General features: G+C 57.1%; 950 protein-coding genes, 17 tRNA genes, 1 other RNA gene and 3 pseudogenes (2 of these 971 only partly in view). 489 read left to right on the plus strand and 482 right to left on the minus strand.

The genetic code is table 11. The features are described 5' to 3' along the window. On the plus strand, positions 1-152 hold the end of the coding sequence (locus tag JXQ78_RS01155; protein ID WP_330631643.1) for a cob(I)yrinic acid a,c-diamide adenosyltransferase. 382 nt of this gene lie to the left of the window's left edge; 152 of the gene's 534 nt are visible here — the last part of the coding sequence; its start codon lies off the left edge, out of view; it ends in the stop codon at positions 150-152. A gap of 258 nt (positions 153-410) precedes the next feature. Here the strand turns inward: JXQ78_RS01155 and JXQ78_RS01160 are convergent. The 4 genes from JXQ78_RS01160 to JXQ78_RS01175 all read right to left on the minus strand — a co-directional run bounded on the left by JXQ78_RS01160 (position 411) and on the right by JXQ78_RS01175 (position 1,672). Next, positions 411-485, minus strand: a tRNA-Val gene (locus JXQ78_RS01160). 23 nt (positions 486-508) lie between these two features. Beyond that, entirely contained in the window at positions 509-808 is a 300-nt protein-coding gene (locus tag JXQ78_RS01165; protein ID WP_330631644.1) for a hypothetical protein, read from the minus strand. A 137-nt stretch (positions 809-945) separates the two neighbouring features. Then, on the minus strand, positions 946-1,299 hold the full coding sequence (locus tag JXQ78_RS01170) for a hypothetical protein (protein WP_330631645.1): 354 nt from the start codon (positions 1,297-1,299) through the stop codon (positions 946-948). Between the two features lie 94 nt (positions 1,300-1,393). Further along, the gene (locus JXQ78_RS01175) at positions 1,394-1,672 is read right to left on the minus strand and encodes a hypothetical protein (RefSeq protein ID WP_330631646.1); all 279 of its coding nucleotides are present in this window, start codon (positions 1,670-1,672) and stop codon (positions 1,394-1,396) included. 377 nt (positions 1,673-2,049) lie between these two features. On the opposite strand from JXQ78_RS01175, the gene JXQ78_RS01180 reads away from it, so the two are divergent. Beyond that, the gene (locus tag JXQ78_RS01180) at positions 2,050-4,455 is read left to right on the plus strand and encodes an AAA family ATPase (protein ID WP_330631647.1); all 2,406 of its coding nucleotides are present in this window, start codon (positions 2,050-2,052) and stop codon (positions 4,453-4,455) included. A 1-nt stretch (position 4,456) separates the two neighbouring features. Here the strand turns inward: JXQ78_RS01180 and JXQ78_RS01185 are convergent, their stop codons facing one another. From JXQ78_RS01185 to JXQ78_RS01200, 4 genes are all read right to left on the minus strand, one after another. Then, positions 4,457-4,939 (minus strand): PH domain-containing protein, encoded by a 483-nt coding sequence (locus JXQ78_RS01185; protein ID WP_330631648.1) that lies wholly within the window; start codon positions 4,937-4,939, stop codon positions 4,457-4,459. Positions 4,940-5,012: 73 nt separating this feature from the next. Continuing rightward, positions 5,013-5,594, minus strand: a complete 582-nt coding sequence (locus tag JXQ78_RS01190; RefSeq protein ID WP_330631649.1) for a DUF2150 family protein — start codon at positions 5,592-5,594, stop codon at positions 5,013-5,015. A gap of 95 nt (positions 5,595-5,689) precedes the next feature. After that, complete coding sequence (locus tag JXQ78_RS01195; RefSeq protein ID WP_330631650.1) at positions 5,690-6,529, minus strand: TatD family hydrolase; 840 nt, start codon at positions 6,527-6,529, stop codon at positions 5,690-5,692. Between the two features lie 39 nt (positions 6,530-6,568). Continuing rightward, positions 6,569-7,009, minus strand: a complete 441-nt coding sequence (locus tag JXQ78_RS01200; RefSeq protein ID WP_330631651.1) for an NYN domain-containing protein — start codon at positions 7,007-7,009, stop codon at positions 6,569-6,571. Positions 7,010-7,177: 168 nt separating this feature from the next. Between JXQ78_RS01200 and JXQ78_RS01205 the strand changes: the two genes are divergently transcribed. Then, on the plus strand, positions 7,178-8,758 hold the full coding sequence (locus tag JXQ78_RS01205) for a S8 family peptidase (protein WP_330631652.1): 1,581 nt from the start codon (positions 7,178-7,180) through the stop codon (positions 8,756-8,758). Positions 8,759-8,792: 34 nt separating this feature from the next. After that, positions 8,793-9,437: a hypothetical protein gene (locus JXQ78_RS01210; protein WP_330631653.1), complete on the plus strand. Its 645-nt coding sequence runs from the start codon at positions 8,793-8,795 to the stop codon at positions 9,435-9,437. Positions 9,438-9,538: 101 nt separating this feature from the next. On the opposite strand, the gene JXQ78_RS01215 is transcribed toward JXQ78_RS01210, so the two are convergent. Further along, positions 9,539-10,363: a hypothetical protein gene (locus tag JXQ78_RS01215; protein ID WP_330631654.1), complete on the minus strand. Its 825-nt coding sequence runs from the start codon at positions 10,361-10,363 to the stop codon at positions 9,539-9,541. A 316-nt stretch (positions 10,364-10,679) separates the two neighbouring features. On the opposite strand from JXQ78_RS01215, the gene JXQ78_RS01220 reads away from it, so the two are divergent. After that, positions 10,680-12,749 (plus strand): flippase, encoded by a 2,070-nt coding sequence (locus tag JXQ78_RS01220; RefSeq protein WP_330631655.1) that lies wholly within the window; start codon positions 10,680-10,682, stop codon positions 12,747-12,749. Positions 12,750-12,763: 14 nt separating this feature from the next. Here JXQ78_RS01220 and JXQ78_RS01225 read toward each other — a convergent pair whose 3' ends face one another. The 8 genes from JXQ78_RS01225 to JXQ78_RS01260 all read right to left on the minus strand — a co-directional run bounded on the left by JXQ78_RS01225 (position 12,764) and on the right by JXQ78_RS01260 (position 20,832). Beyond that, positions 12,764-13,411, minus strand: coding sequence for a DUF7344 domain-containing protein (locus JXQ78_RS01225; RefSeq protein WP_330631656.1), 648 nt, complete (start codon positions 13,409-13,411; stop codon positions 12,764-12,766). Between the two features lie 49 nt (positions 13,412-13,460). Then, entirely contained in the window at positions 13,461-14,387 is a 927-nt protein-coding gene (locus JXQ78_RS01230; RefSeq protein ID WP_330631657.1) for a glycosyltransferase, read from the minus strand. Beyond that, positions 14,377-15,393, minus strand: coding sequence for a DUF354 domain-containing protein (locus JXQ78_RS01235; RefSeq protein WP_330631658.1), 1,017 nt, complete (start codon positions 15,391-15,393; stop codon positions 14,377-14,379). The genes JXQ78_RS01230 and JXQ78_RS01235 overlap by 11 nt, the downstream gene beginning before the upstream one ends. Before the next feature lie 14 nt (positions 15,394-15,407). Then, entirely contained in the window at positions 15,408-16,691 is a 1,284-nt protein-coding gene (locus JXQ78_RS01240) for a nucleotide sugar dehydrogenase (RefSeq protein ID WP_330631659.1), read from the minus strand. Further along, entirely contained in the window at positions 16,684-18,078 is a 1,395-nt protein-coding gene (locus tag JXQ78_RS01245) for a nucleotide sugar dehydrogenase (RefSeq protein WP_330631660.1), read from the minus strand. The genes JXQ78_RS01240 and JXQ78_RS01245 overlap by 8 nt, the downstream gene beginning before the upstream one ends. Then, positions 18,075-18,659, minus strand: a complete 585-nt coding sequence (locus tag JXQ78_RS01250; protein ID WP_330631661.1) for an acyltransferase — start codon at positions 18,657-18,659, stop codon at positions 18,075-18,077. Before JXQ78_RS01250 ends, JXQ78_RS01245 begins: the two co-directional genes overlap by 4 nt. A gap of 81 nt (positions 18,660-18,740) precedes the next feature. Beyond that, on the minus strand, positions 18,741-19,736 hold the full coding sequence (locus JXQ78_RS01255) for a Gfo/Idh/MocA family oxidoreductase (RefSeq protein ID WP_330631662.1): 996 nt from the start codon (positions 19,734-19,736) through the stop codon (positions 18,741-18,743). Continuing rightward, positions 19,729-20,832 carry a DegT/DnrJ/EryC1/StrS family aminotransferase gene (locus tag JXQ78_RS01260; protein ID WP_330631663.1) on the minus strand — a complete coding sequence of 368 codons (1,104 nt, stop codon included), beginning with the start codon at positions 20,830-20,832 and terminating at the stop codon, positions 19,729-19,731. The genes JXQ78_RS01255 and JXQ78_RS01260 overlap by 8 nt, the downstream gene beginning before the upstream one ends. Positions 20,833-21,167: 335 nt before the next feature. Between JXQ78_RS01260 and JXQ78_RS01265 the strand changes: the two genes are divergently transcribed. The 4 genes from JXQ78_RS01265 (at position 21,168) to JXQ78_RS01280 (ending at position 25,256) form a co-directional block, all read left to right on the plus strand. Then, the gene (locus JXQ78_RS01265) at positions 21,168-22,121 is read left to right on the plus strand and encodes a DUF1616 domain-containing protein (RefSeq protein WP_330631664.1); all 954 of its coding nucleotides are present in this window, start codon (positions 21,168-21,170) and stop codon (positions 22,119-22,121) included. A gap of 2 nt (positions 22,122-22,123) precedes the next feature. Then, positions 22,124-22,732 carry a metal-dependent hydrolase gene (locus JXQ78_RS01270; protein ID WP_330631665.1) on the plus strand — a complete coding sequence of 203 codons (609 nt, stop codon included), beginning with the start codon at positions 22,124-22,126 and terminating at the stop codon, positions 22,730-22,732. A gap of 233 nt (positions 22,733-22,965) precedes the next feature. After that, a complete protein-coding gene (locus tag JXQ78_RS01275; protein WP_330631666.1) occupies positions 22,966-24,609 on the plus strand; it encodes a hypothetical protein in 1,644 nt (547 codons plus the stop codon). A gap of 62 nt (positions 24,610-24,671) precedes the next feature. After that, on the plus strand, positions 24,672-25,256 hold the full coding sequence (locus tag JXQ78_RS01280) for an MBL fold metallo-hydrolase (protein WP_330631667.1): 585 nt from the start codon (positions 24,672-24,674) through the stop codon (positions 25,254-25,256). Here JXQ78_RS01280 and JXQ78_RS01285 read toward each other — a convergent pair. The 7 genes from JXQ78_RS01285 to JXQ78_RS01315 form a co-directional block, all read right to left on the minus strand. Continuing rightward, a complete protein-coding gene (locus JXQ78_RS01285; RefSeq protein WP_330631668.1) occupies positions 25,250-26,062 on the minus strand; it encodes an ATPase in 813 nt (270 codons plus the stop codon). The two genes, JXQ78_RS01280 and JXQ78_RS01285, sit on opposite strands and share 7 nt — an antisense overlap. A gap of 1 nt (position 26,063) precedes the next feature. Further along, entirely contained in the window at positions 26,064-26,327 is a 264-nt protein-coding gene (locus JXQ78_RS01290) for a DUF5827 family protein (protein ID WP_330631669.1), read from the minus strand. 51 nt (positions 26,328-26,378) lie between these two features. Then, positions 26,379-26,990, minus strand: coding sequence for a superoxide dismutase (gene sod / locus JXQ78_RS01295; RefSeq protein WP_330631670.1), 612 nt, complete (start codon positions 26,988-26,990; stop codon positions 26,379-26,381). A 103-nt stretch (positions 26,991-27,093) separates the two neighbouring features. After that, positions 27,094-27,690: an SCP2 sterol-binding domain-containing protein gene (locus JXQ78_RS01300; protein WP_330631671.1), complete on the minus strand. Its 597-nt coding sequence runs from the start codon at positions 27,688-27,690 to the stop codon at positions 27,094-27,096. A 68-nt stretch (positions 27,691-27,758) separates the two neighbouring features. Next, positions 27,759-28,967 carry an acyl-CoA dehydrogenase family protein gene (locus JXQ78_RS01305; protein WP_330631672.1) on the minus strand — a complete coding sequence of 403 codons (1,209 nt, stop codon included), beginning with the start codon at positions 28,965-28,967 and terminating at the stop codon, positions 27,759-27,761. Between the two features lies 1 nt (position 28,968). Beyond that, positions 28,969-29,586 carry an SCP2 sterol-binding domain-containing protein gene (locus JXQ78_RS01310; protein ID WP_330631673.1) on the minus strand — a complete coding sequence of 206 codons (618 nt, stop codon included), beginning with the start codon at positions 29,584-29,586 and terminating at the stop codon, positions 28,969-28,971. Positions 29,587-29,630: 44 nt separating this feature from the next. Continuing rightward, positions 29,631-30,407, minus strand: coding sequence for an SDR family NAD(P)-dependent oxidoreductase (locus JXQ78_RS01315; protein WP_330631674.1), 777 nt, complete (start codon positions 30,405-30,407; stop codon positions 29,631-29,633). Positions 30,408-30,531: 124 nt separating this feature from the next. On the opposite strand from JXQ78_RS01315, the gene JXQ78_RS01320 reads away from it, so the two are divergent. Next, entirely contained in the window at positions 30,532-31,092 is a 561-nt protein-coding gene (locus JXQ78_RS01320; RefSeq protein ID WP_330631675.1) for an SCP2 sterol-binding domain-containing protein, read from the plus strand. Positions 31,093-31,100: 8 nt separating this feature from the next. On the opposite strand, the gene JXQ78_RS01325 is transcribed toward JXQ78_RS01320, so the two are convergent. The 4 genes from JXQ78_RS01325 to JXQ78_RS01340 all read right to left on the minus strand — a co-directional run bounded on the left by JXQ78_RS01325 (position 31,101) and on the right by JXQ78_RS01340 (position 33,828). Beyond that, positions 31,101-31,358 carry an MTH865 family protein gene (locus JXQ78_RS01325; protein WP_330631676.1) on the minus strand — a complete coding sequence of 86 codons (258 nt, stop codon included), beginning with the start codon at positions 31,356-31,358 and terminating at the stop codon, positions 31,101-31,103. 73 nt (positions 31,359-31,431) lie between these two features. Continuing rightward, positions 31,432-32,082: a helix-turn-helix domain-containing protein gene (locus JXQ78_RS01330; protein ID WP_330631677.1), complete on the minus strand. Its 651-nt coding sequence runs from the start codon at positions 32,080-32,082 to the stop codon at positions 31,432-31,434. 61 nt (positions 32,083-32,143) lie between these two features. Then, complete coding sequence (locus JXQ78_RS01335) at positions 32,144-32,845, minus strand: HAD family hydrolase (RefSeq protein WP_330631678.1); 702 nt, start codon at positions 32,843-32,845, stop codon at positions 32,144-32,146. Beyond that, positions 32,842-33,828 (minus strand): MBL fold metallo-hydrolase, encoded by a 987-nt coding sequence (locus tag JXQ78_RS01340; RefSeq protein ID WP_330631679.1) that lies wholly within the window; start codon positions 33,826-33,828, stop codon positions 32,842-32,844. Before JXQ78_RS01340 ends, JXQ78_RS01335 begins: the two co-directional genes overlap by 4 nt. 150 nt (positions 33,829-33,978) lie before the next feature. Between JXQ78_RS01340 and JXQ78_RS01345 the strand changes: the two genes are divergently transcribed. The 3 genes from JXQ78_RS01345 to JXQ78_RS01355 are packed head-to-tail and all read left to right on the plus strand — an operon-like array spanning position 33,979 to position 37,440. After that, the gene (locus JXQ78_RS01345) at positions 33,979-34,749 is read left to right on the plus strand and encodes an SDR family NAD(P)-dependent oxidoreductase (protein WP_330631680.1); all 771 of its coding nucleotides are present in this window, start codon (positions 33,979-33,981) and stop codon (positions 34,747-34,749) included. Further along, positions 34,746-35,744 (plus strand): TIGR04024 family LLM class F420-dependent oxidoreductase, encoded by a 999-nt coding sequence (locus JXQ78_RS01350; protein ID WP_330631681.1) that lies wholly within the window; start codon positions 34,746-34,748, stop codon positions 35,742-35,744. The genes JXQ78_RS01345 and JXQ78_RS01350 overlap by 4 nt, the downstream gene beginning before the upstream one ends. 16 nt (positions 35,745-35,760) lie before the next feature. Then, positions 35,761-37,440: a thiamine pyrophosphate-binding protein gene (locus tag JXQ78_RS01355; protein WP_330631682.1), complete on the plus strand. Its 1,680-nt coding sequence runs from the start codon at positions 35,761-35,763 to the stop codon at positions 37,438-37,440. A gap of 435 nt (positions 37,441-37,875) precedes the next feature. Here the strand turns inward: JXQ78_RS01355 and ppc are convergent, their stop codons facing one another. Continuing rightward, a complete protein-coding gene (ppc, locus tag JXQ78_RS01360; RefSeq protein WP_330631683.1) occupies positions 37,876-40,563 on the minus strand; it encodes a phosphoenolpyruvate carboxylase in 2,688 nt (895 codons plus the stop codon). Positions 40,564-41,065: 502 nt separating this feature from the next. Here ppc and JXQ78_RS01365 point away from each other — a divergent pair. From JXQ78_RS01365 to JXQ78_RS01375, 3 genes are all read left to right on the plus strand, one after another. Continuing rightward, complete coding sequence (locus JXQ78_RS01365; RefSeq protein WP_330631684.1) at positions 41,066-41,746, plus strand: EthD family reductase; 681 nt, start codon at positions 41,066-41,068, stop codon at positions 41,744-41,746. Next, positions 41,743-42,339, plus strand: coding sequence for an HD domain-containing protein (locus JXQ78_RS01370; RefSeq protein WP_330631685.1), 597 nt, complete (start codon positions 41,743-41,745; stop codon positions 42,337-42,339). Before JXQ78_RS01365 ends, JXQ78_RS01370 begins: the two co-directional genes overlap by 4 nt. 171 nt (positions 42,340-42,510) lie before the next feature. Further along, positions 42,511-43,599 carry a thiamine pyrophosphate-dependent dehydrogenase E1 component subunit alpha gene (locus JXQ78_RS01375; protein WP_330631686.1) on the plus strand — a complete coding sequence of 363 codons (1,089 nt, stop codon included), beginning with the start codon at positions 42,511-42,513 and terminating at the stop codon, positions 43,597-43,599. A gap of 4 nt (positions 43,600-43,603) precedes the next feature. Here the strand turns inward: JXQ78_RS01375 and JXQ78_RS01380 are convergent, their stop codons facing one another. Next, positions 43,604-44,620: an NADP-dependent oxidoreductase gene (locus JXQ78_RS01380; RefSeq protein ID WP_330631687.1), complete on the minus strand. Its 1,017-nt coding sequence runs from the start codon at positions 44,618-44,620 to the stop codon at positions 43,604-43,606. A gap of 273 nt (positions 44,621-44,893) precedes the next feature. On the opposite strand from JXQ78_RS01380, the gene JXQ78_RS01385 reads away from it, so the two are divergent. The 3 genes from JXQ78_RS01385 to JXQ78_RS01395 all read left to right on the plus strand — a co-directional run bounded on the left by JXQ78_RS01385 (position 44,894) and on the right by JXQ78_RS01395 (position 48,441). After that, positions 44,894-45,367 (plus strand): hypothetical protein, encoded by a 474-nt coding sequence (locus JXQ78_RS01385; protein ID WP_330631688.1) that lies wholly within the window; start codon positions 44,894-44,896, stop codon positions 45,365-45,367. 135 nt (positions 45,368-45,502) lie between these two features. Next, the gene (locus JXQ78_RS01390) at positions 45,503-46,801 is read left to right on the plus strand and encodes a DUF7405 family protein (protein WP_330631689.1); all 1,299 of its coding nucleotides are present in this window, start codon (positions 45,503-45,505) and stop codon (positions 46,799-46,801) included. 86 nt (positions 46,802-46,887) lie between these two features. Further along, a complete protein-coding gene (locus JXQ78_RS01395; protein WP_330631690.1) occupies positions 46,888-48,441 on the plus strand; it encodes a CRTAC1 family protein in 1,554 nt (517 codons plus the stop codon). Between the two features lie 15 nt (positions 48,442-48,456). On the opposite strand, the gene JXQ78_RS01400 is transcribed toward JXQ78_RS01395, so the two are convergent. Genes JXQ78_RS01400 through JXQ78_RS01415 form a run of 4 tightly spaced genes read right to left on the minus strand, consistent with a single transcriptional unit; the run spans position 48,457 to position 54,374 of the window. Beyond that, positions 48,457-50,595: an ABC transporter ATP-binding protein gene (locus tag JXQ78_RS01400; RefSeq protein ID WP_330631691.1), complete on the minus strand. Its 2,139-nt coding sequence runs from the start codon at positions 50,593-50,595 to the stop codon at positions 48,457-48,459. Then, positions 50,596-51,594 (minus strand): ABC transporter permease, encoded by a 999-nt coding sequence (locus JXQ78_RS01405; protein WP_330631692.1) that lies wholly within the window; start codon positions 51,592-51,594, stop codon positions 50,596-50,598. Further along, a complete protein-coding gene (locus JXQ78_RS01410; protein ID WP_330631693.1) occupies positions 51,584-52,582 on the minus strand; it encodes an ABC transporter permease in 999 nt (332 codons plus the stop codon). The genes JXQ78_RS01405 and JXQ78_RS01410 overlap by 11 nt, the downstream gene beginning before the upstream one ends. A gap of 19 nt (positions 52,583-52,601) precedes the next feature. Next, on the minus strand, positions 52,602-54,374 hold the full coding sequence (locus JXQ78_RS01415; protein ID WP_330631694.1) for an ABC transporter substrate-binding protein: 1,773 nt from the start codon (positions 54,372-54,374) through the stop codon (positions 52,602-52,604). A 142-nt stretch (positions 54,375-54,516) separates the two neighbouring features. On the opposite strand from JXQ78_RS01415, the gene JXQ78_RS01420 reads away from it, so the two are divergent. Continuing rightward, positions 54,517-54,750, plus strand: a complete 234-nt coding sequence (locus JXQ78_RS01420; protein WP_330631695.1) for a hypothetical protein — start codon at positions 54,517-54,519, stop codon at positions 54,748-54,750. 5 nt (positions 54,751-54,755) lie between these two features. Here JXQ78_RS01420 and JXQ78_RS01425 read toward each other — a convergent pair whose 3' ends face one another. Together JXQ78_RS01425 and JXQ78_RS01430 are read right to left on the minus strand one after the other, a co-directional pair. Then, positions 54,756-55,655, minus strand: a complete 900-nt coding sequence (locus tag JXQ78_RS01425) for a HEAT repeat domain-containing protein (protein WP_330631696.1) — start codon at positions 55,653-55,655, stop codon at positions 54,756-54,758. Positions 55,656-55,769: 114 nt separating this feature from the next. After that, positions 55,770-58,079 carry a glycoside hydrolase family 3 N-terminal domain-containing protein gene (locus JXQ78_RS01430; RefSeq protein WP_330631697.1) on the minus strand — a complete coding sequence of 770 codons (2,310 nt, stop codon included), beginning with the start codon at positions 58,077-58,079 and terminating at the stop codon, positions 55,770-55,772. A gap of 715 nt (positions 58,080-58,794) precedes the next feature. Here JXQ78_RS01430 and JXQ78_RS01435 point away from each other — a divergent pair. Beyond that, a complete protein-coding gene (locus tag JXQ78_RS01435; protein ID WP_330631698.1) occupies positions 58,795-59,034 on the plus strand; it encodes a helix-turn-helix domain-containing protein in 240 nt (79 codons plus the stop codon). Positions 59,035-59,829: 795 nt separating this feature from the next. Beyond that, positions 59,830-60,744, plus strand: a complete 915-nt coding sequence (locus JXQ78_RS01440; RefSeq protein ID WP_330631699.1) for an NAD-dependent epimerase/dehydratase family protein — start codon at positions 59,830-59,832, stop codon at positions 60,742-60,744. A gap of 212 nt (positions 60,745-60,956) precedes the next feature. Here the strand turns inward: JXQ78_RS01440 and JXQ78_RS01445 are convergent, their stop codons facing one another. The 5 genes from JXQ78_RS01445 to JXQ78_RS01465 form a co-directional block, all read right to left on the minus strand. Further along, entirely contained in the window at positions 60,957-61,988 is a 1,032-nt protein-coding gene (locus JXQ78_RS01445; protein WP_330631700.1) for a tyrosine-type recombinase/integrase, read from the minus strand. Further along, positions 61,972-62,367: a DUF5805 domain-containing protein gene (locus tag JXQ78_RS01450; protein WP_330631701.1), complete on the minus strand. Its 396-nt coding sequence runs from the start codon at positions 62,365-62,367 to the stop codon at positions 61,972-61,974. The genes JXQ78_RS01445 and JXQ78_RS01450 overlap by 17 nt, the downstream gene beginning before the upstream one ends. Before the next feature lie 556 nt (positions 62,368-62,923). Then, positions 62,924-63,247, minus strand: coding sequence for a cupredoxin domain-containing protein (locus tag JXQ78_RS01455; RefSeq protein ID WP_330631702.1), 324 nt, complete (start codon positions 63,245-63,247; stop codon positions 62,924-62,926). 116 nt (positions 63,248-63,363) lie between these two features. Further along, a complete protein-coding gene (locus tag JXQ78_RS01460; protein WP_330631703.1) occupies positions 63,364-64,575 on the minus strand; it encodes a ZIP family metal transporter in 1,212 nt (403 codons plus the stop codon). Continuing rightward, complete coding sequence (locus JXQ78_RS01465; RefSeq protein ID WP_330631704.1) at positions 64,576-65,907, minus strand: multicopper oxidase domain-containing protein; 1,332 nt, start codon at positions 65,905-65,907, stop codon at positions 64,576-64,578. A 337-nt stretch (positions 65,908-66,244) separates the two neighbouring features. Between JXQ78_RS01465 and JXQ78_RS01470 the strand changes: the two genes are divergently transcribed. Beyond that, positions 66,245-66,910 carry a cyclase family protein gene (locus JXQ78_RS01470; protein WP_330631705.1) on the plus strand — a complete coding sequence of 222 codons (666 nt, stop codon included), beginning with the start codon at positions 66,245-66,247 and terminating at the stop codon, positions 66,908-66,910. Here JXQ78_RS01470 and JXQ78_RS01475 read toward each other — a convergent pair. After that, on the minus strand, positions 66,888-67,400 hold the full coding sequence (locus JXQ78_RS01475) for a polyprenyl synthetase family protein (protein ID WP_330632840.1): 513 nt from the start codon (positions 67,398-67,400) through the stop codon (positions 66,888-66,890). The genes JXQ78_RS01470 and JXQ78_RS01475 overlap by 23 nt on opposite strands. A 101-nt stretch (positions 67,401-67,501) precedes the next feature. Then, positions 67,502-68,293: an alpha/beta fold hydrolase gene (locus JXQ78_RS01480; RefSeq protein ID WP_330631706.1), complete on the minus strand. Its 792-nt coding sequence runs from the start codon at positions 68,291-68,293 to the stop codon at positions 67,502-67,504. Between the two features lie 120 nt (positions 68,294-68,413). On the opposite strand from JXQ78_RS01480, the gene JXQ78_RS01485 reads away from it, so the two are divergent. From JXQ78_RS01485 to JXQ78_RS01520, 8 genes are all read left to right on the plus strand, one after another. Further along, positions 68,414-68,644: a hypothetical protein gene (locus tag JXQ78_RS01485; protein WP_330631707.1), complete on the plus strand. Its 231-nt coding sequence runs from the start codon at positions 68,414-68,416 to the stop codon at positions 68,642-68,644. A gap of 1 nt (position 68,645) precedes the next feature. Then, on the plus strand, positions 68,646-68,813 hold the full coding sequence (locus JXQ78_RS01490) for a hypothetical protein (protein WP_330631708.1): 168 nt from the start codon (positions 68,646-68,648) through the stop codon (positions 68,811-68,813). Positions 68,814-68,856: 43 nt separating this feature from the next. Then, a complete protein-coding gene (locus JXQ78_RS01495) occupies positions 68,857-70,335 on the plus strand; it encodes a lipase maturation factor family protein (RefSeq protein ID WP_330631709.1) in 1,479 nt (492 codons plus the stop codon). Between the two features lie 31 nt (positions 70,336-70,366). Then, positions 70,367-70,537 carry a hypothetical protein gene (locus JXQ78_RS01500; RefSeq protein WP_330631710.1) on the plus strand — a complete coding sequence of 57 codons (171 nt, stop codon included), beginning with the start codon at positions 70,367-70,369 and terminating at the stop codon, positions 70,535-70,537. A 45-nt stretch (positions 70,538-70,582) separates the two neighbouring features. Continuing rightward, entirely contained in the window at positions 70,583-72,790 is a 2,208-nt protein-coding gene (locus JXQ78_RS01505) for a beta-glucosidase family protein (RefSeq protein ID WP_330631711.1), read from the plus strand. 29 nt (positions 72,791-72,819) lie between these two features. Further along, the gene (locus JXQ78_RS01510) at positions 72,820-73,380 is read left to right on the plus strand and encodes a DNA-3-methyladenine glycosylase family protein (RefSeq protein ID WP_330631712.1); all 561 of its coding nucleotides are present in this window, start codon (positions 72,820-72,822) and stop codon (positions 73,378-73,380) included. Positions 73,381-73,735: 355 nt separating this feature from the next. Then, complete coding sequence (locus tag JXQ78_RS01515; protein WP_330631713.1) at positions 73,736-74,128, plus strand: hypothetical protein; 393 nt, start codon at positions 73,736-73,738, stop codon at positions 74,126-74,128. Positions 74,129-74,476: 348 nt separating this feature from the next. After that, entirely contained in the window at positions 74,477-74,701 is a 225-nt protein-coding gene (locus tag JXQ78_RS01520) for a hypothetical protein (RefSeq protein ID WP_330631714.1), read from the plus strand. 27 nt (positions 74,702-74,728) lie between these two features. On the opposite strand, the gene JXQ78_RS01525 is transcribed toward JXQ78_RS01520, so the two are convergent. The 6 genes from JXQ78_RS01525 to JXQ78_RS01550 all read right to left on the minus strand — a co-directional run bounded on the left by JXQ78_RS01525 (position 74,729) and on the right by JXQ78_RS01550 (position 80,894). Next, positions 74,729-75,568 (minus strand): SDR family oxidoreductase, encoded by an 840-nt coding sequence (locus JXQ78_RS01525; protein ID WP_330631715.1) that lies wholly within the window; start codon positions 75,566-75,568, stop codon positions 74,729-74,731. 65 nt (positions 75,569-75,633) lie between these two features. Further along, entirely contained in the window at positions 75,634-76,425 is a 792-nt protein-coding gene (locus tag JXQ78_RS01530; protein WP_330631716.1) for an enoyl-CoA hydratase/isomerase family protein, read from the minus strand. A gap of 52 nt (positions 76,426-76,477) precedes the next feature. Beyond that, positions 76,478-77,626: a thiolase family protein gene (locus JXQ78_RS01535; protein ID WP_330631717.1), complete on the minus strand. Its 1,149-nt coding sequence runs from the start codon at positions 77,624-77,626 to the stop codon at positions 76,478-76,480. A 685-nt stretch (positions 77,627-78,311) separates the two neighbouring features. Then, complete coding sequence (locus tag JXQ78_RS01540) at positions 78,312-78,992, minus strand: SH3 domain-containing protein (RefSeq protein WP_330631718.1); 681 nt, start codon at positions 78,990-78,992, stop codon at positions 78,312-78,314. A 554-nt stretch (positions 78,993-79,546) separates the two neighbouring features. Beyond that, positions 79,547-80,206 carry a dihydrofolate reductase family protein gene (locus JXQ78_RS01545; RefSeq protein ID WP_330631719.1) on the minus strand — a complete coding sequence of 220 codons (660 nt, stop codon included), beginning with the start codon at positions 80,204-80,206 and terminating at the stop codon, positions 79,547-79,549. A gap of 76 nt (positions 80,207-80,282) precedes the next feature. Further along, positions 80,283-80,894: a hypothetical protein gene (locus JXQ78_RS01550; protein ID WP_330631720.1), complete on the minus strand. Its 612-nt coding sequence runs from the start codon at positions 80,892-80,894 to the stop codon at positions 80,283-80,285. 292 nt (positions 80,895-81,186) lie between these two features. On the opposite strand from JXQ78_RS01550, the gene JXQ78_RS01555 reads away from it, so the two are divergent. Together JXQ78_RS01555 and JXQ78_RS01560 are read left to right on the plus strand one after the other, a co-directional pair. Beyond that, positions 81,187-81,888 carry a type 1 glutamine amidotransferase domain-containing protein gene (locus JXQ78_RS01555; protein ID WP_330631721.1) on the plus strand — a complete coding sequence of 234 codons (702 nt, stop codon included), beginning with the start codon at positions 81,187-81,189 and terminating at the stop codon, positions 81,886-81,888. A 100-nt stretch (positions 81,889-81,988) separates the two neighbouring features. Continuing rightward, positions 81,989-82,762: a helix-turn-helix domain-containing protein gene (locus JXQ78_RS01560; protein WP_330631722.1), complete on the plus strand. Its 774-nt coding sequence runs from the start codon at positions 81,989-81,991 to the stop codon at positions 82,760-82,762. 71 nt (positions 82,763-82,833) lie between these two features. Here the strand turns inward: JXQ78_RS01560 and JXQ78_RS01565 are convergent, their stop codons facing one another. Together JXQ78_RS01565 and JXQ78_RS01570 are read right to left on the minus strand one after the other, a co-directional pair. Continuing rightward, entirely contained in the window at positions 82,834-85,431 is a 2,598-nt protein-coding gene (locus tag JXQ78_RS01565; protein ID WP_330631723.1) for a heavy metal translocating P-type ATPase, read from the minus strand. A gap of 302 nt (positions 85,432-85,733) precedes the next feature. Next, positions 85,734-86,333 carry a winged helix-turn-helix transcriptional regulator gene (locus tag JXQ78_RS01570; protein WP_330631724.1) on the minus strand — a complete coding sequence of 200 codons (600 nt, stop codon included), beginning with the start codon at positions 86,331-86,333 and terminating at the stop codon, positions 85,734-85,736. Positions 86,334-86,421: 88 nt separating this feature from the next. Here JXQ78_RS01570 and JXQ78_RS01575 point away from each other — a divergent pair, with 88 nt between their 5' ends. Then, positions 86,422-86,568 carry a hypothetical protein gene (locus tag JXQ78_RS01575; protein WP_330631725.1) on the plus strand — a complete coding sequence of 49 codons (147 nt, stop codon included), beginning with the start codon at positions 86,422-86,424 and terminating at the stop codon, positions 86,566-86,568. A gap of 118 nt (positions 86,569-86,686) precedes the next feature. On the opposite strand, the gene JXQ78_RS01580 is transcribed toward JXQ78_RS01575, so the two are convergent. Beyond that, positions 86,687-88,438, minus strand: a complete 1,752-nt coding sequence (locus tag JXQ78_RS01580; protein ID WP_330631726.1) for an acyl-CoA dehydrogenase family protein — start codon at positions 88,436-88,438, stop codon at positions 86,687-86,689. 153 nt (positions 88,439-88,591) lie between these two features. Between JXQ78_RS01580 and JXQ78_RS01585 the strand changes: the two genes are divergently transcribed. Continuing rightward, a complete protein-coding gene (locus tag JXQ78_RS01585) occupies positions 88,592-88,732 on the plus strand; it encodes a hypothetical protein (protein ID WP_330631727.1) in 141 nt (46 codons plus the stop codon). Positions 88,733-88,837: 105 nt separating this feature from the next. Here JXQ78_RS01585 and JXQ78_RS01590 read toward each other — a convergent pair. Next, a pseudogene (locus tag JXQ78_RS01590) lies at positions 88,838-89,457 on the minus strand (RNA-guided endonuclease TnpB family protein); the annotation flags it as partial. 20 nt (positions 89,458-89,477) lie between these two features. On the opposite strand from JXQ78_RS01590, the gene JXQ78_RS19005 reads away from it, so the two are divergent. The 4 genes from JXQ78_RS19005 (at position 89,478) to JXQ78_RS01605 (ending at position 93,222) form a co-directional block, all read left to right on the plus strand. Further along, positions 89,478-89,564, plus strand: coding sequence for a hypothetical protein (locus tag JXQ78_RS19005; RefSeq protein WP_407934052.1), 87 nt, complete (start codon positions 89,478-89,480; stop codon positions 89,562-89,564). Between the two features lie 248 nt (positions 89,565-89,812). Further along, on the plus strand, positions 89,813-90,556 hold the full coding sequence (locus JXQ78_RS01595; protein ID WP_330631728.1) for a winged helix-turn-helix transcriptional regulator: 744 nt from the start codon (positions 89,813-89,815) through the stop codon (positions 90,554-90,556). 161 nt (positions 90,557-90,717) lie between these two features. Then, positions 90,718-92,319 (plus strand): TrkH family potassium uptake protein, encoded by a 1,602-nt coding sequence (locus JXQ78_RS01600; protein WP_330631729.1) that lies wholly within the window; start codon positions 90,718-90,720, stop codon positions 92,317-92,319. Positions 92,320-92,559: 240 nt separating this feature from the next. Then, positions 92,560-93,222: a potassium channel family protein gene (locus JXQ78_RS01605; RefSeq protein ID WP_330631730.1), complete on the plus strand. Its 663-nt coding sequence runs from the start codon at positions 92,560-92,562 to the stop codon at positions 93,220-93,222. A gap of 35 nt (positions 93,223-93,257) precedes the next feature. Here JXQ78_RS01605 and JXQ78_RS01610 read toward each other — a convergent pair whose 3' ends face one another. Beyond that, positions 93,258-93,500 (minus strand): hypothetical protein, encoded by a 243-nt coding sequence (locus JXQ78_RS01610; RefSeq protein WP_330631731.1) that lies wholly within the window; start codon positions 93,498-93,500, stop codon positions 93,258-93,260. 249 nt (positions 93,501-93,749) lie between these two features. Between JXQ78_RS01610 and JXQ78_RS01615 the strand changes: the two genes are divergently transcribed. The 4 genes from JXQ78_RS01615 (at position 93,750) to JXQ78_RS01630 (ending at position 99,271) form a co-directional block, all read left to right on the plus strand. Next, the gene (locus tag JXQ78_RS01615; RefSeq protein ID WP_330631732.1) at positions 93,750-95,000 is read left to right on the plus strand and encodes a polysaccharide deacetylase family protein; all 1,251 of its coding nucleotides are present in this window, start codon (positions 93,750-93,752) and stop codon (positions 94,998-95,000) included. A gap of 235 nt (positions 95,001-95,235) precedes the next feature. Next, positions 95,236-96,921: a nitrite/sulfite reductase gene (locus JXQ78_RS01620; protein WP_330631733.1), complete on the plus strand. Its 1,686-nt coding sequence runs from the start codon at positions 95,236-95,238 to the stop codon at positions 96,919-96,921. Continuing rightward, complete coding sequence (locus tag JXQ78_RS01625; RefSeq protein ID WP_330631734.1) at positions 96,914-98,284, plus strand: Coenzyme F420 hydrogenase/dehydrogenase, beta subunit C-terminal domain; 1,371 nt, start codon at positions 96,914-96,916, stop codon at positions 98,282-98,284. Before JXQ78_RS01620 ends, JXQ78_RS01625 begins: the two co-directional genes overlap by 8 nt. A 69-nt stretch (positions 98,285-98,353) precedes the next feature. After that, entirely contained in the window at positions 98,354-99,271 is a 918-nt protein-coding gene (locus tag JXQ78_RS01630) for a mechanosensitive ion channel family protein (protein WP_330631735.1), read from the plus strand. Here the strand turns inward: JXQ78_RS01630 and JXQ78_RS01635 are convergent, their stop codons facing one another. The 4 genes from JXQ78_RS01635 to JXQ78_RS01650 all read right to left on the minus strand — a co-directional run bounded on the left by JXQ78_RS01635 (position 99,272) and on the right by JXQ78_RS01650 (position 102,902). Beyond that, positions 99,272-100,459, minus strand: coding sequence for an alpha-hydroxy-acid oxidizing protein (locus tag JXQ78_RS01635; RefSeq protein WP_330631736.1), 1,188 nt, complete (start codon positions 100,457-100,459; stop codon positions 99,272-99,274). After that, positions 100,449-101,018, minus strand: a complete 570-nt coding sequence (locus tag JXQ78_RS01640) for an SCP2 sterol-binding domain-containing protein (protein ID WP_330631737.1) — start codon at positions 101,016-101,018, stop codon at positions 100,449-100,451. Before JXQ78_RS01640 ends, JXQ78_RS01635 begins: the two co-directional genes overlap by 11 nt. Positions 101,019-101,102: 84 nt before the next feature. After that, a complete protein-coding gene (locus JXQ78_RS01645) occupies positions 101,103-102,212 on the minus strand; it encodes a M24 family metallopeptidase (RefSeq protein ID WP_330631738.1) in 1,110 nt (369 codons plus the stop codon). Positions 102,213-102,242: 30 nt separating this feature from the next. Beyond that, positions 102,243-102,902: a helix-turn-helix domain-containing protein gene (locus JXQ78_RS01650; protein WP_330631739.1), complete on the minus strand. Its 660-nt coding sequence runs from the start codon at positions 102,900-102,902 to the stop codon at positions 102,243-102,245. Positions 102,903-103,011: 109 nt separating this feature from the next. Between JXQ78_RS01650 and JXQ78_RS01655 the strand changes: the two genes are divergently transcribed. Continuing rightward, the gene (locus JXQ78_RS01655; protein WP_330631740.1) at positions 103,012-103,950 is read left to right on the plus strand and encodes a biotin--[acetyl-CoA-carboxylase] ligase; all 939 of its coding nucleotides are present in this window, start codon (positions 103,012-103,014) and stop codon (positions 103,948-103,950) included. On the opposite strand, the gene JXQ78_RS01660 is transcribed toward JXQ78_RS01655, so the two are convergent. Then, on the minus strand, positions 103,947-105,395 hold the full coding sequence (locus tag JXQ78_RS01660; protein ID WP_330631741.1) for an arylsulfotransferase (asst): 1,449 nt from the start codon (positions 105,393-105,395) through the stop codon (positions 103,947-103,949). The two genes, JXQ78_RS01655 and JXQ78_RS01660, sit on opposite strands and share 4 nt — an antisense overlap. 125 nt (positions 105,396-105,520) lie before the next feature. Here JXQ78_RS01660 and JXQ78_RS01665 point away from each other — a divergent pair, with 125 nt between their 5' ends. Together JXQ78_RS01665 and JXQ78_RS01670 are read left to right on the plus strand one after the other, a co-directional pair. Further along, complete coding sequence (locus JXQ78_RS01665; RefSeq protein WP_330631742.1) at positions 105,521-106,237, plus strand: PHP domain-containing protein; 717 nt, start codon at positions 105,521-105,523, stop codon at positions 106,235-106,237. A gap of 166 nt (positions 106,238-106,403) precedes the next feature. Beyond that, on the plus strand, positions 106,404-108,407 hold the full coding sequence (locus JXQ78_RS01670; RefSeq protein ID WP_330631743.1) for an AMP-dependent synthetase/ligase: 2,004 nt from the start codon (positions 106,404-106,406) through the stop codon (positions 108,405-108,407). 9 nt (positions 108,408-108,416) lie between these two features. Here JXQ78_RS01670 and JXQ78_RS01675 read toward each other — a convergent pair whose 3' ends face one another. The 6 genes from JXQ78_RS01675 to JXQ78_RS01700 form a co-directional block, all read right to left on the minus strand. Then, positions 108,417-109,070, minus strand: coding sequence for a helix-turn-helix domain-containing protein (locus tag JXQ78_RS01675; protein WP_330631744.1), 654 nt, complete (start codon positions 109,068-109,070; stop codon positions 108,417-108,419). A gap of 101 nt (positions 109,071-109,171) precedes the next feature. Continuing rightward, complete coding sequence (locus tag JXQ78_RS01680) at positions 109,172-109,564, minus strand: DUF5778 family protein (RefSeq protein ID WP_330631745.1); 393 nt, start codon at positions 109,562-109,564, stop codon at positions 109,172-109,174. A 99-nt stretch (positions 109,565-109,663) separates the two neighbouring features. Next, positions 109,664-109,858, minus strand: a complete 195-nt coding sequence (locus JXQ78_RS01685; RefSeq protein WP_330631746.1) for a cold-shock protein — start codon at positions 109,856-109,858, stop codon at positions 109,664-109,666. 2 nt (positions 109,859-109,860) lie between these two features. Beyond that, positions 109,861-110,055: a cold-shock protein gene (locus tag JXQ78_RS01690; RefSeq protein WP_330631747.1), complete on the minus strand. Its 195-nt coding sequence runs from the start codon at positions 110,053-110,055 to the stop codon at positions 109,861-109,863. Between the two features lie 2 nt (positions 110,056-110,057). Continuing rightward, positions 110,058-110,252: a cold-shock protein gene (locus JXQ78_RS01695; RefSeq protein ID WP_330631747.1), complete on the minus strand. Its 195-nt coding sequence runs from the start codon at positions 110,250-110,252 to the stop codon at positions 110,058-110,060. 2 nt (positions 110,253-110,254) lie between these two features. After that, positions 110,255-110,449, minus strand: a complete 195-nt coding sequence (locus JXQ78_RS01700) for a cold-shock protein (RefSeq protein ID WP_330631748.1) — start codon at positions 110,447-110,449, stop codon at positions 110,255-110,257. A 102-nt stretch (positions 110,450-110,551) separates the two neighbouring features. Here JXQ78_RS01700 and uppS point away from each other — a divergent pair, with 102 nt between their 5' ends. Next, complete coding sequence (gene uppS / locus JXQ78_RS01705; RefSeq protein WP_330631749.1) at positions 110,552-111,442, plus strand: polyprenyl diphosphate synthase; 891 nt, start codon at positions 110,552-110,554, stop codon at positions 111,440-111,442. A gap of 1 nt (position 111,443) precedes the next feature. On the opposite strand, the gene JXQ78_RS01710 is transcribed toward uppS, so the two are convergent. After that, on the minus strand, positions 111,444-112,052 hold the full coding sequence (locus JXQ78_RS01710; RefSeq protein WP_330631750.1) for an undecaprenyl diphosphate synthase family protein: 609 nt from the start codon (positions 112,050-112,052) through the stop codon (positions 111,444-111,446). A gap of 103 nt (positions 112,053-112,155) precedes the next feature. Here JXQ78_RS01710 and JXQ78_RS01715 point away from each other — a divergent pair, with 103 nt between their 5' ends. Together JXQ78_RS01715 and JXQ78_RS01720 are read left to right on the plus strand one after the other, a co-directional pair. Next, positions 112,156-113,544, plus strand: coding sequence for a DUF92 domain-containing protein (locus tag JXQ78_RS01715; RefSeq protein WP_330631751.1), 1,389 nt, complete (start codon positions 112,156-112,158; stop codon positions 113,542-113,544). Then, positions 113,541-113,996 (plus strand): GNAT family N-acetyltransferase, encoded by a 456-nt coding sequence (locus JXQ78_RS01720; RefSeq protein WP_330631752.1) that lies wholly within the window; start codon positions 113,541-113,543, stop codon positions 113,994-113,996. Before JXQ78_RS01715 ends, JXQ78_RS01720 begins: the two co-directional genes overlap by 4 nt. Here JXQ78_RS01720 and dnaG read toward each other — a convergent pair. Further along, positions 113,993-115,261 carry a DNA primase DnaG gene (gene dnaG / locus JXQ78_RS01725; RefSeq protein ID WP_330631753.1) on the minus strand — a complete coding sequence of 423 codons (1,269 nt, stop codon included), beginning with the start codon at positions 115,259-115,261 and terminating at the stop codon, positions 113,993-113,995. The two genes, JXQ78_RS01720 and dnaG, sit on opposite strands and share 4 nt — an antisense overlap. Before the next feature lie 226 nt (positions 115,262-115,487). Here dnaG and JXQ78_RS01730 point away from each other — a divergent pair, with 226 nt between their 5' ends. Beyond that, positions 115,488-116,756: a M24 family metallopeptidase gene (locus tag JXQ78_RS01730; protein WP_330631754.1), complete on the plus strand. Its 1,269-nt coding sequence runs from the start codon at positions 115,488-115,490 to the stop codon at positions 116,754-116,756. 290 nt (positions 116,757-117,046) lie between these two features. On the opposite strand, the gene JXQ78_RS01735 is transcribed toward JXQ78_RS01730, so the two are convergent. Further along, positions 117,047-117,361, minus strand: a complete 315-nt coding sequence (locus JXQ78_RS01735) for a hypothetical protein (protein ID WP_330631755.1) — start codon at positions 117,359-117,361, stop codon at positions 117,047-117,049. A gap of 140 nt (positions 117,362-117,501) precedes the next feature. On the opposite strand from JXQ78_RS01735, the gene JXQ78_RS01740 reads away from it, so the two are divergent. Genes JXQ78_RS01740 through JXQ78_RS01750 form a run of 3 tightly spaced genes read left to right on the plus strand, consistent with a single transcriptional unit; the run spans position 117,502 to position 121,081 of the window. Then, complete coding sequence (locus JXQ78_RS01740) at positions 117,502-118,776, plus strand: Single-stranded DNA binding protein (RefSeq protein WP_330631756.1); 1,275 nt, start codon at positions 117,502-117,504, stop codon at positions 118,774-118,776. After that, positions 118,773-120,320, plus strand: coding sequence for a hypothetical protein (locus JXQ78_RS01745; RefSeq protein WP_330631757.1), 1,548 nt, complete (start codon positions 118,773-118,775; stop codon positions 120,318-120,320). The genes JXQ78_RS01740 and JXQ78_RS01745 overlap by 4 nt, the downstream gene beginning before the upstream one ends. Next, positions 120,320-121,081, plus strand: coding sequence for a metallophosphoesterase (locus JXQ78_RS01750; protein WP_330631758.1), 762 nt, complete (start codon positions 120,320-120,322; stop codon positions 121,079-121,081). The genes JXQ78_RS01745 and JXQ78_RS01750 overlap by 1 nt, the downstream gene beginning before the upstream one ends. A 54-nt stretch (positions 121,082-121,135) precedes the next feature. Here the strand turns inward: JXQ78_RS01750 and JXQ78_RS01755 are convergent, their stop codons facing one another. The 17 genes from JXQ78_RS01755 to JXQ78_RS01835 all read right to left on the minus strand — a co-directional run bounded on the left by JXQ78_RS01755 (position 121,136) and on the right by JXQ78_RS01835 (position 129,594). Then, positions 121,136-121,294 (minus strand): DUF7563 family protein, encoded by a 159-nt coding sequence (locus JXQ78_RS01755; protein ID WP_330631759.1) that lies wholly within the window; start codon positions 121,292-121,294, stop codon positions 121,136-121,138. Between the two features lie 105 nt (positions 121,295-121,399). Further along, entirely contained in the window at positions 121,400-121,648 is a 249-nt protein-coding gene (locus tag JXQ78_RS01760) for a glutathione S-transferase N-terminal domain-containing protein (RefSeq protein WP_330631760.1), read from the minus strand. A gap of 48 nt (positions 121,649-121,696) precedes the next feature. Beyond that, a complete protein-coding gene (locus JXQ78_RS01765; protein WP_330631761.1) occupies positions 121,697-122,443 on the minus strand; it encodes an isopentenyl phosphate kinase in 747 nt (248 codons plus the stop codon). Beyond that, a complete protein-coding gene (gene mvk / locus JXQ78_RS01770; protein ID WP_330631762.1) occupies positions 122,440-123,432 on the minus strand; it encodes a mevalonate kinase in 993 nt (330 codons plus the stop codon). The genes JXQ78_RS01765 and mvk overlap by 4 nt, the downstream gene beginning before the upstream one ends. Before the next feature lie 126 nt (positions 123,433-123,558). Then, positions 123,559-124,290 carry a 30S ribosomal protein S2 gene (gene rpsB, locus JXQ78_RS01775; protein WP_330631763.1) on the minus strand — a complete coding sequence of 244 codons (732 nt, stop codon included), beginning with the start codon at positions 124,288-124,290 and terminating at the stop codon, positions 123,559-123,561. Beyond that, the gene (gene eno, locus JXQ78_RS01780) at positions 124,287-125,483 is read right to left on the minus strand and encodes a phosphopyruvate hydratase (protein ID WP_330631764.1); all 1,197 of its coding nucleotides are present in this window, start codon (positions 125,481-125,483) and stop codon (positions 124,287-124,289) included. Before eno ends, rpsB begins: the two co-directional genes overlap by 4 nt. Then, positions 125,480-125,665, minus strand: a complete 186-nt coding sequence (locus JXQ78_RS01785; protein WP_407934053.1) for a DNA-directed RNA polymerase subunit K — start codon at positions 125,663-125,665, stop codon at positions 125,480-125,482. The genes eno and JXQ78_RS01785 overlap by 4 nt, the downstream gene beginning before the upstream one ends. A gap of 2 nt (positions 125,666-125,667) precedes the next feature. Beyond that, on the minus strand, positions 125,668-125,862 hold the full coding sequence (locus tag JXQ78_RS01790; RefSeq protein ID WP_330631766.1) for a DNA-directed RNA polymerase subunit N: 195 nt from the start codon (positions 125,860-125,862) through the stop codon (positions 125,668-125,670). 12 nt (positions 125,863-125,874) lie between these two features. Next, complete coding sequence (locus tag JXQ78_RS01795) at positions 125,875-126,273, minus strand: 30S ribosomal protein S9 (protein WP_330631767.1); 399 nt, start codon at positions 126,271-126,273, stop codon at positions 125,875-125,877. Then, on the minus strand, positions 126,267-126,704 hold the full coding sequence (locus JXQ78_RS01800) for a 50S ribosomal protein L13 (RefSeq protein WP_330631768.1): 438 nt from the start codon (positions 126,702-126,704) through the stop codon (positions 126,267-126,269). The genes JXQ78_RS01795 and JXQ78_RS01800 overlap by 7 nt, the downstream gene beginning before the upstream one ends. Continuing rightward, positions 126,701-127,048 (minus strand): 50S ribosomal protein L18e, encoded by a 348-nt coding sequence (locus JXQ78_RS01805; protein WP_330631769.1) that lies wholly within the window; start codon positions 127,046-127,048, stop codon positions 126,701-126,703. Before JXQ78_RS01805 ends, JXQ78_RS01800 begins: the two co-directional genes overlap by 4 nt. Before the next feature lie 12 nt (positions 127,049-127,060). Continuing rightward, positions 127,061-127,145, minus strand: a tRNA-Leu gene (locus JXQ78_RS01810). 128 nt (positions 127,146-127,273) lie between these two features. Beyond that, positions 127,274-128,086, minus strand: a complete 813-nt coding sequence (locus JXQ78_RS01815) for a DNA-directed RNA polymerase subunit D (RefSeq protein WP_330631770.1) — start codon at positions 128,084-128,086, stop codon at positions 127,274-127,276. Position 128,087: 1 nt separating this feature from the next. Beyond that, the gene (locus JXQ78_RS01820) at positions 128,088-128,477 is read right to left on the minus strand and encodes a 30S ribosomal protein S11 (RefSeq protein ID WP_330631771.1); all 390 of its coding nucleotides are present in this window, start codon (positions 128,475-128,477) and stop codon (positions 128,088-128,090) included. Continuing rightward, on the minus strand, positions 128,477-129,004 hold the full coding sequence (locus JXQ78_RS01825) for a 30S ribosomal protein S4 (protein WP_330631772.1): 528 nt from the start codon (positions 129,002-129,004) through the stop codon (positions 128,477-128,479). The genes JXQ78_RS01820 and JXQ78_RS01825 overlap by 1 nt, the downstream gene beginning before the upstream one ends. Next, positions 129,004-129,495 (minus strand): 30S ribosomal protein S13, encoded by a 492-nt coding sequence (locus JXQ78_RS01830; protein WP_330631773.1) that lies wholly within the window; start codon positions 129,493-129,495, stop codon positions 129,004-129,006. The genes JXQ78_RS01825 and JXQ78_RS01830 overlap by 1 nt, the downstream gene beginning before the upstream one ends. A gap of 14 nt (positions 129,496-129,509) precedes the next feature. Then, positions 129,510-129,594: transfer RNA gene (locus tag JXQ78_RS01835), tRNA-Ser, on the minus strand. A gap of 250 nt (positions 129,595-129,844) precedes the next feature. Between JXQ78_RS01835 and JXQ78_RS01840 the strand changes: the two genes are divergently transcribed. Next, positions 129,845-130,315, plus strand: a complete 471-nt coding sequence (locus JXQ78_RS01840) for a hypothetical protein (protein WP_330631774.1) — start codon at positions 129,845-129,847, stop codon at positions 130,313-130,315. A 13-nt stretch (positions 130,316-130,328) separates the two neighbouring features. Here the strand turns inward: JXQ78_RS01840 and moaA are convergent, their stop codons facing one another. Further along, positions 130,329-131,285: a GTP 3',8-cyclase MoaA gene (moaA, locus tag JXQ78_RS01845; RefSeq protein WP_330631775.1), complete on the minus strand. Its 957-nt coding sequence runs from the start codon at positions 131,283-131,285 to the stop codon at positions 130,329-130,331. 103 nt (positions 131,286-131,388) lie between these two features. Between moaA and JXQ78_RS01850 the strand changes: the two genes are divergently transcribed. Then, entirely contained in the window at positions 131,389-132,444 is a 1,056-nt protein-coding gene (locus JXQ78_RS01850) for an Mrp/NBP35 family ATP-binding protein (protein WP_330631776.1), read from the plus strand. Further along, entirely contained in the window at positions 132,441-132,674 is a 234-nt protein-coding gene (locus tag JXQ78_RS01855) for a hypothetical protein (protein WP_330631777.1), read from the plus strand. The genes JXQ78_RS01850 and JXQ78_RS01855 overlap by 4 nt, the downstream gene beginning before the upstream one ends. Before the next feature lies 1 nt (position 132,675). On the opposite strand, the gene JXQ78_RS01860 is transcribed toward JXQ78_RS01855, so the two are convergent. The 3 genes from JXQ78_RS01860 to JXQ78_RS01870 form a co-directional block, all read right to left on the minus strand. Continuing rightward, positions 132,676-134,907 carry a twin-arginine translocase subunit TatC gene (locus JXQ78_RS01860; protein WP_330631778.1) on the minus strand — a complete coding sequence of 744 codons (2,232 nt, stop codon included), beginning with the start codon at positions 134,905-134,907 and terminating at the stop codon, positions 132,676-132,678. A 49-nt stretch (positions 134,908-134,956) separates the two neighbouring features. Then, positions 134,957-136,759, minus strand: a complete 1,803-nt coding sequence (locus tag JXQ78_RS01865; protein ID WP_330632841.1) for an SLC13 family permease — start codon at positions 136,757-136,759, stop codon at positions 134,957-134,959. Positions 136,760-136,922: 163 nt separating this feature from the next. Continuing rightward, positions 136,923-137,687, minus strand: coding sequence for a fumarylacetoacetate hydrolase family protein (locus JXQ78_RS01870; RefSeq protein WP_330631779.1), 765 nt, complete (start codon positions 137,685-137,687; stop codon positions 136,923-136,925). Between the two features lie 101 nt (positions 137,688-137,788). Between JXQ78_RS01870 and JXQ78_RS01875 the strand changes: the two genes are divergently transcribed. The 7 genes from JXQ78_RS01875 (at position 137,789) to JXQ78_RS01905 (ending at position 141,901) form a co-directional block, all read left to right on the plus strand. Beyond that, a complete protein-coding gene (locus tag JXQ78_RS01875) occupies positions 137,789-138,496 on the plus strand; it encodes a metal-dependent hydrolase (protein WP_330631780.1) in 708 nt (235 codons plus the stop codon). A gap of 61 nt (positions 138,497-138,557) precedes the next feature. Beyond that, positions 138,558-138,956, plus strand: a complete 399-nt coding sequence (locus JXQ78_RS01880) for an OsmC family protein (protein ID WP_330631781.1) — start codon at positions 138,558-138,560, stop codon at positions 138,954-138,956. 42 nt (positions 138,957-138,998) lie between these two features. Next, positions 138,999-139,433, plus strand: coding sequence for a DUF5799 family protein (locus JXQ78_RS01885; protein WP_330631782.1), 435 nt, complete (start codon positions 138,999-139,001; stop codon positions 139,431-139,433). A 41-nt stretch (positions 139,434-139,474) separates the two neighbouring features. Further along, a complete protein-coding gene (locus tag JXQ78_RS01890) occupies positions 139,475-139,999 on the plus strand; it encodes a hypothetical protein (RefSeq protein WP_330631783.1) in 525 nt (174 codons plus the stop codon). Further along, complete coding sequence (locus tag JXQ78_RS01895) at positions 139,996-140,727, plus strand: RNA methyltransferase (RefSeq protein ID WP_330631784.1); 732 nt, start codon at positions 139,996-139,998, stop codon at positions 140,725-140,727. Before JXQ78_RS01890 ends, JXQ78_RS01895 begins: the two co-directional genes overlap by 4 nt. Positions 140,728-141,175: 448 nt before the next feature. Continuing rightward, positions 141,176-141,352 (plus strand): hypothetical protein, encoded by a 177-nt coding sequence (locus JXQ78_RS01900; RefSeq protein WP_330631785.1) that lies wholly within the window; start codon positions 141,176-141,178, stop codon positions 141,350-141,352. A 195-nt stretch (positions 141,353-141,547) separates the two neighbouring features. Next, positions 141,548-141,901 (plus strand): HesB/IscA family protein, encoded by a 354-nt coding sequence (locus tag JXQ78_RS01905; RefSeq protein ID WP_330631786.1) that lies wholly within the window; start codon positions 141,548-141,550, stop codon positions 141,899-141,901. Here JXQ78_RS01905 and JXQ78_RS01910 read toward each other — a convergent pair. After that, positions 141,898-142,098 (minus strand): dodecin, encoded by a 201-nt coding sequence (locus tag JXQ78_RS01910; RefSeq protein WP_330631787.1) that lies wholly within the window; start codon positions 142,096-142,098, stop codon positions 141,898-141,900. The genes JXQ78_RS01905 and JXQ78_RS01910 overlap by 4 nt on opposite strands. 116 nt (positions 142,099-142,214) lie before the next feature. Between JXQ78_RS01910 and JXQ78_RS01915 the strand changes: the two genes are divergently transcribed. From JXQ78_RS01915 to JXQ78_RS01925, 3 genes are all read left to right on the plus strand, one after another. Next, positions 142,215-142,379, plus strand: a complete 165-nt coding sequence (locus tag JXQ78_RS01915) for an HEWD family protein (protein WP_330631788.1) — start codon at positions 142,215-142,217, stop codon at positions 142,377-142,379. A 1-nt stretch (position 142,380) separates the two neighbouring features. After that, complete coding sequence (gene cutA / locus JXQ78_RS01920) at positions 142,381-142,680, plus strand: divalent-cation tolerance protein CutA (RefSeq protein WP_330631789.1); 300 nt, start codon at positions 142,381-142,383, stop codon at positions 142,678-142,680. Between the two features lie 118 nt (positions 142,681-142,798). Next, positions 142,799-143,173: a hypothetical protein gene (locus JXQ78_RS01925; protein ID WP_330631790.1), complete on the plus strand. Its 375-nt coding sequence runs from the start codon at positions 142,799-142,801 to the stop codon at positions 143,171-143,173. Here JXQ78_RS01925 and JXQ78_RS01930 read toward each other — a convergent pair. The 5 genes from JXQ78_RS01930 to JXQ78_RS01950 all read right to left on the minus strand — a co-directional run bounded on the left by JXQ78_RS01930 (position 143,164) and on the right by JXQ78_RS01950 (position 149,128). Continuing rightward, positions 143,164-143,931 carry a ribonuclease H-like domain-containing protein gene (locus JXQ78_RS01930; protein ID WP_330631791.1) on the minus strand — a complete coding sequence of 256 codons (768 nt, stop codon included), beginning with the start codon at positions 143,929-143,931 and terminating at the stop codon, positions 143,164-143,166. The genes JXQ78_RS01925 and JXQ78_RS01930 overlap by 10 nt on opposite strands. A gap of 53 nt (positions 143,932-143,984) precedes the next feature. Continuing rightward, positions 143,985-144,518 (minus strand): GNAT family N-acetyltransferase, encoded by a 534-nt coding sequence (locus tag JXQ78_RS01935; protein ID WP_330631792.1) that lies wholly within the window; start codon positions 144,516-144,518, stop codon positions 143,985-143,987. A 34-nt stretch (positions 144,519-144,552) separates the two neighbouring features. Beyond that, on the minus strand, positions 144,553-145,224 hold the full coding sequence (locus tag JXQ78_RS01940) for a metal-dependent transcriptional regulator (protein ID WP_330632842.1): 672 nt from the start codon (positions 145,222-145,224) through the stop codon (positions 144,553-144,555). A 51-nt stretch (positions 145,225-145,275) separates the two neighbouring features. After that, entirely contained in the window at positions 145,276-146,274 is a 999-nt protein-coding gene (locus JXQ78_RS01945) for a DUF368 domain-containing protein (protein ID WP_330631793.1), read from the minus strand. Between the two features lie 106 nt (positions 146,275-146,380). After that, on the minus strand, positions 146,381-149,128 hold the full coding sequence (locus tag JXQ78_RS01950) for an oligosaccharyl transferase, archaeosortase A system-associated (RefSeq protein WP_330631794.1): 2,748 nt from the start codon (positions 149,126-149,128) through the stop codon (positions 146,381-146,383). A gap of 96 nt (positions 149,129-149,224) precedes the next feature. Here JXQ78_RS01950 and JXQ78_RS01955 point away from each other — a divergent pair, with 96 nt between their 5' ends. After that, positions 149,225-150,205 (plus strand): glycosyltransferase family 2 protein, encoded by a 981-nt coding sequence (locus JXQ78_RS01955; RefSeq protein ID WP_330631795.1) that lies wholly within the window; start codon positions 149,225-149,227, stop codon positions 150,203-150,205. Here JXQ78_RS01955 and JXQ78_RS01960 read toward each other — a convergent pair. Genes JXQ78_RS01960 through JXQ78_RS01985 form a run of 6 tightly spaced genes read right to left on the minus strand, consistent with a single transcriptional unit; the run spans position 150,175 to position 155,330 of the window. Beyond that, positions 150,175-151,017, minus strand: a complete 843-nt coding sequence (locus JXQ78_RS01960; RefSeq protein WP_330631796.1) for a TrmB family transcriptional regulator — start codon at positions 151,015-151,017, stop codon at positions 150,175-150,177. The two genes, JXQ78_RS01955 and JXQ78_RS01960, sit on opposite strands and share 31 nt — an antisense overlap. A 41-nt stretch (positions 151,018-151,058) precedes the next feature. Further along, positions 151,059-151,424, minus strand: a complete 366-nt coding sequence (locus JXQ78_RS01965; RefSeq protein ID WP_330631797.1) for an OB-fold domain-containing protein — start codon at positions 151,422-151,424, stop codon at positions 151,059-151,061. Then, positions 151,421-152,575: a thiolase family protein gene (locus JXQ78_RS01970; RefSeq protein WP_330631798.1), complete on the minus strand. Its 1,155-nt coding sequence runs from the start codon at positions 152,573-152,575 to the stop codon at positions 151,421-151,423. Before JXQ78_RS01970 ends, JXQ78_RS01965 begins: the two co-directional genes overlap by 4 nt. A gap of 1 nt (position 152,576) precedes the next feature. Then, a complete protein-coding gene (locus JXQ78_RS01975) occupies positions 152,577-152,939 on the minus strand; it encodes a hypothetical protein (RefSeq protein ID WP_330631799.1) in 363 nt (120 codons plus the stop codon). Between the two features lie 53 nt (positions 152,940-152,992). Further along, entirely contained in the window at positions 152,993-154,579 is a 1,587-nt protein-coding gene (locus JXQ78_RS01980; protein WP_330631800.1) for an acyl-CoA carboxylase subunit beta, read from the minus strand. Between the two features lie 4 nt (positions 154,580-154,583). After that, positions 154,584-155,330: a beta-ketoacyl-ACP reductase gene (locus JXQ78_RS01985; protein WP_330631801.1), complete on the minus strand. Its 747-nt coding sequence runs from the start codon at positions 155,328-155,330 to the stop codon at positions 154,584-154,586. Between the two features lie 279 nt (positions 155,331-155,609). On the opposite strand from JXQ78_RS01985, the gene JXQ78_RS01990 reads away from it, so the two are divergent. Continuing rightward, complete coding sequence (locus tag JXQ78_RS01990; RefSeq protein ID WP_330631802.1) at positions 155,610-156,776, plus strand: alpha-1 4-glucan-protein synthase; 1,167 nt, start codon at positions 155,610-155,612, stop codon at positions 156,774-156,776. A 45-nt stretch (positions 156,777-156,821) separates the two neighbouring features. After that, a complete protein-coding gene (locus JXQ78_RS01995; RefSeq protein ID WP_330631803.1) occupies positions 156,822-158,981 on the plus strand; it encodes an ArnT family glycosyltransferase in 2,160 nt (719 codons plus the stop codon). A gap of 5 nt (positions 158,982-158,986) precedes the next feature. On the opposite strand, the gene JXQ78_RS02000 is transcribed toward JXQ78_RS01995, so the two are convergent. Next, positions 158,987-159,688, minus strand: a complete 702-nt coding sequence (locus tag JXQ78_RS02000; RefSeq protein WP_330631804.1) for a dolichyl-phosphate hexose transferase — start codon at positions 159,686-159,688, stop codon at positions 158,987-158,989. 274 nt (positions 159,689-159,962) lie between these two features. Here JXQ78_RS02000 and JXQ78_RS02005 point away from each other — a divergent pair, with 274 nt between their 5' ends. Both JXQ78_RS02005 and JXQ78_RS02010 read left to right on the plus strand, forming a co-directional pair. Continuing rightward, a complete protein-coding gene (locus JXQ78_RS02005; protein WP_330631805.1) occupies positions 159,963-160,352 on the plus strand; it encodes a DUF7344 domain-containing protein in 390 nt (129 codons plus the stop codon). 38 nt (positions 160,353-160,390) lie between these two features. Continuing rightward, positions 160,391-161,221, plus strand: a complete 831-nt coding sequence (locus tag JXQ78_RS02010) for an aldo/keto reductase (protein ID WP_330631806.1) — start codon at positions 160,391-160,393, stop codon at positions 161,219-161,221. Positions 161,222-161,238: 17 nt separating this feature from the next. Here JXQ78_RS02010 and JXQ78_RS02015 read toward each other — a convergent pair whose 3' ends face one another. The 4 genes from JXQ78_RS02015 to JXQ78_RS02030 form a co-directional block, all read right to left on the minus strand. Continuing rightward, the gene (locus JXQ78_RS02015) at positions 161,239-161,571 is read right to left on the minus strand and encodes a DUF7126 family protein (RefSeq protein ID WP_330631807.1); all 333 of its coding nucleotides are present in this window, start codon (positions 161,569-161,571) and stop codon (positions 161,239-161,241) included. Then, positions 161,571-162,488 (minus strand): glutamine-hydrolyzing GMP synthase, encoded by a 918-nt coding sequence (gene guaA / locus JXQ78_RS02020; RefSeq protein ID WP_330631808.1) that lies wholly within the window; start codon positions 162,486-162,488, stop codon positions 161,571-161,573. Before guaA ends, JXQ78_RS02015 begins: the two co-directional genes overlap by 1 nt. After that, positions 162,488-164,125: a glutamine hydrolyzing CTP synthase gene (gene pyrG, locus JXQ78_RS02025; RefSeq protein WP_330631809.1), complete on the minus strand. Its 1,638-nt coding sequence runs from the start codon at positions 164,123-164,125 to the stop codon at positions 162,488-162,490. Before pyrG ends, guaA begins: the two co-directional genes overlap by 1 nt. Positions 164,126-164,207: 82 nt before the next feature. Beyond that, on the minus strand, positions 164,208-164,813 hold the full coding sequence (locus JXQ78_RS02030) for an alpha/beta hydrolase (protein WP_330631810.1): 606 nt from the start codon (positions 164,811-164,813) through the stop codon (positions 164,208-164,210). A gap of 53 nt (positions 164,814-164,866) precedes the next feature. On the opposite strand from JXQ78_RS02030, the gene JXQ78_RS02035 reads away from it, so the two are divergent. Together JXQ78_RS02035 and JXQ78_RS02040 are read left to right on the plus strand one after the other, a co-directional pair. Beyond that, positions 164,867-165,676, plus strand: a complete 810-nt coding sequence (locus JXQ78_RS02035) for a PspA/IM30 family protein (protein ID WP_330631811.1) — start codon at positions 164,867-164,869, stop codon at positions 165,674-165,676. A 538-nt stretch (positions 165,677-166,214) separates the two neighbouring features. Next, on the plus strand, positions 166,215-167,702 hold the full coding sequence (locus JXQ78_RS02040; RefSeq protein ID WP_330631812.1) for an O-antigen ligase family protein: 1,488 nt from the start codon (positions 166,215-166,217) through the stop codon (positions 167,700-167,702). Here the strand turns inward: JXQ78_RS02040 and JXQ78_RS02045 are convergent. The 5 genes from JXQ78_RS02045 to JXQ78_RS02065 all read right to left on the minus strand — a co-directional run bounded on the left by JXQ78_RS02045 (position 167,671) and on the right by JXQ78_RS02065 (position 173,443). Beyond that, a complete protein-coding gene (locus JXQ78_RS02045; RefSeq protein ID WP_330631813.1) occupies positions 167,671-168,822 on the minus strand; it encodes a glycosyltransferase family 4 protein in 1,152 nt (383 codons plus the stop codon). The two genes, JXQ78_RS02040 and JXQ78_RS02045, sit on opposite strands and share 32 nt — an antisense overlap. Before the next feature lie 2 nt (positions 168,823-168,824). Beyond that, the gene (locus JXQ78_RS02050) at positions 168,825-170,288 is read right to left on the minus strand and encodes a lipopolysaccharide biosynthesis protein (protein ID WP_330631814.1); all 1,464 of its coding nucleotides are present in this window, start codon (positions 170,286-170,288) and stop codon (positions 168,825-168,827) included. Positions 170,289-170,364: 76 nt separating this feature from the next. Then, positions 170,365-172,299, minus strand: a complete 1,935-nt coding sequence (thrS, locus tag JXQ78_RS02055; protein WP_330631815.1) for a threonine--tRNA ligase — start codon at positions 172,297-172,299, stop codon at positions 170,365-170,367. A 145-nt stretch (positions 172,300-172,444) separates the two neighbouring features. Further along, complete coding sequence (locus tag JXQ78_RS02060) at positions 172,445-172,945, minus strand: HTH domain-containing protein (RefSeq protein WP_330631816.1); 501 nt, start codon at positions 172,943-172,945, stop codon at positions 172,445-172,447. Between the two features lie 153 nt (positions 172,946-173,098). Beyond that, a complete protein-coding gene (locus tag JXQ78_RS02065; RefSeq protein WP_330631817.1) occupies positions 173,099-173,443 on the minus strand; it encodes a DUF5802 family protein in 345 nt (114 codons plus the stop codon). Between the two features lie 133 nt (positions 173,444-173,576). Here JXQ78_RS02065 and JXQ78_RS02070 point away from each other — a divergent pair, with 133 nt between their 5' ends. The 3 genes from JXQ78_RS02070 (at position 173,577) to JXQ78_RS02080 (ending at position 176,195) form a co-directional block, all read left to right on the plus strand. Beyond that, complete coding sequence (locus JXQ78_RS02070) at positions 173,577-174,233, plus strand: DUF1405 domain-containing protein (RefSeq protein ID WP_330631818.1); 657 nt, start codon at positions 173,577-173,579, stop codon at positions 174,231-174,233. A 99-nt stretch (positions 174,234-174,332) separates the two neighbouring features. Beyond that, entirely contained in the window at positions 174,333-175,223 is an 891-nt protein-coding gene (locus JXQ78_RS02075) for a hypothetical protein (RefSeq protein ID WP_330631819.1), read from the plus strand. Between the two features lie 288 nt (positions 175,224-175,511). Further along, positions 175,512-176,195, plus strand: coding sequence for an ArsR/SmtB family transcription factor (locus JXQ78_RS02080; RefSeq protein ID WP_330631820.1), 684 nt, complete (start codon positions 175,512-175,514; stop codon positions 176,193-176,195). Here the strand turns inward: JXQ78_RS02080 and JXQ78_RS02085 are convergent, their stop codons facing one another. Continuing rightward, on the minus strand, positions 176,196-176,624 hold the full coding sequence (locus JXQ78_RS02085) for a hypothetical protein (protein ID WP_330631821.1): 429 nt from the start codon (positions 176,622-176,624) through the stop codon (positions 176,196-176,198). 94 nt (positions 176,625-176,718) lie between these two features. On the opposite strand from JXQ78_RS02085, the gene gatD reads away from it, so the two are divergent. From gatD to JXQ78_RS02100, 3 genes are read left to right on the plus strand one after another with little or no spacing between them, the layout of a single operon-like run. Beyond that, a complete protein-coding gene (gene gatD, locus JXQ78_RS02090) occupies positions 176,719-177,963 on the plus strand; it encodes a Glu-tRNA(Gln) amidotransferase subunit GatD (protein WP_330631822.1) in 1,245 nt (414 codons plus the stop codon). After that, positions 177,954-178,865, plus strand: a complete 912-nt coding sequence (locus tag JXQ78_RS02095) for a GNAT family N-acetyltransferase (RefSeq protein ID WP_330631823.1) — start codon at positions 177,954-177,956, stop codon at positions 178,863-178,865. The genes gatD and JXQ78_RS02095 overlap by 10 nt, the downstream gene beginning before the upstream one ends. A gap of 42 nt (positions 178,866-178,907) precedes the next feature. Then, positions 178,908-179,294 (plus strand): PaaI family thioesterase, encoded by a 387-nt coding sequence (locus JXQ78_RS02100; RefSeq protein ID WP_330631824.1) that lies wholly within the window; start codon positions 178,908-178,910, stop codon positions 179,292-179,294. Here the strand turns inward: JXQ78_RS02100 and JXQ78_RS02105 are convergent, their stop codons facing one another. Together JXQ78_RS02105 and JXQ78_RS02110 are read right to left on the minus strand one after the other, a co-directional pair. Beyond that, positions 179,295-180,308 (minus strand): LLM class flavin-dependent oxidoreductase, encoded by a 1,014-nt coding sequence (locus JXQ78_RS02105; protein ID WP_330631825.1) that lies wholly within the window; start codon positions 180,306-180,308, stop codon positions 179,295-179,297. It abuts the gene before it with no gap. A gap of 57 nt (positions 180,309-180,365) precedes the next feature. Further along, a complete protein-coding gene (locus JXQ78_RS02110; RefSeq protein WP_330631826.1) occupies positions 180,366-181,178 on the minus strand; it encodes a DUF7839 domain-containing protein in 813 nt (270 codons plus the stop codon). A 143-nt stretch (positions 181,179-181,321) separates the two neighbouring features. On the opposite strand from JXQ78_RS02110, the gene JXQ78_RS02115 reads away from it, so the two are divergent. The 12 genes from JXQ78_RS02115 (at position 181,322) to JXQ78_RS02170 (ending at position 190,433) form a co-directional block, all read left to right on the plus strand. Beyond that, positions 181,322-181,864, plus strand: coding sequence for an ATP-binding protein (locus JXQ78_RS02115; RefSeq protein ID WP_330631827.1), 543 nt, complete (start codon positions 181,322-181,324; stop codon positions 181,862-181,864). Beyond that, the gene (locus tag JXQ78_RS02120) at positions 181,861-182,568 is read left to right on the plus strand and encodes a cobalt-factor II C(20)-methyltransferase (protein WP_330631828.1); all 708 of its coding nucleotides are present in this window, start codon (positions 181,861-181,863) and stop codon (positions 182,566-182,568) included. The genes JXQ78_RS02115 and JXQ78_RS02120 overlap by 4 nt, the downstream gene beginning before the upstream one ends. Next, positions 182,561-183,361, plus strand: a complete 801-nt coding sequence (locus tag JXQ78_RS02125) for a cobalt-precorrin-4/precorrin-4 C(11)-methyltransferase (RefSeq protein WP_330631829.1) — start codon at positions 182,561-182,563, stop codon at positions 183,359-183,361. The genes JXQ78_RS02120 and JXQ78_RS02125 overlap by 8 nt, the downstream gene beginning before the upstream one ends. Next, the gene (cbiG, locus tag JXQ78_RS02130) at positions 183,358-184,311 is read left to right on the plus strand and encodes a cobalt-precorrin 5A hydrolase (protein ID WP_330631830.1); all 954 of its coding nucleotides are present in this window, start codon (positions 183,358-183,360) and stop codon (positions 184,309-184,311) included. The genes JXQ78_RS02125 and cbiG overlap by 4 nt, the downstream gene beginning before the upstream one ends. Then, positions 184,308-185,183, plus strand: a complete 876-nt coding sequence (locus tag JXQ78_RS02135) for a precorrin-3B C(17)-methyltransferase (RefSeq protein ID WP_330631831.1) — start codon at positions 184,308-184,310, stop codon at positions 185,181-185,183. Before cbiG ends, JXQ78_RS02135 begins: the two co-directional genes overlap by 4 nt. A 7-nt stretch (positions 185,184-185,190) precedes the next feature. Then, positions 185,191-186,084, plus strand: coding sequence for a precorrin-3B C(17)-methyltransferase (gene cobJ, locus JXQ78_RS02140; RefSeq protein WP_330631832.1), 894 nt, complete (start codon positions 185,191-185,193; stop codon positions 186,082-186,084). Next, complete coding sequence (locus tag JXQ78_RS02145; protein WP_330631833.1) at positions 186,074-186,310, plus strand: ferredoxin; 237 nt, start codon at positions 186,074-186,076, stop codon at positions 186,308-186,310. The genes cobJ and JXQ78_RS02145 overlap by 11 nt, the downstream gene beginning before the upstream one ends. Beyond that, a complete protein-coding gene (locus tag JXQ78_RS02150; protein WP_330631834.1) occupies positions 186,303-187,010 on the plus strand; it encodes a cobalamin biosynthesis protein in 708 nt (235 codons plus the stop codon). Before JXQ78_RS02145 ends, JXQ78_RS02150 begins: the two co-directional genes overlap by 8 nt. Beyond that, a complete protein-coding gene (locus tag JXQ78_RS02155) occupies positions 187,007-188,218 on the plus strand; it encodes a CbiX/SirB N-terminal domain-containing protein (protein ID WP_330631835.1) in 1,212 nt (403 codons plus the stop codon). The genes JXQ78_RS02150 and JXQ78_RS02155 overlap by 4 nt, the downstream gene beginning before the upstream one ends. After that, a complete protein-coding gene (locus JXQ78_RS02160; RefSeq protein ID WP_330631836.1) occupies positions 188,208-188,579 on the plus strand; it encodes a DUF3209 family protein in 372 nt (123 codons plus the stop codon). Before JXQ78_RS02155 ends, JXQ78_RS02160 begins: the two co-directional genes overlap by 11 nt. 176 nt (positions 188,580-188,755) lie before the next feature. After that, entirely contained in the window at positions 188,756-189,655 is a 900-nt protein-coding gene (locus JXQ78_RS02165) for an ABC transporter ATP-binding protein (protein ID WP_330631837.1), read from the plus strand. Continuing rightward, positions 189,648-190,433 carry an ABC transporter permease subunit gene (locus JXQ78_RS02170; protein ID WP_330631838.1) on the plus strand — a complete coding sequence of 262 codons (786 nt, stop codon included), beginning with the start codon at positions 189,648-189,650 and terminating at the stop codon, positions 190,431-190,433. The genes JXQ78_RS02165 and JXQ78_RS02170 overlap by 8 nt, the downstream gene beginning before the upstream one ends. On the opposite strand, the gene JXQ78_RS02175 is transcribed toward JXQ78_RS02170, so the two are convergent. Genes JXQ78_RS02175 through JXQ78_RS02190 form a run of 4 tightly spaced genes read right to left on the minus strand, consistent with a single transcriptional unit; the run spans position 190,434 to position 193,869 of the window. Continuing rightward, complete coding sequence (locus JXQ78_RS02175; protein ID WP_330632856.1) at positions 190,434-191,060, minus strand: hypothetical protein; 627 nt, start codon at positions 191,058-191,060, stop codon at positions 190,434-190,436. Continuing rightward, positions 191,032-191,706, minus strand: coding sequence for a CbtA family protein (locus JXQ78_RS02180; protein ID WP_330631839.1), 675 nt, complete (start codon positions 191,704-191,706; stop codon positions 191,032-191,034). The genes JXQ78_RS02175 and JXQ78_RS02180 overlap by 29 nt, the downstream gene beginning before the upstream one ends. After that, positions 191,697-191,885, minus strand: a complete 189-nt coding sequence (locus JXQ78_RS02185) for a CbtB domain-containing protein (protein WP_330631840.1) — start codon at positions 191,883-191,885, stop codon at positions 191,697-191,699. Before JXQ78_RS02185 ends, JXQ78_RS02180 begins: the two co-directional genes overlap by 10 nt. Before the next feature lie 49 nt (positions 191,886-191,934). After that, a complete protein-coding gene (locus JXQ78_RS02190) occupies positions 191,935-193,869 on the minus strand; it encodes a VWA domain-containing protein (RefSeq protein WP_330631841.1) in 1,935 nt (644 codons plus the stop codon). A 34-nt stretch (positions 193,870-193,903) separates the two neighbouring features. Here JXQ78_RS02190 and cobN point away from each other — a divergent pair, with 34 nt between their 5' ends. Genes cobN through JXQ78_RS02205 form a run of 3 tightly spaced genes read left to right on the plus strand, consistent with a single transcriptional unit; the run spans position 193,904 to position 199,117 of the window. Then, entirely contained in the window at positions 193,904-197,692 is a 3,789-nt protein-coding gene (gene cobN / locus JXQ78_RS02195) for a cobaltochelatase subunit CobN (protein WP_330631842.1), read from the plus strand. After that, positions 197,689-198,378: a precorrin-8X methylmutase gene (locus JXQ78_RS02200; protein ID WP_330631843.1), complete on the plus strand. Its 690-nt coding sequence runs from the start codon at positions 197,689-197,691 to the stop codon at positions 198,376-198,378. Before cobN ends, JXQ78_RS02200 begins: the two co-directional genes overlap by 4 nt. Further along, the gene (locus JXQ78_RS02205; protein ID WP_330631844.1) at positions 198,371-199,117 is read left to right on the plus strand and encodes a cobalt-precorrin-7 (C(5))-methyltransferase; all 747 of its coding nucleotides are present in this window, start codon (positions 198,371-198,373) and stop codon (positions 199,115-199,117) included. Before JXQ78_RS02200 ends, JXQ78_RS02205 begins: the two co-directional genes overlap by 8 nt. Here JXQ78_RS02205 and JXQ78_RS02210 read toward each other — a convergent pair. Then, positions 199,068-199,901 (minus strand): hypothetical protein, encoded by an 834-nt coding sequence (locus JXQ78_RS02210; protein ID WP_330631845.1) that lies wholly within the window; start codon positions 199,899-199,901, stop codon positions 199,068-199,070. The genes JXQ78_RS02205 and JXQ78_RS02210 overlap by 50 nt on opposite strands. A 239-nt stretch (positions 199,902-200,140) precedes the next feature. Between JXQ78_RS02210 and cobT the strand changes: the two genes are divergently transcribed. Continuing rightward, positions 200,141-201,160, plus strand: a complete 1,020-nt coding sequence (gene cobT / locus JXQ78_RS02215; protein WP_330631846.1) for a nicotinate mononucleotide-dependent phosphoribosyltransferase CobT — start codon at positions 200,141-200,143, stop codon at positions 201,158-201,160. Then, on the plus strand, positions 201,157-202,455 hold the full coding sequence (locus JXQ78_RS02220; protein ID WP_330631847.1) for a cobyrinic acid a,c-diamide synthase: 1,299 nt from the start codon (positions 201,157-201,159) through the stop codon (positions 202,453-202,455). The genes cobT and JXQ78_RS02220 overlap by 4 nt, the downstream gene beginning before the upstream one ends. Here JXQ78_RS02220 and JXQ78_RS02225 read toward each other — a convergent pair whose 3' ends face one another. Continuing rightward, entirely contained in the window at positions 202,456-202,764 is a 309-nt protein-coding gene (locus JXQ78_RS02225; RefSeq protein WP_330631848.1) for a MazG nucleotide pyrophosphohydrolase domain-containing protein, read from the minus strand. Between the two features lie 63 nt (positions 202,765-202,827). Between JXQ78_RS02225 and JXQ78_RS02230 the strand changes: the two genes are divergently transcribed. Continuing rightward, positions 202,828-203,694, plus strand: coding sequence for a hypothetical protein (locus tag JXQ78_RS02230; RefSeq protein ID WP_330631849.1), 867 nt, complete (start codon positions 202,828-202,830; stop codon positions 203,692-203,694). A gap of 274 nt (positions 203,695-203,968) precedes the next feature. Here JXQ78_RS02230 and JXQ78_RS02235 read toward each other — a convergent pair whose 3' ends face one another. Both JXQ78_RS02235 and JXQ78_RS02240 read right to left on the minus strand, forming a co-directional pair. Beyond that, positions 203,969-204,943 carry a transcription initiation factor IIB gene (locus JXQ78_RS02235; RefSeq protein ID WP_330631850.1) on the minus strand — a complete coding sequence of 325 codons (975 nt, stop codon included), beginning with the start codon at positions 204,941-204,943 and terminating at the stop codon, positions 203,969-203,971. Between the two features lie 140 nt (positions 204,944-205,083). Further along, a complete protein-coding gene (locus JXQ78_RS02240) occupies positions 205,084-206,379 on the minus strand; it encodes a TIGR00341 family protein (protein ID WP_330631851.1) in 1,296 nt (431 codons plus the stop codon). A gap of 253 nt (positions 206,380-206,632) precedes the next feature. Here JXQ78_RS02240 and JXQ78_RS02245 point away from each other — a divergent pair, with 253 nt between their 5' ends. Next, the gene (locus tag JXQ78_RS02245) at positions 206,633-207,151 is read left to right on the plus strand and encodes an Lrp/AsnC family transcriptional regulator (protein WP_330631852.1); all 519 of its coding nucleotides are present in this window, start codon (positions 206,633-206,635) and stop codon (positions 207,149-207,151) included. A gap of 382 nt (positions 207,152-207,533) precedes the next feature. Here the strand turns inward: JXQ78_RS02245 and JXQ78_RS02250 are convergent, their stop codons facing one another. Beyond that, entirely contained in the window at positions 207,534-208,289 is a 756-nt protein-coding gene (locus JXQ78_RS02250; protein ID WP_330631853.1) for an IclR family transcriptional regulator, read from the minus strand. A 59-nt stretch (positions 208,290-208,348) separates the two neighbouring features. Beyond that, entirely contained in the window at positions 208,349-209,212 is an 864-nt protein-coding gene (locus JXQ78_RS02255) for a fumarylacetoacetate hydrolase family protein (protein WP_330631854.1), read from the minus strand. Between the two features lie 113 nt (positions 209,213-209,325). Here JXQ78_RS02255 and xacF point away from each other — a divergent pair, with 113 nt between their 5' ends. The 6 genes from xacF (at position 209,326) to JXQ78_RS02285 (ending at position 216,903) form a co-directional block, all read left to right on the plus strand. Continuing rightward, the gene (gene xacF, locus JXQ78_RS02260) at positions 209,326-210,771 is read left to right on the plus strand and encodes a 2,5-dioxovalerate dehydrogenase (protein ID WP_330631855.1); all 1,446 of its coding nucleotides are present in this window, start codon (positions 209,326-209,328) and stop codon (positions 210,769-210,771) included. A 64-nt stretch (positions 210,772-210,835) separates the two neighbouring features. Next, a complete protein-coding gene (locus JXQ78_RS02265) occupies positions 210,836-212,071 on the plus strand; it encodes a mandelate racemase/muconate lactonizing enzyme family protein (protein ID WP_330631856.1) in 1,236 nt (411 codons plus the stop codon). Positions 212,072-212,456: 385 nt separating this feature from the next. Then, positions 212,457-213,767 (plus strand): ABC transporter substrate-binding protein, encoded by a 1,311-nt coding sequence (locus JXQ78_RS02270; RefSeq protein ID WP_330631857.1) that lies wholly within the window; start codon positions 212,457-212,459, stop codon positions 213,765-213,767. 39 nt (positions 213,768-213,806) lie between these two features. Beyond that, positions 213,807-214,757, plus strand: coding sequence for a carbohydrate ABC transporter permease (locus JXQ78_RS02275; RefSeq protein WP_330631858.1), 951 nt, complete (start codon positions 213,807-213,809; stop codon positions 214,755-214,757). 3 nt (positions 214,758-214,760) lie between these two features. Beyond that, positions 214,761-215,684: a carbohydrate ABC transporter permease gene (locus JXQ78_RS02280; RefSeq protein ID WP_330631859.1), complete on the plus strand. Its 924-nt coding sequence runs from the start codon at positions 214,761-214,763 to the stop codon at positions 215,682-215,684. A gap of 70 nt (positions 215,685-215,754) precedes the next feature. Continuing rightward, on the plus strand, positions 215,755-216,903 hold the full coding sequence (locus JXQ78_RS02285; RefSeq protein ID WP_330631860.1) for an ABC transporter ATP-binding protein: 1,149 nt from the start codon (positions 215,755-215,757) through the stop codon (positions 216,901-216,903). A gap of 2 nt (positions 216,904-216,905) precedes the next feature. On the opposite strand, the gene JXQ78_RS02290 is transcribed toward JXQ78_RS02285, so the two are convergent. Then, positions 216,906-217,679 (minus strand): SDR family NAD(P)-dependent oxidoreductase, encoded by a 774-nt coding sequence (locus JXQ78_RS02290; RefSeq protein WP_330631861.1) that lies wholly within the window; start codon positions 217,677-217,679, stop codon positions 216,906-216,908. Between the two features lie 94 nt (positions 217,680-217,773). On the opposite strand from JXQ78_RS02290, the gene JXQ78_RS02295 reads away from it, so the two are divergent. The 4 genes from JXQ78_RS02295 (at position 217,774) to JXQ78_RS02310 (ending at position 221,857) form a co-directional block, all read left to right on the plus strand. Beyond that, positions 217,774-218,817, plus strand: coding sequence for a zinc-dependent alcohol dehydrogenase (locus JXQ78_RS02295; RefSeq protein WP_330631862.1), 1,044 nt, complete (start codon positions 217,774-217,776; stop codon positions 218,815-218,817). A gap of 71 nt (positions 218,818-218,888) precedes the next feature. Beyond that, the gene (gfo6, locus tag JXQ78_RS02300; RefSeq protein ID WP_330631863.1) at positions 218,889-219,956 is read left to right on the plus strand and encodes a D-xylose 1-dehydrogenase Gfo6; all 1,068 of its coding nucleotides are present in this window, start codon (positions 218,889-218,891) and stop codon (positions 219,954-219,956) included. 222 nt (positions 219,957-220,178) lie between these two features. Then, the gene (locus JXQ78_RS02305) at positions 220,179-221,042 is read left to right on the plus strand and encodes an SDR family oxidoreductase (protein ID WP_330631864.1); all 864 of its coding nucleotides are present in this window, start codon (positions 220,179-220,181) and stop codon (positions 221,040-221,042) included. A gap of 77 nt (positions 221,043-221,119) precedes the next feature. Next, positions 221,120-221,857, plus strand: a complete 738-nt coding sequence (locus JXQ78_RS02310) for a superoxide dismutase (RefSeq protein WP_330631865.1) — start codon at positions 221,120-221,122, stop codon at positions 221,855-221,857. Between the two features lie 4 nt (positions 221,858-221,861). On the opposite strand, the gene JXQ78_RS02315 is transcribed toward JXQ78_RS02310, so the two are convergent. Both JXQ78_RS02315 and trkA read right to left on the minus strand, forming a co-directional pair. Further along, entirely contained in the window at positions 221,862-223,421 is a 1,560-nt protein-coding gene (locus JXQ78_RS02315) for a TrkH family potassium uptake protein (protein WP_330631866.1), read from the minus strand. Next, on the minus strand, positions 223,418-224,752 hold the full coding sequence (gene trkA / locus JXQ78_RS02320) for a Trk system potassium transporter TrkA (protein WP_330631867.1): 1,335 nt from the start codon (positions 224,750-224,752) through the stop codon (positions 223,418-223,420). Before trkA ends, JXQ78_RS02315 begins: the two co-directional genes overlap by 4 nt. A gap of 156 nt (positions 224,753-224,908) precedes the next feature. Between trkA and JXQ78_RS02325 the strand changes: the two genes are divergently transcribed. The 4 genes from JXQ78_RS02325 to JXQ78_RS02340 all read left to right on the plus strand — a co-directional run bounded on the left by JXQ78_RS02325 (position 224,909) and on the right by JXQ78_RS02340 (position 226,834). Continuing rightward, the gene (locus JXQ78_RS02325) at positions 224,909-225,463 is read left to right on the plus strand and encodes an NUDIX hydrolase (protein WP_330631868.1); all 555 of its coding nucleotides are present in this window, start codon (positions 224,909-224,911) and stop codon (positions 225,461-225,463) included. Positions 225,464-225,520: 57 nt separating this feature from the next. Further along, positions 225,521-226,294: an HAD-IIA family hydrolase gene (locus JXQ78_RS02330; RefSeq protein WP_330631869.1), complete on the plus strand. Its 774-nt coding sequence runs from the start codon at positions 225,521-225,523 to the stop codon at positions 226,292-226,294. A gap of 44 nt (positions 226,295-226,338) precedes the next feature. Then, positions 226,339-226,515, plus strand: coding sequence for a hypothetical protein (locus tag JXQ78_RS02335; RefSeq protein ID WP_330631870.1), 177 nt, complete (start codon positions 226,339-226,341; stop codon positions 226,513-226,515). Positions 226,516-226,582: 67 nt separating this feature from the next. Next, the gene (locus JXQ78_RS02340; RefSeq protein WP_330631871.1) at positions 226,583-226,834 is read left to right on the plus strand and encodes an MTH865 family protein; all 252 of its coding nucleotides are present in this window, start codon (positions 226,583-226,585) and stop codon (positions 226,832-226,834) included. 17 nt (positions 226,835-226,851) lie between these two features. Here the strand turns inward: JXQ78_RS02340 and JXQ78_RS02345 are convergent, their stop codons facing one another. The 3 genes from JXQ78_RS02345 to JXQ78_RS02355 all read right to left on the minus strand — a co-directional run bounded on the left by JXQ78_RS02345 (position 226,852) and on the right by JXQ78_RS02355 (position 229,644). After that, positions 226,852-229,242 (minus strand): amino acid permease, encoded by a 2,391-nt coding sequence (locus JXQ78_RS02345; RefSeq protein WP_330631872.1) that lies wholly within the window; start codon positions 229,240-229,242, stop codon positions 226,852-226,854. 71 nt (positions 229,243-229,313) lie between these two features. Next, positions 229,314-229,421, minus strand: a tRNA-Glu gene (locus tag JXQ78_RS02350). Positions 229,422-229,509: 88 nt separating this feature from the next. Beyond that, on the minus strand, positions 229,510-229,644 hold the full coding sequence (locus JXQ78_RS02355) for a DUF7128 family protein (RefSeq protein ID WP_330631873.1): 135 nt from the start codon (positions 229,642-229,644) through the stop codon (positions 229,510-229,512). Between the two features lie 108 nt (positions 229,645-229,752). Here JXQ78_RS02355 and JXQ78_RS02360 point away from each other — a divergent pair, with 108 nt between their 5' ends. From JXQ78_RS02360 to JXQ78_RS02380, 5 genes are all read left to right on the plus strand, one after another. After that, entirely contained in the window at positions 229,753-231,870 is a 2,118-nt protein-coding gene (locus tag JXQ78_RS02360) for an AAA family ATPase (RefSeq protein WP_330631874.1), read from the plus strand. A 43-nt stretch (positions 231,871-231,913) separates the two neighbouring features. Further along, positions 231,914-232,924 carry an aldo/keto reductase gene (locus JXQ78_RS02365; RefSeq protein ID WP_330631875.1) on the plus strand — a complete coding sequence of 337 codons (1,011 nt, stop codon included), beginning with the start codon at positions 231,914-231,916 and terminating at the stop codon, positions 232,922-232,924. 65 nt (positions 232,925-232,989) lie between these two features. After that, on the plus strand, positions 232,990-234,183 hold the full coding sequence (locus JXQ78_RS02370) for an amino acid deaminase/aldolase (protein WP_330631876.1): 1,194 nt from the start codon (positions 232,990-232,992) through the stop codon (positions 234,181-234,183). Further along, positions 234,180-235,454: a D-arabinono-1,4-lactone oxidase gene (locus JXQ78_RS02375; protein ID WP_330631877.1), complete on the plus strand. Its 1,275-nt coding sequence runs from the start codon at positions 234,180-234,182 to the stop codon at positions 235,452-235,454. Before JXQ78_RS02370 ends, JXQ78_RS02375 begins: the two co-directional genes overlap by 4 nt. 55 nt (positions 235,455-235,509) lie before the next feature. Next, the gene (locus JXQ78_RS02380) at positions 235,510-236,517 is read left to right on the plus strand and encodes an NAD(P)H-dependent flavin oxidoreductase (protein WP_330631878.1); all 1,008 of its coding nucleotides are present in this window, start codon (positions 235,510-235,512) and stop codon (positions 236,515-236,517) included. A gap of 14 nt (positions 236,518-236,531) precedes the next feature. On the opposite strand, the gene JXQ78_RS02385 is transcribed toward JXQ78_RS02380, so the two are convergent. Next, positions 236,532-237,551 (minus strand): universal stress protein, encoded by a 1,020-nt coding sequence (locus JXQ78_RS02385; RefSeq protein WP_330631879.1) that lies wholly within the window; start codon positions 237,549-237,551, stop codon positions 236,532-236,534. Between the two features lie 83 nt (positions 237,552-237,634). Between JXQ78_RS02385 and JXQ78_RS02390 the strand changes: the two genes are divergently transcribed. Both JXQ78_RS02390 and JXQ78_RS02395 read left to right on the plus strand, forming a co-directional pair. After that, entirely contained in the window at positions 237,635-239,080 is a 1,446-nt protein-coding gene (locus tag JXQ78_RS02390) for an MATE family efflux transporter (RefSeq protein WP_330631880.1), read from the plus strand. Positions 239,081-239,317: 237 nt separating this feature from the next. Further along, the gene (locus tag JXQ78_RS02395) at positions 239,318-239,932 is read left to right on the plus strand and encodes a hypothetical protein (protein ID WP_330631881.1); all 615 of its coding nucleotides are present in this window, start codon (positions 239,318-239,320) and stop codon (positions 239,930-239,932) included. A gap of 1 nt (position 239,933) precedes the next feature. Here the strand turns inward: JXQ78_RS02395 and JXQ78_RS02400 are convergent, their stop codons facing one another. Next, on the minus strand, positions 239,934-241,103 hold the full coding sequence (locus JXQ78_RS02400) for a FecCD family ABC transporter permease (protein WP_330631882.1): 1,170 nt from the start codon (positions 241,101-241,103) through the stop codon (positions 239,934-239,936). Between the two features lie 276 nt (positions 241,104-241,379). Then, the gene (locus tag JXQ78_RS02405) at positions 241,380-242,675 is read right to left on the minus strand and encodes an inorganic phosphate transporter (RefSeq protein WP_330632843.1); all 1,296 of its coding nucleotides are present in this window, start codon (positions 242,673-242,675) and stop codon (positions 241,380-241,382) included. 183 nt (positions 242,676-242,858) lie between these two features. On the opposite strand from JXQ78_RS02405, the gene JXQ78_RS02410 reads away from it, so the two are divergent. The 4 genes from JXQ78_RS02410 to JXQ78_RS02425 are packed head-to-tail and all read left to right on the plus strand — an operon-like array spanning position 242,859 to position 246,122. Then, positions 242,859-243,647: an enoyl-CoA hydratase/isomerase family protein gene (locus JXQ78_RS02410; RefSeq protein WP_330631883.1), complete on the plus strand. Its 789-nt coding sequence runs from the start codon at positions 242,859-242,861 to the stop codon at positions 243,645-243,647. Then, positions 243,644-244,447 carry an enoyl-CoA hydratase/isomerase family protein gene (locus tag JXQ78_RS02415; protein WP_330631884.1) on the plus strand — a complete coding sequence of 268 codons (804 nt, stop codon included), beginning with the start codon at positions 243,644-243,646 and terminating at the stop codon, positions 244,445-244,447. Before JXQ78_RS02410 ends, JXQ78_RS02415 begins: the two co-directional genes overlap by 4 nt. Next, positions 244,444-245,331 (plus strand): BKACE family enzyme, encoded by an 888-nt coding sequence (locus JXQ78_RS02420; RefSeq protein WP_330631885.1) that lies wholly within the window; start codon positions 244,444-244,446, stop codon positions 245,329-245,331. Before JXQ78_RS02415 ends, JXQ78_RS02420 begins: the two co-directional genes overlap by 4 nt. Further along, positions 245,328-246,122, plus strand: coding sequence for an SDR family oxidoreductase (locus JXQ78_RS02425; protein WP_330631886.1), 795 nt, complete (start codon positions 245,328-245,330; stop codon positions 246,120-246,122). The genes JXQ78_RS02420 and JXQ78_RS02425 overlap by 4 nt, the downstream gene beginning before the upstream one ends. Here the strand turns inward: JXQ78_RS02425 and JXQ78_RS02430 are convergent, their stop codons facing one another. Beyond that, complete coding sequence (locus JXQ78_RS02430; protein ID WP_330631887.1) at positions 246,123-247,823, minus strand: acyl-CoA carboxylase subunit beta; 1,701 nt, start codon at positions 247,821-247,823, stop codon at positions 246,123-246,125. Between the two features lie 153 nt (positions 247,824-247,976). Here JXQ78_RS02430 and JXQ78_RS02435 point away from each other — a divergent pair, with 153 nt between their 5' ends. Both JXQ78_RS02435 and JXQ78_RS02440 read left to right on the plus strand, forming a co-directional pair. Further along, positions 247,977-249,620, plus strand: a complete 1,644-nt coding sequence (locus tag JXQ78_RS02435) for a class I adenylate-forming enzyme family protein (RefSeq protein ID WP_330631888.1) — start codon at positions 247,977-247,979, stop codon at positions 249,618-249,620. Between the two features lie 57 nt (positions 249,621-249,677). Next, positions 249,678-250,844 (plus strand): acyl-CoA dehydrogenase family protein, encoded by a 1,167-nt coding sequence (locus JXQ78_RS02440; protein WP_330631889.1) that lies wholly within the window; start codon positions 249,678-249,680, stop codon positions 250,842-250,844. A 5-nt stretch (positions 250,845-250,849) separates the two neighbouring features. Here JXQ78_RS02440 and JXQ78_RS02445 read toward each other — a convergent pair whose 3' ends face one another. The 5 genes from JXQ78_RS02445 to JXQ78_RS02465 all read right to left on the minus strand — a co-directional run bounded on the left by JXQ78_RS02445 (position 250,850) and on the right by JXQ78_RS02465 (position 257,715). Then, positions 250,850-251,578 carry an SCP2 sterol-binding domain-containing protein gene (locus tag JXQ78_RS02445; protein ID WP_330631890.1) on the minus strand — a complete coding sequence of 243 codons (729 nt, stop codon included), beginning with the start codon at positions 251,576-251,578 and terminating at the stop codon, positions 250,850-250,852. 178 nt (positions 251,579-251,756) lie between these two features. Further along, positions 251,757-252,836, minus strand: a complete 1,080-nt coding sequence (locus JXQ78_RS02450) for a M24 family metallopeptidase (protein ID WP_330631891.1) — start codon at positions 252,834-252,836, stop codon at positions 251,757-251,759. A gap of 61 nt (positions 252,837-252,897) precedes the next feature. After that, positions 252,898-253,302 (minus strand): TRAM domain-containing protein, encoded by a 405-nt coding sequence (locus JXQ78_RS02455; protein WP_330631892.1) that lies wholly within the window; start codon positions 253,300-253,302, stop codon positions 252,898-252,900. Between the two features lie 222 nt (positions 253,303-253,524). After that, positions 253,525-257,397 carry a heparinase II/III domain-containing protein gene (locus tag JXQ78_RS02460; RefSeq protein ID WP_330631893.1) on the minus strand — a complete coding sequence of 1,291 codons (3,873 nt, stop codon included), beginning with the start codon at positions 257,395-257,397 and terminating at the stop codon, positions 253,525-253,527. A gap of 180 nt (positions 257,398-257,577) precedes the next feature. Continuing rightward, positions 257,578-257,715, minus strand: a complete 138-nt coding sequence (locus JXQ78_RS02465) for a hypothetical protein (RefSeq protein ID WP_330631894.1) — start codon at positions 257,713-257,715, stop codon at positions 257,578-257,580. Between the two features lie 304 nt (positions 257,716-258,019). Between JXQ78_RS02465 and JXQ78_RS02470 the strand changes: the two genes are divergently transcribed. Next, a complete protein-coding gene (locus tag JXQ78_RS02470; RefSeq protein WP_330631895.1) occupies positions 258,020-258,439 on the plus strand; it encodes a helix-turn-helix domain-containing protein in 420 nt (139 codons plus the stop codon). A 69-nt stretch (positions 258,440-258,508) separates the two neighbouring features. Then, a complete protein-coding gene (locus JXQ78_RS02475) occupies positions 258,509-258,646 on the plus strand; it encodes a hypothetical protein (RefSeq protein ID WP_330631896.1) in 138 nt (45 codons plus the stop codon). A 39-nt stretch (positions 258,647-258,685) separates the two neighbouring features. Here JXQ78_RS02475 and JXQ78_RS02480 read toward each other — a convergent pair whose 3' ends face one another. Beyond that, positions 258,686-258,961: a winged helix-turn-helix domain-containing protein gene (locus JXQ78_RS02480; RefSeq protein WP_330631897.1), complete on the minus strand. Its 276-nt coding sequence runs from the start codon at positions 258,959-258,961 to the stop codon at positions 258,686-258,688. Between the two features lie 351 nt (positions 258,962-259,312). Here JXQ78_RS02480 and JXQ78_RS02485 point away from each other — a divergent pair, with 351 nt between their 5' ends. Then, complete coding sequence (locus JXQ78_RS02485) at positions 259,313-260,308, plus strand: DUF1616 domain-containing protein (protein ID WP_330631898.1); 996 nt, start codon at positions 259,313-259,315, stop codon at positions 260,306-260,308. A gap of 2 nt (positions 260,309-260,310) precedes the next feature. After that, entirely contained in the window at positions 260,311-260,847 is a 537-nt protein-coding gene (locus JXQ78_RS02490) for a metal-dependent hydrolase (RefSeq protein ID WP_330631899.1), read from the plus strand. A gap of 3 nt (positions 260,848-260,850) precedes the next feature. On the opposite strand, the gene JXQ78_RS02495 is transcribed toward JXQ78_RS02490, so the two are convergent. Then, positions 260,851-262,443 carry an alkaline phosphatase family protein gene (locus JXQ78_RS02495; RefSeq protein WP_330631900.1) on the minus strand — a complete coding sequence of 531 codons (1,593 nt, stop codon included), beginning with the start codon at positions 262,441-262,443 and terminating at the stop codon, positions 260,851-260,853. A gap of 71 nt (positions 262,444-262,514) precedes the next feature. Beyond that, positions 262,515-263,078, minus strand: a complete 564-nt coding sequence (locus tag JXQ78_RS02500) for a DUF7344 domain-containing protein (RefSeq protein WP_330631901.1) — start codon at positions 263,076-263,078, stop codon at positions 262,515-262,517. Positions 263,079-263,380: 302 nt separating this feature from the next. On the opposite strand from JXQ78_RS02500, the gene JXQ78_RS02505 reads away from it, so the two are divergent. The 6 genes from JXQ78_RS02505 (at position 263,381) to JXQ78_RS02530 (ending at position 269,791) form a co-directional block, all read left to right on the plus strand. Further along, positions 263,381-264,406 carry a Gfo/Idh/MocA family oxidoreductase gene (locus tag JXQ78_RS02505; protein ID WP_330631902.1) on the plus strand — a complete coding sequence of 342 codons (1,026 nt, stop codon included), beginning with the start codon at positions 263,381-263,383 and terminating at the stop codon, positions 264,404-264,406. Continuing rightward, complete coding sequence (locus JXQ78_RS02510; RefSeq protein WP_330631903.1) at positions 264,403-265,389, plus strand: glycosyltransferase family 2 protein; 987 nt, start codon at positions 264,403-264,405, stop codon at positions 265,387-265,389. The genes JXQ78_RS02505 and JXQ78_RS02510 overlap by 4 nt, the downstream gene beginning before the upstream one ends. Continuing rightward, positions 265,382-266,449, plus strand: coding sequence for a non-hydrolyzing UDP-N-acetylglucosamine 2-epimerase (gene wecB, locus JXQ78_RS02515; RefSeq protein WP_330631904.1), 1,068 nt, complete (start codon positions 265,382-265,384; stop codon positions 266,447-266,449). The genes JXQ78_RS02510 and wecB overlap by 8 nt, the downstream gene beginning before the upstream one ends. Beyond that, positions 266,442-267,383: a polysaccharide deacetylase family protein gene (locus JXQ78_RS02520; protein ID WP_330631905.1), complete on the plus strand. Its 942-nt coding sequence runs from the start codon at positions 266,442-266,444 to the stop codon at positions 267,381-267,383. The genes wecB and JXQ78_RS02520 overlap by 8 nt, the downstream gene beginning before the upstream one ends. Positions 267,384-267,459: 76 nt before the next feature. Next, positions 267,460-268,464, plus strand: coding sequence for a GNAT family N-acetyltransferase (locus JXQ78_RS02525; protein WP_407934054.1), 1,005 nt, complete (start codon positions 267,460-267,462; stop codon positions 268,462-268,464). A gap of 28 nt (positions 268,465-268,492) precedes the next feature. Further along, on the plus strand, positions 268,493-269,791 hold the full coding sequence (locus tag JXQ78_RS02530; protein ID WP_330631907.1) for an antibiotic ABC transporter permease: 1,299 nt from the start codon (positions 268,493-268,495) through the stop codon (positions 269,789-269,791). A 37-nt stretch (positions 269,792-269,828) separates the two neighbouring features. Here JXQ78_RS02530 and JXQ78_RS02535 read toward each other — a convergent pair whose 3' ends face one another. After that, positions 269,829-270,842: a GNAT family N-acetyltransferase gene (locus tag JXQ78_RS02535; protein ID WP_330631908.1), complete on the minus strand. Its 1,014-nt coding sequence runs from the start codon at positions 270,840-270,842 to the stop codon at positions 269,829-269,831. 334 nt (positions 270,843-271,176) lie between these two features. Between JXQ78_RS02535 and JXQ78_RS02540 the strand changes: the two genes are divergently transcribed. From JXQ78_RS02540 to JXQ78_RS02550, 3 genes are all read left to right on the plus strand, one after another. Further along, positions 271,177-271,791: a DUF7344 domain-containing protein gene (locus tag JXQ78_RS02540; RefSeq protein ID WP_330631909.1), complete on the plus strand. Its 615-nt coding sequence runs from the start codon at positions 271,177-271,179 to the stop codon at positions 271,789-271,791. Positions 271,792-271,874: 83 nt separating this feature from the next. Next, the gene (locus JXQ78_RS02545; RefSeq protein WP_330631910.1) at positions 271,875-272,996 is read left to right on the plus strand and encodes a DUF354 domain-containing protein; all 1,122 of its coding nucleotides are present in this window, start codon (positions 271,875-271,877) and stop codon (positions 272,994-272,996) included. Between the two features lie 44 nt (positions 272,997-273,040). Next, on the plus strand, positions 273,041-273,595 hold the full coding sequence (locus JXQ78_RS02550; protein ID WP_330631911.1) for an FAD-dependent oxidoreductase: 555 nt from the start codon (positions 273,041-273,043) through the stop codon (positions 273,593-273,595). A gap of 39 nt (positions 273,596-273,634) precedes the next feature. Here the strand turns inward: JXQ78_RS02550 and JXQ78_RS02555 are convergent, their stop codons facing one another. Beyond that, entirely contained in the window at positions 273,635-273,955 is a 321-nt protein-coding gene (locus JXQ78_RS02555; protein ID WP_330631912.1) for a HalOD1 output domain-containing protein, read from the minus strand. 309 nt (positions 273,956-274,264) lie between these two features. On the opposite strand from JXQ78_RS02555, the gene JXQ78_RS02560 reads away from it, so the two are divergent. Together JXQ78_RS02560 and JXQ78_RS02565 are read left to right on the plus strand one after the other, a co-directional pair. Beyond that, the gene (locus tag JXQ78_RS02560; RefSeq protein ID WP_330631913.1) at positions 274,265-275,326 is read left to right on the plus strand and encodes a glycosyltransferase family 4 protein; all 1,062 of its coding nucleotides are present in this window, start codon (positions 274,265-274,267) and stop codon (positions 275,324-275,326) included. A 70-nt stretch (positions 275,327-275,396) separates the two neighbouring features. Beyond that, a complete protein-coding gene (locus tag JXQ78_RS02565; protein WP_330631914.1) occupies positions 275,397-276,869 on the plus strand; it encodes a sulfatase in 1,473 nt (490 codons plus the stop codon). Here JXQ78_RS02565 and JXQ78_RS02570 read toward each other — a convergent pair. The 3 genes from JXQ78_RS02570 to JXQ78_RS02580 all read right to left on the minus strand — a co-directional run bounded on the left by JXQ78_RS02570 (position 276,857) and on the right by JXQ78_RS02580 (position 281,019). Then, on the minus strand, positions 276,857-278,083 hold the full coding sequence (locus JXQ78_RS02570) for a WD40/YVTN/BNR-like repeat-containing protein (protein ID WP_330631915.1): 1,227 nt from the start codon (positions 278,081-278,083) through the stop codon (positions 276,857-276,859). The two genes, JXQ78_RS02565 and JXQ78_RS02570, sit on opposite strands and share 13 nt — an antisense overlap. Beyond that, positions 278,080-279,960 (minus strand): hypothetical protein, encoded by a 1,881-nt coding sequence (locus JXQ78_RS02575; protein WP_330631916.1) that lies wholly within the window; start codon positions 279,958-279,960, stop codon positions 278,080-278,082. The genes JXQ78_RS02570 and JXQ78_RS02575 overlap by 4 nt, the downstream gene beginning before the upstream one ends. A gap of 90 nt (positions 279,961-280,050) precedes the next feature. After that, the gene (locus JXQ78_RS02580; RefSeq protein ID WP_330631917.1) at positions 280,051-281,019 is read right to left on the minus strand and encodes a hypothetical protein; all 969 of its coding nucleotides are present in this window, start codon (positions 281,017-281,019) and stop codon (positions 280,051-280,053) included. A 108-nt stretch (positions 281,020-281,127) separates the two neighbouring features. Here JXQ78_RS02580 and JXQ78_RS02585 point away from each other — a divergent pair, with 108 nt between their 5' ends. Next, complete coding sequence (locus tag JXQ78_RS02585; protein ID WP_330631918.1) at positions 281,128-282,588, plus strand: flippase; 1,461 nt, start codon at positions 281,128-281,130, stop codon at positions 282,586-282,588. Positions 282,589-282,595: 7 nt separating this feature from the next. Here the strand turns inward: JXQ78_RS02585 and JXQ78_RS02590 are convergent, their stop codons facing one another. Next, positions 282,596-283,711: a Gfo/Idh/MocA family protein gene (locus tag JXQ78_RS02590; RefSeq protein ID WP_330631919.1), complete on the minus strand. Its 1,116-nt coding sequence runs from the start codon at positions 283,709-283,711 to the stop codon at positions 282,596-282,598. A 352-nt stretch (positions 283,712-284,063) separates the two neighbouring features. Between JXQ78_RS02590 and JXQ78_RS02595 the strand changes: the two genes are divergently transcribed. Beyond that, the gene (locus JXQ78_RS02595; protein WP_330631920.1) at positions 284,064-286,079 is read left to right on the plus strand and encodes a hypothetical protein; all 2,016 of its coding nucleotides are present in this window, start codon (positions 284,064-284,066) and stop codon (positions 286,077-286,079) included. Between the two features lie 19 nt (positions 286,080-286,098). Continuing rightward, on the plus strand, positions 286,099-286,320 hold the full coding sequence (locus tag JXQ78_RS02600) for a hypothetical protein (RefSeq protein ID WP_330631921.1): 222 nt from the start codon (positions 286,099-286,101) through the stop codon (positions 286,318-286,320). 14 nt (positions 286,321-286,334) lie between these two features. Here the strand turns inward: JXQ78_RS02600 and surE are convergent, their stop codons facing one another. Genes surE through JXQ78_RS02625 form a run of 5 tightly spaced genes read right to left on the minus strand, consistent with a single transcriptional unit; the run spans position 286,335 to position 290,691 of the window. After that, on the minus strand, positions 286,335-287,102 hold the full coding sequence (gene surE / locus JXQ78_RS02605) for a 5'/3'-nucleotidase SurE (protein WP_330631922.1): 768 nt from the start codon (positions 287,100-287,102) through the stop codon (positions 286,335-286,337). 54 nt (positions 287,103-287,156) lie between these two features. Further along, positions 287,157-288,560, minus strand: coding sequence for a class I SAM-dependent methyltransferase (locus JXQ78_RS02610; RefSeq protein WP_330631923.1), 1,404 nt, complete (start codon positions 288,558-288,560; stop codon positions 287,157-287,159). A 10-nt stretch (positions 288,561-288,570) separates the two neighbouring features. Continuing rightward, positions 288,571-289,293 carry a prephenate dehydrogenase/arogenate dehydrogenase family protein gene (locus JXQ78_RS02615; protein WP_330631924.1) on the minus strand — a complete coding sequence of 241 codons (723 nt, stop codon included), beginning with the start codon at positions 289,291-289,293 and terminating at the stop codon, positions 288,571-288,573. Between the two features lie 57 nt (positions 289,294-289,350). Beyond that, entirely contained in the window at positions 289,351-290,523 is a 1,173-nt protein-coding gene (locus JXQ78_RS02620; protein WP_330631925.1) for a Xaa-Pro peptidase family protein, read from the minus strand. Positions 290,524-290,562: 39 nt separating this feature from the next. Further along, positions 290,563-290,691: a hypothetical protein gene (locus JXQ78_RS02625; protein ID WP_330631926.1), complete on the minus strand. Its 129-nt coding sequence runs from the start codon at positions 290,689-290,691 to the stop codon at positions 290,563-290,565. A 287-nt stretch (positions 290,692-290,978) separates the two neighbouring features. Between JXQ78_RS02625 and JXQ78_RS02630 the strand changes: the two genes are divergently transcribed. The 5 genes from JXQ78_RS02630 to JXQ78_RS02650 all read left to right on the plus strand — a co-directional run bounded on the left by JXQ78_RS02630 (position 290,979) and on the right by JXQ78_RS02650 (position 295,392). Further along, a complete protein-coding gene (locus tag JXQ78_RS02630; RefSeq protein WP_330631927.1) occupies positions 290,979-291,422 on the plus strand; it encodes a hypothetical protein in 444 nt (147 codons plus the stop codon). A gap of 40 nt (positions 291,423-291,462) precedes the next feature. After that, the gene (locus tag JXQ78_RS02635; protein WP_330631928.1) at positions 291,463-292,203 is read left to right on the plus strand and encodes a ThuA domain-containing protein; all 741 of its coding nucleotides are present in this window, start codon (positions 291,463-291,465) and stop codon (positions 292,201-292,203) included. Between the two features lie 64 nt (positions 292,204-292,267). After that, on the plus strand, positions 292,268-293,236 hold the full coding sequence (locus JXQ78_RS02640; RefSeq protein ID WP_330631929.1) for a sugar phosphate isomerase/epimerase family protein: 969 nt from the start codon (positions 292,268-292,270) through the stop codon (positions 293,234-293,236). 92 nt (positions 293,237-293,328) lie between these two features. Next, entirely contained in the window at positions 293,329-294,438 is a 1,110-nt protein-coding gene (locus JXQ78_RS02645) for a Gfo/Idh/MocA family protein (RefSeq protein WP_330631930.1), read from the plus strand. Between the two features lie 87 nt (positions 294,439-294,525). After that, complete coding sequence (locus JXQ78_RS02650; protein WP_330631931.1) at positions 294,526-295,392, plus strand: SMP-30/gluconolactonase/LRE family protein; 867 nt, start codon at positions 294,526-294,528, stop codon at positions 295,390-295,392. Positions 295,393-295,397: 5 nt separating this feature from the next. Here JXQ78_RS02650 and JXQ78_RS02655 read toward each other — a convergent pair whose 3' ends face one another. Both JXQ78_RS02655 and JXQ78_RS02660 read right to left on the minus strand, forming a co-directional pair. Further along, entirely contained in the window at positions 295,398-296,405 is a 1,008-nt protein-coding gene (locus tag JXQ78_RS02655) for a hypothetical protein (RefSeq protein ID WP_330631932.1), read from the minus strand. Between the two features lie 75 nt (positions 296,406-296,480). Next, complete coding sequence (locus tag JXQ78_RS02660) at positions 296,481-297,698, minus strand: hypothetical protein (protein WP_330631933.1); 1,218 nt, start codon at positions 297,696-297,698, stop codon at positions 296,481-296,483. A 327-nt stretch (positions 297,699-298,025) separates the two neighbouring features. Here JXQ78_RS02660 and JXQ78_RS02665 point away from each other — a divergent pair, with 327 nt between their 5' ends. From JXQ78_RS02665 to JXQ78_RS02675, 3 genes are read left to right on the plus strand one after another with little or no spacing between them, the layout of a single operon-like run. Beyond that, complete coding sequence (locus JXQ78_RS02665; RefSeq protein ID WP_330631934.1) at positions 298,026-298,496, plus strand: hypothetical protein; 471 nt, start codon at positions 298,026-298,028, stop codon at positions 298,494-298,496. Continuing rightward, a complete protein-coding gene (locus JXQ78_RS02670) occupies positions 298,481-299,848 on the plus strand; it encodes a hypothetical protein (protein WP_330631935.1) in 1,368 nt (455 codons plus the stop codon). The genes JXQ78_RS02665 and JXQ78_RS02670 overlap by 16 nt, the downstream gene beginning before the upstream one ends. A 57-nt stretch (positions 299,849-299,905) precedes the next feature. Continuing rightward, positions 299,906-303,079 (plus strand): VirB4 family type IV secretion system protein, encoded by a 3,174-nt coding sequence (locus JXQ78_RS02675; protein ID WP_330631936.1) that lies wholly within the window; start codon positions 299,906-299,908, stop codon positions 303,077-303,079. Between the two features lie 6 nt (positions 303,080-303,085). Here the strand turns inward: JXQ78_RS02675 and hflX are convergent, their stop codons facing one another. The 8 genes from hflX to JXQ78_RS02715 form a co-directional block, all read right to left on the minus strand. Further along, positions 303,086-304,405, minus strand: a complete 1,320-nt coding sequence (gene hflX / locus JXQ78_RS02680) for a GTPase HflX (protein ID WP_330631937.1) — start codon at positions 304,403-304,405, stop codon at positions 303,086-303,088. Positions 304,406-304,677: 272 nt separating this feature from the next. After that, complete coding sequence (locus JXQ78_RS02685) at positions 304,678-305,403, minus strand: ribosome assembly factor SBDS (protein ID WP_330631938.1); 726 nt, start codon at positions 305,401-305,403, stop codon at positions 304,678-304,680. A gap of 71 nt (positions 305,404-305,474) precedes the next feature. After that, a complete protein-coding gene (gene psmA, locus JXQ78_RS02690; RefSeq protein WP_330631939.1) occupies positions 305,475-306,227 on the minus strand; it encodes an archaeal proteasome endopeptidase complex subunit alpha in 753 nt (250 codons plus the stop codon). A 2-nt stretch (positions 306,228-306,229) separates the two neighbouring features. Next, a complete protein-coding gene (locus JXQ78_RS02695; RefSeq protein WP_330631940.1) occupies positions 306,230-306,709 on the minus strand; it encodes an Rpp14/Pop5 family protein in 480 nt (159 codons plus the stop codon). Positions 306,710-306,711: 2 nt separating this feature from the next. Beyond that, complete coding sequence (locus JXQ78_RS02700; RefSeq protein WP_330631941.1) at positions 306,712-307,326, minus strand: class I SAM-dependent methyltransferase; 615 nt, start codon at positions 307,324-307,326, stop codon at positions 306,712-306,714. Further along, positions 307,310-308,005: an RNase P subunit p30 family protein gene (locus JXQ78_RS02705; protein ID WP_330632844.1), complete on the minus strand. Its 696-nt coding sequence runs from the start codon at positions 308,003-308,005 to the stop codon at positions 307,310-307,312. Before JXQ78_RS02705 ends, JXQ78_RS02700 begins: the two co-directional genes overlap by 17 nt. A 46-nt stretch (positions 308,006-308,051) precedes the next feature. Then, complete coding sequence (locus JXQ78_RS02710; RefSeq protein WP_330631942.1) at positions 308,052-308,483, minus strand: RNA-binding protein; 432 nt, start codon at positions 308,481-308,483, stop codon at positions 308,052-308,054. A 7-nt stretch (positions 308,484-308,490) separates the two neighbouring features. Further along, the gene (locus JXQ78_RS02715) at positions 308,491-308,673 is read right to left on the minus strand and encodes a DUF1918 domain-containing protein (protein ID WP_330631943.1); all 183 of its coding nucleotides are present in this window, start codon (positions 308,671-308,673) and stop codon (positions 308,491-308,493) included. Positions 308,674-308,861: 188 nt separating this feature from the next. On the opposite strand from JXQ78_RS02715, the gene JXQ78_RS02720 reads away from it, so the two are divergent. Both JXQ78_RS02720 and JXQ78_RS02725 read left to right on the plus strand, forming a co-directional pair. After that, the gene (locus JXQ78_RS02720; protein WP_330631944.1) at positions 308,862-309,635 is read left to right on the plus strand and encodes a DUF899 domain-containing protein; all 774 of its coding nucleotides are present in this window, start codon (positions 308,862-308,864) and stop codon (positions 309,633-309,635) included. Positions 309,636-309,764: 129 nt separating this feature from the next. Next, positions 309,765-310,961, plus strand: coding sequence for a cytochrome P450 (locus tag JXQ78_RS02725; protein ID WP_330631945.1), 1,197 nt, complete (start codon positions 309,765-309,767; stop codon positions 310,959-310,961). A gap of 12 nt (positions 310,962-310,973) precedes the next feature. On the opposite strand, the gene moaC is transcribed toward JXQ78_RS02725, so the two are convergent. From moaC to JXQ78_RS02745, 4 genes are read right to left on the minus strand one after another with little or no spacing between them, the layout of a single operon-like run. Next, positions 310,974-311,450 (minus strand): cyclic pyranopterin monophosphate synthase MoaC, encoded by a 477-nt coding sequence (gene moaC, locus JXQ78_RS02730; RefSeq protein ID WP_330631946.1) that lies wholly within the window; start codon positions 311,448-311,450, stop codon positions 310,974-310,976. Next, positions 311,443-312,876, minus strand: coding sequence for an NAD(P)H-hydrate dehydratase (locus JXQ78_RS02735; protein WP_330631947.1), 1,434 nt, complete (start codon positions 312,874-312,876; stop codon positions 311,443-311,445). The genes moaC and JXQ78_RS02735 overlap by 8 nt, the downstream gene beginning before the upstream one ends. A gap of 47 nt (positions 312,877-312,923) precedes the next feature. Next, positions 312,924-313,202: an acylphosphatase gene (locus JXQ78_RS02740; RefSeq protein WP_330631948.1), complete on the minus strand. Its 279-nt coding sequence runs from the start codon at positions 313,200-313,202 to the stop codon at positions 312,924-312,926. 39 nt (positions 313,203-313,241) lie between these two features. Then, positions 313,242-314,156, minus strand: coding sequence for a DNA-3-methyladenine glycosylase family protein (locus JXQ78_RS02745; RefSeq protein ID WP_330631949.1), 915 nt, complete (start codon positions 314,154-314,156; stop codon positions 313,242-313,244). An 81-nt stretch (positions 314,157-314,237) separates the two neighbouring features. Here JXQ78_RS02745 and JXQ78_RS02750 point away from each other — a divergent pair, with 81 nt between their 5' ends. Further along, the gene (locus JXQ78_RS02750; RefSeq protein WP_330631950.1) at positions 314,238-314,723 is read left to right on the plus strand and encodes a DUF555 domain-containing protein; all 486 of its coding nucleotides are present in this window, start codon (positions 314,238-314,240) and stop codon (positions 314,721-314,723) included. Between the two features lie 114 nt (positions 314,724-314,837). Here the strand turns inward: JXQ78_RS02750 and JXQ78_RS02755 are convergent, their stop codons facing one another. The 3 genes from JXQ78_RS02755 to JXQ78_RS02765 form a co-directional block, all read right to left on the minus strand. Then, positions 314,838-315,074, minus strand: a complete 237-nt coding sequence (locus tag JXQ78_RS02755) for a UPF0058 family protein (RefSeq protein WP_330631951.1) — start codon at positions 315,072-315,074, stop codon at positions 314,838-314,840. Positions 315,075-315,281: 207 nt separating this feature from the next. After that, on the minus strand, positions 315,282-315,464 hold the full coding sequence (locus JXQ78_RS02760) for a DUF7836 family putative zinc-binding protein (protein ID WP_330631952.1): 183 nt from the start codon (positions 315,462-315,464) through the stop codon (positions 315,282-315,284). A gap of 144 nt (positions 315,465-315,608) precedes the next feature. Beyond that, a complete protein-coding gene (locus JXQ78_RS02765) occupies positions 315,609-316,589 on the minus strand; it encodes a transcription initiation factor IIB (RefSeq protein ID WP_330631953.1) in 981 nt (326 codons plus the stop codon). Between the two features lie 294 nt (positions 316,590-316,883). On the opposite strand from JXQ78_RS02765, the gene JXQ78_RS02770 reads away from it, so the two are divergent. Next, positions 316,884-318,371, plus strand: a complete 1,488-nt coding sequence (locus JXQ78_RS02770) for a sodium:solute symporter family transporter (RefSeq protein WP_330631954.1) — start codon at positions 316,884-316,886, stop codon at positions 318,369-318,371. Between the two features lie 115 nt (positions 318,372-318,486). Here the strand turns inward: JXQ78_RS02770 and JXQ78_RS02775 are convergent, their stop codons facing one another. Next, complete coding sequence (locus tag JXQ78_RS02775; RefSeq protein WP_330631955.1) at positions 318,487-318,771, minus strand: DUF357 domain-containing protein; 285 nt, start codon at positions 318,769-318,771, stop codon at positions 318,487-318,489. 133 nt (positions 318,772-318,904) lie between these two features. Here JXQ78_RS02775 and trxB point away from each other — a divergent pair, with 133 nt between their 5' ends. After that, positions 318,905-319,951, plus strand: a complete 1,047-nt coding sequence (trxB, locus tag JXQ78_RS02780; protein ID WP_330631956.1) for a thioredoxin-disulfide reductase — start codon at positions 318,905-318,907, stop codon at positions 319,949-319,951. A 59-nt stretch (positions 319,952-320,010) separates the two neighbouring features. Further along, entirely contained in the window at positions 320,011-320,301 is a 291-nt protein-coding gene (locus JXQ78_RS02785) for a DUF7545 family protein (RefSeq protein WP_330631957.1), read from the plus strand. 40 nt (positions 320,302-320,341) lie between these two features. Here the strand turns inward: JXQ78_RS02785 and JXQ78_RS02790 are convergent, their stop codons facing one another. From JXQ78_RS02790 to JXQ78_RS02800, 3 genes are all read right to left on the minus strand, one after another. Then, positions 320,342-321,010 carry a 2,5-diamino-6-(ribosylamino)-4(3H)-pyrimidinone 5'-phosphate reductase gene (locus JXQ78_RS02790; RefSeq protein WP_330631958.1) on the minus strand — a complete coding sequence of 223 codons (669 nt, stop codon included), beginning with the start codon at positions 321,008-321,010 and terminating at the stop codon, positions 320,342-320,344. A gap of 34 nt (positions 321,011-321,044) precedes the next feature. After that, positions 321,045-322,148: an NADH:flavin oxidoreductase/NADH oxidase gene (locus tag JXQ78_RS02795; protein WP_330632845.1), complete on the minus strand. Its 1,104-nt coding sequence runs from the start codon at positions 322,146-322,148 to the stop codon at positions 321,045-321,047. Positions 322,149-322,266: 118 nt separating this feature from the next. Further along, a complete protein-coding gene (locus tag JXQ78_RS02800; RefSeq protein WP_330631959.1) occupies positions 322,267-322,695 on the minus strand; it encodes a DUF5796 family protein in 429 nt (142 codons plus the stop codon). A gap of 91 nt (positions 322,696-322,786) precedes the next feature. On the opposite strand from JXQ78_RS02800, the gene JXQ78_RS02805 reads away from it, so the two are divergent. Together JXQ78_RS02805 and JXQ78_RS02810 are read left to right on the plus strand one after the other, a co-directional pair. Then, positions 322,787-323,632, plus strand: a complete 846-nt coding sequence (locus JXQ78_RS02805; protein ID WP_330632846.1) for a shikimate kinase — start codon at positions 322,787-322,789, stop codon at positions 323,630-323,632. Continuing rightward, positions 323,590-323,895: a chorismate mutase gene (locus JXQ78_RS02810; RefSeq protein ID WP_407934030.1), complete on the plus strand. Its 306-nt coding sequence runs from the start codon at positions 323,590-323,592 to the stop codon at positions 323,893-323,895. The genes JXQ78_RS02805 and JXQ78_RS02810 overlap by 43 nt, the downstream gene beginning before the upstream one ends. A gap of 12 nt (positions 323,896-323,907) precedes the next feature. On the opposite strand, the gene JXQ78_RS02815 is transcribed toward JXQ78_RS02810, so the two are convergent. The 8 genes from JXQ78_RS02815 to JXQ78_RS02850 form a co-directional block, all read right to left on the minus strand. Then, positions 323,908-324,177, minus strand: coding sequence for a hypothetical protein (locus JXQ78_RS02815; RefSeq protein ID WP_330631960.1), 270 nt, complete (start codon positions 324,175-324,177; stop codon positions 323,908-323,910). 469 nt (positions 324,178-324,646) lie between these two features. Beyond that, positions 324,647-325,027 (minus strand): hypothetical protein, encoded by a 381-nt coding sequence (locus JXQ78_RS02820; protein ID WP_330631961.1) that lies wholly within the window; start codon positions 325,025-325,027, stop codon positions 324,647-324,649. Between the two features lie 118 nt (positions 325,028-325,145). Then, a complete protein-coding gene (locus JXQ78_RS02825; protein ID WP_330631962.1) occupies positions 325,146-328,001 on the minus strand; it encodes an AAA family ATPase in 2,856 nt (951 codons plus the stop codon). After that, entirely contained in the window at positions 327,991-329,280 is a 1,290-nt protein-coding gene (locus tag JXQ78_RS02830; protein ID WP_330631963.1) for a metallophosphoesterase family protein, read from the minus strand. The genes JXQ78_RS02825 and JXQ78_RS02830 overlap by 11 nt, the downstream gene beginning before the upstream one ends. Before the next feature lie 88 nt (positions 329,281-329,368). Next, on the minus strand, positions 329,369-329,986 hold the full coding sequence (locus JXQ78_RS02835) for a nucleotidyltransferase family protein (protein WP_330631964.1): 618 nt from the start codon (positions 329,984-329,986) through the stop codon (positions 329,369-329,371). Positions 329,987-330,186: 200 nt separating this feature from the next. Then, positions 330,187-330,957 (minus strand): enoyl-CoA hydratase, encoded by a 771-nt coding sequence (locus JXQ78_RS02840; RefSeq protein ID WP_330631965.1) that lies wholly within the window; start codon positions 330,955-330,957, stop codon positions 330,187-330,189. Positions 330,958-331,012: 55 nt separating this feature from the next. Next, on the minus strand, positions 331,013-332,098 hold the full coding sequence (locus tag JXQ78_RS02845; protein ID WP_330631966.1) for a Gfo/Idh/MocA family protein: 1,086 nt from the start codon (positions 332,096-332,098) through the stop codon (positions 331,013-331,015). 42 nt (positions 332,099-332,140) lie between these two features. Continuing rightward, on the minus strand, positions 332,141-332,542 hold the full coding sequence (locus tag JXQ78_RS02850) for a hypothetical protein (RefSeq protein ID WP_330631967.1): 402 nt from the start codon (positions 332,540-332,542) through the stop codon (positions 332,141-332,143). A 294-nt stretch (positions 332,543-332,836) separates the two neighbouring features. On the opposite strand from JXQ78_RS02850, the gene JXQ78_RS02855 reads away from it, so the two are divergent. Next, positions 332,837-333,217 carry a hypothetical protein gene (locus JXQ78_RS02855; RefSeq protein ID WP_330631968.1) on the plus strand — a complete coding sequence of 127 codons (381 nt, stop codon included), beginning with the start codon at positions 332,837-332,839 and terminating at the stop codon, positions 333,215-333,217. Here the strand turns inward: JXQ78_RS02855 and JXQ78_RS02860 are convergent. The 5 genes from JXQ78_RS02860 to JXQ78_RS02880 all read right to left on the minus strand — a co-directional run bounded on the left by JXQ78_RS02860 (position 333,211) and on the right by JXQ78_RS02880 (position 336,202). Next, entirely contained in the window at positions 333,211-333,357 is a 147-nt protein-coding gene (locus JXQ78_RS02860; RefSeq protein ID WP_330631969.1) for a hypothetical protein, read from the minus strand. The genes JXQ78_RS02855 and JXQ78_RS02860 overlap by 7 nt on opposite strands. Before the next feature lie 76 nt (positions 333,358-333,433). Next, entirely contained in the window at positions 333,434-333,745 is a 312-nt protein-coding gene (locus JXQ78_RS02865) for a hypothetical protein (protein WP_330631970.1), read from the minus strand. 93 nt (positions 333,746-333,838) lie between these two features. Continuing rightward, entirely contained in the window at positions 333,839-334,117 is a 279-nt protein-coding gene (locus JXQ78_RS02870; RefSeq protein ID WP_330631971.1) for a helix-turn-helix domain-containing protein, read from the minus strand. 77 nt (positions 334,118-334,194) lie between these two features. Then, complete coding sequence (locus tag JXQ78_RS02875) at positions 334,195-335,628, minus strand: RtcB family protein (RefSeq protein WP_330631972.1); 1,434 nt, start codon at positions 335,626-335,628, stop codon at positions 334,195-334,197. Positions 335,629-335,692: 64 nt separating this feature from the next. Continuing rightward, positions 335,693-336,202 carry a hypothetical protein gene (locus JXQ78_RS02880; protein ID WP_330631973.1) on the minus strand — a complete coding sequence of 170 codons (510 nt, stop codon included), beginning with the start codon at positions 336,200-336,202 and terminating at the stop codon, positions 335,693-335,695. Between the two features lie 212 nt (positions 336,203-336,414). Between JXQ78_RS02880 and JXQ78_RS02885 the strand changes: the two genes are divergently transcribed. Continuing rightward, complete coding sequence (locus tag JXQ78_RS02885) at positions 336,415-338,679, plus strand: peptidase M6 (RefSeq protein ID WP_330631974.1); 2,265 nt, start codon at positions 336,415-336,417, stop codon at positions 338,677-338,679. Positions 338,680-338,690: 11 nt separating this feature from the next. On the opposite strand, the gene JXQ78_RS02890 is transcribed toward JXQ78_RS02885, so the two are convergent. Then, positions 338,691-339,131: a DoxX family protein gene (locus JXQ78_RS02890; protein WP_330631975.1), complete on the minus strand. Its 441-nt coding sequence runs from the start codon at positions 339,129-339,131 to the stop codon at positions 338,691-338,693. A 134-nt stretch (positions 339,132-339,265) separates the two neighbouring features. On the opposite strand from JXQ78_RS02890, the gene JXQ78_RS02895 reads away from it, so the two are divergent. Next, positions 339,266-340,120: an alpha/beta fold hydrolase gene (locus tag JXQ78_RS02895; RefSeq protein ID WP_330631976.1), complete on the plus strand. Its 855-nt coding sequence runs from the start codon at positions 339,266-339,268 to the stop codon at positions 340,118-340,120. 421 nt (positions 340,121-340,541) lie between these two features. Here the strand turns inward: JXQ78_RS02895 and JXQ78_RS02900 are convergent, their stop codons facing one another. After that, positions 340,542-341,294 carry an IclR family transcriptional regulator gene (locus JXQ78_RS02900; RefSeq protein WP_330631977.1) on the minus strand — a complete coding sequence of 251 codons (753 nt, stop codon included), beginning with the start codon at positions 341,292-341,294 and terminating at the stop codon, positions 340,542-340,544. A 149-nt stretch (positions 341,295-341,443) separates the two neighbouring features. On the opposite strand from JXQ78_RS02900, the gene dgoD reads away from it, so the two are divergent. The 7 genes from dgoD to JXQ78_RS02935 all read left to right on the plus strand — a co-directional run bounded on the left by dgoD (position 341,444) and on the right by JXQ78_RS02935 (position 349,594). Then, positions 341,444-342,595, plus strand: coding sequence for a galactonate dehydratase (dgoD, locus tag JXQ78_RS02905; protein ID WP_330631978.1), 1,152 nt, complete (start codon positions 341,444-341,446; stop codon positions 342,593-342,595). A 67-nt stretch (positions 342,596-342,662) separates the two neighbouring features. Continuing rightward, positions 342,663-343,697: a hypothetical protein gene (locus JXQ78_RS02910; protein ID WP_330631979.1), complete on the plus strand. Its 1,035-nt coding sequence runs from the start codon at positions 342,663-342,665 to the stop codon at positions 343,695-343,697. A gap of 84 nt (positions 343,698-343,781) precedes the next feature. After that, entirely contained in the window at positions 343,782-345,026 is a 1,245-nt protein-coding gene (locus JXQ78_RS02915) for an aminotransferase class V-fold PLP-dependent enzyme (RefSeq protein WP_330631980.1), read from the plus strand. An 80-nt stretch (positions 345,027-345,106) separates the two neighbouring features. Further along, on the plus strand, positions 345,107-346,420 hold the full coding sequence (locus JXQ78_RS02920; RefSeq protein WP_330631981.1) for a substrate-binding domain-containing protein: 1,314 nt from the start codon (positions 345,107-345,109) through the stop codon (positions 346,418-346,420). A gap of 128 nt (positions 346,421-346,548) precedes the next feature. Continuing rightward, complete coding sequence (locus JXQ78_RS02925) at positions 346,549-347,526, plus strand: carbohydrate ABC transporter permease (RefSeq protein WP_330631982.1); 978 nt, start codon at positions 346,549-346,551, stop codon at positions 347,524-347,526. After that, on the plus strand, positions 347,526-348,407 hold the full coding sequence (locus tag JXQ78_RS02930; RefSeq protein ID WP_330631983.1) for a carbohydrate ABC transporter permease: 882 nt from the start codon (positions 347,526-347,528) through the stop codon (positions 348,405-348,407). Before JXQ78_RS02925 ends, JXQ78_RS02930 begins: the two co-directional genes overlap by 1 nt. A gap of 65 nt (positions 348,408-348,472) precedes the next feature. Next, the gene (locus JXQ78_RS02935) at positions 348,473-349,594 is read left to right on the plus strand and encodes an ABC transporter ATP-binding protein (protein WP_330631984.1); all 1,122 of its coding nucleotides are present in this window, start codon (positions 348,473-348,475) and stop codon (positions 349,592-349,594) included. Between the two features lie 4 nt (positions 349,595-349,598). Here the strand turns inward: JXQ78_RS02935 and JXQ78_RS02940 are convergent, their stop codons facing one another. Then, on the minus strand, positions 349,599-350,675 hold the full coding sequence (locus JXQ78_RS02940) for a glucose 1-dehydrogenase (protein ID WP_330631985.1): 1,077 nt from the start codon (positions 350,673-350,675) through the stop codon (positions 349,599-349,601). Positions 350,676-351,187: 512 nt separating this feature from the next. Here JXQ78_RS02940 and JXQ78_RS02945 point away from each other — a divergent pair. Then, complete coding sequence (locus tag JXQ78_RS02945; RefSeq protein WP_330631986.1) at positions 351,188-351,901, plus strand: PIG-L deacetylase family protein; 714 nt, start codon at positions 351,188-351,190, stop codon at positions 351,899-351,901. Between the two features lie 57 nt (positions 351,902-351,958). After that, on the plus strand, positions 351,959-352,339 hold the full coding sequence (locus JXQ78_RS02950) for a RidA family protein (RefSeq protein WP_330631987.1): 381 nt from the start codon (positions 351,959-351,961) through the stop codon (positions 352,337-352,339). Positions 352,340-352,647: 308 nt separating this feature from the next. Here JXQ78_RS02950 and JXQ78_RS02955 read toward each other — a convergent pair whose 3' ends face one another. Together JXQ78_RS02955 and JXQ78_RS02960 are read right to left on the minus strand one after the other, a co-directional pair. Then, positions 352,648-354,192 carry an alkaline phosphatase family protein gene (locus tag JXQ78_RS02955; RefSeq protein WP_330631988.1) on the minus strand — a complete coding sequence of 515 codons (1,545 nt, stop codon included), beginning with the start codon at positions 354,190-354,192 and terminating at the stop codon, positions 352,648-352,650. Positions 354,193-354,231: 39 nt separating this feature from the next. Beyond that, positions 354,232-355,257 carry a lysylphosphatidylglycerol synthase transmembrane domain-containing protein gene (locus JXQ78_RS02960; protein ID WP_330631989.1) on the minus strand — a complete coding sequence of 342 codons (1,026 nt, stop codon included), beginning with the start codon at positions 355,255-355,257 and terminating at the stop codon, positions 354,232-354,234. A 102-nt stretch (positions 355,258-355,359) separates the two neighbouring features. Here JXQ78_RS02960 and JXQ78_RS02965 point away from each other — a divergent pair, with 102 nt between their 5' ends. Both JXQ78_RS02965 and JXQ78_RS02970 read left to right on the plus strand, forming a co-directional pair. Continuing rightward, positions 355,360-356,511, plus strand: coding sequence for a sulfatase-like hydrolase/transferase (locus JXQ78_RS02965; RefSeq protein ID WP_330631990.1), 1,152 nt, complete (start codon positions 355,360-355,362; stop codon positions 356,509-356,511). A 154-nt stretch (positions 356,512-356,665) separates the two neighbouring features. Further along, positions 356,666-356,818, plus strand: a complete 153-nt coding sequence (locus tag JXQ78_RS02970) for a hypothetical protein (RefSeq protein ID WP_330631991.1) — start codon at positions 356,666-356,668, stop codon at positions 356,816-356,818. A 13-nt stretch (positions 356,819-356,831) separates the two neighbouring features. Here JXQ78_RS02970 and JXQ78_RS02975 read toward each other — a convergent pair whose 3' ends face one another. Further along, positions 356,832-357,650, minus strand: a complete 819-nt coding sequence (locus tag JXQ78_RS02975) for a polysaccharide deacetylase family protein (protein WP_330631992.1) — start codon at positions 357,648-357,650, stop codon at positions 356,832-356,834. Positions 357,651-357,784: 134 nt separating this feature from the next. Between JXQ78_RS02975 and JXQ78_RS02980 the strand changes: the two genes are divergently transcribed. Both JXQ78_RS02980 and JXQ78_RS02985 read left to right on the plus strand, forming a co-directional pair. Next, on the plus strand, positions 357,785-358,873 hold the full coding sequence (locus tag JXQ78_RS02980; protein ID WP_330631993.1) for a DUF2304 family protein: 1,089 nt from the start codon (positions 357,785-357,787) through the stop codon (positions 358,871-358,873). Between the two features lie 45 nt (positions 358,874-358,918). Beyond that, positions 358,919-360,778 carry a glycosyltransferase family 39 protein gene (locus JXQ78_RS02985; RefSeq protein WP_330631994.1) on the plus strand — a complete coding sequence of 620 codons (1,860 nt, stop codon included), beginning with the start codon at positions 358,919-358,921 and terminating at the stop codon, positions 360,776-360,778. A gap of 6 nt (positions 360,779-360,784) precedes the next feature. Here the strand turns inward: JXQ78_RS02985 and JXQ78_RS02990 are convergent, their stop codons facing one another. Beyond that, positions 360,785-362,017, minus strand: coding sequence for a S8 family peptidase (locus JXQ78_RS02990; protein WP_330631995.1), 1,233 nt, complete (start codon positions 362,015-362,017; stop codon positions 360,785-360,787). Positions 362,018-362,923: 906 nt separating this feature from the next. Here JXQ78_RS02990 and JXQ78_RS02995 point away from each other — a divergent pair. Then, positions 362,924-363,613 (plus strand): DUF7504 family protein, encoded by a 690-nt coding sequence (locus tag JXQ78_RS02995; protein ID WP_330631996.1) that lies wholly within the window; start codon positions 362,924-362,926, stop codon positions 363,611-363,613. Between the two features lie 4 nt (positions 363,614-363,617). Here the strand turns inward: JXQ78_RS02995 and gatA are convergent, their stop codons facing one another. The 3 genes from gatA to JXQ78_RS03010 are packed head-to-tail and all read right to left on the minus strand — an operon-like array spanning position 363,618 to position 365,923. Then, on the minus strand, positions 363,618-364,892 hold the full coding sequence (gene gatA / locus JXQ78_RS03000) for an Asp-tRNA(Asn)/Glu-tRNA(Gln) amidotransferase subunit GatA (protein ID WP_330631997.1): 1,275 nt from the start codon (positions 364,890-364,892) through the stop codon (positions 363,618-363,620). After that, positions 364,889-365,167 (minus strand): Asp-tRNA(Asn)/Glu-tRNA(Gln) amidotransferase subunit GatC, encoded by a 279-nt coding sequence (gene gatC / locus JXQ78_RS03005; protein ID WP_330631998.1) that lies wholly within the window; start codon positions 365,165-365,167, stop codon positions 364,889-364,891. Before gatC ends, gatA begins: the two co-directional genes overlap by 4 nt. Before the next feature lie 48 nt (positions 365,168-365,215). Continuing rightward, positions 365,216-365,923, minus strand: coding sequence for a PHP domain-containing protein (locus JXQ78_RS03010; RefSeq protein WP_330631999.1), 708 nt, complete (start codon positions 365,921-365,923; stop codon positions 365,216-365,218). Between the two features lie 115 nt (positions 365,924-366,038). Between JXQ78_RS03010 and purL the strand changes: the two genes are divergently transcribed. From purL to JXQ78_RS03040, 6 genes are all read left to right on the plus strand, one after another. After that, on the plus strand, positions 366,039-368,195 hold the full coding sequence (purL, locus tag JXQ78_RS03015; protein WP_330632000.1) for a phosphoribosylformylglycinamidine synthase subunit PurL: 2,157 nt from the start codon (positions 366,039-366,041) through the stop codon (positions 368,193-368,195). Between the two features lie 236 nt (positions 368,196-368,431). Next, the gene (locus JXQ78_RS03020) at positions 368,432-368,737 is read left to right on the plus strand and encodes a DUF4212 domain-containing protein (protein ID WP_330632001.1); all 306 of its coding nucleotides are present in this window, start codon (positions 368,432-368,434) and stop codon (positions 368,735-368,737) included. Continuing rightward, on the plus strand, positions 368,737-370,509 hold the full coding sequence (locus JXQ78_RS03025; protein WP_330632002.1) for a sodium:solute symporter family protein: 1,773 nt from the start codon (positions 368,737-368,739) through the stop codon (positions 370,507-370,509). Before JXQ78_RS03020 ends, JXQ78_RS03025 begins: the two co-directional genes overlap by 1 nt. 6 nt (positions 370,510-370,515) lie before the next feature. Then, positions 370,516-370,965 (plus strand): hypothetical protein, encoded by a 450-nt coding sequence (locus JXQ78_RS03030; RefSeq protein ID WP_330632003.1) that lies wholly within the window; start codon positions 370,516-370,518, stop codon positions 370,963-370,965. A gap of 91 nt (positions 370,966-371,056) precedes the next feature. Continuing rightward, positions 371,057-371,482, plus strand: a complete 426-nt coding sequence (locus JXQ78_RS03035; protein ID WP_330632004.1) for a VOC family protein — start codon at positions 371,057-371,059, stop codon at positions 371,480-371,482. A 135-nt stretch (positions 371,483-371,617) separates the two neighbouring features. Continuing rightward, on the plus strand, positions 371,618-372,496 hold the full coding sequence (locus JXQ78_RS03040) for an MOSC domain-containing protein (protein WP_330632005.1): 879 nt from the start codon (positions 371,618-371,620) through the stop codon (positions 372,494-372,496). Positions 372,497-372,500: 4 nt separating this feature from the next. Here JXQ78_RS03040 and JXQ78_RS03045 read toward each other — a convergent pair whose 3' ends face one another. Beyond that, positions 372,501-372,653, minus strand: a complete 153-nt coding sequence (locus tag JXQ78_RS03045; protein ID WP_330632006.1) for a DUF7550 family protein — start codon at positions 372,651-372,653, stop codon at positions 372,501-372,503. An 86-nt stretch (positions 372,654-372,739) separates the two neighbouring features. On the opposite strand from JXQ78_RS03045, the gene hisF reads away from it, so the two are divergent. Beyond that, positions 372,740-373,555: an imidazole glycerol phosphate synthase subunit HisF gene (gene hisF, locus JXQ78_RS03050; RefSeq protein ID WP_330632007.1), complete on the plus strand. Its 816-nt coding sequence runs from the start codon at positions 372,740-372,742 to the stop codon at positions 373,553-373,555. Here the strand turns inward: hisF and JXQ78_RS03055 are convergent, their stop codons facing one another. Both JXQ78_RS03055 and JXQ78_RS03060 read right to left on the minus strand, forming a co-directional pair. Continuing rightward, entirely contained in the window at positions 373,556-375,817 is a 2,262-nt protein-coding gene (locus JXQ78_RS03055; RefSeq protein ID WP_330632008.1) for a CDC48 family AAA ATPase, read from the minus strand. Further along, the gene (locus JXQ78_RS03060; RefSeq protein ID WP_330632009.1) at positions 375,814-376,050 is read right to left on the minus strand and encodes a hypothetical protein; all 237 of its coding nucleotides are present in this window, start codon (positions 376,048-376,050) and stop codon (positions 375,814-375,816) included. Before JXQ78_RS03060 ends, JXQ78_RS03055 begins: the two co-directional genes overlap by 4 nt. Positions 376,051-376,202: 152 nt before the next feature. Here JXQ78_RS03060 and JXQ78_RS03065 point away from each other — a divergent pair, with 152 nt between their 5' ends. Then, positions 376,203-376,982 carry an alpha/beta fold hydrolase gene (locus JXQ78_RS03065; protein ID WP_330632010.1) on the plus strand — a complete coding sequence of 260 codons (780 nt, stop codon included), beginning with the start codon at positions 376,203-376,205 and terminating at the stop codon, positions 376,980-376,982. Here the strand turns inward: JXQ78_RS03065 and panB are convergent. Beyond that, a complete protein-coding gene (gene panB, locus JXQ78_RS03070; protein WP_330632011.1) occupies positions 376,976-377,788 on the minus strand; it encodes a 3-methyl-2-oxobutanoate hydroxymethyltransferase in 813 nt (270 codons plus the stop codon). The two genes, JXQ78_RS03065 and panB, sit on opposite strands and share 7 nt — an antisense overlap. A gap of 47 nt (positions 377,789-377,835) precedes the next feature. Further along, complete coding sequence (locus JXQ78_RS03075; RefSeq protein WP_330632012.1) at positions 377,836-378,543, minus strand: DUF2270 domain-containing protein; 708 nt, start codon at positions 378,541-378,543, stop codon at positions 377,836-377,838. Between the two features lie 98 nt (positions 378,544-378,641). Here JXQ78_RS03075 and JXQ78_RS03080 point away from each other — a divergent pair, with 98 nt between their 5' ends. Then, positions 378,642-378,875 carry a DUF5822 domain-containing protein gene (locus JXQ78_RS03080; RefSeq protein ID WP_330632013.1) on the plus strand — a complete coding sequence of 78 codons (234 nt, stop codon included), beginning with the start codon at positions 378,642-378,644 and terminating at the stop codon, positions 378,873-378,875. On the opposite strand, the gene JXQ78_RS03085 is transcribed toward JXQ78_RS03080, so the two are convergent. From JXQ78_RS03085 to serS, 6 genes are read right to left on the minus strand one after another with little or no spacing between them, the layout of a single operon-like run. Beyond that, the gene (locus tag JXQ78_RS03085) at positions 378,872-379,387 is read right to left on the minus strand and encodes an HAD family hydrolase (RefSeq protein ID WP_330632014.1); all 516 of its coding nucleotides are present in this window, start codon (positions 379,385-379,387) and stop codon (positions 378,872-378,874) included. The genes JXQ78_RS03080 and JXQ78_RS03085 overlap by 4 nt on opposite strands. A 26-nt stretch (positions 379,388-379,413) precedes the next feature. After that, positions 379,414-379,887 carry an NUDIX hydrolase gene (locus JXQ78_RS03090; RefSeq protein WP_330632015.1) on the minus strand — a complete coding sequence of 158 codons (474 nt, stop codon included), beginning with the start codon at positions 379,885-379,887 and terminating at the stop codon, positions 379,414-379,416. 39 nt (positions 379,888-379,926) lie between these two features. Then, positions 379,927-381,054: an acyl-CoA dehydrogenase family protein gene (locus tag JXQ78_RS03095; protein WP_330632016.1), complete on the minus strand. Its 1,128-nt coding sequence runs from the start codon at positions 381,052-381,054 to the stop codon at positions 379,927-379,929. A gap of 50 nt (positions 381,055-381,104) precedes the next feature. Next, complete coding sequence (locus tag JXQ78_RS03100) at positions 381,105-381,389, minus strand: DNA-directed RNA polymerase subunit L (protein ID WP_330632017.1); 285 nt, start codon at positions 381,387-381,389, stop codon at positions 381,105-381,107. Positions 381,390-381,439: 50 nt separating this feature from the next. Then, positions 381,440-382,210 (minus strand): CPBP family intramembrane glutamic endopeptidase, encoded by a 771-nt coding sequence (locus tag JXQ78_RS03105; protein ID WP_330632018.1) that lies wholly within the window; start codon positions 382,208-382,210, stop codon positions 381,440-381,442. A gap of 55 nt (positions 382,211-382,265) precedes the next feature. Further along, a complete protein-coding gene (gene serS / locus JXQ78_RS03110) occupies positions 382,266-383,627 on the minus strand; it encodes a serine--tRNA ligase (protein ID WP_330632019.1) in 1,362 nt (453 codons plus the stop codon). 100 nt (positions 383,628-383,727) lie between these two features. On the opposite strand from serS, the gene JXQ78_RS03115 reads away from it, so the two are divergent. Next, positions 383,728-384,633 (plus strand): MBL fold metallo-hydrolase, encoded by a 906-nt coding sequence (locus JXQ78_RS03115; protein WP_330632020.1) that lies wholly within the window; start codon positions 383,728-383,730, stop codon positions 384,631-384,633. An 85-nt stretch (positions 384,634-384,718) separates the two neighbouring features. After that, positions 384,719-384,892: a hypothetical protein gene (locus JXQ78_RS03120; RefSeq protein WP_330632021.1), complete on the plus strand. Its 174-nt coding sequence runs from the start codon at positions 384,719-384,721 to the stop codon at positions 384,890-384,892. 39 nt (positions 384,893-384,931) lie between these two features. Here JXQ78_RS03120 and JXQ78_RS03125 read toward each other — a convergent pair whose 3' ends face one another. Further along, positions 384,932-386,068, minus strand: a complete 1,137-nt coding sequence (locus JXQ78_RS03125) for a S8 family peptidase (RefSeq protein WP_330632022.1) — start codon at positions 386,066-386,068, stop codon at positions 384,932-384,934. Positions 386,069-386,443: 375 nt separating this feature from the next. On the opposite strand from JXQ78_RS03125, the gene JXQ78_RS03130 reads away from it, so the two are divergent. Then, positions 386,444-386,707, plus strand: coding sequence for a hypothetical protein (locus JXQ78_RS03130; protein ID WP_330632023.1), 264 nt, complete (start codon positions 386,444-386,446; stop codon positions 386,705-386,707). A 1-nt stretch (position 386,708) separates the two neighbouring features. Here JXQ78_RS03130 and JXQ78_RS03135 read toward each other — a convergent pair whose 3' ends face one another. From JXQ78_RS03135 to tpiA, 4 genes are all read right to left on the minus strand, one after another. After that, the gene (locus JXQ78_RS03135; protein WP_330632024.1) at positions 386,709-387,842 is read right to left on the minus strand and encodes an acyltransferase; all 1,134 of its coding nucleotides are present in this window, start codon (positions 387,840-387,842) and stop codon (positions 386,709-386,711) included. Positions 387,843-388,023: 181 nt separating this feature from the next. Continuing rightward, entirely contained in the window at positions 388,024-389,166 is a 1,143-nt protein-coding gene (locus JXQ78_RS03140; RefSeq protein ID WP_330632025.1) for a CBS domain-containing protein, read from the minus strand. A gap of 87 nt (positions 389,167-389,253) precedes the next feature. Further along, positions 389,254-389,802 (minus strand): hypothetical protein, encoded by a 549-nt coding sequence (locus JXQ78_RS03145; protein WP_330632026.1) that lies wholly within the window; start codon positions 389,800-389,802, stop codon positions 389,254-389,256. A gap of 39 nt (positions 389,803-389,841) precedes the next feature. Next, entirely contained in the window at positions 389,842-390,492 is a 651-nt protein-coding gene (gene tpiA / locus JXQ78_RS03150; protein WP_330632027.1) for a triose-phosphate isomerase, read from the minus strand. Between the two features lie 203 nt (positions 390,493-390,695). Between tpiA and JXQ78_RS03155 the strand changes: the two are divergent. Continuing rightward, a pseudogene (locus tag JXQ78_RS03155) lies at positions 390,696-390,823 on the plus strand (RNA-guided endonuclease TnpB family protein); the annotation flags it as partial. 171 nt (positions 390,824-390,994) lie between these two features. Here JXQ78_RS03155 and JXQ78_RS03160 read toward each other — a convergent pair. The 10 genes from JXQ78_RS03160 to JXQ78_RS03205 all read right to left on the minus strand — a co-directional run bounded on the left by JXQ78_RS03160 (position 390,995) and on the right by JXQ78_RS03205 (position 400,275). Continuing rightward, positions 390,995-391,516, minus strand: coding sequence for a multiprotein bridging factor aMBF1 (locus tag JXQ78_RS03160; RefSeq protein ID WP_330632028.1), 522 nt, complete (start codon positions 391,514-391,516; stop codon positions 390,995-390,997). Between the two features lie 65 nt (positions 391,517-391,581). Continuing rightward, positions 391,582-392,190 (minus strand): CDP-alcohol phosphatidyltransferase family protein, encoded by a 609-nt coding sequence (locus JXQ78_RS03165; RefSeq protein ID WP_330632029.1) that lies wholly within the window; start codon positions 392,188-392,190, stop codon positions 391,582-391,584. Next, complete coding sequence (locus tag JXQ78_RS03170; RefSeq protein ID WP_330632030.1) at positions 392,187-392,687, minus strand: adenylate kinase family protein; 501 nt, start codon at positions 392,685-392,687, stop codon at positions 392,187-392,189. Before JXQ78_RS03170 ends, JXQ78_RS03165 begins: the two co-directional genes overlap by 4 nt. Continuing rightward, positions 392,684-393,751 carry a histidinol-phosphate transaminase gene (hisC, locus tag JXQ78_RS03175; protein ID WP_330632031.1) on the minus strand — a complete coding sequence of 356 codons (1,068 nt, stop codon included), beginning with the start codon at positions 393,749-393,751 and terminating at the stop codon, positions 392,684-392,686. Before hisC ends, JXQ78_RS03170 begins: the two co-directional genes overlap by 4 nt. 88 nt (positions 393,752-393,839) lie before the next feature. Then, positions 393,840-395,066, minus strand: coding sequence for an MFS transporter (locus tag JXQ78_RS03180; RefSeq protein WP_330632032.1), 1,227 nt, complete (start codon positions 395,064-395,066; stop codon positions 393,840-393,842). 165 nt (positions 395,067-395,231) lie between these two features. Next, on the minus strand, positions 395,232-396,122 hold the full coding sequence (locus tag JXQ78_RS03185; RefSeq protein ID WP_330632033.1) for a hypothetical protein: 891 nt from the start codon (positions 396,120-396,122) through the stop codon (positions 395,232-395,234). A gap of 70 nt (positions 396,123-396,192) precedes the next feature. Continuing rightward, complete coding sequence (locus tag JXQ78_RS03190; RefSeq protein ID WP_330632034.1) at positions 396,193-397,386, minus strand: outer membrane protein assembly factor BamB family protein; 1,194 nt, start codon at positions 397,384-397,386, stop codon at positions 396,193-396,195. 143 nt (positions 397,387-397,529) lie between these two features. Continuing rightward, positions 397,530-398,669 (minus strand): hypothetical protein, encoded by a 1,140-nt coding sequence (locus JXQ78_RS03195; protein WP_330632035.1) that lies wholly within the window; start codon positions 398,667-398,669, stop codon positions 397,530-397,532. Between the two features lie 79 nt (positions 398,670-398,748). Next, positions 398,749-399,582: an MBL fold metallo-hydrolase gene (locus JXQ78_RS03200; protein WP_330632036.1), complete on the minus strand. Its 834-nt coding sequence runs from the start codon at positions 399,580-399,582 to the stop codon at positions 398,749-398,751. A 333-nt stretch (positions 399,583-399,915) separates the two neighbouring features. After that, entirely contained in the window at positions 399,916-400,275 is a 360-nt protein-coding gene (locus JXQ78_RS03205; protein ID WP_330632037.1) for a hypothetical protein, read from the minus strand. A gap of 271 nt (positions 400,276-400,546) precedes the next feature. Here JXQ78_RS03205 and JXQ78_RS03210 point away from each other — a divergent pair, with 271 nt between their 5' ends. The 6 genes from JXQ78_RS03210 to JXQ78_RS03235 all read left to right on the plus strand — a co-directional run bounded on the left by JXQ78_RS03210 (position 400,547) and on the right by JXQ78_RS03235 (position 407,289). Further along, positions 400,547-401,101 carry a DUF6789 family protein gene (locus JXQ78_RS03210; protein ID WP_330632038.1) on the plus strand — a complete coding sequence of 185 codons (555 nt, stop codon included), beginning with the start codon at positions 400,547-400,549 and terminating at the stop codon, positions 401,099-401,101. 100 nt (positions 401,102-401,201) lie between these two features. Next, on the plus strand, positions 401,202-401,864 hold the full coding sequence (locus tag JXQ78_RS03215) for a hypothetical protein (RefSeq protein WP_330632039.1): 663 nt from the start codon (positions 401,202-401,204) through the stop codon (positions 401,862-401,864). A 67-nt stretch (positions 401,865-401,931) separates the two neighbouring features. Then, positions 401,932-403,674 (plus strand): spermidine synthase, encoded by a 1,743-nt coding sequence (locus JXQ78_RS03220; protein ID WP_330632040.1) that lies wholly within the window; start codon positions 401,932-401,934, stop codon positions 403,672-403,674. A gap of 12 nt (positions 403,675-403,686) precedes the next feature. Then, positions 403,687-404,163, plus strand: a complete 477-nt coding sequence (locus JXQ78_RS03225; protein ID WP_330632041.1) for a DUF2617 family protein — start codon at positions 403,687-403,689, stop codon at positions 404,161-404,163. A 20-nt stretch (positions 404,164-404,183) separates the two neighbouring features. After that, the gene (locus JXQ78_RS03230; RefSeq protein ID WP_330632042.1) at positions 404,184-405,131 is read left to right on the plus strand and encodes a hypothetical protein; all 948 of its coding nucleotides are present in this window, start codon (positions 404,184-404,186) and stop codon (positions 405,129-405,131) included. Between the two features lie 52 nt (positions 405,132-405,183). Continuing rightward, positions 405,184-407,289 (plus strand): pentapeptide repeat-containing protein, encoded by a 2,106-nt coding sequence (locus JXQ78_RS03235; RefSeq protein ID WP_330632043.1) that lies wholly within the window; start codon positions 405,184-405,186, stop codon positions 407,287-407,289. On the opposite strand, the gene JXQ78_RS03240 is transcribed toward JXQ78_RS03235, so the two are convergent. Further along, positions 407,286-409,943, minus strand: a complete 2,658-nt coding sequence (locus JXQ78_RS03240) for an ATP-dependent helicase (RefSeq protein WP_330632044.1) — start codon at positions 409,941-409,943, stop codon at positions 407,286-407,288. The two genes, JXQ78_RS03235 and JXQ78_RS03240, sit on opposite strands and share 4 nt — an antisense overlap. 66 nt (positions 409,944-410,009) lie before the next feature. Between JXQ78_RS03240 and JXQ78_RS03245 the strand changes: the two genes are divergently transcribed. Beyond that, entirely contained in the window at positions 410,010-410,753 is a 744-nt protein-coding gene (locus tag JXQ78_RS03245) for an MBL fold metallo-hydrolase (protein ID WP_407934055.1), read from the plus strand. Here the strand turns inward: JXQ78_RS03245 and JXQ78_RS03250 are convergent, their stop codons facing one another. After that, entirely contained in the window at positions 410,754-411,821 is a 1,068-nt protein-coding gene (locus tag JXQ78_RS03250) for an mRNA surveillance protein pelota (RefSeq protein WP_330632046.1), read from the minus strand. Between the two features lie 31 nt (positions 411,822-411,852). Beyond that, positions 411,853-412,638 (minus strand): DUF4013 domain-containing protein, encoded by a 786-nt coding sequence (locus tag JXQ78_RS03255; RefSeq protein ID WP_330632047.1) that lies wholly within the window; start codon positions 412,636-412,638, stop codon positions 411,853-411,855. A gap of 106 nt (positions 412,639-412,744) precedes the next feature. Here JXQ78_RS03255 and JXQ78_RS03260 point away from each other — a divergent pair, with 106 nt between their 5' ends. Continuing rightward, positions 412,745-413,434 carry a VOC family protein gene (locus tag JXQ78_RS03260; RefSeq protein WP_330632048.1) on the plus strand — a complete coding sequence of 230 codons (690 nt, stop codon included), beginning with the start codon at positions 412,745-412,747 and terminating at the stop codon, positions 413,432-413,434. Positions 413,435-413,649: 215 nt separating this feature from the next. Continuing rightward, positions 413,650-414,462, plus strand: coding sequence for a hypothetical protein (locus tag JXQ78_RS03265; protein ID WP_330632049.1), 813 nt, complete (start codon positions 413,650-413,652; stop codon positions 414,460-414,462). Positions 414,463-414,640: 178 nt separating this feature from the next. Here JXQ78_RS03265 and JXQ78_RS03270 read toward each other — a convergent pair whose 3' ends face one another. Next, a complete protein-coding gene (locus JXQ78_RS03270; RefSeq protein ID WP_330632050.1) occupies positions 414,641-414,928 on the minus strand; it encodes a DUF5779 family protein in 288 nt (95 codons plus the stop codon). A 365-nt stretch (positions 414,929-415,293) separates the two neighbouring features. Here JXQ78_RS03270 and JXQ78_RS03275 point away from each other — a divergent pair, with 365 nt between their 5' ends. The 8 genes from JXQ78_RS03275 to JXQ78_RS03310 all read left to right on the plus strand — a co-directional run bounded on the left by JXQ78_RS03275 (position 415,294) and on the right by JXQ78_RS03310 (position 423,430). Further along, complete coding sequence (locus JXQ78_RS03275; protein ID WP_407934031.1) at positions 415,294-416,511, plus strand: LeuA family protein; 1,218 nt, start codon at positions 415,294-415,296, stop codon at positions 416,509-416,511. A 260-nt stretch (positions 416,512-416,771) separates the two neighbouring features. Continuing rightward, the gene (gene ilvB / locus JXQ78_RS03280; RefSeq protein WP_330632052.1) at positions 416,772-418,538 is read left to right on the plus strand and encodes a biosynthetic-type acetolactate synthase large subunit; all 1,767 of its coding nucleotides are present in this window, start codon (positions 416,772-416,774) and stop codon (positions 418,536-418,538) included. Then, the gene (gene ilvN, locus JXQ78_RS03285; RefSeq protein ID WP_330632053.1) at positions 418,535-419,176 is read left to right on the plus strand and encodes an acetolactate synthase small subunit; all 642 of its coding nucleotides are present in this window, start codon (positions 418,535-418,537) and stop codon (positions 419,174-419,176) included. The genes ilvB and ilvN overlap by 4 nt, the downstream gene beginning before the upstream one ends. Continuing rightward, on the plus strand, positions 419,169-420,218 hold the full coding sequence (gene ilvC / locus JXQ78_RS03290) for a ketol-acid reductoisomerase (protein ID WP_330632054.1): 1,050 nt from the start codon (positions 419,169-419,171) through the stop codon (positions 420,216-420,218). Before ilvN ends, ilvC begins: the two co-directional genes overlap by 8 nt. A gap of 5 nt (positions 420,219-420,223) precedes the next feature. Continuing rightward, positions 420,224-420,439: a hypothetical protein gene (locus JXQ78_RS03295; RefSeq protein WP_330632055.1), complete on the plus strand. Its 216-nt coding sequence runs from the start codon at positions 420,224-420,226 to the stop codon at positions 420,437-420,439. After that, the gene (gene leuC / locus JXQ78_RS03300; protein WP_330632056.1) at positions 420,436-421,857 is read left to right on the plus strand and encodes a 3-isopropylmalate dehydratase large subunit; all 1,422 of its coding nucleotides are present in this window, start codon (positions 420,436-420,438) and stop codon (positions 421,855-421,857) included. The genes JXQ78_RS03295 and leuC overlap by 4 nt, the downstream gene beginning before the upstream one ends. After that, positions 421,854-422,456, plus strand: a complete 603-nt coding sequence (gene leuD, locus JXQ78_RS03305; protein ID WP_330632057.1) for a 3-isopropylmalate dehydratase small subunit — start codon at positions 421,854-421,856, stop codon at positions 422,454-422,456. The genes leuC and leuD overlap by 4 nt, the downstream gene beginning before the upstream one ends. After that, positions 422,453-423,430 (plus strand): isocitrate/isopropylmalate dehydrogenase family protein, encoded by a 978-nt coding sequence (locus tag JXQ78_RS03310; RefSeq protein WP_330632058.1) that lies wholly within the window; start codon positions 422,453-422,455, stop codon positions 423,428-423,430. Before leuD ends, JXQ78_RS03310 begins: the two co-directional genes overlap by 4 nt. A 7-nt stretch (positions 423,431-423,437) precedes the next feature. Here the strand turns inward: JXQ78_RS03310 and JXQ78_RS03315 are convergent, their stop codons facing one another. From JXQ78_RS03315 to JXQ78_RS03335, 5 genes are all read right to left on the minus strand, one after another. After that, positions 423,438-424,079 carry a hypothetical protein gene (locus JXQ78_RS03315; protein ID WP_330632059.1) on the minus strand — a complete coding sequence of 214 codons (642 nt, stop codon included), beginning with the start codon at positions 424,077-424,079 and terminating at the stop codon, positions 423,438-423,440. Then, positions 424,076-424,663: a hypothetical protein gene (locus JXQ78_RS03320; protein ID WP_330632060.1), complete on the minus strand. Its 588-nt coding sequence runs from the start codon at positions 424,661-424,663 to the stop codon at positions 424,076-424,078. The genes JXQ78_RS03315 and JXQ78_RS03320 overlap by 4 nt, the downstream gene beginning before the upstream one ends. Positions 424,664-424,735: 72 nt before the next feature. Further along, positions 424,736-425,035, minus strand: a complete 300-nt coding sequence (locus JXQ78_RS03325) for a DUF7116 family protein (RefSeq protein ID WP_330632061.1) — start codon at positions 425,033-425,035, stop codon at positions 424,736-424,738. Between the two features lie 57 nt (positions 425,036-425,092). Then, positions 425,093-425,893 (minus strand): molybdate ABC transporter permease subunit, encoded by an 801-nt coding sequence (locus tag JXQ78_RS03330; protein WP_330632062.1) that lies wholly within the window; start codon positions 425,891-425,893, stop codon positions 425,093-425,095. Continuing rightward, positions 425,893-426,816 carry an extracellular solute-binding protein gene (locus JXQ78_RS03335; RefSeq protein ID WP_330632063.1) on the minus strand — a complete coding sequence of 308 codons (924 nt, stop codon included), beginning with the start codon at positions 426,814-426,816 and terminating at the stop codon, positions 425,893-425,895. The genes JXQ78_RS03330 and JXQ78_RS03335 overlap by 1 nt, the downstream gene beginning before the upstream one ends. Positions 426,817-426,882: 66 nt before the next feature. Between JXQ78_RS03335 and JXQ78_RS03340 the strand changes: the two genes are divergently transcribed. From JXQ78_RS03340 to dpsA, 7 genes are all read left to right on the plus strand, one after another. Continuing rightward, positions 426,883-427,572 carry a TOBE domain-containing protein gene (locus JXQ78_RS03340; protein ID WP_330632064.1) on the plus strand — a complete coding sequence of 230 codons (690 nt, stop codon included), beginning with the start codon at positions 426,883-426,885 and terminating at the stop codon, positions 427,570-427,572. 115 nt (positions 427,573-427,687) lie between these two features. Continuing rightward, positions 427,688-428,797 carry a biotin synthase BioB gene (bioB, locus tag JXQ78_RS03345; protein WP_330632065.1) on the plus strand — a complete coding sequence of 370 codons (1,110 nt, stop codon included), beginning with the start codon at positions 427,688-427,690 and terminating at the stop codon, positions 428,795-428,797. A gap of 6 nt (positions 428,798-428,803) precedes the next feature. Next, positions 428,804-429,853: a transcriptional regulator gene (locus tag JXQ78_RS03350; protein ID WP_330632066.1), complete on the plus strand. Its 1,050-nt coding sequence runs from the start codon at positions 428,804-428,806 to the stop codon at positions 429,851-429,853. A 2-nt stretch (positions 429,854-429,855) separates the two neighbouring features. Beyond that, on the plus strand, positions 429,856-431,070 hold the full coding sequence (locus JXQ78_RS03355; protein ID WP_330632067.1) for an aminotransferase class I/II-fold pyridoxal phosphate-dependent enzyme: 1,215 nt from the start codon (positions 429,856-429,858) through the stop codon (positions 431,068-431,070). Next, the gene (gene bioD, locus JXQ78_RS03360) at positions 431,067-431,756 is read left to right on the plus strand and encodes a dethiobiotin synthase (protein WP_330632068.1); all 690 of its coding nucleotides are present in this window, start codon (positions 431,067-431,069) and stop codon (positions 431,754-431,756) included. The genes JXQ78_RS03355 and bioD overlap by 4 nt, the downstream gene beginning before the upstream one ends. Positions 431,757-431,833: 77 nt before the next feature. Beyond that, positions 431,834-432,280 (plus strand): hypothetical protein, encoded by a 447-nt coding sequence (locus tag JXQ78_RS03365; protein WP_330632069.1) that lies wholly within the window; start codon positions 431,834-431,836, stop codon positions 432,278-432,280. 153 nt (positions 432,281-432,433) lie between these two features. Beyond that, on the plus strand, positions 432,434-432,982 hold the full coding sequence (gene dpsA / locus JXQ78_RS03370) for a DNA starvation/stationary phase protection protein DpsA (RefSeq protein WP_330632070.1): 549 nt from the start codon (positions 432,434-432,436) through the stop codon (positions 432,980-432,982). Between the two features lie 50 nt (positions 432,983-433,032). Here dpsA and JXQ78_RS03375 read toward each other — a convergent pair whose 3' ends face one another. Beyond that, positions 433,033-433,176 (minus strand): hypothetical protein, encoded by a 144-nt coding sequence (locus JXQ78_RS03375; RefSeq protein WP_330632071.1) that lies wholly within the window; start codon positions 433,174-433,176, stop codon positions 433,033-433,035. 125 nt (positions 433,177-433,301) lie between these two features. Here JXQ78_RS03375 and JXQ78_RS03380 point away from each other — a divergent pair, with 125 nt between their 5' ends. Beyond that, a complete protein-coding gene (locus tag JXQ78_RS03380; RefSeq protein ID WP_330632072.1) occupies positions 433,302-433,874 on the plus strand; it encodes a DUF7547 family protein in 573 nt (190 codons plus the stop codon). Between the two features lie 59 nt (positions 433,875-433,933). Next, entirely contained in the window at positions 433,934-434,911 is a 978-nt protein-coding gene (gene aglJ, locus JXQ78_RS03385) for an S-layer glycoprotein N-glycosyltransferase AglJ (protein ID WP_330632073.1), read from the plus strand. Here aglJ and JXQ78_RS03390 read toward each other — a convergent pair. Beyond that, on the minus strand, positions 434,908-435,240 hold the full coding sequence (locus JXQ78_RS03390; RefSeq protein WP_330632074.1) for a hypothetical protein: 333 nt from the start codon (positions 435,238-435,240) through the stop codon (positions 434,908-434,910). The genes aglJ and JXQ78_RS03390 overlap by 4 nt on opposite strands. Before the next feature lie 101 nt (positions 435,241-435,341). Here JXQ78_RS03390 and JXQ78_RS03395 point away from each other — a divergent pair, with 101 nt between their 5' ends. Beyond that, complete coding sequence (locus JXQ78_RS03395; RefSeq protein ID WP_330632075.1) at positions 435,342-435,554, plus strand: ribbon-helix-helix domain-containing protein; 213 nt, start codon at positions 435,342-435,344, stop codon at positions 435,552-435,554. Here JXQ78_RS03395 and JXQ78_RS03400 read toward each other — a convergent pair. The 3 genes from JXQ78_RS03400 to JXQ78_RS03410 are packed head-to-tail and all read right to left on the minus strand — an operon-like array spanning position 435,526 to position 437,485. After that, positions 435,526-435,963, minus strand: a complete 438-nt coding sequence (locus JXQ78_RS03400; RefSeq protein ID WP_330632076.1) for a hypothetical protein — start codon at positions 435,961-435,963, stop codon at positions 435,526-435,528. The genes JXQ78_RS03395 and JXQ78_RS03400 overlap by 29 nt on opposite strands. A gap of 45 nt (positions 435,964-436,008) precedes the next feature. After that, complete coding sequence (locus tag JXQ78_RS03405; RefSeq protein ID WP_330632077.1) at positions 436,009-436,689, minus strand: hypothetical protein; 681 nt, start codon at positions 436,687-436,689, stop codon at positions 436,009-436,011. Positions 436,690-436,741: 52 nt separating this feature from the next. Further along, positions 436,742-437,485, minus strand: coding sequence for a DUF4013 domain-containing protein (locus tag JXQ78_RS03410; protein WP_330632078.1), 744 nt, complete (start codon positions 437,483-437,485; stop codon positions 436,742-436,744). A gap of 221 nt (positions 437,486-437,706) precedes the next feature. On the opposite strand from JXQ78_RS03410, the gene JXQ78_RS03415 reads away from it, so the two are divergent. Further along, a complete protein-coding gene (locus JXQ78_RS03415) occupies positions 437,707-438,465 on the plus strand; it encodes a 23S rRNA (uridine(2552)-2'-O)-methyltransferase (protein WP_330632079.1) in 759 nt (252 codons plus the stop codon). Here JXQ78_RS03415 and JXQ78_RS03420 read toward each other — a convergent pair whose 3' ends face one another. From JXQ78_RS03420 to uvrA, 3 genes are read right to left on the minus strand one after another with little or no spacing between them, the layout of a single operon-like run. Beyond that, positions 438,466-438,627 (minus strand): CopG family transcriptional regulator, encoded by a 162-nt coding sequence (locus JXQ78_RS03420; RefSeq protein WP_330632080.1) that lies wholly within the window; start codon positions 438,625-438,627, stop codon positions 438,466-438,468. It lies immediately after the preceding gene. A gap of 40 nt (positions 438,628-438,667) precedes the next feature. Next, positions 438,668-439,759 (minus strand): geranylgeranyl reductase family protein, encoded by a 1,092-nt coding sequence (locus tag JXQ78_RS03425; protein ID WP_330632081.1) that lies wholly within the window; start codon positions 439,757-439,759, stop codon positions 438,668-438,670. A 39-nt stretch (positions 439,760-439,798) separates the two neighbouring features. Next, the gene (gene uvrA / locus JXQ78_RS03430; protein WP_330632082.1) at positions 439,799-442,738 is read right to left on the minus strand and encodes an excinuclease ABC subunit UvrA; all 2,940 of its coding nucleotides are present in this window, start codon (positions 442,736-442,738) and stop codon (positions 439,799-439,801) included. A 183-nt stretch (positions 442,739-442,921) separates the two neighbouring features. On the opposite strand from uvrA, the gene JXQ78_RS03435 reads away from it, so the two are divergent. Continuing rightward, entirely contained in the window at positions 442,922-443,167 is a 246-nt protein-coding gene (locus tag JXQ78_RS03435; protein WP_330632083.1) for a DUF7533 family protein, read from the plus strand. Here JXQ78_RS03435 and JXQ78_RS03440 read toward each other — a convergent pair. Both JXQ78_RS03440 and JXQ78_RS03445 read right to left on the minus strand, forming a co-directional pair. Further along, positions 443,164-444,999, minus strand: coding sequence for an ATP-dependent helicase (locus tag JXQ78_RS03440; protein WP_330632084.1), 1,836 nt, complete (start codon positions 444,997-444,999; stop codon positions 443,164-443,166). The genes JXQ78_RS03435 and JXQ78_RS03440 overlap by 4 nt on opposite strands. Positions 445,000-445,057: 58 nt before the next feature. Next, complete coding sequence (locus JXQ78_RS03445; protein ID WP_330632085.1) at positions 445,058-445,246, minus strand: HVO_0416 family zinc finger protein; 189 nt, start codon at positions 445,244-445,246, stop codon at positions 445,058-445,060. Between the two features lie 111 nt (positions 445,247-445,357). On the opposite strand from JXQ78_RS03445, the gene JXQ78_RS03450 reads away from it, so the two are divergent. Then, positions 445,358-446,386, plus strand: a complete 1,029-nt coding sequence (locus tag JXQ78_RS03450) for a PrsW family intramembrane metalloprotease (protein WP_330632086.1) — start codon at positions 445,358-445,360, stop codon at positions 446,384-446,386. Here JXQ78_RS03450 and JXQ78_RS03455 read toward each other — a convergent pair. Then, on the minus strand, positions 446,380-447,021 hold the full coding sequence (locus JXQ78_RS03455) for a riboflavin synthase (RefSeq protein ID WP_330632087.1): 642 nt from the start codon (positions 447,019-447,021) through the stop codon (positions 446,380-446,382). The two genes, JXQ78_RS03450 and JXQ78_RS03455, sit on opposite strands and share 7 nt — an antisense overlap. A gap of 87 nt (positions 447,022-447,108) precedes the next feature. On the opposite strand from JXQ78_RS03455, the gene JXQ78_RS03460 reads away from it, so the two are divergent. Then, a complete protein-coding gene (locus JXQ78_RS03460; protein ID WP_330632088.1) occupies positions 447,109-447,480 on the plus strand; it encodes a DUF7532 family protein in 372 nt (123 codons plus the stop codon). Beyond that, a complete protein-coding gene (locus JXQ78_RS03465; protein WP_330632089.1) occupies positions 447,477-448,829 on the plus strand; it encodes a DUF402 domain-containing protein in 1,353 nt (450 codons plus the stop codon). Before JXQ78_RS03460 ends, JXQ78_RS03465 begins: the two co-directional genes overlap by 4 nt. 10 nt (positions 448,830-448,839) lie before the next feature. On the opposite strand, the gene JXQ78_RS03470 is transcribed toward JXQ78_RS03465, so the two are convergent. From JXQ78_RS03470 to JXQ78_RS03485, 4 genes are all read right to left on the minus strand, one after another. Then, positions 448,840-449,559 carry an HAD family hydrolase gene (locus tag JXQ78_RS03470; RefSeq protein ID WP_330632090.1) on the minus strand — a complete coding sequence of 240 codons (720 nt, stop codon included), beginning with the start codon at positions 449,557-449,559 and terminating at the stop codon, positions 448,840-448,842. Beyond that, positions 449,549-450,070 carry a GNAT family N-acetyltransferase gene (locus tag JXQ78_RS03475; RefSeq protein WP_330632091.1) on the minus strand — a complete coding sequence of 174 codons (522 nt, stop codon included), beginning with the start codon at positions 450,068-450,070 and terminating at the stop codon, positions 449,549-449,551. Before JXQ78_RS03475 ends, JXQ78_RS03470 begins: the two co-directional genes overlap by 11 nt. Before the next feature lie 61 nt (positions 450,071-450,131). Next, entirely contained in the window at positions 450,132-450,665 is a 534-nt protein-coding gene (locus JXQ78_RS03480; protein ID WP_330632092.1) for a GNAT family N-acetyltransferase, read from the minus strand. 64 nt (positions 450,666-450,729) lie between these two features. Continuing rightward, positions 450,730-451,263: a GNAT family N-acetyltransferase gene (locus JXQ78_RS03485; RefSeq protein WP_330632093.1), complete on the minus strand. Its 534-nt coding sequence runs from the start codon at positions 451,261-451,263 to the stop codon at positions 450,730-450,732. A 254-nt stretch (positions 451,264-451,517) separates the two neighbouring features. On the opposite strand from JXQ78_RS03485, the gene JXQ78_RS03490 reads away from it, so the two are divergent. Next, the gene (locus JXQ78_RS03490; RefSeq protein ID WP_330632094.1) at positions 451,518-452,255 is read left to right on the plus strand and encodes an SDR family NAD(P)-dependent oxidoreductase; all 738 of its coding nucleotides are present in this window, start codon (positions 451,518-451,520) and stop codon (positions 452,253-452,255) included. Here the strand turns inward: JXQ78_RS03490 and engB are convergent, their stop codons facing one another. Both engB and JXQ78_RS03500 read right to left on the minus strand, forming a co-directional pair. Further along, entirely contained in the window at positions 452,256-452,873 is a 618-nt protein-coding gene (engB, locus tag JXQ78_RS03495; RefSeq protein WP_330632095.1) for a GTP-binding protein EngB, read from the minus strand. It lies immediately after the preceding gene. 3 nt (positions 452,874-452,876) lie between these two features. Then, positions 452,877-453,848: an NOG1 family protein gene (locus tag JXQ78_RS03500; protein ID WP_330632096.1), complete on the minus strand. Its 972-nt coding sequence runs from the start codon at positions 453,846-453,848 to the stop codon at positions 452,877-452,879. A gap of 101 nt (positions 453,849-453,949) precedes the next feature. Between JXQ78_RS03500 and JXQ78_RS03505 the strand changes: the two genes are divergently transcribed. Further along, positions 453,950-454,306: a DUF5518 domain-containing protein gene (locus JXQ78_RS03505; RefSeq protein ID WP_330632097.1), complete on the plus strand. Its 357-nt coding sequence runs from the start codon at positions 453,950-453,952 to the stop codon at positions 454,304-454,306. A 1-nt stretch (position 454,307) separates the two neighbouring features. On the opposite strand, the gene hisE is transcribed toward JXQ78_RS03505, so the two are convergent. Genes hisE through JXQ78_RS03525 form a run of 4 tightly spaced genes read right to left on the minus strand, consistent with a single transcriptional unit; the run spans position 454,308 to position 455,927 of the window. Next, positions 454,308-454,592 (minus strand): phosphoribosyl-ATP diphosphatase, encoded by a 285-nt coding sequence (gene hisE / locus JXQ78_RS03510; RefSeq protein ID WP_330632098.1) that lies wholly within the window; start codon positions 454,590-454,592, stop codon positions 454,308-454,310. Next, complete coding sequence (locus tag JXQ78_RS03515; protein WP_330632099.1) at positions 454,585-455,082, minus strand: bifunctional nuclease family protein; 498 nt, start codon at positions 455,080-455,082, stop codon at positions 454,585-454,587. The genes hisE and JXQ78_RS03515 overlap by 8 nt, the downstream gene beginning before the upstream one ends. A 43-nt stretch (positions 455,083-455,125) precedes the next feature. Then, positions 455,126-455,716, minus strand: a complete 591-nt coding sequence (gene pdxT / locus JXQ78_RS03520; RefSeq protein ID WP_330632100.1) for a pyridoxal 5'-phosphate synthase glutaminase subunit PdxT — start codon at positions 455,714-455,716, stop codon at positions 455,126-455,128. Positions 455,717-455,768: 52 nt separating this feature from the next. After that, complete coding sequence (locus JXQ78_RS03525) at positions 455,769-455,927, minus strand: preprotein translocase subunit Sec61beta (RefSeq protein WP_330632101.1); 159 nt, start codon at positions 455,925-455,927, stop codon at positions 455,769-455,771. 89 nt (positions 455,928-456,016) lie between these two features. Between JXQ78_RS03525 and trxA the strand changes: the two genes are divergently transcribed. After that, positions 456,017-456,286, plus strand: a complete 270-nt coding sequence (trxA, locus tag JXQ78_RS03530; RefSeq protein WP_330632102.1) for a thioredoxin — start codon at positions 456,017-456,019, stop codon at positions 456,284-456,286. A 5-nt stretch (positions 456,287-456,291) separates the two neighbouring features. Here trxA and JXQ78_RS03535 read toward each other — a convergent pair whose 3' ends face one another. Further along, positions 456,292-456,546, minus strand: coding sequence for a helix-turn-helix domain-containing protein (locus tag JXQ78_RS03535; RefSeq protein ID WP_330632103.1), 255 nt, complete (start codon positions 456,544-456,546; stop codon positions 456,292-456,294). A gap of 167 nt (positions 456,547-456,713) precedes the next feature. On the opposite strand from JXQ78_RS03535, the gene JXQ78_RS03540 reads away from it, so the two are divergent. Both JXQ78_RS03540 and JXQ78_RS03545 read left to right on the plus strand, forming a co-directional pair. After that, positions 456,714-457,031 (plus strand): EMC6-like membrane protein, encoded by a 318-nt coding sequence (locus JXQ78_RS03540; RefSeq protein ID WP_330632104.1) that lies wholly within the window; start codon positions 456,714-456,716, stop codon positions 457,029-457,031. Further along, entirely contained in the window at positions 457,031-458,854 is a 1,824-nt protein-coding gene (locus JXQ78_RS03545) for a ribosome biogenesis/translation initiation ATPase RLI (RefSeq protein WP_330632105.1), read from the plus strand. Before JXQ78_RS03540 ends, JXQ78_RS03545 begins: the two co-directional genes overlap by 1 nt. A gap of 7 nt (positions 458,855-458,861) precedes the next feature. Here JXQ78_RS03545 and JXQ78_RS03550 read toward each other — a convergent pair whose 3' ends face one another. Further along, the gene (locus tag JXQ78_RS03550) at positions 458,862-459,056 is read right to left on the minus strand and encodes a hypothetical protein (protein ID WP_330632106.1); all 195 of its coding nucleotides are present in this window, start codon (positions 459,054-459,056) and stop codon (positions 458,862-458,864) included. A 106-nt stretch (positions 459,057-459,162) separates the two neighbouring features. Then, positions 459,163-459,684, minus strand: coding sequence for an archaemetzincin family Zn-dependent metalloprotease (locus JXQ78_RS03555; protein WP_330632107.1), 522 nt, complete (start codon positions 459,682-459,684; stop codon positions 459,163-459,165). Positions 459,685-459,723: 39 nt separating this feature from the next. On the opposite strand from JXQ78_RS03555, the gene JXQ78_RS03560 reads away from it, so the two are divergent. The 3 genes from JXQ78_RS03560 to JXQ78_RS03570 all read left to right on the plus strand — a co-directional run bounded on the left by JXQ78_RS03560 (position 459,724) and on the right by JXQ78_RS03570 (position 462,937). Then, a complete protein-coding gene (locus JXQ78_RS03560; RefSeq protein ID WP_330632108.1) occupies positions 459,724-460,137 on the plus strand; it encodes a UPF0146 family protein in 414 nt (137 codons plus the stop codon). Next, positions 460,127-460,993, plus strand: coding sequence for a TIGR01548 family HAD-type hydrolase (locus JXQ78_RS03565; RefSeq protein ID WP_330632109.1), 867 nt, complete (start codon positions 460,127-460,129; stop codon positions 460,991-460,993). Before JXQ78_RS03560 ends, JXQ78_RS03565 begins: the two co-directional genes overlap by 11 nt. Before the next feature lie 111 nt (positions 460,994-461,104). After that, positions 461,105-462,937 (plus strand): MBL fold metallo-hydrolase, encoded by a 1,833-nt coding sequence (locus JXQ78_RS03570; RefSeq protein WP_330632110.1) that lies wholly within the window; start codon positions 461,105-461,107, stop codon positions 462,935-462,937. Positions 462,938-463,121: 184 nt separating this feature from the next. Here the strand turns inward: JXQ78_RS03570 and dnaK are convergent, their stop codons facing one another. Then, positions 463,122-465,017 (minus strand): molecular chaperone DnaK, encoded by a 1,896-nt coding sequence (gene dnaK / locus JXQ78_RS03575; RefSeq protein WP_330632111.1) that lies wholly within the window; start codon positions 465,015-465,017, stop codon positions 463,122-463,124. A 157-nt stretch (positions 465,018-465,174) separates the two neighbouring features. On the opposite strand from dnaK, the gene JXQ78_RS03580 reads away from it, so the two are divergent. The 4 genes from JXQ78_RS03580 to JXQ78_RS03595 all read left to right on the plus strand — a co-directional run bounded on the left by JXQ78_RS03580 (position 465,175) and on the right by JXQ78_RS03595 (position 468,949). Continuing rightward, on the plus strand, positions 465,175-466,557 hold the full coding sequence (locus JXQ78_RS03580) for a signal recognition particle protein Srp54 (protein WP_330632112.1): 1,383 nt from the start codon (positions 465,175-465,177) through the stop codon (positions 466,555-466,557). A gap of 91 nt (positions 466,558-466,648) precedes the next feature. Further along, a complete protein-coding gene (locus JXQ78_RS03585; protein ID WP_330632113.1) occupies positions 466,649-467,782 on the plus strand; it encodes a DNA-methyltransferase in 1,134 nt (377 codons plus the stop codon). A gap of 49 nt (positions 467,783-467,831) precedes the next feature. Continuing rightward, entirely contained in the window at positions 467,832-468,398 is a 567-nt protein-coding gene (locus tag JXQ78_RS03590; protein ID WP_330632114.1) for a magnesium transporter, read from the plus strand. Then, entirely contained in the window at positions 468,395-468,949 is a 555-nt protein-coding gene (locus JXQ78_RS03595; RefSeq protein WP_330632115.1) for a magnesium transporter, read from the plus strand. The genes JXQ78_RS03590 and JXQ78_RS03595 overlap by 4 nt, the downstream gene beginning before the upstream one ends. Positions 468,950-468,965: 16 nt before the next feature. Here JXQ78_RS03595 and JXQ78_RS03600 read toward each other — a convergent pair whose 3' ends face one another. Then, positions 468,966-469,409, minus strand: coding sequence for an RNA-binding domain-containing protein (locus JXQ78_RS03600; protein ID WP_330632116.1), 444 nt, complete (start codon positions 469,407-469,409; stop codon positions 468,966-468,968). Next, positions 469,402-469,941 (minus strand): AAA family ATPase, encoded by a 540-nt coding sequence (locus tag JXQ78_RS03605; RefSeq protein WP_330632117.1) that lies wholly within the window; start codon positions 469,939-469,941, stop codon positions 469,402-469,404. Before JXQ78_RS03605 ends, JXQ78_RS03600 begins: the two co-directional genes overlap by 8 nt. Before the next feature lie 101 nt (positions 469,942-470,042). Here JXQ78_RS03605 and JXQ78_RS03610 point away from each other — a divergent pair. Both JXQ78_RS03610 and JXQ78_RS03615 read left to right on the plus strand, forming a co-directional pair. Continuing rightward, positions 470,043-470,117, plus strand: a tRNA-Arg gene (locus JXQ78_RS03610). Between the two features lie 42 nt (positions 470,118-470,159). Next, positions 470,160-470,564: a hypothetical protein gene (locus JXQ78_RS03615; protein ID WP_330632118.1), complete on the plus strand. Its 405-nt coding sequence runs from the start codon at positions 470,160-470,162 to the stop codon at positions 470,562-470,564. Between the two features lie 3 nt (positions 470,565-470,567). Here the strand turns inward: JXQ78_RS03615 and JXQ78_RS03620 are convergent, their stop codons facing one another. Continuing rightward, complete coding sequence (locus JXQ78_RS03620; RefSeq protein WP_330632119.1) at positions 470,568-471,662, minus strand: aminopeptidase; 1,095 nt, start codon at positions 471,660-471,662, stop codon at positions 470,568-470,570. A gap of 154 nt (positions 471,663-471,816) precedes the next feature. On the opposite strand from JXQ78_RS03620, the gene JXQ78_RS03625 reads away from it, so the two are divergent. Continuing rightward, on the plus strand, positions 471,817-472,830 hold the full coding sequence (locus JXQ78_RS03625; RefSeq protein WP_330632120.1) for a threonine aldolase family protein: 1,014 nt from the start codon (positions 471,817-471,819) through the stop codon (positions 472,828-472,830). Here JXQ78_RS03625 and JXQ78_RS03630 read toward each other — a convergent pair. Both JXQ78_RS03630 and JXQ78_RS03635 read right to left on the minus strand, forming a co-directional pair. Beyond that, complete coding sequence (locus tag JXQ78_RS03630) at positions 472,827-472,961, minus strand: DUF7859 family protein (protein ID WP_330632121.1); 135 nt, start codon at positions 472,959-472,961, stop codon at positions 472,827-472,829. The two genes, JXQ78_RS03625 and JXQ78_RS03630, sit on opposite strands and share 4 nt — an antisense overlap. A gap of 49 nt (positions 472,962-473,010) precedes the next feature. Further along, a complete protein-coding gene (locus tag JXQ78_RS03635; RefSeq protein ID WP_330632122.1) occupies positions 473,011-473,526 on the minus strand; it encodes a metallophosphoesterase in 516 nt (171 codons plus the stop codon). Positions 473,527-473,837: 311 nt separating this feature from the next. Here JXQ78_RS03635 and JXQ78_RS03640 point away from each other — a divergent pair, with 311 nt between their 5' ends. The 3 genes from JXQ78_RS03640 to JXQ78_RS03650 all read left to right on the plus strand — a co-directional run bounded on the left by JXQ78_RS03640 (position 473,838) and on the right by JXQ78_RS03650 (position 478,266). Beyond that, positions 473,838-475,364, plus strand: a complete 1,527-nt coding sequence (locus tag JXQ78_RS03640; RefSeq protein ID WP_330632123.1) for a sensor histidine kinase — start codon at positions 473,838-473,840, stop codon at positions 475,362-475,364. A 99-nt stretch (positions 475,365-475,463) separates the two neighbouring features. Continuing rightward, positions 475,464-477,137 (plus strand): Na+/H+ antiporter NhaC family protein, encoded by a 1,674-nt coding sequence (locus JXQ78_RS03645; RefSeq protein WP_330632124.1) that lies wholly within the window; start codon positions 475,464-475,466, stop codon positions 477,135-477,137. A 58-nt stretch (positions 477,138-477,195) separates the two neighbouring features. Continuing rightward, entirely contained in the window at positions 477,196-478,266 is a 1,071-nt protein-coding gene (locus JXQ78_RS03650) for an archaeosine biosynthesis radical SAM protein RaSEA (RefSeq protein WP_330632125.1), read from the plus strand. Here JXQ78_RS03650 and purQ read toward each other — a convergent pair. Together purQ and purS are read right to left on the minus strand one after the other, a co-directional pair. Beyond that, positions 478,256-478,954: a phosphoribosylformylglycinamidine synthase I gene (purQ, locus tag JXQ78_RS03655; RefSeq protein ID WP_330632126.1), complete on the minus strand. Its 699-nt coding sequence runs from the start codon at positions 478,952-478,954 to the stop codon at positions 478,256-478,258. The two genes, JXQ78_RS03650 and purQ, sit on opposite strands and share 11 nt — an antisense overlap. Continuing rightward, positions 478,951-479,202 (minus strand): phosphoribosylformylglycinamidine synthase subunit PurS, encoded by a 252-nt coding sequence (gene purS, locus JXQ78_RS03660; protein ID WP_330632127.1) that lies wholly within the window; start codon positions 479,200-479,202, stop codon positions 478,951-478,953. The genes purQ and purS overlap by 4 nt, the downstream gene beginning before the upstream one ends. 369 nt (positions 479,203-479,571) lie before the next feature. On the opposite strand from purS, the gene JXQ78_RS03665 reads away from it, so the two are divergent. Beyond that, on the plus strand, positions 479,572-480,270 hold the full coding sequence (locus JXQ78_RS03665) for a phenylalanine--tRNA ligase beta subunit-related protein (RefSeq protein WP_330632128.1): 699 nt from the start codon (positions 479,572-479,574) through the stop codon (positions 480,268-480,270). A 36-nt stretch (positions 480,271-480,306) separates the two neighbouring features. Here JXQ78_RS03665 and JXQ78_RS03670 read toward each other — a convergent pair whose 3' ends face one another. Continuing rightward, positions 480,307-481,233, minus strand: a complete 927-nt coding sequence (locus JXQ78_RS03670) for a helix-turn-helix domain-containing protein (protein ID WP_330632129.1) — start codon at positions 481,231-481,233, stop codon at positions 480,307-480,309. Positions 481,234-481,470: 237 nt separating this feature from the next. Between JXQ78_RS03670 and JXQ78_RS03675 the strand changes: the two genes are divergently transcribed. After that, positions 481,471-481,971, plus strand: coding sequence for a hypothetical protein (locus JXQ78_RS03675; RefSeq protein WP_330632130.1), 501 nt, complete (start codon positions 481,471-481,473; stop codon positions 481,969-481,971). Between the two features lie 43 nt (positions 481,972-482,014). Here JXQ78_RS03675 and JXQ78_RS03680 read toward each other — a convergent pair whose 3' ends face one another. Then, on the minus strand, positions 482,015-482,821 hold the full coding sequence (locus tag JXQ78_RS03680) for a M14 family metallopeptidase (RefSeq protein ID WP_330632131.1): 807 nt from the start codon (positions 482,819-482,821) through the stop codon (positions 482,015-482,017). Between the two features lie 156 nt (positions 482,822-482,977). Beyond that, positions 482,978-483,997, minus strand: coding sequence for a phosphoribosylaminoimidazolesuccinocarboxamide synthase (locus JXQ78_RS03685; protein ID WP_330632132.1), 1,020 nt, complete (start codon positions 483,995-483,997; stop codon positions 482,978-482,980). 193 nt (positions 483,998-484,190) lie between these two features. On the opposite strand from JXQ78_RS03685, the gene JXQ78_RS03690 reads away from it, so the two are divergent. Together JXQ78_RS03690 and JXQ78_RS03695 are read left to right on the plus strand one after the other, a co-directional pair. Next, a complete protein-coding gene (locus tag JXQ78_RS03690) occupies positions 484,191-485,789 on the plus strand; it encodes an Hsp70 family protein (protein ID WP_330632133.1) in 1,599 nt (532 codons plus the stop codon). A gap of 61 nt (positions 485,790-485,850) precedes the next feature. Then, a complete protein-coding gene (locus JXQ78_RS03695) occupies positions 485,851-487,266 on the plus strand; it encodes a DnaJ domain-containing protein (protein ID WP_330632134.1) in 1,416 nt (471 codons plus the stop codon). On the opposite strand, the gene cofG is transcribed toward JXQ78_RS03695, so the two are convergent. After that, the gene (gene cofG, locus JXQ78_RS03700; protein ID WP_330632848.1) at positions 487,258-488,331 is read right to left on the minus strand and encodes a 7,8-didemethyl-8-hydroxy-5-deazariboflavin synthase subunit CofG; all 1,074 of its coding nucleotides are present in this window, start codon (positions 488,329-488,331) and stop codon (positions 487,258-487,260) included. The two genes, JXQ78_RS03695 and cofG, sit on opposite strands and share 9 nt — an antisense overlap. 240 nt (positions 488,332-488,571) lie before the next feature. Continuing rightward, the gene (gene cofC / locus JXQ78_RS03705) at positions 488,572-489,171 is read right to left on the minus strand and encodes a 2-phospho-L-lactate guanylyltransferase (RefSeq protein WP_330632135.1); all 600 of its coding nucleotides are present in this window, start codon (positions 489,169-489,171) and stop codon (positions 488,572-488,574) included. 163 nt (positions 489,172-489,334) lie between these two features. On the opposite strand from cofC, the gene JXQ78_RS19175 reads away from it, so the two are divergent. Continuing rightward, on the plus strand, positions 489,335-490,024 hold the full coding sequence (locus tag JXQ78_RS19175) for a bacterio-opsin activator domain-containing protein (RefSeq protein WP_456237573.1): 690 nt from the start codon (positions 489,335-489,337) through the stop codon (positions 490,022-490,024). A 435-nt stretch (positions 490,025-490,459) separates the two neighbouring features. Further along, positions 490,460-491,434 carry a hypothetical protein gene (locus tag JXQ78_RS03720; protein WP_330632136.1) on the plus strand — a complete coding sequence of 325 codons (975 nt, stop codon included), beginning with the start codon at positions 490,460-490,462 and terminating at the stop codon, positions 491,432-491,434. A gap of 22 nt (positions 491,435-491,456) precedes the next feature. Here the strand turns inward: JXQ78_RS03720 and JXQ78_RS03725 are convergent, their stop codons facing one another. Next, complete coding sequence (locus tag JXQ78_RS03725; protein ID WP_330632137.1) at positions 491,457-491,840, minus strand: hypothetical protein; 384 nt, start codon at positions 491,838-491,840, stop codon at positions 491,457-491,459. A gap of 163 nt (positions 491,841-492,003) precedes the next feature. On the opposite strand from JXQ78_RS03725, the gene JXQ78_RS19010 reads away from it, so the two are divergent. Then, a complete protein-coding gene (locus JXQ78_RS19010) occupies positions 492,004-492,303 on the plus strand; it encodes a hypothetical protein (protein WP_407934032.1) in 300 nt (99 codons plus the stop codon). Between the two features lie 2 nt (positions 492,304-492,305). On the opposite strand, the gene JXQ78_RS03735 is transcribed toward JXQ78_RS19010, so the two are convergent. Beyond that, the gene (locus JXQ78_RS03735) at positions 492,306-492,704 is read right to left on the minus strand and encodes a DoxX family protein (RefSeq protein WP_330632138.1); all 399 of its coding nucleotides are present in this window, start codon (positions 492,702-492,704) and stop codon (positions 492,306-492,308) included. Between the two features lie 561 nt (positions 492,705-493,265). Between JXQ78_RS03735 and JXQ78_RS03740 the strand changes: the two genes are divergently transcribed. The 5 genes from JXQ78_RS03740 to JXQ78_RS03760 all read left to right on the plus strand — a co-directional run bounded on the left by JXQ78_RS03740 (position 493,266) and on the right by JXQ78_RS03760 (position 499,433). After that, positions 493,266-493,790 carry a hypothetical protein gene (locus JXQ78_RS03740; protein ID WP_330632139.1) on the plus strand — a complete coding sequence of 175 codons (525 nt, stop codon included), beginning with the start codon at positions 493,266-493,268 and terminating at the stop codon, positions 493,788-493,790. A 204-nt stretch (positions 493,791-493,994) separates the two neighbouring features. Beyond that, positions 493,995-494,222, plus strand: a complete 228-nt coding sequence (locus tag JXQ78_RS03745) for a hypothetical protein (protein ID WP_330632140.1) — start codon at positions 493,995-493,997, stop codon at positions 494,220-494,222. Positions 494,223-494,654: 432 nt separating this feature from the next. After that, positions 494,655-495,482, plus strand: coding sequence for a hypothetical protein (locus JXQ78_RS03750; RefSeq protein WP_330632141.1), 828 nt, complete (start codon positions 494,655-494,657; stop codon positions 495,480-495,482). Positions 495,483-495,823: 341 nt separating this feature from the next. Continuing rightward, positions 495,824-498,547: a hypothetical protein gene (locus JXQ78_RS03755; RefSeq protein WP_330632142.1), complete on the plus strand. Its 2,724-nt coding sequence runs from the start codon at positions 495,824-495,826 to the stop codon at positions 498,545-498,547. Positions 498,548-498,974: 427 nt separating this feature from the next. Further along, positions 498,975-499,433: an SRPBCC family protein gene (locus JXQ78_RS03760; RefSeq protein WP_330632143.1), complete on the plus strand. Its 459-nt coding sequence runs from the start codon at positions 498,975-498,977 to the stop codon at positions 499,431-499,433. A 203-nt stretch (positions 499,434-499,636) separates the two neighbouring features. Here the strand turns inward: JXQ78_RS03760 and JXQ78_RS03765 are convergent, their stop codons facing one another. The 3 genes from JXQ78_RS03765 to JXQ78_RS03775 all read right to left on the minus strand — a co-directional run bounded on the left by JXQ78_RS03765 (position 499,637) and on the right by JXQ78_RS03775 (position 500,684). Then, positions 499,637-499,939 carry a DUF7521 family protein gene (locus JXQ78_RS03765; RefSeq protein WP_330632144.1) on the minus strand — a complete coding sequence of 101 codons (303 nt, stop codon included), beginning with the start codon at positions 499,937-499,939 and terminating at the stop codon, positions 499,637-499,639. Positions 499,940-500,017: 78 nt separating this feature from the next. Continuing rightward, entirely contained in the window at positions 500,018-500,332 is a 315-nt protein-coding gene (locus JXQ78_RS03770; RefSeq protein WP_330632145.1) for a hypothetical protein, read from the minus strand. Between the two features lie 4 nt (positions 500,333-500,336). After that, entirely contained in the window at positions 500,337-500,684 is a 348-nt protein-coding gene (locus JXQ78_RS03775) for a helix-turn-helix domain-containing protein (RefSeq protein WP_330632146.1), read from the minus strand. Positions 500,685-500,927: 243 nt separating this feature from the next. On the opposite strand from JXQ78_RS03775, the gene JXQ78_RS03780 reads away from it, so the two are divergent. Continuing rightward, the gene (locus JXQ78_RS03780) at positions 500,928-501,356 is read left to right on the plus strand and encodes a hypothetical protein (RefSeq protein WP_330632147.1); all 429 of its coding nucleotides are present in this window, start codon (positions 500,928-500,930) and stop codon (positions 501,354-501,356) included. Between the two features lie 200 nt (positions 501,357-501,556). On the opposite strand, the gene JXQ78_RS03785 is transcribed toward JXQ78_RS03780, so the two are convergent. From JXQ78_RS03785 to JXQ78_RS03805, 5 genes are all read right to left on the minus strand, one after another. Next, positions 501,557-502,273 carry an aspartate/glutamate racemase family protein gene (locus tag JXQ78_RS03785; protein ID WP_330632148.1) on the minus strand — a complete coding sequence of 239 codons (717 nt, stop codon included), beginning with the start codon at positions 502,271-502,273 and terminating at the stop codon, positions 501,557-501,559. Between the two features lie 108 nt (positions 502,274-502,381). Continuing rightward, on the minus strand, positions 502,382-503,083 hold the full coding sequence (locus JXQ78_RS03790) for a helix-turn-helix domain-containing protein (protein ID WP_330632149.1): 702 nt from the start codon (positions 503,081-503,083) through the stop codon (positions 502,382-502,384). A gap of 66 nt (positions 503,084-503,149) precedes the next feature. Next, a complete protein-coding gene (locus JXQ78_RS03795) occupies positions 503,150-504,910 on the minus strand; it encodes a hypothetical protein (protein WP_330632150.1) in 1,761 nt (586 codons plus the stop codon). Continuing rightward, positions 504,888-505,661, minus strand: a complete 774-nt coding sequence (locus tag JXQ78_RS03800) for an ABC transporter ATP-binding protein (RefSeq protein WP_330632151.1) — start codon at positions 505,659-505,661, stop codon at positions 504,888-504,890. Before JXQ78_RS03800 ends, JXQ78_RS03795 begins: the two co-directional genes overlap by 23 nt. 114 nt (positions 505,662-505,775) lie before the next feature. Further along, complete coding sequence (locus JXQ78_RS03805; protein WP_330632152.1) at positions 505,776-506,663, minus strand: winged helix-turn-helix domain-containing protein; 888 nt, start codon at positions 506,661-506,663, stop codon at positions 505,776-505,778. Positions 506,664-506,957: 294 nt separating this feature from the next. Here JXQ78_RS03805 and JXQ78_RS03810 point away from each other — a divergent pair, with 294 nt between their 5' ends. Next, positions 506,958-508,529, plus strand: coding sequence for a glycosyltransferase family 39 protein (locus JXQ78_RS03810; protein ID WP_330632153.1), 1,572 nt, complete (start codon positions 506,958-506,960; stop codon positions 508,527-508,529). 215 nt (positions 508,530-508,744) lie between these two features. After that, entirely contained in the window at positions 508,745-509,245 is a 501-nt protein-coding gene (locus JXQ78_RS03815) for a hypothetical protein (RefSeq protein WP_330632154.1), read from the plus strand. A gap of 181 nt (positions 509,246-509,426) precedes the next feature. Here the strand turns inward: JXQ78_RS03815 and JXQ78_RS03820 are convergent, their stop codons facing one another. Further along, entirely contained in the window at positions 509,427-510,683 is a 1,257-nt protein-coding gene (locus JXQ78_RS03820; RefSeq protein WP_330632155.1) for an MFS transporter, read from the minus strand. Between the two features lie 141 nt (positions 510,684-510,824). Here JXQ78_RS03820 and JXQ78_RS03825 point away from each other — a divergent pair, with 141 nt between their 5' ends. Beyond that, entirely contained in the window at positions 510,825-511,118 is a 294-nt protein-coding gene (locus tag JXQ78_RS03825) for an SUI1 family translation initiation factor (protein WP_330632156.1), read from the plus strand. Positions 511,119-511,137: 19 nt separating this feature from the next. On the opposite strand, the gene JXQ78_RS03830 is transcribed toward JXQ78_RS03825, so the two are convergent. Both JXQ78_RS03830 and JXQ78_RS03835 read right to left on the minus strand, forming a co-directional pair. Continuing rightward, on the minus strand, positions 511,138-511,506 hold the full coding sequence (locus JXQ78_RS03830) for a hypothetical protein (RefSeq protein WP_330632157.1): 369 nt from the start codon (positions 511,504-511,506) through the stop codon (positions 511,138-511,140). Between the two features lie 47 nt (positions 511,507-511,553). Beyond that, a complete protein-coding gene (locus JXQ78_RS03835) occupies positions 511,554-512,249 on the minus strand; it encodes a TMEM165/GDT1 family protein (protein WP_330632158.1) in 696 nt (231 codons plus the stop codon). A gap of 209 nt (positions 512,250-512,458) precedes the next feature. On the opposite strand from JXQ78_RS03835, the gene JXQ78_RS03840 reads away from it, so the two are divergent. Further along, the gene (locus JXQ78_RS03840) at positions 512,459-512,734 is read left to right on the plus strand and encodes a hypothetical protein (RefSeq protein ID WP_330632159.1); all 276 of its coding nucleotides are present in this window, start codon (positions 512,459-512,461) and stop codon (positions 512,732-512,734) included. Between the two features lie 8 nt (positions 512,735-512,742). On the opposite strand, the gene JXQ78_RS03845 is transcribed toward JXQ78_RS03840, so the two are convergent. Then, positions 512,743-513,534 carry a helix-turn-helix transcriptional regulator gene (locus JXQ78_RS03845; RefSeq protein ID WP_330632160.1) on the minus strand — a complete coding sequence of 264 codons (792 nt, stop codon included), beginning with the start codon at positions 513,532-513,534 and terminating at the stop codon, positions 512,743-512,745. Between the two features lie 232 nt (positions 513,535-513,766). Between JXQ78_RS03845 and JXQ78_RS03850 the strand changes: the two genes are divergently transcribed. The 4 genes from JXQ78_RS03850 (at position 513,767) to arcS (ending at position 518,634) form a co-directional block, all read left to right on the plus strand. Continuing rightward, complete coding sequence (locus JXQ78_RS03850; protein ID WP_330632161.1) at positions 513,767-514,693, plus strand: DMT family transporter; 927 nt, start codon at positions 513,767-513,769, stop codon at positions 514,691-514,693. 73 nt (positions 514,694-514,766) lie between these two features. After that, positions 514,767-515,324, plus strand: a complete 558-nt coding sequence (locus JXQ78_RS03855) for an NUDIX hydrolase (protein ID WP_330632162.1) — start codon at positions 514,767-514,769, stop codon at positions 515,322-515,324. 24 nt (positions 515,325-515,348) lie between these two features. After that, the gene (tgtA, locus tag JXQ78_RS03860) at positions 515,349-516,854 is read left to right on the plus strand and encodes a tRNA guanosine(15) transglycosylase TgtA (RefSeq protein ID WP_330632163.1); all 1,506 of its coding nucleotides are present in this window, start codon (positions 515,349-515,351) and stop codon (positions 516,852-516,854) included. A 28-nt stretch (positions 516,855-516,882) separates the two neighbouring features. Next, a complete protein-coding gene (gene arcS / locus JXQ78_RS03865; RefSeq protein ID WP_330632164.1) occupies positions 516,883-518,634 on the plus strand; it encodes an archaeosine synthase subunit alpha in 1,752 nt (583 codons plus the stop codon). Here arcS and msrB read toward each other — a convergent pair. Beyond that, positions 518,631-519,029, minus strand: a complete 399-nt coding sequence (gene msrB, locus JXQ78_RS03870) for a peptide-methionine (R)-S-oxide reductase MsrB (protein ID WP_330632165.1) — start codon at positions 519,027-519,029, stop codon at positions 518,631-518,633. The genes arcS and msrB overlap by 4 nt on opposite strands. Positions 519,030-519,136: 107 nt before the next feature. On the opposite strand from msrB, the gene JXQ78_RS03875 reads away from it, so the two are divergent. After that, entirely contained in the window at positions 519,137-519,502 is a 366-nt protein-coding gene (locus JXQ78_RS03875) for a YunG family protein (protein ID WP_330632166.1), read from the plus strand. Positions 519,503-519,611: 109 nt separating this feature from the next. Here JXQ78_RS03875 and JXQ78_RS03880 read toward each other — a convergent pair whose 3' ends face one another. Continuing rightward, positions 519,612-520,235: a helix-turn-helix domain-containing protein gene (locus JXQ78_RS03880; protein WP_330632167.1), complete on the minus strand. Its 624-nt coding sequence runs from the start codon at positions 520,233-520,235 to the stop codon at positions 519,612-519,614. Between the two features lie 97 nt (positions 520,236-520,332). On the opposite strand from JXQ78_RS03880, the gene JXQ78_RS03885 reads away from it, so the two are divergent. The 3 genes from JXQ78_RS03885 (at position 520,333) to JXQ78_RS03895 (ending at position 523,027) form a co-directional block, all read left to right on the plus strand. Beyond that, positions 520,333-521,136 carry an SDR family oxidoreductase gene (locus JXQ78_RS03885; protein WP_330632168.1) on the plus strand — a complete coding sequence of 268 codons (804 nt, stop codon included), beginning with the start codon at positions 520,333-520,335 and terminating at the stop codon, positions 521,134-521,136. A gap of 19 nt (positions 521,137-521,155) precedes the next feature. Then, positions 521,156-522,367 carry an MFS transporter gene (locus JXQ78_RS03890; protein ID WP_330632169.1) on the plus strand — a complete coding sequence of 404 codons (1,212 nt, stop codon included), beginning with the start codon at positions 521,156-521,158 and terminating at the stop codon, positions 522,365-522,367. A 345-nt stretch (positions 522,368-522,712) separates the two neighbouring features. After that, positions 522,713-523,027: a hypothetical protein gene (locus JXQ78_RS03895; RefSeq protein ID WP_330632170.1), complete on the plus strand. Its 315-nt coding sequence runs from the start codon at positions 522,713-522,715 to the stop codon at positions 523,025-523,027. 1,104 nt (positions 523,028-524,131) lie between these two features. On the opposite strand, the gene JXQ78_RS03900 is transcribed toward JXQ78_RS03895, so the two are convergent. Both JXQ78_RS03900 and JXQ78_RS03905 read right to left on the minus strand, forming a co-directional pair. Further along, positions 524,132-524,205: transfer RNA gene (locus JXQ78_RS03900), tRNA-Ile, on the minus strand. Between the two features lie 83 nt (positions 524,206-524,288). Then, positions 524,289-524,777 carry an FxsA family protein gene (locus JXQ78_RS03905; protein WP_330632171.1) on the minus strand — a complete coding sequence of 163 codons (489 nt, stop codon included), beginning with the start codon at positions 524,775-524,777 and terminating at the stop codon, positions 524,289-524,291. A gap of 95 nt (positions 524,778-524,872) precedes the next feature. Between JXQ78_RS03905 and JXQ78_RS03910 the strand changes: the two genes are divergently transcribed. The 3 genes from JXQ78_RS03910 to JXQ78_RS03920 all read left to right on the plus strand — a co-directional run bounded on the left by JXQ78_RS03910 (position 524,873) and on the right by JXQ78_RS03920 (position 527,093). Further along, positions 524,873-525,757 (plus strand): winged helix-turn-helix domain-containing protein, encoded by an 885-nt coding sequence (locus tag JXQ78_RS03910; RefSeq protein WP_330632172.1) that lies wholly within the window; start codon positions 524,873-524,875, stop codon positions 525,755-525,757. 91 nt (positions 525,758-525,848) lie between these two features. Beyond that, a complete protein-coding gene (locus JXQ78_RS03915; protein WP_330632173.1) occupies positions 525,849-526,016 on the plus strand; it encodes a hypothetical protein in 168 nt (55 codons plus the stop codon). A gap of 9 nt (positions 526,017-526,025) precedes the next feature. Then, positions 526,026-527,093: an MFS transporter gene (locus JXQ78_RS03920; protein WP_330632850.1), complete on the plus strand. Its 1,068-nt coding sequence runs from the start codon at positions 526,026-526,028 to the stop codon at positions 527,091-527,093. A gap of 11 nt (positions 527,094-527,104) precedes the next feature. Here JXQ78_RS03920 and JXQ78_RS03925 read toward each other — a convergent pair whose 3' ends face one another. Continuing rightward, positions 527,105-528,058 carry an FKBP-type peptidyl-prolyl cis-trans isomerase gene (locus tag JXQ78_RS03925; RefSeq protein WP_330632174.1) on the minus strand — a complete coding sequence of 318 codons (954 nt, stop codon included), beginning with the start codon at positions 528,056-528,058 and terminating at the stop codon, positions 527,105-527,107. Between the two features lie 108 nt (positions 528,059-528,166). Between JXQ78_RS03925 and cyaB the strand changes: the two genes are divergently transcribed. The 7 genes from cyaB (at position 528,167) to JXQ78_RS03960 (ending at position 533,801) form a co-directional block, all read left to right on the plus strand. After that, positions 528,167-528,706: a class IV adenylate cyclase gene (gene cyaB, locus JXQ78_RS03930; RefSeq protein ID WP_330632175.1), complete on the plus strand. Its 540-nt coding sequence runs from the start codon at positions 528,167-528,169 to the stop codon at positions 528,704-528,706. Positions 528,707-528,776: 70 nt separating this feature from the next. Next, positions 528,777-529,982: a methionine adenosyltransferase gene (locus JXQ78_RS03935; RefSeq protein WP_330632176.1), complete on the plus strand. Its 1,206-nt coding sequence runs from the start codon at positions 528,777-528,779 to the stop codon at positions 529,980-529,982. A 57-nt stretch (positions 529,983-530,039) separates the two neighbouring features. Next, complete coding sequence (locus JXQ78_RS03940; RefSeq protein ID WP_330632177.1) at positions 530,040-530,507, plus strand: DUF5804 family protein; 468 nt, start codon at positions 530,040-530,042, stop codon at positions 530,505-530,507. Positions 530,508-530,509: 2 nt separating this feature from the next. Then, a complete protein-coding gene (locus JXQ78_RS03945; protein WP_330632178.1) occupies positions 530,510-531,382 on the plus strand; it encodes an alpha/beta fold hydrolase in 873 nt (290 codons plus the stop codon). 31 nt (positions 531,383-531,413) lie between these two features. Then, positions 531,414-532,550 carry a glutamate--cysteine ligase gene (locus tag JXQ78_RS03950; protein ID WP_330632179.1) on the plus strand — a complete coding sequence of 379 codons (1,137 nt, stop codon included), beginning with the start codon at positions 531,414-531,416 and terminating at the stop codon, positions 532,548-532,550. A gap of 96 nt (positions 532,551-532,646) precedes the next feature. Further along, positions 532,647-533,192 carry a helix-turn-helix domain-containing protein gene (locus tag JXQ78_RS03955; RefSeq protein WP_330632180.1) on the plus strand — a complete coding sequence of 182 codons (546 nt, stop codon included), beginning with the start codon at positions 532,647-532,649 and terminating at the stop codon, positions 533,190-533,192. A 114-nt stretch (positions 533,193-533,306) separates the two neighbouring features. After that, positions 533,307-533,801: a phosphopantetheine adenylyltransferase gene (locus JXQ78_RS03960; RefSeq protein WP_330632181.1), complete on the plus strand. Its 495-nt coding sequence runs from the start codon at positions 533,307-533,309 to the stop codon at positions 533,799-533,801. Position 533,802: 1 nt separating this feature from the next. Here JXQ78_RS03960 and JXQ78_RS03965 read toward each other — a convergent pair whose 3' ends face one another. Further along, the gene (locus JXQ78_RS03965) at positions 533,803-534,111 is read right to left on the minus strand and encodes a cyclin family protein (RefSeq protein WP_330632182.1); all 309 of its coding nucleotides are present in this window, start codon (positions 534,109-534,111) and stop codon (positions 533,803-533,805) included. 87 nt (positions 534,112-534,198) lie between these two features. Between JXQ78_RS03965 and JXQ78_RS03970 the strand changes: the two genes are divergently transcribed. From JXQ78_RS03970 to JXQ78_RS04035, 14 genes are all read left to right on the plus strand, one after another. Continuing rightward, positions 534,199-534,282 (plus strand) — tRNA-Leu (locus tag JXQ78_RS03970). 221 nt (positions 534,283-534,503) lie between these two features. Beyond that, entirely contained in the window at positions 534,504-535,634 is a 1,131-nt protein-coding gene (locus JXQ78_RS03975; RefSeq protein ID WP_330632183.1) for an acyltransferase, read from the plus strand. A gap of 249 nt (positions 535,635-535,883) precedes the next feature. After that, positions 535,884-536,018 carry a VOC family protein gene (locus JXQ78_RS03980; protein WP_330632184.1) on the plus strand — a complete coding sequence of 45 codons (135 nt, stop codon included), beginning with the start codon at positions 535,884-535,886 and terminating at the stop codon, positions 536,016-536,018. Between the two features lie 284 nt (positions 536,019-536,302). After that, positions 536,303-537,490 (plus strand): thiolase domain-containing protein, encoded by a 1,188-nt coding sequence (locus JXQ78_RS03985; protein ID WP_330632185.1) that lies wholly within the window; start codon positions 536,303-536,305, stop codon positions 537,488-537,490. After that, entirely contained in the window at positions 537,487-538,893 is a 1,407-nt protein-coding gene (locus JXQ78_RS03990) for a zinc ribbon domain-containing protein (protein ID WP_330632186.1), read from the plus strand. Before JXQ78_RS03985 ends, JXQ78_RS03990 begins: the two co-directional genes overlap by 4 nt. 64 nt (positions 538,894-538,957) lie before the next feature. Then, entirely contained in the window at positions 538,958-539,134 is a 177-nt protein-coding gene (locus JXQ78_RS03995) for an HVO_2753 family zinc finger protein (RefSeq protein WP_330632187.1), read from the plus strand. Between the two features lie 5 nt (positions 539,135-539,139). Beyond that, the gene (locus JXQ78_RS04000; protein ID WP_330632188.1) at positions 539,140-539,406 is read left to right on the plus strand and encodes an elongation factor 1-beta; all 267 of its coding nucleotides are present in this window, start codon (positions 539,140-539,142) and stop codon (positions 539,404-539,406) included. A 124-nt stretch (positions 539,407-539,530) separates the two neighbouring features. Then, on the plus strand, positions 539,531-539,821 hold the full coding sequence (locus JXQ78_RS04005; protein WP_330632189.1) for a 50S ribosomal protein L21e: 291 nt from the start codon (positions 539,531-539,533) through the stop codon (positions 539,819-539,821). Then, positions 539,818-540,174 (plus strand): RNA polymerase Rpb4 family protein, encoded by a 357-nt coding sequence (locus JXQ78_RS04010; protein WP_330632190.1) that lies wholly within the window; start codon positions 539,818-539,820, stop codon positions 540,172-540,174. Before JXQ78_RS04005 ends, JXQ78_RS04010 begins: the two co-directional genes overlap by 4 nt. 69 nt (positions 540,175-540,243) lie before the next feature. Continuing rightward, positions 540,244-540,813, plus strand: coding sequence for a DUF655 domain-containing protein (locus tag JXQ78_RS04015; RefSeq protein ID WP_330632191.1), 570 nt, complete (start codon positions 540,244-540,246; stop codon positions 540,811-540,813). 45 nt (positions 540,814-540,858) lie between these two features. Further along, complete coding sequence (rsmA, locus tag JXQ78_RS04020; RefSeq protein ID WP_407934033.1) at positions 540,859-541,710, plus strand: 16S rRNA (adenine(1518)-N(6)/adenine(1519)-N(6))-dimethyltransferase RsmA; 852 nt, start codon at positions 540,859-540,861, stop codon at positions 541,708-541,710. After that, complete coding sequence (locus JXQ78_RS04025; RefSeq protein WP_330632193.1) at positions 541,703-542,278, plus strand: HemK2/MTQ2 family protein methyltransferase; 576 nt, start codon at positions 541,703-541,705, stop codon at positions 542,276-542,278. Before rsmA ends, JXQ78_RS04025 begins: the two co-directional genes overlap by 8 nt. 45 nt (positions 542,279-542,323) lie before the next feature. Further along, positions 542,324-543,325, plus strand: a complete 1,002-nt coding sequence (locus JXQ78_RS04030) for a 5-methyltetrahydropteroyltriglutamate--homocysteine methyltransferase (RefSeq protein WP_330632194.1) — start codon at positions 542,324-542,326, stop codon at positions 543,323-543,325. Next, positions 543,318-544,394, plus strand: a complete 1,077-nt coding sequence (locus JXQ78_RS04035) for a methionine synthase (protein WP_330632195.1) — start codon at positions 543,318-543,320, stop codon at positions 544,392-544,394. Before JXQ78_RS04030 ends, JXQ78_RS04035 begins: the two co-directional genes overlap by 8 nt. Positions 544,395-544,400: 6 nt before the next feature. Here the strand turns inward: JXQ78_RS04035 and JXQ78_RS04040 are convergent, their stop codons facing one another. From JXQ78_RS04040 to JXQ78_RS04050, 3 genes are all read right to left on the minus strand, one after another. After that, positions 544,401-544,724 (minus strand): hypothetical protein, encoded by a 324-nt coding sequence (locus JXQ78_RS04040; protein ID WP_330632196.1) that lies wholly within the window; start codon positions 544,722-544,724, stop codon positions 544,401-544,403. A gap of 3 nt (positions 544,725-544,727) precedes the next feature. After that, complete coding sequence (locus tag JXQ78_RS04045) at positions 544,728-544,994, minus strand: hypothetical protein (RefSeq protein WP_330632197.1); 267 nt, start codon at positions 544,992-544,994, stop codon at positions 544,728-544,730. Between the two features lie 69 nt (positions 544,995-545,063). Next, the gene (locus JXQ78_RS04050; RefSeq protein WP_330632198.1) at positions 545,064-545,354 is read right to left on the minus strand and encodes a hypothetical protein; all 291 of its coding nucleotides are present in this window, start codon (positions 545,352-545,354) and stop codon (positions 545,064-545,066) included. 114 nt (positions 545,355-545,468) lie between these two features. Between JXQ78_RS04050 and JXQ78_RS04055 the strand changes: the two genes are divergently transcribed. The 8 genes from JXQ78_RS04055 (at position 545,469) to JXQ78_RS04090 (ending at position 551,513) form a co-directional block, all read left to right on the plus strand. Beyond that, positions 545,469-545,831, plus strand: a complete 363-nt coding sequence (locus JXQ78_RS04055) for a 2Fe-2S iron-sulfur cluster-binding protein (RefSeq protein WP_330632199.1) — start codon at positions 545,469-545,471, stop codon at positions 545,829-545,831. A 136-nt stretch (positions 545,832-545,967) separates the two neighbouring features. Further along, positions 545,968-546,321: a MarR family transcriptional regulator gene (locus tag JXQ78_RS04060; protein WP_330632200.1), complete on the plus strand. Its 354-nt coding sequence runs from the start codon at positions 545,968-545,970 to the stop codon at positions 546,319-546,321. Continuing rightward, positions 546,321-546,662: a hypothetical protein gene (locus tag JXQ78_RS04065; protein ID WP_330632201.1), complete on the plus strand. Its 342-nt coding sequence runs from the start codon at positions 546,321-546,323 to the stop codon at positions 546,660-546,662. The genes JXQ78_RS04060 and JXQ78_RS04065 overlap by 1 nt, the downstream gene beginning before the upstream one ends. A 111-nt stretch (positions 546,663-546,773) precedes the next feature. After that, on the plus strand, positions 546,774-547,799 hold the full coding sequence (locus JXQ78_RS04070) for a tyrosine--tRNA ligase (RefSeq protein ID WP_330632202.1): 1,026 nt from the start codon (positions 546,774-546,776) through the stop codon (positions 547,797-547,799). Positions 547,800-547,850: 51 nt separating this feature from the next. After that, positions 547,851-548,267 carry a hypothetical protein gene (locus JXQ78_RS04075; protein ID WP_330632203.1) on the plus strand — a complete coding sequence of 139 codons (417 nt, stop codon included), beginning with the start codon at positions 547,851-547,853 and terminating at the stop codon, positions 548,265-548,267. Positions 548,268-548,616: 349 nt separating this feature from the next. After that, positions 548,617-549,828 carry an outer membrane protein assembly factor BamB family protein gene (locus JXQ78_RS04080; RefSeq protein ID WP_330632204.1) on the plus strand — a complete coding sequence of 404 codons (1,212 nt, stop codon included), beginning with the start codon at positions 548,617-548,619 and terminating at the stop codon, positions 549,826-549,828. Further along, positions 549,825-550,247 (plus strand): hypothetical protein, encoded by a 423-nt coding sequence (locus JXQ78_RS04085; RefSeq protein ID WP_330632205.1) that lies wholly within the window; start codon positions 549,825-549,827, stop codon positions 550,245-550,247. The genes JXQ78_RS04080 and JXQ78_RS04085 overlap by 4 nt, the downstream gene beginning before the upstream one ends. A 78-nt stretch (positions 550,248-550,325) precedes the next feature. Further along, complete coding sequence (locus JXQ78_RS04090; protein ID WP_330632206.1) at positions 550,326-551,513, plus strand: pyridoxal-phosphate-dependent aminotransferase family protein; 1,188 nt, start codon at positions 550,326-550,328, stop codon at positions 551,511-551,513. Here the strand turns inward: JXQ78_RS04090 and JXQ78_RS04095 are convergent. From JXQ78_RS04095 to JXQ78_RS04135, 9 genes are all read right to left on the minus strand, one after another. Beyond that, positions 551,503-552,477, minus strand: coding sequence for a Gfo/Idh/MocA family protein (locus JXQ78_RS04095; RefSeq protein ID WP_330632207.1), 975 nt, complete (start codon positions 552,475-552,477; stop codon positions 551,503-551,505). The two genes, JXQ78_RS04090 and JXQ78_RS04095, sit on opposite strands and share 11 nt — an antisense overlap. Positions 552,478-552,524: 47 nt before the next feature. After that, on the minus strand, positions 552,525-553,334 hold the full coding sequence (locus JXQ78_RS04100; protein WP_330632208.1) for a CBS domain-containing ParB/RepB/Spo0J family partition protein: 810 nt from the start codon (positions 553,332-553,334) through the stop codon (positions 552,525-552,527). A gap of 45 nt (positions 553,335-553,379) precedes the next feature. Continuing rightward, positions 553,380-554,849, minus strand: a complete 1,470-nt coding sequence (locus tag JXQ78_RS04105) for a DHH family phosphoesterase (protein ID WP_330632209.1) — start codon at positions 554,847-554,849, stop codon at positions 553,380-553,382. Positions 554,850-554,932: 83 nt separating this feature from the next. Continuing rightward, a complete protein-coding gene (locus JXQ78_RS04110) occupies positions 554,933-556,429 on the minus strand; it encodes an NADH-quinone oxidoreductase subunit N (RefSeq protein ID WP_330632210.1) in 1,497 nt (498 codons plus the stop codon). Then, positions 556,426-558,012, minus strand: coding sequence for a complex I subunit 4 family protein (locus tag JXQ78_RS04115; protein WP_330632211.1), 1,587 nt, complete (start codon positions 558,010-558,012; stop codon positions 556,426-556,428). Before JXQ78_RS04115 ends, JXQ78_RS04110 begins: the two co-directional genes overlap by 4 nt. After that, on the minus strand, positions 558,013-560,043 hold the full coding sequence (gene nuoL / locus JXQ78_RS04120) for an NADH-quinone oxidoreductase subunit L (protein WP_330632212.1): 2,031 nt from the start codon (positions 560,041-560,043) through the stop codon (positions 558,013-558,015). Between the two features lie 3 nt (positions 560,044-560,046). Continuing rightward, positions 560,047-560,349 carry an NADH-quinone oxidoreductase subunit NuoK gene (nuoK, locus tag JXQ78_RS04125; protein ID WP_330632213.1) on the minus strand — a complete coding sequence of 101 codons (303 nt, stop codon included), beginning with the start codon at positions 560,347-560,349 and terminating at the stop codon, positions 560,047-560,049. Next, positions 560,346-560,675 (minus strand): NADH-quinone oxidoreductase subunit J family protein, encoded by a 330-nt coding sequence (locus tag JXQ78_RS04130; protein ID WP_330632214.1) that lies wholly within the window; start codon positions 560,673-560,675, stop codon positions 560,346-560,348. The genes nuoK and JXQ78_RS04130 overlap by 4 nt, the downstream gene beginning before the upstream one ends. Then, positions 560,672-560,944, minus strand: a complete 273-nt coding sequence (locus JXQ78_RS04135) for an NADH-quinone oxidoreductase subunit J (RefSeq protein WP_330632215.1) — start codon at positions 560,942-560,944, stop codon at positions 560,672-560,674. Before JXQ78_RS04135 ends, JXQ78_RS04130 begins: the two co-directional genes overlap by 4 nt. A gap of 263 nt (positions 560,945-561,207) precedes the next feature. Here JXQ78_RS04135 and JXQ78_RS04140 point away from each other — a divergent pair, with 263 nt between their 5' ends. The 3 genes from JXQ78_RS04140 to JXQ78_RS04150 all read left to right on the plus strand — a co-directional run bounded on the left by JXQ78_RS04140 (position 561,208) and on the right by JXQ78_RS04150 (position 564,338). Continuing rightward, a complete protein-coding gene (locus tag JXQ78_RS04140) occupies positions 561,208-562,797 on the plus strand; it encodes a hypothetical protein (RefSeq protein WP_330632216.1) in 1,590 nt (529 codons plus the stop codon). 157 nt (positions 562,798-562,954) lie between these two features. Continuing rightward, a complete protein-coding gene (locus tag JXQ78_RS04145; protein ID WP_330632217.1) occupies positions 562,955-563,905 on the plus strand; it encodes a hypothetical protein in 951 nt (316 codons plus the stop codon). A gap of 109 nt (positions 563,906-564,014) precedes the next feature. After that, a complete protein-coding gene (locus JXQ78_RS04150) occupies positions 564,015-564,338 on the plus strand; it encodes a hypothetical protein (protein WP_330632218.1) in 324 nt (107 codons plus the stop codon). 26 nt (positions 564,339-564,364) lie between these two features. Here the strand turns inward: JXQ78_RS04150 and JXQ78_RS04155 are convergent, their stop codons facing one another. Further along, on the minus strand, positions 564,365-564,775 hold the full coding sequence (locus JXQ78_RS04155; RefSeq protein ID WP_330632219.1) for a DUF7548 family protein: 411 nt from the start codon (positions 564,773-564,775) through the stop codon (positions 564,365-564,367). A gap of 82 nt (positions 564,776-564,857) precedes the next feature. Here JXQ78_RS04155 and JXQ78_RS04160 point away from each other — a divergent pair, with 82 nt between their 5' ends. Further along, complete coding sequence (locus JXQ78_RS04160) at positions 564,858-565,202, plus strand: DUF5798 family protein (protein WP_330632220.1); 345 nt, start codon at positions 564,858-564,860, stop codon at positions 565,200-565,202. Between the two features lie 10 nt (positions 565,203-565,212). Here the strand turns inward: JXQ78_RS04160 and JXQ78_RS04165 are convergent, their stop codons facing one another. Further along, on the minus strand, positions 565,213-565,623 hold the full coding sequence (locus tag JXQ78_RS04165; protein WP_330632221.1) for a CoA-binding protein: 411 nt from the start codon (positions 565,621-565,623) through the stop codon (positions 565,213-565,215). Between the two features lie 44 nt (positions 565,624-565,667). Continuing rightward, complete coding sequence (locus JXQ78_RS04170) at positions 565,668-566,501, minus strand: geranylgeranylglycerol-phosphate geranylgeranyltransferase (RefSeq protein WP_330632222.1); 834 nt, start codon at positions 566,499-566,501, stop codon at positions 565,668-565,670. An 82-nt stretch (positions 566,502-566,583) separates the two neighbouring features. Between JXQ78_RS04170 and JXQ78_RS04175 the strand changes: the two genes are divergently transcribed. The 9 genes from JXQ78_RS04175 (at position 566,584) to JXQ78_RS04215 (ending at position 575,122) form a co-directional block, all read left to right on the plus strand. Next, positions 566,584-566,660 (plus strand) — tRNA-Arg (locus JXQ78_RS04175). A gap of 300 nt (positions 566,661-566,960) precedes the next feature. Continuing rightward, positions 566,961-567,512, plus strand: a complete 552-nt coding sequence (locus JXQ78_RS04180; protein WP_330632223.1) for a heme NO-binding domain-containing protein — start codon at positions 566,961-566,963, stop codon at positions 567,510-567,512. A 135-nt stretch (positions 567,513-567,647) separates the two neighbouring features. Further along, a complete protein-coding gene (locus tag JXQ78_RS04185) occupies positions 567,648-569,159 on the plus strand; it encodes a methyl-accepting chemotaxis protein (RefSeq protein ID WP_330632224.1) in 1,512 nt (503 codons plus the stop codon). Then, a complete protein-coding gene (locus tag JXQ78_RS04190) occupies positions 569,159-569,656 on the plus strand; it encodes a chemotaxis protein CheW (RefSeq protein WP_330632225.1) in 498 nt (165 codons plus the stop codon). The genes JXQ78_RS04185 and JXQ78_RS04190 overlap by 1 nt, the downstream gene beginning before the upstream one ends. Before the next feature lies 1 nt (position 569,657). Next, positions 569,658-570,026, plus strand: coding sequence for a response regulator (locus JXQ78_RS04195; RefSeq protein WP_330632226.1), 369 nt, complete (start codon positions 569,658-569,660; stop codon positions 570,024-570,026). After that, positions 570,023-572,287 carry a chemotaxis protein CheA gene (locus tag JXQ78_RS04200; RefSeq protein ID WP_330632227.1) on the plus strand — a complete coding sequence of 755 codons (2,265 nt, stop codon included), beginning with the start codon at positions 570,023-570,025 and terminating at the stop codon, positions 572,285-572,287. Before JXQ78_RS04195 ends, JXQ78_RS04200 begins: the two co-directional genes overlap by 4 nt. Positions 572,288-572,293: 6 nt before the next feature. After that, positions 572,294-573,535, plus strand: coding sequence for a chemotaxis protein CheC (locus tag JXQ78_RS04205; protein WP_330632228.1), 1,242 nt, complete (start codon positions 572,294-572,296; stop codon positions 573,533-573,535). Next, positions 573,532-574,038 carry a hypothetical protein gene (locus JXQ78_RS04210; protein WP_330632229.1) on the plus strand — a complete coding sequence of 169 codons (507 nt, stop codon included), beginning with the start codon at positions 573,532-573,534 and terminating at the stop codon, positions 574,036-574,038. The genes JXQ78_RS04205 and JXQ78_RS04210 overlap by 4 nt, the downstream gene beginning before the upstream one ends. A gap of 55 nt (positions 574,039-574,093) precedes the next feature. After that, the gene (locus tag JXQ78_RS04215; RefSeq protein WP_407934034.1) at positions 574,094-575,122 is read left to right on the plus strand and encodes a sodium:calcium antiporter; all 1,029 of its coding nucleotides are present in this window, start codon (positions 574,094-574,096) and stop codon (positions 575,120-575,122) included. Here the strand turns inward: JXQ78_RS04215 and udk are convergent. Continuing rightward, complete coding sequence (gene udk, locus JXQ78_RS04220; protein WP_330632230.1) at positions 575,109-575,750, minus strand: uridine kinase; 642 nt, start codon at positions 575,748-575,750, stop codon at positions 575,109-575,111. The two genes, JXQ78_RS04215 and udk, sit on opposite strands and share 14 nt — an antisense overlap. Positions 575,751-575,859: 109 nt before the next feature. Between udk and JXQ78_RS04225 the strand changes: the two genes are divergently transcribed. After that, the gene (locus JXQ78_RS04225; protein ID WP_330632231.1) at positions 575,860-576,630 is read left to right on the plus strand and encodes a hypothetical protein; all 771 of its coding nucleotides are present in this window, start codon (positions 575,860-575,862) and stop codon (positions 576,628-576,630) included. Between the two features lie 4 nt (positions 576,631-576,634). Here the strand turns inward: JXQ78_RS04225 and JXQ78_RS04230 are convergent, their stop codons facing one another. Then, positions 576,635-576,982 carry a hypothetical protein gene (locus JXQ78_RS04230; RefSeq protein WP_330632232.1) on the minus strand — a complete coding sequence of 116 codons (348 nt, stop codon included), beginning with the start codon at positions 576,980-576,982 and terminating at the stop codon, positions 576,635-576,637. 112 nt (positions 576,983-577,094) lie between these two features. On the opposite strand from JXQ78_RS04230, the gene guaB reads away from it, so the two are divergent. Next, positions 577,095-578,582: an IMP dehydrogenase gene (gene guaB / locus JXQ78_RS04235; protein WP_330632233.1), complete on the plus strand. Its 1,488-nt coding sequence runs from the start codon at positions 577,095-577,097 to the stop codon at positions 578,580-578,582. Positions 578,583-578,622: 40 nt separating this feature from the next. Here the strand turns inward: guaB and JXQ78_RS04240 are convergent. Beyond that, positions 578,623-578,696: transfer RNA gene (locus JXQ78_RS04240), tRNA-Lys, on the minus strand. A 94-nt stretch (positions 578,697-578,790) separates the two neighbouring features. Here JXQ78_RS04240 and JXQ78_RS04245 point away from each other — a divergent pair. Further along, the gene (locus JXQ78_RS04245; RefSeq protein ID WP_330632234.1) at positions 578,791-580,239 is read left to right on the plus strand and encodes a DHH family phosphoesterase; all 1,449 of its coding nucleotides are present in this window, start codon (positions 578,791-578,793) and stop codon (positions 580,237-580,239) included. Positions 580,240-580,288: 49 nt separating this feature from the next. On the opposite strand, the gene JXQ78_RS04250 is transcribed toward JXQ78_RS04245, so the two are convergent. Together JXQ78_RS04250 and JXQ78_RS04255 are read right to left on the minus strand one after the other, a co-directional pair. Beyond that, positions 580,289-580,588 (minus strand): PRC-barrel domain-containing protein, encoded by a 300-nt coding sequence (locus JXQ78_RS04250; protein WP_330632235.1) that lies wholly within the window; start codon positions 580,586-580,588, stop codon positions 580,289-580,291. Positions 580,589-581,017: 429 nt separating this feature from the next. Continuing rightward, the gene (locus JXQ78_RS04255) at positions 581,018-581,254 is read right to left on the minus strand and encodes a DUF5816 domain-containing protein (protein WP_330632236.1); all 237 of its coding nucleotides are present in this window, start codon (positions 581,252-581,254) and stop codon (positions 581,018-581,020) included. Positions 581,255-581,718: 464 nt separating this feature from the next. On the opposite strand from JXQ78_RS04255, the gene pan2 reads away from it, so the two are divergent. Continuing rightward, on the plus strand, positions 581,719-582,942 hold the full coding sequence (gene pan2 / locus JXQ78_RS04260) for a proteasome-activating nucleotidase Pan2 (protein WP_330632237.1): 1,224 nt from the start codon (positions 581,719-581,721) through the stop codon (positions 582,940-582,942). Here the strand turns inward: pan2 and JXQ78_RS04265 are convergent. Then, positions 582,936-585,200: an NADP-dependent malic enzyme gene (locus tag JXQ78_RS04265; RefSeq protein WP_330632238.1), complete on the minus strand. Its 2,265-nt coding sequence runs from the start codon at positions 585,198-585,200 to the stop codon at positions 582,936-582,938. The genes pan2 and JXQ78_RS04265 overlap by 7 nt on opposite strands. A gap of 117 nt (positions 585,201-585,317) precedes the next feature. Between JXQ78_RS04265 and JXQ78_RS04270 the strand changes: the two genes are divergently transcribed. Continuing rightward, positions 585,318-586,172 carry a COX15/CtaA family protein gene (locus tag JXQ78_RS04270; protein ID WP_330632239.1) on the plus strand — a complete coding sequence of 285 codons (855 nt, stop codon included), beginning with the start codon at positions 585,318-585,320 and terminating at the stop codon, positions 586,170-586,172. 1 nt (position 586,173) lies between these two features. Here JXQ78_RS04270 and JXQ78_RS04275 read toward each other — a convergent pair whose 3' ends face one another. Then, positions 586,174-587,604, minus strand: coding sequence for a replication factor C large subunit (locus JXQ78_RS04275; RefSeq protein WP_330632240.1), 1,431 nt, complete (start codon positions 587,602-587,604; stop codon positions 586,174-586,176). A gap of 115 nt (positions 587,605-587,719) precedes the next feature. Further along, positions 587,720-588,622 (minus strand): hypothetical protein, encoded by a 903-nt coding sequence (locus JXQ78_RS04280; RefSeq protein ID WP_330632241.1) that lies wholly within the window; start codon positions 588,620-588,622, stop codon positions 587,720-587,722. A gap of 283 nt (positions 588,623-588,905) precedes the next feature. Between JXQ78_RS04280 and JXQ78_RS04285 the strand changes: the two genes are divergently transcribed. The 5 genes from JXQ78_RS04285 (at position 588,906) to gcvH (ending at position 592,889) form a co-directional block, all read left to right on the plus strand. Beyond that, on the plus strand, positions 588,906-589,505 hold the full coding sequence (locus JXQ78_RS04285) for a GNAT family N-acetyltransferase (RefSeq protein WP_330632242.1): 600 nt from the start codon (positions 588,906-588,908) through the stop codon (positions 589,503-589,505). A gap of 91 nt (positions 589,506-589,596) precedes the next feature. Then, positions 589,597-590,517: an ABC transporter ATP-binding protein gene (locus JXQ78_RS04290; RefSeq protein WP_330632243.1), complete on the plus strand. Its 921-nt coding sequence runs from the start codon at positions 589,597-589,599 to the stop codon at positions 590,515-590,517. Continuing rightward, the gene (locus JXQ78_RS04295; RefSeq protein ID WP_330632244.1) at positions 590,514-591,365 is read left to right on the plus strand and encodes an ABC transporter permease subunit; all 852 of its coding nucleotides are present in this window, start codon (positions 590,514-590,516) and stop codon (positions 591,363-591,365) included. The genes JXQ78_RS04290 and JXQ78_RS04295 overlap by 4 nt, the downstream gene beginning before the upstream one ends. A gap of 49 nt (positions 591,366-591,414) precedes the next feature. Continuing rightward, a complete protein-coding gene (gene gcvT / locus JXQ78_RS04300) occupies positions 591,415-592,503 on the plus strand; it encodes a glycine cleavage system aminomethyltransferase GcvT (RefSeq protein WP_330632245.1) in 1,089 nt (362 codons plus the stop codon). After that, positions 592,500-592,889 carry a glycine cleavage system protein GcvH gene (gene gcvH / locus JXQ78_RS04305; protein ID WP_330632246.1) on the plus strand — a complete coding sequence of 130 codons (390 nt, stop codon included), beginning with the start codon at positions 592,500-592,502 and terminating at the stop codon, positions 592,887-592,889. The genes gcvT and gcvH overlap by 4 nt, the downstream gene beginning before the upstream one ends. Before the next feature lie 2 nt (positions 592,890-592,891). Here gcvH and hemA read toward each other — a convergent pair whose 3' ends face one another. The 3 genes from hemA to ahbB are packed head-to-tail and all read right to left on the minus strand — an operon-like array spanning position 592,892 to position 595,901. Continuing rightward, positions 592,892-594,196 (minus strand): glutamyl-tRNA reductase, encoded by a 1,305-nt coding sequence (gene hemA / locus JXQ78_RS04310; RefSeq protein WP_330632247.1) that lies wholly within the window; start codon positions 594,194-594,196, stop codon positions 592,892-592,894. Next, positions 594,193-594,840 (minus strand): precorrin-2 dehydrogenase/sirohydrochlorin ferrochelatase family protein, encoded by a 648-nt coding sequence (locus JXQ78_RS04315; protein WP_330632248.1) that lies wholly within the window; start codon positions 594,838-594,840, stop codon positions 594,193-594,195. Before JXQ78_RS04315 ends, hemA begins: the two co-directional genes overlap by 4 nt. Then, positions 594,837-595,901 carry a siroheme decarboxylase subunit beta gene (gene ahbB, locus JXQ78_RS04320; RefSeq protein ID WP_330632249.1) on the minus strand — a complete coding sequence of 355 codons (1,065 nt, stop codon included), beginning with the start codon at positions 595,899-595,901 and terminating at the stop codon, positions 594,837-594,839. Before ahbB ends, JXQ78_RS04315 begins: the two co-directional genes overlap by 4 nt. A 59-nt stretch (positions 595,902-595,960) precedes the next feature. On the opposite strand from ahbB, the gene JXQ78_RS04325 reads away from it, so the two are divergent. Beyond that, positions 595,961-596,143, plus strand: a complete 183-nt coding sequence (locus tag JXQ78_RS04325) for a hypothetical protein (protein WP_330632250.1) — start codon at positions 595,961-595,963, stop codon at positions 596,141-596,143. Positions 596,144-596,179: 36 nt separating this feature from the next. Here the strand turns inward: JXQ78_RS04325 and JXQ78_RS04330 are convergent, their stop codons facing one another. Then, entirely contained in the window at positions 596,180-597,742 is a 1,563-nt protein-coding gene (locus JXQ78_RS04330; RefSeq protein ID WP_330632251.1) for a CocE/NonD family hydrolase, read from the minus strand. Between the two features lie 81 nt (positions 597,743-597,823). Next, positions 597,824-598,459 carry a helix-turn-helix domain-containing protein gene (locus JXQ78_RS04335; protein ID WP_330632252.1) on the minus strand — a complete coding sequence of 212 codons (636 nt, stop codon included), beginning with the start codon at positions 598,457-598,459 and terminating at the stop codon, positions 597,824-597,826. 81 nt (positions 598,460-598,540) lie between these two features. Between JXQ78_RS04335 and hutU the strand changes: the two genes are divergently transcribed. Genes hutU through hutH form a run of 4 tightly spaced genes read left to right on the plus strand, consistent with a single transcriptional unit; the run spans position 598,541 to position 603,967 of the window. Then, on the plus strand, positions 598,541-600,262 hold the full coding sequence (gene hutU, locus JXQ78_RS04340) for a urocanate hydratase (protein ID WP_330632253.1): 1,722 nt from the start codon (positions 598,541-598,543) through the stop codon (positions 600,260-600,262). Continuing rightward, positions 600,259-601,188 (plus strand): formimidoylglutamase, encoded by a 930-nt coding sequence (hutG, locus tag JXQ78_RS04345; protein WP_330632254.1) that lies wholly within the window; start codon positions 600,259-600,261, stop codon positions 601,186-601,188. Before hutU ends, hutG begins: the two co-directional genes overlap by 4 nt. After that, positions 601,185-602,402, plus strand: a complete 1,218-nt coding sequence (gene hutI, locus JXQ78_RS04350) for an imidazolonepropionase (RefSeq protein WP_330632255.1) — start codon at positions 601,185-601,187, stop codon at positions 602,400-602,402. Before hutG ends, hutI begins: the two co-directional genes overlap by 4 nt. Further along, positions 602,399-603,967 carry a histidine ammonia-lyase gene (gene hutH / locus JXQ78_RS04355; protein ID WP_330632256.1) on the plus strand — a complete coding sequence of 523 codons (1,569 nt, stop codon included), beginning with the start codon at positions 602,399-602,401 and terminating at the stop codon, positions 603,965-603,967. Before hutI ends, hutH begins: the two co-directional genes overlap by 4 nt. An 80-nt stretch (positions 603,968-604,047) precedes the next feature. Here hutH and JXQ78_RS04360 read toward each other — a convergent pair whose 3' ends face one another. Next, on the minus strand, positions 604,048-604,602 hold the full coding sequence (locus JXQ78_RS04360; protein ID WP_330632257.1) for a class I SAM-dependent methyltransferase: 555 nt from the start codon (positions 604,600-604,602) through the stop codon (positions 604,048-604,050). A 227-nt stretch (positions 604,603-604,829) separates the two neighbouring features. Between JXQ78_RS04360 and JXQ78_RS04365 the strand changes: the two genes are divergently transcribed. The 4 genes from JXQ78_RS04365 to JXQ78_RS04380 all read left to right on the plus strand — a co-directional run bounded on the left by JXQ78_RS04365 (position 604,830) and on the right by JXQ78_RS04380 (position 608,117). Beyond that, complete coding sequence (locus tag JXQ78_RS04365; RefSeq protein ID WP_330632258.1) at positions 604,830-605,486, plus strand: hypothetical protein; 657 nt, start codon at positions 604,830-604,832, stop codon at positions 605,484-605,486. Beyond that, positions 605,462-605,674, plus strand: a complete 213-nt coding sequence (locus JXQ78_RS04370) for a hypothetical protein (protein WP_330632259.1) — start codon at positions 605,462-605,464, stop codon at positions 605,672-605,674. Before JXQ78_RS04365 ends, JXQ78_RS04370 begins: the two co-directional genes overlap by 25 nt. A gap of 4 nt (positions 605,675-605,678) precedes the next feature. Further along, positions 605,679-606,785 (plus strand): hypothetical protein, encoded by a 1,107-nt coding sequence (locus JXQ78_RS04375; protein ID WP_330632260.1) that lies wholly within the window; start codon positions 605,679-605,681, stop codon positions 606,783-606,785. Between the two features lie 72 nt (positions 606,786-606,857). Then, positions 606,858-608,117: an MFS transporter gene (locus JXQ78_RS04380; protein WP_330632261.1), complete on the plus strand. Its 1,260-nt coding sequence runs from the start codon at positions 606,858-606,860 to the stop codon at positions 608,115-608,117. Positions 608,118-608,124: 7 nt separating this feature from the next. On the opposite strand, the gene JXQ78_RS04385 is transcribed toward JXQ78_RS04380, so the two are convergent. After that, positions 608,125-608,544, minus strand: a complete 420-nt coding sequence (locus tag JXQ78_RS04385) for a DUF3054 domain-containing protein (RefSeq protein WP_330632262.1) — start codon at positions 608,542-608,544, stop codon at positions 608,125-608,127. A 108-nt stretch (positions 608,545-608,652) separates the two neighbouring features. Between JXQ78_RS04385 and JXQ78_RS04390 the strand changes: the two genes are divergently transcribed. Together JXQ78_RS04390 and hisD are read left to right on the plus strand one after the other, a co-directional pair. Further along, positions 608,653-609,342, plus strand: a complete 690-nt coding sequence (locus tag JXQ78_RS04390; RefSeq protein WP_330632263.1) for an HAD family hydrolase — start codon at positions 608,653-608,655, stop codon at positions 609,340-609,342. 92 nt (positions 609,343-609,434) lie between these two features. Further along, the gene (gene hisD / locus JXQ78_RS04395; protein WP_330632264.1) at positions 609,435-610,706 is read left to right on the plus strand and encodes a histidinol dehydrogenase; all 1,272 of its coding nucleotides are present in this window, start codon (positions 609,435-609,437) and stop codon (positions 610,704-610,706) included. 2 nt (positions 610,707-610,708) lie between these two features. On the opposite strand, the gene phoU is transcribed toward hisD, so the two are convergent. Next, complete coding sequence (gene phoU / locus JXQ78_RS04400) at positions 610,709-611,389, minus strand: phosphate signaling complex protein PhoU (protein ID WP_330632852.1); 681 nt, start codon at positions 611,387-611,389, stop codon at positions 610,709-610,711. A 294-nt stretch (positions 611,390-611,683) separates the two neighbouring features. Between phoU and JXQ78_RS04405 the strand changes: the two genes are divergently transcribed. Beyond that, positions 611,684-612,679 carry a phosphate uptake regulator PhoU gene (locus JXQ78_RS04405; RefSeq protein ID WP_330632265.1) on the plus strand — a complete coding sequence of 332 codons (996 nt, stop codon included), beginning with the start codon at positions 611,684-611,686 and terminating at the stop codon, positions 612,677-612,679. Between the two features lie 4 nt (positions 612,680-612,683). On the opposite strand, the gene JXQ78_RS04410 is transcribed toward JXQ78_RS04405, so the two are convergent. Next, complete coding sequence (locus JXQ78_RS04410; protein ID WP_330632266.1) at positions 612,684-613,058, minus strand: 30S ribosomal protein S8e; 375 nt, start codon at positions 613,056-613,058, stop codon at positions 612,684-612,686. Between the two features lie 94 nt (positions 613,059-613,152). Between JXQ78_RS04410 and JXQ78_RS04415 the strand changes: the two genes are divergently transcribed. Then, positions 613,153-613,611, plus strand: coding sequence for a DUF2240 family protein (locus tag JXQ78_RS04415; protein WP_330632267.1), 459 nt, complete (start codon positions 613,153-613,155; stop codon positions 613,609-613,611). 91 nt (positions 613,612-613,702) lie between these two features. Then, complete coding sequence (locus tag JXQ78_RS04420) at positions 613,703-614,362, plus strand: helix-turn-helix domain-containing protein (RefSeq protein WP_330632268.1); 660 nt, start codon at positions 613,703-613,705, stop codon at positions 614,360-614,362. A 22-nt stretch (positions 614,363-614,384) separates the two neighbouring features. Here the strand turns inward: JXQ78_RS04420 and JXQ78_RS04425 are convergent, their stop codons facing one another. Together JXQ78_RS04425 and JXQ78_RS04430 are read right to left on the minus strand one after the other, a co-directional pair. Next, entirely contained in the window at positions 614,385-615,398 is a 1,014-nt protein-coding gene (locus JXQ78_RS04425; protein WP_330632269.1) for an amidohydrolase family protein, read from the minus strand. A gap of 402 nt (positions 615,399-615,800) precedes the next feature. Continuing rightward, positions 615,801-616,736 (minus strand): branched-chain amino acid transaminase, encoded by a 936-nt coding sequence (locus JXQ78_RS04430; protein WP_330632270.1) that lies wholly within the window; start codon positions 616,734-616,736, stop codon positions 615,801-615,803. Positions 616,737-616,887: 151 nt separating this feature from the next. Here JXQ78_RS04430 and aroC point away from each other — a divergent pair, with 151 nt between their 5' ends. Then, positions 616,888-618,039, plus strand: coding sequence for a chorismate synthase (gene aroC / locus JXQ78_RS04435; protein ID WP_330632271.1), 1,152 nt, complete (start codon positions 616,888-616,890; stop codon positions 618,037-618,039). Between the two features lie 6 nt (positions 618,040-618,045). Here the strand turns inward: aroC and JXQ78_RS04440 are convergent, their stop codons facing one another. Next, positions 618,046-618,252 carry a hypothetical protein gene (locus JXQ78_RS04440; RefSeq protein ID WP_330632272.1) on the minus strand — a complete coding sequence of 69 codons (207 nt, stop codon included), beginning with the start codon at positions 618,250-618,252 and terminating at the stop codon, positions 618,046-618,048. A 114-nt stretch (positions 618,253-618,366) separates the two neighbouring features. Between JXQ78_RS04440 and JXQ78_RS04445 the strand changes: the two genes are divergently transcribed. From JXQ78_RS04445 to mptA, 4 genes are all read left to right on the plus strand, one after another. Then, positions 618,367-619,083, plus strand: coding sequence for a hypothetical protein (locus tag JXQ78_RS04445; protein WP_330632273.1), 717 nt, complete (start codon positions 618,367-618,369; stop codon positions 619,081-619,083). Between the two features lie 39 nt (positions 619,084-619,122). Continuing rightward, a tRNA-Ser gene (locus JXQ78_RS04450) sits at positions 619,123-619,205 on the plus strand. Positions 619,206-619,328: 123 nt separating this feature from the next. Further along, positions 619,329-620,141 (plus strand): NAD(+)/NADH kinase, encoded by an 813-nt coding sequence (locus JXQ78_RS04455; RefSeq protein ID WP_330632274.1) that lies wholly within the window; start codon positions 619,329-619,331, stop codon positions 620,139-620,141. Positions 620,142-620,213: 72 nt separating this feature from the next. Beyond that, positions 620,214-621,140, plus strand: coding sequence for a GTP cyclohydrolase MptA (mptA, locus tag JXQ78_RS04460; protein WP_330632275.1), 927 nt, complete (start codon positions 620,214-620,216; stop codon positions 621,138-621,140). Between the two features lie 15 nt (positions 621,141-621,155). On the opposite strand, the gene JXQ78_RS04465 is transcribed toward mptA, so the two are convergent. The 3 genes from JXQ78_RS04465 to JXQ78_RS04475 are packed head-to-tail and all read right to left on the minus strand — an operon-like array spanning position 621,156 to position 624,341. Continuing rightward, the gene (locus JXQ78_RS04465) at positions 621,156-621,962 is read right to left on the minus strand and encodes a TrmB family transcriptional regulator (RefSeq protein ID WP_330632276.1); all 807 of its coding nucleotides are present in this window, start codon (positions 621,960-621,962) and stop codon (positions 621,156-621,158) included. Between the two features lie 44 nt (positions 621,963-622,006). After that, the gene (locus JXQ78_RS04470; RefSeq protein ID WP_330632277.1) at positions 622,007-623,746 is read right to left on the minus strand and encodes a DUF255 domain-containing protein; all 1,740 of its coding nucleotides are present in this window, start codon (positions 623,744-623,746) and stop codon (positions 622,007-622,009) included. Further along, positions 623,652-624,341, minus strand: coding sequence for an SOS response-associated peptidase (locus tag JXQ78_RS04475; RefSeq protein ID WP_330632278.1), 690 nt, complete (start codon positions 624,339-624,341; stop codon positions 623,652-623,654). The genes JXQ78_RS04470 and JXQ78_RS04475 overlap by 95 nt, the downstream gene beginning before the upstream one ends. An 86-nt stretch (positions 624,342-624,427) precedes the next feature. On the opposite strand from JXQ78_RS04475, the gene JXQ78_RS04480 reads away from it, so the two are divergent. The 3 genes from JXQ78_RS04480 (at position 624,428) to JXQ78_RS04490 (ending at position 627,007) form a co-directional block, all read left to right on the plus strand. Continuing rightward, complete coding sequence (locus JXQ78_RS04480; RefSeq protein ID WP_330632279.1) at positions 624,428-624,802, plus strand: hypothetical protein; 375 nt, start codon at positions 624,428-624,430, stop codon at positions 624,800-624,802. A 61-nt stretch (positions 624,803-624,863) separates the two neighbouring features. Beyond that, on the plus strand, positions 624,864-626,090 hold the full coding sequence (locus JXQ78_RS04485; protein ID WP_330632280.1) for an ornithine cyclodeaminase, nickel-pincer nucleotide-dependent: 1,227 nt from the start codon (positions 624,864-624,866) through the stop codon (positions 626,088-626,090). A 56-nt stretch (positions 626,091-626,146) separates the two neighbouring features. Then, positions 626,147-627,007 (plus strand): ZIP family metal transporter, encoded by an 861-nt coding sequence (locus tag JXQ78_RS04490; RefSeq protein WP_330632281.1) that lies wholly within the window; start codon positions 626,147-626,149, stop codon positions 627,005-627,007. Positions 627,008-627,200: 193 nt separating this feature from the next. On the opposite strand, the gene JXQ78_RS04495 is transcribed toward JXQ78_RS04490, so the two are convergent. The 7 genes from JXQ78_RS04495 to JXQ78_RS04525 form a co-directional block, all read right to left on the minus strand. Then, complete coding sequence (locus JXQ78_RS04495) at positions 627,201-627,707, minus strand: hypothetical protein (protein WP_330632282.1); 507 nt, start codon at positions 627,705-627,707, stop codon at positions 627,201-627,203. 39 nt (positions 627,708-627,746) lie between these two features. Then, the gene (locus JXQ78_RS04500) at positions 627,747-628,073 is read right to left on the minus strand and encodes a transcription factor S (protein WP_330632283.1); all 327 of its coding nucleotides are present in this window, start codon (positions 628,071-628,073) and stop codon (positions 627,747-627,749) included. Between the two features lie 37 nt (positions 628,074-628,110). After that, complete coding sequence (locus tag JXQ78_RS04505) at positions 628,111-629,076, minus strand: beta-ribofuranosylaminobenzene 5'-phosphate synthase family protein (RefSeq protein WP_330632284.1); 966 nt, start codon at positions 629,074-629,076, stop codon at positions 628,111-628,113. Positions 629,077-629,141: 65 nt separating this feature from the next. Beyond that, a complete protein-coding gene (locus JXQ78_RS04510) occupies positions 629,142-629,387 on the minus strand; it encodes a hypothetical protein (RefSeq protein ID WP_330632285.1) in 246 nt (81 codons plus the stop codon). Continuing rightward, positions 629,384-630,904, minus strand: coding sequence for a TrkH family potassium uptake protein (locus tag JXQ78_RS04515; protein WP_330632286.1), 1,521 nt, complete (start codon positions 630,902-630,904; stop codon positions 629,384-629,386). Before JXQ78_RS04515 ends, JXQ78_RS04510 begins: the two co-directional genes overlap by 4 nt. A 48-nt stretch (positions 630,905-630,952) precedes the next feature. Next, positions 630,953-631,657, minus strand: a complete 705-nt coding sequence (locus JXQ78_RS04520; protein WP_330632287.1) for a potassium channel family protein — start codon at positions 631,655-631,657, stop codon at positions 630,953-630,955. Positions 631,658-631,704: 47 nt separating this feature from the next. Beyond that, entirely contained in the window at positions 631,705-632,619 is a 915-nt protein-coding gene (locus tag JXQ78_RS04525; RefSeq protein ID WP_330632288.1) for a transcription initiation factor IIB, read from the minus strand. Positions 632,620-632,773: 154 nt separating this feature from the next. Here JXQ78_RS04525 and JXQ78_RS04530 point away from each other — a divergent pair, with 154 nt between their 5' ends. Beyond that, positions 632,774-633,667 (plus strand): ArsR/SmtB family transcription factor, encoded by an 894-nt coding sequence (locus JXQ78_RS04530; protein WP_330632289.1) that lies wholly within the window; start codon positions 632,774-632,776, stop codon positions 633,665-633,667. Positions 633,668-633,669: 2 nt separating this feature from the next. Here the strand turns inward: JXQ78_RS04530 and JXQ78_RS04535 are convergent, their stop codons facing one another. After that, positions 633,670-634,980: a hypothetical protein gene (locus JXQ78_RS04535; protein WP_330632290.1), complete on the minus strand. Its 1,311-nt coding sequence runs from the start codon at positions 634,978-634,980 to the stop codon at positions 633,670-633,672. 421 nt (positions 634,981-635,401) lie between these two features. Next, on the minus strand, positions 635,402-635,986 hold the full coding sequence (locus tag JXQ78_RS04540; protein WP_330632291.1) for a class I SAM-dependent methyltransferase: 585 nt from the start codon (positions 635,984-635,986) through the stop codon (positions 635,402-635,404). Between the two features lie 71 nt (positions 635,987-636,057). Here JXQ78_RS04540 and JXQ78_RS04545 point away from each other — a divergent pair, with 71 nt between their 5' ends. The 8 genes from JXQ78_RS04545 to JXQ78_RS04580 all read left to right on the plus strand — a co-directional run bounded on the left by JXQ78_RS04545 (position 636,058) and on the right by JXQ78_RS04580 (position 642,405). Next, positions 636,058-636,687, plus strand: coding sequence for an adenylate kinase (locus tag JXQ78_RS04545; RefSeq protein ID WP_330632292.1), 630 nt, complete (start codon positions 636,058-636,060; stop codon positions 636,685-636,687). Positions 636,688-636,779: 92 nt separating this feature from the next. Then, entirely contained in the window at positions 636,780-637,700 is a 921-nt protein-coding gene (locus tag JXQ78_RS04550; RefSeq protein ID WP_330632293.1) for a DUF106 domain-containing protein, read from the plus strand. 36 nt (positions 637,701-637,736) lie between these two features. After that, positions 637,737-638,315: a (d)CMP kinase gene (cmk, locus tag JXQ78_RS04555; RefSeq protein WP_330632294.1), complete on the plus strand. Its 579-nt coding sequence runs from the start codon at positions 637,737-637,739 to the stop codon at positions 638,313-638,315. A 4-nt stretch (positions 638,316-638,319) separates the two neighbouring features. Continuing rightward, on the plus strand, positions 638,320-639,177 hold the full coding sequence (locus JXQ78_RS04560; RefSeq protein WP_330632295.1) for an RNA-guided pseudouridylation complex pseudouridine synthase subunit Cbf5: 858 nt from the start codon (positions 638,320-638,322) through the stop codon (positions 639,175-639,177). Between the two features lie 75 nt (positions 639,178-639,252). After that, positions 639,253-639,325, plus strand: a tRNA-Pro gene (locus JXQ78_RS04565). Between the two features lie 72 nt (positions 639,326-639,397). Next, the gene (locus JXQ78_RS04570) at positions 639,398-640,579 is read left to right on the plus strand and encodes an outer membrane protein assembly factor BamB family protein (protein WP_330632296.1); all 1,182 of its coding nucleotides are present in this window, start codon (positions 639,398-639,400) and stop codon (positions 640,577-640,579) included. Between the two features lie 82 nt (positions 640,580-640,661). Then, positions 640,662-641,183 (plus strand): GNAT family N-acetyltransferase, encoded by a 522-nt coding sequence (locus JXQ78_RS04575; protein ID WP_330632297.1) that lies wholly within the window; start codon positions 640,662-640,664, stop codon positions 641,181-641,183. A gap of 103 nt (positions 641,184-641,286) precedes the next feature. Continuing rightward, positions 641,287-642,405: an AI-2E family transporter gene (locus tag JXQ78_RS04580; protein ID WP_330632298.1), complete on the plus strand. Its 1,119-nt coding sequence runs from the start codon at positions 641,287-641,289 to the stop codon at positions 642,403-642,405. Here JXQ78_RS04580 and ilvD read toward each other — a convergent pair whose 3' ends face one another. Further along, the gene (ilvD, locus tag JXQ78_RS04585; RefSeq protein ID WP_330632299.1) at positions 642,406-644,130 is read right to left on the minus strand and encodes a dihydroxy-acid dehydratase; all 1,725 of its coding nucleotides are present in this window, start codon (positions 644,128-644,130) and stop codon (positions 642,406-642,408) included. It abuts the gene before it with no gap. Positions 644,131-644,327: 197 nt separating this feature from the next. On the opposite strand from ilvD, the gene JXQ78_RS04590 reads away from it, so the two are divergent. Continuing rightward, complete coding sequence (locus JXQ78_RS04590) at positions 644,328-645,362, plus strand: glycosyltransferase (protein WP_330632300.1); 1,035 nt, start codon at positions 644,328-644,330, stop codon at positions 645,360-645,362. On the opposite strand, the gene JXQ78_RS04595 is transcribed toward JXQ78_RS04590, so the two are convergent. Continuing rightward, positions 645,316-646,692 carry an NAD-dependent succinate-semialdehyde dehydrogenase gene (locus tag JXQ78_RS04595; protein ID WP_330632301.1) on the minus strand — a complete coding sequence of 459 codons (1,377 nt, stop codon included), beginning with the start codon at positions 646,690-646,692 and terminating at the stop codon, positions 645,316-645,318. The genes JXQ78_RS04590 and JXQ78_RS04595 overlap by 47 nt on opposite strands. A gap of 150 nt (positions 646,693-646,842) precedes the next feature. Here JXQ78_RS04595 and coxB point away from each other — a divergent pair, with 150 nt between their 5' ends. The 5 genes from coxB (at position 646,843) to JXQ78_RS04620 (ending at position 652,383) form a co-directional block, all read left to right on the plus strand. Next, complete coding sequence (coxB, locus tag JXQ78_RS04600) at positions 646,843-647,667, plus strand: cytochrome c oxidase subunit II (protein WP_330632302.1); 825 nt, start codon at positions 646,843-646,845, stop codon at positions 647,665-647,667. A gap of 3 nt (positions 647,668-647,670) precedes the next feature. Next, positions 647,671-650,166: a cbb3-type cytochrome c oxidase subunit I gene (locus JXQ78_RS04605; RefSeq protein WP_330632303.1), complete on the plus strand. Its 2,496-nt coding sequence runs from the start codon at positions 647,671-647,673 to the stop codon at positions 650,164-650,166. Positions 650,167-650,172: 6 nt separating this feature from the next. Further along, entirely contained in the window at positions 650,173-650,433 is a 261-nt protein-coding gene (locus JXQ78_RS04610) for a cytochrome C oxidase subunit IV family protein (RefSeq protein WP_330632304.1), read from the plus strand. Between the two features lie 46 nt (positions 650,434-650,479). Beyond that, positions 650,480-650,725: a hypothetical protein gene (locus JXQ78_RS04615; protein ID WP_330632305.1), complete on the plus strand. Its 246-nt coding sequence runs from the start codon at positions 650,480-650,482 to the stop codon at positions 650,723-650,725. A 62-nt stretch (positions 650,726-650,787) separates the two neighbouring features. Continuing rightward, positions 650,788-652,383, plus strand: a complete 1,596-nt coding sequence (locus JXQ78_RS04620; protein ID WP_330632306.1) for an SLC13 family permease — start codon at positions 650,788-650,790, stop codon at positions 652,381-652,383. Here the strand turns inward: JXQ78_RS04620 and JXQ78_RS04625 are convergent, their stop codons facing one another. From JXQ78_RS04625 to JXQ78_RS04645, 5 genes are all read right to left on the minus strand, one after another. Further along, positions 652,384-652,686, minus strand: coding sequence for a DUF7410 domain-containing protein (locus JXQ78_RS04625; protein ID WP_330632307.1), 303 nt, complete (start codon positions 652,684-652,686; stop codon positions 652,384-652,386). It lies immediately after the preceding gene. A gap of 1 nt (position 652,687) precedes the next feature. Then, positions 652,688-654,055 carry a hypothetical protein gene (locus JXQ78_RS04630; RefSeq protein ID WP_330632308.1) on the minus strand — a complete coding sequence of 456 codons (1,368 nt, stop codon included), beginning with the start codon at positions 654,053-654,055 and terminating at the stop codon, positions 652,688-652,690. 37 nt (positions 654,056-654,092) lie between these two features. Beyond that, entirely contained in the window at positions 654,093-654,521 is a 429-nt protein-coding gene (locus JXQ78_RS04635) for a hypothetical protein (RefSeq protein ID WP_330632309.1), read from the minus strand. Positions 654,522-654,592: 71 nt separating this feature from the next. After that, positions 654,593-655,168 carry an NUDIX hydrolase gene (locus tag JXQ78_RS04640; RefSeq protein ID WP_330632310.1) on the minus strand — a complete coding sequence of 192 codons (576 nt, stop codon included), beginning with the start codon at positions 655,166-655,168 and terminating at the stop codon, positions 654,593-654,595. A 51-nt stretch (positions 655,169-655,219) separates the two neighbouring features. Continuing rightward, positions 655,220-655,633, minus strand: coding sequence for an Lrp/AsnC family transcriptional regulator (locus JXQ78_RS04645; protein WP_330632853.1), 414 nt, complete (start codon positions 655,631-655,633; stop codon positions 655,220-655,222). 108 nt (positions 655,634-655,741) lie between these two features. Between JXQ78_RS04645 and carA the strand changes: the two genes are divergently transcribed. Then, positions 655,742-656,809, plus strand: coding sequence for a glutamine-hydrolyzing carbamoyl-phosphate synthase small subunit (carA, locus tag JXQ78_RS04650; RefSeq protein ID WP_330632311.1), 1,068 nt, complete (start codon positions 655,742-655,744; stop codon positions 656,807-656,809). Positions 656,810-656,981: 172 nt separating this feature from the next. Then, positions 656,982-657,314 (plus strand): DUF234 domain-containing protein, encoded by a 333-nt coding sequence (locus JXQ78_RS04655; RefSeq protein ID WP_330632312.1) that lies wholly within the window; start codon positions 656,982-656,984, stop codon positions 657,312-657,314. Between the two features lie 57 nt (positions 657,315-657,371). Here the strand turns inward: JXQ78_RS04655 and secY are convergent, their stop codons facing one another. From secY to JXQ78_RS04780, 25 genes and pseudogenes are all read right to left on the minus strand, one after another. After that, positions 657,372-658,826, minus strand: a complete 1,455-nt coding sequence (secY, locus tag JXQ78_RS04660; RefSeq protein ID WP_330632313.1) for a preprotein translocase subunit SecY — start codon at positions 658,824-658,826, stop codon at positions 657,372-657,374. Continuing rightward, complete coding sequence (locus JXQ78_RS04665) at positions 658,826-659,326, minus strand: uL15m family ribosomal protein (RefSeq protein WP_330632314.1); 501 nt, start codon at positions 659,324-659,326, stop codon at positions 658,826-658,828. Before JXQ78_RS04665 ends, secY begins: the two co-directional genes overlap by 1 nt. Further along, positions 659,323-659,784: a 50S ribosomal protein L30 gene (locus JXQ78_RS04670; RefSeq protein ID WP_330632315.1), complete on the minus strand. Its 462-nt coding sequence runs from the start codon at positions 659,782-659,784 to the stop codon at positions 659,323-659,325. The genes JXQ78_RS04665 and JXQ78_RS04670 overlap by 4 nt, the downstream gene beginning before the upstream one ends. Beyond that, positions 659,784-660,410 carry a 30S ribosomal protein S5 gene (locus JXQ78_RS04675; RefSeq protein ID WP_330632316.1) on the minus strand — a complete coding sequence of 209 codons (627 nt, stop codon included), beginning with the start codon at positions 660,408-660,410 and terminating at the stop codon, positions 659,784-659,786. The genes JXQ78_RS04670 and JXQ78_RS04675 overlap by 1 nt, the downstream gene beginning before the upstream one ends. Further along, positions 660,407-660,961 carry a 50S ribosomal protein L18 gene (locus JXQ78_RS04680; protein ID WP_330632317.1) on the minus strand — a complete coding sequence of 185 codons (555 nt, stop codon included), beginning with the start codon at positions 660,959-660,961 and terminating at the stop codon, positions 660,407-660,409. The genes JXQ78_RS04675 and JXQ78_RS04680 overlap by 4 nt, the downstream gene beginning before the upstream one ends. Positions 660,962-660,963: 2 nt before the next feature. Beyond that, complete coding sequence (locus JXQ78_RS04685; RefSeq protein ID WP_330632318.1) at positions 660,964-661,407, minus strand: 50S ribosomal protein L19e; 444 nt, start codon at positions 661,405-661,407, stop codon at positions 660,964-660,966. Then, positions 661,400-662,107, minus strand: a complete 708-nt coding sequence (locus tag JXQ78_RS04690) for a 50S ribosomal protein L32e (protein ID WP_330632319.1) — start codon at positions 662,105-662,107, stop codon at positions 661,400-661,402. The genes JXQ78_RS04685 and JXQ78_RS04690 overlap by 8 nt, the downstream gene beginning before the upstream one ends. After that, positions 662,107-662,640 (minus strand): 50S ribosomal protein L6, encoded by a 534-nt coding sequence (locus JXQ78_RS04695; protein WP_330632320.1) that lies wholly within the window; start codon positions 662,638-662,640, stop codon positions 662,107-662,109. The genes JXQ78_RS04690 and JXQ78_RS04695 overlap by 1 nt, the downstream gene beginning before the upstream one ends. Before the next feature lie 6 nt (positions 662,641-662,646). Next, complete coding sequence (locus JXQ78_RS04700; protein ID WP_330632321.1) at positions 662,647-663,039, minus strand: 30S ribosomal protein S8; 393 nt, start codon at positions 663,037-663,039, stop codon at positions 662,647-662,649. A 2-nt stretch (positions 663,040-663,041) separates the two neighbouring features. Continuing rightward, on the minus strand, positions 663,042-663,224 hold the full coding sequence (locus JXQ78_RS04705; RefSeq protein ID WP_330632322.1) for a 30S ribosomal protein S14: 183 nt from the start codon (positions 663,222-663,224) through the stop codon (positions 663,042-663,044). Positions 663,225-663,227: 3 nt separating this feature from the next. Beyond that, positions 663,228-663,752, minus strand: a complete 525-nt coding sequence (locus JXQ78_RS04710; protein ID WP_330632323.1) for a 50S ribosomal protein L5 — start codon at positions 663,750-663,752, stop codon at positions 663,228-663,230. Further along, positions 663,749-664,459 carry a 30S ribosomal protein S4e gene (locus JXQ78_RS04715; RefSeq protein ID WP_330632324.1) on the minus strand — a complete coding sequence of 237 codons (711 nt, stop codon included), beginning with the start codon at positions 664,457-664,459 and terminating at the stop codon, positions 663,749-663,751. The genes JXQ78_RS04710 and JXQ78_RS04715 overlap by 4 nt, the downstream gene beginning before the upstream one ends. Further along, a complete protein-coding gene (gene rplX, locus JXQ78_RS04720; protein ID WP_330632325.1) occupies positions 664,452-664,811 on the minus strand; it encodes a 50S ribosomal protein L24 in 360 nt (119 codons plus the stop codon). The genes JXQ78_RS04715 and rplX overlap by 8 nt, the downstream gene beginning before the upstream one ends. A 7-nt stretch (positions 664,812-664,818) precedes the next feature. Beyond that, complete coding sequence (locus tag JXQ78_RS04725; protein WP_330632326.1) at positions 664,819-665,217, minus strand: 50S ribosomal protein L14; 399 nt, start codon at positions 665,215-665,217, stop codon at positions 664,819-664,821. A gap of 5 nt (positions 665,218-665,222) precedes the next feature. Then, positions 665,223-665,570, minus strand: a pseudogene (locus JXQ78_RS04730) (30S ribosomal protein S17); the annotation flags it as partial. Further along, complete coding sequence (locus tag JXQ78_RS04735) at positions 665,561-665,848, minus strand: ribonuclease P protein component 1 (RefSeq protein ID WP_330632328.1); 288 nt, start codon at positions 665,846-665,848, stop codon at positions 665,561-665,563. The gene JXQ78_RS04735 and the pseudogene JXQ78_RS04730, both read right to left, overlap by 10 nt. 7 nt (positions 665,849-665,855) lie before the next feature. Beyond that, positions 665,856-666,071, minus strand: a complete 216-nt coding sequence (gene rpmC / locus JXQ78_RS04740) for a 50S ribosomal protein L29 (RefSeq protein WP_330632329.1) — start codon at positions 666,069-666,071, stop codon at positions 665,856-665,858. Continuing rightward, positions 666,071-666,967: a 30S ribosomal protein S3 gene (locus tag JXQ78_RS04745; protein ID WP_330632330.1), complete on the minus strand. Its 897-nt coding sequence runs from the start codon at positions 666,965-666,967 to the stop codon at positions 666,071-666,073. The genes rpmC and JXQ78_RS04745 overlap by 1 nt, the downstream gene beginning before the upstream one ends. Continuing rightward, positions 666,967-667,428 (minus strand): 50S ribosomal protein L22, encoded by a 462-nt coding sequence (locus tag JXQ78_RS04750; protein WP_330632331.1) that lies wholly within the window; start codon positions 667,426-667,428, stop codon positions 666,967-666,969. Before JXQ78_RS04750 ends, JXQ78_RS04745 begins: the two co-directional genes overlap by 1 nt. Before the next feature lies 1 nt (position 667,429). Further along, entirely contained in the window at positions 667,430-667,858 is a 429-nt protein-coding gene (locus JXQ78_RS04755; protein ID WP_330632332.1) for a 30S ribosomal protein S19, read from the minus strand. Between the two features lie 5 nt (positions 667,859-667,863). Further along, a complete protein-coding gene (locus JXQ78_RS04760) occupies positions 667,864-668,595 on the minus strand; it encodes a 50S ribosomal protein L2 (protein ID WP_330632333.1) in 732 nt (243 codons plus the stop codon). A gap of 2 nt (positions 668,596-668,597) precedes the next feature. After that, positions 668,598-668,855 (minus strand): 50S ribosomal protein L23, encoded by a 258-nt coding sequence (locus JXQ78_RS04765; protein ID WP_330632334.1) that lies wholly within the window; start codon positions 668,853-668,855, stop codon positions 668,598-668,600. Beyond that, positions 668,852-669,595: a 50S ribosomal protein L4 gene (gene rpl4p / locus JXQ78_RS04770; RefSeq protein ID WP_330632335.1), complete on the minus strand. Its 744-nt coding sequence runs from the start codon at positions 669,593-669,595 to the stop codon at positions 668,852-668,854. The genes JXQ78_RS04765 and rpl4p overlap by 4 nt, the downstream gene beginning before the upstream one ends. Further along, a complete protein-coding gene (locus JXQ78_RS04775; RefSeq protein WP_330632336.1) occupies positions 669,592-670,605 on the minus strand; it encodes a 50S ribosomal protein L3 in 1,014 nt (337 codons plus the stop codon). Before JXQ78_RS04775 ends, rpl4p begins: the two co-directional genes overlap by 4 nt. Before the next feature lie 13 nt (positions 670,606-670,618). Beyond that, positions 670,619-671,497, minus strand: a complete 879-nt coding sequence (locus tag JXQ78_RS04780) for an RNA methyltransferase (protein ID WP_330632337.1) — start codon at positions 671,495-671,497, stop codon at positions 670,619-670,621. Positions 671,498-671,684: 187 nt separating this feature from the next. Between JXQ78_RS04780 and JXQ78_RS04785 the strand changes: the two genes are divergently transcribed. Beyond that, positions 671,685-671,755, plus strand: a tRNA-Gly gene (locus JXQ78_RS04785). A gap of 188 nt (positions 671,756-671,943) precedes the next feature. Further along, complete coding sequence (locus tag JXQ78_RS04790; protein WP_330632338.1) at positions 671,944-672,207, plus strand: ribbon-helix-helix domain-containing protein; 264 nt, start codon at positions 671,944-671,946, stop codon at positions 672,205-672,207. 295 nt (positions 672,208-672,502) lie between these two features. On the opposite strand, the gene JXQ78_RS04795 is transcribed toward JXQ78_RS04790, so the two are convergent. Then, a complete protein-coding gene (locus JXQ78_RS04795; protein WP_330632339.1) occupies positions 672,503-673,360 on the minus strand; it encodes a DUF4349 domain-containing protein in 858 nt (285 codons plus the stop codon). A 557-nt stretch (positions 673,361-673,917) separates the two neighbouring features. On the opposite strand from JXQ78_RS04795, the gene JXQ78_RS04800 reads away from it, so the two are divergent. The 3 genes from JXQ78_RS04800 to JXQ78_RS04810 are packed head-to-tail and all read left to right on the plus strand — an operon-like array spanning position 673,918 to position 675,690. Then, positions 673,918-674,226, plus strand: coding sequence for an MTH1187 family thiamine-binding protein (locus JXQ78_RS04800; protein ID WP_330632340.1), 309 nt, complete (start codon positions 673,918-673,920; stop codon positions 674,224-674,226). Between the two features lie 40 nt (positions 674,227-674,266). After that, positions 674,267-675,217, plus strand: coding sequence for a methenyltetrahydromethanopterin cyclohydrolase (gene mch / locus JXQ78_RS04805; protein WP_330632341.1), 951 nt, complete (start codon positions 674,267-674,269; stop codon positions 675,215-675,217). Beyond that, a complete protein-coding gene (locus JXQ78_RS04810) occupies positions 675,214-675,690 on the plus strand; it encodes a hypothetical protein (RefSeq protein ID WP_330632342.1) in 477 nt (158 codons plus the stop codon). Before mch ends, JXQ78_RS04810 begins: the two co-directional genes overlap by 4 nt. Here JXQ78_RS04810 and JXQ78_RS04815 read toward each other — a convergent pair. After that, positions 675,675-677,648, minus strand: a complete 1,974-nt coding sequence (locus JXQ78_RS04815) for an AMP-dependent synthetase/ligase (RefSeq protein ID WP_330632343.1) — start codon at positions 677,646-677,648, stop codon at positions 675,675-675,677. The two genes, JXQ78_RS04810 and JXQ78_RS04815, sit on opposite strands and share 16 nt — an antisense overlap. Before the next feature lie 690 nt (positions 677,649-678,338). On the opposite strand from JXQ78_RS04815, the gene JXQ78_RS04820 reads away from it, so the two are divergent. The 5 genes from JXQ78_RS04820 to JXQ78_RS04840 all read left to right on the plus strand — a co-directional run bounded on the left by JXQ78_RS04820 (position 678,339) and on the right by JXQ78_RS04840 (position 681,260). After that, on the plus strand, positions 678,339-678,863 hold the full coding sequence (locus JXQ78_RS04820; RefSeq protein ID WP_330632344.1) for a hypothetical protein: 525 nt from the start codon (positions 678,339-678,341) through the stop codon (positions 678,861-678,863). Between the two features lie 186 nt (positions 678,864-679,049). Next, positions 679,050-679,253, plus strand: a complete 204-nt coding sequence (locus JXQ78_RS04825) for a hypothetical protein (RefSeq protein ID WP_330632345.1) — start codon at positions 679,050-679,052, stop codon at positions 679,251-679,253. A gap of 42 nt (positions 679,254-679,295) precedes the next feature. Continuing rightward, positions 679,296-679,463, plus strand: a complete 168-nt coding sequence (locus tag JXQ78_RS04830; protein ID WP_330632346.1) for a hypothetical protein — start codon at positions 679,296-679,298, stop codon at positions 679,461-679,463. A 94-nt stretch (positions 679,464-679,557) separates the two neighbouring features. Then, positions 679,558-679,986, plus strand: a complete 429-nt coding sequence (locus JXQ78_RS04835) for a cytochrome d ubiquinol oxidase subunit II (RefSeq protein ID WP_330632347.1) — start codon at positions 679,558-679,560, stop codon at positions 679,984-679,986. A 410-nt stretch (positions 679,987-680,396) separates the two neighbouring features. Then, positions 680,397-681,260 (plus strand): hypothetical protein, encoded by an 864-nt coding sequence (locus JXQ78_RS04840; RefSeq protein ID WP_330632348.1) that lies wholly within the window; start codon positions 680,397-680,399, stop codon positions 681,258-681,260. 264 nt (positions 681,261-681,524) lie between these two features. On the opposite strand, the gene JXQ78_RS04845 is transcribed toward JXQ78_RS04840, so the two are convergent. Further along, positions 681,525-681,779, minus strand: a complete 255-nt coding sequence (locus JXQ78_RS04845) for a hypothetical protein (protein WP_330632349.1) — start codon at positions 681,777-681,779, stop codon at positions 681,525-681,527. An 865-nt stretch (positions 681,780-682,644) separates the two neighbouring features. Between JXQ78_RS04845 and JXQ78_RS04850 the strand changes: the two genes are divergently transcribed. Both JXQ78_RS04850 and JXQ78_RS04855 read left to right on the plus strand, forming a co-directional pair. Continuing rightward, on the plus strand, positions 682,645-683,169 hold the full coding sequence (locus JXQ78_RS04850; RefSeq protein WP_330632350.1) for a hypothetical protein: 525 nt from the start codon (positions 682,645-682,647) through the stop codon (positions 683,167-683,169). A gap of 1,088 nt (positions 683,170-684,257) precedes the next feature. Continuing rightward, positions 684,258-685,031, plus strand: coding sequence for a hypothetical protein (locus JXQ78_RS04855; protein ID WP_330632351.1), 774 nt, complete (start codon positions 684,258-684,260; stop codon positions 685,029-685,031). Positions 685,032-685,602: 571 nt separating this feature from the next. Here JXQ78_RS04855 and JXQ78_RS04860 read toward each other — a convergent pair. The 4 genes from JXQ78_RS04860 to JXQ78_RS04875 all read right to left on the minus strand — a co-directional run bounded on the left by JXQ78_RS04860 (position 685,603) and on the right by JXQ78_RS04875 (position 689,431). After that, a complete protein-coding gene (locus tag JXQ78_RS04860; protein ID WP_330632352.1) occupies positions 685,603-686,346 on the minus strand; it encodes a helix-turn-helix domain-containing protein in 744 nt (247 codons plus the stop codon). Between the two features lie 95 nt (positions 686,347-686,441). Then, positions 686,442-688,043, minus strand: a complete 1,602-nt coding sequence (locus JXQ78_RS04865; RefSeq protein ID WP_330632353.1) for a GTPBP1 family GTP-binding protein — start codon at positions 688,041-688,043, stop codon at positions 686,442-686,444. Positions 688,044-688,106: 63 nt separating this feature from the next. Further along, positions 688,107-688,781 (minus strand): phosphoglycolate phosphatase, encoded by a 675-nt coding sequence (locus JXQ78_RS04870; RefSeq protein WP_330632354.1) that lies wholly within the window; start codon positions 688,779-688,781, stop codon positions 688,107-688,109. A gap of 38 nt (positions 688,782-688,819) precedes the next feature. Further along, positions 688,820-689,431 (minus strand): J domain-containing protein, encoded by a 612-nt coding sequence (locus JXQ78_RS04875; RefSeq protein ID WP_330632355.1) that lies wholly within the window; start codon positions 689,429-689,431, stop codon positions 688,820-688,822. On the opposite strand from JXQ78_RS04875, the gene JXQ78_RS04880 reads away from it, so the two are divergent. Then, positions 689,430-689,606, plus strand: a complete 177-nt coding sequence (locus JXQ78_RS04880) for a hypothetical protein (RefSeq protein WP_330632356.1) — start codon at positions 689,430-689,432, stop codon at positions 689,604-689,606. The genes JXQ78_RS04875 and JXQ78_RS04880 overlap by 2 nt on opposite strands. A gap of 7 nt (positions 689,607-689,613) precedes the next feature. Here JXQ78_RS04880 and JXQ78_RS04885 read toward each other — a convergent pair whose 3' ends face one another. The 6 genes from JXQ78_RS04885 to JXQ78_RS04910 form a co-directional block, all read right to left on the minus strand. Then, entirely contained in the window at positions 689,614-689,976 is a 363-nt protein-coding gene (locus tag JXQ78_RS04885; RefSeq protein ID WP_330632357.1) for a winged helix-turn-helix transcriptional regulator, read from the minus strand. 405 nt (positions 689,977-690,381) lie between these two features. Continuing rightward, a complete protein-coding gene (gene pyrF, locus JXQ78_RS04890; protein ID WP_330632358.1) occupies positions 690,382-691,170 on the minus strand; it encodes an orotidine-5'-phosphate decarboxylase in 789 nt (262 codons plus the stop codon). 47 nt (positions 691,171-691,217) lie between these two features. Further along, positions 691,218-691,586: a hypothetical protein gene (locus JXQ78_RS04895; protein WP_330632359.1), complete on the minus strand. Its 369-nt coding sequence runs from the start codon at positions 691,584-691,586 to the stop codon at positions 691,218-691,220. 31 nt (positions 691,587-691,617) lie between these two features. Next, on the minus strand, positions 691,618-692,313 hold the full coding sequence (locus JXQ78_RS04900) for a hypothetical protein (protein WP_330632360.1): 696 nt from the start codon (positions 692,311-692,313) through the stop codon (positions 691,618-691,620). A gap of 44 nt (positions 692,314-692,357) precedes the next feature. After that, positions 692,358-692,636: a UPF0058 family protein gene (locus JXQ78_RS04905; RefSeq protein ID WP_330632361.1), complete on the minus strand. Its 279-nt coding sequence runs from the start codon at positions 692,634-692,636 to the stop codon at positions 692,358-692,360. A gap of 45 nt (positions 692,637-692,681) precedes the next feature. Beyond that, positions 692,682-692,894 carry a ribbon-helix-helix domain-containing protein gene (locus JXQ78_RS04910; RefSeq protein WP_330632362.1) on the minus strand — a complete coding sequence of 71 codons (213 nt, stop codon included), beginning with the start codon at positions 692,892-692,894 and terminating at the stop codon, positions 692,682-692,684. Positions 692,895-693,093: 199 nt separating this feature from the next. On the opposite strand from JXQ78_RS04910, the gene JXQ78_RS04915 reads away from it, so the two are divergent. The 3 genes from JXQ78_RS04915 (at position 693,094) to menD (ending at position 696,917) form a co-directional block, all read left to right on the plus strand. Next, positions 693,094-693,687 carry a molybdopterin-dependent oxidoreductase gene (locus JXQ78_RS04915; RefSeq protein WP_330632363.1) on the plus strand — a complete coding sequence of 198 codons (594 nt, stop codon included), beginning with the start codon at positions 693,094-693,096 and terminating at the stop codon, positions 693,685-693,687. A 114-nt stretch (positions 693,688-693,801) separates the two neighbouring features. After that, positions 693,802-695,160: an isochorismate synthase gene (locus tag JXQ78_RS04920; protein WP_330632364.1), complete on the plus strand. Its 1,359-nt coding sequence runs from the start codon at positions 693,802-693,804 to the stop codon at positions 695,158-695,160. Positions 695,161-695,165: 5 nt separating this feature from the next. Continuing rightward, entirely contained in the window at positions 695,166-696,917 is a 1,752-nt protein-coding gene (gene menD, locus JXQ78_RS04925; protein WP_330632365.1) for a 2-succinyl-5-enolpyruvyl-6-hydroxy-3-cyclohexene-1-carboxylic-acid synthase, read from the plus strand. On the opposite strand, the gene JXQ78_RS04930 is transcribed toward menD, so the two are convergent. Continuing rightward, on the minus strand, positions 696,890-697,162 hold the full coding sequence (locus JXQ78_RS04930) for a hypothetical protein (protein WP_330632366.1): 273 nt from the start codon (positions 697,160-697,162) through the stop codon (positions 696,890-696,892). The genes menD and JXQ78_RS04930 overlap by 28 nt on opposite strands. A 124-nt stretch (positions 697,163-697,286) precedes the next feature. On the opposite strand from JXQ78_RS04930, the gene JXQ78_RS04935 reads away from it, so the two are divergent. The 9 genes from JXQ78_RS04935 to JXQ78_RS04975 all read left to right on the plus strand — a co-directional run bounded on the left by JXQ78_RS04935 (position 697,287) and on the right by JXQ78_RS04975 (position 704,824). Continuing rightward, entirely contained in the window at positions 697,287-698,180 is an 894-nt protein-coding gene (locus JXQ78_RS04935; RefSeq protein ID WP_330632367.1) for a 1,4-dihydroxy-2-naphthoyl-CoA synthase, read from the plus strand. Position 698,181: 1 nt separating this feature from the next. Next, on the plus strand, positions 698,182-699,111 hold the full coding sequence (locus tag JXQ78_RS04940; protein WP_330632368.1) for a 1,4-dihydroxy-2-naphthoate polyprenyltransferase: 930 nt from the start codon (positions 698,182-698,184) through the stop codon (positions 699,109-699,111). A 64-nt stretch (positions 699,112-699,175) separates the two neighbouring features. Beyond that, entirely contained in the window at positions 699,176-700,249 is a 1,074-nt protein-coding gene (locus JXQ78_RS04945; protein WP_330632369.1) for a mandelate racemase/muconate lactonizing enzyme family protein, read from the plus strand. 3 nt (positions 700,250-700,252) lie between these two features. After that, a complete protein-coding gene (locus JXQ78_RS04950) occupies positions 700,253-701,704 on the plus strand; it encodes a class I adenylate-forming enzyme family protein (protein WP_330632370.1) in 1,452 nt (483 codons plus the stop codon). A 25-nt stretch (positions 701,705-701,729) separates the two neighbouring features. Further along, positions 701,730-702,473 carry an NRDE family protein gene (locus JXQ78_RS04955; protein WP_330632371.1) on the plus strand — a complete coding sequence of 248 codons (744 nt, stop codon included), beginning with the start codon at positions 701,730-701,732 and terminating at the stop codon, positions 702,471-702,473. Positions 702,474-702,537: 64 nt separating this feature from the next. After that, complete coding sequence (locus JXQ78_RS04960) at positions 702,538-702,885, plus strand: helix-turn-helix transcriptional regulator (protein WP_330632372.1); 348 nt, start codon at positions 702,538-702,540, stop codon at positions 702,883-702,885. Between the two features lie 45 nt (positions 702,886-702,930). Further along, a complete protein-coding gene (locus tag JXQ78_RS04965; protein ID WP_330632373.1) occupies positions 702,931-703,647 on the plus strand; it encodes an SCO family protein in 717 nt (238 codons plus the stop codon). A gap of 5 nt (positions 703,648-703,652) precedes the next feature. Next, positions 703,653-704,171 (plus strand): TlpA family protein disulfide reductase, encoded by a 519-nt coding sequence (locus tag JXQ78_RS04970; RefSeq protein ID WP_407934056.1) that lies wholly within the window; start codon positions 703,653-703,655, stop codon positions 704,169-704,171. Further along, on the plus strand, positions 704,168-704,824 hold the full coding sequence (locus JXQ78_RS04975) for a cytochrome c biogenesis protein CcdA (protein WP_330632375.1): 657 nt from the start codon (positions 704,168-704,170) through the stop codon (positions 704,822-704,824). The genes JXQ78_RS04970 and JXQ78_RS04975 overlap by 4 nt, the downstream gene beginning before the upstream one ends. A gap of 24 nt (positions 704,825-704,848) precedes the next feature. On the opposite strand, the gene JXQ78_RS04980 is transcribed toward JXQ78_RS04975, so the two are convergent. From JXQ78_RS04980 to JXQ78_RS04990, 3 genes are all read right to left on the minus strand, one after another. Beyond that, positions 704,849-705,058 carry a hypothetical protein gene (locus JXQ78_RS04980; protein WP_330632376.1) on the minus strand — a complete coding sequence of 70 codons (210 nt, stop codon included), beginning with the start codon at positions 705,056-705,058 and terminating at the stop codon, positions 704,849-704,851. A 263-nt stretch (positions 705,059-705,321) separates the two neighbouring features. Next, on the minus strand, positions 705,322-706,062 hold the full coding sequence (locus tag JXQ78_RS04985; protein WP_330632377.1) for an HFX_2341 family transcriptional regulator domain-containing protein: 741 nt from the start codon (positions 706,060-706,062) through the stop codon (positions 705,322-705,324). A 118-nt stretch (positions 706,063-706,180) separates the two neighbouring features. Then, on the minus strand, positions 706,181-706,885 hold the full coding sequence (locus JXQ78_RS04990; RefSeq protein WP_330632378.1) for a helix-turn-helix domain-containing protein: 705 nt from the start codon (positions 706,883-706,885) through the stop codon (positions 706,181-706,183). An 87-nt stretch (positions 706,886-706,972) separates the two neighbouring features. On the opposite strand from JXQ78_RS04990, the gene radB reads away from it, so the two are divergent. Then, the gene (radB, locus tag JXQ78_RS04995) at positions 706,973-707,668 is read left to right on the plus strand and encodes a DNA repair and recombination protein RadB (protein ID WP_330632379.1); all 696 of its coding nucleotides are present in this window, start codon (positions 706,973-706,975) and stop codon (positions 707,666-707,668) included. Between the two features lie 41 nt (positions 707,669-707,709). After that, complete coding sequence (locus JXQ78_RS05000; protein WP_330632380.1) at positions 707,710-708,435, plus strand: hypothetical protein; 726 nt, start codon at positions 707,710-707,712, stop codon at positions 708,433-708,435. Here JXQ78_RS05000 and larC read toward each other — a convergent pair whose 3' ends face one another. Then, entirely contained in the window at positions 708,436-709,812 is a 1,377-nt protein-coding gene (gene larC / locus JXQ78_RS05005; protein ID WP_330632381.1) for a nickel pincer cofactor biosynthesis protein LarC, read from the minus strand. A gap of 177 nt (positions 709,813-709,989) precedes the next feature. Between larC and JXQ78_RS05010 the strand changes: the two genes are divergently transcribed. Continuing rightward, positions 709,990-712,209 (plus strand): CDC48 family AAA ATPase, encoded by a 2,220-nt coding sequence (locus tag JXQ78_RS05010; protein ID WP_330632382.1) that lies wholly within the window; start codon positions 709,990-709,992, stop codon positions 712,207-712,209. A gap of 190 nt (positions 712,210-712,399) precedes the next feature. After that, positions 712,400-713,959 carry a BCCT family transporter gene (locus JXQ78_RS05015; protein ID WP_330632383.1) on the plus strand — a complete coding sequence of 520 codons (1,560 nt, stop codon included), beginning with the start codon at positions 712,400-712,402 and terminating at the stop codon, positions 713,957-713,959. A gap of 4 nt (positions 713,960-713,963) precedes the next feature. Here the strand turns inward: JXQ78_RS05015 and JXQ78_RS05020 are convergent, their stop codons facing one another. Together JXQ78_RS05020 and JXQ78_RS05025 are read right to left on the minus strand one after the other, a co-directional pair. Continuing rightward, positions 713,964-714,110: a CRISPR-associated endoribonuclease Cas6 gene (locus JXQ78_RS05020; RefSeq protein ID WP_330632384.1), complete on the minus strand. Its 147-nt coding sequence runs from the start codon at positions 714,108-714,110 to the stop codon at positions 713,964-713,966. 254 nt (positions 714,111-714,364) lie between these two features. Further along, on the minus strand, positions 714,365-715,417 hold the full coding sequence (locus JXQ78_RS05025) for a pectinesterase family protein (protein WP_330632385.1): 1,053 nt from the start codon (positions 715,415-715,417) through the stop codon (positions 714,365-714,367). Between the two features lie 352 nt (positions 715,418-715,769). Here JXQ78_RS05025 and JXQ78_RS05030 point away from each other — a divergent pair, with 352 nt between their 5' ends. The 4 genes from JXQ78_RS05030 (at position 715,770) to JXQ78_RS05035 (ending at position 717,168) form a co-directional block, all read left to right on the plus strand. Beyond that, entirely contained in the window at positions 715,770-715,958 is a 189-nt protein-coding gene (locus JXQ78_RS05030) for a hypothetical protein (RefSeq protein ID WP_330632386.1), read from the plus strand. 199 nt (positions 715,959-716,157) lie between these two features. Beyond that, entirely contained in the window at positions 716,158-716,292 is a 135-nt protein-coding gene (locus JXQ78_RS19015) for a hypothetical protein (RefSeq protein ID WP_407934057.1), read from the plus strand. Between the two features lie 15 nt (positions 716,293-716,307). Beyond that, positions 716,308-716,454: a hypothetical protein gene (locus tag JXQ78_RS19020; RefSeq protein ID WP_407934035.1), complete on the plus strand. Its 147-nt coding sequence runs from the start codon at positions 716,308-716,310 to the stop codon at positions 716,452-716,454. Between the two features lie 255 nt (positions 716,455-716,709). Beyond that, positions 716,710-717,168 carry a halocyanin domain-containing protein gene (locus JXQ78_RS05035; RefSeq protein WP_330632387.1) on the plus strand — a complete coding sequence of 153 codons (459 nt, stop codon included), beginning with the start codon at positions 716,710-716,712 and terminating at the stop codon, positions 717,166-717,168. A 17-nt stretch (positions 717,169-717,185) separates the two neighbouring features. Here the strand turns inward: JXQ78_RS05035 and JXQ78_RS05040 are convergent, their stop codons facing one another. Further along, positions 717,186-717,617 (minus strand): CopD family protein, encoded by a 432-nt coding sequence (locus tag JXQ78_RS05040; RefSeq protein WP_330632388.1) that lies wholly within the window; start codon positions 717,615-717,617, stop codon positions 717,186-717,188. 286 nt (positions 717,618-717,903) lie between these two features. Here JXQ78_RS05040 and JXQ78_RS05045 point away from each other — a divergent pair, with 286 nt between their 5' ends. Together JXQ78_RS05045 and JXQ78_RS05050 are read left to right on the plus strand one after the other, a co-directional pair. Then, positions 717,904-718,185 carry a hypothetical protein gene (locus JXQ78_RS05045; RefSeq protein ID WP_330632389.1) on the plus strand — a complete coding sequence of 94 codons (282 nt, stop codon included), beginning with the start codon at positions 717,904-717,906 and terminating at the stop codon, positions 718,183-718,185. 524 nt (positions 718,186-718,709) lie between these two features. Next, positions 718,710-718,877: a hypothetical protein gene (locus JXQ78_RS05050; protein ID WP_330632390.1), complete on the plus strand. Its 168-nt coding sequence runs from the start codon at positions 718,710-718,712 to the stop codon at positions 718,875-718,877. A gap of 176 nt (positions 718,878-719,053) precedes the next feature. On the opposite strand, the gene JXQ78_RS05055 is transcribed toward JXQ78_RS05050, so the two are convergent. Both JXQ78_RS05055 and JXQ78_RS05060 read right to left on the minus strand, forming a co-directional pair. Then, positions 719,054-720,130 carry a DR2241 family protein gene (locus JXQ78_RS05055; RefSeq protein ID WP_330632391.1) on the minus strand — a complete coding sequence of 359 codons (1,077 nt, stop codon included), beginning with the start codon at positions 720,128-720,130 and terminating at the stop codon, positions 719,054-719,056. Between the two features lie 96 nt (positions 720,131-720,226). Beyond that, positions 720,227-721,117, minus strand: coding sequence for a CbiX/SirB N-terminal domain-containing protein (locus JXQ78_RS05060; protein ID WP_330632392.1), 891 nt, complete (start codon positions 721,115-721,117; stop codon positions 720,227-720,229). Between the two features lie 98 nt (positions 721,118-721,215). On the opposite strand from JXQ78_RS05060, the gene cysS reads away from it, so the two are divergent. Together cysS and JXQ78_RS05070 are read left to right on the plus strand one after the other, a co-directional pair. After that, positions 721,216-722,715 carry a cysteine--tRNA ligase gene (gene cysS / locus JXQ78_RS05065; RefSeq protein ID WP_330632393.1) on the plus strand — a complete coding sequence of 500 codons (1,500 nt, stop codon included), beginning with the start codon at positions 721,216-721,218 and terminating at the stop codon, positions 722,713-722,715. A 153-nt stretch (positions 722,716-722,868) separates the two neighbouring features. Further along, positions 722,869-723,522 carry a DUF6517 family protein gene (locus JXQ78_RS05070; RefSeq protein WP_330632394.1) on the plus strand — a complete coding sequence of 218 codons (654 nt, stop codon included), beginning with the start codon at positions 722,869-722,871 and terminating at the stop codon, positions 723,520-723,522. On the opposite strand, the gene JXQ78_RS05075 is transcribed toward JXQ78_RS05070, so the two are convergent. The 7 genes from JXQ78_RS05075 to JXQ78_RS05105 all read right to left on the minus strand — a co-directional run bounded on the left by JXQ78_RS05075 (position 723,519) and on the right by JXQ78_RS05105 (position 729,327). Then, positions 723,519-724,757 carry a tripartite tricarboxylate transporter permease gene (locus JXQ78_RS05075; RefSeq protein ID WP_330632395.1) on the minus strand — a complete coding sequence of 413 codons (1,239 nt, stop codon included), beginning with the start codon at positions 724,755-724,757 and terminating at the stop codon, positions 723,519-723,521. The two genes, JXQ78_RS05070 and JXQ78_RS05075, sit on opposite strands and share 4 nt — an antisense overlap. 82 nt (positions 724,758-724,839) lie before the next feature. Continuing rightward, positions 724,840-725,175, minus strand: coding sequence for a 50S ribosomal protein P1 (rpl12p, locus tag JXQ78_RS05080; RefSeq protein ID WP_330632396.1), 336 nt, complete (start codon positions 725,173-725,175; stop codon positions 724,840-724,842). A gap of 38 nt (positions 725,176-725,213) precedes the next feature. Continuing rightward, positions 725,214-726,251: a 50S ribosomal protein L10 gene (locus JXQ78_RS05085; RefSeq protein WP_330632397.1), complete on the minus strand. Its 1,038-nt coding sequence runs from the start codon at positions 726,249-726,251 to the stop codon at positions 725,214-725,216. A 1-nt stretch (position 726,252) separates the two neighbouring features. Next, entirely contained in the window at positions 726,253-726,891 is a 639-nt protein-coding gene (locus JXQ78_RS05090) for a 50S ribosomal protein L1 (RefSeq protein ID WP_330632398.1), read from the minus strand. 153 nt (positions 726,892-727,044) lie between these two features. Next, positions 727,045-727,524, minus strand: a complete 480-nt coding sequence (locus tag JXQ78_RS05095) for a 50S ribosomal protein L11 (protein ID WP_330632399.1) — start codon at positions 727,522-727,524, stop codon at positions 727,045-727,047. A 93-nt stretch (positions 727,525-727,617) separates the two neighbouring features. Then, entirely contained in the window at positions 727,618-727,818 is a 201-nt protein-coding gene (locus JXQ78_RS05100; protein ID WP_330632400.1) for a VNG_1110C family protein, read from the minus strand. Positions 727,819-728,052: 234 nt separating this feature from the next. Then, positions 728,053-729,327, minus strand: coding sequence for a dicarboxylate/amino acid:cation symporter (locus tag JXQ78_RS05105; protein WP_330632401.1), 1,275 nt, complete (start codon positions 729,325-729,327; stop codon positions 728,053-728,055). 190 nt (positions 729,328-729,517) lie between these two features. On the opposite strand from JXQ78_RS05105, the gene JXQ78_RS05110 reads away from it, so the two are divergent. The 4 genes from JXQ78_RS05110 to JXQ78_RS05125 all read left to right on the plus strand — a co-directional run bounded on the left by JXQ78_RS05110 (position 729,518) and on the right by JXQ78_RS05125 (position 733,906). Continuing rightward, entirely contained in the window at positions 729,518-730,627 is a 1,110-nt protein-coding gene (locus tag JXQ78_RS05110) for an OBG GTPase family GTP-binding protein (protein WP_330632402.1), read from the plus strand. Further along, complete coding sequence (locus JXQ78_RS05115; protein WP_330632403.1) at positions 730,624-731,049, plus strand: hypothetical protein; 426 nt, start codon at positions 730,624-730,626, stop codon at positions 731,047-731,049. The genes JXQ78_RS05110 and JXQ78_RS05115 overlap by 4 nt, the downstream gene beginning before the upstream one ends. 216 nt (positions 731,050-731,265) lie before the next feature. Further along, the gene (locus JXQ78_RS05120) at positions 731,266-733,083 is read left to right on the plus strand and encodes a hypothetical protein (RefSeq protein ID WP_330632404.1); all 1,818 of its coding nucleotides are present in this window, start codon (positions 731,266-731,268) and stop codon (positions 733,081-733,083) included. A 70-nt stretch (positions 733,084-733,153) separates the two neighbouring features. Continuing rightward, complete coding sequence (locus JXQ78_RS05125) at positions 733,154-733,906, plus strand: VOC family protein (RefSeq protein ID WP_330632405.1); 753 nt, start codon at positions 733,154-733,156, stop codon at positions 733,904-733,906. A gap of 4 nt (positions 733,907-733,910) precedes the next feature. Here the strand turns inward: JXQ78_RS05125 and JXQ78_RS05130 are convergent, their stop codons facing one another. Beyond that, positions 733,911-735,131, minus strand: a complete 1,221-nt coding sequence (locus tag JXQ78_RS05130) for an HAD family hydrolase (protein ID WP_330632406.1) — start codon at positions 735,129-735,131, stop codon at positions 733,911-733,913. A gap of 3 nt (positions 735,132-735,134) precedes the next feature. Then, a complete protein-coding gene (trmB, locus tag JXQ78_RS05135) occupies positions 735,135-736,184 on the minus strand; it encodes an HTH-type sugar sensing transcriptional regulator TrmB (protein WP_330632407.1) in 1,050 nt (349 codons plus the stop codon). 195 nt (positions 736,185-736,379) lie between these two features. Between trmB and JXQ78_RS05140 the strand changes: the two genes are divergently transcribed. After that, on the plus strand, positions 736,380-737,339 hold the full coding sequence (locus JXQ78_RS05140) for a sugar kinase (RefSeq protein ID WP_330632408.1): 960 nt from the start codon (positions 736,380-736,382) through the stop codon (positions 737,337-737,339). Here JXQ78_RS05140 and JXQ78_RS05145 read toward each other — a convergent pair. Next, a complete protein-coding gene (locus tag JXQ78_RS05145) occupies positions 737,336-738,952 on the minus strand; it encodes a hydantoinase B/oxoprolinase family protein (RefSeq protein WP_330632409.1) in 1,617 nt (538 codons plus the stop codon). The genes JXQ78_RS05140 and JXQ78_RS05145 overlap by 4 nt on opposite strands. Next, complete coding sequence (locus JXQ78_RS05150; protein WP_330632410.1) at positions 738,949-740,946, minus strand: hydantoinase/oxoprolinase family protein; 1,998 nt, start codon at positions 740,944-740,946, stop codon at positions 738,949-738,951. The genes JXQ78_RS05145 and JXQ78_RS05150 overlap by 4 nt, the downstream gene beginning before the upstream one ends. Before the next feature lie 230 nt (positions 740,947-741,176). On the opposite strand from JXQ78_RS05150, the gene JXQ78_RS05155 reads away from it, so the two are divergent. From JXQ78_RS05155 to JXQ78_RS05165, 3 genes are read left to right on the plus strand one after another with little or no spacing between them, the layout of a single operon-like run. Then, complete coding sequence (locus JXQ78_RS05155; RefSeq protein ID WP_330632411.1) at positions 741,177-741,563, plus strand: hypothetical protein; 387 nt, start codon at positions 741,177-741,179, stop codon at positions 741,561-741,563. A gap of 46 nt (positions 741,564-741,609) precedes the next feature. Then, positions 741,610-742,662 (plus strand): glycosyltransferase family 4 protein, encoded by a 1,053-nt coding sequence (locus tag JXQ78_RS05160; RefSeq protein ID WP_330632412.1) that lies wholly within the window; start codon positions 741,610-741,612, stop codon positions 742,660-742,662. A gap of 26 nt (positions 742,663-742,688) precedes the next feature. Further along, entirely contained in the window at positions 742,689-743,783 is a 1,095-nt protein-coding gene (locus JXQ78_RS05165) for a glycosyltransferase (protein ID WP_330632413.1), read from the plus strand. A gap of 10 nt (positions 743,784-743,793) precedes the next feature. Here the strand turns inward: JXQ78_RS05165 and JXQ78_RS05170 are convergent, their stop codons facing one another. Further along, a complete protein-coding gene (locus JXQ78_RS05170) occupies positions 743,794-744,828 on the minus strand; it encodes a PhoU domain-containing protein (RefSeq protein ID WP_330632414.1) in 1,035 nt (344 codons plus the stop codon). Positions 744,829-744,937: 109 nt separating this feature from the next. Next, the gene (locus JXQ78_RS05175; protein ID WP_330632415.1) at positions 744,938-746,026 is read right to left on the minus strand and encodes an ATP-NAD kinase family protein; all 1,089 of its coding nucleotides are present in this window, start codon (positions 746,024-746,026) and stop codon (positions 744,938-744,940) included. A gap of 92 nt (positions 746,027-746,118) precedes the next feature. Between JXQ78_RS05175 and JXQ78_RS05180 the strand changes: the two genes are divergently transcribed. Beyond that, positions 746,119-746,256 (plus strand): hypothetical protein, encoded by a 138-nt coding sequence (locus tag JXQ78_RS05180; RefSeq protein WP_330632416.1) that lies wholly within the window; start codon positions 746,119-746,121, stop codon positions 746,254-746,256. Here the strand turns inward: JXQ78_RS05180 and JXQ78_RS05185 are convergent. Beyond that, positions 746,231-746,917: a competence/damage-inducible protein A gene (locus JXQ78_RS05185; RefSeq protein WP_330632417.1), complete on the minus strand. Its 687-nt coding sequence runs from the start codon at positions 746,915-746,917 to the stop codon at positions 746,231-746,233. The two genes, JXQ78_RS05180 and JXQ78_RS05185, sit on opposite strands and share 26 nt — an antisense overlap. An 80-nt stretch (positions 746,918-746,997) precedes the next feature. On the opposite strand from JXQ78_RS05185, the gene JXQ78_RS05190 reads away from it, so the two are divergent. The 4 genes from JXQ78_RS05190 to JXQ78_RS05205 are packed head-to-tail and all read left to right on the plus strand — an operon-like array spanning position 746,998 to position 749,791. Further along, complete coding sequence (locus JXQ78_RS05190; RefSeq protein ID WP_330632418.1) at positions 746,998-748,164, plus strand: cystathionine gamma-synthase; 1,167 nt, start codon at positions 746,998-747,000, stop codon at positions 748,162-748,164. A gap of 44 nt (positions 748,165-748,208) precedes the next feature. Further along, positions 748,209-749,012: a succinylglutamate desuccinylase/aspartoacylase family protein gene (locus JXQ78_RS05195; RefSeq protein WP_330632419.1), complete on the plus strand. Its 804-nt coding sequence runs from the start codon at positions 748,209-748,211 to the stop codon at positions 749,010-749,012. Continuing rightward, the gene (locus tag JXQ78_RS05200) at positions 749,009-749,284 is read left to right on the plus strand and encodes a hypothetical protein (RefSeq protein ID WP_330632420.1); all 276 of its coding nucleotides are present in this window, start codon (positions 749,009-749,011) and stop codon (positions 749,282-749,284) included. The genes JXQ78_RS05195 and JXQ78_RS05200 overlap by 4 nt, the downstream gene beginning before the upstream one ends. A 30-nt stretch (positions 749,285-749,314) precedes the next feature. Next, positions 749,315-749,791: a cupin domain-containing protein gene (locus JXQ78_RS05205; protein ID WP_330632421.1), complete on the plus strand. Its 477-nt coding sequence runs from the start codon at positions 749,315-749,317 to the stop codon at positions 749,789-749,791. On the opposite strand, the gene mvaD is transcribed toward JXQ78_RS05205, so the two are convergent. Further along, complete coding sequence (gene mvaD / locus JXQ78_RS05210) at positions 749,792-750,760, minus strand: phosphomevalonate decarboxylase MvaD (protein WP_330632854.1); 969 nt, start codon at positions 750,758-750,760, stop codon at positions 749,792-749,794. Between the two features lie 145 nt (positions 750,761-750,905). Between mvaD and JXQ78_RS05215 the strand changes: the two genes are divergently transcribed. Further along, positions 750,906-752,192: an O-acetylhomoserine aminocarboxypropyltransferase/cysteine synthase family protein gene (locus JXQ78_RS05215; protein ID WP_330632422.1), complete on the plus strand. Its 1,287-nt coding sequence runs from the start codon at positions 750,906-750,908 to the stop codon at positions 752,190-752,192. Further along, positions 752,189-753,376 (plus strand): homoserine O-acetyltransferase MetX, encoded by a 1,188-nt coding sequence (metX, locus tag JXQ78_RS05220; protein ID WP_330632423.1) that lies wholly within the window; start codon positions 752,189-752,191, stop codon positions 753,374-753,376. The genes JXQ78_RS05215 and metX overlap by 4 nt, the downstream gene beginning before the upstream one ends. On the opposite strand, the gene JXQ78_RS05225 is transcribed toward metX, so the two are convergent. Next, positions 753,377-753,634 carry a hypothetical protein gene (locus JXQ78_RS05225; protein ID WP_330632424.1) on the minus strand — a complete coding sequence of 86 codons (258 nt, stop codon included), beginning with the start codon at positions 753,632-753,634 and terminating at the stop codon, positions 753,377-753,379. It abuts the gene before it with no gap. 35 nt (positions 753,635-753,669) lie between these two features. Then, on the minus strand, positions 753,670-754,311 hold the full coding sequence (gene serB / locus JXQ78_RS05230) for a phosphoserine phosphatase SerB (RefSeq protein ID WP_330632425.1): 642 nt from the start codon (positions 754,309-754,311) through the stop codon (positions 753,670-753,672). 134 nt (positions 754,312-754,445) lie between these two features. Between serB and serA the strand changes: the two genes are divergently transcribed. Continuing rightward, the gene (gene serA, locus JXQ78_RS05235; RefSeq protein ID WP_330632426.1) at positions 754,446-756,029 is read left to right on the plus strand and encodes a phosphoglycerate dehydrogenase; all 1,584 of its coding nucleotides are present in this window, start codon (positions 754,446-754,448) and stop codon (positions 756,027-756,029) included. A gap of 1 nt (position 756,030) precedes the next feature. On the opposite strand, the gene JXQ78_RS05240 is transcribed toward serA, so the two are convergent. After that, positions 756,031-756,474 (minus strand): GNAT family N-acetyltransferase, encoded by a 444-nt coding sequence (locus JXQ78_RS05240; RefSeq protein ID WP_330632427.1) that lies wholly within the window; start codon positions 756,472-756,474, stop codon positions 756,031-756,033. Between the two features lie 85 nt (positions 756,475-756,559). On the opposite strand from JXQ78_RS05240, the gene JXQ78_RS05245 reads away from it, so the two are divergent. Next, entirely contained in the window at positions 756,560-757,051 is a 492-nt protein-coding gene (locus JXQ78_RS05245; protein WP_407934036.1) for a DUF7321 family protein, read from the plus strand. Positions 757,052-757,053: 2 nt separating this feature from the next. On the opposite strand, the gene nth is transcribed toward JXQ78_RS05245, so the two are convergent. Next, positions 757,054-757,734: an endonuclease III gene (gene nth, locus JXQ78_RS05250; RefSeq protein ID WP_330632428.1), complete on the minus strand. Its 681-nt coding sequence runs from the start codon at positions 757,732-757,734 to the stop codon at positions 757,054-757,056. Positions 757,735-757,895: 161 nt separating this feature from the next. Here nth and JXQ78_RS05255 point away from each other — a divergent pair, with 161 nt between their 5' ends. After that, positions 757,896-758,681 carry a GTP cyclohydrolase IIa gene (locus JXQ78_RS05255; RefSeq protein WP_330632429.1) on the plus strand — a complete coding sequence of 262 codons (786 nt, stop codon included), beginning with the start codon at positions 757,896-757,898 and terminating at the stop codon, positions 758,679-758,681. On the opposite strand, the gene JXQ78_RS05260 is transcribed toward JXQ78_RS05255, so the two are convergent. Beyond that, the gene (locus JXQ78_RS05260) at positions 758,652-759,794 is read right to left on the minus strand and encodes an acyl-CoA dehydrogenase family protein (protein ID WP_330632430.1); all 1,143 of its coding nucleotides are present in this window, start codon (positions 759,792-759,794) and stop codon (positions 758,652-758,654) included. The genes JXQ78_RS05255 and JXQ78_RS05260 overlap by 30 nt on opposite strands. 117 nt (positions 759,795-759,911) lie before the next feature. On the opposite strand from JXQ78_RS05260, the gene JXQ78_RS05265 reads away from it, so the two are divergent. From JXQ78_RS05265 to JXQ78_RS05275, 3 genes are all read left to right on the plus strand, one after another. Then, the gene (locus JXQ78_RS05265; RefSeq protein ID WP_330632431.1) at positions 759,912-761,480 is read left to right on the plus strand and encodes an SHOCT domain-containing protein; all 1,569 of its coding nucleotides are present in this window, start codon (positions 759,912-759,914) and stop codon (positions 761,478-761,480) included. A 103-nt stretch (positions 761,481-761,583) separates the two neighbouring features. After that, positions 761,584-762,381, plus strand: a complete 798-nt coding sequence (locus JXQ78_RS05270; RefSeq protein WP_330632432.1) for an RIO1 family regulatory kinase/ATPase domain-containing protein — start codon at positions 761,584-761,586, stop codon at positions 762,379-762,381. A 60-nt stretch (positions 762,382-762,441) separates the two neighbouring features. Further along, on the plus strand, positions 762,442-763,185 hold the full coding sequence (locus JXQ78_RS05275; RefSeq protein ID WP_330632433.1) for a protein-L-isoaspartate O-methyltransferase family protein: 744 nt from the start codon (positions 762,442-762,444) through the stop codon (positions 763,183-763,185). Positions 763,186-763,246: 61 nt separating this feature from the next. Here the strand turns inward: JXQ78_RS05275 and ffs are convergent. Then, positions 763,247-763,557: signal recognition particle sRNA (gene ffs, locus JXQ78_RS05280), an RNA gene on the minus strand. A gap of 168 nt (positions 763,558-763,725) precedes the next feature. On the opposite strand from ffs, the gene JXQ78_RS05285 reads away from it, so the two are divergent. After that, positions 763,726-765,051 (plus strand): outer membrane protein assembly factor BamB family protein, encoded by a 1,326-nt coding sequence (locus JXQ78_RS05285; RefSeq protein ID WP_330632434.1) that lies wholly within the window; start codon positions 763,726-763,728, stop codon positions 765,049-765,051. A 200-nt stretch (positions 765,052-765,251) separates the two neighbouring features. Here JXQ78_RS05285 and JXQ78_RS05290 read toward each other — a convergent pair whose 3' ends face one another. Next, complete coding sequence (locus JXQ78_RS05290) at positions 765,252-766,301, minus strand: TrmB family transcriptional regulator (protein WP_330632435.1); 1,050 nt, start codon at positions 766,299-766,301, stop codon at positions 765,252-765,254. Between the two features lie 58 nt (positions 766,302-766,359). After that, positions 766,360-768,402 carry an alpha-amylase family glycosyl hydrolase gene (locus JXQ78_RS05295; RefSeq protein ID WP_330632436.1) on the minus strand — a complete coding sequence of 681 codons (2,043 nt, stop codon included), beginning with the start codon at positions 768,400-768,402 and terminating at the stop codon, positions 766,360-766,362. 102 nt (positions 768,403-768,504) lie between these two features. Between JXQ78_RS05295 and JXQ78_RS05300 the strand changes: the two genes are divergently transcribed. Further along, positions 768,505-770,538 (plus strand): glycoside hydrolase family 15 protein, encoded by a 2,034-nt coding sequence (locus tag JXQ78_RS05300; RefSeq protein WP_330632437.1) that lies wholly within the window; start codon positions 768,505-768,507, stop codon positions 770,536-770,538. On the opposite strand, the gene JXQ78_RS05305 is transcribed toward JXQ78_RS05300, so the two are convergent. Beyond that, positions 770,512-771,627 (minus strand): ABC transporter ATP-binding protein, encoded by a 1,116-nt coding sequence (locus JXQ78_RS05305; RefSeq protein ID WP_330632438.1) that lies wholly within the window; start codon positions 771,625-771,627, stop codon positions 770,512-770,514. The genes JXQ78_RS05300 and JXQ78_RS05305 overlap by 27 nt on opposite strands. 222 nt (positions 771,628-771,849) lie before the next feature. On the opposite strand from JXQ78_RS05305, the gene JXQ78_RS05310 reads away from it, so the two are divergent. From JXQ78_RS05310 to JXQ78_RS05320, 3 genes are read left to right on the plus strand one after another with little or no spacing between them, the layout of a single operon-like run. Continuing rightward, on the plus strand, positions 771,850-773,112 hold the full coding sequence (locus JXQ78_RS05310) for a substrate-binding domain-containing protein (RefSeq protein ID WP_407934037.1): 1,263 nt from the start codon (positions 771,850-771,852) through the stop codon (positions 773,110-773,112). Position 773,113: 1 nt separating this feature from the next. Then, positions 773,114-774,079 carry a carbohydrate ABC transporter permease gene (locus JXQ78_RS05315; RefSeq protein ID WP_330632440.1) on the plus strand — a complete coding sequence of 322 codons (966 nt, stop codon included), beginning with the start codon at positions 773,114-773,116 and terminating at the stop codon, positions 774,077-774,079. After that, a complete protein-coding gene (locus JXQ78_RS05320) occupies positions 774,076-775,158 on the plus strand; it encodes a sugar ABC transporter permease (protein WP_330632441.1) in 1,083 nt (360 codons plus the stop codon). Before JXQ78_RS05315 ends, JXQ78_RS05320 begins: the two co-directional genes overlap by 4 nt. Before the next feature lie 121 nt (positions 775,159-775,279). Here the strand turns inward: JXQ78_RS05320 and JXQ78_RS05325 are convergent, their stop codons facing one another. From JXQ78_RS05325 to JXQ78_RS05365, 9 genes are all read right to left on the minus strand, one after another. Further along, positions 775,280-776,863, minus strand: coding sequence for a catalase (locus JXQ78_RS05325; RefSeq protein ID WP_330632442.1), 1,584 nt, complete (start codon positions 776,861-776,863; stop codon positions 775,280-775,282). A 167-nt stretch (positions 776,864-777,030) separates the two neighbouring features. Beyond that, entirely contained in the window at positions 777,031-777,492 is a 462-nt protein-coding gene (locus JXQ78_RS05330) for a NuoI/complex I 23 kDa subunit family protein (protein WP_330632443.1), read from the minus strand. Between the two features lie 49 nt (positions 777,493-777,541). Beyond that, the gene (locus JXQ78_RS05335; RefSeq protein ID WP_330632444.1) at positions 777,542-778,585 is read right to left on the minus strand and encodes a complex I subunit 1/NuoH family protein; all 1,044 of its coding nucleotides are present in this window, start codon (positions 778,583-778,585) and stop codon (positions 777,542-777,544) included. Then, positions 778,582-780,258 carry an NADH-quinone oxidoreductase subunit D gene (locus tag JXQ78_RS05340; protein WP_330632445.1) on the minus strand — a complete coding sequence of 559 codons (1,677 nt, stop codon included), beginning with the start codon at positions 780,256-780,258 and terminating at the stop codon, positions 778,582-778,584. The genes JXQ78_RS05335 and JXQ78_RS05340 overlap by 4 nt, the downstream gene beginning before the upstream one ends. Continuing rightward, entirely contained in the window at positions 780,255-780,944 is a 690-nt protein-coding gene (locus JXQ78_RS05345; protein ID WP_330632446.1) for an NADH-quinone oxidoreductase subunit B, read from the minus strand. The genes JXQ78_RS05340 and JXQ78_RS05345 overlap by 4 nt, the downstream gene beginning before the upstream one ends. A gap of 3 nt (positions 780,945-780,947) precedes the next feature. Next, positions 780,948-781,358 carry an NADH-quinone oxidoreductase subunit A gene (locus JXQ78_RS05350; RefSeq protein ID WP_330632447.1) on the minus strand — a complete coding sequence of 137 codons (411 nt, stop codon included), beginning with the start codon at positions 781,356-781,358 and terminating at the stop codon, positions 780,948-780,950. A 135-nt stretch (positions 781,359-781,493) separates the two neighbouring features. Next, the gene (gene purE / locus JXQ78_RS05355; protein WP_330632448.1) at positions 781,494-782,114 is read right to left on the minus strand and encodes a 5-(carboxyamino)imidazole ribonucleotide mutase; all 621 of its coding nucleotides are present in this window, start codon (positions 782,112-782,114) and stop codon (positions 781,494-781,496) included. Further along, positions 782,111-783,277 (minus strand): 5-(carboxyamino)imidazole ribonucleotide synthase, encoded by a 1,167-nt coding sequence (locus tag JXQ78_RS05360; RefSeq protein ID WP_330632449.1) that lies wholly within the window; start codon positions 783,275-783,277, stop codon positions 782,111-782,113. The genes purE and JXQ78_RS05360 overlap by 4 nt, the downstream gene beginning before the upstream one ends. A 65-nt stretch (positions 783,278-783,342) precedes the next feature. Next, positions 783,343-785,115, minus strand: a complete 1,773-nt coding sequence (locus tag JXQ78_RS05365; protein WP_330632450.1) for a flippase activity-associated protein Agl23 — start codon at positions 785,113-785,115, stop codon at positions 783,343-783,345. A 111-nt stretch (positions 785,116-785,226) separates the two neighbouring features. Between JXQ78_RS05365 and ribH the strand changes: the two genes are divergently transcribed. From ribH to JXQ78_RS05385, 4 genes are all read left to right on the plus strand, one after another. Next, on the plus strand, positions 785,227-785,634 hold the full coding sequence (gene ribH, locus JXQ78_RS05370; RefSeq protein WP_330632451.1) for a 6,7-dimethyl-8-ribityllumazine synthase: 408 nt from the start codon (positions 785,227-785,229) through the stop codon (positions 785,632-785,634). 7 nt (positions 785,635-785,641) lie between these two features. Beyond that, positions 785,642-786,790, plus strand: a complete 1,149-nt coding sequence (locus JXQ78_RS05375; RefSeq protein ID WP_407934038.1) for a pyridoxal phosphate-dependent aminotransferase — start codon at positions 785,642-785,644, stop codon at positions 786,788-786,790. A 42-nt stretch (positions 786,791-786,832) separates the two neighbouring features. After that, positions 786,833-787,669: a hypothetical protein gene (locus JXQ78_RS05380; RefSeq protein ID WP_330632452.1), complete on the plus strand. Its 837-nt coding sequence runs from the start codon at positions 786,833-786,835 to the stop codon at positions 787,667-787,669. Between the two features lie 98 nt (positions 787,670-787,767). Continuing rightward, entirely contained in the window at positions 787,768-789,210 is a 1,443-nt protein-coding gene (locus JXQ78_RS05385) for a hypothetical protein (RefSeq protein WP_330632453.1), read from the plus strand. Here the strand turns inward: JXQ78_RS05385 and JXQ78_RS05390 are convergent. Beyond that, positions 789,207-790,118, minus strand: coding sequence for a LysR family transcriptional regulator (locus JXQ78_RS05390; RefSeq protein WP_330632454.1), 912 nt, complete (start codon positions 790,116-790,118; stop codon positions 789,207-789,209). The two genes, JXQ78_RS05385 and JXQ78_RS05390, sit on opposite strands and share 4 nt — an antisense overlap. A gap of 152 nt (positions 790,119-790,270) precedes the next feature. Here JXQ78_RS05390 and JXQ78_RS05395 point away from each other — a divergent pair, with 152 nt between their 5' ends. Continuing rightward, entirely contained in the window at positions 790,271-791,194 is a 924-nt protein-coding gene (locus JXQ78_RS05395; RefSeq protein ID WP_330632455.1) for a transcription initiation factor IIB, read from the plus strand. Positions 791,195-791,203: 9 nt separating this feature from the next. On the opposite strand, the gene JXQ78_RS05400 is transcribed toward JXQ78_RS05395, so the two are convergent. Together JXQ78_RS05400 and JXQ78_RS05405 are read right to left on the minus strand one after the other, a co-directional pair. Then, positions 791,204-791,629, minus strand: a complete 426-nt coding sequence (locus JXQ78_RS05400) for an adenylyltransferase/cytidyltransferase family protein (RefSeq protein WP_330632456.1) — start codon at positions 791,627-791,629, stop codon at positions 791,204-791,206. Beyond that, positions 791,629-792,114: a Mov34/MPN/PAD-1 family protein gene (locus JXQ78_RS05405; protein WP_330632457.1), complete on the minus strand. Its 486-nt coding sequence runs from the start codon at positions 792,112-792,114 to the stop codon at positions 791,629-791,631. The genes JXQ78_RS05400 and JXQ78_RS05405 overlap by 1 nt, the downstream gene beginning before the upstream one ends. 186 nt (positions 792,115-792,300) lie before the next feature. Here JXQ78_RS05405 and JXQ78_RS05410 point away from each other — a divergent pair, with 186 nt between their 5' ends. Beyond that, a complete protein-coding gene (locus JXQ78_RS05410) occupies positions 792,301-794,169 on the plus strand; it encodes a DHH family phosphoesterase (RefSeq protein WP_330632458.1) in 1,869 nt (622 codons plus the stop codon). On the opposite strand, the gene JXQ78_RS05415 is transcribed toward JXQ78_RS05410, so the two are convergent. Together JXQ78_RS05415 and JXQ78_RS05420 are read right to left on the minus strand one after the other, a co-directional pair. Continuing rightward, a complete protein-coding gene (locus JXQ78_RS05415; protein WP_330632459.1) occupies positions 794,161-795,708 on the minus strand; it encodes a phospholipase D-like domain-containing protein in 1,548 nt (515 codons plus the stop codon). The two genes, JXQ78_RS05410 and JXQ78_RS05415, sit on opposite strands and share 9 nt — an antisense overlap. A gap of 138 nt (positions 795,709-795,846) precedes the next feature. Continuing rightward, positions 795,847-797,118, minus strand: a complete 1,272-nt coding sequence (locus tag JXQ78_RS05420; protein WP_330632460.1) for a HEAT repeat domain-containing protein — start codon at positions 797,116-797,118, stop codon at positions 795,847-795,849. A 112-nt stretch (positions 797,119-797,230) separates the two neighbouring features. On the opposite strand from JXQ78_RS05420, the gene JXQ78_RS05425 reads away from it, so the two are divergent. Beyond that, positions 797,231-797,653 carry a plastocyanin/azurin family copper-binding protein gene (locus JXQ78_RS05425; RefSeq protein WP_330632461.1) on the plus strand — a complete coding sequence of 141 codons (423 nt, stop codon included), beginning with the start codon at positions 797,231-797,233 and terminating at the stop codon, positions 797,651-797,653. A gap of 24 nt (positions 797,654-797,677) precedes the next feature. Here JXQ78_RS05425 and JXQ78_RS05430 read toward each other — a convergent pair whose 3' ends face one another. Genes JXQ78_RS05430 through JXQ78_RS05445 form a run of 4 tightly spaced genes read right to left on the minus strand, consistent with a single transcriptional unit; the run spans position 797,678 to position 800,131 of the window. Then, a complete protein-coding gene (locus JXQ78_RS05430) occupies positions 797,678-798,319 on the minus strand; it encodes a 30S ribosomal protein S3ae (protein ID WP_330632462.1) in 642 nt (213 codons plus the stop codon). Beyond that, a complete protein-coding gene (locus JXQ78_RS05435; protein ID WP_330632463.1) occupies positions 798,312-798,545 on the minus strand; it encodes a KEOPS complex subunit Pcc1 in 234 nt (77 codons plus the stop codon). Before JXQ78_RS05435 ends, JXQ78_RS05430 begins: the two co-directional genes overlap by 8 nt. A 1-nt stretch (position 798,546) precedes the next feature. Beyond that, positions 798,547-799,650, minus strand: a complete 1,104-nt coding sequence (locus tag JXQ78_RS05440; RefSeq protein WP_330632464.1) for a hypothetical protein — start codon at positions 799,648-799,650, stop codon at positions 798,547-798,549. Positions 799,651-799,660: 10 nt separating this feature from the next. Then, the gene (locus tag JXQ78_RS05445; protein WP_330632465.1) at positions 799,661-800,131 is read right to left on the minus strand and encodes a 30S ribosomal protein S15; all 471 of its coding nucleotides are present in this window, start codon (positions 800,129-800,131) and stop codon (positions 799,661-799,663) included. Between the two features lie 223 nt (positions 800,132-800,354). Here JXQ78_RS05445 and JXQ78_RS05450 point away from each other — a divergent pair. Then, positions 800,355-800,426, plus strand: a tRNA-Ala gene (locus JXQ78_RS05450). A 446-nt stretch (positions 800,427-800,872) separates the two neighbouring features. Here JXQ78_RS05450 and JXQ78_RS05455 read toward each other — a convergent pair. Continuing rightward, positions 800,873-801,943: a hypothetical protein gene (locus JXQ78_RS05455; RefSeq protein WP_330632466.1), complete on the minus strand. Its 1,071-nt coding sequence runs from the start codon at positions 801,941-801,943 to the stop codon at positions 800,873-800,875. Between the two features lie 270 nt (positions 801,944-802,213). Between JXQ78_RS05455 and JXQ78_RS05460 the strand changes: the two genes are divergently transcribed. The 7 genes from JXQ78_RS05460 to JXQ78_RS19180 all read left to right on the plus strand — a co-directional run bounded on the left by JXQ78_RS05460 (position 802,214) and on the right by JXQ78_RS19180 (position 810,216). Next, entirely contained in the window at positions 802,214-802,810 is a 597-nt protein-coding gene (locus JXQ78_RS05460; RefSeq protein WP_330632467.1) for a GMC oxidoreductase, read from the plus strand. Between the two features lie 320 nt (positions 802,811-803,130). Continuing rightward, entirely contained in the window at positions 803,131-805,251 is a 2,121-nt protein-coding gene (locus tag JXQ78_RS05465; protein WP_330632468.1) for a hypothetical protein, read from the plus strand. A 53-nt stretch (positions 805,252-805,304) separates the two neighbouring features. Then, a complete protein-coding gene (locus JXQ78_RS05470; protein ID WP_330632469.1) occupies positions 805,305-806,576 on the plus strand; it encodes a DUF6498-containing protein in 1,272 nt (423 codons plus the stop codon). Positions 806,577-807,203: 627 nt separating this feature from the next. Continuing rightward, on the plus strand, positions 807,204-807,899 hold the full coding sequence (locus tag JXQ78_RS05475) for a hypothetical protein (protein ID WP_330632470.1): 696 nt from the start codon (positions 807,204-807,206) through the stop codon (positions 807,897-807,899). A gap of 645 nt (positions 807,900-808,544) precedes the next feature. Further along, positions 808,545-808,826, plus strand: a complete 282-nt coding sequence (locus JXQ78_RS05480) for a PadR family transcriptional regulator (protein WP_330632471.1) — start codon at positions 808,545-808,547, stop codon at positions 808,824-808,826. A gap of 427 nt (positions 808,827-809,253) precedes the next feature. Beyond that, complete coding sequence (locus JXQ78_RS05485) at positions 809,254-809,985, plus strand: helix-turn-helix domain-containing protein (protein WP_330632472.1); 732 nt, start codon at positions 809,254-809,256, stop codon at positions 809,983-809,985. A gap of 84 nt (positions 809,986-810,069) precedes the next feature. Then, a complete protein-coding gene (locus tag JXQ78_RS19180; protein ID WP_456237574.1) occupies positions 810,070-810,216 on the plus strand; it encodes a DUF7563 family protein in 147 nt (48 codons plus the stop codon). A gap of 14 nt (positions 810,217-810,230) precedes the next feature. Here JXQ78_RS19180 and gatE read toward each other — a convergent pair whose 3' ends face one another. Next, positions 810,231-812,084, minus strand: coding sequence for a Glu-tRNA(Gln) amidotransferase subunit GatE (gene gatE / locus JXQ78_RS05490; RefSeq protein ID WP_330632795.1), 1,854 nt, complete (start codon positions 812,082-812,084; stop codon positions 810,231-810,233). Positions 812,085-812,465: 381 nt separating this feature from the next. Beyond that, a complete protein-coding gene (locus JXQ78_RS05495; RefSeq protein ID WP_330632473.1) occupies positions 812,466-813,878 on the minus strand; it encodes a class II fumarate hydratase in 1,413 nt (470 codons plus the stop codon). Positions 813,879-814,061: 183 nt separating this feature from the next. Here JXQ78_RS05495 and JXQ78_RS05500 point away from each other — a divergent pair, with 183 nt between their 5' ends. Both JXQ78_RS05500 and artA read left to right on the plus strand, forming a co-directional pair. Beyond that, positions 814,062-815,660: a DUF7282 domain-containing protein gene (locus JXQ78_RS05500; RefSeq protein ID WP_330632474.1), complete on the plus strand. Its 1,599-nt coding sequence runs from the start codon at positions 814,062-814,064 to the stop codon at positions 815,658-815,660. A gap of 46 nt (positions 815,661-815,706) precedes the next feature. Next, positions 815,707-816,663, plus strand: coding sequence for an archaeosortase A (gene artA / locus JXQ78_RS05505; protein WP_330632475.1), 957 nt, complete (start codon positions 815,707-815,709; stop codon positions 816,661-816,663). Here artA and dph5 read toward each other — a convergent pair. Then, positions 816,660-817,439, minus strand: coding sequence for a diphthine synthase (dph5, locus tag JXQ78_RS05510; RefSeq protein WP_330632476.1), 780 nt, complete (start codon positions 817,437-817,439; stop codon positions 816,660-816,662). The genes artA and dph5 overlap by 4 nt on opposite strands. A gap of 87 nt (positions 817,440-817,526) precedes the next feature. Between dph5 and JXQ78_RS05515 the strand changes: the two genes are divergently transcribed. Further along, complete coding sequence (locus tag JXQ78_RS05515; RefSeq protein WP_330632477.1) at positions 817,527-818,486, plus strand: class I SAM-dependent methyltransferase; 960 nt, start codon at positions 817,527-817,529, stop codon at positions 818,484-818,486. A 1-nt stretch (position 818,487) separates the two neighbouring features. On the opposite strand, the gene JXQ78_RS05520 is transcribed toward JXQ78_RS05515, so the two are convergent. From JXQ78_RS05520 to JXQ78_RS05535, 4 genes are all read right to left on the minus strand, one after another. Beyond that, positions 818,488-819,036 carry an NUDIX hydrolase gene (locus tag JXQ78_RS05520; protein WP_330632478.1) on the minus strand — a complete coding sequence of 183 codons (549 nt, stop codon included), beginning with the start codon at positions 819,034-819,036 and terminating at the stop codon, positions 818,488-818,490. Positions 819,037-819,055: 19 nt separating this feature from the next. Next, a tRNA-Thr gene (locus JXQ78_RS05525) sits at positions 819,056-819,131 on the minus strand. 26 nt (positions 819,132-819,157) lie between these two features. Next, positions 819,158-819,628 (minus strand): GNAT family N-acetyltransferase, encoded by a 471-nt coding sequence (locus JXQ78_RS05530; protein WP_330632479.1) that lies wholly within the window; start codon positions 819,626-819,628, stop codon positions 819,158-819,160. Next, positions 819,628-820,821, minus strand: a complete 1,194-nt coding sequence (locus JXQ78_RS05535; RefSeq protein ID WP_330632480.1) for a phosphoglycerate kinase — start codon at positions 820,819-820,821, stop codon at positions 819,628-819,630. Before JXQ78_RS05535 ends, JXQ78_RS05530 begins: the two co-directional genes overlap by 1 nt. Positions 820,822-820,976: 155 nt before the next feature. Between JXQ78_RS05535 and JXQ78_RS05540 the strand changes: the two genes are divergently transcribed. From JXQ78_RS05540 to JXQ78_RS05555, 4 genes are read left to right on the plus strand one after another with little or no spacing between them, the layout of a single operon-like run. Further along, on the plus strand, positions 820,977-822,077 hold the full coding sequence (locus JXQ78_RS05540) for a branched-chain amino acid ABC transporter permease (RefSeq protein ID WP_407934041.1): 1,101 nt from the start codon (positions 820,977-820,979) through the stop codon (positions 822,075-822,077). Then, complete coding sequence (locus JXQ78_RS05545; RefSeq protein WP_330632482.1) at positions 822,074-823,369, plus strand: branched-chain amino acid ABC transporter permease; 1,296 nt, start codon at positions 822,074-822,076, stop codon at positions 823,367-823,369. Before JXQ78_RS05540 ends, JXQ78_RS05545 begins: the two co-directional genes overlap by 4 nt. Then, complete coding sequence (locus JXQ78_RS05550; protein ID WP_330632483.1) at positions 823,362-824,159, plus strand: ABC transporter ATP-binding protein; 798 nt, start codon at positions 823,362-823,364, stop codon at positions 824,157-824,159. The genes JXQ78_RS05545 and JXQ78_RS05550 overlap by 8 nt, the downstream gene beginning before the upstream one ends. Beyond that, the gene (locus tag JXQ78_RS05555; protein WP_330632484.1) at positions 824,156-824,902 is read left to right on the plus strand and encodes an ABC transporter ATP-binding protein; all 747 of its coding nucleotides are present in this window, start codon (positions 824,156-824,158) and stop codon (positions 824,900-824,902) included. The genes JXQ78_RS05550 and JXQ78_RS05555 overlap by 4 nt, the downstream gene beginning before the upstream one ends. Before the next feature lie 4 nt (positions 824,903-824,906). Here JXQ78_RS05555 and JXQ78_RS05560 read toward each other — a convergent pair whose 3' ends face one another. The 7 genes from JXQ78_RS05560 to gfcR form a co-directional block, all read right to left on the minus strand. Continuing rightward, positions 824,907-826,256 carry an ABC transporter substrate-binding protein gene (locus tag JXQ78_RS05560; RefSeq protein ID WP_330632485.1) on the minus strand — a complete coding sequence of 450 codons (1,350 nt, stop codon included), beginning with the start codon at positions 826,254-826,256 and terminating at the stop codon, positions 824,907-824,909. Between the two features lie 87 nt (positions 826,257-826,343). After that, positions 826,344-826,874 (minus strand): CBS domain-containing protein, encoded by a 531-nt coding sequence (locus tag JXQ78_RS05565; RefSeq protein WP_330632486.1) that lies wholly within the window; start codon positions 826,872-826,874, stop codon positions 826,344-826,346. Positions 826,875-826,922: 48 nt separating this feature from the next. Next, entirely contained in the window at positions 826,923-827,255 is a 333-nt protein-coding gene (locus tag JXQ78_RS05570; RefSeq protein WP_330632487.1) for a DUF7344 domain-containing protein, read from the minus strand. 50 nt (positions 827,256-827,305) lie between these two features. Then, a complete protein-coding gene (locus JXQ78_RS05575) occupies positions 827,306-827,605 on the minus strand; it encodes a DUF5785 family protein (RefSeq protein ID WP_330632488.1) in 300 nt (99 codons plus the stop codon). 57 nt (positions 827,606-827,662) lie between these two features. Next, positions 827,663-828,226 (minus strand): DUF420 domain-containing protein, encoded by a 564-nt coding sequence (locus JXQ78_RS05580; protein WP_330632489.1) that lies wholly within the window; start codon positions 828,224-828,226, stop codon positions 827,663-827,665. 231 nt (positions 828,227-828,457) lie between these two features. Continuing rightward, a tRNA-Leu gene (locus tag JXQ78_RS05585) sits at positions 828,458-828,542 on the minus strand. 87 nt (positions 828,543-828,629) lie between these two features. After that, positions 828,630-829,268: a transcriptional regulator GfcR gene (gfcR, locus tag JXQ78_RS05590; RefSeq protein WP_330632490.1), complete on the minus strand. Its 639-nt coding sequence runs from the start codon at positions 829,266-829,268 to the stop codon at positions 828,630-828,632. Positions 829,269-829,537: 269 nt separating this feature from the next. Here gfcR and JXQ78_RS05595 point away from each other — a divergent pair, with 269 nt between their 5' ends. Then, positions 829,538-830,635: a Gfo/Idh/MocA family protein gene (locus JXQ78_RS05595; protein ID WP_330632491.1), complete on the plus strand. Its 1,098-nt coding sequence runs from the start codon at positions 829,538-829,540 to the stop codon at positions 830,633-830,635. Here JXQ78_RS05595 and JXQ78_RS05600 read toward each other — a convergent pair. Further along, entirely contained in the window at positions 830,632-831,591 is a 960-nt protein-coding gene (locus tag JXQ78_RS05600; protein WP_330632492.1) for a carbohydrate kinase family protein, read from the minus strand. The genes JXQ78_RS05595 and JXQ78_RS05600 overlap by 4 nt on opposite strands. A 124-nt stretch (positions 831,592-831,715) precedes the next feature. Between JXQ78_RS05600 and JXQ78_RS05605 the strand changes: the two genes are divergently transcribed. Beyond that, entirely contained in the window at positions 831,716-832,243 is a 528-nt protein-coding gene (locus JXQ78_RS05605; RefSeq protein ID WP_330632493.1) for a helix-turn-helix domain-containing protein, read from the plus strand. A gap of 3 nt (positions 832,244-832,246) precedes the next feature. On the opposite strand, the gene JXQ78_RS05610 is transcribed toward JXQ78_RS05605, so the two are convergent. Then, complete coding sequence (locus tag JXQ78_RS05610) at positions 832,247-833,539, minus strand: RtcB family protein (RefSeq protein WP_330632494.1); 1,293 nt, start codon at positions 833,537-833,539, stop codon at positions 832,247-832,249. Positions 833,540-833,644: 105 nt separating this feature from the next. Here JXQ78_RS05610 and JXQ78_RS05615 point away from each other — a divergent pair, with 105 nt between their 5' ends. Both JXQ78_RS05615 and JXQ78_RS05620 read left to right on the plus strand, forming a co-directional pair. After that, positions 833,645-834,811, plus strand: coding sequence for a thiolase C-terminal domain-containing protein (locus JXQ78_RS05615; RefSeq protein WP_330632495.1), 1,167 nt, complete (start codon positions 833,645-833,647; stop codon positions 834,809-834,811). Further along, a complete protein-coding gene (locus JXQ78_RS05620) occupies positions 834,808-835,182 on the plus strand; it encodes a Zn-ribbon domain-containing OB-fold protein (RefSeq protein ID WP_330632496.1) in 375 nt (124 codons plus the stop codon). Before JXQ78_RS05615 ends, JXQ78_RS05620 begins: the two co-directional genes overlap by 4 nt. Here JXQ78_RS05620 and JXQ78_RS05625 read toward each other — a convergent pair whose 3' ends face one another. Continuing rightward, complete coding sequence (locus JXQ78_RS05625) at positions 835,183-836,133, minus strand: zinc-dependent metalloprotease (protein ID WP_330632497.1); 951 nt, start codon at positions 836,131-836,133, stop codon at positions 835,183-835,185. A gap of 47 nt (positions 836,134-836,180) precedes the next feature. Further along, a complete protein-coding gene (locus JXQ78_RS05630) occupies positions 836,181-836,558 on the minus strand; it encodes a hypothetical protein (protein ID WP_330632498.1) in 378 nt (125 codons plus the stop codon). A 154-nt stretch (positions 836,559-836,712) separates the two neighbouring features. Here JXQ78_RS05630 and JXQ78_RS05635 point away from each other — a divergent pair, with 154 nt between their 5' ends. The 6 genes from JXQ78_RS05635 to JXQ78_RS05660 all read left to right on the plus strand — a co-directional run bounded on the left by JXQ78_RS05635 (position 836,713) and on the right by JXQ78_RS05660 (position 840,846). After that, on the plus strand, positions 836,713-837,783 hold the full coding sequence (locus JXQ78_RS05635) for a M20/M25/M40 family metallo-hydrolase (RefSeq protein ID WP_330632499.1): 1,071 nt from the start codon (positions 836,713-836,715) through the stop codon (positions 837,781-837,783). A 94-nt stretch (positions 837,784-837,877) separates the two neighbouring features. Continuing rightward, on the plus strand, positions 837,878-838,063 hold the full coding sequence (locus tag JXQ78_RS05640; protein WP_330632500.1) for an LSM domain-containing protein: 186 nt from the start codon (positions 837,878-837,880) through the stop codon (positions 838,061-838,063). Then, positions 838,060-838,233 (plus strand): 50S ribosomal protein L37e, encoded by a 174-nt coding sequence (locus tag JXQ78_RS05645; protein WP_330632501.1) that lies wholly within the window; start codon positions 838,060-838,062, stop codon positions 838,231-838,233. Before JXQ78_RS05640 ends, JXQ78_RS05645 begins: the two co-directional genes overlap by 4 nt. A gap of 76 nt (positions 838,234-838,309) precedes the next feature. Beyond that, positions 838,310-839,740, plus strand: a complete 1,431-nt coding sequence (purF, locus tag JXQ78_RS05650; protein ID WP_330632502.1) for an amidophosphoribosyltransferase — start codon at positions 838,310-838,312, stop codon at positions 839,738-839,740. 40 nt (positions 839,741-839,780) lie between these two features. Beyond that, positions 839,781-840,263: a hypothetical protein gene (locus JXQ78_RS05655; protein ID WP_330632503.1), complete on the plus strand. Its 483-nt coding sequence runs from the start codon at positions 839,781-839,783 to the stop codon at positions 840,261-840,263. Positions 840,264-840,357: 94 nt separating this feature from the next. Next, positions 840,358-840,846 (plus strand): hypothetical protein, encoded by a 489-nt coding sequence (locus JXQ78_RS05660; protein ID WP_330632504.1) that lies wholly within the window; start codon positions 840,358-840,360, stop codon positions 840,844-840,846. Here the strand turns inward: JXQ78_RS05660 and JXQ78_RS05665 are convergent. From JXQ78_RS05665 to JXQ78_RS05680, 4 genes are all read right to left on the minus strand, one after another. Continuing rightward, entirely contained in the window at positions 840,843-841,892 is a 1,050-nt protein-coding gene (locus JXQ78_RS05665; protein WP_330632505.1) for an NAD(P)-dependent glycerol-1-phosphate dehydrogenase, read from the minus strand. The genes JXQ78_RS05660 and JXQ78_RS05665 overlap by 4 nt on opposite strands. Positions 841,893-841,944: 52 nt before the next feature. Next, positions 841,945-844,050: a ribosome rescue protein RqcH gene (gene rqcH / locus JXQ78_RS05670; protein ID WP_330632506.1), complete on the minus strand. Its 2,106-nt coding sequence runs from the start codon at positions 844,048-844,050 to the stop codon at positions 841,945-841,947. A gap of 49 nt (positions 844,051-844,099) precedes the next feature. Next, complete coding sequence (locus JXQ78_RS05675) at positions 844,100-844,813, minus strand: MBL fold metallo-hydrolase (RefSeq protein WP_330632507.1); 714 nt, start codon at positions 844,811-844,813, stop codon at positions 844,100-844,102. 70 nt (positions 844,814-844,883) lie between these two features. Beyond that, on the minus strand, positions 844,884-846,527 hold the full coding sequence (locus tag JXQ78_RS05680; protein WP_330632508.1) for a tRNA uridine(34) 5-carboxymethylaminomethyl modification radical SAM/GNAT enzyme Elp3: 1,644 nt from the start codon (positions 846,525-846,527) through the stop codon (positions 844,884-844,886). A 96-nt stretch (positions 846,528-846,623) separates the two neighbouring features. Between JXQ78_RS05680 and JXQ78_RS05685 the strand changes: the two genes are divergently transcribed. After that, the gene (locus JXQ78_RS05685; protein ID WP_330632509.1) at positions 846,624-847,226 is read left to right on the plus strand and encodes a hypothetical protein; all 603 of its coding nucleotides are present in this window, start codon (positions 846,624-846,626) and stop codon (positions 847,224-847,226) included. Between the two features lie 356 nt (positions 847,227-847,582). Here the strand turns inward: JXQ78_RS05685 and JXQ78_RS05690 are convergent, their stop codons facing one another. The 5 genes from JXQ78_RS05690 to JXQ78_RS05710 form a co-directional block, all read right to left on the minus strand. Beyond that, on the minus strand, positions 847,583-849,715 hold the full coding sequence (locus JXQ78_RS05690) for an OB-fold nucleic acid binding domain-containing protein (RefSeq protein ID WP_330632510.1): 2,133 nt from the start codon (positions 849,713-849,715) through the stop codon (positions 847,583-847,585). Positions 849,716-849,822: 107 nt separating this feature from the next. Next, positions 849,823-850,437 (minus strand): YIP1 family protein, encoded by a 615-nt coding sequence (locus JXQ78_RS05695; RefSeq protein ID WP_330632511.1) that lies wholly within the window; start codon positions 850,435-850,437, stop codon positions 849,823-849,825. Between the two features lie 193 nt (positions 850,438-850,630). Then, positions 850,631-851,185, minus strand: a complete 555-nt coding sequence (locus JXQ78_RS05700) for a dihydrofolate reductase family protein (protein ID WP_330632512.1) — start codon at positions 851,183-851,185, stop codon at positions 850,631-850,633. 144 nt (positions 851,186-851,329) lie between these two features. Next, positions 851,330-851,908 carry an NADPH-dependent FMN reductase gene (locus tag JXQ78_RS05705; RefSeq protein ID WP_330632513.1) on the minus strand — a complete coding sequence of 193 codons (579 nt, stop codon included), beginning with the start codon at positions 851,906-851,908 and terminating at the stop codon, positions 851,330-851,332. 63 nt (positions 851,909-851,971) lie between these two features. Further along, a complete protein-coding gene (locus JXQ78_RS05710; protein WP_330632514.1) occupies positions 851,972-852,871 on the minus strand; it encodes an HhH-GPD family protein in 900 nt (299 codons plus the stop codon). Between the two features lie 92 nt (positions 852,872-852,963). Between JXQ78_RS05710 and tenA the strand changes: the two genes are divergently transcribed. From tenA to JXQ78_RS05725, 3 genes are read left to right on the plus strand one after another with little or no spacing between them, the layout of a single operon-like run. Then, complete coding sequence (tenA, locus tag JXQ78_RS05715) at positions 852,964-853,626, plus strand: thiaminase II (protein WP_330632515.1); 663 nt, start codon at positions 852,964-852,966, stop codon at positions 853,624-853,626. A 49-nt stretch (positions 853,627-853,675) separates the two neighbouring features. Beyond that, entirely contained in the window at positions 853,676-853,996 is a 321-nt protein-coding gene (locus JXQ78_RS05720; protein WP_330632516.1) for a hypothetical protein, read from the plus strand. A 54-nt stretch (positions 853,997-854,050) separates the two neighbouring features. After that, positions 854,051-854,281: a hypothetical protein gene (locus tag JXQ78_RS05725; protein WP_330632517.1), complete on the plus strand. Its 231-nt coding sequence runs from the start codon at positions 854,051-854,053 to the stop codon at positions 854,279-854,281. Between the two features lie 3 nt (positions 854,282-854,284). Here the strand turns inward: JXQ78_RS05725 and JXQ78_RS05730 are convergent, their stop codons facing one another. Further along, on the minus strand, positions 854,285-855,625 hold the full coding sequence (locus JXQ78_RS05730) for a class-III pyridoxal-phosphate-dependent aminotransferase (protein ID WP_330632518.1): 1,341 nt from the start codon (positions 855,623-855,625) through the stop codon (positions 854,285-854,287). A gap of 65 nt (positions 855,626-855,690) precedes the next feature. Then, entirely contained in the window at positions 855,691-856,944 is a 1,254-nt protein-coding gene (locus tag JXQ78_RS05735; protein ID WP_330632519.1) for an MgtC/SapB family protein, read from the minus strand. Positions 856,945-857,023: 79 nt separating this feature from the next. On the opposite strand from JXQ78_RS05735, the gene JXQ78_RS05740 reads away from it, so the two are divergent. Further along, positions 857,024-858,151, plus strand: coding sequence for an AI-2E family transporter (locus JXQ78_RS05740; protein WP_330632520.1), 1,128 nt, complete (start codon positions 857,024-857,026; stop codon positions 858,149-858,151). Between the two features lie 5 nt (positions 858,152-858,156). Here JXQ78_RS05740 and JXQ78_RS05745 read toward each other — a convergent pair whose 3' ends face one another. Beyond that, positions 858,157-859,311 carry an acyl-CoA dehydrogenase family protein gene (locus JXQ78_RS05745; protein WP_330632521.1) on the minus strand — a complete coding sequence of 385 codons (1,155 nt, stop codon included), beginning with the start codon at positions 859,309-859,311 and terminating at the stop codon, positions 858,157-858,159. Between the two features lie 118 nt (positions 859,312-859,429). On the opposite strand from JXQ78_RS05745, the gene JXQ78_RS05750 reads away from it, so the two are divergent. From JXQ78_RS05750 to JXQ78_RS05760, 3 genes are all read left to right on the plus strand, one after another. After that, positions 859,430-861,397, plus strand: a complete 1,968-nt coding sequence (locus JXQ78_RS05750; protein ID WP_330632522.1) for a 3-hydroxyacyl-CoA dehydrogenase/enoyl-CoA hydratase family protein — start codon at positions 859,430-859,432, stop codon at positions 861,395-861,397. Between the two features lie 55 nt (positions 861,398-861,452). Further along, entirely contained in the window at positions 861,453-861,884 is a 432-nt protein-coding gene (locus JXQ78_RS05755) for an acyltransferase (RefSeq protein WP_330632523.1), read from the plus strand. Positions 861,885-861,960: 76 nt separating this feature from the next. Then, a tRNA-Glu gene (locus tag JXQ78_RS05760) sits at positions 861,961-862,035 on the plus strand. Positions 862,036-862,175: 140 nt separating this feature from the next. Here the strand turns inward: JXQ78_RS05760 and JXQ78_RS05765 are convergent. Next, positions 862,176-862,772, minus strand: a complete 597-nt coding sequence (locus JXQ78_RS05765; protein WP_330632524.1) for a hypothetical protein — start codon at positions 862,770-862,772, stop codon at positions 862,176-862,178. Between the two features lie 361 nt (positions 862,773-863,133). Here JXQ78_RS05765 and JXQ78_RS05770 point away from each other — a divergent pair, with 361 nt between their 5' ends. The 3 genes from JXQ78_RS05770 (at position 863,134) to JXQ78_RS05780 (ending at position 867,398) form a co-directional block, all read left to right on the plus strand. Then, positions 863,134-864,960: an asparagine synthase-related protein gene (locus JXQ78_RS05770; protein WP_330632525.1), complete on the plus strand. Its 1,827-nt coding sequence runs from the start codon at positions 863,134-863,136 to the stop codon at positions 864,958-864,960. A gap of 94 nt (positions 864,961-865,054) precedes the next feature. Next, complete coding sequence (locus JXQ78_RS05775; protein ID WP_330632526.1) at positions 865,055-866,833, plus strand: S9 family peptidase; 1,779 nt, start codon at positions 865,055-865,057, stop codon at positions 866,831-866,833. Positions 866,834-867,323: 490 nt separating this feature from the next. After that, positions 867,324-867,398 (plus strand) — tRNA-Glu (locus JXQ78_RS05780). Between the two features lie 570 nt (positions 867,399-867,968). On the opposite strand, the gene JXQ78_RS05785 is transcribed toward JXQ78_RS05780, so the two are convergent. Both JXQ78_RS05785 and JXQ78_RS19025 read right to left on the minus strand, forming a co-directional pair. Further along, on the minus strand, positions 867,969-868,550 hold the full coding sequence (locus JXQ78_RS05785; protein WP_330632527.1) for an alpha/beta fold hydrolase: 582 nt from the start codon (positions 868,548-868,550) through the stop codon (positions 867,969-867,971). Beyond that, positions 868,505-868,759 (minus strand): alpha/beta fold hydrolase, encoded by a 255-nt coding sequence (locus JXQ78_RS19025; RefSeq protein ID WP_407934039.1) that lies wholly within the window; start codon positions 868,757-868,759, stop codon positions 868,505-868,507. Before JXQ78_RS19025 ends, JXQ78_RS05785 begins: the two co-directional genes overlap by 46 nt. A 53-nt stretch (positions 868,760-868,812) precedes the next feature. On the opposite strand from JXQ78_RS19025, the gene JXQ78_RS05790 reads away from it, so the two are divergent. The 4 genes from JXQ78_RS05790 (at position 868,813) to JXQ78_RS05805 (ending at position 872,315) form a co-directional block, all read left to right on the plus strand. Then, positions 868,813-869,277, plus strand: coding sequence for a hypothetical protein (locus JXQ78_RS05790; protein WP_330632528.1), 465 nt, complete (start codon positions 868,813-868,815; stop codon positions 869,275-869,277). Positions 869,278-869,591: 314 nt separating this feature from the next. Beyond that, positions 869,592-870,002: a bleomycin resistance protein gene (locus tag JXQ78_RS05795; protein ID WP_330632529.1), complete on the plus strand. Its 411-nt coding sequence runs from the start codon at positions 869,592-869,594 to the stop codon at positions 870,000-870,002. 527 nt (positions 870,003-870,529) lie between these two features. Beyond that, positions 870,530-871,054, plus strand: a complete 525-nt coding sequence (locus tag JXQ78_RS05800) for a hypothetical protein (protein ID WP_330632530.1) — start codon at positions 870,530-870,532, stop codon at positions 871,052-871,054. A 433-nt stretch (positions 871,055-871,487) separates the two neighbouring features. Then, a complete protein-coding gene (locus tag JXQ78_RS05805; protein ID WP_330632531.1) occupies positions 871,488-872,315 on the plus strand; it encodes a hypothetical protein in 828 nt (275 codons plus the stop codon). A 513-nt stretch (positions 872,316-872,828) separates the two neighbouring features. Here the strand turns inward: JXQ78_RS05805 and JXQ78_RS05810 are convergent. After that, positions 872,829-875,654 (minus strand): DEAD/DEAH box helicase, encoded by a 2,826-nt coding sequence (locus tag JXQ78_RS05810; protein ID WP_330632532.1) that lies wholly within the window; start codon positions 875,652-875,654, stop codon positions 872,829-872,831. A gap of 69 nt (positions 875,655-875,723) precedes the next feature. After that, the gene (locus JXQ78_RS05815; protein WP_330632533.1) at positions 875,724-876,398 is read right to left on the minus strand and encodes a hypothetical protein; all 675 of its coding nucleotides are present in this window, start codon (positions 876,396-876,398) and stop codon (positions 875,724-875,726) included. Between the two features lie 145 nt (positions 876,399-876,543). Between JXQ78_RS05815 and JXQ78_RS05820 the strand changes: the two genes are divergently transcribed. Both JXQ78_RS05820 and JXQ78_RS05825 read left to right on the plus strand, forming a co-directional pair. Continuing rightward, positions 876,544-877,266: a phosphatase PAP2 family protein gene (locus tag JXQ78_RS05820; RefSeq protein ID WP_330632534.1), complete on the plus strand. Its 723-nt coding sequence runs from the start codon at positions 876,544-876,546 to the stop codon at positions 877,264-877,266. 37 nt (positions 877,267-877,303) lie between these two features. Continuing rightward, complete coding sequence (locus JXQ78_RS05825; RefSeq protein ID WP_330632535.1) at positions 877,304-877,858, plus strand: class I SAM-dependent methyltransferase; 555 nt, start codon at positions 877,304-877,306, stop codon at positions 877,856-877,858. Here JXQ78_RS05825 and JXQ78_RS05830 read toward each other — a convergent pair. The 3 genes from JXQ78_RS05830 to JXQ78_RS05840 are packed head-to-tail and all read right to left on the minus strand — an operon-like array spanning position 877,855 to position 879,840. Further along, positions 877,855-878,310, minus strand: coding sequence for a hypothetical protein (locus JXQ78_RS05830; RefSeq protein WP_330632536.1), 456 nt, complete (start codon positions 878,308-878,310; stop codon positions 877,855-877,857). The genes JXQ78_RS05825 and JXQ78_RS05830 overlap by 4 nt on opposite strands. Before the next feature lie 35 nt (positions 878,311-878,345). Further along, the gene (locus tag JXQ78_RS05835; RefSeq protein WP_330632537.1) at positions 878,346-878,975 is read right to left on the minus strand and encodes a fibrillarin-like rRNA/tRNA 2'-O-methyltransferase; all 630 of its coding nucleotides are present in this window, start codon (positions 878,973-878,975) and stop codon (positions 878,346-878,348) included. Further along, the gene (locus JXQ78_RS05840; protein WP_330632538.1) at positions 878,968-879,840 is read right to left on the minus strand and encodes an NOP5/NOP56 family protein; all 873 of its coding nucleotides are present in this window, start codon (positions 879,838-879,840) and stop codon (positions 878,968-878,970) included. Before JXQ78_RS05840 ends, JXQ78_RS05835 begins: the two co-directional genes overlap by 8 nt. A gap of 220 nt (positions 879,841-880,060) precedes the next feature. On the opposite strand from JXQ78_RS05840, the gene JXQ78_RS05845 reads away from it, so the two are divergent. From JXQ78_RS05845 to fen, 8 genes are all read left to right on the plus strand, one after another. After that, entirely contained in the window at positions 880,061-880,969 is a 909-nt protein-coding gene (locus JXQ78_RS05845; protein ID WP_330632539.1) for an ABC transporter ATP-binding protein, read from the plus strand. Between the two features lie 30 nt (positions 880,970-880,999). Further along, positions 881,000-882,430, plus strand: coding sequence for a Fe-S cluster assembly protein SufB (gene sufB, locus JXQ78_RS05850; RefSeq protein ID WP_330632540.1), 1,431 nt, complete (start codon positions 881,000-881,002; stop codon positions 882,428-882,430). 15 nt (positions 882,431-882,445) lie between these two features. Further along, entirely contained in the window at positions 882,446-883,669 is a 1,224-nt protein-coding gene (sufD, locus tag JXQ78_RS05855) for a Fe-S cluster assembly protein SufD (protein WP_330632541.1), read from the plus strand. Positions 883,670-883,777: 108 nt separating this feature from the next. After that, positions 883,778-884,266 carry a ferritin-like domain-containing protein gene (locus JXQ78_RS05860; protein WP_330632542.1) on the plus strand — a complete coding sequence of 163 codons (489 nt, stop codon included), beginning with the start codon at positions 883,778-883,780 and terminating at the stop codon, positions 884,264-884,266. Next, positions 884,263-884,712, plus strand: a complete 450-nt coding sequence (locus tag JXQ78_RS05865; protein ID WP_330632543.1) for a metal-dependent transcriptional regulator — start codon at positions 884,263-884,265, stop codon at positions 884,710-884,712. The genes JXQ78_RS05860 and JXQ78_RS05865 overlap by 4 nt, the downstream gene beginning before the upstream one ends. Before the next feature lie 259 nt (positions 884,713-884,971). After that, positions 884,972-885,877, plus strand: coding sequence for a hypothetical protein (locus JXQ78_RS05870; RefSeq protein ID WP_330632544.1), 906 nt, complete (start codon positions 884,972-884,974; stop codon positions 885,875-885,877). Between the two features lie 41 nt (positions 885,878-885,918). Further along, a complete protein-coding gene (locus JXQ78_RS05875; RefSeq protein ID WP_330632545.1) occupies positions 885,919-886,446 on the plus strand; it encodes a GNAT family N-acetyltransferase in 528 nt (175 codons plus the stop codon). Positions 886,447-886,491: 45 nt separating this feature from the next. Beyond that, a complete protein-coding gene (gene fen / locus JXQ78_RS05880; protein WP_330632546.1) occupies positions 886,492-887,466 on the plus strand; it encodes a flap endonuclease-1 in 975 nt (324 codons plus the stop codon). Between the two features lie 51 nt (positions 887,467-887,517). Here the strand turns inward: fen and JXQ78_RS05885 are convergent, their stop codons facing one another. Next, positions 887,518-889,032, minus strand: a complete 1,515-nt coding sequence (locus tag JXQ78_RS05885; RefSeq protein ID WP_330632547.1) for a flippase — start codon at positions 889,030-889,032, stop codon at positions 887,518-887,520. 328 nt (positions 889,033-889,360) lie between these two features. Between JXQ78_RS05885 and JXQ78_RS05890 the strand changes: the two genes are divergently transcribed. After that, a complete protein-coding gene (locus JXQ78_RS05890; protein WP_330632548.1) occupies positions 889,361-890,308 on the plus strand; it encodes an alkaline phosphatase family protein in 948 nt (315 codons plus the stop codon). Positions 890,309-890,321: 13 nt separating this feature from the next. Here JXQ78_RS05890 and JXQ78_RS05895 read toward each other — a convergent pair whose 3' ends face one another. Next, positions 890,322-891,491, minus strand: coding sequence for a glycosyltransferase (locus tag JXQ78_RS05895; protein ID WP_330632549.1), 1,170 nt, complete (start codon positions 891,489-891,491; stop codon positions 890,322-890,324). A 99-nt stretch (positions 891,492-891,590) separates the two neighbouring features. Between JXQ78_RS05895 and JXQ78_RS05900 the strand changes: the two genes are divergently transcribed. Together JXQ78_RS05900 and JXQ78_RS05905 are read left to right on the plus strand one after the other, a co-directional pair. After that, positions 891,591-892,424 carry a hypothetical protein gene (locus tag JXQ78_RS05900; RefSeq protein ID WP_330632550.1) on the plus strand — a complete coding sequence of 278 codons (834 nt, stop codon included), beginning with the start codon at positions 891,591-891,593 and terminating at the stop codon, positions 892,422-892,424. Between the two features lie 115 nt (positions 892,425-892,539). Beyond that, positions 892,540-893,457, plus strand: a complete 918-nt coding sequence (locus JXQ78_RS05905) for a hypothetical protein (RefSeq protein ID WP_330632551.1) — start codon at positions 892,540-892,542, stop codon at positions 893,455-893,457. A gap of 25 nt (positions 893,458-893,482) precedes the next feature. On the opposite strand, the gene JXQ78_RS05910 is transcribed toward JXQ78_RS05905, so the two are convergent. After that, positions 893,483-894,409 carry a glycosyltransferase family 2 protein gene (locus JXQ78_RS05910; RefSeq protein WP_330632552.1) on the minus strand — a complete coding sequence of 309 codons (927 nt, stop codon included), beginning with the start codon at positions 894,407-894,409 and terminating at the stop codon, positions 893,483-893,485. A 171-nt stretch (positions 894,410-894,580) separates the two neighbouring features. Here JXQ78_RS05910 and JXQ78_RS05915 point away from each other — a divergent pair, with 171 nt between their 5' ends. Next, positions 894,581-895,786 (plus strand): O-antigen ligase family protein, encoded by a 1,206-nt coding sequence (locus JXQ78_RS05915; RefSeq protein ID WP_330632553.1) that lies wholly within the window; start codon positions 894,581-894,583, stop codon positions 895,784-895,786. 29 nt (positions 895,787-895,815) lie between these two features. Here JXQ78_RS05915 and JXQ78_RS05920 read toward each other — a convergent pair whose 3' ends face one another. Next, a complete protein-coding gene (locus tag JXQ78_RS05920) occupies positions 895,816-896,730 on the minus strand; it encodes an alkaline phosphatase family protein (RefSeq protein ID WP_330632554.1) in 915 nt (304 codons plus the stop codon). Positions 896,731-896,926: 196 nt separating this feature from the next. Here JXQ78_RS05920 and JXQ78_RS05925 point away from each other — a divergent pair, with 196 nt between their 5' ends. The 6 genes from JXQ78_RS05925 (at position 896,927) to JXQ78_RS05950 (ending at position 903,761) form a co-directional block, all read left to right on the plus strand. After that, positions 896,927-898,060 carry a DUF4330 family protein gene (locus JXQ78_RS05925; protein ID WP_330632555.1) on the plus strand — a complete coding sequence of 378 codons (1,134 nt, stop codon included), beginning with the start codon at positions 896,927-896,929 and terminating at the stop codon, positions 898,058-898,060. A 483-nt stretch (positions 898,061-898,543) separates the two neighbouring features. Beyond that, the gene (locus JXQ78_RS05930; RefSeq protein WP_330632556.1) at positions 898,544-900,013 is read left to right on the plus strand and encodes a sulfatase; all 1,470 of its coding nucleotides are present in this window, start codon (positions 898,544-898,546) and stop codon (positions 900,011-900,013) included. A gap of 99 nt (positions 900,014-900,112) precedes the next feature. Then, positions 900,113-901,240, plus strand: coding sequence for a glycosyltransferase family 4 protein (locus JXQ78_RS05935; RefSeq protein WP_330632557.1), 1,128 nt, complete (start codon positions 900,113-900,115; stop codon positions 901,238-901,240). A 73-nt stretch (positions 901,241-901,313) separates the two neighbouring features. Then, the gene (locus JXQ78_RS05940) at positions 901,314-901,736 is read left to right on the plus strand and encodes a cobalamin B12-binding domain-containing protein (protein ID WP_330632558.1); all 423 of its coding nucleotides are present in this window, start codon (positions 901,314-901,316) and stop codon (positions 901,734-901,736) included. Continuing rightward, positions 901,733-902,755 carry a methylmalonyl Co-A mutase-associated GTPase MeaB gene (gene meaB, locus JXQ78_RS05945; protein ID WP_330632559.1) on the plus strand — a complete coding sequence of 341 codons (1,023 nt, stop codon included), beginning with the start codon at positions 901,733-901,735 and terminating at the stop codon, positions 902,753-902,755. Before JXQ78_RS05940 ends, meaB begins: the two co-directional genes overlap by 4 nt. 61 nt (positions 902,756-902,816) lie before the next feature. Next, on the plus strand, positions 902,817-903,761 hold the full coding sequence (locus tag JXQ78_RS05950; protein ID WP_330632560.1) for an alpha/beta fold hydrolase: 945 nt from the start codon (positions 902,817-902,819) through the stop codon (positions 903,759-903,761). A 162-nt stretch (positions 903,762-903,923) separates the two neighbouring features. On the opposite strand, the gene JXQ78_RS05955 is transcribed toward JXQ78_RS05950, so the two are convergent. From JXQ78_RS05955 to JXQ78_RS05980, 6 genes are all read right to left on the minus strand, one after another. Then, complete coding sequence (locus JXQ78_RS05955; RefSeq protein ID WP_330632561.1) at positions 903,924-904,775, minus strand: mechanosensitive ion channel family protein; 852 nt, start codon at positions 904,773-904,775, stop codon at positions 903,924-903,926. Further along, positions 904,775-905,017, minus strand: a complete 243-nt coding sequence (locus JXQ78_RS05960; RefSeq protein WP_330632562.1) for a YhbY family RNA-binding protein — start codon at positions 905,015-905,017, stop codon at positions 904,775-904,777. The genes JXQ78_RS05955 and JXQ78_RS05960 overlap by 1 nt, the downstream gene beginning before the upstream one ends. A 71-nt stretch (positions 905,018-905,088) precedes the next feature. Continuing rightward, complete coding sequence (locus JXQ78_RS05965; RefSeq protein WP_330632563.1) at positions 905,089-905,364, minus strand: ribonuclease P protein component 4; 276 nt, start codon at positions 905,362-905,364, stop codon at positions 905,089-905,091. A gap of 71 nt (positions 905,365-905,435) precedes the next feature. Then, positions 905,436-906,389 carry a phosphoadenosine phosphosulfate reductase family protein gene (locus JXQ78_RS05970; protein WP_330632564.1) on the minus strand — a complete coding sequence of 318 codons (954 nt, stop codon included), beginning with the start codon at positions 906,387-906,389 and terminating at the stop codon, positions 905,436-905,438. A gap of 90 nt (positions 906,390-906,479) precedes the next feature. Beyond that, on the minus strand, positions 906,480-907,082 hold the full coding sequence (locus JXQ78_RS05975; protein WP_330632565.1) for a DUF7110 family protein: 603 nt from the start codon (positions 907,080-907,082) through the stop codon (positions 906,480-906,482). Between the two features lie 199 nt (positions 907,083-907,281). Next, positions 907,282-907,632: a glutaredoxin family protein gene (locus JXQ78_RS05980; RefSeq protein WP_330632566.1), complete on the minus strand. Its 351-nt coding sequence runs from the start codon at positions 907,630-907,632 to the stop codon at positions 907,282-907,284. Positions 907,633-907,724: 92 nt separating this feature from the next. Here JXQ78_RS05980 and JXQ78_RS05985 point away from each other — a divergent pair, with 92 nt between their 5' ends. Then, a protein-coding gene (locus JXQ78_RS05985) for an NAD(P)/FAD-dependent oxidoreductase (protein ID WP_330632567.1) crosses the window boundary here: on the plus strand, positions 907,725-908,610 show its 5' portion. Its footprint extends 134 nt past the window's final position; 886 of the gene's 1,020 nt are visible here — the first part of the coding sequence; its start codon is at positions 907,725-907,727; its stop codon lies off the right edge, out of view.

A 908,610-nucleotide genomic window follows, 5' to 3' on the forward strand; every position in this document is an offset into this window, starting at 1 on the left:
GTGCAGAGCGCAAGGCGGTGGAGCTGGCCAGCAACGAAGCGGTGAACGAGCCAGCAATCACGTATCTCAACCGGCTTTCGGATCTGCTGTTCGTGATGGCCAGAGCCGTCAATGGTCGGAACGGAGTCACAGAACACTCACCAACGTATTAAAAGGACAGACAGGTGCTGTCGACTGAAGCAGGAAACACCCGACAGCACACGATTCCCACTGTCGTTTTCGATCGATGCTCACAGCCCGGGCCTCGATCCAGGCCGTATTTTTAGGTTGGCCTAAAGATGGATAAGTGTTTTGACCTCCGTCGAGTCATGGCTGAGTTGCTCAGGTGTGCACAAATATCGGTGGAAAGAATATGAGAGACAGTGCTGTGCTCAATCAGTGAACGATGCGAATTCGGGACAAAAATTCAGTGGGTTGAGGCAGATTTGAACTGCCGACTTCCTCCGTGTGAAGGAGGTATCATAACCAGCCTAGATCACCAACCCGCAGTAGAAAGCAAAGACCCCTCTTACTTAAGAATTCCTTTCGACTGTGAGTGGTTCTGTTGTTGGAGTTGCTGTTGAATGTCCTCTATCTGCTCGCGGGCGTGTGAGAAGAGTCGCTCGGACTCCTCTTCGGTCTGCGTTCGAATCGATTCGAGCTCTTCTTTGAGTCTATCGGTCTGTGTTTCGGTGTCGGATTTTGGCTCCATTCCGAGACGATCTCGGGCTTTCATCTCCGCTGTCGTGGTTGATTCGGACAGTCCGGTCACCAACTCCTCACCGGCACGTTTGATGTAGTACCAGGCATCGCTGTAGTGCTTGTTCATGTCACACAGTTCTTCCGTCCGGAATAAAGTGATTCTGACGGACAGCTGCTGGATTAGATCGGACTTACACGACCAATAGCTGTACTCACCTCTCGATCACCGACGGCTTTGTCAGTATCACTCACCCGAACTGGGTATCACTGTCCTGTTCGGTCTTTGTACTCGCTTCTGGCCGCCGTTACGGCGGAGGCAACGATCGCGAGCATATCGAACATATCGAGTTCGCGACTGCTGTCGCCGGTGGCTACATCCACGACGGATTCGTCATCGGCGTCGTCTTCGTCGGCTGTTGCTGTGGTTGCGATCGATCGGGACGCCTCCGATTCGTCCTCGTTCGTTCCGGTTGATTCTGAGGATGAAGATTTCCGGCGGCGTAAAACCACCAGCAAACCACTCGCGACTGCGACGAGCAACAATACGGTGTGCTTTTTCGAACCGGGACCCGTCGTTCCTAGCAGTGACGTGCTGGCCAGGCGTGAACGAATTGTCATAGATCAGTGTACGTGGGTTCACGCCGCTCCCCTGTATAGTTATTTGATTTTCAGCCCGCGATCGATACCAATTTCCCACGACGCAGGGGGGCTCTTAGAGCAAACAACTGGCCAGAGCACTGCTTCCCGAACGAAGCAGTTCAGCAGCCAGTACGGGAACGAATGTTGCACACAACGAAAGGCCCGCCTCCCTGAACGCTGGAGAACCACTGGCCGCACCAGCCAGTCCAAGCATCGAGCGCAACAGAAATTTCAGGGCAAACAGACCGATCGTAATCTGGACTACCGACCCGATCAATCCCGGGACTCCTATCCCGAACCATTGGGTCTGACAGACGAGCCTCGGTACATCAATGCCGATCCACTGTGCCACACCGAGACCCACCCACAACGGACAGAAGATGACCACTGTAATTCGGATTGAACTCCACAGATCCGCCTTTCCGTCCTGTAATGACAGTCTAATAATAGTTGACCACAGCCACCCGACGGTCCCCGACAGACCGGCCAAGAGTCCTCCACCGCCAAATGCTGGTACAATTGCTAGCAAGCCAATGATCCCACCTACGTAACTAAGTGTACGTAAATCTACGAGCATAATTTATTTTATTGAGAAATAATGCAATAGAGAAATACTTTCGCCTGTTCAATTTGGGGTTGTATATAGTACAAGCCATCAAAATAATAGGTATTATAAATGATAACAACTGGGAAGTACTGTAGTGTACTACACTATCGAGAGATCAACACATGACTGCACGTCACGGTCGCTCCAGGCAGGCACTCTCCTTTCTACTGGTCTGGCTGATTGGTGCAATTGCGGCAATCGTTATCCTTCGAACAATCGAATCAAGCATACCGATTTCTATAAACAATGGCGATATTCACGCGGTAAGCATTTTTATCTCTGGGTGTGGAATCCTGATAGCCCACGTCTACGTAAAATACCGAGCGACACAACGATCCCGTATTGACCGGCTCTATCACCATGGAGATCCAACAGACGTCTCGGAGGCACTTGATTCGTTAACGGCTCGCGACGATCAGGTGCGAGCAGTGGCGGCGAAGTTCGTTGCCGAACAGGTTCGCAACGCACCTGGAAAGGTCGTCAAACACGCGTCAATGGATGTCGAATCGATCGTGACACGCATTAGTTCGTGTCTCTCCGACAGCTCCGCATCAATCGGCGAACACGCCGCCATTTCGATCAAATTCTTTGCCCGAGACTATCCTGGTGCCGTGTTGGACCACGCCGTGGGGCTCCAGCAGCTGTTGGCAACGAAAAACTCCCGCGTCCAGGCGAACGTTGCGATCGCACTCGGTAACCTCTCAGCCGCATTTCCGGAGTTTGGTTCGTCATTCGAGGCAGACTTGCTTGCACTCGCCGACGACGAAGACCCCGAAGTCAGGGCTGCAGCCTGTATCTCCCTGGTGCATCTCCCAGAGGTCGAACCCCACAAGCTCCCTGAGTTCACCGAGGATACCAGTCCTCTCGTCACAAACGCCGTCGCTGGTGCAAAGGCTATGTCGCAAGGAGATTCAAGCGTGGTCGATCCGCTGTTTCAGGGCGTTGCAATACCAGAACAATCTAACACCGCCGGTACCGACCTCAAATCCGCTCCTGCGATGGATTTCGATGCGGTCGTGGGAATGGACTCAGTAACGGAACTCCTCGGAGAACAGGTGATCGACCCACTGAACGATGAACTTCCATATGAGAAATACGGTGCTGATCCCGTTACGGGTGTCTTGTTACATGGTCCACCCGGAACGGGAAAATCACACATCGCACGGTGTCTCGCTGGTGAACTCGGATGGGAAATACTCGAACTCGACGGAAGCCAATCATCCAGCTGGGACGAAAATCACCTTTCCGAGCTCTTCGAGCAAGCAAAACAGAATCAGCCCTGTCTCCTCATTCTCGATGAACTCGACGCGATCGCATCGGAGCGATCGAGCACTGGTCAGGGATCGAACACGCGGCGTGTTTCCCAGCTACTGCGCTCGCTTTCGGACATCTCTTCGTCGGATGATATCGTTGTTGTAGGAACGACCAACCGGCCTGAAGCTATTGATGAAGCAATGCTACGAACCGGTCGATTCGACACGAAGATACAGGTGCCATTACCGGATGGGCCCACACGCCTGGCAATATTCGATCACCATCTGTCAGTTCCGATTTCTCAGTTCGACACCGAGCGATTCGAACGAGAAACTGATGGCCTCGTCGCTTCTGACATGGTCGAAATCGCACGCCGCACGACCATCAGGGCAGCCCGTCGAGAGCACAAACAGAATGTTCAAGGATCCGTCACCAATGGAGATGTGTTCGATGCTGTGGCAACAATCTCCGATGAACGCGAGCTTACTGGTGAGTTCGTCCAGCGACCACCGAATCTCACGTTCGATGACGCGGTTGGCGCGGAATCAGTGAAAGACCGGCTACAAGAAACGATTATCCATCCACTACAACGTCCGGAGTCACACGAAGCGTACGGCGTCGGCATCGAAAATGGCGTGTTGCTCTATGGTCCTCCCGGCACGGGTAAAACCCATATTGCCCGGTGTCTCGCCGGAGAGCTCGATTGTGCGTTCGTCAGTATTCAGGCCAGTGACCTGGTGAGCAAGTGGGTCGGCGAAGGAGCACAAAACGTTGCTGCGCTGTTTCGTGAAGCCCGTGCTAGCCAGCCGTGTTTGATCTTTATTGATGAGCTCGATGCCCTTGCCACCGATCGAGGTGCCCAACAGACGACGAGTGAACGACAGCAAGTCACACAGCTACTCACTGAACTCTCCGCCTGTCACGACGATAATGATTCCGTCATTGTCGTCGGAGCGACAAACCGAATCAGCGCGATTGACCCGGCGATGCTTCGGACGGGTCGATTCTCCCAAACCATCGAAATTGGGCCACCGGACGCACAGACGCGTGCCGCGCTATTCGAACACACGCTGGATGCCCCCACTGGTGAGATTCAGTTCGATGAACTGGGTGCCCGAACGACTGGATTCGTGGCGAGTGATATCGAACACGTGACCGAACGCGCCGCACGCGCCGCATTACGGCGGACGGAGAACGATGAGAACCCGTCCCATGTCACACACAATGATCTACTTGATGCGATTGACGCTGTCAGAACGAGAGCAATCGAGTGAGCTATCCGCCGTCAGAATGATCGATGATAAGATTTGCCACATACGACGGACGAGGAACCTCTTCTAACACGAGTTCGGTTGAATTCGTTCCGGCCGTTTCTATTTCGACAGTTCCGACATTCAACAGTCGCTGTAGCGGGGATTGGGAATACGACGTGTTCTGAACACTCCGTAGAGAGAGCGTGTCGATCGTCAGCGAGAACATGCCCGAACGCTTGTACAGTTCCGTCTCTGTCATTAGATAAATGTGTCTGCGGTGATGAATTATCGCCACTGCACCGCCCAGCAGCCCTCCGGCCACCACAACGATCGAGACAACCCTGAACACCGTGTCGAACTGAATAGCGCCGTATACGCCCAACGCAACGGCGATCGCTGCAGCCAACAGCCGATCTGCAATCTGCCAGTGTGTCGGTGTATCCCGCCACACAACTCTCGTCTCACTCTCCGTTTCTACCCAACTTGGTGGAGCATTGCTACTCATCGTACGCCTTTTCAATGCTTACAACTAATAAACATGTGACACTGGAGACTTCTCGAGACGAGAGGATGTCCGGCTACTCGTCTTCGGGCTCGACCACTTCGGGATCGGCCATTGCGACCTGCAGACTTCGCAGGCCGGTGACCCAGTCGGCAACCGGTCCGTACTCGAATTCCTCTCCGGTCGATGGATCGAGCTCTGCACCGTCAATGATCGATGCACCGGCCTTCGCACAAAATTCGAGTGCGGCTTCGAACTCCTCGTCTTGCTCTGCCTCGCGCGCGGCGTCGATACACTCTTCGACACCAGCGCGCTCATCTGTGACGATGAACTCTTCGGCGGCGTAAAACACACAGACGAGTGCCGTCTGTACGGCATTAATCAACATCAGTGTGTTTTCATTGTCGGCATCGAGTTCGACTTCGGTCAGAACGATCTCACGAACATCAGCAAGCTCTGTGAGCGCCGTTTCATCCTCCAGAACGCCTTCTTCGAAGTCGGAGACAATTTTGGCGATCGCGATCACCGTATCGTCCTGGAAATTCTGGAGTAGGCGGCCAGATTCTTCGTCTTCAAGGTCAATCTCTTCGGTGGTTAACCGGTCAATCCAGTTCTGCCACCGTTCTTCGGTGTAATACTCACCCTCGGGAGCACTCATACCACGATACAACAGCCTATCGATGATATGCCTTTCTCACTCACCGCCGAAATTTGGGGCCAATCGATGCAAACTTCTGTACATTCGATTGGTTTTCACGACAGTGTTTCTCGCGTATCGATACCATACACCTTTCGGGGCGTTTTCACGTGGGCAATTTTTATTGCCTCATCGTAGCCCTCATCGCGCATCCAGGTGGTTCGGCGCGGAACGGTTTTGGGTCCCATAACGGCACCCGGTCGGTCGGGATCGTCAATAAAGTCGGTCTCCATCATGAACGGTTCACCTGCGGACGCTGCCCGACTGAGCTCGTCTTTATCGACGAGGACGCTTGGCGTCGGTCCGGAAAGTCTCCCGGCTGCGTAGTGTTTCACGACGCGGTGGGCATCCATGCCAGCAGATTCCGCCCACTCGGTCACCTCCGTCATCTCCTCGCTGTATTCGGTATGTAGCTGGACCGCACAGTCGAGCTCTCCGCCAAGCGAGAACGCATGTCGCATCACCGCATTTGACGCCTCCCACACGGCTGTCGACACGTCGTAGTGTGGCCGTCCGGACTTCAACGCCAGTGCCTCGCCCGAGCGGACGTACTCTGCGGCCACATCGAGACCGGTTTGCATCAGTGCTGTCGCTTCGTCCGGATCGTATCCTCGCTTGAGCAGCTTCGAGATCAGGCCTGGATGAACGCCAAGAACGGGCCAGGCGGTCCCGGGAACGACAGAGCTCGCCGCTTGTGTCACCGAGAGCGTATGCTCGTATGCAACCTGAAAATCCGTGGCGTTGGTAACGTCGACGCCGTAGTGCCAGGATGGTTTGTTCACAACGAGCAGATGCGTGCCACCAGCTGTGGCGAACGTCTCGGCTGCCTCAACGCCACGACCGTTGACAGGATCAAGATGCAGATGATTGTCGAGAACCGGCTGTTCGGTGGTCATCGCTCGATGACTCGGGGCTCGGGCCGGAAAAACTCACTGTCAATCGAGGGTGACGGCAGTGTGTGCTGCGTTCTGTAATCCGTCCGATCGGCCGTGTTCTACGGGAGCAACTGCCACTGTTTCGAGTCCCTCGCGCGCCGCACGCTCAAGAACGGGCTTGAAATCCATATCTCGAGAGACGATTGTGAGGGTGTCAACGTCGCCGCTAACGGCAATAGCGGTGCTGTCAACTGCGAGTTTTACGTCCACATCACCGCTTGTCACGATCGTCTCGAACCCATGTGCCTCGGCTGCCTGTATCAGCCCTGGTGTGGCGTGCTCATCAACGTAGAGGCGCATCACTGTGGGTGTTCCGTGTTCGAGCGTTGCTCTCCGTAGGTCGTCGAGATCAACGTCGAACTCCGATCGCAACACGTTGGGCCCATCGACGAACACCCCAACACGATCGGTCCGTTCTCCCCGACGTAACAGCCTATCCATGCAAATTCCACTCGCCCAGTGGTGAAAGTCGTTACTAGACGATCGATCGTTCCAACCGGTGACCTTCGATGGATCTCAATCATGACATAAAAATATGAATTTAAAATGTCAATTATGGCGATGCATAGGAAGATTTAACGTAACCTTGGCACATTCTGAATTCAGAGTATGAGCGACCGTTCAGGGCTCGCCCGTCGGAATTTCTTGCGGTTGAGTAGTATTGCCGGCGCTAGTATGCTCTCTGGTGTTGGGTCGGCAACACCCGGACGGGATCCGGGGGCGAAGACGAATGAATGGGTCGTTGGGGTGAGCACGGGGGATGATTCGCCAGGACGGATCCTCTCCGATCAGCTTTCCTCGCAGTCGGCCGTCGTCTACGAAAACGATCGAATGGGATATGCCTGTGTTACGACGCCAGCAGATCGATCGTCGAAACGATCCCTGCTCGAAACCCTGTCGACGGCGATTGAGTCACCGGGACCGGTCAAGTATGTCGAGCAAAACTGTACGTATTGTGCACAGTATCTTCCAAACGACCCACACTTTGAAGAGCAGTACGCAGCCACAACGATAGGTGCACCAGCTGCGTGGGATGAAACCCTCGGGAGCAACGATGTGACGATCGCCGTGATCGATCAGGGGATGCAGTATGACCATCCCGACCTTTCACAAAACGTTGCTGACGATCCTGGTTGGGATTTCATCACAAATTCACCCGATCCGTATCCCGACGATCTGGACGCAGAGCCCCACGGCACCCACGTGGCTGGCATTGCCGGGGCTCGAACCGACAATAACAATGGGGTCACGGGCGTCGGAAACTTCCGACTCCTCTCGGCGCGGGTGCTAGACAAAGCGGGTCGTGGATCCGTGACAGATATTGCCGACGGGATTGAGTGGGCCGTCGATCGGGGTGCGGACGTGATCAACCTCTCACTGGGTGGCGGACGCTACTCACAGACGATGCAGAACGCCGTTCGTTACGCGAGTGCCCATGACGTTCTCGTGGTAGTTGCGGCCGGAAACAGCTCTGATGGAAAATCGATGTATCCGGCGTCCTACGACGAATGTGTCGCCGTTTCGGCGCTAGATCCGGATGGGACACTCTCATCGTTTTCGAACTACGGCCCCGCAATCGAACTCGCGGCTCCCGGTCGAAACGTCGTTTCAACCTGGCCGGGAGATGGCTATCGACCGGCGTCGGGAACGTCGATGGCGACGCCGGTGGTAGCGGGCGTTGCAGGGTTGGCGCTTTCGAAATGGGATCTCACCAGCGAGCAACTGCGCAGGCAGTTAAAACGAACCGCCGTCGATATCGGTCTCTCAGAACTCGAACAGGGTGCCGGTCGCATTGACGCCGCGGGCGCGGTACATGCCAGGCCGCGTGCTGGGGTCGAAACCGCTATGGCGGAGACACCTCCAGATTCGAGTTCGCTCAAAAATCGCGTTTCCGGCCGACTCACAGCTTTCGACGATACAGAACATTTCTCGTATTCCTGGGGAACCGACTCTCCAGAGACGATTTCGGTCACCTTACTGGGTCCAGAGAGTGCTGATTTTGACCTCTACGTGAATGAGGGACGAACCGAGATACCCGGGACAGACGAGTACGATTACGCTGGGCGCACTAGCTCCAGCCACGAACGGGTGACGATAGAGAATCCCACAGCCAGCGTTCCCCTCCAGGTTACCGTCCATGCCTATCATGGATCGGGCTCGTTCTCGCTCGGGTTTGAGGAGAGCCGTTGAGTCTCAACGGGCGCTCCAGTCGTCTTAATCGGGTGTGGACGGAGTGGATGTCGTCGTTGGGCTGACGGTTGGCGAGGGCGTCGCCGTCGGTGTGGCAGTGGGTGTTGCAGTTGGCGTTGGTGATGGCGTCGGGCTCGGTGATGGAGTTGCCGTCGGACTTGCCGTCGGCGTGGCTGTTGGTGTCTCAGTTGGGGAGTTCGTTGGCGTACTCGTGTTTTCTGCTGTCGGCGTGGCTGTCGGCGTTCCAGTAGGGATTGCGGTCTCCGTGGGCTGCTGGGTCGTTTCGTTGTCGGTCGGTGGCGGCGAGAATCCCCCAAGGAGGGATATCAAAATTCCAACGACGAACAATCCGATCCCCGCGAGTACGAGTCCCGCCTGCAGGAGCCGCTTGTTACTGACAGAATCGTTCCACCGTCTGTTGCTGCGAGATCGTCTCCGAAACCTATCGCGACTACCCATGTACAACGTAGGTTATTCACGGTTTAATTATTTTAGCACGCATCAGCGCGATATATACAATCATCGGTGGGATCAACGTCTCGGACTGATCAGTGATAGAGAGTATGATGCGTCGATCGTACTAGACGATACAGATCGGGGAGCGTCCCTGAGACGGGCACCGAGAGTGGTTGGCAGGCAATTGTTTGGTCTCGGTGGCGTCCTCGACTGTCTGATCTGACACCTCTGAGAAGGTGTCGGTACTACCTTGGTGCTAGACCGCCTTCGTTACCGTCTCCGTACTCGGCGGCTGGTCCGAGATACAGAGAGAAGTGAACCGCTTCAGGCCGAGCAGATCGAGTTCGTGAACTCGACGAGCAACGATTCGAGGTTCGAGCCCTGTTCGCCGCTGAATATCGCCTGCCCGTGCTTGTCGGTTGCGAGATCTTCTTTTTGTTTTGGATCGCTTGCTGCGGTGTACATCGCCTGGGCGACCTGCTGATAGTTCTGCTCGTCACCGCTCCCGACCACAACCAATAGCTGTCCGGAAATATCCGGTGCGATCTGTGCCGCGCTCGCCGATTCCGGAGAAATCGCGACGGTGCCATCGATCGCATTCGTGGAATTGTTTGCACGGATGACGGCTTCCGAACCCGATCCGGCACCAACGGCGATGACAGCCGACGCGCCCTGTTGCTCTTTGAGGTGGGAGACACCACCAGCAACCCGCTCTGCATTGGCCGTGGCGGACCCGGCGCTCGCGTCGATCGATAAGACCACATGGCCCCCGTCGGCGATTGCGTTGGCCTGTGGTGCCCAGTCGGTGTAGGAGTGTTCGCTGCCATGCACCAGAACCACACCACAGGACCCATCACCGTGGATCGTAGCAGAAACGCTGGAGCCACTGCTCGTGGCTACCGACACTTCTTCGCCAGGGTCCACGCTCGGAGTCGCAGTTTCTGTCTCGGTTTCAGTCGCCGTCTCGGTTTCTTGTGGCGGCGTCGGCGTAGCGTTATCCGATGGCGGTGTTGGTGTCTGATTTCCAGGTGTTTCTGGTTCGGCAGTGCCCCCCGTTTGTTCATCACTGGTACAGCCGGCGAGCCCAGTGGTAAGCGCTATTCCCCCAACGAATTTCATGGCCTCTCGTCTACTGACTTCTCGGTCCATACACGTTCCCATTCAGTGGCCCCTGGTATTACTATCCTGATCTTAAGTCGGTCGGCAACTGTTTCTCAACGGTTGCACGATCAATCAACAGTTCGTTGGGTTCAGACGAATAAATGGTGATAATCGAGAGCTGTATGCACATATTACCTCTCAACAAATGAAAACTGTTTGGTGTTAAAGGTAAATACACTCGATGTGTATCAAGAGAACGAATCTTTCTATCCATTCATTTGTGATAAATTAGCACAATGTCTGTGGCATCGCTCGAATCGAACCGATAAAGGCAACACCCGCCAGACGTTCGTGTGAACAACGCGTGAAACGGAATCTCGTTACTGCATTCGCTGCAATTGCTGGGTCCCAGGTTATCATCCTGCTTGGGCAGACGCTGTTCTCACCGTTACTGGTCCGACTGCTCGGTCCGACAACGTACGGAGAGTATGCGACATTGGTCTCCGCATTCGGGTTGCTGATGATCCTCGTCAGCTCCGGTATCAACGGTGGTGTGCGCAAATTCATCGCTGAAGAGCGGTCAGACGACCTCTGGAAGAGCGACGTGTTCGCGTACTACTTCCGGTTGGCGCTCATCTTCGCCATCATCGCGGCTGGGCTGTTAGTGCTGGCTGCGGAGTTCGGCGTCGTGAGCGCAATCTTTGAGCCCAAGTATGTGCCGTATTTCTATCTGCTGGCACTGCTCGTGCTCGCTTCGCAGTTCAGAGAGTACGTTCGCAGAGCGATCATGGGACTTAAGCTAGAGGGCGTCGGGAGCATGCTGAACGTTGTGTATAAGATCTCCTATCAGATTCTTGCGCTCGGTTTGCTGCTGATTGGCTTTAAAGTTGAGGGCGTTCTTGGCGCACAGATCATCTCCAGCATGTTGGTGTTCGTGCTCGGAATTGTCTACGTCTCGAAAACGCTCTCACTCAAGGAGATCCTCAGACCAACTCCAGCCGATTTCCCGCGGAAAAAACTTTTTTACTTCAATCATAATTCGGTCATCTATTTCTTCTTGCTAAACTCCCTCTATAAGATCGACGTGTTGATGCTGGGTTCGTTCACCAACAGTGAGCTAACTGGCTACTACAATGCTGCCTTAGTTCTCGCGGAGATTCTCTGGTTGTTACCAACATCGTTGCAGGGGCTGATGATCCAGTCCACCTCGGATCACTGGGCGAAGGGGCGGATCAGTCAGATCGAGGAGATTGCCACACGGTCGATTCGATATGTGGCACTGTTGATGTTGTTGCTAGCGATCGGTCTCGGCTCGCTCGCTGAAGTGTTCGTACCATGGTACTTTGGAGTCGAGATGAAACCGGCAACGACGCCGCTGATCATTTTGCTCCCGGGTGTCGTTGGCTTTGCGGTGGCCAGGCCGCTGTTGACGATCAATCAGGCCAAAGGCGACATGCGGGTGTTGATCGCGGCGACGGGCATTTCTGCGGCGATCAATCTCGTGTTGAACTACCTCCTCATCCCATACTACGGCATGGTCGGCGCGGCGGTGTCAACCTCTATCGGATATGGCTCGCTCCCACTGCTCCAGATGTGGGCAGCACGAACGCTTGGCTATAAGCCGTTCCGTCGGGCACGACTTGGACGCATCACCGCAACCGCAGTGTTGAGCGCGAGCGTTATCGTCTTTCTCTCGCTGTCGATCGGATCGACGAAAGTTACTGACCTGGGCCTGACCGGTCTGAGTCTTCTGGGTGAATTTCCAATCGCCGTGCTCATCGTGCCCCCGGCTGGCTTTTTGCTCTACTCATTGATCGCGATTTCAACGGGCGCGATCGATCTCGGAGAGATCTTCGAGATTCTTGTCAAAGTCCCGGGGCTCTCGAGCCATGTCCAGCCCATTCAGGAGAAATTTGAGAAATCAAATCGCTTTGGGAACGATCAGAGTCGAGAGTCGGCTATGAAGCTCATCATCGCGATAGCGCTTGTCATTGCCATCGTTATCGCAGCTGTGAGCGTCGCTGGCTTTCCGATTCTTTCGATGACGCCGCTTGGATCGGCCGAGTCGGGCGTCCTCGGGTCGTTCGTTGAACAGAATCCATCACCGCCATCGAGTGGTCCGTCTGACTCTGGAACGCTCCAGTCACCAACCGACACGACAACTCCACCGCCGACTGACTCCTCTCCGACACCCGATGAATCCGTTCCATCGGCTACACCCTCACCGACTGAGACTCCGCCTCCCACGGATCCCGGGGCAGCAACGACGACATCTCCGTCGCCATCGGCCACGCCAACCGAATCGCCATCTCCCGTAGAGACAACGGAGGCATCTGCCACACCCACCACAACGGTGACGCCCACCCCCACCGCAACACCAACAGAAGTGGGTACTGACGAGGGGATAGAACTTTTGATTGGGTCTGGATTCTGACGGACGGCCGCGATTCAAAAGTGGTGGCCCGCAATGACCAGCAGAAAGCCACCAAGAACAAGACTCGCGAGCAGTGGTCCAGCAAGCGAAATCACACCAATGGTTTGCGCACCAATTGCCAGAGCACTCACTGCCGTGACCACACCAGCATCTGCAAGCAGTCTCCAGTCATCATTCGCTGCTGTGTGGGCGGTCTCGACTGCCCGTGGCACTGATGCGTGATCAACCGTTTCCGCATTAATTTTGCACACTTGATCTGATGGTTTAACGTTCAGATACACATCGAGCTGGTCAGCGAGTGGAGTTCGTTTGACGATTCCCCGTTCTTGATTGTACGAGAGCACGCCAGCCCCATCGAGCTTGGGAAGGTGTGACTGATAGAGTGCGATATACACCCGCTGGCGTTCGTTCGAGTCCAGCGCGGAGACCGTCGTTTCGTTCTCCCATGCGGCAACTTGTTCTGCTATCTCACGCATGTCGACCGCGCCGTCGGTACCCTGGAGAAATTCAAGAACGCGTCGCCGCCGTTTATTCTGTAATAGGTGAAACAACTCATCTTTGGATAAGCTGCTCTGTGTGTCGGCTCCGTCGGTCGACGTCGCTGTCGGTGCAGTGGTGCGCTCGGTCTCGCCGCCAGGATCTGTGTTTGCCACTGGACTCATGGGGGGTCTCTCCGTGCGCGGGGTGCCTTCACAAAGGTAAGTGTGAGATTCAGTTAAGAACCTTCTGATAAACACGAGTGATACCGTCGCCAAATCGGTCAAGCGATCGGTCGGTCACAGACCGGCCGTTCGAGCGTCTGTCCCCGGCGAGTATCTCCGCGAGGCCGTCGCGGAGCGAGGCTTCGTCGTTGGTGATAACGGATGGCTCGACGCCATCGAGAACGTCGGAGACAAAGCCCACATCACGGCTCACTACCGGGACGTTGCAGGCAGCCGCTTCGCAGACCGACAGCGGTCCGCTTTCGTAGTTGGAGGTGATCAACAGCGCGTCGCTCGCATTCATGTACGTCGGCATCGATTTGTACGGCACACCAGTGACAGTTTCGAGTCGAACCCCTTCGAGCTGGTTGGTAATCCGCCGTGCGAGCGCAGCGTTCTTTTCTTCTCTACCTGGATCGTACGGAAATAGGACTACGTGTTCGTCTTTGGGCCAACCGAGTTCTTCTCGCGCGCGACCACGATCGATCGGTCGAAACAGGCTGTAATCAATACCGAACGGAACGAACTCGGAAGGAACGGAAAGCGCTCTCTGGAGTGGTTTGGTCGGAGCGATCACGGCATCACTGAACCGCACGGACGTCTCGCTCAGCACCTTCAGCCAGCGGGGGCCAAGTACGTCAGAGCCCCACAGCGTCACCACGAGGGGTCGACCGGGTTGACAGACGCCCATTGGTGCCAACAGCCCGTAGTTCACGTGAATCAGATCGAAATCTGCCAGGCTCTTGCCGAGAAGCTGGAGATAGACGCTGAGATAGGATCGAACGCCTCGGGTGCCCTCACGCGGCCGCGGAACGATGAGTGTTTCACACTCGACGTTTCGTGCTTCGAGAACGGATACCTGCTGGCTGAAGAACGATCTGTTCGATGTTGCGACCTGGAGGACGCGAATCGGATCGTCGAAAGCGTTAGCTGCCATCGAGCGCCTCCAGAATCACTGCCGTCGTATCCGTTCGCTCTTCGAGCAGCTGTGCTCTCTTTTTTTCCCACTGTGTATCACTCTCTAAGAGCGATACAGCACTGTCGATCGCACGCTGGTGTCGGTATGCCCCCTGGCAGTTGACGAGCAGGCCGTATTTTGCTTCGATCTCATCGGTATAGCCCATTCGAAGCGAATTCACGTAGACTGCTGGCGTTCCAAGCACTGCGCTTTCGGCCGCCATTGTTGCTCCTTCGCCGACGAAACAGTCCGCATACGCAAGGAGATCGTGCATTCGATGGGGTGGAATCTGCGCCTGTCGGTCGCGGAGAGTGTTCGGAACACCAGCTTCGGCAGTGATGAGCACTTTGGCCCCCGTCGACTCTAATCGCGTGACTACGTCGGTCACATCGTTGAACCCACCCTCTCCGATGTCGTGTGATGCCTCCCAGGAGACAACTCGAAGGACCACAAACCGGTCGTCGGGATCGAGATCGAGCGAATCGAACACGCCGGGGTCTGGTTCAAACCGATCGGGGTGTAGATAGGCGAGTTCGTGATAGCCGTCGTATCGATGCTGTTTCTCGCCGATATCGTCGGTATAACAGCTCGGCGTCCAGATCTCGTCGGCGAACGGGAACGTGATCGTATTACCTGGCGCGTGTTCGGTGTCGGTAAAAACGACGCTTCTGGCACCAATCAGGGCCCCGACGTGCGCGACTGCTGTTCCGCCGATTGCGCACACCACATCAGGTTCTATTTCGCGCGCGCGTTGCAACAGACGGAACTCCCACCGTGGCTGATCCACGAGGAGACCGCGCATTCCGTCGGATTGGCCCCGAATCAACAGTTCGTAGTCGATATCCGCAGCCTCAAGCAACTCGACTGTCACCTCCTTATCGCGGGCAAACACTGACACCTCGTGGCCGTGCTCGCGAAGCTCCCATATCGCGTGTTTGAAAAAGTGAACGTGTGCTGGATGTTGGATCGTAATACAGTAATGCATGTGAAAATCGCCGATTACAGGCGGTCGTAATCGAAGCCGGCCTCGTGTGCCCGATCTTTCTCGAAACAGTTCCCGACATCTATCAACACGGGCTCGTCATTGAGTTGCTCAACCATCGTTTCCGGTGATAGTGTAGCGAACTCGTCGTGACCGGTTGCAACGATAATGCCGTCGAAACCATCAAACGTGAGCTCATCGATGACTGGAATGTCGAACGAGTCACTGGCGGTCTCTGGGTCGACGAGTGGGTCGTAGCCGACCATCTCGATGTCGTACTCGCTGAGTGCTGAGACGATTCCGCTGACCTGAGAACTCCGCATGTCCCCGATATTTGCCTTATACGAGAGCCCCAGAATGAGAATCCGGGACTCTTTGAGCACTTTCCCACTGCGGTTGAGCGCTCGCATCGCCAGTTCGGCGGTGTGTTTCGACATGTACTCGTTAACCTCTCGTCCTTGCATGATCAGCTGTGGACGATAGCCAACGCGTTCAGAGCCGTGGGCAAGATACAACGGGTCGATCGGAATACAATGTCCACCAACCAGTCCCGGTCGATACTCGTGGAAATTCCACTTCGATCCGGCGGCCTTGAGCACTTCCTGCGTGTCGAGGCCCATGTGGTCACAGATAATCGACAGCTCGTTCATCAGGGCGATGTTGAGATCACGCTGGACGTTTTCCGTGACCTTCGCTGCCTCTGCCGTCTCGAGCGTTGGCGCGCGATAGATGCCAGCATCAACCACCGAGCTGTACAGTTCGAAGAGCTGCTGTTCGGTTTCTGCATCCGAGCCGCTTACGATCTTTTTCACCTCACTGAGGCTGCTGCCAGATTCTCCCGGTGAGAGTCGCTCTGGTGAGTATCCAAGCGAGAGTTCGTCTCCAATCGCAAGACCGGACTGAGCCTCGATCACTGGCCCGAACACCGTGCGAGTAACGCCCGGGTACACTGTCGATTCGAGGACGATCGTCGTTCCCTCTGCGACGTGTTCGCCGATCGTTTCGGCAGCCGCCTCGATGTACGACAGATCCGGATTTTTCGAGTCGTCAACCGGCGTCGGCACCGTCACGATGACGACCGACGCCCGCTCGATTGACTGTGGACTGGTGGTAAACTCGATGGTCGAGTTGCTGATCCGTTCGTCGCCGTGATCACCAGTTGGATCGGTTCCAGCAACGAGCGACTCGATCTTCGAATCGCTGATGTCGAAGCCGATAACATCATAGCCCTCTTCGTCGAATGCCAGCGCTAGCGGAAGTCCAACGTAGCCCTGACCGATAATACAGATCGTTTCAGACATTGATTCCGATCCCTCTGTAATGGATATCGTCGTGCGTACGTAGGTCTTTCAGTTCGCTCCGTCCATCGACCACAACGAGCCGCGTGTCTCCAGTAGGCTTTCCGAGTGATGGAACGTCGAGATCCGCAAACGACGGCTGTGGTGTCACCAGCACGACGGCGTCGAAACCCGTCTCCAGTTTCTCAAGCGATCGAAGCGTTGCACCAGCGTTCTCGAACGGCTCGGTGTGGGTGTTCACCGGGTCAACCGCCGTCACGTCTACGCCAGCGTCAGTTAGCGAATCGACAATCCCCAGCGACGGCGCTGCCCTGATCTCGTCAACTCCCGGCCGGTAGGTCAGTCCGAGCACCAGCACGCTCGCTCGTTCGGGATCGATGCCTTCTGCGCGAAGCCCATCGACCGTGTGCTCTGCGGTGTAGCGGGGCATATACTCGTTCGTCTCACGTGCGTGTTGCATGATCGGCGTCGGCTCGCCGGCAACGTCCATCACGAACCGCGGATAGTACGGAATGCAGTGACCACCCACACCTGCCCCAGGATCGTGGATCTGACAGAACGGCTGTGTGTTCGCCGCCTCGATCGCTTCGGTCACGTCGATGCCGATCGAGTCCGTCTGTAGCGCCAGCTCGTTTGCCAGCCCGATGTTCACGTCGCGGTAGACCCCCTCGAACACTTTCACGGCCTCTGCCGTGGTTGCATCCGAGACGGTGATGATCTCGTTGTCGTTGATTTCGCCGTAGATCAGTTCCCCAACGCGGGTGCTCTCTTCGTCGAGTCCGCCGACGATCTTCGGATACGCTCCACGAATGTCTTCGAGCGCCTGTCCGGATGCGGTTCGCTCTGGACAGAACGCCATGCCGAACTCACCGAGCGAGAGGCCGCTTTCGCGCTCCAGAATGGGACGTATGATGTCCTCACAGCTGCGTGGAGGTAGCGTCGATTCGGCGATCACGATATCGCCAGGCGACAGTCCCTGTCCGATCGTCGTCATAGCGTTCTCGATCGCAGAAAGATCGGGCCCGCCTGCATCGTCGATCAGCGTCGGAACGATAACGACGTGGATTCTGGCAGCCTCTGCAGCACCGACACCGTCCGTCGTTGGGGCAAACGCCCCATCGGCGACCAACTCTTCGACGAGCGTCGGAAGTTCGGGCTCTCCGGTGATGTGACAGTCGCCGTTCGAGAGGCGATCAACAACAGTCTGATCGATATCCACTCCAGTGACGTTACCGGTCACCTCGGCGTAGACCGCAGCAAGCGGCAGTCCCATCTTGCCGAGTCCGGTAACGGCGACGGGAACGTTTCCGCTCAAGAGCGCATCCCGTTGTTCGGCTTCCGATACGGCGGCGTCGTACAGCCCGGTCGATTGCGTTTGTGTATCACTCATCGTAACATATTCTCCGCAGCAAGTGTGTCCGGCAGTGGCTGGTGGTCGGCTGGCGTTCCAACGGCGAGCGTTTCCGGGGGGACATCTTCGGTGATGACCGCTCCAGCAGCCACAAACGAGTCGTGTCCGATCGTCACGTCGGGGAGAATTGTGGCGTTTGCGCCGACTGATACGCCGTCTTCGATCGTGGGGCCAACCAGATCGACATCCCGTCTGACCGGATACGGATCGTTCGTCAACACGGCACGTGGACCGAGAAACACGTTGTCACCGATCGTTGTGTCGGTTGGAACGTAGACACCGGTTTGTAGGCTCACGTGTGAGCCGATTGTGGTGGTACCATCGATTACCGTATCCGTCCCAACGATCACGCTATCGCCGATCTCCGTTGCCTCGCGAACCAGCGCACGATGGCCGGTAATGAAGTCATCACCGATCCGTACGTCCTGATAGATAATCGTTCCCGAACGGATGCGTGCCCCCTCCCCGAGCTGTGTCGGTCTCCCATCCTCTGTGTACGCGTAGCCAACGGTCGCGCGGTCGTCAATCTGTGGGTCAACTCCGGCTTCGTAGTTCGTCATCGTCTTCAGTGTTCGATTGGTCGTCAGTGGTTAACCATCCAGTGGTTCTTCTCAGATACGTTCCACACGCAGACACACCGATCAATCAACGGCCGAATAAGAGAACGGACTCGACTGTTGTTCGGTGTCCGATTCCGAGACGAGACGATCGATCGACTGGGTGAGCTCTAGCGCACGCAAGCCGTCCTCACCGGAGACGACCGGTTGTTCGTGGTTGCGTACTGCCGTGGCAAACGAGGCGAGCTCGTTTTTCAGTGGCTCGGTCTGATCGATCGAGAGCCGTTCGACGACGTTCGCATGACGGTGGTGGATGTCGCCTCGATTGACGTATTCGGAGGTTGACTGGCGGTGAATCTCCACCGATTGGTTGATGTAGTCCAGCTCAACCCAGCAGCTTTCCGCCGAGATCGACAGCTTTCGGATCTTCCGCTGGGTGACGCGACTCGCACTCAGCCGACCGATCACGCCGGATTCGAACTCGAGCAGCGATTCGGCGTAACGCCCGTCGTGATTGCCGGTCGCCTGGACGGACGCAACCGGATCGTCGACGATCGCGAGCAAAATCTCTACGTCGTGAATCATGAGATCCATCACGGCCGTGTCCTCGATCGACCGGCTCGGCGGTGGCCCCATTCGTTCGACGCTGATCCCGATGATGTCGAGCTCGTCGATCATTCCCATAAGTGCACGCACGGCCGGATTGAATCGCTCGATATGGCCGATTTGCATGACGACATCACGTTCTTCTGCGCGCTGGATGAGATCGCGGCCTTCTGCCGGGGTCCCAACGAACGGCTTTTCGATTAACAGGTCGACGCCGGCGTCGATACACTGACGGGCAACGTCGCTGTGATACCGTGTTGGAACGGCGATCGACACCATGTCGGTGCGCGAAAGCAGCTCGTCGATCGTATACGCAGTCGTATCATACTGTTCACTGATCTGCTCGGCACGAGACTGATCAGCATCGGCGATGCCAACGAGCTCTGCGTCTGCAAGCTCGTTGTACACGCGGGCGTGATTTTGGCCCATACTTCCCACGCCGATCACCCCCGCGTGAAGCGCCTTCTCAGACATGCTCGACCGTACTGTCCCGCATGGCTTCACCGATTCGGTTTAGATCCGCGTCCGAGAGCTCTGGATGGACAGGCAACGAGAGCACCTCTCGAGACGCCTGCTCTGCGTACGGGAACGACTGATCCGGGCGTTCGTACATCGGATACTTATGAATTGGTGTCGGATAGTAGATGCTCGTCCCGACACCTCGATCTGTGAGATCGGCCTGCAACGCATCACGGTTGCCAACCCTGATCGTGTACTGATTGTACGCGTGAAACCGTCCGTCGGGTTCGACCGGTGAGATAGCCGCCGTCGGCTCGAGATACTCGTTCAACCGAGCAGCGTTCGATCGCCGCTGTGCGACCTTCTCTTCGAGCCGGTCGGTCTGGATGCGACCGATCGCACCCGAAATATTCGTCATTCTGAAGTTGTGCCCAAGACGCTCGTGTTCGTAGCCATATCCACCAGCCGTACGACCGTGATTGATGAACGATCGGGCGTTCGCGGCGATCTCCTCGTCGTTAGTGGTGATGATGCCACCCTCTCCCGAGGTGATGTTCTTCGTCGGATAGAACGAAAAGCAGGCCACGTCGCCGAGCGATCCGGCATGCTTTGTGTGGTATTTCGCTCCGTGGGCCTGAGCTGCGTCCTCGATGATCGTCGCGTCGTACTTCTTGCCGAGCGCTTCGAATCTATCCATATCGGCCGCAAGCGCGAACAGATGCACCGGCATAATGGCGTCAACGTCGCCATCGAGTGCCTCGATTCTCGATTCGGCAGCGTCGGGATCGAGCGCGAACGTTTCCGGATTGATGTCTGCGAACACCGGCTCTGCACCGGCCAGGCGGATGACGTTGGCCGTTGCGACGAACGAAAAGGCGGTGGTCAACACCGTATCACCGGGGCCGATACCAGCACTCACGAGCGCAGTGTGCAACGCGGTGGTACCGTTCGACGTGGCCACTGCGTGTTCAGTGCCACAGTACTCTGCGAATGCGTCTTCGAACTCGGCAACCGCATCGCCAGCGGCCAGATCGCCCGCCTCTAGCACCTCGGTCACGGCTTCGATCTCTTCGTCTCCGAGCTGTGGATCAGCGATTGGAATTTCGCTCATCGCCCACCCCTCCCCATTGCCCGCTGTCGGCGCCAGCTACGAACGGTTTGACGCTCGGTCCATGGTCCATCGATTTGGTCGTACATTTGCTGATTGGACGAAGCCACCGGCCTTTATTATAGGTTGGCTAACGGACTCGCCTCGTGAACTGTTCACACTGATTGCTGGCGGTTTTTTCGATGTACGTCTACATTGATTGGTGTTCACGTGTGCGATCGCAATCAGTCTCTACTACGCCCGAATGACACAGAGCGGCTGTGAGCCGTTTGGGACAGACAGAGTGGCCCGACCTCGCCTCGCAGAAGTTAAACTCCTCCAACCTGTAGTCACCGAAAATGGTACGTTGGTTGCTCGATCTCGTGCTCGCTGCGGCGCTGACGGCACTGGCCGGTGTTGGTTTTTTTATGCTCGACGGGATCGCCAGAATCGCACTCGTTCTCCCGTTGATCATATTCCTCCCTGGGTACGGGATGCTCTCGGTGCTCTTTCCCGAGGAGAGCAAACTCGGCCGAGCACGACGTGGTCGCCGTCCGTGGGGATCGCCCGACCGCCGAAGCGGGCAAGGCTCTGAAGACGATTATTTGCTCGGCAACATCGAACGATTCGTCCTCTCGATCGCGCTGAGTCTCGCTCTCGTCGCGTTCACTGTTTTCGGATTGAACTTCACGGTGGGGTTCGGTGAACCACAGCGGATTGCGATTCTTCTGATGGGCTTTACTGGCTCGATGCTGATTTTCGCGCTTGCCCGACGGATCGTGTTGCCACCTGAAGAGCGATTCGCCCTCGAATTCTCGGCGGCGGGAATTCCAACCGATGCGGGCTTTCTCAGCGTCTTCGGAGTAAGTCTGCTCGTACTCGCTGCGAGTGCCGGCGCGTTCGTCGCACTCAATCCAACGCCCGATGGCGGCTCCTCAGGACTCTCAATCGTAGATCAGGGAACCCTCAATGGGGGGGTGGCGGCCACGTACAACGGCGAGCCGGTGACACTATCGATCCAAAACGCCTGGGATACATCCAAAGAGTACTCGATTGTCGCGAAAGTTGATGGAGAGCGACACGGCGATCCAGTAACGGCCACCGCCGAGCCCAACTCGTTCAAAGAAGTCCGCTTCGAGAATATGCCTGAGGGAGGAGAGCGAATCACATTTTATCTATTCGAAGGCTCACCACCAGAGGAAGTCTCTCGCGACACCGCGATCGCTGTGGCCCCCATCGGCCCATCTGAGGGTCAGAACGCCATCAGTGCGCCTGCCGTACTTGCTCCAATCCAACCTCCAGGGGCACACTAACCATGTGGCCATGGGGACACGCAGCCACCGGCTATCTCTGTTACTCGCTGGGCACGCGGCTGTTCGGCCGTACACCCACTGGATCGGCAACGCTAGCCGTGCTCTTTGGCACCCAGCTTCCAGATCTGCTCGATAAACCGCTTTCGTGGGTGTTTGAGCTGTTTCCACAGGGGTACTCCGTGGGTCACTCCGTTTTCGTCGCCGTGCCGGTCGGACTGTTCGTCCTGCTTGCTGCATACTACAGCAGCCACACTGAGACCGCCGTCGGCTTCGTCGTGGGCTACTGGTCGCATCTGTTCGGTGATCTCGTCTTTGGGCTGGTAACGAACAATCCGCTCACTTCCGAACGACTGCTCTGGCCGATCGCCACGCTACCGTCGTACACCAGCGATCTCAGTGCTATCGAGAGAATTCTGGCGTACGGTATCTCGTTTCTACACTTTTTCGCCGATGAGGGACTGGTTCCCGCGCTCGTGTTGCTTGCTATTTATTTCGGTCCCGTCGTCGTGGCTACGCTGGTCTGGCTTTACGACGGACATCCGGGACCAGGCACCATCAGACGAATGCTCGCCCACAGCTGGACTACGGCGAAGGGAATATTGACCCCGTAATAAATGACGCTGGTCGAATCCGTTCGGTCCAAGATCGCGCCATATAAAAACCAGGCTTATTAGTTATTAATTTATAACACTTTGCTGTGTTTTGCCCATATAACGAGTCATGGCGCTAACCAGATAATGAGGTTATAGATAACGTTTGTGGCCGAATCGACGGATTTGTCTGATCGTTGGCTGATCGATATAGTAAGTTATTTTGTATAGTACTCCCGTGATCCCAATGGACTATGCCAGAGAGAGAAGAGGCCAGAACACTGTCGCGTCTGTCACCAGGCGTCAGTCGTCGTTCGTTCCTTGGAACGACCGGCGCTGCTGCAGCATCGCTGTCGGTGTCAGGGACCGCCGCTGCGGGGTCCTGTTCGCGGCAGGATTCCGATTCGGACGTTGCGATCAAGAAAGCGTCAACGGACGAAGTCGAGCTTCAGTCCGAGGCACCTGAGTCCGAGTCGGTGTCGGATATCGACTACGACGAGGTTATCAACGTCGTCGAAGCTGGAGCTGACAACACCGGTGGGGAGTCGATCACGCCGCTCATTCGTGATCTCGCTTCGTCGAACACCCTTTTGAAGTTCCCTGAGGGTCGCTATCTCGTCGACGAGTGGGTCCGGCTCACCGGATTCAAGAACTTCGGGATGGTTGGTGAGAACGCCACGCTCGTGCCGGCTCCAGCCAGCCAGTACAAGGGAGATCCGATCATGTTTAAGCTAGGTGTGTTCTCGAACCCAGGTCGGAACCTGGAGTTCCGGAATTTCACCGTGGATTACACGGCACCGAACACCGGCGTTCGAGCCCTCCACGCGGCCGTCTCCGACGGTCTTCGCGTCGAGAACGTTGCCGTTGAGGGTGTTCACGATGCCGGAACATGGGGACCATTCAAGGCTGACATCGTCGATTCGGACGGCTACGGAATCGTCAAAAACGTTGAGGTTCCCGAGGGTGGTGTGTACACCAAAAACACCGCACAGGACATCGAACCAACCGTCAAAAACGGTCCAACTGGCTTCTTGCTCTCGCCGTTCCACGCAGGTCGCCTGGATGTTGTCGATTCCGTCATCGGTGCGTTCCCAGACAACGGCCTCTACGACTCGGAGAGTCCGGGGCAGGTTGTCGTAAAGGGTGGACGGTTTGCGAATTCCAACTCCGGTAACATTCGGATCACTGGCGACAACAGTGGCGTGTACGGTGCACACGTCGTCATCGATCAGAACCGACCGAACGACCGTGGCCAGCACGGTGTTCGTTTCGACGGTGGGAAAAACCTCACCGTCGCGGACACCGTCATCGAGATGACCCAACCAAACGGTCACGGAATCTTCACGCTCAGTTCTGTTGAGTCGGCAACGATCGAAAACACCAAAATCTTCGCCGGGAAGAACGACGCTCGAGAAACGATCAAGTCGATCGCCGTCCGCAAGGGTGCCGGAGCAATCGATATCATCAACAGTGAGGTCGTTCAGGACCACGAAGGCCCAGCACTCAACATTAGTGAGGGCTCCTCACCGGTTCGTGTCAAGGGACTCTCGGTCTCTGGCGAATCGACGGGTGAGACCGGAAGCCGCGAGGCACTCATCACACACCGTGATAGCACCGAATTCCGTGGTCTCGACGTTGATCTTCCGAACGGAAGCCGCCGCCGCGCGCTCGGTATCTTTTCCGACAGTGTCAGTGTCCTCGGTGGGACGTACTCCTCATCCGGACTGCCGATCACGGTCGAGGGATCCGATGTGCTCATCAAGGAAGTGACGGCAGGTGCGTACGACGGATCGACGGTTGCCGTCGATGTCGAATCGGGTGTCGCCAAACTCGTGAACAACAAACTCACGAACGGTGCCGCAGGCGACATAATCGAACAAGGCAACGAATACATCTGAAGCATTTCTTCCGGCCCTGCTCGATTCGACGTACACAAACGGCTGTATGCCGTACATGAGGTATGTCGACAATTACGAACATCGCTGCTGGTGTCCAGGCGTTCACGAGCAACGCGTTTCTCGTTACAGGTGACCGAACCATCCTGGTGGACGCCGGCAACGAGTTCGACGCACCAGAACGGATCAAGGCACACACTGATGATCTCGACGCAGTCGTGCTTACGCACACACATCCGGACCACATCGGCAATCTCACAGCGGTGACCGAAGCGTTCAACGTCGAGACCTGGGGATTCGATCCGTCGCATGCGCTGGTTGATAACCCCATCGCCGACGGCGAGCGGATACCAATCGGCGATTCGACGTACGAAGTGCTCCACACCCCAGGACACAAAGACGATCATTGCTGTCTCTATGCGAGCGCAACCGGGACACTGTTCGCCGGCGATCTCGTCTTTGCCAACGGTAGTTTCGGACGGACGGATCTCGAGGAAGGCAATCGAGAGACGCTGGTGGAGTCAATCGAGTATGTCCTCTCAAAGACCGATGAGACGCTCACTGCGATCCACACCGGCCACGGCGCGAGCGTTACCGACAGTCCGTACGATAACATCGAGCTCGCTCGTCGCGCAGCAGAGCTCTACTGAGTTGCCGTCTCGAGCAACGCGTCGTATGCAGGTTCGTATGCGGTCGCGATCGCTTCTGGATCACGCCGATGTTCTTCTGTGAGGGCGTGCAGTTCGCACACTGCGACGGGATCGATGAGATCCGTGACGCGACCGACTGACACCTCGAGTCGACCGTGTTGTGCGCTGCCGCTGGCAACCGAACAGGCGTTTGCATACCGCATCCCGTCGTAGATACGAGCACGCCGTGGCTCGACGACCGCCACAGCACCCGGCTCGAACGATCGCAGTGGCCGAGCGATCGCGCCGTACGATTCGACGACGGCCGTTTCCGTGGTTGCGATGCGCTGAGAAATCCGTTCTAGAGCATCGAGATGGTGGGTTTCCATCAGCTTGTTGAACTGCTCGAGCGAATGAACTGGTGTTCCATCGGCAAGTTCGAGCCGCTCAATGAGAGCGTCGGGCAGTGCTACCGTGTCGTTGTACAGATACGTCGGATCGACGACGCCGACGCGATCGACGAGAAACTCCCGATCAGTGCGTCCCAGGAGTCCCTCGGCCGGCCCCGGTGATGGCCGCCAGAGGCGGTGAATTGGATTGATCGACACTGGATGATGGTCTGTGGGACTCGCACTGGCGAGTCGACGCGCGTCTTTGCCGTACAGCAGTCCACGCTCGGTTGCAACGTCGACATCGTCATATTCGTACCAGTGGTCGTTGCCGGCGCGGGGTTTGAACCCCGTTGCGCCGAGCCGATCGATCAATCCGACCGAAAACGTCGTTTTGCCCGCATCCACACGGGAACTTCCGGCGACGAGCAGTTGCATTTTACGCGAGTCCGTAGTGGCCCGGCTCGTCGTCACTCTCTGGCGCACCGAAGACGAACGACTCGGCGTTGTAGATCATCCACGGAATCGCCCAGTCGAGCAACACAGCCTCGGTTTCCGGATCGAGTTCGCGGTCGGGCTCTAGACCCTGGAGCAAGCGAGCGATCTCGTAGGTAGTGTACATCTGATCCGGTTCTAACACCGCCTCGGGTGCTTTAAAAGCCAACGGCTGGAGGCGATCGAAATTTGATTTCGGTCGTGGCATACACCCTAGCAGTTTCGCGAGCGCAAAAAGACCGCCGTCTCTTCGTTGATGCTACTCGTGAGAGGAAACGACGTTTTCGTACTGCTGGGACACATCGTCCCAGTCAATCACTTCGAAGAAGGCGTCGATGAACGACCCACGGTCCGGCCCGTAGTCGTAGTAGTACGAGTGTTCCCACACGTCGAGCGCAAGAATTGGGTGGGATCCCCAGAGCGCACCCTGGTCGTGTTTATCCACCGCAACGTTCCGGAGCTGCTTTGCCACGGGGTCGTACACGAGCAGCGCCCAGCCACCCGCAGCACTCGCTGCCGCCCGGAACTCGCCTTCCCAGCCGTCGTACGATCCAAAGTCCTCCTCAATACGGTTCGCGAGTTCTCCCGACGGACTCGATCCTCCGTTTGGAGACATATTGTTCCAGAACAACGTGTGGAGATAATGACCACTGCCGTTGTGTGTTACATTCGAGAGTGCACCGGCTGTAGAGCCATAATCGCCGCTTGATCGGTTGTTTGCCAGCGTCTGCTCTGCGCTTTCGAGACCGTTGACGTAGCCCTGGTGGTGTGTATCGTGATGCCAGGTGAGCACTTGCTCTGAGATGTGCGGTTCGAGTGCGTCGTAGTCGTACGGCAACGGGGGAAGCTCGGGGTTCGAGTGTTCTGTCATTGTGTTTCCCTCGTTTCAGCCCTCTACGGGCTGGATGTTAAATCTTGAGATGTGCCCACATTACTCTCGTATTATGTCCAGAGCAAACTGAGTGTTTTTTAGCTCAGAACAGATGTGTTGTGTCGAGTCCAGCAGCAATCTCGCCGAGCAGCTGTGTCGCCTCCGAGTATTTCAACACCTGTTGCATGTCACCCTCGATTTCGAGCTCACCGCTCATTACGGCAGGAACTGGATCCAGCTCACCACTAACGATACGCTTCCAGGCCTCATGACCGCCCGAAAGAACGAAGCTCACGGTTCGTTCATCACGACTCGAGAGAATCTCGGTTTCTCGACAGCCTCCATCATACAGGTCGATATACGTGTACACCGTTCCGTCAACGATGTGATCTTCGACCTGATCTAAGAGTGTGCTAGAGCGTTCTGGAAGATGTTTTCGCACGTCTTCGTCGATCAGCTCTGCGGCCTCGGCCACGGGAATGTCCGCCAGTTGCTCACGGAGCCCATCGGAGACGCCGTCCAACGCCTCTTCGGGGAGTGTCCCCAGCGTCGTCTCTTCAATCGGAACGTCGGTGATCTCGAACAACAGTGTGCCATCGAATTCGACACCCCAGCCAGCACCGGCTTCACTGAGCTGTTCGTTCTCCTCCAGGGCGGTTTCATACGCTGACAGCCACTCGCTTGTGGGATACAGTACCATCGTGGTCCGAATCGTGCGACCAACACGTTGGGTTTATAGCCGGCTATACGCGGGTGTTTTTTGTTGGATCAGTGATAGGCGCTCATACCGGTGAGCTCTGAGCCGACGATGAGCTTCTGGATCTCGGTGGTGCCGTCCGGAATCGTCATCACGCGAGCGTCCCGATAGTAGCGTTCGAGTCGGTTCTCTGGTTTGAGCCCCTCCGCTCCGAACACCTGGATTGCGTCGTCGGTCACCTGCTTGCTCGTTTCGGCGGTGTAGCCTTTCGCCAGTGAAGACATAAGCCGCGCGTCCGGATCGCCGGATTCGAGCAGTTCGGCCGCCCGGCGGGCGAGTCCACGGGACGTTTCGAGCCCGGCTTTCATCTGATAGAGCTTATCCTGTACAAGCTGGTGCTGTGCGATCGGTTTCTCGAACGTTTCCCGATCGGTAGCGTACGCTACGGCCTCGTCCATTGCGGCCTGCATGATACCGACGGCCATGAACGACATGCCGGTACGCATAAATGAGAAGGTAGCATTCAGCGGCTTCTGTTCGAAGAACAGCTGAGTGACGCTCTCGGGGAACGGAACGATTTCGTGCATATCATACCCCTCCATGATCGCATTGGAGAAGATATTAGAGAGTCGGTTTCCTTCGGGAACTCTGACAGAATCGAACGTGATCTTCGCGTTCGAGACGCCCTTCCAGCCCAGTTTGTCCAGCTCTTCGGTTTCGAAACTCGCGTTCTCACGATCGACCAGGAACATGTCCTGTGCGTCGGTCGATTCGTCGTGAGCGACCACGAGCACCACATCGGCGTAGTGGGCGTTGCCCACCCAGATCTTCTCACCGTTGATGACGAATTCGTCGCCATCTTTGCGTGCGGTCGTCCGTGGTCTTGCAGTGTCGGATCCACCGCTCGGTTCGGTCACGGCCAGACTGGCCAGACACTCACCGGTTTCGAGCTTTGGCACCATGGCCTCGCGGGTTTGTGGAGCGGCAAATCTGACGAACACCGACGGGAACGACATCATCAATCCGACGTTCAGGCTCGGCCAGACGTAGCTGATCTCTTCTGCCGTGAGCATGAACTTCCAGACATCCCCAAAGAAGTTCGGGGCAATATCGGGATCGAAGCCGATGCCGAACTCGCGGAGATCGGTGACAAAGCCCATCAGCGTGTCCCTGTCCATTGGTCCGTTGCGATCAAGGTCGTCGACGACTGGTTCGACGTTCTCCTGCAAATACCCTCGCAGATCGGCCCGAAACGCCCGCTGTTCGTCTGTCAGTTGCATCTCACTGCGTTGCCTGTGCTTGCTCGGAGAGCGTGTTCATGATCGGTGCCAGTCGCGTACCTTTCTGCACCGGACCGTCCATCTGATACTGCTGTTGCATGAATCCCTGAATCGGATCGACCGATCCAGTGATCAGTCCCACCAGTACGTCTGCCGGACCGGTGATCGAAATGTCGGGGTCGTCAAGCACGCCTGCTCCGCCGGTAACGGTAGTATCGTCGCTGACGACTTCGACGTGGCCGGTCATCGGACAGTCTTCGGCCTCGAAGTTCACCGCGATGTCCTCGTTGATCTGCTCTTCGACTGCCTCGTTGCCGTCGGCGACCGTCCGAACGCCAGACCAGAGAAGCTCCTGGAACTGATCTGCCGTGTCTGGGTGCTCGGACACAAACGGGGCGATCTCCATGTCACCCATTCGGTCGAGAATTCGCGAGACAATGGCTGGGTTGCTTTTCACCAGCTCGTCTGCGTTGCCTTCGATCTCGGCGAGCAGCTCCGGCAACACGGCCTGCAGCTCGTCGTCGTCTTTGTCGAATGATTCCTCGATTCGCTGAACGAGTTCGTCGTCTACCATGCGATAGTTGCTCGTAGTGGCGATCTGTGAATGGGTTTGACTCATCGGATGGGAGGGTATTTAAGAATATTACACCGCAGACTGGCGGTTTAGAAGCTAAACAGATCGACGCCGCCAGTGACACCGACGACCTGCCCAGTGATGTATTCGGCCTGCTCGCTGCACAAAAACGCGATGAGATTCGAGACGTCTTCTTCCCGACCGAGCTTTCGCATTGGGGTTGCCTTTGCAATGCGAGCGAAATGCTCATCGACCGCTTCGAGCTGTTCGATCGGGAGATCGGCAAGCGCGCCGACGACGATGTTCGGTGCCACAACGTTACACGTAACGCCATTCTGAGCGCCCTCGAGCGCCAGTGTTTTGCCAAAGCCAATGAGTGCTGCTTTCGTCGTCGCATACGACGCCTGGCCGAAGCCACCCTGGATTCCCGTGATTGAGGACATGTTCACGATTCGCCCCCAGCCTCGCTCGCACATCGCCGGAAACACCTCCTGGGTGATGTTGTATGTCCCGGTGATGTTGATCGACATATCGCGATCCCAGGTTTCGTCGTCGTAGTCCTGCATGCGCGAGCGAGCATCGACCATGCCAGCGTTGTTGATGAGCACGTCGATCCCTCCAGTTTCCTCGCGGAGCGCCTCGACGGTCGAGCCGACCGCGTCGCGGTCGGTGAGATCACATTCGACGGCATGTGCCGTCCCGCCGTCGTCTTCGATCTCTTCGGCCACGTTCTCGGCCGCCTCTTCGTTCACGTCGAGCACGACGACCTCCGCACCCTCCTGGGCAAGCACCCGACAGTCCTCAGAACCAATGCGTCCGGCACCACCAGTTACCACCGCAGTCTTCTCACTGAGTCCAAAATCCATGACGATCAACCGTTGGGAAACCGCCCCCAAATAGGTTCCCTGCCGAATACGCGGTCACTTAAGGGAACCAACGCTTCTCCCCGGCAGCATATTTAAACACACGTGAATACTCCGAAGTAAGTTTATGACACACGAGAGATTCACCACTGACGTAATGTCGGATACTGAATCCAGTTCCGAGCCGATGATCTTCCCAAGTCAAGATTGGTTCAGCGAGTATGGCGACCGTGTGGACGCCGACGAGGAGTACGCTGAGGTCAGCGAGGGGTGGGGTGTCGATTTCAATGGCGATTTCATCTTCGAGATGACCGAGATGCCAGTCGACGAACTCGACCACGACGCAATGCCCGAGTTTCTCGTCGACGATCTCGATACCTACGTCACCGAAGAGTCCGGAAAAGGATACACTGGACAGGCGTACATGGCGCTCGAGAACGGTGGTTGTCCGGAGTGTCATCTGATCGACCCCGACGAAGAGCCGGACGTTGGCTTCTATCTGCGTGCCGATTACGACACGTGGAAGGAGCTCATGCGCGCTGAACTCGGCGTGATCGACGGGCTCATGGGTGGAAAGTTCGACCTCGACGGTGACATGCAGAAAGTGTTGCAGTACTCCGACGCCGCAGTGCAGCTAACCGATCTCGCGTCGTCGATCGATGCGGGATTCGCCGACGAGGAGTACTAGACGCCGCCCTAGTCCAGATATCCTTCTTCTTCGAGTCCGTCCATGATATCGCCGACGAGATTCTCGACCGAATCGTACGGGAACGACTGGTTACCACCGGCCTGTGCGTTGAGCTCCATGGCAGTAAAGCTCACATCACCGGATTCGAACGTCGTCGCTGGTCCGTTTGGCAACGCTGGAACCAGATCCATTGGACTGTTTACTGGGTAATCGGCACCCTCGAACGCGTCACGGAGTTGCGATCGCAGATCGTCTTTGTCGACCATGACGGCACTGCGTACCGACGGTTGACAGGTAACATCGTTGCCTGTGATGCCCGTCTCTTTAAGTCCACCCGACTTACGGGGTGATCTCAGCGAGCAGCGTCGCCTCGATCTTTCGGAGATGCTCACCAACAGTCCCACCCGAACAGTCGAGCGATTCGGCGACATCTTTGTGGGTCACCTTTCTGGGAACCTCGTAGTAGCCCTGCTGAATCGCCGTCTGAAGAATTTCCTGTTGCCGATCGGTGAGCAACGAAAACAGCCGATCGGTCGTTGGCTCGTACTCTCCTAACTGTTCGAGCTTAATTCGTAGCGACGGCGGTACTTCGGTCATCGCCTGGCGAAAGACCGACTCTTCGCCGATCACCGTCACGCGCAACCCTCCACGGTGGGTGTACACCAGTGGGGTGTCAACCACCAGTTCGTGCTCGTTGGGGATCGAAAGCAGTTCTGTGATGATCTCGTTGGCCTCTAGGTGGAGATACGCGTGGTGATTCTCCCTGGTTTTGGTGATGTTGTACTCGAGGACTTCTGGTGAGGATTGTAAGATTTCGTCTGCCCGTTCGACCTCCCCACCGAGTTCGAATATCAACACCGCCGTCCCATCAGTTAGGAGGTTGATGTGTTGAATCGAATGACGGGTAACCGCAGCCGACCCACCGAACGCGCGGTCGGCGTCGGTCAATCCTCCGTCCGGTGGAATGATGACGAACGTGATGTACCTCATAGGATGGGGTACTGGATTCTAGACGTAAATATCTTCACCAAAGAAAATGTTTGTCATCGAGTTATTCATTCGTTGATTCGACGATATCCAGCAGTTCACTGAGATCCTCGATCCGGTGGTCGACGACCGAATCGTTTGCGTTCGCACCAGCGCTTCCCCCGTGTGCAACGGTCGTAAAGCCCGCACGCTTTCCCCCGTGCATGTCGTGTTTGATCCGGTCGCCAACGTAACAACAGTTCTCGGGTCCAACGGGTGCCTTCTCGATGGCTGTCTCGAACATTTTCTGATCCGGTTTCGTTCGTCCGACCGCTTCGGACGTTGTCACGTGATCGAAACACTCCGTGAGCCCGAACTGTTCGAGCATTTGCTCTGCCTCGAAGGTGTCGATGTCTGAGATGATGGCGAGATAGTATCCCCTGGCATCGAGCGTTCGAATCGTTTCTACTGCGTGTGGCGTGTGTTCGAGACCTTCCGAGCTCGCGGCCGCAAATGCTGGCCGCCATTCTGACTCTGGAATCTCCCGTCCAACTGCGGCGTTGATCGCGCGTTGATAGCCCACGAGTGCCCGACGATACTCCGTTCCGTCGCGGCCGTTGAAATACGCACTCAACGTTTCATACCAGGTGCTAGAGAGTTCGTCGAAATCGTCGATATCTTCTTTTTCGGCGATTTTCTCGAGAAACGCCTGGTGACCACTCCCAACGGAGTCGAGGTCGAGAATCACGCCACCAATGTCGAAAAAGACCCCATCGAAGCCACTCATTGTTCTTCTGGAAGGTGATAGCGGCGCACGCCCGCTTCGTCGATGGCGTCGAGTTCGCCCTCACTGTGGAGATACTCGAGTGTGGCGAGCACTTCGGCGGCGATGTACGTCGTGTCACGACTGCCTGCTCGTTCGGCCGCAACGTCCGCCCCACTGATCGGCGATTGAGCGGTTTCGACGGTTTTGACTGTCGCCACGAGCGTCTGCTTGAGCCGTTCACGGTGACGTTCGATCGTTTCTGAAAACTCGGTATGCACCGGTCCATGGCCCGGATACACCCGATCGATCGACTGCTCAGCTAGCCGATCGAGCGCCGTGAAAAAGGCTTCAATTCCGTCTTCTACTCCGCGATCCATCCCTGCGTGTAACACCACCGGGCGGAACGATTCGATCGCCATATCACCCGCGATAAGTAGCCGCTCGCCGTCGAGTTCGACGGCATAACAGCAATGGTCGGCCTGATGGCCAGGTGTGTGTATCACATCGATCGGTGTCGTTCCGATCTCGACGGTCGAATCGCCCTCAAGCCACACATCGACCGCGGACGGCGCCAGAAGCTCACGGTTGCGCCGCAGCGATTCGACGGCTTTCGTGACGAGAAACTCACTCTCTGCGTCGCTGAATCCGGCTCGTTTGACGTTCGTCGCAACAGTGGCTTCCAGGTCATCGAGCGTTCGGTCGAACCGATTTTGAACGCTGGCCGGTGCGTACACTGTCGGGTCGGCCGCCTCGATTATCGCCTCGGTCTGTCCGATGTGATCGATGTGTGGATGTGTGATAACGAGATGCTCGATCTCTGCAAGCGAGTAGCCGTGTCCGGAAAGCGTCTCTTGTAGCCGGCGTTCGCTGTCTTCACCAGGCATTCCCGCGTCGATCAGAACGGGCTCTGCACAGTCAATCAGATAGCTCGTCACGTGGCCAGGTGGCCAGTTCACGTCGTATTCGATCCGATGGATCGGAACGGGACGTTCACGCGATTCCATTACCCCACGATTCGGCGGCGTGTGAATAAGCGTGACGTTGCCATCAGCAAACACGTTCGCCTGTCGAATCCGGCTGTCGCTTCCGGAATCGGGGTGTTTTTCAAACTGTAATAGTTGTTGTACACCAATGTTATCCGAGGTGGCTACCGCGTGACGACGGATCAGTTCAGCGTTGCGGACAAAAACGTGATCATCACCGGCTCTTCACAGGGAATCGGTGCGGTGACTGCCCGACGGTTCGTCGAAGACGGTGCGAACGTCGTCGTCTCTTCGAGAACACAGGAGAAGATCGACGATGTCGTCGACGACATCGATGGGCCTGGGCGCGCGATTGCGGTCGAATGTGACGTTCGCGAACGAGAGTCCGTCGGTGCGCTCATTGAGGCGACCGTCGAGGAGTTCGGATCGGTAGACGTTCTCGTCAACAACGCCGGCGCGAGCTTCATGGCGAACTACGAGGACATTTCCGAGAACGGCTGGAAGACGATCGTCGACATCAACCTTCACGGCACATATCACTGCTCACAGCTCGCCGGCGAACAGATGCGCAACGGCGATGGCGGCGTGATCGTCAATCTTGCGAGCGTCGCCGGCATGGAGGGGGCACCGTATATGAGCCACTACGCGGCGGCCAAGGCCGCGGTCGTCAATCTAACGAAGACGCTGGCGTTCGAGTGGGCCGACGACGACGTTCGAGTGAACTGCGTTTCGCCCGGCTTTGTCGCGACCCCGGGTGTCGAATCACAGATGGGTGTGACCGCAGACGAGATCGACCGCACTGCTGTCGATCGGCGGATTGGGCTGAGCGAAGAAATCGCAGACACGATTCAGTTTTTGAGTTCGAAGGGTGCGTCGTACATCACTGGCGAGACAATCGTCGCCCGTGGTGTTCCTGACATCATGGAATCACCTGACCTATGACTGCTCTCGACGTGTCGCTTCCCGTGGCTTCACAGCCCTCGATCGAGGTGCTCTCTGGGCAGGCCGAGCAGGCAGAATCGCTTGGATACGACCGGCTCTGGCTGCCAGAAACCTGGGGTCGTGATGTCGTGACGGTGCTGTCGGCGATCGCAGAGCGAACCACAGAGATCGGGATCGGGAGCTCGATCGCACCCGTCTATTCGCGCTCGCCCACGTTGCTCGGACAGACTGCGGCCACGCTCGAAGAACTCTCTGATGGCCGATTTCGCCTTGGCGTTGGTCCGAGCGGCCCACAAGTGGTCGAACACTGGCACGGGTCGTCGTTCGACCGACCGCTGCGATACACGCGCGAAACCATAGCGGTAATAAAAGCGGTGCTCAGCGGTGAACCTGTCGAGTACGACGGCGAGTTCTTCGAGCTGTCTGGCTTTCGGCTGCGCTGTGATCCGCCGACGCCAGCCCCGCCGGTTGACACCGCTGGTATGGGTCCCAAAGCCGTCGAGCTTGCGGGGCGCTTCGCTGATGGCTGGCACGCGCTCATGCTGACACCAGATGGAATGCGATCGCGACTCGATGCGTTTCGCCATGGCGTCGAACTGGGCGACCGTGACCGCTCGAACCAGCGGGTGACGCTCTCGGTTCCGTGCTGTGTCGATCCGGATCTCGAGCAGGCTCGAGCCGTCGTTCGTTCGCATCTTGCGTTTTACATCGGCGGAATGGGCACGTTCTACCGGGATGCACTCTCGAGTCAGGGACACGAGGACGTCGCATCTACGGTGTATGAGCGGTACAACGATGGCGATCGCGAAGGTGCCATCAAGGCGATTCCGACTTCGTTGCTCGAAAATCTGGCAGTTGCCACGACACCTGCACAGGCGACCGACGCACTCGCGCGGTTTCGCACGATTGACGGCGTGGATGCTGTTGCGATTTCGTTCCCACGGGGTGCAACACAAACCCAGATCAGCACGACAATCGAGGAGCTTGCGCCATGAATTCGGGTGACAGTCCGTGACAGATACGACCACCGGCGCAGAGTGTTTCGTGCAGACGCTCGAGGAATACGGCGTCACTCGCGTGTTCGGCAACCCAGGAACGACTGAACTCCCCGTTCTCAAGGCAATCGCCGACGCCGACCTGGAGTATACACTCGCGCTCCACGAGGACATCGCGGTGGGGATGGCGGCCGGCTATGCAAGCACTCGTCGATATCACGCGACGGAGCGACCGCCGCTGGGTGTCGTCAATCTCCACATCACGCCGGGAATGGCCCATGGTCTGGGGAATCTGTACGGCGCACACTGGGCCGGCGCGCCGTTGCTAATCACTGCCGGAAATCACGAGCTCGATTTCCGCCACGAAGAGCCGCTGTTGGACGGCGATCTCGAGGCAATGGTCGAACAGTTCACGAAGTTCAGTGCTGAGGTGACCGACATCGAGGCTCTCCCATTGCTGTGTCGACGCGCGGTCCGCGCCGCGCTCACCCCTCCGACGGGACCGGCGTTTCTCGCGCTTCCCATGGACATTATGCTAGAAGCTGCCGAAATCAGTCCGGAGCCACTCGGTGCAATTCCGACGGCTGGCGGTGGCGACCCCACGCAACTGCAGGCAGCGACCGACGCGCTCATCTCGGCGACGGATCCCGTGCTAGTCGTTGGCGACCACGTGGCACGAAACGACGGCGTCGACGGTGCAGTCACGCTAGCAGAAGCCGCAGGAACACGTGTTCACGGCGAGATTCTTGCCTGTGAAGTGAACTTCCCGGCCGACCATGACCAGTGGCTCTCACACATCCCGCCACAGGAAGGCCCAGCATCGATGCTGCTGGACGCCGACACCATCGTATTTGCAGGCTGCTCATCGAACACAACGCTACTCAGACACGAGAACGATCTCGTTGGTGCGGACACCACAACGATCCACATTAGCGATGCACCCGGTGATCTCGGAAAGCGCATCCCGGCTGACGTCTCGCTGCTCGGCGATCCAGGTCAGATATGTACTGAACTCGCCGAACGCGTTGCTGACCGACTTGAGGCAACGACGCATACGGCCCGACTCGAGCGGACCAGCACGCTCAAAGACTCACTGGCCGGTCTCGTCGAATCGATGGGCGTCGATGAGACGCCACCAGACGAGACCCGACCCAACAAGGCAGCGCTCGTCGACGCGCTCTACGATCTCGCCCCGGATGCGTTCATCGTTGATGAGGGCGTTACCTCGAAGTATCCGCTGTTGACGCGCTGGCCACTCAAACCACAGCAACTGCTCTCAAACAAAGGGGGTGGACTGGGGTACGGACTCCCGGCCGCACTCGGTGCGGCCTTTGCACAGGACGAACGCGACGATCCCCAGTCCGTCATCGGCTACGTTGGCGATGGATCCTATCTCTACTATCCCCACAGTCTCTACTCCGCTGTGCGCTACGATCTTGATCTCACTATCATCGTTCCTGACAACAGGAACTACCGAATTCTCAAAGACAACACGAACGCAATCTTCGGCGGTGACGACGACGATCACTCGTTCGTTGGAATGGATTTCGATCCACCTGTCGATCTCGTTGCCAACGCAGAGAGTCACGGGGCGAGCGCCCATCAGGTCACCACGCCGGATGAACTCGATCCCATTCTCAGTAGCGCGTTGTCGAACGACGGCCCGGACGTCGTGGACGTTCTCGTCCACGATTGAACCGATTGCCGTTTTCATTCATTACAGAGTACACCCATCAAGGGAACATATATTCACAATTTCTCATGTTATGTCGGGCCTGATAGGCAGTTATATTCACAGTTTATCGTATCTCTGGTGCTCTCCAAAGTTCGATACCGATGGGTAAAACACGTGGGATTGTAGCGTTAAATTCAGTCGTTCTATTTTCAATCGTTCATAACTGTTTATCGAACAATTACGCTCTGGATGAGGGCTAATATCCGAGATATAATATACAATTACTTTTGTAACGTGGTGGGGTTCTCAGATTCGGACGTCGAAATCTGGCGCAATCGAACGACGGGTTGTTACATCCTTACCAGTGTAATACCGGAACGGCGATTGGATAACGACGTTCGACCTCCAAAGGCACCCTGGCAAACAGTGGAAGCGAGTGACGTTGTAGCGGGAAACTCAGCCGGTGTTTTTCATGCCGGCAGCGATTCCGTTGATCGTGAGTCTGAGCGCGCGTTCTTCGACTGCGGATCGTTCATCCGTCGCAAGCAGTGACACCTGGAGGAGATTGAGCGGGTCGACGTATGGATTTCGCCGTTCGAGGCTGTCTCTGAGCCATTCCCGATCGATCAGGTGCTCACGACCGGTGATCTCGAGTACGAGTTCGCGCGCCCGTTCGTGTTCGCCCGCAAGCAGGGGGAAAATCCGACTCCGGAGCGACTCGTCGGCGAGGTCGGCGTAGTGACTTGCGATCTCCATGTCGGTGCGAGCAATCGCGAGCGCGGCTTTGTCGAGGGTCGTCCGGAAAAACGGCCACTGGTCGTACATCTCCTGGAGCGTGTCGATCGAGCCGCTTTCGAGATAGCTGTCGATTCCCGTCGCAACGCCGTACCAGCCAGGGAGAATACACCGCGATTGGGTCCACGAAAACACCCATGGGATCGCGCGCAGATCTTCGACGGATCGCTCATCCGACCGTGACGCCGGCCGTGATCCGAGATTGAGGGTTTCGATGACGGTAATCGGCGTGGCCTGTTCGAAATAGCTGACAAAGCCGTCCGTCTCGAGCAACTCTTGATACGCCGACTGGGCGCTGGTGGCCATCGCCTCCATCGCGTCGGTCCACGTGGACTCGATCGGTGGCTCTGGTTCTTTTATTGCCTGGAGTCTGGCACGGAGCTGTGCGGTCAGCATCTGCTCGATATTTCGTTCGGCGATTCGTGGGTTGGCATACTTCTCGGCGATTGCCTCGCCCTGTTCGGTGAATTTCACCGCACCAGTAACGGTCTCTCTGGGCAGTGCGAGCAACGCCTCGTTCATTGGGCCGCCCCCACGGGATATCGAGCCGCCACGGCCGTGGAACAGCCGAAGTTCGACTGCAAATTCGTCGGCAATCTCGCCCAGCCTGCGCTGATTTCGATACAGCGCCCAGTTTGCCCCCAGAAATCCGTTTTCCTTGTTCGAATCGGAGTAGCCAAGCATAATCTCCTGGGTTTTCCCCCGTAGTTCGAGCGCCTGTGAGTATGCCTCGTTCTCGAACAGGGTTCCCATGATCTCGCGGGCGTTAGAGAGCGCGTGTTCGGTTTCGAGCAGCGGAACCACGTCGATGCCGGCGTGTTCTGGGAGCTGGACCACCCCCGCCTGATCCGCCAAAAACAGCACCTCCATCACGTGACTTGGCTCTTCGGTCATGCTGATACAGTAGGTATCGATCGCTTGCACACCGTATTCGGCCTGCCAATCCGCTAGCGCCCGAAATCGATCACAGACACGCGTTGCAGTGTCCGAGAGTCCGTCGGTTGCGGACAGATCGACGACGGACTGGTCCTGACAGATGGCCTCGGTCAACAGCGCCATTCGTTCGGCTTCACTGGCCCCGGCGTAGTCGATTCCTTCGTCTTCGAGCGTTTCGGCGACCGTATGGGTGTGATTTTCCCGATGATCACGAAGATCGAGGCTGGCAAGCGTGAAATCGAACGTATCCACCTGACGAATCAACGGCTCAAGTTGCGACTCGACGATCGCGTCGCCACCGTTCGCACGGACCGACTCGGCCAGTAGCGCTACATCCGCCTTGAACTCGGTTGCGTCCGCGTATCCCCCCGGCCGCACGTCACCCACCCGGTCGAGACGCTCATACATCAGCCGAAGTTTTTGTCGGTACGGTTCGTCCGGATAGGCCGTCTGTGCTGTTTTGGCAACCCCTTCGAGTGTAGCTCGATCTGCCGCGAGTGAGTCCTCGAAGGCCTCGCTCAGCGTGAGTCGCGTGACATCGTGGCTGAGCACCGCACCGAGCGATTCGAGCGCAGACTGATACCGCTCGAGGACGAGCTCTCGCTGGCGCTCTAGCGTGCGAGCGGTCACATCGGGCGTCACGTGTGGATTTCCGTCACGGTCGCTTCCAGCCCAGGACCGGAATTTGAACAGTTCGGGCACGTCAATCGAGCCGTCAAGTTCGGCCTCACACACGGCCTCGAACTCTCTATATACGTCTCCGACCACGTCGAACAGCACGTTTTCTAGATACCACTGCACGTTGTGTGCTTCGTCGTCCGGCGTCGGCTGGCGTGATCGAATCTGTGCGGTCTGCCAGAGACTCGTCACCTCTGCGGTGAGCTCAGCGGTTAGCTGCTGGCGTTCGATATCCGTCAACGACTGTTCGTCGAGCGTTTTGAGCAACGACTCGATCGATCGGAGCTTCGATTTGATCGTTTTCCGCCGGGCTTCCGTTGGATGGGCGGTGAACGTCGGCTCGATCAGCACGTCGTCCACGATCGTCTGGACGAGCGACTCCTCTTCGTTTGCAAGCGCGTCGGCAACGTCGGCGAAGCTCCCCTGCAGGGTTTGTTCCTGAGATTCGGTACGGATAGTGCGAACGCGTTCGCGCTCTTCTGCGAGATTGATCAGCTCGAAATACGTGGTAAACGCCCGCGCGACGTTCCGATGTTGTTCGGGGGATGCAGAGTCCAGTGCTTCAACGAGTGGGATGCGACTCTCGAGTTCACCGTCGCGGTAATCGATCGCATCGGTCCGTAACGACTCTACCGTCTCGAACGATCCAGAGGATCCGTGTTCGGAAAGTACGTCTCCAAGCAGTGCTCCAAGCTCTCGGACGTCCTGACGGACGTCTCTGCTGTGCAATTCCATACCACTACTCTATGGCCGATCCACTAAACGTTCTCGTTCATGTGGGAAACGAATGATTAATATTGGATAGCAAAAATTGCCACCTATCGTGCGCATACGTTTCGACTGGCAGTTTTATAGATAGATATAATCATTATCAATTAATGCTGACTATATTTGATCGATATTATTCAAACTAAATTGACTTTTTGGACTTTGCCTAAATAATCGAGGACGTATCTATTTCTATTGCTCGTACGCTGTCTGTCGTTTTTTGTCGTCCATCTCTTGAATATAATTGCTGGTAATAGCAATCCATCATGGAACGTAGAGTTTATTAAATTATTACACTAATCAGTAACAACACCCATCACTACAATTATAATTTACTCTGACAATTTGTGCTGATGGCCCGTCGTATTCTGCCCCCTTCGGATCTGATCTGTCTTACGTGAGTGGACCTCAATTTTGTTTTTACGTATTCCCCATGATTTATTTATATCGTTGCCGATCATACACCCGAATGTACAAGCACGTTTCACTCCTGGTCGGAAAGCAAGACGCCGGGTCGAACACAGATCAGTGGACAGAGCGCTTTGTGAGTGCCGTAGATGATTTCGATTCGGTACAGCGCAGTCACCACGTACTGCCAATCGACCGGGAGGCAACCGAATACGACGGTCTCGCGGAGCTGTATTTCGATTCATCCGACGCAGTTGCGGGTGCGGGCGACCATCCCGTGCTCGAAGATACTCCGGTCGGAGATTCGATTGCGCTCGATCGATCACCCTGGATGGCTGGCGAAGAAGTCGTCGAACTCGACCACACCGACGGCGATACCGACGGTTGCTATAAACACTCGGCGTTTCTCATCAGAAAAGAGGGAATGTCATACGACGCGTTTTTGGATCACTGGTCCACCGAACACGTCCCGCTTGCCCGAAAAATACCCGGTGTCGTCCGTTATTCGCGTGTTGTTCCCATCGACCGGTCAGCAGTCGAGTTCGATGGCATAGCCGAACTCTATTTCGACGATCTCTCTGCGCTCCGGGCGGGACTCGGCCACGAATCCTCTCGTGATTACGATCCGGACCATCCCCGCGCGAAAGCGCCGCGTGATGATGTGGATAATTTCCTCGAGATCGGCGACCGGCCACGGTTCGTGGGCGAAGAACGAGTCATCCTGAGTTCCACCACGCAATGAACGCACCATCCCGTCGCGAGCAGATCGAAGCCGCGTTTCCAACACTCGATGAACTGTCCGATGAGTTGCTCGCTGAGCAGTGTGTCCGTGCGTGGGATCTCGGCCTCGAACGAGGTGGCTGGCGCGACATTCACGACATCCCGTACGCCTGGAACATCGACGATGTGAGCACCGTCGAACACGTTCAGGGGGTAGCCCAGATCGCATTGACAGCGATCGAGCAACAAGAACGAATCCACGGCGCACCCATCGACCGGGATGTAGTGATCGCTGGTGCGCTCCTCCACGACGTTGGAAAATGCTACGAATACACCAGCCACGTTCCGAATGATCGTCTCGATTCGCCCAGTCCAACCTACGCCGGAGACGTGATTCCCCATTCACTCTCGAGTTACGCCCTGGCGCACGAGGTTGGCTGTTCGATCGCCGTCAAACGCACGATCCCGCATTTTCTTGGAGAGATTCCTACCCGATCGATCGAGGCAGAACTCATTACCAGCGCAAACGCAATCTCATCAAACGCGATCACCCAGGCCACAATGGGTATCTCACTCCCCGAATGGGTCGAGAGATACAGCCAAACCCAGAATTAATTTTTCTATGCAACTCTATGTCACGGAATAATTAAGTGCAAACCGCGTGATTGTATGATCATGTCATACGATAGTCGCTGGGGAATGGAAGGCCAACCCACAACCGTGGATTGCTGGTAGTACGACGAGTCGGCTATCGTCGAGCGTCTGCGTGCGGAAGATTTCACACCCATGAGCGTACCAGACCACGATCCGACAGAACAGTCCACCGTACCGTCCGACAATCTCATTACCGTCCTTGATGAGCAAACTGCTGCCGAATCGGTTTCGCTTGACGCAAGCGAGCGTGTCTCGCTCTACCGAACGATCCGAACAGCACGCGAATTCGACCAGCGGATGATCAGCCTCCAGCGTCAGGGCCGAATCGAGACGTACGCCCCGATGACTGGACAGGAAGGTTCGCAGGTGGCGACGAGCTTCGCACTCGGCACACGTGACTGGCTCTTTCCAACCTATCGGGAGCATGCTGCAGCCTACGCCCACGGCGTCGATCTCACCACGTTGATCGCCGAACTCCGAGGGCTATGCCCCAACCGTGAGTCCACGCGCGTCGCACCGCCAACAATACCGATCGCGACACAGCTCCCCCACGCCGTCGGAATGGCCTGGGCGGCCACCCTTCGAGACGATGATATTGTTGTCCTCTGTCATTTTGGTGATGGGGCGACGAGCGAGGGTGATTTTCACGAGGCACTGAACATGGCAGGTGTCTTCGACGTGCCGGTCGTATTCGTCTGTAATAACAATCAGTGGGCGATATCCGTTCCACGAGAACGCCAGACAGCGAGCCAAACGCTGGCACAGAAGGCCACTGCCTATGGGTTCGAAGGTATCCGTGTCGATGGACTCGATCCACTTGCCGTGTACAGCGTCACGCAGAATGCCATCGAACGGGCAAGATCTCCCCCTGAGAATGTGAAGCGGCCCACGTTGATAGAATCCGTGCAGTATCGGTTTGGCGCACACACGACGGCCGACGATCCCGAACGCTACCGTGAGGAGAGGGTTGCTAATCAGTGGCGTGAACGTGATCCCGTTTCCAGATTCCGGAACCACCTCCAAGCGGCGAATATCTGCACGGAAGACGAGCTGGATACGATCGACGAGGCGGCCAAAACGACCGTGCAAAAGGCAATCGAAACGGCAGAATCCATCGAGCCCGATCCAGCCCGACCGTTCGACGACGTGTTTGCGAGACCCACCGACCGACTCCAAGCACAGCGTCACACCTGGCAGGCCCACTCAACCGGGGGGGAATGAGTGCCTACAGGGATTCGTCGCTGACCTGGACCAGCTGTTTGCCGATGTTTTCGCCCTCGAACAGCCCCATGAACGCATCTGGGGCGTTTTCGATACCTTCGGTGATCGTTTCCCGATACGTGATCGACCCCTCACCAACCCACTGTCCGAGCTGTTCAGTCGCTTGGCTGAACCGCGGTGCGTAATCGCTAACGATAAAGCCGCTTACCGATGCCCGCTTGGTGAGTATCTGTGGCAGTTTACGGGGGCCAGTCGGCACCGATTCGGCGTTGTAGTGAGCGATCTGCCCACAGATGGCCACCCGGGCGTCGGTGTTGAGCTGCGTGAACACCGCGTCAGTGATCGGTCCTCCGACGTTGTCGAAGTAGACATCCACACCGTCTGGCGCGGCGTTTTTGAGTGCGGTCCGGTAATCGTCGGTCGTTTTGTAGTTGATCCCGACGTCGGCACCGATCTCCTCGAGGAACTCGACTTTCGTGTCACTCCCAGCGAATCCAACGACACGACAGCCGTTGAGCTTTGCAATCTGGACGACCGTGGACCCGACCGCACCGGCCGCACCAGAGACGACGACAGTATCTCCAGCGCGGGGCTTGCCCTCCTCAAGCAGGCCGAAATACGCCGTCTGTCCCGGCATGCCAAGCACACCAAGATACGTCGATAGCGGTGCGAGCTCCGGGTCGATTTTGTGTACCGAGCCACCGTCGACGACGGCATACTCGGCCCATTCGAGCTCTCCCGTGACGTAGTCTCCCGCCTCCAGCGAGTCGTGTTTCGACTGCGCTACCTGACCGACGACCGCACCACGCATCGGATCGCCAAGCTCCCACGGCTCGGCGTACGATTCGCTTGCATCCATCCGGTCACGCATGTACGGATCGACGGAGAGATACACCGTCCGTACCAGTATTTCACCGCCCTCTGGTTCTCCGACCGGAACTGACTCGAGTTCGAACGTCTCCGGACCAGGAACGCCCTCCGGTCGTGCACCGAGTACGTATCGCCGATTCGTTTCGGACATACACCTCGTCTTGGGAGTTCTTCCTTTTATCGTCCTCCGGAATCGGAGATCTTCTCCGGCTCATATCTATGATACCACATCTCAATAAACCGATCGTGCGATTACAGGCGTACCCGTGTAAACGGACAGCAGTCCACAGTGCTACATGGAAGGTTGACATTCAAATCCATATATGAATTTGTACAACTAGCCTGCTTTATCGGAATGTAGAGTATATCATATCTCCGTTTTATCCATTGAAGGATTGATGGAACCATCGTCATGAGTAGATGTATGGACCGGAGGACGTATCTCAGAACCCTTTCTCCAGTGATTGCTCTCGCTGGCGGCTGTATTTCTTTACCTACTGATGATGACGAACAGTCTCCAGACGGCGTTTCAACGGAGTTTTCGATCCTTTCACAGGATCCGTCCGGACCGATGGACCACCCCCCGAAGATCACGATAGCACACGAAAAACAGCTGGTAACAGTGCGCGGAAAGCTGTGGCGTGGAAATTCCTGTGAGACTGTCAAACCGTCCGTTGTCGAGTATGACACCGGTTCCCGACGGTTTAATCTGGTAATCGCAGCCCTCGAAAAGGAGACGCCACTCTGGGTAACGAGCTGTCAGCCCGCCCTGGGTGCGATCGAATACGAGCTCACTGCACGGTTTCAGCGGACGCTCCCGACCGTCGTCACCGTTACCGAGCAGCCGACTGACGGCTACAAACAACAACGAGCCGCAAAGACAGTGCAACAGCGGTGAGTGTCTCCCCGTTTTACTCTGCCATATTCTATCTCTTTGGATTATTATCATTGATGAGGCCCGCCAGTTACAGTTCTATAATTGATATATAATTGTCAGAAAGGTATATGTGGCCCAAATAGAAATACTTTCTAAATGACTCCATCGGAAGAGAGGGGACTCTCCAGGCGGACGTTGATCAAGGCAGCACTGGCTATTGGCGGCTCGAGTGCGTTGACAGCCTGTCAAAATGCAGAACTTTCTGGCACGCCTTCTCCGGCTGACGGACAGCAGTATCCCAGGGGTGACCCTTCTGCCCTTCCAGACGGCCAGCACATCTGGGATGAGTTTCTCGTTCGGTCGGTTCACGGAACGGAAACCCAGAGTCAACATCAGCTCATTCTCGGGCTCAAGTATACGGGCTCAGTTCCCCCGACCGACGACGACCGTGCGACGGTCGAATCGGCACTCGCACAACTAGAACGCGCGTTTCGCTGGGGGAGCGGTGCCGACACGAGTGGCTCGATTAACGATGGTTTGTTGTTCCTGATTGGGTATGCTCCGCGATATCTCTCGTCGGTGGATATTACGGTTGATGGCCTGCAGACGCCCGAAACGATGCTCGAAGCGCTCGAGGAGGACCCATCGCTTGCAGCGCCGTTCGACGCGGTGTTGTTGCTCGACAGTGATTATGCTTCAATCCTGCTTGCTGCAGAACAGGCGCTGTTCGGCGACGCTGAGACGCTGAACGGACTGTCAGTCGATCACCGACTCACTGATCAGTTCGAAATTGTCGAGCGTCGAACTGGCGTGCTGGGGAAGGGCAGACCAGCGGAGACGATTGACAACGAGAACATTCCTGAGAACGCGCCGCTCTCGATGGGCTTTCGTGCCGGCTTCGAAAACAGCCTCCCATCCGAGGAGATCGCGACGAGAACTGATGGCCCATATCCGGGTGCCACCACGTTCGTACTCTCACGCGTGCGTACCGATCTCGAATCCTGGTACGACCAGCCACACGAAGATCGGCGCAAAGAGATGTACTGTCCGGCCCACACGCACGAGGAGGTCGGCGAGATCGGTGACCGATTGGGGAGTCACAGCAAAATCACGGAAGAGAACGTCGATACCATGGCCGAGCTCGCAGAAGAACACGGCATTATTGGGCACGCACAGAAGGTGGCCGCGGCTCGCTCTGACGATTTTACAACGCAGATTCTTCGCCGGTCGGAAGGTGTGGCCACAGACACCGTTCATGGCTCGACGTTCAATTTCTCGTCCATTCAGGACCGAACGGAGAAGTTCGTCGAGATTCGAACGGCAATGTCGGTCGACTCGTACGACCTTGACGTTCCCGAGGACAAACACGGGATCGTTTCGTATCTGGAGACCATCTCCCGGAGTACGTATTTTGTTCCACCACGAGCAGACCGGGCGCTCCCATCGAATCGATGAGACGCACGTCGAATACGTCGTGGGGGCTCTGTATCAGCATCTGTATACTCCTCATCGCTGGCTGCCTCTCACTGAGTGGTGGACCTGTGTCAACGCTGTCGTTTCAAGAGCGGACGAACACCATCGGGATTGACTATCAGACCGACGGTGGCGGTCCAGGCAACGGCAACGACGGAGTGTTTGTGGCAGATTACGACCGCGATGGTTGGCAGGATCTACTCGTCACCGGTGCGAGCAATCCAGCCGTGTTTCACAACGACAAGGGAACGTTTTCGAACGCAACCACGTTTTCCGAGCTCGATGGCTCGGTGAAAAGTGCGCTCTGGTTCGATGCAGATGGCGACGGTTTCGAGGAGCTCGTTCTGTTCAGAGAACACGACCGACCCCTGTTCGTCGCCAATGACGCCGGAACGCTCGGGAATCCCGTCGAGCGATTCGGAAACCTATCCTATCCAATGGGTGCAACGCCGGGTGATTTCGACAGTGATGGCGATCAGGATCTGCTCATCTACCAGTCAGGCGACTGGCAGCTGACGAAACCAGACGGCTATTTCAGTCTCCATCAGTATCTCACCGAGGATAACGGTCACCAGAACGTAGTGTATGAGAACACCCAATCGGGATTCATTCGCCGGAACGAAACGGGGCTTGGAGACGTGAATCGGTGGTCTCTCGCGGCGAGTACGGTCGATCTAAACGGCGACGATCGGCCGGACGTTCACGTCGCCAACGACTACAACACCGATACGGTGTACGTTAACCGCGGCAACTGGACGTTCGACCGGCGTGATCTTCGAGGCAACACATCGCGCAACGGGATGGCTTCCGAGATCGCCGACGTAAACGGCGATGGCACACCGGACGTGTTCACGACAAATATTCACCTGCCACTGGACCAGATCGACGATCCCGAGCGATACGAACGGCTGAAGCTGTTGTTCACCTACGTGATCAAATCAGGTCGGACAAAGGGTAACACACTCATGATCAACGATGGCAACGGTGCTTTCTCGGATTCGGCTGTCGCCTATCGCGTCCGCGATGGTGGGTGGGGCTGGGCGGCCACGCTGACGGATTTCGATCTTGATGGTGACCGAGATCTCATCCATGCGACACAACAGGTCGTTCGAATCAACAAATCGGATCCCGAGTACACCCTGCCGATGGTGTTCGAACGGACCGGCGATCGGTTCACAAATCGAGATGCATCCACGCTGAACTTCTCCGAACACGACGGCCGGGGACTCGCCGCGCTGGATTACGATCGCGACGGTGACCAAGATCTCGTGGTTGCGCCGTACGATGGACGGATCCGGACGTACGAAAACACGATGACTGGTGGCCACTCGATCGCACTCCGTGTCACCACTCAAACGGGCGCAACCGTCCACGGTGCACGGATAACGGTGAACTCGGGTGGCGATCAATCCGTAATTCAACAGACGGCTCGCACTGATTTTCTCTCACAGGAACCGCGAGTTTCCCACGTAGGAACGAACTACGACACCGTCACCGTGGCCGTTCGGTGGCCCGACGGTACGACTCGAACCTATCGCGACGTGTCCGTCGATCGGGAGTATCGAATCACGAAAGAAAAACTGCAGGTGGTTGGCAACTACTCGGACATAGAACGTGGATGATCGTCCTGTGCGATCCTACTCCGGGTGTTCGCTCGCACCGTCAAGCGGATCACTCTCCCAGTACTGGTGGTCTGGTTCCTCCCGGAAACACGCAACTGCACCGTCTCCATCCTCACAGTCTCTGAGTTCCGGCGATGTTTCGACACACGTTTCCCGGGCGACCGGACAGCGGGTGTGAAATCGACAGCCAGTTGGCGGATCGATCGGATCGGGCACGTCGATCTCCCGCACGGGTGGCTCATCGTCAGCGTCCGTGTCGAGGCCGAGATCGGGCGTTGCCCACCGCAACACTTCCGTATATGGATGTCGGGGATCCGTGAGCAGCCGTTGTGCACTTCCGATTTCGACAATTTCGCCCAGATACATCACTGCGATTCGCCCGCCCGCGTGCTCGGTGATATATCGTGCGTTCGAGAGATCATGTGAAATGAATAGATACGACGTTTCGAACTCTTCTTGAAGCTCTAAGAGGAGATCCATGATCTCGATTCGCAACGACACGTCGACCGCGCTGATCGCTTCGTCTGCGAGCACGGCATCGGGATCCATCAACAGTGCACGCGAGAGCACGACCCGTTGTTTTTCCCCGCCAGAGAGCTGGTGTGGGTACCGCTCGATGTACGCATCTGCCGGCGTCATGCCGATTCGTTCGAGTAACGATGTGATTCGCCGTCGCCGTTCTGTAATCGATGCATTCGGATGCGTGTGTAACAGCGGTTCCGAGAGGATGTCCACGATTCGTCTGTTCGGGTTCAATGCGCTCGAGGGATCCTGATGGATGATCTGCAGCGCGGCCCTGGCATCGTCGTGTTCGTCGAGGGACTCGCCACGAAACGTGATCGATCCCCCGGTTGGTTCCTGGAGACCGATCATCGCTTTGCCGAGTGTCGTCTTCCCACAGCCACTTTCACCGAGCAGACAGACGAGATCCTGCGCTTCGATCGACAACGAGACACCATCGACGGCCTTGACAACGTCTGGTTCCCCAATAAACTGCTCGATCACACCCTGAGACGCCTCGAAATGCACCTGCAGGTCCGAGAGCTCGAGCAGCGACTCTGCATCGGTTGTCGTCTGGGTAGTGCGCTCGGTGGCGCTAAACGCACCCTCCTCGTCAGTGCTAATCGTGAGTTCTTCGCGTGCGCGCTCAACGTGATGGCAGGCAACTCGGTGATTGTTGGCGTCGTGTGCATCCAACGTTGGCTCAACCGACTCGCATTCGTCGGTCGCCACCGGACAGCGCGGGTGGAACCGACAGCCTGACGGAACGTTCGCCGGCGCTGGTCCCTGCCCTTCAATCGACTGCATTGCCTCTAGCGGACTATTGATGTTCGGAGTGGCCTGCAAGAGTGCTCGTGTGTACGGATGGGCCGCGTTCGCTATGATTGCGTCACGGGGGCCAATCTCGACGAACTCGAACGCGTAGATGATCGCCATTCGATCGGCGATTCCGGCGACGAGTGGCAGATCGTGCGTGATGAACACGATCGTCAGATCGTATTCCTCCTGAAGATCGTTCAACAGCGAGAGGATCGATCGCTGCATTAACAGATCGAGTGCAGCCGTCGGCTCGTCCATGATCAACACCTCCGGATTGAGCACCATGCTCAGCGCGATCAGCGCTCTCTGTTGCATTCCACCGGAGAGCTCGTGTGGATAGGCGTTCAACACCCGTTCGGGTTCGAGATAGAGGCTTTCGAGCAGCTCTCTGGCAAACGACATCCCCTCGCCCACCGAGCGGTCATGGCTCTGGAGTGTTTCTGTAAAATGGGTCTTGATCTTCATGGTGGGGTTGAACGAGTGCATCGCCCCCTGGAACACCATAGCAATTTCTTCCCACCGGAATGCACGCAACTGTTCATCAGAGAGCCCGAGAATGTCAACTGTGGTTCCGTCGCGCCGGTTGTAGATCAACTGTCCCGAGAGTACACCGGGGTCGGGGACGGCATCGAGAATCGCAGAAGCGAACATCGATTTACCGCTGCCGCTCTCGCCGACAATTCCGAGAATTTCGTCCCGGTGGATCGAGACCGACGCGTCTTCGAGCACGTACGATTCGCCATCCGTATACGTTACGTTCGTATCCGTAATCTCCAGAATCGGGTCTGGTTGTCGTTCGTCGCTGCCCTGTGACGTGAGAGTGTCTGAGCTCATTTATCGGATCTCCGTGGTGTGTTCGGGCGTCGATTCGACGGACTCGGATTCACCGGTAAGTCGTGTTCGCACTCGCGGATTGAAGATGCGGTCCATTCCCTGGCTCAGGAGAATCAACCCACAGGCAAGCCCGACGATCGCGATAATCGGTGCTAGCAGCCAGTGAATCGCCTCAAGTCCAAATAGCGCCCCCTGATTGTACGCGTAGTTCAGTGTGATTCCCCAGTTCTGACCCGTGTAGGGCAATACGCCAAGGAAATACAGCGCGACTGCCGCAAAGATCGTATACCGCGCTGCAAAGACGAAGTTCACCAGCACGTACGGCATGAGATTCGGCAAAATGTCTTTGCGAATGATCCGGACTGTGTTCGTTCCCATCGCTCTTGAGGCCTCGACGTAGCTTTCGTTTCTGATCGAGAGCACCTGCGAGCGAATGGACCGGCCCAACCCCGCCCAGTAGTTGATCGTAAGGATCACACCGAGCACCAGCGGACTTTCTGGCTCGAGGGTGATCCCCAGTACGATCACAAGCGGGAGTCCCGGGATCGACATGAAGAAATCTGAAATCGCGGTGATCACTGAATCCGTCAGGCCACCCTTATAGCCCGAGATCGTACCCACGATGACGGCAACACCGGTTGCCCAGACGCCACCAGCAAGCACCATCTGCAGGATGAACGGGGTAGAATCGATGATCAACGCCAGCACGTCGACGCCAGACTGCGTCGTTCCCAGCGGATACGACCAGTTCTGAAACGCACCCAGCATTCGTGGTGCCTGACTCGTGCTCGCATCACGCCAGAGGCCAAACAGATCGACCAGCGCCATGCATAGATACAGTACCACGATCACCAATCCGGTCTGTGTCCGGCGATCGTTCCAGGCAATAAGCGCTGGTTCGTAGACGCGCAAGACGAACCCTTCGTGGAGTCGGTCGCGCCAGTCGATCGTCTCGTCCGTCTGCTCGCTCTGCCAGTTAACGTCGGTGTCAGTACTCATCTGCATCACCCACACTGATTCGTGGATCGATCAGCCCGTAGGTCATATCGGCAAAATACACGGCAAGCACGAGTGCGATCGTGATCACCATAAAGCAGCCCATCATCAGCGGATAATCGTTGGCGTTCACTCCTTCGATCAGGTAAAAACCCAATCCCGGGTAGGTGAAGATCTCTTCGAGAACGACGGTACCACCCAGTCGAAAGCCGACCAGCAACAACAGGCCGGTGTACATGGGAAGAATCGCATTCATCGCCACGTATCGAGTCGCAATCCGTTGATCAGAGAGTCCCCGAAGCCTGGCGACCTCGACGAACTCCCGACCGAGCACCTGAATCGAATTGCCGCGCATGCTCAGTGCCGTTGAGCCGACCCCACCGATCGTAAAGGAGATGATTGGTAATGCAGCGTGATGCAGAACGGAAACGGCGTATGCAACCGTAAATCCTGCTTCGATGCTCCGGTCTGCCGCCGCGCTCGTTGGAAAGACACCCCAGCTAAATGCCAACACGACCAGAAACGCCACGGCATAGATGTAGTACGGGATCGACATGAACAGAATCGACAGACCAGAGCCGACCGAATCGAACGTCGTTCCCTCCCAGTAAGCCTGCAAGGACCCAAGCAACACGCCCAGGACAAACATCAACAGCGTCGAGACGACGACGATAAACACCGTCCACGGAAGTGCCTGGCCGATCACCTCGATCACGGGCTTGTTGAGCGAGATTGATTGGCCAAGATCCAGTTGCACAACGCCGATCAGATAATCAAGATACTGCTCGGGTAGCGATTTCTCGGGCCGAATGTTTTGCAACGCCTCAATGCGGGCGTTGATTTCCTGTGCATCCATGCCCCGTCGTCGAAGCTGGATCCGCAACTGCGTGAACGGGCCCCCTGGAAGCAAGCGTATCAACCCGAACGTGAGCGTCGCCACCCCAAGAATCGTCGCCGGGATCCGAATCGTTCGTCGAAGGTAGTAGTTCATTGGGTACTCTCTCTCATTGTTAGCCCGAATACTGGAGCTCTCCCTGCTGGGGCCACCAGAACGGCGGCCACTTCACGCGCCGATTCGTCGTTTCTTTCTCTGCGTTCGTCCACTCGTCGCTCGTCACCCAGGATTGTTCGAACTTCGAGACGAGACCCAAAAACGGCAGGTCGATATGGTTGTGCCAGGCAGCCTGTTGGACGAACTGTCGCGCCTCGTCGTCTGAGGACTGCTGGGCTATTTTTTCCGTTACCTCGAGCGGTGTGATCGTCATTTCGGAGCCATCACGCGATGGAATCGTCTGTTCGGACTCTGCTATCTCTCGGTAGTTGTGGCCCCCGCCGATATCGGTTGCCCACAGCTGGTAGTACAGCGGGAAATACGGGAACGACGAGCGAGAACCACCGGGAAGCCAGTACAACGCACCGATCTTGAAGTTGGAGTTCGAAAACTGCCCTGTCCAGTCCTGCGTTGGCTTCGAACTGATCTGGAAGTCGAATCCAAACTGGTTGAGCTGGTCGACTACCGTATTCGTCAGCGCCGTCCAGTCGGTCCAGCCCGCTGGCGTGTAGTAGTTCCCGCCGAGTACGTCGCCGTTGCTGTTCTGCCACGTTCCACTCGATTTCGTGTAGCCTGCGTCCTCAAGCAACGTCGTTGCCTCGTCGGTCTGGCTCGAGTCAGCACCATACGTTTCGAAATCACCCAGCCAGTCTGCAAGCCAGTACTCCTGATCTCTGGGTGCGATTCCACACGGTGTCCCTGTGGAATATTTCGTTCGTGGGCCGGCGTTTTTCACCAGCTCCTCACGATTGATCACGTGGGCAATTGCCTGGCGAACGGCACGGTTTCCAAAGTCCGGATCGTTGTGGTTGAAGACGATGCCGTAGCCCCATTTTGCTGGGATGTTCACTTCGACCACGTGGTCGGGAAACTGCTCTGCGGTGTTTGGCGGTGTGAACAGACTCGATGCCGCGTCCACCTGATCGCCAGCAGCCAGTGCCTGGTGCTGTGGCGTGTTTCCTTCGTAGTATTTGAGGAGATACGTCTCGAAGTTGATGTTGTCGGCGTTGTAGAACTCTGGATTTCGCTCGTATTCGAACGCCTGCTGGTCTTTCGTCACGAACTTCATAAAGCCTGTCGCCACCGGATCCTCCCAGGCCCACTGGAGATACTCCTCTGCGGATTTGTCCAGCCACTGCTCGTGAGTCGAGACTTTCGTGTCTGCAAAGTAGTTCGTAAGCTCGAATTTGATAATCTTCGGGTTTGTGGGTCCCGAAAGTGTCAGCGTCGCGGTCTTCTCGTCGTTCATCTCATACCCATCGAGATAGCCCCAGAGTGAGTTTTCGACCTTTTTTGCAAGCTCAAGCTGTACCTCGAAGTCGTCTGTGGTCCAGTCGGAGCCGTCTTCCCATTTCAAATCGTCGCGGAATGTGAGCTCCACTTCGGTTCCGTCGATCTGAAAGTCTGACAGCGCACCGAGGAGGAACTCGTTGTCAGTGAACGAGTATTTCATGAACGGCGCGAACAGGGGCCGGTGTGCCGCCCAGGAGAAGTTCTGACTTGCGGCGGAGTTGAAGTGGTGGTCGACAGGATTGTTGGCAATCGCGTTGACGAACGACACCGAACTCACGCCGGATTCGGCAGTTTTATCGCCGTTTCCGTCTGCAGTCGAAGTGCCACTGTCCCCGCTACAACCGGCAAGAGTCATCGCTCCTACAGTTCCGGCGATCGAAAGCACTCTGCGTCTACTTACTACTGATTCGAAATCAGTTTGGTTGCTATCATCACCCATAGCGTACTATCTCTTGTAATAATGGTAAATAAAATTTTCCATTATGTATTTTAATAACGTTCAACACGACTCTCGCGTCGGTCTGCTGCACTCTCTCCTTTTTTGGAACACGTTTATTCGATTGCTCTGCTAGCACAGACCTATGAGGATTCATACACTCATCCTGGATCAGATCTGTGCCAGCCGCAAACGGTTGCAGGTCCTCATCGCGCTCGTGATCGCGATGGGTCTGTTGTTGACAATTTCGATCGTGACTGTCGGTCCGAACGACCGTGCCTATCCGGTGCTCGTGTTCGATATCGTCCTGGTGATCGGTTCATTCGCGCTGTTCACGATGACATACTGGTACTGTATCAGACGATCAATGCGCGAGTGAGATACCTATGACCGCTCGCTCGCCTGAAGGAACGATACAGTGTCCGCTGCCATCGATCGAATTTCGCCGTTTGGATCCTCGTCGGCAAGCCGCGCGAGGGGGGCAATGGCTGCGGGTGCCCCGGCGTGTCCAAGCGCCCAGATCACCTGCGACCGAACCGCCGTGTCGTGGTGCTCAAGCTGTTCGATGAGCGTCCGAACGATTGATGGCCCTATCGTTCCCCCGTTCGCTGCGATCTCTCCGAGACAGTAGGCTCCATCGCCAGCAATCACCGGATCGTCGTCGGTTATCAATGTTTCCAACGTGGTAATCGATTCATCTGTCAGCGTGGTGGATGTCTCGGTGAGAACGGTTCGAACGATTCCCACTAGCAACCGCCTTCCCATCACTCCGTCTTTGCGTTCATCCAACTCGTGGTGTTCGATCGTTCGTTGCGTGATGGGGTCTGCGAGTGTGGACTCTGCAACTGACGGTTCGTAGGGCGTGCGCTGGGCCACCACCGAGAGCAGTTTCGGCACATCAGATTCAATGCTGTCGGGCTGTTCGGACGCAATAACTGCAAGGATCTTCGCCGCTCGCATCTGGATGGCACCGTACTCCGTATCAACACACTCGAGTAGGCAATCACGAACCTCGATAATGGGCGCTACATCCTCCTCAACCAGCCGCTCGAGCACCGAAAGCGTCTCCTGTCTATTGACGACAGAAGAGCTACATAGACACTCAGCAATCGTCTCGACCATCGGAGTGAGCGTTCTGGGTGCAGACTCGGCGATAGTGACACAGCGGGATAACAGTTCCCGACGGCGGTTGGAACTGGCCATCTCAAAGTCTTCTCTGAGCCGTTCGATTTCTATCGGCTCGTCTACGGTGTCACCTGTTTGAACATCCGTATCCTCAGTCATGGATTCCCAATCCATGCCTCATCGTATATATGTATCGTTACCCCTGACTGAATCATCAGCCGCTCTTTGTGAGCTGCATGTTCTCCAGACGTAAAAAATTCACTGGAGTCTGAATTAGTATTTCTCTTCTCGTTCGGAAGCGACGGTTGTCTCACTGAAGTAGGTTCGTTCACTGGTCGTGACTTCCCGGAAGCCAGTGATTTCGACCGTTTGAGACTGAGCGATCGAATCCGCGTCGTATCCGACACGGAGTTCGTATTCACCCGGATGAACGGCGAACGTTTCAGATGCGTCGTAGTATGCAAACTGGGTTGCGTCCACCGTTATGGAGATTCGCTTCGTTTCGCCTGGGTTGAGCTTGACGCGCTCAAAGCCAACGAGCTCCTGGAGGGGTCGGGCCACGACCGGTGACACCGCGTGGACGTACAGCTGTATCACGTCCTGTCCAGATCGTTTCCCCTCGTTAGCAACCGTAATCTCCACAGTGACCCTCTCGTCGGGTCCGATTGCAGTCTGATCGAGAGCGACGTTTCGATAGTCGAACGCGGTGTAGTGACAGCCGTGTCCGAACGAAAACCGTGGCGAGCTCTCCGTGTAGACGTACCGCTCGTTGGCCGAATTCGGACGGCGATTGTATGCAACAGGGAGCTGACCGACAGATTGTGGGAGTGAGACCGGAAGGTGACCACTCGGTGATTCGTCTCCGAACAGCAGTCGATCGATGGCTTTGCCACCACATTCGCCCGGAAGCCAGGCATACATGAGTGCTGGGACGCGGTCGGCCAGTTCGCCAATCGCGTGTGCTCGCCCGCTCACGATCACCGGAATGTGCACCGTGTCAGTTTGATCGATTCGTTCAAGGAGTTCTTCTTGTACTCCGGGCAGACCCAGGGTAGTAACGTCACAGCCCTCGCCACTGGTCGGCGTCGTCTGCCCACTTTCAGTGGGTCCCTCCGAGAAATCCACGGCTGATCGCGCTCCAACGAACGAGAGCGTCACGTCTGCGGATTCGGCCGCCGCCACGGCGGGCTTGATTCCACTGGTGTCCGTGCCGGTGGTCGAACAGCCGGGTTCGTATCGCACAGATATTCCGGCCGTCTCGGCACGGTCGCGAATCGCCCCAAGTGGGGTGACACAGTCAATCGATCGCTCGGCATCCACGTAATGGGCAGCCCAGGCGTAATCGCCGAGCAGTTCTGTGCCGTCGTCTGCACTCGGTCCGACGATAGCTACTGAGTCGATATCCGATTCGTCGATCGGTAGCGTCTCATCGTCATTTTTCAACAGCACGATCGATTCGGTTGCTGCCTTTTTAGCGATTGTTCTCGGTTGATCATCGTCGAACGGTGTCCGCACAGCTGTCGTGTCCACCGACGGATCGTCGAACAGCCCGGCACGAACTTTCGCCCGCAATACCCGCCGGACACTTCGATCTAGCGTTCGTTCGGGAACGTCTCCACGCTCGATTAGTCCCACCAGGTCGTCGTAACAGTCGGTCGCCGGTAGTTCCACGTCGATTCCTGCCGTCAGCGCCTGTTGTGCCGCCCCAGCATTGGTACGGGCCACACCGTGCTCGGTTTTGAGATTTGCGATGCTGTTGTAGTCGGCGACGACTGTCCCATCGAACTCGAACGTATCGCGAAGCAGATCGGTTAACAGCCACTCATTATTCGCACACGGTACGCCATCGATGTCGTGATACGCGTTCATCACCGATGCAGCGTCGGCAGTTCGAATCGCCGCTTCGAACGGAAAACAGTCGACTTCTCGAAGCTCACGTCTTCCAACTGCAACCGAGCTCCGGTTTTTCCCGCCTGCGCCTCGACCGTGTCCCACGAAGTGTTTCAGCGTCGCTGCCACACCATCCGCCCCTGACTGAAGGCCCGCAACGTACGCTGTCGCCATCGCACCGACCAGATACGGATCCTCGCCGAACGTTTCTTCGAGTCGACCCCATCGGAGGTCTTTTGCTACGTCACAGACCGGTGACAGCGCCTGTGTCGCTCCAATTGCACTGAGCTGAGCTTGAATCGTCGTCGTCACTTCCCGCACCAGGGTTGGGTCCCATGTGCTCGCAAGCCCAATGCTCTGTGGAAACGTCGTTCCCTCGGGGCCCATATATCCGCTCAAGCACTCCTCGTGAGTGATCGCTGGAATGCCCAGCCGTGTCCTCTCGTCGAGCAACTGCTGGATTTCAACTGTTGCTCTTGCCACATTAGATGGTGAAAGCCCCGCATCACCACCCAGCCTGGTAATGTGGCCGATTCCGTGTTCGAGGAGCTCCGCCGCGCGGTCGTGGTCAAGTTCACCATCTACGATCAGCGAACTCGCTTTCACTGCTCCCAGCTGTGCTACCTTCTCTTCAACCGTCATCATCTCCAGCAGTTCGTCTATTCGGGTCTCGGTCGCGTTGTCTGAACCCATTCGACAGTTCACTCACTGTATTGACCAATAGTTCTTTTGGTACCTACTCTCGGTGGACTGGTAGGCATTCGAAACGCAACACTCGACGATAGTTATCTTCGTCTGCGTACCACGACACAGTTCAACACTGTGGGAAATGTTACCAGCCCATATTGGATCATAATTACAAGTGTACTTCTGTAATGGTAGTTCGTTCAGGTGGTGGCATTCTTCCACTTTCTCACCAATGAAATTGCAGGTGGTGGAGTGAATGCCATTTCAGCATTACGGAAACCAGCGCAGAAGGAATGTACTTTGGGGCAGAAATCGACCAACAATACACCACCACCATTGGAAGGGCCTGATGTAATACACCAATGTGGAAATAGCTGTCTGCTTTAGTTTGTTCGTCGTGAACGCTCCTGACTATCGCACACCTGCAGTAAATGTGCGCCGTGTGTTCTGCCGGTTGTGACTAAGAAATATAGAGCACGCAGAATTTCTATTCTATTGAGATGTGGTGGTGGATGATCGCCAACGTAATCGACGTGCGTGCTCGTGGCGTCTTATTGTTTTGTCGCACAGCGAAGGCAGGATCGACAACAGAAAAACCAGTACGATGGCTGTCGTATGGGCGTATCAATTTTTGTTCAAACTATTACTGATAGCAATCAGAAAACCGGGTCGGGAAATAATCAACGGCTATTTGTGGATTCACGGCCCAGTATACGGTACCGTGACCGAGAACGAGGCCCTCGCCGATCTACCGCCCAGCGCCAAACTGGTCTATAAGGTGCTCGAATATGAGGGCGAGCTAACGCAACAGCGTCTCGCAGAGGAGACTCGACTGTCAACACGGACGGTCCGGTATGCACTGAACAGCCTGGAATCAATCGAGCTGATCGAACAGAAGGTCTATTTCGCAGACGCCAGAAAGCGTCTCTATTCACTTCCTGGGTCAACTGAGACGGAGTAAGAATTCTCCGCTTCCTTACAGCAGTACTCACGTAACGGTCAGCTGAATGACGTCGAGTTCATACTGTGTGGCTGCTTCGTTCATTGCCTACAACCTCACCTGTCTGAATCGCCCAGAGATCGGCGTACGTTCCATCCCGTTCGAGCAGTTCGTCTGGGTTGTGCGCTCTGTGATTTGGCCGTCTCCGAGCACGATTATTCGGTCGGTGTTTCTCACTGTCGCGAGTTGGTAGGCAGTGATTATGACGTTCGATTCGCTCCTCATGCCGAAATACTAGAGCTGGCGGTGAGCCATACAGCGAGCGCTTGCAATACGCTGGTGCTGTCCGCCAGAAAACTGCCGTCCCTGCTCTCTCACGCACGGGTACAGCAGAAACGTCACCGGGGTTCTGGCTGTTAGCGATTGCCAACATCAAACAGCACCACGCACGGTGAGCGTTCCAAGGGCGAACCCACCGATGAACGCAATCGATGCGGCCAAATAATTCACTCACATACTGTCAACTTCCATTTTCCCATATATTACCAATATATCTTTATTATACTGTGTGATTATATGAGAAAGCAGGTTATTCGCTTATAGAGGCGATAAATGGTCGTATATTTATGGAATATGAATAAATATGAATGATAACGGTGAATTTCCGAATACTATATTCTTGAAGTTTTTATGTGAACTCAAGAACAACTCGACAATGGAATATGTAGAAAGTTAATATTATAATTATAAGTTCTGCGGTTGATGTATACAAAATAAGATCGACATGCCTTAGTCTGAATGGAAGCGATGTGAAATATGGAAGGAAAGCGCGTTCTTGTTACTGGCGGCGCTGGATTTATCGGATCGAACCTTGCAAACCACCTCGCGACGAGCAATAATGTCGTTGCGATCGATGATCTGTATCTTGGCACGCCAGAGAATCTTGACAACGCGGTCGATTTCCACGATGCGAGCGTTCTCGATGAGGAGATTCCAGGGACGGAAGACGTTGATGTGCTGTTTCATCTCGCAGCGCTTTCTTCGCGCAACATGCACGAGGATAATCCGCAACTCGGCGTTCGGGTGAACGTCGAAGGATTTGTCAACACAGTTGAGCAGGTTCGTGCTGACTGTGACACGGTTGTGTACGCCTCAACGTCCTCGATCTACGGTAGTCGGACCGAACCCTCCCCGGAAGATATGGAAATTGCTTCCCAGACGGGGTATGAGGCATCGAAACTTGCTCGTGAGAGGTATGCCGAGTACTACTCGAACCACTACGGAATGACGATGGCAGGGCTGCGATTTTTCTCCGTCTATCAGGGCTACGGCGGTGCAGAAGAACACAAAGGCGAATACGCGAACACTGTTGCACAGTTTGCTGATGAACTCGCCAGTGGTCGCCCACCAGAACTGTTCGGTGATGGCTCACAGACCCGCGATTTCACCCATGTTGATGATATCGTTCGTGGGCTCGAAGCCGCGGCCGACCATCATCTCGATGGAATCTATAATCTCGGGACCGGGAAAAGCTACGATTTCAATACCGTTGTTGAGATGCTCAACGAAGAGCTCGGAACGAACATCGAACCGGAGTACATCGAAACACCGTTCGACGATTACGTGCACGACACGCTCGCAGATTCTTCGAAAATGAAAGAAGCAACCGGTTGGGAGCCACAGATCGACTTCGAGGAAGGCATCGAACGCGTCTGTGCGCCGTATAAATAATGCAATTGTAGACGACTGTCATTTTTTGGCCTGCCAGCCGATACGGCCTACCTGCTGTAGCACAAATATAGAAAAATTGCCATTTCCGACAGAGCCCTTGCGAACCGGCGCTTACAGAATCGTTCGTCTTCACTGTCAATACTGTGATGTGCTCACACTCCGCATTTGCTATAGCGAAATACGGTGTATCGTTGTGGCTCTCACGGCCAGATTTACAAAAGTGAATAAATGCTCTGTTCGTACACGTCTCTAACTCTATCACCCCAATCGTGGGTGTATGTGTCGATAATATCCTGTGCAACGTCGCCTCTGAGATATTTCACGATTCCACGATCGCCCGTGCGATATCGGAGATAAGTGGTGAAAAAGTGCCTGAAATAATGTGGGGTCACGTTTTCCTCTGCCCCACCGCCAACACGATACCACCCGCGTTGTTTCGCGTGGGTCCGTACCATTCGGCGTACCTGTGGTGGAGTGAGTCGCTGTCCCCACTTCCGTCCGGTGTCGAGAAACAGTGGCTCGGCGGGCGATCGCGTGTCGGGACGAATCGCAAGCCAGCGGGTCAGTACTTCGCTGAGTTCCTCGTCGATGGGGACCACCGTCACCCGTTTTCGCTTGTTCGCTGCGGTCCGTTGCTCGCCGTTAACGAGCTGTCCCGTGTCGATTTCGGCAGGGACGAAGATGGAATCCGGCCGGCCGTCGAGTTGTGGCCGATGGGTGTAGTCGTACTCCCGTCGGACGCTTTCTGTGGTGAGGTTGCAGTCTCTGAGATCCAGATTACAACACTCACCAACACGGAGTCCGGTTTTTAACAACAACACCACGACGGCCTGCTCGAGCGGATGCATGAGATCGCCGACGAACGCACGCATCTGTTCGATCGAGATATCCCGGCGTCTGGGATCCGTATCGATCGATTCGTCCATCTCCGAGAGCACCAGCTTCATCGGATTCGAATCCAGTGTTCCAGTCTGGTTCATGTAGGCGTAAAATCGGTGGACGTAAGAGGCATACGACGCCACTGTCGACGGTTCGAGCGGGCCACGTAGTGAGTGCACGAAGGCCATGCAGTCGCGCTGGCTCGCCGTTGCCGGCGTGCAGTCGCGATCAGTACAGAAGGCCTCGAATCGTCGTAGTACGCGCTCATACGACTCGAGTGTCCGATCGGACTTTCCGTGGAACGTGAGGTCTTCGATAAAGTAGCCGACTGGATCTTCCTGGGGTGGGTTACTGACGTTCGACATTGGTGAGGGTGTAGCCGCCGTTTCGGCCGCTGTATTTGATTCGATTCGTCTCCTGGAGGCGTTCTAGACAGTCTTCGAGTCGGTCTTCGACATCGTCGGTCACACCTGAAACGAGTGCGTCCCATCCGAGGTGTTCGGACGATTCGCGAAGGACCGCGAGGACACGCTCTTCGAGGTCGTTACCCCCAGGGTTACCATCCCCAGAATGGGTCTCTGGATCACCGCCAGAAACGACGATTTCTCGGCGACCAGCCTGAACCATCGATCGAATGAACTCACTCTGGGTCATATTGAGCTCGTCTGCGTTTTCGACCCATCGCTGTTTCTGCCATCGTGGAAGATGGACCTTCACGGCAACTCGATCGTCATCAGTTCCCATGACAGGAGGTTGCGCTCTGCCACCATCATTCTTTCCCCATAGATTGGGATAGGTATCCCTTATCCGGTCTGGAAGGGTCAAAATTCGGCCGTGAGAACCATAATATCCTCATTCATAGGGTAGTATTCACCAGAGATTCACCCCGTTACTCGGGATATATTCAGATCAGCGGGAGGCGTCTGTTTGTGGGGGCTGAACCTGGGTTCAACGTTGGATGACCGACCGGCTCTCGTTGCAGTCAACGAGTGGCGGCCATTTTGTAGCGGTTGTCCACTGGGTCTCGTTTGCTCAAGAAACTCGCTGAGCAGTCGCTCAGCGAATGCAGAGAGAGACGTCTCCAAACGTTCGTTCCATACCGTCCTGGGGTTGATCACCCGTTTGTTGGAAATGCTGTAAATCGCATACTGCTCTATAGAACGACTGAATTGCCGATCTGGCAGTCGAGAGCAACGATTGCTGTGATTCGATCGGTCGCTGGCACGGCTGACGCACTGATTCACCAATTATTTCAGAAATTCTACAATAGGGCTGGCTGTATCGTCTCGTGGCCCGAAAACTAGTTGCTCATCGAAGATGTCGTGACAGTGATAGTCCCAGTCATATCCGATTGCTCGTGTGGAAGACAGACGTATTCGTAGGTGCCGGGCAGTTCGAACGAATGGGAATACGTTCCGCCCGTTTCGATCAGTCCGTCGTTGCTGTTGTTCCGAGCGTGTGCTTCGGAGTCGAATCCGCCGCTGGCGAAATACTCTGCTGGGTCTGGAACTGACGCTTCGATCGCAGTGACGGTGTGTTTGGCTGCCGTTGGATTTTCCCAGACGACCTCCGTGTTCGCTGGGATTCGAATCGACGCTGGCTCGAATCGCAGATCATCTATCATTGAGACGGTCCGTTGCTTGGTCGTCCGTGACCCACTCAGACACCCCGAAAGGGCGCTTGACAGGATCAGAGTGCACCCAGTGGCGAGAGCCTGTCGGCGTGTGAGCGTCTGCTGGTTCATAGCGTGATGAGAAGATCTGTTGCGTACATCACGATGAGGCCGATGCCGAATCCCGCGAGATTCGGCGCAGAGCGAAGCGACCCGGCGTCCTGAATCAGCGCTCCGATGTCGAAAACAACCTGTAGGAGCGCACCAACCCCGATGGCGAGAAACAGGGCGATGAGCAGTGGCGATTGGGTAAGCACGCCAATCCAGCCCCCAACGATTGCTGGCGCGCCGGCAAGGAGCCCAAGCGCGCCAAAATGACCGAGCGACGGTCGCTCACCCTCGGCGAGCGGAGCGACGAACACCGGTCCTTCAGTGATGTTGTGCGCCATAAAGCCAACAATGAGAAACGCTCCGAGCGACGTGCGCCCAAGCGCGAACGCCCCACCAATAGCCAATCCCTCGGCAAAGTTGTGGAGCCCAATTCCGAGTGCAGCTGAGTAGGCGAGTGCAAGCCGTGACTCATCACCATCGTCGGTGCGCCAGTCCATAACGGACTGGACCAACAGGAGTGCACCAACGATCCCGAGCACGACGAGCAGCGGCCCCGCATAAAAGGTCGGCACCTCCTCGGCTACCTCAAGGGCTTCAAAGCCAGCATCAACGATGAGAAATCCAAGAATGCCAGCCGAGAAAGCAAGCACCGCGTGGAGCCATTTGGTGCGCATCGTCTGGATGAATGGAAACCAGAACATGCCAAGCGTAACCGGAACGACCCCCACAAGGAACCCGATGACCGCGAGATCCCAGAGAAGCGCCCCCGTCACTGCAGGCGTCTGCTGGGCCGCGACGATGGTTGTCCCGAAAGTCACCCCGTCTGCTGTCAGGAGCACCACCTCGTAATCATACCCTTCCATCCACTGGTAGGGGATTGTGACGGTGGCCCGTTCACCGGTTTTGAGATGGGCGTCTTCTCCTGGACTCGACACGTCGAACTGCCAGTTTGCCTCGTCAACATGAACCTGTGCGATGTCGATTGGAGGGCCGTTATTCGTTACGTGCGCGACGATCGTGTCGTCATTCGGGAGTGTCGTGTATTCAACGGTGGCGTCTGGCAGCGCGTCTCCACGACCTAGATCAGCAAACGGGCTCGTTAGCAAGAAGCCCCCGATGATGAGCCCCAGGATGACGACCGGTGCGATTGCCGTCACCCAGCGTGGAACCCCAAACGGCTGTGTCGTAGACTGTGTACCACTGCCCTCGGTTTGTGAGCTGTCCGCCATCTAGTTCACCTCGAAGAAGCTCATCCAGCCAAGCTCAGCAAATTCGGACTGGTGAGCGTGGAACATATAGAGCCCCGGCTGGTGGTTGCTATAATCGAACTCTAGCACGCCGCGCTGGGCCTGACACTGCAGTATTGTGTCGATGGTACTCCGATCTGGAAACAGTGACGTGCCTGCGTCGTAATAATCGAAAAACTGTGAGTGACAGTGGAACGAATTCACGAAGTCGAATTCGATCATATTCACGAGATGCACGCGCTGTATCTCGTTCCGGTCGATCTGAATGGGGTGTTTCGTCTCGCTTGATTCCCATTCACCATTGTAGGCGTCCGTACTGGACGGTGCGTAACAAAATCCACGCGTGTTGACGCCGTAGACCTCGTTGTCGCCGTTGAAATTGGTGTCAAAGCCATTCATCACCATTACCATCTCGTCGACGCCATCGAAGCCCTCTGGGCTGTACTCTGCGTGCGTGACCATGTTTCGGCTCCGCGCACGTTCGGCTGCCATCTCCCGAACCTCCTCGGTTATGGGGCCGTGGTAGTTGATGTATTTCCGGGGATTATCGTAGACCCGCTCTGGTTTTGGGTCGACGATAATCGTCCCGTACAGTCCACGGTGAACGTGTGCTTTCAACGGAAGCGTATGGCAGTGATACAGATGCGTTCCGACGGGCTGGGCTTGCCACTCGTATGTGAACGATTCGCCCGGTTTGAGCAATCCCGGTCCGTTCTGGGGAACGCCATCCATTCGGGGATTGAGGTTTCGGAGGTGTGGATGGATCGTGTGGTCCATCTTCTCCGAGCCGTTCGTGAAGTGTACCCGAATGAGATCGCCTTCTTCGACACGGATCGTTGGACCGGGTACCTGCCCGTTGTACGTCCACATTGGGAACGTGATCCCGGGAAGGATCTCCTGTTCAACGTTTATCGCTGTGAAGTTGAATTCACGGACAGTCTGTCCGTTTTCCTCGTAAACGCCGCCATTCAGGTCATCTTTCCGGCCGAAGATTGCGTCTCGCTCGTTCGTTGCGTCTCCAGTATTGAACTCGCGAAGGAAGCCGTGCGGGTCGAACTGCTGATTCGTATACTCCCCTGGGGCTCCAAACCCACTCGTCTCATCGGGTAGGGTGCTGTCGTCGTCTGCTGTGCTCGTTCCAACACCAGTAATCAGTGATCCACCCGCGAGCGCGAGCCCGCCCAACACCGCCCGTCGAGAAACACCTTCGTGATTTTTGATGGAATCGATGAGCCGATTCTCGAGGTCTTTCGTGAACGACGCCGCCTGCTGTGTTTCTGCAGGAGACGCCACACTGTCTTGCCTGTCCGTCATATGATGTCTATCAGCTTAATGTGACTAACTGAAATATAAAGTTGTTTCGATCAAATTTATTATTTAGACGAGGCTAATTAGCTCGCTTTATTAAAAGACGGCTTCGTTCTGTTACCACCATCGGACGACTAGAGAAACGAATCAGCTACGAGACACGTGCCGTTATTGATCGATCGTTCGTACCGATGGCATCCCGGAACAGTGTAAATTACCTCAAATTACGTCGTGAGTCGGGAGACGGCGCTCAAAAACGATGACCATCGGCGATCACGAGAGCATCTCTTCGGATTGTGGTTGTAACATCAAATTTGATTGCTCCAGATACGAACCACACACCATGGATCAGTATCGTCTTCATGACGTTACGATGTGGATGGATGCGTTCGATTTCGAAGGCGATCAACCGTTCGAAATTTCAGGTCCCTTTAACCGTGTTGAGGGATCCAATCCGGAGTACGTCTATGATCTCGAGTTGTCCACACAGACCGGGACACACATCCAGGGAGCACACTACTTCAATGAATCGGGAAAGCGAATCGAGGAGTATCCACTTCAGCAGTTCGAAGGGAGGGCAATACTCTGTGATCTCGAGGACCGGGGCGTGGACACGACAGCAGCGTTTTTCCGGAGCCGTTTCGATGAGGGCGATCTCAAGAACGCAATTCTCATCCTTCGAACCGGTCATATGGAAGACGTCATCGAACGTGGCGAGCTCGATCCGGCACACCGTCCTGGTCTCTCTCCTGGGGCGGCTCGTTATCTCGTCGAGGAAACGCAACTCAGGATGATCGCAATCGATTCTGTTGGCGTCGAATCACGCGAGACGGAGAATTTTGAGGTGAACGTTTACCTCGGCGAGCACGACATTCTCATCCTGGAAGGGCTGGTGAATCTCGACGCGATTACGGCGACAGCGGTCTTTCTCGAGGCGTTTCCGCTGAAGATACCCGGTGTTGAAGGCACTCCTTGCCGTGCAATAATCAAAGAGCCACTCGAGGAGTGACAGTTGTTTGACTACGGGTGGCGTTCCAGCGCGGCTTCGAATTCTCCCGCGGGGTGTGGATCACAGTGTCCTGTCGATACAGTGGCTCGCAAGATCGGCGAGTCGTCGGCGTTCTGGTGACGCAGGGAGCGTCTCGATCGAGTCGTGTGCGGTGTCGACCAGCGAACGCATCCGTCGGCGGGCGTGCGCAATGCTTTTCCTCCCGATAGATGTTCCGCACGGTAGCCACATCTTCAGCTGTCGTTTCGCTGGCTGGCGCATCCAGAATCTGATAGATGGTCTCGTTGTCAGCGTGAATGGCCATGAGCGTCCGTTTCCCCGATCGCACGTCGCCACCCGTTATTTTCCGTCCCTTCTCTCGCTCGAAATCGAGCAGATCATCTCGAATCTGAAACGCAGACCACAGGGCGCTATACCCCGCAATATCGAGATTTCCAGTCTGCTGGTGTTGTGGACGCGGTGGATGGCCACAGACACCACTGACAGACAGGCGCTACCACCAACCAAATCGCTCCCGGTGGCCGTTACCCTAAAAGACGACTGATTGATCACCCCACCAGCGTCTCATTTCTTGGGATCAGCGCTCTCGTCTCAGAGCCGACAGAGAAACGCCCGCAGCTCGGCGTACGCAGCGTCGTAGCAGTCGGCAAACACGGCGTGGCCGGCGTCGGGGATGTGGACGAGCCGACCGTTGGGTAGTCTCTCTGCCATATCGAGCTCTCTGGCTCGGTGAGCGGGCTCGGTATCGGCCTGTAACAGCAGTGTCGGACGGCTGATCTCCTCGAATCGATCCGCTGGAGACGGAAAGCCGGCCCGAGCAACCTTGGTGATTGCCGATTGAGAAGCCTTGTTCGCACGTGCGAATTGCCGAGCGACCGATTCCGAATAGGATTCGTACTCACTCGCCAGTTCCTCGATCGATTGCTCCTGTATCGTTGTGAGTCGCTCATCGACCAGTTCGACCCGCTCGTCGGCGGAAAGATCATTCTGGGGAACCAAGCCAGCAGTTTCTTCGAGCACCAGGGCACGGGGCAGTTCTGGATGCTCAACGGCTGTCCAGGCGGCCGTGGACGCACCCATCGAGTGCCCAATCAGGATCGGATCCGACAGGTCGAGTTCGGTGAGCAATCCGACGAGATCATTCACACGATCGTCAATGGTGTAACCACCTGCTGGCGCTTCAGATCCTCCGTGAGCCCGGGCATCGTACGCTACCACCGAAAAATCGTCGGAAAGATCTGTGATAAGGCGCTCCCAGCAGAGGCTGTCCTCGTACAATCCGTGGGCAACGACGAGGGGCGGTCCGCTTCCGACCCGGTAGTACTGCAACGAAACGCCATTCACGGAAACGGTGTCACCAGTCCAGCCCGCAGGCGGATTCATGGTGATTGCTAAACACAGTACTGGATTAAAGAGACACGAATCAGTCCCTGAGAACGTATTCTAACGAACACGGAATGACTACACATCAAAAATTAATATTATTGACTTTTGATGTCATCCATGAAACAGTCACTGGTCAGTTTATTACCATCAGTACGCGTTCGACCAATCGAACGAGGGCTTGCGGTTGGATTTCTCTGTCTGCTCTTGCTCTACGGATTTGGAACTATTCTCGAATCTTCACTTCCAGCATTGCATACGGCGGGCGTTCTGGGAATGCATCTCGCTGTCGCTGTGGCGCTTTTGCTCCTGCTTCTAATACTTTCCCGAAGTCGGCCGTGTTCGCGGTGACATGGAGGGTTTCAGACTCCGGACGATAACGAGCGCTGGTATCCTGGCTGTCATCGTGGGTTCTACGATCATTGGCGCGCCAGTCACCGTTGAGCGACTCACAGTCGGCACAATGAGCGCACTGTTTTTGGCGGTGGTCGTCATCACCGGCGATCCAGTTCAGTTATAATTCCGCGTCAGTTCTTTGGTAGTCGGCTGCGATTGGAACGTGCATGGTAGTCTGGGAGACGGAGTACTGGCTCGTCAGATTCGTCTTCCAGCGCGGGTTGGCACTGATCTATTGTTTGGCCTTTCTCGTCGCAGCACGCCAGTTTCGGCCGCTTGCAGGCGAAAATGGACTGCTTCCAATTGAAGAATTCATCAATCAAGCATCGTTTCGTGACCATCCCAGCCTCTTTTATTTCGTGCCGAGCGATCGCGCCATCGGGATAGGGGCCTGGAGTGGCGTTGCGCTCTCGATTGTGGCGCTGTTTGGCGGTCCCTACTGGCTGGGTGATCCGTTTGCGATCCCTGCTTCGATGGCCTTGTGGACTGTCCTCTGGCTGTTGTACCAGTCGTTTGTCAACGCCGGTCGGCTGTTTTATGGCTACGGCTGGGAGACAATGCTGCTCGAAACCGGCTTTCTGGCGATTTTTCTCGGTGCCGGGTCACGTGGCCCACCGGTGATCGTGCTCATGTTACTGAACTGGGTGCTGTTCCGGAACATGTTCGGAGCAGGGCTCATCAAACTCCGAGGAGACGATTGCTGGCGTGAGCTCACCTGCCTGGAGTATCATTACGAAACACAGCCACTGCCGAATCCTGCGAGCTGGTACGTCCACCATCTCCCAGACCGATTCCACCGGCTCGAGGCGCTGGGAAATTTCGTCGTCGAAATTGCTGTTCCGTTTCTGTACTTTGCGCCACATCCATTTGCAGATGCCGCTGGAATCGCCACGATCGGCTTTCAGGCGTGGCTCATGGTGACGGGGAATTTCTCCTGGCTGAACGCCCTGACGATCGTGCAGGCAATTACAACGTTCAGTGATGGCGTGCTCGCCGGGATCGTTCCGATTGCACCCGTGACGAGGAGCGCACCACCGCGGTGGCACGTGCTGCTTGCCGTGCTCGTCGCTGTTCTTGTGATCTGTCTGAGCGCGAACCCCGTTCGGAATATGCTCTCAGAACGGCAGATCATGAACACGTCGTTCGACCCGCTTCATCTCGTCAACACCTATGGGGCGTTCGGGTCGATCACCAGACGGCGGACACAGCTCGTGATCGAAGGCACCACCGAAACCGATCCCACACCGGACGACTGGCACGAATACGAGTGGTACGGCCAGCCATCGAACCCCGCAAGACGGCCATCACAGGTGGCTCCGTATCACCTGCGACTCGACTGGCAGCTCTGGTTTGCAGGAATGCGTCCTCAACCGGGCTCGCGACAGCGGTGGCTCCGGAGGCTTCTCGATCGACTACTGGAACCCGACGATGACGTGCTAGCACTCCTGCGGTCGACGCCATTCGAGAAAGCGTCCCCCAAACAGGTTCGGATTGTCCGCTATCGCTATCGATTTAGCACCCCTGAAGAGCGCGCTGGGTCTGGTGAGTGGTATCAGCGCTCCCAACTGGGAATCTACCTCGGTCCGATCAGCCGACCGCCACAGTCAGCAGCCACCGACTCGCACGCCGAGAGCTCTGATCGATAGCCTCTCTTCGATTGCGTCCTATTCGTTCTCCATGGAGCCGTTCGTCAGATGGATACTCGCCGGTGGGATGACGCTCGTGGTGGGGCTCTGGGTCAGCATGCTTGCGGCATCCTGGTCAACACCATGGCTAGCGGGTGCGATGGGTTCTCTCCTCGGCATTACAGGAATTGCTGTCGGTCTCAGACGCCAGCTCGTGTTCTGAGAGGTGTCAATATTTAACCGCATACTCGCCCATTTTCAGAGTACCATGTCCACACCGCCCGATCGGCTCGACGACCTGGTCGAATCGATGACACGCGAGGAGAAGCTCCGTCTCGTTCGCGGAACCGTATTGCTCGATGAAGGGCGAGCAACCGGATATTTGCCCTCGATCGATCGACTCGATCTGCCATCGCTCAAAATGGTTGATGGTCCACTCGGCGTTAGACTGGACGAGGCCACCGCGTTTCCGGCGAGCATCGCGCTTGGGGCAACCTTCGATCCGGCGCTCGCAACAGCGTTCGGAGAAGCGATTGGTGCTGAAACCCGCGCAAAAGGGATTGACGTGCTGTTAGCGCCCGGCTGTAACCTGATTCGGACTCCCCACTGCGGACGGAATTTTGAGTATTACGGCGAAGATCCGTATCACTCGGGAGCGCTCGTTAGCGCAACGATCGAGGGCATTCAGTCGCAAGGGGTCGGTGCAACGGTGAAACATTATGTCGCGAACAACCAGGAACATGATCGAACCGAGGTAAGCGCAGCGGTGGATTCTCGTGCGCTCCGTGAGCTGTATTGCAGACCGTTCGAGGCGGCCGTCAATGCCGATGTCGCCGCGGTAATGGCGGCGTATAACCGGATTAACGGCACCTATGCGACCGAACACGAAGCGCTCCTCACTGATGTTCTCAAAGATGAGTTTGGGTTCGATGGTCCCGTCATGTCTGATTGGTATGCAGTGAACAACGGGTTGGCGGCCGCACGGGCCGGCACCGACCTGGAGATGCCGGGCGTGGGAGTGTACGAGATGTTGCCGACACAGTCGGAGAGACTCACGCTACTGGCCCCCCTCGACGAGTGGTGGCCCGATTCGATTCCAGGGCCGGATGCGCTCGTAAATGCGATCGCCAGGCGTGCAAGCACCAGTCGCGGCGGTATCCCGAACTTCTCCGAATCGAAATTTGCAGCCGAACTCGAAGCAGCACTCGAGACGGATAGCTTCTCACCGGAACGGCTCGATGCGATGGTCCGTCGAGTGCTCACGCTCTATACGCGTGGTGATCGTTCGAACGAATCGACCGGGATAAATGCCAATGATCACCGATCTCTGGCCCGCACAATTGCCACACGTGGAACTGTCCTCCTCAAGAACGATGGCGTGTTACCACTATCAGCGGATACCGACGTCGCAGTAATCGGCCCAAACGTCACCACAGCGAAGGTTGGAGGGGGTGGAAGTTCGGAGGTGAACCCATCCAGTACGGTGGATCCAGCCGATGGCATTCGAAACCGGGCATCTGGATCGGTCACGGTTGCTCAAGGACACCCGCCAATCGATGATCCATCGATATTTTCGATCGATATCGGGTCGAAGTTCTTTGGCGAGACAGAATCTACAGACATACAACCAGCGATTGACGCGGCCACAGCGGCCGACGTTGCCGTCGTCGTCGTCCAGGATGTCGCCACCGAGGCCCGCGATCGTCCCTCGCTCGAACTGCCCGGCGAACAGAATCAACTGATCCAGACGATCGCAGCGAATGCAGACCGGACGGTGGTGGTCGTTCAGGCCTCTGGTCCGGTTGCACTCCCGTGGATCGAGTCAGTGAACGCGACGCTCTGTAGCTGGTATCCCGGACAGGAGGCTGGCAGCGCGCTTGGGGCAGTGCTGTTCGGCGACGTTGATCCAGGCGGCCGTCTCCCCGTCACTTTTGGGAGAGAAGGCACGTATCCGACCAGTGCCCAGACGAGCTATCCGGGCGTCTCCGGAAACGAGAACTACCCAGTTGCCCAGTACGATGAGGATGTTTTCATCGGCTATCGCTGGTTCGATGATCATGAGCGATCGGTGCAGTTCCCGTTCGGCCATGGGCTGAGCTATGCCCAGTTCGAGTATCGGTCGCTCTCGCTCGGCGAAGGCAATCCACCAGAATCGGCCACCGTCACCGTTTCGAATACTGCGGATCGATCCGGTCGCGAGGTGATTCAGCTGTATGTCGAACCAGAGGATCCGGCGGTGGATCGACCTCCCCGTGAGCTGGCTGGATTCATGTCGGTCGAGCTTCCCGCGAATACGGAGCACACCTACACGATCGACCTTGATGAGCGAGCGTTCGCCTACTACGACGATGAGAACGGCTGGACGATCGACGATGGTTCTGTCACCGTTGCTGTGGCCCGATCGTCACGAAACACGCAACTGCGTACGGAGACCGTGATCAGTGCCGAACAAAGCGAGGACGCAGAGCCCCGTTAGTTTTCTCCGTAGACTGGCTATCCGTTCGTATGGGAGTACTCGCTTGTGATCCTGTCCTGGCGCGACTGATTGATGACCACGGACCACTGACAATCGAACCCGCAGACGATCTCTTTGCACGTCTGATTTCGTCGATCGTCAGCCAACAGCTCTCGACGGCCTCTGCAACGGCCATTCATGATCGGCTTACCGAACGGTTCGAGCTCACGCCCGCTGCCATGCTGTCAGCCGACACCGACCGACTGCTCGACTGTGGACTCTCTGGGCGGAAAGTCGAGTACATCCAGAACGTGGCACACGCATTCGATGCGAACGAGTACAGCCGGTCGTTCTTCGAGGAACACTCCGATGCTGAGGTAATCGATGAACTCACGGCGATCACTGGTGTCGGCGTCTGGACCGCAAAAATGATGCTCATCTTCGGTCTTGGCCGTGAAGATGTGTTCCCAATCGAAGATCTGGGGATCAGAAACGCGATGGATTCGCTCTATGATGATCCATCCAGGGCTGAAAAACGTGAGATAGCTGCCCAGTGGCGCCCCAAACGATCGATCGCTGCACTTCATCTCTGGAAGCACTACGAACAATAACGACAGTGTTCCCTCACAGCATGGAGTTTATTTCTAACATTTTATCTAGACAATTTTATTTCCAATCAAACCCTCATTTGATTCTCCGGTGTGCTTTATACTCAATGCGCTGGTAGACTGCGGTACTGGGGAATGTCACGACAGATCATTCACGGCGTATTGTGGGAATTTGGAGACGATTCGTCGTGCCTGGACAGAATTCGGCCGCTAACGTTGCAGCGTTATCATTTCCAACCCGGGTGTAACGCTGGAACTGATGGCTTACTGGACTGTCCGGTGCACAGGTAGGGAGGTGAGAGTCCGTGGATGGAACAACACCTTTACAGAGTGATCGGACCCCAGACACCAAGTAACAATGACACGTACACTGCGAACCGCACTGACCGCACTCCTCGTCGCGATGCTTGTCGCTGGCGGGGCTGGTACCGCTGCTGCAGAGTCAACCGATATCAATAGCGGCGATACCTCGGTCGTAAACGATAACGATCTCGTGGACGTGGACGATACGTTGAATAACATCTCGGCGAACGTCCTGGGTATCCAGGTCGACGACTCGGAGCTTAACGTGCTCTCCGACGACGACGACCACCACTACCACCCACAGGAGTCGACCGAGATCAACAGCGGTGGCACCACGGTCGTGAACGACAACGATCTGGTCGAGCTGGACGAGACGGCCAACAACATCAGCGCTAACGTGCTGGGTGTGCAGGTCGACGACAGCGACGCTGACATTCTCTCAGCGTAATTCGGTAGAGTCACCGCCTTTTTTTGGTTGCTAGCCCGGTAGCGCTAGCCTTAAAATACGAGCTACCATGAGTTCCCGGTTCAACTAGCCATTTGATCCTCCGGTAGATCTTATACTTCCCCTCGTGGAGTAGGACGATACTGGGGTATGACACGAGCAGATATACTTCTGCGAGCGGCTGTCCCGTTTGCAGTTTCACGTTTGCGTGTTCACACAGTGGCCACGACCGGGTACAGACACAACTGCCGGCAGGCCCGGTAAAGATCTCGTGTGAACATCGGACGGATCTACGATGCGTGCGTAACGTACTCATCGGTGCCGTGTTCTGACCCCAGCCATAATCAGACCATGACACGAATACTACGGACGACGGTGTTAGTCGCATTGATCGTCGCTATTTCAGCGGGTGGCGTCGGAACGGCCGTCGCCGAAGAAACGGAGATCAACAGCGGCTGTACGACAGTGGTCAACGACGACGATCTCGTCGACGTCGATGATTCACTGAACAACATCTCAGCAAACGTGCTGGGCGTGCAGGTCGACGACAGTAACGCAGACATTCTCTCCAGCTAACGTAACTGGACTGCAGTTTTTTTTGGCTCACCAGGAGCGTTCGAACTCGGGATCGAACAGCTGCGCAGAGGTCGGGGCAGGATCGCCCGGCGTGACGTTGTAGTCACTGAAGCTCTCTATACCGATCTCTTGGAGGATTTCCTCGTCGTAGCAGGCGTTGCCGGAGAACGAGTCCGGATCCCGATCCAGAATCTCGAGAACTGAATCGGCGACGATCTCGGGTGTCCGCCAGTCGTCTTCCGTTCCAAGGCCGAAATATCGCGTTGCCCGGGTGTCAATCCCCGTCACTGGCCAGATCGTGTTCGCGGCGATCGAATCGTTACGTAGTTCGCGGGCAAGTGAAAGCGTCACAAACGACATTCCGAGTTTCGACCAGGCGTACGCTGCGCTTCCCGGCGATCGGTCGATCGTGATTGGCGGCGCATTGGTGAGAATGTGACCTCCCCCGATCGAACGGAGATGAGGGATGAACGCTCGGCTCGTCAGATACGTCCCCCGGACGTTCACGTCCGTCACGAGATCGAACCGATTGGCCGGCATCTCTGCAACGTTCGCCAGCTGGATCGCGCTGGCGTTATTGATCACGATATCGATCTCCCCGAAATGATCGATCGCCGTGTCAACGGCCTCTGTGATCTGGGTTTCGTCCCTGAGATTCAGCTGAATTGCCTTCGCTTCAACCCCACGCTCTTCGCATTCGGACTTCGTCTTGTGGATGGTACCCGGAAGCTCGCCGCCCTCCTCGACGGTTTTTCCGGTCGAAACGATGTTACAGCCCATGTCGGCAAGTGTCAGCGCGATCTGCTTGCCGATTCCCCTCGTCGTTCCCGTGATAAACGCCGTCCGCCCGTCGAAATCGTACTCCATGGTTCAGTCTCGCCGCGGATCCGTATAAATGATAGGAAGTAAACAATTGGGTCGTTGTTGTGGGTTCACTCTCCGGTGAACTCGGGATCGCGGCGTTCCATGAATGCGGTTGCGCCTTCGACGTGATCGTCTGTAGCGAACACGGCGGCCTGGTGGGCTGCCTCTCGTGTCATTGCCTGGTGGAGTGACTGCTCGATCCCTTGATTGAGCGCGCGTTTCGACGTTTCTAGCGCGACGGTTGGCCCCTCTGCGATCTGCTGAATGAACTGTGTGGCCTGTTCGTCGAACGACTCGTGGTAGACGTGATTGACGAGTCCGAGTTCGAGTGCTCGATCGGCGTCGATAATCTCGCCGGTGAACACCAGTTCTTTGGCGACGTTGAGTCCAACCGTCCGAACGAGGAAGTAGGAAGTACCAGTATCGACAGCGAGTCCAACGTTACGAAAGCCAAAGCTGATCTTGCCGTTGCTGCTTGCCAGCTGGATGTCACAGGCCAGCGCGAGGTTTGCACCGGCACCGAAGGCAATTCCGTCGAGCAACGCGATTGTCGGCAGTCTACACTCATACACACGCTGGATTGCGCGACTGGTCAGCTCGTGAATTCGACGAACTGCCTCGTACAGTGGGACGTCGCCGTTCATCCGCTCTGCCATGGCGTTGATGTCGCCCCCCGAACAGAATGCCCCCTCGCTCCCGCGGAGCACGACCGTTCTGACCGAATCATCGTCTTCGACTGCCTCGATCGCCGCCATGATCCCGGTAGCAACCGATTCCGTCAACGCGTTTTTCACAGCTGGTGCGTTCAGCGTAATCGTCGCCACACCCGCATCGACCTCGTAGGTGACTGCTTCGCCCATGGACCATGGCTGCGGCGAACGGGGTTATTTCTTTCGCCCTACTGAAATGATCTCAGGCTCGTTCAAGTAGTGTGGCGATTCCTTGTCCAAAGCCGATACACATCGTTGACAGCGCGGTGTCGTCGCCGGTTCGTTGCAATTCGTGTGCGAGTTTGGTAATGAGCGCCGCACCCGTCGCACCGAGCGGGTGGCCGTGTGCAATCGCGCCGCCGTTGACGTTCGTTCGCTCCCAGTCTGCACCGGTCTCCTCAAGCCAGGCGTGAATGACGGGTGCAAACGCTTCGTTCACCTCAAACAGGTCAACGTCATCCACCGTGAGATTGTGCTCCGCGAGGAGTTCAGTCGTCGCCGGAATCGGTCCGGTGAGCATCGTCACGGGATCGACCCCGACTACGTGACTATCGATGATCCTGGCGAGGGGGTCCCAGCCCCGTTTTTCTGCAACGGCCGCACTCGTGAGCAACAGTGCTGACGCGCCGTCGACGATTCCCGATGCGTTGCCGGCATGGATTACGCCATCACCAGGTGGCCGAAAGGAGAGTCCCAGAGATGCTAACGTTTCAGTGGTCGTTTCGGGTCGCGGGTGTTCATCCCGGTTGATCGTTTTTGTTTCCCCGTCGCGTTCGATTGTTACCGGTGCGATCTGCTCGTCGTAGTGACCCGCTTCCCAGGCGTTTGCCCATCGTTGCTGGGAATCCACGGCGATTTCGTCCGCTCTTTCCCGAGTGCATCCCCACTGTTCAGCGATCCGTTCTGCGCCCTCTCCCTGTGTCGTCAGTTCGTCGAATTCTTCGAAGTACGTGGGCGTCATCGAGTTGCCATCGGAGCCCATCGGGACGCGAGTCATGTGTTCGACACCGCCTGCGACCACCACGTCGTGCGTTCCTGACTGAATCTGTGCTGTGGCCATATTCACGGCCTGCTGGCCAGAGCCACACATTCGATTGAGCTGCACGCCGGGAACGCCCTCACCCCAGCCGGCGACCATTGGTGCGATTCGGCCGATGTTCAGTCCCTGTTCGTCCACCGGCGTGACACAGCCGTAGATCACATCCTCGACGATCGACGGATCGAATCCAATGCGGCGTTCGAGCGCACGAAGTGGCTCGGCGGCAAGGTCCTGTGGATGCAACTCGCTGTACGCACCGTCTTGCTTTCCAAACGGCGTCCGAACGGCGTCCACGATCACTGCTGTTTCCATTTGTGTCTCACACTTTCGTGTAGAACTGTAAATATATGTTCCGTGCTATTACTGGGTATCTATTGTGGGTTGTCGTAGAAATTTTCCTCGACTGCGTCCGCTTGGTGGATTCGGTTTCGGGGGTGTCAGCGAGTGATTTCGTGAAGGTACGGCGAGTATATTCTATTTCGCTATATCAACCTATTACTTCGGAGTGTGTGCATACCGATTGTACTCGCTGTTGAACCAGTCGGGACTCAGCCTGGGCCGAGAATTTTCGACATCAGTACCATCGACCGGTTCGGCGGCTTATGGATGTGATTCTCAAGGCAACGATCTTTCGAGAATTGACGACCGCTCTACCGGCGCTCTGCTGAAGAGTTCGCTGATTGAGTCGCTACTCATCTCCAGCTCAATTCTGGCTAAACAGACCTATCGTTGTGTAAAATAGGATGCTGAGCGGCAGCTCTCTGCAAACACGACCGCAGATGACTGATTTCTCTACATGCTGTTTGAATACTAACTATATTCCTAAAGAGTTCTCTTAGGGAAATTCATATCTGCTTGAGTATCCGGAATAAAAGTGTTGGAGGGACGAAGATCGTTTACACTCCGAAGTTAGGATTCTCTATTCAATTTGGTCCACCCGGTTTGGTTTTATTACTAATATCTAATAAATAAATTTTGGTTTCAGATCAGGACGGAGTTAGGCTATAATGGCAAGATAATCTTCAGCACACCAGCCCACGTAATTGCTATCGTTCCATTTGACAGGTCGCCAGTCGTAGCCGTCTATCTCCAACCTTGGGTAGTAGGCCCACCCGTCTGAGCCATTGGGTGCCGTCGTAACCACCTTTCCATCAAGGCCTGGTTTTGCCCGTGTGTTTAGATTGGCAACAGCGTTTACCATAGCACCGTAGCCATCATAGGGCGCGTCGCCCACGTAGGAGAGATATTCTGTGGCACACCAGCCTATGTAATAGTTACCGTCCCAGCCGACGACCTGCCAGGTGTAGCCGTCCATCACCAAACTGCCGGATAGGACCGTCCCGGTTGCGTGGGGGGGCATCGTCGCAGCCACCCCCCCGCCGAGGCCTGGTTGGGATCGTATATTTAGGTAGTCAGTAGGGGATACACGAGTATCGCGACTATAATCAGCAGTCACGGCGTTCTCGCTCACAAACGAACCGGAGCGCTTGCTCCTCTCGGCACTCTCGGGCATCTCTGTAGCACTGGCAGCTCCGGTACTAACAGCAGTCCCCATCATCCCGACAATCCCGGTCGCCGCCGCTTTTTTCAGAAAGCTCCGGCGTCCTTGTGCGGTGTCGGTCTCTGTTCGGTTCTCGTCGTTCGATTTACTCACGGGTGTTGATTCGTCGGTTACCATGTGGATCAATTCACCACAGGAAATATTAGATGCAGCTAATAATTACATTAATGGATGCGGAACTAATCCTAGTCTATCGATGACAGACAACTAATTGGGCCGTTCTATACACATTCCCTGTTACTGGTGTCTGCGTCGGTGCAGCGATCGATGCGTTGGGTGTCTGCCCCACACGGTTCGTCACTAATAACGACAGAGGTGTGCTATCCATACACAGTATGATGCGTTAGGACAAGTTACTACGATCGATGGCAACAGCGACTCTTTTCATTATCTAACATTTTTGGAAAACTCATCCAGGAAGTATATACAGTATTCTCTCTTACGGCGAAGAAATGGCACAAATCGAGGAAGAAATATCAACTATTACGCTAATCCTTTGTAGCATCCAGGGGAGCATCGCTGGAGTTGGGTTACTTGTCGTAGGAATTGGCACAGAGTATCCTCCGTTTTTCCTGCTAGGGGTGCTGGTATTTGTGATTTCTATAACAGTAACTATAATAATTCAATTTGTTACCTGATATACTAGCGTGTAACGAGAGCAAAGCGATCTATCACTGTTCATTCCGGTCAGTTCCCACGTCAAACCAGAGGTGGGTCACGTCGGGTGAGCCAACCATCCTCGTCCGTTCTAGTTCGATCGGGTCGCTGTCGAGAGACTCGAACAACCGGATACCATCGCCGAGGAGCACGGGTACAACGTGGAGCTGAAGCTCATCAATGAGCCCAGCTTCGATGAACTGCTGGACAACGGTCGCGCCACCGACAATCTCGATGTCTTCGTCATCAACGGTGTCGCTTGCCCGTTTCAGGGCGCGCTCAATCCCGTCGGTGACGAAGTGAAACGTCGTTCCGCCCTCCATTTCGAGCGGTTCTCGTGGGTGGTGCGTGAGGACGAACACCGGAACCGCAAAGGGTGGGTCGTCGCCCCAGTAGCCCTCGAATGGATCATCTCCCCACGGTCCCTCGCCGTTGTCGAACATCCGTCGCCCCATTATGGCGGCTCCGACGTTCTCGTTCGATTCCGCCACGATCTCGGAGTCTCGATTGGTCTCGCCGCCATCGAGACCATGCTGGTCCTTCCAGCTTTTAGTATCCACCATCCACTCGTGGAGCCGTTCGCCACCATCGCCGAGCGGGTTCTCTCGGCTGTCGTTCGGCCCGGCGATATACCCATCCAAAGAAATCGACATGTTTGCGAATACGGTCTCCATAGTATTCTATTCTGATTCGTGTGATAATAACATACTCGACCGTTCATCGTCGAGGCGATCAGTTAGTGGGAACGTATCACCGGAGATAGAGCGACGAACAGAGATGGTAGAGTGCAATCCCGAGGCCAAGGGCAGCGACCGACCACCCCCGCAGAGCAGGAAGATTAGCAAGCGCTACGGTCAGGATGAGTATCCAGAGCCCACCACCGTAGAATGCGTATCGTTCCGCTTTCCGGTTCTGGTACGCGGTGAGTAACAGTCCGATGTAGAGGTAGGCAACACCGAACATCGACCCGAACGCGACGAGCATGAAGTACAGTCCACCCGCCGCCTTTAGCATGGGGAGAACCGGAATGAGTGCGCCAAGGAGTGCCACAATGCCGACAATAGCGGGATACTGCCATGTTTCCCAGTGCTGGAGGCCAGTTGAGTGCCGATCGATGCCTGCGAAGGCCCGATTTGTTGCGATCTGTGAGCAATACAACATCCCACCAGCGTACAGCACGAATCCCACTAACAAAAGCGGGTGCGGCTCGTGTGCGAGGAGTTGAATCGCCGGAAACAACAGCCCAAACGCCACGCCTTGAATGAGCCACCACTGCGACCAGGAGGAATCCTGGTCGTTCAGTCCGTTCTCCTGATCGATCTCTGCCCGTGTGGTTTCGTCGTTGGATTCGTTCTCAGACATTGCTATTGGTGGATGATCGATCGGTCGAGTACTCTGTAATCACTGTACACGGAAGTGATCCTCTGCGTGGGCTCTCCCGTAGCTTGCGGGGTTGATCGCTGTACGAATTCGCCGTGGGGGAAATTGGTCCGCAGAGGGCTCCGCAGGAATAGCGCCTGTCATTGTGAGTATTTGTATATCACTTTGCGGTAGTAAAATAAAAATTATTGGGAAGAACACCAATCTGCACCGATTGGATTGGCATGTTCCAAACAAAGGTACAACCCCGAAGGGACCGAACTTCCCACCGTCGATGACCACGAACGATTCACAGCGTGTGCTGTTCGTCGTAACGAATCACGATCAGCTCGGAGCAACCGACGAAAAAACGGGCTACTGGCTGAGCGAGGCGAGCCATCCCTATCACGTTCTCACCGACGCTGGTTTTGCCGTCGATTTCGCCAGTCCAGAGGGTGGTGTCGCGCCGGTCGACCCAGAGAGTGAAGACCTCGACGACCCGATTAACGAGGCGTTTGTCGAATCGGACGCCTACACCGACCAGCTGCAGAACACCCACCCACTCGACGATATTGATCCCACTGCGTACGAAGGCATCGTTCTCGTTGGCGGACACGGGCCAATGTGGGACTTCCCCGACAACGAGCAGCTACAATCGCTTCTTGCCCAGATCTACGAATCAGGAGGCGTTGTTGGGGCCGCCTGCCATGGTTCCGTTGGACTCGTGAACGTCCAGCTGTCGAACGGCGACTATCTGGTTGACGGAAAGCGTCTCACGTCATTCACCGACGAGGAAGAACAGGAGGTTGCGCTCACTGATGCCGTTCCGTTCCTCCTCGAAACGAAACTCGAAGAACGAGGAGCTGACCACCACGCCAGTGATCCATGGGCAGAGTACGTCGAAGTGGATGGACGGCTCGTTACTGGACAGAATCCTGCTTCGGCGAAGGCGGTTGGAGAAGCACTTGTACGAAAACTCGAATCATCGTCGGCGTGAACACACGGGAACGGCGATAGGTGGTCGCTGTACGAGAAGGCGCACAGTACTTGGAATGTCCCAACCCACGGTTTAGGAACCTCGCCAACGTATCTTCACTATGCGTGAATTCGTTTTCACTATTGATTACGAGGAGGGGATTGATCCGGGAATGGATCTGTTCATTTCTCATTCCAACCTGCATGCACGGACGATGGCCATTCAGGCCACGACTGATTCGATGTGGCGACTCGATCGGATTACCGGCTCATCGTCAGCCCTCGACGCGTACGATGCGTACCATTCCAACATGGACGGAGATGACGGCTCCGATGGCGTTTGTGGCGATGTTGTCCGTGAGCACACGTCTGAAATCCTCGCGAAATCGCAGACCAGTCGCCTCGTCTACACCTATCGGAAGGTGGCAGACCCAGGCCGTTCGATTCCGTATCTGGCTGCAAAATATATCGGTGACGGTCTGTTAATGCACGCCGAACGGAGAGGCCAGCAGTATCGCTGGCGCTTTCTTCTTGACGATGAAACAGCCGTGGGACCGATGTACGACACCGTGAGCGAAGCGCTACCGGACGGCCTTTCGCTTCGTGTTCAGCGATTGAGTGAACCCGAATGCTGGATCGATAAGGGAATCGAAACCCCCCAGGAGGGCCTCGCACCCAAACAGCAAGCCGCACTTGAAGCCGCGGTCGAACACGGGTATTACCAGACGCCACGAGAACACACCGCCCAGGAGCTATCGGAGAAACTCGACATACCGAACTCCACGCTCCAGTACCGTCTCTCCCGGGCAGAAGCGTGGCTGGCCAACCGATTCGTCTCCAACGCCCTGGGGGCCGAACCCGAAACGCAACCTGAGGATGTTGAGGTTACGTTGTAACTGAAAGTGGAGTTTCGAAGGCGCATCACATGGCGGATTTCGTGAACGACGAAAAGCTGTCGAGTCGCCGATCAGCGCAGCCACCCGAACAGTTGGTAGTCGTGATCTGGGGTGTACCGACGGAAGAGCAGGCTGTTCGACAGCACCGACACGCTCGAAAACGCCATCGCGCCGGCGGCAAGCACTGGCTGGAGCAGCCCGAGCGAAGCAAGCGGAATCATTGCCGTGTTGTATCCAAGTGCCCACACGAGATTCTGCTTGATCTTCTCGAGCGTTGCTTCCGAGATGCGAATCGTTTTTACGACATCCAGCGGGTCATCTCGCATCAGGGTGACATCAGCAGCTTCGATAGCGACATCTGTGCCCGAACCAATCGCCGTGCCGACGTGGGCGACCGCAAGTGCGGGCGCGTCATTGACGCCATCCCCGACCATCATCGCCGTTCGGCCGTCGTCCTGAATGGAGTCGACGGCGGCCGATTTGTCCTCGGGAAGGACCGACGCGCGCACATTCTCGGGATCGATCCCGACCTGCTCGGCCACGGCGCGAGCCGTCCGTTCGTTGTCACCGGTGATCATCATCACGTCGACGTTGCGTCCCTGCAGCTGGCGCACGGCTTCTTTTGCCTGTGCTTTGACCGTATCAGCGTCAGCAACCACGCCAACGAGCGTCCCGTCCTCGGCGACGAGCATCGCCGTCTTTCCCTCGTTTTCGAGGCGCTCCATCGTTTCTTTGGCGGGCGTGGGGTCAATGCCGTTGTCTCGGAGAAGCTTCCGGTTGCCAACGAACACCTGAGACCCACCGACGACGGCTTTGATCCCATGACCGGGAACATTCTCGAACTCGTCGGGAGCGGCCACGTCAACGCCACGATCCTGCGCTCCTTCAACGATTGCGCGTGCGAGCGGGTGTTCGCTCGCACTTTCTGCCCCTGCTGCGAGTTCGAGTACGTGCTCCTCGGTGGGTTGCTCACGCGCAGTGAGCTGGCCGCCATCGGTCGCGTGATTTGCTCTGACGGGCTGGCCATCATCACTAAAGACGACAACATCGGTCAGCTCCATTGCACCCTTTGTGAGCGTCCCGGTTTTATCGAAGACGACGGTGTCGACATCCTTCGCCCGTTCGAGAACGTCACCACCCTTGAACAGAACGCCGTTCTGTGCGCCGAGCGTCGTTCCAACCATCGTTGCGGCGGGCGTCGCAAGCCCCAGCGCACAGGGACAGGCAATCAACACAGCGGATGCGAACACGATGATCGCGAACTCGAAGATCGAAACGCCTCCAGCAGCGATTGGTCCCCCCGCGACGAGACCCCAGAGTGGGAGTGTTTCAACGAAGCCCGCGAGTGCACCGGGAAACAGATACCAGATGATTCCCCAGAAAACGGCGTTCACTATCACTGCTGGGACGAAGTATGCGGAGATGCGATCGGCGAGGTTCTGGATGTCTGGCTGGCGGGCCTGTGCTTCTTTCACCGTGTGAACGATCTGCTGGAGCGCCGTGTCCGTACCAACGTTTGTCGCCTTGACGACAAGCACGCCGTTCTCGTTGATGGTCGAACCGACCACCTCATCGTCAGCCGACTTTTCGACGGGGACGGACTCGCCTGTCACCATCGATTCATCAACTGCCGACTGCCCATCAATAACGACACCGTCGGTTGGAATCTGCTCGCCAGGCCGGACCTTCATCCGGTCGCCAACCTCGACATCCTCGAGTGGAATCTCCGATTCGCTTCCATCTTCTGCAACGATCGTTGCGGTGTCTGCTTCCATCTCGAGGAGTTTTCGGAGCGCTTTGCCCGCTTGCCCCTTTGAGCGCGCCTCAAGGTAGTTGCCAAGCGTGATGAACACGAGGATGAATGCCGCCGTGTCGAAGTACAGTCCGCCGGCGATCAGCCCGAGTAAGACCGCCACGGAGTAGACGTACGCAGTCGTCGACCCCAGGGCGATCAGCACGTCCATGTTGGCACGGCCGTTTCTGAGTAGCGCTTTGTAGGAGTTCGTATAGAACGGCTTGCCAAGTACCAGCTGAACGGGCGTCGCCAGCGCGAATGCGATCCATCCTGGCGGGAGGCCAAAGAGCGTATCGCCGATGAGTCCGAGTCCAAACAGATGATCGGCCATGAACACCACCAGGGGCAGAGACAGCACCGCACCGAACAGCGTCAGCCGAAGTTGTCGACTGATCGCGTTGTTGCGAGCATCCGCCCGGGAATTATCGCCTGCGTCATCGCTGTCGGTCTTACGCTCTCGAACTGGCGTGTATCCAGCGTTCTCAATCGCTTCATAGCAGTCCGTGACGGTCGCTTGTGCTGGATTGTACGTAATCTGTGCCTCCTCGGTTGCAACGTTGACATCAGCGGCAATGACGCCAGGAGTTTGACCGAGTGCGTCCTGGATCGTCTCCGAACAGTTCGCACACGACATATCGGTGATCGCAATCGTCACCGAGTCAGTCACTGGCGTGTAGCCAGCTTGAGCGACCGCATCGAATATTTCGCCGAGTGAGACGGCCGAGGGATCGTACACAACCGACCCCTCGTCGGTGGCGAAGTTGATATTCGCCTCCGAGACGCCGTCCAGGGAGTCGACAGCATCGGCGATGGTTTGCGAGCAGTTCGCACAACTCATCCCCTGAATGTTGAGGTGGCTTGTTTGCTGACTCATTATCTGTACATACGGGTCCCGTATTCAGTGCACTTTCCCTTTGGGATATTAGGAATTCAACACTTTCTACTTTTAATTACTAGGACACACTCGGTGAACACCCTTTCGGTCGGATGTGGTTGGGCCAGATAATTTCGTTCCCATAATCTTCCCCTGGATTTATCTACCCGTTGGTCTCGAGTGCAGCCATGAATCGTTACGATTCATTCGGTTGGGGGTGGCGATGGGGGAGTTCAAAAGCGTATTCAACTAATCGGCAGTGCGGAGTCCCCTTTCTCAAGGAGCGGGTAGGAAAGGGTAGTTTACGCGTTTGCGCTGAACTGATCATACTGTGTTTTGAACTGCTCCAGACAGGAAGAACAACAGAGATAGTACAGATGTCCATCGACTTCGAGCGTCTCACCCTCTTCGCTCACCTCGTTTCCACACTGCGCACAGGTGACGGCGAGGTCGGTGCCCCTGACCTGTGGCGTCCAGTCGGCGCTCGTGAGAACGACGACCTCGTAATCGGTGATCGCGTTTTGGTCTGCAAAATCGAACGTGTCCGATAAGAACGTCCGAACCTCTGCTTTCTGGAGTCGGGACTGAAAGATAACGCGTGGATCAGCGGCTGTGAACACGTGTTCGACGCCGTCTGTACGCACGAGAATATCACGGATTGCTTCGACTCGCTCGGGACGAACAGAGAGCTCTACGAGAACGGGAATCCCTCCACGGAGCTTCGAACGGTCGAGATCACATGTGAATCGGCGGATGACTCCCATCTCCTGAAGTCGACTGACGCGGTCGGACACCGATGGCGAACTGAGATCGACGGCATCGGCGATTTCTCGATACGGTCGGCGTGCGTCCTCGCTCAACAGTCGAAGAATCTCGAAGTCGATTTCATCAAGTGTGCGCATGGCCATTGTAAGCGGTGACTGTAGATACCTTCTTCCCTTGAATCAAAAACCTGTGAGCGTTGATTGGCTAACTCTGTTAAGCGAGATTGTGGCTGTATCAGAGCTTCCGAATACTGCAGGGGTCCTCGCTCCAATTGGAATTCTTCGTTCACCAGCAGTCGGAATCATTCTTCTGGCGTTTTTGACCGTGATGGTCTCACTCAGTTCGCGTTCGGTCGCGCCACGGGAGCAGTGAGCATCTACGTCGGGTCGTCCCGAACGGCTGTCAAAGACGAAGTTTCGATGCGTCTTGGAAAGTGGGTGAGGCAGAACTAGGCTGTTCTGGACGATCCAGGTCGAGATCTACCTGAACATCACCCTGAGTTGCTAGCCTCGGTCAACTGATCGGGGGCGAATTTTCCATGGCGGACGATCGCTGAAAACGCCTCCGCTGACGGCGGACCAGCGATTTCGTAATCGTCTTTCTCGAACGCTGCGTTCACAAACCGACGGGCAACGAGGGCGTTGCGTCCATCGGCTCGTTCATCGATGTGCCATTGGGCCCGTTCAAGGAGCACTCCGGCCGTGGTTACGTCGAAACAACAGTCCGTTATGGTTTTGGCATACCACTGTGTTTCCTCCGGATCCTTCGTGGCGGCTGTCTGGAGCTTCGATTCGAGTACATCGCGTTCGTCCGCAACGATTCGCACAACAGGATCGAGCGAAGGGTGTTCCGCCGATTTGAGACAGTCGTCAATGCGCTCCAAAAGCGGTTCGTGGGCCGCATGTCGACCCATTGACCGGAGAACGTCGAGAGCCATGATGTTCGATGGACCTTCCCAGATCGGCAACACCTGTGCGTTTCGCAGCAATCTCGGATGGACGAACTCCTCAACGTAGCCGTTACCGCCTTTGATCTCCATCGCGTAGGAGGCACAATCAACGGCCATTCTGGCCGTTCGATACTTTGCGACGGGAATCACCAGGCGCATCAGCTGGTGGGCACGGTCATCGTCCTCACGGACGGTTCGATGAAACGCATCGACGGCTTCGAAAGTGAACGCGAGTGCAGCTTCGTGATCGATTACCATCTCCAGGAGATCTCGTCGCAACAACGGGTGCTCGTCGAGTCGGGCTCCAAATGCACGTCGGTTGGCCGCGTGGACCTTCGATTCGAGAAGTGATCGACCAATGGACGCACACGACGAGATCGCATTGTACAACCGTTCTGCGTTGAGCATTTCTGCCATCAATGTGAAGCCTTGCTCTGGTTCACCGAGGAGATGGGCTGTCGTTCCCTCAAAGACGATCTCACCCGTTGGGACGGATCGCGTACCCAGCTTGTCTTTGAGCCGACGAAGCTGGTAGGTTGGTGCTGGTTCGTCGTCTTCCTCGGGAGCGACGAGAAACAACGAGAGGCCTGCTGTGCCCTCGGGTGCGTCAGGACGGCGCGCCAGCGCAAGCGGAGCGCCTGCATCGAGATTCGAACAGAACCACTTCTCACCCCAGAGCTCGAACAACCCATCGGAGCGGCTGCTGGCAGTGAGTTCGTTCACCCCAACGTCGCTGCCACCCTGTCGTTCGGTGAGAAACATTGCTCCCGTCGCCATCTCATCATACTCACGTGCCGTCACCGCCTCGTAGACGTGGCGCAGCGTACCATCGTCGTATCGATCGAGCAACAGCGCAACGCCGCTGGTCATCGCAGCCGGACAGCCCAATCCCACGCTGGATGCATATTCCATGAGGTAAAACTGTCCGAAGTGATACGGAAATGAGACGGGTTCGTCGCGGCCGGGCGGTGCATTGTAGGCATCCGCGATCAGGCCGGCTTCGTAAACGAGCCGTTCGTTCTCGCGGTGTGCTGGATGATACGAAATTTCGTTGATCCGATTGCCGTGGCGATCAAATGCCCTGAGTTCTGGGGGGTTGTCCGCGACGATGTCCGCGTTGTCCACGACTGTGCTTCCGATCATCGAACCGAACGCTCGAAGCTTTGACTCACCCCACTCCAGTTCAGCTGCCGAACAGCGGCGCTGGAGTTCGTACTGGAGAGCACGATCGTGGCTGTAGTAGTTACAGTGCCGTCCACGCTCGAGTGACGAATAGTCGAATGGGGGTGACATATCTTAACGTGGCATACAATCTTAATAATTGTTCCTGTGAGAACTCTCGGAGTGGTTTCATTGCTCGCTATCGTTCGCATTCGAACATTGAATGACAGTAATGCCTTCAATTATCTGTAGTGAAGAAGTATGTTGGTCCTCCTGTAGCGTCGTATGGAACTGATCGATATGCAACCCACACAACACAAATCAGATCGACAACCACACCGAACGTCGTCGTTCGATTCGGAGGCAATGGACTGTCGCCTACGGAACGGCGAGCACGAGCGATACACGCAGAACGACGACAAGTGACATCCTCCCCGCCGTAAACAGAGAGGGACTCCGTCCCTCAGGCAGTCGGGCTACGCCCGACGACGCCGGGGCTTCCCGAGCATTGGGAATCCGGCTTGGCAGGTTTCAGTCCGAAAACGCCAAGAGCGTCATCTGTCCGGTTTTCGGACTCGTCTCTCGGTGGACTGTGGCGCTGTCACAGGCGTTCCCATCCTGTGGCGAGTCATCGTGTCCGGGTTCCCAACGGACACTCTCTTCCCATGGGTTAGCGCGACCGGCGATGTTCGCCGCTGCGTTGATGTCTGCTTGGAACTTCGAGACGTGGCAACCGTTGTGAGGGCACACAAACTCCGCTTGCTGATTCCGCCGACCGAGATGACCGCAGGCGTGGCAGGTCTTCGAGGTGTATGCCGCGTTGACGTACTTGACTCGAATACCCGCCTCGGTAGCTTTGTCTTCGATTCGGCCCTGTAGCCGAGCAAATGCCCATGCGTGAAGCCGCCGGTTCATGAACTTACCGTAGTCCAACCGCTCACGGATGTACGACAGATCTTCGAGAACGATAACCGGATTCTCGAAGGAACGGGCGTATTCGACGGCTTGCCGTGAGGCTTTCTCGACAATATCTGTCAGGGCGTTTTGGTAGTGGTCGAATCGTTCGTCCACGCGCCACTCGGCGGCGTCTCTCGACTGTAGCCGCCGGGGGTTGTGAACATCTCTTTGCGGAGGTGTCGCGCTCGAACACCAATTTGACTTCAATGAGTCCATCTCGTTCGTCGTCAACTGTGCAGACCAGACAGCAGTCGATTTCTACTGGGATAAACTCACAGCAGAGGGTGGCAGTACTGGGTAGTGTGGTTGGCTCACGGATAAATACGGCATCTCTTGGCAGATCGTTCCCACTGTCCTCTACGACCTTCTCGATACTGCCAACACCGATGGCAAAGAGCAGGTCACGAAAGCGATGCTCCAGATGGAGAAAATCGACATTTCAGCGCTCGAAGACGCATATTCTGGCGACGTTGATAGCAACTGAATCGACGCGCATCGACCGCCGATCAAGTCCGATCGATTTTCTTCTTTGATCCCGAAAGACATCGTATGAGCGACCGACTCGACGAGGTTGATAAACGGATTCTTTATCATCTAATGCGTGATGCACGCAACATCTCTGCTGCAAAAATCGCAGACGAGGTAAGCGTCTCGCCAGGAACCATCCGAAATCGAATCTCACAGCTCGAGGAGGCGGGCATACTCCGAGGCTATCATGCAATGATCGATTATCCACGTGCAGACGGTCGTTTGACAAATCTCTACCTCTGCACAAGTCCAGTTCCAGACCGAGATCGCCTCTCGAAACAAGCCGCAGAAATTCCCGGTGTGGTTGGAATCCGACAGCTCATGAAGGGGCAGAGGAATATACATATCACTGCTGTCGGAGATGACATGAGAGAGCTCAATCGAATTGCAAACGACCTTTCGATGCTGGGCCTCGAAATAGAGGAAGAAAACCTTCTCCAGGGCGAACAGCGGTTCCCGTATCACAAATTTGGGCCGGACGACACGCAAGACGGACACACAATAGCCGATTTCATGGAACTCTCTGGTGGTGCAGAAGTCGTCGAACTAACCGTCGATAGCGGTACTGACATTGCGGGATTGACACTCAGTGAGGCAAACAAAATGGGACTGCTTCAATCAGAAGATCTGGTCGTTTCTGTCGAACGGGATGATGAAATTCTAACGCCTAGGGGAGATACCACCATTCAGCCCGATGATCTTGTCACACTCTTCTGTCAGAATGGACTTAACGAAACCACTGTTGGCTCGTTCACAGCCCGTTAGTGACCTGGAGTGGTGGTGAATTTCCTCCGAACGATCCACCAGCTTGATTCACCGGAATATCAGGAATTCTGAATATATACTCCTGATTACTCCGGTTCAATTCATGAGATTTAAATTGCTATTCAGCAAACCGGAATAGCATGAGGATTCATCGTGGATCGATGGCTTATGATCTGGGCCGAATGCTTGAGGCCCTTTCCGTACTACTGTTTGCTTCGCTTCTCATTCCATTTGTCTGGCAAGAATGGTGGGCAATCCCGTCCCTGGTTTGTTCGGGGGTATTGCCATTGGGTCTGGGATATATTCTCACCCATCGGTTTGAGCATTCGGGTGATTCTGGGCGCTTACACGGAATGATGATCGCCGCTTCTGGTTGGTTTCTCGTTGCCCTGTTCGGCTCCTTACCCTTTTTTCTGCTCGCCTGGACAGCGCAGTTAGATCCGGGTCTTCTCGGCGTTCCACAGCGATATACAACTCCCGGAACCCAGGCGTTCGGTACGCTCGGTGTGTTCCGTCACCCAATTAACGGCGTCTTTGAAAGTATGAGTGGATTTACAGGAACTGGGTTGACGATGGCTGTTCACGAGAACACATTGCCACGGACGCTACAGTGGTGGCGTTCGTTCATTGAATGGGTGGGTGGGGTAGGAGTAATTGTGCTCACGACCGCGATTCTCGCTCGTCCGGGGAGTGGTTCGCTGACCCTGTATGAGAGTGAAGCGCGATCAGAGAAAATACATCCCAGTATTGTCACGACTGTTCGGACGATCTGGTGGATCTTTCTGTTGTTCACATTCTTCTCTATTCTTCTGCTGTGGCTTGCAGGAATGCCAATCTGGGATTCAATCAACCACGCCATGACAGGGCTTGCAACCGGTGGATTCTCAATTACTGATAGCTCTATCGGGACGTACAACAGCAGTATCATTGATTTTACGCTCATCCCAATCATGCTCCTGGGGAGCATCGCTTTCCCGGTACACTATTTGATCCTTCAAGGAGATCTCAAAAACTTCTATCGAGATCTACAAACTCGATGGGTGTTCATATTTTTCGGTACAGGAACGATCGTTCTTACCGCAGTGCTGTTTCGACAGGGCCTCTATCAAACGGCAACAGTGTCAATTGCAGGCGTTACACTCCATGGTACCCTAGCGACGCTCATCCAGTCATTTCGGTATGGACTGTTCCAGTTCGTATCAGCTGCCTCTTGTACCGGATTTCAGACCGCCAATTCGCTCGGGTCTGAATGGGCTCCACAGGCACAATTGACCGTTGCAGCTGGGATGGTGGTCGGAGCTGCTGCCGGATCGACTGTTGGTGGAATAAAGCTCATCCGACTGCTCACACTCCTGAAAGGGACACTCTTTCGGATACGTGGTATCTTCTACCCGTCATCTGCTATTCGTACCTTCCGTCTCGATGGCAGGGCGCTGTCTGGCACGGAGGCCTCTCAGGAGTTTGAGGAAGCTGCGATTATTACGGTTCTGTGGCTCGTATTTTTGGCCATTGCTGCGTTCGTATTGTTAGTTGTGCTTCCAATTGGATCGGGGACGGATGCATACACCGTCGAAAACGTTCTTTTTGAAGTTGCTTCTGCCCAGGGGAATGTGGGACTCTCAACAGGAATAACTGGACCATGGATGCCATCTGTCACCAAAGTACTATTCATCTTTAACATGTGGATCGGACGACTCGAAATTATACCTGTACTTGTGCTTCTTCGAAGTCTCTTCGTCTATCGAGGAGTGTATCACAGATGAGACTCGATTCGATTCCTGTACTCGGTCCTCTGTTTGGGGCAGGTGCCGACGACCACGTCTTTGATCTGCTGTTACTCTCCGGCCCTTTGATTATTTGTGTGATTGGATTCTTGCACCGATCTTTCGTTTCTTTTGTTCTCGCGCTTTCCTATGCAGCTGGGTTTGTCGCATATATTGGATATCGATATACCACAATGTCGTGAAAGAAAGGATTAGCGGCTGGCCGAGCATGATACGTGTATGTATGTCATCGTCGTCGGAGCAGGGGATATTGGAATTCAAGTGATTGATATCCTCGTAGAGGCCGAGAGCGATATTGTTGTCATTGAGAGTGATCAACACGTTGCTGAGCAAGTTAGCCAGCAGTACGACTGCCTCGTACTGAAGGCAGATGCAACGGTGAAAGAGACGCTCGTTGATGCTGGTGCTGACCGGGCTGATGCGATAATTACAACGACCGAAGTTGACGCTACGAATATGATGACGTTGATGATTGCTCAGGAGCTTGAGATTCCATCGTTAGTGTCTACTGTTCAAAATCCGGATCATATGAGTCTCTTCCGGAAGATTGGGGCGAATGCACTGCAGAATCCTCAGCAACTTATTGCAGAGTACCTGGTCCGAGCGGTACAACGTCCATCGATTAAGGACTTTATGCATCTCAAAGGTGACGCAGAAGTGTTCGAAATTTCAGTTTCGTCCGGTGCACCAATAGCAGAACTCACGATCGAAGAAGCAAACGAGCGGGGACTCATCGGTGATTCCCTACTGATCGTTGCGATTGAACGAGATGATGGCATATTAACACCACGCGGTGACACAGTCATCCAGGGTGATGATCTGGTAACCGTATTCTCGCGAGAAGGAGCTACGGCTTCGGTTGTAGAGGAATTCAGTGGATGAAAATTATCAGGGCATAGAAGAAGTGGTTGAGCTGCTCAGTCGACGGTGCCGAGAAATCGCCAATGAATATCTTCACCCCCTTCAGGACGCGGCTCGTATTCGATTCGATAGAGTGACTCTTGAGTTTCTGCATCGTCAGTCCGTTCAACTACCACAACAAGAACGTGCTTTTGCGACGACTCGTTGATTTCAAACGACAGAATCTCTGAGCGCTCTTCAAGTTTCTTTCTGACGACCGCTTCGAAGTCGTCATCTGGTTCATCACCTGGAGCAGGCATAGGATAAATATTATAACTTGCTTGTGCTTAATTCTGTGCGGAAGGGCTCAATATATACTGGGAACTCGTAACCAGATCTGAACAATGAGTCGTGAAATCTAATAGAGTGGCTATCGATTGTCACCTCCTGTTGAGCTTCGATCCGCATAGGTTACTATGTATATTAAGATCTCAATTATTCCGTAAACAGTCGGTATACGTCCTCTATCGTCCGAAAAGCGTATAATTTACACGTCCCGAAATGGGGATATGGCTAATAACTCGAACCGGCGAAATTTTCTGCGTGGGGTAACGCTTGCTGGGATTGCCTCGCTCGCCGGGTGTTCTTCGATCCTTGAGGACTCCGATTCGGAGCCAACCACTCCAGGGACGGGGACAGGGACTGACGACGGTGGCAACCGTCCAGAAAGCACCTCGATCGATACGTTTGAGGACGTCTCGAACTGGTCGGTCCAGGAAGGGAAGCTCCGGACGACCACGGAACAAGAAGCATTTGAAGGCTCTCAATCGATCGTTCTCGAACCCAAAGAAGATTCGAACCAACCAATTGCGAAGATCTCTCGCTCGTTCGGCTCTGAGCCACTGGATCTGAGCAATCGGGATCTCTCGCTCGTCGCGAAGGTTGCAGAGCCAGACGACGTGCGCATACGCGCAGAGGTCGTCGCACCCGCCCACAGTTCGATGCTCACTGCTGTTCGATACATTCCCCTCGAACTCGACGACTGGGTCCGATTCGATCTGGGCTATACTGAGCAAAACGGCGATCCCGTGATGAACACCGTTTCGGCAATCAATCTGCAGATCGGACCGATGACCGAAGAGGAATCGTTCTCCGTGTCGTTCGATGATCTACGATCGTACCCGAAGGCAAAGCGCGGCGCCGTGATGATTCAGTTCGATGATGGTCACCGTAGTGCGTACGAGGAGGCGTTCGGGATCTTACAAGAGTTCGACATGCCCGCGTCCGTGGCCGTGATTCCGGACGCTGTGGGCGCGAGCGATCGCGTGACTGAAGCGATGATGACGGAGATGGCAAACGCCGGGTGGAATATGATCGGCCACGCCAGCGAACTCCTTCCAGAGCATTCGCCCGAAGAGCAAAAACGGATTCTCGAACAGACCCAGCAGTATCTTCGCTCGAAAGGACACGACGCGGGCGCAAATCACTTCGTCGCACCGTACAGCCGGGTCGATGCCAGTGCGCTCAAACACATCGCAGAGCTGTTCACGACGGGCTATCTGTTCGGTGCTAGCCCGAACAACGCAGCACAGCCCAGCAATCCGGCGTTTCTCTCCAGAGTCCAGGGAGGCTCGATCGAGGGGACAAAACAGATCGTCGATATGGCTGAAGCACAACATCAGCTCGCCGTGATCTCATACCACGAGATCGGTGGTGATGCGGTTTCTGTCTCGGATCTCCGTGAGATCATCGAGTATATCGATTCGAAAGAAGTCGACGTGATCAAACCCACGCAGTTCGCATCCAGCGCAACGCTGTAATCATCTGCGCCATGTTGGCGTGATTTTTGCTGCTATCTACGTTTCTATGGTATTTGTCTATGTGTTGATTTCGCGCTTACTCGAGTGATTACCACAAGATTCTCACAACCATGGCCCCTGCGATCGTCGGGTACAGTTACAATTATTACCCCTTTTGTGATGTTCTGTCAGTACTCGCCGTAATGAATGAGTACAACCCACACGGTTCGTTTATCTCACTCGTTACGAGTGAGTTATGAACACAGTCGAACGCTGGAAACAGAACAAACATCCTCTTGACGTGATCGACGACGTGCACGAATACGCACGGATGGGCGCAACGTTCGAGGAAATCGAGGCGGCCGGGGGAGCCGGGGAGTTCGAGCGGCTGAAGTGGGCTGGATTGTACACCCACGGGACCCATACGGATTATTTCATGCTCAGAACGAAAGTTCCAGGGGGCCATCTCACCCCGGAGCAGGCAGCCGTGATCGGCGAGGTCGCAACGGAGTTTGCCACGGCACCACCCGAACACGGTGGCGACTCGCAGAATCCCGAGTGGGGCGATGGCTACCTCGACATCACGACTCGCCAGGACGTCCAGATGCACTGGATCGAAATCGAGGACATTCCGAAAATCTGGGAGCGCTACGACGAGGTCGGGTTAACGACAGTTCAGGGCTGTGGTGATGGCGCACGCAACGTGCTTGGCTGTCCGGCTGCCGGCTTAGACGACCACGAGTGTTTTGACGCACAGCCCGTTGTCGATGCCGTTTCATCGTACTTCACGGGGAATCGGGAGTATGCGAATCTCCCTCGAAAGTTCAAACTGACGATCACCGGTTGTCGCCACGACTGTGGGCAGTCACAGATCAATGACGTGGGCCTGACGCCTGCAAGACGCCAGGTTGATGGTGAGCTGACATACGGCTTTCACGTAAAAGTTGGTGGCGGGCTCTCCGATGGACCACGAATGGCCACAGCGCTCGACGTGTTCGTTCCACCAGGTGACGCAGTAGAGTTCTGTCGGGCCGTCGCACAGACGTTCAAAGAGCTCGGCGATCGGCACAACAGGGGCGTCTGTCGAATGCGATATCTCGTCGAACAGCTCGGTCCTGAAGCGTTCGAAACGGCCGTTCGCGACCGGTGTTCAGTGGCACTCCCCAGCCGTGGGACCGACTGCACCGAGGGATACGTTGGAGACCACGTTGGCGTGCACGACCAGCAGACTGCAGGGCTCACGTATGTCGGCTGTAACGTGATTGCTGGACGCATGGGTGGTGCGGAGTTCGTGGACGCGGCGCGTGCCACAGAGCGCTACGGAACCGACGACGCGTCCGTCCGACTGGCAACCGATCAAAACTTCCTTCTCACGCATATCCAGGACGACCATCTCGACGAGTTGCTGTCCGAACCGTTCGTGCAAAAATACTCCCCGAATCCCGGTCCGTTTAGCCGTGGGGCGATCGGCTGTACGGGAAGTGAGTTCTGTAACTACGGCATCGTCGAGACGAAGCGCCGAATCAGCCGCTGGGCCCGCACGCTCGATGATGCGATACCGCTTCCCGACGATCTCGATGTGGTACGGCTCCATCTCAGTGGCTGTTCTGCCTCCTGTGCACAGCCCCAGATCGCAGACATCGGCTTTCGGGGTGAAACGGTCGCCATTGGTGGTGCTGATGGGACAGAGCTGACTGAAGGCGTTGATATTGGCCTCGGCGGGAGTCTCGGCACAGACAATGCGTTTTTGGACTGGATTGAGACGGCCGTTCCGGCAACGAGCGTGGTTCCGGCGCTCCAGGAGCTGTTTGCCGTGTTCACCACAGAGCGGGAGGCGGATGAACGCCTGTTTGAATGGTGTCGGAGAACGGATAACGATCGACTCCGGTCGATCCTTCGGCGGGCGGATGCGCCGGTCGCTGCGGGGGTGGCCAATGAGTAGCGAGCACACTGAATCCGATGGTGAAACGCCAACCAATGTAGCGAGCGATGGATCGCTCCGGGATCTCTCGTTCACCGAACCGTCGGCCGGTCGGAGCCAGAACGTCGAATCAACTGATCCGACCGTTCGTCCGGGAGTCCCAGACGGCATCACCCTGGAGACCCCGGACTACTCGATCCGAAGCGAGATGAACGACATCGAGACGCCCGACGAGAAAACCTGGTTCATGGAACTCGACGAGGCCGTCATTCAGGACGGTCGCTGTATTCAGTGTGGGACCTGTGTCGCTTCCTGTCCGTCCGATTCGATCGGCATCGGCGAGGACGGACTGCCCGAACTGGTGAAGATGTGTACTGGGTGTTCGCTCTGCTGGGATTTCTGTCCGCGAGGAGGACTACGCTATGAACGTCAGTGGAAGCTCACCGGTGGAGAAAACAACGTTTCCGGCGCTGGCGATCCAATCACGGAGTTTTCTGCAACGGTCACAGAAGACTGGCGTTCGAATGCACAGGACGGCGGTGTCGTGACCAGCATTCTGGTCCATCTCCTGGAGGCCGGCGAAATTGACGGCGCGCTGATCGCCACGGAGTCGGACGACGACCCCTGGAAAGCACAATCGACGCTCGCAACCTCGAAAGCAGAGCTAATCGAGAATGCTGGCAGTTTCTACAATCAGACGATGGCGCTCGGGAATCTCGATCTCGATCCCGATGCGATTGACGGCAAATCTCCCGACGAGTGGTCGCTCGCGCTCGTCGGGACCCCCTGTGAGATCGAAGGAATTCGAGCGCTCCAGGATTTTGGCTGGGAGTATCAGTCACACGAGGCCGGCGTTCGCGCGATCGAGTACACGATCGCGTTGATGTGCACGAAAAATTTCAACTATCAGCGGTTGATCGGCGACCAACTCGAAGCAAAGCGCGGTATCGATCTCTCGGCCGTCGAGAAACTCGACGTGTTACACGGCAAGCTGATGGTCTATGGCGAACACGGTGAGATGATCCTCGAAGAGGATATTGAGGAGTTTCACGACGCCGCGCTCAAGGGCTGTGATGAGTGTGCGGATTTCACCGGCTACTGTGCCGATCTCACGGTCGGATCAGTTGGCTCAAGCGAGGAGTATTCGAGCGTCATCGTTCGAACGGAACAGGGAATGGAAGCCTTCGAGCTGACAGCGCCAGATCTCGAGTTTCACGACCTGGAGGACCGATCGGCGATCGGCCGGTTGCAGGGATGGGATAAAAAGCAGGCGTTCGAGTCGCTTGAGCGGCCGTTCGATCCCGATGCGCCAAGATTTATCGACTACACCGACCACGCCGAGCAGTACGGTACAGCCATCAATCCACACGAAAGCGATCACTGATGTTGGTATCAAGACAGCATCCAGTGGTAACCGCAATGCTTAACCCTCAGTTGACGTTCATAGCCATCAATGGCAGGGGGACTTTTCGGAATTAATCAAATTGCAATTGATGGAGTGGTAGAGAGTTTACAGAATGAGGTTTTGGCCGGGGTGACGACTGCCGGACAGTTTTTGATCGGCTTTGTACTGGTGTATTTCGTCGCCAAGCGGCTGATCAAACCGGGTCTCAAGCGAGTACTCCAAACCCGACAGGTCAATCCAACAGTCGTTAGTCTGACGATGAGTGTTTCAGAAGCCGTATCGGTCGTCGTGGCGGTTGCGGCGGCATCGACACTCGCCGGCTTCGGTGTCGTGATGTCGGCATTCGCGACGCTTTCGAGTGCGATTGCGCTGGCAGTCGGCTTTGCCGCGCAGGATCTCATCGGTAACTTCGTCTCCGGCGTGTTCATCCTCCGCGATGAGCCGTTCCACGTCGGTGACTGGATCGAATGGGACGGAATGAAAGGCGTCGTTCGGGAGGTCGAGCTTCGAACGACGAAAATCGAGACGTTCGACAACGAGCTCATCACGGTTCCGAACCAGGAGCTGGCGAACAATCCGGTCGTCAATCCGGTCGCCAACGACGAGCTCCGGATCAGCTTCATGTTCGGGATCAGTTACGATGACGACATCGAGCAGGCAAAGCAGGTCATCCTCGCTGGCGCACAAAAGACACCCGGCGTGAGTAATACACCCGAACCGGCCGTGCGCCTCACCGAGCTTGGTGATTCCTACGTGGGGCTAGTTGGCACCGCCTGGATCGATAACCCAACGCACTCGGAGTACGTCAGGGTTCGGTCGGATTTCGTCCAGCGCGTCAAAGAGGGATTCGACGCCGAAGGCATCTCGATCCCGTACCCGTTCACGGAAGTTACCGGCGAGCTTTCGATCGAAGAGACGCAGGCACCGGCCGTCTCCAGCGGTCGCGACCCCACAGTCAACGACTGATTACGTCTTCTTTTTGAGCACGGTGCTGTCGAGCGCTGTCACGTCTGTGATGCCAGCGTTTGCCAGCGTCAGATCGAACTCGGCCAGAATATTCCGACAGACGGCTTCGACGCCATCACTGCCGGCAAGTGCGAGTCCGTAGCAGTATGGCCGTCCCAGACCGACGACATCGGCCCCAAGCGCGAGTGCAATCGCAATGTCGCTTCCGGATCTGATTCCACTGTCGAACCAGATGGTTGCGTGATCTCCAATCGCATCGACGATCGGCTCAAGCGCTTCCAGTGCGGGAACTGCTCGGTCAAGCTGTCGCCCACCGTGATTCGAGACGACAACACCATCCGCACCGCAGTCGATCGCTCTGCGAGCGTCGTCGGGATGGCAGATCCCTTTGAACACCACCGGCAGTTCCGTTTGCGAGCGGATCGTTTCTAGATCGTCCCACGTCACCGTTGGATCGCCAAAGACGGTAAGAAACTCCTGGATCGCCGCCATCTCGTTCGTTTCCGGATCACAGCCCAGTCGGTCTCGAAACGCAGGGTCGGTAGTGAAGTTGGCAATCCCTTCGCCGTCGAGAAACGGGAGATAGCCCCGCTTGAGATCACGCTCGCGCCAGCCCAGGATCGGAACGTCGAGCGTGATGATAATCCCTCCACACCCTGCGGCCTGTGCACGTTCAAGCAGGCTCTCGGTGATCGCGGGATCGCTGGAATAATAGAGCTGAAACCACCACGATCCCGGTTCGAGGACGTTGCCAACGCGTTCGAGTGGGACGGAGCTGACAGAGCTCACACAGAGGGGAATATCGAGCGAATTTGTGGCGCGCGCAGTCGCGAGCACACCGTCGTCGTGAATGATTGACTGGACGCCGACTGGCGCGAGCGCAACCGGAAACGGCCACTGTTTGTCGAACGGCGTGACTGACAGCGACCGGTTGGCCACGTCGCGCCCGAGCCGTGGGACGATCTGGTAGCCTTCGAACGCGTCTCGATTTGCGGCCATTGTGGATTCGCTCCCAGCGCCGCCGGCAAGATAACCACGCACAGCGGGCTCTAGCGTTTCGAGTGCTTCATCGCGAAGGTCGGGATACTGAACGGGAATTTCCGGGGGCTGACCTGTGACCATGCCGTTGGCGTAAATCTCCTGCTGGCGGTGTTCGCCAACTGGCTCGCTTTCGTTCTCAGTCGTCATCGGGAAGCAGTGCCGTCAGCTGACCCATGGTTCCTGCAAGCTGGGTCCCCTTCTGAATCGGGCCTTCGAGCTGGTAGCGCTGTTGCATGAATCCCTGAATCGGATCGGTCGAACCGGTGATTATCCCGACCAGCTCGTCTGCTGGGCCGGTGATCGACAGATCCGGCTCCGCAAGAAGGTCGGTTCCACCAGTGATCGTCTGCGAGGACCCATCAAGCTCGAGATGTCCGGTCATTGGCGCGTCATCGGCCTGGAAATTAACGCTGATATCGTCCGTGATGGAGGATTGAACGTCAGGGCTTGCCCGGACGAGCAGCTCCATGCCGGTCCAGAGCAGCGCCTGGAACTGCTCGACCGTCTCTGGCTGTTCGTTCGCAAGCGTCCCCACGTCGATGGCATCCATTCGCTGGGTGACCCGAGCGAACAAGGCGGGCTGTTCGAGCATGAGCTGTTCTGTTTGGCCTTCGAGTTCATCGAGTACGTCCGGGAGTTTCTCTGCGAGTTCGTCGTCGGAGAGCTCTAGCGCAGCCTCGATCTTCCCAATGGGATCTGTCGTCATGAAAGCTGCATACTACCAACAACTGAGAGAAATTAGTCGTTCAGCCGCCCATTGATGGTGGTTTATGCCAGAATTCGGCCGCTCTCACTGGAGCGCCCGATTCGATCGGTTTAGGCGCTCGTATCCGTCTTCGGTGACGACGACGAGATCTTCGATCCTGACACCGAACTGATCGGGGAGGTAGATTCCAGGTTCCACGCTGAACACCTCACCAACCTGGAGTTCGTGATCGTTGTCAGCCGTAATGTACGGTGGTTCGTGGACCGCGAGGCCAACCCCGTGACCGGTCCGATGGATGAACGCATCGCCGTAACCTGCTGCCGTGATCACCTCACGGGCTGCCTGATCGATGGTCGCAGCGCACACGCCCGGTTCGATCGCAGCAATGGCTGCTTGTTGTGCGTTGAGGACGATCTCGTGGATGTTACGCACCTCGCTCGGTGGCTCACCGTCGAACACTACCGTCCGGGTCTGATCGCTCGGATAGCCCTCCATCCGTGTTCCAAAATCGAGAACAACGGGCTCTCCGGGAGCGATCTCCCGATCACCGTGGGTGTGGTGTGGCTTTGCTCCGTTCGGGCCGGCACCGACGATCGTCTCGAACGACACGCCAGATCCACCAACATCGGCCAGTCGGTTCTCAATCGCGCCGGCCAGCTCGGCTTCGCTCCAGCCAATCACATCCGTACCGAGCGATCGAATCTCATCGACAACGCTGTCGGTTGCATGCGCGACCGTTCGCAAGGCCTCGATCTCGGCTGCGTCTTTTTGTCGGCGGAGCGGATCGAAGATAGAACTCGCAAGCTCGATCGACACCGAGGGGTACGCCACGCGCCACCGTCTCAGGTGGGCGTGCCACATCGTGTCCTCTGCGACGATCGTTCCATCTGTGAGTGACACACCCAGATCCGAGAGCGCTTCGTCGATCACCTCGAAGGGGTCGGTCGTATCGTTGTAGGTGAAAACCCGATCCACCCAGCAGTCGCTGGTGAGCTGGGTAGCCTCGAGTGCTGGCACAACAAATGCTGGTTCGCCTGTTGCTGGGACGAGCAGCGTGAACGGCCGTTCGCTTGGGGCTTTGTCGATGCCCGTGAGATACTGCAGATTCCGCCCTGGAGAGAGCACAGCAAGCTCAAGCCCAGTGGCGGACAGTGTGGATTGACACGCCTCAATTCGTCCCTCGAACGGCTCCATACCGGAAATTCTCCCGACAAACAAAAGAGCTCACTGATCGGAAGCGACGTTCAACGCATTCGAAACGAGTTTCTGACACCCCCGGCGAATCCGCTCTGAGGCTGCTTGCCGTGAGATTCCGAGCTGCTCGGAGAGCTCTTCGAGCGTTGTTTTCCGTGGGACGGTGAAATACCCTTCCGTGATCGCCAGTTCCAACGCCTCGCGTTGTTTGTTCGAGAGCTCATGACGACCGCTGGTTGCAGATTCGTCACCCTCATAGATGCCACGCAACGAGAACGAAACATCAGCCTTCTCACAGTATTGTCGAAATACTTTGAGAGCGTCGCGATCGGGTAATCGAATTCTGGAATCGACACCGTTTGCCGTTATCGTTATCGAGAGCCGTGAAATGCCGGATTCGGCCTCGACCGGATACAACACCATCGTCGCAGTCTCGGCCACTCGGGTGCGATACAGGCGCCGACCGGGGAAGCGATCGACGGTCTGCACTGAGTCGATCGTTTCATCGGCTTCGAGCGCAGCTTCGAACGATTCAAACTCGTTTCCATACACCCAGATGATCACGAGCGGCTGGTCTGAATGCTCTTCGACGGTTCCTTCGACTTGGAGCGTCATCGACGGCACCGTCGCAAGCGCATTCATAAACGGAAGTTCGGGGCTGTAGAACCGAATTTCCGCGATGAGACTCATACATCTACTCCGGCCGTCTACAACTAAAGATTGATCGACCACCAGGACCCGGACTCTGTTTCGGACTGCAGTTGCAACACTCAAACAGTTCGGGCGGTTACAGCCACGTATGACCACGAGCCGTACGCAAATACTGAATCTCCTTTGCGATCGAGACGAGCCAATATCCGGACCGACGCTGGCAGACACCCTCTCAATCTCCAGAGCTGGCGTCTGGAAACAGATCGAAGCACTCCGGACGGAGGGATTCGATATCCCGAGTACGGATGCGGGATACGTGCTGGCATCGATTCCTGAAACCGGCGCGGCGGCGCTCGAACTGGGACTCGATGCGCCGTTTTCGATCGAGTATCACGATGCAATCGACAGTACAAATCGGCGCGCACGCGAACTCGCCGAATCTGGCGTCGAAGAAACGGCCGTCGTGGCAGCCGAACAGACCGCCGGTCGGGGCCGACTCGACAGGGAGTGGGAGTCACCCCCCGGAGGGATCTACTGCAGTCTTCTCTGTCGACCATCGCTGGCCCCGGTTGAAGCCCCACTGTTCACGCTCGCAGCGGCAGTGGCCACTACTGAAACGCTCGACACGCTCGGCTGTGAAGGATCGATCAAGTGGCCAAACGACGTGCTCGTTGGCGAATCGGAACGGAAAATTGCTGGCATCCTCACCGAGATGCAAGGCGAAACCGACCGCATCGATTGGATGGTCGTTGGAATTGGGATCAATGTTGAAACTCCACCAATAGATGAGGCAACTGGCCTCAACGACGAAATCGACGGCACAGTCGATCGGCGGGCTGTGGTTCAGGGATTTATCGAACGCTTCGATCATCTCCGCTCTGCACCTGAGCGGATCCTCCCCGCATGGCGCGAGCACACGGCAACACTTGGTCGAGATGTCAGGGTGGAAACACCAGAGGGTTCAGTTGTCGGCACGGCCACAGAGATCGTCTCACCGGGGGCGTTGCTCGTCGAAACTGATTCGGGGACAAAACGAATTCACGCTGGCGATTGCGAACACCTGAGGCCGATCAGTGCCGGGCGCTAGCCGTTCGAAATCGCGTTCGCAATTCGTGGACGAATCCGCCAGAACGCCTCGAGCAGTCCAAGAAGCAGGGCAGAAAAGACGACAACTACGAGCAGCCCGAACTCGAGGAGACCAACCCATGCGGGCATCACGTACTGGATCGCCTGAAACACGGGACCCGAAATCCGCTCTTTTATCCACAACACCGGCTGTTCGAAAGCCCCCGCGTTTTCGGTCGCAGACTCCGTTGTGATCGCTTGCCCATCGCCGGAGCCATCGACCGGGAACCGCTCTGCTTCGTACGGATAGGCGACCGCCACCGACCAGACGACGGCTCCCTCTGGAGTGACTTCAAACACGCGGTTGCCGTTCGAATCTGCGATCAGCGTGTTTCCATTCGACAATCGGTCGCCGTCGCGGGGCCACAGCAAGTTCGCATCCGTGTACGACCAGCTTTGCGTCCAGCTTCCATTCGTTCGTTGATACTCGACGACCCGGTTGTTTTCGGAATCAGCGACGACCACCGCCGGCCCCCCTCGTTCTTCGGGGATGTAATCCGGGTTATGTTGCTCATACAGGGTGTCGTAGTCATCGAGCGATCCGAGCGTCTGATTGGGTTGCATGGCCTCACTGCCGTTTTTGGTTGGATCAAGAAAGACGACAGAATCCTGGTTTCGAAGACTCGCCATCAGCCGACCATCCTCAAGCACATCGACATCGTTTACGTGTGTCCAGTCGGTGTACGGCGAGTTTCCAGTTCCTGTTCGGTCGTATTCACTCGTGGCGTTCCACTGCCAACTGATCCGATCGCTCGTCGTATTGATGATCATCACCTGATCAAGGAAGATATCAGCAACGGCGATGTGGGTGTTATTGATCCGATCCCCGTCGTGCCAGCGTGAGGAGTGCTTTCCTGGCGTGTAGGCCGAATATACGGTTTCTGTCGTCCCGTTGGACAGATCTGCACGGGCGACGCCGTTTACTGTACACGCATCTGCGTCCGAATGGGCATCGACGTACTGTTTCCATTCTTCATACGACACGCTGTTTGCGTAGTCGTTCGTTCGCCAGTATTCTCTGGATCCGAAATCAGGACACGACGATTCGGAATGATGGTCCGAGTAAAGAAACTCCACGGTCGGGGTGTCCGTGTCATTTTCGATCGGATCAACGTCCCAGTATCGTGTATGCGTAGTGTTTGCATACATCAATGATCCATTCGGCGAAACGGCTACCACCTCCGCCTCCGATCGCGGACCGTCAGAGCCGTTCCCAAGCCATGAGTTCGAATCCGTCGATATCACCGTAATCGCGTCCCGTTCGCCAACAGTGGATGATTGAATTCCGGGATAGTCCGACGGCTCCGCTGTCGCAGTAACCGCATACGATACACCGAGACCAGCTGCTGATAGAAGGATACTTCCAATGAGTATGCTTCGAATGAGCTTTCTGGGACCGATATTCATCTCCGTGTTTTCCTCACGGTGTCACGACTATTTATATACCCAAGTTTCATTGTCGTCGTAATTACCATAGGTAATAGCGCGTATCTCGCAACTAACTACTTACGCTGTCAGAGAGAACAGTAAGTATGTCGGATGAGACGGTGGTTCGATTCGATCCACACGTTCATTCTGCAGCTTCACACGATGGAACTGAGCCGGTAGAACGCATCCTTCAGCATGCTCGAGATATTGGGCTCGATGCGATTGCGATCACAGACCATGACACAATCGAGCGGTCGCTTAGAGCAGCATCACTCGCCCCGAAATACGGGCTCATTGGGGTCCCTGGAGTCGAAATTTCGACACGTGATGGTCATTTGATTGGTCTGGGAATCGAGACGATGCCTGAACCGAATCGCCCGTTCTTCTCTACGGTTCAGGCGATCCGCGATCGAGGCGGAGTCGCAGTCGTTCCACACCCGTTTCAGCGGATTCGACACGGCGTCTCGAAGGGATCGTTGACCGACTGTGACGCCGTTGAGGTGTACAATGCGTGGTTGTTCACTGGCTATCGAAACCGTCGCGCACGCGTGTTTGCTCGACGCCATTGTTATCCTGCGCTTGCCGGCAGCGACGCGCATTCGATCCTCACCATCGGGCGCGCGTACACCGAAATCGCGTTCGAGAACGCACCAAATATCGACGCACAGGCCATCCTGGAGGCTATAACCGACGGTGCGGTATCTGTTCACGGAAGACGTGCTCCATTTCATCGATCGATTGGTCACTACGTCCGAGGGGCGTGCCGGAAGACGGCCACGATAACACGCACCACACCAGCCAAATTACTAAAATTACTGTAACTAACACATTTTTACTCTGAAATTAATAGAAGAGGGACGCCACTGTACCCGCATTTTGCTGTGAGAGCGCTCGAATTGGCTGATTTGATTTTCGAGAACGTAACACAAAATTGATGATATTCTTCACGCAACATTGATTTTTCGGGAGCCATATACGATCGGAGTAATGGCTGATAGTGAGGAGGGGACTGCAGAGAACTGGCGCGACGCCGAGAACAGATATGGCGCAGAGGACGAAGCAATCGGCGTATCGACGCTTGGTCGGCTGTTCGAAGGGACAACGAGTCGGAATCGAGACCAGGTAGCACAGCTGTATAAGGGCGGCGTCCACGATCGCTCACTCGTCGAGCGGGACATCATCGATTCGTCCGCCGCTGGGCGCTACACCTCGTTGACCTACAGCGAGATGCAACACATCGTGCACACGCTTGCTGCTGGTTTTCGTGACTGGGGGTTTGCGGCGGGCGACCGGATTGGTCTTTTTTCTGATTCGCGTCTGGAGTGGGCACAGGTTGATTTTGCCTTACAGGTAGCTGGTCTCGTAACCACCACGGTGTATAAAGAATCCACGCCAAACCAGGTGCAGTATCTTCTCGACGACCCTGGCGCGACGGGTGTCGTTGTCGAGAATGAAACACTGCTTGAGCGTGTGTTGGCGGTCGAAGACCAGCTTGATCTGGAACTGATCGTGGTGATGGATACGATCAGTGGCTATGAAGACCGCGACGATATTCTGACGCTTGGAGAACTGCATCGACTGGGTGAGAGCGTTTCCTGGCCGATGAAACTCGAGGGGTGGTTGAACGACCGAGATGTTGACGATCTCGCTAGCATTATCTACACGTCAGGAACGACCGGCAAGCCAAAGGGCGTAAAACTCACCCATCGGAACTTTCGTGCGAACGTTAATCAGATTCTCAAGCGTCTCGGTGATCGACCGGATAAATCCGACGATCTGCCGGCACTCGATGAAAATACGCGGACGCTCTCGTTTTTGCCGTTGGCACACGTCTTCGAGCGGACGACAAACCATTTTTTGATGTTCGCCGCGGGTGCGTCAGTTGCGTATGCCGAGTCTGCTGACACGGTCGCCGACGATATCCAGACAGTAAAGCCCACTAACATCGCTGCGGTTCCCCGTGTCTACGAGCGAATCTACGACAGCATGCTAGAGCAGGCAAGCGAGTCAAACACGAAAGAGCGTATTTTCAACTGGGCCGTTGGCGTTGCTCGCGAGCACATGCGCAAGGACCGACACGGTCCAATTCATCGGTTGAAGTACAAAATCGCCGACCGACTCGTGTTCAGTAACGTCCGAGAGCAACTCGGTAACAACATGGAGATGTTCGTCAGCGGGGGCGGGAGTCTCTCGAAAGACATCGCCGAGCTATTCTGGGGGATGGATATTCCGGCGCTTGAAGGGTACGGACTCACGGAAGCAGCTCCCGTTATCAGCGTCAACCCGTTCGAGAACGTCAAACCGGGGACGCTTGGTCCACCGCTTTCTGGTATCGAGATCGGCCTCGACGCCTCAATCCTCACTGAGGAACAAAAACGACGGGCGACGGGTGACATCGGTGAGCTTCTCGTTCGGGGACCAAACGTAACGGAAGGATACTGGAAACGGCCGGCAGCCACTGACGAAGCGTTCACTGATGACTGGCTCCGAACGGGTGATATCGTCGAACGCGGCGATGATGGTTATCTTACATTCCACGAACGCCGAAAGCAAATCCTCGTGTTGTCGACGGGCAAAAACATTGCTCCCGGGCCGATCGAAGATCGGTTCGCAACGAACGATCGTATCGAGCAGGTCATGGTGATTGGTGACAATGAGAAGTTTATTGCCGCGTTGATCGTTCCAAACTTCGAGACGATTCGACGGTGGGCAAACCGAGAACACATCCATCTTCCCGAGACGAAGGCGGAGATCTGCCGAAATGATCGCGTTCGTCGGTGGATTCTTGAATCGGTTGACGCGGTGAACGAACAGCTTGAGTACGAAGAGCAGATCAAAATGTTCGAGTTGATCCCTGAGGAGTGGACGCCCGAAAACGGTCTGTTGACGCCTTCGCTCAAGAAAAAGCGTCGAAAGATCTTAGAGCGCTACGACGGACAGGTTCGTCGCATCTATGCAGACGATAAACGCCCAGCACCAGCGGACGACTAGATCGGCCCATCAGTTGACCAGTGTCGAGAGAACGCGCGATTCTGCCTTGCGGAGGTGTTCGTCGATCGTCGATGGCGCACAGTCGAGTTCCGTAGCAATTTCTTCGTGTGTCGTCTCTCTCGGGATTTCGTAGTAACCCATTCGGACGGCTTTCTGGAACACTTCCGCCTGGCGTTCGGTGAGCAGGCCCAACAGATACGGTCGTTCCGGTGAGTACTGGCCCACCTGTTCGACAGAGATCGATATCTCTTCGGGAAGGTCTTCAAGCGCGCGTCTGAGCATATCGTGCGTTCCGACGACAGTCACGCGAAGCGACCCCCGGTCGGTGAACGCGAGCGGAGTGTCGATTATGAGGGCGTATTTCTGGGCGAGGGCCATCAGCTTTCCCGCTGGTTCTCCGGGTTTGACGTGAACGTATAGATGGAACACGTCCCCCCGAACGTCGAGCACGTCGTGAGCAATGACGTCACTGAACGTGACGAGATCCGACTGAAATGAGGATTCGTCACCTCGGAGTCGGTACAACATTACCCCTGTCCCATCACCGAGCGCATTGATGTGCAACAGGGCCTCCCGAGTCACGTCCGGATGGTCGGCGATCACTGTATCGACCGGATGAATGGTGCCGTTTTCGGCGGTCAGGGTGAAGTCAAAATACCTCATCGGTGAATTACCGGACGGTCAACAGTATACAGTATAATTGTTTATCCTTTTCGTTCGTTACGAACTTCGCTGTTGTGCACACTTTGGTCACAGGCCGCCTCTCAGGGTTCGACGGGTGTGCAATCGACGGTGTCGTTGTCGATTGCATCAATAATGGCGTCTTGATCGGCACCCCGTTCGTAATAGAAGACGATGTCGAACGTTCCTTCGCGTAGGAGCTGCTGGCACTCCCAGACGAAGCCATCGTCCTCGATTCGGAGTCCCTGGTGCTGATTGAGGCCGAAATCTGGGTCGTCGTTACCGGAGTAGACGTAGGTGTCGTCTTCGCCAGCTGCTGTGGCGATCGCCTCACCGACATCAAGCGTTAGCTGGTGGAGTTGTGTTTCATGCTCACTGGTGAACTCCGTGTGAACGATCAGGCCGCGGAGATCGATGTCGCCGGGCTCAAGCAGTGCGCGCGTTCGTTCGATAAGATTCGCATCGAGGGTGTCCATACGGTTGTTGTGTGACTGTCGAGTTTAGCTCTCACGATCGAATCGGCGTTGTCACTCATCAGACGTAACCCAAATAAAAGTACAATCGATGTGACGTCGTTACAACCGAGAGAGATTCGTCGCACGCGGGCCTTTATCAGCCTGCTCAATCTCAAACTCGACTTCCTGACCTTCCTCCAGGTCAGGGCCGCCGACATCTTCCATGTGGAAGAACACGTCCTCGTCGGCTTCCTCGGAATCGATGAAACCGTAGCCACCGGTGTCGTTGAAGAAATCAACTTTGCCAGTCGCCATGATTAGAGCCTCGTAAGGTTTGTTGCGCGTGGGCCTTTATCGGCCTGCTCAATCTCAAATTCGACTTCCTGACCCTCTTCTAGGTCAGGGCCGCCAACGTCTTCCATGTGGAAGAACACGTCCTCGTCAGCTTCCTCGGAATCGATGAAGCCGTAGCCACCGGTGTCGTTGAAGAAATCAACTTTGCCAGTCGCCATGATTAGAGCCTCGTAAGGTTTGTTGCGCGTGGGCCTTTATCAGCCTGCTCAATCTCAAATTCGACTTCCTGACCCTCTTCTAGGTCAGGGCCGCCGACATCTTCCATGTGGAAGAACACGTCCTCGTCAGCTTCCTCGGAATCGATGAAGCCGTAGCCACCGGTGTCGTTGAAGAAATCAACTTTGCCAGTTGCCATGATTAGAGCCTCGTGAGGTTTGTCGCACGCGGGCCTTTATCCGCTTTTTCAATATCGAACTCGACTTCCTGACCTTCCTCCAGGTCAGGGCCACCCACGTCCTCCATGTGGAAAAACACGTCCTCGTCGGACTCGTCAGTATCGATGAAACCGTAACCGCCAGTGTCGTTGAAGAAATCAACCGTACCGGTCGCCATTGCGTATTACTGGATGTCCTGCCCCTATTAAAATCCTCTGGCTGCCGTCCGTGAGTCCTGTGGGTCACAAGACTCATACAGTAGCCAGAACATCAACAGCGTATGTTCGAACGGGTTCGTCGCTGGGCGCTCGGACTATACGAGCGGAATCTCGAGCGTGAGCTCTCTGGTGCACCAAGCCATATTGCGATCATTCAGGATGGCAACCGTCGATACGCAAGCAAGCACGGAGAGGGAACGTCGGTTGGACACCGTGAAGGAGCCAAAACCTCCGAGGCGATCCTGGAATGGTGTGCTGATCTAGGTGTTGAGGAACTTACGCTGTATACATTTTCGACGGAAAACTTCAATCGACCCCCCGAAGAGCGAGCAGAGCTGTTCGATCTGATCGAATCGAAGCTTCGATCGTTCGCCGACGAGCCCCAGGTTCACGAACGCGAAGTGCGAATCTCGGCGATCGGACAGACCGAGCGCCTCCCAGAGCGTGTCAGAGACGCAATCGACTACGCAGAGACAGCGACAGAATCATACGAGACGCTTAGACTCAATATTGCGCTTGCGTACGGCGGTCGTGCCGAACTGCTCGATGCGGCCCGTGATGTGGCTGCAGAGGTCGAAGCTGGCCGATTGACCCCCTCCGAAATCAACGCTGAAGAGCTCGAACAACGCCTTTACACCAACTCCGGACGAGCAGTGGATCTCATCATACGAACCGGTGGTGACGAACGAACGAGCAACTTCCTCCCATGGCACGCAAACGGTAACGAGGCCGCAGTCTTTTTCTGTACGCCGTACTGGCCAGAGTTCCGACGAATCGATCTGTTGCGGGCGATCCGCACCTACGAGTCACGAAAAGAGTCCTTCCAACGAACGCGTGTCCAGCGGGCAATCGCACTCCTCAGAGAAGTCGGTGCCGAAGACGGGCTACGTGCTCGCCTCAAACGACAGGTGGGCGGGCTCGAAATTGATGAGGAAACGCCGATCAAACGATAGCTCATTCGCCGAACCGACGCTGGCGTTCTTGATAATCCCGAACTGCCCGTAGATAGTCCCGTTTTCTGAAATCACGCCAGTTGATGTCCGTGAAATAGAGCTCCGAGTACACCGACTGCCAGATCATGAAATCCGAGAGCCGCTCGGCACCGGTTTTGATGAACAGATCCGGATCGGTGGGAAAGACCAGATGGCGCTCTATTGTTGATTCATCGATATTATCAACTTCTAGCGATCCATCGTCGACAGCGCGCGTTACCTGCTGGACGGCCTTGGCAAACTCTTCTTTCCCGCCCAGTCCGATGCTTACCTGTATTGGCGTATCGACTCGTTCGCTGTCCTCCGGAAGCCGCACGGCCAGCGGTTCTGGTGTGGAAATCTCTGAAAGCGAGTGAAATAGCGTCTGCACGACGGCTTCGTCGAGCACGCTGACGTACACCATCACGCGGTCGGCGCTGTAATCGAACGCCCAGCGGAAAAACGACTCGAGCGTGGCATACGCTCCTGGATTGAGCAGATCGCGCTCGGTGATGACGAGGGCGATATGCTCCGGGACGGCGGCCTCACTCCATCGCGTTCGGGCTGCGAGATACCGATCGTAGAGGGACACACCGTCGATAACGGACAGACCGGCCTAAAGTTCACGACTGCGGATCGGATCGCACAAACTCATACCCGAGAGGATTAAGTTCTCGACAACAAAAACCTGAGGCGTGGCATCATCAGTTCGGCGGGCCGTCGGATTCGCCGTCGTCGGGACGTTCGTCCTGGCCGTTCCGTTCATAGCGGCCTCGAATGTCAGTTTCAGCGCAAGCTGGTTCAACTCAATTGTCCCGGCCATCGATCCAGCAGGGATGACGGCGATCGTCATTTCGCTTCCGTTTTTGTTCGGAACCGTCGTTTCACTGGTTACGAGCAACGGCCCGCTGTTCGATCTATTCGCCTTTCCGGCCGATTATGAGGAGGGACGACTCTTTGGACTCGCAAACTTCTGTCTGGCTGCTGGTGGGCTCGCGGCATTTAGTCTCCAGATTGAGCTCTCGCTGACCATATTCGTCGCCAGCGTTTTGCTCGTCGTTTATGGGAATCTCGGAGAGAAACTCGCCAGGCGACGGACGGACGATCCGCTCGTCGCCGTCGTTGCCTTTTTGTGTGTGTCCTGGTGCAGTGCGATCGTGGGACAGTGGGTGACCCTCTCGATGCTGGACAATCCGCTGATCCCTGCAAAACTGCTCTTTCTGGCAATCACTGGTGGGCTGTTTGCGGCGTTGCTCCGGTCGGTGTTGCCCGACCGTGATGATCCGATCATCATTCTATCGGTGACGTTTGCGCTCTGGATTCTGAACGGCATTGTCCCGGCAATCTCCACGTCGTACGTGCTGATTGCACTCGCCGTGACGATAGCATTTGGCTATCTCTCGTATGCACTCGAGACAGCATCGATCACCGGCATGCTCTCTGGTGTCGTAATTGCGTTCGTCACGATCGTTCTCGGTGGTTTTGAGTGGTTTGCTGTGCTGATCGCATTCTTCGGCGGCGGCGGTCTCGTGACGAAGTTTCGCTACGAAACGAAACGAGACCGTGGCCTCGCACAGGATAATGAGGGAGCGCGTGGTGGTGGAAACGTCATCGCCAACTCGCTTGTTGCACTGCTCGCCGTACTCGGGAATGCGACCGCCGAGTTCATTGGCCTGTCGCCGTCAGTGTTCGTCCTTGCGTTTGCAGGAGCCGTCGCGACGGCGATGAGCGACACCTTATCGAGCGAGATCGGTGGGCTATATGGGCCACCGCGGTTGATTACCACGCTCAAACCGGTTGCGCCAGGGACGGACGGTGGCGTGACACTCCAGGGATTTTTTGCGGGCATTGCTGGTGCTGGTGTCATCGCACTGCTCTCGATTGGACTGTTCGACAGCGTGACAATCGCTGGTTCCCTGATCGTCGTCGCCGCTGGCACCATTGGCATGCTCGTCGATAGCCTGTTGGGAGCAACGATTGAGGGAGCTGCGCTTGGCAACATGGGCGTCAACTTTCTTGCAACGCTTTCAGGTGGACTGTCGGCGCTCGGACTGACGCTTCTTGGTGGCGTCGTGGTGCTGTGATTCGTTCTATCCAGCCAGATGATCGCGGACGAGTCGTTTCCTTACAACAGTCGTTGTTGTCGTCACCGTGGCCGGCGCTACTCGAGCTCGCACTTGAGCAACCGACGGATGAGAGCCCGCTCTGTCTGGTGGCAGTGGCGTCCGAGCATTCTGCCCCGATCGGCTACGTACTCGCAATCGACGGTGGTCGCGACGATGACGATACGGGCTGTTATGTGGCAGAGATCGCCGTAGAACCGTCCCATCGGCGTGATGGACACGCAACGGCACTGCTCAAGGCAGTGGCAACACGAACTGTGGCGAACGAACTCACGCTCAGCGCGCGTGCAGACGACGAGGCCGCACTCGCGTTCTACCGTGCAAACGACTTCGAACTGGTAGAGCGCAAACCGAACGAGTACGACGACGAAGTAGACGGTCTGCTGTTGAAAAAACAAATTGTGTCGCCTTAAGCGCCAGACTGTGTGACCTGCCCGACCGTCCGAACGCGAACGCTCGTGGGCTGTTTGACGAAGGCTCCACACTCCTGTGTGACGATCTGGCCGACGCCAGTCTGGGCAGCAATGTCCAGCACACGTTGTGTGAGTTCACCATCGATGATGAGACACGCTGGTGGCTCTGCAGCCGATTTGAGTAATGCAAACGCCTCATCAACGGACCCGTCTGCGATCGTTTCGTAGGACGCATCCAGCAGTCGGACGGCATGAGCATCAGAGTCGACCACCTCGGTAACGTGACCAGAAAGCGTCTCTGGCGGTGTCGGTTCCGTTGTGGTATCTCCATTCGGCGTGGGGACGGCCGTAGCAGTGGGTTCTGTGATTGGAGACTCGGTGCTCGGGGATTCATCAGTAGGTGGTGGCGCTGGCCGTGCACTGCCGTCAGTTGCAGCCAACTCCTCTGGCCCTGGTGCGTGCTGAGAAACCGAATCAGCGGGAATCTTCTCTCGAAGCGCTTTCATCACCGCATTCCGTGAGAGATCCTCAACGTGCTCGTCGGTCGGGGCCATCGCAACGAAATCGATTGATGCGATCTGATTGAGCTCTTTGAGGAGGAGATCACCCCCTCGATCGCCGTCGAAAAAGGCGGTCACGGTTTTTTCTGTAGTCAACGTTGCCACTGCATCTGGAACGCTCGTACCCTGGACGCCGATGGCGTTTTTGATGCCGTACTGGAGTAGGGTCAGCACGTCAGAGCGACCCTCGACGACGATGATTGCGTCCGAGTCTGCAACCCGTGGCCCCGCTGGCAATCCCTTGTACTCCGTGATGTCCTCGATCCTGATCGATCGTCGCACCTCTTCGACTAGCTCATCGCTCGTCAGGATTCCGCCGTCGAAGGCCGACCCGAGCAGCGTCTTCGCCCGCTCAACGATCTGTCGGCGTTTTGCCGCACGAACGTCTTCAATGCGGTCGACTTCGACGGCTGCCCGACACGGGCCCACTCGCTCTATCGTCTCGAGCGACGCGCCGAGGATGGCGGTTTCGACCTGGTCGAGACCGCTAGCGATCGTCACCGTGCCAAACGATTGGCCCGATTCTGAGCTGATCTCAACGTCGATCCGCCCCACCTTTGAGGAATCCTGGAGATCGCGCAGATCAAGCTCATCGCCGAGCAAGCCCTCCGTCTGTCCGAAGATGGCACCAACGACGTCACTTCGTTCGACCACCCCCTTCGCAGTGATGTTGGCGTGTATGAGGTATTTCGCTGTATCGTACATGATTATGTGAGTGCCCGTAAGGGCGTGATTGTGATGGTCTCCATGCACTATGCATGAGACACGCTAAAATCGTGCCTATCGACACATAAACCATGCGGGATTGAGCTATTTAGTAACGATACCAATTTGTGAATAATTTATTATAGTTTTAGGTTAATGAATTATTGGTGATGAGAGATACCACACGCGACGGGGATTCAAGGTGTTCCTTGCAGAACCGTTAGGTATGTACGAACGAACGTACATGGAAGGGACCCGTGGAACGATGGCAGTCGACTGGGAAGAACGGATCGACACCGCACGCCTCCGCCGCGAGCGCAAAACCCGTGCACTCGAGCGAATGGCAGATAATGGACTGGCCGCGATGGTGTTGTTTTCCGACCCGAACATTCGGTATGTGAACGGCCTTGCGATGACCGGGGGAAGCGGTGCAGATCACTACACGCTATTGACAGAAGATGGATCGATTGTCCACTGGGACACGGCTGATCACGCCGCCAATCAACGATTCAACTGTCCGTGGCTCGATGATATTAGATATGCCTGTCCAGGACTGGGGAACGTGCCCCGGGCTGTGGGTCGACCCTCTGCTCGTCGATTCCTGCGTGAAACCATGGTTGATGAGATTGCAACCGCCCTGAACGATCATGGATTACAAAACCAGCCGATCGGCATTGATATTGCGAATCCAGCATTGCTCGAGGCGTTCGAAGATCGATCGATCGATGTCGATACGGCGGCCTGCAAATCAGCGATGGCATCGGCTCGCGCGGTCAAAACCCGGGACGAAATCGAATGTCTTCGAATGGTCGCTGCGATCTGTGAAGGCGCGTTTCAGCACATCACTGAAACGGCGCGTCCGGGTCGGCGTGAATCCTCCATCTGGGGTGGAGCGGTCGAGCAACTGTTTCGTCTCGGTGCAGGCGTCCATGGTGGCTATCTAACGTCCGGACCGAACACCTGGCCGAAACACCAGGCAAACACCACCGATCGAATCCTTCGCCCGGGAGATCTCATCTATGCTGATTGTTACAACGTTTCGTATCTCGGTTACCGATCGTGTTACTACCGGACGTTTAGCCTGGGTGCGCCCACAGAGAGCCAAAAGGAGGCATACGAGACCGCTCGAGACAACCTCTATGATGTCCTCGAACGAATCGAGCCCGGTGCGACCACAGACGAGATCTGCAAGGGCTTTCCGGATATGGCGGGCGAGCACGCCGAGTGGTACGACGCGACTGACCACTGGCAGCTGACGACAAACCACTGGGCACACGGCCTTGGATTGCAACTCTATGAGCAACCGCTCATCTGGCGTGGCGTCTCCCCGGACCATCCGATCGAAATAAAAGAGGGGATGACAATGGCCGTCGAGACGATGGAGCCAGCAGACAACCAGGGTGTCCGCATCGAAGAGATGGTCGTGGTTCGTGAAAACGGCGTAGAGATCCTCAGTCGATGGCCAGTCGAATCGATTACCGTCATCGAGTCCTGAAGACCACTTCAATGTTGATTATTTATTTTATTACTACCGTAAGATTAATAAAATCTCAACACACAGTGTATAATGAGCGGTGAGATAGTTCACAACGGCCTCTCTGGTACGATCCATCGACACTCATCGTTCACACGCTTCCACAACGTTCCCCCACGTCGGGATGATCCCCATCCCGATTTCTAGACTGTGATGAGCAGATTGGGGCCGAATGACGTTACTGTCTGTAGCCGGCCGTAGTCACCTTGCCGAGAACGCAGAATCTCTCACAGCTGATGACTGAAAGATGATCACCGGAGACCGATCTGGTCTCTGAGTTCCTCAACGTGGTTCAACATTACTTCGACGCCGCTGGCCCAGAAAAGCTGGTTTGGTTCGAGCCGTTCGCCATAAAGCTCGTAGAAATCACCGTCAAGTTCGTCGTACAGAGAGATGACTTCCTCAGCAAGATCGTCGGGGAGTTGCATCTGCACCGCAGTACCGTCTTCGTCGTCACCACCGGTTGGTAACCCAACCGTACCACGCACCCCCACATGGCTCTGACCGCTTTCCTGGGTGTCGTTCACCCAAACGAATTCACTCGAATCGGACTGGTCCTCAACCATCATCTCCATTGTGGAAACTAATACAAATATACCTTGGGAGTCACCTCGGATCGTGGGGATGAATCGGTCTTGATGGCAGACTCTGCCCGACCGTCGTTCACGGAACGCTTTTTGTGAATCCCCCGTTCAGTTACTGTAGGATGGATCTTGAAGCTCGCGCCGAGGAGCTCGCCTCCGATCTCGGCGTAGACAAAGCGGAGGTCGTAGCGGATTTACAGACGTTACTGGAATACGACGTTCCAGTGTCAGAAGCGATCCAGAGTCTTCGTCGAAAGTATGGCGGTACTGGGGGCACCGCTTCGGTGCCGACGACGTCGTCGATCGAAGCGGTGACTGCCGATCTGCCTGGTGTCTCGCTGGTGGGGACTGTGCTGACGCGTGGACGGCGAACGATCGTGTACGATGGTGACGAACAGACGATTATCGAGGGGACGATCGGCGACGAGACCGGTCGTGTCGCCTACACCGCGTGGGAAGACCTCGGGTTTTCGGTTGGCGATACGATATCGATTCAGAACGCTGGCGTTCGAGAGTGGGACGGCGAACCCCAGCTCAATCTCGGCGACACCACGACGATTTCACCGGCCGAGGAGTCACTCGACGTGCCGTTCGAAGTGGGCGGCGATCGCACACTTGATTCGCTTGAGACGGGCGATCGTGGGATCACTGTCGGTGTATCGGTGCTTGAGTGTGAACAGCGAACGATCGACGGCAGAGACGGTGAGACCACAATTCTCAGTGGTGTGATTGGAGATGAAACGAAACGACTTCCGTTCACCGACTGGGAGGCCCACACTGAGATGATCGAACCGGGAGCGTCGGTCGAGCTCATCGACTGTCACGTCCGTGAACACAGAGGTGTTCCGGCGGTGAACATCGGCGAGCACACGACCGTCCGCCAGCTCGAACGGGAGGTTGCGGTGACCGACGCTGTCCCAGAACTGGAGATCGGCGAAGCAATCGACGCCGGTGGCGCGTTCGACATATCGGTTGTCGGTACCGTTATCGACGTTCGTGATGGCTCTGGGTTGATTCAGCGGTGTCCAGAGTGTTCGCGAGTGATACAGAACGGCCAGTGTCGGAGTCACGGTTCGGTGAGCGGCGAGGACGATCTCCGCATCAAAGCCGTCGTCGATGACGGCACCGGAGCGCTGATGGGAATCTGCGACCGCGAGCTGACGGAGTCAGTATACGGCGACACCCTTGAGGCCGCACGAGAGGCAGCCCGGGACGCGATGGATCGATCGGTGGTGACCAGTTCGATCGTGGAGGCGATCGTCGGCCGCCAGTACAGACTGCGCGGCTCGCTCCAGATCGACGAGTACGGAGCGATGCTCACGGTCGAATCGTTCGATCGGGTGTCTACCGCACCGACAGAGTTAGCACAGACAGCACTCGCGGAGGTGGGTCGATGAGCAACGCACCGTCCGGCGGTCGAGAGACCGCCCAACGGCTGTTTGCAGCTGAATTCGCCGATGCTACCCACGAGTATGCAGAGAGCGACGACGATCGCGCGCCGAACTACGTTGTCGCTCCGAGTGGGCTCCGGATGAATCGCGTGTTCGTGGCGGGCGTCCTAACGGAGATTTCGCCGGCCGGTGACAGCATGGTTCGGGCACGGATCGCCGATCCGACCGGTGCATTCGTCTGTTATGCAGGACAGTACCAGCCAGAAGCGCTCGCCACGCTCGAATCGCTTTCGCCGCCGGCTTTCGTTGCCATCACAGGCAAAGCACGAACGTTCTCGCCCGACGATGCGGACGTGGTGTACAGCTCGATCCGTCCGGAGGCAATCACCGAAATCGACGCCGAGACGCGCGATCGGTGGAGCGTGCGGACCGCACGCAGAACCCTCGAACGGGTCGCCACAACGGATGCAGTCCAGACGCGCGCCCTCGAAGATAATGAGATAGTACTGACACGACAGCTCGAGAAAGCGGGCGTTCCGGCGGATCGAGCGGCAGGGATTGCACGCGCCCAATCTGCGTACGGTACGACGACTGCGTATCTGTCCGAACTCCAGCGCCTCTCGATCGACGTGCTCGAACTCGTGGCCGGACAGAAGGAGTCGGTCGATCCGCTGTCGTATCCGCCCGGCGAGGATGCGACCGTCTCGTTCGTTCCGGCAATCGATCAGTCGATCGATCTCGATGAAAATTCATCGCCGGAACCACAGACGAATCCGGAGCATTCGGACGCTCCGTCCGTGACTGATTCCACCGAGCGCCCGGATGCCCATAGCGGTGAAACTGCCCTGCAGTCTGATCCGGACACCGAGTCGTCTGATGAGTCTATCACTAGTGAACCGGACGTGACAGACGAGACAGCTGCTGCGAAGATCGACACGGCAGTCGACGAATCGTTCGAGGACGACAGTCCGATCGACGACGGTGCATCCGCGTCGGATACGGCGGACGATTCCGTCACCGAGCCCACGCAGGACGACGAACTGTCGGCCGACCCCGACGAGTTCGATCCTGAGGAGTTCGAACTCGATGAAGAAGTACGCGAACAGGTCGAATCGGAGTTCGGTACGGAGTTCTCTACGGCAAGCGAGGTTGATACTTCCGACATGGAGGAGTCTCCAGATGATGGCCCCGATCAGACGCCAGCCGAGGGGTCCGTCGAAGCCGATCTGGAAGAATCAGCTGATAGTTCGATGGTAGAGGATGATGAGCAATCGGAGATTACCGATGCCGGAGAACGAGACACAGAGAACGGGCAAACTGATTCTGAGCGTGCTGTGGAATCGGACGCAGAATCCATCGATATCTCGTCGGTCGTTCTGAACGAGATGCGATCGCTGAACGACGGTGACGGCGTCGATCGAACAGAGCTCATTGACGCTGTCACTGCGCGTGCTGATGTCACTGTTGATGACGTTTCCGATGCAATTCAGGATGCGTTGATGAATGGACAGTGTTACGAGCCGGCCGAAGACACGCTCAAACCGATCTAATGGCGGCTGTCGAGCCGATTCCGGGGGCTCCTGTAGCCGTTGTGACGACGGCTAATGTGCGCCTGCTGGTTCTCGCAGATTATCATGCCGGAATCGAACTGCGATTCAAACAAAATGGCGTCGAGATACCCTCACGCGCAGACGAACGCCGAGAGACGGTGTGCTCGTTGCTCGATCGAACGAACGCCAGTCGGCTGGTCATCGTCGGTGATCTCGCGACGGATATCGGTCGTCCGAGCGCCACCGAACGCGACGAGATTGAGCGGCTGTTCGAGGCTGTCGCGGGCACGGTTCCAATAACAATCGTCAAGGGAAATCACGACGGTGACCTCGAAACTCTCGTCGATGAAGTAAAATTCGAGCACGATATCTCGGTGACTGACAGCGACGGCTGGCGATTTGGGGCCGTCGGATTCGTACACGGTCACACCTGGCCAGCCGAAGACGTGCTCGACGCGTCAATTCTGGTGATGGGTCACGAACATCCCATGGTCAATTTGACCGATGCTGTCGGCGGTGGATCGACCGAACGGGTTTGGCTCCGTGGCGCGCTCGATCCAACGCCGTTCGAACCCCACACGAGCTCACAACTTCTGGATCCCGGATCGCTCGTTGTCTGTCCTGCATTCAACGATCTCACCGGTGGTACCTGGATCAACACCAGTCAGACGTTTCTCGCACCGTTTCTTCCGGACGGTATCAACGACGGACAAGCCTATCTCCTCAATGGGACCCGGCTTGGTCCCTACGGTAATATTTAAATCTTGACAATTGTCGCGGCCGCCGCTCCGTCCGCAACGAAAGTGGACGGATCGTCAATTACCGCGAGAAGAGCGCGCTTTGCGGATCGATGCACCGTCGCGAAGTTTGTCCTGACAGTTCGGACAAACGCGGACGGACTCCATCCCGTTCGGTGCGAACACTCGTACGTACGCTTCGGTTACGAACGACCCACAGTTACTGCAGTCTGGCATCCTCTGAACGAATTTCACTCATAAACATACATCTTACGTATCTGAATGGGTAGAAATAATGTTATTATTGAAATGGAATACTGATATGAATGTTTGTACTATTAACTATTTATTGTTTGCATAGGTTTTCTCAACGAACTCAAGAATTCGATCAGATTCACTCATGGTGACGCCATATGTCTCGTCAACGAGGACGGGAACAGCACGCTGTCCCGAGGTTTCTTTGACTTCATTTCTCCGTGAGTGTTCGGGCGCAACCCAGACGTTTTCAACGTCGATATCGAGTTCGGCAAGTCGGTCACCAACGCGTTCACAGAACGGACAGCCCTCGAGGCGATATAATGTGGGCGACATGATTCACTATTTGTTCTCGATCAATACCATTCTAGGGGGTCGATTGCGTTATCGATTCGGATCGTGTGCTATTTTCGTCCCCGGGCTATCTCCAGAAAGAAAGCCATCCACTCCATCGACGCCGAAAACGAATGCATCAGTTTCGAGTTCGAGCAACGAGGCGACTTTCCCTGCCATGCCACCGGTGACATCTGTCGCTTCACTTTCACCGAGTACATGGGCAACGTCGTCAAAGGACTCGATCAGTGGAATCACCTCACTCCCATCGAGCACTCCAGACACTGCAGAACACAGTCCAACACGCGTTGCGTCCAGGGCAGACGCGTACGAACAGACGATCTCATCGCCGCTGAGAATCGTTGCGCCCACGCCAGCCTGTGCGATAACGTCGCCGTGACACACCGGGACGAATCCAGCAGCAAGCATGTCTTCGAGTGGCTCAGTGCACGCAGAGAGTTCGCCCGATTCTGTCCGTCGCGCTCCGGAAAATGGATGAATGGGAACCCCAGGAACGCCATGATCAACGAGCACATCGACGACCGCAGTATTGAGACGTTTCATGGCGTTCGTAATGTCACGAACCGCCGCTGGGTCGGTCGTGCCCGCAGTCTGGCTTACGCCGTGTGCCGCCGCGTGGTGATGGCCGAAGCTGCCACCCCCGTGAACGATGCAAAGATCCGCCACATCGTGTTCGGCGATGGTCGCCCCAAGCATCTCGAGTGTCTCATGATCGACGGTTTCCGGGCGGTCTTTTTCGGTGATCACGCTGCCACCGAGTTTGAGGATGGTGGTCATGGCTGTTCCACCCGGACGCCTTCGTGTGCGAGTTCTGCTCGGAAGGTACTCTCACATCCCGGAGTGTACTGCAGTGCCGTTCCGGAGGCTGGTGAAGGATCCAGCGCAACGATACAGCCACCACCACCGGCCCCAGTGAGCTTTGCACCCATCGCACCGGCTTCGCGTGTGGCCCACACCATCGAATCGAGCGATCGTGAGGAGACCCCAAGCGCGGACAACAGCCCGTGATTGAAGTTCATCAGTCGCCCCAGCTCCTGAAGGTCGCCATCAAGCAGTGCGGCTTCGCCCGTTCTAACCAGGTCACCGATCGATGACACTGTTTCGTCGGCGAATCCGTAGGTCTCACGGACCGATCGAACGCCGGCAACCAGTTCGCCCGTATCCCCAGCGCCGCCGTCGTAGCCAATAACGAACGGGAGACGCGGCGTGTCACCAATCTGCTGGCAATCATCACCTTCCACTCGGACGGCACCACCCATCGCTGAACAGAACGTATCAGCACGGGATGCCTGGCCGTCCTGGACGTCGTACTCCACCTGATAGGCACGATCGGCAATTTCCTCGGGCGATAGTTCGATGCCAACTTCGCGGGTTGCGGCGTCGATTGCTGCAACGACCACCGCGGCGGAGGAACCCAGACCAGCCCCCAGCGGAATATCGGATTCGATCGTCACCGTAAAGCCGACCGACGCATCAAGCACGTCTCTGACCTGCTCGATCGCTCCATCGACGTAGCCAACCGCTGCCTCAACCAATGGATGGGGGACGTCAAACTCAGCACTTTCTTCGGTCGCTCCCTCTGTGTACTCGACGGAGAAGCCGTTGATCGAGAGGTCATTGGCCTGAACCCGAATCCGCTCGTCGTCGCGTTTCGTTGCCCTGACGGTGGCCCGCCGCTCGATCGCGCAGGGAACGGCCGGCTCGCCGTACACAACGGCGTGTTCGCCGAACAGATACACCTTCCCTGGGGCGCTTGCAACAGTCATATAGCCCTCTTTTTCATCAACAAGGTAAAGCTACCCGAACGACGACGCCGTCGATTTTCGGTATGGATGGCTCTCCGCGGGTCCAGAACAGTCGAAAACTACTACACACAGTCCCCGAAAAACGGCTCACATCCCTTCTTCGAAGTCTTCGAGCGCGTACGTCGGTTCGCCGCCGCGGTTGTCGATCACTTCGTTGGCCAGCAACCAGTAGACGACTGACAGGGCGCGACGACCCTTGTTGTTCGTCGGAACCACAAGATCGACGTTGCCCGTGGTGTTGTTTGAGTCACACATTGCAACGACGGGGATTCCAACGGTGATGGCCTCTTTGACGGCCTGTGCGTCGCCGATTGGGTCGGTGACGACCACGACATCCGGCTCGATGTAGCCGTCGTATTTCGGGTTCGTCAGCGTCCCTGGAATGAACCGGCCAGTGCGAGCGCGTGCACCGACGGCGGTGGCGAACTTTTCGGCCGGGAAACGACCGTACTGTCGCGATGAGGCGACCAGGATCTGCTCTGGCTGGTAGTTCGCGATGAATCTCGCTGCCGTCCGAATCCGCGAGTCAGTCTGGCTCACATCGAGCACGTAGAGACCGTCGGTCCGAACACGGTGGATGAACCGCTCCATCGACTTCGTTTTCTGCTGCGTTCCGATATGGACACCGGCGGCGAGATACTCCTCAACCGGAATGAGGAGGTCTGCCTCGTCGTCGGGCATCACGTCCTCATCGAGAACAGGCTCTTGCTCGTCGGCCTGTTCTGCGACGGCGTCTGCGTTCTCTGGCTGTGCGTCCGTTTCTGTCGCCTGCGCGGACTGTGCGTCAGGCTCCTCAAGTTCTTCTTCGTTTTCGTTCATGCCGTATCCTCTATTCGAATGAGTTCGTTCAGTTTCGCCGTTCGCTCACCGCCAACCGCACCGGTTTTGATAAACGGTGCGGCGGTACCGACGGCAAGGTGTGCGATCGTTGCGTCTTCGGTCTCGCCACTTCGGTGTGAGATGACCGGTTCGTACCCGTTCTCGACGGCAAGCTCGATAGCGTCGAACGCCGCAGAGAGCGTCCCGATCTGGTTTGGCTTGATGAGGATGCTGTTTGCAGCCCCACTACCGATGCCGTCTGCGAGACGGTCAGTGTTCGTAACGAACAGATCGTCACCACAGATCAGTGTCTGTTCGCCGACCCGATCGGTCAGTCGTGCGAACGCCTCGTAGTCGTTCTCTTCGAGCGGATCCTCAACGTACGCCAGCTCGTGGTCACCCACCAGCTCGGCGATGTAGTCGATCTGCTCGTCAGTCGTCCGTGTGTTATCACCGTACTGGTAGGAACCGTCAGCAAACAGCTCCGAGGCGGCCACGTCCAGGCCAATCTCGATCCTGAATCCAAGTTCGTCGCTGACCTCTGCAATCGCCGATTCGAGCACATCGAATGCCTCTTCGTCGGTGATTGCAGGTGCCCAGGCACCCTCGTCGCCTTTGTTGGCCGTCACGCCACGGTCAGAAAGCAACTCGCCAACCGTCTGGTGGACGGCGGCGTTCGCGAAGACGGCGTCCGAAACGCTCGGTGCGCCAACAGGGGCCGAGAGATATTCCTGAATGTGCGTGCCACCGACCGCGTGCTCGCCGCCACCGATCATGTTGCCAAGCGGCGTTGGAACGTCGCTCCCGCGGAACGTTCCCCCGAGATGTTGATATAAGGGTGCGCCGAGCACGTCGGCCGCTGCTTTCGCCGCCGCCATGCTGATCGCCACTGCGCTGTTCGCACCGATCCGGCTGAAGTCGTCGGTGCCATCAGCAGCGGTGAGCGTCCGATCGACCATCCGCTGATCGCCGGCGTACACCTGCCCAACGAGCCTCGAGACGGCGTGTTCGCGCGCCTGCGCGATCGCCTCATCGGCAGGTAGCTCGATTGCTTCGTACTCGCCGGTGCTTGCGCCGCTTGGGGCACTCGCACGACCGAACCCGTCACGTTCGGTGTGGACGACTGCCTCAACGGTTGCGTTGCCACGAGAATCCAGTACCTTCCGGAGCTGTACGTCAGTGATGAGCGTCATTGTGCCCCCGTACTGCGTTTGACCGTAAACGGCAACACGCCAGCATCGTATTCTTCGGCCGCGATGAGAATGGGCTCTTCGCGGTCAGTTTCGATTAGCACCGGTGCGCCGTACGTTACCTGCAGCGCTCGCGCGCCGATGATACGTGCCTTCTCATACCGATTATGTCGCTGTTGCATCACCATCACTGGTACGGGGAGACGATATCCACGAGGTCTTTGTGCGAAACAAGCATACGACGACAGCACGGCCGTTCGATGCCGAGATCGTCAAGCACTGCTTCGGGTGATTCGTCTCCCTCCTTTGCGCGTTCTTTGAACTCCTCCCAATGCTCGCCGACGACCTTGCCACACGTGAAACACCGAACGGGTACCATCATGCCGTGATCACCTCAGCGGTAAGATTTCTGGTAGCGTGCCCGAGCGCCTGGACCGCCCCATTTTTTGGCTTCCGACTGTCGGACGTCGTTCACGAGCAACGAGCGATCGAAGCTCATGAACGCATCGCGCAGCTCGGCATCGTTCGTGTGATCGACGAGCCCGCGGGCGATCGCCGTCCGAACGGCGTCTGCCTGGCCACTAGAGCCCCCACCCGCAACCTGGACGCTGATATCCACGTCCTCTCGCAGCTCCGAGCCGGCAATACGGAACGGCTCTAGCATCTTCAGTCTGGACTGTTCTGGTTCGACCAGCTCGATCGGCTGTGCGTTGATCCGAACCCGCCCGTCGCCGTCAGAAACGGTTGCTCGGGCGATGGCGGTCTTTTTCTTTCCACTCGTGTTGGTTACCATGTGACGTTCGCTCCCAGTCGCTCACTGATCTCGCTCAGTGAAATGAATTTGATGTTCGAAAGTCGATCCAACGACGTGTCGTCGATGATCTCGCCGTCATCGTCGTACGGATTACCCACGTAGCAGCGGATCCCCTCGAACGCACTCCGGCCACGTGGCTTTTTGTACGGCAACATGCCGCGGATTGAGCGCTTGAAGATTCGGTCTGGCCGTTTCGGGTAGTACGGTCCCCGGTCGGAGCCAACATCTACGCGCTTTTCGTAGACGCTCATGATGTCGTCCTCGTTGCCCGTGATGACGGCCTGTTCGGTGTTGACCACGGCGATCGACTCGCCTTCGAGTGCTCGATCGGCGACGTGGCTTGCGACACGACCGAGAATGCAATCGCGCGCGTCGATAACGACATCAGCGTCGAATTCGGCGACGCTCATCGAATCACCCGTACGTTCGAGCCGTCTGGATTCCGTTCGAGTGCCTGTTCGAGTTCGATTGCCTCACCAACCTGGCTGATCTTCGTCTGGGCCGTCCCAGAGAAATCGACAGCGGCGACGGTGACTTCCTTGCGGAGTGCACCGCTACCGAGCACCTTGCCCGGTACGATGACCGTCTCGTCTTCTTTGGCGTATCGCTCGATACGCCCGAGATTGACTTCGGCGTGCGTACGGCGTGGTTTTTCGAGCCGCTCGGCAATATCACCCCACACCGCTGCACCACCGCGGGCCGCCCGTTTGCAGTCGGCGATGAGACTCGTGAGTCTCGGGTTTGTCTTGTTCATGATTCTGAGAAATGCAGGGAGCAGGATTTGAACCTGCGGACCTCTACAGGACAGCGCCCTGAACGCTGCGCCGTTGGCCAAACTTGGCTATCCCTGCGCGTATTGTGTGTAATTACCGGCCCCCACATACCACTTTCGATCCCAACGCCGTCTGTGAGACTGGCGACTGGCGCCGCTGGTCGGACCGTGGTGGGACAGACAGGTGTGGATGTGAGGAACATGTTCTTAGAGTTGTACCGCTTGTTCGAGCTCCGTCGCTCGCTCGGCGAGCGAATCGGCCGCGTTGGTCACCAGTTCGTCGACGCTCATCGAGCCGTCACTCTCAACGTGGAAGACGAACGCGTCGTCCACATCGCGAACGGAGACCTCCTTGTCGGGATATCGCTTGGAGAGATCATTGTCGAACGTCTCGGTGGCGACGAGCGCACCGTTTTCAGGCTCGCCGGTGCCGTCGGTTGCGACCGCGTGCTCAGCTGCACGCTCCTCGATGACGCCTCGCAGGATCTCTGGCTCCGAGTCGCTGTACTCGTCTGCGTCGTCTTCGACGACGACGGTCTGGAGATGACGATAGCCGACGGCGACGCCGCCCTGGTTTTTGGCGTGGTCGCGACCCCGACCCATCACGGCATCGGCTTCGAGTTCGAGGCGCTGTGGCGAGTCAGCCGTCTCCGGATATTTGAGCTCGATAATTGGGATGTTCGTATCGGCCGGCTCGACGAGTTCGTGATCGGAGCGCAGATCTCCGGAGTAGGCCGTTTCTGGCCCTTCAACGTCAAGCGCAAGCGTAACGATATCACCCTCTTCGAACTCGTTCGGCGGCGTGGTCAACGGAACCAGCCCGAGCCGGAGCGAGATCTGTTCGTCGAACATCACCGAGGAGTTCTCGATGATTCGAACCGAATCGATCGAAAGCGTCGGCACATCGGCGATGATCGCCCGCCGCAGCCCATTCGCGAACGCCGGCGAGACGCCCCGAACGAGAAATCGCGCAGTGCGTTCGTCGCGATCGATGAACTGCACCTCGAAGTTCTCCGTCATTTCAGAACCCGCTGTTTTTCGGTGGCCGCGTCCCGTCGTGTGGGATCGGCGTGACATCTTCGATGCGGCCGATCTCGAGTCCGGCGCGTGCAAGCGCTCTGATTGCTGCCTGTGCACCTGGTCCAGCGTTTTTCTGGAGGTTGCCACCGGGACCGCGAACGCGAACGTGGACGCCTTCGATTCCCTGTGCCAGGATATTCTCGGCGACGACCTCTGCCATCTGCATTGCCGCATACGGCGAGGCCTCATCGCGGTTCTGTTTGACGACCGATCCACCACTGGATTTGGCGAGCGTTTCGGCACCCGTCTCGTCGGTGATGGTGATGATCGTGTTGTTGAACGACGCGTGGATGTGGGCGATGGCCCATCGTTCGTTGGATTCAGCGCTCATTATTCCTGACCCTCAGATCGTGCTGGATGCAGTTCATCAGCCAGCGGGCTGGTTTCATCGTATTCGATGCTGCCTTCTTCGCTCACCGGCACGGTGTAGGACGGAATTGTCACGTTGTGGCCGTTGACCTCCACGTGGCCGTGCGTGATGAACTGTCGTGCCTGCTTTGGCGTGTTACCGAGGCCCTGCCGATAGACGATCGTCTGCAGCCGCCGTTCGAGCAGATCGGTCACTTCCAGGCTCAACACGTCGTCGGCACCGGCCTCGTTTCCGAGAATGCCGATCCGACGGAGTCGATCGAGAAATTCCTGGGCTTCCTCGTCGGCAGACTCGCCACCTGCCCCTTCACGGCCGAGCAGGGCGCGTGCCTCACGACGGAACGAGCGCAGCTGTGACTGGGTACGCCACAGTTCTTCTTTGTTTTTCAACCCGTAGCGTCCGAGCAGACCACTCTCTTCGGCGATCCGATCGTCCTGATACGGATGGTTCGGTGTCTCGTAGAACTTCGTGTTCTGTCCAAGTGTCATTACTCAGGCTCACCTTCTTCTTTGATCGCTTCGACGTTGACACCGATCGTGCCTTCGGTACGGCCCGTGGATTTCGTCCGCTGTCCGCGAACCTTCTGGCCACGCTTGTGTCGGATGCCTTTGTACGAATCGACCATTTTCTGGCGGTTGATGTCCTGTCGAATGGTCATCTCCAGGTCATTGCCAGTTTCGTGGGTAGTTTCGCCGCTGAAGTAGCTCCGCTGGTGGTTCGACAACCACTGCGGAACGTTGTCGGCGTACTGTGCTACCTGTTCGACGACGGCGTCGATCTGGTCGTCATCGAGGCGGCCGAACGTCATCGACCGGTCGATATCGACGCTGTCACAGATAATCCGTGCGGTCCGGCGGCCGATACCGTTCAGCTCGCACAGAGCACGCTCGGCAGACTTCGTGCCGTCGAGGTCAGTTTGTCCGATGCGGACGAAGTAGCGAATGTCCTCTTCGTCCGCTTGTGTGTCTTCGGAACTCATGGATGATGGTCAAACGTCGTGGCGGGGATTCGAACCCCGGAGGCTTAACGCCACTGAGTTAGCAACCCAGCGCCTTGGGCCATGCTTGGCTACCACGACTCGCACTCTCGCCCGTCAGGACTCGGGGAGGGCCTCCCCTGCATTATTCGATTGCATTCGTAGCAACCCCTCCTTCGTACTTAAGCACTCCGATGATCGCGGCCCCTGAGAGCGGTTCACGACGCTATGATCCAATCCTGGTACTCGCCACGTGTATCGGTTCTCTCCAGGTGATTTCGAGTTGCATTTCACCTGGTGCTGTGTACGAACGCCCCCGGGATTTATGGTATCAATGAACCTATAAACATGTATGGACACCTCCTCCACGCGAGCGCTTACGTTGTTCGCCGTCGCAGTGGGTTCGTTGCTTCTGTTTGGTCCGCTGACCGCCGTCGTGCTTGCACTCGTTGGTCTCGACATTGCCAGCCTGATTGGGATCACGCCGCCGTACGGCTGGGCGCTCGTTGTCGCTGTGCTCGCCGTCACCCTCTGGGCATTTGCGGTGGCCGGCGAGATCGCAATGATTCGTGTACACGGCGTTCGAATCCTCCACCGTGGTGACAGCAGACTACGGATGGCTGGCCGTCATCTATTGCTCGTCGTTCCGCTGGTCGCGGCGGTCATGAAGCTCACGCCGCTGGTCTGGTTGCTCGTTCGTGATGGACTCACCCAGAGCAATCCTGTGTACGTCGGAATCACCCTCGCGTTTGCGGTGGCGATCGCCTGGACAGCGATCCGGACGCTCAGGGCGTTTCGACGCGGTTTGACGATCGAATCGTGAGTTCGTCTGGAGATTACGATTCGATATACTCCTCATTTACAACCCACTCGCCGTCTCGTTCGACCATATACTCGCCGTAGTAGGGGACTCGCTCGGCAACGGTGGCCTCGAACGCCGCCCTGATCTCGGATTTGCTCATCTCGCCCATCGACTTGCAGTTGTCGTGGCGGTTCAGACAGCCCTTAAGCTGTCCATCATGTGTGACACGCACGCGATGACAGTTTGCACAGAACGTCTCATTTCCAACTGGATCGACGACTTCGACGAGTCCGCCGTCGATCCAGTAGCGTCGCCGGTCGTGCATTTCCCTGGTGACGATCTCGTCTGCCTGTTCGGTGAGCCAGTCATGAACCCGCTCGATTTCGATTGCCCACTCGGGATGACCGGCAATCTCGGGCATATACTCGATGAGCTGCAGCTGGAGGCCGTCGTTTTCGGCGACGTGCTCGACCATCTCGGGAACGTAGCCGGCCGTGGCCTCGAAAACGACCATGTTGAGTTTCACTGGCGTCAGTCCAGCGTCAACGGCAGCGAGCACACCCTCGATCACGGCGTCGTACGCGCCCGTCTGGGTGACTTCGCGAAACGCCGCAGGATCCAACGCGTCCTGTGAGACGTTGACCCGTTCGAGGCCGGCCTCGTATAATGCGGTCGCGCGCCCGGGGAGAAACGTCCCGTTGGTGGTAAGCGAGGCGGACATTGAGTCGGGCGTTCGTCGGATGATCGTCTCAAGATCATCGCGCAACATCGGCTCGCCACCGGTGAACTTCACCGCCGTGACGCCATATTCGGCTGCGACGTCCAGAAAACGAACGACCTCGTCGGTGTTCATCTCTGCAGCCTGTGGTTCCATCGGTCCACGAGTGTCACCGAGCCCCTCGTTGTGACAGTAAACACAATCGAAATTGCAGCGATCGGTGAGCGAGACTCGTACGCCAGTGATCTCGCGCCCGAACTCGTCTGCGAGCATACCAGAACACTGTCGGTGCAACAAGAAAAGCATCGGGGCGGCGGCGACGCTGGCCACCAGTTCGTTCACAATCCTTATTCAGCGGCCAACGGTACTCCGCCGTATGGACAGACAGGACGTACTCGATCGGCTTTCGGCGGTTACAGACCCCGATCTCGACGATGACATCGTCTCGCTTGGGCTCATAAACGAGGTGGCACTCACGGAGGATCGCGTCGAGATCTCGCTTGCACTGGGTGCACCGTATTCGCCACACGAAACACAGATTGCAGGCGACGTTCGCTCGGCGCTCGCAGATACTGGGCTCGAAATATCGCTTTCGGCCTCGGTCGATACGGGCGTTGATCCGGACGCACAGGCGCTCGAAAGCGTGACCAACGTGATCGCGGTGGCCTCCGGAAAGGGTGGTGTCGGAAAATCAACCGTGGCGGTGAATCTTGCGGCCGGACTGTCCGATATGGGTGCTCGCGTCGGGCTGTTCGACGCCGACATCTACGGACCGAACGTTCCGCGGATGATTGCTGCCGACGAGCGACCGCAGGCGACGGCCGACGAAACGATCATCCCACCGGAACGGTTCGGCATTCAGCTGATGAGTATGGACTTTCTCGTCGGCGAAGACGATCCGGTCATCTGGCGCGGACCAATGGTGCATAAGATCCTCACCCAGCTCTGGGACGACGTCGAATGGGGCTCGCTGGATTACATGGTCATCGATCTTCCACCCGGAACGGGGGACACCCAGCTGACGCTGTTACAGTCGGTTGGACTGGCCGGTGCGGTGATCGTCACGACACCCCAGGAGGTAGCCGTTGACGACGCCCGCAAGGGGCTCCGCATGTTCGGCGAGCATGAAACCCCAGTGTTAGGGATCGTCGAGAACATGAGCACCTTCACGTGTCCGGACTGTGGCTCGACGCACTCGATCTTCGGAAGTGGTGGCGGGAAATCGTTCGCTGATGAGGTTGAAATGCCGTTTCTTGGTTCGCTACCGCTCGATCCGCGCGTGCGTTCGGGTGGCGATGATGGCTCGCCGATCGTTCTCGAGGCGGACTCCACCACAGCAAGTGCGTTCCGGTCGGTAACCGAAGCCGTGGCCAACAACGTCGGAATCGTTCGGCGCAACGAACACCGTGATCACACGTCCACCGATCAATGAGCGTCGACGACGACCGCGAAACGATGGCAACCATTCGAGCGATTGCCGATGACGTTCGCAACGGGGATGACGAGAGCAGCGAACAGATCGCCGCCATGCTCTACCGGGTGTCAGATCTGTACGACCCCGAGGAATCGACGACAACACAGGACATCTACACCAATATGCGAACGATTCTGAATGTCAAAGAGCGGGGCGGCATTCGACGATCGAACGACGACTCCTCGTAGATCACACCCGACGCGTTTTATGGAACGGACTGACTCGACGACCACCCAACGTGTAGAGCCACAGCAATATCAGCCCGATCAGATACGAGATCACGACCGGGAGCGAAAAGAGCAACATCCCGAACACGCCCTCGGGCGCGGCGACTGCGATCACACAGATAATCGCCACGACTGCTTCTCGCCAGTAGCTACGAATCACCCGGAATGGCATGAGGCCGCTGCGATGGAGATACACCATCGTCGTCGGGATGACGGCCAGCAGGCCTACACCAACTGTGGTGAAAAAGACCAGCCAACCGAATGAGCTGATTCGATAGCGGATGAGCATGTTCGACTGAATAACGTCCCAGGCGAGCCAGGAGATGATATTCGGCGCTACAACCATATAGCCAATCGCCGAGCCAACGAGCAGTGCGCCGAGCGAGGAGAGCACCCACATCGAGAGCAAGCCCCAGTTTGCGCGGCCGCTGACGAACCCACGATCGTTCAACGCCGGCGTCATGTAGTAGAGCAACAACGGCGTTACGGCGACAATCCCGGCGATCACCGAGAGCTTCACGTCGAAAATGAGCATCTCGACGGGATGCAGCGGCACGATCTGCACGTCGCTATTCGTGACGCTGGGGGGCAGGCGGCTCAGGAAGTCGTTTTTTAGCACTTTGAGTCCGCCCTGATACATCGCCGTAAACACCGACCCCATCACGACGACGAACAGCCCGATAATCCGGAACGATTTCGAGGTGAGACTGCTGAGGATGAACTGAAGGTCGTAGAAATATCCGCCGATGTCGTCTTCCGTGCGCTCTTCCTCGGTGAACGAGTTAACGACACCGGCCGTCGTTCCGGTGACGACCGATCCCACATCACCATCGTCGTCTTGTGACTGGACTGGCGCTCCACTGGCGTCCTGTGGCGCTGGCTCACCCGCTTCGGCCGGTGGTTGCTGGGACTGTTGTTGTCGGTGTCGTTCTTCTTCGACCGCGTCGAATCGGTCCAAAATTGCCTGCGCCTTTGCCGAGTTGTCATTATCCATCGCGTGACTCGCGTGCGCGAGCGCCTCATCCTCGTCCATCGCGAGAAACGCCTCTTTTGGGGCGACAGAAATCGCGCTGGCATCGAGTGAACCGATGTCGATCTCGGATGGATCACCGCTAGAGGCCGGCGACGGCCCAACGAGCCGGTCGGAGATATCAACCGTTGCGAACAGCCGATAGACGAACGTTGCAAAGCCAGCGAGCAGCGCAACGCCGACCGCTATGGCGATAATCGCCGGCTCTCGGTCGATGGGAACGACCGATTCGATCGGTGGTACCGTCGCGATTTCGTAGCTGGCGAGATAGCTGCTGACGATCGATTCGATTCCAGATTCGAACGCATAGTAGACAGCAAAGCCTGTTAGCACAGCACTCCCGAGGATGAAGTTCCACTGTTTTGCGGCGATTCTCCACAGTCCGAACTCATCACTTGAGTATTTGATCGTGAGAACGAATCGTGAGAGAAAGAGGCTAAACAGATACAACAGAAACACCGGCGTTCCCCAGAGCACCTGCGTGAACGGATCCGGTGGCGTAAACAGCGCACCGAATGCGTAGATGACCACCACTGCGTGGCGCCACTTATCGCGGAACGTCTCGTACGGAACGATCCCCGAATAGGAGAGCAACACCATAAACAGCGGAAGCTCTGCGGCCACGCCCATCCCAATCGTGATCAGCATGAAAAACCGAAACCATTTCACGAACTGGTATTTCGGTGACAGCCCGGACTGAATCGCGTTTTCGGCCAGAAACTCGAACAACAACGGTGCGAAAAAGAACTGTGCGTACGCAACGCCCAGCGAGAACAATCCAATCACACCAACGATCAATAGCCCGAGCTCAAGCCGTGAGAGCGGCGCTTTCGGGAGCCAGCCCCGCTCTCTAAGTACGTCACGCGACACCCAGATAATCATCGGCGTCGCGATGATCAACCCGAGGATCATCGATACTTTCGTCTGTAACAACACGATGGTGAACGGTGAGGTGGCCACGGCGTCCGCCCTCTCGACGAGTCCCTGCCCCTTCAGATACGGAAAGAAGTAGTTGATTAGCGCGTAGAACGAGAGCGCAAAGCCAAGCGCAAACACCAAAAAGATCTTTCGGAGCTCGTTTTGTGCGCTCGATAGAACATCCCCGAACGCTTCACGGCCATCGTCGATCGTTTGGAGAGTGCTCTGATCAATCGCACTTGCCATGCGGGCGTTTTGTGGGTCTACCGTTGTCAATCTTCTCTCTTTGATCAGCTCAGACTCCCCAGAACGTGACGATCCCACCGACGGTTACGACCGAAAGCAACAGCTGCAAGGGGCCACCGACGCGGATGTAATCAGAAAATCGGTAGCCACCGGGACCGTAGACGAACAGATTTGTCTGATACCCCACTGGCGTCATAAACGCCGTTGAGGCGGCAAACGTGACTGCGAGCACGAACGCAAACGCGCTGGCACCGATCGATTCGGCGGCGTTGACGGCAACGGGAAGCAACAACACGACGCTCGCGTTGTTGGAGATGACACTCGTCAACAGCCCAGTCACGAGATAGAACAACCAGAGGACCACCACCGTTGGCAACATGGGCGCAATCGCGCCGACAGCGTTCCCGAGCAGGGCAGCACCGCCGGTTTGCTGGAGGGCCATCCCAAGTGGGATCACGCCTGCCAGCAGAATAATGACGTTCCACTCGACGGCGTCGTACAGCTCTTCGGCGTGGAGCACTCCAGTAAGTATCATCGCGACGACGCCGGCCAGCGAAGAAACGAGTATTGGTGCAATATTCAGGGCCGGCACGATGACAACGCCGGCGATGATCGCCGTCGCGATCGGAATTTTTTCCGTTCGATACGAGGGCTCCTCGAGTTCGTGCGCGACGATGATCTCTGGGTTTTGCGCCAGTCGTTCGAGGCTCTGTGGGGCCGTCTGTACGAGCAGAGTGTCGCCGACCCGGAGTGTGATCGACTCAAAGCGCTCCTGGATCAACTCACCACGGGACCGAAACGCCAGCACCGTGGCGTCGTATCGGTCACGAAAGCCCGAATCCGAAAGCGTAGCGCCAACCAGAAACGAACCGGACGGTACGACGAGTTCGACGAGCTGGGGTTCTTCGGTGGCTGTCTCGCGGACCTGCGCCGAATCTGGCCGACCGATGAATCTGAGTCCGATCGAATCGATGAGTGATTTGAGTGTCGCCCGGTCGGTATGGAGTCTGAGAACATCGTCTGGTTGGAGCTCTTTGTTCTCCAGGGTCCCGTCAAACACGCGATCACCCCTGAGCAACTGGAGCACGTCGACCGACCCATTGCGATCTGCAAACACCGACTGGATGGTGCGTCCCACGTGTGGAGTGTCCGACTCCACGACAACGTCTGCCAGATACTGCTGTACTGCATACTCTTCGATCAGATCTTCTCTCGGTGGCACTCGCTCGGGGAGCAGCCTTGGGGCGACGAACAACAGATAGCCAGCCCCAACGAGAAATACTAGCACACCGAGGTGCGTGAACTCGAACATCGAAAATGCGTGCAGTTCAAGCTCGGGATGACGTTCGCCGAGCGTTGCGGCCACATCACTCGCGAGAATGTTCGTCGAGGTGCCAATCAATGTGAGAGTGCCACCGAGCATCGACGCGAACGAGAGCGGTATCAACAGCTTCGATGGCGACGTTTTCCCGTTGTGAGCGAGATCGGCAATCACTGGAACCAGCACTGCCACGACCGGGGTGTTGTTGACGAATCCGGAGATCGGTCCCGCAACCCCAATGGTGGCGAGCAGCTGGCGGCGGTCGTCCGACCCCGCAAACGCCGATAGTTTCTGGCCGAGGACCTGGACGATTCCAGTTCGGCGAATGCCCCCACTCAGCATCAACATCGCCAGCACGGTGATCGTAGCCGGACTGGAAAATCCGGAGATTCCCTCCCGTGGTGTGATCTGTGTCCATGGCTCGAGTGCCATCACCGCAACCATGATTCCGATCGCAGTCACGTCAATCGGGAGCCACTCGGTCGCGAACAACACGAGCGCACAGAGGACGATGACACCAACCACCAGCATTCCAGTGGTGACATCCGAACCAACCCAGCCCACGGAGAGCGACATATCTACGAGATTGGACATGACAAGACAATGTATGCGTGGCAGAAAAACGCTGCTACGTGAACTTCCCCGGCCTACGTGCTTCGTGCGTTGAGGACGGGGACTTAGCGCCTAAAAACAGTTAAATCGTCGCGATGTCGTGGACGAGCCTGCCGATCCCGTCGATCTCGAGTGTGAGAGTGTCACCCCCCTCGATCGAATCGACCGCATCGCCCGTGCCAGCTGCGACGATATCGCCGGGCTGGAGCGATAGATGACGGGTAATCTCCTCGATGAGCACACCAATCGAGAATTCAAGCTGGTCGGCTGCGGTAGTTAGTACCGACTTGCCGTTGACCGAAAGCGAGATCGATGCGTCGGATCGAACGTTTTCGGGTCTGGACACCACTGGGCCGATCGGTGCTGCACCGTCGAATGCTTTTGCACGAATCAACTCCCGTTCGCGTCCTCGTTCGGCGTGGTTCGTGAGATCGTTCAGGCAGGTGTAGCCCGCGATTACGTCCTCGACGGCCTCTGCATGAACATTGGTGCAATGCTCAGAGATGACTGCCCCAACTGCTGGCTCGCTGGTGATCCGCTCTGCTCCGTGCGGGAGTTCGATCGTCTCGCGGTGGGAAGCCACTGCAGACGGGGGCTTGAGAAAAAACTCCGGTCGGGAGGGGGCCGATCGGTCTACCATCTCGTCTGACTCCTTTGTCAGTGCACAGACTATTTTGCTCGGATCACAGGGCGCAAGGACAGTCACATCGTCGGGGGGAAGGGTTTCGGTGCCAATGGTAACGCGTCCTCCGTAATGCGATCTGACAGCAATTTCGTCGTCGGAATGCCCACTCCACTCCCCCCGACGAACGTTGCCAGCAGGATCACGAAATCGAACGGTACGCATACACAGTGGTTGTTCCCGATCAGAATAAAGCTGCCCGATGGCAGTGGCTCTGTCTCCGGAACCGGACGGTTTAATGTGAATGAGACCCGTTTGCTTCCGATATGGAACTCACCTGGCACGGCCACTCCACATGGCAGGTTACTGTTGATTCGACCACACTGCTCATCGACCCGTTTTTTGATAACCCACACACGTCGCTTTCGGCGTCCGACGTACCGACGCCCGACTATCTCGTCTGTACGCACGGCCATGCCGACCATATCGCGGATGTGGACTCGTTCACTGACACAACGGTCGTCGCAACGCCCGAACTTTGTGCGTATCTTGAGGCCGAACACGGCGTCACAGAATCAATCGGCATGAATCTCGGCGGGACTGTCGAGTGTGGGGATGCGACGGTGACGATGGTTCGTGCAGATCACACTAACGGCGCGATGACGACCTACGAGTACGATCTTGGACTTCCGGTTGGTGTGCTCATCAGCGACGGTGAGCCGGCTTCGGCCACCGATTCGACGACGTTCTACCATGCCGGCGACACATCGCTGCACACCGAGATGGACGCAGTTATCGGTGACCATCTCGCGCCGGACGTTGCTGCACTCCCGGTCGGTGATCACTTCACGATGGGACCCCGACAGGCGGCGATCGCTACAGAGTGGCTCGACGTTGGAACCGTCGTTCCAATGCATTACGACACGTTTCCACCGATCGAAATCGACGTTTCCGACTTCGAATCTGCAGTTGCCGAACGAACGCCACAAACGGACGTGATCGTTCTCGACGGCGACGAGTCGATCACTGTTTGATCACTCGCGCACGAAATCGCAGTAGCTACCTTTTTCTATCCAGGCAAAAATCCTCAGACGTATGAGTACGATCGAAGCGACCACGACTTCAGAGTCCGGCTACACATCGGTAAGCCGTGTTGGCGAGTACGAACTGACGATCGATGCGACAAATTCCGACGGACCGAATCCGAACGAAGTGCTCGTTGTCGATTACGCCTCCTGTTTCGTGCCGGCGCTTCGTGTCGGTGCACAGAAGGCCGGGCACGATGATCTGGGACGCGTCGAGGTGGATATCTCTGCCGAACTCGACGACGATGACGATCTTACGTCGGTTGCGTTCGACATTGCCATCGAGGCAGACCTCTCAGAGTCGGAAATCGCAAACATCGTCGAGCGCGCAGAAGACATCTGTCACGTCCACGATGCGCTGCGCGACGAACTGCACGCGGAGATCGATGTGACGCCAGACGCGTTCTGAGCCGACAGAACGCTGAAATCAATGCCACCATAATGGTGGTGTATGACACAGAACTGGACCGATCGGATTGTGGGTGCCAGAATGGCGGTCGATGCCGAATTCGAAGCACAGATTGAGGAGTCCGATTTTTCCCGCCAGCAGTGGGGGCTAGTGATGAGCGCGACCGAATTCGAAATCGAACAGCCTGGCACTCCCGAGTCGGCAACGCTCATAGCCGACACGGAGAAACTCCCCGCAGTGCTCGGCGAACTGGAGTCGATCGATTCCCACGGATCGATGGGTACTAGTTCGCCCTCGAGTGGCGGCATTCTTGAGACGATCACCAGCGCACTCCGCGGCGGTGATGACACCGAGTCATCGTATCGCGAATCTGCTGAACGGCTGACCGACGCGTACGCCACTGCGCTACAGCGCCACCTCGTTGCGGAAGGTCGCTGGACGGAGGTCTGTGCACTCGCAGGGGCGTCTGACGACTGACAAAACGCGTCGTTTTTCAGCACCCACGGAGTAGTCCGTTTATGACTAAGGTGAGTATCGGACTCCGCGGGTGGCGATTCGACGAGTCCGAGCTGTTCGATGAGAACGGCGAATTCAGGCCACTCACGGAGATGTCGCCGGACACACGCGATCGGATCGCACGGCTGATGGTCGTGGTCAACGATCCGTGTGATTGTTGCTGGCTAATACACGGCGAAACGGACAAACAACGGTGTCGATCCGCTCGTGTGGTGTACGGCGAACCGTTACACGAGGTTGTGTTGTGTAACCAACACGAATCCGATTTTCTCTACTGGTTCCGCGAGGAAGACGGCAATCTTCTGACGGGCGAGCGGACGTTCGACAGCGCTTTCCACCAGTGGTTCGCGGATGGTGGCAGAGCTCCCGACAGCTACGATGGTCTCGAACACGTCGATACGGACCCGGATGACGTTCCCACGCCGACGCCAGCCGAGGAACTCCCCTCGATGGACGAGAAGCTCGCCGAGCTGGATGATGAGACGCTCGCAGATCTCGACGTGAATCTTGACGATCTCGACATATGAGCGACGTGGGAATCTCCATTGCCGTTGTCGATGCGAAAACGCCTGGCAACATCGGGACGATCGCCCGCGCGATGAAAAACTTCGGACTCTCTGAGCTCTATCTCGTCGATCCCCCCGAACTCGACCCCGACGGCGATGCCTACGGTTTTGCCGGACAGGCCAGAACCGACCTGCTCCCGAACGCAAAGACGGTTTCGTTCGACTATCTCGTCGAGAATTTCCATACCGTCGGAACGACGGCGACGACGAACAGCGACCATCGCCGCCACGTCAGATATCCGTTCAAAACGCCAGACGAACTTCGTGACTCGCTCGCGTCGGTCGACACCGAAACTGTCGTTATCTTCGGTCGCGAGCGAGTTGGCCTGCATAACGAGGAGTTAGAACGACTCGATGAGATCTGTTCGATTCCGGCGAGTGACTCCTATCCCGTCTTGAATCTCGGGCAGGCAGCGACGGTCATCTGCTATGCACTGAGTCCGCTCAGCATCGAATCGACACAACAGCCCGACCGGATCGTTCGGGCACCAGAACAGGACATTGAAGGGCTTCATGCGGAGTTCGATCGACTGCTCGGCCAGCTCGGTGAGAGCGACGACCGAGACAGACTCATGCGGCTCTGGCGTCGACTGCTTGGCCGTGCGCATCCGACGACGCGCGAAGTGAGTTCACTCCGTGGCGTCCTCAGACGCAGTGCTGATCGGTTGAAACCACCGTCTCGCGAGTAGAATGAGCCGAAGACGAACCGTCCTCGGACTCTGGCACGCAGTATGAGTACGTCATCCAGTGAGTTCGACCAGTAAGACAGTGAAATCCTCCTGGCTGGCACCACATGATTTGTCGGCCGTGGATCCGCGCGTCACCACGCCGACGCCGTCGGACTCCTTGGGATGACGATTACACCAGCGGAGTGGATCCCACTGTCGAGTTGCGCTTGCAATCTACGCACACCCAGTAGATACACATTTGCGAATTATACATAAATCTATCTTCTTTCGAGGGGAGCCCCCCGTCCTTCAGGCCGTCACCGAAATGGTTGCGTTTCGGTTGGTCCATCAGACTTCAGTCTGATGAACGTCGCCAGAACCGTCAGTTCTGACCAACCACTGTCGATAGCAGGCCGGATATTCTATAGCTATCGCTATTATTAAGTAAGTTTGACTACATAGGCTATCCATGGCGATTAAGGTCGCTCGCACCTTCGTTGGCTCCATCCAGAACCACCGGCAGGTCTGTGGTGGCTTTGACTTGCTCGGAAAATCCACCTCAACATCACCAGAACTGCTAGCGGTTCTGGGTAGCAGTCAGAACTCTCGGAGTTCTGACGACACAGCCATCGGTACACTTGTTTGACCGCGAAAGCGGAATGTTTCACACAAGAGAACAGGTTGTGTCGTAGACCGGCAAATATCCCCCCTGCGGGACGGAAACCCCCGTCGTCGTCGGACGCACATCTCGTCCGCTCGTGGTGTCTGGACCGCTCACTTGTTGTGCACAGCAGTGCTGTCGTACAAAACTGTTAACTCGATGGATCCGGTAGCACCTCCCATGAGTTCGACGGCCGATACGACGACGATCGACGTGACCGAGCGGGCCGCACAGCAGGCACTCGATCTGTTGAACGGAGAAGGCCTCGACACAACCGTCGCTGGCCTTCGCCTGTTCGTACAACAAGGTGGCTGTGCGGGGTTGTCGTACGGCATGCGATTCGACAATGAACCCGAATCGGACGACACCGTATTCACCCACCACGACCTCCGCGTGTTCGTCGATCCTGCGAGCATGGAGTATATCGAAGGGAGCGTCCTCGATTTCGAGGATGGACTCCAGGGCGCAGGCTTTCACGTGGAGAATCCGAACGTCGTCAGCGAGTGTGGCTGTGGCGAATCATTCCGAACCTAGTCCTCGAGTTCGAACGCAACGGTGAGTTCGGCCTGATACTCACGCGGATCGGCGGTAGCAACCTCGACGCCCAGTTCTTCAACTTCCACCCAGAGGACGTTGTCGAGCGTGTGCTCGGCTCGATTGATCGCAGCAGCCACTGCGTCGTCGAATCCGTCCGTACTCGTCCCGATGAGCGTGATTTTCTTGTATACCATGGTTACTGTTACCCGTTTTCAAATATTTCCGGAATGATTTGTTCGGCAGTGAACAAAGAGAAGCTTCTGACCCATTGGACGCAGATTTGATACAGATCGAGCACACCAACTCCAGTATGGTGACCATCACTCCACCAGAGAATCGCCGGTGTGAACGCTGCGGACGTGAAGACTGTTGGGACAACGGGAACGATAACTGGACCGTTGCTGGCGAGCATGGCAATCCGTTTTGTATCCACGAGTGGAACATCAACGGCACGTACAGCCCGTTTGAAGCGTAGTATGCCGACAGCGTACATCACATGTCCAGAATCGATCGCCGAGGAGTTGGCATACGAACTCGTTGATGAGGGACACTGTGCCTGTGTCAACCTGCTCGATTGCCGGTCTGTCTATCGGTGGGACGACAGCGTCCAGACGGATGAGGAGGTGATCCTACTGGCAAAAACCACTGACGAGAACTATCAGCCGCTCGTTGAAGCGGTCTGTGAGCGCCATCCGTACGACATTCCGTGTATCGAGCGGTTTGAGGATGCGCCGATCGAGCCGTTCGCTGCGTGGCGTAAGGAGGCAACCAACTGACCGGAAACGGTCGGATTTGTTATCGGTTGCTGACCACGACAGTTATTACTGTGCCCGCCGGACTCTATTCCATGTCGAAACGGCTCTGTGACAATACTCGACCGGGAGGGGTGTTCGTATGGACGATCCGTGTCGGGAGCTAATCGGGCAGTTCGTCGGCAGCGATGTGGATCCGTGCGCTGCGACCTGTAGTTTTCACGATCGGCCATGCACGCTCTCAGCGGGCGATACCCTCCAGCTTGAGGTCGAGCGCGTCGATGCCGAGTGGATTCCATTATTTCACCGGTGTGCGGCCCACGCGGTGTCAGCGTTTCCCGACGAGCACACTGTCTACGGGGTCAATCAGGCGCTCATTGAAACGACGCTCCAGCCAACGGGAGCGTTTTTACCACAGTCACGAGAGTACGCCCCCGAAGCACTGACGATCGCCGACATCTCTATCGTCGACGTTTCGACGGAAACCGAAGGCCGCAAACCGACGGATCATCCCTGACAGACGCTGGCGAACACGTTCTGGTGGAGTGCTTCTGCGACGTGGTCCATTAGCCGCTTGAGATTCACCGTATCGTCGCGGTTGTACGAAACGAGCGTCGTGAGTGCGTCGTCGTCACCCCGCTCGTACTCGCGCCACAGTCGAACTGCGTCCTTACCCGTAATATCTGGCTCTCCGCGATCGATGCCGAGCTCGCGCTCGATCGGTTTTAGTCCTCCAGAGAGACCGAGCTGTTTGCATGGATACATGAGATCGACGTGGGGTCGGTCGATTTCCATATCAAGTGCGGACTCGAGAAAGGGCACATCGAAGCGTTTGCCGTTGAACGTCACGAGCAACGGCGCGCTGTTGATCGTGTCCTCGATTGCTTCCCGGGTGAGTACCTCGCCCACGACAGGATCGTCATCGTTGACGAACGTGCGAGTCGATTCACCCTGGTGGATCGATACGGTGGTCACTGCATCAGAGTGCTGGCTCAGTCCAGTGGTCTCGATGTCGAAAAAGCAGGCGTCAGCGTCGAAATTCTCGTACAGTCGCCACTGGTGTTGGCCGGGAACCGTGTTGGCAAAAAAGCGTGCGTTGCCGTCCGACAGGGCCGCCGAGGCGTCGTCGATGAACGATTGGATTCGCTCGCTCGTGGTTTCACCCACCACGCCAGGCTTGAACTCCTCCCAGTGGGTGATCCCCCGTCGCCACAGTTTCCGCTCGGTCGCCTCGCCGACGCCCCGAACGGGGATGAAGCTGTTTTCAATGCGCATATATCGTCTCCACGCTCGATTGCCCTAAACGCTCCGCAGCGACGCCAGAATAATTAGCCATCCAATATGTCGGCCGTCCACTCGCTTGCCAGCAGACCATAGCCATAGATGTCGTGGAACTCGCCGTCCCAGAAGTGTGCTTCCCGTTTCGTTCCTTCGTGGGTGAATCCGAGCCGTTCAAGGAGCTGTTGGGAGGGGTCGTTCGTTTCGAACACGTCAGCGTGCAGCCGGTGGAGTCGTCGTGTCGAAAAGCAGTATTCGACGAGCAGGGCGACGGCTTCGGTGGCCAGGCCGTCACCGCGGGCGGCTTCGTCGAGCCAGTAGGCAAGCGTTCCTTCCGTGTTCGTCATATTGAAACAGACGACCGCCCCGATTGGTGTTTCATCATAGACGACGACGAGATTGACGCTGTCGTCGCTGTCCGTCGATTGCTCGTAGAACTCCTCGATTCGGGTGTCGTTCCACGGTTGTCGATAGCCAAACGAACGGCGAAATGCGGGATCGTTGCGGGGGTGTTTGAGCAACTCGTGGTGGTCGGATTCCAGCGGTTGTAATTCCACGCGCGGTCCGCGAAGAAACGTCGACATGCCCGCAGTACGTCTGTTATTGGTTAAATATCTTTTACTGTGCGAGCTCTGCGATCGGTGCGACGCGAATCAGGCGAGCAATTTCTTCGGGGAGTGATTGTGTCCCACGAGGTCCATCGACCGTGATCATCCCAAAGGGCGCGATCTCCACGATGGTCACCTCCTCTCCCGGCGTGACGCCTGCTTCGGCGAGATACTGCAGTTCCTCGCCGGTGCGGTGTCGAACGCGGGTGATTTTCACCTGGTCGTCAACCGAACAGTCGGACAGCTGCACCCCCTCGTTTTCGTCCGGGGGCGTGAGATCTGCGCCGGGAATCGGATCGCCGTGGGGATCGACCCGTGGATCGCCGAGTACATCCGCAATTCGCTGTTCGAACCGCTCGCTGATGTAATGCTCTAGCCGATCGGCCTCTTCGTGAACGTCCGTCCAGTCGTAATCGAGCTCGCTCGCCAGAAACGCCTCGATCAGTCGATGGTGGCGCAACACCTCGATGGCGAGCGTTTCACCCTCTGGAGTGAGCGTGACGCCGTTGTATTTCTCACGATCGAGAAGCCCGCGGCCTTCGAGCTTTTCGAGCATGCTCGTAACTGTCGGTGACGTGACATCCATCCGGTCTGCGATCGCCGACGTTCCAACGCGATCACCAGTCTCTCGCTGAAGCACGTAGATGGTTTTCAGATAATCCTCCATCACGTCACTGAGCATAGTCATACCAGGAGACGCCTGAATAAAAACAGTTCTATCCGCCGTATCCGTTCAGTGGTTGATCGTCCGCTCGGTCTCTGGTGGCGGTTGTGTGGGTTCGGTGTTGCCGAACTCGATGTCGTCGGTGTAACGGTCGAGAATGAATACTAGCCCAGCACCGACGAGTCCGGAGATGGCAGTCAACGCGAGCAACGCTGGAGAGAGATCGCCGACGTTCGCCGCAATGTCTTGTGCTGGAGCCCTGAGCGAGCCGACCATCAGGCTCACCAGGAATGTGAGCGTTCCGACGTGGTAGTTCTCAAGGAGATACGTTAGCAGATGGGCGATCGTCAGCACACCCACGACGCCACCGCCGACGAAGACGACGACGGGAGTGCCGGTGGCGATGAGAGCACTGGCGTCGCCGGTGGATGGATATGCCACGAGCGCGTCGATGAACTTTCCAGGAACCGCAGTCATGGATTCGTACTGGCCAAACAGATAAAGGACGAACGCCCCTGAGACGCCAGGAAGCACCATCGCACTGAGCGCAAGCGCACCAACTCCGAACAGCATTGGCATCGGTGCCATTTCTGCGCCGTTTTTCGTCGCTCCTGCTACGACGACCGCCAGTGAAACCCCGAGCACTGCTGCGCCAAGCCGTGCCGGCGTGTCGATCGAGACGTACTGATAGAGGACGATCGCGGCGGCGATGATCAGTCCGAAGAAAAAGGCGGCCGTCGCAGTCGGATAGTTAGTGATGGCAGCTTGCATCAGTTCGGCAACCCCAACGACTGCCGTCACCATTCCTAGTCCGAGTGCGATCAGAAACGGTACGTCCATATCGAGGAGTGCGGTTTTGAGCTCAGCCCGGCCAGAATGAGTGTGGATTCGCGCCAGGTGAGACAACACACGGGGATCGAGACTCGAAATTGCACCAATCAGCCGGTCGTAAATCCCGGTGATGAGCGCGATCGTTCCGCCGGAGACGCCGGGAACCGAATCGGCCATTCCCATACACAGCCCCTTGCAGTAGACGACGAACAGCGATCGAAGGTCACCGCTCGCCATCGGTGCCTCCACAAAATGTAACACGCAATCGGTCGACCGAGTCTGCAACGCTCATGTTACTATTGTTCACAGCCGATCGATAGTTGGTCCTTTCGTTTGTCGTCGATCAGAGCTCAACCTGCACGGTGGAATTGTCTTCGCCGATCACTTGCGCTTCGGTTACGGTTGCAGTACTCGAGGCGTTCGATCCGTCCGTCGTGCTGATGGTGTATGGTCCGGTCGCTCTGACCGACGTGTTGGTGTAGCCCTGCTCTGGTCCCCAGTTGTCGTAACCAGTGGTGGAGTAGGGCAGTCGCATCTCGAAGGTCCCATCATCGCTGGTGTTTGCATACTGCGTGTACGTGAACGTCTCACCCGACGATCCCATCTCGAGCGTGACGTTCGCTTTCACCTCTGTGTTGGGCGTTGCAGTGCCCGTGACGGTCGCACCTGGCACTCGCTCGAACGTTTTGAGCCACGGCTGATTTCCGCTGGAACTGACCGCTTTGCTCGCGTGGACCATCCGATAGCCCTCAATCGCGTCGAGGCGTTCACTCGGCCGCTGGACGCCAAGCCGTGAGGTTTCATCGTTCTCGACGTACGTCCGTGCCGCCGCAAGCGTATCGAACTGCCGGATCGCACTCCCGTTCTGGGGAAGCACGCGAATCATCTGCGTTCCACCAGTGCGAAGTCTGGCCTGCTGAGTCTCCCAGTCGAGAACGATGGGTCGTGGCTCGACTGCGCTCCCGTTGTAACGGTAGAGTCGTGTCCGCATGCTCTCCATGTGTCGATCCGTCGGAATGTTGGCCACATGACGAAAGCCGCTGTTTCCGACGGTCTGATACAGATTGAACTTCAGATCGGTTGGCGTGACCGTCTCGTTCGATTCGAACTGTGCCGGTGCGTGATATTTGGAGTTGACGCTGACTATTTGCCAATCCACCATCACGTATCGAGTGGATTCCTCGCCGGTGAGCAGGTCGGTTGCATCTTGCTCATTGGTTGCGAGCAGGAAGTCAGCGGCCTCCTGTGCCCCCTGCTGGAACGGGTTTGCCACTGGAATTCTGTGTCCGAGCGTGGTGATCCAGTGGCCATAGTCCCACCATGCCATCACGCCGTAGGCACCCTCTGGATACTCGAAATCATCGGTGGGCGCGTACTCTTTTTGATACTGCATCGGCTCGCCATCGGGTGTTGCGTACTGGCCTTCCCGTGGGGTGTTCGATTGCATCCAGGAGAGCGATCCGTTCCAGGCGATCACATCGGAGCCGGGCTGATTGTACTCTGCGTTCGATACGGCAAGCGGTGCGAAACTGCCGCCACCGGTTGGCCCCTGTGAGGTAAACGAGTGTGCAACGATCGGATACGGAACCACCACGAGAAACAACACCGTCACGAGCGTGACGATCTGGTGTGTTTCAAGCTCGGTGACCGACGAAATCGCATCGACATCCAGCAACGAGGTGGCCCAGCCCACAAGGTAGCCGGTGAGAACGGCCACCGGCAGCGCGAGGTAGTAGGTAAATCGAATCTGCGTGAACACTGCAAGCGTCAGGAAAATTCCCCAGATCGCGATCAAGAGTCGGCCGGGACGGCTCTCGTCGTCGAGAATCGTCTGAATGAGAATCAGAATGACGGTTGCCACCGCGACGTAGAAGGCATAGCCATAGTTCTTCTCGAGCACCGTCTTCCAGTAGTTGTCCGAAGTCGTGTCGTTGAGAACCAGTGGCTGGGCCTCGGTAACCGTCCGCTGGGCAGCGTTCGTTGCAAGGCCGATAAATCGCATCGACTGTGAAACCATATAGGAGTAGAGCTCCGGAGCGAGCACCGAGAAACCACCCACGGTGGTGACGATCAACGCGGCGACGAGGATGGGATAGGCGACGGTCGGGAGGGCAGCCCGCTCGAACCAGCGGGCAAGCGCAAGCATCACCACGATCCCCGCAGCGACCGAACCAAGCAGCAGTGGCTGCAACAACGAGAGCGACGTGGCTGACATTGAGTAGGTGGAGGCAGAGACGAGCGTCAACAGGGCTGCGACCAATAGCGACCCGACGCCAATGAGGCCGATATGTTCCGGACTACGGCCGCGAACGAACTCAATCGAGAGCTGCACGACGAAAAACGTACCCAGGATGGCCCCAAGCACAATACCTGGTGGCCAGACGAGAACGTACAGCGTGATTGCAATGCCTGCGAGGGTGCTCGCAATCGCCGGTCGTTTGAGTGCGCTCCACTCACGACCAACAATCAGCTCGAAGACCGGTTTTTCGGCCGTTGCAACGTCGAGTGCGACCACGAGCGCAAGAATGGCGAGCACCTGAAAGAACGCCTCCGGTGCGTGGTGGTCTGCAAACCCAACCAGCGTCCGGTTGAGGAATCCCCCAGCCGTCAGTGCGAGAACGATCACCGCCGTGAGTCCACCCAGCCGACCGCTGAGCCGTCGGGCGATATAATACACAGGAATCGCCGTGAGTACACCGAACACGGCGGGCGCAAACAACAATGTCAGCATGATCGTTTCCTGATCTGGCGATCCGAGTCCAACGATTAGTGCCACAGTTGCGACCAGCAGGTCGTACAACGTGCCAAACTGTCCCGAAGCAGTGCCAACCGGAAAGTGTGTCCACGGATCGAACGGCATCGTCGACGGCCAGTGGGCCACCGTGTACTCCACCTGCCGAAGGTGATACCACGCATCGTTGCCGTTCAGATAAATGCCAGAATCAGTTATGAACCGGGAGTATGTTCGTGTTCGATTCCAGAACATGAACGCGAGCAATCCGAAAAGAACGGGGACGTGTCCCCAGGAGAACAACCAATCGAACAGGCCCTCCCGGTCCATCGTCAATCGTGTCTCAGTCCGCTGGCTCATTGCAAGAGTCCAGCGCAATACCGGGGATAAAACTTTGGAATCTGAGCACGGCTTCGATGACGAAACAATCCTAATGCTGGCTCTCCGATCGGTGGTATGCACGTCTCGGTCGTTATCTGTTCACACACCAGTGACCGATACGAGTCACTGATTGCGGCCATCGAGAGCGTCGTATCACAGACCTACGACGATCGGTCGGTGGTCGTGGTCGTTGATGGCAATCCCCAGCTCAAATCCCAGCTCGATGGGGCTGTCGGAACCAACGATGACGTTTTCGTGCATCTCCAGGAAGAAAATAAGGGGCTTCTGGCAAGTCGCAACACGGGCGCTTCGATCGCCGATGGTGACATTGTTGCGTTTCTGGACGACGACGCAGTTGCTCATGCGGACTGGCTCGCGGAGCTCGTCGCCTGCTACACTGATATGCCAACAGAGCAACAAACCACACATCGCATTCCGGCGGACTGGGAGTATCCGCTCGCAGTGGGTGGACGAATGTGTCCCCGTTGGGTTGCCGGCAAACCCGAGTGGCTCCCGGCGGAGTTCTACTGGCTCATTGGCGTCACACACCGGGGATTTCCGGAGGGGCCGGGAGAAGTGCGCAACACGCCGGGGTCGAATCTCTCCTTTCGACGACCGGTGTTCGAAGCACTCGGCGGATTCAACACCCAGATCGGGGGACGATCGGGTGACAAACAGCTACAGGGCGGCGAAACCGAGCTCTGTGTTCGGCTCCGCAACGAGTTTCATACGGGTGTTTACTACACTCCGGACGCGCGCGTTGACCATCGGATCTTTGCCTACCGAACCAGACCGTGGTGGCTCATCAAGCGCGCGTTCTGGCAAGGCTACTCGAAACGTGGGATGGCTGTTCTCGGGCCAGACGATCGGTCGGGGACTGCTGAGGAAGGAGCGTTTCTCAAACAGCTCTGCACGCGGTTCGTTCCGTCTCGTCTTCGGACTCTAGCGAGCTCGCCATCCGTGGACGCATTCGCACAGCTCTGTATGCTCTGTCTTTTGACGATCGCTGTTGGCAGTGGATACGCTTACGGCGTGTTCGCCTGGCGGTCGTCGTGAGCGACGGTCTCCCAGACGAGATCGAAGTAGTGGGCCAGTCCGGAAACGAACGACTGGTTCTCCGTGATCGCTGCCTGTCTGAGGTGATTTGGGACATCGTCTTCCTGGACGAGCATGATTGCCGTTCCATTACCGCCAGGGTCGGCGATCGTCCCGCGCCACGGGAGCGGTTCGTTGCTGTATCGGATCGATACTGACGGATAGCGCTCTTCGATGGTGTTGACGACCGATTGCTGGATCGATCGACTCTCCTCGTCGAGTCGTGCTGGCGATAAGAGGACGATTCGAACGTCGACATCACGCGCACAGGCGTCATCGAACGCCGGCTCGATCCGATCGAAGTATTCGAATCCTTTACTCAGCACTCGAACACTGGCCGTGGCGTCGTGATAGATTCGTTGCGTTCCGGATTCGCTGGGATCACCCACATCCACCACGCGAAACAGCTCCTCTGCCGGACGATGTCCCTCGGTTGCCCGCTCGTATCTGGGCTGAAACTCGGAAAGAAACGCCTCTCGTCGCCGATCGATTGCCCGTTCGAACTGCTCGAACGACTGTCTGCGATTCTCTGTCGCCCGATCGAGCACGTCACTTGGCGAGCGCGCTACGTACTCTCTCGGTCGTCCTGGAATCACCTCGACGTAGCCAGCGTCAGCGAGTCCGTCCAGCACGTCGTAGATTCTGGCCTTGGGAATGTCGGTCGCCTCGGCCAGATTCGGGGCCGTGGTCCGCCCGAGATCGAACAACGTCGTCAGTGCAGTCATTTCGTACTCGGTCAGTCCGAGCTGGTCGAACACATCACGAGCGGCCATACTGGACCGTTTGCCACAAGAGGGATAAGTGGGCCGGAACGCTACTCGACCGGTTCGAACCGATAGCCATCCCACGACTGGCTCTCGGGATCTCTGATACCCGCCTCCGGATCGCGGAGCTGACTCACATACACTGGCCGAACAGTCGCGCCGATCTCGATCTCGTCGGTAGTGAGTTGACCGATCATTCGCGCGGACTCCCCGTCGATCTCGAACTCCACAATTGCGAGGTGATTCGGCGCTCGGACGCCCGGTGGCGTCGCGGTTGCGGTGGTCCAGGTGATCACCGTTGCTTCGTACTCGCTCAGATCGATCGTTTCCACGGGCGCTCCGCCGTCGGGTCCTACTGGGTGGGACGGAATCGCGATCGTGCCGTCGTCGTATCTGGTCGCTTCGAGTCCCGTCATTGGTCTGCCTCCAGAATGGTTGTCGTAACACAGTTTCCAAAGCCGCCCACGTTACACGCCAGTCCAACATCGGCAGCCACTTGCTGGGTGTCTGCCTCGCCGAGGAGCTGCTGGTAGATCTCGTAGGCCTGAGCGACTCCTGAGGCACCCAGGGGGTGACCCTTTGATTTGAGCCCCCCAGAGGTGTTGATCGGAAGGTCGCCATCGATCGCCGTTACACCGTCCTGTGTGGCTGACCAGGCCGTCCCGGGCTCGAAAAAGCCAAGCCCCTCGCTCTGGAGGAACTCGAGGATAGTGAACATGTCGTGGAGTTCGGCCACGTCGATGTCCGCAGGTGTGTAGCCACTCATCGCGTACGCTTTCTCGCCGCTCTCAACAACTCCCCCCATCGTCGTCGGATCGTCGCGCTGGTGGACGACGTGCGTGTCTGTCGCGCCGGCGATGCCTGCGACCGAGACGAAGTCGTCGGTGTATTCGGCCGCCAGCTCTCGTGGACAAAACAACAGCGCCGCACTCCCGTCCGTGATCGGACAGAAGTCGTACAGTCTGAGCGGATCGGCAATGATTGGCGAGGAAAGGACGGTCTCTTTATCAACCTCCTTCTGGAACTGCGCGTGCGGGTTATACACTCCATTAGCGTGGTTTTTCACCGCCACATCTGCGAGACTCTCTCGGGGTGCATCGTATTTCTCGAGATAACACCGTGCAGTCAGCCCCGCAAAGCTCGGCAGCGTCACGCCGTGTTTGTACTCCACCGGATGGGTGATCGAGGCAATGATGTCGGTAGTCTCGGGCGTCGTTCGATGCGTCATCTTCTCTCCGCCTACGAGCAGCGTCAGATCACTCGTTCCCGAGGCAATCGACTGCCAGGCAGCGTAGATTCCCGCGCCTCCCGACGCTGATGTCTGATCGACCCGCTGTGTGTAGGCCGGCATGCAGTTCAGATCATGTGCGAGCGCGTTGGGGATGCCGGTCATGCCCTCGAACTCCCCGCTCGACATGTTCGATACGTAGCAATGCTCGATCTGCGACGGGGACACGTCTGCATCCTCGAGACACGCCTGTGCCGCTTTCACGAGCAGCTCCCGGATCCACTCCGACCGCGTCCCGAATTCCGTCATCGACGCACCGATGATGGCGACGTCGCGCATCTCAGCGCCACCTCCCGGTCCGGCCCGCCATCTTCCATTCTTCGCCTTTCGACACCGACTGTGGCAGTTCGGTGTAGGTCTGACAGTCGTATCGATTTGCTAACGTCCAGCCACTCGCACGATCGGTGCCATCAGTAGCTGTCTCGTCTGCGAGCCGGTCCCAGTCGTTGAGATACGCACTGAGACAGGCAGACAATGCGGCCGCTTCGTCGTCGGTTGCTGTGGGAGGGAGATCGATCTCTCGATCGACACCGTTCCCATCCCCAGGACGCTCATCGGACATACTCGAAGCTTGCTGGTCCGGCGGACGCTCGTGCTCGTCGTCCCATTCGGGTTCGACGATTGGTACATGCGTTTTCGACATGAGTTGTATCGGTCTTTGAATGGTGACGGTATTGATGTTTGGGTTGCGTGGTCTCAAAGTGGAATATTCCCATGATCTTTTGGCAATGATTCGCCCCGTTTGCCCCGCAACAGTTCGAGATCGTCGATCAGCCGCCGCCGGGTGTCCGCCGGAACGATAACGTCGGAAAGATAGCCACGCTCTGCCGGCTTATACGGGTTTGCGAATTCAGTTTTGTACTCGTCGATCAGGGTCTCTCTGCGGGCGTCGGTGTCTTCAGCCTCGGCGAGTTCCTTGCGATAGAGGATGTTCACTGCACCACGGGGGCCAAGCACCGCTAGCTCCGCAGACGGCCAGGCGTAGGCTCGGTCGGCACCGAGATCTTTCGAGCCCATCACGATGTACGCACCGCCGTAGGCTTTCCGTGTCACGACCGTTAGTAGCGGAACGGTCGCTTCAGCATAGGCGTAGATCAACTTCGCGCCATGACGGATGATGCCCTCGTGTTCCTGGTCGGTCCCTGGGAGAAAGCCTGGTGTGTCGACGAACGTGAGCACTGGCACGTTGTAGGCGTCGCAAAACCGAACGAACCGTGCTGCCTTCTCGCTGGCATCGATGTCGATCGTCCCGGCGATGGCACGCGGTTGATTGGCGATAATCCCAACGGACTGTCCGTCCATCCGCGCAAAGCCAACGATCATGTTCCGTGCGTACTGCTCGTGAATTTCGAAGAACGAGCCCTCATCAACGATCTCATCGATCACTGCATTCATGTCGTAGGGCTTTTTCGTCTCGTTCGGAACGATCTCCTGAAGATTCTCACAGTCTCGGTCGGGGCTGTCCCAGGTTTCGACAGTGGGTGGATCTTCCATCGTGTTCTGGGGCAGATACGAGAGCAGTTGTCGAATGGCATCGAGCGCGTCCCGTTCGTCATCGTAGGCCGCGTGGGCCACGCCGCTCGTGGAGGTGTGCGTGCCTGCCCCGCCGAGTTCGCGCATGGAGATCTGCTCGCCCGTCACCGTTTCGATCACGTCCGGGCCAGTGATCATCATGTGACTCGTCTCCGAAACCATGAACGTAAAGTCAGTCAGTGCGGGCGAGTAGGTCGCACCACCAGCGCACGGGCCCATGATGCAGGAAATCTGTGGGATGACACCGCTGGCCTTCGTGTTCCGTCGGAAAATGCGTGCGAAGCCACTGAGCGAGTCGACGCCCTCTTGAATTCGTGCGCCACCGGAATCGTTCAGCCCGATCACTGGAACGCCGGCATCAATTGCTTGATCCATCGCGCGACAGATCTTGTCCGCGACGACTTCTCCGACTGAGCCCCCCAACACGGTGAAATCGTGCGCAAATACGAACACCTTCCGACCGTCGATCGATCCATAGCCAGTTACTACGGCATCACCGGGATAGGACGCCTCATCCATCCCGAAGTTTTGACAGCGCTGTTCGGAAAATGGTGCGAGCTCACGAAACGTCTCATCGTCGAGCAGATAGTCGATCCGCTCGTGGGCGGTGAGCTTTCCTTTCTGGTGTTGTGATTCGATCCGATCGGGGCCACCGCCCGCTTGTGAGGCAGCGCGACGGGCGGCCAGTTTTTCGATCGCCTCATTCTCCGGATCCGTGCCGTTTCGTTCCGGTGGGAGCTCTTTGCTCATGAGGTTACCACTCCATACCTCCCGTTATCGGCACGATCTGTCCGGTCATATAGCCCGACCGACTGCACGCGAGATACCGGGCGAGGCCAGCGATCTCTTCGGGCGAAGCGAAGCGTTCCAACGGAATCTGCTCGATGATGTCCTTCTGGACGTCGTCTGGAACCTGTTCGAGCATATCAGTTTGAACGAAGCCGGGTGCAATGCAATTAACGGTCGTCCCAGAACTGGCAACTTCGAGCGCTAACGTCCGTGTGAACCCGAGTAAACCGCTTTTTGCGGCGGCGTAGTTTGCCTGTCCGTAGTTTCCGATTAACCCAACCATAGATGAGATATTAATCACCCGCCCCTCGCTTGCGTTGCATAGATCGGTGTAAAATGCCTGCGTACAGTTAAAGACGCCACCCAAATTGACCTCGATTACTTCGTCCCACTGCGAGCGGGTCATGTTCTTAAACGTCCGATCAGCCGTGATCCCGGCGTTGTTCACGAGGACGTCTACCGGCCCAAACGCGTGGTGTGCGCTTTCTCTGAGCGATTCCATAGCAGTCTCGTCCGTAATGTCTCCCTGTACCGTGATCGCCTCACCGTCGGTCTCCATATCGATCGCCTCAACGACCGAATGGGCGGCCCGTTCCGACGACTGGTAGTTGACGACCACATTTGCGCCGGCACTGGCGAATTCGATCGCAATTGCCCGACCAATCCCTCGTGATCCCCCAGTAACGACGCATGTCTTGTGATTTAAGTCCATTGTTCAACTCTCAACTGTGAAATTTTAACTGACATATTTATCGTGTGGTACAATGTCCGATGAACTGATCATTCACTGATAGTTGCACAAACAGTTCCACCGTTGATTAACAGGTCCTGGTAGAGCACCGGCCATATTAAAGCATATGCCAGTCGATTTGGAGGATTTTGGTCATCTCATCCCAATTAGTTTTGTTGTAATTAGTATAACAAATAATGTCGATTACTCGATCGTAATCAACAGCTACTTTTAACCATCTCGGGTAGGCCAACGCACGGAATGACTGAAGACACGTGTGTTATAATCCCAACGATCAGGGAGTATGAGTGTGTAAAAGCGTACGTTTCCAACGCCCGGTCCCACGGTTTCGATCTGGACCGGCTATTTTTCTTACTCGTGACAGAAGATTTCTGTGAAACTGATAGTATGGAAGGAATGTTGGATGATGAGGGTGTATCTGGTGCGGTCTACGACGGGACGCGTCGATCCGAATGGTACACAGCGCACGATATCGAGGAGTACGCCCATCTAATTCCGGCCGCAAGCCACGCCGAGACGAGCTTTGGCCTGCTGTACATGTGGGCAAATCCGCAGTTCGAGTACGGACTGTTCATCGACGACGACACGCTCCCGCATGATTCGTTTGACTTTTTCGGTCGCCATTTCGAGAATCTCGCCTTTAGTGGGACGCTCGAGGCCGTCCAGTCCGACGAGCAGTGGGTTAACGTCCTCTATCAGAACTTCGATGACCACGGCTTGTATCCACGTGGCTACCCATACAGCGCGATGAACGAGGCGGTGACAGTGGATGAGACGACGGTCGACTCGGTAGTGGCATCACAGGGATTGTGGACGAACGTGCCGGATCTGGATGCGGTCAGAATACTCATGGACGGTGATCTCGAGGGCCAGGCCCAGACCAGAACGAGCACGGACGATTATACGGGTGATTTTGTCGCTGCTGTGGGCCAGTATCTTACGGTCTGTTCGATGAATCTCGCGTTCAGGCGTGAGGTTATTCCGGCGTTCTATCAGCTTCCGATGGACGACAATCCATGGGATGTTGGCCGATTCGATGACATCTGGAGCGGTGTTTTCTTAAAGCGCGCGTGTGACGTGCTTGGAACACAGGTGTACAACGGCTATCCGCTCTGTGAGCACAACAAGGCCCCGCGATCGACGTTCGACGACCTGAACAACGAAGTCCCTGCACTCGAGCTGAACGAACACGTCTGGGAGATCGTTGATTCCGTTGGTGAGGATGCCGAGACGTACGCCGACGTATTTGCCCAGATGGCGTCCGCGTTGATCGACCACGAACAGTCATACAACAACGCCGACTTTCTCACCTACGTCGGCGAGCATATGCTTGAGTGGCTCGACTGTCTCGACGCACTCTCTGAGAGTACGCATCCGCCGCAGGCGACGCCAGCATCAAACGACTGATCGGCCGTGGCCTCTGCTCAGCGAACGTCTGTGACCAGAACGGCAATGGGCCCCCGACAGCAGCGGGTATTGATTGCCATCGCGATCATCGGTGGCGTGGTGGTCTGGTGGACGGCACACGAGCTGTTTCCGTACTTGAGTGCCAACCACGACGAGGGGGTCTATCTCCAGCAGGCGGCCATGCTGCTTGAGGGAAAGCTCTGGTTGACATCACCGGTCCCGGGAGCGTTTCGCCCGTGGTTTTTCGTTCTGGATGGGTCACGGCTCTATCCGAAGTACACCCCGATGACGGCCCTGATGTTTGCCCCGGGCGTCGCAATTGGTCACCCACGGCTCATCCTCGGGATGATCGGTGCAGGAATCGTCTGGTTGATCGGATCGATCACCGCCGAAGCGTTCGATGGCCCGACTGGTGTCCTCGCCGGAGCAATCACGGTAGTGACACCGTTTTTCCTGTTCGTCACCGCGACGTTTCTCTCGTATGCGCCGACGACGCTGTTGACGTTGACGTTCGCACTCGCGTACATTCGGACGTTTCGGCGCGGCACACAGTACGCGCCGATCGCGGGCCTGGCGATTGGCTTCGCATTTTTTGCTCGTCCGTTTACTGCCGTGGTGTTCGCAGTGCCGTTTATTTTTCACGCACTGCTCGTCATCTATCGTGCACTCGCCCGGCGAGAGCTGCGATCGTCGATCAGTATCAGACTGATCGTGGTTGGTCTCGGTGGACTGAGTGGTGTTTGTCTAACGCTTGTGTACAACGCGGTGGTGACACACGATCCGCTCACGTTTCCGTACGCGGCGTTTGCCCCCCACGATGGGCTAGGATTTGGTCGCCGCAAACTGCTCGGTTACTCCATCGAGTATACGCCCGCGCTGGCTCTCCGTGTGACGCTCCAGTCGCTTTTTGAGCTAGTCACGCGGTGGAGCGCGGGCGGGCCGATTGGCGCGGTACTGGGGGCCATTGGAGCGTACACGACTCTTATGAATGCGGATGGATCTGACGATCAGCCGCTCTCTGACCGAACAGTCCAGCGACTGTTGCTGGGTGTTGGTGGATCGGTCATCGTTCTCGAAGGCTATTTCTGGGGAGTGCGAAACGCCCTTGGAGCCATCGAGAACCCACTTGAGGGATTTGCGGCCATATTCGGTCCGTTCTACCATTTCGACCTCCTGGTCGTGCTCAGTGCGTTCAGTGCGGCTGCGCTCATGTGGATCGTTCGAACGGTCCGTCCTCGAGTGCGTCGCAGTTACACCCCAGAGCAGTACCGTGCGATCGGCGCGGTCGTTCTCATCGTTGCGACGCCAGTCGCCGGGAGCATAAGCCATGACCAGTACGAACGCGTCTGGTCACACCATCAGAACGTTACCGACGATCGAGCAACGCTGAACGCGCCGTTCGAGCGCCGTTCGGTACAGAATGCGATCGTGTTCATGCCTCCGGTTCAGGGACCGTGGCTCTCACACCCGTTCGAATTCCAGAGAAATGGGGGAGCACTCAAAGAAGGACCGACCGTGTTCGCACAGCGGCGGGGACCACGAATGAACTTTGACGTGCTCGATGCCTTTCCGAATCGGAGTCCGTACCGGTATACGTTTCAGGGAACCTGGCCGTCGAACGTGACGCCGGTGTTGCTCGAAGAATCGGTACACGAAAGCGAAGGATTCCAGTTCAGGACGCGGGTTCAGGCCCGTGGTCGGCTTTCTAGTGTTTCGCTACGGCTCCGACAGGGCCAAATCTACCGTGCGTATTCGATCGAGAATCAGTCTCTTCGTGAGTCAATTTCGTCGACAATCCGTGTCACGAACCGATCTGTCGAGCTGGTCGCAGTTGATGGAAACAACCTCACAAACGAGACGCAATCGAGACGACCTCAACCGATCAGTGGCGCTGTTGGGCGCGCGGATTTCCTGCCAGGTTCGGGTCAAACTGCCTACACGCTAACAGATGGAACCCGCATCGTGCTTTCGATAGATATCAAGCGACCCGACGGGACGCACGTCACCTACCACCAGTGGATCGATGTCGATCCCCAGCCCGAATCCGACACCGTTCGATTTCTCTGGCCAGGCACACAGCGCGTCTGTACAAACGAATCGACCTGTGGTTGGAACGGGACGTATCTTCCCCAAACGGAGGAGGCGTTCGCTCCAACGGTCGATATGAACACCACCTGGGAACCGATTGAGAATCCAGGCGGCTGATCCGATCACCGAAGGCGCTCTTCGAGACAGACCTTCACGATGGATTTGGCGATTGCAACGCCACCCTGAATCGGATCAAGCTTCGTTTCACCGCGTCGCTCCCGGTAGTTGATTGGTATCTCACGAACGTCGTACCCTCGCATCAGCGGACGGATCAACAGCTCGGCTGAAAGTCCGGTGTTCTCTGTCCACTTGATCTGCTGGAGCAGTTCGCGTCGATATGCCCGCATTCCGGTTGTTGTGTCGTGGACTCGCTGGCCCATCAATGCGCTTGCGATCCCGGCAAACACCAGATTTCCGAATCGATTGAACGATGGCATCTCGTCTGCACCGTGGTAGAGTCGGTCGCCGCTCACCACATCGTAGCCGTCGTTGATCAACGAGAGAAACTCCGGGAGCGCTTCCATCGGATAGGTGTCGTCGCAGTCCGTCGTGACCACCACCGGTCGTTCGGCACTCAACACTGCCTTTCGAACCGCCACGCCGTATCCCTGGGGTGGCTGTTCGATCACACGGGCACCATGATCACGGGCGATATCCGGCGTTCGATCACTGGATCCATCCACACAGACAACCTCGGCTCGACCACCTGTCACTCGATCGATATCCTCAAGGACGATGCCAATCGACTCCGCTTCGTTGTACGTCCCCATCACGACGCTCAGATCGTCGAATGTGAACTGTCTTTGCTCGGCTTCCTTTTGCATTGCTCCCCTCTCGGTGTAGCGTACACTTCAGCGTTATCAAATTCTGACAAAAGATATCGCGTATTCGTCCAGTTCCATCGACGTGAACCTGCTGCCTGTCCCAATTGCATGGATCACACGACCCCGTGGGGAAAAATACAGGGAATTATTGTAGTTATAGAATAATATAATAACGATACGTGAGTTCATATCTGGGTGTGTGGACACGACCGAGAGCAATCTGATAGGGAAACAATGGCGACAATCACAGTGAGGTGCGAGGTGTGAACCATCGATGAATCCGCCCGTTGATCTCAAGGACCACGCCAGTGCGCTTCGTGGGCTCGAAACAGACACACAGATCTTCGACATTCTCGGCAACCTCCGCCGTCGGACGATCGTCCGATATATGGGACTGCTCGAGACGACCGTGGCCGTCAGCATGACGGAGCTTGCCAGGGTGTGTGCCGCAGTTGAGCGGAAACTTCCTGTGAATCAAATCGACCACTCTGCATACCGACATGCCTATCAGTCGATACGGAGTCGTGATATCCCTCGGCTCGAATCCGCGGCAGTGCTCGAGCGAGAGTCCCGAGATACGATCTATCGGGGTGAAACGTTCGGCCGCTTCGAGCAGATACTGTCGGAAATAGAACCCGTATTCCGTGGTGAGCAACCGACCTGACACCGTAGATATACCTGTACAGCGCCCCTACGAGCCGTATGGAATATATCACTGCCAGCGGCGAACGTATTCCAAAAATCGGACTTGGCACCTGGCAACTCACTGGTGATCAGTGTCGTACCGTCGTGAGAGAGGCCCTTGAGGTGGGCTATCGACATATCGACACTGCACAGATGTACCACAACGAAGCCGCGATTGGTGATGCGATCACCGAAAGCGACGTTGACCGTGACGAACTGTTTCTCACGACGAAGCTCAAACCGGGGAATCTGGACGCCGAGTCGGTGTATCGCTCGACAGACGAAAGCTGCTCGAGGCTCGACACCGGATACCTCGATCTGCTGTTGATCCACTGGCCGGAAGACTGGATTCCAACCCGGCCGTCGCTATCGGAAACGCTCTCTGCGATGAACGATCTCTACGACGAGGGTAAGATTCGAAACATTGGTGTGAGTAACTTCGGTGTCGATCGGTTACACTCTGCCAGATCGTATTCGAACGCGCCTATTCTGACCAATCAGGTGCAGTATCACCCGTACTGGGACCAGACTGCAATGATCGAATACTGTCAGATTCACGATCTGATGGTGACGGCGTACAGTCCGTTCGGAACCGGCCTCGCGCTCGATGATCCTGTGCTCGAAGCTATCGGCACAAATTACGACAAATCGGGTCCACAGGTGGTGTTGCGCTGGCTCACCCAGCAAGAAAATCTCATTACGATTCCAAAAACGACTTCGAAAGCGCACCTCAAGGCGAATCTCGACGTGTTCGACATCTCGCTTACGGACGCACAAATGGAGCGCATTCACCGGCCATCGAAGCTCCGAACCGTCAAAGGAAAGATTCGATCGCTTGTCTCCCGATAGTCACCAATCTGCGAATGTTATAATTCGTCGGTGAGTGTCTCTGCGACGGTCTCGGGTGCCAGCAACGCTGGATCGACGATTAACTCTGCGGTGGCTCGGGCGAACTCGGGGATAGTTTCCTCGCTGTACACGACGACCCTGAGATCATCGTTCAGTTCGCGGGCGATCGGAATGGACGTTGCGAGTGTGACGTCCGTGACGACGAGGAGGTCGGCCGTTGAGGCGTTTGCGTCCTTGAGTTGTTCTTTCGAGCCAGTGCCCGGAACGCGAGTGACAGAAACGCCAACCGATTCGAGGGCATCACCGAGATCGTCGCCGTCCGGTCCGATGAGGATTGCAGTAGCAGTCATTATTCGTATTCGATGGTTGCGGGGGGTTTGTGTGTAACGTCGTAGAGTACGCGCGCAACGTTGGGGATCGTCCCGGTAATCCGACTCTGGATCCGCTGGAGTACGTCCCAGTCAAGCTCCTGTGCGCGCGCTGTCATCCCGTCGCGGCTCTCGACCGACCGAACCGCAACGACGTGACCGTGCACCCGGTTGTCACCCTTGACGCCGGTCGCTTTCCCGAGCACGGCGGCGAACGCCTGCCATGGCTCGTACGGTTCGAGCTCGTCCTCGACGATCGCAGTGGCTTCACGCGCCGTTTCGAGTTTCGATTCGGTTACCTCGCCAACAATGCGCACGGCCAGTCCTGGCCCAGGAAACGGCATCCGCTCGGCGACGACCGCCTCGAGTCCAAGTGCGCGGGCAACGTCGCGGACCTCGTCTTTGTACAGATCACGCACCGGTTCGACAATTCCCTCAAAATCCACCACATCCGGCAGTCCACCGACGTTGTGATGTGATTTGATGTTCCCTTCGCTTTCGATTCGATCCGGATAGATCGTTCCTTGAACCAGGAAATCGGCATCGCTCTCGCGAGCCTCACGTTCGAACTCCCGAATGAACTGCTCGCCGATCACGTGGCGTTTTTCTTCGGGATCGGTGATCCCAGCCAGCGCGTCAAGAAATCGTTCCTGGGCGGAGACGATCTGGAGTCGTTCCATAAACGAGAACGTTTCGCGGATCTGTTCGGTTTCACCCTTTCGCATCAGGCCAGTGTCGACGTACACTGGGACGAGTTGCTCGCCGATCGCTTCGTGGGCCAGCGCGGCCGCAACCGATGAATCCACGCCACCCGAGAGTGCGATCACCGCGTTTCGGTCGCCAATGGTCGATCGAATCTCCTCGACGGCTTCCTCAATGAAGGCATCCGTTTCGACCATCAGTTCGACACCCCCTCCTGGAGAATGGTTTCACGTCGCTCGAGTGTGGCCTCAATCAGCCCCACGAACGGCGGACTCGCCCGCCCCGGTCTGGATCTGAACTCCGGATGGAACTGCGTCCCGAGGAAAAACGGATGCTCTGGAAGCTCGAGAATCTCCATGCGGTTGCCGACCCGTCCAGAGAATCGGAGGCCGTTTTCTTCCATCTGCGCGATGTAGTTCGGGTTTACCTCATAGCGATGGCGGTGGCGCTCGATACACGGCCCGTCGTAAAGCTCGTCAGCAAGCGTTTCCGGCTCGATCTCGGTTTCGTAGGATCCGAGTCGCATTGTGCCACCCATCTCGTCGATATCCGCCTGATCGGGGAGCAGATCGATGACCGGATTTGGTGTGTGTTCGTCCAGCTCCGCGGAGTGTGCCGTCGAAAGTCCCAGGACGGACCTGGCGTACTCGACGACTGCAAGCTGAAACCCGAGACAGAGCCCAAGGTACGGAACGTTGTTCTCACGCGCATAGCGAATCGCCTCGATCTTCCCCTCGGTACCACGCGAACCAAAGCCGCCCGGGACGACGACGCCATCGGCGGCCTCAAGCCGTTCGCGATGGCCGGCGTCGAGTTCCTCTGCGTTTACCCACTCGACGTTCACGTCGACGCCGTGTTCGAGACCAGCGTGTTTGAGCGCCTCGTGGACGGAGAGGTAGGCGTCTTCGAGCTCGTATTTGCCCACCAGTGCGATGTCGACGGCTCCTTCAACGTCACCGGTGACGATCTCGCGCCAACTGTTATCACGCTCAGACGGTGCCAGCGCGTCCCCAGCAATCCCGAGCTGGTCCATCACGTACTCGTCTAACCCTTCGTCTTCGACCATCAGCGGGACATGATAGATGTCCTCAACGTCCGGATTCGAAAACACGGCATCTGTTGGAACGTCACAGAACAGCGCGATCTTCTCTTTGGTCTCTGGATAGAGTCGATCGTCACAGCGACCAACCAGAATATCCGGTTGCAGTCCGATCGATCGGAGTTCTTTGACGCTGTGCTGGGTGGGCTTCGTTTTCTGTTCGCCGTTTTTCGAGTACGGGACGAGCGTCACGTGGGTCAACAACACGTCGTCCGCTGGCTGTTCGTGGACGAACTGTCTGATCGCCTCGAGAAATGCCATCCCTTCGATGTCACCGACAGTGCCACCGATTTCGACGATACAGATGTCGTGGCCGGCAGCCGCCTCGCGAATGCGACGCTTGATGTCGTCAGTGATGTGCGGAATGATCTGGACGGTTTTCCCGAGATAATCTCCGTCGCGTTCTTTCTGGATCACGTGCTGGAAGGTTTTTCCTGTCGTGATGTTGTGATCGGAGGTCATATCGATGTCCAGAAATCGCTCGTAGTTTCCCAGGTCTAGATCGACTTCGCCCCCGTCTTTGAGCACGTACACCTCCCCGTGCTGGAACGGGTTCATCGTTCCTGCATCGACGTTGAGATATGGATCAATTTTCACGGCGGTGACGTCGAATCCGGCGTTGGCGAGCAACCGACCGGTGCTCGCGGCCGTGATCCCCTTGCCGAGTCCAGACATCACACCACCGGTGACGAAAATGAACTTGTTTCCAAGAGATGGATCGTAGTCCGTCGGCATACTGAGGGTGGGCCACTGGCGGTGAAAACCGTTTCGGGCTGTCGGGAACAGTGAGACATTCTACCGTGCTATTATGACACATTCAGAGACCATCGAGCAACGCCTCCGTTACGGTGTCGGCAACGGTTGCGGTCTGTCCGACGAAAAAATGATCGGCAGGGAGCCCCACAGTGTCGATTGACAGCTCGGTGGCGCGCTCGACAACTGGTTCGTACTCCGCTGTCGTGTCTCGCTCGCCGTAGACGACGGTCACGGGAGCGTCGATTCGCTCGAGCGCACTCACTGCATCGAGGTCGCCGATTCCGGCCGTGGGGGCGAGGGCACACACCACCGCAGGTGCACTGTTGGCCCCACAGAGCAGAGCCAGGGTTCCCCCGAAGCTGAACCCGTAGACTCCCACGCGTTCGTAGCGGTGCTGTGCCCATTCGAGCGTTCGCTCGGTGTCAGTGAGCTCTCCTGGACCACGGTCCCACTCGCCGTAATCAAATCGTACCGACGCCACCCCCTGTTTTGTGAGCCGGTCGCACACGGACGTGAGACGCCTGTCAGCACTGCTCCCACCGAGTTTCGGATGTGGTGGACAGGCGATTACACACCGATCGGCACCAGGATCACTGAGAACACCACGTACGTCTCGATTCCCTGGGATTCCAACGGGTTTTTCTGCCGGTTCGTCGCTGTTGTCCATGGATCATGTTTATGAAGAGGTGCTTTAATAGGCTGGGTCGATATAGAGTGAATATGGGTATCCTTTCACGAACCTCGTACCTTATCCGGTCGAAAGTAAACGCCCTCCTCAATCGGGCCGAAGATCCCTCTGAGACGCTTGATTACTCTTATGAACAGATGCGCGATGAGCTCCAGGAAGTAAAGCAAGGCATTGCGGATCTGACGACACAGAAAAAGCGCCTCGAGATGCAAAAACGACGGCTCGAAGAGAACGTTTCAAAGCACAACGAGCAGGCTCGTTCGGCCGTCGAACAGGACCGCGAGGATCTTGCACGAAAGGCACTGGAGAAGAAAAAGCAGAAGATGACACAAATCGAGGATCTGAATGCCCAGATTTCGGAACTCCAGCAGACCCAGGATAACCTGGTCGATAAGAAAGACAAGCTCCAGAACCGCATTGAGGAGTTCCGGACGAAAAAGGAATCCATGAAAGCGCGGTACGAGGCCGCAGAAGCCACTGCCCGTGTCAGTGAGGCCATGACCGGCGCAGGCGACGAGATGGGTGACGTCAATCAGGCGATCGAACGCGCTGAAAGCCGCACCGAAGACATGGAAGCCAGATCGGCAGCGCTCGATGAGCTAGAAGAGACCGGTCAGCTCGACAACGCCCTCTCGGATAAGGACTCACTCGACCGAGAGCTCGAACAGGTCACGACCGACAGCGAGGTTGAAGATGAACTAGACACGCTGCGCTCGGAGATGGGAAAGGCTCCCGAACCTGATGCTTCCACCGAGAACGGTGCGAGCACTGACAGCTCGAGTTCGAGCGCCGAGGTCGAAAACGAACTCGAAGAGTTACAGGACGACAACGGCTCTAAGTGACATCCACTCCGGCGTAAAACAGAGTGACTACGTCCTTCAGGCAGTCGGGCGTAGCCCGATGACGCCGTCACCAGAACTGCTTCGCAGTTCTGGTTGGCGAACGAAAGCGAAGCTCTCGTGACCGTCACCGGAACGGCACAGTAGCTCTGGTTGGTCCACAGGACACGGGGCGTCTTGTGACAGCCGTAAATGGCGGGTTTCTCTCCTTGTAGAAAGATAGCACACGTCTGTTCGATACCGGAAATTCAATCTGGAATATCATTATCGGATTGGAGTTCAAGAAATAGTTAATTTTCCGATATAAGGTCTTTATTCCCAGGTCGTGAACAGCCGGTAGTCGATTATGTTTCGTTCAACTGTACAGCAGCTTTTCCGGAAACAGTCGAATCGGTACATCGATGCCACCTGGTTTTCTATGTTATTGACAGTAATTGTGGTTGTAATCGTCCCTCTCGTTGGATCTATCGTATTATCTTCATTACTTTCGGTTCCCCATCCGGTGCTGGTGGCGCTGTGTTTGGGACTGGGTATGTACACTATGATAGTCTATTTCTCGGGAGAGTGGATCCAGGGATTGATTGCTGGGATCATCGTGCTATCGACGGTATCAGCCGACGTACCGTTGCTCGGTATCGGAGGTCGCTTTCCGGGGGACGTGGTTGGCGATCTCGTGCTCGTGTACGTTCCGATTGTGGTCCTGTGTGCTGGCTGTATCTACCGGGATGTTTCATTTCGCCCGTCTACGCGGGGATCGTGGTTATTCTGTGGGTTTTTCCTCTGGACGGTGCTTTCTGCCCTGGTATCGAACGGGCCATCAAGGGCTGTTGCTCTCTGGTTTTCGGCACACGTCGGATTGGGTCTGCTCGTTTTTCTCCTGCTGGAAATGTCTGTCCGAGAACGGTGGGTGCGGTTTCGGTCGGTTGTTTTGGTGCTCCTGGTCGCGGTAGGCGGACAGACAGTCGTCGGGCTCACACAGTTTCTCACACAGGGGACGTTCGGGTTGTCACAACTCGGTGAGGGCGGCGATGCGACGGTGTCCGTGATCGCGATCGGATCGATTTCATTTGAGGCTGGAACGTTCGTGAGTGGGTTCACCGGCATGTCGTTCAATCTGGCGAATCTTCTCGTGTTGACGCTTCCGGTGTGGATCGTGGTACTCTTTCGCTCAACACGTCGTTTGCGCTCGCTGATGGTCGGTGGCTGGATCGTCGTCTCGTGTGTCGTGTTACGAGCAACCTCGACGGATGCCGGTCGTGGTGCGTTGTTCGTTGGAGCCGGGTGTCTGTTGGTGGTGTTACTGGTGAGTTCTGGCGTGCCAAGAACGTTGGCCACGATGGGGTATAACCGGACACAGCGACTGCTGAGTCTGTGTGCCCTGCTTGGTGGCCTGCTGACGAGCATGCTGCCGTCATCAACGACGAATTCGATATCTGTCCACGGAGCGGCGGTGAACGGTGGATCGACCAACAGTGCGGTCACGAACGCACAGCAAGCCGGTGGAGATTCCATCCTGGTCAAATATATCATCTCGGGAGCCGACCGGCTGAGTCAAGTGTCGATTCCGCTGTTTGACCTCTCGAATCTCGGCATCCGCTTTCAGCAGTATCTCGCTGGCCTGCGGATCTTTGTGGATCATCCGCTGCTGGGAATTGGCGGGATGAACTACGTCGCCGTCGCGGATCAGTATGGCGTCGTTCAACCCGCTCAGTACGCCACACCTTTGCCAATTCATAATATTTACATTCTGTTGCTCGCCGAGACAGGAATCGTTGGGCTCATTCTCTTTTTTGGCACTCTCGGATACGTGTGCGTCTATGGGTTCAGACTTGCCTGGCAGTTCGATGCGGATCGACTGTATGTCATGGCCACACTCGCTGGATTGATCGGAACGCTTGCCTTTGGATTCTGGGACGTGCTCCAGCTCTACTACGCAACCGGATTCTTCCCGATGTGGATCGTCGCGGGTGCAATCGCCGGCAAATACGATCGCGTGCTCACGCAGTCGATCCAAGCGTGCGCTCGATGACAGCCCTCGTCGCCTTCTGGAACCGGTCGGTGCCGTACTGTGCAGCCACCTCCGGAAGCCCTGCCCTGGCGTCGCGTTGTTCTGGAGGGCGTTCGAGCAGCCAATCAATCTGCTCGATAGCTTGTGCAACCGAATCATAGACGAGGCGATCGTCTCGATTGACGATTTCTCGTTGCCCACCACTGTCGTGAACGAACGGAATCGTTCCGCCGGCGACGAGCTCTGCCACTGCCATGCCGAAGTGTTCGTATCGCTTGGCGTGGAGTCCGAATTTGTGCGATTCGATTAGTTCGATCAGTCGCGACCGATCGAGCCGTCCTTCGAAGACGATCTCCCGATCGTCTCCACACTGGCGACGCAGCGATCTGGAGTACGCTTCGTCGGTCTCCGGTCCGATCACGTGGAGATGCACGTCATGTCCACGATCGCGCACGCCTTGAATGATGGCGATCATATCTTCGATCCGCTTTGTCCGATCGACACGGCCGATCGTCACGAATCCGTTTTCACGGCCTGACCACGTGCTTTCTGCGAATCCATCGACGGCGATCGGTGGATAAACCGTCTCCGGCTGGACTCCGTACAGCCGCTCAGTTATCTGTGCGGTCCAATCAGAGTTGGCGATGAGCGTCCCATCCGGCCTGTCAGGTTTACCAGCTGTAATATCACACAACTTATCATAAATTTGTTGCATTTTTCCAGGTTTGAGCGCAGGTGGAAACAGGTGGCGGTTGTACATTGGGAGATGGATGTACTGCACGGACTGAACGCCGAAATCGTACTCGCCGAACGTGCTGACGAGGAGATCGAACTGATCTGTGTGCTGGGTCACAAAACGGGTGAATAGGCCGACATGGAGCCGACCACACGCAGCCCCGGTGAGACGGTCAAGTGCCCGTTGTGAACCTCGAAAGGTCTTTCTTACTGCTTTCCCAGGCTCCACTGAGAGGTCGGGATCGACGGCCGTGTCATAATACTCATTCATCGTTTCGATATCCACCTCTGTCATCGTTACCAGCGTCAGGTCATAGGTGGATTGTAGCGCCTCAAGGACGTTCATACAGACCGCCTCACCGCCGCCAAACCCGAACAGAGGGTGGAATACACCAATTTTCTTCATATTCAGTAGATCTGGTAGAGTAGCTCTCTCACCGTGTCCATTTCACTGTGGCGGATCTCGCCTGTTGCCCCCAGTGTTGCGCCGTAGGCGATCATTCCGACACAGCCGGTCAGCATAAGCGAAACAAGGTCTGATCCACCAACAGTCAGTCCGATCGAAAGAATTACTCCCTGAACCGTAACTGCAACCGTGACGGTCCGAATCGACCGCCATGGAAGATCCCATCCGACATAGCGCTGTGAGACGACGTAGACGAACAACAGATACGAGAGAAAACTACAGAGCGTGGTGAGTGCTGCTCCGACGATGCCAACTGGCTCCAGTAACACGATATTGCCGACGACGTTGAGTACACACGCGAACACGACGCCAGCAAGCATCACAAGGGTGTTGTCGGTGATCTCGAGACCCTTGTGACCGATCATCGATCCGTTCCAGACGAACAGTCCAAGTGCAACAAATGGAATCACTGCGTGCCCGCTGTGATAGGCACTTCCGACCAGCAGCCCACTCAGGGGCGCTCCGAACACGATGACGGCCATCGTTACTGGCGCTCCAAGCAAGAGATAATAGCGCGTCATCTCCCGAATCATTCGCCGAACCTCGGTCTGATTCGATCCGGTCCAGGCGTTCATCACGATCGGATGGGCTGCCTGTATCACGGGAGCCACAACAAGAGGAAGCGCCTTGTTCGCAACGTCATAGTTGGCCGAATAGATGCCAACCGCCCGTGATCCAAGCACTAGCTCGATCAGTGTTCTGTCGATGAACGAGAGCAGCGTGAACCCGAACAACCAGCCAACCATCGGCACGCCAAACCGCAAGAGCCGCTCGAGAAGCGCGGGTCGATAGGACGGTCGCGACAGTTCGATATCACCCATAGCGATCGTTACCACGAGACTCACCACCGTCCCCACGATCGCACCAACGAACCAGCCAACAATGCCATCAAGAATGAACAGTGCGATCCAGATTCCCAGCCCAAATCGCAAAACGGCACGGAGTACCGTCAACCGAGCCGCCCGTCCGGAATCAAGCCGTGCCTGTAACAGTTTCCGAACCACCTGATACACCGATTGGACGACCACCAACCCAATGGCAAGGAGAAAAAATGGCCGATACGCACCGAGTCGCTCGCCAACAAGAATCCATCCGATGGACCCACAGATCCCAACAATGGAGACGGCTCCACCGATCGCAAACAGGACGCCCGAAACGAGCACCTCGTCGTCGAGTTCCGGCTCATACCGGAGGATTGCCTGTCCGAGCCAGCCAGCCGCAAGCGTCGATCCGATCGCCACATAAGACATCGTCAGAGAGTATCGACCGTAGCTGGCCGGCGAAAACGCGACCGTCAGGATCTTTACCAGGGCAACCCCCAGCACCGCCGGCACGATTGATGCAAACACGTACCGGCCAAAATCTGTCACAAACCGACGTTTAATGTCAGATATGTCAATTGTCACAGCAAACACTCACCAGAATCTCCTGTACGATCCGTAGTAAAGTGTGTTGTGACCGATCGACAGACGTATCGATGATCTAGAAAGATCCGGCCATTACGTCTGGCTCAAGCCGCTGCTGGTCGCGTTCTTTGGTCAGGAAATCAACGAACGCGTCCAGATCCACGTCGTCTTCGGTCTGTTCGTTTCGGTCCCGAATCGAGACCGTCTCGGCGGCCGCTTCATCGTCGCCAACAATCAACATGTACGGCACATCATCGTCGTGTGCAGCCTGGATCTTCTTACCGACGGTCCAGGAGCGATCCTCGATCGTGGCTCTAAAGCCCGAGAGCCGTTCTTTGACGGTCTCTGCGTATTCGATCTGATCGTCGGTGACCGGTAGAATACGAACCTGTTCCGGTGCAATCCAGAGCGGGAACTGCCCTTTGAAATGTTCGATGATCACGCCCATGAACCGTTCGAACGAGCCAAGCAGCGCCCGGTGGATCATCACTGGTCGGTGTTCTTCGTTGTCCTCACCGACGTAGCTGAGCCCGAGTCGTTCAGGGATGTTGAAATCGAGCTGGACCGTTCCAATCGTCCACTCCCGACCGATTGCGTCACGGGCATTAATGCCGATTTTGGGGCCGTAAAACGCCGCTTCGCCTTCTTCGATGTCGTACTCGAGCCCTTCGTCTTCGAGGGACTCGATCAGCGTGTCCGTTGCCTCCTCCCAGATGGTTTCGCTACCGATTGCGTTCTCACCGCGGGTCTCGACCTTATAAATCACTTCTAGCCCGAGCGTGGTGTAAATGTCCTCAATCACGGCGATGGCGTCGACGATCTCACCACGAATCTGGTCGGGACGAACGAAGGCGTGGCCATCGTCCTGAGTGAATCCACGCACCCGGAACATTCCAGATAGCTCGCCAGACTGTTCATTCCTATAACAAGTACCGAACTCCGAAAACCGAATTGGGAGATCGCGATAGGAATGGGTCTGTTGATCGAAGATGTAGGCGTGGTTGGCGCAGTTCATGGGCTTTAAGCCGTACTCGGTGTCGTCTTGTACCCAGTTGAACATCTCACCGTTTTCGGTGAAGTTCTCGTAGTGACCAGTTGGTTTCCAGAGCTCGGCCTTGTTCAGCTCAGGGGTCCGAACCTCGTCGTAGCCAAGAATTTCGTTTTTCGATCGAACGTAGGATTCGAGCTCGCGACGGATCGCCATTCCGTTGGGGTGATAATGCACACAGCCGGGCGAGTGATCGGGGACCGAAAACAGATCCATCTCTCGACCGATCTTCCGGTGGTCGCGTTCTTTGGCCTCTTCGCGTCGTTCGAGATAGGCCTCGAGCTCCGATTCGGATTCGAACGCCGTGCCGTGGACCCGCGTGAGCGTTTCGTTCGATTCGTCGCCGCGCCAGTAGGCAGAAGAGATCGAAAGCAGCGAAAGAGCACCGATCTCACCGGTCGATTCGACGTGGGGGCCGGCACAGAGATCCTCGAATTCGGCCTGTTTATAGAACGTCACTGGATCCTCGCCGGCAGCCTCATCTTCTAAGATCGCTTGTTTGAACGGATTATCCTCGTAATACTCGAACGCAGCCTCTCGAGAGCGTTCCTCGCGATCGATCGGGATGTCCGCCTCGATAATCTCTTTTGCCTCGGCTTCGATCTCATCAAGCGCATCATCATCGAGATCAACACCGGTGATGTCGTAGTAAAAGCCATCATCGGTCCACGGGCCGATCGTGAGCTGTGCCTCGGGATAGAGCCGCGTGAGTGCCTGTGCAAACACGTGTGCTGCGGAGTGGCGCAACACGCTCAGATATTCGTCGCTGTCGGCAGTGACGATCTCGATGCGTGCACCGTCGTGCACTGGGGTCGCTGCGTCGACGAGATCGCCGTCGATAACCCCGGCAACAGTGTCGCGACCGAGACCAGGGCCGATCTCGTATGCGACATCCTCCACCGTCGCCCCGGGCTCGACAGAGAGCGTCGAACCGTCGGGAAGCGTGACCGTTACAGTCTCCATACACGAGCAAACCAAGGATAGAGGATAAGTGTGTTGAGACCGTGCGACGGTGTCAGATTGATTGTCCGATTTTCGTTCGCTTTTGCTCACCCGATGGAGGAAGGTCAACGGTGTCGCGTGCCAACAGCCAGATTATCGATAGCGCTCAATCGTCGCTCGGAACCACGGCCCGTTCTCTCGAGTCAGAATCCGTTCGTTCCCTGAGGAGCGACGCAAGGCGGTCGGCCGCCGTGACTGGCTCTGCGGTTTCGGCGGGTTTCGACGGAACAACCCACGCCAGTTCGCCCTTTTTCCGACACGCGAGCGCTACGCTGGGAAGCGTTATGAACTCGTGTGAATCGCCCGTGATCGCAGAATGAACGGTTTCTCGATCGAAGCCACCGGAAAGTGTTTCCCCCGACTCGGTTGCCCACTGTCGAAATTCGCGTACGCGCTCTCGGATTCGTTTACCGGCAGCGGTTCGGGCCACGGTTGGTTCCGTGCTAATTCGTTCTCCCCACACGGTTACGCTGTAATCGGCAATTTCTCCCTCCGTCTGGGCCCGCTCTAACTGGTCGATCATCGATTCGACCGGCGTTCCCGTCCCTGAGGAGAGTGACCGAACGTACAGTTCTAATGTTTGTGATGGACTGGCGCGATCGGACATCGTGTCTGTACACCACGGCACAAACGAATAAAAACCTTCTCTACGTTGTCTATGATGACAAACCACTTCCTAAAGATTTATTAGTTTGAATATATACTGAAATTATCTATTAGATTGATTAATACACCGTTCGGTGTGGGGCGACGGTCAGTCTCACTGACCGGTGGTGAGTCCCATCGCCTGGAGCTGTTTTGCCCGGTCGGCTTTCGCGAGCAACACCTCACGGAGTGCCGGAAGTTCGTCATTCGTCTCGTCTGCCAGCGTGGCTGGCACCGCCAGGGTTCGTCCTGGAATTCCTGACTCTCCATGGACCGAGAGGTGTCGGTTGCCGAGTTTCATTACCAACGGATTGTCGAGGCGGCTAATGCCTGTCTCAGTGCCATAAAGGCGCTCGTTCACCGCCTCGTGTTGTTCGTCGTGGATTACCGGCCGATCACCATCGTACGGTTCAACGTACAACCGACCGAGGTAATACGCGCGTGAAAACGGTGCGAACATTATTTCCTACCTATGTATGTTAGTCACTCGCACAGATAAATTTTTGCCAGGAATTTTTTACCTGACCACAATACAATTCACCAATTCGATCGGAGTCGACACGGCTATACGGTGTGGCTCGGGGTGTTCGACCATGGAACTGAAACGCTGGGGTGAATACTATCTCGACAACACGCCGTCGCTCGTCTGGTTGCTGTTCGCGAACGCGATGGCGGTGTTGGTCGGACTTCGATACTACGTCGAGACCCTCCCAGAGGTGTTTACCTTTGTTTGGCCGCTGTATGCTGATTCGCCGACTGCGGTGGCGCTCGCGTTGTTGTCGCTCACGACGCTATTGGGCACGGTCGGCAAGGGACTTGACCGCACGCCCCGAACTCGTGTACTCGCGTATCTCCACACGTTTGCGTTCGTGTGGCTCGTTAAATACGGCCTGTGGACAGTGATGGTGCTCAACGTCCAGTTTGACGCATACTTCCCAGCGCCGTGGGCGTATTTCGGGATCATTCTGACCCATCTGTTGTTCGTCGTCGAGGCGGCCGCAATACCACTGTACGGGACGACGACTCGTGGTGCACTCCTCAGTGCACTCCTCGCGTTGCTCATCAATGACTTCCTCGATTACGGATTGGACTGGATGGGGTGGTGTGGTCTTGGTCGCCTTCCGGGTCGGTGTTCGTTGTATCCCCCCCTTCGATCCGAGCCAGGATTCATTGTGGTGTTCCTAACAGTGGCGCTTTCAATCGGTTCTGTGCTCTGGGCTCACCAGGCGTTTGAACGGTATGAATCGTAACTCCGAGCCAAAAACCAACATCAATTGCGAACCGTTTACCGTGTGAACAGTCAGAACGGACAATCGCCCTTTTATGTGTGGGGTGAATGGAACACACCAATGGATCGGTATCCGGCCCTCGTCATCGTCATTGCAGTTTTAGTTCTAAGTGGTGTTTTTCCGGGGACCGTTTCGAACGGGACACTTCCCGCCCTCGACAACACTCCGGAGGGAGAAACCGTCACCTCGTTCATGCAGACAAGTGCCGTCAGCACGGAGAGCACAGTACAGCGAGAGATGTGGGAGGCCGAGTTCGAATCGGCGAAAAACGAATCAGAGAAGCGACGGCTCATTGAGGAGCGGTCTGAGCAACTGTCGGACGAACTTTCTTCTATTAAACGCCAGCAATCGGAGCTCGAGCAAACATCGTCACCACAGGCCTACACTGATGCGTACACGACTCACGTCGTCGAGCTCCGTCGATCGGTCGGTAACATTTCGGAAACAGCCAACGAGTCGAACGTAAACAGCACACAGCTCGCAACACTTCGAAAGGAGGCCTGTTCCGTGCCGCTGTTAGACCGCTCTGAGGCGCTTTCCGAGACGGATCTTGCTGGCATCGACTGTCCGGATCGTGAGAACGAATCGGAGGACGCACAGAACGATTCGGCGTCCCAGCCAACCGAAAATCAGACGACCGACGAAACGAACAGCACCGAGACGCCGTCGAACACCACGACTGAAACGCCGACTGAAAACGAGACCGCCACACCAGACACGAACGAAACGACGAACACAACCCCGACGGAAACGCCACCGACGGAAACGCCGACCAATCCACCGGAAGAGACTGAGACCGAGACGCCGACTGAGTCAGCCACCAACGAATCACCACAGGCACCGGATGACAACCCCCTGGAAGGTAACGCCACCCCCGAAGAACAGGGGTTACTTGCTGGAGAGGGCCCCCTCCCGATCCGATTCGTCGTGGACGAGGCCGCCGTCCGCTAAATGAAACGCGACGAGAGTTCCCCGTGTCACCCGACGCGGGGATAAATTGCGTACGCTCTGTTCTGTGTCTTCGATATACTGTCCGATCACATCCGCCGAAATGTCTTCTGCCATTTCCACGCAGTACCATCTTTCCCGAAACATTCCCGTTCGAGGTGGATGCTTACTACAACTCCCAAATGTCCTGTTGTGGTGAGCGTAAAACTCGCCACAGAGATCGGTTTACCTGTGCGGGGGGCATTTACTCAGAGCGTCACGGTTTTCACCGCGTATCACCAATATCATCCAATGGATTCTGCCGCACTCCTGGATCTTCTGGGGAACGAGAATCGAAGGCGGATCCTCCGATTGCTCGCCCGCAAACCCTGCTATGTTACGGAGATCAGCGAGTATCTGAGCGTCAGTCCAAAGGCTGTCATCGACCATCTGCGAAAGCTAGAGCAGGCTGGGTTGGTCGAATCCCGTGTTGACGATCAGCGGCGGAAATACTTCTCGATTGCCCGGAATCTTCGCCTTGAAGTGAACGTTTCACCGTATGGCTTTGGTGCGAAAAGCGCATATTCGGCCAGCCGTGGGCTCGACATGACGCGCTGTCGGTATCTTTCGCTCGACGTTTCGACCCCCGAACAGAGCGGCGAACTCACTGAGCTTACCAGGGAGTTACAACGCCTTGAGAAGCTTTCAAGTGAGCTTTCGATGGCACAGCGCTGGGTACATGGCCGGCTCACGGAGGTGATGGATGGCATCTCTCGTCAGCTCACCGATGAACCAGCCCTGGGCGTGCGCGACGCCGACCAGGCCCGTCTCTACGCCGAGGTGCTTTCTGCGATTGCTACCGGCGCAGAACGAATTGACGAAATCGGCCGACAGATCGACGCTGCACCGGAGCTGGTCGAGGACGCGTTAGAAGAGCTCTCAACGCTTGGAGTCGTCACACAGAAGCAGGGTCGGTGGTCGCTTCGTTCGGAGTAATCAGGGAAGCTCCTGTGAAACGCCGGCTTTCAGGTCTCGACCGAAGTAGTAGCCCACGAGCGCCACGATCGCACCGCCGGCGATACCGATCGCCAGCGACACCTCCGGAACGATTCCATTTACCAGCAGCTTCGAATTTCCAACGACGGTGACAAGCGCAGCCGTCATGAGCCCCATGAGGACGACCGTTGGATACCGGGCAGAGCTATCGAGCAGCCCAATTCCGAACGCAGCGATGAACAACCCAATGAGCCCAGCTTTCGGAAGGATCGAAACGATCGGTAGTGTGCTGAACGCGAACTGAACGAGCGCAAAGACGACGCCGAGGATGAGCATCGATTTGAGCGTCGATCGAAGCCCCGAGGAGGACTCCTCGGTCGTCGAGCGATTCGTTTCGGTCGTGACCACGTCTTGGCCGCCTGGGGACATGGCTGAATGTTGGTCCGAAGACGTATTGCGCTTTCCCTCGTGAGCGTGCGGTTCGCATCGCGGAGTTCAAGTTACTGGTGATGATAGCTCCGACATGGACTCTGGGGATCGGATTCGCGTCGAACGCAACGACGTGCGCTATGAGGGCGTCTGTCTACCTTCGACTGACGGTGAAACCGTCGTGCTCAAGCTCGATGGTGGCTACAACGTAGGAATCGATCGTACTGGTGCAGCAATCGAACTGCTGGAATCGTCGGTCTACGACATCGACGGCGACAACGGTGGGGACGACGGGTCGGCAATCGAGACGGATCCGTCGCTGCCGACAATCTCGCTGCTCTCGACCGGCGGGACGATCGCCTCGACCGTCGATTACCGAACTGGTGCCGTTACGGCGCAGTTCGACGCCGAAGACGTGTTGCGTGCGGTGCCGGATCTCGCCGGCCGAGCCAACTACCGTGGTCGCGTCGTCGCAAACATCCTGAGCGAGAACATGACGCCGTCGGTCTGGCGTGATCTCGCAACGGCAGTGTATGAGGAGATCGAGGCCGGTGCCGACGGCGTCGTGGTAATGCACGGAACGGACACGATGCAGTACACCGCGTCGGTGCTCGCATTCATGCTCGATACGCCGGTGCCGATCGTCTTCACCGGAAGCCAGCGCTCGGCAGATCGCCCCTCAAGCGACAACGTGATGAACGCTGTTTGTGCGGTTGAGGCGGCAAAATCAGACTGTGCAGAGGTGCTCGTCTGCATGCACGCGACGGAAAACGACACTACCTGCGCGCTTCACCGAGGGACGCGCGTCCGCAAGAATCACACCTCTCGCCGTGACGCATTCGAGACGGTTGGCTCGAAGCCGCTGGGAACGATCGACTACGAGAGTGAGTCGGTCACGTTCCGCAGGGAGTACACACACCGAGGGGAGAGCGACCTCGCCATCACACCCGAGCTGAACACCGACGTTGAACTGCTCAAGATCACGCCGGGAATGGACCGAGCGCTGCTCGAGAGCTGTGCAGAAAAAGACGGGCTCGTCATCGAAGGGACCGGGCTCGGTCACGTCCGCACGGAATTCATCGAGTATATCGACGAGCTGACCGATACCGGAACGGCTGTCGTGATGACCAGTTCCTGTCTGGAGGGTCGCGTCTGTGATCGCGTCTACGACACCGGCCGCGATCTGCTCGATGCGGGCGTGATCGAGGGCGAAGATATGCTTCCGGGCACGGCGATGGTGAAGCTGATGTGGGCGCTTGAAAACAGCGACGACGTTGCATCGACGATGCAAACGTCGCTCGCCGGCGAACGAACCGATCGATCAGTACCATGGACGTGACACAGTGCTCGATTCGACCCGCTCGGGCCGATGATTACGACGACGTTGTTGCGTTTACACAGCATACCTGGCCGGATCGCGATGGGTCGGATTACCTGCCGGACGTGTATCACGAGTGGATCGACGGCGATCCCGAACGGACGCGAACGCTCGTTGCGGATGTTGGCGACGCAATTGCCGGCATCTGCCAGCTCGTCATGCTCTCCGACCACGAGGCGTGGGCACAGGGAATGCGTGTCAATCCAGACTTTCGCGGCGACGGAATCAGTACGAAACTGAATCACGCGCTGTTTGACTGGGCAACAGACCACGGCGCAACCGTCTGTCGGAACATGGTGTTCTCCTGGAACGACGCCGGACTCGGCGGATCACGGTCGATCGGATTCGAACCGGTCACCGAGTTCCGCTGGGCACAGCCAGAACCGGAGTCAGTATCGCTTCCAGAGACCGTCGTTTCGGATCCGACGCTTGCATGGCAGTACTGGGAGAACAGCGCTACGCGGACCCATCTCGGCGGCCTCGCACTCGACACCGAGGAGTCCTGGGCGCTCTCTTTGCTCACCCGTGAGGATCTTTCGGCTACGGCCGAGGACGGCGGTGTGTACGCGGTCGTTGACGACGGCGTGCAGGCAATGACCTGCCGAACGGCCGTTCGAACGCGGGAGATAGCGGACGGCGAAACCGAAACGACAGTGGAGTACGGCGTCGGTGCGTGGGACGACCTCCAGTCGGCACAGGCACTGTTCGCGGCAATTCGTGCGGATGCAGCCGAACTCGGAGCCGACGCCACCCGCGTGTTGATCCCGGAAACTGCACGTGCGGTTTCCGATGCTGCGTATCTTCGTGCCACTATCAGCGACGAACCGGATTTCGTTCTCAGTGCCGATCTGAGTGACTGGTAACGAACTGCTGAGTTTTATTGACCCGTTCGACCAATGGATGGTATGGATATCGAATCGTTTTTCGAGACGATGCCGTTTGCCGATCTGCTCGGTATCGAGCTTACGACCGTCGACAATGGCCACGCCGAGGGGCATATCGAACTGCGCGAGGAGCTTTCCTGGAATGCAGACCACAGGCTGGCACACGGCGGCGTTACCTTCACGCTCGCCGACACCGTTGGCGGTGCTGCGCTCGTCTCGCTCGTCGAACAGCCGGTCCCGACGATCGATATGCGAATCGATTATCTCGATGCTGCCACCGGTGATCTGTACGCAGTGGGGGACGTCCACCGGTGTGGTGACGCCGTTGGGACGGTTGATGTTGAGGTAACGGGCGAGGACGACACCGTTCTGGCCACCGCTCGTGGCGTGTACAAAACCGGTGAGTGATCAGTCCAGCAGTGGTCGTACGTCCCGGCCAAGCCGGCGAATGCTCGCCCGGAGCGCTGCAGTGTCGATGCCGGGCTGGTACGTTCTGAAGATGACGTGGATGTCAGCTCCCAGCGCCCGTTCGTAGCGTTCGAGTTCGTCGGCGACGGTCGTTGGCGTCCCGTAGATCGCTCGTTCTTTGAGCGTCTCCCGTCGCTCCTGAGAAAGCGCAGGGACGTTCTCACCCGAGAAGATCTCCGCATATCGCCGCTGGGTGTAGAGATAGCCCGTTTTCAGTTGCTCCCAGGCCCGCTCGTCGGGCGCATCCGGCGAGCAGACGAATCCATGGACGAGAACATAGATCGAAAACGGGCCATCGAGCCCTTCAGTGGCTCTCACTCGCCGGATGTCTGCAACCCGCGTTTCGATCGCCTCGACCGAGAGCGCAGACGGACTGCACCAGCCAGCGGCTCGACGCGCTGCCCGACGAACGGCCGGCTTTGCGCTCCCACCGAGCACGATCGGGATCACAGATTCTGGCGTTGGCGTGATCGTCCGCTCTGGACTGATGGGGTGGAAATCGGAGTCGTACGCGAGCGCGCCAGGCGTGAACGCTCCTTCGAGGACGCCGATCGCGTCGGTGAGTCGCTCGGCTCGCTCGTCCGGATCGACGCCGAACGCCTCGAATTCGTCGGGATTCGAACCGATCGCCAGCCCGAGCGTGAGTCGACCATCAGAGAGCAGTTCCACGCCGATCGCGTCTTCTGCCAGTCGAACGGGATCGTACAGCGGAGCAAGCGCGACACAGGAGCCGATTTCGATTTCGTCGGTGACCGCTGCGAGCGCGCCGAGCACGGGCAACGGTGCCGAACAGTACCCGTCTGGCTGAAAATGGTGTTCTGACACCCAGGCGCTGTCGAGACCAGCCGATTCGATCGCTTTCCCGAGCTCAAGCAACTCGTCGTACAGCGCAGCCATTGGGCGGTCGTCGTCGGGACGGCGCTGAGAAGTGAACAGCCCTGCTCCAATTTTCATACTGGAGGTGTGTTCTCGAAGAAAATATCTCTGGGGGCACGGTGGTAGTTGTGTGACCTACTCCTGGAGGTCGATGACCTCATATGAGATGTTTTCCTCCCGGAGTCGGTCTGTGTGTCGAGAGAGCCGGTCGGGGGTGGCAACCAGCGCCACCGATTGGCCACGAGTTGCGGCTTCTTGAACGCCCGACACCGTTCCGAATTTGATGTCGACCGATTTGTCGGCCGCTCGTGCGATCGCAAACGCCTCGGTCCCTGCCGTGGCGAGCAGTTTGTGATCCGCAATGAGCTGTTCGAGCGCAGCGGTTGCGACCGAGGCGCTCTGGGCGTTCTCGACCGATGGAATCGTGCCGATCGTCACCGCTCCAAGCTCGTACTCGACCACGCCATCAAAATTGGTCACCCCAACTGCATCGCCAGCCTCGGCCGGCGTGACTGCAACTGCAGTTGCACTACCGGTCGTCGCACTGTCCGCGTGGAGAAATCCATCGCGCATCGTGAGCGTCACGGTCTCTCCCTCCTCGATCGGCACGGTCGCGATCGCTGCCTCGATGTCGACCTGCTCAATCACGTTCTCAGAAACGTGCGAGACGTACTGGCGTAACGCGTCCGTGTGCGTTATCAGCCAATCGACGCCCTCTTTGGTGATCTCATACCGCCCACGGCCGTGTTTGTTGACGAACTCCTCTTCTAAAAGTCCCTGGAGATAATCGCTCACTGCCTGTGCTGTGATTCCGATTGAATCGGCGATCTCCTGCTGGCTCACAGCCGGCTGGCGCTCTGCTATCTCGACCAGTATCTGATAGCGGGTGGCGTTCCGTTTGCTCTGGAGAACGCCCGCGTCGTTGTGCCCCACAACGTCATTCACCATTGTGAGCCCTCGGTACCGACTGGGCAAGTAATTTTGGCCTGAATCCGACGCCGATGGGGTGACACAGCCATCACCATAGAACAAGTTCCTTTGTATTAACCCAACCAAAATTGTTTTAACTGCTACCTGAGTTGTATTAGCTGATGTCAGAGCTATCGCTTCCCCACGAGGCGCGTGCGGGTCCCACAAAACCTCCAGTCAGGGCTGTTGTCATGGAGGCACTCGGGGTTGGCCCGCCGGATCACTTCGTCGATGTTGGGTCATGTACTGGTGCGATGACGATCGAGGGGTCGTTGCGGACGGATCTGGTGACGGCGATCGAGCGTGATCCGGATCGCGTTCGAGTGACCGAACGGAATCTGCGAGCAAACGACGCGACAGAGGGTGTGACAGTTCTCAACGAGGAGGCACCCGCTGGGCTACCACCCGACGGCGACGTGTTGTTCATCGGAGGGAGCCGTGAATTCGATGCAGTGCTAGAGCAGGCGATCGAGTACGACTACGATCGGATTGGGATGACCGTCTCGCGTCTCGAAGTGGCCGGCAAAGCCACGACGGCGTTCAAAGAGCGTGGGCTACTCTCGGAGTTGCTTCAGTTGCAGGTGAGCCAGGGGTACGAACTGGCTGGTGCGATGAGCTTTCGGTCGAACAATCCGGTGTTTTTCCTGCTGGGTGAGCCCTCGTGACGGTGTACGGCATTGGGCTGGGCCCGGGCGATCCGTCGCTGCTCACCCTCCGTGGAAAAGACCTTCTTGAGGCGGTCTCGACGGTGTATACGCCCGGCCGACTCTCTCGTGCGGTCGTCTCTGAGCACGTCTCCGACGACCGCCTGGGCTCGCTCTCGTTTCCGATGACGCGCGATCCGGAGACGCTTCGCACTGCCTGGAAGGACGCCGCCGACAGCATCGCACCACAAGCGCGCAGGGAAGACGTGGCGTTCGTCACACTCGGCGATCCCAATGTCTACTCGACGTTCGGCCATCTGCGACGAACGCTCGAGGCCTTTCACCCGGAGATCGACGTCGAGGTCGTTCCGGGTGTGAGCGCGGTGACGGCGTTTACCAGTGCGCTTGGAATTGAGCTCACCAGTACGACCGGACTAACGCTCTGTGAGGCGGCTAACGGCCCGATTCCGACCACTGTGCCCCAGCTTCTGTTGTTCAAGCTGCTCGACGTTCCAACGGTCCACGAGCAACTCAGTGCAGCGAACTACGACGTGTTGTACGGTCGTCGGCTGTTCATGGAATCGGGCCCCACCGTGGTGACCGACGACCCCACGGAGCTTGCCGATCGGGATTACTACACGCTTGCGTTTGCTCGAAAACGATCGTTCGAGTCGTCGCCGGCGACGGCGGCCTTCTCCGAGACACACGAGGTGGCAGATGGCTGAGCCACCAGCCGTTCCGTTCGTGGGCGCAGGCCCGGGTGATCCGGGGTTGCTCACCGTTCGGGGGAAAACGCTGCTTGAGCGCGCAGAGCTCGTGGTTCATGCCGGTTCGCTCGTGAACAGCGAGCTACTCGATCGCTACTGTGAGTCAGCCGAACGCCACTCCTCGATCGGCATGGAACTCGAGGAGATCGTTGGGATGATTCAATCGGCCTACGAGGAGGGCCGAACGGTCGTCCGCTTACACAGCGGCGATCCCTCGATCTACGGCGCCGCACTCGAACAGATCGATGCGCTCGCCACCCGAAACGTACCGGCGTATCTGGTTCCTGGCGTGACGGCCGCGTTTGCGGCAAGCGCCACGCTCGGAACCCAACTGACGCTCAACGGCGTCGCCAATCACGTCGCATTCACTCGACCGCAGGGGACGACGCTCGAGCCAGCAAACGATCACATCAGTGAGTTCGTCGGGATGGGCGATGTGACGACTTGCATCTACCTGGGTACCCACGCCGTCCGAGAGACGATGGACCGACTGCTCGACGATGGTCGCGATCCGTCGACGCCAGTGACGGTCGTCTACCACGCGTCATGGCCCGACGAACGGATCGTCACTGGGACGGTCGAAACGATTGCCGATGAGCTTTCCTCGAGTGGCATTTCAGCGTCTGCGCTCGTCATCATCGGCCACGTCCTCAGCAATGGCGACTACGAGCGGTCGTATCTGTACGGCGACTGGGCAACTGGCGGTACCGCACGCGAAACGACGACCACAACGGAGCATTCCACCGAATGACAGAGACACAATCAACCAGCTCGACGGCGGATTCGGACGGAGAAGTCCCCGAGCGGATCGCCATCATCAGCTTCGAACGAAAGCGCGAAACGGCGGTTACGATCGAATCAGCACTTTCAGGAGCATATGACACCGTCGAGATTTTGGAGTATCACGGCGACGTCTTCGCCGACAACTGGGGAGAATACGACTGTTTCGTTGGTCTAATGGCGTCGGGGATTGCCGTCCGAAAGACAGCGGGGCTGCTCGAAGACAAATGGTCCGACCCGGCGATCGTCGTCGTAGATGAGGCGCTCACCTGGGCAGTTCCAATCACCGGCGGCCACCACGGTGCGAACCAGATTGCGATTGAGCTTGCCGATCTGGGTGCCATTCCCGCGACGACCACCGCCAGCGAGGCGGCCGGTAAACAGGGAGTCGAAGCCAGGGCCAAGGCGCTCGATGCCCACGTGGTCAACGGTGATTCCACGGTACAGACGAATCTGGCCGTTCTGAACGATGAACTCGGCCCCGTCGCGAGACTGGATGGCCCCCGTGCAGTACTCGTTGATGCGGACGTAACGGTGTTGAAACCGAACGAGGGGGCCGATCTCGTGCTCGGAACAGGGACGGTCGCTGACATTTCAGCGTCGGCCGTAACGGCGGCGTGGGACGCCACCCTCGATGCGCTGGACCGTGATCGATCCGACGTTTCATTCGTGGCAACCGCGACCCGAAAGGGTGACGAAGCGGGACTGCTCGAGGCGGCCACCAATCGGGGCTGGGGTGTGGTGTGTTTCGATAAGCCCACGCTTGAGCAGTTCGAGGGGCCATCATCGTCAAAAGCGCCGGCGCTGATCGGCTGGCCGGGAATCGCCGAGGCCGCCGCCATCGCGGGCGGTCGCTCACACGAACTACTCCGGCCGAAAGAACGCTTCGAGACGGGTGTGACCGTGGCGGTGGGACGATGACAGCGCCCACAACGTCTCCGCGAGCGGACGACGGCGTGTTGTACGTGGTCGGAATGGGACCAGGATTGCCCAGATCAATGACACAGGCTGCGCGCTCGGTGATCGAACGGGCGGACTGTGTGATCGCGTCGAATCTCTATCAGTCGCTTCTTCGGACTGATTCCGTGTTGCCTGAGAAAGCTCGTACCCGTGAGGTTGCTGAGGACGTTACCGTCGCCGAGCGCTCGGATGGCACCGAGCAGACGATCATCAGATCGTCGATGGGCCGACAGATCGAGCTGACCGAGATGGCGTTCGATCGCGTCCGCGACGGTGAGATTGTCGCACACGTCTCCGGTGGCGATCCAAACGTCTACGGCAAGAGCGATCTCGTCTTCCAGCTTGCCGCCGAAAACGACGTGACCGACGTTCCCATCGAAGTCGTTCCGGGCGTCACCGCAGCGCTTGCCTGTGGCGGCCGGCTCGGTGCACCGCTAAGCAACGATTTCTGCACGATATCGCTATCCGAAAAGTGGCGACCATGGGAGCAAATCGAGGAGAAACTCCGCGCAGCAACCACCAGTGGTTTTGTCATCGTACTGTACAACTGCTGGCGGAATTACGCCCGCGCGATCGAAGTAATTCGAGAACACCGCGCAGATGCTGTGCCGGTTGGCATCGTCGTTGACGCTGGCCGCGAAGACGCCGGCCGACAGCCAGAGGGCGAATCACAGACGATCACCACGCTGGGCGGTGCCCCTGCATACGATGATGCAGTCGGTGGAATGGGAACGTCCATCGTCGTCGGAACGTCCGACAGCAGACGGTGGGAAAACGACTTTCGAACACACCTTCTGACCCGTCGCGGCGGGCGCGACGTTACGGAGTTTTGAACCACGCATGACAGACACAACAGATTGTGGACAGACAACAACGAATGGCGCGTCGTCGTGTGCAAACGCGGCGTCGAAACGAACGACAACCGACCAAGTCGACCGACATGTCGATTCGTTCGATGGCCCGGCCGGAACGTTGACAGCTGTGGGGATCGGCCCCGGCCATCCAGAGGGGATGACCCGCCGGGCCATAGAAACACTGTCGTCGGTCGATCAGATCGTTGGCTACACCACCTACGTCGATCTACTCGACGAGTCGATTCTCAAAGGAGTCGAGGAGTGTTATACGACGCCGATGTGTGGTGAGGTATCCAGAACGGAAGAGGCCGTAGACCGGGCGCTTGCTGGTAATTCGGTGGCCATCATCGGCAGTGGCGACCCGAACGTGTATGCACTTGCCGGCCTTGCTCTCGAAATCCTCGAATCGAAGGGTGCGAGCGCAAGCGATGTTGCGTTCGACGTGATCCCCGGGGTTCCGGCGGCACAATCCTGTGGCGCACGCCTGGGTGCACCACTGGTGAACGACAGCGTCAGTATCTCGCTGTCCGATCACCTCACGCCGATGGAAACGATCGAATCGCGGCTCGAAGCGATCGCCAGAGAGGGTTTCACGATCGCGATCTACAACCCATGGTCGCGAAAACGACGAGCGAATTTTCAGCGTTGCTGTGAGATTCTCACCGAGCACAGAGCGCCATCAACGCCCGTCGGTATCGTTCACGGCGCGGGTCGAGACGACGAACGGACTGCTATCGTTGAGCTCGAAGCACTCGAATCATACGGCGAGACCGACCTCGTCGACATGACGACCACGATCATCATCGGAAACGACGAGACGTACGTTTTCGACGGCCGAATGGTGACGCCACGGGGGTACGAATCGAAGTATGACTACTGAGTACTGCGTTCGGCTCGATCGAACGGCGTGTGAGGGCGTCTTTGCCTGTCTGGTCCATGACGAGCGATTCGTTGAGGCGTCGGATGGACTGGCCACGATCGCGGGAAAGACTCCGAGTCCGACCATGACGGTCGAGTGTGACGACGAATCGATCACAGCAGCCAAACGGGCAGCAGCTGCGTGTCCGTTCGATGCGATCGACGTGTCGGTGAGCCACGATGAGTGACGATTCCGTGGTGGCGTCGTTTACAACCCCAACCGCCAGAACGGCCTATCTGTGGGGCCACATTATCGGTAATGGGAGCATCACCGACGACGCCATTGTCGTCCGTTTCAGTGATCGAAATCTCGCCAGTCGGCTGCAGTCGATTGGGAACCAGCCGAGTAGCCTCTCTCACGAAACAGCGGCCAATCGGTCGGCACACGACGCCACTATCACCCGCTTCGAAGAGACGTTCGAACTCCGATATTCGCTCGGTGCCCGCGCGATAGATCGACTCACCGATCAACTCGGCATCGACGCCCGTGAAGAATATGTCTGTCCGGAGCTGGAACGATTTGAATTGCATCGCCGACAGCTGTGCCGCGGACTCCTGGAGTCGTGTGGGACGATTTGCTTTCGCGAATCGAGCGCGACCGTTGGCGTATCGTTCGTTCACGACGACCGTGGCGTCCTCCAGGAGATACGTCGCCAGCTCAGGATGAGCGAGCCGACGGTGCTCACGAATTCCATCGAAGAAAGCAGTTCCGGTGGCTACTGGTTTGGACTCGCAGACGCTACCGAGTTCGGGGCGTGTACGCGCTGGTGGTATGCCCGAAGCGACGACTCTGGGCTGTACGAGCCGGCCCGCCGGAAAAAGCTCCGTCGGAGCGTCGAACGCGCACTCGAACGCAGCGTTGGCGAGTTGCACGGTGATCCGGAATGACTCGAACGGCGAGCGATGAGGCGATCGTGCTCGTCGGACACGGCTCCCGTCGAGAACGCTCGAACGAGCAGGTTCGAGCGCTAGCGGCCGAATTCGAAGCGCAGGTTCGCGTGCCAGTCGATGTGGCCTTTCTCGAGCTGGCGTCGCCGTCGATCGGCGACGCAATAGACGGGCTCGCGCCGTCGGTGTCTACGGTGACGGTTCTGCCGCTGTCGCTGTTTGGGGCCAGCCACGTGAAAGCTGATCTCCCGCTCGCCGTGAATCAGGCCAGAGACCGCCATCCGGAGCTACAGCTCGAGATGGGTGGCCCGATCGGCGTCCATCCGGCTGTGGTGACAATACTGGACGAGCGCGTGCGAGCCACCGAGCGCAAACTGGGCGTCGATCGCGACACCGATCACCTCGCGGTCATTCTCTGTGCACGTGGCTCCAGCGATCCTGACGCGAACGGTGATGCGACGAAAGTCGCACGTCTTCTGTATGAAGGCCGCCCGTTCGAGCGGGTCAAGACCGCCTTTATTGGAATCACAGAGCCCACGCTCACCGAAGGGCTCCACACCATTGCGAAACACCGACCAGACGCGGTCGTTGTCGTTCCGTACATGCTCGGCGACGGCGTGTTGACCCAGCGGATTCGTGACCGCGCGACGTCGTTCGACGGCGAGTATCCCTCGCTCTCGGTCGGCTCTGCGGAACCGATCGGAACGGACGAGCGGCTGTTTGACGTGCTCGCCGATCGGCGAGAGCAGGCTCGGGCAAATGCCGTCGATCTCTCGTGTGACACCTGTAAGTACAAGGTCGATCTCGATGGATTCACCGGCGAACTGGGTGGTGCCCAGGCAACGTTCCGTGCAGTGGCCCACCAGATCGAGCACGCGGATCGCTCGAAACCACATCGACACGCCCACGACGCCCCAGAGCGACACGTTTCGGTCTGCACCAATCGAACCTGTGCCGACGATGGTGCGCTCGCCGTACTGGAACAACTTCGACAGTCCGTTCGAGATTGTGAGAGTACTGATGTGCAGATTACACGCTCGTCCTGTCTTGGTCAGTGTGGTGATGGCCCAATGGTGGCCGTGTATCCCGACGGTGTCTGGTACCGTGGCGTCTCATCCGGCGATGCAGAACGAATCGTTTCGTCCCATCTCGATCGGGACAGCATCGTAACCGACCGCGTTCACACCGTTCTCAAACATGAGCTGTGACGAACTCGAAGCCCTCCGTGTAGGGCTCTGTAACGTACTTGGTATCGACCGACCCGCAATTCGTGAACACGCACTGGCCGAACTTGAGGGGAATCTCGATGGACCAATCGGCGCGCTAATAAACGCTGAATCGTTGGCCGAACTCGAACGCCATCTCGACGGCGCGCTCGTCGACCTTGAGGCGAAACTGGCCAATACACCTTCAAACGACCCGGAGTACGACTATCTCCGCGGGCGGCTGCTCGCACTCAGGGAGGCCGAACGATCGATGCGACGGCTCAGAGCCGATGGTGAGGCGATCCTCGAGGGCTGTGGCGAGACTCATTCGTTGTTACACGAGTTGTTCCCGGTTGAAGGGTGAGCCCGCCCGCGAGCCGTTTCGGATCACCCGACCCTGATCCGTTCGCTCGCGGTGTCTGGAATGTCTGTGATTTTGATTCCTGAATGTGAAAGTTTGTATCAAAATCGTTAGAGGCAGGCATGGATTATAATTATATAACCAGAATTGATATCTGGTTAAAGAAGTATACTAACCGCATGGCATCGATTGTGGTTGACTCACTCACGAAGACGTACGGCGAGACTGTCGGAGTGGAGTCACTCTCGTTTGCAGTCGAGCGTGGGGAAATTTTCGGCTTTCTCGGGCCGAATGGGGCCGGGAAAACGACGACAATTCGGACGATACTGGGGTTAATCGCGCCGACAGCCGGCAACGTACGGGTGTTTGACGTCTCCGTCCGAGACCGCTCGGCACTGACGGCCACAAAGGCAGAAATCGGCTACGTGCCGGCAGAGATAGGCTTTCCTGAAGATGTGACCGGAAACGAGCTTCTGGACTATCACGCAGCCGTGAAGGGAGACTCTCGACGTGGTGATCTCTTAGAGCGGTTTTCGCCACCACTTGAGCGACCAATCCGGGAGTACTCATCTGGGAATGCACAGCAGCTCGCCATCATTCAGGCGTTTATGCACGATCCAGCGCTCGTCGTGCTAGACGAGCCAACCTCAGGGCTCGATCCACTGAAACAAGAACAGTTCAATGAGTTTCTCCGGGCCGAGCGCGATCGGGGAACGACGATCTTCTTTTCGTCACACATACTGAGCGAGGTTCGTCACGTGTGTGACCGGGTTGGTATCCTCCGGGATGGATCGCTCGTCGCGCTGGAATCGATGGAGACACTGCTCGATGGCGGTGGCAAACGAGTGCACGTACAGACGGAGACCGGCGATCCAACCCCGTTCAAGACGCTCGAAGGCGCGTTCGATGTGACTACCGTCGGCAGTTCAATTCGGTGTACGTACGCCGGCCCGTACGATCGACTGCTCGAGACGCTCGCAGACTGTTCGGTTCAGGAAATCGAAATCAGAGAGCCCCCGCTCGAAGATATTTTCATGCACTTCTACGGAAACGATGACACGGAGGCGACCGATGTTTGAGACCACCCGCTTTGAGATCGCCCGGCGTCGTCGGTCTACACTCTGGCTATCGGTTGGTGTGGCCGTTCTCACGGCGTTTTTTCTCTGGTACTACTCGGTGCTCGACACCGAAAGTCTCGCGGTGGCGATGGACGCGTTGCCACCGTCGATGCTCGAAGCGCTGAATATCGTCACACTCGCGACGATCGAGGGCTTTCTCGCCACGGAGCTCTATACCTTTCTCTGGGTGTTTGGCTTTGGCCTCTATTTTGCGTACTCGACCGGCGGACTCATTGCCGATGACATCGAACACGATCGCCTCGATCTGATTCTTACCTTTCCACATTCTCGCACGCGTTTATTCCTCGAAAAGCTACTGGCGGTTGGAGCACCAATCGTTGCCATCAACGTGATTGCTGGCCTCGTCGTCTACGGTGGCAGCGTCCTTCTCGGTGAGCCGATCGAGCCGGTTCGCGTCGTGCTCGTTCATCTCCTTTCGATCCCGTATTTCGCCGTTTGTGCGTCGATCGGCGCGCTGTTTTCGGTGGTGGTCTCTCGATCGGCAATCGCACAGCGTGCTGGTGCCGGTGTGGTTCTGGTCCTGTTTCTCGTCGAGTCGGTGACGGCAGCCGGAGAGACCTATGATTGGCTCGGCTCGCTCACCCCAATGGCCTACTACGAACCGACGCCGCTGTTGCTTGAGGGAACGTACGAAGTGCTCGATACGGTTGTGCTCCTGGGTGCAACGATCGTCTTCACGATCGTCGCGAGCTGGCTGTTCACTCACCGTGACGTGTGATCAGTACTCTCGCGTTCGCTCTGGGGCGGTCGAATCGTCAGAGCGGACGGTGCGCTCTGAGAGCGCACACGTCGGGCAGTAGTAATTGGCTGTTTCGCTCAGTGTGGCCATCCTAACGCCGGCCACGACGAACGCCTCGGTGAACCGGCGCTCCAATCCCTGATGACGATCAGTGTCACAGCTAACACACTGAAAACTGCGATCAGTTCGGATCGTACGTTCGTCTACGCGGTGGGCGGTGCCGAATTCGGATGGATTTCCCCGTCGAGCGAGTCGTTCGCGGCCGCGTGGCGTTACGACAAGGCCAACCGTAACCAACAGCACCCAGACCAATCCCATGAGTAGTGTGATTCCGAAGGCAGCAGGGCGCTGGATCGCGTGGCCCACCGCCGATAGCAGACCGAGGCCACCAATCAACACCAACATCCAGCCACCAACGGTGTTGACGATCCGCGCGGTCGTATCAGCGAGTTGAATTGCTAGTGATGAGCCGTCGCTGTTCACGGGTAACTGATTGTACTGCGAGCAGTTGAGCGTTCTCTCCCACCGGTCAGTGCTCGTTCGTGAGAGCCCGTGGGGTCCGTCTGGTGTGTGTTGATTAACCCAGCCACGCGTGGACGCTCGCAAGCACGAACCACAGTCCGAGCTGCCCACCGATCGACACCCAGCGAAATCCATGTGCAACCGATTGTGGGATCGGCCCAGAGACCGAAACGGTTGGAGCGAGGACAACACCAGCGCCGAGAATGCTCACACCAGCGAGCGCACCGAGAGCGTATCGCTGAAGACGAGACCGATCAATCTGTCGGGCGACCATCGCTCCAATGGCACACGCCAGCGCGCCGATCCCCATCATCACCACGTACCAGCCGATCCGCGCTCCCGTCGACAGCGATGCCGTCATGCCCGGTGGCTGTGGTGGAACGACCAGCCACGGCGCGCCAGACACGATCACGAAACCGAAACAGCCGAGCAAGTAAGACTGTATCCGTGCTGGTGACGGTAACACGGGTTCGAGAAGATAGTATCCGGCCCCGAACACCACGACGCCGAGCAACAACCCGAACAGCATCCCACCCAGGGTGCTCACCAGCGTCGTCACCAGTCCGGACAGCGCGTGGCCAGAGCCGTGCTCGTGGCCGGCCTCGAAGGTTTCTGCGTGCGCAATCAACGGTGTAACCACCGTCGCCAGAAACAGTCCAAACACTGTGCCACCGATAGCTCCCGCCAGTGTGCCGCGACGAAGCGATCCACGCGCAGCGCTCAGTGACATGGCACACCAACAGCGTGGCGAAAGTCGTGAAACGAGTCGTGGACCATCGGCTCCTGAACGAACAACAGCGTACATCCGATCGCCAGAATCACTGCGACGATCACCGCCAATTTGATCGGCGATACCGATTGCATCGTTCGTTCGAGCCGTCCGTGTACCGTATGTGGCACTGAACTCATAAACTATATTTTAGTTACTACAAACTCGATTGTAAAACTTTGGGTTACATCAGCAACTACCAACTGTGCTGTCGATACGGGTGGCAGACAACTCAGCCAACGAGCAGCGATCTGCGTCCGTTTGGGTTGCGATCGCATCAAGGGCACCCGCGTGTTCATTGCCAGCGCCGACGAGAATCGTTGCATCCGCACACTCACCGAGTTGCTCTGCCGCCGAGCGGATTCGTGCAAGGGGACGCTCATCTGTACCAGTCGCGCGTCCATCGGTGAGACACACCACGCAACTTGTTGCCGGTGCTGCTCGGTCGATCACCTCGACGGCAGTCGCGAGTCCATCGGCCAACGGCGTCTGATTTCCGGACGGAAGTTCCTTGAGATGGCGGGCAGCCTGAGCAACGCTGTCCGTTGGCGGGACGAGAACGCCAGCGGATTCGCCGGCAACGGCTATTACAGCGACGCGGTCTCTGCTGGTGTAGGCCTCATCCAGGAGTTCAAGGACGATGGCCTTCGTTGCGGACATTGCCGACCGCATCGATGCGCTGGCGTCGACCACGAACACCACCAGACTTGCGGACGTATCCGCCCGGACCGAATATCGAAGATCACGGGCGGACGGCGCGACCCGACCGCTCCGTGCCGCGGCGCGAACCGACGCAGCGGTGTCGATTGTCCCTCCATCGCTCGGTGCATCCGGCGTTGCCCTGTGGCGAGGACCATCGCCGGTTGGCACCGGGTCAGTCTGGGCTCTCGATCCCTCGTTGTCGATCGGACTACTCTCCGATAGCGACGGAAGTGACGGCCCGTCTGCGGTTCCTGGTGGTTCAACAGACGTTCCGGGAAGCCGTGGCACCGGCTGACCTTCCGTCTCTTCGCCATCATCGTCCTCGTTCGATTCGACGCCGTTGTCAGTCGATGCTGCGTTTTCGGTTTCAGGCTCACCCGACGGCTCGGGGTCGGAGTCGTTCGATTGTTCCGATTCGGAGGAATCTTCGAGCAGATCGGAGACTGATTGTGGTTTGTCGAGCGGGTCGGAGTGAAGCCGGTGTGGGAGACAGTACTCAGCGGCCTGCTGTACGTCTGCGTCGATGACAGTTGAGCGCGAATCGAGCGACGCGAGGGTGATCGCCGTCCGCGCGATGGCGATATCGCCTCGATGGCCGTCGATTGCAGCGTCACGGCAGATTTGTGCGACCGTTCGGAGCTGTGACGAGGAGATTTGGACATCGTCACGGCACTCTCTGGCTGTGGCAAGTTCGTCGCTCACCCTGGTCTGCTCACGTTTCGAGGTGGACTGGCCGTTCTCGAGTGCACGCTCAATGATCGCCGTTCGCTGGTTGAGATCCTCACATGCCGTCACCGTCACCTGGAGATCGAACCGGTCGCGCAACTGCGGACGGAGATCGCCCTCTTCGGGATTCATCGTCCCAATCAGTGTGAATGCGGCCGGATGACTGACGCTCACGCCGTCGCGTTCGACGTGATTGATGCCACTTGCTGATACATCGAGCAACAGATCGACGAGGTGGTCCGCAAGGAGGTTCACCTCATCGACGTAGAGAAAGCCTCGATTCGCCCGTGCGAGTAGCCCCGGATCGAAGCTGTACGTTCCGGCCAGCGCGTCTTCGATCGACAGTGTCCCCACCAGACGGTCACGCGTTGCTCCAAGCGGCACCGTCACCAGCGGGACAGCACGTTCGGTCGTCTCTGGTGAGGACTTGCTTTCGCAGGATTCACACTGCAACGAAGAATCAGGCGCACACCCATACGGACAGTCGGCAACCACCGTCTGCGACGGACAGTGACCTGAAAGTGCGCGCACTGCTGTTGATTTTGCCGTCCCCTTTTCGCCCTGAATCAACAGTCCGCCAAGCCCATCGTCGACGGCGACCACCGAGAGTGCCTCCTTCAATGAATCCTGTCCCACGATCGAATCGAACGTCGGTCGAGGAGGCACAACGTTTTTTGCACTGCCGAATTCAATCATACTTGCATTAAGACAAAAGAAGTTTAATAAAATTATGCCAACGATTGGACTATACACGGCGACAGAAAACGAGCTCGGCGCGATCCAGGCGGCCACAAATCAGCTCGATGGGATCGATCTGGTCGTCAGGTCGGAGAGCGACCTCGATGATCCGATGGCCATTGAGTCGTTTCTGGACGAACTGACAGACGCAGCGGCGGCGATTTTCTGGCTGCACGGCAGCGAACAGAGCATGCCCGGCTACGAGCGGGCGACCGAGCGCCTGGGTGAGGCGAGCGTGCCAGTCGTCGTCAAGTCGACTGGCGACGCGTTCGCGCGTGCGGACACGACAGTCACTCCGAGGGTTCACGAGCGCGTCTCTGCGTATCTCGAACGGGGCGGGACGAACAATGTTGCCAACTGCATTCGGTATCTCGCGGACGCGGTTGGATACCCGCGGGAGTACGACGAGCCGGTGTCGCTTCCGACCGAGGGCGTCTACCACCCTGAGTATCCGGGGATATCGTATCCAGAGCTGCGGGCAAGGTTCGAACCGGATCGACCAACGATCGGGATCTGGTTCTACGAGTCGCACTGGACCCACGAGAACACGCGCTACGTCGACGCGCTCGTGCGTGCGATCGAAGCGCGTGGGGCCGACGCGCTCGCGATTTTCTGCAATCCAGTGACGGACAGCGCTGACCAGCACGACGCCGAATGGGTGACTGAGAACTGGTTGCTCGACGATCAAGGCGAGCCGATTGTCGATTGCATCTGTTCGTCGTTCATGTTCTCGCTTTCGATGGCCGAACGAGGCCGGACAGCCGACGACGAAGGAGACTCGCTCACCGAGCTGTTTCTCGAACGACTCGGCGTTCCCGTTCTCCAGACGATCACCACGATGCGTTCGCGGTCGCGGTATCAATCGAGTGACACTGGCGTGATGGGATTCGAGCTCGCGCTTTCGGTAGCGCTCCCGGAGTTCGATGGAACGGTCATCACGCACCCGATTAGCGGGAAAGAACCCACCACCGACAGCGCAGGGATTGGCTCTGCACCGAAACAGCATTTCCCGATCGAGGATCGTATCGACCACGCCGCCGAGCTCGCCGTGAACTGGGCGTCCCTCCGGCGAACGCCTCAGGAGGAAAAACGAATCGCGGTCGTGTTGCACAACTATCCCCCAAGCGATGATGGCATCGGTACGGCGTTTGGCCTCGACACCCCTGAGAGTACGGTAAACCTGCTCGAAACGCTCGATGAACGGGGATACGATCTCGGTGATGCGGTTCCCACGGACGGGTCAGCACTCATCGATCGGCTCATCCAACAGCTCACTCTCGACGGTCGGTGGGTCGATCCGGCAGACGTTCGCTCGCTGAGCGTCGACGTCGTCGAACCGGAGCAGTACGCCGAGTGGTTCGAGCAAACCAACGATCGATTCCAGGCGGGGATGCTAGAGGAGTGGGGCGATCCTCCTGTTCGACCCTTCGCGATTCCCGGCGTGGAGTTCTCCAACGTGCTCGTGACGATCCAGCCGCCGCGGGGATTCGGGATGGACCCCTCGAAGGTGTATCATGACTCGGATCTCTGGCCCCCTCACGATTATCTGGCGTTTTACGGCTGGCTACGCCACGAGTTTGACGCCCACGCGGTCGTCCACTGTGGGACCCACGGGAGTCTCGAGTGGCTTCCTGGGAAGACGGTCGGCCTGGATGGTGGAAGTGCGCCAGACCAGCTCGTCGGCGCACTGCCAAACGTCTATCCGTACATCATCAACAACCCCGGAGAGGGAACACAGGCAACACGGCGATCGTACGCCACGATCGTCGATTATCTCACGCCGGTGATGACTGACGCCGGTACATACGACGAGCTGTCCACCTTAGAGGAGCTTGCCGACCAGTTCAGAGAGCCAGGGATGGAAACCGCCCGGAGTGACGACGGAGCGGAGCTGGCGACGCTCCTTCGAGAGCACGTCGAAGAACAGGATCTCGGTCCCGAACTCTGTCCAGACGGGAAGCCGGTCGCGTCGCTTTCGACCGAAACGCTCGTCGAGCGGATTCACGAGTATCTCACCGACGTGAAGACGACACAGATCAGAATGGGGCTCCACACGATGGGAGAGCCACCCGCAGGCGAACGACTCGTCGAGTTCATCGTTGCACTCACACGCCTCGAGAACGCCGGCGGGCCAAGCCTCCACGAAAGTGTGGCGGGCGTGCTCGGCATCGACTACGACCGGCTGCGCAACGAGCCAAGTACCTACGATGAGCAGCTTGGCACCACATACGCAAACGCCGCAGACATCGTTTCGGAGACCGCACACGAGCTGGTGGCCACGCTCGCTGCAGAAGGATTTCAGCCTTCCTCTCCAGCCGACGACGCTGGGCTATCGCTTACTGAGCTCGTCGCATCAGTCGATCCACTTGGTGAGCGTGCCGCGATCGATGGCGCGCCCGAACGGCTCCGCACAGCGCTCTCGTTCATCTGTCAGACGGTTGCGCCACGACTCCAGGCGGCGAGCGCGGAGCTCGGTCGGACGGCGGACGCACTCGATGGTACGTACGTTCCCCCTGGCGGGAGCGGTGCTCCAACACGTGGTGGAGTGGATTTGCTCCCGACTGGTCGAAACTTCTACACGCTCGATCCCCGGAAGGTGCCGGCACAGTCGGCCTGGCGAGTGGGGCGTGAACTTGCAGCTGGCGTCCTCGATCAGCATCTCGAATCGACGGGAGCGTATCCGGAGACCATAGGCGTGGTCGCCTGGGGGACCCCCACCGTCCGGACCCGTGGGGAGACGATCGCGAAAGTACTCGCGCTGATGGGCGTACGACCGGTGTGGACCGACGCCGGTCGCGTCGAGGCCGTCGAGCCGATCGAGCTAGAAGAGCTCGGTAGACCACGGATCGACGTGACGACCAGGGTGTCTGGGCTGTTTCGGGATGCGTTCCCGCAGGCCGCATCCGTAATCCACGACGCCGTCGAAACGGTGTGCGAACTCGATGAGTCCCACGAGATGAACTACGTGAAAAAACACGTCGAAACCGAGATCGAACAGCTCGAAGCCGAGGGCGTCGATGACCCCCGCACTGCGGCCAGCCACCGAGTGTTCACGACACGACCGGGGGGCTACGGTGCAGGGACGAACAAGGCCGTCGATGAGGGGAACTGGGACGACCAGGACGACCTCGCCGACGTGTACGTTCAGTGGGGTGGCTACGCGCTCGACGACCGTGGACGGGTGAGTGGGGCCCACGAGGCGTTCGAACGGCGATTGCGCGCCGTTGAGGCGACGGTCAAGATCGAAGACACCGCCGAACAGGACGAGTTCGACAGCTCGGACTGGTATGCGTTCCACGGCGGATTCATCACCGCAGTCACCAACCTGTCGGGGAGCGAGCCCGCCTCCTACGTGGGTGATTCGTCCGATCCGGACGCCATTACGGTGTACACGAACGAACAGAAGGTGCGAAAGGCGATGCGTGCGCGCGTTCTCAATCCCGAGTGGATCGATAGCATGACAGAGCACGGATACAAAGGCGGTGGCGATCTCTCGACCACAGTAGATGTCGTGTTTGGCTGGGATGCAACCACCGGGGTCATCAGCGACCATCTCTGGACCGAACTGACCGAGGCGTACGCGCTCGATTCCGACCGCCAGGAGTGGTTCCGGGAAGAAAATCCCTGGGCACTGGCAAACATTGCGGAAACGATTCTCGATGCGATTGACCGAGGGCTGTTCGACGCAAGCGATGAGATCGAGGATGCACTCGAAAATATTCCGCTCAGTGTCGAGGGCGAAATCGAACGACGCAGCACGCCGGCGGGTGAGCTGCCATGACCGAGGACTCGACGCCAGAGTCCTACGCTGATCTCGGAGCAACCACCCAGGAGGCGATGGCGATTGCCACGACGAGCATGGATCGCGTTCGCGAGCTCGTCCCGGACGAAACGCTCGACGACCGGCTCCGACAGAAGGCCGTCCACGCAACTGGAGACCCGGAGTTTCAGTATCTGCTCCGGGTGGCCAATGAGCCCGCACGCGCTGGCGGCCGCGCAGTGCGTGAGAACAGGACGATCATCACCGACGTATCGATGGTGCAGTCAGGTATCACGAATCGGGGCCACCAGTGTTCGGTGACCGCAGCGATCGGTCACGGGACCGAGCTGGCCGAGCGCACTGGCATGACCCGAACCGCGGCCGCCGTCCTCACGCTCGATCGTGATGGTCGATACGACGATGCAATTGCCGTTGTCGGGAACGCACCAACGGCCGCGCTTGCGCTGGCCGACTGCATTGAGGACGGTACCCGGCCCGCGGTGGTTGTTGCCACACCGGTTGGCTTCGTGAAGGCCCACACGGCAAAAGAGCGACTCCGGTCGGTTGCAACGACGACCGGCGTGCCAATCGTCACTGCCGTCGGTCGACGGGGCGGTAGCGGGCTGGCAGCCGGGCTCACAAACGAGCTCGTTCACGTTGCAGCCGACGCGAACGACGGCGAGATCACGGTGGACACGGATGACTGAGGGCAACGACCACCGGGATCCGGCGTTGATCGCGACCGCAACCCCTGAGGAGACGTCGCCGACCGATCCGGTGTTTGCCGTGGGTGTCGGTCCCGGCAATCTGGACTTTCTTACGCCACGAGCCGACCAGGCACTGACTGGTGCCGACGTGGTTGTTGGCTTCGAAACGGTGATTGAGCTGGTCCGTGATCGGATTGACGGAACGGTACTGCCGTGTGGATACGAGACTGAAGCCTCACAGATCGAGCGATTCGCCGAACAGACCAGAGGTGGTGCGAGCGGGACGGCCGTCCTGATGGGCGATCCCAACCATTCGGGCTATCAGTTTCTGGGAAAAATTGAGGCTGCCGTTGATCAACCGGTGCGCGTGGTACCGGGGATCTCGTCGGTCCAGATCGCTGCGAGCCGTGCCAGGACCCCAATGGAGGACACCACGTTTGTGACACTCCACCAGCGAGGACCACTGACTGACGCCCTCGAACGGCTGGCGACCGACGTGGGTCAACGCCATCTGCTTGTTCTCCCGCGGCCGGGCGACTGGATGCCCGAAGCGATCGCCGAGTGGTTGCTCAAAGAAGGAGCCTCTCCGTCTGCGACGGCGCTCGTCATGGAACGACTCACCATGCCAGACGAACGGATCCACCGAACGACGCTTGCGGCGCTTTCTGGCCAACCAGCCCAGTCAGCGTTCACTCCCCTCTCGGTCCTCGCCGTCCGGCGAACGAGCGAGACTCGGTGACCAACTGATCACCGGCGGGCGGCGGACCGCCCACGCTTGGCCGAGCGGGTGCGGGCGGATGGGGGCCAACCCCTGTGACGGTGGCTTCTCCGATCGTCTGCTGTGCACAAAGCTCAGCTAGAATGGCCGTCGTGATACCAGAATGCTTCCCGATCGGACGTGTGATCGTGAATTCGGTGTGACAACCGGACAGTGTCGATCGCAGGCGGTCGTTGCGTAGCGGTGAATCGGCCATCCAGAGCCCAACGGCGACCGCGGACTCACATTGCAGGCGCTCTGTGACGGCCTCAACCGCTGGATCCTCCAGCAGATAGCACGGATGGACATCATCAGCTGGTCCCCTCCGCTCTAACCGATTGGCGTGATATGTTGTTACCGCTCGACTGTACGGCGTTGAAGGACTCCCACGACCGACAACAACCAGCGGTGAGGATTCATCGGCTGGCGTACAGTCTCGAACCACGTCCGCAATGACGTTCGTAACGATTGCACTCCGACCCGGCGGCCGACAGAGGTGCACGTCTCCAGGAATGTGTGCTAACTGTGGAATCAGTGCGTGCTCGGTCGTGGGGGTTCGCGCCATCTCTAACACCATCACGTACACTCGCTCACCCGCCACCTTCGAGAGCGTCGCCGCCAGCTCGTCTTCGGGTTCTGTGTCGTAAGTAACAGTGGTGATTCGGTCCGTTTCTGTCTGTGTTTCGAGCCGTTCGGCGTGTGTTTCGAGTACGTCTCGTCCGTTTCCGCGACCACAGCCGATGAGGAGCAGTGTTTCGTCGGTCATGGATTAGTGGGCGCATTCAATTTCACTGTAATTATTCCAACCGAACTTGTTTTGTTGTAGAATCCAATCAATATATAATTAATGGAATAGGCATGAAAGAACATCGGATAATATCAATAGAAATTATTGTGTGTGGTGTTATCTATCATATTTTGTTGAAACAGCGGTGAATTAAAGTAGACTTGAACTAGAGATATTGTACTGGTGTCACAGCAGATGGAAACAGTTCGTTCACGTCGGTGGAGGCGTACACGGTGATGTTCGTTCTGGTCGGTGGTTCGACTGCGACGGCGCGGATCCCAGGGATCAGTGCCGCAGGGGCGAGTCCAGAGCTTCTCGCACACACGCCGAGTGCGGACCTGGAAATTGTTTATTACGGCAAGCCAGTGTCGAGTTCGATCGTTCCGGTGAGTCCGACCGGCTGTCCGACGCCAGCGGTTATCACGCGGGCCGTCCTCGAAACACTGGAGCGTTCAGCGACGCCGATCGACGGCGGTCTTGAGCATCCAACGGCAGCTCCAACGATTTCGATAGCGAACACCCCAGGCGACGACATTCGATCGCCGCCGGCGGTTCAATCGGCCCGGTCGGCGTTTACAGCCGGAAAATCGCTCGGCGAGCGGCTCCCCACCGACACGCTCACGATCGGTGAGACGATTCCGGGGGGGACTACCACAGCACTCGCTGTCCTGACGGCACTGGGTGAACGAGCGTCGGTTTCGTCTTCGCTGGCTGACAACCCCCTCGAACTGAAGCGGACCGTGGTTGAAGCGGCATTGACAGCACTGAACCACGAACCCGGTGCGTTCGCCAACCGACCGATTGATGCCCTTCGAACGCTGGGTGATCCCGTGCTGGCGACGGTTGCGGGGCTCACTGTCGGTGCGCTCGAAACTGGATGTGCCGTCACTCTGGGTGGGGGAACACAGATGGCAGCCGTTGTTGCGCTCGTCCGCCACGCTGGGTGTAGCGAGCCGCTGGAGATAGCAACAACGTCGTTCGTTGGGGCAGATGACACCGCACCAATCCAGTCGCTGGCAGACGATCTTGACTTCTCGCTCACGGTGACCGATCCTGGATTCGATGCGGAGTCACACCCAGCGTTCGACGCCTACGAGGCCGGCCACGCCAAAGAGGGTGCGGGGATGGGTGGCGCGCTCGCGCTTGCCACAGCCAATGGCATTTCGATGGCGCGCGTGCGAGATCAGACGATTGCAGTGTACGATCGACTGCTCGAATCGGCTCCCGTCGAACCATGAAGGGGGTTGTGCTCGCTGGCACTCGATCGGGGGTGGGAAAAACTGTCGCTACCCTCGCTGTCCTTGAGGGCCTCTCCGCCGAGGGCTGGTCGGTCCAGCCCGCAAAGGCCGGTCCGGATTTCATTGATCCGTCCCACCACGAACAGGTTGCCGGACGGCCCTCCAGAACGCTCGATTGCTGGCTGCAGGGCGCTGCTGGCCTCCGACGGAACTACGCCCGCGGATCGGGCGACATTTGCGTTGTCGAGGGGGTGATGGGGCTCTATGACGGCGATGGTTCGAGCACAGCCATGGTGGCCGAAACGCTTGATTTGCCAGTGATTCTGGTGGTCGACGCCAGCGCGGGCATGGAGAGCGTCGCCGCGACAGTACACGGATTTTCGGAGTATGCAACACACGCCGGCCGGTCGATCGATGTCGTTGGGATGATCGCCCAGCGCGCTCACGGCGGTCGACACGAATCGGGCATCGTCTCGGCACTCCCAGAGGAAATCACGTACTGTGGCCGTATTCCGCCGACTGACGCGCTGGAGATTCCTGACCGCCATCTTGGGCTCGAACGCGGGTCGGAGTCACCGCTCGATTCGGACGTGCTCGCTCGGGCAAGCGAATCGCTCGATTTCGAGGCGATTGCTGACTGCTCTCGCGAGCCGACCACTCCTCCGGTAGCCTCGCCACAGGACAGCACTGAGCACACCATCGCCGTCGCCAGTGACGATGCGTTCTGTTTTGCCTATCCAGCGACGATCGAACGGCTTCGCGAGCGCGCGTCAGTGGAGACCGTCTCTGTGCTCGCAGACGATCCACTGGTGCCGTGCGATGGAATCTACCTGCCGGGAGGGTATCCGGAACTCTTTGCCGACTCACTCGCCGAGAGCCAGACGCTGTCGGCTATTGCCGACCGTGCGGCCGATGGTTGTCCCGTTCTCGGTGAGTGTGGCGGGCTGCTCGCGCTGGCCGACACACTCACGACGACCGACGGAGCGACCCACGAGATGGCTGGCGTGCTTCCGGCGAACGTTCGAATGCACGAGCGCTATCAGGCGCTGGACCATGTCGAGCTAACGGCGACTGCCGACACCCTGACAGCATCGACCGGCCAGACGCTTCGTGGTCACGAGTTTCACTACTCCAGTGCCAGCGTTGACACCGACGCCAGATTCGCGTTCGAACTCGAGCGAGGAACTGGTATTGTGGACGGAATGGATGGGCTCACCGAACATCGGACGCTGGGCACCTACTGTCACTGTCATCCAGAGAGCGGCGCATTCGATCACTTTCTCGATGGGCTCTGATCACTCCCCAGAGCCGGCCGATCCCGTCGTTTCGATCCGGCGTTCGTATTTTTCGAGCGCACCCACGAGCGCATCATTGGCGTCGATTGACTGGCTCTCCGCGAGCGCAATCGCTGCAAACAACACGTCACCGAGTTCATCGGGATCGATCGAGAGCGAATCGGGAGTGGCTCCGTAGTCGGTGCTCTCGGTGGCGTTTGCCGTGAGTTCGCCAACCTCAGCGACGAGATCGAGCAGCCGATATTCGGGTGGGCACTCCAGATCGTGTGTTGTGAGAAACTCGCTCACAGTCTGCTGTGCATCGTCCATGGCGGAATGCCAGCCGATACGCTGGTATGCGTGTCGAATTCCGACCACAAACATTTCGTAAGTATGATTGGTAGCTACAATATGGTCTCTGCAACCGAATCGGCAGACGAAATCGACCCAGAGGTGCGGCTTCTGCTGGGCTGTTTCGTCGCCGTTGTGTTCGGTCCCGTGGCCTGGCAGCTGCTCGTGTGGAGTGGGTTCACATCAACGTTCGCGTTGTTCCTGGGTGTGCTCGGCCAACTCTGTGGCGCGGTCATCGGCGGAGGCTGGTGGGCAACACGCCGTCCAGACCACATCCGCTGGCTTGGACGCGGCCACCGACCGTTGATTCCACCGCTGCTCGGTGTGTGTTGGTTCGCTGTCGTCTTGTTCGTTCCCCATCCAAATTCGCTCGGCGTCGCACCGTCCACACTCTCAGCAGCGCTCATCTGTGGAACGATCGCCATCCCAGTAGGACTCGCCGTGGGAGCGCTATGTCGAACGCACTGGGCGAACTGGCAGCTCGGGAAAACCAGATGTAACCACTCGTTCGTCGGGATCCAACCGCCAGTGCGCCAGCAAAGGCTCTCCTGGCTTTCGTTGCTGTTCGGTGGACTCAGCATTCCCGTGATAGCCGGACCGTATCTGGCAATCGATATCGCACTGCAGTACGGGTTCTTACTCGTGATGATCGCTGGATTCGTGCTGATTCCCCGCCATCCGGGCAACCGCACGATTTCGATCACTGCTGATGGACTCCACAGTAAGCGGAAGGTTTTCGCTCGGTTTTATCCGTGGACGGCGGTCGACCACGTCGAACTAACGGACGACCGACTACTGATCCATCAGTCTCGTCCGATCCATTCGACCATCCACTGTGACCCCGACGAAATCGACGATCTCGATGCTGTCTTGCGAACGTTCGCTCGGTACACCAGCGTCGATCGATGATATATTAATTCAGCAACAACAAAGGTAACATTTTTAATGGTACGTAATATGAATGAAAGTGTGGCGCACGAGCGCACCGGGAGGATCAATCCAGGACACAATCGTTGACGCGAGCCGTGAATGGAAACCCAGTAATTCACGGATACCAATCAGGCATTCCTGCGTTTTCGTGGTCAGCGGTTCGACAGGGCTGGTCACTCTGTCACCGTTTTGTTACATTTTGAATAACGACAGTTGGCACTCTGTGTTACTCATCGCCCCCAGAATAGTCAATTCACCCGTCTATCGTGAGACCGATCGCTTCTAGCTGTTCGTGATATCGCTTTCTGATCGTCACTTCCGTCACCTGTGCCACGTTTGCGATCTCTGCCTGCGTGGTGTTTGCTCCACAGAGCCGACTCGCGGAGTAGATCGCTGCCGCCGCATACCCGGTTGGCGACTTTCCAGAGAGAAGCCCCTCTTCGGCGGTGATCGAACAGATCTCCATTGCCTTCGATTTGATGTCCTCAGAACACTCGAGCGCAGAACAGAACCTGGGAATGTACTGCCGAGGGTCGGCCGGCTCGAGTGCCAGTTCCAGTTCGCGCGCAATGTACCGATACGCGCGGGCGATTTCCGAACGTTCTACCCGGGAGACCTCCGCCAGTTCGTCGAGACTTCGCGGGAACCCCTCCTGGCGACAGGCAGCGTAGACGGCGGCAGCGGCGATTCCTTCGATCGAGCGTCCACGAATGAGATCCTCATCGAGCGCGCGACGATACAACACGGAGGCAATCTCACGAATCGATCGTGGGATCCCCATTGCACTCGCCATGCGATCGATTTCTGAGAGCGCAAACTGGAGATTGCGCTCTTTGTTGTTGGCCGTCCGAGCCCGCTCGTGCCACGTCCGAAGCCGACGCATCTGTTTTCGTCGCTCGGGAGAGAGCGCACGCCCGTTTCCGTCACGGTCTTTCCAGCTGATTGCCGTCGTCAATCCCTTATCGTGTAAGGTGCGAGTTACGGGCGAACCAACTCTGGATTTTTTATTACGCTCGGTTGTATCAAATGCCCGCCACTCCGGACCGGTGTCCAGTAACGACCCTTCGATTACCAGTCCGCAGTCCTCACAGCAGCGTTCACCGTGTTCGCTGTCGCGATAAATCTTCGTCCCACCACATTCGGGACACTCCATCTGGTGGGTGATGTCCTCGGTCTGTTTTTCGGGCTCGTACTGTCGGTCGATGTCAGTTCGTTGTGTGTCACTCATGGGTGTTCACCCGTAGCGAGAGCCAATGCAATCCCCCAAGCACCGTGCTGTCTCACAATGTGGTAGTAAACTAGTGACTGGTACATAAATATTACTATGGTGCACCCAATAATATTTATTAACTTGTTTCAATATTCCTTCTATTTGGGCGTTCGAATCTTGGTGGCTGTATCGGCTGTTTCGTCGATCACCGTCACGGAAACGCGGGTATCTGTCCGGCGCTTGATCCGTTGTTGGAGGTGATTGGCGAGTCCATCGTTAGCGGAGGCGACGTAGACGGTGACGGCAACCGGATCGCGTCCGAACAGCACCGTTTCGTGTTCGATATTTTTCGAGAGAACGGTGACGTCGCTGTCCGTAAGAACGGAATCGACCGTCGATTCGAACTGCGTATTTTCTCTGATGTTGAACGATGTCGAGACGAGAAAGCCCGACACGACGAGCAACACGAGAAAGAGCGTCCCAAATCGTTGCAACGTAGCCCGTTTTGCAATCCGCTGGTCGTACCAGTGGGTCGGCCGATAGCCACGAATCCACAGGACGCCGAGGCTGGCGATGTTGATCGAGAGGACGTTGACAACCAGGAGAACGGACACGCTGAAAAAGACGATTTCGTTCCAGTAGGCAAGTGAGAGTCCAACCGCAGCGGCTGGCGGTATCAATGCTGCCGCAATCATCACACCCACCAGGGGTGCGCTCGCACCGGCACTGATAGAAAAGGCACCGGCTGCCCCCGAACCGAGCGCGATGACGAGCGAAAGCGCCCCAGGATTGATCCGTGAAGCAATCTCATCAATTGCCACGAGATTTACTGTGGGCATGATCGTGAACTTCGTGGCAAACGCAAAGACCCCCGCACTCGCGATCGCGAGCACAACACCAAGAACCTGGGCGAGAACGCTCGTTCGGAACAGGTTGTCGTCGTTGACGATGCTTCCAACGCTTGCACCGACAGCCGGTCCCAGCAACGGCGCGATCACCATACTTCCCACAATGACGGCACCGCTGTTGGTGAGCAGTCCGGCCCCAGCAACAATGGCACTCACGACCGTGAAAAAGACGTACTTCGGCGTTATGGCAGCCATCTCCTGGGCATCGCTCTGTAACTCTTCGCGTGAGATGCGTCCGCGAGCCCACATGCCCCCCGGCCGTTCGTCGGTTGATTCAGTGTCGACGGGAGCTGTGGCCTCATAATCGGTCGAAAGGACGGTCTCGAGATCAGAGACAACGGCATAGCCCTCATAATCGACGCCCAGCTCTCGGAGTCCATCGAGAAACGACTCCACTTCGTCCGTTTCTAGCGGAATGGAAAGTACTGTCGCATCCTTGGATTCTGAGCGCTCTGCAAACAGGGCATACGACCCCTCACGGTCTTTGAGTGCGGCTTCAACGTCGTCCTTTTGCTGGTCAGCTATGCGAATTTGTACCAGTCGCATCGATAGCTGCTTTTCTCACGGTTCATTTGATAGTGTATGGGTTGACGAATCGAGTGATGACACACAACTGCAGACGATCGAGCGTGGTTCCACAAAGCTTATTACACCAATACCACCAGTTGCAATCGGACAGCGATCGGGAGTTGCGTTCGGGAGATGGAAATCGACTGGCCCTATGTCTGCTGTCCGTGCTCTCTCTGGCAACCCGCTTTTACCGAAACACGCAGGTACTCTCACTGTATACCATTCGTCTATGAATGATCCCGATGACGCTCCAGACTGGGAGTTCAAAGAGCGTGATATCCGCATTCTCAAAGAGCTCTCGGAGGACCCACAGCTGTCCTCACGTGAGCTTGCAGACATTCTTGAATCGGAACACGACATCGACATCTCTCACGTGACAGTCAGTGAATCGATACGTGGAATGCGTGAAGAAGGTGTCTTCCGTGAGGCAATCATTCCAAACGGAGAGTATTTCATCTTCGGGATGTTCGAATTCAAGCTTAATCCCGAACATTTCGAGGAGACCTGGCGAGAAGCACTCGAAGCCATCAGGGGCTCTCCGAACACGTTGTTCATGTTCCTTTCCGATGGCGAATATCAGTGGAAGTCCATCATGATGTTCCCGAATAGACGGGCCGAATCGAAGTGGATCCACGACTTTTATAAAGAACACGGTGATTCCGTACAGAACATTCGCAACTCCGTCGTCCACAACGTTCTCAAATTCCGCACTGACGCTGAGATTCTCAACAGCATCCCCGATAGATAGAACTTTCTATACATATTCTCCTACTGTAGATTCAATTCACAATCGCCAGATATCGACGATATAACCGCTATTGTATCCCGATATTCGCCGTTTTACCCTGTGCTGTCCTCATTTGTATACTCACCCCAATTTCATGCAGTTATCCGCCAAATTCACGAGTTCCATTACCTTTCGTGGAGTATTTCACTACAATTCCTCTGTCCCAAACAGACGGCAACGCGTTTTCCTTTATCCAATTTATTTCGTTTATCACAATGAGATAGCTACGCAATCTCCGCTCGGTCAGGACACACATTACACCCGTACGATCGTAATGCGCATATTCGCTGTGCCAATCGTAGTTCCCAACATGTGGGAACTATTCCATTCAGTTCGTCCAGTGTTACGAATGCGTGACGTTCAATTCGATAACATTAACGACTTCAAGCAGTTTTGTCGGCAGTTCGTTTTCAAAGCGGTCGGTCCGAAAGCGGTTAGCGGGTCCGGCGACGCTCACAGCACCTAACACCCGGTCTGTGCTAGACACTACCGGTGCTGCCACACATTTCAATCCATCGAGGCGTTCTCCCCTGTCGTACGCATAGCCACGGTCACGAACCGTCTCGAGAACCTCAAGCAGTTCGTCCCGATTGGTGATCGTTGATTCGGTTCGCGATGGGAGCCCATGTCGGTCCAGGATCGCATCGCGCTCTTGGGCTGGCAGATGGGCGAGGATCGCCTTTCCGAGCGCAGTCGAGTGAAGATTGACTCGCGTCCCGATGTGTGCTTCGACCTGGACGGCCTCTTCGCCGTAGGCTCGATGGAGATACACCCCACGACCGTGTTCTTCGACCAGGAGATTCGCCAACTCACCGGTCTGATCGGCCAGCTTATCGACCTCGGGGACAGCTACATCGTACAGTTTGATTCGATTGCGCGCGTGCGCACCGTGCTCCAGAAAGCGAAGGCCAACGTGGTAGGTGCCATCGTCACAGACGATGTATTCGGTCTGTTCTAACGTTTTGAGATAGTTGTGTGCCGTACTCGTCGGGAGATCGAGCGTTGTGGCGAGCTCTGTGAGCGTTGCCCCGCCGTTGGACTGTATCGTTCCGACGATTTCGAACATCGTTTCGATCGATTTGATCCCAGTGGTTCCCATAATGGCATAATTCACATTGAGCTATATATAATTTCACCACAAAGTTCCGCCCGTCCCTGTTACACGGAGACGACCGAATTCGACAGGGTGCCGATATCCTCGATCGTGATATCGATCTGATCGTCCGGTTCGAGGGTGAACGTATCGTCGGGAACCAGCGAGGTTCCAGTGAGAAGCACGGCAAGCTCGGGGACAGAGTTGTGGGCAACGTACGTATCAACCAGCTCTTTTGGGCTCCGAACCATCTTATTCGTCGATGTTGAATCCTCATACAGACAGTCACCGTCGCGATGAATCGACATCGACATGGTGAGCGCTCGGGGATCGGCAATTTCAGTCTGCAGACACGGTCCGATCGAACAACAGCGGTCATACACCTTCGCCTGCGGAAGATACAGTGGATTTTCCCCCTCGATCGATCGACTGCTCATGTCGTTGCCGATCGTGTAGCCGACAATAGATCCTTCATAGAGGACGATCCCGAGCTCCGGTTCGGGAACGTTCCATTTCGAATCGTCTCGAATGCCGACAGCCTCGTTCGGACCGACCGTTCGACTCGGCGTCGCCTTGAAGAAGATCTCCGGTCGATCAGCGTCATACACTTCGACGTACATATCTGGCATGTCGCTTTCTTCCTCACGGGCCTGTTCGCTGATCTCGTAGGTGACCCCAGCCGCCCAGACTTCATCAGCACGAACGGGCAGGGCCGTCTCAGTTTGTGGACCGGCACCGGTGAGCGGTTCGGCCGATGCAATTGCCTGGCGAGCATACGCATCGATTGATTGCTCCGATGTGTGTGCTCTGTTGAGAAGTCGACGAACTGATGTCAGCCACGGATCGATTGCGGTGAGATCGTACGACTGACTGTCGGTCTCGACGATGAGTCGTCCATCCGGACGGTCTGCTAGCTGGTAATACCGCATAGATATGTGCAGTGTGGATCGGAGTGAAATACGTTTTGATTCCAATACATCTTCGTGTTGTCGTTCTACCCCACCGAAACTTTTGTATTCCAACTCCAACAATCTCGATACAGATGCCCATCTACAACCGCATTGACGGCGAGTGGTGTCCATCGAGCGACGAAGCGACAGTCACCAGTCACGATCCCGCAGCTCCCGATACGGTCGTCGGTGAACTCCAGCAATCAACTGTCGCCGACACCGAACGCGCGATTGCCAGCGCTCAGTCAGCCCAAACAACGTGGGCGAACACGCCCGGACCGGAGCGAGGTGCGTATCTGCGTGCTACCGCCGGACGACTCGAATCGCGATCCGAATCGCTCGCCGAACTCCTCAGCCAGGAGGAGGGAAAGACGCTGTCCGAGGCGATGGGAGAGGTCCAGCGTGCCATCGATATCTTCTACTACTACGCCGAGAAGGCAGCCGACCTCGGTGGGACGATCAAGGCGAGCTCTTCAGAGGCCACGACGCTCTCCGTTCGCAAAGCACCCGTTGGCGTCGTCGCAGCTATCACGCCGTGGAACTATCCGATTGCCATTCCAGCCTGGAAGATCGCCCCTGCGCTTGCAGCTGGCAACACCGTCGTGCTCAAACCGGCAACGAACACCGGCTGTATCGCACAGGCGCTGGTGGAGTGTCTCGTCGAATCCGGACTCCCCGAAGGCACGATCAACTTCGTTACCGGTCGTGGCAGCGTTGTCGGTGAGGTACTCGCCACCGATGAGCGGATCGATGCGATCTCCTTTACGGGTAGTGAGGGCGTCGGCGACGTGGTCTATCAGAATGCGGCTCCGAACCAGACCCGCGTCCAGCTCGAAATGGGAGGCAAAAATCCGACTGTCGTGATGGACGACGCCGACATCGAGCAGGCAGCAGAGATCGTGGCAGCCGGCGCGTTCGGCGTGACAGGACAGGCATGCACTGCCTGTTCGCGAGCGATCGTCCATGAGGATAGCTACGATGCGTTCGTCGAGACGCTGACGTCGAAGGCCCAAGCGCTCACGCTTGGCCCCGGCGTTGACGACCCCGATATGGGACCACAGAGCTCCGCCAGCGAGCTCGAAGGAACGCTCGAGTATATCGATATCGGCACCGACGAGGGTGCAACCCTCGAAACTGGTGGTGGAGTTCCCACAGACGATGCGCTCGATGCGGGCTACTTCATCGAGCCGACCGTGTTCTCCGATGTCGACCCGGAGATGCGTATCGCTCAAGAAGAGATCTTTGGACCGGTCGTTGCCGTGATTCCGGTGTCCGATTTCGAGGAGGCGATCGACGTGACGAACGGCGTCGAACAGGGATTGGCAGCCAGCATCGTCACCGAATCGCTGACCCATGCGAATCGGTTCGTCGACGAGACCGAAGCGGGCGTTATCAAGGTCAACGAGAAAACAACCGGGCTCGAACTCCACGTGCCGTTCGGTGGCATGAAAGGCTCCTCGAACGAGCTCTACCGAGAACAGGGTGACGCAGGCCTCGAGTTCTACACCACGAGCAAAACCGTCTATATGAACTACTGACCACCGGAGCTGCGATCACCGGGACGAAGATTTTTATAGACCTGTGCGGATATCAAAACGTTCGATGAACTACGCCGAGTTACGCGATCCGAACGCAGAGTATACGATGCGAGACCTATCGGCCGACACGATGGGGCTTTCCGACGAACGAGCCGACCTCTCACGGGCGACAATTACTGACGTGCAAACAGCCATCGTGGACGGCAACTACCCCTGGACGCTCGTCAGGGTCTACACCGATGCCGGCGTCGTCGGTGACGGTGAGGCCTACTGGGGTGGTGGTGTCCCAGAGATCATCGAACGGTTAAAACCGTTCATCGTCGGCGAAACCCCATTCGATATCGACCGACTGTACGAGCACATGGTCCAGAAGATGTCCGGTGAAGGCTCGATCGCCGGAAAGGACATCGCGGCAATATCTGGGATCGAACTGGCACTGCACGACGTTGCCGGAAAACTGCTTGGCGTGCCGGCCTATCAGCTGCTGGGTGGCAAATACCGCGATGAAGTGCGCGTCTACTGCGACTGTCATACTGAAAACGAAGCCGATCCGACCGCGTGTGCTGACGAAGCAGAGCGCGTTGTCGATGAGCTCGGCTATGACGCGCTGAAGTTCGATCTCGATGTGCCCTCTGGTCACGAGATCGATCGTGCGAACCGATTTTTGCGCAGCGGTGAAATCGACCACAAGGTCGAGATCGTCAAACAGGTGACCGACCGCGTCGCCGATCGTGCAGACGTTGCGTTCGACTGCCACTGGGCGTTTTCAGCCGGCAGCGCACGCCGACTGGCCAACGCTATCGAACCGTACGATGTCTGGTGGCTCGAGGATCCCATTCCACCGGAGAATCACGACGTCCAACAGACCGTCACACAAACGACCGCAACGCCGATCACTGTCGGCGAAAACGTCTATCGAACGCACGGCAACCGACGACTCCTCGAAAACGAGGCGATGGATATTGTCGCTCCAGACGTTCCGAAGGTCGGTGGAATGCGTGAAACACGAAAAATCGCCACGATCGCAGATATGTACTACGTGCCGGTCGCGATGCACAACGTTGGCTCGCCGGTCGCCACCATGGCCGCGGCACACGTTGGGGCTGCAATCCCCAACGCGCTTGCGCTTGAGTACCATTCCTACGAGCTGGGCTGGTGGAACGACCTCATCGAAGAAGACGCGATCATTGAAGACGGCTACATCCGCGTCCCTGACGCGCCGGGCCTCGGTATCACGCTGGATCTCGACGCCGTGGACGAACACCTCGCAGACGGAGAGACGGGGCTCGATCCTGCCTGAAACTCCCGTCTCAATCAGCTGATCAATCCATCGACCCTCGGTGACGATGGACATGCTACCGAAGGTGAAAATTTTATGAAATATTTATTCGCGGTATTGATTTCCAGTAGGTGAAATCTGAATTTTATACATTGATTTGTGATTATGTACTCTAGTACTGGAGAACGAAGACGTATGTGAAGCTATCAGCTCCATTATTAACTCTCCTTTGTATCGACGTATAATTCTCTTCGTTGAATCATATATCGAACCGATACGTGCTGTCTGTGGGAGATTTACGTCAGTAGGGTGTCCCCTCCGTGTAGGTCAACCATGAAAATCTGTTAGGGAAATATTTAATAGTGAAAAACAGTCAGTGAGTCTTAGGCACAATCCTGGACCAACAATGTCAGATCATCATCCACAAATCGACGACGATCGACGAAATTATTTGAAAGCGCTTGGGGCATTCGGGGTCGCAGGCATCACCGGTGTCGCTGGCTGCCTCGACGATGGGGGCCAGAGCAGCACTGAATCGGGTGATGGAAAGACCCTGGAGGTAGTGCACGGCTGGACGGGCGATGATGGTGAATCCGCCGTTGCCGCACTCGAATCGGCCTATGAGGAGAAACACTCGGACGTTTCGAAGAAGTTCAGCGCCGTGGGTGCAAGCGCCAACGTCGAACTGAACAGTCGTGTCACTCAGCGCATTCGTAACGACAACGCAATGAGTGTGTTCGCCAACTGGCCAGGGGCAAATCTCCAGCGGTACAAAGGCTATCTGATGGATGTTGAGAGCGTGTGGGATGATGCAGGCCTGAAGGACACGATCCACGAGGCAACGATCGAACAGCACAAGTTTAACGGCAAGATTCCGGGCGTCCCGATCGGCTCCCACCGGATGAACAATCTGTTCGTCAACATTTCGCTCTTCGAGCAGGCTGGTGTCGACTACACATCGATCGACTCCGTTGAGAAGCTGATCAGCGCGTACGATACGATCAAATCGGAGACGGATGCGGCACCGATGGGCCAGGCGATGAAAGGCCCGTGGACTGGACTGCAGCTGTTTGCACAAATTCTCGCCAGCCAGTCGGGCGTTGAGGCCTACCAGTCGTTCATCGACGGGAGTCCAGACGGCGCTGCGATCCGGGAAGCACTTCGTGCACAGAAGACGATCCATGAGAACCACATCACTGACGACGCCTCGACGATTGGCTTTACCGACGCCAACCAGAAAGTGATCAGCGACAAGGCGGCCAGCATTCACCAGGGCAACTGGGCGTACGGCATGTACCGCAAGGACGACGGGTTCAATTTCAAAGAAGAGTGGGACTGGATTCCATTCCCTGGCACTGAAGAGATGTACTTCTTCCATCTCGACTCGTTCATTGTGCCGGAAAACACCCCAACGCCGGAGCTTGCCAAGGAGTTCCTGACGTTTGCCGGCTCGAAGGAGGCACAGCTAGCGTTCAACAAGAACAAGGGATCGGTTCCGCTCCGCACAGATATCGATGCGAACGAGCTGCCTGAATTCCTCAAGATCACGTACAACGATCTGCTTGAAGCCGAATCGTTGCCCCCAACGATCGCTCACGGGCTCGCAGTGACCCCAGAGACGGCCGGCGCGTGCAAAAAGGCGTTCAACAGCAACTTCATGGATCCGTACGATGTTGAGGCCACCGCGACGGCGCTCGAAGAGGCCGTCTCGAACTAAGTAACAAATCATAATACGATAACAATTCTCGTAATTGCTATGGGTACCAATGAAACAACAGGGCCATCTGCTACCGAGGAGGGGGTAGGCTGGCAAACGAAGTTCAGGTACGTTCTCAACAGTGACTTCGTTCGGTCAGCCCCGTTCTGGGCGGTTCCGTTCGCCATTATGGCGGTTGCCGTCTACGGTGGTATTGGCTACAACTTCGCGATTTCACTGACAGATAACAACGGCACGATTGAGCCGGCTTCGTTCTCGAACCTGGACTTCGAGATGTACGTCCAGGCGCTCAGTGATCCGAACGTCATCCAGGCTGCCACGCACAATCTGATACTGCTGGTGAGCTTCACCGCGATCTGTCTGGTGTTCGGGTTGTTCCTTGCGATCATGCTTGACCGGCAGATCAGATACAAAGAGACGGTCCAGATGATCTATCTGTTGCCGATGAGCCTCTCGTTTGTCGTCACGGCCCAGCTCTGGTTGTGGATGTACGACACGGATAGCGGAATCATCAATGAACTGCTCGGACTGCTTAGTCTGGGTCCGATCGACTTCATCGGCAATCCGGAGATTGCGCTGTGGGCGATCATTTTCGCGTTGATCTGGCAGTTCAGCGGCTACACGATGGTGGTCTATCTCGCTGGCCTCCAGTCAATTCCTTCCTCGCAGTTTGAGGCCGGAATGATTGATGGGGCAAGAACGCTCCGGATCTATCTCCGGGTGATCATCCCACAGCTCAAGGCTTCCTCAGTGAGTGCAGCCGTGGTGTTGATGGTGTTTGCACTGAAGGCGTTCACGTTCCTGTATGCGATGACCGGACGCTACTTCCCACCACAGGGCACTGACATTCTGGCGACGCTGATGGTTCGAGAAGCCTGGCAGTACAACAACTGGGCGTACAGCGCCGCGATCGCAACGCTGTTGTTGCTCATGGCGCTCGGTGTCATCGCACCGTATCTGTACTACCAGTACCGAGAGGGGAGCTTGTAACCAATGGCAGACAACGGATCAAATTTCGACATTCGATCGATTGTAGACGGGATGAACCACCGGCGGCTCGGGATTTACGTCTTCGTCACCGTGTTCATCGCGTTCTTTCTGGTGCCTCTCGAGACGGGCATCATGACCGCACTGAAATCAACCGAAGCGATCAATCGCTCGTTGCCGTTCTTGCCACCTGCGGGCGATGGCTTCACGCTAGCGAATCTGGAGTTGGCCCTCGAGCAGGTCCAGCGAGGTGTTATCAACTCCTTGCTGATGGCGCTTCCAGCGACGATCATCAACATCGTGCTGGCAAGCATGGCCGCCTACGGACTCACGCTCGTCGACTGGCGCGGCCAGATTGGCGTGCTATTGCTATTCGTTGCCGGGGTTTTCGTCCCGTACCAGGCGGTGATCGTTCCGCTTGCACGCTTTTGGACGCACATCTTCCCGATCACGGAGATCCTCTCGCCGCTCGCTCGTCTCGTGCTGGTTGAGCCCTACCATCTTGAGCTCATCCCGCTGATGATCACGCACGTGGCCTACGGCATTCCGATCATCACGGTGCTCTTCCGGTCGTATTATAAGAGCATGCCGAAATCACTGATCGAAGCCGGCAAGATCGATGGGAAATCCGTCACGCAGATCTACCGCGACATCGTGTTGCCGCTGTCGAAGCCGATGTTCGGCGTGGTGTTCATCTATCAGTTCACACAGATCTACAACGAATTCCTGTTCTCGAAGGTGTTGATCGGATCGGCGAGTGCCCAGCAGGCCACCGTGACACTGATTCTGCCACAGATCGGTGCCTCGACCTCTGGGTTGGATTATGGACTGCGGATGTCCGCGGCGTTTCTCGCCGCGTTGCCAACGTTGTTGTTGTACATCGCCTTTGCAGAACAGTTCGCGGAAGGGTTGAAAACGGGTGGCGCATGATCGGACAGCCAGTCCCACGTTCCGACGTACAGACCGACAGTTACAGCAGTAATTACAACTACGAGTACACATGGGAGCAATAACGATCGATAGTCTGACGAAACGATTCGACGACGTTGTCGCCGTCGACGACGTCTCCGTCGAAATCGAGGATGGAGAGTTTCTGGTGCTGGTTGGTCCATCCGGGTGTGGAAAAACCACGACCTTGCGGATGGTTGCCGGCCTCGAGACGCCATCAGAGGGTGCAATCCGGTTCGACGGCGAGCTCGTCAACTACACGGTTCCACAGGACCGCGATGTTGCGATGGTGTTCCAGGATTACGCGCTCTATCCGCACATGACGGTGCGTGGTAATCTGAAGTTCGGTCTCGAAGAAGAGCCCGACTACACGGACGCAGAACGCGATGAACGTGTCGAGGAGGTCGCAGAGCTGCTTGACATCGGCAACCTGCTCGAACGCAAGCCTGGTGAGCTCTCCGGTGGCCAACAACAGCGCGTTGCGCTGGGCCGTGCGATCGTCCGGGATCCAGAAGTGTTTCTCATGGACGAGCCGCTATCGAATCTCGACGCAAAGCTTCGCGCCCAGATGCGCACGGAACTCCAGCAGCTCCAGGACCAGCTCGACGTGACGACCGTTTATGTCACCCACGACCAGACCGAGGCGATGACGATGTCCGATCGCATGGTCGTAATGAACGACGGCGAACTCCAGCAGGTGGGTGCGCCACTTGAGCTATACCACGAGCCAACAAACCGATTCGTCGCGGAGTTTATCGGTGAGCCCTCGATGAACTTCGTCGACGGCCAGCGCGGTGGTGATGGCTTCGAATCCGAAACGCTCGACTATCCGTTCGATTCGACGATCGAGTCCTCAGTGGCCTCGCTCGGTGACGGTGACCGGCTGACACTTGGCATTCGTCCGGAAGATATCGAACTGTACGACGATGCAGCCGACGTAGACGTCTCCCACACAGAAGCGATGACTGTGACTGTCGTCGAGCCAATGGGTAACGAAAACGTTGTCCATCTTACGTACGACGACTCCGAAACACGTGGCGACGATCTGATCGCTATCAGCGATGGGTTGCGAACGATCGAGACGGGTGCCGAACTGCTGGTGAGGATTCCACCCGAGGCCATTCACCTATTCGACGGTGACACCGGCGACGCCCTTCACAATCGGCTTCTCGAAACCGACGAACAGCCGGTAACGCAGTAGTCTCAGAACGCGCTCGTCGCGAATCCGCCGTCGATCGTAAGCACTTCTCCGGTGATATATGATGCCGCGTCGCTCGACAGAAACAGTGCGCCACCGACGATCTCCTCGCGGTCAGCAACACGTCCGAGCGGCGTGCGCTCGTCGATTCGTGTTCGCTTTTCGGTCCCCTCCGCATAGGTCGCTTCGTTCTGTGGTGTGATCACGAAACCAGGGGCGATGGCGTTCACCCTGACCGATGGAGCAAGCTCTTTGGACGCGGCCCTGGTGAGCGACTCGACACCGCCTTTTGCTGCCGTGTACGCGGGGAGATCCGCCATCGAAAGCCGTGCCGTCAGCGACGAGATCGGAATGATCGTCCCGCCGTCCGCGATCTCCGGACCGAACGTCTGAATCACGCGCTGAACGCCGGTGAGTGCAACAGCAATGACGCGGTCGAATTCGGCCGTTTCGATTTCCAGAATCGACTCTCGAGCGATTGCCCCCTGCGAGACGATGACCGTGTCGATCCCACCGAGTGCGTCGGTGGTGGCCGCACAAAGCGCTTGAAGACTCTCTTCGTCGGTGACATCACAAGTGACTCGCGTCGTCGTGGCACCGAGTGATTCGAGTTCGCTCGCCGTTTGATCGACCGCCGACTCGCGGCGACTGGTGGCGACAACGTCGGCACCCTCCGTTGCAAAGCCGTACGCAATCGCCTCGCCGATACCGCTGGTGCCACCAATGACAACGACGCGGTCGTTCTCGACGCTCATGGATCTGTGTGTGTACGTCTCCATACGATGGCTGTGGGAGCATCCCAATTCATCATTTCGATTCACTAGTAAATTGTACCCACACAGTTATATTCCACGAGAAATCATATCGACGTGTATGCGCGGATTGGCGAAAGCACGCCCCAGCCACGGCAACATGGAGTTACAACAGCGGTCTCGTCCGACACCGGGTCCATCAGAGGCCCTCGTCGAAGTGGAATACGCCGGACTCTGTGGGAGCGACGGTGGAATTTTTGCGTTCGAAGAAGCGTTCGAACGAATGGAGCTCCCGACGGTCATTGGCCATGAGTACACCGGCCGAATCGTCGACACTGGTGGTGACGTCGATTCATTTGCCGTTGGGGATCGGGTGGTCGAACGACCGATCCGCGGCTGTGGCAATTGTTATCAGTGTGCGATCGGCGAGGAAAACGTCTGTCAGGACGCGGTGATTACTGGTGTCGACCACGACGGGGCCTACACGCAGTATATCGCCGTCCCAGAGCGGGCACTCCATCCAGTTCCAGAGACAATCGATCCCCAGGCAGCGGCCATCGTCGAGCCAACGAGCATCGGGGCTCGTGCGGTGATCCATCACTCGCGTGTTGGACCTGGTGATCACGTCCTCGTCGAGGGGCCTGGACCGATCGGGTTGCTCACCGCACAGATCGCTAGAGCACAGGGAGGCACGGTGACTGTTTCCGGCGTTGACTCAGACGAAGCGTATCGACTCGCGCTGGCTCGCGAGCTTGGATTCGAGACGATCAATGTCCAGTCTGCATCACTCGATGACTACGTCGAGGAGTGGACCAATGGGATTGGATTCGACGTGGTGTTCGATACGACCGGCCATCCGTCCGGACTCACGACGGGCGTCGACGCAGTTCGGAAGGGTGGACAGATCGTGCTCATCGGACAGACAGGGACGACGGAGATGCCGTACTCGCCGCTCGTCCGCGCCGAAATCGACCTCCAGTGCTCGTATGCGTCCATGTACGAGGATTTCGAACGGGCCGTGGTGCTGTTGCAGTCCGGCGTGGTCGATCACGAGACGATGATCGACGATCAGTACTCATTATTGGACGCAACACCGGCCTTCGAGTCGTTTTTGGCGGGTGAGACGTGTAAACCGGTGTTCGATGTGACTGAACTCCACGATTGATATCTTCCCGTCAGTGCAAACGCTGGCGATATCGAACGGGTTTTTACACGTCCTCGAAGTATCACACCACGATGCAAGGATGGATCGACGGTGTTCTGGATCGGAATTGGGAGTCTGATGTCGATGGAACGGTACGGTTTGCCCTCATTGGACTGGGCTGGTGGACGACGGACGTTGCGCTCCCGGCAATAGCCAACAGCGACAACTGCGAAACAACAGCGCTGATCAGTAGCTCAACCGAGAAGGCAGCCTCGTTCGCAGATACGAGTGGGATCGAGACCGCGATGAGCTACGAGGAGTTCCACGAGGGAACCGACAGCGACAGATACGACGCCATCTACATCGGGACGCCAAACGCGACACACCTCGAATTTGCCAGCACGGCCGCCGAACTCGGAAAATCAGTGCTCTGTGAAAAGCCGATGGAAAGCACCGTCGAACGCGCCGAGCGTATGGTCGAACGGTGTGAATCGACTGCGACACCGCTAATGATTGGCTATCGGATGCAGACCGATCCGCTGGTACAACGCGCGCGCGAAATGATCGCCAATGGCGTTATTGGCGATCCGGTTTCTGCACACGGACAGAATAGCCAGCCACTTTTGGAGATGATTCCCAATCCGGACCAATGGCGGCTCAATCCCGAATTAACCGGCTACGGCACGTCCGTCATGGATCTCGGCATCTACTCGATCAACACCACGCGCTTTTTGCTCGATACCGATCCTGTCGCTGTACAGGCACAGATGCACTCGAGCCACGAGGCGTTCGAAGGGCTGGCCGACGAACGATCTGCTTCAATCATTCAGTTTGGTGATTGCCAGCTCGTGAGCACGAGTTCACAGCACGCACAGGAAGACACTCGACTCACGATCACCGGTACGGAGGGACAACTAGAGCTCAGACCAGCGTTCCACGGTGACTGTCGCCTCCGCGTTTCGCGGGGAGACACCACTATTACCGCCGAAACCGATGCAGTCGATGCTGAATACGAAACGACCGAGCTCTTCGATTATTTCGCAGACCGCGTGCTTGCGGAGCGATCGGTTGGTCCTGATGGCCGCCACGGACTGACCGACATGCGCACCATCGAAGCAATTCATCAGTCGGCTGCAACTAATGAGCGCATCGAACTCTAGGATTGTTCAACAATAGATACGAGTAATAATATTCAATTTCCTTCAACGCTGCTGTCAAACTCCGCAAAAAGCGAAATATATGCGGAAATTTACCACATTTCAAATGCAATTGTGCATTGTCAAATAGTTTTCTATGGACCTACACAGTGATTGATCCGGACGTTGGGGGGCCACCCCCGATACGGTTTTGGTGACGGGCACATCCCCTTTGAACGTCGATATATGACGACGTCCAACACGAAACTCGACGAACCGGTTCTCACCAGGGACGACCTGATACTACTCGACGATACACGGTTTTCGACGGAGACAGTCGCGCTCGTGACGGGGGGCGCATCAGGTATCGGTGAGGCGACGGCAGTAGCACTCGCAGCAAACGGTATGACGGTTGTCGCCGGCGACATCGACACTGACGGCCTCGAATCGACGGTCTCACTGGCCGAATCGCTCGACTGTGACGGTGAGATCATCCCCGTCACGGCTAATCTCACTGTTGACAACGAGATTGACACGCTCATCGATCGAGCCGACGCGGCGGGGACGCTCCGATTTGTCGCCAACATCGCCGGGATGCAACACATCTCACCCCTGTCATCGTTCCCGATGGATCGATACGATTCGTTGCTCGACGTGATGGTACGCGCGCCGTTTATGCTGTCAAAACGAGCTCTCGAACTGATACGCTCGACCGACGACGGGGTGGGAGCGATCGGAAACATGTCCTCCGTACATGGCCATTACGCAACGCGCGATAAAGCCGCGTACATCACTGCAAAGCACGGAATCCGTGGGTTGACGCGAGCAATTGCGGCCGAGGGTGCGGGAACGGTTCGGGGATATTCCGTCAGTGTCGGCTACGTGTTGACGCCACTGATGGTCGACCAGATCGAAGCGACTGCCGACGAACGGGGAATTTCTACACAGGACGTGATCGAAGACGTGATGCTTGGACAGGCACGAACGAAATCGCTCATGACGCCCGCCGAAGTGGCAAATCTCTTCGTCTTTGGATTCTCCGAGCATGCGTCGCATCTCAACGGTGGCGATCTTCTGTTCGATGGCGGCTATACCACAACGTACGACTGATATGTCTGCATTCTAAATTTTTTATTGTCCGAACGGTGCCTTTTTAGTATGGGAGAATCGAGAGTGGAACTGCGACGATGACGAACGAACACCGCCCGTCCACAGAGTTTGCATCGACCCGTCGAACCGTGCTGCAACTGCTCGGAGCGTCGGCCGGACTCTCTGCGTTTGGCGTTGAATCGACCGGCGGAACACCCTCAAGTTCAGGTGTATCAACCTACTCTCTCCCCGAACTCCCATACGAGTACGATGCACTCGAGCCCGCCATCGACGAACGGATTATGCGCTTACACCACGACGTCCACCACCAGGGCTACGTGGACGGCGTCAACGACGCCTGTCAGACGCTTGCCTCCCTTCGTCGATCGGGTACGTACGATACTATCAAATCCGTTAAACGAGATTTATCATTTAATTTATCAGGACATATTCTCCACACGTTGTTCTGGAAGCAGTTCACACCAGGTGGAACCGCAGGGCCATCTGGATCGTTCAAGCAGGCGCTCAAACGTGATTTTGGGAGTGTCGAATCGTTTCGATCGGAGTTCAGTGCGGCTGCTGAATCTGTGGAGGGCTCAGGCTGGGCCATGCTCGTGTACGATCGACTCGGCGAGCAACTATTCGTCACCCAGACGGAATCGCACAACGATCTGGCGGTCCAGGGTGGGACGCCACTGCTGGTGATCGATATGTGGGAGCATGCGTACTATCTCCAGTATACGACCGACCGGAGCGACTATGTGAGTGCATTCTGGACGATCATCGACTGGGACGCCGTTGCAAACCGCTTTCGTGTGGCTTCGAGCGAAGCCTGACCGATCAGGTGCGCCAGTATGCCGGTGTGAGCAACACCAGCACTGGCAGAATCTCGAGTCGGCCAATCCACATTAGAAACACCATGAACAGCTTCGACGTTACCGGAAACGAGAGGTAGTTGTTCATGGGCCCGACTGCACCGAATCCTGGACCCACATTACCGAGCGTGGCGGCAACTGCGCTCATGGCTTCGAAGGCGCTAATGTAGTGACCGACGCGCCATGCATCTGCGACGACGACCACAACGGCGATGAAAAAGAAGACGATATACAGCAGTGTGAACGCATAGATTCCCCGAATTGCCCGCTCATCGAGCGGTTTTCCACCGAGCCGGACCGGTGAAACGGCCTCGGGGTGAACGGTGGTGAACAGCTCGCGTTTGAGGGATTTGAGAATGACTACCCAGCGTGCGATTTTGATCGCTCCACCGGTCGAGCCGGCCGATCCTCCGATAAACATCGCGAACAACAGGAGATACTTCGTCGGTGCAGTCCAGGCGTTGAAATCCATGTTCGCATAGCCAGTCGTCGTAATGATCGAGACGACCTGGAATGTGGCGTGGCGCAATGAATCCTCGATCTGTCCGTTAATTGGGTCCACTCCAGGGGGCACCGCGGACGCACCCAGCCCTACGAAGAGATGGCCGGCAACCAGCGCGATGAGCACACCGATAATACCGACGTACGCACGGAACTCGGTGTCTTCGATCAATCGCCGTGGCTCGCCGTTGATGACGTGCCAAAACAGGGCAAAGTTAGTTCCTGCGGCAACCATAAACGGAATGATTACCCACTGAACCGCCGCAGAAAACGCCTGGATCGACTGGGACTCCGGAGAGAACCCACCGGTGGGCATCGTTGTCAGCGGGTGGGCAACTGCATTATACAGATGCATGTTTGGTGCCATCCCAACGAGATGGAGACCGTAGAGCAACAGCATCTCGAGAACGGTAAAGCCGATGTAGGCGATCCAGAGTACCCGTGCCGTCTCTGCAATCCGAGGGGTAAGCTTTTGAATGCCGGGGCCCGGCGCTTCTGCGTCCATGAGCTGTGCACCACCCACAGAGAGTTCTGGGAGAATCGCAACTGCAAGCACGATGATTCCCATTCCACCGAGCCATTGCGTGAGTTGTCGCCACAGCATAATCGCATGCGAGTGGTGGCGGAGATCGATTGCCCCCATCACAGTCGCCCCCGTCGTGGTAAAGCCACTCATCGATTCGAATAGCGCGTTCTCTGGTCTGGCCAGCGTCGATTCTGTCCCAAGTAGGCCAGCAATCAGATACGGAAGCATTCCGATGGTTGCAACGGCAAGCCACGTGAGCGCCACCATCAAAAATCCTTCGCGGGCACCGAGATCCGGATCCGGATCAAGGCGTTCTAATAAAACCCCGACGGTAACCGCAATCACCATCGATGCAAGAAACGTCAGCACGTCAGCGCCGTAGTAGAGTCCAACGACCAGCGGGATCAGAAACGCAACTGAAAGATACTTGAGAACGGTACCGACCAGCCCAACGCTGGCACGCCAGTCAACTCGCAATTGTGATCGATGCCAGTTCATACGGCCTCAGCAACAGCAGCAACGTCAGACGTTTCTGCGAACAACACGACGTGGTCGCCAACCCGAATCATCGTATCACCACGTGGTGTCACGAACGATCCGTCCCTGGTGACTGCTCCGATCACCACTTTCCCTGGAAGATCACCAGTGGACTCACGAATCGGTCGATCGGTCAGGACGCTGTCGGCGTCGACCTCGATTTCGAGCACCTCCGCGGAGCCATGTTCGATGAGTGAAACGTTCTCCGTATCGTTGCCGTGGGTAAAGCGGATGATCTCCTCCGCTGTGGCGTCTCGTGGATTGACAGCCGCGCCAACGCCGACAGCCTCGAACAGGTCGGTGAACTCGGCGGCCTCAACCAGTGCAATCGTCCGATCGACGCCGATCCGATCTGCGAGCAGCGTTGCCAGCAGGTTCTTCTCATCAGATTCGAGCGCAGAGATAACAACATCCGCTTCGTCAACGTGTTCGCGGTTGAGAAACTCACGATCCATCGCGTCGCTTTCCATCACGGTTGTGGCGGTGAGCTCTTCGGCGAGTTCGCGGGCTCGGTCGTGGTCGTGTTCGATGAGTCGTGGATGGCGGCCGCGTTCCTGGAGCAGCTTTGCCGTCTGGACACCGGCCTGACTGCCGCCAATGATAACGATGTCTTCCTGATGAGAGCTCTGTTCAGGTGTCAGCCCGCCAGCAAGCGCATGCGTACTTTCGGGACTGCCAATGACGACGAGATCGTCTCCCTCCTCGATAACGGTCCGTCCTGTTGGAACGGAGATCGACTCATCTCGAAACAGGGCAGCAAACGTCAGCTCATCGAACGTGTCGGCGCTGGCCACCGTCTGTCCGGCAAGCGGGCTCCCTTCTGGAACGCAAAATTCGGCCATCATCACCTGACCGCCGGCGAACACATCAACGTCGTGTGCGGCCGGCAAGCCAATGATCCGAACGATCGTTTCTGCCGCCAGGAGATTCGTACAGACCATAAAATCTACGCCGAACGAGCCACCCGTCTCCGTCCAGGTCTGGTGATACGTCTCCTTTTTTACGCGTGCAACAGTGAACACGTCGCTGATTGCCCGAGCAGTCGAACATGACACAATATTCGTCTCATCATCGTCCGTACACGCGATAAATAGATCCGCCCCAGCAATGTTGGCCTCCCGTAGCGTCGAGAGCGACGTTCCGTCGCCTTCGATCGGGAGCACATCGATAGAGTATGTGAGTGAATCTACACGATCGCCGTCGGCGTCAATAACGATGACATCGTGGGTTGGCGCAAGGCTGGCGGCGATCGAGGAGCCGACCTGTCCTGCGCCAATAATTATCACTCGCATACAGCTGTACCACCAATCATACGTGGACAAACCGGTGGGAGGACAAGTGGATTGCTATTCGGAAAGCCGCGGATCGACGTATCAACTGGGTATGAGATCCGGTGAAGTTTATTTGCATGCCAGAGCAATACTGCAGACGAAAACGCAGTAATTCCAATGGTGATCAACGACCTCTGGTATCTGGCCGAACGCGCCACAACGTGTGCAGAGTCTGCGTATCACACGTTGAAAGCTACCTATGAGCCACCGCTCGAACTGAGCCACCGCAAACACGTCAGTCGGCGGCGGTTTCGGACGCTCGCCCGCCGGATTACAGAAACAGGGGCACCGTACGGCTCACAGACGATCGTCTACCGAACGACGGGTGAGATGCTGTTGGTTCGCCACGATGCCGTCGAACTCTGGGTGCTCCCCGGTGGGGAACTCGATCCGAACGAAACGTTCGTTGATGCGGCCAAACGAGAGCTCAAAGAGGAGGCCGGAATCGAAGGCACCTACGACGGGCTGGCGATGCTGACGCGAATTGAGGTTGTCCACGAGCAGTACTCCACCTGGGGAGTGCTGCCGATCTTTCTGGCAACGGCACAGTCCAACAGTCTCTCGGTAACCGATCCCGATGAAGAGATCAGCGAGGCCCGGTGGTTTGCGACCCTTCCCGATGACACGCGAGATCGTGCAGATCTGCTACGGTGGCGTGCACACGCGCTGTAGTCGATTCGCTGGGCACTGTGCCGACATTCATACTGTCCTGGCTCAATTCGACTCCGTATGGAGTACGACGGTGCCATCGTTGATCTCGACGGAACAATCTATCGCGAGTACACCCCGATTCCCGGCAGTAAAACCGCCATTCAGTCGCTCAGGGAACGGGGAATGTCGGTCATATTTCTGACGAACAATCCACAGCGATCGCCCGACGCCATTGCCCACCGACTCGAATCGATGGGAATCCCGTGCGAACCTGGGGCCGTCATTACTGCTGGGGCGGTCACAACACAGTATCTCGCGAGCCATCACCCAAACGATCCAATTTTTCTCATCGGGAGCGATGGACTGGCCGACCAGTTCGATCGGGCTGGGCTCACGCTGACGGACGAGCCAACAGAGGCGAATATCGTCGTCACCTCACACGACCGATCGTTCGACTTCGACGATCTGACGGCCGGGCTCAGGGCACTCCAGACCGCAGAGCTGTTCGTTGGTACCGACCCCGACCGAGTCTACCCCGGTCCACACGGCAAGCCAGTCCCCGGTTCGGGGGCGATCACGGGTGCCGTCGGTGGAACAGCAGATCGAACGCCAGATATTGTCTTTGGCAAGCCATCGCTCGAAACCGTCGAGTACGTCGTCGAACGGCTTGATCCCCGAGACGGTGACTGGCTCGTTGTCGGAGATAGTCTCAAGACCGACATCGCGTTCGGAAAGCGAGCAGGAATGGACACCGCGCTCGTGCGGTCGGGACTCACCGATGAATCCGACAGTCTGTCACCAACACCGGAGTTCGTCGTGAAAACTATTGGCGAGATACTCTCTATTCTATAACATTTGAATAAAAATTTATAAGGCAATGATTCTAATGCTAATTCATGATACGGAGTGACACCCCGTACATCTACGATCGGTTCGATGACACAGAACTCAGTAATGAATCGGCCCAGCCGTTCGAACCTGACGTTACCGGTCACGAGACCGTGATAACTGACGGGGTGGCGATGAGCTATCGGTCATACCAGCGTCGCAAGGAGGGAGCTCAGCGAAAATAAACTCCACGACGGTGATCAGCGGTTCCGTACCCTTTTTTGTGGTGCTGATTCCACTCTAGGGTGTATCATGGTAGACAAGGCAGAACTCCGTGAGCAGTTGGTTGAAGCGTTCGAAGGTGCTGACTATCCGATCAACAGTCCGATGGATCTCGTTCCAGCATTGCCGAACGGTCCATCAACTACGTTCGAATCCGGTGATTTCTCCATGACGGCCATGGAGCTCAATACGAAGCTCGGTGGCGGCGACTTTCCCTACGAGACGGTCGAAGCGTTCGTCGACGACGTTATCGAGCAACTCGAATCCAACGACGAGATCTAAGCCGGGCGCTGTCGGACTCACTCATGGCCCAACAGCCAGTGGTTGAGTCTCGAAACGAGCGGATCGTGTTTTTTCACAAGAATAACCGAATGCTTCGCTCTTTTTCCAACTGCCTCAGGAACGTCACCGAATAAGAGTCGCCGTAAAAATCCGCCGCGGGCTGCGCCGATTACCGTGATATCGTACGCATCAGACCGTTCGACGATCTCGTCTGTGACCACCTTGCTTTCCGAAAGAATTGTCTGAGTGGGGACGCCATCAAGTCGCTGTTCGGCATCGTCGAACCACGCTTCGATCGTTGCAGTGTCGTGGCCTTCGTCTCCGGTGACGTGTAAGATGTCCACCGAAGCGTCGTTGGCTCTGGCGATAGAACCGGCGATATCGGCCGCTAGTCGGCCATGCGCTCCGCCGGCCGTTGGAAGCAACAGCGAATCGATCGGCATCTCGTGTCCGATCCGTTTGACGAGCACGTCAGAGTTCGCTTTGCGGACGACTGGATCGACCGTACTGCCGAAGATGAACTCTCGTCGCCGGGTTGAGCCGCGCCAGCCAAGCACTGTGCAGTCGACATCATGTTGCTCAATCGTGTTGAGGATTGCTTTCCCAGCACCGTGTCCGATTCGGATGGTTCCGCAGATGGGAATCGACGGGGCACGGTCGGCGGCCACGTCGAAGGCTGCGTCAATGACGGCTCGATGGGCATCGACAAACTCCTGACCGTGTTCGAGTGGCGTCTGCTGAGGAACCGTTACCACCGAAAGGACTTCAATTTCGGCGTTTTGATCACGAGCGAGATCGAGTGCAATCGAGAGCATCGGTTCGACGGACGTAGGATCGGCCACTGGTACGAGAATTCGGCGATCCCGTCCAGCACCCGGGATGGTTTCTGTCGCCACTGTTGGCGTCTCGGCCTCTCGTTGTTTTTCGATCTGCTCCGTTGAGTAGCCAAGATACACGCCAGCACCGAGAATCATCCAGATTGCTGTCGTCACAATAGCAATAAAGCCATGTGAATTCGGACCAACGCCGACTTCGAGACCCAGCGCAGAGAGCATAAACGGCGCGAGTAGAAACTGGAGAACGATCCCGATCAGGGGTGGCCATGGCATATACGGGATCGTATACGTCCGAGGGAGATCTGGATGTGTTCGGCGCATTTTTACCACCGTCCAGTTGACCTGGATGAACAGCAAAATGAACATGAGATCAGCCGCCGCTGCAACGGCTTCGATCGGGAGAACGATCGCCATCACCACGATCAACAGCGCTGATAAGCCGATCGCGACCGAGGGCGTTCGACGCTCCTCGTGAACGGTCTGTAGCACAGACGGGAGCGTGCCATCGCGACCCATCGCGAACGACACCCGAGAGGAGGAGTAGATCGTCGCATTCAACGCGCTCACGGTGGCTGCAAGCCCGGCGATCAACAACAACGGCCCACCGTAGGGCATGAACTGACCGGCCGCCTCGATAATTCCGAGCTCGCCGAGCTGTCCGAGCACGTTCCAGGTGGGCGTCGTCAGTGACGCGCCCTCTACTCCGGCAATTACTTCCGGTGTGACAGTAATGCCACCAATCGAGACGAAGGCAACCAGCACATAGATCGGGACGACGAGCACGAGCGAGTAAAAAATTGCCTTTGGGACGTTCGTGCCCGGATCAACGACCTCTTCGCCGGACTGGACGATGATCTCATATCCCTCGAAGGCGATGTAGGTAAACCCCATCGCCCCGATAATGCCGACGACGCCATTCGGCGCAAATCGTGGGTGAGCAAGAAACTTCGCGGGCCAGTCCGGCGTGGCGATGGTGGCTGCGATCCCAAAACAGACGAACACCCCGAGAATGAGGAGTTTCATGCTGGTGACGATCACTCCTGCGCGTCCGGTGTGTTTTGCTCCGCCGTAGTTGATATAGGCAAACAGCGCGATCATCACGACTGCGAGCAGTTTCTCGGCCATCGCCCGAGATAGTACGCCGAACAGGACGAACGACGTGGCGAGATCGAACGTCTGTGCCACAAACTCCGTCAGAAACACGCCAAACGTCACGGCGTACAACGAACACGCGACCGCATGCGCAAACCAGCTCATCCAACCGGCGTAGAATCCGTTTGGCTCCACCAACGATTCGTTCACCCAGAGATATCCCCCACCCGCCTCGGGAAATGCGGCACCGAGTTCGGCGTAGGATGCGGCCGTAAACGCCGCAACACAGCCGTTCAACACGAACGAGATCAGCAAGGCAGGTCCTGCCAGCCCAGCAGCAAACCCCGTCAACGCAAACACCCCAGCGCCGATCATCGCTCCAACACCGATGAACGTGATATCAAACAACCCCATATCTCTCGACAATTTCGTCGTCACGTCACCGCTGTCATCACGCTGTGACCCTACATCATCGTCCATACAGCCCCAATCGACGGGGATTGGGAAAAAACAGGCTGATGGGTATATTGACAGTCAAATGAGATAAGGAATGCTCCGGCGGGGATTTGAACCCCGGTCATTGCCTATCTCCCTGCGACGCCCGAAAGCGAACCACAGGCGAGAGGGCAATATGATTGGCCGGACTACACTACCGGAGCCCGCTGCGACCTACATTCATCTGTGAGGTCGATTCAGGTATAATCGTTGCGTTTCACGACGAGAGTGTGTGGCGAGGCCATCCCACGATCACTGGATGTAATCCGCATCGCTGGAATCACAGCGCTCTTCGTGTTGTTCGGCTTCGATCTCGTTGTCGAACATGAGACCGCAGGTCTCACACGTGTGCCACGTGGTATCGTCTCGCTCGACCTGTGTGACCATGTGTGAATATAGGTGCTCGTCGGTATAGGAGTTACGCGGCCCTTCATTTAATATAACTGATACGACAGCGGACAGTGGGCTCAAGACACCCGGTCACGTAAGGCGATTATGGACCAGCCTATTGAACTTACCGTTCAGGGTGCAAAAAAGCGGGATGCAGGACGTGGGATCGCCCGCCTCGACGGCGACACCTGCAGTCGGCTCGGTGTGTTGAGTGGTGAGACGGTGTTGCTAGATGGGCCACGACAGAGTGTAACCAAGGTGTGGCCAGGCGGAGAGTCGGGTGTGATCATGATCGATGCCGACACCCGCCACAACGCGGGAGTGACGATCGGCGATCAGCTCACCGTCCGTCCGTATGATGTGGCTGAGGGCCGTCAGATCGCCGTCGAACTGCCACGGTCTCCACGAACGGAGAACATTTCTCAGCTTGTCAAACGGGCGCTGTTGGATCGGCCGGTACAGACCGACGATCGGGTGCGGTTAGACCAGCTCGACATGCTAGTCACCGTAACGAAGACCGCTCCCGAGGGGATCGTGCGTGTCAGCGAAGGGACGTCGGTGTCTGTAAGCGTCGCTGCGGAGACGGACCGCCCTGGGTGGGGAGTAGACAGCGAACCGGTCCCATCAGAGGGCACGGCCGCTACAAGCGATCAGATCACTTACGAGGATATCGGTGGCTTGGACGAAGAGCTGGATCAGATTCGTGAGATGATCGAACTCCCGTTATCGGAGCCAGAGCTGTTTCACACACTGGGTATCGAACCGCCCAAGGGAGTGTTGCTGTATGGCCCACCCGGAACGGGAAAGACGCTCATCGCCAAGGCCGTCGCGAACGAGGTGAACGCCCATTTCTCGACGATTTCTGGGCCCGAGATCGTCTCGAAATACAAAGGCGACTCCGAAGAGCGCCTCCGAGAGACGTTTGAGACGGCGAGTCAGGAGGCTCCATCGATTATTTTCATCGACGAAATCGATTCGATTGCCGGCTCTCGCGATGATGAGGCCGACATGGAAAATCGCATCGTCACACAGCTACTCACGCTGCTCGACGGGATCGACTCCCGCGAGGAGGTGATCGTCATCGGCGCGACCAATCGAGTTGATACGATCGATCCGGCGCTTCGGCGTGGCGGACGGTTCGACCGTGAGATCGAAATCGGTGTGCCAGACGAAACTGGTCGCCGGGAGATTCTCGAGGTTCACACCCGAGGGGTGCCACTGGCCGAAGGCGTTGCGCTTGAGGACATTGCGAGTCGGACACACGGCTTTGTCGGGGCAGACATACAGACGCTCGTCACCGAGGCCGCGATGGTCGCTTTGCGTCGATATCGCCACGGCGATCGGACCGACATGGCAGTGACTCGATCGGATGTCGATACGGCGATGGCTGCCGTCGATCCCAGCGCCATGCGCGAGTACGTCGTCGAAACGCCAACCACGACGTTCGACGATGTCGGGGGCCTCGACGACGCCAAACGCACTCTCCGGGAGGGCGTCGAGTGGCCACTATCGTATCACGAACTGTTCGACGAAACGAACACCGAACCCCCCTCCGGGGTCTTGCTCTATGGTCCTCCCGGCACCGGCAAGACCCTGCTCGCCCGGTCGCTCGCCGGTGAAAGCGAGGTCAACTTCATTCACGTCGCTGGTCCCGAACTCGTCGATAAATACGTGGGCGAATCCGAGAAGGCGATTCGCGAGCTGTTTGAACGTGCCCGTCAGACCGCACCGACCATCGTCTTTTTCGATGAGATCGATGCGCTCGCCGGTCATCGTGGCGAGGGCCACGAGGCAACCGAGCGTGTGGTTTCACAGCTTTTGACCGAACTGGACGGACTCACTGAGAATCCAAATCTGATGGTGCTCGGGGCAACGAACCGCCGGGAGGCACTCGATCCGGCGCTGTTGCGTCCCGGTCGGCTCGAATCACACGTCGAGATTCCACTGCCCGATGAAGCTGCCAGACGAGCAATCCTTGGCGTCCACAGTGAAGGCAAACCGTACGGCGAGGACGTCGATCTCGACGAGCTGGCGGCGACAACGGATGGCTACTCCGGTGCCGAACTCGAGGCCCTTGTTCGACAGGCATCGATGCTCGCAATCAGAGAGTTCACGGACGACATCGATCCGGCCGATGCAATCGAACGTGCGGGTGAAATCACTATCACGGCCGGCTCGTTCGAGCAGGCACTGGCGACGATCGAGGACGACATGGACCGCTAGTTGGGGACACAAGCTATTTCGAGCCATCGGAAATAGGGGTACTATGGAGTATCGACAGCTCGGTGCGACGGGAACGACGGTATCGTCGCTCTGCTTTGGAACGTGGCGATTCGGACGAGAGACGAACGGTGTGATAGAAACCGATCGAGACGAGGCACACGAACTGCTCGATGCGTACGCCGACCGTGGTGGCAATTTCATCGATACGGCAAACGTCTATGGAACGCCCAGCGGGACGGCAGAACGCTACATTGGCGAGTGGCTCGACGAGCGCGACCGCGAACAGTACGTTCTCGCCTCGAAGGTGTATTTCCCGTTCGATGAGGGTGCTCCAAACGGGAGTGGTCTTTCGCGCACGCACATCCGCAATCAAATTGAAGGAACGCTCGATCGGCTGGGAACGGAGTATCTCGATCTGTACTACATCCACCGGTGGGACGAGTCAACGCCAATTGAGGAGACGCTGGCGACGCTTAATGGACTCATCGAAGACGGTCGCGTCAACTACATCGGTGCCTCAACGATGGCAGCCTGGCAGCTCACGAAGGCCCTCTGGAGTAGTGACGTAAACGATTACGAGCCGTTTACGGTGACACAGCCACTGGTGCATGCCGCGTACTTCGAGGATGTCCGGGAGTATCTGGACGTTTGTGCGGACCAGGAGCTCGCCGTCTGTCCGTATTCACCGCTGGCGGGGGGCTTTCTCACCGGCAAATACGAACGCGCTGATCCGGATGATCCAAGCGCCGTGCACGCCCCTGATGGTTCTCGCGGATCGTTCGACGAGCAGTTCGGTACGTACTACACGTCCGAACGCGGCTGGCACGTTCTGGATGCGATCCGCTCGGTGGCCACCGAGACCGACGCCACACCAGCACAGGTCGCGCTCCGCTGGTTGATGGACCAGGAGGCGTTTACCTGTATCCCGATTATTGGCGCCAGAACGACCGACCAGCTCGAAGAGAATCTGGGGGCGGTAGAGCTGTCACTCTCCGACGAGCAGCGATCGCGGATCTATGAAGCCCGGTTCGACGCAGATGGAAATCTCTACTGACTGAGGCTTAAAACACCGCTCATCACCTGTCTCATACTTTTCCGTTGTGTTTGCCACGTTCCACCATGACGAATGGAACGTACGATCGGTACCGATCGGCCATCGAGGGCGAGCAGATGCCGCTGGCGTACGTCGATCGGGCGGCACTGGACGCAAATATCCGCACGACACAGCGCCGAGCAGGCGAGCTTCCGATTCGGGTTGCATCGAAGTCGATTCGCTGTCGAAACATCCTCGCGTACGTTCTCGAACACGACGGATTCGAGGGGATCATGTGTTACACCGGCACCGAGGCGGCGTATCTGGCCGAGCACGGATTCGACAATCTTCTCGTTGCCTATCCCGTGGTGGATCGAACCGAGCTCTCGACCGTGTGTGCGGCGGTTGCTGACGGGACCACGATCACACTGATGGTCGATTCGCCCGCTCACGTCGAGTGCATCGCCGACTGCGTTCCTGAAGACTCACCGACCGTCCCGCTCTGTCTCGATATCGATATGTCGACGTCTCATTTTGGCATCCACTTTGGCGTGCGACGATCGCCGATCACCACACCTGATCAGGCACGCACGCTTGCCACAACGATAGCGAACACGGCTGGCGTCGAGCTTCGTGGCGTGATGGGCTATGAGGGACAGATTGCTGGCATCCCCGACGACGATCCTTCGAATACGGCCATGATGGACTGGGTGATCAGGCGGTTGAAATCCAGATCGATTGACCGGCTACACGCCCGTCGACAGGCAGTGATCAAGGCGCTTGCGGAAGCCGGTCACGAGCTCGCATTCGTCAACGGCGGGGGGACCGGTAGTCTGGAGTCGACCACTGACGATGAATCCGTAACGGAGGTGACGGTCGGTTCGGGCATCTTTGCGCCGGCGCTGTTCGATGGCTACCGGGCGTTCGATTATGAGCCGGCAGCAGGCTTTGCGATCGAGGTTGTGCGGACACCAACCGATGGCATGGTTACGTGTCGCGGTGGTGGATATATCGCCAGCGGAACGCCCGGCGTCGACAAAACGCCCACGCCACACCTTCCAGCAGAGACGTCGCTGCGAGACGCAGAAGGTGCGGGAGAGGTCCAGACGCCCGTCAAGTATGACCGAGCACATGAGCTGTCGCTTGGCGATCCTGTCGTCTTTCGCCACGCGAAAGCCGGTGAACTCTGTGCGCAGTTCGAGACACTCCGTGTGATCGAGGGCGATACGATCGTCGATCGCCATTCGACCTATCGGGGGGATGGGCGGTGTTTCCTGTGAGCTGGACGAACTGGTCGGAAGAGCACCACTGCTCGCCGGATCGGATGCTTGAACCCGACTCGGAAGATGAACTGCAAACGATCGTCGATCGATACGCTGGCGAGCGGACGATACGCGTGGCAGGGTCTGGCCACTCGTTCTCTCCGGTGGTGCCAACCGAGGACATACTCGTTTCGCTTGCGAACTACACTGGCATCACCACAGTGAATCCTGCCAGAGAACAGGTGACGGTTCGCGCTGGAACACCGCTCAGTGAGCTCACAACCGCGCTCGATGATTACGGGCTCGCACTCAAGAACATGGGCGATGTGGACGCCCAGACGATCGCCGGCGCGCTCGCCACTGGCACGCACGGAACGGGGATCGAGCTGGGGATCATGCCGACACAGATCGCTTCCGTTCGGCTCATCAGGGCAGATGGGGAGATTCAAACAATCGACCCAGATGATGGAGAGCAGTTCCGGGCTGTACAGCTTTCGCTCGGCACGCTCGGAATCGTCAGCGAGATCACGCTGAACGTTCGATCTGCGTATCGACTGCGAGAGAACAGCTGGATCGAGTCGCTGGATTCCGTGCTCAATCGACTCGAAACGCTGCGTGCAAACAATCGCCACGTCGAATTTTTCTGGTTTCCCCACACGGATCATACACTCATCAAGACGCTGAATCCAACGTCGGCCGCTCCAACGCGTGGCGTCCCCTACCAACTCGACGAACGGGCAGAAAACCTGGCCTGGAGTGCAATCTGTCGGCTGTCAGCACGGATACCACAGATGAGTCCTCGACTGGCACGATTTGCGGCCGGAACGCTCGATGGAACCAGCACCGTCGGTCCGAGTCACGATGTATTCCCGACCATGCGTGCCGTTCGATTCAACGAGATGGAGTATGCAGTGCCGGCCGATGCGGGCGGGTCTGCGATTCGAGCACTCAGAGCAGAGCTTCGTGAATCCGAGTGGCCGATCGTGTTTCCGATCGAATTCAGATACACACGAGGCGACGACATTCTCCTCAGTCCAGCGTATGACCGAGACGTTGCGTTCATCGCGGTCCACGCCTATCACCGAAAGCCATATCGTGCGTACTTTGACGCCTGTGAGTCGATCTTTGCTGAGCACGACGGGCGTCCACACTGGGGGAAAATGAACGGCCGTTCCCCCACAGATCTTCGCGATCGCTTCCCGGAATTCGAGACGTTTGCGTCGATCAGAGAATCGTTCGATCCAGCGGGGACATTCTTGAACCCCGAGCTGGAACCTCTGTTTCAGTAAGAACAACGCTTGTCTCATCCATACGTCCTTTCACGCAGTGTGAGTAGTCCAAGGAGTGAACGAACTCCAGACAGAGATCACTTCGTTGTTCGGCATTGATCTCCCGATCGTGCAGGCACCGATCGGGAGCGCAAGCTGTCCGTCACTCGCCGCGGCGGTCACCAATGCGGGAGGGCTCGGGACGCTCGCGCTCAGCTGGCGATCACCAGCGGACGCCCGGACGGCGTTGGACGAGGCGATGGCCCAGTCGACCGGGCCGGTTGGGGCCAACATCGTGCTCGACGAAACGGCCTCGACGACCGATCCCGAGACGTTGGTTGATTGCTGTCTCGACGCTGGCGTGCCAATCGTGTCGTTTTCGTTCGGCGACTGCAGCCAGTTCGTCGATCGATTGGATGCGACAGACACGACTGTCCTCCAGAGCGTTGGCTCGCTCGAAGCTGCCCGTTCGGCCGTTGAGGCTGGCGTCGATTGCGTCGTTGGCCAGGGCACAGAGGCCGGTGGTCACGTCGAAGGCGAACTGACGACGCTCTGTTTGATACCCCAGCTCGTCGATGCGGTTGGAGATGTGCCCGTGATCGCCGCCGGTGGAATCTCTGATGGCCGCGCCATTGCGGCGGCTCTCACGCTCGGTGCTGGGGGCGCCTGGCTCGGTACCCGGTTTCTTGCAACCACCGAAGCCAAGATCCACGAGACGTACAGATCGCGGCTTACCACACACGAGAGTGCCGACACCGTGCTGGGAAGGCCCTTTGATGGTGGCTGGCCGGGAATGGACCACCGGGTGCTCGAAACTGAGATTGTAAGCGAGTGGATCGACGCTGGACGACCGACACAGGATAAACCAGGTGCTGGCGTTCGCGTCGGCACCACTCCCGATGGCGAGCCGATCGACCGATACGACGACATGCTTGCCGTTCCCGACACGATGGGGGAGATCGAAGAACTCCCCCTGTACGCCGGACAGGGCGTCGGACAGATCGATCACAGTAGACCGGCGGCGAGCGTCGTCGATGACCTCGCCACCGAGACACGGATCGCACTCACGAATGCGCCCGGCTGAACGCGCCCTGATGGTCAGCTTTCGGGGTCGACATCTGGAGACGGGACGATCATTACAGGGATGGCTGCTGTCCGAATCATTCGTTCGGCGACGCTTCCGAGCAACAGCCGATCGAGTCCCTCGCGTCCGTGTGTTCCGAGAACGAGCATCCCAATGTCGTTGTTCTCGATCGCCTCAGCGATCGCTTCGTGGACCACTCCCGTATAACAGTGTGTCTCCGTGTCGAGTGTCGCGGGCGTTTGTTCAACGACTGACGTGATCGCCTCGTTCGCTTCGGTTTCGAGCGCTCTTCTGATCGGCGCGCGGGAGGCGAACTTCGTTTCGACCACCGAGAGGACGTGGAGTGTGGCGTTGTAGTGTCGTGCCAGATCGATTGCTCCCTCGACGGCCGGTTGTGATCCAGCAGAGCCGTCGGTGGCAACGAGAATCGCATTGTGTGACGCTGATACCGACGGATCGGTCAGCTGAACGGTCACCACCGGACGGGTTGCACGGCGAACCACAGAGCTCGTCACACTGCCGAGTAGATACCGACGCATTCCCGTTCGGCCATGAGTCCCCATTACGATGCAATCAACGTCGTGCTGGTCGGCGTACGCTACGATTTCCGTGGCTGGATAGCCCTGTCGGATCGCCGTCGTCACCGACAGCTCGTGTCCCGCAGACGCCACTGCCGCATCGACCTCCACAACGGCGGCCTCACACTCACGCTTTCGCGTCTCAAAAACCGATTCCCAGACGCCGGCATCCGCCACCGACTCCTCCGTGTAGGCGAGTTCGATCACCGACAGCGCGTGTATCGTCGACCCATATCGGTGCGCCAGTTCGATCCCCTCCCGGACTGCCGCCGCCGTCCCATCACTCCCATCGGTGGGAATGAGCACCGACTCATACATGTGTATCAGTAGCACGCGGACGGGCTTAATCGGGGTGGTATGCTGTGTCAGGACCGATCCGTACGGAGTGTGAAGTCGACCGACAGCCAGCAACCCCAGATCGACAAATGTGACTGCCTGATACTCACCAACATTCATGATCGTCAGCTGGTACCAATGGGACAGTTCATCCGGAGAGCGAACGTCTTTATTCGGTCGTCGAGAAATACAGACAGTTTCTCATGGTTCGCTTTCCAAACCCGATACGACTGCTGGTCCTCTGTATCGGTCGCGCGCTGTCTCGGCTCGGGCTGATCGATTCTGAGCGCGCGCGTCGGACGACGGAGCTGGCCTGGCCACGGATTGTGACCGGTATTGCCCGCATGTCGAAAAACGCAGTCGACGTTGCGATGGTTGGGATTGCACTCGGCTCGACGGCGATCGCCGGTGTTGGCCTTGCCGGTCCATACTGGGGGCTTGCGTTTGCTGTTGGCGGTGGGATTGCAGCGGGGACGATCGCGCTCGTCTCCCAGCGATTCGGTGCCGAGAAGTTTCACGAGATGGGTACCGCGATTCGAACGAGTCTCGTGCTCGTCATCGCACTCACGTTGCCAATCACCGTTATCTTTTTTGCGGCTCCACAGCCCTTGCTTGGGCTGTTGAGCGATGATCCAGTGGTGATCGACTTCGGCACGCGCTATCTTCGGCTGGTCGGGCTCGGTATCCCGTTCGCCGCGATCAATCTCGTCTGGAGCCGTGTCTTCATTGGCATCGATGACGCCTGGACGCCCATGGTGTTGCGGGCGGGCGGTGCCCTCTCGAACATCGCCATCAACGCGATCGCCATCTTCGGTCTCGGACTTGGCGTCGAAGGAGCTGCCGTTGGGACGGTGCTCTCGAACATCCTGGTTGCCGGAACGTTCTTCTGGATCCTCGTCCGTGGCGGGCTTCCCGGTGGGAAAGAGCTTCCAATTACCCTCGATCCGTTTGGCCCGTACTTCGATTCGGGGCTCGGACGTCAGCTAATCGAGATCGGAGTCCCAGTAATGGGTCGAAACGGCGTCTGGACCGTTGCAGAGTTCCCGATGCTCGCAATCGTCGCCTGGTTTGGCCCGTCGGTGATGGCGGCGTATGTGATTGCTCGACGCATCTGGGGAGTCATGAACACGCCCGGCTGGGGCTTTGGGCTGGCAGCCAGCAGTCTGGTTGGCCAGTCGCTCGGAACCGGCGACGAAGCCACCGCCGAGGCCTACGGCCGCGAAATCATCCGGTTTTCGGTCGTCGTGTATCTCGTCTCTGCGATCTGCGTGTTCGTGTTCGCCGAACCGCTCGTCCAGTCGTTCGTGGACGGGACCCCAACCCGAACCATTGACGTTGGCGTCTCGCTCGTCTCGGTGGCGTGTCTGGCGATCTTGCTCCAGGGCGTCTCTGGCGGTGCCGCCGGGCTGCTCGATGCTAGTGGTGACACCCGCTGGACGTTCTACAGCCAGGCCGTCGGGATGTTTGGCGTCTCGATACCCCTGACGTATCTCGGGGCAACGACGTCCCTGGGCATCTGGGGGCTGTATCTGGCCTTTCTCGCAGAAACCGCGATTCCGGCAGCACTCAACTACTATCGATTTTACTCCAACGCCTGGAAACGCGTCAGCCGGGCGTATCGCGTGGATGGGGCAGTCGCTGACGATTGAACTCGCATAGCGTCTCGATTTGTTCTGGTGTCATCACACACCATCTCATAGACATTACCGACCGAACCATTCCGTCAGTTGACCGAACACCATTATCATTTTGATATAGTAGTGTTTTATCGCAAATAGTGTTGTACGAATAGAAGGATGCAGTTTCACAGTGTGGCACATTGCTGTCTGTCTTTTGTCCTGAATATCACCTCAGTACACGTTCGGGTCGGCGAATCAGTTGTTGGTATGACATTTGAATGGGTGGTAGTCGCCTCGGCGATTGGTGGTGGTGCTGGTGGCATCGTCATGGTCGGGGCGTCCACCTCGGTGACTGGGAGCACGGATCGTCGATTCAGGCGGCGACTCACATTTGCTGTCGGTGCGGTGCTGGTGGTCCTCGGCGTCAGTACCGTGGGCCCCCACATAACAGCTCACCCCGTGCTCGCCAGTGTGAGCGCGCTCTGTGGCAGTATCCTGGTGTGGGCGATCGGAACGCTCAGCGCTGGCGAGACAGTTGCGGCCACAGTAACGACGCTCATCATACACCAGTGTCTCGAGGGGATGGCGCTTGCAACGGCGTACGTCACAGGTGGGATCGTGGGCGTCTCAGCAGCGATCGCGCTCACCGGACACACTGCGCTCGAAACGGCTGTCGTCGGAGCCTCCGCAGTAACGGTTGACCGAGCGCTCTGGGGTGTGATTGCGATCGTTGCGATGCAATCCGTCTACGTGCTGGCCGCCGTAACGACGTTCGTCATAGATTACACGATGACGGACGAATTCGAGCTGCTGTTTGCGAGCCTCATTGGTGGTGCAATGATCACGGCGGGATTGCGAGAGCTCCGTGCGCGCACGGGGTAGCCTACACTTCGCCAATCTTCTGGCGCTTTCGCATGAGATAGAGGAAGTATGGTCCACCGAGGAGCCCGGTGACGATACCGACTGGAAGTTGCTGTCCGGACGCACCGAGCAGTTCGAGACCCAGCCGCGCACCAACGTCCGCAACGACCATCAGCGCCGGGCCGGCAAAGAGACAGCCAACAATCAGCTTTCGGTGGTCGCTTCCAACGATCGTTCGCACCAGATGTGGAACGATCAGGCCAACGAAGCTCACCACGCCAGCGACGGCGATGCTTGCGGCGGCGGCAAGAACACCGATACCGGCAAGCCCGAGGCGGACCCGTTCGACCGACATCCCGAGTGATTTTGCGGTCCGCTCGCCGAGGACAAGCACGTTGAGTTGTCTGGCACCGATGAGTACGAGCAACACCACGAGCAACGTCCAGGGGCCGGCCATCCGAACCTGTTCCCAGCCGACGCCGGTCAACGAGCCGGTCATCCACTGCATCGCTGACTGTGCAGTGCCGATATCGGCCGCAAACAGGAACATCGCCCGCTGAACCGACTGAAAGACAGTCCCAACGATTATTCCGGCCAGCACGAGCCGAACGGGAGACGTCCCGTTCTTCCAGGCGATCGCGTAGACAATTCCGAACGCAATCGCGCCACCGAGCGCGGCAAACAGCGGCAGAAATGTCGATAGCCCCGGAAACATCACGAGCGTCACCAGAATCACGACACCCGCTCCATTCGAGACGCCGAGGATAAACGGGCTCGCGAGTTCGTTCTGTGTGACGGCCTGGAAGATCGTCCCGGAGATGGCGAGATTCATCCCAACCAGAATCGCAACGATCACACGGGGCAAACGGATCGTCCAGACGACCGTGGTTGCCGTATCAAGTGCCCGCAGTGAGGCTTCGCTTCCGAAAAGCGTCGTCGTTGCTCCCGAGCCAAGGAAAAATGAAACCAGCAGCTTTGGATCGAACAACACAGAGGGGTTCGACACTGCTTCAACCACCGTGGGGAACGACATGTTGTACGCACCGAATCGGACCTGGATGAGCCCACCGAGAACGACGAGTATCACGCTGACGACGGCGAGTCCAATCAACGCCGGATCTGCAGGGATGAAATCACCGACCGTCCGTCTGCCAGCAGGATCATCGATTGAGCTGCTTTCACCACTGGTCATGGCCACCGCTCATCCGAATCCTGTGAGCCATTATCACAGCAATCGCACGCTGGAGGTTGTCGCCATCGATGGACTCCCGGAGAAACGTTCCTGATCATGTATTTAGGTCCCCCTAAAAGATCATAAGCACAACGAATTCTGGATGATCCACACGGAGCGTATGAATTAGAAGAAACACAAATAATCCCAATATTTGTGTGATTATAAGGATTATAGCCGAAGAGATGAATTATCCATCGAAATAAACCATGCTAAAGCCGAATAAGCAATAGTTTATCATAGCATTGCAGAAAAGACGAGCCACGAACCGATCGTCGCGAGCGTTGGGGTAAGAATCCAGAGAAAAACCACTCGCTGTGTTGCGACCCGGTCGAACATCACGGGGGGTTCTCGAAGAAGGTCCTCCTGAGATTCTTCGCCCACACGTGGAATGGAGTCTGGATCGAGCGGTCTCGTTTCGATGTCGGGTTCAGTGGCGAGTTCGCCGATAGTCGGTCCACGTGCGCGCTCGGTTTCGGGGTCAGGTTCGGCAGTTTCTGCGAGCAGCGCATTCGTCGAGAGTTCTCGTGCCCTGTCGGCTGAGGATCTGACGGCGAGAGTTGGCTCCGTATCGATGGCAGTTTTACTCGCTCCAACGAGCGTCGTATGCCGACTCGAGCGACCCCAGCCGAGTCCAATGATCGAAGAGGTGGTACTCACTGCAAGGCTTGCCGGAATACCGAGGTCGGAAAGCACCGTGATGATCGTCGCACCAACGAGCGAGACGACGAGCGCCGCAAGAATTGGAAGATCAGTGAGGCCATCGCCAACCGTATCGAGCGTTCGTCTCGCGATAGTGAACCCGCCGAGCCCGATCGCTGCGATGGCGAGAATAATCCCCTGACTGGCTGTCAACGACCCGCTACCGACGAGCGGCGCAATCGCGTTCGCAGCGTTCGACGCACCGGCCGAAAACGCGTTGTAACAGGCAACGATCAGGACGGCGGCTGCACCAACAATATCACGCGGATGTGCTCGTTCGTTGATCGAGACACGTGGCATCATCCCCGTTCGTTCGAACGTCACCAGACCGGCTTCGAACCGTGTGAACGACACGCGAGCGTCGAGATGTGGATAAAGATACCGACCGAACAGAAAACCAATCCAGAACGCAGCGACGGGCGCGATGATCCACGCCGCGACGATACCGAACATCATCGACTCGTTGAGCGTGCCCGTTGCGAGACCGAGCCCAGCGATTGAGCCGACGGCAGTCATCGATGTCGATGCGGGAACGCCATAGATGTTCGAGAGCAACAGCGTCGCACCGGTGAAAAACAGCACTACGATGCTCGCAAGCAGCGTAAATTCTTGCTGTGGAACGATCCCCTCGCTCATAGTGGTGATGACGTTTCGACCGACGGTCCAACCACCAACCAGCGCAAACAGGGTGAACAACGAGGCAGCGGTCGTCTTGTTGACAATTTTTCCCCCAACTGCCGGCCCAAACGCAACGCCAGTCGAGGATCCGCCGATGTTGTATCCAACGAACGCTGCAACGAGTAATCCTATGACTACCAGTCCGCTCACCACGATCATACGGATCCGATTCACAGAGGGGGAGCCTAATGATTGGCAACGATGAAACGAAGACAGATCCACACCCTTCAACGGCCGCGTAGAGGAGGCCGAACAACTTTTGTTTGATCTGTGTAATGTGAGTGGCGTGCACACAATGACCGCGAGCGATTCGTCCTTCTGGTGGAGTGATCGTTCATGACTGATTCGTACGAAACGGTGCAGTTCGAGCGGACCGATGATGGGCTCGGCTGGATTGAACTGGATCGGCCTGATGCGTTGAACACGATCACCACGGAACTGCTTGACGAACTGGACGCCGTGATCGATCGGTGTGAATCGGCCGAGTCGGTTCGGGCGATCTACCTCACGGGAGCCGGCGATCGTGCGTTTTCTGCGGGGGCGGACGTGCAGTCTTCGGGCGTGATGGGCCACCGCAAAGGTGTCGAACACTCTCGACGCGGACAGACCGTCTTCGGCCGGCTCAAAGCGACGGATTTGCCGGTGGTTGCCGGCATTGACGGCTACTGTCTGGGCGGTGGAATGGAGCTTTCGATGTGTGCAGATCTCAGAATCGCGAGCGATCGCTCGGAGTTCGGCCTCCCCGAACACTCACTCGGGCTGTTGCCGGGCTGGGGTGGCACACAGCGCCTCCAGCAACTGCTCGGTGAGAGCGTGGCCAAACAGTTCGTGTTCACGGCCGACCGGTTCAGTGCAGAGCGAATGTACGAGTTTGGCTATCTCTACGACCTGATCGAGGCCGAGTCGTTCGAGGAAGATGCCCGGTCATTTGCTGCGGAGATCGCTGCTGGTCCGCCGATCGCACAGCGTTACAGCAAGCGTGCGATGCGTGCGGCCACACCATCACCGGACGCAGGCCTCGAACTCGAAGCGCAGGCGTTTGGCCACTTGCTCGACACCGAGGATCTTGCAGCTGGTATTTCGGCGTTCGTAACCGACAGTGATCCCGAGTTCGAGGGCAAATGAGCTCGCACGACACAGATGGGCTCACGGTAACAACCAGCCCGGACGAACTGGTCGTGCGAGCGACGATCGATCGACCAGATCGGCGAAATGCACTCAACGACGCCGTTATTGAGGGGTTGTGTTCTGTGCTTGCGGCCGCAGACAGTGGCCCCACTCGCGTGGTCGTGCTGCGCGGTGCGAACGGTACATTTTGCTCGGGCGGTGATCTGCAGGCGATGGCCGGTTCCGCTGGCGGAGACCCTCAGGTGTACCGTGATGGCTTCGCGGGATTGGCGACGCTGCTCGAACGGCTTCCACAAACGCGCGCGCTCTGTGTGGCAGCCGTCGAAGGCTACTGTCTCGCCGGCGGGCTCGGACTGGGAGCTGCCTGTGACATCGTCCTCGCTAGTGACGATGCGACGTTCGGATTGCCAGAGCGCAACGTGGGACTGTTTCCAGCACAGGCGATCGTTCCGATCGCACGAACGGCACCTGAGAAACGAATTCTCGAATACGCGTTCACCGGCGAACAGTTCGACGCGGCGACGGCACATGATCTGGGGCTGGTGTCGCGAACCGTTTCGGCTGAGGATTTCGACGCAGAACTGGACGATCTGATCGATTCGCTTGCCCGCTCGTCGCCCGTGGCGATCGATATGGGTAAACGGGCGTACTACACTCAGCGAGGAATGGAGTATCAGAAAGCACTATCGCACATGCGCGAAGTGATCGCTCATATCGCCATGAGCGACGCGACCGAGGCGGGAATCGAGGCGTTTTTGCTGGATGAGACGCCGTCGTGGGGGACTCGCGACCAATGACGTTCGCAGAACAGGATTCGATCAAGGGTAACGATCCGGATCGGGCGGTCATCTCCGTCGCGCTGACGGGGGCGCTTACGACACGGGAGCAATGCGAGTCCATTCCGTACACGCCTGAGGAGATTGCAGCCGACGCGGCGGCGGCACGCGACGAGGGGGCTGCGATCGCACACATTCATGCTCGCACCGACGACGGTGCACCGACATACGACCCCGAGGTGTATCAGGAAATTCGCGACGAGGTGCGTGCGCGGACGGATATCGTGTTGAACTTTTCTACCGGCGCGATCCACGCACCCCCCGAGCAACGAATTGCGTACCTCAAGGCCGTCAAGCCGGAGATTGCAGCGTTGAACATGGGCTCGATGAACTACGCGAAATACTCCACAGAGCGAGAGGATTTCGTCTTTGATATGGTGTTCGAGAACTCGTTCGAAGAGATTGAGCAGTTGCTCACGGCAATGGACGAGGCAGACATTCGACCCGAACTCGAATGCTTCGATGCCGGGCACATCACCAACACAACGCCGTTTCTCGACCGTGGACAGCTCAGCACGCCACTGCAGTTCAGTCTCATCATGGGTGTGCTTGGTGGGATTCCGGCAACGGTCGAATCGCTCATCGACCAGGTCCGTCGGCTCCCACCAACCGCACGCTGGCAGGTGATCGCCATCAGCCAGGATCAGTGGCCGCTAATCGCAGCCGCACTCGCAATGGGTGGAAACGTGCGCGTCGGCCTGGAGGACAACTTCTACCTTCCAGATGGATCGATGGGAACCAACGCCACACTGGTCGAGCAGGCGGCAGCGATGACCCGATCGGTTGGGAGCGAGCCGGCAACGCCAGAGCAGGCCCGCTCGATTCTCGGGCTGGAGGACGAATGAGTCCGCCCGCAGTCGATTCGGTATTCGATGGAGAACTGTTTGACGACACGACGGTGCTCGTCACGGGTGGCGGCACCGGAATCGGGCGGGCGATTGCGCTGGGATTTGCGACGCTCGGCGGGGATGTCGCAGTCGCGAGCCGATCGATGGACCATCTCGAACCGGTTGCCGACGCGATCGAAGAACGTGGACAACAAGCCTGTGCGACGACGGTCGACATTCGCGAACCCGACGCGGTTGAGTCGATGGTCGAGACCGTCGAACGGGAGCTCGGGCCGGTAGACGTGCTCATCAACAACGCTGGTGCGAACTTTCTGACGCCGACGGAATCGCTCTCGCCGAACGGCTGGCGGGCCGTCGTCGGAACTATTCTCGACGGAACCGCCTACTGCACCATGGCCGTTGGCGAACGAATGATCGACCGGGACGGCGGCGTGATCATCTCGATCGGAGCCACCAACAGCGAACATGGTGCACCCTTTCACGCCCACTCCGGTGCGGGAAAAGCCGGTGTGCACAACCTGATGCAGACGGTTGCCAGCGAGTGGGCCAAACACGGAATTCGAGCGAACACTATTGCGCCTGGCATCGTCGAGACCGACGGCATTACGGACGCTGCTGGGGGTGCGCTCCCCGAATCGCTTACCGGATCGATTCCAGCAGACAGATTCGGTACGCCGGCCGATTGCGTTCCTACGGTGCTCTTTATGGCCAGTCCAGCGGCAGCCTACGTGACGGGAAGCTATCTCACCGTTGATGGTGGTCTGTTGCTTGCCGACCCGATGGCCTGATCAGAACAACACCGTCCCGTGGTGTTGTGGCCGCTCGTCCCGCTGTTTCGTGCGTGCGGCCTCGAGACGCGCACAGAGCTGTGCTCGCAGCTCGCTGGCGGGCAACAGCTCATCAACCTGCAACGAGGCTGCCTGTTCGGTGATGTCGATGTGTGTGCGATACTCCGATTTTGCAGATTCGATGAACTGCGCTCGTGATTCTTGATCCATCGCTTCGAGCTGGTCGCCAAACAGCGCGTGGATCGCTGCGTCGGGTCCCATCACGGCAATTTCTGCTGACGGCAGCGCAAGCGTACAGTCGGGATCGAACGACGGACCACACATCCCATAAATTCCGGCCCCGTACGCTTTGCGCAGAATCACACAGAATTTGGGCACCTGCGCGTTTGAGGTTGCATAAATGAACTTTCGTCCCTTTCGGAGCACGCCTTCGCGTTCAACCGCCGAGCCGATCATGAACCCCGGCGTATCACAGAGATAAATGAGCGGAATGTTGTACGCATCGCACGTCCAGACGAACCCCGCCGCTTTGTCGGCCGAGTCGGGAAAGATCGCCCCGCTCACCGTGGCGGGCTGGTTGGCGACGATCCCGACTGGAGTGCCATCGATTCGTCCAAGCCCGGTGACGATCTCCGGAGCGAACGAGGGCTTGAGCTCGAGGAACGAATCACGGTCGAGCAACCGATCGATCGTCTCGTGAACGTCGTAGGCTTCGTTTGGTTGCTCGGGGATCGTCGCGTCCAGCGCCTTGGGATTTTTTGCCGGGGCAGTCGGGCTACTCGTCGGTGGAGCCTCGCGGAAATGCTGTGGCAGATACGACAACAGTTCACGAACGGTCTCTGCGGCACTTTCCTCATCGGGGACGACCAGATCTGCACTCCCGCTTTCGGTGGCGTGGACCGCTGGCCCACCGAGCTCATCCATCGAGACGGATTCACCGGTCATCGCCTCGACGATCCGTGGGGAGGCAATCGCCATCCCCGAGATCTCCTCGACCATAATCAGAAAATCACAGAACACTGGCGTGTACGCAGAACCCGCGATATCTGGTCCATACAACACCCCAATCTGCGGAACGCGACCCGACAGCCGACACTGGTTGTAGAATGTCTTCCCGCCGTGATACCGATCCATGTGGGTGTCGCCTGGCTCACGCTCGGAGGCGTCGAGCCGTGCGCCCGTCGAATCTATCAGCCGAACCATCGGAATTTCGAGTTCCAGTGCACGCTCTTGGATCCTGACGACCTTCTCGATTCCAAGCTTCCCGAGCGATCCGGCCTTGACGGTGTAGTCATTGGCCGTGAATGCAACCCGCCGACCGTCGATCGTTCCAATCCCTGTGAGCAGTCCGTCTGCCGGCAACTCATCGTCCGTGTGGCGTGCGAATCTGCCGTTCTCGTACTCGATCGTGTCGAACACCATCTCTAAACGGTCACGAACGAACTGTTTATCGAGTGAATCGATCTTCTCGTGACCGCGCTCTGGTCCGCCGCTTTCGACCGATTCGATTGCCTCCTGGACGGCTTGCTCACGGTCAGAAACGACCGATCCTGCATCCTCCCAGGAGTCCTCACCCGCCGCTGCAATCGACTCACCCGACTCGGTTACAACCGAAACGGACCGGCCGAGATGTTCGGCCGCCACAGTGGCGATCGCCTGGGCGATCTCTGCCTCGGCGTCGTCACCGATTGCTATCTCCATGACAGCTCGTGCCCCTGGTGGATTGTTAACCTATTCTTCCCGCACTAAATTTCCCCATTTGAGTAAACGGATATGATGTTTATTTCGTTATTGGTTACACGACTTATTAACATACAAACTATTATTATCAATGGATTATAATTACCGTCTGGCATGGAATACTACGAGGGCGAGCGGCTGTCACACATGGGCGATCTTCCCAAAATGGCGGCTGATCGCTACGGGTCGAAGACCGCGTTCGTGGGGATGGCTGAAACCCAATCGTATTCGGAATTTGCGGCGGCGACTTCACGCATGGCGGCGGTGCTTGCGAACGACAACGTCGGCGTTGGTGACCGTGTTGGCCTATACATACCGAACACGTTGCAGTTTCCCAGCACCTATTTCGGTGTGATTGAGTCCGGAGCGATTCCCGTTCCGCTGAACCTTCGGATGGACACCGAGACGCTCGCATACATCGTTGATGATGCATCGATCGACTGTCTGATCGGGTCGCCGTTGCTCGCTGATGACATTACCGAGCTTGCCGAAAAAACAGCCGTTTCGAGGACACTCGTCCCGGGCATGAACGATCCCGATCTGGGAATCAAAAACTGCTCACACTTGCTCGCTGACACACCGGCGACGTTCGACCGTCCACACCGCGAGTTCGACGACGTGGCCTGCCAGCCCTACACGAGTGGAACGACCGGGCGGCCAAAAGGCGTGTTGCTCACACACGAGAATCTGCTGACGTCGCTCGAGGCCTATGACGCCGGGGGGAACCCAATCGATCCGGACAAAACTGGGCTGCTTGTGCTCCCGCTGTTTCACATTTATGCCTTGAACGCGCTACTCGGCTCGTATCTGTACAACGGTGCATCGAGCGTATTGCTCGCCGAGCCCGATCCCGAGGCGATTTTGGCAGCGATCGATCGCCACGAGATCACACAGATTGCTGGTGTCCCCGCGCTTTATACCATGACACACCGGGTGTACTGCGAGAGCCCATCGGATTACGATCTCAGCTCGCTCGAGCTGGCGCTCTGTGCGGCGGCACCGCTCGCTGACTCGACGAAAAACGCCATCGAAACCCAGTGGGACGTACGGTTGGCCGAGGGGTGGGGAATGACCGAGACCGCACCGGCTGGTGCGACAGAACCAGCACGGGGTGTCCGGAAGGCCGCAGGATGTGTCGGACCACCGGTCGAGGGCCTTGAGGTTTCGCTGGTGGATCCAGAGACGCGAACAACCCGCCTTGACGCCACTGCAATCGAACCACCGATCAATCATTCAGACGTGGACACGCCAGTAACCGGTGAAATTGCGGTGCGTGGCCCGCAGGTGTTCGAGGGGTATCACAATCGTCCGGACCAAACGGCAGCCGTGTTCGACGAGGCGGGGTGGTTTTACACGGGGGATCTCGCCCGTGTCGATGCGGATGGCTATCTGTGGATCGTCGATCGCAAAGACGACATGATTATCGTGGGCGGAGAAAACGTCTATCCCTCGACGGTCGAGGAGGCACTCTACGACCATCCTGGCGTCGCTGAGGCCGCTGTCGTCGGGGCCGACCACGACGTGAAAGGCAGGGCTCCTGTTGCCTATGTCGTCCCCGAACGAGAGACCACGCTCGAGGAGCTCGATTTGCGACGGTTCACAATTGAACGCGTTCCGAGCTACGCCCATCCACGGCGGATATTCTTCGTCGAGGAACTCCCCCGGAGCGCCACACAGAAAGTGCGACGTTTCGAGCTCGAAGCCGACCTTGAGTCGCGTCTCGACGGACCGCTCCGATCGAGTAACAGACAGCTGTAGTTTCCTGCCTGTGATGCCTTGCATTACTGTTAATATCGTTCGTCAGACACAGGTGGTATGACGCACGTCGAAACAGAGCTCCACGGGATGATTCGTGAATCAGTCGGTGAGATTGCTGCGGAGTTCGATCGATCGTACTGGCGTGAACATATCGAAAACAGAACGTTTCCGGAGTCGTACTGGAACGAGCTGGCCGATCAGGGCTGGTTGGGTGTCGCAATTCCCGAAACGTTCGGCGGCGAGGGGCTAGGAATGCTCGAGATGACGATGGTGATCGAAGAGCTCTCGCGAGGTGGTGGTCAAGGTGGCATCGTCTTCGTGTTGACGCCCGTGTTCGGTGGGATCAGCGTGTTGCGCCACGGATCGACGGCACAGAAAGAGCAGATCCTCCCCGGAATTGCTGATGGCTCGCTCAGATTCTGTATGGGACTGACCGAACCGAGAGCTGGAACGAACACGCTGGCGATCGACACAACCGCAACGAGAGACGGAGAGACGTTCGTCATCGACGGGCAGAAAACGTTCATCAGCGGGGTCGAAAACGCCGATAAAATGCTTCTTGTGGCCCGTACCAGCTCATTCGATCGATCAAATCCGACACATGGTGTCACCATGTTTCTGATCGATGAGCCGGCCGAACGTGACGCGATCTCACTGACCGAGCTCGACACGACCGTCCCGTGGTTCGAACGGCAGTATCAGGTGGATATCGATGGCCTGGTCGTTCCAGAGGAGTCCGTGCTGGGCACTGAGGACGGGGGGATGTATCTACTGTTCGATACGCTGAACACCGAGCGGATCGGTGGCGCTGCGAGCGCGCTCGGTGGCGGACTGCGTGCGATCGACCTTGCCGTCGATTACGCCTGCGATCGTGAGGTGTTCGGAAAGCCAATTGGTGCCCATCAGGCGATTCAACACCCGCTAGCGGAGTACTACGCGAAGCTCATGGCCGCCCGGGAGATCACCTACACTGCGGCCGCAAAGTGGGACGCCGATCAAAACTGCGGAATGGAAGCCAACGCGGCGAAATATCTCGCGAGCGAGTACGCGACCGAGGCAGCGTCACAGGCGATCCAGACACACGGCGGCAACGGATTCACACCGGAGTACGAGGTGTATGATATCTGGCAAAACGTGCGGCTCACACAGACGGCACCGATTTCGAACGAGATGGTGAAAAACTTCATCGCCGAGCACCATCTCGGGCTGCCACGCTCGTACTGAGCGGGTCAGAACAGAAATTCTGAATCGGTCTCGGCGGCAACTTCCGTCAGCGCTATCGCAGCGTCGGAGTACTGAAGGAGCTTTTGCATATCACCGTCAAGCTCGAGCTCGCCACCCATGATAAGGTTGATCACCCCTGCGTCGCCCGCTACCAGCCGTTTCCACACGTCGTAGGGGCCAGAAAGAACGAAGCCGTGATCCCGTTCACCGATTTCTGACAGGACAGCAACCTCATCACAGGTTCCATCCCGAAGATCAAGCCACGCGTAGATCGTATCCGAATCCACGACGCGCGTTTCGAGCTGTTCGAGCAGGGCCAACAGGACTTCCGGAATTACCGACCGGAGTTCCGGCCAGAGTCGGTCCGGTGCATCGACCAGGCTGGTCGACTGCAGCTCTGCGAACGCACGCTCACGCAAGCTTCCGGTACGCTCGTCGATCGCCGACTGGATCTGTGGTGGGGCTGCCGCGATGATCTCCTCGAGTTCCGCAGCTTCGAGGGTCTCAAACACTGTCTCCTCGATCGAGTCGACGAGTGGCTCTGGAAGATCGCCGAGAGAGTTGCTTTCTAGCGGTAACGACGTTATCTCGAACACCATCTCACCGTTCCATCCGACACCCCACCCCTCGCCAGTCTCGGTAACCTGTTCGCTCCGTTCGATCCCCGTTCTGTACCGCTCTAGCCACGGCTCCGTTGGAAAGTACGTCGCCAGTGTGTGTTCCGTTGTTGCCATACGAAGTTCGGCCGAGGATTCTCCACGACCGGTCCATTCATATCTGAGTGTTATACAGTTTATAGTTCTGCCATTGATATAGGGTAATTTTTATAGTGGGAGGACCATGTGCACTCGATTATGCCAACTTTTTCATCAAAATGCAGACCATTTTTCAAAACGGGCAGATAGGCTATGATTACTTAGAACGGTCGAGCGGAACGTGACAGTCGATCGGTTGTTTGCTACCAACTGGTTCCGTGGTCATCGTTGGCCACTCGCCAGTGCTAGTGAGGATTTCGATCCCACTGTCGCCGATAAGAACCGTCTCTTCACACTTTGTCCCCTGGACGGAGGGATTCCACGCGTAGCCCATCGGTGTCATCACTTGCCTTTCGAGATTAGGGGTGGCGATCCACTCGCGGGATGCGTAGCCGGCCGCGCCGCCCTGATGGTGAAGCTGCCATTCATCTGGATAGCCAACCACATCGTAGGCGTTCTGTATCGCAGAGAAGACGTCACTTGCGGTGCCGTCGTCGCTAGCTACGCGTTGTGTCGCGCGCACGGCTGTGGTGTGCACGCGCGCTGCGGCGTGGTGGCGCGCTGTTAGCCATTCTGGCGGATCGAACGCGACGGTGCGCGTCGCGGAAACGACCAATCCCCGTCGTCGGGTACAGACTGACGCGATGGCGTACGAACCAAGCTGTTCGTCGGTCGGCCTGAAATGTCGGTGACGTTGTAATCGTCGCGCACCACCAACGAGACAAACTGGAACGCTCATGGCGCGTTCGGTCAACCGCCCGGTTAGCGTGCTAGCGACCTCTCGCTCGGTCTGCGTCGAAGAGAGCGTTCGACAGACGGATTCGAGAACTTCAGCCGTTTCTCGACCGAGCGCACGGTAGTCTTCGATGGCTGTCGAATCGAGCGGCTGGCGAACGTCCGAAAGGTCCACCTCTTCGAGCCCTGAAACGGGAAAATCAGCCGCTGCGGGCTCATTTGTTCGGGCTTCGATTGCGCCAGCGAGCGTCGTATCGTACCAGTCAAACTCCTCGACAGCGAACTCCTCAACCTCTGAACGAATTCTGTCGGCCTCGATATTCGCCGTCAGAATTGTGGGCTCCGTTCCGTCGTATCGGATCGCAGCGACGCCAACAGGATGTCCGGTATTGATCCTGTTGTCTGCCCGTGTCACCCATCCGTAGTTGTTCGTCGTCGCAAGCCAGATGGTCTCTAGCGATCGATCCTCGAGGACGGTGTCGAGGCTGTCGAGTGCGCTCATGGCCAGCCTTCTGGCCCCTACGGGCAAAGCCCTATCCATTTGGGGTATTTTTTATCCGCGTTCAATCCGTCGTCGATGGCGTCTCCTCAACTCGTGAGGCGAACGCCACCGTCGGCGTTACGCGGTCAACAACGATTGTCACCTCTTCTTCTGGCTCTCCCTCCGGAACGATGATCACGTATCCGCGTTCGACCTTGGCGATGCCGTCGCCCTCGCGGCCGACCGCTTCGACGGTAACGGTTCGCGTTTCACCTTCCGCGACTGGAGGCGTTTTTTCGGGGCCAACCGGGCGATCCGACGGCGTGGCCGTCTCTTCCGTTGCCAACAGTGCGACGCGATAGACGCTTCCTGGCGTGATCGAACCGTGGGTGATTTCGGCCTTTGGAACCTCGATAACGACCGACGATTCCCGCTGTTCGACCGTTCCAGTGAAGACGGTGCGAAGCGCCTCCGATATTTCAACCATATGCGGACGCAAGTGCTCAGTAGTTAAGAAAACATCCCTCTACACAATGCCGATTGACGGATCGGACCAACGCCATGGTCAAAAGCCCGTGCCGGATCTCCTTTTGTATAGAATTTATTACATAAATCACAAAGTAGTGATAAGTATTTGTACTATTATAACAGAAATATCGTCAAGATTCGTAACTGCACGAACAAATGTACGGCTGTAATGGCTACGAGCTCAGACGTAGCGCTGGGCACTGAGTGGGATGACAGCCTGACCGCCGGGCTCGAGAATGTAGTCGTATCCGTCGTCGGCTGGTTTGTCGATCGTTGGCGTGTTTTTGAGATCGAGCACGAGTCTGGTACCGTCCTTACCAGAGATGCCGTGGATCTCGTATGCGCCGTTCCGGTCGGCAACGCTGTCGGCATAACACCAGCGGCCACAGAGATCAAATCGCTCAAGCGCCGTCTCGTAGGATTGGTCCAGCTCGAGTTCGAGGAAATACCGTTCGGATGGTTGACGACTGAAGTCGGCAACCGTTCCCTCGATCCGTCCGGTTGACAGCGAAAGTAGTTTCGTTCCGTCGTTGTCGACAATCGAAGTGCCTTCGTTGAGATATGCGAACATTCCATCACCGGCGTTCTTAGAGAGGACGGCGAACGCGCCAGTGAACGAAAACTGATCACCAACCACGTGTCGCTCGGTGGGAGCGTTCGTGCTCGCCACGTAATCCGTTCGACCGTTGGCCAACTCCACCGCGACGGCACGAGCGGTTGGATCCGGACCGTCGATCGGAATTCGATGAACTGACTCGACAAACCGTTCGGTGTATGGCTCGATCACACCGGTAAATGTCGAGCTGAGGTCGGTTCCGGACCGCCGTGCCAGAAGGTAAGTGAACGTTTCCGGATTCCCCCACGCCTGTGGTGGATCGCCGCTGGCAAGCGCAACCTCGCTGGCCGGTTCAAGTTGCGTCAGTCGCAACCGAACCGGCTGATCGTACTCCTCGTGGACACCCCAGTAATCAGAAAGCCGCCACTCGACGCTAAACGGCGATGCAGGGTCGCTATCGCGCCGAACGTCGTCGAGGTAGTTGTACCCGTTCCCGACAACCGAATCGTAGGGGGTCGTCTCACCCGGTTCGGGTTTCGGAACACTAGTGCCCGCGTAGGTTCCCGATGGTTGAGATTCGAGTGAGAGGCCAGTCGTCGATACACCAACCGGGGTGTTGTTGGGACGCATCGATGCGGCCGTGCCATCGATCACGAGCGAGTCGAATCTGATCCGGCCGACCTGTTTTGTCCCAATCGCTCCGAAAACACCGATCGAATCCGGAGAAAACGGGGAGAGAGAGGCGCTGTGAGTCGCGATCTGGTTCCCATCGTGTTCGAGACGGATGGTGATCATTCCACCGGCGAGTTCGACTGAAAGCTCTACAGTTGGCGCTGCTCCGTGGGTCTGGTTCGCATAGCCTGCTCGAGTGGTCTCTGCCGTCCGTGTCGAGGCAATCGTCGGATCAACACAAACAGTGCGATAAGATCCCCACTCGTTACGCGCAGGGTAAAACAGCCCTACTCGAATCCGTTGCCCGTCGAAACGACCGAATCCTGCACAGACGTGTCTTCCGTCCTCAGTCTGACCGAGATAGATCGACTGGTTCACCCCTAGCGAGTCTTCGGCGAGCACGGGCCGGACGGTGACCGAAACGCTCGATAGGTGACCGGAGTGAATGACAACTCCCGCCCAGTCCGCAGCTGCTGGTGACGGGCTGGTAACATTGATACCGATATTATCGTCCGTGGCGGTCGTGGTGATCGCACCGTCTCCGTCGCGAATCACCACCGTCCGGTTTTCGTCGATCGGGGCGTGTTCGTCAACCGTCTGTGCCCCATGGAAGCTGTAGAGATGTTCGCTTCCGCCATCGACGCAAAAGAAATCAACCACGTACGCATCGCTCTCGTCAACAGTGATCTGGGCGGTCGTCCGTCGATATTCGTCGGTACTGTCGTAATGGTCTGGTGCGGCGACCGAAAACAGTTGCACCCGGTCGGTGTGGTCGAATCGGCGTGGCATCCCGACCCACGCCTTGTTCTGTGGACGGTCATCGACGACCACCGTGTTGTGCGAAACCGTGTTTTTCGTCCAGTGCATCCGCTTTGGCCACTTTCCAGTTCGTTCGGGATAGCCAAGATCCGGCGTGCAGTCCAGTCCGTGCGCGAACAGGCCAAGATTCAGGGTATCGCGGTGACAGTGCATCGAGCCGTCTGTTCCGTCGATTTCGTAGGCGTTTCGCCCGTAGTACGTCCAGACAGCATTTTTGGCAGCAGTGTTGGCACGCAATCCGGTAAAGCCGAATCCGGCGAGCTGTCTGCTGTCGAGATCCAGGGGTCCATCAGCTGCCATCACGCGTTCGACGCGGTGTAACACGCTGGTGGGCTCCCACTCGAACACCTGCTCACGGAGTCCATCAGTCGAATCGCCGTTTCGGTGGTAGAGCCACTTTGCGAGCTCGTCCGACTGGCTCGAAACACAGGCACCGATCATGGGCTCAACCTCGACCAGTTCGTCGATACCGGGACGACCGGCGGCCTTCGTATCACCGATCGACGGAACGTACCGCCCGTTGAACGCCAGCGCCGGTTCGTTCGTGAACAGTCGGTCGAGCAGCCAGTCGAACGATTGGTCCACGTCCGTTCGCGACAGAATCTCGGTGACATTGCTCACGGCCGTTTTTACCAGACTGTTGTAATGGATTGATCCCTCATCAGGAAAGCCGTCTCGGTCGAACGATTCGAGGATGGTATCGTGAAGATTCCCACCGGACACTTCCCATGTTCCCCATTCGCCGTCCTCATCGAGCTGTTCGAGTCCTCCCTCCTGGAGCAAAAAGTCGATGGCCTCCTGTGAGTATCCATCAGAATCGTCCTGAACGACGGCCGAGAGCGCGAGGGTGGCCTGGTGTGAGCCAACGTTTCCGCGGATTTGTGCAGCTTTAATCGCAGGCAACACCTCCTGGAGAAGATTCGTTTCGATATTTCCACGTATTGCATTGATAGAATCTTTTGATTCGAGACCAGGATAGCTGCTCGCCTGTTTCGAACAGAATGAAACGAGCCTGTCGTCGTCCGCCTGTGCCGGATAGACGGCGTCGTACGCCCGGAGTGGTGCCTTGATCCAGAAGGACTCCCAGATCGAACCGAGCTGTTTTCCCCGACCAGTGCCGCCGTGACTCGGATTCACAAAGCCGTTCACCTCGGTGTAACCGTCATCGAAGTAGCGCGTATCCTGCAACGAAAACGAGGGGTACACATCGGCGAGTCGGTCGAGCAACACTGTGGCAGCCCTGGCGTACTGACAGTCGTTCGTGAACAGATACGCACGCGCAAACGCTTCTAACATCTCCCGACAGCCGTACACGATTGCCCAGTGGTGAGCGTAGGCGACGGGCACCCATTTGGTGTCTGGAGGTCCGAGATCGCCGTTTGTATCGATCCACCCGAGACCGTCGTCAACCCCCCACGACCGTCCCATCTCCGGGTGTCGCTCGTTCACCAGAAGACTTTCATCCGCCCGCTCGGGATCGAACGTGCCGCGTTCGTCGAGACCACTTCGTCGGTACGCCTCAAAATCGTTCGTTGGAAGCGTATACTCTCCGTTCGTCACGGTCCAGCGGGTTTCTGGCGTGGCAACGAAGCTCGTTTCACTGACTGTCTCTGTGAGTGTCCACTCGCCGCTCGTTGGTGGGAGCGTCTGTGCTGGTGGCGCAAGCCAGGCAGCCCGAGGGATATCTTGCGAACCAACATACTGCCATAGCTCTTCGAGACAGAACGTATCGAGTATCTGATCTGCACGTTGGCGGACAGTGGTACTCTCCTGTTGGGCCCAGTCGTAATTACTGACGTTCCAGCGGGCCGCCTTCCGGTTCGATTGCGTGTAGTAGCTTGGGCCACCTTTGGTACCGGTGAGTTGGCCCGCAGCCGGCGTCGTTCCGATGGCGCCCATGCCGACCGCAGCGAGCCCTGACACGCCAAGGAATCCCCGACGTGTCACGTCCAGCAACGCTGTGGTGTCTACAGACGAGTCACCGCACTCATCATCGCTAGTGGGCATACCATCAATATCAAATGGAAACCTCCTTAATTTTTCTATCAATGAATGAGATAGCATCTTGAGTCCATGGTACGGTTCCCCTCGGATTGTGGAAGAAACTCTCTAGCAGTTGTCCCATTCTCCCATTGTGGCGTTGCGTACACTCAATCGCTCACTCTCTGGCGAACGGTCGAAGTACTGTTACACACCAGGTGCAATCCCTGCCAACGCCGCCAGAATGTACAGTCCACAGACCGCTGCAAACAGGAGAATAAACAGGATGAGATAGTCAAACGCTCCCTGAACGGTGGTTGGATTGGGAAACTGCACAGTACTCATTTTGCATCCGAGTCTGGATAATCGTATCGATTTTTATCAGAAATTTATAGTAGGATAGTTCCATTATTTGGTTGTCCTATTTATCAATCAGATTTTGAACGCCACAATACAACTCTCCAGATGTTCACGATGGAATTCTGTCGATCGATGGGAGTAGCCTGCGGTGGGAATCCGCCGGCAGCGAAGTCGATCGAGAGTCTCCCACGCCTTGCTACCATCTTTCTTGAACCTTGCTGTTTCAATCCCGAATAGATCACGTCGCAGAAATACTTAGATTTTTTTACCTATGGATAGTAGTCACTCTATGGACAAACTCGCCGACATTACGGTTGATCGCCTGTTGGAGGCACTCGATGAGGTCGACAGTGCCAAGGCGGCCAAACGGCTGATGATAGCGCTCGCGTACAAGGATGGGGTTTCGGTAGACACGTTGAGCGATCGATACGGGCTCAGCAGATCCACGGTCTATTCCTGGCTAGACCGATTCGAGTACCGGTCGATCGAGTCGGCGATTGAGGACGACTCCCGTCCTGGCCGTCCGCCCAAACTCGACGATGACCAACAGAGTGCAGTCCGCACGGCGCTTGCGAGCGATCCATCTGCATACGACTACGACGCCTCGAAGTGGACCCCTGAGCTGCTCCAGCACCATATCGAATCGGAGTACGACGTTTCGTACTCGCTGGGCCACGTCCGACGAATCATTCGAGAGCTAACCGGCTAGTAATCGTTTGAGTAACTCGGCGTTGTAGGGTGGCAATAACTTTCCACGCAACAGCCGGAGTTGACGACGATGTCTGAGTGGCTCACAGAAAGCGATTGGGAACGGATCACGACGTTTGCAAACGCCAGCATGCACGAGCGGACCCCTGAGTTGCTGTTGCCTGAATCTGCCCGGCCCGAGGAACTGCGGTCGGACGAGGACGACTGAGGCGTTCAGGTGGCGCGCTTTTCACTGGTGGCTCACCGACTACAGAAGGTTCTCTGCTTCGATGGTTTCCCAGATCGCAGTCCCCTCATCAGTAATCCCGTAGACGCGCCCCTTGCGCCGGTCCTCAGACACCAGCAACTCGACCAACTCGCGCTCTTGTAGTCGCCCCAACGCACGCGAGACGTGCGAGATGGAGATGTCGGCGTCTTCGGCAACCTGCGATGGCGTTGCTGGCCCTTCCGCTAGGCGTTGTAGCACTGCTACTCGGTAGTTAGAACTGATCACGAAACTAACTTCGTCCCAGTCTTGTGTCATTGGATACCCTCCATGGTGTCACAGTGTTCCTCACAGCATGCCGTATTCCTCGAAGACGGGTTTAGTAATATAGTACATACCACCGCAAAAAATGATGGACGACTGTGTATTATGTGCCGAGCTGTACGCAACCCCATCTATGATCAGCTGTTTGGTGGGCTGTGTGCCGTGCTTGTTACTAAGGAAACCCTACTGATCGAACTGGCAGCCCCACCAATCCGTTTCAGGGCTTGCAGTAATCGACGTATAACAATGGCTGGCTCGTCCGTTATTCTCAGTTACGACGATGTCCGGTTCAGCGTTTTCCCCGTTCGGTCCGGTTGCCATCGATCACCGCGGAGTGGTCAGTCCATGACCAGTGCAAACGAGACGAGCACATTCGGGGTGCAATCTGGGTATCTCCTCATTGAGGTGCTGCTGGTGGTGTTGTTGGTCGCCATCGCTGACTGGATCGTGCTATCGATGCAGTGGCTCCCCGTGCGGATGCCGGCAGGCCTGTTGCTCATTGGCTTTCTTCCAGGATACTCGCTGTCGACAGTGCTGTTTCCGACGCGTCGATTCCGAACCCGATACGGTGCGCTTGAGCAGTTTGCGCCGGGAATCTCCACGAGCGAACGATTCTGGCTGTCGATTGGGCTGAGTCTGGCGATCGATCCGATCATCGGACTTGGATTGTGGACGCTCGATCCGCAGGGATTCGACGCACAGATCCTGGTGGGCGTGTTTTCGACATTCATCCTCGTCGCGACACTTTACGGCGGAATCAAACGCCGACGTATCGATCCGTCGGATCGGTTCCGGCTTCGTATCGACGTGTGGATTGCCCAGCAGTTGCGCCAACCACCGGTTGGGGGCACACTCGGACGAGTACTGAACGTGGCCGTGATCTGCTCGCTCGTTCTCACAGTAGGCACACTCGGGTATGCACTAACCGTTCCTCAGACCGCAGAGAGTTTCACCACCGTAGAACTGCTCACCGAATCGACCGACGGGTTAGAGCTGGTCGGCAACAGCTCCGATATCGATGAGGGTGAGCCAGTAACGATCCAGATCACCAACCACGAGCAACGCCACCACACCTACACGGTGGTCGTCGTGACTGAACGGGCGCGATACGACGGCACGGAGGTGATCGAAGAGCGCGCCCGTCTCAACGCAGCGGTCCCGGCGGGCGAGCGGCGGCGACTCTCCTATGAGCTTTCGGCTCCTGGTTCGGCCGGAGACCGAGTTCGATTTCTGGTGTACCGAGGGGAGCCACCGGGATCGCCGACGGGCGACAACGCCTATCGGTCGGTTCACATCTGGTTCGACGACGATTCGGCCAGCGTCGGTGCCGACAGCCGCTGAGCATGTGGCCCTGGGATCATCTCGCGCTGGGCTATGTCGGATACTCGGTGTACATCCACAGCCGACGCGGGCGACCACCCGGATCTGCCGAAACCCTGGCACTGGCCATTGGCACGCAGTTTCCAGATCTGCTCGATAAACCACTTGCCTGGCAGTTCCACGTCCTTCCATCCGGAACGACGCTGTTCCATTCTGCATTCACAGCGGTGGGACTCTGTGGGCTCCTCGTATACTTTCATCGGACGCCCGTTTCGGAGGCGTTCGCGCTAGGGTATCTGCTACACCTGCCGGCAGACATGCTGTATCCGGCGCTGATGGGAAACGGCCTCTGGACCTCGTTTCTCTGGTGGCCGCTGGTGGCAAGTGGACCCTCCAGGTCCACCACGTTGCTCTCGAAAACGATGGAGCTGTTCACAGGTGCCCTCGTGCAGGTACAAACGCCGTCGGGATGGGTGTATCTTGTCGTTGAGCTCTGTGTGCTCGGAATTGCTGGTGTGCTCTGGCTGCGTGATGGCCATCCAGGGATCGGCTGGAACTAGTGCTCACTCGATATAACCCAGATCGGCCAATTGATCCTCGATGGACTGATCAGTCGTTGTCGTCCGTGAAGAGGGCTCGAACGGGGGATACTCCTGTTCGCCGCTGGAGGAGACGATCTCCAGGGCGTCGCCATCCATCTCGGACGACGCCGGGACGCCGAGCGTAGCGAGCACGGTTGGGGCAACGTCGAACAGATGCGCACCCTCAAGCGGTGCGGATGCATCGATGGCCGCCCCCTCTGCGGCAATTATTCCAAACCGCTTGTGGTTCCATGGCTCATCCGGCTGGCTGAACTGTTCCGTGCCGATTCGCGTCGAAAGGAACTGATCGAAGTTCGATGGCACCGTCACGATGTCCGGGCCACGGTCTACATGCGGTCCGTGGAAAAACTGTTCGCGGGGTTCGACCGTTTCGAACACCGGATCGCCTGAGGGCGTTTCTACCTCACGCAACGTGCTGATTAGCTCCTTACGAACGTCCTCATATGCCTGTTGAGCGACCGTCCCGTTCGGTTCACGACCGGCAAGGTTGATTCGGACGCCCATCTCCGTCCGTGAACGCATATACGCCGTAGAGCGTTCGAAATTCACCTGCTCGGCCGCCGATGAGATGAGCGTCGACGGAACGCGCTCGGCGACGAACGACCGCAGCCCCATCGTCGAGAGAATCGATTCGATCCGCTGGCTGGTGAGTCCCAGTCGTGCGGCCCCTGTGAGTACCCACTCGATCGGGTGTTGCTCGGGGGTATTTCCCACACCGCCACGCTTTAGCTGGCGCTCTCTGACGCCCGCCCAGGACGGCATTCCACTCCCGCCGTTCGTGGCTGTGACGTACCCTTCGTTTTTGAGAAAATCGTTCACCAGGAACGATCGGCCGTCGTACGGACCAATTCCGTGATCGCTCACCACGAGGACGTTCTGGGGAGAACAGGCCGACAGAATCGACCCAATCTGGGCGTCTACCGCCCGGTAGACGCGTCGGAGCTCCTCCCAGTCACCGGGTCGCTTATGGCAGATCGCGTCCGTCCATTGAAACTGCACAAAGCCGAATTCCGGCTCGAACCGCTCAACGAGATACCGAAACGCATCGCCTCGCATTCTGATACAGTCGGTCGCTTGCTCGACGGTGCCATAGACGCTGTACTCACCAATGGCAGCTTCGAGCTCTGCAAGGAGTCCCTCGGGGTGGCAGGTAGGCGATTCGGGTGCGGTGTAGCCCGGAACGAGTGCGCCATCGAATGGTCGTGGCGGATGGGTGACCGGAACGTTGACGACGACAGAGCTGTAGCCGTGGTGGTCAAGATACTCCCAGAGCGTGCGCCGTCGAACGTGGGTTGCGTTCACGACGGTCCAGTCATAGCCATCGAAGGACAAGAAATCGTAGACGCCGTGCTTTCCGGGATTGACGCCGGTGTACAGGGACGGCCAGGCACTTGCCGTCCAGGGTGGTATCTGTGATTCGAGTGCCCCACTGCAGTTCGAAAACAGTCGTTTGAGGGTGGGGAGATCACCCGCATCGAACTGCGGTTCGAGGACCGACCGACATCCCGCATCGATACCGATCACGACCGTCCGCAGAGACCCCTGTTCGGCCATTACCCGGTTATCGACCGTCGAACCCTTTGTTATGCCATTCTTTCTCGAACGCGCGGGGGCTCTGCTGGTGGTCACTCGTCGTCAGGGGGCGTAATCGGCAACGCTCGACGTTGCTGTCGTTTTGTATACAGATGCACCAACGAGGTGACAGCGAACACGAGGAGAATCAACACACCGACAGCGGTCACCGGAACGAGCGAAAACGGCCCCGTTTCGATAGTTCCGACGGCGAACAACAGCACACAGACGACCGTCATCGATGGATAAACAAGCTCCCAGGGGATCTCCGGTCCGTCCTCTGCCGGTAGATACTTCTCGATCGTCTTAGACGAGGATGTCAGCTCGACCCTCCCAGAATCACTGTCATACGTGACGATCCCGGCCTCCTCGAGCTTCGGGACGTGGGTCTGATACAACGAAACGTACGCTCGCTTGCGTTGTTGCTCGCTCAGTGAATCGACTGTCGTGTCGTACTCCCAGGCCGCAACGTGGTCTGCAAGGTTGGTCAACTCGATCCCAGAGGACTCACTGCGGAGATAATGAAGGACGTACCGACGTCGAGGACTGCTCAGTAGATCGAAAACGGTGTCCTGCGACAGCGACTCCGAACTACCAGTTGTTTCGTTTTGTGACATACGAACTCCTTGCCCTCGCCGCCAGGACACAGTGTACTGCCACCGCGTCCTTTGTTACGATCGACCTACGGTCTATAGGGTCACGTTACTCGAGACGAAGATGGTCCGTATGACGACCAGCGAAGGCACCAGTAGACAATACATTCAGCAGTCGGGAATATTCACGAAGCTCCACCTTACTCGATGAACACTGAGAATAACAAAGCAGTGGGCTGGAGTGATGTTTCTCGTATGGCGTTACATCCACAATGCGACGTGTACGGCATCGTCCACGTAGTTGAACCACCAGGTTGGAGATAACCATGACAGAACGCATCTCAGTCGGAGTGATCGGTGTGGGCTCGATGGGTGCCCATCACGCACGCGCCTACACTGAACTCCCACAGACGACGCTCGTTGGAATTGCCGATCAGGATACCGACGCTGCCACATCGGTGGCTGCGGAGTATGGCACACAGGTCCTTGAACAGTCGGCGCTGTTAGACCGCGTTGATGCGGTTTCAATTGCAGTTCCGACGGCTGCTCACGCAGAGGTTGCTCGCTTGGCGATCGATGCTGGCGTCGACATCCTGATCGAAAAGCCGTTCGTTCGCGATCCGGCCGTCGGCCGGGATCTGATCGAGCGAGCCAATGAAAACGACGTGTTGATTCAGGTTGGTCACGTCGAGCGATTCAATCCGGCGATTCAGACGCTGAGTGACGTGCTGGCTGACCGTGACGTGATTGCGGTCGATGCTCGACGACTTGGACCACCTGTCGATCGCTCCATCGATCGCTCTGTGGCCTACGATCTGATGATCCATGACGTGGACATACTGCTGGCGCTGCTCGAGGGCGCACCCCAGTCAATCAGCGCGGTCGGCTGTCACAACAACCGCCACGTTACCTCGACGCTCCAGTTCGATCAGGAAATCGTAGGGACGGTAACGGCAAGTCGGCTCACCCAGCAGAAAGTTCGTGAGTGCTGGATCACAGCCAGCGACTGTCTGGTTGTGGTTGATTACATCGAACAGACCGTCCAGATCCATCGTCACTCCGTCCCGGAGTACGTCGACACCGACGACGGCGTCCGATATCGACACGAATCGATAACGGAGCGACCGACAGTCGAGAGCGGTGAGCCACTGAAAAACGAACTGGAGGCGTTCGCTGAGGCCGTTCGAGAACGGAGTGATCCACCGGTGAGTGGCGTCGACGGGCTGCGTGCCGTCGAAGTGGTACGACGCATCGACTCACTCGCGACAGATCCGACGAGCGCCATTCCTGGTAGCTCTGGCGGAGGACAACCTATTGACACCAGCGGCCTTGACTTTTCAGGAGGTGTGTGACAGTGTATCAAGACCACACTGTTGGCGTTGTTGTGACCGCGTATAACGAGGAACCGTTCATCGGAGACGTAATCGAGAGCGTTCCCGAGTTCGTCGATCGGGTGTACGTCGTTGATGACTGCTCAAGCGATGGCACCTGGGAGGCAATCACCGAACACGTGACACCAGCCACGCGGCCTGAGCGTGCCCCAATTCCGGATGGAGGCCAGCACGGCGACGGTCGCGTGGTGGCCATCCGTCACACGACCAACCAGGGTGTTGGAGGCGCAATCAAAAGCGGCTTCGAACGCGCACTCGAAGACAATCTCGACGTGGTCGCCGTCATGGATGGCGACGGGCAGATGGACCCCGGACAGCTAGAACGACTCCTCGATCCAATCGTGGAGGGGCCTGCCCACTACGCGAAAGGCAACCGTCTCTCTCAGGTCGAGCACGTCGACGCTATGTCGCCATTCCGGCTGTTCGGGAACATCCTACTGACAGCGCTCACCAGAATTGTCAGCGGCTACTGGCGAATGCGCGACCCACAGAATGGCTACAACGCCATCGACACCGAGTTGCTCCACCGGATTGAGTTCGACCGGCTCCACGACCGGTATGGATTTCGGAACGATCTGTTGATCCACCTTGGCGCACACGGCGCAACCGTTGCGGACGTCTCGATGCCGGCAGTGTACGGCGACGAACGGAGCCACATCCGGCTTACGACGTTCGTTCCAGCGCTTTCATGGCTGCTGGCGAGACGGTTTTTCTGGCGGCTCCAGGCCGATCAGAATCAACCATCAGTCGGCTCACCGTCGGCGGCGCTCGTGCTCAGCCTGCTGACCAGCCTCTCGATGGTTGTCCGGCTTCGGCGGCGAGATCGAACGCCAAGGTGGCTCACGAGCCTCATTACGACATTGAGCTGCCTGCTGATGATGTCGACAGTCGTGGAAGATCGCTACGCGAACGACGAAACGATTACGATTGGGAATCATGAGTAAACGTGTCCTTTCGGTCGTCGGTGCACGACCACAGTTCATCAAGGCGTTTCCGGTGTCGGCCGCATTAGCCGACAGACACGACGAAATCATCGTCCACACCGGACAGCACTACGACACGTGTCTGTCCGACGTGTTCTTCGAAGAGCTGGCCATTCCCGAGCCGGCGTACAATCTCGGGGTGGGCTCTGGCACCCACGCCGAGCAGACCGCACAGATGATGATGGAGCTCGATCAGGTGCTCGATGCCGAATCGCCGGACGTAGTGATGGTGTACGGTGACACCAACTCCACGCTTGCGGGTGCGCTGGTGGCAGCCAAACGATCGAGTGCGCTCGTCCACGTCGAGGCTGGGCTGCGATCGAACAACCGATCGATGCCAGAAGAACACAACCGGATCGCCACGGACCATCTCGCGGACGTGTTGATCGCCCCGACGACAGAAGCGGTCGAAACGCTCGAATCGGAGGATGTTGACGGAGCAATCCACGAAACCGGCGACGTGATGTACGACGCCCTGTTGCGGGTCCGCGAACGGGCGGCCTCCGTGTCGGAGATTCGTTCGGATCTGGGGGTGACCGAAGACGAGTACGTGCTCGCAACGGTTCACCGGGCCGGCAACACGGCTGACAGATCGCGTCTTCGCAACATCATTGAGGGGCTTGCTCAATCGCCATTGCCTGTTGTGGTGCCGCTGCATCCACGAACCGAGGCCGCACTGACCGAGTACGGCCTCTATGGGGCTGCCACCGAGCAACTCCAGATCGTCGATCCGGTTGGCTATCTCGATTTCGTTCACTTGCTCGATGGAGCCAGACTGGTTGCAACCGACTCCGGTGGCGTCCAGCGCGAGGCGTTCCATCTCGATGTCCCGTGTGTGACGATGCGAGACGAAACGGAGTGGACAAAAACGATCGACTGTGGCTGGAACACGCTTGTCGGTGCCGACCGCGATCGGATCGCGACGGCGGTCGCCGAGATGGTGCCACCGCGGTCGAAGCCACAACCGTACGGTAACGGTAACGCAGCGAATCTGGTTGCAGAGGTGATCACGAATGCGTAAGGACGTACGCGAAACACTCGGCCACCCGTTCGCACTGTGTCTCACACACGATGTGGACCGGCCGTACAAATCATGGCCACAGTCGGTGTACTACGCGCTAACCGATCCGGATCCATCGCATCTCCTATCGATGGTCCCTGGACAGAACCCCTACTGGCAGTTCGAGACGATCATGGCGATCGAAAAGTCTCTTGGCGTTAGATCGGCGTTCTACTTCCTGAACGAGCCCGATCTGTTCACAGAAAAATCCCTGGTCGCCTGGACGCAATCGGAAAACTGGATCCAGCAGTTCGGTCGATACGATATCACCGACTCACAGATCGCCTCGATCATTCGAACGCTCGATTCTGGCGGCTGGGAGATCGGTCTGCACGGTTCGTATCAGTCCTACCGCGATCAGTTCCGACTGGCCTACGAAAAGGCGGTGCTTGAGTCGATACTGGGCGATACGATTCGTGGCGGTAGACAGCATTATCTCAATCTGGATCGATCCCAGACCTGGCGCTATCACGCCGAGATGGGGCTTCAGTACGACGCCAGCCTGGGCTCAAGCACGGAGTTCGGATTCACCCACGGATACGGTGTCAAACGACCGTTTGACGACAGCTTCGTCGTCTTTCCGTTGACAGCGATGGAGGTGGCACTTCCAGATCCGGACGAATCGCCCGAAAAAGCGCGACGAGAGTGCGAGCAGTTGCTAGCTGAAGCCCACGAGAACGGAGCAGTGATGACCGTACTCTGGCACCTCAGATACTTCAACGAGCGGGAGTTTCCGGGCTACGCCGATCTGTACCGCTATATCGTCGAGCGTGCGAGAGAGCTCGACGCCTGGATCGGCCCGCCAGGAGAGCTGTATCCCCACCTCGTCGAAGCGTCCGTCGACGGATTGCAGGAGGAAGCCCAGGGAAATAAAATACTGCGTGATACGGCATGAGATCGACCACACGCCGCCAGTATCACGCGATCGACCGACACACACGACACAGGAGCCACCAATGAGCTCATCATCAATCGACAGCCGCGAACTGACGCTCGAGGAGTACAGCGAGGCACTGCCATCGAACGGAACAGAAGTGTTCCACAGCCCAGCAGCCCTGTCGGCGATAGAATCACACACCGACAGTGAGTTGCGTGTGTACGGCGGGTTCAAGGGCGATCAAGCGGTGGCACTCTTGCCGGTGTTCGTCGCCGAGAAGGCCATCGGACGGATCGTTACGTCGCCACCACCGTCGATGTCGATCCCACGGCTTGGCCCGCTGTTGTTGACCAACAGCCCGAAGCAACGGAAAATCGAATCCGTAAACGAGGGGTTTACGGCGTCCGTTCTGGACGATCTTGGGGTGAACGAGCGACTCACCCTGTTTAGAATGGTTTGTCCTCGAAACTACGGAGACCCACGCCCCTTCCAGTGGAATCGACTGGACGTGTCTCCGGAGTTTACCTACGTGCTTGATCTCTCCGATCACACCGATGAGACGGTGATGGAGCCGTTCAGTCGGAGCCTCAGAAACGAGATGCGACGCGGTGAAGAAACTGACATCTCGGTTGCGATTGAGGGGCGTGGAGCAGCAAAACGAATCTGGAAATCGGTGCAGGACCATTTCACAGCACAGGGCATCCAGAGCACGCTGAGCTGGGAATTCATCGCCGAACTGCTTGGTGCGCTTCCGGAAAACCATCGGGTGTACGTTGCACGCGAGCCGGATGGGACGTTCTCGAGTGGCATTATCGTGCTGTACTCGAACGACACGGCGTACTTCTGGCTCGGTGGTATCCAGGAAACGTACGACGGAATCAGCGTCAACAGCCTGCTTCACCGAACCGTCATCGAAGATATCGTTTCCGAACCGTCACTGGAGTCGATCACGAGATACGATCTCGTCGGCGCGAACACCGAACGGCTCTGTCAGTACAAGGGGAAGTTCAGCGGCGATCTCATCCCCTACTACGTCGTCGAATCGGGCGGTCCAGAGATGGCGCTTGCAAAGGGAGCCTATGAGCTCACCGCACGGTGACGATTGCCTGTCAGCGACCACACCAATCATGACACAACGAATTCCAGCCCATACGGCCGAACGATCCGCGGTTGAGGATGAGCGACAGCTCATGGATCGATTGCGAGAGACACTCGCGTTCGCCCGTGCGCGCGACTATCGCGGATGGGATTACGGCGACGGCATGTCCTCACGACTGCTGAAGTGGCTTCCGATTGACAACAAATGGCTCAATATTGCCGTACAGGAGCTGGCAAAGCGGCCACCGGTCAACCTGCGGCCGCTGTTGCTCGTCGAACAGAAACGAAACTACAAGGGAACTGCCCTGTTTGCGATGTCGAATCTCAACATGGCGCGGCTGCTCGGCGAGTTCGACGACGCCGACTCTGATGGCATCGATCTGGCGGCGACAGCAACGAACGGTCATCAGGCAAATCAGGACAAAAGCGGGGTGAACTACACGAAAGAAGCCTACGATCTGAACGAGTGGCTGATCGCCAACCGGAGTGTCGGCTATCACGGGTTCTGTGGGGGGCACAAACATCCGATCCAGCATCTCGACGGAAAAGGCCTCCCGAACGATCCGGACATCGTTTCGACCTCGTTTGCGGTCAAATCACTGCTGTCGGCCGCCCCGCTCGATCCGATGTATCCATCAATTGCGAAAACGGCGTCGGACTTTCTCATTGAGGATCTGAACTACCGATCGGTCGATGATGGTGCACGGATCGATTATCACTTCAACCATCCATCGGACGCGTACACGATCAACGCCGGTGCGATCGGGGCGCGAATGTTGATCGATCTGTACGCCTACTTCGACGACGAACGACTCCGGGAACGCGCCGAAGGTATCCTCGATCACGTGGTGGATCTACAGACAGACATTGGTGGCTGGACGTATCGAGAGCCACCGTCGGCGTCGCATCTATCGATGGACAACCACCACAACGGGTTCATCGTTGAGGCGTTGCTCCGATACCGGGAGGTAACCGGCAGCGACCGGTACAACGAGACGATCGATTCGTCGCTCTCGTTCTATCGAAACACGTTGTTCGATCCGTCAGGCGCGCCAAACTGGGACGAAACCAGCACCTACCCTCGTGACATTCACGCAAGCGCACAGGGAATACTGGTGTTTACTTACTCCGGCAATCTCGACTTCGCCCGGCGTATCATCGCCTGGACGCTTGATCAGCTCTACCGCGGCGAGGGACAGTTTTACTACCGGAAACACCGACTCTACACCACTCGAATTACGCTGATGCGGTGGTGTCAAGCGTGGATGGCGTATGCGATTTCGGAGTATCTGCGAGCGCTCAAAAACGGAGCCAATCCAACGCTGTGATTGTGGCGGGCAGTTGTACCCTTTTCATTCGGTTTGTTCACGTTCTCCGCTGGAGCCACCGGTACCCACGCGCGAGTGCGGTCGTAATCGATGAACCCTGTTCGATGCTGTAGAACGATTCGAGGTCGGGATTGAACTTTGCCTTATACCGGTTGATGCGCCGATTGTCGGCTCCGACCAGATCATAGCCCGTCCGGCCCCGGTCGATTGCATCGGCCATGATCTGCCAGTCGAGGAGATCGTTGATCGGGATGTCGGTGTCCGAATCCGTCCGCACACCGCCCTGCCATCGGTACACTGTCGTCCCGTCATCGAGTACTACCACGCCGCCCAGAAACGAGCCATCAGCCTCGAGAACGTAAGGCCGAACGACACCGTCGGGGAGCTCTGTCGCCAGCGTCTCGACGAAATCCGGTGTGATAGCGAACTCGATTCCCTGTCGTGCATATCGGGCTGCAACCTGCTCGACGATCGGTTGGAGATCTCCGATTTCGCCCTCCCGGACGCTTTTCAATCCGTCTTCGTTATCGCGGATGTTGCTTCGTGCATCCCGACTGAACGACATCAATAGATCGTCTTCGTCAGTATCGAGATCGACGAGATACGTATACGACGGACGGACGGTACAGTCGTTCCAGATGAACGGCCTGAGATCCTCGAAGCTGCCGTGGAGACGCATGTGACCATACCGGGGATTGAACGCAGACTCTGCCCATTCGAGAGATTTTTCAACGAAATCGTGGAGGCGGCGCTCGCGCTTTCGTTGCTTGAGTCCATTATTCTCGAGCAGTGCCGGACCGAGATAGGCGATTCGAAGGGCAGGCGGCGGCGAAAACGCGAGCTGCACTGGTCCTCGCGATAGCTCGAACACTGGAAACAGCCCGATCGGCTCCTCACCTTTGTATCCAACCAGGGGGTGGACCGTTCCATTGCTGTGGTCTGCCTGAATGCGGAGCGATTCGTACTGATGGAACGGACACGTCTGTCCGGAGCGCTCGACGAGATCGTTCCACGTCTCGGGGTCGGGATCGGACTCGATTGTTATCCCCATATCACTGCCGGAAATTGTGCCTCCAGAACCCTGTCCCTTTTTATTACGACACTGAATTGATCGGAACTATGAAACGTATTTTTCACAGTTCGTGAGCGCCGTGATCTGACCGGCCAGGAGACAGTTTTCTCAAGAATCCTTATCACAACGCTATTCGTATCGACAATTAATTACAAGTGAGTTCCTGGTCTAATACATTGCGCTGTAGTAGCTATCCGCTACCGTGCTGTCGGGACGAATCAGGATGGGTTATGAGAGTCATGTGCAATACAAGAATGCGCGGTGTGCGAGCCAGTCGCACTGTCGTGCCGTGTGGGAACAGCAGGTGGATCGAATGAGTACGAAATCACCGAACGACACCCAGTCGCAGTCGGTTGGAGAGGGAGAATCTCCTCCGCTCGATGTCGAAGCCGACGAAGAGGCGGTGGATGAGCGATCGCTGGGCCCAGATCGGATTTTCGAAGTGCTCAAGAACCAACGCCGCCGGCGAACGCTCAACTATCTCATCGACAACGACAATCCTGTGACAATCGGTGCACTGGCCGAACACATTGGCGCACTTGAGAATGATACCACCGAGTCCGCGCTCACCTCACGCGAACGAAAGCGGGTGTACGTTGGGCTGTATCAGTGTCACTTGCCCAAAATGGACGACACCGGCGTGATTGATTTCAATAAGGCCCGCGGGACGATCGAGTTAGGACCCACCTTCGAGCAGTTTCGACCGTATCTCAACCGCGACGATGATGATCCGCTCTGGGCCAGTTACTATCTCGTGATGACTGCAACGAGCACCCTCGCGGTCGGACTCAACGCAGTGTTGGGGTTACTCTCGGCTACCGTCGTGCTCATGAGCGTGCTCTGTGGGTTTATCTCGCTCTCGGCAATTCATTTTCTACACACCACAGATCGGCTCTCAACCGTCCCTGGATCGATCTTCGATCGGTAGGGATCGGTTACTGGGTGGGCTGTTGTGTCTCTACCTGACAAGGGAGCCTGTAACAAAGCCGACCATCACCGTTGAAAGGTCGTATGAGATATCAGTTCTTCACGAACACGCCAGCCCACGTCCATCTGTACAAACACGTCATCGACGAACTTTCCGGTGATGGACATGCAGTGTCAGTGCTGGCTCGTGAATACGGCTGTACCACAGATCTACTTGAGCACCACGACATCGATCACACGGTGTATGGCCCGTGTGGAACGACGAAATGGTCGCTGCTGGGTCGACTTCCGCAACACTATGCCCACATTATCCGGCACAGCCGTGAGTTCGATCCAGATATGGTGTTCGGGATGGGTGCGTACGCTGCCCACACGGGAGCTCTCACGCGGACACCGACGGTACTGGTACTCGATTCCGAGCCCACGGGACTCGATCACACGGTGTCGATGCCGTTCGCGGAGACGATCGTGACGCCGGGGGCGTTTCGCAAGGATCTCGGTGAGAAACACTACACCTTCGAAGGGTTCAAAGAGTGTGCGTATCTCCATCCAGAGGTGTATGAACCGGCCGTAGACGTTCGTGAGCTGCTTGAGCTCGAAGCGGACGAAAGATTTGGGGTGGTTCGGTTCAACGCGTTTGGATCCCATCACGACGTGGGACACGCTGGCTTTGGGCGCGAACAACGGCGCGCGTTGGTCGAGCGCCTCGCAGAAGATTTGACAGTGTTCGTGTCCGATGAGGGCAGCGATATCGACATAGACCGACTACCTGCACGGCCGTACGACGCGCCACCGGGAGCGCTCCACGACGTGCTCAACGAGGCAACACTGCTGGTTGCAGACACACAGACGATGGTCACCGAAGCCGCGTTGCTCGGAACGCCGGCGATACGGTCGAACTCGTTCGTTGGAGCGAACGACATGGGAAACTTCATCGAACTCGAGGCAAACGAGCTGGTGTACAACCACGAATCGTTCTCAGAAGTGCTCGAGACGATCGATCGGCTGCTTTCGACGCCGAATCTGGAGTCGCTCTGGAAACGACGACGCGACGCGTACGTCGACGAGCTCGAAAATCTCACACAGATCATCACGGAGCTCGCTCGCACGCGTGGGAATACACAATCGGTAGCGGCACTCGAACCGCGTGGCCAATCGCCGGGTCGTCCGGCATGCGAATCTCGACCGTCGACACCATCGCAGTGAGGCCCACTCCCACAGTTAAGGTGTTTGAATCCGTTGAGAATCATATGACGCGAGTGGCTGTGGTTGGCGGCGGTCCCGCCGGCCTGAGTGCGGCACTGTTCACCGAGAAAAATGGGCTCTCAACGACGCTTTTTGACACCGACGAAACCTGGATGCACAAGGCACATCTGTTCAACTATCTCGGGATCGAGAGTGTCGACGGAACCGCGTTTGTCGAGGAGTCAAGAGAGCAGATTGATTCGTTTGGCGTCGACCAGCGGACGGAAACCGAAGTGACTGCTGTGACCGAAACTGGCGATGGCTTCGAGCTGGCCACCGACAGTGGAACGCTCGATAGCGAATACGTTATCCTCGCGACCGGTGCGGATCGGTCACTAGCCGAATCGCTCGGCTGTGCGTTTACGGATTCGGGGACGGTCGATGTCGACGTGACAATGGAAACGTCAGTGGCCAACGCGTACGCTACCGGTGCGATGGTCAGAAAAGAAGAGTGGCAGGCAATCATCTCTGCCGGCGACGGTGCAGCCGCCGGTCTCAATATCCTCACTAAAGAGAAAGGAGAGCATTTCCACGACTTCGATACTCCAGCGGACGCCTGAGATGACACTCGGCGGTCGATTTATGCAGAATATTGGCCGCTATTCGACGGTGATGGTGCCTGTACCGTCGGCCATGACTTCGATCGTTATATGATGACCGTCAAAAGAAAATTGAACCGAACCGTCGCCCCCTGTCGCAAACAGCGTATCGAGTGCCTCAGGATCCACCGACTTATAGAGTGGAGCCGTGATTTCCGTTTCGTCGAGGCCGGTCGTGGCCCCAACCGCCTCAATGACCTGTACGCCGAGCGGTTGCGCATCTCTGTCGAATCGGAACGTCGTTGCTGACTCAGCAATCGTTCGATCCGATGAGTCTGTAATGTCCCCCATAATCGCTTCAGTTTCATTTCGTGCCTTCATGGTTGATCTCGTGGTCTCCCGTCTAGGACCCACGTTTTGAACCCCAGCAGTGTCTTCTAAATTCGAGCACACAAATAAACCGTTTGGAATTCTTCGTGGATTTAATTCAATTTATTTTCAGTTTTCAAAATAAAGTCGTTATTATTATACTTTTCTATCCAATTAGTTAATTCAGCAGAATAAGGCGTCGAGAGTTGTGGCTTTTCCATCGTGTGGTACTGACAAACAGAGGCTACTAGCGTGAGAATGTGCTCGGAACGATATTGTCACCGATTAACAAAGGCCTTCCCAGATCTATCGACTGCAGTGATGACAGCGGACCAGCTCCTCATCGTTGGCACACTCGGTGGTGGTGGGATTCATCGATACGTCGAACAGCAACGACAGAACATCGAACAGGTTGAGACCACGGTGTACGACATGGCCTCGGATCCAAAAGGGGAAGGGCTGTTGTGGCTTCTCAGCTCAACGCTTCGGTCGCTCTGGGCTGCGATCAAATTTCCGTTCCGAACACCTCCGGATGTCGTCCACGTTCACACGTCACACCAGTTTTCGTTCTATCGGGCCGCCTTCTACGTGTTATACGGAAACTACGTGTGGAACCGACCCGTCGTGTTGCACGTCCACGGGTCGTCGTTCGATTCGTTCGTCACCACTGATTCGCCGGCCGTCCGCCGGATCCAGGATCTGGTGTTCGACGCGTGTGACCGGGTGATCGTGCTCTCACCGTACTGGAAGGAGGTGCTCTCGAGTCGGGTTTCAGACTCGAAGCTCCGAGTGTTGCCCAATGCGATCGATCCGACGGTGTACTCGCCAAACTACACGGCCGAACCACAGCACGTGGTGTTCGTATCGAACCTCGTCGAGCGAAAAGGCATCAGAGAGCTCGTCACCGCAGTTGACGAGCTCCTTTCCGGAGAGACGGCGGTTTCTGAGCTTCGGGTGTCCATTGCGGGAACCGGGCCGCTAACGAACATCGTTGAGGAGTTGGCCGAAAAACACGAACAGGTTACCTACCACGGCTACGTCTCAGAGGAACGAAAGCGATCGCTCCTGGATTCGGGATCAGTGTTCGTGCTGCCAGCGTACGCAGAAGGACTTCCAATTGCCCTGCTCGAAGGGATGGCCGGAGGAAACGCCGTTATTTCCACGACCGTTGGGTCGATTCCGGAGGTAATCGACGCAGAAAACGGGCTTTTGGTCACACCAGAGAACGCAACCGAACTCTCGGATGCGCTCTCGACGTTGCTGGTTGACCCCGAACGAACGGAGGAGATGGCCCGAACGAACCGACGGATGGTGAGTCAGACCTATTCCTGGGATGTGGCAGAACGAACGCTCAGAAAAATCTACGCCGAGCTCCCTGCCTGAACGCCGGTATTCTGTGCTTACACGACACAGTTTCTCATTAACAAAGCATGGAACTGTCGATAGTCCGAGTATGTCCGCACCCGACGTTCTGTTCTGTGTGCTGGACTCCGCACGACGGGATCGAGTCTCGGCGTACGGACACAGCCGGGAAACGACCCCGACGCTCGAATCACTCGCCAGTGAGGCCTCGACGTTCGATAACGCCTACGTGCCGGCACCGTGGACGTTGCCGTCGCACTGTTCGATGTTTACGGGACTGTATCCCTCAGAACACGGCGTGACGAATGGCTTTACCGATCAGCGACTTGGTCTCCCATCGTCGGTGAACACGCTCACAGAACGCCTTCGGAGCGATGGCTATCGAACGGCAGGATTTTCGAACAATCCGTGGGTCGGCCAGCTCTCCGGCCTTGATCGCGGCTTCGAAGAGTTTGTCGAATGGGATCTCGAGATCAGCCGGTCGAACACGGCGATTCACGGGCGTGCCGGTCGGTTACACTCTCGGCTCCACACCCTTCTTGGCCATGCGAGTCGACAGCCCCTCGTGTTGCTCAAGCGCCGGTTTTTCACCGAGCGACTGGTTGATCGAGCGGTGTCCTGGATCGAAACCACGGCCACGGATGACGCACCGACGTTTACCTTCCTCAACCTGATGGAGGCACACAGCCCGTACTATCCACCCAAACGGGCGTTCGAAGCGCTCGATTTGGCAACGCCATCGGCAATCGAGGCGCGCCGGCTCAACGTAAAGCTCCTGGCGAACATCATGGGAAGTTCGCGACTGGACAGAGAGACTCGCGAGCGTCTGCTCGATTACTACGACGCCAGTCTTCGCTATCTCGATTCGATCGTCGATCGACTGCTGGGAGCGATCAAAGCCACTGGAAAGTACGACGAAACGCTCGTGATCTTCTGTTCGGACCACGGGAAAACGCTCGGCGAATTCGATCGAGACGGGCTTCCACCCCACTACGTTCGCGATATCAACACCCACGTTCCGTTGTTCATCAAAGAACCGGGCCAATCTGGCGCTCGAATAGTCGAGCAACCGTTCGAACTCCGACAGCTGTTCGAGACAGTCCTGGCGGGCGGATACGAGGAGTCGCTTCAGCAGAGCCAGCCCACCGCTCTCGTCGAGGACGTGATACCCCACACCGGACGGGATATTGATCCGGAAGCGGTAACCCATTGGCGGCTACTCACTGACGGCGAACACAAGTACGTCAGGTCGATCCCAACCACTGACATGGTCACCACTAACGGAGAAAACGCCGCCAACGGCCACAAAGATCCAGAAACGGTCGCAGAAACCACATTTGAGGCCACAAACGGACACCGTCAGGAGTTTCTGTTCCGTGGGACCGGAACCGACGAAACTGTCATCGAGCCCGAGTCATCCGTGCTCGATCGGTTCCGTACGTTGCTCGAAGAGCGTGCCAGCGCGATGGAAATCGTCACCGAAGGTGCACCGGCGGATGCCGACGCCGATCAGCTGAGTGGCTCTATCGAGGCCCAACTCGAAGATTTAGGCTATCTCGACTGACCAAGCAAGCGATCGTCGAATGAATCGGCCTCGATAGTCAATATGGCTCCATGGTGCTGTTTTGTGTTGAATGGGTTGCAGTACAGCGTACTGTCCTCTGCCCCAAGAAAAACGTATGCATTGGCACACGGCAGTCGCTCGCCCGGATTGATGTAGTGAACCGGACGGCGACGGACGCCAAAGCGCGCAAGTAGCTGCCATTCGGTGAAATCAGTGTCGGCAGGGGCTGCCACCACCGTTGCTGTCGGTTCCTGAACTCCCGCGTTGGAAGTTTTGGGGGCCGTGCTGTCGCCACCAGCCTCGATTGCCGTCGAGAAGACTGCCCACCACGTCGATCCGTCGTGGAGGGTCGTTCCGTAGTAGACCGAGCTTCCGACGGTCGTGACGGGCTGTGGCTCTGGAGCGTTTGCCTTGATCGCCTCGAGCGTCCGGTCTGTGAGTGTTGTGCCACCGTCAACGGAAATCGAGCTGGGTGGCGACCCGATTGCTGGTCCGCCGTCCGAAAGCTTCTGGCGATCCAGTCTGAAGATTACATTTCTCTCGGTGTAGAGACAGTCCATACCCCACAACAGTGCGTCGGGTGTGAACACCAGATCCACGGCACGAAATCGCTGGTCTCCGCCGACGACTGGTTCGAAGCGCCCGTCTTTGATCCGCCCTATGTGACACTCTGCGTCGCGGTCGCCGGTCGAAAGCCAGATCGACTCGGTGTACGGGTCGACCGCTATCGAATGGATGTGACGCACTTCCGGGAGCGAGAGAAACCGTCTCCAGGTGCGACCATCGTCGACCGATCGGAGCACGTGTGGCGTCGCCGAACTGTCGAGCGGATACTCGCCGAGATATATGGTCCCATCGTGTCGACACAGTGCAGTGGGTAACACGCCGAATAGGCCGGACGACGCGGGAAGTTTCCGACAGAAATGCCAGTTAACACCGCCATCCTGACTCGAAAACAGGTGTCGTCCCACCGTCGCGACCAGTGCAGTGTCGCCCACTGGCCAGACGTTCGTCGTCTGGTAGGCACCAACCACCCATTCGAGCATCGACCGACCTGGGGCCCGCGTCAGTGCCTCAAACGAGAGCGCTGATATGCCACGTCCTGGATTGTTGATCGAACCAATCGGTTCGAACGAATCGACAGCCGACGCTTCGTAGATCGTTCGGTGATGTGACGCAAGGATCCGTCCGTTCTGAACCGACTGGAGTTTCATCGATCACTCACCCCTATCGACGATTCATTCGCGGGACCGACGCCCGGACGTTCGTGCGCGTGGACGAAATACACCGAGAGTTCGCCGTTTGAAAGCACGCGATTCACGCCCGGCTGGTCGGGAACCGACTCGAAGCTCGCCTCGCTGAATCGCAGCTCGTTGTACGCGATCACCTCCCGTTTTCGGTCGATCGTCCCCACAGCAAGATACTGAGAGCGTGGCATCGACGTTCGAAGCCGGCCAAGCCCATGGAACGAGAGCGTTTTCTGGTACTGATCCTGTCTAGCGTCGGTCCAGCGGACGCCGTGCGTTCCATCCGCATACCGCGTTGGCTGCATTCGAATACCCATAATGTGTTGCTCGGGGGGCAGATCATCGAAGGTCTGATCGTATCCGGTCAGCTGTGCCTCTGAGATCTGGACGTTCTGTTTGTAAATATAGGGTGACTGGTAGAGTGGTGCGATCGCGAGGACGAGCATCAAGCCAAACACAACGACCAGTACGATCGATCCGGTTCGCTTCGAGAATCGATCACGGATGCGCGAGAGTCCAGCGCTGATACCGACGGTTCCGAGCATCGTGGCAGCCACCATCATGAATCCCAGGTGACGAAACTGCATCTTTGAGATGCTCCCGACCATGTAGACCACGAACAGCCCGAGCAACGGCACCAGGCTCAATGTAAGATAGAGGCGCGTGCTCGCCGAGATCGTTGGATCGTCATCGAGTGCATTCCGGATCGAAACGAGGGCAACCAGGCCGGTAATGGTTGCGAACACCGTTGAGAGCAAAAATAGCTTCACGAACAGTTCGGGGATCGAACCACCGACGGCCGCGATTGAGGCGCCCTGTGCCTGTACTCGCTCACCAGCAACGGTTTCACCGTTGATATAGCCAACGACCTTCTCGATATGCTTGCTGGCAAGTCGGTAGAACCATGTCGTCCGAACGGTCCAGATGGAGTAGACGCCGGCGAAAAACACCGTCGGTGCGTAGAGTCTTGGCTGTCTGGCAACCGGATGATCCGGTTTACCAACTCCATAGAAAAACTGGACGCCACAGAGTATGACGAAGAATATCAGCAGATTCAGGGCCTGCTGTGGATGATAGACGACAACGGCACTGAGGACGATCGTTAGTGCCACAAGTGATCCGGTGTGTGCGTATGTCGTGTCGTTTTCTGGCCCATCCGTCTGTCCGAGCGATAGCACGGTTTTCAGCAGCAAGAATATGATAAACGCCGAGTAGAGCGTGGTGAGCGTAAACGGATGGACGCGAAAATGCGTGCTAACGTGATTGATTGGGAGCATGAGTGCTGCAGAGAACAGTCCAATACCCATTGTCAGCGGACCGGTCGAGAGCAATCGAGCACAGTAGGGGACGAAGACGATATACAACAGGGCAAACAGGACGGTCAACAACAACAGTCCATTGCGGTAAGGAAGACCTGTCAGTCGCTCTAAAAAGACAGTGATAATGTGAATTGCCGGGTAGATCATTCCGTACGGACTCATTGTCCCCGTTGCGAGGTCTTTCGTAAGTCCAAGGTGTGTCAAGGGGTCTGCCGATCCGTAGAAGTGGTAGCCACGAATCAGGGGCAGGCCAAAGATCGACAGCAACGAGCAGGTGCCCAGCGCGAGTGCCAGATTCCTGGTCCACGGTAATGGTGCCGTGATTGTAACGACGAGCGCCACGGTGAGAGCAATTGTGATGGCAATCCAGAATCCCACCGGTGTGGCTCCATACAGCGAGAGCTCATAGCCCGTTGTTGGATGTGTATAACTGAGAATCACCGCTGCTGTGACCGAGAGAAAGCCGACGACGAGCGCGGGACGTGTCCACCAGACCCACGTCGTCTCCGTATCAGCTCCAGCCATCGCTCTCCGTTACACCCATGTGCGTGCACGATTCCATGTGGATGGCGATTGGACGACGACCGTCATTGTTATGGGCTATGTACCACACCGTTACTCCTGATAGCCAAGTGCTCGGAGTCGATCTCTGGCCACGCCATCGACTTCCTCAGTACCACAGACACGCGGGCGACAGCGTGGCTGCTCCGAGTGAATTTCGCGTCGGTTCGAGGCTGGAATCACTTGCCACGGTACGGTTACGAGTTCGTCGGTGTACGTACCTGGTGGATGGCCCCACTCCTGAATAGGGATTGGTGACGATCGTTCCCCGATCATGTTTCCGTGATCGGACGAGACCACCGTTCGCCCGGACAGTCCATCGATGAGTGCTCGCACCGATGGGAATGTCAGACGGAGATTATTCCGATAGGCCTGCCAGATACGATCCGCTGAAACCGACATATCACCGTCTCTGAGGTGGCCCCAGATGTCCCGTTCGTCTGCACCATCAAGGCGCTGGCCGACGTTGAGCGACGGCGCGTCAATGAAGGGATAGTGTGGCTGCATAAAGTGGAGGATGAGTCGCTTGTGGGGATACACCTCTGCGACTTCTATCCCGTATTCAGCCATCGTCTCTGGCATCACCGTCCCGTGTTCATCGTTCCAGTCGCGTTTCCACACCTCGATAACGTCGTGGAACGTCGCATCGATCTTCTCACTCCATCGGTAGAGCTGGGGACTCGCCGTTACGTACACTGTATCGAGAAACTCTTTTCCCGCGAAATTGCCCTGTAGAAACTCGACGGTGTGTGACCCTCGCGACTGGCGGTGTTCGAGGGTACCGGGAAACGCGTCGTCATCGATTTCTGAATCGAACAGGTCGTATCGACAGGCATCGAGTAGTATCAGATTATCCCAGTCTTCCGCCATGAAATCGTCGCCCTCGGTGTTGAAGTCGGTTCGGTACAGCCGACGGTTGTACAGCCGGTTACACTCCTGTAAGAAAAATGCCGGCCGCTGGATTCCCCGTCGAAGCCCACGCCACAGCTGGGAGGGGGTGTACATTGTGCCGAGTAACGCCATTGAGACTCAATGTAATGCCGTAACTACGCCCATCCGAGGAACATAAGCGATCCATTACTATCCGAATTCGGTGTGTCACTGGCGACCGTGCAGATGCTTCGTCGGGTTATGCAAGGATTACAAGCGATGCTCGTCGCCGAGGGGGCGCGAATGATCTCGAAAGGGCTCATCGTCGTACTGCTCGCGAATATGTTCCTCAGTCCCGACGAGTACGGACTTTTGTTTCTTTCTCTGTCGATTCTCGGGACTGGGCTGTTATTTTCCTACCTTGGATTCGCAAAATCGGCAGCCAGATACATCACCGAGTACAAGACCACTGATCCCGACCAGATCCCACACATCGTTACCACGTCGTTGCGGTACAATCTGCTTTCAATTGGGGTAGTGAGTCTCACAGTGGTGCTTGGCAGCGAAATCATCGCCAATATCGTCCGAGAGCCCTCCGTACAGCCCTTTCTCGTTGTGGGTGCGTTGTACATCGCCACGATGACGCTTTCGAAGTTCGCGTCGGTCGTGTTTCAGGGATTCAATCGGGTTCGATGGAGTGCCTGTATCGGTGCACTTTCGAATGTGAGTCTGCTGGCGTTCACGGTCCTGTTTTTGCTGTTCGGACTCGGCGCAATCGGTGCGCTGGCGGGTTATGTGGTTGGTTACGGACTCGCAGCTGTCGTTGGTCTCGGGGTGATCTACACCCGTTTTCTCCCGAGATACGCCAGTACGACACCTCCAGACCCCGAGCTTTCGGGAAAGATACTCCGGTATTCGATACCGTTGACGATTACGAGAGGAGGCCACACGCTGGATAAGAACGTTGATACGATCCTTGTCGGGTTTTTCCTCTCTCCCGCGGCAGTGGCCTACTACGTGCTTGCCAAGCAGATCGCAGATTTCGTCACGGTGCCGGCGACCTCACTTGGATTTGCGGTTTCGCCTGCTTACGGAGAACAAAAGGCGAGCGACTCACTCCATAATGCAGGAACGCTGTATGAACATGCCTTCATTCACACGATGTTGTTGTACTGTCCGGCCGGGATTGGGCTAATTCTCATTGCTCGGCCGACGATCACCTACGTGTTTGGCGCAGACTATCTCGGAGCCGTCCCCGTCGTCCAGGTGTTCGGTGTCTACATCCTGTTGCGATCGATCGATAAGATCACGAACGACGGCCTGGATTTCGTCGGTCGCGCTCGCGAGCGCGCAATCGCGAAAACTGGAGCGTCAGTGGGCAACGTCGCGTTGAATGTGGCGTTGATCCCCGTCATCGGTGTCGTTGGCGCAGCGATATCGACAGTGGTCACGTATATGGCGCTGATCGCCGTCGAGCTCTACATCATCGATCAAGAGTTTCCCATCGATCGGTGGCTTCTCGTGCGTTCGATCGGGGCAATCGCTGTCGTTACGGCCGGCATGTCGGTTGTGGTCGCCGCTGGACTGCCATTCGTCTCGGGTCTCATAACGCTGTTGTTGCTCATTGGCGCTGCTATCTGTGTCTGGGCACTGTTGGCAGTGGGCGTTGGACTGCTCGATACAGAAGTTGTCAGCATAGCAATTAAGAGCGTGATCGAGTGACCAGCCCCTAGACGGACGTATCAGGTGATGGCGTCGGCTCTAGGCGAACCGTCGAATCTTCGGCGACTGACCGAATCTCTTCCATCAAGCTGAGCACCCAGTGGGCCTGTTCGATCGGCACTGGCTGTGGCCTATCGCCGAGGAGTGCCGCAGCTTCGGCATCGATCTGGTAGAAATGGGAATTGAGCTGAATCTCCGTCTCCCAGCTGTCGTTGATCCTGTTGTCGAGTACGTCACGCACCGCGAGTATCGTCCCCTGGAGCCTGCGACCAACGCGCTCTAAGTTGTTGCGGGCCCGGTTGATTGTTGACGACGTGTAGTCGGCCGTCAACGGGACAACAGTCTGTGAAACCAGATCAATGACGAGCGAGCCAGCCGACCCGTGGATATCGATCCGATGGACAGGGGTTCCACCCGGCTGGACGCGAACGGAACAAAGCACACCGTGGTCCGTCTGATACTGCAGTTGCACGGAGTCGTAGCTGAACTCCTGTTCGTATGCACGCGTTAGTGCCGTCCGGATGTCGATCGCCGACGTATCTGCCGGATAGCCACCGAGTGCGAGTGCAAGATACAGGGGGTGTGGAATGCCTTCCTCGAACTCTCCACCGGGAAGCTCGAACGTCCAGGCCCCCCGGTTTGGCTCGTGTGCGTAGGATGCGCCAGTGTACGTGACATCCACTCCGCGAATATCGCCCACAATCCCCCGGTCAAGCAACGCACGCGCGCGCCGCGTTGCTGGATCAAACATGTGGTTGTGCACCGGAGAGACGATCGCGTCGTTTGTCTCTGCAGTGTCTCTGAGCGTGGTCAGCTCGTCTGCTGTCACCGTTATTGGCTTTTCTATCAACACCGACACTCCGGCTTTGAGTGCGCTCAAGCCGATCGATTCGTGTGTCTGAACCGGTGTGCAGATATGAAGCCAGTCGAGTGACTCTGTCTCCAGCAGTTCGTCGAGATCCGTATACGCAGTTGTGTTGTGATCGTGGGCCATCGACCGGGCCCGGTCTTCGTCAATGTCACACACCCCAACCGGCGTCGTGTTCGGACATTTTCGAAGACCCGTCAGATGCTGTCCAGAAATAACGCCCGCTCCAACGACCGCTGTTCTGAGGACCATCATCTGTAATCTCGTCATTCAGTGCATTGTTATGCGTTCGTTATCGACACCCGTGACCGAGTAGGATGGGCGTTCTTACTGGACAGACCGGCCGTCGCCAGAGCATTCTTCGCGCACCGATATGAGAGACACTCACTATCACATCCACATAGAAGTTCTGAAACTCCAAAATTCTGCGGGTAAGCCCTGCCTACTCCAGGTAACACGTTCCTGCAGAAGAGTAAGCGCTGATTGCACAATCAATATTGTGCTGGAATGTATCTGCGAGTAATAGATCGTATCTTTCACTCGTTAGGCCCTAACTATCAGCTATATAGCCAGAACTTACTTTATCGTAACCCAGCTTTACCCGCTGATGACATCCGACGCCAACGACGAGGAAAACGAATCACGGTCTCTCGGTCGCCGTTCATATCTTTCGCTTACTGGATCGGTGGTGGGCGGTACTCTGCTTGGGGCAAGCCAGATGGGTCGTGCCAAAGGGGCGACCCACCATGGGATCTCGTTCAATCGGGTGGTTGATGCAGTCGACGATCTCGGCTGCGATCCGAACGGAAACGAGGACGTGACGTCGACGGTTGCGAGCGCACTCGATGGAAACACGCTCGTGGAGTTCCCGTCCGGGACGTACCGATGGAGCGGACAGGTGAAAGGACAGCACTCAAAGATTGGTCTCCGGGGAAAATCCGACGACGTGACCTTCACGTTCCCCTCGGGATACAACGAATTCTTTGTCAACACCAAATGTAACCGCGCACTGTTCGAGAACTTCGACGTTGACGTGCGACCGGACCAGACCGCGACTGGCATCCGAATTGATGCCGAACACGGCTTTCACGCAGAAAACATCGAACACATCGGCCGGGCGATCGTTGACTCATCTGATGTCACCCGGTGCTGGCAGATTCGCGTGAACAACCCGAATGGAACCGGCGTGATCAAAGACTTCGTCGCCAAGAAGGGATCTGCCTGGTCGCACTACAAAAGTGGCGATGGCCGTGCAGGCATCTCCGTCTGGGGCGGTCGTGGGACCATCAAGGTAATCGACTGTCACCTGGAGGAGTTCGGTAACAACGGCATCTACGGTAGTCGAACCCTGAGTGCTGTCCAGGTTATTGGCGGCATCTATCGGAACAACAACGTTAGCGGAATCCGCATTTCTGGCGACGGCAGCTTCGTGGACGGCGCGACGGTCGAGGTTTCTCCCGAGAAGTACTCCGGACCACACACCCTTGAAGGAAAGGCGTTCACCATGCGCGGAGTGTTGTTCGAACAGGGCAACGCCGCAACCGGCGGCGAATTCGATGCCGCGGGCGGCGAGATCAAAAACACCGAAATCACAATTGAGGACAATCCCACCAGCGGTGCTGCAATCGCCGCCTGGACGGGTGGGCGCACCCTCAACGTGAAAAATACCAAAATCACGTACAACAACGAGGGCTCGCCAGCAGTCTACCGCGAAGGACGAGCTTCGCAGGGGCGACACGATCCAAGCCCATCGCCCCGATGGCTTCGCATGGACCGTGTCGAGATTCTTGGTAACTCCGGCGGTGGCACAGCGGTGCTCGCAGAAGAGGCAAACGGCTCGCGCATTACGAACTGTTACATCGAGCAGAAAGGGAGCGGCCGTAACGGTGTCGTGTTCGCGAATTCGAACGACACCCGCGTGGCGAACACAACGATCAAAGTGGACGGGGAGGCCGTCCGAATGCAGTCCTCATCGGGCAAAACCGTCAACGTCAGCAACCAGGGCCAGCCCCTGGGTCTGAGCATTGGTGCGGCGAATTCAGCCACTGAAAAGACAGCACAAACCGTCACGACTGCGCTTTCGGCGTCGTCACCGAACGGTGATCGCGACGCAGAAGATCTGAAAGCACACACGCTCGAGATCGAATCCCCGAACGAGCAGGTTACCTACACCGTTGCAGTGGAAGGTGAGATCTCGGCTGCAGAAAATTACCAGACGTTCGAGCTCACAGACGACACCACCGTCGGTGCGAACTGGGCAACGGGAACGGTTGAAAGCTCGATCGATCGCTTTGAGTTCACTGGTTCGATCACGTCGTTCTCGACCGACGGCAATGTCGAGACACGCGTCGACGAAAAGCCTGTCAAACCATCGTCGCTGGGCAGCGATGCAAAAACGCATACGCTCACGATCGATGGAAGCACCTCCGAGCTGCCGGCGAAGTACTCCCTGACGGTCGATGGCTCGCTCGAAAAGGGCAAAACGACCGAAAAGAGCGAGGTCATCGTCGACTCGAGTGCACGCGGTACCGTTCACAGAGCGCGCGATGACTTCATCTTCACTGGTCAGCTCACCGAGTTTTCGGTGGATGGAGACGCAAACGTCAGCTTCAGTAACAACTAACGAAACCGGTCGAATCCCAATGGCAAACGACAGGCATACCGGAGAATGGTACACGGAGTCGCCCGATCCGGATCCAGAACAGGATCTTGGATACGAACTCGACAGCTGGAACGTTGCCGATGCCCACTGCAACGGGGAAGAACATCTGGTGTTCGTCCCTTCATCCGAGCGCATCCTCGAGGACAACGAGTTCATCGTTGCCCACCCGAAATCCGTCTGTGAGCTCGGTGAAATGTTGTGAGTGAGTCGCTTGGCTCAAAACGCCGAAACGATCGCTTCGAGGGCGTCGGTATCGCTGGTGCTGTGTGGCGCCGTAAGCGGTGAAACGCTCACGTTTCCGTCGAGGACAACCCGACGGTCCGTTCCTGGCGGTTCTGGCAGCGTTCCTTCTGCTATTCGTTCGAAGATTCGATCTCTGAGCACGACGTGTGCATCCTCACGGATGGCGTCCATCTCGTAGGTAGTCGAGGGCTCGGTGAGCTGCAGTGATCCAATTGGGCCCTCCACGAGAGGAACGTTCACGTTGAGGTAATCGGTTGTCTCGAACACCGGCCGTTCGCGCGTCTCTTCTGTGAGATATCGGATTACACGAGCCGGATCGGCATACTGCTCGACGGTCGGTTCGAACGTTTCGTAATCGTATTCGGCAGCCGGGATGTGCATCGAGAGAGCGATTGCAGGCAGCTCGAAAAAGGTTGCCTCAACGGCCGCACTGACAGTTCCTGATCGGCCGAGAACGTACGCACCGAGATTTCCGCCGCGGTTACAGCCAGAGACGACAAGATCGAACGACGTATCCAGCGCCTGTATTCCAACGACCACACAGTCGGTTGGGGTCCCACTCACAGCGTATCCGAGGTCGTGTTCTTCGACGGCGACGCGGTGAGAGAGTGTTCTGCCGACGGCACTCTGATCGGTCGCTGGTGCAATTGCAGTCACAGAGGCGATCGGAGCAAGTGCGTCGTATACGGCTTTTAGGCCAGGCGCATCGATGCCGTCATCGTTCGTGAGCAGGATTTCCATCTGGCAGAGGGTTCGCCCCACAGCAGAAAAATCTCCTGACTCCCACCGAGTCAGTCAGGCGATGCGATCGACGACTGCTTCATCGTCGACAACGCAGTTGTATGCCGATTCGTCCGCGTTCCAGAGCACGAGGACGTTCTCGAACGCGAGGACGCTGGCGTAGGGCGCGGTGATGAGCGTTTCGTTCAGTCCGGTCTCTCGGACAACGACCGCGAAATGGTCAGTCTGCTGGCTCCCATCACCAACGAGAAACAGCGGATTATCGGAACCGAGATCGTGACTGAGTTTGACACCAACCAGGTCGACGCGATCTGAAACGACCGATCCCGAGTCGGCCATCGGCGTGAATCGATCGCTGTTGGGTGCTAGCTCCGTTCGCCGGCGTCCGTCCGGACGCAACACGCTATACGCGTACTGCACGTCGGTGTTAACGAACGCAGTCGGCTCCTGGTCGCTCTCTGCGGGCGTTGAATCCGCCAGTCGCCGTTGGACCGACGGCGTCGCAATATCGTCTTTTATGGTGAACGACCAGGATTCGGCGTCACTTCCTGGCGTTTCGTTCGGCCAGAGCCTGAGTGTCGGATCATACACCGTCAACTCTCCATCGTCAGCGAGTCCGCGTTCGAGCGTTCGCAGCTCGATCGCCGTGTTTTGGTCCGCCGGTGCGAGTAGCAGACAGCTACCATCCCCAGCCACGTACTCTGTGTAGCGAGCGAGCGTGGCCGCCGGATCGTCAAGTTCGCTCAACACGTTCGCGAACACGAGAAGGTCGTACTCACCGGTGGGCTCGAACGATTCTGCCGTCTCTTGATGAAATCGAACGGACTGATTCGTTCGTCCCTCCCAGAGTCGTTCGAAGACGGAGATCGCAGGGCTCGGCTCGACGGCGTGATACTCGATTAGTCCATCGCTGAGCAGTTCCAGTGCGCCCATCGCTGGCCCACCGACGCCTGCTCCAACGTCGAGAATTCGACAGTGGTGGGGAATCAACCCTGCATCGATGAGCGAACCAATCGCGTGTTGCATCACGGCGTAGTTATCGTACAGATGATAGATGGCATAGGCGAGCGCCGTCACCGCATCGTACTCAACTGGTTCTCTGGCGAAATAGTCGGCTTTGAGCCGTGTGATGCGTTCTCTGAGGGTAGTGGCGGATTCACCCGTCGCCCAGTGTCGTCCGAACCGTTCGACGAGCAATGCCTCAAGCCGGCTATCAAGGTCCTCTGGAATCCGACCAACTGGTCCGCTAATGGCAATCGGTCCATCAGCCACCGGGACGAATCCCTCTTCGCGTTCGGCCATGCCAAGTTCGAACGCGTGTTCTCTGAGTACCTGTCTGATCGCGGCCGGATGCGGATGGCCTTCAACGTAGTCGCGCAGCTCTTCGGGATCGATCGGGCGAACGTTCTGGAGATAGCGCGCAGTATCGAGAATTTGTGAGCGCTGATCGTCGTTCATTAAACACCACTCAACGGGCGTTTCTGTAGAGGGTTTCGAAGGCGTTGTCGTCAGCGCGGGCAAGTCGTGTTGCAGCATCAGCGATGTCGTCGGCACCGTCGAACGCCTGTTGAATGTCGGTGTACACCCGTGGTGTGCCGTCGGTAATACGTTCGAGTAGGGCAGTGAGCTCTGCGGAAATCGGCGTATGAAACTCCTCTCGAACGGGTTCGCTTGCGAGTCCGTAGGCGAGAATCGCTGCGTGCGCACGCGCCTGTACGGTTGTCATCGCACGGTCATGTTCTTCTGGCGTCGTTTCGAACAGCTCGTTTCCAGCCTCGGTGAGCTCAGCTCGAAGCATATCAGTGATTGGACCGGGACGGTCCGCCACCACGGCAATCCGACCGGGGGCATGGCTGCCAGCGAACAGCGGATGGAGACTGAGCCGCTCGCGATCGGGTCCAACAGCTCGCATCGTCCGAACGGCCGGCTCCATGACGCCTGCAACGTCGACCAGTGCTTTGCTGGCACGGACTGCGTGGCGTTCGATCGCCGATCCAATCTCCGTCATGGGTACCGCCAGACAGACGAGATCGAACGTTTCTTCGGTGGCTGGCGAGACGACGCGGCCCCCCGTCTCCCGGACAGCCGCCGCCGCGGTGTCGTCGTCGAAATCGGCGTAGGCGATTGACGCAGAGATGGAGCCACCGAACCAGCGGCCCATCTCACCCGCGCCGACGATCAGTGCATTCATGAAGGGATCGTTGGAGTGCAGCGTCCTAAATCAATGTGGAACGCGACCGCTCGAAGATCAATCGAGCCGAAGCTGCTGTGGATAGGTTGTGAGATTCTCGAAACCGTCCTCGGTGACGACGCCGATATCCTCGATGCGAACGCCACCGACCGACGGATCGTACAGGCCAGGCTCGATAGTGATCACGTGCCCAGGTTTCAGTGTCTCACCGACAGGGCTCAACGCAGGGCCCTCGTGAACGTCGAGTCCGACACCGTGGCCCGTACTGTGAATGAATCCGGTTTCTGTCTGAGGATCACTCCTGAGGGTTGGATAGCCAGCGTCTTCGTACACGTCACAGACCACATTGTGCACGCTCTCTCCGGTGACGCCGGGTTCGATCGCGTCGATCGCGGCTGCTTTTGCCCGTTCGGTCAGTTCGTAATACTCCTCGATGGCTGGGGTTGGCGTCCCCTTCACGAACGTCCGGGTCATGTCCGCGAAGTAATCCGTGTCTTTCCCGCGTGGGAAGATGTCGATCACGATGCTCTCATCCGGGGCAAGCGGACCACTCCCTCGATCGTGTGGGTCGGCACCATCGCTTCCACAGGCAACGATCGTTTCGTCGAGGGCGTGATCGTTTTCCAGCAGCTCAAACTCGATTTCGCGTCGGAGACGCTCGCTGGTGAGCACCGACCCCTTATACACCAGTGTCTCCCCGTCGATCGACGACTCTGACAGAATTGATTCGGCATGGGCCATCGCCGCCTCATTTGCCTTCTGAGCCCGACGAATCTTTTCGATCTCGTCATCGGTTTTTTGCGCGCGCATCTCCGCTGTGTCATCGTCTGCATCCACCACAACACGAATCCCGAGATCACGGAGCCCATCGGCCAGCGAAATGGGAAAGCGGCTGGGGACGACGATCGATTCAACATCCTGTGAGCGCAAAAACGATGCGACTGTCCGTGAGAACGCCTCTGCGGAGCCGTACTCGCTTCGCTTCTCGCGGAGGTTGAAGTCGCTGAACCTGGCGACGGTCGCGGCGTGACTCTCTGATTTTGCACGGCCGAATTCAAGTGAGGAAACCAGCAGGTGAATGTCACCTGCAAAGAGCGTCACGAACGGATCCGGCGCGTCGAAACCGGACAGATAGCGCTGATTCGGATCGTCGCTGTCAGCATTGAGTAGGTAGCCGTCTACGTCTCGTGTTTCGAGAACCGCCTCCACGGGGGATACATCCGGCTGCATACCAGACAACTGTCCCCCAACGCCTAAACGATGGCGAGATCACTGTCCGTTGTGTTCTCTCGCCACCAGCCATAACAGTCCGTAGCCAACGACGCCAGCACTGAAGACGAGTGGTGGGACGACGAACGGACCGAACGTTTCCCACACCCAGACCAGTAGCTCGCTCACAGGAGACACACGGGAGGCGATAGGAAAAAGATGGCCCATAGACCATAAAATCGATGCTTGACGCTTCGGGAGAGCTATTACAGACAACTGCCAACGAACGAATGCAGCTGGCGAGAGAATCCATCCTATATGGGTCCGAACGCTGTCATTCCATACCGGATGCGATTGTGAGTACTCTGCTGTGACCTCCCCGGTCACCATGGGTTCTTTCGGTGTCCCTGCTTGATTTTTCGAAGGTTGCGTGTGCAGCCCCCAGGCCTTTGTCAGTCACTCGCCAAGGGGCGATCATGACCCGCTTTGTCTGTCCGTCGTGTCGGTCACGCCCGACAGCCCTCCTGCACTGGCAACGAGTAACCGACGAGCAGACACCCGAGACTACACAGTTGCTGCTTGATGAAACGGCTGGCGACGACACAACGATGGCCACGCTTCGACCCTGTGGCCACACGTACTATCGGTCGGACCTGAAAGAGCTGTTCGAACTGTTGGACCAACTCGAGGAGCTGTTTGTCGAACACGAGAGTACCGACGGGGCGTATGCCCAACAGCAACTCAGGAGCGAAATCCACATTCTTGCAGAACGTCTCGACGGTGTGGCCGACCGTTGTGCGTCACGGGTGACCCAGACGGACCCAGCCGCCATTGCAGACCGGACGGACGAATGGTCCTGTGAATCGGTCCACCCGTCCTCGACGTTCCGTGAGTTCGGATCGCCCGAGCATCTTGGGTGACCCGAACGATTAACACGTGTCTGCGTCTCGGGTGTGGTGTATGACAACAGTGACGGTGTGGAACGAGTATCGCCACGAGCGAGAGAACGATACTGTAGCCGATATCTATCCCGATGGCATCCACGCAACCATCGCCGGCGCACTCGACGACCACGGATTCGACACACAGACCGCAACGCTCGATGAACCGTCGCACGGCTTGACCGACGCAGTTCTTGCAGATACCGACGCGTTGATCTGGTGGGGTCATGCCGAACACGATGCGGTCACAGACGCAGTCGTCGAGCGTGTTCACGAACGCGTTCTCGACGGAATGGGCCTCATTGCGCTTCACTCAAGCCACTATTCGAAAATATTCACCCGATTGATGGGGACGAGCTGTTCGCTGAAGTGGCGCGAAGCCGCCGAAACTGAACGTCTCTGGGTGATCGAACCGACACATCCGATCGCCGAAGGACTCTCGCAGTTCGTCGAACTTCCCGAGACGGAGATGTATGGCGAACGGTTCGACATTCCCCAGCCAGAAACGCTGGTCTTTTGTTCGTGGTTCGAAGGCGGAGAGCTATTCAGATCCGGCTGTTGTTACACTCGCGGCGCCGGAAGAATTTTCTATTTCCGACCCGGCCACGAAACATATCCCATCTATCACAACGAACAGATACAGGAGATTCTGGCTAACGCAGTGCAGTGGGCGGATCGATCGACGGGAACGGGATCCGAGTTCGGTAATAGCGAGCCAATCGAGTCCATCGACACCTCTGACGTGAGAACTGTCCATTAACATAACAATACGTCGAATCAGCCCATTCCAAACATTTATTTGAATCTGAAATAATCAAATTGCCATGGATATTGGTGTGCTAACAGTTGCAATCGGTGATCGGAGTAGAGACGAAGCGTTCGCCTATCTGTCGGAACGTGGTGTCGGGGCCGTCGAACTCGGTGTCGGAGGGTTTCCTGGCCAGCCACACGGGTCGCGGCGCGAACTTCTCGACGATTCGGACGCAAGAGCCCAGTTACAAACGGAACTTGACCGCTATGACCTGCAGATTTCGGCCCTCGCAACGCACAACAATCCGCTCCACCCCGACGACGAAAGCGCTGCTACCTCGGATACAGAACTGCGCGAAGCGATCGAGTTGGCCGCGTTACTCGATGTAGATGTAGTGACCTGTTTTTCAGGGCTTCCGGGTGGTGGTCCATCGGATGCGACGCCCAACTGGATCACGGCTCCATGGCCACCAGAACACGGCGACGCGCTCGCATACCAGTGGGAGGTCGCGATCGAGTACTGGTCTGATCTCGCAGCTCACGCCGCCGATCACGACGTTTCCGTCGGGATCGAGATGCATCCGAACATGCTAGTATACGAGCCGACCGGACTCATGCGGCTCAGAGAAGCGACGAACGAGCAAATCGGGGCGAACTTCGATCCGTCGCATCTGTACTGGCAGGGGATCGATATCGAGCGGGCAATCCGATATCTCGGCGACAACGATGCGATTTGCCACGTTCATGCCAAAGACACACAACAGTATCCGGCCAATGAGAAGCTCAAAGGTGTACTCGACACGACACCCTACACCGACGAGCCCGATCGATCCTGGCTGTTCCGATCGGTGGGCTACGGACACGGCGAACACCACTGGAAATCGATCGTGTCTACGCTCCGAATGGTAGGATACGACGGTGTACTCTCGATCGAACACGAGGATTCGCTCACCTCGGGACAGGAAGGCCTCGAAAAAGCAATCGACCTCCTGGATCGTGTTGTGTTCGAAACCACGCCAGGTGAGGCCTACTGGGCCGAGTGACGATTCGAACTGAGAGCCAAAATTCATCGAATTACTATCCGTTTTGATACAAAATAGAAACAATTAAGGGGTCGTTTGCGAAATGCGGTTTCATGACACTCGATGTTGGCGTACTCGGCTATCGGTTTATGGGTCGTGCACACGCAAATGCCCTTTCTCGTCTCGAAATGTTTTTTCCCGATGCACCGGCCACAAATCGGACGGTGTTGATTGGTCGCGACGCAGAGGCTCTGGAGGAGGCCGCCGATCGGCTCGGATTTGACTCAACCGCGACAGACTGGGAAGATGCACTCGATGAGATCGACGTGTTGTACAATCTGGGTCCAAACCACGTTCACGTCGAACCGTCGATCGCAGCACTCGAAGCCGGAGTCAGCGTCCTCTGTGAAAAACCCCTCGCACCAACGCTTTCAGACGCCAAGCGAATGGCTGATTCTGCACGTCAATCATCGGCCACTGCTGGCATCGCGTTCAACTACCGATTCGTTCCCGCAATCCAGTACGCACGCAATCTGATCGCCGACGGTGCCCTTGGGACGATCCGACACGTTCGGGCCCGGTATCTCCAGGACTGGCTCGTCGATCCGGAGGCCCCCTGGAGCTGGCGACTCGACGAATCGTTGGCTGGAAGCGGCGCACTCGGCGATCTCGGTGCCCATTCGATCGACCTGGTTCGGTTTCTCCTTGGTGAGCAGGTGGGACCAATTGAGCGTCTGTCAGGTCAGCTCACGACCTTTGTCGACGAACGACCGGTTGCAGGCGAGGACGAAACCCGACCGGTGACCGTTGACGACGCGTATTCGGCACAGGTCACGTTTGATTCAGGAGCGACGGGCCTGTTCGAAGCCTCACGATTCGCAAACGGGCATGATAACGACAACACGGTCGTGATCAATGGATCTGCGGGGAGTTTACGGTTTTCTCTTGAACGACTCAATGAACTCGAACTCCTCACTGGAGACGATCGAGGCTATCAGACGGTCCTCGTCACTGATCCCGACGATCCCTACGTAGAACACTGGTGGCCACCAGGCCACGTGCTGGGCTGGGAGCACACGTTCGTCCACGAAAACTACGAATTCCTCAGCGCCGTGCGTGACAATGATACATTCACACCTGACTTTCACGATGGGCTTGCCGTTCAGCGGATTATGGACGCCATCCAACGATCCGACCGTGAAGGCACCTGGATCAAACCCTGATTGGGCAACCCGGCAGTTTAATTGTATTTATTACTGAATGCTAGCAATCCATTATATTATTAGTGTCTTCAGACTAAAAGCACAGTAATGCCCACACAACTCCATCGGTTCATCGATCAGGCCTATGAGACCGGCGAGGGTCCGCTGTACCATCCCGACGAAGACAGCCTGTACTGGGTAGACATTCCGAACGGGCATCTCTATCGGTACGATTTTGCGACCGACACACGCGAACAGTGCTACAGTGGGCCATCGGTTGGAGGTGTTACCATCCAGTCTGACGGCGCGTTGCTGTTATTCAAAGAACACGGGACGATCACTCGGTGGGATGATGGTGAAGAATCAGTGATAATTCCTGAAATTCCAGAGGTGCGTGGTTCTCGGTTCAACGACGTGATTGCCGGGCCACACGGCCGCGTTTACTGTGGGACGATGCCACCGGATGGCCGCCTCTATCGGCTTGATCGGGATGGTTCGATCGTCGAGTTACTCTCTGAGGTGCAGATTTCCAACGGACTGGGATTCAGCCCAGACACAGAACGCGTCTACTTCGCCGAGACCGAAGCCGAAACGATCTGGCAGTTTGATTTCGACGTCGAATCCGGAACGTTCTCGAATCGTCAGGTGTTCGTCGACACCCGTGGCGATCAAGGAAAGCCCGACGGATTGACCGTCGACAGTGAGGGATACGTCTGGTCTGCACGATGGAACGGTGGGAGTATCGTACGCCATCATCCAGATGACGGACGCGTCGTCGATCGTGTCGCCATCCCGGCACGGAAGGTGTCGTGTCTCACTTTTGGAGGCACCGATTACGACCAGGCGTTCGTGACAACGGCCACCGCTGGAAATGACCGATCAGTAGAGGGAGACGGTGCTGGTGCGCTATTCAGGTTTGAAGCCGATACCAGTGGTGTTCCGGAGTATCGCTCACAGATTTCGCTTCCGGATTGACCTCCTCACCAGCGATCCTGTCTGGGGAAATATCGCCATACCAACACCAGCAACACGCCCGCAAGAACACTGCCACTGATCAGTCGCCCGAGCAATGAGAGTGCTGACGTATTTTCGCTCGGCGGTCCGGTCGACGTTACCTCCGCATTCGACGGAGGATGCGATGGCGCGACCGTCTCCATTGGGGTTGCCGAGTGCGTCGAAAACGGTGTAATCGAGGATCTAATCGGCGTTTCGGGATCATTTTCCCCATTCGACGACACCACAGTTCCCGCCGTATCCTGTGGACCATTCGGTGCCGTCGACGGATATGAATTGCTTCCGGATGGAGAGACTGTTCGGCCATTCACCAACAGCGTACCATTTTGCGTAACAGATCGGTTTTGAATGGCACCCGTAAAGTAGAATGTATCGGACGAATCGCTGACGGTCCCGTCTACAGCCGTCGTGTTTTGACTGATCACATCGATTATATTGTCGTCTTCGTCAGCAGATTCCCCAGCAGAAAGCACTCCGTCAACGTGTACAGTATACTCGACGGGGGCTTCCCCAGACGTTCCATTATTGGCCCGGATTTCCAGGTGATTGGCACTTATGATTTCGGGATCCACTTGCTGTCCATCCAGATACACCTGAATCCCATCACCGTTGAACTGAAACGTCTCGATATATCCTCGGTACTCGATCGTATCGCTTGCGTCGGCTGTCGATTCGTTCCATGGCAATGACCCAACCCGGCCAGACAATCTCGTTCCCTGTGGAGCCGCTCCTTCGTTTTCTGTGCTGTTGATCCACTCCGACGCAGAAAGTACATACTGAACGGAACCGTTCGTCGATTCGATCGTGATCGTGTGCGTTTCCTGAGCCGACGATGACGCGTCACCGGGTGTGAGTTCTTGCCCCCAGACTGTACTAATTGGTACTCCAGTACAGAGTGCCACCGCAGAGACGATCACAAGGACAGCCAGACCGAAACGTCGACAGCGACGAAACAACGCGGGAAGGTTGATCATTACCATATCAAGACTGATCAACTTTTTATAGGTGATGATAAATTATCATACAATTTCAAAATATTATCTATCCAGCTATCCGGTCGATTCGTTGGCTGTTTCTAGTGTGCTTAGATCAAGCGGTCCAGGGGCTGCCATCCGCATTCTCGCGGAATCTCCGGCCTCTGCAAGACCGGCTTCTACTTCCTGGAGACGGTTTCGACCGAGATCGACAGCCGCTGGTCCGTGCTTGTTTCCTGTCACACGAATATCTGCATTGCGGGGAAACAGTGCTACACTGCCTGAATCTCCGTCTCTGTCGCCGTCACGCTGTTGAGCACACCAGTTATTACAAAATCTTCCAAATTGTGCAGGAATTCCCTGAATCGAAAAAGCTGGATACGACGTGAGTTCGAAGACGTTGTGGTGGACGTTGACGAATCCACCAGCACGAATTCCACGGCCAGTTCGACCGAGATGGTCCAGATTCTCGCCGAGATAATGCATATCAAACGAGTGAAGCGATGCGTGAGGTCCAACGACGTTAAATCGAGCCTCGTAGCTGTTCGTCGCGTACCCGAAACCAGCGATCGAGTGACGATTATAATCGAAGGTGTTCCATTCGATCAGATGAACCCCGTTGTACAACTCCATTGGATAGCCGTAATGTTCCATCTGGTTGTGATGCATCCAGTTGTGATGGATCCATCCGCTAGTTTGGGCAGTTGCGGCACCCAGTGCGAATCCGGCAAACGTCCACCCAGCGACTTCGTTATGATCGATTATCGCACTCGTACCCTGGAGACTGAATCCAAGCGCCTCAAAATCTACTTCGTCATAGCCACCTCGTCTTGGCTCAAATCGGTCAAAGCGCGGGCCGTGGAGCCGTAAACCCGTGATACGAGCCCAGCCGGAGTGCTGACTGAAAAGACCATTGTCGTAGCCAGTGGTTTTGATCAATCCACCGGAGCCGCCCTCAAGCGCCCTGTTGCTGGCTATGGTCACGTTTGGTGCGATCGGCACGCCGACTGATCCCGTCATATCGATCGTCGCCGACTCAGGGATCCAGACGATCGCATCCGGCGTACTGACGGCCTGTATCAATGTCTGTCGATCAGTTGCGGTCGTCGTGGCCATCGATTCCGTAATCCGGTGGCGCTGTGACGTAAATTGGAGCGAGGGGCGGTCAGTTGCGCTCTGAGGCCGTGTTCCTCGCCAGATTGCCATACAGCCACTCAGGCTGGCCATGCCAACAGTTCCCACTGAGGTTGCACCAACGAGGAATCCACGTCGGCTGACTGACCGTTCAGACATGATTCAATCGACCGGCAGTTATTTTACTGATCCGTGTCAATCGCCACCGCGGAGCGATGTCAACAGTTGGCTGCTCCAGCGAAGATACCAGTCGAATCCAATGTTCGAGAAGATACCACGCAGTGCGTTCACACCAGTTTTTCGGCAGATCTGCCAAATAATTCAGAATCTTGAACATATAAGATGTATTTCCATTCGGCGATTTCATTTCGTCCAATCCCGTTCTAAATGCCATTGTTCGCGATAGTTCCAATGCTATTGTAAATAACCTTTTGGGTAACTAATCCGGTACTTTTTTATACCCGCTTGCTAATATTAAAATATATCATGGTAAAAAAGACGCCCGTGTCTGGAATCAGAGCACACGTGACTGGTGGTTCAAAACGAATTTTCCACACTGCGGCTCACGTGCTGATGCGGCCCGGCCGCCACGATTTATATCTTTCAGTAATATTGATAGCGACAGCACTTTCACCAGTACTGGCGAGGCCAGTAGCGGCTCAAGTTGGTGTATCTGAGGCCGAACAGGTACTCTGCAGCGGTTCGACGGGATTTAATATTGCACAAATTATCACGGTTGGTCTCGGATTAATATCGATGTATTTCATCCTTAAATTCCTGGTTCGAATGATGACGGGGTTGGACAAGGCAGGGAGCACCGACTCTGGAGCGCAGGCCCAGGGGAAACAGGAAGCGAAAGGAGGGATCTACTCACTTGTTGCAGCACTTCTTCCTGTACTGGTGCCGGTGTTCCTGAACGTGGCAGGGATCAACGTGGCGTCGTGTCTCTTCCCATAACGGTAGTGATGAGTATTCAGCCTCGAGACGCCACTATCGCCGTATGTTTTATCGGGTTCCTTCTACTCGCGGGGAGTGGTACGGCTGTCGCCGAACCGATAGCCAATACCTGGACGGGGGGTGACGACCGGAGTGATACTGGGGATCTACGGCTCAGCGAAAACGGGCACGTCTTCCAGCAGAACGAACCCACAGAAACGACGAACGCTTCGGACTATTCCATAAATGTAGGGTTCGTTGAGGTGCCCCTCGGTGAAGCGATAACTACTACTCTACAATTCTTTATCGATCAGCTACAGGCCGGAATCAGTTCACTCGTAACGTCATTTTCGGAATACATTCTTGGTCTGCCTGCACCAGGACAGGCGGATGATCCTTCGTCATGGGTCACTGCCGGTGGTGTCTGGCAGGCGGTGTACGCAATCTATGGGATAATGTCTGCACTCGCCATCGCCTTTTTGACTCCATCGTTTATGGTTGCAACGGACACCAAACAGAAACGAAAGCGGAACGCTCGATTCGCAGAGCTCGGAAAAGCGGCATTTTTCATAATTCTTGGAATTCCGATAACAGCATTCTTTCTTCATTTCGGGCACTCATTAGTTATGACGATTGCCCCGAGCGATACCGAATTTTTTGTTAATAGTGCAAGCCTAACCAATCTAGGAATAGGAATAATATTTGGATCATTACTCATTGCAATAAAATCCACAACAGTCTTGTTTGCGCTTGGATTCGCAGTTGTAATATATTTGCTCACACTATTATCGGTCGCCCTCTGGCCACTATTTTGGGCAACCAGAGTCCAACCAGAGAATACAGTAAAATCATTCGGAATTGTCGGCCTTTCAATATTTCCACAGCTGATCCTATTGAAATTTCTCCAAGTAAGCATTCTCCGCTTCCTATACTATCTTCCAATTGATACTTTGGGAAATTCCGTCTTCAAGCTCGTGGCAACGACGATTGGAATCGGTATCACGTTTATTGGGCTTCCGTATATTTTCCTTACAAAACTGCTACCAGGTGCCGCGATGGTTATCGATCGGGGGGCCGACAGCACGACTCAGACCTCAGGCGAAACCACATCCGGAGGGGTGCCAGCCGGGAAATATACGAGTACGAAAAGCGCCGGTGGAATGGCCCAGTCCGTCGGTCCACGGAGCAGTGGTCCCACTACCCGTTCACGACAACACCACCAGCAGAGTCCCAACGCCCGAGCAGGGCCGAATCCTGACCAGCCCACACCCGTAGACAGGTCCGACGCAAGTGCTACAGAGTCGGAAACGAGTTCGAAGGAGACACCCACTGAACGACGATCTGTCGGCCCCGAAAGCAGAGGCCCCCGGTAGGCATAGATTCAAAAGCGAATACGCACTGACTACTCAACACACCAAACACACCAGACAATGGATCCATCAACAAACGACAACAATTCGAGCGTGTCGGGACTCATCCTCCCACACGTCGATACGACCGTCACAATAAAAGGTATCGTCACATTTGACAACATGTACTCATTCGCGGTTCCAGTAGCTGCCTTCGTGGTCGCACTCCTCGCCTGGTCGATCAATATGTTCGTGATCGCAGCGCTTGCATTTACGATTACACTGGTGGCACTACCAGTGGTGTTGTATCTTACCTACACGAATCCGTACTATCTCTCATCGTGGGAGCGAATCGAACGGTTTGTCGAATCGCGGCGACTCCAGCAGAAATTTCCATACCAGTATCATGAAACATTAGGGAGAGAAATACACGGTGTGAAGCGATTATACCCGGATGGAACCGCGAAGATGAACGATGGGAGACGGGTTGGTCTCATCGGCGTTGAGGGAATGAATGCCTGTCGAATAACTGATGAACAGGCGAGTACGTACGTTGAAACGCTTACAAGTGGCATTGACGAACAGATTAAAGATCTTCCATTTTCAATCTATTCGACATCGGCCAGTTTTGATCCGGAGTCGTTGGTAGAGCACCTCACAGAACAGACCACGGCTATTGAGGAGTCCTCACGGGAGACTGATTCGAAGACGAAACAGTACATCTCGGAGCTGCTCTCCGATGTCGCATCGTGGTTCATCGAAACAGAATCCGAGATGTGGGAAGCAAACCGATGGGAGTATTACATCGTTGTCTCCGTGCATCCTGACGAACTTCACGTCGATCCAGTCTCGGATGGCGCCGGAGTCATTCCCCGGCTCAACCCGTTTTCGACTACAAATGAGAATGAACAGGCACAGGCGGTCGAAACCGAACTTCGAGCCGAACTGGACAATCGGATGGCCACTTTCGAGAGTGCGCTCTCCTCTGTGAAAGGGATCAACAGCGATCGAGCCGGTGTCCTCGATACGACCCGGGTGTTGCTCCGTTACTGGTCAGGTGAGCCGAATCTCACTCACGGATCCGAAATCCAACGATCGATGGCAGACGACGACAGCCGCGTTAACGTTGGCGAAAGTCCAACCGAACGACTACTAACGCCGAGCAAACTCGACGCTGCCGATGGTCGCATCGAAGTGGGTGATGAGCTCTGTAAGACGTTCTGTATCATGGGGTGGCCGGTCGAACCACCACCGATGTTTCTGGCGAATCTGTTTACGATGCGCACAGCGAACGTCGACGTTAAGCTTCACGTTGGACCAGAACACAAACAGGCGACGATCGACGAGCTAGAACGGCTGTATGCAGACGTCGAATCCGAGGAGATGGAGCGCGTCCAAAAAATGGACGCGAGCAAAATCCAGATACAGAACGACAAGGACGCCGTCCGGAAGATGTATCTCCTGTTGCGTAACACAACTGCACAACCCTGGAAGGTGAGTATGTACGTTACGGTCCGTGTGGGACCAGAAGAGGCCCACGAGTACGCAACGAAAACAGGACGAAATAGTGATTCGTTGTATCTATCGAAAGTCCGGGCGCTCGAAGATGCCTGTGACGATGTTCTTGAGGTTCTAACGAGTGCGCCAGCTGGACTCGGTCCACGACAACCGAGTACAGACGTATCTGCCCTCGACATGTTCGAATCATCGTCGCCAACAGGGACGGACCTCTATCACGAGAAGGGAGATAAACCCAAACGAACTCGGATGCTTGGTGGGGCTGTCGCTGCAACATTTCCCTGGTGTGCGGGTGTGATGCAAGAGTCCGGTGGACTCCGTTTTGGTCGAAACAAACAGAACGGATCGGCAATCTTCGCGGATCCGTTTGAGCGGGGGGCTCCACATATGCTCACCCTTGGACAGACGCGTTCAGGGAAAACGTACTCCGTCGAAACGGCGTTGGCAGAGTGGTTCTGCTCCGATCCGTCGCGGTCGCTCATCGTCTGTGACACTGAACAGGGGTTTGAGGGACTAACGCAGCTCTGTGGTGGAACACACATCGTGGTGGATGGAGAACAAACAATCAATCCCTTCGATATCCACCGTCCACCACAACGGGTCCGGGAAGCAAACATCGGTGGCTCAAGTCACTTCCAGATGAAAATCGACGAGGTGACGAGCTTTTTCGCTGGAATCCTTCGGGCCCAAGGGATCGATCCCTCACCATACATCTCGACGATCGAAGATGCAGTCCAGCAAACGTATGAAACACGTGGGATCTCGCACGATCCCGCAACGCACGCGACGGATTCTCCGACAATCACGGACTTCGTTGGCGTGTTAGAACAGATGCTCACGACGCCAGAGCGCTTTACGTTCACTGGCCACGAACGAGAAGCAGAACAGAGGGTTCGGGTGGTGTCCGACCTGCTGGATAAGCTCAGTGGATTTAAAGAAAACCGCAAATATCATCATATGGTCGGTGAGACCGACACCGGGATCCTGGACAGTGAAACTGACATGGCGTATATCGATCTCAGCCAGTTCAATGAGGCTTCAGAGGCAGATAAATCCGTCATGCTCCATCTTATTTTCGGTCAAGTATATCAGAAAGTAAAGAGGACAGCTGGGGAAATCATCTTTTTAATCGATGAGGCGCACTTTTTGCTCCACAGTGAGGAAATGATCGAATATCTTCAGGATGCGGCGCGGAGCTGGGCACGATACGACGCTGCACTCTGGTTCGTCACGCAGTCACCGCGAGAGTTCATCCAGCGAGCGCAGTCGATCGGCGCAGGCCAGGAAAATCAACGACGGACGATTCTGGATCAGTGTTCGATCATCCAGACGTTCAGAACGCCACGAATTGAAACGGAGATGCTCATGGATGGACTGGGACAGAACCGCCTCCAGGCGGAGTTCGTCAGAAATGCTGCTGTCACTGGGAGTACGGAGAGTCAGTACTCCGAGTGTTTGATTCACTTTCAAGACCGCGAAGGGTGGTGGGAGAGTCATATTGAAGCGAGTCCATTCGAGGATCTGGTCTGGAACTACGCCGGACGAACGCACGGCGATTTCGATCGCTATCTACAGAACAACTGGGACGGCTTTGACGATTCAGTCTTGCCATCGCTTGATCCACCATCACACGAATCTGCAACATCAGAGAAAAAAGACAATACTGTTTCGGAGCTGTTTTCAGAAAAGCCAGCAACGAACGGCGAGGAGTACACCGAACCCTACGGTGAGCAGTGAACGTCTCTACTCTGCTGTGACCGAAATTGTTCCGGCTCTGGACCGAGAGCGCTCAACGATTTCTGGACGGGCCTCGAAATCGATCACCACCTGTTCGCCGTAGGTAACGTCATTGACGTTCGCATTGTCGTGAATCCACGAGACGAGACTCATCGTGTCGTCTGTCATTGGAAGGATGAGGCGCTCTCGTTCGTAGGGGGGGAGTTCGTGATCGATCCGCTCAAGAAGATCTTCCACTCCATTCCCATTAAGTGCACTCACTGTCACCGGATTGGGAGCAAGCGCTGAAAGTTCATCCATCCGACGCTCTCGTTTTGAGACATCAAGGCGGTCGATTTTGTTCAAAACCGTCACGATTGGTGCCTCGTTGCGTTCGTACAACGTGTCGTGGCAAGTGACCAGCTTCTCTCTGATCTCTTCGATTGGTTCGGAAACATCAACGACGAGCAACACCAGATCGGCCCGATACACCGCATCAAGGGTGGATTTAAAGGACTCAACGAGCCAGTGAGGAAGCTCGGAAACGAATCCAACGGTGTCAGTCAACAACACATCTCGACGATCCATGTCGACTCGCCGAGTCGTCGTGCCGAGGGTGGTGAACAGCTGATCTTCAGAGGCGGCCGTCGTATCGAGATCTGGATGACGATCTTCGTTCTCATCGACTGAAAGATCGCTCGCAAGTTGCCGCAGCAGGGTTGATTTTCCGGCATTCGTGTACCCAGCAAGCGCGACGAGATCGAAGCCAGATTCACGCCGCTGTTCCCGACGCTGTTGTTCGTCAGCCTCTATCTGTGAAAGCTCCTCGTTGATCCGGCTGATGCGCTTTTTGATATCCTGTTCTCGGCTATCATCGTACTCACCGAGTCCCATGAAGCCGGGCCGTTCATCTCGTTTTGCCAGGCTAACCTTCGCCTCAGCGCGAGGAAGCTCGTATCTTAGCTCGGCCAGCTCAACCTGTAACTGTGCGGTTTTCGTCTGGGCTCGCTGGCCGAAAATATCCAGAATCAACCGGAAGCGGTCGATAACGCTCACTCCATCCGGAAGACGAGTTCCGAGGTTAAACGTCTGATACGGCCCGAGACGGTTGTCGAAAATGACGGCCGAACTCTCAGTTTGTGAAACTAGTTGGGCGAGCTCGTCTACCTTTCCAGAACCGAGACAGAGCGCTGGGTCTTCCGTTCGGGTCTGGGTGATCTCACCGGTTACCGTGTAGCCACCGGAACGGGCGAGTTCTTTGATTTCGTCCGTCTCCGGTGGTCCGGTGTTGGGATCAGCCCGCGCTGCGATCACGGCATGGTCCGTAGCGGTCGGTGTTCCCGTCACTCACGAGGAGGTAGCAGGTCTGTATACTTAACAGTCCGGGCGGGGCTAGTTTGTCTAAAAGAACCGGCGCTAAAATTCCTTCCTCAAGGGGCAGTATCAGAACTGCTCTGCAGTTCTGGTTAGCAACCAGAAATCGAAGTTTTCTGGTGACATCGCCAAAACCTCTGGAGGTGGGCTGTACCCTGCAAACACCCAACGTACCAGGGATCGACCTTGTGGGAAACCTCTGCCGCAAGAAACCGCCGAAGGCGGTGAGCAGACAGAGGACGACGTCACCTTGTGTCGAGCTCGTCCTCGTCTTTTACAACTTGAGTCTCGGCTTCGCCGCTTGAAACCTCGTTCACGAGATCGTAAAAGTCGTTTTGCATCCCAGCCGGGAATTCAATGACTCCCACCCACGAGCCGTCCGACTGCCACTCTTCGCGCTCAAGTTCGCCAAACTGCCGAATCTTTGCCTGGCCGCTACCGGCGTATTCGGAGGGGAGTCGAACGGCGATTACGATTTCGTCGAATCGAATTGGAATGATTGGACGAAGCGCGTCCAGTGCGTCATCAATCTGCCGTTCGACCGGTTCCATCGGATCGACAGAGAACCCAGCCTCCTCAAGTGCTCGTTCGATCCGTTCGGGTGGGTGGGGGGCGTTATCCATCTGTGGATTGACTGCGTTTCGCGTAATGCGATCGACGAGCTGGCGATATTTTCGATTCTGCATTTCCCGGCGCTGGTCGGCTGTAATCTGGATATCCCCACGACGAATGACTTCCGGAATGATCTCAAGGGGTTCAGTCGTATCAAAAACTGTTTCAAGGTCATCAGCCGCCGGCCGATCGCCACTTGCTGCGTCTTCAAACACGTCTTCGGCAGCGATCACGGACTCGAGATCGCCATCGAATTCGTCACGTTTGATCGAGAGTGCAGCATCAGGATCAACGAGCACTTCGAATCTGGCACCATGTGACTCGAGTCGTGCGGTAACGGCTTCGTCAAGCGATATCATGGATACTGACTACAGGGAGCGACGGTAAGTGTGTTCTCCTGTGGACCGACGAACCGGTGGTTCGAAGACGGTCACTCCTCAGTGTCAGTCTCGTCTGCTAGAAGGTCGTGTTCTTCGAGATGCGCCGTGACCGTCTCGTCATCGAGAACGGAGTACTGCTCGCCTTCTACGGTGACGGTCGCAACGCTCAGACCAGTTGGGGCAAGCCCCTCATCGTTGACAGAGGCAAGCGCGTTGAGTGCGAGTCCGATGCCGGCGTCAAGGTCCATCTCTTGTTCATACTCTTCTTGAAGATACGACTCGATATCCGACCGGTGTTCACCAACGGCGAGGGCCTTCCACTCACGTGGTGTGCCGGATGGGTCAGTTTCGAACAGTCGTGGCGTCCCATCCTCAACTCCACCAATGATGAGTGCCACTCCGAACGGTCGAGCGCCACCGACCTGGGTGTACTGCTGAATGTTGTCCGTGACAGCTTTGGTGAGCGTCTCGACACCGATTGGCTCGTCATAGCGAAGCTGGTCGACCTGCGCACGCTGGCGCGCGTAATCGATCAGCTGTCGTGAATCAGCCACGTGTCCAGCGCTCGCGATGCCGATGTGGTCATCAGTCTTGTGGAGTTTTTCGACGCTTGATTCGACGAGCAACGGCGATCGGAGTCGCTTTTCGGCGACGAGAACGACACCGTCTGCCGTTCGAACGCCGATGCTCGCGGATCCTCGTCGGACTGCTTCGCGCGCGTATTCAACCTGATACAACCTGCCGTCCGGGGAGAAGATGGTGATCCCCCGATCGTACGCTTGCTGTTGCGATTGTCCCTGCATAGTTACTCGATATCGAAGTCAGTCGCACCCGCGAACCCCGAATCAGTACAGACCGCAACACGTTGCTGGCGAACGAACGCCTGCTGTTCGGAGTTCTCGAACGCAACGGTTCTCTCTTCTGGTGTTTCCAACGGGCGGCGTATATACCTTTCTTCGCACGATCGGACCGTCCCCCCAACGCCCCGAACGCGAACCCGAACCGGTGTCTCGCCGATTGTATCGATACAGGCAATTGCTGCCCGTGCTGGCTCAACGTCTCCACGACGAACGCGGACCACTGCAGAGGCCATCCCCTCAACTGCGTCGAATCCAAGGAGGCGACAGTCCATCCGCGCACTGACAGCGTCTCCTAGAAGATTCTGTGCGCTGAAATACAGCTCGCGCTGGAACTGCCCCCGGGAAACTCGTGTGTTCGGCCAGGTTTCGATTTCGACTCCGAGATACCGCCATCGAGGTCGGAGATGTTTTGGGAGGTGGCGCACGATTATTCTGCTCCTACCGATCGTTCGGCTACCAGCACGCCAACCTGTGGTGAAATCGACTCAACCACGGTCAGAGAAAATCCAGAGTCGGTCAACGCATCGGCGAGCATCCCGACGGTTGCTGGATCGTCAACCTCTGGGTCGAAAAATTCGGCGTCAGAATCGGGCACGTCAAAAAGCATCACGTCACCGAGCACGAACCGCTGGGGATTGAACGACGCAATCGTCGCTATCGCTTCACGTTTTTCCTCGTCGCTGAGATGATGCATCGCAAAATTCGATACGACAGTGTCAACCGGTCCATCGTAGTTGGGTTCACGGAACGAGCCGTGCGCAAAGCTGACGTTCTCGATGTCCTGTTGTGCGGCTTTCTCTCTTGCGCGGTCCATCATTCCTTCACTAATGTCTCGACCGATTACCTGGGCGGCTGATTCGGCGAGTGTGAGTGCAATCGCACCCGTCCCGGTGCCAAGATCGAGAATGACGGCGTCATCTGCTCGTGCGTGTCTACAAACGTGATCGACACAGGCCATATACTCCGCACTGTTTTGTGAGTCGTCGTACTGAGTTGCGTGGTCGTCAAAGCGCTCAGCGTGTTCTTCAATCGACTTCTTCATACGAATCAGTATAGACCCCTGGCTCAATGAACGACTCGGACTGTCGGGCTCGGTTCCGGGCTGCGATCTTCGCCCAGCGTTCGAGGCCAGCTTGGATCTGCGAGCGCGAAAAGCCAACTGTCTCGCCGACGGCTTTCAGTTCCCGGGAGCTGCGCAGTTCCAGATGGCTCGACGGGTCAGCTGAAACTACGAACGGAACGTCATACTTCTCGACGAGCGTTCGTAATTTCTGGAGCCCAGAAATGGCGTGCACACGCTCGCCACCGGTCGCGCGCAGTACGCGTCCGAAATTGAATTCGACAGCGACCCCGTTTGTAGACGCCGCGGATGCGAGCACGTGATTGAACTCTCCATCAGCCATCGGATGACAGAGAACGTCCACACGTGGATCTTCACACGCCAGCCGATTGAATTGGCCGCCGTGCACGCAAACAATCGTCCGCTGTGGTCGATATTTCGTAATTGCGCTTGCAACCGACGATCGATCGTCGCTTCTGATTTCGACTGCATGAACGACATCCATATCGTACTCAGCGGCGATCGCCGCCCGGTCGAAGGTCGATTGTTCATCGTCGTGGTTTCGGACGACGAGACCATCGAAGCCACTCTCTCGTGCGGTGAGTGCAAATCGCGCGACTGAGCTGACACCGTCGGGTCGCGCGTGGGCAGTGGCAAACATGGGTGTCGATTCTTGTGCCATCGGTTTGACCGTTGTGTGTTTCAGGTCAGTCTCTTTCGAACGCCTCGCGGACGTTCTCGACTGCTCGGTCCTTATTTGCCGGATACGCTTCGACTTTGCCTCGAACGGAGAGTCCATTTCCAAGCGTCACCGCTCCGTGAAACGCCCGCTGTTTATCGAGATACAGATAGAACTCACAGTTGTCGGTGATCCGGTGTGCCAACTGATCGACCACCGTTTCCCATTCGGACTCGTCCATCGACCGGAGACTGCCGAGCACAGTGCGAAGCTCACGAGCGCGTTCGACGCGCGCTGAGAGCACGGTGATCGGATCACCAGCATAGCCCGTGTTCTCGACGCGCTCGATCGGAAAGTCCTCTGGGAGCACCGTTCGCAACGACGCTGTAACACGCTCTTCGTCCTCGGTAGCGTAGCTGAACGCCTGGAGATCGATGTAATGGAATGGAACTCCCGTCACGATGGCACTACTCGGACGTGGCTTCCAGAGAATCCTCCGGAACGCCCTGTTCCTGTCCGTCTTCGAAGCTAACCGTGTAGGTTGCGTCGCCGAACATCGTTTCCATTACCTGCGTGATTGTTCCAACATCGCCGTCGTATTCGCTGTGCTGATCGTGCAAGACGACTTCGTCGTCCTCCTCGAATACCATACCGTGGCTTATCCAACCCCCGGACAAAAAGACCCTGATTTCACCGTCCAGGCTGTTCGTTCGGTCCGAGGATAACGGCAAGATCTCGACGGTATAGTAGAGTACTGTCATCGGACAGTCCACAGAACATATTTTGTTTCATATACAACGCCAATAGGCTTTTGCTGGAGGGTGGAGTCACAGCAATCATGACGGATCCCGACATCGAACTGCCGCCCGTCGTGTCGCGCGAGGAGTGGCGCGAAGCTCGCATAGAGCTCCTCGAAGAGGAAAAAGAACTTACCCGCAAACGCGATGCACTGAACGCCAAACGTCGCCGGCTGCCGATGATTGAGATTGAAACGGACTACACCTTCGATGGACCCGATGGTACGGTGAGCCTTCTTGATATTTTCGAGGGCCGACGCCAGCTCATCATTCAGCATTTCATGTTCGACCCAGAGTGGGAGGAAGGCTGTCCAAGCTGTTCAATGTGGGCGGACCACATCGCTCGCGGCCATCGCAACCATCTTCACGATCGTGACACCACTCTCGCGCTGGTTTCCCGGGCACCCAGAGAGAAAATCGAGCCGTTCCAGGAACGAATGGGCTGGTCGCTCCCCTGGTACTCCTCCTACGGTAGCGACTTCAACTATGACTTTCATGTCACGATAGATGATGCTGTTGCGCCCGTCGAATATAATTATATGGACGCAGAAACGCTCGAACAGAAAGGTCTCGACTATCATCTAGACGGTGAACAGCCAGGCCTGAGCGTTTTTCTCCGGGATGGAGAGACGGTCTATCACACCTACTCGACGTACGCTCGGGGCACCGAACAGGTTGGTGGAGCGAACTACTTCCTCGATCTTACGCCGATCGGCCGGCAAGAACCATGGGAGGAGCCAGCCCGACGAGTGTCTACTCGTCGTGGCAAAGCTGGGAGTGAGGAGATCCGGTATCCGGATGAGTACGACGAGTGAGAGCACGCAATGGCGAGCAAGATGGTGTGGACTACCGTACTCAAATGAGATGCATGGTAAAAATATGGGATGGTAATATTTAACACGATACTATGGGGGTGAAGACCCAACCAGTAGCTCATGGGATCGATGAAATCGGAGGGACCACCAGCACGACCGAGCGCCCTGGAGAGTCAGGAGCGAAAGTTAGCTCCGTTCGACTGGTATCGCCAGATGCGATCGGAAACACCGGTCCGCTACGATGAGGAAAGGGATGTGTGGGACGTGTTCCGCTATGACGAAACAAATCAGGTCCTTGAGGATTACGAAACGTTCTCATCAGAACGGCCAGTTACAACGGAAACAGAGACGGAGTATGGTACGTTCGCGACCGATTTGATGATAAACACCGATCCACCGCGTCACGACGAACTCAGAGACGTTGTCGACGATGAGTTCACACCAGGTGCCATAAAGCAACTCGGTCCACACGTTCGTGAGGTAACGATTGAACTGTTAGAAGACGCGACGCGTGCCGATAACGAAATTGACCTTGTCTCCGCTCTGGCGGCACCACTTCCAGTGACGGTTATCGCAGAGCTGCTTGGAATTCCAACCGAAGATCGCGCGACATTCAAGCGGTGGTCGGACACGATCATCGCGGGGACTGCAGGCGGCTCCACAGTTGAGGCCCGCCAGCAAGAAACACAAGAGGAGATGGCCGAGTATTTCATGGCGCTGTTCGAGCGCAGGAAAGCCAATCCACAGGAGGATCTCCTCTCTACAATTCTGGACGCAAACAGCGAGGACCATCAGTTAGCACCGACGGAATTGCTTGGGTTTGTGGCGCTGTTGCTGATCGCGGGAAACGTCACAACGACGAATTTGATCACCAACGCTATGGTTGTTTTCTCGGAAGAGCCAGATAGAATGGAGACGATCAGATCAAATGGCTCGCTCGATCTCGCGATCGAGGAGGTGCTCAGAACACGATCTCCTATCCAGGCGGTTACCCGGGTCACAACCCGCGACGTGGAGATTGGCGGTAAATCGATCGGGGCTGGTGATCGGGTTGTTGCCTGGATCGGGTCGGCAAACAGGGATGAATCCACGTTTGAGGACCCCGAACGGTTCGTTCCGGATCGAGAGCCAAACCACCATCTCGCGTTTGGCTCTGGCATTCACTACTGTCTGGGTGCGCATCTGGCCCGACTCGAAGCTCGAACCGCGCTTTCAACACTCTTCGAGCAGTACGGCCGGATCGAAGTCCCGGAGGGGAAACGAACTCCACTCGACAGCGGATTCGTCTACGGGATCGAACAGTTACCAGTCCGACTCCGTGAGTGAACCACTGCTGTCTCACTCTGGCGTTTGCTTTTCTTTGTGAACCACGTGAACGTCCTCGATGGCCGTCGTGGGATACTCGCCGGAATCGTCCTTTTCGGCGGCCTTGACCATATCCCAGATTACGTTTAGGCCAGTGGTGACGCCCATGAGCGCCTCCATTTCACAGCCAGTTTTGCCAGTCGTTTCGACCGTTACTGTGAGGGTTACGAACGGCTCCTCACAGTCGAAGTTGGTATCAACGTTCGTTATCGGAATTTGATGACACATTGGAATCGTCTCCCAGGTGTGTTTGACCGCCTGAATCGCGCCAATGCGTGCCGTTGCGAGGACATTTCCCTTGCCAACACTGTTGGCTTCGATCGCATCGATGGTTGGGGCCGAAAGACGGATCTGGCCACGTGCGCGTGCGCGTCGATAACTGTCCGGTTTTGAACCAATATCGACCATCTGCACCGCGTCGTCCGCAACGTGTGTGAACTCCTCAGTCATCTGCGAGCACCTCCGGGATCGCAGCGAGCAACGACGATGGTGTGATCGTCGCCTGGGTTCGCGTGGCTCGCTCACCTGCCCGCCCATTGACGTACGTAGCAAGTCCCGCTGCATGGCGTGGTTCGAGCGAGGCTGCGAACGCGCCAATCAGTCCGGCAAGCACGTCACCCGTGCCTCCGACGGTCATTGCCGGCGTTCCGTGCCGATTAATTCGCTCGCGTCCGCTGGGATCAGCGATGAGATCGTGGCGGCCCTTAAGGGCGATCGTACAGTCAAGTTCCACGGCAAGGTCGCCCACGGCGGTAAGCTGTGCAGCCCTGTCGTCGTGGAGCGTCCCGCCCATCCGTTCGAACTCTCCTGCGTGTGGGGTGCAGATGACCGTCGCCTCCGAAGGGAGCGAGTCGGTGATGACCCCGAGTGGGTCGGCATCAATCACGCACGTCCCAGTGAACGTCTCGAGAAACGCAGTGAGTGCAGCCATTGTCTCATCCGCTGTGCCCAGTCCCGGACCAAGGACGACGACATCCGCCGAGGCTGTCGTCTCACGCACGACCGACAGCTGTTCGGGATCCAGTCGGTCGCCTGGATACGATCGAGTGATAATTGCGGGCTCAAACCCTTGTACTGTTGCGGCGACGCGTTCGGGACAAACGATACGAACGAGGTCTGCACCACCGCGGAGCGCAGCCTGCCCAGCAAGTGCTGGTGCACCGGTGTACGGACCACCCCCGACGATCGCGACCGTCCCGTGGTCGCCCTTGTGGCTCGACGGCGATCGCTGTAGTCGGTGAAGGTCTCCGCGCTCGACGACGGTTTCCGCGAGTTCGGGGATGCCGATGTCAGCAACCGTTACGGGAGTATCGAGCGTATCAAGTCCTGGTTTGCTGTCGTGAAATGTCACCACGTGGTCGCTCTGGACGGCGATCGGTTCGGTTGAGCCGGTGTCGGGATCCATCCCAGACGGAACGTCGACCGAAACGACAGTCGCGCGACTGGCGTTGATCAGCTCGATGGCGGTTCGCTCGGGTTCACGTGGACTATCACGGACGCCAGTGCCGAGCAGTGCATCGACGATCAGGTCGGGCGAGTCGAACGTGAGATCGCTCGCGTCTCGGGCAATCCGAACGTCGTATTCGCCCTGTTCGAGTGCATCCCAGTTCTCGCGGGCAATGGTTGTCGAAATTGATGTGGGACGACCCAGAAGCAGTATCGTCGGATCGTACGAATCGAGAAATCGTGCGGCGACAAATGCATCCCCGCCATTGTTTCCACGACCGGCGACGATGACGATCTCGTCTTCAGGGGTCGCCATAGTGTCGACCACTCGCGCAATCGCATTGCCCGCAGACTCCATGAGCTGTTTCTGTGGGACTCCCAGGGCAGTGGCATTGCGATCAACGATTGCCATTTCTTTGGCAGTGATCATAGCTGGATTCTCTTTTCACGGACTGTAAGCCTACGGACGACCGCCAGCTACCGCCGAACGCGAAAATCAGAGAGTCCCTCGGGAGATTCGTACTCCACCGTGACCGATTCGACGGTCGCCGCAGGACTGCCGGTGTGACACCACTCGATCATCTCCTCGACTGCCGCTTTTTGTCCTTCGAAGATGGCCTCGACACGGCCGTCATCGAGATTTCGAACCCAGCCGTCGACGCCGTGTTCGTTGGCTCGCTCTCGCGTCGTGGCCCTGAAGTAGACGCCCTGGACGGTTCCGGAGACGAAAACGTGCGCGCGCGCTTTGGATGACATGAGAGGAATTTGCGCAACCGTACTGGTAAGAATTGGGGGTCAAACTGACGCCATTTCTTTCGTTCGTAAATGATGAAATAAATATGTCTGGACGTAGCCCGCATACGAGTCGCCAAGCCGAGCGCGGATCGCGCGTGAGGTCTCTGCATACGTCCCCCGATCACAGTCAGGAAATCGCTCGGCGATTGCGCGCCGAATCCACGTATCGAGCGGAACGGCCTCCAGAAAGCCAAGCGAAAACAACAACACGCAGTCTGCCACTTTCTCGCCAACACCGACAAACTCCGTGAGCGAACTCCTGGCCGACTCGTACGACAGCTCTCGGACTTTCGTCGGATCGTGCGCCCCCGAAGCGACCATTTTTGCACTCTCACGAACGTAGGGCGCGCGATAGCCGAGCTTGAGCGATCTGAGTTCCGATTCCGTCGCCGTTGCCAGCTGTTCGGGTGTCGGAAAGGCGTGATACGTCTGCCCATCAAACGTCACCCTGGTTCCATACGATTCGGCAAGGCGTCGTTGCATCTGGTGGATGCGCGACACCCGCATCTGTGCCGAACAGATAAACGATATCAGCGTAGAAAACGGTGGATCGCGGACGAGTCGCATCCCATAGAATCTATCGAGGGCTTCCGACACGGCCGGTTCCTCCGGAAAAGATTCGATGATTGCATCGAGATCATCATCAAGCCGTAACAACGTACAGAGTTCCTCGTGGGCGTCAATCGAAGATTCCCATTCCAGTCGCTCGTCTATCTGTCTGACCCGGACAAAGGCATCCGTTCCAGCCAGTGATTTTGGCACGACCGTGTGGTACCAGGCTGTGGCGCCGACCGCACCCGTACGTTCATACATCCGGCCGTCCGCTCGATCCCAGGTGTAGCTCTGCCCACTCTCTAGTGTCGACTGTAAGTCGAACGATCCGACACGTTCCAGTGAGATGGTCCCCGATTCCATTAAAACATCAAAGGGTCGAGATGGTTTTCGAGCTTTCGATCGAGGCGAAGGTTCATACGGTCAGACAGCGAAAAGGAAACTATGGACTGTCGCGTCGTCGTCGAGGCGGCGATTCCCGTCTACGATGTCGGCTCTGCCGATGAAGCCGTGCGCATCGCAATTTCGAAGACAGGTGACATGCTCAACCCGGATCTCAACTACGTTGAGATTTCGATGAGTGAGCGCACATGTCCCAACTGCGAGGAGTCACACGATCCCGCATTCGTGGCAGCCGATGAGGCACTCGTCGCACTCGAACTCGAAATGACGGTGTTCAACGTCGAAGATGGTGAACATGCCTCTCGGATTGCACGGAAAGAAATCGGACAGCGGATGCAGAAAGTACCACTCGACATCGTCGGCGTAGAGCGAGTCGAATCCGACGGTGAAACCACAACGTCGGACGAGGAAAACGAAACCCAGTCACTCGACGAATCAGCCCAGGACGCAACGCCCGAAAACTCCGATCCCGAATCGGACGACGAAAAATCAGTCCCCGAGTTCGAAGATCTCATCGACGAGGACTAATCGGGGACCGTATTTTACAATCCGACGGCACTGGTCGTCGGTATGGTGGCCATACCTACCGGTCAGAGCAGGTCGTCACTACCGAAGAACGAACATCACCGCACGCCAGCGATATCAATCAGCAGTTGCAGAAATGGGCTGCTCCTCAACAACAGTAATTTCGCTTGTAATTCCCTGAGCCAACGCAAAAACAGCTTCTTTGTGATCGGTTTTTGATTTATGAATTGATGTCGGCTGCACACCGAGGTCGTCGTAGGCAGTATGATCGACCTTATTGTCGCTTCGAAGTTCGTAATGATTGGCTACCTCTGCGAGCAGACCGTGAAGGTGGATCAACTCCTGCTTTTTCATGGTCGGAAACACATAGTAACTCCGGGCATATAGTATTACCCTGAGTCACGTTACCACATGTCGGCAATAGAGCGTCTGTGAAGCCTGCTCATAGGGGTTTCATCGTTCTGGAGAGTAACCAGTGGAAAGAATGGTGCACGATTCATTAAACAATGTATATCAACTAAGCTACTCATAGGGTCGACCTACTGTGGCAATAAGTGTATCTTAAGAAAATTGTTTCATGGTTTCGAGGTCGTGTTCGGTTCGTGCGAACTCCGCGAGTGATCTGGTAGTCCCACAGTCTGGGCAATCGAAGTCGTCGTTCGCCTCGGGGAGCGTTCCTGGTTGGCTGGTCCACTGTTTCGAACAGCTCGGACACTGGAGTCGAACGTACGTTTCGGGTGGCATACCCACTGGTGGAGAGCCACTGCAAAAAAGATTGGCGCGGAGCTATCGCTCTGATGCGTTCTTCGTCCTCCGAAGAATACGACCTAGAAACTCCTATCAGTTATCGGTGGGTCGATCGACTGATACCGAAGTGAATAATAGAGATCAGGCAGATGGATTGGCATCGGCTTCGAGGATCTCCTTATAGCGGTTGCGGATCGTCACTTCTGAGATGTTCGCTACCTCGGAGACGTCGCTCTGTGTCACCTTCTGATTGCACAGCAGCGATGCGGCGTAGATGGCCGCTGCTGCGAGTCCAACCGGGCTCTTCCCACTGAGGATACCCGCATCTCGGGCGTTGCCGATCAGTGTGCGTGCGCGCCGAGTGACCTCTTCGGTAAGGTCGAGATCGCTGGCGAACCGAGGCACGTAGCTTTCTGGGTCTGCCGGTTTGATCTCCAGGTTGAGCTGCCTGACGACATAGCGATACGTCCGCGTGAGCTCCATTTTATCGACACGCGAGACCATCGTGATCTCATCAAGGCTGCGCGGGGTACCGGCCTGTCGCGCCGATGCGTAGAGTGCAGCCGTCGCGACACCCTCAATCGAGCGTCCCGGGAGCAGATTGTCCGCCAGTGCACGCCGATAGATGACACTCGCGGTTTCTCGGACGGTCTCAGGCAGTCCGAGCGCAGAGGCCATCCGATCGATTTCACCGAGCGCCTGTTTCAGGTTCCGTTCTTTTGAGTCGCGGGTTCGGAACCGCTCGTTCCACGTCCGAAGTCGCTGCATCTTCTGGCGCTGTCGGGACGAGAGCGAGTTGCCGTACGCGTCTTTGTTCTGCCAGCCGATGTTGGTAGACAGCCCCTTGTCGTGCATCATCGTCGTGGTTGGGGCACCAACACGACTCTTCTGGTCTTTTTCCTGTGCATCGAACGCTCGCCACTCCGGTCCGCGGTCGATCGAATCTTCTTCGACCACGAGCCCGCACTCTTCACACACCGTCTCACCGTGTTCGGAGTCGGTGATCAACCGGCCACCACACTCCGGACACGTCGACACCGACTCGGATTCGGATTCAGTCTCCTCCTCCGTGGTGGACTCGGTCGTCTCCTTCGTGTATTCTCGAATTGTTGAATCACTCATGGTTTCACCAGATGAGCACGGCTCGCGGGTAAATAAACCAGGACCCACGCCCGCACCAATCACCTAACACACAGTAAGTCCGTAAACTATATAAATATTTCGACATCCTAAATGGCGAAACCGCAATACGGAGAAAGGATTACTGATAGTAATCTCGATTCATTCGCGACACCATTGGTATGGTGTGGTATCCCCATACAGTATTAAAGTTTCGACTTTGGAACTGCAGTCACTACATCTATATATCCCTGGGAGATATCACTGAGTAATGTTTGGTCTGGGGAGTGTTCGGGAGTGACGTCCGCAACAATCGTATTGGCCATTACTGCACTGGTAGTGGCAACGTTCACAGTAGTCGGTGTGTGGACACTCAGAGGGGGAGTCAGTGGAATCGAGGAATTCATCAGTGCACGAAACAGTGCGGGGGCAGGGACGCTCACTGCGACGGTAATCGCCTCCAGTATGGGGGCATGGATCCTGCTATCACCGGCAGAGGCTGGTGCGGCATACGGCGGCATTTCCGCCATTCTCGGCTACGCATTCGGTAGCGCACTGCCGCTTGTGACATTTGCAGTGATCGGCCCCCGGATACGGTCGTTGATTCCACAAGGACACTCACTCACCGAGTACACGTATGCCCGTTTCGGGCCGGTGATGTACGGCTACGTCCTTCTGGTCAGCGTTGGATACATGTTCGCCTTTTTGGCGGCCGAAATGACCGGTATCACCCTGGCACTGTCGATGATTGGTGGCGTTCCGATGTGGCAAACCTCGGTGATAATCGGCGTGTTCGTCCTGGTGTATACGACGTATGGGGGGCTCAGGGCGAGTATTGCAACGGATACAATACAGGCACTCGTCATACTCCCATTGCTTGCGGTGACGTTCGTGTTCTCACTGCGAGCGCTTGGTGGAACTGGTGCCATCTACGAGACGGTCGTCGCACAGCAGCCAGAGCTGCTCGATCTCACGTTCGGAATGGGTCTGGAGTCGGGAATCTATCTCACGGTCGCGGTAATGGGTGCAGAGATGTTGAACCAGGCCTGGTGGCAGCGGCTCTATGCCGCCCGCGATTCAGAAACGCTCCGTCGATCGTTCGCCGTCGCGGCCGTCGCAGTGGTGCCGATGATCTTCGTGGCGGGGCTGTTTGGGCTCGCAGCGCAAGGGCTAGGCCTCGTGGAGAATGATCCGAGCATCGCGTTTTTCCTCGTTGTAGACGAGGTGTTCAGTGAGCCAGTGGTGCTCGCGATTGTCGTGCTCGCAGTGTTGCTCGTGATGTCAAGTGCCGACACGTTGTTCAACGCAATTTCGAGCGTTGTCACCGTGGATCTTCCACGGCTTGCGGAGCTTGATGACGATTCGCTCACGATGGGCGCGCGGGCGTTGACCGTGATCGTGGCGCTGGCAGTGATCGTGATCGGTGCACAGGGCTACAGTGTCCTGACGATCTTTTTCGTGGCCGATCTGCTCGCCGTTGCCACATTCATTCCGTTGATTGCAGGACTCTACACCAGTCGGCTTTCGGGAATTGGGGCATTCGTTGGGGCGTTCGTGAGCTTGCTGGTTGGCACCGCAGTGTTTCCGATCTCGCGGCCGTTGTTGACACCGATCGCCGGATCGTTGCCCCCAGCAACGTACTTCAACGCGTTTGTCTGGACTGCCATCGTCTCAACCGTCTTGACGCTCCTGGCCATTGCGGTCGGCGACGAATCGGCTGTGCTCTCTGAGCTGGACGATTCGATCGATCGGCTTGACGCCACACAGGGAGGTGATAGCCAGTGAGCATGCTCACTGAACCAGTGTTTTCTGCGCTGGCATGGGGATCACTCGGGCTTGTGGCGCTGGTGTTTTGCTATGAGTGCTACATCGTCGTGACTGAATTCGCAGAAACGTAGCGCTACACTGTAAAGAGGTGACCATCCGTTGGTACGTCAAAAACGCCAATTCGTGCACCTGCATCGAGCCAGGCGTGGCCATACGAAAAGGCGGCGAGTGCGTTCACGAGATCGTCGTTTTCGCGAAACTGTCTGCCATCCTCGAGATATGCCTGGGCCATCTCCTCGAACTCCTCTGCGCTTTCGCCGAGCGGACTTTCTGGTGGAGGGGCGACCGTGGCAACGTCGAGTGCCTCTGCGAGCAGTCGTTCGTATCGGTCCGTCTTTTCTTCGAGGTCGGCAGCCATACCGTCGGTGGGGTGAGCACTCGGGTTAATCGTTCGGAACGCATCGGGTGAGTGAGAATGATGCACTCTCAGAGTGCGAACGATTCCCCCGAAGAAAAGCCTGAAATGGCGTCCATGGCTACGTACTGTACGAATGACCGAGGCCACACATCGTCGGCTCATCATCGCTGGTACAGGTATTGCGGGGCTGTCTGCTGCGATCTACGCAGGGCGGGCGAACAATGATCCACTGGTGATCGAAGGCTCCGAACCGGGCGGACAGCTGACGCTCACCACCGACGTGGCGAACTATCCAGGATTTCCGGACGGGATCTCCGGTCCCGAGCTCGTCCAGCAGATGAAAGAACAGGCGACGAGCTTCGGCGCTGAGATCGAACACGGCGTCATCGAGACGATCGATGACTCCAGTAGGCCGTTTGTCGTCACACTCCAGGATGGCACCGAATACACCGCCGATGCCATCATCGCTGCGTCCGGTGCCAGCGCACGAACACTAGACATTCCGGGCGAAGACGAACTGATTGGCTATGGCGTCTCGACATGTGCCACCTGTGATGGTGCGTTCTTCCGTGGCGAGGAGATGATCGTCGTTGGTGGCGGCGACGCTGCAATGGAGGAAGCGAGCTTTCTCACCAAATTCGCCTCGAAAGTGTATCTCGTCCATCGGCGCGAGGAGTTCCGTGCCGAACAGTACTGGATTGACCGCCTCCACGAACATGTCGAAGACGACGAGATCGAGGTCATGAAAAACACCGAACTCCTCGAAATCCATGGCTCTCCCGACGAGGGCGTCTCACACGTGACTATCGCGCAGAATGAGTCGGGCCATCCATCGGAAAATCTAGATGGGCCGGAGACAACAACGACCGAATTCGACGTGGGTGCTGTGTTCATCGCGATCGGACACACACCCAACACCGAGTATCTCGAAGACACTGGCGTCGAAATGGATGCCGAAGGATACATTAGCACCCATGGTGGCGACGGTGGCGGCCAGACGAAAACCGATGTCTCGGGGCTGTTCGGAGCGGGCGACGTTGTCGATTATCACTACCAGCAGGCCGCAACCGCGGGGGGCATGGGTGTGAAAGCCGCACTCGATGCCGACGCGTACCTCGAACAGCACGCAACCGAGCAGTCCGAACGGGAAAGCGCTCGGACGATCGGCTCCGAACAGTGAACCCATCCAACCATTTCAAACCCAACAGAGGTTAAAGTGCCCTCACCGAAGCGGCGGGTATGACGGCAGAACCAGAGACGATCGACATCACCATCGAGACCCCGGACGGCAACGAAGACGTGACCCTCCCCGAGCCGTTGTTCGACGTGCTCGCGAACGGCGATGAGTCCAACGCACAGGTCGCTGGCGACATTCTCGTGCTGTCGTGTGCACAGCGTGTGCACGCACTGGTTCACCACGGTGAAGACGAGATCGGCGCAGAGCTCGAATCAGTCGAAGACGAAATGCTTTCGCTGTTCGAAGCGCGCTTTGGCGTCTCATTCGCCGAGGCGACCGGTCATAGCCACTGACCCCGGCCATTTTCGCAGATTGTGAGATTTGCGACGCATCTCAGGGAGAGGCTATCGATTCGACGGCCCACGAAATGACGACTCCGTCGTCCAACCGCTCAATCGACTCAAGCGACAGCGACGGAAATGCATCGACGAAACCGTTCCCATCGGCGAGCGTGGGCGCATCGCGGCCACCGATGACGAGCGGACCGAAATACGTCGTCAGTCTGTCGACGAGGCCAGCCTCTAGCAACGAAAAGATCAGCTCGCCGCCGCCCTCCACGAAGCAGTGTTCGATGCCGGTCCGTTCTAGCGCCGTGAACCCTGCAGAGAGCTCCACCCGATCAGTGCCGGCTGTCAGGACTGTCACGCCCGCTGATTCGTAGGCATCTCGACGTGCTTTGGAGAGCGCATCAGAGCTCAACAGCACCGTCGGGGCATCGTCAGAACAGACCGCCCCATCGAGTGGCGTACGCCCAGTAGAATCTACGACCACGCGGGTGGGGACGCCGTCCTTGCCGATCGAATCGCGATGTTCGCGGTCGAAACGAACGAGCGATGGGTCATCTGCGAGCACCGTTCCCACGCCAACCACGATCGCGTCCGTTTTTGCCCGGAGTCGGTCGACGCGCGCAAAATCGTCCGCGCCGCTGATTTTGAGCTGCTCGCGCCGCCGGGTCGAAAGCTTTCCGTCGGCACTCATCGCCGCGTTGACCAGCACGTGCATACGACCGGTTGGATCTCGCTGCAGAAAGTGGTTTTCAGTCGCTAGCGAGCGAGGGATAGGCACGCGCGTACTGCGATGGGACGGACTGCTCGTCCGTTTGGAGTTCTGTAGCCGCACGCAGTGTAAACTGTGGATCGCGGAGATGTTCTCGTCCAACGATTGCCAGGGCTGCCGTTCCAGTACGAACGACCGCATCTGCGAGTTCTGGATCACCAAGACCGCCGACGGCACCGACGGCACAGCCGGTCGCATCGGATATCTCACCGGCATATTCGAGCTGATAGCCCGGACCGGTTTCGGGAATCGCTTGCTCGGGATGAATGCCGCCCGCGCTGACATCGATCAGATCGACGCCGAGATCATAGAGATGCGATGCGAGCCGAACCGACTGCTCGACGGTCCAGGATGGACGATCGTCGAGCCAGTCGGTTGCCGAGAGACGAACAAACACCGGTTTGTCGTCGGGCCACACCGACCGAACGGTCGTGACCACCGCTTTGAGCAGGCGAATGCGGTTTTCGAAGCTCCCTCCATACTCGTCCGTCCGGTCGTTAGTAACCGGTGAGAGAAACTCGTGAAGCAGATACCCATGGGCTGCATGAATCTCGGCGATCTCAAAGCCAGCCTGCAGCGCGCGTTCTGCAGCCGATCTGAACGATGCAACCACGCCATCGATCGCCGTCTGGTCCATCGCGGCCGGCGTCGGTGCATCGGTCTCGTAGGGCCAGGCTCTCGCGGTTGGGGCGATTGGCTGCCATCCATCATCGGTCGGCGAGATCGGGGTCGATCCTTCCCACGGCCGATGCTTTGAGGCCTTCCGTCCCGCGTGTGCAAGCTGTATCGCCGGAATGGAGCCCTGCGAACGAATAAACGAGGTGATTGGCGCAAACGCCTCAACCTGCTCGTCGTTCCAGATACCAAGATCCTCGGGGGAAATCCGACCGCGTGGCTCGACGGCCGTCGCCTCCGTCATCACCACACCTGCACCGCCAATCGCACGGCTCCCGAGATGGACGAAATGCCAGTCCGTGGCGATACCATCCCGATTCTCACAGGAGTACTGACACATTGGAGAGACCATTACCCGATTTGGAACGGTCGTCTCACGCAACTGTAGTTGAGAAAACAATGATCCCATCACCATATTGTACAACTAGTTTCCGTAGGAACCTGACGGAAGCAGCTGAAGTTGCTGGTAGCATTTCATATTTGGAGAGCAAATACCGGCAGTTAATGGACTGTAGAAGCAGTGGTGGCTATTCTTCTGCGACAATCTCCCATGAATGTTCTTGCATTTCATCTTCGGCAAACACGAACACTCGACCCTCCGCAACCGCGGGATCTGCCGTGATAGTTTCACGATAGTTCGATGCCGAAGCGCTAACCCCGGGGAACAACGTGGTTTTCTCGCCGTTTTCGACGAGGACTCGCCCGACGCCACTGGATTCGAGGATTTCGTCCGCCGTTTTCCGGTCGTTGACGTAGATCATCACGCCCTGTGTTTGTGAGCGATCCGTGATCAGCACCTGCACCTGCGTACCAGGCGGGGGAGATACTTCACCAGTTGTCTTCGTCGGAACGCCGTGATAGAACACGCTTCGATCGTCGTGATACCGAACTTCGATGCCCTCGGGATCAAGTTCGATCTGGAGCGTGTCGGGAGAAATCTCGTTTCGAAAGCTCATAGTTGATAGTACCGGTCCCAACACAAAATCGATACGCTGTGGAATTCGCACCGATCAGCAGTGGTAAGTGTCTTCCCGTCCCATGAAACCTGTGAAGGGCCGAGCAACTGCTCCTGCCGGGGGAACCATACTGAACGCACTGGCGACCGGAACTGGGGCTGCGTTCGCGATCGATATCACCACTACAGCCACGGTTGAGCTCACCGAGTCCGGAACAATCACCGGAAGCGTCGAGGGGGCACCCGACGCGGATACTGGCCTCATCGAGCGCTGTGTTGAACGCGTTATCGAGCGGTTTGGTGACGCAGAAGGTGCAACTGTCCACACAGAAAGTGAGATCCCGATGGCTGCCGGATTGAAAAGCTCCAGCGCAGCAGCGAACGCGACCGTGCTTGCGACGCTTTCGGCACTCGACGTTGACTGTCCACGAACGACGGCCGCTCGGATCGGCGTCCAGGCAGCCCGTGACGCAGGGGTAACGGTTACAGGAGCGTTCGACGACGCCAGTGCGAGCATGCTCGGCGGTATAACAATCACGGATAACACGAACGACGAACTCCTCCAACACGACGAACGTGACTGGGATGTCCTCGTCTGGTCACCGGATGACCGAGCCTACAGCGCCGATGCCGATGTCGATCGGTGCAACGCAATTGCCCCCATGGCACGGCTGGTCGAATCGCTTGCGCTGGACGGTGCGTACGGTCAGGCGATGACCGTCAACGGACTGGCGTTCTGTGGTGCGCTGGAGTATCCCACAGCACCGTTGATTGACGCAATGAACGCCGCAGTAGGAGTTTCACTCTCCGGTACCGGCCCAAGCTACATCGCCGTCGGTGACCGGACAGCACTCACAACAGTTCGATCACACTGGAAGGAATACGACGGACGAACATGGATGACACAAACGCGGACGACGGGAGCACAGATCAGATGAGTCTCGAACAGCTACGCGACGAAATCGAAGCGATCGATCGACAGATCGTCGAACTGATCGCCGAACGAACCTACGTGGCCGAGTCCATTGCAAAAGTCAAAATTGAACAGGGGGTGCCAACCACCGTCGAATCGCAAGAACAGCGTGTAATGGACCGCGCCGGAGAGAATGCGAGTCGATTCGATGTGGATACAAACCTCGTCAAAGCCGTGTTTCGGCTCCTCATCGAGATAAACAAGGTCGAACAGCGCGAGTCCAGCTGATTCGTTCGACGATCACCACGAAGACAGTTCGGCAAATGCCTGATCGATCACGCCCTCAACGGCTGTCGCCACCGATTGATCGGCCATTCTCGTGGTATCGAGTGTCGCTTTTAGATCCAACACGTCTTCGAGTCTGACGCCTGGATGTTCTCGATAGATCGCCTCAAGCGACGCTTGTTGGATCGTTGAGGGGGATGGTTCTCCTGGCACCGTCGCTAATGCACGTAGGGCGCGAGTCCGAACCGCAGTACGCCGATTACTGTTCGTGGTTCGAATGCTCATGGGTGATCGGCCTCGGATGGACGTTCCGATCTAACGGCGGGAAGTGAGTCGTTAGCCCCGCCGACCGGTTGGTGTGTCAACATCTGCCCATTGACGACCTATATTACACATCATGGTCTATAAGTATTAAATTTTTCTACGTAAAAATGAGTGTTCGACCGGCAATCAGGGGCTGTTGGTTAGATGTCACAAGTGAAACAGTAAGGAACGGAGCGCGGCCTTTATTCCATATATTATTGTAGTTATTTATTCTGATCTCATCGACGGTTACAATGCTACGGTTGTAACGTGATGGGACCAGTCGTGAGAGAAGCGACCTGCCGCCCATGGCAGGGCGACAGCGGTGATATCCATCGAACCGCAGTATATTGACAACAAGGTCTTTCATAACCATTATCAAAATACTATTATATATTATGTACGAAAATTATTGTCAGAGACACTCCCCTACACCACACTCCGATAGCCCTCACTCGGTAACCGAGTCGTGCTCATACCGGGGATTGCCACCCGTATCGGAGCCTCTGCTGTCGGATTGACAGGCGGCGTGAACACCACTTGCGAGCTTAGAAAACGTCTGTTCGTCGACCATGAGCAGTCGCTCGACGGACCGGCCACTGACAGTGCTGTCGTCCCGTTCGATCTCTATGAATTCCGATCGATACTCCGGAGCGTGGAAAACCCGATACAGATCTTTTCCGGTGTACGACTCGGAACTCGCAGCCATTGCCAGGATTGTGGTCCTCGCTACAGACTCGTGCTTGATTCCCCAGACCTCGCTGTCAGAGTGGAGGGCATTAATCCAGGCGTCGATGTCGTCGGCGTCAATTGTTTTGCTCCAATTCGACATCCAATGAGCAACTAACCAATGAATTACTATAATACTTCCGGGAATACCAATAGCAAATTAACCTCAATGAGTTACTATATTTGTCATTTAGTAGGATCGAGTGAGCACAACCGTCGTTTCAGTCGCGGGTGAGAGTATCGACAACGCGGCTGGCTGTGATGGGCCCCGAAAAAGAGCCCTCCTCGAGGGCGTGAAACGTGCATTCGTTGAACGCCTCGGTGCACGTATTGATGACTGTGGGTTGTGAACTCAGAATGAACAGCTGTGTGTCACTGAACTGGTTGGCACAGACAGTTAGCGCCCGTCGTCTGTGCACAGGATCAAACTGTGCGAACGCGCCATCGAAAACGAGTGGGGCAGAACGATCTTCACTGTGAGCCAATCGGATCGAGAGATAGAGCAGTGCAGCCGTGCAATTGCTCAGTGTGGTCGGCTCGGTCGAACAGCCGCTATCATCGACGGCGAGAAAGCGAGGGGTTGCGTCCGATTCATCCAGGGTAATTCCCGTGTATGCGCCATCGGTCAGGCGAGAAAACAGGTCACTGCTCCGCTCGAGCAGTGGGCCTGCAGTCTGCTGTACGTACGATTCAGACAGTTCGTCGAGAAATAGCGCTGCGAGCCGGTTTATGGCGTATCGTTCACTTCGAGCACGTAGCTGTGATCGGCCCGCACGAATTGGACGGGCGGCGGCCTCGATGTGGCTCGCTGCGCTGAGTTCCGAGCATTCGCGTTCGAGTGTGCGCTCTCGACTGGCACGCGCTTCGTTCTTTTCGATGAGTCGATTCATTCGGTCCTCAAGCTGGGATTTTCGCGCCGACACGGTCGCCTCGCTGTCGAACGCCTCCACCAGCCGTTGTATGATTTCGACGGGTGAACGGTCAGTAACGCCTGTGGCTTCGCCGAGAATCTCCTGGACATGGTGCGAATCTGTGAGCACAGAACGCTCACTAGCGGCGGAGAGCCGCCTGGTGATCCGATCCCGACAGCGGTCGGCACGCTCGAACAGCGGCGTCATCGTTTGAACCGTACTTGCCTGGCGCTCGATACGTTCGACACACTCTGTGATCGAATCCGACGCCGTGGTTTCGGGCGTGGGAAACGGATCGTGCTGGTCAAGTAGCTCGGTCACCGACTCGCGTCTCGATTGCAAATCGTCGCGGCGGTCAGCGACCATCGAAGCACGCTCAATGATTGTTCTGGTTGCTGTGAGCGTTTCGAGTAGCTCTGGGGCCGATTCGATGGGATCCTCGGGTGTCGCATCGATTACGCTCGCCTGGAGTAGGTCCTCGCCAATGGTTTCGAGTGTCGATCGAAGCGTCGACCGACGCCGTTCGAGAGCGTCCGTTCGCTCGTCGTACGCGCGCAATCTGCGTTTACACGCAACGATCCGATCGTAGTTCTCGAGAACGGCGTCGGGCTGTAACGATTCTAGCGACAGATCAGCAACGAGTGATTCGAACGCAGCCCTGGCCATATCACGTTCGTTTTCGCACTCAGCTCGTTGTTCGCGCAAGGTTTCGATTTCCGTGCGTGTGTTCCGAATCGACGTCTCGAGTTGCGCTACCGAACGCATTGCAGATTCGACCGTGTTGTTCATTCGTACTGTGCCCAATCCGACAGCAAGAAGTCCCACGGCGGTGAGTACGACGCCGACCATCGGATTGAGAGTCACTCCCCCGACACTGCCGATAATCAGTACGCTGAGAGTCCCCCCAATCGTGATTACCCGTCCCCGTCGCAACTGATCGGCTGTGGGGGGGAGATCCGTGGTTGATCGCTCGGATTCGAGATGCTTGTGTCGTCGTTCGGCCAGCGCAAGCTCGTGTGTGATTTCAGTGTGTGTTGTGTCCGCCTCGACGTACGACGAAACGATACGCTGGACTTCAGCGCGAGCGTATGCATCCGTCGTTATCGTTCTGATGGCATCGAGATCAGTGTACCAGTCGTCGTTCACCGATGCAGCCGCCACACGGAGCTGGGTTCGCTCGCGTTCGAGCGCCGTGCGCTGGACATCGAACGCTTCGTACTGCTCGCGCAGTCGTGGCACTTTTTGACAGTGTGTTCTGAGCTCATTCGAATGATTCGTGACCGATTTCACTGTTGGTGTTCCATTCACCCGTGAAATCGCCGACTGAAACGCCATTTTGGCGGATTCGTACCGATCGCGGGCTATTTCGTGGCGTTCGTATCGCTCACGGAGCACTGGAACCATATCCCGTGGAAACTCTTTGACTTGATCGGCATCTACCGTCTCGGTCTGGACTTCGAGTTCTGTGAGCGTTGATGCGTCCGCATAGCATTTTCGTATGATACCCAGAAGTGTCGATAGCTCGGACAGTTGCTCGATCGTGTCGGTGGTAGCTCTCCGGCGTTCCCGGAGACGATCACGTTCGGTTGAGACTGCCTCGTATCGGTTGACTTGCTCGGTGGCCCGAGTGCGCCGGTCGACGCCCACACCGATTCGGTCACTGGGATCTGTGAGTTTATTGACTGCTCGCCCATGCGCGCCACCAATCTCCGTAGCCGTTTCATCCAGTCTGGTCTGTATCTTTGGGAGCCTCCCGATCGTTCCGTACAGATTGTCGAACAACAGGGCTGCTAGACGCTCATTTTCGGACGCAGTGAGTTTGGAATGCGTAATCGTACACCACTGTCGGTACTCGTCTGGCTCGATTTTGGGATGTGAGCGACTGCCTGGGGCTGTACCAATTGGCTCGACGATCGGGGGCGCATCTCCCTCCATCGTGTACCGATACCGTCCAGTGTCGGTTTCGATACGCCAGCTCACATACGGTGGATCCTCACTCGTGGAGGCAGTGGGCTGTTCCCCAACTAGTCGACAAAGCAGGTCCAGCAACGACGTTTTTCCCGCACACTGTGGAGCGCCAACCACGTTGACAGTCGGTGAGAGCGGCCCGAATTCCTCGTTCTCGAACGGGCCAAACGACTCGATCGAGAGCTGTTCAATCCACATCGATTCCTCGTTCTACGAGTCGATCGGTTGCGAGCGCGAGCGCCTCGTCCGTGAGTCGGTCGAGCGTCTGATCGGTGAGCGCACACCTGTCGACAGGGACAGTTTCGCGCGCACCCACTGGACAGTCCTGGAAAACCTCACCAGTCGCCGCTCGAAGTTGCGATCGCTCGTTCGTGCGCATGGTATCGACGACACGTTCGAGCGCATCGACCACGGCCACTGACCGGTCGCTACCAGTCCGGCGCGTTCGATCACGGATGCTCTCAAGGACCACTGGAGTGAGATTTGGATCGAGCAGTGACCGAATCCTGTCGAATAGCCAGTCGAGTCGACTTCGAGTGAGCTGTGTCACTATCGGAGAGTGGCCCGTCAGCTCGATACGAACGACCATTCCGGCGGGGGCCCACGAACCGTCACTCCGAGCAACCCCATCCGGGAGAGAAAGGGAGGGCCTTGGAGGTCTCTCCTGAAGCGATGTAATCGACCGTAGCGCGTCAGTGACTACCCCGCCTATCGTCCGTATCGGCTCGTCGTCTTCGGATCCGAGAGCAACTGTGACCGTATGAAAACTGATCGGTGCCGTCGGAATGAACGTCACAGATGGCGACTTCTCTATCAACTCGACGAGATAGCATCCACCCACGTGACGCGCATCGAATCTGCGGGGCTGTGGCGAGCCGGGAACACCGCCTGGAATCGATGGCCAATATCGTGGTCGGTGGGGGCCACCCCCTGCCCAGTAGTCCATCTCGAAGGCCTGACTTGCGTCCAAGACGGTTTTTTGTGTTCGTCCTGGTGGCCGGTGAATCACGCCAACCGACGGGCCCGATAGACTGCTATCAGCCCCGAATAATCCAGAGGCAGGCCAGTCGCTGGCGTTTGATTGTCCCGTGAGACGAACCATCGACTTACGATCGATCCCGTGTTCGAACGTCTCTACCGTTTTCGCATCGAAACACCTGACAGGGCCCGGCCAACGATTCGAGATTCTCGAATATTCGGGTGAGTCACCACCAAGAATGTACACCGAGCAACCGGCTTTCTCGAGGATCTCCAGCAACTGCTCGGTCAGTTCCACCGATCGATACTGCCTATCGAACACGTCGCCGGAGACCACGACAAAATCGACCGACTTAGTCCGTGCAACGGAGATAATTCGCTCAATCGCCCTGAGCCCGCACCGCCGAAACGGCGCGTCCAACTCACCATCCGTCGGTCGACCACATTCCAGTGGTTGACCAACGTGTAGGTCGGCTACGTGTAAGAATCGAACACCCATCACGCACTGCTAATGGTAATATGCATATATAATTTTTTGAGATTAATTTAGAAAATTTATTACTGGTTTTGATTTACAGATATATAGGTTACGAATTGTTTTCGGGCGAAGCCGGTGTACAGACGCCTGGATCGTCCGTCACAACGGCAGTTGCGTTCTCGGATTCGACGAGCCGTTGTCTGTCACTGTGAATATTGGATTCGGTAGCGAGACGGTCGAAGTGGCGCGCATCGAACAGCGTTGGATGACCGACAGCGCCGTTGTACAGCGGCGCAACGATGGAAACGTCATCAGTGACGTACGCTGACACCAAGCGTTCGATCGTCTCGGGCTGGACGTGTGCGAACTCCCCTGGTGCAACGACAGCTGCGTCCCACCCCCTGTTCGTTCCGACGACAGCGCCGCAGTTGACGGCAGTAGTGTTTCCCTCTTTGCCACCAGTGGCGTCGTGTACGAACGTTACGTCGAGTCCCGCGAGCGAGCGTCTGACGGCGGTTTCGTGACCACCAATGACGACAATAACCTCCGAGAGAGTCGATGCGAACCGTTCGACCGCGCGTCGAACGGCCACAGTACCGTCTACATCGGCGAGCACGGGTGAGTCCTCTCGCGACCGATTGTGGGATGAACACGCCAGCAGGATCCCGCCAATCCGGACGCAGTCGTCGGGGCGATCAGTGATGCTCCGACGCTTGGAGGCAGTCATTCGACTACACATGGATCGTCACGTCCACAGCGTTCGATCGAACACGGACAGTGTCTTCCGATTGAAATCGACACGTCGACGACAACTCCATCATACGTACCATACGGGGTGTTGACGGCCAACACCGTAAATTGTTTCTGTAGATATGGTGAACAAAGGGAAACAATAGACCACCAGACAGGAGTGGCCCATCGATCTGTTCACTTCCCGGTGAACTCCGGCTGTCGGTCTTCAAGAAACGCCGAGACGCCCTCGATGAAGTCATCAGTCTGTAACATTCGTTTCTGTACCCGCGCTTCACCGGCGAGCGCTTCCTCAAGCGATCGATGACTGTTGCGTACGAGCAATCGCTTGAGCTCACCCACTGCCTTCGTTGGTCGGTTGCTGAGGGTCTCAACGTGGCGGTCGACGGTCCTCGTCAGGTCGTCGTCTGGGACGACGGCATTTACGATATCGAGATCTTCTGCTTCGGTCGCAGATAGCCGGCGACCGGTCGTGAGCAACTCCATTGCCGTTCGATATCCGACCAGCCGTGACAACACGTATGTGGCTCCGGTGTCCGGGGCGAGACCAATGTCGGTAAATCCCCACCCGAACGTTGCCGACTCGGACGCGTAGACGAAATCACACGCCGTGGCGATCGCCGCCCCAGCACCGACTGCTGGACCGGAGACAGAAGCGACAGTTGGTTTTTCCATCGTCAGTAACTGTCTGGCGATCACGTTGAGCCCGTTTTCCAGCTCGTCTCCAGCACCATCGGTTCCAGCACCGCCCGCGAGATCGATTCCAGAACAAAAGGCATTGTTTGCTCCCGTCACGACGACACACCGCACCGAATCATCGTGCGCCAAATCGACGAGTGCATCAGCAAACTCCACACACGCCTCTCCCGTCAGTGAGTTCTTCCGTCCAGGGTGATCGATCGTCACCCACCCAGTCCCATCGTCGTGCTCGACAGTAATTTCAGTCACATAATCAACTTCGAACGGAGCACTGTAACTCCGTTGGGTCCGGTGAGACTTCGATTCAGTCGACGGTCAAAACGGGTTTGCTCTCGATCGGGATATCGTCTTCCGTTTCACTCGATCGGTAGATTGCGCTCATCACCTGCTGTGTGGTGAGTGCCTGATCGGGTGTCGCCAGACAGTCGTCGTCACCGGTCGCGATCGCCTGGATGAACTGTTGTTGTTCCATCGCGTGAGGATCGTCGTCAGTGGTGCGAATCTCGCTGTCTGAGAAATGCGGTGCCCCATCCCCAGCTGTTTCGTAAATCGTCAGCTCACCCGTGCTGAGATCGAGCGTCGCACCAGCCTGTGAGCCCCGGACCACAAAGGCGGAGTTCGAGGGTCGATTGGCCGCCCACGCCACATCGAGTGCGATCGTCGGCCCGTCCGAACACCGAACGAACGCGTTTGCCGAGTCATCCACGTCGAACGGTCCGTCGCCGCTCGTGCCGTGCATATCGAGATAGGTGTACTCCGATCGATCCCCAAATGTCGATCGCGTGATTCCCGAGACGGACGCAATCTCCGGAAAATCGAGGACATACAGCGCAAGATCGATCACGTGAGCTCCAATGTCCACAAGGGCACCACCGCCAGCCGCGTCTTCTCGCGTAAACCACGACCCCCGTCCAGGTATGCCTCGTCGCCTGAGGTAGTTCGCTTCGATGTGATAGAGATCACCAAACCGGCCGGCTTCGAGATAGCTCATAAGCACAGACACTGGTTCACTGACTCGATTATGGAATCCGACCCGGCAGAGTCGATCAGTCCCACGAGCGCGTTCGGCGATTCGCTCTGCGCTGTCGATGGTGTGTGCAAGCGGCTTTTCGATCAACACGTCGAGTCCAGAATCAAGTGCCCCAATAGCATACTCCTCGTGGAATCGATTCGGCGTGGTGATGATCACCGCATCAGCCATCGCGAACAACGGTTCGTGCGTATCGTAGGCGGGAACGTCGAACTCTCGCTCGAATCGATCACGGGCGTCGCCAGCAACGTCCATTCCACCCACCAACGTTGCTCCGTTTTCAGTATCAGTTAATCGCGTCGCGTGTGAGTGGCCAATCGATCCGAGTCCGACGATCCCTACTGAGACGGTTCCCACCATGTCAACTGTTACCTCATGTGTGAGCAATGCTAATGAATATTGCTATCGAGGACTGGACTGGTTCAGCCGATTCACCTGAACGGCATCGATCGTCCGCAGAATCGTCGCATACCGTTCAAACGAAGAGCCACGACTGATCGTGTCATTTGTCGTTCGCTCGACGACATCGGCCAGCGACAGTCGCGTGAGATCACGCTGTCTGAGTCCCTGTAGCAGTCGTCTGAACGACGCATCGGAAACCTCCTCGATCGGCTGATCGCCCTCCACTGCTGCACAGAGCCACGCCAACTCCCTTGAGGTCGTCGTCGCTGTGGGTTCCAATCGAGCCAGATACCGAACGATCGTTCGTCGACGAACGGAGTTAATCGGGCTAAAAAACGAATCCGCATCCAGTAACGTCCGCAGCCGATCGACATGGTCGGTCGGATCGCGACGCGGGGTCATTGGTGCAGCCTCAATTTCGAACCCGCCACTTTCAGCAGTGTGACTTCAAAACAGAAACCGCAACGCTGTGGGCATTCATCCATAGGAAGAAAGCGGACCAGGACAACATATAATTTTTGTATGTTTATCTATTAGAAATTTATATGCGTCAGTATGTATCAATTAATAGCAAGGTGGGCAACGATAACCACTTCTTACTGTCGGTTCATCGCGCCTACTCGATTGCGGATCGCCAGCTGCAATTGTGTGGGTGTGGCTAACTATCACACAGAATGACGAATTAGCTGGTGTCCTGTGACCACACTCACCAACACGCTCAGGAAGATCCAGACCGTCAGGCTTTCTGAGCCATCTCACCAGTCATCCCGGTTTGTCATCCAGATAACCGACGCAATACGAGCCACTGGGCTCGGACCAGGATCACAATTTTACTTCGATCCCTCCTCTGTGGATGCCGTCGGACTCCTACTCGCATTTGGCGAACCACGGAGTGGTCCAGCGCAGGAATCACGGTTTACAGCCACTGTCGAGCGCTGTCAAATTGAAGATACACTCACCCTCACAGTCCCGAAGGCGGCACTCGACGCGCTCGGATATGAGACGGTCGATGCTGGAATCACCATCACGGTCTGGGCAGGCTCCCAGTTGCTCGGCTTTGGGTGTGACAATCAGTGAATCGGGCCGAACGGAAACGGTCTTGAGCGTAGTCGCTGGGTGGCTGTCTCACCAGCAGGCCACTGTACTCCACCGTCTCTCACGTCATCGTACCGGATTCCCTGATAGCGACCACCAACTTCGGCGAGCTCAACAAACACCTCACGTGGATCTCGCTCGTAAACGAACCCGACGAGAGGATGTTTCCAGCCTCACTAAGTATTTCCCAGCCTTGTTTCACGCCTGCTGGGCTCTCGCGCTGTGGCTGTCGTAGCTGAATCCGTCGTTCCAGATTCGTGACTGTCCCTGTCGTTTCGGCCAGGTTGTGGCGGGGAAGATTATATCTGCACGTTCGACGGTTTCAGTGGTCGATTGGTCCACGACAAACAACGGCGTGCCACTGTCAATGGCAGGACGACAGTACCGACCGAAGGCAACTGGCTGGCGTGCAACTGGATTCGCACCGACCACCAGTAGTGCATTACAGAGCCGAGCGCGATCATGCGTAAATTCGAACCACAGACGCCACTCAGTGGTACACCGTGGCATAGCTCCAGTGGACTGGCGAACCAGGCAAATTTAATTTCGATATGGTGAAATAGTATAAAAACCCAATAACTGACGGTCGGTTCCCGTCTCGAATCACCCTTCGACGGTGTGGTACCGGTACTGTCGTGGGTCGTCCGGACAAACGTTACGAGTGACGATCCCCGCCTCACGGAGTCGTCCTAGCGCATAGCGCGTCGTCCGCGATGAGAGCAACGTTCGTTTGCTGACCTCGCGAGTCGTCAATGGACGATTCGTCTCGTGTAAGACGCGATAAACGAGCTTTGCGCTTGGGGACTCGTCTCGGAGTCGTTCGGCGTGGTCGTGACACGGTGTTTTGCCTGTGTTAGGACACGACGTGTCTGTTGGTGACATGCCTTTCACCAGTTGGACGTTTTCAAACCACACTGATACCGGTTCCCATTCGACACAGTCGACTGTTCGACCGACAATCACTCGATTGCCTTGAGGTTGTGAACCACTTCGAGACGGTCGATGATCTCCGCTGTCGGTTCAATGGCCCGCTCAATTGCGTCAGCCGGCTTGTACGCCTGGGGTGCTTCATCGAGTACGTCTTCGACGATCGATTCGGAGTAGATTCCTTCCATCGCGCGTTCGAATTCCTCCATCGTTGTCGTTTTCGTGGCTTCGCGACGGCTCATGGTTCGTCCAGCACCGTGGGGGGCTGTCTGGAGATACGCATCGGTTCCTCGCCCCCGGGCGATGATCGATCCTTCGGCCATGTTGAACGGAACGACCAGTCGCTGGTTGTGGCGGGCCGGCGTGGCACCCTTTCGGACGATAAGATCTTCGAAATCGATGTAGTTGTGAATCGATTCGATTCGGTCGGTCGGCTCCACATCAAGGGCATCACAGATTGCCGAGCACATGAGCTGTCGGTTCCACCGGGCGTATTGCTGTCCGAACAGCATATCCACGTAGTAGCCGTGTGCCTCCTGTCCGATGAGCCAGTCGAGATCGGTGTTTCTCTCGGACGGCGAGAGATTCGTCAGCGTCTCGAACACCGCCTCCGGATTCTCAGCCTGCTCTCGGATTCGGTCCTTTCTGAGCGCAGATTTACCCATACCGCCAGTCATCCAGATAAACAGATCGCTGTCGCTGACCGACTCCGGATCGAAGCGGAGATACTCGTAATACTCCTCGGGAATCGACGATCGCACGGCTGCCCCGTTTCGTCTGTCAGTCGCCATCGACTGGTAGTGTTCGGCGATTGCTTTCCCGAGATACCGAGAGCCACTATGGACGACGATCCAGTAGGTGCCCGCAGACTTGGCACGGGAAAACTCGACGAAATGATTGCCGCCCCCAAGCGTCCCAGCACTTCGGATCACGTGGCCCATGCCAGTCGAACGCCCACCGAGCACTCGCCCGCAGAGCGATTTGAAATACTGGCCGTCGTAGCCATCAAACTCGAACGATTGCGGGTCGATCGGTTCACCGAACTCGGCCTCGAAGCGGCGTGCAAACCGATCGAACTGTCGATTCGCGCGCTCGAACGGAAACTCGTTCACGAAATGGACCGATTCATCGTACTCATGCACCGACCAGCCCATCGGCACCGCGTTGCGAACCAGTCGCTCCCGTTCGGTGGCCTCACACGGGAGGGTCTCACCAATTTCCACCGCAGTGACTCCACAGCCCACGTCAACGCCCACGATGTTCGGAACGATCCGTTCGCCCATCGGCATTGTAAATCCGACCGGACCACCGGCACCAGGATGACAGTCGGGCTGCATAACGATCGGCTGTGTGAACGCCGGATGATCGACGAGTTCCTGGACCTGGTCGATGACGGCAGCTTCGAGCAGCGAAGGATCATCGCCAACGAATCGGGCTTCGGTGTAGGCACCCTGAATCGTCTGCATATTGATCCATTGCGGTGACCAGTTACTATCTCTTTCGTCAGTGTGGGAACAATCAGCACACGGTTCAGATCTGGACAGCTCCGGAAATGGCATCGATCGCGTACGGCGAGACGATCACCGTCGCAGCCTGATACCAGACGATCGCCCCCACGAGGACGCCAATCGTCTTGCGGTCGTATCCGTGTGGTTTCCAGTCGATTCCGAACGCACCCAATACGTATCTGATACCGGCGAACACGCACAACGGATAGCCGATAGCCAATCCAGCGGTTGCGACTCTCATCAACTGTTGGAGTTGATCGGGGTCGGCGATTTCGACCGCAAGGAGGGCTATGCCAGTCCCGAACAGTCCGATCTGTAGACCGCCAAAAAGCCACAGCCACACTAGATAGTTCACCGCGAGCGTTCTGGTGGGCCCCACCGCCCTGAACAGGGATCGGAAACGATTGCTCAGGAGAAACGGCGTCAAAAGCGCCGTGGCCGGAAGGCCAAGCAGGATGCCCAGCAATAGGACGCGAGCGATCCCGATCCCGATCGTCGGTGAGATAAATCCAGCGACAGACCAGCTGCTCATACACCGATCGGTTTTATCCCGTCTACCAAAAACCATCCGGGTTGCCTGCTGCAGCCCATCAAAACAATTAATTTTTGATATGTACAAATTCACCTCAGTATTCTTTTAGAACTGGATTCGATCAGTAGGAAGGGGTATCATTATAGATGCGCCATAGAAACGATCAATTGCACCCTATGAAGTTGATATCCGTTCTTGTAGCGGTGTGTGTGGTGAGTGGTGTAGTCGTTGCCACCACCAGTGTATCAGTTGAAGATACATCATTCACAACAGAATCATTTTCTGAAGACGAATCGGAGATAGGTGACGACGGTCGAGTAGTCCCTCCGACGGCTGGAGACCGTCTGCAAAAGCAAAATCGTGGAATATCGACCGATCGACAGCTGCGTGACACCGAGGCGCGTGCACGAACGCTCCCACACGGGACGCTTTCGAACCATTCGGTCGATCGAACGACAGCGCCGAAAAATCCCCGCGTCTCACCCGAACAGTATCGCACGATGTCGGCCGGTGGCGAACCGACGGTCGGTACCTCGAAAACGTTTCCGACGCTGAATCACAGCGAGAGCGCGTTCACGTATCGAAACTTTACGTTGCGGGCAGTGACCGAGAACAGTTCGGTGTGGGTTGCGAAGAATCTTTCATTTCCGACGAACGATTCGCGAGCCACACCGTCCGTGACTGACGACCAGGTCGAGTATCTCAGCCAGGCGTTCGAATCGACGATCTATCCCTCGGATAAACGGCTGTTCGGTGCTCCGACGCCACGATTTGGAACAAACAGCTCACTCGCGGCGGATGGCCTGGTGTCTGAAAGCTACTATCAGTCACCCGACAATGAGAGCCGGACAGTTATCCTTATAGACAATATACGCGACGAAAATTACTACAATGAGAGCTATCCAGTGTTTACGGCTGGATTCTACTCACCAGTCATCCAGAACGAAACCGACCGGAACGTGGTGACGATCGACGCTGCAGAGTGGAACGAACGACTGGGTCCGATGAACGCCTCCTGGCGTCCCTCTGCAAACGAGACGAACGAGAGCGACAAAGAGGATGCCTTCGCCGTCGAGGGGACGCTCACCCACGAACTCCAGCATCTGATCCACAATGATCATGATAGTGATGAAACGACCTGGATCAACGAAGGACTCTCCGATTACGCGGAGTATGCTGCGGGCTATGGACTCCCATCGGATCACATTCGGGCATTCGAACACCGACCGAACAACTCACTCGTCGAGTGGGAAGATCAAGGTGATCAACACGTCCTGGCCGACTACGGCGGTGCAGCGTTGTTTCACGTCTATTTAGCCCAGCAGTACGGCGACGACGCAATCAAGCGGCTCATACGAGAGCAAGACAACGGGATCGAAGGCGTCGAGAGCGTCCTCGACGATACTGACCGACCCCTCTCGTTCTATCAACTGTATCAGGATTTTGCTACCGCACTGGTGGTTGATTCTGCTAACACAACACATAGTTCGGACCGATACGGCTTCGATGGCGTCTCCGTGAACGTTTCGACGTCGAACATCACAAACAGCACCGAAACGGCCGCATGGGGACTCCAGGCAACGACACTGGAGGATCTTGACGAGTCGCTTCTCAGAATCACGGCCAATGGAAGCCGATACCAGCCGGTGGCCTGGGAGACAACGACCCCGCCAACCGCCCCGAACGGCTCGAACGAGTCGGTACTCTGGAGTGGTTCGGGCCATCTCCGCGACGAAATGGCGATCATGCGCGTCGATCTACACGACACGAGAAATCCAGCGCTGTCGTTCGAGACGTTGTACGACATCGAGCAGGGCTGGGATGCCGGGGTAGTGCAGGTATCGACGGACGGTGGTGCAAGTTGGGAGTCGCTCTCGAATCAGAACACCACCGATCGACTGGCAGTTCCGGAGAGTGCCCATCCGGCAGTCAAACGCCACCAACCCGGCTTTACTGGCGACACGAACGGCCGCTGGGTGTCCGAATCGTTCGATCTCTCCCGGTATCAAAACCAGTCCGTGCTCGTCTCATTTCGGTATCTCACTGACTGGGCCACCGCCGGAAACGACAGCGATCAACCCGGTACTGGATGGTATCTCAGAAACGTTCGCGTACCCGGGACCGGTGTGACATATGCTGATAATTCGACGGATCCCTTCGTTGATCCGAGTGCGATCCGTGACCAACCGAGTCGCTATCAGTTCACAGCCATCGCGATCAACGACAGCGGACCGGTGACTGTCGAGCAGTTCGGCACCACCACATTCACACGTGGTGAACCACGCGAATTGAATGCGCTCTTCGATCAACCACCGTATGACCGCGTCGTAGTGCTCGGCACCTGGGCAGCGAGGACGAACGAAACGGGAACCGTTCCATATTCCGTGGAGCTAACCCCGTTCAGCGACGTTATCGATCCGGCCGACGGTGATACCATTGTGACCAATGGATCAGAACGCCGAAAATACGCTGGCTGACCCAGAAACGGTCAGTCTCCCCTGGGCCAGAACGGTTCGCCACCAAACAGGAGATTCGTCAACGCTGGCGATCCTGGACCAGACACCACTAGCGACAGCGCCATCGCCAGCAGTGCAACGGCGTACTCATATCCACCAACAGTGTAGGCAAAGCCCCGCGGAAGGTGGACGAGCACGATCGCACCGACCATATCGATTGCCACTGCGAGCGCCGCAAACCTGGTGAGAAAGCCAAGCACCAGCAGGATGCCTCCGCCGAATTCGACGAGACCGACGAGCCATGCCCAGACTGCTGGCCCTGGCAGGCCGTGGCTCGCGAGAAAGGTGGTAAACTCCGGAATTGGCTGCGGTACCGGCCCAACGCCGAACAATTTTCCGACCCCGTGAACGAACAGAATCGATCCGAGGGTTACCCTGAGTATTGTCGATCCCCACTCCATGTTCCGTGTCATCGTGTGTGATACAACCAGAAACTGGGCAATAGTCCTTTGTTCGGCAATTCCTGAATTTAATGTAGATTGAAACTATCTTGGTAGAATTCTGGGTAGTGGGAAATAATATTAGGCATACTCAACCATACAATCGCATGGACCGACGCGATGTGTTCACGACTGTCGATGGCCTCGAGATTCATCACACTGCGTGGGGCGACAACTCGGCGTCACCTGTGGTGTGCGTCCACGGACTCTCTCGAAACGGTCGTGATTTTGATCCGATCGCTGCCGAGTTGGCCAGCACCTATCACGTTCTCTGTCCTGATCTGCCGGGGCGTGGATTGAGCGAGTGGTGCGAAGACACGAGCCGATACACCAATGCGTCGATGATCGAGCTTCTCATCACGTGGCTCGATACCCTGAACCTCGACTCTGTCCGCTGGATCGGTACGTCGATGGGAGCTGGCCTGGGGATGGCACTTGCTGGTGGTCCATTACATGATCGGATCACAAAGCTTGTGATCAACGATATGTGTCCGGATCCCGGTGCAGACGCAGAGGCTGCTGCGATCGAACGTATCGCCACCTACGTGGGAACTCCTCCGGTCGTCGATACGATTTCGGCGTTCGAATCGTATCTCAGAGAAATCTACGGTGATCGCGTCAGTCCAATGACCGACGAGGAGTATCAGCGGATGGCCATCACATCGAGTCGGCGGACGGACGACGGACGCGTTACCGCCAACTACGATCCATCGATCGTCGACGGCCTCAATCAGACAACAACCGAGGAATCCGGAGCCGACCCATGGACCGTATACGAATCTATCGACGCCGACATCTGTCTCGTGCAGGGGACCGAATCCGCCATTTGTCCGGATGCAACGTTCGAGCGAATGACAAGCGTTCACCCCGATTGCACCACCCTGCGTGTGCCGTGTGGTCACCACCCAGCACTCAACACCCCAGAACAGATATCTCCAATATCGAACTTTCTCGCCGATTGATCGCATTCGTGGTCAACAGACCGCACAAAGACCAATTCAGAAGAAAGCCAACCTGCTCCACTATCGGATGTATCTATTTAGAATGTATCATAGATAAATTATGAAAAATAATAGATATGATTTTAATATTGGGATATCTCTCATATTTCTCGAGTTTTTCAATGAAATACGCCAAAAATTCTATAAAATAGCGTTCTTGGCCATATTTTTCGGATTAAAAATGCCCTCTTAAATCAAAGTGAGAGAGTATATTTCTATTCTACCCAATTATAAGATATATCAGTAATATTGTATACCATGCTGCAGACATCCATATCGATGGATCGGTCCACGAGAAGCATTACACACGTACAACCGTAATACCACACTGGCCACGAACTGACGCCATCTAATAGATCTGTTTACGCCATCGAAACACAACCTACAGTTCGGGGAGAAACCGCTTGACAGTGCTGATGAGAATCCCAGGAATGTCCTCTTCAAAGCGTTTGCTCTTGAGTCGATCACTCGTGCCCGCAACGTAGACCGCCCCGAGCACGGATCCATTCTGCGTGATCGGCACCGCAACAGCGCGTCGTGACGCCCGCTGTTCGCCACGCTCGAACGCGATCCCTCGCTCGGCAATCCGGTCGAGTTTCTCTCGGAGTGCGGACCGGTCGCTGAGGGTTCGGTCAGTCTTCTGGGGCAGCCCAGTCCCATCGAGAATCTCTCCAACGCGTTCGGACGATAACGACGCCAAAATCGCCTTACCCGGCGCACTGCAGTGAAGATACCGAGAATTGGGGAGCTGAACCTGTATCTGGCGAGCCGGTGTCGTTCGATAGAGATCAACAGCTAGCCCCTCGTGTTCGACCACCAGTCCTGCGGGCTGGTCGGTAACAGAAACGAGCTGGTCGATGTGGGGTCTTGCCGTCCGATACAGCGGATCAGTCGCACGCGCACGCTCGCCGAGATCCGCCAGCCGGAGCCCAAGTTCGTACTCTCGACCAGTTTTGTTCACGAATCCAACCTCATACAGCGTGTTGAGATGCTTATACGCCGTGCTCTTTGGAATCGACAGCCGATTTGCCAACTCCGTCACCCCGACCGTTCCATCCGCTTCTGCCAGCGCCTCAAGCACTGACACACTCGTCTGCGTCGCATTCACCGTCCGTTGGGAGTCCGGCCCACTCATGTACATCAACAATACACTCGGACTCATAAACATTGTTTATGTGTGATGAACGACACCAAAATGCACTCCATTCGGTCTCCGGTTTCGCCAGGAACATTATCGGTCTATCGCCCCGACAGTTATATTCGTGTTCGATCAATCCACCGTATATGAACATCACCGGCTACGATCTGTATGAAGTTCCACCCCGATGGGTGTTTCTCGTCATCAGAACGGACGCGGGCATCACAGGTTGGGGAGAACCAATCGTTGAGGGGCGGGCAAAAACGGTCAGCACCGCGGTCAAAGAGCTGATGGACGGATATCTCCTCGGAAAAGATCCCCTCCAGATCGAAGACCACTGGCAGGCGATGTATCGGAACAACTTCTATCGCGGTGGACCGATTCTCATGAGCGCAATTGCGGGCATCGATCAGGCACTGTGGGACATCAAGGGCAAACACCACGAACTTCCGGTGTACGAACTCCTCGGAGGGCCGTGTCGTGACCGCGTTCGTGTCTATCAGTGGGTTGGTGGCGATCGACCCGCAGAGATCGCTGGCGAGGCAGAACAGCTCGTCGATGCAGGATATACGGCGATCAAGATGGACGCAGTCGAACGGATGCGCCAGATCGATTCGCCGGCAGCGGTGCACACGGCGAGCGATCGTGTCGAGCACGTCCGCGAGGCAGTCGGCCCGGAGATCGACATTGTGGTCGATTTCCGCGGACGTGCCTCGACGCCAATGGCCAGTCGACTGATCGACGCGATCGAACCGTTCGAACCGATGTTCGTCGAAGAGCCTGTGCTTCCCGAGTATAACGACAATCTGGACGCGCTTTCAAAAACGACGACCGTACCGCTGGCAACAGGTGAGCGAATGTACTCCCGCTGGGATTTCAAACGGCTGTTCGACGACAGGGTGATCGACGTGGTACAACCAGATATCTCACACGCAGGAGGCATCACGGAGGTCAGAAAGATCGCCGCAATGGCCCATCCCTACGACGTGTCGGTAGCGCTGAACTGTCCGATCGGCCCGATTGCGCTTGCTGCTTCGCTCCAGGTGTGTGCGTCGATTCCGAATCTATTGATCCAGGACCACGGCTTTGGCATCTCCGGAGCCCGCACAGGTATCCCGTACGAGTATCTCGCCGATCCAACCGCATTCGAATTCGATGATGGATTTCTTGAGTTGCTCTCGGAGCCCGGACTCGGGATCGAGATCGACGAATCAGTGGTCAAGGCAAAAGCCCAGCAGGATATCGACTGGCACAATCCGGTCTGGCGCCACGAGGATGGCTCCATCGCCGAGTGGTAAGCCAACGAGGGAAACTGGTGTGACTCGAAACTGATTTTATGGAGGACCGAATCGTGAGTGACACGGTATGGATGACGAGTTGGACACTACCACCGACACGCTCGAAACCGGGACCAGCTACTTTGGGGTCCGAGACCCCACCCACGTCGAATCGGATCTCGACAGATTCGTGGACAACGGATTGACGAGCGTTCTGCACACGTTCAGTGAGGCGGATCTGGAGTACTATCGCGAAACAATGGGCGAAATAGTCGCGGCGAGCCACGAACGCGGGCTCACGGTGTATATGAATCCCTGGGGCGTCGGTCGCGTCTTTGGTGGCGAGGCGTTCTCCGAGTTCATCGGTCGCAATCCCGAGGACTGTCAGGTGATGTCTACCGGTGAGCGTCTCCCGGCTGCGTGTTTCAACGCGCCAGGATTTCGTTCGTACATGCGTGACTGGACGGAGGCTGCCGCGTCGGTCGGCGCTGACGTGCTGTTCTGGGATGAGCCCCACTGGTACATTCCCGAATGGCACGACGAGGAAGATTGCTACCCCGATGAAGCCTGGAGCTGTCGGTGTGAGCACTGTCAGGAACGCTTTTTCGAACAGTACGGCGAACCGATGGACGCTGCCCACACCGACCGCGTCGAACAGTTCCGTGAGAAATCACTGCTCTCGTTTCTGATCGAAATGATGCAAGTGAGCAGCGAAGCGGGCTGTTCGAACGCTGTCTGCCTGTTGCCGAGCGAAGACTCCAAACACGGTCTTCGAAACTGGGGTGATCTGGCAGAACGCCCAGAACTCGACGTGCTCGCAACGGATCCGTACTGGACGCTCCACGGCGATGGCTCCGTTGAGGAGTTCGTCTCATACTTCTCCGAGATGGTGGCTTCGCTCGCTCGAACACACGACTGCAACAGTCAGATCTGGATCCAGGGCTTTCGACTTTCGGAGGGTGCCGAGACGACCGAAGCGGTCCGTACCGCAACGCAGGCCGCAGTCGAATCAGACGTCGATAGCGTGTTCATGTGGGGTTATGACGCCTGTCGGACGATCTCCTCGATCGCCTGTGAGGATCCAGACGCCGTCTGGAACACCTATCTGGAGACACTTCCATGAGTCATCGAGACCAGTGGCATAACGGCATCCAACCGACCATAAGAGTTTACTGAAAAACTAATAAATGATTGTCGAGGACCAAACGTGAATTCACAGGACTCAATCTATCGAACGTACAACGTGTCGCCCGTGATCAACGCCGCTGGAACGAAAACACGGATCGGCGGGAGTCGTATCCGTCCGGAAGCCATCGATGCGATGGAGCGTGCAGCCGAGTCGTTCGTCGTGCTCTCGGAGCTACAATCCGCTGCGAGCGAGCGCATCAGTGAGCTTACCGGCGCTCAGGCCGGCTATGTGACTGCTGGTGCGAGTGCTGGACTGTTGTTATCTGCGGCCGCTGCAATTGCCGGCGACGATTTCGAGGTGATGGCGGAGCTGCCAGCCACCAAAGGCGTTGCCGACGAGATCATCATGCCACGCACCCACCGGACGGCGTACGATCACGCATTCACGGCAGCCGGTGCAACGATCGTGGACGTTGGAACGAACGACGTCGAGCTCGGAACTGGTGCTGCAACCGTCGAACCGTGGGAGCTCCGCGGTGCAATAACCGAACAGACGGCAGCAATCGGGTACGTCGAAAAATCCTACACCCAACCCCCACTGGCGGTCGTCACCGAGATTGCCCACGAACACGACATCCCGGTAATCGTCGATGCGGCTGCGGAAATTCCACCGGTAGAAAACTTCGAGCGATTTATCGACGCCGGTGCGGATCTGGTGGTGTTCAGTGGCGGGAAAGCGATCCGTGGCCCACAGACCACAGGAATCGTCGCCGGACGATCGGATCTGATCGAGTCGATTGCGCTCCAGAATCTCGATATGCATATCGCGCGTGAAATCTGGGATGCCCCAGCGATCATCGACTCCGTCGCGCTCGAGGATGGTGTGCCACGCCATGGGATTGGCCGCTCGGCAAAGGTCGGAAAAGAAGAGCTCGCCGGGCTGCTCGCCGCGCTCGAGAGCTTCGTGACCGAAGACCAGGACGCCGTGTACGAAACGTGGATGGCTCGGTCGACGTATTTCGACCAGCAGCTGGGTGGGCTCGAGGGAATTGAAACGGCAATCGACACCTCTGGAGAATCTCGTGCACCGGTGGTCGAGATGTCGCTCGATCCAGCAGTCATCGGTCAGAACGCAACAGAAATTGCCGCAGATCTTCGAAGCCAGGATCCTCGGCTCTTCGTAGGCAGTGATCGACTCACCGAAGATATGATCGTTCTCAACCCGATGTGTCTTACCGACGAAGAGGTCGAATACGTCCTCGAACGGCTCCTGGAAGCGATCACGCCCCAGTCCACGAGTAGTTTCGAGCCGTTTACGGAATAACTGATTGTACGTTTGTGTCAGTTATATAGTGGTTCTATATGGAAAGTCATATATAGTGTGTATTCTAACCGAAGCTGTACATGTTCGATGATGATTCATCGCAGCCGTCTCGCCGTGCATTTCTGAAGACGGCCGGTGTCACGACAGCCACGATGGCGCTCGCTGGCTGTTCGAACGTTCTGGGCCCGTCACAATCGACCGATTCGAAGTCCGTGACCATCAAAACCCGACACTATGGCACGGGTGAGATGGAAGAATATCTCGAAAAACACACCAAGCAGTTCGAAAAAGACGAGGGTATTACGGTCGAATACGAAATCATCGGCTGGGGAGATGGTCCTGACGCACAGAAACAGGATATGCGAACGCAGTCCGGGCCGGATGTCGACGAGATCCCATCGTCGTTCATTCCTGGGTATTCGGCACTGGATGGATTCCAGGACCTCAATCAGGTCAAAGTCGACATCAACACTGACGCCTTTTTCGACAATCCACTCGGCATCGGTAAATACAATGATAAATTCATCGGCATTCCGTGGTTCTGGGGCCCACGTGCGCACATCAGCTACATGCCCGAGCTCGAGAAAGCTGGCATCGATGCGCCGCCAAAAAGCTGGGACGAACTCGTCTCGAAGGGCAACGCCTACAACAAGGAAAACTCCGATAAGCATCTGTTTGGCATTCCAACACAGTCGAACGTCAGCCAGTTCTTCGCTGATTTCGTCTGGCAGAACGGCGGGGCGCTCCTCAACGACGATAACTCGAAAGCGACGTTCGACTCGTCCGAAGCAGTTGACGCGCTGAACTTCTATAAGGACCTCCAGTCCACCCACTCGGTGATGCCCAAAGACACCGCCGAATGGGACGGTGAACAGCGCGATAGCCGCTTTTTGAACCACAAGATCCAGTCAACGTGGGCCTCGCTCGCAACGGTCGATAACTTCACGAGCAAGGAGTCGATCTCGAAAGAGGACATCAAGATCACGAAACCACCAGCCGGGCCAAACGGCGACTCGGCGATCTTCTATGGGCTCGAACTCGTCGGCATTCACCCGTGGACCGACCATCCAGAAGAAGCCGCAAAGTGGCTGAACTACCTGGCCAAGCCGTCCGTGAACGCAGAAGTCGCACAGACGACCGGCTTTTTGCCGGCCGTCGAGAAATCGTTCGAACAGGATTCGTTCGACGACCCCGTCTGGCAGGGCTTTTACGACATCACGGAGATCGGCAAGACGTTCCCACAGGTCGAAAACTGGGGGAAAGTCGAGGACATCATGAACGGTGCCATCAAGGGCGTCCTTCAGGATGCAGCGACCGGCAAGTGGAGCGACGGCGACACCAAAAAAGCGCTCAAAGACGCGGCCAAGCAGGCCAACAGCGAACTCGGCAACTAACGGCTCTCTCTCGAATCACCCTTCGGTCCATCCTTTTGGCTGCATACACGGGCGTAGCGTGGCATATTCTCCACCCACGTGTGAGAAAAACCGACAGTAAAATACGTACGGAATTGAAACGAGCCAGTATGTCGGCTTCGATAGAGCAATTCACACAGTCCCTTCGAGAACGGATGACCGTTCCATCACTGGGACTCGACGACGACTCCCGGTTTGCCTACTGGCTACTGTTGCCATCGATCGCGATGATGGCACTGATCCACTTCATCCCGATGGTGTGGGGATTCGTGATCAGCTTCATGGAGGTCAACGACAGCACATTCATAGACTGGATGAGTGCCCCAATCTCCCCGCTCAAACAGTATGGTGCGATCTTCCAGCCTGATACCGCAGTGGGTGCCGAGTTCTGGAGCTCACTGGTTGAGACGTTTCTGTTCGCCTTTGGCACGACAATCGGCGTCTACGTGCTGGGGCTCACCACTGCCCTGTTGTTGAACAAATCCTTCCGTGGGAAGTTCACCGCACGAACGCTCGTGTTGATTCCGTATTTCGCACCGGCAGTTGCGACGATCTACATCTGGCGGATGATGTTCACGGCAGACACGGGCGTAGTCAATGAGCTACTCGTCTGGCTTGGTGTGATCAATTCAACCGATGAGGTTTTCTGGCTTATCGGGAACAACGCACTCATCTCGATGATTGTAGTCAACATCTGGAAGAACTTCCCGTTCGCAGCGATCATGCTGTACGCAGGCCTGCAGTCAATTCCCGAACAGCTGTATGAAGCGGCCTCGATCGACGGAGCGAGCCGTTGGGCGACGTTCCGATACGTAACCCTCCCACAGCTCAAGCCGGTTACCGCCGTAATCATCCTGCTCATGATCGTCTGGTCGTTCATCAACTTCACCATCCCGTATCTGTTACTCGATAAAAACCCGGAGAATGGAGAGGTTCTCATGCTGTTCATCTACAACTTCGCGTTCCAGAACGGTGATTACTCGCTAGGAGCCGCCCTCTCGATCATTCTGCTCGTGATCTCAATGGTCATCTCCTATGGCTACTACCGAGCAACGATGCAGTCGTCCGTGCAAGGAGGTGCGGTCTAATGGGCGGCTTCCCGTCGGAGTTCGAACTGTCCACGGACGCCAGAGATCACCTTATCGATGCGTTCCAGAAGTTTGTGCTTGGGCTCATACTCACGTTCACGCTCTTTCCGATCTTCATGATGATTGCGACCAGTCTGAAATCGGAATCAGAGCTCTACCGGGACGGGCTTCATCTTCTTCCTTCGACGCTCAACGTCCAGAATTACGTTGACATGTGGGCCCGATTCGATCTGGTTGGGTTTTTCCTCAACAGTCTCATCATTGCTGGGACGACCACAGTTATCTGTTTGACCGTTGGAAGCCTTGCAGCGTACGCCTTTTCGCGGTATGAGTTCCCGGGCAAGGGACTGTTTGGACTGACGATACTCTCGACGCAGATGATCCCTGGCGTCCTGATTTTGATCCCGATCTTCATCCTGTATATCACCGTCCAGCGAGAGTTCGGGGTTCCAATGATCAATACGTATCACGGCATCATCTTCATCTACTCGACGTTCACCGTTCCGTTCGCAATTTGGATGCTGCGGGGCTACTTCGACACGATACCGGCTGCGCTTGAGGATGCCGCCCGGATCGACGGCTGTACGCGCTTACAAGCGCTCTATCGGATCGTCCTTCCGCTTGCCATGCCGGGAATCGCAGCCACTGGCATGTTCGTGTTCATTATCGCATTCAACGAGGTGCTGTTCGCCTCAGCGTTCGCAAACGATGGCGTCACCCCGTTTGCCATCGGCATTCAGAAGTTCCAGACCAGCACGGGGACACACTGGACGGAGATGATGGCTGCTGCCACCGTCTCGTCTGTGCCACTGTTGTTGATCTTCGGTCTCTTCCAGAAACAGATCGTCTCGGGGCTCACCGCCGGTAGCGTGAAGCAATAACCTTCAGGCGAGCCAGAGATATAGACCAACTATTATATACGGGTGTTGCCAATAGACAAGCAGAAATGGGAACTGTTGAACTGCAGCAGCTGCGAAAGCGATTTGGATCTGGGGACGACGCGGTCGTCGCCGTCGATGACCTCTCGCTCGAGCTCGAAGACGGGGAGTTTCTGGTGCTTGTTGGGCCATCGGGCTGTGGGAAATCGACAACGCTGCGAATGATCGCCGGACTCGAGAGCGCAACCGACGGAGATATCCGAATCGGTGAGGAGTCAGTCACGGACTTCGAACCCCGCGACAGGGACATTGCCATGGTGTTTCAGAACTACGCGCTCTACCCACACATGACGGCGCGTGAGAACATGGCGTTCGGGCTGAAAATGAACTCCTCGCTGGACGAAGCGACGATCGACGACCGGGTCACCGACGTGGCACAGACGCTATCGATCGAGCCGTTGCTCGACGATACACCCAGTGAGCTCTCCGGTGGCCAACAACAGCGTGTCGCGCTCGGTCGGGCGATCGTCCGCGAACCCGCGGTGTTTCTGATGGATGAGCCGTTATCGAATCTCGACGCCAAGCTTCGCTCGCAGATGCGAACCGAACTCCAGGCACTGCAAGAGACGCTCGACACCACCACCATCTACGTCACCCACGACCAGACCGAAGCGATGACGATGGGTGATCGAATCGCGATTCTGAACGAGGGCGAACTCCAGCAGGTCGGAACACCACTCGAGTGTTACAACACACCCGCCAACCAGTTCGTAGCCGGATTCATCGGCTCGCCTTCGATGAACTTTCTGGATGTTACTCACGACGCCGGGACGCTCACACACGAGGCGTTCACCTACGAACTCTCCGAGGCAACCACAGAGCTACTCGAAGACCAGACGGACTACGTCATGGGGATTCGACCAGAGGATCTCGATCTTACACCCGACGGGGCGATCGATGCGGACGCAGAGGTGGTTGAGCCGCTTGGTGATCTCTCGCACGTCCACGCCCGGGTTGGAGAGACGCTCGTGACGGCGACCGTACCAGCAGGCACACAGCTCCCAGCTGGCGAATCACTGACGCTCTCAGTTCCCGAATCTCGACTTCACATTTTCGATCACTCAAGCGGCGAGGCAGTCAAAAACTCCGACGGTCCAACGCAGGAACAACCCCTGATTGCTGCGGAGTAACGCCTCAGCGCTCTCCGAATTCGATAACTGTTTTGATTCGATCGTCTCCGCCTGCAAACGCCTCCTCGATTGCTGTCGGTTCGAATACGTCCGTGATGAGCGCTTCGGGCAACCAGTCCGGATATGCCTGCAGTGTCTTGATTGCGCGCTCGTACTGGGCCACGTTGGAGTTGACACTCCCAAGAATCGCTTTATTCTGTAACACCAGTTCACTGTGAAGGGAGCCTCCGTCGATCTCAAACGACCAATCGTCAGGAAGCCCGAGCAACGCGGCCACACCGTTTGGCGCGAGCGCGTAAACCGATTCGAATGCGTGTTTTGCAAAGCCGGTTGCTTCATACACGAAATCAACGGGTGGATGTGTGTCGGCGAACTCCCCAACCGGCGTTTCCCGCGAATCGACGTACGTACTCCCCAGTCGCTCGATGATCTCGATCGTCGGATCCGGTCGGTCTCGACGACCCAGACAGTACGTTCGCTCGAAGCCATTGTCGTGTAACATCGCGAGCGTCAGCAGACCGAGCGGTCCGTTGCCGAGCACGAACGCGCTGTCGGGCTGCCACTCGAACGCAGAGCGACTCGCCCGTGCGTGTTCGAGTGCTTTTTCGGCGTTGCTGATCGGTTCGACGAGAAAACCATGCGCAGCGAGCTCATCGGGAATCCGAACGAGAAACTCCGGACGACTGGTGAAATACTCGGCCATATATCCATGAGCCCCAACGATCCCGCGCTCTACGTACTCGTCTGCCGGTGCCATGTCCGGTTCTCCCCGATCGAACCACACTGGGGGCTGCTCGTATCGTCCGTTCGGTGGCCGACGAACCGTTGGGACGACGAGATCGCCAGCAGAAAATGACGTTCCATTCGATTCTTCGACGACCGCTATGGCCTCGTGGCCGAGGATCTGGTAGTCACCGTCTGCCGGAAATCCGCCGTGTGAGCCATTGAGGACCTCAAAATCGGTGCCATCAATCCCGACGCGAAGCGTTCGCAACAGCAGTTCTTCAGGCCCCGGCTCTGGGGTCTCAAGGTCTCTCAGTGTTGGCGTCGTTGCGCCACGCTCAACGACGATCGCCTTCATCGGCGACCACCACGACAGTCGGTGATTACAGATCCGATGCTATCGGCAGCGTTGCTCGGAGCACCCATGGGAACTCGTTCTGGTGGGGAAGGTATGAATCTACCGACACGATTTCGATTCGCCAGAAAGACGCCTTGTTCGCGCTGAAATCACGCGATCCACCGCGTTCGAACAGTCCGAATTCACGGGGAAATCATCAATCAGCAGATCGAGTGTTCACCGCTCGTGGACACTCCCACGGATAGCCACCCATTCATGTTCCATCGACGACACGACCCGTCTGAAACAGTTACAGTACTGGTATATGATACAAATTAGGAGAAAGGCTGGTGGCTGATGACAATCAGAGGTCGCTGGTGATCTCCCGAGGTGGCTGGTGGACACTTATCCGACCTGAAGATCCTGATCTGAGCGCTGTTTCGTTGCCATAAACAATGAATTTGCAACTATCAGAACGTGGTAGTGAAACTGATCAAAAGGTATTTGTGTACAGTGTGCTGTTAGGAAGCTGTATGCATTTGTTAGCCATCGTGGCCCACCCGGACGACGCCGACATTTTTTGTGGTGGGACGTTAGCGAAGCACGCAGACCGCGGTGACACCGTTACGATCGCCCATATGACACGCGGAGAGTTCGGTGGGTTCGGTGAAACCACCGAGTCGGAGGTGGCAACCACACGCGAGAACGAAGCACAGAAAGCGGGGGCTGAGCTCAACGCAGATGAAGTTGCGTTTCTGGGATTTGCGGACGGTCGGATTACACACACCTACGAAAACCGGGTACGGATCGTGAATGCCATTCGCCAGTACGACCCAGACCTGATTCTTACACATTTCCGCGACGACTTGCACCCAGACCACAAGGCTACAGCACGGCTGGTGACAGACGCATACTACATGGCGTCGATCGAGCTGTTCGAAAGCGAATACGAACCGTGTGATCCGGAGAACGTGCTGTTTTTCGGCAAGCCAACTTCTTCGTTCGAGCCCTCGCTGTTCGTGGATATCTCCGAGTACACCGACCAGAAGCGGCGTGCTATCGAACAGCACGAATCGCAGATCGAGTTTCTCACAGAGCATGGGGGCATCGATTCGGAGTTCGACAATCTGCTCGATGGAATTGCCGCAGAGGACACCGTCCGTGGCAAACGTGTGGGCGTAGGGGCGGCCGAAGGATTTGCTACACTTCACGAAACTGCCCAGGAGTATCTGACTGTAGATCGGTAGCGTTTTGAAAGCACAGTGTCGTTGCAGAACTGCTGTACTGACAGCGCCATCCAATCCATGGAAGAAATATCGACTGACGACGCACCAGCAAGCATTGGGCCGTTCTCACAGGGAATCATCGACGGCGAGACGATTTACGTCTCCGGACAGGGACCCGTTGATCCAGAAACCGGTGATATCGTCGGCGATACCCCCGCCGAACAGACACGACGGACGCTCGAAAACGTCGAAGCCGTACTCGAAGCTGCCGGAAGTACTCTCGATGATGTCGTAAAGGCAACCGTGTTCGTTAAAGACATGCGCTACTATGATGCGGTTAACGAAGTGTACGGCGAGCACATGTCGGAGCCGTATCCGGCACGGAGCGCGGTTGAAGTGGTTAAGCTCCCCGTCGATATCGATGTGGAAATCGAAGTGATCGCATCGCTCGCCGAATGATCGATCGAAAATCTCCCGTCCCAAAGGAACGGGGAAACATAAATAACGGAATTTTAAGTATAACAGCATTTCTTCTCTGAATCCCATATTGCCGTGTTTTTGCTCAATAATTACCCAGGTATAAAGTAGTATCCAGGATTTTAATTTATTTTTGTAAAATTTCACACGTTCGGAGGTAGTTCTGAGATAGTGATTCAACTATTTCTGTCCAAAACGGAAAGGAAGTGTAATTCTAAAGGCAACTATTTATAGAGCATCGGAATGGAACTAGTACGGAACAGAAATGAACTGCGATCCAGAGCGTACAGTTAGCTCATATATCCCAGCTGCTCGAGCCTGTCTGTCACCTTCTCCGACTGGCCGGGATCATATCTATCATCGAGCGCAAGCGGTTCTCGTTGGTCGAATTCCGGCTGATTCACCAGCACATCAAGAACCTCTCCACGCATATCGGACGGAACGTCGCACTCGAACGTCGCGAGCAGCGTCGGTGCCACGTCGAGAATGCTGATCCGATCGATTTCGCCACGGTCGTCGAAATCCGGTCCAGCGGCCACGAATATCCCATTGGGCGTGTTTTCGGCTGCCCACCGATCCGGTCCGGTCTGAACGTTTCCGCCACCCATACCATCGTTGACGTGGACGCCCGGTCGCTGATCAACGACGACCTGTGGTCCCTCATCAGTGAAGGGGCCAGAGTACACCGCACTCCCGCGAACGACGCGCGTGAACAGTGGTCCGTCCGAATCACGTACCGACTCGAGATCAGCAATTAGCTCCTCGGCGACGGCATCGACATCGAACGCGGGATTAATGTAGATCGGTCCTTGCGAGCTTGCGACTGCCTTCGTGCGGTCGAGATCGATGGCGTCGAGTTTCCTGGCCCGTTTGATTCCCGCGCTCTGCGGGACGAGTTGCTGGATCCGTTCTGGGACGATTGCCGCGAGCGGATCGACGAGCCCGGCACGTTTTGCAAGCGCAAGGACGTTTTCTCTGTTGATGCCCAGGGGTCGCAGGAAATCTTCGACGGTTTGGGTGCGTTGTTGGTAACCGTGTTCGGCGAGCCACTCGTTGATGTAAAACTCGGTAGTAGTCGGGGCGCTGCCGTGATCGGAGACGATCACCAGATTCACGTCATCGAGGGCTTTGAGTCGACCAATCCACTCATCGACGAGTGTCCATGCTCGCTTGCTGGGTTCCTCGTCCCAGAAAAAGTGATGGAGGACATTCAGATAGAACAGGGTGACGTGAACGAGATCGAGCTCTTTGCGTTCGAACAGGTCGAGAGCGACGGCAAACCGCTGTTCGAGCACGTCGAGGATCGCCTCAACCTCTTCGCCTCGTTCTTCGTTCGATGAGATCAGCGGGTCGGGATGGACCTCGTACTCGTGCTCGCGTTCGAGCGTCGTGGCCAGTGCTTCGGGATGCGTGTAGCCAGAATCGATCGATCGATACTCGCCCTCAACGGTTCCCGGACCGCCACAGACGAGTGGTCCATCGATCTCCCGTGGCGGATACATCGTTGGCATGTTGACGACGCCCGTCGTATACCCCTCATCGTTCAAATAATCCCACAGCTCTGCCGTTCGGTAATCGCGACTGTCGATCGTACTGATTTCGCCGGCCTCAAGGTCGACACGCTCGAACCAGTAGACGCCAAATCCACCGGGATCCTTTCCTGAAGAATAACACTTCCAGTTCGGAAACGTAACCGGCGGAAGACAGCTGTTGTGGCCGGCCCAGACGCCTTCCTCGCGAAGGGCCCGAAGATTGGGAAGCTCTCCCGACGCGATCCAGGGCTCAAGCAGCCGCCAGCTCGCACCGTCGAGACCCACGACAAACGTTCGGCTCATATTCACATCCACCCGATTGCTGGTGAAAGCTTTTGTTTTTCACTGCGACGTGTCGCTCAGGATCGCGGACAGATTGAGACGACTGAGCGGTATCCATCCCGCCAGCGAGGGTAGATACACGCCGAGGAAGCGATCGGCGACGATCACCGGCGCAATCACTCCCTGGGGGACGCCAAGCGCAACGAAGACCAGCGTTGCCGACGCTTCTGCGACGCCGATTCCCCCTGGTGTCAATGGTAGCAACGTCACGCTGTAGGCTGTCACAAGGACGACAGAGAGTGCCACTGGCGAAAACGGCTCGCCGAAAACGGACAACAACAGCCACACCCTGAGTGCTGGAAACACCATTCGAGAGCCGACCCAGCCGCCAACATACCGTGCGATGACTCCGGGCTCACCGAGCAACGATCTGAACGTCTCAGTGACCCCGTTGCTAAACGCCGGAATCTGTTCGGACAGTCGCTTGAGGACACGATCGATCGGTCCAATACGACTTGCAACGGAAAAAATTGGAGCACAGAGTGCAACCAGCGCGTCAAACCGCCAGCCTGCAAGCAATGATCCCACGCCTACAAGAAGATACAACCCAATCGACCCCGCGAGGACGACGAGCAGGCCGGGAGAAAACGCATCCAGAAACCAGACTAATCCAGCCAGTGCGATGAATCCGTTACAGACGGCATACAACGCGGTATGAACGCCCGTAATCGAGGTTACTGTGCCCCAGTCGTGACCCGTAAAATGACGCAGCACGACCGGGGCGGCAGATCGACCTGACAGCCGTGAGGGAAGCAGCTGGTTGATGTAGTTCGTGATCAGAGTCGTCCGAATTGCCGTCGAAAAGGGCGTCGGCTCGATGGCGTTGCAAAGGACGCTCCACATGGAAAACCGACAGAACGTTTCGCCGATCGAGACAACCACAAGAAGCACGACGATCGTTGGGTCCAGTCCGGCCAGCAGCTGCCGGACGTGCTCCCAGTCGGCACTCGAGAGTAGCCACCCGAGCGTGGCCAGTCCAATCCCATACTGGAGGGCTTTGCCGAGCTGGTGCCGGCTGATTTCCATTGGTCGTGTGAACGATCAGATGCGCAAGGATACCTGCGTTGTGGTTTCGGACGCCCGACGGATCGCAAGGGGTATCATTTTCGGGCCGAGCACTCATACATAATGAACGACATCGTCCTCGTGACGGCCGACTCCGTTCGGTACGACCACGTCGATTCGATGGAGTTCGTCTCCTCGTTCGATCCCACCGTCGCCGTTACGGGTGCACACTACACCCGACCGAGTTTGAGCGCACTCCACAGTTCGAGTCTGCTGTCAGCGATCGAGTCACGCGTTGTCGGGACGACGATCGCCAGAGAGCTCTCTGGAGCCGGCTACACCACGATCGGGCTTGCACCCACGCCACAGACGGATCCTGCGTTCGGCTTCGACACCGGCTTCGACACGTTCGAAACGTTCAGCGACGGCGGGGGAGACAATCCCCTGAAAAACAGAAACAGTCGCCTCCGGGAATTCCTCGGCGGGTTTGACTCCGTTCGGCGACTCTATCGTCGGCTCGTCCCGATGGAGGCGGTGCTTGATGGGATCCCCTCCGACGAAGAAGTGATCGACATGGCGATCAAGCGGTTCAACGAAGCTGCTTCCCCACGATTTCTCTGGGTGCATCTGATGGAAAGCCACCGCCCCTACGGCACAGGCGACAACGCACTGGATAAAGAGCTAGACCGGCGCGCCGGTGCGGCCGGCAACGACGGCTTCCTTCGGTCGGTCTCGGTCTCCGAATCGGAGATACAGACAATCAAAGCAACGTATCGGGATGCGCTTGGCCGCGTTGACACCCAGATCGAGCGATTGCTATCCGAGATCGATGGCGATCCATCGTTCGTGTTCACCGCCGATCACGGCGACGAGTTCGGCGAAGAGGGGTATTTCTACCACCAGGGATTCCGTCGGCGGGTGGCCGACACACTCATCGAGGTTCCGGTGGTCACGGATGGGTTCGACCTCGATCGACCGGTGCGAACGAGCCTGCTCGACGTTGGTCCAACGATTCTCGAACACGCAGACTGTGCGGTTCCAGACTCATTCCACGGCCGGTCGATCGCTGAAGGAGGCTCTGAGACGCTCATCACGATTGCTCCGTGGCACGAGGAGGCGACGCTATCGGTCCAGGACGAGACGAAAAAAATCGTGGCAGAAGACGCGTCCGTTTCGCTCGGCAGCGAGCACGGTGAATCGACCGCAGAGCGAGCGGACGTTCCCGACGAGATCGAACAGCGGCTACGAAATCTTGGGTACACCGACGCCGGGTGAACTACCTCACTCTACCGCTCGCCTGACGGCTCGCGCTTGAGGGCGTTTCCGGTTGATCGCCAAGAGCTTAGCTCTTATCAGCTCGCCAGAAGCCTGCAGCTTCTGGCTACCCGTCAGATATGATCTGGCGACCGCACTCCAGTCCCGATCGGCAGTGAACCCACACGATGGACAGGAGCAGGCCCCACAGCTGTGTATCGGTTTTTACACCACAGACAACGCACTCCCTGGTAGTGTTCCGTGGATCAACGGGGATGAAATGCGTTCGTTCCTGCTCGCCGCTTCGTCGCTCGCTGAGGAAGCTTAGCGCTTCAATTAAGCTAATCATCGAGTAGCGAATGCATCGAGACGAACGAAAACCGCGATTCGAGGAGTCGTGTCACCGCACGGCGCATCCACGAACCAGTGCGAACGTACACCCGACGAGGAACGCCTTCTACGGCAGGGAGATCGACCAGTTCCCAGGGATGGACATACAACACTGGCGTGATTCCACGGCGAGCCAACAGTCGCATGCCATAGAGGGTGTAGCGCACGCCAAAAAATCGTATCCACGTGCCGGTCAGTGGCAGGGAAAGCCCAGGCATCACTGCAATCGGGAGTTCGGTAATCGATGATGGTGCTCCCTCTGTGAACACCGATGCCGGTCCGGGACGGACACGCCGATGGCTACCGCCGTACCAGCCGGGAATCGACCGACACGGTGCAATACTCGAGTCGTAGGTGTACCCGGCACGATCGAGCGTCCGAAAGTGGCCGTCACCGATCGCAAACGACGGTGCCCTGAATCCAATAACGTCGGTGCCAGCCACTGCTGAGAGTGTTTCACGTGCGCGTTCTACCTCCCTGTGGTGGTCGTCGGACGACAGTTCGTCGAGATGTGCGTGTGTTTGTGTATGAGAGCCGACCTCATGGCCAGCACTGACGATCCGCTCGATGAGCCCTGGGTGGGTTTTTGCGATCTCACCGACGACGAACACCGTGCTCGTCACGTCCCCAGATTCAAATGCATCTAGCAAAAACGACATTCCCTCGGTGCCGACCGCTGAGCTGTCCACGGATCCCCGCGCTCCCCGATAGGCAGGAGTGTGCTGAAACCACTCACAATCGACCGACAGCACCGCAGTCGCCTGACTCATTCGTTGGGGTGGTGTCAGACCTCCGGACCGATGAAGCTGTCTGTTGGACAATCACCCAGTGGCCAAATCACACCACGTATTCGTCTGCAATTCACAATATATTTATCACTACACCGGGATAGTCGCGATATCCAATGTGGTCGGCTTCAGTCGCGACAGAGATACTCGCTAGTAATCCAGTTGTCCTTGCAGCAGGGCTCGACAGCGTCGCACTGACTGGTGTGTTGATAACGCTTGGTCTTGGCATTTTCTTCTGGGGATTCGAACGCTATCGCACTACCTTCGCAAAGCCCGAGTTCATTCTCTCGATCTGTATCTCTATGGGCGTAGTGATATTGGCCGTCGCCCCCAGCGTGTTCGATCAGGTCGGAGATTTACTCGCTATCGAACGGCGACCGTTTGCCATCTCGCTGATTGCGAACGTGACGCTGGTCTGTCTGGTGCTTGCGTTGTTCGCAAGAACGCGGGCGAACCAACAATCTGTATCAACACTGACTAGAAACCTCACTATAAATCAGGCAGCTGATATGGTCGCGACAGAACGGAGCGTCTACGTCGTCATTCCGGCGTACAACGAGGCCGCATCAATTCGCTCGGTCGTCGAATCGATTCCCGATACCGTGGCGGACTATTCGATCCAGCCAGTGGTCGTCTCCGATGGCTCCTCCGACGGAACGGTTGACGTGATCGACGACACGAACGCGATCGTCGTCGACCATCCCGTGAATCAGGGCCAGGGTGGCGCACTCAAAACCGGCTTTTCGATCGCACAGCAGCATGGTTGCGATATCGTCGTCACGATGGACGCAGACGGACAACACCCCATTGATGAGCTACCAAAGCTTCTCGAGCCCGTCATCGAAAACAAAGCAGACTACGTGGTCGGATCGCGCTACATTGGGGTTGACGAATCGAACAACAGCGCGACCCGGCAGGTTGGCATCCGTGCGTTCACCTGGCTAATCAACGTGATGACAAAAGCGGACGTGACCGACTGCACCAACGGCTACCGCGCCATTCGAGCGACTGACCTCCGGAAGATGACGCTCTCCGAAGAGCGATTCAGCGCGCCAGAGCTGCTCATCGAAGCTCGCAAGAACGATCTCCGGATCAAAGAGGTGCCGATCACGATCGAAGAACGCGTCGCTGGCACGACGAAAAAGCCCAAACTCGGCTATGCGATGGGGCTCACGCGTGCGATATTTGTCACGTGGCTCCGCTAAACTCCGAATAGACATATATTTATTTCCAATCTAACGATTTCCACTATGTTCCGATCAGTGATTACCGACGGGATTCGCCACTGCGTCCGTCGGTTCCGGGACGATCTCGACCGGGACAGCTATCTTCCAGTGCTGTTGGTGTGTGCAGCCATCATCTGTGGCTTCTGGTTTTTTCATCTGATCCCGAATTTTGCGACACAGGATGAACACGCGCGGCTGCTCGATGTGTTTCCGTTGCTCGGCGGGCTTGTAACCGATCCGAGTCTTCGTGCAGTTTCGAACGGGATAACACAGGGTCGTCTCTACGGAGCCACCCTGTATCTCAATCTACTGGCGTTGGTACCAGCGATCGCCTACGCGGTACTCACCGGACAAGCAGACATCTTTGAGCCGTTTTATCAACCCGATCACACGATCAACACCTGGGCAGGTGACACCGACCTCTGGTGGCTCTGGCATTCAACACCCGAGTGGGTCTGGAGTTCGAGTCTGTTGTTGCTGCGGTTGTTTTCAGTGGTGTTCGCGGTTGGAGCCGTCTATCTGTGCTATCGGATCGGTACGGAGCTTCGCAATCGATTCACCGGACGGCTTGCCGGTACACTGTTGGCGCTCACGTTTGGTTTCGTCGTTACGGCACACGAGGGTGGCGAAGACGTGCCGATGGTCTGTCTGTTGTTGCTCACGGTCTATCTGTCCCTCCGATATGTCTCGACCGGTGATCGGCGCTACATCCTCGCCGGCTGTGTGAGCGGGGGCGTCGTGATCGGACTCAAATTGACAGGAGGGATCGCAGTGGTTGCACTGGGTGTGGCGCTGGTCGTCCGGGGATACCGTGACCGGTCATCGGACGACCGTCTCATGGAGACTGTACAGCCTCGGCTAATGCTTGCGTGTCTGACGCTGGGGGCCGTCGTGGTAATTCTTGGGTATCCCTCCGTGTTGTTTTCCGGGCCAGAGGCGTTTATTGACCGAATTACGCGGGGAACGACGAACAAAAGCGGTTCGACCGGTGGACGCGTGGCCCCCAGTTGGTGGTGGATCGTGCGGGGATACGCAAGTGGCTATGGCCTCCCACTCCTGATTGGATCGATCGGGGGCCTGGTTGGGCTCGGTCCATTGTTGTTCCGCCGGGATCGGTCATTCGACGGGCTCGTCGTCCTCACCAGTACGTTGGCGGCCTGTTTCGTCCTGATTTCGTGGTGGTCGTACGTACGCGTTCATCATCTGCTCCCGACCATGGTGCTGTTGTTGGTAGTGCTTGCCGTGGTGCTCGAAGACCTCGTTAGCCGGACAAATTGGAGCGGCCGGGCGGTCGTCGCGGTGTTGCTGGTGAGTAGTGCGCTATATACGGGCGTCGGGACGATGGGATACGTCGATCAGCCACGCGAGCAAGCTGCCAACTGGCTCGCCAAGGAAGCTGCGCCAACGGATGCCGTCGAAGTGTACGAACGGGACATGCAGGATTCGGCCGTCCCCCACGGGATGACGACCAGCCACTACCGCCACCGGTATCCAAACGGGACGCTCGCCCACGCAGACCAGCCCAAACGTCAGTGGCAACGAAACCTCAAACAGCGGTGTCCAGCGTACGTCCTACTCACCTGGGATGACCTTCGGCATCTTGCACGCCCAGAACAGACACCGAACGCAAAATCGAGCGACACGCCGTTTGCCAGACACGTCGCTGCGCTCGTTTCGACCAACGATGGCGAGTATACAGCCTACGAACCGGTGAGATCGTTCGGAGCGACCCCGACGTGGCTGAACGGCACACAGCCGGTTGGACTTCCAGAACTACTTCGCGTCGGTATCGTTCCACGGACGGTTCAGTACGGCGACGAACAGGATCTCGGGCCAGAAGGATACGTGCTGATCATTGAACGAACACAGCCCTGTACTGTGTGAGCAAATTTACGAGAAACCGAGCGCGTTCGTCACCGACAGCAACCCACTACCGGCCTCACTCCGCGAAAGCCCAATATCCTCGGTCGTTTCTAGCAGTCGATCCTTGGCAGTTTGGGCGGAGTAGCCCGATGCAAGCAACAGACCGCCGGCCGCTCCAACGTGTGGCGCAGCCATCGACGTTCCAGAGAGGGTTTTGTACGAAGCAACGCTCGTGGTGTATGTCGACCGGATCGATTGACCTGGTGCAACGATATCCGTGTTGGGTCCACGCGCAGAGAACGACGCGAACGAGTCGTCTGTCGTTGTCGCACCCACACCAATCACCATTGAATAGGCAGCTGGATAGCGAACACAGTTCGAACACGGCCCATTGTTGCCCGTTGCCGCCACGAGCAGGGTGTCGTTCTCGAATGCGTGCTGACACGCGTCTTTCACCACGTTGGAGGGCCGGGCCCCACCGAGACTGAGATTGGCCACGTCCCAGCCCTGTTCGACAACATGGTTGATCCCGGCAGCGATATCGGACGTCGAACCAACGCCAAACGATCCGAGCACACGAACCGCATGCAGCGTCGCCGACGGAGCGACGCCAACGATCCCGCTGTCGTCGTTCGAGCCAGCAGTGATGCCAGCAATGTGTGTCCCGTGACCGACGGTGTCGTGCCAGGCTGGTCGGTCCGAATTGAGCGGGCCGAATACGCCGGTTCCAAGCGACTCAGTAGAGCCACTGCCATCCGAAAGTAGTCCGAGCGAGGACGTAAACGACACACCCTTTCCAACGTTCGCTCGCAGATCGGGATGTGTCGAATCGATGCCGCTGTCGAGTATCGCAATGTCGACATCTCCGGCGTCGATCGTTGCGGTTCGTTCAGGGGTAGCACCCACCCGATCAACTCCCCAGGGTGTCGTCTGAGAGAGTGGCCGGTAGGTCCGATCGAACTCTACGTACCGGATCGAAGGATGCTCTCGGAGTCGGTCGAGGAGACCATTGGAAAGATCCGTGAGCGAGACCGTCAACGCATCAAACGAATACTCGTGGACAACGTCGTGGGCCAGTCCTGTGGCGTGGCGATAGCCATTCGAGCCCGAATATCCTATCGTAACGGGAACGAGTTCGTCGGTTGATTCTGACACCCGTTCTCCGATCGGTCCGAGGAGGCCCAGTCCTCCCATTGATCGCAAGAGTGTGCGGCGATTCGTTGCTGGCGAAGCTGTGTCTGATTGTCGTGGATCGTTCATTTTGATACTATAATTGGATGGTTATCGTCTTATTCCAGGCCGGTGAGAACAGTGGTCTCGCTCCGTGCAGAGGTACGTGCTGGCAAATGGTGGACGGGAACGGACCCGCTGAGCTCCGATAATCGAAATACGGTGTCCGAAAGTACACCCAGAGTGCCGTTGACCGCAACTTCGATGTCGTCGAAGATGATGCCGTTGTTGGCACAACGCACGTGGAGCGAATCATTACTAATTGTTCTTCTTTCTCCATCCACCCTGGCGGTTGCCACCAGCATATGCGTGATACACACAATAAATGATATAGCAACAACCGTTATAGGTGATGGCATATGACAGTAATTGTGTGGGATAGAAGGCACATTAATCTTTGGGTATCCTCATCATACTGTCTTCCATTAAAGCGGTTTGAAGGCCAGCAAAGTGGCATATAGAGCAAGATAGTACTTCCGAATCAACGAACTCTGTTTAGTACTATCAAGAATGCTATGGAACTTTTATCGAGGAACGTTCATGCTATCATTCGGAACACTGATATCACTCACAGTAAACTGAAAAAGCGTATGAATTCGAATGAAGGTGGCCGGTAGTCAGTCCGCGCCGTGCGAGGGAGCAAACCCACACCGTCCACACATCCACGACTGATACTCCTGTTGTAGCGTCCCATCACAGCTGGGGCAACGGTATTCCATGCGTCATCCTCTACTATCGACGATTACTTATAGATTTATTCGACGTTTATCGAAGATCACTGAGCTTACAGTTTTCTGTAACCGTGTACGTCCACGTTGTGTACATCTCGATTGGCCGAGTGTACGCACCGAAGACGTATCGTTCGACGTGTTTTCTCTGGCAGAAGTGAGCGATGACCACAACATTTATTTTCAGCGTGTTCACAGGGAATAGTTGATGATATTCGATGGGAGCGTTCAGGGGTCTGCTGCCCTCATAGACGCGCTTGACCGTCTGAAACAGCAGGGGAGTGTGTTACTCGTCGTGGGGGAGCTTTCGCGCGGGAGTCATCAGCTGGCGTGCCAGCATCTGATGGGAGATCAGAGCATGCACCGACACCGGCTGTTCGTTTCGAGCGACGGTACCAGTTCGGTACAGCAGTCGGCCATTTCTGACAGTTCTCACCACCGTGATTACATTATCGATTACCTCACAGACACTGACGCCGAGGTCGAGTGTCCGTTGAGCAGTCCGGATCCCGCGGGCGTCCCGCATTCGACCGCGACGTGCCCATCGACACTGATCGGTGAGGTAGTCCGAACGCTTCGCGAGATAGAGCGCGCCGCACAGCCTTTCACGGCGGGAGAAGTGCGCGTCTGTGTTGATTCTCTCGAGACGTTGATCGAAACGTACGGTCGACAGACGGCACTCCGGCTGGTCAGATACGTGACCGAGGCAGCCCAGAGACGGACCGGGATCATTCACCTCCATCTGCCCGTCGACCGGGACGATCCGTTGACACGGCTGTTTGAGCCCCTCTCCGATGCAGTCATCGAACTCAGGGCTGCTGATACACAACCACAGCAGCGCTGGCACCTGATGAACGAAGGAATTCAATCGGACTGGACGAGCGTCGCCGTGAAGTGATGGATCACTCGAGTGCGCTGGCCGTCCGGAACAGTCGCCCTTCACCAAATGCAGGAGCAATGAGCTGTAATCCGACTGGCCGACCGTCGGCCTCGCCGATCGGCACCGAAATAGCCGGCACGTTGGCGAGATTTACGGGCACAGTGTTCGCATCGATCTGATACAGCGCCAGCGGATCATCGAGATTCTCACCGATTTTGGGAGCAAGCACTGGCATCGTAGGGCTTGCGAGCACGTCTGCCTGGGTAAACGCCTCCGTAAAGTCAGATTTCACCCACGCCCGTGCGTCCTGTGCCTTCTTGTAGTATTTGTCGTGATAGCCCGCAGAGAGCGCGTACGTACCAAGGAGAATGCGTCGTTTGACTTCCTCGCCAAAGCCCTCGTTTCGAGTGCTTGCGAATGCCTCGTTCCAGTCGCCATCGTAGCCCCCCGAAACCCCGTATCGGACGCCGTCGAATCTGGCCAGATTCGAGGAGGCCTCAGACATGGCAATGACGTAGTATGCAGCAAGTGCGTGTTCGATCGACTCAAGTTCGATCTCGACGATGGATGCTCCCTGCGCTCTGAGGTCATCGATCGCCGCCTCGAAGCGGGTCTGTACTCGCTCATCGGAGCCCTCGGTCAGGTTTCTCAACACGCCAACCGTCGTCCCCGAGACGTCTCCGTCGATTGTGTCGACGTAGCTGCCTTCGAGGTCGGCAGTTCGTGTCGTACCGTCGTGTTCGTCGGGTCCGGCGATAACATCAAGCAGCCGAGCGGTTGATTCGACAGTCGGCCCGATCGGTCCGATCTGCTCTAGGCTGTTTGCGTACGCGATCAGCCCATACCGTGAGACGAGTCCGTATGTGGGCTTTAGCCCGACGACGCCACAGAACGCCGCGGGATTCCGAATCGAGCCACCAGTGTCCGAGCCAAGCGCAAGATCTGCCGCGCCGGCTGCGACAGCTGCCGCACTCCCGCCCGAGGAGCCGCCGGCGACGTGTCCGGGTGCCCGGGGATTCTCCGTCGGATCGAACGCAGACGTTTCGGTCGTGCCACCCATGCCGAACTCGTCCATGTTCGCCTTGCCCACGATCGTAGCGCCCGCATCAAGTACACGACGCACGACGGTGGCATCGTATGGCGGCTCATACGATTCGAGCATGGCCGATCCACAGGTGGTCCGAACGTCCTTCGTGGAGATGTTATCTTTCACCGCGACGGTCGCTCCGGAGAGCACTCCCTCACCGTCGCCCTCGATCGTGGCGTCCGTGATAAACGCGTTATACTCCGAACTCATGACACCCGCGGTCCTTTGAAGTAATCGTCGTCGGTCTCCGGGGCGTTTTTGAGGGCTGTCGCCTGCGAAAGGGACTCGTGTGGCTCATCAGAGCGCATCACGTTCACCAGTTCCTCGTCTGCATCGACGGCTGGGACCTCGTCGAGCGAGTCGAAATACTCGAGAATTTCGGCGAACTGTTCTTCGAACAGCTCGATTTCTGCGTCCTCGAGGTCGATTCGCGCGAGATCCGCCACGTGACGAACGTCGTCGGCGTTGACGGTCTCTGTAGTCATATTCGCCCACAGTTCGGGGGGCCCACTAAGCGTTTCGAAACCGCAGACTCACAAAAGCCCGCCACCAACGCTCGCCAGCATGTCTCTGGCCGCGTATTTGACGCGCCGAGTTACCGCTTCGCTGGCCTGTTGGACGCTGATATGCCACGGCGTTCGCTTTCCGACGACGGTCGTATTGCCGTTGGCGATCGCCGTTAGAATGCTGTCACTGTTTGGGTCAGTACTGGCGACGTGAGTGACTGCCTGTCCAACCATTTCGGCGATGTGCGCGTCGCTGCCGGCAGTCATCGGGAGCTCTCTGAGACAGGCAAACCGCTTTGCTTTCCGGTTTGAGCGTCCAGTCACCAATCGAGAGTTATACACTTCGATGGCATCAGTCCGTTCGAGCAGATCGGTAGAGATGTTGGGCGCGACGCCGTGTCTGGCGGCCTGAAATGGATGGGGAACGACCGCAATGCCACCGAGATCGTGAATCCGCTCGATCGTCTCTTCGAACGGGCGTCCGGCACGGATTCGTTGTTCGATACCGAGTCCGAGCACGTGTCCGGCACGGCTGGTGATCTCGAGGCCTGGAATCCCGATCAGTCCGTACTCGGGCGCTCGTTCCATCGCCCGCAGACTGCCGTCGATCTCGTCGTGGTCCGTGATTGCAATCGCATCGAGGCCGACCGACGCCGCCTGCTCAAGCAGCAGCTCGATCGAATCGTGGCCATCGTAAGAGTGCTCAGAGTGAGAGTGTAGCTCGACCGATAGCACAGCCGGACGTTAGTCGCAGCTACCAAAAGCGATACGATACGTTTGCGTGGGTTGGCCAGGCGTCCCACACACCGGATGGAAAGGACTTTCACCCGGCTTTCCCGACTCACGAACGATGAGTCTCAGTCCGTCGGATTATCAACTCGTCGTTTCTGAAATCGATCGCGATCCGACACCTGCAGAGGAGGCGCTGTTCGAGAATCTCTGGAGTGAGCACTGTGCGTATCGGTCGTCGTGGCCGCTGTTATCAGCGTTCGACAGCGACGGTCCCCAGGTCGTCATCGGTCCCGGCGATGACGCCGGTGTCGTCGAGCTTTCGGAAGACGTGTATCTGACGCTCGGCATCGAGAGCCACAATCATCCGTCCTACGTCGATCCGTACGACGGTGCCGCAACTGGCGTCGGTGGAATTGTCCGTGATACGCTCTCGATGGGGGCGTATCCCATCGCGTTGACCGACAGTCTGTATTTCGGTTCGTTCGACCAGGAGCATCCACAGTATCTGTTCGAGGGGGTCGTCGAGGGGATCGCCGATTACGGCAACTCCATCGGCGTGCCGACGGTTGGAGGCAGCGTTGCCTTTCATCCGTCCTACGAAGGGAATCCGCTGGTCAACGTCGCCTGTGTCGGCCTCGTTACCGACGATCGGCTCGTCACCGCGGAGGCCCAGGAACCTGGCAACGCCCTGGTGATCGTCGGGAACGCCACTGGTCGTGATGGACTCGGTGGTGCGAGCTTCGCCAGCGAGGACCTGGGTGACGATGCCGCTACGGAGGACCGGCCCGCCGTCCAGGTTGGTGATCCGTACGCCGAGAAACTGCTCATCGAAGCCAACGAGCAGTTCATTGATGAGGGGTTGATCGAATCGGCCCGCGATCTTGGCGCGGCCGGGCTCGGTGGCGCATCGAGCGAGCTGGTTGCAAAGGGAGGATACGGCGCGGAGATCGAGCTCACGAACGTTCACCAGCGCGAGCCGAACATGAACGCACTCGAGATTCTCCTCGCCGAATCCCAGGAGCGCATCTGCTATGAGGTCGCCCCGGAGAACGTCGAGCGCGTCGCCGAGATCGCAGACCGATTCGATCTGGGCTGTTCGGCCATCGGGACGGTCACCGAGGGGAATTACGTCTGCACATTCGAGGGCGAAACCGTCGTCGACGTGTCAGCCACGTTCCTCGGGGATGGTGCTCCCACGGAGGTGCTAGAGAGCACGGAACCCACAACACCCACAGAGCCGTCACTTCCTGAGATATCACTCCGAGAGGCGTTCGAGTCGGTGCTTTCGAGTCCGAACACGGCGAAAAAGCGCTGGGTGTATCGACAGTATGACCACGAAGTCGGCAACCGAACGCTGGTTCGCCCCGGCGACGACAGCGCCGTGCTGGCGATCGATGCGTGCGACGACGAGACTGGCATTGCCATTTCCGCGGGTGCCGATCCCAACTGGACCGAGGCCGATCCGTATCTGGGCGCAACGGCCGTCGGGCTCGAGGTGGCAACGAATCTCGCGAGCAAAGGCGCAACGCCGCTCGCCGCCGTCGACTGTCTCAACGGTGGGAATCCGGAGAAGCCAGACGTGTACGGCGGCTTCAAGGGGATCATCGACGGACTCGCAGAGAGCTGTTCGGAACTGTCCATTCCGGTCGTTGGCGGCAACGTCTCGCTCTACAACGATTCCTCGTCGGGACCGATCGCGCCAACGCCCACGATCTGTATGGTTGGCGTGACTGACGGATTCGAGACGCCACCCGCGGGCCTGCCAGCCAACACCGAGACAGCGAGTCTCTGTGTCGTCGGAGATCCCACGATTGCGGGCACAGCACGCGGCGCACTCGGTGGTTCTGAGTATCTCGCACAGCTCGGTGGAGAAGACACCTTCCCCGATCCATCCGAAGGGACCGATCCTGGAGCGTTTATCGAGACGCTCTCAGAGGTCGCCACCGAAGCACACGTCCAGGCCGTTCACGACGTGAGCCACGGCGGCCTTGCAGTGGCGCTAGCTGAGATGGTGACTGACGAGCGCGGAATTTCGGCAACGATTGGGGGACCCGCTCACGAACGACTGTTCAACGAGCGCGCCGGTCGGACCGTCGTTGCGACGACCGATCCCGACGCCGTCACCGATGCGTTCGACGGTGTCGCTCCAGTTGCGACAGTCGGCGAAACAACCGACGATGGAGCGCTTACCGTGCACACCGACGCCGACGAACTCGTCTACGACGCGACGACGATTTCCGATCTTCGGAACGTTCTCGAAGCCGAACTCGAGTGAGTCCGCAGCGTCGGTGATTTGTGGTCGATTTTTCACTCCTACTGAATCTATTCGAGCGAAGCTCCCCCGCTAACCGACGACATCGCGGCAGATCCGGATAAACCAGAGTTAAGTTTATAATCCCTTACTTCTATGGTCAGTATCATGTTGGAGGGTAGCAATTGGTTTGTGAGGAACACGCACAAACAGTCCGGTGGGACTGCGGTGTCCGACCTGCGGTCTCGGGGGTGGTATCAGTGACTGACGGCCGGCCGGATGGGGGGACAAGCGATGACGGTGAACTATCCCTGGATGACCCTCGGTTGGAGGAGTACTGGCGGCGAAACGTCCGCCTGATTCTCGGACTGTTCGCCGTCTGGTTTGGGGTTTCGTTGCTGGCGGGGATTTTGCTGGCCGGCCCGTTGACCGAGATTCAGCTCGGAAACATTCCGGTCGCGTTCTGGTTCGCACAGCAGGGTTCGATCATCGTGTTCGTCGTGCTGATATTCGTCTACGCCTGGCGAATGAATGCGCTTGATCGTGAATTCGGGGTGGAAGACTGATGATAGGAGCTGTCCCAACCGTTGCGCAGCTGGGCTGGGGGGTCGATAGATGGAGTCTGGTTCTCATCGTGGGAACGTTGATCGTCTACTTCGGTATCGCAATCCTGATGCACGTTACCGATACGGACGACTTCTACGTTGCCGGGCGAACGATTCCAGCATCGGTGAACGGCATGTCGGTTGCGGCCGACTGGATGTCTGCGGCGTCGTTCATCTCCATGTCGGGGCTGGTTGCGACGCTCGGATTCGATGGCACCATCTATCTAATGGGCTGGACTGGCGGGTACGTCGTGCTTGCCCTGTTGATCGCGCCGTATCTCCGCAAGTACGGGAAGTACACGATTCCAGATTTTATCGGTGATCGCTACTACTCGAACACGGCCCGTGGCGTCGCAGCGGTGGCGACACTGTTCGTTTCGTTGACCTACATCGCAGGACAGATGCGCGGTGTGGGAATCGTCATGAGTCGGTTTCTGGGTCTACCCATCACACAGGGCATTCTCGTTGCGCTGGCTATTGTTGCGGCGATCGGCGTCCTGGGTGGAATGAAGGCAATCACGTGGACACAGGCGGTACAGTACGTGGTGTTGATCATCGCGTTTTTGATCGTGACGGTGGCGATTTCGCTGAATCTCACCGGCAACCCGTTCCCACAGGGCGCACTGATCACCAGCCAGATCTCGGAACGACTGGCACAGCTCCAGACCGACGTCCAGATGGGCAGGTATTTCATGCCGTTCACGGAGTACTCCCAGCTCAACGTATTTGCCATCGCGTTGACGTTGATGATCGGAACAGCAGGATTGCCCCACGTCATCATGCGATTCTACACGGTTCCGAGCGCGTCTGAAGCCAGACTCTCTGCGGGGTATGCGCTGTTTTTCATCGCCCTGTTGTATCTCAGCGTGCCGGTGCTGGCGATTTTCGCGAAGTTCAACCTCATCAGCACACTCCATGGCGAATCCGTGGCCACTGCACAGCAGATACCATGGGTCAGTCGCTGGATGGAGACTGGATTGCTCACAATCACCGACAGCAACGGTGATGGCATTATCCAGATGAGTCAGGGATTAACCGCCTCGGCCAGCGAGGTGTTCGTTGATCCAGATATTATCGTGCTCTCAACCCCAGAGGTGGCCGGACTGGCACCGATCGTCATCGGGCTGGTTGCTGCCGGCGGGATGGCGGCGGCGCTGTCGACCGCCGACGGACTGTTGATCGCCATGTCGAGTGCCGTGAGCCACGACATCTACTACAAAATCTTCCGCCCGGAAGCAACCCAGCGCGAGCGTCTCATCGTCGCCAGGGTTGTGATCCTCATTGCGGCCGTCGTTGCGGCGTATCTCGGCATCAATCCGCCCGGATTCGTCGGTGAGGTGGTGGCGATAGCGTTCGGCCTCGCAGCTGCCAGTCTATTCCCGCCAATCTTGTTGGGCATCTTCGATCAACGGATGAACAAAGAGGGTGCGATCGCCGGACTGGTCGTCGGGCTGAGTTTCACGCTCGTGCTTGTCGCATTGATGCGCGCGAACGTGGTGCTCGGACTCGAAGAGCCGTTCCTTGAGCTGTTCCTCGGTGTTAACGCGCTCGGCGTCGGGCTGTATGGAGCAATCCTGAACTTCGCTGTGGCGCTCACCGTTTCACGGTTTACGCCCGCTCCGCCGACGGCAATCCAGGAGATGGTCCAGGAGGTTCGTCTGCCACGCGGCTCACGCACCGTCGCGACCGACGAGCCCGTTCAGGCTGATGGTGGCGAACCACCGGTGGAGTAACGATCGATGTTGCCAACCGCAACGTCGGTCTCCCGACCCGACACGCGAACGCTTGCCTTGCTGGCGGTCCGGAGAGCCTTCGGTGTGGCGATCGTCCTCTATGCGTTCTACCTCGGGCTATTCATGCTGGGACAGTATCCGTTTCTCACCCCCGTTGGCGTGCTCACGATCCTCGGTGTCGTGCTCCTGGGAACAGCGTTTGGGGTGGGATTCTCTACGATGTCGCCGTTGCCGGCCGATCGTGGGCTTCCGAGAGTGATTCGGACCGTCCTGCTGTCGGTTCCAGCGCTCGGGATTGGGGCGATCATCCAGGTGCTACTCGAAGGCGCGCGCGCTGATATGGCGATTTTTGCTATCTTCGCGCTTGCCGCGTGGCTCGGCTCAACGTTTATTCGGGAGGAAGAGACCACAACAGCCGGCGAAGAGGAGTCGAGTACCACCGGGCTGTTCACCTGACCCACAGCGCAGTAGTAACATCGGTTGAACGCCGCGTTCACTTTCACTCCGGATGGCGAGCAGTTATTTTGACTCTCTTCCCGGGTATAATATGGCCGATGCTGACGATTCGACACCGCAGACGCATTGTAAGGGAACAGATTTCGTCTTCTACACCGTCGACGACATTGAGGCTGGCGTGCAGTTCTACCGCGACACGCTGGGGTTGTCTCTCGAACTCCACAACGAGGAGATGGGCTGGGCAGAGTTCGCAGCACCGCCGACAACGTTTGCGATCGGCGAGGAAAATGACCGAATGCCGTTTACGCCCGGAGCCGACAGTGCGGGAATTGCCTTTGCTGTCGATGATCTCAAGGCGACGGCCGAACGGCTACGTGACGATGGCGTTCCCGTTCGAATGGAGCCGGTCGAAAGCCAGGTGTGTCAGATGGTTGTGATCGAGGATCCAGCCGGCAACGGTGTCGTGCTCCACGAACGCAACGACGGCACACATGGGCGCAGAGATCCGTTTCCCTGAACTGCTCTGAAGCGACGTGATCCGAACATCAGAGCGCCGGACAGCTGATTGCTGGTGGCACTGGAGTGCGCTGTTCGTGACCAGATGAGCCCGGCCGGAAAGTGATTTTTCCCTAAACGCATTGTAATCACAAAGATGATTGTGCATGCAGACAAGTTTCATCTAACAGTGCCAACGCTCCGACGAATCACGACCTATCCAATCAAAGCCCTCGATCCGCACGAGCGAACGGTAGGCCAGATCACACCGGGCGGGGTGATCGAACACGATCGTGAGTACGCAATCCTTGCGAAGGACGCCACAGAACCCTACGACCCAGAAACGGAGTCCGCTTCAAGCGGTGACTACATTAATGGAAAGCGAACCGATGCCGTCCACCGGGTGCGCTCACAGTTTGATCCCGAGGCTCGCACACTCACGCTCCGCGTTCAGGGTGAGACAGAGTCACATACGTTCGATCTCGACGACCGACGGGAGTTAAACCGGTGGCTGACCGACTATTTCGACCACCCGGCAAGCGTTCGTCAGTATTCGGCTGCTGGTCACCACGATCTTCATAAACACGACATCTCGGGACCATCAGTGATCAGTACCGCAACGCTTCGAACGGTTGCATCCTGGTACCCCAAAATTGGCATAGACAGCATCCGTCGCCGGTTTCGCGCAAATCTTGAAATTGGCGGTGTTCCACCCTTTTGGGAAGACCGACTCATCGCTGACCACGGCCAGGCGGTGTCCTTTCGTATCGGAGCAGTCAGACTGGTCGGCGTTGAACCGTGTGAGCGCTGTGTCGTTCCGGCACGTGATCCCGATACGGGAGCAAAAGACGAGGACTTTGCTCGAACATTCACTCGAAAGCGCAGAGAAACCCGTCCCGAGTGGCTTGAGAGTGACCGATTCGACAATTACTTCCGTTTAATGACAGTAACGAACGTTCCACAGAGCGAGTGGGGAAAGACAGTTCGCGTCGGTGACGACGTTTCTATTATCGAAGCGCACGCGTACGAGCAGTGAGTATTTAGAGTCCGATTGCAGCCAGCGGAATGCCAAAGACGACTGCCATCCCGACGATTGCGATGATCGTCCCAACGGTGACGTTACGCATCGTGTATTCATCCTGTGGGGCAGTTTGGCGGACGAGTTCGTAATCAGCGTCGTCGTGTTCGACCATGATGTACGGTGAGTGACGCCGCCACTTTGACGTATCGATTGCCAAAGGAGGGCAGTTTAAAGCGAGCGGCCAGCTAGACCCACACAATGACCTTGACCAAGCGGGTCATCCCGTGCATCGACGTCGATCTCGATGAGTCCGGAGAGCCGGCGGTGTACACCGGCGTCAACTTCGAGGAGCTGAAATATACGGGTGATCCGGTCGAGATGGCAAAGCGATACAACGAGGCGGGTGCCGACGAGTTCGTCTTTCTGGATATCACGGCAAGCGCTGACGGGCGCGAAACGATGTTAGAAACGGTCTCCCGGGTTGCAGACGAGGTGTTTATCCCACTCACCGTTGGTGGCGGAATTCGAACCCGCGAGGATGTCAAAGAGACCCTCCGCGCTGGAGCGGATAAAGTGTCGATCAACACCGGTGCACTCGAACGACCAGCACTGATCACGGACGCCGCCAGCGCCTTTGGTAGCCAGTGTGTCGTCATCAGCATCGACGCAAAGCGCCGATACGACGAGCGGGGTGAACAGTACGAACGAATCGATGGCGAATCGTGCTGGTTCGAGTGTACGATCAAAGGCGGTCGAGAAGGAACGGGCGTCGATGTCATCGAATGGGCAGCTGATGCCCACCAACGCGGTGCTGGAGAACTGTTCGTCAACTCGATCGACGCCGACGGCACAAAAGATGGCTACGACATACCGCTCACTCGTGCGGTCTGTGATGTGACACCCACCCCAGTGATCGCCTCATCGGGCTGTGGTGGCCCAGAAGATATGTACGAGGTGTTTACCGACGCGGGCGCTGACGCCGCGCTTGCCGCTTCGATCTTTCACTTCGATGAGTACTCGATCGACGACGTAAAAGCATACCTTGCTGATAACGGCGTTCCGGTCAGATACTGATCACTGAAAGGTTCTGCTGACCGGCTCTTCTTCGCGTGGCTCGCTGGCCTTGTTGAATCGCTCTTCGATCTGTTCGTACTGCGATCTGACCTCCTGGTCGACGCTTGGCTGAATCTCTTCGAGTGCGCGCTCGAAATGATCCATCGTAATCCGGACGTTCGAGACCGAGCTTTCGATCTCTTCGGGGTCGACGCGGCCGATGAACTCTCGTGTTGCGATCATGGCTGCCTCGCGACAGACCGCCTCAATGTCTGCTCCAACGTAGCCGTCGGTCTGTGCCGCGAGTTCATCCCGGTCGATTGCATCGGCCAGGGGCTTATCGCGGGTGTGTACCTCGAAGATTGCCTTGCGCGCTTTTGCGTCGGGAACGGGCACGTGGATGTGCCGATCGAGGCGGCCAGGACGGAGCAAGGCGTTGTCGATGAGATCCGGACGGTTCGTGGCGGCGATGATCACCACGTCGTCTAGCTCTTCGACGCCATCGAGCTCGGTCAACAGCTGGGAGACGACGCGTTCGCCGACGCCCGAGTCCGTCATGCGCTGGCCACGCTCACCGGCAATCGAGTCGATTTCATCGAAGAACACCACTGTTGGTGCGTTCTCGCGAGCCTTCGAAAACACGTCACGAATCCCCTTCTCAGACTCGCCGACGTACTTGTTGAGCAGCTCTGGACCCTTGATCGAGATGAAGTTGCTGTTGGCCTCGTTGGCAATTGCTTTTGCGAGCATCGTCTTGCCAGTTCCCGGCGGGCCATAAAGCATCACGCCGGTTGCCGGTGCCATATCCATCGCCGAGAACACCTCCGGATACTCGACTGGCCACTGAATTGTCTCTCGAAGCCGGTCTTTGGTGTCTTCGAGACCGCCGACGCTGTCCCAGGTGACATCCGGAACCTCGACGAACACTTCACGCAGGGCAGACGGTTCGATGCCGCGCAACGCCTGCTTGAAGTCATCATCGGTGACACGCAACTGCTCTAAGATCTCGCTGTCGATCTCGTCGCTTTCGAGATCAAGCTCGGGGCGAATCCGTCGTAGCGCCATCATCGCACCCTCTTTTGCGAGCGATTCCAGATCTGCCCCCACAAAGCCGTGGGTGCTCTCGGCGTAGGTGGTGAGATCAACGTCGTCGGTCAACGGCATGCCACGCGTGTGGACCTGTAAGATCTCTTTGCGTCCCTCCTGGTCTGGGACGCCGACCTCGATCTCGCGGTCGAACCGTCCACCACGGCGCAGCGCGGGATCGAGTGCATCGACGCGGTTGGTCGCACCGATCACCGTCACCTGCCCTCGTTCTTCGAGCCCGTCCATCAACGAAAGCAGCTGTGCGACGACGCGCCGCTCAACATCACCGGTCGTCTCCCCGCGTTTGGGTGCAATGGCGTCAAGCTCATCGATAAAGACGATCGCCGGTGCGTTCTCCGAGGCCTCTTCGAACACCTCGCGGAGTTGCTCTTCGGATTCGCCGTAGAACTTCGACATGATCTCCGGGCCGGAGATATTGGTGAAATAGGCGTCAATCTCGTTGGCAACAGCCTTGGCCATGAGCGTTTTCCCGGTGCCCGGAGGTCCGTGGAGCAACACCCCCTTGGGTGGGTCGATACCGAGCTGTCGGAACAGCTCTGGATGTCGCATCGGGAGCTCGATCATCTCCCTGACCTGTTCGAGTTCGGAATCGAGACCACCGATGTCTTCGTAGGTGATCGATGGCGTCTCCTGGCCAGTTTCGGTCCCCGATACGATCTGTTCGGCGGGTTTTTCGCTCACCTGCATCTCCGTCGTGTCCGTGATGACCACGGTTCCATCAGGTGACGTGTCTGCAATTTTCAGCGGAATACGCTGGCCGGACATGCTCGAGAGCGGCCCCAGCCCGAACGAAATCGGAACCGTCTGCCCGGTAGTGACTGCGTGACCGCTCAGCTGATCACGAATCAGTGAGCCGAGATCACCCTGAATCCGAAGTGACTGTGGCAGCGCAACGGTCACGCGTTTTGCCGGATTCACGTCTGCTTTTTCGACCTCGACGGCGTCGTCGATCCCCGCACCAACTTCCTGGCGGAGACGCCCATCGACCCGGATGATTCCCTTGCCCTGGTCCTCGGGGTAGCCCGGCCACACGCGGGCAACCGCTCTCCCCTCACCGGAGCTAATAACGATGTAATCGCCGTTTTCTAAATCGAGCTCGGCCATTGCGGCGCGGTCTACCGCCGCAAGTCCCCTCCCAGCGTCCTTTTGCTTAAGAAACTTGACAGTGAGTTTCATCTGTCCACCTCTACACCAACGACTCCATTTTTCATAAACGCTCGTGCCTCTCCATCGGGCAGTTCAAACTCGAATTGCTCACCACCAACGACGACAATCGCCGTGCTTTCGACCACGTCGATCGACGGCGCGGCGTTCGCACCACAATCCATCACCAGCACTGTCGTGCCGTCGTCGTAGTCGTACCGAGTGAGACCTCCCACATCATCGGTAACGAGTTGTTCCTCTTTCATGCTAACTCAAGGTTAGTTGCAATACTATATAAGTCTTTGGTGGTTTTCGGGCGTCTGTATTAAAGTTCCGCAAGAACGGTGGAAATGCGGTTCCATCCACTCGATGACGTGCATCGGGGTGTATTTAGGGTATTCGCTTCCAATTGGCTGGTATGAAAACGGTTGCACACCACGGACGGACGACAGCGTATCGCCAGCCAGCGGGAGGATCTGACGAGCCGATCGTCTACGTCCACGGAAGCGGCGGAACCCACCAGCTCTGGGTCAACCAGTACGCCACCAACTCGGCGAGTCGATCGGCCGTAGCTCTCGACTTGAGTGGCCACGGCAAAAGCGATCCCATCGACACACCAGCCGGAGAAGCGACCCTCTCGGCCTACGCTGACGATCTTGAGGCTGTCGTTAACACAGTAGACGGCAAGTACGTTGTTGGTAACTCACTCGGTGGGGCGGTGGTGTTGTGGAGCGCACTCGAGCGGAATCTGGACGTTGATGGGTTAGTCCTCTGTGGAACGGGCGCAAAACTTGGCGTTGCAGACCCACTGAAAGAGGCGCTCACTACTGATCTGTCGTCTGCCACCGAGTTGCTCCATGGCGTTGATCTGTTGTTTCACGATGCGTCCGACGACGTGATAGCACAGTCACGACAGGCGATGGAAACGACGGGTCTCGACGTCCTACGGCGGGATTTTCTGACGTGCGACGCGTTCGACGTTCGGGATCGACTGGATGCAATTACGACCCCAGCACTGGCTTTGACGGGTGTCCACGATCAGTTAACGCCAGTTCGGTTCCACGAGTATCTCGCTGAGGAGTTTCCCGACTGCGAGTTGGCGACGATCGACGACGCCGCACATCTCTCCATGCTCGAACGACCCGATGCGTTTGCGAGTGCGCTCGAGTCATTTTTCGATGGGCTCGAGGGTCAGTAGAGTTCGTCGAGATCGGACTCCGTGTGGCTGTGTTGTGCTTCGGGGAAGGTACCGTCCTTGACGGCTCCAACGTAGGATGAAAGGGCATCGTCTAGTTCGCTTGCCACGTCACCGAACGGTTTGGCAAATGGTGGTGTTCGCTCGCTGAGACCGACCACATCGTGGAACACCAGCACCTGTCCATCACAGTCCCGTCCAGCACCGATTCCGATCGTGGGAATTGAGAGCGTTTCTGTGAGATGGGCACCCAGATTTTCGGGCACGTGTTCGAGCACCAGTGCGAACGCACCGGCCTCCTCGTGCGCGCTGGCAAGTGCTTCGATCTCGGCTGCGGCCTCATTGGTTGTGCCCTGTCTGGTAAAGCCACCCAGTTGCTTGACTCGCTGTGGTGTCAGTCCCAGATGGGCCATAACTGGGATTCCGAGATCGACCAGGCGTTCGGTCAGCTCCACCGTATGGGGGCCACATTCGAGTTTCACGGCGTCGGCTCCGGCTTCCTCGAGCATTCGCCCACAGTTGCGTATGCTCTCCGATTTGTCTACACCAACGGAGAGAAACGGCATGTCGGCGACGACGAGCACGTCTGACGTTGCCCGGGAGACGGCTGCCGTGTGTTCGGCCATCGAATCGACGGAGACCGGCAGCGTTGTCTCGTGACCGAGAACGACGTTGCCAATGCTATCACCGACGAGAATGATGTCCACGCCCGCGTCTTCGACAAAACGAGCGGTGGGTGCGTCGTAGGCCGTGAGCATCGTGATCGGCTCACTGCCAGCCATCGACCGAATCTCTGTCACTGACGACATGTGTTGTTGTCAGTGCCGGATCGGGTAAACGTGATCGGTCACGGTTGTCACTCCTTCCATTCGCCGTACTCGTGTTCTCGGAACTCGCCTTTGGCAAGGCGCTTTCTGGGCCAGAACGTAATGATGGCGAGCAACAGATAGTAGGCGGCCACGATGAACAGAACCAGATTTCCCGGGATGCTCCCGAAGGCAGCGGTCTCGACCCAGTCCTGATTTGAAAGGGCGGTGAGTTTGAACAGCCATGCCCCGAGTAACAGGATGAACAGCGGATAGTAGACGCGTCGGAGCCGTCTGGCGAGGGCCTCGGCGAACGGCACTTTCTTCGCCGGGTGGCGGTAGTCTTTGCTGAGCTGTCGGCGCCAGTCCCGGTGTTCGACGCCCTGTGACGGATCGAGCGCATTCGCGAACAGGTTCTGCTGGAGCATTCGTGCACGCGCTCGAAAGACGTCGTAGTCCTGGTATCGTCGCGCTTCGATGCCGACGAAAACGCTGATGACGATGATGCCGGCGATGATGATCTCATCGCGTCCCTCCGTCGAGAAAGCATACACCAGAATAGCAGAGATGATCGTCACTGCCCAGTTGATCGTCTCGTCGAGTCGGCTTCGCCACGTCGTTACCCGACTCATCTCACCCCGATAGAAGTGTGCCACGACCGATCCGAGCCCAACGCTTTTATCAACCATCTCACGGCCAATTTCGCGCTCTGATTTTGCCTCTGGATCGAACGGCTCGTCGTCGTCATCACCGGCCATATCCACCCGATTCGCCAGCCAGCCACATATGTCCGCGGTCGGGGCCTGAACGAGGCGTTTATTCGTTCGAATCACTCACTCCGACCAACGGGAGATGCATGCCTGAGCACATCGGAACGACGGATCCTGAGGGGGTAGATTTCGGCTGGGTAATGCAGATGACGTTCGTGCTCACGATCGTGATCGGCGCGCCAGTGGTTGCCCTGTTGGGGCTCTGGGTTGGTGGTCTCACGACCTGGATGGACAAACTGGAGTTCGCCGTCCGTGTTGGGTCTGTGGTCTGGATCATCACGGCCGGAGGGCTGTACGCGTATGCGCGCCGACGGCACTAGACGTACTCGAATGCCGTACCTGCGCGCTGTGCCGTCCGTTCGTCCCGTGGCGAATCACCAATGAACACGGTCTGCGCCGGTGATCCTCCGATCCGATCGATTGCCGTGAGAAGCCCCTCGGGATCGGGCTTTTCCGTCGAAACCGTATCCCGACCGACAACCGTATCGACGTGGTCGGCCAGCGAGTGGCGCTCAAGTGCGATCTCACACGCGCGCTGGCAGTTCAAAGAGCAGACGGCAACCGGCACCGACTGTGGCAGTTCGGAAGCCGTCTCGAGCAACCGCGAATTTCGAGCGCCAGCACGCTCGTGTTCGCTCACGATCGCCTCTAGCGTCGGACGGTGGCCTGTGGCATCGGCTACCTCGAACAGACTCCAGAGATCTGTCTTCGGCGGATCGATCCCTGCTGCACGGAGCGCAGCGAGTCCATCATTTGCTGTGGCTTCCCAGTCGACTGCGAGTTCGACCAGCGTCCCATCCAGATCGTAGACGATCGCGTCGTATGCACTCATTGACAGTCATTCGGGGCGCGTGATCCTTAGCTGGATTGATCGCTCGATGCCGTCTCGATCGCTTCACAGCCGATCGTTTTTGTGTCCTCATCCAGCGTGCTCGTTTTGAGTGCCCTCCGATCGTACCAGGACCAGGCAGAGGCCGGTGTTTCACCCGGCGCGGGATCGATCGCACGGGAGTCGACTGTAGCATAAAAAATCAGATCGACGTGCTGGTGGCCGACGACGCCGTCGTGTACGTTCACGTCGTAGAGTCGCGTGTGGCGTGGCTGGGGAAGCGTTCGTCCGGCCCCTTTGATCGGCTCGGTTGCATCGAGTAGCGTCGGCTCAAGACCCATCTCTTCGGTAACCTCGCGCAGTCCGGCCTCGTGGGGGAGTTCATCCCGATCGATGTGACCGCCCGGCGGCAAGCGTTTTCCGAGCCGTTCGTGATCGTGGAGGGCAATTGCGCCGTCGTTGACAACGTAGACGGTAGCGGTGAAATGTCGCGTCGTTTCCATGGGAAGTCTTACAACGAAAACGACTTCTGTGCTGTGTTTTTACCCCTCGTCGAGGACGCCACGCGCGATCACCGTTTGCTGAATCTGTGAGGTCCCCTCGTAGATCGTCGTGATGCGAGCGTCGCGGTAGAGCCGTTCAACGTCGAACTCCGTGGTGTAGCCGTAGCCGCCGTGGAGCTGGAGCGCATCGTTCGTCACGTCCATCGCGTTCTCACTCGCGACGTATTTCGCCGTGCTGGCCGCAGTTGGAGTGTCAGCCGACGGATCCCGTCTCGTTCGTGCCGCATGCCGTGTGAGACGTCTCCCGGCTTCAGTTTTCGCGTGCATGCGAGCAATCGTGTGACGAACGGACTGGATATCCGCGATCGGTCCACCAAACTGCTCGCGTTCGCTGACGTACGATTTGGCCGCATCGAGTGCTGACTGGGCGAGTCCAACCGACTGTGAGGCAATCGCGATCCGACCACCGGTCAGAATCGAAAGTGCAGCGCGCAGTCCTTCTCCTTCGGGAGTGAGACGGTTTTCGACCGGAATTTCTACGTCATCGAACGACAGGGGCGTCGTATCGCTGGCTCGCAGGCCGAGTTTCGTTTCAGGGGGTCCGACCGAGAGACCGGGTGTCTCCTTTGGGATGACAAACTGCGTGATCTCCTCGGGGCCAGTTTTCGCAAACAACACGACAACGTCCGAGCGCTCGCCGTTGGTGATCCACTGTTTGTCCCCGTTGATGACGTACCGATCTCCCTCACGTTCGGCCGTGGTCGCCATCTCTGCGGGATTCGATCCCGCTCCGGTTTCGGAGAGGGCAAACGCGCCCACCGGACGCCCACCAGCCATCTCCGGGAGCCAGCGCTCTTTTTGTTCCTCACTTCCGAACGAGGCGATACATGAGGTCGCAAGACAGTGAACTGATACCGCCGTCGCCACCGCGAGCGTTCCGTAGGCCAACTCCTCGTTGACGATCGAATACGTCACCGGATCGGTGTCGAATCCGCCGTACTCCTCCGGGACGGTCATGCCAAGGAGATCGAGCTCGCCGAGTGCATCCCAGATTGCCTCGGGGAACTGTTCGGTGGCGTCGGCCTCGCTCGCAACCGGTTGAATCTCTTCGAGAGCGAACTCGTGGACGAGATCCTGAATCGCCGCTTGCTCGTCGGTTAACTGCATACCTGGGTCTGGCGACCCGGGAACAAAATTTGTACGTTCCAAACCGCTTTTTACGATGCAGCCTGGAACGCGTCGCGGAAGTTCTCGGATTTCTGCTGGACGTTTCGGGCGGCTTCACCCAGCACGTCGAGTGGATCGATCGCTTCGTCCGTTTTGATCGTCAAGATCGGATCGGTCTGTCCGCCGGACTGTTCGGGGTTGAGATCGTACGTTGCAGCCTGGACGGTATCGAGCTCTAGCAATGCTCCTTTCAACACGTTCATGAACGTGTGATCCTCGCCGGCGATCTCGATGGATAGTTCTGTCGACTCTTTATCGATGACCCGGAGTTCCATACGGATACGAGGACGAACGGCTGTTTCAACGTTTCGGAGCACGAACGCCATTACCAGATCCACAGTGTCCCAACGAACGCTGCCTCCGATGAAAATTTCATCGAGAGATAGCTCAACCACAGCAACGTAGCGTTGTAGAACCCGTGAATGATCGAAGGGACGACGATGTTGCCGGTCCGTTCGTACGCCGTTCCGAGAACGAGTGCCGGGACGAGCAACAGCCCGATAGAGAGAACTCGCTGGAGCGGCGCTCCCGTGAGCGAATAAAAGTGCACGGAGGCAAAGATCAGCGAACTGAGTCCAATAGCACTTACTGGTCCGAATCGTTCGCGCAGAGTGCCCTGAACGATGCCCCTGAAAACAAGCTCCTCGCTCGGTCCGACCACGAGAATCATCAGCGGGATCAACAGGGTGACGATCGTGGGATCCGATGCGATCACTCCTCCGATTTTATTCTGTGCGGGCAACACTCCGACGCCGAACACGACAACGATCGAGACGACGACAACGCCGACAAGCGTCCCGAACCAGCCACCGATGATCCATAATCCACCCCTGATGTCGGGGCGGGAAATGCCGAGCCAGTCGGTTGAAAGCCCTCGCCAGCGAAGAAACAGCATACAGGCACCGAGGAAAATGACTCCTTGCTGAATGCCAATCGAGAGCAACACGCCACCCCACCGGGGGACCGAGAGCGACGCGACGGTCATTGTTCGGTCGATACCGTACATCACTATCCTGGAGAGGATTATCACAGAGACGGCGACGCTACTCGCCAGGGCGAACACACGAAGTCGATCGTCGAACTGGAGGCGATTCATGGTTGTAGATGAGCTGTGCGGGGCACACAATATAACCCCTAGAACTTCGAACGGCCTACGGACGGTCGCCGTCGCCGAGTGCGCTCTCACCAACCTGCGTGCGTCCCTCGATTCTGTCCATCCCATTCAGATATGGCCGGAGCGCGTCCGGGACGGTGACGGTCCCATCGTCGTTCTGGTAGTATTCGAGGATCGCGACCATCACGCGAGGCAGCGCGAGGCCCGAAGCGTTGAGCGTGTGGAGATACTCGGCGCTCTCGTGGCGCTCGGGTCGGTATCGCAGCCCAGCGCGGCGCGCCTGGTACTCCTCGAAGTTCGAGACGCTTGAAACTTCGAGCCATCTGCCGCCCTCCTCGGGGCCATCCGCCATGTCATCGCCAGGAGCCCACACCTCGATGTCGACCTGTTTGGCCTGTTTATCACCAATATCTCCGGCACAGATCTCGAGAATCCGATATGGAAGTCCGAGTGTGCGTAACACCGCCTCGGCTTCTGCGAGCAGTCCGTCGAACCGCTCGTAGCTCCGGTCGGGCTCAACGAAGTTGACGAGCTCGACCTTGTTGAACTGGTGGACGCGGACGATACCTCGGGTTTCAGTTCCGTGCTCGCCGGCTTCTCGCCTGAAGTTCGGTGTGTACGCCTGATGTTTCAGCGGAAGATCATCTCTGAGTAGAATGTCGTCCGCATACATGTTGGTGACCGGAACCTCCGCCGTTGGGCAGAGCCAGAGATCTTCGTCCTCGATTTTGTAGGCGTCCTCGGCGAATTTTGGCAGCTGACCGGTGCCGGTCATCGATTGTGAATTGACGGGAATCGGCGGGAACACGTCGACGTATCCCTGCTCGCGGTGAACGTCGAGCATGAACTGGACCAGCGCGTGCTCGAGTTGTGCGCCTGCTCCAACGAGGAAGTAAAATCCTCCACCCGTCGTTTTTGCCCCCCTGGCCTCATCGATGATTCCAAGCTGCTCGCCGAGTTCGTAGTGTGGGACCACCGTCTCTGGGAGCGGTCTGGTGGTATCGAATCCCTCTCGTCTGATCTGGACGTTGTCTGACTCGTCAGTGCCAGGAGGAACGCTCTCGTGGAGGATCTGTGGCAACTCCAACAGCGCGGTTTCGAGCTCGGCTTCGAGCTCATCTGCGCGCGTTTCCACCGTTTCTAGCTCTGCTTTGAGCTCCTGGGATCGATCGATCGCTTCCTGGGCCGCTTCGTCCTCACCCTCGCGTTTGAGCGTCCCGATCCGTTCGCTCACCTCATTGCGCTCGTGGCGGAGTTCGTCGCCACGCGCTTTGTGCTCGCGCCACTCCGTATCGATGGTCAAAATTCTATCCAGATCGATCTCGTCGGTCATCCCTCGTCGTTCGAGCGTCTCTCGAACCACGTCCGCGTTGTCACGGACGAACTGCCTCGATAACATGCCCTGCCTTTCTGGGGGGCTGGACTAAGGCGTATCGCATCCACGGTGAATCCTCACAGTGTGACGGAACACTTTTGGACGGTCGTGGAAATCTCCGGGTATGGTTACTGGTGAGCTGTTCTCCGTCAACATTGGCAGCTGTTCTGAGCTCCATTATGTCGATACCGGGATGTTCGACACCGCAGAATACGGTGCGGTGTATCTGCTCACCGGCGAACGGATCGCGATCATCGACACCGGAATCGGAAAGCGCCCAGAGCTGATACTCGATGCGCTCGATACGCTTGGCTACCAGCCAGCAGACGTTGATGTTATCGCCCCGACGCACGTTCATCTCGACCACGCCGGTGGTGCCGGACAGCTCGCAAAAGCGTGTCCGAACGCCACGGTGTACGTTCATGAGCTGGGTGCCCGCCACCTCATCGACCCCGAGCGGCTGATTGCGGGCACGAAAGCGGCCGTTGGAGACCAGTGGGAGTATTATGGTGATATTGTCCCGGTTCCGGAAGACCGCGTCGAGGAGTGCGCTGACGGTGACGTGATCGATCTCGGCGACCATGAGCTTCGCGTCCATCACATGCCCGGCCATGCCCCACACCAGGTCATATTCGAGGATCCAGCAAACGACGCCGTGTTCACCGCGGATGCCGCAGGAATTTACGTTCCGGGTCTCGATCGGGTTCGCGAAACGTCGCCGCCGCCAGATTTCGATCTCGAGCGATGTCTCGAAGACATCGAGCGGATTGGCGAGCTCGACCCAGAAGTGTTGTGCTATGCACACTTCGGTCCGGCGCGAACGGCCGACCGACTGTCGGCGTACGAAACGGTGCTATCGGAGTGGGTTGGGTCGGTTCGACGGCGTCGCAGTCGGCTTGGCAACGACGCTGCCGTGATAGCGTCGTTCGTCGAAGAGCTGTCAATTGACGAACAGTGGGGCAAAGCGAAGGCCGTTGGGGAGACGAAAATGAACGTTCGTGGCGTCTTTCAGTATCTAGATGACACATGATTGGATCATTGAGCGCCAGAAAACGGTACGATCGTGATCGTATGCACCTGAAAGCTTATTCCGTCGTTCGTAATATTATCGTGCAATGAATTGGACTCCAGGTGGCGTACTCATCGCGTTGTCCGGGGACCACAGTACCGAGTGTGGTCCGTTCGCCTGTCAACACTGTGGAGCGCGGTTCGATCTTGACCGACAGGTGTGTCCACAGTGTGATGGTCACTGCATCGAGCGGACGGAGTGGCCGGAACTCACGAAATAACGAACGGGGACGTCGATTCAAAACGGGGAGGTGTCTCTCCTACGACGACAGTCCAAGCGCGCTCGCCACGTCGAGGAGCCCTGCACCCTGTTCGGTTTCTGAAAGTCCGATATTTTCGGCGGTGCCACGGAGCTTCGAACGCGCCTCGGTGTTCGTGTAGCCAGCCGCCATCAGCTGTCCGGCGGCACCCGCCACATGTGGACAGGCCATTGACGTTCCGCTCAGGGTGTCGTATCCGCCACCATCGTATGTGGAGTAGATCTCCGCACCCGGTGCTGCGATCTCGATCTCGGGACCGGTCGAGGAAAACTCCGCGATGTTGTCCGCATCGTTTGTTGCGCTGACCGCCATCGCATCCGGCCCTGCTGCCGGATGGCTCACACAGTCGGTACACGGTCCGCTGTTGCCGGCGGCGGCAACGACGAAAACGCCGTTCGAGTGTGCGTAGGACACCGCGTCCGCGACAGCAGCGGACTGACTCCCACCGAGGCTCAGACTGGCCACGTCCCAGCCCTGGTCTGCGGTGTATTCGATGCCAGCTGCGATATCCGAGTACGATCCCGAACCGTAGAAGTTCAGCACTTTCACTGCGTGGAGCGTGGCGTTCGAGCTCACGCCAACCACGCCCTCGGTGTTGTCCACTGCGTTTGCGATCCCCGCACAGTGGGTGCCGTGTCCGTTGTCGTCGCCCCAGGGTTCAGCACAGCCCCACCAACAGCTCGCCACCGCGTGACCTGCACCCAGATTCGCCTGCAGATCCGGGTGTGTTGCATCGATGCCCGTGTCGATGATCGCAATATCAGCTCCGTCTCCGGTGTAGCCGTTGTCCTGTGCGATGTCTGCATCAACGCGATCGACGCCCCACGGCGTCGATTGAGCGATTGCGTGCATCTCGCCGTTCTGTTCTACATAACGAATGTCCGGGCGGTTTTGGATCCCGGAGAGTGCCTGTTTTGGCAGCTGGAGGGTCACTGCGTCGAACGCAAACTCTCGAACGGTCTTACTGGCCGCCGATTGTGCTGCACGTCGTCCACGCGCCGATTTGTAGCCGACGTTCACCTCAAGAGTTTTCTTGGTTTTTGCTGTCGTTACTGTGCTCGTCCCGACCAGTGCCGTCGTCGCGCCGATCGCCTTCAATAGTCGCCGTCGGGTTGGATTACCATTCCGCTCTCGCATACCCACATACACAATACAAGTACTATCATTAATTATTTTCTATTAATAACTAATAAAATATATTTTATTGCGTTAGTGATATTTATTGCTTCCTATTTTGTTGAAAATATCACTCTATAGAAGAACATTTATCCGACAATATGGATGTCGTTCACGCATTGTGAGATCGTCACATGGGGCGCACTGACTGACCATTTCCGAACCCATCGGGTAAGACAATTACCATATGATGGATAAGATGCTTCTACATGTCAGCGCTCATGCGATGGCTTCCAGTTACTCATCACTTTATTATACTCTGGTTACTGCGTCGCAGCGATAGCCCTTCGAGTCATCCCACTCATCTATCTCTCGTTGGTGGCACTGAGTGGATCTATGGCCACACTCAGCCAGCCAGCCATTGCGATGCTCTCGCGAGCACGAGAATCAGCCCCAGATCGGGCTGCACTCCGTGTGACTGGCTCGCCTGCGTCGCTGGCGAGTGCGCTACAGACGGTAGATGAAACGATTGCACACCGGCCCCCACCGATCTCCGTGCGGCCACAACACTTTCAGCGCAGTCAATTCTGCCGCCCGATCCCATTGATCCACCAGCTAACGAAGTCAACAGCAGAGCGGATCAAGAAACTGGATCAGTAGCTCAATCTGCCGCGGGCTCCCCGCTGGATCGGCGCGATCGGAGTCTAGACCGGAGTAACGCCACAAACGGTATGTGACTCCCATCGGGGTCAATCACCCGTCCGTTTACCAACCCGAGATACACCACCAGCGAGAGACCATAGACCACTGGAGCGATGAGAAGCTGATACAGCACGGTCGAAGAGAGCTCAATCCCAATGATCGGAACCAGACCAGTCTGTACTGCTTGCACCGCGTGGTACACCGGAAGGTGGACGAGATACACGCCACCTGCGTGTGTTCCAAGCCTCGGCAGGATCGTCCCTTTGCCCAGCTCTGGTGTGGCGAGGGCGAACGCAAAGATGAAAAACACCAGTGGTGCCGTCGACATCGTGAACTCCGTGAAGTAGATTTCCTGGCCAAAAACGAGTCCATTGGCGTGATAGGCGATCAGATACTGCTCGAGCAACTGCAACAGCAAAAAGACACAGATCCCACCGAGATAGCGCCGTCGGTTGGCCACAGTGGGCGAAAAATCCGATTTGCGAAGGTGAAACCCGAGCGCCACGTAGAAAAAGCCAAAGAACAGCGCATCCTGGGTCTGCAGCCCGATATCGAAGACCATCGGATAGTTGCGACTGATGATACCGACACAGTGGATGAGTGTTGCGACAAAAAGCACGTAGCGTTGTTTTCCAATCGCAACGAACGCCGAAACGAAACAGAGTGAATAGAGAAGTCCCAGAAGAAACCACAGGTGTATCGCGATGGAATCACCGTAGTAGAACAGTTCGAGGAGTGAACTCTGTCCGATCGGTTGGGCGAAGACCGTATTCCAGACTGGCTGACCGTGAACGACAGCAAGGAGTGCCGAGATGGTCAGTGCAAAGATGATTCCGAAACTGTACAGTGAACTCAGCTTTCGGACGGAGTATTTCGCATACTCCCGGACGGTATCGGGATCGACGCTTTTGGCGAAGAAATATCCAGAAGCGACAAAGAAAAACGGCACGTCGAACTGACCGATCGTATCCAGCAGGAAAAAGACGGTCGTGCCATACGAATCAAAGCCAAGAAACGGTGTAACGTGTGCAATGACAACAAAAAATATCGCGACGGCGCGAAGGCTATCGATACTATAGAGTCGGTTCGCCATTGGAGTTCCTTGCTCGGCCTAATATAATACCGTTATCAAAGTCAGCGATACCGTTCCAGCTACGGACCGTTCCATTTCGACGTTCTCAAAAATGGATTCGCAGGAGATTCATTTAGTCCACAAAAAACAAATCGTCGCATATGAGGACTCTCGAAGGAGCCGACGAGACAGCCTCTACAGTTTACAGTCGGTTGAGCTTGCGCAACAGTTGGCCTTCGTACTGCTCGTCGCTTCGCGTGCCTTTCAGTTCGAGCACGTTGCGTTCGAGTCGGTCGAGTGCCACCCGGAACGCAGAATCCGCACCGTAGCCCTCACCAGTGCCGGCCACGCTGCCACGGTTCGTCCGCAGGCGGATCTGACAGTTGATAAGTGGTGTTCCCCGGAGTTTCTCCTTGTGTTTCTGGAACCGGACGTGAGCGTGCTGAACGCTCATCCGCTGGTACTTCTCGGCGACCTGCTCGATGCTCTGGCGGATCTCCTCGCGGCTGAGCGTATCGAGCAGGGATATATTCGTGATCTGTACGTCGAGATACTCCTCCTCAGTGAACGTCAGCGCACGAAGCACGTCGGTCTTGGTCACCACTCCCTCAACAAACGATGAGTCGGCGGTCTCCGTGACGATGAGTCCACCGTAATCGAACTTGAGCATCCGTTCGACTGCCTCCTGAACGGATTCGCTCGCCGTGATCGTCTCAACCGGACTCGCCATCACGTCGTACACCGGGATATCGAGCACCCGTTCGCTGTCGCCTGCTCGGTCACCGTGCGTTGGTTTATCCATGTCACGAACAGCAACATCGATGATGTCGTGCGTGGTGACAATCCCGGTGAGCTGGTTGGTTTCGTTGACGACCGGCAGCCGAGAGATGCCGTTTTCTCGGAGAAGATTGATGACTCTCCCGATATTCGTGTCTTCAGTGACGGTCACCGGTGAATCGGAGTAGATCTGCTCGATTGTAAGCACGTCCAAATTGTCGAGAACAGCCTCTAAAATGCCGTTTGCGGTTACCATTCCCCAGAGATCGTCGTGTTCGAACACCGGTGCCACCTTCGTGCCACCCTCAACGAGCATGCGCGCAACATCACGAACGTCGCTCCCGCGATCGATCTTTGGCGCGGATTGCACGAGGGCTTGCACTTTCGTGCTGTCTTCGACGTGGGATTGTAACAGTAACTGCTCTGTTACGATGCCACGATAGCCACCGTCGTTCGTGACGATAACACCTTTCGGGTTGTCACGCTCGAAAATGGCACGAACCTTCGAGACAGTCTCCGAAGCGTCGACTTCGACCGTATCACGGGTCGCGATATCTGCGATGTCCATGGTGGCCTCCACAAACAGGTTCGGTGTGAACGACTATCAAAGTTGTCGCGAAACGTATTCCCGTGACGGGCCCGTGGTAGAACGGAGCTACTGAAAACCGTGATCGATGCCATCTTCTTCGATGACATCCTCGATATCCGACTCAAGGAGACGCTCTGCCTCTTCGAACGTGGTAGAGAGCTCGTCCAGTTGCTCCGGTCTGTCGTACTGATCGTATGCCATCGGTCCGTAGGCTGGTGAATCCAGCGCACCCATCACGTCTTCGAACAGCGCATCGGGCGTCGTCGGAGCCGAGGCATGGGTTTCGATCACCGTTTCGAGCTGTTCTGCGGTTCGTTCGGCCTCGCTCTCGTCCTCGATCGGACGCTGGACGCCGAATCGAGCGGTTGCGTCGGTCGGAAACAGTGGCTCGAGGTCGTCGTCAATCCGTCGTGCGACCTTTGAGCCAACGCCTTTCACTTCGAAGGGGTTTTTCGCGTACGTTTTTAGCTGAAACACACCCCGATCCGGATGGCCGAGATACAGATCTTCTCCGACGCCTCGTTTGCGATCACCGGCAACTGCGCGCCAGTCTTCGGGCGTGGCTGTAGATTCGACGACATCGGTCAGAATGTCCTGCCAATCACGAATACGCATTGACGTGACGTACGCAATCCCATTTAAAGAGCGTATCGGCTAGGGATGAACGCCGGCAACCAGCTCGGTGAGTGCACTGGCGGGATCATCGGCGAGTGCGACACCACTTGCCAACAGGACGCCTTCGCTGCCGAGTTCGCTGGCGGCGGCCACATCGTCACCCGAAGAGATGCCCGCACCGCAGAGGACGGCCACGCCATCGTCGATTGCTGTGGCACCAGCAACCGCATCGCGCACGATCTCTGGATCGGCCTGGCTCACTGGCGTGCCCGATCCAATCAACTCTGGTGGCTCGATGGCAACTGCCGTGGGCGAAAGCGCCGTAACCGCGCTGATCTGGGCGGGGTTGTTGGCACAGACGATCGTCTCAAGACCCGCTGCTTTGGCGCGATCGATCGCGCCATCGATCTCTGCGAGGGTGAGCCTGCGCTCTGAATGGTTGAGGAGCGTGCCTGTTGCCCCCGCAGTGGCGACCGACGCTGGCCGTACGTGGCCAGTGTGGCTTCCGGCGTCGATCGGATCAACGTGCTGAGCCCACGTTTCGACGCCGTGGTCGGCGACGGCTGCGATGTCGGTCGACTGGGGCGCAACGGCGAGTCGGGCGTCCGTGTCGTCGGCCACGTCACCGACGGCAGTCGCCACGGCAATCGGATCACAGTCGTACGCCTTCAGGTTAACGACGATGAACATATCGGAGCAGGGACGCCAGGAGGGAAATAGCTGGCCGTTCGCAACGGCTTACTTGTGTTGAGATGCGGAGGCCCCTTTCTGGACGGAGTGGCGAATCGAACGGAGTAGGGATGGGAGGAGCCGACACCACCACACGGAAGACCGTTTTCAGGCAGTCCTACCCTCCAACGTTTACGTAATATCACCAGCTTACGTGAGAGGTAGTGGAATACCGTCGTACTGCGTCAGCAAGCTCGACGTGGCTCAGGACGACGATGTGTCCCTCCACAAGACGATCGAGCAATTCAAACACTGCGCGAACACCGCGAGCGACTGGTGTTGGCATGGCGACGTTGACGAACCGCGTAGCGATTCGTTTGCCAACCAGAACCGCTGTGCAGTTCTGGTGACAATGAACGTGAGTGGAGACCTCCCTGCCTCGGTTAAGACATAGAATGGGAGTCCACGCGAAAGTCCTCCCCGCAACGAGCGAAGTCAGCAGACTGACCGAAGCAGAGAAGGGTTATTTGCGTTTGACGACGTCACCAAGCGTGTAGTTGCCGGTTGAGCCACCGCCTTCCCACTCGTTTTCCTCGGAGTCGCCCGATGCAGAGAGTGTGATGTCGAGTTTGCGCTCGAGTTTTTCCTGCACGTCATCGCTAGGAAGTACGTCGCCGTGTTCGAGTTTGCTGATCAGACTGGCTTTTTCGTTGAGCTGATCGGCGAGTTCTTCCTGTGAAAGCCCAGCCGACTCACGGGCAGATCGGATCCGGTCGTCGTAATCCTGAGCGACTTCGTCCATCTCGTCGAACATATCCGTCCGACGCGAGCGACTGCTCGACCCACTACTGCTCGACCCACTGGTCTTCGATGACGAGGAGTCACTCGATCCCGTCGAGTATTTCGTGGACGTGCTCGAGGAAGAGGTCGTCTGAACCTCCGTGCCGAAGTCCGTACAATCGTTACACACATCGATCTGTGCCCCTTCGATACGGACCGTCGTCAGGGACCCCACCTCCTTTCCACACATCTCACATTGAGGCATACCAGAATCTTTGCTACCGTTGGGTATAAATGGTACGCCGGGCGATCCGTGGGCGCGAGATATTCTCACTCCAATGCGACCAGGGCGTGGTAGAACCGCTGGAGCGCTGTGAGGTGTCCAACGACAGTCAACAGAATCAACAGCCAGCCGAACACGGTGAACCCAGCGATAGGGTCCGTGAGGACGGTCGTGAGGACGCCCCCAACACCGACGAGCGCAAGGCGGTCTGCACGACCGACAAGACCACCATAGACGCGGTCAAGTCCGACTGCTTGCGCCTGTGTTCCCAGATACGAGGTCATCAACACGCCAGTGACCGCCGTGAGCCCGAGCCAGTACTGCCCACAGCCCGCAGCAACGCCGACGATAACGAGAATGTCGGCGTATCGATCGATGACATGATCGATGAGATCGCCGGCAGGCGAGGTGGTGTTTCGCTCGCGAGCAATTGCTCCATCGAGGAGATCGAGCCAGCCGTTGGCGAACACCAACAGCGCACCAAGCAGCCCAAGCGCCGGTGTCGTAGCCACACCACTGAACGCCAGCGCGGCCCCTCCAGCAACGACGAGCGCAATGACACTGACGGCGTTGGGCGTCAGCCCAATCGATATCGAGGCTGCCACCAGTGGCGAAAGCAGTCGTTCGGTGATGGGGCGGAGCTGATCTAGGGTCATAGATACGAGGTGTAATCAACGGTGCCGACGCCCGGTTCGCGGTCGCCCGACAGGACGCGTTCGATCTCCGTGGCCACTTCTGATGGGGAAGTGTCGGTTGTTTCGATTTCATACACCGACGCAGGCCCGTGTCGCTCGACTGTTTCCGAGAGGATCACGTCGAGCGCTTCTGCCTCTGCGTTTTCGGCGCGTGAAGCGCGAGACTCGTCTCGCTCTTTCAATCGCTCAACCAGCGCTTCGGGCGCACAGCGCAACACAACGACGCAATCGGCCGCAAAGTGGTGTGCGAGATGGGATTCTACGATCGTCGGCGAGTGCTCATCGAGCCACGCTTCGATCGCCTCGAAATCTGCAATGTGGCTGTCGCGTTCGTCGTCAGTTTTCGTGTATAACGACTCGGATTCGATAACCTCATTGAGATGAACCACATCGTCGTCGAGCTGGGCAGTGGCAGTCGTCTTTCCCGTTCCAGGGGTGCCTGTTATCGCGAGTTTCATACGATGTCGTTGAGGACGTCTACGACGCGTTTCGTTTCTAGTTCTGTGCCACAGGTGATGCGCACACAATCTTCGAGTCCGAAGCTCGTACAATCGCGGATGATGACGCCCCGCTCTTTGCACTCCTGTGCGACCGCGCTTCCATCGCCGACGGCCGCAAGGACGAAGTTCCCCCCGCTCTCGAACGTCTGGGCTTCGAGGTGGTCGTGCATGTACGACCGAGACCAGCGGGCGAGATCGACGGTTCGTTCGACGTGACGCTGGTCGTCCAGCGCGGCAAGTCCTGCTCGACAGGCGAGCAAACTCGCGGCGAACGGCGTTGTCACCTTCGAGTAGGCATCCGCCCACCCTGCGGGCGCGACGAGATAGCCGAGCCGGAGCCCTGCCAGGCCGTGATCCTTCGAGAACGTTCGTAACACTGCGATGTCGTCGCGGCGTTCGAGCAACTCGATTGCGCTGGGAGCTTCGGTGAACGAAGCGTAGGCCTCATCGACGAGCAAGAGCGTTCGCTCGTCGGTTTGCTCTGCAATCGTAGAAAGCTCTGCGTGTGATAGTTCGCTCCCAGTCGGGTTGTGCGGTGAGGTGAGATAGATGATCCGCTCGCCGTCGTAGGCATCGAGCACGGTCGATGCAGTCTGTTCGAAATCCCGGTTGCGATCCAGACTGTAGGTAGCCACCGTTGCGTGGTGATAGCGAGCGCTCATCGGATAGTAAGCAAACCCCGGATCAGGTACCAGCACTCGATCTCCAGGGTCGATAAACGCACGAGCGAGATAATCGAGCGCGCCATCGCCGCCGTTGGCGAGCCAGATCTGCTCGAATTCCACGTTCCAGTGGCTGGCAATGGCCTCCCGTAGGTCGGTATGAGCGGCTTTGGGATAATCGTTGATCTCCGTGGCCCCCGCTTCGATCGCGTCGACGGCGGCCGGATTCGGGCCGAGCGGATTTTCATTTGAGGAGAGTGTGACCAGCTCATCGGGCGTGACCCCGAGCTCGCGAGCCACCTCCTCGATCCCCCGTCCAGCCCGATAGACGCTGTGTGAACTGAGATCCCGAGGCTGCATGAGTAGTATGTGAACGCTGCAGACGGTCGCTCTTAAACGTGCCCACACGAGTCGAAGGGAGCATTTCCCAATCCGCCAGGGTATCTATTCATCTCCTAACGTCGGGGTCGTACACCTGCGTGAGAACGATCGCGACACCGAGCGCGGCCAGACCAGCGCCGAACGCAAACGGCGTTACGTAGCCAAACCGAACCAACACCCCGGAGGAAAGTGGACCCAGCGCAGTCCCGAGACCGAAGGTCATCGTCAACAGTGAGAGCTGTGAGCCCGAGTGTCCTTCGAGCGCGAAATCGCCAGCAAGCGCAAGCGCCGGAGCAAACACCATCGCCCCAGCAATCCCCTGGAAGAATCTAGCACCGACCATCGCGAGTGAGGTCGTGATGTATCCCTGAACCAGCGTCGCAGGAACGAGCAACATCATTCCCAGGAGAATGAACGGGCGGCGACCGACGCGATCGCTCGCATATCCTATCGGCGTCTGTAACAGTACCTGCGCGACGACGAACGCGGCAAACTGGATACCAAACATCGCTGGGGTCTGCTGAAGCCGTCGGTTGACGTGGGGCTCGATCGTCGAGAGCAAGGCGATCGAGATGGCCATAAACAGAGAAACGATCGCCAACGCGAAGATTGGATCCAGCCGCGTCGGTCCATCCGAAAACACGTCCACGTGGAACTCCTCGGTGCTCGGAGACGTTTCTGGGCTGTCATCGACGAACACGGTAACCAGCACGAGACTGGCGAAAATAGCCATCCCAGCGACGGCAAACGCCAGGTGAAACCCATCAACCGTCAGTCCGCCGAGCCGAAACGTTCGGACGTGGATAATCGATCCAGAGACGATCGGTCCGAGGCCGAATCCGACGAGTCGAAACGTGTTGTAGACGCCCATGTTTCCGCCTCGATGGCCCGCGCCGGCGTACTCATCAATCAGCGCCACGGAGGCAGGGATCGTGAGTGCTGCCCCAATTCCCTGAAACGCCCGGATGACGAGTAAACTGGCGTAGCTGTTCGCAAATGAGTAGGCGAAGCTCGACAGACACAGCACCACTAATCCAGCCAGCACGAACAGCTTTCGTTTGCCGGCCCGATCGGATGCGCGCCCGGTAAATGGCTGACCGAAACTGTTCAAAAATCCGAACATCGACAGGATAACGCCAGTGAGCAGCGACTCGGAGAGGCCCAACGGCGGCGTTCCAAACCCCTGTGCGATGTACACTGGCAACACGACGATCAGAAACGAATTGCCGAACGAATCCACCATCCGTGCGAGTGCAAGCGAGAATACGGATCGGTTGACGCCGAGAGAGAGCATCTATCATCTCACCCATCGGGAAGGAGACTGCCGGCTCGGAATTTGTCTCAGCACAGGACAGATCTGTCGCACAATTGTCTCGTTCGTGCCAACCAGTCTCGAGAACATCGACTGCGAACCGATACACCAGCTGTGACCAAGAAAGTTCGTTCCGGAGGAGTCTCGTTACGTTGGCGGCGAAATGACAGTCTCCGACGACGCAAACAGCTCGACGGCACTCTCGTGGCGCGAGGTCCGTTCTGAACCATTCTCGAGAAGCACGGTTTCGGACGGAAACAGCTGCTCACCGATCGTGAGACCGTTTTCGCGCGCGGTCGAGCCAGAAACGGTAAGATACACTCCCAGCCCGGTGTTCGCAATTGCCCGCTCTTCATCGAGCCCGTGATCAGGATAACAAAACTCGACAGACTGCGTGGCGGTCGTTCCGAGCACGGCTCGGACGAGGCGTTCGTAGCGTGGGTCTATGCACAGAGAGCCGTCATACTTCTCGACAAACGATCGCGTGGGGGTCTGTGCACCGACCGTCTCTGTCGTTCCAAGCAGTGTGTGATACACTGTATCACCGAGTCCATTCACGACGCGCACGTCAGTGTCGTGTGGATCGATCCGTCCGTTAATGGCGTTTACATCCCGCAGCGGCTCGGCATCGAGTGTTACCACCTCCTCGAGAACCAGATCAGCGCTGTCGAATCCCAGGGCGAACTCGTGCTTTCGTAACGCACGAAACGGCTCTTCTCGACCGATGAGCTGGAGGTCGAATCCGTCCATCGGAATTGTCACCGAGTCAAAAACAATACGGCGCGGAAGGCCATCGCGGGCGTCCCGACAGAGGGTGTACTCCGGTGCGGTTGGATCGGTTGCATTGCTGTGGGCAGCCAGTCGGTCGTACACCGACCGATCGGACGCACTCGTTCCTTTGGTGATTGCCTTTTCCCGGTCGAGCGTCTCGATGATCCGCTCTGCTACAGACCAGTCGGTTCGCGTCTCACGCAGTCGCCGGAGGACGGCGTACAACGGCCGTCCCTTGCGCGGCACCGCAACCCGAATCGTCGTCATTGTTCACAGTGAGTCCATCGAGTGGTATAACCCGTCCGATCGTGTCATGTTCTTTCTTCCCAACTGGAAGTCACTGCCAGTGTAGCGCAACCAGTTCCGTCTCGCCGGAGTCGACCATCACAGGAACGAACAGACGCTCATTCCCGACGGTCACCGCTGGGCCGATCCGACGGCCAAGCTTGTGTGTCCAGTTGCGAACGTCAAATCGCAGCCCTGCAACGTTTGTCCCACCGTCTGCGTCGAGTGCAACCAGCGTTGGCCCCGCTCCCAACAACAGCGTCGAGCCGACCAGAAGTGGTGCAGCCTCGATGGTGTGATCGAAGGTTTCTTTCCAGGTGGTCGTGCCCGAGTCGGTCGTAATCGCCCGCACTTGCTGGTCCGAAACGGCGTATATCGACCCGTTGCCAACGACCATCCCGTCGGATTGGAGCGCCGTCTGGTAGGATTTCCACTGTTGTGCCCCCGTGACAGGATCGAGTGCATAGCAGACCGACTCCGTATCGACGACAAACACGTTTCGGGTGGTGATCACCGGCGGAACGTCACAGCCACCAGAAAGCGACGTTCGCCACAGTCCGGAGCCGTCCGTGGTGAACCCGTACACTTCACCAGCGTTCGTCGTGGCGACGAGATACTCAGATGCCACGCCGAGTGCAGCTGTGACAGGACCGAACACGGACCGCTGCCAGTCGATCGTTCCGTCGGTAGTTTCGATCGAGACGATCCGTTCGGTATCCGTTCCAGTCAGCAGTTTGTGGCCGTCGTTCGTTACCGTTGGTCCGGCCGTCACCTGGCCAATCTCTGCCCTGTCGATCGACCATCGGCGATCGCCGGTGTGACGATCAAGCGCAACGATCGCAGCGTCTCCACCTGCAACTCCCACATACACCGAGTTGCCATGGACGGCTGGCGGAGTGACAGTGCCCGAAACGGCATACTGCCATTGTTTGTGCCCGGTTTCTACTTCGAGCGCGAGCAGACCGTCCGCCTGTGGCACGAACACCGTTTTTCCCGCCACGATCGGCTCTCGAACGTCAGTTCCAATCGATTGTCGCCAGTCAACGGTCGGCCGAGGAACGGACGCTGTCGCCGCAACTGCTCTTGTGTTGGCCGTATCGTATCCGACGGTCGGCCACTGCTGGTCGGCCGAGATCGGCTGGGCTCCAGCGGCGTTCGACGGCGAATCTGCGCCGAGACAGCCTGCGAGCACCCCGCTGGCACACGCCGCCAAAAAGTGACGACGAGAGAAGTCGGATTCAGACATCTACTGTGACCTACTCTGGACGCCCGGTATAAATTCCTCTTTACTCAGGATGGTCCGGTCGTACTGACGGACGCTCCGCTATGGGAACAAAGCTGGCCGCAACAACCGACTCAATCAGGGCTGGGTGGACTGTTCGTCGCGATTCATGGATCGAACACGGACTGCATCCGCTCTCTGAAGCTGGCCAGATCATCGAGCTCGGCACGGATCTGATCGAGCTCCTCCTCCGTTGCCGTGGAGTTGTCCATCCGACGGACACGAGACTGCAAACGGGAGATATCCGACGACGCCGTGTCGAAATCGGACTCTAACGTGCCCAGGTCGTCCGAAAGCGAATCGACATACTCCTGAATTGAATCGACATCGCCCGTAAGCGACCGAACGTCACCCTCGACCGTTTCGACCGTCGTCGAGAGTTCGTTCGTTTGTGTCTCAAGGGAGTTCACGCGCGGACTGAGATCGTCGAGCTCCTTGCGAAAGTCCGAGAGGATAACCTGCGCCTCGCCGTTCTCGTCGAGAAAGCCTTCCAGTGCGTCGGTGTACGCGCGCAGATCGCCAACGTCTGCCTGCAGCCGTCGAATACGCGCGTCCATGCTGCTGTCGCTTTTGGTGTTAGAAGATCGCTGTGATCGATCCGACTGGCGACGGTCGACACCCAAACTCTCACGAAGGGTCTGGAGCGTCTGGCTGTCGACACGACCGCTTCTGATCTCTTCGGCAAGCGACTCGGCGACGGATTCGGTGTGGCCACGGGCCGGCTGTGACTCTTCAGTACGGCGACGCCCTGGCCGGACGCTCGGTACACCACGGTCGTTGACACCACCACGATTGCCAGTGCCTGTCTGGCGACCGCGCCCGTCATCGCTCTCTCCTGCAATCACGTCGCGAACGTGCTGGCCGCTGTTTTCACCCAGGATGTCTGTCGCCGGATCAAGGATCTCAATCTCCGGTTCAACAAGGAACTGATCGGCCGTATCCACGTAGATATGTCGGAGGCCATACACTGTGATGTACTCCTCGTTCGGATCGAACGGCCGCTTGAATACCGCGCTGTTCTCTTTGACGGTCCAGTGTTCACCACCGTATTCGGGGTGTAACCCGATGTGATCGGAGTTGACCTCGTCCGGAAGCGTATCGTGCATACGGAGCGTGATCGGATCGTCGCGCTTCGAGCTGATGGTAAAAGCGATAGCTGGTACCGGAAATTCATCCGGCTCGAAGCGTTTTTCGACTGTTACACCGGCTGCCTCGGCGATAACAGTCTCTGACTCTGCAGTACGCATGTTACTCTAACGCTACAGCTCACGGCGCATAAATCTAGTCCGTTGACTTTCTCAAGTAAATTTCACACAATATATGTGGTCAAGGAATAGATGCCGAATCTCCAATTCTAGCGATATCGATGTGTTTAGGGTATCGTAAAGATTGTTTGTGATCGAAAAGTGCCGTCGGGTCTGCCCGGAGTCCACGCCACATATCCCAGTGAGTTGGCAATAATCTGTCAATTTTGAGCTGTTCGGCAGCTCGTAGGATCTCATTTTCATCGTTGTACCATTTCGTTCTCTGAGGTTCGCTAGTATTTTTGTCAGGAATGTAGCCGATCGAACCAAACGCGATCGCGCCGAGATCCAGATCGAACTCATTGCCGATCGTTTCGAATGCGTCGCCAGGGCGTGCATCGCCGGCGTGGAAAAAGGTGTGCCCTGCGTGTTCGATGACATAGGAGACTGGGTGTGTGGCGTCAGGATCGTTGGCAGGTCTGACGTGTACAGTGATTTCACCGATTTCGAACGAGTCTCTTTCAGCAACAGTGACGAACGTTTCCTCTGGGAGGTCGTACGTCTCTGCCCAGCCGTTTTCGATACAGACGGCCACGCTGTCGTCTGGACCGTAAAATCTGGCATCAGTTGCGGCGAGGATCGGTCCCTGGCTCGGCCCATCAACGTGGTCAGTGTGCTCGTGTGTGGCCAAAATCCCATCGCACTGTGTGACATCCGTCGGATCGAACGGAACCGGGATCATTCGAACGGTCCGTGGAGGACTGCCATTCCCCGTGTACGGATCGATTGCGACCGTCGTTCCATCGCTTGCTTTCACGAAAAACCCATTGCAGCCGAGATACCAGACGGTGAGTCCTTCCGGCCTCGTCGATTCGATCTCACGCAAGAGCCAGTCGCCCCAGTCGCTGTGAGTCATACTGGCTCTCTCGTGAGCGTACCTAAAAAACATCGGCCCTTCTTACCCGGGCGCTCTGCGTTCCGGTTGGCACGCAAGACCGGAGAGCTTGTAAACATCACCAGAGCTGCTCTGCAGTTCTGATTAGCAACCAGAAATCGAAGAATTCTGGTGACATCACCGAGCGAAGCTCGTTAGCAGCCAGACACAAAGCGTCTGGCGACACAGCCTGGAGTCTACCGTCATGATCTGTCCTGTGGATTCACACCACAGAAACAGGTGGAAAATTGCAAACCGTAATATCCCAATCTAACGATGCCGTGGGATTTCTCGGCATGAATGCAGAGGAGAAAGTCAAGCGTCGTGAGATGGCCGTTTTTCTCCCCGCAATCGATAGCTATCGATGCTCTCGGGATGGATATCGATCCCGATGCCACTGTGGCCCGGAACGATCGAGTGACGGGTCGTACTCGACGCACCGTACCGGAGCGAGACCGTTATCGTGTAGGTCTCAGCTCGCTCGAACACGCCCCGCCACGTTAGATCGCCTCCCCGTACGATGCTTCGTTGTGCGGTGAGCACCGCCTCGTCGGCCTCGTCAACAACCTTGACGTGGACCTGCCGTTCCATCAGATCGAAGTTCGTGATCCGAAGGTCAGGTACGATTCGGGTGATTGGCGACCGAGTCCGTGCCCGGCAGCCATCGTGACTCATATCCGTACGCTCGAACCCATCCGTCAATAGGCTTCTGGCCATTTTGACATTCAATTAATACAAACGAGAGTAGACAGTTGACTCCAGGAGACGGCGTTGCCCACGAATACATGAATAATATTTCATATCCAATAATGATAAAATAGATCAAACATTCGACTACTGACAACTCACTGTCCGCTACGGGATCATTCTCGATAAATCTATGCTCCGGAAAAATGTAAGTAATACTAAATTCATATTTTTGTTGGTGGAAGATGTTAACGAATGCATGCCGGTTGACGAGAACGAGCGGACGACGACATCGGAGGGGGGACAGACCCGCGTCGCAGAGATGGAGAAAACGTCGATTACAGAGAGCGGGACACCACGGGAAGAACTCGTTGCGATCCTGACGGACGGCGTCGTTGGGGCGGCAGGGGGACTCGTGGGGACGGCACTCATGACAGTCGCCCTGTTGATTGGTAACGCGCTTGGCGGATTCGATCTCGGCAGTTTTGCAGTTCTGGCAGAACTGATCGACCTCGATGCGATTGTTCCTGCGGGGCCTGCGGGTTTTTTCATCTTTCTTGGCGGCGGGATGACCACGTGGCCGCTGTTGTTTGCGGCCGTTGAGCAGTATCTACCGGGATCGTCCATGCGATTGCGCGGAATCCCATACGGGACGGTCCTCTGGACGGGGTTCGTACTCGCGTTCTACGAGGGATACACCGGAACGGCTCTCGTTGTCTATCTCGTCTCTACGCTCGTTGGGCACTGGCTCTACGGATTCGGGCTCGGCTCGGTGTTCGATTATTTTTCGAAGCGGCCGGATACGCTGGTGTAAATTCCATTCATTCGATCACTCAGACCGCTCGTTCGTCGAAAATCACCTGACAGGAGCTTACTAACAAGATTTATGCGTGTATGGTAATAGAGCTGTATCTATGAATCGCCGTCATTTCTTGACGACGTTCGGAGCCATGTGCCTCGTCGGAACGACGGGGTGTCTTGGCGGCGATAATTCCCCGCCTCCACGGAAATCGAACGTAATCACGAACATTTCGCCCTCCACAGAGACGCTTCGTATTGAGTTCCCGGACAACCCCTGGGTCATTTCTCGATACTCGAACGGTAATGACGTTGGCCCAGTTGGGGTTGTCGCCGCAAAAGGTGGTGGCGGCGCCGGGGGCCGAGGATTCACCGGACGGACTGGAGGATCACATTCGAATGCACCGAAGACGACCCACGGCCGCATCTGGTATTTCGGTGGTGGTTACACCGACGACTGGTACGAAGACCACGACGATGAAACCACGAAATATCCCGTCGAGATCAAGACGGTTGGCGTCCGATACTACGGCAACGACGACCAGTTCGAAGACCTTTCTCCTGGTCCAGGACCCGTAACCTGGGATGAAACGATGTCAAAATCCAGCAAGAACGCTACCTACGATCTCCCCTTGCCGGGCTGGTATCGAATCGGGACACACATCTATGGGACGAAATCCGGTCACGATTTCGGCTGGGAATGTGTCGATTGCAAACTCAAAGAGTCCAACGGTGGGCTCACTGTTGATGAGGAGTGGAAAGTGTCACCACGTATCTGATCAGTTGGTGGCGACGGACTGACGTGCACTGCTCGATGGCAAACAGACACACCAGACAGTTCAACGCATGCTCTCTCACCCCCGATTTCGAACCACAGCAGTGCTGTTCGTGACGTTCATCGTCTCGTTTTGTAGCTTTGCCTATGAGTTCGTCTACTCCGAGCTGTTGACAGTGATGTACGGGGGAACGGTGACGCAGTATGTCATCACGATCGGGCTGTATTTCTTTAGCCTTGGTGTGGGGGCCGCATTTTCAGACGATCTCGCACCAGACGTGCCGACGAATCTCTTTCGCACCGAGCTGTATCTGGCTATTGTGGCGCCGGTTGGCTTTGGCGTGATCGTCGCCATCAACAGCGTTGCACTGCCAGCGTGGATACCGACACTGGTCATCTGGGTTGTGGCCCGACTCCCTGTGATTATGGTGGGCTGGCTTTCTGGCTTCGAGCTTCCCCTTTTGACCCGACTAGTTGGGACCGAGCCAGAACAGCCCTCGCTACCAGGAGTCATTCGCCGACCGATCGCTCTGTGCAGTTCGCTCCTCCATCGATTGTTACGGGCGTTCTGGAACACCGACCGATCGCAGGCCCCCCGAAGCGGACTGTCTGTCGTACTCGCACTGGATTACGTTGGTGGACTTGCCGGGGCAGTGGTGTACGCCCGCGTACTATACCCCACGTTCGGGCTCGTCACGACAATCCTCTTGCTCGCACTGATCAATGCCCTCGCAGCACTCGTGCTCTTTTGTCTGTACAGCGTTCGCTGGGGATCTGCGAGCACCTCGAGTCGGTCATTTTCGAGCGAGCCTCGGGTGCTCGTGGTCGTCTGTCTGCTTGTCTGCAGTCTACTCGCCTCGGGAGTCGTGGCGCACGACACCGTCGATCGGTCCGTTACGGAGCTGTATCTCGAACAGCAGATCGAATCGGAACATCCACCGGGATCCGTCGAGGCCGAGATCACAGACCAGTGGACGACGCCGTACCAACACGTCGTTCGGTACAACAGAACGTGGACGGGAACGGGATCGAACCCGTATTTCGAGGGGAAAAGCGAACCGTGTCTCCGGCTCGATATGGCCGTCCAGCTCTGTGAGAGCTGGGTGGAGACGTATCACGATGGGCTCGTCTCGGTTCCGCTCTCACAGTATGAACGCAGCCCAGAGACTGACGTATTGCTCATTGGCGGAGGAGACTGGATCGCTGTTGATGAGCTCAGACAGTACAACGTCTCCGTCGATCAGGTGGATCTCGACGCAAAATTCATGAATCGAACCGCCTCGGATCCGTTCTATCGACAGTATCACAACGACGCAACCGAGTACGAACGGCTGAACACCACGGTCGCCGACGGTTACACGTATCTCACGAATACGGAGACCAAATACGACCTCATCCTGCTCGACATTCCCGGTGCAACCGACGACGATCTGCTCGGGCTCTACTCCTCGGAGTTCTACCGGCTACTCGCAGCCCACCTCACGCCGAACGGTGTGGTTGGAACCTGGGGGTATGCCCGCAGTAGCTATCCGGAACATTTCAAAGCGTACACCAACACGTTACACGCCAGTGGATTCTCGCAGTATCTCACCTACTGGTCGCGTGCGGATCTAAACGGTGATGGCAAATCCGAGCGCGTCGAGCAGTTCTACTTGCTCGCGCCATCCGACCGCGAGTGGCGAGCAACCAACCGAACGACCCAGCTCACACACAGTCCCAATCGCTCGCTCGCCTGGGAACCAATTCCACGGTTTTCGGGTGTGCGGAGTAACTCACTCTTTCACCCGAACTACGACATCCTCATCAGCACCTGAATGCCATCCACTATGACAGCAGATACACACCACAGTCCGACACGACTCCACTTCAGCAGCAACGAAACTCCGCAACCACTCGCCGAGCTGACGGTAAAAGCCGACACCAGTACGACGCTGCTCGGTCGGCCAGCAACCGTCTGTATCATCGGCGAGTCCCACTATCTCAGCTGTCCACCGCTTCGGTATTTCGAGCTCTGTTCGTGTGCACCACTCCGGACCGATGCGATCACGGTCTCGTTGCTAGAGCGAACAACGCACTCGTTTTCGTTCGAAAACGAGTTGGTCACAGCAGAGACAGCAGTCACCATTGATTCGATGGCACCGCTTCCAGCTCCGGAGGATGTCACACTCGCCCACCGGTTTGGCGAGCAGGCATGGACGCTGCTCGACTGTCAGGAAGACTATGTACAGACATACCACAGCTACCCCGAACACGATCGTCTCGTTCGTTCACAGACCACCCTCAGAGCCAATGATTCATTGTGACGCCACTACAATCAGCTGGCATGAACACTGCTACTGATCGGTACACTGGTGACGTGACGCTTTCTGGATCGCTATCTGCCCCCGTTTCGATGCGGAATCCGGACGATCTGTTTGTGATGCCTGCTGGCGTCACGGACTCGCTTGTCCTCCACAATCCAGAAGCGGTGTTCACGCACGGTCCGATCGAATCCAATGCGTCCTCGATCGATCCTGCCTCAACTGTCGAAGGCAATCTCGAGGACGGATACGTCGAATCCAAGGGTGTTACTGGCTCGCTGGTTGTCAGCGACGCCGAGGACGTCTTCGTGCCAGCCTCTGGCGCACCGTCAGTGACCGTCACCGGTGCGGAGACAACGTACACCGACGAATCAATCGAGGCCGAGCCACCAACCTCGTCGACCACAACCGGCTGGCGAGAGTCAGCCGAGATCACGGATCCAGCAGATGGGATCACCGTTACCGGCGCGAAGCATTCGATTTCGGTGACCGATGTGACCGGCGAGATCACCGTGTACGCCGTTGGCTACGGCCACGAGATCTCCGTTTCCGGGCGCGGCGCAACGGTGGACGTGATCGTGCTCGGCTACGACAATGAGATTTCAATTGGGCCGCGCGCCTCGGTCGGTGAGACGACGCTCACGGGATTCGACAATTCGATCGACGAAGCGCCGTTTCCGGTGTCGGATCTCATCGAAACGACGAAACAACAGGCCTGTCGGAACGCGGGGTTCGGGCGATCGAAAGTCACCTTCCAGGAGCCCGCAACCGATGAGAGCTGGTGTCAAAACTGTGGCAGCGACGCAAGCGCGATCATCGAACGCCACCAGCTCGATGCATGGTTTTTGTTTGGGCATCCAATCAAAGTGTTTGGAAAGAGCATGAATCCCGCCCAGGAGTGTGAAGAATGTGCGGTGACAGTCGATCCCGGCGAACTCTCCGAAGCCGAGCGGAAAAATCTCCTCGGCTGAAGGTTCATTCCACACTGTTTTTCTATAGAGCAGTATTGAGAGCAGATAGTGTATGGCTCCCGACCAGCTGGATGGCTCATCGTTGTTCGCACGGAGTCCGCCTGAGCGTGCAGATGACGGGGTCTCACCTGACGACGTTCGTGACGCACTGCTTGATCTGCTGGCGGGAAGCGACGAGCAGGTGGTCATTTCGGACTGTTCGTTCACCGAACTGGATCTTTCGTACAGACACGTCGATGGCGTGGCCCAGCATCCGGTCGTTTTCGAGCGGTGTTCGTTCGAATCGATCGACGCCACACACGCCCAGGTCGACCGGCCAGTTCGGTTCGAATCGTGTACGATCGGGAGCGCAACGTTCGAGGACTGTGTTTTCGATGGCGAGCTTACGATCGACAGCTCCGTCGTCACTGGTGGCTGTTCGCTCGTCGATGCCACCTGTTTGGATGGCATCGATTGTACGGGCACGACGTTCGAGAGCGAACTGCAGGCAAACGAGGCGTCGTTCGACGATGAGGCAATCTTCCGAGATGTGACGTTTTCAGGGCCAGTAACGTTCTGGGCGGCCGAATTTGCCGGCCGATCGAACGAGTTCGAAGATCACGCCTGTTTCGCCGACGCGGTGTTTGCCGAGCAGGCCGATTTCCACCAGGCATTGTTTCGATTCACAACGTTTGCTGGCGCCGAATTCCGCGGGCCGGCCCTCTTCGAGGAGGCCACGTTTCGTGGGGACGCCGATTTCGAGGCTGTCGTCTACCGCGACGACTGTCAATTCGATGAAGTGACGTTCGGCCACGACACCACGTTCGCCGATGCACAGTTCGAGGGAGTCGGAAGCTTTCGAGGTGCACGATTCGAGGGAGGTGAACGGACGACACAGGACGACTGTCGGTTTGCAGGTGTCACGTTTGGTGGTGGTCTCGACTGTCATGGCGCGCACTTTCGAACGCTTTCTGCCACCGGAATGGTTGTCGACGGCAATGCCTCGTTCGAGCAGGCAACCGTCGAGCGGAGTGCAACCTTTACTGACGCACAATTTTGTGCCGACTCGACGTTCGACCGCGTGGTGTTCGGCGGTGACTGTTCGTTCGATGGGGTCCGTTTCGACGACGCCGTTTCGTTTCGTGACGGTGTGTTCGGTGGGACCGCAGCGCTCCGGCGAGCGCTCACGAGTTTCGACCGATCGACGTTTTCGGACGGGGCGACGTTCGACGATGCACGGATCGAATCGGTGTCGTTCGATCGAACGACGATTCACGACACGCTCTCAATGTGTGGTGTTCGAATCACGGAGACGATCACGGTGAATCCGGCACCACTCGAGTCACGCCAGCTGCTCGATCTCACAAATGGCGCTATCGAAGACGGAACGGTTATCCAGCCAGCTGGCCCCTGGCTCACAATCGACTGCACACGGGCGAGCATCGGCGATCTCCGGTTCGATGCGGTCACTGAAGGGCACGATCGTCGACTGCTGGATTTCGTTCGGTTCTGTCAGACGGAGTTCACCGAATTCGACGGGGCATACTTCGATTTCGCCAGACACGCAGCCGCCTTAGAACGTGCCCACTGGACGCTCCACCGATTCGAACGCCCGCCAAGCTACGAGCCAGCAGTGAAAGCCACGCCCGCAACGATCGAGACGACGTATCTCAAGGCAAAAGAAGCGGCCTCAACAACCGGCTACATCAAAGCGGCCGGCGAGTTTCGAGTAAAGCGCCAGCGATTCGCCCGTGCGAAGCAGTACGAACTACTGGGCTCGTCGGCAACGCCGACCCGAACGCGGGTGCTTGCCGTGAGCCGCTCGATCGAGAATCTCTTTCTCGATCTCACGTGTGGCTATGGCATGCGGCTCGGACGGATCATTCTCGTGTTCGTCCTGGTCCCCCTTCTGCCGGCACTGTTGTTCACGTTCGGTGGTGAGCCCTTCGCGACGAGTGCGCCTCAACTTGATTCCGTCCAGGCGCTTTTCACTCCATCGGGGCTGGACACGTTCTACACGAATCTGTATTTCAGTTACATCACGTTTCTCACCATCGGCTACGGGGGGATCGGACCGGAGGGAACGCTTGCTCGACTCACCGCCGGGCTAGAAGTGTACCTGAGCGTCGTCCTCGGCGGGCTCGTATTGTATGCATTCGTCAAGCGCTCTGAACTCTAGTCCCGAATTTCTCGGCATACGTTCTCGTGAAAAGTTTCGATCGATGATCGGTCGCTGAGCGTCGCTTCGGTGAGCGATGCCAGCCCGAACGCGAGTGGTGTTGGCGACTCGACGCGATGGGTGACGATCGAGAGCGAGCCATTTGTAAGTCGGTCGAGCACTGTCCGCAGCGTTGAGAGCCCGAGCAAATTCTGAAGACAGTCGCGGTACGTTTCTTCGAGAATGGCGAACTCCGAGAGTTCGTGTGCAAACCCGAGCAGCGTGTCGCTGGTCACCTGTTGCTGTCCCGGCGATTTTCTGTGGCCCTTATACTGTTTGAGAATCATCAATCCGCGGGTAGCAGTGATCCGAAACTGGCGCTTTAGGAGTTCTGTGTCCTCGATTGCGTGTTTGAGCTCTGATCGTAGGGTTGCTGGATCGAGCGATCGAACGATGCCAGCAAGATCGATCTTCTGGTTTAGCGCCAGCGTACATGTGATTCCACGATCGGAGACGGCGGTCGTGATCTCATCGAAGCCCCGTTGTTCGCAGTGATGAACCAGCAAGCGGGCGAGTCCGTCGTTGCATCGGCGTCCAAACGGCGCGTGAACGTGGTAGTGGCGGCGATAGCCCTCGTGGTCCAGTTCGATCTCGATCACGATTCGGTCGGGCGTCGGAACGCTTTCGGGACCCCCAAAGCGGTGTTGCTGCTCGATGAGTCGAGCGAGCAATCGCACTGCGTTCTCATCGAACAGGGAATCTTCTCTGAGCCACCGACGGACGGCCGGGCCACCGCCAGATTCGTACGCGTCGATGAGTCTGCCCTGAAATTTCGCGAGCCCAGTGGCTACTGGAGCCGGCATCGGCCGGCGCTGTGCGTACCACCGCGGCACGGTCGGGCGCTGACTGGTGGGTTCGACAGTGAGCTTTGAGCCACGGCGATATCGATAGACGTAGCGCGAGCCACCGAGCACGAACACGTCACCCGCCGCGAGCGTGTCGAGATAGGCACCGTCGAGCTCGCCAATCCACTCGCCATCGCTCGTCTGAACGGTACAGGAGACCGACTCGGTGATCGTTCCGATATTAGTCATGTAGATCGCACGCGCCAGCCGTCCGCGCTTGCCGACCAGCGGCGTGCCGGGTGGAAATTCGGCGTGGTGATGCTCACCATCCGGCGGATCGTTCTCGTCGCGCCAGATTTTCGGATAGACGTTTCGATCCTCAAGACCGTCGTAGTCGGCGGTCAGATACGCAAACAGCGATTCGAACGCATCATCGGTGTAGTTACGATACGGATAGGCCGACCGGAGGATCGACCGACAGGCTGCTTCGGGACGGATCGCAGCGATTGCCATCCCATAAACGTGCTGTGTGGCCACATCGTGAGCCCGTTCGGGAATCGAAACGGCTTCGACGTCACCAGTGTTTGCCCGGTAACAGATCGCCGCACATTCGAGGGCAGTGTCGCGATCGAGCGCGATCACCCGCCCGGTGACGGTCGCCCCGGGTCGATGTCCCGACCGACCGACGCGCTGGAGCAGCGTTGCCACGGATTTTGGCGACCCTAGCTGGACGACGAGATCCACGTCTGGCATATCGATGCCGAGCTCGAGACTCGTTGAGGTGGTGACCACGTCGAATGAGCCGGCTCTCAGCCCGTCTTCGACGGACTGGCGTGTCTCTGCTGCGAGTGATCCGTGGTGACAGGCAGCCGTCTCCTCGGTGTATTCGAATCGCTCGCGGAGATTGAACAGCGTTCGTTCGGCTCCCGACCGGGAGTTCGTAAAGACGATCGTAGTGGTGTGGTCCTCGATTAGCCGGTGAAGCGTCTCGTACAGCCGGTCGGCAACACGATCGCTATCCATACCGATCGGATCAGCGACCGGACAGAGCAGTTCGAGATCGAGATCGCGGTCGAACCGCGTGTCGACAATTTCACACTGGCGGGGGACACCCGACTCGTAGCCGGCCAGAAATTCGGCCATCGTCTCGAGGCCATCGATCGTGGCCGAACAGCCAATCCGCGTGAGCTGTCCGTCAACGAGCGCCTCAAGGCGCTCGAGTGAGACCGAAAGATGGGTGCCACGCTTGCCATCGGCCAGGCTGTGAATCTCATCGACGATCACGTACTCGACCGTGCTGAGTTTCTCGCGGAACGCGGGGGCACACAACAGGATTGCCAGGGTTTCGGGCGTCGTGTTCAGAATGTGCGGTGGCGTCTTGAGCATCGCCCGTTTGGTCGCCTCATCAGTATCACCGTGACGAATGGCGTGTCTGATGGAGATGTCGTGTTCGCTGCGGTCGGAAATTCCTTCGATTGGCGTGGTTTGATTGCGATGAACGTCGTTTGCAAGCGATCGCATCGGAGAGATGTACAGACAATAGACGCTGTCGGCGAGCTCGTCTGCAATCGCCTTTTGATACAGCGCATCGATGACGGCGATGTGACTCGCGAGCGTTTTGCCACTCCCGGTTGGCGCACAGATCAGCGTTGATCGCTCTCTCGCGACGTGAACAATTGCCTCGCGTTGTGGTGGCGTGAACAGTCGATCGGTTGGTTCGTCACCGAACCGATCGCACCACCACTCACTCACCGCCGGTTCGAAGCGATCAAGTAGCGCTGCGTCGTCGTCGTGGACCGCGCGAACGGTCTCACTGTGGTGTCCATCCATCGGCCAGCAGTGGCTACTTTCGCCAACAGTAAGTCGATTCGCCCTGGAAACGAAATACGATCGACGATGCGTGTCACCTTTCTCGGAACGGGCAGTGCGCTCGCTGGCGGCGATCGAGTACAAACGGGGCTTCTGATTGACGGCGAGGACGCCGGTCCGTTGTTGGTCGACTGTGGAGCCGGCGTGTTGCAGTCACTGACACAGACGGCTGTCGGCTACGCGGGAATCGAGACGGTGTTACTCACTCACCTCCACGTCGATCACGTTTCGGATCTGTTTGCGATCCTCAAAGCCCGGTGGCTTGCGGGCGAGCCAGCAACCGAGATCGTCGGCCCCCCCGGCACCGAATCGTTTCTGGAGACGATGCTTTCGGCCTACGACTATCTCCGGGAGAAACTTGAGCTGTCAGTCCGTGAAATCGGACCATCGGAATTCGACTGTGCTGGCTTTCGGATCGACGCCGTTCAGACCGTCCATTCGATCACCACGTACGCCTACCGGCTTGACGACGGCGAGTGCGTGCTGACGATCAGCAGCGACACCGAGGCGAGCGACGCGGTGATGGATCTCGCCGACGGTTCGTCACTGTTGATTCACGACTGTTCGTTTCCCGACAGCGTCGATGTCGCAAACCATCCGACGCCAACACAGCTCGGCGACGTCCTCGCCGGCCACCCGATCGACACCATCGTGCTCACACATCTCTATCCACACACGAACGGCGAACACGAGGCGATGCGAAAGGCCGTGGGCGACGCATTCGATGGCGACGTGCTCATCGCTCACGATGGGATGATGCTGGACGTCTGATCACTCCAGGCGATACCGAAGCAACGCGGCGATGCCGCCCAGATTCCGGAGCTGTTGGCCGGGATCGAACTCTCCGGAGAAGACAACGATCTCTCCACCTTTCTGATCGACCGCTTCTAAGAGCTCGTTCACGTCTTGTTCGAAGTCACCGTCGGTGCCGCGTTCTCTGCGTAGCACGTCGTCGACGACCAGTAGCGTCTCAATCGCGCCGTACTCTGCGGCGGTTTCGACCGCATCGATACCGTAGCTGGCTTTTGCACCCTCGGCAATCGCGGCCGTGAGTTCATCGATCAGTTCGGCTTCCCTGGCAATGCGGGTTTCTTCTTGAATCTCCTCGACAGCGCCGCGCTTGAGCACTTCGTGTACCCCCCGGTCGCCGACGGCGGCCGTATCGACCATCGTGATCTGGCCTGCCAGATCGGAATCGTTCGATTCGATGTAGCCGTAGGCGTCCTGTTTCGTAAAGCCAGGCCCCGCGAGGATGATCGCATCCACATCCATCCGTCCGAGCACCGCGGTCAGTTCGGCGAACAGCTCTGACCGTGAGCGGGCGTACTCTCCCTTTCCGGTGGGACCGGTGAGTGACGTGCGGTGTTCTGCGCCGTACTGGGCGACCGTGTGGACGTGGGCGGCACCCTCTTCAACGGTGGCAATTGCCACATCTGGCGTGTCGGTCGCCTCGTCAGCCTCGGCGAGGCGCTGGCGCTGGTCGGGCTTCCACCGCTTGGTGATCTCGATTTCGTCGTTCACCTCCACGTTGAGCGTGTGATGAAAGTCCAGCTGGTCTTCTCGCGAGGCGTCGACGATCACGCCACCAACCCGCAGTCGATTGGCAAACCGGGCGAATTCGATCGATTCGACCGACAGCGTCACATACATGTGTTCGCGCTCGCCACCGGTGTCGCGGAGCTGGTCGTCGTCGCGCGTGACGCGCCGGTGGGTGTCGCCACCGACCTCGTCGCCAGCCTCAAGCACGTTCGAAAGGTGCCAGAGATCGTCCGTGGATTCGGGAACGACCGTGATCCGCTCTCGGCCGCCATCAAGCTGCTGGCGATCGCTGATTCGCATACTCGGGTTACATCGCCTGGCCCGGTAGTGCCTATCGATTTTCGAAGGATTCTCTCATCGACACCTCGCTGCCGATCGCCTGGCGATAGCCCCTCCCGACAGCGTACAGACCGGCAACCATTCCATACCAGAGCACCGGCAGCCCAACAATAGCGAGCGACAGCAGGGCACCAATGAAACCGATGGTGGCCAACACCGAAACGGCGAGTACGTAGCCGACGAAAAACCCGCTGTGGATACCGACACGGACCACCGGCTGTGGCGCAAGGCTCCGCTTTAGGGTGCCGGTAGCCGCATAGCGAGCGAGGGTGACCGTCAGCAGATACCAGACCAGACCCGACGCAAGCGCACTGGCGAACAGACCGAGCAGACCAATGAGTGAGGGCGAAGATGGCAGGGCCGTTGCCTGTGAGAGCGCCGCCAATCCAAGCGATGCGCCCGTCAGCCACACGAAAACGAGGAGATTCACACCCATCGTCACAACTACGGCCGCGAGGACGTAGACGAAACAGACCACACCGGCCCGAAACAGCGGTCGAACGGGTCGCAAGGCGGGGAGCGTCTCGCTGGCAGCAATCGCGTGCTCAAGAACGCGCACGTGGTAGCCGGCAATCACGATAGCCCCCACCAGTGCGAGGAGGCCCCCGAACGCGAGGAGATACGTCGCACGGTTGAATCCAACTGTGAACTCGCCACTCACGAACCGCCCGATGGCTATCGCCTCGCGCTGAAGGACAAACAGCAGGATGCTCCCCGCGACAAGTCGGCGCTTGGAGCCGTCGCCGGCCACTGGAACGACGAGCGCATCGCCTAACATGACACACAAACTGGTTACGAGCCTCTGTTCTTAATTGTTGCCTGACATCGGTGCTGGCAAGCTCCTCGGCACGTGATATTTATCACTGGCCACCCCATCGTCTGCCATGGCGTTTACCCTCCAGTGGCTGGCGCTCGAAGTGAAATATCTCGATCGATCGCGCTCGTTTTACGAGCGGGTTCTCGATTGTTCACTCACCGAACGGAATCCCGACGAGCTCTGTCTCAGTGCTGGAGAAACAGATCTCATCTTGCGCCGGCCGAACGGCGTTCCCCGTGGTGGCGTCCACACCCATTTTGCGTTTTCGACGCCAGCTGACGCGTATGAGGAATGGTATGACCGTCTCGAATCGCACGTTTCGCTCACGGAGGCAACGTTTGGGTCGGCTCGCTCGCTCTATTTCGACGATCCGGACGACCACTGTGTCGAAATCGGGCAACAAGACGTTGCTGAGACGGAGTCGTTGCTCTGTGGAATCTTCGAGGTCGTACTCGAGGTAACGGATCTCGAGCGTGCTCTGGGATTCTATACGGATCTCGGATTCACTGTCGTTGACCGTGGAACGGACAGACGGCGCTGTCGGCTCTCCGGTGGGACGTTCGATCTGGAACTCTGGGAGCCACATCTCGGCATCGCCGACGCCAGGGGTGGGTGTCACGTTGATCTAGGGATCGAGCTGTCCGATGGAGATCGCAAAGCCACTATCGAGAGCGTAGAAGACCAAGCAACGGTTGGGCACACAAATGATAATTTTCGGCTAATTGATCCGGATGGCCACAGACTCACACTGATATAAGCCACATATATTACTACTATAATTAATAACCAACTATGAATTTAATAGTACTATAATTTAGAATACATACAGCGTCAATTCATTTAGATCCATTCCATATTCTATTTCAATTATGTTCTATATTTGTCTGATTTCATTTTCTAATGGTAATATACATTCAAATTAATTAACATTATGTGGCCGCAATTCTGATTGACGGGAACACATATTAAACCATGAATAGGAGAAAATATTTAAAGGGTGTAGGAACAATTGCTGGAAGCGCAGTCGTCAGTGCTCTTGGCCTGAGATATATGACTGATGAGGTTTCTGCAGCGACGGTTGAGATTACAAATCCAACGGCAGTTACGACCGACCATGGACAGATCGAATACATCGCATTCTCTGGAGACTTAACGTATCGATGGGATGATCTTCAAAGCGATGTAACACACGGACGAGCAGTCCTTTCAAGCACATTAAAGCGGGATGGAACGGAACTCGCAACGAAAAACTGGCAAGAAGAAACATTCCAAGTTAGTGAAGGAATGAGCCAGCTAACAAGATACGGCAATCTGGAATCACCAGTTGATTTTTCATCAATTCCTGCGGGAGGTGAATACACATTCAAGTCGTATGGTGAAGATGCAACTGCAGGAACCAATCCACGCCCTATCTGTGTAATTGCCGAAAATGGATGGGTTAGCAACACATCACCCACAGAAAACGGATACATCTCTGAAGGAGACTACGACAACCCTAGCTCAGATATTCCCCTCGGAGGATATCTAGTCGTTGATGATCCCTTTAGCACTGATTATTTTGAGCAACCAGACAACGGCGAGAGCCAAACAACGACAGTAGAACTGACGTTCACTGGAGAGGTGTACAACGGCGATCCAACCGGTTCAAATGCAACTAGACTAAGTGATCCCGCCACTGCTTCGGGGTCATTTGAGGTTGGTGTTACGAACAAGGTGACAGCAGGAACGGCAATTATCTCTGGTGAAGGTGTAATTGGGGCTAACGAGTCAGATACTGTAGTGTGAACTATCCCTCCCTACTCGCTCCTTTCGGTCGTGGTCCGAGAGAGCAAAGCTCTCTCGTCATCACAAAAGACCAGAAGTCTTTCGAACGACTCCTTGAGGAAGGAGCCTTAGCGCCTACGTTTAGGTAAAAACACTCTGGGACGGTAACTTCCGTTATTTCTTGTTTTATATAGATGCGTTATAACCGGTCAGTATCGACGTGGATTCCTGGCGGAGTCACGATGAGAAAGCCCCTGAAATGAACGAGATGCCCACCCATGTCCTTGATTGTCCGTGCGAAATCGGCCGCGAGCTCGTTGAGATCGCCCTCGATCGCGAGCACCAGTACGTATCCGTTCCGAATCGAACCAACCCACTCCGATGGAGCGGTGCTCCCATCGAGAATGCCCAGAACGATGCGCTGTTCGACGTCCTGATCGTCCAGCTGATCTTCGACTGCCAGCAGATCGAGATCGAAGGTGTCCATACCCACGGACTCGTAACCGTCCCCTAAAAAACGCACACTCCTCGACCGACACCCTTCGGAATGCGAAGATATCAACCAGCAATGGAACTCGACCGCTCCGTGAAACGTTCGCAACCGTCCCGAGAACTGAGAACACTTCCCAGTGTACTCCCGTTACTGTGGATAATTATTTCTGATTTTCAAATTCCAATTCGCGGTACTGGGCGGGGTGATCCGACTGATGAACCGACATATAAGGTGATCTAATTTCCTTCATGACGATTACGTCGTGTGATTTGTGTCGGAACTGTTGGATTGGATCGTGCAGGAATCACCGTGAGGGGTAGCTTTAAGGTATGGCTTCGATATTGGACAAATGCACATGAGTGAAACCACGGAGGACACGTCGGCGTCGCCGGCGGGTCGAGTTCTTGCAGGGCACGTTAGATTCCACTTCTGAGATCAATCACGCACGCCTTTTCGACACGACGCTCCGCGACGGAGAGCAGTCCCCTCGCACGTCTTTCTCCTACGATGACAAACGGGAGATAGCCACAGCACTTGATGCGATGGGAACGCACGTGATCGAGGCCGGATTCCCAGTTAACTCCACGGCGGAGTTCGAGGCAGTCCGTGATATCGCTGAAAGCACGTCCACAACGGTGTGTGGGCTGGCCCGTGTCGTCGACGACGATATCGAGGCAGCACTCGATTCGGGTGTCGAAATGGTGCATCTGTTCGCGAGCACGAGCGACGTGCAGATCGAAGATTCGATGCACTCGACGCGCTCTGCGGTCCTAGAGCGGTCGGTCGACGCCGTTGACCGAGTGGCCGACGCGGGAGTGTCGGTCATGTTCTCACCGATGGACGCCACGCGAACCGACGAGTCGTTCCTGATCGACGTGATCGAAGGCGTTAGCGACGCCGGGGCGGACTGGATCAACATCCCAGACACCTGTGGTGTTGCCACCCCCGGCCGATTCAACGCGTTGATCGAAACCGTCTGTGCACACACGGACGCCCGTGTCGATATGCACACCCACGACGATTTTGGCCTGGCAACAGCCAACGCGCTCTCTGGCTTTGAGGCCGGTGGCGCACAGGCACAGGTGAGCGTCAACGGAATCGGTGAACGCGCAGGCAACGCAGCCTACGAAGAGGTCGTGATGGCGCTCGAAAGCCTCTACGACGTGAGCACGGGGATCGACACAACGCAGTTGATGGAGCTCTCTCGGCTCATTGAGGCCAAAAGCGACATCCCGGTTCCGGCGAACAAGCCGGTCGTCGGAGCCAACGCGTTTGCACACGAATCTGGCATTCACGCTGCGGGCGTGATCGAAAACGCAGAGACGTTCGAACCGGGCGTGATGACACCAGAGATGGTCGGCGCGAGTCGCGAACTGGTGCTCGGTAAACACACCGGACAGCACTCCGTTCGAGAACGACTCAGATCGGCCGGCTTCGAGCCGACCGACGATCAGGTGAGCGAAATCACTGCTCGCGTCAAAGCCACCGGTGCCAACGACGAACGAGTTACTGACGAAACCCTGCGACGGTTCGCCAGGGAACTCGACGTTAGTACTGAACAGGTGAGAGTGAACTGATGACTCTCACCGGTTGCTACGACCACCAGCAACGGCACAATTGCCGCTCGCCAAAGGTTTATGCACGGTCCACGGTACATACGAACCATGACACTGGGCTGCACCACGGTGTCGATTCGCATCAGCCCGATTGTAGGGCCCGCCTAGGCCCTACTCCATCGTTATTTCGTTCACGTCGTTTTTCGCATCGTTCTGGAACAGCAGAGACACAGCAACAGACGTATGTATACGATCAGACACGAAAGAGGTGAGCACGTTCAATGAGTGAACGTGGTTCGACGGCAGTGCCGGTCGAGGAACAGACGACTACGACTAACGATCCAGCAGACGAGCCATCACCGATAACGACGGGGGCCCAGTCGGTTGTCCAGGCGTTATCTGTGGCCGGTGTGAACGCGTTGTTTGGCGTGCAAGGTGGGGCGATAATGCCCGTGTACGACGCGCTGTACGCCGAAACAGACCTCCAGCACGTGACGATGGCACACGAGCAAGGGGCGGCCCATGCGGCCGACGCCTACGGCCAACTGACGGGCGAGCCGGGGGTCTGTCTTGCGACCTCCGGGCCGGGTGCGACGAACCTGGTGACGGGACTCGCAGACGCTGATATGGATTCCGATCCGGTGATTGCCCTGACCGGCCAGGTGCCGACCGAGCTTGTCGGCCACGATGCATTCCAGGAGACCGACACCGTTGGTGTCACCCGACCGGTCACCAAGGCGAACTACTTCGCTGAAGATGCCGATTCGGTTGGCGATCTCGTTGGAAAGGCGTATGCGCTCGCTCGAGAGGGCAGACCAGGACCGACGCTTGTCGATCTTCCCAAGGACGTAACAAACGGCGAGACAGACCAGACACCCGGCGCTCCGGCATTGCCAAAATATCACGAAATTCAGGAGATAGCGGACGAGTCTGCTGTCGAGGCCGCAGCGAGTGCGCTGGAATCATCCAGTAAGCCGCTGGTGCTTGCGGGCGGTGGCGTGATCAAAGGAGACGCCACAGAGCAGCTGCGAACGTTCGCAAAGCGCCACGAGATTCCTGTCGTGACGACGATGCCAGCCATCGGGAGCTTCCCCGAAGACCACGAACTCGCGCTTGAGTGGGCCGGCATGCACGGCACTGGCTACGCAAACATGGCGATCTCACACTGTGATTGTCTGCTGGCTATTGGAACGCGGTTCGATGACCGACTCACGGGGGGCATCGAGACGTTCGCCCCAGCAGCAGAGATCATCCACGTGGATATCGATCCCTCGGAGATCTCGAAAAACGTTGCGGCAGATCATCCACTGATCGGTGACGCAGGCACAGTGATCGAACAGCTCGCGAGTGCAATGGAGCGTTCGCCATCGGCGGCTGACTGGCGCACACAGTGTCAACACTGGAAGTCGACCTACAAGATGAGCTACGACTGTCCGAAAGACGGTCCCATCAAACCACAGTTCGTGGTCGAGGCGATGGACGAGCTCACGCCGGATGAGACGATCGTCACCACTGGCGTTGGCCAACACCAGATGTGGGCGGCTCAGTACTGGACGTACACCGAGCCACGCACATGGATCTCATCACATGGACTCGGAACGATGGGATATGGACTGCCAGCCGCAATCGGCGCGAAAGTGGCCTGTCCGGACCAGGAGGTCGTCTGTTTCGATGGCGACGGCTCGTTTTTGATGACGATCGAAGAGCTGAGCGTTGCGGTTCGAGAGAATCTCGATATCACGGTGTGTGTGCTGAACAACAACGCCGTGGGGATGGTTCGCCAGTGGCAGGACGCCTTCTTCGAAGAGCGACGGATGGCCTCGGAGTATCCCTGGGTACCGGCGTTCGACAAACTGGCCGAATCGTTCGGTGCTGCAGGGTTTACCATCCAGGAGTATGACGAGGTCGCAGACACGCTCGCCGCCGCCCGGTCGTACGACGGCCCGAGTATCGTTGACGTGTTTATCGATCCCGAGGAAAACGTCTACCCGATGGTGAAAAGCGGCGGCAACAACGCCGAATTCGCGCTCTCGGAGGAGCAACTATGAGCCAGGGACTCGACGGCCCGGCCCCAAAAGAGCGATCGCTTCCCGAGGCCAGACGATCACCGGAAGGCATCAGACTCGATCCGTCGACCGGCGTCGAACACACGCCGCGGCGGACAGTCATTTCAGCACTCGTTGCCCACGAGCCGGGCGTTCTCTCCGAGGTGTCCGGCCTGGTGAGTCGCCGGCAGTTCAACATCGAGAGTCTCACGGTCGGTTCGACGACGAATCCGGAGACTGCACGGATCACGCTCGTGATCGAAGAATCAGAGCAGGGCATTCGACAGGTCGAAACCCAGCTCAAAAAGCTCTTGCCGGTGATTTCCGTGCGAGAGCTCAACAACGACGCAGTTCGTCGCGAGCTCGTCGTGCTGAAAGTCCACGCCGAAGGACCAGAACAAGTGCACGCCATCACCGAGATGTACGATGGAACGGTGCTGGACGCCGGCCCGCGCACGATCACGGTCGAAATTACGGGAGACGAACAGAAGATCGACGACGCGATCGACGCCTACGGACAGTTCGGCATCCGTGAGATCGCCCGAACCGGCCAGACTGCGCTTGCACGCGGCGACGAATGGACGACCCATGCCGAGGAATCGCGATACGAACGAACGACAACGGTACATACCAATGACTGAGTCAGCAACGATCTACTACGCGGACGACACGGACCGATCAGCAATCGAGAACCGCACCGTAGCCGTCATCGGCTTCGGAAGCCAGGGCCACGCCCACGCGATGAACCTTGACGACAACGGCATTGATGTCGTGGTTGGGCTGCGTGAGGACTCCTCATCGCGCCAAGCAGCAGAGCAGGCCGGACTCAGGGTGGCAACCCCTTCAGCTGCCGCCGCTCAGGCGAGCGTGATTTCCATGCTCGTCCCAGACACCGTTCAACCCGCCGTGTACGAGGCGATCGAGCCCGAGCTAGAAGCAGGTGATACGCTCCAGTTCGCACACGGATTCAACATTCATTACGGTCAGATCGATCCGGCCGAGGACGTGAACGTCACGATGGTTGCACCCAAGAGTCCCGGGCATCTCGTGCGGCGGAACTTCGAAAACGACCAGGGGACGCCTGGACTGCTCGCCGTCTATCAGGACCCAACCGGCAAGGCAACCGACATTGGTCTCGCATACGCCGACGCGATCGGCTGTGCGCGGGCCGGCGTCGTCGAGACCACCTTCAAAGAAGAGACCGAGACGGATCTGTTCGGCGAACAGGCCGTGCTCTGTGGTGGCGTGACAAGTCTAGTGAAACACAGCTACGAGACGCTCGTCGAGGCAGGATACAGCCGAGAGATGGCCTACTTCGAGTGTATGAACGAGCTGAAGCTGATCGTTGATCTGCTGTATGAGGGTGGATTGGCCGAGATGTGGAACTCGGTCTCTGATACTGCCGAGTACGGTGGATTGACCCGTGGTGATCGCATCGTCGACGAGGACGTGCGAGAGAACATGGAGGCAACGCTCGAAGCGGTGCAAAACGGTGAGTTCGCACGCGAATGGATTGTGGAAAACCAGACCGGACGGCCGAGTTACACACAGCGACGAGAGGCCGAGCTCGATCACGATATCGAAGACGTGGGAGCCGAGCTCCGCGAGCTGTTCGCCTGGAGCGCAGAGACCGATGAAGATGACGAGAAAGCCAAACGCAACGGCGTCCCAGCCGACGACTGACGAGCATGACAGGAGACACACTCGGCGATATCAAGCACACGCAACCGAACACTGACGAACCGTTCGGCACGCATCTGGTGTACCGACGCGGGCCGGTCGTCATCGCTGATGGTGGTCGAAACGAATGCGACGCCGAAACGCTCGGCACGATCGATCACGTTGGCCCGATCGGCGAGCAAGCCGCACACAACCGCGTGTTCGATCGAGGTGACACCAAATGAGCGAGCGAACGCTCTACGATAACGTGTGGGATCGCCATCACGTGACGACACTTCCGAACGGACAGGATCAGCTGTTCGTGGGGCTACACCTGATTCACGAGGTGACGAGCCCGCAGGCGTTTGGCATGCTCAGAGAACGCGACATTGAGGTGGCCAGACCGGAGCTGACCCATGCGACGGTCGACCACATCGTGCCGACCGCCGATCAGTCTCGGCCGCTGTCTGACGATGCGGCAGAAGAGATGATGAGCGAACTTGAGCGCAACGTCCGTGCGTCCGGTATCCAGCTGGATGATCCGACGAGCGGCAATCAGGGGATTGTTCACGTGATCGGACCGGAACAAGGACTGACCCAGCCCGGCATGACGATCGTCTGTGGTGACAGCCACACCTCGACACACGGCGCGTTCGGGGCACTGGCGTTTGGCATCGGGACGAGCCAGATCCGCGATGTGCTCGCCACCCAGACGATCGCCATGGAAAAACAGAAGGTGCGAAAGATCGAGGTGACCGGCGAGCTTGGCCCACACGTTGGTGCCAAAGACGTGATCCTCACGATTATCCGTGAGCTCGGCACTGACGGCGGTGTCGGCTACGTCTATGAGTACGCCGGCGAGGCGATCGAAGCACTCGATATGGAAGGTCGAATGAGCATCTGCAACATGTCGATTGAGGGTGGTGCTCGCGCAGGCTACGTCAATCCCGACGAGACGACCTACGAGTGGCTTCGCGAGACCGAGGCGTTCGCCAATACTCCAGACGAGTTCGAAGCCCTCAAACCCTACTGGGAGTCGATTCGGAGCGACGACGACGCCGTCTACGACGATGTGGTCGAGATTGATGGCTCTGCAATCGAGCCTGCAGTAACGTGGGGAACTACCCCAGGACAGGTCGTCCACATTAACGAGCCGATTCCGGACCCAGCTGACCTCCCTCCAGAAAAACGCGAAACCGCCCGAGCGGCACAGGAGCACATGCGCGTCGAACCTGGCGAAACGATGGCCGGCTACGAAATCGACGTGGCCTTTTTGGGCTCGTGTACGAACGCCAGACTCAGCGATCTACGCACTGCAGCGCAAATCGTCGATGGACACACCGTGGCACCGGGCGTGCGAGCGATGGTAGTACCAGGCTCACAGCGCGTAAAGGCCGCCGCAGAACGCGAAGGGCTCGACGAACGATTCGAAGCCGCCGGGTTCGAGTGGCGCGAGGCGGGCTGTTCGATGTGTCTTGGCATGAACGAAGACCAGCTCTCGGGCGATCAGGCGAGTGCCAGCTCGTCGAACCGGAACTTCGTCGGTCGACAGGGCTCACCCGATGGGCGGACGGTACTGATGGGTCCACGGATGGTCGCAGCAGCGGCGATCACCGGCGAGATTACGGACGTTCGGACGCTCCCGGAGGTGTCGGTAGCATGAGCGACGGCGTTCCATCCGTCGAGCGCGTCTCTGGGACCGGAATCTACGTCCGTGGAAACGACATCGACACCGATCAGATCATTCCCGCGCGGTTCATGAAGGTCGTCACCTTCGACGGCCTCGGCGAGTTCGCCTTCTTCGATCAGCGGTTCGAAGACGACGACACCGAAACGGACCATCCGTTCAATGACCATCGATTTCAGGACGCATCCGTGCTCGTAGTGAACGGAAACTTTGGCTGTGGTTCGTCGCGAGAGCACGCTCCGCAGGCGCTGTTGCGCTGGGGAATTGATGCGATCATTGGCGAGAGCTTCGCCGAAATTTTCGCAGGGAACTGTCTCGCGCTGGGAATTCCAACGGTCACTGCAGACCAGGCGTCGATCGAGTCGCTCCAGGAGACGATCGACGACAGCCCCGACACCACGATTACCGTGGACGTAGACGCCGAGACAGTCAGCTATGGCGAGATAACGATCGACGCTGCAGTTGATGCTGCCCAGCGAACCGCGCTCGTCGATGGCATCTGGGACACGACGGCGTTAATGAGAGCCAACGAAGCGGCGATTGAGGAAACCGCCGCGGAGCTGCCGTATCTATGACCGAAACGATCGCCGTCATCCCTGGCGATGGCATTGGCAAATCGGTGGTACCCGCAGCCGTTCGAGTGCTCGATGCGCTCGATCTTGGGCTGTCGTTCGCGATGGCAGACGCGGGCGATGAGACCCGTGCAGACACGGGCACTCCACTGCCCGATCGGACGGTCGAGACCGTCGAATCGGCCGATGCGACGCTGTTCGGTGCCGCCGGCGAAACTGCCGCCGACGTGATCTTGCCGCTGCGATCAGTCGTCGGGTCGTACGCCAACATTCGACCGGCCCGCACCTATCCAGGTGTGTCGGCGGTGGCACCAGAAACCGATCTCATCTTCGTCCGCGAGAACACAGAAGGCGTCTACGCCGGGATCGAGAGCTCGATCGAACCAGGCATTACGACGCTGACGCGCGTGGTGACCGAAGACGCCTCGCGTGCGATCGCCGAAATGGCCGTCGAATACGCCAGTGATCGGGAGGGCTCGTTGACGATCGCACACAAGGCAAACGTCATGCGCACCACGGACGGGCTGTTTCTCGACACTGCAACAGCTGTGGCAAAAGACCGCGGCATCGACTACGACACTGCGCTCATGGATGCACTCGCCATGCAGTTGGTGATGGAACCCGAGGCGTACGACGTGGTGGTCTGTCCGAATCTGGCTGGAGATCTGCTCTCCGATCTGGCAGCTGGGCTCGTTGGCGGGCTCGGCTTGCTTCCGAGTGCGAACATTGGCGGGGATAATGCGCTGTTCGAACCCGTGCACGGCACCGCACCCGACATCGCCGGCGAAGGCATAGCCAATCCCACTGCGACGATCCTTTCGAGTGCGATGTTGCTCGAGTATCTTGGCTACGATACGGCGGCGACGCGGGTTCGTGAGGCCGTCGAGGCGACGCTCGAAACCGGGCCGAAAACACCAGATCTCGGCGGCAGTGGTTCAACCGAGGACGTGACCAGCGCGGTCATCGATCGGCTGTAAAGCGGTACTACTGGCGCTCAAGTTTGTCGACGAGTGCGTCAGTGAGCCCACTTAGAGACGCACTCCCCCACAGACCAACGATGAGACCGCCAACTGCATCGAAGATCAGATCCATCATCGTGTCTGTCAGTCCGTACTGAGTGAGAATCGAACCGCCGATGTACAGTGGCGTGATGATGCCAAGGAGAAATTCGAGAATCTCCCAGAGCACACCAAACGCAACGACGAACAGCACGGTGAACACGACCATGAACTTCGGCGGAAACGAGAGCTGCTCGGTGTGTAAATCGATTGCGCGAACGGTCGTGTAGCCCACCGCCGCCACAACGGACGCAGAAAGCGCATGCGTCAAATGGTCCCACCACCAGAACGACTGGTAAAACGAAACGCCACTTCCCGGTACCGCCACGGTTCCCAGTGCGTGAAAGAACACCGCAGCCGTGATCCACAGGGTGAGTCCTGGATTCATCGGCAGGCCGTAATCGCGCTGGAGAATCGCCGGGAGAAACGACACCATCACCCCGATCGCGCTGTTGACGATGACGCTCACATTCCGGTGGACGATTCCAACCAGAAACATGCCAATGAGAACGATCTGCATCGCTATCGCGAGCCGGCGCTTTGTTTTTTGCCGACGAAGCCATCTCATTCGGCCATCACCTCACGGAGATGGGCTGTCGACCGTAGCCGTCGGAAATACACCGAGAAGATGAGCCCTCCAATCATACCGGCGATAGCAGAGAAGATAAATTCAATCATGAGTTCTCGGGGAACAAGAACGAGTTGTACGCCGAGATAACTGACGGCGAGCCACCGCGCAACCGCCCAGAGGCCAGCAGCAGCAAGCGTCGTAATGATGACAAAGACGACTGCAAAGCCGTCTGTCATTTTGACCGATGTGAACGCGTCGAGTTCGACTGCAACGACCAGCGCCACCGTGGCTACCGCCATGTAGGTGAAAAGCGAATTCGTCGCATCGAATCCAAGTCCCAAACCAACCAGCGGTAGCGCCGCCAAGACCACTAGCTCCCACGGTAACATCACCCAGATTGATCGATAGCCAACAGGAGGGACGACGACGAGCACCACCAAGAACAGGCCAAAGCCAGCCCATATCGGATCCACGCCGAGCAGCCCTCCCGAGACGATAGCCACGAAGAAAACGAGTAACCATCCAATCACAGCGTTCAGCCGTTTGCTCTCGAGAACCCCTACCAGATCAAACTGATCCATAGTATAATGCTTTTGGTGTACTGAGTGAAACAAACTGTGGTGCAGTCGATTGGAACCTCCATCAACGCCAGCTCACCTGCTGGGGCGGTGAATTTCGTACTCGCCGAGATGATCGAGACTCATCACCACCCATTCTCTGGTGGGTGCTGTGGTTTCAATCCGATCCACGACCGTCTGCGCACGGTCGGGAGCCGTAACGAAACAGCGCAAATTCCCTTGATCGGGAACGGTGAGTGGATCACGATCCGTGATGTACACCACACGCCACTTTCGCTGTGCGCGAAGCTCGTCTCCAGCAGCCTCGACGGTGTATCCGAGGTCTGAGAAGATTGAGCAGGCCGTATCAAGTATTGGCGTGTTAACTACCCTCATCTGGCAGAGTATACCATACACTCCCCTATAGGTGTACCGGCGATCGTTCGAAAGCGGTTACGCCACTGTCCGATGGCTCACAACGGTGAGAATACCCAGTACGAGCGCGCTAACCGACAGCAACAACAGCGCCAGAGGAAACGTGTCGCCAAGTCCAAACGTCTGGTAGGAGTGATACATTTCGACCGGGAGCGTAGTTGGTGTGTACGCAAGCATCATTGTCGCGCCGAACTCGCCGATTGCACGGGCGAATGTCAGGGCGATTCCCGCGAGAATGCCCGGTCCGGCGAGCGGTAGCGTCACGTACTGGACAGTTTCTCTTCTGGTTTTGCCCAGCGACCGAGAGGCGAGCTCAAACCGCCGATCCACCCGCTTGAACGCGGTCGTTGCCGTCACGACGAGTAGTGGTGTTGCGACGAACGTCTGGGCGAGGACCACGCCTATGAGTGAGTTTGTGAGCTGAACGCCTGCGTCGGCTGCAAGCGTTCCAAGTGCGGTGTTTGGACCGACAACAGTGAGGACGACGAATCCACCGACAGTCGGTGGCAAGACGAGCGGTAGCGTGACGACCCCGAGGACGATTCGTGACCAGGGTACAGTGGCACGCGAAAGCCAGTAGGCAAGCGGAAGCCCACCAGCCGTTCCAATCATCGTCGAAACCGTTGCCGTCACCACGGAGGTCACCGTCGCCGACCGGATTTCGGGAGCACCGATCCTGGAGAGGATCATTTCAGGCCCGCCCAGATAGAGCAACGACAGGAGCGGACCGCCGTAAAAACACACCAACAGTCCACCAAGCGCCAGTGCGCGGCTGGGTGCGCCACCAACCGTTCGCTCGTGGGGAAGAACACCAACCATTAGAGCCCCTCGCTGATGTCGTTCGGAACCGATCCCGTCGATATCGGGTGTTGGTCGCGAACGACGAAACCCGAGCGATCGAGATACGATCCGGTCGTCTGTTCGAAAAACACATCTCTGACTCGAGACGTTTTTCGGCGGATCGTTGAGGCGTAGCCGATTGGGGATCCCTGTATTGTCTGTCCCGACGGGAGCGTATAGGAGACGGTCGAATACCACTTTCTGGTCGCCGGTGGGCTGCTGAGATCGATTGCATCCGGAAGCGCAACGAATTCGTAGCCCCGTTCTGTGGCCATGTTGCGGTAGGTAAACGCCGCGTCGATCGCGCCGATTTCGAACTGCCCGAGAAGGCCTGTCTCTGGAACGATTCGGGTCGATTTCAGCACCCGATCGGTGAGCCCGGACTCCTCGTGATAGCGCGCTGCCAGCTCCAATGCAAAGAGCGTCCGATAGCCGAGCGGATCCTGGTCGGGATCCGTACGGCCAAGGCTGTGGTCTCCATCGAGAAGTGGCAGATACCAGCGATCGACTGACACCGATGTAAGGCTACGACCGATCGACGTATCCTGGTTGTATGCAAGAACGATCGCATTGCTCGTGAACGTCACATACCACGGCGGCGTGAGGACTCCCTCGAACAGGGATCCGTCTGCTACCGTCACGATGTCTGGATCACGCTGGCCCGAATCAACCAGCCGAGCGACGGTGGCAGAGCCGTGTGCCTCAATCTCGAGCGGTACGGAAAGCGCCGGTGCGAGCTCCTCTTCGAAGGTGTACTGTAAGCTACCCGCAGTCAGAATTGTGACAGGATCGGCGTCCAGTTCGCCCACGAGATTCGAACATCCTGTCAGAGTAGATAGGCCAGCCATCCCAATCGACTGTAGTACCCGCCGACGCCCCTGATTGCTCGTCGTTATTTCCATACAGACACATCGATCTCATGGTGACTGTAACATAATCGTTTTGCCCGTGTGAACATTCAACAGGCCATGGAACACGAGGTGGCGATCGACACGGCGTTGCGGGCTGGCGACGTGCAGTTTACAGAGCGCGACGCCACACTGCTCCGGGCGATCGCAGCAGAAGGCTCACTCTCGGGGGGTGCAACCGCACTCGGACGCTCATACGCAAGATCACAACGACGTATTGTCGAGCTCGAATCGGCGTTTGGCTCGCTCGTCGAGCGAACGCGCGGAGGTGCCGACGGCGGCCACAGCACGCTCACCCAAACTGCCACACGACTGTGTGGTACGTTCGACCGACTGGACTCCGAGCTGCAGGCACAAACGAACGTCGATGCGACGGTTCTCGATGGCGTCGTTCGCGAGTCTGTCGGTGATCTCGGCACCGTCGATACCGCAGTCGGGGTGGTTCGTGCCGTCGCTCCTTCGGTTGGAAAATCAGTTCGAGTTGTCATCCGGGCCGACACAGTCACCCTCTTCGAGCCCGGTAGCGTTCCAGCAACCGCGACCAGCGCTCGCAACCGATTTTCCGGGACGGTCACCACGATCGACGATCGGGAGACGGCCGTCCGTGTTGGACTCGCCATCGGTACGGATACCGAACTCATCGCCCTGATTACGCCCGAAAGCGCCGACCGACTCGCCATCGAATCGGGAACCGAACTGGTTAGCTCATTCAAAGCGACCGCCACGAGAGCGTTTTCTACCTTCGAGTAACGAGATTTGGAGTACGTGTCCATTTGTCAAGTGAACTGTCGCCAGTCCAAACCACTCTGTCATCAGAAGAGAATGAACCGAAAACGATTATACACCGTCAACTGATTGTTCTATTGTGGTTTACGAGACCGGCAACCGGACGGTAGACGACGCCGTCGCCCGCGTCCTCTCCGGAGAGACGCTTGATCGAACGGATGGCCTCGCATTGCTGGCCCAGCCAGTCCAGCCGCTCGCCGCAGGAGCGGATCTCGTTCGATCACGATTTAGCGACGGAACGGTCGACGCCTGTTCGATCGTGAACGCGAAGGCGGGAAACTGTGCCGAGGACTGTGGCTTCTGTGCACAGTCCGTTCACTTCGATACGGGGATCGACACGTACGGCTTTCTGGATCCTGCGGAGATCCTGGCGGCCGCACAACGCGCCGAACGCGACGGCGCACAGCGGTTTGGCATCGTAGTGGCAGAAAAAGGAGTGAGCAAAAACCGCCGCCCAGAGGAGTGGGCAGAGGTGCTCCGGGCGATTCGGCTGGTGCGCGATGAAACAGCCGTCGAAGTCGACGCGAGTCTCGGTATCCTCACGGAAGAAGAGGCCCAAATCCTCGCAGCTGAAGGAATCAACCACTACAACCACAACATCGAGACCTCCCCGGAGTACTTCCCGGAGATCGTCGGCACACACTCGTTCGAAGACCGCGTCGAGACGCTACAGGTCGCAAAAGACGCGGGGATGGATCTGTGTGCGGGAGTGATCCTCGGCATGGGAGAGTCGCCTGCTGATCGGGTTTCGGCGGCAATTGCACTCCAGGAGATTGGGATTTCCTCGCTGCCGGTGAACGTGTTGAACCCGGTAGCAGGGACGCCACTTGGCGATGAGGAGGGTGCCAGCATCTCTACGGAAGCCTTGATCAAAACGATCGCCGTCTATCGGCTGTTGCATCCTCACGCACGGGTTAGACTCACCGGCGGTCGGGAAGTCAACCTCGCACCCGACGAGCAGCATTTGCCGTTCGAGGCGGGAGCCGATGGCATCCTCACTGGCGATTACCTGACGACGGAGGGACAATCGCCGGGTGAAGACATCCGCATCATCGAGCGGGCGGGCTTACAACCGAATCGGTCGGTCAATCCGTTCGATCCAGAGACCGTCAAAGCTGACACCGAAACGAAACCGACGACCTCGCCCGCCGTCGGCACCGCAACCAGCAACACAGCGAATCAGGAGTAACTACCAATGGACGAAACGAAGATCGCAGTCCTCGGAACCGGTGGTATCGGCCGACGAACGCTCGAACTCACGACGCACAAATCATGGGTTACGCCGGTGGCGGCGTGCGATCGCTACGGGATCGCAGTTGATCACGACGGACTCGACGTTGACGAACTGCTTGACGCCACGGAGGGAAATCTTGCAAGCGAACGCGGCTCGCAAACGTCAACAGATGGCGGTGTCGCCGTCAAACAGAGCGGTCCGGATCGGGGAGTCGTAGCCTCAGAGCAGGCAGTTTCGACGGAAACACCGATCGAGGACGTGATCGCAGAGAGCGAGGCGATCGATGCGGTTGTGCTTGCGCTTCCGAATCTGGAACACGATTTCATTCCACGGATCGCCGATCGCTTCGTGGCGGCCGGCTTCGAGGGAGTCCTTATCGATGTGCTCAAGCGCTCGCGCGTGATTGGCATGCTCGATGAGCGCGCCGACGCCTTCGAAAGCAACGGTATCACGTTCGTCTGTGGTGCCGGTGCAACGCCCGGCTTTCTCACCGGCGCGGCCGCACTCGCAGCGCAGTCGTTCGTGACGGTCGAGTCGATCGACATCTGGTGGGGTGTCGGACTCAAATCCGGCTACGCTGACAATCGAGGCACCGTTCGTGAGGACATTGCCCACCTCGAGGAGTACGACATCGAAACTGCGAGAGAACTTTCGGACGAAGAGATCGAGGCGATCATCGACGAGCACGACGGCGTGCTCGAGTTCACAGACATGGAACACGCCGACGACGTTCTGCTAGAGCGGGCGGGCATCTGTGACGCCGAAGACGTAACCGTCGGCGGGATACTCGACGTTCGGAGCGACGAAAAGCCAACGACGACGACCGTCACTGTCACGGGAACGACGTTCGATGGTGAGCAGGCAACGAACACGTTCGAACTGGGTGATGCAACGAGTATGGCTGCCAACGTAAACGGTCCGGCGGTCGGCTATCTCAAAACGGCTGTCCAACGGAACAGAAACGGCATCTACGGCGTGTTTGGTCCCACAGAGCTGTTGCCGGGGTTCTAGGCATGCGCTCGGAATCGTCGTCAGGACACGGCTTCGATCCCGTGGCTCGACTCAACGCGAGAGAGGATGTGGGGCTCCGCCGAGAGCTATCACCGCACGAAACGGTCGGTGCGCGAACCAGGTGGACAAACGATCCCTGTGGTGCACAGCCGGTGTTTGCTGGTGACACTCCGGCGATCGTGATGGCTTCGAACAACTATCTGGGTCTGGCCGGCGACGATCGCGTCACCGACGCCGCTGGCCGGTGTGCCGAGCTGGTCGGCGCTGGCGCAGGGGCGAGCCGACTCGTCACCGGTGATACGCCCGCCCATCGGGCGCTCGAGCGCGATCTCGCTCGCACGAAAGGAACTAAGCGCGCACTCACCTTTTCTTCGGGCTACGCTGCGAACGTGGGGACGATTACGGCACTCGATCCCGATGTGGTCTTCTCCGATGTGTCCAACCACGCCTCGATCATCGATGGCTGTCGACTCGCATCCAGCGAGGTCGTCGTCTACGACCACTGCGACCCCGACGCACTGGAGACGGCAATGGCAGACCGTGCGAATGAGCTCGCATCTACGGACTCGTGGCTGGTGGTCACCGACTCCGTATTCAGCATGGACGGCGATGTGGCTCCGCTCTCTTCGCTCTGTGACGTGGCCGAGCAATACGGGGCGTGGATGATGGTCGATGAGGCCCACGCCACCGGCCTGTATGCGGACGGTGGCGGGATCGTCCAGCGCGATGGTCTTTCTGACCGGATACAGATCCAGCTCGGAACGCTCTCGAAGGCGCTGGGTGCGCAGGGTGGCTACGTGGCAGCCAGCGAACCGGTGGTCGAGCTGCTCGCAAACGAGGCCCGGTCGTTCGTTTACTCGACTGGCCTCGCCCCGCCGGCGGCCGCGGCGGCGCAAACGGCACTCTCGATCGCGCGCCACGGCGACCGCCGACAGCAGCTCTGGTCGAACGTCGATCGCCTGCGGACTGGCCTCACAGCGGCTGGCTACGACATTGCCGGATCATCACAAATCCTCCCGGTCATCGTTGGTGACCGACAGGACGCGGTGGCGCTCGCAGCGGAACTTGCTGAAGAAGGGATCGTCGCCCCGGCGATTCGCCCACCGACAGTTCCCGAAGGAACAAGTCGCATCCGACTTGCGCCGATGGCGACACACACATCCGAAGACATCGACCGCTGTGTCAAAGCGTTCGAGCGCGCGGAGGTCGCACCGTGAACGTCGCGGTACTGGGCACCGACACTGGCGTTGGAAAGACGATCATCACCGCGGGACTGGTCGGTGCGCTACGACGTGAGGGCTACGACGCACGGGCCGTAAAGCCAGCCCAAACCGGCTATCCACCGGACGATGACGCCGGTACTGTCGCCAAGATTTGTAACGAATCGACGGCAGCGCACTGCTGTCGGTATCTGGATGAACCGCTTGCACCCGCCATCGCCGCCGATCGGTCGGACCGGCAGCTCTCGTTCGATGCGCTTTTCGCGGACGTAACCGATGCCCTCGATTCAGCTGCAATCGGCGTTCTCGAGGGCGTTGGTGGCGTTCGTGTTCCAGTGACCGCTGAAAGCGAGCTCCTTGATCTCGTCTCTGCTCTTGAGTGTCCCGCAATCGTCGTTTCTCGCCCTGCGCTAGGAACACTCAATCACACCGCGCTGACTGTCGAGGCCCTCCAGAGACGTGCAATCCCGGTGCTTGGTGTCGTCCTTAATCAGTTCACTGGCGACACCGTGGCCGAACGAACGAATCCCGACGCTCTCGGATCGATGATCGAGTGTCCGATCAGTACGTTCCCTTCTGTCGAGCAGGATGCGGTGATTGAAACCACACAAACCCGGCTCGCGTCCACCATCGATCGCATTCTCGATCACACACCCCCAGCACAGGTGCGTACTCGAGAGTAACACACCCCATTCGAATGGTTCCAATGAGTCTCTGTTCGTCCCTCCCTGATTAATACGGAACAGCCCAAAGCGAATCTATGAGACGACGCACAATGTTGCGCTCGATCGGAACGGTTGTTGGATTCGCAACGACGGCTGGATCAATCTCGACAACCCGCGCTCGGACGAACTCTGTGGAGTCGCCGACGCTAGTCGACCGTTCGTTTACCGTCGAGGGGGTAGCCCCCGGCAATGACTCCAGGGCCAGCGCAAACATTTCCGAAGATGAAATCGAACTCACCGGTACGATCACGGGATCGAGCTCCTGTCAGACCGCCCAGCTCGCCGGTTGTTGTATCATCGATGAGGAGTTCGTTGCCGCGATTGAAACGGTCGAACCCGACGATGAAGAGGTCTGTCTCCCACATCTCACCGAGATAACCTACCGGGCACGCTTTCAGTTCGAACCCGCCAGTCCACAGCGCGTCACCGTGATCCACGACGATCGAGTGGTGTTGGGTCCCGACTCATCAAACAATACATAGTCCGAATGAGGATTCACCAACCGCCGACCAGGAAGCAAATATTCTAGATTCGAATGTTTCCACACTAAAATAGAAACTCGAGTTTTGGTTAGCCGAAAATTATTTTCAATATTGGGAATGCTTAAGTAGGTGGCGAGAATAGGTATTAGTGAAATGAGTCACCAGCAAGGGCAGATTCGCAAGGAATCGGGTACCGTCCATGGAAACGAACTCCGTCTCGACAAAGATCGGTCCGAACAGATCATCGAGGCGCTCAACACGGATCTTGCAAACAGCTATGTGCTGTATCATCAGCTGAAAAAGCACCACTGGAACGTCGAGGGTGCAGAGTTCCGGGATATGCACGTGTTCCTTGAGGAGGCCTACGAGACCGTCGAGGAAGGGGCAGACGAAATCGCCGAACGTGCACAGGCGCTTGGTGGTGTACCGGTGGCAGGAATGGGGGCACTCACCGATCGCGCGACGGTGTCGTTCGAAGACGAGAACGTTTACGACATCAGAACGTCGCTGGAAAACGATCTAGAGATATACGGCGACATCATCGAATCGATCAGAGATCACATCGAACTCGCGGACAATCTCGGTGATTACTACACGGGAGAGATGCTTCGAGAGATCCTCATCGGTGTCGAAGAAGATGCCCACCACATCGAACATTACCTCGAGGACGATTCGCTCGTCCTCGAAAATGCCCTAAACTAACTGCTCACGAGGTAGAACGCGTCGATTCGCGCAAGCGAACTAATCGACGCTTATCGTTCGAGGTCAACGACGAGATCCGTCGCAATCCAGCCGTCCTGATTGTTGGACTCGACAAAAACAGTTTTTTCTGGAGATGCCTCGTGGCACGTGATGGTGGCGTCAGCCGATGCGATTGCAAATTCCTGCTCTGCCATTATCGTAGATTAGGTCTGCCTAAAGCAAAAAATGTTTTGGTCTCCCTAGAAGATGCCAGCGATCGCCGTTGGCAGGCGAGCGCGACCGGCGATAGCTGTATCAACGGTGAGATACGAGTATCGGTATGGACAGACGATCGGACGATCTCGATGAGTTGCTCTCAGAGCTGTCCGAGACGCTCTCGGAGCTCCAGGAATCGATCGACGAAGAATCGTCGTCGTCACGGTCTCGACCTCGGCCGCCAAGTAGATTTCTCGAATTCACCGAACAGCGGACGATTCCGGCGCTGATTTCATTGCTCGAGACGCACATCCACGCGTTGAAGCTGTTGCAAGGCGTGCTTCGAACGCTCAACGGTCGATCGCCGATCACGGACGACGATCGTGTGCGGTCGACCGGACGGCGAACCATCGATGAGCTAAACGGTGTGCTCGACGACATCCAGGGGGCAATCGAGGGACGTCCACCGCAGGAAGCCTCTCGTGAGCTTCTCGATGACGCTCGCTCCCTCAGCAGTGAGATCGGCGATCGACTCTCCGATGGGACGGAAAACGGAACGGAGTCAACGGAGTCGGGGGCGATTAGCATCGACGTGTCATCACCAAACGACGATGACGATTCGATGAGCGTCGATGACGAACTCGACACGATCAAACGCGATGTAGATCAAGACGAGAGCGACGACGACGAGGAGTGAGCCACCCGGAGAGACGGTAACACTTTACCACCCAGAGCGGCGAGTACAACGTAGAGTCGATGGATTCAGACGACGTCTGTGTGCTCATTCCGACGTATAACGAAGCAGCCACGATCGGGTCGGTGATCGATGGATTCACGGAGCAGGGCTACACGAACGTGCTTGTCATCGATGGGCACTCGAGCGACGACACCAGAACGATTGCCACGGAGCACGGCGCGCGGGTGATCGAACAGCGTCGGTCTGGCAAAGGCCAGGCCGTTCGCGAGGCACTTGAGTATGTCGAGGTGCCGTACGTCGTGATGATCGATGGCGATGCAACGTACGATCCCAGTGCTATCGAGGACCTCCTCGAACCACTCCGTAACGGCCGTGCAGAACACGTCATCGGTGACCGCCTGGAGGAAATCGATCCCGCAGCGATGAGCCGCATGAATCGAATCGGCAACCGGCTCATCAACACGGCGTTCACGCTGATTCACGGCCGAGATTTTGCCGATATCCTGAGTGGCTACCGGGCGTTCACGCGGTCATCGATCGAGCAGATGTCGCTCTCGGCCGACGGCCTGACGATCGAAACCGAACTCGCAGTGGCGTGTGTCAAACACCGGATTCCGACGGCGGTCGTTCCGATCGACTATCGACCACGCCCGAACGGTTCGGAATCGAATCTCGACCCGGTCAGGGATGGTGGACGGATCTTCCACACGCTCTACCGACTTGCGCGTACGAACAATCCCGTGTTCTACTTCGGCAGCCTTGGGCTTTGTAGCGTGTTATTCGGTTCGACCGTCGGCGCGTATGTCGGCTATGAGTGGTTCGTGGTCCACGTCTCACACGAGGCACTGGCGGTGCTCTCTGCGTTTGCAATACTGCTCGGCGTGCAGCTGTTCATGTTCGGCGTGGTTACTGATATGGTCGTTGCCGTCAACCGAGAACATACACGCCAGATTGAATCGCTCGCAGAACAGCTGCATGAAACGGCCGATACCGAGCCCCAAGAGCGATCTGCACAGGAGTCCGAGCGTCGTCACTAGGAAGGAAACACAGAGCGCAACCGATCGAGCCACGGATTCGAATGCTCTCTGCGTGCGGTTTCGAACACCGGATGGAGATCGTTCAACAGCTGCTGTTTGGTTTCGAACTCGGATCGTGGCACCTGCTCTAGTGCCTCAGAGAAGGCAATTGTTCCACCTGCTGCGTTGTACGGCACTGCCACGTCACCCACAGTCTCGAGGAGCGTCCGTCGATCCGTCGGATACGACACGTCAGCAGCTGAGAGCTCAGAATCGAGGGCTGCAATGCCGAACGCGACCGTTTGTTCGCCATCCTCGGGACGGTTCGGTTGGGGAGTACGACCGCTCATTACTGGAGGTATGTTCCCGCGAATTGAAAAGCTACTCCTTCACGCGCCGATTTCACACCAGAGCCCGCAACTATATCCGACTGGATTGATTGTTCACACGTATGACCGACTACACGACGGTGTCGATTCCGAAGGATCTCGCCGATCGGGTCGAAGAGACGATCGAAGGGACGAGCTTTTCGAGCACCAGCGATCTGGTCAGGTTTCTCTTGCGATCGATCGTCATCCAGCATCAGCGTTCTGGCGATCTCTCAGAAGCTGAGTTCCAGGAAATCGCCAGTCAGCTCAAAGATCTTGGCTACCTTCACGATTGAGTTCGCTCGGGCTGACAGTTTCGACAGGAGGCTCGGCATCGACGATCGTTAGCGCAATTTCGTTTCCCCGTCGATCGAACGCCGTGAGCCCTTCCCATGGCGGGACAGCCAGCACCACCACCTGGTGTAGATCGTCGTCCATCGACAGCGTTCGCTTGCCCGACGGATGGGAGATGAATCGACCCTGCGACCGTGGTGTTCCGAGGTCCATCCCGAAGACTGCCGTGATCGACGATCCGGCGGTTGGATGATAAAAGTGCGTGAAAACGTCCGTCTCTGGTTCCAGCTCGTCGGCCGTATCGAGCGCTGTGGCCGGCGAAACTGTGAGCGGAATCGATATTGAGGCCGGTGCCTTCTCACCGGCGAAATCGAGCAACACGGCCGCGAGACCACGGGTGATGTAGCACACGGCTTCTCTACGGTCGGGAATGAGTTAATTCATATGTCGGCAATCTCATCCCAGCCGGCTCGAAAGCAGCTGTTTGAGCAGCCCAGGAAATCGTTGTCTTGCGGTATCGATCGCCGACACGAGTGGCTCGGTTGCGTCAGTCCCAATGGGGTGGCCATGACCCATAAACAGTCGCTCAACCGGCCGGTCGGTCAGTTCGGCCGGCGGTGTCAGCCGGAGCATGGGATGGACGCCAACGGGTTCGTCGCCAACACAAAAGTATGCGGCCGCACCAACCGACTCGGGAACGTAGACGGTTGCATCCGACGGTCGATAGAGGACTACCTCCTTCCAGAAGCGGTTGTCGATTCGTTTCGACAGTTCGAACCCCGTTGCGCCGAGTTCACCACCGAGCGCGCGCACTGGACCGTCGAGGTCATCGTCGATCGATTGCATCCACGTTGGTCGATAGATCGGCACCTCGTGTCGGGTGGCAATGGCCACGGCATCTCGCTTGTGTCTGTCAAGTGCGATTACCACCCCGAGCACCGGTCCACGAGGGCGAAGCAGTTCATCGAGCCCATCGCAATCGACTGGGTCAACGAGCCAGATGCCATCGCGATCCGAATCGGTGAGCGCATAGCTCGCGCGTTCCATTTTTTCATCCGGATACGCAATCCAGCCGAGTGCATCATCCTGACGGTGAATCACATCGAACGACGTCCCGGTCGTGTCACCTGCTGTCACAGGCTCCGTTAGGACGGCGGACAAAAAAAGGATCCGGGCGACGGCGATCTGATCACTCCAGTGTGACCGCAATGGCCCGGCCATACAGGTAGTAGCCGCTCACGTGCACGTGAAATCTGAGAAAAAAGCCGACGAATAACAGCTGGAGCACCAGGGCGACCGGAAACAGACAAAGTCGGACGAACGCACCTCCAATTCGACCAACGGCATAGTCCTCGGTTGTCACACACTTCACCAGCACTCGCCAGGCGAACGCCCGGTTCATCGAGTCCGTATGGGCGAACAGCGCGAGTGCAGCCGGCAGCAGATAGATCGCAATCAGCGTCCAGAACAGCCCACAGAGGACGAGCATCGATCCGACTGCATTCGTGAACGCGCCAACGCTCGAAGCCGGTTGCTCACTTCGGAGGGTCACGGCCACGACGATGGCGACTGTTCCGGGGAGCAGATAGGCAAGCGTGATCAGCGTGACTTTCGCGCCATCGAGGAACATTGCCGGACTGAACGCTGGTGGCGTGGATTCGCCCGCAAGCAGTCGTCCGAGCACCGCGACGAAATAGCCACGGGTGAGGAGATAGACCAGCAGCTGGCCGAGAACGAGAACGACGAGCACACCCAGTTGCCCCGAGCTCCCAAGCTCCGACACCGCTGTCGAGGTGTCTATCTCCTGAATACTACTCGCGTACGATCCAATCAGCAATGCAAGCGACAACAACAGATACGAAACGCCACCGAGCACCACCGCCCGTGAGCCAGCCGTTCGTGATGAGGGATAGTTCAGAGCAGCCCGAAGCACAGCGAAACGATATGGCGTCACCAGTATAACTGTCCCGGAACTATCCGTTCGAAAATACGACAGCCGGACCAGTTCGAGCGATTCAGACAGAGATCTGTTCGAGCGATCGAGGGAGACGACCATCCGATCAACCTATCCGAATCGATGGCATTGGTTCTACTATGACTGAGATCACGCCCTCTGGATGGATGGTACCGCACCAGAGCGGCGGGTGAGAGATCATGGCAGGAAAAGATCACTACTACAACAAGGCGAAACAGCAGGGCTACCGTGCCCGGTCGGCATATAAGCTCCAGCAGCTCGATGAGGCGGCGTCGCTTTTCGATGACGGAATGACCGTCGTTGACCTTGGCGCTGCTCCGGGGGGTTGGTTACAGGTTGCAATCGAGCGCGTGGGTGAGACAGGGAGCGTTCTCGGTGTGGACCGCCAGCGCATCGATCCGATCGAAGGCGTCGAGACGATCCGGGGCGACATGACCGACGAGGAAACCCGGACCGCGGTGATCGAACGCGTCGGCTCCGTGGATGTGGTCGTTTCGGATATGGCCCCGAACATGACCGGCGAGTACTCGCTAGATCACGCACGATCGGTTCATCTGGCCACTCAGGCGTTCGAAACGGCGATGGAAGTTCTGGATGCCGGTGGTGATTTCGTAGCGAAGGTGTTCGATGGTCCGGATCTCGACGCGTTCGAAACGACTGTCGAAAAAGAGTTTCAGTACGTGCGCAGAATTCAGCCCGACGCCTCGAGAAAGGAGTCCTCCGAGCTGTATCTCGTTGGCAAAGGCCGACTGACCGCACCAGTTGCGGTCGGCGAGCAACTATCAGTCACGATCGAGGACACTGGCAATGAAGGCGATGGCATCGCCAAAGTCGAGGGCTACACGCTGTTCGTTCCGAACGTGCCCGAGGGCGAGTCCGTCACGATCGAGGTGACCGACGTGAAACCGAACTTTGGCTTCGCAGAGCGACTCGAATAGTCACCGACCGTGGCGCTCGTCGATCGCATCGAGAAGATCGAGCGTCTTCCGGATCGAACCCCGCACTGCATCGCTTCGATTGACGAATTTTGCGTCGTCACCAACGTGGTCATCGAGATCATCAAGCAGTTCCTGTGGGATCTCGACGCTGATTTTGGGCATGTTGTTGGCTGTCACTGCATCACCGAATGTACATCGATTGTTACTCAGCACCGCCGGTCAGCCACGCTTTGAGTTGCGTTCCAGAGAACAACGTCGATGGCCGATCCATATGGACGCCGATCTCACCCGAAAGCGTGCTGAGACCCAGTTTCTGTACCGGCGTTGGCAGTGAGTACGCCCGACGGAGCCAGTGGCCAAGCCGGATTTCAGTCGCGAGATCCTCACGCCAGGATCTATCGTACGCACCGAGCGAGCCGGGATCGTTTGGATCGATCGTCTCGGCTGCGTGATCGGCCGCTTGCATGCCATAGAGAATACCCCCACCGGTGAACGGTTTCGTCTGTCCGGCGGCATCACCGAGCAGAAAGCTTCTCGCCCCGATTGTTCGGCTTGGTGGACCGATCGGTATCGCCCCGGAACATCGGTGGGTCACCGACACGTCGTAGGCGTCACAGAACGCATCGAACCGCGCTGCAACGTCCGCACCAGGAGCGACGGCAAGCCCATACTCGACGCCGGCCTCACCGCGCGGGATGCGCCAGGCGAAAAACTCCGGAACCGTCAGATGCACGTCGACGTGGTCGTCGAAGTCCGGGGTCTCATCGAACGCCAGAACACCATGAAGAAACTCATCGGGCGCAGGAATCGAACACTCCGAACGAACGCGTGAGCGGGGGCCATCACAGCCCGCGACCAGCAAGGCCTCGTGTGTTTCGACACCGTCAGGGCCCGAAACCGTCACTTCGACGTGGTCAGGATGTTCGACAACGCCCGTGACCGTGTGATTTTCGAGCACCGTCGCCCCCGCTGACTCTGCAGCCTCGGCGAGACGCTTATCAAGGCCAACTCGATCGATCGCGTTCGACACTGGCGACTCCTTATAGAAGCGTTCGGCGGGCGTCTCGGGCCCACCCGTGTGGAATCGAGCGCCGAAGATATCGTTCTGAAAGAGGTCACTGCGAGCGTCGTCCGGGAGATACTCCCAGATGTCCAGGCTTACGTGCCCGGAGCACGCCAGCGGACGACCGATCTCACCGTGTTCGAACACACAGACGTCGTAGCCAGCCGCTGCACTCCGACGGGCAAATCGAGCACCGGCCGGACCAGCACCAACGACGATGAAATCGTACATTACCGGGCGCAGTAGTTGCCCGCCAATAACGCTTTGTTCTTAGTCGTCGCTGGGAATCGCCGGCGTGCGTTTCGATCGTGGGCCATCCAACTCGACTGACGGTAGCAGATCGCGGAGATACTGGCCGGTGTGTGATCGTTCAGTGCGAGCAACCGACTCTGGGGTGCCCGTCGCAACGAGCTCGCCGCCGTTATCACCACCTTCGGGACCGAGATCGATGACGTGGTCGGCGTTTTTCACGAGATCGAGCTCGTGTTCGACGACGGCCACCGTATTGCCTTCATCAACCAACCGCTGGAGCACGTCGATGAGTTTGCGCTCATCAGCCGGATGGAGACCAGTCGTCGGTTCATCGAGCAGATAGAGCGTCTCACCGGTGTCGCGCTTGCCAAGCTCCTCGGCGAGTTTGATCCGCTGGGCCTCACCACCCGAAAGCGTCGTCGAAGGCTGGCCGAGCTTCATGTAATCGAGGCCCACGTCTTTGAGCAGTTGCAGACGCTGGGCGATCCGACGGTCGTGCTCGAAGAAGTCCGCCGCCTCCTCCACGCTCATCTCGAGTATGTCGGCGATCGTCTTTGTGCGGTAGGTTACATCCAGCGTTTCGTCGTTGTACCGCGAGCCACCACACTCCTCACAGGGAACGTACACGTCCGAGAGGAAGTTCATGTCGATCTTTACCGTTCCCTGCCCACCACAGGCCTCACAGCGACCACCTTTCACGTTGAACGAGAACCGACCTTTCGCGTAGCCCCGTTGCTTTGCGAGCGACGTTTCGGCAAACAGCTCGCGAACGTAATCGAACACGCCCGTGTACGTTGCAGGGTTCGACCGCGGCGTCCGACCGATCGGGCTTTGATCGATCAGCCGGACGGTTTCGATTGCCGAGATGTTCTCGATATCGTCGTGGTCGCCGGGATACACGTCGGTGTCGTTCATTCGCCGGACCAGTCCTTTGTACAGGATTTCGTGGAGGAACGTCGATTTTCCGGAGCCAGAAACCCCCGTGATCGCCGTGAACGCACCGAGTGGGAGTTCGATGTCGAGATCGTCCAGATTGTGCTGGCGGGCACCACGGATGATGAGCGATTCGTCCGATTCGCGGCGTTCTTCGGGCACCGGTATCTCTCGCTCACCGGAGAGATACTGGCCAGTGATCGACGCAGGCGTATCTTTTATGGCTTCGACATCACCCTTTGCGACGACTTCACCGCCACGTTTGCCCGGCCCGGGACCCATATCGATGATCGTGTCCGCACGATACATCGTCTCGGTGTCGTGTTCGACGACGAGCAGCGTGTTCCCCAGATCTCGAAGCTCTTCGAGCGTGTTCAACAGTCGGTCATTATCCCGCTGGTGGAGCCCGATCGAGGGTTCATCGAGGACGTACAGCACGCCGACGAGTCCGGAGCCAATCTGTGTGGCCAGCCGGATGCGTTGGTTTTCACCGCCCGAAAGCGTCGAGGCTTCCCGGTCGAGGGTGAGATACTCGAGGCCAACCTCACACATAAATCCAAGCCGGGCGCGGATCTCCTTGAGGATCTCCTCTGCGATCATGCGATCGCGTTCGGTCATTACACGCTCGAAGCCCTCAAGCAGCTCACGAGCATCGCCGATGCTCATCCGATTGATCTCGGTGATCGAGACGTCGTTGACGAGCACCGCACGGCTCGCTGGCTTGAGCCGTGTGCCTTCACAGGCTGGACACGTCGTGGTGGCCATGTACTTCTCGATGTGCTCTCTGGTCGAATCCGAGTCGGTCTCGACGTACCGACGCTCTAGGTTCGGAATGACGCCCTCGAACGGCTTTTCTTTCCGGCGCGTTCCGTTTTTCGTCCGGTGTTCGAACACCACATCTTCTGTGGTGCCGTACAAAAATGCGTCCTGCACCGACCCAGAGAGCTCCTCAAACGGCGTTTCCATGTCCACATCGAAATGTGCAGCCACGGAGTCCAGTCGGGTTCGATAGTACGAACGGTTGTAGCTCCAGGGTTCGAACACCTCACGAAGCGGTTTTTCCGGATCGGTAACGACACGAGACTCATCGATTTCTTTCGTCTCGCCGATTCCCTCACACTCCGGACAGGCTCCGTGAGGGCTGTTGAACGAGAAGCTCCGGGTTTCGATCTCCGGGAGGTCGATTCCACACTCCGGACAGGCAAGTGCTTCGGAGAACTCAACGATGAGTTCTTCGTCCTGGGTCTCTCCGGCGAGATCGCCGGTCTGTCTCGCGACCGCGCCGAGTGCTACGTCGGTGGGGGGATCCGGAACAATGCATTTGAGCACCCCGTTTGCCTCCTCCAGTGCGGTTTCGACGCTGTCGGTGATCCGAGAGCGGGCATCCGGCTCAATACGAACGCGATCGACGATCACGTCGATCGTGTGATCGTAGTTCTCATCGAGCTCGGGCGTCTCCGTCGTGAGATCGTACTCGGTGCCGTCCACCGCAACCCGAGAGTAGCCTTCACTGATGAGTCCTTCGAACAGCTCTTCGAACGCGCCCTTTTGATCGCGCACGACCGGCGCAGCGATTTTCGCGCGGGTCCCTTCGGGGAGATCGAACAACCGGCGAACCATCGTCTGGGCGCTCTGTTCGCCGACCTCGCGTCCACACTCCGGACAGTGTGGCGTCCCGATGCGAGCGTACAACAATCGGAGATAGTCGTGGAGCTCCGTTACCGTTCCCACGGTCGAACGAGGGTTGTTGGCGGCGTTTTTCTGATCGATCGAAATCGCCGGAGAGAGCCCCTCGACGGTTTCGACCTGTGGTTTGTCCATCTGTCCCAGAAAGTTCCGTGCGTAGGCCGACAAGCTCTCGATGTATCGACGCTGCCCTTCGGCATACACCGTCTCGAAGGCGAGCGATGATTTCCCCGAGCCCGAAAGCCCGGTCACGACCGTCAGCTCGTCGCGGGGGATGGACACATCGATGTCCTTGAGATTGTGTTCAGACGCCCCACGGACGTCGATGTTTTCACTCATTGTGAATTGGTGGGGTCGAATCGCTGAAACGCTGTCGGTCCGGGTGTGGCTGGCTCTTCATAGGTTTTTCGAGTTTCCGAACGACCGTAAGCTGTCGCCAAGCACAGTGAAAGTGAACGTGAGAACAGCCGGTCCAGTGCAACGACTTTACGGTGATGACAGCCAACCCCCGTACACCGAACAATGCCGGAGGGAATTATCGATACGATTACGTTGGCCGTCACCGTTGCCTTTGCCATTCCGGTCGCGATGCTCGGCATGCAGTTTCTCCAGGATGGAAACCATCTTCTCGGTGGTGTTTTCGTTGGCCTTGCCATTGCGATGGTCGTCGTCGAGGAAACGATCACCTCACCGACCGACCTTCCAGCGATGGCACTCCAGCGAGTGACGGATCGGATCGCGAAGCCGAGCGATGATGAGGACGACTAGGACGTGGTCGGTGGCGCGAGTGGCTCCTGTGCGGCCTCTATGAGCTGCTTGAGTGAGTCGTCGGACGACTCGTTGGTGAGCAACACATCGATCGGAAGTGTTGGTGCGCCATCAACCAGGTTTTCGAGCAACACGAGTCGTTTTCTGGCCCGTGACATCCCGACGTAGAACACACGTCGCTCGTTGTCGGTGAGCACTGGCACGGGATCGGTGTGTTTGGTGAACGCTTCATCACCCGTCGCGGCTGGCGAATCGTCAACCGTGGCGGCCATCTGCTCGACGACCTTCTCGGTGAGATCCGTACCGACGAACACGTGGTCTGCTTCACGACCTTTTGCGCTGTGGATCGTTCCGAGCCGAACGCGGGCACGATCGACATCCTGGTATGGCCCATTGAAATACGCCTCGATCGACCGGCTCTGGTAGTTCGTCACCTTATGTACCATGTCGGCCGCACTCGACCGTGTCGGAACGAACGGCGCGTGTTCTTTCACGAACGAGGGCTGGAGTTCCATCTCTGTGAGATCATCAACACCCAGTTTCTCCTGGTGAGCTTCGAGCGCATCGAACAGCTCGTCGCGTGAGCCCGTTCCAAAGGCCGCCGAATCGAGCATTTCCGCCAGCCGACGGACCTGCAGTCCGGTCAACAGCTCCTCATCGCTCAGGGCCTCAACCGCCATGATGTAATCCGTGAGTCGGTCGGTCCACATCCGCTGGTCGGTCATCGTCTTGAACGGAATCCCCTCATCGATGAACTCGTCCATGAACTGGAACATCTGATACCGCGCACGGAACAGCACCATCACCGAGCCATCTGTCTCTTCGATCGTCGCGCGAACGTTACACATGAGATCGTACATCGAAGGGTCGCGCACTGCCTCAACGCGACCACCCTCGGTTCGGGGCTGGAAATCTTTCTCCTGGCGTTCCTCAACGTGATCGATCTCCCGGTTGACAACGTTCAAAATCCGGGATGGAAGGCGATACGACGTGTCGAGCACCACGTTCTCACCCCCCTCTTTGAGGAGCAACATCGGATCGGCACCCTGCCAGGCGTAGACCACCTGGTCGTCGTCGCCCGCGATCAACACCGAGTCCATCTGGGTTTTCCACTCCTGGTAGACCGAATACTGCAGGGTAGTGATATCCTGAAACTCATCGATCACGAGATAATCGACGGAGGGAATGAGTGATCGCTGGTGGACACGCTCTAGCATGTCGGCGAATCCCAGAATGTCGTTATCACCCTTGTACGCTCGCCATGCACGGATTGTCTGTGGAACGTCGATTCGGTCGTCGTCGGTGGGCCACGTGGGCGTGTATTTGTTTCCTGTCTGTGCGTTCGGATCGATATCTGGTGGCAGCCGCACGGTCTCAACGTCCCACTGGAATGGCACCTCGTGCCAGTCTGCGACCTCACGCGTCGTTCGCTGGAGCCACTGACTCGTGGCGATGATCTTGTTACCAATCGTCGTCGAGCGCGAAGAACGCCGACGCGAGGAGCTGTACTCGTCTTCGAACTCGAGGCCGTAGTCCTCACAGAACGCCTGTTTGTCCGACTCGCCAACGACATCGTTTCGCGAGCAGTTGAGCAGTTCGTACGCCTTGGCGTGCATCGTACAGACGTTCGATCTGAGCGAACGCGGACTCCGGTCGAGCCGCTCTGCCAGTCGTTCGCGAACCTCTGCTGCTGCGGCACGCGTATACGAAACGATGAGAATATCCTCGATCCGCACGCCAGAATCGAGCATGTCGTCGACGCGGTCGAGCAGTGCCGTGGTTTTACCACAGCCCGGCCCGCCAAACAACCGGGTCACTCGTGGTTTGGTCATTGCGGGGTCCAGGGTATCCAACAGTATAAGCGCCCTGACTCACGAATTCGTGGGACTCTCAGCCTGCTTCGCTCTCTGGCATCCACCCACAGACAGTACACTCCGTTGCCGCTATCTCATGTAAGCCACCACAGTCGGGACACTGCTTTTTCTGGCGGTCTCGCTGCCAGTCCGACGCCTCCGACGGCACGTCGTAGCCACGCTGTGAAAGGAATTCGTCGAACACGTCATCGTTCCCTAGCGACATGTGTTGTGACATGGTATGACACGCCAATAAGGGTACCGACGACTTTAGTTTCATTGACAAAAAATCCGTGCCAGACAAAGTTGCTTATACTGTGCGCTGGATTACACTGGTATGACGGACCGAGATCCACTGGAGCGCCGGGCGAGCGAGTCCAGAGATCTGTACGATCTCGCCCACTGGGAGCGCCGAACCGCGCTGGATAGACTTTCTTCACTGCTCCACCGAATAGTGTTGGCGATCGTCCGGTGGGGAACGATCCTCGTTGCACTGTTGATAACGGCCGGTGTCGTCCAGCTATCGCTTGATCGAATTCAGGCCTCCTCTATCCCAGTGGTCGGACTGTTGACCGTGTGTTCTGCAATTCCGGCGCTGGCGCTGGTCGCGTGGGTGTATCGATCGGACGTGACGGTATCGGAGCCGATCGACGTGCTCGCGGCAACGTTCGTGTTGGGCGTGTTGTTTGCCGGCTTTGCTGTCGTTCTCGAATCGCCGTTTTCTGCGCTCGGACAGGGGCTTTTTGGACAGATTCTACTGTTTTTCCTCGTAGTGGGCCCGATCGAAGAAGGAGTGAAACTACTCGCCGTACGGGTGTACGCCTATCGCCAGCCGGCATTTTCTGCAGTCATCGATGGTGCGGTGTACGGTGCGGTCGCTGGCCTTGGCTTTGCGACGATTGAAAACGCACTCTACATCGGCGTCGATTTCGTCCAACTTCCTGCGTCCTCACTGCTCCGAACGGTGAGTGCCGGGACGGACATCGCAGCCACGCGCGCGATCGCGGGACCGGGTCACGTGATCTACTCGGCGTTTGCAGGATACTATCTCGGCCTCGCGAAGTTTAATCCGAAACACGCCGGGCCGATCATCGTGAAGGGACTGGTGATCGCATCGGTCATTCACGCAACGTACAACACGCTGGTGGGCGTGTTCGTTGGTATCGTCCACGGGCTGTATCCGAACGTCCCCATGCTCATCCCACAGTTCGGATTCGTCGTCCTCTATCTGGGACTCTTCGGACTGTTGTTGTTCCGGAAGCTAAACCGGTATCGAGAAACGTACAGACAGCTCGAGGAGGAGGTTGTCGATTCGAGTGAGCTATCGGTTGATCGGACGGAGTTCGACGACCCGGTGAATCACTGACTGAACGGTGGAACGGTCGCCTCTTTTGACTCGTTCGTCTCGAGCAGTCGTTCGGTGTACTTGGCCAGCACGTCGACTTCGACGTGGACTGGATCGCCGACGGATTTTTTGCCGAGCGTCGTCGCCCCGTACGTTGCCGGGATGATTGCGACCGAGAGTCCTGGAGTTGTCTCGTCAGTACCGAACGTGTGGCTAGCAACAGTGAGCGAGATGCCATCGAGGGCAATCGAGCCCTTCTCGACGACATACTGCTCTAGGGACGCAGGAATTGCAAACTCGAACGTCCAGTCTTCACCGACGGATTCGATCGCGGTGATCGTGGCGGTGCCATCGACGTGTCCCTGCACGATGTGCCCGTCGAATCGGTCGTTTGTAGCCATGGCGCGTTCAAGATTCACCGCATCGCCACTCGTTACCGCATCCAGATACGTCCGATCGATAGTCTCCGCGGCAAGAAACACTTCGAACGTCCGTTCATCGTATCGCTCGACAGTGAGACAGACGCCGTTGACGGCGACTGACTGGCCCTCCGACAGCTCGGTTCCGAACGATGATTCGATGGTGAGCCGGCGTCCATCGTCGTGTGTCGTCGTCTCAACGACGGTTCCCGTCTCCTCGACGATCCCGGTAAACATGCGTCGAACTATCCGCCAGCGCTACGAAAGCGTTCCGGAGCCGCCGTTGATCGCGGGCTTTTCGGTGTCGGCCACGTACTGTCAGTCATGCATTTCGATCAGCGAACACAGGCGGCGCTCAGATCGGTTGGCCTTTCACAGGAGCAAATCCAGCAGGCTTCCGACCACGCCGTTGCTGCGACCGAAAAAACCGCCAATGAGCTCGAGTCGTTTTTCGAACGAGAAACGGTGTACTCCACCATGGATCGCGCACACTCGAGTAGCGACATTCAAGAACATACCGTCGAGTACATCGATATTTTCACCCACGCTGCTGACATCCGTGGCTATCTCCGGTTCGATAGCTGGGGTGTCCCAATCGAGGGGGGCCGAGCGCTTGACGATGGGACGGTCGAGCTGACGCTCGGTGGGACCGTGAATGACCGCGTCAGGTTTGCCGATTCGTCGGATATGCTATGACGACGGTTCGGTTGCGAGGGATCTACGCCACTGCACTCACCGCGCTCCTTGAGGACGAGTACGAGATCGTCCAGGCTTCTCCGCCGATCAAGTCGCGGTTCGATCGCGCATTCGGTGATGCTCCCGCTGCGGTAACCATTGGGGATGCAGCCGATCGGACGGGAATAGCCGTAGTCGCACCCGACGATGAAACGCTCCAGCCCATCTGTGCAGAGATTACGTCGGTTGGAGTCGACGCGTTCAGCTGGACGGCCAGTACTCCACCAGAGACCGTGTGTACGGGGACAGTCGAATCGGTCGAACGTCAGGGTGCAGTCGTCGATCTGGGCGCGGCTGCTGGTTTTCTTCCGTTTCGGGAGGCTGATGAGCAGCTACAGCGTGGCGACGAGCTCACCGTCCAGGTTGCACGCACGACAGCACCCTGGGTCGACGATCGGCCGGAGTTGCGGACGACGATCGCCGTCGAGAACAGCTACGGGCACCTCCAGAAAGGAACCACAGCCACCGGCGATGGGATCGGCGTTACCGATCTCTTGGACGTTTCACCCCGCGAGGGCTGGACGGTTCGCTGGGCCGAGGGAGCCACAGATCATTCGTTCGACGTGCTCGCGGCAGCGCTCTCACAGCTCAACGAGCGGGCCAAACGGATCGAAGATGAGGTTGAAAAGCCCACACAGCCACAGAAGCAGATGTGGGTGTGGTTCGGCAGGGAAAGCCGGTTTGCACTGGATGAACACCGGGGAACGGTGACGACAACGATGGATGGTCACCACCGGATCAAGGCCGGGACGGATGCCGCCAGCGCAGCCGTCGATTTCACCGAAGCGGTTTCTGAACCGACGGGCGATTTTCCGTTCGCGGAGACGGTTTCTGCGTTCGGCCCGGCCGTCGGCGATTCGATCGAGATCGCTCACGGGAAGCCGGACGGTCGATGTTTTTCGCTGGGAACCGCCACCGTCACCGACAGAGACGACACCACGATCACGGTTGAGCGGACGATGTCTCCTGGAGGGAGCTACGACGCGCTCGGCGTCAAGAAGGAAGCCGGCGACGTTGCCACAACGAAGCTCACCGAAGGCAAGTGGTGGTATCCAACCGTCTATCGGGATCGAAACGGGACCTCAAAAGGGACGTACGTGAACGTCTGCACGCCCGTCGAGCTGTTCCCAGATCAGGCCCGCTATATCGATCTGCACGTTGATGTCGTGAAACACGCTGATGGAACCCTCAAGCGGGTAGACGACGACGAACTCGAGGCAGCGCAAGCTGCCGGACAGCTCACCGAGCAGGTGGCCGACCGGGCCCGGACCGTTGCTGTCTCACTCGAGCGCGCGCTCAGCGACGACTGACGGTTCAGACTCAGTTCTCGAGCAGGGCCTGCAGTTCGTACAGGTCAGCGAGTTCATACGTTGGTTCGACGGAGAGCTCCGTCTCGGCCCGGTGATCACGGCGGAGAAACGCAGCGTCGATGCCGGCACGCTCGGCGGCGATCAGATCCGTTTCGCTGTCACCGACGTAGAGTGCATTCTCCGGTTCAAGGGCAGAGAGTGCAGCGTCGATAAACGTCGGCTCGGGCTTTTTCTCTGCTAAGCTCTCGATCGTTCGTGGCCGGCCATAGCAGACATCAAATGCCGACTGGAGGCCAAAATGTGAGAGCACGAACTCAACAGTCGATTGGTGGTTGTTGCTGACGAGTCCACAGGTCTGTGAGAGCTCCGGAACGATTGCCACGTCGTCGTAGGTCGATCGGCTACCGGCCTCGAATTCGAGCACTTGCGAGCGTTCGTCGAAGTGTTCACGTTTCGCCCAGAATGTTTCGGGATCCAACTCGTACTCCGCACAGAGCGCGTACAGTTCGTCGGGATGGATGCCATCAACGATCGCACCGACGTGTTCGTCGGCCACAGTAGAGACACCAACTGCTTCGAACGCGCGCCTGGTTGCGCGCAGTTGGGAGGATCGCGGCGGCGGGACGACCAACACGCCGTCGTTGTCGAAGACGACTGTATCGTAGGACACGGTTGCCGTTCGATCGCCGGTGCTATCGCCGTTTCGATCAGTACCGTTGTCAGAACTCATCGACGAGCAGTCCATAGCGGAGGATGTCAATGTATTCGCCGTCGACGTACGCCTCATCGCGAAATCGTCCTTCCTGGGTGAAACCAACTTTTTCCAGCACGTTCGCCGACGCGTCGTTGCTGGCGAAACACTCCGCGATGATTTTGTTCAGTCGCAGCGTCTCGAATCCGTAGGCACAGATCGTTTCGGCCGCCTCGGTAGCATAGCCGTTCTCCCAGTGCTCGGGATCGATCGTGTAGGCCAGTTCTGCGACGCCCCATCGTTCGTTTGGTGGTTTAAAACCGACCGTTCCGACGCGGGTTTCATCGACCGTCACCACGAACTGTATCTTGTTATTCTCACTGAGCGACTCGATCCACTCGCGTTCGTCCTCGAGTGATTTCGGGTCTACCATTCCCGTTCGGGGCCAGACCCGGGGGTCGTTGAACAGCTCGGCAAGCCACTGGGCGTCCTCGGTTTCGATTGATCGCAGCGCAATCCGGTCTCCGGTGGTGAAAATCGGACCAGGCATAGATGACGTTGTATAACGACACAAATGAGTCTGTTTCACCACTGTGAACTATTCACATTGATCAGTTCTCGTCGAACCATTCGGTCGCCAGCAGTCCGTACTGGAGGACATCGACGCGCTCGCCCTCGGTGAACCAGTGCTTTCGGAGGCGGCCCTCTTGTGTGAAGCCGGCCGTTTCGAGTGCGCTTGCTGATCCAGGATTCGTATCGAAACAGACGGCATACAGTTTTTCCAGCCGGCGCGTTTCGAACGCATAGCCACAGATCGTCCGGATGGCATCCGTCGCATAGCCGTTCCCCCAGTGATCGGGATGAATCTTGTACGCGAGTTCAGCAACGCCGAACGCTTCATCGGGTGGCTTCATTCTGATGGTTCCGACTGGGGTTTCATCCACGCTCACGACAAATTCGACGGCTCCGGAATCGTCGCTCGATTCGAACCACTCGCGTGCGTCAGCCAGTGATGTCGGTTCCGTCACTCCAAGCGGTCCCCAGACGTTGGGATGGTTGACGAGTTCGTGGCTCCATTCGACGTCTTCAGATTCGAAGGTTCGAAGTGAAACCGTTTCGCCTTCCAGGAATACTGGTCCCGGCATGGCACGATCTACTGATGGAGAGCACCTAACAATGTTGGAGCCATGACACCACAGGACGCGGGGGTCACTCTTGATCGAACCAGTCTGTAGCCAACAGCCCGTAGCGTAGCACGTCAACCCGTTCGCCCTCCGTGAAGCCGTGGTTTTTGAACCGGCCTTCCTGAGAGAAGCCGGCCTTTTCGAGTGCGCGGCCGGATGCTGGGTTCGTATCGAAGCACTCGGCAAACAGCTTCTCGAGACGACGCGTTTCGAAGGCGTAGGCGCTGATCGTTTTCAGGGCGTCCGTCGCGTAGCCGTTCCCCCAATGCTTCGGATCAAATTTGTACGAGAGCTCCGCGATACCCCACGTCTCATACGGTGATTTCATGTTGACAGTTCCGACTGGTGTTTCATCGACCGTCACGACGAAACACACGGCATCGGAGTCGTTTTTCGAATCGATCCATTCGTGTGTCTCTTCCAGTGACACTGGTGCCTCCATTCCAAGCGATTGCCAGACACGGGGATTGTTGACCAGTTCGTGGTTCCATTCGGCGTCGTCTTTTTCGAGCGTGCGCAGCGACACCACGTCACCCTCGCAGAATATTGGACCAGGCATTACCGTCTCATTCGAGAGCGAGTACTTGAGGCTGTTTCAGGTGTGACAGCATGTGTCGGTCGTTCGGGGGGTATCTGATCAATCACTGGCGAGTCAGAACACGGTATGTCCACGTCGATTGTCATCGGCGATTGCTTGCCTTTGCGAGTGGCTCACCGATGGCCCGTCCAACGGGAACTTCTCGGAGTTACTGGACGAACATGGGTTGACACCATCGCCGATGGTATCACAACGCTGGCGACCGGAGGAGTAGTATGGATCGACCCGATCTCACCGGGCGCACCGCGCTCGTCACCGGCAGCGCGAAAGGACTCGGCAGCGACTGTATTGAGGCGCTGGCGAGTGCTGGCGCAGACGTCGTGGTTCACTATCATACGAGCGAGGAGGAGGCCACCGCGCTCGCCGACGCGCTTTCTGCACAGTTCGGCGTCAGCTCACTGGCAGTCGGCGCGGACGTTACTGAGCCCGACGAAGTCGATGCGCTCTTTTCGACGATCGAAGCCGAACGTGGGCCGGTCGATCTCCTCGTGAACAACGTCGGCCGGTTCGCTCCCGAAGACTGGGAAACGATGGACTGGGACGTTTGGAAAAATGTGCTGGAGACGAACTTCAACGCGACCTGTCTCTGTTCGAAACGCGCGCTCCAGACGATGCGCGATGCCGAATACGGTCGCATCGTCAACATCGGCTACGCCGGTGCCGAGAAAGGGCTCGTCAATCCGACGAACTTCCCGTACTTCGTCGCCAAAACCGGCGTGCTGATGTTCACGCGAATGCTCGCGGCCGACACCCAACACGAGGGAATCACCGTCAACGCCGTCTCACCGTACGTCATCGAGAACTCCGATGCGTTTCCGGACACGCTTCCGCGCGGACGAGCGGCCACGACCGAGGACGTGATTGATCCAATCCTGTTTTTTATGGGGGGTCCGGAGTACATCAGCGGCGAGAACGTCGAGGTAGATGGGGGCTGGCTGCCCGAATCGGTCTGATCAGAAAAACTGCAACAGATCGTCGCGCTTTGCCTCGTGGAGATGTTCACCGACGGCGTCGGTGAGCGAGCTGATCTGCCCACGTTTGGCACAGATCGGTGCGATCGTCTCGGGCCACTGCTTCCACGGCGGATAGATGCCGAGCCGGTCGCAGATCGCATCAAGACGCGCATCTCGATCATCAACCTTGTCCATCTTGTTCACCGCGACAACGGTGGGAATCGATAGCTCCTGGAGGAAATGAAACAGCTCCACGTCATGGGGCACTGCCCCGCGTTCGGCGTGGCGATCGATGATGTCTACCGCGCTTTTACCATCGAGCACGACGATCCCCACGAGGATCCGCTCCGAATAGCCCTCGAGATACTGGACAACGTTCGTCTTGATCGACTCGCGATGGCCCTCCTCAACACCCTCCATAAATCCAAACCCGGGCAGATCTGTCAACACGAAATCCTCCGACGCCCAGTCGTAATGGTTGGGCGAGCGCGTAACACCCGGTTTCGAGCCCGTAGAGACCGAATGGCCGGTGAGCTCGCGCATGATCGTTGACTTTCCAACGTTCGAGCGACCGACGAGAACGACCTCCGCAGACCGATCGGGGCGAGTGTCGAACATGATTCAGGCGTTCGTCTCGTATGGCAGCTCGATTTCGTAATCCGTCGCATCTATCGCCGCGTCGAGAAGTTCGGTGACGCCCTCGTTCTCAGTGGCGCTACAGCGCAATGGGGCGTCGATCGCGCCGTCGAGATCTGCCTTCGAAGCGACCGTCAGGACGGGCACACCGGAGAACCGATCCGCAATCTCGTCGCGAAGCGCCAGTTGGACGTCGCGCTGGTAGCCACACGTTTCGCTCCCATCGACAAAGACGAGAATACAATCCGCACAGTGAGAGAGCGCACTCACCGCCTGCGACTCGATGTCGTTTCGCTCGTCCGCCGGCCGATCGAGTAGCCCTGGCGTATCGATGAGCTGATACGTGATGTGATTGCGCTCGATGTGGCCAACGTGGATCTGTGTGGTCGTAAATGGATACGAGGCAATCTCGTTGTTCGCGTTGGTGACGTGGTTGACGAACGTGGATTTGCCGACGTTGGGGTAGCCAGCGATCACGATCGTGGGCTGGTCCGGACGAATGTCTGGAAGTTCCTTGAGCTGTTCGCGTGCGTCTCCGAGCGCGAGCAGTTCGTCTTCAACGTTATTGGTGAGGTCGGCAAGTCGAGCAAACGCTTGCTTTCGAATCTTTCGGGCGGTGTCTGGATCTCCACGGAGGCGCGACTGGTACTCCGAACGGATATCGGCCGCCTTTCGTCCGGTCCACATCACGGTCGAAAGCTGCTGTTTGAGCGAATCGACGCCGCCATCAACGAGCGCGTCGGCGAGTTCGTAGTAGAACGGGTCCACCGCATCGAAATCCGGCCACGAAGTCGTCACGTTCTGGAGATTGTCAGAAACGATATTCGAGGCTGTCACCAGCATCGACTGTTGGGCCTCGATGCCGGATTTCGCCCGTCCCGCTCGAGCAGCCCGAGAGAACGCTTTATCGATGAGTTCCTCCGACCGGGGAACGGTCGGGATGTCCTCGAACGTCATACTAAGACTATCAGTCCCGACCCTAAAAGCACGTTCGTTACCCGCTCCGACGGTCATATCCCACCAGTGGGTATACGGTAACGGAGAACGTACACGATACTATGGATTACAAAGCGATCGTTACCGGCTTTCTGGTCGCCGTCCTCCTTGGTCTGATCGGATTCATGCTCCCTGGCATTGGACACGCCACAGCAGGGCTGATCGGTGGATTCGTCGCGGGTTACATGGCCGGCGGTGGACTGTTTCGCGGTGGCGTCCACGGCTTGCTCGCGGGCGCACTCAGTGGAATCATCTTCGCGCTCATCGTTGGCGTCGCGGCAGTGATCGGTGGCACGCTGATCGGCGGACCAGTTGGAGCACTCGGTGGACTGGGAGCAGGCCTCGCGGCCATCGTTCTGGCGCTCATGGCCGCGATCCCGAGCGGGCTCGCGGGCGCTCTCGGTGGGTACCTCGAATAGGTCAGCGCCGTGCCTCTAGCTCCTCAAGCAGATCGTCGAGTGACATTTCCTTCATCGATAACAACACGAGAAGATGATACACGATGTCTGCGCCTTCGTGGGCGATTTCCTCGTGTGAGTCATCCTTTGCAGCCAGGACGAGCTCGGTGCACTCCTCGCCAAGCTTTTCGAGTACCTCGTTTTCGCCCTTCTCTGCGGTGAACAACGATGTGGTGTAGGAGTTCTCGGGAAGGGTTCGTTTCCGATCCTCGATCACGTCGAACAGCTCTTCGAGCACCTCACTCATCGAATTCATCCTCCGTTGGTGGCCACGTCGTTGGTCCGGACCCATCGAGTACGTCACGAATGTCGTGGAGCTGGTGATACTGTTCTGGATCGTCACCGCCACCTTCGAACACCTCGGGATCGATCTCGATTGGCGCGTTCGTACGTGCGGCAAGCGCAAGCGCATCACTCGGTCTGGCATCGATCACTGCCGATCCTCGCGGCGTGACCAGATGGAGATCGGCAAAATATGTCCCCTCCTCGACGGACGAAATCGACACGCGATCGACGCGGCCACCGAGCTCCTCGAAGCCGTCAAGCAAGAGATCGTGCGTGAGCGGCCGTCCTATGTCGTCGGCGTCGAGACCGCGAACGATGCTGGTCGCCTCCGAAAAGCCGATGAAAATCGGGAGTAAATCCGTCTCCTCCTCGTCGTCGGGAGCAAGCGTCACCACGGGAACGGCGCCGCGCTGAGTCCCGGCCACGCGGACGCCCTCGATGGATGCATCCATACGCGTACTGTCGGGGGCACGGGGCAAAACCCCTCGGGGTCGATCAGGAGAACTGCTCGAACAACGCCAGCTCGTGCAGCCGAGAATCATGCGTCAGTTCAGGGTGGAACGACGTGGCGACGACCGACCCGGATCGAACCGCAACTGGGCGGTCCTCCCACGCTGCGAGCACCTCGACCGACGGGCCGACGCTATCGATCAACGGCGCACGAATGAAGACTGCGGGAAACGGTCTCTCGAGACCGCGAATCGGTAGCGGTGCTTCGAAACTGTCGCGCTGACGGCCGAACGCGTTTCGATCGACAGAGATGTCGAGACAATCGAGCGTGTGAACTCTCTCGTCCCGTGGATCTCGACTCACCACGATCAACCCGGCACAGGTGGCCAACAATGGATTGCCGGCCTCGACGTGGCCGACGATCTCTGATGCAATTTTTTCGGTCACCAAAAGGTCCGAAATGGTGGTCGATTCCCCGCCGGGCAATACGAGCATATCACACGAGGGGACCGTCCCGGCCGTGCGTACCCGCTGGACGGTGAGATCGACGCCACACGCCGTTGCACTCCGTTCGAGCGCCGCGACGTGCTCGGAAACGTCCCCCTGAACCGCGATTACACCCGCTGTGAGCGTCATACATATAGAAAAGACTGTCCCGTAGAAAAGAAATACGTTATGTAGACCGCGTTTAGAGGGCGTTCAACACGAGGATCAACACGCCGAACAACACGCCAAACGCGACGACGGTTCGCGGATCGATACGTGGGGCGTTCCGGTCTTCGGACTCAAAATACCGAACCAATCCGGCACTTGACATCAATCCGCCGGAGCTCTGTCCTTTACTCATGGGATATCTTTCGAGTCGGTGCTTGTATGGGTTTCGACCTCCGACAGTGAAAACCCTTATTCCCCGGGCCAGACTAGCTCGTGTGTACGATGACCATCACGCTGAAAGACTTCTACGCCGATTGGTGTGGACCGTGCAAAACGCAGGATCCGATTCTCGAAGAACTTGAAGAAGACTGGGAAGACGAACTGCAAGTGGAGAAAGTCAACGTTGATGAGCAACAGGACATCGCCAACGAGTACCAGGTGCGATCGCTGCCCACCCTCATCATCGAGAACGACGACGGTGTCGTTGAACGGTTCGTCGGTGTGACCCAGCGCGCCGACCTCGAATCTGCGCTCGAAGAAGCTGGCGCGTAACCGCCTCAGTCATCACAGACGGCACAGATTTCGCCCGTTATTTCGTACAGATTCTGTCTGGCGTCAGCGAAATACACGTCCTCGTCGACCGCATTGATCTCCTCGAGACGTTCGAGGGCGTACCGAACCGTGCGCGCGGACAACATCGACTCTTCGACAATTCCTTTCTGCGTCAGCGGACCGTTGTATTCGAGCACTTTGTACACCAGTTTCGCACTCGGAGGCAGGTCAACGAGATTCTCTGTAGACGAATCACTCATTTTCTGGAAACTCACACGTCCGTGCCGTATAAAGATTGAGGCATGACGTGCCGGCGCCACAATGTCATTTCAAAATCATGAAATGTGGGTGAGTCCGCGCTCACCAGATCAGACACCAGCTCTGGCTAATCGAACGGTTTTTGCAGCCGGCGAGCGGATTCGTTCGCATGGCAACCGATGCGTCTTCGTCCCGGAGCGACTACATTCGGAGTGTGACGGTCACGGCTCTGGCCGCCATTCTCGGAATTGTTGGCGCGATCGGGGCACTCGTCGTCAACAGCTCGATGGCTCCAGCCGCCATCGCCAAAAGCACGGACTCCGTGCTGTTGTTGGTCGTGGTCATCGCCGTACAGATCCCGTTGTTAAAGGTGAGCGGTGCGGTTGAGGAGCTCTCCGGGAAAGACATATTGTTCATTGTATTCGTCACCTTCTCATTCTGGTTTGTTACCCTGACGATTCTTCTAACGAGTGGAGTGAGCGTCTAATGGCCGAAGACAGTATTGCCGTCGTGGATCTCGACCGCTGTCAGCCCGACCGGTGCAACTACGAGTGTGCAAACTACTGTCCGCCGAATCGCACCGGCAAGGAGTGTATCACAAAGCGGGGCGAGGAAACGATGCAGGGCCAGCCGGATCAGGTCCGGATCTCCGAGGAGATCTGTCTGGGCGAGTCCTGTGGGATCTGCGTCGTGAAATGCCCATTCGATGCGATCGAGATCATCAACCTCCCCCAGGAGTTAGACGAAGCGCCAGTGCATCGGTACGGCGAGAACGCCTTCTCGTTGTACGGACTTCCGGCACCACAGGAAGGGAGCGTTACTGGTATTCTCGGTCCGAACGGAATCGGTAAAACCACGGCCGTTCGGATTCTCGCCGATGAAATCACGCCGAATCTCGGCGATTACGGCACAGACACCGAGTGGGAGACCGTGATCGACGCCTACCGCGGCACGGAACTGCAGACGTATCTCGAAGCAATGCAGGCCGGAACAGTGACGGTTGCCAGAAAACCACAGTACGTCGATCGGATTCCGGATCAGTTCGACGGCAACACCCGGGAGTTGCTCACAGGAACTGACGAACGTGGCGTCGTCGACGAACTGCTAGAGCGACTGTCGATCGAGCCGATCGCCGATCAGCCGATCGATACGCTCTCGGGCGGCGAGCTCCAGCGGGTTGCACTCGCTGCAACGCTTGCTCGCGATGCGGATTTCTACTTCCTGGATGAGATCACGCCGTATCTCGATATTGGCCAGCGCGTCACGGCCGCCCGACTAATCCGCGATCTCGCCGAAACGGAAGATCGATCGATGCTCGTCGTCGAGCACGACCTTGCAGTATTGGATCTGCTTGCAGACAGCTTACACGTCGCGTACGGTGAGCCCGGAGCATACGGCGTTATCACACCGCCGAAATCGACACGCCAGGGTATCAATGAGTATCTCTCGGGCTATCTCGAGAACGAGAACATGCGGATTCGCCCCGAAGCGATCGAATTCGAGGCCCACGCACCCCGAACGGCGTCGGCGGGCGACGTGCTCGTAGAGTATCCCGCACTCGGAAAATCCTACGGCGAGGACGAATTCTCCCTAGAGGTCGAGGGGGGCGTCATTCGCGAAAACGAGGTCCTAGGTGCCGTCGGACCGAACGGCATCGGTAAATCTACGTTCGCGAAGCTGCTGACTGGCGGGCTCGAACCGACAAGTGGTTCGCTCTCCGAGTCACTCGATATCGCGTACAAACCACAGTACATAGAGATCGATGAGCCGATGCGCGTCGACGCGTTTCTTGCGTCGATCACCGACCAGTTCGGGTCGTCATACTGGCAGACGGAGATTGCGCAGCCACTCCAGCTCGAACGGATTCTTGAGCAGTCGCTAATGGATCTTTCAGGGGGTGAACGCCAGCGCGTGGCTATTGCGGCCTGTCTCTCGAAGGACGCAGATCTCTATCTTCTTGACGAACCATCAGCCCATCTCGATGTCGAACAGCGCGTGCTTGCCACCCGGGCAATCCGGCGATACGCAGAAAATCACGACGCGACCGCGCTCGTTATCGATCACGACATATATATGATCGATCTGCTCGCCGATCGACTGCTCGTCTTCGACGGTGAGCCCGCAAAGCACGGACAGGTTTCTGCACCGGTCGGGATGCGCGAGGGAATGAACGAATTCCTATCGAATCTTGACATTACGTTCCGGCGCGACCAGCGAACGACACGGCCACGGATCAACAAACCAGGAAGCCAACTCGACCGCCAGCAGAAAAACGCCGGGGAGTATTACTACGCCCCAAGCGAAGAGTGAACGACCCTCAGTGATCCTTGTGGTCGAACACGCCACGGTGGTAGAGAACTACCATTACGCCAATCGCACAGCCCAGCACCACGGGAAGGGCCCACTCGAACTCCACGTCGACCGGGAGTGGATCGTACACCGCAACGGCCAGTACCAAAAACGTGAGTAGCACTAGCGCGGCTAGTGCCCGGATCGTGGCATCCCCTCGCATACTCACCATAGGTACTATTTCAGCTAACATAGTACAAACCTTTCGTTAAGTCAAGTCTCTCATATATAAATTTCACAACTTGTTCGGCAGGACGAACCATCGTCGATCAGTGAACGTGCCGGCTACAGCTCCCACAGAGATACTGTTCTTTGACATCGACTTCACGAACGGTGGGTGAAAAGTTCATCACGCAGCGTTTGTTGTCACAGTGTTCGAGCCCGAGCGTGTGGCCGATTTCGTGGATGACTTCCTTTCGTATCCGGTCGGCGAACACCTCGCTGTTAGAGTTGGTGGCGAGTCCACCGTCGGTTGTCGTCTGGAGACGATACGTAGAGACGACGCTACCATTCCCGTCGAGATAAGCGAGTCCGAAGACGTAGTTTCGTCGTCGGTAGAACAGATCCTCAGTAGTGACTGCGATGGTTTTTCCGCTGGTACCAACGTGACTGGCGAGTTCAATGAACGCTTCGGCCCGGTACTGGTCGCGATTCGAATCGTAGGCATCGTTCGGAACCGGTCGATCGTCGTGCACAGTGACATCACAATCATACACTGAACGGAGGCCAGAAGAGGCCTCACGTTTTACCGCCGCGGGGACATCACCGACCGGCACGATGTCGACATGCATAGAAAGGGATTAGAACGGGGCGGGTATAAACATCCCGACGTGACGACATCCCGCACGCGTGCGGCGTTGGTCGATCGACTCGCGCCGTATCAGACGCTCGTGGAAATCGGCATCGGATCCCGGACCGATGTCGCCGCTGCGCTTGCGACCCGCGCGAGCGTGACTGCCGTTGACGTTCGGACCCATCCGGTGCCGGCCGCGGTTTCGTTCGTCCAAGACGACGTGACTGACCCACAGTTGTCGGTGTATAACGGAGCGAACGCACTGTACGCGCTTAACTGCCCGCCAGAGCTCCAGCGACCGTTGCAGTCGCTCGCTACCGAAATAGACGCTGACTGTCTGTTTACGACGCTCGGCGCAGATCCAACGCTGGTTGGCGTCGAACCCGAGACGATTCCCGGCGACACGCTCTATCGAATCCCAACCAATGGAGGGCCCCACTGTGACCGTTGATGCCATTGTACTCGACATCGACGGCGTGCTGATCGACGTCCACGATTCGTATCGACGAGCCGTCGTGGAGTCAGTTGAGCAAGTGTACGGAACGACAGTCTCGAAATCGGCGATTCAACCATTCAAAAACGCATCGGGTTTCAACAACGATTGGGAGCTGACACACGCGATCGCACTCTACGTCCTTGCACGAAACGAAGGACTCGAACTGGATATTCCGTCGTTTACGAACGAGGTTGCCATCGTCGGTGGCGGTCGACAGGGGGCGAGAACCGTTGTGGCCGATAGCCTGGATCCAGCCGCACGTGAGCGCGTGCTCACCGCCTGGGACCCAGAGCGGCTCACTACCGTCTTCCAGCAGCTCTATCTCGGCAGTGAACTGTACGAACAACTCCACGACGCGACCGCGACTCTCGATACGACAGGATTCATTCATGACGAGCCAGTGCTGCTCGAACCGAGCACTCGAGATCGGCTCGACGACTGGGAACTGGGTGTGTTCACCGGACGGCCCGGAGCCGAGGCGACGATCGCGCTCGATCGGGTTGGCCTCGAAATCGCCAAAGAGCGTTGTTACACGATGGACAGTCCGACGCCTGGAAAGCCAGCTCCGGACGCGTTATGCGAAATCGCAGCATCAATGGCCCGCTGTGAGACCGTCGCCTTCGTCGGTGACACGCTCGACGACATCGAGACCGCACACAACGCCAACGAGACCGACGACGATCACACGTACGTTCCTGTTGGCGTCGAAACTGGCGGACTCAATGGTGAAGAGGGCCGCCAACTGCTCGCTGACGCCGGCGCCAAGATCGTCGTCGAATCGATCAACGAGCTCCCTGTAGCACTCACCTGATCGATCGGTGCTCTCGACAGCGAAACGACGAATCCGAGTAAATAACAATCATTTGTATAGAATCAGGGATATCGGGAACGTTTACGGTGTCGGACAAATTCGGAGGGAGTAATGAACAGCCCTGACGGTCTTGATCATCCGTGGCTTCCGAACAGTCTCGACGATTCGTTCGATCCGCTCGCACATGCTGACGTCCAGCCTTCTCCAGAGACGCCGTTGATCGTGACGCCACGCGGAGGCGCACGCGAGGTCGGCAGAAGTTGTATACAAATTGACACCCAACACGGTCGGTATCTCGTCGATTGTGGGTTGAATCAGGGTGCTGGAGAGCAGTTTCCGGCGTTGTATGGGATCGAACCGAAATCGATCGACGCGGTGTTTCTCACACACGCTCACATCGATCACAGTGGTGGATTGCCGGTGCTCACAGCACGTGGCCTGCTGGCCGACGACGCACCAATCATCGCGACGCCACCGACGGTCTCGCTTGCGACCGTACTGCTCCGCGATTCGCTAAAAATTCACCGCCAGCAGGCCCACCAATCGGGCGTTTCTCAGCAGTACACCGAAGACGACCTCGAGGACGTGTTCGATCGGTTCACGACGATCAATTACGGTGGTGGACGGATCGAAGGACTCGCGCCGGTTCCCGACGGCGAGACGCTCGTGTTTCAGTACGGAAACGCGGGTCATCTGCTCGGATCGGCGTGGATCATGCTCCAAACAGGTGGCTATCGGGTAGTACTCTCCGGAGATCTTGGCGGTCGGATGACACAGCTGCCAGACATCACGCCTCCACCGTCTGCCGACCTGCTCGTGCTCGAATCGACCTACGGCGACACCCACAGCCACACTGCGATTGCAGACGCCCGATCGACGCTCTATTCGGCCGTCGAACGCGCGATCCAAAACCGCGAGCCGGTGTTGCTGCCCACGTTTGCCGTCGGCCGAGCCCAGAGCCTGTTGTTGTTGTTCGCCGAGCGGTTGCATATGCTCTCCGATGAGCTACATGACCGCGTCAGGCTCGTCGTTGACGGGATGGCACAGGAGGCAACCGAGATCTACCACGAGTACGTGACCGACGACACGTATATGGACGAGTCAATCGTCAACCGGGTGACTGACAGCGGCTGGGAAGAACCGTTTTTGCCCCCATCCACGACGTTTCCCGACTCCGACGAGGATCGCCAGCGGCTGCTTGCGGAGACAAAACGCGGTGAGATCGTTCCCGTGATTATTGCGCCATCGGGGATGCTCACCGGTGGCAACTCGCCGCGGTATCTCGTCGAATTTGGCGCCCGGTTTGACGCTGCGACGGTCCTGTTGACCGGCTATCAGGCGCTGAACACGACGGGGCGAGCGCTCCAGAACCAGCAAAAAGCAAAGGATGATACGCTGACCATAACCACTGCGGCCGAGCCGTTCGGAACGGATTGGCCCGAATCCCCAGCCGTAACGTGGACGAGCACCGGGAGTGATGATCCGACCGAGCGCGTGACCCGGGCGACGATCCCAGCGGACTGGGTCGAAACGGTTGATGGCCTGAGTGCACACGCTGCCCAGCATGGACTGTTGGAGTTTGCCCGTACCGTTGGTCCCGATACGATCGGACTCGTTCACGGTCCGGAGTACGCACAAGCGAATTTCGGCACGCATCTGGCCGCGAACGTGGCCGGGCTTGAGCAGGCGACCCGCTGTCGGCTGCTGACGCCCATGGTTGTGGGACAGAGCGAATCGCTACAGACCGCCGCAGTCTCACCGGAGATGCTAGAGCGAACCGGCTATCAGGAGCTCGACGAACAGCTCGATCAGGTCTACGACCAGCTAGTGGCACTCAATGAGGAAGTCGCCGCCGCCCGAAACGATACTGGACTCTCTGAAGCAGAAATCAGGGAAATCGTGCGCGACGAGCTCGAAAATCACGAATTGGCGGCTGGGAATTGACCCAGTGTCACCGTGACTGAATGATCGACGGCCGATTGCACACATCATTCAGTGGCCACACAAGAGCGTGACAAGCAGCGATAACAGCTATGCAACGAAACAGTCAGTCCGACCGATGACGGCCAGTTCTGGTGATTCGATCCGTTCGATCGACCCTGGTGGTCATCCGCCGTGACCGACGGTCTCAGTTCGATGATGACGCGTCGTCGTCCACGTCGTCGAAGTCGGCATCGACGTATTCGGTGTCGTCGCCCATCCCAGCACCGTCCGGTCCAGCCCCACCCGGGCCAGCTGCACCGGCACCGGGGCCAGCACCAGCACCGCCAGCACCCGCAGCCTGCTGTTGATACATCTGTTTGCCGATTTCCTGAAGTGCTTCGGTGAGCGCTTCGGTGTCGTCTTTCAGCGCCTCGGTCGAAGCGTCCTCGTCTTCGAGCGTCTCCTCGACCTGCTCGATTGCCGACTCGATATCCGAGCGAAGATCATCAGAGACCTCTTCGTCGTTCTCTTCGAGCAGCGTCTCGGCCTGCTGGATCGTGGATTCGGCGTTGTTGCGCGCCTCGACCCGCTCACGACGCTTCTCGTCTTCTTCGGCGTGAGCCTCCGCGTCCGCTTTCATCTGCTCGATCTCATCATCCGAGAGACCAGTGCCGCCCTCAATGGTGATCGACTCGGCGTTGCCGCTGCCTTTGTCCTCGGCCTCGACGTTGACGATGCCGTTCTCGTCGATGTTGAACGTCACTTCGATCTGGGGCGTTCCGGCCGGGGCCGGCGGAATGTCGGTGAGCTGGAACGCGCCGAGCAGCTCATTCTCCTCGGCAACCTCGCGTTCGCCCTGGAATACCCGCACCTGCACGGCCTGCTGGTTGTCGGCCGCCGTAGTGAAGATCTTGGACTCTTTGGTTGGAATCGTGGTGTTTTTCTCGATGAGCCGCTCGAACAGCCCGCCTTTCACTTCGATGCCGAGCGACAGCGGCGTCACATCGAGCAACACCATGTCGTCGACCTCGCCACCGAGGATGCCACCCTGAATCGCCGCGCCAAGCGCAACCGCTTCGTCAGGGTTGACGTTTTTCTTTGGCTCCTGGCCGGTGAGCGTCTCGACTTTCTCCTGGATCATTGGCATGCGCGTCGAGCCACCGACGAGGAGGACGCTGTCGATGTCGTTTTTCGAGTAGCCAGCATCGGCGAGTGCCTGCTCGGTCGGCGGAACCGTCCGCTCGACGAGATCCTGCGTCAGCGATTCGAATTTCGCGCGGCTGAGTTTCTTCTCGAGCGTCAGGGGTCCAGAGTCCGTCGTCGCGATAAACGGTAGGTTGATCGTCGTCTCCTTCCGGCTGGAGAGTTCGACCTTCGCGTCTTCGGCGGCGTCTTTCAGCCGCTGGAGCGCCTGGCGGTCATCTGTGAGATCCTTTCCGTGTTCTTGCTCAAACTCGGCGGCGAGCCAGTCGATGATTGCCTGGTCCCAGTCGTCACCACCGAGGTCGTTGTCTCCGTTGGTCGCCTCAACGTCAATGACGCCGCCACCGCTTTCGAGGACGGAAACATCGAACGTGCCGCCACCAAGGTCGAACACCATCACGGTCTGCTCGGAATCGTCGTCGAGACCGTAGGCCATCGACGCCGCCGTCGGCTCGTTGACGATTCGCTCTACCTCAAAGCCGGCAATCTCGCCCGCATCTTTCGTCGCCTGGCGCTGGCTGTCGTTGAAATAGGCAGGAACAGTGATGACAGCTCGCTCGACGGTGTCACCGAGATACTCCTCGGCATCGCGTTTGATCTTCTGGAGAATCATCGCCGAGATCTGTTCGGGCGTGTACTCCTCGCCGTCGATTGGGACCGTATAATCGTCCTCACCAATGTGTCGTTTGATCGACTCAATGGTCCGATCAGGATTCTGGACGGCCTGGTTTTTCGCCGGCCCACCAATGAGTCGCTCGTCGTCGGTGAAGGCGACCACCGACGGCGTAGTGCGATTGCCCTCAGCGTTCACGATTAGTTCGGGATCACCGCCTTCCATCACCGCAAAAGCGCTGTTTGTGGTACCGAGATCGATACCAAGAATCTTGTTGCTCGCCATGTTGTCTCCCTCTATTGCTGTCGAACCGTTAAACCTTGCTGAATAGAGCGCTTCACCGGCCGATACCGTCCCCATAGCCGCTTGCGATTTCGTCCGATCAGGCCACGTGTGCACGAGACGGGAAAGCCTTTACTGTCGGATGAGCTAGGCTGAACCAATGGTACTCGACGATCTTGGAAGTTCACTCAGGGGGTCATTATCGAAGCTACAGGGCAAGTCCCGGCTGAGCGAAGAGGATGTCGCCGATATTGTCAAAGAAATTCAACGATCGCTGTTGCAGGCCGACGTTGACGTCTCGCTCGTGATGGAGCTCTCCGATTCGATCGAAGCGCGGGCACTACAGGAAGATCCGCCGGCAGGAACGAGCGCACGCGATCATGTCCTGCGGATCGTGTACGAGGAGATGGTCACGCTCGTTGGCGATTCGACCGAACTGCCACTCGAAGAGCAGACGATCTTGCTCGCTGGATTGCAAGGATCGGGAAAAACCACCTCTGCTGCGAAGATGGCGTGGTGGTTTTCAAAAAAAGGGCTCCGGCCAGCCATCATCCAGACGGATACCTTCCGTCCGGGTGCGTACGATCAGGCAAAGCAGATGGCAGAACGCGCGGAAGTGGAATTTTACGGCAATCCAGACGGAGAAGATCCGGTCGAGATTGCCCGTGCCGGGCTCGAAGCCACGAGCGACTGTGACGTACACATCGTCGACACGGCCGGTCGACACGCGCTCGAAGACGATCTCATCGATGAGATCGAAGAGATAGACTCGCTGGTTGAGCCCGACACCAGCCTGCTCGTCCTCGACGCGGCAATCGGCCAGGGGGCGAGCGATCAGGCCCAGGAGTTCGAACGCGCGATCGGTATCGATGGTGTCGTCATTACGAAGCTCGACGGAACAGCAAAAGGTGGCGGTGCGCTGGCAGCAGTCAACGAAACCGACTCTACGATCGCGTTTCTTGGAACCGGTGAGACCGTCCAGGACATCGAACGCTTTGAGCCCAGCGGCTTTATCTCGCGGCTGCTCGGAATGGGCGATCTCAAACAGCTCTCCGAGCGGGTCGAGCGCGCCATGGATGAGACCCAGGCCGAAGACGACGACTGGGATCCCGAAGATCTGATGTCCGGGCAGTTCACGCTCAATGACATGCGAAAACAGATGCAAGCGATGAATCGAATGGGGCCGCTTGATCAGGTGGTCGACATGATTCCGGGATTTGGCGGCTCGATCCGAGATCAGCTTCCGGATGACGCGATGGACGTCACTCAGGACCGACTCCGAGATTTCGAGGTGATCATGGACTCGATGACCGAAAACGAGCTCGAACAGCCTCGATCGGTCGGCGCTGACCGCGTTCGAAGGATTGCACGCGGGGCTGGCCAATCCGAAGAACGGGTGCGCGAACTGCTCGAACAGCACAAAATGATGGAACGGATGCTCAAGCAGTTCCAGGGCATGGGCGACAGCGACATGCAGCGAATGATGAAAAAGATGGACGGCGGCGGCGGTGGTGGCGGTCTGGGTGGACTGGGCCCCTTCTGAGCGCGGCATTCGAGTACCAAATTCTACGTTGACCACACAGTCACTCGGCGTGTAACGAAGATTATTAGTCTAGGCGTCGAAAGCATCCGGCATGAAAACGACCCACTCGGTCCGGATCGAAGATGTTCGAGAACTGACGCTTCCAGCCGATTCGGTCGAGCTGGTGGTGACTTCGCCACCGTATCCGATGATCGAGATGTGGGACGAGTTATTTTGTTCGCTCGACGAGGAAATCGAGGGAGCACTCGATGGTTCGGATGGAGAGACGGCGTTCGAGTTGATGCATCAGGCTCTCGATCCGGTCTGGGATACGTTGTCACGAGTGCTGGTCGATGGGGGAATCGCCTGTATCAACGTCGGTGATGCGACCCGAAACGTTGGCGAGGGGTTTCGGGTGTTTCAGAACCACGTTCGAATCAGTGATGCGCTGACCGACCGTGGCTTTTCGCCGTTGCCCGACGTGCTCTGGCGAAAGCCATCGAACTCCGGTGCGAAGTTCATGGGGAGTGGGATGCTCCCGCCGAACGCGTATGTCACGCTCGAGCACGAGTACATTCTGGTGTTCAGAAACGGCTCGAGTCGGCGATCGTTCGAGTCCAACGCCGACGATCGCTACGAGTCGGCCTTTTTCTGGGAGGAGCGCAATCGGTGGTTCTCTGACACCTGGTCAGACATCAACGGAACCGAACAGCCCCTTGAGCTCCCCGGCGAGGACGACGACGTTCGTGATCGCTCCGGAGCGTTCCCGTTTTCGATACCGTATCGGCTGATCAATATGTACTCGGTCTACGGCGACACCGTGTTCGACCCGTTCTGGGGAACGGGAACGACCTCACTCGCAGCGATGGTGGCGGCCCGCAACTCCATTGGCTGTGAGATCGAGCCGGCGATGGCAGAGCTGTTCGAACAGCGACTCGAGTCGGTCGTAGGGTTCGCCGAGGATGTGCTCTCAGGGCGTCTCGATGCCCACGAGTCGTTCGTCGACCGGCGGACCACAGACGAGGGGCCGCTTTCGTACGACGCTTCGAACTACGATCTCCCGGTGATGACCAAACAAGAGCGCGATATACAGCTGTACGCCATTGACGGCATTTCCGCAACCGAGAAACCCGAAGGAACACAATACACCGTCGAACACGACCCGTTTTACCGCGACACCACAGGCGAGCCATCGCTCACAGAGACGCTCGAACGGGCAAAAATCGATTCATTGTCAGACATTTGAGGCCCCACCGAACGGTTGTCTTTTTGTGAGCAGGGCTCGCCCCTAGGGTATGAGCGTCCGTGGGGTGGCAGCGACCGTGTATCGCGAGGGTGTTGGCGCACTTGGCGTGAGCTCGGTTGGAAGTTTACTCGCGGGGTCCCTCCTTGGCGGACTCGAGACGGAGCTGCAGCGGCTTCCTGGCTTGCTCGTGCTCGTCCCCGCATTATTGGCCACCCGCGGAAACGTATACGGATCGCTCGGTGCGCGTCTCGCCACCGCACTCCAGCAGGGACTGCTCACGCCCACGCTTCGGTCGCACGACCGGCGGCTCTACAACGCGCTGGTAGCTGCCCTGTGTACCGGGCTGTTCACCAGCGTGTTCGCGGCCGTGGCCACCGTTGTGGTGTTGTGGCTGCTGAACGCCGCGGTCGCGCCGGCTTCGCTGGTGGCCGTCTCGTTTCTGGCCGGCCTCGCTTCCGGAATCGTTCTCTCAGCAACCGTGACAGGTGTCGTGTTCGTAGGCTACCGACGAGGGCTGAATCCCGACACGCTCGTCGGTCCGGTGGTGACGACGACCGGTGACGTGTTCGGAATGATGTTTCTGTATCTCGCAGCGCGGGTGGTACTGGCGTGGTGAGTGGTGAATGGACGGTCGAGGCGATCGTTCGAGCCACGCTTCCAGTGTTGTGTGTGCTGACACTGATCGAAATCGGCAGCGGAATGGTTCTCCACGGTTTCGAGGCCACGCTGGTTCAGTATCCAACGCTGCTCGTGCTCGTTCCGGTGGTGATCGGCACGGCCGGCAACCTCGGGAGCATGCTCGCCTCACGGCTTTCGACGGCGCTCCATCTGGGAACACTGACGTTCGGAACGAACGCGCTTCTGGTCGGCCACGTGCTTGGAACGATACTCCTCGCCGGAACGCTCTTTCCGGCAGTTGGTGCGGGTGCCTGGCTACTCACGTCGGTGATTGGATCGCCAACGCTCGGACTTGGCCGTGTGCTGATCGTCGCGACGCTCAGCGGCGTTGTGTTGGCCCTGGTGGTCGTGATTGTCACCGTGAGCGCGACGTATATCGCGTATCGACGACGCGCTGACCCGGACGACGTGGTGATCCCAACCGTCACGAACGTCTGCGACGTGCTCGGGGTATTGGTGTTGTTCGCCGTCGCACAGCTCGTGGTGTAGTCCACTCGATGGAGAGTTACTCGTCGTCGACCGGGACGCCGTCTTCTGTCGGTGGTGCGAGCTGTCTGACGTACGCCGCCGGATCGCCCTCAGAAACCGTGATCGTCACCGTGATATCGCCAAGTTCGTCGGGATCACCGACCGCGAAGTTGACAACGTCTGCGTAGGCGGCTTGCTTTTTCAGTCGGAACGTCACCGTGTTCGTTTCGGGGGTGAGTCCGTCGAGCATCGTGGTCCGAGCGGAGTCGAGAATCGCCTGCTCGTGAAACCGTTCCGAGAGCCGTTCGAGCGAGTGTGTCCTCGCAACGACAGTGCCGGGAGCCCTCTCGTCGCCAGATTGCGTTTCGACCGTTGCTTCTGGAGCGAGTGTGTCGATTGCCTCGATCACCCGCTCGGTGCGTTCAGTGGCGTAAACGGGTGCTTCGAACGTCGCCGTAACGTGAAAAATTTGACTACTCATCGTCTTCGAGCAGGCGTCGAACCTGCTTGTGGTATGCCTCAATGCTTTCAGTGTTCTCGATCGTCTCATCTGCCATCTCGATCGCAGCACCCATCCCGAACCCGAGTTCGCGGGTGTCGCGTTCTTCGAGGGTCTCGACGGAGGGATCGTCACGCTGGCGCTCGGAGAGTCGGTCCTTGCGGAGCTCGAACGGGGCAGTGATTGCCACCAGCGTGAATTCGTCGCCAAACGCCTCAAGGAACCGTTCGACTTCCGCATCGGATCGAATGCCATCGATCAGCACGGTGTCGTGCGTTTCGAGCGCGTCGCGGATGGGTTTGAGCGATCGCTCGGCGATTGCCCCCGGGCCATTTTCTTCTCGCAATGCGACCGCGATCTCCCCGTGGTGGTCTGAGGGATCCAGACCGCGAGCGCGACACTCCTCTCTGATCACGTCGCCCATCGTGATCACTGGAATGTCGAGTTCGGCTGCGACGGACGCGGCCTCGCCCTTTCCACTGCCTGGTAGTCCCACGGTCCCAACGACGTTCATTACTGGACGGTCGGGACGAGATGGCCTTAATGGCTCCGTTCGATCGAGCCCTCGGTGCGAATCCAACTGCTTTTGATGGTTGACGCAGATGATCCGAATGCGGGCACGTAGCTCAGCCAGGATAGAGCGTCGGACTTCTAATCCGACGGCCGTGGGTTCGAATCCCACCGTGCTCGTGGCCGGTACGCTCTTATTCGATCCCCTGTAATCACTCTCCGATGAAGTCCTCAGAACACGCCGTCGTCGGCACGGTCGTCAGTGCGATCGGCGTCCGGCTGTTCGGTCAGGAGCTGTCCGTCGCCCAGAAGCTCGGTCTCTGGCTGTACGGCGTCGTGCTCAGCGTCGTCATTGATCTCGATCATTTCGTACTCGGACGCTACTATCTCGGCGACTGGTCAATGCTCAACGAAGCAATCAGTGAGCCAGCCCGGGCGTTCACCGATCCGGCGTGGCTGTTCACAGACGTTGATATGGACACCGAACGGCTGTTGAGCCACGCCATCATCGGCGGGCTACTCTCGCTCGGATTGTTCGTTGTGACGCCACTGCTAGGGGCATTCACTGCCCTCGTGCTCTACGCGCACGGGTTCTGTGATCTGCTCCGCGATACGAACACGCTGTAGGACTCAGGCGTCTTCGAAGCCGTCTTCGAAGACGAACGTGCCGTTTTGCTGTACGATTTCGCCGTCGAGTTCGATTCGTGAGTCTTCGCTCATGTCCACGATCATGTCGACGTGTGTTGCGCTCTCGTTTGGCTCGTGGTCCTCGCCCACGGTTTCGGGGTAGGCCCGACCGACCGCCATGTGGACGGTGTCGCCCATCTTCTCGTCAAACAGCATGTTGTACGTAAACCGGTCGATGTCGCGGTTCATGCCGATGCCGAGTTCGCCGAGCCGGCGAGCGCCTGGGTCGGTCTCGAGGACGCTCTGGAGCACCGATTCGTTCTTCTCGGCCTCGTGTTCGACGACCTCGCCGTTTTCGAAGACGAGCCGCGCGCCGGTCACCTCCTGGCCCTGGTGATAGAGTGGCAGATCGAACAGCACCTCGCCCTCGACTGAGTCGGGAACTGGAGCGGTGAACACCTCACCGCCAGGAAGATTTTCGTGGCCGTCATCGTTGATGGTAATCATTCCTTCGACGGACATCGTCAGGTCCGTCGTCTCGGAGCTGACGATTCGGACCTCACTGGCCGCGTCGAGTCGCTCAACCATTGCCGCCTGGTGGTCGTGCTGGGCTTGCCAGTCCTTATCGATTGCGTCCCAGACGAAGTTCTGGTAGGCGTCGGTACTCATCTCTGCGAGTTGGGCGTTGCCGCTCGAGGGATACTGCGTGAGACACCAGTCTTTCGACATGATCGTCTCGCTCACCGGCTGGTTGACCCGCGAGCGCTCGGCCACGATTTCTGGCGCGACGTCGCTGAGTTCGGTGACGTTCGAATCCCCCCTGATCCGGATGATTTTGTCAGTTGCTTCTGCGAGCGCAAGCTGATGGGTGGGGGTTTCGAGACCGTCCGTACCGGCCGCCTTGAGATATGCACGGCTGGCGCGCCCATTCGAGAGCGTGTTGACCGGCACGCCGCCGATATCCCCGACCGCCTCGTTCAACGCGACGATGAGATCTTCGGCCGCTGCTGGACCGGTAATGAGGACGTTGTCACCTTCCTCCACGCCGACCGAGTGGTTGACGATGATCGACGCGTGTTGGCGAATTCGTGGATCCATACCAGGTGGCTTTGTCGCACCAGCTGAATATCCTTTCGAAGGTGCGAACGCAGTTGGTGGTGAGACGGAGTGTTAATATTCGGATTCGGCGTTATCCTGGGCGCAGAGTCAACCGATCGTCAGCGGTATATCAGTACTGCGTACAATGACACCCATGATCGATCTCCGAAGCGACACGGTGACAAAACCGACCGACTCAATGCGTGAGCTGGCCGCCCAGGCGACGGTCGGCGACGACGTGTACGGCGAGGATCAGACCGTCAACGAACTCGAGTCCAGAGCCGCCGAACTGCTTGGTTTCGAGGACGCCCTCTACGTGCCATCCGGAACGATGGGCAATCAGATCGCTGCCAGAACGCACACTGAACCCGGCCAGGAGATTATCTGTGAACGGGACAGCCACATTTACCGCTGGGAGCTCGGTGGACTTGCCCAGCACAGTGGCCTGCAGACCAGACCGATCGCTGGCACCGATCGAGGCGTGCTCAGACCATCGGCGATCGCCGACGGAATCGTCGAGGAAGACGCCCACCGTCCCGGCACCGGCCTGCTTGCACTTGAGAACACCCACAACGCGGCCGGCGGGACAGCAATCGCACCGTCGCGGATCGATGAGGGAGCAACCACAGCCCACGAGCAGGGTGTTCCGGTCCATCTCGATGGAGCACGCCTTGCCAACGCCGCGGTGGCACACGACGTGGCACTCGATCGGTTCACCGACGCGGTCGACTCGGCAACGCTCTGTCTCTCGAAAGGGCTTGGCGCACCGGTTGGCTCGGTACTTGCTGGCTCTGTGTCGTTTATCGAGCGCGCGCGCCGTGTGAGAAAACTCCTCGGCGGGGGCATGCGCCAGGCCGGAATGATCGCTGCACCTGGACTAGAAGCGCTCGAATCGATCGACCGGCTCGAAACCGACCACGAAAACGCCACCATCCTCGCCGATCGGCTTGATGCGATCGACGGGCTCACCGTTCACCCCCCAGAGACGAATATCCTCCTTGTGACAGTACCAGAACCGGCTCCAACGTTTCTTGATGCGTGTGCCAACGCCGATGTTCTCGCGACGGCGTTCGATGAGTACCTCGTTCGATTTACGACACACCGCGACGTTAGCAGGGCGGCTGTCGAAACTGCCGCCGACAGAATTGCGAGCGTTGTTTCGGCCTAGCGACGATCATTGTTGGCACCCTCCTGGAACGCGAGCATTGTTCTTCGGAAGACCAGATAGAGCGCCAGAAGAAAGCCAATGATGAGAACGAGAACGATGAGCAACATCGGGTCGTTGAGCAGGGATGACATACTTCTGCTCGGCCCCGCGCCACCAAAATGATTTCGTCCGATCGCACCGTCACGGTGTCGTATCGATGGAGATCTGATCGAATGGCGTTCCGTCCATCGAACAGAGCGTTGCCGTTATCGTCCCCGCATCCACGGTGAGCCGTCCATACGCCCGTTTGTTTCCGCGAGGGTCGGCATGGCTCCCCGGATTGAATACGGGAATCGATCCGAGCGAGTCTATTGATGGCTTGTGTGTGTGTCCGACGATAACGAGATCTGCCTGGCGTTCCCTGGCGAACAGTGACAACGCCTGGGCCGTGTGACTGTGACCATGGACGAGTAGCAGGCGTGCATCACCGATCGAAATCGTCCGATGATCAGGAAGCGCTCTCTGGAGATCGAGTCGGTCTCTGTTTCCCACAACAGCGAGCAGTTCGGCCGCCTCTGCACTGATCGCGTCGTAGACGGCCCGCGTCGTGAAATCGCCGGCGTGTATCACCAGCGACGACGAACGGACATCTGCCAATAGCTGCCCGGATAGCCCATGGCCCGTCCGACCATGTGTGTCTGAGAGGATTACGACCATGGATATATTCCAGAGGCGAGCAAGTTATCTCATAGGATCGAAAACCAGTCAATTATTAGACATTCGTGCCGATCGTGTATTTTACAACCAGGATATTGAGTACGAATAGGGAAACCGAATCAGCACCACCAGAACACGAACAGGATCGGGTCAACAGTTATTAGTCACCACTGAGATGAACACCAATAGATACGTTACTACACGAACGAGACGGCTGGCGATGATTGGACATATCCACTTTGCGCGACGAGCGACACCCGAATCACACCGTCGGGGGCGGGCAGTACCCGTCCAGAAACGAACGGTGTGAAATGAGCGATCTGCCCCAGCGACCGGTGTCGAGACGACTCCAGAGGCGACTCTGTGGACTCGTAATCGTTGGGTATGGCTGCCTCACCGGGACGGTCCATCTCTATCACCTTCTCGGTGATAGCTCGCCAGGATTGATTGCCACCGTCTACGGGGCGTTCGTTCCGTTCTGTCTCTCGGTTGGGCTGATTGTCGGGGGGCTCTGGGCTGGGCAACGATCGATCGACCCCCAGTATCTCCGAAAGCTTGTCGTCTGGACGATAACCGGAGGGGCGGTGTTTCTCGTCTCTGGGATGTTACTGATGTCGTATCAGTCCGCCGTTGGTGGCGTGCTGGTAGAGCAGCTCTACGTTCTCAGCAACGTCGCAACCGGCGGTTCAGTGGTGGGATTCATCATTGGACAGTATGCGGGGCAGATCGAACGACAGAACGAACAGCTCGACCGATATCAACAGCGACTGGAGCGAGAACACGATCGATACGTGGCACTGTTCGACTCACTGTTGAACCCGGCAATCCAGTACGATCTTCTGGGAGACACGGCCGTGATCCGCGTGGCGAATCCGGCGTTCAAGCGCCTCTTCGATGTCGATTCGGAAGCAGTTTCGGGCACTCGCGTCGAATCGGCGATCGAACCGTCCGACATCGAAACCTCGGCGTTCGACATCGAGCGCGCACTGCGTGCGGACACCGCCGTACAGAATGAAGTGCGGCTGAAAACGGCCGTTGGAATCAAGGATTTTCTCGTCCACGTGATTCCACCGGCTGTTGCCTCGGTCGGAACCGGCCATCTCGTGGCGGTCGACATTTCTGATCGCAAGCAGTACGTCCGGCGGCTCGAAGTCCTTAATCGCGTTCTCAGACACGATCTCCGCAACGACGCCGGCGTGATCATCGGAAACACCCAGCTCCTAACAGAGGTAAACGGCCCGTGTGAGTATATCGAGACGATACGAAACACGGCCACAGATCTGGTATCGCTGAGCGAAACCGTCCGCGAGATCGAAAACGCCCTCGACAGCGACCAGCGGGCGAACGGGACACTCAAACTACAACAGATCCTGAGTGGCTGTATCGACCGTGCCATGACGGACTACCCGAACGCAGAGATTGTGAGTTGTTGGGAGACTGATTCTGCAGTTCGCATTCTCGGGAACGATCAGCTCGCAATCGCGTTCGACAACGTGATCGAAAACGCCATCGAACACAATGACAGGGAAAAACCATCCGTCACGGTCACCATCTCGAACGAGATAACGGATTTTGTGACCGTCGAAATTGCTGATGATGGACCGGGATTGCCAGAACGAGAACGGCGGGTGTTCAACGACGGCACTGAATCCGAACTCGAGCACTCATTTGGACTGGGCCTCTGGCTCGTCAACTGGGTGGTCGTCGATTCGGGCGGGAACGTTATTGTGGACGAAACCGATGATGGCGGTGGACTCATTCGGATACATCTCCCAAAAGCGTCGATCTCAAGCAGTCAGCAGGAAGCGTCGGTAGGAGTCGATAAACTTAAACAATGAATACAATTCCATAATACTCCAGATATGTAGGGACATACGATGAGTTATGGCAACTAATACCGAGGTTTTTTATAGAAGTAAACGGAGTTTGTGCCAGTTATGGCGCTCGAATCCATTTCGGCCGGTCCGTGGGCACTGGTGCCCCCACTGCTGGCAATCATTCTCGCATGGCACATTCGCGATGCACTGATTGGACTGTTCGTCGGTATCATGAGTGCAGCGGTCGTGTACGGTGCCCACAAACCCGCGGCCGTCGGCGTCCCACCGGGGCTCGTCGATGGTCCCATCGGGAACGTTGTCGGTGCAGTCCTGGGTTTGACTACGATTCCGACGCTCATCGCCACAGCCCCGCTGTTTAATGACTCGTGGTACGTCGAAAACGTACTCGTTGCACTGTTTATGATCGGTGGCATGATCGGCCTGATGATCCGATCCGGGGCAATTCAGGGGGTGCTCGAGGCACTGACCGACCGCGTCAGCAACGAAGCCCAGGCCGAGCAAGCGACTTTTCTCGCAGGGGTCATCATCCACATTGATGATTACTTCAACTGCCTCGTTGTCGGGTCGATGATGCGCCCACTGACGGACAAATACAACATTTCGCGGGCAAAGCTCGCGTACTACGTCGACAGCGCCGGAAGTCCGGCCGCTCGATTGGCGTTCTACTCCACCTGGGGTGTTGCGCTCATCGGCTTTATCGGGCAGGGAATCGTCACGGCACAACAGGATGGACAGCTTCCAGCCCATCTGAGTGGGCTCGTTACCGGCACTGGAGCCGATGCGAGCGCCGCGACCGGACAGATCTGGCCACTATTTTTCAATAGTATTTTGTTCGGATTCTACTCCTGGATTGCGCTCATCATCGCTGCGCTGGTTGCCTGGCAGGTCATTCCAAACTTTGGGCCGATGAAACACGAGGAAGATCGTGCGCGCGCCGGTGACGGCGTGTACGGACCTGACGATAACCCCATGATCTCCGAGGAGATGGACCAGTACGGGATGGCTGAATCTGCCACGCCCGACTGGCGCAACTTCGCAATTCCAATTGGAACGATGATTGTGCTGGCGTTTGCGGCGATGTTCTGGCGTGCGTCGCCGGTGTTGCAAGCACCGTCAATGCAGACCCTGTTTTCGATCCCAGGATACACGCTCAGACTCCCGGCAGGCGGGCAGTGGTCGTTCAACATCGGGGGGGTGCGGCTCGGATTGGCAGCCACGGGTGCAATGGTTGTTGCATTTGCGCTGTATCGACTGCGTGGTGACATTCCGTCCAACTCCGATGCCAGCGATGCGATGGTTCATGGATTTAAGGGAATTCTCCTTGCGGCCGCGATCCTGACGCTTGCAAGCTCAATCCAGAACAGCGTGACGACGCTTGGCATCTCCTCGTTTGTCACCAACTGGTTCGCCGGCGTTCCTCCCGAAATCATCCCCGTTTCGTTGTTCCTCGTGACTGGGTTCATTAGCTTCTCTGATGGGAGCTCCTGGGCAACCTACGGTGTGATGCTCCCGATTGCGATTCCAATCGTCTTTTCCACTGGTGCGAACCTGCCGCTGGTCATCGGTGCGGTGTTCAGCGGAGGCATTTTCGGCGATCACTGTTCGCCGATCAGCGACACGACAGTGCTCTCCTCATCGACGAGTGGAAGCGACCACATGGTTCACGTCCGGACACAACTGCCATACGCACTGGTTACGGCTACGATCGCGGGCGTGTTGTTCGTAATCCTCGGATTCATTGTTCCGGCTGGCTTTCGGATCTTCCCCTACTGAACGGCACCCACGACGGGTGACCGCGACCGTTTTACGCGCGAGTCGGATAGACTCGCCAATGAGCACTCCCGACCCCGACGTCTACGAACAGGGTCGCGGAATGGACGCCCACAACCAGGTGATGCGTCGCATCCGCGCACAGAATCAACAGTCCTACGATCCTCATGAGCCAACGCGTGTCTGGCTCGATGAAGACAACACCCCAGATGGTGTACGCCAGTCACTGACGATTATTCTGAACACTGGCGGCTGCCGGTGGGCAAGAGCCGGCGGCTGTACGATGTGTGGCTATGTGGCCGAATCCGTCGATGGGGGCTCGGTGAGCCATGAAGCACTCATTACGCAGATTGAGGCCTGTCTCGACCACGAAGCAGAACAAACTGACACGCCAGCAGAGCTGGTGAAAATCTACACCTCGGGGTCATTTCTCGACGAGCGAGAAGTGCCTGCTCGAACCCGGCGGGCGATCGCAGAAACCTTCAGTGATCGGGAACGACTCGTCGTCGAGAGCCTTCCGGATTTCGTCGACGACGACGCCCTCGCCGATTGTATGCACAGTGGGCTGGCCGTAGACGTTGCGATCGGACTCGAAACTGCCACGGATCGGATTCGTCACGATTGTGTGAACAAATATTTCGATTTCAGTGCGTTCGAAGCGGCCAGTGAGACCGCTGTGAAAAACGGTGCCGGGATCAAGGCGTATCTGTTGATGAAGCCGCCATTTTTGAGTGAAGAGGAGGCAATCAACGACATGATTCGGTCGGTTGAGCGGTGTAGCGAGTACGCCCATACCGTCTCAATGAATCCGACAAACGTCCAGCGCTACACGATGGTCGAAGAAATCTACCACGACGGGGGCTACCGGCCACCGTGGCTCTGGTCGGTCGCAACCGTGCTCGAAGCGACTGCAGACGCAGATGCGATCGTCGTCTCCGACCCGGTAGGACACGGCAGCGATCGAGGACCACACAACTGTGGTGAGTGTGATGAGCACGTACAGATCGCCATCAAAGACTTCAACCGCCGCCAGGATCCATCGGTGTTCGAAGAAGTGTCGTGTGACTGCGAACGGATCCACGCTGGAGTCCGCAAGCGAGAAACGAGCTACAACCAGCCGCTCATTCGATAACGGTCGTTCTCTCACTGAAGCCGTGTAAAATACCCTGTCCGTCGGTGCCTGCTTGGCGGCGTGATGGCAGTGTTGCGCGCTCGGGATGGGGCATCAACACCGCCGTCGTGTCTCGGTCGCCGAGAACGCCCGCAATGTTGTCCGTCGAACCATTTGGATTTGCCCCATCGGTTACATTTCCGTTGGGATCACAGTACCGAAAGAGAACGCGATCGTTCGCTCGAAGCGTTGCAAGCCGTTCTTCGGTGATCTCGAACCGTCCTTCTCCATGAGCGATCGGGAGTGAAATTACTGCCCCCTGTTCGAAGCGTCGGGTCCAGGGTGTCTCTGCGTTTTCGACCCGCAGATGAACGTGTTCACACTGGAACCGTGCTCGCTCGTTCGTCGTGAACGCACCGGGGGTTAGGCCACTTTCAGACCCAATCTGTGCGCCGTTACAGACGCCCAGCACTGGAACCCCTCGTCGTTCGTGCTCGCGAATGTCTGCCATAATTGGAGACTGGGCGGCCATCGCCCCTGCCCGAAGGTAATCACCGTACGAAAACCCACCAGGCAAGACGATTCCGTCGGTGTCTGCTGGCAGCCCATCCTCGTGCCAGACGCGTTCTGCCGTGTAGCCGAGTTGTTCGAGGGCCTGCACGGCGTCGCGATCACAGTTGCTCCCGCCGAACTGTACGACAGCAATCATCGTTCGGAGATCTGAACCTCGTAGTCGTGAATCGTCGGATTCGCGAGCAACCGATCTGCCATCTCTGTCACTTGCTCTCGTGCCTTTCCAGTAGATGGAGCTTCGAGGTCGATTTCGTACTGATCGGCAGATCGAAGGGCAGAGAGTTCGAATCCCAGGCGATCGAGCGCACGCTGAGTCGTCTTCGCCTCTGGATCCAGAACACCGTGTTTCAACCGTACGGTAACCGTCGCCGTGTACGCGGTCATTGGCGTTCGATCAGAGACGAGCAGCAAAAGGGGTTGTTATCCTTACGTACTATCACAGCCTGGTGTCCACCCTGTGGAGACCCATCACCACTGGGCGAACGGAAGGCAAAAAGACACTACAATAGCTGAGACATCCCGCCGTCGTGAGTGAATCGCCGTTTTTCGGTGCTGGATTCGACATATCGTAATATTTTTCATGAAGGAGGTATGTATCTGGCTATTGATACACTGTTAGATCAGGCAGTAAAGTCGACTATGTCGGGTATATTTGGATCTTCAACGGACATATCGGGAGTGAGAACACGTTATGTAATTTACCAAAAAATATAATTATCTCGCTAATAAAGAATCTTACGAGGTTTGAAAAACATGGATAGCGCCAATTCGATAATCGTCCGAGAGGACGCCCGAGAGCTGGGTGTCACGGCTCCGGTCGGCTGTGTCATTAGCGGTCTTGACGTGCGCTCAGAGGCACCAGAACTGGATTCGGACGTGGCTGCAGTTGAGTCGCTCGCACAGGAACGCCCCGAAGAAATACTCGACTCTCAGATCGTCGATGGGTCTCGCAAGCTGTACGCCGAAATGGGATATTCGGACATCAAGCCCGACGGCGAGATGCGGTTCGATCTAGTTCGACGCCGTGGACTCAAGCGACACAACAATGTGGTGGACGCCTACAACATCGTGGGGGCTGAATTCGGGCTTGGCCTCGGAATGCACGACACTGCTCAGCTGGGCGGCGACATCGTCATCGAACGGGCATCCGGTGGCGAGCGGCTGATTCCGCTGTTCCGTGAGAGCTACCGATCGGCAAATCCGGGAGATCTGCTCTATGGAACGCGCCGACATCCGCTGTGGATCTCCGGGCAGATCGGCCGCGACTCCGACGAGTTCAAGGTGACAGAATCGACAGACGAAGCCCTGTTGATGGTTGTGGGCAACGAGAACACGACCGAATCGCACAACCGAGCTGTCTGCGAGCGGACGGTTGAACTGATCCAGAAGACCTGTCCTGAAGCGACCGCCGAGTACCTGGACGTTGTTGACGAAGCGCTGATTATCGCGTAGATAGACAGGATCTTTTTTGCGGCCGTCACACCCCGATTACAGCTCTCTTGCATTCTCCCAGAGCTCGTCGAACACCCGATCCGCAGTCGTGAGATACGAATTATCCATGAGAGAGTCCGCTCGACCTTCGATCGATGGTGGCGCAACATACCCCACGCAACCATCCGAATTCATACAGTTGCGCTCCATCAAAAACTCGTAGAGAATTTCGTGCTTTTCTTCAAACGCCGCACGATCCAGGTTGTAGACACCGTATCCCACGATAAGGGGTGCGTCAGTGATTCTGAATTTGCAGTTTCGCGCTACAGTCATCTCACCGCCAGAATGGTCGCTGAGCAAGTCAGTGAAATCACCGATGCAGGTTTCCCAGTCCTCATCAGCATCAGCCACGAGGAGATATTTGTACTCCCTATCCTGGCTGATGTTGGATGACACCGCATTAAAAAACTGACCCGGTGTCTCCGAATCCCCATTCGCGAGGTTGTATTCGAAATTTCGAAGCACGAGCTTCGTTTCGATACTGTGTTCCTCAAGGCAGATAGTTTCTCGATTGGAGACTATTCCTGCGTTGTACTCGGTTCGATCAGTTTTCAGATAATCGTTAATTTGCTCATCAAGTGACTCAGAGATTGTCCGTCCGACTCGTGCCAGCAGTGACGTTCGTTCGGCCGTTCGATCCTGTAGATTACCCAATGATTTATCGACGTGGCGGATGACGGGATCGTAATCCTGGTTCGTGTGTTCGTCTTTTTCGCCGAACACCAGAAAATCGAGGGTTACGTCGAAAACGTCTGCCAGTGCGACAAGATTTTCGAGGCTCGGTCGAGACTGCCCTTTGCGGTACTGGGCGATTGAGGACGATGACACACCGATCTCATTTGCAACTTCGTTGTAACTTTTATCAGATACAGCCAGTAATTCTGACAATTTCTCTTCTAGTTTGATCTCAGTTTCTTCTTGCATAGTTATCCTTCACTGCGTTCCGACATAAAAAGTTTTTTGAGTTGATATTCGGAGCCACAGATAGATGCGATCAACGAACGCTGGATAAACGCAGGTTTATAAGTTAGTTCGGATCTATCTGATCTAGTATGTAAATACGCCCATCCAGGTATTGCATCCGGCAGATGATAGGACTCCAACCGTGATCGTATAGCTGTGAGCAAAACGGATAGTTGCCACTATAGTCAGAATTCAGATATGAGCAAAACAATGAAACAAACGGGCCCACGAACGGCCCCCGACAGGGAGTACGTATGCACGAACTGTGATCGTGGATTCAGTACGCGAATGGCCCAACAGATCGCGATGATTACCGACGAAACTGCAGAACTGATGTGTTCGTGGTGTCGCCACACGGATTGCTACGATGCACCCGATGAAGCCGATATCGAGCGCCCGCCACCCGTTGTCGATGTGCGCCAGTCGCTGGAAAATGAATCCAGCCCCACCGTCGATATCGAATTCGAGGGCGGTGTCATCGTGCAGTTCAGACTGGGTGACGACGGGATTGTACGCCAAGAGACGGTCGACACCGACGGGACAACGCTGGCGAGTCGGGTAGCTCGCCACGATGGGCCCCCAACAGCTTCGCCGTCAGTTCACGGTGAGCGCTTGCTCGAAACGTACCGTCGATACACCGTCAGAGGGCTTGGCATACAGCGTCCGCACCTGGCAGTTGGGCTGTTAGAAGATTACTGAAAGCTAAGTGAGAATCGCCAGTTCGAGTGCAGCCGTGGCGATCTCACTCGAAAATATCAAAGTAATCGAGGATTCCTCGAGTGATTGTCGTCTGGAATTGCACGCGTGCACCCATATCGAGATTTTCGTACGTTTCAACGATAAAGGACGGAATATTTGCTTCGTAGGTGGCCTTTTCGCTGAGCAGTCCATTCGGCTTAACTGCTGGCCCGCTGATGGTGTCCATACCAAATTTCAGTCGCTGAGAGCCGATCTGGGCGTTGGCGCGCCGAACACCCATGGTAGCACCATCACGGGCGCTCTTCGAGGGCGCGTGAAACACCATCTGTCCGACGCCTGACGGGGTGCTACCCATGATTCCCCTCGATTCCTGGAGAGTGAACAGAACGTCGGGCGATAACTTCTTGACGGCGGACCAGATAGATTGCGAGAGCGCTGATGTCGGCTTTCTATTATATATGAATTTCCGGTTCAAATCACCTCGGTCGTTGACCCGTGTGTTTTGCTCGATCGCCTGTGGATTCGCCTCCGGAATGACAATAATTCTGCCGTAATCTGGGTTCCATTCCGAAATTTCATGGGCTGCAACGATTCCGGCACGCTCATCGCCATGTATCCCGCCGACGATGAGCGCAGTCGGTCCCTGAATATGACTGTGGCGTTCGGTCATCTGCGGGACGGATTCGTCAACCGGACCAACCTGATTCTGCTGGACAGCCTTCGAATCGTCAGCCGATTTGCGTGCACACACCGAACTACTCGCCGCCGCCGAACCCACTGTGGCGTATCCTGTTCCGATCGTTGCTAGAGCTGACAAAAATCCTCGTCGATGCTTTTGTTCCCCAGGCACAAATATGTAGTTCGTCCAACTTCCAAATAAATCTTTGGAGCACTATATATACATGTGTGAAATACTGTCTTTACTACCGATAGATTATCCACTACATACCAATCGATGGCTGTAGCTCTCCCAAGAGTAGCTCAGCCCGTAGACATCGTGGAGTCGCTACAATTCTGAGACGGCTTCGATGGCTGCATCGATAGACGGCGTATCGAAGAGATCCCGCGAAACGTACGCGTTTGCGCCGGCAGTGTAAAGATCTGACATCGTTTCGATGACCGATCTATCGAGCGGTTCGGGCTCAACATCACAGAGTGAGCGCCAGTCGGCAATATCCTCTTCTTTTGCCGTGTCTTTGGCCGCAGAGACGGCCGAAACCCACTCGGGCTGCGTTCGCTTGTGGAACTGTCTGAGTACCTCTTTGGAGAGTTGCTGGCCATTGTAAGCGAATCGGTTCTCGTCAAATGTGCCGACAACGTCTGCGACACGCAGTTCGCCATCGAAGTAGAGACACTCGATCTTTCCGTCCTGATGGTCGAATCCAGCCGACGCTGCGCGTTCGGTGATGCATTCGTTGACCGATCGTGCCAGTTTTTCGAGTTCGTCTACCCCAGCCTTACCGGCGATGCGGTCGGCCTGGTCGCGATCGAGAAGCCGATCGGAGTTTTCGTATTTCGTGGTGAATTCGATCACGGGCTCTGGCAGATCGACCGGCTCATCTGGCCACGAATCGATGTCGAGGCCGATATCCTCCGGCGATCGGCGATCGCGCAGGCTCGAGCCAACGGGTACCGTGTTTCGAAAGACAATCTCGAGTGGGACGAGATAGTTCTCGCCAGCGGCCGCGTGGAACGCATCGTAATCGTAGGTACGTCCCTCATGCGGGAGTTCTGGAACACGCGTGAGATCGATCACCATCTCCTGAGGTGGCAGCGTAACCTCTTCGAGGGTTGTGGTCTCACCCTTATCGATCACGCCGCCGTAGTGTGTCGCAATGCCGTTGTCTTCGAGCAACTCGAAGTTTGCAGCCCCCATCGAACAGAGACTTGCTCCTTTCTCCGGTATCGCATCCGGCATCTTCCCCCAATCGAACACCGAGTAGTCATCGGTAAAGAGAAAACGACCCTGGCCGAGACGGTCCGGAGTGGGTGCCTTCTCGACCTGGAATTCCTTGACGCTCGTCATACAGCATTCTACCCCGGGGCGCACTAATCGATTTCTATCGTGAGTTCTGCCCCCGACTGTCGATGGCACACACAGCAATCTGTGACGAATTGCATACCGATCTGGCACGTATGGTAGCCAAACAATTTATCGCCCTGGCGAACCTTCCAGTGATCGTACTGGCCCTGTGCGTTCAGAAGGGCCACCCAGATCGATGGAGTCGTTACCCGTTGGCATCGATGTCGGCAGTTCGAGTAGTTCACTTGCCGTCTTCCATGCTGGGTCCGTGCATACAGTCACCGTTCCAACGGTCGTCTCCGTTTTTGACGATACAGTCGTTGTCGGTTCGAGCGCTCTTGACCGGATGACGGAGGCCCCTGCTCAAACCGTGACGGGGTTCAACCGACGGCTTGGGACGAACGCTCGAATCAATCTTCCCGGCGAGTTGTCCCCGGTCTCGCCGGTCGAGCTGACGGCGAGCGTGCTCAGGGCACTCTGCGATGGAGCACCAATAGAGCGACCCAGCTCGATCGATCGAGCTGTGCTGACAGTTCCCGCCACGTACACTGCCACACAGCGCCGAGCATTGCGAACGGCCGGAGCCGTGGCAGACATTTCGGTTGATCGTATTATCGACGACCCGACGGCAACGGCAATCGGCTACTGTGCACAGACAGATATCGACGGCCGGCTGTTCGTCTACGATCTTGGCGGTGGAACTTTCGACGCAGCGGTTATCGATCGGACGGACGGACTGTTCGATGTTTGTACAACGGGGGGTGACGCACGGATTGGCAGCGATGCGTTCGACGCGGCAATCGTCGAATGGCTCGAGATCCACCTCGAACAACGCCACGACGTGGTGATAGGAGACGATCCGGTGGCCCTTCAGCAGCTGTTTCAGACCGCACAAGCGGCAAAACACGCGCTGGCCACACACCGTTCGACCGAGATTTCGACGACAATCACCCACAGAGGCAACGAGTACGACATCGAGCAGTTGCTCCATCGGACGCAGTTCGAACGACAGGCACAGCCGATCGTTGAGCGGACGATTGGTGCCTGTGAGTCATTGCTTGAGGCCAGTGACATCCCGAAAGCATCGATCGATCACCTGCTGATCGTGGGACAAACTGCACAGCTTTCGTTCATCCCCGAGGCCATAGAACGGTCGTTCGGCCAGTCAGCAACGATTGTCACAGCTGATGCGATCACCGCGACGGGGGCTGCACACCGGGGAGCCTGGATTCGTAACATCGATCACGGTGCGAGTGAACCTGGTGTCGTTATCGATGTCGTCCCACACTCGATCTGTGTTCACTCGGAACCACGCGACCGTCGGGAGTGGATTCCAAACAACGCAGCCGTTCCCGCACGAACCACAACCATCGTCACTACCCGCACGAACAGACAGGAATCGATCATTGTGCCGGTGTACTATGATTTCTCACAGAAGACAACACACCGCCCACCGACAATCGAGACGGACACCTCCGAAACCCGGCACGAAAAGGGTACGCATCACCGAAGCACAGATGGTGACAGCCGGCGAACGTCAGCGACAGAGTCAGCCGAGAGGCGCGCACCCAGTGGTCTCCTCGATGCGTTCAGGATCGGCCCTCTGCCACCCCAGCCAGCAGGCGAGCCGGCGATCGAACTGACACTTGAGTGTAGCTCCGACGGCGTCGTCTCGGCGACAGCAACCAGCCAGGCTACAGACCAGCACACACAGATCGACGCTGTCTCACTCTTTAGCCACGACGAATCGACAATTGAACGGATGAAACGCGATCGGCCACCCGTCAGACGATGACCGTAGCTGATGTGAGGACTTTGATGCAACGCACGCCAATCGAACTGCTTGAATCGGGACCATGAGCCAGGAGTACTACGACGTGCTCGGGGTTGATCCCGACGCGTCCGAAGCAGAGATCGAAGCAGCGTATCGCGAGCGCGTGAAAGACGTGCATCCGGATCGAAACGACTCGCCAACCGCAGAAGATGAGTTCATCCGCGTTCAGACCGCCCGGGACGTTCTGACGGATCCACAACAGCGAGCGCGTTACGATCACGACGCCGGCGGTTTTTCATCGACTGATAAGCGAGCCTACGATGGCACAACCCCATCTGAAGGGACAAGCACGGATCACGAGCGAACGTATCGCACGCGGTGGACTGACCGGACCGAGCGGGCGGAGCCGACCGAAACCCGGACTCCGCCACAGCGCGCCTGGATGCCGACACCCAACGGGCTTACAGACGAAATTGTCACTGGTGTCACAACCACTTCCCGCGGTGTTGGACGGTTTCTGGCGGCAGTTCGCTGTCCACGCCGTCTCACGCCAAGCAAGCAACGCATTAGCGCCGCGCTGGTGACACCTACAGGTATTCGGCTGATCGCCACGACGCTGTTTATCCTCGGTGGCACCATCAGCGCGAACTATCTGGGCATTGATCCACATCAACGGCCGTGGATTGGGTTCTTGATCGTTGTTATTGGCCTGCTCGTCAGCTACGCCAGCTACGATCTGCTGTTTTCGACGCCGTACTACGAACCGTCGAATCGGCAATCGTTCGATCCATCTGGAACCCCTCGTCTCTGGCCAATTCCGGTCATTAATGGGCTTGGGCTCTCTCTGATCGGAATCGCGTTCACCCGGGGAGCTCCGACTGGAGGCCTTGCCTTTACTGCTGTAGTTTTGCTTCCGATCGTCGTGGCGGTGGCCATCTCACGGGTGATTCGCCCATCAATCACCGCCTCGTATCCGATCGGTCTCGATCAGTGCATTCGATTCATCGCGCGGACGGTCCAGTTTCTCCCCCTGATCTGTCTGTTCATCGCAGGATTCACGGTCTGGGGGTTCGATACGCCAGGAATGCTTTCGAGCTGGGCGCTAACGGGGAGTGCGCCGTGGTTCGACCACCTGACGCTCTGGGGAGTTTATGTGGGAATGTTGTTGAATCTCTGTGTCGGACTGCTCGTGGGCATCTCACTGTGCTGGTCAGTGTACGCGATGTGTACGCAGTTGACCGCTGCACCGTGGACCGATCGGTACACCAATGGCTATCAGATTCGACCAGGAGCCTGGAACGCGCTCGTCACTGGACCGTTCGTCGTCTCGGTCTGGATGGTGATCGCCGGCATCTCCTCAATTCGGATCCCGGTCGGTGTCTCTTCGATTCTGATCACACAGAATGGACTGTTGCTCACACTGTTCATGCTTCCGTCAGTGCTCACCGGGCTGTACATCCTCCGCCGCCAGCTTGAGCCAGTGTTTCACCTACAGTGATCCATCCTTGAGTATCGATCGAAATCGCCGGCCGTCGGACGTATCGGCCTCGATTGCCGATTCAATCCGATCGGAGAGCCAGTCTTCTGTGACGTAGTGGTCGTACACCGGAAGCCGTTCGGTGAGAACTGCGTCGCCGTGGTCGGCGATCGACTGGAGCTCTTCGATCGCTGGCCAGGCGTGTTCGGGATTGATGTGATCATCGGTAACCGGTGAGACGCCACCGAGATCGTCGACACCACAATCGAGCAGCGATCTAACTGGGGCGAGATTCGGTGGGACCTGGACACTCACCGTTTCTGGGAGGGCCACCCTGGCCATCGCCACTGCCCGTCTGAGTGTCTCAATCGAGACTGGGTCGCCCCGCCACCGTTCGTTCTGTACGACCGGTTGGACGAGCACCTCCTGGATGTGTCCATATCGTTCGGAAAGCTCGGCGATTGCGAGCAGACTCTCGGCACGGTCGTGCCAGGTTTCACCGATTCCAATCAGGATTCCGGTGGTGAACGGGACGCCAAGCTCGCCAGCCGTTCGGAGGGTTTGCAGTCGTTGTGCTGGTGATTTCGCTCGCGGGCCACCGTGGGCCTGTACGTCTGCGGTCGTTTCTAGCATCACGCCCATGCTCGCGTTCACGTCCGCAACGGTTTCCATCTGTGCGCGCGTTTGGTCGCCGGGATTTGCATGCGGAAGCAGTCCCTCCTCCAGTGCGATTTCACAGCCGTGGCGAAGATAGTCGTGGATCGTCTCGAATCCCCATTCACTGAGCTGCTCGTGGATTTCCGTGTATCGGTCGTCCGGATCGTCGCCGAAGGTGAACAGCGCTTCGGTACATCCAGTTTTCGCCCCTGTCCGGACGATCGATCTGATCTCCTCTGGAGTGAGCAACGAGGCCTGGCCAGGTGGATCGTAGTACGTACAGTACGTGCAGGTGTAGCGACACGCCGTCGTCAACGGCACGAAAACGTTGCGCGCGAACGTCAGTTCAGTGGCCGGTGTAACGTCGCCCGGCGTCACCGAACAGAGTGCTTCGATCGCGTTCGAATCGATCGAGAGCCAGTCGGGCAGCGTTCTGCTCTGGTCGTGGGTCTCTGTGGCCTGGGATGACACGCTCTTCGATTCCACATGCCAATAAAAAAAAGCTGTCACTCCCGATCTGCGACCAGCCACGGTCACAGCGCCATCTGTGATCGGGAGCCGCGTCTGGCCATTCGCACACGGTGATTGCGCACCGTGTCCGACCCCCGCATGATGTGGTATGTTATGGCATAGTATAGTCCTTGGGGTGGTAAGCTGTTTCGAGCGCTCTCACTGCCGTCGGAGTTCGACTCGACTTGTGCTCGTATCGAGCGTGAATCGGTCGGAGAGCCAGGTTGCTGATTCGTTGGTGGCATGCATGAGCAGTTCCGGGAGATCCGCAGGCGTATCGATATCGGTTGCGAGTCGGTAGGAGTCTATGACAGACAGCGACAGATCGAGTGTGTCGCAGTTGCGCCGATGGTCAAGCAGCGAGCCGCCGTGGTAGTCTACGGTAAACGCGTCGTCTCTGATGACGATCGCGTTCGTTCCGCCGCCGCGACCGGGAGCAATGACCACGTCACCGGGCGTTTCGAGCAGTCTCGTGATTGCGTCCGGTGTTGCGAGCCCGAGATCGGCCATGATGACGGCGGTTGGTGGTTCCAGATGTGCATTCACTGCCGCAGAGAGTCCCCGATCGTCAACGATCTCTGGATCAGCGTCGGTTGGTTCGGTCGAGAGCAATGTGGGTTCATAGCCGGCGTCGCGAATGGTGCGACAGACATCTCGGCGCAGGCACGTAGCGAGCGCCGTTCGTTCCGACGGCGCAAGCACCGGCGCGAGGCGGGTTTTTGGGTCGGAGGATCGGAACGGAACCAGAATTTGGGTCATGGATGGAGACGTTCCCACCGTGAGTGGCGGGCTCTATGGGGCTGTCGTGTCTCCTGGTGAAAAAAGGTGCGCGAATCTGTGGCTGTGTGCGAACTCGCATTCGATTGTGGTTGCAGACAGCCGTTCCACAGCTGGTTTTTTCACTCGAGACTATTCACTCACAATGGCAATTGTAGTCGAGATTCTGCTCGCCGATCGGTCCTTTCCCCTGGTTGGACTCGCCCAAGCGATTCCGAGTCCAGAGATTGAAATCGCCAACACGGTACGACTCAAGGACAGGCAGTATCTGTTCACCATCACCGTCGACGCGGACGCACAATCCGCTTTCGAGCAAGCGGTTGACTCACAGCCGGCAGTCAACGACAGCACACGAATTGGGAGGACTGCTGACAGACTGTTTTATCAAGTAACGGTCAATGGCCAATCAGCCCTGTTCGATTCGCACGATCCGTCCGAGTTCGAAGGGGCATTGATTGAGGCCGCGGTGACGCCTGATGGGCTCCGGGAACTGAAAGTGTTCTCGAACTACGATGCGTTCAGTACGTTTCGTGATCGGTGTGACGTGTATGACATCCCCCTCGAACTGTTGAACATCGCTTCCGATCCTGAGAATCCCAGCGAACGCGCCCGATTTGGGCTCACTGACCGGCAGTACCGGGCGCTTTCGCTCGCGTTGACTGGGGGTATTACGATTCCCCACGGCAACTGTCGACCGAGGAGCTTGCGAACGAACTCAAAATCAGGCAGTTTCGTCTGTCAAGCTCTCAAGGTCATCCCTCGCAGATGGCAATATCTCTTGGTCCATTCCGCACCTATATCCCCGGTTAAATCGAGATCCTCGCGGACCTTTTAGAAGTCGGCTCTGGGGATTTCTAATGGAACAATTGATATTGAAATCTATCTTAACAGTCTATGTTTCGCGAGGAATTGAGCATGACGAAAATCCGTAACCGACATCAGTCCATCAGCAATAGTGGCTCTCGAAGCTAATAGGACGAGGCACGACATTTGATCAGTGATGTATGTCCCACGATATCTATCGTGAGCACCTAATAGCTCCCAAGAAAGAGCTCTCATATGGAGCCAGCAGCGTTCGAGATCGGCCAGCGTTCGCTGACCGCGATGACGACTTCCCGAGTACCCAGCTGACGCACACATGGTAATCACCGCTTCATTGATGTGCGCGTAGCCCAAAATCGTACCATAGATATCATTCATTCTTTATTTTTAGTTAATTAATTATAAAATAGTAGATATTGTTTTATAATATGAGTCTATAATATTTTCTGTGGATATGATAAAGGAATCGAAAGCAAATGAGGTCGATTCATACCAGGAGGAACTGAGTAATGCGGTTGATGACGGTGGCGGCTGTTATGAGGCATGGGAAACTGCCCAAGTGTCCCGGATGGGAAGCCGACGGTCGTTCATGACGGGTGTGGTTGCAAGCCTCCTTACCGGTGCTTCAATTGGGAGTATCTCTGCTGCAGAAACCATTTCAGCAGATCCCGAAAAAGAGATATCGGAGCTAACAAAGACTGAAAAGCAACAGCTCGTTAAAGAAGCACGATCTGATACACGCGTACAAGCGATCCAGCGAGAACATGTGTCTCGTGGCCTTAAACCAGACAGCAACTCAGTAGTTGGGTACAAAACCACCTACCAAGACCGTGAATTGAGATTTGTTAGGATTCCGTTCAGTACCAACGGTAGTAGTTCTCTTAGACTCTCTGACGATGGTGATGTATCGAAAACTGGTTCAATAATTTGGAACACTGCGGAGGAGATCGACCCGTACGGCTATGTTACTACCTACCAGGTGGACTACACTGCTACTCCAGATGAAATAGAACAAGCCCTTCGTGAGAATGGTGTAAGCATAGACTCAATCGATACTGCCCCGGTTGTGACTGATTACACCCATATTGGGACAAATGGCCGTACGAATGTCAATACGAACTCAAACTCCGTAACCCTCCCAATAGCAACGGAAAGAGAGATAACTGCTCAAGGCTGTGAATGTTCTTCTGCGTTTTTCAACCCGATAACCGCGTGTGCTCCCTGTGGAGTTCCCGATGGTGAGTGTATGAATGACCTGGCAAATGTATATGCTCTCGAAATCGTTGCTTGTGGATCCTGTGTAGCCACCAGTGGCTGGTTAACGAAAGCATGTGCGGCCTGTGTGGCAACGATCATAGAGGAAAATCAGCTTGGATTCACCTGTTGTCCGTGTAGAGCGTGCGATGGAATAATCATATGTTAATGTAAGGAATAGACTCTGGAGATTACCTTCTGGTCAGCAGGACAAAATGTCCCACAGCAGAACCCCAAAATGAGGCCAATAGTCCAATTTCAACAATGACTGGAATATCAATTGGTGGGACTAAAACGGCAATCGTGACAGCGATGAGAAAAGCGATGCCGTACCAGGAACCCAGGCGTTTGCCCCGCACGCCGCCCTCTGCGTGAACTGTGAATGCCCCAATAATAACGCCAATTCCTATCGATGTGGCAGTTATCAGCGGTCCGGGAAGATCAGGTAGGACTCCGTTCCACAGATCAACATAGAACGCCCATGTTATGAGCACCGCAAATGACAGTTTCAAAGATGGTTGTCGCAACTGTTGCCAACGAATTTTGCCTTTTTCATTCTCCGTATTGTTTTCCATTATATGCATTTAATAGATCGATGCATAAATGACTATCTTGTCATGTTAATGGGAATAAATCAGACAGACAGCGTACCCAGAATGACACCAGAGAGATGCCTGTCTTATCAATCGACACTGCAAGAAGAAGTAACACCTATCACAGCACCAACAGAATAGCCAGGTGGAGCGCGGCAGTGGATTGATCAAGCGCTGTCCTACAGACGACTGCACACGCATGCTCCAGAACGGGCGGAGTTCGGAATATGGCAAGATTGGCAGCGAGGTTGATCGCCGGATTACGGACATCCTCAACGACGGTACAACTGTACAGGACGTGAACTTCGACTGTGAAAAGACAGAGGCGTTGACCGGCATAGCGGTCGATCCGGGGGACACCGCGCGCGCAATCAACTACGCCGTCACACAGCCCGCACACGTGGATGTGAACGAGATGCTCATTCGTCCGACCGGACAGGTGTGAACTCACCCGAGCGCGTAGGGCCAGATGAAATCGGCAAGGCTGGCGAAGACGAGCGCACCACCAACCAGGCCGGCGTTTTTCATGAAGTGGATTAGCTGGCTTTCGTCAGCATCGCCTCGGAAGTCGTGCATGATCGGCGTCACGGGGAGTAAAAACACAAGGATGAAGATCGATCCTATCAGGGGGGCGATCCCAAGGATTAGAAACAGGCTGCCGAGGACGACGAGTCCGCTGGTTGCCGGCACGGTGATCGAGGCCAGTGGTGCGCCCTTGCTTTCTGCATACGCGATCGACTCCTCCATATTGAGCAGGTTGTCGAGTGCGAGGTAGGCCAGTGTGCCACCGAAGAGCAACCGTCCGAGCAGAAAGGCGATCGCGTTGAGACCGGTCAGAAACGCCATTGAACCACCTCGACGCCGGCGTCGGTGCTGAGTACGGGCGAGCAGTTCGTTGGGAGGTGAACCGGGAGTTCCATCACGGCTACCCGTTCATCGACGACCCATATATTGTTCAGTGTGAGTACAGCAGAATGTGTGCGTGGAGGTGGCTGAACACTTCAGAGTTAGTGTTCTGTGAATATGATATACAAGCAGTATGAATTGGGATGATACGCGCCCAGGTCCTACAATTCGGATGTTGTGGCTGTTGTGCCGAGTATCAGCATCCACCACAGATCAACCCAGAATGTCTACACATACGAAATTTTATAAACCAAGCGGTTGCCAACAAGAGTAGGGAACGCCAGCCCCGATCGTTGGTTGCGCGTGTATCAAATCGCGCCGGGTGTAGCAGCACCCGACGCTGGGGTTCCCTGCGGATCAGAGACCCATGAAGGGAATAACACCGCGGTATTGTAATCCTGTCGTATCGTCAATGACTAGCACACGCTGTACTCGCTGTGGCCAACCAGTGGCTCGTCCACGGGCGCATGCTACGGGCTGTCCGTCGTGGAGGGTTGGCTCGTGAGTCTCCCACAGTTCAGCTTTCGGACTGTGGACGGTCAGATCAGCACGCTGGAGGGGATCGAGGATCGCGGGGAGCTTTCCTCTGCTGAGTTGCACCATGTCGTGGATATCGCCGAGAGTTGCTGGTGTCGGCCCTGTCAGTCAACGGAATGTACGCATTGTCGTCAGGTGGAGGAAGTGCTCGCGATTGCTGATCTGAGCGAGCGCTCGGGCGGTGGTCCGGATGAGCTTCCGTCGCTCGATCGGATCACTCGCTTTTGCTCACAGGGCGAGACGATCTACACCGCCTGGTTCGAGAATGATGCTCGGTTGCGTGCGCATGAACAACGGAGCGGAGACGTGACGTTGTTGGCGTTTTCTCCCGATCGTCCGGAGGATCCGGCACGAGCGCAGACGCAGGACGAGGCTGTGTCTGCTGCGAATTGTTTGCTAGAGGCTGTTGTTCCGTTCTGTGAAGCTCGATCGACCGAGGAACTTCCCGTAATCCTCCAGTTGTTGGTCTCTCCAGCGCACGACGGCTAACCTCTACGGAGGAATTTTTCGAAATCGCTTGTGGCTAGGACTCCCCACCGCGAGCGCAGCGAGCGGCCTTTTTTGGTCCAGATTTTTTGATCGAGCGGTTGCCGAAGGCAACCCGAGATTAAAAAAGGTGGGTGACGCGGCCTTTTTTCATCAACGTTTTTTCGTTCTCGCGCGCGAACGGAGTGAGCGACCGGCTCGCCAGGGATGAGTGGTGAGCGAAGCGAACCCGAGTCGAAAAAAGGTTGGACGCTGACGTTGTTGGCGTTTTCTCCTGATCGGCCGGAGGATCCTGCACGGGCGCAGACGCAGGATGAAGCTGTGTCTGCCGCGAGCTGTTTGCTAGATGGGGTCGTGAAGTTCTCCGACGCACGATCAACTGAAGAACTTCCCGTAATCCTCCAGCTGTTGGTCTCTCCAGCGCACGACGGCTAACCTCTACGGAGGAATTTTTTGAAATCGCGTGTGGCTAGAATTACCCACCGCGAGCGGAGCGAGCGGCCTTTTTTCATCAACGTTTTTTGATCGAGCGGTTGCCGAAGGCAACCCGAGATTAAAAAAGGTTGGGCAGTGTGACCACAGACCCCCAATAGCCCCCGAACCCCGGGGGGTCTGTGGTAAATGACTATTCGATGAACGAATGATCGTCCCGGAAATCCACAGATCGCCCGAAGGCTCCAGCACAAGCATACTCACAGTTTCCAACCAGAACGACTGTAAGCTCTCTTAACACTTCTATCGGAATTCCATCACATACTAATAGTGGTATTTCGATGTGGTAAGTATACACATCCGACTGGGACAAAACCGGTTGCCCGGTTTTCCCCAGACGTGTACTAGCACGACCGAGGATGGGTTGGATTGAAAATGAACTTCAAACCCAACAACAGCGACGGACGGAGCATAGATAATTCTACTGATGGCAGCGATGGTGACGGCTTTCTCCCAGAGTCACTTCGAGCATGGAAAGCTGAGATAGAGGAATGTATCTCCCGCAAGGATGCACAGATCGACGCTCTGCAATCACAAGTCGATACGCAACAGACAAAAATTGAGACACAGCAATCGACGATTAACAGCCAAACAACCGCGTTACACCAGAACAAAGCGAAAATTGCGGAACTGGAGGACACAGTTGAAGCGCTCAAACGGGAGCAGACGGACTACCGCGAGACAAACGAACGGGACAAGGCCGAAATCAGACAGGACATAACGGAGAACGCTCGCCAGACGGAAGCGTCAGAGGCACACACGGAAGCCGTCGCGCGGAAGGTCGAAACGCTCGATGGCCGCGAACAACGAACTCCGCTGGAGCAAATCGTTCGATTGCCGGAGGAAATAATTCATAAAGCGAAGCTGACGGCCAACCAGCGACGAGCGCGGTCGATCGCCATGGAGATCGGCGGACTGGCCACGACAGTGCCGAAAGGAAAGCGCCTGGATTCAACGACGATCAAACAGGAGCTCAAACAAGCGTATGGATCGGCCCACGACCAGACGGTCGCCCGAGTGATGTCGTTCCTTGATCGCCTCGGTGGCGATCGAACGGAGGTCGTCCACACCGGCCAAGGAAAAGCCGTGATATTCGACGACTGGCTTGCGAGACGCCTCAAAACCGCTGAACAGCTCACTGCGGATGCTGTTGATCGCGTCCTCACGAACGTTGTGAGCGTGACTCCCGGGAGGGGGAGCTAAGGTGTGAGCAACCGCCCTCCGATAGGAATCTATACAGGGAACACACTTCAGCACGAATGACGGTCGGTGGAGGAGTAGCAGCAGGTGTGAGCAAACGTCCTTCCTTTCAGTAGTCGTACGCTGGATATTGCTAGCTATTGCTGGTCGAATAACGACCATCTAGATTCTAGCTCACGACGATCGTGAGTGGTGGTACTACTGAGTCTGGGGGATGACAGTAACCCAGGCACACGGAGTTACTCTATAGCATCTGCCATACAGATTCAGATCTATTAGACTAGTCATAGGTTTTCTGTATGAAATCATAAGTCGACGTGGCGGTATTATCTTTGTATTCATATATGGACCCGATAACGACCGGTTTGGGGACGAACCTGCTTGCGGCGGGGCTACTGAATCAGGGGAAGAAACGGTATCAGCAATTCCAGGCAGTGTGTCGAAAGGCAGATTTTCACGCGGAGATCGATGCGATTGAGACGGAGTTTCACAACAGCCTTCGCACCGCGATCGAGGAGTGCACTACAGCGCACGAGCTAGACGATTTGGCGGATATTGGAGACCACTGGGAAACCGTCATTGAGCGTCTTGAGCTCTCGGCTGGGGCGGACGATGAGGCCGATCGACTGGTGTTTACGAGCGAACAAGAGGCCATCAACCGAGTGGCACAGGAGATCGGAACCGTCTGTAGATATGACCTGGAGACAAATCCCCAACTGGAACAGGCTCTCAAGCGTGCCGTTACCGAAGCCTACAAAGAAGCCGTTGGTTCGTTCGGTGAGCGCCTCGTCGACGCCGGATTGGACCAGCAGTTCGTCGCCGAGGCGAACATCGAGGAACTGGCAGCCATCGATGCGCTCCAGGACCGCCTGGCAGAGATGCACGACCGCCTCTCCCATCCCCGATTGTATGAGCTGTACCACGGGAATGCAGCCGGTCGCCGCCAGGCAAGTCAGATGATCGATCCGCAAGCGCTTGAATTCGTTTCCAGGCCTGAACTGGACGACAACCGCGATGTCCAGCGCCTGTTGGTTCTTGGCCCTGGTGGGTCGGGAAAGTCGCGAGCGCTGGCCGAGTTCGTTGCCACTGCGGATCAAACAATCGAGCACATCATCCGCCCGAAAGCTGTCCTCCATACTGTTACCGACCTCCAGCCCCTCCGGAGTGAATCATTTCAGGGTGATGTACTGCTCGTCTGGGACGATATCCATGCGATAAGTCCTGAGACGGGAAACACCGTGTTCCGAAAGGCTGTCTTCGAACTCGAGGAATTCCTCAGTCCGGAGCATGAGCTGCACGTGATCGCAGCGGCTCAATCCAAATGGGTGAATTTACTTCCTGGGAATATCGAGCGGGCAGACTCGCCGTTGTGGTCAGGATTCGAGATCGTCGAGTTGGGTGATTTAACGGAGGATTCGATTGGGACGTTGTTCGATCGGGTGGTAGCGAAAGAAGGGGTTGTTGTGCCCGAGAGGGTTCGAACCGCGTTCGTCGAGAAGGCCAAGAAGACTGATCCCTCACCGCTGTACATCACTTCCGTCGTGGAGACCGTCAACGGGATGCAGGTAACAATGAAGGATATCGAGAGGCTGCCCGAGGATGCACTCACCATCTGGCAGGAGCAGTACGAGGCCATCAAGGCTGCGAACGATGAACGACGATTCATCCTCTGGGCAGTGAAACTCCTTGCTGAAGTCGGCCACTCTCAGTTGTCTTACCACTCGCTCCTCCAAGGAATCCACGCGCACGTGTTAGACCGGGATGAACTGATGTTTGAGTCGTCTCTTGAAGAGTTGTGTCGAGACCAGTGGTTTGTGCCGCAAGCTGAGACAGCAGAGAGGACGAAATACACGATCCATGACGTACAAATTAAAGCAATCGATGAGTCAGTGAATGAGCATCTCAGGGAGTACTCAACGTTTCTCTTTGAGACGGTGGAGAGGTTTCTCCCGGACACAGAGGGTATTGGGCACCGGCTACATGAGCTCTACGTAAGGTATCTCTTCAATAGATCGGTAATCTGGGATCCTCAAGTGCTTGAACAGCACTGTGAGTGGGCACTAACACTAGAACCAGAATGTGCTAGCGCTCACATCACCTATGCAAATATTCTATCGGAAACGTTGCTATCGGAAGCGTTGGACGCCTCAGAGAGGGCCAAAGAGCACTACGAGGAGGCATTAGCTATCAATTCGGAATCATCCATGGCCCATTACAACTACGCGAAGCTTCTGTCAGAGGAGGACAGCACGGTAGAGGAGGCCAAAGAGCACTACGAAAGGGCATTGGCTATCAATTCGGAATCATCCGTGGTCCATTACAACTACGCGAAGCTCTTGGAGGAAAAATTAGATATGCCAGAAAAGGCGAAGCAGCACTACAAGCAGACATTGGCTCTCGCCCCGGAGTATGGTGTATATCACTGTCGCTATGGAAATCTCTTGATTGATGAATTGGATGAACTTGAAGAGGCGAAGAGGCACTACAAGCAGGCTTTGCAGTTGTTTCAGGATGAAAGCGGTCACAGGTCGAAATTATCTACTCTTAGTGGATTAATTCACGTTCATCGAGTCTGGAACAACAATTCTATGGCATTAGACTACTGTGAGCATGCGCTAAAGGTCCATTCAGCCAATTCCAGCGATCGACGCTGGTTTGAGGGCATCCATGCTCTTCTAACAGAGACGGACAGCCGGTCGCGGTATCGTCATGGGCTGACAGCAATCTGTGACGACCAAAGTGACCTATCGCGAGATCTCTTTGAACAAGTGTGGATAAACCGTGACGACCACCTCACTGGGTCCGCGTCCACAGAGGTAGTTTTTGGTGCTGGAGTCATGCTGGCAGCCCTTACTCGGATGAACGGTGACGATTCTCAAGCGGTCGAGGAGATCCTGAGCTGTATCGAACCGTCGGTCCTTACTCCTTCTATCAGTATCCTGTACGCATCTCTAAACGGTGAATCCGCCGACTCAGTCGATGTCTCCATAACTGATGAGCCCCCTGCGGATATTCCAGCGCTCGAACGGCAAGTTGTTGCTCACATTCTGGATCATGATGAGCACTAGCTCTTACACTGGTCCCACGACTACAAACCGCTAGCAATCGATGTGGTGTACTATCGGCCCATCGTTCTTCGACTGTTCTGTGGATGGTTCCTTAAAGGAAACCAACCGTTTCTGAACAGACTGCTCAAAAGTGATGTAGAACGGGTACGCCACCGACCCCCCTGGTGTTGAGCCAGCCGACATCGAGAACCTCATTGATAAGCAGAGTGGGACGAACACCGATCGAGAGGACTACCGCGAGCTGATAGCCGCGATTGAGGCCGAAGAGTGTTCGGTGGCGACCCAGATCTCACAGCCGGCGAGTAATCACTCTTCAACACTTTTGGACACCAGATGAAGTTCAGTAAAGAGTACGCGTGGATGAGCTATTTGACGATTTCTCGCAACAGATCCAGTTCTATATACTAGTAACTATTTCCAGTAAACAGTGCAAACAATTCATTTAACAACTACTATTAACGCCCCAACTGATCGCGCTTTTGATCTTGCCCGGAATGTTGACATTCATACAGAATCAATGAGTAGAACGAACGAAACAGCAGTTGATGGCGTAACGAGTGGCCTCCTTTCATCCGGTGATAGAGTCACATGGCGTGCTCGCCACTTTGGAATTCCATTCACATTGACTGTTAAAATCACGAGTTTTGAGTATCCCTATTTCTTCCGTGATAAGATGGTAGATGGACCATTTGCTGAGCAGATTCATGACCACTACTTTGTGCCGGTGAGTACTGGAACTCAGATGGTCGATGTATTCCAATTCTCGTCTCCATTTGGAGTGCTGGGCACTATCGTTGACCGTCTATACCTTGAGCGATATCTAAGACGTCTATTAACAGTACGCAATAATCATCTTCGGCAAGTTGCTGAATCTGACAAATGGTGAACATCGGTAGAACCCATCTATATATTCCTGATTTAATTTTTGGAAAAGAATAGAAATATTATAGTCATCAGATGCTTTAACAGTACAAGTGCCAGCCTTCCACCACTAAGGATGACAACTACGAGCGCAGCGAGCGGCCTTTTTTCATCAACGCTTTTCCGGTCGGGGGGGCTCGGGCAACCCCTCCCGAAAAGAGGTGGTGGCTAGCCCCGCGTGAACGCATAGAGAATTACGATCAGTCCGCTGTTGATTAACACCAGCACGATGAGATTCACGGACTGTTGTGTGACAACATCCGTGATTCGAAGAAGCCCAGCTCCACCGATCGGAACGGTCGTCAACAGCAATATTCCAACGCTCAGCCACAGCAACGTCTGATTGTCGTTGCGTCGAAATCCACGATATCCCTGCCACCCTATGACGAGACCGCCTGCGCTGATAAGCCCGAGAACGATGAGCCTGACGAGCAGTGTCTCAGTCATGGATGGAAGAACCGACTCAGTCATTGGCCGACTCTGCACAAGGGCTGTACGTTCTCGGTGGGGCAGTACGGCCATCTCGATCCATATTCGTGTCCATTGATTTTATAGCTCATAAATTGTCACAATGATGATCACGACACCGGCCAGCCGAACCAGATTTGCACCCGTTATGACGATCCAGTGAGGGATGGTCCCCAGCGAAGCAAGCGAGAAACTCACTCCGAGCGCACCACCCCCCAGCAACACGATGCCAGCCGTGAGCCAGGCAATTCCACGATCACGTGATTCTCGATACGCACGAATTCCCTTGATCGCGATCACGAGCGAAAGGACACAGGCGAGGACAAAACTGGTAACAATCAACAGTTCGATGCCAGCGGCGACGAGCGAATCAATTGTAGTGTATTGAATTTTCATCGTGCTATCTGAGATCCTCGACGAGATCGGAGAACCGATCGGCCGGTTCGTGCGTTGTTCGTATGATTTCGACGCTGTAGGTGCCGTCTGTGAGATCGATGGCCACTCGATCGAGCCTGGATTCGAACAGCTTGTAATGGTTGCCGTCGGAAGCGACCTGCTGGTGGTCAGTAAGCAGATCGAGTGCCTGTAGCTGCTCAATTTTGCGATACACCGTCGGCAACGATGCGTCACAGCGGTCTTTCAGCGACTTTGCGGACATGGGTTCAGTGCTGGTCGCCGCAAGGATCTCGCGGGCATACCGATCATCGAGCAAGGACGCGATCTCGCTGAGATCATCATCGGTGGTCATCTACTGATCGCTCGTTGTCTGACTATCGATTGTGGGGGCTTCCTCGTCACGGAAACACGTCACAGCCGAATGACGAAGAGCACTGATAAAAACCACTGGAAGCAGTTTCAGACTGCGAAACCACTCGCCGCATCTTTTGTCCGCACTGGAGCTATCGACGTAGTGACGCAATGAATCGAGAAGACACAATTCGAACGACAAACGAATTGGAGCCATCGAAGCGATCACACAGGAGACTGCATCATGATTAACCACTACCGGAACCATACGTTCGCTGTCTGTGGGATCATCTGCGGGATCGGCCTCGTCATGATGTACTGGGGAATCATGTCCATACTTACACCGGGCATTCAGTACACATCCGGTATCAGCTGGTTGGATCGCTTTATGCAAACGGTAGCTCAATTCGTCTGGGTCCTTGCAGCTGGTGGCTTGTTGCTGATCATCGGAACGCTTCCGGGTAGTATCGTCCTGGCACGACGATACTATTGGATCCGGGGTATTTTCACTATTTTGTGCGCCATCGCCATCTGTTTCGGTGGCTTCCTGACGTTCGCCTCGCTCAATCGGTTCTATGGATTGATCTACTTTTTCCCTATTTACTTCAGCGGCCTCCTGCTGGGTGCAATTGCATTCGAGACCCACGAGACATTCCCCAACGTGTGGCGATGACCTAGCCGAAAATGATAGAACTCGTCTAGAAGGGCCGTACAATGAGATTGTGGGCGTAGTTTGCGATTATTCACGACACATTCGGACAATTTCTGTCGCAGCATTCCCAATCCCTGAAAGTACCGGAATTGACGAATCTGTACAGCGCTCCCGGATCGAAACGTCGCTTTGCTCTCCCGCCTTAGAAGCTCCAAGCGAACTTACTGACCATCCAGACTCATCTCAACTGCTCGTTCGACGTGAAGCGCCGTCGTGTCGAACAACGGCATAGCAGGTCGATCAGCCTGTTCAATAAGCATCTCAATCTCTGTACAGCCGAGTACGACTCCCTCTGCGCCCATTGCTTCCATCGCATCCACAGCGTCCAGATATCGCTCACGAGAGGCTTCGCTAACGACGCCTTTCGTCAACTCCTCAAAAATGATCCTGTTGATTTCTGCTCGCTCCGATGGCTCCGGAACGACGACATCGATGCCGTGCTCAGCAAACCGATCGCGATAAAACGGCTGTTCCATCGTCGTTGTTGTGCCCAATATCCCGACCGTTCCAATGTCTGCCGCACAGATTGCATCCGCCGCCACATCGACGATATGCACGAACGGAATCGAGATCGCTGAATCGATGGCGCTTGCAACCCTGTGCATCGTATTCGTCGCCATGACGATGAATGCCGCACCGCCGCGTTCGAGTGCCTGTGCTGCCTCGCCGAGATACTCGCCAGCGCGATCGAACTGCTCGGTGCGAATGAACCGCTCGATGGTCGCGAAATTGACGCTCCGGATCAGCACCTCACCAGCCCCATGACCACCCAGTTCGTTGTTGATACCCGCATTGATCTGGCGGTAGTAGGTAACGGTCGATTCGCTGCTCATGCCGCCGAGCACGCCGACGGTCTGGATATCGTCTGTGTCAGACATGTGATTTCACTCGTTTGTGTGGATCTCGAAGCAGGGTGACCCACACTCGTGGCAAGCAGAGATGGCCCATCAGTAACAGCCTGCCATAGAAGGGAGCAGGACAGAAACTCACTCGGAGCCAAGCAGCTTCGCTTCTGCTTTCCGGAGATGTTCGAGAAACGTGGCCTTCGAAACGTCGAGATCGGCCGCGAGCGCTTTGACGGAAACGTCCCGTGGCCACGCATAATACCCCCTGCTTCGTGCCAACTCGAACGCCTCGCGCTGACAGGCGGTGAGCTCCGTTGCTGGGGATGACTGTGTCTGAGTGGTCGTCTCGACCGGTGAAAGACGACGAACTGTGATCTCAGCGTCGCGATCGCGCCCAATTTCGGCAAGCGTTCGCTGGAACCGGCGACGGGGAGCGTACACGAGCAATTCCCAGGTTTCGAGCCCGCCATCGATCCGATACGTGCCATCAAGTACGAATCCACGCTCGAAAAACGCCGCTCCCATTCCATCGGCTGCGTCGTATTCGATGAACACGTCCTGGGTGGCGTGGCCAATGCTCGATCGGGAAACTGGTGTGCAGGTGCTGTCCGCAAGTCGTTCGATCGTCTCGATGAACTGCACGTCTTTTGCGACCTCGATCGCCTGTGCGATGTGCTCCGGTGATTCACCATGGATCGTACACCGCTCGTACGCAGAGGAGCCGGTAACAGCGACGCCATGGCCGACGAGACTACTCCCCACCTCGTTCGTCGAAATGATTCCCCAACAGTCTGGATGCCACACGTCCAGTGTCACCTGTAGCAGTTCTCGGTCGCCGGTCATTCTCGATCACTGATTGTGCCTATCTTTTCATCGAGATTTGATGAAACTATGGATCGATGCGGCCACTCACGCGATGGTGTAGGCTCCGAGCCGGCGCACTGCAAAAAGGTACGCGCATCCAACTCCCAGGATACCACAGCCGATAGCCAACGAAGCCAGCAACGTTAGCTGTCCAGCACTCACCAGGATATCGAACGGAAGCCACTGCGAGAGCTGGACGCTGAATAGCTGTGCCACGGCATCATCCGAGACGGTCGCCACTGCCATCCCTTGTACGGAAACCAGCGTCGAAAGGCTACCGTAGGCGACCTTGCTCGGTGGAACTGCTCGCCGTGATCCGCCGAAATCGACGTGTTCGAACCGGGGGAACGCCGAACCGATACCGATAGCGAACACCGACGTTATGAAAAGGGCACCGACTGTAACCACCGCGAGCAAGCTCAGTTGTGCTCCCGACCGTCCGGCGATCAGTCCGCTCGCGACGGTGAGTACAATAGCCACCGGTGCTGTCGGGAGAAGCGCCGCGAGCAGGTGGCCACGGACGAGCTGGTGGCCGGTGACGGGTGCACTCAGAACAGCGGGGAGTGTGGCTCCCTGATTGCCGAGGGGATTCAGAGGAATTGCAACACTGGCCGCCCACGCGCAGTACCACACCACGAGCCAGGGGGTAAACCAGGGCAACGTGCCACTCGAATACAGCTGTTCGGCCATAGGAATGGCCCCAATGAGCGGATAGGCGACGAACACCAGCTGTGACGGAGCGCGATAGACGCGCCGGAGTGTCGTACTAGCAATGGCCATTGTTGCTGGTGTCTGGCTCACCAGCCCGACCACGGCATCGAGTCGAGACTGTGGAACCGAACTGCTGCTCGAATCTGAACGAGGGGGGTGAACCGGTGTCGCTCGCCAGGCAAACCGTGCGGCAGTCGGTGCGATTGTGAGCCCACCCAGAACTACCACGCCCGAAACCCCAATTGCAGTCGCTGCCGAAAGCGGACGAACGGTTGCGTCTGGTGTGGTACTCAACCCGAGCGCGCCAAGCCACGTGAACGGCGGCCCACTGAGCACCGACTCCAGTGCTGCGATCGCAGCGACGAAATCGCCCGTCACGACAGTTCCGACATATGCGGTCGCGAGCAAGACGCCAACGACCGGCTTGAGTCGAGAGAGTAGTGTCGATCGGTGGACGACACCCTTTAACGCGAGACCGATCGGATACCCGACGGCCACCCCTGTCGAGAGCACCACGACAATCCCACAAATGCCCCCAACGACCGGCAACAGTGAGCCACTCCCAACCGAGAGTCCAAGATATCCACCAACGATTGGTGGACACAACAACACGGCGAATTTACAGACCGAAGCGAGCAGCTTTCCACCCACCAGATCAGGGAGCCGAACGATGGTGAGATACTGACCGTCGTGTGTGAGATCACCATTGCTTCCGAACGCATCGAGGGTGAACATCACCACAAAAAACAGCCACAGGACTCCACAGAGAAACACGAACTGATCGATCAATCCAGCTGTGGGCACACCGGCATCGAACGCCGAGCCCAGCTTGAGCATGAACGTGTACGATTGCACGGTTGCAAACACCACGCCAATGGCAGAGAGCACTCCGTACAACTGCCAGAAATCCTGTGTCCGAAGCCACCGCCAGCCCCGGCGGAGTTCAATCCTCGTCAGTTCGACGCTGACCGCTGGTGATGGAAACTGCACGTGACCGTAGGGCCACGTCGAAGTGGGCCGAGCCCCATCGTTGCATTCACTGGCGGACCCCGTCATCGGTGATGCACGCTCTTCATTGGCCTCGTGTGTCGTCATCGACCGCTTGGTCGGTCTGCTTTGCAGTCAGTGCCAGAAACGCGCGTTCGAGTCCGGCGTCCTCGTCCGCCTTTGCCCGCTGTTTGAGTTCACTCGGCGTTCCCTCGGCGAGCAACCGTCCATTGTCGATCACGCCGATCCTGTCGGCAAGCTCGTCGGCGACGGACAATATGTGGGTCGAGAGGAACACCGTCCGTTGCTGGGTGACCAACGATCCGATCGTGTCCCGGACTGTTCGAGCAGCGCGAGGATCCAGTCCGGATGTCGGTTCGTCCAGCAACACGACCGACGGCTCGTGAACGATTGCCGCGATCAATCCTACCTTCTTCATCATCCCCGTCGAGTACGCTCCGATCCGTCGATCCGCATCAGCCAACAGATCGAATCGCGATAGCAACCGTTCGATTCGCTCGTCAGCGAAATCGTCGGACAGTCCATGCAACCGGGCGACGTGACGGAGGTGCTCCCAGCCAGTGAGCTCGTCGAACACGGGCGGTTCGGCCGGGAGATATCCAATTCGTTCGGTGAGTGTTGGCCGGTCCGTGATCGACACACCATCGACGGTCGCAGCTCCGGCTGTCGGCGGTGTCAGCGTCGTTAATAACCGCATCGTTGTGGTCTTTCCCGCGCCGTTTGGCCCGAGAAATCCGTACACTGACCCCGACGGAATCGACAGCGAGAGATCTGTAATAGCAGTTGTGTCCCCGTATCGTTTCGTGAGACCGTCCGTCGTGATCGCTGGGATACTCACGTCGGTCGGGCCTCCACGATATGTTGTTTCATTGTATCTAAGCCAGAGCCACCACGAGATGATGAGCGTTTGGCGAACGAAATTTCTATTTGAGATAGTACATAATTGGGTGGGTCACGGCATCGCTGTGAGCGAAGCGTCAATCACACCGGCAGTTTCAGAAAGCGTGACGGCCAGCAACTCGCGTTCGAGACCAATCTCGAACGATATCGACGCAGGGTCGCTATCCGGTGGGGCAGCCTGGGGATCACTCCGTGCGAACTCCTGTTGCCACCAGAATCGGTCGTATATCGATCGATCGTGATGGTGATAGAGCAGTCGAAGTTCGGGGAGAGAAACGAGACAGAGCCCGGCGGGAGCGTCAAGGGTGCTCCCACAGGGTCCACATGGCGCACGAAATCTGAGGGCTCGGTTCGGTGCATCAACCCGTTCGATCGCAGTGTCGATCGGTGAGAAACAGTCCGGGCAGACTCCAGTGTGAGCCACCTCAATCGTGTGGAAAAATTCCCGTGTTGCGATGTCGATGACCGGCTCAATCCGCTCCACACGGGCGGCGTTGGGCGCGAGTGCCCACACGAACAGCTGGTGGTCGTTCGGACAGGACACCTGCAAAACGCCGTTGTCGTATTTGCCAATTGGCCGTCCACTGCAGATCGGACAGCTCGAATCAAGCTCCGTCGGCCCCACCGTTGCGTGGTCCGTGTACGTGCCACGGACGATCGCGGAGACGACCTGCCCGCCTGCTGCCGTGAGATGATATTGGCCAGCAGCCGTTTGTTCGACGAACAGCCCACGTAACTGTTCGAGATGATACCGGAACCGGCCCGAGTCTGTAACACCAACACGCTTCCGAAGCGTTGAAAATGGGAGTCCTGGCCCGTTTGACTGCGATTTGGTCCGGTCACGGTCGGCCAGGGTCTCGATAATACCAACACGTACGGGATCACCGAGCGCAGCAAACGCCTCCGATGGATCGTTGCCACCCTCTGCTTTCCGTGTCATGGCAGTCGCTATGTGCTCAGCACTCGTTTCAGTTGGGCTCGATTTATCAGAGATGTCGCTCGAGACCCCAGAAGACAATACTACAGAAGTGCTGACAAATCCTCCATCACTCGAATGGCAGTGGCCAGACCCACCGATCACTTACACCGAAACTGTATTCTCTACTTGACAATGAAAATTATTATCGATGCATACACGCCATCCGTTTCAGGGCAGTAGTTCTGGAGCAATTGCAATTCAATTCGCTGGACTGAACTCTGAGCGTCTTCATCGACCGTGGATCTCCTTTCGAGCATGAGCACGCACACATTCGAGATGAGACAGCTCACGGACACAATCCAGGACCATCTTGACGACGAGCGGTTCTGGCTTGCGCTTGCGCTCGCCATTTCGAGCGTGATCGTGTGGATATACTACACAACGCATCCGTATCCAGCGTACGGTGGCGGCCTCTATCTCGAAATCGTAGAGACGCTACGTGCAAACAGTTTCCGACCACCACAAACGATCGCTCACTACACCGCCGATGGAATTCCGTTCGCCTATCCGCCGTTGTTGTTCTATGGCTATGCGATCGCCGGCGATCTCGGCGTTGATCTCTTTGAGCTGATGCGCATTTTCCCCGGCGTGGTGACGACCGTCGCGCTCATCCCCTACTACTACTTGGCACGCGAACTGCTGGGAGATTCGCGCACGGCTGGTGTCGCTACGGTGGCCTACGCCACGATTCCCGCCGCGAGCCAGTGGCACATCACCGGTGGCGGTTTTATCCGCGCTCCAGCGCTGTTGCTTTTACTCACCGGCCTCTACTGTAGTGTCAGATTATTCGATACTGGCGGTCGTCGCTGGCTTGGAGGGTCAAGTATGCTGTTTGGGCTGACGGTGCTCACACACCCACAGTACGCAACGCTGTTCGGAGTGAGTGCTCTGCTCTACTATCTCTGGAACCACCGAACTCGGGTGGGGCTCGTCCATGGCGCGATCGTCGCTGGGGGTGGACTCCTCATCGCCAGCCCGTGGTGGCTCCGCGTTGTGAGTGTCTACGGAATAACGCCGCTTACGAGCGCAGCAAGCACCCATGGCGGTCTGTTGAATCCGCCGTGGGTGGTGATTGATCAGCTGCTGGGACCACTGTTCGGGTGGCCGACGATGGCGATTGTCCACCTCGTGCTACTTTGTAGCTGTGTCTATGCACTCATCAAACGACAATCGTTCGTGTTGGTGTGGCTCCTCGTTGTGGCGCAGTACTCTGGGGCCCCTCGATACTGCTTCATTCCCGGAGCGTTGCTCATTGGAGCGCTACTCGCGGAGTTCGTACCCCAGGCGTACAATCGATGGACTGCGCCGGAGTCAGTATCTACAGGAGCTTTCGCCTGGGGGATTGGGCTACTCATCTGTCTCGGAGCCGCTGGTGGGGCAATGTACGGTGGGATCGCCGTCGCCCCCACCGGCTATGCGCCGTACATCTCCAGCGATGATGTTACTGCCATGGGATGGGTCCGTGAGGAAACAGCCCCTGGAGACGAGTTCGTCGTTGTCGGCGACGTAGCAGACTGGTTCCCACATTATGCAGAGCGCACCTCTCTCGTCAGTCCGTGGGGGGCCGAATGGGTACCCGGACAGTATTCTCACCACAATGAAATGACGGCTGCACTTGTTGCATGTAAGCGTGCAAACTGTCTCTCCGACGTTCTCGCCAATTATTCACTCTCACCCGAATATCTGTACGTTCCGAACGGGCGGGTGACTGCAGGCGGATTCGATTACCAACAGCCACCAACAATGCGACAGTCACTCGCCGCAAGTGATCGATATCGAATCGTCTACACCAATCCCGATGTGACAATTGTCGGCGTCAATTCATAATACCGATAGTTCATAAAAGCAATATTAGTCAACTAGATAAACAATATTGAGTTCTGAGATGAATGCGGAGAACTACCCGAGATCGACCACAAAATGTATATAACCGTTACGTGACAGTATGGTCGATGGTTCGGAAAATCGATGCTGTCACCATTTTAGTCATTATACTGATACTACTTTCTGGTTGTTCTGAAAATAAACCAACAGGATCAGTGATGACGCCAACGGACAGTGCTGAAACGACACCATTCGATCACACATCAACAAAGCTGGCGGACCAGACAGCAACTTCGACGGCGGCAAAAACACAATCAGGGTCCGCAGATCCGTCCGTAACCCCAACACACACGACAACAGGTACACCGATCAGGACAGTCTCTCCAGTACAGACAACGGATACAGGGAATCTAACGGGGACACCAGTTGGAACGGAGGCCAATAACACACCCGAGCGGACACCGACAGTTGCGCCAACAACAACGGAGGCGACGACAGCGACCGAAACAGCCACTCCAACAGCAACATCTACACAAACGGAGACCACGGACACACCTGTTGTGACGCCAACACCCAGCGGAAACGAAAGTGATCCGTACGACTGTTCGGATTTCGATAGCTGGCAGGCGGCACAGGAAGTTCTCGATTCCACACCTGGCGACCCTTCGGAACTCGACGAGAACGACAACGGAATTGCCTGTGAAAGCCTTCGGGAGTAGGCTTTAGGTCATCTCAAGTTCATTCGGTGCGGGTTGTGACCGTTCGGCTGGCAATCTGCCGGGACCTCATCGACCGGAACTGATAGCACGGCGACCAGCCCTGCATTGGGCCAGGCACCTAGAAGGCGGTTGGGGGTGGAATGACCGCCGCCGGTGGGAGAACGAACCAGTAGCACCAGAATCAACCACCCTCGGTATCAGCCACAGCTTGCAAGCCAAGGGTCCGTTTTTCACAGCGGTTCACTGGAGGGAGTCGTCTGATACCAGGATGAGCGAAAAAGAAACAGCCAATGGCGATTGACAACACGCCAACACCATACAGCGCTGTGGGCGGCGAGAACTGCCCGGCAACAATTCCGCCAAGTAGGCTCCCAAGCGGCGCAACTCCGGAGAGACAGGATCGAATCAACGCGCTCACGCGGCCCAGCAACTGCTCTGCGACCACACTCTGTACCATCGTGGTGAAAATCACGGTGAACGCACCACCAGGAAGTGAACTGGCGAACAACAACAGCGCCGTTGGGGTGAGTTCGGAGACGCCCACTGCCACGAGCAACAACGCACCATTTGCGATGGTCGACCCGATTGCGAGCGTGCCTAATGAGTGAGAGTCGAGCACTGATGCCCCAGCTGCCCCGAGGATCCCACCGAGACCGATCGCACCAACAAACACACCATACGCCACCGGCCCGCCGACGGTTGACGCGTACGCGGGCAAAATCACCGACACTGCAGCTGCACCCAGATTGCTCATCGCTAATCCACCCAGCAACACCAGAAGAGTAGACCCACGAACGTACGAAACTCCATCACGCAGCGCTGTGCTATAGCTATCGATTGATCGAGATGAATTTCGAATCGGCTCGCCATCGGAGATTGCAATGCCCCGAAAACAGATTGCTGCTATGACAAAGGTGCCGGCATCAATTAGATACAGCCCAATTGGACCAATGATCCCAATAAGTAGTCCACCAACTGCGTTGGCGATCGCATCGACGGTTCGCAATGAGGTTGAAAACAGCGAATTCGCCCGTGTGAGTGCATCTTCCGAAACAATCCGCGGGAGTGAGGCGGTCTGTGCGGGATACACGAATCCGTTGACGGTGTACAACACCGGGATGACAGTGAGTATGAGCCATACTGGCTGCTGACCGGAGAGTGCTACAACTGGGATGATCAGTACACCAACACAGTTGACACCCTGTGACCACAGGAGGATCGACCGGAGCGGCCACCGATCAACGAGCGGACCGACAAAGACACTCAGCAAATCCGGGAGTCGAATGAGTGCGCCACCAATCGCAGTGTACACTGGCGAGTGAGTCAGCTCCCAGAGCAACCACATCGTAGCTATATAGTACAGGCTATCACCGCAGTCCGTACTCACCCGACCAGCGAACAACCGAACGAACGTTCCATTTTGGAGTAGATCGCGCACAGCGGTCGCTCTCTCCCTGACGCATTAAATGTAATCTGAATAATATTTCTGTGTATTCCGAAACAGAAGCGCATTTCTGTCAGCTGATCGTTTCGTTGGCGACACCACCCTTTCCTTGCTGGCTGGCGTAGTATTCATGCTATGTCAGACGACCCGTTCGATGACCTCGACGTTCCCGACGATCCGCTGGCGGATCTCGATCGTGCGACCCAGCAACTCACGTTGCGAACGGAGCGTCGACGATACGACAAGCCCGTCGTCATCATCGAGGGGTTCGAGGGAAACACGGATCTCGAAGACCTCGCGAGTGAGCTGAAATCGGCACTTGGCACCGGCGGGACCGTGACAGACGGGACCATCGAGCTCCAGGGCGACCATAAAGCCCGGGTGAAAACACTCCTCGAGGAGCGTGGCTTCCAGATCGATTCGGCGTGATATGTAGGGCAACGAGCGTTCAGTTCGACCGACCGAGCGCCAATCCGTTGGGCCGGTCAATAGCATTGATGAGCCGATAGCTCACGAGCGCGGTGATGAGCACACCGTCGAGGAGGCTGTTGGCAAACGGATTCTCGTTGTTCAGAGCCAGCCATATCATCACGATCGCGGAAACAGTGACCGCCCATCCACACCATCGGGTGGATCTCATGCTCGATTCGGAGATCATGCAGCCTCCGAAGACGGCCCCACTGACTGGAAGCAATACGACCGCAAGTTCGATGGCCATCTGGTCGCCGGTGAGCTGATGAATTCCAATAAGCCCACACAATCCGACAAAACAGGCCAGACAGAGGAGACGAAGGCGAGTGGCGGAGACCGTGACCATACGCGCACGTATGAGTCGCATTCGAAAAGAACCCATCGCATCAATGGCTACAGGGCAGACAACAGTACCGTCGACACAGCACCGACGGCCTGCTCCCAGAGCGAGATGCCGGTGAACACCGCAAGTAGCGTATCGCCACCGAAAAAGGCGAACAGCACCGCACCAACGTAATGGGCCGTCCGAAGATCGAACCGGTGGGAAAACCGATGGAAGAAGTACGCGTTCGCGAGGCTGATCGGAACGATCGCCAGCATCTCTCCGATCCAGATTGCTGACGTGGCCCCATACTGGGCCGCAAGCCCGATCGTGATCAGCTGGGTCTTATCACCGAACTCACCGGCAGACATCAGGGTAAACACTGAGAGGAACTGCCCAACTGGACCGCCAACTGAGCGGCCGAACAGCTCGAATTCTCCGGTGATCTCCGGGATGGCCTGACTGCCGCCGTCGGTTTCGAGGGTCCGACGGTCTGGTGCGGACGTGAACAACACCACGGCAAAGAACAAAAATAACCCTGCCGTGAGCAGATCGAGAACTACGGCCGGAAACAGTCCCTGGAGCGCGTGCCCAAAGAGTATTTCCAGAACGGTCCACGCGCCAAACGCGGTGCTCGCGGCACCCACAACGAGCAACGGCCGATACCGTGTGGCCAGTCCGGCGATGATAAACTGCCCTTTCTCACCCGGAAGCACCGTCAGCTGTGCAATCGCTGCAATCGCGACGAGCTCAATGAATCCAGTCATAGCGTCACCACCGCCTCCAAAGCGCACACACCACGGCCGCTGGGGTATGCCGGTACACTCCCCACTCATCAGTCAGTAGCCCATCCATCACGGTTGGATAATTAGACTCGTCTAAGTTATTTGTTGTGGAGTCCTCATTCATCCATCGTGGTAAAATAATACGCGCCTGGAACGGAAACGTTACTGTGACGGTACTAGAACGGTCGTGCATGGGCATTGGATTCCCATGGTACGATAGCGCGCTGCTCGTGGGCGTGATTTTTCTGTTGGGTGCGCTTTCGTTCAGCGACGAATCACCGGTCCGCAAGCGGAGTCTCTGTGGTTTCAGTGTGGTCGTCTGTTGTTCGGTTCTTATTCGACACGTTCCACCAGACGCACCAGTCCTGCTGGGTGGACTCCTCACAGCGATGTGCGTTGGCCTCGGTGTCGGTATCTATTACGGTGTACACGAGCGGAACGCCGTCGATCTGTTTCTCCCACAATGAGTCGCTCGCTAGGCTATCGATGATCGATCGAGGGGGCGGCTATTTTCCCAGTGTGATTCGAACTGCTGGACTGCCCACGATCTGACGGTTGCATCATCAGTATCGATCGACGCCCTGAGAACACCGTCGTCATCACGAACGAGCAGATGGACCGTCTCATCGGCCACCGTTACGGCAAGCGGGATTGTAGCATCTGTAACGCGAATGCTGGCTCCATCAGCCTCGATTAGTGCTATCAGTAGCTCTCGCAGTTCGGATTCGCCAGACAGTGCTTCGATCGCCAACGGCGAGAGCACAGCGTCGAAGGTGAACGTGCCATCGGTAACCCGCTGGACGACCAGCTCCAGACTCCGTTCGTTGAAGGCAAACGAGAACGCCTGGATTTCATCAGCCGTCCGTTCGAGCTCAAGGAGTCGACCAACTGGTGCGTCGGGTCGCGTGGCCGATGGGAGGACAACGGTCGCATCGACAAGTCTGCCCAACGGAAATGACAGCCGATCAGTGGGGAGATGCTCAACGACCGGACGGAGATCAGCCTCTAGTTCCAGCAGGTCGAGAAACTCGGTGAGCCCCTCGGCAAGCAGTTCGCCCGTTGCGGTGGCAACGTACTGACCATCTCGCCGCGTGATCCACGATCGGTCCACAAAATCGCGAAGAATCCGACTGAGCGTTGCCTGTGAAACGCCCGTCGCCGTGGCGAGCGATGATCGCGTGTGTCCTTCGTTGGCAAGCAACCGCAAGACAGCAATCCGATTCTCAGAACGGACGAGAAATTCGATCTCTTCTAGCGTCTCCTCCATACCCACTGTCAGCGATCCGGTCGGAAAACCGTTTTCACACCCTGAAATGGTTTCACACCCTGTCTTCCGGTCGACTCCGTGCGAGCATTTCTCCTTATGTAACAATTTCCAAACAGAACTATCCCCCCATCAGTGCCTACGTTTAGACGACATGGAACACACAGACTATGGGCGCCACCCCCACGACGATGGGTGCTGTGGCTGGCCCGCAGACACTGGAGGTGGTGGCTGAATGGATCGGCGGGCGATAGTGTTTTTCGTCCTCACGAGCGTCTTCTTCGGCGGAACGTTTGTGGGGGCAAAAGCCGGACTCACAGCGGTGCCACCGCTGTTGTTGCTCGGCCTTCGTTTCGATGTCGCCGCAATCGTCCTCGGCGGATACGTTCTCTGGCGGTATTCGCCGTCAGCACTCCGTCCTCGGACACGAGACGATCTCGTTGGAATTCTTGCGACGGGATTCGTCGCGGTCGGTGTGACCAACGCGCTGATTTTCGTCGGCCAACAGTACGTCACAAGCGGCGTGTCATCGATCATCACCAGCCTGAATCCAATTCTCACGCCCGTGTTCGCAGCGGCACTCGTGGCTGACGAAGAGCTGTCGCGTCGAGGTGCATTCGGCATGCTGATCGGTCTCGTTGGCGTTGCGCTCGTCGTCTCACCTGATCCAGCCCAGCTCATGGGCGGCGCTATTCTCGGGAAGATGCTGGTGTTCGGCGCAGCGATAACGGGCGCGCTCGGGAGCGTCCTCATTCGGTGGGCAGACAGTGATCTCTCCGCCTCGATTCGAACGGCGTGGGGAGTTCCAATCGCGGCCGTCTTCGTGCACCTGCTGAGCCTCCGCGCAGATGAATCGGTTGCAAGCGTCGTCTGGTCCCCCACTGCAATCGCATCGATCGTCTATCTCGGCGTCTTTGCCGGCGGTGTGGCGTACATTACCTACTTCACGCTGATAGACACTACCGGCGTGATCCGTGCGAATCTCGTCTTCTATCTCGTGCCAGTCGTCGCCGCTCTCGGCGGGTGGCTCTTGCTGGGCGAATCGCTCACGATGGTCGCTATCGTCGGCTTTTTCGTCATCTTCGCCGGCTTTGCGGTGATTGGCAGCGAAGAGCTGTCATACGGAGACCTCGAGCGATCAATGAGTCGACTCGCGAGTTAATTGCCCACCGGAGTTCGTTGGTATCCGTGTTGCTATCAAATCCCTTATCGAAGCGTCGATCAAACGCCATCGTATGAGCGACGACGAACTTGCCTGGGAAACCCTCGATCAAGAGACGGCATTTTCCTGTCCTGGATTCACGGTCGAACACCAGACGGTCCGCCTTCCCGATGGCACGGAGACTGATTTCGATTATCTCAGCGAACGGCCTGCGGTGGTGATTCTTCCGTTCACGACTGATGGGTCCGTCGTCGTCATCGAGGAGTGGCGACAGGCCGTCGGACGGATCAACTACGGACTTCCTGCTGGGGGCGTCGAAGCCGAGGATGACGACCTCACTGACGCTGCGCGTCGAGAGCTCCGCGAGGAAACGGGCTATGAATCAACAAAGATGGAGCCGCTCACGACGGTCGAACCGGCAAACGGGATCGCCGACAGCGTTCACCACTATTTCGTGGCGCACGGCTGTACGCCGACGGCGTCCCAGGATCTCGATACGAACGAAGCGATACGACCATCGATAACGACGCTTGAGACCCTCCGCAAAGCAATTCGTGCGGGTGAAATTCGCGACGCACGGACCGTGCTGGGCGTGTGCTATCACGGAATGAGTAAAAGCGACGAGGCTTAGGGCGCGCTGGCGCTATCACGCACAATGAGTGGACAGTTCGAAATCCGGACGTTCGACGCGGCCGGTCGAGTCGGGGAGTTGTCTATCCCCCGCGCGGGCGTCACGATCGAAACGCCGGCGCTGTTACCCGTCGTGAACCCCCACATTCAGACGCTATCGTCTTCGACACTCGAATCGCTTGGAGCAGAGATTCTCATCACGAACAGCTACATCCTCCATCAGAGCGACGACCTGCGCGATACTGTCCTTGAGGAGGGACTGCACTCGCTGTTGGGATTCGACGGCGCGATCATGACGGATTCTGGCTCGTTCCAGCTGGCAGAGTACGGCGAGATCGAAGTAACCACTGAGGAGATTCTTCAGTTTCAGTCGGCGATTGGCTCGGACATATCCACACCGGTCGATATCCCCACCCCGCCCGGTGTGAGCCACGAGCACGCAAAACGCGAACTGCAGACGACCCAGGAGCGAATCGAGCTGGCGAGTCGCCTACAATCCGAGCTGGACGACGACATACTCGTTAGTGCACCGGTGCAGGGCTCGACCCACCCGGATCTGCGTGAGCGCGCCGGCCGCCACGCAGCCACCAGTGGTCTCGACGTGTTTCCGATCGGCGCGGTCGTGCCGCTTCTCAACCAGTATCGCTATGCAACCGTCGCCGACGTTGTGATGGCAGCCAAGCGGGGGCTCAGTGCGGATGCGCCGGTCCACCTGTTCGGTGCTGGCCACCCGATGATGCTGGCCTTTGCCGTGGCGATGGGCTGTGATCTGTTCGATTCTGCAGCGTATGCAATCTACGCCCGTGACGACCGGTATCTCACGGTTCGGGGAACGGACCATCTCGACGAGCTCGAATACTTCCCCTGCTCCTGTTCGGTCTGTACGGACCACACGCCGACAGAGCTCCAGGCGATGGACGATGCGACGCGCGAACGACTGCTCGCACGGCATAACCTCTCGGTGACGTTCGCGGAAATTCGACGGATCAAACAGGCAATCAGGCGTGGAAACCTGCTCGAGCTGGTCGAAACCCGTGCCAGAAGTCATCCCACAATGCTTGATGGCTACCGGACGCTGCTCGATCACAGCACCCAACTAGAACGTACCGATCCGGTGTCGAAAGACGCATTTTTCTATCTCTCGAGCGAGAGCGCACGGCGACCAGAGGTCAAACGACACCACGAGCGACTCCAGCGGCTCTCTATCGAGGGGTCGGTGTTGCTCACCGAAGGGAATTCAAACGATGCGTATGATGCGTGCTGGCGGATTCGACCACCGTTCGGCCCGTTCCCGCGAGCGCTTTCGGACACCTATCCCTTCACGGCAGAGCTTCCAGAACGGCTCGATCTCGCCGCCTATGCGGCAGCAGCCGACGGGATCGAAGCACTCCTCGAAAACAATCCCAGCGCAGACGTGACCGTTGCCCTCCACAACTGGCCCGATGCCGTGGTAGAGCGACTGTCGGAGTCAGTCACGATTACGCCACTGCATGAGAACGCTGCGCAACCGCCGGTTGATAAGACAACGTAGTAGTGCCGTGATCGTCTGAGGGTAGCCAATGACTGAGTACTTCGAGGTAATCGAGCGCGATGGCCCGGCACGGATTGGCCGGCTCCGGCTTGCCACACCGGTGGCGACGCCCGCGCTCGTCGACGAGGTGATCGAGGACGCTGGCAGCCTCTGGCCAACAGAGCGCGACGCTCCCGACGGTGACGACGAGTCGCTCACGATATTGCCCCACCGTGCGTTTCCCGCCGGTACCGCATCCGAGGTGCAATCGGCGTTTGCCGTCGAACCGGACTCTGTGTCGTTTCCCAGCGCCACTGTGATCTCCCGAGAGACCGCCAGCGATTACAACACCGATGCGTACGTCCTTTCTGAGGCGTCAGGGATCGTCGGCAATGCTCGTGCGTTCGTCGAGACAATCGTCGACGTTCGAGCGTCCATTCCGGACGATACGGGGCTGTTTTGCTCCGGGGTGGCAACAGCCGCCAACGCAGCGGTGCTCGCCTACGCTGGGATCGATTGCTTTGACACCCATCGGGCGTATCTTCGCGGCCTGGAGGGATTCTACCAGACGACGGACGGCGAAATGTTTCTCGAGGATTTATCGGAGCTGCCGTGTGCGTGTGCGGCCTGTCAGCAGTCACGTGAGGCGTTTGGCCCCGAGGACTGCGCTGCGCACAACGTGAATGCGCTGCGAGCGTCGCTGGCGACCGTTCGCGAGAAAATTCGAGCGGGGACGCTCAGATCGTACATCGAAGGGCAGGCCCGCCACGAGGCGTGGCTCACCGCCACGTTCCGTCGACTGGACCAGCAGTATGGCTATCTCGAAGAGCGGACCCCCCTGGTACGGACGGCCGAGATTCTGGCGTCGAGCGACGACACAATGCGCCGCGTCGAGATTCAGCGGTTTGCCGACCGGGTCTGTTCGCGCTATCGCAATCGTTTCGACCAGCCGCTCGTGCTCGTCCCGTGTTCGGCACGAAAGCCATACAGCAGTTCACAGAGCCACGGCCAGTTTCACGAGGCGATCAACTACCGTGCCCACACCGTCTCGATGACCTCTCCTATCGGAGTCGTGCCGCCGGAACTGGAGTACACCTATCCTGCCCAGCAGTACGACAGCGTTGTCACCGGCCGCTGGAGCGAGTCGGAGATCGAATTCGTCGCGAACGTGCTCAAGCGCTATCTCGAACGCAACGACTACCCACGCCATATTGCCCACGTCCCACCGGGTGGCTATCAGGAGATCTGTGAGCGCGTCGAAGCGCGGACCGACGTAGAGTTCGAGTTCACCGTCACGGAGCATCCAACGACTGACGACGCCCTCGAAACGCTGTCGGAGACACTCAGCGGTGAATCAACGTTTCGGAAACGCGAGCGCGAGCACAACACCGTTCGGGCGATTGCCGACTATCAGTTCGGGGCTGGTGCTGGTGACGAGCTGTTCGGTCCGATCTCGGTCGATGGCTATCTTCCCGGGTTGCGGGTTCACGACGATGGCGGTGAACAGCTTGCCACGATCGTCCCCCAGTATGGTACGCTCTCGTTCACCCTTGCTGGCGCGCAACGCTGGAACGAAAGCGACGTCCCAACCAACCGCGTCGAGATCGATCCGTTCGTTCCACAGGGAAGCGTTCTCGCACCCGGGATAACGAGTGCCAGCGAATCAATTCGTGTCGGTGATGAGGTGTTCGTCGAGGGCGAAAAGGCGATTGCCGTTGGGCGAGCGAAAATGCACGGGACAGCAATGGAGAATTCGTCGCGGGGAATCGCCGTCGAGGTCCGTCACGTCGAAGAGCGCTAGCTTTCTTCGTCGAATTCGAGTGCCACGGAGTTGATACAGTAGCGCTTGCCAGTTGGGTCGGGGCCATCATCGAACACGTGGCCGAGATGTCCCTCACAGTGGGCGCAGACAACTTCGGTTCTCACCATGCCATGACTCGTGTCTTCGCGATATTCGATGGCATCCTCGGCCGCATCGAAAAAGCTCGGCCAGCCAGTGTTCGAGCCGAACTTCGTTTCTGAATCGAACAGTTGCGCACCACAGCCGGCACAGCGGAAGGTTCCGTCGCGGTCTTCGTCGATATACTCTCCCGAGAACTTCGGTTCGGTGCCACACTCGCGCAGCACGCGGTACTCGTCCTCATCGAGGGTTTCGCGCCACTCCTCCTCGCTGTCAGGAACGGACTCATCGGTCATACGGTTTTGTAGCCGTGCTGGTCGGTTGTGTGTTTCGACAGCGGCGGCCTCTGTGATGGGGGCCACCACAGAAACCCTCATATTACCGAGATCAGATGTGTTTGACAGTGACTGAGAAGAACGCCGAACCATTCGACGAAGCGACTGTCCTGAGCCAGTTGCAGAACGCGTGGTCGATCGAAACGAGCACCCTGTGGACAGCAAAGAATCCTGCGCGCGGACAGTGTCCGGTCACGGCGCTCGTGATCCAGGACCATTTTGCTGGCGAGATCAGAAAGACACCAACCGACGATGGTCCACATTTTTACAACGTTATCGAGGGGGAGCGCTACGATCTGACGGCCGGGCAGTTCGAATCCCTCCCGACGTATCTCGATTTGCCCTCGGATCGAAGTGAAGCGTTCGAGCACACGAACGAAACACAGTATGACGCGCTTTCGGAGGAGTTTCCCACCGAAGTAATCGAGAACTAGCGCGTCAAATTCTCAAATGATGACTGGCTCCGATCGTCTGCGAACAAGCATATGACGCTTTCTCGACGACGATTTTTGTTGAATACGAATCGAAGTCATTCCGAGGGCATCAGGTGACGAACGATTCGATAATCCGACCTTCTGCACGGTGGAGGACGCCACTCGCAGCTGATGAGTTGACATCGAACGCCTCTGCGAGTTCGTTCAGGGTGATTTTCCGTGGACTCTCGTAGTAGCCCTGTTCGACCGCCGCGGTAACGAGTTCTTGTTGTCGATCCGTGAGTACTGCTGTCGGTTCGTACGATTGCGTCAGTGATTCGATCTGGTAGGGAATGTCTGCAGCACGGAGCTCATCGCCAAATCGCGTGAGCTGGTCGTGTGGGGCCGTAATCTCGGTGGTAAGCCAGCCATCCTGCAGCACGTATGGAAACCGAAGGCGGGTGCCCGAGGACGTGATCGCGTGATACGACTCCGGGACTGGAATCGCATACTGAATCAGGCGCAGTTGGTCTTCGGAGTGGAGAACCTCGTGCGATTTCACAGTCTGCGATTCGTTGAAGCGTCGGACGATTGCCTCTGCGTTCGGTGACGTCACTTCGACGATCCCGAACAGTCCATCGTCCGTACAATGGCCCGTCTGTACCGAAAATTCCGCCGCTGGGAACGCAGCCGAAAGGGTGGCGAGCCAGCTACCGGTAGCCGCCTGATTGAGTCGTATTTTCATCCGCGCCATACGGTGATGGACGGGCCTGGTCGCCTTAGGGGTATGTAAACAGGTGAATATACTCATCCAGCAAGCTACGACCAATTGCCCACCATCTGTAACTGCAATGGAACCAAACTCTGCGGGTAAGAACCAGCAAGCAGGAACGTCGCAATCGCTGTCGTTCGACAACAGAACGGCCCTCGTTACTGGCGGGAGTTCGGGGATCGGCCGCGCAACCGCCGTTGCGTTCGGAAAAGCGGGTGCGAACGTCGTTGTAGCGAGTCGAACCAGAGCGACTGGCAACGAAACCGTCAGTCGAATCGAAGCGCTTGGCGGGACGGCAACGTTCATCGAAACCGATGTGACCAGTGAGCAAGCTGTTGAACGGATGGTTGCGGAGACGATCGAAACCTACGGACGACTTGATTACGCCATCAACGGTGCCGGGAACGTCGGAACGCCAGGACCGCTCACTGATCGAACCGAGAGCGATTGGGAGTACACCATGGATGCGAATCTCAAAGGCGTGTGGCTGTCGATGAAATACGAAATTCCACACCTCAGAGAGAACGATGGTGCAATCGTAAATATCGCATCTGATTTCGGACACGTCGGGTTCGAGGAGTTCTCGCTCTACGTCGCTGCCAAGCATGGGGTGATCGGTCTGACGCGCGCTGGAGCCCTTGAGTTCGCCGAAGACAACATTCGGATCAACGCGGTGAGTCCAGGCGCAATCAACACGCCAATGAATCGAGACCGACTCGGCAGCGCAGAAGCCGTCCAGGAGGCGTTCGGTCCAAGCCATCCCCTCGGACGAGTTGGCACCCCAGAAGAAGTTGCTGATGCAATCGTCTGGTTGGCGTCTGATAACGCCTCGTTCGTCACCGGCCACTCGCTCCTCGTAGATGGTGGATACACTGCGCAATAGATCGTATAACGTCGTATAAATGATAACTAGCCATCAAACCCGACTACTGATTGGGACGCTCCTTGTGGCAAGTACGTTGACGATCCTCGTTGACACCGCGATTTCGCCCGCACTGCCGGCGATCGAACGCCATTTTGCGGGCGTCGCGAATGCAGCCTTTTGGGTCAGAGTTCTGCTCGTTTTTCCCTCGCTGTTCGTTGCGCTCGGCGCACCGCTCATGGGTGTGTTCACCGACCGTCTCGGTCGGAAACCGGTGCTATTCGTCAGTACAGCGCTGTACGGTGTTGCCGGTGGGGCCGGTTTTATTATTGAATCACTGATACTACTATTCGTCTCTCGTGCACTGCTCGGAATCGGTGCTGCGGGGGTGTTCGTTGCAGTTACAACGCTCATCACGGATTACTTTCCGGCCGAACAGCGCCGCGATGCCGTCCTTGGCTGGCAGGGCGCAAGCATGACGTTCGGCGGAGCGGCCTTTTTCCTCTTTGGTGGCGCTCTGGCGAGTGTTGGCTGGCGGGTGCCGTTTCTCCTCTATCTTGGGGCACTCGGACTGCTGCCGTGTATTGTTGCTGTGGTGTACGAACCCGACGTTGATCACGAAGCTTCCCAAGCGGATGCGTCCATTCGACAGGTCCTCGATCGACTGCCGTATGGACAGCTCGCGCTGGTGTATTCGACAGCAGTGATAGGGATGGTCGTATTTTTCATGGTGCCGGTTGAGATACCGTTCTATCTCACTGCCGTGGTGAATGCGGATGATTTCACCATCGCAGTTGTCCTCGCCACACAGGCGCTTCTCGCAGCGGTAGTATCGACACAGTACACCCGTGTTCGTTCACGAATCGGTATCATTCCCATTGTCGGACTGCTGTTCGCACTCATGGGTGTCGGATTCAGTATCGTGAGTCTCGGTGATACGGTGGTTGCTGTCCTGGTCGGAACGCTGGTAACTGGGGCTGGTGTTGGACTTCTCATCCCGAATCTGAACGCCTGGGTTGCCATCGCCGTTCCTGCTGGCGTGCGTGGTCGCGCCGTCGGTGGATTGACGAGTTTTCTCTTTCTCGGGCAGTTTCTGTCTCCATTTGTTAGCTCGCCTATCAGCACGTGGCTCTCGCTTCGAATGACGTTCCGTATCGGTGGTGGACTACTGGTCGGCCTCAGCATTGTCATTGGTGTGCTCGCCTGGTATGGCGGTGGACTGATCCAATCTGGTTCAACTACCACCCCCTGATCGCATCCACGGCTCGGTGCTCGTCACTTCCACCGATATCGAACACCAGCAAATTGTACATACAACGCACACTGAGGCTTCCAATCGGGACCCCAAACGATTGCGTTTTTCAGGACTACCACCAGTCCGGGGACGACCGAACGATCGTGCCGACGGACGGTGGTAGGACGTGCTGAGATATTTCGAATCTACGATGCTTTCGATCAGTAATCGCGATTGCAAAAAACATATGCCGTCTGGTGCTGAACGTCTGTGAACGATACTATGACCCTCTCCAGACGACGATTCGTACTGATAAGCACTACACTCACTGGGGCGGTTTTTGGAGCCGGGTGTCAGTCGTTCGTGCAGCTGCATGCTGACGTGTTTTTGAGAAATGAGACCCAGACAGAGCAATCGATTGCGCTTACCATTCACGATATGAGCGGAGATGAAGTATTCGAAAAAGAGGTCGATCTCGAACCAACGGACGGTGGAGAACCACGGATACTCGGCAATCCTGTCGAGCGGGATGCAGATTACACCGTCACTGTACGAACAGACAGCGGATTAGAGGAGACGTGGGACTGGACCGACGTTGAAGGAGAGCTTCGAATTACTATCCAAAACACAGGGATCACACATACTGCGGCGACGGGGTCTGGATTGGGAACTGAATGAACACAGCAGTGTGCCTCCGTGAGTTATTTCCGCAATTCCTCACGGGCTTGCAGAGAATATCGGTGGGCCAACACTGTCAGCACAATCAGAAAGCCACTCATTGAGATCCATTTGGTCATTCGTAGATCCGTGACACCGAGCTCCCCGATCAAGATTGATATGAACAGTCCCGCCAGTATGGTAAGCATTAACGGGAGTCTTGGGTTTACTTCATCAAACATAGCTAGGGAGATGGATAATAGACACAAATAATCTTTGAAAATTTGGTTGCTGTGAATACAGGCGGGGAAATACATTCAGGGGAGCGCTCAGCACTCTGTGCTGGTGCTACAGGCGATCATGGGGGTGATGACACTGATCCATCGTAGTTACGAACATTTGAAACCACAGTTTGATCGCATTCGAAGCGTCCACCAAACGATCCGCTCCATCGCACACAGTTTTTTGAGTGGGTGCTGAGAATTGTGACTTTTGGGTTCAGAATCATCCCATTCTCTGTCTATAGCATCCATAATACTTTTATCTCCCATATCAGAACATCCAATAATGTTAGATGAATTCGATCCCGGGCTCTCGATGATGATTACGTTTCTTGTGGGTTTGTTCTTAACGATTGTTTGGGTTGATTTGCAACCAGATATACATTTGGCCCTGTCGTTTGCTGCTATCATTGGGTTCTACATTATACTCGGAGTTATATCATTTAGATATCATTGTGTGGCGAAAGATGCCATTCTTTCGGAGCAACCAACCGATTGAGGCCTATTTCTGGAGTTTGTATTGTGCAGAAAAATTGAGCCATAGCGTCCATACTGAGTCCTGTCTGTCGACCGTCCTAGAACCAGTCGCCAGGGCTCACTTCGTTCGTTTCCTTCCCTGCTTTAAATCCGCGTACTCCAACGAGATACAATACCATCGAGAAGAATACAGCAAATAGTAATGAGTTGTAAAAACATGGGCCGACACGGATTTGAACCTCGCCAAGACATGCTCGCTGCGCTGTGCGTGTCTTGTCTGGTTCAGAATCCGCTCGCGGGAACGAGAACAGTTCGACCTTTAGTCGAGTGCAGAAACTACTCGAATGTAGTCCGAACAGAACTAGTATGGGCCGACACGGATTTGAACCGCGGACCTCCCGGTTATCAGCCGAGCGCTCAACCTAACTGAGCTATCGGCCCGTTGTACGCATTCTACTGTATTGCCCTGTATTGTTTAAGCGTTTCTTTTCGCTAGCCACATGGTCGTCAATCGCTCTCAACCGTTAATCGCTCCCATTGTCGCCCTCAACGGAGTAATCGTCTTCGCCGAGATCGATCGTCGACCCATCGTTGCTGTTCGGAAACCCGCCGGTGTACACCGTTCCAGTGACAAAACCGTCGGTTTTCCCGTCGAGATACGGCGTCACGACGAACCGTTTGACGAGCTTTCGAACAGGATACCGCGTTGGCGGCAACGACAGCACCAGCCCAGTGAGATCGGTCACCAGTCCCGGCGTTAAGAAAAACGCGCCAGCAGCGATCAACAGCGCGCCATCGAGCAGTTCGTCATCAGGGACACCACCGGAAGCCACCTTGCGGTTGATCCGCCGGAGCGTGTGTCTCCCTTCTGCCCGAACGAGCAACATTCCCAACAGCGCGGTCAGGACGACGAGCAACACCGTCGCCACTTCTCCAATGACCGTCGACACGACGAGCAACAGCAGTATATCCAGCAGGGGAATGAGCAACAGCAGCGCGATCAGCCGCTTCATGGACCGAGCTATGCTGTCCGGACGCAAACGTGTTGCGCTCGACTGGCGGCCGTGCCGTCCGACGATTGATGGCACTGTGGTGATAAACGGAATTCATGACTGGAAGCTCACTCGTGGTTTCCGAATCCACACCTGCAGAGGTATTCGGAAAACTCTCTCATCCGGTCCGTATCGAAATCCTCCAGGCGTTGGCCACCACAGAGACGCCATGTTCGTTCGGCGAGCTGCGTAGCGCCAGTTCGATCGACGATCCCGGACAGTTTAACTATCACATTCGCACGCTCGATGGAGCGTTCGTTAGCAACACCGACGATGGCTATGAGCTCTCCGTGGCGGGCCATCGCCTCGTCGGAGCAGTCCGGTCGGGCGTCGCAACGGAGCGATTCGAGTGTACTCAACTCTCACTCGACGGAAGCTGTCAGAGTTGCGGTGGCAATATCATCGCCTCGCTCGACGATCGCACAATCGAGATTGCCTGTGACGATTGCACGGCGGTACACACCGAAGCGTCGCTGCCACCGGGATCGCTTGAGGGGGATTCTCCCGATTCAGTGGCGACGACGATCGATCGGTGGTGTAAACGAATGCAGGCCGACGCAGAACACGGAATCTGTCCGAACTGCAGCGCCGAACTGAATCGACGCGTCGTCATTCCAGCAGACGAAGACGCGCCCAACTGGCTCACCGGAGACGATCTAGAAGCCACCGTTTTGTACAACTGCGAACACTGTGGCGAACGCTTTCAGTCCGTCCTTCAGTACGCACTCCTCACCCATCCTGCGGTGATCAGCGCCTACTACGAGGCCGGTATCGATCTGCGAAATCGATTGAACTGGGAAATTCCAGGGATCGATTCCACGAGTGCCGAAGTCGCTGCTACCGATCCGCTCGCGGTTGTAGTCCCGTTCACGATTAATGATACTCGCCACCGATTCGTCGTGAACAGATCGCTCGAACTGCTCGAAACACGGACAGACTGAAAGTAGAGTGACAGAAACACGGTTCTACAACTAGCCCGATAGAAATATAATTCTACAAACATTTGAGATTCCATGTCTCCCAATCACGGCAATGGGATCGCTCACGCAAAATCGGACGTATCTGCGGTTGTTGTGTGGTCGGATCGTTACGAACGCTGGCGATAGCATCTACGCGATCGCCTCGATGTGGTTAGTGTACGAACTCAGCGGATCCTCTGTGTACACTGGGATTGCCGGTGCCGTTATGTTCGCAGCGTAGCCGTTGCAAGTGTTGCTGGGACCGCTGATCGATCGCGTGGCGATCCGACGGCTCCTGGTCGGAACGCAGACACTCCAGCTGCTCGGTGTGCTCACGATCGTCGCTCTCTACCAGCACGGGCTGTTGACCGTCTGGCTGCTGATCGGCGTAATGGGCACACTCGAACTGTGCAACCAGATCGTGTATCCGGCCCAGAGCGCCGTATTGCCACGAATCGTCGACGATTCGCAACTCGCTCGTGCGAACGCCTGGTTTTCGATGAGCTACCAGGGGGTGGACGCTATTTTCAATGCGGTAAGCGGCGGATTGATCGCACTCGTTGGTGGCACAATCCGTGTATTTATTCTCGATGCCGTGACGTTCGTGATCGCCATCGTGGCCTTCTGGGGACTCTCGATTCAACCACAGGGTGACAATAGCTCCGAAAACGACGACGAGCAGTATATCGAAGCACTCACCGCTGGTGTCACCTATCTTCGGGGCTCGCTGATTCCGTGGCTATTGGGCCCGGCAGTGATCGCAAATTTTGCATTCGGCGTGGTTATCGTCACGCTCCCAGCATTTGGAGCGGCCAACGGCGGTGCGTGGGTCTACGGGCTGCTGGGCGGATCGATGGGTGCCGGACGATTCGTCGGCACCATCATCGGACCACGCCTCGAAACGGTTCCGTACGGCGTGGTGCGGATCGTTGGGAGTCTCCTTGGCTGTGGTGCGCTGGTGGTCGCCCTGCTGCGTTCGTCGGTGTGGTTGATCATCATCGCGTTCGGACTGAGCACCATACCGAGTGGCGCTGTGGGAGTGCTCGGTGCGACGCTGTTTCAGACCGGGGTCGCAAACGACCGCCTCGGTCGGATCATCGCTATCAGAAACGCCACGAGCACGCTGTTGCTTCCACTCGGTGCTGCGATCGGGGGCGTGCTCGCAACGCAGTTTTCGCCGGCGATCGGGCTAGTGGCGATGGCAGGCGCTAATCTGATCACGGCCATGGTGTTTGGTCTGCACCCACGACTCAGGCGACTCCCAGCGGTCAACACCGTCGATGAGATGACTCTTGGACTCGCCGACAAAACGAGCTGAGAAATCGGCCGCTATTCGGTCGTTGGCTCGTCTGCGTCGATTTCCTCGTCGAGTTCCTCAGCGATCTCGTCGGCATCAACGTCAACGTCTTCGAGCGCCTCTTCGAGGTCACCGCCACCCATCATTCCTGGCATGCCCATGCCACCCATCGGGTTGCCATCAATGACTTCCTGGACGATGACGCGATCGATGCCAACCTGATCGATCAGCTGCTGGGCGATCTGCTGTTTCTGGAACATCCACTGCTGATTCATCGCCAGCTGTGGGTCCGAATCGATGTAGAGTGTCTCCTTTTCGACCGTCACGGTTTCGGTCTCAGGCTCACCTTCATCATCATCGTCGCTCTCGACGACCTGCTCTTCTTCGACTTCGTCAGTCTCGATGAACATGTCGAGATCCATGTCGAAGAACATATTCATCAGGCCCTGTGCCTGCTCAAGTTCGTCTTCAACCTCTCCGACGATCTCGTACTCGTATTCGATGTCGTCACCGGCGAGCGGGTGATTGAAGTCAACGCGTGCGCGGCCGCCAATGATCGTCTCGAGATAGCCCTGCTGGCCGTCGATCTGGACTGCGGCTCCGGGATAGCGGTCGTCCTCGGGAACCTTGTCCGTGCTGACCGTCCGGACCTCCTCCTGGTCGTACTCGCCGAACGCCTCTGGGGCAGGGACGGTGACCGATCCGCTGTCACCAACCTCGCTCCCTTCGATCTCCTCCTCAACGCCCTCGAAGATGTGTCCAGAGCCGAGAACGATCACGCGCGGCTCGAACGTCCCCTCGTCGGCGACGCCTTCCTCCTCAGCGACTTCCTCGTCGGTCGTATCGACGAGCGAACCGTCTTCAACAGTTCGTGCCGTGTAGGCGAGACGGACGAAATCGCCATCCTGAAGGCCGTTCTCTGTGCTTTCTGCTGCTTCCTCGGACGCCTGGGTCTCCTCTGCAGACTCGTCTGATTCTCCAGTCATAATGAATACGTCTTCCGATACGCCCTTAACCGTCACGTTTCCAATGACGGAGTGTGCGAACGACTCACGCCACCAAATGCAATCTATCGAACTCAGGTGAGTAGTTCCGTGTACGAAGTTGAAATTAAAGTGCAAGCTGCACACGAGGAGGTCCGCTCGAAACTGGACGAACAGGGTGCCACTCGCCTTGAGCGGGTACTGCAGACCGATACCTACTACGACGCACCTCACCGTGATTTCAAAGCCACCGATGAAGCCCTGCGAATCCGCCGAGAACACAACCGCGACGCTGATACACTCATCCATCAGCTCACCTACAAAGGACCGCGCATCGACGACAACTCCAAAACACGCATCGAACACGAGATGGAGATCGACGCGCCGTCCACCATGGACGCAATACTCCTCGCGCTCGGGTTCGAGCCCGCAGCAACCGTCGAGAAACTGCGACGGCGATACCGGCTCGAAGCGTACACCATCACGCTCGATGCCGTCACCGACCTCGGCGAATTCGTCGAGATCGAAACGGCAGTCGAATCGAAAGCAGCCGTCCCTGCGGCACGAAGTCAAGCGTTCGAACACTGTCGTTCACTCGGGCTCGATCCGGACGAACAACTCACCACTTCGTATCTCGGACTATTGAAATAACTATTAGTTATCAAAATAGCGGCGAAGGTTTCCGTAAGTTATAGAACCGGTCATAGCCAAAAGCTCGAAAATGAGCAGTCGGAACATCCAGGTCGAGCCGATGCGTCGGCGTGCCGTTGAGGATCAGGCCGTCGAAATCGTCGAGCGCAAAGGGATTGGACACCCAGATTCCATCTGTGACGGCGTAGCAGAACACGTCTCGGCAACGCTCGCACGTGAATACATCGATCGAGTGGGGCGCGTGCTCCACTACAACACTGACGAAACACAGCTCGTTGCGGGGTCGGCCGTCCCTGCATTCGGTGGTGGAGAGCTAACCGAACCGATCTATCTGTTGATCGTCGGGCGAGCAACGCGAGAGTATCAGGGGACGACAATCCCGACGGAGACGATCGCACTGCGAGCCGCACGCGAGTATCTCAGCAAGGAGCTGCCGGAACTCGATCTCGGAACAGACATCGTGATCGATGTCGATCTGGGCGAGGGAAGCGGCGATCTACGCGAGGTGTTCGGCGACGAGGGACAATCCGTGCCGATGGCAAACGACACAAGCTTTGGCGTGGGTCACGCACCGCTCACCGAAACCGAACGGATCGTCAAAACCACCGAACGCCGTCTCAACACCGAATTCGCCGCAGATCATCCCGAGATCGGAACGGACGTGAAGGTTATGGGAAAACGCGAAGGCGATCAGATCGACGTGACGGTCGCAGCAGCACTGGTCGACCGGCATCTCGACGATATGACGGGATATCGGTCGTCGATCGATGCGATCGAATCGTTCGTCAAGTCACTCGCAACAGAGATCACTGATCGGGAGGTTTCTGTCTACGTCAACACGGCAGACGACTACGAGGAGGGAGCGATCTATCTGACCACCACTGGCACCAGTGCCGAACAGGGTGACGACGGATCAGTTGGTCGAGGAAACCGGGCGAACGGTCTGATCACACCGAATCGATCGATGAGCATGGAAGCCACCAGCGGAAAGAATCCGGTCAACCACATCGGCAAGATCTATAATCTGCTCTCGACGGAGATTGCCACCCGTGTTGTCGATGAGGTCGATGGGATTCGCGAGATCCGCATCCGACTGCTCTCGCAGATCGGCCAGCCGATCGATCATCCACACGTCGCTGACGCCGCCGTCGTCACTGAATCGGACGTGGCGCTTGGCGACATTGAAGACGACGTAACGGCAATCATCGACGAGGCGCTCGCCGACGTAACGTCGCTCACCGAACGGGTTATCGCGGGAGAACGCACTACATTCTGAAAGTAGAACAGCTCTCGAAGGGAAACCGCTATACGGACGGTGCGTGAAGCCGATTCTATGACGACGGTCTGTCTCCTCGGCAAGCCGGAGTACGATCTCCGAACGGAGCTACTCTCCAGACAGACCGCACGCCGGGCGTTATCGACCTACCAGCTCAGACAGCCCTACGAGAACACAATCGCCATCCAGACGATCAGTCTCGGTGCGGCGGTCGCATTCTGTAACGATCTTAACTGGTATCTGGTTCGGTTCACCGACGACGTACTCATCCGTGAACCCTCGATTACGGACACCGAATGGCTCTCGAAACCGCTGGCGATTGCCATCAGAGAAAACGAAACCGATCCAGACACCATTGGACCACACCTGAAAGTGTTCGGCGTCGAACCGCTACAAGAGGGACCACCGAAGCTGGTCGAGCCGATGTACGCCACCATGATCGACGGCTCGGTTCCGGAGTACGATCTTCGCCCAGTAGAGCGGACAGAGACAGTGTACGTAACCCAATCCGAGTGGGGTGACTGAGCGTGGCCACGGAAATCACAACGAGACGCCAACTCGAACTGGGCACCCATTGTCTCTCGTATCTCGAAGCTGGCGATCCGGACGCTCCATCGATCGTTCTCTGTCACGGAGGGGGATTCGACGCAGCAATGGTTTCCTGGCGGTCGATCATTCCACGATTGGCAGAAACACACCACGTGATCGCACCGGACTGGCCAGGATTCGGAGAAAGTGCATCACCGCCGTTTGAGCCAAGCCTGGATTTCTATGTCGAGACGCTAGGGAATGTTCGTGAACAGCTTACACTCGACGCGCCAGTGCTCTGTGGCGTATCGATGGGGGGCGCGATAGCGATTGGCGACGCGCTCGCCAATCCAGAGCAGGTTCGAAAGCTGATAGCGATCGACAGTTACGGACTCGGATCGGCAGTTCCCGGCGGGCACCTCAGCACCACACTCGTTCACACACCAGCGTTCGATTGGCTCTGGTCGGCAATAGCGCAGAATCGCCAGCTTGCAGCCGCGAGCGTCCGGTTTGCCGTTCATCCAGCCAATCGCTCAGAGGCGCTGCTTGAGGACGTGCTTACTGAACTCAAGCGATCAGACGCCACCAAAGCGTGGCAGTCCGTCCAGCGAAAGGAACTCCGTGGCGGGACGCTCCAAACCGATTATCGAGATCGGCTCGGAGAGCTCTCTATGCCGGTGTGTTACGTCCATGGCGAAGAAGACCGTCTCGTTCCGGTTGATTGGTCCAGACGGGCGCATCGGCTGACTCCAGAGAGTGAGCTGACGGTATTTTCGCCGTGTGGCCACTGGACGCCACGTGAACGGCCGGATTCGCTCATCGAAACACTCGAATCCTTTCTCGGGACGGCGACGGCCAATCGTGGAGAGTAAGTGTTTATCCACCGGAGAAATGAGTCCGAGTATGAGTACGGAGCGGAGTGGTGATGATTCACCGGCCCGATCGGCCACCGGCGTTCCCGAGATCGGCTCAGCGGACGCGTTCGATCGCCTTGGTACGATCGGCATCGAAGAAGAGTTTTACGTCGTTGACGATTCAGGGCGGCCGACGGCGGGAACTGACGAGCTTGTTTATGAGAGTACTCCACCCGAGATTCTCACTGATCGACTCGATCACGAGCTGTTCAAATGCGTGATCGAAACACAGACACCCACGCTCGATGGGGTAGATGAAGTCTCCAAGACGCTCAGAGCGGTTCGCTCAGCACTGGTCGATCACGCCACAGAGCACGGGTTCTCGATTGGGGCCGCCGGGCTTCATCCGGCAGCCCTGTGGCGCGAACTCGAACACGCAGAGAAACCACGGTATCGGTCGCAGCTTGAGCGCATTCAGTATCCACAACATCGAAACACGACCACAGGACTCCACGTTCACGTTGGTGTCGATGACGCCGATAAAGCGACGTGGATCGCCAATCGCCTCCGGTGGCATCTCCCAATCATGTTGGCGCTATCCGCAAATTCTCCGTACTGGAACGGCTACGATACAGGATTGGCCTCAGCGCGTGCAAAGATCTTTGAAGGATTGCCGAACACCGGTATGCCGACCCGATTTGACGATTTCGACGACTATCTCGCGCTTGAACGGACGATGCTCGAAACCGGTTCGATCAACGACCGGGGCGAGCTCTGGTATGAAGTTCGACCACACTCCGTTCATGGAACGGTCGAAGTGCGAACCCCAGACGCACAGGGCGACCCCGAAAATGTCGTCGCGTTCGTCGAATACACCCACGCACTCGTCATGGATCTCGCGGCCAGATATGAAGACGGAGAGCACCACCAGCAATCAGCCAACCACCGCAGGGAAACCCTGGACGAGAACAAATGGCGAGCAATCCGTCACGGACACGACGCCTCGTTCATCGATCGCAACGGTTCCGACGTTGTCGGACTCGGAGAGCTCGTCGACCGAGAGGCCCAGCGGCTCGGAATCAGTGGAATTCGTGACCTCTACGAACAGGAAAGCGGGGCAAACCGCCAGCGGCGCATTCTCGAAGAACACGGTATCGACGAGCTTTGTCGATCGTTGATTATTTAATGAAAGATTGATATAATCTCGCTGAGTGGCTGTGAATCGACCAGCAAGGAAGGTTTTATATCCGTGAGATTCCACAGCACGTACGGTGGTTGCTCCATGTCCCCCAATAACACGGCCGATAAATGTAGGATTAATGATGGATTCTCCGATGAGTCAGTGCAGACTCGCATACGGGGGAGTTCTGCCACTGGCGAGATTGACGAATCACTGGTAGAGATACTGGCGTGGATACTCGAAACGGACACCAGGGCCAGAATATATCTGTATTTGCGCCAGCAGCCGGGGGTTACGAGCGAGGCGATTGCGACTGGAACGGGGCTGTATCCCAGTACGGTCCGCGAGACGCTCGCGGTGTTAGTCGATGAGGGGACAGTCATGCGTAACGAGGAGCCGCTCAATGGCGTCGAGGGGAGTACGTACATTTATGAGGCAATTTCGCCAGAGCAGGTTGTTCTCGATGCCGCTGATACGATTCAGGAGCGGCTGAACACGGTGTTTCGGCTCGATGAGTTGCTCGGAGTGGCTGAGGACCGGACGTCTTCGAACCTCGATCGGTCAATTTCGATTGATCGGACCAATATAGAAGAATCTGTACCGGTGTCGGTGACGATTGCAGACGATGAGCGCGGCGAAGGCTCTTGAAGCGTCGAATCCACTGTTTTTCGTCGTACACAAATTTTTGTCACACGGAAAGTCCGACTGTCAGCGTTCTCTGAGCCGAAGCCCATAAGCCACGGGCGTTCCTCGTTCGGATATATGGAAGTCGCGCTCGGGGGGACGTTCGATCCGATTCACGACGGTCACCGAAAGCTGTTCGATCGAGCGTTTCAGCTTGGCGACGTAACGGTTGGGTTGACGAGCGACGAGCTGGCCCCAAAAACGCGCAATGAACAGCGGTACGTCCGTCCGTTCGACGAGCGCAAGGCCGCGCTTGAGTCGGAGTTACGCGCTATCGCCGCTGAGTACGACCAGGAGTTTGCAGTGCGTCGGCTCGATTCCCCAACTGGGATCGCGACGGAGGCTCAGTTCGATTATTTAATCGTTTCACCGGAGACCAAGACGACGGCATCGACGATCAACGAGATCCGAGAGGAGCGTGGCGTAGCGCCGCTGGAGATTGTCATTGTCGATCATCTTGCCGCCGAGGATGGCGAGCGGATTTCGAGCACGCGGATTGTAAAGGGTGAAATCGACGAACACGGCAACGTGACGCCCGAGCGGACCGGACGCGAGAATTTCGAAGCGGAGTGAGTCACCAGCGTGGTGGTTTGAGTCCGGCGTCTTCGATGAGTGTTTTCCAGCGCTGTTGAACCGTGAGCCTGGCGACATCCATCGCGTCAGCAACCGCCGACTGTGAGCGGCGCTCGCCGGTGATGAGCGCGCCAGCGTAGAGACTGGCTGCAGCACACGCGCGTTTCGACCGATTGTCTTCAGGCACTGTCGAGAGAAAGAGATCGACAGCGCGTGAAACCGTCGCACTCGAGAGCGAGAGCTGTTTGGCCCCCCGTTCGATGTCGGCGATCCAGCGGTCGTTTTCGAGCTGTTCGCGGGCTCGGTACATCTGTTCGAGGTGGGGAGTCGATAGACAAATACATTGTGCTGGACGGAACGACAGACTTTTTCTATCGCTTGCAGTACGGTCTGATGCGCGTGGGTAGCCAAGCCAGGAAACGGCGCAGCGCTTAGGACGCTGTCTCGTAGGAGTCCGCCGGTTCAAATCCGGTCCCACGCAGTGAACGAACACCGTGAGTGAACGGAGTGGGACCGGATTTGAATCAGGGAGCAGCTTGCTGCGACCGTGGTTCAAATCCGGTCCGACACTGTGATATACAGCGTGAATAAACACATCGGAAAATAAGTCGGAACTCGTACTGTCGAAACCCATTTTCGAGATTCCGTTTGCGAATGGCAACTGTTATAAATAGTACTGGAAAAGAACTATAAGAAAGACAGATGTCAAAGAGAATTCATAGTATCGATAGTTTGCGTACGATTGCTATATTTTTTGTAATACTAGCACACGCTATGCCATTCAAGGGCCTCAATAGCTACGGAAACTACATTTTCTTTATACTGGACACTATTGGTCAGTTTGATGTTCCATTTTTCTTTGTTGCTTCTGGATATTTCTTTGCGAAGAAAGTTGACTCAGATAATGTTAGAACATATGTGACTAAAGTAGCTCGAAAGCTGGGATCACTGTATCTGTTTGGTGTACTCTGGTCAGTTGCACTACTTGCAAGTGTTCGATTGATACTTGACAAACCAGTTGTGGCTCCAATTGTCCAGAATATCTTAACAAACAATATGATTCTTGATATGCTGTACTATGGTGATTCAGTATCTACTCACCTCTGGTTTCTAACCGCACTGATTTACAGTCTTGTCTTCATATCATTGTTCGTATCTATCGGTAAAAGTCGGTATATCCTCCCAATCGCAGCGGTTTTTCACGTTCTTGGTATTCTAACACAAAACTATCCGATGATTTTTGAGATTTCGCGTCCAACTCGAGATGCGCTATTCTTCGGATTCTTCTACGTTGCGCTTGGATTCCATATTCGATCGACCGACTGGACCGTTGATGAGGAGCGTAGTCGCCTCTATCTGGGTGCCTTTTGTGTTTTACTCGTTGCTCAGCTCCTTGAACAGTATGCCATTGCGTATCTTATTCGCGGAGTCGATCTTGGAAACATTTACTGGACCGAATACACTATTTCAACAACGCTCCTGGTATTCTCACTCTTCGTCTACGCACTCTCGAATCCAGATCTCGGGAAAGGGACGATTTTGCCGGAACTTGGAGAGTACACTGTCGGGATCTTTATTCTTCACGTCCCACTGGTTCACGCTTTCAGTTCTTTGAGTACTATCATTACATCGCAGTTTGGTATTGATCCGACGACGACCATTGTGTGGCAGATAGCCATTGTGCCAGTCGTGTATGTTCTCTCGTTAGGACTCTATCTCCTCATGGCAAAGCTCCGAATCATCGAACTTGGTGGGAGCCATATTCCCTGGCTTGGCTATCTACGCACTCGGCTACAGACGACGAGCTCAGACAGAGAAGTCACAGCAGACTGACCACCGGCACCCGAGTCCTTTGTGAGAAGGAGTTTGGTTTTCTGCGGTGCAACAGAATGTGGAGCAGCTTGCTGCGACCGTGGTTCAAATTCGGCCTCCTGCAGTATTCTGACAACTGGACATTCGGTTTGCTACACCACGTCCCATCGTTGCTCAACCAATTACAGCAAAACTCTGAGTGCTCGATCACGATATTATTAGACAGATATCTATAGAGTAAAAGTCATAGAGACACCACGATTCGATCATATGGTCGTCGTCGATGACCTTGACGTGGTTACCGAATTCTTCCTCACTCTGGGATTCAAGCGCAAGGGAAAGACGCTGGTCGAGGGAGCGGCTGTAGATACGATCAACGGGCCTGAGGGGTTAAAGCGGAGGTAGTGAGGGTTCGAGCACCGAACGGTAGCGCCACGCTCGAACTCGTCAAATACCATACCTCAGCCTACGACAGTGACACTGACCCATCACCAGCAAACCGTTCTGGCTATCGCGACGTATAAAAACGCCCATCGACTCTGCCATATCCGCGTCCAGAAGGAGTAACCGTCCAACTCACTGCGCGGATCGATACTGAACAGCAGGAGTAGACTGGGCCCTGGAACCTGCACATCGACAAAACACACGCAACCGGAGCACAGTAGTGTCCCCGTCACCCACGAGCATCCATGCCCGAAGCGTATCTCGTTGGGGCCGGCCAGTCCGATTTCGGCTCGTTTCCCGACGAAAGCTACCGGTCGTTGTTTCGAACGGCCTACGAGGACGCAATCGACAGCGTTCCGAACGGACTCGATCCAGAGTTGATCGACGAGGCGGTAATTGGGACACTCGGTGTGGGCGGACGACAGCTAGGCCTATCGGGTCCCGCAGTGACTGAACACCTCGGACTCCACGGAATTCCGTGCACACGTGTCGAAAACGCCTGTGCGGCGGGGGGTTATGCCGTCCGCCAGGCCGTGATGGCAGTGAAATCCGGGATGGCAGACGTAGTGCTCGCTGGCGGCGTCGAGATCATGACCGACGTTTCTGGCGATTCGGTCCGGTTCTGGCTGGGAGTTAGTGGTGAAACCGAATGGGAGCGACTCTCCGGGACGACGTTTGCGGGCGTCTACGCCCAGATGGCCCGAGCGCATATGGAACAGTACGACACGACGACCGAACAGCTCTCGCGTGTGGCAGTGAAAAATCACTCGAACGGCGCAGACAACCCACACGCACAGCTGAGATTCGAATGCACCCTCGAAGACGCCGAGAATGCACCGACGGTCGCTGCGCCGTTGAATCTGTACCACTGCTGTCCGACCTCCGATGGAGCAGCTTGCGCACTGGTCGTCAGCGAAGACGTTGTCAAGCAGTTCACTGATGAGCCAATTCGAATCGCTGGCGTGGGAGCAGCCAGTGACAGCGTTGGACTATTCCAGCGACCAACGTACACATCGATTCCAGCCTCAAAGCGGGCAGGTGCGGACGCGTACGCAATGGCAGATATCGATCCAACGGCACTCGATTTCGCGGAGGTCCATGATTGTTTCGAGATCGCTGAGCTGCTGGCATACGAGGATCTTGGATTCTGCCAGCCCGGCAATGCAGGAGCGATGATCGAACACGGCGATACCGCACGCGACGGCACGCTCCCAGTCAACACCTCGGGCGGACTGAAATCGAAAGGCCATCCGATCGGTGCAACCGGAACAGGGCAGGTCGTCGAAGCCTTCAAGCAACTCTCAGGGACCGCCGGTGAACGCCAACTTGAGACACCAACATACGGGCTGACACACAACGTCGGTGGGAGTGGCGGCGCGGCGGTGGTACACATTTTTGAACGAGAGCGAGCGACGGACGGTGATCGTCGATGAGTGGACTCCCAACGATTCGCGCAGCAGCAAGCTATACTCCCTCACTCAGGATCAATGCAGACGCGTTCGAGCAGGCATGGGGATCGTTCGACGCACCAGGAATCAAATCGAAAGCAGTGCCCGACGCTGACGAAGACGCGTTGACGATGGCCGCTGAAGCGGGCCGGCACGCGCTCACCGCAGCATCAATCGAGGGCGAAATGATCGACTGGCTGGGATGGGCCACGACAACCCCACCGATCAAAGAGGAGGCACTGACCCCACGGCTGAAATCAATGCTGGCAATCGACCACCAGATCCCATCGTTGTCGGTGACGGATTCGACACGAGCTGGTACACGGTTGCTACTTGAAGCCCCTGCGGACCGAACAGCACTCGTGGTCGTGTCTGACTGTCCGGATGGCGCACCAGACGACCAGCTGGGCCATGCTGCGGGCGCGGGTGCCACAGCGTTCGTTCTTGCGCCCAATGGGAACGCACCGATTACCGACGCCAGCAGCTACGAATCGCCCAAACCAGGTGTTCGATTCCGACAACCAGACGAAAAGCACAATCACGGACTCGATATCGGACAGTACGAACGGAGGGCGTTTATCGATGCGATCGCAGGAGCTGGTGAATCAATCACCACGGCTGACGCCGACGCTGTTGCAGTGCAAGCACCGAACGGAAAGCGACCGTACCGTGTCGCAGACTCACTCGGGGTCGATCCTGCAACAATCAAACGCGTTGAAACCGTCCACGAACTGGGTGACACTGGTGCAGCGAGCGTTCCGCTGGGGCTCACTCGTGCCCTGTCTGACGATTGCAAAACGATTATCGGCGCCTCGTTCGGTGGAGGTGTGGGTGCTGACGTCCTCAGGATTGAGCACACAGGAGCCGTGCCAGTGACCGAAGCGGGTTCGACAGCACAACAGCTCTCCTATGCAGCCTACCTCCGTCGCCGTGAAGCAATCACAACACCAGCGATCGACACCGGCGCGGCCCACGTCTCTGTCCCAACCTGGCAGCGATCGATTCCACAGCGCCACCGACTGGTCGCAGGCGTGTGTCCCAACTGTGATGCGCTCGTGTTCCCGCCAGACGGAGCGTGTCTCCGGTGCCATGAACTCGTCTCATACGAGCCGGTCGATTGCTGGACGACAGGGACGATCGAAACCGTTACGACGATCAATCGCGGCGGTGCACCACCCGAATTCGCAACCCAACAGGCCCAGCAGGGGGCGTTCGATGTCGCCATCGTTGCGCTCTCCATAGATGGCCGATCCGTGAGTCTTCCGGCACAGCTCACTACAACCGCTGGCGTCGGTGAGCGTGTTAAACCAGTTATCAGGCACATATACACCCAGGAGGGTGTCCCGCGCTATGGTGTGAAATTCGCCCCAACGAATGCGGAACGATGACGGGTCGCACGATCTAAGCCGGCGTTTAACAACAATTATACCACGTCGTCCACTCACGACGGATATGAGCGCAGAACAGCAAACCAAGCGTAAATGCACCTCCTGTGGCATCAACATCGCCGGACTGAGTGCGGCATCATTCGACTGTCCGGAGTGTGGCCACGGGCTCCACCGGTGTGAGCGCTGTCGCAAGCAGAGTAACCTCTATGAGTGTCCTGACTGCGGTTTCACTGGCCCCTGAACACCATGGGAAAAGTTGCTGCCAAACTGACGGTTATGCCGGAAAGCCCCGAAATCGATCTCGACGAGCTCCAGGAGCGACTCGAGCAGTCACTCTCTGAGGGTGCCAAAATCAACGGCTTCGAGCGCGACGACGTGGCGTTCGGACTGGTTGCACTCGTGCCCACTGTGATCGTGCCTGATGACTCGGGTGGCACGGAAGTCGTCGAAGAAGCGTTTGCAGAGGTCGACGGTGTCGAGAGTGTTACCGTCGAGAACGTTGGACGCATCTAAAGAACGTCCCTTTTCGCGAGCTATCACGCAGAGCGAGAGCCCTGCCAGGCGCTCGCGTGCTAATGGGTCGGTCAGCGGGTCGAGAACGCACCTTTTATATCTCTCACCGGAAAACGTACAGCAAATGCCGAGTTCCAATGGACCACTCAACGGTACACGCAACAAGCTCTCGAACGATCCCCGAGATCGGGGCACGTCAGCGCCACAAAAACGCGTTGAGCAGTTCGAGAACGGAGAAAAAGTCCATCTCAAAATCGACCCATCGGTGAACGAAGGCCGCTTCCACCCGCGATTCAACGGGAAAACTGGCGAAATTGTCGGCACGCAGGGGCGATCGTTCAAGGTCAAGATCACCGACGGCTCGAAAGAAAAAACCCTGCTCTCTACCGCAGCACATCTCCGCCGGCAGCGATGACGATATTCAAAGAAAAGCTCGAAGAAGAACACCTCACGATCTCCGAGGTGAAAGAGCTGCTCGCCGAGATCGAAGCAGAGCGAGCCACCGATGAGGATCGGGAGATGCGGTATGAGCTTCATCGAGCCATCGAACACGTCAATCGATTTGCCCAACTGGAGGCAGAAGAGTCCAGAGAGCTCGCCGAAGAGCTCGAAGAGCACGAGAAGGTCGACACCGCAACTGCCTTCAAAATCGTGGATCTCCTTCCACAGACTCGTGACGAACTCCGGGCGATCTACGCACAGGAACGGTACTCGCTTTCCGGTGAGGAGCTCGATGCGGTTCTCAACACGGTCGCCAAATACAGCTAACTCCTCCGTCGGTTTGATATCCGTTTTTAGGGTAGTTGACTTAAGTATGTGGTACACATTGTACCGTCTATGAGTACTGTCGAAACCGAGCAGACTGCACGCGTGGTGGTCCTCGATTACCTTCCACACGGTCGGCCAGACGACGACCGCCCCCAGTACAAAAAGCCCGCGCTGGCACAGGTGCTCGGCGTCGATGCGTTCGAGCTCTATGAGTGTGTGCTCAGTGAGGAGGCGTCGATCTCGATCGGTGACGTGATCGACCGTGACGGCGAGCAGATTGATCGCTGTCGGGCGATCGACTACGACGATCTCACTTCGAGTGCGAGCTCCGAGATCGAGTACGCCATCGAGACGATCATCGACGAGGACGAAAAGCGGTTCGTCAACTACTACAACGACGCCCAGCCGATAACGCTCAGACTCCATCAGCTGAATCTCCTTCCGGGAATCGGCAAGAAGCTCAGAAACACGATTCTCGAGGAGCGAAAGCGCGCTCCGTTCGAGGACTTCGACGACCTCGAGGACCGCGTTTCCGGGCTTCACAATCCGCGAGCGACGCTCATCGAGCGGATTCACGAGGAGCTGAGAGAGGCGGATCTGAAGTACCGGTCGTTCGTTGGCGTTTCGAGCGAGGAATAGAGCGAGGGCGGTATACGCGCCGAGGGCGTAGGATGGTCAATGACGATGTCTCGAGACCCCGACGCGCTCATCGAACGGGCTGGACTCACCGGTGATCCGGCCGCCGATCAACATTTTTTGATCGACGATCGCGTACTCGACCGACTGCCATCACATCTGCCGACCGACGCCGACACGAGCCATGTCGTCGAAATCGGTGCGGGAACGGGTGGATTGACCGATCGGCTGCTCACTGTCGCCGATCACGTGACAGCGATCGAACGAGATCCGCGCCTGGTCGAGTTTCTGCGCGAGGAGTTCGCCAACGCGATCGCCACAGATCAGTTGACCGTCCGTGAGGGCGACGTACTGGAGATGACGTTCCCGGAGTCGGCCACCGCTTCCGTGTCGAATCTCCCCTATAGCGCATCGAGCGAAATTCTCTTTCAGTTGCTCGTAGAGTCGGTTCCACTCGTCGTGATGGTACAGCGGGAGTTCGCTGACCGACTGGTCGCCGACCACGACACAGGCGACTACGGCCGACTGTCGGTTACCGCGGGACATTACGCCGACAGCGAGATCGTCGAGCCAGTGCCTCGCCAAGCGTTCTCACCACAACCGGCGGTGCAGAGCGCCATTGTTCGGCTCACGCCGCGTACACCAGAGTACTCAGTACCTGACGATGCGTTTTTCTTACAGTTCGTCACCGCAGTGTTCACTCAGCGCCGAAAAACACTACGCAACGCCATTCGCAACACCACGCACATTTCCTCGATTCAAGACGCCACAGCCGTGCTTGAGGCTGTCGATGAGGATCTGCTCGGTCGGCGACCCGCGAAACTGTCACCTGAACTATTTGCAGAACTGTCGTCAGTTGCTTACGACACCGGTGATCCACAGCGTGCCACCAATGAGTAATCCTCGTGAACGACTGGAACACGAGCAGGTGTATCAGCCCGCCGAGGACTCACAGCTGTTGGCAACGACTGTCACTGACAGAATTAGTCCGACAGACCGTGTCCTCGAGATCGGAACTGGAAGCGGTTACGTCGCCAGCCAAATCGTCGAGAAGACGGGCGCAACCGTCGTTGCAACTGATATCAATCCCCACGCCTGTCGGAGTGCGGCCGACAAGCAGATTGAGGTGGTCCGAACCGACATTGCCGACGCGATCAAGGGCCAGTTCGACGTTGTCGTCTGTAACCCGCCGTATCTCCCCACGGATCCCGACGACGAATTCGATGACTGGATGGAGTATGCCCTCTCCGGTGGTCCAGACGGGCGTGCTCTCGTCAATCCACTGCTCGAAGAGCTCCCGAGGCTGTTAACTGATGATGGCCGAGCCTATCTCCTCGTCAGTACGCTCACTGGAATCGATGCAATCACCGAACGAGCTGCAGAATTCGACCTCCTGGTCGAAACGATTGCCGAAGAGCCCGTCCCGTTCGAAACGCTAACGGTACTAAAAATTACCCAGAAACATTAGACGGAGTAGAAAATATTATTTGTGGGGATTCCGTAGCCGTCAGCAATGGTGAACGTAGTTGCGTCCACGCCAGGGCTCTTTCCGTTGCCTGACTGGGCGAAATCAGAGCTCGCGGATCTGAAGGGACATCAAAAAAGCGATCTCATCGACGGCTCCGAATCCGAAGACGTGACGGCGGTGTACGACCGTGCACGGTCAGCAGTGATCGAGCGTCAAAAAGAAGCTGGACTCGATCGGATCGTGGAGGGACAGCTCCGGTGGGACGACATGCTTGCCCATCCGCTGTGCGTCCACGATAACGTTGAGACGCGTGGTATCATCCGATACTACGACAACAACAACTTCTATCGGGAGCCGGTCGTGACGGGACCGCTCACACAGAGTGGCGACATGGCACGGGATCTCAACCGCGTTGGAGGTGTTTCCGGGCTGCAAGCTGTCATTCCGGGGCCGTATTCGCTGTTCGATCTCGCGACGGACGAACAGTATGGCGATGAGTCCGCCTTCATCGCGGCCATTGGAGAGTTTCTGGCCGGCGAAATCTCGGAGTTCCCCAGCGTCGAGACGATTGTGATGTTAGAACCCTCGCTCGTCGAAGCGCCGCCAGACGATTCGCTCGCACCCCGTGTGAGCGAGGCAATCGATACGGTTGCCAGCGCAACCGATGCGTCGGTGATCTGTCAGCCATATTTCGGTGCGCTTGACGAGAAGGTTCACGCGCATCTGCTTGATGCGGACATTGATGCGGTGGGATATGACTTCATCACCGACCACGAGCAGTCGCTGTACAACATCAACGAGTACGGGACGAAATCAGAGATCGCAGCCGGCGTGGTCGACGGACAGAACACGCGCGTTGAGGAGGTTTCGACCATTCACGAGCGGATCGACTGGGTGCGCGAGAACACACCGGCAGCGTCGTTCGAGACGATCTACGTGACGGCGAACACTGGCCTGTTCTATCTTCCCGAGAGTCGATTCGAGGCAAAGCTCGACGTGCTCGCAGCCGCGTCGGAGTATGAGGAGGTGCATGCTTACAATGACTGACGTTCGAGAGCAGTTCAGACCAGAGGACCATCCGCACGACCATTTCCTGTTGACGACCGTCGTCGGCAGTTATCCAAAGCCAAAGTGGACAGATCGTGTTCGCGACATTCACGACGGCGAAATTGATTGTGATGCGTCATTCGATGAGGACCATTGGCAGGAGGCTGCTGACGACGCAGCCCGTCTCATCACCCAGGAACATGAGCGGTCGGGCCTTGATGTCATTGTCGACGGCGAGATGCGCCGCACGGAGATGGTCGAGTATTTCGCCCATCGGATCGATGGCTACGAGCTCAATGGCCCGGTGAAGGTGTGGGGTCACAACTACTTCGATAAGCCATCAATCACAGACACCGTCGAATACGATGAGCCGTGGCTGGTCGATGAGTTTGAGTTCACCGACGCGGTTGCCGATCGGCCGGTCAAGGTGCCGATCACTGGTCCGTACACGCTCACGAACTGGGCGTTCAACGAAACCGACCGAACGGATGAAGCGCTCGCCACTGATGTTGCCGCACTCGTCAATGAGGAGATTGAGCAGCTCGTTTCGGCCGGTGCACGGTATATCCAGATCGACGAGCCAGCACTGGCGACGACACCAAACGATCACACGATCGTCGGCGAGTGTCTCGAGGTAATAGCCGATGGGATTCCAGCAGACGTTCGCCTTGGGCTGCACGTTTGCTATGGTGATTATTCGCGGATCTATCCCGAGATCCTCGAATATCCCGTTCACGAGTACGATCTCGAACTCGCAAACGGTGACTACGAGCAGCTCTCAGTGTTCACAGAACACGAGTTCACCAAGGACCTTGCGCTCGGGGTTGTTGACGCGCATACGGCAAGCGTTGAGCCGGTATCGCAGATCAAAGCAAACATCGAGAAAGGTCTCGAGGTCGTTCCGCCCGAACGGCTCACCATCAGTCCGGACTGTGGCCTGAAGCTGCTACCGCGTGACGTTGCATATGGGAAGATGGAAAACATGGTGAAAGCCGCCCGAGAAGTTGAAGCCGAGCTTGACGCCGGGACGATCGACGTGCCAGCGCGTGCAATGCAGGCCGACGACTGAACGAACTCACAGCACTGCAGTGCGGTGTGTGCGACGGTAGATCGGCCAAGTGAACGCGGCGAGCTCGATTCCGAACGCCAGGATTGAGGCCACCGTGAACGCCGTTCGGAGTCGAACTTCCCACGGGAGCGGCCCGATCACATCAATTGCTACTAGCCAGTAGCACAATCCAACCGCACAGAGACAAAACTGCAGGACGAAGCCATCGCTGTGAATGATCTCAGCGCGCCATCGACGGACGAGCAACAGCGCGATAGCTATCCACGCGATGACACCGGCGTACCACGGGAGTAACAGCGTGCTCGTGGGAATTGGAACTGAATCAATCATTAGTTACACCGTCTTCTCGTTGGCGCGCCTTTTTCGGACCGTCCAGACGATACACAGACCGGCGGCTCCCATGCAGACAGGACCCAGGACATTCGAGCGTTCCGTTCCGACCCAATCGATCCCAAATCCAAGCATTAACAGCGTTAGTCCACACGGAAGACCGAGGATCGACCGATCGGCGCTGCCACGCCACCAGTCAGCAACTGCCCAGAGTGACAGCAACACGCTGTTTGCCAGAATGAGCACAGTAAGTGCCTCGAAAACCGGCATATAATATATAGTAAATGATGGTACAAAGCCATATCGTTGGGATACAGTTTCGCCTTCTTTCGGTGACGGTCAACGCATACTGGAGCGTCGTTCATGAGACAGCGATCCTCCCACCAGCAGACAGCCACTGATCGCGAGAAAAACTCCGAACCACTCGGTGAACGGCTGGTTTTTCCCGAAAAGCGCCGTCTCCCAGGAAAACGCGACCAACCCATTTCCGAGATACGCCAGCGACAGGCCACCGATTACGCTGAGACGGTTCCGATCGGTGTTCCCACGATACCAGTCGAGCCACATCCACAGTACGCACACGAGACTTCCTGCTGTCAGAATCATCCAGATCGGCTCCATCAGCGCCATATGTTGAATCTCCGATGAATCGAACTAAACTGTTCGGGTGGCAATCACGGGAATTCAAGCTAGATTCATCGAGGGGACCCGACGCTTAGGTGCGCAGAAGTGCTATCGTGGGACATGGCAGAGTACACCGTCGAGATCGAGATCCCGGAGGACGCCGGCATGGCCACCGCCGGCGAAACGGTCACGCTCACAATACCCGAAACTGAGACGATTCTTGGGATGGCACGGGCCAACGGGCTGTGGCTGCCGGCGGACTGCCAGCAGGGCTGGTGTACGACCTGTGCCGCAAGATTGCTGTCGGGGGATGTAAACCAATCAGCTGCGCGTCGGTATTACGAGAGCGACGCGGCGGCCGGCTTCGTGCTCACCTGTACGGCAACACCGCACGCTGATTGTCGGATCGTCGCCTGTCAGCGAGGATCGATTCTCAAGCATCGGGCAGAGCACGACCTGCCACCAGGCCGTTCGAAGCGGTGAGTGATTGTCCGACACAGCGGCTAAGCGTTCACGCAGCTACATTGTTTGCTGATAGCGGATAAAAGAATTGTATTTTCAATAATTAGTTATATTTACGCTCACTACCCTTATTACATACTATTACATATAACAGAGTATGCCGATCGACATCGAACGGTTCGAAGAAAGTGATGAGTCGGAACTCCGAGCCCGGAGTCCAACAAATGCAGAAATTATTCTCACGTTTCTTGCGTCCGATCCAGAGCAGGCCTATCTCCCGAAGGAGATTCACGACCGAACAGGAGTTCCACGCGGAAGTGTAGGAGTCGTCCTCTCTCGACTTGAAGATCGTGGACTGGTGCGACATCGTGGCGAGTACTGGGCGATTACAGAATCCGACGAGATTCACTCGGTACTGTCTACCCTTCGATCCGCAGCAGCTGTATCGGACCGATTTGGACCAGAAGATCCCGAGGAGTGGGGCCCTGGCATTGGCGGGGAGCAATCCTGATGCAGTATTCAGCCGGTGATGTCTGGTGGGGGCCAGCCATACACAAATCGGCACCATCCTATCGACCCTGGGTGATCATCAGCAATGATGCACACCCATTCCATCACACGGAATGCGTCGCTATGGCGATAACGACACAAGCACACTCCGCAGGAGTTGAAATTCGAGCAGAGGACTGGATACGCGGAGGCTCGAAAACTGATTCGTACATCTCTCCCTGGTATGTTCTAACGATGAAATACTGTGATTTCGACCGACAGCAGGGTACCCTACGAAAGGGGCTTTTGGAAACGGCAACTGATGAACTCACAACCTATGTCTTCGGCGTCGACCAACGGTGAGAGCGTCACTGCCGTAATCGATGGGGCCTCACAGCCATCGAAATCAACAGGCCGTTCGAAGCGATAGCCGGCGAACGAACGATTTATTCGGACCACGACGAAATCGCAGGCATGAACGCCGCCGATCGGCGGGCACTCGTGACCCGCTACACCGAAGAGGTCGTCACCGAGGCCGAACTCGACGAGCTACTCGAACGCGAGAATCCGTCGGTGTACATCGGCTACGCCCCCACTGGACAGATGCACATCGGCCATTTCACTACGATTCGGAAGCTAGCCGATTTTCTCCGGGCGGATTTCGACGTCACCGTGATGGTCGCGGATCTCCACGCCCATCTCGACGATGAGAAGAGTCCGTTCGACCTCCTCGACGCTCGTTCGGAGTACTACCAGACAGCAATCGAGGCGATGGTCGAAACCGCCGGCGCATCAGTTGACGATCTGACGTTCGTCCAGGGTCGTGAGTTCGAACTCGATGAGGAGTACACCCTCGAGTTGCTCCAGATGGCCGCCGACACCACCATCACGCGCGCCCAGCGCGCCGGTAGCGAGGTCGTTCGCCAGTCCGACAACCCCTCGCTCGGTGGTGTGCTCTACACGCTGATGCAGGCGCTCGATGTTGCCGCGCTCGATGCCGACGTCGCCTACGGTGGCATCGACCAGCGGGGAATCTACATGCTCGCACGGGAGTTGCTCCCCGACTGGGGCTATGAAAAGCCGATCTGTGTGTTTGCACCGCTGCTCTCCGGTCTCACTGGCGGGAAGATGAGCGCATCGGACGCCACCTCGAAAGTGGGACTCACCGATTCGCCCGAAGCAATTCAGGAAAAGCTCCAGCAGGCCTACTGCCCACAGGGTGAACTCGAGGACAACGGCGTGCTTGAGTACGTGAAATACCTCGTCTTTCCCATTCTCGACGACCGCGGCAAATCGTTCGAGATCGAACGACCGGAGCAGTACGGTGGCGATCTAGCGTACGATCAGTACGCGGATCTTGAAGCCGACTTCGTGAGCGAGGAGCTCCACCCCCAGGATCTGAAGGGCGCTACAGCCGATTACATCGCCGAGATTGTTGCCCCCATTGGCGAGACGATTGAGGAAGAGCCAGGGCTGATCGAACGCGCATATCCCGAGTGAGGTAGTCGTCCACGGGTAGCTTTTTGTTGGATGGTGAAATACTACGAGCGAATGGCGTCTTCTGGTGGCACTTCAGATGGACTTGGCGTCCGCCTGGCTCGAATCATCTCCTTTTCCGTCGTGTTACAGCTCGTACTGATGCCCATTGTGATGGATTTCTCCGATGCGGTGCTGGTTGGCGATTCACTCGGTGGTCGCGAGCTTGTGGTTGTAACGGGGCTGGCGATTGTGCTGGCCGTTTCCATCGAGCAGTTTCGACCGGTGATCGCAACCGACACCGTCTGGAAGTTCTGTCTGGCGACGCTGGCTTTCTATCATGTACTCCGAGCGGTCGTCATCTCATCGTCGATCCGCACTGGCGGATCGATTTACTATCCGCTGCTAGTGGGAACGGTGGTCATTGGCGCGATGGCTGCCGGTTTTCTCGTCGCAACCGTTCGTCTCAGGGAGCTCGTTCCCGGGCGGTGATAACACGATCCAGAACAGTCACCCGGAAGGAGTTTTGGTTCGGTAATTCAATACAGTCAAAATGGACTCGCACCGTTATCGAATCACCCGCCGACGGGCGCCCGCCATTGGTGGCGCTGCCATCGCGCTCTGGACACCAGCAATCAGATCCGGCGACGGGCGACCCGGTGGGTGAGCGATTGTGGCTCAAAGAAGGCTGTCACGCGCCTATTGCTCTCGATGGTGCACTCTTTGCACACACAGACGACGCCGTCGTCCGACTCAGAACCAAGTGATCGTCCGATCTGTCGTACCAGTCTGGCGTGCAATTCTCTGTGATTTATAGCACCAGTGTTCAATGGATACACAGATGCAACCAGACACCTTCCAGATCACCCGACGGCAGGCGCTGGCCGCCGGTGTGATCACTGGGGCCAGCGCGCTTGGGCTTCCGAGACGGTGGTTCAGGTCGGCGTACGAATCGCCTGCCCCGGTTGAGAACGCCGCGTGGCCGATGGGCCAGCACGACCCAGCAGGAACGGGCCACACCGAAGACAGCGTTACGATCCAGACCCGCAATCAGCCGGCCTGGAGCGCCAAAATCGACGATCCCGTGCTCGGGATCGTTGCCGGAGGCGAGCAGCTGTTTTTCACGACAAACCGTTCGGTCGGAGCGATCGCTCGATCGGACGGCACGATCAACTGGCACGTCTCGCAGTTCAATCCCATCCCCTGGCGGAACGAATCGCTCTCGTTTGCGATCGAGCCAACGTATCTGGGAGACCAGCTTCTCGTGGCTGAATCAGATTCAATCGTGGCGCTCAATCCCGAAAACGGGACGACGCTCTGGGAGTTCGAAACCGACGAGACCATCACCTCGATGCTAGCGCTCGGAAACACGGTGTACTGCGAGGCGACACTTGAGAATGAGCAAGTGACGGTCGCACTCGATGCGTCCTCGGGGTTCGAGCGGTTTCGAGTGCCAACAGAGCGTGCGATCCATCCACAGGTCAGCAGCGGGGATCTGCTCGTCGGCACCGCAGTAGACGACCCACGAACGGTTCGCGCACTTGATTCGAAATCCGGAAACACACGCTGGACACAAACGCTCGACGTTCCACAGCAATCGGCCGCACTGGTGGGCACTGGCGGACCGTGTATCGTCGAGGGCACCGTCATCTTCGGCGGCCAGACCGTCCAGGCAGTATCGCTCGAAGGCGGCGCAACGCGCTGGACCCAGCAGCTCGATGTCACTAACGACGGCAGATTCGCCGTGGTCTCGAACGGCGAAATGGTCCACGTGTTCGCCCTCGAAGCCGATCTGATCGCCGGGCTCACCCTCAGTGACGGCGACGATCTCTGGACGATGTCGAAACTCGGACTCGCCGACTGGAACCCTGCACTCACCGCCGATGTCCTCTACGTTGGCGTTGACGACGGAATGTACAGCGTTGCCCCCAAGAGTGGACTCGCCGCACTACCGAAGATCTCTGCGTTTACCGCCATGTGGTCTCCCATCGCTGTTGACGGCGTCCTGTATGCGGTCCGTGACGACGGCGTCGTCAAACTAAAGGGACAATGAGCATTGAACAGTACATTGACGACGACCGAACCGAACGCGCTGTGACGCTCATCGGCTACTGGCTGGCAACGGGACTGCTGGTTGTCCCGGGGCTCGCGCTGGTGTTGCGCGTGATGCTGATCGACGAACCGACCGTGACGCCTGTTGTGATCGCACTCGTAGTGTCGATCCCGATCGCAGGGTGGTGCTATCGATCGAGAGGGACACTGCAACTCCGATCACTGTTCGTCTGGGGACTCACCACAGCGTTCGGTGTGGGCATTCTTGGCTGGGTAACTGAAACGGTACTGACCCGACTGAGTGGCAGTCTGTATTTCACGCTCGTGGCGCTGTTGGGCTGGTTTAGCGCGGGTGCAGTTGGTTGGGTTGTTGGGAGAACGGACAGCGTGCGAAATGAAGCGGCGGAGACGAACGGTTGATCGCAGGCCAGTACTCCGAAGCCGGCGAGGATTGTAACCAACGCCACGGCTTATTAGTGACCGATGGCAGATACGGGTATGACCGACGAGTTTCTACTGTTGAATCCGGGGCCAGTGCCACTCTCGGAGCCAGTGCGCACAGCGATGGACGCACCGATGGTGTCACACCGCTCGGCCGAGTTCGAGGAAACGTATGCGCGCGCACAGAACGGGCTCGAGACGGTGTTCACCCAATCAACACTCGATGGGAGCGCGAGCGGATCGGGAACGCCGCTGATTCTCAACGGCACCGCCACCATGGGGATGGAGATGGCCGTTGCCAATCTCACCGACGAGACTAGTGAGGTCGTTGCGCTAGTCAACGGAAAATTCGGCCGTCGATTCAAGCGGATCGCCGGCCGTCACGCATCCGTAACCCCTGTCGAGGTCGAATGGGGCGACTCGTTCGATATGGCGGCAGTGTCCGAAGCGATCACCAACGAGACCGATCTCGTCACGATGGTCCACAACGAAACCTCAACCGGGCTCTTGAATCCGGTGGCCGAGGTGGGGGAAATCGCCGCCGAACACGACGCGCTGTTCGTCGTCGATGGTGTCACCTCGATCGGTGGCGATGTCTTCAAAATCGACGACTGGAACGTTGATGTGGCAATCACCGACGCCCAGAAAGCGCTTGGAGCGCCACCGGGCGTGAGCGCAATTTTCGTCACTGAACGCGCCGTCGGCTCCATCGATGGCGAATCCGCGCCGTTCTATCAGGATCTCGACTGGCATCTTCGGAAGGCCACAGACAACCAGACCCCGTTTACGAGCGCCGTCCCGTTGTTCCGTGCGCTCGCCGTCGCCCTCTCCGAGATCGCTGACGAAGGGATGGATACGAGAATTCGTCGCCACCGTCGGCAGTCGCGTGCGTTCCGTGCCGCATTCGACGCATTCGGACTTGAGTCATTCCCGAACGTCCAGGGTCCAACTGAACTGTCGAACACGCTCACGGCAATCAGCCTCCCCGGCCCGATTGCCGACGATCCCGACGCCTTTTTCGATGCGATCGCAGATCGAAACGTCTCGATCAGCGGCGGACAGGCACACCTCGGTGGCGACATTTTCCGCGTGAGTAATATGGGCAAGCTTGCTGACGAACAGATTCGACGCGGTGTTCGCGTAATCGGGGAGGCACTGAACGAGTGTGGCTTCGACTGCTCGGTCGACCAGGGACTCTCTGCAGCCACTGAAACGCTCGAATCGGAACCTGCGACTACAGCGTGATCCGCTTGCCCGTAGCGTCGCTCTCGACGATCGCATCGATTACGCGCATATTTCGAACAGCTTCGTTGCCGTCAGTCTCTGGTGAAACACCCTCCTCGATCGCCTCGGCAAACGCCGCAATTTCTCGGGCGTACTGATCGACCGGCTCGAACCGCTCGCTCTCGTGTTCACCATCGATGACATACTCAATTGACACCGACGCATCGGAATCGACATCGAAGGCGGTCTCCGTTCTGATCCAGCCGTTTTCGGCGTCGATCCGGTAGTACTGTTCCATCTGTGAGTCGAATCCCGACTCCACCGTCGCCGTCGTGCCGTCGTCGTAGGCCAACACCGCCGTCATTTCGGTGTCGACGCCTGCATCCCTCGAATCAGAGCGCCAGCCGCTGACCGAGGTTGGCTCACCCATGAACGTTCTGGCAGCGTTAATCGGATAACAGCCCACGTCCATCAGCGATCCGCCAGCAAGCTCCGGTGAGAGCCGGATGTCGTCCGGTCGATCACGGAGGGGGAATTTGAACGCAGATTTGAACGACGTGAGTCGATCCAATCTGCTATCGATGAGTTCGCTGATCCGCTTCGTTCGAGGATGATACCGATACATGAACCCTTCCATCAGCACCACCCCCCGTTCGTTGCAGTACTCGACGAGTTCGCGTGCGGTCTGGGCGTCCTCGGCGAGGGGTTTCTCACACAGGACGTGCAATCCAGCATCCGCCGCCCGGCGAACCCACTCGGCATGCAACGCGTTCGGGAGCGGAATGTACACCGCATCCAGTGTATCGTCACTCACCAGGGCGTCGTAGCTGCCGTGGACCTGTGGAACGCCAAACTGGTCGGCAAGCGCACGTGCATCCGCCGCCGACCGCGAGCCAATCGCACCGATCGAATGGTCCGTTGACTGAATCGCCGGCAACACAGATTTTCGTCCAATCTTTGCCGTGCTGAGTACACCAATCTTCATGTGAGTGTCCAGTTGATGGACGGCGAAAAACCCACTGAGAACAGTTTTTACTCGTCGTTTGACTGGAGTCTGGTGGTGGTCTCGATCAGTGGATGATGGGCGTAATCGACGACCGTGATGTCGTCGATACTCTCGAGTTCGTCTTTCCGTGCCGTCTCTGCCATGCCGAGTTCGACCGGCTCTTTGAGCTCGATCACGTAGGCATCCATCGATTCGACGCCGACTCGTTGGGCCGCTTTAACGCGGTGATGACCGTCCGCGAGCAACAACCGGCGGCTACCGTTGTCGATCACAACCAGTGGCTCGGCGAGCCCGTTTTCGAGCTCGTAGATCCGTCCTTCGAGTTCGTCGGTGTACACCTTCCCCTGTGTCGGAATCAGCGTGTCGAGATCGACCGTTCGGCGGACCTGTTGCATGTCGACGCCGTGGATGGTTTTCAGCGTCTGCACCAGCTTGTTCACTTTTCCCGGAGTTGCCCGTTCGATCTGACTCCGAACGACATCGGCATTCGAGATAATTCCGACGAGATGACCGGCATCGTCGACAACTGGTAGTTTCTGGATACCCGATCGGAGAATCACCCGGCCTGCATCGGTGATATCCATCTCCGGATGAGCGACGATCAAATCCTCGTTCATCACCGTGAAAATCGGATCGTCGTCATCAGCGAGCAAGAGATCGCGGGCCGTGATTATTCCCTGCACGTACCGACCGTTACAGACAGGAAAGCCGCTATGTCCTTCATTTTCGGCGATGCGGCGGGCAACATCCGCGACAAGTTCGTCCGGGCTCACCGTCGCTACCTCCCGGGTCATGTAATCTTTGACTCGCGGCTTCTGGCCCTCGGTATCGTCCATTAAATTCTGCTATGGAGCAACTGGGTAAATGGTTCACGGTCGTCACTACCAGTAGACGCTGTCGGTGATACCGCTGTCGCGCTGCCAGGCCGGCCGTTCCCGAATCGTTTCGAAAAATCGTTCGTCGATGACGGTCTGAACGGTCTCGATGAGGACATCCTCTTCGTCGTCGCCATCGTCCTCAATCAGTCCAAGAAATCCGAGCGGAATCTGTGCGCCGGCCATATCGGCGTGTCCGCCGGCATCGCCGATCTGATCGAACGCGTTCCGAAGCGTTTCACCAACATCCAGTGGCGTCGACCGGGTGCGAGCAGAGGCATAGATCACGCCCTCTCTGATGCCATACACCATAGTGGTCGTGACATCCTCGATATCGAGCAGTCGATCCGACGCCTGGGCAATCGCATCTCGTTCACGAAATCGACCGACACAGCTCGTCAACACCGATCCTTCGACCGTCCGATTCCGAATCGCTCGGCCGATCGTCGAGAACGTCTCTGCTGTCATCCTTGGCGATTCGACCTGCGCTAACACCTCCATATCAGCGTACGGAATGAGATACGCCGCCGCCTCGAAATCATCCACTGCGATTTCGCGGCTGAACTGCTTCGTGTCGACCCAGATGCCAAACAACAGCCCCGTCGTGATGGACGTTGGCGGAACGATATCAAGCCGCTGGAAGTAATCGACGAGCAGGGTACTGGTTGCACCAACATCACTCCGAAGGTCGACAAAGCGCGCCTCAACGGGCTTTCGTGGCGGATGATGATCGACGACGATGTCGATGGGCGTCTCTTTTTCTAGCTGATCGTTGACGCCGGGACGAGCGTGATCGACGAGCGCAATCGCGTCATAGTCATCAATGTCGAACGATTCGTCGTCGAAATGCAGCAACTCGTACTCGAGGAGGTTAACGAGCGCGCGGTTTTCCTGATGGGTGATGTCCCCTGCATAACAGGCATCCGCCGGGCAGTTGACCCGATCGGCGAGCTCGACGAGCGCGAGCGCGCTCGCGATCGCATCAGGATCTGGATTGTCATGCATTACGACGGCCAGTTTTCCGTTAATCTCGCGCAACGCTCGATGGAGCTGTCGCACACGATGGCCCTGTCTGCCTGCAGAAGCAAGCACCTGTTCGGCGATGGCACCGCCGGGATCGATCACCCGATCGGCAACGGATTTGAGCTGTGCGGTGTGGTCTGTGCTCGGAACGCGTCCGAGATAGGCGACGAGCAGCGCATCCGGAAACGCCGTCCGAGCCGCACGTGCGGCCCGATAATTCGTCGCACCATCGCCGCTCGCGACGATAACTGATTCTGCCGGCGCTTCAATCACCGTCTCAAGGGTCTCTGCAGAAAACTCTGGAACGTGGACCGTCGGGATGCCATCACCGCGGAGCGTCTCCGCGTGGGCACCGTCAGTGACGACGACCTGCAGCTCTCCAGGTCGATCGACGAGTGAATCAACCAGCAGCTGCCCGAGTGAGTCACACCCAAGCACCAGCCGGGTAACCATATCACGTATTGTGGTTTGGCCCGGTAAATACTTCCTCTTTCGAGAGCTGTCGGAGAAATCGAGAAAAGCAGATCCGAGAGCGCCTAAAAGAGTGCGTTCGACGCCAGTTGCGCCGGATCAGTGAACAACGCAAGTCCTGGGAGCAACAGCACCGTCACAACTGCGGCAACGACAACTGCTGCATAGAGTCCGGTCGGATACTCCTCGATCGTGCGTCCCGGAACCGGATCTTCGATCCACATCGCCTTGATGACGCGCGCGTAGATGTACACCGACAGCGCGCTGTTGACGATGAGTGCTGCGGCGAGCAGATACGAAGAAGAAAGGACCGTCCCGAGCAGCAGGAAGTATTTCGAGACGAAGCCGCCACCAAACGGCAAGCCCGCAAGGCTGACCAGAAACAGCGACATCGCCGTGCAGGCAACAGGAGCCTCTTTGGCGAGCCCATTGAAATCCTCAAACCGACGACCGATTCCCCACTGTTCTGCCAGTGCAATGAAGAGGAACGCACCCGTGTTCATAAAGCCATAGACGAGCAGGTGCAACATTCCCGCTCCAACGAGCAGTCTGTCCGCTGCGCCGGTAAGCGCGCCGAGGGCGATCAGCGCATAGCCCGCGTGCGCGATCGATGAGTACGCGAGCATCCGTTTGACCTCCTCCTGGGTGGCAGCGGCGAACGTTCCGAGCGTCATGGTGATGAGTGCAAGCACTTCGAATGCGAGCACCCAGTCGACCCCCGCGACTGCCGACGTTGGAAACGCCGTCAGGAACACGCGGAACGCCAGCACGAAGCCGGCTGCCTTCGACGCCGAGGAGAGAAAGCCAGCGATCGGTGCTGGTGCGCCCTCGTAGGCCTCGGGAGCCCAGAAATGAAACGGCACGGAGGCCGTTTTGAATGCCACGCCACCGAGAATCATCACGATGCCGATGCCGAGCACGCCCGTCAGACTGCCATCGATACCAGCATCGAGAACGGTTGCGATCTCCGTGAGCTTGAGCGTCCCCGTTACGGCATAGACCAGACTGATACCATAGAGGAACACGGCCGAGGAGAGACCGCCAATGAGGAGATATTTCAGCGAGCCTTCTGCACTACCACGGTTATCCTTGAGATACGCGACGAGTGCATACGATGGCAGCGAGGCGAGCTCGAGACTCACAAACGCTGTCACCAGACTGTTTGCGCTCGCCAGCAACGTCATCCCAGTCGCCGCAAGAACCACCAGCGCGTAGTACTCGCCCTGGTTTGGCCGTTCGGCTATGTAATCGTGACTCGCCAGCGCGACGAGTGCCGTCACGCTGGTGAAGATGACGGTGAAAAACAGGCTCATTCCATCCACAATGAGCTGGCCATCGAACAGCGTTGCCGCTTCGGGCGATAAGAACAGCTGTGCGCCAGCAACGAGCAACGACGCGAGTGAGCCGGCGATCGTGACCGTCGCCAGCAGCGTGTTCGACTGCTCGTTCGGCCAGATCGTATCGACGAGCAACACCAACAGCGCGGTCACGCCGAGCAACAGTGCCGGGACGAGCGGCTGATAGCCACCAAGTCCAAGCGCAGCTGAAACGGGGTCGGTCATCGGACGACACCTCCAATCGTGGAAACCACATCACGCAGCTCCATCGATCCCATGGCCGCGTGCTGGGTGTGTGTCAGTTCAGTCATCGGTGTGACGGCATCCTGGATCATGCCGAAGATCAGCTCCGGTGCGGAGCCAAGCGCGATGATGAGGACGATCAACACGACAAGCGGCGCGATGTCGTGTGGTTGTGCGCGTGTGATTTCGTAATCGGTCGCCACGCGGAACGAACCGAACAGCGTCCGCTGCATCGCGAACAGATAGTAGCCGGCGACGATGACGATGCCAAACATCGCGATCGCCGTCAGCAACTGTGCGTGTGGGAACGTGGCCGAAAAGCCACCGCTGAACACCATAAACTCGGCGACGAACCCGGACATGAGCGGGAGGCCCATGTAGGCGAACGAACCGGCGACCATCGCACCGGCCGTGATCGGCATCCGGTCTGCCAGGCCGCTCATGTCGCCAACCATCCGCGTGTGCGTCGTGTTATAGATGACGCCAACACAGAGGAACAACAGCCCGGAGATCAGTCCGTGGCTGATCATCTGGAACGTTGCGCCACCGAGCCCGTACAGATTGAACGCCACGAGCCCAAGAATGACATAGCCCATCGAGGAAACCGACGAGTACGCGACGATCCGTTTGAGATCCTGCTGTGCAAGCGCGAGCAGCGCCCCATAAATCACCGACACGACCGCAATCGCGACCAGCACGAGTGCGAAGTCGGCGGCCACCTCCGGGAGGAGCGTAAAGTTGAATCGTAGCAGGGCGTACGTACCCATCTTCAAGAGCACGCCAGCCAGAATCACCGACACCGGCGTTGGCGCTTCAACGTGGGCGTCTGGCAGCCAGGTGTGAACCGGAACGACCGGCACCTTCACTGCAAAGCCGGCGAACATGGCGAAAAAGGCGGCCACTTTCACCTGCTGTGGCGAAAGCCCCCCAACCGAGGAGACCGACCCCGTTGCAAGCTGCTGGGCGAGTTCGGGCAGCCCGAGCGACGTGACGCCCGCACCCATCACGAGCAGGAAAAAGCCGACGAACATCACCAGCGAGGCGACGTTCGTGTAGACGAAGAACTTGATCGCGGCATACTTTCTGCGTGGACCGCCCCAGACGCCGATGAGGAAGTACATCGGCACGAGCACGGCCTCCCAGAAGATGAACCAGACGAAAAAGTCCAGTGCACCGAACACGCCGATAAGGCTGCCCTCAAGCAGCAACATTAGCCCGTAGAACTGGGATTTGCGCTCGTTGATCGGGGTCCATGCGCTCAAGATGGCGAGACTCGTGAGGATCGTCGAGAGCACAATCAACGGCATGCTGATGCCGTCGAGGCCGACGTGCCACGACAGATCGTACGGCCCAAGCGAGAGCCAGTGAGCATTCGTCTCAAACGCCAGCTTTCCTCCTTCGAGCAGGGCGTTACCGGCACCATCGAACGCCGAGAACATGTACAGACTGACCGCGATTGCCACGACGCTGATACCGAACGAGAGCCGCGGAGCGTATCGGTCGGGCAACAAGAAGACACCGACCGCACCCAGCAGACAGACTGCGATGAGCAGTTCGATCAGCATTCAGAACCACCCCCCGAGCAGTCCCATCGCTACAAGCAACACGACCAACCCGGCCGTGAGCAACGCCGCGTAGTTCGTCACGACGCCTGTCTGGACCTTTCGGACGCGCTCGCCTGCAAACAGCGAGACGCTAGAGACGCCATTGACTGCACCGTCGATGACGCCCTGATCGAACGTGTTCGCTGCGCGTGCCACGTTCGCCGTGAGCCCTTCAGCGAGCCATACCTGATATTCGTCCTGGTAGTAGTTGTTGAACAGCACCGTCTTGATCGATCCGAGTTTGTCCGTGTGTTCCTCCGGGGACGGCACGTTGTAGAGCACGTGCGCCACGGCGACGCCTGCGAGCGCGAGCCCGAGCGAGAGCGCACCGGAGCCGAGCATGAGGCCCGTCGAGCTCTCGACGTGGTGGACGCCGCTCACCTCGGTGAGGAGATGGTGATAATGCTCAACGGTCAACAGCTCACCGCCGTGTTCGAACCAGTGGTGGAGATACGTCAGATCCATACCGGTCAGCTTTGCGAGCGGTGCCATGTTGATGAGCCCGACGACGACTGCGAGCGCACCGAGCACCACCAGCGGCGCTTTCATGTTCCAACCGTACTGGTGTGGACTCTCCGCGATATTCGTCCGTGGCTCACCGTGGAAGGTGAGAAACACCATCCGGAACGTGTAGAATCCGGTGAAAAACACCGCGATCAGACCCATGGCGTAGGCAGCCATGAACACTGGATCGTTGAGGCCGAGTCGCAGTGCCTCATACAGCACCTCGTCTTTCGACCAGAAGCCACTGAACGGAATGATGCCCGCGAGCGCGAGCGACCCGGCGAGGAACGTGTAGTACGTAACCGGGAGTTCGTTTTTGAGACCGCCCATCTTCCACATGTCCTCATCGTGGTGCATCGCGACGATCACTGCACCAGCCCCAAGGAACAACAGCGCCTTGAACACCGCGTGGGTGGTGAGATGGAAGACACCGGCCACGTAGCCACCCGCACCCAGTGCGAGCATCATATACCCGTACTGTGAGATGGTGGAGTAGGCCAGCACCTGTTTGATCTCTCGTTTGACAACGCCCATGGTGGCCGCAAACAGCGCGGTAAATCCACCGACGAAGGCGATAATAGCCAACGCCGTTGGACTGAGCGCGTAAAAGCCGTACATCCGTGCGACGAGATAGACACCCGCCGCAACCATCGTCGCCGCGTGAATCAGCGCACTGACGGGCGTTGGGCCTTCCATCGCGTCGGGAAGCCACGTGTGAAGTGGGAACTGTGCGGATTTTCCCATCACGCCGCCGAGCACGAGCAGTGCAAGGATGGTGAACCACGTCTGTGGATCGAAGCCGAACGTGTGGACGTGATCGGCCGACCCAGTGAGTGCGTGTTCTGCAAGTGCCGGGAAGCTTTCTGTGCCTCCGGTTCCGATAAAGGCTGAGGTCCCAAACGTTGCCAGAATCCCGACGACGCCGATGAGGAAGAAATAATCACCAAATCGGGTGACGATAAACGCCTTTTTCGCCGCCGACGGTGGTGCATCCTCCCGGAACCAGAAGCCAATCAGCAGATACGAACAGAGCCCGACTAGCTCGAAGAACATGAAGGCCATAAACAGGTTCGAGGCCATCACGAACGAGAGCATGCTGAAGCTAAAGAGGCTCAGTCCAGCGTAGTAGCGCGGGAGGCCGGTCTCGCCTTCGTCGTTCATATACCCGAGCGAGAAGACGAACACCAAAAACGAGATGAGCGTCACGATCAGCAACATCAGCGCCGAGAGCTGATCGATCAGAATCCCGAGCTCGAGTGAGAACGGCTCTGCCACTGACACGAGCGTGTGCAGGTGTTCAGTGTGTGGTTCGCCATTGCCCATAACGGCGAAATACGTCCAGACCGCGAGCAACAGCGAGCCGCCGGTCGCCGTGATTCCAGCAAGCGCGCCTTTCTTCGGCATATATCGCCCGAAGAACAGGGCGATCACGAACGATACGAACGGTAATGCTGCGATCGCTGGTGCGAATTCCAATGGTCCTGCCATATCTTACCACCTCATCGTGGTTGCCGTGGTAACGTCCACGTCGTCGAAGTTCCGATAGAGCACCAGAATGATGCCGATGCCAACGGCGACCTCGGCCGCGGCCAGTGCCATGGTGAACAGGCTGAACACCTGCCCCGAGAGGTTGCCGTGCTGTGCGGAGAACGCAACGAGATTGATGTTCGCCGCGTTCAACATGAGCTCAATGCTCATCAAGAAGATCAGTGCGTTCCGACGGGTGAGGATGCCGAACAGGCCGATACAGAACACGGCCGCCGACAACAACAGATAGTACTTGGCTGCGATCATCGATCATCACCTCGTCCGCCGTCGGTCCGGACCGAGCCACTCGAGTCGTCGCCTTCTCGGCGCGCAAGCATGACCGCGCCGACCAGTGCCGCCACAAGGACGACATCGATGATTTCGAACGCGACGAGGAAATTCGCCGATGGTATCGACGGTTCAAGTGCGAACATTGCCATGCCGATCGAGCGGAGAACCGAACCATCACCGAATCCCGCGGGCGCGGGGAAGTTCCCCTGCAGGAACACGGCCGCCATCACGGCAAACAGCGCCACGGCAGCCAGTCCCGGCAACAGGTGCGATCCGAGCTTCAATCGTGGTCGTGTCGTCATTGTCCCACCTCGACAGCGGGATCGTCACGGGTGAGCATCACGGCGAACGTGATGAGAACCAACACTCCCCCGACGTACACGAGTATCTGCATCGTACCGATGAATGCCGCCTGTGTCATGACGTAGTGTACTGCTACCGAAAGAAGTGCGACTCCGAGTAGGAGCGCAGAATGCCACACGTCACGAACGAGAACAACCCCCAGGCTACTCCCGATCGTGATTGCGGCAAACAGCACAAACGCCAGTAACTCGTACGGTGCTCCTGCCATTAGTGTCCCTCATGTTGGCTTCCCTTTGAAGATTTCGAGAACGTATTGTGAGCTTTGGCCCCTGAGCCCCCGAGCCATCAGCAAAATCGGATATGTTCTGGTATCAATTTTTGTTACGGTACGGAGTATTGCACCGATTCGGTCCACTGGACGGGTGATTCAACCACTGCGTCATCACATCGTCCAGGAGTGCTTGTGAGTGTATGTCACGCATTGGTGACAGATCAAAATGATATTAACCAGCCATTCTATAGATGGTTGTAATGAACCGTTCTTTTAGGCACGCCCTCCTACCTGCGGTCGTCGGCATTTTCGTCTTTCTGCCGATCTATGGGACGTACTATCTAACACATCCGTATCCGTCACTCGGTGGTGGGCTGTTTTTGATGATGGGCCAAGAGATCGTAACGAACGGCTTTGCTATCCCACCGACGGTACCGTACTACACGGCTGGTGGCATTCCACTGGGCTATCCACCGCTAATGTTGACCATCGCTGGGGGATTAGTACAGCTTGGATTTTCTCCATTTGTCGTCGCGCGTGTTATGCCCGGGTTGTTGATGGTGTGTGCGCTAATCGCGTTCGGTGTCGCCGCGAAAACGGTGTTGGAAAGCCGGTTTCAGGCGGCAATTGCCGTCATCGTCTTTGTTACCTCACCACCAGTACTCGAATTCACGGTTACTGCGGGGGGCACTGTTCGAGCGGCGGCAATGGTGCTTTCCTGTTCGGGCATCTACACCGCCGTTCGGATGTATCGGACTGGCAACTGGACGTGGATAATCGCGACGGCAGCCCTGTTCGGAGCGACGATACAGACACATCCGCTGTACACCATCTTTTTCGGGACAAACGTCGCAGCGTTGTGGCTCGGAACGGACCGTACACTGCGCGGACTGGCTGCCGGTGGTACCGTTGCTGCTGGCGGGGTCGTACTTGCCGCACCGTGGTGGCTTACGATCGCCGATGTACACGGGGTCGAGCTGTTTTTCACCGCATCGAGTACCCACGGTGGCGTGGGCTATTTCGACTGGTATCGACGGCTTCTCAAAACTTCGACGGTGCCAGCCTCACCGTGGCCCGTGGTTTCGCTTGTGGCAGCGGGGGTGCTAGTCGTCAGGCGGCGACCGGCGATTCCGTTCTGGCTCGTTAGCGTCGGTTTTTTGACTGGACGTGACGAGTATCTGCTCGTCATCGGCGCGATGGCAATCGCGACTGCGTTCACCGACGAACTGCTTCCGATCGTAAACGGCGTTAGCGTGCCGTGGGAGCGCTCACTTACACGTAATCGGGTGGCTGAGTGGACTGGCAATCGCATTCGGTCGGTCAGTGGCGAATCACAGGGTATTCTTACCATCCTGGCACTTTTTTGTCTGTTCGTCGGGACGGCATACGGCGGTGCAACGGCCATGAATTACGTCGATGGGACACAATCCGATCCAGCACTTCCGATGTACGTTCAGGGTTCCGATATGAAAGCAGCCGAGTGGATCAAAACGCACACACACCAGGAAGCGTCATTCGTCGTCATCGGTGACGTTGCCGAATGGTTCCCACTCATTTCGGATCGAACGTCGCTTATCGTTCCCCAGGGCGCCGAATGGAACGGACAACGAACCGAACAGATCGAACTCCGGAGCTCCATTAGCACCTGTCGGACGACCGTCTGTCTCACGAACCAGCTGGAGGCAGCCGAGCTATCGCCCAAATATATTTATCTCTCACGCGCGGGCTATCACGACGATGCAGCCGCGTTTCGGTGGCAATCGCTCGGTTTCAGTCTCGAAACCGATCAATCCTATTCTATCGTCTACGAGAATGATAATGTAATTATCGCAGAACGTATATCTGCCTGAAGATACTCTCAATTGCGGACAGTTCTATGCGATTATTTTGAGTAGAATCTGCTGATACGACGAGCAATGATATCGATGTACTCCAATTCCAGTAAACAATACAACAATTCATAAAACAGATATTTTTAAATAACATCCATTCATACAACACATTGCTATGGTCCAAGAACAGTCCCGACGACGGTTTCTCCAGGTCGCAGCAGCTGGTGCAACCTCCGTTGGAATGAGCAGTGTTGCATCCCAGCACAGCCTGGCAGTCCCGGCGATCGGTGGTCCCGCAGCGGTCATCCAGACAGGAACCCTGGTGATCGACCGGTCAGACCGGCAGACGTGGAATCGCGTCTCGTTCGGGACCTCGTTTGCCCTCTCACCGATCGTCATCGTCCAGCCGGTGACGGCTCGATTCGCGCCCGTGGCGGTACGGAAAGTGACCCGTCGCGGGTTCGAGTTCAATTTTTCCGGCGGGCTCGACGACCAGGAGTTGCACTTTCCCCAGCGGCTGAGTTACGTGGCCGTTGCGCGCGGTGAGTACACTATGACAGGAACCTCGCTGTCCGTCGAGGCGGGCTTTATGACCTGTGGTCACACGCCGTCAACGGTCACGTTCGACCGGCCGTTTGATGACGCGCCCGTTGTGTTTACACAGCCACAGACGACGCCTGCTGGCGAGCAAATTCATCGAGCGAGGGCCGTGACGGAGACGTCACCGACGGATCCCCAGTCGTGTACCGTCCGTCTCGACGGGCCGACGACAACCAATCCACAGACGGTCGGGTATCTCGCTTTCGAGCGCGGAACGGGGGTCCTCGATCCGCCCGAAGAGGTCCCTGAAGAACTATTGAGCAGATACGAAGTCGCCAGTACGGACCGAACGTTAACGGATTCCTGGCACTCGTTTCAGTTTCACCAGCGATATGATCAGCCAGTCGTGCTGGTCGAATCCCAGTCGAACCAGAGCGGATCGACGGCGATTACGCACGTTTCAGATCTCAACAGCGGTGGTGGATCGCTGCGGATCGAAGACGGACGACCGACGCGAGCGACATCGGCCCGAACAGAACGGATCGGCTATGGCGTTTTCGAGAACGAGTTCGTCCTCTTCGTCTGAGCACACGGTAGCGAGCCGGACAGTCTGGCCAATCCATAACGTGGCCAGATACCTGGAACTTGTAGAAACATTTGTGTGGGATGGATCGTATTAGGAGTACGTACTAGGTATGGTCAATCGAAGTAACTCGCAAACGGTCGATCGGATTACAGATCTTCGAATCGACGACAAAATCAACGTTCGGTCCCTCGAAACCGGGCGAGAGGACGCGTTCATCGTTGCCGGATTCGATCTCAATATCGTGAATCACCGACCCGAAGTGACAGCACAGCTTCTGACGCCGGCAGAAGAGCCCGCACCGATCGTGGTGTTCGATACCCCTTCCGGGATCTGTCTCAGTCCGACGGACGTCCCCCAGCGCCAAGAGATAGATGCAGAGGTTATTCTCTTTGAGAGCCGCCAGCAACAGCCCCAGCAGACTCAGTTCCGGTGAGGTCCCGGTTTGCGATCCGATTGAATTCAGAGCAGTTGCAGTGAGTGACTGTACCAGAACACACTCACCGTGCCGAGCAGTGCCGTCAGAACGACTGCGAGTGGATGGTACTGAAACAGCGGATCAACCGGGAACGAGAGAATAAGCTCGTGATCGAGCGAAAGGGCCCAGCTTGCCGTGATTCCAAGCGAAAAGAGCATGAGCGAGAGACTTACCCCAGCAGCGAGCGAGGGCTCCGTGCGCTCTGTGCTTGCGGCCGCGATGACGATCGCACAACAGATTCCGAGCAACCCAGCAAGTAGCGGATCGACTGGACCAACGCTGTAGTACGTTTCGACCGTTCTCGTATCGAGCACCGCGAACGGAAGACCAACGCCCACGACGAGCAACAGACACCAGACCGTCGCGATTCGGGCAGCGATTCGGCGGCCAGCCATAGCCTAACTCCCGTGCGCCATGGCCTTACCCTTTCTGAAACTCCACCACAAAGTACAGGTTTCTACAGCCCCCCCTACGGGTATGGGACTCGGTGGAACGGCAAAGAAACTCCAGCAGGTCATAAATATGGCCGAGGAGCTGTATGCTCGAATGAACGACCTTCGTGAACAGCTCCAGCAACTGCGTAAGACCGTCGAAGAGACGAACGCCACGGTGCAACAGCTCCAACAGGAAAATGCCGAACTCCGTGCTGTCGTCGGAGCGATGGCCGAACAGCAGGGAATCGATCCCCAGGAAGTTGTTGCTTCCCAGCAGCAATCTGAAGGGACAGTTGGTGGTCAACGCGATCGGACTGGGGCACAGAACAACGCCAATCGTGGATCTGCACCCGGATCTTCATCGATCGATCAGCCGCCGGATCGATGAGGATGGCGACTCACATGAGACGACGGTGTTCGACCTTGAGACAGCTGTCCTGAACGAACGTTCGGCCTGATTTTCTGACCTGTCTCCCGGCTCGATCGTTTCGGATGCCAAGCTGCAGCCACACCGTTTCAACGTCGTCTCGGTCAAGGACCGATTCGACGATTCCGCCAACCTCTGCGCTGGGCCGGAACACATCAACGATGTCGATTGTCGTCTCGACTTCCCCGAGATCATCTACCGCAGGCCGTCCAAAGATTTCATCAGCGTATGGATTGACGGGAATTACGGTGTAGCCAGCGTCCTTCAGATAGCGCGGAATCTCGTGGGCATCTTTCCCAGGGGTTGACGAGCAGCCAACGACGGCGATCGTGTCGGCGTCGAGAATCTCGCGCAGCGTCGCATCATCAGGGGAATCGTTCATATCTCAACTACTACGATGAGCAACAAAAAGTTGCACCTATCGCCTCAACCAACGACTCGCCCGGCGACGAACGCGCCGGCCGCAAGAAACATGCCGAGTTTCGTCGTGAGCTGAGCAGTTGCGGGGTCGCGAAAACTGTACAGTGCACTCCCAATCAGGAGACAGTCCGCTGGAATAACGAGCAACAGATAGGCAGCGCCGAACGTGCCATCGAGATACAGCAGTGGGCTTACGCCGACGGCACCAATCATCACCACGGTCCCGATCACGAGTGCGGGGCGAACGCCAACGGCGATCGGCAGCGTATGCAGCCCCTCTTCTCGGTCGCCCTTGATATCCTCTACATCCTTGATGATCTCCCGGGTCAGGGTGGTGAGTCCGGCCAGCAGTCCAAGCAGGGCCACCGGTGCGAGTGTGTCACTGCCGACGGCTGCGCCACCGAATAGAAACGTCGATCCACCGAGTCCGGCCACCACCACGTTTCCGACGCCTGGCAGTCCTTTGAACAGTTTCGTGTAGGCCACCAGCGCGAGGAGATCGACGGTCGCTATTGCGATTGCCATCAGTGGAAGGGTCAACGCCAGCACGATCGCGAGACAGAACAGAATCACACTGCACCACAGCGCCTGCCGTGGGGTGACTGCGCCCCGTGGAATCGGTCGTTCTGGGTCGTTGATCGCATCGATCTCCCGGTCGAAGTAGTCGTTGATCGTGTTGCCAGCCCCAGCCGCCAGCACGGTCGCGAGCCCGGCCGCGATGGCGGCCGTCGGATGCACCCCGAGTCCGCCAGCGACGTACGCGCCGATCAGCGTGAGAATGCCGCCGACGATCGCGTTCATCGGGCGCGTCAGTTCTACCACGCCACGAACGGTTTCCATAGATGGTCCTACCGGAGGAGCGAAATAAGTCGCCCGAATACAATAGATAGACTTAAATTACTCCGCTGATTCCGAAGGAATAGGGCGCTTAGCTCAGCCTGGATTTAGAGTGCTTGGCTTCGGACCAAGTTGTCGGGGGTTCAAATCCCTCAGCGCCCGTGGAGCGAGGAACGCAGTGACGAGCGATCTGGCACTGCGAGATTTGAAGTAAGGAGCAGCTCTGCTGTGACTGTAGTTCAAATCCCTCAGCGCCCGTCCAATTTTCGACTGGTTTAGCGACGATTAAAATTACTACTCGCCGAACAGTCCAGAATATTTATATCAAATGATTTCGCAATGTGGAGCCATGTCCACTCAGCGCCGACCACGGGTTGACCATTCGTTACGATGGACTGCGCCGGACGCCACCAGCGGCCTGTGTCGCCACGAACGGGAGACGCCTCTCAGAGCGAGCGCCTGATGCACGGAATTGTTCTAAAGGGGTTCAAGGATTTCGTGATCGATCGCTATGACCGGGAGGCCTGGCGCGCCATCCAGGCGGATGCAGGGCTTGAGGGAAAGCTCTACGTCCCAGTGACGGAGTATCCGGATGATGAGGTCAGAGCGTTGCTCAAGGCTGGGGTATCAATTAGCAACACGCCAGCCAACGAACTGCTCGAAGCGTTTGGTGAGTTTCTGCTCCCATCGTTGCTCGAAACCTACGGCGTGCACGTCGACGAGAAGTGGAGTGCACTCCAGCTCATTGCAAACGTCGAGGAGTATATCCACACCTCGCTCCGGGCGAAAGCAGTCGCCTCATACACACCACCACAGTTGCAGTCCGACTGGATCGACGACGCGCACGTCCGAATCGTCTACAGCTCAGAGCGAACCCTCTGTGCGTTCGCCAGAGGCCTGATCGTTGGCATTGGGGTCCATCGCGGGGAACCGCTCGCCATTGACGAACGTGCATGCATGCACAACGGCGACCCACAGTGTGTGCTCATCGTCAGCAGACAACATACCGACTGATCGGTTGGTACAGGGCCCAATCGATCTCGCCGATATTCCTGATTCTATGAAGTGTTATTTTATTAAAATTATTGTTGCTTAATGTAAAGATGTGACAAGGTTTATAACACATCGTTGTGAATGGTCCTTCCAATCATGGGACTGCCCGGTACAGCACGAATTGGGTACCACCACAGGGTATCGATCGCAGTCTGTGGTGGGATAGTGGTGGTTGGCGCTGTTCCGGTCGTTGTGACGGGCACAATCGATCGGGAGTTGATCGCCGCCGCCGCAGGTGGAACTGCAATAGGGGGGCTGATCGGACTGGTCGGGCTCGTCCATCTGATGGGTCGTATTGGGGGGCTGTTGTCGGATGTTGATGCGGACGCTGATCCGTCAGTGTTCAGTCCGGCGGCCGAACGATCGGGGCTCGTCGGTCGAATCGCCACCCACTGTATGACCCTCCAGCGGATTCGGCGAGAATCGACGGCAATCGAACGGACCGCAATGTCGTATCGACGGGCAATCGAGGAGACAAACAGCACCGAGACGACGCCACACCTGGATACAGGCGTCGAACCCGAAGCACTCGCGGGGCTTGGGACAGCAATCAACACCGCGTTCAGCGATCTCGAAGAAAGAATTGGCGAACTAACATCGTTTGCGACAGAGGTTGCAACGTACGGTCAGGAGCTCCGAATGAGTAGCGAGGAGCTTCACGACGGGAGCCAGCAGGTGACTCGAACGATCCAGGAGATCTCCAACAACGCATACAGACAACACCAGGAACTCGAGACGGTCGCCGTCGAGATGGATGCCTTCTCAACGACTGTCGATGAGATTGCCGACGCCGCTACCGAGGTGGCAGCGCTTTCCACCCGAACGGTCGAGACGGGCCAGAGTGGCCGAGAGTCCGCACACACGGCGATCGAAGGGATGCACCAGATCGAAACCGAAGCAACAGAGACGATCGAGGAGATCGAAGAACTCGCCGCTGCAGTCGAGCAGATCGACGAGCTGATCGACTTCATCACCGAGATTGCAGAGCAGACGAACATGCTCGCACTCAACGCGAACATCGAGGCTTCGCGCGCTGGCGAAGCCGGCGATGGGTTTGCTGCGGTCGCCACCGAGATCAAGGCGCTGGCCGAGCGAACCAAAGACGCAGCCACGGACATCGAGGATCGATTGGCCGAGATCCAGCGCCGAACCGACCGGACGGTCACCGAGGTGCAAGCCACAAGCGAGCGGATCGCAGCGAATGCCGATGCCATCGAAAACGCCCTGACGGCGCTCGATGAGATCGCTACACTCGCTCAGGAAACGAATGACGGCGTCCAATCGATTCGACAGATGACGGCACAGGAGCTCGAAACCACCCAGGAGATAGCCGACGTGGTTGACCGTACGGCACAGACGGCAGCCACCATTGGCGAGGAGACCACTGAAGAGTCTGAAACCGTCGTTGCAGCGGCGAAAGCACAGACGGCCGCGCTCGATCAGATTGCCGATAGTGCTGGACAGCTCGCCGAACGAGCATCGCGTCTGAGCACATTGCTGGGATCGGTGACGCCAGCTTCGGATTCGAACGGGTTCGATCCTGATGGCCCGCCATCCGCCGAATCTGCACCGTCCGACGACCAGTCCACCCTTGAGAACCCTCACTGATGAGCCAGTCACGATCCGACGACACCGACACAGTCGCTGCCAAAAGCCGCGTCGAATTCGTTCATGCCAGGATCGACAGCGAACGGTGGGCGATCGAACGCGGACGAGTTCGCCGACTCATTCGATCGCCACAGCTCACGCGAATTCCCCGGGCACCCGAGCCGATTGCTGGAGCTACCGAACAGGGTGGAACCGTAACGGCAGTGATCGACGGTCGCACCCTCTGTGGGGATTCCAAAGGGCAAAGACAGCAGGCAGATGGCGTGCTCGTCGTGTTCGACGGCCCACAGCTCGAACAGCGAACCGGACTGCTCGTCGATCACGTGACGGGGATCGAATCGCATTCCGTCGATCAGATCTCTGCAGTGGCCAAAAAGCAGCCACAGACCGCTTCGTATCACTGTGCCCGCATCGACGAGACGGCATGGGTTCTCGATCCGAATCGACTGATAGACGCCATCAGCACTGGAGACGCCAGTGCGAATTCCGACCAGTAACATGACTGTACGAATCTTGCTCGTTGACGATTCGGTGTACATGCGCCGACGGATCGCCAGTGCCCTGCCAGATGCGTCCTACGAGGTGGTAGCCGAGGCTCCAAACGGTGCTGATGCGGTCCGAAAGTACAAACAGCACGCTGATGCGATCGATGTCGTCTTGATGGATATCGTCATGGCTCAGGCAAACGGAATCAAAGCCACGGCCGCAATCAAACAGCTCGACCAGTCCGTCCGCATCGTTATGTGCACGAGCGTAGGCCAGCGGGCAAAAATGAAGCTGGCCGCTCGGGCGGGCGCTGACGGCTATCTCGTCAAGCCGTTCACCGATGAAGACATCGTTGACGCGATCGATCAGGTCCACGCATGAGTGTCGATGAAACGCTCCGCAAGGAGGTTATCGAGCTCACAACAGAACTCCACGACGGGCTGCTCACCATGGAAGCCGCTCCCGATGAGACGGCAACCGCAGAGCTGTTCCGTGCAACTCACACGTTGAAGGGAACGTGTGCTATGGGTGGGCTCGAGGAGGCGGCTACCGTCGCTCACGCGCTCGAAGAGCTGTTCGAAGCCGTCCGTGGGGACGCTATCGAGCCGACGACCCCGCTCGTTGACGTGGCACTCGATGGGGTCGATGCCATCGCAGCCGTCGTCGACGCCCCTGATATTGAGGCTGCCGTTGCGCCAACCCAGGCCAGTACGGCACTGCAGTCACAGCTCGCCGAGCAGATGGACAATGACACACCATCTACAGAGTCAGCGACCACGCCACCCGATGACCCGGACGACGCGAGTCATGTCTCAACGGAGACGAACGACCAGATGCAACCTCCTGACGACGATCCGTTCGTCTGGGTCAGTGAGACCCCATCCACCGACATCGAGACGCTCGAGACGGAGCTCGAAGCGGTGTCATTCGGCGAATTCGATGACCAAGACGAGCTGAGTATACAGGAGCTGCTCGAAATTGAGCCACAAACGGAGCCAGACGAGAAAACAGCTGATGGCACTGAAGATGAGGGTGACGTTACTGATGATGAGAGATCGGACGATGGCAGTGACAAAGACGAAACTACCACCACAGATTCCGACACCATCGACGCCTCCGGAGACCCATTCGTCTGGGTGACCGATGATGGGCCCGCAGTTCCTGACCTCGAAGCACTTGAGGCCGAGCTTGCGTCGGTTTCGTTCGGGGAGTTCGATGACGAAGACGTGCTGTCAATCCAGGAGCTCCTCGAAATCGAACCGGTGGATGAATCCGACACCGACACATCGGAACTCGAATCGGTGGAGTTACCTGCGTCAGTGGAGCCACAGGAGCAATCATCCCAAGCGCCACCAGAGTCGTTCGTGCCCGACCCAGAGACAGAAGCGTTTGCCGACCGGTTCGGGGCGTTGTTCGAATCGGACAACGGTGGTGACACTCGGGCAGTCGGGACGATCGAGGAAAGCAGCCTGGAGCTACCCACACAGTCCACACCCGAGAAAGCGGTGCAGTCGATTCATTCGGTGACCGTCGACGTGACGACTGCAGACGACCTGCTTGCGCTCGCCGAAAAACTGTCGATGGTCTCGCTGTCGCTCAAAGAGGAGCTCGATGTCGATGACGACGACGAACTCGAATCCCTGTTGACGACACTCTCGTCCGTCGAAACTGACGTGTTACAGACGGTTCTCAAGCTTCGATTGCTCGAGTTTGGCGACGTGGTCGATCGACTCCCCCGGCTCGTTCGTGACATTGCCAACGCACAGGAAAAACGGATCGATCTCGAGATCGACGGCAACGATGTGACGTTCGATCGCCGAATCGCAGAACGGATCAGAGAGCCGCTGTTGCACCTGGTTCGTAACGCCGCCGACCATGGGATCGAATCACCAGCCACACGCAAAGCGGCCGGAAAACCTCCAACTGGAACGATCATCGTTCGCGCAGAACAGATCAGAAACGGCGCTATCATCGAAGTCGAAGACGACGGGGCTGGCATTGATCCCGAGGCCGTCCTCGAAGCGGCCGTCGAGACAGGAGCAATTCCTGCGACCGATGTCACCGACTACGACGGGACTGAGGCGTTTGATCTCCTGTTTCATCATGGTCTGTCGACCGCGGAGTCAGTCACAGACGTTAGCGGTCGCGGTGTGGGAATGGAGATCGTCGATCGGGTGTGTACAGCCCTCGATGGCTCCGTAGAGATCGAGAGTACCCCCGGCTCGGGAACGACTGTGCGACTTCATGTGCCCATCACGGCGGCAATGGCTCCGTTGTTGTTCATAGCCGCCGGCACCGAGCGCTTTGCGATCCCCCAGTCCGCGGTCGAAGGCGTCGCGAGAAAACGACACAGTGAGGACGGACACAGCCCCCCGTATGCGCTCTCCGACGGCGGGGACTACCGGCTGTGTAGCCTCCACGAGCGATTCGACGTCTCACGTACGTGCGAAACGACTAGCAACATCGTCTGGCTCCGTGCCGACATCGATCGCGTTGGAATCGAATGTGATCGGGTTATTGGCACTCGACAGGCGGTGGTGACACCGTATGGACCGCCACTCGATTCGGTGCGAGGAATCAGCGGGGCAACGATCGAGGCAAGCGGCGACGTTATCAACGTGATCGATGCGACAACGATCTGACCACGCATGAAACTTGACGTTACCAGACTGGAGTCGGTGTACGAGATGGCACACGACGGGGCTCAGCTGGCCGCAACGCGATTTGCGAACAGTCTGGAACGCGATGCTCGTGTTCGAAACACGCGAGTTACCTTCGGGACACAACCGGAGACCGCGATCGATGGACGATCGGTCGCCGTGGGTATCGATCTCGATGGCGTGCTCGACGGTCGGTGTCTCGTCGAATTTGACGAATCGATCGTGGCAACGATCCAGCGAACGCTCGTTGGTGGGCAACTTGACGCGTCCGATCCGGCGCTCGGACGGAGTGCGCTCCTGGAGTTTGGGGCGGTGCTCAACAACGGCTTCGTGGACGGCTGGGCGGACGCATTCGATGCAGACATCGATGTCTCACCGCCGTCGATCGAGGCTGCTGATTTCTCTCAGATGCAGTCTACAGACACGGGGCCACTCGAGCTTGCGTTCTGGAGTCAGATCGACACTGTCGATCACAGCCGGGCGTTTACACACTGTTTCGTTCCGACCGCCGACTGTGTCGAACGACTCGTGAGTGGCGAATCTGGCGATCGAACGATCGAAGCGAGCGCGCTGAGTGGATTCGAAACGCTGCTCGAAAATGGCGTTGCATCAATGTCCGACACCCTCACAGAGATGACGGGAATCGAGGCAGAAACGCCGACCAATCGGATGGAGTTCATCTCTCTCGATCGTCTTCCTGCCCGTGTTTCAACCGGACGGTATCGAAGTGTGGCGTTCAGTTTCCACGATACACCCAGTGGCTATCTGCTATTTTTGTTCGACCGTGACGGTGCCACCACGCTCGTCCGTGAGCTGTTCGGAGACTCGACCGGTAACGCGGCGCTGGCACGCGATGCAATACAGGAACTGGCCAACGTGATGACCAGCAGTTTGCTAGACGGCTGGGCGAACGTCCTTGAGACGGCGATCGATCATTCCACACCCGCCTACACAGAGGACATGGGTGCTGCCGTGATCGATCCGCTGGTGGTTGGGCTGAGCGAACACCAGGAGTTCGCGTTCGTCTTCTCCCTCCAGCTGCGTTCAAGCGACCCCCCGATCGAGCTCGATATCTACACCATTCCTGACGAGGACGATCTCCTCAGGGCACTCCGCGCTCTCGAAACGAAGCCCCTGGAGGGCGTCGCCCAGCCACCGTCGTTCACGCCGACAGAGGCGACACCCACGGCGTTTGCAGTCGGAGAGCTCATCGAATCCGATCATCCATGACCAATGCACTCGAAGACGTTCTTTCAGCTGAATCAGACGAAACGCTCGTCCGAGCAGGAGATTACCGGGTCGTTACTGCGGGTGAATCCCTGTACGCCTACGGCCTCGGGGCAAGCGTCGCGATCGCAATCTGTGGGCCCGATTCAATGGGCGGGCTTGCACATGCGTTGCTCTCCCGGCCGGACGGCTCCATGCGCCGTGGTGCGGGTACGTTCGTGGAGTCTGCGATCCGTGTGATGTTGCGTGAACTGATCGAAGCAGGCGCAGGCTACGGCTCGTGTGAGGCGAAACTCGCCGGTGGCGCTACCGTGTTCCAGCTTGAGGGTCTCGATCCAGATACCGGTGATCGAACTGTGGCTACCGCCCGACAGGAGCTCTCAGCGCTGGACGTTCCCGTCGTTGCCTCCGCGATCGGTGGCCAACGCGGTCGGTGTGTAGCGTTCGACACCGCAGAGAACGTTCTCACCGTGGCTACCAGTGATGGAGAATCGACCCGGCTGTGAGCAATACTCCAGGGGATGACAACACCTATCGCGCCCGCACGGTGTTAGCTACACAATGTCGATGGTTATCGAGACAGGACTGCTCGGCCACGCGCTGTTGGTGGTCGTGACGGCACTGTTCATCTGGGTCGGGAGTGGCTGGCTTGAGCGTGGATCCGAAGAGCTGGCCGGTCACTACGGCCTTCCCGCGGTGGTACAGGGATCGGTCGTCGTCGCGGTTGGGTCGAGCTTTCCCGAGCTGGTGACGGTGGTCGTCACAGCACTCTCAGGAGTTCCAGACATGGGTGTCGGTGGAATCGTTGGCTCTGCGGTGTTCAACGTGCTCGTCATTCCAGCAGCCGCTGGGCTGGCGACGGCTTCTGCAATCGAGTCGAGTCGCACGATCGTCTATAAGGAGGCCCAGTTCTATATGATAGCGGTCTCTGCACTGATCGTGACGTTCGCGCTGGCGGTTATCTACGAGCCCGTCACAACCAGCGGTGAGCTCGTCGGAAACATTACCCGACCACTTGCGTTGATCCCGCTTGCGTTGTACGGGCTCTATCTATTCATTCAGTACCAGGATGTGAGTGACGCAGCCCAGCCCACAGAGCCGACCGACAGTGTCTCTCGGATGTGGGGACTGCTCGGAGGCGGCCTGCTCATCATTCTCGTTTCCGTCCACCAGCTCGTTGCTAGCGTCGAATCACTCAGCACGGCGTTTGGTGTCCCCGAGTTCATGGCCGGCGTGACAATTATTGCCGCTGCGACGAGTCTGCCGGACACGCTCGTCAGCGTGCGCTCGGCAAAGGGCGGCAACGGCTCGACGAGTCTGGGAAACGTTCTTGGCTCGAATACGTTCGATCTGCTCGTGGCAATTCCGATCGGCGTGTTGATTGCCGGCAAAATCGCGGTGAACTTCGCCGTGGCTGCGCCAATGATGGGCGTATTGACCGTCGCGACAATTTTGCTGTTTACCGTCTTGCGAACGGAGCTTACGCTGACGACCACAGAGTCACTCGCGTTGCTGGGCGCATATTTCGTCTTCGTTGGCTGGGTGGCAGCCGAATCGATGGGGCTCTCTCACCTGATCAGGGGAGCGTAGCCTCAATTGCAGCGCCGTCGATGGCAGACCGAATTCGCGCACTGAGAACGGAGACTGCACTGTGGTTGAGTCCCTCGGGAACGATCAGATCTGCGTGGCGTTTCGTTGGCTCGACATAGCGTTCGTGCATCGGCTTGACCGTCTCGAGATACTGCTCGATCACTCCCTCAAGCGTTCGCCCCCGCTCGATGACGTCGCGTTCTATCCGCCGGAGGATCCGAACGTCGGCGTCAGTATGCACGTACACGCTGAGATCATAGCAATCACGAAGGCGTCCATTGTATAGGCTCAAGATTCCCTCAACGATGCAAATCTTGGTGGGCTCTATGCGGACTCGCTCGTCCGTTCGCGTGTGTGTGGTAAAATCATACTGTGGCATCTCGATTGGCGACCCGCTGGTGAGCTGCTCAAGCTGGTCAACCAAAAGCTCCCACTCGAACGCATCAGGGTGGTCGTAGTTTATCTCCGAACGGGCCTCTAGCGAGCGATCACTGTGGTCTCGGTAGTAATTATCGAGCGAAAGGATCGAGACTGGCTCGTCAACTGACGAGGAGAGCGCCTCTGCGACGGCCGTCTTTCCGGCCCCCGTTCCGCCTGCCATCCCGATAACGAACGAATCGCCACTCATTGTTTCTACTGGGACCTTATACTGGATAAACACCAGCATTTTATGGCCCGACCACCGGCCCGTCGCCTTTCAGTAGAGTTATGTCCCGTTCGGAAACGAAAATACACCCGTGTGGTCGAAAGTTCGCCGTGCGAATGATCGCGTCTCTCGGAGGGGCTTGCTCGCAACGATGGGTGCTGGGTTGATCGCGACGACTGCTGGCTGTGTGCATCCGCTTCCACCGCCACAGGGCATCCTCCTCCAGAAAGGGATCTACGCCAAAAACCAAGATGACCAGCGGGTCACCGTCCTCCAGGCTGGAGACAATGAGATAAGCATCTCCGATCCGCTGTTACAATCGAAACTGCCAAGAGCAAAAGAGTCAGCGAACACGACTATTCCGGAGTCCGTCCACGATCGGCTCAAAAATCGGTATAAGGACATCTTCTACTACGTCGAAGTGAAGAAACTCAATGAGCACGGACCACTTGTGCCGACAAAGTCCGGGGAAAAGCCGCGCTATCCAGCAATCGGGGGAAAGCCAAAATACAACCTCTCACGCGAAGAGTTCGGGAAGGTCATCTCGGGAGATCGCATCGAATATACGCTGAATATGTTCGATAGCAGAAAAATAGACACGCTGACGGTGATCATCCGGAAAGGAATGATTACCAAAAAGCAGCCGATCTCGAACGAAAACCTTCCTGACGGGGTTGATCCGTATCTGATTCGGGTCAATCACGGATCAAGCGACTCGCCGTACGGCATGGAGTACTACGCTACGGAAGAAGCCTATCAGAACGCACCGATCGGATCGAAAAGCTGGTTCGGCGTCATCTACGAGAATCGGATCAAACCAACAATTCAGACGTTTCGACCAGATCCGTACGGAAATTTATAAGCAATCAGAGTCGACGTCGTTCGGATGGCGCTCTCTGTCGCGGCGTCGAACGAACGGTTGGTAGGTCAATTTCCTCTCGAAGTCCGAGGGCGATGGTTCGAATCGTTCCCAAAAGCGACTCGAAATCATCGGTCGTATACCAGTAACAGTAGCTGATTCCGGTCACCACCATCAACACGAAGGAATAATACACCAGTGCAGTGTAGATATCTGTCGTGAAGAGGGCGAAATAAATTCCATTGATGAGTAAAAACACGCCGAGTAGCTGGAGGCCGACGTTTGTCCGTTGCATCCATTCTTTCGACTCCTCGGCAGATCGATTCCGAGTAGTCGTTCCGTCCAGCGATTCCATGAATTACATTTCGAGACACACACTAAAGTATGTTCGTCAGACAGTCGTCACACGAGTGTGACGATATCGCGTCCCACGCAATCCTTTTAGGAAACGATCTACGACCGTTAACATGGCAAAGGAGTCCTACGAGCAGAGATTTCTCGAGAAGTTGAACGTACCCGAGACGTTGACGTTTGACGATGTTCTGTTGCGTCCCACCGAAAGCAACGTCGAGCCAGAACAGGCTGGGACAGACACCAACGTGTCGAAATCGGTGACGCTGTCGGTGCCGGTGTTATCGGCTGCGATGGATACGGTGACATCGACGGAGATGGCGATCGAGATGGCTCGCCAGGGTGGCCTTGGTGTGCTCCATCGGAACATGTCCGTTGAGGCGACTGGCGATGCCGTCGAACGGGTCAAACGAGCCGATGAGCTGATCATCCGTGATGTCGTCACGGCCAGTCCGGACCAGACCGTCCAGGAAGTTGATGCGATGATGTCCAGCGAAGGCGTGAGTGGAGCGCCCGTGGTAGACGACGACGACATCGTCCTGGGGATCATCTCCGGGACGGACATTCGACCGTATCTCGAGGTCGGAGACCGCGATGAAGTCAGAGAGGCGATGACCGACGAGGTGATCACCGCTTCGGACGACGTGACCGCGAGAGAAGCGCTCGAACTCATGTATGAGCACAAAATCGAGCGAGTACCTATCGTTGACGAGAACGGAACGCTCACCGGTCTCGTAACGATGCAAGGAATCTTACAGCGCCGTGAGTACGACGCCGCGGCGCGTGATTCGTCTGGCCGTCTCCGTGTTGGCGTCGCGGTCGGACCGTTCGAAGAAGACCGAGCAGTCGTTGCCGATGAGGCCGGTGCAGACGTGTTGTTCATCGACTGTGCCCACGCACACAACCGATCGGTGATCGATAGCGCAAAAGCGATCAAATCGGCGGTTGATGCCGACGTTGTCGTCGGCAACATCGGCACTGCAGAAGCTGCGCGCGAACTCATTGACTTTGCGGACGGTCTCAAAGTCGGTATCGGTCCAGGAAGCATCTGTACGACCCGCGTGGTCAGTGGTGCTGGTATGCCACAGATCACTGCCATCGCGAGCGTTGCCGACGTGGCAGCCGAACACGACGTTCCGGTGATCGCCGACGGTGGGATTCGCTACTCCGGCGATGCGATCAAAGCGATCGCTGCCGGTGCCGACGCCGTCATGCTCGGCTCGTATTTTGCCGGCACCGACGAAGCACCAGGTCGCATCATCACCATGAACGGGAAGAAATACAAGCAGTACCGTGGCATGGGCTCGGTCGGAGCGATGCAGTCCGGTGGCGGCGATCGGTATCTCAAAGACGCCGATGAGGACGAAGAGTACGTACCGGAAGGCGTCGAGGCAGCGACGCCGTACAAGGGCTCACTCGAGAGCGAACTCCACCAGCTCGTTGGCGGTATGCAATCCGGAATGGGCTACGTTGGTGCCGAATCGATCCAGGACGTCAAAGAAACGGCCGAATTCGTTCGCGTCTCACCGGCCGGGCAGACGGAGGGCCATCCTCACGACGTGGTCATCACTGACGAAGCTCCGAACTACAAACCACGAGAATAAGCGAACAAAACTCTACAGAATTATAGTCCGCAGGAGTTGACGGGCTGAGAGGGATTTGAACCCTCGGCCGTCTGGTTAAGAGCCAGATGCTCTGCCTGGCTGAGCTATCAGCCCTGTTTGATCATTGCGAGGGTTCATTCATATACGTTTCTGTTGCGGATGACCAAGAGGAGAGTTTCAAGTAGGTTCGAGACCCAATTTGCGTACCATGAGCACCGCCATCACGATGGCGTCGATGTCTACGTACGCGATTCTCGGTTGTGGAAGCGTCGGTCACGCCGTCGCTGAGGAGCTCGAACGAGAGAAAAAAGATGTACTCATTCTGGACGAAGACGAGGACCGCGTCGAGGCACTTCGTGATCAGGATCTCGATGCTCGGGTTGCAGACATTCGCGAGCCCGACGTGGCCGAATCGATTGCCGATCGGGACGTTATCCTGATCATGGCAACCGACGTTGCGACCAACAAGGCTGCGGTGACCAATCTGCGCGAACTGTCCGGTGAGCGCTATATCGTCGTTCGGGCGTCGGATCCGGTCTCTGCCGATACCTTCACGGACCTGGGCGCGGACGTGGTGATCAATCCGTCGGCGGTGATCGCTGATTCGACGCTGCGCGCGCTCGAATCCGGCGAGCTCGATTTTAAAACGAATGAGCTGGTTGATACGATCGACGCTACGACCACGGGACTGGCGATTATGACCCATCACCGGCCAAGCCCGGACGCGATCGCAAGCGCAGTTGCGCTCCAGGCCATCGCTGCAGAGCGAGACGTGGACGCCGATGTGATCTACGACGGTGAGATGTCGCTCCAGGAAAACCGGGCGTTCGTCAATCTGCTCGGCATCGATCTCGTCCCGAAAAGCGAGGTGGCAATCGCAGATTACGACACTGTTGCGCTCATCAATCACGCACACGCCACCGAACCGGCTATCGATGGCGTCGTCGATATTTACATCGACCACGACGAGCCACAGGTGGATGTCGAGGTCACGTTCTCTGATATCCGACCGAACGTTTCGTCATCGTCAACGATACTCACGAAATACATCCAGACGCTCGATCTCACGCTTGGGGAAACCGTCGCCACCGCGCTTCTCTATGGCATCCGTGCGGAGACGATGGATTTCAAACGCGATACGACACCCGCCGATCTCACCGCGGCTGCGTATCTCTATCCGTTTGCCGACCACGACACACTCGAACAGGTCGAAGCGCCGAGTATGAGCCCGGAAACGCTCGACGTGCTCGCAGAAGCGATTCACAACCGAGAAGTCAAAGGGAGTCACCTCGTCTCGAACGCCGGGTTCGTCCGCGATAAAAACGCGCTCGGACAGGCAGCACAGAGACTGCTCAATCTCGAAGGGATCACCACCAGCGCTGTCTTCGCGATCACCGACGACGCCATCTATCTCGCAGCACGGTCGAAAGACATTCGAATGAACATTGGGTCGGTGCTCGAAGACGCCTTTGGCGACATTGGCGAGGCGGCTGGACACTCGACCGATGCCAGTGCTACCATCCCACTCGGCATCTTCACGGGGATCGAAACCAGCGAAGAAAACAGAGACACGCTGTTGGCACTCGTCGAAAAAGCCGTCCGGACGAAACTGTTCTCGGAACTCGGCGTCGAAACCGGAGACAGCAACGGATCGTGAGGGCGTACTCACCGTCGTAGCCGATCACAGCGCAAATCGATCCCAACGATCACTCGGCAACTTCTTGCTTTCGTTCAGTGGTGTGTTTGAGTCTATCGATCGTTTCATTGACGATCACTACGTCGCCAACCGAACGAACCCACCGGTACGGAACGATCACTCCCTGACCCTCGCTGATGTGGTCGTCGAACAGTTCGAGATTCACTTCACCGAGCGCCAGGCCAGTGACCATTTCGGCGTCGAGATCGAGCTTCAGATCGTCCACTCGCCCGACAAACGTTCCACCCGCAGAATACACATCGTGGTCGATCAACGCGGTGATCTCGCGAGGATCTGCATCGTGCTCCATATCGTGGCGTCGATGGCAAACGCCTTAATCGTTTGTGGGTGGCTGATTTTTCACCAGGTGCAAAATGAATCAATGAATATACCAATATAGCGGCGATAATTCCATCAGTAAAACAAAAAATAACGCAGATTCGTGACAAAGACGGAATTTTTGATCACACGGAAGAGAGTGGAGCTATATATTTCTTTGGCCGGATGATATAAATTACGGGAGAAATTTGGACAGAGAGCTGGACGACGGCCCAATGATTTTTATAGCATTATTGGTTGTCGAGTGAGTTGCTCAAGGAGTAAAGTGAAATACGTGGGCATCCAGGATCAACCTGCCGGATGCCTCTGACACCCCGGCAGCTATCCTACCTGTGACGGTTCTGCCCGACCCGTTGCAGGTTTCGACGAAACTGTCCCGAGGAGTTGTGCGTAAGGCGTTTTACTCGTGTGCAGCATCCCACTGTTCGGCCTTGTGAACGTTGCCACAGTCGGTGCATTTGATGCGTCCCATAGCATCGACGGCTGTCGCAAACGAATCACAGTTCCCACAGTAAAATCCCCACCGATCGTCGGGATCGGGGCCGAAAACGACGTAGAAGGGAGCTTTCGAGCCCCGTTCACCCATAGATCGATCAATGAACAGTGTGGTTCCGTCTGGATGGCGCTGTTTGTGCATATTCGCTGTTCGGGTGCGAAGCTACTAATACTGCCTGACAGCTCTCATTGCGAGCCTGCAAATTCGGCATTGCTCACGATCGACGAATCACCGACACCAGCCAGCCGAATCAATCCGACGATCGATCAACCTGGTAGAAACGGACTCACTGCCAGCATCTGACGGGTGAGTCGCTAAGGACTCTCCCATCGATGCACTCACTGTCGGTGGTGATCACCGACGCATCGCCACGACGGGGACGTGGTGGTCAATCGGGTGTCAGCGTGGACCACTGTAATCGAGTTCATCGGCTGGTCAGCGGGGTCCCGGTCCACGCCCATTACCGCCACCGACGAATGCGTGCCACGGCCTGCTTGAATCACCATTTTTCGGAACTGTCCACCAGTAACGTCTGGCAATTCTTGTGAGTGGATTGGCGGAACCCAAAGCCACTTTTAGCCCAGTACCTTAACTACTGTAACTCTATGTCCCGTAGTCCTTCGTTGCCGGATCGGCCCCAGCTCGAACTAGATCCGGAAATGCCGCCGGCTGAACGACTTGATGCGCTACAGCGACACTACTGCAGAATTCTTGAAGTCAACGAACAGCTTGACGACCAGCTCCAGTCTGCGCGCTCCCAGCAGGGCGCACTGCGCGACGATGTCGATACGCTCCAGCGAGAAAATGAAACCCTCAAAGCGTCTGCACAGTACATTGCGACGGTTGAGGAGGTGCTCGAAGAGCAGGTTGTGATCAAACAGCACGGAAACAACCAGGAAGTGCTCACGGACATCTCTCCACGGCTCCAGGAGTCCGTTGAGGCCGGTGACCGGGTTGCGATCAGTGACTCATTCACTGTCCAGAACATTCTCAACGCCGAGACTGATTCTCGCGCTCAAGCGATGCAGGTAACCAAGCGGCCAACTGTCACGTACGACGACATCGGTGGGCTGGACGATGAGATCCGCGAGGTTCGCGAGACGATCGAAGAGCCGCTCGTCGCCCCAGAGCAATTCGAGACCGTCGGCATTGAGCCACCATCGGGCGTGTTGCTCCACGGGCCGCCGGGCACCGGTAAGACGATGCTCGCCAAGGCCGTCGCCAATCAGACGGATGCGACGTTCATCAAGATGGCTGGATCCGAGCTGGTCCAGAAGTTTATTGGTGAGGGCGCACGGCTCGTTCGTGACCTCTTCGAGCTTGCCGCCGAGCGCGAGCCAGCCGTCCTGTTCATCGACGAAATCGACGCTATTGCGGCCAAGCGAACGGATTCAAAAACATCCGGCGACGCCGAAGTCCAGCGGACGATGATGCAGCTGCTCGCCGAGATGGACGGCTTCGATGAGCGTGGGCAGATTTCGATTATCGCTGCCACCAACCGGTTCGACATGCTCGATCGGGCGATCCTCCGGCCGGGGCGGTTTGACCGGCTCATTGAGGTGCCAGAGCCGGATCAGACGGGCCGCGAGCGGATCATCGAGATCCACGCGGAGTCGATGGAGCTGGCCGACGACGTGGCTATCGACTCGCTTGCGGAAATGACCGAGGGCTTCAGTGGTGCAGAGCTGTCGAGTCTGGTGACCGAAGCTGGCATGTTCGCTGTGCGTGATGAGCGGACGGCCGTTGAGATGGCAGACTTCGATGCAGCCTACGAGAAGTTGACGGATGATGACAACGACGCGACGGTGACGACCGCGACGTTCTACTGATCGTCGTCTGTTGTCAGTGCATCGACGGCTGCGATGCCGGCGAGATTGACGATATCGGCCACTTCATCGCCCCGCTGGAGGATGTGTACGGGCTGGTCCATTCCAACGAGCATCGGTCCGATCGCTTCCGCGCCGCCGAGCCGCTGCAGAAGCTTATACCCAATATTTCCGGCCTCGAGATTCGGGAACACCAGCACGTTCGCTGGTTCGTCCAGCTCGCTAAACTCGTAGGTTCCCGTTAGCATTTCCTCAACGACGGCGGTGTCGGCTTGCATCTCTCCGTCGACCGGGAAATCGACCGATGGGTCATTCTGGAGGCGTTCGGCGGCCGTTCTGGGTTTTTCGGTGCCGTTTGTGCGAACGCTGCCGAAATCAGAGTACGACAGAAACGCCACCCGTGGCGAGACGTTAAATCGCCGGGCAAGTTCCGCTGTGTGCTGGGCAATTTCGGCGAGGACGTCCTCGTCGGGGTCCTGATTGACCGTTGCATCCGCACAGAACACCACCCTGTTTTTGAACGTCAGCAGATAGACGCCAGCGGCGTACTCGGCGTCTTCTGCGGTCCCGATTACCTGGAGCGGTGGCAATAACGCAGAGGGATAATGATGTGTGAGCCCAGTTAGCAGGGCATCGGCGTCGCCGAGTTCGACCATCACGCTGCCGAGATAGTTGCCGTCATGGATCAACTCACCGGCTTCGCGACGAGTAATCCCCTTGCGCTTTCGGCGTTCATAGAGCCGATCAGCATACGCTTCGAGAGAATCGGCACTCGGATCGACGATTTCTGGATTCATCTCAAGACCGAGTGAGTCGGCAGTGGCGTGAATCTCCTCGCGGCCACCGATGAGAACGGGCTGGGCGATATCCTGCTCGATCAGCTGGTGGGCAGCCCTGATCACTTTCTCGTTCGTTCCTTCTGCGAGGACCACGCGTTGGTCGGTCGATTTCGCTTTGTTGAGCACGACGCGCATCATCTCGCGGGATTTCCCCAGGCGGGCTTCGAGCGCCTCGCGATACGCTTCGAGTGACACCGAATCTCGTGCCACACCGCTTTCGATCGCGGCGGTGGCGACTGCTGCCGAGACGTCGAACAGCACGCGCGAATCTAGCGGCTTCGGAATGATGTACTCCGGGCCGAACTGGAGTGGATCGTCACCGTAGGCCTTCACGACTGCGTCCGGAACATCCTTGCGGGCGAGATCGGCAAGCGCGTTTGCCGCAGCTACTTTCATCGCCTCGTTGATTTCGGTCGCTCGCACGTCGAGGGCACCCCGGAAGATGAACGGAAAGCCGAGCACGTTGTTCACTTGATTTGGGTAATCAGAGCGGCCGGTAGCCATGATAACATCATCATCGCGGGCGTTTTTTGCGCTCTCATAATCGATCTCCGGGTCGGGATTCGCCATCGCGAAGATGATCGGATCGGACGCCATCGATTGTACCATCGATTTGCTAACGATGCCACCGACAGACAACCCGACGAACACGTCTGCACCCTCCATTGCCGTCGAGAGATCGCCCGCCGGAATGTCTCGCGCGAACTCACGTTTGAACTCGTTGAGACCGTCACGCTCGACGCGGTCGGCCGTGATGATTCCCGTCGAGTCACACATCGTGATGTTCTCTTTTTTGACGCCAAGTGAGACGTAAAATCGAGCGGTTGCGACCGCGCTCGCACCCGCACCAGAAAAGACAATCTCAAGCTCGGAGAGGTCTTTTCTGGCCAGATCCGCGGCGTTCAACAGCGCGGCTCCGGAAATGATGGCGGTGCCGTGCTGGTCGTCGTGAAACACCGGCACGTCCATTCGCTCGCGGAGTCTGCGCTCGATCTCGAAGCACTCGGGCGCTTTGATATCCTCGAGGTTGATCCCGCCGAACGTTGGCTCCATCGCCGCAACGGCATCAACGAACGCATTCACGTCCGCTTCTTCCAGTTCGATGTCGAAGACATCGATGTCGGCAAAGCGCTTGAACAGCACGCCCTTGCCCTCCATCACGGGTTTCGAGGCCTGTGCACCGATGTCTCCCAGACCGAGCACCGCAGAGCCATTAGAAACCACGCCCACCAGGTTTCCTTTGGCGGTGTAGCGGTAGGCGTCGGCCGAATCGTCCGCGATTTCTAGACACGGCGCGGCGACACCGGGCGAATACGCCAGACTCAGATCGTGCTGCGTACTGGTCGGTTTCGTCGTGGCCATTGCAATCTTTCCGGGGGGTTCCTCGCGGTGATACGCCAGAGAATCCTCATCTAGTCCCATGTACGCCCTGTGCGGAGGAAGCCTAAATAATTTCCTCGATTTTGCACAATCGTCGAGGGGAAGGTTCGTCGCACGCGAGATGGCTGGATTCAAATGATCGCGCACCCGAGGACTCGTATGAGCAAACGATTCCGTCGCTACCTCGTTTTTACGGCGGGACTGACCTACATACTGATGTTGCTGGGCATCTTCACCGCCTCATTCGGTGCGGGACTGACCTGTGGCCAGCGCTGGCCGTTCTGTGACGGCTGGATGGGGCTATTCCCGGCGACCATTCCGAGCTTCGTCGAGTGGTTCCACCGACTCGTCGCGATGGTCACCGGCTTTGTCATTCTCGGTGGGGCCTACGCGGGCTGGCAGTACCAGGACGACCGACGCGTTGCCTACTCGATCACGCTCGCCGTCGTGTTGTTGCCCGTTCAGATTGGACTGGGCGCGGTCACGGTGACGCTGAACGGGCTGTTGCCGTGGGGATACGCCCCGATCGTGCAGTTGTTGCATTACGTCGTTGCGCTCTCGATACTCGGGTTGTTGACGGTCGCGACTGCGCGGACGCTCGCAACGAGCGCGACCGATCGAGTGGGACGCTGGATGCGTGTTGGCCTCACCGGCGTGTTGCTCGCGATCCCGCTTCAGTATCTGTTCAGCTTCAACACCGTTTTTGCCTTCACACCGACGGTACAGATCATCTACTACGCGCTGTTGCTCGGGATGTTCGCGGTGCTCGTCGCCGTCGCCGTCTGGAGTGGCTTTTCTACCGGAGCGAATCGGATTCGCTGGCTGGCCGGGTGTGGAACGCTCATTCTCGGCACACAGATGCTCGTGGCCAGACGGCTCTGGGGAGCCGTTCCAGCCGGCGTTGTGGACGGTCTGACCGCCCTGCTGGTGGTCGTGGTGGCCATCGCCGTCTGGCTGGTCCATCGTGGTGGACCAATTGAGCCTCCTGGTGGCGAGCAATCCACCACGCGATAGTTCACAGAAAGTCGTCAAGACCGGTCTGTTGCTCGTCGTCTTCCTCCGACTCATCTTCCGATGCAGTGGTCCCACCATTCTCCGTTGGAGTGGGTGTCGAGGAGTCGCCGTCGTCCCCAGTCTCTGTAGACGCCGACGGTGAATCGTCCACTGATTCGTCGATTTGTGGTGCACGCTGTTGTGCTGCGTCTTCGACGATCGATTGTACCTTCTTGGTTGATTTTCCCGAACCAGTGACCAAAGCGACGTGTTCGGCCTCGAAATCGTACTGTGCAGCCACATCGACGGTGAGCTCCCGTGGCTTGCAGTGGTGGATCATCGTTTCGAGATACGGCACGATTGCTTTCCTGGCTGTAGCCACGCTGACGTGGCTGCTAGTGGCAATCTGTTGGGCGACATAATCACGGTTCGAGCGAGCAGATCGGGTCCGTCCGAGTTTCGACCAGTAACTCGGCGGACTGAATCGTGTCCACCCGCCTTTGGGCTCTTCTCTGGCGGCTGCCACCCCGGCAGTCATCGCATCGCTCGCATAGCGCCAGAACGAGTAATTTTGTGTGGCACGAACCCGGCCAAGCCAGCGATCGGCAGCCGAAAGGCTGCGGTAAGCCGGTGTGAGCTCTTCGCTGGTGTACACCGCCGGGAGATTGTCTTCAATCCAGTTGATCATATCATCGGGCGTTTCATCCACCGAGTAGGAAAATTCGAGCGCACCCTGTGCGTCTTCGTCTTTCAACACGGCATCAAGCAGCTGGAATATCCCCTCCGTTCGGTCGCGATCAGCGGTGACGACCATCGCTTCGGTAAGACGGCCACCGGCTTCGGTTGCGGCCTGGAGGTCGTGAATCGCCCCCCTGAGATCGCCACTGTTCTGTTCGGCGATCGACTCCAGGGCCTCGCTTTCGAAGTCGATCGACTCCTTGCGGGCGATATCGCGCAACACAGGGACGATCGACCGGGCGGAAACGTCGCGAAATTCGATCTCCTGGGTGGCGTTTCTGAGCGCGTTCGACATCTCGTAGAACTCGTTGGCGATGAGAACGATCGGTTGTTTGGCGCGCTTGACGAGCGACGTAATCGCGCGCGTACCACCTCGGTCGGCATTGCCGTGGATGTTGTCGGCCTCATCGACGATGACGAGCTGGCGACCACCAGCGGTTAGCGACTGGTTCATCGCCGCGCTTCCGGCGACACGCTCTATCTCGGCTTTCGTTCGCTGATCGCTTGCATTCAGTTCGATCGTCGACCAGCCCATGTCGTTTGCCAGCGCGTGTGCGCCCGAGGTCTTTCCAACGCCGGGACTGCCGTGGAGAATGACTGCCTCCTGGTGGTCATCCCAGGTTTCGGCCCACTCACGGAGCTGGTCGCGAGCCTTGTTGTTCCCACGGAGTTCGGTCAGCGTCGATGGCCGATATTTCTCCGTCCAGTCAGCCATCCGCACGTCGCACCCCCGCCACAGCAGTGTCCACAATCATAGGGCCGGCTAACGCGCCCGTGGGTTAATGCGTTGTGAGAGTACGCAGTCGAAAAATGCGCGTCCCTCCTGGTGATCAAGAGAAATCGTCGGCGGTGTACGTACACTCGGTGACGAGCGAGCTATCAAGAATATTCCTCGATTTATACCAGTCGCTGGACTCGAACACTGGCTTTGCACACTTATACTCGTCTGGATGGTGTCCACGCGAAACGTCAGCGTAGGCGTCAGCGATGTGGACGTTGCCCAGTGGCCATCGCCACTGTTCGGGCACGACGAGCATCCGGATGTCGTCCTGGTGGATCTCTGTTCCGTCCATCTTCTGATGAAGATATGGATCGAAAAACAGCCCCTCGCCGTGGGTGCCAAGCAGTTCTGAATCCGGAAGATCGATCGTACACGGCGAATCGAACGAGAGTGAGATCGTCGCCATCTCCGTTGCCATCGTGCAGCCGTCGAACTTCTCCGGTGGCTCGCCGTTCTGGAGATCGGTAAGGAAATCGGCCGTGTCCGGAAACACCTCTAGATCCAGTTCGCTCTCGGCTTCGAACGATCCGTCAGAGCTTTTTGCACCGATCGGCTCGCCAGACTGGTCTTTCACAGTGATCTCGTAGGTCCCGCCACTGCAGAGAAGGTCGCCCGAGAACAGCAGGTGCCATGAGTGATTCGCACCACCACCACGGGCCTGGGGCACAACCTTGAGGGTCATCTCTGTCACGTTTGCCGTGTTGTCCATCGCCTCCGTGACCGTGTAGCTTGCATCAACCGTGAGCAGGAAGTCGTTGTAGTCCCAGTCGGATTTCTCGAGGGTCCAGTCCTCATAGCCGAGCGTAAACTGGCCAGCATACGTCTGCATGTCGTGATGGCAATCCTCGACCGGAATACAACAGCACAGATCGTGTGCGTTCCCGGTACCTGCCAATGTACCGATCCCCGCAATCGACAGGGCTGTCGTTTTCAGCGCTGTTCGTCGTGTCATACTCGGCACGTGGCTGCTGTCGTCGTCAGTCATGGTGTTTGCAACTGGGCTAGTACCCAACCGCCAGCCCCTAGTTTTCACTACTTTCTAATCATAGTTTTTCAGGACTGAATTAAATACTAATATCAATTTATGACTATATCGTAGAGACAGTATTGCTAACGGATGATATCGTCCGAATCGTTCACACTGTGCTGCCGAACACCGTCTAAAATAATATGGTATGTGGGAAAAAGTATCACACCCTAGAAACTGCTTTGTCCGTCCACAAAAATCTTCATCCATGTTCCCAGAAACGATTTCGACCGATCGCCTCTCGCTCGAGATACTCACCGAGGATCACCTTTTCGAGCTCTACGAGCACGCCTCAATTGATGCAGACCATATCGAGGAGATCACCGAGTATCTCAACTGGTCGCCACACAAAACGCTCAACGAATCACGGGAATTCATCGAAAGCGCGTGCGAGGAGCGCGAATCGGGACGTGGCGTCACCTACGTCGTCTATCCACGTGCTGATCAGGCGAACGCCGGCGAGTTTGGTGGGCTGTGTGGTCTCACCATCGACTGGCGAAAACGGACCGGAACGCTTGGCATCTGGTTGCGAAAGCCGTTGTGGGGCCGAGGCTACTCCGGCGAGCGCGCGGATGCATTGATAGCAATGGCGTTCGATCGCCTTGATCTGGAGCTCGTCGATGTGCTCCACCATGTCGACAACAACGCCTCCCGATCGGCGATCGAGACATACGTCGAACGACATGGTGGTCGCAAAGAAGGGATGCTCAGAAACTATCTCGTGTATGATGATGGATCTGTCGTTGATACTATTCGTTATACGATTTCACAGAAAGAATTCGGAAAGAACAACGCGCAAAACGTGTGAATTTCCAACACTCTCGCCAAAATTGTCAAATCTAATTACTAACAAATATCCGAATACTTACTGTTATATCGACGGCTGAGAAACATCGGCTATGGCTGCGATCGAACTCCACGGCGTAACCAAACGCTTCGGTAGCGTGCGGGCCCTGGATGATCTCGAACTGACGGTTCCGGAGGGCGAGATATACGGCTTTCTGGGTCCCAACGGTGCTGGGAAATCGACCACGATCGACGTGTTGTTGGATTTCGTCCGTCCAACAGCTGGGCGGGCAACGGTGCTCGGCCACGACGCCCAGAGCGAATCCCGGGCGATCAGATCGCGCGTCGGCGTGTTGCCCGATGGGTATCACGTCTACGACCGGTTGACCGGCCGCCAGCACGTCCAGTTTGCGATGGACTCGAAAGGAATCGACGGCGAGCCGGCACCAGTGCTTGAACGAGTGGGGCTGACCGAGGCGATCGATCGACGCGCAGGGGGCTATTCGAAGGGAATGGCTCAGCGACTCGTCCTCGGGATGGCACTCGTCGGCAAGCCCGATCTACTCATCCTCGATGAGCCCTCCACCGGACTCGATCCAGCCGGAGCACGACGAATGCGCGAGATCATTCGCGAGGAGGCAGCCAGGGGAGCCGCAGTCTTCTTTTCGAGTCACATTCTTGGTCAGGTCGATGCGGTTTGTGACCGTGTCGGGATTCTCCGCGACGGAAGGCTGGTCGCAGAGGACACACCACAGAATCTTCGCTCCTCGATTGGTTTTCAGTCGAAGATGGTCGTCCACGTGGATCGAACGCCATCCGATATCCGACAGCGCCTGAGTGCTCTCCAGGGCGTAACAGACGTGGCGGTTGCCGACGGGACGATAACAGTCGAGTCGGCCGATGACTCCAAATCAGCGGTGTTGACCACGATCGAAGAGAGCGGCGTGGCAGTCGAGGACTTCACCACGGAGAGCGCATCGCTTGAGGATCTGTTCATGGCATACACCAAAGACACACCAGAGGTGCCAGCATGACCTGGACTGTCATTGCGCGCAAGGAGTTTCGTGACGCCAGCCGATCGAAGCTGCTGTGGCTCGTGGTGGGGCTGTTTGTGACCTTCGCTGGTGGCGCGGCGTATCTGTACGCACAGATCCCCTCGTTCCACATTGGTGGGCCGAGCACGGAGTTTTCTGCGGTCGGATTGCTCGTGTTTCTGGAATGGCCGGTGACGGTGCTCGTGCCGGTGATCGGGCTGTTGCTTGGGTATAAATCGATCGCCGGAGAGATCGAAAGCGGGAGCGTAAAGCTGTTGCTCTCTTTGCCACACAATCGCTCTGCGGTCGTCCTCGGAAAGCTCGCTGGGCGGTATCTCGTGTTGACGGTCGGCATCATCGCTGGATTTCTCGCGGCGAGCATCTTCGTTGCTGGGAGCTATCCGACGGCACAGGTTGGTGCCTCGATCGGATTCGTTCTGGTGACGATCGGGCTAGGATGGGCCTACATTTCGATCGGTACCTGCATTTCTGCGCTCACGCAGTCGACGACGCGGGCGGGCGCACTGATTTTCGGCGCGTACTTTCTGTTCGGATCGCTGTGGCAGCCGTTCGGACGACTCATCCACTGGGCGACGGCGGGATCGTTTTCCTTTGGGTTTACCGGTCCGCCGGAGTGGTTCGTCATTTTCTCACGATCGAGCCCGAACGGAGCGTTTCACGGCGTCCTTTCGGGACTGCTGTCGTTTGCGAAAACCGATGCGGGCCTGTCTGCGTTTCAGGCTGATCCGTTCTATCTTTCGAGCTGGGTCGCCGGTCTGACGCTCGTGGGATGGGTCATCGCGCCGATACTCATTGGATATCTTCGATTTGCCGGTGCAGACGTCTGAGTGCTCAACGAAGGACAACTGATTACAGGACTGGCGTCAAATCCGGGATATGGAGCTACGATCGCCACCGCTTTTCGAGGTGCATGCTGGGGCAGACGCTACAGTCACTGCGTTTGGCGGCTGGGAGATGCCTGTCGAGTTCGATTCGATCCGAACCGAACACGACGCTGTCAGGGAGTCGGTTGGGAAGTTCGACGTTTCACACATGGGCCAGATTGAGGTCGCGGGACCGGACGCTGCAAAGCTCATGCAGCGACTCACCACCAATGACGTGAGTCAGCTCTCGGTCGGGACCGGACAGTACGCAGCGATTACGAACGACGATGGCGTCATGCTCGACGACACCGTTGTCTACCGACTCGATAGCGATGAGTTTCTGTTCATTCCGAACGCTGGCCATGACGAGGAGATGGAAGCCAGGTGGGACGAGTTTCGTGACTCGTTCGAGTTCAACTGTACGGTCGAGAACACCACCGAAGAGTGGGCGATGATCGCGGTTCAAGGGCCCGACAGCGAGGCGCTCTGTCTCGACGCTGGAGTCGAAGTTGCAGATATCGGCCGATTCGAAATAGACACGGTCGAACTCGAGGGAGTTGACTGTTACTGTGCGCGGACGGGCTACACCGGCGAGGACGGCTTCGAGCTGCTCGCACCGGTCACACACGCAGAATCACTCTGGAAAGCGTTCGACTGCCAGCCGTGTGGGCTGGGCGCACGGGATACGCTCCGCCTTGAGCAGGGCTTTTTGCTCTCGGGACAGGATTTCGACCCCGAATCGAATCCGAGAACGCCGTATGAAGCGGGAATCGGCTTCGCCGTCGACACTGACACCGAATTTGTCGGACGCGACGCACTCGCCGGTCCAGCACGCGACCCAGACGAAAAGCTGGTTGGCTTTTCGCTCACCGAACGAGCCATTCCTCGTCACGGCTACGAAATCGAAGCCAGCGATGGATCGTCGCTCGGTGAAGTGACGAGTGGCACCCAGAGCCCGACGCTCGAAATTCCGATCGGACTGGGCTACGTTCCAGCAACACACGCAAGCGATGGAACCGAAATTGCTGTGGTCGTACGTGGAGACCGAAAGGCAGGATTCATCAGAAACCCACCCTTTGAGCAGGCAACAACGGATCAATGAGCTTCGAAGTACCCGAGGACAAACAGTATCTCGAAACACACGAATGGGCACAGATCGACACGGACGCGAACACCGCCAGGATTGGCATTTCTGCGTTCGCACAGGACGAACTCGGTGACATCGTCTTCGTCGAGCTACCGGCCGTTGGTGATGAAATCGAACAGAACACCGAGTTTGGTGTCGTCGAATCGATCAAGGCCGTCTCGGATCTGTACGCGCCACTGTCGGGGACGGTCAGTGCTGTCAACGAACTCGTCTTCGACACTCCTGAGCTGCTCAACGAGGAGCCCTATGGGGACGGCTGGTTGCTCGAGATCGAATCGATCGATACCGATGAGACCGACGCATTGCTCGAAGCAGACGCCTACGAACAGCAGATAGAATAGTATTAATCGTCGTCTGCGCTTTCTGGGTGCACTGCGGTGGCCCCAGTGCGGACAGACCGCTCGGTATCGCCCGGATCGAACAGTTGGAGCGCGGTGTTGATCGTCGACCAGTCGTCGCGCTCTGCTGCATCACGGAGGCTTTTGGTTGGAGCAGCGAGCAACTGATTGATCAGCGAGTCTGCCAACGACTCGACCGTCGCTCTCTGTTCGGCCGTCAGCTCGCCATCAGCACGGAGCTTCGAAAGCGCCGTCGAGAGTTCCCGTTCTTTCATTCGTTCGGCACCCTCGTACATGGCGGCGATCACCTCATCGGCCTGTTTGCGTTTATACTGGATCAACAGCCGATCGACGGCGGTGTCAATCATCGATTCGACGGCGAGCGCCGCCTGTTCTCGGTTTGCCGTCGTTGCCCGTGTGATCTCTTCTAATGCGTCCAGATCGTACACCGTTATGCCCGCACACTCTGTGAGGGTGGGATCGATATCACGTGGCTGGGCAATATCGATGAACGTCGTCCGGCCGATATCACGCGATTCCAACAACGAACGATCGATGATCTGCTCGTCGCTGGCGGTGGCACTGACCACGAGATCTGTCGATTCGAGTGCCACACCGAGCGAATCGAGCCCTATCGCCGTTCCGTTATCAATCGCGGTGGCAATATGTGTGGCGCGATCGACCGTTCGGTTGGCTACCACCACCCGTTCAGCAGCCGTCGAGAGCGCATTGGCTGCGATGGCACCCATTTCACCCGCACCGACGACCGTCGCCGTTGCCGAGGAGAGATCGATTCGACGGGCCGCCAGTTCTACGGCCGCACTCCCCAGTGAAACGACGCCTTCGTTGATTGTGGTTTCCGTTCGAGCGCGCTCGCCGACATGAATCGCTTTCGTGATCGCTGCCTCGAGCACCGGACCGATGCCACCACGCTCGGTGGCGGTGGCATAGGCGTCACGTACCTGTCCGAGGATCTGATCCTCACCGAGGACGAGCGACTCAAGGCCACACGCGACGCGAAGGAGGTGTTCGAGCGCAGTTTCGTGATCGAGCCGGTGGCGAGCGTCAGCCGGGACGGCTGGCGTCGCCGTTTCGAGTGCTGTAGAGCCAGTATCTGCCGATTCCGTGACGACGTACCATTCGGCACGGTTGCACGTCTGGAGACAGAACGCTTCGGAGACGCTCGGCGAATCGAGAAGGGCATCGACGATGGCTGCGGGTGGTCGGGCACAGGCCGCCTCAATCGTCTCGATATCAGCGTGGCTGTGGGCGACCGACCAACCCGTGATAACACCAGATCCAGCCGTCATTTCGTCTCACCCAGGGCCCTAGCGATGGTTTCGCTCACTACGTGTGCAGTGTTGGAATGGGGATCACCTAAAGTCTTCCAAACACGATCGGACGAGACGACGGCCCGGAGTGCTTGTCGACGGTCGGCCGGTGATTCATCCGCCAGCCGTTCGCGCTGGCTGCCAAGGATCGTTGCGAGTGCTCCGGCACCCTCAATCGTCGGTTCGATTTTCTTCCGGAGCGTTCGGCTCAGTGCTGGACTGTTCGCCCCCGAGGAGATGCCCACCACCACCGGCTCATCGCGAATCATCGATGGAATCGTGACGTCGCCAACCGTGCGGTCAGTTCCGGTCGATCGATCTGCACGATTGCAGAGCACGCTCGTCTCTGCAACTGCGGCGTCGATTGCGTCGTTAACCGACGGATCGTCCGTTGCTGCCACCACCAGTGCGGGCGCAACTCGTTCGATCCAGGATTCGATGGTCGAGGGCGTTGGCCGACAGCGGATGCGCTCTGCGCCGCCGAACGAGCCGGACACGAACGTTGGGCTCAGCACGATCACTGTCGCTTCGGTCGCAAACGTTCTGGCACGACGCTGTCCAACAGCACCGCCACCAACGATCAACACCCGTTCATCAGTGAAATCGTGTGCAAGCAAGATCACGATGACTCCACCGATGCGTTGAGTCGCTCATCAAGCCGGATGCCGGTCTTTTTCAACACCGACGTTGAGAACAGGGTCGTCCAGTCCTCGTCGGTGACCGGCCAGAACTCACCCATCCGTTCTTCGACCGTTCGAATGCGTGCATCCGACTCCGACTCACTGCGGCCATGGGTCATCGCAAAGAAGTTGTACGGCCAGACGCCGTCGTGGCGTGGCCGTTCGTAACAGTGGGTTACAAACTCCAGTTCGGCTATTGCCGGGCCAACCTCTGCGAGTCGGTCGTCGGGAACGTCCCACACTGTCATGCCATTTTCCGTATAGCCCAGTGCGTAGTGGTTCGGAACCACGCCGATTCGACGGATCTTCCCTTCAGCCCTGAATCTGGCGATCGTCTCACGAACCCACGATGGCGAGCGATCGATCTCCTCGGCCACCGTCGCGTATGGTTGTGACGTGATCGGAAGCCCATCCTGAATGGCGAGCAACAGATCACGCTCTGTGGCCGTAATTTCAGTGCGATCCGTGGGCTTTGGCGACGGCCCGCGATCGGAACAATCGATCGGCGCGTCCCTGAGTGGCCCATTGATCGGGAACTTCGCCTCGACGCGAAACTCCTGTTGTTTGGGCATGTTGTAGGTGGGCTGGCCGGTTTCGCGCTCGATTTCATCGAGCACCGTTTCCACGCGGTCTGGATCCCCGACAGAAACGACGAACCAGACGTTGAGATGGTCGTGCGCGCGTTCGTAATTGTGTGCGACCTCCCGGTGATCGTTGATTAGCTCAACGTTCTCTTCGAACTGATCGGCCGGTGCGTGTGTGGCGACGAGCGTTGCCGTTCCACCGATTTCCTCGGCGTTGATAAGCGGGCCGAATCGAGTGAGAATTCCAGCATCATCCAGCGACCGAATTCGATCGCGCAACTGCTCGGCGGTGATCGACACGCCAGCAGATCGAAGGGCAGCTGCCGCCGCATCGAACGGCGCGTCACAGACCGGAAATCCACCCTGAAAGCCGTTGATGATGGCTCGGTCGGTGGCGTCTGCGTCGTCGAGCGTACTCATTGTCACAACTCGGTGCTATCGGCTGATAAACGCCACGTTCGACCGAATTCGTTAGGTGTATGGAAACCGTTATCATAGATGTGCCCTGCTTCGTTGTCTGTACGGACTGCGGGAAAAGTGACTCCTACGCCGATAGACACGCGGCCCGTCGGGACGACTGGCACGAGCTTTCGATCGATGGCGTGGTCGGTCCTGCCGATCAGTCCGAGTGGTACGGGCTCTGTCCGGAGTGCAGCCGGTGACTCCCTGCCCAATGCGACTGTAACTGAGGAGTGTACTCAATCGCGGATCGGCAGGCGCAGTCGTGTCTCTTCCGCCGTTCCGTGATGGAGCCATACCCCTACTGCGCTTCGAGAGGGCTGATACCCGACGTTCGCTGTGGAGACTGTCAGCCTGAGTGCATCGCCGGGCGTGAACGACCGTGAAAGCGGTGGAAGTGAGACAGTTCGTTCGAGCGGACCGTCACCCTCGATTCGCAACGGCGTCACCTGGTCGTCGATCTGTGTTGTGGCACCATCACGAACGTGTGCGAGCGATGCGAACAGCCGACACTCCGGACCAAACGGATCGACAGTGAGTGAGAGCTCCGGCGGACCAAACAGCGTCAGCTCTCGATCGATTGCCCACTCGAACGAAAGAGTGCTGATGGGGCTCTCGATGGGACCGGTGTTCGGTGCGTACGATGTCTCATCGTCAGTGACGCCAGCCACAGACCACTCTTCCCACGTTGTTCCCGACGCTGGAATGCCATCTGCGGTTTTATACCCGCCGGATTCGCTGTCGTAGTAGGTAACTGCTGGGAGATCGGTCGTTTCATCCCCACGAAGATGCGTATCGAGCCATGTGTGCGCCAGTGCGTCGATTGCTGACCCTTCGTCGGAGAGACCAGCTGCAATCCCTGAGAGGCTGTGACCACCGTTGGTCAACACCAGTCGATGGGCGGTGCTGGCACGCGCGTTCCAGAGTGCCTCAAGCGGGGTGAACAGCGTGTCCGAAAAGCCATGGATAAAAAGCGCGGGTGACGTTATCGAGTCGATCTTCCCGACCGGCGAGCGATCAGTTAGATATCTGATTCCCCAGTCAGGAAGCTCATTTTCCACCAGGCCGTGATAGAGCAGTTCGTACAGCTCAGGTGCCTGCCCCTGGAGGAAATCGAATGCGTCGGTGCCAGTCAGGTGTGCGCCTGCCGCGCCAGCAACCGTCAACAACAGCGCCCAGCCACGTTTGATCACGCCGTTTGGAGCCAGCGAGTACGTCAGATCGTGCCAGGCCCAGCGGGGCACGATTGCGTCGATTCGATCATTGCTTTCGGGGAGCCCTGTACCGTTTGCTTCCGCAATCGCCGTATTCAGCTGAATGCCACCCCCGTACGACGTACCGTCCATTCCGACCCGTGGATTGTCAGGCCCGTCCGTCTGGACCGAATCAAGTGCTGCCAGATGGGTGATGAGATGCTGGGCGTCCCTGACTTCGTTTGGCCCATTGAGACCCACTTCTCCACCGGAGTCACCAAAGCCACGAGAGTCGTAGGTCAATACGACATAGCCGTTGTTGGCGTACGTTGTCCCACGGTCGCTGAGAAACTGTGAGAGTGACCGATTCCCACCATAACCGTGTGTCATCAACACCGCAGGATGTTGACCGCCGGCGTTGGGCTCATACAGTGTTGCACCAAGTTCAGTTCCGTCGAACGATTCGATCGTCAGTTCCGTCTCCGTTATCCCATCCGAACTGACTGCACCCGAGATCCCCACACCGAAAACCGTCGTACTCGCCCCAACTGCTGTGAGAAACCGTCGACGGTCAATTCGACCGTCAGCAAACGTGTTGTGTGGTACCACAAACCAATAATTAGTGACAAGAGTCTTTTTACCACTCCCGTCCATTTCAGGCCATTTATTACAAAATAGAAATATAGGTATTTAAATAGAATCCATCAATGAGTTGACGAGCTTGTTTTCAGCCCGTCTGAGATGCTCTTCAGCCGTTCGGCGTTCGACACCGAGTTCCTTGGCAATCGCTGCGGTTGAGATCTCGCGAGGAATGTCGTAGTAGCCATTTGCATGGGCGATTCGCATGGCTTCGCGTTGTCGGTCAGTGAGCTCGACGTGGTGTGGGGTTTCCATCGACATCGGCGATCCCTCAGAGAGCGAGCGCTTCGTTACGACGCGCACCGGCAGCCCATCCCTGCAGAGCGCGCGATACCACGCGGTCAGTGATTCGCCATCCAGTGCCAGCACGCGACAGTGCTTTGCGCCATTTTCGTAGACCAGTGGCGGAAGCAACAAACAGTTGTGGCGCGCGATGTAGCCGTCGATGGCGTCTGGAAGGCGTGCGCGGAGACACCTATCCGTAACGAGAACTGATTCGGTGCCGGATTCGAAAATCGCTGTTACTCCGACCGCAGTTTCGACCTCCGCGACCACCGGCTCGAGCGGCCCAGCAACGGAAAGGAGATCGCACTGATCGAGACACCAGAGTTCAATGCGCCCGCCCGTGCTCGCGCTGGCGTTCGCACAGGGACCATCGCTATCGACGGCAATGATTGCCTCGTGCATGACCTCAATTTCGGCTGCATACAAAAATACCCCGCCATACGGAGGCCCGTTGCTGGTGATGCTGGCCACTGAATACTCGCTATGACCAAAGACCTGATCGGAGCGCCCAGCGAACAGTGGCGTTCCTATCGTGGCTCACCAACGGGAACGACGCTCGAATGCAACGACTGGCCACAGGAGGCCGCATTACGCCTGTTGAACAACAATCTCGATCCCGAGGTTGGCGAGGATCCGGAGTCGCTGGTCGTTTATGGCGGGACAGGTCGTGCGGCCCGCAGCTGGGACGCCTACGATGCCATTCTCGACGAGCTTCGTTCGCTTGGTGATGCAGAGACACTGCTCGTGCAGTCGGGAAAACCGGTTGGACGGTTTGAAACCCACGAGCGTGCACCACGAGTGTTGATCGCCAACTCGAATCTCGTTGGCAACTGGGACGACTGGGAGACGTTCCACGAGCTTGAGGCCGAGGGGAAGATCATGTACGGACAGATGACCGCCGGCTCGTGGGCGTACATCGGCACACAAGGGATCATCCAGGGAACGTACGAAACGCTCGCAGAACTTGCGCGCCAGCAGTACGATAGCGATCTCTCCGGGAAAATCGTCGTCACTGGTGGGCTTGGAGGGATGGGTGGCGCACAACCGCTTGCAGTGACGATGAACAACGGCGTCTGTATCGCTGCAGAGGTCGATGAAACACGGATCGATCGCCGGATCGAGACGGGATACTGTCAGGAGAAAACCGACGATCTCGCGGGGGCAATCGACCGCGCAGAGGAGGCGGCGGCGGCCGGTGAGGCCTACAGCGTTGGTGTCCACATGAACGCGGCAGATATGCTCGAATCGATGCTAGAGCGTGATTTCGTTCCGGACGTACTCACCGATCAGACCAGTGCGCACGACGCGCGCAATGGTTACTATCCGAGCGGCTACACCGTGGCGGAGGCCACCGAACTCCGCGATCGTGACCCAGATCGCTATATGAAAGCCTCGCTCGACACGATGGAGCGCCACGTTCGGGCAATGCTCGAACTCCAGGATCGAGGGGCGATAACGTTCGAATACGGAAACAACATCCGTGGACAGGTTGCGGGCGACCGATGGGACGGAAATGGCGACCCGTTCGACTTTCCTGGATTCGTTCCGGCCTACATTCGTCCATTGTTCTGTGAAGGGAAAGGACCGTTTCGGTGGGTCGCACTCTCTGGTGATCCGGCTGACATCCACCGAACGGACGAGGCAATCCTGGAGCTGTTCCCCGAAAAGGATCACCTCCGGCGCTGGATCGAGCTCGCCCAGGAACAGGTCGACTTCCAGGGGCTACCGAGCAGGGTCTGCTGGCTGGGCTATGCAACCGACGACGACGGGCTGACCGAACGGGCTCGATTCGGGCTGGCGATCAATGAGCTCGTGCGCACTGGAGAGATCAGTGCGCCGGTCGTCGTCACGCGCGACCATCTCGACGCCGGCTCAGTGGCGAGCCCGAATCGGGAGACCGAATCGATGCGGGATGGCACCGACGCCGTCGCAGATTGGCCCCTCCTGAACGCCCTGCTCAACTGTGCCGCCGGCGCTGATATCGTCAGCGTCCACGATGGTGGCGGCGTTGGCATTGGCAACGCGGTGCACACGAACAATCACGTTGTGCTCGATGGCACCGATCGTGCTGCAGAAACCGCACGTCGGGTGTTCACCACCGATCCAGGAATGGGCGTGATCAGACACGCGGACGCAGGCTACGACACCGCCCTGGATGAGGCCGACCGATCGGCTGTTCACATTCCAATGGAGGACCACCAGTGAGAGCACCACTGCGCGACCCACCGTTCGACTGGGCAGGACCATCGAACGATCCGAACGACGAACAGCTCGGTGATATCACCGATCACATATCGATCGAGACAGCGTCGGATCGAACGGCAGTGTTCGTTGGTGAGCCGACCGACCGCGCGGTGATCGGTCGGAAGGGTGCACGCAAAGGACCACGCGCGCTCCGCGAGGCACTCGCCGGAACGAAGACTCACCAGTTCGACCGTGGACCGATCGACTCGCTCGGTGATCTCGGCGACGTAGCGTTCGAGTCGACCCATTCAGTTACTGATCGACAGAAGCTGGCAGCGGAGATCGCCACGATGCTGTACGAGTCCGAGACACGACCAGTGTTTCTTGGCGGTGATAATTCAATGACCGTCGGAAACGTCCGCCCGTTACTCGAACGTGGAAGCGTTGGCGTGATCAGTCTCGATGCGCATCTCGACTGTCGGGCGGGAAATCCATCCAGCGGAACGCCGTATCGACAGCTGTTCGAAGACGGCCTCGAGACGTACGCCGTCGTTGGGGCTCGCTCGTTCGAAAACTCGACAGCCTACGCCGAGTATGCACGCGAGCACGGCACGATCGTAACCGCAGAGTCAATACGCCAGGATCTCGAGGGCGCTATCGAACGGGTCGAATCAGCAATGGCAGACGTCGAGCAGGTGTTTTTGAGCGTCGATCTTGACGTGGTTACGGCCGCTGCAGCGCCTGGTGTCAGCGCACCCACGCCCGGCGGACTCAGTACGCGAGAGCTGTTTGCGCTACTTGAGCGGTTCGCCACGGTGGATCGACTGGCTGGCATCGAAGTCGTAGAGTGCGCGCCAGCGCTTGACGCTGGCGATCGAACCGCAATCGTGGGTGCACGCGCCATCGCCCACGTGGTGAGTCAGTGGACCAGTGGTGAAACACAATGATCGATCTCCTCATTCACGACGCAGCCGAACTGTTGACAGGACCGACCGACGGAACGTTAAAACCGATTGAAGACGGTGCAGTTGCGATTGACGACGGAACGATCGTGGCGGCCGGCAAGAACGAGGCCGTCACGGAGGCGTATCCGCCAGCAAGTGCAACGCAGACGATCGATGCCAGCGGCCAGACCCTCGCACCGGGATTCGTCGATAGCCACACACACGCCCTGTTTGGTGGCGACCGGTCGGATGAATTTGCCGCCAAGCTCGAAGGTACGTCGTATCAGGAGATCGCAGACGATGGCGGTGGCATTCTTCGAACGGTTCGTGCAACGCGGTCAGCGAGTGATGACGTGTTACTCGACCGGTTGCGGGCGACACTCGATACGATGGTTGCCCATGGCACTACCACCGTCGAGATCAAATCGGGCTACGGGCTCGATGTGGAAACGGAGCTACGCATGCTTTCGTTGATCGAGCGGGCCGGCGAGACGCATCCGGTTGACGTGATTCCAACGTTCATGGGCGCACACGCGGTTCCCGAAGACGAATCCACGTCAACGTACGTCGATCAGGTTGTCACCGAACAGCTGCCTGCCGTCGAAGCGCAGGGAATTGCGCAGTTCTGTGATGTGTTCTGTGAAGACGGCGTGTTCGACGTTGCACAGTCCCGACGGATCCTCTCGGCCGGCATCGATCACGGGCTGACACCGAAGATTCACGCTGAAGAGTTCGTGCATCTCGGCGGCGCAGCTCTCGCTGCGGAAATCGGTGCCACAAGCGCGGACCATCTCCTGAAAGCCACTGATGACGACCGGACGGCGCTCATCGAAGCTGCTGTTACGCCAGTGTTGCTGCCGGGGACCGCGTTCACGCTCGATGCCGCGTACGCAGACGCGCGTGCGTTCCTGGATGCTGGGGGATCCGTTGCGCTCGCGACCGATTTTAACCCCAACTGTCATTCTCCAAGCATGCCAATGACGGTCGCGCTGGGTTGTGTGGGAATGCGGATGACGCCACTGGAGTCGATGACCGCGGCCACGGTTTGGGGAGCACGCGCTCTCGATCTCACAGAAACTGGCGTTGGGACCATCCAGCAGGGCGCGCCGGCCGACCTCGTTGTGCTCGATGGGCCGACCCACGTTCACGTCCCATATTCGTTCGGCGTCAATCCAGTTGCAACCGTCGTGAAAGATGGAGCGGTGGTAGTACAATGACAGTCTCTCTGGACGGTGGGTCGCTGAAGCCTGCCGCTGTTGCACGCGTCGCTCGTCAGGACGAACGCGTGGAGGTGACCGATAGCGCCTGGGAAGCCGTACGGACGTCCCGTGAGCGCGTTGCGGACGTAGTAGCGGCCCAGGAGCCAGTGTACGGTCTCAATACCGGTTTCGGTCAGCTGGTCACCGAGCGAATTCCCGAAGACGAACTCGAACGGCTTCAGACCAACCTGGTCCGGTCACACGCAGCCGGAACGGGGCGTGAGCTTGCACGCGAGGAGGTGCGCGCAATGATGCTCACCCGGATCAACGCCCTGGTAAAGGGCTACTCGGGCGTGCGACCGGTGGTAATCGAGTATCTGCTCGAACTGCTGAACGGGCAGGTACATCCGATCGTCCGGTCGCGAGGGAGCCTTGGCGCGAGTGGCGATCTCGCGCCGCTCGCACACATGGCACTCGTGTTGATCGGCGAAGGAACCGCAGTCGTCGAGCCCGAAGACGAGCGCCGATCCGGCACGGCCGCGCTCGAAGCGATCGGATTGGAGCCGCTCGACCTGGTTGCAAAGGAAGGGCTGGCGTTGATCAACGGCACGCAGCTCACCGTCGGATTGGCAGCATTACTCGTGGTGGATGCCGAACGGGTGATCGATGCCGCCGATATCGCCGGCGGGCTCACCACGGAGGTGACGATGGGGACGACTGCGGCCTGCGATCCGGCGATTCAGTCCGTCCGGCCACATACCGGCCAGTCAGCGAGTGCACGCACCGTCCAGTCAGTCACCGCCGGTTCAGAGATTGTCGAATCGCATCGCAACTGCGATCGCGTACAGGACGCCTACTCGATTCGCTGTTTGCCACAGGTTCACGGTGCGGTGCGCGACGCAATCGACCATCTTCGTGAGGCCGTCGAAGTTGAGCTCAACAGCGCCACCGACAACCCACTGATTTTCTCTGCAGAGGAGACTGACGACCGTGCAAGTGGCACTGCGGATGTGGGCGTCATCTCAGGAGGTAATTTCCACGGCGAGCCGCTCGCGTTGCGGCTGGATTACGTGAAAAATGCGCTCACGGAGCTTTCGACGATCAGCGAGCGTCGCGTGGATCGGATGGTGAATCCAAACATCCAGGAGTCACATCTGCCGGCGTTTCTCGCGAGTAACAGCGGACTCGAATCTGGCTATATGATCGCGCAGTACAGCGCTGCGGCACTCATCAACGAAAATCGCTCGCTCGGCGATCCCTCGACGGATTCGACGCCGGTGTCTGGTGGCCAGGAGGATCACGTTTCGATGAGTGCCCAGTCGGCGTTGAACGCTCGACGGGTGCTTGAAAACGCGTCGCGGGTCGTTGCAGTCGAGCTGTTGTGTGGCACACAGGCGCTCGAGTTCGTGCCTGATCTATCGCCGGGTGCAGGGACGAAGCTCGCCTATGAGCACATCAGAGATCGAGTGCCACCGCTTGAGACCGATCGGCCGCTCACCGAAGAGATCGAGGCGATCGAAGCGTCGATCTGCTCGGGCGCGCTCGTTGATGCGGTTGTGGAGTATCTACCCAGTCGGTCGTGAGCTGTTGGTAAGCACATCTATCAGACATCGAATCATCACGGCACTGATTACTGGTAAATTCTACTATCCAACAAAACCAGCTACTGTTTCGTATCGGAGCCACCGATTGTCGCGCGCAAGCAGATCGATTCCGGTGGGTGAGTGCGGAGCGCTCGTGTCAGCTCCGGATGCTCACGCGCAAATGCTTCGTCCGGCGTTGGCTCTTCAACGGCCTGGAGCTCGAATCCAGCTGCGAGCAACGGAGATAGCAGCGACTCGATCGAACGGCGGTAGTAGGTTCCACGATTGGCGAGCGTATCAGTTCCCCAATGGATGTCGTATCGTTCGGTTTCGGCATAGTCTGGCGAACCCGAATTTGTTTCAACGGTCGCTTCGGGTTCATCGCCGGTGGATGGGTAGTTCTCATCCCGGACGACGAGATACTCGTGGATTGGGTTGTGGGTCGAAATGAGGAGATCACCACCATCGTCAAGCACCCGGGCGAATTCGTTGAGTGGCGTGGTCACCATTTCGAGATGGGAAAATACGTGCTGGCAGAGAACAACATCAACGCTGTTGTCCGCCAACCATGTCAATTCCTCGCCCAGATCAGCATACACGAACTCTCCGCGTGGAACACGCTTGCGGGCCTGCAAGAATTGACTCGCTCGCGTCGATACCGATCACCTCGGCTCCGCTTTTGACGAGGTGAGCGGAGCAAGATCGTCGTAGTGATCTGTGATTCGTGGCGGTGCGTCGGGCATACATGACTGTCAAAGTCCCAATGCATAACGCCTCGGAATAGTATACAGATAGATGCGATAATCAAACTATTTTAATAGAATCCGTCACAACTGTAGCGCACGGTTCGAACAACACGTATATGGTACGGATTCAGTATGCTGTCGATGCCGGGTCGGGGGTGAACGAGGATATCACTGCAATTGGTGAGGAGCACGCTATTCTACTGGACGGTGCAACCGGGCTCACAGAAGAATCGTACACGGACGGACCAACTGATGGACGGTGGTACGTCGAAGCGCTTTCAGAAGAACTCTCAGATCGAATTCCCCAGACAGATAGCCTGTCAAGGGCTGCCGAACGGGCGATTGGGGCCGTTCAAGAACAGTACAACGCTGCGACGAGTGCGGTTTCACCGCCACCAGAGGCAGTTCCATCGGCATCTGGGGCGATCATCGACTGGTCGGGTGGAGAGCTCACGTACTTCATTCTGGGCGACTGTTCGGCGATTCTTCAGACGGCTACCAGTGTGATCCCCGTGATTGGTCGGGGACCTCGAACGCTTGACGAACAAGTGCTTGATAGAATGATAGAGCTCCGGGAAGCTGACCCGGAGCTTACCCAGGAGGAACTCTGGGACCGAGTAATCCCACAGCTCAGAGAGCACCGAATGCTCAAAAATGATCCGGACGGATACTGGGTGTTCAGTCTCGACCCCGAAGCTGTCAATTACGCTATGGAAGGGGGGGAATTCCCCTGTCCGAGACGGAGTATGTGGTCAGCTTCACAGACGGTGTAGAGCCGCTACAGGAACCGTTTGATCTCTTTTCAGATTGGGGTGCGTTCGCGTCCTACGTTCACCGAAACGGTATCGACCGAACGATTAGATTGCTACGAACGTTCGAAGGAACTGACGAGGACTGTCGGGAGTATCCCAGATTGAAACCCTCTGACGATGTCGGGATCATCACAGTAGAGCCGGAGTGATTCAATGGGAGCAAATTCGATCGATGAAACGATGTTCGAATCGATCGCAACCGGTGAGGATCCCGAGGCGATCCGATCGTTCCTTGAGTCGCTACCACCCGAACGAGAGCATGGATGGGAACTGCACCTCACAAAGTTGATCGAAACTGCTCCGGACTGTCGAACAACGCTTCGGAGCATTCTTAATGACGAAGCGAGTCCGGAATCAGTCCGATTCGGGGCATTTTTTGCCTGTTGTATTTATCATCGTCGACAGGGCAACGTGACGCAGTTTGGGATGTTACTCCGGGAGTACTCGGAATTCGATGATCATCCACTATTCCCACACCTTCAAGGGCTCCATCAGAGTCAGCTCTCATCGCCTGGAAGCGGTCAACGGGCGATCGAATTCGCCAGGGAAGCCGCCCAGAGAGTTGGCGCACATCCCGGGGTTCGTCACAGTCTGGCCATCGCAATCGTCGAGCATCTCGAACAGGAAACGCCTGCGTCTTCCCAAGCACTGCTCGAAGAAGCCCACGAGAACGTTACCACGGCAATCGAACGGATCGAGTACCCGCGATATTTCGATACGTTGGGTCGTATTCTGACCCATCAGGGAAAATACGACGACGCGAGAGCGAACATACACAAGGCGATCGATCTGGAGGACGAGGCGAAAGAGGATTACGCAATCCGGATCGGAATGTATCGCTCACACGAATTCAGGGTCATTCTCGAAGAGCATGCTGCTGACATTTCGAACGAGCAACAGACAATTCGTAATCAGCAACGTGAGTTGGATGAGAAGGTATCCGGGGCGGTTGCGCAACTGGAACACGCCAGCGAACAATCAGAAGAACGCATGCGAGAAATCCAGACCCAGACGTTGCAGTTCATGGCGTTTTTCGCAACGATGCTGGCGGTCATCGTCAGCTCGATAACCGTCACGACTCGCTTTCCGGTTCCCGACGCAGCAGCGTTGATTCTGGTGTTGACGGGCGGATTGCTCGCTGCGTTCGGCGGGTTCACGATTGTCCTGCCGATCGATCGCGTTCGGACGAAAGCGGCTGCGTTGTTTGGGATGGGAACCCTGATTGCGGGTGCTGGAATTGGTGTCATCCTCACCCTGTGAGCAGTTCGTGGATTTCGGTTGTGACAGCATTGGTGTCTCGTCGCAACGTTCAAATCGATACCCAGTAGACCCATGGATGTGAATCGGAACGATCGGGCGATCACGGGGTTAGTCATGCTGGGCCATTCGCTGGTGCACACCTACGAGTTCGTGCTGCCGGTGTTCATCCCGATCTGGCTCGTACAGTATTCTACGACGGAGTTCGTCGTCGGTTCGATTGTGGGGCTTGGCATGGCGCTGTTCGGACTCGGTGCGCCGCTGGCCGGCATTCTGACCGATCGGCGTGGCTCGAAGCCGTTGATCGTCATTTCGATGCTCGGAATGGGTCTCTCGTTCGTGTTACTCGCGATTGCCGGACAGTTAGAGGGCTCCAGTGGCGGGTTCACACCGGCGCTGGTGCTCATCACGCTTGCGCTGGTGCTCTGGGGCTGTGCGGCAAGTCTCTATCATCCGGCCGGCCTCTCGTTGATCACCCGCGGCGTCGAAGCCCGCGGCAGCGCGTTTGCGTATCACGGCACCGCCGGCAATATTGGCACCGCAGTCGGACCATTTCTTGCCACAGTGTTACTGTTCGTGTTGAACGATCAGTGGTCGATCGTTGCGTTCATTCTTGCCGTTCCGGCACTGGTTGGTGTCGCGCTTGCAGTCCGGATCGACGTGAACGAAACCGCAGCGGTCACTGCGGTGACCGACGGCGGTACAACCGGTATCAATTCACTCACGGAGTTCACGGCCGAATCGCGACGACTGCTCACAGGTGGCTTTCTGGTCGTGTTCGCGCTGGTGATGTGTTCTGGGCTCTACTACCGCGGAATGTTGACGTTCATGCCAGAAGTGCTCGGAGGGCTTGCCGCCATCAAACCGATCGAGCTGTTCGGACGGACGTTCGAGCCAGCAAACTATCTCTACACTGGATTGCTGGCTGCCGGCGTTGGCGGCCAGTACGTCGGTGGGAAACTCACCGATCGAATGTCGCTAGAACGGGGCCTCGCCGGCGCGTTTGCCGTGCTCGCTGGACTCGCACTCGTGTTCGAACCCGTCGTCGCGATAGGAATGAGTGCTATCATTCCGCTGTTGGTCGCAATCGGCTTCGTGCTGTTTTTCGTTCAGCCATTCTACCAGGCGACGGTCGCAGAGTACACGCCAGCAGACACTCGTGGACTGTCCTACGGATTTACGTATCTGGGTGTCTTCGGCGTCGGCGCACTCGGAACGCCGCTAGCAGGCATTGCGCTCACCTACTTCCCGGAGTGGGCGCTGTTCGTCGTACTTGCTGCGATTGCCTGTGGTGCGTTTGGGCTTGCGGTGTTTCTCAACAGCTACCAGGATTGAATTCAATCTACAACCACGTGGTGAGCACCCGCCACGGAACGAGCAACACCAATCCAACAGCGAGCGAGACGAGCGCGAACGATATAGCAAAATCGCCGTGGAAAACGGATGTTGCCCGGAGTGTCTGACCGATGACCACAGCAATGAGCCATGTTCCGGCAGCGTATAGTGTGGCCGTCTTCGGGGTACGACGCGCTGTGCGGCTGTACGTGCCAAGAATGAGACTGCCAGCGATCCAGCCGAGCAAAAACGGGGTCGCCGTGCCGACGAGCCGCATCGGATTGGCGAGCAGATACTCCAGTCCCCAGTGACGGAGTTCGCCGACGAGCACGAACAGGCCGATCAGAAGCAAGTCGCCGAGGGCAACCAGCAGGGTTTCCGGCGAGCGGTCGATGCGAGCACTCGATCGATCTGCGGTTCCAGCCATGCGTGATCGTACCCCCCAGCAGGTCTTTATTTAATTGATCCCCGGTTTGCGATGCGGTCACGAAGCCCGACCAGCAAGATTACTGCGGAACCGCCACAACACACAGCTGTGACCCAGGAGATCACCACCGTTCTCTTCGATCTCGACGATACGCTGTGTGAATACCGACAGTCCGTTGGGGACGTCCTCGAAATCGCTCACGAAGAAATTGGTATCGAACCGCTGTTCGAACCCGCAGAGTACGTGGCTCGCTACGATGAATTCGCAGAAAAAACCGACTCAAGCGAGCAGCTGCGCCGAGAGTGTTTCAGCACACTCGCCGCCGAACACGACCGCGATCCAGATCTGGGACGGGCAGTGGCTAGGGCCTACTCCAGAGAACGCGATCAAACGGACGTGCGACCGTTTCCTGGCGCGATCGAGACGCTCGAAACGCTCTCTGAAAGCCACAGCCTCGGGCTGATCACCAACGGCGTGCCGGATGCTCAGCGACCGAAACTCGACGTGCTCGGACTCGAGCCGTATTTCGACATCGTGCTCTTTGCCGGGAGTGAGCTCCCAGCAAAACCGGCGCGTGCAGCGTTTGACCACGCGCTCGACCATCTCGGCTCCACGGCCGCGAGGTCGGTACACGTCGGCAACTCACTGGAATCCGATGTTGTCGGGGCCCAGCGAGCAGGGATTGATGCCATCTGGTTTGTCCCTTACCAGCACGCCGGGATCAAACCCGATCCACGGCCAGCATACACCGTTGAATCCATTCCAGAAGTGCTCGACGTGGTCGAATCTTCCCTCTGAGTCTCGATAACGGCCCGGCCATCAAACCCAGCAAACTCGACATCACACCAGAGAGAGCGAACCGTTTTTTTGGTTCGCACCAACGTCCTCGCATGAACGTTCAGCCCATCGCGGAGCTGTCGCCGACTGAGCGGACGGCGTTGTTCGACCGCTCATCCGGCGTCGAAGACGCCATCCAGTCCGCCAAAGAGATCATTGAGCGGGTGCGCACCGAAGGCGACGTCGCCCTGCGTGCGTATGCAAGAGAGTTCGACGACTGCGACGTTGGGAATCTCGAGATCACCGACCAGACCGAAGCCGCAACCGAACGACTTGATCCAACGCTTCTCGCTGAAATCGAAACGGCAGCCGAAAACATCCGCGCGTTCCACGAAAAACAGCGGCCACAGGACTGGCGCGAGACAACCGAGGGCCGTGAGCTCGGTCGCCGATTCCGACCGATCGAACGGGTGGGCGTCTACACACCCGGCGGAACGGCGTCGTATCCATCGAGCGCCTTGATGGGGATCATTCCTGCCGTCGTGGCGGGTGTCGAACACGTTGGGGTCGTCACGCCACCCGCAGAACAACTCGACGACGCGACGCTCGCCGCGATTCAGATTGCCGGTGGGGACGCCGTCTATCAGGTCGGAGGGGCACAGGCGATTGCGGCGCTGGCCTACGGCACCGAAACCGTCTCTCGTGTGGAGAAAATCGTTGGGCCTGGGAACCAGTTTGTCACGGCCGCAAAGCAACTGGTCCAGGGCGACGTTGAAATCGACTTTCTCGCCGGGCCGAGCGAACTGGTTGTCGTCGCGGATGAAACTGCCAACGCTCCGTTCGTGGCGGCGGATCTGCTTGCACAGGCCGAACACGATCCAAACGCGTCTGTCGTTGCAGTCACTCACCACGAACCCACTGCCGAACGAATCGCCAAGGAAACCGAACGACAACTCGAGGCGATCGACCGCAACGATATCGCCCGGGAGGCGCTCGAAAACGACGCCAGTGGCGTCTTTATTGCACGATCACGATCCGAAGCCGTTCTGTTTGCCGAATCGTACGCTCCCGAACACCTTTCGATTCAGACAGAAGATGACGAGGCGATACTCGACCGGATCGATTCCGCCGGGAGTGTCTTTCTCGGCCCGTACACACCCGTTGCTGCAGGGGATTATGCGACCGGGACGAACCACGTGCTTCCGACGAGTGGCGGCGCGCGAACGACTGGTGGGCTCGCCGTCGAGACGTTCCTCCGATCGACAACCGTCCAGCGACTGAATAAGACCGCACTCGAAGACCTCCGCGAGACGATCACCACCATCGCAACCACCGAAGGACTGGAGGCACACGCTCGCAGTGTCGATCAGCGGTTTCAGCCCTAACCTCAGTAGATCAGTTCGTCGCTGTTTTCGACCATATATAGCGTCCGCGCGGCAATGTTCACCGCGTGATCACCAACCCGTTCGAGATCCCGAATCGTCAGTAACAGCCGTGATACCGCACCCATCAACGACTCAATGTCGTCTTCTTTGTCGGTTCCATCGATTTCTGTCTCGATCAGATCCCGCATCACTGTCGTGCTAGCTCTCTGACACAGTGAATCGAGCTCGTCGTCTCGAGTATCGATTTCGAAACACGCCTCCGCATCGCGGTCTGCGTAGGCCAACATCGCGTCATCGATCATTTCGAGGGTTAAATCGCCAATCGCCTGGATATCGACCTCCGGAAACATATCGGACTGAGCACTGAGAGTATACTCTCCGAGATTCGTCGCCAGATCTGCGATCCGCTCGAGATCAGTGATGATCTTGAACGACGAGGCGATAAACCGGAGATCACCAGCCACAGGCTGTTGTAATGCGAATAGATCGATGCAAGACTGCTCGAGGTTGAGATACATCTCGTTGATCTCGCTGTCCCCTTCGATCACATCGCGTGCGAGCTCTTCGTCCTTTTGTTCCATTGCGTTCAATCCAGAGCGCAAACTCTCCGAAACGACTTCGCTCATGTACAACACGTCCGTTTCGAGTTCCTCAAGTTGCTCCTGATAGCCCTGACGTGCCATTGGTGTAATCACTACATCAACACTCATATATTCGATGAACGTAAAGATCTCTATAATTACTCCGTGTGAATATTTAGACCATATAGTTACTATTTAACTATTGTAAGACAATCCCAGATAGACGGACTGAAGCGGCTGTTACTGGTGAATCAAAACTGCTACGAATCATTCAATATCCCTCCATTGAGTACACGATCCCTCACTTAGACCGAGTAAATACTGAGCAGTACACTCTGTCTTCACCGAGTATATAGCGATGGTATAATTTATTGTTATTCGTCCACCACAGTCTGTATGGAGACGAGGAAAGTTCAGGTAACTGGTGGATCGACGTATACCGTTTCATTACCAAAGGACTGGGCGACCGAGAATGACATTTCGGCCGGGAGTGTTGTCGAATTCTACCCGGAAGACGATTCTCTTCTGTTATTGCCCCAGGACGAACAGGAGCGAACGGAGGGTGAACTCGACATCACTGGGATTGACGGCGTCGAGTTGATGCGCATGGTTTCGACAATGTACGTGAGCGGCTTTGACATCATCACGCTCACCGCAAGTCGGATTACGGCCGCACAACGTCGAGCGATCAGATCGGCCTCCCAGCGACTCGTCGGACTTGAGGTGATCGGTGAGACGAGCGAGAAAGTCTCTCTGCAAGATCTTCTCGATTCGTCGGAGCTGTCGGTGACCAACGCAATCACTCGAATGCGATTGGTTTCGTTAAGCATGCTCTCGGATGCCGTGACCGCGCTCGTCGAGAATGACAACGATCTTGCCACCGACGTTATCGAACGCGACGACGATGTTGATCGGCTCTGGTCGATGGTGTCACGAGTGTTCCGATCAGTGCTCCGAGATCCGGGATCGGCCACTGACGTTGGCTTGCCGCGTGAGACGTGCTTCGATTATCACTCGAGCGCTCGCCAGCTCGAACGCGTTGGCGACCACGCAGCAAAGATCGCAAATCTGTCGTTAGAGCTCGATGAAATCCCCCCAGAAGCTGCCGACGGGATCGTCGAGCTCAGAACCGAAGCCGCGACAGCCGTCGAGAAAGCTATGGAAGCACTACTCGAGGACGACACCGAGACGGCAACACGGCTTGGCACCAACGCTCGCGAGCACGTCCGGGAGATCGATACGCTCGCACGAGAGGTCGACGGCATCATCCGCGGACTCGACCCGCAGCCGGCGCAGTTGCTCGGGCTGATCGTGGATTCGCTTTCTCGGAGTGCAGATTACGGCGGAAACATCGCCGAGACGGCACTCCAGAACGCAGCACCAAAACCGTAGTATTTCAGTTCGAATCGAGGACGGCGTTGACCTGGCCGCTCTGACCCGGACGAGAGGTCACACGGGCGCGTCCCTCTGCAGTTTCGATGATAGCGCCCTTGGTAATGATGTTCCGTCGAACGTAGTTGGGGTTCGCACTGTTTTCGATCACGTTTTCGATCGTCGCCGTGACGACACCGTCGTCGGTGGCGACGTTGGCGCTATCCGTCGAGAGGGCGCGCACTTTCGTTTCGCCACCACGCGCTTCAACAACCTTCAGTGAAGTTTCGCCGACGCGGGTTTCCGTTGGTGAGTGACCCAGTTCGTGCAGTCGTTTTTTCCGTACCGTACGCCGTCGGCCACCGGTTCGTTTCTTCGGGGATCGTCCCTGGTCTTTCATACCGCTATCCAGCCCGGAGACACACTTGAAATGCTCGGTCCGACGTGGCCACGTTTCGACAGCGTTAGCACCCTGGCCACGAGCAGTTTCATCGATGAGCCTGTCGATCACCGTTGGAGCGCCGTTTCACGCTGCTGGACGCGACCGCCTCGGAGAAAGCGAGTTCGTCGTCGCACTGTCGCTCGATCGAGACTGGTTTTCTCCCGATCAGGCAAAGCGGCTGATCGACGTGGCCATCGTCGATGGACTGCTCGAACGCGACGGTGATACGCTCACACTGACGTTCGATCCCGAACCAGTGCCGGACTCGTTCAGCCCCGACGAGTCCATTCTCCGACAGCGAACCACCTTCGAACGCGTCCTCGATCGGCTCACCACCGAAGCCGACTCCTCGAAACGGGAGATCGTGGCGGCCATCAACGAACTCCAGGCCACACTTGGAGTCACCACAGACGCCGCCGCAGTGCTGTATGCACACCGGAATGGCCACGATATCGAAGAGCTGGCTGCTGGGGTCCGCTCGGAGCTAACACACGAGCTCACAGGCGAGTAACGTCATTTTTGCAACACCCGTCTGTCCACTAATATTGGACAAACCGAATGTATGTTGTAGAAAGAGTCCGTGGGTACGGTGGGTTTCGAGAGTGAAATACTGTGATCTGCGACTCCATCAACCCGACTGGATGATCCATCCGATGGGGCGGTTCATCCGGGACGGTGATGTGGTTCAGTACGACGAGTTAGTGACGTGGAACCTTCATCCAGAACTGTCGGTTGAATACGAGCTGTTCTACGTGGAGTTGACGGACATTGCGAGCTACTGCCGTGCGCTCGAGACGATCGAGACGATCGAATGGTATCGGACAGTTCGACTCGACGACCGGTCGCTGTTCGTCCTCGTCTGTCAGCAAATACGTGAACGAATGCTCGCGCTTCGGAAGACATTTGCACGGTTACAGGTCGTCGTTGTTCCGCCGATTGTCTACGATACGGAAGCCGTGATGGAGTTCACGGTGATCGGTGAACAAAACGCACTGCAGACGCTGGTCGAAAGCGTCCCAGGTGTGACTGTTCTCGATACTGGGACTCTCGAGACGTACGATCGACCGGCGATCGACAGTACAGCTGCGGTGACCGATCGGCAACTGGAGATGCTCGAAACTGCGGTCAGGATGGGATATTACGCCGTTCCTCGCGAGGCGTCGCTAGAGGACGTGGCAACGGCACTCGAGTGTGCAAAAAGCACCGTGTCGGTGACGTTACGCAAGGCAGAGGCAACCATCATCCGATCGGCACTCACCTGATCGACAACACTGCGGGCGATTTTTAAAGGAACTGTTCGATGTTTTGATAGCGGATCGCAGCCCACTGGTTGCGAGAAAGATCGAAGGTCTCGAACAGGGCAAACTGATCGACTGATTTGCTCGTCGAGAGTTTGTCGGTCCCAAACATGAGATCCTCGGCATGGTTTGTGAGAAACTCCTGGGCAAACGACATGTCGCGTGCGAGCGCGTTCCAACCCGACCCCCCGGAGAGGTCGCCATACAGGTTGTCGTACCGGGTGAGAAGTCGTGGGACTGGACCACCAGAATCGACCGCTTCCGTGGGATAGCCCCCGAACTGTGTGGGATTTTTCGAGAGCTGTGACCACCAGCCAGGGCCATGCGCGATGAACGTCGTGTCGGGATAGGATCCAAGCATCGATTCGAACCCACTCAAACCAATCTCATCGGTCGCGTTCGTCTCGTCGATGTGAAACAGTAGTGGCACGTCGTGTGTCGCACACAGTTCATAGAGGACCTGCATGTATTCGTGATCGATCGCCAGCGGTGCTTTGAGCTCTCCGATCCCCCTGGCTCCCGCATCGAGGTACGTTTTGATACGCGTCTGGAGCTGATCGATCCCGAACCGTTCGATCTGCTGTGGACCGACTGACGCGAACGGAATGAGTCGATCAGGATAGTTGGCGACCTCACGTAGCACCCACCAGCTGGGGACCGGATACGACCATGCCGTTGGCGATTCCAGTGGGTGGACGATCGCTTTATCCACACCGTTTTCGTCCATCCAGTTGATCGCCGCGTCCGTTCGGAATGGCTCGCGATCGAACGCTGGTTCGGGCGTCAGATGGATGTGAACGTCGATTAACGGCAGTTCAGCCGGTCGTTCGTCACCGTTTGGAGCTGCCGAGTCCGATGTCCCGGACGCTGACGTGGTGCCATTGCTCGAGGACTGCGTGATATCAGCATCCTGGTCCGCCGAACAGCCTGCAAGCCCAACGGCTGTGGCCCCACCGAGCATCGTGAGTGCCTCCCGGCGGGTGACTCCTTCTCGTACCATGAGCAGGTCTATCACATCACCGACTGTAAGGTGCCCGAACTAACACGCGATCGATTACATTTCCGGTAACACAACACCCAGAGCCACACGTTTGACGCTCACACACTATCCATGCTGTTTCCGGAGACACTCCAGATCGAACGGTTGTCGTTCGAGCGACTAGCACACGAGAGAGTCGACCTGCAGCCTACCACGAGGTTGCTCTGTGAGTAGGAGAATGATCTCGCAAAGCCAACAATCTGGGTTCGAAAACGGCTCTGGGACGGGGGAACTCTGGCGAGCGAGCGGACGCACTGCTCGAACGTGCCTTCGAACCCCTCGATTTCGGGCGGGTAGCAATTGCACTCCACGGTGAGAACGACCGATCGTTTCCTGCGGTCGAACGCTACGTCGAGGCCTCCCTCAGTCTTCGACGTAGTAGAACCAGTCGTCGTGGTCGTCGACGCGTCGTTCCACACAGTCGAAGAAGGCGCTCTGAAGCTCCTCAGTGACAGGTCCCCGAGTGCCTGTGCCGATTTCGGTGTCATCGACGGATTTGATCGGCGTGACCTCCGCTGCGCTGCCGGTGAAAAACAGTTCGTCGGCAGTGTAGAGCTCGCCACGGCTGATCGAGGCCGAATCGTGCACCGTATAGCCCATTTCACGGGCGAGCGTGATCACCGACCGGCGGGTAATGCCGTCCAGAATGCTCTCTGCAAGCCCGGGCGTGTAGATCTCGCCGTCCCGAACGAGAAAGACGTTCTCGCCGGGGCCTTCGGCGACGTTTCCCTCCTTGTTGAGAACGATTGCCTCGACGTAGCCGTTTCTGCGGGCTTCTTCGCCAGCGAGCATGCTGTTGACGTAGAGCCCAGTCGTTTTGGCGTTCGTCGGGATCTGACTGGACGCGTGCTTTCGCCACGAGGAGACCATCACGTCGACGCCGTTTTCCAGCGCCTCCTCGCCGAGATACTTCCCCCACGGCCAGCACGCAATCGCCACGTCAGTCGGACAGCCCGCCGGACTGACCCCGAGGCTGTCGTAGCCGTAGTAGGCGATTGGACGGATATAACACGATTCGAGTTCCTGGCGGCGAATCAGCTCGACTGTCGCCTTGGTGAGCTCGTCCGGTGAAAATTCGATCTCCATATCGTATGGCTTTGCTGACTCGTACAGCCGATCCAGATGCTCTTCCCACCGGAAGATTGCTGGCCCGTGTTCGGTCTCATAACACCGGACTCCCTCGAACACGCCACTACCGTAGTGGAGTCCGTGGGTCAGCACGTGAATCTGTGCGTCGTCCCAGTCGACGAACTCCCCGTTCATCCATATCGTATCGACATCCATATCCGCGAAACTCATAGTCTACTCTCAGTTTGGGGGGGTAATGAGTGTTGGCGGTTTTTGCGACCGTTTGTGAATTTTTCACACGATTCTGGCGCGTGTCTGGTAGACCGACACATCCGTTGCCAGGGTTGGAAGGTTCTTAACTGGCGGGCCCAATACGCCGACAATGAACGGTAACGAGTTCGGACGACTGTTTCAGGTGACGACCTACGGCGAAAGCCACGGTCCGTCGATGGGCGTGACGGTGTCAGGCTGTCCTGCGGGCCTCGAGCTAACAACTGCGGACATCCAGCGGGAACTCGATCGGCGAAAGCCCGGTCAGTCGATGATCACGACCAGCCGAAACGAACCGGACGCCGTCGAAATTCACAGCGGACTGCAGGACGGTGTCACCACGGGAACGCCGATCGGAATGACGATTCAGAACAAAGATTCCCGATCTGGGAAATACGAGCCGTTTATCACCGCGCCACGGCCGAGCCACGGCGATTTTACCTACTCGGCAAAGTTTGGGACGCGCAACTGGGGTGGCGGTGGGCGCTCATCGGCACGCGAAACCGTCAACTGGGTCGCTGCGGGTGCAATTGCACGGAAAATCCTCGAGCAAGAGGGAATCACGATCGGCGCACACGTCAATCAGATCGGCGAAATATCGGCACCGTCGGTGACGTTCGATCAGCTGTTGGCCACCGCCGATGAGAATCCGGTGCGATGTGCCCACGCCGAAACCGCAGAACGCATGCAAGCGAGAATTGAGGAGTATCAGGAGGCGGGCGATTCGATCGGCGGCTCGATCTACTTCGAGGTGCAAGGGGTTCCCCGTGGGCTCGGCGCACCGCGGTTCGATTCGATTTCTGCGCGGTTGGGTCAGGCGTTGCTCGCCGTCCCGGCAGCGACGGGCTTCGAGTTCGGACTCGGACGCGAGGCAAGAGCATACACCGGGAGCGAGCGCAACGAGGACTGGACGTTCGACGATGCGGGCGATCCAATCCCAGTTGGTAACGACCACGGAGGCATCCAGGGAGGGATCACGACCGGACAGCCCATTTATGGTGAGCTCACGCTTCACGCACCGACCTCGATTCCACAGACGCAGTCTACCGTCGACTGGGAGACAGGCGAACAGGAGGAGATCCAGGTGATCGGTCGACACGATCCCGTGTTGCCACCGCGTGGCGTCCCGGTCGTCGAGGCGATGGTGGCGCTCACGCTGGTCGACTTCCTGTTACTCGGTGGGCACGTCAATCCTGACCGACTGGACGGACAGCTCGGTGAGTACGACACGCCGTATCACCCACACTCACCGAAAAACGAGTGAAGTCAGTTACCAGTACGGCGTCGATCGAACGACACTCGATCGGACGCCAAGCGCAACTGCACCACAGATACTGAGCAGGACGATCCCGGTCGTCGGGACAACAGCCGTTGTGTGTGTTTCCGTAAGTGTGTGCCCAAGCGTAAGCAGCGAGCCGATTGCGCCGAGTGCAATCACCAGCACGGCGAGTACGCCGAGCAGTCGTGTCCGTTCCATGTTGTGTGAGTCACTGCGCTGGACAATTTACGTTTCGTCTCACGGCCATTCAGTTGTCTGTGCTGTTCGGCGTCCATCCAACACGATAAAGCCCGCTTCGAACGGAGATAACCCATGACAACGGTCGCTGTGCTGTGTGATCCACCACAACCGGGAACTGTCCTCTCGGGACTGACCGGAAACGCGTCGCCACTCTCCGAGGAGGAGGCTGCCACGTTGTACACCGCGCTGTTGCGTGACAGCTGTCGTGCCGTAGAGCGCAGCGGTGGGGAGTTGCTCGTCAACTATCGTGAGACGAGAGACGACGCCGAAGCGAAGGTCCGATCTGTAGTCGAACCAGCCATCGATGCGGTCGATGACGTCAGATTCGAACGCCAGGTTGGCAACGCGTTCGCGTCTCGCGCCGGCAACACGACGACACACCTGCTCGAGCGTGAACAACAGGATTCGGTCGCGATCACGACGCCCGAAGCAGCGTTGCTCACACGATCACAGATAGACACCGCGGCGATGAAAATCCGGCAATCACCGGTCGTGCTCGGTCCCGCACCTGGTGGGCGGGTGTACTACGCCGGCTTTGGCGAACCGATCGACTTCGCCAATGTGTTCGATTCGCCGGCGATCGAAACACTCACCGATCGTGCGGTTGAGGCCGGACTCGATGTGGACTTCATCGACCGGTCGCCACTACTCGAAACGCTCGATGATCTCGCAGATGTTGTTGTGCAGTTTCGGGCCAGACGACGGGCAAACCGGCTCGTCCCACCGCACACGATGGCGGTGATCGACGATCTCGGCCTCGGCGAGACACGGTCGCTCGACGACCGTTAATAATTAAAGGACCCCACCGGTATGGGGTAGTACGGATGCGGTGGGGTGGCGGAGTGGACTAACGCGCCTGTCTTGAAAACAGGTGGCCTATGGCCTCATGGGTTCGAATCCCATCCCCACCGGTAGCAGTTTTTTGCGAAAGCGTGTTCTATCGGATACGCACCTTCCAGCAGTCACGATCCTCACTCCGAATCGAGAGCGACGCATGTGGGTGGGTTTTTCCGGACCCGGAACAATTGACGGCTATGCGAATCGGCATCGTCGCACAGCAACACAATCCCCGTGCTACCACCCTTGCCACAGAACTCATCCAGTCGATTGACGATGTCGTCGTCGACGAAACGACGGCCACGGCGGTTGAGGCACCCGGCATCGATATCGACGAGATGGGAGCGTGCGATCTCGTCGTCAGTATTGGCGGCGACGGGACGTTCTTGTTCGCTGCAAGGGGAATCGGAGCCACACCGATAATGGGGGTTAATCTGGGAGAGGTTGGGTTTCTCAACGCGACGCCCCCCGAAGCCGCGCTCGAAACTGTCCAGGAAACGATTCATGCGCTCGAATCAGCATCACAGCCGCCAATCCAGCCCGTCCCCAGGCTTCTGGGTGCGACCGACGACTGGACGCTGCCACCAGCACTCAACGAGGTTGCCGTGATGTCACCCCGTCGAGGACCACCGACGGAGCTATCGTTTTCGATCGATGTGGATGGTGATCAGTACACCTGCAATCAAGCCGACGGTATTCTCATCGCGACGCCAACTGGATCAACGGCGTACAATCTGAGCGAAAACGGACCACTCGTTCATCCGACGGTTGGCGGACTCGTGATTACACAGATGAGCGCTGCTGGGGGCATGCCGTCGCTCGTGGTCGACACCGACGCCACTGTGACGATCACAGCCCGTGGCACTGGTGACGTTGTTGCCGTCAGCGATGGCCGCGCGAAACAAACCGAGCCGACGCCAGTGTCGCTTGCGGTCTCGACCGATGCGCCACCGGTCCGGATCGCCGGCCCGGAGATCGATTTTTTTGGTGCACTCAACAAACTGGAGTGACACTGATGAGCGTGTTGGGTGGGGACAATCATTTCGCAACCCCTATTCGGTCCAAACTCCTCGTTGTTGTTAATGAGCCAGCAGTTACCGGACGTGCAGGCGTCGAGTCCAACCGTGAGCATCGGACTCAATCGCGTCGGCGTGACCGGTGTCGAAAAGCTCGTGGAGATCGATCAGAACGGAGATCGACCCGTCGTCCTGATGGCAGAATTCGAAGTGTTCGTCGATCTGCCCAAATGGCGAAAGGGTGCGGATATGAGCCGGAACATGGAAGTCATCGACGAGACGCTCGAATCAGCCGTCGGTGACACCGCCTCCGGTGTCGAAGACGTGTGTGGGACGGCCGCCGAACGACTGCTCGAAAAACACGAGTACACGACGCAGGCCGAAGTCCGAATGGAGGCCCGCTATGTCGTCCACGATCGAACGCCAGAATCCGAGCGCCTCACCCAGTCGACCGCCGACATCATCGCAAGTGCAACGGCGACCGAGGACGGGACCAGCGAAGAGATTGGCGCGCGCGTGACGGGCATGACGGTGTGTCCGTGCTCACAGGGAATGTCCGCCGCACGTGCCCGTGAGACGCTGCTCGATCTCGGCATCGATGACGGCACCATCGAGGACTTTCTCGATGCAGTGCCACAGCCTGGACACTCCCAGCGCGGTCACGCCACGCTGACGATCGAAACCGACGACGATGTCGACATCGATGTCACGGACGTTATTGACATCGCTCGCGACTCGATGAGCGCTCGGATCTACAACCTGGCAAAGCGACCCGACGAGGATTACATGACCTACGACGCACACGCCGATGCGAAGTTCGTTGAAGACTGTGTCAGGTCATTGGCCGATGGCGTCACTGAGACGTTTTCTGCGCTCCCAGACACGGCTGTCATCACGATGAAACAGTCGAACGACGAGTCAATCCACCAGCACAACGCCCACGCAGAGCGCGTTGCGACGATGGAAGAACTCCGGGCAGAAATCGAAGCCTGAACGGGCTACCGAGTGTTAATCGAACGTTAGCGGTTCTGCATTCTCCCAGCGCGGTTCGAACTCGCCACGCACTTCACTCGCGAAGCTACGGTCTTTCAGATCGATGAGCGCAAACCGGTCGGACTCGCGCAATGGGTGAGCAACCTCAATACACACCTCAGAATCATCAACGATAGTGAACGTTCCCGTTACGTCGGAACTCGTCCGACAGTCGAAATTCCGGTGTGGAGAGAGACTCGTCCGATAACGCGTGCCAACCGACGGTGGGAGATCATCGACGAGTGCCGGACGCATCAACAGCGATACGTCAACGTCACGTGAAAGCGCATCTTCCAGTGCGATCGAGACGCGCTCGCCAATCATGTTGATATCGAAACGATCGGAGACTGTCGAGGCGACCATCACGATCCGGTCGTCTGCTGCATCAAGCCGTTCGACGAGCAGATTGTCCACCTCTTCAGGCCCGACAGCGGCGGTCCAGAACCGCTCGTCGTGGGGGTCTGCGCTTTCGAGGCTGTCGGTTAGCTCCTGAACGATCTCTTCGTACTGGGATTCTTTTTCCGAAAGCTCTCGTTTTTTGTCTTCGAGAAGGCGATCAAGGGCGGTTGCGGGCTCGACGGCGACATACTTTTTTGGCCGAGACGCCGTCTGCGACCGAACGAGGCTATACTGCTCGATGCTGTTGAGAACGTCGTATATCCGTCCCATTGGCACCTCGCTGACGTGAGACAACTCTTTTGCCGTTGTCGGGCCAGTTTTTAAGAGTGCGCGATAGGCGCGCGCTTCGTATTCGGAGAGGCCCAGGTCTCGCAAATTAGCCATTGTATAGAGCAATTCTTCCCTATCGATAAAAACACATCGGGAGTTTACTCGCCCTGAACGAGCGAAACGAGGTCGTCTGGCGTTCGAACGCGATCAGAGACCGTCTCGCCGGTGGTTACCGCCGCCCAGCCGTCGTGGTCGCCAGTGAGTGCGACGATCTTTTCGTGGTCGGCGATCCTGAGTGCCGCCCGATGGAGATCGCTCCCGGGAGCATCCGCTACTGTGATCGTCAGCGGCATCAGGCGGGCTCGTTCGACTGCGGTGGCGTAGTGTGCCACCTCTGCTCCCATCCGATCGCTGGCACCAGCAAACTGGGCGAGGGTCTCGCGTGCAATCTCGGCGTAGCGATCCGTTCCGGTGAGCACCGACAGATCAACCAGTGCGTTGGCGAGTGTGGTGTTCGAATCAAGGGGATACAGCGGCTTCTCGAGGAGTCCGGGTCCCTCGATGGGGCCATCGACGAATCGTCCATCGCTCGATCGGAGTGCGTCGATGGTCCAGTCCGCAATCGACGTTGCCGTCTCGAGAACTGCTGGATCGATCGTCTGGGCGACCGTCGTCAGCGCGTGCAACAGCGACGCCTGATCCGTGAGAAGTCCGGCGGGGCCATCAGCAAAATGCTGGACGCGACCGTCCGAATCGAGAAGCTCACTGGTGACGTGATCGAGTGCGCGTTCGGCAAACCGCCTGGCGGTCTCATCATCGGTGAGTGCATAGTAGCGTGCGCAGGCCCGGATGGCGATCGCGTTTCCATCAGCGAACACGGTCGAGTCAACTGCAGGGGTGTCGGTCGATTCTCGATCGGTTGCACTGAGGGTGTAGTAGTCGCTTGCAGCCTGACTCCCAGCAAACGCCGATCCCGTCCAGAGCGTGGTTGAAAGGAACTCGATGAGTCGCTCTGCCGATCGTCGATACTGTTCGTCACCAGTGTACTGGTAGGCTGTCGCGTATGCGCCACAGAGCGCCCCATTCGTCGATAGCAGCTTTGCGCGGTGTGGATCTGCCCAGCTGGGTTCGTTCGCATACCGGTATGCACTGCCATCGTACTCGTCGATCAGTCCACGAGAAATTGCATCAAGCGTTCTGGTTGCCGGCTCTCGAGCCCGTTTGAGCGCAAACTCGATCGTTCTGGGAAGTGGGAACTTCGCACCCGTCCCCCAGCCTGCGTTTTCTGTATCAAACGCGCCGTGGAGCTGTTCGGTCATGTGCCGTTCGATTTGCTCGGAGAGCTCACCCGACGGCGGTGGACCGCCCTGGAGTGGACGCGGGACCGATCCCGTTCGACCGCCGTCGTACGAATCGCGAACGCGCTCTACAACGTTTCTGAACGTGTTCGCATCCATGTAGGTCGAACCAGTGAGGATCTCACCGGATGGTGAAAGAAAGACGACAGTGGGAAAACCACCCATTGTGTATCGGTCTCGGATCCGTGGCCGGCGGTCGGGATCGACGAGCACCGGAACAAAATCGTCGTTGACGTTGGCGGCGATCATCGGCGAATCGAACGTTTCGCTCGCCATCGTCTCACACCGTTCACACCAGGGTGGGGACAGCACCAACAACAGGGGTGTATCGGTCTCTCGGGCGATTTCGAACGGCTCGGCCCCCCACTCGTGAAACTCCACGAGCGTGTCACTGTTCATGACGACAATCGGCTGGCTGGCTGAATGGATGTTTCGAAAGGCCAGACTACCGCTCGTCGATAGCCTCCACAACGGCTGGGGTGTCGTTGGTTGGATCGTTGACTGCCCGCGAGACTGGATATCGATTGAGGGTGTCGTCATCGATCGGTGCGAGCGTCTCGATGGGGTCCCCAGATAGCCACGCCTGTTCGGTGGCCTCCGAGAGCACCACCGGCATCCGGTCGTGGATTGGTTCGACGGTCGCGGTCGGTGACTGGGTCAGTATCGTAAACGAGACGAGTTCCTCTGCGCTCCGGTCCGGACCATCTCGAGCGAATGCATCGAGCTGTGTTTGAACGTGTGGTGGAGTCCATCGCTCCCAGAGCCCGGCCAGTGCGAATGGACCGCCGTCGCTGTGGACGAACCGGTAGGGCTGGCTGCGCTCGTCGCTTGACCACTCGTAGAAGCCATCCACCGGAACGAGACAGCGACGGTGTTGATAGGCGTCTGCGAACATTCGCCGGTCTGAGACCGTTTCAGCACGGGCGTTGATGTGATCGGTCGTTCGTTTGTCGGCCCACGACGGCACTAATCCCCAGTGTGCGCGCTGAATCGTATCAGCATCGTCATCCCGGATAGTTGGTAACTGCTGGCCTGGTGCCGCGTTGTACCGTGGCTCGAACGAAAACGACAGCTGGGCGTCGAACCGAGCCTCGAGCGCCGCTGGATCGACAAACAGACTGTACCGGCCACACATGGACAGTAGTTGGGTCCCAATCAGCTTAAACGTCTGGCCCTTCAGCCACACAGCAATTTAAATTAAAAGAAGCACAACCGTCGACCGTGTCCAACGATCCCCCCTTCGAAATCCCTGCGCGGCCCGAACGGCGATTCACCGGGAACACGCTCCGATACGACGGTGACGTGACGTTTACGCTCACGGCCACCGATCCTGATGACCACCCGCTCGAACAGACGATCACGCGCGTCCTTGAAGAGGGCCCGTATCGCTACGGCGACTGGTTTGACCTGCCGATCCCCGTCTGGCTGGTCCACGACGCAGACCGAAACGATACGTTCAGGGTGTCGATCAGCGATGGCGCAGTGAGATTGCACGTCCTTCCGGGAACGACGGGATCGGGACTCGAGGCGTTCTACGGACGACTCGTCGATCGAACGGGAACACAGTGGGAGATCGACCGACAGGTCAAGGTATAGTCACAGCTCAGGGCTCGCCGAAGACACAACCGATATTGCGGGGTGGATCAACTCCTGACGTATGACAGTGTCTCGCGCAGTCGAGTTAGACGGCCATATCATCGATTCAGGAACGCTCCAGACCTGTTTCACCACAATCATGGAACAGGGTGGAACGTTCGAGGTGGAGTCGTTCGATATCGGCAAATCCGAAACCGAAGAGTCCTACGCACGACTTTCTGTCCGGGCAGACACCGAAGACGAGTTGAAAGCGATCATCCACGAACTCCATCAAAACGGAGCCAATCCGATCGATCCGAAAGATGCCACGCTCGAGCCCGCACCCGCAGATCAGGTCGTCCCCACCGGCTTCTATTCGACGACCAATCACCCGACTGACGTGCGCGTCGATGGCGAGTGGATTCCTGTCGAGCGCAACGAAATGGACTGTGCAGTGGTCGTCGAACGGACGCCAGCAGGCGCACGCGCAACAGCACGCGTGCTCAATGCGATCGAAGCGGACGATCACGTAGTGGTTGGTGAAACGGGGGTGCGAGTCAAACCCCCCGAGCGGCCACGTGACAGCTCCGGTGCGTTCGGTTTCATGCAGGGTGGTGTCTCTAGCGAACGTCCCTCGCAGTCGACGATCGCGAAGATCGCAGACGCCATCATCGAAACGAAATCATCAGGCGGGAAGGTACTCGCCGTCTGTGGCCCCGCACTGATTCACTCCGGTGCGCGCGAAGCGCTTGCTCGTCTCGTTCGAACGGGATATATTGATATGCTTTCTGCAGGCAACGGCTTTGCAGTCCACGACATCGAACGGGATCGATACGGTACCTCGCTCGGAATGAACACGGAAACGCTCGATCATCCGCGCAGCGGGCACAAACACCACATCTACGCGCTCAGCGAGGTGATTCGGGCAGGATCAATTCCCAACGCGGTTGCAGAGGGCCTCATCGACTCCGGCGTGATGTATGAGTGTGTCACTAACGACGTGCCGTACGTCCTCGCCGGGTCAATTCGTGATGACGGCCCACTCCCAGACACAATCACCGACACGATCGAAGCCCAGAACGCAATCAGAGAACAGGCACACCAGGCAGACATGGTGTTGATGCTCTCGACGCTGCTCCACTCGGTCGCCGTCGGGAACTGCCTCCCATCGACCACACGCGTCGTCTGTGTCGATATCAACCCAGCCACCGTGACGCAACTGCTTGACCGTGGCTCCGATCAGGCCGTCGGCATGGTCACCGACATCGGGACGTTCGTGCCAATGCTCGCAGAACAGATCTGTGAGTAGTTTCGAGGGACAACGATCGCCAGATTAATAATGTATAGGGCGATTTTATTAACAAAATGGACGTTGCTGTCACAGGCGGTTCACCCTGGCGAACGAATCGATACACACAGTTTGGCATTCTTGCCGTCATCGTCCTGTGTGGGTTCTCAGTCGTTGGAATTCTCGCGGGCCCTTCGAAGGTAGTGATAATCGCGTGGGTTGCGCTGCTCGCAATGGCACTCGCTGCATTCGTTGGTGCGCGCGGCGAGACGGCCACCGCCAGACGCCTCGTCTGGGGTTACGGACTGGCGAGTGGGGCAATGATTGCGAGCGCCTCCTTGTTTCTCGTTCCGGACGCAATCGGCTTCGATCCGAAGGTTGGTGGGATTGGAATCACGCTCGGCGTGTTGCTCGGATACGGCGCGCACACGATCGGTCACCGGCTTTCACACATTGAGGGATTGGGAACGATCACCGTTCAGTTGAGCGCACATTCGTTTGCCGGCGGTGCGATCATCGGGCTGATCTACGGAACACTTCCGGATCTTGGATTGCTCGTCGGACTGAGTATCATCTCGCACAAGGCACCCGCCGGCTATGCGGCCGCGAGACGACTCGTTCGCGACGGGAAAACCCCAACCGTGTTGTTGCTCCCGTCGGCTGCCGTCGGGCTGGCCGCACTGCCCGCAGCGATGATTACGGTTCAGAGCACGCCTGTCGAAAACGCGCTGCTGTTTGGCTTTGCAACCGGTGTCTTTCTCCACATTGCGATGGACTTTCTTCCACAGTGTGAGACTGGCTCAGAATTCAGCGATGCGCTCGGCGTGACCGAGTCCGACGCCGTCCATGCCGCGCTCGACCAACTCAGGGTTCATGCCGTCATCAGCACGATCAGTGGTGCTGTCGTCGTCGTCGGTGCCTGGGCTCTGCTCTCGTAATTTCGTCAGTGGAGCATCGTCTCACAGTGTGGACAGATCTTCATTCGAATCGGAATCTTCGATTCACACCAGGGACACTGCATCTCTCCCGTATCACTATCGTCTTGGCGCAACATGGTGATTTTATTTTATCAGTCGAAATATTAACTATAACGATCGTTATACGAGTTGATACACTGGAGCTTCGGTGGGCTCACAGTTCGATTCTGGAGGTAGGATCATCGAGTTCCCAGAGCAGTTTCGGGAGAAACGCATCGAGATGGTCTACAATTTTCCGTTCGGATACGTCCAGTCCGTCGCAGTGCTGGTGTGCTTTCTCCCTGATAGAAACGTGAATATCGCCATCCTCGACGTGAATCTCCAGGGGAAAGACCGAACAACGCGTGGGCTTCCACTCGTGTTCGGCATGAAGCGTACAGAGTCCCTCGTCATTGAGGAAATAACAGGCCTGATCGTCGACATCCACGAACTCCTCGCGATCTTTGGATTCTCGTCGGATGAAATCGTGGCCTTTCAGTTGTTTGAGTGGCCCATCGAGCGATTCACGTGCGGCGAGTTCGCGGAGGTCCTGCCCGTAGAGCAACACTCCGTGATGACAACACCAGGTACACTCGGGCACGCACTCGAACGTGAGCGCATCGTCGAACTCAACGACTGCCTCACAGCCGGGGTACACCTCCACGCGCGAATGTCCGCTCACGAACGATACAGAGGGTGGCAACGATGATACGTGTGTCGGCTACGAGTATCCACGCCAGCGTTTCCCACACTCCTGACACTTGAAAAACCGCGTTGGTGGTTCGTCGGCGGAGCCCGTCTGTTTGATCGTATACCAGGCCCGGTCGTGGCCACAGTCGTCACAGATAACTTCCGTGGACGGAAGCCCCTCGTCGGCCGCACCCTCCTCGGTTTCGATCACGTCGTCGAACGTCTGCTCGTCGGTGCTGATAAACGCCTCTGCTCGGTCGTCATCGCGTTCGGTCCGTTGATCGCAGCTCGAACAGACCATTTCGTCGGTGTCGCGGTCTGTGTGCATCAGTGAGCCACACGCATCGCAAAACTGCATACCCGACCTATTCGCTCGATGGGCTAAAAACGACAGGTCACCGGTCGGTCGAAATTGCTCCCGTATTTCGTGGTTTTGCACAGTAGACCGTCGCCTCAAGGCCCACCGAATCGAGCGTCTCCTCAACGGCCTGGAGAGCCCGACTGGTTTGCTCCACCGACGTGAGCCCATACACTGCCGGTCCCCACGAGGACTGGCCAACCCCAAAGAGCGCGCCACAGTCTTTGAGCTCAGTAATGAGCGCTCCCGCAGGGGGTCGGTAGACGCCGCCTTGCTGTTCTGCGTACCACGAACCGTTCAATCGACCGATGGCATTGATCGCCTGCCCGAACTGTTCGATCGAGTCACTCGCCACTGCTGGCAACAGCTCGTGTGTCACGACCGTCGCAATCGTATCACTAATGGCGGGGTCTGCGGATTCGACGACCGTTCGCATCGACGCGTCTTCGGATGCGCCGTGGTCTCCAACCACGCCGTCGGGAACGACCACGACAAACCGCCACGACTCGGGCACCGTGTGACATGCGATAACCGGCGGAACGGACCACTCGCCGTGTTCGGGGGGTGCGGTGGTGAACTGTTCGGTGGGATGACCGCCATCAACCACGAAGCCACCGGATTCGAACGTTGCGACACCAATTCCGCTGCGGCCGCCCCGCCCAAGCGACGGCGCTCTCGATCGAACCGCTGGATCGAGATCGTAGGCGCGCGCAATAGCAGTAAGTGTCGCAAGCGCGTGTTGCGTTCCGCTGCCAAGCCCAACGTGGCGATCGAGCGATTCGTGCACCTGGATTTCAGCACCCGGAACGGAAAGCAGTTCGACGGCCGCGTTGGCAACATCGCTGACGATCGAGGGCGCTCGGACAGTTCCAGCCCTTTGTGCTTCGATGCGGACGGTCGGCTCATCGATGGCGAGACCGATGCCACCATAGAGGCGCTGGCGAGCAAGCGAGAGATTCTGAAACCCTAGATGGAGCCGAGGGCCTGTCCGAACGACGACCATGCCCGAGTAACGCTGGACACGGCCATTCCGGTTGCGACACCGGAGAGTTGTACCACTATCGACAGTTACGACGTGACGATCGAGTGGAGAAGGTGGCCGACGAACACGAGGAGATACCCAATCGCGAGTCCCGTGGTGAGCCACATTCGACCCACCACTGAGATCAGGACGATCACGAGTGGCCCAGTGAGAATGAGTAGATCGTAGATTGGGTCGCGATCGCCAGCCCACGACAGAAAGCTCACTGATGAGAGATCCGTCGGGACGAGCTGTGTCAACAGCGAGACGATCGTTGCGATGACAGAGCTCATGGTGACCCTCCGTAGATAAGCGCTCGCAACAACACCAGTACGGGGATGAACTCGAGACGACCAACCCACATATTGAACATCAACAACAGTTTTGCGGTCGAGGGCATCTCTGGTCCAGTGATGCCAGTCGAGAGCCCGACGTTGCCCTGTGCACTGGCGACTTCGAACACCACATTTTCTAGCGTGTACACGTCAAGCGACACCAGCAACAACAGCCCCGTAATACCGACCGAAAGCAGCACGATTCCCAGCAATGCGATGATTGAGGCCTCTTCTAGCTCCTTCGAGACTTCAGTGTCAGTCAGGGTCCGACCGTCGATTTCGAATCGTCGGATCGCAGACTCCGGATAGAACACATCGGAGATTCGTCTGATCATTCCCTTTGCGAGCGTCAACAGTCGTATGAGCTTGATTCCACCGACGGTAGAGCCTGCTGCAGCCCCGACGAACATCCCTGCTGAAAGCGTCAGCTGGGAAAGGACTGACCACTGTCCACCGATATCTGCGGTCTGAAAGCCAGTACACGAGGCAGCGGAAATGAACTGGAAGAGCCCGTATCGAAGGGACTGAAACGACGTTCCGTACGTGTTGAAATGGAGGAGTAACCCAATGAGAGCGATCGATCCAGCACTGAAGTAGATCGCAACCCACCGCGTCTGCAGATCGCGTGCGACCGATCGAAAGTCACCACTCAACAATAGATAATGGATCGGGAACGCGATCGATCCCGCGATCATTATCGGGATCATGGCAAACTCGATCAGTGGTTCCTGATAACTCGCGAGCGAATTGTCAGTAATCGAAAATCCGCCGGTTGAGAGTCCGGTCATCGCGTGGTTGATCGCATCCCAGATTGGCATGCCGACCAGCCATAACAACAGCGTCGCTACGAGCGTGAACACCAGGAAAATCCACCAGATCGTCCGGACGGTCGAAACGATGGAGGGATGAATCTTATCCGAGCGGGCCTCGCTCTCATACAGGGTGAGCGATCCGCTCCCTGGCCGGGCGAGAATTGCTGTGGTCAACACGATCACTCCGACGCCACCAACCCACTCGGTGAACGACCGCCACCACTGAATCGTCCGCGGGAGGACGTTTTCGTGAACAGACATCGTGAGACCGGTGCCAGTAAAGCCACTCATGCTCTCGAAAACGCCGTTCAGTGGGTGTCGAAACGCCGCTAACGTCGGTGTGTCGAATGTGCCGGCCCAGGCTGGAGCGAGCGCTGCAGTCCAGGCAATCGTCAGAAAGGGCAAGGAGCCAAGAACCGCGACCAGTAGCCATCCGAGTGCGGCCACCATCATCCCGTGAAGCTTATCGACCGACCGACGGGTGCCGTATCGGAGCGAAAGGAAGCCGAGCGCGTAGGTGATTGCCGCCGAAATGAGCAGTCCAGGGATTGCAAACAGCTCACCCCACAAAAGCGGCATGACAATCGACAGCAGCATCATACCAGCAAGCGCCTGAAGGATCCGACCAATGTCGGGCAGAAGGGAGCGGAGACTGGAACTCATCTCTCAGATCGTTCCACAGTCAGAACCAAATAAGATACGTTTCGTGGCTCACCGACCGTGTGATCGCGAGGGCGAAGAATCATCGAAGTGCCCGAAGATATCCGTCACTCTGGGTGTGGCTCCCTGCTGGGCATACACCGTCACCAGATCGCCTGCCCGGATCGAGGTGTCTCCCCGTGGGGTAATCGGATCGGCTCCTTCATCGCGTTCGATCGCCACGAGCAGCATGTCATCGGTGAGAACGTCCGAATCACCGGCTTCGGAGAGCGTCATCCCTTCGATGGGGGCCTCCCGTGAGACGTGGATTTCGAACACTTCTGCGGTTTCCCCGACGGACATGTAATCGATCACGGCTGGACGCTCAACGGCGCGGTAGAGATAATCGGCGATCAATCGTTGTGGATTTTGCATCGTGTGGACGCCAATCCGCTCGAAGATGTCCATGTGGTGGGGATCCTGGACCACCGAGACGACCTTTGGAACGTCGAACTCGCCAGCGAGCAACGACACCATGATGTTCGTCGCATCGCGGTCTGTCGTCGAGATCACGGCATCTGATTGCTCGATACCGGCGTCCACGAGCGTCTCCTGGTTTGTGGCGTCGTCGTGGAGCACGAGACAGTCATACCGATTCGCTGCCCGTTCGGCGCGGTCGCGATCGCGCTCGATGACGACGACTTCGTTCCCACCAGCAGTCGCGACATCGATGAGCTGAATGCCAATGTCGCCAGCACCGACGATAATGAGATACATCGTTGTGTATCGCTCCAACGGTCAGTGGTGAAAATCCATCGAATGGATCAGCACTCGTAGTGAGACAGCAGTTCCGATTTGTGTTTTCTGATAGTCATAATACAGACGTCGGTAGCGTCGCTCACCTCCTGTTGTGTGACACAGTTCCCACCAGTCATCCGATCGGCCGTGTAGATGGCCCCAGCGGCGATTGCGACAGGATTTGCGCCCGAGCCGATATATTCGTCGGAGGCACTCTCGATGATTCGGTTTGCCGTGAACACGGTCCGGTGGTCGACATCGAGTTCTGAGCCAAAGCGCTCTACATACTCCTCTGGGGCACCGGGTTCAACCGCGAGTCCTAGCTTCGTGTTGATCGCACGCTTTGCGCGCGCGATCGAGTTCCGATCGATTCTCGATACGAGTTCAATTTCTCCTAGCGAGCGCGGGAGCCCAACGTTGCTCGCTGCGATGTGCAACGACGCAGACGTGAGTGCCTCGACCGATCGACCCCGAAGCACACCGTTCGTCTGTGAGAGCCGAAAGATGTCCGTTGCGGTCTCACGGACGTCTGTCGGCAATCCCAGTGCAGCACCCATGCGTTCGATTTCGGCGGTCGCCTGCTTTTGGTACTGTTCTGTAGAATCGCTAGACTGCGATTGCATTCGACGCAAGCGGTGCATCCGACGTCGCTTTCGAGCCTCAATGAGATTTCCACGCGCGTCGACATCTCGCCAGCTGATCGACGTCGATAGCATCGTATCCGAGCCAGTCCGATCCCTGGGTGGCCCCGTTCGTGAGCGTTCTTGATCCTCCGCAAAACTGTACGAGCGCCACTCCGGGCCGTGGTCGATAGACCCCTCCGAGACGACCATCCCGCAGTCAACACACGAGCGTTCGCCGTGTTTTGGATCCGCGACGATTTTTCCCCCACAATCCGGACACGTCGTCTTGCGTGTTTTTTTGTTTTCTTGAACACTCATTTTGAGATGCTGTTCTCTACGCACCTACTAAAGAATTGCGCAAATTCACTTAATTTCCCAATTCAATACATTCACTCTCTCGGTAATTAACCACTCATACTGAAATTCCAGATCGCCCCCAAAATTCTTCACCTACTACTGCCTGAGCCTAGATATGCACGATCTCGCCCACAGGCGATCGCCGGCCACGATCGTCGAGGCTGGAGCGTTACTCCAGTCGACGACGCCGGTTCGGCTGTCGATCCTTGAGCAGTTGAAAGACGATGCAACGGATAGTCAACAGGAGATTGCCGCCGCGGTTGATCTGTCTGCCTCTGCGGTTTCTCAGCATCTCGCTTCGCTGGCTGGTGGTTCACGGCCAATCGTCAACCGTGATGGATCGTTACCGGTGGTTACACCCGTTGGAACGAAGCTACTGGACAACATCTACAAGTTGCTACGGCTTCACGGCGTGGACACTGAATCCATTGACTGGTCATCCGAGGAAATCGTCGAGCTCCTCGATCCGATTTGTGTCGCAAACGGGCCATTGTTCACGCTTACGTACTACTCGATCGGGCTCAGAAACTCTTCGGGCGAACGACTCGATCTGCTGTTGTTTCCAAAGCGAATCAGCGTCGCGTCGATTCTCACCGACGTGCGGACCTGGCAAGAACGCCGCGGCGAATCCGTAACGCGGGGACAGATCAGATATCGGCTGAAAAAGCTCGCTGGGGCGGACGTTCTTGAGTTTTCAGATTCGACGATTACCCTGACTGAACACGGAAAACTCCAGCTTAGACTTTTCGAGCGGGTGATTCAGCTGTTCACGGCCGAGACGGAAGCTACCGAGAACGAATCAGCTGGAACGAGGGTGGGTTTCGATCGCGGCTCCGACGGGCCGACCGTAGTGCCTGCGCTCTGTGGACCCGACGGTGAACCGATTGCTACCGATTCGATGACGGTGGCCGAGCTCACCGAGTTTGCTGCTCGCTATGCCGACACGTTCGACCCGGATGCGACGCTCGAGCTCTCGTGGGTGCTACAGGAAGGCCCTCCGGCAAACTGAGGTCATCGTGCTCGGCCGACTTTCTGATGCCAGTTTGTGATTTTCTTTCCACGCCGGAACCCACCACGGTGGTTGAATCGTTCGAGATCCGATGGGAGTATCTCCGGATATGATGGTGCATCCTCAAGCGTCGCGAGCTGTTGAAACAGCTCTTTGCGGTCGTATTTGCGTTTGGGATCCATCGAAATCGTCGCCGCCGTATACAACGCACCCGGTGAGTACTGCTGTGATTCGTAGAGATGTCGCAGTTCGCTCGCCTGGTTCGAGAGATCCGCGGCGATATCGAGTCGGGTGTTGATCTCGCTTGCCTCAGAGATCATGTCGTTCGATTCTGCTATGCGTTCGGCCGCGTAGCCGAGATGGTTCGGCGTGTTCGTTTCTGCCACCGATTCGAGGTGTTCGAGCACCGTCTCGGTCTCGTTGACGATCGCTTTGTGATCGTTGCCAATTCCTCCAGGACCGAAACAGCCAGTGAACAGATCCGGAAAGAGAGGCACTGCTAATCGACTTCCCAGCAAATACCAATCCTCGTGTTGCACGCCGGTCGTCTCCCGCGCAACGGTGGCGACCGACGAAAACATGTCGTGATACGCGCCGGTGACCGAATGGTCCGGTCGGCCGATCTGTTCGATTCCGTTTTGCTCGTGGTCGAGTGTGAGTACCGCTGGATCGATCTCGAACTCCGACTCCCGAACGATTGTGCTGATTCCCGACTGTTCACCCTGTCCGAGCACGGAGACGATGTTGATTGGAAGCTGTCGGTTGGCCGCGTGTTTGACCTCAAGGGCGGCAACGTTCTTGCCGAACACGCGTTCGTTGTAGCTGATCGGATCCTCGACGCCCGAGTCGAGTTTTTGCTGGTGATTTTCTACCGCTGTGCGCCGCTCGGTGTTGAGTTCCCAGTTGCCGAGTGCGGTCATGAACGGCTTCATATATTCTCCCTGGCAAAACTCCAGATACGTTTCTGAAGACTGACGGGCAGCGTGCTGGGTAACATGTTCGGGCAACGATTCAAGGGCCGACCAGTAAGCCTGAATATTGCGATCCTGTTTCGTGGCTGAGTAGTACTTCGCGTAATCCAGGCTGTGTAAGATTCCCTGCTGAATCAGCGTCTGACAGAGTGCCCACCGGAGTCTCACCTCCTGATTGTCCGTCTCACGAACGGCCCGGGCGTGAAGACGTTTCAGATCATACGTGTCCATCAGAATGATCGGCTGTTCGTGTCGACTCGCGTTTCCCAGTATCGATGGCAGGTTAGAAAATAATGTAGAAAAGCACATACTTGGTGGCGTGAGATAGGCTTCAGTGATCATGGTGTCATCTCCTTGTTTTTTATGTGTGTTAATTCTACTGGACGGTGTTGCCTCTGAATTGGTGCCCAGTCCGTACACCCCCACAACGGCGGGGAGGACTGAGCGTAGCAGCTGCCTGCGTGTCTGCCCCATAGTCATATATATGACCTCTCTGGAGTTAATATTGTTGGTAATTAATAACTAACTAGTAATTCTTTTATCACTAGACTAGTTGGGACAATACTACTGGTCTAAGATATCAGTTCTAATTGAATATTGACGCCATAGAGATGCTAGCGCGCCAATAGTACCTTCTCAGGGGTATCAATTGGATATTCTATATTATTTATTGTTATTTTAGTTACAGCCAGATATGACCACTAGCAGTTACTAATTCCTCTGTTGTCTTACACACAATTTGGCCACGGTCGGAGAGTGGCGATCACACCGATCCAATACACTGAAGCCACTCACCGTCATGGGTGGTGCAATTCGTGATGGAAATCGACGCCCCCTCAAGGAGCGAGCATAGTTCCGGTTCGGTGTACCGTGTGAACACCCGCTGGTCGTTCTCGTAGGTGTCACCAACGGTCTTTCCCTCACCCAGTTTCACCGCGAGGGCGATCGTTCCAGTATCGAGGAGGCGACCGAACGCTTCAAGCGTTTTGCGGGCGTCGCCACGAGGGACGTGCAGGAAGGACGCACAGGCCCAGATACCGTCGAATGAACCGTTCGAAAGTCCTGGCGTGCGCATATCCATCCGAGCAACGTGACCGGGGACGCGATCGTTAGCACTCGCGAGAAACGATTTGGACAGATCAATCCCTATCACATCGTATCCCCGGCGATCGAACGTTTCGGTCTCCCAGCCGGGACCACAGCCGACATCCAGGATGCGATTGCCATCACAATTGTCGAGAAACCGTTCGAGCAGGGCTGCGATCGCAGTCCGATCCACGTGACGTGATTCGTATTTGGCTGCGATAGCGTCGTACGTGTCGATGGTCGCCTGCAGATCGGGATCCATACCCCTAAAAAATGGCACACACCTGAAAGCAGTTTCTACAAGCTTTTAGGGGCGGCCACCACCGTTTAGCTATGGGCACCGAACGACCACGAATCCTGTTGCTCGGTCCACCGGGGGCTGGCAAGGGCACACAGAGCGAAAATCTCGTTAGTGCGTTCGATCTCGACCACGTGACGACGGGCGACGCGTTGCGTGCAAACAAAGACATGGAAACGGAGTATGGAACCCCTCGGGAGTACATGGACGCGGGCGAACTCGTCCCGGATCCGGTCGTCAACGAGATTGTCGCAGCTGCACTCGAGGACGCCGATGGGTACGTTCTCGACGGCTATCCACGAAATCTCTCACAGGCGGAGTATCTCGATGAGATCACCACACTCGATCACGTGCTGTTTCTCGACGTTGATCGCGAGGAGCTTTTGCGCCGACTCACCGGCCGGCGCGTCTGTCCGGAGTGTGGAAAAACGTACCACGTCGAGTTCAATCAGCCCGAAACCGAGGGCGTCTGTGACGCCTGCGGAAGTGAACTCACCCAGCGCGATGACGACACCGAGGACGTTGTGAACGAACGGCTCGACGTGTACGATGAGAACACGCTCCCAGTCGTCGAATACTATCGTGACCAGGGCGAGCTCATCGAAATTGACGGCAACGACTCACCCGACGGCGTCTGGGAGACGATTCAGTCCACGCTGGAGTGACGGGCAGAGCTTGCTCCCTTCGGTGGTATGTCACACGCCATCAAATCTACAGAAAGGAGGTTTCATAACGCCTCATGCCCTAGGACTGGCCAATGGTACGTGCTGAACAGAAGGTGAACGATCTTCTTGCGGAAGATTCTGGCATGAGCGATGCACTCTCCGCCGTGCTCGCCGAAGCCGAACAAAATGGAGGAACGGTGGAGTGGGCCGATGTCAACGGCGAGTTGACCAGTGGCCAGTGGGGGCGGATCATCGAGAAGGGGCTGCTTCAGAGCGCCAACGGAAACGGATTCGCCGTCCAGCAGCCTGAGACGATCAAAGGCGCGCTCAACGGGCAGTTCAACGGGTCGAAATCCACGGCATCCAACGGTAGCTCCACCGCTGACGATTCGGACGAAGACACCTCCTGGACGACATACGACAAACTCGCCGGGCTCGTCGCCCTGGGCATGATGGCGGGCTACTCGATTCAACCCATCAAAAACACCGTGGGGGGCGTTATGCACATGTTGCTTGGTCCAGTGAACGCGGTCTTGCCGTTCTATGGCGTCGTTCTTCTGTTGGCCGTTGCACTGGGTTTCTACTCGACGGTGTTCCGCGCAAAGTTGATGGACACGGAGATGATGGGCGACCACCAGGAACGGATGAAAGACCTTCAGGAGCGCCAGAAGGCCGCCCGCGAGCGCGGTGATGACGAAGCGATCGAGCGCCTCCAGAAAGAGCAGATGGATATGATGGGCGATCAGCTCGGCATGTTCAAACAGCAGTTTAGACCCATGGTGTGGATCATGCTGCTGACGATTCCCGTGTTTCTCTGGCTCTACTGGATGATCGGACCGGGTCCACTCCCCGCCGGCGACACCACAGTGATCATGCCCTTTGCCGGGGAGGTCGCCTGGACCGACAGTCTGCTGGTCTTTCCTGCCTGGCTGGCCTGGTATATGATCTGTTCGATCGGCTCCACGCAGGTCATCCAGAAGGGGTTGAACATGGATATCACACCGGGTTCGTAAGACAACTACTTTTAGGCCACCGGTCCGAGGGTAAACATGTTAATCACGGTCTCCGGCCCGGCGGGCGTCGGAACGAGCACGACCGCAGAGCGACTCGCCGACGTGCTGGGATACGATCACGTGAGTGGGGGCGATATTTTCCGCTCGCTCGCCGAAGAACGGGGGATGAGTGTCCTCGAGTTTAATCAGCTCGCTGAAGAGAACGATCAGATCGATCGAGATCTCGATCGGCGCCAGCGGACGCTCGCGCAGGATCGCGACGAGCTCATTCTCGAGTCCCGGCTCGCTGGCTGGATGGCCGGCGAGCACGCCGATTATAAGATCTGGCTGGATGCGCCGCCATCGATTCGGGCCGCACGAATTGCAGACCGTGAAAAAAAGCCCGTCGAAACCGCTCGTGAGGAAACCCAGGCGCGCGAAGCGAGCGAAGCACTCCGCTATCGCGAGTGTTACGACATCGATATCGAAGATCGATCGATCTACGATCTCACTATCAACACCGCCCGCCTCGATCCCGCCGGCATCGTTCGGACGATTCGGTCGTTCGTCGACGCGTACGACGAGCGTGCCGATGAGGGAACGATGCCGATCGAAGGCGTTCGGTACGAGTTCTAGGCCGATGCGTGGTCCACCCACAGAGCGCGATATCGATTCGCTGTGCTCGTTCGGCGTCGTGAATCTCGATAAGCCGCCCGGTCCCTCAGCCCATCAGGTGACGGCGTGGCTTCGCGATCGGCTTGGCGTCGATAGGGCAGCCCATGCGGGGACGCTCGATCCGAAGGTAACGGGCTGTTTGCCGGTGTTGACCGGCGACGCAACCAGGATGGCACAGGTGTTCGATGATAGTATCAAGGCCTACGTGGCGGTGCTCGAACTCCATGGCCAGGCCGACGATCTCTCCGCACTCGAAGCGTTCGAGGGAGAAATCTATCAGAAGCCACCACGCAAGAGCGCTGTTGCTCGTCGCCTTCGGACCCGGACGATCCATCGCCTTGAGCTGCTCGAACGGGACGGGCGATCGGCACTTTGCTACGTCGAGTGTCAGAGTGGGACGTACATTCGAAAGCTCTGTCACGATCTCGGACTGGCGATCGGGACCGGCGCGCACATGGGCGATCTTCGCCGGGTGCAGACCGGGACGTTCGATGACACCGATCTGAACACAATGGAAGATCTGACCGATGCGGTGGCGTTTGCTGCGGAGGGCGAGGAGGAAACGATCCGGGAGGTGATCCAGCCCGCAGAGCGCGCACTGGTCGGGCTTGGGTCGGTTACGATTGCGCCGTCGGCCGCCGAGGAGGTTGCCAACGGCGCACCGCTGTACGCGCCGGGAATCATCGAAACGGATGGTGTCGAACGGGATGCACTCGTCGCGTGTTACACGCCCGACGGCGCTGCAGTGTCGATTGGAACGCTCGTGGGCGACCCCGACGGCACGAGTGGCCTCGTCGTCGACACCGAGCGCGTGCTCGTCTGAACCCCACCAAACTGGCCACCAGCGGGGAGAAAAGCGACACGCTTAATCGTGGATGGTACCTTGGCTCAGTTACGCGGGGCCGTGGGGTAGCCTGGTATCCTCTGCGCATGGGGTGCGTTGGACCTGAGTTCGAATCTCAGCGGTCCCACATTCTATCTTCAGTTGCAATCGAGAGAACCCCGTACGGAAGACATTTACTGTGGACATTGCAACGCCGAATATGTACACACGTCGACAGCTGCTGGCCGGGCTCGGCTGTGGTGGGATCGTGGGTATGGCCGGCTGTCTCTCCGAGGAGACCGGGTTCTATCCGGGCGACGAGGAAGAGCGAACGAAATGGTGGCCACAGCCCCAGTACGACGGCTATGGGACGTGCTTCAACCCGGAGACAACAGTATCGGCCGACTCGCCGAGCGTGCGCTGGGAGCTCGAGATTTCCAGTCCGTCTGCGCGACCGATCATCGTCGATAGCGTGGCAGTGTTGCCGACCAGCGAGGCAGTTCGGGCGGTCTCCACTGTGGATGGGAGCGAACTCTGGACGGCAACGGAGAAAGATTCGGTGGTGTGGCCCAGATCCGTGGCCGCACACGACGGGCTGGTGTTCATTTCGAGCTCAGAGGAACCAGAGCTGATGGCACTCGGTCTGCAGACGGGAAAGCGAACGTGGGAGCGAACCTTCGAACGGCCACCAAAAGCGTTCACGATCGACTATTCGAACTCACACCTTCTCTTCGGTGACGACACTGGAACCGTTTACAGCGTCGATCCAGCCACTGGCAAGACGAACTGGAAGCGTTCCGTGTTCGGACCGATCTCCACTATCGTGACCAAGATAGGATTCCATCTGATTGGAACGGAGGGCGGTGAGGTGTACGCACTATATGGCGAGCAAGGAGATGGCCTCTGGCGTCGGAGATTCCCGGGAGCCATCACAGCGTTGGGGTCGAGGAACGGAAGCCATAGCGGTGCTGGTGCGTTTGTCAGCTGTTTCAGTGGATCGACTTTCGCACTCAATCCGTCCAGTGCGGGAGCTACCGTCTGGTCGAAAGACCTCTGGTCACCGGAATCGGTCGTCGTGACGAGCAGTCACGTGTACACAGCAGGGACCTCAATCTCGGCGATCAACTACCGAAACGGGAAGCGAAGCTGGTCTGTCGGCGAGACGGTCCAGTGTGGCCCTGCAGCTGCGGGCGATCTCGTCTTCGTTGGCGCGGAAAACGCCGTCGAGGCGTACAAGATGGGTGGCGGTGCTGGACTCGGTGGAATACGAATCGATACAAAAGGATGGAGACTGCCGGTCGATGGAACCCCCCAGAGAGGATTTGCAGTCGCCGATGGGGCACTCTTCGTCATGACACAAGGCGGGAACGGTGAGCCATCGAAGGCGTACGCGATCGAATGACGTCCATAGCTCCTCGCCCGTGAAGGGTCAGCCACACACACCAAAATTCATTTCCTGTCACTGTCCAAATTCCACCGAACGAATGCCTGGCTCCAAATTTCTCGACGGCGATACAATCGAACTCTGTGTCCCAACGAAAGCGGATCGAGCGTGGCTCAACAAACAGCAAAACGATCCCCGAATCTGGCGGTCGATGCTCACGCACACGCCAACCCAGCTCGACGAGACACCGTACGAACAGGACGAGGGGACCGTCCGCCTGCTGATCTGCGATTCGAATGTGCCGGTGGGGAAGATCTGGCTGCGACAGGCCGGCATTCAACAGCGCTACGGCACCGGAACGCTCGGCTACTGGATCGCACCCGACGAGTGGGGCCAGGGCTACGCTACGGCCGCCGTCGAGCGCATGGTGACCTATGGCTTCGAACAACGCAGACTCCACCGGATCACTGCTGACGTGTTCGAGTGCAACCCGGCGTCTGCGCGCGTGTTAGAACACAATGGCTTTCACCAGGAAGGAACCGAACGACAGGCCGCATTCATCGACGGCGAGTATCACGACGTCCGCAACTACGGGCTGTTGCGGACCGAATGGATGCGCTGAATCGCACTGTGGTACGCCGGGGGAACACCGAAGTGGATTGCCCGTAACACCAGTGTATGGAACGTGCGCCGACACGGAGCCACACAAACGGCTGTGATCGCCCGTGAACGCGCTGTTCGATGCCGACCGGAGCCTGCTGCCGTGGTGGTTTCTGGTCGCCATCCTCACCGCGATCGTGCTGGCGATCGCCTACGCGTTCGTTGGAACGATTGTCGTTGGGATTTTCTTCTACTACGCAATGCGCCCGATCAACCGGCGTATTCGTCGGTTTACCAGCGCACGCCGATTCGCGGCGGTCACCACGCTGGTACTCGTTCTCTTGCCGATCATCGTTTTTCTGAGCTACACGCTGTTTGTTGGCCTCGAAAGTCTGAACATGGCGCTTTCAGAAGGAATTCGACAGGCACTCCAGCCGTACGTGGATCTCACCAGATGGCTCGAAGAGCCACAGACGCTGGTCACGATCACCGAACAGCTCCAGCGGTCGGCACCGCTTCAGGGGATTCTCACGGCCAGCATCGACGTGCTCGTGGCGGTGACGAACGCGCTCGTTCACGTGGGATTGATCGTCGCAATTGTTTACTACCTGCTCCGAGATGGCGCACGGATCGAAGCCTGGTTTCGAGAAGAGGTGGGGCCAGACAGTGCTGCCTACGCCTACGCCAGCGCTGTTGACACGGACTTAGAAACCGTCTACTTCGGAAACGTCATCGCCCTGGTGATGATCACGCTCGGCGCAATCGTCTGGTACCATGGCTACAACATGATTGCGCCGCCACACCTCCAGGTGCCAGTTCCAATGTTGCTTGGGCTGTTGACCGGCATTGCAAGCATCATCCCGATCATCGTTGGAAAACTCGTCTACCTGCCGATAACGGGGTATCTGGTGTTGCTTGCCATCCGGGCGTCACCAGTCCAGCTCTGGTATCCAGCACTGTTCGGAATCGTCTCGCTCGTCGTGCTCGATCTGATCCCACAGTCATTCATTCAGCCGTATATCGCCGGACGAAAGCTCCACGTCGGATTGACGATCTTCGCGTACGTGTTCGGCGGGCTGTTTTTCGGCTGGTATGGGCTGTTTCTGGGACCGATCATCCTCGTCTTTGCCCTCCAGGCGATTCGGCTGGTCATCACCGATCTCCTCCATGGAGGACCGGTGACGCCACGACCGACGGCCGCTCGCGATCTGGGCTCCGATCCAGCACTCGAAGCCGACGAATGATCACTCCTTTTTGATTGCCGGATTCGTCACGGCACCGTTTGCCGCCGAATCGAACGCCGCACCGTACTTTGCGAGCACGCCGCCCGTGTAGTTCGGGGTTGGTGCATCCATTGTGGCCCGCCGCTCCTCAATCGTTTTCTCTGAGAGCGCAACGTCGAGCTGGCGCGCTTCGATGTCGATCGAAATCGTATCACCGTCTTCGAGAACGCCGATCGGGCCCCCGACGAACGCTTCGGGCGCAACGTGTCCGATCATCGGTCCGCGAGTCGCCCCAGAGAACCGACCATCAGTGAGCAGCGCCACGTCATCCTCGTGGCCCTGTCCGACGACCGCGGCGGTCACGCCAAGCATCTCGCGCATTCCAGGACCACCCTGTGGTCCCTCATTGCGCACAACGATCACATCGCCCGACTCAATCGCTCCGTCCTGCACGTAAGCCATCGCATCCTCTTCGGTTTCGAACACCCGAGCGGGCCCTTCGTGCTCAAATGCGTCCGAGCCGGTCGCTTTCAACACCGCACCGTCAGGGGCGAGATTGCCGCGCAAGATTTTAATCGCTCCCTCCGCTGTGAATGGATCGTCGACCGGACGCAAAAACGGGGCGTCGATCGCCGAATCTTCGGGGAGATCGAGCACATCGAGTTCTTCGGCGATCGTTCGGCCCGTGATCGTCATCGCCTCGCCGTCGATAAGCCCCGCCGCATGGAGTCGACGAATGACGATTGGCACGCCGCCAACATCGTGGAGATCTTTCATCTTTTTCGTCCCGCCAGGCTGAAGATTGGCAATCTTTGGCGTTCGGCGGCTGATCGCGTCGAAATCCGCAAGCGTGAGATCGATTCCGGCCTCTGCCGCCATTGCCAGCAGGTGCAACACCGCGTTCGTCGAGCCGCCGGTGGCAACCTGCACAGCGATCGCGTTTTCGAAAGAAGACTTCGTGAGAATCGACGACGGCGTCCGGTCGTCCTGAACCGCATCCAGTGCGAGTTTCCCAGCACGAGCCGCGACCGACCGGCGCTGGTCAGATTCTGCCGGCGCACTCGCCGATCCGAGTGGAGCCAACCCGATGGCCTCACTGATCGAGGCCATCGTGTTGGCGGTGAACATTCCGCCACACGAACCAGCTCCCGGACAGGCGTCCCGTTCTAGCGCATCGAGTTCTTCTTCGCTCATGTCGCCGGACGCGACCGACCCAACGCCCTCGAAAACGTTCTGGACGGTCACCTCCCGGCCGTCGTGTTCGCCCGGCATGATCGATCCACCGTACAAAAAGACGCTCGGGAGGTCCGTCCGAATCGCCGCCATCATCATTCCTGGCAAATTCTTATCACAGCCGGCGACCGTCACCAGCGCGTCCATCCGCTCGCCAAACGCAACCAGCTCAACCGAATCCGCGATCATCTCGCGTGAGATCAGCGACGCCTTCATTCCCTCGGTGCCCATCGAAATCGCATCCGAAATGGTGATCGTCCCGAACTCGATCGCCATCCCGGATTCGGCTTCGACACCCTCGATTGCAGATTCTGCAACCGTATCGAGATGAACGTTGCATGGCGTTATGTCGGCCGAAGGGTTAGCGATGCCAACCATTGGACTTGAAAAATCAGCGTCATCGTAGCCCATTGCCCGGAACATCGCGCGGTGTGGCGCACGGTCCGGTCCCTCGGTCACCTCGTGACTCGGCAGGGTGTCCGACTTTCCATACTGGTGAAGCTCGTCGCTCATACCCCCACGAACGCCCACAGTCGTATAACTCTCCGGTGGTGGTCAAATCTTGCTGGCTTGCTGGCGACGAACCCCACCATAGTGTTGAATATCCTACTAAAGAACCCGGCCGATTGGTAGAATATCCAACTATTGTATTTTGGAGTTCTATCTGGTGATTACCCAAGCCTACTTGGACCTACTATTACACTAGAGCAATGATGACCCCACAGATTGCTGTTGTATATTATCCAGAGGGGGCAGGACACGCGACACGAATGCTGGCGGTGGGTCGGGCCCTTGAGAAACGGGGAGCGACGGTGAGCGTCGCCGGCGGCGGTCCAGGGACGCAGTTCGTTCGGATGAACGGCTACGATCCGTTCATACCGACAACCGTCGATTTTATCGACACCAGACAGCTTGGGATGGGCGGCGTCCTCACTGATAGCGTTCCCCGCGCCGTTCAGCGGATCAGAGATCTCGTTGGCTGGCTCCGGCGCGTTTCTCCAGCGGCACTCGTTACCGACGACATGTTCGCCACGATCGCCGCAAACGTCGCTGGGGTGACAACCTATCACTTAAGCCACAATTCACCGGGGCTGTATTCACAGTATCTCGAGCGGATCGCCACGTCGGTGCTCTCCTTGCACCACCAGTACTCTGCACGGTCGTTTTTCTATCCAGCAGTGTGGGAGCCTTGCCGAGCAGATCCACCGCGATGCACTCGCGTGGGACCAATCGCACTCGAGGGAGACACTGAAACGCCCGATATCGACGTTCTCGTTGTGCCGAGCGTCTACTCCCGGGAGATGGATCGGTTTATCGAGCCAGTGCGAGAAGATGGTCGGTCGGTGCTCGCAGTGGGTGGGCCGGACTGGGAACCAGTCGTCTCGCTGTTTCCCTACATCGAGGCCGCAAATCTCGTCATCTGTTCGGGATATTCGACCGTGATGGAGGCAGCCGTTGCCGGAACGCCGTGTGTCGTGCGTCCGTTCACGGACGAACAGCGTGGCGTCGCCGCACTGCTCGCAGAAACGGACGGCTTTGCCGTCGTCGACTCACCGTCGGCGGTTTCCCGCGCAGTTGCGCGACCGCCACCAGCTCCATCGTTCAAGAACGGTACTGATCTGGTCGCAGAACGGGTGCTCTCAGAGATCGACACAACGCAACCGTCACATCCGCGTCCAACGGCCACACCGAGCAGCGCTACTGGTTCGCGGCCGACTGAATCCAGACGGTCTTCTGGTTTGTAAACGCCTCAATCCCGCGTTTCGATAGCTCTCGTCCGTAGCCCGAGCGGCCAATGCCACCGAATGGGAGTCGGGGATCGGACTTGGTGAGTTCGTTGATGAACACACAGCCGGCGTCGATTCGTCCCGACAGCTCCCTGGCGACGTCGAGATCGGTACTCCAGAGCGAACAGCCAAGACCGTACGGCGAATCGTTGGCCAGCTCGATTGCGCTATCGGTCGAATCGACCTCGAAGATGGGAGCAACAGGTCCAAACACCTCCTCGTTCGTCATTGGCGTCTCCGGTGGGACGTCTGACAACACCGTGGGTTCGAAGAAATACCCCGTCCGGTCAAGCGGTTCGCCGCCAAGCTCAAGCGTCGCGCCGGCTTCTACCGTTGCTGTCACCTGCTCATCGAGTGTTTCGAGGAGGTCTGCCCTGGCCTGTGGTCCAACGTCGGTCGATTCGTCGGTCGGATCACCAACCGTCAGTGCAGCCATCGCTTCGATGAATCGGTCTCGGAACTCTTCATACACCGCTTCGTGAACGATGAACCGCTTTGCGGCGATACAGGACTGTCCGGAGTTAATCGTCCGTGCCCTGGCTCCAATTCGGGCTGCCGCCTCGACGTTTGCATCGGCAAGCACGATGAACGGATCGCTACCGCCGAGCTCAAGCACAGATGGCAGCAGTTCCGTCCCAGCAGCACCACCCACCGCCTGGCCAGCGCGCTCGCTTCCTGTCAGCGTCACCCCCTTGATACGGTCATCCGTAATGAGCGACTCGACCGCCTCCGAACCAACGAGCAGGCTCTGGAACACCCCATCCGGAACTCCCGCCGCCGATACCACGCGCTCGATCGCCTGCGCGCAGCCAGGTACGTTCGAGGCGTGTTTCAACAGCGCGGTGTTGCCGGCCACCAGGGCTGGTGCGACAAATCGGAACACCTGCCAGAACGGAAAGTTCCACGGCATCACGGCAAGCAACGGACCGAGCGGTTCGTGGCGAACGAACGTCGTTGCGTGTGGTTCGCTCGGCAGTCGCTCGGGGGCCAGATAGGAGCCGGCGTGTTCAGCATAATGCTCACACACCCACGCGCACTTTTCGATCTCCGATCGAGATTCTGTGATCGGTTTGCCCACCTCCGAGGTGATTAACGCTGCGTGCTCTTCACACTCCGATCGTAGCTGTTCGGCAACTCCCTGGAGCCTTTGACGGCGATCACGAAGCGGACGATCGGCCCACGAACTACCGGCGCGGACGGCCGCTGCGATCGATCGCTCGACTGTGGCGTCGTCGTGTGGGGCGATCGGATCGAGCGGTTGCTCCGTTGTGGGATTGATTCGATCCATGATCAAACCACAGCCGGCAATCACAAATAAATATCCGTTAACCAACATCCAAAAATTTGTAATTGGCGAAGATTTTTCAACTATCTAATGCGCAATAACCTGGTGCGTAATAAATAAGTATCTATGAAATAATCATGAGCCGTGCCATCGATGTCCGTGTTAGTAGGGCTCACTGTGCAGACGTTCGGTACCAGCGCACCACCAGCAACTGTCATTTTACAGGGTCAATCCCGGACGATGAGCGAGGTTTTTCCCCATTTGTTTTCTATATTTCTCGTCCTGGGGACGCTCGTCGGCATCGTGGTGTTGTCATATATGGTGTACGTTGCCGTTCGCTATCGGGCTGATGGAGAGACCGATGAACTGAAAGATTCACCCCAGCTCGGGGAGTTACCCGAAGGGGGCGGTGATGGGCGAAAGCTCGCGGTTTCGTTGACGTTGAGCGCGATCATCGTGATTGCGCTGATTTCCTACGCGTGGTTTCTGTTAATGGGAGTCGAAGGCGGACCCCCTGAGGTTAGTGGGGAACCCAATAGCGATAAGCCCCTGTCGGTGACGGTGGTTGGCGAGCAGTTCGCCTGGAAGTACATTTATCCGAACGGGAATTCGTCGTACACCCTTCGGGTGCCTGATGATCGGCCGATAGAGCTCACCATCACCTCAAGCGACGTGATGCACACCTACGGCATTCCGAAATACGATCTGAAAACCGATGCCATCCCAGCACAGAACACGACCACGTGGTTCAATCCCGACGAGACGGAAACCGTCGAAGCAAACTGTTATGAACTGTGTGGGACCGGCCACTCGGAGATGACCTCCGAGGTGATCATTATGGACGGCGCGGAATTCGATCGCTGGTACGCCCAGACAACCAGCGACGCCACGCCGACGCCGAACGAATCGACGACCGAGGGGGCCCACGCCATGGACCATCCACAGAGCAGACTGGCGCACAATCACGTGCTGGTGTAACCGATGAGTGACGACAGATCCACTGATGAGTCAGCTGTACAGCCCGACGGCGGCCACGCGAGCCGGCCGCTTGCCGAACCCACGTCCAAGCAATCCACACTCCGTCGATTTTTCACGCGGGATGATCTCCCACCGTACGGCGCGCTCCGGCGATGGCTACTCACGACCAACCACAAAGACGTTGGCGTGCTCTACGTTGTTACCGCGCTGTTGTTTCTCGTGTTCGGCGGCGTGCTGGCGCTGTTGATGCGCATTGAGCTGTTGACGCCCGTCGGGGACTTTTTGAGTGCTGACGGGTACAACCAGACCGTTTCGACACACGGATTGATCATGGTGTTCTGGTTTCTCTCGCCGTTTGCGTTCGGCTTTGCGAACTACATCGTGCCACTACAGATTGGCGCGAAAGATCTCGCGTTCCCCCGGCTCAACGCCCTGAGCTACTGGCTCTATCTGTTCTCGGGAATACTTCTCGGACTCTCGTTTTTCCAGGGCGGGAGTTTCTCGGGCGGCTGGACGATGTACGCGCCGTTGTCGGTGCCAAACTACATGCCCCAGATTGGCTCGACGACGACGATACTCGCGCTCACGTTGTTTGTTATTTCAGTCACCGTTTCGTCGGTGAACTTCTTGACGACGATGCACCGCATGCGCGCTCCGGGGCTCACGCTCCGACGGATGCCGCTGTTTACCTGGTCAATTTTGCTCACCGTCTGGATGATGTTGTTCGCGTTCGCGGCGTTGCTCGCGGCACTCTTGATTTTGAGCTCCGATCGCATCCTGGGGACGACCTACTTCACCGCTGAAGGAACTCCCGGCTCGTTGCTCTGGACGCATCTGTTCTGGTTTTTCGGCCATCCAGAGGTGTACATCGTCTTTTTCCCGGCACTGGGAGCGATGGCAGAGATGTTCCAGACGTTCACCGGTCGCCGGCTGGTCGGTCGCAAGTGGTTTATCGTTTCAATGTTGCTCGTTGCGCTCCAGAGCTTTCTGGTCTGGATGCACCACATGTTTCTCACATCGATCAATCTTCAGATCAAGACGCTGTTTATGATCACCACGATCGGTATTTCCCTGCCGTTCGACCTGATGGTGTTCTCGTTGATCTACACGATGGTGAAAGGCAGGTTGCGATTCACGACGCCGTTTTTGTTCGCGTTTGGGTCGCTGTTCGTGTTCATTATTGGCGGCATCACAGGCGTCTTTCTCGGAGCGGTCGTTCTCGATTACCAGCTCAGGGGAACCTACTGGGTGGTGGCGCATTTCCACTACGTGATGGTCTCTGGAGTCATGGCGCTCGTCGGTGCGCTGTACTACTGGTATCCGAAGCTCACCGGTCGGATGTACAACCGCCGACTCGGAAAACTCTCGTTCTGGCTGTTTTTCGCCGGCTTCAACCTGTTGTATTTCCCGATGTTCATCGCCTGGGAGACGCCACGACGTGTGTTCGACTATCCAGCAGAGCTCACGGGCTTTCACCAGCTCGCCACCGTCGGTGGCTTTCTCCTCGGATTTGCGTTTTTGCTCGTCATCTGGAACTGTTATCGCAGCCTCTGGGACGGCGAGACGGTCAGTTCGAATCCCTGGGCGCACGCCACCACTGCTGAGTGGGCCATTCCCTCGCCACCACCCCTGGAAAACTTCCCAGGCATGCCGAGCTACGAGAGCGGCTCGCTCGACTTTCTGGACCGTGAAACGGCCTCAACCGACGGTGGCACGGTAACGAAGCCGACACCCTCGAGTCACGACGGTCACGACAGCCACGCGAGCCCCTGGCCGCTGGGGATCTCAATCGGCTCGTTCGTATTGTTCCTCGGATTGTCCGGCGTCGCAACCGGTGGCATCTACGTTCCAATCACGATCGTCGGCGGTGGATTGCTCGCAGTCACCTTGCTAGGATTCGGACTGGAATCGTTTTCGGTTACAGAACCGGCTGTTGCTGAACGATGGCCGTTCGCGGGAATCGAAAACGGAAAGCTTGGCGTCTGGATATTCCTGGCCTCGGATATCGTGCTGTTCGGTGCGTTCGTTGGCTCATACGTCTTCCTCCGGGCAGGATATGGTTGGGAGGCCTGGAAGATCGTTCCCCACAACCCGATTCCCGGATTGATCAACACGTACATCTTGCTGACGAGCAGTTTCTGTGTGGTGTTAGCACTCGTCGCCGCCCAGAAAGGCAGACGTTGGGGCGTCGTCGCCGGACTGACGACAACGCTGTTGCTCGGGATCGCCTTTCTGATCAACAAAGGAATCGAGTGGATCGAGCTCTTTCACCACAACATCTGGCTTTCCACCGACGTGCAGGCCTCAACATTCTTTTTGACGACCGGACTGCACGGGTTGCACGTCGTGCTCGGACTCGTGATCGTGCTGTATATGATCCCCCGGGCGCTCAATGGGGCGTATCTCGACGATGAACGGCCAGTGGAGTATTTCGGACTCTACTGGCACTTCGTCGATATCGTCTGGTTATTCTTGTTCCCGCTGTTCTACATCCTCTAACGAACCATGGCAAACACGAAACTCTACACCGTGATTTACGTCGTACTGTTCGTCTTCGCGACCGCACAGGTTGCGATCGAAGGAATGTCACTGGGCTTTGAACTCGCCGTCGGGCTCATCATCGGGCTCTCGGTGGTCAAGGCCGTCCTCGTCGCAGGGTATTACCAGCATCTGTTCACCGAACCGCGATCGGTAACCTACGTGGTTCTCAGTGGGCTTCTCACGGCGCTGGCACTCACGTTCGCCGCATCGTATTCGATCACGTGAGGATCGGTTCGTAGCGCCTTTCTCGAGTCCACACGATCACTCACCGATGAGTACTCCGGGGGAAATCTCACCCACAAATCTCTCGCCGATGGCATGGCGGTTGCTCCGCGTTGGTGCCGGCTTCGAACAACGGGCAGTCGAACGAGAGATCGACGAAATACAACAGGCACACGTCTCGATGCTCGAGCGAGGCGCACGCTCGCTTTCTCCAGCACGGCGAGCGACGCTGTTCGAGCTGTACGCCGACGAACTCACCACCGCGCAGGTGCGAGCCATTGTGGACCATTTCTGAGCAGCTACTGGTTAGAAAATCGAAATGGTTATTAGTGCTACCTAGAATGTGGCTGTGTATCAATGATACATCGGTTACAATCGTCTGTTCGCAGTAGAATCGGCATATTCCTGGTGGCGATACTCGGTGCGGTGGTGATCGCAGGCTTACCAACACCGGAAGGGCTGTCGATTCGAGGGCAGTACGCCCTGTCGACGATGTACTTCGCGGCGGTGTTGTGGATTTCAGGGGCCGTTGGGCTTGCGGTGACAGCGCTGTCCATTCCAGCGTTGTTGACCGCCTTTGGGGTGTACGCAGATCTCGATCAGGCGTTGCGGGGCTTTGCGGACCATCTGATCTTTCTTTTTATAGCAGGATTCATGCTGGCCAATGCGCTCCAGAAGTACGACATCGACCGCCGGATCGCACTGTATATGATCGCCCGGCTGGGGAGTTCCCCCCGGTTTCTGGTGTTGGCAGTGATGTGTGCAACGGCTATCCTCTCGATGTGGGTGTCGAATACGGCAACGACGGCGATGATGACGCCGATTGCGCTTGGCGTGCTCACGCAGGTGATCGGTCGCGAAGAGATCGAATCACGGGATGAACACGTCGCAACAGATGGGGGGCTGGCACAGGCTGGCGATGGCTTTACCAACATTCAGCTGTCGATGTTGCTCGGTACGGCATATGCAGCCAGCGTTGGCGGCGTTGGGACGCTCATCGGGACGCCACCGAACGCAGTGTTGGCAACACAGCTAGAGGCAATGCACAACTACGAGATCGGATTCGTCGATTGGTTGTTCATCGGACTACCAATCGTGTTCGTTACGCTGCCGCTGGTCTGGTATCTGTTGACCTATCAGTTCTACCCGCCACGGATCGACGACGTTGGTGCGGCCAGAGCTCAGGCACGCACTGAACTCGACGAGCTCGGAACGCTCTCGCCACGTGGACGATGGGTGTTGTACATTTTCACGGCGACAGCGCTGTTGTGGATGATCGGTGGATTAGAACGGCTCGCCGAGTTATTCCTCGGACCGGTGTGGCTGACGACGCTGTTCGGTGGCGAGGGAATGACGATTTTTGGCGTCGAGGGCCACCAGGGACTGCTGTATTACGTGATGGTCGGTCTCTACGCAATTCCTGCGCTGGTACTCGCCGAGACGATGACAATCGAGGAACTGCTCGACATCGACTGGGGCGTGATTTTGCTGTTCGGTGGAGGGATTTCGCTTGCCGATTCGCTTGCAGACACCGGCGCAACCGAGTGGATCGCACAGTCCGTCTTCGGTGGGTTGACCGGTGCACCGATCATTGTGGTCGTCGGTGCTGTGGTGTTGCTCATCATCTTCCTGACAGAGATGACCTCAAACACCGCGACGGCGTCGATCATCGTTCCGGTATTGATCTCTATCGGTGGGACGTTCGCAGCGACGCTTGGGCTCACACCCGTCGCTGCGGGCATCTTTCTGGCGGTGAGTGGGGCAATTGCGGCGAGTTTCGCGTTTGCGTTGCCGGTCGCCACGCCACCGAACGCCATCGTCTTCGGGAGCGGCTATCTCGAACAGAGTCACATGATGCGGGCGGGTGTCATTCTGAACCTGGTGATGACCGTAGTGCTGACCGTGCTGATCTGGCTGTTGTTCCAGTTCGTCTGGCCCGTCCTGCTCTGGTGACTAGATCCAGATGAACACGTAGACGTACGTAAAACCAAAGAACGTGCAGATGAACGCAGCAACAATTTTGAGATGGTAGACGAACAGCTCGTCCGTCTCGGTATCACTCGCCGACTCGAAGCGTTCGCGTTGTGTTGTATCCAACTCACGTTCGTGTCGTTCGCCCAGATGTAACGCACACAATCGCTCGGTCGGAAACGGTCGATCACAGAACGGACAGCGATCGGCTGGCGTCACATCCTCTGGAACGGACGTGGCGATCGACTGTACTGTTGCATCATCGTGTCGGGATTGGCGTGACATATCAGGAGACGAATGGCGGCGCAGCGTACGGTTGTAACACGATCCACATGCTCACGACGGTGTAGGCCATCATGGTCACGACCAGCGGATACTGGATGCGAAGCGGCTGGAGCGTGCCCGTGAACAGTTCGAACGCGCTCGCGTGTGCAACCCAGACGGCGACGATGTGGCCAAAAAGCACGAGCAGTAACTGGAGTCCCCCAATCCATGGACCGGGGACGAGCCGAACCGGAACCATGGGACCACCGAGGGGCTGGACGATGGCAACCAGAAGCACCGGCAGTAGTTCGAGGAGATAGCCCAGATAGTGTGCGAGATGGTAGCTGGCGGCGATTGCCAGCAACGACGGCACGAACCGATCGGCGATCACCGCAGTGGTGACGAACGTCGGCCCTGTCCGTCGGGTGTAACGGACAGCCGCCCGATACACGAACAAAAACAGCAGATAACCACCACCCAGCGCGAGCAGATACACCAACAGCGCAGCAACACCCGGACCGGACACCATCGATCGGACGACGGTGGCCCACAGCTCGGTCCCAGTGAGTCCATCGTACGTCGTCGCCCAGAGGATGGCGATGACGAATCGAACGTCACCCCACCGCACGAGATCGGATGCGGGCGAACGAATCGTGAGCGTGCCGTTGGCGATGTGAAACGGTGCGACGCTCCCATAGGCGCGAAACACGCGCGAAATCGGATCGACACGCTCGAACCACCGACTGCCGAACAGCCAGCCCCCACCAACGGTGAGCACCGAGTAGCCGATGATCACCGCGCTAAGCAGCCGCGGATCGGTGGCGAGCGGTGTCACAACCTCGAGAAACACCAGTCCCAACAGTCCACAGACAGCAGCCCACCGTTCGACAATCGGTGGAATTTGGCGTCTGCGACCATCGACATCGAGTGCATCAACGATCGTTCGCCAGGGATTGAACTGTGGCCAGCTGTTTGTGAACGTGTAGACCGAGATGGTGTAGCCAGCCCACCAGCCAACCCAGACGAACAGGATCGTGAGGCTGCTCAGTGGTGAGACGGGTCCAACGAGACCCACCACAAGGAGGACTATTAGCCAGCCGACCGAGAGCCAGCCGACCGAGAGCCAGCCGACACGCCGACCGAGCCATCGCAGCCAATCGGGGAATCGATAGCGCAGCGAGCGCCGGCTGAACCAGCAGAGAAACTCCCGATCGGTCACCGTCGCTGTGAGCAAAAACGAACTAAAGACGACGCCACCGCCAGTCGAGAGCAACAGCCACTGTGGGACTGTTACCGGTTCGTCGGAAGGCCGTATCGCACCGGCGTGTGCCACTACCGGATCACAGAGCATCATTGTGAGACAGACACCAACTGCGAACCAGCCACTCACACGCACCCACCGAAGGGACCACTTCGAATCCATCGAATCAGCCGACGAGGACGAGTTGGCCTGCGATCACGGCGATCGCGATACAACCGAGCAGCCAGAGCGCCACTCCCGTGGCCTCCGCGCTCTTGCGACCGTGACTGCGCAACGAAACGTAGATCCCCGAGATAAGATAGCCACAGAAAATACCACCAAGCACCACTGCAATGAGGATGCCCGCGGTCTGGCCCGCAAACTGTCCGATCGAGTCACCAGCGAGAAACGCAAGCGTTCCTCCGCCAGCTACAGCGACGAGTAGTAAAAACCCAAGGATCCAGCTGGAAGGAATCTCCTCCTCAGCGGTGGCTGACTGTGGTGGGGGTGTGGCTGGGCTCGATTTGCTCGTTCGCAGTCGGGTGAATACCACCACAACCGCCACGAGCAACACACCCATCGATGCGGTGAGTGCTACCGTGTTTGAGAGTATCATGGTGTACCACCCCATTACGAGCCATCCCTAATAAGAATTGCAGCGAACGGTCAGTTCAGCGAGACGATTTGTCACTCGAAGTCGCGGCGCATCGCAATCTCGAACCAGGGGCAGAGACGGAGTTGGCGGTACTGACGAGGATTCTCGTAGAGTCGCTCGTAGGGAACCCACAGATAGCCGCCAACTTCGGCCGGATCCGGATCGAGTGTCGTCTCATCGAGCGTACATTTCAACACCGAGCACACCTCGAACTCGACGCCGTCGTTGAGATAGTATCGTTTGTACTCGAACTTATCCGTCACCCGGAGGTCTGAGTACTGTGACGGCTCGATACCGAGTTCTTCTTCGAGTCGCTCCTCGGTGGCATCGATCTGGGTCTGTCCCTCAATGGGGTGGGAGGCGACGGTTCCATCCCAGTGTGTGTCCCAGAGTCGTTTGTCTGCGCTGCGCTGTGCGAGCAGAATGTTCCCGTCGCCATCGAACACCAGCGCGGTGAACGCTCGGTGGCGGATTCCATCGCCGGTATGAGCGGTAAGTCGGTTGACGACCTCCTGTGGGTTGTCATCGCCGTCCACAGCGACGACGTTCTGGGCCGCATTCTCGTGCGACAACTCGTCGTCGGACGACGAGATCGAATCTGTGGCCATGCGCGTGAATCAGTGTGGTGATCTTAAGGCCTCTTCGAATTCCGTGGTGGCTTACCCAAGCCGTTCATCCAGAATGAGCCGTGTTTTCGTACTCTTTACCTCCTCGAGACCGCGTGCTTTGGTAATCAGGTCGTTCACTCGTCGCGTATCAGTCGCATCGACCACTAACACAATGTCTTCTTCGCCACTCACCTGCCAGACGAAATCGACCTCATCCCACTCGGCCATGCACTCGGACACTGCCGTCGTGTCTACGTCCACTGCAACGGAGATCTCAACCATCGCCTTGACGTTACCCGTCCGCGTCGAAACCGTAAACCGCTCGATGATTCCGTTATCGACCAGTCGATCGACTCGATTTCTGACCGTCCCCTCGGAGGTGTCGACCGTCGAGGCGATCTCCGTGTAGGGCATCCGAGCATCTCGACGGAGGACGTTCAGGATATCCCGATCGAGACTGTCCATTTCCATTGAGGTTATTGTGTAACAGTGGCCGTCACTTGTGAATTACGATATTCGAAGCTAGATTTCGAATGACAATGGTTAAGGCGATCAATAGATACTTTTTTCGTAATGACGAACGCCTACGTTGCGCTCGAGGGGGGTCGTGTGGTCACCGCTCGCTCTCGTGCTCCGGGTCGTGCTCATGGCGAACTGGTGTTCACAACCGCATACACCGGATACGAGGAGAGTCTCACCGATCCATCGTACGAAGAGCAGGTGTTAACCTTTTCCTATCCGTTGATCGGCAACTACGGCGTCCGCGAGGAGCGATTCGAATCCGACCGGGTACATCCACGGGCAGCCGTCGCTCGCGAGCTGACCGACGATGTCGCTGCGTGGCTCACAGAAGAAGGTGTCCCAGCGGTTGATCAGCTCGACACGCGCGAACTCGTGATTGCCATTCGTGAGGAGGGCGCAATGAAGTGTGGAATCGCTGCTGGCCCGGACGCAACGCCCGAGGCTGCACTCGAGGAGCTATCGGCGTGTGTGTCGATGAGCGATCACACCGAGATTGGCGAGCAGGTGACGGTTGACAGTCCGGTGGCGTACAATCGCGACGGCGATGGGCCAGACGTTGCACTCATCGATTGTGGTGCAAAAGGTTCGATCGTCACGTCGCTCATCGACCGCGGCGCAACGGTCCACGTGTTGCCCTGTGACACCACCGCAGACGCCATCACGGAGCTTGCGCCAGATATACTGTTCATCTCGAATGGCCCAGGCGATCCGAAAAACTTCGAGGCGGCCGGCGAGCTCGTCTCGACGTTTGCTGGCGACATTCCGATGGCCGGAATCTGTCTCGGCCAGCAGGTGATCGCCGACGCGCTCGGTGGCGACACCGAGAAGATGACGTTTGGCCATCGTGGCGTCAACCAGCCCGTCCGTGACCTTCGCTCCGGACAGGTGCTCATGACGACACAGAACCACGGCTACACGGTCAGCGATCCCGGCCAGCTCGAAGTGACCCAGGTGAACGTCAACGACGACACGCCAGAAGGACTCGACAGCGACGAACTCAACATCATCACCCGGCAGTATCACCCAGAGGCCAACCCTGGTCCAGAAGACACGCTCGGCTTTTTCGACGACGTTGTGGCGCTTTCTGGCTCGACGAAAGCGGTGTCCTCAGCGGACTGAACACACAACATAGTTCTTTTTTGTGGCGTACGAGGCTGGTGATCATTGCTGAGTGACAGCCGTATCGCTTGTGCGACCCAGCGCTCCGTTCGCTTCGGTGGTGAAGCCATTTGGCTACCGGGATGAAGGATAGTCACGAATAGCCTAATCTGAATTAGGCTAACTCGGATTAGTGTATTCTGCGTTGCATTACACCGAAACCGTCGTCGATATCGGTCGCTGGTGGTACAATGGCCACGAGGTTGATGTGGTTAGACTCACCACTGAGGGAACTCTCGTCGTTGGAGAGTGTACATTCACGAATTCGCCGCTCGAGTACGGTGCGCTCGCCTCACTCGAAACACACGCCGATCACATCCGGTGGAGTCCACATGGTAGCAAGCCGACAGTGGAATATGCCTTGTTCAGTCGTAATAGAACGACACGATCCGTTCAGGAAGCCGTCGCCGATCGTGATGTGATTCGATCGTTCGATCTTCACGAGATAACACAGGCCGTACAATGACGATCAAGAATCGTCGAACAACAATCAGCGCAAAAGAAATCCGCGATCCGCGCTCGATCAGCTGAACATGTCCCGCATCACGGGATGCATCTCCATTAACTGCTCTTCTGCAATCTCCTCGTAGAGCTTATACGTAATCGAGACGGTGAGCAGGAGTCCAGTTCCAGACACCTGTCCGATCGTTCCGAGCATGTTGGCTCCGACCGCGAGCAGCCCAACGAGGGCACCGCCGATGATCGTCACTTGCGGAATGTATCGCGCGAGCACCTTCTCCATCACACCTGGGTTCCGACGGAAGCCGGGAATCTGCATCCCCGAGTTCTGGATCTTCTCTGCGGAGGCTTCTGGCCCCATGTCTGTCGTTTCCACCCAGAAGACTGCAAACAGCGCACCGCCAACGACCATGAACAACAGATCGATGCCGATCCGTAGCAGTATCTGGGCGGGCTCTGTGGCCAGCGCGTCAATCCACTGCGTCGATCGAATGGGCTGGAAGTAGTAAAACAGCCCATCCGTTGGGACCAACCCCGCCTGTTGGTTCTGTGTATACTCCCAGAATGGCATCATATTGCCGAACTGGCCGTACAGGAGTTTGCCAACGAGCTGAATGTTGGCCTGCAGCGCACGGACGAGAATCATCGGCAGCACGCTGGCGTAGATGAGCTTCACGGGATACCGACCGCGGGCACCCTTTACCTTCGCGTGACTCAGTGGAATCTCAACGCGCACGCTCTCTGCATACACGACGATCGCGAAGATCAACAACGTGGTGAACAGCGCGAGGAGATTTCCGGGTCCAAGTAGCAGTGAGGACAGCCCACTGCCCGACAACACCGGGCCAAGCGGTGTCTTTCCGATGATAATATCGAACCAGCTCGCGAAGAATCCTTTCGGCTGACCGGTCCCGAAGAATCCGCGCATGAGCGACTGGCTCACGCCGGCGATGATGAACAGGCCGATTCCGCTCCCGACGCCCCACTTGCTGATCACTTCGTCCATGAACAACAACAGGAGACCGCCGACCAGGAGCTGCGCGAAGATGAGTACCTGAACGCCAAACGTTCCAATCCCGAGCTGTGCGCCAAGCGCCTCGCTCGCGGGCAGCATGCCCCCGATAAACACCATCGGCAGCCCGGTCAAGAAGATCATCACGACGACCAGGAACTTCTGCAGTCCCTGATACAGCGCCTGATCACGTGGATTCGAGGTGTCGAGCCCGAGGAGATTCGCCCCACCGAGCAGCTGCAACACAATGCTTGCAGTGACGATCGGTCCAATTCCCAGATGTAACACGGTCCCGGTTCCACCAGCCAGAATGGCACGGAACTGACCGTAAATATCAGACGATCCCTGTCCTCCCAGCCCGAACAGGTAGACGTTCGTCAGGAAGAAATACAGGACAAGCACGCCTGCTGTCCAGCCAATCTTCCGTTTGAACGGTACGTGGCCCTGTGGGCGTGAGACGGTGGGCATCCGGGTGAGGACCGGGGCGGCGGTCTCCTTCCAACTCATTATTCTTCGTTCTCTCCCTCGTCCTCGGTATCGTTTTTGGTTTCCGCCGCGCGTTTCTCACCGCGCTCGGTCAGCGTGACCGATCCGCCTGCGCTCTCGATCAACTCAACGGCGCTCTCGGAGAACGCATCGGCGGTTACAGTAAGTGTGCCGTGCACCTGTCCGCCGCCAAGCACTTTGATGTAATCAACGTCCTCGCTCGTATCGAGTACGTCGCGCACATCGATGGCGTAGCCATCTGCAGTCTCCTCTGCGAGGCCATCGGCCGCGAAGAGCGCTGCATCCTCATCGAGCCGGCGGACGTCGATCGTCTCGACCGTCTCTTTTGCTTTTTCCGGCCGCTTGAAGCCGTGTTTGCCGACCGATTCGTAGTTGTGGAACTCGTGTTTCGAGCGGCCTGCACGTCCTCGGCCACCGCGATGGCCGGCACCGCGACGGTTCTTGTGCGTGCCGCCGCCGTGCGTGCGAGAGCCGCGCTGTCGTTTCTTTTTGCTGGTCATCGCATCGTAGTGAGGAGCTCGTCGATCTCCTCGGTCGTGTGTTTACCAAGCTGGCCACCCTCCTTCGTTGGGTGTTTGAGTCCGTTGTGGCCGCCACGCGGGGGATGAAGCCGAAGCGTCGGTGAAATCCCTGCCTCGCGCAGCGTCGTCTCTTCTGCCACAAGCGCACTCGCCAGCGCATCGATACTGTCGTAATCGGTGTTTGCACCAACCCACTCCGCATCGAGAGCCTCGCCCGATTCCGTCTGTCCGCGGGTCTCGAGCAACAGCGCAACCGTCTCATCGCTTGGCGTTCCGTGGGCAACCCAGTCGTTCACCTTCGTGATCATGCCACGGTAGGTCTCGGTCTCTGGAACGAACGTACAGTGGTTGACGCGGCCGAGATTGAGCATCGAGATCGTGTCTCGAACGCCCTCGCTCATGTCGACCTCACCGCGAATCTGAACGAGTGCTTCCATTATTCGGCCACCTCCAGTTGCTCCTGTCGTGGGCCACGGGCCTGCGCCGAGTTCATCAGCGCATTGTACGTCGCCTTCGAGAGGTTGATCGTCGTTCGAGTGTTGCCGTGACTCTTCGTCCAGGCGTCCTCGACGCCCGCGAGCTCAAGCACGCTCCGGACCGTCTCGCTCGCTGCGAGCCCGAGTCCAAGCGGTGCTGGCATCAACTCGACCGTCACGCTGCCGGCTTTGCCTTCCGTCCGGCGTGCAAGCGAGTGGTTGCCGCCCGCGCGGTCCTCCCAGGAACCGCTGCCGCGCTCGACCTGGATGATGTTCAGCTTGGCAATCTCGATCGCTTTCTGGATTGCACCGCCAACCTGGTCATCCCGACCTTCAGCATAGCCAACGAAGCCGTTGCGATTGCCGATAACGACCGCACAGCGGAATTTGACACGGCGACCCGAGTCAGTCATCCGCTGGACCATGTTGATGTCGAGCACGTCGTCTTCGAGGTCCGGCAGCAGCTGATCGACGAGTTCGGGCTCTTTCAGCGGAAGCCCGCTCGCGAGTGCCTGCTCCATTGAGGTCACGTCACCCTCAGCAACCTGCTTGCCAAGGCGCGTCTGTGGTTCCCAGCCGTTACTCATAGCTCATCCTCCAGTCGATTCCGTACGTCGTCGAAATGTTCGGGCAGTTCGGTCGCATCGAATTCACCACTGTACAGCGGGTCATCCAGGGAAGCCGCATAGTCGGCGATATGCTCGCCACGGGTTCGGTCCCACTCTGCGAACACGTCGTCGCTGTGTGGAATGTCGATCCCAGCGTCGATAGCGCCTTCCTGGACCGCGAACACCTTGTTGCCGGGTGTCGCGGTGTTGAGTCCGATGTCGAGCACTGCGTCCTCGAGTCCCGCTGCAATCGCGCGCTTGCCAGCCAGATAGCCGGTCAAGTACGCAGCAGGCAGGTTACTCGTCGGTGCTTCCCAGCCAAACTCCGATAGATCAGCCGAGTGTGCGCTCGCCAACGTTCGATCCCCCTCTGGGCCTGTGCTCACCAGCTGCGCCCTGATGTGTTTGTTACTCTTGCGAGCAACCAGGCGTGGCTTGCCGGATTTCAACAGGCGCAACCGCTGATGGTAGTTCGTGCGTGCCTCACGGCGACGCCGCATCGGCACTTTGTATCGTGGTCCGGTTGCCATCGTTATTCTTGCTCCTCGATGTATCGCTCTAGGTCACCGACACTGTCGAACTCGCCACCGCTGGCCTGATCGTACAGCGATCGGTATTCCGATGAGGAGAGCTCGCCCTCATCGCGGAGTTCACGCAAGCGACGTCGCTGTGCGCGAATCCGACCCATCCAGTCGTCCTTTCGATTCTGCCGTGCGCCGGCGGTTCCCTTCCGAGAGCCGTGTCCCTTCAGGTGACCGTAGGCGCGCTTTTTGTTGCGCTCACGCGCGCGACCTCGCGAATTCGACCGCTTTTCGCGTTTGGTCTGAATGAGGTCGCGATCGATTAGATCCCGAACGTCCTCGCGCGTGATCGCATCGGCAATCTCGCCCTGTGCCTCCGGGTCGAGCCAGACGCGGTTTTTGCCAACGTCGAGCTCGTCCGCTGCGATTCGTTTCTGATTTTTCAGATCACTCATCGGTGCGTTTAACCTCCACGTATGTTGGGTTCAGTACGCGAATGCCCGCCTCCTCGGCGGCCTCTTCGATGTGCTCGCGTTTGCGCGCGCCCACCGTCGAGCCGATGCGAACGGCGTGGGTGTCACCATCGACGCCTTCTAAGTCGTCCGTGTTGAACACACGGACTTCCTCAAAGCCGCTTGGGTGGCGACCACGCGCCGCTTTCGGCGTTCGAAAGCCAGCCTCGACGGTCGCACCTTTGCCTTTCTGACCCTGGCGCTGTTTCGAGAGGTTTCCACGCGGCGCACGCCACGATTCGGGCGTGCGCTTTTTCTTGTGGTAGTCCTGCCGACGGAATGCCGGCGTTCCCTCACGAGCGCGCTGTGCGAGTTTCTGTTCGGTCTCCTCGTCGAGATCCGGTGTTTTATCCACCAGCCCACGTGGCTGGAGTTCGGTCTCGACGGCCGTTTCGGGCTCGGGCTCTGGCGTCTCGTCTTCGATTTCTGCCTCGGTCTCGGTTTCGATCTCGAGATCGCCAATGTCGGCTTTGATACGCGCTGCGAGTGCGTTGCCAACCCCATCAACATCCGAGAGATCGGACTGGTCTGCTGCGCGTAGGTCGTCGACCGACTCGAAGCCTGCCTCACGGAGCGATTCGGCCTTGCTCTCGCCGATACCGCTGACCTCCGTCAGTGCTGTCGGTGTCTCTTCGTCTGCCATCAGGCCTCACCTCGGTTTGGTTTCTGTGTGATGTACACGCCGTCCTGGAAGACCCGTGGGTCTTTGTCAGTCACGCGTGTGAGCTGTTCGATATCCGCGGCCGTCTGGCCCACTGCTTCGATGTCGGGCCCAGAGAGCGTGACAGATTCGCCATCAACACTCACGTCGGTGTCACCGTGGATTGGTGTCCGTCTGTCGGCCCGCTCACCGAGGAAGTTCGAGATGACGACATCGTCGCCCTCGACACTGACCTGCATCGGGAAGTGTGAGTAGAGCACTTCCATCTCGTAGGTCCAGCCTTCGGTGACGCCGTGGATCATGTTCCGGATGTGGCTCTCGAACGTGCCAACGGTCGAGTGCGTCTTTGCGTCGTCTTCGTCGGTTTCGACACGAACCGTGTCGTCCTCGACGGTGACGCGTACGTCCGGATACCACAGCCGCCGCGTCACGGTACCCGCTGGCCCATCGATCGTGAGATCGAGATGGTCCACGGATCCGCTTACGTCGTCCGGTAGTTCGATTGTTGTACTCATTGTCGTTCAGTAGACGTATGCGATTACCTGGCCACCGACGCCCTGTTCGCGGGCCTCGTAGTGGCTCATGATGCCGCTGCTGGTGGTCACGATGAGCGTCCCGTAATCACGAGCGGGGAGAAACCGTTTCTCCCACGTTTCGAACTCGTCGACACCCGCGGAGTATCGCGGGTTGACAGGGCCGCACTCGTTGATCGCACCTTTCAGATCAACCTCAAACTCGCCGGCTTTTCCGTCGTCGACGTACTCGAAGCCGTCGATATACCCGAAGTCATAGAAGACCTCGAGGACGCTGCCGATGATGTTCGAAGCGGGCGATACGGTGTGGCTGAGATGGCCCACGCTCTCGGCGTTATCGAGTCCCGAAAGCGCGTTGCTGAGTGGATCGTTGTCCGCCATAGTTAGCTGTACTTTTTGAATCCCATCTCGCGGGCGATCTCACGGAAACACTGCCGACAGAGCCAGATATCATACTTGCCAACCAGCCCCTGCTTTCGCTCACAGCGCTGGCACTGCTCGATCTGGTCCGTTCGCTTCGAGCCGTCGTCGCCCGTCTCCGGGTCCTGATGTTCACTTTCGCTCATGTGTTACTGTACCTCCACGTCGTAGTTCGATTCGAGGAAGGCGATCGCGTCCTCGACCGTCAGTCGGTGGTTCGTAGGGATCTGACGGGTCGCCTTATCGCGTTTGCGAACCCGGTAGCCCGGACGCACCAGATTGACCGTCACGTCGAGCCCGTAGATACCGATCTGTGGGTCGTACTCCTGGTCCTCGAAGTTGGTGTGCTCTTCGATGCCGAAGCTGAAGTTGCCAGTCTCATCGAACTGTGACCGGCTGATTTCCGTGAACGCCAGCGCCGTCGCGAGAAAGTCCTCTGCAAGATCATCACGGAGTGTGACTTTCGTTCCGATCGGATCGCCCTCACGGACGTTGAACTCCGGAACTGTCTGCTCGGCCACCGTTCTGACCGGCTGTTGTCCGGTGATCTCACCAAGGATTTCCTCTGCGTCGGCGAGTTCTTGTCCGCCTGAGCCGACGCCCATGTGGACGACGACCTTCTCGACGACGGGAGTGCGCATCTCGTGGCCCACTGCCGTTTCGGATTCACTCATTCGTCGCTCACCTCCTCATTGTCGAGGAAGTTCTCGTCGATCACGACGACGTACTCCTCGATCGTCTCGAAGCCGACGTCGTCCTGCTCGACGACGACGCCGTTCGGCGAGCTCCCTGGCGTCACGTCGATGTTCTCGATCGTGCCAATTTCACCCGCGTGGCGGCCCTTGACGGCCGTCACGAGCGCACCGTCCTCGTATGGGAAATGCGCCAGGACCGAAGCGTCGTCGGTGCTGATGACGACTGAGTCGTTCGTGCTGATCGACTCATCGTCGGTCAACAGCGTCCGTCCGTCGTGCAGACCAAGCTGGATCTGACCACCGTCGACGTGGTGCTTTTCGGTCACTTTGCCGAGCTTGCCGTCCGTATCGGCCTCATCGATCGGGGTCAGTGCGAGTCGACCGCCCTCGTCCGGGAACACCCGGTAGAACTCCGCGCGGTCGCCAAAGCCGACGATGTCGAACATGCCGACAGGGCGTCGGACGTCGGACGGCACGTCGCCGTTAACATGCACGCTGCCCTGCTCAAGCGCGTACTGTGCCTCTTTTTTCGAGTCAACGTAGCCGAGTACGTCCCGGAGCACGATGAGGAGGGGAACGCCCGCCTCGCCGTGTGGGCCACCACTGGCTTTGACCGTGTAGTGCTGTTCTTTGCGCGCGATCGGCCACGTCTTTGGGACGGAGAGTCGCTTCTGGTGCTTACTCATCGTTTGCCTCCGTGAGACGCGCCTCCCGCACGTCGTCGTCGAGATCCAGGTCCGTCACCTGCACGTTGCTCGCATCGAGCGGCCGGGCGACCTCTTCGCCATCTGCCGTCTCGAGCGTAACGTCCTCGACTGCGATCGTGCCCTCGCTGAGATCAACATTGACGACCTCGCCGTCCGTTCCAGCGAAATCGCCGCGCTGGACGGTGACGGTGTCGCCTGCGTTGACCCGGACCGAGCGCTGGTCGTACTCCTCGCGCAGTTCGGGCGCGAGCGGTGCACGAACCTGCTTGTGGCGCTGGTGCAGGGGCGCATCACGTGTGTTTTCACGTTGTTTGTGTGGTTGTCGAGTCATGATTAGCCTAGACGATCATCGTCGCCGTGCTGGCGACGCTACCGAATCGTTCTGCGACCTCTCGTGCGATTGGACCCTTGATTTCAGTGCCGCGTGGATCTTGATTCTCATCAACAATCACTGCAGCATTGTCTTCGAATTTTACGCGGGTCCCATCCGGTCGTCGGATCGACTTGCGCTGTCGAATGACGACCGCTTTGAGCACCTGCCGTCGCATCTCTGGGGTGCCTTTCGTGATCGAAACGGTCACGAGATCACCAAGTCCGGCTTTCGGGTGGCGGTTTTTCGTGCCACCGTAGCCATCGACGCTGGTGATCTTCAGCTCACGAGCACCCGTGTTGTCCGCACACGTCAACAGCGAGCCCTTCTCAAGGCCCTGCGTAACGTCTGCTTTGAGTGCGCGCATTAGTGCTCACCCTCCTCGGCCGCGGAAACCTCAACCACGACGTGGGATTTCGTCTTCGAGAGCGGTCGCGTCTCTGCTATTTTCACATCATCGCCAACAGAAAGCGGCTCGAGCACTTCCGGCACGTGTGCCGGAATGCGCGAACGCCGCTTCATGTATCGGTCGTACTTCGGTACGTTGACCTCGTACTCCCGCTCGACGATGACGGTTCGTTGCATGTCCGTCGAGACGACTCGCCCCTCAATCACCTGACCGCGAACGGGCAGCTGACCGAAGAACGGGCACGTCTCATAATCGTAGTCCTCCGGATTGTCTGGTTCCGGTGGGTGTGCTACGTCGAGTCCTATTGCCATTGTGAACCTCCAGTGCGCTCGGTGCGTCGGGCTGGTCTGGCGATTAGTCGCTCACCGTCTACGAACACCGTCGAATCGGTCTCCGGAAGACAGAACGCGAACGTCGCAATAGCCTTTGGCACCTGGCGCGTCCGAGACCCATCGCGAACCACGAGGGTGTTGGTCGTCTCATTGACAACCGGTCCGTGACAGCCAACGAGCGTTGGATCTGTCGACTCTGTGACCTGCACGTGCAGGCCGACGAGTTCGTGTCGTGCGATGGTCTCGGGTGTAATCATTGTCAGTCTATTCGTCGGTTTCGAGGTCGCCTTCTTCGCGCTGAATCGTCTTGATCCGCGCGATCGTCCGGCGAAGCTCCTTGATTCGACCCGGATTCTCGGGTGCACCACCGGTTGCCTGGACGGCACGATCGTTGAGCAACTCCGTCTGGAGTTCATCGAGCGCGTTCGTCCGTTCAGCTGGCGTCATATCACGCAGCTCATCAGTCCGGTAGATCGCCATTACTCTTCACCCTCCGAGTCGTCGTCCGAATCATCCTCTGATTCCATCTCCTCCATCAGCGCTTCGGCCTCGGATTCGACTTCCTCTTCGAGTTCGTCGAGTTCCTCTTCGATCGATTCTTCAGGTTCTGGAGTATCAACGTCCTCCTCGGGAACTGCCTCCTCGATCACTTCTTCTGCGACGTCGGTGGATTCGTCAGCTTCGGCCGCTGGCTCTTCGGACGATTCGGTCTCTTCCGGTTCGGCCAGTAGCTCTTCGACGCCTTCCTCGTCGGTCTCGACGACGTACTCTGAAACGTCAACGTCCTCGTGGACACGGAAGTCATCGGGCAGCTCGGCTTCTGGTGGAATGATCTTCACCGTCACACCGATCGTACCCAGTTTCATCACCGCGACGGACTGGCCGTCGTCGACGATCGCGTCGGCTGGTTCGCCGTTGTGCTTGATGTAGCCACGGTTGAACTTCTCGACGCGCGATCGCGCACCAGTGACTTTTCCTGAGAGGACGATTTCCGCGCCGAGCGCGCCAGCATCCATGATCCGGTCGATCGTGGTGTGACCCGCTTTGCGGAAGTACCAGCCACGCTCGAGTGCGTTTGCCAGTCGGTCGGCGACGATCTGGGCGTTGAGATCCGGTTCGTCAACCTCCTGCACATCGATTTGGGGATCGTCGAGATCGAACCGCTCTTCGAGCTGGGTGGTGATCTTCCGGATGTTCTTTCCGCCCTTGCCGATGACCATTCCCGGTTTTTCGGCTTTGAGGACGATCTGCGTTCCCATCGGGGTCTGTGCGACCTCCATGCCACCGTAGCCAGCGCGGTCGAGTTCTTCCTGGAAGAACTCGTTGATCTGCGTGCGCTGAATACCGTTTTCGATGAATTGGTGTTCGTCTGCCATCAGTTGTCCACCTCGCTGAGCACGAGTTCGACATCAACCTGTGGCGTGTTCCACTCGGTTGCGCGCCCGAATGCACGAGGCTGACGACCTGGTGATTCACCGACCTTGTGAGCAGCGACGTGATCGATCAGCATCGATTCTCCGTCAAAGCCCTGGTGATTGGCGTTCGAAACGCCGTTTTCCAGCAGATCGAGAAACGCCTGCGCTGCCTTCTCGGGGTAGCGACCGGCGTCCCAGCCGTCGATGTCGTTTCGGTGACCGACACCGCTGTTGTGGGACTTAAACGGCACCGAGCGCTCACCAGCCACGACGGCTTCGAGATACTCGACGGCCTCGCCACTGGTCATCCCCTTGATCGCGCGTGCGATCTCCTTGCTGTGCTTGTGACTCATGTGACGCTCCCGGAGCATGGCTTTGGCCGTGGTGTCCGGATCCGCGTCGACACTGTAGCTGATTCCCATATTATTTGAGTGGCACGAACTTCGAGGAGCGGGTCGCGCCAATACCTGCCTGGCCGTGCTCGACGGACGTGCGTGTCAGCACGAATTCGCCGAGATAATGCCCGAGCATCTCTGGTTCGACGTAGACCCGCTCGAACTCCTGGCCGTCGTACACAGCAAACGTCTTCTCGACGAACTGTGGCAGAATCGGCATGTCACGCAGATGCGTGCGGAGCGGATCGTTGGCTGACTCCTCCTCGCCGCGGCCGTTTGCCTTTTCGAGCAGTTTTTGCTGTTCGTTGGTCAGACCGCGTTTGATACTTCGCCGCTTTCGTGCGGGTAGCAGTTCGGCGAACTCAGCAAGCTCCATCTCGCGGAGTTCTTCGAGCGTGTGGCCACGGTAGGTGAACTCCTCGTCGGAGTCGCGGCCGATCTGGTAGTCCGTACTCATGGTCGTTATCTCCCCTTCCCGGTTTTTCCGGTTCTGCGCGAGGCGATGTCACCGACCTTGCGGCCGGGGGGTGCATCGCGCGAAACACTCTTTGGCCGACCGGGATGCTGGCGACCACCGCCACCAAACGGGTGATCAACTGCGTTCATTGCCACACCACGGACGCGTGGCCATTTCGTACCGCGCGCACGCATCTTGTGATGTTTGTTACCGGCTTTGACGAACGGTTTCTCCGTCCGTCCACCGCCGGCGACCACGCCGATCGTCGCCCGACAGTCGGGCGAGAGACGTCGTACTTCGCCGGATGGCAACTGAACGACCGCCGCGTTGCGGTCGTGGGTGAGCAACGTTGCGCTCACGCCCGAGGCGCGAGCGAACTTGCCACCGTCACCGGGTTGGCGCTCAACGTTACACACGGGAACGCCCTCAGGGATCTCTCGGAGTGAGAGCGTGTTCCCCACGGCGATCTCGGCGCTGATACCGACCTGAATCTCTTGGCCGACCGTCACACCCTCCGGGGCGAGCACGAGTCGCTGGTCGCCGTCTTCGAATTCGACGGCTGCGACCGGTGCCGACCGGGCCGGGTCGTGTTCGATATCCACGACCGTACCCGAGACGAGATCTCCTTCGATCTCCTGGGCCGACCGGTGTGAGAGGTCAGCTTTGTATCGATGGGATGGTGCACGGAACGTCGATGTGCCGCGTCCACGGCGCTGTCCGAGAATGCGTCGTCCCATTCTCAGAACACCCCGATTCTGGACGCCACTTCCTGTGCGTCATCGTCTGCAGAAAGGCGCACAGTGGCTTTTTTCGTTCCGTCGGGCGTCACCTGCGTCGTGACATTGACGACGTCGATCTCGAACTGCTCGGCGAGTGCCTCGGTGATATCCGGCTTCGAGGCATCGAGCGAGACGATGAACTCGAGTTTGTTCTCGAAATCCATCTTATCCATCGCCTTTTCCGTCACATTCGGATAGCGAATTACGTTCGTACTCATTGGTCTGTCACCTCTTCGATTGCGCTCTCGGTGAAGACGGTGAGCCGACCAGGATGTCCACCCGGTGCGAGCGATTCGGCGTTGAGCTCTGTTGCCGTCGTCACATCGGCCCCTGCCAGATTGCGGGCAGCAAGCGACGGCTCCTCGCTCGTCACGAACAGAATCGACTTTGGCTGCTTGTACTTGCGTCCACGGGTCGTTCCGCGACCGGCACGAACGCTTTTGCCGTCTTCTGCCCGCTCGATGTCGGCGTAGAGATCGAGCGATTCGAGCAGCTCGACAACCTCACGAGTCTTTTCGAGCTCCTCGAACTCGTCGGTGACGACGATCGGTAGCTCATCAGCATCGAACGCGTGACCGCGCTCTGCGACAACCGACGTGTCTGTCGTCGCCGCGATTGCGCTGTCGATCGCGAGGCGTCGTTCTTTGTCGTTGATCTTCTCACCGCGGTCAGCTTCAGCCTTCGGTGGGTGTGCACGGCGACCGCCGACGGTCTGTGGGACGCGTCGACCGACGCTGTTCTGTCGTGGGACGTGGGCCATCCCGCGACCGCTGCCGAATGATTCTGCCGGCGTTCGCATGCCAGCATACTCATCAGCACCGTAATCCTGCGTGCGGTTGGCCTGGGCCGCCCGCACGGCACGCCCGATGAGGTCGGGCCGAAGTGGCGTCTCGAACACCGACGGGAGATCGATCGATCCCGCGTCGCTGCCGTCGAGATCGCGTACTGTCGTGTTCATCCTTGGTCACTCTCCGTTGAAACGTATCGGACCTCCGGATCGAGCCGGGGGGTGTCGTTCGGTCGTACTGCCGGACGGAAACGCACGAGGCGCTGTTTCGGACCGGGCACGGAGCCTTTGATGAGCACGTGCTCGCCGTCGACTTCACCGTAGTTGATAAAGCCACCCGCAGGCGTCACCCCGTCGTCGCCGATCGAGATGATGCGCTTGTTCAGCTCGGTGCGCTGGTGGTAGCCAGTCTGTCCCTGCTGTGGGACTGTCGAGCGAACGCGGGACGGATTCCATGGACCGAGGTTGCCGATCCGTCGTCTCCATCCCTGACGGGCGTGTTTGCCCTTGCGTTTTTGGACGCCCCATCGCTTGACGGGGCCCTGGGTGCCTTTACCTTTGGTGACGCCGGAAACGTCGGTGTACTCACCTGCACGGAACACGTCCGAAACGGTGAGCTCGCCGCCGTCTTCGAGCAGTTCGAGCCCGAATTCGAGGCGGTCTTCGAGGGAGTCGCCCCCGATGCGTGTTTCCATTACGTCCGGTTTTCGCTTCGGAACGCTCTGTAACTCGGAGGGCACGGTGTGGCTAATGAGCCGCACATCACCCAGAGTGCCATCTTCGAGTGCGTCCCGAACGGTCTGTTCGTGCTGTTGGCTGTTGTCCGTCGACGGAAGATCAAGCGTCCGATCGAGATCATCGTGGAACTCGTCGGTCCAGACTTCCGTGAGCGGACGACTGCCGTACGGCGTGTCTTCGTAGGCTCGCAGGGCAACCGCACGCATTGGCGGGGTCTCGACGACCGTCACTGGGACAGTCTCTTCGATCCCCTCGCGTGGGGAGTCGGGATCGTCGTTGATGAGAACGACGTGGGACATACCGGCCTTGTATCCGGCAAAGCCCTGTACCCCGACCTGTCCGTCGTCGTCGGGCCAAGTGCTAATTCGCGGCACCTCACTCGACGCACGGACGCGTGGGCTAAAGCCCATCGAGCCTTTTCGTGGTCTGCTTGGCGTTGGCATAGATTTTCAACACTCACTCCAGATTGAGACAGGCGAGCGTCGCGAACAGAGCCTCTTCCGTTCGGATCGTCTCGCTGCCTTGTCGTGGAACCGTATTGAGCCAGAGATCGAACCGGGACCTGTCCGGTTGTGAGTCGTCAGCCGACGGTGTATCTCGCAGTTCGACCCCATCGGGGTCGATATCGAGGATCTTCGGGAGGCCGCGTTCTGGCGCACCGAACGCAACGGTAAACGATGGCTCCTCGCTCGGAGTTGCCCCTGTCAGTTGCTGAGAGAGCGTGGTGAGCGATTCGATCGAAAGCTCCTCACCGTAGCGCGAGGCGGCGATCCGCACGCCGCTGTCGGTACGGTTGAGGGCCACATCCATCGTGGCGCGTTCGACGCGTACACCCGGTGGTGATTCGTCGGTAATGATGCGCGCACGAAGCGGCTCTTCTGAAGCGATCCTGATGGTAACGCGTTCTCCCTGATCGACCGTCAGTGACGACGGGACGGGCAGAGAGATCGGGTGTTGCAGGCCGCAATTGACCCGGACGCGTCCGTCAGATCCGACCTCGGTCACGATTCCCTGTCTTAACGACCCCGGATCGTCTGATCCGGAGCCGGTCTGTGTAACAGCCAGGAGCGGCGGCAAGACACCAACGTACTCCAGTTCGTCGCACTGTCCCCACAGTTCCTTTCGGAGGTAGGGGGGTGTGGCCGCATAGGCCAGGACAGTTCGAACGAACCCGTCACCCCATCTCGTCTGTCCATCCCGATCGGGATAGACGACGAGACGGTCGATCCGAAACACGGTCGCCGCACGGGCGACGTATCCCAGTTTGCGGGTCGCCTCCCGTTTGTCGCGTGTTTCTCGGACCAGCGATGACGGCACGAGTACAGTTTTTGTCATGCCGATTCGCTTCCTCGCTGTTCACTAGACTGTGCTGTCCATTCAGGACTCGGGCCTAAAAGGATAGCGCTTCAACATAGGGGTGTGACCGGCTCGCACGTTGTTTTACGCATCGACAGCAAACCGCACGACGGAACGAGTTCGACACGTTTTTATTGATGACCGTGCTCCGGTAGAGTGTAGACGGGCGCTGGTAGTGTAGTGGTATCACGTGACCTTGCCATGGTCACAACCTGGGTTCAAATCCCAGCCAGCGCATGGATCTGTGGGTTTTCATCGTGGAATTGGGGTAGTAGCCGAGTAATCACTACACTGTTTCTCACCTGAATAGTGTCGTTTAGTAGACTCAGCCCCAGTAGCCATATAAATTTCCATATATTTTATATTGTGAATGAATCAGTGCCGTTGTGCGAGCCTTTATTGTATTCCGCGCGTAATACAATTGTATGCCCAAAGCCAATACAAATCCTGAAACCGAGAACATCAACATTCGACTCAGCGAGCATTTGCTTGCAGAACTCGATGATACCTGGAAGGACCGCGGCTTTAACTCTCGGTCAGAATTTATTCGGCAGTCAATCCGTGATGCCGTAAACCAGACGCAACTCTCTGCAGCAGCTCTAGAAGCGTTGCTAGAAAGCAGCCAACAGGCCCGACAGGGTGAGTTCGTCTCCAGAGAGGAGATCCGAGAGGAATTTCTGGATGAGTGATTGCGGAGAATGGGACTATCGGTTCACCCCCAGGGCGCGCGATGATCTGCGGTCACTCGATGCAACAGTCGCCAAGCGAGTCGTTCAGAAGCTAGAGGATTATATCATCGGAGTTCCGCAAGCCACCGGAATGGGTGTCCCCACTCGAAAACACACGATATCAGAAACTTGTCATAGGTGATTATCGGGCATTGCTTTTCGTACATCGATCTAAGAACCTACTCGAAGTACACCACGTCGGCCATCGTCGTAATATTTACGACCGGTTATAGTAAGACCATTAGCAGAGTTACCATCACTCTGTGCGACGTTTATGGACGGCGTAACCAGCCAGGGTCAGCGGAACCCCGAACACCAGCAGATACGGGGCCAGATACGCGAGACCAACCACGATCGCCCGGAAGACAGTCACCACGCCATCAACCGATTCCAGGAATGCTGCGACGATGCCCGTCTCATACCACGCCGTTTGATCAGGTGATGTGGTCGATGGGCGTTCGGTCAGTTCGACGGTGAGCGTCGAATACGCCACGCGGTCTTTCAACGCCGCTTGTTTTGCTTCGAGCCGCTCGATTTCGGATTGCACCTCAGAGAGCTTTTCGCTGACCGAAAGGACGGCCTCGGTGTCGCTGGCGTTGGAATACAGCCCCCGCAATCGGTCACGCTGGGAGCGGAGATTCTTCAACCGCGCGTTGAGATCCGTGAGCTGGTCGGAGACATCTGTTGAGTTACTTCGCGCGTGCGTGATGCTGCCGACGGCCTTCGTCTCCTCGAACACTGTCGTGAAGTTCTCTGCCGGCACGCGATAGACGATCTCACTCCGGTGTTGCTGGCCATCACGACCGGCAAACGATTCACTCGACGCACTCACCGTGCCTCCGTGAGTTCGAACGATCGACGTGATTCGATCGCGGGATTGTGTTGTGTTTGATACGCGCGTGTGTACGTCACCGGCTCGAACGATGGCTGATTCCACCGAGACGGCCTCGCTCTCTGCCGATTGCTCAGCCTTGGCGTTCTCCCGACTATCAGCCGCACCCGCAGGCGGCTCACCACCACCACTCTGGGCTGAATCTTGCGTTGCGACCCCCCCACATCCAGCGAGCATCACCAGGAGTGCGAGTATCACGACCGACTTCGTACGTATTTCCATGCCAACTATTGCCAACTGATTTGTAAACTCCTTGTGATAGGTAAAAATCCGATTGTCGCTATGACTCCCCGAATGAGTGATATCCTGGAGAAATGTTGATTATTCGACTGTGAAAATGGTTACAGGATGCGTGTTCCCTCCGAGACCGTGTTCGCCGTCGGATTCCTAAACCGGACGGATGGATACTGGATCGCTGGGCTACTTGTCAGTACGATCGTAATGCTTCAGATCCATCTCACACTGCTTGCCGTTCCAGTCTGGATGCTCGTGACGTTCGTCTGGTGTGTGCGATCGGGCTACCGCCGTCCAAACGTGGTGCCTGCAGCGCTCATCGGGGCGCTGGGTTTGAGGTCCAGTTTTACCCTATTCACCGCTTCATCAGTCTTGTTGTCACTAGTACGCTGTCCACCTGGCGTATATTCGTGAATATCGCCCCTATCTACGGATTTGTTGCGCTCGTCGGCATTGTCTACGGAACGGTCGGTCACGTCCTCGGCCGGGAACTCCAGCTATGATCCGAGCAACGCTTACGGATCGGGCTGCCGAATCACGAGTCGATGTCCGTAATCGCACTCCTCAGCGTCGCACCGGTGCAAGAGGGATCAATGAGCGAAGAGGTCGCAAAGGCCGTCGACGCGCTCGATGCGTACGACGTGTCGTATGAGACGAATCCAATGGGGACGGTTATCGAAGCTGACGCGGTGAGCGAACTGTTCGATGCCGTTGAGGCAGCGCATACGGCGGTTTCTGGCGACCGGGTCAGCACCGTCCTGAAGATCGACGACAAGCGCACGATCGACCAGTCAGCTGCCGAGAAAGTCGAAAGCGTAGAGGAGCACCTGGGCCGACCCGCGAGCGGCAACTAGTAACCAACAACCGTTTTCGGACGCCTTTCGAAAAGAGCGTATGGAGAGTCTCAACCGAATGGCCACGGAGCTGGTGGACGAGGCCCTGGAGTTCACCGACGAGCTGGCAATCGACGCGTACGAACTAGAAACGGGCACGACAGTGCTCGATTTCGGCGTTGAAGCAATCGGTGGAATCGAAGCTGGATTGCTGTTGACCGAAATCCAGACTGCTGGGCTGGCGACGGTCTCGACGACGATGGGAACGGTCGACGACACCCCCAGACCGATGGTGGAACTGACCACTGACCATCCCGCGTTCGCACTGCTTTGTTCACAAAAGGCCGGCTGGGAGCTGACAGTCGCGGAAGATGACTGGCGATTCGACGCGCTCGGGAGCGGTCCGGCGCGTGCGCTCGTCGCCACGGAAGAGGAATTCCGAAAGCTTGGCTACGCTGATGCCTTCGAGTTCGCAGTGCTCGCGCTTGAGGCCGAGCAGCTCCCGACCGAAGCCGTCGCCGAACAGGTAGCCCAGCGGTGTGATGTCGATACCGGCCAGCTGTTTTTGCCGACCGTCTCGATGGCGAGCATGGCGGGCTCGACGACGATGGCAGCTCGCGCCGCCGAACTGACGACCTTCCGGGCGTTCGAACGCGGATACGACCCGCTCGACGTGCTCTCGATCTCTGCGAAAGCACCCCTCGCGCCAGTGGCTGCGAGCGAACCGGCTGCCATCGCCCGAACGAACGACGCGCTGGCTTACGGCGGAACGGTCCATCTCACCGTCGAGCAGGACGCCGGCGCGGAGCTGTTTGGAGAGCTGATCTCGAGTGCGCCGAGCGAGTACGGCGATCCGTTCGAAGTGCTGTTCGAGGCCGAAGACTGGCAGCTCGAAGCGCTCGATCCGGACGTGTATGGCCCAGCACAGGTGACAGTCGATGTCGTCGGAGGCCCGACCTACTCGTTCGGTGAACGGGACGATGCAGTACTCGCAGAGTCATTCGGGCTATGAAGTACAAGGTCGTTCCGCCAATCCGCGATCGGTCGTTCATTGAGACGGCGACGACCTCGCTTCCGGTCGTTCCGGCGAGTGAAGCCGACTGCTGTGGACGGTTACAGGCCGACACATCCATCGAGAGTCGTGACGTGGCAAGACAGTGGATCACGTTTCTACAGGCGCTTGGCTTTGTGACTGAAGCCGACGGAAAGTATTACCAGGGTCGCTCACCGCCGACGGATCTCGGAACTGCGTTTCTCGAGGGAGTGTATGGCGCACAAACGGTCGTCGAAACCGTCGCCGACAGTGACACACCGCTGCGTGTGGGCGAAGTGTACGAAGCGGTCAAAGCAATCGTTCCACAGTACGAACGGAGCCGTCGAACCGACTGGGAGGCCGTCTGGGAAACCAGAATTGCAAGACTACTCGCCTGGGCTGTCGAATTCGAGCTCCTTGTTTCGAGTGATGCTGGCTACTCGTCGCCGTAGATCGACTGTATGCGATCGTCGAACTCGTCGGTGATGTTGCGTCGCTTGAGCTTCATCGAGGACGTGAGCATGTCGTTTTCTGGCGTCCACTCCAGCGGAATGAGTTCGAACTCCTTGATCTGTTCGTGTTTCGCAAACCGCTTGTTCACCCGCTGAATTTCCTCGTCGATCCAGCCACGAACGGCGTCGTGTTTCGTGATCTCTTCGGGGTCGTCTTCCAGCTCGATATCGTTTTGTTCGGCGAGTCCTTCGATCACCTCGAAGTTCGGAACGATGAGTGCACCGATAAACTTCCGGTCGTCACCGAGCACCATCACTTGCTCAATCCGATCGCTGGTGGCGTATGCGTCCTCAATTGGTCCCGGTGCGACGTTTTTGCCAGTGTCGAGGACGAGCAGCTGTTTGAGTCGGTCGTGGTAGACCAGCGCACCGGTGTCAGCCTGTTCGACGATGTCGCCCGTACGGAGCCAGCGATTGGCCTCCTCGTCGTCTGTAAACGCATCTTCGGTCGCTTCTGGCTTGTTCCAGTAGCCCTCCGTGACGTTCGGCCCACGAACGAGCAGCTCGCCGATCTCGCCGGTCGCCTTCTCGGTCTGGTCCGGACCGATCACGCTGTCGTCGAGACGGATATCGACATCGACAAGCGGTGGGCCAAGCCGACCGGGCTGAATGTTCTCCGGACGGTTGACCGACACCACCGGCGACGTTTCCGTAAGGCCATACCCCTCGATGATCGTCAGGCCCATGCCGAGGAACAGCTCACAGAGCTCCTTCGAGAGGCTACCACCGCCGCTGATCAGCAGCTCGAGGTTTCCGCCGAGCTGGTCTTTCACGTTCTGGAATACAAGCTTATCTGCGAGCTTTCGTTTCGCACGCAGCCTGCGTCCGGGACTTTCCGTTCGCTGATACTCGCGTGCCACCTCAATCGCCCAGTCGAACAGCCGCTCTTTGAGATTGGAGTCACGAACTTGCTGGCGCATCTGATCGTACATGCGCTCGTAGACCCGTGGAACGCTCGTCAGCGTGGTTGGTTCGACGAGTTGGAGGTCCTCCGTCAGTGTGTCGGGTGATTCGGCGTACGCGACCGTTCCTCCGGCACCGAAGATCACGAAGTGGCCGGCCGTCCGCTCGAATACGTGTGCGAGGGGCAAAAACGACATCGCCGTCGTGTGTGCGTCGATCGTTTTTGCGTCATCGTCCCGGTCCGGGCGGGGCGCGAGCCGTTTTCTGATCTGGTTGACGTTGGCGCGGAAATTGCTGTGAGTGAGTTCGACGCCTTTGGGCTTGCTCGTCGTCCCCGAGGTGTAGATCAAGCTCGCGAGATCGTCGGCGGATCGGCCGTGCAACCAGGCCTCGTAATCGCCCTCCTCTGTGGCCGTTTTCCCTTGTTCGTAGAGCTCTCCGAGGGTGATGATGTCGTCTCGGTCCGTATGTTCTGTGAGCGTATCGATCACCACGATGGTTTCAAGGTCGAGGTCGTCTTCGACCTCTAGGACTCGCTCAAGCAGTCGTTCGTTCTCGACGACCACGCAGTCAGCATCCGGATCGTCGAGGAGATACTGCACCTGTATTGGAGACGATTCGGTGTAGACCGTCGTCACGACGCCTCCGGCCGAGAGCACTGCAAAGTCCGTGTGCGCCCACTCCATTCGGGTGTTCGAAAATAGTGCCACCCTGTCGCCTGGAGTGATTCCGATATCTCGGAATCCACCGGCGAGAGCGACGACGATCGAGCGCATTTTCTCGTAGGTAATCCCGGCAAAATCACCAGCTGGTGCCGGGTCGAGCACGCCTGCATTGACGAGCGATCGGTCGTAGATACCACCCTTATACAGTTGTGCCGTCCGATCGGCGTGGCGGACAGCACTCTCGGCGAATAGCTGTGGAATGGTGTTCTCCCCGATAACCTCGTCAGTGTACTCCCGTTCTGCGGTGAGCCAACCGGGTGCAGGATCCATATTGACCATCTTCGTCACGGCCCCTAAATACCCGGCTAAAACGAAAAGGGATGCCATTCGAGTTTATCGATGATGGGATTCAGCTGTGACGCGATTGGTGAAGATATACTTGTAAAAATACGTGCTTTTTCATAAGATTGTAAGCGGAAAATTCCCTGGAAGTGGATATCCTGATAAAACTGCGGTGGGTGTGCTCTGTCACGCATATCGATAAACCTCGCTGTTGAGTTGTCTATTAACTAAAATGATATTAGTCTATTATTTTCGATGAGATGATCGTGCTCCGTTGAGACTACTAACTCGATTCGAACCAAATGGGGGATAAATCGCGTGGAAGAAGCGTTCTTACAGGCACCAGGCAATCTAAGGTTCGTCATGGCGTGGACGTTCGGAACTGACACAGATCAACCCAATTTACTAACACATACGAAAGTTTATAACCCAGTGGGTTGGCACAACCAACTGGGAACGCCAGTCGGTGAGATTCGCGCGTGCACTGAAACGCGCCGGGTGCCACAAACACCCGACGCTGGGGTTCCCATGCGGATGGTAACCCATGAAGGGAATAACGCTGCGGTACTGTAATCCTGTCGTATCGTCAATGACTAGCACGCAGTGCGCTCGCTGCGGGCAGCCTGTCGCTCGGCCGCGCGCACACGCGACTGGCTGTCCATCGTGGAGGGTTGGTTCGTGAGTCTTCCACAGTTTAGCTTTCGAACGACGGATGGTCAGATCAGCACGCTTGCGGGGATCGAGGATCGTGCGGAGCTTTCCAGTGCGGAGTTGCACCATGTGGTGGATATCGCAGAGAACTGCTGGTGTCGGCCGTGTCAATCGACGGAGTGTACGCACAGCCGCCAGGTTGAGGAGGTTTTGGCGATTGCTGATCTGAGCGAGCGTTCGAACGGTGGGCTTGATGAGCTTCCGTCGCTTGATCGAATTACTCGGTTTCGATCGCAGGGTGAGACGATCTACACCGCCTGGTTCGATAATGATGCTCGGTTGCGGGCGCATGAGCAGCGGAGCGGGGACGTTACTTTGTTGGCGTTTTCTCCAGATCGTCCGGAGGATCCTGCACGGGCACAAGCCCAGGATGAGGCTGTCTCGGCTGCCAGTTGTTTGCTAGAGGCTGTCGTTCCGTTCTGTGAGGCGCGGTCGACCGAGGAACTTCCCGTGATCCTTGAGCTACTGGTTTCACCAGCACACGACAACTAACCTCTCCCTCTTTCTTCGCAGTTTTCACTCAAAATGACTGGAAGAACGCCACACACCCACCAACAGACCGTCAAATATTAATAGTGTTATTTTAATGTGATAGGAATATACATGCGACTGGGACAAATCGGTTGCCCGGTTTCTTCAGACGTGTTAATGCACGTCCGAGGATGGGTTGGATTGAAAATGAATTTCAAACCTAACGAAATCGACGGCCGGAGCATGGTTAACTGTGATGGAACTAGCGACGTTGTCGGAACGCTCATCGCTGAGATCTCGGCGATCCGTGACGACCTCAATCGGCAGAACGAGCAGATCACCAGTCTACAGACGGAACTTGAACGAAAAGACGAACGAATCGATGATCTCGAAACCGAGGTGCAGTCGTAATGCGAGACGGACGAACGGGACAAAGCAGACATTAGACAGGACGTGACTGAGAATACACGACAGACGGAGGAAACTAGCGCCCTCACCGAAGCAGTTGCCCGGAAACTCGAAACGATCGACAGGAGCACGCAACGTACGCCGCTCGAACAGATCGTTCGACTACCAGACGAGATAATTCACCGAGCGAAGCTGACCGCGAATCAACGCTGAGCACGGACAGTCGCGATGGACATTGGCAAACTTGCCACGACAGTACCGTCCGGCAAGCGGTTGGATTCGACGACAAGCAAAGATTAGCTCGAACATGAATACGGGTCAGCCCACGACCATCACACTCGCCGGCGTTCTCGGCGGGCTGGTGATTGTTGCCTTCACCGTGTTCGATGGGGTCGCGTTTCTCGTCTTGCTCGGACTCACGCTCGGTGTGATTCACGCGACGTCAGGGGCGCTATTCACGACGGTCGTAATTGTCTGTGTACTCGGGACGGTCGGGCTGGCCGGTGGCTACGTTCTGGCACTCAGGCGTGGGCGGCCGGTGCTCGCCTTCGTCGCGGTTGCTGGCGTCGTCGTTGCCGTTCTCGGTGTGTTCGCCAGCGGTGCATACCCGTACATCGATCGTGGGGCCGGTCTGACCATCGAGAGTGCGTTCGTTTCGCCGCTGATGGCGAATTTCATGACGATCGCTACGAGTCTGTTGCTCCCGCTCGTGCTGTCGTACTTTGTCGTTCTCTAAAGTGCGTTCAGTAGTCCGATCAAGAGCGAGGAATCCTACGGGTGAGGTGATCGTAGAACGTGTTGAAAGACCGGTTTGAATTCTCTTTGTTGTTCATTGCTGGCAGATGTCGTCACTGAAAGCGTTCCCGAAGCAGTCGGGCAGTATCCGATCAGCACGCTTTGCCAGTTCGGAGAGGGGATACCAGCGAATAGAGGATTTGACTGGTGGGAACACTGAGGTGAATCGCGCAACTCTGATCCAAGTTTGTTTATTTGGGTTAGTTTATCGACGTTCCACGGATACACACAAACGATTCACCACTTGGAGAAGGCCATCATAATATATGATAGATTACCCCATATGATATTTATTCGAATAGTTAAATATAAATGTAATAGGATCTAATAAACCAATTGAAGTGGAAATAAATGAGTAAAGATAACCTATCGCGGAGAACGGTCTTGAAACGATCTTCAGCTATGCTAGGAGCAATTGGTATCTCATCTGGTGTAGTTAGTGCGGAAGAATTTAGTGATACAGAAAGTAATGGGCATTCTACAAGCGTTGAAATAAGTGTGGGTGCTGGAAACTCCGGAATGTCCAAGTCAGAACGTGACGATTATATTGAACGTATGAGAGACCGTTACAACGACTTGGTGGTACAGGGGATCCCACGTAAAACCGACGATAACTCCTCAAATGACGATATATCAATAAAGCAAGAGAACCCAACTCAAGTCGATGGAGCCTTAGTGGGATCGTGGGACGAACATCTTGAGGTAACGGATTCCTTTGGAACGGTAGTTGTTGAGTCTGATCATCTTGTTGACGAATATAAGACGGATGTCGTCAATAGTTCTGGAGAAAGGTATTATCTCTATAATTATTGGGTATCGGGACAGTCAAGGGATTATTGGGACTGGACAGGAAACTTATGGAATATGTACAATCATGTCAAATTTCGGAATTCAGAGCTCAAAAGATATAAACCGAATGGAGATATAAAAAGAAACGGCCAGAAAGTGTCTGTCTCAGTTGGTGTATCTGCGGGGTCTGGTGGTTACGGTGGGAGTGCCGCGATTGGTACTGAGTTTTATCTTAATCAGGACACAGTCCGTCCTCATCCAAGTCGTACTTCTTTCGGATCGGATGAATTTGCGGCACAGTGGATTGGAGATTATGAAGGTACCCAAGGATTTAATGGTGTAGCAGCTACGGCGCGACCAGATGGTGAATCGCGTGATCTTAATATTAAATACTATATCAAAGGAGGGAAGTATAAGAAAGGGTAGCTAATCTGCAAAGAGTAAGGGTTAGGTATTCCACCACATCACTAAATAATTATTAGTAGATTTTCTTATTATTGAACCTCTTCAATCTGTTCCTCCCCATTAAGCGCTTGATGGAGTCTTAAATGATTATGTTTGAGTCTAAACTGTCCAGAGTCCAAATCCCACCAGAGACAATCAAATATCCGATATCAATCTAATCTTATTTTCTAGAATTAATATGTGGACTTTATTCATTGGTGTGTATAATTACTGTATTGTGGGATATTATTGTTCGGAAAGTTGCTGTCCTCGGACGATAACATATATGAGAGCGTTTCCAATGCCAGTGATAGCAAATACCAAACCAAGAGTATTACCTAGCCACGAGAATAAACTTTCTGTGGAATATCCTATGTTTGCAACTCCGAATATTCCAATAAATGCGAAGGTGCTCCAAAATATGAGAATAACAGCAATATATACGCCTTCTCGGAGCATCTCTCGAAGATCGATAGGCCGATAATCGGGATCAGTTGCCATATGGATCAATTCGTATTCCACTCATATATATATTTACCTTGGGATGATTCATGAGTGTACACATTAAATATAATATCTCATATCTAAATTATTTTATTCTCATTGCTCGTTCTCTGCGTACTTGCTCTAAGAGTTGGAGTCTGAATGCCAATCCAGCATATCAATATGGAATATTATTTATCAGACATTTATTGTAATAAATAACTTCATTCAGAATACAATATAAAGATGTGGTCACATAAATTAATCTGAGAATAATACCTCAGTTATAGTGAAAATGAAGAGATGGATCTCTAGATATATTTACCATGTGTTAGATTAGAAACTCGGTGGTATCACATAGGCCAGATTTATCTCAAAATAATTTGATTAAATTAATATTTCCATCTGTATATACCGGACTCTCTTACGGACAATCTTACCGCGTTATTGGAGCACATATATCAGGTATCTAATTCCATGGTTGTCGTATCGCTATTCATAGACACTCCAACATTCGCAACGCTTCCGTGAAGCATAAGTAAACGGTGTAGTACAGCCATACTGAGCGACAATACGGACGGTTCGGAACTGACACAGATCAACCCAATTTACTAACACATACGAAAGTTTATAATCCAGTGGGTTGGCACAACCAACTGGGAACGCCAGTCGGTGAGATTCGCGCGTGCACTGAAACGCGCCGGGTGTTGGCGCACCCGACGCTGGGGTTCCCATGCGGATGGTAACCCATGAAGGGAATAACGCTGCGGTACTGTAATCCTGTCGTATCGTCAATGACTAGCACGCAGTGCGCTCGCTGCGGGCAGCCTGTCGCTCGGCCGCGCGCACACGCGACTGGCTGTCCATCGTGGGGGGTTGGGTCGTGAGTCTCCCACAGTTTAGCTTTCGAACGACGGATGGTCAGATCAGCACGCTTGCGGGGATCGAGGATCGTGCGGAGCTTTCGAGTGCGGAGTTGCACCATGTGGTGGATATCGCCGAGAACTGCTGGTGTCGGCCGTGTCAATCGACGGAGTGTACGCACAGCCGCCAGGTTGAGGAGGTTTTGGCGATTGCTGATCTGAGCGAGCGTTCGAGTGGTCAACCGGATGAGCTTCCGTCGCTCGATCGGATTACTCGGTTTCGCTCGCAGGGCGAGACGATCTACACCGCCTGGTTCGATAATGATGCGCGGTTGCGTGCACATGAGCAGCGGAGCGGTGACGTTACCCTGTTGGCGTTTTCTCCAGATCGTCCGGAGGATCCTGCACGGGCACAAACCCAGGATGAGGCTGTCTCGGCTGCCAGTTGTTTGCTAGAGGCTGTCGTTCCGTTCTGTGAGGCTCGGTCAACCGAGGAGCTACCAGCGCTTCTCAAGCTGTTGGTCTCTCCAGCGCACGACAACTAACCATCCACGTCGGATTTTTGAAACCGTGTGTGGCTAGGATCATCCACCGCGAGCGAGTCACGAAATAAGCCTAAATCGTCCGGGTGGAGCATCTTCATTCCGTCCATCGCGATAGCATCGGTGTAAGTTCGCTTCAATTCTACTAGGGGAGTTCTGTAGCTATGTGCGTAGTTCGCGAGGAAAATCGTCCCAGCACTATCTCAGTTTAGTTTGGAATGAATTAGTCAATAATTGCGAGGAGTATTATCCCTATAAACGCTGTCGCCATTGTTGACAATAACATCACGCTAGTAGTGGATAGGTTGAATATATAATACGATTCAGAAATGTAAATTCCTAAAATCGCGCCAAAAAACGATAATAATGCACTAGATATAGCAGCCCGCAGTTTGTGATTCCACACTTTTATGCTAGGCGTTAGCAATCGTTTTTTAATTTTCTTTGATAAATATGGCATACTTCGCCATTGTTCCCCTTCCTAATGAATAGTTCGGCCATCTAGCTGCTGAAAATTGAGTTTATAAAACAGCGATATATTGTTTTAGTTATAAATATAAGAATGCCTTTCCCTGCTTCGAGATGGCCAGGATATTTTTCAGAGTAGACGGACCAACTATATGGAGTGCTAGCATAGTACAAAGATACTCCACCGTTTTCTACCGATTCAACCCTACTAGGGTAGTTCTGTAACGGTAGTCAATCAGCGGTATACAGCCCTTCTACTTAGTACTGCCGAGGCGATTTGACCACAGCCCCCCAATAGCCCCTACACCCCCGGGGGGTCTGTGGTAAATGACTGTTAGATGACCATAGAATCTTCTCGCAGATCACTGACCGATCTGGTCTGCCAACCTTAGAGCTTCGACTGAAGCGTAGATCGGATGCCCTTCAGTGAAAATCCAACACGAGCGCAGCCACAGTTTTCAATCAATACAACTGTCATACCCTCCAACATTTCTATCTAAATTCCATCACATATTAATAGTGGTATTTCGATGTGGTAGGTATACACATCCGACTGGGATAAAACCGGTTGCCCGGTTTCCCCAGACGTGTAGACGCACGTCCGAGGATGGGTCAGGATCAAAATGGTTCTGAAACCCAACGAAATCGACGGACGGAGTATAGATAACACTGATGAAACCAGCGAAGTTGTCGAGACGTGCCTCGACGCGATATCGGGCCTTCGCGACCAGCAAGCAGCGATGCTCAAGACGATCGAATCACAAAGCGAGCGAATCGCCAAGCTGGAAGCAGAGCGCACCCAGAAGGAAGAAACAAACGCAGAGTTGCACGAACGGATTGTGGAACTCGAAGACGAGCTCGAAGCCTATCGCGCAGCAAACGAACGGGACAAGGCCGATATCAGACAGGACGTGACGGAGAACGCTCGTCAGACGGAGGCGTCAGAGAAACACACTGAGGCCGTTGCGCGGAAGGTCGAGACGCTTGATGGAAGCGAGCAACGGACGCCGCTGGAGCAGGTCGTTCGATTGCCAGAAGAGATTATTCATAAAGCGAAGCTGACGGCGAATCAGCGACGAGCCCGAGCGATCGCCATGGAGATCGGCGGACTGGCCACGACGGTCCCAAAAGGAAAGCGACTGGATTCAACGACGATCAAACAGGAGCTCAAACAAGCGTATGGAACGGCCCACGACCAGACGGTCGCCCGAGTGATGTCGTTCCTTGATCGACTGGGTGGTGATCGAACGGAGGTCGTCCACACCGGCAACGGAAAAGCGGTGATATTCGACGACTGGCTCGCGAGACGCCTCACAACCGCTGAACAGTTCACTGCGGATGCTGTTGATCGTGTCCTCACGAACGTTGTGAGCGTCACTCCCAGAACGGGCAGCTAAGGTGTGAGTAACCACCCTCCGATAGGAATCTATACAGGGGATACACCTCAGCACGAATGACGGTCGATGGAGGAGTAGCAGCAGGTGTGGGCAAACGTCCTTTTGTTCAGTAGTCGTAGGCTGGATATTGCTAGCTATTGCGATCCTCATAACGACCATCTAGAGACTAGCTCACGACGATCGTGAGCGAACTACTGATAAATTGCCACTATCTCAACAAGAAAACACAGCACAAGCTACCACTAGCTGTCTATTCGGTGTGGGCATTCTGATCTCTGGATATCGATCAATCAAGGTGGTTTTCACGATCCTTGAGTTACTAGTTTCATCCGCCACAGCTACTCTTTGCCACTATGGAATTTTTCGAACCGAATATGACAACGATAACCCACCGCGAGCGGAGCGAGCGGCTTTTTTCATCAACCTTTTTTCGATGAGTGGTGCACGGAGTGCACCCGAGTCGAAAAAAGGTTGGAGTGAAAGCAGGCGAGTCCCAGCGCGAACGTTGTGAGCGACCGACTCGACGAGTGAGTAGTAAGCTCTGCTCACCTGAGATCAAAAAGGAGGATGACTATCCGTCACTACTATCATCATCGAAATCTCGCCCACCAAGTCCCACACCGGGGGTGTTGATCCAGGCCTCAAGAATGGCGAACTGAGCCCGCCGGAGTCGTTCCGACAGCGCCTGATGTGACACACCGAGCGCATCAGCCACCTCATCGAGCGTCACATCCCGCGGAACCGTGAAATAGCCCAGCTCGTGTGCGGTGGTGATCGCCACGAACTGCTCCTCTGTGAGCCCAAGCGGAGCCGCTTCCGTAACGCGTGGATCGTCCGCCTGCAGATCTCGAATCCGATCGATCGAATAGGAAACGCCACTCGACTCACACCGCTCGCAAACTCGGGTGAGAACGCTCCGAGACGGAAACAACAGCTCAAGATGCCACTCCTTGTCCGTGCCATCGCCCGAGAGCAAAATCGTCTCGCCATCGATCAACAGCTCGCTGACCGATTCAACCGAATCACTCCAGTACAACCGCCAGAGCGTCCGTCCATCGGTTTCGAGTACTCGCGTCACCGACCGCAACGACGCATCATCGGCCAATGTCTCCATAAATACCTCTGTGTCCGCCACATCAATCCAGACGAGCGGAAACAACGATCTGGCACCGGAAACAGCATACTGAGCCCGCGTGATGGTGAGTGACGGACGGGAATCAAACGTCTCAGAGAGACCGAGCTCGCTCGCGGGAACCGTCGCCGTCACCAACACAGGAGTGGACTGACCGGAGTCGGTGTGAGAAGCACTCGTCATGTGACACGGGGTGGTAGGATTACACACAGCGCCCCCAAAACCGTTCACCACAACTGGAAAGGATTACATCCCACTATCGATCCAGCAAACGCCGATCAATTCTCAAACACTTCCGTGATCGTTCCAACGCCTTTCGATCTGCCCTCGCGGAACACGAATCGCTGGCCCTCCTCGATGACGTACGGTCGGAACTTGAACTCGACGCGGGCCTCGCCAGTATCGCCCGGCAAAAGCTGTGGATCTTTCGGATAGAACGCGGCCGCCTCGCTGACGGTTTCGACGTGAACGACCGGTTCGTAACCGTCGTTGATCCGCGTGGGATGATTCAACACCATCACCTCGGCGTCGAACGACCGCACAGGCGTGGGATCGACATCCGCCGGAAGTAACACCATTCCACGCTCGACATCGGACTCTCGGACGCCCTTCAGCGCAATGCCAACGATGCGACCGGCACGCGCCTGATCAACCCGGTGATAATGCATTTCGATCGACCGAACCTCGACCTGCTGAAATGATCCATCCGCCATCGGCCCGACCTGCAGCTGATCGCCAGCCGAGACCGTCCCGGACCTGATCGTGCCCGACGCAACCGCACCGACGCCGGTCACGTTGTACGTCCGATCGATGTACATCGAAAATCGGCCATCACCGTTGTCGGTCTTTGGCAACCGCTCAAACAGTTCGTCGAGATCGTCGAGGCCCTCCATCGTGACCGCACTCGTCGTGACGATCGGAACGATCCGTTCAGAGATCTCCTCGACGGCGCTGTCAACGCCGTATCGATCAACAACCAGTGGCGAGCGATCGGCATCGCGCAAGAGACGCTCAACCGATCGAAGGACTTCCTGTACACGATCTGGCTCGACCATGTCCACCTTCGTGATAGCGACAATCGTGGGCAGCTCCGTCGCAAGTAGAATGCCCAGATGCTCGCGCGTGGTGCGCGTCGGCCCATCATCGGCGGCAATCGTCAACAGCCCGTAATCGAGCTTCTGCCCGACGAGCCCACGAATCGTCGTCCGCAGCCAGGGTTCATGACCAACCGTGTCGACGAACGACACCAGCCGATCGGCAGTCTCGACGACATGTGCGCGATCTTCCTTCCGATTGGGATTTGGTGCGTGAATTGGCCCATCGTCATCGAAGCCATAGACGCCATAGGAGAGATCAGCAGAGAGCCCGCGTTCGACTTCGTGGGGCTGTACGTCGAGAAACCCACGCGTTCCGCCCTCGCCGTCGTCTGCCCGTCCGGTGACGAGCGAGCCAACGAGAGTGGATTTGCCGTGATCGACGTGACCAGCCGTCCCGACGACGATGTGCTCATCATCCGTTTCGAGCATCGCCCCCTCTCTGATGATCGCAACGCCGACGCGCCCATCATCGCCAACAGGCCACGTCTGTACGGTATCGATGTGTGCACCTGCCTGTTCGGCGAGCAACGAGAGCACATCCATCGACTCGGAGAACGTTTCTGTATCGATTCCCGCGAGTCCGCCGTCGTCCGTCGCCCCAACGACGTAGGTGGCTTCGCCGTCGCCAGATAACACACGATGGCGCAACTGCGCGACGAGACTTTCGAGCCGGCCATCGGCCAGATGAACGTCCCGAGTGAGTCGTTCTTTGAACTCAATGCTGCCACCCTCCTGCTCTCCGCGCTCGAGGGCGGTTTCGAGCACGGCCCGGTCAGGGCTCATTGGTACCTGGTAACGGTTGAATGAATAAAAGATTTCCCGACGGTGTGTGTAACGCACGCACGCTCACCGATCAACGACCGATTCGAGTGCTTCGAGAACGCCACTCGCATATCCATTGGACGTTTGTCGGTCAGCCACCGCGGCGGCGCGCTCGTCTGCGTTGGCCACCGCAATCGCCTCTCCTGCGACTTCAAACATCGCAACATCGTTTTCTGAATCGCCGATCGCAACCACCGACGCCGGATCGATCGACAGTCGATCGCACAGTTCGCAAAGGCCAGCACCCTTATCGATCGACGGATCGGTCACGTGGTACGCATACCCAGTGTCGAACACGCGTAACCCGGCTTCGTGTGCGAGCGCTCGCAGCGGTTCGAGTGGCTGATCGATGGCGACAGCATACTCAGTCTCGCGCCAGCGGTTTACGAGATCGGCCCCACCCCAGCCGGTTTCATAGCCCGCAGCCCGATACGCTTCGATCACGCGCTGGGCGTTTGCTCGATCGCCCACAATTGTCAACTCATCGTCATCGGCAGTGTAGATCGCTCCGCCGTTTTCGGCAATTACCCTGGTGGGGATCCCAATGAAATCACACAACCCGATCGGAAACGGGATCGATTTCCCAGTTGCGATGATTACGGGGCCATCCCACGCGCGCAATGGATCAAACACCCGTGGATCGATCGATCCGTCGGGTCGCGTCAGCGTTCCATCAATATCGACAGCGAGCGCCTGCATGGTAGTTATAGCGAGTTCGTGGCGAAAGAACGAATCGATCAGGAGGAGAGCCGTTCATAGGCTTCGGTCACCCGATGAAACGCGTCGGCATCACCGGTGTCCGCATCCGGATGAACCGTTTTGACTTTCTCACGATAGGCGCGTTTGATGGCGGACTGATCCGCATCTTCTCCGAGATCAAGAATGTCGTAGGCTTCCGCCGTGGAGAGTCCGGATGGCTCTGTCGTGGGAGGCTGCTGGCGCTGGGACTGCTGATACTGCTGATACTGGGACTGCTGGCGCGCCCGACGGCGTCGTGACCGGAATGGTCCGCGTGGACCAGCGCCGAATCCACCGCGGCCAGGGTCTGCTTGAGACGATCGAGTGCGATTTGCCGTGCGAACGACGCGCTGGCGCAACCGACCGCTTGCGTGCTGATAGAGCACGTACGACGTCACGCCGAACATGGTGGTGAGCAAAAACGCAAACGGCTCAAAGACGATTCCGACCATCGCTGTCAGCACTGTGAGACCGCAAAACACCGCAGTCAGCCCGACAATGAGCCACCGACGTGTCACTATGAGCGTGTAGTTTCCAGAGGGGGTTTTGTGTTTCGGTGGTTCGTCAGTCGGCGACGGGTTCTTCACCCGGGAGATGCTATCACACTGCATGAGTGTCAGTGGTCTCTGTGCTCTTTGTTCACGACCGGAGATCGTCGATGGTTGTAACCGGTGTGGGCGACTCGTCTGTGAGGACCACTACGACCGGGACAGCGGCTGGTGTACGGACTGTCGAGAAACGATTACGCCGGGAGAACTCGACGAGAAAGACACGTATCAGCTGTAGGCCCGACTCACTCGGACTCCTCGATATACGAGGCCCCCCATTTGCCCATCGCCTCGATAACCGGCTCGAGCGATTTTCCCTGCGCCGTGAGCCCGTACTCGACGCGGAACGGCTTTTCACTCACCACTCGGCGTTCGATGATTTCGTTCGCTTCGAGATCTTCGAGAGACTCTGAGAGTACCGTACTCGAAATCGGCTCGAGATCACGCTCAAGTTCGTTGAATCCAAGCGGTCCGATGTCCAACAGCCGATGAACGATCACTGGATGCCACTTTCTACCGATGAGTCGGGCCGTACACGAGACAGAACAGAAGCTACTGTCTCGACACCAGCCAGCCACACACCCCTCACGTTCGTACCCGTTACGCATACAATACATTCTAACGACAGCAGAGTAGTTAATGTTGGTGACAGTCAGGTCAGCAACTACTAAGTAGGTTAGCCGACGGGTAGCTTAGCTTTAGGTGGCTTCCGGTCTGAGAAGTAATTGGGCGTAGGACATCCCCTGACGCCCGACGATCGCCGACACTCCCCCCGTCGAACGGTGTCGTCGAACGATGACGACAACCGTTCGGACGCTACTCGAATCGTTCAGGTTCGTGGGCAGCGTGATCGGAAGTCAACAACTCTGACGGTCTCGTTCACACGCACCGGTGGCGATCGTTTCGTGGCTCTCACGCGTGGCGTGATCGCCACGGCCTGTTCGGATGCCCCCTCAACGCCGGAAGTGGCCTGCAGTGCCCAGCGCTTCCGGTCCTATTGTTCTCGCATCGATTCACCGAAATGCATTTAGCTGTCGTTTGAGCTGTCTGGCCGCCTGGCCGGCTGCGTTGGCGAACTGTTCGCCAGATCCGGCGAAAATTATCCCACGAGAGGAGTTGATGACGCCAACGCCGTCGGCCAATCCGTGCGTGACGGCCGCCTCTGCGTCGCCGCCCTGGGCACCAACTCCTGGAACCAGAAACGGGAGCGCTGGTACGCGATCGCGAACGGTTTCGAGCTCATCGGGCGTCGTTGCACCAACGACGAGACCGACGTTGTCGTGTTCATTCCACGATGCCCCAAGTTCTGCCACCCGTTCGTACAGCAGTTCGCCGCTGTCGAGTTCGAGTTCCTGGAGGTCTGCTCCGCCGGTGTTCGAGGTGCGACAGAGCAAGAATACACCACTTTCGGTCCGCGAAAGGAACGGCTGGAGCGAATCCTGGCCCATGTATGGATTTGCGGTGATAGCATCAGCACGATCGAGCAGTTGGGCGTACTGCCGTGCGGTATTACCGATATCCGCCCGTTTGGCGTCGAGAATCACCGGAACATCCTTGCCATGGGCGTAGGCAATCGTTTCTTCGAGCGCCCGCCAGCCGTCGGGGTCCTCATAAAAGGCGACGTTTGGCTTGAACGCAGCCGCGTGCTCGTGTGTGGCATCAATTATCCGTCGATTGAACGCCCATCGGGGAAGCTCATACTCGAGAAGGTGTTCGGGAAGACGGTCGAGATCTGGATCGAGACCAACGCTGACGACACTGTCGACGGCGCGGATGCGCTCGCGAAGTCGGTCGAAGAACATGGATCTCATTGGCCCCCGGTACTGAGAGTGCTTTCGACTCGGCGTGGTCAGTCGGCGGCCGACTCGAATGCCGGTAGCAGGCGTTTTACGCCGGCTCCATCGGTGACGAACACGAGCAATCCCGGCGGATTCGAACGAGGACGAACGCGCAGGGACGTCGATTCGGCGGCCGATCTGACCGATTCTGTCGGCTCGTTGAACTCAACCCGGATGCGGTCTTCCTGGAGATACACCGATGCAACGCGTTCATCATCGTGCGCCACTCCGTATGCGAACGTGCCATCAACGCTGGGCTCTGCGTCCGGAACCGCATCCACCACTGAAAGCGACGACAAGGGTCCATCCTCACGGGCGGTGAGTTCGCTGGATAACAGCTCACCGATTCGACGACCGTCGAGCTCGCGATCCGGACTCATGCGGGCCCCTTTGGCGCTCTTACCTAAAGGACTACCTCATCGCATCGAGACCAGCACGGAGCTGGTCGCGCCATGATTTTCTGAACGCCTGGAAAAATCGTCGCCAGTCGGTCGCAAGGGCGTGCGTCAGCGCTTCGTTTGCGTCATCGAAGACGCCAGTGCCGTGACCAAGAATGATCTGCTCGGGAGAAACGTCCGACAACACCGACGGCGGCCTGAGACGCGCCGGAAGAAAGAACCCGACACGCTCGTTGTCCACGGTTACCATCTCCATCGTCGAGAGGAGATCCGGTACGTACAGCGTTCGGTCCGACGATCGATACGCGATTCCCTCCTGTGCGCCCGGGAGCCCGCTGCATGCCGTAACGACAAATCCAGCGTCGCCAAACGTGTCATCGAACCGCTCGATGGGAGCGTCAAGGCGCGGTACAACCCGGTTCATCCAGGCGGGGACCCAGACAGGCACGTCGTATCTGTTCGCAAAAACGTCGGCGTCACGAGCGTGGTAGTTCGACAACACGACCACACCAGTGACCGAACCGAGCCTGTCGATCAGCGCATCCACGTCCGGCGCATCGAGAGGGTCGAGCAACCAGACGCCACCGTCTTCACCTCGAACTGCGTGGCTGGCGCGCGCGCCAGTCTCCTCTTGGTGTGCGATCCAGCCAACCCCATCGTCCCAGCGATCGATCTCACGAAATCCGTCGGAACTGGTGCGGTGATACATCTGACAGGTCCTCCAGGGGCAACCCAAAAACAGTTCCGGTCGGCCTACAACTTCCGCTCGGCGTCGTCTGCGAGCTCTTGCATCCGCTTTCCGATTCGTCCCGCACTCGAGAACTCGTCTTCGCTCATCGCCGTAGCAAGCGCGTTGCCAAGGACGAAAACGGCGTGTTTGTGCTCACTTTTGGACTTGTGAACGTCATCCGGAGAGACACTCAACTCATCGTACGGATCGAACAACGAGCTGTTGATCCCCTCCTGTTCTCGGAAATACTCCATAATAATGACCATTTGATTGTGTAACTCCAGCAGCTCGTCCTTATGCATGAATGAAACAACTCGCGGTGAAGGTTTAAGGGTTACTGATACCTGTCAGAACACATACTCATCATCGTGGCCCATCATCCCATCGTCCTCGAATCCAGGCTCGTCGTCGTCCATTGGGCCGCTTGTTTTGTACGCTCGTACCCCAGCTGCGAGCAGATCCTCGACTGCCTCCTCGCGATTGATAAACTCACCCGAATCGACCATCTGCGTGATCTGCATCTCGAGATGTTCCGGAATCGTGATCTCCATCTTTGGCATAGATATTCGACGGTTTGATAGTCGATTATATAACTCTGACGGGGATCAGCCGGATTGGGAAAAAACTCATCCGACGTTCGGGAAGATATATTCTTATTATTATTCAATTATTTTTTTATAAAACAATATCTGTCCAATGATTTTTTGTTAGAGTGGGCAAAGTCGGTACGGATACCTGTCTCCGTGGCGTGTTGTGTGTATGGAGTGTACGGATAAGACGGACATTCATAAGGCGTTCGATGGAGAACGGTTGCCGCCAGGACAGCGAGAGACGACAGCGTTTCCGGTCCTGTCGAAAGGAGACGTTCCATCCTGGACGCCCACAACGGAGTTCCGGGCATGGGGGGCGCTCGATCGGGAGCGATCCTGGACGCTTTCTGAGTTTCGAGCGTTACCCCACGAGACACAGCGCCAGGATTTTCACTGCGTTACGGGCTGGAGTCGGCTAGACTGTCGGTTCACTGGCGTTCCGTTCACTGAGCTCGCAGAACGGCTGTCGATCCACGATGACGTGGTTTCGGTCACATTTCATGCGCTGGACGGCTACACCACGTCGTTACCACTTGCAGAATGCATGCGCGAAGACGTGTTGTTCGCGTGGGCGCTCGATGGTGAACCGCTCTCAGGGCCACACGGTGGACCCCTCCGTGTTCTCACGCCGCACAAATACGCGTATAAGGGTGCCAAATGGGTGTCAGGGATTGCGTTTCGAACGGAACACGAGCGCGGATACTGGGAGCGACGTGGCTACTCCGACAGTGCAAATCCCTGGGCAGAAGACCGATACGCCTGAGAAATTCGAGAGGACGCTCGTGAACGCTCGGGGGATCTGTTCTGGTGGCCGTAGGCAGTCATCTTCCGAATCGACAACGGTACAGTTACCCTTCCGGGTCGAATACTCCGGACAATGAGTCGACTCCGTGGTGGTGAATCGGTGGGGGTCGAAGACGGTCCACTGGTGAGCCACTCCGTCCCGATCGAGCCGCCAACGTTTGCCGCAGTGGTACGATCCGCAACATCGCCGCGAGCGGTGTGGTGTGGTCCAGCCACCTCGGCTGTGGCCGACACGTCGGACGCCGAACCAACGATCGTCACCAGCGAGAGCGCAGCGGTGCTGACGGCGAGCGGGCCCGACCGATTCGCGACAATTCGTGACGGAGCTACGGAGTTGTTTCAGTCACTCCAGGCAGACACCCCAGAGATTGCCCGTCCACGGCTGTTCGGTGGCTTTGCGTTTCACGACGACCACACTCCAACCGGGGTCTGGGAGGGGTTTCCCGGCGGACAGTTCGTGCTTCCCCGATTTCAAATCACGTGGGGTGAGGACAGCGCCTGGCTCACGGCGACAGCTGTCGAATCTGAGCCCTCGACGGTCGAGCAGCTGATCGCATCCGGACGCGAGTGGCTGCAATCGCTTGAGGTAACCACCGGGTCACCACCACCGGGGGTTCGTGACACTGACAGGAAACCGGAACGAACGTCGTGGACGGATGCTGTTGAGGCCGCAATCGATCGCATTCACAGCCACACGCTCCGGAAGGTCGTGCTGGCACAGTCGTTGCGGGCAACGCTTGAGCGACCACTCGACAGCGGAGCAACCCTGGCACGGCTCCGCGAGGCATATCCTGGCTGTTTTGGCTTTCTCATCGACGGCACGAACGATCGACAGTTTCTCGGCGCTACGCCAGAACGGCTCGTGACGGTTGCGGGAAAAACCTTGACAACGGGGGCACTCGCGGGAACGACGAGTCGTGGTGCGACACCGGAAGACGATGAGACGCTGGCCGATAGGCTACGCGAGAGCGAGAAAGACAACCACGAACACGATCTCGTGATCGATACGATTCGCCAGCAGCTCGAGCCACTCACCAGCTCGATTACCACTAGCGAGCGTCGATTGCGACGGCTCGCCACCGTACAGCATCTGGAAACACCGGTAACGGCCACCCTCACTGACGATGGCCACGTCCTCTCGATGATCGAGGCGCTCCATCCGACGCCGGCCGTGGGTGGATTACCTCCCGAGCCCGCGCTGTCGACGATTCGTGCGACCGAGCCGTTCGAACGGGGCTGGTACGCTGCCCCAATCGGCTGGTTCGACGCGAACGGCGACGGCACGTTTGCCGTTGCGCTCCGCTCGGCCGTCAGCTCGGTCGATGTGGCGACACTGTTTGCGGGCGTGGGAATCGTCGGTGACAGCGACCCAGACGACGAATGGGACGAGGTTCAGCTCAAATACCAGCCGATTCTCGACGCGCTTGAGTGATTGCTATGGATGATGCGTTTTCGAATACGAACACGTTGTGGGCATCGGTTATCGTAGACGAACTCGCCACTGCGGGTGTCGAACGCGCGTGTGTTGCGCCAGGAAGCCGGAACACACCGTTGACCGTCGCGCTCAGCGAGAGCGATGCCATCACCGTCTACTCACAGTTCGATGAGCGGTCAGCGGGATTTTTCGCGCTCGGACAGGCCCGCGCTACGGGAACGCCGACGGCACTCGTCTGTACTTCCGGAACGGCCACAGCAAACTTCCATCCCGCCGTGATCGAGGCGAATCAGGCACGGATTCCGCTGATCATTCTCACGGCAGACCGACCGCGGGTGCTCCATCACAGCGGTGCCAACCAGACGGTTGATCAGGAAGGGCTCTACGGTGGTGCGGTGCGGACGTATCGGACGCTTCCCGAGCCAGCCGTCAACGCCAGAAAGCTCAGGGCTCTCAGAACGGCGATCGATCGGGCAGTCCTCAGTGCCACTGGAGATGAGCCAGGTCCGGTTCACTACAATGTGCCGTTCGAAAAACCCCTTGAGCCGACCCCAACTGACGATGTATCACGGGCGTTTCTCGACGCGAATCCCGAAGCAGTGTACGGACGCGACGGGCCGTTCGTCTCGGTTTCGCAGGGTACACGGACGCCAATCGAACCGTCGGCGATGGACACGCTGGTGCGGGCGATTCAGTCCGCTGACCGTGGACTGATCGTTGCGGGCCCAGACAGCAGGCTCACGCCAGACGCTTGTGCATCGCTTGCTCGCACAACCGGGTTCGTCGTTCTCGCCGACCCGGTCAGTGGCCTGCGATTCGGGCCACACGTGGAGTCGATCCCCGTTTTTGGGGGCTACGATGGCTATCTCGACGAGTTCGATCGCACACCCGATCTCGTCCTCCGGTTCGGACAGTCACCAACCTCAAAGCGACTCCGCAGCTATCTCGAAACAGCAGAGACACGACAGTATCTGCTCTCACCGGCCGGTCGATGGGACGAAGCAACGTTCACGGCGACAGATCTGTGGACCACCGATCCGGTGGCGTTCGTTGCGGCGCTGTCCGATCGGCTGTCACCACCGGACACGCCAGAAACCGAGTGGGTTGATGCGTTTCGTCGTGCAGAATCGCGACACTACTCGATGGTTGCGGACGACGAAACCCATTTCGAGGGGGGTATCATCTCCGATACGATCGCGCTCACGCCGGATCCGAGCACGCTGTTTGTCTCCAACAGCATGCCCGTTCGAGACCTCGACCGATTTGGTGCGCCAACCACCACGTCGATCGCGGCGTATGCCAATCGTGGGGCGAGCGGCATCGATGGCATCATCTCGACGGCACTGGGAATTGGGAGCACAACCGACGACCAGCTCATCGTGCTCACGGGAGATCTCGCCTTCTATCACGACATGAATGGCCTCCTCGCGATCGATCGCTGTGACGTCGACGCGACGATCGTGTTGTTGAACAACGACGGTGGTGGCATTTTCAACATGCTCCCGATCGAGTCGTTCGACCCACCGTTTACCGAGTATTTCAACACGCCACACGGACTGACGTTCGACCCCGTGGCCGATCTCTACGATCTCGAATACGACGCAGTGCAGAATCGAGAATCGTTCAGAGAAGCCTACCGCCGGGCCCTCAAGAACGAAAGAACCCATCTCATCGAGGTGTCCGTCGACGACGACAGCAGCCATCGCCACCGCGAGCAACTCGACGCTCAGTCGCTGGCTTCCTCGGAGGACTGAGCCGTCTGCTCCGATTCGGGCGATTGCTCAAGAACCGTTCTGATCGACTGGAGCTCCGTTCTGATCGCCCGCAGCTCACCGAAGAGCTGATACAACAGGTAGATCCCCACGACCACTGCACCAAGAAGCGAGAGGCGCACCAGTAGATACACCGAGCTCTCCAGTAAGTCAACCAACAGCACGAACAGAATCATTGCGAACGCTCCGACGATCAAATACCAGACACGCTCTTCTGTTGTGTTCATCTGCGTGTAACTTTCCGTCAGAATACTATCAATGTATGCATTACGATGGACAGATACTGACCACAATCACCGGGCCTCGACCCGATCAGGGAATCTTTTTGCACAATCCGATCACAGTTCAGCCATGGACGCTTCGTTGTTCGATCCCACAGCATGGGAGACGGTCGAGTCGTTCGACTTCCGGGATATCACCTATCATCGAGCGATCGACCACGGCACTGTTCGGATCGCATTCGACAGACCGGAAGTTCGCAACGCGTTTCGACCGGGAACGGTAGATGAACTGTACACCGCACTCGATCACGCAAAACGACAGACCGACATCGGCTGTGTATTGCTCACCGGTAATGGCCCGTCGCCGAAAGATGGCGGCTATGCCTTCTGTTCTGGTGGCGATCAGTCGATTCGTGGTGAAGATGGCTATCAGTACACCGGCGATGACGAATCGCCCGACGATGGGTCGACGGGACGGCTCCACATTCTCGAAGTGCAGCGGTTGATCCGACACATTCCAAAGCCAGTGATCGCCGTCGTTCCGGGCTGGGCCGTTGGAGGCGGACACAGCCTGCACGTCGTCTGTGACATGACGATCGCCAGCAAAGAACACGGAAAGTTCAAACAGACCGACCCAGACGTTGCGAGCTTCGATGGCGGGTTCGGGTCGGCGTATCTCGCCAATCAGGTTGGACAAAAGCGGGCCCGGGAGATCTTCTTTCTGGGGAAAACCTACTCCGCAACAAAAGCAGCTGAGATGGGAATGGTCAATGAGGTCGTCTCCCACGAGGAGCTCGAAGCCACGGCGATCGAGTGGGCAAAAACGATCAACGAGAAGTCCCCGACTGCGATGCGGATGTTGAAATACGCGTTCAATCTCGACACTGATGGACTGGTTGGCCAGCAGGTGTTCGCCGGAGAGGCGACGCGACTGGCCTACATGACCGACGAGGCCCAGGAGGGTCGCGACGCTTTCGTCGAGGGTCGCCAGCCGGATTTCGACGACGTTCCGTGGCACTACTAAGATGACCGAACACTCCACGACACGCGCGTGGCTCCTTGCGGCCCGGCCACAGACGCTCCCGGCTGGCGCAGCACCCGTGGTGCTGGGTACCGGTCTCGCCATCCGTCAGGGTGTCTTTCGCCCACTGCCGGCGGTGTTGGCGTTGCTTGGTGCGCTGTTGCTCCAGATCGGCACGAACTTCGCCAACGACTACTACGACGCCATCAAGGGTGCCGACACCGACGAACGAGAGGGCTTTACCCGGGTGACACAGGCCGGCCTTATCGAGCCAGCGGCCGTCAAACGCGCGATGATCCTGACGTTTTTGATCGCCGTGGGAGTTGGCTGCGTGCTCGTTGCGATCGGTGGCGTGCCTATCTTGCTCATCGGATTGGCCTCGATTGGAGCTGGATTCACCTACACCGGCGGTCCGTATCCCTACGGCTATCGCGGGCTTGGCGATCTGTTCGTGTTCGTCTTTTTCGGCGTTATTGCGGTCACAGGAACTTACTACGTCCAGGCGATCGTTCCGTATGGCCCACCACTCGGACTCTCGGTTCCGTCGGCGACGCTTCCCACAATCGCCCTGCTCGTGAGTCTCGCGCCGGCTGCACTGGCAACGGCGATTCTCGTCATCAACAACATCCGCGATCGTGAGACGGACGCGGCGGCGGGCAAACGAACATTGGCGGTCATGCTCGGCTATCGGCTTTCACGATTTGAGTTGCTCGCGCTGCTCGCGCTTGCCTATGCAGTGCCACTCTGGCTCGTGATGGATACCAGTGCACTGTTGGTCGGTCTTCCCGTGGTTACGATCCCGATCGCCGCACGACTCGTCCACACCGTGTTTGACTCGACCAGCGCAGAAACGCTCGATCCGGCGCTCGAACGGATGGGACAGCTGCTCGGGGCGCACTCGCTGTTGTTTGCCGTGGGGTTGGCGCTCTCGTGAACCCTCTTCTCGGCCGTCTTGCACTCAACAGCGACGAATCGATCCGGACTGCTATCTCGACAGTATGGCCTCGGCGATAACGATCGAACCGTTCGAACTCGAGTTGCAAAGCCCACTCAAAACGGCAGACGGAACGATCGAAAGCCGCCGTGGCTTTCTGGTCTGTCTCGAAGCCGAGGACTGTGTTGGCTACGGTGAGGCAACTCCATTGCCCGGATGGACCGAAAGCTATGAGCGCTGTGAGCGGACGCTGACGGCAGCGGCCGACGCACTCTCTGTGGACAAAGCGATCGAGTCAGTGAGTGCTACAGCGACGCCAGCAGCCCGTCACGGCTTATCGCTCGCACGGCTCGATCGTCGGGCACAGCGATGTGGCCTTGGGCTTTCTCAGTATCTGGCCGGCGGTGGCCCCCGTGATACCGTGTCAGTCAATGCGACGATCGGCGACGGATCAGTGGCGAGCACGGTTGCTGCGGCCAGGACTGCCGTCGATGCCGGCTATCAGTGTCTGAAATGTAAGGTGGGAGCTGGTGGGGTCACCCGGGATATTGCCCGCCTCAGGGCAGTCCGATCCGCTGTCGGTCCAACAATCGAACTCAGAGCGGACGCAAACGGGGCGTGGAATCGAACGCAGGCCGAACACGTCGTTCGGGCAATCGACGACGCCAACGTTGCGTACGTCGAGCAGCCACTCACCCCTGGGTCGCTCTCGGCTACAAACTCCTTGCGCTCGATTGGTACCACAGCCATTGCACTCGACGAGGAGTGTCTTCGGACGCCAATCAACGACATTCTGCGCGCCAAGGCAGCCGACGTACTCGTGATCAAACCCATGGCCGTTGGCGGCATCGATCGAGCGTTTCGGATCGCTCGCGTCGCCCGGCTGGTCGGCGGAGTGGAGGTAGTGGTCACCACGACGATCGACGGCCCGATCGCTCACACCGGCGCAATTCAGCTCGCAGGGGCTCTCAAGACCGACACCGCGTGTGGGCTCGCCACTGCAGACCGCTTTGCTGGATCGACACCGGAAGCACTCAGAATCACTGACGGAAAGATAGCCGTGCCAGAGGGATCTGGCTGTGGTCTCACTGTGGCAGGCGAAACCGGAATCGAAAACTGGTACGGCATCGAATCGTAGCCAATGGACGATTGGCTCGCCGACCGACGGGTCGAATCACCAGCCGCGACGGCGGTGGTCGATCCCGAGACCGACGCCAGCTGGACGTACGCCGAACTCGATGGGGCCGTCGAGACGCTTGCCGGCAGGCTGAGCACATTCGACGTGTCTGGCGAACGAATTGCGCTGTGCGCCGAGCCGTCGCCGACGGCAATCCAGCTCGTTCACGCCGCGATGCGCGCTGGTGCAGTCATCGTTCCCGTCGATCCCACACACCCAATCGACGATGGGCGGCTCGAACGCGTCGATCCCGCGCTAGTTGTGGTTGCTGGCATAGCCCCAGATCGGATCGATCAGACCAACACGCCATGGCCCGTGCGCTCGCTCAAAGCGGACGGACCGGTTGCCTCGATCGACACCGAACCGATCGGCTCGCTCTCGCACGCTCGCCTTCAACCGGATGATCCGCTCGTGTATCTGTTTACCTCGGGAACGACCGGACAGCCAGATCTCGTTGAGCTGACGGTGAACAACGTCTGTTACAGCGCGATGGCATCCTCAAAACGGCTACAGACGACGGCCGGCGATCGGTGGTGCTCGCCGCTTGGACTCCACCACATGGGTGGGCTTGCGCCCATCTACCGGGCAGTGCTTGATGGGATGACGGTCGTTCCATCAACTACCGATCCAGAGACACTGCTGACAACGCTGCATACCTACGAGGCGACGGCCGTTTCGCTGGTCCCCGTCCTGCTTGAGCAACTACTCGAAAAACGATCGCTTCCGTCGTCGCTGCGTACCGTGTTGCTCGGTGGCGGTCCAGCCTCGCCAACGCTTCTTGAGGAGTGTCTCGATCGGTCCGTTCCAGTGTTTCCAACGTATGGTATGACCGAAACCGCCTCACAGATCGCGACTGGGACGCCAGCAGACGTGAAAGCGGCCCCAGACAGCGTCGGCCGGCCAGTTTTTACGACCAGCGTCACGATCGTCGACGAAAATGGAGCGCCATGTCCCCCCAACACGGAGGGAGAAATCGTCGTCTCTGGCCCAACCGTCTCGCCTGGTTATGTTGATAGCGCTGCGTTCGAGCAGTGCGACGGTGGCTTCAAAACGGGCGATCGTGGGATGCTCGATGCGGACGGTCGACTTTTCGTTTCAGGGCGCACAGATGACCGAATCAATACCGGTGGCGAAACGGTTGATCCCACGGCCGTCCAGCGTGCCATCAAGCGCCATCCCGACGTCAAGGGGGCTGCTGTCGTTGGCATCGAAGACGACAGATGGGGCGAACGCGTTGGTGCGCTGATCGATCGTGATGGGGATTGCACGGCCGACGACCTTGATGCGTTTCTCAGCGATCGGCTCGCGTCGCACGAGCGCCCGCGAACGATCGTCTTCGGATCGATCAAGCGGACGCCATCAGGGACAGTCGATCGGCAAGCAATCAAAGCACGGCTGAAACAGCCAGGCAATTGAACGGGTCGGAGCACGTAGACAACCCATGTGTACGATCGTACTGGCCTACCAGCAGTTCGAATCCACACCGCTGCTCATCGGCGCAAACCGAGACGAACGCTACGACAGGCCATCCGCCCCGCCACAGTTGCTCGATGAATCGACGACCATTCTCGCTCCACGAGATCAGTCTGCTGGGGGCACCTGGATCGGTGTGAACGAGGCTGGACTCATCGTGGCGCTCACCAACCGTTGGGGAGCACCCGCTGGGACAGGCGAGCGCTCGCGTGGACTGCTCGTTCGCGATCTTCTTGATCACGGTGACGCACAGAGCGCCGCACGGGCGACCGAGCGCGAGCTCGATACAACGCTGTACGATGGGTTTTATCTGGTGTGTGCAGACGAAAACAATGCGATTCTCATCGAAAATTCGGGGGGACCACTCATCCGGACACTAACGCCAGGCGTCCACGTCGTGATGAACGTTGGCTACGACACGAGCTACCGAATTCCGAGCGAGCACGCAGAAAGCGCACAGCAACAGGCAGCAAACGGCCGCGAGCTCCTCGCACTGTTGCGAACCGAACCGGACGAAGCCCCCGCCAGCTGGCGCGACCGGACGGCAACAGCGCTTTCCAATCACGATCGGGGCGTTTGCGTCCATGGAGATGGGTTTGGTACGCGGTCATCATCGCTGATACAGGTCAGCGACGACGCGATCAACTACTGGTTTGCGGACGGACCGCCGTGTGAAACGAGCTACGACCACGTCGATGAACGGCTGCGCTGATTCACACCGACTCCTCTGTCCGCCCTACAAAACTGTTAAACCGGACTCACTCTGAGTGTAGCGTATGAGCGTTACCGCCGATGAGGACGACCTATCGGACGACGAACGCGCAGGGCTCGCACTCATTCGTGAGACCGGCGGCGTTCACCAGAGCGATTTCTGGAAGGAGCTCGATGTCTCCTCACGTACCGGCAGCCGGATCGTCGAATCGCTGGCCGAAAAAGAGCTGATCCAGCGCGAAGAAGCCGTCTACAACGGCCACAACACGTATTATCTCACCCCCGCAACGAAAGATCTCGATTTCTCGCTGTTGATGGCCGGCGACATGCTCTCGCCCTTTGTCGCCGACGAGGAGGTCGAATCCAACAGCGACGCGTTCTCGCAGTGGATCATGACCCTCGCCTACCAGTAAGCGACAAACCAAACGATCCATAGGACTCTGGTTCTCAGTTTCTGTATGCAACGTCGCACGGTCCTGAAATCGATGGCAGCGGTATCGGGAGGGCTCGCAGTGGCTGGCTGTCTTGGTGACACGCTGGAAACGACGGGCAATGGCGGGGGCAACACCCCAACTGAGACGCCAGTTCACTCCGAAAACGTCACACTCGCACACCCCTCGGACTATCCAACGTCATACTCGCCGGAGTTTCTGAGCTGGGACGACCAGCTCCCAGACGTCTCGGTCACCGCGCCGCTCGAAGACCGATCGATTGCGCTCGGTGACCTTGACGTGCCAGCCGTGTTCACGTTCTTTTTCAGCAACTGCAAAACAGTGTGTCCCGTGCTGGTTTCCTCGCTCCGGGAGATCCAGACACACGCGAGCAATAACGGCTACGACGACGAAATCGCACTCGTGCCGATCACGTTCGATCCCGAGCGCGACACCGCCGACCGCCTCAGGACGTACGCCGAAGAGATGAACGTCGACGCCGACGCAGACAACTGGCACTTCTTGCGGCCAGACTCCGTCGAAAAAGCCAAATCGGTCATTCAGGATGAATTCGGCGTGCGATTCAAAAAGCAGTCCCAACAAGAGGGCGAGGGCTACATGTTCGATCACCGATCGCTGATCGTGTTGACGAACGCCGCGGGCTACGTTGAGCGGGCATATCGGGGGAGCGAACCGCAGACTGAACGGATCATCGAGGATCTCGAAACCGTTCGCACCCAATGAGCTCGATCAGCCGACGAGGATTGCTCACCGGCCTGGCAGGCATTTCGTTGACGGGCGTGAGCGCGTGGGTGGCTCTCGATCAGTCCAGTTCGTCTGATGGCCCGTTTCCGGTGTCCGTTGAGACGTTCCGCGCACAGGGCTCAGAGGCAGGGACGATCGAACTGCCCGTTCCAAACACGGTGACGGTGCTCGATCTGTTTGCAACCTGGTGTTCGCCCTGTATCAAGCAGCTCCCAACGCTACAGTCGCTCGATGCAGCCTACGAGGACGTCGCGGTCGTTTCGGTGACGAACGAACGAACCGGGGAGACGCTGACCGTCGATGACATTCGGGCGTGGTGGGCCGACCACGGCGGCAACTGGACTGTTGGCCACGATCCGGACAGCACTCTGATGGCCGCATTGAACGCGGGAGGGCTGCCGTATCTCGCCGTGTTCGATGCCAGTGGCACTCCCGTCTTTCAAGACAGTGGCGTCGTGAGCGAAGCTCGGCTCCGATCGGCAATTTCTGAGGCCAAATCGTGAGCGCAATCCCGTTGAGTGGCGCACTGGCGTTCGTCATCACTGGCGGGATCACGACGTTTTTCGCCCCGTGTGCGTTTCCGCTGCTCGGTGGCTACGTCGGACACCTCTTTCAGAACGACCGGCACGACCACGCGCTCATTCCCGCAATTATCGCGGCCGGTGGCACGCTTTTTGTGCTCATTGCTATCGGTGCCAGTGGAATGATCGTCGGTCACGAACTGCTCTCTGAACTCAAGTGGTTCGAACCGATCGTTGGGGTGGGACTGATCGTGGTCGGCGTGCTCCAGCTCACCGATCGAGGCCCAGAGCTCCGTATTGCACTGCCGCCACGAACCGAGTCACTCGCTGGATTTGCCATCTTCGGCGTCGGGTATGGCGCAGCCGCCGCGGGCTGTGTCCTTCCGATTCTCGTTGGCGTGATTGGACAGGCTCTGGCGTTCGATCGGCCGACTGGTTTGATTCTAATAACAGCGTACGCCGGGGCAGTCGCCGTCCCGTTGCTCGGAGTGACACTGCTCGTCGGCGCTGGCATCGATATCTGGAAGCAAGCTGGACGCTACACTGGAAGACTCCAGGATCTCGCCGGCAGTTTGATGATTCTCGCAGGAATGGGACAGCTGGCCGTTTCACTCTGGGTTTTTAACGTGTTCTAATGGATGAAGTGGAGGAAGGCCCGATTAGAACGCAGCCATCACGTCACACGCTCCAATCGCGTCCAAATCGGGTGCGATGTCCCAGATCGATCCGATCGCCGGACCGGGGGTGAGAGTGGCCAACGCGTCAGCGGGGGGTACCGGTCGGTCCGTACGCCAGAGCCCTCCTTCGGTGGCCCCGGGAAGTGACACCCGTGTGGGAGAGAGGCCGACCGAATGAGTGAACTGGGACATCGACAGTTGTACAGAGACACCCCTTACTGATCAGTTCTATCACAGAACAGACAGAGCAACGCTCGTTACTCGGACCAGCCACACCACAGATACTATCAATACTGTTTATACTATTGGTCAATCGCCAAAAAACACATACAATCCACTAGTAATACCCTATATTCTACATCAAGCATGCACTCATTGATGGAGTGAACAGCAATCGTCTACAAAAGGAATTTCGGCGTCCGTCGTTCGATCGTAGATTGTGTATACAATTCGACTCACAGCTTGTGGCGGAAGGCATGGAGCGCGTTCTTGCCGGTATCGGTTAGTTCGACCTGTTTTTGCCGGCCAACGGTGTTGACCTCAATGTAGCCGTTTGCTGTCAGCGGATCGATAATATTGGCGTTGAGGAGGGCGAACTTCGCCTTGTCGTTGGCGGGCTGGTTTTCGGCGATGAACGAGAGATCCTGCTCTTGTGCATACTCGATGATATCTTTTTTCTTGGGCGTGTAGATCTCGGTCGATTCGTGCTCGAGAAAGTCCATTGCGGCCACCTGATCGGTCGTCGGCGATTCGATCGGATACGTTGGCAACACCTCATCGTCCGCATAGCCGTAGCTCTGTCGCTCGGCACGGTCGGCGTGTGCATACCCCTCTGGATGAACGTAGTACGCGGTCGCTTCGGTTGCCATACACGCGATCGTTGCGCCCACCGCCGACAGTTTCGACCCGCTCGAAACGTTCACCCGAACGATATCATCAGCATGGTCGGAAATAACGGTCGTCACTGCACCGAGAACGTCGTAAATGTCGATCAAATCCACCGTCCGTGATCGAACCTCAACACTTTCTTCTGAGAGTTCGGCCTTGAGTTCGTCGTGATACGACGGCTTCTTAGATTGTGGCTCGTCGTGTTCTAATAGATATATTATATCAATGTCGTACCGACGCGCCGGACCGATGATTCGATCGAACTCGAATCCGAGCGGCGCAATGTGTACCTCATCAATAGTATCCATGATGTGAGCAAATCTACACGTGATATTAAATCCACTCACTTGATCACCGCACAACTACTGGACGTAGTCCAGTTACTGCCTTCGTTGTCGACCTGTAGCGTTGGTCAGTCCGTTTAACTCAGGGCATCGATCGGAGGCGCTTGAGGACCACATCGAGCGGCGCATCGGAGACGGCAAGCGAGTAGCCATCGATCGCAGCGAGTGCGGGTGCGTGTTCCCAGAGATCGTCTTCCTCGATACCGTGGAGAACGACCGCAGAGGGAGTTGGCGTGACGACGCGCTGGGCGACCAGCGGCGATTCGCCCCGTGTGACGTTAGTGAAGACGAGTGCCCGATTTGTCGACTGGCCGTACAGTCGGTAGAAATCCTCGCTCGAGAGACGAGTGATCACCTCGATTGAGTCGATGACCGTGTGGCCAGCAATGGTTGACTGACTCCCAGAGACGACTTCTGTGGCGTCGATCGCCGCATAGAAGTCTCCAATCGAGGCCGGCGTGGAGTACTCCTGGAGGTCATGTACCACGTCGTTATCGAAGCCGGCCGAGAGAATTCGCGTGTATCGACGGATCTGTTCGCCACCACGGTCGTCATCAACGTCAAGCAGCGCCTCGATGATGCGTCGCACTACCGAAATACCTGGACTCTGCCGACGTCCGCTTTCGTAATCGGAAACGACAGACGGAGAGACCTCCAACTGCGCGGCAAGCGACGTCTGAGAGATGTCGAAATCGTCTCGCCACTTTCGTAACGTTGTCCCAGGATCATCGCTCAGTACCACCTCCCCAGCAATGCGTCGGGCCAACTGCTCGCGTTTGTCGGACATGGCGAATTGCAGCCATGGAAACGCAAAAACACATCGACACTCGACGACGATCGTGGCCGTTTTTAGCCGGCCACCAGTACCAAACGTGTGAGTGGGCCGATTACGACAGGCTGTCAGTCCGTCGATTCGTTACTCGGTGGCGGATTCAGTCGAAAAACCGTGACGCAGCTGTACGGCCCACCCGCGGCCGGCAAGACAAATATCGCGCTTTCGGCCGCAGTGGCGACAGCAGCCAATGGCGGTAGAGCGCTGTATATCGACACAGAAGGGCTTTCTATCGATCGATTCGAACAGCTTCTTCAAGGACACACGACCGATGAAGAGACGGCCGAGCGCCTTTCGACACGGATTGCCATTAGCGACGTGCTCACGTTCAATGAGCAAAAAGAAGCCGTCAAGGACGCCAAAGAGCAGGCAGAAACGCTTGATCTCATCGTCCTTGACAGCGCGACCGGCCTCTACCGACTCGAACGAAGCGAAAACGACAGTGCGAGCACGTTGCGAGCAATTGGCCGGCAGATCACGCATTTGCTCGGGCTGGCTCGCCAGCACGAACTGGCCGTCTGCATCACCAATCAGGTGTTTGCCGATCCCGACTCCGATACAACACGGCCACTGGGTGGCAACACGCTAATGCACTGGTCGGGTGCCGTACTCAAGCTTGAGCGGTTTCGCGGCGGAAATCGACGGGCCACACTCGAAAAACACCGCTCGAAGCCCGCCGGTGAGAACTGTACCTTCCAGATCACTGCCACCGGGCTTGAATCGGGATCGACCGTCTGAGCGCCAACACCCCTTTTGTGTCCAGCCGCGTAGGTTTCACCGTGATAGTCGTCGCCACTGAAGATTTCGAGCTCTACCACGGCGTGGTTAACGAGCTGCGCGAGCGAGGCGTCGAGTTCACGACACAGGAGCCAGCCACCTCGCTCGATCGGGAAACCGACGTGGTGATCACCGGAACGGACGATGCGTGGCCGGACGGGCTGGGCGTCGAACTCGTTCGTGGACGGTCGGATCGTCCCAGGCAAGTTGTTGAGCGCGCACTCGTCGCGCTCCGTGGTGGGGGACGGACGATCGTCGGCATCGATCCGGGTGATCGTCCGGGCATCGCCATCTGTTCCGGAGCGATGATCGTTGAGGCGTTTCACGTCCCACTGGCACAAACCGCAGCTGTGATCGAAACCACCCTGAACGAGGCGGTCGATCCGCTCGTTCGGATTGGCGATGGCGCTCGGCTGAAGGGCGCGCGCATCATCGACGATCTCCCTGACGTGTCCGTCGAGCTAGTGGATGAGACTGGAACGACACCAGCACTCGGAAGTGGCGCACGCGGCATGGGCGACGTGCTGGCGGCCGCAAACATCGCCAGGATCGAGGGCGAGCCGATCGAAGAGCGAGCGATCGAGCCGACGGCAGGCGAGATCGCCGCGATCAAGCGACGCTCACGCGAACAGAGTGGTGGCGATCGGACGATCGACGAGGTACTCGCCCGAGCAGTTGCCCGCGGTGAGCTCACGATTGCGGAGGCACTCAAGCGCCACCGTGAGTGATCAATCGCGGTCGTTCTCGATCTGGCGTTCAGCGCGCTCGAGGATCGTTCGTACCGCCAGGCCAGTGTCTGCTGCGACGGCCGCGGCGTCGTCGTACTCCGCACTCAGATCGTACACCGTTCCCTCCTCGTCGGCCCCGATTTTGACAGGGATATCGTACTCTGTTCCGTCGATGGTGAGGGTCGCGGTTTCGAACGAGCGATCGGCAACAAATCGATGGGTGACGCTTGTCTCTCTGATGCCGAGGGTGCCAGTTTCTGCAGCGAGTCGTCTGGCGACACGAGCAGCGTCATCTGGCTTTGTGAGCACCCGGACGACGTGTCCCGGTCTGGATTTTTTCATCGTCGCAGGGAGGATCGTCACATCGCGTGCTCCAACATCTTTGAGCGTTTCAGAGAGCCCACCGAGCACCTCCGGTGAGATGTCGTCAACGTTCGTTTCGAGCTGTCGTATTGCATCGCGTCCCAGCTGGCCGGCTGTCGTGCCCAGTGTTCCACGAAGCACGTTCGGGTGGTCGGGAACGTCGTAGCCGCCTGCACCGTACCCGACCGCAGACACGTCGAGCGACGGGAGCGTTCTGACGCCGGTTGCGATCTCGGCGAGGATCGCTGCTCCAGTTGGCGTGAGCAGTTCGTACTCGACGGGGCCTCCCTGGAGTTGCCAGTCGGCCTCGCTGGCAACGTTCACCACTGCCGGCGCTGGCACTGGATACGTGCCGTGACTCATGGTGACAGACCCTGACCCCGCTGCGACTGGGGTCGTCAGAACCTGCTCAACCGATAGCTCGGACAACAGCAGACAGACGCCAACAACGTCAGCAATCGCATCGTCCGCGCCCACCTCGTGAAAATGGGTTTCTGTGAGTTCGGTTCCATGAACCGCAGCTTCTGCCACACCCAGCCGACGGAAAATAGCCGTCGCTCGCTCGGTAACGGCCTCGGCGAGGTCCATTGACTCCACCAACTCGATTACCGCCGGATACGTCCGAAGTGGGCCGCTCCCCTCCGCGTGATCGTGCGCGTGGGAGTGTCCCTCGTGGGTGTGATCATGGTCGTGATGATCATGGTCGTGGTGGTGATGATCTTCATCACCGTGATGGTGGTGATGGGTATCTTCCTGGCTATGGTGATGCTGTTCATCGGCGTGTGCGTGCTCCGCATCGGTTGCATCCGATGATTCGCCATCTCCTCCATCCCTGAGCACCCGCACGCGTGTGGCCTCAATCCCGTTTTTCGTCGTTGTTTCGGTTGCGTAGGTGACACCGAGCGAGGCTTCAACGGGCGTCAATACCGACCGATCCGCACCGAGATCGAGCAACACGCCAAGTAACATATCGCCACTTGCACCCATCCGGCCATCGAACGCTAATGTCTGCATATCGGTCGATCGGGTGCGGCCAGGTTAAGCAATCTGTCTCGGAGTGATCGACTGACAGAAGCGCTGTGGTATGTGTGTTCATGATGCTCGAACGTGATATCAAAACAGTACGTGTCCGAATAGCGAGCAAAAGGGCTATCACTCAGGGGGGCCGATTTCTACTAACCGCGTAGTACCATGAATGAAGTCCAACTGGAGGTGGCAAAGGCGTACCCGAACGATTCGGGGCGTGGGATCGCTCGTCTCGACCCGGACACCCTGCTTCATCTGAAGTTGAGTCCGGGCGATATCATCGAAATAGAGGGAAGCGAAACGACCGCCGCCAAAGTGTGGCGAGCAGACCGACAGGACTGGAACACTGACACCGTCCGCATCGACGGATTCACTCGTCAAAACGCCGATGTCGGAATCGGCGAGCGGGTTAAAATCCGCAAGGCGGATGCGAAAAAGGCAGAACAGCTCGTGCTCGCCCCGCCGGAAGAGGCAAGCGTGCAGTTCGGAAGCGATGCTGCGGGGATGGTCAAACGCCAGATCATGAAACGGCCCGTTGCCCAGCGCGACATCGTTCCAGTGATGTCGAGCACGAACCATCCCTTCATGCGATCACCAGGACAGGCGATTCCGCTGATCGCCGTCGAAACCGAGCCCGACGGGGTGGTGCTCATCACAGAAGATACTGACGTTGAGCTGCGAGAGGAGCCGATTTCTGGGTTCGAGAGCCGCGGTGCTGGAATCACCTACGAGGACATTGGTGGGCTCCAAAGCGAAATCCAGCGCGTTCGGGAAATGGTCGAGCTCCCGATGAAACACCCCCAGATTTTCAAAAAGCTCGGCATCGAGCCGCCACAGGGGGTGTTGCTCCACGGTCCGCCCGGTACCGGCAAGACCCTGCTCGCAAAGGCCGTTGCCAACGAGACCAGCGCGAGTTTCTTCTCCATTGCTGGCCCCGAAATCATCTCGAAATACTACGGCGAATCCGAACAGCAGCTCCGCGAGATCTTCGAAGACGCGAGCGAAGAATCCCCAGCGATCATCTTCATCGACGAGTTGGATTCGATCGCGCCCAAACGCGAGGACGTAACCGGCGAAGTCGAACGGCGGGTGGTCGCACAGTTGCTCACCATGATGGACGGGCTCGAATCCCGTGGGCAGGTGATCGTCATCGGTGCGACCAACCGGGTGGACAGCGTCGATCCCGCGCTTCGTCGGCCGGGACGGTTCGACCGTGAGATCGAGATTGGCGTCCCGGACGAATCGGGTCGCGAAGAGATCTTACAGATCCACACGCGTGGCATGCCGCTCTCGGATGACGTGAATCTCGGCACGCTCGCCGATGAGACACATGGATTCGTCGGTGCTGACATCGAGTCGCTCACGAAAGAGGCGGCAATGAAGGCGCTGCGCCGCTATCTCCCCGAGATCGATCTGGACGAGGAGGACATCCCACCCAGCCTGATCGATCGAATGATCATCAAACGCGGTGATTTCCAGGGTGCGCTCAACGAGGTCGATCCTTCGGCCATGCGTGAGGTGCTCGTTGAACTCCCCAAGGTGACCTGGGACGATGTCGGTGGACTCAGCGATCCCAAAGGCCAGGTTCAGGAGTCGATCGAGTGGCCCATGAACAGCCCCGAACGGTTCGAGCGCCTGGGCATTACGCCACCGTCGGGCGTGTTGCTCTATGGCCCGCCGGGCACTGGCAAGACGCTGATGGCAAAGGCCGTCGCCAACGAGACGAACGCCAACTTCATCAGCGTCCGCGGGCCCCAGCTCCTCTCGAAATGGGTCGGCGAGTCCGAAAAAGCGATCCGCCAGACGTTCCGGAAGGCACGGCAGGTCGCTCCGACCGTGATTTTCTTCGATGAGCTCGACAGCCTCGCACCAAATCGTGGTGGGGATGTGGGCACGAACGTCTCCGAACGGGTCGTTAACCAGCTGTTGACTGAGCTCGATGGCCTCGAGGAGATGGAGGAGGTGATGGTCATCGGTGCAACCAACCGCCCGGACATGATCGACCCAGCGCTGATTCGGTCCGGCCGATTCGACCGGCTGGTCTACATCGGCGAGCCAGAGCTTGATGGGCGCAAGCAGATCTTCGAGATCCACACGGAGAAAACGCCACTCGCCCCCGATGTGAGTCTGCGAGAGCTCGCAGAGCTCACCAGCGGCTACGTCGGCAGTGATATCGAAAGCATCTGCCGTGAGTCGGCGATCGAAGCGTTGCGCGACGATAAGAAGGCTGATGAGGTCGAGATGCGCCACTTCCGCAAGGCGATGGAGGCGGTTCGTCCGACGATCACCGACGACATTCGTGGTTACTACGAACAGATCGAGGATCGGTTCCGCGGCGGCCAGGACATGCTCGAACAGCAGTCCGAACGGATTGGCTTCCAGTAGGCGTTCTTGTTCTGGTGTGCGCCACGTGGTGTGGCCCACCACACGGCGATTGTGACGCCACGCTTTTCACTCGCAATCGGTTTCGTCGTCACACTTTCAGTATGTTCGATACTGTTGACAGTAGCGTGGCGAGTGACCACGTTCGTCGAATCACGACGACAACCAGCGGCCAGTCATCTCGGGGGGGACAATGAAGCCTGGATATCTATTCGGGATCGAGGATTCGGACTGGTACGTTCGGCTGTTGTTCGGGTGTACGATGGCGATCATGGTCGGGCTGGGTGGGTTCGGACTCGCCTATCCGGGTCGGATGAGTCGAGCGCTCACAACAGGGAAGGCCTGGGTGCTCACCAACTTTGGCTGGTGGTTCATCCTCCTCGGATTCGTGTTGCTGGTCGCAGTCGTGGCCTTCGTCATCTCACCGTATGGCACCATTCGGATCGGCGGACCCGAAACAACGCCGGAATTCAGTCGGTTCGCCTGGCTTTCGATGGTGTTCACCGTTGGATTCGGTGCGTCAATTCTGATCTGGGGTGTCTCCGAGCCCATTTCAATCGTTCAGTCACCACCGCCGTCGCCGATGCCGGTACACGGTGCCTCCCGGGAGTCGATGGCGCTCGCGTTCATGTTCATCCATGAGGTGTTTCCCGGGCTGGCAATGTGGTATCTCCCGGTGGCGATCGCCTTTGGCATCACCGTGTACACCCGTGGTGTGGCGGAGTATCGAATCAGCTCGTTGTTCGATGGTGCGCTCATGGGTCGATCACTGCCCGCCTGGTTCGGATCAGTCCGACCCACCACCGAGTGGTGTATCGACGCCGCGGCAGTGATTGCCACGATCGGTGGGATTGCGACCACGCTCGGATTCAGCGCACAGACGATGGCCGCCATTCTCGGTCGTGTGTTCGGTACAGGGTCCACACTGATTACGTACGCTGTGTTCGGGCTCATTGCGCTGGTGTTTCTCTTCGACGTGTGGCTCGGACTCCGATCGGGGATCCGCAACGCCGCACGGGCCACCATGGTGTTAATCGGGATTTCCATGGCCGTTCTCGTGGCCGTTGGCCCCCGAACGTTCATGATCGAGCTCGGGCTGGATGCGACCGGCGTCTGGCTCAGCGATCTGTTCCGGCTCACGCTGTACACCGCCCCAACCAGTGGTGGGAACTGGGCGGCGAACTGGACCGGTTTCTGGTGGGCCTGGTGGGCGGCCTGGAGCATTTTCGTCGGGAGCTTCGTTGCCCGCGTCTCGAAGGGGCGGACGATACGCGAGATGTTTATCGTTCTTGTCGTCGCGCCGACGGTGCTCACCTGGATACAGCACTCGCTCATTGGCGGCTGGGTACTCGCACCGGGCTATCAGGAGCCCATTGCGCAGGCGATGGCCGAGTCCGGCAAACCGGCGGCGATCGCCGAGGCACTCTCGATCACGCCCATGGGCACCGTGCTTGCGGTTCTTTTCGTGCTGGTGATTGCGGGCTACATCATCACCTCGCTCGATTCGGCCGTGTTCATGATTGCGGCCATCACGCTCGGAACTGAGGATCCCAACCCACGGAATCGGGCGTGGTGGGGGCTGTTGCTCGCAGTGTTCGGAGCGATGTCGTTGCAGCTCTCGAAATTCAGCGCGATCGAGTCGCTCTCGGTGATCATGGCGCTGCCGTTCTCCGTGCTGGTGCTCGTCATGGTGTATGCGAGCTACGTCGAAGCACGGACGTACCGAGAAGGAACAGACCGCTCGGGCTCGTGAGTGGTTAATTCAGATCGTTGATAAAGCCAAAGCCAGTGGTGTTGAGCTCTCCGATGCCTGCATCGTAGGCCAGTTTGATCAGTCGGTGGTGCTCTGGCGTTCGACAGTCATAGTGCAGCTCCAGGTTGTCCCGATCGTCTGTGCTACGCATCCTTGTAGTGTATCGGAATTGCGACCTCCTTTTGCGGTTCGTAATCGGTGAAATACGGTCCTCAGGAAGTTCCTGAAACTCTCCTGGGGGTCTCTCCCCGTATTGCCCTGACTCTATGAAGGCACAGTAGGACACTATCACAACATCCACGACACTGTAGCGGTAGAAAAAACAGGCAAGCCCGTCCGGGTGTGGACACACCCACAAGAACTGTCCCCTGAAAAGACCCACCCGACCTGGTCACTACCCCGTTCTCAGAACGGCGATGATTTTTCTGGTCGTTCCGTTCTGAGCTGACCCTCCGGATCCCATCCACTGAGGATGTTTTCAGTTGTGTACTGTTCGGCCTGCGCTTCGCTCAGTTGATGGGTCCAGTCGGCGCGCTGGTCGGGGGTATAGCCGGGGCCGTAGTTCTGGAATTCGCCGTAGAAGGCCGTCTCGGGATCCTGCTCATCGTTCCAGTGCTTCCAGCCGACCGGTTTGATGTGGTCGCCGAAGAACGTGTTCATGAACACCGTCTGGGAGTAGGGCCGCCAGGGACGACCCAGATAGTAGGAGTTGTCCGACCCCTCACCAGTCACCCGGCAATTCTTGAAAACGTATCCGAACTCCTTTTCTCGCTCCGTGGAGGCGGCCGTCACGTATCCGCTGTCGGTTTTACACCGTATGTGACAGTTCTCGAAGAGGCACGTCGCCCAGCCGAAGATGAAATCGACATCACCTTCGATGAAACACTCTCGATAATACTGGCGGCTGTCGTGGCCGTGGGTATACAGCGTGTCCTGGTTGCCCAGAAACAGACAGTTCTCGAAGGCCGCTCGGTCGCTGTCGATCCGGATGGCAACCGCCTGGGCGACGGGTTCAGAGCTGTTCTGGAAGGTGAGGTTCCGCGCCGTAAAATCATCCCCATTGACGAAGAAACTCGACGATCCAGTGGTGCCGATTTCCTCGCCATTTTCGTCCAGCGTATCCGCGTTGTCGTCGTAGGTTAATACCGTCCCCTGAGCGCTCTCGCCGATGAACGTCACGTTCGTCTTCTCGGTGGGCAATCGGAGCTTTTCCTTGTATCGACCGTTTTTGATGTACACGCGGGTTTCGTTCGACCGATTCGGAGGGATCGCATCGATGGCATCCTGGATCTTCTCGTAGTCACCACTGCCGTCCCTGGCGACAACCAGATTGTTGCCCCGAACCGGAGAGTTCCCTGCACCCGACGAATCGGAGGACTGAGCAGCCACCCGCTCAGTCGATGTTCGACCGAAGTAGCCCGCAATCGAGGCCACAATCCCTGTTCCAGCAAGTTTCATCACTCCACGACGTGTCGAATCAGCAACCATATATGACAACCCGAAATAAATCACAATGAATTATAAATTTATTTCTGTTTATCTAACATACTATAACTAGTAATATAGAGAGTGGTCTACAAGGAAAGGAATTTCTTGAAGGTAGCCCCCTAGAACTGTTAGGAGGGATTGATCCCCCACCGCGAGCTGATGAGCTCGGACGTTGAGATACCAATATGGGAATCTGAACACAGAAAGCGGATAATCTACATTCAGAAATATATAGATGGTTATTATATCAGTCTATTAAAAAATATCTATAGTTGAGAAGGGATCGCAGCGTTGTTCACGGTCGGTACTGCTATTCGAAGCTATGGCTACTGGAACGGTAACGCTCTACATCGCCACGAGCGTTGACGGATATATCGCTGATGCGGAGGGAAAGATTGAGTGGCTATCCGAGTTCTCATCCAGCGACGACCTGGGCTTTTCCGAGTTTTTCGAAACCGTCGATTGTCTCGTTGGGTTCAACGACGTACGAACAGGTTCTCGGCTTCGGTGAGTGGCCATATGGTGAGAAACCAACGTACGTGTTCACCAGTCAGGAACGCTCACCCGCAACAGACGCTGTAACGTTCGTAAACGATGCCGTCGCCCAGAAAACGGCTGCACTGAAAGAGCAGTTTGATCACATCTGACTCGTTGGCGGCGCATCCCTCACAGAGTCGTTTCTCAGCGAACACCAGGTCGATACGCTCCAACTGACACAGCTTCCAGTGCTCCTCGGTGATGGAATACCACTGTTTGCTGGGGGATACGACCGTCAGCGTCTGGAACTGAACGACACACAGAGTCACGAGGGGGGCGTTGTAGAACTGACGTACAGGGTTCCGTAGAATGCTGGAATACGGATGGTTGCAGTCGACAAAGGATTTCACTCTCAAGGTATCGGAACTCAGCTTATTGGAAGTGGTATTGAAACGTGTCTTGGCCGGAACGCTACAGTGCTATGTGCAATGGGCTGGAATACAAATGGTGCCGTCAAAATGAAGGTATAATGGAGTATTTCGATTTTTAGAAGATCATTGGATATAAAACACATTGGCTAAACAAACAATTCGACGAAGAGTATCGCTGTCCCTACTGTGGCAATCCTTCATGCACCTGCCCAGGTGTCCTATTCACCAGATATCGCTAACCGTTCACTCACAGGTTAGCCTGCTTCGAGCCACCACTGAAACTCATAACTGCCGATTCCTAACTTCTGAGAATCCGGGGTGGACTTACGATCGATCGAGCCCTCTAAACGCGTAATGCCGGATCGACTCCTCCTCGATCGACGAACGCTCCTCCAGACGATCGCTGTCACGGCTGGCGGTGGCCTCAGTGCTGGCTGTTCAACCAACGCCACCACCAACGACGAACAGCCATCATTCGATGGCTGGCTGGAAAACACAGACAACTACGACGGTGTGGTTGACAAAACGGACGCGAAATCGGTGGCCGTAGCTGTCGGTGCCGAGGGAATCAATGCTGGATTCGCGTTTGACCCACCTGCACTCAGGATTACCACGGGCACGACTGTACGGTGGGAGTGGACCGGCATCGGTGGAGCTCACAACGTGGTCGCAACCGATGGAGCGTTCAAAAGCAAACTCTCTGATTCAGCAACCATGACCTTCCAACACCGGTTCGAATCGTCCGGAACGTACAAATACGCCTGCAAACCCCACAGTTCACAGGGAATGAAAGGCGTGATTGTCGTACAATAGCGCGTCTGGACACCCAATTACAGCAATCCAGCCACAATGAGCAACAACACAGAGACGACACTGCCCGCGTAAAACAGTGGTCGCGCCGCCGTCGCAGCCTCGGCGACTGACTCGTCATCGGTCGCTGTCAGCTTCCGGTACCCAAACACTGCCAAATGAGCGAGCACCAGCCACAACACCACCATCGCGAGCACGAGGTGACCGCGTCCCGATCCCTGAAGCGTTTCGAAGGTGTAGAGCGTTCCCGCAAGATGGCCGCCACTGAACAACAATAGAAGAACGGAACCGATCGTGAGATATCGATATCGCCGTGTGATGATCGAAAGCGCCGCAGATCCGAACTGTTCGGATTTTGCTGCTGGAATGATAGCCCCGGCGATAAACACTGTCGCACCAGTCCACAGCGCAGCGACGATCGTGTGAACCGCCAATACCAATTCGAGAATCATTGATTCGCACCCGTGGGATGACAATATTTGATCAGTTGATCGGCAGTTCGGACGACTTCGAGATGATCAGTCTGCATCTTCAGTCAGCTATTTGTGTGATGGTAATAAGTACCCACTGAGCGTTCCCAGAATCTGGGTGAGAGACTCTGTGAGAGATGCGTTGGACACCGTGATGGATTCCCATGCTGAAACCCGGACAGAAGATCAACTACCGCAATGCGTAGTACCGAAATGGTCCTTCACCAGCACACCAACACTGAACCCCCAACAGCGCGAACGACCATGCATGGCAGAGAGCGATGCGACCGAACAGGTGTGGTTCGTCGAGCGAACCTACTCGGACGACGAGCAGAATCTGATCATCATTACCTATGCCACCCTCGACGGATCACACTATTTCCGAAAAGAACGCGCCCTGACATCGTTTACCGACAGCCGCGAGACGACCGCCGCTGTTGAGACGTCCACTGACAATCTCGGCCCTGTTGAAGATCCAGAACGCAGAAACCAGTACGCCGACGCCGCCTCGCGCACGAAGTCGAACTACGATCCTGATGAAATCGTCTGACGGAAATCATCCGTTTGGAGCCCAACAGTTCCTGCTGCCCAAATTCGAAAACGACCACGGACTCGAATTCCGCACGAAACATTCCGCCAGCTGATTCATCACCGACGAAGAGTGGACAGGGTGATCGGCGACCAATCTCCTCCGCACACAACGCAGTAGCCCACAACCGCAATCAAGACATAAAAATTTTCGAACATCATTGTTGATCCAGACAGCTCACAGAAATGTTGTCTCCAATGAATGAAATGCGAAACCACCAGAGACAGCCACACATCACCTATCAGAAACACCACACGACAGAGACAATCTACACTGAAAAACACGTACAGCGAACTGTTTGCGGACAGCATTGCTGATAGTATATGATTTAATATATTATCCCACATTGTTGAAGACTGCATCAGCTATGTGTTGAGATATTATTCCAGGAGATGTCAGTTGCATAGTTCTGATGTAAACCAACGTATGATGGGTAGCGAGTCAGCTAGGCGACAGCAATCCGGCAGTACAGCAATGGAGGGACCATGACGACGGCCGAGGTCCTGCAAGGACCGGATGATCGACTGTTCATTCACGTTCACACTGGCGATGTGACGCTCTTGACTGAGATCACGGATGACGAGTTCGAGCTCTTAGAACGGACGGTCGAACGTCCACACCCTCTCCGAAAGCGGCACCCCTACGACACATGATCAATGAATGCACGGAGTGTGGCAGCAGCCTCGTGAAGGAAACGCACGCAGACCACATCTGGATGTGTGCGGACTGTGGGAACATCATGCACGAATAATCGATCACGCCCACCCGTGACTGACGCCCCGGCTCTCCCGTGATGGCTGGTGGCCATCGACGCGTCGCGTATTTTTCGTCAGTTTGGTCGGTCTGACTCTGCAGACAGCGTCCCCTCCGCATCGAAGCGTTTCGCCCGAAGATAGCGGGCTCGCTGTCGATTTGCTGGGTCGCTAAACTCCGCTTCACGAATCTCATCGATGCGTCCATCAGCGACGGCAGCAACCAACGCTTCGAGCTGAGCCTTCTCGCTCGGCGTGAGCTCGACAGTGTAGCGTTCTGTGTCCTCACGCTCGATCTGGGTCCACTTCCGGGCTGCCGAAATGACGACCGAACAGGGCTCACGACACGGGAACGCACCCGCACCGTGTGGGGTGTCAATCTCCTCTCCATCGGCTGCATCCCACTCACGGCGCTTTAGACACTGCGAATCGACACAGCACGCCTCGGTGAGCCACTCGAGCTGCTCACCAGAGAGCTCATCTACCATCGCGTAGATCCCGCTCTGGCGGTCAGCTGCGTCCGCCCAATTGGTAACGTCAAGTTCGCCCTCGCGCTCGAGCGCCCAGTTCTGAATCGTCGCCGGATAGATGAAATCGATCGCTTCGACGAGCGACGCTCCCGTCAGCTCCGGAAACAACCAGCCAGTCGACAGCGTCGGTGCGGTTTTGAGCGGCCGATACCGTCCTTTGTCATCCGTCGTGGCGATCTCGCGGGCTTTGAGCGGATCCACAAATCGCTCCAGTTCTGCTGGATCGGCATCGCGGTCGTCCGAGTGACGCAGTCCATACCGTCGACCACCATCCACTACTGTCGCCGTGATTCTGAGCTGGCCCCACTCGCGAACGACGACGCCACTGGTCAGTGCGGAGTAGCGTTCCGGAACTGACCGTTCCTCTGCGTGCTCAACCCAGCGAAGAAACGCCTGCTCGGCCGTCGAACGCGAGCGTTGCGTCCAGTGAAACCAGTTGTCGACGAATGGATCACCAGCAGCCGTCTCACCGAGTGCCGACGCAGTGAGATCCGTGACCTGGCGTTCGGTCGTTTCGAACGTGTACAATCCGTCCGATTTCGACACTGAAAGGCCGTCATACGAAATCGAACGCTCCGCGACAGCAGCCACGAGCGCGGCCACAGGGTCGGATTCGCGGTCCATTACCACCACCCCGTCGAGAATCCGCTGCGATCGCTCTGTCGGTCCATACCACTGCTGCGACCGGCATGCCAAAAACGACGGCGATCAGCTCGGTCCTCACTCGGCATCGATCGTCGTCCCTCCAGTTCGTCGTTTGACCCGATCAATCGCCGCATCAACGTCGGCACCGGCGTCTGCGGCCCGCTCGAGAATCACGTCGGCAAGCAGCGGCTCCGTGCCAACTGCTCCAGAGTACCAGATCTTGGTGCCATCGACCATCCCCGGCACCGGATACGATCCCGGTTCATCGAGGGCGAGTCCCATATCCGCCGGAATGTCTTCCTGGGTGTGATAGCCATCGGCGACAAAGAGCGGAACGACAACCACGTCGTCACTCTCGAACAGCGCAGCCACGTCGTCCACCTCGGGCGACTCATCCATGAACATCGCTTTTACCTCGGCGAAATCGTACGCCTCGCGTATGCGATCGGCGTGATACTCGATCGCCTTTGCGCTGTTTTCGTTGCGTTCGGTACCGTGTCCGACGACCGCCAGCCCGACACCAGGCCCAACGTCTGGATTGTCTGTGATGCTGCGTGCACGCTGGACGATCACGTCAGTCATCGAATCATGCGTTCCAACCGGCCCACAGTACCGTACGGTTGCGCCGGTGTCTGCGGCCGTATACGTCGCGTGATCGGCACTGGTCCCATCCGACTCCCAGTCGGCCACGTCCCAGTCCTGAAGCCGGAGTTCACGTGGAATCACCTGTTCGGTAAAGTATCCCTCGCTGATAAACATCGGAACGACGTACACCGTCTCAGCACCGACGATGCGCAACACTTCCCGGAACGACGGCTCCTCTTTCCAGAACGCCTCACGAACCGTCTCGAACGCATCTGCCTCGCGGATCGTATCAGCATGTGAGAACGTCGGTGTGCTCGAATCCGGATTGAGATGTGAGCCGTGAGCGACGATCACGAGCGCCTCGTCGGTCTGCTGGGACATAGCTGCCAGTTGGGCGACCAGCAGTTAATCGGCTTCGTTCTCGACGCTGTCACACACGTCCGAATCTTTCAAACCCATGCCGATGGTAGCGGTGGCTAATGACCATCCGCGTTTCGAACACGCTGACAGGTGAGCGCGAGCCGTTCGAACCAGGCGACGATACGGTCTTGCTGTACGTCTGTGGGCTCACCACCTCCGATCCACCGCACCTCGGCCATGCGCGGCTCTGGGTACACGCCGACGTGGTCGACCGGTGGCTCTCCTATCGCGGCTACGACGTGCGTCATGTCGAGAACTTCACCGACGTGAATGAGAAAATTGTCGCCCGCGCGGGTGAGGACGACCTTGGAGACTCCGAGGCTGCCGTTGCGCGATCGTACACGAAACGAACGATCGACGACATGCGAGCACTCAATCTGAAGCGCGCGACCGTCTACCCGCGGGTGAGCGAACACGTTCCCGAGATCGTCGAGCTGATCGAGACGCTCATCGATCGAGGATACGCCTACGAATCGAACGGGTCGGTGTATTTCGATACGACCGCGTTCGACGCGTATGGTGACCTTTCGAACCAGTCGATCGATGCGCTCACCGCACAGGGCCCCGAAACCGAACTGGCCGAAAAGCGTGCACCGACCGACTTTGCCCTCTGGAAGGCCGGCGGCGTCACGCCAGAATCAGTCGAAGCGCATCGCCATGACGGGGCACTCTCCCCAGAAGCGGCCGCCGAGACGAGCCAGACGTTCTCTGCGCCGTGGAGTGACGGTCGGCCTGGCTGGCACATCGAATGCTCCGCGATGGCGATGGCACATCTGGATGCGACGATCGATATCCACATGGGCGGCCAGGATCTCGTCTTTCCGCATCACGAAAACGAAATCGCCCAGAGCGAGGCGGCCACGGGCGAGCAGTTCGCCCGCTACTGGCTCCACGTTAGACTACTCGACACCGGCGAAGAGAAGATGAGCTCGAGTCTGGGTAACTTCTCGACAGTGAAATCTGCGATCGAAGCCGTCGGTGTGAACGCGGTGCGCACGTTTTTGCTCTCGGCGTCGTACACCAGCCGACAAACGTTCTCTGAGGATGCCCTCCACGAAGCAACCGAGCGATGGGATCGACTCGAACGCGCCTATGAGACAGCACTCGCGGCGATCGATGGTCCGGATGCCATGGCGACAGTTACCGACGAGCCGTTCAGAGCGAGTATCGACGACACGAAGTTGGCGTTTGAGGATGCGATGGACGATGACTTCAACACGCGAGAAGCGATCGCTGCGCTGCTCGATCTCACTACGGCGGTCCATCGCCATCTCGATTCCGACACGTATGATTACGTCGCCCTCAGACGAGCACTCTCGATATTCGAATCGCTCGGCGGTGACGTGCTCGGCCTTGCGTTCGCCGACGAACAATCGGATGGAACCGTCGAAATCGCTGGTGAGGCAATCGAGCTCGTGCTCGAACTCCGCGAGCAAGAACGGGCGGCTGGAAACTACGAGCGGGCCGACGACCTCCGAGATGCGCTCGTAGAACTCGGCGTTGAAATCGAAGACACAGACGATGGGCCAGAATACCGGCTGTCTGCGCCACACACCTGAATCGATCGGACCGCGACGGACCACAAGTTTTTACCTCGATGGTACGCATCGCTCAGACGCACAATCGGCAGGGATGATACGAGCTTCCATCGAATGAACATCACACGACCAGTGTGTGCCGGTGAGCCGATCATTCCACACCAGTAGTCATCCATGATACCCAGTTTATCGACGTCGAAACGCGCGTTGCTCGCCGGCATCGTCCTCATCGGATTGGTGTCAGCAACAGGCTGTCTCGAAGGACTAACCAATGAGGAAGTCACTGCGACGGCCGATCCAGCAGCCGTGAACAACGATGCGCTCGCGAGCACCAGTTACGAACTAACGCGTAATGATTCGCCGACGATCGAACGGTCGGTTAGCGTTCTCGGCATGAATCGAACGTTCAAAGCAACGAGTCACATCCGCGAATACGAGCGCAACACCGACATTGGACCAGAGGTGACGATCACCAGATTGGTCGTGATTGCAACACCGAAAAAGTCGGTGGCCGGCCAGTCTGTCAATCCGCTCGGCGAAATGTCGAACAGCGAGCTGATTGAACGGTTCCTTAATACGTACAACGGCGTGCAAAACGTCGAATCGGTCGACAACCGCTCCGTTGCGATGTTAGACAACGAGCGGACCGTCGAACGGTTCCGCGCCGAGGCACAGATCATCCAGGGTATCTCGATCACGGTGAATATCCACATCACGACGTTCGAACACGAGGGCGATTACATCACAGTGATCGGTGCCCACCCCGAACAGCTCGACGAAGAGGGGAACATCGACGGGCTCATGGGTGGACTGAAACATCCGGCCTAGCCATTGACCAAAAGCGGCACTAACAACACTCCCATCAAATGGGCCCGTTTGACGTGAAATCGACCGGGAACGAGCCCAATGATGGCGCTCACAAGGAAGATCACCACGCCGACGCCGCCAGTTAGTATCAGCGTGAGAAGACACAATACGAACAGGACCACGAGTGTGAGTAGCGTCTGCTCGATCGAGCCAATTACGTCGAGATACGCCGGTCCAACCGTCACCACCGCCACGAATCCGAACGCTGCACCGATCCCAATTGTACACGCGAGCAGTCCGAGCTGTATCGGGGCGTTCGTGCGCCCCAGTGCAACGAGGACACCAGTCCGTGGCTCCCCGAGCGCCACGAGCGCAAACAGAGCGAAGATACAGTTAGCAGTATTGACGCCGCTCGTGGTGACGATAAACCCCCGACTGCCGTATCGCCGCGGAACGGCAACGAGCGCGAGCGTGGCGGCGACGGCGCTAGAGACACCGGGAACGTAGCCAACGACAGCACCACAGAGCGAGCCGATGATGCCGAATCCACCGACTGCGCGTGGGGAGAGTGAGATTTCTGCCTGCTGTTGGGGACCATAGCCGTGGCCACCCAGCGATTCGAGTAGCACTGGTGCGCCAAACAGCCCGGCGAACAGCGGCATAAGCACGCCCCCAACCGAGACAATGCCTGTTGGATCCAGTGGAAGGACCAACAGCCCCAGCCCGCCGCTGGACACAACAGAGAGCAGCCCGCCGGCCGTTCCGAAGGGCATGGATTCTGTGGCGAGCAACGCCAGAATGATGAGTGCAAATGCGAATCGCCGGTTACTCTCGAAGACTGGCAACACGGAACTTACGAGCCATGTGAGTGGCACTGCCAGCACTGCTGCGACCGCTACTGCGCTTGCTGATCCGAGCGCAGAGAGCAACAGTGCCTCTTTGCCCCGTCCGGCGAGCACGAGTCGATGGCCGGGGAGCGCGGTGGCGGCCATCGACGGATCAGGAACGCCAAGTGCAAGCGCGGGCGCAATGTCGAGAAACGTGTGAACCACACCGGTTGCGAGAACTGCTGCCCCGACACACACCGGTGGCCCCGGAAGATCTGGTGCGATTCCGGCGAGCACAAACGCGATCGTGTTCGCGTGAATGCCCGGAATGAGACCGCTGAGACAGCCACCAAGACAGCCCGCCAGTACGTACGCAATCACTGTGAGTGTCTGCTCCGGTGCGAACACGACGGCCTGACTCACGACCATACGGGCCCTGGCCACGTTCTCAGTTCTAAACCTTCGGCTCTGCGGTGTGGGTCACGAAAAAGTGAGTTCTGTCTCGACGATGTTAGCCAAAGAGCTGACCGAGACCCTCACCGCTGGCCTCTTCTTCCTCGTCGTCATCGTCATCTGCGTCAGCGGCTTCTGCTTCGTCGTCATCGTCTGCATCCGCGGCGTCGCCTTCGTCGCTACCCGCTGCTGGGGCAGCGCCACCGGCGGGAACGGCTGCGGCCTGCTCGACGGCTTCTTCGATGTCAACGTCTTCGAGAGCGGCGATGAGGGCCTTGACGCGGGACTCCTCAACGTCGACGCCGGCGGCCTCAAGGACTGCCGTGACGTTCTCTTCGGTGATGTCTTCGTCGTCCGATTCGTTCAAGATGAGTGCAGCGTAAATGTATTCCATTGTGGTTTGTGTGTTGTTGTAGTGTTGTGTTCGATGGGCTATCCAAACATCGCGCCGAGACCCTCGGCACCGTCCTCCTCATCATCGTCGTCCGTATCGTCCTCTGCGTCGGCGCTAGCATCGTCGTCGCTAGCGTCGTCGGAATCTGACGATGAATCAGATTCTGTGCTCGGAGCTGGCTCAACGCCACGAAGCTCCTCGGGGAGTGCCTCCTCGTCGTCAATCACGGCCGCGAGCGCACGCAGCTGTGCATCTGCCTTGGCGACGAGATCGTCAGCAATGGCCGGGCTCTCGATCGCGGCGAACAGTCCGAGGCTGCGTGCCTCGTTGCTGGCCTTCGAAACCAGCGCGTCCGCGGTCTGGGCGGTCGGATGCCCAGCGTTGATCGAGAGGTTGCGCCCGGCGGCGACGGCCGACTGTACGTCGGCGCGGTACTCCTCGACATCGATCGCCAGCTCGTCTGGCTCGAAGAACACGCCCTCCGAGTAGACACCACGAAGATCGAGACCAACCTCCTTTGGCTCAATGCCGAGTTCACTCAGCACGCCAGAAAGCTGTTGGCTCACTTCGTCGCCTTCATCGAGCACGTGAGAGTCTTCGAGCACCTTGATCGAGCCCCCATCGATGCGAGCGTTCGCACCGACCTGCTGGAGCTCGCCGACGAACGGACCGGGATCGATGCCGGTGTCGCCCTCCGGAATGACGATATCGTTCGGCGTGACCTCGCCGGCATTGATCGGGGCCGGCGTCTTCGAGTCTTCGAGCTTTTTGTACAGCCCGAACGGATTGTCGTCAGTGGCGATGATGCCAACCTGACCGGCCACGAGATCGGACAGCTCATCGAAGCCACGATCACTGTTTGCGATCGCGCGTTCGATGAGCGTGTTCCGGCTCACTCTGAGCTCTGCTGAGCCGTGAAGATCGCGACGCATCGCCTGGAGCTGTTTGCTCGGAATGCCGGCAATGTTCACGATACCGACGCTCTGGTAGTCGTCGATGAGCGATCCGATCGACTCGACTTCCTCGCGTTTCCACTCCGGAATGACGTCAGTCGTGTGGTCGGGCTCTGCGGACATCTTAGGCCACCTCCATCGTTGGACCCATCGTCGTCTTTACGTAGATCGAATCGATGTTGAGTGGGCCCTTCTCCAGACTCGCCTCGAGTCGACGAATGATCACGTCGATGTTGTCGGCGATGTCCTCGGGCTCCATTGTGGCCGAGCCGACGAGCGTGTGGAACGTCCGTCGCTCACCACTGCGGAGCTGGACCGTGCTTTTCATCCGGTTTACAACCTCGACAACGTCGTCGTCGGGCTGCAGCGGCGTCGGCATCTTCCCGCGTGGACCGAGAACGGTCCCGAGGAATCGACCGATGTCCTGCATCATGCTCGCTTCTGCGACGAAAAAGTCCGTTTCGCCGGCGAGATCCTTTGCGGCGTCAGTGTCCTCACCCAGCTCCGACAGCGCATCACTGTCGAGTACTGAGTCAGCAACCTCTTCGGCACGCAGGGCGGTCTCGCCCTCTGCGAACACGACGATACGAGTCTCCTGGCCCGTTCCCCGCGGAAGGACGATTCCCTCATCGACACGGTTGTTTGGGTCGTTAAGATCTAGATCGCGAAGATTGATGGCAATGTCCACCGATTCGGTGAAGTTCCGTGGTGGCGCCTCCTCAATCGCGCGAGATACTGCATCCTCTATTTCCTGATTTGCCATTGTTCACCTCCGTAGTACGCCTGTGGCTCCTACGGCGTGAAACAGGATCGAAACCTGCCTCGTTTTTACACACTCCGATCACGGACTTAAGCACGTCGAAGTCTTGTGCAGTCAGAAGAACCAACAGAGCACACTCCCGTCAGAACAGGGTCGTTACGCGTTTTCGAACGTCTCGTCGTAGTCGCCGTCGTCGACACGCGCTTTGAACGTCCGCGCGTCATCACCATCGACGGTGACGCCAAGCGAGACGCACGTGCCAGCAACCTCCTTGGCTGCGTTTTTCGTGTCGTACGCCAACAGATCGGACTGCTTTTGCTTTGCGATCTGTGCGAGCTGATCGACCGAGATGTCGGCGACGAACTCCGCCTGTGGTCGGCCGCTGCCGGTCTCAAAGCCGAGTTCGTCCTTGATCAGCGCCGCCGTCGGGGGAACCCCCACGTCGATCTCGTAGCTGCCATCGTCTTCGTACTCGATGGACACCGGCACCTCCGTGCCGTCGAACGCTTCTGTTTGATCGTTGATATCATTGACGACCGCCTGCACGTCTACGGGTGTCGGACCAAGCTCGGGTCCGAGCGGTTGACCAGGCGTTGCCTGGCCACCAGGGACGAGTACCTCAATCGTTCCAGCCATATGCTGAATCACCCCCTTCGTGGGTTTAAGGGTTATTGTATCCCGTTGTGCGGGGCGCGGTCAAGCGGAGAAAACGGGGAGTACGCCGAAAAACTACGCGACAGCGACGCCCTGGCGTGTCAGCCAGTTGCTCGCCTCACGGATCTCGGTCGGACTACCGATGATACGGGTTTTCGTCTCCTCTTCGACGAACGAGAGGACGAACCGGCGGTTGAGCTCCTGTCGGAGCCCCGAAAGTGCTTCGGTCGGCAAGATGATCTGCGTGCTGTCGCGGAAGCTATCGATGTTTATCATTGGTCCGATCCGTTAGCGTTGATTGTGCCCTGTTGCATGCGGCGATTACTCGGTGCGATGTCACGGGAGGGTTCCATCACCGATGGGACGTTTCTTGACCCATCGTGGTATATCTTTCGGAGTCATTTCGGCCTAATCTTGTTGTGATTGGGGGTGTGTATTTTCTGCACCTGCGTTCGGTGATGACAGTGTTAAAATTTCACACGGTAAAAAAACTTCGAGTTGTGTATTGGTTCAGTGGTACAGTACGCTTCGCGTGCGATCAATAGCGTCGTTCCAGTTGGCGACAAGCGTCGTAACCGCGAGATCGCCGGTAACGTTGTTCATCGTCCGGAGTCGATCGAGTAGCGGATCGATTCCGGCAACCATCGCAATCGCAGACACCGGCAGCCCAACCTGCGAGAAGACGACGGTCATCATCACCAGACTCGCGCCTGGAACGCCAGCAGTGCCGATGCTTGCAAGGAGTGCCGTCAGGAGGATGCTGAGCTGTTGGGCGATGCTGAGATGAACACCGACAACGTTCGACGTGAAGATTGCAGCGATGCCGAGATACATGGCGGTGCCATCCATATTGATTGTTGCTCCCAGGGGGAGTGAAAAGCCATACACGGATTCTTCTACGCCGAGATTCTCATCCGCGTTCGACATCGTCACGGGGAGCGTCCCGGACGACGACCGAATGGAGAGTGCCGTCACCATCGCGTCGGTTACGCCGCGCACAAACGCGACCGGTGAAGAACCAACGAGAAGCCAGATGATTCCCACCAGATACACCAGCGTAATCTGGATGAGCACTGCAGCCAACAGGGTTCCTGCCAACGTGATGAGATCCAGAATCATCTGTGGACCGGTCTGTCCAAACAGTGCTGCCATGAGCGCGAACACACCGATAACGCCGTATTCCATCACCCCCCAGACGACTTTGAACATCACTTCAGCACCGGCCTCAACGATATCGAACAATGTCGAGATCCCAGAGGCTACCGATGACTCCGGGTCCGTCTCCTCACGAACGGCGCTCATCCCGATGCCAAAGATCAACGAGAACGAGATTATCCCAAGCATGTTCCCCTCGGCCATTGCGTGGATCGGATTCTCGGGGATGATTCCGAGCAACACCTCACTCAGTGGGGGCGCAGACTCTGGGGAGATATCGCCATTAGTGAGTGTCACACCCATCCCAGGATCAAAGACGTTGCTTACCACCAGTCCGACACCGATCGCGATTGCGGTGGTGAGTAAATACACGATGACGACCTGTCCACCAATCTTTCCGAGATTGGACGGCGTCAGTGTCCGGGCAGCCATAATCAGCGTGAAGACGACGATCGGCACGATAATCATCTTCAACAGGCGGACAAACAGATCACCCAGCGGCTGAAGTGCCGTCGCTCGCTCACCGAACACGAGACCTACAATCGAGCCCAGAACGAACGCGATTGCAATTCGGTAAACGATTGGAATAGATCGATATCGACGATACAGATCACCAGCACTCGTTACCATGACACGCCGATGTCATTCGTGGCCATATTTAACCCTACGGAGTTCTGGATCCCTGAATAATAGGGCCAGTGAACCAATAAAAATGATTGATTAGGCAATTTTCATCATTGAGTATTTATTATGGCTGTGATTCCCGGGACGGGACCGCCAACGAACACTTTTTTCGCCACCGATCTCGGAGGGCAATTCAATGGGTCTTGAGGAGGAGATCGAGGCGATCGAGGAAGAAATAGCCAATACTCCGTACAATAAGTCTACTGAGGCCCACATTGGCCGTTTGAAGGCGAAGTTGGCACAGAAAAAAGAGACGCTCGAAGCACGTGGGTCCGGTGGTGGCGGCGAGGGCTACGCAGTCGAGAAAACCGGCGACGCAACCGTCGCGCTCGTTGGCTTTCCGAGCGTTGGGAAATCGACACTGTTGAATGCACTCACGAACGCAGAGTCCGAAATCGGGGCCTACGAGTTTACCACTCTGAACGTCCATCCCGGCATGCTCGAGCACAACGGCGCGAATATCCAGCTGCTCGACGTTCCGGGGCTAATTGAAGGAGCCGCAGGGGGCCGAGGCGGCGGCAAAGAGGTCCTTTCGGTTGTCCGGACCGCTGATCTGGTGCTGTTCGTGCTATCGGTGTTCGAGATCGATCAGTACGCTCGGCTCCGCGAGGAGTTGTATGCAAACAAGATCCGTCTCGACACCACGCCGGCTAATATGTCGATCACGAAAAAGCACAAGGGTGGAATCAACGTCACGACGAGCGGCGACGTGGGACTCGAAGACGAGACGATCGCGGAAGTGCTCCGCGAACACGGCTACGTCAACGCCGACGTAACGCTGCGCGAGGAGATCACGGTTGATGAGCTTGTGGACGGTCTGATGGACAACCGCATCTATCTCCCGTCGATCGTCGCGGCGAACAAGGCCGATCTCATCGATCCCGACTATCTCGAAACCGTCAACGAAGGGCTCCGGAAACACGATCTCGATCCCGAAGAGGTGATTTTCATCAGCGCAGAAGAACAGAAGGGACTCGATGGGCTCAAAGAGACGATTTATGAGACGATCGGATTGATTCGCGTATACATGGACAAACCCGGTCGTGGTGTGGATTATGATGAGCCACTCGTGCTTCGCGAGGGCCAGACTGTTGAGGACGCCTGTCGAAAGATCGGCGGCGACTTTCTCGATCGATTTCGATTCGCGCGCGTGTCGGGACCGAGCGCGAAACACGACGACCAGCAGGTTGGTCTCGATCACGGGTTGAAAGACGAAGACGTTCTCCGGTTGATCGTTCGGCGATGAACTGCTGGCGGCGGTTTGGATTGCTCTGTCTGCTGGGGTTCGTTCCGTGGGTGGTGTTGAGCGCACCCGGTGGGACAACCTACGTGTTTCCATTCGGGTTGCTCGATGGCTCCTCCGGACGGTTCCTGGTGCTCACGACGTATCTCGGAGCACTCGGTGGTACAGTGCCCGCGTTCGCGCGGTCGCTTGCGATCGGTGCGGGCTGTTTTCTGCTGGCGCTCGTGAGTGCGTTCGCCGGCTGTCTGGGATTTTCGACCGATCAGCTTACTGGCGGCCTGCTCGTGCTCGCTGCGCTCTCACAGATCGGCCTGCTCGTCGGCGTTGGTGGGCGATTCCACGCAACGGCCATTCCAGTTGGTGTGTTGCTGGTTGGTTTCGGTGGTATTGTGGTGTTTCGGGGGGCTACTCGGTCGGGGGGGTAAGATGATGGATCGTTCGGAACTGGCTCGATTGCAGCAACAGGGACGAGTATGACAGTCCACAAATGGCGGCCTCCCATGGACCAACCACAGCTGCAGACACCCCGTCATTTGTTTCACAAATAATGATACTACACATCATAATCATCCGAGTTAAGACCAATAACTAATCAAATTAATTCAATTACATTTAAATAAACTATAATTCATTGTTATGTTGTGTCTGGCAATAATTGTCGGAAGGGCGGAGCTGAGAACGGAGCAGACGAGCTGTCGATTCCTCGGAGAACGGTGTTACAAACGCTGGGCGCGGGCGTCGTAGGCACGGGTCTGGTACCACTCGGAGCCGGCCAATCCACACAGGCATGTGCTGTCGGGCCGTTCAAGGGAACCTACACCGGCACAACGGTCACGCTGTCTGAGCTTTCTGGTGCACAACCCCGGACGAAATCGTCCGAACCAACGCCAAGCACCCGACCACTGCACCCTACTGGTGTCCAAACGGCGACCGCTCGGGGGCTTGGTCCATCCGACAGCGCCCAGCAACTCCACGGACGCCACTGGTGGGACGACGACGCCAACCTGGAAATTCACACTGATTACGACGGCGTCAACGCCGAAGAGACGCGTGGCGGGGTGCCATCCGACTCACAGATCGCCACCGGACTGTCCGAACACGTCCACGCGCTGAACCGGCAGATCGCAGTCTTCGATAAGGATTCGGGCGAACGAATCGTCCAGGTGCCACTGGAAACCCTCTGGGAGGAGGTAATCCCAGAACCGGATGACGGCTTCGTGTATGGCTATCCGTTCGTGTTCGACCCGCGGGCGCGCTACGACCGGCGACGCCACCGCTACGTGCTCGCTGCCGTCCAATACCAACCTGGAATCACGGAAGATGGTGGAATTATCGACCGAGAGCAACTCGAAGAACAGGCAGAAGAAGACGAGGAAGAATCGATCGGACCCCTGGCGAGACCGCCAAAGGGGTATTTCGTGGTCGCTGCCTCCGCCACACCGGATCCGACCGGCCGCTGGCACGTCTACCGAGTACCACCGGAAGACACGAACGGACTGGACAATCTCGGACTGGTGGATTACCCAACGCTAGGGCTAGACCGGGATGCAATTTATCTCACACAGAACTTCTTCCCGGGGGACGCGAGCGGCATCCGGGTCTCGCTGGTCGCACTGAACAAAGAACAGCTCTACCGGGGGAAACCAGCATCCGGACAGCACTTCGACGAACTGAGCCACCCAAACAGCGACGCGCTGGATTTCACCGTGCAGCCGGCGTTCCAGCCATACAGCGGTGGCCGCCACGGAACGTACTACCTTATCAACAACCGATTCCCCACGACAGAACAAGCCGCCCCGGCGAACCAGCTCACGCTCTGGAAACTGACCGACCCGCTCGGTTCCCCGTCACTTCGCTGTTTCAGCGTGGACGTTCCAGCATACACCACCCCACCAGCAGCCCGACAACCCGGATCTGAGCGGCGTGTCGATTCCGTTGGTCGGCGACTGATGAACGCAGACTACAACCCACTCACGAATAGCCTGTGGACCGCCCATGCGACAGCAACCGACTGGAACGACGACGGCACCGCAGTCGCGGCGATCCGCTGGTACGAGATCGATGTCGAATCGAACAGCGTCCGCCAGACCGGCCTGTTTGGCACACCGGATCAGTCGTTCTTTATGCCGACGATCGGCACGCATGGACTATCCACAATGGTCGTCTACAACGTCTCCGGACCCGAAACGTACCCACGAATGGACGTCGCCGGACGGAAACGCTGGACGCCGGAGAACCAGCTGGCCGATTCGGTCACCATTCAGAACGGCAGCACACCATACGACTACGGTGGAGAAGGCGCGATGCGATGGGGCGATTACAACGGAATTTCGGTGGATCCGATTTCGGGGAAATTCTGGACCGTCAGCCAGTACTCCCCCGACGTGGACATCCCACCCGAAAACGAAGCGCGCGACCCGTACCATACGCGGATTGCCAACGTTTCATTCGAGAACTGACGGTAACGAAATCGAACGACAGCAAGGGGCCGTCAGTCCATTTTTGGTGACCCATCACCTGAACTCTGGTATGGCGGACGAACTCGATCACGTGATGATGCGCGTCGAGGATCTCGAACAATCGCTTGAGTGGTACCAGACACATCTCGGTTACGAAGAAACGGGCCGCTGGGAGGCCGATACGTTCACAAACGTCTTTCTCGCGCCACCGGATCGCACCGACGAAGAAGCACAGCTCGAGCTGACCTACAACCACGATGGACGCTCCTACGAGTTTGGTGACGCCTGGGGGCACATCGCCGTCCGCGTTGATGACGTGTACGACGCCTACGAGAAGCTGCTGAACGGCGGCGTCGAGGACTATCGCGACCCAGATTCGTGTGGGGGCCAGTACGCGTTCGTGAAAGATCCAGACGGCCACGAAATCGAACTTGTCGAGCGAGAGAAGGGCGCACGCTGGGGACTTGATCACACGATGATCCGCGTCGCGGACGGAGACGCAGCAATCGGTTGGTTCGCACGCAAACTGGACTACGAGCTGGTCCGACGCTCCGAACTGGACACCTTCGCGTTGTATTTCATGCGACCGACCGACAGTCCAACCGCGATGTCAGTCGAGCTGACGGTCAACTACGACGACCGCAGTTACTCCATTGGCGACGCCTGGGGCCACCTGGCGGTGAAAACGGACGACCTCGACGACGAATGGGAACGGCTGCTCGAACGCGACGCGCTGGACTACCGCGACCCAGAAAGCTGTGACAACCGATACGCGTTCACGAAAACGAACGAGGGCCACGAAATTGAAGTAGTGACGCCGTAACGCTTTAATCCAGCCCGGCGATCCGATTGAGCGCGTACACTATTCTGAGCATCGATGCGCTGTCGTTTCGTTCGAAAACGAGTCCGTCAGTGTCGAGAACGTGCTCTGAGACCACACGCGAGGCATGCTCGGGCGCAGCCCCAATGCCACAGTCGTTCTCTGCCATCCACTCCATCACCCGCAGATCGGTTTTCGAATCACCCATCACGAGCGCAAACGGCGAGGACAGCCCGAGCACGTCGAACGCCGTTTGCACGCCCGCAGGCTTGTTCAGCTCGAGACTCCCGAGCTCGGCTGCATCACCACGGTAGTACGCAACGTCGAGCCGATCGAGCACGGAAACAACGGCGGACGGAATCGATGGCGAGTCTTCAGGAAGACCGCCGTTTCGCTCCAGGACCCCCCTGATTTCGGGGTCTGCGTCCGCGTAGTACGTTCGTACCATCGGTTCGGTTGCCCCATCGACCGCCTCGGCGAGCAGAGACAGCAGATGGCCAATTGCGGCGTCGATCACCGACACTGCATCGTCGCTTCCCGTCTGGAAATTCGGCTTGAGTGTGACGTTGAACTCATTGCCCTGGAGGTGACAGCCCCGCCGAATCGACTCCGGTGCCGTCGAGAGCACCTGCGAGCGCACGGCGTCGAACACATCCCTGATTTCGTCATCTAGCTGTTCGTACAGCAGCATTTTCGTCTGTTCGCCGTGACCGGGCGTGAAGACGCCGTTGCCGGCTTCGTAGACGATCGAGAGCCGGCCGGAGTGGACGATTTCGTTACCGAGCCCCTGAGTGATAAAGCCCTTGACGTTTTCGAGCGTCTGGCCGGTGCAAATGACGATAGGGATCCCGTCTTCGAGCAGTTGGGTGAGGAGATACAGCGTCTCTCTTGGAATTTCGTTGTCAGTTTGTCCGGCAGAGCGCAGGGTTTCATCCACATCAAGCACGAGCACGTTGACGGCCCGTCCGTATTTGGAGTAGAGATCGAGCGCGGTGAACGCCTGTTCACGGGAAGCGTACGCTCCGATGTCGGCGAACGTCTCGCCGGAGGTGAATGTCGACCGTATCGAATGTCGATTTTGATCGAGTTCGTCGTTGATCTCAGACCAGAGTTCGAGCGCCACGCGCGATCCAAGCGCGGGAAACAGATCGACCAGCGTCTGGTACTCTTGAAGCGTCTCCGTGTCGAATTCGTCGTACAGCCGATAGAGGGTGTCGTAGCGGTCCATTGGCTAGTCTTCGATGGGAGTTGTATCAATGTGAATCTCGTGGGCCTCTATGTCCTCGAGTGCGGCAACCCGGCCCCCGATCGTGACATCACCATCATCCGTTTCGATCGTTACGGTGGCAAGCTCACCCGTCGGTTCAACGGCCGAATCGACCACGACCCCCGAAACGGTCCGACGGCGGCCACTCTGTACGTCCCGACCGACAACGTGTGCATAACAGGTCCGGTCGAGGGCCGCAAGCTCTCTGACACACCGACGAATCGAGGCGTATCGCCGGGGGAACGACTGATCCTGGCCATCCTCCATGATCGGCTCGGCTGTCGTCCACAACACCGTATTGAAAAATCCGGAGACGAGAAAGCCAAGCGCAGAACGGTTGAAGATGACCCCATAATGTTCCGTGTCGCTGGTGAGCGCACTCTGAGTTGCATACACCGAGCGACTCCCATCGGCAACGGCCATCACCGGCGTCGTGATGCCACGACGCGCACGTGCGACGGTCGCAACCGTCGAATAGTCGAACGCGGAGGCTGGCACCGCCTCGGCGGCCGGCGTGACGATCAATTCGATGGTCACGCCGTTCTCTCGGGCCGTCGCCAGCAGCCCCTCGAACCGATCGAGCAGCGAGGGCGTCAGCGAAAGGACGATTTCGTACTCCGCGCTCTCGATGACAGACTCGAGATATCGGAGAATGCTCGGTCGGGATTTCACCAGTGAGACGGCCTCGGTGTCGCGCGAGGGCGTCGTGTACCGATCAGAGAGTCCGGCAATCATCTCCTCAAGTGAGGTCTGAATCGTCGGAAACACCTCTTCGGGATCGAGTGCGACGACGCGCATCGGCCGAGATTCGCGCAGCTCGACCATTCCACGGTCACTCAGCTTTCTGACCGTGTCGTAGACGCGTGGCTGTGGAATGTCCGTGTGATCGGCGATCTCGCTCGCCGTCAGCTGTCCGTGGTCCAGTACGGCGAGATACGCCTCGATCTCGTACTCTCCGAAATCAAAGCGGTCCCCAACCCGCTCCATCCGGTGACGTAGATCATCAGAGTCCATTGCTCGCCCTTTTCGTCCCCTGGCCAAAGTGTTTACTAATCAACGAAGTAATTTTTCGGGAGGAAGCCCATCTCAATGAGAACAGTTCTGAATACTCATTTCGACGCCAGGGGTATCATCCTGTCGGCCTGGCGATCAGGAAATCCAAACTATTTACTTGTGTTTGAGTGGTAGCTTCCCAGAGATCGACGGACGATGCACACCAACAGAGACGTGCTAACGCTGGGCGAAACGATGGTGATGATGAACCCCCACGAATCCGGCCCGCTGCGCCACATTATGGATTTCCGAAAGCGGATCGGTGGTGCCGAGAGCAACGTGGCGACAGGGATAGCGCGCCTGGGCCACAGCGCATCCTGGATCAGTCGACTTGGTGACGATCCGCTGGGGCGCTACGTCAGGGACACGATTCGCGGTGCGGGTGTAGATACGCAGTACGTGCAGTTCGATGCGGACGCACCGACCGGGTTGATGTTCAAAGAGCGACGCGAGCTGCGCGAGAGCAGCGTCTACTACTACCGGGACGGCTCGGCAGCCAGTCGAATGGGCCCCGAAATCGTGCCCGAAGACGCCCTCGCCGAGACGGAGTATCTCCATCTTTCCGGGATCACGCCCGCACTGAGCGATAGCTGTGCAACGCTGATCGATGACGTGATCGACCGGGCAAACGACCACGATGTGACGATCTCGTTCGATCCGAACCTCAGATTCAAGCTCTGGGAGCCAGCACAAATGCGACGGACGTTACTCCCCATGATCGAGCGCTGTGACATCGTGCTGCCGGGAATCGAAGAGGCAACGACGCTGATCGAAATGACAGAGCCCGCAGCCATCGCCGAGAAGTTTCTCGCAATGGGACCGACGGAGGTCGTCGTCAAATGCGGCGAAGACGGCGCATACGTCGGAACAGAATCGCTCGGAAAACACCTCGATGGCTACACGGTCGAGCGAGTGGTCGATCCGGTTGGTGCAGGAGATGGGTTTGCTGCTGGGTATCTCTCCGGCCGGATCGATGGCCTCGATCCGGTCACAGCCACCGACCGCGCGAACGCTGTTGGTGCGCTCGCCACCACGGTGACTGGCGATGTCGAAGGACTGCCCACTCGCACTGAGCTCCGTCAGTTCACCGACGGCGAGACCGTCGAGTATCGCTAGTCGGTTCGTTTTTCGTTGGCGAGATCCGTGGCGATCGCGTCGGGATCACGATCGGCCGGCGAGCCATAGCCACCACCACCGGGCGTCAGTATCGATATCGTCGTCCCGCTAGCCAGCGTGCGCGTCGTTTTCGCCGGAATCGACTCGCCGTTGATCAGATTCTCGCCGGTCGCTCCTGACTCGCCGCCAGCTCGTCCCTGTGGCTTGCGACGGCGACGCTCAGTGAGCAACGAGACCGTTGCAGACTCCTCAAGCGTCAGCGTCCGTTCGATGCCGAGACCACCACGGAATTCACCCGCACCGCCGCTGTCATCCCGGAGTCCGTAGCGCTCGACGTGAATTGGGTACTCGAGTTCGAGCGCTTCGATTGGCGTGTTTCTGGTGTTCGTCATCCCAACCTGCACCCCGTCGATGCCGTCACTGTCCGGGCGTGCTCCCATTCCACCGCCGATCGTTTCGTAGTAGGTGAACGAATCGTCACGCGCACCGATCGTGATGTTGTTCATCGTTCCCTGGCTCTGTGCTGGGACGCGCCCGGAAATTAAACCGGCAAACGCATCGAACACCACATCAGTGATCCGCTGGCTCGTTTCAACGTTGCCGCCGGCGACCGCCGCTGGAGCCGACGGATCAAGCAGCGAATCCGTCGGAATTGAGACCGTGACAGGCGCAAAACAGCCGTGATTCGGTGGGATGTTTGGATCGCAAAGCGCGCGAACGACGAAATAGACCCCACTGTAACAGACTGCAGGGGGCGCGTTGACGTTGCCAGCGACGGTTGGGGCCGTTCCCTCGAAATCGACCGTCAGCGAGTCACCTTCGATCGTCACCGTTGCGGTGATCGAGATCTCCGTTTCGGTGCGGCCATCGCCTTCGAGCCAGCCGGTCGCCGTGTGGCTGCCGTCTGTCATCGCATCGATGGCGTCGGTCATGCGAGCGCGTGAATACTCAATTACCGCGTCGAAGCCGGCCAGGAGCCGGTCGGTGGTGTACGCAGATTGGAGTTCGTCGATCCGGTCCTGGGCGCGTTCGATCGCACCAAGCTGTGCCCTGAGATCAGCGTTTCGTTCCGTTGGATTCCGGACGTTCGCCAGCAAGAGCTCAAGAACGCCCGTGTCGATGTCGCCGTCGCGACGAAGCGTCACAGGGGGGATCCGTACTCCTTCACCGTAGATCTCCTCAGTTCCAGTGGGCATACTGCCAGGTGTCGATCCACCAATGTCGGCGTGGTGGGCGCGAACGGCACCGTAGCCGATGATCGTCTCCTCGTCGTCGGTGAGGGGCCCAACGAGCGTGAGATCCGGAAGGTGTGAACCGCCGCCGTCGTACGGATCGTTGCTGATGACGACCGATCCGGGGTCGATGCCGTACTCGATCGCCGCACGAACCGACGCAGGTAGGGCACCAAGATGAACGGGGATGTGTTCGGCCTGGGCGATGAGACGGCCCTCGGCATCGAAGAGCGCAGTCGAGCAGTCACGGCGTTCTTTGATGTTCGCTGAGTAGGCGCTGTGGACGAGTACGCTTCCCATCTCTTCGGCAACCGATTCGAGTTGATTGCGCACAATTTCGAGCGTCGCTGCGTCCAGTTCATCGTCGGTGTTTGCTGTCATTGTGATCGGGTAAGCTCAATCGTGGCGGTTGTCTCGATCCTCGCCTGCCAGGATGGACGGACGACGGTCGTGCTGGCCGGTCCCTCAACGATTGCTGGCCCGGTAACCGTGGTCTCCGTGGGCAATCGAGATCGGTCGTAGACGGGCGTCTCGCGATACTCGCCGTCAAACCACGCCGGTCGCGTGCTCGTCCGCGCGGTCGCAATCGAACCAGGCAACGATCGCTCTACGGTCACGTCCGGTCGATCGATCGTCGCCCGGGCGCGGAGCGTGACGGTTTCGATCGGTTCGTCGAGTCGATAGCCCGTCACGGTTTCGTGCGTCGAGTGAAACCGTTCGGCAATCTCGTTTGGATCGATCGTCTCGCCGACAATAACGGTGTGTTCGTAGCTCTGGCCGACGTACCGACAGTCAACCAGTCGTTCGACGTGGATCGATCCCTCGTCGGGAAGCTCCTCGCGCACACTGGCGATCAGCTCATCAAATCGCCGTTCGATCGCCGAATCGAGCGCGGACAGCCGGGAACGGTGCGTTGCTAGCTCGACGTCCAACAGCGATCCCGAAAGCAGTCCCATAGCCGAGAGCACGCCGCTCGCCCCCGGAATCGTGACCGTTTCGATCGACAGTCGATCGGCAAGCCCTGCAGCGAACATTGGTCCGGCTCCGCCGTAGGCCACGAGCGAGAACTGCCGCGGATCGTATCCGCGATCGAGAGTAACCGATCGAATCGCCCGAGCCATGGTAGCGGTGACAACGTGATTGATACCAGCAGCGACCGCGGTTACATCGCCGAGATCAGTCGATTCGAGAAGCGACTCGAGCGAGCGTTCTGCCCGCCCGACATCGAGCGCGAGCGAATCGCCGAGCGTGGTCGATGCACCAAGATACCCCAGCAACGCCGCGCTGTCGGTTACAGTAGGTCGTTTGCCACCGCGATCGTAGCACGCTGGACCGGGATCTGCGCCCGCAGACTGTGGACCGACCCGCAACGCTCCGCCGCTATCAACCCAGGCGATCGATCCACCTCCAGCACCCACTGTCGAAACGTCGATAAGTTCCGTCGCGACTGGCCAACCACCGATCGTGGCTTCGGTGGTTCGTTCGATCGACCCGTCAGTTACGACGCCCACATCTGTCGAGGTTCCACCCATGTCGAACGTAATCAATTCGGGGGCTTGTCCGGCCGACGCGGTTGCACCGACGACACCAGCAGCAGGTCCAGAAAGCACCGTCTCGAGGGCCCTTGATCGGACCCCAGACGCAGTGGCGACGCCGCCAGCCGACTGCATCACCAACGGTGACGGCAGCCCAAGCTCAGTTGCCCGTTCGAGGAGGTCCCCAAGATACGAGTCGATCACCGGCGTCACGTACGCATCAATGACCGTGGTCGCCGTCCGCTCAAACTCTCGAAACGTGCCAAGGACCTCGTGTGAGACAGACACCGGAACGTCGAGCGAAGCCGACAGTAGCTCCGATACCCGGCGTTCGTTCTCCGGATGAGCATAAGCGTGCAACAGACAGACCGCAACGGCCTCCACGTCCGCTCCACGCAGTTGCGCTGCCAACGCATCCACCGACTGCTCGTCAACGGGATCGATAACGCCGTCTGGGCCCGCTCGCTCCGCAATCTCGAATCGTAACCGTCGCGGAACGAGCGGCTCCGGTCGATCGACTGATAGATCATACAGCGAGGGCCTGTCCTGGCGGCCGATTTCGAGCACGTCACGAAAGCCCGCCGTCGTCACCAACGCCGTCGTTGGCCCGCTCCCCTCCAGTAACGCGTTCGTCGCGACCGTCGTCGCGTGTGCGAACGAATCGACCTCCGAGGGCGACACCGACGCGCCCTCACAGACCGACCGTATCGCATCGAACACACCGTCCGTCTGTGGTGTCGTCGTTGGCACCTTCGCCGTGTGCGATCCCGACGGCATCACCAGCGACGCGTCCGTGAACGTCCCACCAACGTCCACACCAATCCGTATCGACTCCGTCATTACCTGACACTATAATCGTACACCGGCTTGCCCCTTGCCCCGCTCACAAGGGGTCCTCGAAAGAGAAGTTTACAATTGTTGTATTATTTCCCCAACCAATTGATGAACCATAGATTTACTTTCTTTGCGCTTCTACACCTATTTGTGATTAGTATGGTGATAATACACAAATATATCACGGCGTGTGGACAGCGATCGAACACGGCAGCGGATCGTGGGGATGTACTCAAATGAGCGAGGTCGTGTTGTTGCTGGATTCGATCCCGTTTATCGGCCCACTGATAGTGTTTCTGGTCAGTCTTATTATCGGTGCGCTGGGGATCCACACCGGCGCAAAGCTGATTATCGATGAGGGCACGAGCTTTTCTCACGCGCTCATGACGGCCCTGATCGGGGCAATCATCTGGGCGATCGTTGCGTTTTTCATCGGCTGGATTCCAGGTCTCGGTCCGCTGATCGTCCTGCTTGTCTGGATCTGGTACATCAACCACCGATATCCGGGTGGTTGGTTCGCGGCGATCGCCATCGCAGTTATCGCGATGATCGTGGTGTGGATCATCCTCTATCTCTTACAGATGATAGGAATTGACGGGTTGACGGCGGTTGGCGTCCCGTAGTGCGCAAACCGTCAGTGCTTTTTTTGCACGCTCGCTTGTGGCGTTCGTGCGCGTTCTGAACCATCTCGAACTGGAATCCCAGCTCGATCGCAGCGGCATTGGGACAGCCGTCGACCACCAGCGAGCTGCACTTTCTCGAACGGACTGCTCGGTGGTCACCTCGCCGTGGGCGGGTGGGTCGCCAACAGGCGCGATTCGCTCCCTATACAATGGAACGGGAGCAACCGCGTCGTTCGATCTTGCACACTGTAATATGATTGGCCCACAGTCGGTGGCGATCGCTCGCTATGCACGCGCTAACGACATTCCACTCGTGTTACACGCCCACGTGACGCGTGAGGATTTCGCCGAAAGCTTCCGTGGGTCAACCGCGGTCGGTCCCGCACTCGGGCGATATCTCCGCTGGTTTTACTCGCAAGCGAATCTCGTCTGCTGTCCGAGCGAATACACCAGATCGGTCCTCGAATCCTACCCAGTGGCTGCGCCGATCGAGGTGCTCTCGAACGGAATCGATCTCGACTCGATGGTGGGCGCAAACGAGTTTCGTTCGGAGTACCGCGACCGGTACGACCTCGAGGGGACCGTCGTGTTTTCTGTGGGCAGCGTGTTCGAGCGAAAGGGTCTCACCACCTTCTGTGAAACTGCCCAGCAACTGCCGTACGAGTTCGTGTGGTTCGGAACGTATGATACGGGTCCCCAGGCGTCTTCAACTGTGCGCAAGTGGACGAACGATCCACCCGAAAACGTCACGTTCTCCGGCTGGGTCGACGATAAGCGGGGTGCGTTCGGTGCTGGCGACATCTTTTGCTTCCCGGCGAAAGTCGAAAATCAAGGGCTGGTCGTGCTCGAGGCGATGGCCTGCTCGAAGCCGGTCGTGCTGCGCGACATCCCTGTCTTCCGCGAGTATTACACCCATGGTGAAGACTGTCTGTTGTGTGAGACGCCAGACGAGTTCAGGGATGCTGTCACCGAACTGGCGGAAAATTCCTCACTCCGCGAGCGGCTTGGAAACAATGCTCGCAAAACCGCAGAATCCCACGGGCTCGATCGTCTCGCCGACCGGTTGACGACGCTTTACGAACAAGTCACAACCGTTTAACCACCGCGCCGTTTCTGAACGAGCAGATGCGTCCGACGGTCGTTGCGTTCACGGATACCTATCTCCCAACAGTCAACGGAGCTACATACACCATCAAAACCTGGCGTGAGCGCTGGGAGCGACGCGGCGGGCGAATGGATGTGGTCTATCCGCGCAGCGAACACACGCCAGAGGAGGGCGAGCATCCGGTCACTAGCGTTCCCTTCCCGTTTTATGAGGGCTACCGCGTGGGCTTTCCACGAATCCCCGACGCAGTGACAGCCATCGATCCCGATGTCGTTCACGCACACACGCCGTTTGGCGTCGGACTGAGCGGCCTCCGCGTCGCCAATCGTGTCGACTGTCCGTTCGTCGTCTCGTATCACACACCCACGGATGAGTACGCCACGTATCTCACGGACGTGCTGGCAGCCAGGATCGAAACGGTCGCCACCACGTATGAGGACTGGTTTCTCGATCGGGCAGATCACATCCTCGTTCCAAGCGACAGCACAAAATCCCAGCTCGCCTCGCGTGTGGAGACGCCAATCTCGACGGTTCCGAACGGCATCGACACCGAGCGGTTCACGCCAGTCGATGGCGAGGCGTTTCGCCGTCGCTACGATCTCGGTGGTGGTCAACTCATCGGCTACACCGGTCGGCACGGCTATGAAAAACGGCTCGGCGACATCATCAGGGCAGTAGCCGACCTCGATGTGACGGTCGTGTTCGGTGGCGATGGTCCGGCGCGCAACAGTCTGGAGTCACAGGCCACCGCAAGCGACGTTGACGTGCGGTTTCTTGGCTTTCTGGATCGTGCGGAACTGCCAGCCTTTTATTCTGCACTCGACGTGTTCGCGTTCCCGAGCCCGGTCGAGACGGAAGGGCTGGTCGCCCACGAAGCGACGGCGTGTGGAACGCCGGTCGTCGGCGTGGCTGCCGGCGCGCTTGCCGAGACGATCATTCCCGGTGAAACCGGATTCCACTACCAGCCAGGCGACATCGACGGGTTCCAGCGGATGCTCTCAAAAGCACTCGATGAGCGCGAATCGCTCGTCGATTCCTGTCTCGCACGGCGTGAGGACGTTAGCGTCGAGCACTCGGTTGATACCCTCGAACGCATTTACGATGGCGTCTGTTGACCGCCAGCTGTCACTTGATGGTGGTGTACTCTGATTCTTCGTTGAGCGCGAGATTCGTCGCAATCTCGGCATTTCTGACTGCATACTGTGCGGTCTGCTGGAGGCTGACCAGCACCTCTCGGACTCGCAACAGATCCTGATTTGGCATCTCGTCGATGTCGTCAAGGATTTCTTGTTCTTTGTCACGGATTTCGGTGAACAGTCGGCGGACCTCGAGTGCGGTTTCGTAATCTCGCGTCACCGCGCAGTTGACACCCTTTTCGGTCACGGTGTCAACCTGATCGGTGAACTCTCGAATGCGACGCATCGTCGTCTCATCGACATCGAGCGTGTGGCCCTCCGCGTTGAGTGCGATTTCGGCGATGTCTTCGGCATTGTCCGCCGTCAGCTCCAGATTCTTTGCGATCGATCGGTAGCCGATCAACGCGAATCCATCGTCGAGTTCGAGCGCCTTCGTGAGATTTGGATTCTGATGGGCGGTGAAGATGAGCCGGAGCAACAACACGAAGATCTTGTTCGCCTGGCGTTCTCGGTTGAGCGCTCGCTGGGCGAGATCAGGATTTCCGTGTGCCAGCGCCCGGATCGCCTCGTTGCGCATCGTCCGACCGGTGGATTCGAGCCGTTCGAGCAGATCAGCCAGCGTGAAATCCTCGGGATCGACCGAACACCGGATGGTGATCCGCTCGGGCGTCTCTTCGATCACGCCCAGGCCCATCAGCTGAGTTTCTGCGTTGTACACCGCGTTGATCGTCGTGCTCTCGAGCGTCTCATCGCTATCGCTCTCGACCTGGATAATGCGTCGGCCAAGCACGTACTGGGCCAGAATGGCCCGCTCGACGGCGTCAGCTGCCAGACTGTCGGCGTGAATGATCGCTTCGGACTCCTCTTGCTGTACTGACTCGGGCATGACGGCCAACATTCCCTTGCCACCCATCCGCAGCGACACCTCGTCGCCCTTGTTCACGTTGTACTCCTTGGCCCATTCGGCCGGGAGCGTCATCGCCAACGTGGACGGTCCGAGACGCTGTACTTTTCGGGTTTCCATAATCGCAGGTGGATTCTCCACTCCCTTAAGGATATCTCAATGTCAGTGAATACCGCGCCACGTTGTTTACGAATTCGTACTTCGTGCTACGGATTACTGTGAGATATATTCACACAATTTTGCAGAGTCGTCGTTCGAATCGTCCCACTCGAACTTTCTGCCAGCCCGACAGCGCTGCATCGAGCGCTGTATCGCCAGTGTCAACGCGTAGTGCAGAGAGCGAATCGAGCTTCTCGCTTGAGGCGACGATTTCGAGGGTACAGTCACGGATCACGGCCGGTGAAAACTGTTGATTGCCGCGTCCGAAGACGAATCCCTGGCCACCGATCGGTGAAACGACGATGACGTTTCGCTCGCCAAGCGAGCGACGCAGCTCCGATTCGGTGCCATCGCGGACGAGGAGTTCACCATCGCGCTCGTCGGTTGCGCGCCAGAGGTCCACACCGAGTGGAGCACCGTCGATGTCGAGTGCGTCCTCGATCGTTCCAACGGTGCCACCGGGACCGAACAGATACGTCGTCCCGGGTCGAACGTCGTCGACGAATCCGCCTGCAAGCCCCTCGAGTGAGCCACCCGAAAGCTGTTTGCTCGCCTGTATGGCATCGCTGACAGGGACGTTGACGATCGCCTTGAGCGTCGACTGGACAGTTCCTTCTCGGTAGGCGGCCTCATCGATGTCGTTCACTTCGCGGCGTTCGGTGCGCTCAAACGTGGCCCCAATCCGTCCGGCGTCACGTGGGGTGACTGCAAACACGGACGAGTAGATTTTGACGCCGGCTGGGACGCCGAGCACGGGGACGGTTGTGTCGTGTTCGGTGATCGTCTCTGCAACGTCCACCGCGGTGCCATCACCGCCGACGAACAGGACCAGATCAACATCGTGGGCCAGAAACGCCCGCACAGTAGCGCGAGTGTCGGCGGCGGTTGTCGGTGTCGTTGGCTCGTGAACGATCGTCGTCTCTGTCGGTCGGCCGATCGCGTCGTCGATGGCAGACGCCCCCATCGATCCCGCTGCTGTCAGGAATGTCGGGGAATCGGCGTGCTGTGCGAACGATTCGAGCGCCACACGAGCACGGGTGGGCGCGCGTGGTTCACCACCCAGTTCTCGAGCTCGTTCGACCATTCCATCCGTCCCTTTCAATCCGACACGCCCACCCATGCCCGCAATCGGATTCACGACGACGCCGATCTGTGTCACACTGACCACTCCGTGGAGCAAAAAGAAAAACGACGCGACCAACCGCCGATTAATGCAGTTCGTTTAAGCCACTGGGGGTGAGAAACGTCGATATGGATTCGTTCGTTGCACTCGCCGCCGGATCGCACGCACACACGGTGGGGATCGCAGGCTGGCTATTGACCGTTGGTGGACTCGTTGGGATCGTGTTGTGGCTCCGTGTTCTCACGCGCGGTTCACACGCGAACTGAACCACTCGGCCGCCCGATCGACCGAGTCCGGATCTATCCCCCTGATTTTGACCGTCACCACCTCGCCTGGATACGAGCCAACCGTCACGTCGAACTGCTCACGGAGCTGATCGAACCGCCCAAGCAGTTCGCTTTCGGGCTCATCGACGGTCACGGTCGCCACGTGGGTTGTCGTCCCGACAAAGCGGTCGGCAACTGTCGCAAACATTGCTTTCATCTCTTCGGGGACGCCCGGCAGCACGTAGACCTCATTAATGACACAGCCCGGAGCCACGCCGACCTCATTGTGTAACGGCTCTGCGCCGGCTGGGAGTTCGGTCGTTCCGGCCACGAGTTCGTCGCCCGCATACTCCCCGTTTTCGTCGAGCCACTTGGCCACCGCTGGATTCGATTCAAGGGGCTTGCCAAACGCGGCCCCAACCCCCTCGATCGTGCAGTCGTCATGGGTCGGACCAAGACCACCGGTGACGACCACTGCGTCGTACTCCGCCCGATACTCGTTGACGACGCGGGCAATATCGGCGACCCGATCGGGAACGGTAACAACACGCTCGACGGTTGCACCGCGGTCGGTGAGCCGTTCTGCGATCCACGCAGCGTTCGTGTTGATCGTCTCTCCGGCCAGCAGTTCATCTCCCACCGTTACGATGGCCACATTCATACGCGGCCGTAGGCGCGACGGGGCCAAAAGTGATGCCGACGAACGGCAAGAATGACACGGATCGACTGTGTGTCTCGGATATGGACAAGGACGACCAACAGATCGAAACGCGCGCAATCCACGCCGGCCAGCAGCCCGACCCGGAGACCGGCGCGGTGATGCCACCAATCTATGCCACCTCGACGTACGAACAACCGGCCCCTGGCGAGCCCACTGAGTATGAGTACTCCCGGACCGGCAATCCCACGCGGACCGCGCTTGAGGAAAATCTCGCTGCACTCGAAGGGGGGGCACACGGCCGGGCGTTTGCCAGCGGGATGGCGGCGATCAACACGGTGTTGAATCTCTGTGAATCGGGTGATCACGTGATCGCCAGCAACGACGTGTACGGTGGGACGTACAGACTGTTCACACAGGTGTACGAACAGTACGATCTCGAGTTCGATTTCGTCGATATGACGGACCACGACGCTGTGGAAGACGCCCTCCGCGAGGAGACCGAAATCGTCTGGGTTGAGACGCCAACCAATCCCCTGTTGCGCGTGGTCGACACCACGGCAATCGCCGATCTCGCCCACAGTGTGGACGCGCTCTGTGTGGTTGACAACACGTTTGCGACACCAATACTCCAGCAGCCACTTGCAGACGGCGCAGATGCCGTCTGTCACTCGCTCACGAAATACATGGGTGGACACTCCGATGTGGTTGGGGGCGCACTCGTTACCGACGATGACGAACTCGACGAGCAGTTTGGGTTCTATCAGAACAGCGTCGGCGGGACGCCGGATCCATTCACTGCCTTTCTCGTGTTGCGCGGGACGAAAACCCTGCCCGTACGGATGGAACGCCATTGTGAGAACGCCCGCACGGTCGCAGAATGGCTCACCGAGCAGCCAGTCGTCGAGACCGTCTACTACCCGGGACTCGAATCCCATCCGACACACGACGTAGCTCGAAAACTAATGGACGACTACGGTGGGATGGTGAGCTTCGAGCTCGATGCAACCCTAGAGCAGGCAAGCGAGGTCGTCGCCGCGACGGAGGTGTTCACCCTGGCAGAGAGTCTCGGTGGCGTCGAGAGTCTCATCGAGCAGCCAGCGACGATGACACACCAGACGATCCCTCGTCAGGAACGACTCGACGCCGGACTCACCGACGGACTGATCCGGGCAAGCGTCGGCATTGAACACAAAGACGACCTGATTGGTGACCTGGAGGCGGCGTTCGATCACGTTCTCGGCGGGTAAAATCGGAAAGGGCAACTGATTACGACTGAACACGTACAGTCACCATGAAACGCCGGACATATCTCGCCGGAGCAGTCGGTCTTCTCGGTGGCACTGTCGCCGTCAGCGCCCCCACTCTGCGTGGTGGAGCCCAGCAGTCTGCACAGCGGTCCCCATCCTCGACACTGTTGCCAGAAACGGAGTACGAAACGCCGATCTACCGGTTTAGCGGCGATGGCGATGGGCCAACCGGCGTCATCGTTGGTGGAATGCATGGCGACGAACGGTCGGGCTTTCTCGCCACAGAACGCGTTGGGCAGTTTTCAATCGACGCCGGCGAGCTCGTCGTCGTGCCGCGCGTCAATCAGCCTGCCATCGAGGCAAACACGCGCCACGGCATCGGCGGCGATCTGAATCGGCAGTTCCCACCGGGGGAAACGCCGACAACGAAGCTGGCACGCGCACTGTGGAACGATGTTGTCCTCGCCACGGAACCCGATTTCCTCATGGATCTTCATCGCTCGAAAGGGATCTACGGCGTGCATCCCGATTTCGTCGGGCAGGCGATCTTCCCGACCGACGTTGCGCCGGCAAAAGCACACGCAACGGAGACAATCAACCGCCTCAATGACAATTCCGTCTCTCGCTGGATGCCGTATCACAAATTCGCGCTGGGCAACGTCATGCACGGCACGAGTCCTCTGTTGGCGCACAAAGCCGGCGGTGATCTCTCGATTCCGGCGTACATCGTGGAAGCGGCCGAGTTTCTCACAGACAGACAGACCAGAATCGACTGGACGGTAACGGCGGCGACACACCTGCTCGAACTCCACGGCATCGAACGAACCGACGGCGGTGAAAAATCATGAGCTTGCTTCGAACACTCCGTCGCATCCTTGCCGGACGTGCCGTGATTGGTGCGTTCGTGGTGCTTGTGAGCCCGTTTCTGCTGGGTGTATACGATAACGCACTGATGACACCGCTTGCGCTCCCTGGCTATTTCGTGATGTCGATCGGCAGCTCGATCGGCAACACCGTCTTCCCGAACCTTGCCCTCTGGGTCTTCTGGGTGCCGTTTTTTGGGATATTTTATCTCATTGCTATCGGTATTGGTGGACTGTATCGCACCGTCCGTCACTGATATTTGTCAGTCGGACAATTACTGGATGCGATGAAAACGACGACGCTAGCAGAGATCGTCTCAGAGCCGAACCCGCTCAACGTCCACGAGATCAGAAAGCCCCTGAGCAAGGTGCTTGGAACGACGGACGTTGCGATCAACTACTTCGAGCTGGAAAACGGAGAGTCGTTCTCTGGCGGGCTCCACACTCACCACGACCAGGAGGAGATATTTATCATTCTGGAGGGAACCGCAACGTTCGAAATCGGACGATCGGGCGATGAGACCGTCACCGTTGGTGAATCCGAAGCGATCCGATTCGAGCCGGGCGAGTATCAGTGTGGCCACAATCACGATGAAGAGACCGTGCGAGCGTTCGCGATCGGCGCACCCGGCGCATCACACGACTGGGACGGACTCGAAACGATCATCTACTGTTCGAGCTGTGAAGAACAGACCGGCCACAGCGTGGCACTCGAGGGAAGCGCCTTTTCACTCACCTGCAAGGAGTGTGGCCACGAGCCCTGATCAGAACAGCGCCTGGCTCGAATCGAGAATTTTGGCGGGACCACCGACCTGCCAGCGCCGCGTCGGTGCGTGCTCGCTGAGCGCAGACTCGACGGTGTCAACGTGCTCTGCGGTCGTGTTGACGTAGACGCTCGCCCCGGTGTCGGTCGAGAAAAAGGCAGGAATGCCGTCGTCGCGGAGCGACCGGACCGTCTCGAAGATCTCGAGCGTCGTTGGCTGCCAGTAGACCCAGCCAGCCGGACCCGTCATCGTGGTGGCTGCAAGCGAGAGCGAATCGTGTTCGGCAAGCTCGAAAACGGCATCGAAATCACCGCGACGGAGCCCATCACACATTGTGACGATCTGTTCGTGGATGTGTGCCATCCGGGCCTCGAACATGTGGCTGTCGGCCGCCTCTTTGTGGGCTTCTTCGGTCTCTTTGTACGCCGGTACCTCACAGCCGATGATTCGGAGCTCATCTTCGAGCACCGAGTCGAGTTGCTCTGCGTGACAGTCCGCGTCGTTCAATCCGGCATACAGTTGTGAAAATCCACCCGTGACCGCGCGTGCGGCAGAAGAAGACCCACGCCGTGCGATCGTCGATATCTCCGCCCGACTCAGATCGAGCTCTGCAGCCGTTGATAGCGCCATCGCCGCCGCCGCAAAGCCAGAGGAGGAAGATCCAAATCCGATGTTCGTCGGAAACGAACTCTCCGATTCGAATCGAACGGGAGTCTCGATCGATGCCAGCTCCCGAACGTGATCGATCACCGATGTGACGCGTTCTGCCGCGCGACCGCTTACCGGTTCGCCGTCGATGACGAGCTGATCTGACGCGAGCGAGTCGTCAAACGCGACCGTGGTCGTCGTGTTGCTTGGTGCAGTACAGACGCTGATCGAATCGTGGTACGGCAGCCGGAGTTCGGGGTCGCGCATCCCGTGATACTTGACCAGACCCTGTATTGGATGGGCCCTGGCCGTCGCCTTCAGTTGCATACCGTGTTTGGAACGTACCGACGGCTTAACTCGTTCGAATCGACTGGCACAGAGCACCGACTCTGTGAGTAACTGTCACATCAGCAAAGATTGCCGTAACTGGCGGTTATAACTTTTTGTGGATATATGAGTCACAAACATGGGAACCGATGAGCAACGCACACGCGCGTTTGACACGCGCTGTGTGCACGCGGGCCAGCAACCCGACGAGCAGACGGGGGCTCGGGCGACACCGCTGTATCAGACCACATCCTACGAGTTCGACGACGCAGACCACGCGGCCGGACTGTACGCGCTCGAAACGGACGGTGACGTGTATTCGCGGATCAGCAACCCGACGGTCAGAACGCTCGAACAACGACTGGCCGACCTGGAGGGTGGCGTTGGTGCGCTCGCCACGAGTTCGGGGATGGCTGCACTCGATGCGGCCACACTCATACTGGCTGAGTCTGGCGACAACGTCGTTTCTGCGGCCTCGATCTACGGGGGGACCCACGCGTATCTCCAGTCGACGGCCGCTCGACGCGGAATCGAAGCGCGGTTCGTCGAGACGCTCTCACCAAGCGCGTACGCGGCGGCGATCGACGAGCGAACCGCGTACGTCCATATTGAGACGATTGGGAATCCCTCACTCGTCACGGCCGATATCGAGCGTCTCAGTGAGATCGCTCACGACCACGACGTCCCCCTGATCGTGGACAACACGTTCGCAACGCCGGCGCTCTGTCGACCGCTTGAGCACGGCGCGGATCTGGTGTGGGAATCGACGACAAAATGGATTCACGGCGGCGGAACGACGATTGGCGGCGTGCTAATCGATGGGGGCACGTTTCCGTGGGCAGACCATCCCGACCGCTATCCGGAGGTTGGCGGCGACAACCCGGCGTTCCACGGGCTGAACTTCAGTGAGCGATACGGTGAACGGGCGTTCACGAACGCGGCTCGTCAGCGATCGTTGCGGAGCCTGGGCGATCAACAATCCCCGTTCGACGCCTGGGTGACACTCCAGGGGCTCGAAACGCTCGCACTCCGGATGGAGCGACACTGTTCGAACGCGATGACCGTGGCCGAATTCCTCGCTGACCATCCCGACGTGGCCTGGGTTCGGTATCCGGGGCTCGAGCGCCACGAAACGCACGAGCAGGCGAGTCGGTATCTCGATGGCGGCTATGGTGGCATGATCGCCTTTGGCCTAGAAGGTGGCTTTGCGGCCGGAAAGCAGCTGTGTGAGTCCGTCGAGCTAACGTCGTTTCTGGCGAACGTGGGCGATGCAAAGAGCCTGCTCATCCATCCGGCAAGCACCACACACGCACAGCTTTCGCCCGAACAACAGCGCGAATCCGGCGTGACTCGGGATCTGGTCAGACTCTCCGTTGGCATCGAAGCGCCCGAAGACATCATCGCCGATCTGGATCGCTCGATATGACCGACACGATCTCGATCGGGGAGTTTCAGTTCGCCTGTGGCGAGTCACTCTCGAATCTCGAACTGGCCTACGAGACGTACGGTGAGTTCACTGGTGACAACGCGATCTTGATCTGTCACGCGCTCACTGGCAGCGCACACGTCGCCGGTGGCCGGCGCACCGACACAAGCGGGCAGGCAAGCGCCTGGTGGGATGCCGTCGTTGGGCCGGGAAAGGCGATCGACACGACGGAGTATTTCGTCGTCTGCGTGAACGTGCCGGGATCGTGTTATGGCTCCAGTGGACCGGCATCGGCCGCACCCGACGGTGAACCCTACGGGACATCGTTTCCCGCCGTCACGGTCGCCGACTGGACGAACGCCCAGAGAGCGCTGCTCGATGAGCTCGGCGTCGCACAGCTGTCTGCCGTCATCGGCGGGAGCGTCGGTGGCATGAACGCGATCGACTGGGCAAAACGCCATCCGGACCAGTTCGATCGATTGATCGCAATCGCGACCGCACCCAGACTCGATCCGCAGTGTCTGGCGCTGAATGCGATCGCCCGACGGGCAATTACGACTGATCCAGACTGGCAGGACGGCGAGTACTACGACAGCAACAGAACGCCGACCGACGGACTGGCAATTGCCCGCCAGATCGGCCACGTAATGTATCTCTCCAAGGAGTCGATGACGGCGAAATTCGGCCGCCGGGCAGCCGGACGTGACGCGCGCCGTGATTCGTTCCCGGTCGATCCTGCGGCGTCGTTCTTTCCCTATCGCGACGTGGAATCGTATCTCGACTACCAGGCCGAGAAATTCGTCGAGCGATTCGACGCGAACAGCTATCTGTATCTGACACGGGCAATGGACGGCTACGATCTGAGTGCCGGCTTCGAGTCGGACGCGGATGCGCTTGGCGCATTCGAGGGCGAAGCGCTCTGTCTTTCGTTCACCGGCGACTGGCATTTCACAGTCGAGCAGTCAGAACGGATCGCAAGCGCACTCCGGACGACGAACACGCCGGTGGCCCACCACGTCGTCGCATCCGACCACGGTCACGACGCGTTTCTGGTCGAGCCGAACAACGTCGGACCGCCGATCGCTGGCTTTCTCGAGAACGGCATCCGTGCGACTGCCGTCACTGACACAGTCGAGAGAGAGAGCGGCGAGTTTGCGCCCGTCCACACGAGCTTGTTCAGCTGATCAGCGCCGATACACCACTGAGCCGATCCCGACGACGATCGCCAGTGGATACGCCGGCCGATTTGAGACAACCGACCAGACGAGCGAGGCGGGGCTCGCCTGCGGGCCGGTCGACAGCTGGCCCTGAACGAGCACGCCGAGATAGAGGCCGGCGATCGCCGCCATCGTCACGCCAGCTGTCGAGAGGGGATTGTCGTTGACCCAGTCGAGAACGCCGATTGCTCCCCGACGGGGAGCATCGATAAGCCGAGATAACATAGGTGGTGTTACCGATCGGACACGATAAAGGTGCGTCAGACGGAGCGAACGCCACGCTCTGTGAGCACGGAATCGAGCGCTGCCATCGAGTCGACCGTCGTCGAACACGCGGGTTCAACCGCCGGCTTTGGATCGAAGCCAACCGCAAGCCCAGCAGCCTCCAGCATGGGCAGATCGTTCGCGCCATCGCCGACGGCAACCACATCGGAGAGTTCAATTCCTTGCTCTGTCGCGATCGATTCGAGTGCGTCATCTTTCGTGCCCTCGATCAGCGGGCCGGCAACCGACCCGGTCAGCTCACCGTCCTCGGCGACGAGCCGGTTAGCGACGATCGTGTCCACACTCGTCTGGGCCCCAGACAGGGCCGCCTCGACGCCACGCTCGAATCCACCGGTCAAAATTGCGACCGTCACGCCGTCTGCGCGCAGGCCATCGATGACCGACGCCGCGTCAGGACGCAACCGAACCTGCTCGAACGCGTCGGCTGTGGCGTCCATCGAGAGCCCCTCGAGCAGCGCCACCCGCTCGCGAAGACTCGTTGCGTACTCGATCTCGTCGTTCATCGCCCGCTCGGTGATCTGGGCCATCTCATCGGCAGCGTTGCATTGCTCGCCGAGCAGCACGGTCATCTCCGAATCTGACAGCGTCCCGTCAAAATCGAACGCCACAAGGTCCATATCTCAGTTGGGTGTCTCAGGGCTCAAAACGCCCCCGATTCGAACGTGAGCACACCACACTGACAGTAGGACGCAACTTTTGCCAGGACTGTGAACGAAGAAAGCGTTAACCCCACACCAACAGAGTCGGAGATATGAAGGTACTCATCACGGATCCGATCGCGGATGCAGGCATCGATCGGCTCCGGGAGGCTGGATTCACGGTCGAGACAGCGTATGAAGCCGATCAGGAAACGCTACAAACCGCGATCCGAGATGCAGCTGGGCTCGTCGTCCGGTCCGGGACGGAAGTGACAGACGAGCTCTTATCGGGTGCGCCAGCGCTCCAGATCGTGGGGCGGGCAGGGATCGGCGTGGACAACATCGACATCGACGCCGCCACCGAGCACGGCGTGATCGTTGCCAACGCACCCGAGGGTAACGTGCGGGCGGCTGCCGAGCACACGGTCGCGATGACGTTCGCCACCGCCCGGTCGATTCCACAGGCACACGCCCGACTGAAAACTGGCGAGTGGGCCAAAGGTGACTACGTTGGCACGGAGCTGAACAACAAAACGCTCGGTATCGTCGGACTCGGACGCGTCGGCCAGGAGGTCGCAAAGCGACTCGGTAGCCTCGGCATGGAGCTCGTCGCCTACGACCCCTACATTGGCGCTGATCGCGCAGAGGCACTGGGAGCCGAGCTCGCCGAGCTCGAGACGGTGCTCGATCGAGCCGACATCGCGACGGTGCACACGCCGCTGACGCCCGAAACGGAGGGGCTGATCGGCGCTGCGGAACTGAAGCGACTCGATGGCGGCTATCTCATCAACTGCGCGCGTGGCGGTGTTGTTGAAGAGGATGCGCTCGCGAGCGCTGTGGTCGATGGCACACTCGAAGGCGCAGCGCTCGACGTGTTTGCCACGGAACCGCTCCCCGAGGATAGCCCCTTGCTCGGGGCCGAAAACGTCGTTGTGACGCCACACCTCGGCGCAAGCACGGAGGCTGCCCAGGAGAACGTCGCCACGTCGATCGCAGACCAGATCGCCGCCGCCGTTGCCGACGAGCCCGTGCTCAACGCGCTCAATGCGCCATCGATCGACGCCAGCGCGTTCGGCCGCGTTGAGCCGTACATCGAGCTGGCAGAAACTGCCGGTCGGATTGCGATGGAGCTGTTCGACGCCCACATCGACACCGCCCACGTCGAGTACGCAGGCGAAATCGCCGACGAGGAGGTCGATATCGTGACGGCAAGTGCACTCAAAGGAATGTTCAGACCGCTGGAGTCCCAGGTCAACGCCGTCAACGCGCCGGGAATTGCCGAAGAGCGCGCGATCGATGTCGTCGAATCGAAGGCAACCGCCGCAGAGGACTTTCAGAGTTTGATCTCCGTCACACTCGAAAACGGCGACGGTTCGGTTACCGTCAGCGGCACGCAGTTTGCCGGCAACGACCCGCGAATCGTCAGAATCGACGGCTACCGGGTCGATGCGATTCCCGAGGGGCACATGCTCGTTGCGCGCAACTACGACGAGCCGGGTGTTATCGGCTTTATCGGGACCGTCCTCGGCGAGTACGACATCAACATCGCCGGCATGTTCAACGGCCGGGAGACGATCGGCGGGGAGGCGCTGACGGTGTACTCACTCGACAGCGAGCCAAACGGGTCGATCATCGAGACGCTTGAGGCAGACGAGCGGATCATCAGCGCGCAGTATCTCGCGCTCACCGACGAGTAGCTCAGTCGAGCCGTTTGACGAAACCGGTTTTCTCGTGGCGATCGAAGCCACACGACTCGTAAAATTGGCGTTTCCACTCCTGATCAGTGCCCGTCTGAAGCTGGATTTTATAGCAGTAGCGTTCCTCGGCGATCGCAATCGCGTGTGAGAGACAGAGCCGACCGAATCCCTGGTTTCGGTAGGCTTCGTGGGTGATTACGTTCTCGATGACACCGAATGGGCGTCCATCGCGCGCCAGGTTCGGCACGATCGACAGCTGGCAGGTCCCTACGAGCTGCGCTTCGTGTTCGACGACAACGATCACGATCGAGGGGTCGGCCAGCAGTCGTTCGAACCGATCGCGCAGCTGTATCGATTCGAGAGGCGGATCGTCCGGATGGAGCTGGCGATAGAGCGTTCTGAGCGCCTCAAGTTCGGTAGCGCGGATCTCGCGAGCCGTGGCCATATGTTGTTGTCACAACAGAAATCACTTGACGGCGACGAACTGCGGATTCGTCAGCCTTTAGCGCGATCCTCACCTCAGTTGACGCATGGTGCTCGACGACGTGGCGATAGCGACGATCGTGCTGCTATCAGTCACGTCGAGCTTTCCGTTATTGCTGTACGGTGCCTGGATTGTCATCGACGCAGAGCCGGTGACGTGGGCGGTGCTCATGCGCCATCTCAGATACATTCTCACCGGACTCGCACTGACGACGGTCCCGCTGGTCGGCTGGATGATCCCACAACTGACCGATCAGTTGACCGGCTTTGCAGCGCTGCATGCCGTCCTCGGCCTCCAGGCGTATGCCATGTTACTGTTCGCATTCACCGGCATCGTTCGGATTTTCATGGCCAAGCGTCGACACGATCTCTATCACGACTACGACGAGGCCGTGCTGCTTGATGAGATCGGCGGCGAGACGATGAACCACTGGCGCTGGCGACTACGGATCGGCGTGTTCGGCTACATCGGCTTCTGGCTACTCGCCTATCTCGGTGGCGTGCTGCGATACGTGGCGCGCTATGACCTGCTCGGGTGAAACTACCAGGGGTCGTTTGCGGCCAGATCCACGTCGTGATCGAGTTTGGACGACGGACAGAGATCCTCAAGAACACAGTCTTCACAGGAGGGATTCCGTGCCGTACAGACCGCTCTGCCGTGATCGATCAACAGATGTGTGTACTGCTGCCAGTGCGATTCGGGGACGAGTTCCATCAGATCCTCTTCAATGCGCTCTGGACGCTCGTTTTCGGTGAGCCCTAGCCGTCGTGAGATGCGCTGGACGTGCGTATCGACGACGATCCCCTCAACGATGTCGTGGCCGTGTTGTAACACCACGTTCGCCGTTTTGCGTCCAACGCCGCTGAGATCCGTGAGCTCACTCATCGTATCGGGTACCGCACCGTCGTGTTCCTCGACGATCGTGGTCGTCGCAGAGATGATGTACCCAGATTTGTTGTTGTGAAACGTAATCCCGTAGATGTCATCAGCGAGTTCGTCCTGGTCGGCGTTCGCGAACGCCTCAGCGGAGGAGTATTTCTCGAACAGCGTCTCAGTGACGGCGTTGACGCGTTCGTCGGTACACTGTGCCGAGAGCATCACCGCAATGAGTAGCTCGAGTCGATTCGAGTAGGTGAGCGAGATCGTCGACTCCGGATAGGCCTCGAGCAGCCGATCGACGACGCGCGTCGCCTGCTCCTGGTCGGCCAACTTCGTTCCCATGTGCAAACTCTGCGTGGTTCGAACTTGTGCGTGACGGTGTGGAGATTCCGTTTTTGGAACGGCAAACGGATTTGGGAACCCTTTTGTTCGACGGTTGGCTCGTTTCGTATACGAACCAGGGGCTCGTTACTTGCGACGGGCCTATGAGGATGTTCCGATCGATGATTCAAAGTACCGTCTTTCAACTCGATGACTATGGACCGTGGACAGTCACGCCGACACCGCGTGCGGAAATGGACCTCCAGACGCTCCAATCACGGCTCTACGCCGACGTTGCCTCGTTCGTCGGTGAGCGCGGTGGCTACGTCTTTTACACGCGTGGTGACAACTGCATTGCGATCACCAACGGGATCGATCGTGAGACACACCGAACGCTCCAGCGATCGATCGCAAACCGCTATCCGATCACCTGTAGCATGGGAATTGCCGACGGCGAAACCCCGGCAGCTGCGGTGGCTGACGCGACTGCAGCACTCAACGCAGAAGGGAGCGCCCAGGGCGGAACGCGAACGGAGCGACTCGCCGGTTCAACACTTGAAACATCAGCCACGCTGTCGATCGCACATTTCGACATCGTTGATGCAACGGGACGACTCACCGATCAAGCGGACGCCTACGCCGTGCATATGGCGGTCCAGGAGTGGGCAACGACGCTTTCACGGACGCTGTATCAGGACCACGACGCGCTCGGATTTTTCGTCGGTGGCGACAATCTGATCGCCGTCTGTCCAACGCTGTCGGAGGCGACGTACGCCGAACTCATCGATCGTGTCGAAACCGAGACCCACACCGCGTTTCGTGTCGGCGTGGCAGCCGGAACGACCCCACACGAGGCCGGTATCGAAGCAAAACACCAGCTCGAACTGGCGCGCGAACGCGAAGAGACCGTTGTGATGGCCCCCAACGCGCTCAGGCCCTCACAGTCCGAGTTCGCGCCCGAGCACTAGCCGCTGGATTTCGCTCGTTCCTTCGCCGATCTCCATGAGCTTTGCGTCGCGATAGAATCGCTGTGGTGCAAAGTCGGTGGTGTAGCCGTAGCCACCGAGCACCTGCACGGCGTCCTCGGCAACCTCTCGACTCGTTTCGCTGGCATCGAGCTTTGCCATCGATGAGATACGGGTGACGTCCTGGCCGTCGTCGTACATCGTCGCGGCCTTGTGCGTGAGCAGTCGCGATCGCTCGATTTTCCGGTCCATCTCGACGATCATATCCCGAACGGCGTCGAACTTCGAGATCGACTGGCCGAACTGCTCGCGTTCGGTGGCGTACTCACGTGCGGCCTCGAACGCACCCTGTGCCAGCCCAGTCGAGAGCGCAGCGATCGAAACGCGTCCACCCTGAAGGGTTTTTTTCGTCTGTTTCCAGCCTTCACCCTCCGAGCCAAGGAGGCGATCCTCTGGGATCCAGCAGTCATCGAAGGTGATCTCACAGGTGGGTGAGGCGTTCAGTCCCATCTTCTCCCACTCCGTCGAGACCGAAAAGCCATCGTCGTTTTCGGGATCAACGATGAACGTCGAGATGCCATCATAACCCGCACCCGGATCCGTAACGGCCTTGAGTAGAATCGAGCCCGCGACGCTTGCGTTCGTGATGAACTGTTTCGTGCCGTTGAGGACGTAGCCATCGTCGTCGCGCTCGGCAATCGTGTCCATGTCGCTTGCATCACTGCCACTCGATGGCTCCGTGAGCGCCCACGAGCCCAGATACTCGCCTTCGGCGAGCGGCGTCAGCCATCGCTCTTTTTGCGCATCTGTGCCGAACAGTTCGATCGGCTTTGAGGCCAGGCTTACGTGTGCCGCAAACGAGAGCCCGATCGATCCGGACACCCGACCGAGCTCTTCGGTAACGAGCGCGTACAGCAACTGATCGCCGCCGAGGCCGCCGTAGTCTTCGGAAATCGGCACGCCGAGCATATCAAGGTCGGCGAGCGCATCGAAGATTTCCGCCGGAAAGCGGTGTTCTTCTTCGATCTCCTGGGCGATCGGAGCGATCTCCTCATCACAGAACTCGCGAACCATCTCCCGGGTCATCCGGTGTTCGGACGGTAGCTCGAACTCCATATCCACCCAGAGTAATGGCATCTATAAAAATTGCCGCAACATTCAATCGAGCGCCTGCGACCGAATGTTCGGCACCGACGCCGAAACGTATTACCGAGAAACTACAAACTGTATGTAATGACGCGGAACGTACAACGGCTCGTTGACGGGGCCCTCCACTCTTCCGTGACTGCGGATCGGCTGACAACACGAAAGTTTGGGATGATGATGGGAAAGCTCTACTCGAAGTCACTCGTCGAATATCTGGAGCCACAGGAACAACCACAGTTCATCATCGATCTGAACGGGGAGTATCTGGAATTTTCGGGGCTGTCAGCTCCCGATCCTCCAAACGCCTCAGTTGCTGGAACGACGAAGGGGCTGTTCACTGACGAGCGTCTCGTTGTCGTCGCAGGAAACGCCGACGGTGATCAGGTGCTTTCGATCCCGCTTGAAGACATTACCGGGATCGATATTGACTCGGGGTTCGTCACAGATGGGCTCACACTCGAAACCGAGCGAGGGACGCTCGAGATGCGCTGTGTCCATCCCACAGAAGCCAGCGATCTGTCCGAACTCTCCGAATTCCTCATCAAGTGTGGCGGCTGTTCCGAATCCGATCAGAACGAGACAGACGCGTTCGAACGAATCGGACAGTTCGTCAGTGAAGCCAGAGATGATCTCGTTGATAGAGATCGGCTGACCTCACTCAAGCGCGATCCGTTCACCCGATTGTTACACACAAAGCCGCTCGCCTCGTATCTTGAGCCATCTGAACAGCCACAGTTCATCCTCGACACCACTGGTGAACAGCTGCTAACGTTCGATGGCCCGGATGCACCGACAGCGCCAGTGCCCAGCGACGATGCCACGGGCCTCCACTGTCTGACGGACCAGCGGTGGCTAGCCGTGACGCCGGATCCAGACGGTGACGTTCCCACGACAATCCCACTCGAAACGGTCACTGGTGTTGCTACCGACAGCGATGAACGGACAGTAACGGTTTCAACAAACGACTACCACGCCCAGTTTCACTGCAACAAAAACACCGAAATCGCAGAGATCGAAGCGATCAAGGAGTATCTCCGAGCGAACACGAGCGCCGACGGAGACGGCCTCAAGCATGTCGGTCGGCCCATCGATTTCCACCTTGACGCGACACCACAGGGCGAGTGGGTCACAGAGCAACGAATTCATCACCTCGAAGATGCGCTGGATCCAGAAGAGCCGGTTCATTACTTGTTTTATGGGCCATCGCTGCGCCTTGAGGGTGCCGGACCGGACGACAAAGGGTGGAACAGCGACGTGTATACGGCCCTCACAGACACCAGGATCGTTGCCCAGATCAAACAAAAGCGAGGGGATGATCTCCGCGAAATACCGTATTCAGCGCTTTTATCCTGTGATCTCGACACCACCAGCGATTGGATGGAGCTATTCTGTAACACGGCCGCAGCTACCTACACATTCAGACTACACGAACCTGACGAGACCGAGATAAAAGCTGCACTCTCATTTATTCGTTCACAGCGAAACCCACACACCGCACCCGCGGATGCAAAAACCAGCGAGCGCGACGCTGACCCACAGTCAACCACCCTCGATCCGACAGAACAGCTCAAAAATCTTTCAGAACTCTACGACGCGGGGATCCTCTCCGAAGCCGAGTTTGAGGCCAAAAAACAGGAGCTACTCGAGAAAATATAGGAACCAGGAGAGAACTGACTCTGGCCATCTCTCCGCACGGGGAACTATCACTCACCCATAATTAGGTAACGTTCATACGCGCTGGTCGCAATCGTTCAGATGCATGGCGATACGACGGCTCATCAGGGGGTCGATCGAATGGGACCGTCTGGAGGGGGTCATGGTTGCGGTGGCCAATCGATACGATGAGCCAGAGATCCGGGTGGAGTTTTTAGAAACTGACAACTGGTTATCGACGCCGTGTGCGGTTAACGATCAGTGGTTCGTGAAGGTGATCTCCGATCAGCACGCGCTGGTCCACACGCTCATCACGACCGGGCGAAATCTGGGTGCGCTATCGAGCGGACGGATGGGCTTTTTCGAGCACGTCAGGACGCCGATGGAGATGGCCACCCAGGAGTTTGAGGCAACCCAGCGTATGCGCGAAGTCGGAATCAATGTTCCAGAGCCGATTGAAGTGTTCGAATACGACGGGCTGGGCGTACTCGTCGTGGAGTTTCTCAACGATTTCCAAACGCTATCGGATCTCTCATCTGACGGCGTCGAACGGTATGCGCCGTCGCTGTTCGAGTCACTCAGTTCAGTCCACGACGTTGGGCTGGCACACGGCGACCTCCGGGCGTCGAACGTGTTGATCGCCGATGGAAATCTCTATCTCATCGATGCGACGAAGGTCCGTGCCGAAGCCACCGAATCCGCGCGAGCGTACGATCTGGCGTGTGCGCTCGCTGCACTCGAACCACAGCTCGGTGCCAACACCGCCGTGAGCAATGCCCGTGCACAGTATTCCCTGGACGATCTGCTCGCAGCACGCGAGTTTCTGGACTTCGTCAATCTCCGGCCGGATCACGATTTCGACGCCGAGGGAACCAAAGGCGAGATCGAAAAACAAGCGACGTGACCGTACGGACGTCCCCCATCCGACCGTGCCCCTGAAGACCGTTCATCACTGATAGTACATATGGACCGGGCGGCGATGCGAGACGAAATGGTGGCAAGCCTCGAGCACGAAGCGAAAGGATATCTCGAGTCTGCGGCCATCAGCGTGGCGATGCGGACCGTCCCCCGAGAACTGTTCGTGCCGAGCGACCGGGACGAACAGGCCTACACCGATCAGTCGTTTGAGCAAGCAGGCAGTCGGATTCTTTCACCGTCGCGCGTTGGGCAGCTTCTTGAGGCGCTCTCACCCACACCTGGTGAGTCCGTACTGATCGTCGGCAGCGGCGTTGGCTACACTGTGGCCATCGTAGCTGAAATCGTGGGTGCCGAAAACGTCCAGGCAATCGACATCGATCGACAGCTCGTGACGATCGCCCGCCGAAATCTCGATCGAGCTGGCTACGGTGACGTACTCGTCGATCGAGCCGACGGAACAGACGGCTATGCACCCTACGCTCCGTACGATCGCATCCTGGTGGAAGCGGCCGCCGTTCGGCCACCTGCCACGTTGCTCGCACAACTGAACGACGATGGGATACTCGTCCTTCCAACGGGAACGCAGTCACAGATTCTCGCCCGATACGACCGTGATGGCGAGCGCGTGGGTGAATTCGGTCGGGTGTCGTTCAATCCGCTGTTACTCGAAGGCGAACAACACGGAACGATCGAGCGAAACCGAACGCACCGAGAGGACCAGGAGTTCGCAGCCCGCGAGCTCACCCGGCAATCGGGCTGGGAGCACAACTGGATCGACTGGACACAATGATTGCCATCGAACGTTGGGACGAAAGAGAGAGTTGTGACTCTCGGTTGTGAAAATTGTATGAATACGGACAACGGGGTTGCCCGACGTTCCGAAACGGGGAATGCTGCGTACTTCCTCCACCCCGCGACCCGTCGAGCGACAGATGTTCGCGGATCCGCTGCTCGCTTCCGCGCCTGACGGGGTGTCCACGATTAACCACACTACGCTGCCCCTGCAGGCAGGCAGTAGTGGACCGCTGCCCCCGACGGACGAGGCTTCTACGTTAGCTTGCAGGGCCCGCTCCGGTTGGACCGGACGCACCCGGATTCGGCCCCCACTGAAGACTATCTCGTGGGTTCCGAGCAGGGCCTAACTGCCCGACCTAGTCCATTCTGAGTGTAATCGTGACCAGCATAAACCCCTTTCGGTACCGCGATTTAGAACACAGGTGACGACAGAATGAGTTCTGAGAAAGGTGACAGAAGAGGCCAGAAAACACATTATCACCCCACCAATTTTTCCCGTATGAGGGATTTCTCACGGCGGCAATGGTTGCTCTCGATGGGCGGAACTGTCTCGTTGCTGGCAGGCTGTCTGACAGGTGATGACGGGTCGGCAGCCCAACCACCAAAGGACAGCACATCCACTCCACCGAATTCGAAGACACCGACACAGGAAAACACACCGACAGAGCCGTCGTCACAGACGGCCACCGATTCGCCTGAGAAAACAGAGACAGAACCGGTCGAATCAGCCGTTGCTGGCTGGCCACAGTTCGGCGGAACGAGTGGAAACACCTTCGCTGTGACTGGCCGATCACTTCCCACAACGGATTTCACCGAACAGTGGCGAAAAACCTTCACGAAAGAGAAACGGACCGGGGACATTGCCACCGAAATCGTTGCAGATGGGGAGTATTTCTACGAGATCACAACGCAGTCCGACGAAGAAGACGTGCTCCGCGCCAGATCACAGATTGATGGCACAATCGAATGGGAGCAATCTGTCAATAACTACGTCTATTCAAGCCTGGCAGTCAGTGACGGATCAGTATACGTCTGTGGAGAAACGTTCAGATCGATCACCGCAACAAGCGGAGCGGTGGAATGGGAAATACAGGGACGGGCAGAACAAACCGTAGTGAACGGTGGACGGTTATTCGTTCACCGCGGAAACGAGCAGACCCAGTTCGCCGTTCTCGACGCGTCTGATGGGTCGGTCATATGGGAAAAAGCGGTTGTTTCGGAAGATTTCCGTGGGATTCACACACCACACGCAGTGGCCGGTGGGCGAGTGTATGTGCCAGTCGATCTATTACATGGGAACTCTGCACAGCCCCGAATCAAAGCGTATGGCGCTGACAGCGGAGAGATGGAATGGAACACGCCGATCGAGGGGACGTATCCCAGAATGGTTGCGACCGCAGAGGTTGTATTTGCCGTTACAGAAAAACAGCTCTATGCGCTCGATTCCTCTTCTGGTGAGATGTTATGGAAAAAGCGCGGTGAGTCCGCGAGCATGGCACACGTAGATACGACCTCACTCCCTGCCGTCCATGATTCTGTAGCCTACGCCACGATTGGCGAGACCCTGTATGCACTCGACGTGAAAACTGGCACCAGCAACTGGAACAATCCAGACAGTACGCGACCGCTTCACTACGTGGATGGATATCTCTATGGCCGCTCGACGAACGGCGTGAAGGTGTACGACGCTGCAACTGGATCGCTCGAAACGGAGTTCGCCGTGACTGATAGGGGATATCTGAAAGGAGATCTCATCCCGCTCAATGAAGAAGTGCTTGTGAAAGCAACCCGTACAAAGCGAACGGATTCCGGAGAGAACCTCGACGAGATATCGCTCATCTCACTTGGTGGCGAGCGCTAATCCCAGACTGGACCACGCTCACTTTCGGCGTCGAGGAGTTCATCGTCGCTTCGGGATCGCGGCCCAGTTCCGTTGCGATCTGCCGGCCAACCTGTGGACTGGTCGTGATTACCAATTTTCAATTTATTCGTTTCTGTCAATACCGTACGAATAACGGCAGTAGCTGTGTATGAGAGACTGGATCCCTTACTAGATGTCCATCACTCCGCGGACAGTTCCACAGTCGTGGCTTCAATATCCTCAATAAATGCCCCCTCACCACCGACACTGTAGGTATCATCAGCAGTTTCGATGAATAATGTATTTTCGACGGGGAACGAGCTCGTTTGTGGCTCAATCAGCGACTGACGTACGTCGACAATATCTCCCTCAATTTCGGTCGGTGCGTTATTGTCTAGGCGATCACTCCCGGTTATCCGTGCTCGAATCGGTCGATCGGCGCGAAGATGAAGTGCTGCCTGCAACACTGTGTGACGGAAGTTCCGATAGGTTTTCGGAAGCACTGTGGGCTCTGTGACATACCGCTCGGTCGCCATCGGAAAGTAGTTTCCAAGATATGAACCGACGATAACCGGCCCAAGCTGTTCTTGTTCGAAGACGATAGCGCGATTTGAGCTATTAGACCGGGAAAGCATTTCATCCGGAACCACCAGACCAGTCGTCTGGTCGATCGTAAGCATCGTTGGCATTGGTTGGGCCCATGCTCGACCAACCGAGGCAACTCCTTCAAAATCTACCTCCATATCCTCGCTAACACGTGTCACGAGCAAGAGAACAAGAACGTCTCGCTCGAGAGCCCCACGAAGATCGTCCTTTACTTCATCCAAGATATCATGTGGAACAGAAAGCGTAATCTCCGTCTTTGCCTGGCCAAGCAAAGTCCCAATGCGCTTGAGGACCGTTACCCGGGACTTTACGACTTCGAACTGGTCAGTTTGTGGAGACGACTCTGAGAAGTGTGATTCGAGTGCTGGTTGCATCTGTTCGAGATTGTCAGCCAAAACGTTGACCACATGTTCGGGCGGATGAGCCCTGATAGTGGTCGGAACAACGTGGTCATTCACTTCCACAAATCCTCTGTCAGACAGCCGATCAGCGATGCTGTAGACATATCGCTTCGAGACACCTGATTCGTCTGCAATGGTGCTGGCTTTTGCCTCACCGAGCTGCAAGATAGCGAGATACGTGTCCACTTCCTTGGCTGAAAATCCCAGCCGTTCCAGCAACTCCTCAAGCGATGTATCGTCCATGCACACACTGCATTCGGGCAGCACTTACATCACTCGGTGAAACCATTCTATCTCCACATTACCGTGCTTGCAGAATTACGACGTCTGAAAGGTGTATCCCATCATCAGTTCGTACTGTCGATCCAGTGATAAGATCAGTCGATTCGGTCGATTGAGAAAGCGCGACGGTCGCAGGCGATTGGCCGAAATTCAACACCACGAGTAGCGTTTCAGTCTCATCGGAGCGTTCATAGGCGACGATACGGTTCGGATCACCAGAGATAGTCGAACAGTCAACACGCTCAACACCGGCGGACCGAAGGGCCGAATGCTCCGTTCGGAGGGCAATGAGGCGTCGATGGAACGCAGTCAGGGCAGCGTCACCGTCGTGCCACCGCATCGGTCCTCGTTGATCGGTGACGCCGCGTTCCTGACCGTAGTAGATCATTGGCACACCGGGGAGCGTGAGTGTTGCCGCCACAGCAGCTCGCAATGCACCAGCCGTGCACTCGGTCGAATAGCGCTCTTCATCGTGATTTTCGACATAGCGCATGTGGAGTGCTTCGCTGGGATAGCCCTGTCGTCGGGACGCAGCAAGCGCGTCGAACAGTGTAGGCGCGGGTTCAGAACCGGTTCCGATCGCACGAAGTTGTGAGTACAAATCAGTATCGTAGTGAACATCAAACTCGTTTTCACGGAACGCGGGATCTCGCGGAACGGTTTCATCTAGCAGTACAAAGTCCGTATCACGGGCTTTCAAGCGGTCTCGCAGCTCCTTCCAGAAACCATGCGGAACACCCCACGCAACATCACACCGAAACCCATCAACCAGTGGTGCCCACTCATCGACCACAGAGAGCATCCAATCACGAACGGGAAGTGAATCATAGTTCAGATTCGGAATCCGTGTCCAATTGAAGTAGTATCCTGGCGCATCATCTCCCGACCAGTTCACCGAAGACGTATCACTGGCGTCGGGAACGCGCTCATAGTGAGCGTCATACGCAGGAACGCCTGCCCGATGGAGTTGGAACGAAGGATGGTCCCTGGAAGTATGATTGAGTACCAGATCAAAGATCACTCTGATATCGGCTGCATGGAATCGGTCAATGAGCGACTGAAATTCCCTGCGTGATCCCAGATCTGAAGCGGTGTCAAAGAAGTTGGTGATATGATATCCATGTCTGGTTGGACTTTCTACAACCGGCGTCAGCCAGACAGCATCGACACCAAGCCACTCGAGATACGGTACCCGTCGTTCGATTGCTTCGAACGTCGTGTCCACGTCCGGACCAGCGAACTCACGGACAAAGATTTCGTAGATGACCGCGTCGTGAATCCACTCTGGTGGATCCGCCGGTCGCTCGAATGACACAGCATCATGGATGATGAGCGTATCAGCGATGCTATGGCGCTCACCAATGGCGACGGCATGAATACGGGCCAGGGATGGAAGAGCGTCGGCCGAGACCCGAAGCGCCGATCCGTCAATGGTTACAGCTGTGTCACTGAGTTCGTCCCGGTCGTCGAGATAAAACTCTACGTCGGGTTCTGTTCCACCAGGGGCGGTGACAGTCGTTGCAGACACGATAATCGTGTCCCCATCTCGGTGTCCATCAAGGCGTAGACGAGGACGTCCCGGTCCGGAAACGGTGGTTGTGGTAGACACACACGATTCGAACGAATCGTCGAACACGAAAATTGCCTCATGCTCGCCAGGGGGAAGTGACACATCGAGTTTCCACGTATTGTCCGTGGACTGGGCGAAATGGGACCCCATTGTGAAATCATTGAACTGCCCAATAACGCTGGGAGGGTTGGTCCCATTGATATCTCTTGCAACAGCGTCGGTAGAAACACAAAACTGTGCCGTTTTCCGTGGATCTGAAACGGCCCGAACGGTCTGTGTGTGAGTGCCATCAGGACCATCAAGTGCTACTCGGTAGACGCCTGGAACATCCGGGGTGAGATGGATAACCGGCGTGTTGCCGACGGCTGTCGTGCTATTATCTGGACGGCTGATCACCCGCCACGAATACGGTGCGTCCGGATCCGGAGCCCGTGGTGCGAGTTCCACGGAGTCACCCACATAGACGAACCGAGGCGGACCTGGATGGTGCATAGTTTCCGGTTGCAGGTCACACGTTTGACTATTCCGGTTCGTGTGAAATCTGTGAAAAACAATTACAGCACAGTTATTAGTGCCGGTATGGACATCCACATAATGCGATTTATCGACGCGGTAGACGATTGTAAGCGCCACCAGAATTCATCGACGGAATTTCCTGGAGAGCGCCGCACAACGACTGGACGGTTCTCTGGCCACTGCGGTCGGCTTGTGCATGTTGAGTCGGACGGTTCGATTCGGGATTTTAGTTATCCACTCATCGGTTTAACTGGCATAACCCGGTCACGGTTCGGTCTTCGTCCAGACAACGCAGGCGAGAATGTGACCTGGTTTAACGGCTCGAACGCTACCCAGCACTATCTTGCTGGCACCTCGCTAGTTGTAACTGAGCATGAGACAGAGCACGGACGGATTCAGCAGTATGATCTGACGCTCGATGACCAGCATATAACGCATTTTGATAGTGAAAATGAATCGGTTGAAATCGTTGTCAACATGGAGATGTCCCCAGAGGGGCGCAGCACCCGTGTTGGACAGCTCCATCACGAAGATGCTGTTGAGATTCATCATTCGGAGGAGGTCGATTACATCGCAAGTGATCCAGGATTCGAGACGCTACGTGGGATCCCATTTGGTGGCTTCGAAGCGACATCCAAGAACACAGCCACATCCCGGTCACGATCTGGCTCCGAACGCCACTCGAGTGAAGCCCAGTTGAGCGGGGATTTCATCGGCGTTGTTCCCAGTACTGGTGAAGCGACACTAGTTACACTATTAACGACACGCACTGCGGCTTCGCGAGCCACCGCCCTCAAGACAGTTCGAGAAGCGGCACGTGGTCACGATCAAACGTCGCTTACGAAGGCCGCCGAACGAGAGGTTGAGCCAGTGGTTGACCACGAGTTGCCACACACTACGGCGATCGCCGCCGATTTCAGAGTGCTTTCGTTATTATCAGGCGATACGGGGCTACGGATTGCCGGTCCCGACTTCGATCCGTATTACGCTCACTCTGGTGGGTATGGATATTCGTGGTTCCGTGATGATGCCGAAATATCTCGGTTTCTGTTCGACGTTGATCAACAGTTAGAACTCGGTCTTGACCAGTGGCACTCACGGAGTGTGGCGGTGTACGAACAGACACAGCTGGAAGACGGGACGTGGCCACATCGCGTCTGGCCGTTCGACGCCACACTTGCACCAGGATGGGCGAACGCCAGACTCGAATCGGGCAGTGATGTTAGCTATCAGGCCGATCAGACAGGGAGTGTAGCTGCGTTTCTTGCCACCAGTGGTGGCGATTCCGACACACTCCGGCAGGCACTCGATGGGCTTGATGTGTCACTCGCCGAGGATGGCCGTCCCGTCACCTGCCAGAACGCATGGGAGAACATGTCTGGCCGGTTTACCCACACGGTCGCCACATTTCTCGAAGCGTACTCAACGCTTGCAGCGACGACAGGGGGGGATATGAAAACCCGAGCTATGGAGCGTGCAAAAAGCACCTACTCGGCGCTTGATGATCTCTGGGTCGATGAACGAGGGGTCTATGCGCTCCGAGAGTATGGGGACCACCACGACCGTGCTGGAGTGCTCGACGCAAGAGCCGACTCAGCGACGTTTGCACTCGCCAGTGCACACCGATCGTATGCTCAAGTTGGCGAGCTGAGTGACTGTCGAGTTGATCGGCTCGTCTCTCACATTACAACCGTTATCGAGACACTCACTCGTGAGACGAGTGCTGTACGGGGATTGATTCGGTTCGAAGAAGATGACTGGCGAAAGCGTGACCAGGAACACGAAAAGATCTGGACTGTTGCAACGGTGTGGGGTGCCTATGGAGCAGCGGAGCTGGCTGTACTTCTCAACGAGCGAGGAGGAGACGGTCGGGCTACTCAGATCGCAAGCACTGCCCACGAGCTTCTTTCACTGGTTCTGCCCGATGGCCCCCTCTGTCTCGATAACGGCTTTCTCCCAGAGCAGATGTTTGACGATGGGACACCAGACAGCGCCACGCCGCTTGGATGGTCGCATGCACTCCGGCTGGCGACAATAACACTGATGAACGAAAGAGATCTGTTCGACCTGGAACTGACCGCAGAACTAGAGGGCAACAGTGGACAGGTGTGACTCAGAGAGAATCGATTTCCCACTCTCTGGATCGAACAGATGGACATCGGACGCTCCAAATGTGACTCGTACCGTCTCGCCTCGATCCGGCTCAAGATCCGAGTCAACACGGGCGATAAACTCCCCGGGAAGGTCGAGATACAGATAGTTGTCGCTTCCGACTGGCTCGATTACGTCCACCGTGGTCTCAATTCCCTGTTCTCCAACGATCACGTTTTCGGGACGTATTCCAAAGCGAACCATATCACCGGTGTACGAATCGATTCGCCTGGCCTGCTCGTCGGTCAACGAATATTCGAACCGATTTCCATTTGAGAGCGTAACTGAATGTGAATCTCTTTCGACACGCAGATCAAGAAGGTTCATCGACGGCGATCCGACGAAATTGGCCACAAACTCGTTTTTTGGGTCCTCGTACACTGCTGTTGGTGGCCCTGTCTGCTGGAGTTTTCCATCATTCAAGATGGCAAGTCGATCACCCATCGTCATTGCTTCTTCTTGATCGTGAGTCACGTAGATCGCTGTGATATCCAGGGTCTCCTGTAGCCGCTGGATCTCGGTTCGCATCGTCGTCCGCAGCTTCGCATCAAGGTTTGACAGTGGTTCATCGAACAGAAATACGTCCGGTTCCCGTACGATTGCTCTCCCGAGTGCAACCCGCTGTTTCTGTCCGCCAGATAGCTCTCCGGGTCGGTCATCAAGTAACGACTCGATCCCCATCATCGTGGCCGTCTCATGGACCTTCTTTTCCAATTTGTTGCGCGATAGATCCGTACTCATTCGCAAACCGAACGCCATGTTCTGTTTGACCGTTTTGTGTGGATACAGTGCATAATTTTGAAACACCATTGCAACATCGCGCTGGCGAGCGGAGACTGCTGTCACATCGTCCCCATTGATCGATATCCGGCCGGACGTTGGCTGCTCTAACCCAGCGATCATTCGAAGCGTCGTCGATTTACCACACCCCGATGGACCAACTACGGTAACAAATTCGCCGTCGGCAACCTGCAAGGATACGTCGTCGACAGCTGTAACGGTCCCTTTGTCGTACTCCTTTCGCAAACCATCGAGCGTTACTGTCGCCATCTGGCAGACTCTGTCTACGAAGAAATATAGCTCTTGCCCATTTCTCATAATTTGTGTTGAATTTTTTCGTAGATGATTTTGAGCAAGCCATCCAGAAGACACCCAATTTTCCCAAATTCCTCACCACAATAGAAAAGACACAGTGTTGATTTCATGAGAATCAATGTCAGTATGATTCGAAGGGTTTAATATGTGAAGGAATAATTCATCTTACGTTCATCCATGAGACTCAATCGCAGGGGAGTTCTACGAGGTATTGGTGGTCTGGGTGCCACAGCCGCTCTCTCAGGCTGTCTTAACGTTCAGGAGCAAAAATCGCAGAGTAGTACCAGTGGATCGATCGACGACAGTAATGGCCCGAGTAGTACAGCAACTACCTGGTATATGCTGCCAGAAACCGAGCTACCGTTACGGGAATCGGTCATTCAAACATTCAATGAGCAATCGAAACACACCATTGAGGGCTCAGACATCTCTGATCTTAAAAAGAAGACGACGAGCGCTATCCCGACAGGTCAGGGACCACACACCTTCGAGTGGGCTCACGACTGGGTAGGAGACTACTCCCAGCGATCGTTCGTCGTGGACCAACGCGATGCAATCAACACATCGCTCGATTCGTTCACCGAATCTGCAGCGAAAGCCGTGCAGTACGATGGAACTCTCGTCGGGCTCCCCCATTCAGCAGAAACGGTGTCTCTTATCTATAACACGGAAATCGTTGATCAGGCCCCGAAAACGGTATCTGAGATGGTATCCATGATGGAAGCGTATCACGATCCATCGGCCAATCAGTACGGATTGAGCTATCCATTCAATCCGTATTTTGTCAGCGCCTGGTTGCAGGCATTTGGCGGCTATTATTTTGATGCGAGTAAAGACAGGGCCCTCGGTATTGACACAGCAGAGACGATTCGCGGGCTCTCGTTTGCGCTGGACACATTTAAGCCGTTCATGCCCAGCGATCCAACCTATGAACCCCAGGCTGCTGCCTTTGCTGAGGGCAATGCAGCGTTCGCCATTAATGGCCCCTGGTATCTATCTACACTCAATGAGAAAAATATCAACTACGAAGTCACGACGCTCCCAACAGCAAAAGAAGCCGGGGGGACTCCAAAACCATACACTGGAATCACACTGTGGTATTTCACACCGGCCATGCAGGAGGATACTACTGCAGGAGCCGCTGCACGGACGTTTATCGAGTGGTTTGTCACGAACGAAGACCACATCTTAAAGCGTGCCAAAGAGCAAGGAAGCATTCCAGTCCTCAACAGTTTGGTTGGAAGCGAGAAGCTTCCACCGGCAGTAAAATCGTTCTCACAGAGTGTCGAGATGGGAACGCCAATGCCGATACGGCCGAAAATGAATACGGTCTGGCCACAGATGGAGACTGCGCTGATCAAGGTATTCAACGGCGAAGAGAGTCCGAAAGCAGTACTGAACCAGACTGCAACGTCAATTCGAGATAGCTGGTCAAAGTAAAATGAACACGATATCTCGCATTGCTCGCTATATGGAGAGATCTCCCGTGTTCGATGAGCGCGATCTCCCCTTGCTGTATGTCCTTCCGGGATTGTTCGTCTTTACGACGTTCATGCTGTTTCCGGTCGTGTATCTCGTCGGGATTTCTCTGACGAACGCCACACCATCGACACTCTTCACTGGTGAGGGCGCAGTGTCAGTGCTGACTTTTGGTGAGTCAACGATTGTTGGATTAGAAAACTATACCGACGTTCTGTCCGATTCGGCGTTCTGGAACTCTTTTGGCGTGACGTGGTTATTCGTCGCGACCAGTGTCGTAGCGAAAATTTGTCTCAGCGTCGCCATCGCGCTGGTCGTTACCAGTAACCGTGTCCGTGGCAAGCGTCTGCTACGGTCGCTCATTATTCTTCCAATGGGATTGCCGGCAATATTCACCATCACGGTTTGGCGGGGAATTTTCAGCTCTGCAGAATTCGGCCTGATGAATCAGTTGCTGACGATGCTATCTCTCGATCCGGTGACATGGCTCTCTGGCCGGTGGACTGCATTTTTCGCGTACAACATCACCGAAGTATGGCTCTCATATCCATTCATGGTCATCATCACTGTTAGCGCACTCCAGGACGTTCCATCGGAATTGCATGAGGCCGCTATGGTCGACGGAGCGGGCTACATTGCGCGCTTTCTTCATGTTACACTCCCCGCAATAAAGCGACCGGTGCTGTTCGCGTCGATACTTACCGCTGCGGCGTCGTTCCAGCAATTTCTCATCCCATACGTGTTCAACAAGGGCGGACCAGCACGCGCGAACGAGCTTATCGTAGTGTATGGCTATCGGGAAGCACTGGCGTTCTCCGAGTACGGTCGAGGAGCAGCCATCAGCCTCGTTGCGGTTATATTCATTGGTGCATTCATGTGGGTAAACGTCAAACGTGGAAGGCTTGCTGAGGGGGTGGCCGAACAATGAGTGTGTACCGCCGGCTCGTTCGAAACGTTCGCACAGCATGTTTGCTGCCCGTACATATTTTTCTCGATACCTGTCGGGAGATAGGATACACAGTGAACGGTGTCAGACGCGGAGAAATCCCACCAAGCCAGCCACTGAAGACGCTTGGTTCGACTGCTGGAGCACTTGTTATGGTGTCCGTGCTCTTATTCCCAATCTACTGGATTCTGCTCGCTGCATTGTCTCCGACGGGCGGTTCAATCTACTCATCTAGTGGCCTTTCATTGCTGCCGAGCAATCCGACTGTACAGCCGTTTCTCTGGGTGGTCGGTGATCTCATCGTGCCGGCCTACTCTATTGCTATGAATATACCGGCCACGAATCTCGCGGTCGTGTTCACCACGCCCGAAATCGTCCTGCTCGATGTTTCACAGTATGGAGTGCAGAACCCTTCCAATTTCAAACAATTCCTCTGGAACAGCATCACAGTCGCTATTCCCACTGTTATCATCTCCATGAGTCTAATCGTGCCAGCGGCGTACGCGCTCTCACGGAAAGAGTTCATCTTCCGTCGGGAGATCCTGTTTGTGTACGTTCTGATGACACAAATTGGTGGAGGGCTTGGTATTGCACTGCTTATCGGATTGTATGCAGTGTATGTGCAGTTTGGGATTACCGACAGCAAACTCGGACTGTCATTATATTATGCGGCGACTGCGGTCCCGTTCAACACATGGTTGTTGAAAACGTACATGGATGGAATTCCGGCTTCATACGAAGAAGCAGCCGTTGTTGACGGTGCGCCACCGTGGCGGATTGTCACAGAGATCATTCTGCCACTCTCGGCCGCTGGCCTGGCAACCGTCTTTATCTTCACGTTTCTCACCGGGTGGACCGAATTCGTCGTAGCCCAAACGCTACTCGGAACTGAGAACTACACGCTACCAGTTGGCCTGTTTTCGCTCGTCAGCGAGTATTCCATCCCATGGGCACGCTTTTCAGCATTCGCACTCACCTTCGCAACACCGATTATGCTGGTGTATTTGTTTGCACAGCGATATATTGAAGGGGGACTTTCATTCAGCGGAATCGAAGGCTGATCAGTGAGACCCCAACACACTCGCTTTCTTCGGATCTGAGGGGAATATAGAGCGAGTCATTGGCAGAAAAGTCGGTGGCACAACCAGTTATCCATCAGAAATAACAGGCCGAGAGTATTTCTCACTCAAGGAGATCGGCAACGACATCTGCATCAGAGATTTCGTCCTCAACAGCGAGAAGTTTATCGTCGATGATCGCTTCGGGATCGTATCCAAGCTCCGTTGCGATTCGCCGACCAATCTTCGGATCGGCCTTGAAGAACAACGTGATCTGGCGGTGTTTGATCTCGTCTTCGGAGACGCCAGCCATATTCCCAGTAACGTTCTCGACGAATCGATCGCGTTCGTCCTGTGACATCACCTCGCGCAGGAGATCACCCGGCTGTTTGAAATTGTCAATTCGTTCTTTCATTTCGTACCTGTCTGCATTGCCAGAAACGGCGAGTGGGGGCTGCTCAACTGACGGTTGTTCGACGGGGCCACCGAAGCTGTTGGGTTCGTAGTTTGGTCCACCACCGTTGTTGTCGTCGATTCGCATCTGTCCGTCCTGGTGATAGTTATTTTTCGAGGCTTCTTTCGGTCGGTTGACCGGGATATCCTCGAAATTGACGCCGAGCCGATGACGGTGTGTATCGTCGTACGAAGGGATTCGTCCCTGGAGCATTTTATCCGGACTGTGTGCAATCCCGGGAACGACGTGCGCGGGTGAAAACGCCGATTGCTCAACTTCGGCGAAGTAGTTGTCGGGATTCTCGTTGAGTTCCATCGTCCCAACCTCCATGAGTGGGTAATCGTCGTGGGGCCACACGCGGGTAAGATCGAACGGGTTGATGTGATATGCTTCGGCGTCTGTTTCGGGCATGATCTGGACCTTCACCGTCCAGCTCGGGTACTCACCGTCTTCGATTGCGTCCCAGAGATCCTGTTTGTGGTAATCGGGATTTTCACCCGCGAGCCTGGTGGCTTTTTCCTGTGGGAGATTGTCGATCCCCTGATCGGTTTTGAAGTGAAACTTCACCCAGTAGCGCTCGTCCGACTCGTTGTAGAGACTGTACGTATGGCTCGAATAGCCATTCATTGTCCGCCAGGACGCCGGAATCCCCCGATCACCGAACAACCAGGTAACCTGATGGAGCGACTCCGGTGAGAGCGACCAGAAATCCCACTGTGGTGTTGGTTCGTTGATGTCCTTCGATGGGAGCTTTTTCTGCGTGTGGATGAAATCAGAAAACTTCGACGGATCACGGACGAAAAAGACTGGCGTGTTGTTGCCAACCATATCCCAGTTGCCATCTTCCGTGTAGAATTTCACGGCAAAGCCGCGTGGATCTCGAACCGTGTCAGGTGAGCCACGCGGCCCCGCAACCGTCGAAAACCGGATGAATAGTTCCGTCTCTTTTCCTTCCTCCGAAAAGATGTCAGCCATCGTGTACTCGCTGATCCGGTCATCGGTGACTGTGAATGTTCCATACGCACCGCCACCCTTTGCGTGGACAACCCGCTCTGGGATCCGCTCGCGGTTGAACTGGGCCATCTTCTCGAAATAATGGTAGTCCTCCATCAACAGCGGGCCTCCAACGCCAGCACTGCGTGAGTTCTGATTGTCCGGGACGGCCTCACCAGAGTTGGTTGTCAGCGGATCGCGTTGGTGTTCGTCGTCGAAATCAGCGTCTCCCATCTCGTGGTTGGGACTGTCTTCACTCATAGGAAGCGTACTTAACCTATAGAAATCCGCCACACCATATATAATTTAGTCATATACCATATATTAAAAAATAATTTGAATACCAGGTATAAAATACGTTCCGCGAAATCGTTCTACTGGCGAAGGGGTCTCCGGAGAATCTGTCGCAGAAAAACGTCGTTCCGTCGTTATTGATAATCGACTTCGCCCTCACCCTCGCCGATCCACGCACCACGATCGGGTTCACGCGAGGCAAGGGGGTCGATGTCCTTATACCACGGAACGTTCTTGAGTTGTTCTTTGTTGTAGGCGAACTCGTCTTTGGTGTCGGCCGTGAACTCGAAGTTCTGTGTCAGCAAGATCGCATCGACCGGACACACCTCCTCGCACAGCCGGCAGTAGATACACTGTCCGATGTGGAGATTGTACTGTTCGCCGTTTCGTTGTTCGTCAGTGACGATCTGGATCGTGTCGTTGGGACAGACGTTTTCACACTGGCGACACCAGATACAGCGCTCCTGGCTGAACTTGTGGACGCCACGGAACCGGGGGCTAACCTCCGGTGGTACGTCCGGATACTCGACGGTAAACGTCGAGCCGTCCAGTGCGTGTTTCATCGTCGTCGCCATCCCTTTGAGTATTCCAATCATTGTTTGATGTTGGTGAAAACGGTGGTTCGTTCGACCACCAGAACCGCCGTTAGACGATCACCCCGACGATGACGGCGGTCAACAGCAGGTTGGCGAAGCTCAGCACGAGCATGCCCTTCCAGCCGATTTCGATGACCTGATCGACGCGAACGCGCGGAATCGCAGACCGGCACCACTGGGTGAACAGGAAAAACGCCCAGATCTTGATGGTAAACCAGACGAAGCCTGGCAACACCGGACCTGCCGGCCCACCGAGGAACACCGTTGCCAGAATCGCACCACCCAGGAAGATGTGAATGAACTCCCCGAGATATGCCAGCACGAAGTAAACGCTTGAGTATTCGGTCTGGAATCCAGCAACGATCTCAGTCGGTGCCTCCGGAGTGTCGAACGGATTCCGGCCGACTTCTGCCATGTTTGCGGCCAGAAACAGGACGAATGCAAACGGGTTCACAAACGCGTACCACGACGGAATCGACAATGCACCGAGCTGCAACAACGTTTCTGTCTGTGCAGCGACGATCTCACTGGTCTGGAGCGTGCCCGTGAACAACACGACGGACATTGCGGTGACGACCAGCGGAATCTCATAAGCAACGTTCTGTGCAACCGCTCGCAGTCCGCCCAGCATCGAATATTTGTTGTTCGAGGCGTAGCCGGCCATCACGAGCGCAACGCTGGCGATCGAAGCGACGGCAAACAAGAATGCAAGGCCAACAGTGGGATCAGCAAGCTGAATGCCGTTGCCCATCGGCACGACCGCAAAACCGAGCAACGCCGAAGCGACGAGCACGAGCGGTGCGAGATCGAACGCCGGTCGGTCGACACCTTCGGGAATGACCAGCTCTTTCGAGAGCATCCGCACCGCATCAGCAACGATGATTAACAGCCCGAACGGGCCGATCCGATTGACTGCGATGCGGTCGGTGAATGCCGCCGTGATTTTCCGCTTTGCCCACGGCCCCGCAACAGCCGTGTTAAGCAGAATGAACGTGCCAACGAGCGCCGCCCCAACGAGCGACAGGACGAAATCTTCGAGCGGGTTCACGGCACCGAGGCCGAGTGCACCGGCGAGCGTCTCCGAGATCGTCATCGGTCCACCTCTCCGAGCACGATGTCAAGGCTTCCAAGCGCGGCGATGAGATCCGGGATGTACTCGCCTTCTGCCATCTCCGGTAGTGACTGGAGATTCGAAAAGCACGGACTCCGGATCTTGAACCGGCCGGGTTTGTCGGTGCCGTCGCTGCGGATGTAGATGCCGAGCTCTCCCTTGGCTCCCTCAACTGCCCGGTAGATCTCAGTGTCCGGGTCGGGTTTTATCGTCCGGGGAACGTTCGACTGAATCGTCCGTTCGTCTTCTGGCCACTCCTCGAGTAAATTGAGACACTGATCGATGATCTTCCCGCTCTCTTCAACTTCGCGGAGTCGAACGAGCAGGCGTGAGAAGTTATCACAGCCGTCTTCAGTGATGACATCCCAGTCGAGTTCCTCGTAGTAGCCGTACGGATCGTCACGACGGAGATCGTAATCGATTCCCGAACCACGGGCAACCGGACCCGTACAGCCGTAATTTTTGGCCACCTCTGGCTCAATGACACCAGTGTCGACACAGCGCAGCTGCAACACTTCGTTGCCGGTGACCAGGTTGTGATACTCCTCAAGCCTGGATGGCAGCTCATCGAGGAAATCTCGCGTCTTCTCGAAGAACTGCTCACGTGGCTCGGGGAGGTCCCATGCCACGCCACCGAGTCGGAAGTAGTTGAACATCAGACGCTGGCCGGTAAGATCTTCAAGAATGTCCTGAACGACCTCGCGGTCGCGAATGGAGTACATGAAGATCGCGGTGAAATCGCCATAGATGTCGAGTGCGAACGTTCCAAGCGCGAGCAAGTGCGAGGCGATCCGACAGAGCTCGGCGCTCATCGTTCGGATTACCTGTGCGTATTCGGGAACTTCAAGATCCGCAAGATCTTCGGCCGCGCGCGCATACGCCCATTCATTGAGCATCCCCGCCGAGATGTAGTCCCAGCGGTCGGGGTATGGCATAATCTGGTGGCGATAGGTTCCCTGCTGGCACATCTGCTCTTCACACCGGTGGAGATAGCCAATGTCGGATTCGACGTCTGCCACCTGCTCGCCGTTGAGCGTCGTTTTCAGATGAAGCACGCCGTGGGTCGCCGGGTGGTGAGGACCAATGTTGAGAAACATCGTATCCGAACCGCCCGGGTGATCCTCCTGGAGCGGATTGGCGTGTTCGCGCAGCGGGACGACCTGTGGCTGTTCCTGATCTGCGTCTAGCCGAAGCGGATGTCCCTGCCACGTTTCTGGCAGCAAGATCCGGCGCAGATCTGGGTGGTCCTCGTACTCGATCCCGACGAGATCGTAGGCCTCTCGCTCGTGCCAGTCGGCCGTTCGAAACACCGATTCTGCGCTCTGTGATGTTGGATCGTGAACGCTGGTCGGAACGACAACGCTGACCTCCTGGGTCGGGTCGTCGAATTTTTTCAGGTGGTAGATGCTCTCATAGCGGTCCTCGTACTCCTGAGCGGTGACACACGAGAGATGGTCGAACCCTGCTTTGTTCTTGAGAACACCGAGTGCGTCGACGACACGGTCTGGACGGACGACGAATGCCTCGGCGTTGAGATGGGTTTCTCGATCGACGACCGCATCACCCAACAACGCTTCGAGCGCATCGTAATCGAGACCATCGTCGGTCACGCCGACGTCGGCCTGCGTCGCTGGCTCTGGTGCTTCGAGACTCATTGTGACTCAGCCCAGTTGTATCGCATGACGAGGTCCTCCTCGTCGATCTGGTCGGCGAGATGCTGTACGAGTTCGTCCTGCTCCAGATCACCGAACTGTTCGAGTTCGTACGGTTTGACGGTAACCGGCGACGACTCACCGTTGGCGATGCGCTCTTGGAGCTTTGCGATGCCGTAGACGAGCGCCTCCGGACGTGGGGGACAGCCCGGAATGTGAATATCACACGGAATTACCTCTTCGGCACCTTTCAGGACGTTGTATCCCTCCTGGAACGGGCCACCCGAACAGGTGCACGAGCCCATGCTCACGACGAACTTTGGCTCGGGCATCTGGTCGTACACTCGTTTCATCCGTGGAGCGAACTTCGAGACGATCGTCCCCGGAACGATGATCACGTCCGCCTGACGAGGAGACGCACGTGGCACGCCGGCACCGAATCGGTCGAGATCGTGTTTGACCGCGTAGGTGTGCATCATCTCGATACTACAGCAGGCAATTCCGAACTGTAGCATGAACATCGAAGAGCCACGCACCCAGTTCATGAAGTTATCAAACTTCGTGAGAATGAACGGCGAGGAGCCAAACGCTTCCCGAAGCTTCGAGTTGAACCGGTCGTCAACCCCCTCACCCATGCGGGCCTCCTGTGTTGTCTGTGCGACTGTCGTGTCCTGATTGTGGCTACTCATGGCTCATGACTCCCTCTTGGTGGTCAGTTCACGCCGTGGTGTCCGTACCCAGCGGACCGCGCCATTGCGCCACGCCCACGCGAGCCCAACGACGAGAACGCCGATGAACACCAGCATCGGCACGAGAACCGTTGTGAGTCCGGCCGTCGAGACGGCATCACGGTAGATCACCGTCCACGGAAAGATCAAAACCGTCTCGAGGTCGAAAATGACGAACAGTAACGCAACCATGTAGTACTGGATATTAAACCGGATGCGTGGCGTGCCCGTCGGCACCTCACCGCTCTCGTAGGTCGTGGTTTTTCCTTGTTCCGGCACGCGTGGGCGGAGCAGGCTCGAGATGGCCATCATACTGAGCGGTATCGCTACCGCGACCACCCCAAGCGCGCCGATCGCTATCCATGGATTACTCATCGTACTTGTATCGTATCGCAGCTTAGAATGCCACCCATATAAGGATTCATTTCCCGTGATTCGCCGGTTCCACCCGCCATAGGAGGGAATTCCACACGATCGATGCCCATCAAATTCCAGCGGATCGTGCGAGGATTACTGTCGGCGCTCTGCGAACGCGGTTGGGCCCTGTTCGTGGAGTGTTGCAGAGACAGCACCAACGTCACGCTGGAGCTCGGTGTGGTAGTCGATCAGCGCCTGTTCAAGTTCCTCGTGTTCCCGTGCAAGAATTTGAACCGCAGAGAGAGCCGCGTTGAATGATTTGCCGGCATCCACGGCGGTGATTGGCGCACCCGTCGGCATACCGATGACGGAATCGACCGATTTCTCCTGGACGGGAACGCCGATCACGGGAATCGGGTAGGCGAGTGAAGCCATCATGTTGGGAAGATCCGCTGATTTGCCACCAGCACCGGCGATGATCACATCGAGGCCGCGATCGCTCGCCGTTTTTCCGTACGAATACATCAGTTCGGGCGTGCGATGTGCGGAGACGACGTACGTTTCGTAGCTGAATCGTTCAGCAGGTGGATCGGCTGGATCACTACACTCGGCGAACCCGAGCTCGGAGAGTGCTTCGAACGCACCGAACATGGTGTCGAGATCGGAGTCAGATCCCATCACCACGCCGATCTCCGGTGTGGTTTCGGTCGGTCGGTCGGCTGCTTGGGCGGCTTCGAGCTCGTCGATGATCGTCTGGATTTCCTGTACGGTCATGATTCGTCAGTACGGAACGTTACGGCGTCGCGTACGTTACGGGTTCGGTCCAACAGTGCGTCGGGGTCCGAACCGGTCGTCGTTATGTGGCCCATTTTTCGGAGCGGGCGCACCGTGCGTTTGCCATACCAGTGGAGGCTCGTCCGGGACGCATCGAGAATCGTTTCGACGCCAGCCAGCGCAGCCGCTTTCGGACTGTCAACGTCTCCGAGCAGATTGGCCGTTACCGTCGGCGAACGCCGTTCGGTCGATCCGAGCGGCCAGCCGAGCACCGCTCGGATGTGCTGTTCGAACTGTGAGGTGACCGCGCCCTCAATCGTCCAGTGGCCGGAGTTGTGTGGACGGGGGGCGATTTCGTTGACGAGAATCTCTCCGTCAAGTGCGAACAGTTCGATACCGTAGACGCCACGGCCATCAAGCTCACTGAGGACGTCCATTGCCACCTCGTGGGCACGATCATGGAGTGGGGCGTCGTCATCGATACGGGGTGGAGAGACGGTTTCGCGCAGAATCTCTGCTTTGTGGATCGTTTCGGTCAGTGGGAAGACATCGATTTGGTCCTCACCCTTGACGCCGATGACTGACAGCTCGCGATCGAACGGCAAAAACTCCTCAACCATCGCGTCGGTGCCGATCTCGGCGAGCCGATCAGCAGCTTCTTCGGGACCGTCAACGGGGACGTTGCCACGGCCGTCGTAGCCGCCGCTCCGGGCTTTTAACATTAGGGGCCAGCCGAGCTCATCGCCGGCTGCGATGAGTTCGTCGGTGTCGTTCACTTCACGGAACGCCGGGACTGGGATGTTGGCATCCGCAAGCGTTCGCTTCTGGACGAGTTTGTCCTGGATCATTGCCAGCGTCTCTGGGGACGGTTCGACGGGAACATCGTGGGTTTCGCTGACCGACGAGAGCAGGTCCGGATCGGCAAGTTCAATCTCGAAGGTAAGCAGATCAGCCCGGGAAGCCAACTCTTCAAGTCCGTCCGGATCGTCGAAATCCCCCACGATCTGGTCGGTGACGACCGGCGAGGCCGGACAGTCGGGCGTTGGATCAAGCACGATGACGTCCACGCCGAGCGGTCCAGCGGCCTCACCGAGCATGCGACCGAGCTGTCCCCCACCAACGACGCCGAGTGTCGGGCCAGGCGACGTTAACTGTACGCTCATACGCGCGGTTGGATGGGCGTGCCATAACCGTTGTCGGATCCGAGACGCCGTGGTGGGCATTCACATTATGTGCTTGACTCGTTCAGCGCCGCTGGATCGAAGAGGAACGCAACCTTCGTGTCGGTCGTTCTGAGCTGTTTGATCCGCACGTCATACGAGGGGTACCGATCTGTGAGTTCCTCGGGTGGGATCGTTTCGGTCACAGTGGTGTTGTTCTCCTTGTAGTGGACGGTGTCTGCGCGTGCGATCACGACGGGGGGCGAGCCGGTGATGTTCGAGAGTGCTGTGGGTGAGCGGGCACACGTCACGGTGAGATCGCTCCGCTCGAAATACCAGGGCAACGGTAACGAATCGAACCAGCCTTTCTTTCCCAAACAGGAAGGTCGCTGATAGCTGTCGTTCCCACGAGAGAGGTCCGTCCCGTACACCAGAACGTCAGTGCCAGGATTCTCCTTGCCGATTCGTTCGATGTCGTAGAGGGTCGGATGGAGATCGTCCGCTGGCTGGGCGTACTGGACGAGTGGATTTCCATCCTCCACAGGACGTTCGTACACCGTATCCACTCCCACCACAGCCATCGGAACCAACAACAAGACGACGACGGCGCTTGCAGTGCCAACACGGAGGAGTTTTGGCGAAGCAATCGCCTGCGAGACTGCCTGATAGACGATCGATGCACCCGCTGCTGCGGGAACCATTAGCGGAATCACCACGTGAACGCCGGCCCACGGCGCTTTGATATCCGTGAAAATTGGATAGCCCAAAAGCGAAACGACACCCCAGGCGAACGTGATCGTCAACAACGGACGGTCGCGCTCGTCGGTGTATCGATACACAACGAATCCAACGACAGAGAGCGCGAGGACGATCATCGAACTCGTCGATATCGTCTCGAACAGATCGACGAGATACGACAGATAGGCGTGGTCAGACCGACTGCCGTTGCCCCAGTAATTGTAGAATGTCATGAAAACTCCAGCAGTGGAGTCTGACAGGAATTTGAAAACGAGTCCAGGATCAAGCAGTGAGTCGAATCCGATGTAGCCACCGTTCTCTCCGGAAACGTAGAAACTCCCGTTTTTGCGTTCGCCATAGAAGAAGATGATAATAGCGAAAAACTCCACAATTGCGAGAAGGGCCACATAGCCGTGGCGACCAAGCCAGTCGAAAGACCGATCGAACAACGATCGAAGATAGTCGAGTCGGCTTTTTCCACGCGCTCTGGTTTCGAGTAGTCGCTGGTCGAAAATCAGCGCGAGGGCACCCACCCAGCAGAGAAGATAGATGAGTGCGTTTTCTTTGGTCGTGCAGCCAAGCGCCACGAACGCGGTACCAACGAGCATCCAGAACGAATCATCGGTGTCATACGCCCAGACGAAACAACCGAACGCGACGAACATGAACGTCGCTACGAGTGGATCTCCGCGCATGAATCGCCCGTAGTAAACGACGAGCGGGTCAAACGCCAGAAACGCCGCAAGAACGACCGTCGCAACCGAATTCAGCCGCTTTCTGAACAACAGTGCGGATGCTGGGAGCAGTCCCGAGACGATTGCTGGGACGAGTCGCATCGCCCGGTCAGTCTGGCCGAGGAAATCGAAAACAATCGGAGTAACGATGTGATAGAACGGACCGTGAATGACGGGACTGTAGCTGTAGTTGCCCGTCTGGATGAAATCCAGAATCCAGAAACCAACACGCGCCTCATCCCAGTGAGCCACGCGATCACCAAGATAGAACAGCCGAACGACCAGCGCCAGCAGGGTAATGACACCGACGAGACCGAACGCCAACCGCTGGGAGGTGTGGCTCTCGTCAGTGAAAGTCGAGCGTTCCATTGGCGGGTTGTAGGCCTGTCGGGTTAGAATTCTTGTGATTCCAGATTGCTGACTCACCTCGGATTGGTGACGGAACGGTAGACATTTTTGGTGGCCACTCTTCGCTCGGGTATGATTCGGCTCGGACTGGTTGTTTCACAGTTCAACAAGGAAGGTCGCGTTACCCACGAAATGGAATCGCGAGCACGCGACGCCGTCACAGAGCACGACGCAGAGATCGTCGAGACCGTGCCCGTACCGGGAGCCTATGACACGCCGTTGGCCGCCGATCGGCTTGCTCGCCGTGACGACATCGACGCCGTTGCGGTGCTCGGTGCGATCGTCACCGGTGACACCGGACACGACGAGGTGATTGCTGATGCGGCTGCCCAGGGGCTCACCGACGTGTCGATCGATCGAGACACCCCAGTTACACTTGGCATCATTGGGCCGTCGATGAGCAGTGACGAAGCAACGGCTCGAGTAGACCACGGTGCGTCCGCGGTCGAAAGTGCTATCGACCTCGCGCAAACGTTGTGAGACAGGTATGACAATGGAATTCACGGATCGAATTGAGCGGGTTGAACCCAGCGCGACGATCGCAATTAGCAATCTCTCTGCCGAGCTCCAGGCCGATGGCATCGATGTCGTCAATCTCAGCGTCGGCGAGCCAGACTTTCCGACGCCCGAGCCGATCGTCGAGGCCGGAAAAGCGGCGATCGATGCCGGACACACGGGATACGCGCCATCGAACGGCATTCCAGAGCTTCGTGAAGCGATCGCCGATTCACTTGCGTCGCGGGACCTCGCTTACGACGCCGAGCAGATCATCGTCACGCCGGGTGGGAAACAGGCGCTGTATGAGATTATCCAGTCAGTAATCGGCGACGGCGACGAAGTGGTGTTGTTGGATCCGGCGTGGGTATCGTATGAGGCGATGGTGAAGATCGCTGGCGGGAGTCTCAGTCGTGTAGATCTCACGCCGTACGATTTCCAGCTTGAGCCGGCACTCGATGATCTTGCCGAAACCGTTTCTGATGAGACGGAGCTGCTGGTCGTCAACTCACCCTCGAACCCGTCCGGTGCGGTGTTTTCCGACGAGGCGATGGCTGGCGTTCGCGATCTAGCGGTCGAGCACGACATCACCGTCATCTCCGATGAGATGTACGACCAGATCACCTACGGCGTCGAGCAGACGAGTCTGGGCACGCTCGATGGAATGGCCGATCGGACGATCACGGTCAACGGCTTTTCGAAGGCGTATTCGATGACTGGCTGGCGGCTGGGCTATTTCGCTGCGCCTGATGGACTCATCGAGCAGGCAGGAAAGCTCCAATCTCACTCGGTCACCTGCGCAACGAACTTCGTCCAGCACGCCGGCGTCGCAGCACTCACCGAGTGTGATGACGATGTCGCCCAGATGCGCGATGCGTTCGAGCAGCGTCGTGATCTGCTCGTCGAGCTGTTCGAAGACCACGGCAAGGACGTGCCGATCGGCGATGGCGCGTTCTATTGCATGCTTCCGGTCAATGATGACGACCAGGCCTGGTGTGAAACGGCGATAAAACAGGCGCACGTCGCGACGGTGCCGGGCAGCGCGTTCGGAACGCCCGGCTACGCGCGACTCTCCTATGCAGCGAGCGAAGATCGACTCCGAGAGGGTGTCGAACGGTTGGCCGCGAACGACTGTCTGTGAGCCCGACATCCTGAGGTGGGTTCGCGGGCTTGTTGAACCGAGATGTCGAACAGCAAGCTCGATCTGCTCGACGAACAACAGACAATCCAGCTCCTCTCATTCAAAATTGGCCGGTTCGATCAGTTGGCGAGCGACGCGCTGTCAATTCTTGGCATCCAGATCGTCATCTTTCCGGTGTTCGTCGCTGCGACCGCAATCGTCGTCACTGTCCACGAGATCTCCTCCGGTCAGCTTACCGCTGCCACGGTGCTCGCGGTGCTCTCGGATGAGTACACTGGTGAAATGGCCGCCGTGCAGATGATCGCCTGGGGGGTCAACGCTACCGGCGTCGTACTCGCCCTTCGTGCGTACTACCGATCCAGGAAGATTGCCCACCGGCTGCCGAACGTGTTTCGAAATCAAGTGCTGCCACCGAGACTCAGTCGGTCAGTGACGCCAAAAACAACGGCCACCACGATCGTTGGAACGGCAATCAACGGTCAGCGAACGCTCAAACAATTCGTGGATACCCACACGACGAAACCAACGCTCGCTCAAATTAGTGCTCAACAGTTCGATGCGATCGGGACGCTCGAACGCGAATTACGGACAACACTCATGCTCTCGGTCGTCTGTACGCCCGTGAGTATTCTTCTACTTCTCGTGAGCTATCTCCCACCTGCGTTATTGAACGTGCTTGTTCCGTTCACAGTACTATCTGTTGTTCTGATGTATTCAATCATTGTGAGCAGTCATACGTATCTCTGGAGCACGCTCGAACGTCTCCTGGAGTGGCTTGCCTCACTCAGTATCGGAGTAATCATTGCCGGCGCTACTGCAGTTATTAGGGCTATTTCCAGGCTCTCCGGACGGATCAATCGCAGTAAAGAGGATCGATAAAAATTCTATAAATAAAACAATTACTATTATACCACTTTAGTTACTAGTAATATATCATTCGACAATATTATCTACGACTGATCAGTAGCTATAGAGCAATGGCAGCAACACGTCGTGCAGTGCTTGGCACACTCGCGGCGGTGATGAGTCCAGTTGGTCACAGTGTCGATTCGATGACACAGGGCGTTCAGTTGGGGAATCAACAATCAATCAGGTCCAGATCCAAACGCATGACACGACGAACGTATCTCTGTTTGCCAGGCGTTGCATACACGACGATCTTTGCGAACCTCCCGGTGTTGCTTTCCGATCGTCGCGAGCAACCGACGATCATCGTTGACGCATACGATTACGAGCGCCTGCACGGACGGATGATGACGGAACCAGACAACAAGGAAGTGCAACTGCGCGGGACGATCGCGGATGCGCTCGTGCGTCGTGGTACGATCCAACCAGTGGATTACGCCGCGATGTATCCAATCGAGCGACAGGACGCACACATTCATCAGTTCTGGGAGGCTATTCGGTCGGTTCCGGACGATGTGGTCCAGTCGGCGGCAAAGGATTCGAACGCAGGCTATCTGGAGTTCGGGCGGGGAGATTACCAGCAGTCGTTCCGGAGCGCGCTTGGTAACTGGGAGATCAACCTTGAGCGCCGCCGTCGTGTCGAACGCCAGCAACGAAAGTTTGACCGGGGAGGGGGCAATCCCGAGGAGTTTGCAGAGAACGTGTTCGCCCAGTATATCGCCGGCCTCGAAGTACGAGCCACGCTCGAATCGCGCCACGACGTCCAGATTGATGGCGTGCTCGGACACGGAGATGAACAGGGAATCAGTACGATCATTCGCGAATCCGACCTCTCGTACGATCCATCAGTACTCGCACTTGGACCGGATGACCGATCAATCAAGCAGATCGGCCACCCCGATCCATCACATCCGGCTCGACGCCAGCGACTCCTCGATGCGATTCACACCGTCGCACAGGAAACGACCGGCGTGGACGATACTGACTGGTTCGTACTCGGGCCACAGCTCGCCGTTCCGATGTTTCCTCGGCTGGTCTCGATCGCTAGCGTCCGCGATGGACTCACCGAGAACCCGCGAGCGCTGGCAGACCAGGCCAGCGAGGCACTTTCCTACCTCCAGAAAAACCGCCGCGAGAATGCATCCACCACGCTCGCGTACGACGCAGAAAAGCTTGAAGCCGAAATCGAAACGACGCTTTCTGCAGATTCGATCGAACGCCGATTGCACAGGGCAGCAGACGTTGCAAACTACGCCGACGATATCAGAACGCTGCTCGATACCGAACGATTCTCTCACGGCGCGGTGTTGATCGCCGCCTCGATTCTCATGGATCCGCAGTTTCGGGTGAACACGGATGTGTTGTATCGCAGAGCGCGTGCGCTACAAATTCGACAGCGACAGCTCAATGTGAGCGAAACGGAGATAGAATTTTTCAGAAACAGGGGCCAGTACCGAAGAAACGAGGGCACCGACAGGGATTGGTATCACCTGGCCGATAGAGGCCGCCACTAGTGCTGTCGAACGGTCGTCCACTTTCGAGTGAGCGACTGGGAACCATCATAGTGGCGACCGAGTTGCGATGCCAGATCGAGCAGTTCGTCCACAGTCATGCTTTCCGGAATTGCCAGCACGGGTTCGTCATCGACACACAGCGTCGGCTCAACGACCGTGTCTGCTGTCATTGCAGAAAATCCCACGACGGTTCGGTCCTTCAGGTGGTGGCCGTCGGACTCTGGAGTCGATTCTGGGGTATTCGACTCGTGTAACTCGACGATCTGGATCACATCCGAGAGCAACCAGAGCTGTGTCGCACCCTTCTCAGTGACCGTTATGGTGTCATCTGCCAGTTCAATACAGTCGTTAGTGGCGAGCGCAGAAAGCTGCCGGCGAACGGTCCGCCGTGACGCGCCCGTCCCCGAATGCATCGATGTGGCCGCTTCGATCAGAGAAGACCGCGATATCATGCCAACAAGCGGGCCAGAAAGGGATGTGTCGAACGAACCTTCTTCGTTGATCGCAGAAAGTACAGTGAACAGATGGCTGCTCCGGGTCGTCGTCAGCGGCGCAAGCGCAGCTTCGATCATCGTTCGGTCATCTGCCACAGACCAGTCAATGGTAGAAAGGCCATGTCTGCGGTCGATGAGCAGTTCGTTGACCACATCCAACACCGCATATCCCGCTGTCGTCACCGTGTATCGAGAGCCGGATTTTTCAACGAGAGGTACCGCAAGCTCTGAAAGCGCGGTCAGATGCTTTGACACCGCCGGTGGCGTACAGGAGAGTCGGTCCGCAATCGCTACCTGCGTCTGGGCCTCCCCCCGACCCAGCAACCAGACCGTTCCAAGGGCTCGGGGGCTCAACGATCGGATGATCTCACCTGCTCGATCGACGTGCATGGGACGACCGACGGACGATGTCATGGTTATGGGACAGTAACACTCGGTTATCAGTGTTGGGTTTGATTACACATTAACCGATAACAGTGTGCTTTTCGAGTGTATTCATTTTCACTACAAGTTTATAACCGGTAATGGGAAATATATTAGTAGTATGGCGGCAACCATTAACCAGTATGACTGCATCACAGGTACGGATGTCTGGGTGTCCGGACTGTGGGGGACGGGTAACAGAAGATCCCAAGCGCGGTGAATTCGCCTGTACTGCCTGTGGGACGATCGTTCAGGAGCGATTGCTCGATCACGGTCCCGAGTGGACAGCACACGACGCAAACGAATACGAAACAAAGGCTCGCGTTGGGCCACCGATAACGGAGACGCTCCACGATCGAGGTCTGTCGACGGTAATTGACTGGCGAAACAAAGACGCCCATGGCAATGCACTGTCAGCTCGCAAGCGTCGGCAGATGCACCGACTGCGAACGTGGAATATTCGATCACAGACGAGCGATTCACAGAAACAGTATCGAAAGCAGGGGCTGGCGGAGATCGATCGGATGGCAGCCGCACTTGGACTGCCAACAGATGTACGAGAGACCGCCAGCGTGACGTTCAGACGGGCACACGACCACGGAATCGTCACCGGGCGGTCGATAGAGTCCGTCGCTGCAGCCTCGCTTCACATCGGTGCCGCCATGGCCGGGCTGTTTCGAACACTCGATGAGATCGAGACGGTAGCGCGCGTTAACAGAACCAGAATTGCCAGGGCGAAACGGGCAATTAACGCCGAGTTCGATCTTCCAATCGAACCAGGGCGACCCGTTGCGTATCTCGACCGGTTTGGATCACAGCTCGAACTCGATGCGGACGCACTCCGAATGTCGCGACGAATTCTCGAGACGGCACCGGATGAGTATCTCGGCTCCGGGGCGAGTCCCGTGGCAATCGCTGCTGCTGCGCTGTATCTCGCCGACGATCTCACGGGGGGGCGATCGGTGAGCCAGCGAGCAGTGAGCGAAACGTGTGGCGTTTGTATCGCGACGATCCAGACGCACCACCCCAGACTCAGAGACGGCTATCGACTGGCACACTCGAGTTGAAAAGCAATTTCAGCAGCGCTCGGCACAGATCCGTTCGATAATATCTCCGGTTGAGTAGAGCTCGCCGTCGAACTGGGGCGTCGTTCCGGACGCACGGCGAACTGTACAATCAATGTCTCTGGCAGCGAGTGCGGTTTCGATCTCACTGTCATCGTGGTGCTGGTCGTGACCGAGCAAAATCACGTCCGGATCGATCTCCTGAATCGGAACGAAAATATCCTCCGTGTGACCGAGATGTGCTTTATCTACCATCTCTAGGGACGCCACCATTGCTCTTCGTTGTTGGTCTGGCAACACTGGTGGCGCTTTGTGTGTGACATTCGACGCGCGCGCGATAATAACGTGGAGTTCGTCGCCGATTGATTTTCCTTCCCGGAGATAGTGGACGTGTCCCGGGTGTAAAATGTCGAACGTCCCCTGTGCAACGACCTTCATTACTGGAGCTCCCGATCGATATCTTCCTGAGTCACGTCGAAAAACTGTTCGGCTGGATCGGGAAGCGAAACGTCGATCACGCGGAGCGAATACCGCTCACCGGAGCGATCGTACGCCTCCCAGTCGGTTGGACCGTAGGGCGCTCCCAGGATGATATGCACCGAACCCTTGCCAAACGTGGACAGATCGGTATCACTGGGACGAACGACACCGTTTGGATGTGAATGAACTGAGCCCACCGCGTCTCGGTCATTGGCCACCTGTTGTTCGTTCATCGTCGCCCGAACCGGGGACGAACTCGTCCCGGGAACGAACAGAATTTCCGTGATTATTGTTCCATCCAGGTCCACGCCAAGCGACTGGGCCTCCTCAGCACGGAGCAATCCCATGAACTCGTTTGGGTGGGTGTCCTCGGCGGCCTCACGCGCAAACCTGAGGGTCTCCTCGGCGATGCCGAGAACCGTCTCCGAGCGAAACAAACCCATATCTGCCTAGACTCTCGGTTTCCATCTAAGCGTTCCGAAACACCCAGCCAACCGCAAGCCATTCTCCAGTGTACGCACGGCGTTTCACCCGCAACCACACATATATCTTCACTGAAATGGACAATATGCAGACATAGATCATTCGAAAGGGAAGCGTTAACACCAACGAGGGCCGACTTCGGAGAAATGCCACCTTCACGCGTCTCTATCACTATTGTCTACGACCTCGCACCGGGCTGTACGATCGACGATGTCGAAGTCGGCGAGCGATATCACGCCACTGTCAACGGCGTGGTCGATTACGGCGTGTTCGTCGACCTGTCGGATTCACTGTCGGGGCTCGTACACGAATCGAAGCTTGACGGCGAGTATGAGTATGGCGACTCGCTCATCGTTCAGCTGGATGAAATTCTCGATAACGGCGATCTGAGCTTCAGCGAAGTTCAGCCGGCGGAGTATCGAACGGATGTCGTCGAACCGGGTCGACTCGTGTCGGCCGGCGAACTCGATGGTGCCGTCGGGGAGACGGTCCACATGATCGGCGAGATCATTCAGATTCGCCAGACGACTGGTCCGACGATCTTCCAGTTGCGCGACGACGTTGGCGTCGTTCCGTGTGCTGGATTCGAGGAAGCAGGTGTCAGGGCCTATCCTGACATCGAACTTGGTGACATCGTTCGCGCGACCGGGACAGTCGAACAGCACGATGGCGCAAAACAGCTCGAACTCACGGATTGTCAGACCGTTCCGAATCCATCAGAGGTTCGGTCACAGCTCGATGAGTCGCTCGATGCAGTCGCAGCACCGAACGATATCGATCCGCTCGTCGATTGGCCAGAACTCGAGACGATCCTCACAGATCTCGAGGGGGTTGCCAAGACGCTCCGTCGTGCGGTCCTTGACGGACGGCCGATTCGGATCCGGCATCATGCAGACGGCGATGGCATGTGTGCCAGCGTCCCGCTGCAGTTGGCGCTCGAGCGATTCATCGAACAGCGCTATGAAACACCTGATGCGACGCAGTATCTCCTCCGACGGCTGCCGAGTAAGGCTCCGTTTTACGAGATGGAAGATGTCACACGCGATCTGAATCACGCACTCTCAGATCGGGACCGACACGGGCAGAAACTGCCGTTGTTTTTGATGCTCGACAACGGATCGACCGAGGAGGATACACCCGCCTACAGAACGCTGAACGAGTACGACATTCCAATTGTCGTGGTCGACCACCACCACCCAGATCCCGAAGCGGTCGAATCGCTCGTCACGGATCACGTCAATCCGTATCTGCACGGCGAGGATTACCGCGTGACGACCGGCATGATGTCGGTTGAGCTCGCTCGGATGATCGATCCGTCATTGACCGACGACGTTCGACACGTTCCAGCCGTTGCTGGCCGGTGTGACCGGTCGCGCGCGGACGCGATGGACGCATATCTCTCGCTTGCAGAGAGTGCAGGCTACGACGAACGAGACATCGAAAACATCGGTGAGGCACTCGATTATGCCGCATTCTGGCTGCGTTACGACGATGGTAGTGGATTCGTCAACGACGTGCTCGATGTGGGCTGTTCGGACGAAGACAGACATTCCGATCTGGTAGAATTTCTGGCCGAGCGCGCCGAACGGGATCGCGAACGACAGCTCGATGTTACGTTGCCACACACGGAGTACGAACAGCTCGACAACGGTGCTCATCTCTACCGGGTCGATGTTGAGCGACACGCACATCGGTTTACCTATCCGGCTCCCGGGAAAACGACCGGGGCAGTACACGATACCAAGGTCACAGACCACGACGGCGATCCGGTGATCACGATCGGCTACGGACCCGACTTTGCCGTTCTCAGGAGTGATGGCGTGCGGCTCGACATTCCAGAGATGGTTTCTGCACTCGCTGATGAGCAGCCCGAAGCTGGTGTCAGTGGCGGTGGGCATCTCGTCGTTGGATCGATCAAATTCGTCTCCGGACGCCGAGAACGAGTCCTTGATGCGCTCGTCGAAAAGATGGCCGACGCAGCAATCGACGAGCAGCTCCGTTCAACGCTACTCTGAGCGGCCTTCGAACGATATTCTGCGGGCGATCCACAGCGCTATCACCGTGAGGATGACGAGCACGACGAGTGCGCCCACTGGCAGCGGATGGGTATCCTCGCCGTTCCAGTCGGCATCGAAGATGGCAGTGTAATACTGGCCAACGGTTTTTCCCTCCATCGCCACCAGCAGTTCTCGGTTATTCTGGGCAGCGTTCTGATTCCAGTTCAGACTCCCGAGCATGACAGTGTCCGAATCGATGATGACACCCTTGGCATGAATCTTCTCAAAGCGCCCCCGTGGATCGGCGAGCTTGACGCGAAGATCGAGGTCTGAGCGGTTTGCACGACGATTGAGCTGGGCTGCCATCGCTCGGTTCTCATCTCGGACGTACCATTCACTCGAAAGGAGGATCCGTACGGAGACGCCCCGACGGGCGGCCGCAATCGCTGCAGTTGTGAATGGTCCGTCCGGACCACCGATTGATACCTGAACCACTCGGATCGAGGTCGTCGCATTCGAGAGCGCTCCACGGAGCGTATGAGCGGCATTTTCGGGGCCGACCAGCAGTCGCGTACGGTTGGGTCGGACCGACTGCGGATCGACCGTCCGATCGTATCGATCACCGATCGGATCCGACGGCTCGAACGACGCAGTTCGACGGTAGCGAGACCAGGACTGACTGTCGTTCCAGCTGCTATCAGCTCGAAACAGCTCGGTCAGTCCGGCTGCAATCTGTCGGTCCTTGATCGTCGTTCCCCAGCCACGACTTGAGCGGCTGCCAACACCCGCTGGCTTCCAGTTTTCCGTGAGTATGATTGCCGACTCATCCACGACGGCGTATTTTGCGTGGTGAAATCGGTACCGTGCGTGCTCACCGCCCAGCATATGGACGGTCACACCAGCAGCCACGAGTCGATCGAGCTGTCGTGCCTGGCGCTTCAACATGCCCCCGACGGGTCCGCCATCGAGCAGCAGTTCGACGGTCACTCCACGCCGGTGGGCCTCAATAAGAAGCGTCGTAATCTGTGGATCGCTAAACGTGTAGCCCGCGAGTAAAATACGATCCGTCGCTGATTTGAGCGATCTGGCGACCGGTTCGGTTCCACCCGGAAACGCATAGAGCGTTGCACGGGCACTCGAGCTTTCGACAACGGGAAGATCGGTCGCCCCACGCGGGCGCCACTCCCAGCCGTCGTCGGTGTTTATATAGCGCTCTCCGGATCTGGCGTTCTCATACGTGACGACATCGACCACGCGGCCATCGGCCACAAGCTCAAGTCGTTCACCAGTATTGGCAAGCGAGAGTGTTCCATTAGTTCCAACAGTCTGTGCGCCATCCGTCGGTGGTGGTTTCGACGAATCCAGCGCTATCTGCACCCGCCCCTGAACGGTCGTGTTCGAAACCGCAACTGCCCCTTCATCGTCGCGGAGGACGAGTGATGACGTCGAAGAGTGAACGATCAGTTCGACGAACTCACCCTGATCATTTTCGGCGACTGGATCTGGATAGATCGCGACGATCTCCGGATCAGGTGACGATGTGGTGTCGGAACTCACACTCACGCCCACGAACGCAGAGGTACTGAGACAGAGAAAGCAGACACCGTACACCAGCCATCTTGACGGAATACGGAGCACAGACGGGAACACGATGAGAAAACGTGATCCCGCTATTGTATATGAATCTTCGGGGGTTTAGACCGGTTCAGTGTCCGCAAACGCCTGTGTCGCCCGTTCGGCCTCAACCTGGACAAGATACGACTGATCGTCGTCGTACGACTGAATCGCATCGAGTGCCGCTTTGGTTCCGATCTGGTTGAGCGCCCACGCTGCGCTTGCCCGTACCGAATCCTCATCATCCGATCCAAGGCATTCGGAAAGCGGTGCAATCGCCCGGGTGTCACCGATCCGTCCGAGCGCTTTGGCTGCACTCGAACGCACCGACGGCTCGTCTGCAACGAGCCGATTTGCGACGGCCTGTGTGGCGTCTGTGTCGCCAATTTCGCCGAGGGCTTTGAGAGTGGTCTGCTGGAGTACGGGATCCCCATCGCCGTCGATGAACGGAATTAGCGTCTCAAGCGCGCGCGCATCGCCGATTTTGCCGAGTGCTTCGATCGGCTTTTGCTTGCGCTTTTGGGCCCGCTCGTTCATCTCCTCGAACGCTTTCTGTGGACCCATCCGAATGAGTGCATCGAGGCAGTTCTCCTGCATAAACTCGGAGGTGAGCTTCTCGAGAGCAAGCAGAACCGGCTCTGGATTGTTGTTCGACTCTGCAATCCTGACAACCGAAAGCTCCGGTGGGTAGTCCTTCCGATTTTTCGGCGTCAGAACGTCATAGAAGCCCTGGTAGTCGAGCTGTTCGTGAACCGTGAGATCGCTCCACTCCTGGGCGTCGTCAAGGTCGGCCGCCAGGTCGTCGGTTGCATCACCGAGCGCAGTGATCGTTTCGGTGTCGCTGTCTGGATGCAACTCGCTGTCGTCGATTGCTCCGCGCACCGATTCGAGCGTGGACACGGCGTCTTCGATCGAGTCACCAGGTTCGTCGATGGTGGTCTCAAGCAGTCCAGCGACAGCTCCAGCGTAGGTACCGACGGCATCGATCGCGTCTTGTTCACCGACGTCGGTCCAGCGAGTGTCCGCGAGTCGGCTGGCCAACTCATCACAGCGTTCGGATACGTCCTCGGCGTACGGACCGCGCTCGTCATCGATCGCAGCCGCCAGTTCGTCCGCGCGGTCACTGAGCTGCTCGCGCTCGGACGGCTCATCGTCGTCGTCCGATTCCGGGAGCGTTTCAATCGCTTCAGTGGCTGATTCGAGTTCGGCTTCGAGATCGTCAAGGTCGGATTCGGTCACCTCGTCGTCCGAGAGTGCCGTTTCGATGCTATCGAGACGATCGGACACCGCCGATGGATCGGTGTCGGCTGGGGTGTCATCTGTGTCGGGTGTGTCGTCGTCCCCGTTGCTCATACCTCAGAATGCGACAGTCCAAGCCAAGAGCGTTTCCTTTCGTGCTACACCCACCAGGGCCATTCCAACCGGAAACCGCCGGGCCTATATCTTCGTCCAGTGTACGATTTTCATGGATCGCCGTGCGTTCCTCTCGGGAGCAACGACTGTCGTAGCGGTGGGCCTGACCGGCTGTCTTAGCCGGTCCTCGCTCGGCGCAACCGATTTCGACATCGGGATGGACTCGGATGCGTTCGATCCCGAGGAGTTCACGATCGAGACGGGCGATACCGTTATCTGGGGCAACCCCAGCTCGCGAGCCCACTCGGTGACGGCCTACGAGGCGACGCTTCCCGACGGTGCAGCCTATTTTGCCTCCGGAGGGTTTGACACCGAACGCGATGCCCGAGACTCCTGGCGCGAACACACCGGCAGTGCCGGCGGAAAGATTCTCTCCGGAGAAACGTACGAACACACGTTCGAGATTCCAGGAACGTATCCGTATTTCTGTATTCCACACGAGAACGTGATGACTGGGCGAATACACGTCGAGTAGTCGGCGAAAAAGTAAATTCCGTCGTTAGCTGTCGAGTTCGACGTCGTCTTCTTCGAGACTGACCGAAGTCTCTTCTTCTTCTGCGATTTCGTCGGGATGTGCTTCGAGCGTCGTTTTCTGGACTTCGACGCGTCGGAGCGGGTAGATCGTCTTTGCTTCGTTATAGATACCGCCAGAGAGCCGCCCGTTGACGATACCGTCGACGAACTCCTCGAACGTTCGGTCAGCGGCAGCCTCTTCGACAATCTGGGTCATCTGATTCCGGATTGCTTTCTCCTGGCTCTGGTCTGCCTTTTTCGTGGTGTAGGCGACCGGCTGGACCTGCACCCGGTAGTTGTCCGCCGTCATCACGGTCACGAAGGCGTCGACCTTCGAGGAGCCACGGCGAACGAGGCTGCGAAGATAATCGCGCGTGAGTTCGTGTTTGATGAACTCAGTGTATGCGCTGTCGCTACCCACGTCGGTGATCTTGAACGTGAGCTTGGTGTTGTTCTCGCTGGCGTCGTTTTGCAACTCGCCAAGCGTCGATTCGATGGTTCGCCCGTCCAACTGCTCGGGCTCTCGTGCAACTGTTTCACCGAGTTCGGCCCGGTCGAACTGCTCCGGGGCGAACACTGTGTACCAGCGTTTCTCTCGTTTTCGTCGTGAAACTGATCGTTCACTCATGATTGGTAGGTTCGTTGTTCAGCAACTGTACTGCGACTGTGAGATTCGTGATGTAGTCGTCCACGGTCGTCCGGACTCCACTGGTGGTTGGCCGCTCGATCACGGTCGTTATCGTCCCTTCGTCCTCGACAGTTGTCATCTCGTCGGTGTTATCCGGAACGAGCGCCGCGGCGATGGTCGCTCCATCGTCGGCGTCAACCGTCGTCCTGACTGTAGCGCGGCGCATCTCAGATCGCCCCCGTAAACGCCGTCACAACCGGATCGGGGTCGGCAACGCCAACACGGGTATACCCGTTCGTTGTCGTCATCGGCGTTGCTGGCGTGGTTGATTCAAGCGCGTGGTCGAGCGACTCTGCAGGTGCGGTGCCATCCGTTCCCGTGACGACAATACTATCACCGCTAACTGCCAGGACGACCGGCTCTGGCGATTGAAACTCCCGAATGAGTCGAGCGACAGGTTCGAGCACCGCGTTCGATCCTGCCGGAAGCCGTGCAACCACACAGCCAGGGTGCCGTTCGAGTGCACAGTCATCGATTGCTCCATGAACGGTGGTGGCGTACGCTCGCCAGCACTCGAGTGCCTCTTGTGGCTCGCTGCGACCCAGTGCGAGCGCGAGTCCATCACCCGGTGCAACACGCGCCAGTCCGTCCAGTACATCGCCGTAGCCGGCGATCGTCGCGAACGGTCCAGCGGGGGCAACGAGCGGATGGAGCAGCCGCTCGATTCTGTGACTTGCACGCGTCTCCGGGTTCTCGAGAACGGACATCGACACCAGCGACGCAATCGTCGTTCGCGTGGCGTCGTCGAGGTCGTCTTCGACCGACCCGAGAAGTTCGGCGACCGCTTCGGTGTCGCCCGAAAACGGTGCGTGAATGAGCGTCGAGTGAGCGAGCCCATCGATCGGTCCGTTGGTTGGCACGCCAATGCCGGGTCGCCGGTCGAACGCCGTTTCGAGGCGTTCGACTGTTGGTTCGATGGCCCGTTCGCTGGCGCTCACGCCAGCCAGTCCAAGCGTTGTGATAGCCGGACCCAGCGGCTCATTCGAGAGTTCGTTCGCGATCGAAAGCGCCGTGCTGGCGATCGGTCGATCGGTGAGTGTAATATCCCCACCGCTCGTGCCGACCGTCACGGTCACGTCATCGAAGTCGTCAGAGACCGTAGCGAGCCGGTCGAGTCGCGCCTGAAACGGCTGATCAAGCGTCCGTGCGAGGACACCGATCGCTGCCAGTGCATCGCCATCGGGCGTCCCAATGAACCGAACAAACGGTGCATCTGAGAGCCGCTCGGCGTGCGTAGCAGGCGATCGATCAGCAGTGTCGGCGCTGGACATTGATGAGATCTCAGTAGGATTCGAGGAGTTCGCGCGCGGACTCGTAGGTGTAAGTGAACTCCGCGTCGAGTTCGTCGCCGCGGTAGTACTCAATGAGTCGGCGAACTTTCGACTCCGTGTTCTGGAGTGCGCGTTTGTTCTGGTGGTCGCCAGGGTTGGCGTCCATGTGTTCGTGTAGGCGCACCGCGCGTGAGAGCAAGTTCCGAAGATCTTCCGGGAACTCCTCGCGTGCGTCGTTTTCTTCGAGGATCGTGGTGACTTTCTTGTCGGTGGCGAGTTTGACATCCGGGATTGGAACACCCTGGACGCCCTCATCGCGCAGTTTGATCCCGATAACGCTCGGGTCGTGGCCCTGTTCTGCGAGTTCGACGACTCGCTCTTCGATGGCCTCGGCGTCTACATCACTCCACTCCGGTGGTTCGTCGGTCGCTGGGCGGTCCGAACCGGACGACCCGCGACGTCGTGTGTGCATTCGTGCCATATTTCTGATTGGAACCGCACGAATAGCGACGCTGCACAGCCCTCGCGAGTAGCGAGAAGCTGTTGCACTACCACACTCTCGAGCGACGGAAGCCCATCGCGTTGTCGGATGTGTGGCCGTGCCGTTCCCAGCGAAAAGAGAGGGGGTATGCTGAAAACGGTTTCTACTCCCCATGGCGACGGTTCGATGGGATTAAGTTACCCGGTGGGATAGAAAGGGGTGCGGGCTCGTAGATCAGGGGTAGATCACTCCCTTGGCATGGGAGAGGCCCCGGGTTCAAATCCCGGCGAGTCCAGTCGCATAATTATTGCTATGTGATTGACCGCACGGCGATGACTTCTACTTAAGTCTTTACCCTCGAATAGCGCTTGTTTTGTGTCCATGTTTTTCTCTAAGTCGTGAATCGTCACTTATTCCCACACCACCACGTATAGCAGGTCTATAGATTGAAACAAGAAAATAGATGGTAGAGATCTCCTAGACTTCGTGACGAATAGAAAGACCCAGATCTCAGAGTTATAATACTGCCAATTCGAATACGGAGTCCTGCAGGAACTACCCAAATTTCATCTTTTAACTTGTTACTATGGCTTTCTCCGTGAATCGTTCGTCATCAATACATTTGTCACCCCAAGAGTGGTGCACTTGTTGATATTAAATATGCAATACTATTTTCGAAAAGTACATAATACAAGAATGGATTGGTAATTATAATTCATCAATCGCCACTCCGGAATACCACTATGGAAGCTCAATTTCGCCCAATCCTTGAAGTTGATTCCCCCTCCTTTTACTAGGATTCCAATCATCCTTATGAGGTTCTGTAAATCGTAATAGCATATCCTTAAAACAGTTCTTTATTTCTGTTAGATACTCTCCTTCGGTGTCGTACTCCAATATTGTTATACCTCTATCTTCAGCCATTTTTGGTAACTCCGAGTGTCGCTCACTATCAAGATCATCAACAATCACAAAACACTCAACTTGACCGGAATAAGGACTAAAATATTCATCATAATCAAACATCTGTTCTAAGATTGCAGTATACTCAAATGGTTTTCCAACCAAGGAGTGTTTCCAATTATGTCTGTTCTCACCAGTTCGTGCAGCAAGTGTTCGTTTTGCTTCTACGTATATGGTAGCGGTCGGTGATAAATTTAACAATAGATCATATTCCCTATTCTCATTTGATTCCTCCCCAATAAAAAGATCGGCATTGGTGGTAACACAGCTTGTTACATTATCTGAAATATCATTCAAAACCTTTTCTTCAAATCGATTATCAATATCAGATTCAATTCGGACCGGCTCACAGATTGTTTTTGTAATGAAGCGAGCATATTCATTACCACTAACCAATCTATATTTCACATCATCTGTGGATGGACCATCAAATCCGAGTGGACCCATAAAGGTCTGTGGATCGGTTGAATTCAGCTTTTCTTCGAGTCTACTAATTTGTTCTAATACATTTTCTTTCGATATAGCGCACATAATATAATGATTTTCTACTTTTCTATCCGGGAATATAGATATATCGTCAGAATAATATATCCGTCGGAGATCTGGTGTCTTAGGTCGATAAGTAAGGCCAATATTATCCCTCAAGTAATCATCAAAATGGAGGGCCGTAGAATATCTATCATCAACTAGTTCCTCTACTTTGTCTGAGAGGGTTAATTTCCCAAATTTACTATATCCCATTTCCTTCAAACATGAATCAAAACCTCTATGATAGGTATCAAAGCTCATCATTGTCATATTACCCGTTTCCCAGGTGGCAGCTAAACCAAATGGTTCAATATAAGTCATAATAGATAATATTTTGAGCGATATATAATATATTGCGTATTTATACATTCCAGTAGATAATAAATTTATGATATAGAGGTTATAAATCCTCTGTGAGGACGGTAGTTCCAGTTTCATGATTCGATGTAACTCCATAGACGGGACAGATCCAGCATTAGGCGCAGCATGGCTCCAGTGCGGTCTCCTGAGCGCTAGCGAAGGAAATTGAAAATCCCAGCGAGTTCACTTATATTAAACCACCGTGAGCAGTTTCACACCACTAAACTGCTGTTGAAAGCCAAAGCCTCGGGCGATATCCCCTCACTCAACGACGGCATCGGAAAAGAGTGGGGTACCAATGGCGATGAATTGTTTTCGCGCACCGGCATTTCGGAATCGGCCGGATCCGTGCAGGGTGGGCCAGCAAATATTGCGGCGTACGATTTCGAAAATCCGATCAAACCGACCGGATTCATGCACTCGCCCACTTTCGCTGTCGGCGAATCGACGCAGCTCCAGATGGGCATGTGCATCCCCGATCAGACGAGCACGGCGACCTACAACCACCGAACCGATAGGATCGATTTCAACTGGTCACGGACGGCGAATAAACCGTCGCATAACGCGTTGCTCCACTCGATGAACAAGATGACGGATGCCAGTGGTGGAAGCGTCGTGGATTTGAGCGCAACCGGCACCTGGCATCCATTGGGTGGTGCCACAATGGGTGTGGCCTGCAGCTATTCCGGCGAAGGGTACGGCACACCAAACCTGTTCGTGGTAGATGGCGCACTGATTCCGGGCTCAGCCGGCGTGGCCAATCCCGCCCTGACTATAGGCGCTAACGCCGAGCGGATCATGGAGAGTGTAGTGTCACAACTGCGATAACCACTTTGCCTGAGACGTGAAGATGTATCTGTCGTGAGAAGGTCTCCGTTCGCACGAGATGTAACGTCTGGACACTTCTTGTGAAGAGTGCCGACAAAGAGAGAAAGGACCCAGACGAGCGTTTGCGTCTTGCGATGGTCCGACCAACGCAGTTGAACAACTGGTTGGCAAAACAGTCGAGTTCTGATAACATCCTCCAAATCCAGACTTTGCAGTCTGATCGCCCGTCGATGTGTGACTCATTTTCGTGGGAATTATACCCACTTACGTAAGGAATGTAAATTTTTATTGCCAGTGAAAAATCCATATTCTATTGTATTATGAAAGACAGTAAGAGGAATGTAAATGTGAATAGGCGGTCAGTACTGAAATCTATCGGGGCTTTTGGTGCATCCATTACGACCGCTTCGAGCCTTGGGCCACTTGCTGATATAGAGGTTGTTGGCACGGCGACAGCAACGGACACCGCCAATAATCGTACAATTACTATAGAATCGGCCAACACCGCCAGCTATGACTTCACCGTAACAGGACTTTTATCCATAAAAGATGCACCTGAAAAAGCAGTAAAGGATGGTGGCAAAGCACGTGGAACAGTACGTAATGGAGAGCACAGCTTCGAATTCACGGGCGAATTTACATCGTTCGAATTAAGAGGGGACGCAATCGTCCGCGTTGATGGAAGGAAGTTCGACCCAACAACATTCCCGCATAATAAACTTGAAATCATACCGAATGAACCAGTCTCGTTCGACATATCGTCGAGTGGAACTATCAGAGTTGACCATGGGATTGGCCAACGAAGGGGAGAAAATAGTATAACTGCATCTGGAAATAATTCCAAATCCGTAATATCGTATTCTGGAGAGTTGACGCACCTGGAGATAGACGGCGATGCCAGGATTATTAATAACGATGTTAATATTGAGTCTGACGTTTCATTGCCACTAACGAATCATGGGACGGCGACGATCAGTGCTCGAACCACTGATGAAATCCCATACACACTCACACTAAACCAGGATGCAACCGTCAAAACCAACAAAAGCCACATAGATACCATACAAGATGGAGTCATTGATGGAGTCGCTACGAAAAGAGAGACAAAATTAACATATGCCGGGCCATTTACGGCGCTTGAAATCCCATCCGTTGGACGCGTCAATCAACCGCTACAATCACAACGGGTCGAGTGCGTTGCCGAAAGCCAAGAAGGCACCCGCTTTATACTCAAATATTTGGACAAAAACGAGGGTGTGAAGAAAAACCACTCTATCAAAGTGCCAGATGGGGAACGAAAGATGGTGGACATTGGTGGCGATCTCACTGAAATTATCGTTTCACCGGTGGGCGAAAATTATGGTGGTGGAATTTCTGTTTCTCTTAACCCGCCGACGAATAAGAAAAGATTGGAAAAGTCAAAGCGACTGAAGATGGCGGCGGAAATACAACAGGCAGAGGAATTTGCAATCCTCAAAGAGATGGCATCCCAACACGGACGAGTCCGCCGTGATGCACAGGGATTATTCGGTATAACTACAGTTATAGATGGTGGGGAGACTCAGACCACAAGAAAAGTGATTGGCTTCAAACTGACGGAGCTCAAACGTGGGGATCGCGGACTACTCACTGTTGTAAAAGAGGATGGAACAGTTATAGACGGGTCAATCACCTACGAATACATCACCAATGACGGCTATACAAAACGTTTGGAAATCGACCAGTTAGATGACTCTCAGAGGATGAACGCACTGGCTGCACCAAGAGAGCACACCAAAATGGAATCAAACGAGTTTGTAAAAGAATATGAAGTCAATAAATCAACAGCGCCGCCAGCATACTCGAAATCAGTTACTGCCGCTACTATTACGTTTGATGTCGAGAGGTTCCGCAAACGGGCAGGACACCCCTCGACAAAAAACGAAATTGTTGCATATGGGTGGCTTCCAGACCTTCCTAGCATTGGTGATATTTGGAATTCAATTACCGACTTTGGAAACGATGTCGTCGGTGCAGTCAATGGAGTTTCGTGGAACGATCTCGAAAAGACTTCCAAAGGACTACTCATCACCTCCCATACTGCAAAATTCAAGATAGCCAAGCAATATTTAAAGGATGGGACGAAATTTCCAAAGGGATGGAACATTCGGCTAAAGGGTGTTAGTACACTCCCAACGCTAGCTAGTACAGAATTTGTGCAAGGCTTAGCAGGAAATGACGGAAATGTTGATTCCTGTTCTGGATGTGCAGCCCTTGCCCGGGTACTCTGGGATGTCGGTGTTTGTGGAATCGGTGGGAAGGCCGTCTGTGGGGCTATTGGACTTGGGAGTGGTGGCGTCGGTGCTGTCGGATGTGCTGTATTCGTTTCGACCCTCTGTAATATGGCCAATAATAGAGATAACGCGCACATGGTTTGTTCGAACACGGCAAACCTGTGCTAGTGATATAGATTCGAATCATACACAACTAATCGGGATGTAGTCCAAGGTAGGTAATGAGCTACCGCAATCGTTTGCGATCATTTGCGTTACGACACTCGGCGTTTGCACTTATCAGCATAAATTTATTACCTATAATCGGACTTTATTTCTGGAATTGGACGCCTGGGACATTGCAACTTTTATATTGGATGGAGATTGGTATAACTCTAATTTGGTCAGCCACCAAGCTATTATTTTCCGAACAACTCTATGAATCAAGCGAGACAAATCACGTTCTTCGGCAGGTGCTTGAATTCAGTGGGCTTAGAGAAAAAAGAGGGAATCTAACAGTTCGTCCTGAACTTCCGCCACTCTTTCCACGTAACATACCATCAGCGATCTATTTATTAATTACATCATTGCCAATTTGGGTTCTCATCACCTTGTCTTTGGAACCAGTCATAGTTCCGAATGAGATCCCAGTTATACGAATTATAACTATTATTTTCGCCGCCAGTATATTTTTATTATTTAAATATATTGTATTCAATGGAATTTATATATCTGAAAAGCAGTTTACTGACTGTTCTACACTTGCGATCCAGCAACAAGCGTGGGAGTTTCTTCTTATTATGGGCACAATAACGCTCCTCATATCAGTGGATCCCAATGCACCACCGTCAATTTTTGTTCTGTTCGTCATTGCAAAGACAGGATATGAACTACTTCGCCACCGTCCTCGTCGCATTCCTCGTACGGGTAATCCGTTCTCTCGTCGATTCGGCAAGAGTCCAACGCTGCGAGAACCAGAACAGCAGGAATCAGCAGAAAGCACACCAATCGATCAAATTTCACCATCGACCCGAGGCGTCTATATAGCTGCCATCTGGCACGCAATAAGGTCGGATCCAATGCGATATGGGTTCTATACGCTCCTTGGACCCGTATGGTTTCTCGCGATCGCTGGTAGTATCGAAACTGGAACACCAATATGGTTCTTAATTAAAGCAGCAGCGGGTATCACGATCGTTCTCCTGATCCTCTTTATCCCGGCAAAAATCGGTGAATATGTCCTACGGTACAGGCCAATGACCTACGAATTCCATGATGGGATGATAATTGGCTATGATACATGGTTGGATGAACAACAGTGGAGATGTACAACAGAAGCCGTAACCGATATTTCGATATCACAATCATATAGCGATAGATATTGTGACACACAGACTGTTACGATGAAAGTTGCAGAAGGCAAGCCTATCGAACTCCCACACCTACCCGTTGCCAATGAATGGTATACTCGATATCTCTCGAAACGGAACGACGATAACGTTGCTAACAATTAACTATAGAAATCCGTTTCCGATTGGCTAAAAAATCAGGGATACTTTTGACGCGTTCGTGGGATCCGTCAACAATTGATTCTCTTCCAACATCTACGTAATTATTACTCGTCAGTTATCGACATTACTCCCTCGAACTCCTGGGGTGCTATTGCCGTATCTCGAGCGGGTCGCTATTTTTTTGCGAATGAGATCGGGGTATACTGCTCAACAGCGGTGGAAGGAAAGCAGGTATGTGGTTTTCTGATGGTATAGACAGTATGAATACAGCCAAGCAACATACTATACATCATCTCAGAGTACTGATCAAACAATTAATTAGTCTTATAATTTTAAATGATAAAAATATTTGGAGAATATTGTGTAGAAAGTACATTCATTACTCACCTCTATAGATGAGCTAGCCCAAATATTTGAGTAGTATCGAGATGGAATATCTACGAAGTAGTCAAGTATATTATTTGAATTTATTTTGTTGAAACGGCACTATCAGGGATCAGTGAACAGAATCTATTCACAGTGAGTCCGCTTCTAGCGAATCTTCCATCTATTTGTAAATGTATATTAATTTAGATCGAAATCACCATAGGAAAATTTAATACCATCCCGATGATCACGTTGGTAAAATAGATGTACAAATCAGAACGTTACAAATTCGGTACACTTACGCTCGAGCCGACCGCACAGCCTGAATTGGCCACGATTCACCAGGCACTGGACCAATTCGAAGCTGCCGCGCCCAACGACAACCGGAAATACGACCCAGACAGTGAACGAATCACCGATCTCATACACAACTCCAACCACGGCGAATACGCCTACTGCCACTTCATCTATCACGCGAGCGCACGCGAAGCTGATATTCCTTCGGATGAAAAGAGCGAAGCCGACAATGCACGCACGTGGACGATCCGTTCCAGAATATTTTACTTCAAAAACGGCCAGTTCGCAATACAATCGACCGATGGACTGGCCAAACACTGGCTCCCAGCACTGTTCGAGCGCATCTCAAACGGAGCTATAGGCGCTGATTACCGATTTTATCCCGGAGGAAATGATTCGTGTGATAACGATAAACAAATCAACGCACAGATAGCAGACGCAACCACCCACTGTGACGACGCAAATCCAGCGGATCTTATCGACGCAACAGCCAGCGAGATCGAATCGATTTCCGAACAGCACGACAGTCCACCGCAACAGTCACCGCTTCCTACCGGCGGCGTCATGACAGCGTGGCCTGAACCGAACGATGATCTCTCGACGACCGATCGTGCAGAACGGATCTTCGATCGACTCAAACCATATCTGGAAACGCATCAGTGAAATTCCAACGACCTCACTGCTATTGCCGATCACAGCCCCAACCCGGACCCGCCACTGCCTACCTGGATGCCACCGAAGTACCGCTCGAATCCACCATTCATTTATCTCAAAATTAGTAAAATATTTTGGACATGGTGATATTTACTCGTTTCAGTATATGTAGATCTCCGTATTGGTTACGAGCACGGATTATATAAAAAGGATGGGAATAACCTTGCGTAGGCCCATTCCCTGGATTGGTCATCTGGACGATTTGGAAGCTGCTCTCGGTCCAGAACCTCTCACACACTCCCATGGTTATCAGCACTCAATTGCCGTGCGGGCACACAGCGCGTGTCAGATCGTTCTCCGTCGATTTTGTAGATTACCAGAACGGAGATGATCTCTCAGTTGGTGGCGGTGGTCCGTCGCCACCTTTGATTCTGATTTTGGCCATTCAAAATTTACACACCCTTCGTGCCATCAGTGTTTGCGAGATAGTCGATTTATGGACGATAATTTTTCTGATATAATTCGTGGTAACAGTCGGGATGGATCCGACGAACGGCGACGAAACGGTAGTAAATCAGTCAATCTCGGATAGTTGGCCAGTCGTCCGTATTCCCCAACGATAGACTTATTTGTGAACGGATACAACCTCGATTCATGCACGATCTAACTGGCTTTCAGCGTGATCTGCTGTACGTGATCGCTGGACGAGACGAGCCACACGGATTGGCGATTAAAGATGAACTGGAAGATTACTACGAAAAAGAGATCCACCATGGTCGGTTGTATCCCAATCTCGACACCCTCGTCGATAAAGGACTCGTCGAGAAAGGACAACTCGACCGACGGACAAACTACTACGAAGTTACCCGTCGCGGGCAGCGAGAAATCGAAGCCCGTAACAAGTGGGAAGCGCAGTACCTCGAAGACGACGAATAACCGATTCGTGCACGGCCTCCCTTGAGAGGGGGGAGGATTTTTAATCGACTGACACTCGTGAGCCACCTGGCCTGAGTGCTGGGTGGACAATCGTCAGGATTTTCCTCGATTAGCACAGCAATTGGTGTACGCTACGGGCACCTGCTGTGTTGATAGCAGGACCATTGCCAAGCAATTACAACCATACTGTTGTAATGTTCATGTCACTCACTGCGATATGGAGCAAATATTGCCGACCCCCGTACAACCGCCTGAGACGGGAGTTGAGTGCCGTCACTCAAATTTTTCAAGCGAGCGAACAGGAGTTGAGCCCTCACCAACCAACAGGTGAGAATTTATTTCTTACAGATTGTTTCAACTCTAACCACAATATTGTCCAATTTTTGGTAGCAAAATATATGGGTGCAAGGTTCGACTACAAATTACCATGGCAACCCATGTAACGTGTCATCTCCCCACCGACGAGTTCGCCCTATCGGAAACCCTGGGCAGCGTTTCGGATCTTACACTGACATGCGAACGGATCGTGGGGCTTGGTGAGAAAGCCGCGACACCGTTGTTACGCTTTCGTGGACCCGATCTGTCGACGATTGAGTCGGCACTGTCGGATGATCCGACTGTCGATGGCTTCGAAATGTTGACACGGACACCGAACGAAGCGCTCTGTCACATCCAGTGGAACAACCGGGTCTGTCTGCTGGTTCGTATGCTCACTACGACCGAAGGGGTAGTGCTGTCTGGTGCTGCGACCCCGCGTCGCTGGACGTTTCGACTGTTGTTTCCGTCGCGCGATGCCCTGTCGCAACTGGATGAGTTCTGTACGACCCACAATCTCTCGCTCGACGTGACAACGGTCGAAACATGGGACGGTAACGGGCCAGACCCACTGGGACTCACCGCCGACCAGTATGAGGCGCTGGTGACCGCCTTCCAGTACGGATATTTCAAGGTCCCTCGTGAGATCGTCCTCGACGAGCTCGCCGTGGAGATGGACATCTCACATCAGGCACTCTCCGAACGACTCAGGCGTGGACACGATACTCTGATCGAACGCGTGTTACATCCAGAGGCACCCGAAATAGAAGACTCGGGCGTCCGCACGGACAGTGAGACCGCCTCGGGAGAACTCTCACAACTCTCGTCGGTGAATCTTGATTGAATCCAGCGATAGAAGTGTTCACATGGTGGATGGTTGCACCCTGCAAGCACTACGGCTATAGCAGATGCTGCATATTTCAGGTCCATGCCACAGTGCCAGAACTGTGAATCGTTCGTGTCGAGACAGTACGCACGGGTATTCACGCCAGATGAGGTCAATCAACCCCGCGTGTGCCCGAACTGCGAAGACAAAGTTCGCGATGGAAATAGTGTTCGGGAGGTGCACAACTAATCCGGTGCACTCGCTCAGGACCGTTTTTGTATCTCTTCTCGAAGGACCGCGCTGACGAGTTCACCGTCAGCCTTTCCGCGCAGTGCTCCCATACACTCGCCCATCAACGCAGAGAACGCACCCATACCATCCGACTGCACCTGTGATTCGTTTCGCTCAACGACAGATTCGATCGTGTCGCGTACCTCGCTCTCATCGACGCCGGCAACGCCAGCGGCGTCGATCGCTGTCTCAAGCGTGCGTGTTGGGTCCTCGCCAAGTGCTTCGAGCACCGGTTTGACGCCTTCTTTGGCCAGTTCGTCTCCAACAAGCGCGAGTGTCTCGATTATCTGCTCGTCGGACAACTCATCAACTGGAACGTCGTCGCGGCGCAGTTCCGTGAGCGTCCCTTCGAACGTTTGTGCCCCAAGCGTCGGATCGATACCACGATCGACCGCACGTTCGAACGCTGGCATATGCCGTCCGTAGGCAACCTGTTCGGCAAGTGTGGGATCGATGCCGAGCTCCTCGACGTAGCGGTCAGTTTTCTCGGTCAACAGTTCCGGCGGGTCGATTGCTGATGGATCGAGATCGACAGGCGGAACGTCGGTCTCTGGATACATTCTGGCAGCTCCCGGGAGTGGTCGGAGATACTCGGTCGTCCCGTCGGCTGTCACGCCGCGCGTCTCCTCGGGGACGCCGTCAATGGCCGCGGTTGCACGGTCGATGACTGCTTCGATCGCACTGGTTGCAATAGCCGAGTCAGCAGCCACGAGCACGACGCCGTCGTCTGAACCCGCACCCACAACAGCACGGAGTTCTTCGACTTCCTCGCTCGTTACTCCGTATGCTGGAAGCTCGTCCGTGTGGAAAATTCCTCCCGCACCGCTTCGCTTTGCGTGATCGGAGAGTTCCGTTCCGAGCCGTCGATCCGGCTGGATCTCACGGCCAAGCAGTCCATCGAAGCCATAACAACAGGCCGCCAGTACGCGTTCTGCACCGGCGATCACACCGCTGTCAGTAGTAGAGAACACGTCCGTCACGTCGACGGGATCGCCAACTGATGCGTCCCGTTGTTCGAGCGTCTCACTGATCGAAACCAGCTCGATCTGGCGCTCAACCTCCTGCTCGACGATCGATGCAATCTCGTCAAGACTCTGGACGCCCTTCATCTCGACGCGTGCACCGTCCGCAATCGAGACGTTCACATCCTGGCGGATCGTGCCGAGCCCTCGTTTGACTGCACCGGTCGATCGCAACAACATTCCAAGCGTTGCGGCTGCCTCCTGGGCCTGCGCTGGCGTCCGGATATCTGGGCCGGTCCCAATCTCTACGAGTGGAACGCCAAGACGATCGAGGCCGAAAACGACACCGTCCTCGGTCTCTTCGATGCGTGCACAGCTCTCTTCTTCGAGGAGCAGATCCGTGATCGTAACCGAACCAGTCTCAGTCTCGATCTCTCCGTCGGTCGCAATGAGCGACGACCGCTGAAAGCCCGAGGTGTTGGACCCATCGACGACGATCTTGCGCATGATCTGTGCCTGATCGACGACGGTCATATCCAGCAAGTGTGCAATCTCGAGGGTAACAGCCAGTGCTTCGTCGTCGAGTCGGTGGGGCGGTTCATCATCCTCCTCGACAAGGCATGTAGTGTCATAACCCAGGTACGTAAATTCCCGGTCGATCCGGCTCTCCTCGAGGGCTGCAGCATCTATCTCTCCCAGTTCACTCCGTGTTGGATGCAAAAATCGGGTCAACGATCGCGTCGACTCCTCGGGTGATCGCCGATCTGTGGGACAGCCACAGAACAGCTTCGTCTCCGTGTCGAGCTGTTGATGGATCTCTAGGCCCGCCACCAGCCCGATTTCCTCGTAGTCGCGGTCGGTCATTGTATCGGGGTGTGTTCCCGAACAGTAAAAATCCGTCCAGTTACGGCCAGACTCACCGCCGCAGTCGCTCACCAGACCACCCAGCGAGTCAGGAGGCAACTCGATGAGAACACCATGGGATATATATCTCTATTGATACCTATATATGGATGGTATGATATAAAAATTTAAATTCATTATATTTAATTAATTTTCGCCGGTCTTCAACAGTATAGTCATATTGCGCCTGTTATTTGTGGATTTCCTGGCTATCCCTCAGATGCAGGTATTAATAGTTGCACAATAGATAATCGGCTACAATCATTATCTCAGAATTTCTTAGTAATTTATCACCTCAGGAATATCGGCGTTTGAGCGTTCCGCTGTGTCGAGTCAGTTCGTTCAGGAATCTTCGCCGAGAATCCCAGGTTCGGTCATTGCTGTGGGATCAAGAACGGTGTCGGCTTCGTCTTCGGTGAGATAGCCCTCTGCTATCGCCACTTCTCGTACAGTTTTGCCTTCCTTGAGCGCTTTTTTGCCGACAGTGGCGGCAGCGTCGTAGCCGATGGACGGATTGAGCGCAGTTGCCAGCGCCATCGATCGGTCAACCTGTCGTTCGCACTGTTTCTGGTTTGCTTCGAGTTGATCGATGAACCGGTCGGCGAACACCTGGCTTCCATTCGCGAGCAGTTCGATCGACTGCAACACGTTGTGTGCGAGAACCGGTTTGTACAGATTGAGATCAATCTGTCCCTCAGCAGCACTCGCAGAGACGGCAGCATCGTTGCCGACCACCTGTTTGTGGATCTGATTGACGGCTTCGGCCACGACCGGATTGATCTTCCCGGGCATGATCGAGGAACCGGGTTGATTTTCGGGCTGGTCGATCTCGCCCAGTCCGTTTCGCGGACCGGAGGCGAGCAGGCGAAGATCGTTCGCAATCTTGTTGAGCGAGCCCGCAACCACGCGAAGCGCACCGTGGATTTCGCTCATGGCGTCGTGAGCAGCCTGCGCTTCGAAGTGATTGTCTGCCTCGCGGAAGGGGATTCCAGTTTCTTCGGCAATGTACTCACTGGCCAGGGCTGGAAAGTCCGGGTCGGTGTTGAGTCCCGTTCCGACGGCAGTGCCACCGAGTGCAAGTTCTTCGAGTCTACCGGTGGCGGATTCGACGCGCTCGATTCCTTTTTCGATCTGTGTCCGGTAGCCACCGAACTCCTGGCCGAGTCTGACTGGCGTTGCATCCTGAAGGTGCGTACGGCCAGTCTTGACGATATCGTCGAACGCCGATTCTTTCTCCTCAAGGGAGGCCATGAGAGACTCGAGAGCACCGAGTAACTCTTCTTCGATGGCCACGCGCGTCCCGATGTGCATTGCGGTTGGGATCACGTCGTTGCTCGACTGGCCGAAGTTTACGTGATCATTCGGATGGATCTCCCGGGAGCCAATCTCTCCGCCAACGAGTTCGGTCGCTCGATTGGCGATCACTTCGTTCGCGTTCATGTTCGATGAAGTGCCACTCCCGGTCTGGAACACGTCAACCGGGAACTGATCGTCGAGGTCCCCCGCGATCACTTCATCGGCTGCTGTCACGATCGCATCAGCCGTCTCTTCGTCGAGATGACCGAGTTCGAAATTTGCCTGTGCTGCTGACTTTTTCACAACACCAAGCGCACGAATAAATCGGCGGCCGAACGTCACCGAGCTGATTGGGAAATTTCCAATCGCGCGCTGGGTCTGTGCGCCCCAGTATGCGTCCGCTGGAACCGTCATCTCACCGAGGCTGTCCCGCTCGATCCGAGTGTCCTGCTCGCCCATGTGATGGCTTCGTTCTGTCCGGGCGTAAAATCCATCGAATCGACCCGCAGACACCGACAGTTGATAGCCGTCCGAATGGTTTTACCAGAAAGCATTTGTAAGGGTGGGACTTTGTCCGAATCAACATACTGCCCGCATCGAACCGTCCGGTGTTTGGCAACTAATACGAACGAGTGGAGAACGATGGGAACGAAACGGATATTCGACAGGGTGGTACTCACGACAATCGTCGTGGCAACGCTCTGGTGTAGTGTCGCATTTGGTTCTGTAGTTGTTCCCACCGGAATGTCACTTGGTGGCGACTCACCCGACAATCACGTCGTCAGTGGGGGAGCCCAGTCCGATATCGCCGAACTTCATCAGGCAGATGAGCGGACAGCAGACCACAAAGAGACGACTTCTGGCACCGAGCAAACGGTCACCGACCGATCGTATCCGTTGCAGTCGGTCATCACAGGAACGGTCCCCGGAGCAATCCGACAATCACAGCTTGCGTCGGGAGAGAGCGTTAGAGATGCATTCACACAGCGCAAGAAGGTTGCGATGGGTGATTATCTCGCGATTCAGCTCAACTCGACCGAACTAACCACGACGCTGGCCGAAGCGGACGATCCAGAAGAGACGTTTCTCGGGATCCTTGATCGGACAGAGCTATCGATCGCCGTCTCGATTGCTTCTCGGTCAGACGCAGTAGCGGTGGATGAGATTCATCAGTCCGGTGGTCTCGAAGTTGTTCCACATCAAAATGAGACCACATTTGTGCTTCTCGACGTTGGCGCGATCGATTCGCTGGCAGTCGACGATAACGGCGTGCCAATGAATCTCAGAATTGATTCTTCGAACACGGATCCGATCGAGCAAACGAAAGTGGTTGTTCCCCGTCAGGCCACGTTCGAACGGAGTGCTGATTCACTCCAGCTCCGCGCTGACCCGAATCAAACGATACGTGGCCATTCGACTGTTGCTCCGGGAACAAACCTGACTGTCGTGACGAGATCGGAAGAAGGTGCACCATTTCAGATCACCGAACAGACACAGGTTGGTGAGAATGGCTCGTTCGAGTTGCAGTTGGATCTGAACAAATCTTCCGCGGGAACCACCTTCAGCGTCTCCATCTCGAATGAGTCACTCGAGAATACGCCCACGATTGACGGACAGATCGACAGTGCATCCAGTGCAGACATCGAGATTGGAACAGACAGTGGACAATCACAGGGACAGATTGTTGTTTCACGGGCAAATCTCTCGGATGGCGGATTTTTGGCCATCTACAACGGTTCGTATCTCTCCAACAGTTCCTCGGTGAGACACGAATATTTCCGTGGCGTCTCGAAACATCTTGACGCAGGGGAGACAGAAGAGATTCCCATTCGCTACGATCCCTCCGGAACAGGGAATCGAACGATCGTCATCGTTGCCCACCACGATTCAAACGGAAATGAGAAGTTCGACAGCAACAATAGCACGCTCGATACGCCATACGTCGGTGCCGATGGCGGTACCGAGATGGACATAACGCAGGTAGCGATTTCGAACAACAGCGGGTCGGGTGGACCGCAATTCGTGACGGTGATCAACGGCACAGCAGTCAACACAAACGGAAACTCCAGTGGTCCCGTGTCGGACCGTAACACACACGATAAAGAGCAGACGAACGATGATGAATCAACCACCCCTAAACCCGACGGGACAGAAACGTCTGGTCCCGGATTTGACGGCGCTCTCGGGCTGTTCAGTGTAATAATTGCACTCTCACTTTTCGTCTTGCGACGCAGGCAGTAGCCCCAGACCCAACAGCTAAGCAATTTGGCCCGAACAATCTACAGTGATGATTGACGCGCTGGTTGGGTTCCTCGCATGGACCCACGAATTTTCTCCGTATCTCGCGTGGCTCACCGTTGGTGGGTTCGTTCTCGGCGGATTGAGTTCCGTAAGAAACGAACGCATTGCACGACCGGTGACAGTCGCATCGTGGGGGCTGTTCGGGCTGTTCTGGTTGACGCTCATTCACTACTATCTCATTACACAAAAGAGTGCGATCGAGGGGGTTGGCTGTTTGCTCGCCGTTCCACTGTCGGTGTATGCCGGCCTGTTGTTGTGGCAGGGACGAACGTCGTTGTACGTCCTTTCGCGTGCGATTGGAGCGATGGGACTCGTATTTCTTCCGTTCGAGGCCATTCCCGTGTTGACCCAGACGCTGATTGAAACCGTCACATACCAGACGGAGTTTCTGATGGGCCTGCTGGGCCAGTCAGCACCTGGGGCATTTCGTGTCGTATCGGGTGCCGTCGTCGACCAGCCGCCGTACCGATCGACATTTTTGTTTGTCGATGGGTCGGGCCACACGATGACCTACACGATCAGACTGGCGTGTACGGGCCTCGGTTCGATGGCGATCTTCGGTGGATTGATTCTGGCCGTCGAGGGAACAGTTCGACAAAAGGCACGCGCGCTCGTGGTCTCGATTCCTGTGATTTACGGGTTGAACCTCGTTCGCAACGTGTTCATCGGCCTCACGTTCGGACAGCAACGGCTTCATGTCGCACCGGAGCTGATAATGGGGCTGTTTGGAACGTCGGATCCGTATCGGGTGTCATACTATCTGGCCGATCGAATCATCGCACAGTCGCTCTCGGTGTTCATACTCGTCGCCATTACCTGGCTCGTCGTTCGACAGTTGCCAGGGACGCTGCGTGTCGTCGAAGATATTCTGTTTTTGCTCACGCGAACCGAATACGAACTTGCGGCCCGCGTTGAGGACGCTGAGCCGTCCCCTGCGGATTAGTGTGACGGTTCAACGAGTTCCGCTGGACACGCAGCAAGCGTAGTGAGCGCGTCAGCCTCCATGTGATGGAGCGAACCTGGGACGACGAGGAGATGAAGTGGCTCACCGAACGAGCGGTCTGCGAGCGCTCCGAGGCGGTCGGCAGCGACGGTCGGCTCTGGACTCCCGGCCCGACAGACGGCCACGGCAACCGTCTCGTCGTCCAATACGGTCGCCAGGAGTTCGCTTGCCGTTGAGGCCCGCATGTACTCTTCACGGTCGGCCTTGATATCGAGAAACACGAGCGTATGCAGTCCACGATCCTGATTGGCTGTGATCGTCTCGGTGACGCTTTGTGGAACGTCATCGCCGCCATGGGCGTACGGAAAGGGGAGGGTCGTCGCTTTTCCGAACCGGTAGTTCTGGAGCCCAGTGAGCGAACTTGCGGCTGCCTGGGCTGTCGTCCCGTGGATCACGCGGGTCTGAATTGAGCGTGCCGTTGCGCGAAGGCGAAGATCGACGTGTGTCGTCGAGATCATCGTATCGCCTGCTGTCAGAAACGCCACATCAGATGTGGCGGCGGCCTGGAGAATCGACTCTGGGCCCCTTTCGACGGCCTGTCGATCTAAGCGTTCGATTTCGGTGTCGTGATACGATTCGAGCGTCTCGATCGTCGTTCCGACGAGTTTGCTGGTGTAGAATTCGGCGACGACGCGATCGGCCGCCGCAATCGCTTCACGGCCGGCGATTGTCACCGAACGTTCGTCGTACAGCCCCAATCCCACGAAGGTAAGCATACCGCCACTCGGTGACGGATCAGGTTAAACGACCCGAACGAACCTGATGATCGTCAGCTTTAGTCCGCTTGATCGCCGAGAACGGACATGAATCGGGTCCCCTGTGTTCGCGTACGACCGTCGGAGGGCGAAGCCACCCGGACGGAACTGGCTGGCAGAGAGCTGCTGGATCCGAGCAGAAAGATCACGGTTGAGGACGGCTGGCTCTACATCCCGGTGATCGAACCACCATCAGCTTTCGAGGTGGAGTACCGATCGCCACCCCAGCGGGATCGACAGACCACTCCCGAAGACGTGCTGGGATTTTCACCCCGCTACGAACGGATCGGTGACGTGGCGCTGCTCGATGAAGACGATCCGGATCGGGCAGCAGAGATCGCCACCGCACTGTGTGAGAGCGATCTGCCAATCGAGAGCGTGTTGAATCGCGCATCGAAAGTCAAAGGCGAGCTTCGCGTGCGCGACTGGGACGTGCTCGCAGGTGATCCCATCACCGTCCATCGGGAGTACGGCATGGGATTCGAACTGGACCTCTCAGCAGTCTATTTCTCGCCACGGCTCGCAACCGAGCGCCACCGTGTAATCGAGCAGGTGGGAGCTGACGAACGGCTGCTCGATATGTTCGCAGGCGTCGGCCCGTTCGTCATTCCGGCTGCCGCAAAGGGTGCGACCACCGTCGGTGTGGATTTGAATTCCGTCGCCGTCGATTATCTCGAACGCAACGCAGAGCGCAACGACGTTGCTGCGCGTGTCACCGCCATCGAGGGCGACGTGCGAACGATCGATTACACCGGCTGGGCTGACCGGCTGGTGATGAATCTTCCACATAGCGCCAACGAATTCTTAGAGACGGCCGTCCGGCTCGCGGGCGATGAGTGTTGGATCCACTACTACGACATCCAGCACGAAGACGATCCGTTCGGGCCGGGCGAGGCGGCGATCCGCGATGTCGCCACGGAGTACGACGTGACTGTCGAACACGAGCAGGTGGTTCGTTCCTATGCTCCCCACGAGCTGAACGTCTGTCTCGACGTACGGCTCTCGTGAGTCAGCGAGACGTCTCGGTTGCCGGATATGGCCGCATGCCAACTTCCTCGTAAAGCAACGTGGCAGGGGGCTCAGCAAACCATTCAACGGCCGCAATTTCTCCCTCGCGTGGGCACACCGTGCCATCGACGTACTCGCCGTCGAAGATCACGATCGGCGAGTGTATCGGTTCGCCAGCACCCGCCTCGTGACGGTGTTCGACGGCGTGAATCTCGAGCAGGTCGGTGATGGTACACTCGACGCCGGTCTCTTCGCGAACCTCACGGCAGGCAGTTTCTTCGAACGTTTCACCGGGCTCTCGCTTACCACCCGGATCACCCCAGCCGGTGCGGTCAGTCTCCCTGGCCAGCAAGATCTCGCCGTCGTCGTTTCGTACCCAGACGCCAGCACCACCGACACAGCCGCGTTCGAATCGATCGACGATCGCTTCGTATCCCGTGGCGTCGTCGTGCCAGGTCTTTTCGAGAATAGGAACGGTTCCGTAGAAAGATTCTAGCCGATCGATCGTCGTGCGAAGCGTACGCAGTGATCGGTCAGTTAGTGAATTCATAAAAATATCTGCCGAGTCAAGCCAAGGATGGGATTTGAACCCATGAATTCTCGATTACAAATCGAGTGCTTGCACCGGGCCCAAGCTCCCTTGGCACGTATCCAACTGTTGGTGGTTCACCCTATGAGTGCGTATCGGTTTCGTGTTTTGCGAGGGTCAACCGATGAGGGTCATAGCCATGGCGAGCATAAAAACGCTGTGCTGCACGGTTGGATGCCATCACGTCAAGCATGATCGTTTCGACGCCCGCTTCATGTAGTCGTGTGTGGGCTGCCTCGAGCAGTGCCGACCCGATTCCCTCGTCTCGAGCCGTCGGAACCACGTAGAGATTCTCGATGACGCCCGTTTTGACCAGTTCCGTGTACCGGCCGGACTGTGCAGTGAACATGACGAATCCCACGATCGCCCCGTCATCACCGCGGGCGATGAGGATGCCATCGCTGATGAGATGTTGAGCGATCGACTCGCGAATCGTTTCTCGATTGGGGGCCGCTTCGATCAGTGAGTTGTGACGTTGCTGGCCAGCGGCGAGAGCTTCCCAGAGATCGACGAGACTGTCGATCTCAGACCGTTCTGGCGATTCGATGGACATCACGCCCCGTCATCCAGCGCCTGGATGGCTGGCAACGGCTCACCGGTGAGCATCGCAAGCGCTGCACCGCCGCCCGTAGAAACGTGGTCGAATCCGGACAGACCGAGCTGTCGCATCGCGGCTGCCGTATCACCGCCACCAACGATCGAATAGCCCGCGGCAGTCGCCGCAGTGTAGAGCTCTTTCGTCCCCGTGGCAAAACGATCTTCTTCGAACACGCCAGCCGGACCATTGAGGACAACAGTGCCGGCGGTTTCGAAAATATCCGCGTAGGATGCGATCGTCTGTGTGCCGATATCGAGCGCGGGTTCATCGACCGGTAACGCAGTCACTGGAAGCTCCGTCCGCTCGCCAGAGCGTTCGATTGCAACGTCCGTTGGCGTGGCGATCCGGTCGGGATAACGCTCTAGCAACTGTTCTGCGAGATCGAGCCGATCGCGCGCCCGTGATTTGATTACGGACTCGGTCTCCGGACCGAGATCGACACCCGACGCGTAGCAAAACGTGTTACCAACGACGCCACTCGTCACCACAGTGTCGGCCAATCCGGACTGCAACACCGTCTCTGCGATCTCGATAGAATCGTCAACTTTCGCGCCGCCGAGTGAGTACACCCGTGGCGATGGTCGCGCTTCGATTTCCCCAAGCGCATCGATTTCTGTCTCCATTACGCGGCCGGCGTAGCTCGGAACTCGTTCGGTAAACCCAACAATCGATGGCTGCGATCGGTGAGCCGCGGCGAACGCATCGTTGACGAACAGATCCAACGCTTCATACAACTCACTAACGAGATGAGTGTCTGCGGCGGTTGATGGTTCGAATGACATGTTCTCTTCGCTGTAAAACCGGGTGTTCTCGAGCAGGAGTATACTCCCCGGATCGAGCGACTCGATTGCCTTGCGGGCCGACGAGCCAAACGTCGCGTCAACGTACGAAACGGGGAAAGAAAGCAACTCGTCGAAGCGAGCGGCATGCGACTCTAGCGTCGTGAAATCGTCGCCACCAGGCCTGCCCTGGTGGGCAAGAACGACCACGCGACCGCCACGGTCGGCGAGCTCTGAAAGCGTCTCGACGTGAGCGCAAAGCCGTGCGTCGTCGTCGAGTCTCCCGTCCTGCCCGATCGGACTGTTGATGTCAACGCGCACCCCGATTGCATCACCGCTGACTGCAAGCTCGTCGAGCGTCCGTATCATGTCCCTGCTTCCACTGCGGTGTACGAAAGGTGTTGTGTTCTGCTTGCGAGTGGCGTGTACACCCACACCACGCCCGTCTTTCCGTAGTACTGCCAGTGGCACGAGCCATTTATTACTGTGGCACCGACACCTGCCAGTGAGACGTACACATGGGAATGAATATTACACATGATACCATCGCGGAGCGAGTTCGTGAACAACCGACACAGCTGTTTGTGGGTCTGATAACAACACTATTTCTTGCAGATTTGCTGTTGAAACTACAGGGGACGACCGTATTACTATTTGACACCCACGTTCTTGGCGGCTCGATAGGGCTCTCCGAACTATTCACCTACATACTCGATGGACTGATCGTAGGGATTGCGGTCGGATTGGCCGGCATTGGTCTGTCAATGACCTACAGCATTCTCAACTTCGCCAACTTCGCCCACGGAGAGTATCTCACGAGTGGGGCGTTCGTTGGCTGGGCGACGGCGGCCGTCGTTGCTGGTGGGTCAGGGGTCGCAGATCGATTACTGTTGCAGAGTAATCCTGGTCTCGAGTTGCTTTCGACACCGATTGCGCTCACTGTTGGACTCTGTATGGCAGCGATCAGCGCGGTCGGTCTGGCGCTGTTACTCGATCGGCTGGTGTACAAACCAATGCGCGAAGCTGAAGGGATCTCGTTGTTGATCGCCTCCATCGGCGTTGCGCTGTTGGTTCGCTATACGATCGCGTTCATCTGGCAGACTGGTCGCTACGGCGTTACAGGGAGTCCAACCAAAGTCACCATCCTGAATCTGGTAACGCTCACGACACACGAGCTCACACTGCTGGTGCTCGGCGGCGTTTCGATGGTCGGCGTCGCGATCATGCTCGAGTTCACAAAACTCGGGACGGCGATGCGTGCGATGGCCGATAACGAGTCACTCGCACGTGTGAGTGGCATTCCAGTCGAGCAAGTCACGAGGCTGACGTGGATCGTCGGCGGAGGGCTAACGGGGATTGCCGGCTATCTGTTCGTGCTGGAGTCGGGGACAATCGCCTTCAATTTCGGCTGGATCAACCTGTTGTTGATCTTCTCGGCCGTCATTCTCGGCGGGATCGGGTCGGTGTACGGCGCAATGGTTGGCGGCGTGCTCATCGGACTCGTCGATAAGCTCGCACAGGTGTGGATTCCATCAGACCTTACACGAGCGGCCGTGTTCGTGGTGTTGATCGCCGTGTTGCTCGTCCGGCCAACCGGGCTGTTCGGTGGGGTGAAAACTGCATGACTGCCAGTGGATTCCGAAGCCGACTCACGGGACTCCCAGATGCTGTCTACGTCTTTGGTCTGATGGCCGGTCTGTACGTAGTGTTCACCGGGCTCACCGTCCTCCTCAACTTCGAGCTAGCGGGCGTCGTGAACACGCTCCGTGCGATCACCTACTTCTCAGCCGTCTACGCAATGGTTGTCCTGGCGTTGAATCTCCACTGGGGCTACACCGGGCTGTTCAATCTCGGCGTCGCCGGATTCATGGCGGTCGGCGTTTACACCATGGCGATCGTCAGTGGGCCAACAAATCCAGGGCCTGCAGAGATCCCAGGACTCGGCATGAGCCTCTGGGTGGGCGTAGTCGCCGGCGTCGTCGTGGCGGGTCTCGTCGGCGTGCTGGCGTCGCTGCCGGCACTGAGACTGGAAGCCGATTATCTGGCTATTGTAACGCTTGCGCTGTCGGAGATCATTCGGCTGGTGCTCAACTCCACTCTGATCCAGGAGGTGTCCGTCTTTGGCGTTACGTTCGGCACTGGCGGCGCAACCGGGTTGACGGTCCAGAACAACCCACAAACCCCGGTGACAGCATTTTTCCAATCCTGGCCAGGCAGTGCAATCACCGATATGGCGATGGCCATTGGCATCAACCGGCCAACGGTCGTCGAAGGGATTGGCTACGCCATCGTGCTCGGAGCCGTTGTGGGCCTGCTGTTCGTCTTTGTTCGGCGAATCGCCACCTCACCGTTCGGCCGCGTGCTCAAAGCGATCCGGGAAGACCAGGTTGTCGCCGCCGCACTCGGGAAAGACACCCGTTGGTTCAAGATCATCATCTTTGGCGTGGGCTGTGGGCTGATGGGGCTCGCTGGCATCCTCTGGTACGGTAGCGATGGCTACATCAATCCGCTCTCGTTTAGACCAAACATCACCTTCTACGTCTTCGTGGCGTTGATCATCGGCGGTGCCGGATCGAACACGGGAAGCATCATTGGCGGGTCAATCTTCGCAAGCGTGCTGTTTTACCTGCCACAGTTTCTCGAGCAAAACAGTACCCCCGTTCTGGATGGGATCCAATCAGTGCTCGGCGGTTCAACCGCGACACCACAGACCGTCATCGATGCGGGTGGTGCACTCGTTGGGCTGGATCTGACGGCGTTTCTTGCCTACTGCTTTGCGAACATCAGCTCGCTCAGATTCATCGGCGTTGGCCTCATTCTCATCTATCTGATGCAGCGCCGTCCGGACGGCCTGTTCGGCCATCGGATCGAGACGGCTGCGAGCGTTCCGTTGACAACAGGTGATACCGATGAGTGAGTCATCCGATGAGCCCACGGCCGAGCCCGTGCTCGCTGTCGACTCACTCGAAAAACAGTTCGGCGGGATCACGGCAGTCGAAGACGTTTCGTTCGACATCCAGCCCGGGTCATTGACGGGGTTGATCGGCCCGAATGGGGCCGGCAAATCGACGACGTTCAACTGCATCAGCGGCACGCTCACGCCAACGTCCGGAACGGTTCATTTTCAGGGCACCGAGATAACCGACGCCCCATCGCACGTTGTTGCAGAGCATGGGCTCTTCAGAACGTTTCAGATCGCCCGCGAACTCGAAGAGATGACCGTCCTGGAGAACTTGCTGCTCGCACCGCCTAATCAGCTGGGCGAATCGCTCATCTACGCCGTTACGCCTGGACTCCGACAACGCGTCCAGAAACAGGAGCGAGAGCTGCGCGAGCGGGCGTGGGAGCTGCTAGAGCGGTTCGAACTCGAACATCTCGCACGCGAGTACGCCGGCTCGCTCTCTGGGGGCCAGCGAAAACTCCTGGAGCTTGCGCGCGCATTAATGGCCGAGCCGTCGATGGTGTTGCTCGATGAACCACTCGCTGGCGTCAATCCGACCCTCGAAACACAGCTTCTCGAAGGGCTCCACGAGCTCCGCGAGGAGGGGTACACGTTTTTGCTCGTCGAACACGACATGAACGTCATCATGAATCATTGTGATCCAATCATTGTCATGCACCAGGGATCGATACTCACCGTCGGCACGGCAGACGAAATCAGATCGAACGATCGCGTCATTGATGCGTATCTCGGAGGAGACCGATGAGCGACGCCACTGCGAGCACAGCATCCCGGCCAGAGGCTCCTGGCATTCTCTCGGTCAGGAATCTCGATGCTGGATACGACGAACTTCAGGTGCTCTCTGGCGTGGATCTGGATGTGGCACGCGGCGAGTACATCACGATCGTTGGTCCAAACGGTGCCGGAAAATCCACCGTAATGAAGTCGGTCTTTGGGCTCACGACCTATTTCGATGGTTCAGTAACGTTCGATGACAAATCGATCGCTCAGCAGCAACCAGAAGAGATCATTCACCACGGGATCAGCTACGTTCCGCAGACTGGAAACGTGTTTCCGTCGCTTTCAGTCCGAGAAAACTTAGAGATGGGTGCATTCATCCTTGAGAACGTTCCCGAACAACAGATCGAAACGATCTTCGATCGCTTTCCGATCCTCCGCGAGCGCCAGTCCCAGGCCGCAGGAACGCTCTCTGGAGGACAACGTCAGATGCTCGCGATGGGACGGGCACTGATGCTCGATCCGGAGCTGTTGTTGCTCGATGAACCGTCCGCCGGACTCGCGCCGGATCTCGTCGACGAACTGTTCGATCGAATCGACGCCATCAACGGGGATGGCACCGCAATCATGCTCGTCGAACAGAACGCAACCGAGGCACTTCGGCGGTGTGATCGGGGCTACGTGCTCGTCCAGGGGGAAAATCGGTTCATGGACGACGGCGAGACCTTACTCGCCGATGCAACCGTCAGAAAAGAGTTTCTCGGCGGCTGAGCGACTACGGGCTCATCGCCGACTGCAGCTTCGCTGAATACGATGACTGCTCTTTCTCGAAGGCGACTTCTGCCTGCACCGTGCCGCCGGCCTCCTCGAATGCGCTCACGAACGACTCCGAGAGCGACTGGCCGTAGGAGTTGTTGACGTACATCGTTGCGGCCGTCGTTGCGCCCTTATCCTCATCGGCGACCTGAGCGAGCACTTTCCCCTGGAGAGCATCGCTGGGTGCCGTCCGGAAGATGAAATCCGAATCATCGAGCGCAGTAACCTTCGGCGACGTGGAGGAAGGTGAACAGCCGACCACCTTATTCGGAATGTACACTTGATTTGCAACCTTCAGGTTCACGCCGGACGAAAGTGGCCCTGCAATCGCCTGATAGCCGGCGTTAACGAGATTGTTCGCGGCTGAAATTCCGGCCTGCGGATCAGTCTGTGAATCCGCTACTCGCTGGTCTATCGTGAGATCGACGTTCCCCTCAAGCTGTTTCACCGGGAGTGTCGAGGCGTCACTCATTGGTTTGCCCAGGTCTGCAAGATCACCACTCGTCGCCATCAACGACCCAACCTTCACCGTTCGATCGCTAGAGCTCCCTGGAATCGAGTCGCTCCCACCACCGCCATCGCTCCCACCCTCAAACGGGATCGTATCGTCCGTCGAGAGCCCGTCACTGCCGTACGAGAAGATATCGTACTTGACAGCGCCCATATCGCCGTTTGTATCGAAATTCACCGCGCTTGACGCACCGTTGTAGTTGATCGCAGTTCCAGAGGCCACGGCTTCAACGGCCTCAACGAACGAGTCCGGACCGAACTCCTCGCCGTCGGGGTTGGCCACCGAACGCATCGCATCGCGGATAGCGGGTCCATCGTTCGATCCGGCCGCAACGTTTGCAAGCACCAGGATGGCCGTCGCGTCGTAGGTGTGTGCCGTAAACACCCCCGGATCGCTCCCGTATGCTTCGTTGTATCGCTGGGTGAAAAAGTCAGCACCCGGACCGGACGCCGCCGGTGCAGTTCCTGAAATGTTGCTGAGATCTTCGCCGACGTCGTCTGGCAGCGACTCCGATTTCATGCCGTCGGTGATTAGAATCGACGTATCAGTGTCGTACTCGGCGTAGTAATCCGAAAACAGCTGCACGCCGCTTGCTGGATAGCCGATGACGACCAGCACGTCTGGACTCTCGCCACCACCATCCGTTCCATCGGTCGTCCCCGTGTCCGAGCTATCCTCTGTCGTACAACCAGCCAGCGCCATAAGGCCAGCCGTACTCATCGCGCCAATACCACCGAGCACCGCACGGCGGCCAATGTAGCGCGAAGATTCATCACGGTTTGTGATATCACGTCCCATCGTGTTCGCCACTATGTGTGCATAAGTATAAATGTGACTTCTACTGACTGATCAATTAACATTAGAGTTCGCGGCCAGTATTGCGAATTAACTTTCCGCACAATCTACACAGATAGATCGTCCATCCGCATTCGATAGTGACTGTGTAAACGCACCGCAGTCCTCACAGATCCCCTGAAGGCGTCCAGCTTCCGTATCGTTGACCGTAGGTCTCTCGAGTTGATCACGTGCTGGGAGTTCCTCGGCACTCGTAAGTGCACTCACAAGATCACGCTCGGTGAGTACGCCGAACAGTTCGTCGTCTTCGACGACAAGCAGTGGGTCCTCGGTTCCGACAAATCGGGTGAGAGCATCGTCGACCGGGGTATCAGGGCTGACCGTCTCGAACTCCGTCCGCATCACGGACGCGAGCGGTCGGGTCTCATCCTCGCCGTTGACGAGCACGTCGAGGAGATCACGAACGCCAACCAGTCCAACTGGTTCGGTTCCGCGGACAACGACGAGATAATCGGTCGCCTCCGCGAGCAACAGTGCAGCACTGTCGTACACCGTATCGCTTTCGCTCGCACCGACAAAATCGGGCAAGAGTACATCACGGACCGTGTTATGAGCGACCATATCTCACAGTAGTGGACAAACAAAGAAAAAGATGGCCCACAACCACCCCTAGAGTCTGTCGGCAACGAGAGCAAACGCGCGACCGGGTTCGACGGTCGCCTGCTGGGGGTTGTACACCACCACCGTCGTGGCGGTGAGTTTTGGCAGGTGGCGATCATAGAGCTCCCTGCGCACCCGTTCTGAATCTGGGGGAGCCGGTGATTCCGAGGACTGGGTGTGTGGTTCAAGGGTAGAAACGATCGCACGTGCGAGTTCCCGCACGGTTCGGGGACGCTCGTCGCGAGCTAGCGCCCGAAGCAGTGCGCGTCGGTATGGATGGGCCAGCAGCTCGGTGATAACCTCCTCGGGAAGCGAGTGACCGCGTGAGCGTTCGATCGCCATACATTACAGTAGGGGAGAAAGCAACAATAAGTGTGTCGCACGCTGACACACTACGCAGAACCGATCTCGTACGGCCAGTATCCCTGTTTTCTGAGTGAGGTTCCCATGGCCCGATTGAACGACTGGATATCATCAACCGACGATTCGGAAACACCCGACAGCACATCAGAGACGCTCACGACGGTCTCGTGGTCGATACGGACGGGCTCGTCGCCGTACTCTTCCTCGAACGCGTCGAGATCCAGCGGAAAATCCTCCTCCTCGTCGACTTTCTTCGCGAGAATCGCCTGTCCGTACTTTCGCATGCCTTCACTACCCGCCTGGTCGTCCGGATCGTGGGGCCAGTCCATAGCTGACAGTGTGGTCAGCGAATGGTTAAGCGTTCCTTTCGGTCCCAACCGGAACGATCAACCCGGAAAGATCACGTACAACAGCAGATAGACCACGATCCCAAGCGCAAACGAGATGAGCCACAGTGGCGCTGCAATCCGGCCGATCGTTCGATGTCTGGTGTCGTAGATCTCGACGACCGATCTGGTGAGCCCGAGCAACAACACGTAGTAGAGCAACGGCAAACAGATGATCGCCAGCGCAATGTGAATCGCGAGCAAGGGCAGATACAAATACGACTTGATCGTTTCCGGCCCAGCAAACGTGGTCGGGCCCTCAATCGTCACCCGGTAGAGATACAGCGCAAGAAACGCGATGAACAGAAACAACGCCGACATCATCGACCGGCGGTGACGTTCGACCATATCACGCTTGATAAAGCGCCAGCCACCCAGAATGAAGCCGATGGCAACGGCGCTGATGAGCGCGTTCAGATGCGGAATGGCAACGAGTAGCCCATCGTGATGGGGAAGCTGCTCCGTGGGGATGAATCCAAGCACCGCACCAAAGACGACCCCCACCGATCCGATCGTCAGGATAGCTGTCAATCCTAGAACATGATCACGTGCGAACGATGACATACCTGTGCTCACAACGGGGAGCCTCTTGGGTGTTATCGCTTGGTCGGAGTGGTGACTCGAAGCGAACTGTTTTGTGAGAATTTTGCGTGGGTGCTGTCTGCAGATCCCTCAAGGGGGACAGCACGTGCACAGTGCCGCAGTGGCAGTAGTGCGTGGGACCGGATTTGAACCACGGTCGCAGCAAACTGCTCCCTGCTTCAAACCGGACACGCCGTCACTGCGGACGTTCACTGCGTGGGACCGGATTTGAACCGGCGGACCTCTACAGGACAGCGCCCTCAACGCTGCGCCGTTGGCCTGGCTTGGCTACCCACGCACGGTGTGTCGTGTGCATTTACCCCTATTCAGTTAACTAATAAAAGCCCTTCCCTTTCATCGTACGACTGCACAACGTTCGCAGTGGTCAATGATCGTTGCCAACGCGGATGACCTGCAACAGCGAGAACACCGGCACACCCTCGATTTCTTCGACGCCGCGTTTGTCAGCGAGCACAACACACGCTGCTGGCGTGCCACCGCGGGCACGGACTCCCTCGATCGCTTCGGTCATCGTGGTCCCGCTGGTAATGATATCATCGACAATGTAGCATTCACGATCCTCGATCTGGGCGAAATTCCGCGAAAACGATCCCGCGAGCTCTTCGATGTCACCCTCCTCCCACTGGTGTTTCCGGGGCGTGTACGCGCTCAGATCGGTATCCAACTCGCGGGCAATCGTGGTCGCCAGCGGCGTTCCCGCCTTCTCGATACCAATCGTGAGATCGACCGACTCACCCTCCTTGGAGAGCAGATCCGCCATTGCTTTGCCAGCAAACGAGAGCCGGCGGCTATCTCGACCGAGCGCGCTCCAGTCGACGTGAATGTCGTGGGGGCCACTGACCGACGGTGCGACCGACGGCGAAGGCTCGTCGACGCTCCCGCGCTCGATCAACCAGCTGGCCGTGTCCCTGGAGACGTTCAGCTCGTCGGCGATCTCTCCTTTCGAAAGCCCCCGTTCGGTTAGCTCCGCCGCGCTCTCGATCAGATCGTCAACGTTCTTCATGTACTGTGGGCTAGCTGGTCAATGCGTATAAACATGGGCGGTGAATCAGAGCTGAACGGTGGTAATCGTGGATATCCGGGCCACATTCGATGATCGCGTGTGAGCAAAACAGAAGACTCATAACAATTATATAACGTTTTAAATTTGGCCACAATACCGCCTGAAACCCTCGATATCACCGATTTTGGAAAATATCGACGCCCTATCCAACGTTTCTTTCCATCTTCATATAGCAATATACATCACCGACAGTTGTATAGTGGGGTGTAATGACTCCCTCCGGACAGACCGCCATTGGAATCATCGGATTGGGAAACATTGGACAGTATCACGCCAACCAACTCCGATCGCTGGGGACGGAGTTGCCGGTCACGATCGGTGGTGGGATGGACATCGATCGCACAGCGAGAGATCGATTCACCGAGTCGTTCGGGGTCACCACGTACGAGGACGCCACAACCCTGTACGACGCCGTTGATGCGGTTATCATCACCACGCCGAATCGATTTCACGAACAGTACGCCGTCGGCGCGCTTGAGGCCGGCCTCGACGTATTGATCGAGAAACCGATCGCGCACACGATCGAGAGCGCCCAACGCGTCCGCGAGACAGCAGCCGAATCCGATGGCGACTGTATGGTAGGATTTCACAATCGCTTTTCGTCCTCCGTTCAGGTCCTCAAAGAGTACCACCAGGCGGGGCGGTTCGGAGAGCTGACCCATATCGATGCGAACTACATCCGCCGACGGGGGGTTCCCGGACGCGGGACCTGGTTCACCAGTGAGGCGGACGCGGGCGGCGGCGCACTCATCGATATCGGCGCGCACGCGATCGATCTCGCGCTGTATCTTCTCGATTTCCCGACCGTATCGGAGGTCACCGGTGTCACTCGATCGGAGTTTGGCGGCCGGCCGGACTACACGCATCTCGAAATGTGGGGTGACCACGGCGATGGCCCCTTCGACGTGGACGATTCGGCGAGCGCATTCATCCGCTGTGCACAGAATCGAACGATTTCGCTCGATGTGGCCTGGGCGACAAACCGACCACCAACCAACGAGTTCATCGTTACCGGCACGGAAGCCGGTGCCCGACTCGATCTGAGCGACGGAACCCTGACGCTGTTCGAGTCCTCTCCGGCCGGCAGCCCACATTTTGCCGACACCGAGATCACGACCCGTGATGAGAATCCACACCGGAATGAGCAGCGGTATTTCGTCGAGGAGATCCGGAGTGACTCACCTCTGACGATGAACACGGTCGAGGAAGGACTCAGTGTACAGCGCGTGATGGACGCGATCTATCGATCGAGCGATCGAGCCGGTGCCGTGCCGATCGAGATGGAACCACTCTCGACGGCCGACTAGCGCCGTCCAATCGACTGTTTTTTCTGGAGGGTTTCAATCTCTGTTGCATTCGGAAACGCACTGACTGCACCGCGTGCAGTCGTGGTGAGCGCGCCCGCTGCGTTCGCCCGATCGAGCCAGCGCCACGGATCGTCAGCGCCGCCTTTTATACCATCGAGCAGTCCAGCCAGAAAGCCATCTCCAGCACCGGTGGTGTCGGTGACAGAAACCGAGTAGCCGGGATGGTCGATCGCGGTGGGACCAACCGGGCTGTTCGCCGTGGCACGCAACAGTGATCCGTTTACACCCTGGGTGAGTACCACGGTGTGAACGCCAGTAGAGAGCAACGACTGGGCAAGCGCCGCCGGGGTTTCTCCGTCGAATCCCGCGGTGCGACAGTCAGCAACGGAGCCACAAACGATGTCGGTGTACTCTAGGACTTCTCGCGCGGTTCGTTCGAACGGTTCGTCGGTCCACAGCGATGGCCTGGCGTTGGGGTCGTACACGACGGTACAGCCGGCCGAGGTAGCTCGTTCGAGGAGCTCGAGAATCGCCGTCCGTGCCCGATCGGTGGCGAGCGCGATCCCACCAACGACGACCCAGTCCAGCTTCGCTAGCTGTTCGTCCGGTACAGCACCGACAGAAAGGTGTACGTCCGCTGGACGCTCCCGGTAGAACGTGAACGTTCGATCCCCAGCTCCGTCGTGAGTGACGTGGGCGAGCGTCGTCTTCGAATCTGGAGCCCTCTCAACGTACGGTCCCGCAAGTCCGAGCTCATCGAGCCGTCTCCTGAGAAACGCCGCCATCGGATCATCACCGAGACAGCTCCACAACAGGGGCGCATTGTCGAGTCGAGCAAGGCCAGCCGCCACGTTGGTCGGCCCGCCCCCGATCCGTCGAACGAAGACGTCGTCGTCTCCACCAGCTGGAACGAGATCGACGAGCGTCTCTCCCACGACGAGAAAGTGTCCGGTCATGGGATGACCAACGCCCCCATCAGGGAAAAGCGGTCGTCTCAGTCGGGCTTGTTGTGGGCAGATTCCACCGCCTCCGCGTAGCCGTCGTGTAATTGCTTAAATAGCAGCAACCGAATACACGTTCATGGCAAAATACTCGACCGGGGGTATCAGCTCCGACGACGACGGGAGCTGTGAGCTCTGTGGAGCCGAGGGGACGACGCTCCAGACCGAGCGAGTGGCAGGCGCGACGCTCGCCGTGTGTCCCGACTGTCGGTCGCGTCACGGAGAGTCGAATGCGCCGACAGACCGAGACGAGCACGGTCGACCCACAGACTCCCGGGATCCAGACGAGTCGAACAGAAAGCGTCGTGCGGCCCAGAATCAGGCCCGACTCGACGACGCCCAGCGAACCAATCCCGAAACCTGGGTTGATGGCGCAGAATACGAAGGAGATCCACTCCCCTATCTGGTGCGTGGCTACGGTGATCGAGTGGCCAACGCGCGTGCAGCCGTCGATTTCGGTACTGCCGATCTGGCGAACGAACTCGACGTGTCCGAACAAAAGATTATCGCAATTGAAGCGGGTCGGGCGACCGACGCTGGTGTCGGCGGATCGCTGATCGAGGCGATCGAATCCACGCTCGACATTTCGCTCACCGAAGAGCGCTGATTCTCAGGTTGCTTTGAGGTTGTGAATCACAGACAGCCGATCGACGATCTCCGCGGTCGGCTCGATTGCGTTCTCGATCAGTGCCGTGTCCTTATACGCCCCAGGAGCTTCATCGAGCGTGTCATCTGAGACCGACGTGGAGTAGATGCCGTCCATTTGCGATGTGAACGTGTCCATGTCCAGTTCACGAAACGCTTTCCGACGACTCATAACACGCCCAGCCCCGTGCGGAGCGGAGTAGTTATAGTCAGCATTTGATTTTCCCACACAGATACAGATCCCATCGCGCATGTTGTACGGCAGCAACAGCCGCTCGTTTTCATACGATCGCACGGCTCCCTTTCTGATGATGAGATCGCGGAAATCGATGTAGTTGTGGACCGATTCGATCGAATCGACCGACTCGCGCCCGACGATGGCCTCAATCTGGCGAGCCATCTCACGGCGATTTTCGGCGGCATACTGCTGTGCGAAGATCATATCCCGGAAGTAGCCATCCGCCTCCTCGCCCTCGAGATAGTCAAGGGTCTCATTGCGGTCGGAGTCACCAATCCGCTCGTGGAGCGCATCAATCTGCCGTCCGATCGCTTCGCCCTGAAACTCCGTTCGGATGCGCTCAATCTCGGCTTCGACATCGATTCCGCGGTGATTCATCCGTTCCGTTGCCCGCGATTGCCAGTGCTGGGCCACGTTGTATCCCAGCCCACGGCTGCCGCTGTGGACCACTGCCCAGACGTGGTCAGTCCGGTGAGAGCGGCCGAATTCGATGAAGTGGTTGCCACCACCGAGCGTTCCGATCGAGTTGATCGCCCGGCGTTCGTTCACGCCAACTCGGTGACAGAGCGAGGAAAAATACGACTCGTCGTACGGTCCACAGTCGAGCGAACGACCGTACGTATCCTCGAACTCGCGCAGTATCGACGTTGCCTCCTCGAATGGAAACGAATCGAGCGAATACTCGCTCTCTGACCGGACCGAAGAGCCCATCGGAATCCGATCGCGGAGTTTTCGATCGAGGCGGTCGTGATCGATCTCGAGATCACCACCGAGATCGATCGCATACAGCCCACAGCCGATATCGACACCGATCGTGTTCGGAACTACGCGCTCACCGAGGGGCATTGTAAAGCCGATGACGCTCCCTTTCCCCCAGTGTGCGTCGGGCATCACCCGGACTGGCTGCCGAAACGCCGGGTGATCAACCAGCGTCTGGAGCTGCTCGCGGGCCCCATCGCCGAGCTCCTCGGCGTCGAGAAAGACCTCGGCGCTCGTGTGCGCACCCGATATTCTGACCATGGCCGTGCTATCCGCCTGGCAAACAAAACGCCACCGGAACAAACGCTATTGTTCGACAACAGGATATCCGTGTAGCTTTGTGAGTCCAGACCGAACAGTTCGGTGATGACACGAGCAAGTGTCGTCGGAGTCGGGATGACGACCTTCGGCGTTCACGACCAACCGCTACCAGAACTGTTTGGACAGGCGGCACTGGACGCGATCGATGATTCGGGTGTGACGCCCGGAGATATCGATTCGTTCTACTTCGGGAACGCGATGGGTGGTCAGACCGAAAACGACACACATCTCGCCCCTACACTCGCCGCCGAGATCGGCCTGGCCGGAATTCCGGCACAGCGATTCGAAGACGCCTGTGCAACGTCTGCGAACGCCTTTAAAAACGCGGTCGAAGCCGTCGACGCCGGAATTCACGATACGGTGCTCGTCGGTGGCGTCGAGCGATGTACGCCCGAAACCGGCAAGGGAACCGGTGCCATGACGGAAATTTTTGCGTCTGCGTCCCATCGCCAGTACGAACAGCCCACCGGGCTGACGTTCCCTGGGGTGTTCGCGTTGCTCACGAAGCGACACATGCACGATTACGGAACGACAGAGCGCCAGCTCGCCCACGTAGCCGTGAAAAACCACTACAACGGCACCAACAATCCACGCGCACACTTTGGCTCCGAGACGACGGTCGAAGCGGTGCTCGAGTCGCCGATCGTGGCCGATCCGTTCCATCTGATGGACTGTTGTCCGTTCTCTGACGGCGCTGCGGCCGTGATTGTCACCAGCGACGATCTGGCCGATTCGTACGACGAGCCAGTCGACGTGACCGGTGTTGGACAGGCCACCGGACGCGTGCCACTGGGACTAAAATCAGACATTCACGCCACACAGCCAGCACGCGACGCTACAGCGATGGCCTACGAACAGGCGGACACCACGGCCGATGCGGTCGATTTCGCCGAGGTGCACGACTGTTTTACCGGTGCAGAGATACTGGCCAGCGAGGCGATCGGATTCTTCGAAGACGGCTTTGGCGGCCCGGCGGCCGAGTCGGGACGCACCGAAATTGATGGCGACCGGCCGATCAATCCGAGCGGCGGACTCAAGGCAAAAGGACACCCGATCGGCGCGACGGGTGCCTCCCAAATCGTCGAGCTGACCGAACAGCTCCGCGGAGAAGCTGGAGCGCGCCAGCTCGACGATCCAACGCGGGGGCTCGCACACAATCTGGGCGGCGACGCGGCGACGACCGTTATCTCCGTCCTGGAGGTGCGAGGATGACCGACGCGTTCAACTACGACGCATGGGCCACAGCACTCGAACGCGGCGAACTTCTAGGTGGTCGCTGTCGATCCTGTGAGACGACGTTTGGCACGCCAGTCATGGTCTGTCCGGACTGTTCACATCGTGGGCTCGAGCCGACGCCGCTTTCAGAAACGGGGATCATCCACACGGTGACGCGAATCGAGGTTGCACCGACCGGCTTCGAGGGGCCATTCTTTGTCGGGATCGTCGAACTTGAGGACGCACGGCTCACTGCTCGAATCGAAGCCGACAGCGACGAACCAGAAATTGGCGACAATGTCAGGTTTGCCGGCGGACTCAGCGAGGCACCCGACGGGAGTGTGGCCCCGCTGTTCCGCCTCGAATAGCTAGATATCCATCCGGGCGAGCCAGAGCGAGGGATCGTCGAGTTCGGTGTTCGTCGGCAGGTTGTCCGGCTTCTCCCAGACGATCGCGGCGGTTTCGAGGTCGCGCTCGTCTGCAACCTGCTCGAAGAACGTCTTTCCGCGTTCGTACTGACGACGCTTGCGGCCAAGCCCGAGCGCATACCGCATCAGCTGCGTCAGGAATCCACCGCTGTGCCGTCTGGCGTCAAGTTTACTCCGGAGATCGTCGTACTCTGCATCGAACGTACGGTCCATTAACAGCTCTGCGTACCCCTCAACCGACGTCATCGTCACGTCCACGCCCGTCAGATCGAGCTGGCTGACGTTGCCGGCCGACAAATCAGCCAACAGCTCTTCTACCTGTTGTTCGAGATGATCGGAGAGCCACGGCGCAGCACCGAATTCGGCGGCGTGAGTCACCTCGTGAAACGCAATCCACCGGGTAAATCGGTCGCTGTCGACCTCAAGTTCGTTCGCAATCCGCTCAATGTTCGGGTGAACGAAATAGAGCGCGTGATCGTCGGAATCGGAAAGAAAGAGCGGATCGTACTGCCCGAGCACGTTGTTAGAAAGAAAGCTGACCGAAAGCGCCATCGAACCGGTGTTGATGGTCCTGACGAGACCGGGAAGCATGCCGATCTCCGTGTCCATCTGCTCTAGCACGCGCTCGAACGTCGCAACATTCGCGTCGATCCAGTGGTGGCGGTGTTGTATTTCGATCGTCTCCGGGAGATCAAAATCGACACCACCAACCGAACGGATCCGATCGCGAGCACTGCGAACGTCGTCACGATACCGATCGATAGCCGCCTCGTCGAGATCGATCGAACCCGGATCGGTGGCCGCCTTCGCCGATTCAGTGACTGCAGTCCAGTCGATCGGTTCGGAGCCAGAGGCATCCGCAACCGCCCGTACTGCACGATAAAAGTTCATAGATAGAAAAGATGCGCACTGGCAAAAGGTGTTCCGCCGATTGTAGGCTATCGCCACCACTGCCAGCCAGCTCTGGATGTGTCAGCGTCTGTCTCATCCAGGCCAACGAGCACACTGAGCGAGCAGAGAAACGCCAGGCCGATGAGTGAACGGAGTCCTCCACGATCGGTCGATTTCTCGGTGGCTAGCTCTGGTGATGGTGAGTTCCCAGTTGGAGCTGGCTCTCCGTTCTGGCGTCGTCGCCACAGAAAGACACCTACACCAACAGTGACCACACTAACCAGTCCGACCAACATACCGCGGAGACGACGGGGACGTGAGTGTTCCACTGGCGTGTCGGTCGGTTGGCGAACGACCTTATCACCACTGAACGGTGCGTTGACTGTCGGTTCGTCGATGTCGACTTCGAAGATCGTCAGGTCCATAGAATGTATTCACTGTCGGCCGACATCAAAATTTGTATCAATCCGAATCTAGCCGGTCAGTTGCACGCCGGCAGGGAACGGTCTCCAGCGGCTGGAAAACGAGCCGAACGGAAAGGACCGTGGTATTCTTGGGCTGGCTAGCACAACATACGGCATGGACACCGAACAACGCGACTTTCTTGAGGCTCTTTTGACCACACCAACGCCGTCAGGGTTCGAGCGAGCGGGCCAGGGGACGTGGCTCGACTACGTCGAACCGTTCGCAGACGAACTGCGCACGGACGCGTACGGCAACGCCGTTGCGGTCCATCACGGGAGCGACGACGTGGATCTCGAACTGGCATTTGCCGGCCACGCGGACGAAATCGGCCTCATGGTCAGAAACATCACCGAAGACGGGTTCATCCAGCTCACTGGCGTTGGGGGTGCAGACAAAACTGTCACTCGCGGCCAGCAGGTCACCGTTCACGCAGACGAACCGATTTCTGGCGTCATCGGACAGACAGCCATCCACCTGCGCGATCGGACGAACGGTGAGGACGTGGATGACATCGCCAACCAGCACGTCGATATCGGCGTCGATTCGAAAGAAGACGCCGAAGAGCTGGTCGAAATCGGCGATCCGATCACGATCGACACCTCGATAACCACACTCTCTGAGACACGACTCACCGCCCGCGGGATGGACAACAGAATTGGCGTCTGGGCCGCCGCCGAAGCGCTCCGACGGGCGGTCGAACGAGATGCCGACGCGACCATCTACGCGATCGCAACCGTCCAGGAAGAAGTCGGACTGAAGGGCGCACAGATGGTTGGTTTCGACATCGCTCCGGACGCGTACTTCGTGGTCGATGTAACCCACGCCACCGACACCCCAGCCGTACCTGGTGAAGCTTCCACCGCCGTCACTATCGGCGATGGGCCCGTCGTTGCACGTGGCTCAACGAACCACCCAGCACTCGTCGAACGGCTCCGCTCGGTCGCCGACGACGAATCGATCGATATCCAGCTCCAGGCGGCCGGCTCACGCACCGGGACCGATGCCGATGCGTTCTACACCTCCAACGGCGGAGCCCCCGCTGTGAACGTTGGACTTCCAAATCGATATATGCACACCCCCGTCGAACTCATCGACACCGACGATCTCGAAGACGTGGCTGCGCTACTCGGTGCCGTTGGCGGCGAAACAGACACATTAGTTACAGATTTGCTAACAAACAACTAGATTGATATATTTTCAAATTCATAATTGAATCTGGTTATCACAAGCGTCGGTCGGTCTCGGTGGGCTTAAGACAGAGGAACGAGGGGAAGGGAATATGGCTGGACGACCGCTGGATGTACTGGAGGAATCACTTGGAACTGTAGTGACGATTTCGCTGAAGGGCGGGGAGTCGTACACCGGACGACTGGCTGGGTACGACCAGCATATGAATCTCGTCGTCGAGTCGGAAGAAGACACAACCGTTATACGCGGCGATAACGTCGTTTCCATCAACACATGACTGGAGCGGGCACCCCGAGCCAAGGAAAGAAGAACAAAACGACGCACGTTCCGTGTCGTCGCTGTGGTGAAAAATCCTACCACGTGAAAAAGAAGGTCTGTTCGTCGTGTGGGTTCGGTAAAACCGCCAAACGACGCGATTACGCCTGGCAGTCGAAAGCCGGCGAGTAACTGGACTGACCGACGACTATCCTGCGTGTCGGTCGGTTCGCCCGATCGGAACGTGTCTCTCGATAAACAGTAGACAATGCACGAAAAATGCGGTGTCGTAGGAATTTCTCTTGGGGATCGAACCGCCGCCCACCCACTGTATTACGCGCTGTTCGCGTTACAACACCGTGGACAGGAGTCTGCCGGGATCGTGACCCACGACGGTTTTCAACAGCACGACCACGTTGATATGGGTCTCGTCGGCGACGTGTTCGACGAGGACGATCTCGAGTCGCTCAACGGCTCAGTGGGGATCGGCCACGTACGATATCCAACGGCAGGAAGCGTCGATGCCTGTTGTGCCCAGCCATTTTCCGTCTCGTTCAAAAGCGGTTCGCTGGGATTGGCACACAACGGTAATCTGATCAATACGGAGTCGGTGCGTGATGAGCTCGCCGCACTGGGACATGCGTTTACCTCAGACGGTGATACGGAGGTGATCGCCCACGATCTGGCCCGGAATCTCCTCGACGGTGGATTGATCCAGGCCGTTCGACAGACCATGGGACGGATTCACGGTTCGTACGCACTCACCATCATTCACGACGATACGGTCGTCGGCGTTCGCGATCCCGAGGGCAATCGGCCACTCTGTCTCGGGAAGGTTGATGGCGGGTACGTACTCACCAGCGAAAGTGCTGCCATCGATACCCTTGATGGGGAGCTGATTCGAGACGTTCGTCCGGGTGAGCTGATCAGGCTCGACCCAGACGGCAGCGGCTACACCTCCTATCAGCTCACTGAGCGAGACAACAGCGCCCACTGTTTCTTCGAGCACGTCTATTTCGCCCGGCCGGATTCCGTGATCGACGAAACGCTCGTCTATGAAGTTCGACGCGAGCTGGGACGACAGCTCTGGGAGGAGTCGGGCGTCGATACGGACGTTGTGATGCCCGTCCCGGATTCTGGCCGTGCGTTCGCCGGCGGCTACGCCGAAGCCGCAGACGGTGTTGAGTTCGCTGAAGGGCTGATGAAAAACCGCTACGTCGGTCGGACGTTCATCATGCCGACCCAAGACGCCCGCGAGCGCGCCGTGCGGCTCAAATTGAACCCGATCAAATCCACGGTCGAAGGAAAGACGGTCACGTTGATCGACGACAGCATTGTGCGAGGCACCACCTCCACACAGCTCGTGGAGCTGCTCAGGGACGCCGGCGCGAGCGAGGTGCACATGCGCATCGGCGCGCCAGCGATCATTGCTCCTTGTTATATGGGCATCGACATGGCGAGTAGAGAGGAGTTGATCGCCGCCGACAGAAGCACAGAATCAATTCGCGATGCAATCGGTGCCGACAGTCTCGCATATCTCTCGATCGACGCCGTGGCAGACGCACTCGAAACCGATCGCGATGATCTCTGTCTTGGCTGTGTCACCGGCGAGTATCCCTACGACATTCCGGGTGAAACTGCAGACCGCGACGTATCACAGCCCGTCCTCGGCGACGAGCCCGTCTCACACGCCGACTGAGGCCGACACCGTTAGGTGATCTCCGTTTGATCAGTTAGCTGTGCCGTTCACACCGTTTCATCTTGGTCCGGGGTTGCTCGGTGGGGTCCTGTTCAAACGACAGCTCGATGCGCTCACGTTCGTGCTCGCCAGCGTCATCGTTGATTTTCGGGCAGCCCTGGTCCTGTTCGGTCTGCTCGGTGGACGACTCCACGGGCCCGTACACACCTATCTTGGAGCCACAGTTCTGTCGGTCGTGCTCACGGCAACGGTCGTGCTCACGGCACGACATACCCAATCGCTCAACCGAATCAATTTTTCGCCACATTCGGTCCGTCACGTCCTCGTTGGAGCGATTGCCGGCAGCTGGCTCCACGTGACGCTCGATTCCGTTCTCTACACCGATATTCGACCGTTTGCACCGCTTTCTGTGAATCCACTCTTTGGAACTGCTGGATTGGGGCTGGTGTACGGCGGCTGTCTGCTTGCACTCGTCGTTGGTTGCGGTGTCGCACTCTCACAGTATCACAGAGCCTCGGTCTAGCCACCAAATCAATCGAGCAAATATACATACCAATTCGAAACGTATACAACTATATCTACAACACTTATAGCGTAGTAGTTGGCTACCGACGGACATGGCGACCGGTCGGACCCACACGCAGGTGAGCACCGTTTTGGATGGTCTCCGCGAGACATACGACTCCTTTTCGATCAATCAGTCCTCCGTTACCGTCGATCACGAGACGTTCGAGCGGGTTGCTGAGCGGGCAACTACCCACGTTGTCGATGTTGACGTGAAGGTACAACGCGAATCAAGCGTCCTCGTCGTTGAGTCGGATGGGATGGTGCGCGCGCCCCATGGAACGGTCACGGTTGAGGAGTCTGGACTCGAAAGCGGAGCCCACAGACTCGTCGAAAACCAGACCGGTATCGACTGTCACGTAGTGGACGTACTGAGTGCGACAATACTGACGATCACCGACAAATCGCGAACCGGTCGCGATCCCGTGTATCGACTGTCGGTGTTGTTCGAGGCGATCTACGAGGGTGGTGAACCAGAGGGCACTGCTCGATGGCAAAGCGGGGCTGCAACGTCAACCGTCGCCCATCCGGCACTGGACTAGATCACGCCAGTAACACGTGCGGCCTCAAGGGCGGCAGCCTCGCTCACACCGTTGCCAAGAATCGTATAGCGGTCGCGAATCTCGTGTGCACTCGTCATTGCCTCGAGGAAGTCGTCCGTGCTGTGGCCCAGTGCTTCGACCGTGGTTGGGGCACCGATGCTCGACAGTGCCCCACGTACGTTCTGCCAGTTGCCATCCTGACCGGTGTGGAGATACTCCGTTGTGATCGTGGCAACGCCAACCTGATGGCCATGCAGTGCAGTGTCGCCGGCAATCCGGTCAAGCTGGTGTGAGATGAGATGTTCGGCACCGCTCGCCGGCCGCGAGGAGTCGGCGATCGACATGGCGACGCCCGAAGAAACGAGCGCTTTCATCACAATCCAGGCAGAGTCCTCAAGACCGGGCTTGATCGACTCTGCGTTGCCGACGAGCATTTCGGCCGTCATCTGTGAGAGTGCACCAGCGTATTCGGAGTATTCCGCGTTTTTCAGCCGGTGGGCGAGCTGCCAGTCCCGAACCGCAGTGTAGTTGCTAATGATATCAGCACAGCCCGCCGTGGTAAACTGCCACGGTGCGCTGGCGATCAGTTCGGTGTCGGCTATTACGCCAAGCGGTGGGTCTGCCGCGACGCTGTGGCGCGTGTTGCCGCTCGGAATCGACCCGCGACCGGAGACGATTCCGTCATGACTCGCCGTCGTCGGAACGGAAACGAACCCAACGCCGAGTTCGTCAGCCGCCATCTTCGCCACGTCGATCACCGTCCCGCCCCCGATCCCAAGAAGATATTCGATCTCCTCCGCCCTGGCGCGGTCGATCACCGCCTCAACAGCGCCAAACCGGGCCCGATCGACGAGCTCAACCGGCGGATCGAAATCCAGTTGCTCGATAACCCCGGTGACGGCCAGCTCTCTTGGCGTTTTGCTGGTGACAATCAGCCCATAGCCGGAGAGATGAAGATCGGACAACACCGTCTGTGTTTCCTCGATCACTCCGTGACCGATCACCACGTTTCGCGGGAGCCGGATCCACGAGCGCTTCTCGAACATACCGAGGAGAACAACCCGCGGAGTATATACTGTCTGGTTGGCTCCGATCGCCTCACACGTTCGGCATGCGGCTCCCACCAGCCGGGCAGAACTCCTGGATCAGATCCGGGCTCGCCACTTTCCGGACGAACGTTTCGTCCGTGAACCGACGCTTTAGCTCCCGGTAGCAGAGTTTTGCGATGTCGTTCTGTGCGTAGCGCCCGGGTTCGAGATCGACGGTTGTCACCGCCTGTTCGGTGATCGCTGCAGGCGGGCCACCGATGACACGCGTCTGTGGTTCACAGGTGATTCCGATCGCGACGCCAACCGGTGTATCACGGAAATACGTTCGCTCGCCACGAATTACGAACGATCCTTTCTCGATGAACTCACCGCTCTCTGGCGTTTTTGTCACCTGATCTGGCTCTGCCATATACACGTCGCCGCTGTAGTGGCCATCCTTCCAGACTGACGAGTACGATATCGCAAACTGGGCCGCCTCGGATTTGCTCCGGTCGGGAATGTCAATATCGCGCGCCGATTCGCTCGGTCCTGTCGCTTTGAGAATCGTCACCGGTGCACCGTGTGCCTGGGCGTGGAAGAACAGATCGCCACGCTCCATGTACTTTTTCACGAGCGCTTCGTTCTGGTCGGCGTTGCGCCCGCCAATGACGAGAAAGCCATCGCTCGTGTGGAACCAGCGGAATCGTTCGTACCAGTCTTCATCCCGACGAACGGGTATCGATTCGCGCGACAGCCACTCGTCGTCGGTTCGGCGTTCGTCCGCAGATTCATCGCCCTGTTCTTCGTCGTCTGGAGCCTGCCAGTTCTCACGTCGTTCTTTGATTGCTTCTAGCTGTTCGCGCGTGTCCGCTATTGCCTCGAGTGCGCCATCGCGCTTTGCCTCGATTTCTTTTGCGGACTGATAGAGCTGGTCTGCGTTCTTTTCGACGCCCATGGTGACATCGATCGTCACCGTCGTCTCATCGAGATCGAGCGTGACGGTTTTCTCGTTGCCATCGAGGCCAACCACGGCGTTGGCCGCTGGAATGTCCTGGTCTTTGCCGGCATCAAACCGGGACTCGATCGCTTCGAAGGTGAGATCGTCCGCGCGTGCGGTCTCGATGGCCGACAGCACCTCATCAACCAGTCCATACCGCTCATAGAGCAGTTCTGCCTTTCGCCGTTCAGCGGCCGCCTCCTGTTCGAATCCCTCGATTGCGCCCGATTGCTGGTCGATGATTCGTTCGTATTTTTCGATCTCTGCCTCGAAATCCGGACGTTGTGAGGATTGCTCAGCGGGTTGCTGTTCGTCCTCGGCAAGGTCGCGATAATACTGATCCAGCGCGTCCGTGAACTGCTCAAACGGCTCTGTGGTGAGCGATTCGTACTCCGCCATCGGAACGGGTGTGACATCGACCGGCGTCTCGTCCTCGTAGTAACAGCGCGCATCGAACGAGCCATCGGCGATCGTTGTTCGCAGCGAGGACAGCTCCCGAAAGAGCGCATCGAGCGTCGCTTCGGTGATCGACTCGATCGAGGCCGTCTTCTCGACACCGGCCCGACTGCAGAGCTCTTCAGCCCAGAGGCCACCGAAGTTCAACTGCGTTGCCAGCGTCCGCACGACATCAGTGTCGGAGTCGCGCATCTGCGCGTCGAACTGCGAGCGATCCACCGAGAGCGGATCGAACCGTGACTGTGGATACTCATACTGTGCACCGGGGGCAACCGTCCGCGAGGAAAGCCGCACTGTTTCTAAACACGCCAGAATCTCAAAATCAGCGTTACACACGATCACGTTTCCGTCGCCGAACAGCTCGGTGATGACGTACGTATCGCCATCCGGTCGGGAGAACCGAAGCGTGACGATCCGGTCGAACTCGTGTTGTTCGACCGCCTCGAGATCCGCGCCGGACGTTCGATTCCGGAGTTTCATCGCGAAGTTCGGCGGTCTGCCCGGCGCGTCTGGAACGTGTTGTGGATCGGCCAGATAGAGCCGCTTTGGATCGCCAATGTCGATCAGCAGCTCTAAGCGCCCGACATCGAAATCCCGCATCCGCAGCCTGACGAGCGAGTCGTCGTAGAGATATGCCTTGTCGAGCTTGGCACCCTCATACTGTCGCAGTTCCGTAGTGAGTGCCGCGAGGTCGACACTGCTGAGCTCGCGTTTCTGGTCCATACAAATGCAGTGTTGGAGCAGTCGAAAATGGGTGTCGCTCGCCGCGCGCTCACAATCGCCCGGCAAGGCGCTGGAGGTAGTCGAAGCCATTCTCCGTGAACGGCGATCCATGGCCCATACAGGCGACTTCGAACGGTGGACACCGTTGTGCCAGCGATTTTACGCTCTCGCGAACCTGACGCATATCGTATGAATCTCCCCAGAACGGCGTCGTGAGTTCGCCGTCGGTCTCCCAAACCAGATCGCCAAGGAACGCGACGCCGGATTCGTGGACGTACACCATATGCCCCGGATTGTGTCCTGGCGTCGCAAACGCTTCGAATCGGCCGATCCACTGTTCGTCAGTGACGCTGTGGAGATCAATCGATTTCGGGAGTGGGAACAGCGTCCGTGTTGCCCGGTGGAACAGACCCTTGTGGTGAGAAAGCGGCGGCTGATACTCGCCTTCGGCCAGCTCGATTTCGGTGGCTCCCAGATACACCGGGCAGTCGACCGGGATGGAGTGGAGCCCACCGGTGTGGTCAAGGTCGTAATGTGTGAGTACAATTCGGTCGATCTCGCCGGTGTCATACCCAGCAGCTGCAATTTCACTGGCAAGCGATCGTCGATTCCATCGATAGCCGGTGTCAACGAGTGTCAGTTCACCTGCCGTTCGCTCACCGGTTTCCGGGTCGATTGCGTCGTCAATGAGATACGCGTTCGACCCGAACGGCTCGTGCCAGCCGAGTTCAAGCAACCAGAGATCCTCACGGAGCCGTCGCATCGTGGCTACCTACCAACGTTGTACGCTTAATCTTCACGGCAGTCACAACCCAACCGCCGGACCTGTTGGGTCACAGCTGCTTTGAGACGTACGGGCCGTCCTGGTAGTATCCTAGCTTCTCGCGGTAGTACTGGCGGACGCCAATACCGCTGATGACACTCAGCTTCTCGTATCCGGCATCGCGCGCCAGTCGTTCTGCGTGTTCAAGCAGCTTTGTTCCGTAGCCTTTGTGCTGAAAACCATCAGTTTCGTCCTGACCGAGTCCAACCTGTGAACCGTACACGTGGAGTTCGCGAACGATTGCTGCGCCTTCAAGTTCGGCTCTGGTAATTGCACCAGGGAATCGCAGTCTGCAAAATCCCACGAGTAGGTCCTTATCAGGGTCTTCGTAGCTGATGAACTGCTCAGTGCCGTCGGCGACCTCGTAGGTCAGCACATCGCGTTCGACCGAGTCCGGTGTTTCATCGTTCATACCGACCTCGCGACACCGGATACAATCACACGTCCAGCCGTGCGCTTCCATCCGCTGGCGAGCGAGCTGTCTGAGATTGGACTTCCAGACACCTCCTTCGATGAAATCCGCGGGGATGTCGCGCTGGACACGCTGGAGACGGGTGTACTTCGGGATCATCGATTTGATCTCGGCGACGATCTCCGCGGCTTCGTCGTTCGAAAGTGGCTCGTACTCATCGCGTCGCCACATGTCGTACGTGCGCGTTCCCTTGACGACGAGTGTGGGGTAGATCTTCAGATAGTCCGGACGCCAGGCCGGGTCCTCGAACAGCTGGCGGAAGTCCTCAAGACACATGTCACTCGTCATACCGGGTTGTCCGGGCATCATGTGAAAGCCGACCTTGAACCCAGAGTTGCGCAGCCGTCGATTGGCATCGATCGACGCCTGAATGCCGTGTCCGCGGTGCATCTCCCGGTTGATCCGCTCGTAGGTCGTCTGCACGCCGAGTTCGACTTTCGTCGCGCCGAGATCGAGCATGCGATCGATCTGCTCGGGGTCACACCAGTCGGGTTTCGTCTCGAACGTTGTGGCCACATTGCGCACGTCTGCGGTTTCGTTCGCCGCGATCACGTCTTCGAGATACTCGAAGTCGTACGACTCCTGGGCGAAGCTCTCGTCTTCGGCCGGTTCTGGCTCCTTATTCACGTCGTACTCGTTCATCGCCTGGAGTGCGCGCTTGACGAACCACTCCTGGTAATCGTGCGATCTGGCCGTCATCGTGCCGCCCATCAGAATCAGCTCGGCCTTTTCAACCGGATGGCCGATCTTCCGGAGCTGTTCGAGCCGAAGTGTCACTTGGCCATATGGATCGTAGTCGTTTTGCACGCCGCGGGCCGCCGCCGGTTCGTGGCCGGTGTAGCTCTGTGCGGAGGAAAACTCCGAAGCTGGCCCACCAGGACAGTAGAGACACTTGCCATGCGGGCACATGTGCGGTGAGGTCATGATCGCGATCGGTGACACACCCGATTGCGTCCGAACCGGCTTGCGCCGAAGCACCGGCTCAAGCTCGTCTCGCAGCTCGGGGCCCCCAAAGTCGAGCAGTTCGGAGTTTTTCGGCACTTTCGGCGAGGAAAACTCCGAGCAGACCTCGAGTTTCGCGTCTTCGAGATCGTCGCGTCCAATCGACCCATCGAGTATCCGATCGATCAGCGTCTCACAGACCCGCTCGAAGGCGTCGGTTTCGGTCGGGTGTGTACTCATCTATGAACAGTGTCGCGATCCAGCAATAAGAGGTTGCGGTTGCACGACTGACGGATTTCCCAACAGTTATCTCAGTATCAACTGTTTCGCACAACTATGGTCGATACTCGGTTCGCAGTTCTCGCGCTGGTCGGACTGTTGCTGGTCGCAGGCTGTTCTGCGCCATCGACTGGTCCGGAGAACGACGCCGGCACCAGCACGCCAGCATCACAAACAGAAACGGCGACATCTACTGCCACCGCTACGCCCTCACCCACAGAGAGCACGTTCGTCATGACGGCACCCGGTGAGGAATCGAGCAAGTGGACGGAACCGAAGCCACCGAAAGATCCCGAAGACAAACGGCAGGATCGAATCTCCAAAGTGGAGTTCGTCAACACAGAGGCCGCGGGTGACGGAGCGGTCTCGAATTTCGACCTTGAGGTGACGGCAGACACGATGATGAAAGATGTCGATCCCACGCCGGATGTCGACGGTGAGCCCTACTTTACGGTCGTGGTCAACGGACAGCTCATCGATCGTGAAGCGGTGAACATGCGAGAGGATGGAACATTTGTCCTGACGATACACAGCGGTGCACTCGGACAGTTCGATGCTGGCACGCTTGACGTTCGCGTGACGATGTACGATGTCGATCACTATCACGACGATCGCTACGATGTGTGGGACGGATCGGTCGATTTCCAACCGGCAGAGTAATCGACTGTTTCAGCGGGTTCGGTGATTGTTCTCCGTCGTGGTGCGGTCAAACCGCGGTAAATGATTAGGAGAGAAAGATACGAGACTGTAGCTACTGGGCACGGATGCGAAGATATCAATTCCGTGTGGTTTTCTCTTGGAACTTGAGTCACCATCCTCAGCGAGCGCCGGCCGAGGAGAAATACGCGAGCATGGTGAGGATACTGCGTTTACCAGAAGCCTCCAGCTTTTGAGTAGAGTGCGATCCGGGTATAGTATCAACAGCCCAAACGCCAGCCGGTAGGCAGACTGTCCAGTTGCCACCGGGAGAATAAATATCCAAACGGATTGATGACCGAAAAGTGGACACCGAACGTTCAGTTCGCTTGTGGTGCCTGCAGCGTCGCGGTGATCGCATCGAAGACGTGCGCTTCGATCGCGGTCCGCTCGCCGACAACGAAACCGATGCGGTTGTTGCCATCGCGTGCGGTTACGCCCGCGTTTGGAACGGTCTCGTCGAGATACTCGACAACGGCCTGGAGATCGACTGGCGTCGTCGAGCGAATGGCGATCTCGTCTTCGTCAACGCCGATCGTGACAAAGGTTCCATCCCGGTTACGCCGGTGGATTTCATCGAGTAAGAGCTCCGTCGATGGGAAATCGAACCGGTGTGTGAAGGCGTCCGTATCGAGTACCGCAAACGCGACACCATTCTCTGCCGTTCGATCGAGGTTCGCCTCTGCGGTTTCGAGCTCCGTATCGAGCTTTTCACGGAACTGTTCGCTGACCTGCTCGATCAGGCCTTCAGAGACGGATTGATCGAACAGCAGGTCGCCGATCAGCTCGCGTTTGCCGTCGTAGGACTGGTAGTAGGCCTGCAGGGCGATCGATTCACGGAGCTGATCGATCTCGGTCTGCTCGTAGCCAAATGGGCCTCGTTCTGCGAGATCTGCATACACTGCTGGAGGCGTCTCCCAGAAGCTCGCTGCCGGGAGATGGCCGAGATCGGAACGGACATCTGGTGAGACGTGAACGGCAACGCCACTGGCGAGTGCCGTCGTGCTCGTTTCGGAGTGCTCACCAGCAAGCCTCGGATTGATCAGCACTTCGATTGCGTCTCCGATGGTCGCCTCACCGGGCCCATCGTCGATGACGATCACGTCGACATCGTACAGTTCGAGCAGCTCGAGTCCGTCAAGCGAATCCGTCGTGCTCCCGGTCGCCACGAACACGAACAGCGGTGGCTGCTGGGAATGTCGGTCCTGAGAGGACAACAGTGACGTGACATCGTTCGTCGCGTCGTCCATGTCGTACGCTCCCTGGAGCGGCCGCCGATCGAAGAGATGGTAGATGGCATCGCCACCAACGTGTTCGTCCTCAATTCGAGGTTCAACCGCGTGCTCAATCGCCGCGCCGGCGAGATAGCCATCAACAGTCGTTTCGTGGCGGACAACAATCGGCCGAGATTCGATCACTGCCCGGCGGATTTTCGTTGCAGCGGTGCGAATCCCATCGAGAACGGCCTCAACAGCTGGATCGTTGGCCAGCGGTTCGACGTCGTCCACGGCAGCCTCAGCCTGAATTGCGTCGTCCATCCGGGACGCCACACTCGATGCGCCGTCGTCGGAGAGGGCTTCGAGGGCTTCGGTCTCAATCTGGAGTTCGCCGCGTCGTTCTCGCACTTCACCCGTGAGCCGGACGTAATCGCCGGATTCGATCTCTGGATACGCACGAACGCCGGCACCGTCGAACGCCGCACAGTCGACCGTAGCAGTTTCGTCCTGAATCGAAAAGACCGTTGGACCGCTTGTCTGTCGAACATCCGTGACGACGCCTTCGAGCCGGACGACATCGCCGATCTGCTCGGAAAGGCCGCCGATCGATGCGCGCTGGAGATCACCCGTTGGCTGGCCGGCGTCGGGTGCTGTCTCCGTCACTGATTCAGATTTGGATTCGGATTCTGTCGATTGCGGGTGGTCGGATTCAATCGAAGGTTTTTGCTCTTGTTCTGTTGTCGAAGACTGTGCAGTCTCAGTTCTTGGTTGCTGCTCGGTATCGGTCGTTTGTGGCTGTTCCGTGTCGGTCGTCTGTGACTCCACATCGTGAGCGTCGTCGGTTGCAACAGCCACGTCGGATTCATCAAGCGTGTCCTCGGGGTCGTGGACGTACTGCCCACGGAATTCGCGCAGTGAATCGCGAAGTGACCAGCCGAGATCGACGTTGCCGTTGTCTCTAACGTTTGTCACCTGGACGAACACGTCGTCGCCTTCGTCCCAGTTGAGACTCTCGAGACGCCGTGGAATTTCGCTTCGATGGAGAAGACCGGTAACGTGGTCTCCGAGATTGACGAAAATGCCGAAATCTGCGTAGCCATCGACAGTACCGCGATAATAACAGTCAACGATGAGTTGGTCGGGTCGCGTCCCGGTGAAATCGAGGACGACATCCTCCTTGTGGAGATTGCCGATTTGACCCTCCAAGGAGTCACCGGTGACGATCTGCTCGCTCATATGAATACGAGCCGGTCCGGCTTGAAACGGTTGTCGGAATCACTCGCGGTACATCGACAGACGACACCATGTTGCACAGTACCCAACCGCTGAACCAAGCCAGTCCGTTACAGAATCGCCATGATCGCCGTTCTCGCGCCAAACACGTAGCCAAAGAGAATCACTGCCGGCACGAGTGCACTGATGGTGGCCCGAGCGATCGACGTCTCGTGGACGATCGCCGTTCCGTACACTAACAACACTGCGCCGTAGCTCGTCGCGAGCACCCAGATGAGCGCACCCATCGTTGCGAGAACGCCTTCTGTGGTGGCGACGAGGACGGCACAGACGCCGGTCACTGCACACGGGGCGATCGCGTAGGCGATCAGCTGGACGGTCTGTGAGACACCGGCGCGATCGGGTTCGACGGCCAACAGGCCGACCGTTTCGAGCGCCGCCACGAGATGGAGGCCAACAGGAGTGACGAAAACGGCGATCAACAGGAGCACCAGTAATCCTTCGAGGACCTTCGCGTCGAGTGAGCCCCCCGAATCGGCGAGCACTCGCGGCAGCGCAGCGATAAGCGAGACGGTGATGGCGAACGTGAGCCCCGGTGCCTGATCACCGGTTGAGATCGCGCTCGTGAAAAATTCACGGGGAGCGAACAGTACCCGGGCCCAGGCCGTAATCGTGCCGGCAACCCCACGTTCGCGGCCGCCGCTCGCATCGATCCACGTAGTCACTGTCAGTGGATTGGTGAGGGCGGAAAATGAGCGTTCCTGTTTGTGGGCTCTCGTGTCTATCCACTCAGTCGTCAGCGCTCCCTGCGGAAGGGGGCTTAGCGCCTACACTTCCGCTAATAATACTATAAATTTTTGGCCCTGTTGAAACCTTATCAGTTCGACACAGTTCCTACTGAAACAGCCGGTGGTTTGGTCATCGGAGGCTATAGTCAACCAGGACGGAGCCGTCGTCGAAACGACGTGTCGTGTCGAGAGTGAGATCGACCCGAACAGCGTCGGGGAGGGCTCGGGTTCCCCCACCGACGATCGTCGGGAGCACGCGCAGTACATACCGGTCGACCAGACCTGCCCGAATGGCTTCGCCAGCGAGGCCGGCACCACCGATTTGCAGGTCCCGCTCTGCGGTGTCTTTCATGGCCTGTACCTCCTCGGGATCGAACGTCCGCTCCAGGCGGGTTCGCGGTTCCGGCACGGTGTCCAGGGTGGTTGAGTAGACGACTTTGTCGGTATCTCGCCACGCCTCGGCGAACTCGCGTTCTACCGCGGAAAGGTCGTTGAGGACTACTGTGTCCCATACCCGCATCGTCTCATACATGCGACGGCCACAAAGGAAGGTGGCGACCGATCGTTGGAGATCGTTGAAGAAGGCATGCGCGTCCTCGGATGGCTCTGACCAGTCGAAGTTACCGTTTTCGTCGGCGATGTACCCATCAAGTGATGCGTTGATGCAGAAGATGAGATTGGCCATGGGATCCGCTTGGTTGTCGCGCGTATTAACTATCGGCAGCAGACGTGGTAAAAACTGATCACGCACTATCCATCTTCGTAGTACACCTTCTCGAAGGTGATTCCAGTGTGAAAGCCCAATCAGTGTGAACAGCAGAACGAGCGGTTAGTCCTCTGCGCCGACGTTCTCGGTGCTTGCCACGGTGTGTTGTTCCGGTTCGATCGTTGCGTACTCGACGGCCCGCTGTCCAAGCGTCACAACACGGTCTTCGATGTCAGGATCGACAAACGCACCGTCATCAATCTGACTGTTCACGGATGGAATTGCCACCTGGTGTGGTATCACCCAGGCGTTCAGCGACCGACACACCGATCGTAGATGGTTCAGCGTCGGGACCGGGAACGAACCACCAGAAACGGCCAGCAGCCCAACGGTCGTGTTTTCGAACTCGTCGAAGCCACAGTAATCCAGCGCGTTCTTCAGGGCACCCGAGTACGAGCCGTGATACATCGGGGAACCAAGAATGACGGCATCAGCCGCTCGGACCGAGGATCTGAGCGCCACAGCGTCGCCGGCATCACTGTTGTCGGCGTTGAACACCGGCAGTTCCATCGTTTCGAGATCGATGAACTCCGTCGATCCATCCATCGATCTGACCGTCGTCAGTGCTCGTTCGAGTGCAATCCGCGTGTAGCTGTCAGCTCGGAGGCTGCCACAGACCGCAACGACGTGGGGAGCAGTCATGAGAGAAACACATCTCTGTGTGTGAAAAACATTCCGAATGTCGATATCGAGAGGGTTCGGCTTCTACCGTCGAAGCCGGACGGTTGCATCCTCGAGTTCGACGAGATCGTCGGCGGCCAGATCCGAGCAGAGATCCCTGAGCCACTCGCGGCCATGGGTGCCAGCAGGCGTATAGTCAACACGCACGCGTGGCCCGAGCCGATCGAGTTCGAGTTCGTCGTGCTCGGAGAGCACGCTAATCACCCGTCCCCGGAGCTGTCTCCGACTTCCCTCGAAGCTGGGCTGGGTCGGAACGTCTGGCGCGGTGAAATCACCGCTCTGATAGGCATCACAATGGTCGCGCCACGGACAGCCAGCAGCCTCACAGCGGGGTGTTTTCTGACAGGCAACGGCGCCGAGTTCCATGATCGCGTTGTTCCAGACGCGTGAGTTCTCATCGGGCATGCACTCGTTTGCGACCGACTCGAACGCCGCGTCGTCGTCTTCGATATCGAACAGCCGATAGTAGACCCGCTTGACGTTCGTGTCGACGACTGCGTTTCCGTTGTTGAACGCAAAGCTCGCGACGGCGTTGGCCGTGTAGGGTCCGACACCCTGGAGCTCCTGGAGGGTTGCTGGATCCTGGGGAAACGCTCCGTCGAACTCCGAGCAGACCTGATTGGCAGCCGTGTGGAGATACTTCGCCCGGTTGTTGTATCCAAGGCTGTGGTTCGACCAGAAGCCGACCACGGCCGCCTGATCGACCGCCGCAAGCGCATCCACCGTGGGCCAGCGCTCTAGGAAGTCATGATAGGCAGCCTCTACCCGATCCAGCTGTGTCTGCTGGCTCATCACCTCCGAGATCAGAATGGGATACGGCTCGGTGGTCTCTCGCCAGGGATACGATCGGTGGTCGGACTCATACCACGCGATGAGCGACGAACGAAGGGATGCGAGCCCGTTCGATGTGAGCGCCTCGGCCATCGACCGATGACTCCGCGACCGATCCGCTTGAACGTGGCGTTCTGGAACCACGATCAGTACGCTAATGGCTGTACTCCCCCCACCAGTCGAATATGTCGTTCACGGACGAACTCAAACCGATTGCCGAGCCGATCTGGGAGGCAACGCTCGAACACCCGATGGTCAGCCAGCTCGGCGAGGGAACGCTTGAGCAGTCGCCGTTCGAACAGTGGGTACGGCAGGATTATGTCTTCTTGATCGATTACAGCCGCGTGTTTGCGTTGGGGGCGGCGAGCGCGCCGGATCTCGAGCGGATGGGTCGGTTTGCAACGCTCCTTGAATCGACAGTCAACACGGAGATGGATCTGCACCGCTCGTACGCAGAGGAGTTTGGCATTACCGAATCCGAACTGGAAGCGACGGTGAAATCACCCACAACGCAGGCGTACACTGACTTTCTCGTTCGGTGTGCCCACGAGGGATTCGGTGCGACGGTTGTCTCGCTATTGCCGTGTATGTGGGGCTTCAACGTCACCGCGAAACGGCTTGCCGAGTCCGGGCTGCCCGACCATTCGGGCTACCGACAGTGGATCGAACTGTACGCCGGCGACGAGTTCACCGAGCTGACCGAGTGGTGTAAAAATCTCGCCGATGATGTTGGTGCGACGGCGACTCCCAGCGAGCAAAATCGTTATGAGGAGCTGTTTCAGACCTCCGCACAATATGAGTATCTGTTCTGGGACGGTGCCTGGAACGAGGAGTCCTGGCCAGTGTAACGTCCGTCTCGCAACCCCTTTTTTCGCCGACGCCGTTAGTCGGCTATCGATGACACTCGATGACCTGACGGAGACCGTCGAAACCAGCTATTCGGCGTTCGACGACTCACTCGACGTGGCTCTCGATCGCGAGACGAAAAACGAGCTCTCATTGCTTGAAGCGGCGCTCGAACCGAACAACACCGACGAACTCGTCCGCCGCGCGATCCACATGCTCTTTCAGACCACCGTCGACACCGGGTCGATGGATTTCCACCTCCGCAGGGGCTTCGACGTCACCTACGATGAGTATCTCTCTGGGATGACGTTCGATGAGATGACTGGGGGGTACGACACCCATGACAGCGATCCACGACGCTACCAGTTCTGAATCCACCTAGTTACTATCCAGAAAGCATTTGTCGTAAGAAACACTACATCTGGTATGGATCCAGGTGTCATTCTGATCGTCGTTGTGATTTTCGGACTGATACAACTATTTCGCCGACTCGCATCCGACGATTCGAAGCGTCGGTCCCGAGGGTCAAGCGCCTATCACGATCACACCAACGGCGACGACGGTGCAACCGACGGTGGCGGGGGCGGGGGCATTTTCGGCGGTGATGGTGGCGGTGGCGGATTCGGTGGCGACGGCGGCGGTGGTGGCGGCGAGTAGGTGTCAGGCCGCTCGATCGACGGCACTCGCGAGCAGTTCGACGGCCAGATCAATTTCTCGTTCTGTCACATCGAGCGGCGGCAACAATCGCAGCGTTTTCTGCCCGCAGCCCAACGTGAGCAAGCCTTCGGCCAGTGCCGCATCCACAACGTCATCGCGCAACGATTTCGACTCGAACTCAACGGCGAGCATCAATCCGAGTCCACGTACGTCGACGACACCCTCGAGCGGCGTGTCATCCAGCAGTTCGATGGCCTGACGACCCCGTGCCGTCGCGTTTGCCAACAACCCCTCGTTCTCGATCGCTTCGAGCGTGAACACGCCCAGTGCGGAATCAATGATTGCACCCGCACCCCATGTCGATGAGATGCGCGCTTTCTCCTCGGGGAACACGTCTTCGCTGGCTATTGTCGCCCCAACACGGAGCCCCTTCGCGCTGGTGATCACGTCGGGTTCGATCGGGAACTGATCGGAGGCCCACAGCTCTCCGGTGCGACCGATTCCGGCCTGAATCTCGTCGGCGATCAACAGAATGTCCCGTTCGTCACAGACTGTTGCGAGATCGCGCATGAACGCATCGCTCGGGAGTCGGTAGCCTCCTTCTCCCTGAATTGGCTCAACGATACAGTATGCCACGTCGGACGCCCCAACGGCACCACGGTCCGGGTCCAGTAGCGATCGGAGCTGTGAGCCCTCCGCGGTGAAATACCCACAGCCACACGGTTCGGTACCGCTCGCGTTCGTATCGTCACAGAATGGGATCGTGTGAACGTCCGAAATCGACGGATAGCCGCGTCGATGAACGGCTTTCGATCGATTGAGCGACAGTGCACCGAGCGTCCGGCCGTGAAACGCCCCGTCGAACGTGATGGCGTACTCGCCGCCGGTATGGTCGTAGGCGATTTTGATCCCGTTTTCGACGGCTTCGGCCCCCGAGTTGGAGAGAAACACCGTGTCAAGTCCGTACTGACTCGTCGTCCCAACGAGGCGTTCCATCAGTTCAGTTGGACCGGGAAGCCCAGATTCTCCCACGTTCTGGCCACTAACGTAGAAATCTTGCCCGGCAATCGTGAGCGGATCCACGAGATCGAACTCACGGAGGCGCTCTATGACGGATGGATGGTTGTATCCCAGCGGTGCTCCACCGACGTGACTGGTGAAATCCATCAACACGTTGCCGTCGATATCCGTACAGAACGGCCCGGTCGCCGGCGCGGCCGGATCCCAGACGAAGTCATAGACGTACGTACTCGGAGCCGCGTGTTCGTGATGGCGGTCCGCCCAGCGCTCTGCGTTCGGTCCGGGCATCGACGTTACCGATGGGGTTGTGGTCTCACGGTTCATGTTCGGGCGTTGGAACTCCAGTAGTAAATAATGGATTGGGTTTAGTGCAGTATTTACCTGGACAATCACACGACGACGATTCCCGTCAACAGGACACCGAGTGCAGAAAGCCCAATCGAGAAGACCACCACTCGCCGTCGCAATGTCTGTGATGGTCCAACGGAGATGAGTGCCGCCTTGACAAGAATGCTGGTGACGGTGGCGACCATGACGGCAACGATCGTGGTCGCCGCAGTGATCGCACCCCCGTTGTACAGAACGATCGCGGAGGTAGTCGCCCCGGCACTCGAAATGAGGCTGCCGAGAAATGCTGCGACGAAAAAGCCGGCATTGCCGAAAATGGCTGTTGCAATCGCCGCCCCAACGAGAACGACCGCGAACAGCGCTCCAAAGCCGAGCGCGTTGCGGAGTGAGAACGGGCTTTCGAGCGAGAGATCGAGCTGTTGTGACCAATCAGCCGTGAGATAGGCGATGACGATGCTTGCAATGATGAGTCCACCCAGTGGGACGATGAGCGTCCGAATCTGCCAGCGCTCGGTTGCAAACGCCACAACGATCGCCAGATTCCGCAGCGCCATCGCGCCGTCGGCGAGCAAGATTGCTGCCACGGCGTACGACACCGTCTGTTCGTCGCTGCGGACGTGATCGACCATCGCGCCAACCACGGCAGTAGAAGAGACAAGGCCGCCGAAAAATCCCGTGACAACCACGCCTCGACCGCCGTAGGACCGAACCACGGCGTAGTTGATGATCCCAATTGCAGCTATGCTCACGACGAGCAGCCAGATGACGCGTGGTTCGATGGCAATCCGGAGATCAGCGATCCACACCGGCGTTTCCCCCGGTGGAAGCAGTGGATAAATGACGAACGCGAGCACGCCGAATTCGATCGCCGATCTGAGTTCGGCTCGCGAGAGCCCCCAGGCAAAATCGTGGAGTTCGCGCTTCAACACGAGTAGCATCGACGAGAGAATCGCGACCGTGACACCAGCAAGCAACAGCTCCGAGCCAACGAGTACGCCAACGCCATAGGCCACCATCATCGACACGCCTGTCGTCAGCCCCAATCCGGTATCGTCCTCAAGGAGTCCTCTGACAGCGAGCATTGTTCCCTGGAGCACGATGAGCAACCCACCAAGGGCGAGCAGCCATGGCTCTTCGAGGACGGTGAACACCGCACCGAGCAACGAGATCAGCGAAAACGTACGGATGCCCGCCGACCGATGCGACCATTCGCGCTCGATGCCGAGAAACAATCCGAGCGCAGCCGCCAGCAACAGCCGAACGAGAACGGGGGCTGTCAGCTGGGTGAGTGCCATTCTGTCTCATCGTTCGCCCGGCATGCTAATCACGATTGTGCCGGGTGGATTTTTGCGCCCACTCGATCAAGACCGTGCTATGGGCTCACCGCAGACGAACTGGCACCGACGCGCGTGGATCGGCGTTGGCCTGCTCCTGGGACTGTTTTTTCTGTTCGTCGTCTACTCGTTCATCGGAACGGTTGTCTTTGGGATATTCATCTACTACGCCACGAGACCGGTGCATCGACGACTCGACGACCGACTCAGATACGACAGTCTGTCAGCACTCATCGCACTGGTCGTACTGGCGCTCCCTGCGCTGGTGTTGTTCTCGCTCGTGGTCGCCGTTGGTGTTGAGCAGTTGTCACGGCTCACCAGGACGATCGATCCGGCCGTTTTTGGCGGGCTAATGGGCCCCATGCTAGAGCTCCAGGCGAGTCTCTCCGATCCAGCGACGCTTTTCGATCGACTCAGCGGTATTGATCTCGGCGTCGTCGGCCAGATACAGGGCGTCTTCGGACACGTTGGGCGCTATCTCGCCACCTTTGGCAACGTTCTGTTGCACCTGTTCGTGATGTTCGCGCTCGCGTTCTATCTCCTCCGCGACGGTGAGCGTGGCTATCACTGGTTTGTCGAGCAGTTCGACGACGAGAGCCAGTTGCTTGCCCGCTATCTCCGGGCTGTTGATACGGATTTTTCCTCCATTCTCTTCGGGAATATACTCAACGCCGTGTTGACCGGGCTGATCGGTGCCATCGTCTATGGACTGCTTAATCGACTCCCACACGGATCGATACCGTATCCCGAGCTGCTCGGGCTGTTGACTGGCGTTGGGAGTCTGATTCCCGTCGTTGGAATGAAACTGGTGTACGTCCCGGTTGCGCTGTTGCTGGCCGTCCAGTACGGTAGGACGCCGGGGGGAGCGGGGTTCGTCATCGTGTTCGCCGTCGTCTCGTTCGTGATTGTGGATACGCTGCCGGATTTCATCCTCCGACCGTACGTCTCGGGGAGGAATCTCCACATCGGGATGGTGATGTTCGCGTACATCCTCGGCCCGCTTCTGTTTGGCTGGTATGGAATCTTTCTTGGCCCGATCTTGCTCGTGCTTGGCTTTCATTTCGCGAGGATCGTGCTGCCGGAGCTGCTCGGTACCGAAGAAAACGAGGACAGCAACCAGACACAATCCGATGAAGCAAAAGAAGAACCTGATGGTGCCAGCGGATAGCTCGTTCAGAAGCCCTTGTCCATCAGCTCGCGCGCGATGACGTTCTTCTGAATTTCGGAGGTGCCCTCGTAGATCTGGGTGATCTTCGCGTCACGGTAGAGCCGCTCGACGTCGAAGTCATTGACATAGCCCGACCCGCCGTGGATCTGGACGGCTTCGTTCGCACAGTCGACTGCCACGCGGGAAGCGTACTCTTTGGCCATCGATGCGAGCGTGGTGAGCTGATCGTCAGCGTTCTCGACGCTCCATGCCGACTTGTAGGTGAGCTGGCGTGCGGCCTCGGTCTGGGTGTGCATATCAGCGAGCTTGTGCTGAATTGCCTGGAAGTCGCCGATCGGACGGCCGAACTGTTCGCGCTCTTTGGCGTATTCGAGTGCGCGTTCGTTTGCACCTTTGGCGATACCGACACCCTGGGCGGCCACCATCGTCCGCGTAATGTCGAAGAACTGCATGAGCTGCAAAAAGCCCATTCCACGCGTGCCAACGAGGTTGTCCTCGGGAACGCGAACGTCATCGAAGATGAGTTCGGCCGTGTCGCTCGCACGAATGCCGAGCTTTCCCGTGATTTTCTCGCTTTTGAATCCGTCACGATCCGATTCGATGACGATCTGGGAGAAGCCGTTGTACCGGCCCTCGGCGTCAGGATCGGTCTCACACATTGCAACAAAGTAATCCCCGACCGATCCGTTGGTGATCCACATCTTGTTCCCGTTGATCACCCACTCGTCGCCGTCTTTTTCGGCCGATGTGGAAACCGATGACACGTCCGAGCCGGTGTCAGGCTCCGAAATTGCAGCGCCCATGATCGCTTCGCCAGTTGCGACGGGCTCCAAAAAGCGCTCTTTCTGTTCTTCGGTGCCGTATTCGATCAGCGCGTCACTACCAAAGGCCGTGGCCGTGAGCGACAGTGCAATGCCAGGATCTGCGGCGAACAGTTCCTCGACGATGATCGCCGTCTCGAGTGCGCTGTAATCAGCACCGCCGTATTCGATCGGAATCGACGCGCCGTTCAATCCCATCTCGGTTGCCGCCTCAAGCACCTCGAACGGGAATTTTTCCTCCTCGTCGTACTCAGTTGCGACCGGTTTGATTTCGTTTTCCGCAAATCGGCGTACTTCTTCCCTGATCTGTTGTTGCTCCTCGGAAAGTTCGAAGTCCATGCCCTCCACTCATACTGGTTAAAATATAACGATTTTGCGCAGCCGATAAACCTGTAAACGGTTGTTACGGGGGCAATGGGAAACGTTGAACACCGCTCAGTTGGATCCACTAACCGTCATGGAAATCGATGACATCGACACCATTGCTGTGCTCGGTGCGGGGAATATGGGCCACGGGATTGCAGAAGTGGCCGCCCTTGCGGGTTACTCGGTGAATCTCCGGGATATCAACGAGGAGTTCGTACAGAACGGCTACGAGCAGATCGAGTGGAGTCTCGGAAAGCTCGCAGAAAACGATCGGATTACCGACGACGACGCCGACGCGGCGCTCGATGCGATCACGCCGCTGGTTTCGATGGAAGAGGCTGTCGGGGACGTGGACGTGATCATCGAGGCCGTTCCCGAGCAGATGTCCATCAAACAGGACGTGTACGGTGAGGTCGAGGAGTATGCGCGTGCGGACACCATCATCGCGTCGAACACCTCCTCGCTGTCAATCACGGATCTCTCGGAGGTCACCGAACGAGAATCACAGTTCTGTGGGATGCACTTTTTCAATCCGCCAGTGCGGATGCAGCTCGTCGAGGTCATCTCCGGTGCGCACACTGACGATTCGACGCTTGACGCCATTGAGGCGCTCGCAGAGGATTTCGGAAAGACGCCAGTTCGCGTGCGAAAAGACACGCCCGGCTTCATCGTCAACCGGATTCTCGTTCCGTTGATGAACGAGACCTGTTGGCTGGTGTCCGAAGACGAGTCCACGATCGCCGAGATCGATTCCACCACGAAGTTCGACGTTGGGCTCCCGATGGGCGCGTTCGAGCTGGGCGATCAAGTGGGCAACGACGTGACCTATCACGTTCTCGAGTACATGAACGACGTGCTCGGCGATGCCTACGAGCCAGCACCGCTGCTCGAGACGGTGATGGAAGAAGAGCGCTTCGGGAAAAAGACCGGCGAGGGATTCTACGACTACGAGAACGGCGACGGCGTCGATATCCCAACCGACGCGGGGAGCGAGGAGATCAAACAGCGGTTGCTCGCCACGATGGCCAACGAGGTTGGTAATCTCGTCGGCGACGGCGTCGCTCCGCCCGAAGACATCGATCAGGCCGTCCAGCTCGGTGCTGGCTACCCCGAGGGGCCCGCGAAGATGGCGGATGCGGCCGGTCTCGAATCGCTCGTCGAACTCCTCGATGAGCTCTACGAAGAAACTGGTGCAGAGCGCTATGCGGTCTCTGATGGGCTTCGTGAGCACGCCGACGCAGGCGGCTTCTACGATGACGACGAGGAGGAGGGCATCGAGTACGACGCCGTTCGCGTCGAGTATCCCGGCGAGATGGTCGGTCAGATCGTTCTCGATCGCCCACACCGGATGAACACCGTCAGCCCGCAGCTGCTCGAAGAACTTGAGCACGCGATCGAGACGCTCGAAGATGACGACGAGGTCCGGTCGATCCTGCTCACCGGCGCTGGCGATAAGGCGTTCTCGGCCGGCGCGGACGTGCAGGCGATGGCTGCCAACGCCGATCCGCTTGAGGCGATCCAGCTCTCGCGGACGGGCCAGCAGGCATTCGGAACGCTTGAGGAGTCCGATCTCCCGGTCGTTGCTGGTATCGATGGCTACTGTCTCGGCGGTGGCATGGAGCTGGCCACCTGTGCGGACATGCGCGTTGCAACCGAGCGCTCTACCTTCGGTCAGCCCGAACTCGATCTCGGATTGCTTCCCGGCTGGGGTGGCACGCAGCGCCTCCAGAAGATCATTGGCCAGGGACGTGCCAAGGAGGTCATTCTCACCGCAGAGCAGTATGACACCGAGACGATGGCCGACTACGGCTTCGTCAATGAGGTTGTCGACAACGACGAGCTCGAGGACGCTGCGTTCGAGCTTGCTGCCGATCTCGCAGCTGGCCCACCGGTCGCCACCCGATTCACCAAGAAGGCGATGCTCCGTGGCTGGGAGGACGTTGACGCCGGTTTGGAGATTGAATCGCAGGCGTTCGGCCATCTCATCAACACCGACGATCTGATGGAAGGCATCACCGCGTTCATGGGCGACGGCGACCCCGAGTTCGAAGGGAAATAACGACCGCGGCTATCATTTTCCGAACCGTGAAGTGATCGGTCGCTGTCCGGTCCCTATGGCGATCCATCCTACTGCGTCAATCCAGGACAGCACCGTCGAGACCGAGCACGTTCGCGAGTTCGTCACCGTGCACGATTCGACGATCGAGGCAGACAGTCGGCTCTACGAGCGTGTTTCAGTGAAAAAGTCGGTGGTGGGTCCGCACGTCGATATCAACGCCGGCAGCTATATTGAAAACGCGGCGATTGAATCGCACGTGCAGATTGGCCCGAACGCGTCGGTTGTGGGCGTCACCCATCGGCTCAGCGAGGCGTCGGGGATGGAACACCGCAACGACCAGTTTGAGGAGATCGTCCTCGAAACGGGGGCGTTCGTTGGCGCTGGGGCAGTGGTGCTTCCCGGCGTTACGGTGGGAACGAACGCCGTGATTGGGGCGAACGTCACCGTGACGGATGATGTGCCCGAGGGGGTTGTTATCCGTGGGTAGCTCTCCCATGTGGTTGGTTGCATAAGCGGCCACGAAAGGCCATGCTTATTACCCAGTGGTGCTCACCTGGTAATACGCTCGGTTGGTGTAGCCCGGCCAATCATGCGGGCCTTTCGAGCCTGCGACACGGGTTCAAATCCCGTACCGAGCACATAATAAATCCTTCACTTCTTAGTGTAGCAAATAACTGAGTGGCACTTACAGTCCTTTCATGGTGTTGTCGGTATAGCGGACGAATGGTACAGTCTGCGAGCCTTCAGCAGTACGTTTCCTTTATTTTGGAGTATCTCTTCAGACTCCATCCGGTCGCCCGTAGTCAGCCAAGAAGGGTTCATCATCAATCACGACGAAGTTTTCTGCCCGAAGCTCTTGGAGGTTGAGCGGAAACATTGCCAGCTCCGCCGTGGCCCGCTGTAAAAGTGGACGTCCTTCTTCTTTTGGTAGCTCCGTGAGTGGTTCACCATATGGCATGATTAGCCATCGGAATCGACGCTGATGATGATCTGGAACTGGGAGCAGCGGCCAATCGCCCGAGATACCGTGGCGATGCCATAGTACAGCTTCACGTTTATTTTGGACAAACCCGCTGGAAAACAGATCGTCTCCGAACCGGGCCAATTTCACGACATAGTTTGCGAGCGATGACTCGACGGGAAACTGAAGCACACACCGTGCAACACCGATGCCAACGAGATCAAAGCCGTCGTCAAGTAACGGTGATAGTATTGTTTGTTCACTTTCGTGGATTGTCGATCGTTCCTCACTATCCGGTGAGCAGCCATCTCGCACCGCCTCCTGATCAAGTCTGTCGGTACAGTAACACAGATCAGTTGCAATGCGATTGATTCTCTGTCGCTCATCCTCTGGTAGTAACCGTTTGGTGGACATACACCATACTGAAGAATGGGATAAAATAAATCATTTTAACAATATTGGTATCACAGAAATGGATGCCAGTGAATTTGATTTAGTGACATGTAGAATATAATACCTAATAATACAATAGATTTTTATATTATATGTGCGTGTATAGTACAGTAGACAATGGGTAACGATAATAATGTCCTCGATTCAGGCACAGGCAAAGCACCAGAATACAACAAATCTGATACTGTGAGTCTCATCTCTTTGGCCCAGAAAGGGATTAAAGATAAGCTCATACGAAAGTGAAGACACCAACAGTATTCTATTATAAAATACCATATCTTTACTAGTACATCTTAGCAACCTCTGATTTGTTTTCCATAATATGAAGAGTGAATTTCATGCATGTATTGATCACCAAGAGAGGACTACAGAACCTTGCTTTCGTGAATATTGGATAAAAGATCGACTGAAAAGAGAATCCATCCGTGAGGGGAATGTATCTCTTCATGTCGATAAGTACGAGCACCTTCCAATTTTGCACGAATTGTATGTGACCGACAACGAATTGCTCATCGCCTTTTCGGGCGAGCTACACGATATAAGCCATGATTTCCATCGCCAGTCAGAAATATCATTCACTACAAGAACGACGTACGACATTCTTGCAGTTGCATATCGAACGTTCGGCTGGTCATTTCCCAAGCATTTAATCGGTGATTATCACGTTCTCATAGCCGACTATTCACAAGATCGACTACTCGCTGGCCGAGATCACGTAACAGCAGATCCACTCTACTTCGCAGTAAAGGACGGTGCAACGTTGGTGAGCACCGATCTGAGTGCCCTAGCTAACGAAATTCAGGCCGATGTGAACGAAACATATCTGGGACAGTATCTGACCGGTACCATCGAATCTCCTCGTAAAACGTTTTATGACAACATATACAGAGTTCCACCTGGTTGTGTCGTGGTGTCGTCACCCGATACGACACAAGTGAGGCGATACTATCATCCCCATCCTGATAATCGCACTACGTATCGATCCAAATCCACCGAGGAGTTGGCAGAGACTTTGCGAGAGTTACTTGAAGACGCTATCGACTGTCGAACCATTCAGACGGAGACAGTAGGGGTATTTATGAGCGGTGGAGCCGATTCGACAGCCCTTGCTACCATCGCGAATGATCAAGCTTCGTCGTCCTCTCTGAAGACGTATTCCTACACGTATCCATCTACCACTGCAATCAACGAGAATCAAGGCATTGAGGCCGTCGTCAGCGAAAAAGGACTCCACAACGAACAAATCAGCGTCGACGATTACTGGGTGCTGAAGGATAAGACACTCTACGAACGAGCGTGGGCCTATGCCCCTGCTGTCGATTCTCTACTCCAACCGAAACATGAATTGATACAACGAGCAGCAGCTGATGGCGTAGGAACGGTGCTTGTCGGTGACAACGGTAATATGCTGGATGGTTATCGAATATCAATAGCCGATGCGTTCGCCACCGGACAGTACCTTGATGCGATTAAAACAGCCCAGGAAGATCCAACATACACGACTCTGGCCTGTCTAGTACAGTACGGTCTTTTTCCGCTCTTGTCAATCGGCGAAGTAGAGTATCTACCTCCAAGACAGGTTCAATCGCCCGTAAGAGATCGGCTTTCCGACCACATACGAACTCAGGTGGAGGATATTCGGCGATCGCCCCGGCGATGTAAATCACTTCAAGCTCACAGTGACCAAGCTCTCTATCGTGCGCTCACCTCCCCGATTTTCGACTACCGATACGACATTTTCCGTAAGATAGCTAAGTATCACGGGGTAAACGTCATTGATCCCTATCAAGACCTCCGCCTTGTTGAGTTTGTGTTCGATCTTCCGCTGACAGCGAATCTCCAACGCGGATATAACAAAGCTATCTTCCGCCGTGCACTGTCTGACGTATTACCGAAACAGATCCTTACTCGACGCAAAACAGACCGCGTGGAGGAAGAGGTAGCGGACGGGTTGCGCCAGGAAATAGAGTATCTCGGATCACTTCTTTCGGAGTCATATCTTACTGACTACGGTATTGTCTCCGATCGTCGTTCAATCCCTGACCTACACCAAGCTATAGACGCGTTCGGGTCACTCGAAACGGCTGATGTAGATCTATGGCAGCACATATCTGCGCAAGCATGGCTTGAACAGCGACAGAGCAAGTAACAATACATTTTATTTGTAATTTGTGAGTGCGTTAAAGTATCACATTTACTCCACTGCTCCGTACTACTAACTCGCTGTCTGTGGTAGAGGAAGTATGACACAGTCAGCGCTTGATATCTTTTCTTCCCTTCCATCGTTCGCGGCTCCGACGGTACTTCCCGAGGAAGAGGCTATCGCATACTGGTGGTCTGTGGATGACACGGTTTCTCTCCGGATCCATGACCTATCACAGGACACAATCAATATCATCCCACTCGATCGTCATTCACTCACATTAGAAGGAGAAGAACCCCTACATTGGATCGGTGATGGGTTTCTCATACAGAGCGATCCCAATGTTTATTTTTGCGAGTGTGACGGCAGTGTCGAGACTGTTTCGTTTGGTGCTCCCGAGACGTACACGTATATTATCGACATCGATTCCAAGACACATCGTGTCTTGTATACCCACTACGATGATCCGTGGACGCTCCGACTTTCGGAGGCCGATGGAAAGCAGTCAAAAGTGCTGACAGAGCATCCCGAGCAAAGTGGCCACGCAGGGTTTAGTCCGGATAGACAGTGGCTTGCCTATCGTGAAAATCCCACCGAATCGTTTGGGGCCGGTCGGATCGTCATTACCGATCGGGCTGGCGAGCAAGTGAAGACAGTTAATATCGGGGAGGCCTCAGCACGGACTCGCCTCCGAGGTTGGCACCCAGACAGTCAACGGCTGCTCATTGATGATCGTTCAACGGGCTGGTATCGTGTCGGCCTCCATGACTGGCAAGTCGAGGACACCACGTGGTTCGGGGACGGCGAGTACAACGAATATCCACTCACCATCACATCTGCTGGTAGCCAACTCATTACAGTTCGCAGTCACGCCGGCCGTAGGAGTGCGATCGTTTATTCTATCCACAACCCAGCAGATGGCTGCCAATTTGATCTCCCCGAAGGTGTGGTGGATCGGACGCCTGTACAGCCTCCGGGCATGACGTTTGCGTCCGATATGGTCTATCTCGTTCACGAAACGGGGACATGCCCGCCTCAGCTTCTTCAGTATGACCTTGAGACGGACACCATTACGGTGCTCATCGACACCGCGACGTCAGCACTCACTGCGTGTTCACTCGTTGAACCCGCACATGTAACCTACGATGCCCCCGATGGACAATCGATCAATGCCATACTACACCGAGCATCAGAAACTCCTTCGCCCGCCGTCGTGGTCGTGCATGGTGGACCAACAACGGCTGTTACTTGCGGTTTTGACCCATTTGCGCAGTATCTCGTATCCGAGGGATACACAGTCCTTCAGCCGAACTATCGTGGATCAACTGACCAGGATCGTGGATTCGAGCGAGCCATTAAGGGCGATCTCGGCCGGGGCGAGGTAGATGATGTTGCAGCTGGTGGCCAGTGGCTGGCTGAACAGCCGTGGGTTGATGATAACCGGCTTGCAGTCTTTGGGCATTCTCATGGTGCGTACAATGCGGCCCTACAGGCGGTCAGTTATCCCGAATTATGGAGGGTCGTTATCCCCGAAAATGGATATCTTGACGCCGTGGCAGTGTTCAACGAGCCAAATCTCTATGCACAGCGTCGCATCATTGATAACCAGACGTGTGAAACGACTAAAGCGTATCTCCAGTCCGTAAGCCCGATTCACCGTACAGCAGACGTTGGATGCCCGGTCTGCATCATTCAAGGAGAGGACGACGCCACTGACCAAGCTAGAGCGTTTGCCGACGGGCTTCGAGAACGAGGTTGGACAGCTGGTGAACAGTTTCGACTCGAAATTATTGAGGGAGAAGGGCACGTTATTCAGAATAAGGCCCAGCTCTGGGGGCTTATTACCGATATACTTGAAATATATGTCGGATGCTATTAAATAGCACCAAAGTGCAAGTTTGTCACTATCTAGCTGAGTAATATTGAGAAGTGACCTGGTTGATAATATTCTCGTGAAAAGATGCTTGCAGACATGATCACTGAGAGCTATGGAACTGACTAGGAAGAACCCAGCGAACATTTCGAAATCGCATCTTTCAGGTCATCAAGTTCTCCCGACAACTTCGAGGTCGATATCCGCAGTAGCCATCCCACCGGTGTCAATTTCGCCGGATGACTGATTGAATAGCCGTTGTGATTGTTTGACTGCTGAGACGTATCGACAAAGATCTTCGCGGTGATCAAGCGCGTGGTACCATCCGTCCCCACTTCCGATATACCCCGCATCTCGAAATCGCATGAGGGTGGTTATGGCAGTTCAATGTGGATAGCAAGTTCCTCAGTAGTTTTGTAACCTGTCCGCAGGAGCTTTACTTCAGTCCTGGTGATCGCTTCAAACCAACTACGGTAGTTCTGTAACTTGGTAATACGCTCGGTTGGTGTAGCCCGGCCAATCATGCGGGCCTTTCGAGCCTGCGACACGGGTTCAAATCCCGTACCGAGCAGTGGTTTTTCAAGCGGTCAACGTGGATAGCTCAGCTCTTAAGATTGGGTGGCGACTGCTGAGAGGTCTTACGATAACGATCAGTGGACCGTACTCGATCGTTCAGTAATTGCTTCTATGGGTCTTTATGAATCTCGGAGGACTGCTTGGTCTCTAAGCAGTCAATTGTGGTTTCCACATCGATTGGATCGGGTCAGTTGGAGACGATATCGACAGCGCCATTCATTGACATGTACGTGTCGCCGTTCCACTCGTTCCAGCCCAGCAGCTCCCGCTTGGAGATAATGTGATTCATTAGCAGATGGTCCTTCATGACCAGCGTCGGGACCCGTACTGCGTGACTTCTGGGCCGGCGTGACCTTCATTGGTATCAGCAGTCAGGTCCTTACGCACAGCAATCTCCAATCCAGTTACGTCCACAATCTACGAAGTGAGATCAGTGTGATCGCACCCTGGTTCATGGCTGTTCAGCCAATTCACGGTACTGTCACGGTATGGACCTGAAACACGATGACAAAGTGAGCAACGGGCGAGAATCAGGAGATTACAGCGCCGAATTCCGCTTGCTTTTTTAGGGGATTTCGAGGAGCTGATGAGCCAGTTCCCGAGGCATCGACACCATTGGCCAATGTCCCGTCTCTAGTTCGTGAAGCTCCCACTCCCTCTGGTCGCACAGTTGTCGAATCGTATCGAGAATGGAGTCGTCCATTCCGTTCTGGGTGCAAAGGATGTAGCTAGTGGGTAGTGCTGCAGTGTCCGGATTACCGACGTTCACCGACTGTTTGAACGTGTTCAGTGGATGCGGGACTGCGTTTTCCCGCAGCCACTGCGTGTCCTCATCCGAGATACCCACCCAGCCCGGATGGGAATCTGGCAACGGCCAGCCACCAGCATGGTCTTTCGCGGCACGTTCCATCGCGTCCCATTCGTCAGGGGGATAGAACGCTGATACCGAAATGGGTTCGTCATCCATCGGGACCAGTGCATCCAGATAAATGACGTGTGCGAGCCGTTCAGGAACCCGTTCTGCTACACCCGTCACTACAAGCCCAGCATAGCTATGTCCGAGGAGGACAACGTCCGTGAGCTCGTTGTATTCCAGCGTATTCACAATGTCAGTGATGTGTGTTTCGAGGCTGATCTCTTGGCACATGAGTGTTCTCGTTCACCAAGTCCAGTGAGCGTCGGAGTATGGACGTCATGGCCTTCATCACGGAGCAACGGAGTGAGATACTTCCAGCACCAGCCGCCAAGCCATGCACCGGGGACGAGAACGTATTGCCGTGCCATGGTTCTCAAACGGGTGTGAAGGTGATATAGTTCTCCGTACCAGAATAAAGGTGAGTTCGTTAGTGACGGCATCTATTGCATCCCACAAGGAAATATATAAGATTCTATATGGATATTCCATACACATGGTGAATATTGGAACGGGATCCACATCTAGTCACACTAAAAAAGCTCCGTGGCATCTGTGGTTTGTGGCGCTATTTTTTCTACTACTGAATATTTTTGGGCTATATGATTATATTATGGTTCTTGAACTCAATGAAGCATACTTCAAATCACAAAACTTCGGAGCATCCATCATCACTTATTTCACAGATTATCCGCTGTTGCCACGGATATTCTGGACGATAGGTGTTGTGAGCGGTGTGATCACACCTGTTCTGCTGATGTTGCGAACCCGTTGGACAGTGTGGCTTGCCCTCACTTGTGTTATTTCCCGAGGATGCCTACATCTTATCACGTTTGGATTTATGGATCGGTGGAATGTGTTTGGACTCTGGCTGTCTCTTTTCGATACATCAATTTTCCTGTTGACTGTCGGACTCTATCTCTATTGCCGGCGAATGTCTGCTCGTGGTGTGTTGCAATAGATTTTTTCTGAGGAGTATTTCGCAGGAGAGACCGTTGCATATATGTAGTCCAGATTAGATGTGTTGAAGTGGTGAATCCGACCACGGCGGCTGTATCTTTCGATTCGAGTATGGCAACGACATCGACGAGTTCAAAACTACAGAGGTGGCCGAGAGCGACGGGCTCTTGCTCGGCCAAAAAAAAACTTTTGAGCGTGAGAATAATCCGTGAAGCACGATAATCAGACTGAGAAAAAGGGTGAATGACTTTTTCTTATCTTATATATCCCTAATAATCGCGAGTTTATTATTATTTGCTATACATCTGTACTACTATGGAATGGTCACCACTCACACCAGAATTACTTGTTTCAGATTATCAGAAGAGCCTCTCGTTTTATGTTGAAACGCTTGGATTTACCGTTGAGTATGCCCGTGAAGATCCATTGTTCGCCTATCTTTCCATAGAAGGTGCTCAGCTCATGATTGAAGAGCGGTCGGATAACGAATGGTGGGTAACAAGTGAGCTGAGTCATCCATATGGAAGAGGAGTGAATTTTCAGATAACAGTCAATTCTATTGATCCGTATGCAAACCGCCTCATGGATGATGGCTACCAGCTATTTGAAGAGATTCGGGAAGAGTGGTATCAGGTAGACGAAGTTGAACGTGGTAATAGACAATTTTTAATTCAAGACCCGGATGGGTATCTTCTCCGGTTTATGGAACACATAGGCACGCGTTGAGTGGTTGCACTCCGTGGGGAGTCATTGCGATTGGCGAAGTACGTACTGACGAGCGGACATACCTACCATCGTTGGTCTATGACGCACAGCATTAGCCCACAACAGATAGTAACAATCATGCAGATGATAAATTTCTACTAATTAATTATTGTAAATTAACTATAATTTCGATATCTTGGTGGCTAAATTCGTACAATTGTCAAAGAGAGTGCTTATAGAGACTGTTCTGATTGATCACACAACGCCATTGAAATCCAACACATACGAAACTTTATAACCCAGTGGGTTGGCACAATCAATTGGGAATGCCAGCCCGCGATGTGGACGCGCGTATCAAATCGCGCCGGGTGGTAGGACACCCGACGCTGGGGTTCCCATACGGTGAGGTAACCCATGAAGGGAAATGCACCGCGGTACTGTAATCCTGTCGTATCGTCAATGACTAGCACACGGTGTGCTCGCTGTGGGCAGCCGGTGGCTCGTCCACGGGCACACGCAACGGGCTGTCCGTCGTGGAGGGTTGGCTCGTGAGTCTCCCGCAGTTCAGCTTCCGGACGGTAGATGGTCAGGTCAGCACACTCGAAGGGATCGATGATCGAGACGAGCTTTCCTCTGCTGAACTGCATCACGTCGTGGATATCGCCGAGAATTGCTGGTGTCGGCCTTGTCAGTCAACGGAGTGCAGACACAGTCGTCAGGTGGAGGAAGTGCTGGCGATCGCTGATCTGAGCGAGCGCTCGGGCGGGGGTCCTGATGCGCTTCCGTCCCTGGATCGGATCACTCGGTTCCGTTCGCAGGGCGAGACGATCTACACCGCCTGGTTCGACAATGATGCTCGGCTTCGGGCGCATGAACAACGGAGCGGTGACGTTACGCTGCTGGCGTTCTCGCCTGATCGTCCGGAGGATCCGGCTCGAGCGCAAACACAGGATGAGGCTGTGTCTGCCGCGAGCTGTTTGCTAGAGGCTGTCGTTCCGTTCTGTGAGGCGCGGTCAACCGAGGAACTTCCAGTGATCCTCCAGCTGTTGGTCTCTCCAGCGCACGACGAGTAACCTCATCGGAGGGATTTTTCGAAACCGCGTGTGGCTAGAATCACCCACCGCGAGCGCAGCGAGCGGCCTTTTTTCATCAACGTTTTTTGATCGAGCGGTTGCCGAAGGCAACCCGAGATTAAAAAAGGTTGGGCAGTGTGACCACAGACCCCCCAATAACCCCTGACCCCAGGGAGGTCTGTGGTATATGACTGTTCGATGAACGAATTAACGACCCGAGAACTCCCAGATCGCCCGAAGGCTTCAGCACAAGCGCAATCACAGTTTCCAACCAGAACGACTGTAATCTCACCTAACACTTCTATCGAAATTCCATCACATACTAATAGTGGTAATTCGATGTGGTAAGTATACACATCCTACTGGGACAAAACCGGTTGCCCGGTTTCCCCCGGACGTGCTTCAACACGTCCGAGGATGGGTTGGATTGAATATGAGTTTCAAACCCAACAACAACGACGGACGGAGCATAGATAATACTACTGATGGCAGCGATGTTGGCGGCTTTCTCCCAGAGTCACTTCAAGCATGGAAAGCTGAGATAGAGGAGTGTATCTCCCGAAAGGATACACAGATTGACGCTCTGCAATCACAAGTCGATGAGCAACAGGCAAAAATTGAGACACAGCAATCAACGATTGACAGCCAAACAACGGCGTTGCACCAGAGCAAAACGAGAATTGCGGAACTGGAGTCCACAGTTGCGGCGCTCAAACGGGAGCAGACGGACTACCGCGAGACAAACGAACGGGACAAAGCCGAGATCAGACAGGACGTAACGGAGAACGCTCGCCAGACGGAGGCAGCAGAGAAACACACTGAGGCCGTTGCGCGGAAGGTCGAGACGCTCGATGGACGCGAACAACGAACCCCGCTGGAGCAGATCGTTCGATTGCCGGAGGAAATAATTCATAAAGCGAAGCTGACGGCCAATCAACGCCGGGCCAGAGCCATCGCGATGGAGATCGGTGGACTGGCCACGACAGTCCCGAAAGGAAAGCGCCTGGATTCAACGACGATCAAACAGGAGCTCAAACAAGCGTATGGATCGGCCCACGACCAGACGGTCGCACGCGTAATGGCGTTCCTTGATCGCCTCGGTGGCGATCGAACGGAGGTCGTCCACACCGGCCAAGGAAAGGCGGTGATATTCGACGACTGGCTCGCCAGACGCCTCAAGACCGCTGAACAGTTCACTGCTGAGGCTGTTGATCGCGTCCTCACGAACGTTGTGAGTGTTGCTCCCGGGAGGGGCAGCTAAGGTGTGAGCAAGCGCCCTCCGATAGGGATCTATACAGGACACACATTTCAGCACGAATGACAGTCGGTTCGGTAGTAGCAGCAGGTGTGAGCAAACGTCCTTCCTTTCAGTAGTCGTACGCTGGATATTGCTAGCTATTGCGATCCTCATAACATCCATCTAGAGACTAGCTCACGACGACCGTGAGCGGAAATATCAACCCAAACCCTCAAAGGTGGATAAAGTCCCATTTACAATCAGACCTCACTAACGATGAAGATATCCTCGAAAGAAAATATATTAGCAATCACGCTTGGAGCATTGTCCTTGGCTATCGTAACATTCGCCGGTTATTTTCTCATCGATTCGAGCAGATCGTGGATTTGGATCGGACTCGCTGCTGGTTTTGCTATTCAGAGGATCGTTCGGAATCGCACGGAGATCGACAGTTAGATTATATTCCATTTCATGGCTGTTTAGTATCCAAGGACATATTCTACTCGCCCATTCACATCAATTAATAAATTATTCTTGCTACCAGAACGCCTTCGTTCTGGCATACTGCTGTTCCTGGGCGAGAATATCCCGGTAGAAATCGTCCTCGTTCTCGCGAAGCTTTGCGATAATCCGCGCGGCGTTGTGCGGCCCCACCCCCCGAGCAGCGAGCGCAATCACCGCCTGCTTGCCATGAGCCTGCACCAGACTCGCGGACTGATAGGCCCGCTTTGTCATCTTCTCTTGCTCGTCATCCTTCTCGGCCGCTGTCACCGCATCAACCACCTCATCCGCCCACGGATTGAGCGCGGCGATCTGCGTCGATTCACAGAGCGGACACTGTGGCTGGTCGGGAACCCGCTTGACAGACTGTTCTCGCTCGAACTCCTGGCAATGAAGACAGAACAACAGAATCCGGTCCTCCTGAATCCGCTCTTTGACCGTCTGAATAACGCTCGCGTCAGCGTTCTCTGGCGTGAGTAACTCCCGTTTCGAGGACCGACCACCAGTCCCGATTGGCGTCCGTCCGGAAACGGTCTCAACGCCGAGCGCACCCGACTGAATGCGTTCCAACACACCAGCCGTCCGTTCCACGTCGAGCTCCTCGTACAACACCGCACGGACGGCCTCATCATACACCGGCGTCTCTGACAGCGCATCGAGCAACCGAGTGCGACCGATCGATCCCGATCCACGCCAGCGCTTGAGCGCACCAAACTTGCCGGCCACCTGCGCGAGCATGAACTTCAACACATCCGAATTTTTCAACGCGAGCTCGATGATACCGGCGACGTGAGCTGGCTCGGTCGTTTCGAGCAGCTCAACGACCGTATCCCGACTGACGCCACGCGGCAGCTCGAACTCGATCCGATACGGATCAGTGTCCATCCCAACGGAAGAGCCGGTCTGCTGGCCGATCAGTGCCGAAAGCACCCGACCAAGCGTCTCGTTGACCGTGTGACCGAAACAGGCGTTGAGCACCATCTCGCGGCCACGGGACTCAATGACGAGCGTGTCTGCGTCGGGAAGCGCCTGTGTGTGTCGCTCTAGCTGTTTGAGCGCCTGCCCTGCGGTGTGGTCATCCGTCGGATACCGTTCACAGAGCCACGCTGCAACCGCCTCCATCGACTCACCCGCGTCGAACTGGTCCCGAACAGCCCGCCTGAGCGAACCAACATCCTGCGCGACGGCGTACGGCACCGGAATCTCCTTGCCGGTCCAGGAGGGCACCTCCCCGCCTGGATCCTCGATCGGCGACACCGTCACCGATCCGTCCTCCTCATCAACCTCCACGATCCGCCACATCTCACCCTGCTGAATGAACACCTCGCCCGGCTCTGCAAAGTTGACGACGAACTTCTCATCCAGCGTGCCGATCTGGCGACCACTCGCCACGTCGTCAACGGCGAACGTCTCCTCATCGGGGATCATCGAGAGGTTCTCATAAAAATACTGCCACGTTCCGCCGGATTTCTCGAGCCGATCCGCGGACTCCTCGAGCCAGATGAGCCGATTGTTCGACAGCTCGCGGACGATCTCCCGGAACGTCGACTCATCGAGCGACGAAAACGGATACGCGCGGGTGATGATCTCATACGCACGCCGAGCACTGATCTCGCCGTGACCCATCAACAGCCCGGTAATCTGATTGGCGACCGTATCGAGACTCCCCTCGTGGATTGGCGTCGGCTCGACCGCGCCGCGTTTTGCTCGCTCGGCGATCACGAGCGCCTCGAAGGTATCGTCCGGCCGCGTTGTGATGATCGTTCCGTGCGAGCGCTCGTCTCGATGATGGCCAGCCCGGCCAACCCGCTGCAGCAATCTGGAAACCTCCCGCGGGCTGGAATACTGTATCACGTGATCGATCCGTCCCACATCGATTCCAAGCTCCATTGAGGAGGTGCACAACAGCGCATCGAGTTCACCGGCTTTGAACCGGTTTTCAACGTCGATACGCGCCCGTTTCGAGAGCGAGCCGTGGTGAACGCCAATGTTGGCATCGATCGCTTTGAACCGCGAGCCGAGCGCTTCGGCCGTCTGTCTGGTGTTGACGAAAATGAGCGTCGACTCATTTGCCGCGACGATCTCATCCATGGCGCGGACGTGACTTGCCACGTCGGCTTCCGTCATCAGCTGGCCGGCAAGTCGTTCGTCCTCTGGCGTGATTTCAGGCGTCGTAACCGTGAGCGAAAGATCACTCCCGGCGTCGATTTCGACAATCGATATGGGGCGATCCCCAGTCAGAAACGCACCAACGGCGTCGGGATCGCCAACGGTCGCCGAAAGTCCAATCCGCTGGCTCTGGCCCGCGAGGTCGCGGAGGCGCTCCAGCGCAATCGAAAGCTGCGCACCGCGCTTCGAATCAGCGAGTTCGTGGACCTCATCGACGACAATGTGGTCGACCGTCGACAACGCACGGCGGAGTTTCGAGCCAGTGAGCATCGCCTGGACGGTTTCTGGCGTGGTAACGAGCACGTCCGGAGGGTCGTTCGCCTGTTGGGTTCGGCGGTATCGGCTCGTGTCACCGTGTCGAACGTCGATATCGAGATCGAGTTCTTCGCCCCACCACTCCAGTCGATCGCGCATGTCCCGGTTGAGCGCGCGCAAGGGTGTGATATAGAGCGCACCGATCCCTTCACGGTCGCCCCCGTCCACGAGCGCATCGAACACCGGAAGCATCGCGGTTTCGGTTTTGCCAGTGCCGGTTGGAGCAATGATGAGTGCGTGAGAACCCGCGGAAAGCACCGGAATGGCGCGTTGCTGGGGCTCCGTCGGCGTCTGAAAGCCGCGTTCAGAACAGACTGCACGCACCGTCGGCCCCAGCTCCGTAAACGCATCCACTCCACCACCAGACTGGCGATCCATCACGGTTACTAGTCGAAGGAATCGATTAAGCCTCACGCGGTGTGTGTCAGCAGTCCACCAGATTGGCGCTCAGCCCTCCGGGAGCGGTTCGATCGCTCCACGGCGACCGTCGAGAATAGAAAACTGCTCGTCACGATCGCGTTCGAGCCAGTACAGCAGCCGTTCGGCCCAGACGAGCTTTCGGCGTTTGACCGGAGCAACCGAGGGATCTTCGAATGACCACCCGGCGAACTCGATTGCTCCTGCGCCACAGTGATCGACGATGAACGCGGCGCGATCACCATCAGTGAACCCGCCAACGTTGCACAACGGGTCAACCGGCCGGGCCTGTGTCGTTCCGAGGACGTTTTGCTGATCCATCGACGGCACGTACTGAGAAAGCTGCTCCTGGTTATCACCATGCGCCGCAATTGCAACCGGTACACCCTCGGTGGTGAGTTCGACGACGCGTTCGGGATCAGTGTCGAGATCAGTGACGACGAGATCGATCGGCGTCTCGTCTGGAACGTGTCGGAGGCCACTGCCGGCGACAGCAAGCCGCTCGGCGTCGTCCAGTGCGATCGTCTCAGCGAGCGGTCCGCCACCGACGAGGAGGACCGTCTCCGCCCTGAAATCCAGTCGTTCCGTTTCGAATTCGGTACACACTGTGGCGAGGTGATCGCGTGCACGTCGATCTGCACTCTGATCGTAGCCAAACGCCTCGCAAATGGCGGTGTAAATCGGCTCCCATCGCTCGAACTCCATCAGTGGGCTGTTATGAGTCACCACCAATAGGGTGTCCGATCCAGCGGTCAACTCCCAAACCAAAACCTCTACACCGATCGGTAGCGTTTTCTTCTCACGAACAGAGGGTCGGTCGGCGATTCGGTGGCTGACTGAGCAGTGAACGATGACCAGGGGTATCGGGGTAGTTGTCGACGGTTCGCACCTTCCAGAGTGGCTCATCGCCCTCGCTGGGGTGGTGACACAGCTCGGTGATCTCTGGTTCGTGCTGGCTATTGCGACCGTAGTAGTTCTCATGGGAACCCGACAGAACAGAGTGACACGAACCCCCATCGAAGACAGCGCGTTCTTGCTCGCACTCGGGCTCGGTGCGTATGCTCTCACTGTGATTCTCAAGGCGGCGTTCGCGCTGCCACGGCCACCCGGCGCTACGTCAGCGGTGATCCCGGTGTGGGTTCCCCCACCAACGGCTGGGTTCTACGAATCACTCGTTACGGCCAGTGGCTTTGGCTTTCCGAGCGGGCACGCGCTGAAATCCACGGCCGTCTATGGCGGGGCTGCACTCCTCTTTGGAGACGTGGCACGGCGACGGATTCGAATCCTCGCCGCCACGACCATCGTGGGGCTCATTGGCTGCTCTCGAATCATTCTCGGCGTCCACTACACGGTTGACGTGCTGGTTGGTACCGTCTGCGGTGTGCTCTTTTTATGGGCAATGTGGACGACGACACGTCGCTCTCCTCGGCGTGCGTTGGGAGTAACGGCCGGACTCGGGGTAGTGGCGACGATCGTCACACTGGATTCGAACGCAGTGTTGATTGTCGGCGGAGCGGCCATCGCGCTGGTAGCCTGGCGATACTGGCGATCGCACCACGGCACGCACGGGTGAAGTGGACGTATATGGTCGTCCGAGCGGTAGCACGACCATGGGATTTCACACCTACGACATCGAAAACGCAGCAGCGATGAACGATCCCGATCGGTTTCGGTTCTGCTCGGTCGAAGAGCTGCTCGGGCTGTTCAAACCCGAGGGCACGATTGCGGATCTCGGCAGCGGAACCGGGTTCTTCACCCAACACCTGGCCGCTCACGCTGATCGGCTCATAGCGATCGACATCCAGCCAGCCATGCACGAGTGGTTCCGACGGGAGGGACTCCCCACAAACGTTGACCTACTGACAGCTCCGATCGGTTCGCTTGGCCTTGCCGATGACGCGCTCGATGGGGCGATCTCGACGTTTACGTTCCACGAGTTCAACAGCCAGTCGGCAATCGACGAGCTGGCGCGGACGATCCGTCCTGGTGGACAGATCGCAATCGTCGACTGGACGGCCACCGGTCCCGGTGCAGAGGGCCCACCCACCGACCACCGGTACTCGCTCGCAGAGGCGACTGCAGCAGTGGCTGACCAGCCGTTCACGGTCGAAGTGGCGAGCGAGCGCGATGAGACGTTTGCAATGGGCCTCCGTCGAGACGCCTAGAACTCTGGAAGATCGTCTGGAGGCTCGTAATCGGACTCCCAGTCGATATACTCCGCTTCGAGCACGTCACAGACCTCCTGTCCGAACTCCGTGAGCGTGGCGTTGATCGTCGAAACGGTCTCCCAGGAATCAATAGCCGGGTGTATCTCGCGCTCGCGCCAGTCTTCTGGCAGTCCAGGCGCGTGATAGCCAACCCGATCGGCGAAGCTGTCCCAGAAGAAATCGAACTCGGCGAACAACTCCAGATCGGTGACGATTTCGAACGTCTCCTCATCCATCGAGGTGTCCTGTGTCCATCGGTCAAACGCACGTTCCCAGGCCCCCTCGACGAGAAACGATTCGAGTTCGTCGCGCCGATACTCTTCGCCCATCACGGTCGCGTCCTCGTACGCGTCAGGATCGAGCGCCGTTTCGAGATCGGGTGGATCAGGCAGCGCAAACGTGTCGCTCATACGCGTCGTTCGAGGGGCGTAGAAATAAATGGGCCTCACTCAGGCGTGGCAATAACCGCAAGATGGTCGTCGTGAAACGGATCGAGACGCTCGGTCTCCAGCACTGAATACCCCTCCAGGCGATCAAGAAACCGATTGAAGACCGTCTCAGGATCGGCCGTCACGTCTTCGCTGCGGGCTTTCACCACCGCGAGCAATCGGCCGTCATCCGACAGAAACTGTCGATTTGCGTTCGCGACCTGGGCCTGATCTCGCGTCGCCACATCCTGGACGATCACGTCAACGGGTTCGACGACGTGTGCGTACTCCGACGGTGATCTGGCGTCTTCGAGCAGAACAAAGAGGTTGGGCCGTTCGGCAGCAACCTCCAACAGATCGGCAACCGGACGGGCTGCGAACTCAATGGCGTACGTTGGCCCGGCGAAATCTGCCACGTGACTCACGGTCGTTCCGGCGGCTGCACCGAGATACAGCACGGTTTCGTCTCCTTCGAGCCCGGTGTCCATCCCGCGCTCGAACATTGCCCCGAGCTTCGAGCGTCGAACGTCCCAGGCGCGCCACCCCTGGCTCGTCGGCTCACCGTACACTGGTGGCCCCTCGGTGGCGAGTCGGTCCGTCCCTTCGAACGGTCGATAGGTAACGCCCGACGGGAGACGGTCACTCATTTCCGTCACCCCGTGATTGAATCGTCGCAATGCGCTCGTCAAGTTCGGCCTGCAGTGATGGCCGGCGGTCGCCGGCGTAGTGATCAATTCTGGCGGCTATTGCGAGCTTTCCAGCCAGCGCTCTGGCCGCCGATCCACGCTGGGACGGCTCAGTGCCTGAAACATACTCGTGGACGAAAATGACGCCGTGTTTCGGCGAGCTGCCCCGTCCTGCGAGATGCGCGAACAGCGCGTCCTCAGCGCCGAGCACCTGAATCGTGCCGCTCGGTTGTTTTGCGAGGGCCTCAAGTCCGCCAGCGAGCGCGATCAGTCGCGCCCCAAGAACTGGCCCCGCCACCATCGAGAGATTCGGCGCGACGGTGGGCATCGATTTCTCGATCGTTTCGCGGAGTGCGGTTGCTTGATCATCGAGCGCCACCACCTGTTCTGCGAGCGACACCAATTGCTCGTCGGTCGCGGCGGCGATTGCATCATCCGTTCGTGTTGGTGACCGCGAAAGCAGCTCGCGAGCGCCATCAATCCCTGAAACCGACGTGTCCGTTGTCGACGACCAGGCACTCACGCGCTCGGCCAGTTCGTTAGCGACTCGCTCGGTGTCGTCCATCGCACGAATGCAGTGAATCAACCGCTGATCGTCAGTTCGCTCGCGCCGGCGCACCTGTGCGCGCGCGGTGGCCTGTGTCGCAGCATGGAGCAGTTCGTAATACGTAGACTGATCGGGAACGACACCCGACTCGATCGCGCGCGCCGGCCAGTCGGCCGGTTCCGTGGCACTACCGTCTGCGATAGCTCCGACGTACGTTTCGGGATCGCCGGGTGTCACCGACGAAAACCAGCCCCGATCGTTTCCCCGATCTGCGTTCATAGCCCACCATACCACCGGCGAACCAAAGGTGTTCTCGAATCGAATGGCCCGCCCGTAGATATACTATACACGTAAATTCCGAACGTAATTAACTATCAGCAGCCAGGCGGTATTTTGTATATGTGTAAATTTGATTTCTGAAAATCGAACTCTAACACGAGCGTTACGAAAAGATTATACGCGACACGATCTGATCACAGGACAAGAAGGTGCGCACGTCATGGCACAATTAGAGATCAAAAACCTTCATGCGAAGGTAAACGAAGACGGTGGAGAAGAGATTCTGAACGGCGTTGATCTCGTGGTCAACTCCGGTGAGATCCACGCGCTGATGGGTCCAAACGGGAGTGGGAAATCCACGACGGCAAAGGTCATTGCCGGTCATCCAGCCTATGAGGTCACCGACGGGCAGGTGCTCATTCATCTGGATGATGAGGAGTTTGGTGACGAGGAGGTCCCAGAGGAGCTTCAGACGTGGGAACTGCTCGATCTTGAACCGAACGAGCGGGCTGCACTCGGCGTCTTCCTCGGCTTTCAGTACCCGGCCGAGATCGAAGGCGTAACGATGGTGAACTTCCTCCGGACAGCACTGAACGCAAAGCTCGAGGAGCGCGAAGAGCTGTTCGAGGGCGATGAGTCCGAGGATGACGAAGACGATGAGGCTGGCTACGAGACCAGCCCGATGGAAGGTGCCGCAGACGAGGGCGAAATCGGTGTCGCCGAGTTCCAGCAGCTGCTCAAAGAGAAGATGGAACAGCTCGACATGGACGAGGCGTTCGCTCAGCGGTATCTGAACGCTGGCTTCTCCGGCGGGGAGAAAAAGCAAAACGAAGTCTTGCAGGCTGCGATCCTTGAGCCATCGGTTGCCGTGCTCGATGAGATCGACTCCGGGCTGGATATCGACCGACTGCAGGATGTGGCGACTGGCATTAACGCACTCCGCGACGAACAGGGCGCAGGCATCTTACAGATCACGCACTATCAGCGCATTCTCGACTACGTCGAACCCGACCACGTGCACATTATGCTCGACGGAGAGGTCGTCATGAGCGGCGACGCGGATCTGTCGGTAAAACTCGAAGAGAAGGGATACGACTGGGTTCGCGAGGAAGTGTACGGAACAGCCTGATAAGTGTAGAGGACCAACAATTCACAACTAATGAGCTCCGAACAAGACCATCTCAAAGAAACCGACACGGAGGCCCGCTTCGGATTCAAAAAGGAACAGCAATCCGCGTTCCAGACCGAAAAAGGGCTGACTGAGGAGACGATTCGGCTCATCTCCGAGGACAAGGACGAACCCGACTGGATGCTCGACCGGCGGCTCCGTGCCCTCCGGCAGTTCCACGAAATGCCGATGCCGACCGACTGGCCGGGACAGCCCGATCTCAGCGAGGTCGACATCGACGAAATCGTCCCGTACATCCGCCCGGATATCGACGCCCGTGGTGGCGTCGACGACTGGGAGGACCTGCCAGAGGAGATCCAGGACACGTTCGATAAACTCGGCATTCCCGAAGCGGAGAAGAACGCGCTTTCAGGGGTTGGTGCCCAGTACGAGTCCGAGATCGTCTATCAGAACATGCAAGAGCAGTGGGAAGAGAAAGGTGTCATCTTCTGTGACATGGACAAGGCGGTCCAGGAGTACCCCGACCTCGTCGAGGAGTACTTCATGACCAAATGCGTTCCGCCAAGCGACAACAAGTTCGCTGCCCTTCACGGGGCGGTCTGGTCCGGCGGATCGTTCGTCTACGTTCCAGAGGGTGTCACGGTGGAGATGCCAGTGCAGGCCTACTTCCGGATGAACTCCGAGGGGATGGGTCAGTTCGAGCACACGCTGATCGTTGCCGAGGAAAACAGCGAAGTCCACTACATCGAGGGCTGTTCGGCACCGAAATACTCGGCGTTCAATCTCCACTCGGGCTGTGTCGAAGTCTTCGTGAAAGACGGCGCACACGTCCAGTATTCGACCGTCCAGAACTGGTCGAAAAACACCTACAACCTCAACACCAAGCGTGCAATCGTTGAACGCGACGCTACGATGGAGTGGGTGTCCGGATCGATGGGCTCGAAGGCGACGATGCTCTATCCGTGTACGATTCTCAAGGGCCCGGGCGCGACGGACAACCACATCACGATCGCGTTCGCGGGCGAGGGCCAGGATATCGACACCGGCGCGAAAGTGTATCACAACGCGCCGAACACCAAGTCCACGATCGAGTCCAAATCCATCTCGAAAGACGGTGGGCGGACGAACTACCGTGGACTGGTTCACATCGCCGACGGCGCAGAAGACTCCTCGACTAGCGTCGAGTGTGACGCGCTGATGTTCGACAACGAATCGACCTCCGATACGATGCCGTACATGGAGATCGAGGAGTCGAAAGTTGACGTGGCTCACGAAGCGACCGTCGGAAAGATCGGCGACGAGGACGTCTTCTATCTGCAGTCGCGTGGACTGGATGACGACGACGCAAAGCAGATGATCGTCGCCGGCTTCATCGAGCCGATCACGGAGGAACTGCCGATCGAATACGCAGTCGAGCTCAACCGTCTCATCGAACTCGAGATGGAGGGAAGTCTCGGCTAATTTCGCTTACAATCTATGAGTAAACAGGTACACAGAACATTATCGGAGAGCCAGGTGACGGCGATCAGCGAGGAGCTGAACGAACCCGACTGGCTGCGGGAGCTCCGCCTCGACGCGTTGCAGTCGCTTGATGAGCTTGAGTTTCCGGACGTCATTCAAACGCCGGGTCGGACGTGGACGGACCTCTCGAAGCTGGATTTCGAGGCACTCGTCGATCCCGAGGGCGCACTCGAACAGAAAGAGCGTGTCGCACCGGAGGGCGTCGAAGTGCTCTCGTTCGCAGAAGCGCTTGAGGCACACGAATCGCTCGTTCGCGAGCATTTCGGCAGCGTCGTCGATCCCCAGGAAAACTACTTGACCGCACTGCAGACGGCCCTGTTCACGACCGGGACGGTCATCTACGTTCCAGAAGGCGTCGAGGCCCAGGCCGCGACGATTCGAACGACGATGGCGGGCCAGTCGCTGTTCAACTACACGCTAATCATCGCCGAGCAGTCGTCCTCAGTGACGATCTTAGAACGGCAGGAAACAGCCGACGAAGGCGACTTCGACGAGCGCTACTACAGCGGAATCGTCGAGTTGGTCGCCGGCGAGAACAGCTACGTGCAGTACGGCTCGTTGCAGGATCTGACCGAGAACACCTACAACTACGGGCTCAAACGCGCTGACACCGACACGTACGCCACCGCCAACTGGATCGACTGTAACGTTGGATCGCGGCTGACGAAAACCAGCGTCGAAACGGTCCTCTCGGGTGAGGCCTCCGAGTCGCAGATCGTCGGAGCGTTCTACGGACACGACGACCAGCACTTCGACGTGGACGCCCGCGTCTGGCACGAAAACGAGCACACCACGGCTGATCTCGTCACGCGCGGTGTCATCGACGATGAGGCCCGCTCGGTGTACGAAGGCGTTCAGGACGTTGGCCGTGATGCCTGGAATACGAGTTCCTATCAGCGAGAGAACACGCTGATGCTCTCAGATGAGAGCGAGGCCGACGCATCGCCAAAGCTGATCATCAACAACCACGACACCGAAGCGAGTCACTCAGCAACCGTCGGACAGGTCGACGCAGAGGACCTGTTCTATATGAAATCGCGCGGTGTTGATGAGCATCTCGCAAAGAACATGCTCGTCAGTGGCTTTTTCGTTCCGGTGCTTGAGGAGATCGAGGTCGAAGAGCTTCGTGAGGATCTGAACGGGCGTATTCAGGATCGACTGGCCCAGCGGACGGCCTGAGATCGGGGGTTATTTTTCCCGCGTCGCAAGAGGGAACCACTTAACTGTAACCATCACCGATTAGAGGTATGACCGTATCGTTCGTCGAAGATACCTGTATGAGCAGCTATGAGTGTCACACGTACTGTTGGATCTGATCATCAGCTCGCGCGACTCCTCCAGATCGGGATGGTCTTAGAGGAGGTCGTCGAGGCCCGGGCGTACAAACACGCGCAGTCAACTGATATCGATCTCGAGGAGGACGTGCTCGAACTGCTCGAAGAGGCCGCCGAGGAGTCGGCCGAACATCGCAGTCGGCTCGAAGCACTGATCGATGAGCTCGAAGCAGAGCCGGTTGCATTCGAGAAGATCGAACCGCTCGTCGAGGCACAGTACGGCAAGACCAAGCCCGACGATTTCGACGGCGTGCTGTACGATCAACTCTGCAACGAAGAGACGGCGTATAAGTTCTACGACGACGTGATCGGTGCAATTGCGGCCTCTGAGACCTCGTTCAGCATCGATCGCGCAGAGCTGGTCTCCGTGTTGGAGTCGATTCGCGAAGAAGAACGGGAGGGAGTTGAGGAGGTAACCGAACTCATGGAGACGCACCAATGAACACGTCTGATCAGTATCTCAAAGCGATCTATCTGGTACAACAAGTCGAAGACGGTCCCGCAGCGACGGGGAAAGTCGCTGATATGCTCGATGTGAGTCCGGCCAGCGCCAACGAGATGATTGGCAAGCTCGAAGCCGATGGGTTCGCCGACCACGAGAAGTACAAAGGGGTGTCGCTCACCGATGAGGGGATCGTTCGCGCCGAGCAAGCGCTCCAGACCTACTGCATCATCGAGCGGTTCCTGATCGAGGTGCTCGAAGTCGAGCGCTTCCGCGAGGAGGCAAAGGCGCTGCAAACGGTGATCGATTCGACCGTGGCAGAGCGATTGGATACGATCATCGATCGCCGGTCTGAGTGTCCGTCCTGTTTCAGCGCGGAGGATGACGTCTGTCAGCACATCGAGTGTGAGCTCGTCGAGACGGCCGATTCTGAGATTGCAGATTAATAGAACGCTGACGTTTTATATTGGGATTCCTGCGTCTGGCCAGCCACCGTTTATCAACCCACACTGAATAGTTGACATTATATACCATACTTTCCTTGTGAATGAAGGCTCGTGAGACTTCTGTTTGCAAACCATCAACCACTGACGAATTGAAGATGCCCCTGGATCGGATACTCTCTGATAAACAATACCACCTAAACTTTTCATATCTAACAACTAGTTCGATGGTTTTTAGACACACTGTATTCGTCGATTACATATGCAACGCCGTGCCACAGCAATATACGCGACGTTCTTTTTTGTGATCGCAATCGGGTCGTACGCCGGGCTGGGACTTATCGCACAGCCCGCGCTCTCGATGGACAATCCGGAGCAGACGCTCTCTGTGAACGATACGTTCTCAGTTGGTGACCGGTCGTACACCGTCACCGCAATCGACGGCGGGGCTGACAGCGACGGGAACCTCCAGCGCTCGGGAACCGTCGAATGGGTGAACGAAACGGGAACCCACATCAGCGAGTGGGCGAACAACTCGACGTTCGAGCACCAAAATGAGACGTACTTTCTGTTGACAAACACCTCTGGTGAGCAACCCACGGCAACGCTGACCCAACCAGTCAATCGAACGGCAATCCTCGTGAATGATTCCGCAGCTCGCAACGAGCTCGTCACGTCGAACGGCACCGACTACGTCGTCATCGGTTCCAACGACAACCAGGAGATGGTCAGGGCAGACGAATACTTCCCAACACCACCGACGCAAACGTTGGAAGCCAACGAAACGTTCGACTTTTACGGCAACGAGACGACCGTCACCGAGATCACGAACGACTCGGTGACCGTCCAGTGGCAGGCACCAAAAACGAACACAATTGATCTGGGTGCCACGACAACGCACACAACGACGCTCGTTCGTGGGGGCCTCCCCGCCGATAAGACAATCGCTGCCGGAGCGAACGTCACGCTGAATGGCGAGCAATTCGCGGTCCACTACCCCGACAACACGACGGCAACGCTCTCGAGCGATCCAGCAACGTATCACAACTCACTCGCAGAAATCACCGATTGGTTCGATCGAATCAGGGGGCTCTGGGCTGTCACTGTGATGAGCGCACTGGCTGGACTGTTGTTGATTGCGCTCGCCGCACTCCCGCGACGGGGGTAACCGACCGCCACACACATTCCGGTTGCGCCCGTTCGTCCGGTATGGAGTATACGGTGATCGGCTGGCCTGAAGACGAACCGACGCTGCGCCTCGATCATCGCCAGTTCGCCTACGCCGGGAAATTCGTCATGTCGAACACGGGCAAAGCGGTCGTTCGCGGCCCCAGAGGGACGCTACTGAGTGCGGTGGCGTTCAACGCAGATCGAACCGACGACGACCGGCTCCGCCTTCGGTATATCACCACCAGAAACAGCCACCGTGGCCAGGGAATCGGCACCCGTCTCGCGTCGTTCATCACGGCGCGCGCCCACGAACGTGCGTTCGATACCGTCACGATTGCCGTCAACAATCCGTTCGCGTTTCACGCACTCTCGAAGGCGGGATTCGGATTTACGGGCGAGCAAACCGGTATGGCAGAGCTCGTCCTCGCACATCCACACGACCGGTCGAGCTACCAGACAGGCCTCGATCTGTTTCGCGAACGCGACCTTTCGATGGCTGAGCTGGCGTTTTTACAGCGCAAAGCCGACACGTCACCCCCGACAATCGTTCCCGATCCTAGCGGATAGGACAACGCCAGACCGCTTTTATCTGCCGGGCGGGTAGCCACACCAATGGGAAACGCTGCGTTCCGAGAGATCGCGACGATCGAAGCGGTCTCCTTTGATGAGCTCTCTGGCGTCGTTGCGGTCGATGCACACAACTGGCTGTATCGATATCTGACCACGACCGTCCGATTCACGTCGAGTGACGTCTACACTACTGAGGACGGCACCGAAGTCGCAAACCTCGTTGGCGTCGTCCAGGGACTCGGGAAATTCTTCGAAAACGATCTCGTTCCGGTGTTCGTCTTCGATGGGGGCGTCACCGAGCTGAAAGCCGAGGAGGTCGATGACCGTCGCGAACAGCGCGAAACGTACGAACAACAGCTCGAAGACGAACGCGAGGACGCGGATGCAACGCGGATCGCCCAGCTCGAATCGCGAACGCAGCGACTGACAGATGTGATCCACGAGACGACCCGCGAACTGCTCGATCATCTCGACGTGCCGGTCGTCGAAGCGCCGGCCGAAGGCGAAGCACAGGCCGCCCACATGGCACGCAATGGCGGTGTTGACTACGTTGGAAGCGAGGATTACGACACGCTGTTGCTCGGTGCTCCGGTAACACTCCGGAAGCTCACCAGCTCCGGGAATCTCGAACGAATGGACTTTCAGGCGACGCTTGAAGCGCACGATCTCACGTGGGAGCAACTCGTTGACGTGGGGATCCTCTGTGGGACGGATTTCAACGACGGTGTCGACGGAATTGGACCGAAAACGGCCGTGAAAAAGATCCACGAGCATGGTGATCTCTGGAGTGTCCTCGAAGCAGAAGACGCGTATGTCGACCGGGGCGACGCGATCAGGTCACTGTTTTTGAATCCCGATGTTACTGATGATTATTCCGTTGATACCGACGTGTCGCCGGATATTGACGCCGCAAGGGACTACCTCACCGAGTGGGAGATTCCACATAGTGCGGTCGAGCGTGGACTTGAACGGATAGAGGATGCGACCGCACAGACTGGACTCGATGAGTTTTTCTGAGTATAAATGTAATAAATCACCCGCCCATCTGTTTTAAGATTCAGCTAGTTGTTAGTTCAGGCGATCGGCGATGTGTTCACGGAAAAACTGAATATCTGCCTCCTCAATCCCCAGAAGATACAAACTAGAGGCATAGACAAGTGTTCCCAAGAGTCCACCGACGATCAACAAGATCAATCCAGAGAACATAATCGAAGGAATGTACAGGGCGATAGCCGCCGCCATTCCAGCGACTAGAGGCTTATAGAAAGATAATGAATACGGCGAAAGTCCTTCCAACTGCCGAATTTCGATCCACCTGATGATATTTAACAACCCAAGAATGCTTGCTGTTGCAATCGCCGCACCGACAGCCCCAAACTGAAGTATGAAAATATAATTCAGAACTACATTTATCACACCGATGACCCAGTGATTAATGAATGATACATACTGATGATCTGTCATCATCAGTAAATAATTACTGGGCCCTACAGATGCATTCAGGAGTTGGCCAACTGCGAATAGCACCAAAATAGGTGTCCCCTGGACATACTCAGGACCGATAAGACCCAAAATGTCTTCTGCATACAGAGCTGTGCCGAGTGCAGCTAGTAACGATACCGTAAACACCCATCGAGTGATTGTTGAATAGATCTCATTCAAATCATCCAACTGTTTCTCATCATACATGCGGGACGCTACCGGAGCAAACAATTGGTTGCAGCCTACAAGTGGGAGCGAAATGAGGCTGGAGAGTAGAAAGGAGATATTATAATAACCCACAACAGTACTAGAAAAGAATGCCCCAACCATGAAAACATCAATGCGGTTGTAGAGGATCGTCCCAGCCTTCGACAGCATAAGTGGTAGGGAATAATTGAAAAAGCCAGACACCTCGCTTGTGGAAACGGACGGCCGAAGCGGATTTGCTGGCCTGAGTGACGTCCTGGAAAATAGCAATTGAAATCCACCTACGACTGCAAGACCACTGGCGACCACAAGTGCTGCGACCGTATCAAAGAAAGACAAACCGATGCCTAACGCGATTACTACCGCGCAAATTCGTGCACTTGGTCTAATAATTTTCTGGAGTAAGATCTGCTCTCGGGGTCGTTCTATGCCCCTGAAAACCCCTACCAGCACCTTCGTTAATGTATCGAGTGGAAGTATGAGCGCCACAATTCGAAGAACATCTACAAACAAAGGTTGCTCAAGTGTGTATTGGTTGATCACTGGGGCGAAGAGATACAGTCCGCCTGCTATGAGAAGACTCCCCACAATCGTTGAAACTACCGATAAACCGAGCACCCAATTCTGTTTTTCTTGATTCTCGGTGTACTTTGGGAGATATCTAAGGACCGCCTGATCTGATCCCAGACCTGCAAACATCGTCGAGACAGTTACAAACGCATAGGCGTAAGAGTATACTCCATAAAAGTTGGTTCCAAGTGCCCGTGCCAGTAGAAGGTTCAGTAGAAATGCCGAACCCTTATAGAGAACTTCTCCGACGAAAAAAATGGTTGCTCCATCAACAATCGAGCCAAGCGAAGACTGATCCGACTCAGAAACAGATTCTTCTGTCATACGATCAGCTTCCCCCGTGTTCTTCGATATTAAGGTCGTGGTTGATGAGACGGCGAGCAACTAGAAGGTCAAATGCCATGGGCTCTACCTAATATGGAAAATCAGGGGAAGAAACCTATACGTTATGATTTTACACTTCAGAATCGGTACCCCGATATGAGCTTTTCATATTATTAGGATGGTGCCTATGAATCCATCTCGATAGCTCCGATAACCACCATCCAATTAATATAATCACTTTATAAACAACAGTATCGGCTCCTTTGTCGAACAGTGTAGGAATCGTCATTGAAAACGGCTTTTACTACGAAGAAAATAGCTACATTTCATGCTCGGATCTGGGCGTTACACTCTCGACAATTTGATCGATGCAGCTCGCAATCCTAAGATATTTTTGGGGGAGTTTCACCGGCTTGGATTTGAAGTCAATCGGTCGATTCACCGACGCATGGGAGATTCCAAGGGGGATCCGGTGACAGAAGAAGACTGGGATGTTCTCCACATTCTAGATGCATGCCGCCTAGATATGTTCAGAGATCAAAATACAATCGATGGTGAGCTTGAAAGTCGATATTCTTTAGGAAGCGAGAGTTGGGAATTCCTTAACAAAAATTTTGCCGGGGACACATTCCATGATACGGTGTACGTGACTGCAAATCCCCATGCGCCATCATTACCAGAAGACACGTTCCACGCCACGATTAATCTACTAGAGAGTGACTGGGACACAGTCTTACAAACGGTCCATCCAGAGGACGTTACCAAAGCCGCTCTCAAAGCCAATAAAAAATTTCCTGATAAGCGGTTGATCATCCACTTTATGCAGCCCCACTACCCCTTCATTGGAGAGTTTGGACAACAACTCGACCATAAGGGATACGATAATCCTAACGATGAAAGCAAAGACGATAGCACTCCTCGCGAAGTCTGGGGGAGTCTCGGTCATGGTCGAATCTCTAAAGACGATGTCTGGAGAGCGTATCGGGAAAATCTCGATGTTGTACTTCCCCATGTACAACAACTCGTTGATGAAATTACAGGGAAAGCTGTGGTTACAGCTGATCACGGCAATCTAGTCGGTGAACGTACCTCTCCACTGCCGGTGCGCGGATATGGCCATCCACGAGGAGCAATTGCTCCCGAGCTTCGCGAAGTGCCTTGGCTTATAGTCGAAGACGGAGCTCGCCGGACAATCTCGAATGATCCACCAGTGGAAACTGATCGTATGCAAGATGACCTAGTGGAAGATCGTCTCGCTGCGCTAGGATACCGATAAATGGAGCATCTGATCAGCAGAGTTCTTCGTACAGGGAAAGATGTAACTCCGCAGTTCGTTCGATATCAAAAGTGGAGAGAGCCCTTTCATATCCTCTAGTTCCATACGGTTCATCGCTTTTAAATACACGAGAGATAGCTTCGGCTAGCTCAGATGGGGATGACGGCGAGACGAGATATCCAGTTTCGCCATTTTTCACAACCTCATTGGCTCCAGGGATATCAGTCGAAACCACTGGGAGTCCCGCAGCCATCGCCTCAACGAGAACGATACCGAAACTTTCTGAGACGGACGAGAGTGCAAATACGTCACCGATTGCGTAATAGGGTTCAACTGGATCGGCCGGACCCACTATGGAGACCCTGTCGGTAAGTTCACGCGACTCAACCAATGACTTGAGTTCATCTCGAAGAGGACCCCAACCTACAAGCACAAGATGGGCGTTTGGGTGAGTGGACCGGACTGTTTCCATCGAATGAATGAGATCGGATTGTGCTTTTGGCGGAGTAAATCGACCAACACTTAGGATAACATCAGCAGTTTGTGGTATACCATGCGAATCGCGTAGAGCACGCTCGTCTGTCTGCTCTACTGCTTTTGCGAAAGATGAGACATCAACTCCATTGTATATAGTCTCCCACGTAGCCGGTTTTCCGAAAAGTGGAGACTGGTCTCGAAATGACTGTTCAACCGCTTTGGATACCGCAATCGTTGCATCGTCACGCCCACGAGTGAGACGTTCCAACGTGCGCGTTACTGGATGATACCGGCGGGGGAAATCGTGTTGCGTGCTCAAGATGGTCGTGGAATCACCATTCAGAGTGCCCAAGCGGGCAAGAATTTGTGAATACGGTAGATGTGCATGAACGATATCGAATGAGTTGCTGCTGAAGAATCTGTATAGGCGATAGAGGGCACGCGGATCAAACTTGAAGTCTGCATTGAAACTAACCACGCTAGCGCCAACGTCCCGAAACGCTGTCGCCAGGGCATCATCCCCTTCAACGTAGCAAACTGTTATACTATATTCACGTTTGTCCTCAACATACTTGGCGATATCCAGCAGTAGGCGCGGGGCACCACCGGGAGCAAGCTGATTGATGAGAAAGCAGATGTCCATATGAACTGTATCAGAAACCAGCGGAGAGTAGAACAAAAGAATAGTGTTTTGTGGTCTCTTCAAGATTCACTGTACATGCACCTCATCAATAGACTCTCACGGGCTGTACAGAGTCCATCGCTGTTTCTTCGTCACCTAAATCGACTCTACCACCGTCGAGGTATGTTGCGGTCATACAACACGGATGGCGTCGATATTCTTGCCGAGGATTGGGACAACCTACTGATTCTCGACGCATGTCGGTATGATATGTTCGAAAAGCATCAAACGCTTCCGGGAACATTAGAACACCGGATATCTCGTGAATCAGCGACAACAGATTTTCTGATGGCAAACTTCCGTGATAAAGAAATACACGATACAGTCTATGTGACAGCCAATCCACAACTATATCGAAATCAAGATCGAATTCAGGCTGAATTTCACGATGTAGTTAATATATGGATGGAAGATGGGTGGGATGAGACAGAAGGTACTGTTCTACCCGAAACCGTCACAGAGTACGCAAAACAAGCCGCATCTGATTATCCTAACAAACGACTCATCGTCCATTATATACAGCCACACTACCCTTTCATCGGTGCAGACACTACGTTTGATAAGGGTCATCTTGAGGGTAGCGACGATGAAAACGTTTGGGGACAACTAATGACTGGAGAAATCGACGTTAATAAAGAGAAAATTTGGGAAGTGTTCACAAATAATCTCGAGATAGCACTCCCAGCAGTAGAATCCTTGATGGAAACATTATCGGGAAAAACAGTGGTCACTGCAGATCACGGTAATATGATTGGGGAACGTTCGACACCGATACCAGTCACAGAATGGGGCCATCCTCGAGGAACGTACACTGATCAACTCGTGAAAGTGCCATGGCTAACTCACGAAAATGGAAACCGGCGAAAAGTGGTCAGTGAGGTACCACTGACTTCGGAGAACTCTGTTGATGACTCCGTGGTTTCAGAGCGGCTTCGAAACCTCGGCTATGCCGAATAATCTGGTTCTCGATTGTTGTCAGACCCGGCAATAAAGCCTAATTCGAGCGAATGAACAGATGACGGAGAAACCGAGGAACCTATATCCGTCGCTGTACCGACCACCTAATGTACAAATGTCCATCACCAACGTCATTTCAAATACTATCAGAAATTATACATATCAAGATATAAAGCGATCGCTTACAGATCCCGAAACGATAATATCTGAAATAAATCAAATATATAACCACTGGCGTGCTGGCCAACGGTATAACCCAGACGGTATCGACATCTTTGATGAAGACTGGGATACCCTCATCATTCTGGACGCGTGTCGATACGACGAATTTCAGGCTCGTTCAACGCTGGATGGACGCCTAGAACATAGAATATCCCGTGGAAGCACCAGCCCAGAATTCGTGCGTGGAAACTTCTCAGGAAAGACGCTCCATGATGTCGTCTATGTCTCCGCAAATGCATGGTTCGCACAGTTGAAAGACGATATCGATGCAGAAGTTCACTCATACGAATTCGTCGATCGTGACGCAAAAGATGGAATCACTTCGAAGCCAGAAACCGTAACAGCTGCTGCCCTCGATGCTTTGTCGGAGTATCCTAACAAGCGTCTTATTATTCACTACATGCAGCCACATTGGCCCTACCTCGGACCTACCGGAGATAAATTTCCTGATGCCCGATTTTTCAAAGGTGTCCGTTCAGAAGAAACAACACATGAAGATATTATGCAGGCCTATCGTGAAAATCTTGATCTCGTCCTTGAAGAGGTAGAAACACTCCTAGATCACGATGTAGGAAAGACTGTCGTGACAGCAGACCACGGAGAACTACTCGGAGATAGAGAAAAGCCGATTCCCATCAAAGCATATCGCCATCCAGAAGGTATCCACGTTGATAGCCTCGTAAAAGTCCCGTGGCAGATTTTTGAAACAGACGAGCGGCGAGTGATCAAATCTGAACGTCCGGAGTCTTTCGAGCCAGAGGTCACTGACGAACAGGTTACGGAAAATCTTCGCGACCTCGGATATATGTAATATAGATTATACCAAAAAATATTGGTCAGGTATTTTTTATCTTCCTGTATATTTTAGTTGCAAATCTATAACTATCCTTGCCAAGGATAGTTACAAAGAGATAACCCACGCGACGGGGTTCGAACTGGTGTAAGAGTGACCGGACAAAATGCTTTCGTGCGGTGGAAAAATTCCCATTTTTCGCCTGTGACCGTCCGAGTTCAAATTGGAAATTTGCATGAAACTCCTGTCTTGTAGCATCATCATATTTCCTACTGTGCTTATCTAGAATTTTCGGCCAATCGCGCTCCAGATTGGAAGTATCACGGGAGATTGAGTCCTCTTGTGCTTCTTTATACGTTAGCGGGGTTGGGATTACTGCCGCAGAGCAATTTTGTAACAGGCGAATGTAAAGATCCCACTCTTCTCTCGTAGCTAAATCCTCATCGAACCCGCCAATTTTATTCAAACTATCCGACTGTACAAGAACCGTAGAGGGAGCCCCAACACGATTTCGTGACAGTATTTCCTTAGAATCGGGGGCTGAATTTGGCTTGTGAACATTGATTGTTTCGCCAGTAGAACCGGTGTGATTAATGCCGGTGAAAACAAACCCAACATCTTCCGTTCGGATTTTCTGAAGCTGTCGTTCCAATTTTTCTGGTGCCCACCAATCGTCGTCGTCTAGAAAAGCAATATATTCTTTCGAGCTCTCTTCGATGCCGAGATTTCGTGCATTCGATAGTCCGCGTCCATGCTGACGGACATATGTAATGTTTAGATCGAATTCGTCAATGATTGATTTTGCTTGGTCGGTAGCACTCCCATCGATCACGAGGACTTCAGCAGGTTTGACTGTTTGTTTAGATACGCTTTCGAGTGCTCTTCGTAGTCGCTCAGGACGATCCATGGTAGGAATGAGAACACTCACTGGAGCCGTTTTCCCCCCGGATGATCTCCTACTAGAACGCATTGTACTCAATAGTTGGAACTCACTATCTGACTGTTTCAGGGTTGCGATTCTGGAAGGAAACACAGTCTCGGATTCGTATTACACCTTCCAAACGGTGGAAGTCAAGTGGCTAATTTTGATCTCACCAATCCAAACAGAAGGATTAACGAGTCTGGTAGGCAGAGTACCATCATGCGTCGTTTGGACTGGCTGTTTGTATGCATAATCGTATTCAGTTCACTTTCTTATGCCTCAAATTTGGGCAGTCTCTTAACCGTCTTCAGGGTACTAATCCTTTCGACGTATGGGATAATTTTTTTCCTCTACATTTACTACAAGGATTCGGTTTTCAAACAGCAACGGTTCGTATTCTACACACTCGGAGGGGTCTGGTTCCTATACATGCTCCATTTACTCATTCCACCAACATCTCCGGAATTATTCGTTCGAGTGCTTATTTTTGTTGTGGTGAGCGCCATTAATATCCTTCTTATTCCAAGGGTAATCCAACCGTCAGTCTTCTTTCGGACAGTCAGCAGGCTCGGTGCACTGGTCGTGGTTGTTGGACTCCCAGCCGTATTTATCGGTCCGTACACGGTTGGCCCACTACACATTCAAGCAGCCAACGGTTCTTTTGGACTGTTCCCAGTTGGATTTGATATTTCAGCACACCCCTTAATGAGTTACTACCGTAACCAAAATTTCGCAAGTGTGACGATCCTGGCTGGATTGCTCGGAGCACTCCATGAGTTTGACCAGGAGCAATACCGACTCGGAAGTATATTGTTCGCGATCAATGGGATTGGTCTTTGGCTGTGTCACGCCCGGTCAACATTACTTGCAGGAGCAATTGGTGTTGGGATTTATGCAATCTATCGGCTCAAGGGGCCTCAGATAGTTCAGGTTGGGATAATTGCCGGATTTCCATTCGCAATCGGTGGATTTCTCATGGCATTTTTCAAGTTCGGACCACAACCGATCTCCACGATCAATCTGACCGGGCGACGCCAAATCTGGATGGCAGCTGGGGAAGCCATACTCGATCGTCCACTTATTGGCTGGGGACCTATCGCTTTGCAGCCCGTCATAGAGCAGTATATCTCTGGATTTAAGGTTAAGCCACCACACAATTCGTTCTTGTTAATGACAATGCGTACAGGCATTATTGGAGGAATTGCATATGCTGGATTTATCGGACTTTCATTGTTGTCGAATCTACGCAGTCTTTCAATATCTGGATCGATAGTTGGGTTATCAATGGCTATAAGTTTGACAGTGGTAATGTTATTCCAAAATTTCGTCTTATTCGGCCTTAATGCAAGTAATATAATCGCCTCTGTGGCAATCGGTTACGCTGCCTACGATGTAATTTCGTTAGAAGAGCCACAAACAGTTTAAAAAATTGTTAAAGCCACCACGATGTCCTTTCACACCCTGTAGCCAAGATCCTCCAACTGTTGTTCTATAGTTTCCATATCCATTTCTTCAGTTTCTATTGGATCATCTTCCACGATTGTTCGACGTGGTCCAGACTCATACACATGCCATGGAATTGTGATTAAGCCATCGACGTATACACCTTCTGGATGCTGATACGTTTTGATGGGGATCGGTCGCTCACGATCGCCTAAAAGTTCTCCGTGGTCAGCACTGACGATGAACTTTCCAGATAACTCCGAGAATAGCGATTCAACCTCTTGAATAACAAGATCAAGATTCTCACGGTACGCTTGCATCACATCCTGGTGAGTGGCCGTGGTTGATTTGATAACTTCATGAAAGGGTCCATCTGCGAATTTCTCACCAGTGGGCCCAAGATATGGCCAGTGGGGTTGCATGTAGTGAACTACTATTCGTTTATTTGGGTATTTCTCGGCTGCTTCACGTGCTGCAGCTGTCACTGTTTCGGGGCTCGTAGTCCGACCAGCATCGTGTTCTACCGATTCCAAGGCATAGATCTCGGCATCTATTTCCTCTTTAGTCTTTGCAAACCAATTATTTGCTGTCACATACACTACATCATGAAGTTTCCGTCCACCGAAATTCCCGCGAACAAACTCAGGGCTCGTACTTCCTCTTGAGGTGCGTTTTTCTGTGGTACCAGGTAGCTCTACGCGGTCTACAAACTCATCATACCGACACGCATCTAAAATGATAAAATAGTCCCAATCTGATTCAAATATATCGACACCATCTGGATTGTACTTTTCACCCACTCGCCAGTGATTGTATCGTTGATTGATCTCCGAAATTATCGCGTGGGGATGAAAAATAACATGATTGATATCGGCTCTGGAGAACGGGAGACTATCCAAAATCCGTTGTGTAATACGAGAAGTCATGGTGGGACAACAACTATCGAATGACTATTCCACAGGATCGTATAAGAGTTATTAAATTGGCGCTATTCTGTGCTCCCATAGGTTGTGGTTGCCGGACAACGATAGAACGATAATCTTTACACAATACACCCTGTTGGATAACTTGAAATGCGACCACTCAACGGACGGATCCAGAAAACACCGGGGTGTAGATTAAATGGATCTAATTGACGAAGAAGGAAATCTCTTTGGTCGTTTCAATATTTTTGATGCTCTGGTAGTACTGTTCGTCGCAGCAATCATAGTATCAGGGGTCACTGCGGCCATAACACCATTACTTAAGGGAGCCTTGAAGGATGGACAGACAGAAAATGACTCGGCGTATGCAACGATTGATCTAGGTGAGCAACCATCTGAAGTAGTCGATGAAATTGAGGTGGGCGACACATTTTCGAACAACGGAGAAGTAATGTCAATCACTGATATATATGTGGGTCCAAATGGGATTGAAAATACCGAACCCACGAGGCGGATTGTTCTAGAAGCTTCGGTACCTCAACAGGGAGCAGATACCAACAATGATAGCTTTCAGCTTGATGGAAAACCCTTCAAGCAAGGAAGCTCGGTCTCCCTCCAGGGTAAGATGGGTGGTCTAAGTGGAACCGTAATCGGAGTCGATAAGAATCAATCAGCGGGGGCCATTTCATATCCGGTCCAGCTGAAAGCCGAAGTTTCCCCATCGGTGGCAAACGCCATTCAGAGTGGCGATGAATATCGAATTAACAACAAGACAGTGGCTACTGTCAAAAATGTTACCGCAGTGCCTACTGACGAGGAAAGCCATGTTGTTCTTGGTGCAACGATACAGGTAATTAATCGGAGTAACGAAACGTATTTCGGGACTATTCCGGTTACGATCGGAAGTGTCATACCCCTATACACTACCGATTACTCCATCGACGCGACTGTCTCGCACAAGGGTGATTTTGGTCCCGGGACCCAAAGAACCCAGACAGCTACTGTACTACTAGAAAATGTAACTCAATCAACTGCCAAGGCAATCGAAGTAGGCTCTACGACCACAACCGGCAATTCTGGTACTATGACGATTCGAGACAAACGAATTGAGCCAGCCTCTATAACTACAGAGAGTAACAGTGGTACGATTCAGGTTCAGTCGCATCCAACGAGGAAGGACGTCCATCTCACGGTTGATATGCAAGTGAGAGAAAGTTCCAACGAGACACGATTTCGTGGGAATAAGCTTACTATCGGTAGTCAGGTTGTGGTCGATCTGACCCACGTACAACGAATAGGAACTGTAGAAAAATTTTCTAACTCCAGTGGATGATCTCTCAAACAGACGCTATCGGGGTCGTGTTGGAAAATTCGAAGGCCGTTAGATTGATTAGACGGGCTCGAAATCGATCAGACCGATTCGATGAGTTCTGTCGATCAGTGGCAGCTACTATCACCACTTTCCACGCGAAAACTATCGAAATATCACAGACAGATCCTGAAGATATTAAGACTGAGTTTCAGAATCATTCCTTAAGGGAATTGTTCCACAAATATGCAGCAGATTGGTACAAATCAGCTTTGGCTGTATACACCGATTCCAGTATAAAAACTAATGTTGATATACTATCATATTGGCTTCAGCAGTCTTCACTTTACAAGTGGGCAACTCGGAGCCCGAACCCGACGATACTCACAATCGATCTCCTAGACACCGCAAGTATTCGGTGGTTGTGGGAATTGATCTCAGACCGCTGAATCCAATCAATAGAAAAGGATCGATTTATCCGTTTTCCAGCCGCGTATCAATACGAGAATGAGCACTCCTCCGAACATCGTTCTTGTGGTTATGGACACCGCGCGAGCCCGGGAAGTCGCCATGTTAGAGTCGCTTGCGTCCGGATCCACGACGATTGGGGAGCTATCGGAGGGAGGGAGCACGTACACGAACGCGTACTCTGCGGCACCGTGGACTTTGCCCTCTCACGGTTCGTTGTTCACCGGCACGTATCCATCGAAACACGGTGCACATGCTGGCCACAAACGGCTGGAAGGAAACTTAGACACCATAGCGGAGACGTTTCGGGCAAACGACTACGAAACTGTTGCTGTCTCGAACAACACGTGGATCAGCGAGGAATTCGGTTTCGGGCGCGGATTTGATGAATTCCATAAAACATGGCAGTACGTCCAGACAGACACCGATCTGGGAGAGGTTGCCAGGAAGAATGACGGATTCGGGATGGTGCGAGAATTAGCCAAAAAACTGGTTGACGGTAATCCGGTGGTCAACGCTGCAAACGCAATCTACGGGCAGTTCTTCCGAAAGCGCGAAGACGACGGGGCTTCGCGCACCAATAAATGGATTGAACAGTGGCTTTCCGCACGAGACGGCGATCCATTTTTCTTGTTTGTCAATTACCTTGAGCCCCATCTGGATTATCACCCTCCACAATCGATCGCAGAGGAATTCCTTCCAGAGAACATTAGTTTCGAAGCCGCAATGGAGATCCCACAGAATGCGTGGGAGTTTATCGCCGGAGAGCTAGAACTGACCGAGACAGAGCTCGAGACACTACACGCGCTTTACGTAGCCGAAATCGCGTATCTAGACCGACAGCTGGAAACGCTCATAAATCAGTTGAAAGTAACCGGAAAGTGGGACAACACCATTTTCGTGCTAACGAGCGATCATGGGGAAAATATCGGGGAGCATGGAATGATGGACCACCAGTACTGTCTGTACGACACGCTACTCCACGTTCCACTGATAATCACCGGTGGAGCATTCGATGATGGTGGCGAACACGAAAAATTGGTCCAGACGACAGATATTGCACCAACACTGCTCGATGCGGCCGGAATCGAAAGCGCACCGATCACTTCACAGTTCCAGGGCCACTCATTCCATCCAACCACCTCGGATTCACCTCGTGAGTACGTCGTTGCCGAGTACATGGCAGCACAACCATCAATGAATGCACTCGAACGCCAGCTGGATGACGTACCCCCATTTATGCACACATATGATCGCTCTCTGCGGGCCATTCGGACAGCCGATCAGAAACTCATCCGTGGCTCAGACGGCAGTACTGAGTACTACGATCTTACGGAGGACCCGAACGAACAATCGCCAATAGCCGACGAACGGACAGATGAGATCTCTGCACTCAAAGCGCAGCTTGATGACTGGCTACAATCGTTCGAACCAGCGTCCCATGAGGAGTCCATCGGAATGTCCGATCAGGCAAAGTCACGCCTCGAAGAACTCGGATACATTCAGTGATTCATCACGATTTTGGTCTGCCAGCTCGTTACGCCGACTTTGATAAACCCTTTATCGGACCTCCCGCTACAGTAAGAGAAGGGCCAATCTTCGAGCACTATGTCTGAACCAACGATATTGCACGTTATTACACGCTCTGACTGGGGTGGTGCTCCCCACGTCGTGCAGTTACTCGCTGAAGGGACCGCAGCCGATGTCTCAGTCGCTTGTGCTCCAGGTGGTGCGTTGATCGACCGACTCAAAGAAACCGATGTGACGGTCTATGAGCAGCCACACTTCAAGCGGAGTATCGAACCAATGAACGATCTTCGAGAACTGGTGAGCCTCTATCAGCTCATGCGGCGAGAGTCATTCGATCTCGTTCATTGCCATTCGACGAAAGCAGGACTTCTTGGGCGAATTGCGGCATCGCTCGCGGGGATACCATCCGTGTTCACGGTTCACGGATGGGGATTTTACAATACCGAATTTGGGTCATTCCGCAAAGCTATCGTCGGTGGTGAACGGCTGTTATCCCGATGGACGGACGCAATCGTGTGCGTCTCGAATGATGATCGTCGGCAAGGAATAACACGTTCGATACTTTCACACACCGAAGACGTGGTTGTCCACAACGGTATCGCCCCAATCGAGATTCCAGAAGACAGAGAGCAACTCGATAGTCATATCGACAGTATTTCAGACAGTACAGTAATCGGAGCAATCGCACGGCTCGCTCCACAAAAAAATCCCCTTGCAATTCTCAGAGCAGGGAAACAGATCCAGGATGAGGGCGAAGACGTTGTCGTGGTCCTCATCGGCGACGGCCCACTAATGGAAGAGTGCCAGGAGTACGTCGACACGCATGATGTCGACGCGCACCTGCTTGGGTTTCAGGAACACGCACTGGAACTGCTCTGTGACATCGATACGTTCTTGCTCCCGTCTCGATTCGAGGGGCTCCCTCTCACGGTGATTGAATGTCTTCATCTCGGCATACCAATCGTCGCATACGATGTTGGTGGCGTTGCCGAAGCAATCGAAGACGGCGAGACAGGTTACATCGTCCCGGAAGATGACTTCGAACAATTTGTCGAACGGGTACGAACGCTGGCTCATGAGCCAGACCGTCGAGAGCAGATGGGAGAGCAGGCGCAACAAACTGCAGCCGAACGATTCACTGCTGAGCGTATGGTCACCGAATACGAACGTGTTTACGCCGACATTCTTGGTTACTCAACGCTGTAACGAGATCGACTGAAAAAGTGGCGTCATATATTACCGTCAGAGTCAAAGCGACGGTCTGGATACTAACTACCAAATGAGTACGGATCAGGGGCGCGAACGACAGACGATTCGGTGTCTCGTGGCGAAGGTTGGACTCGATGGACACGACCGGGGAGCACACGTGATTGCACGAGCGTTTCGTGACGCAGGCTTCGAAGTGATCTACTCCGGACTCCACAAATCCCCAGATGAGATCGTCCAGGCCGCAGTGCAAGAAGACGTTGATGTGCTTGGCATCTCGATTCTCTCGGGCGCTCACAACACGCTCGTGCCGAAAATCATCAGCGGGCTCGAAGAGTACGGCGCTGCATCGGACACGCTGGTCATCGTCGGTGGGATTGTTCCCGAAGAAGACAGGGCAGAGCTGAAAGAGTTGGGCGTCGCCGAGATCTTCGGACCAGGCGCAACGATGGAAGAAACCATCGAATACGTCCGAGAACACACCGAACACCGATGAGTCTCGTTGCAGACCTGCTCGACGGTGATCACCGTGCGCTTGCTCGGGTGATCACCAGAATTGAAAACCGAGCGCCTGGCTATCGCGATATGGTGAGCGAACTCCACACCCATACGGGCGATGCCAACGTGATCGGAATCACCGGCAGTCCGGGAGCCGGTAAATCCACACTCGTCGATAAGCTCACCGCCGCGTATCGCGACGCCGGCCAGACGGTAGGTGTGCTTGCGATCGATCCCTCCTCGCCGTTCACCGGTGGCTCCGTCCTGGGTGATCGAATTCGCATGCAGTCGACCGCCACCGACATGGACGTGTTCGTCCGGTCGATGAGCGCGCGTGGACGACTGGGTGGCCTCTCGACGGCTACCGCCGACGCCGTCAAAGCCCTCGATGCCTTTGGAAAAGACACGATCATCATCGAAACGGTGGGAGCAGGACAAAACGAGATCGATATCGTGAAAACCGCAGACACAGTGGCTGTGCTCGTCCCACCGGGCTCTGGCGACGACGTCCAGATGCTAAAAGCCGGCATCTTCGAGATTGGCGATCTGTTCGTGGTGAACAAAGCCGATCTGTCGGGGGCTGATCGAACCGTGACCGAGCTCCGAGAGATGATTCGGACGCGATCGGACTACACAACGGGAGATGACCAGCCACCCGGACGAATCGAACCGTCGATCGAAGATCAGACGAACGGCTGGGAGCCCTCCGTCGTCGAAACGGTGGCCAAAACCGGCGAGGGAGTCGACACACTCATTGACGAACTTGATGAGCATCTCGCGCATCTCGATCGATCTGGAAAGCGCGAACAGCGGACCCACCGGCGATTCACCGAAGAGATCGCAACGCACGTCCGCGAGGACCTCCGCCGGCTGAGCACGACCGAAATCGAACGCAAAGGCGGACTCGATGAGCTAGCGAGCGCCGTTCAGGCGCGTGACACCGATCCATACACAGCCGTAGATGAGCTTCTCGAACCGATCAGGACGTGTGTAGAATCGAGAACCGATCGGAACTGATCGTCGAGACGGCCGTCCCGATTTACACAAGATTAAGCCGGTGACGCCCCTACTGATCGATATGCGAATGCGAAAAATTCTCACAGGAGCTGCTGGCTCCCTTGGACTGGTTGCAGGAACCAACAAACTGCTCCAACGCCAGGCCGGCACCCTTCCAACACCGCTTGGGAGAGCAACTGACGAGTATCGCTGGCGTGGCTTCGACGTATCCTACACCGAAGCCGGCGATCCTTCCGATCCGGATCTGGTGTTGATTCACGGCGTCAATGCTGCAGCAACCAGCGCAGAGTTCGCTGGAATCTTCGATGCGCTGGCTGAATCGTACCACGTGTTCGCCCCAGATCTTCCCGGCTTCGGGCTGTCGGATCGACCACCGCTTGCGTACTCGGCCTCGTTGTACACGACGTTCGTCGAGGAGTTTCTGGAGGAGCTCACGGATGAGCCGACGGTGGTTGGTGCTTCTCTCGGCGGTGCGTACGCGGCGATCGCCGCGACCGAAACGCCGGTATCCGAGCTGTTTTTGATCTGTCCAACCACGACGACGATGCCCGGCAACCGCACCTGGCTTCGATCACTGTTGCGCTCGCCGCTGCTCGGTGAAGGGCTGTTCAACCTCACCACGAGTCGGAAAGCGCTCGATTACTTCAGTGCCGATCACGGACTGTTTGACCCGTCGGTCGCGGACGATGAGTACATCGAATATCGATGGGAGAGTGCCCATCAGCCAGGAGCACGATATGCTCCGGCATCGTTTTTGAGCGGTGCGCTTGATCCGGCTGTTGATCTGAGCACGACGCTCGCAACGATTGAGCAGCCATGTACGCTCATCTGGGGCCGAGATGCGAGTACGAGCCCGCTTTCTGCCGGCGAATCGCTGGCAGCACACGCGGACGCCAAACTGGCCGTGTTCGACGAAGCACAACTGCTTCCACACGTTGAACACCCTGATGGAGTCGTGTCAGTTCTCACCCACAGCGACGACGCGTCGGCGTATTTCGACGGATAGCAGTTACAGATTTACGAGGGGAAAGCCCACCTCTTGACCAGAAATCGAAGATTTCTGGTTGATCAGCAAGAACGCTGTGCGTTCTTGCCACTTGGCCAGAAGCTGTAAGCTTCTGGTTGATCAGCCGAACGTAGTTCGGCCACTTCAGTCGTGTGGACGGTATCAAATTTCTGTTTTATCCGTTTCGATCGCCCCAGACAGCGATCGCTGTGGATACGGGATATCGATGCCATGCTCGTCGAAGCTAGATTTTACGTTGCGGATGTAGGTGCTACGAATGGCCAGAAAATCGCTCCGATTCGGTTCATCGATCCACACCCACGCCGTGAGTGTGACGTACGAATCAGCGAGCTCGGTGCAGTACGCCGTGGGCGATGGGGAGTTCAAAATGACGTCCATCGATTCGGCCTCCGACTGGACGATAGCAATCGCAGTTTCGATGTCGTCATCGTAGCCGATTCCGAACTCGAACTGGATTCTGAGACGGTCGTTGGCGACGTGATTCGTGATGACTTCTTCAGTCAACACTCCATTGGGAACCGTCAACAACTCGTTATCGAACGTGCGAACGCGAGTAACCCGTAGCGTAATGTCTTCGACGGTCCCCTCACCGTTTTCCCACTCGATCCAATCGCCGATCCTGAACGGGCGATCAATGTAGATGAAGACGCCAGCGACGAAGTTCCCGAGCACGTTACTCATCGCATAGCCAACCGCAAGCGTCCCAGCTGCAGTAATGGTCGAAACCGACCGGAGTAGAGACTCGAGCTGTGCGACAGTGAGTGCCAGTAACAGTGCCAGCAACACGACCGCCGCGAGTGCCAGTCGCCGAAGCGGTTGTCTTGCGTGATCGTCGATCTCTGCGTGTCGATCGATCAATCGGCGACCAACGGGCAAAACGACGAGCCGACCGGTGATGAACGTAATACAAAACGTGAGAACGAAATAGATGGCCTGCGTCAGCGCAACGCCGTAGTGGCCCAAAAACTGGAAAAACGGGAGCGCCTCAACCATTACTGAAAGACAGCAGTGTGACCTCGCGTTTCAACGAGATCCGCACCGGCTGCCGACGCGAGTTCCTCTGCCAGCGCTTCAGTTGAGGTGGCACCGAGCGCTGAACGGAGGAACTTCACCTTCACGAGCCGCCGGTCTTGTAACTGATCGGCCAACTCATCGACGACCGGATCGATACCGCGCTTGCCGACGCGAATCGTCGCGTCGGTTTCGTGTATCTGACGGCGAAGCTCATCGTTCATACGCCTAGGTTTGCCCGGTAGCACAGTGAAGGTGACGGTTCCAGTCGCATATTCTGTCTGTTGTGGATTACCTACCGGTACGGATACCGATCGTGGGAGCCACACGAACAGCTGATCACGACGTGTCCGTCCTGGAGTCGGACGCGAGCGTTCTGTCCGGGAACGAGCGCCACATCACACCGATCGCAGCTGAACCGGGAAATCGATCGCGGTAGCTCTAAGCGATTTCGTTCGGCGATGCGGCGAGCGCGCCGAACGTACGTCCGGGCACGGTCCTGTTCACCAGCTCGGACTGCTTCGGTCGCGAACGTGTGCAAGCGTTCGATTCGTTCCGCTGCGATTGCCATACTGATGGCTACGTCGGGTGGACGCTTAAGCGGTGAGAAACTGTGATTCGAGCGACCGCCGTCCGAACCGGTTACATGTAGCCGAGATCGCGCAGACGGCCCATGAGATCCTCTTTGTCCTGGGCACGCCCAGCGCGCTCGGTGGTTTCCTCAAGATTCTGCAGCCAAGCCGGCTCGTTGTCCGCCTTATCCGTGCTGACTTCGCTGCCGAGCGACCGGAAGCCCTCGAAGTATTTCGGGCTCACTGGCAGTGCATCGTGGCTGAGACCGTTTGGCAGATCGTCGTAGTCCTGTGGGACGTGACCCATTGGATAGTCCTCGACGGTATCCGGCACGACGAAGTTCCAGAACGCATCCCACACCGCGCGCTCTTCGAACTGGAGAATCGGCTGAATGCGGTCGTGTGGCGGGTAAATCTCTGGGTCGTGTCGCGGACTGAAGAAGGTCTCATCCGCGCGTGCCTCCTGTTCGTCCCAGCGAATGCCCGAGATAATCCCGTCGATTCCCTCGGCCTCGAGCGTCTCGTTGAGCGCCACCGTCTTCAGGAGGTGGTTGCCAACGTAGGTGTCGAGCAAGAACGGGAACGTATCCTCCTCGTATTCGAGGATGTCACGAACGTGGTGCTGGTTCTGCTCGTTCAGATCCGAGACGGCGATCTCCTCGCCGGGCGTGTCTGCCAGCTGACCAACATTCTCGTTCCGTGCGAAGATCACATCCAGATCCCACTCATCGGCCCAGTGATCGACGAAATCGAGCAACTCATCGAAGTGCTGGTAATGGTCAATGAACACCGCTGGTGGCACCTCAAGATCGTGTTTTTCGGCCACCTGCGCGACGAAATACAGCGTCAGCGTCGAGTCTTTCCCGCCAGTCCACATCACTGCAGGGGACTCATACTCTTCAAGTCCTCTCCGCGTTACCTCGATCGCCTTTTCCATCTTGTCATCGAGCGCCGGGTAATCGGCCGGCATCTCACCTTCACCGTCTTCGTACGACACGTCGAGATAGTCGGGAAACTCTGGCATCTCGTAATTAGATATCATTACCAGCCTAAAGTTAGTTTCGGCCCCCAACGGTTGAGTGACCTGTTACCAAACTTCAAATTGCACGGAGAATTAGCTGATGAATTCGTTATTTCGCCAGTCAACGCCGTTCGAGCCCGCCGATTCGTGTGGATCTTCACGCACTTCGATGGTGGCCGGTCGTTCGTCACCGTCTACGATGCGCGTCGCTTCGAGTTGACCATTGACGGCAGTGATCGCGGTGAGATTTCCTTTTTCTGCGTTTCGTGCGATGTCACAGAGAACTTCGAACATCGGATACTGGAGTGCCGTGTTCTGAAGCACCGTTTCGCGATCTCCCTTAAAGCAGGCGTACTCGACGAGTTCTGAGGGGCGTTCTTCCTGTTCTTCCTGTTGGCCAAACGCGCCCCACTGTGGGCCACTCGGTGAGGTGCCCATCGGACCGCTGTTTTCCTCTTCTTCTTCCTCATCAAGATACACGCGATTCTCGCTGACACTCGCCTTGAGCTGTGCAGTCGGTGTGTACTTGCTTATGTCGTCTTCTGCGGCTACGGCGCTCAGAATCAAGGTGTTGTTCCGACGCGTGATCTCCACGTCTTCGATCTCTACCGGGAGATCCGCATCGTCGAAGTGCGAATGAACGTCTTCGAGTGGCAATTCGAGTGTCGAATGTAGCGTGTATACGTGGCTGGTCATAGCTATGACAGGCGCTCGATGGGGTACTGGCATCCCCGGGACCGTAATTGGTCGTACCTATTCTATGAATTCGTCACTTATACTGTTTTCGAGCCATCCAGCGAAAGGAACACACACGTATCATATCTGCCGCCAAACATCACAGACAGCGGGCAAACAGTCGATCCCAGTGAGCTATTTACGACCGAGAATTGATCGATTAGTTCGTCGCCTTCTCGAGCGTCGGTTCGAGTTCGCCCCGTTCGTCCAGTTCGGCTACTACGTCACTGCCGCCGATGAACTCACCATCGACGAACACCTGTGGGATCGTCTCCCAGGAGCTGTGGGTTTCGAGCGCCGCACGATAGGCGTCCAGTGACTCGAGGACATCCACCGTCTCGATGTCGTCGCAGTACTGCTGGAGCAGCCCCAGTGCGCGTCGCGAGTAGCCACACTGTGGCATCAACGGCGTTCCTTTCATGAACAGGACAACGTCGTTGTTCTCGATTGCATTCGAGACGCGTTCGGATACTTCGGACTCGCTGAGACCACCGGAGGGGTCGAACGTCATACTCGAACATTTTTGTTCTCGACAGAAACGTGTTTCGCCCAGTGCGGATTTGTATCCCGTCAGTTATGTCCGGTGGACGCATACACACGCCCATGACGAAACGGGAGTACGAAGTCGCGGTAGTTGGCGGTGGTCCTGCTGGGTTGACGGCTGCGCTGTATGCGACACGACTCGGGCACGATACGATTTGTATCAATCGTGGGGGTGGCCGAGCCGCAATGATGCTCGACACTCACAACGTGATTGGCGTGCCCGAGTCAGTTTCTGGCAACGAGTTTCTGCAGACGGCGATCGAGCAACTCGAAGGATACGGCACCACGTATCAGCGCGGATACGTCGAAGCGATCGAAGCGACGGCTGCTGGCTTTCGGCTCGAGACGGGTGACAGTTCGATAGACACAAAGCGGGTGGTCCTCGCCACTGGCTTTTCCGACGTGCGTCCCGACCCGCCGCTCCCACGGACCGGACGTGGGCTACACTACTGTCTTCACTGTGATGCCTATATGTTCGTTGACGAGCCGGTCTACGTGATGGGCCACGGAGAGAGCGCCGCGCAGGTGGCGATGATCATGCTCAACTTCACCGACGACGTGGATCTGCTCACGCGAGGTGACGCGCCAACCTGGAGCGAACAGACTGCTCGCCAGCTCAGTGCCCATCCGGTCGAGGTGATCGATGCCGACATCACGGATTCACACACCACAGATGACGGCTGGCTAGAAGGGTTCACGTTCGAGACTGGTGACACGAGGGCCTATCGCGGCGGCTTTCCGATGTACGGCTCCGAATACAACAACGAGCTCGCCGAAGCGCTTGGCTGTGCGATCAATAACGATGGGACCGTCGTCGTCGATGATCACGGTCGCACCTCTGTTGACGGTGTGTATGCGGTCGGCGATCTCACCCCCGGACACAATCAGATCCCCGTCGCGATGGGAGACGGCGCACGAGCCGGTATCGATCTACACTACTCGCTCA

This window comes from Halocatena halophila, assembly GCA_027563145.1.
Lineage (GTDB): Archaea > Halobacteriota > Halobacteria > Halobacteriales > Haloarculaceae > Halocatena > Halocatena halophila.

Coding starts and splice junctions, on each gene's coding strand:
- JXQ78_RS05790 (WP_330632528.1), top strand. CDS start 868,813: ATGGTGAATATTGGAACGGGATCCACATCTAGTCACACTAAAAAAGCT.
- JXQ78_RS03095 (WP_330632016.1), bottom strand. CDS start 381,054: ATGCAGTTAACCGACGAGCAAGCGGCGATTCAGGATCTCGTCCACGAG.
- JXQ78_RS02125 (WP_330631829.1), top strand. CDS start 182,561: ATGGCTGAGCCACCAGCCGTTCCGTTCGTGGGCGCAGGCCCGGGTGAT.
- JXQ78_RS04160 (WP_330632220.1), top strand. CDS start 564,858: ATGGGACTCGGTGGAACGGCAAAGAAACTCCAGCAGGTCATAAATATG.
- hemA (WP_330632247.1), bottom strand. CDS start 594,196: ATGACGGCTGGATCTGGTGTTATCACGGGTTGGTCGGTCGCCCACAGC.
- JXQ78_RS03235 (WP_330632043.1), top strand. CDS start 405,184: ATGGCTCCCGACCAGCTGGATGGCTCATCGTTGTTCGCACGGAGTCCG.
- JXQ78_RS04000 (WP_330632188.1), top strand. CDS start 539,140: ATGGGAAAAGTTGCTGCCAAACTGACGGTTATGCCGGAAAGCCCCGAA.
- artA (WP_330632475.1), top strand. CDS start 815,707: ATGATTGACGCGCTGGTTGGGTTCCTCGCATGGACCCACGAATTTTCT.
- larC (WP_330632381.1), bottom strand. CDS start 709,812: ATGCAGACATTAGCGTTCGATGGCCGGATGGGTGCAAGTGGCGATATG.
- JXQ78_RS04270 (WP_330632239.1), top strand. CDS start 585,318: ATGAGCAAACGATTCCGTCGCTACCTCGTTTTTACGGCGGGACTGACC.
- JXQ78_RS04620 (WP_330632306.1), top strand. CDS start 650,788: ATGATACATCGGTTACAATCGTCTGTTCGCAGTAGAATCGGCATATTC.
- JXQ78_RS05395 (WP_330632455.1), top strand. CDS start 790,271: ATGACTGCATCACAGGTACGGATGTCTGGGTGTCCGGACTGTGGGGGA.
- JXQ78_RS05825 (WP_330632535.1), top strand. CDS start 877,304: ATGGGATTTCACACCTACGACATCGAAAACGCAGCAGCGATGAACGAT.
- secY (WP_330632313.1), bottom strand. CDS start 658,826: ATGAGTTGGAAGGAGACCGCCGCCCCGGTCCTCACCCGGATGCCCACC.
- JXQ78_RS02230 (WP_330631849.1), top strand. CDS start 202,828: ATGATTGGTAGCTACAATATGGTCTCTGCAACCGAATCGGCAGACGAA.
- JXQ78_RS02330 (WP_330631869.1), top strand. CDS start 225,521: ATGGAGTACGACGGTGCCATCGTTGATCTCGACGGAACAATCTATCGC.
- JXQ78_RS01550 (WP_330631720.1), bottom strand. CDS start 80,894: ATGTCTGAGAACGAATCCAACGACGAAACCACACGGGCAGAGATCGAT.
- JXQ78_RS05630 (WP_330632498.1), bottom strand. CDS start 836,558: ATGGACCTGACGATCTTCGAAGTCGACATCGACGAACCGACAGTCAAC.
- JXQ78_RS05810 (WP_330632532.1), bottom strand. CDS start 875,654: ATGGATCGCCAGTCTGGTGGTGGAGTGGATGCGTTTACGGAGCTGGGG.
- JXQ78_RS04990 (WP_330632378.1), bottom strand. CDS start 706,885: ATGTCCGACAAACGCGAGCAGTTGGCCCGACGCATTGCTGGGGAGGTG.
- JXQ78_RS03765 (WP_330632144.1), bottom strand. CDS start 499,939: ATGACTGAGTCGGTTCTTCCATCCATGACTGAGACACTGCTCGTCAGG.
- dpsA (WP_330632070.1), top strand. CDS start 432,434: ATGAGTCACCAGCAAGGGCAGATTCGCAAGGAATCGGGTACCGTCCAT.
- JXQ78_RS03380 (WP_330632072.1), top strand. CDS start 433,302: ATGGACAGACGATCGGACGATCTCGATGAGTTGCTCTCAGAGCTGTCC.
- JXQ78_RS02895 (WP_330631976.1), top strand. CDS start 339,266: ATGGACCGACGCGATGTGTTCACGACTGTCGATGGCCTCGAGATTCAT.
- JXQ78_RS03690 (WP_330632133.1), top strand. CDS start 484,191: ATGGAGTCGTTACCCGTTGGCATCGATGTCGGCAGTTCGAGTAGTTCA.
- JXQ78_RS04140 (WP_330632216.1), top strand. CDS start 561,208: ATGAACCGTTCTTTTAGGCACGCCCTCCTACCTGCGGTCGTCGGCATT.
- hisF (WP_330632007.1), top strand. CDS start 372,740: ATGACCTTGACCAAGCGGGTCATCCCGTGCATCGACGTCGATCTCGAT.
- JXQ78_RS02285 (WP_330631860.1), top strand. CDS start 215,755: ATGGGAGCAATAACGATCGATAGTCTGACGAAACGATTCGACGACGTT.
- guaB (WP_330632233.1), top strand. CDS start 577,095: ATGGCAAAGGAGTCCTACGAGCAGAGATTTCTCGAGAAGTTGAACGTA.
- JXQ78_RS02820 (WP_330631961.1), bottom strand. CDS start 325,027: ATGTCGAATTGGAGCAAAACAATTGACGCCGACGACATCGACGCCTGG.
- JXQ78_RS05645 (WP_330632501.1), top strand. CDS start 838,060: ATGACTGGAGCGGGCACCCCGAGCCAAGGAAAGAAGAACAAAACGACG.
- JXQ78_RS02850 (WP_330631967.1), bottom strand. CDS start 332,542: ATGACCCCGCGTCGCGATCCGACCGACCATGTCGATCGGCTGCGGACG.
- JXQ78_RS04385 (WP_330632262.1), bottom strand. CDS start 608,544: ATGGCTGGAACCGCAGATCGATCGAGTGCTCGCATCGACCGCTCGCCG.
- JXQ78_RS05310 (WP_407934037.1), top strand. CDS start 771,850: ATGAGACTCAATCGCAGGGGAGTTCTACGAGGTATTGGTGGTCTGGGT.
- JXQ78_RS01660 (WP_330631741.1), bottom strand. CDS start 105,395: ATGAATATCGGTCCCAGAAAGCTCATTCGAAGCATACTCATTGGAAGT.
- JXQ78_RS02275 (WP_330631858.1), top strand. CDS start 213,807: ATGGGTACCAATGAAACAACAGGGCCATCTGCTACCGAGGAGGGGGTA.
- JXQ78_RS04290 (WP_330632243.1), top strand. CDS start 589,597: ATGGCTGCGATCGAACTCCACGGCGTAACCAAACGCTTCGGTAGCGTG.
- JXQ78_RS05440 (WP_330632464.1), bottom strand. CDS start 799,650: ATGTCCAGCGCCGACACTGCTGATCGATCGCCTGCTACGCACGCCGAG.
- JXQ78_RS04615 (WP_330632305.1), top strand. CDS start 650,480: ATGAGTACTCCGGGGGAAATCTCACCCACAAATCTCTCGCCGATGGCA.
- JXQ78_RS01890 (WP_330631783.1), top strand. CDS start 139,475: ATGACTAAGGTGAGTATCGGACTCCGCGGGTGGCGATTCGACGAGTCC.
- JXQ78_RS03490 (WP_330632094.1), top strand. CDS start 451,518: ATGGATCGACCCGATCTCACCGGGCGCACCGCGCTCGTCACCGGCAGC.
- JXQ78_RS04080 (WP_330632204.1), top strand. CDS start 548,617: ATGCAACCAGACACCTTCCAGATCACCCGACGGCAGGCGCTGGCCGCC.
- JXQ78_RS01955 (WP_330631795.1), top strand. CDS start 149,225: ATGCACGTCTCGGTCGTTATCTGTTCACACACCAGTGACCGATACGAG.
- JXQ78_RS03180 (WP_330632032.1), bottom strand. CDS start 395,066: ATGCTCTCTCTCGGCGTCAACCGATCCGTATTCTCGCTTGCACTCGCA.
- metX (WP_330632423.1), top strand. CDS start 752,189: ATGACCGACACGATCTCGATCGGGGAGTTTCAGTTCGCCTGTGGCGAG.
- JXQ78_RS01460 (WP_330631703.1), bottom strand. CDS start 64,575: ATGGCGGACAGCTCACAAACCGAGGGCAGTGGTACACAGTCTACGACA.
- JXQ78_RS04200 (WP_330632227.1), top strand. CDS start 570,023: ATGAGTGTCGATGAAACGCTCCGCAAGGAGGTTATCGAGCTCACAACA.
- JXQ78_RS01875 (WP_330631780.1), top strand. CDS start 137,789: ATGGAACTCACCTGGCACGGCCACTCCACATGGCAGGTTACTGTTGAT.
- JXQ78_RS04105 (WP_330632209.1), bottom strand. CDS start 554,849: ATGGTTACCCGGCTGGTGCTTGGGTGTGACTCACTCGGGCAGCTGCTG.
- JXQ78_RS02210 (WP_330631845.1), bottom strand. CDS start 199,901: ATGACCGACGAAACACTGCTCCTCATCGGCTGTGGTCGCGGAAACGGA.
- JXQ78_RS02890 (WP_330631975.1), bottom strand. CDS start 339,131: ATGACACGGAACATGGAGTGGGGATCGACAATACTCAGGGTAACCCTC.
- JXQ78_RS01975 (WP_330631799.1), bottom strand. CDS start 152,939: ATGTCGAAAACGCATGTACCAATCGTCGAACCCGAATGGGACGACGAG.
- JXQ78_RS03240 (WP_330632044.1), bottom strand. CDS start 409,943: ATGGATGGACACCACAGTGAGACCGTTCGCGCGGTCCACGACGACGAC.
- JXQ78_RS04155 (WP_330632219.1), bottom strand. CDS start 564,775: ATGGCTGGCCGCCGAATCGCTGCCCGAATCGCGACGGTCTGGTGTCTG.
- JXQ78_RS02280 (WP_330631859.1), top strand. CDS start 214,761: ATGGCAGACAACGGATCAAATTTCGACATTCGATCGATTGTAGACGGG.
- JXQ78_RS04145 (WP_330632217.1), top strand. CDS start 562,955: ATGGTCCAAGAACAGTCCCGACGACGGTTTCTCCAGGTCGCAGCAGCT.
- JXQ78_RS01865 (WP_330632841.1), bottom strand. CDS start 136,759: ATGCTGGTGGTTGGTGTCATCGTCCTCTGTGCGCTCGTGTTGTTCGCG.
- JXQ78_RS03600 (WP_330632116.1), bottom strand. CDS start 469,409: ATGAGTAGTCAAATTTTTCACGTTACGGCGACGTTCGAAGCACCCGTT.
- JXQ78_RS01635 (WP_330631736.1), bottom strand. CDS start 100,459: ATGACGACTGAGAACGAAAGCGAGCCAGTTGGCGAACACCGCCAGCAG.
- JXQ78_RS05920 (WP_330632554.1), bottom strand. CDS start 896,730: ATGACTTCTCGTATTACACAACGGATTTTGGATAGTCTCCCGTTCTCC.
- JXQ78_RS01230 (WP_330631657.1), bottom strand. CDS start 14,387: ATGGCAGCTAACGCTTTCGACGATCCGATTCGCGTCCTCCAGGTCGCA.
- gfcR (WP_330632490.1), bottom strand. CDS start 829,268: ATGAAGAACGTTGACGATCTGATCGAGAGCGCGGCGGAGCTAACCGAA.
- JXQ78_RS01260 (WP_330631663.1), bottom strand. CDS start 20,832: ATGAGCGAAATTCCAATCGCTGATCCACAGCTCGGAGACGAAGAGATC.
- JXQ78_RS05465 (WP_330632468.1), top strand. CDS start 803,131: ATGAAAGACAGTAAGAGGAATGTAAATGTGAATAGGCGGTCAGTACTG.
- JXQ78_RS05305 (WP_330632438.1), bottom strand. CDS start 771,627: ATGGCGACAGTAACGCTCGATGGTTTGCGAAAGGAGTACGACAAAGGG.
- JXQ78_RS03205 (WP_330632037.1), bottom strand. CDS start 400,275: ATGAGTCACGATGGCTGCCGGGCACGGACTCGGTCGCCAATCACCCGA.
- JXQ78_RS03420 (WP_330632080.1), bottom strand. CDS start 438,627: ATGCCCAAAATCAGCGTCGAGATCCCACAGGAACTGCTTGATGATCTC.
- JXQ78_RS01885 (WP_330631782.1), top strand. CDS start 138,999: ATGACACAGAACTGGACCGATCGGATTGTGGGTGCCAGAATGGCGGTC.
- JXQ78_RS04685 (WP_330632318.1), bottom strand. CDS start 661,407: ATGAGTGATCTGAAAAATCAGAAACGAATCGCAGCGGACGAGCTCGAC.
- JXQ78_RS01830 (WP_330631773.1), bottom strand. CDS start 129,495: ATGAGTTCCGAAGACACACAAGCGGACGAAGAGGACATTCGCTACTTC.
- trkA (WP_330631867.1), bottom strand. CDS start 224,752: ATGCGAGTGATAATTATTGGCGCAGGACAGGTCGGCTCCTCGATCGCC.
- JXQ78_RS01930 (WP_330631791.1), bottom strand. CDS start 143,931: ATGCGCATTGAAAACAGCTTCATCCCCGTTCGGGGCGTCGGCGAGGCG.
- JXQ78_RS05215 (WP_330632422.1), top strand. CDS start 750,906: ATGGGAACCGATGAGCAACGCACACGCGCGTTTGACACGCGCTGTGTG.
- carA (WP_330632311.1), top strand. CDS start 655,742: ATGACGAACGCCTACGTTGCGCTCGAGGGGGGTCGTGTGGTCACCGCT.
- JXQ78_RS04965 (WP_330632373.1), top strand. CDS start 702,931: ATGCAACGTCGCACGGTCCTGAAATCGATGGCAGCGGTATCGGGAGGG.
- gatC (WP_330631998.1), bottom strand. CDS start 365,167: ATGACTACAGAGACCGTCAACGCCGACGACGTTCGTCACGTGGCGGAT.
- JXQ78_RS03200 (WP_330632036.1), bottom strand. CDS start 399,582: ATGACTCACAGCGACTGGGGCGACTGGCTCTTGCGTGAGATCGAATCG.
- JXQ78_RS02365 (WP_330631875.1), top strand. CDS start 231,914: ATGGAGTATCGACAGCTCGGTGCGACGGGAACGACGGTATCGTCGCTC.
- ahbB (WP_330632249.1), bottom strand. CDS start 595,901: ATGAGTACGCTCGACGACGCAGACGCCACCGACCGAGCCATCATCAAC.
- JXQ78_RS03905 (WP_330632171.1), bottom strand. CDS start 524,777: ATGAAGCGGCTGATCGCGCTGCTGTTGCTCATTCCCCTGCTGGATATA.
- JXQ78_RS02705 (WP_330632844.1), bottom strand. CDS start 308,005: ATGTTTGCCACTGCCCACGCGCGACCCGACGGTGTCAGCTCAGTCGCG.
- JXQ78_RS02565 (WP_330631914.1), top strand. CDS start 275,397: ATGTCCGCACCCGACGTTCTGTTCTGTGTGCTGGACTCCGCACGACGG.
- JXQ78_RS03085 (WP_330632014.1), bottom strand. CDS start 379,387: ATGAGTGCATACGACGCGATCGTCTACGATCTGGATGGGACGCTGGTC.
- JXQ78_RS04245 (WP_330632234.1), top strand. CDS start 578,791: ATGAGCACCGCCATCACGATGGCGTCGATGTCTACGTACGCGATTCTC.
- JXQ78_RS05960 (WP_330632562.1), bottom strand. CDS start 905,017: ATGAACGATGAGCTTCGCCGTCAGATACACGAAACCGACGCGACGATT.
- JXQ78_RS02325 (WP_330631868.1), top strand. CDS start 224,909: ATGGTGATCAACGACCTCTGGTATCTGGCCGAACGCGCCACAACGTGT.
- JXQ78_RS05610 (WP_330632494.1), bottom strand. CDS start 833,539: ATGGTCAGAATATCGGGTGCGCACACGAGCGCCGAGGTCTTTCTCGAC.
- JXQ78_RS05155 (WP_330632411.1), top strand. CDS start 741,177: ATGAGCGAGGTCGTGTTGTTGCTGGATTCGATCCCGTTTATCGGCCCA.
- JXQ78_RS02100 (WP_330631824.1), top strand. CDS start 178,908: ATGGATATCGAATCGTTTTTCGAGACGATGCCGTTTGCCGATCTGCTC.
- JXQ78_RS01440 (WP_330631699.1), top strand. CDS start 59,830: ATGGAAGGAAAGCGCGTTCTTGTTACTGGCGGCGCTGGATTTATCGGA.
- nuoK (WP_330632213.1), bottom strand. CDS start 560,349: ATGATCGCAGCCAAGTACTATCTGTTGTTGTCGGCGGCCGTGTTCTGT.
- JXQ78_RS05560 (WP_330632485.1), bottom strand. CDS start 826,256: ATGGGACGTGATATCACAAACCGTGATGAATCTTCGCGCTACATTGGC.
- JXQ78_RS05770 (WP_330632525.1), top strand. CDS start 863,134: ATGAAGAGTGAATTTCATGCATGTATTGATCACCAAGAGAGGACTACA.
- JXQ78_RS02110 (WP_330631826.1), bottom strand. CDS start 181,178: ATGGTGAATGACGTTGTGGGGCACAACGACGCGGGCGTTCTCCAGAGC.
- JXQ78_RS01485 (WP_330631707.1), top strand. CDS start 68,414: ATGAAACAGTCACTGGTCAGTTTATTACCATCAGTACGCGTTCGACCA.
- JXQ78_RS04040 (WP_330632196.1), bottom strand. CDS start 544,724: ATGATTGATTCAGTTCCAATTCCCACGAGCACGCTGTTACTCCCGTGG.
- JXQ78_RS02955 (WP_330631988.1), bottom strand. CDS start 354,192: ATGAGCCGAACGTTTGTCGTGGGTCTCGACGGTGCGAGCTGGCGGCTG.
- JXQ78_RS04895 (WP_330632359.1), bottom strand. CDS start 691,586: ATGAGTCCGGATCGCGAGCTCGACGGTCGTCGAATCGGTGAGCTGTTA.
- JXQ78_RS04285 (WP_330632242.1), top strand. CDS start 588,906: ATGTTCCCAGAAACGATTTCGACCGATCGCCTCTCGCTCGAGATACTC.
- JXQ78_RS01470 (WP_330631705.1), top strand. CDS start 66,245: ATGGATCAGTATCGTCTTCATGACGTTACGATGTGGATGGATGCGTTC.
- cbiG (WP_330631830.1), top strand. CDS start 183,358: ATGACAGAGACACAATCAACCAGCTCGACGGCGGATTCGGACGGAGAA.
- JXQ78_RS04505 (WP_330632284.1), bottom strand. CDS start 629,076: ATGGTCGTCGTTCGGACAGGCCCTCGGCTCCATCTAGGGTTTCAGAAT.
- JXQ78_RS02685 (WP_330631938.1), bottom strand. CDS start 305,403: ATGATATCGCTTGACGAAGCCGTTACCGCACGACTCGAGTCACATGGT.
- JXQ78_RS03545 (WP_330632105.1), top strand. CDS start 457,031: ATGGCCGAAGACAGTATTGCCGTCGTGGATCTCGACCGCTGTCAGCCC.
- JXQ78_RS05100 (WP_330632400.1), bottom strand. CDS start 727,818: ATGATAAACATCGATAGCTTCCGCGACAGCACGCAGATCATCTTGCCG.
- cofC (WP_330632135.1), bottom strand. CDS start 489,171: ATGACCCAAATTCTGGTTCCGTTCCGATCCTCCGACCCAAAAACCCGC.
- JXQ78_RS05335 (WP_330632444.1), bottom strand. CDS start 778,585: ATGACGATCTCGGAGACGCTCGCCGGTGCACTCGGCCTCGGTGCCGTG.
- JXQ78_RS05010 (WP_330632382.1), top strand. CDS start 709,990: ATGAATGAAGTCCAACTGGAGGTGGCAAAGGCGTACCCGAACGATTCG.
- rqcH (WP_330632506.1), bottom strand. CDS start 844,050: ATGGACCAGAAACGCGAGCTCAGCAGTGTCGACCTCGCGGCACTCACT.
- JXQ78_RS02520 (WP_330631905.1), top strand. CDS start 266,442: ATGCGTAAGGACGTACGCGAAACACTCGGCCACCCGTTCGCACTGTGT.
- JXQ78_RS03775 (WP_330632146.1), bottom strand. CDS start 500,684: ATGACCACCGATGATGATCTCAGCGAGATCGCGTCCTTGCTCGATGAT.
- JXQ78_RS01925 (WP_330631790.1), top strand. CDS start 142,799: ATGGACGATCCGTGTCGGGAGCTAATCGGGCAGTTCGTCGGCAGCGAT.
- JXQ78_RS02760 (WP_330631952.1), bottom strand. CDS start 315,464: ATGCCACCCGAAACGTACGTTCGACTCCAGTGTCCGAGCTGTTCGAAA.
- JXQ78_RS03785 (WP_330632148.1), bottom strand. CDS start 502,273: ATGTCTGACACAGACGATATCCAGACCGTCGGCGTGCTCGGCGGCATG.
- JXQ78_RS04955 (WP_330632371.1), top strand. CDS start 701,730: ATGTGTACGATCGTACTGGCCTACCAGCAGTTCGAATCCACACCGCTG.
- purQ (WP_330632126.1), bottom strand. CDS start 478,954: ATGATTGCTGTCGTACAGTTCGGCGGGAGCAACTGTGATCGCGACGCC.
- JXQ78_RS02335 (WP_330631870.1), top strand. CDS start 226,339: ATGATACGGAGTGACACCCCGTACATCTACGATCGGTTCGATGACACA.
- JXQ78_RS05950 (WP_330632560.1), top strand. CDS start 902,817: ATGCGAATGCGAAAAATTCTCACAGGAGCTGCTGGCTCCCTTGGACTG.
- JXQ78_RS01180 (WP_330631647.1), top strand. CDS start 2,050: ATGACTGCACGTCACGGTCGCTCCAGGCAGGCACTCTCCTTTCTACTG.
- JXQ78_RS04695 (WP_330632320.1), bottom strand. CDS start 662,640: ATGAGTACAACAATCGAACTACCGGACGACGTAAGCGGATCCGTGGAC.
- JXQ78_RS04130 (WP_330632214.1), bottom strand. CDS start 560,675: ATGACGACACGACCACGATTGAAGCTCGGATCGCACCTGTTGCCGGGA.
- JXQ78_RS01970 (WP_330631798.1), bottom strand. CDS start 152,575: ATGCGCGACGTCGCCATCATCGGTGCGTCGATGACGGAATTCGGGACG.
- serA (WP_330632426.1), top strand. CDS start 754,446: ATGAAGGTACTCATCACGGATCCGATCGCGGATGCAGGCATCGATCGG.
- JXQ78_RS04065 (WP_330632201.1), top strand. CDS start 546,321: ATGCAGTATTCAGCCGGTGATGTCTGGTGGGGGCCAGCCATACACAAA.
- JXQ78_RS05240 (WP_330632427.1), bottom strand. CDS start 756,474: ATGGCCACGGCTCGCGAGATCCGCGCTACCGAACTTGAGGCGCTCAGA.
- JXQ78_RS03585 (WP_330632113.1), top strand. CDS start 466,649: ATGAAAACGACCCACTCGGTCCGGATCGAAGATGTTCGAGAACTGACG.
- JXQ78_RS05425 (WP_330632461.1), top strand. CDS start 797,231: ATGGATCGCCGTGCGTTCCTCTCGGGAGCAACGACTGTCGTAGCGGTG.
- JXQ78_RS02585 (WP_330631918.1), top strand. CDS start 281,128: ATGCAAGGATTACAAGCGATGCTCGTCGCCGAGGGGGCGCGAATGATC.
- cmk (WP_330632294.1), top strand. CDS start 637,737: ATGTTAATCACGGTCTCCGGCCCGGCGGGCGTCGGAACGAGCACGACC.
- JXQ78_RS05445 (WP_330632465.1), bottom strand. CDS start 800,131: ATGGCACGAATGCACACACGACGTCGCGGGTCGTCCGGTTCGGACCGC.
- wecB (WP_330631904.1), top strand. CDS start 265,382: ATGAGTAAACGTGTCCTTTCGGTCGTCGGTGCACGACCACAGTTCATC.
- JXQ78_RS03840 (WP_330632159.1), top strand. CDS start 512,459: ATGGGCATTGGATTCCCATGGTACGATAGCGCGCTGCTCGTGGGCGTG.
- JXQ78_RS03170 (WP_330632030.1), bottom strand. CDS start 392,687: ATGAAACTCGCGATAACAGGCACCCCTGGAACGGGAAAGACGACTGCC.
- JXQ78_RS04440 (WP_330632272.1), bottom strand. CDS start 618,252: ATGGAACGGACACGACTGCTCGGCGTACTCGCCGTGCTGGTGATTGCA.
- JXQ78_RS04875 (WP_330632355.1), bottom strand. CDS start 689,431: ATGCAGTGTGATAGCATCTCCCGGGTGAAGAACCCGTCGCCGACTGAC.
- JXQ78_RS02075 (WP_330631819.1), top strand. CDS start 174,333: ATGGATCGGTATCCGGCCCTCGTCATCGTCATTGCAGTTTTAGTTCTA.
- JXQ78_RS02155 (WP_330631835.1), top strand. CDS start 187,007: ATGACTCGAACGGCGAGCGATGAGGCGATCGTGCTCGTCGGACACGGC.
- JXQ78_RS05905 (WP_330632551.1), top strand. CDS start 892,540: ATGTCCATCACCAACGTCATTTCAAATACTATCAGAAATTATACATAT.
- JXQ78_RS05365 (WP_330632450.1), bottom strand. CDS start 785,115: ATGGAACGCTCGACTTTCACTGACGAGAGCCACACCTCCCAGCGGTTG.
- JXQ78_RS04735 (WP_330632328.1), bottom strand. CDS start 665,848: ATGATTACACCCGAGACCATCGCACGACACGAACTCGTCGGCCTGCAC.
- JXQ78_RS04900 (WP_330632360.1), bottom strand. CDS start 692,313: ATGTATCACCGCACCAGTTCCGACGGATTTCGTGAGATCGATCGCTGG.
- JXQ78_RS05110 (WP_330632402.1), top strand. CDS start 729,518: ATGGGTCTTGAGGAGGAGATCGAGGCGATCGAGGAAGAAATAGCCAAT.
- JXQ78_RS03695 (WP_330632134.1), top strand. CDS start 485,851: ATGAGCCAGGAGTACTACGACGTGCTCGGGGTTGATCCCGACGCGTCC.
- JXQ78_RS04980 (WP_330632376.1), bottom strand. CDS start 705,058: ATGTCCCAGTTCACTCATTCGGTCGGCCTCTCTCCCACACGGGTGTCA.
- JXQ78_RS05345 (WP_330632446.1), bottom strand. CDS start 780,944: ATGAGTAGCCACAATCAGGACACGACAGTCGCACAGACAACACAGGAG.
- JXQ78_RS01380 (WP_330631687.1), bottom strand. CDS start 44,620: ATGTCCGAAACGAATCGGCGATACGTACTCGGTGCACGACCGGAGGGC.
- JXQ78_RS03185 (WP_330632033.1), bottom strand. CDS start 396,122: ATGACGACGATTCGGGTTGCGGTGCCGCGCAAGGGACGGCCGTTGTAC.
- JXQ78_RS03075 (WP_330632012.1), bottom strand. CDS start 378,543: ATGGCCGGTGATGACGACGACGAGCCGTTCGATCCAGAGGCAAAATCA.
- JXQ78_RS01185 (WP_330631648.1), bottom strand. CDS start 4,939: ATGAGTAGCAATGCTCCACCAAGTTGGGTAGAAACGGAGAGTGAGACG.
- JXQ78_RS03310 (WP_330632058.1), top strand. CDS start 422,453: ATGACCGAAACGATCGCCGTCATCCCTGGCGATGGCATTGGCAAATCG.
- rpl12p (WP_330632396.1), bottom strand. CDS start 725,175: ATGGAATACATTTACGCTGCACTCATCTTGAACGAATCGGACGACGAA.
- JXQ78_RS02485 (WP_330631898.1), top strand. CDS start 259,313: ATGACCAGTGCAAACGAGACGAGCACATTCGGGGTGCAATCTGGGTAT.
- purS (WP_330632127.1), bottom strand. CDS start 479,202: ATGACCGCGTACACGGCGACGGTTACCGTACGGTTGAAACACGGTGTT.
- JXQ78_RS04960 (WP_330632372.1), top strand. CDS start 702,538: ATGAGCGTTACCGCCGATGAGGACGACCTATCGGACGACGAACGCGCA.
- JXQ78_RS04185 (WP_330632224.1), top strand. CDS start 567,648: ATGGGACTGCCCGGTACAGCACGAATTGGGTACCACCACAGGGTATCG.
- JXQ78_RS02745 (WP_330631949.1), bottom strand. CDS start 314,156: ATGGAATCGGGGACCATCTCACTGGAACGTGTCGGATCGTTCGACTTA.
- JXQ78_RS03315 (WP_330632059.1), bottom strand. CDS start 424,079: ATGAGATGGCTTCGTCGGCAAAAAACAAAGCGCCGGCTCGCGATAGCG.
- JXQ78_RS03535 (WP_330632103.1), bottom strand. CDS start 456,546: ATGAGTGATTCGTCTACAGAGAATCTCGTTGACCTGCCTCCGAGTGCG.
- JXQ78_RS03505 (WP_330632097.1), top strand. CDS start 453,950: ATGGATTACAAAGCGATCGTTACCGGCTTTCTGGTCGCCGTCCTCCTT.
- JXQ78_RS03835 (WP_330632158.1), bottom strand. CDS start 512,249: ATGACTGGATTCATTGAGCTCGTCGCGATTGCAGCGATTGCACAGCTG.
- JXQ78_RS02225 (WP_330631848.1), bottom strand. CDS start 202,764: ATGGACGATGCACAGCAGACTGTGAGCGAGTTTCTCACAACACACGAT.
- JXQ78_RS04705 (WP_330632322.1), bottom strand. CDS start 663,224: ATGAGCGAAAGTGAACATCAGGACCCGGAGACGGGCGACGACGGCTCG.
- JXQ78_RS01900 (WP_330631785.1), top strand. CDS start 141,176: ATGGCGATTAAGGTCGCTCGCACCTTCGTTGGCTCCATCCAGAACCAC.
- JXQ78_RS04485 (WP_330632280.1), top strand. CDS start 624,864: ATGACAGTGTCTCGCGCAGTCGAGTTAGACGGCCATATCATCGATTCA.
- JXQ78_RS03665 (WP_330632128.1), top strand. CDS start 479,572: ATGGATAGCGCCAATTCGATAATCGTCCGAGAGGACGCCCGAGAGCTG.
- JXQ78_RS04430 (WP_330632270.1), bottom strand. CDS start 616,736: ATGAGTTTCGCGGATATGGATGTCGATACGATATGGATGAACGGGGAG.
- JXQ78_RS03115 (WP_330632020.1), top strand. CDS start 383,728: ATGGTTACTGGTGAGCTGTTCTCCGTCAACATTGGCAGCTGTTCTGAG.
- JXQ78_RS01205 (WP_330631652.1), top strand. CDS start 7,178: ATGAGCGACCGTTCAGGGCTCGCCCGTCGGAATTTCTTGCGGTTGAGT.
- JXQ78_RS05420 (WP_330632460.1), bottom strand. CDS start 797,118: ATGAGCAACGGGGACGACGACACACCCGACACAGATGACACCCCAGCC.
- JXQ78_RS05260 (WP_330632430.1), bottom strand. CDS start 759,794: ATGGAGTTCGAGCTACCGTCCGAACACCGGATGACCCGGGAGATGGTT.
- JXQ78_RS05725 (WP_330632517.1), top strand. CDS start 854,051: ATGGATCCAGGTGTCATTCTGATCGTCGTTGTGATTTTCGGACTGATA.
- cobN (WP_330631842.1), top strand. CDS start 193,904: ATGCCAACGATTGGACTATACACGGCGACAGAAAACGAGCTCGGCGCG.
- JXQ78_RS05410 (WP_330632458.1), top strand. CDS start 792,301: ATGCCACCTTCACGCGTCTCTATCACTATTGTCTACGACCTCGCACCG.
- JXQ78_RS01805 (WP_330631769.1), bottom strand. CDS start 127,048: ATGAACAAGACAAACCCGAGACTCACGAGTCTCATCGCCGACTGCAAA.
- nth (WP_330632428.1), bottom strand. CDS start 757,734: ATGGGAACGAAGTTGGCCGACCAGGAGCAGGCGACGCGCGTCGTCGAT.
- JXQ78_RS19025 (WP_407934039.1), bottom strand. CDS start 868,759: ATGCCGTCACTAACGAACTCACCTTTATTCTGGTACGGAGAACTATAT.
- JXQ78_RS02570 (WP_330631915.1), bottom strand. CDS start 278,083: ATGAAACTCCAGTCGGTTCAGAACGGACGGATCCTTGCGTCACATCAC.
- JXQ78_RS02400 (WP_330631882.1), bottom strand. CDS start 241,103: ATGACCAGTGGTGAAAGCAGCTCAATCGATGATCCTGCTGGCAGACGG.
- JXQ78_RS01495 (WP_330631709.1), top strand. CDS start 68,857: ATGGTAGTCTGGGAGACGGAGTACTGGCTCGTCAGATTCGTCTTCCAG.
- JXQ78_RS03375 (WP_330632071.1), bottom strand. CDS start 433,176: ATGGCAGAGCAGGAATTTGCAATCGCATCGGCTGACGCCACCATCACG.
- JXQ78_RS03815 (WP_330632154.1), top strand. CDS start 508,745: ATGACGCCAACGGACAGTGCTGAAACGACACCATTCGATCACACATCA.
- JXQ78_RS04590 (WP_330632300.1), top strand. CDS start 644,328: ATGATGACCCCACAGATTGCTGTTGTATATTATCCAGAGGGGGCAGGA.
- JXQ78_RS01695 (WP_330631747.1), bottom strand. CDS start 110,252: ATGGCAACTGGCAAAGTTGATTTCTTCAACGACACCGGTGGCTACGGC.
- JXQ78_RS04190 (WP_330632225.1), top strand. CDS start 569,159: ATGAGCCAGTCACGATCCGACGACACCGACACAGTCGCTGCCAAAAGC.
- JXQ78_RS05125 (WP_330632405.1), top strand. CDS start 733,154: ATGGCGGACGAACTCGATCACGTGATGATGCGCGTCGAGGATCTCGAA.
- JXQ78_RS03985 (WP_330632185.1), top strand. CDS start 536,303: ATGCCCGAAGCGTATCTCGTTGGGGCCGGCCAGTCCGATTTCGGCTCG.
- JXQ78_RS05615 (WP_330632495.1), top strand. CDS start 833,645: ATGACACGAGCAAGTGTCGTCGGAGTCGGGATGACGACCTTCGGCGTT.
- JXQ78_RS04855 (WP_330632351.1), top strand. CDS start 684,258: ATGGTTCTGAAACCCAACGAAATCGACGGACGGAGTATAGATAACACT.
- JXQ78_RS04800 (WP_330632340.1), top strand. CDS start 673,918: ATGTCCGTAATCGCACTCCTCAGCGTCGCACCGGTGCAAGAGGGATCA.
- JXQ78_RS02390 (WP_330631880.1), top strand. CDS start 237,635: ATGGTTCGCTTTCCAAACCCGATACGACTGCTGGTCCTCTGTATCGGT.
- JXQ78_RS02480 (WP_330631897.1), bottom strand. CDS start 258,961: ATGACACAAGACTGGGACGAAGTTAGTTTCGTGATCAGTTCTAACTAC.
- JXQ78_RS03335 (WP_330632063.1), bottom strand. CDS start 426,816: ATGGAAATAACGACGAGCAATCAGGGGCGTCGGCGGGTACTACAGTCG.
- JXQ78_RS02990 (WP_330631995.1), bottom strand. CDS start 362,017: ATGAACGATCCACGACAATCAGACACAGCTTCGCCAGCAACGAATCGC.
- JXQ78_RS03090 (WP_330632015.1), bottom strand. CDS start 379,887: ATGGAAACGACGCGACATTTCACCGCTACCGTCTACGTTGTCAACGAC.
- JXQ78_RS04365 (WP_330632258.1), top strand. CDS start 604,830: ATGGTACGGATTCAGTATGCTGTCGATGCCGGGTCGGGGGTGAACGAG.
- JXQ78_RS01375 (WP_330631686.1), top strand. CDS start 42,511: ATGAGCGTACCAGACCACGATCCGACAGAACAGTCCACCGTACCGTCC.
- JXQ78_RS05090 (WP_330632398.1), bottom strand. CDS start 726,891: ATGGCAAATCAGGAAATAGAGGATGCAGTATCTCGCGCGATTGAGGAG.
- JXQ78_RS01915 (WP_330631788.1), top strand. CDS start 142,215: ATGGTGACCATCACTCCACCAGAGAATCGCCGGTGTGAACGCTGCGGA.
- JXQ78_RS03790 (WP_330632149.1), bottom strand. CDS start 503,083: ATGACCGGCGACCGAGAACTGCTACAGGTGACACTGGACGTGTGGCAT.
- JXQ78_RS04570 (WP_330632296.1), top strand. CDS start 639,398: ATGTACACACGTCGACAGCTGCTGGCCGGGCTCGGCTGTGGTGGGATC.
- JXQ78_RS03615 (WP_330632118.1), top strand. CDS start 470,160: ATGAAGTCCTCAGAACACGCCGTCGTCGGCACGGTCGTCAGTGCGATC.
- pyrG (WP_330631809.1), bottom strand. CDS start 164,125: ATGCCGACGGACTACGATCCATCTCTTGGAAACAAGTTCATTTTCGTC.
- JXQ78_RS04715 (WP_330632324.1), bottom strand. CDS start 664,459: ATGAGTAAGCACCAGAAGCGACTCTCCGTCCCAAAGACGTGGCCGATC.
- JXQ78_RS03675 (WP_330632130.1), top strand. CDS start 481,471: ATGAGCAAAACAATGAAACAAACGGGCCCACGAACGGCCCCCGACAGG.
- JXQ78_RS02340 (WP_330631871.1), top strand. CDS start 226,583: ATGGTAGACAAGGCAGAACTCCGTGAGCAGTTGGTTGAAGCGTTCGAA.
- JXQ78_RS05940 (WP_330632558.1), top strand. CDS start 901,314: ATGAGTACGGATCAGGGGCGCGAACGACAGACGATTCGGTGTCTCGTG.
- JXQ78_RS04725 (WP_330632326.1), bottom strand. CDS start 665,217: ATGCGCGCACTCAAAGCAGACGTTACGCAGGGCCTTGAGAAGGGCTCG.
- trxA (WP_330632102.1), top strand. CDS start 456,017: ATGACCATCACGCTGAAAGACTTCTACGCCGATTGGTGTGGACCGTGC.
- JXQ78_RS01535 (WP_330631717.1), bottom strand. CDS start 77,626: ATGGAAACAGCAGTGATCGTGGACGCCGTTCGGACGCCGTTTGGAAAG.
- JXQ78_RS04750 (WP_330632331.1), bottom strand. CDS start 667,428: ATGGGAATCAGCTACAGTGTCGACGCGGATCCGGACACCACGGCCAAA.
- JXQ78_RS01170 (WP_330631645.1), bottom strand. CDS start 1,299: ATGACAATTCGTTCACGCCTGGCCAGCACGTCACTGCTAGGAACGACG.
- JXQ78_RS05775 (WP_330632526.1), top strand. CDS start 865,055: ATGACACAGTCAGCGCTTGATATCTTTTCTTCCCTTCCATCGTTCGCG.
- JXQ78_RS01935 (WP_330631792.1), bottom strand. CDS start 144,518: ATGTCGACGTTTCTTCGCGGACCGCGCGTGGAATTACAACCGCTGGAA.
- JXQ78_RS04035 (WP_330632195.1), top strand. CDS start 543,318: ATGACTGACGTTCGAGAGCAGTTCAGACCAGAGGACCATCCGCACGAC.
- JXQ78_RS05665 (WP_330632505.1), bottom strand. CDS start 841,892: ATGTTCGAGAAGCGCTCGTGGATCCGGCTCCCGCGAAACGTGGTGATC.
- JXQ78_RS01325 (WP_330631676.1), bottom strand. CDS start 31,358: ATGGTCGACAAAGACGATCTGCGATCGCAACTCCGTGACGCGTTCGAG.
- JXQ78_RS03340 (WP_330632064.1), top strand. CDS start 426,883: ATGGAACACGAGGTGGCGATCGACACGGCGTTGCGGGCTGGCGACGTG.
- JXQ78_RS05480 (WP_330632471.1), top strand. CDS start 808,545: ATGCACGATCTAACTGGCTTTCAGCGTGATCTGCTGTACGTGATCGCT.
- JXQ78_RS03130 (WP_330632023.1), top strand. CDS start 386,444: ATGGCCACACTCAGCCAGCCAGCCATTGCGATGCTCTCGCGAGCACGA.
- hutH (WP_330632256.1), top strand. CDS start 602,399: ATGACAGTCTCTCTGGACGGTGGGTCGCTGAAGCCTGCCGCTGTTGCA.
- JXQ78_RS03925 (WP_330632174.1), bottom strand. CDS start 528,058: ATGACTGGAGAATCAGACGAGTCTGCAGAGGAGACCCAGGCGTCCGAG.
- JXQ78_RS01505 (WP_330631711.1), top strand. CDS start 70,583: ATGTCCACACCGCCCGATCGGCTCGACGACCTGGTCGAATCGATGACA.
- JXQ78_RS02270 (WP_330631857.1), top strand. CDS start 212,457: ATGTCAGATCATCATCCACAAATCGACGACGATCGACGAAATTATTTG.
- JXQ78_RS01610 (WP_330631731.1), bottom strand. CDS start 93,500: ATGCCTGCTCCAGGTGATGAACCAGATGACGACTTCGAAGCGGTCGTC.
- JXQ78_RS04940 (WP_330632368.1), top strand. CDS start 698,182: ATGACCGAACACTCCACGACACGCGCGTGGCTCCTTGCGGCCCGGCCA.
- JXQ78_RS03395 (WP_330632075.1), top strand. CDS start 435,342: ATGACCGACTACACGACGGTGTCGATTCCGAAGGATCTCGCCGATCGG.
- JXQ78_RS19175 (WP_456237573.1), top strand. CDS start 489,335: ATGGCAATTGTAGTCGAGATTCTGCTCGCCGATCGGTCCTTTCCCCTG.
- trmB (WP_330632407.1), bottom strand. CDS start 736,184: ATGGACTCTGATGATCTACGTCACCGGATGGAGCGGGTTGGGGACCGC.
- JXQ78_RS05550 (WP_330632483.1), top strand. CDS start 823,362: ATGAGTGAGTCATCCGATGAGCCCACGGCCGAGCCCGTGCTCGCTGTC.
- JXQ78_RS02980 (WP_330631993.1), top strand. CDS start 357,785: ATGTGGTCGGCTTCAGTCGCGACAGAGATACTCGCTAGTAATCCAGTT.
- JXQ78_RS05685 (WP_330632509.1), top strand. CDS start 846,624: ATGGTCGATACTCGGTTCGCAGTTCTCGCGCTGGTCGGACTGTTGCTG.
- JXQ78_RS02355 (WP_330631873.1), bottom strand. CDS start 229,644: ATGGTCACACAGGTCGAGCGAGACGATACCACGTGGCACACGTGTGAG.
- JXQ78_RS01425 (WP_330631696.1), bottom strand. CDS start 55,655: ATGACTGAGGATACGGATGTTCAAACAGGTGACACCGTAGACGAGCCG.
- JXQ78_RS05185 (WP_330632417.1), bottom strand. CDS start 746,917: ATGAATGTGGCCATCGTAACGGTGGGAGATGAACTGCTGGCCGGAGAG.
- JXQ78_RS01370 (WP_330631685.1), top strand. CDS start 41,743: ATGAACGCACCATCCCGTCGCGAGCAGATCGAAGCCGCGTTTCCAACA.
- cobJ (WP_330631832.1), top strand. CDS start 185,191: ATGACAGACACAACAGATTGTGGACAGACAACAACGAATGGCGCGTCG.
- JXQ78_RS02950 (WP_330631987.1), top strand. CDS start 351,959: ATGGAAGAAATATCGACTGACGACGCACCAGCAAGCATTGGGCCGTTC.
- JXQ78_RS01300 (WP_330631671.1), bottom strand. CDS start 27,690: ATGGTACTGTATCCCACAAGCGAGTGGCTGTCAGCGTATGAAACCGCC.
- JXQ78_RS04205 (WP_330632228.1), top strand. CDS start 572,294: ATGAAACTTGACGTTACCAGACTGGAGTCGGTGTACGAGATGGCACAC.
- JXQ78_RS01650 (WP_330631739.1), bottom strand. CDS start 102,902: ATGAGTCTCATCGCGGAAATTCGGTTCTACAGCCCCGAACTTCCGTTT.
- JXQ78_RS02200 (WP_330631843.1), top strand. CDS start 197,689: ATGACCGAGGACTCGACGCCAGAGTCCTACGCTGATCTCGGAGCAACC.
- sufB (WP_330632540.1), top strand. CDS start 881,000: ATGAGCTCCGAACAAGACCATCTCAAAGAAACCGACACGGAGGCCCGC.
- JXQ78_RS02490 (WP_330631899.1), top strand. CDS start 260,311: ATGTGGCCCTGGGATCATCTCGCGCTGGGCTATGTCGGATACTCGGTG.
- JXQ78_RS02660 (WP_330631933.1), bottom strand. CDS start 297,698: ATGTCTGAACGGTCAGTCAGCCGACGTGGATTCCTCGTTGGTGCAACC.
- JXQ78_RS01765 (WP_330631761.1), bottom strand. CDS start 122,443: ATGACCACCATCCTCAAACTCGGTGGCAGCGTGATCACCGAAAAAGAC.
- JXQ78_RS01235 (WP_330631658.1), bottom strand. CDS start 15,393: ATGCATTACTGTATTACGATCCAACATCCAGCACACGTTCACTTTTTC.
- JXQ78_RS05795 (WP_330632529.1), top strand. CDS start 869,592: ATGGAATGGTCACCACTCACACCAGAATTACTTGTTTCAGATTATCAG.
- xacF (WP_330631855.1), top strand. CDS start 209,326: ATGCCCATCTACAACCGCATTGACGGCGAGTGGTGTCCATCGAGCGAC.
- JXQ78_RS01530 (WP_330631716.1), bottom strand. CDS start 76,425: ATGGGCGAAGCAGTCACCTACGAGGTCGATGCGGGTGTGGCGACGATT.
- JXQ78_RS03440 (WP_330632084.1), bottom strand. CDS start 444,999: ATGACCAAACCACGAGTGACCCGGTTGTTTGGCGGGCCGGGCTGTGGT.
- JXQ78_RS01520 (WP_330631714.1), top strand. CDS start 74,477: ATGACACGAATACTACGGACGACGGTGTTAGTCGCATTGATCGTCGCT.
- JXQ78_RS02065 (WP_330631817.1), bottom strand. CDS start 173,443: ATGTTCGCACCGTTTTCACGCGCGTATTACCTCGGTCGGTTGTACGTT.
- pdxT (WP_330632100.1), bottom strand. CDS start 455,716: ATGACGCTCACAGCGGGTGTAATCGCGGTTCAGGGGGACGTTTCCGAG.
- JXQ78_RS03890 (WP_330632169.1), top strand. CDS start 521,156: ATGATAACTAGCCATCAAACCCGACTACTGATTGGGACGCTCCTTGTG.
- trxB (WP_330631956.1), top strand. CDS start 318,905: ATGACCGAGGCCACACATCGTCGGCTCATCATCGCTGGTACAGGTATT.
- panB (WP_330632011.1), bottom strand. CDS start 377,788: ATGTCGTCAGTGACAGAGATTCGGTCGATGGCTGGCAGTGAGCCGATC.
- ilvD (WP_330632299.1), bottom strand. CDS start 644,130: ATGAGCGACGAGCTTCACCAGTATGGAAAGTCGGACACCCTGCCGAGT.
- JXQ78_RS02465 (WP_330631894.1), bottom strand. CDS start 257,715: ATGAGTACTGTGCAGTTTCCCAATCCAACCACCGTTCAGGGAGCGTTT.
- JXQ78_RS01335 (WP_330631678.1), bottom strand. CDS start 32,845: ATGAGTGGCTTCGATGGGGTCTTTTTCGACATTGGTGGCGTGATTCTC.
- JXQ78_RS02900 (WP_330631977.1), bottom strand. CDS start 341,294: ATGAGTGGGCCGGACTCCCAACGGACGGTGAATGCGACGCAGACGAGT.
- JXQ78_RS05320 (WP_330632441.1), top strand. CDS start 774,076: ATGAGTGTGTACCGCCGGCTCGTTCGAAACGTTCGCACAGCATGTTTG.
- JXQ78_RS05075 (WP_330632395.1), bottom strand. CDS start 724,757: ATGGTCGTGAGTCAGGCCGTCGTGTTCGCACCGGAGCAGACACTCACA.
- JXQ78_RS03635 (WP_330632122.1), bottom strand. CDS start 473,526: ATGGTCGTAATCCTCTCAGACACACATGGTCGGACGGGCCATGGGCTA.
- JXQ78_RS05325 (WP_330632442.1), bottom strand. CDS start 776,863: ATGAGTGAAGACAGTCCCAACCACGAGATGGGAGACGCTGATTTCGAC.
- JXQ78_RS03025 (WP_330632002.1), top strand. CDS start 368,737: ATGATAGGAGCTGTCCCAACCGTTGCGCAGCTGGGCTGGGGGGTCGAT.
- JXQ78_RS05035 (WP_330632387.1), top strand. CDS start 716,710: ATGCCGGATCGACTCCTCCTCGATCGACGAACGCTCCTCCAGACGATC.
- JXQ78_RS01580 (WP_330631726.1), bottom strand. CDS start 88,438: ATGTCACCCCCATTCGACTATTCGTCACTCGAGCGTGGACGGCACTGT.
- JXQ78_RS02675 (WP_330631936.1), top strand. CDS start 299,906: ATGGATCCATCAACAAACGACAACAATTCGAGCGTGTCGGGACTCATC.
- JXQ78_RS04755 (WP_330632332.1), bottom strand. CDS start 667,858: ATGAGTACGGACTACCAGATCGGCCGCGACTCCGACGAGGAGTTCACC.
- JXQ78_RS03980 (WP_330632184.1), top strand. CDS start 535,884: ATGGTCGTCGTCGATGACCTTGACGTGGTTACCGAATTCTTCCTCACT.
- JXQ78_RS05285 (WP_330632434.1), top strand. CDS start 763,726: ATGGGCGGAACTGTCTCGTTGCTGGCAGGCTGTCTGACAGGTGATGAC.
- JXQ78_RS03485 (WP_330632093.1), bottom strand. CDS start 451,263: ATGCCTGGTCCAATATTCTGCGAGGGTGACGTGGTGTCGCTGCGCACG.
- JXQ78_RS05660 (WP_330632504.1), top strand. CDS start 840,358: ATGGCGACCGGTCGGACCCACACGCAGGTGAGCACCGTTTTGGATGGT.
- JXQ78_RS02945 (WP_330631986.1), top strand. CDS start 351,188: ATGCATTTGTTAGCCATCGTGGCCCACCCGGACGACGCCGACATTTTT.
- purE (WP_330632448.1), bottom strand. CDS start 782,114: ATGACCGTACAGGAAATCCAGACGATCATCGACGAGCTCGAAGCCGCC.
- JXQ78_RS05025 (WP_330632385.1), bottom strand. CDS start 715,417: ATGAAACTTGCTGGAACAGGGATTGTGGCCTCGATTGCGGGCTACTTC.
- JXQ78_RS01690 (WP_330631747.1), bottom strand. CDS start 110,055: ATGGCGACTGGCAAAGTTGATTTCTTCAACGACACCGGTGGCTACGGC.
- JXQ78_RS05170 (WP_330632414.1), bottom strand. CDS start 744,828: ATGGAAACCCGAAAAGTACAGCGTCTCGGACCGTCCACGTTGGCGATG.
- dph5 (WP_330632476.1), bottom strand. CDS start 817,439: ATGCTTACCTTCGTGGGATTGGGGCTGTACGACGAACGTTCGGTGACA.
- JXQ78_RS03845 (WP_330632160.1), bottom strand. CDS start 513,534: ATGGAGGAGACGCTAGAAGAGATCGAATTTCTCGTCCGTTCTGAGAAT.
- JXQ78_RS02875 (WP_330631972.1), bottom strand. CDS start 335,628: ATGCAGACGATTCAGGGTGCCTACACCGAAGCCCGATTCGTTGGCGAT.
- JXQ78_RS02395 (WP_330631881.1), top strand. CDS start 239,318: ATGACATTTGAATGGGTGGTAGTCGCCTCGGCGATTGGTGGTGGTGCT.
- gcvH (WP_330632246.1), top strand. CDS start 592,500: ATGAGCTTCGAAGTACCCGAGGACAAACAGTATCTCGAAACACACGAA.
- JXQ78_RS01655 (WP_330631740.1), top strand. CDS start 103,012: ATGACCACGAGCCGTACGCAAATACTGAATCTCCTTTGCGATCGAGAC.
- JXQ78_RS02835 (WP_330631964.1), bottom strand. CDS start 329,986: ATGACTGCCTCCAAGCGTCGGAGCATCACTGATCGCCCCGACGACTGC.
- JXQ78_RS04045 (WP_330632197.1), bottom strand. CDS start 544,994: ATGCCGGTTTTCGAGGCACTTACTGTGCTCATTCTGGCAAACAGCGTG.
- JXQ78_RS02345 (WP_330631872.1), bottom strand. CDS start 229,242: ATGGACGATGATGTAGGGTCACAGCGTGATGACAGCGGTGACGTGACG.
- JXQ78_RS02360 (WP_330631874.1), top strand. CDS start 229,753: ATGGACCAGCCTATTGAACTTACCGTTCAGGGTGCAAAAAAGCGGGAT.
- JXQ78_RS05975 (WP_330632565.1), bottom strand. CDS start 907,082: ATGACCAGCCACGTATACACGCTACATTCGACACTCGAATTGCCACTC.
- JXQ78_RS01465 (WP_330631704.1), bottom strand. CDS start 65,907: ATGACGGACAGGCAAGACAGTGTGGCGTCTCCTGCAGAAACACAGCAG.
- guaA (WP_330631808.1), bottom strand. CDS start 162,488: ATGGTCGAAACGGATGCCTTCATTGAGGAAGCCGTCGAGGAGATTCGA.
- JXQ78_RS02495 (WP_330631900.1), bottom strand. CDS start 262,443: ATGGCCGAACAGGGGTCTCTGCGGACGGTCGTGATCGGTATCGATGCG.
- JXQ78_RS05820 (WP_330632534.1), top strand. CDS start 876,544: ATGACCAGGGGTATCGGGGTAGTTGTCGACGGTTCGCACCTTCCAGAG.
- JXQ78_RS02910 (WP_330631979.1), top strand. CDS start 342,663: ATGGATGACGAGTTGGACACTACCACCGACACGCTCGAAACCGGGACC.
- JXQ78_RS05735 (WP_330632519.1), bottom strand. CDS start 856,944: ATGGCACTCACCCAGCTGACAGCCCCCGTTCTCGTTCGGCTGTTGCTG.
- JXQ78_RS03165 (WP_330632029.1), bottom strand. CDS start 392,190: ATGACCCTAGATCAGCTCCGCCCCATCACCGAACGACTGCTTTCGCCA.
- JXQ78_RS02870 (WP_330631971.1), bottom strand. CDS start 334,117: ATGTCACCAACAGACACGTCGTGTCCTAACACAGGCAAAACACCGTGT.
- JXQ78_RS02620 (WP_330631925.1), bottom strand. CDS start 290,523: ATGCAGCCGGATGTATCCCCCGTGGAGGCGGTTCTCGAAACACGAGAC.
- JXQ78_RS01570 (WP_330631724.1), bottom strand. CDS start 86,333: ATGCGCACACTTGATGAAATCGACTTCGAGATTCTTCGACTGTTGAGC.
- JXQ78_RS01165 (WP_330631644.1), bottom strand. CDS start 808: ATGAACAAGCACTACAGCGATGCCTGGTACTACATCAAACGTGCCGGT.
- JXQ78_RS04810 (WP_330632342.1), top strand. CDS start 675,214: ATGAAGTACAAGGTCGTTCCGCCAATCCGCGATCGGTCGTTCATTGAG.
- JXQ78_RS03780 (WP_330632147.1), top strand. CDS start 500,928: ATGATTAACCACTACCGGAACCATACGTTCGCTGTCTGTGGGATCATC.
- JXQ78_RS01275 (WP_330631666.1), top strand. CDS start 22,966: ATGCCAGAGAGAGAAGAGGCCAGAACACTGTCGCGTCTGTCACCAGGC.
- JXQ78_RS01510 (WP_330631712.1), top strand. CDS start 72,820: ATGGGAGTACTCGCTTGTGATCCTGTCCTGGCGCGACTGATTGATGAC.
- JXQ78_RS04675 (WP_330632316.1), bottom strand. CDS start 660,410: ATGAGTAACGGCTGGGAACCACAGACGCGCCTTGGCAAGCAGGTTGCT.
- JXQ78_RS04110 (WP_330632210.1), bottom strand. CDS start 556,429: ATGACCGACCCCGTTTCAGCTGCGCTTGGACTTGGTGGCTATCAGCCG.
- JXQ78_RS05245 (WP_407934036.1), top strand. CDS start 756,560: ATGGTGCTCGACGACGTGGCGATAGCGACGATCGTGCTGCTATCAGTC.
- JXQ78_RS05435 (WP_330632463.1), bottom strand. CDS start 798,545: ATGCGCCGCGCTACAGTCAGGACGACGGTTGACGCCGACGATGGAGCG.
- JXQ78_RS03320 (WP_330632060.1), bottom strand. CDS start 424,663: ATGGATCAGTTTGATCTGGTAGGGGTTCTCGAGAGCAAACGGCTGAAC.
- JXQ78_RS04610 (WP_330632304.1), top strand. CDS start 650,173: ATGGCAAACACGAAACTCTACACCGTGATTTACGTCGTACTGTTCGTC.
- JXQ78_RS05835 (WP_330632537.1), bottom strand. CDS start 878,975: ATGAGTGACCGTCTCCCGTCGGGCGTTACCTATCGACCGTTCGAAGGG.
- JXQ78_RS01285 (WP_330631668.1), bottom strand. CDS start 26,062: ATGCAACTGCTCGTCGCCGGAAGTTCCCGTGTGGATGCGGGCAAAACG.
- JXQ78_RS04490 (WP_330632281.1), top strand. CDS start 626,147: ATGGACGTTGCTGTCACAGGCGGTTCACCCTGGCGAACGAATCGATAC.
- ilvC (WP_330632054.1), top strand. CDS start 419,169: ATGACTGAGTCAGCAACGATCTACTACGCGGACGACACGGACCGATCA.
- JXQ78_RS04010 (WP_330632190.1), top strand. CDS start 539,818: ATGACGATATTCAAAGAAAAGCTCGAAGAAGAACACCTCACGATCTCC.
- JXQ78_RS02965 (WP_330631990.1), top strand. CDS start 355,360: ATGAACGACATCGTCCTCGTGACGGCCGACTCCGTTCGGTACGACCAC.
- JXQ78_RS04550 (WP_330632293.1), top strand. CDS start 636,780: ATGGTACGTGCTGAACAGAAGGTGAACGATCTTCTTGCGGAAGATTCT.
- JXQ78_RS02040 (WP_330631812.1), top strand. CDS start 166,215: ATGATAGTCTATTTCTCGGGAGAGTGGATCCAGGGATTGATTGCTGGG.
- JXQ78_RS01305 (WP_330631672.1), bottom strand. CDS start 28,967: ATGCAACTGACAGACGAACAGCGGGCGTTTCGGGCCGATCTGCGAGGG.
- JXQ78_RS01895 (WP_330631784.1), top strand. CDS start 139,996: ATGAGCGACGTGGGAATCTCCATTGCCGTTGTCGATGCGAAAACGCCT.
- JXQ78_RS02370 (WP_330631876.1), top strand. CDS start 232,990: ATGACGAATGGAACGTACGATCGGTACCGATCGGCCATCGAGGGCGAG.
- udk (WP_330632230.1), bottom strand. CDS start 575,750: ATGAGTGGCGATTCGTTCGTTATCGGGATGGCAGGCGGAACGGGGGCC.
- JXQ78_RS03590 (WP_330632114.1), top strand. CDS start 467,832: ATGAGCGTCCGTGGGGTGGCAGCGACCGTGTATCGCGAGGGTGTTGGC.
- JXQ78_RS04075 (WP_330632203.1), top strand. CDS start 547,851: ATGGCGTCTTCTGGTGGCACTTCAGATGGACTTGGCGTCCGCCTGGCT.
- JXQ78_RS03480 (WP_330632092.1), bottom strand. CDS start 450,665: ATGCCGGGACCAGTATTCCTGGAAGGCGAAACGGTTTCACTTCGAACC.
- JXQ78_RS04605 (WP_330632303.1), top strand. CDS start 647,671: ATGAGTGACGACAGATCCACTGATGAGTCAGCTGTACAGCCCGACGGC.
- JXQ78_RS03295 (WP_330632055.1), top strand. CDS start 420,224: ATGACAGGAGACACACTCGGCGATATCAAGCACACGCAACCGAACACT.
- JXQ78_RS02655 (WP_330631932.1), bottom strand. CDS start 296,405: ATGATCAACCTTCCCGCGTTGTTTCGTCGCTGTCGACGTTTCGGTCTG.
- JXQ78_RS05935 (WP_330632557.1), top strand. CDS start 900,113: ATGTCTGAACCAACGATATTGCACGTTATTACACGCTCTGACTGGGGT.
- JXQ78_RS03640 (WP_330632123.1), top strand. CDS start 473,838: ATGAGCGATCTGCCCCAGCGACCGGTGTCGAGACGACTCCAGAGGCGA.
- JXQ78_RS01850 (WP_330631776.1), top strand. CDS start 131,389: ATGGACAGACAGGACGTACTCGATCGGCTTTCGGCGGTTACAGACCCC.
- JXQ78_RS03770 (WP_330632145.1), bottom strand. CDS start 500,332: ATGAAAATTCAATACACTACAATTGATTCGCTCGTCGCCGCTGGCATC.
- JXQ78_RS02845 (WP_330631966.1), bottom strand. CDS start 332,098: ATGGTGGGAACCGTCTCAGTAGGGATCGTCGGACTCGGATCGATTGGC.
- JXQ78_RS04250 (WP_330632235.1), bottom strand. CDS start 580,588: ATGGAGCACGATGCAGATCCTCGCGAGATCACCGCGTTGATCGACCAC.
- JXQ78_RS03825 (WP_330632156.1), top strand. CDS start 510,825: ATGTCAGACGACCCGTTCGATGACCTCGACGTTCCCGACGATCCGCTG.
- JXQ78_RS19180 (WP_456237574.1), top strand. CDS start 810,070: ATGCCACAGTGCCAGAACTGTGAATCGTTCGTGTCGAGACAGTACGCA.
- JXQ78_RS03725 (WP_330632137.1), bottom strand. CDS start 491,840: ATGGAAAACAATACGGAGAATGAAAAAGGCAAAATTCGTTGGCAACAG.
- JXQ78_RS03570 (WP_330632110.1), top strand. CDS start 461,105: ATGAACAGCCCTGACGGTCTTGATCATCCGTGGCTTCCGAACAGTCTC.
- uppS (WP_330631749.1), top strand. CDS start 110,552: ATGTTCGAACGGGTTCGTCGCTGGGCGCTCGGACTATACGAGCGGAAT.
- JXQ78_RS05710 (WP_330632514.1), bottom strand. CDS start 852,871: ATGGCCGAGGCGCTCACATCGAACGGGCTCGCATCCCTTCGTTCGTCG.
- JXQ78_RS02610 (WP_330631923.1), bottom strand. CDS start 288,560: ATGAACGACGATCAGCGCTCACAAATTCTCGATACTGCGCGCTATCTC.
- JXQ78_RS01630 (WP_330631735.1), top strand. CDS start 98,354: ATGGCAGGGGGACTTTTCGGAATTAATCAAATTGCAATTGATGGAGTG.
- JXQ78_RS02105 (WP_330631825.1), bottom strand. CDS start 180,308: ATGAAAATTGGAGCAGGGCTGTTCACTTCTCAGCGCCGTCCCGACGAC.
- JXQ78_RS01595 (WP_330631728.1), top strand. CDS start 89,813: ATGAGCGACCGACTCGACGAGGTTGATAAACGGATTCTTTATCATCTA.
- JXQ78_RS01605 (WP_330631730.1), top strand. CDS start 92,560: ATGTATGTCATCGTCGTCGGAGCAGGGGATATTGGAATTCAAGTGATT.
- JXQ78_RS01555 (WP_330631721.1), top strand. CDS start 81,187: ATGACCACGAACGATTCACAGCGTGTGCTGTTCGTCGTAACGAATCAC.
- ilvB (WP_330632052.1), top strand. CDS start 416,772: ATGAGTGAACGTGGTTCGACGGCAGTGCCGGTCGAGGAACAGACGACT.
- JXQ78_RS05605 (WP_330632493.1), top strand. CDS start 831,716: ATGGCAAAATACTCGACCGGGGGTATCAGCTCCGACGACGACGGGAGC.
- JXQ78_RS02245 (WP_330631852.1), top strand. CDS start 206,633: ATGAATGATCCCGATGACGCTCCAGACTGGGAGTTCAAAGAGCGTGAT.
- JXQ78_RS04135 (WP_330632215.1), bottom strand. CDS start 560,944: ATGGCAGGAGCACCGTACGAGTTACTGGCGTTTGTGCTGTTTGCCGCA.
- JXQ78_RS01480 (WP_330631706.1), bottom strand. CDS start 68,293: ATGAATCCGCCTGCGGGCTGGACTGGTGACACCGTTTCCGTGAATGGC.
- JXQ78_RS01820 (WP_330631771.1), bottom strand. CDS start 128,477: ATGAGCGCTGAATCCAACGAACGATGGGCCATCGCCCACATCCACGCG.
- JXQ78_RS04030 (WP_330632194.1), top strand. CDS start 542,324: ATGGTGAACGTAGTTGCGTCCACGCCAGGGCTCTTTCCGTTGCCTGAC.
- JXQ78_RS02995 (WP_330631996.1), top strand. CDS start 362,924: ATGATATTCGATGGGAGCGTTCAGGGGTCTGCTGCCCTCATAGACGCG.
- JXQ78_RS02295 (WP_330631862.1), top strand. CDS start 217,774: ATGCGCGGATTGGCGAAAGCACGCCCCAGCCACGGCAACATGGAGTTA.
- JXQ78_RS04255 (WP_330632236.1), bottom strand. CDS start 581,254: ATGCACAAACAGCGCCATCCAGACGGAACCACACTGTTCATTGATCGA.
- JXQ78_RS02470 (WP_330631895.1), top strand. CDS start 258,020: ATGGACAAACTCGCCGACATTACGGTTGATCGCCTGTTGGAGGCACTC.
- JXQ78_RS02810 (WP_407934030.1), top strand. CDS start 323,590: ATGGATGACACAAACGCGGACGACGGGAGCACAGATCAGATGAGTCTC.
- JXQ78_RS02150 (WP_330631834.1), top strand. CDS start 186,303: ATGAGTGACGATTCCGTGGTGGCGTCGTTTACAACCCCAACCGCCAGA.
- JXQ78_RS05740 (WP_330632520.1), top strand. CDS start 857,024: ATGGGCTCACCGCAGACGAACTGGCACCGACGCGCGTGGATCGGCGTT.
- JXQ78_RS02865 (WP_330631970.1), bottom strand. CDS start 333,745: ATGCCACGGTGTACCACTGAGTGGCGTCTGTGGTTCGAATTTACGCAT.
- JXQ78_RS04680 (WP_330632317.1), bottom strand. CDS start 660,961: ATGGCAACCGGACCACGATACAAAGTGCCGATGCGGCGTCGCCGTGAG.
- JXQ78_RS02530 (WP_330631907.1), top strand. CDS start 268,493: ATGACACAACGAATTCCAGCCCATACGGCCGAACGATCCGCGGTTGAG.
- JXQ78_RS05915 (WP_330632553.1), top strand. CDS start 894,581: ATGCGTCGTTTGGACTGGCTGTTTGTATGCATAATCGTATTCAGTTCA.
- JXQ78_RS04795 (WP_330632339.1), bottom strand. CDS start 673,360: ATGGAAATACGTACGAAGTCGGTCGTGATACTCGCACTCCTGGTGATG.
- JXQ78_RS05600 (WP_330632492.1), bottom strand. CDS start 831,591: ATGACCGGACACTTTCTCGTCGTGGGAGAGACGCTCGTCGATCTCGTT.
- JXQ78_RS02735 (WP_330631947.1), bottom strand. CDS start 312,876: ATGATCACTGCCAAAGAAATGGCAATCGTTGATCGCAATGCCACTGCC.
- JXQ78_RS03745 (WP_330632140.1), top strand. CDS start 493,995: ATGAGTGGTGAGCGAAGCGAACCCGAGTCGAAAAAAGGTTGGACGCTG.
- JXQ78_RS05900 (WP_330632550.1), top strand. CDS start 891,591: ATGTTGCGGTCATACAACACGGATGGCGTCGATATTCTTGCCGAGGAT.
- psmA (WP_330631939.1), bottom strand. CDS start 306,227: ATGCAGGGACAATCGCAACAGCAAGCGTACGATCGGGGGATCACCATC.
- JXQ78_RS02160 (WP_330631836.1), top strand. CDS start 188,208: ATGAGCTGTGACGAACTCGAAGCCCTCCGTGTAGGGCTCTGTAACGTA.
- gatE (WP_330632795.1), bottom strand. CDS start 812,084: ATGACCGACCGCGACTACGAGGAAATCGGGCTGGTGGCGGGCCTAGAG.
- JXQ78_RS02005 (WP_330631805.1), top strand. CDS start 159,963: ATGAATCCGCCCGTTGATCTCAAGGACCACGCCAGTGCGCTTCGTGGG.
- JXQ78_RS02420 (WP_330631885.1), top strand. CDS start 244,444: ATGACGTTCGCAGAACAGGATTCGATCAAGGGTAACGATCCGGATCGG.
- JXQ78_RS04415 (WP_330632267.1), top strand. CDS start 613,153: ATGAGCCTGTCGATCACCGTTGGAGCGCCGTTTCACGCTGCTGGACGC.
- JXQ78_RS01815 (WP_330631770.1), bottom strand. CDS start 128,086: ATGACGGAGAACTTCGAGGTGCAGTTCATCGATCGCGACGAACGCACT.
- JXQ78_RS02975 (WP_330631992.1), bottom strand. CDS start 357,650: ATGAGTCAGGCGACTGCGGTGCTGTCGGTCGATTGTGAGTGGTTTCAG.
- JXQ78_RS05200 (WP_330632420.1), top strand. CDS start 749,009: ATGAGCTTGCTTCGAACACTCCGTCGCATCCTTGCCGGACGTGCCGTG.
- JXQ78_RS05595 (WP_330632491.1), top strand. CDS start 829,538: ATGACTCCCTCCGGACAGACCGCCATTGGAATCATCGGATTGGGAAAC.
- JXQ78_RS03035 (WP_330632004.1), top strand. CDS start 371,057: ATGGCCGATGCTGACGATTCGACACCGCAGACGCATTGTAAGGGAACA.
- JXQ78_RS04760 (WP_330632333.1), bottom strand. CDS start 668,595: ATGGGACGACGCATTCTCGGACAGCGCCGTGGACGCGGCACATCGACG.
- JXQ78_RS01540 (WP_330631718.1), bottom strand. CDS start 78,992: ATGGTAACCGACGAATCAACACCCGTGAGTAAATCGAACGACGAGAAC.
- JXQ78_RS05555 (WP_330632484.1), top strand. CDS start 824,156: ATGAGCGACGCCACTGCGAGCACAGCATCCCGGCCAGAGGCTCCTGGC.
- JXQ78_RS03435 (WP_330632083.1), top strand. CDS start 442,922: ATGCCGGAGGGAATTATCGATACGATTACGTTGGCCGTCACCGTTGCC.
- JXQ78_RS02925 (WP_330631982.1), top strand. CDS start 346,549: ATGTCGGCTTCGATAGAGCAATTCACACAGTCCCTTCGAGAACGGATG.
- JXQ78_RS04380 (WP_330632261.1), top strand. CDS start 606,858: ATGGATGTGAATCGGAACGATCGGGCGATCACGGGGTTAGTCATGCTG.
- JXQ78_RS05180 (WP_330632416.1), top strand. CDS start 746,119: ATGGATTCGTTCGTTGCACTCGCCGCCGGATCGCACGCACACACGGTG.
- JXQ78_RS04865 (WP_330632353.1), bottom strand. CDS start 688,043: ATGAGCCCTGACCGGGCCGTGCTCGAAACCGCCCTCGAGCGCGGAGAG.
- JXQ78_RS04635 (WP_330632309.1), bottom strand. CDS start 654,521: ATGATACTCTCAAACACGGTAGCACTCACCGCATCGATGGGTGTGTTG.
- JXQ78_RS04690 (WP_330632319.1), bottom strand. CDS start 662,107: ATGGCAGACGAAGAGACACCGACAGCACTGACGGAGGTCAGCGGTATC.
- JXQ78_RS04780 (WP_330632337.1), bottom strand. CDS start 671,497: ATGACAAAAACTGTACTCGTGCCGTCATCGCTGGTCCGAGAAACACGC.
- JXQ78_RS01625 (WP_330631734.1), top strand. CDS start 96,914: ATGAGTAGCGAGCACACTGAATCCGATGGTGAAACGCCAACCAATGTA.
- JXQ78_RS02445 (WP_330631890.1), bottom strand. CDS start 251,578: ATGGCAACAACGGAACACACACTGGCGACGTACTTTCCAACGGAGCCG.
- JXQ78_RS01290 (WP_330631669.1), bottom strand. CDS start 26,327: ATGCCACGACCGAAATCAAATTTCGATCGCCTCCAGCCGTTGGCTTTT.
- ilvN (WP_330632053.1), top strand. CDS start 418,535: ATGAGCCAGGGACTCGACGGCCCGGCCCCAAAAGAGCGATCGCTTCCC.
- pan2 (WP_330632237.1), top strand. CDS start 581,719: ATGTCCCGTAGTCCTTCGTTGCCGGATCGGCCCCAGCTCGAACTAGAT.
- JXQ78_RS04455 (WP_330632274.1), top strand. CDS start 619,329: ATGCGAATCGGCATCGTCGCACAGCAACACAATCCCCGTGCTACCACC.
- JXQ78_RS01980 (WP_330631800.1), bottom strand. CDS start 154,579: ATGAGCAAAGAGCTCCCACCGGAACGAAACGGCACGGATCCGGAGAAT.
- JXQ78_RS01945 (WP_330631793.1), bottom strand. CDS start 146,274: ATGGCGAGCGGTGACCTTCGATCGCTGTTCGTCGTCTACTGCAAGGGG.
- cysS (WP_330632393.1), top strand. CDS start 721,216: ATGACCATCCGCGTTTCGAACACGCTGACAGGTGAGCGCGAGCCGTTC.
- JXQ78_RS02725 (WP_330631945.1), top strand. CDS start 309,765: ATGAAATCGGAGGGACCACCAGCACGACCGAGCGCCCTGGAGAGTCAG.
- JXQ78_RS03935 (WP_330632176.1), top strand. CDS start 528,777: ATGAGCAGTCGGAACATCCAGGTCGAGCCGATGCGTCGGCGTGCCGTT.
- JXQ78_RS02560 (WP_330631913.1), top strand. CDS start 274,265: ATGACAGCGGACCAGCTCCTCATCGTTGGCACACTCGGTGGTGGTGGG.
- JXQ78_RS05340 (WP_330632445.1), bottom strand. CDS start 780,258: ATGAGTCTCGAAGCACCAGAGCCAGCGACGCAGGCCGACGTCGGCGTG.
- JXQ78_RS02535 (WP_330631908.1), bottom strand. CDS start 270,842: ATGGGGATAACAATCGAGTCCGATCCCGACCCCGAGACGTGGAACGAT.
- JXQ78_RS04055 (WP_330632199.1), top strand. CDS start 545,469: ATGGCAGAGTACACCGTCGAGATCGAGATCCCGGAGGACGCCGGCATG.
- JXQ78_RS04835 (WP_330632347.1), top strand. CDS start 679,558: ATGAATACGGGTCAGCCCACGACCATCACACTCGCCGGCGTTCTCGGC.
- menD (WP_330632365.1), top strand. CDS start 695,166: ATGGATGATGCGTTTTCGAATACGAACACGTTGTGGGCATCGGTTATC.
- JXQ78_RS04595 (WP_330632301.1), bottom strand. CDS start 646,692: ATGGATCGAATCAATCCCACAACGGAGCAACCGCTCGATCCGATCGCC.
- JXQ78_RS05730 (WP_330632518.1), bottom strand. CDS start 855,625: ATGAACCGTGAGACCACAACCCCATCGGTAACGTCGATGCCCGGACCG.
- JXQ78_RS05755 (WP_330632523.1), top strand. CDS start 861,453: ATGGCGATCCATCCTACTGCGTCAATCCAGGACAGCACCGTCGAGACC.
- JXQ78_RS02145 (WP_330631833.1), top strand. CDS start 186,074: ATGACTACTGAGTACTGCGTTCGGCTCGATCGAACGGCGTGTGAGGGC.
- JXQ78_RS05690 (WP_330632510.1), bottom strand. CDS start 849,715: ATGAGCGAGCAGATCGTCACCGGTGACTCCTTGGAGGGTCAAATCGGC.
- JXQ78_RS05205 (WP_330632421.1), top strand. CDS start 749,315: ATGAAAACGACGACGCTAGCAGAGATCGTCTCAGAGCCGAACCCGCTC.
- JXQ78_RS04100 (WP_330632208.1), bottom strand. CDS start 553,334: ATGGACGATACCGAGGGCCAGAAGCCGCGAGTCAAAGATTACATGACC.
- JXQ78_RS02505 (WP_330631902.1), top strand. CDS start 263,381: ATGACAGAACGCATCTCAGTCGGAGTGATCGGTGTGGGCTCGATGGGT.
- rpsB (WP_330631763.1), bottom strand. CDS start 124,290: ATGAACGAAAACGAAGAAGAACTTGAGGAGCCTGACGCACAGTCCGCG.
- hisD (WP_330632264.1), top strand. CDS start 609,435: ATGAACGTTCAGCCCATCGCGGAGCTGTCGCCGACTGAGCGGACGGCG.
- JXQ78_RS02785 (WP_330631957.1), top strand. CDS start 320,011: ATGACGGCAGAACCAGAGACGATCGACATCACCATCGAGACCCCGGAC.
- JXQ78_RS01270 (WP_330631665.1), top strand. CDS start 22,124: ATGTGGCCATGGGGACACGCAGCCACCGGCTATCTCTGTTACTCGCTG.
- JXQ78_RS02935 (WP_330631984.1), top strand. CDS start 348,473: ATGGGAACTGTTGAACTGCAGCAGCTGCGAAAGCGATTTGGATCTGGG.
- JXQ78_RS05315 (WP_330632440.1), top strand. CDS start 773,114: ATGAACACGATATCTCGCATTGCTCGCTATATGGAGAGATCTCCCGTG.
- JXQ78_RS05470 (WP_330632469.1), top strand. CDS start 805,305: ATGAGCTACCGCAATCGTTTGCGATCATTTGCGTTACGACACTCGGCG.
- JXQ78_RS05700 (WP_330632512.1), bottom strand. CDS start 851,185: ATGGCCAATCTCATCTTCTGCATCAACGCATCACTTGATGGGTACATC.
- JXQ78_RS01990 (WP_330631802.1), top strand. CDS start 155,610: ATGACTGAAGACACGTGTGTTATAATCCCAACGATCAGGGAGTATGAG.
- JXQ78_RS04470 (WP_330632277.1), bottom strand. CDS start 623,746: ATGACGACACCCTCAATCGATATCCAGTCTCGCGGGCAGTCAACGATC.
- JXQ78_RS03580 (WP_330632112.1), top strand. CDS start 465,175: ATGGTACTCGACGATCTTGGAAGTTCACTCAGGGGGTCATTATCGAAG.
- JXQ78_RS05675 (WP_330632507.1), bottom strand. CDS start 844,813: ATGCGACGGCTCCGTGAGGATCTCTGGTTGCTTGAACTCGGCTGGCAC.
- JXQ78_RS03625 (WP_330632120.1), top strand. CDS start 471,817: ATGATCGATCTCCGAAGCGACACGGTGACAAAACCGACCGACTCAATG.
- JXQ78_RS02775 (WP_330631955.1), bottom strand. CDS start 318,771: ATGGCTGCCGACCTCGAAGAAAAGACGGACCGATACGAACGACTGCTC.
- JXQ78_RS04060 (WP_330632200.1), top strand. CDS start 545,968: ATGCCGATCGACATCGAACGGTTCGAAGAAAGTGATGAGTCGGAACTC.
- JXQ78_RS05330 (WP_330632443.1), bottom strand. CDS start 777,492: ATGATTGGAATACTCAAAGGGATGGCGACGACGATGAAACACGCACTG.
- JXQ78_RS05785 (WP_330632527.1), bottom strand. CDS start 868,550: ATGTGCCAAGAGATCAGCCTCGAAACACACATCACTGACATTGTGAAT.
- JXQ78_RS03470 (WP_330632090.1), bottom strand. CDS start 449,559: ATGAGTTCTGACAACGGTACTGATCGAAACGGCGATAGCACCGGCGAT.
- JXQ78_RS05455 (WP_330632466.1), bottom strand. CDS start 801,943: ATGACTTATATTGAACCATTTGGTTTAGCTGCCACCTGGGAAACGGGT.
- JXQ78_RS04115 (WP_330632211.1), bottom strand. CDS start 558,012: ATGCTGATCGAACTGCTCATCGCAGTCTGTCTGCTGGGTGCGGTCGGT.
- JXQ78_RS05815 (WP_330632533.1), bottom strand. CDS start 876,398: ATGGAGTTCGAGCGATGGGAGCCGATTTACACCGCCATTTGCGAGGCG.
- JXQ78_RS01490 (WP_330631708.1), top strand. CDS start 68,646: ATGGAGGGTTTCAGACTCCGGACGATAACGAGCGCTGGTATCCTGGCT.
- JXQ78_RS02475 (WP_330631896.1), top strand. CDS start 258,509: ATGTCTGAGTGGCTCACAGAAAGCGATTGGGAACGGATCACGACGTTT.
- JXQ78_RS03365 (WP_330632069.1), top strand. CDS start 431,834: ATGAGACGACGCACAATGTTGCGCTCGATCGGAACGGTTGTTGGATTC.
- JXQ78_RS05705 (WP_330632513.1), bottom strand. CDS start 851,908: ATGACTGCTCCCCACGTCGTTGCGGTCTGTGGCAGCCTCCGAGCTGAC.
- JXQ78_RS01645 (WP_330631738.1), bottom strand. CDS start 102,212: ATGGAGCCGTTCGAGGGACGAATTGAGGCGTGTCAATCCACACTGTCC.
- JXQ78_RS05190 (WP_330632418.1), top strand. CDS start 746,998: ATGGACAAGGACGACCAACAGATCGAAACGCGCGCAATCCACGCCGGC.
- JXQ78_RS01340 (WP_330631679.1), bottom strand. CDS start 33,828: ATGGAATCGCGTGAACGTCCCGTTCCGATCCATCGGATCGAATACGAC.
- JXQ78_RS01995 (WP_330631803.1), top strand. CDS start 156,822: ATGGGCCCCCGACAGCAGCGGGTATTGATTGCCATCGCGATCATCGGT.
- JXQ78_RS01400 (WP_330631691.1), bottom strand. CDS start 50,595: ATGAGCTCAGACACTCTCACGTCACAGGGCAGCGACGAACGACAACCA.
- JXQ78_RS05085 (WP_330632397.1), bottom strand. CDS start 726,251: ATGTCCGCAGAGCCCGACCACACGACTGACGTCATTCCGGAGTGGAAA.
- JXQ78_RS04150 (WP_330632218.1), top strand. CDS start 564,015: ATGGTCAATCGAAGTAACTCGCAAACGGTCGATCGGATTACAGATCTT.
- JXQ78_RS05390 (WP_330632454.1), bottom strand. CDS start 790,118: ATGACATCGTCCGTCGGTCGTCCCATGCACGTCGATCGAGCAGGTGAG.
- JXQ78_RS02930 (WP_330631983.1), top strand. CDS start 347,526: ATGGGCGGCTTCCCGTCGGAGTTCGAACTGTCCACGGACGCCAGAGAT.
- JXQ78_RS02595 (WP_330631920.1), top strand. CDS start 284,064: ATGACATCCGACGCCAACGACGAGGAAAACGAATCACGGTCTCTCGGT.
- JXQ78_RS05925 (WP_330632555.1), top strand. CDS start 896,927: ATGGATCTAATTGACGAAGAAGGAAATCTCTTTGGTCGTTTCAATATT.
- JXQ78_RS03055 (WP_330632008.1), bottom strand. CDS start 375,817: ATGAAACTCACTGTCAAGTTTCTTAAGCAAAAGGACGCTGGGAGGGGA.
- JXQ78_RS03245 (WP_407934055.1), top strand. CDS start 410,010: ATGCGTGTCACCTTTCTCGGAACGGGCAGTGCGCTCGCTGGCGGCGAT.
- ribH (WP_330632451.1), top strand. CDS start 785,227: ATGATTCGGCTCGGACTGGTTGTTTCACAGTTCAACAAGGAAGGTCGC.
- JXQ78_RS04935 (WP_330632367.1), top strand. CDS start 697,287: ATGGACGCTTCGTTGTTCGATCCCACAGCATGGGAGACGGTCGAGTCG.
- JXQ78_RS04090 (WP_330632206.1), top strand. CDS start 550,326: ATGACCGACGAGTTTCTACTGTTGAATCCGGGGCCAGTGCCACTCTCG.
- JXQ78_RS03500 (WP_330632096.1), bottom strand. CDS start 453,848: ATGACGTTCGAGGACATCCCGACCGTTCCCCGGTCGGAGGAACTCATC.
- JXQ78_RS02220 (WP_330631847.1), top strand. CDS start 201,157: ATGAAGGGGGTTGTGCTCGCTGGCACTCGATCGGGGGTGGGAAAAACT.
- JXQ78_RS02540 (WP_330631909.1), top strand. CDS start 271,177: ATGAGTACGAAATCACCGAACGACACCCAGTCGCAGTCGGTTGGAGAG.
- JXQ78_RS01190 (WP_330631649.1), bottom strand. CDS start 5,594: ATGAGTGCTCCCGAGGGTGAGTATTACACCGAAGAACGGTGGCAGAAC.
- aroC (WP_330632271.1), top strand. CDS start 616,888: ATGAACGGTAACGAGTTCGGACGACTGTTTCAGGTGACGACCTACGGC.
- JXQ78_RS01600 (WP_330631729.1), top strand. CDS start 90,718: ATGGCTTATGATCTGGGCCGAATGCTTGAGGCCCTTTCCGTACTACTG.
- JXQ78_RS04445 (WP_330632273.1), top strand. CDS start 618,367: ATGACAACGGTCGCTGTGCTGTGTGATCCACCACAACCGGGAACTGTC.
- JXQ78_RS01365 (WP_330631684.1), top strand. CDS start 41,066: ATGTACAAGCACGTTTCACTCCTGGTCGGAAAGCAAGACGCCGGGTCG.
- tpiA (WP_330632027.1), bottom strand. CDS start 390,492: ATGTTCATCGTCGTTAACCTGAAGGCGTACGACTGTGATCCGATTGCC.
- JXQ78_RS05520 (WP_330632478.1), bottom strand. CDS start 819,036: ATGAATTCACTAACTGACCGATCACTGCGTACGCTTCGCACGACGATC.
- JXQ78_RS03125 (WP_330632022.1), bottom strand. CDS start 386,068: ATGCGAGAGCGGAATGGTAATCCAACCCGACGGCGACTATTGAAGGCG.
- JXQ78_RS04775 (WP_330632336.1), bottom strand. CDS start 670,605: ATGCCAACGCCAAGCAGACCACGAAAAGGCTCGATGGGCTTTAGCCCA.
- JXQ78_RS04910 (WP_330632362.1), bottom strand. CDS start 692,894: ATGCCAAAGATGGAGATCACGATTCCGGAACATCTCGAGATGCAGATC.
- JXQ78_RS02715 (WP_330631943.1), bottom strand. CDS start 308,673: ATGGTATTCGAGGAGGACGACGAAGTCGTCTTGCACGATCAGCACAGC.
- JXQ78_RS02315 (WP_330631866.1), bottom strand. CDS start 223,421: ATGAACTGGCATCGATCACAATTGCGAGTTGACTGGCGTGCCAGCGTT.
- JXQ78_RS03265 (WP_330632049.1), top strand. CDS start 413,650: ATGAATAGGAGAAAATATTTAAAGGGTGTAGGAACAATTGCTGGAAGC.
- JXQ78_RS05265 (WP_330632431.1), top strand. CDS start 759,912: ATGACGCGGAACGTACAACGGCTCGTTGACGGGGCCCTCCACTCTTCC.
- JXQ78_RS05040 (WP_330632388.1), bottom strand. CDS start 717,617: ATGATTCTCGAATTGGTATTGGCGGTTCACACGATCGTCGCTGCGCTG.
- JXQ78_RS03540 (WP_330632104.1), top strand. CDS start 456,714: ATGGCAACCGATGCGTCTTCGTCCCGGAGCGACTACATTCGGAGTGTG.
- JXQ78_RS03195 (WP_330632035.1), bottom strand. CDS start 398,669: ATGCGTACTGCAGAGTCAGAGACTGTTATCGCCGAGGCAGCCGGTGTA.
- JXQ78_RS04665 (WP_330632314.1), bottom strand. CDS start 659,326: ATGACCAGCAAAAAGAAACGACAGCGCGGCTCTCGCACGCACGGCGGC.
- JXQ78_RS05290 (WP_330632435.1), bottom strand. CDS start 766,301: ATGGACGATACATCGCTTGAGGAGTTGCTGGAACGGCTGGGATTTTCA.
- JXQ78_RS05530 (WP_330632479.1), bottom strand. CDS start 819,628: ATGTCCATCGAATCGCCAGAACGGTCTGAGATCGACAGTCTCGTCGAT.
- JXQ78_RS03880 (WP_330632167.1), bottom strand. CDS start 520,235: ATGGCGCGGATGAAAATACGACTCAATCAGGCGGCTACCGGTAGCTGG.
- JXQ78_RS03830 (WP_330632157.1), bottom strand. CDS start 511,506: ATGGTCACGGTCTCCGCCACTCGCCTTCGTCTCCTCTGTCTGGCCTGT.
- JXQ78_RS02790 (WP_330631958.1), bottom strand. CDS start 321,010: ATGCACGTGCTGGTCAACGCGGCGATGAGTGCCGACGGAAAGCTTTCG.
- eno (WP_330631764.1), bottom strand. CDS start 125,483: ATGACGCTCATCACTGACGTACAGCTCCGGAAGGTACTGGATTCTCGT.
- JXQ78_RS02700 (WP_330631941.1), bottom strand. CDS start 307,326: ATGAAGAAGTCGATTGAAGAACACGCTGAGCGCTTTGACGACCACGCA.
- JXQ78_RS03390 (WP_330632074.1), bottom strand. CDS start 435,240: ATGAGCGGTCGTACTCCCCAACCGAACCGTCCCGAGGATGGCGAACAA.
- JXQ78_RS01685 (WP_330631746.1), bottom strand. CDS start 109,858: ATGGCGACTGGCAAAGTTGATTTCTTCAACGACACCGGTGGCTACGGT.
- JXQ78_RS05575 (WP_330632488.1), bottom strand. CDS start 827,605: ATGGACTGGCCCCACGATCCGGACGACCAGGCGGGTAGTGAAGGCATG.
- gfo6 (WP_330631863.1), top strand. CDS start 218,889: ATGCAAGGATGGATCGACGGTGTTCTGGATCGGAATTGGGAGTCTGAT.
- JXQ78_RS01735 (WP_330631755.1), bottom strand. CDS start 117,361: ATGGTTGAGGACCAGTCCGATTCGAGTGAATTCGTTTGGGTGAACGAC.
- JXQ78_RS02450 (WP_330631891.1), bottom strand. CDS start 252,836: ATGAGCGCACTCGACAGCCTCGACACCGTCCTCGAGGATCGATCGCTA.
- JXQ78_RS05055 (WP_330632391.1), bottom strand. CDS start 720,130: ATGGACCGCGAATCCGACCCTGTGGCCGCGCTCGTGGCTGCTGTCGCG.
- JXQ78_RS04465 (WP_330632276.1), bottom strand. CDS start 621,962: ATGGCTAATTTGCGAGACCTGGGCCTCTCCGAATACGAAGCGCGCGCC.
- JXQ78_RS02650 (WP_330631931.1), top strand. CDS start 294,526: ATGCCCACACAACTCCATCGGTTCATCGATCAGGCCTATGAGACCGGC.
- JXQ78_RS03960 (WP_330632181.1), top strand. CDS start 533,307: ATGGAAGTCGCGCTCGGGGGGACGTTCGATCCGATTCACGACGGTCAC.
- JXQ78_RS04915 (WP_330632363.1), top strand. CDS start 693,094: ATGGAGTGTACGGATAAGACGGACATTCATAAGGCGTTCGATGGAGAA.
- JXQ78_RS01620 (WP_330631733.1), top strand. CDS start 95,236: ATGAACACAGTCGAACGCTGGAAACAGAACAAACATCCTCTTGACGTG.
- serS (WP_330632019.1), bottom strand. CDS start 383,627: ATGTTATCGAGGCAGTTCGTCCGTGACAACGCGGACGTGGTTCGAGAG.
- JXQ78_RS03940 (WP_330632177.1), top strand. CDS start 530,040: ATGACGACGGTCTGTCTCCTCGGCAAGCCGGAGTACGATCTCCGAACG.
- JXQ78_RS04885 (WP_330632357.1), bottom strand. CDS start 689,976: ATGCGTAACGGGTACGAACGTGAGGGGTGTGTGGCTGGCTGGTGTCGA.
- JXQ78_RS03355 (WP_330632067.1), top strand. CDS start 429,856: ATGCGCTCGGAATCGTCGTCAGGACACGGCTTCGATCCCGTGGCTCGA.
- JXQ78_RS04025 (WP_330632193.1), top strand. CDS start 541,703: ATGAGTAATCCTCGTGAACGACTGGAACACGAGCAGGTGTATCAGCCC.
- JXQ78_RS05115 (WP_330632403.1), top strand. CDS start 730,624: ATGAACTGCTGGCGGCGGTTTGGATTGCTCTGTCTGCTGGGGTTCGTT.
- dgoD (WP_330631978.1), top strand. CDS start 341,444: ATGAACATCACCGGCTACGATCTGTATGAAGTTCCACCCCGATGGGTG.
- JXQ78_RS02235 (WP_330631850.1), bottom strand. CDS start 204,943: ATGAGTGACACACAACGAACTGACATCGACCGACAGTACGAGCCCGAA.
- JXQ78_RS01430 (WP_330631697.1), bottom strand. CDS start 58,079: ATGGGTTCAGACAACGCGACCGAGACCCGAATAGACGAACTGCTGGAG.
- JXQ78_RS02095 (WP_330631823.1), top strand. CDS start 177,954: ATGGACGTGACACAGTGCTCGATTCGACCCGCTCGGGCCGATGATTAC.
- msrB (WP_330632165.1), bottom strand. CDS start 519,029: ATGACCGATGAGTCCGTTCCTGACAGCGAGGAGGAGTGGCGCGAAACC.
- JXQ78_RS02590 (WP_330631919.1), bottom strand. CDS start 283,711: ATGATGGTCCTCAGAACAGCGGTCGTTGGAGCGGGCGTTATTTCTGGA.
- JXQ78_RS05720 (WP_330632516.1), top strand. CDS start 853,676: ATGACACTCGATGACCTGACGGAGACCGTCGAAACCAGCTATTCGGCG.
- JXQ78_RS05870 (WP_330632544.1), top strand. CDS start 884,972: ATGCAACGCCGTGCCACAGCAATATACGCGACGTTCTTTTTTGTGATC.
- JXQ78_RS04920 (WP_330632364.1), top strand. CDS start 693,802: ATGAGTCGACTCCGTGGTGGTGAATCGGTGGGGGTCGAAGACGGTCCA.
- JXQ78_RS05860 (WP_330632542.1), top strand. CDS start 883,778: ATGAGTGTCACACGTACTGTTGGATCTGATCATCAGCTCGCGCGACTC.
- JXQ78_RS04845 (WP_330632349.1), bottom strand. CDS start 681,779: ATGGCAACTGATCCCGATTATCGGCCTATCGATCTTCGAGAGATGCTC.
- moaA (WP_330631775.1), bottom strand. CDS start 131,285: ATGCTCGCAGACGAGTTCGGGCGCGAGATCACTGGCGTACGAGTCTCG.
- moaC (WP_330631946.1), bottom strand. CDS start 311,450: ATGACTGAGGAGTTCACACACGTTGCGGACGACGCGGTGCAGATGGTC.
- JXQ78_RS05765 (WP_330632524.1), bottom strand. CDS start 862,772: ATGTCCACCAAACGGTTACTACCAGAGGATGAGCGACAGAGAATCAAT.
- JXQ78_RS03455 (WP_330632087.1), bottom strand. CDS start 447,021: ATGTTTACCGGGATCGTCGAGGAGACGGGAACCGTCGTTGAGACGACG.
- JXQ78_RS04510 (WP_330632285.1), bottom strand. CDS start 629,387: ATGAGCTCTGTCATCGCAACGATCGTCTCGCTGTTGACACAGCTCGTC.
- JXQ78_RS05840 (WP_330632538.1), bottom strand. CDS start 879,840: ATGAACGCAGATCGGGGAAACGATCGGGGCTGGTTTTCGTCGGTGACA.
- JXQ78_RS04540 (WP_330632291.1), bottom strand. CDS start 635,986: ATGGATCCCGATCTGCAGGCGACCATCGACACGTACGACGCTATCGCA.
- JXQ78_RS04905 (WP_330632361.1), bottom strand. CDS start 692,636: ATGCATAAGGACGAGCTGCTGGAGTTACACAATCAAATGGTCATTATT.
- JXQ78_RS03735 (WP_330632138.1), bottom strand. CDS start 492,704: ATGGCGTTTCTGACCGGTCTCAACGCGATCGCCTTTCTGCTCGGACGG.
- JXQ78_RS04670 (WP_330632315.1), bottom strand. CDS start 659,784: ATGGAAGCACTCGTTCAGATTCGCGGTGAGGTCGACATGAGCGAGGGC.
- JXQ78_RS04745 (WP_330632330.1), bottom strand. CDS start 666,967: ATGGCAGACGAACACCAATTCATCGAAAACGGTATTCAGCGCACGCAG.
- JXQ78_RS04005 (WP_330632189.1), top strand. CDS start 539,531: ATGCCGAGTTCCAATGGACCACTCAACGGTACACGCAACAAGCTCTCG.
- JXQ78_RS04535 (WP_330632290.1), bottom strand. CDS start 634,980: ATGATCACTGAAGCCTATCTCACGCCACCAAGTATGTGCTTTTCTACA.
- JXQ78_RS01985 (WP_330631801.1), bottom strand. CDS start 155,330: ATGGACTTAAATCACAAGACATGCGTCGTTACTGGGGGATCACGAGGG.
- JXQ78_RS01730 (WP_330631754.1), top strand. CDS start 115,488: ATGTACGAACGAACGTACATGGAAGGGACCCGTGGAACGATGGCAGTC.
- JXQ78_RS04280 (WP_330632241.1), bottom strand. CDS start 588,622: ATGACACGACGAACAGCGCTGAAAACGACAGCCCTGTCGATTGCGGGG.
- leuC (WP_330632056.1), top strand. CDS start 420,436: ATGAGCGAGCGAACGCTCTACGATAACGTGTGGGATCGCCATCACGTG.
- JXQ78_RS03040 (WP_330632005.1), top strand. CDS start 371,618: ATGATTGTGCATGCAGACAAGTTTCATCTAACAGTGCCAACGCTCCGA.
- JXQ78_RS01795 (WP_330631767.1), bottom strand. CDS start 126,273: ATGGTAACCAACACGAGTGGAAAGAAAAAGACCGCCATCGCCCGAGCA.
- JXQ78_RS05875 (WP_330632545.1), top strand. CDS start 885,919: ATGGAGTATACGGTGATCGGCTGGCCTGAAGACGAACCGACGCTGCGC.
- JXQ78_RS05865 (WP_330632543.1), top strand. CDS start 884,263: ATGAACACGTCTGATCAGTATCTCAAAGCGATCTATCTGGTACAACAA.
- JXQ78_RS01960 (WP_330631796.1), bottom strand. CDS start 151,017: ATGGCCGCTCGTGATGTGTTCGACCAGCTCGGACTGACCGAGTACGAA.
- JXQ78_RS05580 (WP_330632489.1), bottom strand. CDS start 828,226: ATGTCATCGTTCGCACGTGATCATGTTCTAGGATTGACAGCTATCCTG.
- JXQ78_RS05350 (WP_330632447.1), bottom strand. CDS start 781,358: ATGAGTAATCCATGGATAGCGATCGGCGCGCTTGGGGTGGTCGCGGTA.
- JXQ78_RS01525 (WP_330631715.1), bottom strand. CDS start 75,568: ATGGAGTACGATTTCGACGGGCGGACGGCGTTTATCACGGGAACGACG.
- JXQ78_RS05360 (WP_330632449.1), bottom strand. CDS start 783,277: ATGAGCGTACAGTTAACGTCGCCTGGCCCGACACTCGGCGTCGTTGGT.
- JXQ78_RS03515 (WP_330632099.1), bottom strand. CDS start 455,082: ATGGATGCATCCATCGAGGGCGTCCGCGTGGCCGGGACTCAGCGCGGC.
- JXQ78_RS01415 (WP_330631694.1), bottom strand. CDS start 54,374: ATGGGTGATGATAGCAACCAAACTGATTTCGAATCAGTAGTAAGTAGA.
- JXQ78_RS04790 (WP_330632338.1), top strand. CDS start 671,944: ATGCCCAAAGCCAATACAAATCCTGAAACCGAGAACATCAACATTCGA.
- JXQ78_RS04765 (WP_330632334.1), bottom strand. CDS start 668,855: ATGAGTACGAACGTAATTCGCTATCCGAATGTGACGGAAAAGGCGATG.
- JXQ78_RS03755 (WP_330632142.1), top strand. CDS start 495,824: ATGGACCCGATAACGACCGGTTTGGGGACGAACCTGCTTGCGGCGGGG.
- JXQ78_RS05045 (WP_330632389.1), top strand. CDS start 717,904: ATGGCAGAGAGCGATGCGACCGAACAGGTGTGGTTCGTCGAGCGAACC.
- dnaG (WP_330631753.1), bottom strand. CDS start 115,261: ATGTACGATACAGCGAAATACCTCATACACGCCAACATCACTGCGAAG.
- JXQ78_RS05270 (WP_330632432.1), top strand. CDS start 761,584: ATGGCGATACGACGGCTCATCAGGGGGTCGATCGAATGGGACCGTCTG.
- leuD (WP_330632057.1), top strand. CDS start 421,854: ATGAGCGACGGCGTTCCATCCGTCGAGCGCGTCTCTGGGACCGGAATC.
- JXQ78_RS01330 (WP_330631677.1), bottom strand. CDS start 32,082: ATGAGGTACATCACGTTCGTCATCATTCCACCGGACGGAGGATTGACC.
- gatD (WP_330631822.1), top strand. CDS start 176,719: ATGGACTCTGGGGATCGGATTCGCGTCGAACGCAACGACGTGCGCTAT.
- JXQ78_RS02750 (WP_330631950.1), top strand. CDS start 314,238: ATGGACTGTCGCGTCGTCGTCGAGGCGGCGATTCCCGTCTACGATGTC.
- JXQ78_RS04525 (WP_330632288.1), bottom strand. CDS start 632,619: ATGAGTGTTCAAGAAAACAAAAAAACACGCAAGACGACGTGTCCGGAT.
- JXQ78_RS03255 (WP_330632047.1), bottom strand. CDS start 412,638: ATGTTAGGCGATGCGCTCGTCGTTCCAGTGGCCGGCGACGGCTCCAAG.
- JXQ78_RS01950 (WP_330631794.1), bottom strand. CDS start 149,128: ATGAGCCAGCGGACTGAGACACGATTGACGATGGACCGGGAGGGCCTG.
- JXQ78_RS01405 (WP_330631692.1), bottom strand. CDS start 51,594: ATGAGTACTGACACCGACGTTAACTGGCAGAGCGAGCAGACGGACGAG.
- dnaK (WP_330632111.1), bottom strand. CDS start 465,017: ATGGCGAGCAACAAGATTCTTGGTATCGATCTCGGTACCACAAACAGC.
- JXQ78_RS04545 (WP_330632292.1), top strand. CDS start 636,058: ATGGGCACCGAACGACCACGAATCCTGTTGCTCGGTCCACCGGGGGCT.
- JXQ78_RS03145 (WP_330632026.1), bottom strand. CDS start 389,802: ATGCGTATTCGTGATTGGCAGGACATTCTGACCGATGTCGTCGAATCT.
- JXQ78_RS03990 (WP_330632186.1), top strand. CDS start 537,487: ATGAGTGGACTCCCAACGATTCGCGCAGCAGCAAGCTATACTCCCTCA.
- JXQ78_RS04210 (WP_330632229.1), top strand. CDS start 573,532: ATGACCAATGCACTCGAAGACGTTCTTTCAGCTGAATCAGACGAAACG.
- JXQ78_RS01640 (WP_330631737.1), bottom strand. CDS start 101,018: ATGACGACAGATCCCATTGGGAAGATCGAGGCTGCGCTAGAGCTCTCC.
- JXQ78_RS01195 (WP_330631650.1), bottom strand. CDS start 6,529: ATGACCACCGAACAGCCGGTTCTCGACAATCATCTGCATCTTGATCCT.
- JXQ78_RS01255 (WP_330631662.1), bottom strand. CDS start 19,736: ATGTCTGAGAAGGCGCTTCACGCGGGGGTGATCGGCGTGGGAAGTATG.
- JXQ78_RS04085 (WP_330632205.1), top strand. CDS start 549,825: ATGAGCATTGAACAGTACATTGACGACGACCGAACCGAACGCGCTGTG.
- JXQ78_RS03080 (WP_330632013.1), top strand. CDS start 378,642: ATGCCTGAGCACATCGGAACGACGGATCCTGAGGGGGTAGATTTCGGC.
- meaB (WP_330632559.1), top strand. CDS start 901,733: ATGAGTCTCGTTGCAGACCTGCTCGACGGTGATCACCGTGCGCTTGCT.
- JXQ78_RS05275 (WP_330632433.1), top strand. CDS start 762,442: ATGGACCGGGCGGCGATGCGAGACGAAATGGTGGCAAGCCTCGAGCAC.
- JXQ78_RS03160 (WP_330632028.1), bottom strand. CDS start 391,516: ATGCCTCAATGTGAGATGTGTGGAAAGGAGGTGGGGTCCCTGACGACG.
- JXQ78_RS01500 (WP_330631710.1), top strand. CDS start 70,367: ATGGAGCCGTTCGTCAGATGGATACTCGCCGGTGGGATGACGCTCGTG.
- JXQ78_RS01215 (WP_330631654.1), bottom strand. CDS start 10,363: ATGGACCGAGAAGTCAGTAGACGAGAGGCCATGAAATTCGTTGGGGGA.
- JXQ78_RS01200 (WP_330631651.1), bottom strand. CDS start 7,009: ATGGATAGGCTGTTACGTCGGGGAGAACGGACCGATCGTGTTGGGGTG.
- JXQ78_RS01410 (WP_330631693.1), bottom strand. CDS start 52,582: ATGAACTACTACCTTCGACGAACGATTCGGATCCCGGCGACGATTCTT.
- JXQ78_RS04870 (WP_330632354.1), bottom strand. CDS start 688,781: ATGCAGGCGCTCGCTGTCGATATTGATGGAACGCTGACGCGACCCGAC.
- uvrA (WP_330632082.1), bottom strand. CDS start 442,738: ATGAGTGAAAACATCGACGTCCGTGGGGCGTCTGAACACAATCTCAAG.
- JXQ78_RS04170 (WP_330632222.1), bottom strand. CDS start 566,501: ATGGAAACCGTTCGTGGCGTGGTAGAACTGACGCGCCCGATGAACGCG.
- JXQ78_RS03450 (WP_330632086.1), top strand. CDS start 445,358: ATGACGGACCGAGATCCACTGGAGCGCCGGGCGAGCGAGTCCAGAGAT.
- JXQ78_RS05195 (WP_330632419.1), top strand. CDS start 748,209: ATGAAACGCCGGACATATCTCGCCGGAGCAGTCGGTCTTCTCGGTGGC.
- JXQ78_RS02165 (WP_330631837.1), top strand. CDS start 188,756: ATGGCATCGATTGTGGTTGACTCACTCACGAAGACGTACGGCGAGACT.
- JXQ78_RS05845 (WP_330632539.1), top strand. CDS start 880,061: ATGGCACAATTAGAGATCAAAAACCTTCATGCGAAGGTAAACGAAGAC.
- JXQ78_RS01560 (WP_330631722.1), top strand. CDS start 81,989: ATGCGTGAATTCGTTTTCACTATTGATTACGAGGAGGGGATTGATCCG.
- JXQ78_RS01910 (WP_330631787.1), bottom strand. CDS start 142,098: ATGGTATACAAGAAAATCACGCTCATCGGGACGAGTACGGACGGATTC.
- serB (WP_330632425.1), bottom strand. CDS start 754,311: ATGGACCTTGTGGCGTTCGATTTTGACGGGACGCTGTCAGATTCGGAG.
- JXQ78_RS04070 (WP_330632202.1), top strand. CDS start 546,774: ATGAACGCCGCCGATCGGCGGGCACTCGTGACCCGCTACACCGAAGAG.
- JXQ78_RS03210 (WP_330632038.1), top strand. CDS start 400,547: ATGCCGGTTGACGAGAACGAGCGGACGACGACATCGGAGGGGGGACAG.
- JXQ78_RS05535 (WP_330632480.1), bottom strand. CDS start 820,821: ATGATACGGACGCTCGACGAGCTTGCAGTCAGCGGTGATGCAATCGGG.
- JXQ78_RS03605 (WP_330632117.1), bottom strand. CDS start 469,941: ATGAACGTCGTTGGGACCGTGGGACTACCAGGCAGTGGAAAGGGCGAG.
- JXQ78_RS05680 (WP_330632508.1), bottom strand. CDS start 846,527: ATGAGTACACACCCGACCGAAACCGACGCCTTCGAGCGGGTCTGTGAG.
- JXQ78_RS02665 (WP_330631934.1), top strand. CDS start 298,026: ATGGTAAAAAAGACGCCCGTGTCTGGAATCAGAGCACACGTGACTGGT.
- JXQ78_RS02985 (WP_330631994.1), top strand. CDS start 358,919: ATGTTCCGATCAGTGATTACCGACGGGATTCGCCACTGCGTCCGTCGG.
- JXQ78_RS05745 (WP_330632521.1), bottom strand. CDS start 859,311: ATGGACTTCGAACTTTCCGAGGAGCAACAACAGATCAGGGAAGAAGTA.
- JXQ78_RS01320 (WP_330631675.1), top strand. CDS start 30,532: ATGACACACGAGAGATTCACCACTGACGTAATGTCGGATACTGAATCC.
- JXQ78_RS05150 (WP_330632410.1), bottom strand. CDS start 740,946: ATGACGGAGTCGATACGGATTGGTGTGGACGTTGGTGGGACGTTCACG.
- JXQ78_RS05805 (WP_330632531.1), top strand. CDS start 871,488: ATGAGTTTCAAACCCAACAACAACGACGGACGGAGCATAGATAATACT.
- JXQ78_RS01790 (WP_330631766.1), bottom strand. CDS start 125,862: ATGATGGTACCCGTTCGGTGTTTCACGTGTGGCAAGGTCGTCGGCGAG.
- JXQ78_RS04335 (WP_330632252.1), bottom strand. CDS start 598,459: ATGCACGAGGCAATCATTGCCGTCGATAGCGATGGTCCCTGTGCGAAC.
- JXQ78_RS01280 (WP_330631667.1), top strand. CDS start 24,672: ATGTCGACAATTACGAACATCGCTGCTGGTGTCCAGGCGTTCACGAGC.
- JXQ78_RS03060 (WP_330632009.1), bottom strand. CDS start 376,050: ATGAAAGAGGAACAACTCGTTACCGATGATGTGGGAGGTCTCACTCGG.
- JXQ78_RS02310 (WP_330631865.1), top strand. CDS start 221,120: ATGACGAACGAACACCGCCCGTCCACAGAGTTTGCATCGACCCGTCGA.
- JXQ78_RS03250 (WP_330632046.1), bottom strand. CDS start 411,821: ATGCGAATCAGCGATCGCCAGCAGCTTGATGGCGGCCGAGAGCGGATC.
- JXQ78_RS04165 (WP_330632221.1), bottom strand. CDS start 565,623: ATGAACGATTCCCCTGATGATGCGACGCTGCGCGAGATTCTCGACGCC.
- JXQ78_RS05570 (WP_330632487.1), bottom strand. CDS start 827,255: ATGGCGATCGAACGCTCACGCGGTCACTCGCTTCCCGAGGAGGTTATC.
- JXQ78_RS01940 (WP_330632842.1), bottom strand. CDS start 145,224: ATGCTCAGTGACGTGATGGAGGATTATCTGAAAACCATCTACGTGCTT.
- JXQ78_RS01700 (WP_330631748.1), bottom strand. CDS start 110,449: ATGGCGACCGGTACGGTTGATTTCTTCAACGACACTGGCGGTTACGGT.
- JXQ78_RS03230 (WP_330632042.1), top strand. CDS start 404,184: ATGAACACTGCTACTGATCGGTACACTGGTGACGTGACGCTTTCTGGA.
- JXQ78_RS03330 (WP_330632062.1), bottom strand. CDS start 425,893: ATGGTTGGTGTTCTTCCCCACGAGCGAACGGTTGGTGGCGCACCCAGC.
- JXQ78_RS04500 (WP_330632283.1), bottom strand. CDS start 628,073: ATGCAGTTTTGCGATGCGTGTGGCTCACTGATGCACACAGACCGCGAC.
- JXQ78_RS01740 (WP_330631756.1), top strand. CDS start 117,502: ATGGATCTTGAAGCTCGCGCCGAGGAGCTCGCCTCCGATCTCGGCGTA.
- JXQ78_RS02440 (WP_330631889.1), top strand. CDS start 249,678: ATGACGCACGTCGAAACAGAGCTCCACGGGATGATTCGTGAATCAGTC.
- JXQ78_RS03465 (WP_330632089.1), top strand. CDS start 447,477: ATGACGACGGTTCGGTTGCGAGGGATCTACGCCACTGCACTCACCGCG.
- JXQ78_RS02030 (WP_330631810.1), bottom strand. CDS start 164,813: ATGGACAACAGCGACGAACCGGCAGAAAAACCCGTTGGAATCCCAGGG.
- JXQ78_RS01450 (WP_330631701.1), bottom strand. CDS start 62,367: ATGGGAACTGATGACGATCGAGTTGCCGTGAAGGTCCATCTTCCACGA.
- JXQ78_RS01265 (WP_330631664.1), top strand. CDS start 21,168: ATGGTACGTTGGTTGCTCGATCTCGTGCTCGCTGCGGCGCTGACGGCA.
- tgtA (WP_330632163.1), top strand. CDS start 515,349: ATGAGTGGACAGTTCGAAATCCGGACGTTCGACGCGGCCGGTCGAGTC.
- JXQ78_RS03270 (WP_330632050.1), bottom strand. CDS start 414,928: ATGGACACCTTCGATCTCGATCTGCTGGCAGTCGAAGATCAGCTGGAC.
- JXQ78_RS02070 (WP_330631818.1), top strand. CDS start 173,577: ATGGAACTGAAACGCTGGGGTGAATACTATCTCGACAACACGCCGTCG.
- engB (WP_330632095.1), bottom strand. CDS start 452,873: ATGTTCGACACTCGCCCCGATCGGTCTGCGGAGGTCGTTCTCGTCGGT.
- JXQ78_RS02825 (WP_330631962.1), bottom strand. CDS start 328,001: ATGTGGATTGAACAGCTCTCGATCGAGTCGTTTGGCCCGTTCGAGAAC.
- JXQ78_RS04050 (WP_330632198.1), bottom strand. CDS start 545,354: ATGGCGCTGATGGAGCCGATCTGGATGATTCTGACAGCAGGAAGTCTC.
- JXQ78_RS02265 (WP_330631856.1), top strand. CDS start 210,836: ATGAACTACGCCGAGTTACGCGATCCGAACGCAGAGTATACGATGCGA.
- JXQ78_RS03225 (WP_330632041.1), top strand. CDS start 403,687: ATGACAGCAGATACACACCACAGTCCGACACGACTCCACTTCAGCAGC.
- JXQ78_RS05565 (WP_330632486.1), bottom strand. CDS start 826,874: ATGGTCGCTCATAACACGGTCCGTGATGTACTCTTGCCCGATTTTGTC.
- JXQ78_RS03810 (WP_330632153.1), top strand. CDS start 506,958: ATGAGCACGCACACATTCGAGATGAGACAGCTCACGGACACAATCCAG.
- JXQ78_RS04180 (WP_330632223.1), top strand. CDS start 566,961: ATGCACGGAATTGTTCTAAAGGGGTTCAAGGATTTCGTGATCGATCGC.
- JXQ78_RS02255 (WP_330631854.1), bottom strand. CDS start 209,212: ATGCGGTATTACCAGCTAGCAGACCGTCCGGATGGACGACTCATCGTC.
- JXQ78_RS02190 (WP_330631841.1), bottom strand. CDS start 193,869: ATGATTGAATTCGGCAGTGCAAAAAACGTTGTGCCTCCTCGACCGACG.
- ppc (WP_330631683.1), bottom strand. CDS start 40,563: ATGGAATTGCACAGCAGAGACGTCCGTCAGGACGTCCGAGAGCTTGGA.
- JXQ78_RS03685 (WP_330632132.1), bottom strand. CDS start 483,997: ATGACGAGCGTCAAGGAATTCCAGGTCGAGAAGGCACCCACTCCGGAC.
- JXQ78_RS03425 (WP_330632081.1), bottom strand. CDS start 439,759: ATGTACGATTTCATCGTCGTTGGTGCTGGTCCGGCCGGTGCTCGATTT.
- JXQ78_RS02240 (WP_330631851.1), bottom strand. CDS start 206,379: ATGCGACTGGTACAAATTCGCATAGCTGACCAGCAAAAGGACGACGTT.
- JXQ78_RS03805 (WP_330632152.1), bottom strand. CDS start 506,663: ATGACACGGAAAGCAGAGGGTGGCAACGATCCATCGGAGGCGTTTGCT.
- JXQ78_RS04475 (WP_330632278.1), bottom strand. CDS start 624,341: ATGTGTGGCCGGTACAGTCTGTTTGTCGATCCAGCGGCGCTCGAGGCT.
- hisC (WP_330632031.1), bottom strand. CDS start 393,751: ATGCAGCCTCGGGATCTCAGTTCACACAGCGTCTATCGGGCTGGACGG.
- JXQ78_RS05015 (WP_330632383.1), top strand. CDS start 712,400: ATGAAGCCTGGATATCTATTCGGGATCGAGGATTCGGACTGGTACGTT.
- JXQ78_RS01840 (WP_330631774.1), top strand. CDS start 129,845: ATGGACACCTCCTCCACGCGAGCGCTTACGTTGTTCGCCGTCGCAGTG.
- JXQ78_RS03045 (WP_330632006.1), bottom strand. CDS start 372,653: ATGGTCGAACACGACGACGCTGATTACGAACTCGTCCGCCAAACTGCC.
- JXQ78_RS02500 (WP_330631901.1), bottom strand. CDS start 263,078: ATGTCACAAAACGAAACAACTGGTAGTTCGGAGTCGCTGTCGCAGGAC.
- JXQ78_RS01755 (WP_330631759.1), bottom strand. CDS start 121,294: ATGCCAGACTGCAGTAACTGTGGGTCGTTCGTAACCGAAGCGTACGTA.
- JXQ78_RS03190 (WP_330632034.1), bottom strand. CDS start 397,386: ATGTCTGAATCCGACTTCTCTCGTCGTCACTTTTTGGCGGCGTGTGCC.
- JXQ78_RS03105 (WP_330632018.1), bottom strand. CDS start 382,210: ATGAATCGCCTCCAGTTCGACGATCGACTTCGTGTGTTCGCCCTGGCG.
- JXQ78_RS04930 (WP_330632366.1), bottom strand. CDS start 697,162: ATGAACACAACAGAAGAGCGTGTCTGGTATTTGATCGTCGGAGCGTTC.
- JXQ78_RS01745 (WP_330631757.1), top strand. CDS start 118,773: ATGAGCAACGCACCGTCCGGCGGTCGAGAGACCGCCCAACGGCTGTTT.
- JXQ78_RS02555 (WP_330631912.1), bottom strand. CDS start 273,955: ATGAAGGCACGAAATGAAACTGAAGCGATTATGGGGGACATTACAGAC.
- JXQ78_RS04015 (WP_330632191.1), top strand. CDS start 540,244: ATGAGTACTGTCGAAACCGAGCAGACTGCACGCGTGGTGGTCCTCGAT.
- JXQ78_RS03550 (WP_330632106.1), bottom strand. CDS start 459,056: ATGCGAGGGGATGCCACGATCCGGGCACTAGCCGCGCTAGTGCTACTC.
- JXQ78_RS02640 (WP_330631929.1), top strand. CDS start 292,268: ATGGATATTGGTGTGCTAACAGTTGCAATCGGTGATCGGAGTAGAGAC.
- JXQ78_RS05890 (WP_330632548.1), top strand. CDS start 889,361: ATGCTCGGATCTGGGCGTTACACTCTCGACAATTTGATCGATGCAGCT.
- JXQ78_RS03630 (WP_330632121.1), bottom strand. CDS start 472,961: ATGTCATCCCTGCTCAACGACCCGATGTTGCTCATCGTTCTCGTTCTC.
- JXQ78_RS03975 (WP_330632183.1), top strand. CDS start 534,504: ATGTCAAAGAGAATTCATAGTATCGATAGTTTGCGTACGATTGCTATA.
- coxB (WP_330632302.1), top strand. CDS start 646,843: ATGTCCGTGTTAGTAGGGCTCACTGTGCAGACGTTCGGTACCAGCGCA.
- JXQ78_RS03850 (WP_330632161.1), top strand. CDS start 513,767: ATGGATCGGCGGGCGATAGTGTTTTTCGTCCTCACGAGCGTCTTCTTC.
- JXQ78_RS03885 (WP_330632168.1), top strand. CDS start 520,333: ATGGAACCAAACTCTGCGGGTAAGAACCAGCAAGCAGGAACGTCGCAA.
- JXQ78_RS04645 (WP_330632853.1), bottom strand. CDS start 655,633: ATGGACAGTCTCGATCGGGATATCCTGAACGTCCTCCGTCGAGATGCT.
- JXQ78_RS01855 (WP_330631777.1), top strand. CDS start 132,441: ATGAGCGTCGACGACGACCGCGAAACGATGGCAACCATTCGAGCGATT.
- JXQ78_RS03650 (WP_330632125.1), top strand. CDS start 477,196: ATGAGCACTCCCGACCCCGACGTCTACGAACAGGGTCGCGGAATGGAC.
- JXQ78_RS03750 (WP_330632141.1), top strand. CDS start 494,655: ATGAACTTCAAACCCAACAACAGCGACGGACGGAGCATAGATAATTCT.
- JXQ78_RS04520 (WP_330632287.1), bottom strand. CDS start 631,657: ATGTATCTCATTATCGTCGGTGCTGGCGACATTGGCATTCAGCTCATC.
- rplX (WP_330632325.1), bottom strand. CDS start 664,811: ATGACTCGACAACCACACAAACAACGTGAAAACACACGTGATGCGCCC.
- JXQ78_RS01750 (WP_330631758.1), top strand. CDS start 120,320: ATGGCGGCTGTCGAGCCGATTCCGGGGGCTCCTGTAGCCGTTGTGACG.
- JXQ78_RS02740 (WP_330631948.1), bottom strand. CDS start 313,202: ATGTCATCCAAAGCGCGCGCGCACGTTTTCGTCTCCGGAACCGTCCAG.
- JXQ78_RS05060 (WP_330632392.1), bottom strand. CDS start 721,117: ATGTCCCAGCAGACCGACGAGGCGCTCGTGATCGTCGCTCACGGCTCA.
- JXQ78_RS05375 (WP_407934038.1), top strand. CDS start 785,642: ATGACAATGGAATTCACGGATCGAATTGAGCGGGTTGAACCCAGCGCG.
- JXQ78_RS04625 (WP_330632307.1), bottom strand. CDS start 652,686: ATGTCACGCCAATCCCGACACGATGATGCAACAGTACAGTCGATCGCC.
- JXQ78_RS01860 (WP_330631778.1), bottom strand. CDS start 134,907: ATGGCAAGTGCGATTGATCAGAGCACTCTCCAAACGATCGACGATGGC.
- JXQ78_RS02830 (WP_330631963.1), bottom strand. CDS start 329,280: ATGGGTGTTCGATTCTTACACGTAGCCGACCTACACGTTGGTCAACCA.
- nuoL (WP_330632212.1), bottom strand. CDS start 560,043: ATGGCAGGACCATTGGAATTCGCACCAGCGATCGCAGCATTACCGTTC.
- JXQ78_RS01965 (WP_330631797.1), bottom strand. CDS start 151,424: ATGACGGGACTCGAAGCGACCAGATACGACGACGGCACGATCGCGATT.
- JXQ78_RS04950 (WP_330632370.1), top strand. CDS start 700,253: ATGGACGATTGGCTCGCCGACCGACGGGTCGAATCACCAGCCGCGACG.
- JXQ78_RS01315 (WP_330631674.1), bottom strand. CDS start 30,407: ATGGATTTTGGACTCAGTGAGAAGACTGCGGTGGTAACTGGTGGTGCC.
- JXQ78_RS05095 (WP_330632399.1), bottom strand. CDS start 727,524: ATGGCTGGAACGATTGAGGTACTCGTCCCTGGTGGCCAGGCAACGCCT.
- pyrF (WP_330632358.1), bottom strand. CDS start 691,170: ATGTTCTTCGACCGACTTCGCGAGCGCATCCGCGCCGTCGACAGTGTC.
- rsmA (WP_407934033.1), top strand. CDS start 540,859: ATGTCTCGAGACCCCGACGCGCTCATCGAACGGGCTGGACTCACCGGT.
- JXQ78_RS02035 (WP_330631811.1), top strand. CDS start 164,867: ATGGGTATCCTTTCACGAACCTCGTACCTTATCCGGTCGAAAGTAAAC.
- JXQ78_RS05830 (WP_330632536.1), bottom strand. CDS start 878,310: ATGAGCGACACGTTTGCGCTGCCTGATCCACCCGATCTCGAAACGGCG.
- JXQ78_RS01245 (WP_330631660.1), bottom strand. CDS start 18,078: ATGAGTGATACACAAACGCAATCGACCGGGCTGTACGACGCCGCCGTA.
- JXQ78_RS02305 (WP_330631864.1), top strand. CDS start 220,179: ATGACGACGTCCAACACGAAACTCGACGAACCGGTTCTCACCAGGGAC.
- mvk (WP_330631762.1), bottom strand. CDS start 123,432: ATGACTGTTGCAAGCGCCCCAGGGAAGGTGTATCTGTTCGGCGAACAC.
- JXQ78_RS01825 (WP_330631772.1), bottom strand. CDS start 129,004: ATGACACTTGGACAGAACACGAAGTTCTACGAGACACCGAACCATCCG.
- JXQ78_RS03030 (WP_330632003.1), top strand. CDS start 370,516: ATGTTGCCAACCGCAACGTCGGTCTCCCGACCCGACACGCGAACGCTT.
- rpl4p (WP_330632335.1), bottom strand. CDS start 669,595: ATGAACACGACAGTACGCGATCTCGACGGCAGCGACGCGGGATCGATC.
- hisE (WP_330632098.1), bottom strand. CDS start 454,592: ATGAGTGAGGTGCTCGAAGAGCTGTTCGACGTGATCGAGGATCGGAAA.
- JXQ78_RS05640 (WP_330632500.1), top strand. CDS start 837,878: ATGGCTGGACGACCGCTGGATGTACTGGAGGAATCACTTGGAACTGTA.
- JXQ78_RS02115 (WP_330631827.1), top strand. CDS start 181,322: ATGTCAGAGCTATCGCTTCCCCACGAGGCGCGTGCGGGTCCCACAAAA.
- JXQ78_RS05030 (WP_330632386.1), top strand. CDS start 715,770: ATGGCTACTGGAACGGTAACGCTCTACATCGCCACGAGCGTTGACGGA.
- JXQ78_RS03855 (WP_330632162.1), top strand. CDS start 514,767: ATGAGCGACGACGAACTTGCCTGGGAAACCCTCGATCAAGAGACGGCA.
- JXQ78_RS02940 (WP_330631985.1), bottom strand. CDS start 350,675: ATGAAGGCGATCGTCGTTGAGCGTGGCGCAACGACGCCAACACTGAGA.
- JXQ78_RS05910 (WP_330632552.1), bottom strand. CDS start 894,409: ATGCGTTCTAGTAGGAGATCATCCGGGGGGAAAACGGCTCCAGTGAGT.
- JXQ78_RS02765 (WP_330631953.1), bottom strand. CDS start 316,589: ATGAGTGATTCAACAATTCGAGAATACACGAAGGAGACGACCGAGTCC.
- JXQ78_RS01385 (WP_330631688.1), top strand. CDS start 44,894: ATGGACCGGAGGACGTATCTCAGAACCCTTTCTCCAGTGATTGCTCTC.
- JXQ78_RS04945 (WP_330632369.1), top strand. CDS start 699,176: ATGGCCTCGGCGATAACGATCGAACCGTTCGAACTCGAGTTGCAAAGC.
- JXQ78_RS04515 (WP_330632286.1), bottom strand. CDS start 630,904: ATGAGTTCCAGTCTCCGCTCCCTTCTGCCCGACATTGGTCGGATCCTT.
- JXQ78_RS05225 (WP_330632424.1), bottom strand. CDS start 753,634: ATGTTATCTCGGCTTATCGATGCTCCCCGTCGGGGAGCAATCGGCGTT.
- JXQ78_RS03475 (WP_330632091.1), bottom strand. CDS start 450,070: ATGCCTGGTCCGATTTTCACCACCGGAGACCGGATTGCGCTGCGATCA.
- JXQ78_RS03325 (WP_330632061.1), bottom strand. CDS start 425,035: ATGAGGGTAGTTAACACGCCAATACTTGATACGGCCTGCTCAATCTTC.
- JXQ78_RS04840 (WP_330632348.1), top strand. CDS start 680,397: ATGAGTAAAGATAACCTATCGCGGAGAACGGTCTTGAAACGATCTTCA.
- JXQ78_RS02385 (WP_330631879.1), bottom strand. CDS start 237,551: ATGAATGTTGGTGAGTATCAGGCAGTCACATTTGTCGATCTGGGGTTG.
- JXQ78_RS05380 (WP_330632452.1), top strand. CDS start 786,833: ATGTCGAACAGCAAGCTCGATCTGCTCGACGAACAACAGACAATCCAG.
- JXQ78_RS01310 (WP_330631673.1), bottom strand. CDS start 29,586: ATGAGTCAAACCCATTCACAGATCGCCACTACGAGCAACTATCGCATG.
- JXQ78_RS03795 (WP_330632150.1), bottom strand. CDS start 504,910: ATGACGACACACGAGGCCAATGAAGAGCGTGCATCACCGATGACGGGG.
- purF (WP_330632502.1), top strand. CDS start 838,310: ATGCACGAAAAATGCGGTGTCGTAGGAATTTCTCTTGGGGATCGAACC.
- mch (WP_330632341.1), top strand. CDS start 674,267: ATGGAGAGTCTCAACCGAATGGCCACGGAGCTGGTGGACGAGGCCCTG.
- JXQ78_RS05620 (WP_330632496.1), top strand. CDS start 834,808: ATGACCGACGCGTTCAACTACGACGCATGGGCCACAGCACTCGAACGC.
- JXQ78_RS01455 (WP_330631702.1), bottom strand. CDS start 63,247: ATGATAGATGATCTGCGATTCGAGCCAGCGTCGATTCGAATCCCAGCG.
- JXQ78_RS02045 (WP_330631813.1), bottom strand. CDS start 168,822: ATGAAGAAAATTGGTGTATTCCACCCTCTGTTCGGGTTTGGCGGCGGT.
- JXQ78_RS03460 (WP_330632088.1), top strand. CDS start 447,109: ATGCATTTCGATCAGCGAACACAGGCGGCGCTCAGATCGGTTGGCCTT.
- JXQ78_RS02410 (WP_330631883.1), top strand. CDS start 242,859: ATGACTGATTCGTACGAAACGGTGCAGTTCGAGCGGACCGATGATGGG.
- JXQ78_RS03620 (WP_330632119.1), bottom strand. CDS start 471,662: ATGGATCCACGAATTCGCCAACACGCGTCGATCATCGTCAACCACTCG.
- JXQ78_RS02085 (WP_330631821.1), bottom strand. CDS start 176,624: ATGTCCCCAGGCGGCCAAGACGTGGTCACGACCGAAACGAATCGCTCG.
- JXQ78_RS02880 (WP_330631973.1), bottom strand. CDS start 336,202: ATGAGCAGCTGGTCTGTCGCTGGATTTATCTCACCGACGATCGGGATC.
- JXQ78_RS03915 (WP_330632173.1), top strand. CDS start 525,849: ATGGGATCGCTCACGCAAAATCGGACGTATCTGCGGTTGTTGTGTGGT.
- JXQ78_RS05165 (WP_330632413.1), top strand. CDS start 742,689: ATGCGTCCGACGGTCGTTGCGTTCACGGATACCTATCTCCCAACAGTC.
- JXQ78_RS05385 (WP_330632453.1), top strand. CDS start 787,768: ATGGCAGCAACACGTCGTGCAGTGCTTGGCACACTCGCGGCGGTGATG.
- JXQ78_RS05430 (WP_330632462.1), bottom strand. CDS start 798,319: ATGAGTGAACGATCAGTTTCACGACGAAAACGAGAGAAACGCTGGTAC.
- sod (WP_330631670.1), bottom strand. CDS start 26,990: ATGACAGAACACTCGAACCCCGAGCTTCCCCCGTTGCCGTACGACTAC.
- JXQ78_RS02250 (WP_330631853.1), bottom strand. CDS start 208,289: ATGGGAACCACTGGGATCAAATCGATCGAAACGATGTTCGAAATCGTC.
- JXQ78_RS02000 (WP_330631804.1), bottom strand. CDS start 159,688: ATGCAAAAGGAAGCCGAGCAAAGACAGTTCACATTCGACGATCTGAGC.
- fen (WP_330632546.1), top strand. CDS start 886,492: ATGGGAAACGCTGCGTTCCGAGAGATCGCGACGATCGAAGCGGTCTCC.
- JXQ78_RS05545 (WP_330632482.1), top strand. CDS start 822,074: ATGACTGCCAGTGGATTCCGAAGCCGACTCACGGGACTCCCAGATGCT.
- JXQ78_RS02455 (WP_330631892.1), bottom strand. CDS start 253,302: ATGGTTGAAATATCGGAGGCGCTTCGCACCGTCTTCACTGGAACGGTC.
- JXQ78_RS02600 (WP_330631921.1), top strand. CDS start 286,099: ATGGCAAACGACAGGCATACCGGAGAATGGTACACGGAGTCGCCCGAT.
- JXQ78_RS02815 (WP_330631960.1), bottom strand. CDS start 324,177: ATGAGCATTCGAACCACGAACAGTAATCGGCGTACTGCGGTTCGGACT.
- rpmC (WP_330632329.1), bottom strand. CDS start 666,071: ATGGCGATCTACCGGACTGATGAGCTGCGTGATATGACGCCAGCTGAA.
- JXQ78_RS02170 (WP_330631838.1), top strand. CDS start 189,648: ATGTTTGAGACCACCCGCTTTGAGATCGCCCGGCGTCGTCGGTCTACA.
- JXQ78_RS02615 (WP_330631924.1), bottom strand. CDS start 289,293: ATGAATGCACTGATCGTCGGCGCGGGTGAGATGGGCCGCTGGTTCGGT.
- JXQ78_RS02425 (WP_330631886.1), top strand. CDS start 245,328: ATGAGTCCGCCCGCAGTCGATTCGGTATTCGATGGAGAACTGTTTGAC.
- JXQ78_RS02180 (WP_330631839.1), bottom strand. CDS start 191,706: ATGTCACTGAGCGCTGCGCGTGGATCGCTTCGTCGCGGCACACTGGCG.
- JXQ78_RS01225 (WP_330631656.1), bottom strand. CDS start 13,411: ATGAGTCCAGTGGCAAACACAGATCCTGGCGGCGAGACCGAGCGCACC.
- JXQ78_RS02755 (WP_330631951.1), bottom strand. CDS start 315,074: ATGAAAAAGCAGGAGTTGATCCACCTTCACGGTCTGCTCGCAGAGGTA.
- thrS (WP_330631815.1), bottom strand. CDS start 172,299: ATGGAGACTGTAACGGTCACGCTTCCCGACGGTTCGACGCTCTCTGTC.
- JXQ78_RS03525 (WP_330632101.1), bottom strand. CDS start 455,927: ATGAGTAAAGGACAGAGCTCCGGCGGATTGATGTCAAGTGCCGGATTG.
- JXQ78_RS01240 (WP_330631659.1), bottom strand. CDS start 16,691: ATGTCTGAAACGATCTGTATTATCGGTCAGGGCTACGTTGGACTTCCG.
- JXQ78_RS05300 (WP_330632437.1), top strand. CDS start 768,505: ATGCGATTTATCGACGCGGTAGACGATTGTAAGCGCCACCAGAATTCA.
- JXQ78_RS05405 (WP_330632457.1), bottom strand. CDS start 792,114: ATGGGTTTGTTTCGCTCGGAGACGGTTCTCGGCATCGCCGAGGAGACC.
- JXQ78_RS03350 (WP_330632066.1), top strand. CDS start 428,804: ATGGACGAAACGAAGATCGCAGTCCTCGGAACCGGTGGTATCGGCCGA.
- JXQ78_RS02550 (WP_330631911.1), top strand. CDS start 273,041: ATGACGCGAGTGGCTGTGGTTGGCGGCGGTCCCGCCGGCCTGAGTGCG.
- tenA (WP_330632515.1), top strand. CDS start 852,964: ATGTCGTTCACGGACGAACTCAAACCGATTGCCGAGCCGATCTGGGAG.
- JXQ78_RS02645 (WP_330631930.1), top strand. CDS start 293,329: ATGACACTCGATGTTGGCGTACTCGGCTATCGGTTTATGGGTCGTGCA.
- JXQ78_RS02460 (WP_330631893.1), bottom strand. CDS start 257,397: ATGCCCACTAGCGATGATGAGTGCGGTGACTCGTCTGTAGACACCACA.
- gatA (WP_330631997.1), bottom strand. CDS start 364,892: ATGAGTTCGGAGTATAACGCGTTTATCACGGACGCCACGATCGAGGGC.
- JXQ78_RS05500 (WP_330632474.1), top strand. CDS start 814,062: ATGGGAACGAAACGGATATTCGACAGGGTGGTACTCACGACAATCGTC.
- JXQ78_RS01670 (WP_330631743.1), top strand. CDS start 106,404: ATGGCTGATAGTGAGGAGGGGACTGCAGAGAACTGGCGCGACGCCGAG.
- JXQ78_RS02630 (WP_330631927.1), top strand. CDS start 290,979: ATGACCCGCTTTGTCTGTCCGTCGTGTCGGTCACGCCCGACAGCCCTC.
- JXQ78_RS02580 (WP_330631917.1), bottom strand. CDS start 281,019: ATGGCGTTACTCGGCACAATGTACACCCCCTCCCAGCTGTGGCGTGGG.
- JXQ78_RS04325 (WP_330632250.1), top strand. CDS start 595,961: ATGGAAACCGTTATCATAGATGTGCCCTGCTTCGTTGTCTGTACGGAC.
- JXQ78_RS02435 (WP_330631888.1), top strand. CDS start 247,977: ATGGAATACTACGAGGGCGAGCGGCTGTCACACATGGGCGATCTTCCC.
- JXQ78_RS03415 (WP_330632079.1), top strand. CDS start 437,707: ATGGCAGGAAAAGATCACTACTACAACAAGGCGAAACAGCAGGGCTAC.
- JXQ78_RS02800 (WP_330631959.1), bottom strand. CDS start 322,695: ATGAGCTTTCGAAACGAGATTTCTCCCGACACGCTCCAGATCGAACTT.
- sufD (WP_330632541.1), top strand. CDS start 882,446: ATGAGTAAACAGGTACACAGAACATTATCGGAGAGCCAGGTGACGGCG.
- JXQ78_RS01565 (WP_330631723.1), bottom strand. CDS start 85,431: ATGAGTCAGCAAACAAGCCACCTCAACATTCAGGGGATGAGTTGTGCG.
- JXQ78_RS01515 (WP_330631713.1), top strand. CDS start 73,736: ATGACACGTACACTGCGAACCGCACTGACCGCACTCCTCGTCGCGATG.
- JXQ78_RS04710 (WP_330632323.1), bottom strand. CDS start 663,752: ATGAGTGAATCCGAAACGGCAGTGGGCCACGAGATGCGCACTCCCGTC.
- JXQ78_RS02635 (WP_330631928.1), top strand. CDS start 291,463: ATGACAACAGTGACGGTGTGGAACGAGTATCGCCACGAGCGAGAGAAC.
- phoU (WP_330632852.1), bottom strand. CDS start 611,389: ATGGCACGTCAGGGCTATCAGGAGCAACTTGAGGAACTCGAAACGGAC.
- JXQ78_RS05050 (WP_330632390.1), top strand. CDS start 718,710: ATGACGACGGCCGAGGTCCTGCAAGGACCGGATGATCGACTGTTCATT.
- JXQ78_RS04405 (WP_330632265.1), top strand. CDS start 611,684: ATGGAGACGAGGAAAGTTCAGGTAACTGGTGGATCGACGTATACCGTT.
- JXQ78_RS02415 (WP_330631884.1), top strand. CDS start 243,644: ATGAGCTCGCACGACACAGATGGGCTCACGGTAACAACCAGCCCGGAC.
- JXQ78_RS02010 (WP_330631806.1), top strand. CDS start 160,391: ATGGAATATATCACTGCCAGCGGCGAACGTATTCCAAAAATCGGACTT.
- JXQ78_RS04230 (WP_330632232.1), bottom strand. CDS start 576,982: ATGGAATCGCTGGACGGAACGACTACTCGGAATCGATCTGCCGAGGAG.
- JXQ78_RS05105 (WP_330632401.1), bottom strand. CDS start 729,327: ATGGTAACGAGTGCTGGTGATCTGTATCGTCGATATCGATCTATTCCA.
- JXQ78_RS02960 (WP_330631989.1), bottom strand. CDS start 355,257: ATGGAAATCAGCCGGCACCAGCTCGGCAAAGCCCTCCAGTATGGGATT.
- JXQ78_RS04295 (WP_330632244.1), top strand. CDS start 590,514: ATGACCTGGACTGTCATTGCGCGCAAGGAGTTTCGTGACGCCAGCCGA.
- JXQ78_RS04530 (WP_330632289.1), top strand. CDS start 632,774: ATGCACGATCTCGCCCACAGGCGATCGCCGGCCACGATCGTCGAGGCT.
- JXQ78_RS05540 (WP_407934041.1), top strand. CDS start 820,977: ATGAATATTACACATGATACCATCGCGGAGCGAGTTCGTGAACAACCG.
- JXQ78_RS03140 (WP_330632025.1), bottom strand. CDS start 389,166: ATGGACATCGCAGATATCGCGACCCGTGATACGGTCGAAGTCGACGCT.
- JXQ78_RS01250 (WP_330631661.1), bottom strand. CDS start 18,659: ATGACGAACTACGAAGCCGGAGTTGACCCACAGATTGACGACCGCGCG.
- JXQ78_RS05980 (WP_330632566.1), bottom strand. CDS start 907,632: ATGACGTTCGACCCCTCCGGTGGTCTCAGCGAGTCCGAAGTATCCGAA.
- JXQ78_RS04815 (WP_330632343.1), bottom strand. CDS start 677,648: ATGGATCCTGCACCCGGTTGGCTCACCGCAGAACGGGAGTACACTGAC.
- JXQ78_RS04700 (WP_330632321.1), bottom strand. CDS start 663,039: ATGGCGGACAACGATCCACTCAGCAACGCGCTTTCGGGACTCGATAAC.
- JXQ78_RS02185 (WP_330631840.1), bottom strand. CDS start 191,885: ATGAGTTCAGTGCCACATACGGTACACGGACGGCTCGAACGAACGATG.
- JXQ78_RS02205 (WP_330631844.1), top strand. CDS start 198,371: ATGACTGAGGGCAACGACCACCGGGATCCGGCGTTGATCGCGACCGCA.
- JXQ78_RS02795 (WP_330632845.1), bottom strand. CDS start 322,148: ATGGGATCATTGTTTTCTCAACTACAGTTGCGTGAGACGACCGTTCCA.
- JXQ78_RS03065 (WP_330632010.1), top strand. CDS start 376,203: ATGAAAACGGTTGCACACCACGGACGGACGACAGCGTATCGCCAGCCA.
- JXQ78_RS02290 (WP_330631861.1), bottom strand. CDS start 217,679: ATGGAGACGTACACACACAGATCCATGAGCGTCGAGAACGACCGCGTC.
- hutU (WP_330632253.1), top strand. CDS start 598,541: ATGACCAAAGACCTGATCGGAGCGCCCAGCGAACAGTGGCGTTCCTAT.
- JXQ78_RS01665 (WP_330631742.1), top strand. CDS start 105,521: ATGTCGGATGAGACGGTGGTTCGATTCGATCCACACGTTCATTCTGCA.
- cutA (WP_330631789.1), top strand. CDS start 142,381: ATGCCGACAGCGTACATCACATGTCCAGAATCGATCGCCGAGGAGTTG.
- JXQ78_RS03555 (WP_330632107.1), bottom strand. CDS start 459,684: ATGCATGTCGACATCGTGCCGGTCGGTGATGTCCCCGCGGCGGTAAAA.
- JXQ78_RS01615 (WP_330631732.1), top strand. CDS start 93,750: ATGGCTAATAACTCGAACCGGCGAAATTTTCTGCGTGGGGTAACGCTT.
- JXQ78_RS05930 (WP_330632556.1), top strand. CDS start 898,544: ATGAGCACTCCTCCGAACATCGTTCTTGTGGTTATGGACACCGCGCGA.
- JXQ78_RS03120 (WP_330632021.1), top strand. CDS start 384,719: ATGAATTGGACTCCAGGTGGCGTACTCATCGCGTTGTCCGGGGACCAC.
- JXQ78_RS02575 (WP_330631916.1), bottom strand. CDS start 279,960: ATGGCTGGAGCTGATACGGAGACGACGTGGGTCTGGTGGACACGTCCC.
- JXQ78_RS01350 (WP_330631681.1), top strand. CDS start 34,746: ATGACTGCTCTCGACGTGTCGCTTCCCGTGGCTTCACAGCCCTCGATC.
- JXQ78_RS02920 (WP_330631981.1), top strand. CDS start 345,107: ATGTTCGATGATGATTCATCGCAGCCGTCTCGCCGTGCATTTCTGAAG.
- JXQ78_RS03670 (WP_330632129.1), bottom strand. CDS start 481,233: ATGCAAGAAGAAACTGAGATCAAACTAGAAGAGAAATTGTCAGAATTA.
- JXQ78_RS05475 (WP_330632470.1), top strand. CDS start 807,204: ATGTACAAATCAGAACGTTACAAATTCGGTACACTTACGCTCGAGCCG.
- JXQ78_RS02080 (WP_330631820.1), top strand. CDS start 175,512: ATGGATTCTGCCGCACTCCTGGATCTTCTGGGGAACGAGAATCGAAGG.
- JXQ78_RS01680 (WP_330631745.1), bottom strand. CDS start 109,564: ATGGACACCCTCGATGCGAATCTTATCGAACGAACGCGCGCACTGCTT.
- hutI (WP_330632255.1), top strand. CDS start 601,185: ATGATCGATCTCCTCATTCACGACGCAGCCGAACTGTTGACAGGACCG.
- JXQ78_RS03215 (WP_330632039.1), top strand. CDS start 401,202: ATGAATCGCCGTCATTTCTTGACGACGTTCGGAGCCATGTGCCTCGTC.
- JXQ78_RS03950 (WP_330632179.1), top strand. CDS start 531,414: ATGAGTACGGAGCGGAGTGGTGATGATTCACCGGCCCGATCGGCCACC.
- JXQ78_RS04375 (WP_330632260.1), top strand. CDS start 605,679: ATGGGAGCAAATTCGATCGATGAAACGATGTTCGAATCGATCGCAACC.
- JXQ78_RS05885 (WP_330632547.1), bottom strand. CDS start 889,032: ATGACAGAAGAATCTGTTTCTGAGTCGGATCAGTCTTCGCTTGGCTCG.
- JXQ78_RS01585 (WP_330631727.1), top strand. CDS start 88,592: ATGGAACTGATCGATATGCAACCCACACAACACAAATCAGATCGACAA.
- JXQ78_RS04880 (WP_330632356.1), top strand. CDS start 689,430: ATGAGTGTCAGTGGTCTCTGTGCTCTTTGTTCACGACCGGAGATCGTC.
- JXQ78_RS01760 (WP_330631760.1), bottom strand. CDS start 121,648: ATGTCGCCCACATTATATCGCCTCGAGGGCTGTCCGTTCTGTGAACGC.
- JXQ78_RS03220 (WP_330632040.1), top strand. CDS start 401,932: ATGCTCTCTCACCCCCGATTTCGAACCACAGCAGTGCTGTTCGTGACG.
- JXQ78_RS02135 (WP_330631831.1), top strand. CDS start 184,308: ATGACAGCGCCCACAACGTCTCCGCGAGCGGACGACGGCGTGTTGTAC.
- JXQ78_RS01675 (WP_330631744.1), bottom strand. CDS start 109,070: ATGAGGTATTTTGACTTCACCCTGACCGCCGAAAACGGCACCATTCAT.
- mptA (WP_330632275.1), top strand. CDS start 620,214: ATGAGCCAGCAGTTACCGGACGTGCAGGCGTCGAGTCCAACCGTGAGC.
- JXQ78_RS05295 (WP_330632436.1), bottom strand. CDS start 768,402: ATGCACCATCCAGGTCCGCCTCGGTTCGTCTATGTGGGTGACTCCGTG.
- JXQ78_RS05070 (WP_330632394.1), top strand. CDS start 722,869: ATGATACCCAGTTTATCGACGTCGAAACGCGCGTTGCTCGCCGGCATC.
- JXQ78_RS05255 (WP_330632429.1), top strand. CDS start 757,896: ATGATTCAAAGTACCGTCTTTCAACTCGATGACTATGGACCGTGGACA.
- JXQ78_RS04275 (WP_330632240.1), bottom strand. CDS start 587,604: ATGGCTGACTGGACGGAGAAATATCGGCCATCGACGCTGACCGAACTC.
- JXQ78_RS05485 (WP_330632472.1), top strand. CDS start 809,254: ATGGCAACCCATGTAACGTGTCATCTCCCCACCGACGAGTTCGCCCTA.
- JXQ78_RS03100 (WP_330632017.1), bottom strand. CDS start 381,389: ATGGAACTCCGGGTCATCGATAAAGAGTCGACAGAACTATCCATCGAG.
- JXQ78_RS05955 (WP_330632561.1), bottom strand. CDS start 904,775: ATGGTTGAGGCGCTCCCGTTTTTCCAGTTTTTGGGCCACTACGGCGTT.
- JXQ78_RS01420 (WP_330631695.1), top strand. CDS start 54,517: ATGAGGATTCATACACTCATCCTGGATCAGATCTGTGCCAGCCGCAAA.
- JXQ78_RS04860 (WP_330632352.1), bottom strand. CDS start 686,346: ATGACGAGTGCTTCTCACACCGACTCCGGTCAGTCCACTCCTGTGTTG.
- JXQ78_RS03910 (WP_330632172.1), top strand. CDS start 524,873: ATGACTGGAAGCTCACTCGTGGTTTCCGAATCCACACCTGCAGAGGTA.
- gcvT (WP_330632245.1), top strand. CDS start 591,415: ATGGAGCTACGATCGCCACCGCTTTTCGAGGTGCATGCTGGGGCAGAC.
- JXQ78_RS04825 (WP_330632345.1), top strand. CDS start 679,050: ATGAATTTCAAACCTAACGAAATCGACGGCCGGAGCATGGTTAACTGT.
- JXQ78_RS04985 (WP_330632377.1), bottom strand. CDS start 706,062: ATGGATACTATTGATGAGGTACACATTGCGCCGCTCGGATTCGAGTTC.
- aglJ (WP_330632073.1), top strand. CDS start 433,934: ATGGATTCAGACGACGTCTGTGTGCTCATTCCGACGTATAACGAAGCA.
- JXQ78_RS04095 (WP_330632207.1), bottom strand. CDS start 552,477: ATGAAGATTGGTGTACTCAGCACGGCAAAGATTGGACGAAAATCTGTG.
- JXQ78_RS03135 (WP_330632024.1), bottom strand. CDS start 387,842: ATGGCGAACCGACTCTATAGTATCGATAGCCTTCGCGCCGTCGCGATA.
- JXQ78_RS02430 (WP_330631887.1), bottom strand. CDS start 247,823: ATGGAGATAGCAATCGGTGACGACGCCGAGGCAGAGATCGCCCAGGCG.
- JXQ78_RS02545 (WP_330631910.1), top strand. CDS start 271,875: ATGAGATATCAGTTCTTCACGAACACGCCAGCCCACGTCCATCTGTAC.
- JXQ78_RS03645 (WP_330632124.1), top strand. CDS start 475,464: ATGGCGCTCGAATCCATTTCGGCCGGTCCGTGGGCACTGGTGCCCCCA.
- JXQ78_RS05750 (WP_330632522.1), top strand. CDS start 859,430: ATGGAAATCGATGACATCGACACCATTGCTGTGCTCGGTGCGGGGAAT.
- JXQ78_RS05515 (WP_330632477.1), top strand. CDS start 817,527: ATGAATCGGGTCCCCTGTGTTCGCGTACGACCGTCGGAGGGCGAAGCC.
- JXQ78_RS02720 (WP_330631944.1), top strand. CDS start 308,862: ATGACGGATCCCGACATCGAACTGCCGCCCGTCGTGTCGCGCGAGGAG.
- JXQ78_RS04265 (WP_330632238.1), bottom strand. CDS start 585,200: ATGGGACTAGATGAGGATTCTCTGGCGTATCACCGCGAGGAACCCCCC.
- purL (WP_330632000.1), top strand. CDS start 366,039: ATGAGTCTCAGTCCGTCGGATTATCAACTCGTCGTTTCTGAAATCGAT.
- JXQ78_RS03260 (WP_330632048.1), top strand. CDS start 412,745: ATGGCGTTTACCCTCCAGTGGCTGGCGCTCGAAGTGAAATATCTCGAT.
- JXQ78_RS01545 (WP_330631719.1), bottom strand. CDS start 80,206: ATGGAGACCGTATTCGCAAACATGTCGATTTCTTTGGATGGGTATATC.
- JXQ78_RS02060 (WP_330631816.1), bottom strand. CDS start 172,945: ATGTCCGATCGCGCCAGTCCATCACAAACATTAGAACTGTACGTTCGG.
- JXQ78_RS01870 (WP_330631779.1), bottom strand. CDS start 137,687: ATGCGTACCGTTCGATTTCGTGATCCTGCTGGCAACGTTCGTCGGGGG.
- JXQ78_RS04425 (WP_330632269.1), bottom strand. CDS start 615,398: ATGGTACGAGAAGGAGTCACCCGCCGGGAGGCACTCACGATGCTCGGT.
- JXQ78_RS01390 (WP_330631689.1), top strand. CDS start 45,503: ATGACTCCATCGGAAGAGAGGGGACTCTCCAGGCGGACGTTGATCAAG.
- JXQ78_RS04575 (WP_330632297.1), top strand. CDS start 640,662: ATGCCTGGCTCCAAATTTCTCGACGGCGATACAATCGAACTCTGTGTC.
- JXQ78_RS05495 (WP_330632473.1), bottom strand. CDS start 813,878: ATGGGCGAGCAGGACACTCGGATCGAGCGGGACAGCCTCGGTGAGATG.
- JXQ78_RS05140 (WP_330632408.1), top strand. CDS start 736,380: ATGCACACCAACAGAGACGTGCTAACGCTGGGCGAAACGATGGTGATG.
- JXQ78_RS05020 (WP_330632384.1), bottom strand. CDS start 714,110: ATGCGTAGCACAGACGATCGGGACAACCTGGAGCTGCACTATGACTGT.
- JXQ78_RS03995 (WP_330632187.1), top strand. CDS start 538,958: ATGAGCGCAGAACAGCAAACCAAGCGTAAATGCACCTCCTGTGGCATC.
- JXQ78_RS05400 (WP_330632456.1), bottom strand. CDS start 791,629: ATGAAGGTCGTTGCACAGGGGACGTTCGACATTTTACACCCGGGACAC.
- JXQ78_RS02015 (WP_330631807.1), bottom strand. CDS start 161,571: ATGACTGCTACTGCAATCCTCATCGGACCGGACGGCGACGATCTCGGT.
- JXQ78_RS03965 (WP_330632182.1), bottom strand. CDS start 534,111: ATGTACCGAGCCCGCGAACAGCTCGAAAACGACCGCTGGATCGCCGAC.
- JXQ78_RS04215 (WP_407934034.1), top strand. CDS start 574,094: ATGTCGATGGTTATCGAGACAGGACTGCTCGGCCACGCGCTGTTGGTG.
- JXQ78_RS19020 (WP_407934035.1), top strand. CDS start 716,308: ATGGTTGCAGTCGACAAAGGATTTCACTCTCAAGGTATCGGAACTCAG.
- arcS (WP_330632164.1), top strand. CDS start 516,883: ATGACTGAGTACTTCGAGGTAATCGAGCGCGATGGCCCGGCACGGATT.
- JXQ78_RS01905 (WP_330631786.1), top strand. CDS start 141,548: ATGAGTTCGACGGCCGATACGACGACGATCGACGTGACCGAGCGGGCC.
- JXQ78_RS04410 (WP_330632266.1), bottom strand. CDS start 613,058: ATGAAAGACCAGGGACGATCCCCGAAGAAACGAACCGGTGGCCGACGG.
- JXQ78_RS05635 (WP_330632499.1), top strand. CDS start 836,713: ATGGACACCGAACAACGCGACTTTCTTGAGGCTCTTTTGACCACACCA.
- JXQ78_RS05145 (WP_330632409.1), bottom strand. CDS start 738,952: ATGACAGCAAACACCGACGATGAACTGGACGCAGCGACGCTCGAAATT.
- JXQ78_RS05130 (WP_330632406.1), bottom strand. CDS start 735,131: ATGGACCGCTACGACACCCTCTATCGGCTGTACGACGAATTCGACACG.
- JXQ78_RS01880 (WP_330631781.1), top strand. CDS start 138,558: ATGAGTACGATCGAAGCGACCACGACTTCAGAGTCCGGCTACACATCG.
- JXQ78_RS05965 (WP_330632563.1), bottom strand. CDS start 905,364: ATGGCAATCGCAGCGGAACGAATCGAACGCTTGCACACGTTCGCGACC.
- JXQ78_RS05970 (WP_330632564.1), bottom strand. CDS start 906,389: ATGCCAGAGTTTCCCGACTATCTCGACGTGTCGTACGAAGACGGTGAA.
- JXQ78_RS01445 (WP_330631700.1), bottom strand. CDS start 61,988: ATGTCGAACGTCAGTAACCCACCCCAGGAAGATCCAGTCGGCTACTTT.
- surE (WP_330631922.1), bottom strand. CDS start 287,102: ATGGAAATCCTGCTCACGAACGATGACGGCATCGATGCGCCTGGCCTA.
- JXQ78_RS04195 (WP_330632226.1), top strand. CDS start 569,658: ATGACTGTACGAATCTTGCTCGTTGACGATTCGGTGTACATGCGCCGA.
- JXQ78_RS03445 (WP_330632085.1), bottom strand. CDS start 445,246: ATGTCGCTAGGGAACGATGACGTGTTCGACGAATTCCTTTCACAGCGT.
- JXQ78_RS04640 (WP_330632310.1), bottom strand. CDS start 655,168: ATGGCCACAGATTCGATCTCGTCGTCCGACGACGAGTTGTCGCACGAG.
- JXQ78_RS04560 (WP_330632295.1), top strand. CDS start 638,320: ATGCGTGGTCCACCCACAGAGCGCGATATCGATTCGCTGTGCTCGTTC.
- JXQ78_RS01800 (WP_330631768.1), bottom strand. CDS start 126,704: ATGAGCGTCGCCGAATTCGACGCTGATGTCGTTATCGACGCGCGCGAT.
- JXQ78_RS03955 (WP_330632180.1), top strand. CDS start 532,647: ATGTCCCCCAATAACACGGCCGATAAATGTAGGATTAATGATGGATTC.
- JXQ78_RS05625 (WP_330632497.1), bottom strand. CDS start 836,133: ATGAACTTTTATCGTGCAGTACGGGCGGTTGCGGATGCCTCTGGCTCC.